The sequence below is a fragment of the Pediococcus ethanolidurans genome (genome assembly GCF_964062635.1).
GTDB classification, from domain to species: Bacteria; Bacillota; Bacilli; order Lactobacillales; family Lactobacillaceae; genus Pediococcus; species Pediococcus ethanolidurans.
The window spans coordinates 922,745-1,845,490 of record NZ_OZ061250.1; the positions used below are offsets into that span (position 1 = coordinate 922,745).

General features: G+C 37.4%; 839 protein-coding genes, 26 tRNA genes, 6 rRNA genes, 4 other RNA genes, 25 pseudogenes, 2 riboswitches and 4 other annotated features (2 of these 906 only partly in view). Of the genes and pseudogenes, 677 read left to right on the forward strand and 223 right to left on the reverse strand.

Annotated elements, in window-relative coordinates:
• Nucleotides 1-80 carry the 3' portion of a GntR family transcriptional regulator gene (locus tag AB3219_RS04575; protein WP_216762740.1) on the forward strand. Its footprint begins 637 nt before the window's first position, so only the last 80 of its 717 coding nucleotides appear in the window; the start codon falls outside the window, past its left edge; the stop codon is at nt 78-80.
• 83 nt (nt 81-163) lie between these two features.
• Here AB3219_RS04575 and AB3219_RS04580 read toward each other — a convergent pair whose 3' ends face one another.
• Entirely contained in the window at nt 164-865 is a 702-nt protein-coding gene (locus AB3219_RS04580; protein WP_216762739.1) for a GntR family transcriptional regulator, read from the reverse strand.
• 396 nt (nt 866-1,261) lie between these two features.
• Between AB3219_RS04580 and AB3219_RS04585 the strand changes: the two genes are divergently transcribed.
• From AB3219_RS04585 to AB3219_RS04675, 19 genes are all read left to right on the forward strand, one after another.
• On the forward strand, nt 1,262-1,576 hold the full coding sequence (locus AB3219_RS04585; protein ID WP_057783362.1) for a PTS sugar transporter subunit IIB: 315 nt from the start codon (nt 1,262-1,264) through the stop codon (nt 1,574-1,576).
• 213 nt (nt 1,577-1,789) lie between these two features.
• The gene (locus tag AB3219_RS04590; RefSeq protein ID WP_057805416.1) at nt 1,790-2,131 is read left to right on the forward strand and encodes a PTS lactose/cellobiose transporter subunit IIA; all 342 of its coding nucleotides are present in this window, start codon (nt 1,790-1,792) and stop codon (nt 2,129-2,131) included.
• A 67-nt stretch (nt 2,132-2,198) separates the two neighbouring features.
• Nucleotides 2,199-3,647 (forward strand): 6-phospho-beta-glucosidase, encoded by a 1,449-nt coding sequence (locus AB3219_RS04595; protein WP_216753744.1) that lies wholly within the window; start codon nt 2,199-2,201, stop codon nt 3,645-3,647.
• Between the two features lie 353 nt (nt 3,648-4,000).
• Nucleotides 4,001-4,765 (forward strand): MurR/RpiR family transcriptional regulator, encoded by a 765-nt coding sequence (locus AB3219_RS04600; RefSeq protein WP_216753745.1) that lies wholly within the window; start codon nt 4,001-4,003, stop codon nt 4,763-4,765.
• Nucleotides 4,766-5,080: 315 nt separating this feature from the next.
• On the forward strand, nt 5,081-6,403 hold the full coding sequence (celB, locus tag AB3219_RS04605) for a PTS cellobiose transporter subunit IIC (protein ID WP_216753746.1): 1,323 nt from the start codon (nt 5,081-5,083) through the stop codon (nt 6,401-6,403).
• Between the two features lie 705 nt (nt 6,404-7,108).
• Complete coding sequence (locus AB3219_RS04610) at nt 7,109-7,570, forward strand: hypothetical protein (RefSeq protein WP_216753747.1); 462 nt, start codon at nt 7,109-7,111, stop codon at nt 7,568-7,570.
• 82 nt (nt 7,571-7,652) lie between these two features.
• On the forward strand, nt 7,653-8,738 hold the full coding sequence (locus AB3219_RS04615; protein WP_216762738.1) for a DUF871 domain-containing protein: 1,086 nt from the start codon (nt 7,653-7,655) through the stop codon (nt 8,736-8,738).
• 139 nt (nt 8,739-8,877) lie between these two features.
• The gene (locus tag AB3219_RS04620) at nt 8,878-9,150 is read left to right on the forward strand and encodes a hypothetical protein (protein WP_216753749.1); all 273 of its coding nucleotides are present in this window, start codon (nt 8,878-8,880) and stop codon (nt 9,148-9,150) included.
• A gap of 452 nt (nt 9,151-9,602) precedes the next feature.
• Nucleotides 9,603-10,481: an IS982 family transposase gene (locus AB3219_RS04625; RefSeq protein ID WP_367369334.1), complete on the forward strand. Its 879-nt coding sequence runs from the start codon at nt 9,603-9,605 to the stop codon at nt 10,479-10,481.
• Between the two features lie 158 nt (nt 10,482-10,639).
• Nucleotides 10,640-11,215 (forward strand): hypothetical protein, encoded by a 576-nt coding sequence (locus AB3219_RS04630; protein ID WP_216753750.1) that lies wholly within the window; start codon nt 10,640-10,642, stop codon nt 11,213-11,215.
• Between the two features lie 237 nt (nt 11,216-11,452).
• On the forward strand, nt 11,453-12,040 hold the full coding sequence (locus tag AB3219_RS04635; RefSeq protein WP_216753751.1) for a hypothetical protein: 588 nt from the start codon (nt 11,453-11,455) through the stop codon (nt 12,038-12,040).
• Between the two features lie 44 nt (nt 12,041-12,084).
• Nucleotides 12,085-12,309 carry a hypothetical protein gene (locus AB3219_RS04640; protein ID WP_216762737.1) on the forward strand — a complete coding sequence of 75 codons (225 nt, stop codon included), beginning with the start codon at nt 12,085-12,087 and terminating at the stop codon, nt 12,307-12,309.
• Nucleotides 12,310-12,352: 43 nt separating this feature from the next.
• Nucleotides 12,353-13,570 carry a CPBP family intramembrane glutamic endopeptidase gene (locus AB3219_RS04645; RefSeq protein ID WP_216753753.1) on the forward strand — a complete coding sequence of 406 codons (1,218 nt, stop codon included), beginning with the start codon at nt 12,353-12,355 and terminating at the stop codon, nt 13,568-13,570.
• Between the two features lie 65 nt (nt 13,571-13,635).
• Nucleotides 13,636-13,917 carry a hypothetical protein gene (locus AB3219_RS04650; protein WP_216753754.1) on the forward strand — a complete coding sequence of 94 codons (282 nt, stop codon included), beginning with the start codon at nt 13,636-13,638 and terminating at the stop codon, nt 13,915-13,917.
• A gap of 63 nt (nt 13,918-13,980) precedes the next feature.
• Nucleotides 13,981-14,325: a hypothetical protein gene (locus tag AB3219_RS04655; RefSeq protein ID WP_216753755.1), complete on the forward strand. Its 345-nt coding sequence runs from the start codon at nt 13,981-13,983 to the stop codon at nt 14,323-14,325.
• Nucleotides 14,309-14,566, forward strand: a complete 258-nt coding sequence (locus tag AB3219_RS04660) for a hypothetical protein (protein WP_216753756.1) — start codon at nt 14,309-14,311, stop codon at nt 14,564-14,566. Before AB3219_RS04655 ends, AB3219_RS04660 begins: the two co-directional genes overlap by 17 nt.
• 26 nt (nt 14,567-14,592) lie before the next feature.
• The gene (locus tag AB3219_RS04665; protein ID WP_216753757.1) at nt 14,593-14,925 is read left to right on the forward strand and encodes a hypothetical protein; all 333 of its coding nucleotides are present in this window, start codon (nt 14,593-14,595) and stop codon (nt 14,923-14,925) included.
• Nucleotides 14,926-14,955: 30 nt separating this feature from the next.
• The gene (locus AB3219_RS04670; RefSeq protein WP_216753758.1) at nt 14,956-15,246 is read left to right on the forward strand and encodes a hypothetical protein; all 291 of its coding nucleotides are present in this window, start codon (nt 14,956-14,958) and stop codon (nt 15,244-15,246) included.
• A gap of 223 nt (nt 15,247-15,469) precedes the next feature.
• Nucleotides 15,470-15,772: a MazG-like protein gene (locus AB3219_RS04675; RefSeq protein ID WP_216753759.1), complete on the forward strand. Its 303-nt coding sequence runs from the start codon at nt 15,470-15,472 to the stop codon at nt 15,770-15,772.
• Nucleotides 15,773-15,854: 82 nt separating this feature from the next.
• Here the strand turns inward: AB3219_RS04675 and eis (AB3219_RS04680) are convergent, their stop codons facing one another.
• Nucleotides 15,855-17,033: an enhanced intracellular survival protein Eis gene (gene eis, locus AB3219_RS04680; RefSeq protein WP_216753760.1), complete on the reverse strand. Its 1,179-nt coding sequence runs from the start codon at nt 17,031-17,033 to the stop codon at nt 15,855-15,857.
• A 379-nt stretch (nt 17,034-17,412) separates the two neighbouring features.
• Here eis (AB3219_RS04680) and AB3219_RS04685 point away from each other — a divergent pair, with 379 nt between their 5' ends.
• From AB3219_RS04685 to AB3219_RS04710, 6 genes are all read left to right on the forward strand, one after another.
• Nucleotides 17,413-18,318, forward strand: coding sequence for a metal ABC transporter solute-binding protein, Zn/Mn family (locus AB3219_RS04685; RefSeq protein WP_216753761.1), 906 nt, complete (start codon nt 17,413-17,415; stop codon nt 18,316-18,318).
• The gene (locus tag AB3219_RS04690; protein ID WP_216753762.1) at nt 18,315-19,010 is read left to right on the forward strand and encodes a metal ABC transporter ATP-binding protein; all 696 of its coding nucleotides are present in this window, start codon (nt 18,315-18,317) and stop codon (nt 19,008-19,010) included. Before AB3219_RS04685 ends, AB3219_RS04690 begins: the two co-directional genes overlap by 4 nt.
• A complete protein-coding gene (locus AB3219_RS04695) occupies nt 19,003-19,797 on the forward strand; it encodes a metal ABC transporter permease (RefSeq protein ID WP_216753763.1) in 795 nt (264 codons plus the stop codon). Before AB3219_RS04690 ends, AB3219_RS04695 begins: the two co-directional genes overlap by 8 nt.
• A gap of 460 nt (nt 19,798-20,257) precedes the next feature.
• Nucleotides 20,258-21,076: a pur operon repressor gene (purR, locus tag AB3219_RS04700; RefSeq protein WP_074693806.1), complete on the forward strand. Its 819-nt coding sequence runs from the start codon at nt 20,258-20,260 to the stop codon at nt 21,074-21,076.
• A 26-nt stretch (nt 21,077-21,102) separates the two neighbouring features.
• Nucleotides 21,103-22,512, forward strand: coding sequence for a bifunctional UDP-N-acetylglucosamine diphosphorylase/glucosamine-1-phosphate N-acetyltransferase GlmU (gene glmU, locus AB3219_RS04705; RefSeq protein ID WP_216753764.1), 1,410 nt, complete (start codon nt 21,103-21,105; stop codon nt 22,510-22,512).
• Between the two features lie 146 nt (nt 22,513-22,658).
• On the forward strand, nt 22,659-23,648 hold the full coding sequence (locus AB3219_RS04710) for a ribose-phosphate diphosphokinase (RefSeq protein WP_216753765.1): 990 nt from the start codon (nt 22,659-22,661) through the stop codon (nt 23,646-23,648).
• 1,276 nt (nt 23,649-24,924) lie between these two features.
• Here the strand turns inward: AB3219_RS04710 and AB3219_RS04715 are convergent.
• The 3 genes from AB3219_RS04715 to AB3219_RS04725 all read right to left on the reverse strand — a co-directional run bounded on the left by AB3219_RS04715 (nt 24,925) and on the right by AB3219_RS04725 (nt 26,711).
• Nucleotides 24,925-25,248 (reverse strand): DUF4870 domain-containing protein, encoded by a 324-nt coding sequence (locus AB3219_RS04715; protein WP_057805438.1) that lies wholly within the window; start codon nt 25,246-25,248, stop codon nt 24,925-24,927.
• Nucleotides 25,249-25,359: 111 nt separating this feature from the next.
• Nucleotides 25,360-26,091 (reverse strand): C40 family peptidase, encoded by a 732-nt coding sequence (locus AB3219_RS04720; protein WP_260365972.1) that lies wholly within the window; start codon nt 26,089-26,091, stop codon nt 25,360-25,362.
• Nucleotides 26,092-26,276: 185 nt separating this feature from the next.
• Nucleotides 26,277-26,711: a hypothetical protein gene (locus AB3219_RS04725; RefSeq protein ID WP_263749873.1), complete on the reverse strand. Its 435-nt coding sequence runs from the start codon at nt 26,709-26,711 to the stop codon at nt 26,277-26,279.
• 121 nt (nt 26,712-26,832) lie between these two features.
• Between AB3219_RS04725 and AB3219_RS04730 the strand changes: the two genes are divergently transcribed.
• The 4 genes and pseudogenes from AB3219_RS04730 (at nt 26,833) to AB3219_RS04745 (ending at nt 30,352) form a co-directional block, all read left to right on the forward strand.
• On the forward strand, nt 26,833-27,711 hold the full coding sequence (locus tag AB3219_RS04730) for an IS982 family transposase (RefSeq protein WP_367369334.1): 879 nt from the start codon (nt 26,833-26,835) through the stop codon (nt 27,709-27,711).
• A gap of 219 nt (nt 27,712-27,930) precedes the next feature.
• Nucleotides 27,931-28,956 carry an IS30 family transposase gene (locus AB3219_RS04735; RefSeq protein WP_367369335.1) on the forward strand — a complete coding sequence of 342 codons (1,026 nt, stop codon included), beginning with the start codon at nt 27,931-27,933 and terminating at the stop codon, nt 28,954-28,956.
• A gap of 139 nt (nt 28,957-29,095) precedes the next feature.
• Nucleotides 29,096-29,706 (forward strand): annotated as a pseudogene (locus AB3219_RS04740) (MIP/aquaporin family protein); the annotation flags it as partial.
• A 319-nt stretch (nt 29,707-30,025) separates the two neighbouring features.
• On the forward strand, nt 30,026-30,352 hold the full coding sequence (locus AB3219_RS04745) for a heavy metal-binding domain-containing protein (RefSeq protein WP_057805443.1): 327 nt from the start codon (nt 30,026-30,028) through the stop codon (nt 30,350-30,352).
• 76 nt (nt 30,353-30,428) lie between these two features.
• Here the strand turns inward: AB3219_RS04745 and AB3219_RS04750 are convergent, their stop codons facing one another.
• On the reverse strand, nt 30,429-31,187 hold the full coding sequence (locus tag AB3219_RS04750) for a potassium channel family protein (protein WP_216754662.1): 759 nt from the start codon (nt 31,185-31,187) through the stop codon (nt 30,429-30,431).
• 180 nt (nt 31,188-31,367) lie between these two features.
• Here AB3219_RS04750 and AB3219_RS04755 point away from each other — a divergent pair, with 180 nt between their 5' ends.
• Both AB3219_RS04755 and AB3219_RS04760 read left to right on the forward strand, forming a co-directional pair.
• Nucleotides 31,368-32,339, forward strand: a complete 972-nt coding sequence (locus AB3219_RS04755; protein ID WP_216754663.1) for an asparaginase — start codon at nt 31,368-31,370, stop codon at nt 32,337-32,339.
• 72 nt (nt 32,340-32,411) lie between these two features.
• The gene (locus AB3219_RS04760) at nt 32,412-34,331 is read left to right on the forward strand and encodes a M13 family metallopeptidase (RefSeq protein ID WP_216754664.1); all 1,920 of its coding nucleotides are present in this window, start codon (nt 32,412-32,414) and stop codon (nt 34,329-34,331) included.
• Nucleotides 34,332-34,553: 222 nt separating this feature from the next.
• Here AB3219_RS04760 and AB3219_RS04765 read toward each other — a convergent pair whose 3' ends face one another.
• Entirely contained in the window at nt 34,554-35,519 is a 966-nt protein-coding gene (locus tag AB3219_RS04765) for a hypothetical protein (RefSeq protein WP_263749884.1), read from the reverse strand.
• A gap of 293 nt (nt 35,520-35,812) precedes the next feature.
• On the opposite strand from AB3219_RS04765, the gene AB3219_RS04770 reads away from it, so the two are divergent.
• From AB3219_RS04770 to AB3219_RS04785, 4 genes are all read left to right on the forward strand, one after another.
• Nucleotides 35,813-37,126 (forward strand): NCS2 family permease, encoded by a 1,314-nt coding sequence (locus AB3219_RS04770; protein WP_216754723.1) that lies wholly within the window; start codon nt 35,813-35,815, stop codon nt 37,124-37,126.
• Between the two features lie 501 nt (nt 37,127-37,627).
• On the forward strand, nt 37,628-38,698 hold the full coding sequence (locus AB3219_RS04775; RefSeq protein WP_216763088.1) for a DNA glycosylase AlkZ-like family protein: 1,071 nt from the start codon (nt 37,628-37,630) through the stop codon (nt 38,696-38,698).
• Between the two features lie 246 nt (nt 38,699-38,944).
• Nucleotides 38,945-39,124 carry a hypothetical protein gene (locus tag AB3219_RS04780; RefSeq protein WP_057805451.1) on the forward strand — a complete coding sequence of 60 codons (180 nt, stop codon included), beginning with the start codon at nt 38,945-38,947 and terminating at the stop codon, nt 39,122-39,124.
• A gap of 197 nt (nt 39,125-39,321) precedes the next feature.
• Nucleotides 39,322-40,173, forward strand: coding sequence for a ribonuclease H family protein (locus AB3219_RS04785; RefSeq protein WP_216754599.1), 852 nt, complete (start codon nt 39,322-39,324; stop codon nt 40,171-40,173).
• Here AB3219_RS04785 and AB3219_RS04790 read toward each other — a convergent pair.
• Entirely contained in the window at nt 40,170-40,697 is a 528-nt protein-coding gene (locus AB3219_RS04790) for a GNAT family N-acetyltransferase (protein WP_216763087.1), read from the reverse strand. The genes AB3219_RS04785 and AB3219_RS04790 overlap by 4 nt on opposite strands.
• A 131-nt stretch (nt 40,698-40,828) precedes the next feature.
• Here AB3219_RS04790 and AB3219_RS04795 point away from each other — a divergent pair, with 131 nt between their 5' ends.
• The 4 genes from AB3219_RS04795 (at nt 40,829) to AB3219_RS04810 (ending at nt 44,298) form a co-directional block, all read left to right on the forward strand.
• Complete coding sequence (locus AB3219_RS04795; protein WP_216754597.1) at nt 40,829-41,209, forward strand: iron-sulfur cluster biosynthesis family protein; 381 nt, start codon at nt 40,829-40,831, stop codon at nt 41,207-41,209.
• Nucleotides 41,210-41,401: 192 nt separating this feature from the next.
• Nucleotides 41,402-42,595, forward strand: coding sequence for an MFS transporter (locus tag AB3219_RS04800; RefSeq protein WP_216754596.1), 1,194 nt, complete (start codon nt 41,402-41,404; stop codon nt 42,593-42,595).
• Nucleotides 42,592-43,776 (forward strand): hypothetical protein, encoded by a 1,185-nt coding sequence (locus tag AB3219_RS04805; RefSeq protein ID WP_216763085.1) that lies wholly within the window; start codon nt 42,592-42,594, stop codon nt 43,774-43,776. Before AB3219_RS04800 ends, AB3219_RS04805 begins: the two co-directional genes overlap by 4 nt.
• Before the next feature lie 12 nt (nt 43,777-43,788).
• Nucleotides 43,789-44,298: an O-acetyl-ADP-ribose deacetylase gene (locus AB3219_RS04810; RefSeq protein ID WP_260365638.1), complete on the forward strand. Its 510-nt coding sequence runs from the start codon at nt 43,789-43,791 to the stop codon at nt 44,296-44,298.
• Nucleotides 44,299-44,480: 182 nt separating this feature from the next.
• Here the strand turns inward: AB3219_RS04810 and AB3219_RS04815 are convergent, their stop codons facing one another.
• Nucleotides 44,481-44,669, reverse strand: coding sequence for an LBP_cg2779 family protein (locus AB3219_RS04815; protein ID WP_057805458.1), 189 nt, complete (start codon nt 44,667-44,669; stop codon nt 44,481-44,483).
• A 154-nt stretch (nt 44,670-44,823) separates the two neighbouring features.
• Here AB3219_RS04815 and AB3219_RS04820 point away from each other — a divergent pair, with 154 nt between their 5' ends.
• The 3 genes from AB3219_RS04820 (at nt 44,824) to AB3219_RS04830 (ending at nt 47,075) form a co-directional block, all read left to right on the forward strand.
• Nucleotides 44,824-45,504: a YjjG family noncanonical pyrimidine nucleotidase gene (locus AB3219_RS04820; RefSeq protein ID WP_216754593.1), complete on the forward strand. Its 681-nt coding sequence runs from the start codon at nt 44,824-44,826 to the stop codon at nt 45,502-45,504.
• Nucleotides 45,505-45,696: 192 nt separating this feature from the next.
• On the forward strand, nt 45,697-46,152 hold the full coding sequence (locus AB3219_RS04825) for a MarR family winged helix-turn-helix transcriptional regulator (protein ID WP_216754592.1): 456 nt from the start codon (nt 45,697-45,699) through the stop codon (nt 46,150-46,152).
• Complete coding sequence (locus AB3219_RS04830; RefSeq protein WP_260365637.1) at nt 46,149-47,075, forward strand: ABC transporter permease; 927 nt, start codon at nt 46,149-46,151, stop codon at nt 47,073-47,075. Before AB3219_RS04825 ends, AB3219_RS04830 begins: the two co-directional genes overlap by 4 nt.
• A gap of 97 nt (nt 47,076-47,172) precedes the next feature.
• On the opposite strand, the gene tnpA (AB3219_RS04835) is transcribed toward AB3219_RS04830, so the two are convergent.
• Nucleotides 47,173-47,637 carry an IS200/IS605 family transposase gene (gene tnpA, locus AB3219_RS04835; protein ID WP_367369336.1) on the reverse strand — a complete coding sequence of 155 codons (465 nt, stop codon included), beginning with the start codon at nt 47,635-47,637 and terminating at the stop codon, nt 47,173-47,175.
• A gap of 163 nt (nt 47,638-47,800) precedes the next feature.
• Here tnpA (AB3219_RS04835) and AB3219_RS04840 point away from each other — a divergent pair.
• The 6 genes and pseudogenes from AB3219_RS04840 to AB3219_RS04865 all read left to right on the forward strand — a co-directional run.
• A pseudogene (locus AB3219_RS04840) lies at nt 47,801-48,649 on the forward strand (ABC transporter ATP-binding protein); the annotation flags it as partial.
• Nucleotides 48,636-50,531, forward strand: coding sequence for an ABC transporter ATP-binding protein (locus AB3219_RS04845; RefSeq protein WP_216753401.1), 1,896 nt, complete (start codon nt 48,636-48,638; stop codon nt 50,529-50,531). The pseudogene AB3219_RS04840 and the gene AB3219_RS04845, both read left to right, overlap by 14 nt.
• A 708-nt stretch (nt 50,532-51,239) precedes the next feature.
• Nucleotides 51,240-51,563, forward strand: coding sequence for a hypothetical protein (locus AB3219_RS04850; RefSeq protein WP_260365925.1), 324 nt, complete (start codon nt 51,240-51,242; stop codon nt 51,561-51,563).
• A 38-nt stretch (nt 51,564-51,601) separates the two neighbouring features.
• Nucleotides 51,602-52,420 (forward strand): Cof-type HAD-IIB family hydrolase, encoded by an 819-nt coding sequence (locus AB3219_RS04855; protein WP_216753398.1) that lies wholly within the window; start codon nt 51,602-51,604, stop codon nt 52,418-52,420.
• Between the two features lie 80 nt (nt 52,421-52,500).
• Nucleotides 52,501-52,572 (forward strand) — tRNA-Arg (locus AB3219_RS04860).
• A gap of 206 nt (nt 52,573-52,778) precedes the next feature.
• Nucleotides 52,779-53,807 (forward strand): DUF6287 domain-containing protein, encoded by a 1,029-nt coding sequence (locus AB3219_RS04865; RefSeq protein ID WP_367369337.1) that lies wholly within the window; start codon nt 52,779-52,781, stop codon nt 53,805-53,807.
• Nucleotides 53,808-53,887: 80 nt separating this feature from the next.
• Here the strand turns inward: AB3219_RS04865 and AB3219_RS04870 are convergent, their stop codons facing one another.
• Nucleotides 53,888-54,439, reverse strand: a complete 552-nt coding sequence (locus tag AB3219_RS04870; protein WP_216753396.1) for a hypothetical protein — start codon at nt 54,437-54,439, stop codon at nt 53,888-53,890.
• A 271-nt stretch (nt 54,440-54,710) separates the two neighbouring features.
• Between AB3219_RS04870 and yjeM (AB3219_RS04875) the strand changes: the two genes are divergently transcribed.
• The 7 genes from yjeM (AB3219_RS04875) (at nt 54,711) to AB3219_RS04905 (ending at nt 62,350) form a co-directional block, all read left to right on the forward strand.
• The gene (yjeM, locus tag AB3219_RS04875) at nt 54,711-56,237 is read left to right on the forward strand and encodes a glutamate/gamma-aminobutyrate family transporter YjeM (protein WP_260365923.1); all 1,527 of its coding nucleotides are present in this window, start codon (nt 54,711-54,713) and stop codon (nt 56,235-56,237) included.
• Between the two features lie 183 nt (nt 56,238-56,420).
• Complete coding sequence (locus AB3219_RS04880) at nt 56,421-57,770, forward strand: M20/M25/M40 family metallo-hydrolase (protein WP_216753395.1); 1,350 nt, start codon at nt 56,421-56,423, stop codon at nt 57,768-57,770.
• A gap of 394 nt (nt 57,771-58,164) precedes the next feature.
• Nucleotides 58,165-59,805 carry a peptide ABC transporter substrate-binding protein gene (locus AB3219_RS04885; protein WP_216753394.1) on the forward strand — a complete coding sequence of 547 codons (1,641 nt, stop codon included), beginning with the start codon at nt 58,165-58,167 and terminating at the stop codon, nt 59,803-59,805.
• Between the two features lie 701 nt (nt 59,806-60,506).
• A complete protein-coding gene (locus tag AB3219_RS04890; RefSeq protein WP_253953624.1) occupies nt 60,507-60,836 on the forward strand; it encodes a hypothetical protein in 330 nt (109 codons plus the stop codon).
• A 141-nt stretch (nt 60,837-60,977) separates the two neighbouring features.
• The gene (locus tag AB3219_RS04895) at nt 60,978-61,880 is read left to right on the forward strand and encodes an alpha/beta hydrolase (protein WP_260365901.1); all 903 of its coding nucleotides are present in this window, start codon (nt 60,978-60,980) and stop codon (nt 61,878-61,880) included.
• A gap of 97 nt (nt 61,881-61,977) precedes the next feature.
• The gene (locus tag AB3219_RS04900) at nt 61,978-62,181 is read left to right on the forward strand and encodes a hypothetical protein (RefSeq protein ID WP_260365900.1); all 204 of its coding nucleotides are present in this window, start codon (nt 61,978-61,980) and stop codon (nt 62,179-62,181) included.
• Nucleotides 62,162-62,350 (forward strand): hypothetical protein, encoded by a 189-nt coding sequence (locus AB3219_RS04905; protein ID WP_367369338.1) that lies wholly within the window; start codon nt 62,162-62,164, stop codon nt 62,348-62,350. Before AB3219_RS04900 ends, AB3219_RS04905 begins: the two co-directional genes overlap by 20 nt.
• Before the next feature lie 226 nt (nt 62,351-62,576).
• On the opposite strand, the gene AB3219_RS04910 is transcribed toward AB3219_RS04905, so the two are convergent.
• Both AB3219_RS04910 and AB3219_RS04915 read right to left on the reverse strand, forming a co-directional pair.
• Nucleotides 62,577-62,798, reverse strand: a complete 222-nt coding sequence (locus tag AB3219_RS04910; RefSeq protein ID WP_057805484.1) for a hypothetical protein — start codon at nt 62,796-62,798, stop codon at nt 62,577-62,579.
• Nucleotides 62,799-62,953: 155 nt separating this feature from the next.
• Nucleotides 62,954-63,394: pseudogene (locus AB3219_RS04915) on the reverse strand (GNAT family N-acetyltransferase).
• Between the two features lie 75 nt (nt 63,395-63,469).
• On the opposite strand from AB3219_RS04915, the gene AB3219_RS04920 reads away from it, so the two are divergent.
• Both AB3219_RS04920 and AB3219_RS04925 read left to right on the forward strand, forming a co-directional pair.
• Nucleotides 63,470-63,883, forward strand: coding sequence for a MarR family winged helix-turn-helix transcriptional regulator (locus AB3219_RS04920; RefSeq protein WP_260365899.1), 414 nt, complete (start codon nt 63,470-63,472; stop codon nt 63,881-63,883).
• Between the two features lie 135 nt (nt 63,884-64,018).
• The gene (locus tag AB3219_RS04925) at nt 64,019-64,870 is read left to right on the forward strand and encodes a hypothetical protein (RefSeq protein ID WP_260365898.1); all 852 of its coding nucleotides are present in this window, start codon (nt 64,019-64,021) and stop codon (nt 64,868-64,870) included.
• Nucleotides 64,871-65,411: 541 nt separating this feature from the next.
• On the opposite strand, the gene AB3219_RS04930 is transcribed toward AB3219_RS04925, so the two are convergent.
• Both AB3219_RS04930 and AB3219_RS04935 read right to left on the reverse strand, forming a co-directional pair.
• On the reverse strand, nt 65,412-65,963 hold the full coding sequence (locus AB3219_RS04930) for a YiiX/YebB-like N1pC/P60 family cysteine hydrolase (protein WP_367369339.1): 552 nt from the start codon (nt 65,961-65,963) through the stop codon (nt 65,412-65,414).
• 223 nt (nt 65,964-66,186) lie between these two features.
• The gene (locus AB3219_RS04935) at nt 66,187-66,342 is read right to left on the reverse strand and encodes a hypothetical protein (RefSeq protein WP_216753381.1); all 156 of its coding nucleotides are present in this window, start codon (nt 66,340-66,342) and stop codon (nt 66,187-66,189) included.
• Between the two features lie 431 nt (nt 66,343-66,773).
• Between AB3219_RS04935 and AB3219_RS04940 the strand changes: the two genes are divergently transcribed.
• The 7 genes from AB3219_RS04940 to pyrE are packed head-to-tail and all read left to right on the forward strand — an operon-like array spanning nt 66,774 to nt 75,534.
• Nucleotides 66,774-67,697, forward strand: a complete 924-nt coding sequence (locus AB3219_RS04940; RefSeq protein ID WP_260365897.1) for an aspartate carbamoyltransferase catalytic subunit — start codon at nt 66,774-66,776, stop codon at nt 67,695-67,697.
• A 15-nt stretch (nt 67,698-67,712) separates the two neighbouring features.
• On the forward strand, nt 67,713-68,996 hold the full coding sequence (locus tag AB3219_RS04945) for a dihydroorotase (RefSeq protein WP_216762964.1): 1,284 nt from the start codon (nt 67,713-67,715) through the stop codon (nt 68,994-68,996).
• Entirely contained in the window at nt 68,989-70,095 is a 1,107-nt protein-coding gene (gene carA / locus AB3219_RS04950) for a glutamine-hydrolyzing carbamoyl-phosphate synthase small subunit (RefSeq protein ID WP_260365896.1), read from the forward strand. Before AB3219_RS04945 ends, carA begins: the two co-directional genes overlap by 8 nt.
• Nucleotides 70,088-73,267, forward strand: a complete 3,180-nt coding sequence (carB, locus tag AB3219_RS04955) for a carbamoyl-phosphate synthase large subunit (RefSeq protein ID WP_216753377.1) — start codon at nt 70,088-70,090, stop codon at nt 73,265-73,267. The genes carA and carB overlap by 8 nt, the downstream gene beginning before the upstream one ends.
• Nucleotides 73,268-73,285: 18 nt before the next feature.
• The gene (locus AB3219_RS04960; RefSeq protein ID WP_216753376.1) at nt 73,286-74,209 is read left to right on the forward strand and encodes a dihydroorotate dehydrogenase; all 924 of its coding nucleotides are present in this window, start codon (nt 73,286-73,288) and stop codon (nt 74,207-74,209) included.
• Nucleotides 74,202-74,924: an orotidine-5'-phosphate decarboxylase gene (pyrF, locus tag AB3219_RS04965; protein ID WP_260365895.1), complete on the forward strand. Its 723-nt coding sequence runs from the start codon at nt 74,202-74,204 to the stop codon at nt 74,922-74,924. The genes AB3219_RS04960 and pyrF overlap by 8 nt, the downstream gene beginning before the upstream one ends.
• A 1-nt stretch (nt 74,925) precedes the next feature.
• The gene (gene pyrE, locus AB3219_RS04970) at nt 74,926-75,534 is read left to right on the forward strand and encodes an orotate phosphoribosyltransferase (protein ID WP_216753373.1); all 609 of its coding nucleotides are present in this window, start codon (nt 74,926-74,928) and stop codon (nt 75,532-75,534) included.
• Nucleotides 75,535-75,592: 58 nt separating this feature from the next.
• Here the strand turns inward: pyrE and AB3219_RS04975 are convergent, their stop codons facing one another.
• On the reverse strand, nt 75,593-76,990 hold the full coding sequence (locus tag AB3219_RS04975; RefSeq protein WP_216753372.1) for a DHA2 family efflux MFS transporter permease subunit: 1,398 nt from the start codon (nt 76,988-76,990) through the stop codon (nt 75,593-75,595).
• A gap of 318 nt (nt 76,991-77,308) precedes the next feature.
• On the opposite strand from AB3219_RS04975, the gene AB3219_RS04980 reads away from it, so the two are divergent.
• Entirely contained in the window at nt 77,309-78,433 is a 1,125-nt protein-coding gene (locus AB3219_RS04980; RefSeq protein ID WP_216753371.1) for an NADH-dependent flavin oxidoreductase, read from the forward strand.
• A 53-nt stretch (nt 78,434-78,486) separates the two neighbouring features.
• Here AB3219_RS04980 and AB3219_RS04985 read toward each other — a convergent pair whose 3' ends face one another.
• Nucleotides 78,487-79,701: a DUF2075 domain-containing protein gene (locus tag AB3219_RS04985; RefSeq protein ID WP_253953611.1), complete on the reverse strand. Its 1,215-nt coding sequence runs from the start codon at nt 79,699-79,701 to the stop codon at nt 78,487-78,489.
• A gap of 110 nt (nt 79,702-79,811) precedes the next feature.
• On the opposite strand from AB3219_RS04985, the gene AB3219_RS04990 reads away from it, so the two are divergent.
• From AB3219_RS04990 to AB3219_RS05005, 4 genes and pseudogenes are all read left to right on the forward strand, one after another.
• On the forward strand, nt 79,812-80,336 hold the full coding sequence (locus AB3219_RS04990) for a GNAT family N-acetyltransferase (protein ID WP_216753370.1): 525 nt from the start codon (nt 79,812-79,814) through the stop codon (nt 80,334-80,336).
• A 72-nt stretch (nt 80,337-80,408) separates the two neighbouring features.
• A pseudogene (locus AB3219_RS04995) lies at nt 80,409-81,118 on the forward strand (SDR family oxidoreductase).
• A gap of 197 nt (nt 81,119-81,315) precedes the next feature.
• The gene (locus AB3219_RS05000; protein WP_216753369.1) at nt 81,316-81,582 is read left to right on the forward strand and encodes an AbrB/MazE/SpoVT family DNA-binding domain-containing protein; all 267 of its coding nucleotides are present in this window, start codon (nt 81,316-81,318) and stop codon (nt 81,580-81,582) included.
• Nucleotides 81,583-81,648: 66 nt separating this feature from the next.
• The gene (locus AB3219_RS05005; protein ID WP_260365894.1) at nt 81,649-81,984 is read left to right on the forward strand and encodes a type II toxin-antitoxin system PemK/MazF family toxin; all 336 of its coding nucleotides are present in this window, start codon (nt 81,649-81,651) and stop codon (nt 81,982-81,984) included.
• A 73-nt stretch (nt 81,985-82,057) separates the two neighbouring features.
• Here the strand turns inward: AB3219_RS05005 and AB3219_RS05010 are convergent, their stop codons facing one another.
• The 12 genes and pseudogenes from AB3219_RS05010 to AB3219_RS05065 all read right to left on the reverse strand — a co-directional run bounded on the left by AB3219_RS05010 (nt 82,058) and on the right by AB3219_RS05065 (nt 95,860).
• Nucleotides 82,058-82,897 (reverse strand): aldo/keto reductase, encoded by an 840-nt coding sequence (locus AB3219_RS05010; protein ID WP_057805395.1) that lies wholly within the window; start codon nt 82,895-82,897, stop codon nt 82,058-82,060.
• A gap of 672 nt (nt 82,898-83,569) precedes the next feature.
• Nucleotides 83,570-86,299 carry a cation-transporting P-type ATPase gene (locus AB3219_RS05015; RefSeq protein WP_216753405.1) on the reverse strand — a complete coding sequence of 910 codons (2,730 nt, stop codon included), beginning with the start codon at nt 86,297-86,299 and terminating at the stop codon, nt 83,570-83,572.
• Nucleotides 86,300-86,539: 240 nt separating this feature from the next.
• Nucleotides 86,540-87,388: an alpha/beta hydrolase gene (locus tag AB3219_RS05020; RefSeq protein ID WP_260365928.1), complete on the reverse strand. Its 849-nt coding sequence runs from the start codon at nt 87,386-87,388 to the stop codon at nt 86,540-86,542.
• Nucleotides 87,381-88,649, reverse strand: coding sequence for a PTS transporter subunit EIIC (locus AB3219_RS05025; protein ID WP_216753366.1), 1,269 nt, complete (start codon nt 88,647-88,649; stop codon nt 87,381-87,383). The genes AB3219_RS05020 and AB3219_RS05025 overlap by 8 nt, the downstream gene beginning before the upstream one ends.
• A 467-nt stretch (nt 88,650-89,116) precedes the next feature.
• On the reverse strand, nt 89,117-90,730 hold the full coding sequence (locus tag AB3219_RS05030; RefSeq protein WP_367369340.1) for a BCCT family transporter: 1,614 nt from the start codon (nt 90,728-90,730) through the stop codon (nt 89,117-89,119).
• Nucleotides 90,731-91,226: 496 nt separating this feature from the next.
• The gene (locus AB3219_RS05035) at nt 91,227-91,805 is read right to left on the reverse strand and encodes a sugar O-acetyltransferase (RefSeq protein ID WP_216753403.1); all 579 of its coding nucleotides are present in this window, start codon (nt 91,803-91,805) and stop codon (nt 91,227-91,229) included.
• A gap of 104 nt (nt 91,806-91,909) precedes the next feature.
• On the reverse strand, nt 91,910-92,425 hold the full coding sequence (locus AB3219_RS05040; RefSeq protein WP_367369341.1) for a UPF0236 family transposase-like protein: 516 nt from the start codon (nt 92,423-92,425) through the stop codon (nt 91,910-91,912).
• Complete coding sequence (locus AB3219_RS05045) at nt 92,409-93,107, reverse strand: UPF0236 family transposase-like protein (protein WP_367369458.1); 699 nt, start codon at nt 93,105-93,107, stop codon at nt 92,409-92,411. Before AB3219_RS05045 ends, AB3219_RS05040 begins: the two co-directional genes overlap by 17 nt.
• Before the next feature lie 204 nt (nt 93,108-93,311).
• Nucleotides 93,312-94,208, reverse strand: coding sequence for an IS3 family transposase (locus tag AB3219_RS05050; RefSeq protein WP_311735503.1), 897 nt, complete (start codon nt 94,206-94,208; stop codon nt 93,312-93,314).
• Nucleotides 94,193-94,447 (reverse strand): transposase, encoded by a 255-nt coding sequence (locus AB3219_RS05055; protein ID WP_216754758.1) that lies wholly within the window; start codon nt 94,445-94,447, stop codon nt 94,193-94,195. Before AB3219_RS05055 ends, AB3219_RS05050 begins: the two co-directional genes overlap by 16 nt.
• 66 nt (nt 94,448-94,513) lie before the next feature.
• Nucleotides 94,514-94,675, reverse strand: a pseudogene (locus AB3219_RS05060) (ISLre2 family transposase); the annotation flags it as partial.
• 120 nt (nt 94,676-94,795) lie between these two features.
• A complete protein-coding gene (locus tag AB3219_RS05065; protein ID WP_260365790.1) occupies nt 94,796-95,860 on the reverse strand; it encodes a DUF2974 domain-containing protein in 1,065 nt (354 codons plus the stop codon).
• 150 nt (nt 95,861-96,010) lie between these two features.
• Between AB3219_RS05065 and AB3219_RS05070 the strand changes: the two genes are divergently transcribed.
• The 17 genes and pseudogenes from AB3219_RS05070 to AB3219_RS05150 all read left to right on the forward strand — a co-directional run bounded on the left by AB3219_RS05070 (nt 96,011) and on the right by AB3219_RS05150 (nt 122,409).
• The gene (locus tag AB3219_RS05070) at nt 96,011-96,709 is read left to right on the forward strand and encodes a VIT family protein (RefSeq protein WP_216762973.1); all 699 of its coding nucleotides are present in this window, start codon (nt 96,011-96,013) and stop codon (nt 96,707-96,709) included.
• A gap of 45 nt (nt 96,710-96,754) precedes the next feature.
• Nucleotides 96,755-97,417, forward strand: a complete 663-nt coding sequence (locus AB3219_RS05075; RefSeq protein ID WP_057805402.1) for a VIT family protein — start codon at nt 96,755-96,757, stop codon at nt 97,415-97,417.
• A 151-nt stretch (nt 97,418-97,568) separates the two neighbouring features.
• Nucleotides 97,569-98,936, forward strand: coding sequence for an Nramp family divalent metal transporter (locus tag AB3219_RS05080; protein WP_216753363.1), 1,368 nt, complete (start codon nt 97,569-97,571; stop codon nt 98,934-98,936).
• Between the two features lie 12 nt (nt 98,937-98,948).
• The gene (locus AB3219_RS05085) at nt 98,949-99,383 is read left to right on the forward strand and encodes a universal stress protein (protein ID WP_260365791.1); all 435 of its coding nucleotides are present in this window, start codon (nt 98,949-98,951) and stop codon (nt 99,381-99,383) included.
• A 188-nt stretch (nt 99,384-99,571) separates the two neighbouring features.
• Nucleotides 99,572-101,313 (forward strand): annotated as a pseudogene (locus AB3219_RS05090) (thiamine pyrophosphate-binding protein).
• Between the two features lie 151 nt (nt 101,314-101,464).
• Nucleotides 101,465-102,223, forward strand: a complete 759-nt coding sequence (locus tag AB3219_RS05095) for an exodeoxyribonuclease III (RefSeq protein WP_260274958.1) — start codon at nt 101,465-101,467, stop codon at nt 102,221-102,223.
• Between the two features lie 21 nt (nt 102,224-102,244).
• Nucleotides 102,245-104,266: an NAD-dependent DNA ligase LigA gene (gene ligA / locus AB3219_RS05100; protein WP_260365793.1), complete on the forward strand. Its 2,022-nt coding sequence runs from the start codon at nt 102,245-102,247 to the stop codon at nt 104,264-104,266.
• Nucleotides 104,267-104,382: 116 nt separating this feature from the next.
• Nucleotides 104,383-105,198: an ABC transporter permease gene (locus tag AB3219_RS05105; protein ID WP_260365795.1), complete on the forward strand. Its 816-nt coding sequence runs from the start codon at nt 104,383-104,385 to the stop codon at nt 105,196-105,198.
• A gap of 20 nt (nt 105,199-105,218) precedes the next feature.
• Nucleotides 105,219-106,307 carry an ABC transporter ATP-binding protein gene (locus AB3219_RS05110; RefSeq protein WP_260365797.1) on the forward strand — a complete coding sequence of 363 codons (1,089 nt, stop codon included), beginning with the start codon at nt 105,219-105,221 and terminating at the stop codon, nt 106,305-106,307.
• 180 nt (nt 106,308-106,487) lie between these two features.
• Nucleotides 106,488-111,452 (forward strand): CDP-glycerol glycerophosphotransferase family protein, encoded by a 4,965-nt coding sequence (locus AB3219_RS05115; protein WP_260365799.1) that lies wholly within the window; start codon nt 106,488-106,490, stop codon nt 111,450-111,452.
• Between the two features lie 56 nt (nt 111,453-111,508).
• Nucleotides 111,509-112,978, forward strand: a complete 1,470-nt coding sequence (locus tag AB3219_RS05120) for a hypothetical protein (RefSeq protein WP_260365800.1) — start codon at nt 111,509-111,511, stop codon at nt 112,976-112,978.
• A gap of 143 nt (nt 112,979-113,121) precedes the next feature.
• A complete protein-coding gene (locus AB3219_RS05125) occupies nt 113,122-114,630 on the forward strand; it encodes a hypothetical protein (protein WP_260365801.1) in 1,509 nt (502 codons plus the stop codon).
• 358 nt (nt 114,631-114,988) lie between these two features.
• On the forward strand, nt 114,989-116,545 hold the full coding sequence (istA, locus tag AB3219_RS05130; protein WP_260365802.1) for an IS21 family transposase: 1,557 nt from the start codon (nt 114,989-114,991) through the stop codon (nt 116,543-116,545).
• Nucleotides 116,545-117,294, forward strand: coding sequence for an IS21-like element helper ATPase IstB (gene istB, locus AB3219_RS05135; protein WP_216753348.1), 750 nt, complete (start codon nt 116,545-116,547; stop codon nt 117,292-117,294). The genes istA and istB overlap by 1 nt, the downstream gene beginning before the upstream one ends.
• Before the next feature lie 365 nt (nt 117,295-117,659).
• Nucleotides 117,660-118,595: a hypothetical protein gene (locus tag AB3219_RS05140; RefSeq protein ID WP_367369342.1), complete on the forward strand. Its 936-nt coding sequence runs from the start codon at nt 117,660-117,662 to the stop codon at nt 118,593-118,595.
• A 46-nt stretch (nt 118,596-118,641) separates the two neighbouring features.
• The gene (locus tag AB3219_RS05145; protein WP_260365804.1) at nt 118,642-119,355 is read left to right on the forward strand and encodes a hypothetical protein; all 714 of its coding nucleotides are present in this window, start codon (nt 118,642-118,644) and stop codon (nt 119,353-119,355) included.
• Between the two features lie 213 nt (nt 119,356-119,568).
• Nucleotides 119,569-122,409 carry a sulfatase-like hydrolase/transferase gene (locus AB3219_RS05150; RefSeq protein ID WP_260365805.1) on the forward strand — a complete coding sequence of 947 codons (2,841 nt, stop codon included), beginning with the start codon at nt 119,569-119,571 and terminating at the stop codon, nt 122,407-122,409.
• 125 nt (nt 122,410-122,534) lie between these two features.
• Here the strand turns inward: AB3219_RS05150 and AB3219_RS05155 are convergent, their stop codons facing one another.
• From AB3219_RS05155 to AB3219_RS05165, 3 genes are all read right to left on the reverse strand, one after another.
• Nucleotides 122,535-124,808, reverse strand: coding sequence for a CDP-glycerol:glycerophosphate glycerophosphotransferase (locus tag AB3219_RS05155; RefSeq protein WP_367369343.1), 2,274 nt, complete (start codon nt 124,806-124,808; stop codon nt 122,535-122,537).
• A gap of 180 nt (nt 124,809-124,988) precedes the next feature.
• Nucleotides 124,989-125,732, reverse strand: coding sequence for a DUF4811 domain-containing protein (locus AB3219_RS05160; RefSeq protein ID WP_260365808.1), 744 nt, complete (start codon nt 125,730-125,732; stop codon nt 124,989-124,991).
• Nucleotides 125,732-127,210: an MDR family MFS transporter gene (locus tag AB3219_RS05165; protein WP_260365809.1), complete on the reverse strand. Its 1,479-nt coding sequence runs from the start codon at nt 127,208-127,210 to the stop codon at nt 125,732-125,734. Before AB3219_RS05165 ends, AB3219_RS05160 begins: the two co-directional genes overlap by 1 nt.
• A 187-nt stretch (nt 127,211-127,397) precedes the next feature.
• On the opposite strand from AB3219_RS05165, the gene AB3219_RS05170 reads away from it, so the two are divergent.
• The 4 genes from AB3219_RS05170 to AB3219_RS05185 all read left to right on the forward strand — a co-directional run bounded on the left by AB3219_RS05170 (nt 127,398) and on the right by AB3219_RS05185 (nt 129,988).
• The gene (locus tag AB3219_RS05170; protein ID WP_253953570.1) at nt 127,398-127,853 is read left to right on the forward strand and encodes a MerR family transcriptional regulator; all 456 of its coding nucleotides are present in this window, start codon (nt 127,398-127,400) and stop codon (nt 127,851-127,853) included.
• 139 nt (nt 127,854-127,992) lie between these two features.
• Nucleotides 127,993-128,931: a hypothetical protein gene (locus tag AB3219_RS05175; RefSeq protein ID WP_260365811.1), complete on the forward strand. Its 939-nt coding sequence runs from the start codon at nt 127,993-127,995 to the stop codon at nt 128,929-128,931.
• Nucleotides 128,918-129,109 carry a hypothetical protein gene (locus AB3219_RS05180; protein WP_260365813.1) on the forward strand — a complete coding sequence of 64 codons (192 nt, stop codon included), beginning with the start codon at nt 128,918-128,920 and terminating at the stop codon, nt 129,107-129,109. Before AB3219_RS05175 ends, AB3219_RS05180 begins: the two co-directional genes overlap by 14 nt.
• Before the next feature lie 60 nt (nt 129,110-129,169).
• Nucleotides 129,170-129,294, forward strand: a riboswitch (FMN riboswitch).
• Nucleotides 129,295-129,409: 115 nt separating this feature from the next.
• Nucleotides 129,410-129,988, forward strand: coding sequence for an ECF transporter S component (locus AB3219_RS05185; protein ID WP_260365815.1), 579 nt, complete (start codon nt 129,410-129,412; stop codon nt 129,986-129,988).
• Between the two features lie 92 nt (nt 129,989-130,080).
• Here AB3219_RS05185 and AB3219_RS05190 read toward each other — a convergent pair whose 3' ends face one another.
• The gene (locus AB3219_RS05190) at nt 130,081-131,157 is read right to left on the reverse strand and encodes a Xaa-Pro peptidase family protein (protein ID WP_260365816.1); all 1,077 of its coding nucleotides are present in this window, start codon (nt 131,155-131,157) and stop codon (nt 130,081-130,083) included.
• 152 nt (nt 131,158-131,309) lie between these two features.
• Here AB3219_RS05190 and AB3219_RS05195 point away from each other — a divergent pair, with 152 nt between their 5' ends.
• Nucleotides 131,310-131,864 (forward strand): GNAT family N-acetyltransferase, encoded by a 555-nt coding sequence (locus tag AB3219_RS05195; RefSeq protein ID WP_260365818.1) that lies wholly within the window; start codon nt 131,310-131,312, stop codon nt 131,862-131,864.
• Nucleotides 131,865-132,516: 652 nt separating this feature from the next.
• Here the strand turns inward: AB3219_RS05195 and AB3219_RS05200 are convergent.
• The 6 genes and pseudogenes from AB3219_RS05200 to AB3219_RS05225 form a co-directional block, all read right to left on the reverse strand.
• Nucleotides 132,517-133,356: an IS3 family transposase gene (locus tag AB3219_RS05200; protein WP_367369344.1), complete on the reverse strand. Its 840-nt coding sequence runs from the start codon at nt 133,354-133,356 to the stop codon at nt 132,517-132,519.
• 35 nt (nt 133,357-133,391) lie between these two features.
• Nucleotides 133,392-134,117, reverse strand: coding sequence for a helix-turn-helix domain-containing protein (locus AB3219_RS05205; RefSeq protein ID WP_216754746.1), 726 nt, complete (start codon nt 134,115-134,117; stop codon nt 133,392-133,394).
• 137 nt (nt 134,118-134,254) lie between these two features.
• Nucleotides 134,255-135,004 carry a potassium channel family protein gene (locus AB3219_RS05210; RefSeq protein WP_260365583.1) on the reverse strand — a complete coding sequence of 250 codons (750 nt, stop codon included), beginning with the start codon at nt 135,002-135,004 and terminating at the stop codon, nt 134,255-134,257.
• Between the two features lie 48 nt (nt 135,005-135,052).
• Entirely contained in the window at nt 135,053-135,415 is a 363-nt protein-coding gene (locus AB3219_RS05215) for a DUF1304 domain-containing protein (RefSeq protein ID WP_216762781.1), read from the reverse strand.
• A 61-nt stretch (nt 135,416-135,476) separates the two neighbouring features.
• Nucleotides 135,477-137,453: a CDP-glycerol glycerophosphotransferase family protein gene (locus AB3219_RS05220; RefSeq protein ID WP_260365584.1), complete on the reverse strand. Its 1,977-nt coding sequence runs from the start codon at nt 137,451-137,453 to the stop codon at nt 135,477-135,479.
• A 282-nt stretch (nt 137,454-137,735) separates the two neighbouring features.
• Nucleotides 137,736-138,338, reverse strand: a pseudogene (locus AB3219_RS05225) (nitroreductase family protein).
• 171 nt (nt 138,339-138,509) lie between these two features.
• On the opposite strand from AB3219_RS05225, the gene AB3219_RS05230 reads away from it, so the two are divergent.
• The 6 genes from AB3219_RS05230 (at nt 138,510) to AB3219_RS05255 (ending at nt 143,412) form a co-directional block, all read left to right on the forward strand.
• Nucleotides 138,510-140,222, forward strand: a complete 1,713-nt coding sequence (locus AB3219_RS05230) for an SH3-like domain-containing protein (protein ID WP_367369345.1) — start codon at nt 138,510-138,512, stop codon at nt 140,220-140,222.
• A gap of 39 nt (nt 140,223-140,261) precedes the next feature.
• A complete protein-coding gene (locus tag AB3219_RS05235; RefSeq protein ID WP_216754225.1) occupies nt 140,262-140,729 on the forward strand; it encodes a VOC family protein in 468 nt (155 codons plus the stop codon).
• 74 nt (nt 140,730-140,803) lie between these two features.
• Nucleotides 140,804-141,127 carry a hypothetical protein gene (locus tag AB3219_RS05240; protein WP_057805366.1) on the forward strand — a complete coding sequence of 108 codons (324 nt, stop codon included), beginning with the start codon at nt 140,804-140,806 and terminating at the stop codon, nt 141,125-141,127.
• Between the two features lie 149 nt (nt 141,128-141,276).
• The gene (locus AB3219_RS05245; RefSeq protein WP_216754224.1) at nt 141,277-142,110 is read left to right on the forward strand and encodes a YitT family protein; all 834 of its coding nucleotides are present in this window, start codon (nt 141,277-141,279) and stop codon (nt 142,108-142,110) included.
• A gap of 70 nt (nt 142,111-142,180) precedes the next feature.
• Nucleotides 142,181-142,795, forward strand: a complete 615-nt coding sequence (locus AB3219_RS05250) for a histidine phosphatase family protein (protein WP_260365586.1) — start codon at nt 142,181-142,183, stop codon at nt 142,793-142,795.
• Nucleotides 142,796-142,896: 101 nt separating this feature from the next.
• On the forward strand, nt 142,897-143,412 hold the full coding sequence (locus tag AB3219_RS05255) for a hypothetical protein (protein WP_216754223.1): 516 nt from the start codon (nt 142,897-142,899) through the stop codon (nt 143,410-143,412).
• Nucleotides 143,413-143,658: 246 nt separating this feature from the next.
• Here the strand turns inward: AB3219_RS05255 and AB3219_RS05260 are convergent, their stop codons facing one another.
• Nucleotides 143,659-144,510, reverse strand: coding sequence for a hypothetical protein (locus AB3219_RS05260; RefSeq protein ID WP_260365587.1), 852 nt, complete (start codon nt 144,508-144,510; stop codon nt 143,659-143,661).
• A 161-nt stretch (nt 144,511-144,671) separates the two neighbouring features.
• On the opposite strand from AB3219_RS05260, the gene AB3219_RS05265 reads away from it, so the two are divergent.
• Nucleotides 144,672-145,982, forward strand: a complete 1,311-nt coding sequence (locus tag AB3219_RS05265) for an IS1380 family transposase (RefSeq protein WP_147156990.1) — start codon at nt 144,672-144,674, stop codon at nt 145,980-145,982.
• A gap of 415 nt (nt 145,983-146,397) precedes the next feature.
• Here AB3219_RS05265 and AB3219_RS05270 read toward each other — a convergent pair whose 3' ends face one another.
• Complete coding sequence (locus AB3219_RS05270) at nt 146,398-147,213, reverse strand: FAD/NAD(P)-binding protein (RefSeq protein WP_260365596.1); 816 nt, start codon at nt 147,211-147,213, stop codon at nt 146,398-146,400.
• A gap of 162 nt (nt 147,214-147,375) precedes the next feature.
• Between AB3219_RS05270 and AB3219_RS05275 the strand changes: the two genes are divergently transcribed.
• The 8 genes from AB3219_RS05275 (at nt 147,376) to AB3219_RS05310 (ending at nt 157,341) form a co-directional block, all read left to right on the forward strand.
• Nucleotides 147,376-148,827 carry a glycoside hydrolase family 1 protein gene (locus tag AB3219_RS05275; RefSeq protein ID WP_367369346.1) on the forward strand — a complete coding sequence of 484 codons (1,452 nt, stop codon included), beginning with the start codon at nt 147,376-147,378 and terminating at the stop codon, nt 148,825-148,827.
• Nucleotides 148,828-149,101: 274 nt separating this feature from the next.
• A complete protein-coding gene (locus AB3219_RS05280) occupies nt 149,102-149,389 on the forward strand; it encodes an AbrB/MazE/SpoVT family DNA-binding domain-containing protein (protein ID WP_216754221.1) in 288 nt (95 codons plus the stop codon).
• Nucleotides 149,373-149,738, forward strand: a complete 366-nt coding sequence (locus AB3219_RS05285; RefSeq protein WP_367369347.1) for a type II toxin-antitoxin system PemK/MazF family toxin — start codon at nt 149,373-149,375, stop codon at nt 149,736-149,738. Before AB3219_RS05280 ends, AB3219_RS05285 begins: the two co-directional genes overlap by 17 nt.
• Nucleotides 149,739-150,244: 506 nt before the next feature.
• Entirely contained in the window at nt 150,245-151,897 is a 1,653-nt protein-coding gene (locus AB3219_RS05290) for a peptide ABC transporter substrate-binding protein (protein ID WP_367369348.1), read from the forward strand.
• 153 nt (nt 151,898-152,050) lie between these two features.
• The gene (locus AB3219_RS05295) at nt 152,051-152,770 is read left to right on the forward strand and encodes a gamma-glutamyl-gamma-aminobutyrate hydrolase family protein (protein WP_260365592.1); all 720 of its coding nucleotides are present in this window, start codon (nt 152,051-152,053) and stop codon (nt 152,768-152,770) included.
• A 283-nt stretch (nt 152,771-153,053) separates the two neighbouring features.
• Nucleotides 153,054-156,266, forward strand: a complete 3,213-nt coding sequence (locus AB3219_RS05300) for a YhgE/Pip family protein (RefSeq protein ID WP_263749876.1) — start codon at nt 153,054-153,056, stop codon at nt 156,264-156,266.
• A gap of 193 nt (nt 156,267-156,459) precedes the next feature.
• Entirely contained in the window at nt 156,460-157,080 is a 621-nt protein-coding gene (locus tag AB3219_RS05305; protein ID WP_260365590.1) for an HAD family hydrolase, read from the forward strand.
• Between the two features lie 27 nt (nt 157,081-157,107).
• Entirely contained in the window at nt 157,108-157,341 is a 234-nt protein-coding gene (locus tag AB3219_RS05310; protein ID WP_260365589.1) for a helix-turn-helix domain-containing protein, read from the forward strand.
• A gap of 123 nt (nt 157,342-157,464) precedes the next feature.
• Here AB3219_RS05310 and AB3219_RS05315 read toward each other — a convergent pair whose 3' ends face one another.
• Nucleotides 157,465-157,992, reverse strand: a complete 528-nt coding sequence (locus AB3219_RS05315) for a sigma-70 family RNA polymerase sigma factor (protein ID WP_367369349.1) — start codon at nt 157,990-157,992, stop codon at nt 157,465-157,467.
• A 948-nt stretch (nt 157,993-158,940) separates the two neighbouring features.
• Here AB3219_RS05315 and AB3219_RS05320 point away from each other — a divergent pair.
• The 7 genes from AB3219_RS05320 (at nt 158,941) to AB3219_RS05350 (ending at nt 164,226) form a co-directional block, all read left to right on the forward strand.
• The gene (locus tag AB3219_RS05320; protein WP_260365973.1) at nt 158,941-159,291 is read left to right on the forward strand and encodes a PTS transporter subunit EIIC; all 351 of its coding nucleotides are present in this window, start codon (nt 158,941-158,943) and stop codon (nt 159,289-159,291) included.
• A gap of 136 nt (nt 159,292-159,427) precedes the next feature.
• On the forward strand, nt 159,428-159,892 hold the full coding sequence (gene tnpA, locus AB3219_RS05325) for an IS200/IS605 family transposase (RefSeq protein WP_367369350.1): 465 nt from the start codon (nt 159,428-159,430) through the stop codon (nt 159,890-159,892).
• Between the two features lie 129 nt (nt 159,893-160,021).
• A complete protein-coding gene (locus AB3219_RS05330; protein ID WP_367369351.1) occupies nt 160,022-160,948 on the forward strand; it encodes a PTS sugar transporter subunit IIC in 927 nt (308 codons plus the stop codon).
• 93 nt (nt 160,949-161,041) lie between these two features.
• Nucleotides 161,042-161,230: a hypothetical protein gene (locus AB3219_RS05335; RefSeq protein WP_057805352.1), complete on the forward strand. Its 189-nt coding sequence runs from the start codon at nt 161,042-161,044 to the stop codon at nt 161,228-161,230.
• A gap of 23 nt (nt 161,231-161,253) precedes the next feature.
• A complete protein-coding gene (gene eis / locus AB3219_RS05340; RefSeq protein WP_216754726.1) occupies nt 161,254-162,438 on the forward strand; it encodes an enhanced intracellular survival protein Eis in 1,185 nt (394 codons plus the stop codon).
• Nucleotides 162,439-162,703: 265 nt separating this feature from the next.
• Nucleotides 162,704-163,273: a LysM peptidoglycan-binding domain-containing protein gene (locus AB3219_RS05345; protein ID WP_367369352.1), complete on the forward strand. Its 570-nt coding sequence runs from the start codon at nt 162,704-162,706 to the stop codon at nt 163,271-163,273.
• A gap of 302 nt (nt 163,274-163,575) precedes the next feature.
• Nucleotides 163,576-164,226, forward strand: a complete 651-nt coding sequence (locus AB3219_RS05350) for a LysM peptidoglycan-binding domain-containing protein (protein WP_216763162.1) — start codon at nt 163,576-163,578, stop codon at nt 164,224-164,226.
• A gap of 687 nt (nt 164,227-164,913) precedes the next feature.
• On the opposite strand, the gene AB3219_RS05355 is transcribed toward AB3219_RS05350, so the two are convergent.
• On the reverse strand, nt 164,914-166,371 hold the full coding sequence (locus AB3219_RS05355; RefSeq protein WP_367369353.1) for an NCS2 family permease: 1,458 nt from the start codon (nt 166,369-166,371) through the stop codon (nt 164,914-164,916).
• Between the two features lie 313 nt (nt 166,372-166,684).
• On the opposite strand from AB3219_RS05355, the gene AB3219_RS05360 reads away from it, so the two are divergent.
• Nucleotides 166,685-168,058, forward strand: a complete 1,374-nt coding sequence (locus tag AB3219_RS05360) for an MATE family efflux transporter (RefSeq protein WP_216754700.1) — start codon at nt 166,685-166,687, stop codon at nt 168,056-168,058.
• Nucleotides 168,059-168,071: 13 nt separating this feature from the next.
• Complete coding sequence (locus AB3219_RS05365) at nt 168,072-168,260, forward strand: hypothetical protein (RefSeq protein ID WP_057805346.1); 189 nt, start codon at nt 168,072-168,074, stop codon at nt 168,258-168,260.
• A 98-nt stretch (nt 168,261-168,358) separates the two neighbouring features.
• Here AB3219_RS05365 and AB3219_RS05370 read toward each other — a convergent pair whose 3' ends face one another.
• From AB3219_RS05370 to AB3219_RS05380, 3 genes are all read right to left on the reverse strand, one after another.
• Complete coding sequence (locus AB3219_RS05370; RefSeq protein ID WP_367369354.1) at nt 168,359-168,982, reverse strand: ATP-binding cassette domain-containing protein; 624 nt, start codon at nt 168,980-168,982, stop codon at nt 168,359-168,361.
• Between the two features lie 3 nt (nt 168,983-168,985).
• Nucleotides 168,986-170,971: a DUF1430 domain-containing protein gene (locus AB3219_RS05375; RefSeq protein WP_367369355.1), complete on the reverse strand. Its 1,986-nt coding sequence runs from the start codon at nt 170,969-170,971 to the stop codon at nt 168,986-168,988.
• Between the two features lie 106 nt (nt 170,972-171,077).
• A complete protein-coding gene (locus AB3219_RS05380) occupies nt 171,078-172,280 on the reverse strand; it encodes an acetate/propionate family kinase (RefSeq protein WP_307724344.1) in 1,203 nt (400 codons plus the stop codon).
• Between the two features lie 210 nt (nt 172,281-172,490).
• Between AB3219_RS05380 and AB3219_RS05385 the strand changes: the two genes are divergently transcribed.
• The 10 genes from AB3219_RS05385 to pgmB all read left to right on the forward strand — a co-directional run bounded on the left by AB3219_RS05385 (nt 172,491) and on the right by pgmB (nt 184,572).
• Entirely contained in the window at nt 172,491-173,450 is a 960-nt protein-coding gene (locus tag AB3219_RS05385; protein WP_367369356.1) for a LacI family DNA-binding transcriptional regulator, read from the forward strand.
• Between the two features lie 146 nt (nt 173,451-173,596).
• The gene (locus AB3219_RS05390) at nt 173,597-175,258 is read left to right on the forward strand and encodes an alpha-glucosidase (protein ID WP_216753727.1); all 1,662 of its coding nucleotides are present in this window, start codon (nt 173,597-173,599) and stop codon (nt 175,256-175,258) included.
• Between the two features lie 14 nt (nt 175,259-175,272).
• Nucleotides 175,273-176,571, forward strand: a complete 1,299-nt coding sequence (locus AB3219_RS05395; protein WP_216753726.1) for an alpha-amylase family glycosyl hydrolase — start codon at nt 175,273-175,275, stop codon at nt 176,569-176,571.
• 144 nt (nt 176,572-176,715) lie between these two features.
• A complete protein-coding gene (locus AB3219_RS05400) occupies nt 176,716-178,011 on the forward strand; it encodes an ABC transporter substrate-binding protein (RefSeq protein ID WP_216753725.1) in 1,296 nt (431 codons plus the stop codon).
• Nucleotides 178,012-178,034: 23 nt separating this feature from the next.
• Nucleotides 178,035-178,895, forward strand: coding sequence for a carbohydrate ABC transporter permease (locus tag AB3219_RS05405; RefSeq protein WP_216753724.1), 861 nt, complete (start codon nt 178,035-178,037; stop codon nt 178,893-178,895).
• Entirely contained in the window at nt 178,895-179,707 is an 813-nt protein-coding gene (locus AB3219_RS05410) for a carbohydrate ABC transporter permease (protein WP_216753723.1), read from the forward strand. Before AB3219_RS05405 ends, AB3219_RS05410 begins: the two co-directional genes overlap by 1 nt.
• A gap of 20 nt (nt 179,708-179,727) precedes the next feature.
• Nucleotides 179,728-180,384, forward strand: a complete 657-nt coding sequence (locus AB3219_RS05415; RefSeq protein WP_216753722.1) for a hypothetical protein — start codon at nt 179,728-179,730, stop codon at nt 180,382-180,384.
• A 92-nt stretch (nt 180,385-180,476) separates the two neighbouring features.
• A complete protein-coding gene (locus AB3219_RS05420) occupies nt 180,477-181,580 on the forward strand; it encodes an ABC transporter ATP-binding protein (RefSeq protein WP_367369357.1) in 1,104 nt (367 codons plus the stop codon).
• 69 nt (nt 181,581-181,649) lie between these two features.
• On the forward strand, nt 181,650-183,911 hold the full coding sequence (locus AB3219_RS05425) for a glycoside hydrolase family 65 protein (protein WP_216753720.1): 2,262 nt from the start codon (nt 181,650-181,652) through the stop codon (nt 183,909-183,911).
• Nucleotide 183,912: 1 nt separating this feature from the next.
• Nucleotides 183,913-184,572 carry a beta-phosphoglucomutase gene (gene pgmB, locus AB3219_RS05430; protein WP_367369358.1) on the forward strand — a complete coding sequence of 220 codons (660 nt, stop codon included), beginning with the start codon at nt 183,913-183,915 and terminating at the stop codon, nt 184,570-184,572.
• A 179-nt stretch (nt 184,573-184,751) separates the two neighbouring features.
• On the opposite strand, the gene AB3219_RS05435 is transcribed toward pgmB, so the two are convergent.
• Nucleotides 184,752-185,990 (reverse strand): ISL3 family transposase, encoded by a 1,239-nt coding sequence (locus AB3219_RS05435; protein WP_367369359.1) that lies wholly within the window; start codon nt 185,988-185,990, stop codon nt 184,752-184,754.
• Between the two features lie 227 nt (nt 185,991-186,217).
• Entirely contained in the window at nt 186,218-187,225 is a 1,008-nt protein-coding gene (locus tag AB3219_RS05440) for an aldose epimerase family protein (RefSeq protein WP_260365181.1), read from the reverse strand.
• Between the two features lie 175 nt (nt 187,226-187,400).
• Here AB3219_RS05440 and AB3219_RS05445 point away from each other — a divergent pair, with 175 nt between their 5' ends.
• From AB3219_RS05445 to AB3219_RS05455, 3 genes are all read left to right on the forward strand, one after another.
• The gene (locus AB3219_RS05445) at nt 187,401-188,069 is read left to right on the forward strand and encodes a lysostaphin resistance A-like protein (RefSeq protein ID WP_367369360.1); all 669 of its coding nucleotides are present in this window, start codon (nt 187,401-187,403) and stop codon (nt 188,067-188,069) included.
• Nucleotides 188,070-188,171: 102 nt separating this feature from the next.
• Complete coding sequence (locus AB3219_RS05450) at nt 188,172-189,833, forward strand: alpha-glucosidase (protein ID WP_367369361.1); 1,662 nt, start codon at nt 188,172-188,174, stop codon at nt 189,831-189,833.
• A gap of 93 nt (nt 189,834-189,926) precedes the next feature.
• Nucleotides 189,927-190,454 (forward strand): hypothetical protein, encoded by a 528-nt coding sequence (locus AB3219_RS05455; protein ID WP_057805330.1) that lies wholly within the window; start codon nt 189,927-189,929, stop codon nt 190,452-190,454.
• A gap of 147 nt (nt 190,455-190,601) precedes the next feature.
• Here AB3219_RS05455 and AB3219_RS05460 read toward each other — a convergent pair whose 3' ends face one another.
• Nucleotides 190,602-191,375 (reverse strand): hypothetical protein, encoded by a 774-nt coding sequence (locus AB3219_RS05460; protein WP_260365184.1) that lies wholly within the window; start codon nt 191,373-191,375, stop codon nt 190,602-190,604.
• Between the two features lie 205 nt (nt 191,376-191,580).
• Nucleotides 191,581-192,561: an ROK family protein gene (locus AB3219_RS05465; RefSeq protein WP_260365185.1), complete on the reverse strand. Its 981-nt coding sequence runs from the start codon at nt 192,559-192,561 to the stop codon at nt 191,581-191,583.
• Between the two features lie 255 nt (nt 192,562-192,816).
• On the opposite strand from AB3219_RS05465, the gene AB3219_RS05470 reads away from it, so the two are divergent.
• The 3 genes and pseudogenes from AB3219_RS05470 to AB3219_RS05480 all read left to right on the forward strand — a co-directional run bounded on the left by AB3219_RS05470 (nt 192,817) and on the right by AB3219_RS05480 (nt 196,185).
• Nucleotides 192,817-193,680: a DegV family protein gene (locus AB3219_RS05470; RefSeq protein WP_260365186.1), complete on the forward strand. Its 864-nt coding sequence runs from the start codon at nt 192,817-192,819 to the stop codon at nt 193,678-193,680.
• A gap of 462 nt (nt 193,681-194,142) precedes the next feature.
• A complete protein-coding gene (locus AB3219_RS05475) occupies nt 194,143-194,871 on the forward strand; it encodes a gamma-glutamyl-gamma-aminobutyrate hydrolase family protein (protein ID WP_367369362.1) in 729 nt (242 codons plus the stop codon).
• A 23-nt stretch (nt 194,872-194,894) separates the two neighbouring features.
• Nucleotides 194,895-196,185 (forward strand): annotated as a pseudogene (locus AB3219_RS05480) (APC family permease).
• Nucleotides 196,186-196,281: 96 nt separating this feature from the next.
• Here the strand turns inward: AB3219_RS05480 and AB3219_RS05485 are convergent.
• Nucleotides 196,282-197,124 carry an aldo/keto reductase gene (locus tag AB3219_RS05485; protein WP_216753710.1) on the reverse strand — a complete coding sequence of 281 codons (843 nt, stop codon included), beginning with the start codon at nt 197,122-197,124 and terminating at the stop codon, nt 196,282-196,284.
• Nucleotides 197,125-197,267: 143 nt separating this feature from the next.
• Between AB3219_RS05485 and AB3219_RS05490 the strand changes: the two are divergent.
• Nucleotides 197,268-198,137 (forward strand): annotated as a pseudogene (locus AB3219_RS05490) (aldo/keto reductase).
• 301 nt (nt 198,138-198,438) lie between these two features.
• Entirely contained in the window at nt 198,439-198,693 is a 255-nt protein-coding gene (locus AB3219_RS05495) for a GlsB/YeaQ/YmgE family stress response membrane protein (RefSeq protein ID WP_216753709.1), read from the forward strand.
• A 95-nt stretch (nt 198,694-198,788) separates the two neighbouring features.
• Here AB3219_RS05495 and pnuC read toward each other — a convergent pair whose 3' ends face one another.
• On the reverse strand, nt 198,789-199,556 hold the full coding sequence (gene pnuC, locus AB3219_RS05500) for a nicotinamide riboside transporter PnuC (protein ID WP_057805322.1): 768 nt from the start codon (nt 199,554-199,556) through the stop codon (nt 198,789-198,791).
• Between the two features lie 227 nt (nt 199,557-199,783).
• On the opposite strand from pnuC, the gene AB3219_RS05505 reads away from it, so the two are divergent.
• From AB3219_RS05505 to AB3219_RS05540, 8 genes are all read left to right on the forward strand, one after another.
• Nucleotides 199,784-200,803, forward strand: a complete 1,020-nt coding sequence (locus AB3219_RS05505; RefSeq protein WP_260365715.1) for a YdcF family protein — start codon at nt 199,784-199,786, stop codon at nt 200,801-200,803.
• Between the two features lie 48 nt (nt 200,804-200,851).
• On the forward strand, nt 200,852-201,772 hold the full coding sequence (locus AB3219_RS05510; protein WP_216753707.1) for a hypothetical protein: 921 nt from the start codon (nt 200,852-200,854) through the stop codon (nt 201,770-201,772).
• A 161-nt stretch (nt 201,773-201,933) separates the two neighbouring features.
• Complete coding sequence (locus AB3219_RS05515; protein WP_367369363.1) at nt 201,934-202,392, forward strand: helix-turn-helix domain-containing protein; 459 nt, start codon at nt 201,934-201,936, stop codon at nt 202,390-202,392.
• Between the two features lie 136 nt (nt 202,393-202,528).
• Nucleotides 202,529-203,449, forward strand: a complete 921-nt coding sequence (locus tag AB3219_RS05520; protein WP_216753704.1) for a hypothetical protein — start codon at nt 202,529-202,531, stop codon at nt 203,447-203,449.
• Between the two features lie 206 nt (nt 203,450-203,655).
• Nucleotides 203,656-205,167 (forward strand): WxL domain-containing protein, encoded by a 1,512-nt coding sequence (locus AB3219_RS05525; protein ID WP_263773439.1) that lies wholly within the window; start codon nt 203,656-203,658, stop codon nt 205,165-205,167.
• 7 nt (nt 205,168-205,174) lie between these two features.
• The gene (locus AB3219_RS05530; RefSeq protein WP_260365716.1) at nt 205,175-205,465 is read left to right on the forward strand and encodes a hypothetical protein; all 291 of its coding nucleotides are present in this window, start codon (nt 205,175-205,177) and stop codon (nt 205,463-205,465) included.
• Between the two features lie 256 nt (nt 205,466-205,721).
• Nucleotides 205,722-206,447, forward strand: coding sequence for a WxL domain-containing protein (locus AB3219_RS05535; protein WP_216753701.1), 726 nt, complete (start codon nt 205,722-205,724; stop codon nt 206,445-206,447).
• A 27-nt stretch (nt 206,448-206,474) separates the two neighbouring features.
• Nucleotides 206,475-207,545 (forward strand): DUF916 and DUF3324 domain-containing protein, encoded by a 1,071-nt coding sequence (locus AB3219_RS05540; protein WP_260365717.1) that lies wholly within the window; start codon nt 206,475-206,477, stop codon nt 207,543-207,545.
• 110 nt (nt 207,546-207,655) lie between these two features.
• Here AB3219_RS05540 and AB3219_RS05545 read toward each other — a convergent pair.
• Nucleotides 207,656-208,517 (reverse strand): annotated as a pseudogene (locus AB3219_RS05545) (IS982 family transposase).
• A 213-nt stretch (nt 208,518-208,730) separates the two neighbouring features.
• Between AB3219_RS05545 and AB3219_RS05550 the strand changes: the two are divergent.
• From AB3219_RS05550 to AB3219_RS05560, 3 genes are all read left to right on the forward strand, one after another.
• Complete coding sequence (locus AB3219_RS05550) at nt 208,731-210,107, forward strand: ISLre2 family transposase (RefSeq protein ID WP_367369364.1); 1,377 nt, start codon at nt 208,731-208,733, stop codon at nt 210,105-210,107.
• 309 nt (nt 210,108-210,416) lie between these two features.
• Entirely contained in the window at nt 210,417-211,298 is an 882-nt protein-coding gene (locus AB3219_RS05555; protein ID WP_057805314.1) for a YihY/virulence factor BrkB family protein, read from the forward strand.
• Between the two features lie 63 nt (nt 211,299-211,361).
• Nucleotides 211,362-211,742 carry a DUF3899 domain-containing protein gene (locus AB3219_RS05560; protein WP_367369365.1) on the forward strand — a complete coding sequence of 127 codons (381 nt, stop codon included), beginning with the start codon at nt 211,362-211,364 and terminating at the stop codon, nt 211,740-211,742.
• 73 nt (nt 211,743-211,815) lie between these two features.
• Here the strand turns inward: AB3219_RS05560 and yidA are convergent, their stop codons facing one another.
• Both yidA and AB3219_RS05570 read right to left on the reverse strand, forming a co-directional pair.
• Entirely contained in the window at nt 211,816-212,628 is an 813-nt protein-coding gene (yidA, locus tag AB3219_RS05565; RefSeq protein ID WP_367369366.1) for a sugar-phosphatase, read from the reverse strand.
• Between the two features lie 2 nt (nt 212,629-212,630).
• Complete coding sequence (locus AB3219_RS05570) at nt 212,631-214,001, reverse strand: HD domain-containing protein (protein WP_260365915.1); 1,371 nt, start codon at nt 213,999-214,001, stop codon at nt 212,631-212,633.
• A 146-nt stretch (nt 214,002-214,147) separates the two neighbouring features.
• Here AB3219_RS05570 and AB3219_RS05575 point away from each other — a divergent pair, with 146 nt between their 5' ends.
• The 6 genes from AB3219_RS05575 to AB3219_RS05600 all read left to right on the forward strand — a co-directional run bounded on the left by AB3219_RS05575 (nt 214,148) and on the right by AB3219_RS05600 (nt 220,778).
• The gene (locus tag AB3219_RS05575; protein WP_216753696.1) at nt 214,148-214,588 is read left to right on the forward strand and encodes a DUF1934 domain-containing protein; all 441 of its coding nucleotides are present in this window, start codon (nt 214,148-214,150) and stop codon (nt 214,586-214,588) included.
• A 45-nt stretch (nt 214,589-214,633) separates the two neighbouring features.
• On the forward strand, nt 214,634-215,206 hold the full coding sequence (rpoE, locus tag AB3219_RS05580; RefSeq protein ID WP_216753695.1) for a DNA-directed RNA polymerase subunit delta: 573 nt from the start codon (nt 214,634-214,636) through the stop codon (nt 215,204-215,206).
• Between the two features lie 176 nt (nt 215,207-215,382).
• Complete coding sequence (locus AB3219_RS05585) at nt 215,383-216,981, forward strand: CTP synthase (protein ID WP_260365911.1); 1,599 nt, start codon at nt 215,383-215,385, stop codon at nt 216,979-216,981.
• 845 nt (nt 216,982-217,826) lie between these two features.
• Nucleotides 217,827-219,107, forward strand: a complete 1,281-nt coding sequence (locus AB3219_RS05590) for a UDP-N-acetylglucosamine 1-carboxyvinyltransferase (protein WP_057807634.1) — start codon at nt 217,827-217,829, stop codon at nt 219,105-219,107.
• Nucleotides 219,108-219,116: 9 nt separating this feature from the next.
• The gene (rho, locus tag AB3219_RS05595; protein WP_057807630.1) at nt 219,117-220,409 is read left to right on the forward strand and encodes a transcription termination factor Rho; all 1,293 of its coding nucleotides are present in this window, start codon (nt 219,117-219,119) and stop codon (nt 220,407-220,409) included.
• Between the two features lie 111 nt (nt 220,410-220,520).
• The gene (locus AB3219_RS05600; protein WP_057807628.1) at nt 220,521-220,778 is read left to right on the forward strand and encodes a type B 50S ribosomal protein L31; all 258 of its coding nucleotides are present in this window, start codon (nt 220,521-220,523) and stop codon (nt 220,776-220,778) included.
• Nucleotides 220,779-220,910: 132 nt separating this feature from the next.
• On the opposite strand, the gene AB3219_RS05605 is transcribed toward AB3219_RS05600, so the two are convergent.
• The 4 genes and pseudogenes from AB3219_RS05605 to AB3219_RS05620 form a co-directional block, all read right to left on the reverse strand.
• The gene (locus AB3219_RS05605; protein WP_010014548.1) at nt 220,911-222,194 is read right to left on the reverse strand and encodes an ISL3 family transposase; all 1,284 of its coding nucleotides are present in this window, start codon (nt 222,192-222,194) and stop codon (nt 220,911-220,913) included.
• 236 nt (nt 222,195-222,430) lie between these two features.
• Nucleotides 222,431-222,622, reverse strand: a pseudogene (locus tag AB3219_RS05610) (multidrug transporter subunit MdtG); the annotation flags it as partial.
• A 64-nt stretch (nt 222,623-222,686) separates the two neighbouring features.
• Entirely contained in the window at nt 222,687-223,865 is a 1,179-nt protein-coding gene (locus AB3219_RS05615; protein WP_367369367.1) for an IS256 family transposase, read from the reverse strand.
• A gap of 62 nt (nt 223,866-223,927) precedes the next feature.
• Nucleotides 223,928-224,983 (reverse strand): annotated as a pseudogene (locus AB3219_RS05620) (MFS transporter); the annotation flags it as partial.
• Between the two features lie 118 nt (nt 224,984-225,101).
• Here AB3219_RS05620 and AB3219_RS05625 point away from each other — a divergent pair.
• Entirely contained in the window at nt 225,102-225,803 is a 702-nt protein-coding gene (locus AB3219_RS05625; RefSeq protein WP_216754409.1) for a class A sortase, read from the forward strand.
• Nucleotides 225,804-226,317: 514 nt separating this feature from the next.
• Here the strand turns inward: AB3219_RS05625 and AB3219_RS05630 are convergent.
• Nucleotides 226,318-226,785 carry a low molecular weight protein-tyrosine-phosphatase gene (locus AB3219_RS05630; protein ID WP_216754410.1) on the reverse strand — a complete coding sequence of 156 codons (468 nt, stop codon included), beginning with the start codon at nt 226,783-226,785 and terminating at the stop codon, nt 226,318-226,320.
• Nucleotides 226,786-226,888: 103 nt separating this feature from the next.
• On the opposite strand from AB3219_RS05630, the gene AB3219_RS05635 reads away from it, so the two are divergent.
• The 10 genes from AB3219_RS05635 to AB3219_RS05680 all read left to right on the forward strand — a co-directional run bounded on the left by AB3219_RS05635 (nt 226,889) and on the right by AB3219_RS05680 (nt 235,448).
• A complete protein-coding gene (locus AB3219_RS05635; protein ID WP_260365644.1) occupies nt 226,889-227,482 on the forward strand; it encodes a LemA family protein in 594 nt (197 codons plus the stop codon).
• 31 nt (nt 227,483-227,513) lie between these two features.
• Nucleotides 227,514-228,410 (forward strand): zinc metalloprotease HtpX, encoded by an 897-nt coding sequence (htpX, locus tag AB3219_RS05640; RefSeq protein WP_367369368.1) that lies wholly within the window; start codon nt 227,514-227,516, stop codon nt 228,408-228,410.
• Nucleotides 228,411-228,526: 116 nt separating this feature from the next.
• Nucleotides 228,527-229,264, forward strand: coding sequence for a hypothetical protein (locus AB3219_RS05645; protein ID WP_367369369.1), 738 nt, complete (start codon nt 228,527-228,529; stop codon nt 229,262-229,264).
• Nucleotides 229,265-229,383: 119 nt separating this feature from the next.
• Complete coding sequence (murF, locus tag AB3219_RS05650) at nt 229,384-230,760, forward strand: UDP-N-acetylmuramoyl-tripeptide--D-alanyl-D-alanine ligase (RefSeq protein ID WP_367369459.1); 1,377 nt, start codon at nt 229,384-229,386, stop codon at nt 230,758-230,760.
• A gap of 172 nt (nt 230,761-230,932) precedes the next feature.
• A complete protein-coding gene (locus AB3219_RS05655; protein WP_057807609.1) occupies nt 230,933-232,498 on the forward strand; it encodes a DEAD/DEAH box helicase in 1,566 nt (521 codons plus the stop codon).
• A 258-nt stretch (nt 232,499-232,756) separates the two neighbouring features.
• Nucleotides 232,757-233,116 (forward strand): holo-ACP synthase, encoded by a 360-nt coding sequence (gene acpS / locus AB3219_RS05660; protein ID WP_057807607.1) that lies wholly within the window; start codon nt 232,757-232,759, stop codon nt 233,114-233,116.
• Nucleotides 233,117-233,123: 7 nt separating this feature from the next.
• On the forward strand, nt 233,124-234,242 hold the full coding sequence (alr, locus tag AB3219_RS05665; protein ID WP_216754413.1) for an alanine racemase: 1,119 nt from the start codon (nt 233,124-233,126) through the stop codon (nt 234,240-234,242).
• A gap of 83 nt (nt 234,243-234,325) precedes the next feature.
• Nucleotides 234,326-234,589 (forward strand): hypothetical protein, encoded by a 264-nt coding sequence (locus tag AB3219_RS05670; RefSeq protein WP_367369370.1) that lies wholly within the window; start codon nt 234,326-234,328, stop codon nt 234,587-234,589.
• 22 nt (nt 234,590-234,611) lie between these two features.
• The gene (locus tag AB3219_RS05675; RefSeq protein WP_057807601.1) at nt 234,612-234,983 is read left to right on the forward strand and encodes a type II toxin-antitoxin system PemK/MazF family toxin; all 372 of its coding nucleotides are present in this window, start codon (nt 234,612-234,614) and stop codon (nt 234,981-234,983) included.
• Between the two features lie 99 nt (nt 234,984-235,082).
• On the forward strand, nt 235,083-235,448 hold the full coding sequence (locus AB3219_RS05680) for a DUF488 domain-containing protein (protein ID WP_216754415.1): 366 nt from the start codon (nt 235,083-235,085) through the stop codon (nt 235,446-235,448).
• Here AB3219_RS05680 and AB3219_RS05685 read toward each other — a convergent pair.
• Nucleotides 235,433-235,921 (reverse strand): GNAT family N-acetyltransferase, encoded by a 489-nt coding sequence (locus AB3219_RS05685; RefSeq protein ID WP_216754416.1) that lies wholly within the window; start codon nt 235,919-235,921, stop codon nt 235,433-235,435. The two genes, AB3219_RS05680 and AB3219_RS05685, sit on opposite strands and share 16 nt — an antisense overlap.
• Before the next feature lie 42 nt (nt 235,922-235,963).
• Nucleotides 235,964-236,008: riboswitch (PreQ1 riboswitch) on the forward strand.
• Between the two features lie 7 nt (nt 236,009-236,015).
• Here AB3219_RS05685 and AB3219_RS05690 point away from each other — a divergent pair.
• Nucleotides 236,016-236,522, forward strand: a complete 507-nt coding sequence (locus AB3219_RS05690) for a QueT transporter family protein (protein ID WP_216754417.1) — start codon at nt 236,016-236,018, stop codon at nt 236,520-236,522.
• Nucleotides 236,523-236,703: 181 nt separating this feature from the next.
• Here the strand turns inward: AB3219_RS05690 and cbpA are convergent, their stop codons facing one another.
• The 3 genes from cbpA to AB3219_RS05705 form a co-directional block, all read right to left on the reverse strand.
• Nucleotides 236,704-237,351: a cyclic di-AMP binding protein CbpA gene (gene cbpA, locus AB3219_RS05695; RefSeq protein ID WP_057807593.1), complete on the reverse strand. Its 648-nt coding sequence runs from the start codon at nt 237,349-237,351 to the stop codon at nt 236,704-236,706.
• A gap of 119 nt (nt 237,352-237,470) precedes the next feature.
• Entirely contained in the window at nt 237,471-238,853 is a 1,383-nt protein-coding gene (locus AB3219_RS05700) for a L,D-transpeptidase family protein (RefSeq protein ID WP_216754418.1), read from the reverse strand.
• Between the two features lie 400 nt (nt 238,854-239,253).
• Nucleotides 239,254-240,216 (reverse strand): L-lactate dehydrogenase, encoded by a 963-nt coding sequence (locus AB3219_RS05705; protein ID WP_057807589.1) that lies wholly within the window; start codon nt 240,214-240,216, stop codon nt 239,254-239,256.
• A gap of 185 nt (nt 240,217-240,401) precedes the next feature.
• On the opposite strand from AB3219_RS05705, the gene AB3219_RS05710 reads away from it, so the two are divergent.
• Together AB3219_RS05710 and AB3219_RS05715 are read left to right on the forward strand one after the other, a co-directional pair.
• The gene (locus AB3219_RS05710; RefSeq protein WP_216754419.1) at nt 240,402-240,761 is read left to right on the forward strand and encodes a hypothetical protein; all 360 of its coding nucleotides are present in this window, start codon (nt 240,402-240,404) and stop codon (nt 240,759-240,761) included.
• Entirely contained in the window at nt 240,745-240,984 is a 240-nt protein-coding gene (locus AB3219_RS05715; RefSeq protein WP_367369371.1) for a hypothetical protein, read from the forward strand. The genes AB3219_RS05710 and AB3219_RS05715 overlap by 17 nt, the downstream gene beginning before the upstream one ends.
• A gap of 36 nt (nt 240,985-241,020) precedes the next feature.
• Here the strand turns inward: AB3219_RS05715 and AB3219_RS05720 are convergent.
• The 3 genes and pseudogenes from AB3219_RS05720 to AB3219_RS05730 all read right to left on the reverse strand — a co-directional run bounded on the left by AB3219_RS05720 (nt 241,021) and on the right by AB3219_RS05730 (nt 244,782).
• Nucleotides 241,021-242,389, reverse strand: a pseudogene (locus AB3219_RS05720) (ISLre2 family transposase).
• An 828-nt stretch (nt 242,390-243,217) separates the two neighbouring features.
• Complete coding sequence (locus tag AB3219_RS05725; protein WP_367369372.1) at nt 243,218-244,111, reverse strand: IS3 family transposase; 894 nt, start codon at nt 244,109-244,111, stop codon at nt 243,218-243,220.
• Entirely contained in the window at nt 244,108-244,782 is a 675-nt protein-coding gene (locus tag AB3219_RS05730; protein WP_367369249.1) for a helix-turn-helix domain-containing protein, read from the reverse strand. The genes AB3219_RS05725 and AB3219_RS05730 overlap by 4 nt, the downstream gene beginning before the upstream one ends.
• A gap of 251 nt (nt 244,783-245,033) precedes the next feature.
• Here AB3219_RS05730 and AB3219_RS05735 point away from each other — a divergent pair, with 251 nt between their 5' ends.
• The 7 genes from AB3219_RS05735 (at nt 245,034) to AB3219_RS05765 (ending at nt 254,124) form a co-directional block, all read left to right on the forward strand.
• Nucleotides 245,034-245,153: a transposase gene (locus AB3219_RS05735; RefSeq protein ID WP_367369373.1), complete on the forward strand. Its 120-nt coding sequence runs from the start codon at nt 245,034-245,036 to the stop codon at nt 245,151-245,153.
• Between the two features lie 106 nt (nt 245,154-245,259).
• Nucleotides 245,260-246,636 (forward strand): ISLre2 family transposase, encoded by a 1,377-nt coding sequence (locus tag AB3219_RS05740; protein ID WP_367369245.1) that lies wholly within the window; start codon nt 245,260-245,262, stop codon nt 246,634-246,636.
• Between the two features lie 384 nt (nt 246,637-247,020).
• A complete protein-coding gene (pth, locus tag AB3219_RS05745) occupies nt 247,021-247,578 on the forward strand; it encodes an aminoacyl-tRNA hydrolase (RefSeq protein WP_216754476.1) in 558 nt (185 codons plus the stop codon).
• Nucleotides 247,579-247,600: 22 nt separating this feature from the next.
• The gene (gene mfd, locus AB3219_RS05750) at nt 247,601-251,107 is read left to right on the forward strand and encodes a transcription-repair coupling factor (RefSeq protein ID WP_260365683.1); all 3,507 of its coding nucleotides are present in this window, start codon (nt 247,601-247,603) and stop codon (nt 251,105-251,107) included.
• Nucleotides 251,108-251,153: 46 nt separating this feature from the next.
• Nucleotides 251,154-252,716, forward strand: coding sequence for a polysaccharide biosynthesis protein (locus tag AB3219_RS05755; protein WP_216754478.1), 1,563 nt, complete (start codon nt 251,154-251,156; stop codon nt 252,714-252,716).
• Between the two features lie 552 nt (nt 252,717-253,268).
• A complete protein-coding gene (locus AB3219_RS05760; protein ID WP_057808008.1) occupies nt 253,269-253,538 on the forward strand; it encodes an RNA-binding S4 domain-containing protein in 270 nt (89 codons plus the stop codon).
• Between the two features lie 214 nt (nt 253,539-253,752).
• Nucleotides 253,753-254,124, forward strand: a complete 372-nt coding sequence (locus AB3219_RS05765; RefSeq protein ID WP_057808006.1) for a septum formation initiator family protein — start codon at nt 253,753-253,755, stop codon at nt 254,122-254,124.
• Between the two features lie 121 nt (nt 254,125-254,245).
• Here AB3219_RS05765 and AB3219_RS05770 read toward each other — a convergent pair whose 3' ends face one another.
• Nucleotides 254,246-255,247, reverse strand: coding sequence for an IS30 family transposase (locus tag AB3219_RS05770; protein ID WP_367369374.1), 1,002 nt, complete (start codon nt 255,245-255,247; stop codon nt 254,246-254,248).
• 230 nt (nt 255,248-255,477) lie between these two features.
• Here AB3219_RS05770 and AB3219_RS05775 point away from each other — a divergent pair, with 230 nt between their 5' ends.
• The 18 genes from AB3219_RS05775 (at nt 255,478) to AB3219_RS05860 (ending at nt 272,655) form a co-directional block, all read left to right on the forward strand.
• Nucleotides 255,478-255,990: a S1 domain-containing RNA-binding protein gene (locus AB3219_RS05775; protein WP_260365673.1), complete on the forward strand. Its 513-nt coding sequence runs from the start codon at nt 255,478-255,480 to the stop codon at nt 255,988-255,990.
• 79 nt (nt 255,991-256,069) lie between these two features.
• A complete protein-coding gene (tilS, locus tag AB3219_RS05780; RefSeq protein WP_367369375.1) occupies nt 256,070-257,467 on the forward strand; it encodes a tRNA lysidine(34) synthetase TilS in 1,398 nt (465 codons plus the stop codon).
• Nucleotides 257,467-258,009: a hypoxanthine phosphoribosyltransferase gene (gene hpt, locus AB3219_RS05785; RefSeq protein WP_216754473.1), complete on the forward strand. Its 543-nt coding sequence runs from the start codon at nt 257,467-257,469 to the stop codon at nt 258,007-258,009. The genes tilS and hpt overlap by 1 nt, the downstream gene beginning before the upstream one ends.
• Nucleotides 258,010-258,105: 96 nt before the next feature.
• Nucleotides 258,106-260,265 (forward strand): ATP-dependent zinc metalloprotease FtsH, encoded by a 2,160-nt coding sequence (ftsH, locus tag AB3219_RS05790; RefSeq protein ID WP_260365672.1) that lies wholly within the window; start codon nt 258,106-258,108, stop codon nt 260,263-260,265.
• Between the two features lie 148 nt (nt 260,266-260,413).
• A complete protein-coding gene (hslO, locus tag AB3219_RS05795) occupies nt 260,414-261,298 on the forward strand; it encodes an Hsp33 family molecular chaperone HslO (RefSeq protein WP_216754471.1) in 885 nt (294 codons plus the stop codon).
• A 129-nt stretch (nt 261,299-261,427) separates the two neighbouring features.
• A complete protein-coding gene (gene dusB / locus AB3219_RS05800; RefSeq protein WP_367369376.1) occupies nt 261,428-262,435 on the forward strand; it encodes a tRNA dihydrouridine synthase DusB in 1,008 nt (335 codons plus the stop codon).
• Between the two features lie 52 nt (nt 262,436-262,487).
• Nucleotides 262,488-264,002 (forward strand): lysine--tRNA ligase, encoded by a 1,515-nt coding sequence (gene lysS, locus AB3219_RS05805; RefSeq protein WP_216754477.1) that lies wholly within the window; start codon nt 262,488-262,490, stop codon nt 264,000-264,002.
• A 508-nt stretch (nt 264,003-264,510) separates the two neighbouring features.
• Nucleotides 264,511-266,088: ribosomal RNA gene (locus AB3219_RS05810) — 16S ribosomal RNA — on the forward strand.
• An 87-nt stretch (nt 266,089-266,175) separates the two neighbouring features.
• A tRNA-Ile gene (locus AB3219_RS05815) sits at nt 266,176-266,250 on the forward strand.
• 13 nt (nt 266,251-266,263) lie between these two features.
• Nucleotides 266,264-266,336, forward strand: a tRNA-Ala gene (locus AB3219_RS05820).
• Nucleotides 266,337-266,517: 181 nt separating this feature from the next.
• Nucleotides 266,518-269,441: ribosomal RNA gene (locus AB3219_RS05825) — 23S ribosomal RNA — on the forward strand.
• 92 nt (nt 269,442-269,533) lie between these two features.
• A 5S ribosomal RNA gene (rrf, locus tag AB3219_RS05830) occupies nt 269,534-269,650 on the forward strand.
• Together the 16S, 23S and 5S rRNA genes with 4 tRNA genes alongside form the textbook arrangement of a ribosomal RNA operon.
• Before the next feature lie 6 nt (nt 269,651-269,656).
• A tRNA-Asn gene (locus AB3219_RS05835) sits at nt 269,657-269,729 on the forward strand.
• A 53-nt stretch (nt 269,730-269,782) separates the two neighbouring features.
• Nucleotides 269,783-269,855, forward strand: a tRNA-Thr gene (locus AB3219_RS05840).
• Between the two features lie 115 nt (nt 269,856-269,970).
• Nucleotides 269,971-271,449 (forward strand): peptide MFS transporter, encoded by a 1,479-nt coding sequence (locus tag AB3219_RS05845; protein WP_263795014.1) that lies wholly within the window; start codon nt 269,971-269,973, stop codon nt 271,447-271,449.
• Nucleotides 271,450-271,565: 116 nt separating this feature from the next.
• On the forward strand, nt 271,566-272,387 hold the full coding sequence (locus tag AB3219_RS05850) for a metallophosphoesterase (RefSeq protein ID WP_263795013.1): 822 nt from the start codon (nt 271,566-271,568) through the stop codon (nt 272,385-272,387).
• A gap of 103 nt (nt 272,388-272,490) precedes the next feature.
• Nucleotides 272,491-272,573: transfer RNA gene (locus AB3219_RS05855), tRNA-Tyr, on the forward strand.
• 10 nt (nt 272,574-272,583) lie between these two features.
• Nucleotides 272,584-272,655: transfer RNA gene (locus AB3219_RS05860), tRNA-Gln, on the forward strand.
• A 506-nt stretch (nt 272,656-273,161) separates the two neighbouring features.
• Here AB3219_RS05860 and AB3219_RS05865 read toward each other — a convergent pair.
• The 4 genes from AB3219_RS05865 to asnB all read right to left on the reverse strand — a co-directional run bounded on the left by AB3219_RS05865 (nt 273,162) and on the right by asnB (nt 279,206).
• Nucleotides 273,162-274,400: an ISL3-like element IS1165 family transposase gene (locus tag AB3219_RS05865; RefSeq protein WP_367369377.1), complete on the reverse strand. Its 1,239-nt coding sequence runs from the start codon at nt 274,398-274,400 to the stop codon at nt 273,162-273,164.
• A gap of 187 nt (nt 274,401-274,587) precedes the next feature.
• Nucleotides 274,588-276,069 carry a UDP-N-acetylmuramoyl-L-alanyl-D-glutamate--2,6-diaminopimelate ligase gene (locus AB3219_RS05870; RefSeq protein ID WP_263794640.1) on the reverse strand — a complete coding sequence of 494 codons (1,482 nt, stop codon included), beginning with the start codon at nt 276,067-276,069 and terminating at the stop codon, nt 274,588-274,590.
• A gap of 38 nt (nt 276,070-276,107) precedes the next feature.
• Nucleotides 276,108-277,325, reverse strand: coding sequence for an aspartate kinase (dapG, locus tag AB3219_RS05875; RefSeq protein WP_263794639.1), 1,218 nt, complete (start codon nt 277,323-277,325; stop codon nt 276,108-276,110).
• Nucleotides 277,326-277,343: 18 nt separating this feature from the next.
• Entirely contained in the window at nt 277,344-279,206 is a 1,863-nt protein-coding gene (gene asnB / locus AB3219_RS05880) for an asparagine synthase (glutamine-hydrolyzing) (protein ID WP_216762608.1), read from the reverse strand.
• Nucleotides 279,207-279,406: 200 nt separating this feature from the next.
• Between asnB and proC the strand changes: the two genes are divergently transcribed.
• The 3 genes from proC (at nt 279,407) to AB3219_RS05895 (ending at nt 282,181) form a co-directional block, all read left to right on the forward strand.
• Complete coding sequence (gene proC, locus AB3219_RS05885; protein ID WP_216753543.1) at nt 279,407-280,198, forward strand: pyrroline-5-carboxylate reductase; 792 nt, start codon at nt 279,407-279,409, stop codon at nt 280,196-280,198.
• A 74-nt stretch (nt 280,199-280,272) separates the two neighbouring features.
• Entirely contained in the window at nt 280,273-281,418 is a 1,146-nt protein-coding gene (gene nagA, locus AB3219_RS05890; protein WP_057805686.1) for an N-acetylglucosamine-6-phosphate deacetylase, read from the forward strand.
• Between the two features lie 61 nt (nt 281,419-281,479).
• The gene (locus AB3219_RS05895; protein ID WP_367369378.1) at nt 281,480-282,181 is read left to right on the forward strand and encodes a GntR family transcriptional regulator; all 702 of its coding nucleotides are present in this window, start codon (nt 281,480-281,482) and stop codon (nt 282,179-282,181) included.
• Between the two features lie 83 nt (nt 282,182-282,264).
• On the opposite strand, the gene AB3219_RS05900 is transcribed toward AB3219_RS05895, so the two are convergent.
• On the reverse strand, nt 282,265-282,993 hold the full coding sequence (locus AB3219_RS05900; RefSeq protein WP_263765885.1) for a WecB/TagA/CpsF family glycosyltransferase: 729 nt from the start codon (nt 282,991-282,993) through the stop codon (nt 282,265-282,267).
• Nucleotides 282,994-283,108: 115 nt separating this feature from the next.
• On the opposite strand from AB3219_RS05900, the gene AB3219_RS05905 reads away from it, so the two are divergent.
• From AB3219_RS05905 to accA, 20 genes are all read left to right on the forward strand, one after another.
• Complete coding sequence (locus tag AB3219_RS05905; RefSeq protein ID WP_367369379.1) at nt 283,109-284,581, forward strand: nicotinate phosphoribosyltransferase; 1,473 nt, start codon at nt 283,109-283,111, stop codon at nt 284,579-284,581.
• Between the two features lie 15 nt (nt 284,582-284,596).
• The gene (gene nadE, locus AB3219_RS05910; RefSeq protein ID WP_216753540.1) at nt 284,597-285,418 is read left to right on the forward strand and encodes an ammonia-dependent NAD(+) synthetase; all 822 of its coding nucleotides are present in this window, start codon (nt 284,597-284,599) and stop codon (nt 285,416-285,418) included.
• 237 nt (nt 285,419-285,655) lie between these two features.
• The gene (locus AB3219_RS05915; RefSeq protein WP_216753539.1) at nt 285,656-288,319 is read left to right on the forward strand and encodes a cation-translocating P-type ATPase; all 2,664 of its coding nucleotides are present in this window, start codon (nt 285,656-285,658) and stop codon (nt 288,317-288,319) included.
• Between the two features lie 24 nt (nt 288,320-288,343).
• Nucleotides 288,344-288,781: a hypothetical protein gene (locus AB3219_RS05920; RefSeq protein WP_216753538.1), complete on the forward strand. Its 438-nt coding sequence runs from the start codon at nt 288,344-288,346 to the stop codon at nt 288,779-288,781.
• 177 nt (nt 288,782-288,958) lie between these two features.
• Nucleotides 288,959-291,142: a Tex family protein gene (locus AB3219_RS05925; RefSeq protein ID WP_216753537.1), complete on the forward strand. Its 2,184-nt coding sequence runs from the start codon at nt 288,959-288,961 to the stop codon at nt 291,140-291,142.
• Nucleotides 291,139-291,594 (forward strand): SprT family protein, encoded by a 456-nt coding sequence (locus tag AB3219_RS05930; RefSeq protein WP_057805700.1) that lies wholly within the window; start codon nt 291,139-291,141, stop codon nt 291,592-291,594. Before AB3219_RS05925 ends, AB3219_RS05930 begins: the two co-directional genes overlap by 4 nt.
• 67 nt (nt 291,595-291,661) lie before the next feature.
• Nucleotides 291,662-291,747 (forward strand) — tRNA-Leu (locus AB3219_RS05935).
• Between the two features lie 288 nt (nt 291,748-292,035).
• A complete protein-coding gene (locus AB3219_RS05940) occupies nt 292,036-294,951 on the forward strand; it encodes a sigma-54-dependent transcriptional regulator (protein WP_216753536.1) in 2,916 nt (971 codons plus the stop codon).
• Nucleotides 294,952-295,223: 272 nt separating this feature from the next.
• Complete coding sequence (locus AB3219_RS05945) at nt 295,224-296,195, forward strand: PTS sugar transporter subunit IIB (protein WP_057805703.1); 972 nt, start codon at nt 295,224-295,226, stop codon at nt 296,193-296,195.
• A 32-nt stretch (nt 296,196-296,227) separates the two neighbouring features.
• Entirely contained in the window at nt 296,228-297,043 is an 816-nt protein-coding gene (locus AB3219_RS05950) for a PTS mannose/fructose/sorbose transporter subunit IIC (RefSeq protein ID WP_216753535.1), read from the forward strand.
• A gap of 17 nt (nt 297,044-297,060) precedes the next feature.
• Nucleotides 297,061-297,975 (forward strand): PTS system mannose/fructose/sorbose family transporter subunit IID, encoded by a 915-nt coding sequence (locus AB3219_RS05955; RefSeq protein WP_216753534.1) that lies wholly within the window; start codon nt 297,061-297,063, stop codon nt 297,973-297,975.
• Between the two features lie 539 nt (nt 297,976-298,514).
• Entirely contained in the window at nt 298,515-298,913 is a 399-nt protein-coding gene (locus tag AB3219_RS05960) for a DUF956 family protein (protein ID WP_216753533.1), read from the forward strand.
• 29 nt (nt 298,914-298,942) lie between these two features.
• A complete protein-coding gene (locus AB3219_RS05965) occupies nt 298,943-299,314 on the forward strand; it encodes a DUF956 family protein (protein WP_216753532.1) in 372 nt (123 codons plus the stop codon).
• Nucleotides 299,315-299,342: 28 nt separating this feature from the next.
• On the forward strand, nt 299,343-299,756 hold the full coding sequence (locus AB3219_RS05970; protein ID WP_216753531.1) for a PTS sugar transporter subunit IIA: 414 nt from the start codon (nt 299,343-299,345) through the stop codon (nt 299,754-299,756).
• Between the two features lie 2 nt (nt 299,757-299,758).
• Nucleotides 299,759-300,259 (forward strand): PTS sugar transporter subunit IIB, encoded by a 501-nt coding sequence (locus AB3219_RS05975; protein ID WP_216753530.1) that lies wholly within the window; start codon nt 299,759-299,761, stop codon nt 300,257-300,259.
• 346 nt (nt 300,260-300,605) lie between these two features.
• Nucleotides 300,606-301,580: a beta-ketoacyl-ACP synthase III gene (locus AB3219_RS05980; protein ID WP_216753529.1), complete on the forward strand. Its 975-nt coding sequence runs from the start codon at nt 300,606-300,608 to the stop codon at nt 301,578-301,580.
• Between the two features lie 16 nt (nt 301,581-301,596).
• Complete coding sequence (locus AB3219_RS05985; protein WP_216753528.1) at nt 301,597-301,989, forward strand: biotin/lipoyl-containing protein; 393 nt, start codon at nt 301,597-301,599, stop codon at nt 301,987-301,989.
• A 1-nt stretch (nt 301,990) separates the two neighbouring features.
• Nucleotides 301,991-303,334, forward strand: coding sequence for an acetyl/propionyl/methylcrotonyl-CoA carboxylase subunit alpha (locus AB3219_RS05990; RefSeq protein ID WP_216753527.1), 1,344 nt, complete (start codon nt 301,991-301,993; stop codon nt 303,332-303,334).
• Nucleotides 303,318-304,106, forward strand: a complete 789-nt coding sequence (locus tag AB3219_RS05995; protein ID WP_216753526.1) for an acetyl-CoA carboxylase carboxyltransferase subunit beta — start codon at nt 303,318-303,320, stop codon at nt 304,104-304,106. Before AB3219_RS05990 ends, AB3219_RS05995 begins: the two co-directional genes overlap by 17 nt.
• Nucleotides 304,107-304,110: 4 nt before the next feature.
• Entirely contained in the window at nt 304,111-304,899 is a 789-nt protein-coding gene (gene accA, locus AB3219_RS06000; RefSeq protein ID WP_216753525.1) for a carboxyltransferase subunit alpha, read from the forward strand.
• A gap of 85 nt (nt 304,900-304,984) precedes the next feature.
• On the opposite strand, the pseudogene AB3219_RS06005 reads toward accA, so the two are convergent.
• A pseudogene (locus tag AB3219_RS06005) lies at nt 304,985-306,086 on the reverse strand (LCP family protein).
• A gap of 172 nt (nt 306,087-306,258) precedes the next feature.
• Between AB3219_RS06005 and AB3219_RS06010 the strand changes: the two are divergent.
• From AB3219_RS06010 to AB3219_RS06025, 4 genes and pseudogenes are all read left to right on the forward strand, one after another.
• Nucleotides 306,259-307,212: an AEC family transporter gene (locus AB3219_RS06010; RefSeq protein ID WP_057805720.1), complete on the forward strand. Its 954-nt coding sequence runs from the start codon at nt 306,259-306,261 to the stop codon at nt 307,210-307,212.
• Nucleotides 307,213-307,275: 63 nt separating this feature from the next.
• Entirely contained in the window at nt 307,276-308,319 is a 1,044-nt protein-coding gene (locus tag AB3219_RS06015; protein ID WP_216753524.1) for a DMT family transporter, read from the forward strand.
• 2 nt (nt 308,320-308,321) lie between these two features.
• Nucleotides 308,322-308,993 (forward strand): 2,3-diphosphoglycerate-dependent phosphoglycerate mutase, encoded by a 672-nt coding sequence (locus tag AB3219_RS06020; protein WP_216753523.1) that lies wholly within the window; start codon nt 308,322-308,324, stop codon nt 308,991-308,993.
• A gap of 213 nt (nt 308,994-309,206) precedes the next feature.
• A pseudogene (locus AB3219_RS06025) lies at nt 309,207-309,894 on the forward strand (filamentation induced by cAMP protein fic).
• 241 nt (nt 309,895-310,135) lie between these two features.
• Here AB3219_RS06025 and AB3219_RS06030 read toward each other — a convergent pair.
• Genes AB3219_RS06030 through AB3219_RS06040 form a run of 3 tightly spaced genes read right to left on the reverse strand, consistent with a single transcriptional unit; the run spans nt 310,136 to nt 312,567 of the window.
• Entirely contained in the window at nt 310,136-311,515 is a 1,380-nt protein-coding gene (locus tag AB3219_RS06030; protein WP_216753522.1) for an aminopeptidase C, read from the reverse strand.
• A 52-nt stretch (nt 311,516-311,567) separates the two neighbouring features.
• Nucleotides 311,568-312,254, reverse strand: coding sequence for a ribose-5-phosphate isomerase RpiA (gene rpiA, locus AB3219_RS06035; RefSeq protein ID WP_216753521.1), 687 nt, complete (start codon nt 312,252-312,254; stop codon nt 311,568-311,570).
• Complete coding sequence (locus AB3219_RS06040) at nt 312,241-312,567, reverse strand: GNAT family N-acetyltransferase (RefSeq protein WP_057805732.1); 327 nt, start codon at nt 312,565-312,567, stop codon at nt 312,241-312,243. The genes rpiA and AB3219_RS06040 overlap by 14 nt, the downstream gene beginning before the upstream one ends.
• A 199-nt stretch (nt 312,568-312,766) precedes the next feature.
• On the opposite strand from AB3219_RS06040, the gene AB3219_RS06045 reads away from it, so the two are divergent.
• The 18 genes from AB3219_RS06045 (at nt 312,767) to AB3219_RS06130 (ending at nt 328,524) form a co-directional block, all read left to right on the forward strand.
• Entirely contained in the window at nt 312,767-313,303 is a 537-nt protein-coding gene (locus tag AB3219_RS06045; protein WP_216753520.1) for a dUTP diphosphatase, read from the forward strand.
• 82 nt (nt 313,304-313,385) lie between these two features.
• Nucleotides 313,386-314,756, forward strand: a complete 1,371-nt coding sequence (gene radA / locus AB3219_RS06050; protein ID WP_216753519.1) for a DNA repair protein RadA — start codon at nt 313,386-313,388, stop codon at nt 314,754-314,756.
• A 31-nt stretch (nt 314,757-314,787) separates the two neighbouring features.
• The gene (locus AB3219_RS06055) at nt 314,788-315,906 is read left to right on the forward strand and encodes a PIN/TRAM domain-containing protein (RefSeq protein WP_216753518.1); all 1,119 of its coding nucleotides are present in this window, start codon (nt 314,788-314,790) and stop codon (nt 315,904-315,906) included.
• Between the two features lie 83 nt (nt 315,907-315,989).
• Nucleotides 315,990-317,477, forward strand: a complete 1,488-nt coding sequence (gltX, locus tag AB3219_RS06060; protein WP_216753517.1) for a glutamate--tRNA ligase — start codon at nt 315,990-315,992, stop codon at nt 317,475-317,477.
• A gap of 123 nt (nt 317,478-317,600) precedes the next feature.
• On the forward strand, nt 317,601-319,007 hold the full coding sequence (gene cysS, locus AB3219_RS06065) for a cysteine--tRNA ligase (RefSeq protein ID WP_216753516.1): 1,407 nt from the start codon (nt 317,601-317,603) through the stop codon (nt 319,005-319,007).
• 3 nt (nt 319,008-319,010) lie between these two features.
• Nucleotides 319,011-319,430, forward strand: coding sequence for a Mini-ribonuclease 3 (locus AB3219_RS06070; protein ID WP_260365652.1), 420 nt, complete (start codon nt 319,011-319,013; stop codon nt 319,428-319,430).
• A complete protein-coding gene (gene rlmB, locus AB3219_RS06075) occupies nt 319,417-320,193 on the forward strand; it encodes a 23S rRNA (guanosine(2251)-2'-O)-methyltransferase RlmB (protein ID WP_216753514.1) in 777 nt (258 codons plus the stop codon). The genes AB3219_RS06070 and rlmB overlap by 14 nt, the downstream gene beginning before the upstream one ends.
• A 185-nt stretch (nt 320,194-320,378) precedes the next feature.
• Complete coding sequence (locus AB3219_RS06080) at nt 320,379-320,969, forward strand: sigma-70 family RNA polymerase sigma factor (RefSeq protein ID WP_216753513.1); 591 nt, start codon at nt 320,379-320,381, stop codon at nt 320,967-320,969.
• Between the two features lie 162 nt (nt 320,970-321,131).
• Nucleotides 321,132-322,508: an ISLre2 family transposase gene (locus AB3219_RS06085; protein ID WP_263766193.1), complete on the forward strand. Its 1,377-nt coding sequence runs from the start codon at nt 321,132-321,134 to the stop codon at nt 322,506-322,508.
• A gap of 309 nt (nt 322,509-322,817) precedes the next feature.
• Complete coding sequence (rpmG, locus tag AB3219_RS06090; RefSeq protein ID WP_074693873.1) at nt 322,818-322,967, forward strand: 50S ribosomal protein L33; 150 nt, start codon at nt 322,818-322,820, stop codon at nt 322,965-322,967.
• Nucleotides 322,968-322,979: 12 nt separating this feature from the next.
• A complete protein-coding gene (secE, locus tag AB3219_RS06095) occupies nt 322,980-323,147 on the forward strand; it encodes a preprotein translocase subunit SecE (protein WP_263765846.1) in 168 nt (55 codons plus the stop codon).
• A gap of 149 nt (nt 323,148-323,296) precedes the next feature.
• Nucleotides 323,297-323,842: a transcription termination/antitermination protein NusG gene (gene nusG, locus AB3219_RS06100; RefSeq protein ID WP_057805749.1), complete on the forward strand. Its 546-nt coding sequence runs from the start codon at nt 323,297-323,299 to the stop codon at nt 323,840-323,842.
• 125 nt (nt 323,843-323,967) lie between these two features.
• Nucleotides 323,968-324,393: a 50S ribosomal protein L11 gene (gene rplK / locus AB3219_RS06105; protein ID WP_057784519.1), complete on the forward strand. Its 426-nt coding sequence runs from the start codon at nt 323,968-323,970 to the stop codon at nt 324,391-324,393.
• An 87-nt stretch (nt 324,394-324,480) separates the two neighbouring features.
• Nucleotides 324,481-325,170 (forward strand): 50S ribosomal protein L1, encoded by a 690-nt coding sequence (gene rplA / locus AB3219_RS06110; RefSeq protein WP_057805750.1) that lies wholly within the window; start codon nt 324,481-324,483, stop codon nt 325,168-325,170.
• Between the two features lie 49 nt (nt 325,171-325,219).
• Nucleotides 325,220-325,342 (forward strand) — a sequence feature (ribosomal protein L10 leader region).
• 24 nt (nt 325,343-325,366) lie between these two features.
• Nucleotides 325,367-325,873 (forward strand): 50S ribosomal protein L10, encoded by a 507-nt coding sequence (gene rplJ, locus AB3219_RS06115; protein ID WP_057750552.1) that lies wholly within the window; start codon nt 325,367-325,369, stop codon nt 325,871-325,873.
• A 32-nt stretch (nt 325,874-325,905) separates the two neighbouring features.
• Nucleotides 325,906-326,271 carry a 50S ribosomal protein L7/L12 gene (gene rplL / locus AB3219_RS06120; protein WP_263765848.1) on the forward strand — a complete coding sequence of 122 codons (366 nt, stop codon included), beginning with the start codon at nt 325,906-325,908 and terminating at the stop codon, nt 326,269-326,271.
• A gap of 162 nt (nt 326,272-326,433) precedes the next feature.
• Nucleotides 326,434-327,429, forward strand: a complete 996-nt coding sequence (locus tag AB3219_RS06125; RefSeq protein WP_216753550.1) for an aldo/keto reductase — start codon at nt 326,434-326,436, stop codon at nt 327,427-327,429.
• 699 nt (nt 327,430-328,128) lie between these two features.
• Entirely contained in the window at nt 328,129-328,524 is a 396-nt protein-coding gene (locus tag AB3219_RS06130) for a helix-turn-helix domain-containing protein (protein WP_272885363.1), read from the forward strand.
• Between the two features lie 117 nt (nt 328,525-328,641).
• On the opposite strand, the gene AB3219_RS06135 is transcribed toward AB3219_RS06130, so the two are convergent.
• Nucleotides 328,642-329,394 (reverse strand): sulfite exporter TauE/SafE family protein, encoded by a 753-nt coding sequence (locus tag AB3219_RS06135; protein WP_216753510.1) that lies wholly within the window; start codon nt 329,392-329,394, stop codon nt 328,642-328,644.
• Between the two features lie 112 nt (nt 329,395-329,506).
• Between AB3219_RS06135 and AB3219_RS06140 the strand changes: the two genes are divergently transcribed.
• The 3 genes from AB3219_RS06140 to AB3219_RS06150 all read left to right on the forward strand — a co-directional run bounded on the left by AB3219_RS06140 (nt 329,507) and on the right by AB3219_RS06150 (nt 332,529).
• Nucleotides 329,507-330,064 carry a TetR/AcrR family transcriptional regulator gene (locus AB3219_RS06140; protein ID WP_216762635.1) on the forward strand — a complete coding sequence of 186 codons (558 nt, stop codon included), beginning with the start codon at nt 329,507-329,509 and terminating at the stop codon, nt 330,062-330,064.
• Nucleotides 330,065-330,431: 367 nt separating this feature from the next.
• Nucleotides 330,432-331,265, forward strand: a complete 834-nt coding sequence (locus tag AB3219_RS06145) for a homoserine O-succinyltransferase (protein ID WP_263765850.1) — start codon at nt 330,432-330,434, stop codon at nt 331,263-331,265.
• A gap of 34 nt (nt 331,266-331,299) precedes the next feature.
• On the forward strand, nt 331,300-332,529 hold the full coding sequence (locus tag AB3219_RS06150; protein WP_263765851.1) for a homoserine dehydrogenase: 1,230 nt from the start codon (nt 331,300-331,302) through the stop codon (nt 332,527-332,529).
• Between the two features lie 91 nt (nt 332,530-332,620).
• Here AB3219_RS06150 and AB3219_RS06155 read toward each other — a convergent pair whose 3' ends face one another.
• The 4 genes from AB3219_RS06155 to AB3219_RS06170 form a co-directional block, all read right to left on the reverse strand.
• Nucleotides 332,621-333,199, reverse strand: coding sequence for a TIGR00730 family Rossman fold protein (locus AB3219_RS06155; RefSeq protein WP_216754780.1), 579 nt, complete (start codon nt 333,197-333,199; stop codon nt 332,621-332,623).
• A gap of 67 nt (nt 333,200-333,266) precedes the next feature.
• Nucleotides 333,267-334,280 (reverse strand): class 1b ribonucleoside-diphosphate reductase subunit beta, encoded by a 1,014-nt coding sequence (gene nrdF / locus AB3219_RS06160; protein ID WP_260365498.1) that lies wholly within the window; start codon nt 334,278-334,280, stop codon nt 333,267-333,269.
• A 31-nt stretch (nt 334,281-334,311) separates the two neighbouring features.
• Entirely contained in the window at nt 334,312-336,477 is a 2,166-nt protein-coding gene (gene nrdE, locus AB3219_RS06165) for a class 1b ribonucleoside-diphosphate reductase subunit alpha (RefSeq protein ID WP_216754192.1), read from the reverse strand.
• Between the two features lie 115 nt (nt 336,478-336,592).
• Nucleotides 336,593-336,823: a redoxin NrdH gene (locus AB3219_RS06170; protein WP_046871054.1), complete on the reverse strand. Its 231-nt coding sequence runs from the start codon at nt 336,821-336,823 to the stop codon at nt 336,593-336,595.
• Between the two features lie 253 nt (nt 336,824-337,076).
• Between AB3219_RS06170 and AB3219_RS06175 the strand changes: the two genes are divergently transcribed.
• From AB3219_RS06175 to AB3219_RS06255, 17 genes are all read left to right on the forward strand, one after another.
• Complete coding sequence (locus AB3219_RS06175) at nt 337,077-337,685, forward strand: class I SAM-dependent methyltransferase (RefSeq protein WP_260365497.1); 609 nt, start codon at nt 337,077-337,079, stop codon at nt 337,683-337,685.
• The gene (tadA, locus tag AB3219_RS06180; protein ID WP_260365496.1) at nt 337,686-338,204 is read left to right on the forward strand and encodes a tRNA adenosine(34) deaminase TadA; all 519 of its coding nucleotides are present in this window, start codon (nt 337,686-337,688) and stop codon (nt 338,202-338,204) included.
• Nucleotides 338,205-338,232: 28 nt separating this feature from the next.
• Nucleotides 338,233-338,319, forward strand: an RNA gene (ffs, locus tag AB3219_RS06185) — signal recognition particle sRNA small type.
• Nucleotides 338,320-338,399: 80 nt separating this feature from the next.
• Nucleotides 338,400-340,196, forward strand: coding sequence for a DNA polymerase III subunit gamma/tau (gene dnaX / locus AB3219_RS06190; RefSeq protein WP_263773357.1), 1,797 nt, complete (start codon nt 338,400-338,402; stop codon nt 340,194-340,196).
• 20 nt (nt 340,197-340,216) lie between these two features.
• The gene (locus AB3219_RS06195) at nt 340,217-340,531 is read left to right on the forward strand and encodes a YbaB/EbfC family nucleoid-associated protein (protein WP_216754196.1); all 315 of its coding nucleotides are present in this window, start codon (nt 340,217-340,219) and stop codon (nt 340,529-340,531) included.
• 16 nt (nt 340,532-340,547) lie between these two features.
• The gene (gene recR, locus AB3219_RS06200) at nt 340,548-341,147 is read left to right on the forward strand and encodes a recombination mediator RecR (protein ID WP_057805800.1); all 600 of its coding nucleotides are present in this window, start codon (nt 340,548-340,550) and stop codon (nt 341,145-341,147) included.
• 29 nt (nt 341,148-341,176) lie between these two features.
• The gene (gene tmk / locus AB3219_RS06205) at nt 341,177-341,818 is read left to right on the forward strand and encodes a dTMP kinase (protein WP_216754214.1); all 642 of its coding nucleotides are present in this window, start codon (nt 341,177-341,179) and stop codon (nt 341,816-341,818) included.
• An 18-nt stretch (nt 341,819-341,836) separates the two neighbouring features.
• Nucleotides 341,837-342,166 (forward strand): cyclic-di-AMP receptor, encoded by a 330-nt coding sequence (locus AB3219_RS06210; protein WP_057805803.1) that lies wholly within the window; start codon nt 341,837-341,839, stop codon nt 342,164-342,166.
• A 24-nt stretch (nt 342,167-342,190) separates the two neighbouring features.
• Nucleotides 342,191-343,195: a DNA polymerase III subunit delta' gene (gene holB, locus AB3219_RS06215; protein ID WP_216754197.1), complete on the forward strand. Its 1,005-nt coding sequence runs from the start codon at nt 342,191-342,193 to the stop codon at nt 343,193-343,195.
• Between the two features lie 38 nt (nt 343,196-343,233).
• On the forward strand, nt 343,234-343,578 hold the full coding sequence (locus AB3219_RS06220; protein WP_216754198.1) for a DNA replication initiation control protein YabA: 345 nt from the start codon (nt 343,234-343,236) through the stop codon (nt 343,576-343,578).
• A gap of 12 nt (nt 343,579-343,590) precedes the next feature.
• A complete protein-coding gene (rsmI, locus tag AB3219_RS06225; protein ID WP_057805810.1) occupies nt 343,591-344,475 on the forward strand; it encodes a 16S rRNA (cytidine(1402)-2'-O)-methyltransferase in 885 nt (294 codons plus the stop codon).
• Nucleotides 344,476-344,507: 32 nt separating this feature from the next.
• Nucleotides 344,508-345,266, forward strand: a complete 759-nt coding sequence (locus AB3219_RS06230; RefSeq protein ID WP_216754199.1) for an acyl-[acyl-carrier-protein] thioesterase — start codon at nt 344,508-344,510, stop codon at nt 345,264-345,266.
• Nucleotides 345,267-345,326: 60 nt separating this feature from the next.
• Complete coding sequence (gene galE / locus AB3219_RS06235) at nt 345,327-346,322, forward strand: UDP-glucose 4-epimerase GalE (RefSeq protein WP_216754200.1); 996 nt, start codon at nt 345,327-345,329, stop codon at nt 346,320-346,322.
• Between the two features lie 177 nt (nt 346,323-346,499).
• A complete protein-coding gene (gene tsaB / locus AB3219_RS06240) occupies nt 346,500-347,225 on the forward strand; it encodes a tRNA (adenosine(37)-N6)-threonylcarbamoyltransferase complex dimerization subunit type 1 TsaB (RefSeq protein WP_216754201.1) in 726 nt (241 codons plus the stop codon).
• Nucleotides 347,209-347,784: a ribosomal protein S18-alanine N-acetyltransferase gene (rimI, locus tag AB3219_RS06245; RefSeq protein ID WP_216754202.1), complete on the forward strand. Its 576-nt coding sequence runs from the start codon at nt 347,209-347,211 to the stop codon at nt 347,782-347,784. Before tsaB ends, rimI begins: the two co-directional genes overlap by 17 nt.
• Nucleotides 347,785-347,791: 7 nt before the next feature.
• Complete coding sequence (gene tsaD / locus AB3219_RS06250) at nt 347,792-348,829, forward strand: tRNA (adenosine(37)-N6)-threonylcarbamoyltransferase complex transferase subunit TsaD (protein ID WP_216754203.1); 1,038 nt, start codon at nt 347,792-347,794, stop codon at nt 348,827-348,829.
• A gap of 20 nt (nt 348,830-348,849) precedes the next feature.
• The gene (locus AB3219_RS06255) at nt 348,850-349,845 is read left to right on the forward strand and encodes a serine hydrolase (RefSeq protein ID WP_263773356.1); all 996 of its coding nucleotides are present in this window, start codon (nt 348,850-348,852) and stop codon (nt 349,843-349,845) included.
• Nucleotides 349,846-349,897: 52 nt separating this feature from the next.
• On the opposite strand, the gene AB3219_RS06260 is transcribed toward AB3219_RS06255, so the two are convergent.
• Nucleotides 349,898-351,835, reverse strand: coding sequence for an ABC-F family ATP-binding cassette domain-containing protein (locus AB3219_RS06260; protein WP_263773355.1), 1,938 nt, complete (start codon nt 351,833-351,835; stop codon nt 349,898-349,900).
• Between the two features lie 112 nt (nt 351,836-351,947).
• On the opposite strand from AB3219_RS06260, the gene AB3219_RS06265 reads away from it, so the two are divergent.
• Nucleotides 351,948-352,571 carry a redox-sensing transcriptional repressor Rex gene (locus tag AB3219_RS06265; RefSeq protein ID WP_216754205.1) on the forward strand — a complete coding sequence of 208 codons (624 nt, stop codon included), beginning with the start codon at nt 351,948-351,950 and terminating at the stop codon, nt 352,569-352,571.
• Nucleotides 352,572-352,575: 4 nt separating this feature from the next.
• Here the strand turns inward: AB3219_RS06265 and AB3219_RS06270 are convergent, their stop codons facing one another.
• Nucleotides 352,576-353,232 (reverse strand): CPBP family intramembrane glutamic endopeptidase, encoded by a 657-nt coding sequence (locus tag AB3219_RS06270; protein ID WP_216754206.1) that lies wholly within the window; start codon nt 353,230-353,232, stop codon nt 352,576-352,578.
• Between the two features lie 183 nt (nt 353,233-353,415).
• On the opposite strand from AB3219_RS06270, the gene groES reads away from it, so the two are divergent.
• From groES to AB3219_RS06290, 4 genes are all read left to right on the forward strand, one after another.
• Nucleotides 353,416-353,700, forward strand: a complete 285-nt coding sequence (gene groES / locus AB3219_RS06275; RefSeq protein ID WP_216754207.1) for a co-chaperone GroES — start codon at nt 353,416-353,418, stop codon at nt 353,698-353,700.
• Nucleotides 353,701-353,731: 31 nt separating this feature from the next.
• Complete coding sequence (groL, locus tag AB3219_RS06280) at nt 353,732-355,363, forward strand: chaperonin GroEL (protein WP_216754208.1); 1,632 nt, start codon at nt 353,732-353,734, stop codon at nt 355,361-355,363.
• Nucleotides 355,364-355,659: 296 nt separating this feature from the next.
• Nucleotides 355,660-357,495 (forward strand): APC family permease, encoded by a 1,836-nt coding sequence (locus AB3219_RS06285; RefSeq protein ID WP_216754209.1) that lies wholly within the window; start codon nt 355,660-355,662, stop codon nt 357,493-357,495.
• A 173-nt stretch (nt 357,496-357,668) separates the two neighbouring features.
• Complete coding sequence (locus AB3219_RS06290; protein WP_057805837.1) at nt 357,669-358,859, forward strand: glycosyltransferase family 4 protein; 1,191 nt, start codon at nt 357,669-357,671, stop codon at nt 358,857-358,859.
• A gap of 28 nt (nt 358,860-358,887) precedes the next feature.
• Here the strand turns inward: AB3219_RS06290 and AB3219_RS06295 are convergent, their stop codons facing one another.
• Nucleotides 358,888-359,526, reverse strand: a complete 639-nt coding sequence (locus tag AB3219_RS06295) for a YigZ family protein (RefSeq protein ID WP_216754210.1) — start codon at nt 359,524-359,526, stop codon at nt 358,888-358,890.
• A 48-nt stretch (nt 359,527-359,574) separates the two neighbouring features.
• Between AB3219_RS06295 and AB3219_RS06300 the strand changes: the two genes are divergently transcribed.
• The 28 genes from AB3219_RS06300 to whiA all read left to right on the forward strand — a co-directional run bounded on the left by AB3219_RS06300 (nt 359,575) and on the right by whiA (nt 390,459).
• Nucleotides 359,575-360,924, forward strand: a complete 1,350-nt coding sequence (locus AB3219_RS06300) for a DEAD/DEAH box helicase (protein WP_263773354.1) — start codon at nt 359,575-359,577, stop codon at nt 360,922-360,924.
• Entirely contained in the window at nt 360,890-361,579 is a 690-nt protein-coding gene (locus tag AB3219_RS06305) for a ComF family protein (RefSeq protein ID WP_263773353.1), read from the forward strand. Before AB3219_RS06300 ends, AB3219_RS06305 begins: the two co-directional genes overlap by 35 nt.
• Before the next feature lie 138 nt (nt 361,580-361,717).
• A complete protein-coding gene (raiA, locus tag AB3219_RS06310) occupies nt 361,718-362,284 on the forward strand; it encodes a ribosome hibernation-promoting factor, HPF/YfiA family (RefSeq protein ID WP_216754213.1) in 567 nt (188 codons plus the stop codon).
• 232 nt (nt 362,285-362,516) lie between these two features.
• Nucleotides 362,517-364,883: a preprotein translocase subunit SecA gene (gene secA, locus AB3219_RS06315; protein ID WP_057805845.1), complete on the forward strand. Its 2,367-nt coding sequence runs from the start codon at nt 362,517-362,519 to the stop codon at nt 364,881-364,883.
• Nucleotides 364,884-364,968: 85 nt separating this feature from the next.
• Nucleotides 364,969-366,085 (forward strand): peptide chain release factor 2 gene (gene prfB / locus AB3219_RS06320; RefSeq protein ID WP_216754277.1). Its coding sequence is split into 2 segments (ribosomal slippage): nt 364,969-365,040 and nt 365,042-366,085, totalling 1,116 coding nucleotides; the frame shifts between segments, so codons are not numbered across the junction.
• Nucleotides 366,086-366,112: 27 nt separating this feature from the next.
• Nucleotides 366,113-366,832 (forward strand): response regulator transcription factor, encoded by a 720-nt coding sequence (locus AB3219_RS06325; protein WP_263773352.1) that lies wholly within the window; start codon nt 366,113-366,115, stop codon nt 366,830-366,832.
• Nucleotides 366,801-368,231 (forward strand): ATP-binding protein, encoded by a 1,431-nt coding sequence (locus AB3219_RS06330; protein WP_216762537.1) that lies wholly within the window; start codon nt 366,801-366,803, stop codon nt 368,229-368,231. The genes AB3219_RS06325 and AB3219_RS06330 overlap by 32 nt, the downstream gene beginning before the upstream one ends.
• Nucleotides 368,232-368,443: 212 nt before the next feature.
• Nucleotides 368,444-369,298 (forward strand): phosphate ABC transporter substrate-binding protein PstS family protein, encoded by an 855-nt coding sequence (locus tag AB3219_RS06335; RefSeq protein ID WP_311735520.1) that lies wholly within the window; start codon nt 368,444-368,446, stop codon nt 369,296-369,298.
• A gap of 78 nt (nt 369,299-369,376) precedes the next feature.
• Nucleotides 369,377-370,300, forward strand: a complete 924-nt coding sequence (gene pstC / locus AB3219_RS06340; RefSeq protein WP_216762540.1) for a phosphate ABC transporter permease subunit PstC — start codon at nt 369,377-369,379, stop codon at nt 370,298-370,300.
• Complete coding sequence (gene pstA, locus AB3219_RS06345) at nt 370,297-371,184, forward strand: phosphate ABC transporter permease PstA (protein WP_263773351.1); 888 nt, start codon at nt 370,297-370,299, stop codon at nt 371,182-371,184. The genes pstC and pstA overlap by 4 nt, the downstream gene beginning before the upstream one ends.
• Before the next feature lie 45 nt (nt 371,185-371,229).
• Nucleotides 371,230-372,003 (forward strand): phosphate ABC transporter ATP-binding protein PstB, encoded by a 774-nt coding sequence (gene pstB / locus AB3219_RS06350; protein ID WP_260365500.1) that lies wholly within the window; start codon nt 371,230-371,232, stop codon nt 372,001-372,003.
• Nucleotides 372,004-372,017: 14 nt separating this feature from the next.
• Complete coding sequence (gene pstB, locus AB3219_RS06355) at nt 372,018-372,773, forward strand: phosphate ABC transporter ATP-binding protein PstB (RefSeq protein ID WP_216754283.1); 756 nt, start codon at nt 372,018-372,020, stop codon at nt 372,771-372,773.
• Between the two features lie 17 nt (nt 372,774-372,790).
• Nucleotides 372,791-373,468: a phosphate signaling complex protein PhoU gene (phoU, locus tag AB3219_RS06360; protein ID WP_057806746.1), complete on the forward strand. Its 678-nt coding sequence runs from the start codon at nt 372,791-372,793 to the stop codon at nt 373,466-373,468.
• Between the two features lie 199 nt (nt 373,469-373,667).
• Nucleotides 373,668-374,000: a PspC domain-containing protein gene (locus AB3219_RS06365; RefSeq protein WP_216754284.1), complete on the forward strand. Its 333-nt coding sequence runs from the start codon at nt 373,668-373,670 to the stop codon at nt 373,998-374,000.
• A 15-nt stretch (nt 374,001-374,015) separates the two neighbouring features.
• On the forward strand, nt 374,016-374,372 hold the full coding sequence (locus tag AB3219_RS06370) for a phage holin family protein (protein WP_216754285.1): 357 nt from the start codon (nt 374,016-374,018) through the stop codon (nt 374,370-374,372).
• Nucleotides 374,373-374,407: 35 nt separating this feature from the next.
• Nucleotides 374,408-375,349: an HPr(Ser) kinase/phosphatase gene (hprK, locus tag AB3219_RS06375; RefSeq protein WP_057806741.1), complete on the forward strand. Its 942-nt coding sequence runs from the start codon at nt 374,408-374,410 to the stop codon at nt 375,347-375,349.
• Between the two features lie 15 nt (nt 375,350-375,364).
• On the forward strand, nt 375,365-376,207 hold the full coding sequence (gene lgt / locus AB3219_RS06380; RefSeq protein WP_216754293.1) for a prolipoprotein diacylglyceryl transferase: 843 nt from the start codon (nt 375,365-375,367) through the stop codon (nt 376,205-376,207).
• Between the two features lie 69 nt (nt 376,208-376,276).
• Complete coding sequence (locus AB3219_RS06385) at nt 376,277-377,293, forward strand: NAD(P)H-dependent glycerol-3-phosphate dehydrogenase (RefSeq protein ID WP_216754286.1); 1,017 nt, start codon at nt 376,277-376,279, stop codon at nt 377,291-377,293.
• Between the two features lie 24 nt (nt 377,294-377,317).
• Entirely contained in the window at nt 377,318-378,226 is a 909-nt protein-coding gene (gene galU, locus AB3219_RS06390; protein ID WP_057806735.1) for a UTP--glucose-1-phosphate uridylyltransferase GalU, read from the forward strand.
• Between the two features lie 170 nt (nt 378,227-378,396).
• Nucleotides 378,397-379,338 (forward strand): thioredoxin-disulfide reductase, encoded by a 942-nt coding sequence (gene trxB, locus AB3219_RS06395; RefSeq protein WP_057806733.1) that lies wholly within the window; start codon nt 378,397-378,399, stop codon nt 379,336-379,338.
• A 183-nt stretch (nt 379,339-379,521) separates the two neighbouring features.
• The gene (locus tag AB3219_RS06400) at nt 379,522-381,249 is read left to right on the forward strand and encodes a phospho-sugar mutase (protein WP_263749485.1); all 1,728 of its coding nucleotides are present in this window, start codon (nt 379,522-379,524) and stop codon (nt 381,247-381,249) included.
• A gap of 38 nt (nt 381,250-381,287) precedes the next feature.
• Nucleotides 381,288-381,917 carry an HD domain-containing protein gene (locus AB3219_RS06405; protein WP_057806729.1) on the forward strand — a complete coding sequence of 210 codons (630 nt, stop codon included), beginning with the start codon at nt 381,288-381,290 and terminating at the stop codon, nt 381,915-381,917.
• 107 nt (nt 381,918-382,024) lie between these two features.
• Nucleotides 382,025-384,028 (forward strand): excinuclease ABC subunit UvrB, encoded by a 2,004-nt coding sequence (gene uvrB, locus AB3219_RS06410; RefSeq protein ID WP_216762534.1) that lies wholly within the window; start codon nt 382,025-382,027, stop codon nt 384,026-384,028.
• Nucleotides 384,029-384,040: 12 nt separating this feature from the next.
• On the forward strand, nt 384,041-386,914 hold the full coding sequence (gene uvrA, locus AB3219_RS06415) for an excinuclease ABC subunit UvrA (RefSeq protein ID WP_057806725.1): 2,874 nt from the start codon (nt 384,041-384,043) through the stop codon (nt 386,912-386,914).
• A gap of 19 nt (nt 386,915-386,933) precedes the next feature.
• Entirely contained in the window at nt 386,934-387,473 is a 540-nt protein-coding gene (locus tag AB3219_RS06420; protein ID WP_216754291.1) for an HdeD family acid-resistance protein, read from the forward strand.
• A gap of 131 nt (nt 387,474-387,604) precedes the next feature.
• Nucleotides 387,605-388,498 carry an RNase adapter RapZ gene (gene rapZ, locus AB3219_RS06425; RefSeq protein ID WP_057806721.1) on the forward strand — a complete coding sequence of 298 codons (894 nt, stop codon included), beginning with the start codon at nt 387,605-387,607 and terminating at the stop codon, nt 388,496-388,498.
• On the forward strand, nt 388,495-389,505 hold the full coding sequence (gene yvcK / locus AB3219_RS06430) for a YvcK family protein (RefSeq protein ID WP_263749486.1): 1,011 nt from the start codon (nt 388,495-388,497) through the stop codon (nt 389,503-389,505). Before rapZ ends, yvcK begins: the two co-directional genes overlap by 4 nt.
• Nucleotides 389,506-389,529: 24 nt before the next feature.
• Nucleotides 389,530-390,459, forward strand: coding sequence for a DNA-binding protein WhiA (gene whiA / locus AB3219_RS06435; protein WP_057806719.1), 930 nt, complete (start codon nt 389,530-389,532; stop codon nt 390,457-390,459).
• Between the two features lie 174 nt (nt 390,460-390,633).
• On the opposite strand, the gene clpP is transcribed toward whiA, so the two are convergent.
• Both clpP and AB3219_RS06445 read right to left on the reverse strand, forming a co-directional pair.
• Nucleotides 390,634-391,227 (reverse strand): ATP-dependent Clp endopeptidase proteolytic subunit ClpP, encoded by a 594-nt coding sequence (gene clpP, locus AB3219_RS06440; protein WP_057806718.1) that lies wholly within the window; start codon nt 391,225-391,227, stop codon nt 390,634-390,636.
• Nucleotides 391,228-391,598: 371 nt separating this feature from the next.
• Nucleotides 391,599-391,670 (reverse strand) — tRNA-Arg (locus tag AB3219_RS06445).
• A 66-nt stretch (nt 391,671-391,736) separates the two neighbouring features.
• Between AB3219_RS06445 and rpoN the strand changes: the two genes are divergently transcribed.
• From rpoN to glpK, 9 genes and pseudogenes are all read left to right on the forward strand, one after another.
• On the forward strand, nt 391,737-393,065 hold the full coding sequence (gene rpoN, locus AB3219_RS06450) for an RNA polymerase factor sigma-54 (RefSeq protein ID WP_216754661.1): 1,329 nt from the start codon (nt 391,737-391,739) through the stop codon (nt 393,063-393,065).
• Nucleotides 393,066-393,225: 160 nt separating this feature from the next.
• A pseudogene (locus AB3219_RS06455) lies at nt 393,226-394,594 on the forward strand (ISLre2 family transposase).
• Nucleotides 394,595-394,818: 224 nt separating this feature from the next.
• Nucleotides 394,819-395,846: pseudogene (locus AB3219_RS06460) on the forward strand (sugar-binding transcriptional regulator).
• Nucleotides 395,847-395,917: 71 nt separating this feature from the next.
• Entirely contained in the window at nt 395,918-396,940 is a 1,023-nt protein-coding gene (gene gap, locus AB3219_RS06465) for a type I glyceraldehyde-3-phosphate dehydrogenase (protein ID WP_057806716.1), read from the forward strand.
• 127 nt (nt 396,941-397,067) lie between these two features.
• Nucleotides 397,068-398,270 (forward strand): phosphoglycerate kinase, encoded by a 1,203-nt coding sequence (gene pgk / locus AB3219_RS06470; RefSeq protein ID WP_216754653.1) that lies wholly within the window; start codon nt 397,068-397,070, stop codon nt 398,268-398,270.
• Nucleotides 398,271-398,352: 82 nt separating this feature from the next.
• Complete coding sequence (gene tpiA, locus AB3219_RS06475) at nt 398,353-399,108, forward strand: triose-phosphate isomerase (protein WP_216754654.1); 756 nt, start codon at nt 398,353-398,355, stop codon at nt 399,106-399,108.
• 71 nt (nt 399,109-399,179) lie between these two features.
• On the forward strand, nt 399,180-400,499 hold the full coding sequence (eno, locus tag AB3219_RS06480) for a phosphopyruvate hydratase (protein WP_057784285.1): 1,320 nt from the start codon (nt 399,180-399,182) through the stop codon (nt 400,497-400,499).
• 121 nt (nt 400,500-400,620) lie between these two features.
• Nucleotides 400,621-401,379 carry a nucleoside phosphorylase gene (locus AB3219_RS06485; RefSeq protein ID WP_216754730.1) on the forward strand — a complete coding sequence of 253 codons (759 nt, stop codon included), beginning with the start codon at nt 400,621-400,623 and terminating at the stop codon, nt 401,377-401,379.
• 25 nt (nt 401,380-401,404) lie between these two features.
• Nucleotides 401,405-402,909: pseudogene (gene glpK, locus AB3219_RS06490) on the forward strand (glycerol kinase GlpK).
• 255 nt (nt 402,910-403,164) lie between these two features.
• Here glpK and AB3219_RS06495 read toward each other — a convergent pair.
• Both AB3219_RS06495 and AB3219_RS06500 read right to left on the reverse strand, forming a co-directional pair.
• Nucleotides 403,165-404,061, reverse strand: a complete 897-nt coding sequence (locus tag AB3219_RS06495) for an IS3 family transposase (protein WP_311735503.1) — start codon at nt 404,059-404,061, stop codon at nt 403,165-403,167.
• Nucleotides 404,046-404,300, reverse strand: a complete 255-nt coding sequence (locus AB3219_RS06500) for a transposase (protein ID WP_216754758.1) — start codon at nt 404,298-404,300, stop codon at nt 404,046-404,048. The genes AB3219_RS06495 and AB3219_RS06500 overlap by 16 nt, the downstream gene beginning before the upstream one ends.
• Nucleotides 404,301-404,483: 183 nt before the next feature.
• Here AB3219_RS06500 and AB3219_RS06505 point away from each other — a divergent pair, with 183 nt between their 5' ends.
• The 4 genes from AB3219_RS06505 to smpB all read left to right on the forward strand — a co-directional run bounded on the left by AB3219_RS06505 (nt 404,484) and on the right by smpB (nt 409,301).
• Nucleotides 404,484-406,040, forward strand: coding sequence for a ClC family H(+)/Cl(-) exchange transporter (locus tag AB3219_RS06505; RefSeq protein ID WP_260365676.1), 1,557 nt, complete (start codon nt 404,484-404,486; stop codon nt 406,038-406,040).
• A 97-nt stretch (nt 406,041-406,137) separates the two neighbouring features.
• Nucleotides 406,138-406,374, forward strand: coding sequence for a preprotein translocase subunit SecG (secG, locus tag AB3219_RS06510; RefSeq protein WP_057806710.1), 237 nt, complete (start codon nt 406,138-406,140; stop codon nt 406,372-406,374).
• 72 nt (nt 406,375-406,446) lie between these two features.
• Nucleotides 406,447-408,816, forward strand: coding sequence for a ribonuclease R (gene rnr / locus AB3219_RS06515; protein WP_216754645.1), 2,370 nt, complete (start codon nt 406,447-406,449; stop codon nt 408,814-408,816).
• Nucleotides 408,817-408,827: 11 nt separating this feature from the next.
• On the forward strand, nt 408,828-409,301 hold the full coding sequence (smpB, locus tag AB3219_RS06520; RefSeq protein WP_057806708.1) for an SsrA-binding protein SmpB: 474 nt from the start codon (nt 408,828-408,830) through the stop codon (nt 409,299-409,301).
• A 112-nt stretch (nt 409,302-409,413) separates the two neighbouring features.
• Here smpB and AB3219_RS06525 read toward each other — a convergent pair whose 3' ends face one another.
• The 4 genes from AB3219_RS06525 to AB3219_RS06540 all read right to left on the reverse strand — a co-directional run bounded on the left by AB3219_RS06525 (nt 409,414) and on the right by AB3219_RS06540 (nt 413,036).
• Entirely contained in the window at nt 409,414-410,841 is a 1,428-nt protein-coding gene (locus AB3219_RS06525; protein ID WP_216762531.1) for an APC family permease, read from the reverse strand.
• Between the two features lie 131 nt (nt 410,842-410,972).
• Complete coding sequence (locus tag AB3219_RS06530) at nt 410,973-411,539, reverse strand: GNAT family N-acetyltransferase (protein ID WP_216754469.1); 567 nt, start codon at nt 411,537-411,539, stop codon at nt 410,973-410,975.
• 13 nt (nt 411,540-411,552) lie between these two features.
• Complete coding sequence (locus AB3219_RS06535) at nt 411,553-412,137, reverse strand: LURP-one-related/scramblase family protein (RefSeq protein WP_216762530.1); 585 nt, start codon at nt 412,135-412,137, stop codon at nt 411,553-411,555.
• 26 nt (nt 412,138-412,163) lie between these two features.
• Nucleotides 412,164-413,036, reverse strand: a complete 873-nt coding sequence (locus AB3219_RS06540) for a Cof-type HAD-IIB family hydrolase (protein WP_216754468.1) — start codon at nt 413,034-413,036, stop codon at nt 412,164-412,166.
• Nucleotides 413,037-413,169: 133 nt separating this feature from the next.
• Here AB3219_RS06540 and AB3219_RS06545 point away from each other — a divergent pair, with 133 nt between their 5' ends.
• The 3 genes from AB3219_RS06545 to AB3219_RS06555 are packed head-to-tail and all read left to right on the forward strand — an operon-like array spanning nt 413,170 to nt 414,869.
• Nucleotides 413,170-413,892, forward strand: coding sequence for a uracil-DNA glycosylase (locus AB3219_RS06545; protein WP_057806703.1), 723 nt, complete (start codon nt 413,170-413,172; stop codon nt 413,890-413,892).
• Nucleotides 413,893-413,895: 3 nt separating this feature from the next.
• Nucleotides 413,896-414,363 carry a tRNA (adenosine(37)-N6)-threonylcarbamoyltransferase complex ATPase subunit type 1 TsaE gene (tsaE, locus tag AB3219_RS06550; RefSeq protein ID WP_216754467.1) on the forward strand — a complete coding sequence of 156 codons (468 nt, stop codon included), beginning with the start codon at nt 413,896-413,898 and terminating at the stop codon, nt 414,361-414,363.
• Nucleotides 414,360-414,869, forward strand: coding sequence for a GNAT family N-acetyltransferase (locus AB3219_RS06555; RefSeq protein ID WP_216754466.1), 510 nt, complete (start codon nt 414,360-414,362; stop codon nt 414,867-414,869). Before tsaE ends, AB3219_RS06555 begins: the two co-directional genes overlap by 4 nt.
• Here the strand turns inward: AB3219_RS06555 and AB3219_RS06560 are convergent.
• A complete protein-coding gene (locus AB3219_RS06560; protein ID WP_216762529.1) occupies nt 414,862-415,398 on the reverse strand; it encodes a 3'-5' exonuclease in 537 nt (178 codons plus the stop codon). The genes AB3219_RS06555 and AB3219_RS06560 overlap by 8 nt on opposite strands.
• Nucleotides 415,399-416,086: 688 nt before the next feature.
• Here AB3219_RS06560 and AB3219_RS06565 point away from each other — a divergent pair.
• A complete protein-coding gene (locus tag AB3219_RS06565; RefSeq protein WP_216754464.1) occupies nt 416,087-417,001 on the forward strand; it encodes a Gfo/Idh/MocA family protein in 915 nt (304 codons plus the stop codon).
• A gap of 27 nt (nt 417,002-417,028) precedes the next feature.
• Nucleotides 417,029-417,928: a UDP-N-acetylmuramate dehydrogenase gene (gene murB / locus AB3219_RS06570; RefSeq protein ID WP_216762528.1), complete on the forward strand. Its 900-nt coding sequence runs from the start codon at nt 417,029-417,031 to the stop codon at nt 417,926-417,928.
• Nucleotides 417,929-418,372: 444 nt separating this feature from the next.
• Here murB and AB3219_RS06575 read toward each other — a convergent pair whose 3' ends face one another.
• A complete protein-coding gene (locus tag AB3219_RS06575; protein WP_216754462.1) occupies nt 418,373-419,017 on the reverse strand; it encodes a DUF1361 domain-containing protein in 645 nt (214 codons plus the stop codon).
• 130 nt (nt 419,018-419,147) lie between these two features.
• Between AB3219_RS06575 and cdaA the strand changes: the two genes are divergently transcribed.
• From cdaA to AB3219_RS06620, 9 genes are all read left to right on the forward strand, one after another.
• Complete coding sequence (gene cdaA / locus AB3219_RS06580) at nt 419,148-419,999, forward strand: diadenylate cyclase CdaA (protein ID WP_057806696.1); 852 nt, start codon at nt 419,148-419,150, stop codon at nt 419,997-419,999.
• Nucleotides 419,996-420,871: a YbbR-like domain-containing protein gene (locus AB3219_RS06585; RefSeq protein WP_216762527.1), complete on the forward strand. Its 876-nt coding sequence runs from the start codon at nt 419,996-419,998 to the stop codon at nt 420,869-420,871. The genes cdaA and AB3219_RS06585 overlap by 4 nt, the downstream gene beginning before the upstream one ends.
• Nucleotides 420,872-420,905: 34 nt before the next feature.
• Entirely contained in the window at nt 420,906-422,264 is a 1,359-nt protein-coding gene (glmM, locus tag AB3219_RS06590) for a phosphoglucosamine mutase (protein ID WP_260365564.1), read from the forward strand.
• Between the two features lie 224 nt (nt 422,265-422,488).
• Nucleotides 422,489-424,309 (forward strand): glutamine--fructose-6-phosphate transaminase (isomerizing), encoded by a 1,821-nt coding sequence (glmS, locus tag AB3219_RS06595; RefSeq protein ID WP_216754460.1) that lies wholly within the window; start codon nt 422,489-422,491, stop codon nt 424,307-424,309.
• Nucleotides 424,310-424,720: 411 nt separating this feature from the next.
• On the forward strand, nt 424,721-426,028 hold the full coding sequence (locus AB3219_RS06600) for a glucosaminidase domain-containing protein (protein WP_216754459.1): 1,308 nt from the start codon (nt 424,721-424,723) through the stop codon (nt 426,026-426,028).
• 431 nt (nt 426,029-426,459) lie between these two features.
• The gene (locus tag AB3219_RS06605) at nt 426,460-426,765 is read left to right on the forward strand and encodes a hypothetical protein (protein WP_057806691.1); all 306 of its coding nucleotides are present in this window, start codon (nt 426,460-426,462) and stop codon (nt 426,763-426,765) included.
• A 99-nt stretch (nt 426,766-426,864) separates the two neighbouring features.
• Nucleotides 426,865-426,936 (forward strand) — tRNA-Asn (locus AB3219_RS06610).
• A 262-nt stretch (nt 426,937-427,198) separates the two neighbouring features.
• Nucleotides 427,199-427,618 carry a MerR family transcriptional regulator gene (locus AB3219_RS06615; protein WP_057806689.1) on the forward strand — a complete coding sequence of 140 codons (420 nt, stop codon included), beginning with the start codon at nt 427,199-427,201 and terminating at the stop codon, nt 427,616-427,618.
• 80 nt (nt 427,619-427,698) lie between these two features.
• A complete protein-coding gene (locus AB3219_RS06620) occupies nt 427,699-428,709 on the forward strand; it encodes an alpha/beta hydrolase (RefSeq protein ID WP_216754635.1) in 1,011 nt (336 codons plus the stop codon).
• A gap of 112 nt (nt 428,710-428,821) precedes the next feature.
• Here the strand turns inward: AB3219_RS06620 and AB3219_RS06625 are convergent, their stop codons facing one another.
• Nucleotides 428,822-429,133, reverse strand: a complete 312-nt coding sequence (locus AB3219_RS06625; protein WP_216754634.1) for a DUF2316 family protein — start codon at nt 429,131-429,133, stop codon at nt 428,822-428,824.
• A gap of 22 nt (nt 429,134-429,155) precedes the next feature.
• Nucleotides 429,156-429,443, reverse strand: coding sequence for an amidohydrolase family protein (locus AB3219_RS06630; protein ID WP_216754633.1), 288 nt, complete (start codon nt 429,441-429,443; stop codon nt 429,156-429,158).
• A 203-nt stretch (nt 429,444-429,646) separates the two neighbouring features.
• Between AB3219_RS06630 and AB3219_RS06635 the strand changes: the two genes are divergently transcribed.
• The 4 genes and pseudogenes from AB3219_RS06635 (at nt 429,647) to AB3219_RS06650 (ending at nt 432,803) form a co-directional block, all read left to right on the forward strand.
• Nucleotides 429,647-430,201, forward strand: a complete 555-nt coding sequence (locus AB3219_RS06635; RefSeq protein ID WP_367369380.1) for a hypothetical protein — start codon at nt 429,647-429,649, stop codon at nt 430,199-430,201.
• Between the two features lie 37 nt (nt 430,202-430,238).
• Nucleotides 430,239-430,997 (forward strand): annotated as a pseudogene (locus tag AB3219_RS06640) (SDR family oxidoreductase).
• 199 nt (nt 430,998-431,196) lie between these two features.
• Nucleotides 431,197-432,069 carry an ABC transporter ATP-binding protein gene (locus AB3219_RS06645; RefSeq protein WP_216762522.1) on the forward strand — a complete coding sequence of 291 codons (873 nt, stop codon included), beginning with the start codon at nt 431,197-431,199 and terminating at the stop codon, nt 432,067-432,069.
• Nucleotides 432,069-432,803: a hypothetical protein gene (locus tag AB3219_RS06650; protein WP_216754629.1), complete on the forward strand. Its 735-nt coding sequence runs from the start codon at nt 432,069-432,071 to the stop codon at nt 432,801-432,803. The genes AB3219_RS06645 and AB3219_RS06650 overlap by 1 nt, the downstream gene beginning before the upstream one ends.
• Nucleotides 432,804-432,888: 85 nt before the next feature.
• Here the strand turns inward: AB3219_RS06650 and AB3219_RS06655 are convergent, their stop codons facing one another.
• Nucleotides 432,889-433,368 carry a MarR family winged helix-turn-helix transcriptional regulator gene (locus tag AB3219_RS06655; RefSeq protein ID WP_216754628.1) on the reverse strand — a complete coding sequence of 160 codons (480 nt, stop codon included), beginning with the start codon at nt 433,366-433,368 and terminating at the stop codon, nt 432,889-432,891.
• A gap of 116 nt (nt 433,369-433,484) precedes the next feature.
• On the opposite strand from AB3219_RS06655, the gene AB3219_RS06660 reads away from it, so the two are divergent.
• Nucleotides 433,485-433,955, forward strand: a complete 471-nt coding sequence (locus AB3219_RS06660) for a hypothetical protein (protein ID WP_216754627.1) — start codon at nt 433,485-433,487, stop codon at nt 433,953-433,955.
• Nucleotides 433,956-434,045: 90 nt separating this feature from the next.
• Here the strand turns inward: AB3219_RS06660 and AB3219_RS06665 are convergent, their stop codons facing one another.
• The 5 genes from AB3219_RS06665 to AB3219_RS06685 form a co-directional block, all read right to left on the reverse strand.
• Complete coding sequence (locus AB3219_RS06665) at nt 434,046-434,546, reverse strand: hypothetical protein (protein ID WP_367369381.1); 501 nt, start codon at nt 434,544-434,546, stop codon at nt 434,046-434,048.
• A 36-nt stretch (nt 434,547-434,582) separates the two neighbouring features.
• Entirely contained in the window at nt 434,583-434,729 is a 147-nt protein-coding gene (locus AB3219_RS06670; protein ID WP_263766130.1) for a helix-turn-helix transcriptional regulator, read from the reverse strand.
• A gap of 131 nt (nt 434,730-434,860) precedes the next feature.
• Nucleotides 434,861-435,622, reverse strand: a complete 762-nt coding sequence (locus AB3219_RS06675) for a hypothetical protein (protein ID WP_216754532.1) — start codon at nt 435,620-435,622, stop codon at nt 434,861-434,863.
• Nucleotides 435,615-436,328, reverse strand: coding sequence for an ABC transporter ATP-binding protein (locus AB3219_RS06680; RefSeq protein ID WP_216754533.1), 714 nt, complete (start codon nt 436,326-436,328; stop codon nt 435,615-435,617). The genes AB3219_RS06675 and AB3219_RS06680 overlap by 8 nt, the downstream gene beginning before the upstream one ends.
• Nucleotides 436,321-436,698, reverse strand: coding sequence for a GntR family transcriptional regulator (locus AB3219_RS06685; RefSeq protein WP_216754534.1), 378 nt, complete (start codon nt 436,696-436,698; stop codon nt 436,321-436,323). The genes AB3219_RS06680 and AB3219_RS06685 overlap by 8 nt, the downstream gene beginning before the upstream one ends.
• A gap of 152 nt (nt 436,699-436,850) precedes the next feature.
• Here AB3219_RS06685 and AB3219_RS06690 point away from each other — a divergent pair, with 152 nt between their 5' ends.
• The 4 genes from AB3219_RS06690 (at nt 436,851) to AB3219_RS06705 (ending at nt 440,755) form a co-directional block, all read left to right on the forward strand.
• Complete coding sequence (locus AB3219_RS06690) at nt 436,851-437,468, forward strand: sugar O-acetyltransferase (RefSeq protein WP_216754535.1); 618 nt, start codon at nt 436,851-436,853, stop codon at nt 437,466-437,468.
• Between the two features lie 66 nt (nt 437,469-437,534).
• Nucleotides 437,535-438,443: a DUF368 domain-containing protein gene (locus AB3219_RS06695; protein ID WP_367119801.1), complete on the forward strand. Its 909-nt coding sequence runs from the start codon at nt 437,535-437,537 to the stop codon at nt 438,441-438,443.
• Between the two features lie 132 nt (nt 438,444-438,575).
• Entirely contained in the window at nt 438,576-438,908 is a 333-nt protein-coding gene (locus AB3219_RS06700) for a helix-turn-helix transcriptional regulator (protein ID WP_263807570.1), read from the forward strand.
• Between the two features lie 170 nt (nt 438,909-439,078).
• Nucleotides 439,079-440,755 carry an oleate hydratase gene (locus tag AB3219_RS06705; protein WP_263807571.1) on the forward strand — a complete coding sequence of 559 codons (1,677 nt, stop codon included), beginning with the start codon at nt 439,079-439,081 and terminating at the stop codon, nt 440,753-440,755.
• 102 nt (nt 440,756-440,857) lie between these two features.
• Here AB3219_RS06705 and AB3219_RS06710 read toward each other — a convergent pair whose 3' ends face one another.
• Complete coding sequence (locus AB3219_RS06710) at nt 440,858-441,670, reverse strand: phosphorylcholine transferase LicD (RefSeq protein ID WP_216754538.1); 813 nt, start codon at nt 441,668-441,670, stop codon at nt 440,858-440,860.
• A gap of 50 nt (nt 441,671-441,720) precedes the next feature.
• Nucleotides 441,721-441,882: a hypothetical protein gene (locus tag AB3219_RS06715; RefSeq protein WP_164481579.1), complete on the reverse strand. Its 162-nt coding sequence runs from the start codon at nt 441,880-441,882 to the stop codon at nt 441,721-441,723.
• 211 nt (nt 441,883-442,093) lie between these two features.
• Between AB3219_RS06715 and AB3219_RS06720 the strand changes: the two genes are divergently transcribed.
• From AB3219_RS06720 to AB3219_RS06740, 5 genes are all read left to right on the forward strand, one after another.
• Nucleotides 442,094-442,243, forward strand: coding sequence for a hypothetical protein (locus tag AB3219_RS06720; RefSeq protein ID WP_164481578.1), 150 nt, complete (start codon nt 442,094-442,096; stop codon nt 442,241-442,243).
• A gap of 51 nt (nt 442,244-442,294) precedes the next feature.
• Nucleotides 442,295-442,666, forward strand: a transfer-messenger RNA (tmRNA) gene (gene ssrA, locus AB3219_RS06725).
• 212 nt (nt 442,667-442,878) lie between these two features.
• Entirely contained in the window at nt 442,879-443,073 is a 195-nt protein-coding gene (locus AB3219_RS06730; RefSeq protein WP_216754539.1) for a hypothetical protein, read from the forward strand.
• Between the two features lie 13 nt (nt 443,074-443,086).
• Nucleotides 443,087-443,911, forward strand: a complete 825-nt coding sequence (locus tag AB3219_RS06735; RefSeq protein ID WP_367369382.1) for a DNA/RNA non-specific endonuclease — start codon at nt 443,087-443,089, stop codon at nt 443,909-443,911.
• A 227-nt stretch (nt 443,912-444,138) separates the two neighbouring features.
• Nucleotides 444,139-444,408 (forward strand): hypothetical protein, encoded by a 270-nt coding sequence (locus AB3219_RS06740; protein WP_260365556.1) that lies wholly within the window; start codon nt 444,139-444,141, stop codon nt 444,406-444,408.
• 32 nt (nt 444,409-444,440) lie between these two features.
• Here AB3219_RS06740 and AB3219_RS06745 read toward each other — a convergent pair whose 3' ends face one another.
• Nucleotides 444,441-445,334, reverse strand: coding sequence for an IS3 family transposase (locus AB3219_RS06745; protein ID WP_318528878.1), 894 nt, complete (start codon nt 445,332-445,334; stop codon nt 444,441-444,443).
• Complete coding sequence (locus tag AB3219_RS06750; RefSeq protein ID WP_034529615.1) at nt 445,310-445,570, reverse strand: transposase; 261 nt, start codon at nt 445,568-445,570, stop codon at nt 445,310-445,312. The genes AB3219_RS06745 and AB3219_RS06750 overlap by 25 nt, the downstream gene beginning before the upstream one ends.
• Nucleotides 445,571-445,657: 87 nt before the next feature.
• Here AB3219_RS06750 and AB3219_RS06755 point away from each other — a divergent pair, with 87 nt between their 5' ends.
• Together AB3219_RS06755 and AB3219_RS06760 are read left to right on the forward strand one after the other, a co-directional pair.
• Complete coding sequence (locus AB3219_RS06755; RefSeq protein ID WP_263807613.1) at nt 445,658-446,098, forward strand: hypothetical protein; 441 nt, start codon at nt 445,658-445,660, stop codon at nt 446,096-446,098.
• A gap of 228 nt (nt 446,099-446,326) precedes the next feature.
• Nucleotides 446,327-446,827 carry an NUDIX hydrolase gene (locus AB3219_RS06760; protein WP_216763213.1) on the forward strand — a complete coding sequence of 167 codons (501 nt, stop codon included), beginning with the start codon at nt 446,327-446,329 and terminating at the stop codon, nt 446,825-446,827.
• Here the strand turns inward: AB3219_RS06760 and AB3219_RS06765 are convergent.
• Entirely contained in the window at nt 446,824-447,282 is a 459-nt protein-coding gene (locus AB3219_RS06765) for an NUDIX hydrolase (RefSeq protein WP_216754712.1), read from the reverse strand. The two genes, AB3219_RS06760 and AB3219_RS06765, sit on opposite strands and share 4 nt — an antisense overlap.
• Nucleotides 447,283-447,522: 240 nt before the next feature.
• Here AB3219_RS06765 and AB3219_RS06770 point away from each other — a divergent pair, with 240 nt between their 5' ends.
• Both AB3219_RS06770 and AB3219_RS06775 read left to right on the forward strand, forming a co-directional pair.
• Nucleotides 447,523-448,245, forward strand: coding sequence for a response regulator transcription factor (locus tag AB3219_RS06770; RefSeq protein ID WP_057807954.1), 723 nt, complete (start codon nt 447,523-447,525; stop codon nt 448,243-448,245).
• Between the two features lie 8 nt (nt 448,246-448,253).
• Complete coding sequence (locus tag AB3219_RS06775; RefSeq protein ID WP_216763214.1) at nt 448,254-449,720, forward strand: HAMP domain-containing sensor histidine kinase; 1,467 nt, start codon at nt 448,254-448,256, stop codon at nt 449,718-449,720.
• Between the two features lie 91 nt (nt 449,721-449,811).
• Here AB3219_RS06775 and AB3219_RS06780 read toward each other — a convergent pair whose 3' ends face one another.
• The 3 genes from AB3219_RS06780 to AB3219_RS06790 all read right to left on the reverse strand — a co-directional run bounded on the left by AB3219_RS06780 (nt 449,812) and on the right by AB3219_RS06790 (nt 452,389).
• Entirely contained in the window at nt 449,812-450,705 is an 894-nt protein-coding gene (locus AB3219_RS06780) for an IS3 family transposase (protein WP_367369383.1), read from the reverse strand.
• Nucleotides 450,702-451,376 (reverse strand): helix-turn-helix domain-containing protein, encoded by a 675-nt coding sequence (locus AB3219_RS06785; RefSeq protein WP_367369384.1) that lies wholly within the window; start codon nt 451,374-451,376, stop codon nt 450,702-450,704. The genes AB3219_RS06780 and AB3219_RS06785 overlap by 4 nt, the downstream gene beginning before the upstream one ends.
• Before the next feature lie 146 nt (nt 451,377-451,522).
• The gene (locus tag AB3219_RS06790; protein WP_057807955.1) at nt 451,523-452,389 is read right to left on the reverse strand and encodes a class II fructose-bisphosphate aldolase; all 867 of its coding nucleotides are present in this window, start codon (nt 452,387-452,389) and stop codon (nt 451,523-451,525) included.
• 397 nt (nt 452,390-452,786) lie between these two features.
• Here AB3219_RS06790 and AB3219_RS06795 point away from each other — a divergent pair, with 397 nt between their 5' ends.
• The 6 genes from AB3219_RS06795 to AB3219_RS06820 all read left to right on the forward strand — a co-directional run bounded on the left by AB3219_RS06795 (nt 452,787) and on the right by AB3219_RS06820 (nt 458,950).
• The gene (locus tag AB3219_RS06795; protein ID WP_057807957.1) at nt 452,787-453,656 is read left to right on the forward strand and encodes a GRP family sugar transporter; all 870 of its coding nucleotides are present in this window, start codon (nt 452,787-452,789) and stop codon (nt 453,654-453,656) included.
• Nucleotides 453,657-454,087: 431 nt separating this feature from the next.
• Entirely contained in the window at nt 454,088-455,443 is a 1,356-nt protein-coding gene (locus AB3219_RS06800) for a glucose-6-phosphate isomerase (protein WP_216763176.1), read from the forward strand.
• Nucleotides 455,444-455,636: 193 nt separating this feature from the next.
• Nucleotides 455,637-455,969 (forward strand): toxin-antitoxin system HicB family antitoxin, encoded by a 333-nt coding sequence (locus tag AB3219_RS06805; protein WP_057807961.1) that lies wholly within the window; start codon nt 455,637-455,639, stop codon nt 455,967-455,969.
• 231 nt (nt 455,970-456,200) lie between these two features.
• Nucleotides 456,201-457,034 (forward strand): SPFH domain-containing protein, encoded by an 834-nt coding sequence (locus AB3219_RS06810; protein ID WP_216754272.1) that lies wholly within the window; start codon nt 456,201-456,203, stop codon nt 457,032-457,034.
• 114 nt (nt 457,035-457,148) lie between these two features.
• On the forward strand, nt 457,149-457,790 hold the full coding sequence (locus tag AB3219_RS06815; protein ID WP_367369385.1) for a hypothetical protein: 642 nt from the start codon (nt 457,149-457,151) through the stop codon (nt 457,788-457,790).
• Nucleotides 457,791-457,876: 86 nt separating this feature from the next.
• Nucleotides 457,877-458,950 carry an IS30 family transposase gene (locus tag AB3219_RS06820; protein ID WP_216763238.1) on the forward strand — a complete coding sequence of 358 codons (1,074 nt, stop codon included), beginning with the start codon at nt 457,877-457,879 and terminating at the stop codon, nt 458,948-458,950.
• Between the two features lie 449 nt (nt 458,951-459,399).
• Here AB3219_RS06820 and AB3219_RS06825 read toward each other — a convergent pair.
• A tRNA-Glu gene (locus tag AB3219_RS06825) sits at nt 459,400-459,472 on the reverse strand.
• A gap of 260 nt (nt 459,473-459,732) precedes the next feature.
• Nucleotides 459,733-460,062, reverse strand: a complete 330-nt coding sequence (locus AB3219_RS06830) for a hypothetical protein (RefSeq protein ID WP_057807232.1) — start codon at nt 460,060-460,062, stop codon at nt 459,733-459,735.
• A gap of 127 nt (nt 460,063-460,189) precedes the next feature.
• On the opposite strand from AB3219_RS06830, the gene AB3219_RS06835 reads away from it, so the two are divergent.
• Nucleotides 460,190-460,261, forward strand: a tRNA-Gln gene (locus tag AB3219_RS06835).
• Between the two features lie 60 nt (nt 460,262-460,321).
• Here AB3219_RS06835 and AB3219_RS06840 read toward each other — a convergent pair.
• The gene (locus AB3219_RS06840) at nt 460,322-460,657 is read right to left on the reverse strand and encodes a bacteriocin immunity protein (protein ID WP_216762448.1); all 336 of its coding nucleotides are present in this window, start codon (nt 460,655-460,657) and stop codon (nt 460,322-460,324) included.
• Between the two features lie 281 nt (nt 460,658-460,938).
• Here AB3219_RS06840 and AB3219_RS06845 point away from each other — a divergent pair, with 281 nt between their 5' ends.
• The 10 genes and pseudogenes from AB3219_RS06845 to manA all read left to right on the forward strand — a co-directional run bounded on the left by AB3219_RS06845 (nt 460,939) and on the right by manA (nt 472,530).
• Complete coding sequence (locus tag AB3219_RS06845; RefSeq protein WP_216754268.1) at nt 460,939-461,907, forward strand: S66 peptidase family protein; 969 nt, start codon at nt 460,939-460,941, stop codon at nt 461,905-461,907.
• Nucleotides 461,908-461,945: 38 nt separating this feature from the next.
• Nucleotides 461,946-463,039, forward strand: a pseudogene (locus tag AB3219_RS06850) (S66 peptidase family protein).
• A 118-nt stretch (nt 463,040-463,157) separates the two neighbouring features.
• Entirely contained in the window at nt 463,158-463,532 is a 375-nt protein-coding gene (locus tag AB3219_RS06855) for a sigma factor (protein WP_216754267.1), read from the forward strand.
• Nucleotides 463,533-463,554: 22 nt separating this feature from the next.
• Nucleotides 463,555-463,692 carry a sigma factor-like helix-turn-helix DNA-binding protein gene (locus tag AB3219_RS06860; protein ID WP_216754266.1) on the forward strand — a complete coding sequence of 46 codons (138 nt, stop codon included), beginning with the start codon at nt 463,555-463,557 and terminating at the stop codon, nt 463,690-463,692.
• On the forward strand, nt 463,682-465,064 hold the full coding sequence (locus AB3219_RS06865; RefSeq protein WP_216754265.1) for a DUF4179 domain-containing protein: 1,383 nt from the start codon (nt 463,682-463,684) through the stop codon (nt 465,062-465,064). The genes AB3219_RS06860 and AB3219_RS06865 overlap by 11 nt, the downstream gene beginning before the upstream one ends.
• A gap of 172 nt (nt 465,065-465,236) precedes the next feature.
• The gene (locus tag AB3219_RS06870; protein ID WP_216754264.1) at nt 465,237-465,899 is read left to right on the forward strand and encodes a TetR/AcrR family transcriptional regulator; all 663 of its coding nucleotides are present in this window, start codon (nt 465,237-465,239) and stop codon (nt 465,897-465,899) included.
• Nucleotides 465,900-467,642 (forward strand): ABC transporter ATP-binding protein, encoded by a 1,743-nt coding sequence (locus AB3219_RS06875; protein WP_216754263.1) that lies wholly within the window; start codon nt 465,900-465,902, stop codon nt 467,640-467,642. It begins immediately after the preceding gene.
• A gap of 49 nt (nt 467,643-467,691) precedes the next feature.
• Complete coding sequence (locus AB3219_RS06880; protein ID WP_253953499.1) at nt 467,692-469,518, forward strand: ABC transporter ATP-binding protein; 1,827 nt, start codon at nt 467,692-467,694, stop codon at nt 469,516-469,518.
• 814 nt (nt 469,519-470,332) lie between these two features.
• Entirely contained in the window at nt 470,333-471,355 is a 1,023-nt protein-coding gene (locus tag AB3219_RS06885) for a serine hydrolase (RefSeq protein WP_216754261.1), read from the forward strand.
• A gap of 203 nt (nt 471,356-471,558) precedes the next feature.
• On the forward strand, nt 471,559-472,530 hold the full coding sequence (gene manA, locus AB3219_RS06890) for a mannose-6-phosphate isomerase, class I (RefSeq protein WP_216754260.1): 972 nt from the start codon (nt 471,559-471,561) through the stop codon (nt 472,528-472,530).
• A gap of 57 nt (nt 472,531-472,587) precedes the next feature.
• On the opposite strand, the gene AB3219_RS06895 is transcribed toward manA, so the two are convergent.
• Nucleotides 472,588-473,292 (reverse strand): type 1 glutamine amidotransferase, encoded by a 705-nt coding sequence (locus AB3219_RS06895; RefSeq protein WP_216754259.1) that lies wholly within the window; start codon nt 473,290-473,292, stop codon nt 472,588-472,590.
• Nucleotides 473,293-474,639: a Mur ligase family protein gene (locus AB3219_RS06900; protein ID WP_216754258.1), complete on the reverse strand. Its 1,347-nt coding sequence runs from the start codon at nt 474,637-474,639 to the stop codon at nt 473,293-473,295. It lies immediately after the preceding gene.
• Nucleotides 474,640-474,885: 246 nt separating this feature from the next.
• On the opposite strand from AB3219_RS06900, the gene AB3219_RS06905 reads away from it, so the two are divergent.
• The 6 genes from AB3219_RS06905 (at nt 474,886) to upp (ending at nt 480,394) form a co-directional block, all read left to right on the forward strand.
• Nucleotides 474,886-475,476, forward strand: a complete 591-nt coding sequence (locus tag AB3219_RS06905) for a thymidine kinase (protein ID WP_057807255.1) — start codon at nt 474,886-474,888, stop codon at nt 475,474-475,476.
• Nucleotides 475,476-476,558 carry a peptide chain release factor 1 gene (prfA, locus tag AB3219_RS06910; protein ID WP_057807257.1) on the forward strand — a complete coding sequence of 361 codons (1,083 nt, stop codon included), beginning with the start codon at nt 475,476-475,478 and terminating at the stop codon, nt 476,556-476,558. The genes AB3219_RS06905 and prfA overlap by 1 nt, the downstream gene beginning before the upstream one ends.
• On the forward strand, nt 476,551-477,417 hold the full coding sequence (gene prmC / locus AB3219_RS06915) for a peptide chain release factor N(5)-glutamine methyltransferase (RefSeq protein WP_216754257.1): 867 nt from the start codon (nt 476,551-476,553) through the stop codon (nt 477,415-477,417). Before prfA ends, prmC begins: the two co-directional genes overlap by 8 nt.
• Nucleotide 477,418: 1 nt before the next feature.
• Nucleotides 477,419-478,441 (forward strand): L-threonylcarbamoyladenylate synthase, encoded by a 1,023-nt coding sequence (locus AB3219_RS06920; RefSeq protein WP_057807261.1) that lies wholly within the window; start codon nt 477,419-477,421, stop codon nt 478,439-478,441.
• 12 nt (nt 478,442-478,453) lie between these two features.
• Entirely contained in the window at nt 478,454-479,692 is a 1,239-nt protein-coding gene (gene glyA, locus AB3219_RS06925) for a serine hydroxymethyltransferase (RefSeq protein ID WP_216754256.1), read from the forward strand.
• 72 nt (nt 479,693-479,764) lie between these two features.
• Nucleotides 479,765-480,394 (forward strand): uracil phosphoribosyltransferase, encoded by a 630-nt coding sequence (gene upp / locus AB3219_RS06930; RefSeq protein WP_057807265.1) that lies wholly within the window; start codon nt 479,765-479,767, stop codon nt 480,392-480,394.
• Between the two features lie 220 nt (nt 480,395-480,614).
• On the opposite strand, the gene AB3219_RS06935 is transcribed toward upp, so the two are convergent.
• The 3 genes from AB3219_RS06935 to AB3219_RS06945 all read right to left on the reverse strand — a co-directional run bounded on the left by AB3219_RS06935 (nt 480,615) and on the right by AB3219_RS06945 (nt 483,545).
• On the reverse strand, nt 480,615-481,856 hold the full coding sequence (locus AB3219_RS06935; protein ID WP_063697918.1) for an ISL3 family transposase: 1,242 nt from the start codon (nt 481,854-481,856) through the stop codon (nt 480,615-480,617).
• Nucleotides 481,857-481,965: 109 nt separating this feature from the next.
• Nucleotides 481,966-482,823, reverse strand: coding sequence for an IS3 family transposase (locus tag AB3219_RS06940; protein WP_367369460.1), 858 nt, complete (start codon nt 482,821-482,823; stop codon nt 481,966-481,968).
• A complete protein-coding gene (locus tag AB3219_RS06945; protein WP_216754746.1) occupies nt 482,820-483,545 on the reverse strand; it encodes a helix-turn-helix domain-containing protein in 726 nt (241 codons plus the stop codon). The genes AB3219_RS06940 and AB3219_RS06945 overlap by 4 nt, the downstream gene beginning before the upstream one ends.
• A 389-nt stretch (nt 483,546-483,934) precedes the next feature.
• Between AB3219_RS06945 and atpB the strand changes: the two genes are divergently transcribed.
• From atpB to AB3219_RS07055, 22 genes are all read left to right on the forward strand, one after another.
• Nucleotides 483,935-484,654, forward strand: coding sequence for a F0F1 ATP synthase subunit A (atpB, locus tag AB3219_RS06950; protein WP_216754636.1), 720 nt, complete (start codon nt 483,935-483,937; stop codon nt 484,652-484,654).
• A 26-nt stretch (nt 484,655-484,680) separates the two neighbouring features.
• A complete protein-coding gene (gene atpE / locus AB3219_RS06955) occupies nt 484,681-484,893 on the forward strand; it encodes a F0F1 ATP synthase subunit C (protein ID WP_216754637.1) in 213 nt (70 codons plus the stop codon).
• A gap of 51 nt (nt 484,894-484,944) precedes the next feature.
• The gene (atpF, locus tag AB3219_RS06960; protein ID WP_216754638.1) at nt 484,945-485,469 is read left to right on the forward strand and encodes a F0F1 ATP synthase subunit B; all 525 of its coding nucleotides are present in this window, start codon (nt 484,945-484,947) and stop codon (nt 485,467-485,469) included.
• Entirely contained in the window at nt 485,456-485,998 is a 543-nt protein-coding gene (gene atpH / locus AB3219_RS06965; RefSeq protein WP_057807274.1) for an ATP synthase F1 subunit delta, read from the forward strand. The genes atpF and atpH overlap by 14 nt, the downstream gene beginning before the upstream one ends.
• A 25-nt stretch (nt 485,999-486,023) precedes the next feature.
• Nucleotides 486,024-487,556: a F0F1 ATP synthase subunit alpha gene (atpA, locus tag AB3219_RS06970; protein WP_216754639.1), complete on the forward strand. Its 1,533-nt coding sequence runs from the start codon at nt 486,024-486,026 to the stop codon at nt 487,554-487,556.
• A gap of 36 nt (nt 487,557-487,592) precedes the next feature.
• Nucleotides 487,593-488,540: a F0F1 ATP synthase subunit gamma gene (locus tag AB3219_RS06975; RefSeq protein ID WP_216754640.1), complete on the forward strand. Its 948-nt coding sequence runs from the start codon at nt 487,593-487,595 to the stop codon at nt 488,538-488,540.
• A 26-nt stretch (nt 488,541-488,566) separates the two neighbouring features.
• Complete coding sequence (atpD, locus tag AB3219_RS06980) at nt 488,567-489,979, forward strand: F0F1 ATP synthase subunit beta (RefSeq protein ID WP_057807280.1); 1,413 nt, start codon at nt 488,567-488,569, stop codon at nt 489,977-489,979.
• 13 nt (nt 489,980-489,992) lie between these two features.
• On the forward strand, nt 489,993-490,418 hold the full coding sequence (locus tag AB3219_RS06985) for a F0F1 ATP synthase subunit epsilon (protein WP_216754642.1): 426 nt from the start codon (nt 489,993-489,995) through the stop codon (nt 490,416-490,418).
• A gap of 169 nt (nt 490,419-490,587) precedes the next feature.
• On the forward strand, nt 490,588-490,821 hold the full coding sequence (locus AB3219_RS06990; protein WP_057807284.1) for a DUF1146 family protein: 234 nt from the start codon (nt 490,588-490,590) through the stop codon (nt 490,819-490,821).
• 14 nt (nt 490,822-490,835) lie between these two features.
• Nucleotides 490,836-492,125, forward strand: coding sequence for a UDP-N-acetylglucosamine 1-carboxyvinyltransferase (murA, locus tag AB3219_RS06995; protein WP_057807287.1), 1,290 nt, complete (start codon nt 490,836-490,838; stop codon nt 492,123-492,125).
• Between the two features lie 184 nt (nt 492,126-492,309).
• Nucleotides 492,310-492,570, forward strand: a complete 261-nt coding sequence (gene yidD / locus AB3219_RS07000; RefSeq protein WP_074693943.1) for a membrane protein insertion efficiency factor YidD — start codon at nt 492,310-492,312, stop codon at nt 492,568-492,570.
• Between the two features lie 17 nt (nt 492,571-492,587).
• The gene (locus tag AB3219_RS07005) at nt 492,588-492,806 is read left to right on the forward strand and encodes a DUF2969 domain-containing protein (RefSeq protein WP_057807289.1); all 219 of its coding nucleotides are present in this window, start codon (nt 492,588-492,590) and stop codon (nt 492,804-492,806) included.
• Nucleotides 492,807-492,836: 30 nt separating this feature from the next.
• On the forward strand, nt 492,837-494,036 hold the full coding sequence (locus AB3219_RS07010) for an FtsW/RodA/SpoVE family cell cycle protein (protein WP_253953493.1): 1,200 nt from the start codon (nt 492,837-492,839) through the stop codon (nt 494,034-494,036).
• Between the two features lie 364 nt (nt 494,037-494,400).
• Nucleotides 494,401-495,438, forward strand: coding sequence for a methionine ABC transporter ATP-binding protein (locus AB3219_RS07015; RefSeq protein WP_216754390.1), 1,038 nt, complete (start codon nt 494,401-494,403; stop codon nt 495,436-495,438).
• Nucleotides 495,428-496,114 (forward strand): methionine ABC transporter permease, encoded by a 687-nt coding sequence (locus AB3219_RS07020; protein WP_057807294.1) that lies wholly within the window; start codon nt 495,428-495,430, stop codon nt 496,112-496,114. Before AB3219_RS07015 ends, AB3219_RS07020 begins: the two co-directional genes overlap by 11 nt.
• 19 nt (nt 496,115-496,133) lie before the next feature.
• Entirely contained in the window at nt 496,134-496,967 is an 834-nt protein-coding gene (locus AB3219_RS07025; protein WP_216762445.1) for a MetQ/NlpA family ABC transporter substrate-binding protein, read from the forward strand.
• Between the two features lie 114 nt (nt 496,968-497,081).
• Entirely contained in the window at nt 497,082-497,996 is a 915-nt protein-coding gene (locus AB3219_RS07030; RefSeq protein ID WP_216754388.1) for an L-lactate dehydrogenase, read from the forward strand.
• A 155-nt stretch (nt 497,997-498,151) separates the two neighbouring features.
• Nucleotides 498,152-498,934 (forward strand): ABC transporter ATP-binding protein, encoded by a 783-nt coding sequence (locus AB3219_RS07035; protein WP_263749744.1) that lies wholly within the window; start codon nt 498,152-498,154, stop codon nt 498,932-498,934.
• 10 nt (nt 498,935-498,944) lie between these two features.
• The gene (locus AB3219_RS07040; RefSeq protein WP_367369386.1) at nt 498,945-500,723 is read left to right on the forward strand and encodes an FtsX-like permease family protein; all 1,779 of its coding nucleotides are present in this window, start codon (nt 498,945-498,947) and stop codon (nt 500,721-500,723) included.
• Between the two features lie 12 nt (nt 500,724-500,735).
• On the forward strand, nt 500,736-501,113 hold the full coding sequence (locus AB3219_RS07045) for a GntR family transcriptional regulator (RefSeq protein WP_057807304.1): 378 nt from the start codon (nt 500,736-500,738) through the stop codon (nt 501,111-501,113).
• A complete protein-coding gene (locus AB3219_RS07050) occupies nt 501,103-501,969 on the forward strand; it encodes an ABC transporter ATP-binding protein (protein ID WP_216754385.1) in 867 nt (288 codons plus the stop codon). Before AB3219_RS07045 ends, AB3219_RS07050 begins: the two co-directional genes overlap by 11 nt.
• Entirely contained in the window at nt 501,966-502,745 is a 780-nt protein-coding gene (locus AB3219_RS07055; protein WP_057807308.1) for a hypothetical protein, read from the forward strand. The genes AB3219_RS07050 and AB3219_RS07055 overlap by 4 nt, the downstream gene beginning before the upstream one ends.
• A gap of 174 nt (nt 502,746-502,919) precedes the next feature.
• Here AB3219_RS07055 and AB3219_RS07060 read toward each other — a convergent pair whose 3' ends face one another.
• A complete protein-coding gene (locus tag AB3219_RS07060; protein WP_057807309.1) occupies nt 502,920-503,648 on the reverse strand; it encodes a DUF975 family protein in 729 nt (242 codons plus the stop codon).
• 147 nt (nt 503,649-503,795) lie between these two features.
• Between AB3219_RS07060 and AB3219_RS07065 the strand changes: the two genes are divergently transcribed.
• The 5 genes from AB3219_RS07065 to AB3219_RS07085 all read left to right on the forward strand — a co-directional run bounded on the left by AB3219_RS07065 (nt 503,796) and on the right by AB3219_RS07085 (nt 509,590).
• Nucleotides 503,796-504,767, forward strand: a complete 972-nt coding sequence (locus tag AB3219_RS07065) for a DUF2785 domain-containing protein (protein ID WP_216754384.1) — start codon at nt 503,796-503,798, stop codon at nt 504,765-504,767.
• A gap of 14 nt (nt 504,768-504,781) precedes the next feature.
• The gene (locus tag AB3219_RS07070; protein ID WP_216754383.1) at nt 504,782-505,819 is read left to right on the forward strand and encodes a zinc-binding alcohol dehydrogenase family protein; all 1,038 of its coding nucleotides are present in this window, start codon (nt 504,782-504,784) and stop codon (nt 505,817-505,819) included.
• 83 nt (nt 505,820-505,902) lie between these two features.
• Complete coding sequence (locus AB3219_RS07075; protein ID WP_057807789.1) at nt 505,903-507,015, forward strand: D-alanine--D-alanine ligase family protein; 1,113 nt, start codon at nt 505,903-505,905, stop codon at nt 507,013-507,015.
• 216 nt (nt 507,016-507,231) lie between these two features.
• Nucleotides 507,232-508,998 carry a glycerophosphodiester phosphodiesterase gene (locus tag AB3219_RS07080; protein WP_216762443.1) on the forward strand — a complete coding sequence of 589 codons (1,767 nt, stop codon included), beginning with the start codon at nt 507,232-507,234 and terminating at the stop codon, nt 508,996-508,998.
• A 37-nt stretch (nt 508,999-509,035) separates the two neighbouring features.
• A complete protein-coding gene (locus AB3219_RS07085) occupies nt 509,036-509,590 on the forward strand; it encodes a DNA-3-methyladenine glycosylase I (RefSeq protein WP_057807793.1) in 555 nt (184 codons plus the stop codon).
• Between the two features lie 164 nt (nt 509,591-509,754).
• On the opposite strand, the gene AB3219_RS07090 is transcribed toward AB3219_RS07085, so the two are convergent.
• The 5 genes from AB3219_RS07090 to AB3219_RS07110 all read right to left on the reverse strand — a co-directional run bounded on the left by AB3219_RS07090 (nt 509,755) and on the right by AB3219_RS07110 (nt 512,702).
• A complete protein-coding gene (locus AB3219_RS07090; protein WP_057807796.1) occupies nt 509,755-510,225 on the reverse strand; it encodes a universal stress protein in 471 nt (156 codons plus the stop codon).
• Nucleotides 510,226-510,337: 112 nt separating this feature from the next.
• Entirely contained in the window at nt 510,338-510,619 is a 282-nt protein-coding gene (locus tag AB3219_RS07095) for a hypothetical protein (protein ID WP_057807798.1), read from the reverse strand.
• 97 nt (nt 510,620-510,716) lie between these two features.
• A non-coding RNA gene (ssrS, locus tag AB3219_RS07100) (6S RNA) lies at nt 510,717-510,904 on the reverse strand.
• A gap of 51 nt (nt 510,905-510,955) precedes the next feature.
• A complete protein-coding gene (locus tag AB3219_RS07105) occupies nt 510,956-512,230 on the reverse strand; it encodes a replication-associated recombination protein A (protein ID WP_057807800.1) in 1,275 nt (424 codons plus the stop codon).
• Nucleotides 512,231-512,240: 10 nt separating this feature from the next.
• On the reverse strand, nt 512,241-512,702 hold the full coding sequence (locus AB3219_RS07110; protein WP_216762441.1) for a YueI family protein: 462 nt from the start codon (nt 512,700-512,702) through the stop codon (nt 512,241-512,243).
• A gap of 87 nt (nt 512,703-512,789) precedes the next feature.
• On the opposite strand from AB3219_RS07110, the gene AB3219_RS07115 reads away from it, so the two are divergent.
• Nucleotides 512,790-513,383 (forward strand): DUF1054 domain-containing protein, encoded by a 594-nt coding sequence (locus AB3219_RS07115; protein WP_263773306.1) that lies wholly within the window; start codon nt 512,790-512,792, stop codon nt 513,381-513,383.
• Nucleotides 513,384-513,433: 50 nt separating this feature from the next.
• On the opposite strand, the gene rpsD is transcribed toward AB3219_RS07115, so the two are convergent.
• Together rpsD and AB3219_RS07125 are read right to left on the reverse strand one after the other, a co-directional pair.
• Entirely contained in the window at nt 513,434-514,042 is a 609-nt protein-coding gene (rpsD, locus tag AB3219_RS07120; RefSeq protein WP_057784710.1) for a 30S ribosomal protein S4, read from the reverse strand.
• 193 nt (nt 514,043-514,235) lie between these two features.
• Nucleotides 514,236-514,706: a GAF domain-containing protein gene (locus AB3219_RS07125; protein ID WP_216753419.1), complete on the reverse strand. Its 471-nt coding sequence runs from the start codon at nt 514,704-514,706 to the stop codon at nt 514,236-514,238.
• Between the two features lie 162 nt (nt 514,707-514,868).
• Here AB3219_RS07125 and ezrA point away from each other — a divergent pair, with 162 nt between their 5' ends.
• From ezrA to AB3219_RS07345, 44 genes are all read left to right on the forward strand, one after another.
• Nucleotides 514,869-516,578 (forward strand): septation ring formation regulator EzrA, encoded by a 1,710-nt coding sequence (gene ezrA, locus AB3219_RS07130; protein ID WP_216753420.1) that lies wholly within the window; start codon nt 514,869-514,871, stop codon nt 516,576-516,578.
• Nucleotides 516,579-516,778: 200 nt separating this feature from the next.
• Complete coding sequence (locus AB3219_RS07135; RefSeq protein ID WP_216753421.1) at nt 516,779-517,924, forward strand: cysteine desulfurase family protein; 1,146 nt, start codon at nt 516,779-516,781, stop codon at nt 517,922-517,924.
• 17 nt (nt 517,925-517,941) lie between these two features.
• Nucleotides 517,942-519,159 (forward strand): tRNA uracil 4-sulfurtransferase ThiI, encoded by a 1,218-nt coding sequence (gene thiI, locus AB3219_RS07140; RefSeq protein WP_057807813.1) that lies wholly within the window; start codon nt 517,942-517,944, stop codon nt 519,157-519,159.
• Nucleotides 519,160-519,252: 93 nt separating this feature from the next.
• On the forward strand, nt 519,253-519,759 hold the full coding sequence (locus AB3219_RS07145; RefSeq protein ID WP_057807815.1) for a peroxiredoxin: 507 nt from the start codon (nt 519,253-519,255) through the stop codon (nt 519,757-519,759).
• 25 nt (nt 519,760-519,784) lie between these two features.
• Nucleotides 519,785-519,988 (forward strand) — a binding site (T-box leader).
• Nucleotides 519,989-520,028: 40 nt separating this feature from the next.
• Complete coding sequence (locus AB3219_RS07150) at nt 520,029-522,692, forward strand: valine--tRNA ligase (RefSeq protein WP_216753424.1); 2,664 nt, start codon at nt 520,029-520,031, stop codon at nt 522,690-522,692.
• A gap of 71 nt (nt 522,693-522,763) precedes the next feature.
• The gene (locus tag AB3219_RS07155) at nt 522,764-524,083 is read left to right on the forward strand and encodes a folylpolyglutamate synthase/dihydrofolate synthase family protein (RefSeq protein ID WP_253953492.1); all 1,320 of its coding nucleotides are present in this window, start codon (nt 522,764-522,766) and stop codon (nt 524,081-524,083) included.
• A 41-nt stretch (nt 524,084-524,124) separates the two neighbouring features.
• Nucleotides 524,125-524,796 carry a DNA repair protein RadC gene (radC, locus tag AB3219_RS07160; protein WP_057807821.1) on the forward strand — a complete coding sequence of 224 codons (672 nt, stop codon included), beginning with the start codon at nt 524,125-524,127 and terminating at the stop codon, nt 524,794-524,796.
• Between the two features lie 742 nt (nt 524,797-525,538).
• Nucleotides 525,539-526,384: a rod shape-determining protein MreC gene (gene mreC / locus AB3219_RS07165; protein ID WP_216753426.1), complete on the forward strand. Its 846-nt coding sequence runs from the start codon at nt 525,539-525,541 to the stop codon at nt 526,382-526,384.
• Between the two features lie 21 nt (nt 526,385-526,405).
• Nucleotides 526,406-526,951: a rod shape-determining protein MreD gene (gene mreD / locus AB3219_RS07170; RefSeq protein WP_057807049.1), complete on the forward strand. Its 546-nt coding sequence runs from the start codon at nt 526,406-526,408 to the stop codon at nt 526,949-526,951.
• Nucleotides 526,952-526,997: 46 nt separating this feature from the next.
• Nucleotides 526,998-527,226, forward strand: a binding site (T-box leader).
• Nucleotides 527,227-527,412: 186 nt separating this feature from the next.
• Complete coding sequence (locus AB3219_RS07175) at nt 527,413-528,054, forward strand: amino acid ABC transporter permease (protein ID WP_216753458.1); 642 nt, start codon at nt 527,413-527,415, stop codon at nt 528,052-528,054.
• A 12-nt stretch (nt 528,055-528,066) separates the two neighbouring features.
• Entirely contained in the window at nt 528,067-528,702 is a 636-nt protein-coding gene (locus AB3219_RS07180) for an amino acid ABC transporter ATP-binding protein (RefSeq protein WP_216753428.1), read from the forward strand.
• Nucleotides 528,703-528,720: 18 nt separating this feature from the next.
• Nucleotides 528,721-529,572 carry an amino acid ABC transporter substrate-binding protein gene (locus AB3219_RS07185; RefSeq protein WP_216753430.1) on the forward strand — a complete coding sequence of 284 codons (852 nt, stop codon included), beginning with the start codon at nt 528,721-528,723 and terminating at the stop codon, nt 529,570-529,572.
• Nucleotides 529,573-529,680: 108 nt separating this feature from the next.
• Complete coding sequence (locus AB3219_RS07190) at nt 529,681-530,952, forward strand: EF-P 5-aminopentanol modification-associated protein YfmF (protein ID WP_216753432.1); 1,272 nt, start codon at nt 529,681-529,683, stop codon at nt 530,950-530,952.
• Nucleotides 530,945-532,252 carry an EF-P 5-aminopentanol modification-associated protein YfmH gene (locus tag AB3219_RS07195; protein WP_216753433.1) on the forward strand — a complete coding sequence of 436 codons (1,308 nt, stop codon included), beginning with the start codon at nt 530,945-530,947 and terminating at the stop codon, nt 532,250-532,252. The genes AB3219_RS07190 and AB3219_RS07195 overlap by 8 nt, the downstream gene beginning before the upstream one ends.
• Nucleotides 532,249-532,974 carry an elongation factor P 5-aminopentanone reductase gene (locus AB3219_RS07200; protein WP_216753434.1) on the forward strand — a complete coding sequence of 242 codons (726 nt, stop codon included), beginning with the start codon at nt 532,249-532,251 and terminating at the stop codon, nt 532,972-532,974. Before AB3219_RS07195 ends, AB3219_RS07200 begins: the two co-directional genes overlap by 4 nt.
• A gap of 70 nt (nt 532,975-533,044) precedes the next feature.
• The gene (locus tag AB3219_RS07205) at nt 533,045-533,923 is read left to right on the forward strand and encodes a helix-turn-helix domain-containing protein (protein WP_216753435.1); all 879 of its coding nucleotides are present in this window, start codon (nt 533,045-533,047) and stop codon (nt 533,921-533,923) included.
• A 15-nt stretch (nt 533,924-533,938) separates the two neighbouring features.
• Nucleotides 533,939-534,523: a CDP-diacylglycerol--glycerol-3-phosphate 3-phosphatidyltransferase gene (gene pgsA, locus AB3219_RS07210; protein ID WP_057807063.1), complete on the forward strand. Its 585-nt coding sequence runs from the start codon at nt 533,939-533,941 to the stop codon at nt 534,521-534,523.
• A 93-nt stretch (nt 534,524-534,616) separates the two neighbouring features.
• Nucleotides 534,617-535,843, forward strand: coding sequence for a competence/damage-inducible protein A (locus tag AB3219_RS07215; RefSeq protein WP_216753436.1), 1,227 nt, complete (start codon nt 534,617-534,619; stop codon nt 535,841-535,843).
• Between the two features lie 89 nt (nt 535,844-535,932).
• Nucleotides 535,933-536,994 (forward strand): recombinase RecA, encoded by a 1,062-nt coding sequence (recA, locus tag AB3219_RS07220; protein ID WP_216753437.1) that lies wholly within the window; start codon nt 535,933-535,935, stop codon nt 536,992-536,994.
• 213 nt (nt 536,995-537,207) lie between these two features.
• Nucleotides 537,208-538,767: a ribonuclease Y gene (rny, locus tag AB3219_RS07225; protein ID WP_216753438.1), complete on the forward strand. Its 1,560-nt coding sequence runs from the start codon at nt 537,208-537,210 to the stop codon at nt 538,765-538,767.
• Nucleotides 538,768-538,960: 193 nt separating this feature from the next.
• On the forward strand, nt 538,961-541,600 hold the full coding sequence (gene mutS / locus AB3219_RS07230; RefSeq protein ID WP_216753439.1) for a DNA mismatch repair protein MutS: 2,640 nt from the start codon (nt 538,961-538,963) through the stop codon (nt 541,598-541,600).
• Between the two features lie 14 nt (nt 541,601-541,614).
• On the forward strand, nt 541,615-543,567 hold the full coding sequence (gene mutL / locus AB3219_RS07235; protein ID WP_216753440.1) for a DNA mismatch repair endonuclease MutL: 1,953 nt from the start codon (nt 541,615-541,617) through the stop codon (nt 543,565-543,567).
• A 67-nt stretch (nt 543,568-543,634) separates the two neighbouring features.
• Complete coding sequence (gene ruvA, locus AB3219_RS07240; protein ID WP_057807074.1) at nt 543,635-544,228, forward strand: Holliday junction branch migration protein RuvA; 594 nt, start codon at nt 543,635-543,637, stop codon at nt 544,226-544,228.
• A gap of 19 nt (nt 544,229-544,247) precedes the next feature.
• Nucleotides 544,248-545,267, forward strand: a complete 1,020-nt coding sequence (gene ruvB / locus AB3219_RS07245; protein ID WP_216753441.1) for a Holliday junction branch migration DNA helicase RuvB — start codon at nt 544,248-544,250, stop codon at nt 545,265-545,267.
• Between the two features lie 335 nt (nt 545,268-545,602).
• Entirely contained in the window at nt 545,603-546,637 is a 1,035-nt protein-coding gene (gene queA / locus AB3219_RS07250; protein WP_057807078.1) for a tRNA preQ1(34) S-adenosylmethionine ribosyltransferase-isomerase QueA, read from the forward strand.
• 34 nt (nt 546,638-546,671) lie between these two features.
• The gene (gene tgt, locus AB3219_RS07255; RefSeq protein ID WP_216762437.1) at nt 546,672-547,814 is read left to right on the forward strand and encodes a tRNA guanosine(34) transglycosylase Tgt; all 1,143 of its coding nucleotides are present in this window, start codon (nt 546,672-546,674) and stop codon (nt 547,812-547,814) included.
• Nucleotides 547,815-547,876: 62 nt separating this feature from the next.
• Nucleotides 547,877-548,296, forward strand: coding sequence for a preprotein translocase subunit YajC (yajC, locus tag AB3219_RS07260; RefSeq protein ID WP_260365224.1), 420 nt, complete (start codon nt 547,877-547,879; stop codon nt 548,294-548,296).
• Nucleotides 548,297-548,419: 123 nt separating this feature from the next.
• On the forward strand, nt 548,420-549,910 hold the full coding sequence (gene zwf, locus AB3219_RS07265) for a glucose-6-phosphate dehydrogenase (protein WP_216753443.1): 1,491 nt from the start codon (nt 548,420-548,422) through the stop codon (nt 549,908-549,910).
• A gap of 101 nt (nt 549,911-550,011) precedes the next feature.
• Entirely contained in the window at nt 550,012-551,136 is a 1,125-nt protein-coding gene (gene dinB, locus AB3219_RS07270) for a DNA polymerase IV (RefSeq protein WP_216753444.1), read from the forward strand.
• A 96-nt stretch (nt 551,137-551,232) separates the two neighbouring features.
• Nucleotides 551,233-552,198: a bifunctional oligoribonuclease/PAP phosphatase NrnA gene (locus AB3219_RS07275; protein ID WP_216753459.1), complete on the forward strand. Its 966-nt coding sequence runs from the start codon at nt 551,233-551,235 to the stop codon at nt 552,196-552,198.
• Between the two features lie 3 nt (nt 552,199-552,201).
• Complete coding sequence (locus AB3219_RS07280; RefSeq protein WP_216753445.1) at nt 552,202-553,578, forward strand: DEAD/DEAH box helicase; 1,377 nt, start codon at nt 552,202-552,204, stop codon at nt 553,576-553,578.
• Nucleotides 553,579-553,827: 249 nt separating this feature from the next.
• The gene (gene alaS / locus AB3219_RS07285) at nt 553,828-556,467 is read left to right on the forward strand and encodes an alanine--tRNA ligase (protein ID WP_216753446.1); all 2,640 of its coding nucleotides are present in this window, start codon (nt 553,828-553,830) and stop codon (nt 556,465-556,467) included.
• A 119-nt stretch (nt 556,468-556,586) separates the two neighbouring features.
• Complete coding sequence (locus AB3219_RS07290) at nt 556,587-556,886, forward strand: IreB family regulatory phosphoprotein (protein WP_057807091.1); 300 nt, start codon at nt 556,587-556,589, stop codon at nt 556,884-556,886.
• Nucleotides 556,883-557,323, forward strand: a complete 441-nt coding sequence (gene ruvX / locus AB3219_RS07295) for a Holliday junction resolvase RuvX (RefSeq protein ID WP_057807093.1) — start codon at nt 556,883-556,885, stop codon at nt 557,321-557,323. Before AB3219_RS07290 ends, ruvX begins: the two co-directional genes overlap by 4 nt.
• A 9-nt stretch (nt 557,324-557,332) precedes the next feature.
• The gene (locus AB3219_RS07300) at nt 557,333-557,620 is read left to right on the forward strand and encodes a DUF1292 domain-containing protein (protein ID WP_057807094.1); all 288 of its coding nucleotides are present in this window, start codon (nt 557,333-557,335) and stop codon (nt 557,618-557,620) included.
• A gap of 155 nt (nt 557,621-557,775) precedes the next feature.
• On the forward strand, nt 557,776-560,133 hold the full coding sequence (locus tag AB3219_RS07305) for an endonuclease MutS2 (RefSeq protein ID WP_216753447.1): 2,358 nt from the start codon (nt 557,776-557,778) through the stop codon (nt 560,131-560,133).
• 84 nt (nt 560,134-560,217) lie between these two features.
• Nucleotides 560,218-560,529 (forward strand): thioredoxin, encoded by a 312-nt coding sequence (gene trxA, locus AB3219_RS07310; protein ID WP_057807099.1) that lies wholly within the window; start codon nt 560,218-560,220, stop codon nt 560,527-560,529.
• Between the two features lie 229 nt (nt 560,530-560,758).
• Nucleotides 560,759-560,908, forward strand: coding sequence for a teichoic acid D-Ala incorporation-associated protein DltX (locus AB3219_RS07315; protein WP_057807101.1), 150 nt, complete (start codon nt 560,759-560,761; stop codon nt 560,906-560,908).
• Nucleotides 560,909-560,945: 37 nt separating this feature from the next.
• The gene (gene dltA, locus AB3219_RS07320) at nt 560,946-562,472 is read left to right on the forward strand and encodes a D-alanine--poly(phosphoribitol) ligase subunit DltA (RefSeq protein ID WP_216753448.1); all 1,527 of its coding nucleotides are present in this window, start codon (nt 560,946-560,948) and stop codon (nt 562,470-562,472) included.
• Nucleotides 562,472-563,671, forward strand: coding sequence for a D-alanyl-lipoteichoic acid biosynthesis protein DltB (gene dltB, locus AB3219_RS07325; protein ID WP_216753449.1), 1,200 nt, complete (start codon nt 562,472-562,474; stop codon nt 563,669-563,671). Before dltA ends, dltB begins: the two co-directional genes overlap by 1 nt.
• A 28-nt stretch (nt 563,672-563,699) precedes the next feature.
• A complete protein-coding gene (gene dltC / locus AB3219_RS07330) occupies nt 563,700-563,936 on the forward strand; it encodes a D-alanine--poly(phosphoribitol) ligase subunit DltC (RefSeq protein WP_216753450.1) in 237 nt (78 codons plus the stop codon).
• Nucleotides 563,936-565,192, forward strand: a complete 1,257-nt coding sequence (gene dltD / locus AB3219_RS07335; RefSeq protein ID WP_367369387.1) for a D-alanyl-lipoteichoic acid biosynthesis protein DltD — start codon at nt 563,936-563,938, stop codon at nt 565,190-565,192. The genes dltC and dltD overlap by 1 nt, the downstream gene beginning before the upstream one ends.
• A gap of 133 nt (nt 565,193-565,325) precedes the next feature.
• A complete protein-coding gene (racE, locus tag AB3219_RS07340) occupies nt 565,326-566,147 on the forward strand; it encodes a glutamate racemase (RefSeq protein WP_272885371.1) in 822 nt (273 codons plus the stop codon).
• Nucleotides 566,147-566,746: an XTP/dITP diphosphatase gene (locus tag AB3219_RS07345; RefSeq protein WP_216753453.1), complete on the forward strand. Its 600-nt coding sequence runs from the start codon at nt 566,147-566,149 to the stop codon at nt 566,744-566,746. The genes racE and AB3219_RS07345 overlap by 1 nt, the downstream gene beginning before the upstream one ends.
• 60 nt (nt 566,747-566,806) lie before the next feature.
• On the opposite strand, the gene AB3219_RS07350 is transcribed toward AB3219_RS07345, so the two are convergent.
• Entirely contained in the window at nt 566,807-567,697 is an 891-nt protein-coding gene (locus AB3219_RS07350) for a mechanosensitive ion channel family protein (protein WP_216753454.1), read from the reverse strand.
• A gap of 138 nt (nt 567,698-567,835) precedes the next feature.
• Between AB3219_RS07350 and AB3219_RS07355 the strand changes: the two genes are divergently transcribed.
• Together AB3219_RS07355 and AB3219_RS07360 are read left to right on the forward strand one after the other, a co-directional pair.
• Nucleotides 567,836-568,249 (forward strand): DUF948 domain-containing protein, encoded by a 414-nt coding sequence (locus AB3219_RS07355; protein WP_057807118.1) that lies wholly within the window; start codon nt 567,836-567,838, stop codon nt 568,247-568,249.
• A gap of 13 nt (nt 568,250-568,262) precedes the next feature.
• Complete coding sequence (locus AB3219_RS07360; RefSeq protein WP_216753455.1) at nt 568,263-568,661, forward strand: hypothetical protein; 399 nt, start codon at nt 568,263-568,265, stop codon at nt 568,659-568,661.
• Between the two features lie 52 nt (nt 568,662-568,713).
• On the opposite strand, the gene AB3219_RS07365 is transcribed toward AB3219_RS07360, so the two are convergent.
• The gene (locus AB3219_RS07365) at nt 568,714-569,811 is read right to left on the reverse strand and encodes a Xaa-Pro peptidase family protein (RefSeq protein ID WP_216753456.1); all 1,098 of its coding nucleotides are present in this window, start codon (nt 569,809-569,811) and stop codon (nt 568,714-568,716) included.
• Between the two features lie 198 nt (nt 569,812-570,009).
• Here AB3219_RS07365 and ccpA point away from each other — a divergent pair, with 198 nt between their 5' ends.
• A complete protein-coding gene (gene ccpA / locus AB3219_RS07370) occupies nt 570,010-571,014 on the forward strand; it encodes a catabolite control protein A (RefSeq protein WP_057807124.1) in 1,005 nt (334 codons plus the stop codon).
• 95 nt (nt 571,015-571,109) lie between these two features.
• On the opposite strand, the pseudogene gap (AB3219_RS07375) reads toward ccpA, so the two are convergent.
• Nucleotides 571,110-572,130 (reverse strand): annotated as a pseudogene (gene gap, locus AB3219_RS07375) (type I glyceraldehyde-3-phosphate dehydrogenase).
• 151 nt (nt 572,131-572,281) lie between these two features.
• Between gap (AB3219_RS07375) and AB3219_RS07380 the strand changes: the two are divergent.
• From AB3219_RS07380 to AB3219_RS07445, 14 genes are all read left to right on the forward strand, one after another.
• Nucleotides 572,282-573,247 (forward strand): IS30 family transposase, encoded by a 966-nt coding sequence (locus tag AB3219_RS07380; protein WP_367369388.1) that lies wholly within the window; start codon nt 572,282-572,284, stop codon nt 573,245-573,247.
• Nucleotides 573,248-573,446: 199 nt separating this feature from the next.
• Nucleotides 573,447-574,178: a YebC/PmpR family DNA-binding transcriptional regulator gene (locus AB3219_RS07385; protein ID WP_057807893.1), complete on the forward strand. Its 732-nt coding sequence runs from the start codon at nt 573,447-573,449 to the stop codon at nt 574,176-574,178.
• Between the two features lie 114 nt (nt 574,179-574,292).
• Nucleotides 574,293-575,282 carry a competence type IV pilus ATPase ComGA gene (comGA, locus tag AB3219_RS07390; RefSeq protein WP_253953644.1) on the forward strand — a complete coding sequence of 330 codons (990 nt, stop codon included), beginning with the start codon at nt 574,293-574,295 and terminating at the stop codon, nt 575,280-575,282.
• Nucleotides 575,263-576,270 (forward strand): competence type IV pilus assembly protein ComGB, encoded by a 1,008-nt coding sequence (gene comGB, locus AB3219_RS07395; protein WP_263807566.1) that lies wholly within the window; start codon nt 575,263-575,265, stop codon nt 576,268-576,270. The genes comGA and comGB overlap by 20 nt, the downstream gene beginning before the upstream one ends.
• Complete coding sequence (gene comGC, locus AB3219_RS07400) at nt 576,267-576,575, forward strand: competence type IV pilus major pilin ComGC (protein ID WP_216754515.1); 309 nt, start codon at nt 576,267-576,269, stop codon at nt 576,573-576,575. Before comGB ends, comGC begins: the two co-directional genes overlap by 4 nt.
• A 6-nt stretch (nt 576,576-576,581) precedes the next feature.
• Nucleotides 576,582-577,019 carry a competence type IV pilus minor pilin ComGD gene (gene comGD / locus AB3219_RS07405; RefSeq protein WP_216754514.1) on the forward strand — a complete coding sequence of 146 codons (438 nt, stop codon included), beginning with the start codon at nt 576,582-576,584 and terminating at the stop codon, nt 577,017-577,019.
• Nucleotides 577,003-577,299, forward strand: a complete 297-nt coding sequence (locus AB3219_RS07410) for a hypothetical protein (protein ID WP_216754513.1) — start codon at nt 577,003-577,005, stop codon at nt 577,297-577,299. Before comGD ends, AB3219_RS07410 begins: the two co-directional genes overlap by 17 nt.
• Entirely contained in the window at nt 577,289-577,699 is a 411-nt protein-coding gene (locus AB3219_RS07415) for a competence type IV pilus minor pilin ComGF (protein ID WP_216754512.1), read from the forward strand. The genes AB3219_RS07410 and AB3219_RS07415 overlap by 11 nt, the downstream gene beginning before the upstream one ends.
• A gap of 352 nt (nt 577,700-578,051) precedes the next feature.
• Nucleotides 578,052-579,059 (forward strand): class I SAM-dependent methyltransferase, encoded by a 1,008-nt coding sequence (locus AB3219_RS07420; RefSeq protein WP_367369461.1) that lies wholly within the window; start codon nt 578,052-578,054, stop codon nt 579,057-579,059.
• Nucleotides 579,060-579,136: 77 nt separating this feature from the next.
• Nucleotides 579,137-580,516, forward strand: a complete 1,380-nt coding sequence (locus AB3219_RS07425) for an amino acid permease (RefSeq protein ID WP_216754511.1) — start codon at nt 579,137-579,139, stop codon at nt 580,514-580,516.
• Between the two features lie 124 nt (nt 580,517-580,640).
• Nucleotides 580,641-581,249, forward strand: a complete 609-nt coding sequence (locus AB3219_RS07430; RefSeq protein WP_216754510.1) for a metallophosphoesterase — start codon at nt 580,641-580,643, stop codon at nt 581,247-581,249.
• Between the two features lie 37 nt (nt 581,250-581,286).
• Nucleotides 581,287-581,880 (forward strand): YutD family protein, encoded by a 594-nt coding sequence (locus AB3219_RS07435; protein ID WP_057807912.1) that lies wholly within the window; start codon nt 581,287-581,289, stop codon nt 581,878-581,880.
• A gap of 10 nt (nt 581,881-581,890) precedes the next feature.
• Nucleotides 581,891-582,661, forward strand: a complete 771-nt coding sequence (locus tag AB3219_RS07440) for a TIGR01457 family HAD-type hydrolase (RefSeq protein WP_057807914.1) — start codon at nt 581,891-581,893, stop codon at nt 582,659-582,661.
• Nucleotides 582,662-582,665: 4 nt separating this feature from the next.
• Complete coding sequence (locus AB3219_RS07445; RefSeq protein ID WP_216754509.1) at nt 582,666-583,289, forward strand: TIGR01906 family membrane protein; 624 nt, start codon at nt 582,666-582,668, stop codon at nt 583,287-583,289.
• A 39-nt stretch (nt 583,290-583,328) separates the two neighbouring features.
• Here the strand turns inward: AB3219_RS07445 and AB3219_RS07450 are convergent, their stop codons facing one another.
• Nucleotides 583,329-583,970, reverse strand: coding sequence for a VTT domain-containing protein (locus tag AB3219_RS07450; protein WP_216754508.1), 642 nt, complete (start codon nt 583,968-583,970; stop codon nt 583,329-583,331).
• 110 nt (nt 583,971-584,080) lie between these two features.
• Between AB3219_RS07450 and AB3219_RS07455 the strand changes: the two genes are divergently transcribed.
• The 16 genes from AB3219_RS07455 (at nt 584,081) to AB3219_RS07530 (ending at nt 590,887) form a co-directional block, all read left to right on the forward strand.
• Nucleotides 584,081-584,476 carry a S1 RNA-binding domain-containing protein gene (locus tag AB3219_RS07455; protein ID WP_216754507.1) on the forward strand — a complete coding sequence of 132 codons (396 nt, stop codon included), beginning with the start codon at nt 584,081-584,083 and terminating at the stop codon, nt 584,474-584,476.
• A gap of 331 nt (nt 584,477-584,807) precedes the next feature.
• A 16S ribosomal RNA gene (locus AB3219_RS07460) occupies nt 584,808-586,385 on the forward strand.
• 87 nt (nt 586,386-586,472) lie between these two features.
• Nucleotides 586,473-586,547, forward strand: a tRNA-Ile gene (locus tag AB3219_RS07465).
• Between the two features lie 13 nt (nt 586,548-586,560).
• Nucleotides 586,561-586,633 (forward strand) — tRNA-Ala (locus AB3219_RS07470).
• A gap of 181 nt (nt 586,634-586,814) precedes the next feature.
• Nucleotides 586,815-589,738: ribosomal RNA gene (locus AB3219_RS07475) — 23S ribosomal RNA — on the forward strand.
• 92 nt (nt 589,739-589,830) lie between these two features.
• Nucleotides 589,831-589,947: ribosomal RNA gene (gene rrf / locus AB3219_RS07480) — 5S ribosomal RNA — on the forward strand.
• A gap of 6 nt (nt 589,948-589,953) precedes the next feature.
• Nucleotides 589,954-590,026 (forward strand) — tRNA-Asn (locus AB3219_RS07485).
• Between the two features lie 10 nt (nt 590,027-590,036).
• Nucleotides 590,037-590,126, forward strand: a tRNA-Ser gene (locus AB3219_RS07490).
• A 14-nt stretch (nt 590,127-590,140) separates the two neighbouring features.
• Nucleotides 590,141-590,213, forward strand: a tRNA-Glu gene (locus AB3219_RS07495).
• Nucleotides 590,214-590,220: 7 nt separating this feature from the next.
• Nucleotides 590,221-590,293 (forward strand) — tRNA-Val (locus AB3219_RS07500).
• A gap of 11 nt (nt 590,294-590,304) precedes the next feature.
• Nucleotides 590,305-590,379, forward strand: a tRNA-Asp gene (locus AB3219_RS07505).
• A gap of 40 nt (nt 590,380-590,419) precedes the next feature.
• A tRNA-Phe gene (locus AB3219_RS07510) sits at nt 590,420-590,492 on the forward strand.
• A gap of 6 nt (nt 590,493-590,498) precedes the next feature.
• Nucleotides 590,499-590,581, forward strand: a tRNA-Tyr gene (locus tag AB3219_RS07515).
• 10 nt (nt 590,582-590,591) lie between these two features.
• Nucleotides 590,592-590,665, forward strand: a tRNA-Trp gene (locus AB3219_RS07520).
• Between the two features lie 6 nt (nt 590,666-590,671).
• Nucleotides 590,672-590,744, forward strand: a tRNA-His gene (locus AB3219_RS07525).
• 57 nt (nt 590,745-590,801) lie between these two features.
• Nucleotides 590,802-590,887 (forward strand) — tRNA-Leu (locus AB3219_RS07530).
• 181 nt (nt 590,888-591,068) lie between these two features.
• Here the strand turns inward: AB3219_RS07530 and AB3219_RS07535 are convergent.
• On the reverse strand, nt 591,069-591,734 hold the full coding sequence (locus AB3219_RS07535) for an MFS transporter (protein WP_216754717.1): 666 nt from the start codon (nt 591,732-591,734) through the stop codon (nt 591,069-591,071).
• An 11-nt stretch (nt 591,735-591,745) separates the two neighbouring features.
• The gene (locus AB3219_RS07540) at nt 591,746-592,438 is read right to left on the reverse strand and encodes an MFS transporter (RefSeq protein ID WP_216754718.1); all 693 of its coding nucleotides are present in this window, start codon (nt 592,436-592,438) and stop codon (nt 591,746-591,748) included.
• Nucleotides 592,439-593,171: 733 nt separating this feature from the next.
• Here AB3219_RS07540 and AB3219_RS07545 point away from each other — a divergent pair.
• The 5 genes from AB3219_RS07545 (at nt 593,172) to AB3219_RS07565 (ending at nt 599,209) form a co-directional block, all read left to right on the forward strand.
• A tRNA-Cys gene (locus AB3219_RS07545) sits at nt 593,172-593,242 on the forward strand.
• Between the two features lie 179 nt (nt 593,243-593,421).
• A complete protein-coding gene (locus tag AB3219_RS07550; RefSeq protein WP_010014548.1) occupies nt 593,422-594,705 on the forward strand; it encodes an ISL3 family transposase in 1,284 nt (427 codons plus the stop codon).
• A 482-nt stretch (nt 594,706-595,187) separates the two neighbouring features.
• Entirely contained in the window at nt 595,188-596,261 is a 1,074-nt protein-coding gene (locus tag AB3219_RS07555; protein ID WP_216763238.1) for an IS30 family transposase, read from the forward strand.
• Between the two features lie 492 nt (nt 596,262-596,753).
• On the forward strand, nt 596,754-597,182 hold the full coding sequence (locus AB3219_RS07560) for a CopY/TcrY family copper transport repressor (RefSeq protein ID WP_216754479.1): 429 nt from the start codon (nt 596,754-596,756) through the stop codon (nt 597,180-597,182).
• Nucleotides 597,179-599,209: a heavy metal translocating P-type ATPase gene (locus tag AB3219_RS07565; protein ID WP_216754480.1), complete on the forward strand. Its 2,031-nt coding sequence runs from the start codon at nt 597,179-597,181 to the stop codon at nt 599,207-599,209. Before AB3219_RS07560 ends, AB3219_RS07565 begins: the two co-directional genes overlap by 4 nt.
• A gap of 54 nt (nt 599,210-599,263) precedes the next feature.
• On the opposite strand, the gene AB3219_RS07570 is transcribed toward AB3219_RS07565, so the two are convergent.
• Complete coding sequence (locus tag AB3219_RS07570; protein WP_216754481.1) at nt 599,264-599,773, reverse strand: monooxygenase; 510 nt, start codon at nt 599,771-599,773, stop codon at nt 599,264-599,266.
• 151 nt (nt 599,774-599,924) lie between these two features.
• On the opposite strand from AB3219_RS07570, the gene AB3219_RS07575 reads away from it, so the two are divergent.
• The 5 genes from AB3219_RS07575 (at nt 599,925) to pepF (ending at nt 605,289) form a co-directional block, all read left to right on the forward strand.
• A complete protein-coding gene (locus AB3219_RS07575; protein ID WP_216754482.1) occupies nt 599,925-600,665 on the forward strand; it encodes an MBL fold metallo-hydrolase in 741 nt (246 codons plus the stop codon).
• Nucleotides 600,666-600,996: 331 nt separating this feature from the next.
• Nucleotides 600,997-601,395 (forward strand): transcriptional regulator SpxA, encoded by a 399-nt coding sequence (gene spxA / locus AB3219_RS07580; RefSeq protein WP_057784613.1) that lies wholly within the window; start codon nt 600,997-600,999, stop codon nt 601,393-601,395.
• Nucleotides 601,396-601,518: 123 nt separating this feature from the next.
• Nucleotides 601,519-602,232, forward strand: a complete 714-nt coding sequence (locus AB3219_RS07585) for an adaptor protein MecA (RefSeq protein ID WP_057806944.1) — start codon at nt 601,519-601,521, stop codon at nt 602,230-602,232.
• Between the two features lie 102 nt (nt 602,233-602,334).
• Nucleotides 602,335-603,444, forward strand: coding sequence for a competence protein CoiA (locus tag AB3219_RS07590; RefSeq protein WP_216754483.1), 1,110 nt, complete (start codon nt 602,335-602,337; stop codon nt 603,442-603,444).
• 42 nt (nt 603,445-603,486) lie between these two features.
• The gene (pepF, locus tag AB3219_RS07595) at nt 603,487-605,289 is read left to right on the forward strand and encodes an oligoendopeptidase F (RefSeq protein WP_263773370.1); all 1,803 of its coding nucleotides are present in this window, start codon (nt 603,487-603,489) and stop codon (nt 605,287-605,289) included.
• A gap of 77 nt (nt 605,290-605,366) precedes the next feature.
• Here the strand turns inward: pepF and AB3219_RS07600 are convergent, their stop codons facing one another.
• Nucleotides 605,367-605,981 (reverse strand): DsbA family protein, encoded by a 615-nt coding sequence (locus AB3219_RS07600; RefSeq protein ID WP_216754485.1) that lies wholly within the window; start codon nt 605,979-605,981, stop codon nt 605,367-605,369.
• Between the two features lie 268 nt (nt 605,982-606,249).
• Here AB3219_RS07600 and AB3219_RS07605 point away from each other — a divergent pair, with 268 nt between their 5' ends.
• The 4 genes from AB3219_RS07605 to mgtE are packed head-to-tail and all read left to right on the forward strand — an operon-like array spanning nt 606,250 to nt 609,980.
• Nucleotides 606,250-606,900, forward strand: a complete 651-nt coding sequence (locus AB3219_RS07605) for a GTP pyrophosphokinase family protein (protein WP_057784618.1) — start codon at nt 606,250-606,252, stop codon at nt 606,898-606,900.
• Between the two features lie 6 nt (nt 606,901-606,906).
• Entirely contained in the window at nt 606,907-607,713 is an 807-nt protein-coding gene (locus AB3219_RS07610; protein WP_216754486.1) for an NAD kinase, read from the forward strand.
• The gene (locus AB3219_RS07615) at nt 607,703-608,602 is read left to right on the forward strand and encodes an RluA family pseudouridine synthase (protein ID WP_216754487.1); all 900 of its coding nucleotides are present in this window, start codon (nt 607,703-607,705) and stop codon (nt 608,600-608,602) included. The genes AB3219_RS07610 and AB3219_RS07615 overlap by 11 nt, the downstream gene beginning before the upstream one ends.
• 25 nt (nt 608,603-608,627) lie before the next feature.
• Nucleotides 608,628-609,980, forward strand: a complete 1,353-nt coding sequence (mgtE, locus tag AB3219_RS07620; RefSeq protein ID WP_216754488.1) for a magnesium transporter — start codon at nt 608,628-608,630, stop codon at nt 609,978-609,980.
• A 140-nt stretch (nt 609,981-610,120) separates the two neighbouring features.
• Here mgtE and AB3219_RS07625 read toward each other — a convergent pair whose 3' ends face one another.
• Both AB3219_RS07625 and AB3219_RS07630 read right to left on the reverse strand, forming a co-directional pair.
• Complete coding sequence (locus AB3219_RS07625) at nt 610,121-610,759, reverse strand: copper homeostasis protein CutC (RefSeq protein WP_216762774.1); 639 nt, start codon at nt 610,757-610,759, stop codon at nt 610,121-610,123.
• A gap of 24 nt (nt 610,760-610,783) precedes the next feature.
• Complete coding sequence (locus AB3219_RS07630) at nt 610,784-611,809, reverse strand: lactonase family protein (protein WP_216762772.1); 1,026 nt, start codon at nt 611,807-611,809, stop codon at nt 610,784-610,786.
• Between the two features lie 141 nt (nt 611,810-611,950).
• Here AB3219_RS07630 and AB3219_RS07635 point away from each other — a divergent pair, with 141 nt between their 5' ends.
• The 5 genes from AB3219_RS07635 (at nt 611,951) to AB3219_RS07655 (ending at nt 617,533) form a co-directional block, all read left to right on the forward strand.
• A complete protein-coding gene (locus tag AB3219_RS07635) occupies nt 611,951-612,307 on the forward strand; it encodes a PTS glucitol/sorbitol transporter subunit IIA (RefSeq protein ID WP_057806927.1) in 357 nt (118 codons plus the stop codon).
• Nucleotides 612,308-612,400: 93 nt separating this feature from the next.
• Complete coding sequence (locus tag AB3219_RS07640) at nt 612,401-613,471, forward strand: AI-2E family transporter (RefSeq protein WP_216753972.1); 1,071 nt, start codon at nt 612,401-612,403, stop codon at nt 613,469-613,471.
• Nucleotides 613,472-613,588: 117 nt separating this feature from the next.
• Nucleotides 613,589-614,434: a methyltransferase domain-containing protein gene (locus AB3219_RS07645; protein WP_216753968.1), complete on the forward strand. Its 846-nt coding sequence runs from the start codon at nt 613,589-613,591 to the stop codon at nt 614,432-614,434.
• 234 nt (nt 614,435-614,668) lie between these two features.
• The gene (locus tag AB3219_RS07650; protein WP_216762771.1) at nt 614,669-615,181 is read left to right on the forward strand and encodes a tRNA (cytidine(34)-2'-O)-methyltransferase; all 513 of its coding nucleotides are present in this window, start codon (nt 614,669-614,671) and stop codon (nt 615,179-615,181) included.
• 36 nt (nt 615,182-615,217) lie between these two features.
• On the forward strand, nt 615,218-617,533 hold the full coding sequence (locus AB3219_RS07655; RefSeq protein WP_216762773.1) for a DNA translocase FtsK: 2,316 nt from the start codon (nt 615,218-615,220) through the stop codon (nt 617,531-617,533).
• A 155-nt stretch (nt 617,534-617,688) separates the two neighbouring features.
• Here AB3219_RS07655 and AB3219_RS07660 read toward each other — a convergent pair whose 3' ends face one another.
• Nucleotides 617,689-617,802, reverse strand: coding sequence for a DUF4044 domain-containing protein (locus tag AB3219_RS07660; RefSeq protein ID WP_074693935.1), 114 nt, complete (start codon nt 617,800-617,802; stop codon nt 617,689-617,691).
• 334 nt (nt 617,803-618,136) lie between these two features.
• Here AB3219_RS07660 and mraZ point away from each other — a divergent pair, with 334 nt between their 5' ends.
• The 31 genes from mraZ to AB3219_RS07815 all read left to right on the forward strand — a co-directional run bounded on the left by mraZ (nt 618,137) and on the right by AB3219_RS07815 (nt 651,776).
• Nucleotides 618,137-618,568, forward strand: coding sequence for a division/cell wall cluster transcriptional repressor MraZ (gene mraZ, locus AB3219_RS07665; RefSeq protein WP_057806918.1), 432 nt, complete (start codon nt 618,137-618,139; stop codon nt 618,566-618,568).
• 10 nt (nt 618,569-618,578) lie between these two features.
• Nucleotides 618,579-619,526: a 16S rRNA (cytosine(1402)-N(4))-methyltransferase RsmH gene (rsmH, locus tag AB3219_RS07670; protein ID WP_057806917.1), complete on the forward strand. Its 948-nt coding sequence runs from the start codon at nt 618,579-618,581 to the stop codon at nt 619,524-619,526.
• A 12-nt stretch (nt 619,527-619,538) separates the two neighbouring features.
• Nucleotides 619,539-619,928 (forward strand): cell division protein FtsL, encoded by a 390-nt coding sequence (gene ftsL / locus AB3219_RS07675; protein ID WP_216762770.1) that lies wholly within the window; start codon nt 619,539-619,541, stop codon nt 619,926-619,928.
• Nucleotides 619,925-622,102 (forward strand): penicillin-binding transpeptidase domain-containing protein, encoded by a 2,178-nt coding sequence (locus AB3219_RS07680; RefSeq protein ID WP_216753964.1) that lies wholly within the window; start codon nt 619,925-619,927, stop codon nt 622,100-622,102. The genes ftsL and AB3219_RS07680 overlap by 4 nt, the downstream gene beginning before the upstream one ends.
• 18 nt (nt 622,103-622,120) lie before the next feature.
• Entirely contained in the window at nt 622,121-623,089 is a 969-nt protein-coding gene (mraY, locus tag AB3219_RS07685; RefSeq protein WP_216762769.1) for a phospho-N-acetylmuramoyl-pentapeptide-transferase, read from the forward strand.
• A 69-nt stretch (nt 623,090-623,158) separates the two neighbouring features.
• Nucleotides 623,159-624,535 carry a UDP-N-acetylmuramoyl-L-alanine--D-glutamate ligase gene (murD, locus tag AB3219_RS07690; protein WP_260365116.1) on the forward strand — a complete coding sequence of 459 codons (1,377 nt, stop codon included), beginning with the start codon at nt 623,159-623,161 and terminating at the stop codon, nt 624,533-624,535.
• A 3-nt stretch (nt 624,536-624,538) separates the two neighbouring features.
• Entirely contained in the window at nt 624,539-625,633 is a 1,095-nt protein-coding gene (gene murG, locus AB3219_RS07695) for an undecaprenyldiphospho-muramoylpentapeptide beta-N-acetylglucosaminyltransferase (protein ID WP_216753962.1), read from the forward strand.
• A 17-nt stretch (nt 625,634-625,650) separates the two neighbouring features.
• A complete protein-coding gene (locus AB3219_RS07700; protein WP_216753961.1) occupies nt 625,651-626,646 on the forward strand; it encodes a cell division protein FtsQ/DivIB in 996 nt (331 codons plus the stop codon).
• A 174-nt stretch (nt 626,647-626,820) separates the two neighbouring features.
• Nucleotides 626,821-628,173, forward strand: coding sequence for a cell division protein FtsA (gene ftsA, locus AB3219_RS07705; protein WP_216753960.1), 1,353 nt, complete (start codon nt 626,821-626,823; stop codon nt 628,171-628,173).
• Nucleotides 628,174-628,200: 27 nt separating this feature from the next.
• Complete coding sequence (ftsZ, locus tag AB3219_RS07710) at nt 628,201-629,487, forward strand: cell division protein FtsZ (RefSeq protein ID WP_057806902.1); 1,287 nt, start codon at nt 628,201-628,203, stop codon at nt 629,485-629,487.
• An 85-nt stretch (nt 629,488-629,572) separates the two neighbouring features.
• Nucleotides 629,573-629,992 carry a cell division protein SepF gene (locus AB3219_RS07715; RefSeq protein WP_216753959.1) on the forward strand — a complete coding sequence of 140 codons (420 nt, stop codon included), beginning with the start codon at nt 629,573-629,575 and terminating at the stop codon, nt 629,990-629,992.
• Nucleotides 629,993-629,996: 4 nt separating this feature from the next.
• On the forward strand, nt 629,997-630,257 hold the full coding sequence (locus AB3219_RS07720; RefSeq protein WP_258390196.1) for a YggT family protein: 261 nt from the start codon (nt 629,997-629,999) through the stop codon (nt 630,255-630,257).
• Between the two features lie 49 nt (nt 630,258-630,306).
• Nucleotides 630,307-631,098, forward strand: coding sequence for an RNA-binding protein (locus AB3219_RS07725; RefSeq protein WP_216753958.1), 792 nt, complete (start codon nt 630,307-630,309; stop codon nt 631,096-631,098).
• Between the two features lie 13 nt (nt 631,099-631,111).
• Nucleotides 631,112-631,954 carry a DivIVA domain-containing protein gene (locus AB3219_RS07730; protein WP_216753957.1) on the forward strand — a complete coding sequence of 281 codons (843 nt, stop codon included), beginning with the start codon at nt 631,112-631,114 and terminating at the stop codon, nt 631,952-631,954.
• Nucleotides 631,953-632,167: a binding site (T-box leader), on the forward strand. It overlaps the preceding gene by 2 nt.
• A 48-nt stretch (nt 632,168-632,215) precedes the next feature.
• Nucleotides 632,216-635,011: an isoleucine--tRNA ligase gene (gene ileS, locus AB3219_RS07735; protein WP_216753956.1), complete on the forward strand. Its 2,796-nt coding sequence runs from the start codon at nt 632,216-632,218 to the stop codon at nt 635,009-635,011.
• Between the two features lie 186 nt (nt 635,012-635,197).
• Nucleotides 635,198-635,452 carry a cold-shock protein gene (locus AB3219_RS07740; RefSeq protein ID WP_057806891.1) on the forward strand — a complete coding sequence of 85 codons (255 nt, stop codon included), beginning with the start codon at nt 635,198-635,200 and terminating at the stop codon, nt 635,450-635,452.
• 27 nt (nt 635,453-635,479) lie between these two features.
• Nucleotides 635,480-636,019, forward strand: a complete 540-nt coding sequence (locus AB3219_RS07745; protein ID WP_057806889.1) for an NUDIX hydrolase — start codon at nt 635,480-635,482, stop codon at nt 636,017-636,019.
• A 10-nt stretch (nt 636,020-636,029) separates the two neighbouring features.
• Nucleotides 636,030-636,314, forward strand: a complete 285-nt coding sequence (locus AB3219_RS07750) for a hypothetical protein (RefSeq protein ID WP_263773374.1) — start codon at nt 636,030-636,032, stop codon at nt 636,312-636,314.
• A gap of 10 nt (nt 636,315-636,324) precedes the next feature.
• The gene (locus AB3219_RS07755) at nt 636,325-637,011 is read left to right on the forward strand and encodes a 5'-methylthioadenosine/adenosylhomocysteine nucleosidase (RefSeq protein WP_216753954.1); all 687 of its coding nucleotides are present in this window, start codon (nt 636,325-636,327) and stop codon (nt 637,009-637,011) included.
• 31 nt (nt 637,012-637,042) lie between these two features.
• Complete coding sequence (locus AB3219_RS07760; protein WP_263773375.1) at nt 637,043-638,206, forward strand: cysteine desulfurase family protein; 1,164 nt, start codon at nt 637,043-637,045, stop codon at nt 638,204-638,206.
• Nucleotides 638,206-638,547 carry a DUF1831 domain-containing protein gene (locus AB3219_RS07765; protein WP_057806881.1) on the forward strand — a complete coding sequence of 114 codons (342 nt, stop codon included), beginning with the start codon at nt 638,206-638,208 and terminating at the stop codon, nt 638,545-638,547. The genes AB3219_RS07760 and AB3219_RS07765 overlap by 1 nt, the downstream gene beginning before the upstream one ends.
• A 272-nt stretch (nt 638,548-638,819) precedes the next feature.
• Nucleotides 638,820-639,947, forward strand: coding sequence for a tRNA 2-thiouridine(34) synthase MnmA (mnmA, locus tag AB3219_RS07770; protein ID WP_057806880.1), 1,128 nt, complete (start codon nt 638,820-638,822; stop codon nt 639,945-639,947).
• A 128-nt stretch (nt 639,948-640,075) separates the two neighbouring features.
• A complete protein-coding gene (locus AB3219_RS07775; RefSeq protein ID WP_216763108.1) occupies nt 640,076-640,750 on the forward strand; it encodes a histidine phosphatase family protein in 675 nt (224 codons plus the stop codon).
• A gap of 8 nt (nt 640,751-640,758) precedes the next feature.
• Nucleotides 640,759-641,460 carry a lipopolysaccharide assembly protein LapB gene (locus tag AB3219_RS07780; protein WP_216753951.1) on the forward strand — a complete coding sequence of 234 codons (702 nt, stop codon included), beginning with the start codon at nt 640,759-640,761 and terminating at the stop codon, nt 641,458-641,460.
• Nucleotides 641,460-643,955 carry an ATP-dependent RecD-like DNA helicase gene (locus AB3219_RS07785; protein ID WP_260365117.1) on the forward strand — a complete coding sequence of 832 codons (2,496 nt, stop codon included), beginning with the start codon at nt 641,460-641,462 and terminating at the stop codon, nt 643,953-643,955. The genes AB3219_RS07780 and AB3219_RS07785 overlap by 1 nt, the downstream gene beginning before the upstream one ends.
• 74 nt (nt 643,956-644,029) lie before the next feature.
• Nucleotides 644,030-645,010, forward strand: a complete 981-nt coding sequence (locus tag AB3219_RS07790) for a ribose-phosphate diphosphokinase (protein ID WP_263807434.1) — start codon at nt 644,030-644,032, stop codon at nt 645,008-645,010.
• Nucleotides 645,011-645,161: 151 nt separating this feature from the next.
• Nucleotides 645,162-646,217, forward strand: a complete 1,056-nt coding sequence (locus AB3219_RS07795; RefSeq protein WP_216753949.1) for an AI-2E family transporter — start codon at nt 645,162-645,164, stop codon at nt 646,215-646,217.
• Between the two features lie 125 nt (nt 646,218-646,342).
• Nucleotides 646,343-647,104, forward strand: coding sequence for a DeoR/GlpR family DNA-binding transcription regulator (locus AB3219_RS07800; protein WP_082623542.1), 762 nt, complete (start codon nt 646,343-646,345; stop codon nt 647,102-647,104).
• Nucleotides 647,101-648,012, forward strand: a complete 912-nt coding sequence (gene pfkB / locus AB3219_RS07805; RefSeq protein WP_367369389.1) for a 1-phosphofructokinase — start codon at nt 647,101-647,103, stop codon at nt 648,010-648,012. Before AB3219_RS07800 ends, pfkB begins: the two co-directional genes overlap by 4 nt.
• A 14-nt stretch (nt 648,013-648,026) precedes the next feature.
• On the forward strand, nt 648,027-649,958 hold the full coding sequence (locus AB3219_RS07810) for a fructose-specific PTS transporter subunit EIIC (RefSeq protein WP_260365120.1): 1,932 nt from the start codon (nt 648,027-648,029) through the stop codon (nt 649,956-649,958).
• Between the two features lie 471 nt (nt 649,959-650,429).
• Nucleotides 650,430-651,776, forward strand: coding sequence for a peptidoglycan endopeptidase (locus AB3219_RS07815; protein WP_260365121.1), 1,347 nt, complete (start codon nt 650,430-650,432; stop codon nt 651,774-651,776).
• A gap of 119 nt (nt 651,777-651,895) precedes the next feature.
• Here AB3219_RS07815 and AB3219_RS07820 read toward each other — a convergent pair whose 3' ends face one another.
• Nucleotides 651,896-652,108: a DNA-directed RNA polymerase subunit epsilon gene (locus AB3219_RS07820; RefSeq protein ID WP_057808010.1), complete on the reverse strand. Its 213-nt coding sequence runs from the start codon at nt 652,106-652,108 to the stop codon at nt 651,896-651,898.
• A 184-nt stretch (nt 652,109-652,292) separates the two neighbouring features.
• Between AB3219_RS07820 and AB3219_RS07825 the strand changes: the two genes are divergently transcribed.
• Complete coding sequence (locus AB3219_RS07825; RefSeq protein WP_216754666.1) at nt 652,293-652,772, forward strand: hypothetical protein; 480 nt, start codon at nt 652,293-652,295, stop codon at nt 652,770-652,772.
• Nucleotides 652,773-652,816: 44 nt separating this feature from the next.
• On the opposite strand, the gene def is transcribed toward AB3219_RS07825, so the two are convergent.
• Nucleotides 652,817-653,374 (reverse strand): peptide deformylase, encoded by a 558-nt coding sequence (def, locus tag AB3219_RS07830; protein WP_216754667.1) that lies wholly within the window; start codon nt 653,372-653,374, stop codon nt 652,817-652,819.
• A gap of 134 nt (nt 653,375-653,508) precedes the next feature.
• Here def and AB3219_RS07835 point away from each other — a divergent pair, with 134 nt between their 5' ends.
• The 5 genes from AB3219_RS07835 (at nt 653,509) to AB3219_RS07855 (ending at nt 661,868) form a co-directional block, all read left to right on the forward strand.
• Nucleotides 653,509-653,790 (forward strand): UPF0223 family protein, encoded by a 282-nt coding sequence (locus tag AB3219_RS07835; protein WP_057808014.1) that lies wholly within the window; start codon nt 653,509-653,511, stop codon nt 653,788-653,790.
• Nucleotides 653,791-653,797: 7 nt separating this feature from the next.
• Entirely contained in the window at nt 653,798-654,577 is a 780-nt protein-coding gene (locus tag AB3219_RS07840) for an inositol monophosphatase family protein (RefSeq protein ID WP_216754668.1), read from the forward strand.
• A gap of 63 nt (nt 654,578-654,640) precedes the next feature.
• Entirely contained in the window at nt 654,641-656,485 is a 1,845-nt protein-coding gene (typA, locus tag AB3219_RS07845) for a translational GTPase TypA (RefSeq protein ID WP_057808017.1), read from the forward strand.
• Nucleotides 656,486-656,795: 310 nt separating this feature from the next.
• On the forward strand, nt 656,796-657,206 hold the full coding sequence (locus AB3219_RS07850) for a KxYKxGKxW signal peptide domain-containing protein (protein WP_260365123.1): 411 nt from the start codon (nt 656,796-656,798) through the stop codon (nt 657,204-657,206).
• A gap of 99 nt (nt 657,207-657,305) precedes the next feature.
• Entirely contained in the window at nt 657,306-661,868 is a 4,563-nt protein-coding gene (locus AB3219_RS07855; RefSeq protein ID WP_367369390.1) for a mucin-binding protein, read from the forward strand.
• 161 nt (nt 661,869-662,029) lie between these two features.
• Here AB3219_RS07855 and AB3219_RS07860 read toward each other — a convergent pair whose 3' ends face one another.
• Nucleotides 662,030-662,590: a hypothetical protein gene (locus tag AB3219_RS07860; RefSeq protein ID WP_216754351.1), complete on the reverse strand. Its 561-nt coding sequence runs from the start codon at nt 662,588-662,590 to the stop codon at nt 662,030-662,032.
• A gap of 682 nt (nt 662,591-663,272) precedes the next feature.
• On the opposite strand from AB3219_RS07860, the gene AB3219_RS07865 reads away from it, so the two are divergent.
• The 14 genes from AB3219_RS07865 to holA all read left to right on the forward strand — a co-directional run bounded on the left by AB3219_RS07865 (nt 663,273) and on the right by holA (nt 678,335).
• On the forward strand, nt 663,273-663,536 hold the full coding sequence (locus AB3219_RS07865) for a KxYKxGKxW signal peptide domain-containing protein (RefSeq protein ID WP_216762714.1): 264 nt from the start codon (nt 663,273-663,275) through the stop codon (nt 663,534-663,536).
• 191 nt (nt 663,537-663,727) lie between these two features.
• A complete protein-coding gene (locus AB3219_RS07870; protein ID WP_216754342.1) occupies nt 663,728-664,123 on the forward strand; it encodes a lectin-like domain-containing protein in 396 nt (131 codons plus the stop codon).
• Between the two features lie 54 nt (nt 664,124-664,177).
• Nucleotides 664,178-666,319, forward strand: a complete 2,142-nt coding sequence (locus AB3219_RS07875; protein ID WP_260365126.1) for a mucin-binding protein — start codon at nt 664,178-664,180, stop codon at nt 666,317-666,319.
• Nucleotides 666,320-666,321: 2 nt separating this feature from the next.
• Entirely contained in the window at nt 666,322-666,435 is a 114-nt protein-coding gene (locus AB3219_RS07880; protein WP_367118088.1) for an LPXTG cell wall anchor domain-containing protein, read from the forward strand.
• A 215-nt stretch (nt 666,436-666,650) separates the two neighbouring features.
• On the forward strand, nt 666,651-667,811 hold the full coding sequence (locus AB3219_RS07885; RefSeq protein ID WP_216754344.1) for an FtsW/RodA/SpoVE family cell cycle protein: 1,161 nt from the start codon (nt 666,651-666,653) through the stop codon (nt 667,809-667,811).
• Nucleotides 667,812-667,829: 18 nt separating this feature from the next.
• Nucleotides 667,830-671,261 (forward strand): pyruvate carboxylase, encoded by a 3,432-nt coding sequence (locus tag AB3219_RS07890; RefSeq protein ID WP_260365127.1) that lies wholly within the window; start codon nt 667,830-667,832, stop codon nt 671,259-671,261.
• A 32-nt stretch (nt 671,262-671,293) separates the two neighbouring features.
• Nucleotides 671,294-671,569: a YlbG family protein gene (locus tag AB3219_RS07895; RefSeq protein WP_216754346.1), complete on the forward strand. Its 276-nt coding sequence runs from the start codon at nt 671,294-671,296 to the stop codon at nt 671,567-671,569.
• An 8-nt stretch (nt 671,570-671,577) separates the two neighbouring features.
• Nucleotides 671,578-672,138 carry a 16S rRNA (guanine(966)-N(2))-methyltransferase RsmD gene (gene rsmD / locus AB3219_RS07900; RefSeq protein ID WP_057807929.1) on the forward strand — a complete coding sequence of 187 codons (561 nt, stop codon included), beginning with the start codon at nt 671,578-671,580 and terminating at the stop codon, nt 672,136-672,138.
• Nucleotides 672,139-672,615 (forward strand): pantetheine-phosphate adenylyltransferase, encoded by a 477-nt coding sequence (coaD, locus tag AB3219_RS07905; RefSeq protein WP_216762718.1) that lies wholly within the window; start codon nt 672,139-672,141, stop codon nt 672,613-672,615.
• Between the two features lie 12 nt (nt 672,616-672,627).
• The gene (locus tag AB3219_RS07910) at nt 672,628-673,674 is read left to right on the forward strand and encodes a SepM family pheromone-processing serine protease (RefSeq protein WP_216762719.1); all 1,047 of its coding nucleotides are present in this window, start codon (nt 672,628-672,630) and stop codon (nt 673,672-673,674) included.
• Between the two features lie 93 nt (nt 673,675-673,767).
• Nucleotides 673,768-674,514, forward strand: coding sequence for a helix-hairpin-helix domain-containing protein (locus tag AB3219_RS07915; protein WP_260365128.1), 747 nt, complete (start codon nt 673,768-673,770; stop codon nt 674,512-674,514).
• A gap of 51 nt (nt 674,515-674,565) precedes the next feature.
• Nucleotides 674,566-675,048 (forward strand): ComE operon protein 2, encoded by a 483-nt coding sequence (locus tag AB3219_RS07920; RefSeq protein ID WP_057807937.1) that lies wholly within the window; start codon nt 674,566-674,568, stop codon nt 675,046-675,048.
• A gap of 58 nt (nt 675,049-675,106) precedes the next feature.
• The gene (locus tag AB3219_RS07925; RefSeq protein ID WP_263749507.1) at nt 675,107-677,320 is read left to right on the forward strand and encodes a DNA internalization-related competence protein ComEC/Rec2; all 2,214 of its coding nucleotides are present in this window, start codon (nt 675,107-675,109) and stop codon (nt 677,318-677,320) included.
• A complete protein-coding gene (holA, locus tag AB3219_RS07930) occupies nt 677,298-678,335 on the forward strand; it encodes a DNA polymerase III subunit delta (RefSeq protein ID WP_216754350.1) in 1,038 nt (345 codons plus the stop codon). The genes AB3219_RS07925 and holA overlap by 23 nt, the downstream gene beginning before the upstream one ends.
• 59 nt (nt 678,336-678,394) lie before the next feature.
• Here the strand turns inward: holA and rpsT are convergent, their stop codons facing one another.
• Nucleotides 678,395-678,649, reverse strand: a complete 255-nt coding sequence (rpsT, locus tag AB3219_RS07935; RefSeq protein WP_057784501.1) for a 30S ribosomal protein S20 — start codon at nt 678,647-678,649, stop codon at nt 678,395-678,397.
• 267 nt (nt 678,650-678,916) lie between these two features.
• On the opposite strand from rpsT, the gene rpsO reads away from it, so the two are divergent.
• The 8 genes from rpsO to AB3219_RS07975 all read left to right on the forward strand — a co-directional run bounded on the left by rpsO (nt 678,917) and on the right by AB3219_RS07975 (nt 687,588).
• Nucleotides 678,917-679,186, forward strand: coding sequence for a 30S ribosomal protein S15 (gene rpsO, locus AB3219_RS07940; protein ID WP_057808147.1), 270 nt, complete (start codon nt 678,917-678,919; stop codon nt 679,184-679,186).
• A gap of 406 nt (nt 679,187-679,592) precedes the next feature.
• Complete coding sequence (locus tag AB3219_RS07945; RefSeq protein WP_216754430.1) at nt 679,593-681,308, forward strand: ribonuclease J; 1,716 nt, start codon at nt 679,593-679,595, stop codon at nt 681,306-681,308.
• A gap of 60 nt (nt 681,309-681,368) precedes the next feature.
• The gene (locus AB3219_RS07950; protein WP_260365130.1) at nt 681,369-682,283 is read left to right on the forward strand and encodes a hypothetical protein; all 915 of its coding nucleotides are present in this window, start codon (nt 681,369-681,371) and stop codon (nt 682,281-682,283) included.
• A 205-nt stretch (nt 682,284-682,488) separates the two neighbouring features.
• Nucleotides 682,489-683,676: an elongation factor Tu gene (gene tuf / locus AB3219_RS07955; protein ID WP_057808055.1), complete on the forward strand. Its 1,188-nt coding sequence runs from the start codon at nt 682,489-682,491 to the stop codon at nt 683,674-683,676.
• A 201-nt stretch (nt 683,677-683,877) separates the two neighbouring features.
• The gene (tig, locus tag AB3219_RS07960; RefSeq protein WP_216754428.1) at nt 683,878-685,209 is read left to right on the forward strand and encodes a trigger factor; all 1,332 of its coding nucleotides are present in this window, start codon (nt 683,878-683,880) and stop codon (nt 685,207-685,209) included.
• Nucleotides 685,210-685,345: 136 nt separating this feature from the next.
• Nucleotides 685,346-686,593, forward strand: a complete 1,248-nt coding sequence (gene clpX, locus AB3219_RS07965; RefSeq protein WP_216762722.1) for an ATP-dependent Clp protease ATP-binding subunit ClpX — start codon at nt 685,346-685,348, stop codon at nt 686,591-686,593.
• 114 nt (nt 686,594-686,707) lie between these two features.
• Nucleotides 686,708-687,298, forward strand: coding sequence for a ribosome biogenesis GTP-binding protein YihA/YsxC (gene yihA, locus AB3219_RS07970; RefSeq protein ID WP_057808063.1), 591 nt, complete (start codon nt 686,708-686,710; stop codon nt 687,296-687,298).
• A 2-nt stretch (nt 687,299-687,300) separates the two neighbouring features.
• Complete coding sequence (locus AB3219_RS07975) at nt 687,301-687,588, forward strand: nucleoside triphosphate pyrophosphohydrolase family protein (protein WP_057808061.1); 288 nt, start codon at nt 687,301-687,303, stop codon at nt 687,586-687,588.
• Nucleotides 687,589-687,927: 339 nt separating this feature from the next.
• Here AB3219_RS07975 and AB3219_RS07980 read toward each other — a convergent pair whose 3' ends face one another.
• Nucleotides 687,928-688,077, reverse strand: a complete 150-nt coding sequence (locus tag AB3219_RS07980) for an SPJ_0845 family protein (RefSeq protein WP_216754426.1) — start codon at nt 688,075-688,077, stop codon at nt 687,928-687,930.
• 187 nt (nt 688,078-688,264) lie between these two features.
• On the opposite strand from AB3219_RS07980, the gene AB3219_RS07985 reads away from it, so the two are divergent.
• From AB3219_RS07985 to AB3219_RS08005, 5 genes are all read left to right on the forward strand, one after another.
• The gene (locus AB3219_RS07985) at nt 688,265-689,743 is read left to right on the forward strand and encodes an ABC transporter substrate-binding protein/permease (protein ID WP_216754425.1); all 1,479 of its coding nucleotides are present in this window, start codon (nt 688,265-688,267) and stop codon (nt 689,741-689,743) included.
• Complete coding sequence (locus AB3219_RS07990) at nt 689,733-690,476, forward strand: amino acid ABC transporter ATP-binding protein (RefSeq protein WP_216754424.1); 744 nt, start codon at nt 689,733-689,735, stop codon at nt 690,474-690,476. Before AB3219_RS07985 ends, AB3219_RS07990 begins: the two co-directional genes overlap by 11 nt.
• Nucleotides 690,477-690,653: 177 nt before the next feature.
• Nucleotides 690,654-692,447 carry an excinuclease ABC subunit UvrC gene (gene uvrC, locus AB3219_RS07995; protein WP_263794919.1) on the forward strand — a complete coding sequence of 598 codons (1,794 nt, stop codon included), beginning with the start codon at nt 690,654-690,656 and terminating at the stop codon, nt 692,445-692,447.
• Between the two features lie 120 nt (nt 692,448-692,567).
• Nucleotides 692,568-693,863 carry a GTPase ObgE gene (gene obgE, locus AB3219_RS08000; RefSeq protein ID WP_216754422.1) on the forward strand — a complete coding sequence of 432 codons (1,296 nt, stop codon included), beginning with the start codon at nt 692,568-692,570 and terminating at the stop codon, nt 693,861-693,863.
• A gap of 108 nt (nt 693,864-693,971) precedes the next feature.
• Entirely contained in the window at nt 693,972-695,903 is a 1,932-nt protein-coding gene (locus AB3219_RS08005; protein WP_367369462.1) for an acyltransferase family protein, read from the forward strand.
• 62 nt (nt 695,904-695,965) lie between these two features.
• Here AB3219_RS08005 and AB3219_RS08010 read toward each other — a convergent pair whose 3' ends face one another.
• Both AB3219_RS08010 and AB3219_RS08015 read right to left on the reverse strand, forming a co-directional pair.
• Complete coding sequence (locus AB3219_RS08010) at nt 695,966-696,751, reverse strand: hypothetical protein (protein ID WP_216762724.1); 786 nt, start codon at nt 696,749-696,751, stop codon at nt 695,966-695,968.
• A 16-nt stretch (nt 696,752-696,767) separates the two neighbouring features.
• Nucleotides 696,768-697,040, reverse strand: coding sequence for a hypothetical protein (locus tag AB3219_RS08015; protein ID WP_057806846.1), 273 nt, complete (start codon nt 697,038-697,040; stop codon nt 696,768-696,770).
• A gap of 178 nt (nt 697,041-697,218) precedes the next feature.
• On the opposite strand from AB3219_RS08015, the gene rnz reads away from it, so the two are divergent.
• The 5 genes from rnz (at nt 697,219) to AB3219_RS08040 (ending at nt 702,305) form a co-directional block, all read left to right on the forward strand.
• Nucleotides 697,219-698,145 carry a ribonuclease Z gene (rnz, locus tag AB3219_RS08020; protein ID WP_057806844.1) on the forward strand — a complete coding sequence of 309 codons (927 nt, stop codon included), beginning with the start codon at nt 697,219-697,221 and terminating at the stop codon, nt 698,143-698,145.
• A gap of 15 nt (nt 698,146-698,160) precedes the next feature.
• Complete coding sequence (locus AB3219_RS08025) at nt 698,161-698,976, forward strand: SDR family oxidoreductase (protein ID WP_260365131.1); 816 nt, start codon at nt 698,161-698,163, stop codon at nt 698,974-698,976.
• An 11-nt stretch (nt 698,977-698,987) separates the two neighbouring features.
• A complete protein-coding gene (locus AB3219_RS08030; RefSeq protein WP_216754588.1) occupies nt 698,988-699,329 on the forward strand; it encodes a lipopolysaccharide assembly protein LapA domain-containing protein in 342 nt (113 codons plus the stop codon).
• Between the two features lie 111 nt (nt 699,330-699,440).
• Nucleotides 699,441-701,786: a single-stranded-DNA-specific exonuclease RecJ gene (gene recJ / locus AB3219_RS08035; protein WP_367369391.1), complete on the forward strand. Its 2,346-nt coding sequence runs from the start codon at nt 699,441-699,443 to the stop codon at nt 701,784-701,786.
• Nucleotides 701,787-702,305 carry an adenine phosphoribosyltransferase gene (locus AB3219_RS08040; protein ID WP_057806837.1) on the forward strand — a complete coding sequence of 173 codons (519 nt, stop codon included), beginning with the start codon at nt 701,787-701,789 and terminating at the stop codon, nt 702,303-702,305.
• Nucleotides 702,306-702,354: 49 nt separating this feature from the next.
• On the opposite strand, the gene AB3219_RS08045 is transcribed toward AB3219_RS08040, so the two are convergent.
• From AB3219_RS08045 to AB3219_RS08055, 3 genes are all read right to left on the reverse strand, one after another.
• On the reverse strand, nt 702,355-703,680 hold the full coding sequence (locus tag AB3219_RS08045) for a replication-associated recombination protein A (RefSeq protein WP_216762726.1): 1,326 nt from the start codon (nt 703,678-703,680) through the stop codon (nt 702,355-702,357).
• A gap of 112 nt (nt 703,681-703,792) precedes the next feature.
• Nucleotides 703,793-704,356: a TMEM175 family protein gene (locus AB3219_RS08050; protein WP_367369392.1), complete on the reverse strand. Its 564-nt coding sequence runs from the start codon at nt 704,354-704,356 to the stop codon at nt 703,793-703,795.
• Between the two features lie 49 nt (nt 704,357-704,405).
• A complete protein-coding gene (locus AB3219_RS08055; RefSeq protein ID WP_057785074.1) occupies nt 704,406-705,584 on the reverse strand; it encodes an IS256 family transposase in 1,179 nt (392 codons plus the stop codon).
• Between the two features lie 181 nt (nt 705,585-705,765).
• Here AB3219_RS08055 and AB3219_RS08060 point away from each other — a divergent pair, with 181 nt between their 5' ends.
• Nucleotides 705,766-706,155, forward strand: a complete 390-nt coding sequence (locus tag AB3219_RS08060; RefSeq protein WP_367369393.1) for a hypothetical protein — start codon at nt 705,766-705,768, stop codon at nt 706,153-706,155.
• Nucleotides 706,156-706,198: 43 nt separating this feature from the next.
• Here the strand turns inward: AB3219_RS08060 and AB3219_RS08065 are convergent, their stop codons facing one another.
• From AB3219_RS08065 to AB3219_RS08105, 9 genes and pseudogenes are all read right to left on the reverse strand, one after another.
• Nucleotides 706,199-707,068, reverse strand: coding sequence for a DegV family protein (locus AB3219_RS08065; RefSeq protein WP_260365555.1), 870 nt, complete (start codon nt 707,066-707,068; stop codon nt 706,199-706,201).
• 71 nt (nt 707,069-707,139) lie between these two features.
• Complete coding sequence (locus AB3219_RS08070; RefSeq protein WP_318528878.1) at nt 707,140-708,033, reverse strand: IS3 family transposase; 894 nt, start codon at nt 708,031-708,033, stop codon at nt 707,140-707,142.
• Nucleotides 708,009-708,269, reverse strand: a complete 261-nt coding sequence (locus AB3219_RS08075) for a transposase (RefSeq protein ID WP_034529615.1) — start codon at nt 708,267-708,269, stop codon at nt 708,009-708,011. Before AB3219_RS08075 ends, AB3219_RS08070 begins: the two co-directional genes overlap by 25 nt.
• A gap of 308 nt (nt 708,270-708,577) precedes the next feature.
• Nucleotides 708,578-709,946 (reverse strand): annotated as a pseudogene (locus AB3219_RS08080) (ISLre2 family transposase).
• A gap of 338 nt (nt 709,947-710,284) precedes the next feature.
• Nucleotides 710,285-710,893 (reverse strand): hypothetical protein, encoded by a 609-nt coding sequence (locus AB3219_RS08085; protein ID WP_216754693.1) that lies wholly within the window; start codon nt 710,891-710,893, stop codon nt 710,285-710,287.
• Nucleotides 710,883-711,329, reverse strand: coding sequence for an Rrf2 family transcriptional regulator (locus AB3219_RS08090; protein WP_216754692.1), 447 nt, complete (start codon nt 711,327-711,329; stop codon nt 710,883-710,885). The genes AB3219_RS08085 and AB3219_RS08090 overlap by 11 nt, the downstream gene beginning before the upstream one ends.
• Before the next feature lie 249 nt (nt 711,330-711,578).
• Nucleotides 711,579-711,666, reverse strand: a tRNA-Ser gene (locus AB3219_RS08095).
• A 350-nt stretch (nt 711,667-712,016) separates the two neighbouring features.
• A complete protein-coding gene (locus tag AB3219_RS08100; protein WP_311735503.1) occupies nt 712,017-712,913 on the reverse strand; it encodes an IS3 family transposase in 897 nt (298 codons plus the stop codon).
• Entirely contained in the window at nt 712,898-713,152 is a 255-nt protein-coding gene (locus tag AB3219_RS08105) for a transposase (RefSeq protein WP_216754758.1), read from the reverse strand. The genes AB3219_RS08100 and AB3219_RS08105 overlap by 16 nt, the downstream gene beginning before the upstream one ends.
• Nucleotides 713,153-713,461: 309 nt before the next feature.
• On the opposite strand from AB3219_RS08105, the gene AB3219_RS08110 reads away from it, so the two are divergent.
• The gene (locus AB3219_RS08110) at nt 713,462-713,851 is read left to right on the forward strand and encodes a CrcB family protein (RefSeq protein WP_263749729.1); all 390 of its coding nucleotides are present in this window, start codon (nt 713,462-713,464) and stop codon (nt 713,849-713,851) included.
• Complete coding sequence (crcB, locus tag AB3219_RS08115; RefSeq protein ID WP_216754604.1) at nt 713,848-714,201, forward strand: fluoride efflux transporter CrcB; 354 nt, start codon at nt 713,848-713,850, stop codon at nt 714,199-714,201. Before AB3219_RS08110 ends, crcB begins: the two co-directional genes overlap by 4 nt.
• A 371-nt stretch (nt 714,202-714,572) precedes the next feature.
• Here crcB and AB3219_RS08120 read toward each other — a convergent pair whose 3' ends face one another.
• Nucleotides 714,573-716,003, reverse strand: coding sequence for a DHA2 family efflux MFS transporter permease subunit (locus AB3219_RS08120; RefSeq protein ID WP_216763102.1), 1,431 nt, complete (start codon nt 716,001-716,003; stop codon nt 714,573-714,575).
• A 230-nt stretch (nt 716,004-716,233) separates the two neighbouring features.
• Between AB3219_RS08120 and AB3219_RS08125 the strand changes: the two genes are divergently transcribed.
• The gene (locus tag AB3219_RS08125) at nt 716,234-717,400 is read left to right on the forward strand and encodes a hydroxymethylglutaryl-CoA synthase (RefSeq protein ID WP_216754606.1); all 1,167 of its coding nucleotides are present in this window, start codon (nt 716,234-716,236) and stop codon (nt 717,398-717,400) included.
• A gap of 42 nt (nt 717,401-717,442) precedes the next feature.
• Here the strand turns inward: AB3219_RS08125 and AB3219_RS08130 are convergent, their stop codons facing one another.
• Nucleotides 717,443-718,075: a hypothetical protein gene (locus AB3219_RS08130; protein ID WP_367369394.1), complete on the reverse strand. Its 633-nt coding sequence runs from the start codon at nt 718,073-718,075 to the stop codon at nt 717,443-717,445.
• A gap of 141 nt (nt 718,076-718,216) precedes the next feature.
• On the opposite strand from AB3219_RS08130, the gene AB3219_RS08135 reads away from it, so the two are divergent.
• Together AB3219_RS08135 and AB3219_RS08140 are read left to right on the forward strand one after the other, a co-directional pair.
• The gene (locus tag AB3219_RS08135; RefSeq protein ID WP_216754601.1) at nt 718,217-718,459 is read left to right on the forward strand and encodes a hypothetical protein; all 243 of its coding nucleotides are present in this window, start codon (nt 718,217-718,219) and stop codon (nt 718,457-718,459) included.
• Nucleotides 718,460-718,469: 10 nt separating this feature from the next.
• The gene (locus AB3219_RS08140) at nt 718,470-719,600 is read left to right on the forward strand and encodes a glycerate kinase (RefSeq protein WP_216754600.1); all 1,131 of its coding nucleotides are present in this window, start codon (nt 718,470-718,472) and stop codon (nt 719,598-719,600) included.
• Between the two features lie 57 nt (nt 719,601-719,657).
• Here AB3219_RS08140 and lexA read toward each other — a convergent pair whose 3' ends face one another.
• A complete protein-coding gene (gene lexA, locus AB3219_RS08145; protein WP_057806773.1) occupies nt 719,658-720,287 on the reverse strand; it encodes a transcriptional repressor LexA in 630 nt (209 codons plus the stop codon).
• A 135-nt stretch (nt 720,288-720,422) separates the two neighbouring features.
• On the opposite strand from lexA, the gene AB3219_RS08150 reads away from it, so the two are divergent.
• From AB3219_RS08150 to AB3219_RS08165, 4 genes are all read left to right on the forward strand, one after another.
• Complete coding sequence (locus AB3219_RS08150) at nt 720,423-720,674, forward strand: DUF896 domain-containing protein (RefSeq protein ID WP_177159944.1); 252 nt, start codon at nt 720,423-720,425, stop codon at nt 720,672-720,674.
• A gap of 160 nt (nt 720,675-720,834) precedes the next feature.
• Nucleotides 720,835-721,062 (forward strand): YneF family protein, encoded by a 228-nt coding sequence (locus AB3219_RS08155; protein WP_057782644.1) that lies wholly within the window; start codon nt 720,835-720,837, stop codon nt 721,060-721,062.
• Nucleotides 721,063-721,168: 106 nt separating this feature from the next.
• Nucleotides 721,169-722,932: an ABC transporter ATP-binding protein gene (locus AB3219_RS08160; protein WP_260365434.1), complete on the forward strand. Its 1,764-nt coding sequence runs from the start codon at nt 721,169-721,171 to the stop codon at nt 722,930-722,932.
• Nucleotides 722,922-724,715, forward strand: a complete 1,794-nt coding sequence (locus tag AB3219_RS08165; protein WP_216754103.1) for an ABC transporter ATP-binding protein — start codon at nt 722,922-722,924, stop codon at nt 724,713-724,715. The genes AB3219_RS08160 and AB3219_RS08165 overlap by 11 nt, the downstream gene beginning before the upstream one ends.
• Before the next feature lie 69 nt (nt 724,716-724,784).
• Here the strand turns inward: AB3219_RS08165 and AB3219_RS08170 are convergent, their stop codons facing one another.
• Nucleotides 724,785-725,408: a lysophospholipid acyltransferase family protein gene (locus tag AB3219_RS08170; RefSeq protein WP_367369395.1), complete on the reverse strand. Its 624-nt coding sequence runs from the start codon at nt 725,406-725,408 to the stop codon at nt 724,785-724,787.
• Nucleotides 725,409-725,493: 85 nt separating this feature from the next.
• On the opposite strand from AB3219_RS08170, the gene AB3219_RS08175 reads away from it, so the two are divergent.
• From AB3219_RS08175 to AB3219_RS08185, 3 genes are all read left to right on the forward strand, one after another.
• Entirely contained in the window at nt 725,494-726,249 is a 756-nt protein-coding gene (locus AB3219_RS08175) for a tRNA1(Val) (adenine(37)-N6)-methyltransferase (protein ID WP_216754102.1), read from the forward strand.
• Nucleotides 726,236-726,520: a GIY-YIG nuclease family protein gene (locus tag AB3219_RS08180; RefSeq protein WP_057806761.1), complete on the forward strand. Its 285-nt coding sequence runs from the start codon at nt 726,236-726,238 to the stop codon at nt 726,518-726,520. The genes AB3219_RS08175 and AB3219_RS08180 overlap by 14 nt, the downstream gene beginning before the upstream one ends.
• Nucleotides 726,521-726,591: 71 nt before the next feature.
• Nucleotides 726,592-727,587, forward strand: a complete 996-nt coding sequence (locus AB3219_RS08185) for a D-2-hydroxyacid dehydrogenase (protein WP_057806758.1) — start codon at nt 726,592-726,594, stop codon at nt 727,585-727,587.
• A 134-nt stretch (nt 727,588-727,721) separates the two neighbouring features.
• Here AB3219_RS08185 and AB3219_RS08190 read toward each other — a convergent pair whose 3' ends face one another.
• Complete coding sequence (locus tag AB3219_RS08190; RefSeq protein WP_063697918.1) at nt 727,722-728,963, reverse strand: ISL3 family transposase; 1,242 nt, start codon at nt 728,961-728,963, stop codon at nt 727,722-727,724.
• A 322-nt stretch (nt 728,964-729,285) separates the two neighbouring features.
• Between AB3219_RS08190 and rpsB the strand changes: the two genes are divergently transcribed.
• The 33 genes and pseudogenes from rpsB (at nt 729,286) to AB3219_RS08355 (ending at nt 767,804) form a co-directional block, all read left to right on the forward strand.
• Entirely contained in the window at nt 729,286-730,104 is an 819-nt protein-coding gene (gene rpsB / locus AB3219_RS08195; RefSeq protein ID WP_057806176.1) for a 30S ribosomal protein S2, read from the forward strand.
• A gap of 97 nt (nt 730,105-730,201) precedes the next feature.
• On the forward strand, nt 730,202-731,080 hold the full coding sequence (tsf, locus tag AB3219_RS08200; RefSeq protein WP_216754101.1) for a translation elongation factor Ts: 879 nt from the start codon (nt 730,202-730,204) through the stop codon (nt 731,078-731,080).
• A 162-nt stretch (nt 731,081-731,242) separates the two neighbouring features.
• The gene (pyrH, locus tag AB3219_RS08205) at nt 731,243-731,965 is read left to right on the forward strand and encodes a UMP kinase (protein WP_216754100.1); all 723 of its coding nucleotides are present in this window, start codon (nt 731,243-731,245) and stop codon (nt 731,963-731,965) included.
• Between the two features lies 1 nt (nt 731,966).
• Nucleotides 731,967-732,527 (forward strand): ribosome recycling factor, encoded by a 561-nt coding sequence (gene frr / locus AB3219_RS08210; RefSeq protein ID WP_216754099.1) that lies wholly within the window; start codon nt 731,967-731,969, stop codon nt 732,525-732,527.
• Between the two features lie 223 nt (nt 732,528-732,750).
• A complete protein-coding gene (locus AB3219_RS08215; protein WP_367369396.1) occupies nt 732,751-734,127 on the forward strand; it encodes an ISLre2 family transposase in 1,377 nt (458 codons plus the stop codon).
• A 299-nt stretch (nt 734,128-734,426) separates the two neighbouring features.
• On the forward strand, nt 734,427-735,215 hold the full coding sequence (locus AB3219_RS08220; protein ID WP_216754106.1) for an isoprenyl transferase: 789 nt from the start codon (nt 734,427-734,429) through the stop codon (nt 735,213-735,215).
• Nucleotides 735,216-735,228: 13 nt separating this feature from the next.
• On the forward strand, nt 735,229-736,014 hold the full coding sequence (locus AB3219_RS08225) for a phosphatidate cytidylyltransferase (RefSeq protein ID WP_057806161.1): 786 nt from the start codon (nt 735,229-735,231) through the stop codon (nt 736,012-736,014).
• A gap of 17 nt (nt 736,015-736,031) precedes the next feature.
• A complete protein-coding gene (gene rseP / locus AB3219_RS08230) occupies nt 736,032-737,300 on the forward strand; it encodes an RIP metalloprotease RseP (protein WP_367369397.1) in 1,269 nt (422 codons plus the stop codon).
• A 20-nt stretch (nt 737,301-737,320) separates the two neighbouring features.
• Complete coding sequence (locus AB3219_RS08235; protein WP_216754097.1) at nt 737,321-739,036, forward strand: proline--tRNA ligase; 1,716 nt, start codon at nt 737,321-737,323, stop codon at nt 739,034-739,036.
• A 115-nt stretch (nt 739,037-739,151) separates the two neighbouring features.
• Entirely contained in the window at nt 739,152-743,483 is a 4,332-nt protein-coding gene (locus tag AB3219_RS08240; protein ID WP_260365430.1) for a PolC-type DNA polymerase III, read from the forward strand.
• Between the two features lie 120 nt (nt 743,484-743,603).
• Nucleotides 743,604-744,972, forward strand: a pseudogene (locus AB3219_RS08245) (ISLre2 family transposase).
• A 189-nt stretch (nt 744,973-745,161) separates the two neighbouring features.
• Complete coding sequence (gene rimP, locus AB3219_RS08250) at nt 745,162-745,635, forward strand: ribosome maturation factor RimP (RefSeq protein WP_216754095.1); 474 nt, start codon at nt 745,162-745,164, stop codon at nt 745,633-745,635.
• A gap of 14 nt (nt 745,636-745,649) precedes the next feature.
• Complete coding sequence (nusA, locus tag AB3219_RS08255; protein WP_216762712.1) at nt 745,650-746,753, forward strand: transcription termination factor NusA; 1,104 nt, start codon at nt 745,650-745,652, stop codon at nt 746,751-746,753.
• A gap of 25 nt (nt 746,754-746,778) precedes the next feature.
• The gene (locus AB3219_RS08260; protein WP_057806150.1) at nt 746,779-747,075 is read left to right on the forward strand and encodes an RNase P modulator RnpM; all 297 of its coding nucleotides are present in this window, start codon (nt 746,779-746,781) and stop codon (nt 747,073-747,075) included.
• Entirely contained in the window at nt 747,068-747,382 is a 315-nt protein-coding gene (locus AB3219_RS08265) for a ribosomal L7Ae/L30e/S12e/Gadd45 family protein (RefSeq protein ID WP_057806149.1), read from the forward strand. The genes AB3219_RS08260 and AB3219_RS08265 overlap by 8 nt, the downstream gene beginning before the upstream one ends.
• A 4-nt stretch (nt 747,383-747,386) precedes the next feature.
• Complete coding sequence (gene infB, locus AB3219_RS08270) at nt 747,387-749,933, forward strand: translation initiation factor IF-2 (RefSeq protein ID WP_216754091.1); 2,547 nt, start codon at nt 747,387-747,389, stop codon at nt 749,931-749,933.
• 10 nt (nt 749,934-749,943) lie between these two features.
• A complete protein-coding gene (rbfA, locus tag AB3219_RS08275) occupies nt 749,944-750,297 on the forward strand; it encodes a 30S ribosome-binding factor RbfA (protein WP_057806146.1) in 354 nt (117 codons plus the stop codon).
• 129 nt (nt 750,298-750,426) lie between these two features.
• Nucleotides 750,427-751,344 carry a tRNA pseudouridine(55) synthase TruB gene (truB, locus tag AB3219_RS08280; protein WP_216754090.1) on the forward strand — a complete coding sequence of 306 codons (918 nt, stop codon included), beginning with the start codon at nt 750,427-750,429 and terminating at the stop codon, nt 751,342-751,344.
• Nucleotides 751,345-751,358: 14 nt separating this feature from the next.
• Nucleotides 751,359-752,315, forward strand: coding sequence for a riboflavin biosynthesis protein RibF (ribF, locus tag AB3219_RS08285; protein ID WP_367369398.1), 957 nt, complete (start codon nt 751,359-751,361; stop codon nt 752,313-752,315).
• A gap of 266 nt (nt 752,316-752,581) precedes the next feature.
• Nucleotides 752,582-753,628 (forward strand): heat-inducible transcriptional repressor HrcA, encoded by a 1,047-nt coding sequence (gene hrcA / locus AB3219_RS08290; RefSeq protein ID WP_216754105.1) that lies wholly within the window; start codon nt 752,582-752,584, stop codon nt 753,626-753,628.
• A gap of 14 nt (nt 753,629-753,642) precedes the next feature.
• A complete protein-coding gene (grpE, locus tag AB3219_RS08295) occupies nt 753,643-754,239 on the forward strand; it encodes a nucleotide exchange factor GrpE (protein ID WP_260365391.1) in 597 nt (198 codons plus the stop codon).
• 25 nt (nt 754,240-754,264) lie between these two features.
• Nucleotides 754,265-756,127 (forward strand): molecular chaperone DnaK, encoded by a 1,863-nt coding sequence (dnaK, locus tag AB3219_RS08300; protein ID WP_216754088.1) that lies wholly within the window; start codon nt 754,265-754,267, stop codon nt 756,125-756,127.
• A 107-nt stretch (nt 756,128-756,234) separates the two neighbouring features.
• Nucleotides 756,235-757,377 carry a molecular chaperone DnaJ gene (gene dnaJ / locus AB3219_RS08305; protein WP_057806136.1) on the forward strand — a complete coding sequence of 381 codons (1,143 nt, stop codon included), beginning with the start codon at nt 756,235-756,237 and terminating at the stop codon, nt 757,375-757,377.
• 185 nt (nt 757,378-757,562) lie between these two features.
• On the forward strand, nt 757,563-759,401 hold the full coding sequence (lepA, locus tag AB3219_RS08310; protein ID WP_057806173.1) for a translation elongation factor 4: 1,839 nt from the start codon (nt 757,563-757,565) through the stop codon (nt 759,399-759,401).
• A 169-nt stretch (nt 759,402-759,570) separates the two neighbouring features.
• Complete coding sequence (locus AB3219_RS08315) at nt 759,571-759,903, forward strand: hypothetical protein (RefSeq protein WP_177159939.1); 333 nt, start codon at nt 759,571-759,573, stop codon at nt 759,901-759,903.
• A 235-nt stretch (nt 759,904-760,138) separates the two neighbouring features.
• Entirely contained in the window at nt 760,139-761,455 is a 1,317-nt protein-coding gene (locus AB3219_RS08320) for a uracil-xanthine permease family protein (RefSeq protein WP_367369399.1), read from the forward strand.
• Nucleotides 761,456-761,587: 132 nt separating this feature from the next.
• A complete protein-coding gene (locus tag AB3219_RS08325) occupies nt 761,588-762,226 on the forward strand; it encodes a DNA-3-methyladenine glycosylase (protein WP_216753994.1) in 639 nt (212 codons plus the stop codon).
• Nucleotides 762,227-762,247: 21 nt separating this feature from the next.
• Nucleotides 762,248-763,210, forward strand: coding sequence for a 50S ribosomal protein L11 methyltransferase (gene prmA, locus AB3219_RS08330; protein ID WP_216753993.1), 963 nt, complete (start codon nt 762,248-762,250; stop codon nt 763,208-763,210).
• A 24-nt stretch (nt 763,211-763,234) separates the two neighbouring features.
• Complete coding sequence (locus tag AB3219_RS08335) at nt 763,235-763,978, forward strand: 16S rRNA (uracil(1498)-N(3))-methyltransferase (protein WP_216753992.1); 744 nt, start codon at nt 763,235-763,237, stop codon at nt 763,976-763,978.
• A gap of 43 nt (nt 763,979-764,021) precedes the next feature.
• A complete protein-coding gene (locus AB3219_RS08340) occupies nt 764,022-764,348 on the forward strand; it encodes a hypothetical protein (RefSeq protein WP_216753991.1) in 327 nt (108 codons plus the stop codon).
• Between the two features lie 37 nt (nt 764,349-764,385).
• Nucleotides 764,386-766,620: a bifunctional (p)ppGpp synthetase/guanosine-3',5'-bis(diphosphate) 3'-pyrophosphohydrolase gene (locus AB3219_RS08345; protein ID WP_216753990.1), complete on the forward strand. Its 2,235-nt coding sequence runs from the start codon at nt 764,386-764,388 to the stop codon at nt 766,618-766,620.
• Nucleotides 766,621-766,716: 96 nt separating this feature from the next.
• Complete coding sequence (dtd, locus tag AB3219_RS08350; RefSeq protein WP_216762711.1) at nt 766,717-767,163, forward strand: D-aminoacyl-tRNA deacylase; 447 nt, start codon at nt 766,717-766,719, stop codon at nt 767,161-767,163.
• A 17-nt stretch (nt 767,164-767,180) separates the two neighbouring features.
• Nucleotides 767,181-767,804 (forward strand): HAD-IA family hydrolase, encoded by a 624-nt coding sequence (locus tag AB3219_RS08355; protein ID WP_260365393.1) that lies wholly within the window; start codon nt 767,181-767,183, stop codon nt 767,802-767,804.
• Between the two features lie 150 nt (nt 767,805-767,954).
• Here the strand turns inward: AB3219_RS08355 and AB3219_RS08360 are convergent, their stop codons facing one another.
• Nucleotides 767,955-768,815 carry an N-acetylmuramoyl-L-alanine amidase gene (locus AB3219_RS08360; protein WP_216762708.1) on the reverse strand — a complete coding sequence of 287 codons (861 nt, stop codon included), beginning with the start codon at nt 768,813-768,815 and terminating at the stop codon, nt 767,955-767,957.
• A gap of 370 nt (nt 768,816-769,185) precedes the next feature.
• Here AB3219_RS08360 and hisS point away from each other — a divergent pair, with 370 nt between their 5' ends.
• The 7 genes from hisS to AB3219_RS08395 all read left to right on the forward strand — a co-directional run bounded on the left by hisS (nt 769,186) and on the right by AB3219_RS08395 (nt 777,152).
• Nucleotides 769,186-770,478, forward strand: coding sequence for a histidine--tRNA ligase (hisS, locus tag AB3219_RS08365; protein ID WP_216762707.1), 1,293 nt, complete (start codon nt 769,186-769,188; stop codon nt 770,476-770,478).
• 15 nt (nt 770,479-770,493) lie between these two features.
• Nucleotides 770,494-772,284 (forward strand): aspartate--tRNA ligase, encoded by a 1,791-nt coding sequence (gene aspS / locus AB3219_RS08370; RefSeq protein WP_057806111.1) that lies wholly within the window; start codon nt 770,494-770,496, stop codon nt 772,282-772,284.
• A gap of 147 nt (nt 772,285-772,431) precedes the next feature.
• A complete protein-coding gene (gene msrA, locus AB3219_RS08375) occupies nt 772,432-772,962 on the forward strand; it encodes a peptide-methionine (S)-S-oxide reductase MsrA (protein ID WP_216753997.1) in 531 nt (176 codons plus the stop codon).
• 9 nt (nt 772,963-772,971) lie between these two features.
• A complete protein-coding gene (locus AB3219_RS08380; protein ID WP_057806107.1) occupies nt 772,972-773,850 on the forward strand; it encodes a YitT family protein in 879 nt (292 codons plus the stop codon).
• A gap of 17 nt (nt 773,851-773,867) precedes the next feature.
• Complete coding sequence (locus AB3219_RS08385) at nt 773,868-775,019, forward strand: CDP-glycerol glycerophosphotransferase family protein (RefSeq protein WP_216762706.1); 1,152 nt, start codon at nt 773,868-773,870, stop codon at nt 775,017-775,019.
• On the forward strand, nt 775,020-776,219 hold the full coding sequence (locus AB3219_RS08390; protein ID WP_216753985.1) for a CDP-glycerol glycerophosphotransferase family protein: 1,200 nt from the start codon (nt 775,020-775,022) through the stop codon (nt 776,217-776,219). It abuts the gene before it with no gap.
• 12 nt (nt 776,220-776,231) lie between these two features.
• Nucleotides 776,232-777,152 carry a deoxyribonuclease IV gene (locus tag AB3219_RS08395; RefSeq protein ID WP_216753984.1) on the forward strand — a complete coding sequence of 307 codons (921 nt, stop codon included), beginning with the start codon at nt 776,232-776,234 and terminating at the stop codon, nt 777,150-777,152.
• Nucleotides 777,153-777,220: 68 nt separating this feature from the next.
• Here the strand turns inward: AB3219_RS08395 and AB3219_RS08400 are convergent, their stop codons facing one another.
• Nucleotides 777,221-778,033, reverse strand: a complete 813-nt coding sequence (locus AB3219_RS08400; RefSeq protein ID WP_057806099.1) for a pyruvate, water dikinase regulatory protein — start codon at nt 778,031-778,033, stop codon at nt 777,221-777,223.
• A gap of 202 nt (nt 778,034-778,235) precedes the next feature.
• Here AB3219_RS08400 and rpsU point away from each other — a divergent pair, with 202 nt between their 5' ends.
• From rpsU to clpB, 14 genes are all read left to right on the forward strand, one after another.
• Nucleotides 778,236-778,421: a 30S ribosomal protein S21 gene (gene rpsU / locus AB3219_RS08405; RefSeq protein ID WP_002830340.1), complete on the forward strand. Its 186-nt coding sequence runs from the start codon at nt 778,236-778,238 to the stop codon at nt 778,419-778,421.
• A gap of 65 nt (nt 778,422-778,486) precedes the next feature.
• Nucleotides 778,487-778,930, forward strand: a complete 444-nt coding sequence (locus AB3219_RS08410; protein ID WP_216762705.1) for a GatB/YqeY domain-containing protein — start codon at nt 778,487-778,489, stop codon at nt 778,928-778,930.
• A gap of 58 nt (nt 778,931-778,988) precedes the next feature.
• Nucleotides 778,989-779,957 (forward strand): PhoH family protein, encoded by a 969-nt coding sequence (locus tag AB3219_RS08415; protein WP_216762704.1) that lies wholly within the window; start codon nt 778,989-778,991, stop codon nt 779,955-779,957.
• A gap of 20 nt (nt 779,958-779,977) precedes the next feature.
• Nucleotides 779,978-780,454 carry an rRNA maturation RNase YbeY gene (gene ybeY / locus AB3219_RS08420; protein ID WP_057806092.1) on the forward strand — a complete coding sequence of 159 codons (477 nt, stop codon included), beginning with the start codon at nt 779,978-779,980 and terminating at the stop codon, nt 780,452-780,454.
• Entirely contained in the window at nt 780,438-780,836 is a 399-nt protein-coding gene (locus AB3219_RS08425) for a diacylglycerol kinase family protein (RefSeq protein WP_216762703.1), read from the forward strand. Before ybeY ends, AB3219_RS08425 begins: the two co-directional genes overlap by 17 nt.
• 15 nt (nt 780,837-780,851) lie before the next feature.
• Nucleotides 780,852-781,763 carry a GTPase Era gene (gene era, locus AB3219_RS08430; RefSeq protein WP_057806090.1) on the forward strand — a complete coding sequence of 304 codons (912 nt, stop codon included), beginning with the start codon at nt 780,852-780,854 and terminating at the stop codon, nt 781,761-781,763.
• Nucleotides 781,764-781,777: 14 nt separating this feature from the next.
• Nucleotides 781,778-782,536, forward strand: a complete 759-nt coding sequence (gene recO, locus AB3219_RS08435; protein WP_216762702.1) for a DNA repair protein RecO — start codon at nt 781,778-781,780, stop codon at nt 782,534-782,536.
• Between the two features lie 269 nt (nt 782,537-782,805).
• Nucleotides 782,806-783,714: a glycine--tRNA ligase subunit alpha gene (glyQ, locus tag AB3219_RS08440; RefSeq protein WP_057806087.1), complete on the forward strand. Its 909-nt coding sequence runs from the start codon at nt 782,806-782,808 to the stop codon at nt 783,712-783,714.
• On the forward strand, nt 783,714-785,792 hold the full coding sequence (gene glyS, locus AB3219_RS08445) for a glycine--tRNA ligase subunit beta (protein ID WP_216753978.1): 2,079 nt from the start codon (nt 783,714-783,716) through the stop codon (nt 785,790-785,792). Before glyQ ends, glyS begins: the two co-directional genes overlap by 1 nt.
• A gap of 420 nt (nt 785,793-786,212) precedes the next feature.
• Nucleotides 786,213-788,042 (forward strand): DNA primase, encoded by a 1,830-nt coding sequence (dnaG, locus tag AB3219_RS08450; RefSeq protein WP_216762700.1) that lies wholly within the window; start codon nt 786,213-786,215, stop codon nt 788,040-788,042.
• Nucleotides 788,043-788,065: 23 nt separating this feature from the next.
• Nucleotides 788,066-789,256, forward strand: coding sequence for an RNA polymerase sigma factor RpoD (rpoD, locus tag AB3219_RS08455; protein WP_253953551.1), 1,191 nt, complete (start codon nt 788,066-788,068; stop codon nt 789,254-789,256).
• 114 nt (nt 789,257-789,370) lie between these two features.
• Nucleotides 789,371-790,078 carry a class I SAM-dependent methyltransferase gene (locus tag AB3219_RS08460; protein ID WP_216753976.1) on the forward strand — a complete coding sequence of 236 codons (708 nt, stop codon included), beginning with the start codon at nt 789,371-789,373 and terminating at the stop codon, nt 790,076-790,078.
• Nucleotides 790,068-790,874, forward strand: a complete 807-nt coding sequence (locus AB3219_RS08465) for a Nif3-like dinuclear metal center hexameric protein (protein WP_263749569.1) — start codon at nt 790,068-790,070, stop codon at nt 790,872-790,874. The genes AB3219_RS08460 and AB3219_RS08465 overlap by 11 nt, the downstream gene beginning before the upstream one ends.
• Before the next feature lie 33 nt (nt 790,875-790,907).
• Complete coding sequence (gene clpB / locus AB3219_RS08470) at nt 790,908-793,508, forward strand: ATP-dependent chaperone ClpB (protein WP_216753974.1); 2,601 nt, start codon at nt 790,908-790,910, stop codon at nt 793,506-793,508.
• Nucleotides 793,509-793,554: 46 nt separating this feature from the next.
• Here clpB and AB3219_RS08475 read toward each other — a convergent pair whose 3' ends face one another.
• Nucleotides 793,555-793,737, reverse strand: coding sequence for a DUF2929 family protein (locus tag AB3219_RS08475; RefSeq protein ID WP_057806077.1), 183 nt, complete (start codon nt 793,735-793,737; stop codon nt 793,555-793,557).
• Between the two features lie 144 nt (nt 793,738-793,881).
• Here AB3219_RS08475 and dnaE point away from each other — a divergent pair, with 144 nt between their 5' ends.
• From dnaE to AB3219_RS08580, 21 genes are all read left to right on the forward strand, one after another.
• The gene (gene dnaE / locus AB3219_RS08480) at nt 793,882-797,241 is read left to right on the forward strand and encodes a DNA polymerase III subunit alpha (protein WP_216762699.1); all 3,360 of its coding nucleotides are present in this window, start codon (nt 793,882-793,884) and stop codon (nt 797,239-797,241) included.
• Between the two features lie 150 nt (nt 797,242-797,391).
• Entirely contained in the window at nt 797,392-798,759 is a 1,368-nt protein-coding gene (locus tag AB3219_RS08485; protein ID WP_216763232.1) for an ISLre2 family transposase, read from the forward strand.
• A gap of 150 nt (nt 798,760-798,909) precedes the next feature.
• Nucleotides 798,910-799,881, forward strand: a complete 972-nt coding sequence (gene pfkA / locus AB3219_RS08490) for a 6-phosphofructokinase (RefSeq protein WP_057806074.1) — start codon at nt 798,910-798,912, stop codon at nt 799,879-799,881.
• Between the two features lie 71 nt (nt 799,882-799,952).
• Nucleotides 799,953-801,716: a pyruvate kinase gene (gene pyk, locus AB3219_RS08495; protein ID WP_367369400.1), complete on the forward strand. Its 1,764-nt coding sequence runs from the start codon at nt 799,953-799,955 to the stop codon at nt 801,714-801,716.
• A gap of 96 nt (nt 801,717-801,812) precedes the next feature.
• Entirely contained in the window at nt 801,813-802,268 is a 456-nt protein-coding gene (locus tag AB3219_RS08500) for a DUF441 domain-containing protein (RefSeq protein WP_216754314.1), read from the forward strand.
• A 15-nt stretch (nt 802,269-802,283) separates the two neighbouring features.
• Complete coding sequence (locus AB3219_RS08505) at nt 802,284-803,153, forward strand: S1 RNA-binding domain-containing protein (RefSeq protein ID WP_057806068.1); 870 nt, start codon at nt 802,284-802,286, stop codon at nt 803,151-803,153.
• An 8-nt stretch (nt 803,154-803,161) separates the two neighbouring features.
• A complete protein-coding gene (gene xerD / locus AB3219_RS08510; protein ID WP_216754294.1) occupies nt 803,162-804,049 on the forward strand; it encodes a site-specific tyrosine recombinase XerD in 888 nt (295 codons plus the stop codon).
• Between the two features lie 90 nt (nt 804,050-804,139).
• Nucleotides 804,140-804,499, forward strand: coding sequence for an N-acetyltransferase (locus AB3219_RS08515; protein ID WP_216762961.1), 360 nt, complete (start codon nt 804,140-804,142; stop codon nt 804,497-804,499).
• A complete protein-coding gene (locus AB3219_RS08520) occupies nt 804,492-805,265 on the forward strand; it encodes a ScpA family protein (RefSeq protein WP_216754296.1) in 774 nt (257 codons plus the stop codon). The genes AB3219_RS08515 and AB3219_RS08520 overlap by 8 nt, the downstream gene beginning before the upstream one ends.
• Nucleotides 805,255-805,857 (forward strand): SMC-Scp complex subunit ScpB, encoded by a 603-nt coding sequence (gene scpB, locus AB3219_RS08525; protein WP_216754297.1) that lies wholly within the window; start codon nt 805,255-805,257, stop codon nt 805,855-805,857. Before AB3219_RS08520 ends, scpB begins: the two co-directional genes overlap by 11 nt.
• Complete coding sequence (locus AB3219_RS08530) at nt 805,847-806,563, forward strand: pseudouridine synthase (protein WP_057806061.1); 717 nt, start codon at nt 805,847-805,849, stop codon at nt 806,561-806,563. The genes scpB and AB3219_RS08530 overlap by 11 nt, the downstream gene beginning before the upstream one ends.
• Nucleotides 806,564-806,568: 5 nt before the next feature.
• Nucleotides 806,569-807,636 (forward strand): helix-turn-helix domain-containing protein, encoded by a 1,068-nt coding sequence (locus tag AB3219_RS08535; RefSeq protein ID WP_216762960.1) that lies wholly within the window; start codon nt 806,569-806,571, stop codon nt 807,634-807,636.
• Nucleotides 807,626-809,092, forward strand: a complete 1,467-nt coding sequence (locus tag AB3219_RS08540) for an ATP-dependent DNA helicase RecQ (RefSeq protein WP_216762959.1) — start codon at nt 807,626-807,628, stop codon at nt 809,090-809,092. The genes AB3219_RS08535 and AB3219_RS08540 overlap by 11 nt, the downstream gene beginning before the upstream one ends.
• A 60-nt stretch (nt 809,093-809,152) precedes the next feature.
• Entirely contained in the window at nt 809,153-809,785 is a 633-nt protein-coding gene (locus tag AB3219_RS08545; RefSeq protein ID WP_057806057.1) for a LysM domain-containing protein, read from the forward strand.
• 22 nt (nt 809,786-809,807) lie between these two features.
• Nucleotides 809,808-810,485 carry a (d)CMP kinase gene (cmk, locus tag AB3219_RS08550; RefSeq protein WP_057806054.1) on the forward strand — a complete coding sequence of 226 codons (678 nt, stop codon included), beginning with the start codon at nt 809,808-809,810 and terminating at the stop codon, nt 810,483-810,485.
• Between the two features lie 82 nt (nt 810,486-810,567).
• On the forward strand, nt 810,568-811,806 hold the full coding sequence (gene rpsA, locus AB3219_RS08555) for a 30S ribosomal protein S1 (RefSeq protein ID WP_057806052.1): 1,239 nt from the start codon (nt 810,568-810,570) through the stop codon (nt 811,804-811,806).
• A 72-nt stretch (nt 811,807-811,878) separates the two neighbouring features.
• Nucleotides 811,879-813,189, forward strand: a complete 1,311-nt coding sequence (gene der, locus AB3219_RS08560; RefSeq protein WP_057806050.1) for a ribosome biogenesis GTPase Der — start codon at nt 811,879-811,881, stop codon at nt 813,187-813,189.
• Between the two features lie 206 nt (nt 813,190-813,395).
• The gene (locus AB3219_RS08565) at nt 813,396-813,671 is read left to right on the forward strand and encodes an HU family DNA-binding protein (RefSeq protein WP_046871107.1); all 276 of its coding nucleotides are present in this window, start codon (nt 813,396-813,398) and stop codon (nt 813,669-813,671) included.
• Nucleotides 813,672-813,780: 109 nt separating this feature from the next.
• Nucleotides 813,781-815,049 carry a tetratricopeptide repeat protein gene (locus tag AB3219_RS08570; RefSeq protein WP_367369401.1) on the forward strand — a complete coding sequence of 423 codons (1,269 nt, stop codon included), beginning with the start codon at nt 813,781-813,783 and terminating at the stop codon, nt 815,047-815,049.
• Between the two features lie 71 nt (nt 815,050-815,120).
• Nucleotides 815,121-815,540, forward strand: a complete 420-nt coding sequence (locus AB3219_RS08575) for a hypothetical protein (RefSeq protein WP_216762957.1) — start codon at nt 815,121-815,123, stop codon at nt 815,538-815,540.
• A gap of 21 nt (nt 815,541-815,561) precedes the next feature.
• Nucleotides 815,562-816,038: a nucleoside 2-deoxyribosyltransferase gene (locus AB3219_RS08580; protein ID WP_216762956.1), complete on the forward strand. Its 477-nt coding sequence runs from the start codon at nt 815,562-815,564 to the stop codon at nt 816,036-816,038.
• Between the two features lie 104 nt (nt 816,039-816,142).
• Here AB3219_RS08580 and AB3219_RS08585 read toward each other — a convergent pair whose 3' ends face one another.
• Complete coding sequence (locus AB3219_RS08585) at nt 816,143-817,018, reverse strand: YitT family protein (protein WP_057806044.1); 876 nt, start codon at nt 817,016-817,018, stop codon at nt 816,143-816,145.
• 142 nt (nt 817,019-817,160) lie between these two features.
• On the opposite strand from AB3219_RS08585, the gene AB3219_RS08590 reads away from it, so the two are divergent.
• From AB3219_RS08590 to AB3219_RS08645, 12 genes are all read left to right on the forward strand, one after another.
• Nucleotides 817,161-818,375 (forward strand): CCA tRNA nucleotidyltransferase, encoded by a 1,215-nt coding sequence (locus tag AB3219_RS08590; protein ID WP_216754305.1) that lies wholly within the window; start codon nt 817,161-817,163, stop codon nt 818,373-818,375.
• A 14-nt stretch (nt 818,376-818,389) separates the two neighbouring features.
• Nucleotides 818,390-820,291 carry an ABC-F family ATP-binding cassette domain-containing protein gene (locus AB3219_RS08595; protein ID WP_216762955.1) on the forward strand — a complete coding sequence of 634 codons (1,902 nt, stop codon included), beginning with the start codon at nt 818,390-818,392 and terminating at the stop codon, nt 820,289-820,291.
• 18 nt (nt 820,292-820,309) lie between these two features.
• A complete protein-coding gene (locus tag AB3219_RS08600) occupies nt 820,310-821,260 on the forward strand; it encodes a thymidylate synthase (RefSeq protein ID WP_263773453.1) in 951 nt (316 codons plus the stop codon).
• Between the two features lie 17 nt (nt 821,261-821,277).
• Nucleotides 821,278-821,790 (forward strand): dihydrofolate reductase, encoded by a 513-nt coding sequence (locus tag AB3219_RS08605; protein ID WP_216754308.1) that lies wholly within the window; start codon nt 821,278-821,280, stop codon nt 821,788-821,790.
• Nucleotides 821,791-821,857: 67 nt separating this feature from the next.
• Nucleotides 821,858-822,703, forward strand: a complete 846-nt coding sequence (locus tag AB3219_RS08610) for a DegV family protein (protein ID WP_216754309.1) — start codon at nt 821,858-821,860, stop codon at nt 822,701-822,703.
• Between the two features lie 99 nt (nt 822,704-822,802).
• Complete coding sequence (locus tag AB3219_RS08615; RefSeq protein ID WP_367369402.1) at nt 822,803-823,741, forward strand: SGNH/GDSL hydrolase family protein; 939 nt, start codon at nt 822,803-822,805, stop codon at nt 823,739-823,741.
• Between the two features lie 5 nt (nt 823,742-823,746).
• Entirely contained in the window at nt 823,747-824,349 is a 603-nt protein-coding gene (locus AB3219_RS08620; RefSeq protein WP_260365410.1) for a YpmS family protein, read from the forward strand.
• A gap of 10 nt (nt 824,350-824,359) precedes the next feature.
• Entirely contained in the window at nt 824,360-824,584 is a 225-nt protein-coding gene (locus AB3219_RS08625) for a YozE family protein (RefSeq protein WP_216754312.1), read from the forward strand.
• 18 nt (nt 824,585-824,602) lie between these two features.
• Nucleotides 824,603-826,030 carry a S41 family peptidase gene (locus AB3219_RS08630; protein ID WP_216762951.1) on the forward strand — a complete coding sequence of 476 codons (1,428 nt, stop codon included), beginning with the start codon at nt 824,603-824,605 and terminating at the stop codon, nt 826,028-826,030.
• 208 nt (nt 826,031-826,238) lie between these two features.
• The gene (ppsA, locus tag AB3219_RS08635) at nt 826,239-828,647 is read left to right on the forward strand and encodes a phosphoenolpyruvate synthase (RefSeq protein ID WP_216762950.1); all 2,409 of its coding nucleotides are present in this window, start codon (nt 826,239-826,241) and stop codon (nt 828,645-828,647) included.
• 559 nt (nt 828,648-829,206) lie between these two features.
• Nucleotides 829,207-829,461 (forward strand): transposase, encoded by a 255-nt coding sequence (locus tag AB3219_RS08640; protein WP_216754758.1) that lies wholly within the window; start codon nt 829,207-829,209, stop codon nt 829,459-829,461.
• A gap of 14 nt (nt 829,462-829,475) precedes the next feature.
• Nucleotides 829,476-830,342, forward strand: coding sequence for an IS3 family transposase (locus AB3219_RS08645; protein WP_260365132.1), 867 nt, complete (start codon nt 829,476-829,478; stop codon nt 830,340-830,342).
• A gap of 255 nt (nt 830,343-830,597) precedes the next feature.
• Here AB3219_RS08645 and AB3219_RS08650 read toward each other — a convergent pair whose 3' ends face one another.
• Nucleotides 830,598-832,028 (reverse strand): MFS transporter, encoded by a 1,431-nt coding sequence (locus AB3219_RS08650; RefSeq protein ID WP_216762758.1) that lies wholly within the window; start codon nt 832,026-832,028, stop codon nt 830,598-830,600.
• A 259-nt stretch (nt 832,029-832,287) separates the two neighbouring features.
• Nucleotides 832,288-832,636, reverse strand: a pseudogene (locus AB3219_RS08655) (type I glyceraldehyde-3-phosphate dehydrogenase); the annotation flags it as partial.
• A 304-nt stretch (nt 832,637-832,940) separates the two neighbouring features.
• Between AB3219_RS08655 and ylqF the strand changes: the two are divergent.
• From ylqF to AB3219_RS08695, 8 genes are all read left to right on the forward strand, one after another.
• Nucleotides 832,941-833,819: a ribosome biogenesis GTPase YlqF gene (ylqF, locus tag AB3219_RS08660; RefSeq protein WP_216754248.1), complete on the forward strand. Its 879-nt coding sequence runs from the start codon at nt 832,941-832,943 to the stop codon at nt 833,817-833,819.
• Nucleotides 833,788-834,564, forward strand: a complete 777-nt coding sequence (locus AB3219_RS08665) for a ribonuclease HII (protein ID WP_260365607.1) — start codon at nt 833,788-833,790, stop codon at nt 834,562-834,564. Before ylqF ends, AB3219_RS08665 begins: the two co-directional genes overlap by 32 nt.
• A 34-nt stretch (nt 834,565-834,598) precedes the next feature.
• Complete coding sequence (gene dprA / locus AB3219_RS08670) at nt 834,599-835,504, forward strand: DNA-processing protein DprA (RefSeq protein ID WP_216754246.1); 906 nt, start codon at nt 834,599-834,601, stop codon at nt 835,502-835,504.
• A 54-nt stretch (nt 835,505-835,558) separates the two neighbouring features.
• Nucleotides 835,559-837,634, forward strand: coding sequence for a type I DNA topoisomerase (gene topA / locus AB3219_RS08675; RefSeq protein WP_216754245.1), 2,076 nt, complete (start codon nt 835,559-835,561; stop codon nt 837,632-837,634).
• Nucleotides 837,635-837,724: 90 nt separating this feature from the next.
• A complete protein-coding gene (xerC, locus tag AB3219_RS08680; RefSeq protein WP_216754244.1) occupies nt 837,725-838,633 on the forward strand; it encodes a tyrosine recombinase XerC in 909 nt (302 codons plus the stop codon).
• 18 nt (nt 838,634-838,651) lie between these two features.
• On the forward strand, nt 838,652-839,194 hold the full coding sequence (gene hslV, locus AB3219_RS08685; protein ID WP_216754243.1) for an ATP-dependent protease subunit HslV: 543 nt from the start codon (nt 838,652-838,654) through the stop codon (nt 839,192-839,194).
• Nucleotides 839,195-839,205: 11 nt separating this feature from the next.
• Nucleotides 839,206-840,624 (forward strand): ATP-dependent protease ATPase subunit HslU, encoded by a 1,419-nt coding sequence (gene hslU, locus AB3219_RS08690; RefSeq protein WP_057805532.1) that lies wholly within the window; start codon nt 839,206-839,208, stop codon nt 840,622-840,624.
• A gap of 19 nt (nt 840,625-840,643) precedes the next feature.
• Nucleotides 840,644-841,522 carry an aldose 1-epimerase family protein gene (locus tag AB3219_RS08695; RefSeq protein WP_216754242.1) on the forward strand — a complete coding sequence of 293 codons (879 nt, stop codon included), beginning with the start codon at nt 840,644-840,646 and terminating at the stop codon, nt 841,520-841,522.
• 50 nt (nt 841,523-841,572) lie between these two features.
• Here AB3219_RS08695 and plsY read toward each other — a convergent pair whose 3' ends face one another.
• The gene (gene plsY, locus AB3219_RS08700; protein ID WP_057805672.1) at nt 841,573-842,175 is read right to left on the reverse strand and encodes a glycerol-3-phosphate 1-O-acyltransferase PlsY; all 603 of its coding nucleotides are present in this window, start codon (nt 842,173-842,175) and stop codon (nt 841,573-841,575) included.
• Nucleotides 842,176-842,358: 183 nt separating this feature from the next.
• On the opposite strand from plsY, the gene parE reads away from it, so the two are divergent.
• From parE to msrB, 6 genes are all read left to right on the forward strand, one after another.
• Nucleotides 842,359-844,359 (forward strand): DNA topoisomerase IV subunit B, encoded by a 2,001-nt coding sequence (parE, locus tag AB3219_RS08705; protein ID WP_367369403.1) that lies wholly within the window; start codon nt 842,359-842,361, stop codon nt 844,357-844,359.
• 17 nt (nt 844,360-844,376) lie between these two features.
• On the forward strand, nt 844,377-846,842 hold the full coding sequence (gene parC, locus AB3219_RS08710; protein ID WP_367369404.1) for a DNA topoisomerase IV subunit A: 2,466 nt from the start codon (nt 844,377-844,379) through the stop codon (nt 846,840-846,842).
• Between the two features lie 203 nt (nt 846,843-847,045).
• On the forward strand, nt 847,046-848,011 hold the full coding sequence (locus AB3219_RS08715; RefSeq protein WP_016526705.1) for an IS30 family transposase: 966 nt from the start codon (nt 847,046-847,048) through the stop codon (nt 848,009-848,011).
• A gap of 115 nt (nt 848,012-848,126) precedes the next feature.
• Nucleotides 848,127-849,092: a LysR family transcriptional regulator gene (locus tag AB3219_RS08720; RefSeq protein WP_216754240.1), complete on the forward strand. Its 966-nt coding sequence runs from the start codon at nt 848,127-848,129 to the stop codon at nt 849,090-849,092.
• A 26-nt stretch (nt 849,093-849,118) separates the two neighbouring features.
• Entirely contained in the window at nt 849,119-850,045 is a 927-nt protein-coding gene (locus AB3219_RS08725) for a manganese-dependent inorganic pyrophosphatase (protein ID WP_057805637.1), read from the forward strand.
• Between the two features lie 163 nt (nt 850,046-850,208).
• On the forward strand, nt 850,209-850,640 hold the full coding sequence (msrB, locus tag AB3219_RS08730; RefSeq protein ID WP_216754239.1) for a peptide-methionine (R)-S-oxide reductase MsrB: 432 nt from the start codon (nt 850,209-850,211) through the stop codon (nt 850,638-850,640).
• 178 nt (nt 850,641-850,818) lie between these two features.
• Here the strand turns inward: msrB and AB3219_RS08735 are convergent, their stop codons facing one another.
• The 3 genes from AB3219_RS08735 to AB3219_RS08745 all read right to left on the reverse strand — a co-directional run bounded on the left by AB3219_RS08735 (nt 850,819) and on the right by AB3219_RS08745 (nt 854,899).
• Complete coding sequence (locus AB3219_RS08735; RefSeq protein ID WP_260365609.1) at nt 850,819-851,922, reverse strand: hypothetical protein; 1,104 nt, start codon at nt 851,920-851,922, stop codon at nt 850,819-850,821.
• A 206-nt stretch (nt 851,923-852,128) separates the two neighbouring features.
• Nucleotides 852,129-853,814: a ribonuclease J1 gene (locus AB3219_RS08740; protein ID WP_216754237.1), complete on the reverse strand. Its 1,686-nt coding sequence runs from the start codon at nt 853,812-853,814 to the stop codon at nt 852,129-852,131.
• Between the two features lie 221 nt (nt 853,815-854,035).
• Nucleotides 854,036-854,899: a DegV family protein gene (locus AB3219_RS08745; protein WP_216754253.1), complete on the reverse strand. Its 864-nt coding sequence runs from the start codon at nt 854,897-854,899 to the stop codon at nt 854,036-854,038.
• Nucleotides 854,900-855,102: 203 nt separating this feature from the next.
• Between AB3219_RS08745 and AB3219_RS08750 the strand changes: the two genes are divergently transcribed.
• The gene (locus tag AB3219_RS08750) at nt 855,103-856,800 is read left to right on the forward strand and encodes an NFACT RNA binding domain-containing protein (protein ID WP_057805645.1); all 1,698 of its coding nucleotides are present in this window, start codon (nt 855,103-855,105) and stop codon (nt 856,798-856,800) included.
• 76 nt (nt 856,801-856,876) lie between these two features.
• Here AB3219_RS08750 and AB3219_RS08755 read toward each other — a convergent pair whose 3' ends face one another.
• The 12 genes from AB3219_RS08755 to AB3219_RS08810 form a co-directional block, all read right to left on the reverse strand.
• On the reverse strand, nt 856,877-859,339 hold the full coding sequence (locus tag AB3219_RS08755) for a carbamoyl-phosphate synthase large subunit (protein WP_367369405.1): 2,463 nt from the start codon (nt 859,337-859,339) through the stop codon (nt 856,877-856,879).
• Nucleotides 859,340-859,341: 2 nt separating this feature from the next.
• Nucleotides 859,342-860,424 carry a carbamoyl phosphate synthase small subunit gene (locus AB3219_RS08760; RefSeq protein WP_057805650.1) on the reverse strand — a complete coding sequence of 361 codons (1,083 nt, stop codon included), beginning with the start codon at nt 860,422-860,424 and terminating at the stop codon, nt 859,342-859,344.
• A gap of 18 nt (nt 860,425-860,442) precedes the next feature.
• The gene (gene pyrR / locus AB3219_RS08765; RefSeq protein WP_057805651.1) at nt 860,443-860,979 is read right to left on the reverse strand and encodes a bifunctional pyr operon transcriptional regulator/uracil phosphoribosyltransferase PyrR; all 537 of its coding nucleotides are present in this window, start codon (nt 860,977-860,979) and stop codon (nt 860,443-860,445) included.
• 113 nt (nt 860,980-861,092) lie between these two features.
• Nucleotides 861,093-862,004 (reverse strand): RluA family pseudouridine synthase, encoded by a 912-nt coding sequence (locus AB3219_RS08770; protein WP_216754042.1) that lies wholly within the window; start codon nt 862,002-862,004, stop codon nt 861,093-861,095.
• 2 nt (nt 862,005-862,006) lie between these two features.
• Complete coding sequence (gene lspA, locus AB3219_RS08775) at nt 862,007-862,462, reverse strand: signal peptidase II (RefSeq protein WP_057805653.1); 456 nt, start codon at nt 862,460-862,462, stop codon at nt 862,007-862,009.
• A 19-nt stretch (nt 862,463-862,481) separates the two neighbouring features.
• Nucleotides 862,482-864,140 carry a formate--tetrahydrofolate ligase gene (locus AB3219_RS08780; RefSeq protein WP_216754041.1) on the reverse strand — a complete coding sequence of 553 codons (1,659 nt, stop codon included), beginning with the start codon at nt 864,138-864,140 and terminating at the stop codon, nt 862,482-862,484.
• A gap of 4 nt (nt 864,141-864,144) precedes the next feature.
• Nucleotides 864,145-864,552, reverse strand: coding sequence for an EbsA family protein (locus tag AB3219_RS08785; RefSeq protein WP_253953560.1), 408 nt, complete (start codon nt 864,550-864,552; stop codon nt 864,145-864,147).
• 15 nt (nt 864,553-864,567) lie between these two features.
• Entirely contained in the window at nt 864,568-865,662 is a 1,095-nt protein-coding gene (locus tag AB3219_RS08790; protein WP_216754040.1) for an FAD-binding oxidoreductase, read from the reverse strand.
• Between the two features lies 1 nt (nt 865,663).
• Entirely contained in the window at nt 865,664-866,821 is a 1,158-nt protein-coding gene (locus AB3219_RS08795) for a class I SAM-dependent RNA methyltransferase (RefSeq protein WP_216754038.1), read from the reverse strand.
• Between the two features lie 77 nt (nt 866,822-866,898).
• An RNA gene (gene rnpB / locus AB3219_RS08800) (RNase P RNA component class B) lies at nt 866,899-867,272 on the reverse strand.
• 12 nt (nt 867,273-867,284) lie between these two features.
• Complete coding sequence (gene gpsB / locus AB3219_RS08805) at nt 867,285-867,626, reverse strand: cell division regulator GpsB (protein WP_216754036.1); 342 nt, start codon at nt 867,624-867,626, stop codon at nt 867,285-867,287.
• A 63-nt stretch (nt 867,627-867,689) separates the two neighbouring features.
• Nucleotides 867,690-868,259 (reverse strand): DUF1273 domain-containing protein, encoded by a 570-nt coding sequence (locus tag AB3219_RS08810; RefSeq protein ID WP_216754035.1) that lies wholly within the window; start codon nt 868,257-868,259, stop codon nt 867,690-867,692.
• Between the two features lie 91 nt (nt 868,260-868,350).
• Here AB3219_RS08810 and recU point away from each other — a divergent pair, with 91 nt between their 5' ends.
• The gene (recU, locus tag AB3219_RS08815; RefSeq protein ID WP_057805659.1) at nt 868,351-868,986 is read left to right on the forward strand and encodes a Holliday junction resolvase RecU; all 636 of its coding nucleotides are present in this window, start codon (nt 868,351-868,353) and stop codon (nt 868,984-868,986) included.
• Nucleotides 868,976-871,255: a PBP1A family penicillin-binding protein gene (locus tag AB3219_RS08820; protein ID WP_263773391.1), complete on the forward strand. Its 2,280-nt coding sequence runs from the start codon at nt 868,976-868,978 to the stop codon at nt 871,253-871,255. Before recU ends, AB3219_RS08820 begins: the two co-directional genes overlap by 11 nt.
• A 714-nt stretch (nt 871,256-871,969) precedes the next feature.
• Here the strand turns inward: AB3219_RS08820 and AB3219_RS08825 are convergent.
• From AB3219_RS08825 to AB3219_RS08840, 4 genes are all read right to left on the reverse strand, one after another.
• Nucleotides 871,970-872,680: a DnaD domain protein gene (locus AB3219_RS08825; RefSeq protein WP_260365888.1), complete on the reverse strand. Its 711-nt coding sequence runs from the start codon at nt 872,678-872,680 to the stop codon at nt 871,970-871,972.
• A gap of 33 nt (nt 872,681-872,713) precedes the next feature.
• Nucleotides 872,714-874,015 carry an asparagine--tRNA ligase gene (gene asnS, locus AB3219_RS08830; RefSeq protein WP_216754032.1) on the reverse strand — a complete coding sequence of 434 codons (1,302 nt, stop codon included), beginning with the start codon at nt 874,013-874,015 and terminating at the stop codon, nt 872,714-872,716.
• A 26-nt stretch (nt 874,016-874,041) separates the two neighbouring features.
• Nucleotides 874,042-874,536, reverse strand: coding sequence for a DUF5590 domain-containing protein (locus AB3219_RS08835; RefSeq protein WP_057805664.1), 495 nt, complete (start codon nt 874,534-874,536; stop codon nt 874,042-874,044).
• A gap of 64 nt (nt 874,537-874,600) precedes the next feature.
• Nucleotides 874,601-877,471, reverse strand: a complete 2,871-nt coding sequence (locus tag AB3219_RS08840; RefSeq protein ID WP_216754031.1) for a helicase C-terminal domain-containing protein — start codon at nt 877,469-877,471, stop codon at nt 874,601-874,603.
• Between the two features lie 266 nt (nt 877,472-877,737).
• Between AB3219_RS08840 and mvk the strand changes: the two genes are divergently transcribed.
• Genes mvk through fni form a run of 4 tightly spaced genes read left to right on the forward strand, consistent with a single transcriptional unit; the run spans nt 877,738 to nt 881,815 of the window.
• Nucleotides 877,738-878,700 (forward strand): mevalonate kinase, encoded by a 963-nt coding sequence (gene mvk, locus AB3219_RS08845; RefSeq protein ID WP_216754030.1) that lies wholly within the window; start codon nt 877,738-877,740, stop codon nt 878,698-878,700.
• Nucleotides 878,687-879,652, forward strand: coding sequence for a diphosphomevalonate decarboxylase (gene mvaD / locus AB3219_RS08850; protein ID WP_216754029.1), 966 nt, complete (start codon nt 878,687-878,689; stop codon nt 879,650-879,652). The genes mvk and mvaD overlap by 14 nt, the downstream gene beginning before the upstream one ends.
• 33 nt (nt 879,653-879,685) lie before the next feature.
• Nucleotides 879,686-880,762, forward strand: a complete 1,077-nt coding sequence (locus AB3219_RS08855) for a phosphomevalonate kinase (RefSeq protein WP_216754046.1) — start codon at nt 879,686-879,688, stop codon at nt 880,760-880,762.
• Between the two features lie 12 nt (nt 880,763-880,774).
• Nucleotides 880,775-881,815, forward strand: coding sequence for a type 2 isopentenyl-diphosphate Delta-isomerase (fni, locus tag AB3219_RS08860; RefSeq protein ID WP_216754028.1), 1,041 nt, complete (start codon nt 880,775-880,777; stop codon nt 881,813-881,815).
• Between the two features lie 593 nt (nt 881,816-882,408).
• Here the strand turns inward: fni and AB3219_RS08865 are convergent.
• Nucleotides 882,409-883,767, reverse strand: coding sequence for an RsmF rRNA methyltransferase first C-terminal domain-containing protein (locus tag AB3219_RS08865; RefSeq protein WP_216754045.1), 1,359 nt, complete (start codon nt 883,765-883,767; stop codon nt 882,409-882,411).
• A 101-nt stretch (nt 883,768-883,868) separates the two neighbouring features.
• Here AB3219_RS08865 and AB3219_RS08870 point away from each other — a divergent pair, with 101 nt between their 5' ends.
• Nucleotides 883,869-884,681: a Cof-type HAD-IIB family hydrolase gene (locus AB3219_RS08870; RefSeq protein WP_057806179.1), complete on the forward strand. Its 813-nt coding sequence runs from the start codon at nt 883,869-883,871 to the stop codon at nt 884,679-884,681.
• Between the two features lie 72 nt (nt 884,682-884,753).
• Here AB3219_RS08870 and AB3219_RS08875 read toward each other — a convergent pair whose 3' ends face one another.
• Nucleotides 884,754-884,960: a 2-hydroxymuconate tautomerase gene (locus AB3219_RS08875; RefSeq protein WP_258390188.1), complete on the reverse strand. Its 207-nt coding sequence runs from the start codon at nt 884,958-884,960 to the stop codon at nt 884,754-884,756.
• 99 nt (nt 884,961-885,059) lie between these two features.
• On the opposite strand from AB3219_RS08875, the gene AB3219_RS08880 reads away from it, so the two are divergent.
• Together AB3219_RS08880 and yjeM (AB3219_RS08885) are read left to right on the forward strand one after the other, a co-directional pair.
• Nucleotides 885,060-886,490, forward strand: a complete 1,431-nt coding sequence (locus AB3219_RS08880; RefSeq protein WP_216754027.1) for a C69 family dipeptidase — start codon at nt 885,060-885,062, stop codon at nt 886,488-886,490.
• Between the two features lie 25 nt (nt 886,491-886,515).
• Nucleotides 886,516-887,994, forward strand: a complete 1,479-nt coding sequence (gene yjeM, locus AB3219_RS08885) for a glutamate/gamma-aminobutyrate family transporter YjeM (protein WP_216754026.1) — start codon at nt 886,516-886,518, stop codon at nt 887,992-887,994.
• A 125-nt stretch (nt 887,995-888,119) separates the two neighbouring features.
• Here the strand turns inward: yjeM (AB3219_RS08885) and AB3219_RS08890 are convergent, their stop codons facing one another.
• The 8 genes from AB3219_RS08890 to AB3219_RS08925 form a co-directional block, all read right to left on the reverse strand.
• Complete coding sequence (locus AB3219_RS08890) at nt 888,120-888,380, reverse strand: hypothetical protein (RefSeq protein WP_260365840.1); 261 nt, start codon at nt 888,378-888,380, stop codon at nt 888,120-888,122.
• A 26-nt stretch (nt 888,381-888,406) separates the two neighbouring features.
• The gene (locus AB3219_RS08895; protein ID WP_216754025.1) at nt 888,407-889,123 is read right to left on the reverse strand and encodes a M57 family metalloprotease; all 717 of its coding nucleotides are present in this window, start codon (nt 889,121-889,123) and stop codon (nt 888,407-888,409) included.
• Between the two features lie 204 nt (nt 889,124-889,327).
• Nucleotides 889,328-889,687, reverse strand: coding sequence for a 50S ribosomal protein L19 (gene rplS / locus AB3219_RS08900; protein ID WP_216754024.1), 360 nt, complete (start codon nt 889,685-889,687; stop codon nt 889,328-889,330).
• Nucleotides 889,688-889,816: 129 nt separating this feature from the next.
• Nucleotides 889,817-890,560, reverse strand: a complete 744-nt coding sequence (gene trmD / locus AB3219_RS08905; RefSeq protein ID WP_057806184.1) for a tRNA (guanosine(37)-N1)-methyltransferase TrmD — start codon at nt 890,558-890,560, stop codon at nt 889,817-889,819.
• On the reverse strand, nt 890,557-891,078 hold the full coding sequence (rimM, locus tag AB3219_RS08910; protein ID WP_216754023.1) for a ribosome maturation factor RimM: 522 nt from the start codon (nt 891,076-891,078) through the stop codon (nt 890,557-890,559). The genes trmD and rimM overlap by 4 nt, the downstream gene beginning before the upstream one ends.
• A gap of 51 nt (nt 891,079-891,129) precedes the next feature.
• Nucleotides 891,130-891,387, reverse strand: coding sequence for a KH domain-containing protein (locus AB3219_RS08915; protein ID WP_057806191.1), 258 nt, complete (start codon nt 891,385-891,387; stop codon nt 891,130-891,132).
• 15 nt (nt 891,388-891,402) lie between these two features.
• Nucleotides 891,403-891,675, reverse strand: coding sequence for a 30S ribosomal protein S16 (gene rpsP / locus AB3219_RS08920; RefSeq protein WP_046870580.1), 273 nt, complete (start codon nt 891,673-891,675; stop codon nt 891,403-891,405).
• Between the two features lie 150 nt (nt 891,676-891,825).
• Complete coding sequence (locus AB3219_RS08925; RefSeq protein WP_263773392.1) at nt 891,826-892,677, reverse strand: zinc ribbon domain-containing protein; 852 nt, start codon at nt 892,675-892,677, stop codon at nt 891,826-891,828.
• Between the two features lie 314 nt (nt 892,678-892,991).
• On the opposite strand from AB3219_RS08925, the gene AB3219_RS08930 reads away from it, so the two are divergent.
• Together AB3219_RS08930 and AB3219_RS08935 are read left to right on the forward strand one after the other, a co-directional pair.
• Complete coding sequence (locus tag AB3219_RS08930) at nt 892,992-893,666, forward strand: EAL domain-containing protein (RefSeq protein ID WP_260365837.1); 675 nt, start codon at nt 892,992-892,994, stop codon at nt 893,664-893,666.
• A gap of 328 nt (nt 893,667-893,994) precedes the next feature.
• Nucleotides 893,995-894,873: an IS982 family transposase gene (locus tag AB3219_RS08935; RefSeq protein WP_010500113.1), complete on the forward strand. Its 879-nt coding sequence runs from the start codon at nt 893,995-893,997 to the stop codon at nt 894,871-894,873.
• Nucleotides 894,874-895,037: 164 nt separating this feature from the next.
• On the opposite strand, the gene ffh is transcribed toward AB3219_RS08935, so the two are convergent.
• The 10 genes from ffh to AB3219_RS08985 all read right to left on the reverse strand — a co-directional run bounded on the left by ffh (nt 895,038) and on the right by AB3219_RS08985 (nt 907,924).
• A complete protein-coding gene (ffh, locus tag AB3219_RS08940; protein ID WP_057806198.1) occupies nt 895,038-896,471 on the reverse strand; it encodes a signal recognition particle protein in 1,434 nt (477 codons plus the stop codon).
• 17 nt (nt 896,472-896,488) lie between these two features.
• Complete coding sequence (locus tag AB3219_RS08945; RefSeq protein WP_057806199.1) at nt 896,489-896,830, reverse strand: putative DNA-binding protein; 342 nt, start codon at nt 896,828-896,830, stop codon at nt 896,489-896,491.
• Between the two features lie 15 nt (nt 896,831-896,845).
• Complete coding sequence (ftsY, locus tag AB3219_RS08950; protein WP_216753647.1) at nt 896,846-897,955, reverse strand: signal recognition particle-docking protein FtsY; 1,110 nt, start codon at nt 897,953-897,955, stop codon at nt 896,846-896,848.
• Nucleotides 897,955-901,521, reverse strand: a complete 3,567-nt coding sequence (gene smc, locus AB3219_RS08955) for a chromosome segregation protein SMC (RefSeq protein WP_260365148.1) — start codon at nt 901,519-901,521, stop codon at nt 897,955-897,957. Before smc ends, ftsY begins: the two co-directional genes overlap by 1 nt.
• A 19-nt stretch (nt 901,522-901,540) precedes the next feature.
• Nucleotides 901,541-902,242: a ribonuclease III gene (rnc, locus tag AB3219_RS08960; protein ID WP_367369406.1), complete on the reverse strand. Its 702-nt coding sequence runs from the start codon at nt 902,240-902,242 to the stop codon at nt 901,541-901,543.
• Between the two features lie 135 nt (nt 902,243-902,377).
• Nucleotides 902,378-902,623, reverse strand: coding sequence for an acyl carrier protein (gene acpP / locus AB3219_RS08965; RefSeq protein ID WP_057806205.1), 246 nt, complete (start codon nt 902,621-902,623; stop codon nt 902,378-902,380).
• An 81-nt stretch (nt 902,624-902,704) separates the two neighbouring features.
• A complete protein-coding gene (gene plsX, locus AB3219_RS08970) occupies nt 902,705-903,715 on the reverse strand; it encodes a phosphate acyltransferase PlsX (RefSeq protein WP_216753644.1) in 1,011 nt (336 codons plus the stop codon).
• 21 nt (nt 903,716-903,736) lie between these two features.
• On the reverse strand, nt 903,737-905,788 hold the full coding sequence (recG, locus tag AB3219_RS08975; protein ID WP_216753643.1) for an ATP-dependent DNA helicase RecG: 2,052 nt from the start codon (nt 905,786-905,788) through the stop codon (nt 903,737-903,739).
• A gap of 57 nt (nt 905,789-905,845) precedes the next feature.
• Nucleotides 905,846-907,522, reverse strand: a complete 1,677-nt coding sequence (locus tag AB3219_RS08980; RefSeq protein WP_216753649.1) for a DAK2 domain-containing protein — start codon at nt 907,520-907,522, stop codon at nt 905,846-905,848.
• Between the two features lie 39 nt (nt 907,523-907,561).
• Nucleotides 907,562-907,924 carry an Asp23/Gls24 family envelope stress response protein gene (locus tag AB3219_RS08985; protein WP_057806214.1) on the reverse strand — a complete coding sequence of 121 codons (363 nt, stop codon included), beginning with the start codon at nt 907,922-907,924 and terminating at the stop codon, nt 907,562-907,564.
• Between the two features lie 391 nt (nt 907,925-908,315).
• Between AB3219_RS08985 and rpmB the strand changes: the two genes are divergently transcribed.
• Nucleotides 908,316-908,501 (forward strand): 50S ribosomal protein L28, encoded by a 186-nt coding sequence (rpmB, locus tag AB3219_RS08990; protein WP_046870836.1) that lies wholly within the window; start codon nt 908,316-908,318, stop codon nt 908,499-908,501.
• Between the two features lie 51 nt (nt 908,502-908,552).
• Here rpmB and AB3219_RS08995 read toward each other — a convergent pair whose 3' ends face one another.
• The 11 genes and pseudogenes from AB3219_RS08995 to gmk all read right to left on the reverse strand — a co-directional run bounded on the left by AB3219_RS08995 (nt 908,553) and on the right by gmk (nt 919,875).
• Nucleotides 908,553-909,200 carry a thiamine diphosphokinase gene (locus tag AB3219_RS08995; RefSeq protein ID WP_216753641.1) on the reverse strand — a complete coding sequence of 216 codons (648 nt, stop codon included), beginning with the start codon at nt 909,198-909,200 and terminating at the stop codon, nt 908,553-908,555.
• A complete protein-coding gene (gene rpe / locus AB3219_RS09000) occupies nt 909,200-909,856 on the reverse strand; it encodes a ribulose-phosphate 3-epimerase (protein ID WP_216753640.1) in 657 nt (218 codons plus the stop codon). The genes AB3219_RS08995 and rpe overlap by 1 nt, the downstream gene beginning before the upstream one ends.
• Nucleotides 909,857-909,859: 3 nt before the next feature.
• Nucleotides 909,860-910,777, reverse strand: a complete 918-nt coding sequence (rsgA, locus tag AB3219_RS09005) for a ribosome small subunit-dependent GTPase A (RefSeq protein WP_260365149.1) — start codon at nt 910,775-910,777, stop codon at nt 909,860-909,862.
• Nucleotides 910,778-910,792: 15 nt separating this feature from the next.
• The gene (gene pknB, locus AB3219_RS09010; RefSeq protein WP_216753638.1) at nt 910,793-912,274 is read right to left on the reverse strand and encodes a Stk1 family PASTA domain-containing Ser/Thr kinase; all 1,482 of its coding nucleotides are present in this window, start codon (nt 912,272-912,274) and stop codon (nt 910,793-910,795) included.
• Nucleotides 912,275-913,018 (reverse strand): Stp1/IreP family PP2C-type Ser/Thr phosphatase, encoded by a 744-nt coding sequence (locus AB3219_RS09015; RefSeq protein ID WP_216753637.1) that lies wholly within the window; start codon nt 913,016-913,018, stop codon nt 912,275-912,277. It lies immediately after the preceding gene.
• Between the two features lie 6 nt (nt 913,019-913,024).
• A pseudogene (rsmB, locus tag AB3219_RS09020) lies at nt 913,025-914,362 on the reverse strand (16S rRNA (cytosine(967)-C(5))-methyltransferase RsmB).
• A complete protein-coding gene (gene fmt / locus AB3219_RS09025) occupies nt 914,359-915,309 on the reverse strand; it encodes a methionyl-tRNA formyltransferase (protein ID WP_216753636.1) in 951 nt (316 codons plus the stop codon). Before fmt ends, rsmB begins: the two are co-directional and overlap by 4 nt.
• 15 nt (nt 915,310-915,324) lie before the next feature.
• Nucleotides 915,325-917,739, reverse strand: a complete 2,415-nt coding sequence (priA, locus tag AB3219_RS09030) for a primosomal protein N' (RefSeq protein WP_367369407.1) — start codon at nt 917,737-917,739, stop codon at nt 915,325-915,327.
• A gap of 12 nt (nt 917,740-917,751) precedes the next feature.
• Nucleotides 917,752-918,966, reverse strand: coding sequence for a bifunctional phosphopantothenoylcysteine decarboxylase/phosphopantothenate--cysteine ligase CoaBC (gene coaBC / locus AB3219_RS09035; protein WP_216753634.1), 1,215 nt, complete (start codon nt 918,964-918,966; stop codon nt 917,752-917,754).
• Between the two features lie 83 nt (nt 918,967-919,049).
• The gene (gene rpoZ / locus AB3219_RS09040) at nt 919,050-919,259 is read right to left on the reverse strand and encodes a DNA-directed RNA polymerase subunit omega (protein WP_057783506.1); all 210 of its coding nucleotides are present in this window, start codon (nt 919,257-919,259) and stop codon (nt 919,050-919,052) included.
• A 1-nt stretch (nt 919,260) separates the two neighbouring features.
• The gene (gmk, locus tag AB3219_RS09045; RefSeq protein WP_057806232.1) at nt 919,261-919,875 is read right to left on the reverse strand and encodes a guanylate kinase; all 615 of its coding nucleotides are present in this window, start codon (nt 919,873-919,875) and stop codon (nt 919,261-919,263) included.
• Nucleotides 919,876-920,058: 183 nt separating this feature from the next.
• Between gmk and AB3219_RS09050 the strand changes: the two genes are divergently transcribed.
• Nucleotides 920,059-920,370: a hypothetical protein gene (locus AB3219_RS09050; RefSeq protein WP_216753633.1), complete on the forward strand. Its 312-nt coding sequence runs from the start codon at nt 920,059-920,061 to the stop codon at nt 920,368-920,370.
• 18 nt (nt 920,371-920,388) lie between these two features.
• Here AB3219_RS09050 and AB3219_RS09055 read toward each other — a convergent pair whose 3' ends face one another.
• The 4 genes in view from AB3219_RS09055 to AB3219_RS09070 are tightly spaced (at most 13 nt apart) and all read right to left on the reverse strand, a layout consistent with a single transcriptional unit that may run on beyond the window.
• Nucleotides 920,389-921,060 carry an ABC transporter permease gene (locus AB3219_RS09055; RefSeq protein ID WP_216753632.1) on the reverse strand — a complete coding sequence of 224 codons (672 nt, stop codon included), beginning with the start codon at nt 921,058-921,060 and terminating at the stop codon, nt 920,389-920,391.
• Nucleotides 921,061-921,062: 2 nt separating this feature from the next.
• Nucleotides 921,063-921,998: an osmoprotectant ABC transporter substrate-binding protein gene (locus tag AB3219_RS09060; RefSeq protein WP_216753631.1), complete on the reverse strand. Its 936-nt coding sequence runs from the start codon at nt 921,996-921,998 to the stop codon at nt 921,063-921,065.
• A gap of 13 nt (nt 921,999-922,011) precedes the next feature.
• On the reverse strand, nt 922,012-922,650 hold the full coding sequence (locus tag AB3219_RS09065) for an ABC transporter permease (protein ID WP_057806237.1): 639 nt from the start codon (nt 922,648-922,650) through the stop codon (nt 922,012-922,014).
• Nucleotides 922,647-922,746, reverse strand: the 3' portion of a protein-coding gene (locus AB3219_RS09070) for a betaine/proline/choline family ABC transporter ATP-binding protein (protein WP_367369408.1). The gene runs 1,097 nt beyond the window's last position; the window shows 100 of its 1,197 coding nt (coding positions 1,098-1,197); its start codon lies off the right edge, out of view; it ends in the stop codon at nt 922,647-922,649. Before AB3219_RS09070 ends, AB3219_RS09065 begins: the two co-directional genes overlap by 4 nt.

A 922,746-nucleotide genomic window follows, 5' to 3' on the forward strand; every position in this document is an offset into this window, starting at 1 on the left:
GAGAACCATTTGAATTTTCGGAATCACATTTTCCATATCAGAGAAGTCAAGTTACTGCAGATATCGATTTAAATAGTTAGAATAAAAAGCAGATCAGTTTTCTACCGATCTGCTTTTTATTATGGGATGTAAGTTTAAAGTTGTGTATAAAGAGTCTTGTTTTTTAATTTCCTGATTGATTTGCCGCATGAAAATAAAAACTTAAATGTGGATAAACGTAGATTGTCTGTGAGAAATTAAACAGCACATCATTTTTATAATAATTGGACTGCTGCAATGTCATACAGGCTGTACGTGGTTCTAAGCCTAATAAATTGGCTGCTTCACTGGTTAGTTGATCTTGAGACAAATATTGATCACTATTATTAATGCGAATTCCATATTTTTGTTTAACATAATCAAAAATTGAGTGGTTTATACTCTTTAAACTTAGTGAAGGAACTTCACTTTTTACATAATAAGCATATTCCAAACTATATAATTGCTTTTCCACGTAACGAAGGCGAATGACACGTAATAAAGCCGCACCATCACGTGTGCCAAACTGTTCTGCCAATGCTTCATCAGCATGAATTTCATCAAAGGTTACAATTTTTGAAGTAATTTCTTTATGATAACGTGTGCGACTCAATCCCATAGTTAGGTTGACGACCGTCTTTTCAGCTTGACTGATGTCGTTGACGAAGTAGCCACTTCCTTGTACCCGACGTACCAAGCCTTTCTGAGCGACAATATCAATGGCCTTCCTAATCGTATTGCGACTTACGTTGTATCGGTCCATTAATTGATGTTCAGTGGGAAGCTTTTGTTTAAACAGCTTGTTTTCTATTGAGTGAATCAGATCATCTGCAATGTCATGATACATAATGCTACCTCCAATCTCCACTAGGGAATAATTTTAACTACCTGAATGATTTGTACCTACCATTCAGTACTTAATTGTAATGTAAACGGTTTAATAGTCAACCACTTTAGTGCAAAAAGAACATATTATTCAATAATAGAACATGTTTTTAAATGATTCTTATGTAATCAAATTGTGGACAAATTAAATGAATAAAGGACAAATTATATTCATTATTGAAATGGCAAAATTACTGATTGCCGTCATATAAGGGATTCACAAGTTTTTAGGAATTTTTTTGAACAACAGGCTTGTAAAATTTGTACCTACGAGTTACAATGCAATTGTAATGAAAGCGGTTTAAAAATAAACCGCCGAGTAACAAAAAAATAAGATGAATTATTAGGAGTGAGCATTATGGCAGAAAAAACAATTATGTTAGTTTGTGCAGCAGGTATGTCAACAAGTCTTTTGGTATCTAAGATGCAAAAGGCCGCAGCAGCAGAGGGTGTCGATGCAGAGATTTTTGCAACAGCAGCTTCAGATGCAAATAACAAGTTGGAAGAAAAACATCCAGACATCTTAATGCTCGGACCACAAGTTCGTTATATGGAAAACAACTTCAAGAGCAAGTTAGACATTCCAGTTGAAGTTATCAACATGCAAGATTATGGCATGATGAATGGCGAAAAGGTATTGGCAGAAGCATTTAAGACATTGGGTGTGAAATAAGAGTACTAAAAAGGTGCTTAAATTCTGAGTATAGCCTAAGGTAACGAATGATTCACAGAAGTTTGTGAATCGTTTGTGACCTGTAGCTAAACAAAAGAATTTGCTTAACACATTTCAACCCCCAAATCATAAACACACTAAAAGCGGAAACAGAAACTGCTTCCGCTTTTACATAATCTTAAAGAATGATTCATAAGGAGAGAAAACGAACAAATGGCTGAAGAAGAACAAGAACAAAACTTAGAAGCAATCATGGGTTTAATTATGAATGGTGGAAACGCAAAAAGTTCCTCATTTGAAGCAATTCATGCAGCAAAAACAGGTGATTTTGAGACAGCAGAGGCAAAGCTGAAAGAAGCAGATCACTTCTTGACAGAGGCCCACAATTCTCAAACTGGGATGTTAACAGATGAAGCAAACGGCAAACACGCAAAAGTAACGTTGTTAACCGTTCATTCACAAGATCATATTATGAATGCCATCACATTCCGTGATTTGGCTGGTGAAATTGTCGACCTTTACAAACGTCTTGATGGCGTTAAAGTAGAAGACTAATGAATCAGAAAAAGCGGCCACGAGGTTATCTGGCTGCTTTTTTTAAATAAAAAATGAGGTGCAAGATATGAGTGAACAAAAAATGAAGATGCCTGATGGCTTTTTATGGGGCGGCGCAGTTGCTGCTCATCAATTAGAAGGTGGCTGGCAAGAAGGCGGTAAAGGTGTCAGTATCGCTGATGTAATGACTGCAGGCGATAAAGATCATCCTCGTCGTGTGACAGATGGGGTTAAACCTGGTGAGATTTATCCAAACCATTGGGGAATCGATTTTTATCATCGTTATCCTGAAGACATTAAGTTATTTGCTGAAATGGGCTTCAAGTGTTTCCGAACATCAATTGCTTGGACACGTATTTTTCCAAATGGTGATGAAACAGAACCTAATGAGGAAGGACTTCAATTTTATGATGACTTGTTTGATGAATTATTGAAATACAATATTGAACCCGTCATTACGTTGTCACATTTTGAAATGCCTTATCATTTGGTTAAGGAATATGGTGGCTGGTCAAACCGTAAGTTAATCGATTTCTTTACTAATTATGCGGAAGCGGTCTTCAAACGTTATAAGAATAAAGTTAAGTATTGGATGACATTTAACGAAATTAATAATCAGACTACTTGGGATGATCCACATCCAATGTTACAAAACTCTGGTTTACAGTTAGGCAAAGACGATAACTGGGAAGAGTCAATGTATCAGGCTGCTCATTATGAAATGGTGGCAAGTGCACGTGCAGTTAAATTAGGTCACAAGATTAATCCTGATTTCAAGATTGGCGATATGATCGCAATGTGCCCAATTTATCCATTGACGGCTGATCCTAAAGATATCATGATGGCTGAACGTGCAATGCAAACCCGTTACTACTATGGTGATGTGCAGGCTAATGGTTTTTATCCAAACTGGGTACCAAAGTATTGGGCTCGTAAAGGATTCAAGATTGACCGCACGGAACAGGATGCTAATGATTTGCGTGAAGGTACTGCGGACTATGTTGGCTTTAGCTATTATATGTCATTTGTGACGAAGTATAAGGCTGATAATCCGGATTATGTTTATACAGAATCTAAGGATCAGGTTGATAATCCGTATACTGAAAAATCGGATTGGGGTTGGCAGATTGACCCAGTTGGTTTGCGGTATGCAATGAACTGGATGCAGGATCGTTGGCATAAACCAATGTTTATTGTGGAAAATGGTTTTGGTGCCTATGATAAGAAAGAGGCCGATGGTAGTGTGCATGATGACTATCGAATCAGTTATTTCCATGATCATGTGAAAGAGATGGAAAAAGCGGTGGTCGAAGATGGTGTGAACTTGATGGGTTATACGCCATGGGGTTGCATTGATTTGATTTCTGCAAGTACAGGTGAAATGAAGAAGCGGTATGGCTTTATCTATGTGGACCAGGATGATGAGGGCAATGGCTCATTGAAACGATCGAAGAAGGATTCGTTTGACTGGTTTAAGAAGGTAATTAAGACGAATGGTGAGGATATCACAGAATAGAGTGCTCAAAGAAGCGTTTACCGTTCGAGCATTGCCTAGATAGTCGAATGATTCGGGTTAGGAATCGTTTGACTATCGTGGCAAAGCGGAGGACGGTGCTTCTTTTAGCACGTTTCGGCGGGAAACTTTCATGTCTTTTCCGAAACGTCACCAGAACAGCCAATTCATCACTTAAAGTTCAAAGAAAAAAATGATTTTACAGCGCACATAAAAAACAGTATTTGCTACATCTTTATGGTAAACTGTTTTTTTGATTTGTAACATGTTCCGATAAACAGCAAATTGTGATATTGTAAACAGGTAAACCAAACTAAAATAAGTTTGGTAAGACTATTTAGAAGAAGGTGCGTAAGATGTTTCCGTACGAACGAGTAAAACTATTAAATCAACTAGAACTAAGCATCTACAAATATATTATTGCGCATCCTGTTGAAGTTGAAGGAATGACAATTCGACAGCTAGCTAAGAAAAGTCATGTTTCACCAACAACGATTTTAAGATTTCTTCGAAAAATGGATTTCGATGGCTATTCAGAATTTAAGTATGCGCTCAAACGCCAGCAAAAAATGGAAGTAGAACGTCCTGAAAAACAAACAAATGTACCGATGAGTCAGTTTTTTGATCAGGTTAACGATGATCAATTTTTGGGGAAAATTAAACAGGCCGCACAATTTATTACTGATGCTGACACGAGTTTAATCTTTGGATTAGGTACCAGTGGCAGTTTGGCACAGTATGGGGCGCGTTTGTTAGCCAACTATGGCATCTATACGCTGAGTATCATTGATCCGTTCCAACCCAAGCCATTAGCACGACGTAACTTTTCCGACACGTTGTTAATCTTACTGTCCGTTTCGGGAGAAACACCGCAAGTTTTGCAACAAGCCAAGTTCTATCAAGAAAACGGCGCTAAAACGATGGCCATTACAGCTAATCGCTATTCCACGTTGGCTCAGTTGGTTGATTTTAATATTTCGTATAATGTTCCAGAGGTGCGGATGGCAGACTTAAATTTGACCTCCCAGATTCCAGTTGTTTTTCTTTTAGAACAAATTGGCATTAAGGCTCATAAAGATTTATTAAACGTTGCACAAGTTCAAAAAGATTCAATTTTTTAAAATTTTAAAAGGTTTGTTAATTGGACTATACCAAACGGTACTTACCTTTAGTAAAGACCGTCAATAAAAGATTTCAACCGTATACCAATTAATACTATGAAACATGTTTCGTATAGAAACATGTTTTTTTAATAGAAACTTAAAACTTTTGAGCGAAATAGGTAGGCACAAATATAAAAATGTGCTATATTGTAAATGATGAAACCGCATACAAGCAGTTTCAAATAAACTTTATCACCTGCAAAGTTATAATTATTATTTGACAGATTTTGCTATTTATATTTCGTTACGGGTGATAATTTGGGAGGGTTTTATATGAGTGAGAAAAAATCCGGCTTCGTGCAGGATAAGTTTATTCCCTTAGCTGGGAAGATGGCTGCTTCTCGTCATTTGGTTGCTCTTCGTGATGGATTTGCACTAGTAATGCCACTAATCATTATTGGTTCAGTCTTCATGATCGTCAGTCAGTTCCCAATTCCGGCATACATCAATTGGATGAGTTCGGTATTCGGTGCTAACTGGGCAACAGTTGTTGGTTGGGCGACTAATGCAACATTCAATATTATTGGGATGGTTGCATGTATTGGTATTTCATATCAATTAGCTAAGTCGTATGACGGTGTCGACGCACTGTCAGCAAGTATTATTTCTTTAGGTGCCTTTTTACTAACAATTCCTTTGACAACAGACAAGGCCGGTAACACATACGTGCCTTTGACAATGTTGGGTTCAATGGGATTGTTCGAAGCCCTATTGATTGGGTTATTCATTACTGATTTCTATGTATGGATGATTCATAAGAATTGGCAGTTCCATATGCCAGATACTGTTCCACCCGCAGTTGGGAACGCATTTTCTGCATTGATTCCTGGCTTCGTAATTATTTCAGTTGTTTGGTTGTTCCGGATTGCAATTGGATTCACTGCATTCAAGACTATTCCAAATATCATCACAGTTATCTTAGCTAAACCTTTGACTGCTGTTGGTGGTACCATCTGGGGTGCTCTAGTTGCTGAATTCTTCGTTTCATTCCTTTGGTTATTTGGTATTCATGGTGCTAACGTTGTTGGTGGTATCATGGCACCAATTTGGTTAGGTCAAATGGGACAAAACGCTGCTGCTGTTAAAGCAAACAAACCTATTCCAAACGTTGTTAGTCAACAATTCGTTGATAACTTCGTCCATGCCGGTGGTTCTGGTGAAACTATTTCCTTAGCTTTGATGATGTTATTCTTTGCAAAGTCCGCTAACTTGAAGGCCATTGGTCGTTTAGCTGGTGCACCTGCAATCTTCAATATCAACGAACCTATCATGTTTGGTTTACCAATTGTTTTGAACCCTGTTATGGCAATTCCATTTATCGTTGTACCTTTGGTAACTGTTATTGTTACTTATGTATCAATGAAGACAGGAATTGTTGCACGGACAATGGGTATCGCTGTTCCTTGGACAACGCCGCCAATTATCTCAGGTTGGTTGGCAACAGGTCACCTTTCTGGTGCTGTACTTCAGTTAGTTAACTTTGTAATCGGTGGTGCCATCTGGTATCCATTCTTCAAGATTGCTGACCGTCAAGCATTGAAACAAGAAAAAGAAATTGCTGACAAAGAAGCTGCAGAAGCTGCTGCAAAGAACTAAACATTTAGTTTTGAAATCTAATAAAATCTGTCGGATTATTTCGGCAGATTTTTTAGTAAAAGGCAGCTTGCTGAAGGATGAAAGTTCAAAATATATCTCGTTGCCTGATATAAAGGCGTTCTTGGTAACAAAATTAGATTAAAATGCCGTCTTCCAGCAAATTTGGACTGGAACGTAGTGGGCACGACTTAGAGCCGAAATACACGTCTCTAAGCTCGGCCTTTATCTAAGCGAAGACCGCTAAGATAAATGTCACTACTGACTGAGCCCATTTGCTTCCAGACTAAGTCTAATTTTTGCGATCTACAATCGATATAAAAATTATGATATCAGTGTTGTGAGCATTATTGAAGCATCTAACGTTCTTAGTCCGGAGGTGATTGGTCTCAGGGGTGAAATTATCCTTAGTAATTTATTACTTAGGATAAGGCCGAGTTTGAAGACAAGTGTTCTTCTTGGCTTCAAATCGTGCCCACCCCGTTCCAGACCGGGTGAGCCGTAGGACGGCATTTTAGACTCTTTTATAGGCTAAGTCGTTTAACATCAATTATTGAAGTAATTTTGATACTTTCAACCTTTAGCAGCTTATTAAAAATTGTAACTAAGTACTAGTTTAAAAAGAAGCAAGAGAATTTTTGATTTTAAAATAAAATGCGTATAATTGACATTGAGAGTGAATTTGATTTAAAAAAGAGGGCAAATACCATGAGTAAACATAGGAAAAAGCAGCCAGATTCAGCTGTTGAACGTGCAGCACAAAAAAATGTTGATGAAATTATGGCAAAAACTGCCAGTAAACAACTGACAATTGATGACTTACCAAAATGGGCACACAATATGGCCTATAAACGCTTTGGTATCAATGAAATTATTTCTTTTATCCCATTGATTCTAATTGTGTTGACTTCTCCAATGTTGGGCAATCGCGTTAACATGGGTGATGGCTTGGTTGTTAGTAAGAATGCGTTATTCATCATTCCGTTTCTGAGTCTCCTGATTTCCGGTGGCTGCTGGTTCGGAATTCATATCCGAAGAAAGTCAGAACGAATTACTGATATTGAACATTTTTCTTGGAATGAAATTTTTTCGTTTTTGGCTAATGTTTTTGTGGTTGCCATGTGTACTGCTGTCATCTTATATCAATTGTTTCGCGCATTTACAGCTTAGGTTGAGTAGTCAAAATGAACAACCGTATCTGAGACTAAAACTTTTGTAACAAAATTTCCATTAAAAACGAGGGGGTATTATCTTGGCACGATTAGGAATTTCTTTATATCCGGAACATTCAACATTTGAGAAAGACAAAGCATATTTGGACTTAGCTCATAAGTATGGCTATACACGAGTTTTCACGTCACTATTACAAATTAATGGTGATCAAGACGCGGTTGTCGCAAACTTTAAGAAAATTGTTCAGTATGCAAATTCACTTGATTTTAAAGTGATGGTTGATATGAATCCATCTTTGTTTGAACAACTAGGTGTGACTTATGATGACCTATCATTCTTTGATGATCTAGGCGCTTGGGGGTTACGCTTAGATGAAGGCTTCACAGGAATGGAAGAATCCCGAATGACACGTAATCCTTATGGAATCAAGATTGAAGTAAATATGAGTAACGGTACTCGTTACTTGGAAAACATCTTGAGCTTTGCACCTGACAAACAAAACTTGTTAGGATGTCATAACTTCTATCCTCAAGAATATACCGGTTTAGGCGAAGAGTTCTTCACTAAGTGTTCTAAACTTTTCCGTAAACATAATATCAACACAGCAGCATTTGTCAGTTCAAAAGCGGCTGGTTTTGGTCCTTGGCCTGTTCAAGATGGGTTGCCAACTATCGAAGACGATCGTCATTTACCAATTGCAACTCAAGTACAGCATTTGTTGTTGACGGGCTTGATTGATGATGTGTTGATTGGTAATGCATATGCTTCAGAAGAAGAGCTTAAGGCGGCTTCTGAGACGTTCTTTGGGCGTTATCCGGTATTGCATGCTGCTTTTGTGGATGACCTGACAGCAAACGAAAAATTGGTTGCTTTGGGCAAGCCACATTTGTATCGAGGGGATGCTTCGGATTATCTCTTGCGGGACACAATGCCACGGGTTTGGTATAAGGATAAAGAAATTCCTGCACATCATGAAAAAGAAGACTTTAAACGTGGTGATATCATTGTAGTAAACGATAGTTATAGTCGTTACAAGGGTGAGTTACAAATTGCGTTGAAGGCTTTCTCAAATGATGGTCGTCGTAATGTTGTGGGTCATTTGACCGATGATGATTTATTCCTTTTGAATTACATTAAACCATGGAGTACATTTGAATTGAAATAAGGTTTTGAAGACAGACTTTGGAAGAGGTTTGTTTTTTATTTAGCCGAAATAAAAAGCGCTTTCAAAAAAACGATTTGGTGCTATAGTGAGGGCGAAAGCATAATGCTACTTTCTATTTCTATTGAAGAAGGTGTGCAACATGTTACAAATTGTATTAGGCATTGCGATTCTGGTGATTAGTTTAGGAATCGTCTACGGTGGTTATCGTTATGCGCAAATTGGCAAGGTAAAGTTTGCTGACGCAGGTGTTAAAGTGAATTTTAGTAGGACACCGGCTGCGTATGGATTTGCACCAGGAGTAATGGGAACGCTCATTATATTGGTCGGAATTTGTGGTATGGTTTGGGGCTTGATTCTGTTACAGAAAAGAGTGTTAAAAAAGGCGGTTAGCCTCCGAGTAGAGCCTAGATAGGCAAATGATTTGGTTTAGGAATCGTTTGGCTATCGTAGCTCAACGGAGGAGGCTGCCTTTTTTAACACGTTTCGGCAATAAAGTAGTACCACAATGATTCGGTTTGAGAATCGTTTGGCTATCGTAGCAGGATGGAGAACGCTGCTTTTTTTAACACGTTTCGTCAGTAAAGTGATTCCAAAATAGTTTATCCTAAAATCAATAGTTACATCTAAACTGGAAAAGTAAATTTTTCCAGTTTTTAAACAGAAAGCGCTTGCAAAGCTACCCGTTAGCACCTATGCTGTAAGTGAAAACAGGTTTGTTACTTATTCACGAAGGGGACGGGAAAATGAGTGCAATGATGTACATGTCATTAACGTGTGGTGCTAGTTTGTAACATTTAGAAATTTAACAAAAAAGTCCAACCCAGTTAGACTCATAAGTGACAAAACTTAAAAGGAGTAATAACTGTGTTGAACCACCTCAAGTTTAAGCAAAATCGTCACGAATTACAAGTTAGTTTCCATTACTTTTACCAGTTATGTTCATTGCTTTATCAGCGTTATTGTCCGCGTAGCGTCATTGAGCGGCGCAACGTTGAACATACTAAAATTACTGATATTAAACTTTTAGCTTTACTGTGCTTACAAGTCACACTGGGAATTCAATCGCAACGCCGCTTCTATTATCTGATGGCAGCGTTTATGCCGCGGCAAATGGTGGTATCACGTTCACGTTTCAACCGCCGCGCGCAACAATTACTGGCAGTAGTCAATGCCATTCGCTCAGGTATCACTAAGGATTATGCTCATTCGGGCGACCTAGCGATTATCGACAGTTTACCCAACCCACTATGTGCCAAAGTTCGTAATTTCAGAGTTAGAATTTTTGCTGGGAAGGCCAACATTGGCTATAATGCCACCAAGAAAATGCCATTTTATGGGTTTAAAACCCACATGGTCGTCACGGCTAATGGCTATATTCTGAATTATGTGATCACGGCAGCCTCAGTTCATGATGCTAAGGTAGCGCCTGAGCTAATTAGCGGTTGTCCTTGTCCCAATATTTTGGCCGATGTTGGTTATGTTGGGAAAAAACTCAAGACCAGTTTTAGAGCCCTAGGCTATAACTTATGGACGCCTTATCGTTCTAATATGAAAGGTGCTAAACAGCATAATAAACGTCAACTCAAGGCGTTACGGCGGACAATAGAGTCACGCTTTTCAATTTTAGCCCAGCAATTTGGGATTGAAACCAATCTCACCCGTAGTCTATTTGGTTTTCAATTAAAGATTGAATTGACGATATTGGTATACAATTTAGGCTTTTTTGATTTTATAACGAACTAGCACCACGCGTATGTCATTAATATATTTAATAATTTGGCTAATTGGAATAGGGCTTTTGGTCTACTTTTTCCATTTGTTGAGAAAAATTGTGAAGTTGTTAGAAAAAATCAGTAAACAAACCAAATAATAGTGATCGAACAAAGGAGATTTGAGGCTTAATGAATGCTATTCAAACAGCTTTTAATAAACCAACTTGGCAAACAGTTCCTAATGATCTTAATCTATTAAATAACCGGATAGTTGCATTAAAACAAATTCGAATTGATAAGCAGATTTGGCCAGATCAAGGGATACTAGCGCATTTTATGAAGAAGGCACCACATGGTCCTAGTTTAGAAATTACGTCAGCGGGTTTGAAGTTATTGCAGAATGGTATGATGCAGAAAAACTGGACAAAAAATACAGCACAGAAAGTAGCAGTTTTTCTCAATAAACATGCTGCACATAGTGAAGTGGCAAACTTTGAACCGCGCTATAGTACGGTTTTTAGTATAACTGACGAAAATAGCACCTATTTTTTGGAGGTATTTGGTGTTGGAGCTGGCATTTATTTAGCAACTCATTCTCAAATGATTGATGGATTAACAGTTGCTGATCCGCTTGATCTTAAAAAATTCAAACTAAGTGATGATAATCAGGAAATGGTAAAAGAGATTAATAATTTTGGATTTAGTAAATTGATCGCAGGAACCGGGTATGAATTTCTAGGTAAAGATCCTTCCGTGCATCAATAAGGTGGCGTGACTTATTGAATGCGAATCAATACTTTAGAATTAGCGCTTGATATTAAATCAATGTAGGATGTGAGCAAAACGTAAACCTTATGTTTCTGTTTTTTGAGAAACATAAGGTTTATTTTAGTAATTATTGTTATTTTAGTAATTATTGTTATTTTTATAAAATGGTGCTATGATATCGGTGTGATATCAAGTAATCGTTTTCAAATATAAATTTATGGGGAGGTTTTTATTATGTATTTGATTCCAGCTTCAGCATTTAAGTTAACAACTAGTTTTTCTGCAGCAAAGGCTACAGACATGGAGAAATGCTTCACGTCCATGCGTATTTCCGTTGATGGGGAAACGTATCCACATTTTCCGAAAAAAGGAAATGGTGAGTCTGTGAAATTAGCTCGAAAATTCTTGGGACTACCAGCAACTTCAACGATTGAGTTTACTCAAGATGAAATGAAAGTTTACGATCAAACCAATCAGGTTGTAGAAACCGAAAAAATTGCGGACTTTCAATTAGTACAGTTTGGTGTCATTAGAAAGATGGGTTTTGCCATGGGGATGCCATTACTAACCTGTGCGATGACGATGGCAATCGTGACAAAAGAAAAGAATTACTATGTAATCAATTCTAACTTCACACCATTTAAACCGTTGGCAAGCTTATTCAAGGCTCAAGGTGTCACAGTTGGAGATCCGTTTGATATCACTTCGTTACCGGACAACGAAAAACGTGATGAGTATTTCAACAAGGATTACGAAGATAAGATTAAGGGAACTAATTATCCGATTTCTTATGGATCAAATTATAGCATCAAGGGATTTTAGATTAGGGTGCTTTGGTTTGTTAAGTTTTAAAGAAGGTGACTATGATGACACAAACAATTCTAGGGATTGTCATTATTTTAGTTAGTATCGGCATCATTTCTGTTGGTGTTCGTTATGCGCGCACTAGCAAGGCCGCATTTGCCAAGGCTGGTGTCAAGGTTGATTTTAAGAAAACACCGGCCACGTATGGTTTTGCGCCTGGCATTATGGGAGCCATCATCATTATCGTTGGTGTTGCTGGACTTGTATGGGGAGCGATGATCGTTTAAGCATTTTAAACTAAATTCATTTTTAGCATGGGGGGGAGTAACTATGGTTAATAATCTATCGGTGAAATATGTACGGGTTTTAAAGCAATGGTACATTTGGCAACTTGGCGTTATGTTTATTGCGTTTTGTCTAACTTTTTTCTGGGAGCCATTCGGGCCAACGCGGTTAGTTGAGGTAATATTTGGGGCTTTAGCAGTGATATTAGGCATCGGAATTCCATTTGAGAAACCGTTGAAGCCTGAACAAAAGCTTAAAAGAGTACTTAGAAAATGTAACTATTGTTTTCAGGCATTTAGCCAATTTTTATTGTTACCACTAGGCTTGGCCGCCATCACTTTGATTTTTCATAAAATTTTATTGCTGAATTATCCAATATTAGCGATACTTGCCATGCTATATGTGTTAATTATGTATTTGCCGGCTACCTATTATGTGTTGGTTAATATTCGATTCTATATTGGCAGACTCATTTTAATTACAATTGTTATTTTTGAAACAATTGGTTCGGGATCAGTACTATCTTTAATGTATACCAGACCTAAAGAAATTGGGGCAGTATTACAGATGATTGATATGAGCGGAATAGTGAACGCATTAGCCTTTATTCTTACGGTTGGGTTCTTAATGTATTTGTGGGGGTTCAAACAACCTAGTTGGCGGCTATCACACACAGCAAACTGGTTAGTTGTTGGTTTTGTGATTGTTGTTTTGACAGCATTGGTTGTCTGGAATGGTTTCGGTACTGGTGACAAGCTTTCCAATATTTTCACGAGTTATGATTTTTCGTTGGGTCACTTTAACTTAAAAATTATTTTACAGGCCCTGGAAACTATTAGTGAAGAATGGGCGTTTCGCTTTGCAGTTTTGTTTTTGAGCTTAAAAGCTTTCAGTCATCGAAAAAATCAGTATATTTGGGTAGTTGTGCTTAACGGGGTGTTATTTGGTCTGTGGCATGCCTCAAATTTACTGGCAGGTCAATCGGTTAGCGCCACGTTGAATCAAATGCTATTTGCGTTTGGTGGTGGCATAATTCTTTCGGCGGCCTATCTTTATACGCAAAGTCTTGCTGTCACGATGATTAGCCATTTCTTCTTAGATGTGCTTGCTTTTTCAAATATGAATGGCAATTTATTGATGGGAGCACCAGACGGCGTGGATTGGATTGCCACCTGGATTGTCGTAATTGTTCTGGTTCTCGTTGCCTTGTTCTTAGTTACAGGAAAACGAAAGCAAAGTATTCAGAGATCACTGGTTTATTAAAGCTCAAACGAAGTTAGAAAAAAGAGATGAGTTTTATGTGAAAAATAAAAAGTTATTTTCAAAGAATGAGTGTTCTGAAAAGAAAATGGCAGTGGTATCGAATTGAGTTTAGAGAACCGGTTAATTTTAATCCCAAAAACTATTTGAGTTTGCGAGTACTTGGTAGATGGTGGAAAGATCCTGATAAAAATATGTATATTTTGGCAGTTCCGGGTAGTGCCAAAATTCAAAATGCTGATCAAGTTCAAGAAATAATTAAGAATGTGTTGAAAACACAAAAATATTCACAAAAAGATTACTTAATTACACATGTTCCTAATGTACCGTTTACTTATGCACCCTTTTAATAGATGGATTTTAAAAGAATTAGATGAAATCAAGTATTTATCAAGGTTAAGAAGATGAGTAACATGCATAAAATTTCTAAAGAAGCGTTTGAAAATGCAAGCCTGTATTTGTCGAATTCGAGTGATTCTTATACTACAGGTTTTACTCCAGTAAGAATTTCGGTGAATGGCACAGATTATGAAACCGGTTATCAAAAGTTGAAAAATGCGGTTAGAAAAGTTTTGGGAGAACCTAAACCATTAAGGATTGTGTTCACAAAAGATACCATGCAAATTTTTGATATTAAAAATGAGGTGATTAAAACAGAAGCAATTCCAAAATTTTCATATATGCATTGGACTCATACGGACAATAGGCATGCTTGCAGGTTTACCACAGTACTATTACGGATTGGCAATAATAATTGAAGTTAAGTCAAAACAATATTATTTTTTGAATGCCAAATATAAGGTTTTTGATGAACTGAAACAGTTAATGAAAGAAAATAATGTGAATTTTGAAGATCCTTTTGTACTGACGAAGATGCCGGAAGATCTTGAAAAGGAGTACAAATATTTTGAAACACAATTCAATACTTTGGCGTCTGCAGCAGGCTATCCCCAACAATTAAATACGGTTAGTGGCAATAAATCGAAGCTTTGGATATAAAATAGCAATTAAAAGAAGTGAGTATTTTGACACTTAAACATAAAATTCAAGAATATCAAAAAGAATCAAAAGAACTGGGTATTGCGTGGCGCTGGATAAGATTTCAATTTGATACAAAGGTAAGCATTAATCCGACCGAAGACTCAGTTTTAGCTGCTGTCGGGAAATGGTATATTAGTCCAGATCAAAAAATGTTGATTGTGGCGATTAAAGGTGATTTGGCTAAAGAAAAAAGCATGACAAAAGCAACTCAAATCATTAACGATGAATTTTTGAAACTGGGGCAAGCTACTAATGAGTATCATTTAAAAATCGTACCAACGATTAGTCCAATGGCGTTAGTTAATTGGGCAGGGTAAAAGGATGGTTTAGAGTCTGGGGGTTCAGCAATGACAAAATCGAATTTGTTTGAATTTGCTTTAAATAACCTAAACGCAGAGTTGGTATACGTTAAATTTAAACAACCAACGAATTTTAATCCTAATCACTATCCAGCGTTGAAAAAGATGGGAAAGTGGACCGGTAATAAATCGCAAACAGTAGTGATTCTACGGACCAAAAAATTAGATGAGTATAAAGAAGATATACTTGTTAACACTTTGGAAAAAGAAAAATTTCATAAAACTGACTACACCATTAAAGCATTTCCAATGGGAGGTCTTGGTGTTCCCAACTTTTAAATTAATAAAAATCATCTATCAGGAATTAGTTTTCCAATAGATGATTTTTTACACTATGGATTTAAATCTATTCTGCAAAAATTCTTACAGGACGTTTATTGGTAAATTTTAAGATCTAAGTGAAAACTTCTGACTAAATTAAATAGCTATGATTGGAACATCTAGGACTGTGGTGTGATAATTATGATGATCACAAAATAAGCGGCACCAGAAAGGATCAATCATGGACTTAAAAGAATTAATGGAACGTAGTACGGCAATAAGGAATCGATATCATGAATTTGAACGTGCAAACCATGGCAGTGAATGGACAATTGATGAAGACTTACTTGCTTTGTCTAATGATATTGGTAATTTGGATCGTTTGGTAATGACAAAAAATGGTCGTTATTATGATGAAACATCATATACACTGGAACAAAAATTGGCCGAAAATATCTGGTGGTTGATGGAATTATCAGATCGTCTAGATGTGAATATTGAGTCTGAGTTAGAGAAGTTTCTGGCAGAAAAAGAAAAAATGTAAATTAAAAAACACAAGATTGAAAGAGATTTTCTCAATCTTGTGTTTTTAGTTGTGGGTTTTATGTTTACCATTTTTTTAATTTCTAGAAATAATCTGCTAAAACTGGTTTTTGTGTTGTGAATAATTGATCTAGTTTAACAAGTGAACTTGTTTTGCCATTGATTTGTCCGAAACTTTGTTGTGATGTTAAAGATCGGTAACCAAAGGTGGCTTTTGTAAACTGCTGAATTGTGAAAGTCGGTACATTAACTTGTGGTTCAGAATCATGTTCAATGCCGATCTCACCCGAAGTTGCGGAAATTGTCCAACTGCCCTGATTCTGTGCAATCGTTTCATCTTCAATGTTAAAACTGATTGGTTCAAAGTCGGTTTGGTTAAACGGATATTTCTCTAAAAAGGCTTGTAAGTTAACAATCCGTCCCATCATATAAGGTTGGGTGGTTACCTTTAACGGATATGGATCAGCCACTAAATCACCTTGATAATTGGGATTAGCATTTTCAAAAGTGTAAGTTTGATAGCCAGCACCATGCTTAAAAACAAAACTTACTAATGATTGATAACTGGCTGGTGTAAGATGGACAAATTCTTGAACGTGAAATTCATCAGCTGAACGAGTGTAGATTAAATAACCAGTTACAACTTGTTGGGCGTCCTGATAGTAAGCCACTTGCCATTCAGGATGTTTTTCAGTTAAATAGTGCCACCACCACGCTTGGCGAATCAGGCCACCATTTTGACTAAGTGGCGAATGAAGATCAGCAGTTTGAATTAGTGGAATGGCCTTACTTAAAGTTGTGCGACGGACACGACCAACTTTTGCGGGTTTGACGCGTGGTAATTTGTCCCCAGCCAACTGATAGTGTTGATGATCAAACAGTTGCTCGTAGCCAAATTTGCGATAATAGGCAAATGAGAAGGGCGCTAAATAAGAGAGAACAACATTATTTTCGTACATATCATTTAAAGCAGCCTTCATCAGGGTTCCGGCAGCACCTTTTCCAGAATATTCGGGCACACTCATAACGTCGGTAATGCCATTCATGAGAAAGGGCTGACCATGAAAATTGACTTTGAAAGGCATGCTGAAGAGGCCACTGACAAGTTCGTTGTCTTCATGAATGCCATAAGGGATGCCATGATCAAAGCGAGTGGACCAGAATTTTTTTTGAAACGGGCTGTCGGGTTTATTGAACGCGTATAAATATAAATCATATAAATCGGCTTTTGCGGATTTATCAAGCACAAAACGTGATTTCATGGGAGCCTCCGTGTCATATTTAATACCTTAATTTTAGCATAAATAACAGTGGTATAGACAGATTTATGATTGAAAAGAATTGAAACTACTTTTAATTTACGGCTTTAAAAAATAACGTTACGATAAACTAAAATATCGCTTTAATTCATGGAATCAATAGTGGGCTCAGCTACAATAAGACCAAGCTTCAAAACGTGTTTTTCGGCTTGAAGTTGTGTCTGTAGCGTTCCACCTCACTATTGATGGAATGAATTAAAGCGATATTTGGCAGTTAGAGTAAATAAACCAATATGAAACTTGCTTCAAGTAGTGATGGTTTGCTATAATATAAATCGTTGCTAAATAGTAATCATTACTTTTTAAACAAGTGAGGAATTAGATGCTTAAAAATAAATGGTTCTATCGTGCTGTTGTCTTAGTTGGTGCTTTTTTATTTTTACTGAGTGGCTGTGCACGATCAGAACAAGATTCAGGAAAATTACATATTGTGACTTCACTTAATTTTTATGGTGAAGCAGCGAAAGCAGTGGCAGGTAAGTATGGAACGGTAGATGAAATTATCAATGGTCCGAATGTGGATCCGCATGATTTCGAACCAACCACTAATACGGCTAAGTCAGTGGCAAAAGCTGATGTCATTGTTTATAACGGTTTGGGATACGATAGTTGGATGCAGCGCTTGATCAAGGCTGACTCTGAGTCCGGAGTGACCACGATTAATGTGGGTGGTTCGATCATGGGCAAGCAATTAACGGATAATCCGCATATGTGGTATGACTATCGCACCATGCCTAGATTGGCACGACGTTTAGTGGACGTATATGCTAAAAAGGATCCCAAACATCGTAAGCAGTTTGAAAGTAATGCTAAACGTTATATTAAATCGTTAAGTGTTATTGAAAAACAAATTGCCAAACTTAAGAAGAACCGACAAGAGAGTCGGGTGGATGTTAGTGAACCGGTTTTCGATTATGCATTGAAAAAAATGGGTTATAAAATTAATAACTCGCATTTTGCATTGGCGGTGGAGAACGGGTCGGATCCAACGGCTAAGGACATTCGGCAAATGCAAAACGATATTAAACAGCACAAGATTGCCTTTTTTGTTAATAACCCACAGGCCTCAGATCCAATTGTAAAGAATATGGTTAAGTTGGCGCACAAACATAACGTGCCCGTTTTAAATGTCACAGAAACACAACCATCGGGAAAAACGTATTTACAATGGATGACTGATCAATATGATCAGGTTGCCAAAATTCAAAAGAAAGAAAGATTGCAATGAGTGAACCTGTCTTAAACATAAAAAATTTAACCGTCTCGTTTCCTGATCACTTGGTCTTAAACGATCTTTCGATTGCAGTGAATAAGGGAGACTTCTTAAGTGTTGTGGGACAAAATGGTGTCGGTAAGACAACCTTAGTTCGTGTTGTTTTACATCAGTTAGCACCGCAACACGGGAAAATTGAGTACCATCCTGTTTTTAAACGTATGAAGATTGGCTATGTGCCTCAATTTAGAAATATTGATGAAGAGTATCCGCTGTCCATTCGTGATTTTGTGGGTCTGAATCTGCATGATAGTCATATGCCCTGGCTATCCAAAAAAGAACACCAAAAATTGGATAAAATTATTGCACAAACCAATCTTGAAACCATTCAGAATACGCCGTTGGGTGAGGCATCGGGCGGTGAAAAGCAGAAAGCTTACTTAGCGCAAGCCTTGATAAATGATCCAGATTTATTAATTTTGGATGAATCAACGGCTAGTCTAGATAACGTCAGAAAGTTTGAACTGTTGGATCTTGTTAAAGAGTTTAATGAGCAGCAGGGTGTGACGGTGCTGTTTATCACACATGATATTGAATTGGCACAAAAGTATGCGCACGATTATTTGTTGATGCGTCATGGTACTTATCAGAGTGGTCCGATTGCTCAATTTAAGGAATCTGATTTAGAGGAGGCTGAACATGCTTAGTTTTGCATTTATGCGACATGCCTATATTGCAGGAACGATGATTGCGATTATTAGCGGAATTATTGGTGTTTATGTGATTGGCCGTAACATGTCATTCTTGAGTCACATGCTTTCTGAAATTGGCTTTTCGGGTGCTTCATTTGGAATCTTTATGAGTTGGCCACCATTAAATGGTATGTTGCTATTTACAATTGTCAGTTCAGTATTAATTGGGCAGATGAGTTCAAAGTCATCGCGACGAGAGGCTTCGATTAGTGCGATTTCCAGTTTGTTTCTGGGATCTGGAATTCTGTTTTTGTCGCTAGCTAATAAAAATGCCAGTGATGCAACCAGTATTTTGTTTGGAAGTATGATTGGGATTAGTCAGTCAGAAGTTAATCAAATTTTATGGTTGTCAATTGCGGTGCTGGTGATTATTTTCTTGGTTTATCGAGATTTGCGTTTTGATTCGTTTGATCATGTCGGAGCCGAAGTCAAGGGCGTGAATACGCAGTTGATTTCCATTGTCTTTCTAGTTATCTTAGCGTTAAGTGTGAGTGTGGCAGCCCAGATTGTGGGTTCCTTACTAATCTTCGTGTTGTTGACGTTGCCGGCATCGAGCGCCAAATATTTCACACGAACGGTAAGTGGCATGATGATTTTTTCGATTGGTGCAGCGTTACTGGGAGTTTGGTTAGGTTTATACTTAGGCTATCTTACAAACTGGCCGGTCAGCTTCTTTATTGCCATGATCGAGTGCGCAATTTACTTTGGGGCACTGACTTGGAATCGAATTAAGAATGCTTAATTAAAATTAGTAATTGTTATAAAATCGACTGGTCTCATTTTCATAAATGATACTAGTCTTTTTTGTTATTTTGAGATTATTGTTTCGTAAAAATAAAAACAGTAGCAATAAAACTCAAAAATTGGAACTCGTGAAGTTATAAAAAGGGTCTAAGTAGTGAAATTACTGTTGGTGCTTTAGCACTTACAGTAAGGCCAATATCTGAGACAACTTGTTGGCTTAGATTTGTGCCCACTACGTTCCAGACCGATTATTTTTATAACTTCACGAGTTCCAATTTTTTAAACCCTATTTACTTGCTAAGTTGATTCTGATTATAGATGTACGAGAAGACAAACCTGATTGGTTTTCTAGATTACAAAAATCTATAAAAAAATATTGTTGTTTTTTGACCAAAACACGAACATTTATGCTATGATCGAAGGTAAAGTGACTTATATATAGAAATGGAGTGATAATAGTGAGTGTCCGAAGAAGTGACCGTTTGATTGATATGACAAGATATTTTTTGGAGCGGCCTCACACATTAGTAACGCTTAGCTTTTTTGCCGAACGTTACGATTCTGCTAAATCTTCAATTAGCGAAGATATGGCAATTATTAAACGAACTTTTTCCAACCGTGGTACTGGAATTTTAGAAACAATTCCGGGAGCTGCAGGAGGAGCTTTGTTTATACCAACAATTCAAAAAAATGAAGCAAAAACAATTATTGATGACCTAATTGAGCAATTATCAACAGCCGATCGAATTTTACCAGGCGGTTATTTATACATGTCTGATTTGTTGAGTAATCCTGTCGTTTTGAAAAAAGTGGGACGGCTGATTGCAAGTGAATATGCACAACAAAAAGTGGATGCCATTATGACCGTTGAAACAAAGGGAATTCCGATTGCCCAGAGTGTTGCCGATTATTTAGGTGTGCCATTTATTATTGTGCGTCATGATTCTAAAATTACAGAAGGTTCCACAATTAGTGTGAACTATGTTTCCGGATCATCGGCACAAATCAAGAAGATGGAGCTTTCTAAACGCAGTTTGCAGGCCGGCACCCGTGTGTTGGTTGTGGATGATTATATGAAAGGCGGTGGCACTCTGAAAGGGATGCAAGCCTTAATTAATGAATTCGATGCAGAATTAATTGGAACGACCGTTTTTGCCCAGGGAAACTTTAATGGACAACGAATGATTGATAATGTAACCTCTTTATTGAATGTGGATGCGAGTCGTGATGAAATTCAAATTCAACCGGGGAATTATTTAACAAAAGTTTTTGATTAAATGAATAAAAGCAAGGAGAAATTCAAATGAGTGGTAAATACACAGTTATCTTAGCAGCTGGTCAAGGAACCCGAATGAAGTCAAAATTATACAAAGTTTTGCACCGAGTTTGTGGGAAATCAATGGTGGATCATGTTTTGACCCAGGTTGAAAAGACAGATATGGATCAAGTTGTGACTGTTGTTGGACATGGTGCAGAACGCGTTGAAGACGAACTAGGTAAACGGACCGAATATGCGTATCAAGAAAAACAACTTGGAACGGGTCATGCGGTGTTACAAGCGGAACCAATTTTAGGTGACAAGGATGGAATGACCATGGTCGTCAGTGGTGATACGCCACTGTTTCGTGCAAGCACATTTGAAGATCTATTTGAGTATCACAAAGAAAAGGGTGCTGCCGCAACAATTTTAACAGCTGATGCAGACAATCCATTTTCATATGGTCGCATTGTTCGTAATAACGTTGGTGTTGTTTCTAAGATTGTTGAAGAAAAAGATGCCACACGTGAAGAAGCAGCTATTCATGAAATCAATACTGGTGTTTATTGTTTTGATAATAAAAAGTTGTTTGCGGCTTTACATCAAGTTAAAAATAATAATGCCCAGGGTGAGTACTATTTACCAGACGTTATTGAAATCATGAAGTCACAGGGTGAAATTGTGGCTGCATATGAAATGAAAGACTTTTCTGAATCAATGGGTGTCAATGATCGCAAAGCTTTGGCAAATGCAACTAAAATTATGCAAGAACGAATCAATGATCAACATATGGCCAATGGGGTAACCTTGATTGATCCTGATAACACGTATATCGATGTGGATGTCAAAATTGGATCTGATACGATTGTTGAACCTGGGGTTTCTATTTCTGGAAAAACAGAAATTGGCTCAGATTGTGTCATTGGTGCTAATTCAAAAATCGTGTCATCTAAAATCGGGGATCGCGTCCATGTGACTTCTTCTACAATTGAAGAATCAATTATGCATGATGATAGTGATATCGGTCCTAACAGTCATTTGCGTCCTGAAGCTGAAATTGGTGAAGGGGTCCATATTGGTAACTTCTGCGAAATTAAGAAGGCTAAACTTGGTGCACGTACCAAAGTTGGTCATTTAACTTACGTTGGTAATGCTGTTTTGGGTACTGATATCAATGTTGGTTGTGGTGTCGTATTTGTCAACTACGATGGGGTTAACAAGCACACGTCAATCATTGGTAATCATGCCTTCATTGGTAGCAATTCAAATATCATCGCACCTGTTAAGATGGCGGATTACTCATATGTGGCAGCAGGATCAACCATTACAGATAATTTGGATAAGTATGACATGGGAATTGCCCGTTCACGTCAAACGACTAAACCAGGATATTTCAAGAAATTACCTGTTTATGATGCAGTTAAACAAGAAGAAGCAGATCAGGCGAAGAAATAGGATTAAAAACTTGGTATTAAGTTTCGAAGACAAGTTTAACTATTTACCGTTTGCATAGGAAATACGCTTGCTTTTGAAGCCTCAAATGAATTATTATATATAGTGGTAATCGAACAGATTCTTAAAAATCGTTATTGGAGGATTTCATGTCTGGACAATATTCTGATCCAAAGCTGAAGATCTTTGCTTTGAATTCAAACAAGCCTTTAGCGGAAAAAATCGCTAAAGCAGTTGGTGTTAAGCTAGGTAAGACGTCTGTTGATCGTTTTAGCGATGGTGAAATTAGAATTAACATTGAGGAAAGTATTCGTGGAGACCAAGTGTACATTATTCAGTCCACTTCGGCACCCGTAAATGACAACTTGATGGAGCTTCTAATCATGATCGATGCGCTAAGACGAGCAAGTGCACAAACAATTAATGTGGTAATTCCATATTATGGCTATGCACGTCAGGATCGTAAGGCTCGTTCACGTGAACCAATTACTGCTAAACTAGTAGCAGATATGATTGAAAGGGCTGGTGCAACCCGTATTATTGCGCTTGATTTGCATGCTGCCCAAATTCAAGGATTCTTTGACATTCCAATGGATCACTTGATGGGAGCACCATTGTTGGCGGACTACTTTATTGAACATCATTTGGATAAAGATTCCGTTGTGGTTTCACCTGATCATGGTGGGGTGACACGGGCTCGTAAATTAGCTGAATTCCTAAAGGCACCAATTGCTATCATTGATAAACGTCGTCCACGTGCAAATGTGGCTGAAGTTATGAACATTATTGGTGAAGTGAAGGGCAAACGTTGTATCATGATTGATGATATGATTGATACGGCTGGAACGATCACGCTTGGTGCTCAAGCTTTGATGGATGCTGGTGCAACTGAAGTTTATGCAAGTTGTACTCATCCAGTATTATCTGGTCCAGCTATTCAAAGAATTGCTAATTCACCAATCAAGCAGTTGATTGTGACGGATTCGATTAATTTACCAGAAGAAAAGAAAATTTCAAAAATTACGCAAATTTCTGTTGGTCCATTAATTGGTGAAGCTATTCGTTTAATTCACGAAAACAAACCAGTTAGTCCATTATTCAACAACCGTTTCAGCAAAGAAGAAGCGGAAAGAAGCTAATAATTAATTTGTAAAAGCACTTACGCCGGTAAAAGGTAAGTGCTTTTTTATTTTTGGCTTAAAGGTTGAAAGTACAAAACACTTCTCGTTGTCTGATACCAAAGTTATTGAAGTGATTTTGATTTTTAACTTTTAGTAGTTGAGGACAGCTCCATAAACCAAGAAAAAGAAAGTAAGTATGTTTCCAACGGGATTGCGATCCCGTCTCCAACAACACAATTCATATTTTTTAGTAGTTGAGGACAGCTTCATAAACCAAGAAAAAGAAAGTAAGTATGTTTCCAGTGGGATTGCGATCCCACCTCCAACACACTTACTTTCTTTTTCTTACCCGGTTTATTACGCTCACTTTATACAAAAAGATAGACTTTAAGTTCTTCTCAAAGCTTAAAGTCTACCTACGAGGAAAGGTTTTCGCGATTAACTTCTTCAATACCAAAATTGTTAATAACTTTACACCTTCATTGTTCAATTGTTCTACCGTCGTGAACCTGACCTACCTGTGATCGTTGTTATCAAAATCTGCTAATTGTGATCAGCGTAAGTTTGAATCCCACGTGATACATACACAAAATACAGGCTAACGGTGATTAAAGACGGTTTTGGAAGAAATTAGTTTTTCTATCCTAAATACCTCCGCAAACGTACTTGTTACTTACTAAACACTACTGTAATTCTTGAAATGATTTGTCACTCTGTAAGCTACTTCTAGCTTACATTTTCACTTGTCATTGGCAACACCCACTTAAACCGAAGTTCAACTACATATCTACCAAAAATCCGTTGCAATATTACCAAAGAATCATGCACCTATCAATCGCACATCTAGACTTTTGAGCCAAGTACTAACTTTATCTGCTCATAATGTTCTTCAACATCAAAACCTTGGAAACCGACGCTCATAACTCAAGGTATCTGTTCATACTCTCATGAGTTGCGCATCAAAACTTTTGAGCCAACGTACATAATCTGACTGTAAACTGCTCACATGTTTTTCAACAAGCAAAACTTTTACGCGATGCCCATGATTGATAAGCCTTCACTACATGATTCCCAGTTGCGCTTCTACGTTAGATCACCATCGGCAACTATCGACTGACCTAAAGCGCTTTGAGAAGTTTGAGTTAATCGGAAATCTTTCATTCCCTTTCCTCACTTATTATATTAGCACATCATGTAACCGCTTGCAACATTTAGTGCACTTCTTTTGGAAAAATAAAAAGCCTCTGTGAAAAAGTACCGTTACACAAGGCTTTAGGAGAATATTAAGATTTAGTTAATCGACAAGAATTTTGATTCCTTTGTAAATACTGTAGATGAAAAATCCAATTCCCACAATGGCAAATAGACCTGCAAGAAACACCATCATCCAACCAACGGAAGAAGCGTCATGGGTAAAGAAACCGGTAATACCTGCAATGATCAAAATTACAAATAACAGTAGGGCAGGGAAAAGATGAACAATTAATGCATTCGCAGCATAATGACGTGTTTGTGGACGATCACTTGTGAGAATCCAGACAATTAAGGGGAAAAGCACTGGTAAAAATAAGATACTTAAATAGGAAAGTGAACTTAATATTTTGTTTTCAGTTGTCAATTTAATCGACCTCCTAATTGTTTTGTTACCATTATTGTACAGTATTCCGATTGGAGATTATAGAAAAATGAACAAAAAAATAGTAGCACCGAAGTACTACTTGATTGATGATTAACTTAGAGTTGCTGGTCGGCAATATCCAACGCAATGCCACCAAGGTGAAACAACTTTTTCTGTCACAACGCCACGGTTCTGAGCATCAATCATTTTGCCATTGCCAACATAGATACCAACGTGTGAAATTCGTTTTTTACTGGAACCAAAGAATACGAGGTCGCCAGCTTTACGTGTTTTTGTAGAAGTCTTCTTATAACTATTGTATTGAGATTGTGCAGTTCTAGGAAGCGTCTTGTTGATTGACTTTTTGTAAACATATTTTGAAAAACCAGAACAGTCAAATGAATTTGGACCAACTGCTCCGTAAACATAACGTTTACCTAGTTGTTTGCGAGCTTGACTATAAACTTTAGCATAAGTAGCTGTACCGGGTTTAACTTTTAAATAACCATGCCACACCCATCCAGCAGCACGACCGTTTGTACTAATAGCATAATAGTAAGTCTTTTTAACACCATTTCTTAAAATAACACGTGATTTTGTAACTCGAAAAGTAGTTCTTGGATAATTTTTGAGTTGATGAACAGCCTTAAAACTAACATATGGTAATTTTCCGTTCAAATTATAAAGAGAACCCTTGGCGCTAGAACGAATGTAGGACTTTGGAGTGACGTTTTTCGTTGAAACGACTCGAAAAGTAGTAGCTGCCTTTGCTTGTGTAGCATGAGCGGCAGTGATTCCGATAAAAATGGCTAGAATTGCGAATATTTTAACTATGTATTTCATATTAGAAGTTACCCCCGCACGAATTGTATACTGACTATGATACGTATTTAATGTTACAGGGAAGTAACTTAGAAATGTCAATGCAATTAAAGTAAACTTAGAAAATTCGTTATTTTGTAATATAATGTGCAGTTTAAATAAAAAAGCTCATCTACACAAAAGTAGGTGGGCACGTGGTTTGAAAATTAATTAGCATTATCTAGCGGAACCTGTTGGGTTCTTTTTTTCTTTAACTGACGTAATTGATCCTTTAAGTCGTCAATGGCATCCTGATGTTTAATTTTCCAGTCTTTATAAGTGGAACGAGTATCTGTATCGCCAATGTCTAAGCCGGTTTCAAGCCAAAACACAGCTTCAGTCAGACTGGCAAAGTTTTTCATCCATAATGTATGTCCATTATCAGAATCAAAGGCGATATAAGATTTGTAGTGCTTTGTTAAATAGGTGTGTTTCATAATTTTAAAAGCTTTACGCTGTCTGGTCAATTTGTAGTCGGGTAAAATAAAATGGCCTTGGGTTTCGAGCTCAGGCACGTTGTTATTTCGTTTTTGTTCTTTATAATCGGTTAAAAATTGTTTAGCAGTTGGTTCTGTAATTAATGCGACATCGACTTGGCTCATGGTCATTCCCCCTAAGATATATTAGTTACGTGTGGTGCTAGTTTGTAACATTTAGAAATTTAACAAAAAAGTCCAACCCAGTTAGACTCATAAGTGACAAAACTTAAAAGGAGTAATAACTGTGTTGAACCACCTCAAGTTTAAGCAAAATCGTCACGAATTACAAGTTAGTTTCCATTACTTTTACCAGTTATGTTCATTGCTTTATCAGCGTTATTGTCCGCGTAGCGTCATTGAGCGGCGCAACGTTGAACATACTAAAATTACTGATATTAAACTTTTAGCTTTACTGTGCTTACAAGTCACACTGGGAATTCAATCGCAACGCCGCTTCTATTATCTGATGGCAGCGTTTATGCCGCGGCAAATGGTGGTATCACGTTCACGTTTCAACCGCCGCGCGCAACAATTACTGGCAGTAGTCAATGCCATTCGCTCAGGTATCACTAAGGATTATGCTCATTCGGGCGACCTAGCGATTATCGACAGTTTACCCAACCCACTATGTGCCAAAGTTCGTAATTTCAGAGTTAGAATTTTTGCTGGGAAGGCCAACATTGGCTATAATGCCACCAAGAAAATGCCATTTTATGGGTTTAAAACCCACATGGTCGTCACGGCTAATGGCTATATTCTGAATTATGTGATCACGGCAGCCTCAGTTCATGATGCTAAGGTAGCGCCTGAGCTAATTAGCGGTTGTCCTTGTCCCAATATTTTGGCCGATGTTGGTTATGTTGGGAAAAAACTCAAGACCAGTTTTAGAGCCCTAGGCTATAACTTATGGACGCCTTATCGTTCTAATATGAAAGGTGCTAAACAGCATAATAAACGTCAACTCAAGGCGTTACGGCGGACAATAGAGTCACGCTTTTCAATTTTAGCCCAGCAATTTGGGATTGAAACCAATCTCACCCGTAGTCTATTTGGTTTTCAATTAAAGATTGAATTGACGATATTGGTATACAATTTAGGCTTTTTTGATTTTATAACGAACTAGCACCACGCGTATTAGTTACATTTTACCATAACAAGAAGAAAGTTACGCTATATAAACAAGTGTTTTCCTTGATTTTAAGGGATGGTTAAAATTTGTAGCAAGTTTTTAATAGTTTAAGATTCCCGAATTTAAAATCTAAGTGCAACAAGTTCAAATTATACAAATAGGCCATGGAGACCTAAACTTAAAGTACCTAAGCTCTAAAGAAAGGACATCTCCATGACCCAATTCAAGAATAGCACTACCAAACATTATCAACAACTTACCCCAGAAGAAAGAGGCAAGATCGAAGCGTATTTGAATGCTAGAAAATCCCAAGCTGATATTGCGCGCCTGATCAACCGCAGTCGCAGCACTATCTCACGCGAAATCAAACGTGGTACTGTTCAACAGCGTAATTCTGACTATCTATTTTTCACTAAATACTTTGCGGATACTAGCCAAATTCGTCACGAGAAGGCTCGTCAAAATTGCCGTTTCAGAGGATTAGAGGAAGTCTGCTGGCTATTCTTCAAAATGCTTAAAACAGCGCTCAAGCGACGACCACGGATCGATAGTGTCGATGGTTTCGTGCACGCCTTTAAGCAGACTCATCCCGACAAGCCGTGCCCCTCAACGCCGACCGTTTATCGGTATATTGATCAAGCCCGCTTAGACATTAAGAATATCGACCTGCCGGTCAAGCTGCGGCGCCATGTAAAGTCCAATCGTCACAACCACTCGCGCAAAAACAAGCGGCTGGCTGGTACTTCGATTGATGAACGACCTGACGCTGTTAATAACCGTGAACGCTTTGGTGATTGGGAGGGTGATCTAGTCAAAGGCAAGCGTCAGGCTAGTGAACCAGCCTTGATGACCCTGACCGAACGGCGGACTCGCTATGAGATCATCGTCAAGATTCCCGATTACCACGCGGACACCTGCTTAAATACACTGCAAGCCACTATCAATCAGCATCCTAACTACTTTAAGACCATCACTTTTGATAATGGTTCGGAATTTAAGCTGTTGGACCAAGTTCAAGGGACTCAAATTTACTTTGCACATCCGTACTCGCCCTGGGAACGTGGCAGTAACGAGAACCAGAACGGCCTGATTCGAGAGTACATCCCCAAAGGTCTATCACTACATGGCTTCTCTGATGATGATATCGCAAAGGTTCAAGATGCGCTGAATCAAAAGCATCGCATGACACTCGACTACGCTAACGCTGCTGGGCTTATTGAGGCCGCGCTGGCAAGCTAGCTCACGGCCCGGATCCATGGTGTTGCACTTGAGTTGACATTCCGGGATAGTTTAAGATTGTTTATTTTTATATTTTAATCTATGATTTTTAGTAGATAGAAAGCATTCATTATTTATAATGTGTAGAGGAGATGGCATAATGCGAAAATATTTAGCTGAACTTATTGGAACATTTGTATTAGTTTTTGTCGGAACTGCAACACGGTCACGATTGGTAAGGGAAGCGTGTTAACGATTGGATTGGCGTTTGGACTGGCAGTTACGATAATGGCATACTCGGTGGGTGCCATTTCGGGTGGTCATTTTAATCCGGCGGTATCATTGGCGATGTTATTGAATAAACGATTGAGTTTAAAGGATTTTGTAGGGTATGTAATTTCACAATTTATCGGTGCAATTGTGGCATCGGCGATTGTGTTTGATTTGGTGCATGAATTAGGATTGTCTACAAAGAATTTGGGTCAAACGGATTTTCCAAATATTTCGGTGGGCGGAGCGTTCATTACGGAAACGTTGGTCACCTTCTTGTTTATTTTGGTTATTTTGTTGGTAACGAGTAATAAATGGGGAAATGCAAACTTTGCGGGTTTGGTAATTGGAATTACGTTGGCGTTGATGATTATAGTGGCGTTGAATTTGACGGGAGGATCGTTGAATCCGGCACGAAGTTTTGGACCGGCGTTGTTTGCGGGCGGTTCGGCGATGAGTCACTACTGGTTGTATTTGGTGGCACCATTGGTAGGAGCGGTCCTAGAGCTCAGCGGAAAAAAGCAGGCGAAGAGCGGTATGCGGGATCGCGATCCCGCAGTAATCATGCTTAGAATTCTCTTTTTGTTTTGTCGAGCGGTCCTAGAACTCAGCGGAAAAAAGCAAGCAAAGAGCAGTATGCAGCATGGCGATCCCGCAGTAATCATGCTTAGGATTTTCTTTTTGACTTGTCGAGCGGTCCTAGAGCTCAGCGGAAAGTGTTTTTAACTATAAAGTGTTTGAATAATATCTATCGAATTCCCGTTCATGCTATAATACAGGGGTTAAGCAGCGTTTAGAAAAAAAGATAGGGGAGATTCAAATGGCAGACAAAATTTTAGTAACGACGACGGAAAATATTCCCGGTCATAATTATGAAATTATTGGTGAAGTGTTTGGACTGACAACCCAGTCAAAAAATGTGATTAAAAATATTGGTGCTGGACTTAAAAATATTGTGGGTGGCGAGATTAAGGCCTATTCAGAACTTTTGACAGAAGCACGCGATACAGCCATTACGCGTTTGAGAGATAATGCTGTTGAAATGGGTGCCGATGCGGTAGTTATGATGCGCTTTGATTCTGATTCGATTAGTCAGGATATGGAAACGGTCGCTGCCTATGGGACAGCCGTGAAGTTCACAGATTAGGTACTTTAATGTTTATTTTTATGTAGTTAATAAGAGAGATTGGAAAAATACTCATTTTCCAATCTCTCTTACTGGTTCATGATTTCTTTTTATGATGTGGTTTTTTTTGATTCTTTGCGACCTGTTTTTGTAATTGCGTGACTTGATCAGACAGATCATCAATCTTTTGTAGTAACAAAGTTAAATCTGTGTTTTCTACATTGGCATTGTTTGATGTGAAAAACCCGGTAATTGTACTAGTCAATAAACCAATAAAACCAATTCCGCCTAGCATCAAGACGGAAGCAATAATTTTACCGATTGAAGTGTGGGGAAAAATATCACCATATCCAACAGTTGTAGCAGTTGTAATTGCCCACCACAAGGCGTTTGCAAGCGAAATCTTTTCAACAATTGAATAAAGCAGTGCACTTAACACGAGGATGACGACACTGGCATAGAGAAGGTATACAAAACCGGTAGAGTAGAAAAATCGATGTACCGCTTTAGTAAGTTTGCCATCTAGACCCAATCGCCAGAACAAATGATAATAACGGACAATTCGAATCACACGTTCGATTCGAAAAACGGCAAAAACGGGATGCAAAGGAACTAGCCCTAACATATCAAAGGAATTATTAATAAGAAAAGATTTTTTGTTTTTAGAAAGAATAAGTCGAACTAAATAATCGATCCAAAAAATACCCAGTGTACTATTCATAAATACACCCAGAGAGCCGGTTAAAAGATTAACATGTGTGAAGAAAGTTGAAAAGGCAATGCCACTAGAGAGTAGCGCCAAACCACCGATGACTATTTGGTAAAATAAAAGCCACTTTTGTTGTTTTTTAGTCATTATATGTCACCTGTTATTTTACATATTAATTTTATTTTAAACCTTTATTCAAGGGTGTAAACTACCGAATTTTAAACGCAAGAAAATATTTAAGTTTGAATTAAGCAAGTGGTCTAGTAACTGATCAAAAAATCTATTAGAATCAAGACTAGAGATGATCTTGAAAACGGAGGAAAACGATTGAAAAAAATATTAGCGTTACATACTGGTGGTACTATTTCGATGTCAGCCAACGATCTTGGTGAAGTTTCAACAAATAAGGAAAATCCATTGTTGGATAGTCGTTTTATTGATGACAACATTGAATTAACGAATGAAGCCGTTTTAAATAAACCTTCTGAACACATTACGCCTGAAGATATGCTGGTGATTCAAAAAAGAGTACAACAGGCCGAATCTGAGGATTATGATGGTATTGTGATTACGCATGGGACAGATACTTTGGAAGAAACAGCTTATTTCTTAGATCTCACGCTGCCCAATCATTTACCAATTGTATTGACCGGAGCGATGCGATCTTCGAATGAAATTGGGTCGGATGGTGTTTATAATTTTCAAAGTGCGATTTTAACGGCAGCTGCCGATGAATCCACTGATAAAGGCGTGCTAGTGGTAATGAATGATGAAATTCACACGGCGCGTTATGTGACAAAGACGCACACTACTAATGTGGACACTTTTCGAACACCTACTTTTGGTCCAATCGGGCTTGTAGGCAAGCGTGGCATTCATTACTTCCAGGAACTTATTCAACAAACGGTTATGCCAATTGATAAATTAAAACATAACGTTTATTTGTTAAAAGCATATGCTGGAATGCCAGCTAGTTTGCTAGAGTGTTTGGATAAAACAGATACTAACGGACTCGTCATTGAAGGATTGGGCGCGGGCAACATGCCATTAGAAACAGTTGGTGCGATCAAACATCTTTTGACAGATCAAATCCCAGTGGTGATGGTTTCTCGCTGCTATAACGGTGTGGCAGAACCTATTTATGATTATCCTGGTGGTGGCATTGATCTGGAACGCATGGGTGTCACCTTTTGCCAAGGTCTAAACGGTCCCAAGGCACGAATTAAACTCTTAATTGGGATTAGTGCCGGGTTAAAAGGAAAAACATTACGTGATTATATTAGTAATGCTGTATCGTAAAATTAAAATTTTGTGAGAAAATTAAAAATGCGCTATACTATGGCTATCTGAAAATAAAGGGATGGGATAAAAATGGCAGATGCAACCAAATTAAGAAATGACTTTTATGATGCAATAAATGGAGAATGGATCAAAAAGGCGGAGATTCCTAGTGACCATTCATCTACAGGCGGATTCATGGATTTAGTCGATGATGTAGATGAGAAGTTAATGGGCGATTTTGCTGATATGAAAGCTGGCAAACTTACGAATGATGACCCATTGATCACTGAATTTTTGAAGTTTTATGATGTTGCTGCCAACTTTGAAAAACGCGATCAGGATGGCGCAACGCCTTTAAAGCCATTTCTTGAAAAAGTAGAAGCAATTTCTAGTTTTGAAGATCTCAATAAACAGTTTAAAGACTGGATTTTAACAGGTTTCCCGGTTCCTTTTGATATTGGTGTTGAACCTGATTTGAAGAGCCAAGGGAAAACCAAATTGAATGTTCTTTGGGCAGAAGGTGGTAGTTTGATTCTACCTGATAAGACCTATTATGATAAAGATAATCAGGCAGGTCCACAGTTATTGGCAGTCTTCACACAAATGGCCGAAAAGTTACTAACCATGGTGGGCAAATCTGAAGATGAAGCCAAAAAAATTGTGGCGGACGCTAAAAAGTTTGATGCTTCGATGGCACCTTTTAAGAAAAACTCCGAGGAAATGAGCGACGTTGCCAAGCTGTATAATCCGATTGAATTTTCTGAATTTGTTAAAGAATTGGGTGAATTCAAGGTAGGCGATGCCATCAGTGATTTATTAGGCGAAACACCAAAACAAGTGATCGTCACGGAGCCAAAATTCTTTGAAAACTTTACAAAAGTTGTTAATGAAGAGACCTTCCCAGCCTTTAAAAACTGGCTGATTGTAAATACGATTACACAGTTGGCTGGGTATCTTAGTGAAGAATTCCGTCAAGTAAGCGGAACTTATCATCGTGCATTATCAGGCCAAAAGGAAGCTATGAAGCAACAAAAGAGTGCTTTTTATCTTGCTCGACGCACGTTTAGCCAAGTTGTTGGCGATTATTATGGCAAGAAATACTTTGGCGAAAAGGCTAAACAGGATGTGCATGACATGGTTGTAGCCATGACAGGCGTGTATAAGCAACGTTTGCAAAATAATACGTGGCTAAGTAAGGCTACTCGTGAAAAAGCGGTGGTTAAGCTGAGTGCGATGGATATTCATGTTGGTTATCCTGACAAGATGGAGGAAGTCTACAAACGATTGCAGACGACTGCGGTTGCAGATGGCGGAACGTTGTTAGGTAACGTTCAGAAATTTGCCAAAATTTTTACGGAAGACCAATTAAGTAAATATAACAAACCGGTTGATAAAGAAAAGTGGGAAATGAGTGCGGATACGGTTAATGCCTACTATTCGCCAGAAGGAAACTTGATTTGTTTCCCAGCTGCAATTTTGCAGGCACCATTTTATAGTTTGAAACAAAGTGCGAGTGAGAATTATGGTGGAATTGGGGCTGTGATGGCACATGAAATTTCACATGCATTTGATCCGAATGGTGCGTTGTTTGATGAAAATGGTAGTTTGCATAATTGGTGGACGGAAACAGATATGAAGGAATTCAAGAAACGTTCCCAAGCGATGATTGAAGAATTTGACGGTTTGCCATTTGCGGGCGGTAAGGTGAATGGTAAGTTGGTGGTGACGGAAAATGTGGCTGATGATGGTGGTTTGAGCTGTGCGTTAGAGGCGGCAAAGCATACGGATGATCCAGATTTGAAGGCATTCTTTGTGAACTGGGCAAGGGTATGGCGAAGTAAGGCAACGAAGGAGTATGAACAATTGTTGTTGTCGATTGATGTGCATGCGCCGGCGAAGTTGCGGGCAAATGTGCAGGTGAAGAACTTTGACGAGTTTTATGAGACGTTTAGGGTGCAACCGGGAGATGGCATGTATTTGAAGCCGGAAAAACGGGTGCAAATCTGGTAAAAAAGAGTGCAAAAGGGAGCGTTTAGCTTCTGAGTATAGCCTAGGAACCCCAATGATTCGGTTTAGGAATCGTTGGGGTTTTGTAGCTATACGGAAGAAGCTGCTCCCTTTTGCACGTTTCGGCTATAAAGGAAAAGCACTCTAAAAACATACAAAGGTTAACCAAAAAAGACCAACTAATTACGCTTGTAAGCATAATTAGTTGGTCTTTTTAACTTCCATCTATCGGGTAATGTAAATGTACAGATGGGTTGTTGAATAGCCAACCTGAAATTTAACACCGTTTGATTTGATCACGTGAGTAGTGGTGGAAGTACTGGTACTGTTTTTGGCGTCTTTTTGAACTTTTTTAAATTGTTTCATTACGGATTTGGGTTTAGCACCAACTTCGCTAGTTAGCAACGCAAAGACCGTTCCAAAATCTTTTTGACCGCTTGATTTTTTCATTGCTTTAACTGGAACGATTAACGTAAGACCCATCAAATTCTTGTCTTGGTAGTTTGCACGCACCATGTAATTCTTTTGAGTGATGACATTTTGAACACCATTGTTTAGGTTTGTTGGGAGTAATTTGTCCTTGTTTTTCTTCTTTGCTGAAGCCATGGCTGCTTGAACTTCTTTAGCTTCTTTTTGTAAAGCGAGCATTTCTTTTTGTTCAGCCTGAAGTTTAACAAGAGCCTTTTTCTGTTGACTCGCCGGTAATTTAGCAATTGCAGCTTTAGCCTTAGCAGCGGAAGTAGTAGTTGAGCTAGAAGCTTTTGCTTTCTTTTCGGCGGCAGCTAATTCTTGTGCCTTTTTCTGTGTTGATTTAGATAACGACATACCAATTACAGCTTGATTATATTTAGAGGCAATTGTTTGATATTTTGCCAAAGCTTTGGTTTTTTTAATCGTCACCTTTTTAGTGATTGTATTGGAACCTTTTTTTGAAGTTACTGTAACGTTTTGCGTTTTTGTGGTTGCGGGTACTTCAATAACATACGCGCCATCAGTATTTTTAACTGATTTTTTGGATTGGCCTTTAACTTGATAGCTAATCTTGGCATCTTTGTTGGTTTTACCCTTAATTACAGCAACCATGCCACTCGGCGTTTTAGTTGATGCTCCCACGGTTAGCTTCTGGTTGCCACATCCAGCAAGTGCGAAAATGGCAGCAAGGCCAATGATCCCCGGTAAAAACTTTTTCATAATTTAATAACCACCTTTAAAGTTTACATTCGTGTGTTTGATGTGACACACTGTCATAATCATGAATTATACACCCTTATGCAAAGAAATACGAGGCTAATTTAATCGTGACGTGAGAACGAAGAACCGCAATTAACTTATTTTTAATAATGAACTGTTTTTTAAATTAATTAAAGTTTGTGTTTTACATTGAATGAATTTTATCGTAAGATATATATTGTTGTTTCAAGAGCAAAACACGAACAAAACTAGTTTTTAGTTTTGAATCAGTAATGCTAAGGGAGAAAGCAATTATGGGAGAAAAGATTAATAATTATTTTCAGATTGACCAGTTACATACCACGGTAAAACGTGAAATTTTGGCAGGTTTCACTACTTTTATTTCGATGGCTTACATTTTATTCGTTAATCCAAGTGTTTTAGGTGCTTCGGGGATGGATAAAGGGGCGGTCTTCACTGCAACTGCTTTAGCTAGTGCATTGGGATGTATTTTAATGGGTGTACTTGCAAAGTATCCCATTGCAACGGCTCCTGCGTTAGGAATTAATGCGTTCTTTGCTTACTCAGTTTGTATCGGGATGAAGATTCCTTGGCAAACTGCTTTAGCCGGTGTTTTTGTGGCTTCATTAATATTTATTGTGATTACAATTTTTAAATTACGAGAAATGATTATTAATGCAATTCCAGCCGATTTAAAATATGCAATTTCAAGTGGAATCGGTTTGTTTATTGCGTTTATCGGATTGCACGATGGTGGTTTGATTGTGGCAAACAAGTCAACGGTCGTTGGTTTGGGATCACTGAGCGTGGCGACCACCTGGTTGACTATTTTCGGATTAATTTTAACTTCTATTTTGATGGTTCGTCGCGTACCAGGTGGTATTTTTATTGGGATGGCTGCTACTGCCGTTTTAGGTTTGGTAACTGGACTAATTAAGGGCCCTTCACAATGGGTCTCTGCAGCACCAAGTTTGAAGCCTACATTTATGGTAGGCGTTCGTCATATTGGCGATATTAATACGATTCAATTGTGGGTTGTTGTGTTGACCTTCTTGCTGGTGACCTTCTTTGATACGGCTGGTACATTGGTTGGTTTGGCGCAGCAGGCTGGATTTATGAAGGATAATAAGATGCCACGGGTAGGTAAGGCATTGATGTCAGATTCAACGGCGATGTTGGCAGGATCAGTATTGGGAACTTCACCGGTGGGTGCGTATGTGGAATCGTCAGCCGGGATTGCGGTTGGTGGTCGAACAGGATTGACGGCGGTCACAACGGGTGTGCTGTTTATTTTAGGAATGTTTTTCTCACCGTTGTTGACGGTGGTGACGAATCAGGTGACGGCACCGGCATTGATTATTGTGGGAGTGTTGATGGCGCAGTCGATGAAGCATGTGTCATGGGAAAAGATGGAGATTGCGATTCCATCGTTCTTGATTTTGATTGGAATGCCACTGGCATATAGTATTTCGGATGGGATTGCGCTTGGATTTATTACGTATCCGATTACGATGATTGCGGCGAAGAAGGGTAAGGAAGTGCATCCGATTATGTATGGGTTGTTCTTTGTGTTTATCTTCTTCATGTATATTTTGAGTAAGGGATAGAGAAGAGTGCGCGAGACAAAACGGTAAAAGGCGGAAATTAAGCATGATGTATGCGGGATCGCAATCCCGCGGGAATCATGCTTAATTTCCGCCTTTTGTTTTGTCGAGCGGTCCTAGAGCTCAGCGGAGAAAAGCAGGGTAAGGAGTGATGTATGCGGGATCGCAATCCCGCGGGAGTTGTGCTTGTGGTTCTCTTTTTGACTTGTCGAGCGGTCCTAGGGCTCAGTGGAAAAAAGCAAACAAGAGGATGGAGGCGGGATCGTATCCCGCGGGAATCATGCTTAATTTCCGCCTTTTGTTTTGTCGAGCGGTCCTAGAGCTCAGCGGAAAAAAACAGACAAGAGGATGGAGGCGGGATCGCAATCCCACGGAAGTTGTGCTTAGGGTTCTCTTTTTGTTTTATCAAGCGGTTTTAAGGGAAAATTTAGCTTTATCCAAAAATAACCTAACAATTCTTGCTATACTAATAAAAGAATCTTGAACTTCTACAAAGGAAATCATATGGAAATTAAACAATTAAGAGCGGTACGATTGGCTAATCAAGGATTATTGCATCCTTTTGAGGATCCAACTGAGGCGATTGAAAGAATTGTTGGCATTCAAAGTCAGCAGCCACAAACAGCATGGTTAAATTGGGAATTACATACACAAAATGCAAATTTAGACACCATTATGAAAATGGCTCAACAACAGCAGATTGTTCGCGCTTGGGGACAGCGATGGACATTGCATTTATTTAGTCTGGCTGGTTTTCAATTGGTGGTTAATGCCAGAAGTAGTGAAAAAATTCCGGCAGCTTATTTTTTAGGACAAAAAGATCAAATTTTAGCAGTAGCTGAAGTAATTAAACAGTTATTGCAGCAGCACACAACGTTGATGCGTGAAGATGTCTTAACCGAGTTACACCAACAATTTCCAACGTTAGACCTAGATGGTCGGTTTATTTATGTTGTTTTACAGGTTTTGACAATGAAGGGTTATTTGTACTTTGATGCTACTTCTTCAACGCAAAATTGGCGAATTATCGCAACTAAGCCACAGAAAGGGTCGAAATCAGTTGCAACTCTGATTCGTCGTTATTTGAAGGGTTTTGAACCCGCGAGTTTAACTGATTTTGTACGTTGGTCCGGAATTAAAGTTTCCGTGGTTCGGCCAGTGTGGGAGTTAATTGCAAAAGCACATAACCAATTTGAACAGTCAAAACTGGTAAATTTACGAGCATACTCCCAAAGTCAGTTACAGGCATTAACCGATGAATTAGAAGCCAAGGTCCTAATTGCAGCACCGTTTGATGCCAGTTTAACAGGATATGCAGATAAAAATTGGTTGATGAAGCCAGAGATGCAAAAAGTAATGTGGACTAAAAATGGTATTTTACGCGCACCGATTATTATTAATGGAAATCTGACTGGTTATTGGACGCAACAAATTAAGAAAAACTACATCCAATTTACAATTAATCATTGGCTAGTGATCAGCAAAACGAATCAGAACGCCTTAAAAGATAAATTGACTAAAATTGCTCAGTTTCAAGGATCTGTTCCAAAATTTACGTTTAAAAAAATGAATTAAACTAGATCCTGGATTGATATTTGGGCAAGCTTTTTATTTGCGTTTTACCCTTGTTTGATGTTACTCTAATAAATGACGATTGTGATTAGAAAATTGGTAATTGCAATCGAACAAAGGTATTTTGGTACGACATATCATTTTTGAAGGGAAGAACGCGGCTGCAAAAAATATATTCATTTTGAATCATTGATATTTCGTATCTCATTGAGACCTTTGTTGAGAAACAAAAGGAAAGAGGGTTTTACAATGAGATTTGGAAACTTTAGTAATCGTAGTTACCGTATTGCTTTGGACACGAAAACACAGTTGTTCTGGGCTAGTGACAAACACGATTCAAACATTAAAGCTAGTGGTGTAACCATCACAGAAGCACTTAACAAGTTAAACGAAAAAACTGACGGTCAAGTACTTCGGTACGCAAACTAATAAGAAATTCGAGGTCTAGCAATTTTGAATGCTGATGATTCCGTTTCGGATAACGAGTTCAGTTCCTCTAGGATAAGTTGATACAAAAGTATTAAACTTATCCTAGAGGAATTTTTTGTTTAAAAATGGCTTGAAACGTGTTTTAACAATGTGGTTCAATTAACTACAAACGATTAAATTTGAATTGAGGAATTAAAATGGCAACTAAAAAGAAATTTTATGCTGTTGCAAAAGGTAAGAAAACCGGTATTTTTACTGATTGGAATGAAACAAAAAAGCAGATTGACGGCTATTCTGGTGCAAGATATAAGGGCTTTGCCACACGTGAAGAAGCACAACAGTGGTTAAAGGGTGATCAGTCTGTTTCAAAAACAGTCAAGAATGTTGTTCACCAAACGGCAGAGAACCCGACAGAACCGGTTGTGGTTTACACAGATGGCGGTTCACGCAATACGGGTAACGTTAACGGCGGTCATGTTAAAAAGCAGGATAAGGCTGCATGGGCCTATTTAATAGAGACAGATGGACAGCAGTATTCCGATTCTAAAGGTGAATTTGGTGCTACAAATAATCGAATGGAAATTATGGCCTTAATTGAGGCACTGAAATGGCTGGAAACTAATCTTGATTCCAAAGCAAAAATTGCGATTGTTGCGGATTCTCAATATGTGTTAAATGCGATTCAAAAACAATGGTTAGCTGGTTGGAAGCGACGGGGTTGGAAACGCGGTTCTGGTCAACCACTTGCTAACAGTGAGTTGTGGCGGCAATTAGATCAGTTGCTGGGTCACTTCCCAAATCTGCATTATTACTGGACAAAGGGTCATGCGACTAATCGCGGAAATGTTTTTGTAGATACTTTGCTAAATCAAACGATGGATCAAATGGGTGCGAAGACGACTGAGGTTAAGAAAACAGCGATCAAACCAACTGCACCTGAATCAGCAAAAAGAGTGTATACAAAAAAGGACGTGGTAACCGAAGATCATCAAAAATCGGTAGACGCCCTTAAAAAGAGTTTGGAAAAACTAGAATGGTATAATGATTAATTTTTAGGAGCGGTTAGGCTGAAGCTGATCGTTCCTTTTTCTCCGGGATAATTTGAATCAGGCGTAAAGCCGCTTTTGGTAAGCACGGTACGCGAAGCCAAATTTGTTTGCGCCGTTACGGCATAAAGAGTTGTTAACTTGAGTTCGGTAAAGGCAAAATTAATCATGTGACTTAAAACTTCAGACATGATGCCATGATCCTGATGATCACTAAGAATTTCGAAACCCACTTCAGCAGTTGTTTTGTCATCGTTGAAATTCCAAATGCAAAAAGTGCCTAAAAATTCTTCAGTTTTACGATCGGAGATTCCCCAAAGTAATGAATCATTATGCATAATTAAGCGCATCATCTTGTTGACATAATCGGCGGTTTCTTTAATATCCTGGTCAAAATTGCGACCGCTCATGGCTGCAATCGAAGTGTCATGACGTAAGGCGTAAATGTCTTTTACTTTGGTGGCTGTTAACCAGTCAAGGGTGAAATGCGTTGTCAAAATTGGATGATATTTTTCGAATTTTTCCATTGAAAAGCTCCTCGTTTGTTTTCTATTTATAATCATAGCATATAACATTTCGCATGATAGCCAAGTAATTTTGCTTGGTTTTAATCTAGAAAGCGAATACAATAAGGAAAAATTATAGGAGGTCAATTGAAATGAAAATTCAGTTTGATTCTGCCGCGGCAAATAAAGTTCAAAAACATTTAGATGAATCAAAAAAATTATTGTTAACGTTTGAGGATGGTGTGGGTGCCTATTCGCAACATGCCATGATTCATATGCAAGTGCAGTTTACAATTAATATTGTGGGTAATGATATGCCAATTGATGGTTATAATGCCGTTGTTCATTCGAATATTGGTGATTTATTAATTAAAGATTATTCAGCAGCAGATTTGGAAGAAAACATGACTATCAAGTTGAACTCACATCTTGGCACCCTGCAACTGACCGGAGATGGCGGTGCAATCGATGACAATGTTGGATTTATTGATTTTACAGATAAAAATGGTCTCAAGAACAATCCAGTTAAATAAGTTGTTTTACCAAAAACTAACAATTATGACGAATTAAAAAAATTCGTGATGGTTGTTAGTTTTAATTTAGAAAAAGTTTGTGATGATTGCGGCAATTTATTCGTCTGATCCTAGATATAAAGCGGATTCTCCCTTGTTCCTTGCTAAAAATTCTTGTAGAATGGAGAGACTTACTACAGGGGAAGTGTCAAAATGGAAGAGCGATTTAAACAGGAATTTAGTTGGCCTTTATTTTTTAGTCCTTTTGTGTCTAGATTGGGCGATGCGTTATTTATTTTTGGGTTAAACTGGTTCATTGTAAAAGCGACCGGCCATGCTTCTCTTTTGGGAATTGTACAAGGAATTGGTGGGATTATCCTCGTGGCTGGCGATCTATTTGCAGGTCCCATGGTAGATAAATATAATCGCAAACTAATCATGCTTATGGCAGACGCCGTCAGTTTTTTTGCCTGTTTAATCATGGCGGTCATTATGGATGTAAATGAACCTGTTTTTTATCAGTTAGTTTTGTTAACCTGTGTAATTGATATCGGATTGGCCTTTAATTTTCCAGCTGCTAAGGCGGTGATTCCGGAAATAATTCGTAGCGACAAACTATCAATTTTTAATTCTTGGTCAAATACTGGGTTAACATTGGCTGACATTATCGCACCACTTTTTGGCGGCTTTTTGTTGACGTTACACTGGATTAATTTTAAATCGTTTTTGATTATTAATGCGTTATCCTTTTTATTGTCATTTATTTTCACGTGGGTTTTAAAATATACGCCTGAAAAGGATCACACTAAGGAAACGATGCCCATTTTACAGAGTTTATCCAAGGGATTAAATTACGTTCGGCATAATCGTGATGTTTTTGGTTTAATTATCTTTGATGCTTTTTTGGCTGCAATGTATGCGGGCTTTACCTTACTTTTACCCTATGATGTTGATCGATATTACAATGGGGATGAACGGCTATACAGCTATGTGCTGACATTGGTAGCGGTTGGCGGCATGTTGGGTGGCCTTTCATTTGTTTTAGATAAACGTAAACCAAAAGTTAAAAATAATTATCAAGACGCATTTATTTTGGGGATTAGTTTAATCGTTACGGGCATTTGGGTGAATTACTTGCTATTACTGGCCATTGCGTTAGTCTATGGTTTTTATACAGCGCGAATGGGCGTCCGCATGATGACAATTGTTCAAAATGCCACCGAAGTTGCTTATTTAGGGCGGGTCTTTTCAATTTGGTTTTTATGTTTTGACAGCATGCATCCATTTGGATCCTTTGTGTTTGGTTTTATTTCAGACTGGTTTAATCATGGTACATTTTTCGTGCTTGGCGGATTAGTACTTTTCGGATTATTGGTCGTATACTTAATGGGAAGAACACCAGAATGAAAGAAGGTGTCGAAGTGGATTCGATTTTATATGATTTAGAATTTGCCAAAAACGATCAACGTTTAGCCAATGTTTTTCCAAAAGCACAAGAAACTTTTTACACAGGGTTTGTGAATAGTATTGGTGCCGATGGCGTAGTCCTTAACACCTTTGATGACACAGGCCAAGCGGATGGGGCAGTTTATGTTCAATTTGATGCAATTGATAATGTTGAATATGATAGTCCTGACTTAGATAATATGTTAGAAACCATTCAAATTGCAGAAACGGATCAGCTAATTATGGCAACTGATCAAATTCCTGATTTTGATAGTACTAGTGATCTAATCAAACAAGTTGTTGAAGCGGCATTTGCTAGCCACCAATTTTTAGTCTTAACTAGAAGTGACTTGCAGAACTATCAAGAAGGTACTGTGATGGCAGTTCATGAAAATGATTTTGAAATGACACTGGTTGATAAGTTTAATTTGATGCATCGTGTTGAAGCAACGATTAAATATACGGAAGCCGAAATTGTAGAATTTTCTGGTCGTGAATTGGCGGTTGAGTCTGCTACGTGGCCTAAAATTATGACCCAAACACCCAAAACGAGATTGACAGTTACGGATGAATCGAGCTTTTATGAAGTCCTAAAATCAGCCGAACAAAGTCAGACACTGATCACGATTAACGATGAAACAAAATCGACTAACTTTTTTGTTAGTACAGTGAATGCGGTTAATGAAGATGAAGTTTTATGTAATTTAGTGGATATGGCGGGTCAATTTGGTGGTTATTCTTTGATTCGAATGGATACGATTGCCAGCATTACGTTAAAGTCAGACTATCTACAGGTCATTCAAGCATTCGTTAACTATCAAAAAAAGCATCAAACCTTTGTCCAACCTGTTTTGAATGAGGAACGGTTATTTGATTCAACGGATGATTTATTTTTAGCTTTAATAAAACAAGCTGAGACTTTTTCACGGGTTCTCAGCATGACGTTAATAACGGGTGTGCGTGAAATGGGTTATATCACAGAGCTTGGAGCTGAAACTTTTCGCTTTCATGTGATTGATCCAGATTTGTATGTTGATCAAACTGGCGTGGAAGTTGCAATTGAGGATGTGGATGAACTCTCGTTTGATTTCTTAAATGCCGTGTTATTAGAAAATCATTTACGTGATAAAGGACTTTTGTAAGAAGGTGAGTAAATGGCATTCGATGTGATTCGTGGTGACATTACAAAAATGCGAGTAGATGCGATTGTTAATGCTGCTAACACAACATTGTTAGGTGGTGGCGGTGTTGACGGGGCAATTCATCAGGCAGCTGGTCCGCAACTATTAGCGGCTTGTCGGCCGCTTCATGGTTGTCAGACTGGTGAGGCTAAAATTACACCGGGGTTCAAATTACCGGCTAAATTCGTTATTCATACCCCAGGTCCAATTTGGCGTGACGGTACTCATCATGAAGCGGAGCTCTTGCATAATAGTTATTTAAACAGTTTGAAATTGGCTGAGAAAAATCAGTGTCAGAGTGTTGCCTTTCCATCAATTAGTACTGGAGTTTACCGTTTTCCACTGAACGAAGGAGCTAAAATAGCTGTTGCAACGATTTTAGAATTTTTGAAAACAGCAACCTTTGTCAAAGATGTGACGATGGTTTGCTTTGATGAGGGAACTTATGAAGCTTACTTGATGGCGATTAAGGCGGTTGAATGAGATTTTTTAAAATATAAAGAAGCCCAAAACATGCGATTCTCATGGTATGTTTTGGGCTTCCCTTTTTTCTTAGGACAGTTCCTTGAAGCAGCCTTTAAAAGATAAGAACGACTCCTGTGGGATTACAATCCCCCTCCGTCGTCCTTATCTTTTAAGAGCTAAACGCTTCAATCCGCTCACTTTTACTTGTTGTCCCTCATATAATTATTAATTCTTTGAATATCATCTGCTGTTGGGGTATACGAATTTATTTTAATATTGTGAATCTTTTCCACGGATAAATGAGTCCCGAACGCTACATCTGCATCTGTTAAGTCATGTTTCTTCTGATAACCGACAATCTCTTCAGCAAGTTTAGTTAAATCATTCATTACAAATCCTCCTAATGTGGTTGGTTCCCTTTACATTTAATGTACCATAGTTGAGGGCAAAAAGAACGTGAATTGTGTGTATTTTTTAAAGAAATTCGTCAAAGTGGGGGATAATTTGTTATAATGCAACTCAAGAGGGATTGAGGTGAAAAGCATGAAGTATCAAAATCTATTATTTGATGTGGACGACACATTATTAGATTTTAAAGCGGCTGAAAATCAAGCCCTTAAAGGATTATTTACAGAAATCAAATATCCATTAACAGACGATGTGGTCAGTTATTTTCGTGTTTTAAACGCAAAAATGTGGCAACGGTTTGAATTAGGTCAATTGGACCGCCAAACTTTAGTCAACACGCGCTTCACGAAACTTTTCGCACATTTTAACGAAGAGGTTGATGGCATCAAGTATGAGGAAATTTATCGTAGCTTTTTGAATCAAGGTCATCAATTAGAACCCCACGCCCGTGAACTGCTAAACGATTTAAAGGGACAATTTAATTTATTTATTGTTTCCAACGGCATTGCATCAGTTCAAGCACATCGTTTAAACGATTCGGGTCTAACTGATTACTTTAAACATGTTTTTGTTTCCGAAGAAGTTGGTTACCAAAAGCCACGGATCGAATTTTTCGATTACGTTGCGAAAAAGATTGCCGGATTTACACCTAAAAATTCGTTAATTATTGGTGATTCACTCACTTCGGATATCCAAGGCGGCGTGAACGCAGGCATTGATTCAGTCTGGTTTAATCCTAAGTTGCAACCAAATCATTCAACGGTCAGTCCTACATATCAAATTGACGATTTGCTGGATCTGCAGATGATTCTGTAATATTAAAATTTATGTTCAAATTGAACAAACAATCACTCATTGAATTCGAGAGTCTAAATCGAAAACAGTGGGCGATTGCTTTTTTTGTGCAAAAGAATATGAAAACTCAAGAAAATGTTAATTAATTGCATGAATTTTCAGGAAGTGCTATTATCTATTGTTAGAATTCTAACAATAATAATAGAGGTCATTATGGAAAAACATTTAGGTATTAATCGACAGTTACATATTTTGTCAAACCGAGCAACACGTACATTTAACCGCACGTTTTTAAGTGAAGATATAACTGGTAAACAGGGCGGCATTTTGCATTTTCTACTTCTGCGTGTAGGTAAGAAAGATATTTATCAACGCGATGTAGAGGAGTATTTTGGTATTCGCCGCTCTTCAGTCACAAGCTTACTGCAAGCTTTGGAAGAAAAAGGGTATATTACGCGAAAGGCTGTTGCCAAAGATGCGCGGTTAAAACAAATTATTTTGACTCCCAAAGCCTTAAAGTTTCGTAAAAATGTTGTGGCCGGAACGTTTGATTTTGAAAAACTTCTGCTTCAAGGAGTTTCAGACGAAGAAATAACGGCATGGCAAAAGGTTACTCAAAAAATGATTAAAAATTTAGAAAAACAAGATTCAGGAAGTGATAAACAATGATAAAACGTTTGGGACATTCAGTTCGAGAGTTTAAAAAGTATGCAATTATTTCACCAATTTTGGTCGGAATTGAAACGTTTATTGAGACCTTCATTCCATTTTTAATGGCTAGTATGATTGATAAGGGAATTATTCCTGGAAATTTAGGATATGTTGAAAAATTAGGTGGATTAATGCTGATTGGGGCCATTATTTCATTGGCATCCGGTGCCGGTGCTAGTTGGTTTTCCAGCTCAGCTAGTGCAGGTTTTGCGAAAAACCTGCGTCATGATCTGTATTATCATATTCAGGATTTTTCTTTTGAGGATTATGATCATTTTTCAACATCAAGTATTGTGGTGCGGTTAACAACGGATATTATGAATATTCAACAAGCGTTTCAAATGTTAATTCGAGCCGCAGCCAGAGCGCCATTGATGCTTATTTTCTCAATTGTGATGGCTTTTACTGTGGATGCACAGATGGCCATGGTGTTTGTTGTGTCGGTTCCGTTAATGGCAATTGGTTTAACAGTGATTATTTCGGTTGGTCGTCCCTTATTCAAAAAAGTTTATCAACGCTATGATGGTTTGAACCGTGTGGTGCGAGAAAACTTACGGGGAATTCGGGTTGTAAAAACATACAATCGAGCCACTACTGAAGACAAAAAGGAAGATCAAGCGTCTTCACGAATCTATGAAGTTTTCAGTAAAGCTGAACGTATTTTGCAGTTAAACAGTCCAATTATGCAGTTCGTTATGTACGGCACACTGCTATTTTTAGCATGGTTTGGTGCCAAACATATTGTTGGACACACCATGTTACCTGGGCAGCTAGTGAGTTTACTGGCCTACGCAATGTCAGTGTTGCAAAGTTTAAATATTCTTTCGAATGTGTTTAATCATAACCACCCGTGGAACGGGTGGTTTGCTCCCGGGCTATAAGCCCTATGTACCAGCCGGCGTCTCAAGGCGCTGGCTTTTTTTGTCAAAAGCCAAATTGCTTTCACCACTGTTGCCGCTGCTTTAAGCAGCGTTCGTATCACTTATCTTGACCCTTAAAAGGGTCTTCATATTCTTTGACACTTAACTTATCTACTGCTCGATCATGCTTTTCTTGATTCTGGATGTATTTCTTGATGGTTGATTCATTTAACCCCACCGTACTGACATAATATCCTTCTGACCAAAAGTGTCGATTGCCAAATTTATATTTTAAGTTGGCATGTTGGTCAAACATCATTAAAGCACTTTTCCCTTTTAAATATCCCATAAAACTTGAAACACTTAGCTTGGGCGGGATACTTACCAGTAAATGAACATGATCCGGCATCATATGTCCTTCAATTATTTTGACCCCTTTATATTGACACAACAAACGAATGTCACTTTGAAGATCTTGTCGATATTGATTGTAGATTATCTTTCTTCTATACTTAGGTGTAAATACGATATGGTATTTACATAACCACTTGGTATGCGCTAAACTATTTAGTTTATTCGCCACTTAGAATGCTTTCTTTCGTTTTTGCAATGTTGGCTTCGACACCTACATTCTAAATCTAAGTAACATTCTTTCGTATAACGAATTACTATTCCACCCGCATAGCAGGTGGTTTTTTGTTTCGCACGCTATCGCGAACTCAACTCGGTCTAAAGACAATAATCAAATGACAATTTCCTTGGCTTCCGCCCAACGAATTGATGAAGTTTTAACATATCACAGTACGTTAACTAATCCTAAGGACGCCTTAACTGATGTACCTAATGGTGGTATTGATTTTGAACATGTTGATTTTAGTTATGCCGACGATCATGTGATCCGGTTGCATGACATTAATTTGCATATTAAATCTGGCGAAACAATTGGTATTATTGGTGAAACTGGGAGTGGTAAAAGTAGTTTAGTGCAACTAATTCCACGATTGTATGATGTGAATAAAGGGAAGGTTAAGGTTGCCGATCAAAACGTTCGTTATTATGATATTAAAACGCTAAGAGACAATGTTTCTATGGTTCTACAACAAAATGTGCTTTTTTCTGGATCGATTGCGGATAATCTGCGCTGGGGGGATGAATCTGCGACGGATGCGCAACTAAAACACGCTGCTGAACTTGCGCAAGCTGATGATTTTATCCAAAGCTTACCAGATGGTTATGATACGTATATTGAACAGGGTGGCAGTAACGTTTCTGGTGGCCAAAAGCAACGATTGACGATTGCGCGTGCTTTATTAAAGAAGCCAAAGATTTTAATTCTGGATGATTCAACTAGTGCGGTGGATACGCATACGGATAGTTTGATTCAAAAAGCCTTTCATGAGGAATTGCCAGAGATGACTAAATTGATTATTGCGCAGCGTATTTCATCCGTACAAGGTGCTGATCGGATTGTCGTTTTAAACGAGGGAAAAGTTGATGCCGTCGGAACACATGATGAGTTGATGAAATCTAACAAGTTATATCAAGAGATTTATAATTCACAAATCAAAGGAGGGGACGATCATGCAAAGAACTAGAGTTGCGGGACGTGCACGGATTGAAGGGTCAGCCTGGAAAATTTTATGGCGGTTATTCAAATATATTCTGCAAAAAAGTCACTTTGCACTTTTTGTAGCCTTCTTTTCGATCATTGTTTCGGCAGGGGCAGCAGTTGTGGGTACCCTGTTTATTCAGCGGTTAATTGATGATTACATTACACCCTTAACCAAAGTCAGCAATCCTGATTTTACGCCACTATTTCACGTTATTTTATTAATGGGTGGTATTTATGTTTTGGGAGTGATTGGTACACTGTTGTATTCACAAATCATGATTATGACGGGGCAAAAATTACAGAAACGTATTCGAGATGATATGTTTACCCATATGCAGAAGTTACCGTTGCGTTACTTTGACTCAAACGATTATGGTGATATTATGAGTCGGTATACAAACGATGTGGATACTTTACGTCAAATGATTGAACAAAGTTTTCCAGCATTTATTAACGCTATTTTTAATGTGACTTTTACGTTGACTGCAATGATTGCATTGAGTCCGTTTCTAACGGTTATTAGTCTGTTAGTCTTTGCGTTAAGTATTTTTGTCGTTCGTTTTTTGAGTGGCAAAAGTAGTCAGTTTTTCCGATTGCAGCAGAAATCACTTGGAAATATTGATGGCTACATTGAAGAAATGCTAAATGGCCAAAAAGTCGTTAAAGTATTTTCACATGAAAAACAGTCCAAAGCCGGTTTTGATCTTCGAAATAAAGATTTGCGAAAAGATGCTAGTATGGCAAACGGTCTTTCAACAATGTTATTCCCTATTATGGGAAATGTCGGTAATATTTTGTATGTTTTAATTGCGGTGGTTGGCGGTTATTTTGCCGTAAATCATGTGACACCAATTACATTTGGTGAAATTGCGGCCTTCTTACAGTTGAGTCGTTCGTTTAGTCAACCAATTGCTCAAATTACTATGCAACTAAACTCAATTATTATGGGTCTTGCGGGAGCACAACGAATGTTTCAGTTGTTTGATGAACCAGTTGAAAAAGATTCTGGGAATACCAGTTTGGTGTACGTTTCAGAGGACGCTCAACATCACTTAGTTGAAACGAGTGAACGCACAGACCGATGGGCATGGAAAACGATTGAAAGTGATGGTAGCCAAAAACTTACACCAGTCAAAGGACACATTGTGTTTAATGATGTGAACTTTAGTTATGATGGCAAAAAAACGGTTCTTCATCATATTTCGTTGGAAGCTAAACCTGGTGAAAAAATGGCGTTTGTTGGGGCAACCGGAGCTGGGAAAACGACCATCACCAATATGTTGAATCGTTTTTACGACATCTCTAGTGGCAAGATTACCTATGATGGAATTGATATTAGGCAAATTCAAAAAGCAAGTCTGCGTTTATCAATGGGAATTGTTTTACAGGACACGAATTTGTTTACGGCCTCGATTCGAGATAATATTCGCTATGGTCGATTAAATGCAACGGATGAAGAAGTCGTGGCTGCCGCTAAATTAGCCAATGCAGATAGTTTTATTCGTGATTTACCGAAAGGCTATGATACGGTGATTGATGGTTCTGGTTCGGACTTGTCACAAGGGCAGCGTCAATTGTTGTCAATTGCGCGAGCTGCCGTGGCTGATCCACCAACTATGATTATGGATGAAGCAACTTCAAGTATTGATACACGAACGGAAACGTTGGTTCAATCTGGCATGGACAACTTGATGCGTGGTCGAACTACCTTTGTGATTGCCCACAGATTATCAACAATTCATAATTCTGATGATATTTTGGTAATTGAAGATGGTCGTATTATTGAAGAAGGAAACCATGAAGCCTTAATGCAAGAAAAGGGCGAGTATTACGAACTGTATACTGGAAAAACTATCTTAGAATAAATGTTAAGATTGCAAAATGACAATTAAGCTACCTATAGTGAATTAAACTGTTTAATAGCAATAACTGAGATTACTTTGGTACCTTTAATTATCTAGCAAATCAAAAAATCGTATTTAATACCCCGATCATGATAAAATGAAGGGGTATTTTTATATAGAAGAAGTTAAAGGTTGGAAGTATCAAAATTACTTCAGTAACTGTCGTTAAGTGGTTTAGTTCATGAAGAGTAGTTTAAATGCCGTCCTGCGGCTCATCTGGTCTGGAACGGGGTGGGCATGATTTGAAGCCAAGAAGAACACTTGTCTTCAAACTCGGCCTTATCCTAAGTAATAAATTACTAAGGATAATTTCACCCCTGAGACCAATCGCCTCCGGACTAAGAATGTTTGATACTTCAATAATGCTCAGTAACACTGATATAATAGGTTCTATATCGATGTGTTGATTACAAAGATTAGACTTAGTCTGGAAGCAAATGGGCTCAGTAGTGACATTTATCTTAGCGGGTTTCGCTTAGATAAAGGCCGAGCTTGGAGACATGGTTTGCGGCTTCAAGTCGTGCCCACTACGTTCCAGCCCAAATTTGCTGGAAGACGGTAATTTAATCTAATTTTGTTACCATGATCACTTTTGTATCAGACAACGAGATGTGTTTTGTAGTCTCAACCTTTAGATTTAGAAGAAATAAGAAAGAAGCGTAAACTAAAATGATTCAAATCCCTCAAAACATGACAGAAGTAAAAGTTAAGATTGCAGAACTGGAAGAACTTGGTCACACAAGTGATGAAAAGCAGGTTGTTTTTGAAGCCATTCAAGATAATGCCCAGTCTTTGTTAGATGAACAACTAGAAGGACACTATTATTCCTGCAAGTTACACGACGATACAATCACTATCTTTGATGTTATTCAAAAACCAATTGGTGAAATTAAATCACAAAATGCGTCGTTTGATGCTGATTTTCGCCAAGACGCCAATAAAATGTTGATTTACTTAGACACAGAAATTCGGCGTGTGATTAATCAGCGTTAATTGATCAAAGCCTAAAATTTTAAGTTAAGGAGTTTCAAATGACCATAAAATTAATTGCTAGCGATATTGATGGCACCTTTTTGGACGATCAGCATGAATTTGATCGTCAGCGTTTTCAAGAACAATTAAATGAAATGAATCAACGAGGTATTCATTTTGTGGTTTCGAGTGGCAATCAGTATCAGCATTGTATCAAGGTGATGGCTGGTATTGAGGGTGATCTTACTTATGTGATAGAAGATGGTGGATTAGTTGTTGAGAATGGTCGTGTATTAGTTTCTAGTCCAATTGAACCAGAGCTATGGCAGTCGGTGGTGGATAGCATGACACGCAAGCCCGTTTTAGCGGATGGCGTGATTGTCTTATCGGGACAAAAGGGTGCATACACAAACGTGACTCAACAAACTGAGACATGGGGCCGAACGCAGTATTTCTACGAAATGTTACAACACAAAGCACCACTGACTGAGGTTAATGATCAAATTTATAAAGTTGATGTTAATTGGCCGGGAATTGCGGATGTCCGTGACAAACATGCTGAGTTAGTAGCAGAATTTGGGGATCAACTAGCTGAGGTGATGAGTGGATATAGTGGCATTGATATTATTAAACCACATGTAACTAAGGCATATGGGTTGGAACAGTTACAACGAATTTGGAATATTTCAATGACTGAAACGATGGCCTTTGGCGATAATCAAAATGATGCGGCGATGTTGCAGGACGCTAAGTACGGTTATGCCATGAAAAATGCGGCACCGGAAGCTAAAGCAGTGACTTCATTAATCACGCCACTGGATAACAATCATAGTGGTGTCTTAGACATGATTGATAAAGTCTTAGAAGATCGAATTTAATCATTAACATTACTTTGAAAACCGATGCTTAAAACTTTAGGTTGAAATTTCGGCTTAAGTTCATTAGAATTGTAATGAAGGCGTCGGTAGTGTAATGGATAGCACATGAGATTTCGGTCCTCATGATGGGGGTTCGATTCCCCCCTGACGCATAAGGAAAATAATCGTAAAAGGCATTGGCAAAGATAAGCTAGTGCTTTTTTTGTGCATTACTAGTTACTACAGTAATTTAACTAAATTTTCTATTGAAGGTAAGACTGGCAGTGACATAATCTGTCATATTCTTTTAGTACAATAAGTTTATCCAAATACATAATTTGATAGACGGAGTGATAAAAGAATGAATAGGGAAAAAGTTATGAATTTAATTTTTGCAATCATGGCAATGGTAATGTTAGCTGCCTGCAAAAATCAAAACCAAAAACAATCGTCTTCAAAAACGGCAACTACAACGAGTCGATCAAAATCAAACACAAGTAAAAAGAAAAGTTCAAATAGAAGTAAGAAAGTTGCTCAAAGTTCATCGAGTGTTAAGAAGAATTTTTCAGAATCGACTACTATGAATTTTGAACAGATCAAACAAGGTGATTATAGTGGTCTGCAGGGAACGTGGACGGAACTTGCTCATAAAACCGGAAAAACTTTTGTCAAAGGTGGAACAGACACCCTTAGTGTTTTAAACGAATCCATGGTCAATGGACCAACCAAAGTCCAAAAACAAACCTTAACGGATATAGATGGCGAACATGCTTTGGTGTTCAAGACTAAAGATAACATTTTAACGGCCAGCTTGTCTGATGAAAATGTTGCGGTCAATTGGACGGTTAAATTTTATCCAAAAGGAACAACAAGTCAGTACCAAACAAATGATAATGCTGGTAAAAATTCTCAAAATTTGATTGTTATTTGGACGAGTAATAATTCATATACGGAGGTTTTTGCACAAACTTCCACTAAAGTCCCCGTCGTGAAAGCTAAAACAGTAAAAACCGGACTTAATCTTTCGCAAATATCAAAGAATAATTTTTCAAGTTTAGTTGGAACTTGGAAGAATAATCATGATGGCAAAGCTATTGTGGTTACAAGCAAAACAATGAATAAACCGTCTGATAGTAATGCAGCTTGGAGTAAGGGTGCGGTTTTAAGTGGAGCAGAACATAATGGCTATCCACGAGTAATTACTGCGGGTGAAATCACAGATGGCTATATCCAAGGTGGTATTGGTACATTTGATCCTAATGCACTTGGATCTAGTTTTGATCCGTTAACAATTATCCCTAAGAATGTTAAACTCTCAAATTCAGATGATTCGGATTATACGCGTGATCGTTTAATTCTTGGCGGTGGTCAAGGTGGAACCGGAACACAGGCTTATTATAAGCAGTAAAGAACGCTATGTAGTTTAAAAAATCTCATTCAATAAACTAGCGAATTCAGTTTATTGAATGAGATTTTTTTATAGTTTTATTAATCACTAGAGCTAGTTTGACTTGCTGAACTTTTTGAATGGCTGGAACTGCTACTAGATTCACTGCTTGAACTAGTTTTCTTTTGTGAACTAGCGCTTGTTTTGGTCGATGCACTGAATATTTTTTCGGCATCAGTTGAATTCTGCTTGGCAACTTTTGCAAGCGAGCTGGCGTCCCTAGCTGATTTAGCCCGTGCTCGTTTTAGAGAAGATGCCATCTTACTATTGGAGGATTTTTCGCGGGCCAGAGATGCACGAGCTTTGCTGATTGAGCTTCGTGCCCGAAAGATTGAAGAAGACTGGGCATTGGATCTATCTTTGGCACTAAGACTGGATTCAAACTTGGCAATTGAGGCTGATTCGGCCTTCTTTTCTTTGCGTGAACTGGCAGCACTCAGGGTCAGATTATTAGCTGGTGGTTCTGACTGTGCATGTCGAATGTAAACAAATGCGGTTGTTGCGATAAAAAGTATTGCAATTGCTACCCAAAATAGTATTCTTCGAATCGATTTTTTACCATGTTTACTGAGATGAGAATTTCTGCGGTTCATAAGTAGGATTGCACCCCCTTCAATCAGAATTTATATCTTGATTATAAACGATTTTGACTCAATAGTGTCGATATACTACGTATTATTAAAAAGTGAGCTGAAATGAATTTATTAATTGTAAAATAAGTTTATTTTAACAATTTTGTGTATTTATTCATAAAATAGTGAATAAACTCTTAAAATCTTGATTGATATTTAAAAAAATGCATATTTCACTTACAAAAAGTGCTAAAATAGGCAAGTATTTCTATTTTAGAGAGAAGGATTTGTTTTGGAAGAACTAGAAAACACAAAACAACATAAAATTGGGTTAGTTGGCTTAATTCTTATGGTGTTTACTTCCATTTATGGAATTTCGAATACGACGGTGGCCTACGATCAAATGGGTTATGGGGCTATTCTGTGGTATGTATTGGGAGCAATCCTATTTTTCCTTCCAAGTGTTATGATGTTTGCTGAATATGGTGCCAGTTTCAAAGAAGCTCATGGGGGCATTTATTCTTGGCTAGCGGGGTCAATTGGAGAAGAATTAGCGTTTATTGGCACTTTTATTTGGTTGTCAGGCTGGATTGTTTGGTTAGTTTCAGAGTCATCAAAAATTTGGATTCCGTTTGCCACAATGTTTACAGGACATGACACAACCCAATCTTGGCATTTCTTGGGATTGAATAGTGTTGAGACGATTGGCCTGATTGCGATCGTATTCATGCTTGCCGTTACTTTTTTTTCGACGCATGGCATTAATCAAATTGCGCGTTTTGCAGCGTTTGGTGGAATTATTACGTTAACTATCACGGCACTTTTTTTACTAATTAGCCTTGTATTGTTGGCAGTTCACAGTGGTCATTTGGCAGAACCTTTTACAGCAAGTTCAATTATTCATTCACCAAACGGTCAATTTGGTTCACCAATCGCCATCATGTCGTTTATTGTGTATGCTATTTTTGCTTATGGTGGGATGGAGACCATGGGTGGTGTTGTGGATAATGTGAAGGATTCATCGAAAACATTTCCGCGGGCCATGATCATCTCCACAATTATCATGTTAGTGGCTTATTCGCTGGGAATTTTCTTGTGGGGAGTAAGTGCTAATTGGCATGCCATTTTGGGCAATAAAACGAGTGATTTAGGTAATGTGTTATACGTATTGATGAATAATTTAGGTGTATCAATTGGTAAAACGTTACACTTGTCAGGAGCAGCTAGTGTTAATCTAGGCAATTGGTTTGCCAGAATTATTGGAATTGAAGAATTCTTATCTGATATGGGGGCTTTCTTTGTGTTAGTTTATTCGCCATTGAAATCCTTTATTATGGGATCGCCAGCCAAATTTTGGCCTAAGAAAATGACCAAATTAAATAAATTTGGCGTTCCTGCCTACTCGATGTGGTTGCAGGCTATTATCGTGGCCGTTATTGTTTTTGCAGTTTCTTTTGGTGGGAGTAATGCACAATCTTTCTACACGGTTTTACAGGACATGGAGAATATTTCTTCCGCCGTTCCATACTTGTTTTTAGTTGGTGCTTTCCCATTCTTTAAAAAACGAACCGATTTAGAACGTCCATTTGTTTTCTTTAAAAATAAGGTAATGACGTGGGCAATCACGGTTATCACATGGTTAGTCATTCTATTAGGAATCATTTTTACAGTGATTGAACCCTTATCAATTCACGATTATTACACTGCGTTCTGGACGGTGATTGGACCCATCTTCTTTGCACTGGTTGCTTGGATTTTTTACGAAGCCTCTGTGAAGAAGCGAAAGATTGATGTTCCGGATATTGATGATATTGATTAGTTTAAAAAAACTGATGTATCTACATTTTATTAAGAATAATTAGCACAATCTCACCACTTACAACGTGATGAGATTTTTTAATAGATAGTTTTTTTAATTTGGAAATAAAAAGAATAGTATTATTAAGATTAATAGAAATTGAAAAATATAACCTAAAGCAATGTTTGAAAGGAGAAAGCAAAAATGGCACAAGAGGCAGAATATATAAAAGCACATTATTCAAAATTTGAACAATTGTTAACCCAGTTTGTCGAGATTAGGTCGGTCAGTAATGCGGACGATGATATGACGGCATGTATCGATTTCTTAAAAACCACTTTTGAAAAATTGTTAAACGCCAAGGTTACACTCGTTAAGACGGCCGGACTACCATCGCTCGTTGCCCAAATTAACGGGACAACTGATCATACTGTTTTATTCTATGGCCATTACGATACAATGCCCGGTGGTGCGCGCGACCTATGGGAAACGGATCCTTTTAAACTAACATTGAAGAATGCAAGATATTTCGGTCGTGGTGTGGGTGACAATAAAGGTCAGTTGATGGCCCAAATTTTAGGCATCTATACATACATTCAATTACATGGAACATTACCATTCAATGTGATTTTTTTAGTAGAAGGTGAAGAGGAACGTGGGAGTGTCAATTTAAAAACAACGGTCTCAAGTTTGCATGAGACACTATTGAAGCAAGTGGAGTTAGCGGTGGTCGTAGATGGTTCCATTAATCAAAATGGCGAACATGTGGTTAGACTTGGTAATCGGGGTCTTTTTGGTTTCGAACTAATCACGAAAACGGGTGAAAATGATAATCATTCTGGTAATGCTGGCAACATTATGACTAGTGCAGCCATTAAATTGGTTGCTGTTTTAAGAAAATTATATGATTTTGACGAACAGCGCGTTTTGATTCCTAATTTTTACCAGGGTGTGCCGCAAGGAAAAGAAATTAAAACAGATTTATTAGAGGCGCTGCCATTTGATAAAAAGCAGATCAATTCTCAAATGGGTTTGAAAACTATCCCAGACAAATTGGAATTTTATCAGCGATTAATATATCAACCGACGTTTAATATTGCGGGAATTAATGGTGGCTATACTGGCAAAGGATTGAAGACGGTTATTCCACATCAAGCTAACGTTAAGATTGATTGTCGGTTAGTGGGCAACCAAAATATTGAAATAATTCGCAAAGGACTGGAAACAGTCTTAGCAGCTGAAATTCAAAGTGGCGAAGTTTCAATTAACTATTTAGGCGCAATTCCACCTAGTACCTCAGACTTATCTAAGTCACTGATTGACACTTTTGCTGCGATCATTAAGAAAGCAACTGGATCAGTGGTCATTGAACCGGTCATGGCTGGAACGGTACCAAATTATGTATGGACGGAAGTACTTAAAGTTCCGGTGGTTACAATCCCATATGCCAATTATGATCAACATAATCATGCGCCAAATGAAAATATGACTAAAAAGGATTTTATTGATGGAATCAAAATTTCATATGAATTAGTAAATAGTTTATTTAAATAAAAGAGGTAAGGTCTATGGAAGATAGTGCACTTTCAAATGTTCAGACGGAAACAAATAAACCAAAAGCAACGTTTATTTTAATTTATATCGCCTATATTGTTTTCTCTACATTAAAAATAAATTAAAAAAGGTGTTGACTTTTAATAATCGACTCTTATAATTAACCTCATCAAGTCGAAAGGGATGAAGTCGCATGACAAGTTTTGTTAAAGCTATTTTAAGTAATTTAGTCATTATTAGCTTATTAATTAAAGCGCACAGTTCTGTGACTTCAATCCTTAGCTAATAATTTTTTGGCGTTTCGATAAAAAAGGATAATTGAGTTACCCGCTGTGCTTCGTAAGAAGTGTGGCGGGTATTTTTTTATCTAATTACGAAAAAGGGAGCGGATTTTATGAATAAAAAATGGAAAGTTTCAGCTTTGTTTCTGATTGCAGCCACAGTGTTGGCAGGATGTGGAAGTAAGAGTGCCAGTGCAGGTACTCACGACTATGCGACCAAACAAACTTATAATTTAATGGCCAATACTGAGGTAGAAACGATGGATCCATCGCTTGCTGATGATTCAACTTCGCTTGCTCAATTGGAAAACACCAATGAAGGACTTTATCACCCCAGCAAAACGGGTAAGTTAATGCCCGAAGCAGCTAGCAAAACAACCGTTAACAAGGATGGAATGACCTATACGTTCACAATCCATAAGGGGATGAAGTGGAGTAATGGAGATCCGGTAACAGCCCAGAACTTTGTTTATGGCTGGCAAAGAAGTGTTAATCCGACTACGAAGGCACCCAATGCGTTTTTATTTGCACCAATTAAAAATGCAAATGCAATCATGAATGGGAAAAAGAGTGTCAAAACGTTAGGTGTTAAGGCTGTGAACAAAACAACTTTTAAAGTTACTTTAGCGAAACCGGCACCTTATCTAAAACAAATGACGGCTTTACCTGCATTTTTCCCACAGGATAAAAAAGTGGTTGAAAAGTATGGTAAATCTTATGGCACATCAAGTGATAAAACCGTTTATAACGGGCCGTTTGTTCAAAAAGGTTGGACGGGTAGCAATTTAACTTGGAAACTAAAGAAAAATACAAACTACTGGGATAAAAAGACGGTGCATTTGACCACTGTTAATATGCAGGTGGTACAAAATTCCAGCACAGCGCTTAATCTGTATCAAGTTAAGAAGTTGGATGATATCTCGCTGTCAGGTGAACAAGCCACACAAGAAAAGAACAATAAAGATTTCTATTCCTCAACGGCGAATTCAATGACTTATGCCGTTTACAACTTTAAGAACAAAGCTATGCAAAATATCAATATTCGCAAAGCCATCTCCCTTGTTTTGAATCGTAAGCAGGTGACTAGCAAGGTGTTAGCCGATGGTTCAATCACACCAAAAGGGTTTGTGCCTGCTAAATTAACTGAGAATCCAAAAACAGGGGCTGATTTTACAACTGATGCGGCAGTTGCCAACTCAGTAACTCAAAATAAAACCTTGGCTAAAAAATATTGGGCAAAAGGAATGAAACAGTTAGGTAAAACAAAGCTAACGATCAATTTGATGTGTTGGGATGAAGGATCTAACTCGCAGGTTGCCGAATATATGCAAAGTGAGATCAATCAAACTTTGAAGGGGGCCGATGTAAAAGAAAGTACTTTACCAAAGAAATCGGCAATTACGAAGATGTCGAGTCACACTGGTTTTGATATGGCGTTGACTGGTTGGAGCCCAGACTTTCTTGATTTGATGGATGTTTTGCAACTCGAACAAACTGGCAATCCTTATAACTTTGGGTCATTCAGTAATAAAACTTTTGACAAGTATATGAAAGTTGCTATTACCACGGATGCAACTAATAGTCAGGCACGGTATGACGATTATGTGAAAGCCGAAAAAGTTTTGATGAAACAACAGGGTGTGGCTGTGATTGATCAAGGGGCTTCAACCTATCTGCATAATCCTAAGGTAAAAGATGCAGTTTCAACAACTGATGGCGGAACTTATTTGAAGAAGGCCTATGTGGTTAAATAATTAGTTAGAAACTAAAGATTGAAAGTCCAAAACACATCTCGTTGCCTGATATAAAAGCGTTTTTTGTAACAAAATTAGATTAAAATGCCGTCCTATGGCTCACCCGGTCTGGAACGGGGTGGGCACGATTTGAAGCCAAGAAGAACACTTGTCTTCAAACTCGGCCTTATCCTAAGTAATAAATTACTAAGGATAATTTCACCCCTGAGACCAATCGCCTCCGTACTAAGAACGTTTGATGTTTCAATAATGCTCAGTAACGCTGATATAATAACCTTTATATCTCTATGGAGATTGCAATGATTAGACATAGTCTGGAAGCAAATGGGCTCAGTAGTGACATTTATCTTAGCGGTTTTTGCTTAGATAACGGCCGAGCTTGGAGACGTGGTTTGCGGCTTCAAGTCGTGCCCACTACGTTCTAGCCCAAATTTGCTGGAAGACAGCATTTTAGACTATTTTTTATAGGCTAATTCGTTTAACAGCAGTTATTTAAGCGATTTTGATACTTTCAACCTTTAGTTAGAAAATAAAAATTCTTCAAAGCTTGATGATAATAAAGCCAGTTTATCATTAGAGTTTTGAAGATTTTTTGTGTTAATTTGAGTTAGTTAGTGTAAAAATTGGTTAGTTATTATCACATGGCTGTGCTAGACTTTAAAAGGAATATTCTGTTACTGAGAAAAGGGAGTTTAAGAATTATGACTTTAGATGGCATTGTTGAAAACCTTTTGTCTGAAATTAATATGAGGACTCACCCTCGCGCTGATGGCATTAAATATCAGTTTAGAGAGTGTACATTTCCTGTGACGTTCACACGTGATGGGTACAAAGAAGCCGATGGATGTGCCATTTTTTTGATGGAACCAGACGGAAAGTATACTGTGAAAAAATTTGATAGTCGCTATATGGACATCAAGGATCCAATTCGCCAGATTTATCATGGTGCTATTTTTGATTGTGAAGAAGAGCCCACCAAAATGGACACTTTAATCGATGCAGTCGAAAAAGGTGTTTCTGAGACTAAATAAAGTTTCCAAAAGTGTTTTGATTCTAGAGAAATTTAGCCATTTCTCTAGAATTGAGATGCTTTTTTTGTTTGTAGAAAGCGTTTTCTAATTTTGGTGCTAAAATAAAATATCTGGACAAAGTTTTTGAAGGGAAGCATTAGGATGACAGAATCAAAGCAAGCAGTTCTAAAAGCTATTAAAGAGACAACAGATCAGTGGCGAGTTTCTGATGAGAAAAGAGATGCTGGGTTACCAACCCAGTTTGCAGATGTCACGCGGTACGATAATTTGAGCTATGGGCCAGCCGGAACCGAAAATCTATTGGATGTATATACACCAAAAGAAATCACACAAAAGGTTCCGGTAATCATTGATATTCATGGCGGTGGCAACGTTTATGGCTCTAAAGAACTATATCAACATTATTGTCTTGGCTGGGCAAGAGTTGGTTTTGGCGTGGTGAACTTCAATTATCGACTAGCTCCTAAAACACCATTTCCGGGTGCTTTAAAAGATACGGCATTAGTTGGTCAATGGATTTCTGAGCATTGTGAAAAATACCACTTAGATGTCGATAATGTATTTGTGATTGGTGATAGTGCGGGAGGAACGTTAGCTGAACAGTATTTAACAGCTTATTCAAACGAAGCGTATCGCACGGCACTTGGTTTGGTAAGTAGTGAGAAACTAAAAATTCGTGGTGGTTGTTTAAATAGTGGCTTTTATTTCATTGAACGCTCAGGAGCAATTCCTGAAAATAGCTTGATGAGTGCCTATTACACGCCTGAAGTGATGCACCGCTATGATCAACAATTACACACTGAAAAATTCATTACCACAAAATTCCCACCAGTTTTTGTCATGACAGCTAATCATGATTTTCTACATGATGAGGGAGTTCGTTTTGACCAGTTTTTAATTGATAAGGGTGTTCCACACGAATTTAAAGTTTATGGTGATGAAAAAGAACCACGCGAACACGTATTTCAATTGAATCAACGTGACGCAATAGCAGCAAACGCTAATCATGCTCAGGCTGAGTTTTTGCGTACTTTGATGAAGTAATTAGTTTTTAGATTCAGTTTGATTAGTAGATCTAGTTTATAACTGAAAAACTTCAAATGTTGATGTTAATTGATTATAAAAAGATGGGGAAATTCAAATGAGTGTAAAAGAGAAAAAGAAAATACAAATTAATATAGATAAAGCACCGGTAGAAGGTGGCATGCCATTTGATCTAAAATTAACAGAAGAGCAAAGGGCTAATCAGGACTTGCTTAATTCGATAAAAGGGTTACCTGAGGAGAAACTAGATACGCGAAAAAAGATTGAAAATTGGTTAAAAGATGAATCCGAAGACTATTAAAGAAAATGGGGTTATTAGTATTTATGTGGGATTTATTGAAAGAGCAGGAGATAAAGGACGCCCAGTAGTAATTTTAGAGAATAAGGATGGCATACTTCACTTCTTCAATATCACTAGCAAATTTAATTCTAAATCTAATCGTAATAAGGCGGAGTATTTTGAGATCTAGGATTGGAACTTACTAGGATTAAAAAAGCTTTCGTATATAGATATTGGCACAATTTTCTCAATACAATTGACCATGCTGTGAAACTCGGAAAGTTATCTCTTAAAGATGTCAAAGAGTTGGCTGTATTTATTCGTAAGTATCGAAAAAAGTTTAAGCAATAAAATGGTAAAAAAACTAACTGCACTTCTTGGCAGCTAGTTTTTCTTAATTAACGATTTAAGAAATATTATTCAGCAACAACTTGGAAGAATAAAACGGAACCCCATTTTTCACCCTTGATTAGACCCTTTGCTGTTTTTGCAGCAGCATCTAAATCATTATCAGGAGTAACTTTGAATTCGAGTTTCATACCAGTTTTCTTAACAAATTCGTATTTAAACTCGCCATCATATTCTGTCAAAAGCTTGGTAATATCGTCTTGTTTCTGTGGTGAATTAACTGCAATCATATTTTTCTCTCCTTAAACTATGCTAAAATTTTAAATCTCATATAGATAAATTCTATTATAAAAAAGATGAAAAGTAAACCCTTACACTATGATCTATTCAAGTCCTTTAACCTGTTGTATTAAAGAAAAGTGAATAAACTTTGAAGGCTAATCAGCTAATTTACACGGTAGTTCATTTCAACATGCGTAGTATTATTAAAAATAAATGGTTTACTACTTTGTTTAAAACCAAATTTTTTATAAAATCCAGTCACTTGTATTTGAGCTTCGATGATAATTTCTTTATTTGGCCATTTTTCCTGACACAATGAAAGGATGCGTTCGATGAGCTGTTTACCCATGCCGGTACCACGCAATTTCTTTGTAATCACTACTCTGCCAAAGGTAACATGATCATCCACTTCAAAAACACGTGCGTAAGCTAAAACATCAGAATTAGTTTTGTCTTGGTAATAAAGATGGTAAGCAATTAAGTCGTTATCATCCAATTCGTGATAAATACGAGTTTGTTCCACGACAAAGGTGTCAATACGTAGTTTTAAAAGATGGTATAGGTCTAAACTTGATCATTCATTAATTTTTTTGATCTGCCACATAAACATTCCTCTTTCTTTAATTAATAGGTATAATATAGTTGAAAATACAACTAAACAACTTTAAGGAGCAAATGAATGGATAGTACAAAACTATACAGATTGATTGGATCTATTTCACGACAATCAACAACCAGTGTTAATCAACAAGTCAGTCAATTAGGCTTGGATAACAACTTGTTTGTTTATTTAATGAGAATTGTCGAAAATGAAGGCCTTTCACAAGTTGAGTTAGTAACAATGGTTAGAGTCGATAAAACCACTTTAAGCAGGGCCTTGAATAAGTTAATTGCAGAAGGATATATCGATAAGGTGACTGATCCTCAGAATAAAAAGTTTAAAAATCTTTACCCAACCAAAAAGGGAAAAGAAGTTTATAATCAACTATATCGGATTGAACAAGCATACATTCAAAATGCGCTTAAAGACGTTTCACCAAGTGAGCAGCTTACCCTTGGTAAAACGTTAGAAAAAATTTATAATGCTTTATAAATATAAATGTAGTTTAGCACAATAAGTTGCAAATGCAACTATGAAAAGCAAAAAAATAAATATATACTTGTAATCGGTTAATTTTTCGGGTAACGTGAAATCAGAATCATTGCAGATACAGAAAGGAAAATAGGTATGGCTAATAGTGAAATATTTGGAAAAAAACGGGCTGATTATTTAAAATTTGCTGGGAACTATGCAGCAGGCACTTTTCTGGACAATAATATTCAGAAATCAAATTATACAAAAATTGCGCTTGTACCAACCGTAAAAACTATCGAATCATGGTCCAAGCTGTATAAGAAGTTTAACCTGGGTGAGAACTATTCAAATGAGCAATATTGGGATGATCAATCAAAATATTTATCAGATGTGACACAAGCCAAAGAATGGCTGGAGGAGTTATTTAAAGATCGTTTTGAAATTACCGCTGTCGGTGCTGAATTCTTGGAGGGCGTTGGTAATCGTTCTTCAGAAAACTCAGTTCAATTAACAGAAGCAACTGATCTGGATAATAATTGCTATTATATTTTGCAAGGCGGTTTTCCCGCGCTTGAGGCAAAAAGCAATGCCATTAAGCAATCTAAGAGTTTTGCCTACGATCGAGATGTGTTCCAAGTTGATGAAAATAATATGGTTTCATTTGATGAACGAAATTTGGATCTTTTAATTATGGCAATGGTTAAGGATTATTTTGATCGTGAAATCACGCCACAGGATTTAAACTCGAAACTTCCCGCTTTTCGTGTTTGTGGTACGTTTAATGATTATGGCAAGCCAGCATCAGATGGTAATCGCCTTTGTACCATCATTAAAACGAATCATAAAAATGAGTTAACTCAGGCTTCTGATGAGGAACAATTGGCATTGTTAAAAGCTGGAAAAGCTCTACCAGCTAATGCAGGTCGCAGTGCCGCATGGCAAGCTAACGAAAAGAAACGGTTAGAATGGCTGTTGGCGGGAGAACCTGCAACAACTAAGAACTAACTGACGGAAAATTTTAAGTTAATAAATTTTAAAATAAAAAACAGTCTAAATTAACAATTGGGTAATCAGTTGTGATATTTAGGCTGTTTTTCTAAAGGTTGAGAGTCCAAAACACATCTTGTTGTCTGATATAAAAGCGTTCTTGGTAAAAAATTAGATTTAAATTCCGTCTTCCAGCAAATTTGGGCTGGAACGTAGTGGGCGCGACTTGAAGCCGCAAACCACGTCTTCAAGCTCGGCCTTTATCTAAGCGAAAACCGCTAAGATAAATGTCACTACTGAGCCCATTTGTTTCCAGACTAAGTCTAATCTTTGAAATTTACATAGCGATATAAAGGTTGTTATATCAGTGGTACTGAGTATTATTGAAACATCAAACGTTCTTAGTCCGGAAGCGATTGGTCTCGTGCCCACCCAGTTCCAGACCGAGTGAGCCGTAGGACGGCAGTTAGACTATTTTTTGGAGATTGAGTCATTTAACATCAGTTATTAAAGTGATTTTGATACTTTCAACCTTTAGCTGTTTTTGTTTAAATATTTTTTATAACACAACATTAGTGATTTGATGCAAACCCCCTTGCTGCACCATTTCATTAGGATCTAAGCCTAACTTGCCATTGGGTACAGGAACACCTAATTGTGCATAATAATCGACCCAAAATGGCAAAATGATTCCGGTTTTCTGATCTGTAAAGTTCATTGGAATGAGTTTAAAAATTTGGTTATTTTCAAAGGCTGTATAAACAAAATCAGCACAGTAATAGCCATGGGCATTAGGTTTGTAACTGTCATTATAAGGTTGATCAAGCAGTTGTTTTGCTTGGGCAATAATCTGCGCAGCATCAATGGATTGATTCGCCCGAAAGAGATCAATTTGTGCCCAATCTCGAGTTTTAAACCTTGAATAAGGTTCACGAATACTTCCGGTGGACGGTAAGGTGTGAAGAACAAATATTTCATTGGCAGCTGTGACTTCAACAAGCGCAACGTGATCGTAAGTTACTTTTTTTGAGGTTACGGTGCTGTCAACAATGGCTTGCGAAAAATTATCGGGGATACTTTGTAAAAATAACAAATCAGCATTTTTAAACATGACTGAGTTCTCCTTGGATGAGCGTAGAATTTAATTTCAATTATAACGATTTAATTTAAAAAAGCTCAAGTATTGTCAGTATAAAGTTTTTTTGAAACAAAACAATCGGAAATTCTTCAGTTAGACGTACCAGTTGACAGTATTCTAGAAAATTTAGAGATCTACACTGTTTTAAATCAACCTCAAAACGGAATCAGAAAGTAGTTAAAAACTGAAACCAAATCTAATTAGAAACACTACCTACTAAAATTTGACACATACCTTGACCTAAAGCAGTGGCAATCAACGCTTGACACCGAATCATTAAATCTTGTTCCGCATTAAATAAACTATTACTATCCTTTAAAACTGTCATGATTTCTGTTAAGATTTGAGACATGAAGACCGTTACCTCCTAATTTTTGGCTACCAACCTAATTAGAAGATTAACGGTCTTCTCGTGTTTTGAAAAGGCTTTTTTCACTTCCCTACTAAAACTTGACACATACCAGTTTATTTTTTAATGTTGACATTCACCATATTTAAGACTAAAGTAATCACAACATAAAGACCTTTAACTTAGTCCGAGAGACCAAGAAGGATTCCGATGAAAGCAACAGGAAGACCCCTTGGCTTAACGGCTAAGGGATCTTTTTTAAAATTGAATAATGTCACTGAACCATTTAATTGTTTCCTGAGAGAACAAAACGGTGCAGTAAAGTCTTCGCATAAGCTCTTGCGGAGAATCTACAACACAAGCTAAAGCACTTAGTTAATCAGAAAACGGTTAACTAAGTGCTTTTTTATGTAGAAACGAAAGGAAGAAACAGCATGGTAGAACAAATACAGGCAAATTTAGTTTCGATTGATCAATTAACGGCAGACGATGCGTTAGATTTCATTCATGAGGCACAGGCATTTAAATCAGGTAAAAAGGTTCACTTGTTAAAACCAGCGTATGCAATGAATTTATTTTTCGAAGATTCTACCAGAACTAAAACCAGTTTTCAGATGGCAGAGATGAAATTAGGCATGCAGGTGTTAAATTTTAATGCCGCAACTAGTTCGGTTAATAAGGGAGAAAGCCTGTATGACACCTTACGAACCATTGAAGAAATCGGCGTCAACATTGCAGTGATTCGCCACTCACAAAACAATTACTATCAAGACTTGATAGATGCTCCTAATTTGAAAATTGGAATTGCCAATGCTGGTGATGGCTCTGGTCAACATCCCTCACAATGTCTACTTGATATGATGACCATTTATGAACAATTTGAACATTTTAAAGGACTGAAAGTTTTAATCAATGGCGATATCTGCCATTCGCGGGTGGCAAGATCAAATGCGGAAATGTTATCTCGATTGGGAGCTGAAGTTTACTTCTCCGGTCCTGAAGAATGGTTTGATCCACAACTTGAACGTTACGGAAAATTCGGTAGTTTTGCGGAACTTTTACCCAAAATGGACGTCATCAACATTTTGCGTGTGCAACATGAACGACTTTCTGGAAGTTCTAACAGCCAGTTTGACGAACAGGCCTATCGCAAGCAATTTGGTATTACTTCAAATCGAATTAAAGCATTAAAATCGGATGCCATTATCTTGCATCCGGCTCCCGTCAACCGCGGTGTTGAAATCGATGATGAACTGGTTGAAAGTTCGCATTCCAGAATTTTTACGCAAATGAAGAATGGCGTATTCGTACGAATGGCGATTTTGAGTAGTCTATTACGGTATCAAAAACTTTTGTAGGGGAGCTGAACAGCAATGACACTATTATTAAAAAATGGCGTGGGTTTTGTTGAGCATAAGTTGGTTCCACTCCAGATTTTAATTGTAAATGGTCGTATTCAGGAACTAAATGGTGCAACTAATCAGGCAGATGAAGTCATTGATTTACAGCATGCGTTCATTTCGCCAGGTTTAATTGATCTACATGTTCATTTACGTGAACCGGGATTTACGAATAAAGAAACCATTCGTACTGGTGGAGCTGCAGCTGTTCACGGTGGGTTTACAACGATTGGTGCAATGGCAAATTTAAATCCTACACCTGACACACCGACACGATTTAAACATCAATTAGAATTGAATCAGCAGACATCTGTAAAAATTAAACAGTACGCTCCGGTTACCAAAAAACGTGCGGGTCATGAAATAGTCGATTTTGCACAATTGGCTAACGCTGGTGCATTTGCATTTAGTGATGATGGTGCCGGAATTGAAAACGCAAATGTGATGTTGAGGGCTATGCAAGTCCTTGCCAAACTACGATTACCATTGTGTGACCATGCGCAGGATATGACTTTGACTAATGGCGGGGTACTTAATGCTGGCGCAGCTGCGCAAAAATTTAAAGTTCCAGGTGTGAATAATGTGAGTGAAACTGCTCAAATTGCCCGTAATTTAGTATTGGCGGCTAGTACAGGCGTTCATTACCATGTTTGCCATGTATCGACTAAAGAAAGTATTAATTTAATTCGAGTTGCAAAGGCTCAAGGTGTCAATGTGACCTGCGAGGTAACCCCACATCATCTTTTGTTGGATGACACCATGATTAAAGCTGAGCATGCCGCCCAATTTAAAATGAATCCACCTCTCCGTAGTGCCGCAGATCGATTGGCGTGTGTCGCCGGGTTGATGGATGGCACAATTGACATGATTGCAACCGATCACGCACCACACACAGAAGCAGAAAAAGAATTAGGAATTTTGAGTTCACCAAATGGCATCGTTGGATCCGAGACTGCGTTTGCATTGTTGTATACCAAATTTGTTAAAACCGAAATTTGGCCACTGGCAAATTTAATTAATTGGATGAGTACAGCGCCTAAAAAATTGTTTCAGTTACAAAATGCGGGTCAACTTAAAGTCGGCGATTCAGCGGACATTGCCGTTTTTGATTTAGATCGGCAAGTATCCATTAAAGAAACCAATTTTTTATCGAAAGGGCACAATTCGCCGTTTATTGGTGAGAGCGTGTTTGGATCAACAGTATTAACGCTGGTTGATGGAAAGGTTGCCTATCGGAGGAAACAAGATAATGATTAAAAAACGATATTTAGTGTTAGCAGATGGTGGAATTTATGAGGGAACCGCATTTGGTGGAGAAGTGAACTGTATCGGTGAATTAGTTTTTAACACTGGCATGACCGGTTATCAAGAATCAATTACAGACCAATCCTATAATGGAGAAATTTTAATGTTTACCTATCCGTTAATTGGCAATTATGACATTAATTTTGATGATGATGAGTCGGTAACTCCCAGAACAGCTGGGGTGGTTGTCCATGAACTCGCGCGCAAGGTTAGTAATTGGCGTAGTCAAATGAACTTGGATGAGTTTTTAAAACAGCATCATATTCCCGGAATTGCGGGCATTGATACGCGTGAACTAACCAAAATTGTGAGGGCTCAAGGCACGATGAAAGCAGCCTTGGTTAATACTTTAGAACAAGCGCAAGCATTCTTACAAAGTGACGTCAAAAAAACTTCACCGGATTTGGTGACTCAGAGTACTACCCAAAATGCGTATCCAAATCCAAATCCAAATTCAGGCAAACGAATTGTTGTGATCGATTTTGGCTTGAAACATAGTATTCTTCGCGAATTAGCGCAACGGCAATGTAATGTCACAGTATTGCCGGCAACTGCAACAGCCCAACAGGTTTTAAACTATCAACCAGACGGCGTTTTGTTAAGTAACGGCCCTGGTGATCCGAAAGACGTGCCAACTGCACTCGAGATGATTCGGACGGTTGAAAAAACGGTTCCGCTCTTCGGCATTTGTTTGGGTCATCAACTTTTCGCGCTCGCTAATGGTGCTGATACTTATAAGATGAAATTTGGCCATCGGGGTTTTAATCAACCTGTTCGCGAAATTGCGACAAATCGGATTGATTTTACGGCCCAGAATCATGGTTACGCGGTGGATGCAGCGTCTGTGCAACAAACTGATTTATTGGTCACCCACCAAGAAATTAATGATCAAACTATTGAAGGCTTGCGGCATAAAAAATATCCGGCCTTTTCAGTTCAGTTCCATCCTGATGCCGCTCCCGGTCCTCATGATGCAAGTTACCTTTTTGATGAGTTCTTAGATAATATTGATAGTTTTCAACGTCAAAGGAGGATAAGCACACATGCCTAAGCGTCAAGATATTCATAAGATTTTAGTCATTGGTTCTGGTCCGATCATTATTAGTCAGGCCGCTGAGTTTGATTATTCGGGTTCACAAGCCTGTCTCGCCTTAAAAGCAGAAGGTTATGAAGTGGTGCTCGTTAATTCTAATCCGGCTACCATCATGACTGATCCAGAAATTGCGGATCAAGTGTACATTGAACCTTTGACCCTAGAATTTGTCAGCCGAGTTATTAGAAAAGAGCGGCCAGATGCCATTTTACCAACAGTCGGTGGGCAAACCGGCTTAAATCTTGCAAAACAATTAGCCGAAGCCGGAGTATTGAAGGATTTTAATATCGAACTGTTGGGAACAAGTTTACACTCTATTAATCAAGCCGAGGATCGTGAACAGTTTAAAGAGCTGATGCAAAAACTCGGTGAACCAGTCCCAAAGTCTCAGACCGTTACCACCGTTAAACAGGCCCAGACATTTAGTGAACAGATAGGCTTTCCGGTTATCATTCGTCCCGCTTATACACTAGGAGGGACGGGCGGTGGCATTGCTGAAAATATGACTGAGTTGACTAAAATTGCTGAAAACGGGTTGGACTTATCACCCATTACACAAGTTTTAATTGAACAAAGTATTGCTGGGTTTAAAGAAATTGAGTTTGAGGTGATGCGAGATCATAACGACAACACCATGGTTGTGTGTTCAATGGAAAACTTCGATCCCGTTGGTATTCATACAGGAGACTCAATTGTCTATGCGCCCGTGCAGACCTTGTCGGATCGGGAATATCAAATGCTTCGGGATGTTTCTTTAAAGCTTATCTCGGCCTTGAAAATTGAGGGTGGCTGTAATGCTCAACTAGCTTTAGATCCTCATAGTTATCAGTATTACATTATTGAAGTTAATCCCCGAGTGAGTCGTTCGTCAGCACTGGCTTCTAAGGCCACCGGATATCCAATTGCCAAACTAGCCGCAGAAATTGCGGTCGGGTTAACTCTGGATGAAATTAAAAATCCAGTTACGCAGACCACCTTTGCTGCCTTTGAACCCGCACTGGATTATGTCGTTTGCAAAATTCCGCGCTGGCCATTTGATAAATTCAATCATGCTGATCGATTGTTAGGAACGCAAATGAAGGCCACTGGTGAAGTGATGGCCATTGGTCGCAATATTGAAGAAGCTACGCAAAAGGCAGTCCGCTCACTTGAAATTGGTGAAGACTTAATGGGTTCGCCTGCACTAACCAAACTCACTGAACAACAACTAACAGAAAGATTGGTGCATGCGCGGGATGATCGTTTGTTCTGTGTCATGGAAGCTTTACGTCGCCAATGGTCAGTTGCTGAAATTCATGAATTAACTAAAATTGACGAGTTTTTCTTGGATAAATTAAGTCACATTTTAGAAATCGAAGTTTTTTTACAGCAACAGCCTAATAATCTAACGACCCTCAAGCTTGCCAAACAAAATGGATTTACGGATGTCATTATTGGTAAGGCATGGGATCAAACTGCAGATGAAATTAGAAAATTACGGCAGGTTAATCAAATTTGGCCAGTTTATAAAATGGTGGATACCTGTGCCGCCGAGTTTGAATCACACACACCTTACTTTTATAGTACCTACGAAACAGAAAATGAAAGTCAACCTAGTGAGCAACCAACGGTCATGGTTATAGGTGCGGGGCCCATTCGAATTGGGCAGGGAATTGAGTTTGACTATGCCACCGTTCACTGTGTGCAAACGCTCAAAGCGGCCGGTTATCGTGCAATTATCATGAATAACAATCCTGAAACAGTTTCAACGGATTTTTCGATTTCAGACAAACTCTACTTTGAACCATTAACTTTGGAAGATGTTTTAAACGTTGTTGACCTAGAAAAGCCACTTGGTGTGATTGTTCAATTTGGTGGACAAACCGCGATCAATCTAGCCAAACCGCTGGCCGACCATGGTGTTAAAATTTTAGGCACTGCTGTGGCTGATGTGAACCGTGCAGAGGATCGTGATCAATTTAATCAAATTATTGAAGAATTGAAGATTCCACAACCATTAGGAGATACCGCAACGACCAATGACGAAGCACTTACCATTGGCAGAAAAATTGGGTATCCACTGTTAGTCCGTCCTAGCTATGTGCTGGGCGGTCGCGCAATGGAGATTGTGCATAACGATGAAGAATTAAATCATTATATGCATGCTGCCATTGAGGTTTCACATGAACACCCAGTTTTGTTGGATCGGTATTTAGTTGGAAAAGAATGCGAAGTGGATGCCATTTGTGACGGTGAGACGGTTGTGATTCCGGGAATCATGGAACACATCGAACGGGCAGGCATTCATTCTGGTGATTCGATGGCGGTTTATCCACCGCAAACCTTGTCGCCAGCAGTGATCAACCAGATTGAACAAGCCACCATTCAGTTGGCACATGCGCTAAATTGCTTTGGCTTGATGAATGTGCAATTTGTAATTCATCATGAACAAGCCTATGTCATTGAGGTGAATCCCCGTGCTAGTCGAACGGTGCCATTCTTGAGTAAAACAACCAAAATTCCAATGACTCAGTTGGCAACCCAGGTAATTATGGGTGGAAAATTAGCGCAACTAGGCTATCAAACTGGTATTCAGGCCCCATCCAAACTAGTGCATGTTAAGGCACCAATTTTCTCTTTTAGTAAATTAAATCAAGTAGATAGTTTACTTGGACCAGAGATGAAATCAACCGGTGAAGTCATGGGAAGCGATTGTTCCTTTGAAAAAGCTTTGTATAAGGCCTTTGAAGCAAGTGGCGTGCATTTGCCAGCGCACGGAAATATTTTGATGACGGTGCGGGATGCGGAAAAACCACAGGCAACAGAATTAGCTCGCCAGTTAGTTCAGTTAGGATTTAACTTGTTTGCAACCGAAGGAACCGCCCAGTATCTATCAGAACGAGGCGTGTTAGTTAAACAACGGGTTGAAAAATTGAGTGCCAATTCGCCGCAAATCGCACAACTGTTAACCGAACAAAAAATTCAGTTAGTGGTGAATACGGTGGATGACAACATGGAGTCCGTTAATGATGATACCAAGATTCGGGCGCTGGCAATCAGTCATGAGATTCTGGTTTTAACTTCATTAGATACTTTATCAGCAGTGGTCACGATGCTACAGAGTCAAGCTTACTTAATTCAAGCCATATAAAAAACGGAGGATGAGTGCATGTCAGAGAACAGATTAGCAGTTAGTTTACCAGGGTTAGAGTTGAAGAATCCAGTGATGCCCGCCAGTGGAACCTGTTGGTACGGACAAGAGTTTGCCCAACGCTTTGATTTGAATCTGTTAGGCGGACTAGTGATTAAATCAACCACTTTACAACCGCGGGCAGGTAATCCGAAACCACGGACAACGGCTACCACAGCAGGGTGGTTAAATGCCAACGGATTACAAAATGTTGGTGTCAAACAGGCAGTTGCAGAAAAATTACCTTGGTTGGACACCCATTTTCCAGAGTTGCCGATTATTGCCAGTGCGGCTGGTTTTAGTGAAGATGAGTACATTGCAGTCGTCAAAGGCTTCAACGAATCACCTAGTATTAAGGCGATTGAATTGAATATTTCGTGTCCCAATGTTGAAAATGGTGGCTTGGCGATGGGAACGGATCCAAAACTAGTTGAGGATCTGACGCGCAAGTGTGTGGCAGTGAGTCACGTACCACTGTATGTGAAACTAACCCCTAATATCACGGATGTGACGGCCATCGCCTTGGCCGCAGAAGCCGGTGGTGCAGCTGGATTAACCATGATTAACACTTTAACCGGCTTGAGCATTGATTTAAAGACTCGCAAACCAGCGTTGGCTAACGGAACCGGTGGTTTGTCAGGAGCAGCTTTGAAACCAATTGCCTTGGCAATGATTCATAAAGTTCATCAAGTTTGCCAATTACCTATTATTGGGGTTGGTGGCATTTCAAGTGCAGAAGATGTTTTAGAAATGATGATGGCTGGTGCTAGCGCTGTTGAAGTGGGAGCAGCGAATTTTCATGATCCACTGAGTTGTCCTAAGATTATTGCACAATTACCAACTGTGATGAATTACTATGGTGTCAAAACTTTGAAGGAATTGCAGGAGGTTAACTTTGATTAAATATGCACCGATTGTGGCTTTGGATGTTGCCAATATTGATCAGGTGATTGATATTTTGGAAAAATTACAAGTTGAACCACGACCCATAATTAAAATTGGGATGGAATTGTTTTACCACTTTGGACCAGATATCGTGACACAGGTTCAGCAACTAGGCTTTGATGTTTTCTTAGATTTAAAATTGCATGATATTCCTAATACAGTGGAACGCGCGGCACGGGTGATTGGCCAACTGGGTGTTAAAATGACCACTATTCATGCGGCCGGTGGTGCTGAAATGTTGGCAGCTGGAAAAAGAGGGTTGTTACAAGGTGCGCAAGAAATTGGCACAAAACCGGCTAAATTATTGGCAATCACTCAATTAACTTCAATTGATGAACAGATTTTACATACACAACAACATGTGGCAATTTCTTTGAAAGAATCGGTGCAAAACTATGCGCAATTAGCTCAAAAAACTAGTTTAGATGGGGTCATTTGTTCGGCTTTGGAGGTACCGTTTATTCGTGAAGTGGTTAGTGAAAAGTTTTTGTGTATTACGCCAGGAATTCGACCACAACAAGCTAAACAAGATGATCAAAAGCGCGTTGTGACACCAGCAAAAGCCGCTCAGTTAGGAAGTAATGGCATTGTTGTGGGGCGTCCGATTACGCAAAGTGATAATTCCCAAATCGCTTATCAACAAATTGCAAACGAATTTAAGGAGGAAAACTAAAATGACAATTGCTGAACAGGTTGCCCATTCTTTATTAGAAATCAAAGCAGTGGCTTTACGACCAAACGAACCTTTCACATGGGCAAGTGGATTAAAGAGCCCGATATACTGTGATAACCGACTGACAATTTCTTATCCCCAAGTTCGTCAATTAATTTGTAAAGGATTAGTGGAGGTAATTAAAACCAATTATCCAGATGCTGAGGTGATTGCGGGCACCGCTACGGCAGGAATTCCGCACGCGGCTTGGGTAGCGGAAGCGTTAAATTTACCTTTGATTTATGTGCGTTCCAAACCAAAGGATCATGGACAAGGTAAACAAATCGAAGGTGTTTTGAAAGCCGGACAAAAAGTCGTTGTCATTGATGATCTTATTTCCACAGGTAAAAGTGTTTTGGGTGCGGTGCAAGCTGTTCAAAAAGATAATGCCAAGGTGGTTGGTGTGGCTGGGATTTTTAGCTATCAGTTAGCGGCGGCAGATGTCAATTTCAAGCAAGCACAAATTCCTTTGCAAACCGTTACTAATTACAGCACCTTAATTAAGGTGGCTAAAGCTGAAAACAAAATTAGTGATGCTGAACTAGCCATTTTAAAGGATTGGCATTTATAAACTGAAAAATCTCCACTGAATTACGAAAGTTGTTTCGTTAACAGTGAAGATTTTTTAGTTAATGGTCGTTAACCTTTTTAGGTAATGAAATGATCAAACAAGTGGTCAGCACACACAAAACGGCAAAGAACATAAAGACATCATGACTACCCACAACAGTTTGTCTAATGGTTGATGAATGCGGAATGTTTTGTGTTGTCATCGCCAAAATCGTTGAGGCAATGGCAGTTCCTAGTGAACCAGAGTACTGTTGCAGCGTATTAAAAATGGCATTACCATCACCAATTTCAGTTGGCTTTAGCTGTTGCAACCCAAAAGTTAACGAATTATTGAATAAGAAGCTAAAACCTAACATGTAAATGGCGTAGAAAATGACAATGGTCATTGTTGACAAATAGTTTGTAAAAATAAGTAACAAGCCGATGCCAACTAACAAAAAGACCGCCCCAATGGAAAAAGGAATCTTTGCTGAATAATGATCAAGCAGTCGACCTGTAAACGGTGCAATAATGGCAGATAGTAAACTACCGGCTAGGAGCATCATTCCAGATAACATCACACCCTGTCTTAAAGAAAGCTGGGCAAAAGTTGGTAATACAAAAGTTAGCCCAATTTGAACGAACTGAATCAAGAAATAAATTAAAACTGCGCGCGTAAATAATAAGTTTTTGAAAATACGGATGTTAATTAATGGTTGCGCGTTACGAAGCGCTAAGACAATAAAGATGGCAAAGCATAAAATCCCAAAGATCAAGTTTCCATAGACAAGTGGCGTGATCAAACTGCCGTTTCCAGCATAATTAACGGCTAACGTTAAACCCGTCAATCCTAGAAAGACAAGTAAAAACTGTATTAATGGAAAATGACTTTTGACTGGTGGCTGACCTTGTTGCACGGTAAATAGGGCTAACAAACAACTTAGTACTCCAATTGGTAGAGTTAACCAGAAAATGAGTGGCCATGCATACATTTGGGTAATGAAGCCACCATAAGTCGGTCCCAGAGATGGCGCAAAAGCAACCACCATTCCGGCCATACCGACATACTGTCCCTGTTTAGAAAGGGGAACTTGATGCATGATGATGGCAAACATGAGTGGCATCACTAAGCCGGTACTAATTCCTTGAATAATTCTTCCGACTAATAACATGACAAGGGACGTGGCCGTTCCAGAAAATAGAATTCCCAAAATAAACAGTAGTCCAGCGGTTCCAAGAATTGCTTTGAATTTAAATCGCCGCTGAATGAATGCAGTTACCGTCATGGTTGCTGCTACAACTAATAAATAAGCGGTGGTTACCCACTGAACGTTATTTAAACTCTCGTGAAATTGCGCCATTAAAGTTGGAAAAGTCACGTTCATGGCGGTTTCCACCAGCACGCCACAAAAGGCTAACCCGGCACTGCCAACGATTGACAATTTCGTTTTGGAACTAACTGATGATACTTCTTGCATAAAAAAACCTCCAAATTTTAACTGAAGCACCATATACCTTAATCAGGTATGTTGCACTTTCGCTAGAATTGGAGGTTAACTTATTTAAAAACCACTGAATATCTTCTTTTGGAAGTTGAACAATAAGCACATAAATATACGTGCTTCAGTTTTAATTACTCTTTCATTATATCGAATAAATTTTGAAAATGCCAAGGGTAATTTTCAAAAAAATTATATAAAGCACAAAATGAAATCTGAAGCGAGTCAAAATAGGGCTACAATTGTGTGTTTAAAGTTATAATAAAATTGATTAACTTATAAAAAAGGGATGACTCTATGTCAGATTATCAATTTTTAAAACCATATACTTTCGCTAATGGTGCAACAGTGAGGAACCGCATTGTTATGCCACCAATGACCGAACGAAGTGCCTTTGAAAATGGCATTGTTTCCAACGATGAAATTGAATATTATCGTAAACGTGCGGGCGGTGTTGGAATTGAAATCACCGGTTGTGCCAACGTTTCGGAACTAGGCAAAGGCTTTGAGGGCGAATTAGCTGTAAATGAGGATCGAGATGTACCACAACTGGCGCGATTAGCAGCTGCTATGAAAAGTCGTGGTGCTAAAGCTATTTTGCAAATTTTTGATGCTGGACGAATGACCAATACCGCTATTTTGCGTGGCGAACAGCCAGTTAGTGCAAGTGCAGTGAAGGCCTTACGACCGGATTCAGAAACGCCACGCGAATTAAGCGAAGAAGAAGTTGAAACGGTTATTAAGGATTTTGGTGATGCAACAAAACGAGCGATTAAGGCCGGTTTTGATGGCGTTGAAATTCATGGTGCCAATACTTATTTGATTCAACAGTTCTTTTCTCCACATTCTAATCGACGTCGTGATCAGTGGGGCGGCACGCTGGATCAACGGATGAATTTTCCTGTTGGTGTTGTTGAAGAGATCCGACGAGTAGTTGATAAATATGCGCCGTCCACATTTATCGTCGGTTATCGAATTTCACCAGAAGAAATTGAAGATCCAGGAATTCGAATTGAAGATACGTTGACCTTAATTCCCAATTTAATTGAAAGTGGTATTGATTATTTACATGTCTCTTTAAATCGAGTTTGGCAAACATCTTTGAATAATAAAACTGATACACAGCCACTTATTGAAAAAATTCAAAATGTGGTGGCTCATAAAGTTCCCATGATTGTTGTCGGTCAAATTACGAAACCAGCAGATGCTGAAAAGGTCATTGAGGATGATTTTGAGTTTGCGGTCTTAGGACAAGAACTTATTAGAGAACCAAACTGGGTTCAAAAAGTGGTTGCCGGCGATGAAGATTCAATCCGCTATGAATTATCGCCAAGTGATTTGGATGAATTAGGAATTACCGCACCATTGTGGGATTTCCTGAACGGTCCGTTTAAAAAGACAATTCATATTACCAATGCCTAAATAAGAAAAATTCACTAATTAACAGATTTTGTTAGTTGGTGAATTTTTTAATATTAGATTTGCGCAAGTCGTTTCCTTAATGCAGGTTGACTAGCATAGATATAGAGACCATGAACACCACGTTTTAGTAGAACATTCAAAGTATTCATAATAAGTCTTTTTTTTATTTTAGTCAGTTCTACTGGATTCGATAAGTCAGCCCGTTTTTTGAAAATTTCGCTGTCGGTCACTTTATCCAAATTGACTGTCACACCGTCTGTACGGGGATCATATTCAATGGGTGGTCCCAAAATTACACCGACATAATTTAAATCAAATCCCTGAACAGTATAGATTGAACCTACTTCATTAATAGTTTTCGGTTTTTCTGCCCATGCTTGCCGTGAATAATTGTATTGATCCCATGGTAGCTTAAAGTTGCCCTCGACAATGTAGTGTTTGCCGCCATCCAATTTTGAGGGGTAACCAGTAGTTGAGACAATGCGTGATAAACCAAATTTTTGATTTTGTTTTTTAATTAATTGATACATATCGTTAGCATCATTCATAACACGAAAATCAAAGTGATCCGCACATTGCTTTGAAAGTGAATCGATCTTACCATGAGTAAAATCATCTATCCAAGTAATCAATTGAGAATCCACTTGCATGCGAAATTGATCGTGCAGGACATAGTTTTTATGAGGATAGGTTTGAACAATTTGATTTAATCGTTGGCGATCCCAATAGCTTTTAGTTTTTAAAACTTGATTTTCATCAAAAACTAAAATAACAATTTTACTGTATTTAATAATTTCAGCTAGTTGATTCTGTTGATCAAAATTATTGTAACGATCGGGACGCGACAGCAACAGATGAGCTTCATCAATGACAGCAATATCGTAAATGACCTGATCTTTATTTCGGCGGTTAATAAAGGTAGTGGGGCGATCAAAATCCTTTTTATATAAATTGGGCTGATCACCAGCAATTTCTTGATAAATTTTTAAAATTTCAGGATGATTCACAAGAAAAATATTTTTCGTTTTAGCAAGTGGTTTTTCTGAACCACTACGGCTTGCCGTTTGTAAATCATTAAAGATTTGACTTAGGACAACACTCTTACCAGTACCAGCTTCCCCGTAAATTGTAAAAATGGCGTGGTTACTTTTGTTGATATGAGCCGAAATAAAAGTCATGATTTTATTTTTCAAGTTCAGTTGTTCAGCAGTTAAGTGTTTAAATGGCGATAGTTTATAGCGGGCATCATTGACTTTAGTTGAATTCAATTGCGTTCCTTCTCTCTTAGTATGCTAACTTTAATAGTAAGCCAAAAGTAGGCATCCTTCAAAGTGGTATACTTTGCACAATAAACAAATAAAGGAAGTAGTTACGTAAAATGCTTAAAATAGTTGCTTTAAATAAAGAAAACTTAATAGATTGGGATCGTTCTAATACTCAGTTTGAGTTGACTGGTCGGGTGATTCCAACTTTAAAAAATGGTAAATGGACAATTCGAGAAGCACCCTTTGAAAATGCCAAAACAACTAAATTTCCCGCCGAGAGTCCGGATGAGTCTTATTTGACGGATGCACAAAAGCAATTATATTTTGCTTATTTGAATGGTCAAAATGTGGGGCAAATACGCATGTTTAAAAACTGGAACAAATTTTGTTATATTGAAAACATTGCAATTCAAACCGGTCATAGACATGTCGGTATTGGTCAACAATTATTTGATGCGGCCGAAAAATGGGCGCGTGATAATGGATATATTGGCTTACAATTGGAAGCTCAAGACGACAATTTAAATGCTTGCCAGTTTTATCAGAAACAAGGGATGCAGCTTGGTGGTGTAGATACCTTGTTCTATACGGCTAATCACAATATTAGTGTGGCTTTACAATGGTACAAAATTTTCTAAGTTAGGTTAAATGTTCGTAATTCAATTTTGGGTTCTTTATAATGAGGGCAATAACTGATTGGGAGAACAGAAATGAACTTAAAAGACAAAAATATTTTAATTATTGGTGGCACGTCTGGATTTGGGGCAGAGGTTGCTAAACTAGCTTTGAAAAAGGGCGCAAATGTGCAAGTTGTTGGTTATAGTCAGGAACGATTAAAGCAGTTTTTAACTGAGAACACGAAAAAATATTCAAAGTTATCAGGACAGGCATTTGATGCGCAAAATTTGGAATCATTGACCTCGTTTTTTGAAAAACAAAAACCCTTTGATCATGTTATTTCGACACTTGGGGATGCCATGGGTGGCGGCTTTTTGGATGCTTCAATGACGTTAATTCGCAAAACCATTGAAGATAAATTTTTCGTGAATTTACAACTTGCAAAAGTTGCAAGTAAGCATCTGAACCAGCAAGGTTCACTTATTTTCACTTCTGGTTCTGGTGGACATCCAAATGATGCTTCTGGTGCAATTGTGGGTAATCAGGCGATTAACACAATGTAGCGGTTGAGTTAGCGCCAAATTTTCGGGTTAACGCGGTCTCTCCAACGTGGACATCAACTGGTTTATGGCGCGGATTAACAACTGCAGAGCTAGAAAAACAAAAGAAGACGTTTGCGAAAAATGTGCCTTTGAATAGGGTAGGAACGATTGCTGAAGTGGCGTCGGCCTATTTGTACTGTATGGAAAATGATTTTGTGACCGGTCAGGTTTTACGAGTTGATGGTGGCGTGGATTTGTAAAAGTGTCTGAAGGACTGCTTTGCGTAATTTATTAATATTGAATTGCTTCAAACTTCTAGGATCATTCTCTGAAGAATTATGCCATAGTTTAAAAAAACTGAATAAAGCAGTTGACTAAGTATATACGTATGTATATACTTTTTGTGTGAGATTAATTGTGCAGATGTGGTAAATGAAAATAGAGTTGGGAGGCTTCAATGTTGTTAACAAAAATAAAAAATTGGGGTAATTCTCAGGGATTGCGTATTCCAAAGAGTATTTTGAAGCAAATCGATGTTAAGAATATAGCGGAGGATGACGTGATGCTCACAGTAGATGGGGAAAAATTAATTATTGAAAAGGCACCAAAGAAATCAAAATTAATGCAACGATTTAGCAATTTTGATTATGAAAAATATTTAAAAGAGAATAAATCTGATCGAGTTGTGGATAAAGGTAAACCAGTTGGGCGAGAACTTTGGTAACTTTTATTTAGAATTTAGTTTCAAAACGGTAAAATTTAGAATCAAAATTGTGAACGGAGAAATGTAATGTTTGAAACCTATGAGCGTGGTGACATTGTATGGATGAATTTTAATCCTTCAATTGGACATGAACAACCTGGAAAACGGCCTGTATTAGTTTGGACAAATAAAGAAAGTCAAATGGTCAGTGGATTTGCAACGGTAATTCCGATTACGTCGCATGATAAAAATTATCCGTTGCATGTAAAATTGGCTGATTTGGTTCCGGAAGTACACGGGGTGATTATGACAGAACAACTTATTTCAGTGGACCTTCAGGAACGTAAAATGAAAAAAATCACTAATTGTGGTCCGAAGATTTTGTCGAAGGTCGATGAGATTATCGCAGATATGATTGTTTGAGCTTGTAAAAAGGAGCTTTGAACGCTTGATTACAAACGTTCAAAACTCCTTTTTTATCTCTGTATATATTAGGTTATTCGTTGTGATCTTCACCTGGTGCAGTGTCTACCAAACTATCCAATGTTTCCATGTCTTCATCCGGAATCACAAAATCTAAATGCGTATTTTCTTCGATATGCGCAGGATTGATCGCCTTAGGTAAGGGGAGAATGTTATGTTGTAAGCAATACTTGATTGCCAATTGCGCAACTGACACGTGATTATTCTTAGCGATATCACCAACTTCTTGGTTATGCAATAGATATCCGGTTGCCAAAGGTGAAAAAGCTTCGACTAACATACCACTTTGTTTGGCAAATCTTACGTTACCGGGTTCTGTATAGCCAATATAATATTGAAGCTGGTTAACCATGGGTTCAATGTCGCAATGTTCTAAGATGTTCTTTTGATCTTGAACATTAAAATTAGAAATTCCAATTGCCTTCGCACGACCAGATTTATAGATTTCTTCCATAGCTCGCCAAACTTCAACGTTTTCCTTAGAGTAATCAGCACCCATTTCATCCCATGGCCATGGTGCATGAATTAAAAAGAGATCAACATAATCTAATCCAAGGTTTTGAATAGACTCTTCAAAAAAGTGGAGGCTATCGGCATAAGTTTTACTTTTAGCTGGTAATTTAGTGGTCACAAAAATTTGATCACGAGGAATTTTTGAATCACGAATAGCTTTACCCACACTTGCTTCATTTCCATACTGCCAAGCGGTATCAATGTGACGATACCCAGCAGCCAATGCGTTTTTGACAGAACTGTAAGTAACTTCACCATCAGGAATTTGCCAGGTTCCAAAGCCAACTTTAGGGATCTTAACACCATTACGGAGCTCAAAAGTTTCAGTTAAAGCGCTCATCAAACATCTCTCCATTTCAATAAACAATTTTTTGATACCTTATGATACCACGGTTTTTGATTTCAAAAATTAATTTTGTGAATAACTAAAGGTTGAAACCACAAAAACACATCTAGTTGCCTGATACAAATAGTTGCCTGATACAAAAGCGTTCATGGCAACAAAATCAGATTTAAATGCCGTCTTCCAGTAAATTTGGGCTGGAACGTAGTGGGCACGACTTAGAGCCGAAATACACGTCTCTAAGTTCGGCCTTTATCTAAGCGAAAATCGCTAAGATAAATGTCACTACTGAGCCCATTTACTTCCAGACTAAGTCTAATCTTTGCAAGCAACACATCGACATAAAAGTTGTGACATCAATATTACTGGGCATTATTTGACATCAAACATTTTTAGTCCGGAGGCGATTGGTCTCAGGGGTGAAATTATTCTTAGTAATTTATTACTTAGAATAAGGCCGAGTTTGAAGACAAGTGTACTTCTTGGCTTCAAATCGTGCCCACCCCGTTCCAGACCAAGTGAGCCGCAGGACGGCAGTTAAACTATTTTTTGTATACCAAGTCGTTTACCATCAGTTATTGAAGTGATTTTGATACTTTCAACTTTTTATGAATAAAAATAAAGCCGGAATTTTTTCTGACTTTATTTTTGAATTTAAAAGTTTGTTAGTTATGCTCGAATTCGTTTCCGCATAAAGAGTTTACGTCCTTCTTCAATTAAAACAAGTGGAATTGGGATACAGAAAAGTAAGAGCCAATCATGCCAGTCGATAGGAGCTGTGTTAAACAGCCCTTGTAGAAATGGCACATAAATCAAAAGGGTCAGCAAGATAACTTCAAAGATAATACCACCCCAAATACGACGGTTACTAAATAACCCAATGCTGAAAACGGACGAGTCCTTCGTTCGACAGTTAATAGCTGCTGCAATTTGACAAAAGACGATAGCTGCCAATGTCATAGTTGTGGCTTCTTGATAAACAGAACCGGATGCTGCTAGAGCCACATTTGGCCAGCCATGTTGACTGTTGACAAAGAAGTAACCAATGGTTGAAATTACTGAAGCCACCATCCCATACCAAGCAAAGGCTTTAAGAATAATGCCACGATTAAGCAGATGAGCAGTTCGCAAGCGTGGTGGTTGTTTCATAATTCCGGGTTCGCTTTGTTCAGCACCAAGGCCAAGCGCTGGGAGCATATCAGTCCCTAAATCAACTGTTAAGATCTGCATAACGGTCAATGGTAACGGAATTAAACCACGTGAAAACAGGAATAAAATCGAAGGCGCAGCTTCTGGCATATTACTATTTAAAATATATAGAAGGAACTTCTGCAGGTTACTATAAACAGTGCGGCCTTCTTCGATTGCGGCTACGATTGAAGCAAAGTTGTCATCGGTTAAAATCATGTCCGCAGCATCTTTGGCAACATCGGTTCCCGTAACCCCCATGGCAACCCCAATGTCAGCTTTTTTGAGGGCAGGTGCATCATTGACACCATCGCCAGTGGAAGCCACAATTTCGCCGTTACTTTGGAGAGTAGTGACGATACGATACTTTTGTTCAGGTGCAACACGGGCAAAAATAACTTCACCTTTTAAGGCTTCTTTAAGGTCTGCAGTATGCATTTCTGCTAGTTCATCACCAGTGATGACCCGTGCTTTGTCAGTATTAATTCCGATTTTTACGGCAATACTTTTAGCTGTTAAAGAACTATCACCGGTTACCATGATAATTCGAATGCTTGCTTCGTGGCACTTATGAACGGCCTCAAAGATTTCTGGACGAGGAGGATCCGCCATAATCGTTAAACCAACGAAAGTTAGATGTTGTTCAGTTTCTTCAATCGTCCAATCTTTAGGATCATCTGGCAAATTAGCATCGGAAGCATCTCGATAAGCAATTGCCAAGGAACGTAATCCTTGAGCTGCATATTTTTTATCTGCTTGGTTGATTTGTTCCTTATCAGCATCTGTAATTGGCCGAATTTTGCCGTTGTCTAGGATGGTTTTACTGATTGGCAAAATACCATCTAATGATCCTTTGACACAAATAGTAGTTTTATCAGCCACTTTATGGAAAGTGGACATGCGTTTTCGATCTGAATCAAAAGGTGAGGCACCAATTCGAGGGAACTTTTTGGTTTCTTCTTCCAAATTGATTCCGGCTTTTTCCGACAAAATGATTAGTGCAGCTTCAGTAGGGGTTCCAATAATCTTAGGGTTATCACCGTCAGTTTTTGGAGCTTCTACCTTAGTGTCGTTGTTAAGGGTGGCAACTCTTAACAAAATTTGTAAATCTGGTTGTTTGCTGATATCAATATCTTTTCCATCTAGTTGAATATGGCCGTTGTTGACATAGCCTTCACCGTTGACGGTATATTCATGACTAGCCAACCAAAGATGATTAATGGTCATTTGGTTTTGCGTTAAGGTCCCAGTTTTATCTGAACAGATAACCGTTGTTTCACCAAGGGTTTCAACGCTGTTTAAATCTTTAACCAAGGCGTGTTTTTTTGCCATGCGAGTGACCCCTTGTGCTAATGAAAGGGTTACAGTTGGTAATAAGCCTTCTGGAATAAAGGCCACAATCATTCCCAAAGCAAAAATAAATGATTTGGCGATTGGATAATGAACGAAAAAGATTGCGGCAACGAAAAAGATCGCACCGATTAAAATAGCAATTAACGATAATTGACGGGTCAAGTGATTCAATTCAACTTCAAGTGGACTTGCGTGGTGTTTTTGACTCTGAGTCAGTTTGGCGATTTTACCAAATTCTGAGTGCATGCCCGTAGCGACCGCCACAGCAGTTGCAGTTCCGCTACCAGCAACGGTTCCCGCAAATACTAAGTTGGATTCGGCAAAACGACCGACACCATGTGAGTACTCGACTTGTTTGCTGACCAAAACAGATTCACCAGTAAGTGCCGATTCGTCAACCTGAAGTGAGGTGGACTGAATGATGCGGGCATCCGCTGAAATACTATTACCAGCCTGAATGATGAAAACATCACCAGGAACCAAATCTTCTGAGTTAATTTGTTTTGGTTTACCATCCCGCAGAACTTGTGCATAGGTTGGTAACATTTTTAAGAGCGAATTTGTCGCCTTTTGAGCCTGATGTTCCTGCCAATAACTGAAAATACCATTGATTACATTGACGGCCCAAATGGCAATTCCTAACTCAACCATTTGTGCAAAAATCGCAATGAAACCACTAATCCAAAGCAAAATGGCCATTAAACTTGTGAAGTTTTTTAAAAAGGCTTTAACCTGAGATTGCTTTTTGTTTCGCTGGATCGTGTTCGGTCCAAATTTTTTTAGTAATCCAGCTGCTTGTTCTGAAGATAAACCTGATTCTTTAGTATCAAAGTACTTATAGACATCTTTTATATCCATAGACGCATAACGCGTTGTACTTTTTTGGTTTACTTTATCCAAAATACTGGCCTCTTTCTATCCAATTTAAGTGCAATTCCTTGCACCGTATTAGTATAACGTCATTTGATGAAAAGCAGTCATTTTTTTAGTTATAATACGATGATTCTACCGAAATAGTACATATAACTCATTTTTTCAACCGGACTGTTGTTTACAAGCAGAATTTAAATAAAAACTATGCTTTAAGATGCAGCTGAGTTAATGACGGACGTTAATATCTGGTCGCTGTTTCGTATCAGAAATATGCAGGACATACTGTTGAATTAAACTAACGATTTCGCCATTTTGTGGTAAGTCATGGTGAGTAGTATCTTCCCCAGTAACGGTAATTTGAGTATAGTTTTTGGCTTGTTTTTGAAAAATGTACTTGCCAGCTTCAACACTCGCAAACGGTACTGTTCCATCGTTGTTGTAATTTTCGGTGCCGGCAACAGAATACATAACCAAATTACTAGGAATCTTTTTGTTATCATGAATCAAATCAGTTAACATTTGGGTTCGTTTATCAATGTTGGGTTCCGAGAAATTATACGGTGAAGCAATTGTCATCAAAGTATTAATACGCATTTTTTGCTGGTTAAAATACTTTTCCAGATAACGTGTTAAAACTAACCCACCATTGGAATGACCAATAGCTGAAAAATGATTAAAGTGATATCTTGCACTCAAGATAGTCATGGCATGATTGAACCAAGCCGCTTGTTTTTTGATGTTTGAATAGCCGTCGTCACTATTTTCAAAAGCAATCACAATGTACGGGTGACTACGGCCGGGTTCGAAGGTACCACTATAGGAAAGATGGTTATCGGTGTGTACGGTTACTTTGAGAAGACTGCTGGTTGTTTTAGTTTTGTTGTTTAATTCATTTACCATGGCATCAAAGCGTTCTTGGGTGGCGCTACTGCCGGGTACCAGAATAATGGGTGATACCCGTGAGTTTGCGGAAGGGATTGCATTACGCATATTTTGTTGGGTCCAGCGAAGACCAAAAATACCAAGCAGACCAATTAATAAAAGTAGTATTAAGGGACGTAACCATTTAAGCATGAAAGTCGGCCTCCTTTCCTTCTACTAATTGATCAATTAATGAGACAAATGGGTAGTAAATTAATCCGGAAATCACCAGGCTGAGTAAACTAATCAAAAGGGCGCCAAAGTTACCGTTTGTGCCTAAAAATGCACGTAAAATACTGGGTGTTGCATAAGGAATTACGTATGCCGAAGCCGGAACCAGATGGGCAACAATGGCTAAATAACCAATGCTCATACTGACAATAGGAGTTACGAGAAAAGGGATGAGAAACAAAGGGTTAAACAAAATTGGAATGCCAATCATGAGTGCTTCCCCCTGATCAAATAAAGTTTGGGTAAAGGATAATCCGGCCACTAAGCGAGCACGCTGGTTTTTGACACGTATAAGAATGGTTCCCGCCAAAGCTAGCAACATGCCGTTGCCGCCGAGTGCACCATATGAATCATATAAAGAATGTAATGTAATTGGGTACGGGATTTTCCAAAGATTATGATGATCAGCTAGATAGGTTAAATTAGCTGTTCCAGAGGAAAAATGATTGCCAATCGTTGTAGTAGAGTCGTTAATCACGCCAAAAAAGTGACCAATATTACTCAGAAAAGTTGCTAAAATAATTTTCCAAAATGAAGGACGATTACCAACTTGAATTAAGTTTTGAAGTTGTTGAGAAAGATAATTAGGGAATAGTTGCGTTTGATAAACGGCGAAACTAATTGCGCCAATCACAACAATCAAGAGGCTAAAGATGATAATTAGGCGATTGGTTGCCCAATAACTGACTGTTAGTTTAATATGTGAATTCCTTGCTAAAAGGCTATAGCCATAACCGGTCAGCAAACCAATGACAATCGGGATGAGAAGATTGCCAGCAACTTCTGTAATTTGAGGAAAATCAAGACTAGGAGCAGTTTCAACGATGAGGAGAAAGTAGATAAAAAGACTGGTAATACCAGCTAAGTGTTCATGGGATAGTTTTGAACGTAATTCAAATAGATTTTCAGCCGTAAAAAAGGCTAATAACAGTGAAATTGTGATAAATGTTAAGTCATTTGTTGATTTTAGAAGGTAAGAAATAGCGTAAAAACCAGGTAGGTTAGTATGCAGATTCAAGATAACCTCTAAAATGCCATTTCGATGAAAACCGGTTTCATAAATAATATGAAAAGTGGCGGCAACAAATTCTAGCGGAAAAATTAACCATAATGCCGAAAGAATCGCCTGATAGAAGTTCTGTTTATACAGTTTTTTTGTGATTTTTATTAATTGACTTGTCATTGAACATACTCCCCCATGAACTTTCCTTGATTATACAACATCCATGTCTATTCTGGTCAATTACGAAGGTAAATAGTGATTTTTGGGGTATAAAAAAGATCGAGTTTGGTTTGCCTCGATCTTGATATTTATTGTTTTTGCTTTTGTTTAATAATTGGGATCGCTACATATCATTTATATCCGAAAAGTGCAAAAGACAGCAGCTTCCTCCGTTTGCCAGTTCTTGCGGTGTGAATTGCCGCCACAAGAATGGACAACGTACGGAACATTGTTGATTATTAGTGGGCTTTACTAATAATTTTCCTTAGCGTGGAGTAGTAGCTAGGCGCTTTTCCTTTTTATATCTGAAACGTGCAAAAAAGAGCAGCTTCCTCCGCTTAGCTACGAAAAGGGAACGATTCCCAAATCGAATCATTCCCTTTCCTAGGCTATGCTCGGAAGCTAACCGCTCTTTTTTGCACTCTTTTTTAATCGCTCAAATAACTCTCCAACGTCACCTGCACATGCTTTCGCTTTCGAATAATTTCCGGTGAAACATGCGGCAAGAACAACACCGTTTCCTTCTTTGCCTGCGTCACCCTTTGATCCTTATGAATCATCTGCCAAATTGACAACAACAGCAGCGCACAAACCGCAATCAATGGGAACCCAGCAATCGAACTGATCGCCTGCACCGTTTTAAATCCGCCAACAAACACAATACCAAACGAGAAAATAATGAACACAATCACCCAAATCAATCGGTTAAACTGACTCGGCTGTTCACCTGGGTCCAAGTGTTTACTGGTAAACGACGAAACAATGAAGGCCGACGACGAAATTGTCGTTGCCAAGAAAATAAAACAAGAAATGCTATAAATGACTAGCATTAACATCTTTAACGGCAACGTACTTATGACCGCAGCAATTGCAGCCGCCTGTCCTTGAGTATTTAAAATGTGAACTAAATTGATCACACCAGTTTGTTGTAAGTAAAGTGAATAGCCACCCAAAATAGCATAGAAACTCATGCAGCCAAGTGCCCCATAAGTTAACATACCCACAACAACCTGACGAATGGTTCGTCCACGCGAAATCCGCGCAATAAACAATCCCATAACAGGCATGTATGATAACCACCAACCCCAATAGAAGATGGTTTCTTGTTGGGCCACGCCGGGCTTGCCATTAGTTGTAGTGCTGGCACTCATGGTAATGAATTTCTCTACCATTAAACGTAAACTGTTACCTTCGTCACGGAAAATAGTCAGGGTTGGACCGACAAATAAAACAATCAGTAAGAACCCAATGGCTGTCCAAATATGAGCAGCACTAAGTTTGTCGATTCCGCCTTTAATACCGTGAAAAACGGTCACAGCAAAAATTAAAAATAGAATTAAAAACATAAACAGTTTTAAAAATAAGTTATCAGGAATTCCAGTTAATTGATTAATAATTTTTGATAGCACAGGGATTTCCATACCAACTGATGAACCAATGCCACCCATAATGCCGAAAACAACTAGAAAGTCGATAATTTGACGCACAACTTTTTTATAATGTTCAGGACCCTTTAGAAATGAAATGGCTGAACTGATCCGCATAACATGAACGTTACGTACGTACATTACATAGGCAATGGCAATGGTTGCAGAGGCAAACATCATCCAAGCCATGGGTCCCCAATTGAATTGTCCCAACATGTGGGCGTCACCATAAGCGGCGGCAGAATAGGGTTTATCACCAAAAACGGGACTTTGTACATAACGTAAGGGATCAACCATGCTGAGCATGAGAATGCTGGCGTCAATGGCGGTTGCAAAGACCATGCTGCCCCATTGAAAGCTGCTGTATTCGGGTTTGTCATTGGCGTGACCAAGTTTGATTTTGCCGAAATGACTGAAGGCAAGGTAGATAAAGAATATGAAATTAATGATGTAGATGCCAAGGTAAGCCCAAGACATGTGGGCGGTGATGCCATTCATGACGTTGCTGAGAACGACACGAAGGTTGGAACCTCCAAGAATAAGCCCAAGTGAGACAAGGGCGAAGAGACTAACGGTAGGTATGAAGACGGTGCGGTCGATATTTCTATGGTGCAAAATAATGATCCTCCTAATAGTATAAGTGAGTGTAGGGGAGCGACTATGTGTTGAGAAATAGGGGCACTGTAGGCGGAATTGTATTCCGCAGTAGGCGTGCCTATTTCTCAACACATGCTCCCAGGAACTGTCCTAAAAAAGTGAGTGTAGGGGAGCGATAAGTTCTAATTGGCTAAGCGTACCGTCAGCGGGATGAAATCCTGCGCTAGGTGTGCTTAGCTAATGTGAACTGCTTCTGGAAACTGTCCTAAAACAGTAAAAAAATGGAAAAAATACAAAGAACTGAACAAAAAGACATTGAAAGAATAGCGAACTAAAATCAAACGGACGGAAAAGCGAGGAAAATAAAATCTGAAAATTCATGAAAATATAAGGCAGATTTTTCATGAATACAAACAAAAAAACGCTAAATACAATTATCCCATCAGGATATCTGCACAGCGTTTTAAACTTATACAAATACTAATGAATTCGCTCGCTTTTTCGTTGATTGAATTTAGTTTTTGATCACATTACCATCTTGATCTAAATGATGAATAATGCGGGCTGGATTACCAACAATAACCACATCATCTGGAAACGATTTGGTCACCACGGAACCAGCACCTACGACGACGCGATTACCAATGGTAACACCTGGTAAAACGGTCACGCGACCGCCCATCCAAACGCTATCACCGATGGTAATTGGCGCTCCCATTTCGACATCGGCATTTCGTCTTTTGGCATCAAGTGGGTGCACAGGCGTGTATAAACCAACATTGGGACCGAAGTAGCAGTGTTCGCCAATGGTAATAGGACAAGTATCTAACATGGTAATGTCATAGTTGCCATAAAAGTGATCACCAATGTGAATATTAAACCCGTAATCGAATTTAAATTCACTTTCAACAAAGAAATTGGCGCCTGTTTTAGCAAGCAAACTTTGAAAACGGTGGTTACGATTATCATTATCAGTAATCTGGTTAATCTCTTGAAGTTGTTGCCGAATAAACTTGCGTCTTGTAATTAGTTCGGTATCAAATTCTTGGTAAGATTCACCAGCGGTCATTTTTTCTCTTTCAGTTTTCATAATACAAGCATACCACGTTTACCGAGATTTGTTAAAAGTGCGCAAAAGTCGTATGTGTCAAGTTTTCCTAGGTACCTTATAATCAACCAAATATTTATACATAATTCTTAGTTTGAAAATATTTTTGCTATTGCTCCGATGGGGCTACTTGTTGGGGCATCAACTGGTATTTTACCTGCAAGAACGCCAATATGCTTAGAATGGTGTTTGCTGCTCAGCTGGGCTGAACTCAACGTCTTCAATGGTTCCGTCGCTATCTCAATCCTTATCTCTTGTAACTTTCTTAAACCACCACGTAAGTATTTATTCAGCTTACCGTTTACCCGAGCTTCAATTAATTTCAACATAGCTTCAAGGCCTTTTTCGGACCATACTTTACCTTGCTTTTTCATCCGATACGTATACGCTCTGTGTGAGCTTTCAATGGATCCTAATTTGCCGATCTTCATGAAGCCACGATCGTGTGGAGACTTTATAAACTGCCAATTTCTTGCCAAATATTGCCTTAGGGTTCTTAGGCTCTCAAGCTCCTTATCAGTTTTAATTTGCGACTCAAACGTATCTAAAATAACGTTTAACTGATTCTGATCATACAAGCTAACGCTCTTAACGGCCTTTTTCAACCAATGGATTAAATAAACCAAAGGTTTGTTTAATCTTTTTGACAAAGTGATACCGATCGATAGTAAATTCAACTCTTTGAGCACTCGGAACTATTTCTCGCATACTTTCCGGATTATACCCTGGGCCACCATCACTTGCTGTAAACACGGTCATTTCACTGATTCTATAATACTTCTCAATGTAGTCAGTTACTCGTTTTTGAACCTTTTTTTGATTGATACCAACGAATTCAACTTTGTTTGATCTTGTTCCATCTAAACCTGATTCAAAAACAATGTAATGGTGGACGTCCTGTCTTCGTCGATTAATTTTGTGTATCTCAAAGGCATCGCCTTCAACCACTAAGTTCTCAACTTTTCGTCTCTTAACTATTTTCTTTTCGGACGATTTTTCTTCTGTCTTCACGGTATCTGCCATGTCTCTGATAATTCGGTCTACTGACCAAGCACTAATATCCGTCTGACTGGCCAGATTGATCATCGCTGCCGTATTTCTCATCGTTGTCGTTTGCCCAATTTTGGCAACGACACTTTTAAAATAAGGTGAAATTCTTTTTCTTTCTTCCAACTGAAGCTGTTCATCCAACGGGAAGTAATAGCTTCCATTTGGTCGAAGATAACATCTTCTTTCAAAATTAACGGCCCCAAACATAAACTCAATTGTTCTAGCCTGTCGATTAATGAATGTATTTTCTGGATTTCTGTCAAGAACGTGGACACTTTTTCATAGAATTTCTTTTTTGATATATTTTTAATTCAGTAACACCATTCGTTAATAATCTCAAGGCAAACCTCTGCGAGGCGCTTCCAGCGGCCTTGACTTATTAACGAATGGTATTGTTAATTTGGCAGGAAGCAATAAATTGCTTCCACACAAAAACACAACTTAAATACTTCCACTTAGAGCTCGTCGTTCTGCCTCATTTGGTGTAATAAAATTAAGGGCTCCATGAATTCTGCGACTATTGTAAAAGCCTTCAATATATTTGAAAAGCTGGATTCTAGCTGATTTAAAATCTTTGTATTTGTCTTTTTGTGGGTAAACATCTTCTTTCTTTAAGGTCGCATGAAATGATTCTATACCTGCATTATCGTATGGACAGCCTTTATGGCTGAAAGAATGTTTGATTTTAAGCTCTTTAAGCCTTGATTCAAACTCGTTACTTGTATATTGAGATCCTAGATCTGTATGAACAATCAGATTACTTGGCTTATATTTAATAATTGCCCGGTTAAGAGTTTTTAGAACTAGTTCATTAGTCATGTTTAAACTAAGATTCCATGAAATAATTTTTTTCGTGTGCAAATCAAGAATTGATGAGAGATACAGCCAACCATCATGCAAGGTGTGAATATAAGTTATGTCTGTTGCCCATTTTTGATTAATTGATTTAGTTGAAAAATCACGATCAATAATATTTTCCCGTTCTTCAATTTTTTGTTTCTTTGGATGCCAAGTATACTTTTTTCGAATGATGGAGCACAATCCTAATTCATGCATTAAATTGCCAATAAATTTTTCAGAAACTTTTTCACCACAATGTTGCAGCTTTTTAGCAATTTTAGGTGCTCCGTAACGACGTCCAGAAGCAAAATAAATTTCTTTAATCAATTTTTTAAAGCGTTTGCGGCGCTTTTCTTGATTCGATACATGACAAATAGAATTTTTATAAAAAGTAGAACGTGGGATCTTAAGGGCGTGACAAACATCACTTATATTGTGATTCTTAGCTGCCTGGTGAGCTGCGGTAATGATTGAGTCTGAAGCTAATTTTTTGCGAATATGGTCAAGACTTTTTTTAAGATTTCATTTTCCTCTTGAATCTTTTGATAAGCTTTTTTCAGTTTGAGATATTCATCCTGGCTGATGCCAGTTTGCTTATCTTTAGAATAACGTTTAATCCAAGCATAAATGTTTTTATCTGAAATACCATATTCGCTAGTAAGATCTTTTACCTTTTCCCCATTTTGATAAAGAGACACAATCATCTTCTTAAAATCAATATCATATTTAGTGGCCATATAGGATATCTCCAATCTTGATAAAGATATTCTACCAAAAGCTGTCCATAATTTATACTAGCTCCATTCCGCCGGAATTGATGGAACGAGCGTTTCATCTAATTGCCTCAGATATTCAGCTACAACCAGCTGGAATGACTTCCTAAGATGAAGAATTACCTGCTCCTCTAAATCAAATAAACTGTCTAAATTTCCCAATGATTCAATAAAATCTGCTAAAATATACATGAAAGACCTGTATCCTTTCCTTTAATCTTCGTCGATTAAAAGGCTACAGGTCTTTTTCTATATATTCAACTCAAAATGAATATTCCTAGAATTTTATTGACCATCTAGGAAAACCTTACACTAACCAAAAGTCACAATGATTTGAAATGCCGATTGCAAGGCTTTTTGTCCCATTTGACGTGCCATTGGATCCCAAGAGTTGCTCTGGATGCGGAAGGCTTTTGTCACTTGTTGCCAATGTTTTAATAAATCGTTTATTGAAACAGCTTCACTTTTATCTAGAATTGTCCAAAAAGTGTCAATAAATAATTGTGCGCGCTCATGTTTTTGCTGCCGTAACCATGGTCGTAATTCATGTGTCAAAAAGTTATCCGTGGTACTAGCCCTTCCTAATTCAACTGGGGTGGCATCATGTAGTTGCCAACTGTATAAATCATGTTGCCAAATACCGGTAGCTGTACTGTTTACGATGATGGGCAGATTAGTGAATTCAGATCCAATCCCAAAAAAGGGCAGTTGAGGAAGATAAGTTTGAAAACGACTTTTGACTGGTTCAGTTGGCACTGGGTTAGAAGTCACTTGTGGTCCATCGAAATTGACAACTTGTTTAATGCGTTTTTGAATGTCTGAACTAGCATGGCTGGCCGCATAAATAGCCATACTGCCACCCTTAGAAAATCCAATTACTTGTAAAGTATCGGAAGGTAAGATGCCCACTTGTTTTAAATAGTCGGCTGCAAAATCCTGCCAGGTAGTGGAATCTGCATCGTAGATAATTCGTAAATCTGATTTCCATCCTAAAATAGTGCCATCTGCACCACGAAAGACAATAATTTTTGTGTGTGAATCAATATTTACAGTAATCGCAGCGCATTGTTTATCTAAATCTTCTGGAGCTTGGATTTTAAAACCTGAAAGTTTTACTTTTTCGTAACGGAATGAGGTTTGTAATTTTTGAATGAGAATCCGATCGTTGGGCAGTAACACGTATTCTGAAGTATGAGCCAATTGTTGTTCTAACTGTTTTAAAGCATCTTGCAGAAAAATTTCATCTGAAAAACTTTTAGAAACAATAGCTTGCCAAGGCAAAAAAGGTAAACGGGTCAGAATCATCTGATCCGCTACGTTCAAATTTGCAGTAAGTGGGCGATTGTAATTATCTAAGTATTTCAGTAAATCAGGCATGATCATTTCTCCAAAAGTTACAGATTTCGATTGTTTTCTTGTTTAGAAAATAACATTGAAACGCCAGCGAGTCAATTTGCAAAAAGTTAAAGAACTAGTATGATAAAAGTGGATTTGTTAGAACCATTCTAAACGAGAGGGAGCTTTAATATGGTTATAAACAAAAAGCAACGACGATTTTCACCGTCATTAGCCCAAAAAATCAACGTGATGCGAGCAAGCGTGATGGGTGCTAATGACGGTATTTTATCGGTTGCTGGAATTGTCATTGGGGTTGCTGGAGCAACAACCAATAGTTTTTCAATTTTTATTTCTGGAATTGCTGGTATGATTGCCGGAACAGTTTCAATGGCAATGGGGGAGTATGTTTCTGTTAATACGCAAAAAGATGCGCAACAGCATACTGTTCAATTAGAAAAAGAGGCTTTAAAAAAAGATTACGACAAAGAGTTTGCCGCAGTTAAACAAAAATTCTTAGATTCTGGTATTTCTGAGAAGTTGGCTGAAAAAGCAACGAATGAAATGATGACTCAGGGAAGTTTAACGACAGTTGTCCGTGAAAAATATGGCATTAATATTCATGACTATACGAATCCTTATTTTGCAGCGTTGGCGTCCATGATTGCTTTTCCAACTGGTTCACTCTTGCCATTGCTAGCCATTACGTTTATTTCACCTGAATATAAAATTCCTTTGACAATCGCTGCCGTAGCGGTTGCTTTGGCACTGACGGGATATTTGGCGGCCGTACTTGGTAAGGCCATTCGCTATAAAGGGGTTGTCCGAAATGTTATTTCTGGACTGATTACAATGCTGGTAACCTATCTCATCGGGAGTTTATTTGCGTAATGGGAGGCAAAAATTTTGTTTAAAAAATTAAGTAATCACAAGAATATGGATAACTGGTTGAACACTTTACGGGCAGGAGTTTTAGGAGCCAATGATGGGATTTTAACGGTCGTCGGAGTTTTGTTCAGTGTGGCAGCTGCAACGACGAATTCATTCACAATTTTTATAGCTGGATTATCCGATTTGCTGGCGTGTGCATTTTCAATGTCGGCAGGGGAGTTTGCATCAGTTAGTTCGCAAAGAGATACAGAAAAGTCAGTTGTTGGACAAGAAAGTTTGTTGTTAAATACACAATTTGAAGATGAAAAAGAACGCGTGGTTCGTTTTTACGAAGAAAAGGGCGTTCATCATGATACGGCTCAATCAATAGCCAACGAACTGCTAAGTCAAAAGGATCGAGCACTTGCCACAATTGTTAATATCAAATACGGAATGAATTTAAATAATTATTTGAATCCATGGCAAGCGGCAGTATCTTCATTGTTTTCAGCATCTTCGGGCGGTGTTTTTCCACTTGTGGCAATGACTTTTGCTCCTGCTGGTTATCAATTAATAGCAACGATTATGGCTGTTTTAGTTGCAGTCACACTGACTGGATATTTGAGTGCTCGTCTCGGTAATGGCATTCCTAAAAGGGCCATTATAAGAAATATTGTTGTTGGAATTATTACAATGTTTATTCACTACTACGTTGGAAAATTATTTTAAACTGAAAAGTGTTTAGCTTGGTGTTTGCAATTTGAATGCAAACACTTTTTTGTTATATTATCGTTATTTTATTTTAGGGAAACCAAAAAAAGTGTTTACAATATCTGAGTTTGATTTATAATTAAGTTGAAAAAAGGAGGAGATTGTTGATATGTCAGAGGATTTTGGTAATGGGAAAAAGCACGGATTGTTGTATTATGCGAACGGTCCTAGTCTTGAAGAAATCAATAGTACTGTACCAGTGCCCAAGGAAGGCGGCTTTTTCCAAAAGTTAATGGCTTTTTCCGGTCCTGGTGCATTAGTAGCTGTTGGTTATATGGATCCAGGTAACTGGGTAACGTCCATTGGTGGTGGTGCACAATTTGGCTATTTACTAATGTCTGTGATCTTGCTTTCGAGTTTAATCGCCATGTTATTGCAATATATGGCGTCTAAACTGGGAATTGTGACGCAGATGGATCTAGCCCAGGCTACCCGTGCTCATACCGGGAAAGTTTTAGGAATTATTTTATGGCTGACAACTGAAGCTGCAATTTGTGCCACTGATATTGCGGAAGTTATCGGTGGTGCTATTGCTTTGGAATTATTGTTTAGAATCCCGTTAGTTTTAGGTGTTACATTAACCGTATTTGATGTTTTGCTCTTATTATTATTAACCAAATTGGGATTTCGAAAAATTGAGGCCATTGTGGTGACTTTAATTGTCGTGATTTTAGCCGTGTTTGCTTATGAAGTTGGTGTTTCTAATCCTAACTGGGCAGCCATGTTTGGTGGCTTTGTACCAAAACCACAAATCTTGCATCCTGGTGAATTAACCATGGCTTTAGGAATTGTGGGTGCAACGGTTATGCCACACAATTTATACTTACATTCATCAATTTCACAAACGCGTAAGATTGATCACAATGATGAAGATGCGGTCGCTGAAGCAGTTAAGTTCTCAACTTGGGATTCCAACATTCAGTTAACGGGGGCATTTGTTATTAACTGTCTGTTATTGGTTCTTGGTGCGGCATTGTTCTTTGGTCATGGCGAAGGTTTAGGAACATTTACTTCCTTATTCGATGCCCTTCAAAACAATCAATTAGCAGGAGCTGTTGCTAGTCCAGTACTAAGTATCTTGTTTGCGGTAGCTTTATTAGCTTCTGGTCAAAATTCAACAATTACGGGAACTTTAACCGGTCAAATCGTTATGGAAGGTTTCATTCATATGAAGATGCCTTTATGGGCGCGTCGCTTGATCACACGTTTAATTTCTGTAATTCCAGTTTTAATTTGTACAATTGCTTATGGCGGCAAAGAAAGTGCTTTAGACAGCCTGTTAGTTAATTCACAGGTTTTCTTATCTATTGCCCTCCCAATTTCCATGATTCCATTAACCATATTTACTTCATCTAAAAAGATTATGGGTGAACGCTTTGCAAATAAAATGTGGGTCAACGTTTTAGCATGGGTATGTACGGTTGTTTTAACTATCTTAAATTTACAAATTGTTTGGCAATCATTATCGTCGTTATAAAGGGGAGATTTTATGAATCCAAAAGAGTTAAAAAAAATTTTAGTTGGTGTTGACGATTCACCGGATGCACAACTTGCCTTTCGATATGCGATGAATCGTGCTAAGAATGATCATGCAGGGTTGGTCATTGTTTCTGTTTCAGAGAATGATGATATGAATGTTTACCAAGCTCTGAGTAAGGATTATGTCAGTGAAAAACGGAAGCAATTAATGCAGCATGTTGCGAAATATCAACAAGTAGCACAGAGATTTGGAGTTGAAGATGTTTCGACAGTTGTAGCAGAAGGTAATCCTGGTAAAGTGATTGTTGATGAGGTTATTAAGGATGTGAAACCAGATTTGTTGGTGATTGGTGCACAGGCTAAGTCTGGGATAGAAAAACATTTTGGCAGCCAGGCAGCATATATGGCTAAGTATTCGCCGATATCCGTGCTGGTTGTTAGGTAATTAATATGGAAGAAAGTTGTGTAATTTGAACTTTCTTCTATTTTTTATGTTCATATTTTTGATAATTTAGAAAGTTACTTTTAAAAATAAAAAAACTTGCTTCTTTTTTTAATAGTCTGTACAATGAATTTAGTTACTTACGAAAAGTAAGTATAAAAACAAATACTAATAAAAAAGAGGCATTTAACATGGCAAAAATGAAAGCAGGACAAGCATTAGCAAAGGTTTTAGAAAGTTGGCAAGTAGATCATATTTACGGAATTACTGCGGATTCTATCAATAATACGGTTGATGGGCTGTATCAGGAAAAAGATAAAATTAAATACATTCAGGTTCGTCATGAAGAGGTGGGTTCTTTAGCCGCTTCAGCCGATGCTAAATTAACTGGCAAGATTGGTGTTAGTTTTGGCTCAGCTGGCCCCGGTGCTACTCATCTATTTAATGGTTTGTATGATGCCAAAATGGACCATGCGCCCGTTTTAGCAATTGTGGGTCAATCAGCAACTGGCGTCATGAACACATCCTTTTTTCAGGAAATGAATCAGGATCCCATGTTTGTTGATGTTTCTGTCTTTCATGAACAAGTGGTCAGTGCTCAACAAATTCCGTACGTCGTAGATCAAGCAATTCGTGCTGCCTATGCGCATAAGGGGCCGGCCGTTGTCATTATTCCAGACGATTTATCCGGCCAAGAAATTGAGTTTACCGAATTCAAGACAGCTCCTATTTATAAGGAAGAAATGCATACAAAATTTGACGCTGCCACAATTGATCAGGTTGTTTCTGCCATTCAAAAAGCTAACATCCAATTATTTGGGCCGGCGTTGGTCTGAAAGGTGCAACAAAAGAATTAGTGGCGGTATCTGAAAAATTTAGTTTACCTGTGCTTTCAACCGTGCCTGCGACTGGGGTAATGCCAACTGATCATCCTAATTTCATGGGATCTCGTGGACGTTTAGGAACCAAACCTGGTTTTGAAGTTTCACAAATGGCTGATTTAGTGCTTTCTGTTGGGACCAATTATCCATTCTTACGCTTTTTACCAGAAGGTGTCAAAATCATTCAGGTCAACAATAACGCGGCTGATATTGGTAAACAACGTGACGTTGATTTAGCGATTCTTGGGGATGGGAAAGACTTTTTGCAAGAGTTATTAAAGCATGATGTCACAATTGAACCAACTAAGTTCTTAAAAGCGGCACGATTAGATAAACAAAACTGGGATAAGTGGCTAGATACGTTAGCCAGCGACGATTCAGAAGGTTTACCTGCAGAAGCTGTAATGAAAACAGTCAAGGCTCACGCGAAAGATGACACTGTTTTTGGTACCGATGTCGGTAATAATACTGAGTGGGCAATTCGTCAATTGCCACTTAACAAAAATCAGAAGTTCACTTTGTCTTCTTGGTTTGCCACAATGGGTTATGGATTACCATCTGGAATAGCTGGTAAGTTAAGTTTTCCAGACCGACAAGTAGTCACGATCTCTGGTGATGGCGGCTATGCAATGGTGATGCAGGACTTATTAACTGAAGTTAAGTATCAACTTCCGGTTGTTAATGTGGTGCTCGAAAATAAAGTGTTTGGTTTTATTCAACATGAAAAAATTGCTGCCAAACAAGCACCATATGGCATTGATTTATTAGGTGCTAACTGGGCTGGTGTTGCTAAAGACATGGGTGCAATTGGGTTTACGGTTACGGATCAAAAATCACTGGATACTGCTTTTGATAAGATTGATGAATTACAAAAGGCAGGCAATACAAAACCAATTGTTGTCGATGCTAAAATTAAAAATGTGGATCCAATTGATACATCATTTATTCCAATGGATCCTGAACAGTTTGATCAAGAAACAATCAATAATTATAAGAAGACTTACAATGTGTTTGGACAACCAGCATTGTCTGAAATTTTGAAAAATATGTAAAAAATTAGGTAATTAAATGAAATCCCGCGAATGAAATTTATCGCGGGATTTTTAATTATGGTAAAGCTCGATGGATTAATTTTAGAAGCAGGTTTTTGAATGGTATAATTCTTACCATGGAGACTTATTCAGTAAAGAGGTAATTAAAATTATGAAATTAATTTCTTGGAACGTAAATGGCATTAGAGCTGCAGTTACTCATGATTTTGTGGCGTCGTTTAATACTTTAGATGCTGATATTTTTTGTATACAAGAAACCAAAATGCAAGCGGGTCAATTGGATTTGGATTTGCCTGGCTATTATCAGTACTGGAACTATGCGGATCGTAAGGGCTATTCAGGAACAGCAATTTTTACAAAAATTAAACCGCTCAGTGTAAAGTACGGCATGGGTGTAGATATTCATGATCATGAAGGTCGGTTAATTACTTTAGAGTTTGAAAACTTTTATATGATGACAAGTTACACGCCCAATTCACAAGCTAAACTAAAACGGTTGGATTATCGCATGACGTGGGATGATGATTTTCGCCATTATGTTGATGAATTAGCCAAAACCAAACCGGTTATTTTTTGTGGTGATTTGAATGTCGCACATGAACCAATTGATATTAAAAATGATAAGACAAATCATCACAATGCTGGGTTTACGGATGAAGAACGAGGTAAATTCACAGAGTTGTTGGCAAGTGGGTTTACAGATACCTTCCGTTATTTTTATCCGGATAAAGAAGGCATCTATTCTTGGTGGAGTTATCGATTCCACGCCCGTGATCATAATGCCGGCTGGCGAATTGATTACTTCGTGGCTTCCAACAGTTTACAGGACAAATTACAGGATGCTAAAATTCATAATGAAATTTTTGGCTCGGACCATTGTCCCGTCGAACTCGATATCGATTTGAAATAGCTTTAATATGGAGGAATTAAAATGGCGTTACCAAAACCAATTTCAAAATATTCTGAACAAGAAGCAAGTGACACTGCTCAGAAATTAAGAAAAACGTTAAATCAATGGGGAAAAGACTACTACACAAAGGATAATCCTGAAGTGGAAGATAGTGTTTATGATGCGAAGTATCGTGACCTCCAAGAATTGGAATCAGCATTTCCTTCAATTGTGACCCCAGACTCAATTACACAACGAGTCGGTGGTGAGGTGCTTAGTGGGTTTACTAAAGTACGTCATGAAATTCCCATGTTATCAATGGGGGATGTGTTTTCAAAAGAAGAATTAGTAGAGTTTGATGATCGTATTCAAAAAAATGTGGGCTACCCGGTTGATTATAATGTTGAGTTAAAAATTGACGGCTTGGCAATTTCTTTAGTTTATGAAGATGGCAAACTAGTACGAGGCTCTACACGTGGTGATGGAAATATTGGCGAAGACATCACTAAAAATTTACAGACCATTTCCTCAATCCCACAAACTTTAACCAAACCTGTGTCGATTGAAGTTCGTGGTGAATGCTATATGCCCAAACAGGCTTTTGCCGATCTAAATAAACAACAAGAAGAACGTGGTGAAGCCGTTTTTGCCAATCCGCGGAATGCAGCTGCGGGAAGTTTGCGCCAGCTTGATACACGAGTGACAAGAGCACGCAAACTAGATACGTTCATTTACACGATTAGTACGTTCGATGATCTGCAGGTTGCTACCCAACATGAAGCCATTGAAACGCTGGAGGAATTAGGATTTAATACGAATCCTACGCAACGTGTTTGTCATAACTTAGATGAAGTTTGGCAATATATTGATGAGTACCAAGCACAACGAGATCAGTTAGCTTATGGAATTGATGGTATTGTGCTTAAAGTTAACGATTTAGACTTGCAGGGACAACTGGGCCATACTGTGAAGGTGCCACGCTGGGAGATTGCCTATAAGTTCCCACCAGAAGAGGCGTTAACGGTTATTCGTGAAATTGAATGGACAGTTGGTCGAACGGGTGTGGTGACTCCAACTGCTATTATGGATCCCGTTCAACTAGCAGGTTCAACCGTTGCCCGAGCTACACTTAATAATGTGGATCAAATCGCGGCAAAGGGTGTACGGCTAGGGGATACCGTCAAATTACATAAGGCTGGTGATATTATTCCAGAAATTACGGAAGTTATTCTGGATAAACGAGCGGCTGATAGTAAAGAATTACAGATCCCAACCAATTGTCCGTCATGTGATCGCGAACTGGTTCATTTAAATGGAGAGGTCGCTTTGCGTTGTATTAATCCAGATTGTCCTGCACAAATGGTGGCTCGTCTAGAGCATTTTGGTTCGCGGAATGCCATGAATATTAACGGATTGGGTCCCCGTTTAATTCAAGTTTTCTTTGACCATAAACTAGTCCGTAGTTTTTCGGATTTGTATTCCTTAGATCCTGATGACTTAGCAAAGCTGGACAATTTTAAAGAGAAAAGAATTAATGGGTTATTGGATTCCATTAATAACAGTCGACAAAATTCTTTGGAGCGGCTGGTGAATGGTATCGGAATTCCTGGTGTGGGAACCAAAATGGCGCGTATTTTAGCTGAAAACTTTTTGACAATGGACAAATTGGCAAAGGCTAGTGAAGAAGAATTAACCGCCATTGATGCAGTTGGCGACATTTTAGCTACTAATATCGTGACTTTCTTTCAAAGTGAGGCTGCCCAAGAGACGATTGAAGAGTTAGCTGCGGCAGGTGTCAATATGACTTATGACGGACCAACGACAATCCAGATAGAAGATAATTACTTTAATGGTAAAAAGGTTGTCTTAACAGGGAAACTGGAGAACTATACCCGCAATGAGTTAAAAGAAAAACTTGAAGATCTAGGGGCCGATGTTACTGGCTCGGTTTCTAAAAAAACCGATTTATTGATTGCAGGAACTGATGCTGGAAGTAAGTTGGCAAAGGCACAAACGCTTGGTGTTGAAGTGATGAGTGAAGCGGAAATGGAAAGCAACTTTTAGCTTATGGATTTTTAAGGTATATGTAATTTATCTTGCGTTTGTTGACGTTCCAAAAGTAAACGACTATACTATCAAAATGTGAATTATCAAATGACTAATATTAAGGGGTTAACGAAATGCATACAATGTTTCAAATAATCTCCGAACAATTTACAAACTTTAAAATTATTCGAAGAATGGCAAAGTTCGGCGATAGAGCCACTTACCAAAGTCACTACTTAGGATTAGCTTGGGAAGTTTTAAACCCACTTATTCAAATCGGAATTTATTATTTAGTATTTGGTGTCGCCTTGAAACGTGGTGATCCTATGCCAGGTGTTCCTTATTTACCATGGATGGTAGTGGGAATTACACCTTGGTTGTATATGGATAGAAGTGTGCTTGATGCGTCTAAGAGTGTTTACCAAGAAGTTGGTTTGGCGTCTAAAATGAAGTTTCCAGTAAGTATCTTACCTTCTATAAAAATAGTCGGTAATTTGGCTAGTTTTTGGACAATGTTAGCATTTTCAGTTTTTCTAATGCTAGTTAATCATATTTACCCATCAGCTTCATGGATACAATTTATTTATTACTTTATTTGTATGATAGCCTTACTTTATGCACTTGGAATTTTTAATTCAACAGTTACAGTATTAATACGTGACTGGCAAATTACTTTGCAATCAATTTTGCGAATGCTGTTTTATATGAGTGGAGTACTTTTTAATTTTGCTACCTCTAATTTTCCGGTACTGTTAATTCGAGTTTTGGAATTAAATCCTTTCTACTATGTGATTAATGGGATGAGAGAGTCCTTATTAAATAAGGGCTGGGTTTGGCAAGAACCAAACCTTACAATTTCAATAGTTTTTTGGATGTTTGTATTTATCATGATGGCAGTGGGAACTTTCTTACATAATAAGTTCCGTGCTAACTTTGTTGATTTGATTTAGAAATTGGAGAATAAGTGATTATGTCTGAAGAATATAAGATCAAGTTAAAAAATGTTACCAAAGAATACGATCTTTATAGAACAAAAAGTGAACAATTAAAGTCATTTTTTAATCTAACTAAACATGACAGTGTTCCCCATTTTTGGTCGTTAAAGGGTATTAGTCTGACGATTTATAAGGGTGAATCTGTTGGAATAATTGGAGTTAATGGTTCTGGTAAGTCAACAATGTCAAATATTATTTCCGGAATCATTCCTCAAACAACTGGGTTTGTTGATGTACGTGGTGATACTTCAATAGTTGCAATTAGTGCAGGATTAAAAAGAAGTTTGACGGGTCTTGAGAACATTCGTCTAAAAGGACTCATGCAAGGAATGTCTTTTGATGAAATTGATGCCGTTCGTGATGATATCATCGAATTTGCTGATATTGGTGATTTTATTGATCAACCCGTAAAAGATTATTCGTCTGGTATGCGTTCACGACTTGGATTTGCTATTGCGGTGCATATTAATCCAGATATTTTAATCATTGATGAAGCGTTGTCAGTTGGTGATGATACTTTCTATCAAAAATGTTTGGATAAGATTGAGCAGTTTAAAAAAGAAGGCAAAACGATTCTGTTTGTTAGTCATTCTTTGAATCAGGTTGAAATGTTATGTGATCGTACAGCTTGGATTCACTTTGGTGATTTACGAATGCTTGGTGATACAAAAGAAGTGGTTGCTGCATATCGAAAGTTCTCTTCAGATTTCAAAAAGAAGACTGCTAAGGGACGTTCTAATTATCAAAAAATAAAGAAACAATTACAACTGAATTTTGATATTAAAGCTTATGAACAAAAGGTAGCAAAAGAAACAAGTGAAAAAGAAGGAATTGCTGAGCATGAAGCAAAAAAGGCTACACATAATTTGTTTTATGGAGAGGTATTGCCAAGCAAAATGACTACTGTTAGCAAGTGGCTAATTTTAGCAGCGCTTGCTTTAATGATCTTTTTTGCACTTATTACAGTATCTGGTCACTCAGTAACAAAGAGTATTAGTGATCCTAGCGTATTATTGCATCCAGTTTATCCAAAAACATCAGGCACAGGCCAAATATTTAAATAATGTTTTTTTAAAGATAACTTAACGTTATCTTTTTTTATTAAATTAGATGTTTTACGTTTTGATATGCAATAGAGTACATTACCCAAAAGATTTAGTGTTTACTGGACTTTAACGGTATAATACTAATGTGTAATTAATGTATTTAATGTTAACAAACAGCTTATTGAGGAGTGGAATTGATTGAAAACGTTTCAGAAAGGCAAATTAAGTGTTATTGTTCCTTGCTATAACGTTGAGGAATTTATTAGAGAATGTTTGAATTCTTTGGTTAATCAAACATATAAAAATATAGAAGTTATCATGGTAGATGATGGATCCCCAGATAATACCGGCACTATTTTAGATGAATATGATAAAAAATATACAAACTTTCATGCAATTCATACTGAAAATGGTGGATTAAGTGCTGCTCGCAATGCAGGATTGCCATATATTACTGGTGAATATATGGCCTTTGTGGATTCAGATGATGTGGTGCTCGAAAATGCGTACGAACTTTTAATTGGTTCGTTAATGCAAACTGGATCCGAAATGGCGTCTGGATTTGTTCAAAGATTTAATTCACATCGTGTTTATTCTTCAGGACTTCACAAAAAAGCAATTCCTGAAACAATATTAAAAACAAATATAAATGAATCCACTTTTTTGGTTTATGATACAACGGCTTGGAATAAGGTATACAAGTCTGAACTGTTTTTGAACAACAACCTGCGTTTTCCAGTTGGATTGACGTATGAGGACATTCCAGTTTCAATGCAATTGCATTTGTTGGCTAAAAGTGTTGATGTGATTGCAGAACCAGTTTATTTGTGGCGAGTAAGAGAATCTTCGAACCAATCTATAACTCAAAAACGAGAAAGTCTTAAGTTATTCAATGATCGTACGAAGACCGTCAAAATGGCACAAGACGCCATCGAAAAATTAGGCGGATCAGCAGAACTTAAAGGAGCGTTCAATTTTAAAGTTTTAGATTTAGATATTGCAATGTATTTAAATAGTTTTCAAAGTGCTAATGAAGAAACACTATTTAAATTCCAAAAAGCAGTATATAAATTTTTGCGTGATTATAATTTAGATGATATTAAAAAGCTGGATGTTCGAAAACAAATCCAATATTATTCTTTGTTGGAAGGAAACTTTAAAGATTTTAAGCGTTATGGTTATCAATGGAACGATATTGGTAAGATTAAATTATATGATAAAAGAAATTATGAATATAAAAATGATTTAATTAGTGAAAGCGTGTGTGAAAGCATTTCAGTAGATAACGCTATATTGTTTCAGCAGGCTATTACAAGCGTTAGAAATATTAAGGAACAAGTAATTATTAGAGGTACACTTAAATTAAAATCGAGAGCAACCCTACCAAAAATTTCTAAAAGTATAAAAGCATTTCTTGTAAATGAGCAAACAAAATTAGAAATCCCTATTGATTTTAAATTAATTTGGAAAAGAACAAAAAAATCTTTTTTTCTCAAAAAGGCTCCAACAAGTTTTCAAATCTTTTTTAATATTGAAAACGCTAGGGAAAAAATTGGTTTAGGCACGTGGAAAATAAGAATTGAATTAGCTGAAAAGAATATATTCATCAAGGATTATCTCAAGAATCCGAAAAAAATGCGAAAAATGATTTTTTTGCCATTTGAAAGTCAAACTTTTTTGTTAACAAATAATTTTAATCGTCGTTGGGAACTTTTGTTTAACGTTAAAAGTAAACAAAATAATTTTGTGATAAATAATAATCGTATTAAAGATATTCACATGAAGAATGGAGAAATAATTGCAACTGCTTTTATTAAGTCTAATATATTAAATCCAAAATTTAATTTTGTTACTAAAGAAAACAATATTTTTCCAAGTTTAGAAAAAGCAATTGAGGGTAACAGTAATGGATATATTGAATATTTGTTAAAGTGGAAAATCACTACTTTATTATCAGATACAGTGGTTAAGGGCAAAATAATTGTGAATGATGGTAGTACCAATGCACGTTTGAATTATAGTTTTCAATCAGCAAAAAAAATCCAAACAATTTTTGAAAAATCAGATTTAAGAATGAAACTTAATTATCAACAAAATGAAATTTCTATTATGCTTGTTAAAGTAAAGTTGATTGTTGATAAAATTAAAATAGATAATTCAGGGCTAGTACATTTATCTTTTCAAAAACCAGAGAATGAGAATATTGATTTGAATGATGTAACTCTTACATTAGGAAGCACCAATGAGAAAAATAGCTATAAAAATTTTGCAACCGTTCATATGAATGAGTCTGGAAATTACGTAGCATCGTTTAATTTGTTTGATAAAAATAAAAAAGCATTAATTTTAAGTAATACTTACAATATTTATTTAGATGAAAAAAGTAAAAAAAGACGTCGTCATTATATAGTAATGACGAATCAGATGGAAAGCAAAGATCTTGGACAAATTATTCGGCCATTATTTATAGCAAAAATTGGAGTAACTGCAAATGGTTTGATGGTAATTAAAATGAAGCAAAAGTGGACAAAAATTGATGGTACACGTATTCGACGTGCTTTTAATTATTCACTTCTGTATCCATTAATGCGTTTGTTACCATTGGAATCCAAAACTGTGATGTTTGAAAGCTTGTGGGGTGCGTATCTCAACGATAATCCTAAATCTATTTATGATTATTGGAAGAAAAATTATCCAAATTATAAATTTGTATGGTCTTTTAAAGATCTAGCAACACCTGATGAAGCAGGAATAGTAGCAGTTCGAAAATTTAGTTTCAAGTATTGGTATTACTTGGCGCGAGCTAAGTATTTTATAGAAAACACTAATTTCCCAAATCAGTATGCTAAACGCAAAGGCCAAATTGAAGTGCAAACACTACATGGTACATTTATGAAGACTATGGGGTTTGATGAACCGCAATTTCGTAAAGGTTCTGCTAAAACGCAAAGAAACTTCATGAAACGAAATGCACGTTGGGATTATTTAATTTCTCCTTCTGAATACATGGATGAGATTGCCACGCACGCGTTTGATTATCACAAAGAAATTTTACAAGTTGGGTTTCCAAGAAACGATATTTTAATAAATAAAAATAAAAAACCGTATATTGATAAACTAAAAAAGAAAATGGGACTACCAGACAACAAAAAAATAATTCTGTACGCTCCCACTTTTCGTCAGAATGGTGTTGTAGATCTTGAACTAGACATCGAAAAATTACAGAAATCACTTAGTAAGGATTATGTCCTACTAGTGCGTTTACACTATTTAGTAGCAAATGCAATTGATTTGCACCAGTTTAGTGGATTTGCAATAGATATGTCTGCCTATGAAAGTATTGAAGAGCTATATTTGGTGTCTGACGTTTTAATTACAGATTATAGTTCAGTAATGTTTGACTATGGATATTTACAAAGGCCAATGATTTTCTTTACTTATGATTTGAATTGGTACTTGGATTCGCATAATCGTGGCGTATATCTAGATTATGTGCATACTGTTCCTGGACCAGTACTTAAAACTACTAATCAAATTGTAAATCAATTGCTACATTTTGATGAGTTAAAAATGAGATATCATGATCAGTTAATAGATTTTTATAATCGATTTTGTTTGTACGGTCGTGATGGTAAAGCTGCAGAACATACTGTACAGACTCTTTTGAATAATAAGCCATTAGCATACAAACAAGATTATGAACGTAACCTTTTATCAACAAAGTTTACTCATTTTCTTGGTCTGACTGATTTAAAATTGGATTTATTTAATTATTTTGGGCAGCATACTACAAGACGTAATATTGTTATTTTCGAAAGCTTTAAAGGCGACAGTTATAGTGATAGTCCAAGAGCAGTTTATGAATACATGAAGCAAAACAAACCGGAATATAAATTAATTTGGAACATCAATCGAACTCAAAAAGATTATTTTGATAAACATCATATTCCGTATGTAGTTAGAGATGGTTATAGGGGCATTTTAACTAAAGTTCGTGCAAAATATTGGTTTACTAATTCACAGATGGAAAAGAACTGGAAAAAGCCGCATGGCATGAAACTCATTCAGACAAGTAAAGGGACCCCATTGAAAAAAGTGGGAGCCGACGTAATGACTGATTTTATACCTGGACAAACAATTACTAAATATCAACAAGGACAAGTATATGATGCTCGCAAATGGGATTACTTAGTAACTGGAAATGAATATGGTACAAAGATATTGCAAAACGCGTATCGCAAAGAAACAAGACAAATGATTAAGAGCGGATTACCAAAGAATGACCGGTTACTTAATATAGACGAGAAAAAGAAAATTCAAATAACTCATGATTTGAATATTTCTCAAAAGTGTAAGGTAGTCCTGTATGCTCCAACTTGGCGAGATGATGAAGTTCTTAATGTAGATAAATATATGGCCTCATTACGTTTGAATATTGATCAAGTGATTAAAGCCTTACCTAAGGACACTTTACTACTAGTTAGATTTCATAGTATTGTCGCGGCAAATCGACCAGATATAAGTCAGTATGGGCAAAATGTTATAGATGTTACTGATTATGCTGATGTAACCGATATATTGGCAATAACGAACATTTTGATTACAGATTATTCTTCACTTATTTTTGATTTTATGAATTTAAAACGACCAATTATTCTTTTTGCGGATGATGTTGAGCGTTATGCGCAACAAACAAGAGGGATGTATATTGACTATTATAAAGATTTACCTGGATTTTTTGCATCAACTACTGATGAAGTTGTTGGATACTTAGTTGAACTATTAAAAACGCCAAAACTGCCAGATAACTTTATGAAACTTTATAAAAAATATTGTTCATGGGAAAATGGTAGTTCAACAAGGGAACTTCTTGAGTTCGTTTTTAATGAGAAAAAATATTTAATTAAGCAGACTAAATCTAACTTAATTGGGGAAAAAGTTTTTATTGATGATGGAGCGCAAATGTGGTCCAAGGTGTATATAGGTTCAAGAACACACCTAATTCAAAATATCGATAAACAAAGTAAAAATTATGTTGTTGAAAAAGTAGCGGGGCTTACTGATCCAATTCGAGGAGAGTCAACTGGCAGACTTTTTGCTGAATTAAAAATTGAAAATGTAAAAGGATGGATTGCTTTAAAGGATTTAAGTTTGAAAGAATAAAAGTAAGAATGGTTAGTGAATATTTTTTTAATTAGGTTTTACTCGGGGGGAGTATTTTGAATAAATTATTTTTAAAGGGAAGAAACTTCTATTTTATTGGGATTTTTCTTTATTTTGTTTGTTTTAGATTTTTTCTAATACTGTGTAGTGATGATTATTTTTGGGTAGGCAATAAGGGGCAGTATCTTTTGCACCATTTCTTTATTGGCAATGCAACTTTTGGTGGAAGTGGTAATGGTAGATATTTAGGGAGTATACTCGAAATTTATTCGGTTAGGCATCTCATTATTGCAATGTTAGCTTATGGATTTTTTTTAACTCTTTTAATATATTTGATTTATAAGATTGCTGGATCAAATTTTTCTTCATTGATTTTAGGAATACTAGGAATCCTGTTAATACCTAAAGGTTTGTTTACAGATGTGATTGCATGGAATGCAGCTTTTGTGAATTACGTTCCACCAATGGTGACAGCTCTATTCTTTATTTGGACCAATATGGAGAAGCATAGAGACACATTTAGTTTTTCCGTTTTTATGGGTATTGTGATGCTATGCGGTCAGTTGTTTTTAGAAAGTATGACTGTCTATCAGTTACTATTGGTGGCTTGTACAGTAGTTTGCCAAAAGGTTTTTACCAGAGAAAGAATTGCTAAGTATAACTATTTTGCTCTAACTGGCACGTTAATTGGTACATTTCTGATGATAATTAACCCGTCATACTATATGATCAGTAACTCTAGTTATCGTCAAACTACCCATGGAATTATACAAATTATTAATAATTATATTTTTCAAACACATTTTTATTTTTTAACATTTAATGGTTTGTTGAACGCTTTGATTGCAGCTCTTTTTATTTTAATTTTGCTCTGTAAAAGTCGTGTTCGATTGAGAAAAATAATCATTACTATATTGAGTGGTTATTTAGCGTATTTTGTCTTTATCAATACTTATGTGAATTATAAGTCTGTCACACCATTATTTGTGATAAATAATTTAAGTGTTCATATTGCGTATTTGGATACTTTTGTTATGACTTCTTTTTGGTTTCTAATTATTTTACTAACGCTATATTTATTACCAATAAAATTGAAAGTAATGGTAATTCTTTTTCAGATTTCAGGCGGAATCACCGCAGGTCCTTATCTAATCGTTGCAAGTCCATTGAGAATTAGAGAATATTTTGGTAATTATATCTTTATGTTGTTAGTTGCCTTACTGATTGCCGACTATGCAATACAACTAGTCTTAAAAGGTATAAAATTTGATTTTTCTAAATTTAAATTTTTCAGTGCCCTTTTAGTGAGCTTGTTAGCACTAAATTTAATATTCGTAATGAGTATTAACCATCATGTTAATACGATAAGAACGAACGACGTAACATGGTTAAATTCAAATAAGGCACTTACAAAACATGTTCCGTTCAGAAATCATGTAAAAAATCTTGATATGTTAAATGCTCAATTTAAATTCTATTATAAGGATCGTCATGACATGACATTTGTACAAAGATTATTGCATTAATATTGTTTCAGTGAATGAAAACAAATAATTTATATTGAACTGTATTTTTAATTCAAAGATGAAGCATTGTGCTTAAACTAAAATAGTATTTAAGAAGAGTTAGGTTGACAGCACTAAGTATAGTTTAAAGGAGAACCCAATTAATGAGCAGAATGTACAGTAAGAGAAGAATTGATATTTATTGGTTATTCGCTATCTTAATAACTAGTATTGCTATCGGGTTTTCTTTGAGATCAATTCCAGGATATACCGGTATTGCATCACATGACTCTTCCATGTTTCAATATTTTGGAAGACTGATGAATCATGGTTACGTACCATATGTTGATATGTTTGATCATAAAGGACCGTTGTTATTCTTTATTAATGCGTTAGGTCATTTATCTTTTCACGGTTTTGAATTTTTGTGGTTTATAGAAATTCTTTCAATATTTGTAACATTAATGTTTAGTTATTTTAGTGCCCGTTTTTTTACTAATCCTGGAGCAGCTGGTATTGGAATTATAGTAACCTCGGTTATCTATGCGAATACTTTAATGGGTGGCAATTATAGTGAGGAGTATGCTTTACCGTTAATTAGCATTAGTCTGTTTTTAGTAAGCAGATTTTTCATAAAAAAAGATGCACGTATTTATGTTCCTTTTTTATTTGGTTTAACGGGTGTGCTAGTTATTTTTCTGCGTGCAAATATGATTATTTTGTGGGGAATTGGAACAGTAGCAGTAATAGGATATTTAATTGTATCTAAGGATGAAAAAACACTTTGGAAAATGATTTTGTATGCTGTATTGGGAGGATTAGCAGCGGCAATTCCATTTTTGATTTATTGTTTGATGACGAACTCTCTGTCACAAATGGTATATCAAGCGTTTAAATTTAATGTTTTGTATGTGCAGCATACTAAAGGAATTGGGTTATCAAATGTGCTTTTGTTCTTTTTTAAATTATTTGTTAATCATGGTTGGTTGTTAATAATTATTGTACAACCTTTGATATTTTTTAGATTTTGGAAAAATAATCAAACAAATTCTAAATGGTCTTTGATGACTATATACAGTTATGGGATTTTGAATCTTGTGTCGGTGGTACTCTCGCAAAGAGAATATCCTCATTATTTGTTAACGGAAATACCTTTTTTAATTATTATAGTGTCAATGCTTGCAAGTGAAATGTTCAGGCTATCAGGTAGTAAACGTTTCATAACTTTAATCGGTGTTTTTGCTATAATTATAATAACTGGTTTGCCATCTCTAAAAGAATTGAAAGAAACCTATACGCACCAAAATATACCATTTTATTGGACAAGAGACACAAAACTAGTTGCATTCTATATTAAAAGAAATACATCAAGTGAAGATACTATTTATGTACATGAAAAAGATGCTAATATTTATAATATTGCAAAGCGAAAGTCTAATTCGAAGTTTTTCACACTACCTGCAGTTAATTTAGATGAATTTCCGAAACTTAAATCTGAGTTTATTCAAGGAATGAGAAGGAAAAAGCCAACATTTATTATAACTTGGGCGGGATTTTTAAAGCAAAAACAATATAGAATTGGAACATCACAGTATGAATTGCAAAAAATTATAAAGAATAAATATAAAAATACTTATAATGACTATTTTTATAATGTTTATGAATTAAAGTAGGCTTGATTGGAGTTATACTCCAAGAAATAAGAGACAAGCGTTGTACAGTGAATTTAAATAAAAACGCCATAAATAAACAATTATCAATTAGAATTATACGAATTGATGGCTGTTTATTTTGTTTTGATCGATTCTTATTGTCGATTGTTCAGAGAACTTTTGTCTAATATGAGTAGAGCAAGTGAAGCATATTATCTCAGTTAACAAGGTGATAAGCTTTGTAACTGCTAAACTAAAGTGAGCCAATTTTGATCAATAAGATTGAACCAAATACGCTCAATAAGATTGAGCCACCAACATGAATATCAATCTTATTCCAGTACAATGAATGAATACATTGTTCTGGAGGTCGAAAAAGGTGAGAAAATTAGCATTATACTCAAAAATCATAGATTTAAAACAGCAAGGTTTTTCAAGAAGACAAATCGCGTTCCAATTAGGCATATCAAGGAACACCGTTAAGACCTATCTTGATCGTGATGAAACAGAGATGTCCGAATGGCTTGCATCAACACGCAATCGTAAAAAAGTTTTGGACGACCATCAAACAACCGTTTTAAAATGGTTAAAAAGTAATCCTGATATGTCGGCAGCCCAAGTATGCGACTGGCTAGAAGAAAGAAATTATGGTCATTATGCGGAAAGCACTGTTCGTCGTTACGTTAGTGATTTACGCGTCAAATACAAAATTGACAAGCATAGCAAGCGACGTCAGTACGAGGCTGTCCCAGAATTACCAATGGGGCTTCAAGGACAAGTAGACTTTGGGCAAACTTGGCAAACAACTACCTCCGGCAGTCGTATCAAACTATATTTCTATGCTTTTGTTTTAGCTCATTCCCGGTACAAGTATGTAGAATGGCAGTTAACGCCGTTCGTAACGGACGACTTAATTAGGTGCCTTCAACACACATTCACGTTTTTAGGCGGTAAGCCTAAGCAAATTGTTTATGATCAAGATCGAATTATTGTTGTTAGTGAAAATAACGGTGATATTATCTTTACTCAGGCTTTCCAAGCATTTAGACAGACTGAACACTTTGAAGCGATAGAATGTCGTGGCTTTGATCCAGAAACTAAGGGAAAAATTGAGAATGTCGTTAAGTTTGTCAAAACTAGCTTTGCGCGTGGCCGTGTTTTCAGAGATCTCGAAACTTGGAATAACGAATCTATGGAATGGCTAAAACGTCGAGGCAACGGTAAACAGCATAATGGAACGAAACAAGTTCCAACAGTTGCCTTTCAAGAAGAACAAAAGCATCTTCAATCAATTACCAGTCATCAACAAACTACACTAGATTTATTAGAAAGAACCATCCGTAAAGATAACACTATTATGTATGGTAGCAATCGTTATAGTGTTCCCTTTGGTTCATATGACGTTCATGGTCGAAAGGTTATTTTAAAGCTTAAGCTTTCACAATTAAAGATTCTTGATAAAAAGACAGGTGAAGTACTGGCTGAGCACGAAGTGTCAGCTGCAAAGGGAAAACTAATTCAAAGCTCGCTGCATCGTCGTGATCGTAACGCTGGAATACCTAAACTAATGAAGCAAGTAATTAATTCATTTAGTGATGTGAGTGTGGCAGAAACATTCGTACAGCAGTTGCATGAGAAATATCCACGTTATATTCGTGATCAGCTACACGTGCTGTTACGTCTTCGCAATGAATATTCAAAAATTGAAATGGATCATGCTTTAGCATTTAATCTCAAGAATAATTTAATTAGTGCAACTGATTTTAAAGCCTCGATTGAAATGCTTCCAGCATACGAAGCACATTTAAATCGTTTACAAGCCGAGACAGTTGAAAAGATGCCAATGTCTAAAGATACGCAAGCCAAACTAGAGACGATTAGACCAGAAGTTCGTTCATTAGACATCTACACAAAAATATTACGAGGTGAAGGCTAATGGAGCAACTAAAAGAAGTGCAGGGCATCATGCAGGAATTACGTTTGAGTGCCACAGCCAAGGAGATTCCCACCTTAATTCAACAAGCCAATACAGACGCGAGCACTTATGGCGATTTTATTCTAACAGTAATGCGATATGAACAGCAATCACGAGCCGAGAAGGCCCGTTTACGACGATTAACATGGGCTGCGTTGCCCTATCAACGCTCTTTGGATGAGTTCGATCTTGAGGTACAAACCGCCCTAACTCAAAAACAAATGAACGAACTACGTAGTCTAAACTGGGTGGATCAAAGTTACAATCTGATCTTACTAGGTCCAACCGGAGTGGGCAAAACATTTCTTTCCATTGGCTTATGTGTGGAAGCCATCGAAAAAGGATATAGTGCACTTTTCATAACAATAGGAGATCTTGTAAAGTTACTAAAAACTGAGGCCATCTCTAGGCAATCACAAGTGCGATTAAGACGCCTGTATAAGGCTGATTTAATTGTTTTAGATGATCTAATGTTTATGGCATTAGATAAACAAGAAGCAAACTTTTTCTTTCATTTCATCAATAAGTTGTATGAACAGACATCTTTTGTTATTACATCAAACAAAAGCCCTGAACAATGGGGTGAAGTGATTGGCGATGAAATTATCACCGGAGCTTTTTTGGACCGGATGGTTCAAAAGTCTCAAATCATTGAATTGACTGGTGAAAGTTACCGTGTAACACACCGACAAACAATTTTTAGTGATTAGTAGAATTAATCAAGTAACGAATTTTGTATAAATTTTATAACTTATGAATAAAAGTGGCTCAATCTTAATGAGCAAAATATAGGCAAAGTGGCTCAATCTTAATGAGCAAAAATGGATCAATTGAACTTGACGGCTACAAGCTTTTCCAATCTTCACAATGTGAATAGTTTAAAAACGAATAACAGAAAAGTGACGCATATGATTTTAAGCCAGCACTGGAATAGAACCAAAAAGTAGTTAGAAGTTGAAGTTAAAATTAAAATTAATTAGAGACATTACTTACTAACACTTGACACGTACAAGAACTTAATTTGAATTGCAATTAACGATATAAAGATATAAAATGATTTTTTGGAGGAGTAGAGATGGTGAATATTAGAAATCTATCTATAGTTGTATTTATTACTTTTGTGATTGAGGCAACCCTTTGTGGATCCGTAAGTGCAAATACGCGAATCACGAAAACAACAACTGGAGATTATAGTACGGTTCGAATTAAAAGCAGTGCGTATAATGTGTACGATTATCCACGTGCTTTAAAGAAGAACTCTAAATTTTTACATTATGGTAAAAGTTATCATGGAACAAATTTTTATAAAACGAAGATATTGAAATTATCTAATGGTGCAAGCTACGTAAGACTTGCTAAAGTTGATGGGAAACTGTATGGATACATCAATCTTAAAGCGGTTGCCAAGTATTTAACAATTAAAAATGTTAAAAGTGTAAGTTATGAAGCGCAATTAAATACATCGAATAATAATTTTTATAGTCAGCCCAATGATACGAGTTATAAAACTAAAGTAACTCATTACGCTAAAAATTATCGTGGAGTTTCTTTACAGATTAAAAAAGAAGAAACTAGAACAGCTGATGGATCAGTTTATGCATATGCAACTGCTGGAAACTGGCATGCTTGGATTTATAAAAAAGCAATAACTAAAATACCAGTAATTATAAATAAATCGCAAGATAACGTTATGACAACATTTCCTTGGGCAGATGTTTCTAATCTGTTTGTGCCGCAGGCAAGTTCATATATAGCAGACCGTTCTAAAAACAGTTCATATAGTACGGCGACCAATAAATATTCTACAGAAAAACCTAGAGTAATTTCAATCGCAAGAACGTCCAATAATAAAATTAAATATTCAAAATTTAAAACAGATGTATTTTTACCAACAGAATTTTATAATCAATCACTGGCAACTTTTGAAAATCTGGCAATCCATAATAATTATGCGTACGTATCTTATGTATCTAGTAGTAATCAAAGGGTTTTATTGTTCGGTATGATCTAAAAAAATTCATAATATGAACTTAGATAATGGGAAAGATACTTTAAGAATGATAAATTATTATGTTACGCATTCATTAAGTTCGACGTATTATAAGAATAAAGCAGCAGAATATAACAAATATGCTTCTGTTTATAAAGTAGGTCCTACATTTTATATTGGACATGGACAATCTTTAGCATACAATACTAGTGGTTCAAATCCTGGCCTGTATATTAATGGAGATACGTTAAATGGAAAAATGAGAAACGATGGGTATAATAGCCTTATTCATATAAACTCTGATACGCTTGTTCCGGATAAGAGTTATAGTTTTCAACTACAACAATGGGGAACCGCAAAATATACATTTCACCAGTTAACATTTGATAACTCAGGGAATTTTTATTGTGCAGCTAAAACTTCGTATAAAGGCAACTCTGAACTGATGTTGTTTAAAGGTAAATTTGATGGAGACAGTGTCAGTGTTCAGCAAAGTAAGCAGCGTATTTATCCTTTCATTGACTCAAAATCATTGCAATCTGTTAGTTATAACAAAAGTAATAATCGTTTATATGTCATTGCAAATGACGCGTATATCTCATTACCACTTAACAAATGGGATGCTTTGAGTGCAAGTGATATCGATTATTCTGTTTTAAATGTTAAACGTGAAACTGAGGATATGGAATTTAACAGTTCTTCTGATGGTGACGCAGGAATTCCATATTTATTGTTGAATCGAAGCCCAGAACTACTTAAAGGTACAAATACAAATTTTTAGAACTAGTTTTGGCCAGTTAAATGGAAATTATAGGTAGATTCATGAAAATAGTGAGTAAACCAAATGGTTTTGCTCACTGTTTTACTTATATAATATTTCGTTCGGATAATATATAAGTCAGTAAAATTCAACTTGAATCGATTTTTAAATCTGTTAAGTTGCTTTCAATGATAAAATAAAAATTGGTTAATTAAAATTGAAAGAGGAATTCTAATGAGAAGATTTATAGATAGACTTCAATTTAAAAATTTATTGTTAGGTGGAGGATTGTTGGCTGCTGTTCTGGGTGATCTAATTATTGATAAAGGCCTTGGTATGTTTTCACATGTCGAGTTGGCAAGGCTAATAGAAGTAATAGCCGCTTTGAAGCCAGCACTAGTAGTAATAGCTGTCTATTGCGTGATGCATTCACTAGTAATAAAGAATTGGACTGTTAAATATTTTTTAATGATTTATTTAGTAATTGTTAGTGTGACGGTCCCTTCAGTATTAATTTCGATGGCGATTGATGTACGGACAATGAATTGGACAAATGCGTTTAAGTCGGTCTTTCCGTTTCTTTTTCGTGATTATTTCTACTTGGGATTATTTCTACTTGGTGTTTTAGCAATACCACTTTTAAAAAGTATAGTGAACAGACTGAATAATAAAGCAAGAAAGATAACGGTACTTGCTACTATTGTAATGGGAGTTGCTTCAAGTCTCCTACTATTAAATCACCCAAGTGTTAGTTTGCTTATTTGGGTGTGTATCGGAATTGTGGATTCTGTGGTTAATTTAAATTATGCTGAACGAAAGTTTTCTTTGTATACAATTAGTTTAATTGGAATTTTTATTTTAATGATAGCTGGTGTGTTTGGTTCATTTAATTATCGAATCTCAATTGTTAGTAATTTGGCACCATTATTTGCATTAATTCTTAGTATAAATATGACTGAAGAAGATGAAAGTATTGAGTTTGACAAAAGTAAAAAAATTCAAATTTTACTTTTATTGCCATTAGTCGTAATTTTTACAAATCCATTGTTATTGAATCTAAGTCGCAATTTCTTTATCGGTTATTTCAAACCGATTCAAATCGGTTGGCTTTGGTTATTTGCAATCTTAATTGTTAGTTTTCTTGCATTGTATGGCTATAGTTATGTGGTGAGTGAGACTTTTAACGACTTAATGGATGGTAAACACTCAATTAAGGGATCTGTGCCGTTAATTGTTATTTCAGTTATAACTATGTATATAATTTATAATTATTCTGAATTTTATGCTTTAGGTTTTAATGCAATGATAAAGCAGCAGAATGGTCGTATTTACCTAGCGTTTTTAAACTTATTATTGGTTGTATTGTGGTATTTTATATTGAGCACGGTAATCAACCGTTTTTGGATAAGCACAACATTGTTTTGTGCGGTGATGATTGGCTTTTCGTTTGCAAATGTTCAAAAAATTCAGTATCGAAATGAGCCAATAATCTATCCAGATTTGGCGATGGTTAAATCGTTACCAGAAATTATTAAGATGGTTAATGTTCAATTAATTATTTTGATGTTGATTGGTATTTTAGCACTCTTGATTTTAGCTTTCTTCTTGCAGACACGCGTACTAAAAGGAAAACTTTTTAAGTTTATTCCTCGTGTACTTATATTTATCGCATCGGGAATTTTATTATGGCAATTCAGTATTGTTGAAAATCAGATGAATTTAAACGCATGGCTTAATAAAAAGAATGATATCAGTAATCCAATTGCTAATATGATTGTTACAGCTGGGTATACGGCGCATCCAGAGAATCTTGGGCATAATGCCCAGGCTTATGGTCCGGCACTTGTGTTCACAAGTACTGAAATTATTAAAACCATGGACAAACCATCAGGATATTCTAAAATAGCTGTTAATAAAGTGGTTTCCAAGTATCAAAAACTAGCTGATAAAATTAATAAAAAACGAAAGAATAATAATTTGAATAAACAAACGGTTATTTATATATTAAGTGAGAGCTATGCTGATCCGCGAAGGGTACCAAGTGTTAAACTTTCTTCAGATCCAATTCCTTATATGGAAACTTTGAAATCAAATAACACGTCTGGTCTGATGTACTCCTCAGGTTATGGAGGTGGAACTGCCAACATTGAATTTGAAGCATTAACAAGTTTATCGATGAATAATTTTGATCCTTCACTTGTTACACCATACGTTTTTTTGGTACCGCGAGTAAATAATTTACCAGTAATAACCGATTTGTTTACTCACAAAAATGCGATTCACCCTTATCAAAGTACTACCTACGATAGAGGAAAGGTTTTTAAAAAATTTGGATTTCAATCATTTCATACCTTAGATAACAGAAATATCGAATATAAAAATAAATTAGGTAAATCGGAATATGTAGATGATCAGTCGGCATTTGATCAAACACTGAAACAGATTAATTCTGTAAAAGGTGGTCAATTTATTCAATTATCTACAATGCAAAATCATATGCCTTATATTAAGGGAACGTATAGTAAAAACGACTTTACCGTTAAAGCCAATTTAAATTCATATAGTATTAATCAAATTGAATCATATACGCAAGGCATTCACTATACTGATTTGGCCTTAAAACAATTTATTGCTAAGGTAGACAAATTAAAAAAACATGTAACGATTGTTTTTTATGGAGATCATTTGCCAGGTGTTTATTCTGGTAAAGCAGTGGATGGAAATAATGCAACAACTGCTCAAGGAAAATTACATCAAACAGATTATTTTATTCATAGTAATTTTGCTACACATAAAGTTACGAATACTAGTGTCGTTTCACCAAATATGTTTACACCAATGGTCTTGGAAAAATTAAATGAAAGAGTTTCTCCGTATTTTGCTTTGCTAACAGAAATTCAAAAGAAAGTTCCTGCTGCAGAACTGAATAAATTTATGAAAAAGAATGGACAATTGATAGATGAGAAAAAATTATCTCATAAATCAAAAGAAATTTTAAAGGATTACAAACTTATTCAGTATGATATCACTGCAGGAAATCAATACTCTCTCAAAACAAAAAATTTTATTAAATAATAAATTGTCGTTTTTTAATTACTGAATTGAAACATAATTTAGTAAATATATAAAGTGTCGATTCCGTTAATTGGAATCGACACTTTTTTATTATATATATTTGATGTTTTATTTTGAGATATCTTTCAAAGATTCCGAAAAACCTTATTTACTACACGTTCAGTAGCATGCCCATCTTCCCATGCGTTGAATCGTGAACTGAATAAGTGATAACGATCAGCATATTTGTTTTGAACTGAATCTAGATGTTCAAGTGCATCCAAAACATCATCAGAAGTCTTTAACAATGGACCGGGTAGATCTTTACTCATATTTAGATAGAATCCTCGGAGCACGTCAGCGTACTGTTCGTAGTCATAAACATAGAAAAGAATCGGTCTTTTTAAAATAGCATAGTCAAAAAAGACGCTTGAATAATCTGTAATTAAAACGTCCGAAATCAAATATAATTCGGCAATATCATCATAGGAAGATTCATTAAAAATAAAATCTCCAAATTCACTTGTATCTAAATGGTTGGCAATAAAATAGTGGGTTCTTAAAACTAATACAAAGTCGTTAGACAGTTTATTTCTTAGCTTGCCAATATCTAATTTTAATGTAAATTTATACTTACCAACTTCAAAATAATCGTCATCACGCCAAGTTGGTGCGTATAAAATTACTTTTTTATCTTGAGGTATTCCTAGTTTTGATTTTATTTTTTTGGTTTTTTCTATTTTGTTGGGTGCATTTAAAATATCATTTCTTGGATATCCACTAGGTAGCATCTGTTTTTTAGGATACATAAATGCATGCTCAAAAATATTGCTTGAATATTGATTAGGTGAAATGAGAAAATCCCATTGCCTTGACTGGTGATAAAAAACTTCTTTATATAAAGGGTTGGCACTAGCTACATTATCCATATCAAAAACTAGATGTTTTAGTGGCGTTCCATGCCAAGTAGATAAAAGTGTAGTGTTTTCTCGCTTTTGAAACCACTTGGGTTGGCGCATATTAATTACTTGATATTTTGAAACTGCTAAATAATACATGTAGCGGAATCCGAAGCGCTTTACAAATACTGTATTAGAGTTATTGGCTGGAAAATTAGTAAATTCAGGATTAATTACCCAAACATGTTTAAATTTACCAGGATAATTTTCTTTTAAAAATTGATAAATATATTTTGGACTATCTGATATATTTCGTCCAAGAAAGGATTCATATAATATCACGTTTTGTTTTATTGGTAACTTGGTAAAAATATACTGATAGCAAAGTTTTGATACACTTTTTAAGGATCGGTGATCAGATTGTCTAAGTCGATTGATTTGCCGTAAAAATTTTATTATTTTACTGCGATGTATAGCTTTTTTATCTTCTTTTTTAGCAATCGGACGCAGTAGCCAGCGAGTAGTCAGTTTTGCCGTTTCTTGAGCTTCTTGTCCAGTGATAGACAGCCATGTTCGTAACAAATCAAGAATAGAATTGATTTGTGTTCCCATGTTTTCTGGTTTTGCCAGTGCACTGCATAGATATATGTTTATGTAATCTACACATTGATGGATATATTTAGTTTTCCAAATTTTATTTGATAAATACGGTAGAGTTTCAAGCCAATTGCTTATCATATAAAACCACATTTGAGAACTCTCAGTTTGCGTTAGGGAAGGATCATTAATTGGATCGTTATGTCTTATTTTAATATAACTAGGAAAGATTAATTTTGTATAAGTGTTAATTTTTTGACCAATAGTTACCATGAGCATATCTGAATAAAAAATTGGATTAGTTAAACCATAAAGAAGTTTATTTCTTGGGAATAATGTATTTCTTATTACTTTGCCCGTAAGGTTGAGTTGTTCTGTGAAAACATGAAGCCTTTTATTTTTCCGATATGAAGAGAACTTTGGTAATGCTTGTTTCTTTGAATCCTCAAAATCCAATGTTGAAAAGGGCGGTTTATCTAAGTCGTTTTTCTCAGTTTTTTCTCCACCCCACTTGGGTAAGTAATATTTATTCTTTTGTAATTCTCCAAAAATTGTTTTTGCGGGTTCATATGTTGGGTAATTGGAAAGATCCACTATATCAAATTCATTTGAGTTAAGTAAATTTGATAATTGAGATAAACAATTTGGAAATAATAGATCATCTGCGTCAACAAAAACAAGGTATTCACCAGAAGAAAGACTTACAGCTTTATATAGAGCACTTCCAGGAGTTGACTGTGGAATAGAAATGGTTTTTATTTGGATACTTTCACTAGTTAGCTTAGAGAAAGGAACCTTGGGATCTGCCTCGTAAGCAATAATCCATTCGATATCTAGATAATGTTGTTGTTCAATACTAACTTGTAGAGTTTTTAATTTTTTAATGTCTCGTGTTTTACACGGAGTAATAATACTAAATTTCATAGAATGAGATTCTCCCAAAATAAGCGAATAAATACTTACACAAATACTATCTAAGTATAATAAAAACTGATAACTAAAGCAATTAGTGCTTTTTTTCGTTTTTCGTTTCACAAAAAAATGCTAAGAAATTTTTTGTGAATTTAAAAACTTAAAGTTCTTAACACTTAATTGGAAAATATTCTATTTTTTAACTTCTGCCACCATCTTTGCCATTGCCTGCTTTTGATAAGCAGCGGTGGCTTTTTTAGTTGCAGCAGCTGTCAGGGCCTTTTGTTTGGCAGCTGACATAGTTGGATCTTTCTTCATAGCTGCTGTAACTGACTTCTTAACGGCAGCCATGACATAGGCCTTTGCTTCTTTTTTCATGCTTGCTGAATTTTGTTTAACAAGTTTTTGAAGCTTTTTGGCTTGAGCAGAACTTAAGGTTAACCAGTCTTTATTAATTTCAAGCGTATTACGATGCTTGATTAATTTATGGTTATTTCCAGCAATTCCGAACCAGAGTTTGTAACTTGAGTTCTTATATACCCATCGCGTCGTCTTTGTCACAACGCGTGGTGTTCCAGAAACAACTTTAACTTTGTTGGAAGTGTTGGTTGGATCTGGATTTGTTGTGGTAGGGTTCTTTTGTGTCTTATGTTCTTTATAGATATAGACACGTTCTTTGCCAGAAGTTCCTACATCTTGATATAACAACATTTTCATTTGACTTGAAGGTGAAACAGAAATCAAGTCGGTTGTCGTGGTGGTCGTTACTTTCTTCATACCAAAGTGATCACGGTCATTAGCCACCATTAAAGCCATGGAGACAATAATTAAGGCGGCGATGATTAAGCTACATAGCATACGCCAAAAGGTTTTGGGGATGCTAACCATACAGATGAACAATAGAATCGCGAGGATAATCAAAGAAAAAATAATCATTAATCTTCACCTCCATCTAAGGCATCGCTTTTGATTGAGTGTGGGCTTCGACCACTAACGAAGAAGGCTACAACCAAACCAAGTACACAGAAACCAATAGCTGCCCAAAATGTTGCGTGATAACCGCTTAAAGTGGCGTTTAAGGCACTATTCTTATAAGCAAGTGGTGCAGACTTCAACAATGATTTGCTAGGCATATCATTGGATGTCACGTTTGATAAAATACTTACCAAAACAGCCGTGCTGACAGATGAAGCAACCTGGCGAAGCGTGTTATTAACAGCGGTTCCGTTACTCATCATGCTAAATGGCAAGGCATTCATACCGGATGTTGTAACTGGCATCATCGTCATCGCAATTCCGGCCATTCGAATGGCATAAAGGACCACAATGTAAGCTACCGGAGTTGTACGAGTAATAAAGGCAAACGGAATTGTTCCAGCAGTTAACAAGAACATTCCAGTGATTGCTAATCGTTTTGCACCAATTCGATCAAAGATTCGACCTGTAATGGGACTCAAAACTCCCATCATTAAGGCTCCAGGTAACAAAGTTAGGCCGGATTTGAAGGCAGAGTCACCACGAAGAATCTGTAAGTAAAGGGGCAAAACCATTTCAACGCCAACCATCGCCATCATTGAAACGGAACTTAGAAGAGCAGAAATTGAAAACTCTGGATTCTTTAAAACACGTAATTCCAAGAATGGCTTTTCAACAGTAAGTTGACGCCATCCAAACAAAACAATAAAAATGACACCTACGATTAAGCCAGTAATGACAATTGAACTACCCCAACCTTTTTCACCAACTTCGGAGAAACCATAAAGTAAGGATCCAAAGCCAAGTGTTGAAAGAGCAGCAGAAATCCAATCAAGATTAGACTTCTTTGTTGGTAAGACACTCTTCATTAACCAAAGACCAGCAATGATTACAATGCTGACAATGGGAATGATCATTCCAAACAAAGTTCGCCACTGATAGTTGTCAATGACCCATCCAGAAAGTGTTGGTCCAATTGCGGGTGCCACTCCAATAACTAGTCCAGCTAATCCCATGGCAGCTCCACGGCTGTTAGCAGGGAAAATAGATAACATTAGGGTTTGAAGAAGAGGCATTGTCACACCAACTCCTAAGGCCTGAACTAAACGACCTGTTAATAAAACTTGAAAATTTGGAGCCATGTAACAGGTAATGGTTCCAATCAGAAAAATAAACATGGCACTCTCATATAAAATTTTTGAGTTAACTCGTGAAGTTAACCACGCACTAATCGGAATCATAATTCCGTTTACCATCATAAAACCAGTAGTTAACCATTGAACAGTTGATGTGTTGATATTAAAACTCTTCATTAAAGTTGGAAAGGCGGTTGTTAAAATTGTTTGATTCAACACCGTACAGAAAGTTCCGACTAAGAGGAGTGCAACAAGTAAGGAACGGTTATATGGTTTTCCATTTGTATCGATTGCTTTTCCCAAGATGATGCTTCCTTTCGTAAAAAAATGTTCAAGAACTAATATAGGCCATTTACTTTTTATTGTCAACTAATTTGACAATAATGTTAAAACATATATAATTAGTGTTAGTTATTCTAACGAATACGTTTTCTTTTCTGACAAATAAATTATAAATAATAAATTAAAAAGAAATGGAATGAAGGTAAACATGAATAGTGATTTTATTCAAAGAGTAAGGACGATTATGAAGGCACATGATTTCCTATTGGGGATTGGTGATATTGCTAGTGCGACAAAAGTGTCACAACGTCAACTTAGATATTGGGAGAAAAAAGGATACATTCATCCCGCAAAGTCGTCTGAGGAACGACGACACCGTAAGTATTCGTATCATACGTTGATGAAAGTAGCTATGATTCAGTCCTATGTTGATTCTGGGTATACGCTTAGTGTCGCGGTAGAGAAAGCTTCTCAGCACGAAGAAATGTCTAACGCTTTGAAACATTTAATTGGTGATCGTTTACGCGATTTTAATATCCTTGAAGATGGTTATGAATTAGATTTCGGCATGGTTGAAGGTGTTTCTCAAGATAAGAGTTTGATCGCAATCATGCGCAAGGATCGACCAACCGAATTTGTTTTACGAAATAATAGTAATGACTAATCTCTGCTATGAAAATTTTGAGACTCTTCTGTATGATTTAGTGCTACACTTAGTGGTGTTAAATACATAGCAGGGGAGCTATTTTTATGCAAAAAAATCAAAGTGGGTATCTCGACTGATTTGTGGATTAGCTGTAGGGTTGATAACTTTAAGTGTGGGTGATTCTGCGTTTGCTGCAACTTATACCCAAAAAGGAAACGCACTGTCATCATACAGTGCTAGTAAGTTTAAGTATGTGAGCAACAGTAATTACTATTTAACTGGTAATTTTACTACCAAGAAACAATATTCCTATGCTGCTGGTTATAAAACATCGACCTTTCAAACTAAACCTGATTCAGTTAACTATAAAAAGGGAAATAAGAAGGTTAGTTTTAAATCAAATTATTTTTTACCAGTAACAAAGTGGAAAAATTTGAGTTGGGGAAATCCACAAAGCTTTGCAATGACAAGTGCTGATACGGCTTATGTGTTCTGTACCAGTGGTTCTTACGGCTGGATTACAAAATATAATTTGAAGGCGTTACGAGCTCTTGGAGCAAACAAATCCGGAAAAATGGATATGATTCGACGAGCCACTTTTTACAACGCAAATAGTAAAAACTATCCAACTCAGAATCAAAATGCCACCTATAAAAAAGTGTTGAAGGCGATCAAAGTTGGTCCTAAGTTCAAAAATTTCGGTCATGGCCAGTCACTAGCATATAATCCTAAGGATAGTTCACATTTGTGGTTTGTGGGTACGGGCTTAGCGTCAGGTAACCATGTATCGACAAAGGCAAATGTACAACGTGTTAAAATCAGTACATTGAAGCCTGATAAAAAAATCAACTTTCGCTTTAAGAGCAAGAGTGGATACATTGCAAGTGGGCTAAACTTGGCGTTTGATAAATCGGGTAATGCTTACTTAGATTCAAAAACTGGTAGTCGAAGTTTGAAGCTTTTTAAAGGAAAAATTTATACTAAATCAGTTAAGTTCAGTTTGGTTATGCAGGGAATTAAGTATGCACCGGGTCCACGAACACAGTCACTTGCTTATAATAAAAAGCGTAATCGTTATATATATGATTGCAGATGACAGCGTGATTTCCGTTCCTGTTTATAAATTAGGTAAGTTGAAGAAGTCTGATGTGCAAGCAACTCAATTTAGTGCTAAACGTGAATTTGAAGGTATGCAGTTCACCAGCGATGGTAGTTCTTACCTACTAACGAATAAGGGTGCTGAAATTATGAAAGGTAGTACGAAATCCTTCTAAAACAAATGGCTAGTCATTTGTTGAAAATTAGTGTAATATAGTTTTTGAAAATTAAATAAGGTTCGTCTTCAGGGGCAGGGTGAAATTCCCGACCGGTGGTTGTAAAGTCCACGACCCATCCTTGTGATGGTTGAATCGGTGAAATGCCGATACCGATAGTTAAAGTCTAGATAAAGAAGATTGGGTTATTTGGCTTACAAAAAATTCAACTGATCTTTTATGCTCTGTTTTTGCATAAAAGGTCATTTTTTTGAGAAAAATAATCCACCTGGGATGAGTCCTTCAAGGAGGATGTCTCACATGGGTAACAAAAGAGTTACACGTTTGGTGGTCATTGCTATGATGGCTGCAATTTCTTATGTTTTATTGTTGTTCGGTTTTCCAATTTTACCAGGATTTTCATTTTTGAAAATCGATTTTGCCAATGTTCCTATCTTGCTTACAATGCTCATCTATGGGCCAGGAGCGGGCGCAGTTACTACGGCAGTGGCTGGCTTGCTTGATATCGTAACTAAGGATAGCAGTATGGTCGGAATAATTGGAATTGTGGCTAATTTCTTGGCTACAATGTGCTTTGCACTTCCTATCTATTATGCGTTGAAGAAACATATGGATCAGGGAATAAAACAGCAGGCACGGTACTTAGTTCGGGGAATTGTTTTCGGTACCGTTCTAATGGCAATTTTCATGAGTTTAGTTAATCTTTTCATTTTATTGCCAATTTACTTCAAATTGGTAAGTTTTCAAGTCAGTGTGTCGACTCTTAATATGGTTCTATATGGAGTTTTACCCTTCAATCTTATTAAAGGAGTCATTGTGGGAATTGCGACGGGTATCATTTACGCACGGATGATTCCGTGGTTGCAAAGTCGCTTTTAGACTGTTAAACATTCATAAAAAATAATGGTTGTTTGGATAAAATTATCAATGTGATAATTCAATCTAAACAACCATTTTCTATTTTTGGCGCATTAATTCAAAATAATTAATTCGCGAGTAATATCCGAGAGCCGTTGGCAGCCAGTTTTAGTGACTAGAACGTCATCTTCAATGCGAATGCCACCAAGGTTTGCAACGTAAATACCGGGTTCATCCGTTAAAATTTCATTTTGAGAAACTTTAAAATTCGGCATAGCTCCGTAACTTTGAGGATATTCGTGAATATCTAAGCCAATGCCATGACCGATACCATGATTAAATTCTTTACCATAGCCTTGTTCCGTAATGAAATCACGACCAATTTTATCTAAAGTAGTACCAAGAACACCGGGTTTAATGGCATCCATTACTTTTTGTTGAGCTTTTTTCACAATTTCGTAAATTTGTTTTAGTTTGGGATCAGGTTCGCCTAGTGCAATGGTTCGCGTAATATCTGAGGTGTAGCCGTCTACATAATACCCGAAGTCAATGGTAACCATTTCACCTTTATTCAAGATTTTTGTGGTAGCGTCTCCGTGGGGTATGGCCGCTCGTGGACCGCTGGCTACGATTGTATCAAAAGAAGCACCTGAGGAACCATGGTCTTTCATCCAGTTATCTAGTTTGTTGACAACTTGAATTTCAGTCATACCGGGATGGATTTGAGTGAGAAGGTATTTAAAGCCCTGTGATGAAAGAGTGATTGCTTTTTCTGTGGCTTCAATTTCTTCTGGCCTTTTCACTGCGCGTAACTGATCAATAACTTGAGAAGTAGCTGTTAAAGTGAGATTTGGTAACTTAGTGAGTTGAAAATAATCTGAATAAACAATGGTATCCTCAAATCCCAAGTGATCAATGTGCTGATCGGATACTATATTAGTGATGATTTTCATGTAATCACGTGTAATGGCAAGATTGATGTGTTTTTCAAGACGTTCGTGAAGGTCTTCTTCGTAACGAGCATCAGTGATCAGAGTTGCATTGGTAGTGGTAATAAGTAGACGGCCATCACCTTCAAGGCCGTCAAAACCGGTTAAATAAAGGAGATTGAAACGACTCTCAACTAGAAGGGCATCTATTTTTAAATCGTCTAATTTAGTTTGTAATGTGTGAATTCGTTGAATGTACATAAAAAAGCCTCTTTTTTTAAAGTGTCATAAATTTAGTTTAACCTAATTTTAATGAAAAACAACCTGATTCAGTGAAATGTAAAAAATATTCAAATTGACTTTTAATGTTTATTGGCTTATATTTATTGGCAATTTAACGAGGAGGTTGAAGGATGACAATTGAGGAAAAACTATTACTTAATAATCATTTAGAAACGCAACGGTTGTTATTAAGACCAGTTACGGTTGAAGATGCGGAGGATATGTACGAGTATGCGAGCGATCCGGAAACTGTAAAGTATATTTATGCGCGTCATAAAAATCTTGATGACACAAGAACACAGATTCTTAATTATTTTGTGAAGGATCCTGAAGGCAAGTGGGGAATAGAATTAAAAAGTAGTCATAAGTTGATCGGCAGTATTGATTTTCGTTTAGATGCTAAAGATTTAAAGGCTGAAATTGGGTACGCAATCGGTCGTAATTATTGGGGAAACGGTTTTGCCCCAGAAGCGGCTAAACGACTTTTGAAAATGGGTTTTAATGATTTAGGATTGAAACGGATTGATGCTTTGCATTGTTCAGAAAATCTGAAGTCGGGGCGTGTGATGCAGAAAATTGGCATGCAAAAAGAGGGACTTTTGAAAAATAACACGCAACTTAAAGGGCGAACTGTTGATGATATTTTGTATGCCATTACGGATGATCAGTGGCAAACTCAGCAATAATTTTATACGAGCATTTTAATTGTAACCGATTGCAGGACATGATATTATAATGGTGAGGAAGGGATAGGATCCCAACCGTAAAGTTCTTCTCAGAAAGATCGTTAACTGGTTAAATTTGAATCAGTCCAGTAAACGAATGTTTTAAAAACATCATCTACAGACGTGATGTCAAAAAAGAGTCTGGGATTGAGTTAGAGATAGACAGTTAACGAGGGAACACCTTAGTTTGTTGGAGGATTTTCAACATCGATAAGATAAACTGTATGAACGATCGAAGTGTTCGCTAAAGCTTGAGGCAGTGTGGAATCAGTAGGTGACTACTTGAATCGCACCGGTAGATAGAAAAATGAAAAATTCAAGTGGGCTAGAACGAAGATCGATAAGGCACAATTAGTGAGAATAGCGAATGTTAGCAAGTTGTGATGTTGCGCAAGGTCTTACGAAACAAAAAAGTTAGTTGTGAAGGTGTAAGATTATTTCAAAAAGCACAGTATTAATAGGTTGGGAAGCTTCCTCATAAGGGAATCCAAGAAATGAGAAGATCTTGGGTTCTTTTTTTATGCCATGGGTGAAATAAAACGATAATGAAAAAAATAGACGCGTCAGAGATGGCGCGGCTCCTTGTCAAGTAGACAGTCAAATAATTAAAATCTTATGCATTTTTTTGAACGGCATGATTCCGGTATTCTTCCGGAGTCATGCCGTTTAGTGTTAGTTGGCGTCGTTCCGTATTATGCCATGCAATGTACGTCTTGATGATGCCGACAAGTTCGATTTCTGAAAGAGGTGCTTTGAAAGCCAATTCTTCTGTTTTCAACTGGCTCCAAAAACACTCCATTGCACTGTTATCACCTGGTGTTCCTGGGCGAGACATGCTGTGCACGATGCCTTCTCCGGATAACAGGGTGTTATAACTACCAGAAGTGTAAGCCGAGCCTTGATCGGAATGAAGAAATTGAGGCTTCACACCGTGGTTTGCTTTCAAGGCTTGCGTGATCGTTTCTGATACTAACTGCGTTGTCTCTGTGCTCGCTACACACCAGGCAATAATGCTGTGATCATAAAGATCTTTGATAGCGCTCAAACGTAATCGTTGTTTCTTACCTGGTCCGAATCTTAGCTCGCTACAATCAGTTACCCAAGTCATGTTTGGTTGCTCAGGAGCGAAATCGTGGCTGCCGTCTTCATGAAGTAATTTATTGGCGAGAATATACTCCTTCTTTTCTGCTTTACGATCGCGTTTGGCCACACGAATCGATGATTGAATACCGTTACGACGCATAATGCGCCGCACACGTCCTTGACTGATATGATAAGGTGTTTCCTTATTAAGATACATAGTCATCGTACGAACACCATAAATATAATTTTTTGACTCTTCACGTGCGATGATATAGGCCAAAATTGCTTTATTTTCGAGTTCTTGCGCTGTAACCTTGCGGTGAGTCCACTTGTAGTATGCAGCACGAGATACACCAACATATTGGCACATGAAACTAACCCCATACACTTGATTTGTGTCTGGGTTTATTTTTTTGGTAAGTGTTTGAACCGTGAGGTACTTTTCTTCTGTAGGGCATCCATCCTTTCGAACTCTTGGAGTTTTTTTAGCACAGCGACCTCTGTGGAGATATTGGCTAACCGTGCCTTGAGACGCTTGATCTCTAAATCTTTTAGTTCCAGTTCAGTCAACTGACCAGTATCTTCCTTGGCCTTACCGCGGCGGTCTGCGAGTGCGTCGGGACCACCTTGCTTGAACTTTTTGACCCAAGCATACGCTTGGCCATAGGACACGTTAAAATGAGTAGTCGCGGCAACATAGTTCATCTCGTTGGCAATGATCCATTGTGCGATCTCGATACGTTCGACCTGTTCTGTCTTTCTGCCATCTTTCATTGGGATAGTCCTCCTAGTGGTTGTGAGTACTTTACCACTAGTATACCGTTTGACCCACTGGTAGATGACAGAACTATTGGGAATATGGTATTGTCGCGCAAGTTGAGGATATGATGTTCCACCCGCTAGATAGGCCTGAATCACCTCCATCATGAACCCCTTTGAATACGTTTGTTGTTGGTGTCGACTTTGTAACGCCGCTACGCCACCTGCATCATAGCGTTCCACCCACTGAGCTATTTGCGAGGAGTGGACATCGTACTTCTTTCCAATGGCCCTGGCTGCCATTCCCTCCTTTATTAAATTAATATAGAAGAGTTTCTCTTCCACACTATATCTTGAACCCTTTCGACCCATAAAAAATACTCCTTCCTCAGCAGACAAGTTTTAATTATTTGCTTGTCTACCTTGGTAGGAGTATATCCGGTGGAAAATTTCCACGAGAGACGTGCCTATTTCTATTTACTGTTCTATTAAGCCGCTCTAAAAACATTTCATTTTTTTAAATTCGTTACTTCTTCTTTGAGCCCCTTAACTTCATTCAGCAAGGTAATGTTTTGTTGATAAATTTTATCTAATTCTTCTTTATGGTCGGTCTTATTTTCGTGAACAAAAAAACTCGTAATTGTACTAGTTAACATACCAATCAAACCAATACCAATGAACATTAGCAGGACGGCTGCCAACTTTCCAATAAAAGTTTTGGGACTGATATCTCCATAGCCAATTGTGGTGGTTGTTGTGATTGCCCACCAAATGGAATTGGGTAAACTGACATTTTCGGCTATGGAATATAAAGTGGAAGCAATAAATAGCAAAGCACTGCTAGCATAGATTACATAGATGAATCCATTCGTTTTTAAAAAACGTTTTACATTTTTGGAAAATTTTCCCGTCAGGCCAATTATTCGTGTAAATCTTATAATCTTAAGTAGTCTAGCAATTCTCACTAATCTGGCAACTCGCAGAAATGATGCAACAGAGTTAAACGGAATAATGGCTAATAGATCAAAAATGTTATTTATGAAGAATTTACCTTTACTCTTTGCAAGCAACATTCTGGTAAAGTAATCAAATGCAAAAATAATAAGGATTCCATTATCAATAAAATTGTAGGGTGCTTTGTTTAGATTAATTAAGTTTCCAAAATCAAGAATTGATAAAATAATGGATATAATTGCTAAGATCGCGATAGTTACATTATATGAAATTTTATCAAATAAAACGGTTAATTTATTTTTCACAAAAAATACTCCCAAACCAACTATTATATTTAAACAGTGTTAATAAAATCACAAAAATAACAAAACAAACACAACTGTAGCAGGTAAAAGTTGCAACGTAAAAATCTTCTTAGTTGCAGTTAATCCCCCGTAAGTACCAACGATCATAACAAAAAACATTAATAAACGCATGATTGTCAATAATGTGGATCCACTGAAAAAGAATAGGACACTAATAATTAATAGTCCAAGGGCACCATTATAAATACCTTGATTACTTAGTGCAGTTTGAGTGTGTTCTTGGTTAACAAATGTGAACGGCATATCAAAAGCCTTTGCCTGCGTTTTTGGACCTGCAAACATTTCTAGGAACATAATTCCTAAATGCTCTAGTCCCACTAACGCGGCTAAAATAAGTGCAAGTATTGTCATAATTTTCTCCTTAGATTTAAAAATTGTATTTTTTTATTCTTTTTTAAGAGTCATATAGTTATTACAGTTTATGCAATAATTGAAAAATACGATCACATGCATGATGGTCCTGAAATTTATACAGATTTTGCGAAATTTGACTTGCGTATTTTCTATCCAATCGATTATTTTTGACTTTTAATTTCAAATTAGAAATCAATTCGTCTTCTTCTGTGATGACTGGTCCAGGCAATAGTTTTTTCACGTGATCACTAATTGCTCCATTGGCCGGCATTCCATCAAATTGATAAAACAAAACGGTTCGTTTAAGAAGTGCGAAGTCCAAACCTACACTTGAAAAGTCAGTGACCACGATGCCATGAGATTTTAAAATGTTTTGAACAGTTTGTTGTCCTTCAATTAAAATGTTTACTTCCGCAGAGTGAAATAAATGAGCATATTTTTGAAAATTTGTGTGCAAGTAAAAATCTACCGTTAAATGATTTTTTTGTTTAAGATCACGTAATTTTTTTGAGTTCAGTAGATGATTTAGTTTTTTAAAATACTCTGATTTCACAAATTCCTCATCTGAAAGATTTAGCAGCGCTTCACGCCAGGTAGGAATTAAAAGAATTCTTTTTCTCTTTAAATAAGAAGTCAGTTGGTTATTATGTTCTAAAAGTTGGTCAAAACGTGCAAGACCAGTGACGACAACATCTTTATCAACGTAACCTAGTTTATCAATGACTAATTGTTTTTCTCGATCTGAGCTCACAATAAATTTATTAGTAAATTCAGGGTGCGTATCGTTACCGTATAAATGATCAATATTACGAAGAGCGATGATACCGTGTTGTAAAAATACTTTTTTGATGGTTTCCTTTTTTTCAATAAATAGATTATTTCGAAAAGGTAACGCGTAATCGGAAGAGTGTGTGTGACATAAAATATCTGTTTGCATAAAGATCTTGACATGTTCAGGCGAATCATAAAAAACTACATGATCCATATAATCTTTCAAATTGCTAAGATCTGGTGAATCTCGAGTAATTACAAAATATGGATTAAATTCGGCCGATTTTTTGTGCAATAAGTATTTAAAAAGAACTAAGCCGTTATCCTGTGCTTTTTGAGGATACTCACTGATTAAAACAGTCTTTTCATGTACGTTTTTTTGTGTTTTTTGAGGATTATTTTTAAAAGCAAGATAAGTTTGATAAGTATCTTTAGGAACTAAAGCAATTCGATAAGATAGGTTGTTATATTTAGCGGTGCCATACCAATATAAATATAGTAATAAATTGTTTGAGTATGGAACTATACAATCTACGTTACAGATGGAATTATAGGCTACACGAAATTCGTGTAGTCGAACTTTAAGTGCCACAAAATGTGGTTGGATTCGAAGATCAAAGAATTGTCCATTGTAACCATTTAATCTAATGTTTGGTGCGATTTCTTGCAGTTGTTGAGCAGGTTGATAAGCAATTTGAAAATGATTGATGAACGTGTTGAATCCCACACGTTCACAAGAACTAGGTTTGAAATTAGTCAACATAACGGATTTGTCCAACTGCCGATGAGTGATTTTCAAATCTAGTGTTTTTATTGGGAAAAATTTTGTATAAACTGCTAGATTTAAAAGTACGTTTCCTTGACTAAATTCGATTTTTTCTACGTGATTTTTTTGATAATATGCATTTGACTTGGGCAGGAGGTTACACATAAAACGTAAGGTATTATTAAGCGATAGATATAAGGATAATTGAACGCCATTTATGGACGTTTGAATGGTTTGATCGCTTTCAAATTGTTTCAATTGTATTTGAGATAAATCAATTTCTTGGTGATCATCAAAAACAATATAGGCACGATCATATTTGGAAGTATCCAGAATAGCAAGAATGTCCTTGGCAGATATTTCAAAATGCCCAGCATTAGTTTTTGAAAAAGGGACTTCTACGTTGGTTTGTTTGTTCCAGACACGTAAGTTATTAAAATCCATTTTAGAGATAATGTGAAAAACATTGTTGTATAGATAAATCTCAATTTGATCCATAAGTCCTCCATTATTAAAGAAAGTGATTATGATTTCTGCACTATTTGAACAAAACTATGTACATTTAAAATTTGTTTTTAAAATCATAAATTTAAACTATTTTATAGTTATCTTTTCCAATATTACTATAATTATTGTATGCGCATTTAAGTAATAATTGCAAGACAACAATGATGAGATATGTGATTCATCTTTTACAGAAATTAATACTTAATTTTAACTAAAAAAGCATCTTCAAACAGTGCAAGTACACCGTTTAAAAACGCTTAAAACTAGCTTATTTTATTTTAAAACTTTAAATCGATCACTATCTGCCACGTACGTTTTTGCAGCAGCAGCCTTTTTAATAGAGCCAAAAGGCATTTGACCACGTAATTCCCAATCCGTTGGAATATCAAAGGCCAGACGAACTTCACCATCAATTAATGGATTGTAATGCTGTAAGTTAGCGCCAATATGATTGTCTGCTAGAGCCGTCCAAACATTTTGTTGCGCACCACCAATGCCTTGTTCCGCCCATGGTGCAATGTTTACCGCATACAATGGAACTTGCTTTTCATAGTCGGCCACAACACTGAGGTCGGTAAAATACAAAATTGTGCCATATGCAGCTTTGAAACTGGCGACTTTTTGTTTGGTGTTAGCATACACTTATTCGTTAGGAACTTCGGACTTTAAGCGATTAGCAACAATATCCCAAAGTTGATCATGTTTTTCACCATAAAGAATTACGGCACGTGTTGTTTGGGCATTAAATGAAGTTGGCGATTCTTGAACAGCCGTTTCTACTAACTGATTAATGTCGGATTCTGGCAAAGTCACATTTTTACCTAAATTATAGATGGAGCGACGTTCTTTTAGGATATCAAGATATCTAGTATTCATTTTCTAATCTTCCTCTCAATATTATTCCTAACTTATCGTATCACTTATATTTCGTAAGTAAAGTGATTGATAAATGTTGCAATCTAGTTACCATTAAGCAAATGATAAATTTTCAAAATTAGTAATGGTAGAATTAGATGGAAGAGTTAAGTAAAAGGGGTAAGAATCATTATGAATATTCATGTAAAAAAAGAAATTGAACGGGCACTGCTGGCCGGGACGGCGATGCTAATGTTGACAACGCCGGCATTTGCTAGTACTCAACATACGGTGACTGGAAATAAAACAGTCAGTCATACTGCGAAGGTAGTGATTCGTCAGTATCGAGCTAAATCAAATAAAAAAAGAATCTACACACTGAAGTCAGCTGGTCACAGTAAATATACGTTAAAAGCTAAATATTACGTACATAGTTTTACTAAGTTCACATTAGAGAGAACCGCAAAGGTCAGTGGTAAAACGTATTACGAGGTAAAGAGTCCCGCTGGATACGCTGGCTGGATCTGGTCGGGTTATCTTGGCAATCCGACAACATATTATAGTAAGCTTTCAGCCAAAACACTTCGGATTAAATCAAATGCGACAAATGATTTCTATAACCATGTTCCTGGCGGTGATTATGGGAGTGGCAAACTTACGCACTATGGTAAAAACTACCGTGGTAAAACAGTTACTGTTACTGGTGAAGCTAAAAAAGTTTACAAAACTCACTATTTTCGTGTGTCTTATAATGGGAAAAGCTTTGGCTGGATTTACGGTGGTGCCCTACAAAAAATTCCTGCAGTAACCAAGAAAATAGTTAATGGTATGCCAGTTTATACCCAATCAGCAGTGGCTTTGAAGGCTTTCAGTACAAGCAAATACTCATACGTAAATAATCCAAATTACTTTTTAAATGCACCTAGTTCATATGGTGAGGCACCTGGATATTCTAAATTATTTAATACAGTTGCAAACACAATTAAACGAAAAAAAGGAACTGGTAAAACAGACTTCACAACGGATCTTTATTTGCCAGGTACAGTCAAAAAGAGTGGTGATTTGGCTAATGCACAAAGTGTTGTTATTGATGGAGATACTGCTTATGTGATGAATGAAAGTAAAAGTAAGACTAACGATCAAGGCTTTGTAGTTAAATATAATTTGCCTGAATTAAGAAAACTTGCGAGTGATTCCAAAGATTTATCTGTCTTAAGACGAGCTGCTAATCGTAAAATGAAGGGTGAGACGTTAACGGATGACGAAAAGGCCGCGTTAACATGCATGACAATTGGACCAACATTCACTACAGGTCATGGACAAACAATGGCACTTAATCCAAAAACACATCAAATTTGGTTTATTGGTAAAAGTGGGACAAGTACGGAAACAAGTAATATTCAAGAATTAAACAAAAGCACGTTACGTTCCGATAAAGAAATTGACTTTAAAATGGGTCAAAATCAAACAACACCAAGTACACTGACTTTTGATAGCAATGGAAACTTCTACGCATATGTTAAAAATGCCGCAGCTTGGGCACCTACTAATAGTTTGAAGCTTTATAAGGGCGTTATTAATTCAAATAATACGGTCCAAATTAGTTTAATCATGCAAGGGTTGAAGTATGCACCTGGAACGCATTCACAATCAATGGGATTTAATGCAGTTAATCAACGATTGTACTTTGTTTCAGATGGGAGTATTCTATCTGTGCCAGTTGCTAAATTAGGAAAACTGTCTGCTAAGGATGTACGTTCTGAACAATTTCAAACTTTTGATATTGATAACAAAAAAATCAATACTCGCGAATTTGAAGGCTTAACTTTTGATCAAACAGGGACTGGTTATCTATTAACTATTCGTGGCGTTGAATTAATGCGGGCAACTAGTTCAAACTTTTAGAAAAATAACTCAATCAGATTTTTTCGGGAGGAATTAAATATGACGGCTCATAGTGCAATTTATCCTTATCTAACTTTTTCCAATACAAAAGAAGCGCTTGACTACTACAAAATAGTTTTTAATGCCCAGGACATTGTTCGATTACCAGTAACTAAAGAAGCTGCAACGGCTATGCATGTTCCTAATGACGTGGATTTTTCACAAATGACCATGCATGCAGTTTTTACAGTACTGGGCGTGTGGTTGTACGCATCAGATAATTTTGAACAAAATCAGAGTTTAACTAATAGTACGCGGTTACTAATTGATATCGATAGTGATAACGAAAAAGAGTTAACGGCAGCACAAACGTTATATCAACAATTAACGCAAGAACCTTCAGTTAAGATTAATATGCCATTGGCCGATCAAGGTTGGGGCGCTAAACTAGCAATGTTGACGGATAAATTTGGTGTTCAATGGATGCTACAAATTCGTTCTTGGTCAAAAATGCAGAATCAGAATTAAAGTCGTTCATCTTGTTTTGGCAGCAACTTTTGAGATATAATGCAAGTTATAATATGCAGAAGTGAGGTTGAACAATGATATCGGTATTTGATGTAGTGCGAATTAGTCGGATTGATCATACTGTGGTGAATAGTCGCCAGTTAGTCATTACCGATGAAAATGGGAAACCGAATGGTCTATTAACAGATTTGCTGCGCGATGTTGTCGAAAAAATAAATATTTTTATGACAATTTCTTTAAGTACCACGGTAGATGATGTGCTAGTTTCGTTAAGCAACAACACACCGTTGCCAGCCGATGCCTTGGTAGAATACGAAAAAATTCTAACGGAGACGGTTACTAATATTAATTTTGCGCCGCGAAAAAGTGTGATTGAATTGGTTCTGGATCATCATTAAAAAAGTAAAAAATTGAGACATGAGAATTTTTCTCTAGTCTCAATTTTTTATTCTTAATATTTGACAAAAATTATACACATCATTAGCTTTTTTAACTGAAATTTGTAATAATTAGGTTAGATATTTAAAACGAAAGGAAAGGTGATGTGATGAAAAAAAGAGAATTTCATTGGTTGACTCAAATGGGCTTAATTATAGTGGCTCTCGAAATTATCGCCATTAGTATAAACATGTTTTACGCACCTCATAACGTTGCTTCAGGAGGAACAACCGGAATTGCAATTCTGTTACACGAAAGCTTCGGTTTCAACATGTCACTTGTTGTCCTGATTTTAAACGTTGCAATGCTGGTATTATCCTATTTTACTTTGGATAAGGCCACAACATTGCGAATTACGTTTGGTAGTCTATTTTTACCGATCTGTTTAGCCCTAACTCCGCAGATCAAGTTGGTTGATGATCGATTATTAGCCGTGATCGTGGGTGGTGCCATTTTTGCTGCGGGAGTTGCACTTTTATACCACATCGACGCCTCTAGTGGCGGGACAACGGTACCACCATTGATTTTCAAAAAGTATTTCAATATAAAAACGTCGTTTGGCCTTTTAGCGATTGATGGACTGGTTTGTTTTTTCAACGTGTTTGTTTCTGGTTTTGAAGCCTTCTTTTTAGCAATCCTCTCCTCAATTCTGACCATGTTTATTATGAATTACATTGAAACTGGCCTGGATCGAAAAAAAGTAATTTATATCATGAGTGATAATAATTTGGAAGAGGTTAAACATAGTTTGGTAACCGTGATGGAAAAGGGATTGACCATTTTTGATGTCAAAGGTGGTTATACAGGTGATCAAAAACAAATGTTAATGATTGTTGTCGAAAATGCTGAGTATCAACACATTTTAAATCGAATTCACGCGGTGGCTCCTGATGCGTTTGCGCTTGTGTACAATGTGGCGGAAGTTCGCGGTGGAAATCTGTAAAAGCGTTTTGAATTCTTGCTTAAGAGCTGTAGTATGTAATTAATAACTATAGATAAAGTGGGGATTAAACATGACTAATTTTTACATTGTGCGCCATGGCGAAACACGTGGAAACATTATGGGCTTTAAACAGGGGCAAATCGATGGTGAGCCTTCACAACTTGACGAAAAAGGCATCGAACAGGCCGGAACGTTGCATGACCATTTTGACATCAGCTTTGCAGATCGAATTATGGTTAGTCCGTTGACACGAGCACAGGACACGGCAGATTTATTGAATGAAGGCCGCCATTTGCCGATTGAGGTTGACGATCGTTTACTAGAAATCTCATATGGTGATTGGGATGGTCAGTATGATACGGACTTAAAAGCTAAGTATGGCAAGTATTTTATTCCTGGCAGTAATGCAATCTATCCTGACTATTATGAAGTAGCAAATGGTGAAAAATTTACGGATGTAGAAAATCGAGTCGCGCAGTTTACTGATGAAATTCGTCAGAAGTATGCAAATCAAAATATTATAATTGTGACGCATGGATTTACGGTTCGTAGTTTTGCCCAGAATGCAGTGAAAGCAGCGGATCCATTAGCGTTTAAAGAACCGTTAAATTGCAGTGTGACAAAAATTGAAGTAGCAGAAAATGGGCAACAAGGTTTGTACTACTATGGCAGAGTGTTTGCCTAATAGTGAACAGTGCCAATTTGATTTTGGAGAAATAAACTTACAAGAATAAATAAGCGAAAAAATTAAAAACATAATCACTTTTACAAAAAAAGGAGAATCTCATGAAAAAAACAACTCTATTGCTGCTTTCTTCCGCATTCTTTTTATTAGGTGGATGTGCAAATAATTCTAATAATTCGCAATCAAGAAATGATGAAACAAGTTCTTCAGTTTCTAAAACCAGTTCTTCAAAGAAAAGTTCAACTGTAAGTGAGACTTCATCTAACCAAGTGGTTGATAGTGATAATGAAACAACATTGTTATCAAGTACTTGGCAATTTGACAAATTTACTGTACATCAAATTGAAGCTGAAATTGACGATGGACAGTTAGAAGTAAAAGTTGAATGGCAGCCTAATACAGAGAAACGAGCCGCATTTTCCAATTTTGGCCAAGTTAAAGTTACACAGAATGGTCAAACTTTGAGTTCAGTTGAACAAGATGATGATTTTGATGCGGATGAGGCCATTCGTGATCTTGATCTGACTTACAGATATCAGAATAAAACTAATCCGGTTAAAATTGAAATCAGTTCGGCAGATGGTGAAAAACATGCTGTTAGCTTTAAATTACAGTAGGTGAAGTGCGCTTTACTACTCTATGAACTTTTTATGCTTACTAATAAAACCACATGAATGAACAAAGCTTTTGATGGGAATTTCTCGTGCTCTCGCTTTGCTGTGTTTATGTGGTTCTTTTGTTTTTGCTTCACTCACTAGTTTAGGACAGCTCCGCAAAACAGTCTCGTAGCAATAACCAAGGTTCCCAGTCAGGAATTCTCCTGACTTTCACCTCGCTTATTGCTACAAGACTTTCGTTTTGCTTCACTCACTATACGTCATCATCTGGTTCGCTATCATATCCGCCATTCTCAATCGGACATCATTCACACTTGGAATCGGACTTCCATTTGTCAACCAATGGCGGCCCTCCGTCGTAATTCCCCACACATACACATTTGGCACCGGCGTCCCATCATTATCAATCAACTCCGCCGTCTCCGTTGTCACATCCATCGCACCCAACTGCTCAGTACTGCCATCCTTAAAATGCAATTCATACGGCCGCGCCATTCCCGTCTTCAACAAATCCTGAATCAGTGGATTCTTACTAATTCGAATATCAATCGATGCCAATCGCGCTTCAATCACGCCCGTCACCGGCACTTTATATTCTGGGAACAACTCGGAATACGCCACAAAATGCGTCTGTTCCGTTGCTAATTGTAATTTTGGCCCTAAAATTTCAACCACTCCAGCCTTAATCAAAGCCAATAGCTGTTCTAATCGTAAAATTGGCGGTCCCACTGCAAGAAAACTATTAAAACTGTTGAAGCCACCTAAAATATCCTTTGCATAGTCTTCATCAGAAATTAACTTATAAGTAATGACTTTTCGAATGTTAGTACACAATTCACGCAAAGTATCCATTGCACTGGCAAACGGACCTGTCTTATTTCCCCGTTTGGCCTCCGCAATGTCTTGCTCCAGATACGCTAACATGACTTGCTTAAAATCGTTAGCCGTTTTCACATTTCCTTCAGGATGCGCCAGTTGATCCCAATTTAAGCGATCGTCTTTAGCGATTCCATAGCTATCCAAGACGTGATCCGAGAGCGGATCCTTTTGAAAAGCCTGTTCAAATTCATGAAAACTAATTCCCCCTGAAATATTCATAAAAAAAGAACTAATGCTAGTGAATCCTTGATATCACTGGCGTTAGCTCTTTTTATTTTGGCACCTTTTAAGTGCTAAAAAATGTTATGTAAAAAAGGAGTCCTTTCTGATATAGTTATTATCGTCTAAAAAACAACCAGGAAGGAAGGATCCCTTTTCATATGACAACTTTACAGGAAAACCAAGCACATTTCAATTCCAAATTACATATTTCTCACACTGGTGGTGAACTTTCAAGTGATGCGGGTTTAGTACTCATCAAAGAGGTCATACACAAACTTGATTTCGCAGACCTTGCTCAAAAATTAGTTTCATTTAAAGATCAACGACGCTATTACCAACACAGTAATGTTAGTCTAATGGAACAGCTATTACTACAGAAGATTGCTGGCTATGCCACCGATCAGGTTGCTACCAGTTTGCGTTTTGATCCTATTTTTAAATTGCTACTTGATAAGCCTGCTATAGCTTCACAGGCTTCTATTTCGCGGTTTTGGCAACGCTGTGATGAAACGACTATCACTTCTTTACAAGTGTTAAACCAGACTCTGCTTGACCGAGGACGCCTGACTACCAATCAAACGGAACTAATCATTGATGTTGATTCGACCCATTCTGATACCTTCGGTAATCAAGAAAGTAGTGATTTCAACGCTCATTATCAAACGAACGGCTTTCATCCATTGGTTGCCTTTGATGGCCAAAATGAAGCTTTTTTAGCGGCCCAATTGCGACCAGGTAATGTTTACACCAGTAAGGAAATTCACTCATTTTTAGAGCCTCTATTACAGCATTATCAAAATAGTCTACCTTGTACTGAAATCCTGGTCCGTGGAGATAGTGGCTTTGCCACGCCGGAGCTTTATGATACTTGTGAAGAACACAAAGCGTTTTATCTAGTCCGTTTAAAAGCTAACCGCCGATTGCGTGATTTGGCTGAAGGCTATGTACAAATTGACGATGAACAACAATGGGATCAAACCGAGATTCACTATTATTCAGCTAAATATCAGGCTGGTTCTTGGGATCAGCCTCGCCAAATCTATATTAAATCAACGCGTGAAGCTGGTGAATTACTCTTTAATCATGAATACGTGCTTACCAACTTAACCAAATTAACGCCAGAAACTGCCTTCGAATTATACCAACACCGTGGTCAAATGGAAAATGATATTAAAGAGGCCAAGGAGGGTTTCTTTTTCGACAAAACTAACAGCACAGGTTTTATTGAAAACCATGCGCGGATGATGCTGAGTGTCTTAGCTTATAATTTAGTGAGTCTCTTCAAACAACTATCCTTACCGCCGCAACACGCCAGTGTGCGTGTTGGAACGCTTCGTCTTTGGTTGTTCAAAATTGCGGGAAAGTTAGTTCGAAGTGGTCGAAAACTGTACTTAAAATTAAGTAGTTCACATGTTTATCAAAAATTGTTCTATCAGGTATTGGCCAAGATTCAACAATTACATTGGTAGCTATCGAATCGCTCTAAATTAATCAAAATTTTCAAAATAACTCTTTGTGAGTTTATTTGAAGCACGCAAATTTTAATTCGTACATCATTTTTGACTTAACGACATGCGATTTCCTTGTTGAAATTCAAACCCATTCAAAAACAGCCCTCGCAAGGGCTGTTTTTTTAAATACATAAACATTATATTTCGATCTATGAATATTTCAGGTTCCCGTATATTTTTGTGCGACTAGTTTTGTGTAATACGTACATGCCACGTCGGAATAAATGTAATTTAAAAATTCTTGACCACTCATTTGTTCCTGATGGCGGATCATATGGGCCACCAGTTGGTTCGACAAAAAGTAGAGTGGACGCGTTTCACCCACAACCTTTTGATCAAAGCCGCGTGCGTGATAAGGAAAACCGCGACCTGATCAGGCAAAGATCTTGGGTTCTTCACCCGAGGCCTGATAAGTTAAGGTATCATCCGAATTGCGATAAAACTTACCACCACGATGCTGAGTCAACATAATCATGGCATCCATAAAGTTTAAACCAAGACCGCGCAACAGGATATGACTTTGGGCAGGGATTTTATCAAAATCCTGTTCAGCTGGATAACCAGTTCGTAGATAAGATAAATGATGCGCATGTGCAAACTGAGTTAAGTCTCTTTCGTGAGTAGAAAGTTGTGACATTCCTTCACCTAACGCCAATGAAACTCCGTCAAAAGTCTCCGCAGCATCATCAAAACGTAACTCATAAGTATGGTGAGTTAAACGTTTGATACCAGTTACGGTAGTTTTATGAAAAATAATATGGACGGTTTTTGAATTTTGTGCATAAAGTTGTTGATAAAACCATTCCTGGTAAATCCCAAATAGGCCACGACTGGCATAACTCTCTGGAGTTAAATGGGCGATTTCATTTAAGAGATAGTTGGCTTTTTTATAATTGTTTTCCTTAATAAAAGTTGTGCCAGAACGACGTGCCCATTCAAGCAACGTCGGTCCAGGTATAACAGGGCCTTCCATTTCAATTGTATGATCTGTAAATAAGGTAATTTTTGCTGCTAAGGAATTCATCAAAAGCTCATGAGGTTGATCAGGTCGCCAAACACGACCAGCGATGCCCGCTGGATCAAACAAATGGATTTCAAGATCTGGAGCAGACACTCTTTTATTCCAAGCCAATAGGCGTTCAAGTGCCATTAAATTTCGTGGGCCAGCACCAATAAGAGCTAATTTCATGACCAATCACCGCGTTTCTATAATTTCGATTCTTCCTACCATATCGTAGCACAGAATCCTACAAAAAGGCGGGACAAACATGATGATGAAAATAAGTTGACACCGCTTTCTAAAAACGGTTACACTAATCTTTGTAAATAAGTGAAAATTAGGAGGAAAACAATGACAACTGAATTTCCAAAGAATTTTTTATGGGGTGGCGCAACTGCTGCTAATCAAATTGAAGGCGCATGGGATGTTGATGGTAAAGGCGTTAGTGTCCAGGACTTGTTGACGGGTGGAACGATTGAAAAACCACGTCACTTCACAGCGACCATTGATCCAGATGCTTATTACCCTTCTCACACAGCTAGTGATTTTTATCATCACTACAAAGAAGACATCAAATTATTAGCGGATATGGGTTTTAAAACGTATCGCTTATCAATTGCATGGACCAGAATTTTTCCAAATGGTGACGATGAAAAGCCTAATCAAGCTGGCATTGATTTCTATCATAAAGTTTTCCAAGAATGTCATAAATATGATATTGAGCCATTGGTGACAATTTCGCATTACGAGGTTCCGTATCATTTGACTGAAGCTTACGGTGGCTTTTTAAGTCGCAAAGTTATTGACTTCTTTGAAAATTATTGTCGAGTTTTATTTGAATCTTATAAGGATGAAGTTCATCTATGGCTTACGTTCAATGAAATTAACACTGCGTTAATGTTTGGTGGCGGTTACATTCAGGCTGGGGTTCCGGTTAAAGACGGCAGTTCAATTTTTGATGCTGTTTCTAAAGAGGCACGCCAAAATGCATTTCAGGCAGTGCACAATCAGTTAGTTGCCAGTGCTAAAGCAGTTAAATTAGCACATGAAATTAATCCTAAAAATAAAGTGGGTTGTATGATTGCGGGTTCTGAGGTTTATCCCCTAACACCAGATCCGAAAGACGTTATATTAGCGCAACAACAGATGGAAATGAATAATTTCTATTGTGGTGATGTTCATGTTCGTGGCGCTTACCCAGCGTTTGCTAAAAAGTACTGGCGTGATAATGATATTCATTTAAATGTGAATCCAAGCGATGCAGCAACTTTGAAGGCTGGTACGGTCGACTTTTATAGCTTTAGTTACTATTCATCTGGTGCAGTAACTGTTCATCCAGACAAACAAGAAAAAGTAAGTGGCAATATGTCGGCGGGAACCAAGAACCCTTATCTGAAGTATAGTGATTGGGGCTGGAGCATGGACCCAGAAGGTTTACGTATCTATTTGAACCAAGTTTATCAACGCTATCAAATTCCGTTGATGATTGTAGAAAACGGTTTGGGCGCATACGATAAGGTTGAGGCTGACGGTTCTATTAATGACGACTATCGAATTGACTATTTGCGTGGTCACGTGGCAGCGATGAAAGAGGCGTTGGATGATGGCGTTGATCTGATTGGCTATACGCCATGGGGATGTATTGACTTGGCGTCAGCAAGTACAGGTCAGATGTCGAAACGCTATGGTTTTATTTACGTAAATCGTCACGATGATCAAACAGGCAATTACTCCAGAACACCTAAGAAGAGCTTTTATTGGTATAAAAAAGTGATTGAAAGCAATGGGAAAGAAATAGAGTAAAAATATTTAATTTTTGGGGATATTAAATTCTAAAGATAGAAAAATAAGAGATCGGGAAACACATTTTCGGTCTCTTTTTGAATGCAATTTTTTGGTAAACATACTCGATTGAGGAGGCATAAGTAGATAATTTCAGTTGCCTGTTTGAAGAAGCGTATTTGCACTATATTTATAAAACATATGTTACAATATTGCTGAAGTAAGACGTCTTACATCTTACTTGATGATCTATAGTGATATTCAACGCAATATTTAATATTGGAGGTTATACTATATGGCTACTATAATTAGCAAATCATCTAAATTATCGAGTCGAGGGCAAGTGGTCATTCCTGCTGATATTCGTAAAAAAATGAATTTAAATTCAGGTGATAAGCTTAATTTTAAAATAGATAATTTTGGTCAACTCACAATTAATAAATTACCAACTGACAATGATTGGCAAAAATTAATTGCTGAAATTCCGGTTGAAAAAGTTGTGAAAGATAAAGATGGTAAAGTAGATGCTAAAAAAAGTCCTGACTTTGCTGCTTGGATGAGTGGTAATGATAACGACTACTAAACCGATGACATTATTTCTAGTTAATGTCCCTTTTGCTGATCAAAATAAAGCCAAATATCGACCAGCACTTGTTATTGCCCGTGGAAATAAGGTAATTTTTATCTTTAAGATTACAAGTCAATACAAAACAAAATCAAAGCTTATTAAAAATGTTTACTATCCCATAAAACTGTGGCGAAAAGCGGGTTTGCGAAAACAATCTTATGTTGATATTCATAAACAATACGCAATTGATTTTAAAGAATTTCACCATCAGAAACCAATTGGTAGTTTGACTGATGAAGACATTTATGGACTGGCTCAATTTATTAAAGTACATCAAGTTGATATTGCAAAAATAAACTCGTAAAAAATGATTCACCTCGATTTTTATCCAAATGACTAAGGTTTTTTAAATACGAAAAAGTTGTTAGGTACGGAATTATATTTGTTAAATTCAATTGTCTACAAAATAAATAACAATTAAATTTGATTTTTACTTGACTTACAATAAGTAATTGGATAATCTAGGTATTGGAATAACCAAACGGAAAGGAAGATAATTATGACAAATACACGAATGCAAGTTGAATGTTGTACAGCATGTTGTCAAAACAACATGGTTATTTGTGTAACTGCAGACTGTAATTATCTTTCGCTAAAATGGGTCTAGTTTTTTAACATAGGTCAAAGTGAAACCGGCTAATTGCGTAATGCAGTTGGTCGGTTTTTTTGTTTGGTATTTGAAAGGGCGTGATGCTGGATGTCACCAGGTTGTCCGTGTTGGAATAAAAATGATTCAAAAGTAGGCACAAAGATTCGCGTTATGAAGTATAAAGAAGATTTCTAAAATAATTTTTTGGGGAGTTTAAGCATATGAAGAAAAAATGGACAATTTTAACAACCGTTTTTGCCGCACTATTATTGGTGTTGGCAGGATGCGGTAGTCAGAGCTCAACAGGTGGTTCTGGGAAGTTAGCAACAAAGCAAGTACTTAATTTATCGGCCGATGCCCCACTAGATACGATTGATATTGCTAAGGCTACAGGTTACGGGCAGACAGGAAATGTATTTGAAAGTCTTTACCGATTAGGCAATAAAGGTAAACCAATTGCCGGATTAGCATCATCTGGTACAGTTTCAAAGGATGGCAAAACTTGGACGTTTAAAATTCGTAAGAACGCGAAGTTTAGTAATGGTCAAAAAATTACGGCCCAAGATTTTGTTTACTCTTGGCAACGAACATTAAATCCAAATACAAAATCACAGTATGCATACTTATTCTCAGGAATCAAAAATGCTGATAAGATTAATTCAGGCAAGTTGAGTCCTTCAAAATTAGGTGTTTCTGCACCTAACAAACAAACTTTCGTAGTTAAGTTAGATGAACCAATTGCTTACTTTAAGGTTTTAATGACCTACCCATTGTTCTCACCAGTAAGTAAAAAAGTAATTGACAAGTATGGCAGCAAGTATGCCACAACTTCTAAATACATGGTATACACAGGTCCGTTCAAGATGACTGGCTGGAAGGGTACCAATGATCACTGGGCATTTGTTAAAAACAACCAGTATTGGGATAAGAGTAAAGTTAAATTGAGTAGAATTAACTATTCTGTTAATGAAAATCCTTCAACAATTTTGAGCTTGTATCAATCTAAGAAATTAGACATGGCACAACTTTCAAGTACCCAAATTAAAAATTACAAGAACAACGCCGATTATCAGACAGTGCCATATAGTATTACGCGTTTCTTAGCTTTTAACTTTAAAGCATCTAACTCAAAAGTACGAAAAGCTATGAACAATAAGCATATCCGTCAGGCCATTTCATTAGCGGTAAATCGTAAACAGTTAATTAATAAGGTTATTGGGGATGCTTCAACGACTCCAAAAGGGTTTGTCCCAACTAACTTGGCTAACAATCCTAAAACTGGACAGGACTTTGCCAAAGAAGCTTATCTTAAGGGAACCGTTGATTACGACAGTACTAAGGCTGAAAAGCTTTGGAAACAAGGCTTGAAAGAAATTGGGGCTAAGTCGTTAACTATAACTTTGATGTCTACAAATGATAATGATGATAAAAATATTTCTGAATATTTCCAAGTACAACTACAAAATAAATTACCAGGAATGAAGGTAAACTTGGTTAATATTCCAGATAAGGTCGCTTATTCTCGTGCTTCCAAAGGTGATTTTGATATCTATGTTTCTGGATGGGGTGCAGACTTTACCGATCCAATTTCCCACTTACAGATCTTAACAACTAACAGTGGTTATAACTATGGTAAATGGAGTAATAGTAGCTACGATAAATTGATTAATAAAGCTCAAAACGTAGATGCCAACAATAAGAATAAACGGTGGGCAGACATGATTAAAGCTGATCAATTGGTCGTTAAAGAGGCTGCCATTGCGCCACTCTATCAAACAAATTACTCGTTCTTAATCAATCCAAAGGTTAAGGGAGTTATTCACAACACAGCTGGTACACAGTGGAATTATAAGGCGGCGTACATTAACAAATAGTCGACTGACTTACGCTTTTTAGGTGGTAAAAACGGCTGTGATCTAGCACCAAACAAAATAATTAAACGAACAAGCATTGTCAAAGACACCGATTTTTTTGCCAAGCGAGTGGCATAGAATTGGTGTTTTTGTTTACATAAGTGAGGTAAAAAAATGAAACCAAGAATTGGCATTGTCGGAAATTTATTTACGAAGGATTCCGATCTGTTTTATCATAATCAGGCAACATACACTTTTCAGGGAAATATTGAAGCCATTGTCCAAGCCGGCGGACTGCCCGTTGTCATTCCGATCCAGGCCGAGAGCATGGCGAAAGATTATTTTAGAACGATTGATGGGTTATTTTTACCTGGTGGGCAAGATGTAACGCCAAGTTTGTATGGTCAAGAACCTGATTCATTACTAAAAGAAACTTCGCTAAAACGTGACCAATTTGAATTAGCTTTGTTTAACTTGGCATGGGATACACATAAACCAATTCTTGGTATTTGTCGGGGAGTCCAGTTAATTAACGTGGCGTTAGGTGGGACGTTGTATCAGGACCAAACCTTAATGACACGTTCAGTGTTGGTCGAGCACGATCAAGCACCTGAAATTCGCGGTAACGTGGCAACCCATGAAGTTCAGGTTGAGGGTGAGCTACAAAAAATATTAGGAAAAGAAATTTCGGTAAATTCATTACATCATCAAATGATTGCCAAACTGGCACAACCTTTGAAAAAAGTCGCTTGGGCAGATGATGGTGTGATTGAAGCAGTTCAGCCAACTGACGCTGATCAGCCCTTATTAGGAATTCAGTGGCATCCGGAAATGATGCTGAAACGACCAGAAATGCGCGCAATTTTTACCAAATATCTCACTTTTTTCAAGTAAATTAGATAATTTTATGTTTCAAATCAATCGCTTTGTCACTTCTTATCGAAAAATTGCTTAAAACGCCCATGAATAGTGAGTTTTATGGTGCTTTTACAAAATATTAACGAATAGTTTTAAAAATAGTTTAAGACCTTATCTAATTAGGGTTTTGAGCTATTTTTTTTGGTTTAAATTATTTTTTTGAAAAAAAGTTGCTTTTGACGGTTTCTTTAGCAAATATTAAAGTTTTTATTTGTAAGTGATTTTTGAATACGTGAATAACACAGGAGATGGCAAAGAGATGATTTTTAAGAATTGGAATCCGCAAACGAAACGATGGAGTTTTTTGATATTAGCCCTTTTAGTTCCAATTTTATTAACTGGTCTTATTTTCAGGTACATTAATTCTTCGCAGAAGGCACATACAACCAATACCAATGTGGCGGTTGTTAACAATGATAAATCGGCCAAGTTTCAAAATACCGATGTTAGTGCTGGAAAGCAAGTAATTCAGAATTTAAGTCATAACGATCAAGTTAAATGGCATTTTGTTTCAGCTGCAAAAGCAAAAAGAGAATTGAAAAATGGCCATTACTTAATGACCATTACGATTCCAAAGAACTTTTCGCAAAATATTACCACGGCTTTGGATAAGACGCCTAAAACCAGTAACTTAAAAATTAAGCTATCTAAACATAATAGTTATGTATCGCAGGTAATTAATGAACAAGTTGCGAGTCAGGTAAAAAATGAAGTCGTATCTAGCGTTCAAAAATCGTATGACAAAACGTTGCTTTCTTCAATTAATAAACTAGGAACTGGAATAAAAAGCGGTTCAAACGGTGTGAAGAAATTAAAGAACGGAGTGGTACAACTTAAGGATGGTAATGCCAAAGTTGATCGCAATTTGCACGTTTTAGCAACCAGCATGATCACTTTTGAGAGTGGGACCAAGCAATTAAGTGATGGCATTAATACTTATGCGGCAGGTGTGGATACCATGGCATCCGGCAGCAAGGCATTGGCAAGTGGTTTGAGTGAAATGAAATCTAAAACGGCTCCTCTTGCTAGTGGCGTTCAAAAATTAACAACTGGTGCTAGTCAGTTGAATACTGGTGTTCAAAGCTATACTGCGGGCGTGGCAAAGACGCAGTCCGGTGCTACTCAACTTAGCACGGGATTAGCCCAACTTTCTAGTAAAACGGCCGCTTTGCCTTTGGGTGTTTTGCGACTGTTTAATGGTTCTTCACAGGTTACATCAGGATTAAAAACACTATCTAGTAAAACAGGTGAGTTAGCATCCGGCGTCGGTCAACTCAGTACGGGATCAAAGAGCCTAACAAGTGGCATTAACTCTTATACCGATGGCGTAAGCTCATTAAATGGTGGGTTAAGTACTTTGAGTGCTAGCTCTGACACGCTAGATAATGGATCGACTTCTTTACTTAGCAGGGCAACTCAGCTGTCAGCAGGTGTGAGTCAATTAAATTCGGCTGCGGATCAGGCCAATGAGCAGATTGCGGAGATGCAACAATTGTTAGAAACCGATTCAGCTGCTATGGAGAGCTTGAAGGATGCGCCAGCCACAATTGAAAGTGCGCAACAATTACAGACTAAACTCCAAGCATTGGCACCTGTTTTGAAACAACTTTCGAGTTTGAGCAGTGTGCTATCCGAATTAAGTGATGCACAAAGTAGTTTATCCGATGTCAACAGTGCCTTTTCCAGTTTGGATAGTGCTTCAAGTGCACTAACTGATGCAGCAACCAAAGCCAAAACTTCGGCAACGGATAGTCAAAAGGTAGCAACTCTTTTAAGCGATATCGATACATCAAAATTGAGTGATACTGATAAAGCCAAGCTTACAGAAGCTAAAAGTTCTGCAGCTGATGGTGCCACAAATGCGGCCGCTTCTGCTAAAGAAATTGCGGCAACTGGCACTAGTTTACAAAGTTTAAGCAGTGCGAAAGAAAAAATTAGTGGATTAGCCACAACGTTAGGCAAGCTCAATATTGACAGTAGTACCACAACGGCACTTTCTAGTTTGAGCAGTGTGGTTAGTCAGGCTAATGATTTATTAGCTTCGCCACTGATGAGTGATACAACCGTTCAGACCTTGGAATCACTTGAAAAACAGTTACCAACGTTAAGTGATAACTTGAATGATTTTAAAGAATTTACAGCAGGTGTCAAACAGTTAAACAGCCAAGTTAATGGTGAAAATTCACTTGTCTCAGGTGTAACCACATACACAACTGGTGTTTCCAATTACACTGCTGGGGTTAGTTCAGCCAGCCAGGGTGCTGCTCAACTTACCGCTAATAACAGTGAGTTAACTGCCGGAGCTACGCAACTGCAAACGGGGTTAGGTTCATTAAACAGCCAAGTACCAAGTTTGACGAGTGGGGTTACGAAACTCAGCAACGGCTCTAGTCAGGTGACAACCGGACTTTCCAGCTTAAATAGTCAAGTTCCTAGTTTAATTAGTGGGGTCAGCCAATTAACGTCTGGTTCAAGCAAATTAACTACTGGATTGACAACTTTAAAAAATAATTCATCTAAACTGAATTCTGGTTCACAACAATTAAGTTCTGGTTTGCAAACATTGAATGGACAGGTTCCCACTTTAGTTAGTGGTGTCAATCAGTTATCAACGGGTGCAAATAAATTAGTTGCAGGTGGCACGAAGTTAACCAATGCTAGTTCGCAATTAACCAGTGGGGCTAGTCAGTTAGAATCTGGTGCTAAAGAAGGTAAATCAGGTGCTGATAAACTGGCAAGTGGTTCTGATCAGGTTCAAAGTGGGCTGAAAACAGCAACGGCAGGAATTGGCTTGTTAAACTCTAAGCTTCAAGATGGTGCTCAACAGGTTCAAAATGTGAATGCTGAACCTGAAAATGTTAACCATTTTGTTAATCCGGTTAACCAAGTTCAAACATTAGACTCGGTTGGTTCAGTGAAGAATATGTTTGCACCACTGGTTATTGCAATGATCTTATTCATTGCTGCTATTCTTAATCAGTTGGGACAATATGCACGTCGAAAAGGTCATCGTCATAATGGCTTCGGTCTTTCAAATAATATGTTGCTTCTCTTAACGCTTCTTCAAGTAGTTGGCGTGCTTGCCTTTATTGCGATTGATGGAATTCAGGTTATTCATCCGGTTGAACTAGTGGTCGCAGCAACAGTTAGTGCCGTAAGTTTCACAGCACTGTGTGTCTTTATTGATTTATTGTTTGGTGCACCGGGAATTCTGTTCTCCTTAGTTTTGATGCTTATTCAATTAGCGGGCGTCTTACTTCCGACTTCGATGCTGACCAATGTATATCAAGCAATCTCAGAGTTACTACCAGTCACTCACGCGATGAGCGCATTTAATTACGCAATTAATGGAGTTGGTAATGGCATGTTGTTGCAAAGCGTGATTGTGTTACTTTATCCAATTGTAATTAGTGCAATTTATTTCTTTGTTTCACCACAAACTAAATTTGGATTGAATCATGTAAAAGATTAATAAAACTAAAAAACTGGGGAAAGTTGAAATTAAGATAGCAGAGCTATTTTAATGACTAACTTTCGCTAGTTTTTTTAAAGATAGCGTAAATTTATAATAATAAGGGAAAATTTTAAAAATGCCATTGAGAGAAATCGCTTTCTTATGATATAATGCATTGTTTGTTTCATTAAAAAGAAGAGGGGGGCTAGATATGTATAAAGTTATTCTATTTGATGTGGATAATACACTATTGAGAACTGATAAGGCCGTGTGGGAGACCGAAAAAGCAGTTTTTGATCGTTTATCAATTCCGGTATCAAAGCAACAAGCACGGCAATTAATGGGCTTATCGGCGGTAGAAATTTTTAAAAAATTAGGTTCCCCCGATCCGAAACAAACGGTTCAAGAATATGGCAAAGAGTTTCTTCGTCATCAGAATTTAGTAGAAGAGTTTTCTGGTGTGACGGCTTTGTTTGAGACGTTACAAAATTTAGCTGTAAAAATTGGCATTGTAACTTCAAAAACAAGATACGGTTGGCAGACACAGGTTGCTCAATACGAATTTACTAAATTTGCAGATCAAGTTGTGGTTGCGGAGGATACTAAACAGCACAAACCACATCCTGAACCATTAATTGCAGGTATGAAAAAATTTCCACAGTTTACTAAAGATCAATTCTTGTATGTTGGGGATGCTCAGTATGATATGCAAGCAGCTCATGCGGCAGGTATTGATTTTGGAAATGCTAAATGGGGCGCAATCCCGAATGCGGATTTTAGCGACGCAGAGTATATTTTTGAGGAACCGTTAGATCTATTAAAAATTTTATAAAATAGTTAGTTAAATGGAGGAGCAACGATGGATAAGCAAGTAATGACAAGTGAAGAAGGAATTAAGGTTCAAGTAGCTAAGGAGTTAGTGCAATTTCGAATGCGAAATGGATTTACACAAACACAATTAGCAGAAAAGGCTGGTAAACGACAATCACAAATTGCTCGAATGGAAAGTGGCCGTGCTAATGTTTCCTTTAAAACGTTGGACGAAATTGTCAGTCGTGCTGGTGGAAAAATTGCCATTAAAATTGAAGATTAAAAATAACAATTTCATTTTTTTAAAATAAAAAGGCAAGGTAGAGAAAAATTCTCATACCTTGTCTTTTTTTGCTGTGTCAATTGGTTAAGATCAGTAACTAAAGTTGCTTTTATATTTTTTCTTTCAGTAAATTAACGTTAAAACTTTGTTACCGACATTCCTTCGCCAGTTGGAAACACATTGTCTTGTGACGTGATGTTTTTTTGCAATCTCAGCACCGGTCAACTGGTGAACATAGCAATCCAGTAAAAATAACCGCTCTGCATTTGTACAAATACTATACAATCGATGAAACAGTTGATCAGAATAAATCGATTCGTAACCCTCTTCTAGTGAAGTTTGTTGCACATTTAAAAGTTCCTGGTCAGTTTGAGTCTTTTCTATGAGTTTATTTGAATGCCTAATTAAATCAAGCAGACGCCAGTAAACAGCCTGGTAGGCAAAGACACGAAACTTTTCCGGATTTTTACTCACATCGTTAGGATACCTAACGTATACTTTTACAAAGGTGAGTGCGCCTTCTTGAATAAAGTCATCGTAATTTGCATGAAATGGTGAGAGATGTAGTCTTTTAGCAGCTCCATAAATAATCTTTTCGTTGTTGTCAGAATATAAAAAATCAAACCCGTCTTTTATTAGTTGTTCTTCCAATTCTTGAATCTCCTTATAAATAAAGATCCAAGGGCCCTTGGTCATTAACTAGAATATAAAAAAATTAATTGACAGAAAACTGGATAAATTGCGTATTCAATTAGAAATGAAAAAGTGCAATCGATTCAAGCTAAAGGTGAGTTTAAAGGGAAAAACTATAAGTTGAAATCAAAAAAATATCTCGTTACCTGATACAAAAGCGGTCATAGTAACAAAATTAGATTAAAATGCCGTCTTCCAGCAAATTTGGGCTGGAACGTAGTGCGAGTTCTTGCGGCGGTCTTAGCCACAAGAATCGACATCGTACGGAGTATCAAGATTTTCGGAACGAAAATCATTCTTCTAAACGTAGTAGTGGGCACGACTTAGAGCCGAAATACACGTCTCTAAGCTCGGCCTTTATCTAAGCGTAAGCGAAACCCGCTAAGATAAATGTCACTACTGAGCCCATTTGCTTCCAGACTAAGTCGTGTAATCAACACGTCAATATAAAAGTTATTATATCAGTGTTATTGAACATTATTGAAGCATCAAACGATCTTAGTCCGGAGGCGATTGGTCTCAAGGGTGAAATTATTCTTAGTAATTTATTACTTAGAATAAGGTCGAGTTTGAAGACAAGTGTATTTCTTGGCTTCAAATCGTGCCTACCCCGTTCCAGACCGAGTGAGCCGCAGGACGGCAGTTAAACTATTTTTTACAGGCTACGTCGTTTAACAGCAGTTATTGAAATGACTTTGATACTATCAATCTTTAGTTGGGAAACCAAAAAGAAAATGAAAATCATTAAAGGCATATACCTTTAATAAAATAGGAGTAAATTAATAAATATACAGCAACGATTAGTAATATTACATGAATTTAAACAAAATTCTTATGAAATGGCTTACATTGTGACTTTTAAATCTTATACTAAGTTTGTAATTAAATTGTGGGAGGGTGATTATCTTGAAGAACTTCATGAATTGGATTCAAAACGTGTTAATGCCACCTTTAGCAAAGGTCGGTAACAACAAATATCTGGTTGCGGTTCGTAACGGGTTAGTTATGACACTACCAGCGGTAATTAGTGGATCAGTATTTTTGATTATTGGCAATATTCCAATACCTGCATGGACAGCCTTTATGAAACCTTATATGTCTGCCATCAGTGTTGCGGTCAACGGGTCATTTGGTATTATTTCACTCCTATCAGCGATTGGCATTGGTTATGAGCTTGCCAAGAACTTAGATTTGGATGCCATTAACGGAGCCGGACTTTCAACAATGGCCTTTGTTATTGTCTTTAGACCGAGTTGAGTTCGCGATAGCGTGCGAAACAAAAAACCACCTGCTATGCGGGTGGAATAGTAATTCGTTATACGAAAGAATGTTACTTAGATTTAGAATGTAGGTGTCGAAGCCAACATTGCAAAAACGAAAGGAAGCATTCTAAGTGGCGAATAAACTAAATAGTTTAGCGCATACCAAGTGGTTATGTAAATACCATATCGTATTTACACCTAAGTATAGAAGAAAGATAATCTACAATCAATATCGACAAGATCTTCAAAGTGACATTCGTTTGTTGTGTCAATATAAAGGGGTCAAAATAATTGAAGGACATATGATGCCGGATCATGTTCATTTACTGGTAAGTATCCCGCCCAAGCTAAGTGTTTCAAGTTTTATGGGATATTTAAAAGGGAAAAGTGCTTTAATGATGTTTGACCAACATGCCAACTTAAAATATAAATTTGGCAATCGACACTTTTGGTCAGAAGGATATTATGTCAGTACGGTGGGGTTAAATGAATCAACCATCAAGAAATACATCCAGAATCAAGAAAAGCATGATCGAGCAGTAGATAAGTTAAGTGTCAAAGAATATGAAGACCCTTTTAAGGGTCAAGGTAAGTAATACGAACGCTGCTTAAAGCAGCGGCAACAGTGGTGAAAGCAATTTGGCTTTTGACAAAAAAGCCAGCGCCTTGAGACGCCGGCTGGTACATAGGGCTTATAGCCCGGGAGCAAACCACCCGTTCCACGGGTGGTTATTATTGTTTCGTTTAATGATAAAAACGTCTTGGACACAGCTAATTTTGCTTCGTCAGGACTGTTTACAGCAATTGTTTGTGCCTTTGTTTCCGTACTTATTCTAAACTTCTTTGTTAAACGTAATCTGGTAATTAAATTGCCAGATGGGGTACCAACTGCGGTTAATCATTCGTTTGTCTCGTTAGTACCTGGATTTGTGATTTTGCTCTTATTCTGGACAGTTCGTGTACCACTTCATTTTGATATCAATGTATTTATTCAAGATATTTTCCATCCATTATTATTTGCGATGAATAGTTTGCCAGGAATCATGTTCTATACATTATTAGTTAGTTTACTCTGGGTAGGCGGAATTCATGGTGATATGACACTTGAAGGAATTGCGGATCCAATTTTTCTTCAGTTTTTGACAGCAAACGCAACTGCTTGGTCTCATCATCAAGCAATTCCTTATTTCACTTCAACTGGATTTTCAAGTTTATTTGTTAATGTTGGTGGTACAGGAGCAACGATTATGTTGGTCTTCTGGATGCTTTCATCTAAGAGTAAAACGTATCGTGAATTAGGGAAAGTAGCTTTTCCAAGTGCCTTGTTTGAAATTAATGAACCAGTTATCTTCGGATTCCCAGTTGTTATGAATCCAATTACCTTGATTCCATTTGTTGTCTTGCCTCAGATTTTGGTCGTTGGTACTTATGCATTAATGGCCTTACATTTGTTAAGACCCGCAGTGACAATGGTTCCTTGGACAATGCCACCAATTATCGGCCCATTAATGGCTACAGGTTGGGATTGGCGCGCAGGCGTTTGGTCAGCAGTTGAATTAGTAATTGCGGCCGCAGCATATTACCCATTCTTCAAAGTAGCTGAAAAACAAATGGTCGAAAAAGAAACTTTGAGCGACGCTAAGGCAAACTAGTTTTGAAACAAGGTTTGTTTGATAGCCTAATACGGATTTTAAAGTTTTTCTGAATTGTGAAATCAACTGACTTATAATATAGAAGGAAAAAATATGAAACCACAAAAAATCATTTTATTAGGAATTATTGGTGCCTTCATTATTGGGACGTTGGCATTGATAACTACAATTATCAAAGTAAAATTTGGTTCTGCACAAACATTGGTTGATATTGTGGGGATTATCATGTTTACCGGTTTTGGTTTATATGTAGCTAAATTACGAGATAAAGCGAAAAAATAAACGTAGGCGGAGGTGTCATCACATTGAGTGAAATTGTCAAACTCACGAGCAAGGATTTAGATGAGTTTTATCATCTATATTTATACGCATTTAATAATCAAGATAGTGAAGAACGACGTGCATTTTTTAATGATCGCTATCAGCATTCACAGGTTTATGGGCTTTTACATGGTGACGAACTGAGTAGTGGAATGCTGAGTATTCCGTTTAAAGTCAATTTTCATGGGGTCATTTATAAGATGAACGGAATTGGGGATGTCATGAGCTATCCGGAGTTTGGGGGCCATGGTGCAATTACCGCTCTAATGCGACAGGCTTTTTCTGATATGCGACGTGATGGCGTGGCTCTGTCTTATCTAGCGCCGTTTTCATATGAGTTTTACCGCCGTTTTGGGTATGAGGAAGTGTTTGATCGCGCGGTCTATAAAATTAAGAATACGGATCTGCCACGGGTAAAAATATCAGAAGAACGCGGACAATTTTTGCGATTACCACTCAATGAGGCTGTTCCTTTAATCGATGAAGTTTATGAAAATAATGAACAGAGCCGCAATGGTGGTGTGCACCGTGATGATTGGTGGTGGCATTATTTAGGGCTTAAGCATCCTGCTTGGCAAGTTGGCGTATATTTAGAAGATGGTAAAAATGCGTCTGGATACGTCATTTACGAAGCAGCCGGCGATACCTTCAAAATTCAAGAGATTATGTATACCAACCAAATAAGCTATCAGTATCTTCAGCGATTTATCTGTCAGCATGAGTCTATGTTTGCGAGATTTGAGTATGCCTCTGGAGATCCGAAAGGCTACCCGGATGTGATGGCTAATCCGTATGTTGTTAGTGTGAATATTCAACCATATATGATGGCACGCATAATTAATCTTCAAAAGTTTATGAATGATTATCCATTTATTCAAAAAGTTAAGTCGTTGCGGTTGGGTGTTAAAGATAGTCTGATTCCACAAAATAACGGCATTTGGCGATTAAAAGTTAATGTCAATGGGACAAGTTTTGAAAAAATCAGTGAAAACGAACAAAACTTAGCTGACATTCATTTAGACATTCAAAATTTAACGAAAGCATTTATGGGTTATCGTCAGTTAGCGTATTTGAAACAGGTAGGAAAAATAACAGGAAATATCGAATCAATTCGTAATTTAGACCTTGCTTTGCGAAACGAATCACCCATGCTTTGGGACTATTTCTAGATAAAATATAACAAAATAGTGATTAAAAACCAGCAATTTCAAAAAAATTACTGGTTTTTTTGTGTTTTTAAAATAGATTTTGTCATTTTTTTAATTTGATAACCATGGGGTTTAGAGACATTTTTTTAATTCACAGTTACAGAACATTGCAAAAAATCCGTAAATAGATATCTTTTTGACATCTGTTTGTAAAAAAGAGGGGGTAACATAACGCACATAAATTAAATAACAAACGAAAACACAACTACTAAGGAGAAATTCATACATGACATTAAGAAGCAAAATTACAAAATTTTCAGTAGCATTATTATCAACAGTTTCATTAGGTTCAGTTATTTTAACAACAGCTGCAAGTGCCGATGAAGTTTATACAGTTAAATCTGGTGACACACTTTCAGGTATTGAATATAATTTGAACAAAGATACTAACTATTCAAAATTAGCTAAAGCTAACAAAATTTCAAACGTTAACTTGATCTATGTTGGTCAAAAGTTATTGATCAAGAGTGATGGTGAAATCAAGACGGCAACTAAGAGCGAAGTTAAGAGTACGCCAGCTGTTAAGAACATTGCTGCAACAACTAGCACTACATCTACTTCATCAACAAGTAGTAGTGAAGCAGCTGCAAAGGCATGGATTGCTAACAAAGAATCAAGTGGTTCATACACAGCAAGAAATGGTCAATACATTGGTAAGTATCAATTGAGCTCATCATACTTAAATGGTGACTACTCAGCTGCTAACCAAGAAAAGGTTGCTAACTATTACGTAAGTTCCCGTTATGGCTCATGGACAGCTGCCAAAGCATTCTGGGTTGCAAACGGCTGGTACTAAAATAAAATAATTAAAATTCACAACAATTCTAAGCTGAAACTGACTTAGAATTGTTTTTTTGTGCGTTATTAAATTTTAAGAAAGATGACCTGATGACTACATCTAATGATTCACTTAAGTAGAAGATAATAACACTAAACGAGAATTATTAAGTAAAACGCTTAACATTTTAGAGAGATTACAAAATATTACAAAAAGGATAAAACTGATATCTTAGCGAAACTTGTTTGATAACTTGAGCCTGTATCATTGGGCTCGTTGGTTAATAAAAAGGCATAAACAAAGAGGAGAGTTTTATTTATATGAAGTTAAACAAATTTACCAAGTTTTCAGTAGCATTCTTATCAACCATTACATTAGGAACAATTGCATGGACAACTGCTGCTAGTGCTGATGAAACATACACAGTTAAATCTGGAGATACACTTTCATCAATCGAGTATACGTACAATCATGATACAAACTATCAGCAATTGGCTAAAACAAACAATATTTCAAATGTAAATGTGATCTATGTAGGTCAACAATTAGTAATTAAAACTAATAACGACTCACAAACAACAGCTACTCAAAGTACACAGCAGACACAAACAACTCAATCTGCTAACACACAGAACACACAGTCAACTAATCAAAGTAGTACAGCTTACAGTCAACAAAATACCCAAAGCACTGTTAAGTATCAAACAACCAACACTAATACTACAAGCTCAACTAGCACAACAAGTGGTAGTGATGCATCTGCTAAAGCATGGATTGCAAACAAAGAATCAAGTGGTTCATACACAGCAAGAAATGGTCAATACATTGGTAAGTATCAATTGAGCTCATCATACTTAAATGGTGACTACTCAGCTGCTAACCAAGAAAAGGTTGCTAACTATTACGTAAGTTCCCGTTATGGCTCATGGACAGCTGCTAAGGCGTTCTGGCAAGCAAACGGTTGGTACTAAACAACTTAGTGTTTAAAGATTAAAAAAGTCGTTCAACAAACTTGGAGTTTGTCTCCAAGATGTTGAACGATATTTTTTTGTTATTAGTGCTTTATTTTGCTTATTTTTTGAGGACAGCTGTGTGAAGCAGTTCTATTCATATAAGCACACCTAGCGCAGGATTTCATACCGCTGACGGTGCATTTATATGAATGGGACTAATCGCTTCACTTCGCTCACTATTTTAGGACAGTTCCGTGAAGCAGTCCAAGTCATATAAATACACCTAGCGCAGGATTTCATCCCGCTGACGGTACATTTATATGAATGGGACTAATCGCTTCACTCTACTCACTTATTTTAGGACAGCTACATGAAGCAACAACAAAAAAATAAGCCTGACTAAACGTCCGATCACGAGCGTACGCCCGTCAGTCTTATTTTTCTGTTATTACCGCTTCACTCCACTCACTATTCTAGGACAGTTCCGTGCAGCAGTCCAAGTCATATAAATACACCTAGCGCAGGATTTCATCCCGCTGACGGTGCATTTATATGACTTGAACTAAACGCTTCACTCTACTCACTTATTTTAGGACAGCTACATGAAGCAACAACAAAAAAATAAGCCTGACTAAACGTCCGATCACGAGCGTACGCCCGTCAGTCTTATTTCTCTGTTATTAGCGCTTCACTCCGCTCACTTACTTATGCAATCGCCAGCACCGTGAAGTTCAAAATGAACAACGCCGAGACAATCCAAATCAATGGATGCACTTCCTTTGCCTTTCCCGTCACCGTCTTTACAATACAATAGAAAATAAATCCAGCCGCGATACCATACGTGATATTGTAACTAAAAGCCATAAAGATCGACGCCATAAACGCCGGCACCGCCTCATTAAAGTTCGACCAGTTAATCTTTTGGAAAGAACTCATCATCATAATACCCACAATAATCAAGGCTGGCGCAATCGCCGCATCAGGGATCACCGAAAGTAGTGGTGAAGCAAAACTACTAAGCAAAAAGAGAATTGCAACTACGACACTTGTTAAACCCGTTCGACCACCAGCACCAATTCCGGCCGAACTTTCAACATAGGTTGTAATGTTTGATGTTCCGAAAATTGAACCAACACCAGTTGCAATTGAATCTGCAAACAAGGCACGATCCAGTTTAGAAGAAAGACCAGCATTATTTTCCAAATCTTTTTCGTCTTCAGCGGAGAAAATTCCGGTTCTTCGGCCAGTACCAATGAAAGTACCAAGGGAATCGAAAATATCTGATAAACTAAATGAAAGAATAGTCATAAAGACTAGAATTAAACGATGCCCACTTGTAAATAGGGATCCCATACCTTGTGCGGAGAAGGCAGCCAAGAAGGTTGTCTTAAGAGTACCAATAGAATTGATTAAGGAATTAGCTGCAGAGATATGCAAATCAGTAACGCCCATGGGAATTCCAATTAAGGTTGTCACAACAATACCAATTAAAATACTTGCAGGAACTTTTTTGATTTGAAGAATGACCGTTAAAACAATGCCGATTAGTGCTAGAACAACACTAGGATTATTAAAAGTAGTCAATGATGGTGTAATTCCACCGCCAGTGACAACACTTGTCACACCATGTGTAAAATGCGTAACCGCAGTGTTGTAAGCTTGGTTGTTAATAGAAACAATGCTACTTGAGTCACTTGAGAATTGTAGCAAATTAGCATTTTTTAAACCCAAGTAAGCAATGAAAACACCAATCCCACCACTAATGGCTAGTTGAATTGTTTCTGGAATGGCCGTGATCAGCATTTTCCGAATTTTAGTGATGGTAATGATAATGTTAATCACGCCGCAGAAGAATACTAAAGCAAGTCCTTCTTGCCAGGTAAAGCCCAGTGACATGACAACTGTATATGTAAAGAAGGCCTGTAAACCAACCCCAGGGGCCAACGCGTAAGGAACATTGGCGAAAAGACCCATAACTAACGTTCCAGTAACTGAGGCAATAATCATAGCTAAGAAAACCGCTTGAGCCGGCATCCCGGTTTGACTAAGAATTTCCGGGTTTAAAAATAAAATATAAGACATGGCGAAAAAAGTAGTGATACCAGCAACAACTTCGGTAGAAACTTTAGTACCGTTTTTCTCTAAATCAAAAAACTTTGACATGAAATTTCCTCTTTTCTTATGATGTATATTTATAATAAACGTTTTTAAAAGAAAATTCTAGCCTAAATACGTAAAATATACGAATTAATTTTATTATAGTTCGTGTTTTACGGTTGATGATGAATTAAAATTATATTTATATAATTTAGTTCAATGAAAACAAGAATAAGCGTTAAAGGACGTCTCTTGAATTAAAAACAAAGTCAATTTTTTTCGTTGTAATTTGAGTCAAACAAGTTATAGTATAGAACTAAACTGTAAATCGAAGAAACCGGTTTCGATGTAGAAACAACGGTAGAGGGAGGTGCATGCAATGGACAATTCGCTCATTAAGGGCAGTCCGATTAAAGGGATTATCTTTTTTAGTATTCCATTATTTTTAGGAAATATTTTTCAACAAATTTATACCATGTCCGATACGTTAATTGTGGGTCGCGCGGTCGGTGTAAATGCCTTAGCGGCTGTTGGTGCAACTGGTGGACTTAGTTTCTTGATTATTGGATTCGCTCAAGGAATGACAACTGGTCTTTCAATTGTGACAGCTCAAGATTATGGAAATGGTAATCTTAGGGGTGTTAAGCAGAGTTTCGCTAATAGTATTTGGATTTGTGCGGGGATGAGTATTATTTTAACCGTGATTAGTGTGAGTCTGGCTCGACCTTTACTGCAAATTATGCAAACTCCCGCAGTGTTACTGAATGGTGCGGAAACATTTATTAGTATTTTATTTGCGGGTGTTACGGTTACTATGTTCTTCAACTTGTTTTCAAATATGTTACGCGCACTGGGGAATAGTCGGACACCGCTGATATTTTTAATCATTGCAGCTGTTTTAAATGTTATTTTAGATGTTGTTTTAATTATTGGATTGCATTTGGGAATTGCTGGTGCCGGAATTGCGACCGTGGTAGCGCAACTAGTTTCTTGTATTATGTGTATTTGGTATATTAAATGCCGCATTCCTGAACTAGATGTATTACGTGAAGATATGAAAATGGATCGAGACATTATCAAACAAGAGCTTAAAATTGGATTGCCAATGGGATTTCAAGCGTCAATTATTGCGATTGGATCCATTATCCTACAGGTTTCGTTAAATGAACTGGGACCACAATCAATTGCGGCATACACGGCGGCCGGTAAAGTAGATCAACTAGCCACACAACCAATGGTGTCATTGGGAATTACGATGGCAACTTTTACTGCACAAAATTTTGGTGCCAAAAATTATGATCGAATTTTAGTTGGTATTAGGCAATGTTTGACGGTAACCGTCATTTATAGTGTCATCATTGCAGCAATTATTATTTTAAATAGTCATGCTTTAGTAAATCTTTTTATTGGGAACTCAGAACCCCATGTTACGCAATTGGCTCAGACTTATTTCTGGGTGGTCAGTACGAGTTATTTCCTACTATCAATTTTGTTTGTTGTGCGGTATGCTTTGCAAGGACTTGGGCAAAGTTTTGCCCCGACAATGGCAGGAGTGGCCGAACTTATTTCCCGAATTTTTATTGGGGCTGTCATGGTACCAATGTTTGGGTTCATTAGTGCTTGTTTTGCAAGCCCGTTAGCCTGGTTGGCATCTAATGCCGTTTTGATCGTTTCATTCTTGCGAACTATTCGTAATTTACGTGGTGCAAGTGGATTAAAACGCGAAATACCAATTCCAGAGAAAAAAGATTAAGTAGGAGAGTAAAATGAAATTTTCAACTATCATTCTGTTAGTTTTAGATGCTTTGATCGTTCTTGGTTTACTTGGTGTAGTGATCAATCAAATTCGTGCAGGCAGTTTTTCAGATAAATTCTGGATTGGCATTGCAGGAATGTTAGCGTTTGGTTATTGTGGCTGGTATTTGTTTAAATATACTGGAAAAAAACAAAAATAAAAAAACGATATTATGCGTATACTAAAATCTGTCAAACTAACAGACATTAGTAAATTAGCATAATATCGTTTTTTTATGGGATTGGGACATTAAATTTGTTATTTAAAGGTTGTAATATCTACACATTCATCAACAGCTGCTTTTACTTTATCATCATGAGTGGCGATAATGACAATTTTGCCTGAATTAGTCATTGTTCGTAAACTATCAAGTACTAATTGGCCATTAGCGTGGTCCAAGGCGCCCGTGGGTTCATCTGCCAGTACAATTAAAGGATCTTGTAAACTCAAACGTGCTAAGGCAACTCGCTGTGCTTCTCCACCAGATAATGTAAATATTTTACGCGTTAAATAGGTATCATCTAAACCATACTTAGCCAAATGGTTCCGTAATTCAGCGGTTCGATAATGTTTCACAATATTAAGATTTTGAGCAACCGTTTCTTCGTCAACAAGGGCATAATTTTGGAACAGATACCCGATAAATTGACGAAAATATTTCAAACTCGGAATAGTTGTGATATCTGTACCCTCAAAACTAATTGAACCAGCGGTTAACTTTTCTAAACGTCCCATGCTATTTAACAGGGTAGTTTTTCCACTCCCAGACGGGCCGACAAGTGCATACATTTTTCCGGATTCAAATTGATAGTCGACATTTTTAAACACATGATATTGATCAAAACTTTTACTACATTCGGTAAGTTTTAAACAACTGGTCATGATTTATTCCCCCTTGATTGCTTTATTAATATTCAAATAGTGGTTCTGAATGCTCAATATCAGCAGTTCACCAATATTGGATAATCCTAGTAACAGGATCGTAACCATCATATTTTTAGTGATTGCCCACACAATGAAAGCTTCAAAAAGACTCAATATTAAATTCAAATTGATGAATTTACCAAAAATACTAATGAAGTGACTTCCTAATAAGCGTTTAATGGCAATCTTCTTACGATTATTATTAAAATAAATACTATTAAACGAGATGTTTTCAATGATAATGATTGTTAAGGTAATGACCAGCACAGCTATTGAAATTTCCAGCTTGCGACGAACTAACGTTAATTGTTTTATCGCATAACTTTTGGTATCCACAATCCCGCCAATATAGTGGGACATTCCTGATTTTTGAATCGCTTTACGCATCGCTGAAACATTGGAACTAAGAAAGGCTTCATTGGAAAGATAACTTGGCCAAATACTATTTGCATCCGTATTATTCTTACTGATGCCCCCTAACGACTCGTTTGTTAAAACCAGCACAACTGGAGAGTTGACATAACCATCGTAGTACCCGAAATCCAGTGCATCCGCACTATAGGTAAACGGACGTTGTGAATTCTTGATCTTAATTGCTTTGATTGGCAGTTTCTTTCCAGTTTTGTGCTCGGCACTGTTTAGCCATAAATCACTGCGATATTCTCGTAAGATCTGACTACGATTGGCATACTGGGCTTCCGGAATTAGGACATAAGTTATCCTGGTTTTATTTGGGATGCGAACCCGCTTGCCATCGAAAGCTAGAACCGAATTAGTTTTTAAATAATTGGGATTTACAGTCAAAACATGACCACTTGAAAAATTCATAACGTCTGTTTTGTCGGTTCCCCAGCCCTGATAATTAGCAAGCATCCCACCATGCTCTTCTATATAGTGGAATAAAATGGTGGATCCATGTTCAAGAAATATATCTTCATTTTTGGTCGTATCAATCGGAGAAAGATTGACGGTATAGTAAGTCTTACCATGTGTCCAAACAGATAATTGGTTGCTTAACTGTTGATTTTGTTTTAACGTTCCCAGTAAAGTCACGAAAGTCAAACAAGCAAAGATTTCCACGACAATTTTAATGATCATATTAATATAGAAAGCAAGTTTGTTTTTAACATTACCTTTAATAGCACCAATAATGGTTCGTTCAGAATGGGAGTGAGCTCTTAAAATAGCGGCTACTCCGGTTACCAAAATAACTATCAAGTATAATAACAACGCAAAATAAACCACGATTCGATAACAATTCATGAACTTACTTATCCACATGTAAATCATCAATAGAATAATACCAAGCAAGTAGCTACTTAAGAAATAGCCCTGATCATCTACAAAAGTATCAAAAGCATCATCAAAATTCGACATACCCAATAAATTACGAATATTGGCTTTTTTTAAATTATGTAAATTAGCTAAAATAATAACGATTCCCATTACTAAAAAGGCCAATATTAGAATACTAGATATTTGATTGGTATTCAGGAAATTCGAAATTCCCCAGTTCCAACTCTCATTTATTGATGAGTATTGAATTCTATTACGCTTAAACATTCGTTGAATGGATTTCTGACTCACATTCCCAACAAAATAAAGTGGATATCTTATGTCGCTGGTTTGCATTTCTTGTTTTGATGCCAGTGATTCTTTAGGTACTTTTGCATCCCCAAAAACGTACATTTTAGTTTGCGTGGCGCCAGTATCATTTACAGTTTGGACATTAAATACCTTTATTGCTGAAACATGGTGTCGCTTTGTGTAATTTGTGATCGCGCTATTAAATCTTTTACTATCGATACCGCCGCGCATACCATTGATTTCATAGGCAGTACGACTTGATTCAATATAAGTTGGCGCGATAGACCGAACAAAAGCAAAAAGCACAAGTAAACAGATAACGCTGACCATTCTAATTGTGATACGTCTAATTTTATTCACTTTAGTTACTCCCCCCGAAATAAGTGATCGTTATGAATGAATTAATAAAAAAACTGAGTTTCAAAAATTTCTTTATTCTTGAATCTCAGGTTTAATTTAGATTGTTTTATCTTTCAGTAGTTAATTTTTTAACAGCTTTAGCAATTGCCAACTCTTCGTTAGTTGGGATCATTAAAACTTTGACTGTGGAATCCTCAGAACTAATTACCCGAGGTCCTTTACCGTTGTTATTACTTTCCTCATCTAACTTAATGCCTAAAACTGCTAACCGATCGACAATATCGGTTCGTAACGAAGCCTGATGTTCTCCAATTCCTGCAGTAAATGTAATTACATCTAAACCACCAAGCTCAGTAAAGTAGCCGCCGATATATTTAACAGCAGAATTGATAAACATTTCATAGGCCAATTTAGCACGTGCATTAGTTGGTGCATTGGAAACAATGTCGCGCATATCAGCCGAAATTCCGGAGACACCTAACAATCCAGACTTTTCGTTGAAGATATTAATGATTTGATTGGCATCTAAATGCAACTCATCCATTAAGAAAGGGACCACGGCCGGATCAACAGTCCCAGAACGCGTACCCATTGGCAAGCCTTCAAGGGGTGTAAAGCCCATAGATGTATCAAATGGTTTACCTTTTTCACTAGCGGTGATGGATGCACCGCCACCTAAATGAAGAGTGACCAGTTTCAAATCATGATAATCTTTTTTGAGAAAGTTAGCTGTTTCATGCAGAATATATTCATGACTGATTCCATGTTCACCATATTTACGAATTTGATACTTTTTTGAATAGTCGTAAGGAATGGCATATAGCGCATTTTGTTCCGGCATATCCAAGTAAAATTTACTATCAAAAACAGCAATTTGTGGTGTTGATTTTGGTAAAACCTTCATGAGGGTTTCAATACATTCTACCTGAACAGGATTATGCAAAGGCGCATATTTGTTTAAAGCTTTTAATTGGCTTAAATTTTTTTCGGTAATTTGAGTTGGTTGCGTAAAAGTTGTTGCACCAGCAACCACCCGGTGACCAACGGCAGCAATTTCGTCAACATCCTGAATTAAATGAAGATGTTTTAGTTGATCAAAAAGTAATTCGACTCCCTGTTGATAAGTCAAATTAGCAATTTGTTCTGTAAATGCTTCGCCGTTGCGAACAATGGTAAAGATGGCTTCAGGTGTTTTCATTCGTTCCATGACACCTTTATTAATGAGAGAAAGATCATCAATTCCAAAAAGCTGCCATTTCAAGGAAGAACTTCCGGCATTGAGAACTAATATTTTTTTCAAAATACGCACACTCCTAGTTATTTTTCGTATTAAAGATTTTGCTTAAACTGGTTATTATAACTTCAATAAAAAGTGTAGCACAGTTTCGACCCTGATAAATAGTAATAGTAGGAAAGAAAATTAAAGTAAAGGGTTTCAAAAAATAACTAGGTTTAGTAAGGGCTTACTTGTTATAATGGAACTAATCGTAACAAAAAATCGCTGAGGGGGAGATACCGAATGGCAACTTTAAATGATGTCGCAAAGCTCGCAAATGTGTCGAAAATGACCGTTTCACGAGTGATTAATCATCCTGACAAAGTAACGGATGATTTAAAGCAGTTAGTTTATCAAGCAATGCGTGAAGTAGATTATCATCCAAACGTTGCTGCTAAGGCGCTGGTGAACAATAGTACGCGTATTATTAAGTTTTGTGTACTGGAAGATATTGATACGACTGAACCTTATTATATGAATCTGATGATTGGGATTGCGCGCTCACTGGATGCCCAACAGTATTCACTTCAGTTGGTAACGAGACGAAATTTTGATATTGGTAATTGCGATGGTTATGTGATCACTGGTATGCGAGAAAAAGATTTTGACTGGATTGGTGAATTAAAAAAACCGCTGGTTATTTTTGGAGAAAATCGATTTGGTTTTGACTACGTGGATACAAATAATAAAGCCGGGACCTTCATGATTTCTAACTTAGCGTTACAGCGTGGTTACAAACGCCTGATCTTTATTGGTATGGATAGTCGTGAATCATTTGAATATTCTCGTGAAGCAGGCTACTTACAACTGTTACAGGAAAATCAAATGTTGGCCGAAATTCACCGTTTTGACAACCATAGCCATTTGTCACAACAGTTTGTTATTGATAATTGGGATAAGTTTGAACCCAATACTTGTTTTATCTGTGCTTCTGATCGCTTGGCATTGGGAGCAGAACGTGGTATTGAAAGTTGTGGCGGTTTAATTCCTAAAGATTATGGTGTGACTGGTTTTGATGGCGTATTTTTAAATCAGGTGGCGTTTCCTCAGATTACAACCGTCAAACAAGCCATTGTGGAAATGGGAATGGCCTGTGGGGACAAACTTTTAGACAAGATTGTCAATCATCTTGATACATCAGGATCATTAATGTTTGAACCCAAAATTAGTGTCGGCGGCACTATCCGAGACGATGTTAAATAATGTTATCGGTAACATGCACGATAAGCCTTGCAATCAGCGGGCTTATTTTTTATGCTTTCAATGAAAGAGCTTTCAAACTCGCCAGGTTTAGTTGAGATGAAAATCGAGTTTTATGAAAGATAGCATGAATATGAGGAGGGGTTGCGATGAACAAATGGTATCAAAAAGCAATGATTTATCAAATATATCCTAAGAGTTTTAAGGATTCCAATAATGATGGCATCGGTGATATAAACGGAATTACGGAAAGTTTAGATTATGTACAACAGCTAGGAACTAACACACTTTGGTTGAATCCCATCTTTGTTTCTCCACAAATTGATAATGGCTATGATGTTTCCAATTACTTTGCCATTGATCCACTGCTGGGAACTATGGATGATTTCCAAAAGTTAGTTGAAGCAATTCATAAACGAAAAATGCATTTGGTTTTGGATTTGCCAATTAACGATACTTCTGATCAGCATCCCTGGTTTCAGGATGCGATAAAGAATAAGGATAGTATTTTTCGAGACTATTATATTTGGAGTGAAAATCAAGGTAACCGTCCGAATAACTGGGGTTCTTTCTTTGGTGGAAGTGTTTGGGAACCAGATCCGAATGGTGGATCGCAATATTACTGCCATATTTTTGATAAGAAGATGCCAGATTTGAATTGGAAAAATCCAGAAGTTCGTAAATCAATGGCTGACATTGCTAAGTTCTGGATTGATAAAGGCGTGGACGGTTTTAGACTAGATGCGTTTATCCATATTGCCAAGGCGAATTTTGGTCAAAATATTTTAAATCAAAAGGAAAAGTTCCCAGTTGATTCTTCTTTTTATGCCAATTTACCAGAAGTAAAAGTTTATCTAAAAGATTTCATTAAGTTGGTTAAAGGTTATAAAGACGATGTTTTCTTTCTTGGTGAGGCATCATCGGCAGATGCTTATCAGGCTGCAGAATACACACGACCTGAGAAATTTGGTTGTGACATGGTTGTAACTTCAGACAACTACGGTGAAATGTATCCGATGACAGATTCAAAGATTCCGATGTTTTTTCAGCCACGACAATTAAGTATCAAACGATTGAAAGAAACCTTTTCAGTTTGGGAAGCCGTGTTAGAAAAGATTAGTTTACCAGCTTTAACGTGGGGCAATCATGATATTAGTCGCGTTTTAGATCGACTACATATTGATTCTCAAGATAATGATTTACCAAAAGCGTTAGCCGTTTGTATGTATTTGCAACGAGGAATTCCGATTATTTACTATGGTGAAGAGATTGGGATGCGCAACTTGAAGTACAAGAAGTTACGTGATTTTCACGATCAACGAGCACTCGACTTAATTGATTTTATGCAATCAAAGGGCTATTCGGATGAAGAAATTTTAACGTTGTTAAATCAACAAGATGAGATGACTGCCCGTGGTCCATTTCAGTGGTCGGCAGATAAGTTTGTGGGTTTTTCTAATCATCATCCATGGAATTGGGCGACTCATAACGATGCTGCGGCAGACGAAGCTGTAAAAAATGATGGGAGTTTGTTTGCCTTTTATCGAGCTGTATTGAAGATTAAAACACAGCCTTTGTTCTCAGAAGGTCAATATTTATTGTTGAATACAGATGCAAAAATCTATGCATTTGAACGTGAATTGAATGGTAAAAAGGCATTTGTTATTGTAAATTTTGATCATAAAACCGTTAAATACCGTGTGCCAACAGTAAAGGTGGTTCACACCTTGCTGTCTAATAAGGCGAGTTCATTAGTAGATAATGTGGTCACAATGGAACCGTCAGGCAGCATTGTGATTGAAGAAAAGTAGAGGAGAATAACAAGATGGCAGATGATACAAGTACTGATTTACGAAAGTTACAGATTTATAGTGTTTTTGTGAGAAATCATACGCAAGCAGGAACGCTAAAGGCGTTGGAAGCTGATTTACCAAGAATTAAAGCACTAGGAACTGATTTTATTTGGCTTTTACCGATCAACCCCGTGGGTGAAGTGGATCGCAAGGGCAAGTTGGGATCCCCGTATTCAATTAAGGACTATCGTAAAATTGATCCAGCACAGGGAACCTGGGATGATTTTATTCACTTGGCAGAACAGATTCACCGACAAGGGATGAAGCTGATGATTGACATTGTCTATAATCATACTTCCCGAGATTCAGTGTTATTAAAGCAACATCCAGAATACTTTTTACATGATGAACAGGGGAAACTGTTTAATAAAAACCCCGAATGGTCAGATGTTGCGGAGCTTGATTATTCTAATCATGATTTGTGGAATTATCAAATTGAAACTTTAAAACAGTATGCCAAAATTGTGGATGGTTTTCGTTGTGATGTTGCGCCTCAGGTTCCCTTACCATTTTGGTTAGAGGCACGTAAAGAAGTGGCTGAAGTTAAACCAAATATAGTTTGGCTTGCGGAATCGACAGGTGGCGATTATATTCGTGACATTCGTAGTAAGGGCTTTTGGATTTCTTCGGATGGTGAAATTTATCGAGCGTTTGACCTTGCTTATGATTATGATATTGATCAAGACTGGCATGATTATCTTGCTGGAAAGACTTCATTGAGTGAATACGTGAAAGTACTGAACCGACAGGATCTGACTTTTCCTGCTAACTATATTAAAATGCGTAATCTTGAAAACCATGATCATGAACGTGCGCATGAGCTCTTTCCAAATTTAAATGATTTAATTAATTGGACTGCGTTTTCTGAATTCCAAAAGGGAGCTACATTAGTTTACGCTGGTCAAGAATTTGGTCTAAAGGAAACACCATCGTTATTTGATGCGGATAAGTTAAATTGGCATACTTCTGTCGATCTATCAAAAATGATTAAACGAATGCATGAATTGAGTCAAGACGAAATTCAAGTGAACGGTAGTTGTCAATTAACGAGTTTCGAAAATGATATTGTCAAAGTCTCTTTTTCTGAAGGTGATTCAAAACGAATTGGGATATTTAGTTTAAAGAGTAATAATGGTCGAGTAAAAACAACCATTAAAGATGGTGAGTACATGAATCTGTTAAGTCACGAAACAGTAGATGTAACAAATGGTGTGATTCAAATTGCTGGCGAGCCAGTGATAATTGAAACGGGTATTTTGCACAAAAAATAAGGACATTTGAAGGATGTTAGTTAAAAATAAAAGAAAAAGCTGTTAACGGTAACAGTCGGAAAGCGCTTGCATAACATTAATTAGCCTGCGTACAATGTGAAATGTAAGAACAAGTTAAAAAAATTTTACAGGGAGGTTCTTATCATGAGTCATAAGTTTTGGAAACATCTCGCGACGGTTACGATGGTAGCCGGAGCAGCTTTAACATTGGCTGCTTGTGGAAGTAGTTCCGCAAAGAAAAATGTTAAGATCACAATTTTGCAAGGAAAGGTTGAAAATAATAAGCAGTTTAAAACAATTGCTGCTCAATATGAAAAATCTCATCCTAATGTCAAAATCGAGGTTACCTCAATTGGTGGTGGTACTCAGTATGATCCAGTATTAAAGACTCGTATTTCATCTGGTAATGCACCAACAATCTTTAGTTTAGCTGGTCCAGCAGATGTTACACAGTTCAAATCACATGAAGCCGATTTATCAAATACTAAGGCTGCAAAAGCAGCACAACCAGGAACATTGGATGCTGTAAAGACGGATGGTAAAACAGTTGGATTACCATTTAACGTTGAAGGTTATGGATTTGTCTACAATAAGAAAGTCTTTAGAGAAGCAGGAATTGATGCAACAAGTTTAACAACCTATGCTAAATTACAGGCCGCTGTTAAGAAGATCGATTCCATGAAGACTAAGTTAGGAATTAAGGGTGTCTTTGCTTTACCTGGTAAAGAAGCCTGGGTTATGTCAGACCATTTAGCTAACTTGTATATTGGTCAAGATTTCAATGGTAATGCTTTAAAATTATATAACTCTAAGACAATGCCATTCACAAAGAATGCTGACATGAAACAAATGCTTGATTTGCAGAGTACATACTCCATCAAACCAGTAATGCAAATGGATTATTCAGCACAAGTTAACCAGTACTTCTCACAAGGTAAGACAGCTATGATTCAACAAGGTGACTGGATTTATCCAACTATCGAACAGATTGATAAGAAATTTGCTAAAAATGATGTTGGTATGATTCCAATTCCTGTTAAAGGTGAAGAAGGCAAATTACCAGTCGGAACATCATTGTACTGGGCTGTTAATAAGCAAAAATCTTCTGCAGAACAAACAGCTGCAAAGAACTTCTTGGATTGGTTATACACATCTAAAGCAGGTAAAAAAGATGTTGTAAACACATTACACTTTGTACCAGCTTATAAAGGTTATAGCAATTTCAAGATGGAAGATGCTTTGACACAAACTGTATTCAAGTATTCTAATGAAAATAAAACTATCGGCTGGGCATTCCCTGGATACACTGGTACTTCATGGGATCCAGATGTTGCACAACCAAACTTACAGAAGTATCTTTCAGGCAAACAAAGCTGGACTGCTACTGTAAAGAACATGAAAGATGGTTGGAAGAAACAACAAGCAAGTAGTTCGAATTAATAAATAAAAGAGGGTAATGTAACATGAAAAATCGTAGTCTTTCATTTTGGCTGTTTCTGACGCCAACCCTCGTTGCGTTAGCCTTGGTTGTCTTTATTCCGATGTTAGAAGGATTGTTTTATTCCTTTACTGATTGGGATGGATTGTCATTTACCAAAATGGTGGGATTTCAAAATTACATTACGTTGCTTCACGATAAGGCGTTTGTTAACGCCTTTTGGTTTACAGTTGCGTTTGTAATCGTCACCGTTATTGCACTTAACGTAATCGGGTTAGGTTTAGCACTTTTAGTTACACAGAAGTTTAAAGGGAGTAGTTTTTTAAGAACCGTATTCTTTATGCCGAACATGATTGGTGGATTAATCTTAGGATTTATTTGGCAATTTATTTTCACTCAAGGTTTTAGTGCTTTAGGTAGTGCACTTCATGCCGGGTGGCTGGAGAATTGGTTGACAACGGAAAATACCGGATTCTGGGGATTAGTTATTGTAACGGTATGGCAAATGAGTGGTTATATTATGATTATCTACATTGCTTATTTGCAAAATATTCCTCAAGAAATTATTGAGGCTGCAGAAATTGATGGTGCTTCTGCTTGGCAAAGATTTACCAAAATTACTTTTCCAATGATTGCACCAGCATTTACCGTTTGTATGTTCTTAACACTTTCTAATGGGTTTAAGATTTATGATCAAAACCTTTCGTTAACTGGTGGAGGACCTTATAATTCGACACAAATGTTAGCAATGGATATTGTGAATACAGCTTACAACGCTAGTAATTTTTCGTTAGCAGAGGCCAAGGCCATTATCTTCTTCATCATTGTGGCTGCAATTTCGTTAATCCAAGTCTTCTATAATCGTAAACGGGAGGTGGATTTGTAATGAGTAAGAAAAGTACACATTTGATTGCCATTCTTGGAGCGTTGGTAGGACTATTATGGTTATTCCCATTTTATATGATTGTTACTAACTCTTTTAAGACACCCAAAGGTATTTTTGCTTCCGTACTAGCATTACCACATCCAGCGACCGGACATAACTACGTAAATTCATTTAAGGCTTTGGATTTTATCGGATCGTTAACTAATTCGCTTATCATTACCGTTTGCAGTGTGTTGTTAATTATTCTTTGTTCGTCGATGGCAGCTTATGCATTACAGCGTAATCACAGCAAATTAAGTAGTGGCTTGTTATTACTATTTATTTCAGCAATGTTGATTCCGTTTCAGTCAGTTATGATTCCTTTAACTGCCAATTTCGGTGGTGTGCACATGTTAAACATGTGGGGACTTATGTTCATGTATTTGGGATTTGATTGTAGTTTATCCATATTTCTTTATCAAGGAACACTTTCAAGCATCCCATTTGCTATGGATGAAGCGGCTGAAATGGAAGGTGCTAGCAGATGGCAGATTTTCTATAAAGTTATTTTTCCAATGTTAAGTCCGATGACTGTGACGGTTGCAATTTTAAATATCATTGCAATCTGGAACGATTACCTATTACCTTCATTGGTATTACCACAGGCACAATATACAATTCCGCTGCAAATGTTTAATTTCTTTGGCGAGTATACCAAACAATGGCATTTAGCACTTGCTGGAATTACACTTTCAATTATTCCGGTAATTCTATTCTATCTTGCAGCACAGAAATGGATTATTAAAGGTGTTACTGATGGTGCCGTTAAATAAGTGAGGAGTTGGGATAACAAATGATTAATCTAAAAACTAAAGGTGGTCAAAAATTACTTGCAGCAGGCAATTGGGTCTGGTCACTTTTTACCATTAACTTCGCGTGGTTTTTAATTAATTTTTCCGTTATTCTGACGGCGATCATTTTGGGAAGTCTTGATTTTAACATAACTTTTGTGGTGATTAATTTAATCTTAACTTTTATGTTAGCAATCTTTACGATTCCCAGTTTGATGGCAAGTTTTGCAACTGTTCAAGATTGGCAAATTAATGGGAATGCATCATATTTTAAAAAACAGTTTATAAATTGGATTGATATGCTAAAAAATTACAAACTTAATATTGGTTTTGCGTTTGTGTTTGGTATCCTGATCTTCTTGAATAAATGGTTCTTTGGTAATGTGTTTCCACATATGTTTATTTTAACAAGTACAGTGATTGTTATGGCGATATTAATTACCATGAGCTTTCAGGTTGGTACGAAATCTGAGCAAAGTTTTACGGAATTGTGTCTTGAATATCCAATGCGAATTTTAGGTGCAACTTTGATTTTTATCGCGTTATTGGTTTTAAATTTAGTTTTACAATTGGCATTCTTGATTGTAATTTGTAGTATTTCTCTTTCGGTTTATTTCACATATCGGATGTTTGGCGGAAGAGTGGAAAAGAATGATTGACTTTGAGATGTGAAGTTACCACATCTAGACTGATTCATAGAAGTATCTATGATTACTGAAAGTCAAAAAATTAAAATGAGGGGCGTTTCAGAATGGTACAAATTAATTTAGATCACATTTATAAACGCTATCAAGGCAATACTGACTATTCAGCTAGCGACATCAATTTAGCTATAAACGATGGTGAATTTATAGTCTTTGTTGGACCTTCCGGATGTGGTAAATCCACCACATTACGTATGATAGCAGGTTTGGAAGATATTACTAAGGGCGACTTTAAGATGGACGGTAAAGTGATGAACAAAGTCGCGCCTAAAGATCGTGATATTGCGATGGTTTTCCAAAACTATGCACTTTATCCACATATGTCAGTCTTTGATAACATGGCTTTTGGTTTGAATATTCGTAAGAATGATAAAGCCGATACGAAAAAAAGAGTTGATAATGCAGCCCAAATTTTAGGATTAACCGATTATCTTAAACGAAAACCAGCTGCGCTTTCAGGAGGCCAACGACAACGTGTTGCGTTAGGTCGAGCAATTGTGCGCGATGCCAAACTATTCTTGCTTGATGAACCTCTTTCAAACTTGGATGCTAAGTTGCGAGTTCAAATGAGAACCGAAATTGCACAATTACATCAGCGATTAGGTAGAAACTTCATTTATGTTACGCATGATCAGGTAGAAGCTATGACCATGGCGGATCGAATTGTCATTATGAATGAAGGACGAATCCAACAAGTTGGGACGCCTGCACAATTATATAACGAGCCAGTTAACAAATTTGTTGCCGGATTTATGGGTTCACCTGCCATGAACTTCTTCAAGGTTAAAGTAGAAGACGGGTTTGCAGTTGGTAAAGAAGGGCTTAAAGTTGCTATTCCTGAAGGTCAACTCAAAGCATTACAAAGCAAAGGATACGTTGGCAAGAATTTAACATTGGGTATTCGTCCTGAGGATATTCATGCTGAAGAGGTTGCCTTACAAACATTTTCAGATGCAATTATTGATGCTACGGTTGAAGTCTCTGAATTGATGGGTTCTGAATCTATGCTATATTCACGCACAGGAACAACTGATTTCATTGCTAAAGTAAATTCGCGAGACTATCACGAACCAGGTGATACTCTAAAAATGGCATTTGAAATGACAAAAGCTCATTATTTTGATGATGAAACTGAAGAAACGATTATTTAGGTTGAATTATAAGAGGGATTGGGCGTAAGTCTTGCCTGATCCCTTTTTTATAGAGGAGGAGATTAAATCATGCTACGAACTTTTGAGATCGATCCGTGGAAGATTGTGACACACAAGCTGGATAAACAAAATAAGCGACTTCAGGAGTCCATGACCAGCATCGGTAATGGGTATATGGGAATGCGGGGAATGTTTGAAGAAGACTATTCTGCTGATACCCACTCAGGTATTTATATTGGTGGCGTTTGGTATCCTGATAAGACCGTTGTGGGTTGGTGGAAAAATGGTTATCCAAAATATTTTGGTAAGGTAATTAATGCGGTTAATTTTGATAAGGTTAATGTTTGGTTAAATGATAAGAAAGTTGATTTGGCTACCACAACGATTGAAGACTTTGAATTATCATTGGACATGAAAAATGGTATTTTGACACGGAAATTTACAGTATCTGAACCAGATACGAAAGTGCGTTTTACTATTCAACGTTTTGTAAGTGTTGCCGAAAAAGAATTGTTTGATGTCAACTATCAAATTCAAAATTTGGGCGATCAGCCGGTTTCTGTAAAATTAGTGTCTGAAATTAATGCAGATGTTTTTAATGAAGATTCTAATTATGATGAAAAATTTTGGAATGTAAAAACAAAAGCACAAACACCAGATAGTGGTTATTTAATAGCAGAAACCAAGCCAAACAATTATGGCACACCTCAATTTACGGTTGGAATGGAAATGACACACAAGGCGGACCTCAAGGCACTTGAGGAACCCGTTGACGATCTCAAAGTAGCTAATACGTTTAGTGGTGCACTTGATGCTAAACAGACTACTAACTTTGAAAAACGGGTAATCGTGGTAACTTCACGTGACTATGACGATGATGCAACCCTAAAAGCTGCTATGCAAAATCTCAGTCAACAAGTGACAGCAGTTGCCTATCAAAAACTGGTGGCCGACCAAACTGATGGTTGGGCTAAACGATGGGAAAAGGCCGATGTCCAAGTGACAGGTGATGATGCTGCTCAACAAGGAATTCGGTTTAATCTGTTTCAACTGTTTTCCACTTTTTATGGTGAAGACAAACGTCTAAATATTGGTCCAAAAGGATTTACAGGTGAAAAATACGGCGGTGCAACCTACTGGGATACTGAAGGATTTGCCATTCCACTGTATTTGTCGTTAGCAGATAAGAAGGTATCCGAAAATCTGTTAGAATATCGATACAACCAATTGGCAGGAGCTTTCCATAATGCACGTGAACAAGGGCTTAAGGGTGCCTTATATCCAATGGTGACGTTCAACGGTATCGAGAATCATAACGAATGGGAAATTACTTTTGAAGAAATTCATCGTAATGGGACCATTGCGTATGCCATTTATAATTACACCCGTTATACCGGCGATGAAACGTATCTCAAAACTAAAGGTATCGATGTTTTGACTGCAATTTCGCGGTTTTGGGCAGATCGCGTTCACTGGTCACAACGCCAAGGTGTTTACATGATTCATGGTGTCACTGGACCTAATGAGTACGAAAACAATGTAAACAATAACTGGTACACCAATATGTTGGCTCAATGGACGCTTAAATATACACTCGAAAGCTTGAATAAGGTAACACCAGAGAAGCTAGATGAACTGGCAGTGAGTGCAGAAGAGAAACAACATTGGCAAGAAATCATCGATAAAATGGATTTACCAGAAGACAAGAAACTTGGAATTTTTGTCCAGAATGATTGTTTTTTGGATAAAGATTTGAAGCCCGTTACGGCTATTCCTAAGGATCAACGACCAATTAATCAACACTGGTCATGGGATAAAATCTTACGTTCTCCTTATATTAAACAAGCTGATGTTTTACAGGGAATTTGGTACTTTATTGATCGTTTCCCAGAGGATGTGAAGAAACGTAATTTTGATTTTTATGAACCCTTAACAGTTCATGAATCCAGTCTTTCAGCATCTGTCCATGCTATTTTGGCAGCGGATCTTCATTATGAAGACAAGGCTGTTGAAATGTACGAACGAACAGCACGTTTAGATTTGGACAATTACAATAATGATACGGTTGACGGATTGCATATCACGTCGATGACCGGTAGCTGGTTGGCAATTGTTCAAGGCTTTGCGGGTATGCGTGTTAAAGATGGTACATTGTCGTTTAAACCATTTGTGCCCAAAAAATGGACTTCCTATCAATTCCGTATTAATTTCCGTGATCGCTTGATTAAAGTCGTGGTTGATAAACAAGAAACAAAAATCAGTTTATTAAAGGGCGCTCCCTTAACTGTTGAACTGAATCACGAAGCCTTAGAACTTAAGGGAGGCGACTAAGATGCAAGGTGTTTTGTTTGACCTTGACGGTGTGATTACGGATACTGCTAAGTTTCACTTTAAAGCATGGAGTAGGTTAGCTAAAGAAAAGTTGAACGTCACATTACCAGCTAGTTTTGAAAGTGATTTAAAGGGTATCAGTCGACTTGATTCAATGAATCGAATTCTTAAATTTGCAAAATTAGAAAACAAGTATTCGGCTGATGAAATTGATGCGATGGCGCAGTATAAGAATAAACTGTATTTGAACGAAATTAGTAAATTAACCCAAAAAGATATTTTGCCTGGTATTGAAAATTTATTGGATGAATTGGCCGTTAATAAAATCAAATTATCGGTTGCTTCAGCAAGTAAAAATGCCCCTTTTATACTAGAAAAATTAGGTTTGAAGGATCAGTTTGATGCCATTGCTGATCCGGCCAAGGTAGCTCATGGAAAACCAGCTCCAGACATCTTTATTGAGGCTGCTAACAAGATCCATGTTGACCCTGGTCAGTGTGTGGGCATTGAGGATGCTAAAGCAGGAGTCGAAGCTATTAAGGCCGCTGGTGCCATTGCAGTTGGAGTGGGTAGTTCCACCGACTTAAGCGAAGCAGACACGGTAGTTGCAAGTACTGGTGAACTTACTTATTCAGTTTTGGCACAAGCATTTAGAAAATAAAACGGAAGTTTGTCAAATGGTGTTGAAGGATAGTTTCTATCCTTTGGAGATCTCCTCGTGTGGGAGATCTTTTTTGTTGTTTTATTAGTTGCGGCGTTTAATCTGGTGTGTTGTCTGAATATCGTACTTGAAGGCATAACAAATAAGCCTACCATCGTGACGTTATTGTGGTAGATAATCTAGGCAATCAGCTGGTAGACGCGTGTGAACATATTGGCCTGATTGGAGAAGCCATAACAAGCATGTTTGAGCTCCTTGATCTTACGGTTGATGCCCTCTATCGGTCCGTTAGAGTAGGACGATCTGGCGGCGTTAATTACGCCATTAAGATTCTTTTGTAGGGTATGCATGGCCATATCTAGGGGCGTGCCGTTAGGCTGATAGTTAGTGATGATATTCTTGAGTTCATTAGCGTGACGCCCCATCAAAGCATCGTGTAGATCGATGTAGGTTTCATAAGCTGTTTTGAAGGCCGGAAACGTATCGGTTCCAATATCAATAGCGTTCTGTTCGGTCGAGTACTCATTCAGGCCGAAGAGATAGCGGCTCTTTTGTGCGTCAGGGTTGGCCTTGTGGAATAGGCGCCATAGTGATTTCAGTACTTTATATTCCCGCGAATGCTTGTCGAGTTGCTTTAAACATTGAGTGCGAATGGTATCCATCGTCCGGCCCATTAATTGAATAATGTGGAACCGATCAATAATGAGTTCGGCGTTAGGGAATAGTTCGTGCACGAATGCCTGATAGGAGGCGTTCATGTCCATGATGACGCGTTGAACCGCGGCCCGTTCTGCGGTGCTGTACTGACTAAGAAAGAACTGTTTGATGGTTCTATTAAGGCGGTCGCTAAGTACTTTAACTGATTTGTGAGTGTCGGCGTCAATGCAAATAAACGACATGGAGCCGTGCGTGGAACGGAATTCATCAAAGCATAGATTAATCGGTAGCCGGCGGCTCGCGTGTGGATGAATATTAGCCGTCAAAATACGCTGAACTGAGTTTGTCGAAATACCGGTGAGACTGGCGATAGTCTTAGCTGGGAGTGATTTACTGGCTAGCTTCAGCACATGAGTCGCTAGTCCGTGACCGATGGCGTGGTTGGTTGATACCACTGGAGTGGTGGCCGTACAAGTGCTATGGCAGTTACTACAACGCCAGCGTTGCTTGTTTAGCTCTAGAATTACGGGCCGGTCCATGGGTCCTGCAATGTGGACATGAGTGAGCTTGTGTCCGTTAGGGTGCAACGTATTGTATCCACAGCTGGGACAGCGCCTGAGTGTGTAGGTAAGCTCTGCCTGGATGACCAAATACTTTTTGCGACCCGAGCCCCGACCATGAAATTCCTCACGAGTACCGAACACCTGAATGTTTGTGTCTGTAATTCCCAGTAATTTAAGTGTATTATCTAGTTGAGACATCTATTCCTACCCCGCTTATCTTGAGTTTCGTCGCTTAAAGCATAGCACTAGGGAGGCTTAGATACCTTTTTTTGTTATCAAAAAGGGCCTAGTACTTTTGGAATGGAAATACTTTCCAACACCAAAAATTCTAGACCCAATAAAACAAAAAAATCCGCCAATGACGGATTTTTTTGTTGTTCAACTAACCGTTTGAAGATTGAAAATACGAGCCTATATTTTGCCCTTTAGTTAAACGTATAGGAGTTCTGATAAATCATCGGACTATCAGGGGTAATTACAATATTACCAAAACCGGGATGATTTGGAGCATCCGGTAACATTTGTGGTTCAATGGCAAGTCCCAACTGCGAAGTCATTGTTCGTGTGCCATCAACGAGAAAATCACCTTCAAACCCGGTTGTTGAAAATAGAATCAGGGAATTTGAATTGGTATGCATGGCTAGTTTTCTCCCAGACAAAGGGTCCTGCAAACGCAACTGTGGTTTTGAATCGGTTTGTGTGTTTAGTTTGAATGGGGTGTCTAAACCATTAGGTAACTTTGATAGCGCATCACCTAAGTTAGTTTTTTGACGAAAATCAAAAGGTGTTTCAGCAACGGAAAGCAACGTACCAGTTGGTACATTAGCCGCATCAGTCTCGGCAATTTCATCAGCGTTAACTTGTAGGTCAGAGTCGTTGATTAAGCGCTGAGCATTACCTGATAAATTAAAGTAGATGTGAGTCGTCGGATTGAACAACGTGGGTGCCGAGGTGTTGCCAAAATAAGTAATGGTAAATTTATTGTTTTGGTCCAGAACAAACATAGCCGAAATTGACAGTCGACCTGGATAGCCGTTTTGCCCAGCCGGACTGATGTATTGTAAGACAGCGCCAATCTGACCATCTGTTTTAATTAATTTGATCAGATTCCAGTGTGAATAACTAATGGAGGGATGATCACCGCCATGAATGTGATTTGTACCGCTATTTTGATCCAGTTGATGGCCGTTCCAACTGGCACCGCCTAGACGACCAGCAACGCGAGCTACTGTGGCCCCAAAATAATCATGGTGTTGCGCATAGTAATGTGAGTGCATGAACCCTAAGGTAATGTTAGCAACGTTACCATCTTTATCTGGGGTATTAATTGCAATCACCGTGGCCCCAAAATCGCTGATAATAATTGAAACATCGTGATCATTAGTTAAAGTGAACCAGGTTGAGTGGTTATGAATTTGTTTAGTAATATCCATTAATAATGCCTCCATTTTAATCCTTACTTTAAGAATACCGCAAACGTTTTCAATAGGAAAGTAACGTGTAAAACAAGTTTGTGTTTTTAAGTACTAATCTGCAAGTTGCGTTTAAAGAAAGTAACGTCTAAACTAATAGCATATCGGAATCATACGAGGGGGTAATCTAATGAGGATGGACTGGCAGCAAGGTTTCTTTAATGTTTTGAAGTTTATTGGGATGTTCATTGTGTATCAGATTGGAACAATTCCTTTACAAATGGCTTATTTGATGCCAACCAATCAAATCTTCGTGTTAATTGCGTTTACTATGTACCTGATTACAACTGGATTTATGTTGGTTTTATTTATTCAGATGTATTTAACTCAGCTACATAAAGATAATCCCGCTCATTTTGGTCGTAGTAAACCAACCAAACGAATTACACGTTTTATGGTTGTGATTGTAATTTTATGGATTCTATTTTTGGCGTTGCAAATCTGGCTAAACCAATCTAATCTGTTACCACAGTCTGAAAATCAACAAACGGTGATGGCTCTAGCAAAGGCAATTCCTTGGTGGCTGGCGCTTGATGCCGTTGTGTTTGCACCAATTATTGAGGAACTTTTATTTCGCGGATTATTTTTTAATTGGTTTTTTAATTCCAACGACAAAAAAGTTCGCCTTCTTGGCGTATTTTTTAGTGGAGCTTTATTTGGTGCGGTTCATGACGTTAGTTCGTTGCTCGGATGGTTAGTTTACGCGGTGATGGGGTGGTTATTAGCTCTCACGTATGCATATACCAAAGACATTCGGTATGATATCGGACTGCATGTTTTTAACAACCTTATTTCACTAATTTAATTAATGAAAAAGGCTTAGAAATCGAGATGATTGAAACCGATTCCGTGACGCGTCATAATGAAGTTGTTAGATAGTTGATATTTCTAGATGGGAGTGTTGTTTATGGAAAAACATTGGTGGCAAGAAGCAGTTGTCTATCAAGTTTATCCGCGTAGTTTTCAAGACACGAATGATGATGGCGTCGGCGATTTAAACGGCGTCATTGAACATTTGGATTATATAAAAAAACTTGGAGCAGATGTAATTTGGTTAAACCCAATATATAAATCACCGAATGATGATAACGGCTACGATATTGCTGATTATGAGCAAATTATGGCTGAGTTTGGTAATATGGCAGATTTCGATCGACTTTTAAAACAGGCACATGAGAAAAAACTCAAAATTATGATGGATTTGGTTGTAAACCATACTTCAGATGAACATCATTGGTTTGTTGAAAGCCGCAAAAATCGCTTGAATGATTATCGAGACTACTACATTTGGCGTGATCCTAAAAATGATCAAGAACCCAATAATTGGCAAAGCGCTTTTGGCGGATCCGCTTGGCAATTTGACGAAAAAACGGGTCAATATTATTTGCATTTGTTTTCTAAAAAACAACCAGATTTGAACTGGGATAATGAAAAGGTACGCCACTCAGTTTTTGATGTCATGCGCTTTTGGTTAGATAAGGGTGTCGATGGTTTTCGAATGGATGTTATCAATTTGATTTCTAAACCAGAGGGTCTTCCCGATGTGAAAACTGAAGGCCAAGAAAATTTGGCGGCCAATGGACCACATGTGCATGATTACCTTAAGGAAATGAATCAAGAAGTGCTCTCACATTATGACGTGATGACAGTAGGGGAAACTCCGGCTGCTTCAACGCGAGATGCGATTAGATATACTGGATTTGACAGCCACGAGCTAGAAATGGTTTTTCAATTTGAACATATGGGTTTGGATGGCAATGAGAATCCGGTGATTGGTAAATGGAGCACAAATCAAGTAAAGTTAACTGATTTAAAACAGGTAATGTCAAAGTGGCAGATTGACTTGAATGGTAAAGCTTGGAATGCCTTGTACTGGAATAATCATGATCAACCACGAGTTGTTTCTCGTTTTGGCAATGATCAAGATGAATTCCGGGTTGCCTCAGCAAAGATGTTGGGGGCAACACTTCATTTTATGCAGGGAACGCCTTATATTTATCAAGGTGAGGAATTAGGCATGACTAATGCAAATTTCAAAACTTTGAATCAGTATAAGGATATTGAAAGTCTAAATGCTTATCATGAACTGGTTGATCAGAAAAAAATAGTAAGTTCATCGCAAATGCTAGCCTATCTTCGTCATTCATCACGTGATAATGCGCGGACACCAATGCAATGGGACACAACTAAAAATGCGGGATTTACTAATGGAACCCCTTGGATTGAAGTGAATGCCAATTACAAACAAATTAATGCCAAACAAGCTGTTAATGACGATCAGTCCGTCTTTAATTTCTATCGACGAATGAATTTCCTACGTAAACAGTATGATGTTATTGTGTATGGAGACTACCAATTGCTGGATCCTGATGATGATCAGGTTTGGGCATACACCCGTCATTTAGACAATCAAGATTTATTGGTTATCAGTAATTTTACGGAACGAACAGTGCAACGGTGGTATGATTTGAGTCAGCAGAGTAACAAGATCGAACTGTTGAGTAATTATAAGGATGATCAAAATGAAACTTTACGCCCTTATGAATGTAAAGTCTATCTGATTCAATAAACGAATTTTATCTGTAACATGCATTTACGATGAATAGTTGTATAATGGATTTTATGAATAAAAAACGCTGAACAATCAGTGTGGGAGGTTAATATGCTTTACCAATATCCAACATTAGCAAAGATCAATGAAACAGGGCACGCCATTCAGGTTAATGAAGACAGTGTCATTCAAAGTTTACCAAATATGTCAGGGATCGATTACTTTGTCAAAAGTAAGAAACAACATGACTACTATGTTTTTATTGATCGCGGTGAACAGGGTGGAGCGGTTATTCATACTGACAATTACAGCGATTTAGGTTTCTTCTTAATTGAGACACCATTATCTGATTTTGATTTGGATATTAATCCAGAAACAAGTTTAGTGGAAATGTATGATGGCGCAGGTGTTGTCACTGACTTTTCTGATGCTGTTGAAAAAGATGAAATCAAAAAAATGTTGACTGAATATCAGAATGCTTCAGATGATGAATTGGCGGCAAGTGATGTTTATAAAGAGCTGGATAAATATGTTAGTCGTTATCTGGAATTAGACGAGACGACAGAAAAACATGTCAATCTTTCAATTATTCGTGTAGCCATTTTGAGTATTAGTCAGGATGAGACAACTAAACAATAAAATTTGACCTTAGTTGAACTAGTTTGAACTTAAAAACGACCCTATTTATTAGGATCGTTTTTTGGGTTAGGTTTGTGTTCTCAGCTTTAAGTTGCCAGTAAAGAAAGACAAGTAAGTTTTCAACAAGCACTTGTTTAAGGCTTTTCCTTAATTTATGTCCAGTTGCAGTAAAATTCTGGAGTACGTAAATTGGTTTGCGATTATCATTAGAAAAGTAAAAGACACTTGATCGGCAGGAAAATCGGTTAATTTCCAATAAAAAGGAAGCGAACCAATAGAGGGCAACACATCAAAAAAAGTGAACAGATGGGAAAAATGTTTACTCAAAAATTGACGAATAGCTTTGATATCGTAATTAGTAGCGCGTTGAAAACCAAATCTGCCTTCTATAATATGGCTAATTCTATACCATTCCTTTTGATTTTCTAAAGGAAGTTTGGCAAGGACAGTACGGAATTCTCCGGCGATTGGGTCTTGATTTACAATCAACATTTCATGTGCGTTCAATTCGTAAGCATATCCCACTTTTAAGAGGCGTTGGTTGGTTTGAACTTCATTGAATAAGGAATGAATTTTCACTTCTCGAATGATTTTTTCAATGATTTCGTATAGTACAGCTAACTCCCAAACGGTGACACACCAATAGATGATGGATGCCGGTGTGAAAGAGAACGGAATGGCTAACACGGGTACAATTTGTAAGTACAGAAGATCAAATAAAGTTGAGAATGCGATATGTGATCCGATTGCAAGAAATGAAAAGAAAACAAGACCAATAAGATAGATAATTAGTCCAAACCAAACAATAATTCTTGGGAATACTGCATAGTTAATGAACAATGCGTGTCTAAAGGTTCGATAATTTGTAAAATTGTGCTGTAGATCTTGTTCAAGTGCTGTGAGCGTATGGGGATGTGTCATGAAACTAGCCTCCAAAAAATGGTGTTAACTATATAGTTAAAGATAAAACCAACTGCCATTTTTAACTTTATTTTATTACAATTGAGTTTACCACATATATAAGAAAACAAATAATAGAATTAGAAAAATAAAAAGTAAGACAATTTAAACAGGAATCAAATTCCTGTTTAAGTTTTCTTACTTTTTTGATGAACATGAAATTTATTTATGAAGGATTTTCAGAAGAATCTTTGGACTTCGTCTCCGTGTTAGGAATAAGGTCTTCATCATCTAGTTGCAGTAAAAGATTGTAAAGTGCCCCATATAAATTGGCATCACTCTTAAAATGAGCCGTGAGAATTTCAGGAGCATTCAAAGTTTTGCGCAAAAGTGTATTTTCGTCTCTAAGTAATTGTAATTGATGTTTGATTTCGGGAACCAAAATGCTTTCACTACTAATACCACCGCCAATTACGTAACGACTCAGGTCTAACACGGCTTGAATATTTACGATCATATAGGCTATTCGGCGGCAATATTGATCAAAAATTTTTCGGGCCGTGGGTTCACCATTTTCAATGGCCTTGAAAACGCGCATGCCGTCAGTACGATCAGGAAACTCTAGGGCTGTTGCAATTTTATCAATCATTTTAATTGCTGAACCAGAGGTGAACATTAAATTTTCTGGATCTTCCGGCGCGCCGTTAATTTGAGAAAGCATGAAGCTAAGATCGCCACCCTGAGCATTAGTGCCATGCCACAAATGACCGTTTAAAATAATGCCACCATCTACAGCAGTACCCAGAATAATAGCCGCACCATTTTTTATATCTTTTAAATTTCCTAGCCAAAATTCGGCTAGAGCCCCTGCTTTACCACTGTTTTCCATGCTGACAGGTAAGTTATAACGACTACTGATAATTTTGCTTAGGCTGAGTCCATGTAACATTGGCAAAGAGCCACCATGATAAATAATTTGTTCTTTTTGATCGATACGTCCAGGCACACTAAACGCGACGCCCTTGATGTTAGGGAGAACTTCATTAATAACGCTATATAATTTTTTTAAGAAATTGTCCACACTGTCGCGTGGGGTACTAAATTGGGACTTAACCTTTAAACTACCGCTATGGTCGATAAGTGCATATTTTGTATAAGTTGCACCAATATCAATACTTAAGTAATCTTTTTCAGGATTGTAATTCATTCCATTTATCCCTTCTTTAACTCAATAATGTTATTATAGCGCAATTGGTAGCGATATCACAATTCGAATTGAGAATGAAAAGAATATGTGCTTTTCTGATAGATAAAAACTGCCAAACATCACAGAACAATCCAATTTTTTAGAAATGTCTTTAAAAATTGCCGGATTTTGAATATTAATGAATTGATTAATTTAATTTGCTATTCTTGCGTAAGTCTTTATACTAAAAGGTATCCAAACAATGAGGAGAAATGTATGAAAACAGCAATTGTAACGGACAGTTCGTCTTACCTTTCTGAGCAACAGGTTCGGGAAAATGATATTATTGTTGTCCCAATTACAGTTATTTTTGGGCAAGAAACTTTTTTAGAAAATATTGATATTGATGATCAACTATTTCATGAAAAACTTCAAACATCTGGTTTGATGCCGTCCACAACTCAAATCACGTTGGGACAAATGCAGGAAGTTTTTGATAAACTGATTGCTGAAAATTACGATGAAGTGATTTGTATTCATCTTTCAAGTGGCATTACGAGTTTTATTGAGAACTTAACCGAATATGCAAAGGACATTACGGAAATTAATGTGTTGCCGTTTGATTCACGAATGACTAGTCAAGGTGAGGCCAATATGGTGTTGCTGGCGGCTAAGTTGAGAAGAGAAGGTAAAACGGGCAAAGAAATTATTCCGTATCTTGAGCATTTAAGAGAAACAACTAAGGTTGACTTTATGGTAGACAATTTAAGTTTTTTGATGCGTTCTGGTCGTATTACAAATCGTTCGGCGATTATGGGAAATCTTTTGCGAATTAAGCCAATTCTGGATATGGACGAAAAGGGCCAGATCGTGATTCAGAGTAAGGAACGAACGCGAAAACGAGCGTTGCAAAAGGTTTTGAATAATATGCATTCAGACTTGGATAGAGGAGCAGAGGAGTATCGGGTTTCAATTATCTATGGTGTGGATCATGAGTTGAGTGCGAAGTGGGAAGAAACGATTCAGCAGGAATTCCCGGCGGCTAAGTTTGAGAGTAATCAGTTGGGTCCAGTGATCCTGTCGCATACGGGTGAAGAGATTGTGGGCGTGATCTGGGGTAAGGATTGGATGAAAATGTAAAACAAGAGTGCAAAAAGGAGCGCTTAGCTTCTGAGTATAGCCTAGGAACCCCAATGATTCGGTTTAGGAATCGTTGGGGTTTCGTAGCTACTATTTCACGTTAAGGAAGATTATTAGCAAAGATCGCTAATAATCAATGATGTTCCATACGTTGTCCATTCTTGTGGTGGCAACCCCCACCGCAAGAACTGGCAGACGGAGGAAGCTGCTCCTTTTTGCACGTTTCGGCTATAAGATATAGTAGGATCTAAATAAAAGACAGGTAAATTATATTTTTTGGGCGTAGCTATCTGCCCGAAAAAAACCCATTCCAATCATAAAAACTAAAAATAGATAGTACACCGAGCCCGGGAGAAAATCCCGAGCTTTTTTGTTACTCATTTTTTGAAACTTGAGAAACTGATCAAAAAATGTTATACTATTAAAATTAAATTAAAACAATGAGAAAGAAGTGTCATTTATATGAAACCGATTATTGCAATTACCGCAGATATTAGGGTAGCTGCCTCAGAAATCATTAATGAACGGCGGGCTGATTTTGCTCCTCGAGGGGCCGTTGACGCTGTTCTGGCAGCAGGTGGCCTTCCCATCGTTTTACCTTACACTGCACCTGAATTAGCTGAGGAACTTGTAAGAACGTTTAATGGTCTAATCATCCCGGGTGGCCCCGATGTCGATCCAACTTTTTTTGGTGAAGAACCGATCCCTGAAATCGGCCGTACTTATTACAAACGCGATGCTTTTGAAATTGACTTAATAAAAGCAACAATTGCTGCTCAAAAGCCAATATTTGGTATTTGTCGAGGCATTCAAATCATTAATGTAGCCATGGGTGGTACAGTTTTTCAGGACTTGGCCACACAAGATCCTACTTATCGTATTCGACATGCACAGGCAGCCCCGGGAGAATTTCCAACACATCATGTCATGATTGAACCTAATAGTTATGTAGCTTCAATTTTAAAAACTTCACGAAGTTATGTAAATTCCCGTCATCATCAAGCAGTTCGTAAAGTTGCGGTTGGTTTGACTGTTTCCGCACAAAGTGATGATCAAGTCATTGAAGCGGTGGAATCAACCCAAAATTCTAATATAGTAGCTGTTCAGTGGCATCCAGAAAATATGTGGCAAGAATTTCCAGAACAGTTAGAATTTTTTAAAGATTTGGTGCACCGTAGTCAACCTAAATAAAATTATTGAAAGAAGGACAACTTATGCAAACTGAAACCGAAAAACAAAAGATGGGATTTTGGAGTATTGTTCTGCTAGGAATAAACGGAATTATTGGCTCAGGGATCTTTCTTTTGCCTAACCAGGCCATGAAACTAATGGGTACGGGCAAGTATTGGTGTTTTTATTTTTGACGCCTTGTTAGTCACAAGCATTACAGTTTGTTTTGCTGAGTGCGCCTCTTTATTTGAAGTTAACGGTGGTCCATACATATATGCAAAGGCAGCTTTTGGAGAATTTGTGGGCTACGAAGTTGGTTTTGTGACTTGGGCAATTCGAATGATTGCTGAGGCAACAATGGCAGTTGCTTTTGCGACCGCTTTAGGCGGAATTGTACCTGCTTGGAATACGGTGATTGTCAAGAATGTTATTGTGACTGTGGTTATTGTTATTTTGGCTTTAATGAACATTTCTGGTGTGACTCTTTCTAAGATTGTCAATAACATTGTGACAATTGCCAAACTACTACCATTACTGCTATTTGTTCTAATTGGTTTCTTTGCGATTAATGGCAGTAATTTTACACCCATGTTTCCAGGTGGAACCTATCATAGTGGTGCATTTGCTGCTGCCGCTGTGTTGCTCTTTTATGCTTTTACCGGTTTTGAGGGCTTAGTGGTGGCTGCAGGAGATATGCGTAAACCTGAAAAAAATTTGCCGCGAGCAATTTTACTAGTAATTGTAATTGTGACATTGTTTTATGTTTTATTGCAGATAGTTTCTATTGGAATTTTGGGCCAAAAACTAGGGGTCTCAACCGCACCAATTCAAGAGGCGTTTGGAAAAATTGCTGGAAACTTTGGGACAAGTTTGGTTGCCGCAGGAACTATTATTTCAATCGGAGGTATCTGTGTGGCTTCTTCCTTCATCACCCCTCGTTCTGGAGTAGCAATGGCGGAAAACGGGATAATGCCTGCGATTATTGGACGAAGAAATCGAAAGAACGCACCCTATGTAGCCATCATTATCTCTGCAACCATTTCATTATTAATTGCGTGGTCAGGAACTTTTGAAACCTTGGCTCAAATCAGTGTTGTCTCTCGGTTTGCACAGTATATTCCAACGTGTTTGGCAGTCATTGTCTTTCGGTACACCCGGGCACAAGAACCACGAACTTTTAAAATTCCTGGTGGATGGTTAATTCCAATTGTTGCAGTTTTAGTCAGTATTTGGTTGCTAATTCAGGTGGATGTTTCTCAGTTGTTATTTGGATTTGGTGCACTTCTAATTGCAGTACCATTTTACTGGATCATGAAAAAACAGGTTAAAAATTAATTGAGAAATATTGTATTTTTGGTAAATAAAAAACTGAGAAAGTAATACTCTCAGTTTTTTTGTCGTTAATTTAAAAAAAATCTTATTTTGTTTAAGTTAAAATTCTTCGTAAACCGCAGGATCCTGATTTTTGACACGGCCATCTGGGCGATCTAAGCTCGTGATCATTTTCATTTCTTCTGGAGTCAATTCAAAATCAAAAATGTGGAGGTTTTCGCGTTGACGGATGGTCGAACTTGATTTAGGAATTGGCATAATGCCCAACTGTGTTTCCCAGCGCAAAATTGTTTGACCAACCGATTTTTTGTGTGCATCAGCAATTTTTTTAATGGTTGGATCCTGTAAAACGGAACTGGCACGACCAAGAGGACTCCATGCTTCAGTTGCAATATGGTGATCAGCATCATAAGTCCGTTGGGGTGCTTGAGAGAAGTAGGGATGCAATTCAATTTGATTAACAGCAGGTGTTACGCCGGTTTCATCAATTAAGCGATCAATATGTTCAGGTAAGAAATTAGAAACACCAATTGAACGAACTAAGCCCCACTTTTGTGCATCGATTAAGGCCTTCCATGCTTCAACATAGTGATCTTCCTTTGGATTTGGCCAGTGGATCAGATAAAGATCAAAATATTTGAGCCCAGTTTGATAGAGCGACTCCTGAATGCTGGTTAGCGCCTCTTCATATTGATGATGACGACCTGGTAGCTTAGATGTAATCATAATCTGAGAACGAGGAATGTCACTTTGCCGAATTGCCTCTCCAAGCGCTCCGTGATTTTCGTAATTATATGCGGAGTCTAGGGCACGATAACCATTATCAATGGCACTACGAATTACGCTTACGCCAGATGCCCCATTCAATTTATAAGTGCCAAAGCCAACCTGTGGAAAAACAGCACCATCGTTTAATTTAATTTGTGGATTTTGGTGACTCATTAATGACATCTCCTAGAATTTAAAATAGTTGACATTGTTCTGAAACGGTTAAACAATGAAAACGTTCTACAGATTTAGGATAAGCTAAATCTGGTTTTCATGCAAAAATTAACGCTTTAGTTTAAAGAAGGATAGGTGACAGAATTATGGAAATTAATGCTAAGAACGCTGGAACATTAACCTTGGGTGATAAAACGTTTAATCGATTAGGCTACGGAGCAATGCAACTGCCTGGAAAGGGAGTTTGGGGACCTTCAAGAGATTCTAAAAATGCAGTGGCCGTATTACGTCGTGCTGTTGAATTGGGGGTTAATTTTATTGATACAGCCGATGCTTATGGACCATTTACAGCCAATTTATTAATTCGGGAAGCATTTGCACCATATAAAGATAAATATAAAAATGTGTTTATTTCTACTAAAGTGGGCTTTACACGACAAGGACCGGATAAGTGGATTCCGGTGGGTCGTCCAGAATATTTACGCCAATAAATAGAGATGAATTTGCGTACTTTAGTTGTTGATAAAATTGATTTACTGTTTCTTCATCGAATCGATCCAAAAGTTTCAGTAGCTGATCAAGTTGGCGAACTTGCTAAAATGCAACAAGAAGGAAAAATTAGTCATATTGGACTGAGCCAAGTTTCAGTAGCACAAATTAAAGAAGCAAGTAAGTATGCCAAAATTGAAGCGGTCCAAAACTTGTATAATGTCACGAATCGAAAAGATGAAGATGTGCTGTCTTATTGTGAAGCACATCAAATTATTTTTGTACCTTGGTTCCCATTAGCAACGGGAGCACTTGCTAAGCCAGGATCTGTTTTAGATGGATTAGCAAAAAAGCATCAAGCTAGTCCTTCACAGATTGCGTTAGCGTGGTTATTGAAACGCTCACCAGTTATATTACCAATTCCAGGTACTTCTAATTTAGATCATTTGGAACAAAATGTGGCTGCCACGAACGTTAACTTAACAGATGAAGATGTTGCAGCAATTAATGCGTTGAAATCATAATTTAGCAAGCTTGACAATAAGAACACGTTAATTACAACGATAAGCATTAACGTTGCTTAAAACCTTTAATTTTTGCTATTCTTACTGTGTAAACAGATCTTGTATTTTTGAAGAACTGTTTATGACGGAAGCTGAGTAATCACTAGTTTGCATAAGACTTTTCGACAGTAGAGTTGTCATTAATTACAAAAAGGAGCCATTTCGACTAATTGGTGTTCGATGTAGGTCGAATGGACATCCTTTTGCAGATGAGATTTTGTGATAGCAAAATAGTCATTAATTACAAAAGGAGTGATGCACGATGCTTGGATGGTTATGGGCTTTAATTATTGGTGGAATTATCGGAGCACTTGCTGGTGCGATTACAAGTAGAGATTTGCCAGCTGGGTGGATTGGTAATATTGTCGGCGGATTAGTTGGTGCGTGGATAGGACAATCACTATTAGGCACATGGGGACCTCAATTGGCTGGAATGGCTTTAATTCCTTCAATCATTGGGGCAATCGTGGTTGTACTGATCGTATCAGCAATTTTTGGAATGAGAAAAAGAATGTAAACATCATTGACTAGTGATTTCACTCCGTTTCCTTAGTGTAGGCAGACAAAAACGGCGTACTCGCAAATTGGAGTACGTCGTTTTGTTGTATAATTTTAAGCGTGTGTAACGTCGCCAACGGTTTCTTCTTTTTCGGAATAACCATTTTCTTCTTTAATAAGACGAGCACGTTCTTTTTTGTTATACCATGGAGAAGTGGTGAATGCTAAAACATCATTAATTAGATAAATTGAGCTATTTACGAACATAGCTAAGGTTGCGGAACCCTGACGGAATGAAATGAACCAAAGAACCATTTGAGCAATTCCGGAAGCAACCCACCAGAAATATTGGTTGTTGAAACGTAAGAAACAAATAACACCGGCAGTTAAACTAATTGAAAAACTAATAGCATCAACCCAAGGGCGAGGATCATTTGTGAATGTACCAATTAAGTAACCAGAAATAAAGTAAACAATTACTGTTGAAGCCAGTGCAACAAACCAAGTTTTACCAGTAAATTTACGGATCTTGGAAACCATGTTGACATTCCAGTTGGCACTCATTAGAACTGGTAAATCAAGTGTAACAACGTAAGCAAGTTGTTCAGCCATACTTAAGTAGTTTTTAGCCGCAAATCCGGTAATAATAAAACAAAGGGCAGATAAGAGACCTAACCAACCATTAACCGATTTTGCTGCATTAATTGCTAAAATACATAAAACGCCTAAAGTGGTTCCAATAAAAGTTGTGATTGTTAAAGCTGTAATCGGTGAATTGACTAAGGTCATGATCTGACAACCCAAACTGAAAAAGAATAAATAGTAGTTTTGTTGTGGCCATCCCTTTAATTGATGTGCCAAAAAATGTAAGTAATTAGACATTTGATCCTCTCCCTAACTTAATTTCTATATGTACGGCCGTACACAATATGTTCTGATCTCAAAATCAGATAACACTATATATTGTATCTCGAAATAAAATAAATGAAAGTCTTGATTTTGATTTTTTTTTGATGTATGAGAGAAAGTACTATAAAATATATGTCATTAAATTTTGAAAAAATAGTGCAAGCGCTTTAAAATATTACTATAGAGGGAAGTGATTAAAGATGGACTTCGGTTATTGGGGAAGTATTTGTTTAGCTGTTTTTATCACCTTATGGTTAACTGATCGCCGACGGTTTTTAAATGGGTATTTTTTAATTGCCGGTCTCATTTGTTTTGTGGTGGCTGTTTGGCAATGGCTTGAAATTACGCAAGCTCCTTGGATGCAAGCACTACTGCTGGTTGTGAGCTTAGCACTTACTGGAATCATTCCCGTTGCTTTAGCCCTCTTTGCACTGGCTTGTGTACTTTATAGTCACCGACTGATTCGACATGCAGGGTCAAATCCTGGTTATGTTCTCCTTGAGATGGTGGGTTTTATAATTTGGGGCATGTTATTATTAACATTACTCAATTCACTTCTTTTTCATAGTCAATTTATTTGGCTGATCCTTGGGCTCCTTTTTATATGGATTGGTTATTTTATGGTTGGCTTTCTTTCTTATGGCGTGGCTTCTTTACTCGATGAATTACCAATTCTGTATTCGGTTGATTTTATTGTGATTTTAGGGGCCGGTTTACTCGCTGATGGGACTGTTTCAAAGATTTTACAACGACGACTTGATAAGGGAATCGCGATTTATCAACAACAACTAAAACGTGGTGCCCATCCGCAGTTTATTGTATCAGGTGGTCAAGGCGCCGATGAAATTATGCCGGAAAGTCAGGCCATGAGGAATTATTTGGAGAAAAAGGGAATTACCAGTACACAAATTATTCAGGAAAGCACATCAACTTCGACTTATGAAAACTTACGCTTTTCAGAAATTATCATGACTAAAATTAAAATCTTTCATCGAGCCATTTTTGTAACCAATAGTTTTCATGTATTTCGTGCTGGTGTCATTGCAAAAAAATTAAATACTACAATGTCTGGGGTGAGTGCTTCGACTTCAATGAATTATCTACCGTTTGCTGCCTTTCGAGAGTATCTGGCATTGTTCATGATGTTTAAATGGATTAACGCAATTATTTTGGGAGGTATTACCGTGGTTTACTTAATCTATGGGTTATTCATTTATTAATTAAATCTGTGGGTAACATGGTATAATGTCTCCAAGGAGGAGAAAATCATGACCTTACAATTAAATATTAAAAGGAGTTTAACTGGTGTGATTGCTATTGCAATGCTGTTTTCTCTTGCAGCATGTCGTAATAGTAGTCAAAGCGGTGCAACAAGTGGTTCTTCCAGCACTTCTAGTTCGGAACAATCTAACCAGAAAAGGGCCGCAACTCTTTTAAAAAAAGCACAAAAACAAATTGAAAATGGACAAACAACGAGTGCGTTAACAACCTTAAAAAAAGCACAAGAATTAGATAGTAGTAACGATAAGGTAAGCAAACTACTTGCGAATGTTCAAAACTATCTGGATGCAAAAGATGCTTTGAATGATGGGGATACCAGCTCTGCTAATGAAAGTTTGGCAAAGATGACTTCGGAACAAACTAATGGTGATGCGTTGACTTCACAGGCCAAAGATTTGAGTACCAAAGCGGCTCAATTAAAAGAAGCCAACCGATGGTATCAAAATGCTTATGACGCGGTGTCAAATGGTTATTATGAAACGGCTAAGGCTGATTTGGCAAAATTAAATGCTTTACCTTCATCTGTTAGAGGAATCAAAAATCTCCAAAATCAAGGTAAAAGTTTAACTAGTCAAATAAATGCAGCCAGCAGTAGTACAACTACAGCCCAAAGTTCTAACTCAAGTTCTAGTTCAACAAGTAGTTCGACAACATCTCAAACTACTGGGGGTTTAACCGATGAACAGACTGATCAAGTTATTACCTCGTTTACTGGGACGGTAGGCATTACCAATCAAAGTGGTCTTTCGTTTGGCGTAACGCAATTAGGGACTAATTACTATCAGGTCGAAGTTCGACAAAATAATTCTTCAAATACTGTGGGTAGTTTGACCGGAATTTATCGGTACAATACACAAACAGGTAGTTATACAAAATTAAATACAATTACTGGAAAATACGAAAAATAACCAAAATCGTAAATCATAGTTTAAACGTCATGACACAATTGAAACCCAATTGGACCACGGCGTTTTTTATACGGGCAAAGTAAATTAAAATTTGTTGTAAGCGTTTCACGATTAATATGATAAAGTGAAGTAGATAGATAAAGATAAAGGAGCCAATGTTCATGTATAAAACAGATTTATTAGAAAAAAATCAACAGTATTTATTCAAAATATTAGAAATCTTATACTTGAATGGAGCTCCGGTGACCAAGCAGTCGCTAACCAAGCAGTTGGAAATTTCACCGGCCACCTTGAAACACTATCTGGAAGATCTTCAAACAGATGTTCAGCCACTAATTGACGAAAAAAAAGTCAAAATCAAAATTGAAGCGAATACGGCAAGTTTTCAAATGCTCCAAAATTTTGCCCTTGATGATTGGTTATTTCTTCGGTATTTGAAATCATCACCTAAATTTCAACTTGTGATGCTTTTTTACAATCATGTTGGCCTCACAAATTATGAATTACAAGAAAAGTTGAACTTGAGTGAGGCTTCGTTATACCGAACAATCAAACAACTCAATGGTATTTTAAAAGAGTTTAATTTAACTATTCATTCGCAATGGCAATATAGTAGGTAGAGAATTACAAATTTGCTTTTTTTACTATAATCTTTTTCAAATAATTAATTATTTTCCGGAACAACAGGTTTTTAATTTAGATCATTTTATTAACGAGTTACAAACGGAATTACATTTCTACTTTCATTCAGAAGCAGTGCATCGGGTTCGCTTATGGCTAACAATTTCGCAGCACCGGTTAGCCATTCAACCAAATTTGAATATGACAATCCCTGACACGGTTCGAGAATTATATCAGAATAATGAATTGTACTTTCATATTAGGAATGTCTTTCAACGAGTTTTTCATGTGCGTTCTAAAGAAAAGGCTCAGTTTGAAACCGAGGCCTTTTGTACAATGCTGGTCAGCATGGCCGTGTTTAACAGTAAAACAAATGTTGCCAAACGGTTTTACGATATTTATAATTCTCAAAAAACACACTTATCACAAGTGGTTGATAAGATGAATCATTTGATTCAAACGACACTGAAAATTAAGGATAATCAGTGGCCGTTTGAATTGATGAAACTTGTTTTTGATATTTGTGCCCGCCCATTCTGTTTTGCTGGTAATTTAGAAAATATGGATGATATTTATGCAAACTACTACATTAATCACTTTTTTTCACATCAAGCCCGACAGGTTGTTAAAGAATTGATGCGTGTTCTGAGTGTTTCGGATTCTAATGAAGTGAGCGACTTGGTTAAGCAACATCAGATGTATTTCCAACGCCGGCTGTTGTTTGTGATTCGCGATTTTCGATATCAACAAATACAAGATATTAATATTGGTGTGGACACAACGTTTGATTATTATATAAGCCAGTTGATTATCAATCTTGTGCGCCAAATGTTTAAAAAGGATTTACGCGTTAGTGTTAATTATTACCAACCAGGGAATGCCTATGATTTGGTGTTAACAAACTATCATGAAGAACCCTATGATGATACGGATTATACTTATTGGCTAACTAATTTAGGCACAACGCGAGATTTGGAAACCATTAAAAAAATTGTAGAAACTCATTTTTATGAAAAAACGCCAGTGCATGAATTAATGTTTAAAAAAAGAAAATAGAATATAAAGAGAAACGCAACCTTGATTCAAATGAGAGGTTGCACTTTTTTGTAGTTGTAGGTACTAATTAGTCTAGTAAATGTTAAAAAATATCAGAATTTTTGCAAAAATTTTGAGTAAACTATAAAAAATGAAATCGCTGCCACTGAGAAGCTGTTATGATTAACTTGTAAAAAGGAAGTGGATTAGTTAGAGAGGTGATGATTGTGAAACGGCTTTTAAAATTGATAGTTGTATTCGTGTCTTTAGTTGGTATTTCCGGTTTTTATAATTACCAAAGAACTTACGCAGATGATGATAGTCCACTTTTTAATCTTGAAACCAGTAAAAGTACAGTTAATGTTGGCGATCAGATTGTTGTGCAGGCCACACAACTTGAACAACCAGACGCAGTTTCTGCAGAATTGCAGATGGTTATTCCTACTGGACTAGACATTGATAAACCAACCCTGAAACAAGCTGCAACCTCTGAGAACTTTCAGTACCGTCAAGAAAATGATAACCTGATTTTACTGATTTCTGATCAAACGAAAGAAAATTTTCAGTTAATATTTATTGCACAAACGGCAGGTACCTATTCAGTTAGTTTACTGAATAAAAATCAAAGTCTTGTTAGTAATGTTCTACAGATTGTTGGTGAACAAACCCAATCGCAAGAAAGTTCAACCAGTTCCTCTAGTGACCAAAGTCAGGCAAGCAGCTCAAGTAGTAATGAAACGAGTGCAGCAGAAGACTCTTCACAGGTAACCTCAACTGATTCCTCAAAAGAAAGTTCGTCAGTGAATTCAAGTGAGAAAGTGAAAAAGGAAACAAGCTCGCAAACAAATAAGGCTGATGAAACAAGCAGCAGTTCTCAAAGTAAAATGACCACAAAGAGTGCTAGAACTATTGCGAATTCTGTATTTTCAGTTGATCAAGCGACAAGCGTTACTGCATTAACTTATTTATATTACTACGCAGATAGCAATGGGCAACCGATAAGTGGTTACGTCCAGGATCCAGATAAAGAAAATGTTTCGGTTAGCTACATTATGAATAAAGTTTCCGGTAGCGGACCAGCCCCACCTCAAGCGGGCGTTTCGCAATCATTAGGAACCATTCAAACAACGGGTGGAAATGTTAAAGATAAGTTTAGTTTTACCATTCCAAGCAGCAAACTTCCCACGTATGCGACAGCTGTTGGTTCTGTTTATTCAATGAGATTGAATTTTTCAGATAACAAGGGAAGTATACGAAGTTTTAATTTTCGTTTCGTTTATCTGACGGGACAATTGAGTATTATAGCTCCGGATCAGATCGATTTTGGAACGGCTTTGGATGCGACTGCGACCGGCAATCCAGTTTATATGGGAACTATCGGGACAGGGAGCCAAGCACTGGCAGTGAAAGATACTAGGACAATTCCAAGTGGTGTGACAATGAACGGATGGAGTTTGACAGTTTCTTTAGCCAAACAAATGACCGGTGAAACTACGAGCGGTGTTTTAACCAATAGCTTGCATTATCTAAATGAAGGAACGGACTACACGTTAAGTTCTGCCGCAAGTCCCGTCAAAAAATTGGCTATCTCAACACCGAATACGACAACAAACATATCGGACTCATGGAATAGTAAAAATGGTCTAGCGTTTGAACATACTGCAGGGCAACCGGTAGCAGGTGAGAAGTATTCTGGAACGGTGACATGGAATTTGCAGGATACGCCGGCAAACAAGTGAGGAGTTGATGCGATGTGAAAAAAAACTAATGCTCGTGGTGCTGAGTATGGCGGCGATGTGTTTGTTTAATTCACCGATTCGTGGTGATACACATGTTTCTGAAGGTCTTGTGGGCTTTTCAAAACCAGTTGCTCAGCACAATGTCTCTGACAAGCCAATTTATTCTAAGGTAGAACCAAATCGACAAGCATATTTACCGCAAACAGACGAACAGGATGGTGTCTGGATTAGTGTGATGGGCATGACGGGTGTGGTCGTGATTGTAGGTTATGAAATTAAGAAAAGATTGATTCGGTAACAAAGTGGAAACTAGTATAGAAAAAATAGACAAAAAAACGAATAGGAGCCAGTCCGACTAGCCGCTTTAGCGGTGTAGAGAGGATGGACATCCGTAATGAGAATAGGATTTTGTTGAAAACAAAATAGACATTAAAAAACGAATAGGAGCCAGTCCAACTAACCGCTTTAGCGGTGTAGAGAGGATGGACATCCGTAATGAGAATAAGATTTTGTTGAAAACAAAATAAACATTAAAACGAATAGGAGCGATTATCATGAAAAAAACAACTTTAATCTCACTTATCAGTATGAGCGGTCTTGTTTTGGGAGCAATTGCCCCAGTTACGGCCTTTGCAGCAGATAACCGTAATGAAAGTACCAACGCGACAGCAACATTTGAAGAAAATATAACTAATCCAATTGATCCAGTTGATCCAACCGATCCAAACGAACCTGGTGATGGTGGTGGAACGGGTGAAGTAGGACCATTAAGTATTGATTATGTTTCTAATTTTAACTTTGGAAAACATGACGTTCCAACCGCAGACACGGTTTATACGGCAGAGGATGATACAGGTAAAAACACTGGCAAAACTTATCCGAACTTTGTCCAGGTATCAGACCAACGTGCTGGAGATCCAAAGGGATGGAGTTTAACGGTTAGCCAAAATGGTGATTTCAAGGATAGTGAATCAGACAGTTTAACTGGGGCTGAAATCATTTTAGGTAAGGCCACTGTTAAGACCACAACGAACAGTTACCCAAGCACTAACAACACAGTAACCTCAGCTACTAATGGTGCTTCATTACAACCTGGTGGCGCAACGATGAATGTAATGGCTGCTAAGGCCGGTGGTGGTGCAGGAACTTGGCTTGATGTATTTGGAACCGCGAATGATTCAACCGTCAAATTAGATGTTTCGGCAGCTGCTCATCCAAATGCAGCTAGTTACAGCACAACATTAACATGGAGTTTGGCCGATACACCAACAAACTCTTAAAAAAACTAGTTAAAGGGGGTTGTCACTGTGAAACGAAAAACTTTTATCTTGATACTAATGACTTTGGTACTGAGCCTGCTCACTATTTTGCCAGTTTCGGCAAATGAATTAACATTTGGTGTTCAGGCAAACTTACCGAAAAATCAAATTGACACAAAGGTCACCTATTTTGATTTGAAACTAAACCCGGGTGCTAGTCAAATAGTCACTGTTACAGTAACCAACGGAACTAAAAAACAAGTTAAGATAAAACCCGAAGTGAACACAGCGACAACCAACTTAAATGGGGTAGTTGAGTATCAAAAAGTATCTGCAAAGAACTTTGATTCTTCGTTAAAGTACTCACTGGCAGATTATGTAAAACCAGTAGAAACATCTGTAATTTTAAAGGTGAACCAATCTAAAAAAATTCATCTTCGCATAAACATGCCGAAGGGAAAGCTTAACGGTGTCATGGCTGGCGGTATTCGTCTTCAAGATGAAAATGCGGAAGTAAGTAAAGATGCTAAAAAGAAAAAGGGAACGACGGTTCAAAATGAATATGCGTACTTGATTGGGATGGTATTACAACAAAATACAACCAAGGTTACTCCTGATTTGAAACTAGCCAGTGTTAAACTTGGTCAGAATAATTTGCGAAATGTGATCAACTCCCGGCTGCGAAACGTTAAAGCGACCTATTTAAACAAACTGTCAGTGAATGCCAAGGTTTCAAAAGTTGGCAGTACCAAAACGTTGTACCAACAAAAATCAACGAACATGCAGATGGCGCCAAATTCAGTTTTTAATTATGGATTAAAGCTAAATGGTCAACCATTGAAGGCCGGAAAGTATGTTATGAACATCACAGCGAAGTCGAAGCAACAAACTTGGCACTTTAAGAAACAGTTTACGATTACAAGTAAAAAAGCGGCCACGTTGAATGCGAAGGATGTGTCCATCAAAAAAGATTACAGTTGGATTTACGTGACGGTGGGTGTTGTCATTTTGCTTATCCTGATTGCGATTGCCTTTTGGATTGTTCGAAAGAAATTAAAGGCAAAAGAAGTTGAAAATGAAGCACTGAGAGCGCAACTTAAAAAACATGAACATGATTAAAATCGCAAATAATTTGTATTAAATAATAACGATTATAAATAATTTGAAGGTTAGAAAGATGACTTTTTTCTAGCCTTTTTTAATTTGTTCTATATCATCTACGCGTGGTGCTAGTTCGTCATAAAATCAAAAAAGCCTAAATTGTATACCAATATCGTCAATTCAATCTTTAATTGAAAACCAAATAGACTACGGGTGAGATTGGTTTCAATCCCAAATTGCTGGGCTAAAATTGAAAAGCGTGACTCTATTGTCCGCCGTAACGCCTTGAGTTGACGCTTATTATGCTGTTTAGCACCTTTCATATTAGAACGATAAGGCGTCCATAAGTTATAGCCTAGGGCCCTAAAACTGGTCTTGAGTTTTTTCCCAACATAACCAACATCGGCCAAAATATTGGGACAAGGACAACCGCTAATTAGCTCAGGCGCTACCTTAGCATCATGAACTGAGGCTGCCGTGATCACATAATTCAGAATATAGCCATTAGCCGTGACGACCATGTGGGTTTTAAACCCATAAAATGGCATTTTCTTGGTGGCATTATAGCCAATGTTGGCCTTCCCAGCAAAAATTCTAACTCTGAAATTACGAACTTTGGCACATAGTGGGTTGGGTAAACTGTCGATAATCGCTAGGTCGCCCGAATGAGCATAATCTTTAGTGATACCTGAGCGAATGGCATTGACTACTGCCAGTAATTGTTGCGCGCGGCGGTTGAAACGTGAACGTGATACCACCATTTGCCGCGGCATAAACGCTGCCATCAGATAATAGAAGCGGCGTTGCGATTGAATTCCCAGTGTGACTTGTAAGCACAGTAAAGCTAAAAGTTTAATATCAGTAATTTTAGTATGTTCAACGTTGCGCCGCTCAATAACGCTGATAAAGCAATGAACATAACTGGTAAAAGTAATGGAAACTAACTTGTAATTCGTGACGATTTTGCTTAAACTTGAGGTGGTTCAACACAGTTATTACTCCTTTTAAGTTTTGTCACTTATGAGTCTAACTGGGTTGGACTTTTTTGTTAAATTTCTAAATGTTACAAACTAGCACCACACGTATATCATCGTTAGTGTAAAGTTTTAGTAGGAAAGTGAAAAAAAGCCTTTTCAAAACACGAGAAGACCGTTAATCTTCTAATTAGGTATAGCAGCCAAAAATTAGGAGGTAACGGTCTTCATGTCTCAGATTTTAACAGAAATCATGACAGTTTTAAAGGAAAGTAATAGTTTATTTAATGCGGAACAGGATTTAATGATTCGGTGCCAGGCATTGATTGCCACGGCTTTAGGCCAAGCATTAGAGGATTTAGATGATCTTTTAATTGGAGAAACAGAATATCGAGAAATTATTGGCAAACGACAACGAACGTTAAATTTTATGTGCGGAACAGTTACTTTTAGACGTCATTTGGTTAGATTAAATGACAAAACCTATGTCTATCCTTTAGACCGGTACTTACAGTTAATTCCACGAAGTAGGTTTTCACCTTTGATGGTTGAAAAGGTCGCTAAGCTAGCTTCACATAGTGTTTTACGGACAACAGCCTTGGCTGTTAACCTTTTGACCCCACTTTCCATCAGTCATCAAAAGGTGGATCAACTTTATCAATCAGCAGGTGAACAATGTGAAAAACAACGTGAAGAGACTACATTAGTGAACATCGAAAAGAAACGACAAGTTCCTTATCTGTATTTGGAAGGCGATGCCTTTTGTGTGGCCTTAAAGGCTAAGCAACACCATAAAAATGTCCTTATTCATCGACTGCAACTAACGGAAGGTATTAGCCAAAATGGCCGACGACGTCAGACGTTAAACCGGCATGTATTTACGGGATTAAACCGGCAAGCAGTTTTTAATCAAGTACAAGATTATCTCGATCAGAATTATGATTTACGAGCAACTATAATGATTACCGGTAGCGATAATGGGAGTGGCTATGAACCATCCTGCTTTGATGAATTAGCGGTTGGGGCCAAAAAACATGAGCACTTTTTAGATCGTTATCACTTGAACCGAAAAATTCGTAGTCGATTAAGCAAGATGCCTAAGATTCTGCAAAGTAAACTATTTCAGGGTGTGCATAATTGGGATAATGATCAAGTTCAAATTGTCCTTGATACGTGTGAGTTTCAAGCCAATGATGCAGATAGTCTGGAAGCAATTCAACTTTTACGGAGTTACTTGAAACGTAACTGGAATTATTTAAAGCCAGCCAACAAGCGAAGCTTAGCTACCGAAACTGTGTGTTTAGGTGGCTGTGAAAGTAATCATCGACGCTTTACCTATCGGTTAAAACATCAAGGTCGCTCTTGGAGTAAAGCTGGATTGAAGGCGATGATTGCGGTGATTACCAGTGAAATTAACGGGCAATTAGAAACAGCAATGATAAAGATGACCAATACCTTGCCAATAAGCATCATGCCAGTTAAAGTGGCCGCTAGTTATTTTCTTAAACAGCCTTTTACACAACATCAAGGAATTAGGCACGGCAGTATTTCATTAGACGCAGCAACTAGCAGTGCTATGGGTAATTTGGTGAAGGCTATTTCATAGGATTTGAATAACAGGTGGAGTGGAGGCGTTGGTGAAAGAGTGTGTCGATGTCACTTAGCGATTTATCGCTTAGAGACATGGGAGACTGGAGAGATCCACTTCTGGCCTGAAGGGCAAGAAGTTAGCTCGTAAGCGACCCACACGACCCCGCATCAACGCCGGAACGAAACAAAAAGTAGTTAAAAACATAAATAAAATCTAATTAGAAGCACTACCTACTAAAACTTGACACATACTATATCATCTTATTATTTTTATAAGTGATGTTCCAATGGTAAACTTAAACAAAAGGTGAAAGGAATTTTGAACATGTGGAATCAATTTAAAGAGACGAAATCATTTAAATTTATTACGATTTTTTTACGTCGATATAAAAGTGGCAATATCTCTAATAACAGTATTGTTTTGTCATATTATACGTTATTATCATTTTTTCCGTTACTTTTATTAATTGGTAATCTTTTACCTTTCTTGAATTTACCGGTTCACACTGTGTTGATGTATGTTGAGCAGGTAATGCCTGAAAATATATATGTTATTTTAAGGCCGCTAATTCGTCAATTACTTACTACGAATAACGGTGGTGTTCTATCAATCGGATTAGTTGTGGCTCTTTGGTCAGCGAGTCGAGGCATTTCAGCATTTCAAACGGCCTTGGATGCAACATATGATATGAAAAATGCTGCGAATGCAATTCTAAATCGGATATTTTCATTCGTGATTGTTTTTGCATTTATAGTTGCGCTGGTGATTGTTGTGTTGTTTTTCTCTTTGAGTTCAATAGTGGTGGCCTACTTAACTCCAATTTTGCATTTGCCTCAAGATTGGCTTGAAATTGTTGGAACTATAAAATGGCCAATTGCTATTGTGGGTGTCTTTGTAATTTTAGCTGTTTTATACGTTGTCGTACCAACAGCTAGGGTGTATTGGCGTTATGCCTGGGTCGGATCTGTATTTTCAATGATTGGATTATTGTTATTAACTCAATTTTTTACGCTATATTTACGTTATTTTGGCGGCGCAGTGACAACCTATAGAACAATCGGGACTTTTATTGTGATTATGTTATGGCTTAATTTTTTTGCAGAAATTTTATTGATCGGTGGGGTGATCAATGCTTCGGTTCAAGAAAACTATCATCAAAAGAAATTCGAGCCTAAACCACCTCGTTCAAAGAAAGCAAAAATTTGATAAACTGTTATAATACTATTATTCAGATTAGAATTGAAAATAAAATTAAGGTCGAAGTTATGTTTGACCACAAATAAAGGTGTGAAAATTACGAATTTTATTAAGGCACATAAAGCATTGACAACGGATGCTGTTTTAGTTTTGATCGGTTTTATTGATTGGCTAATTACGCGAAATACAATTGTGACCAGTAATCATTTCTTTATGGTTGGTTTGGCACTATTGTTGATCGGCGTGGCTTTTGTTTTGGAACGGGGCCATTTATTTACGGGTTGGTTTAAACGACCCGCAAAAGGTGAAGAAAAATTACCACAAAAAAAGATTGATGTTCACAAGGTTGGTCGAATTAAGAATAGTCCTATTGTGCTGACAAAACCGGCACGATACTTTTTACACGTGGGCATTTTTACGGTTGTTGTAAGCATATTAGTTTCATTTATATAACATAAAAATCGATTGCTTTCCTAGAAATGAATTCAGGAAGCAATCGATTTTTTGTTTGGTTAAAAAGTTAAAACTATAGGTCTAAAACGAATTTTTGAATGGCCTTTGCAACGCCATCTTCTTCGTTACTAGCGGTGATAAATGTGGCTAACTGTTTAGCTTCTGGAATGGCATTTGCCATTGCAACAGGTGTGCCAACCGCCTTGAGCATGGATAAATCATTTCCTTGATCACCAACAGCCATAAGATTTTCGGGCTTTAATTTTAAACGTTTGGCTAAATCTCTCAATGCGTTGCCTTTACTAGCAGATTTATTTAAAACTTCTAAGAAATAAGGTTCGCTTTGTACAAAGTAATAGTTATCCAAAAAAGTTTGTGGAATCTTGTGCCGCAGGGCAGTAATCTTTTCTGGTGGGTCAATGAACATCCCCTTAGGAATTTTTAAACTAGTCGGCATTTCACTGACTGCACGATAACGAATGCCCATTCTGACATAAAAACTTTCACCAATTGTATAAGGACTGAGATTTTTATTAGCAGTGTAAATGTGATTTTCAGTTTCTACGTGAAAATGACTGCGCAATTTACGACTCAAGGCTTCTAAGTCTGTGTAATCGTTGTAATTTAACGTGTGGCGAATAATGGTGTGACCTTCAATCGTTTGCACGAGTGCGCCATTATAAGTAATGACATATTGATCGCTGCCAGCTAAGCCTAGTTTTTTTAAATGTTCAGCAACCCCAGTTAATGGTCGACCGGTACACAACACAATTTTTACGCCTTTTTGACTGGCCTGTTTAATGACAGCAACGGTTTTATCGGTGATTTGTTTTTCATCCGTTAAAAGCGTGCCATCAAGATCGATAGCAACTAATTTGATTGCCATGATTAACGTCCTCCTTTAGCGTCCTGCAAAACACCATTTTTAAGATAAGATTGAAATTCTTGGTAAATTGGATGAAAAAGTTCACTATCGTCTGTTGATAGCATTTTTTTAGGGAAAAAGAACCGTTCATCCCCTGAAACACGACCAGTTATAGCTGCAACGAGTGCACTAACTGTGGAGAGTTCAACCAAACTACCATCGTGTTGCATTAATTCAATTTGTGTTCGTGGTTTGCTAGTACTTGGATCGTAAGCATCATAGGGTAAATCATAGCTGTTGTTAACGGCAGTGTAATAGGTACTATTGAAGCCGGCTTTTTCAATAAGTTGACGTAGTTGCGGCAAAAGATATTCCGTTTCGTGTGTAAAACGCACAGATTTTAATGGAATTCGATTTAAGAACCGTTTGGACAAATCATTTAAAACGGGGTCTTTATCGTCTTCCCATTGCTGAAAATACGTATTTAAAACGCCATCATCCAAACGCAAATAGTCGGCAACCGTTGCGGTGTGATTAAAAAAGGGCATTAAAAAGTACGGAACAAAATCGCGCTGGTGACTAATGTCTTGAGGACCATCACCATAAATTTCGTTTGCCCGTTGAAGCAGATGACTCAAAATCATTTCCATAGAACGAGAAACGGGATGAAAATAAACTTGTAAGTACATTTGGAAACGACTTACGATGAAATCTTCAACAGCATGAATACCACTAATCGAAAAGGCAATTCCATCTTTATAAGGACGCATAACTCGTAAAATTCGCGTTAAATCAAATGTACCGTAGTTGGTTCCAGTGTAATATGAGTCACGAAGCAGATAGTCCATCCGATCGGCATCGATTTGACTTGAAATCATTTGAACAACCTGAGGATTGGGATATTTATGAGAAATAACACTCGCAACTTCAGCTGGGAACTTGGGTGAAACACGGCGCAAAACTTGATTTACTTCCGTTTCAGGGTCGGTAATGATGTGTTCGGTGTAACTTTCATGATCAGTGTGAAAAATGTGCTCAAAGGTATGAGAATAAGCACCATGGCCGATATCATGTAAAAGAGCAGCACATAGCGTTACTAAGCGCTCGGAATTATCCCATAAGCCATCGTTAGGTGTTTTTGAAGGGTAATTCCGCTCGAAGCTATCACAAATTCGACGGGCAACTTCATAACAGCCAAGTGAGTGTGAAAAACGGGTATGTTCGGCTCCATGAAAGACAAGTGAAGTGGTACCAAGTTGGTGAATGCGGCGTAGTCGTTGAAATTCTTTCGTATTAATTAGGTCTAGAATAACTTGATTTTGAACATAAACATAGTTGTGAACTGGATCGCGAAACACCTTTTCCATTGGTAATAATTGATTGCGATAATCCATGAAAACAGGCTTCCTTCCATCTAAAATTATTTGTTAAGCTTAGTATAACAATTCCGTTCAGATAAAGCCAAAACGCTATGATGAATGCATTTTTGGGTTTATACTAATAAAGAAGATATTTAGAAGAAAGAAGGGTGCTGGCTTTAATGGATGAACTTAATACTGGCGTACCGGTTGCCATTCATTTGGACACGTATATCACACAAGAAGGAGAAGAATCCCACTTTGCGTTTGATGAAAATGGGCAACTTTTTCAAATGGGTGATTCTTTTTATATTCGTTATCAAGAAACGGATGAAGATACCAAAGAACAAATTCCGGTAACTATGAAAATTGATGGTGAAGGCGATGTCTTACTAACAAGATCTGGTGAAAATAAACTTCGTCTACGCTTCAGCAACGGCAAACGAATTCAAGCTCGTTATCGAACACCATATGGCATTTTACCAGTGGATACCGTTACGCCATTTTTAGAGGTTCGTTTGCGTGATAGACCATTTTCAGGAACCATAAAAGTTGATTATCAGTTGTTTGCCGGTGAAAGTTTGTTAGGCGACTACAAAATTAGATTGCAATTTACAGCTTAGGTAATGTATTATAGGGAGTAGACTGTTGAAAGGACGTGCACCAGTTTGAATTTGAAAATTTTTGATGGTCAAGACAAAACTGAACTTTCATTAATCGAGGTTGCGCATGCAATTCTCGCACAACATGGAGATCCGATGGCTTTTGTGGATCTTGCTAATGAAGTTCAACAGTATCTTGGCAAAACCGATGAAGAATTCCGTGATCGTTTGTCACAATTTTATACTGATTTAAATACGGATGGTAGTTTCATTTCACTAGGTGACAATAGTTGGGGCTTACGTACTTGGTATCCCTTTGAGTCAATCGATGAAGCTATTATTCATGCTGACGAAGATGAAGATGATGATCGTCCAAAACGTAAAAAGCGTAAAAAGGTTAATGCGTTCTTAGCTGACGCTGCCGATGACGATGATGTAATTGATTATGATGCTGATGATCCTGAAGATGATGATGTAGTTGCCGATGATGACAATGATTTTGATTCTGACGATAATGATGATTATACTGATAGTTCAAAAGATGATGATAGTGATGATTTACCTGATGATGACTTACCCGATGGTATCGAGGGCCAGTTGTCAGAGTTAGATGATGACGATTCTGACGATGATGAATAAGTCAGTTTTTCGAACTTGACATTAGATTGGTTACCTTGTATTATCTTTATTGGGCGCTTTGCTGTATGCAGAGCCAAACAGTACGGATTTTAAATTGTGCTCCCTATTCCAAATGAATAGGGAGTATTTTTATTATTTCTTGAATGTCCCTTAAAAAACCTCAAAGGAGTTATAAAATGACTAAATACATTTTTGTCACTGGTGGCGTTGTTTCTTCGCTTGGAAAAGGAATCGTAGCAGCTTCTCTTGGCCGTTTGCTTAAGAATCGCGGTTTAAAGGTTACAATTCAGAAGTTTGATCCCTATATTAATGTGGACCCAGGAACGATGAATCCTTATCAACATGGGGAAGTATTTGTTACGGATGATGGTACGGAGACCGATCTTGATCTCGGTCATTATGAACGTTTTATTGATAATGATCTTAATAAATACTCCAATGTGACGACTGGAAAAATATATTCTGAGGTTTTGAAAAAGGAACGTCATGGTGACTATTTAGGCGCCACTGTGCAAGTTATTCCACACATTACCAATACAATTAAAGAAAAAATTATGCGAGCAGGCACAATCACAGATTCAGATATTGTGATTACCGAAATTGGAGGGACAGTTGGTGATATCGAATCTCTTCCATTCTTAGAAGCTTTACGTCAAATGAAGAGTGAAGTTGGTTCAGAAAATGTTATTTATATTCATACGACTTTAATTCCATATTTACGTGCGGCTGGTGAAATGAAGACAAAACCAACACAACACAGTGTTAAGGAACTCCGTGGTGTTGGTATTCAACCCAATATTTTGGTTGTGCGAACAGAAAAACCAATTACACAATCAATGCGCAATAAGATTGCTTTGTTCTGTGATGTAGATCCTGAAGCAGTTATCGAATCTCGTGATGTAGATAACCTCTATCAAATTCCATTGAATCTTCAGGCTCAGGGAATGGATCAAATTATTGTTGATCATTTTGGCCTCAAAACTCCTAAGGCTGATATGGAAGATTGGCGTAAAATGACCGAACACGTTCGTAATGATTTGGATCATGTGGTGAAAATCGCACTTGTTGGTAAATATGTGGCACTGCAAGATGCTTACATTTCTGTATCTGAGGCTTTGAAACACGCCGGTTATCCAGTGAATGCCAAAATTGAAATTAAAAAGGTTGATTCTGAAAAAATTACAACCGATAATGTTTCCGAAATCTTAGGCAATGTTGATGGGTTGATTGTGCCAGGTGGTTTTGGTGATCGTGGGATTGAAGGAATGATTACAGCCATCCAGTATGCCCGTGAAAATGATTTACCGTTCTTGGGAATTTGTTTAGGGATGCAGATGGCTTCCGTTGAGTTTGCCCGTCACGTGTTGGGTCTCAAGGATGCTAATTCCACTGAAATGGATGCTAACACGCCACATAATATTATTGATTTAATGGCAGATCAGGAAGATGTTCATGATTTGGGAGGTACCCAACGTTTAGGCCTGTATCCATGCAAGCTTAAGGCTGGTTCGGTAGCTGCTGAAGCATATGACAATCAAGATGTCATTCAAGAGCGTCACCGTCATCGTTTTGAATTTAATAATAAGTATCGCGATGCTATGCAAGAACACGGATTAGTATTTTCTGGAACTTCACCAGATAACCATTTGGTTGAAGTCATTGAACTACCAGAGAAAAAATTCTTTGTGGCTTCTCAATATCATCCTGAATTTCTTTCAAGACCACAACGTCCAGAGGGATTATTCAAGGCCTTTATTGCAGCTGCTAATAAGTAAACAAATATAATTTAAAAAAATGGTACATGGATATCAAAAACTGAATCCGTGTACCATTTTTGCATTTAACTAAAGGTTGAAAGTGTCAAAATTACTTCAATAACTACTGTTAAACGACTTATCCTAAAAAAAGTAGGCTAACTGCCGTCCTGCGGCTCATCTGGTCTGGAACGGGGTGGGCACGATTTGAAGCCAAGAGGTACACTTGTCTTCAAACTCGGCCTTATCCTAAATAATAAATTACTAAGGATAACTTCACCCCTGAGACCAATCGCCTCCGGACTAAGAACGTTTGATGCTTCAATAATGCTCAGCAACACTGATATAATAACTTTTATATCGATGTGTTGATTGCAAAAATTAGACTTAGTCTGGAAGCAAATGGGCTCAGTAGTGACATTTATCTTAGCGGGTTTCGCTTAGATAAAGGCCGAGCTTAGAGACGTGGTTTTCGGCTCTAAGTCGTGCCCACTACTACGTGTAGAAGAATGATTTTCGTTCCGAAAATCTTGATACTCCGTACGATGTCGATTCTTGTGACAAAAATCAGCCGCAAGAACTCGCACTACGTTCCAGCCCAAATTTGCTGGAAGACGGCAGTTAAATCTAACTTTGTTAACATGAATGCTTTTGTATCAGATAACAAGATGTGTTTTTGTACTTTCAATCTTTAGTATTTAATTTATGGAAAAATTAGACCAAATTAAATATTTTGACACAAAAACCCTTAGTCGGGTTCAGACTGCAGATTTTTTTAAATTTATGGTTGTTTTTTTGATATAGGTTATTTATGATTAGAATTGACTGTACAATTATTAGCATGTTGATAAGTGAGGAAAGTACACATGAAAAAAATGGTAATCCGTGGCGGACAACAACTTTCCGGTGAAGTGACCATTGGTGGTGCTAAAAACAGCACAGTGGCTTTAATTCCAGCTGCTATATTGGCCGATACCCCTGTCCGCCTGGACTCTGTTCCTGACATCCTAGACGTTCATAATTTGATGATCATTCTTGAATCAATGAATGTTCATTCAACGTTTAAAGATGGTGTCATGGAAATTGATCCAACTAATATAATTGAAAGTGCCTTACCAAGTAGGGCAATTAAAAGTTTGCGTGCTTCCTACTATTTTATGGGGGCATTGCTAGGTAAATTCAAACGTGCAACAGTTAGTTTCCCTGGTGGAGATAATATTGGGCCTCGTCCAATTGATCAACATATCAAAGGCTTTAAGGCTTTAGGAGCAACTGTTAACGAACAAAATGATTCTGTCTATATTACAACCGATAATCGTGAATTACACGGTGCCCATATTTTCTTAGATGTCGTTTCCGTTGGTGCAACTATTAACGTGATTCTGGCGGCTGTAAAAGCTAATGGACAAACAATTATTGAAAATGCAGCTCGTGAACCCGAGATTATCGATTTGGTTACCTTTTTAAACAGTATGGGAGCCAAAATCCGCGGCGCAGGTACCGACGTTATTCGGATTGATGGTGTGGATAGTTTGAGAGCTAGTGCTACGCATACAATTATTCCAGATCGAATTGAAGCTGGAACTTATTTGTCATTGGCAGCATCGGTCGGAAATGGTATTCAAATTAATAACATTATCCCAGAACACTTGGAGTCTTTTAACTCGAAGCTTATTGAACTAGGCGTTGATTTGGATGTCGGTGAAGACAGTATTTATGTTCCTGAAGCTAATAATCTGCACGCAATTGAGATCAAAACTAATCCTTTTCCTGGGTTTGCAACGGACCTTCAACAACCAATCACACCAGCTTTGATGAAGGCTCAGGGAAGCAGCGTTATTGTGGATACCATTTATCCCAAACGAGTTAAACACATCTCACAGTTGCAAAAAATGGGTGCTAATGTGCGTGTTGAAAATGACATAATTATTGTTGCACACACAGAACAGTTACATGGTGCCAACGTTGAAGCCGGCGAAATTAGAGCAGGAGCCGCGTTGATGATTGCTGGATTGATGGCCTCTGGAACAACTGTAATTTTCAAAGCAGATAATATTCTTCGTGGTTATGATCGCATTGTTCATAAACTTCAACAATTGGGTGCTGACATTGAAATTGTGAGCGATGAAGAAGAAAAAGTTAAATAGAGGTAAAGTATGAGTGACTTTTTAACAATGGCGGAACTGCAAAATATGACGCTTAAACAGATCTACAGTTTTGCACGAAAGTTTAAAATTCCGTATTACGGGCAGATGAATAAGGCTGAATTATCTTTGGCAATCATTCGTGCTCAGGCTAAGGAACAAGATTTTGTGGAAATGGAAGGCGTTTTAGATATCGTTTCTCAAGAGGGTTTTGGGTTTCTCCGCCCAATTAATTACGGACCTTCTCAAGAAGATATCTATATTTCTGCTTCACAAATTACACGTTTTGGATTGAGAAATGGCGATCTGGTGACTGGAAAAGCAAGACATCCAAAACCTTCTGAACGTTATTATGGATTGATGCATGTCGACCAAGTCAACGGTAAAAATCCAGAAGAAGCAAAACAGCGTCCGCATTTCCCCGCGTTAACACCGATCTATCCTAAACAACAAATTAAATTAGAAACAACTTCCAAAAATTTAGCAACACGCTTAGTTGATATTTTTACACCAATTGGTTTTGGACAACGAGGATTAATTGTGGCCCCACCTAAGGCCGGAAAAACCACCTTATTAAAAGAAATTGCCAATGGCATTACTACCAATTATCCAAAAGTGAAACTGATTGTTTTATTGATTGATGAGCGTCCAGAAGAAGTGACAGACTTGGAACGTTCCATCAAAGGTGAGGTAGTGTCATCTACGTTTGACAAAGAACCTAAAAATCACATTCGAGTTTCTGAATTAGTTTTGGAACGTGCTTTGCGTTTAGTAGAGGACAAAGAAGATGTTGTGATCTTATTAGATTCAATCACACGGCTAACTCGAGCTTATAACTTGGTGATTCCACCAAGTGGCCGAACATTATCTGGTGGTATTGATCCGGCAGCATTTTACAAGCCAAAGAAGTTTTTTGGTGCGGCACGAAATATTGAAGAAGGTGGCAGTCTAACGATTTTGGGCACTACTCTTGTAGATACTGGAAGTCGAATGGATGATGTTATTTATGAGGAATTCAAGGGAACCGGGAATTCTGAATTAACACTATCACGTGAACTGGCAGAACGGCGCGTGTTCCCCGCACTGGATATTAAACAATCCGGGACGCGAAAAGAAGAATTGTTACTACCACAAAAAATGCTTGATGAAGTTTGGCGCATTCGTCGTGCAATGGTTGGCGATTCACTGGAGACAACTGAACAGTTATTGCAATTTTTACGTAATACTAAAAATGATCAAGAGTTTTTAAGCGAAATTGAAAATGTAAAGTTTAAATCAACGATTCGAAAGCGGAAACTACGTTAAAAGTGAGTTGCGTCTAACAGATATTCATGATATTATAATGGTCGTTGATTATTTTAAGAACAAAATAACTATGTCTCAGTAAATGACTCATGGCAAAGGAGCGTAATTATAATGAAAAAAGGAATTCATCCAGATTATCACGAAGTCGTATTTCAGGATTCAACAACTGGTTATAAGTTTATTTCCGGTTCAACAAAGACTTCTAATGAAACAATCAAGATGGACGATGGCAAGGAATATCCATTAGTTCGTGTTGAAATTTCATCTGATTCACACCCATTCTACACAGGTCGTCAGAAATTCAACCAAGTCGATGGAACTGTCGATCGTTTCAACAAAAAATACGGATTTACAGACAGCGACAAGTAATTCTGCGTTTAAAAGGGCACAAGCTAACGTTTTTAGTTGGTTTGCGCTTTTTGTTTATATAGATAACAGTGATTGTTAAAATGGGGCTCTTTGTCAAATCCTGTTGATGAATAGCTTTTACAGAGTTGAAAGTCATGCGACTTTCAACTCTGTTTTTTTCATTGGTTTTGTTCTCATTTGCCGTAACTTAATACGTGAAATCATATGATGGTAATTACGGAATCCAAATGCTGTGCGTTGAATTTGTTTAATCATTCGATTCATGCCTTCGACTGGGCCATTCGTATAGTCCGATTCACTGGCGTTGAGTACAACCACTAAGTTCTTTTTGAACGTTTGAAACACTGCTTTCATGTAGGGACTTATATTTTGATTTGTATATAGATCTTCCACAAGCTTGTCTTTGTCTTGATTCTTAAGGTTTTCCATGATGCTTTGCATCGACTCGTACGATGCTTTAAGTTCTTCGTTAATTGTCAGTCCTTGTTCTACACGTTCTAGTTGTGTGAGTTGTTTTCGCAGGTGTCGGTCATAAAAGACATGTTCCTCATCTAGATTTCCGGCATACTTCAAATAAAGCCGCCAGGCGAACTTTAACGTGCGATATTCATAGGATCTTTTATTGTACTTTTTCATGGTTTGCACCCGAGTTTGATTAAAAGCTCGAGTCATCATTGCAACGATGTGAAAGCGGTCGATCACAATTTTTGCCTGCGGAAACATTGCCTTGGCAATGTCTTGATAGTAACTATTTAGATCTACGGTAACTGTTTTGACACGTGCTCGAACACTTGCTGGAAATTGTTTAAAATAATCAGTAATACTTTGCTTGAATCGGTCTGGCAGAATTTGTTGAATTTCGTGCTCACCAGCGCCATTAATACAGATGAAATGGAGCCGACCACCAATTCCTCTAAATTCATCCATGGCGAGATGAACCGGTAGATAGTTAAGATTTCTGCGAAATAAGTCATCATAGTTGTCTAAGTAACGACAGACAGTGCTAGCTGATATGCCGGCATCGATCGCAATGCTAGCTTGAGTGCGGTCGTCTTGTAGACTCATAAACACTTTCTGACGCGTGGCTCGGGAGATACAACAGTACTTGTCTACCACATCAGAAGTAGCCATAAACGACGCTTTACAATTACGACAAATGACGCGTTCTTTATGGAGTTCCAAATAAACTGGTTCACTCGCATTCGCTGCCAGATAGGTCACGCGTGATACGTAGTGTCCATTATGACTTAGCTCGCAAAAGCCACAGTTAGCGCAATGTTTCTGGTCGAACTTAACCGTGGCTATATATACTTTTGCGCGCTTAGCTTTAATCACTTGATAGTTATATTTGTAAAAAACTACATTTGGGTCTTTAATACTGAGCGCAAATTTTATATTATTATCTACAGGGTCCATAAGTTTTCACGTCCTTTAAAAAAGATGCTGTAGTGGGTGGATTTTTTAGGTGCGAGGCTTATGGGCCTTTTTTATTTTGCACTAAAAAATCCTGCTAATAGATTACCATGTTAAGTAAGCTATCAACAGGAAAAAGTATAGAACCTAAAATGGTTTAGAAGCATAGTTCTAAAAAAAATAGGCATAATCCATTGTGAGATTTCACAATGTGATTATGCCTATTTTTGCATTAGATTTTACTCTCGATTTTTATCAAGGTGAGTATTAACTTGAACTAAGATAAAGTTTAAGGCAACCAAAACGGACGTTGAAATGAAAACAGAACCGTAATCAAATGTTCCAGAAACTGCAGAGCCAATTAAGGGACCTGACATGTTACCAAGTGCTTGGAAGGACTGGTTCCAACTAAAAACACGTCCTGTGACTTCTGCGGGGAGTGTCAAGAAGTTTGTGTAAAAAGTGATTGCTCTTTCTCCATAAAATTAAATCTTTTCAGTCGAAAAGTGATTCTAATGTATCCTTAACTTGTCCGAATCCACGATGAATTCGATTAAAGTTCTTTTCATTGTAACTAATTACTTGCACTCCAATGAAATTGTCTAATGATTTTTCATTGGGAAACTGTTCTTTTGCTTTAGTCTTGCGTTTAATCTTTTTATTTAGCGATTCTATAATATTTGTTGAATAAATAGTTGGGCGAATTGCAGCTGGAAAAGCCAAAAAAGCTAATAATTCCTTTTCAATTGACCTAATGTGACTAATTAGATTTGTGTATTGTTTTTCCCAAGTACTATAAAAATCGGCAAGCATTTTACGAGCTTCAGCTTCATTGGTTACCGAATGAAGTTGTTTGAAATCATTTAAAATAACCTCACGGTCTTTTAAACGGACATGTGTACTAATATTACGCATAACATGAACTAAACATCTTTGAAATTTTGCTTTAGGAAAAGCGTGTAAAAGCGCGGGTTGAAGTCCAACCATTCCGTCCGTAATAATTAATTGAACCTGTTTAAGCCCTCGCTGCTTGGGATCGGCTGCCATTTCCGACCAGACTTCAGCATTTTCACTGGGTGCAATGCGATAATCAAGAACTTCTTTAATTCCAGTGGGTGTAATTCCTAAGGCAATATAAACTGCCTCTCTTTGAACTGTGTCACGACGCAAAGGTAAATAAGTTGCATCTAAGAATAAGCAAACATAGTTTGCTTTAATGGTTTGCTGATGAAAAGCTTCAATCTGCTTAGTTACTTGGGCAGTAATGTTAGAAACAGTTGTAGCCGAATAATAAGAACCGTACATTTTTTCAATCAAATCAGCGATTTCACGAGTGGTAACACCTTTAGAGTAAAGTTGAATAATTGTAGTTTCTAAAGCATCTTGACGACGAGAATAAGCTGGAAGTAAATGATTATGAAATTTGCCTTGTCGGTCACGCGGCACAGCAATTTTCAACTTACCATATTCGGAATCAATTAACCGAAAGTATTGACCATTCCGATAATTGTTAGTCTTAAAGCTATTACGTTCATAAGGATCATAACCAAGTAACGAAGTTAACTCAGCTTGTAGGATTTGATTAATAGCTGTTTCAAGTTGTTGGCGAAAAAGTTCTTTAACATCGCCATTTGATAATAGAGTTTTGGTTAAATCTTTGGTAAACTGTTCCATGGGGAATCCCTCCGTTTTGGTTTGGTTTGACGATTTAATCATACGGGGAAGGGGGTCCCTTTTCAATAGGATTTTAATTCATTTACACAAACTATTTTATACTCTCCTTCTGCGGGAGATCGTTTGGACAAGATAGCTTGAACTGCGGGTAACATGGCACCGTCAGAAATACCGACCATGAATCGGAAGAAAGTTAATAACCATACGGAATTAACAAAGGCCATTGGCACATACATACAAATTGCAAATATAAAACCAATGGAAAGAATTTTTTCTGTACCGATATGATCCCCAAGTTCACCTAATCGAGGTGCAGAGAATAAGGTCGCAATACCTGGCACAGCAGCAACAATGCCCGCTACTAGTGTGACTGGTCCGATACCCTTCATTAATTGACGCACATAAAGACTTAGGATGGGTGTAATGGAGTTGTTTGAGGCCTGAATGATCATGGTTGTGACAAACATGCCAAATACAATTTTGGGATTATCCAATTTGCCAATGACTTCTTTGGTAGATAAAGGCTTTGCGCGTTCAACGGGATGAAAGTGTTCATGAACAAAAAAGTAGCTTAAGAAAAAGACGAGTAACAATACTGCACCGGTAATGAAGAAAGTAATTCGGTAGGAGAAAAATTCGGCAAGAATTCCACCGAGTAACGGGCCAATCAAATTACCACTGACGTAACCAGTAGATAGGGTTCCCAAAGCAAGACCGCTTTTTTCTTTGGGTGTTTCAGTAGCTAACAAAGCGTTGGCATTACTTATGTAACCAGAAAAAACTCCTTGAATCATACGTAGTGCAATAAGTTGCCAAATGGATTGAACTAATCCCATTGCACCGATGACGAACGCCATCCCAAGTGAAGCACGGAGAATCATCAGTTTTCGACCTTTTGAATCAGCAAGTTTTCCCCAGATGGGAGAAACTAAAGCGGTAACTAAATAGGTTGCAGAATATGTGATCCCACTGTAGAATGTAAGTTGTTGCTTGGAAAATTGGCCTAGAGTGTCTACATATAACGATAAAAAGGGCATGACTTCACTAAAAGCCATCCCGGCCATAAAAGTTCCGAACCATAAAACAACAAGGTTTTGTTCCCAGGGGGCTTTTTTTTTTGAAAATTAATCTTTTAATTTTAGAAGACAAAGCCATCCTCCTTTCTAAAACAAACAATTGGTGTAACAAAAACCATATTTATTAGAATACCACTATTTCGGTTACTGGGAGAAGAACATGCAAAAAAAACGATCAAGAATTAGAAAATGGCTTACTTCGATTTTTATTGTCCTTTTATTAGTTGTCAGTTTGGCGTTAATCTTTAATGAGCAAATTAAAAATTGGTTGGTAGATTCCTATAAGCCACAGATTACGCAGCAGACGATTAATAAAAATAAAAATAAGAAAACAAGTTACAATTTTAAAAATGTAAAGTCGCTTGATTTTCAAACGGTGGCAAAGGCTCGGGCTAATTCCGCTAAGTTAAATGTGATTGGCGAGATTAGTATTCCTAAGGTTAATTTGAATTTGCCGATTGCTCAGGGAATTACGAATGAGAACTTGGCTTTGGCGGCGGCTACGTTGAAGGCTGATATGAAGATGGGCCAAGGAAATTATGCGTTGGCTGGGCATCATATGGTACGAAAGGATATTTTGTTTAGTCCGTTGTATTGGAAGATGCGACCGGGAATGAAGATTTATGTGACGGATTTGAAGAGAATCTATACGTATAAGGCAACGGAGCGTAAGTTTATAGCGGCGACGCGGGTAGATGTGATTGATGATGTGCCGAATAAGAAAATAATTACGTTGATAACGTGTGATGCGACGGGTGCGAAGAGATTGATGATTCGAGGAAAGTACGAGGGATCGGTGGCGTATAAGAAGGCACCAAAGTCGATTCAAGAGAGTTTTTCGGAGAATTTTAATAATAAATAAAAAAAAGAGTGCTAAGGAGAGCGCATAGCTTCCGAGCATAGCCTAGAAGCCCCAATGATTCGGTTTAGGAATCGTTGGGGTTTCGTAGCTACTACTCCACACTAAGGAAGATTATTAGCAAAGATCGCTAATAATCAAAGATGTTCCATACGCTGTCCATTCTTGTGGCGACAACCCACACCGCAAGAACTGGCAAGCGGAGGAAGCTGCTCTCCTTAGCACGTTTCAGCAATAAAAATAGAACAGGCCTAGGAAAGGGAATGATTCGGTTTGGGAATCGTTCCCTTTCCGTAGCTACTATTTCACATTTAAGGAAGATTATTAGCAAAGATCGCTAATAATCAATGATGTTTCATACGTTGTCCATTCTTGTGGCGGCAACCCCCACCGCAAGAACTGGCAATCGGAGGAAGCTGCTCTCCTTAGCACGTTTCGGCTATAAAAATAAAACGTCATGCACAATAAAATATGTTACACAACAAAAAAAGATCGACACCCCAGTGGTGTTGATCTTTTATTCGTTATGCGCAGTTAAAAATGTTACCCATTCATCAATACCAGCAGCAATTTGTTGGTAAGCTGCCTCAAATTTATGCGTATACCATGGATCTGGCACATCTGCATTTGAATGAGTTGGCGAAACAGACATGAACAGATAAATTTTAGCAGTTGAGTCTTTAGGCCGTAATTCTTCTAAATCCTGAACGTTTTTATGATCCATGCCGATGATGACATCAAATTTATAGAAATCATCTGTTGTGACCGGCCGTGAAATTAAATTAGCCGTGGAAACATTGTGATTTTGCAAAGTTAAGCGTGTTTGCGGGTGAGGGGGATTACCCTCTTCCCAATCGCTGGTACCAGCCGAATCCACTTGAAATTGATCTTTTTGGCCTGTTTCAGTTATTCTTTGTCGAAAAAGTGCCTCTGCCATCGGGGAGCGACAAATATTTCCAAGACACACAAATAAAATTTTTTTCATAAAATCACCTAATCTTAAAAATTATTGAATTCATTGCCTAACGCTTTATAAAGAGGCTTACGTCTGGTATCATCAAGGTATTAAAACGTAGAGGAGAATTAATATGACAATAGGAATAATAATTGCGATAATCGTCGTCATTTTAATCGGATTGTTCATTATATTATATAACAATTTGGTTAAAGCAAGAACCTATACACAAGAATCATGGAGTCAAATCAACGTGCAATTAAAACGTCGTAATGATCTGATCCCGAACTTAGTTTCTACAGTTCAAGGGTATGCTTCGTATGAAAAGAGCACGCTGTCTAAAGTAGTTGAACTGCGAAATCAATTGGTATCTGTCACTGATAATCCACAGGCCAATTCAGTAGATCGTGCACAAACAATGGCTTTGTCAGATCAATTAAGCTCACAATTAAAAAGTGTGTTTGCACTCTCCGAAAGTTATCCTGATTTAAAAGCAAGTGCGGAATTCACAAAGCTTATGGAAGAACTAACTAATACTGAAAATAAAATTGCGTATTCACGACAATTATATAATTCTAGTGTGGCAAGTTATAACATGAAATTACAAACATTTCCAAGTAATTTGGTTGCTTCAATGACTAGTTTTAAAGCAGCAACTTATCTACAAGTACCTGAAGAAGAAACCAAAACACCTGATGTTTCGTTTAAAAAATACGAAGATCTATAAACTCATTTAGGTAGGAAAGGAGGGGTGCTCAGTGCTATTTCAGCAAATTGCGCGTAATAAACGCCGAACAGTGTATGTCATGATAGGATTTAGTTTCTTAGTCCTTCTTATTGGTGGTGCGCTAGGCTATTTTTTCTATGATAGTGCAATTTCCGGGCTGATCTTGGCTGCTGTAGTTGCTGCCATATATATGGGAATGATGATTTCACAATCGACCTCAGTTGTCATGCGAATGAATCATGCTCACGAGGTCACGGAAGCTGAACAACCCGAGCTTTGGCACATTGTTGAAGATATGGCTCTAGTTGGTAAAGTTCCAATGCCAAAAGTATATATTATTGACGATCCAAGTCCTAATGCTTTTGCGACTGGTAATGATCCTAAACATGCCGCAGTGGCAGTTACCAGCGGAATCATGGAACGGTTAAATCGTGAGGAAATGGAAGGTGTTTTAGGCCATGAAATATCTCACGTCCGTAACTACGATATTCGTTTACAAACTGTAGCCCTGGCCCTTTCTGCTGCTATTTCTATGCTGGTTAATATTGGAATGCGTTCCTTTTGGTGGGGTGGTGGCCGTCGTCGGAGTAATAATAATTCCGAAGGGGGCAATATGCAGATTATTCTGCTAGTGTTATCCCTTGTCCTCATTATTTTAGGACCACTGGCTGCTTCAATTGCTCAGATGGCCTTGTCTCGCAATCGTGAATATTTAGCTGATGCTTCAAGCGTAGAATTAACGCGGAACCCGCAAGGGCTGATCACGGCATTAGAGAAAATTTCTGATAGCAAACCCATGAAAGAAGCCGATCCTACTAGTTCGGCACTGTACATTTCAGATCCTTTACGAAAAAAGAAAGGTTTTTCACATTTATTTGATACGCATCCACCAATTGAAGATCGAATTGCAAGACTTCAAAAGATGTAAGTTATTTAGTGAAAACTAGCGTACAATAATAAGTTGAACAGATAATTTATTGAAAGTGAGCTATTAAGATTATGCGGGATGATTTCGTATATATCCACTTGGAGCCCATTGCGAACTTGATATACTCAAGAGGACTAAGTGTCGAAGACTTTCTACGTGGCATTCCAAGAATACCAACGCATATTTTGGTGCTAAATACGCCAATTAATGATAATTTAAGTATTGATCCCCATACCCAACTAAATACGGTAAGTGGGACTTTTAATATCCGTAAATATCTAACAAATCCAAAAGCCACGCAGCTCAGTTGGCTAGATTATTCCCATGGTGAGGGGTTAGACGAACTATTACCTGAAGAAATTGCAGAATTATTGTATTTGGGTCATATGCACACGCACTATACGACACCTTTTTCATATAAGTTGCAAAATGATTTTGTTTTTCTTTCGTTAGGTAGTAAACATCTAAAAGTTTATTATCGACAATTAAAGAATTTTTATCCTGTTTTAAATGGATCTTTAATTCGCCATACGAGACAAGCTTTTAATGAGCGACGAATGTTTCGACGGTATGACGGCTTTTCAGACATTCCACAAACTATGTTACGTCAATTAACCCCAATCTTAAGTAGTGGCATTATTTTTGCGTTTGACCAGGCGTTTGAACAAGAAAAGCAATATCGAATTCCAATTTTAGTTGCGCATGATAATGGACAGTCGCCGATTTATCGAAGTCGGACGTCGTTATATAATCGTGCTAATCAAGTGGCAGTTTTGCGGTACAATATGGCGAGCAGTCACTGGCACTTGGTGATTAAAGATTCACGGGCATTTGAAGATGACCAATTTTATTAAACTAAAGAATTGTGGGAGCTGACTTGTTCAGTTCTTTTCTTTTTATTGTCAAAGTGAATGAAATTCAGGTTGTGGTATAATTTAAGGGTTCAAAATTCGAGATTAGGAGAATGGATAAAATGAAAATGCAGTTGACAGAAATTGCCAATGCGATTGGAATTGATGATGTACCTGAAAGTTGGCAGGAGATTACGATTACAAGCGTTGAGTTCGATAGCCGCAAGGTACAACCAAATTCATTATTTATTCCACTAAAAGGCCAAAGAGATGGTCATGAATTCGTTGAAAATGCGATGCAAAACGGTGCGGTAGCTACTTTATGGGCTAAGGATCACGAAAATGTGCCAAGTGGATATCCCGTCTTGGTTGTGGATGATCCACTGACAACTTTGCAAAAATTAGCGGTTTATTATCTAGGAAAAATCAATCCTAAAGTAGTGGCAATTACCGGTAGTAATGGTAAAACAACTACCAAGGATATGACAGCGGCTTTATTAGAAACAGAATATAATGTGGTTAAAACGCAGGCTAATTTTAATAATGGCATTGGTGTGCCCATTACTTTACTAAACATGAATGCTAATACGGAAGTGGTAGTTGTTGAGATGGGGATGGATCGCCCTGGACAACTTGATTTTCTTAGTCATATGGCACAACCTGACACCGTTGTTATCACGATGATTGGTGAGGCTCACATTGGCTTCTTTGGCACACGTGATAAAATTGCAGATGCCAAATTAGAGATTACACATGGTTTAAAAGAAGATGGACTGTTTATTTACAATGGTGATGAACCACTTCTACGAGAACGCAGTAAAAAAGTAGACCAACGTCAGTATACGTTTGGAAATAGTGCGGCTGATGACTTGTTTGCTAGCAATGTTCAGGGGGCTCGCGACCACACAAGTTTTGAAATTAACTTAGTTTCTGGTCAAACCTATACAATTCCAATGATTGGTAAATATAATGTCATGAATGCTTTAGCGGCAATTGCGGTGGCAAAGGCCTATCACATTGCCCCTGATAAAGCAGGAGCAGCATTGAAAGACTTTCAACTTACGCATAATCGAACAGAATGGGTGCGTGGTAAGGTTGGAGAATTAATTTTAAGTGATGTTTATAATTCTAATCCAACTGCTGCAAAGGAAGTTTTGGCTTCATTTAGCAAAACTGAAAGTAAGGGTAAACGTTTTGTGGTTTTAGGAGATATGTTAGAGCTAGGCGAACAATCTGACGTTATGCATGCAGGATTGGCAGATTATTTAGATCCCAAACTGATTGAGGATGTTTATTTAGTTGGGGCTCATATGCAGGCGCTGGCAAAAACGTTAAAGGCTAAGTATGAAGAAACTCAAATTCATTGGTACAGCGTTGACCAAGAAGACCAGTTAATTGCTGATTTAAATACCAAATTAACGGCAGAAGATGAAATCCTAATTAAAGGTAGTCATGGAATTCATCTTGAAAAAGTTTTAGCAGGTTTACAAAACGCATAGTACAAATCTATTAAGCAAACCGATAGAATTGATCTGGTTTGCTTATTTATATGCGCGGGTGTATGATGTTAAGGTTATGTTTATAGCTGTGACTTCTCAGAATTGCTGAATAAAAGGACGGATTTTCTTTTGGATTCTGACAGAAGCACGATTTCACTAGGAGGAAAATTATTTGAAGTTTACAGATTTCGATTTATCGGATGAGTTGCAAAAAACCATTCAAGAAAGTGGTTATGAGACCCCAACCCCGATTCAGGAACAAACAATTCCCCACGTTTTAGCTGGCAAAGATATTATTGGCCAAGCACAAACAGGAACGGGAAAAACGGCAGCCTTTGGTTTGCCAATATTGGAGCATGTTGATGTTAATAATTCCAACGTGCAAGCATTAGTTGTCTCACCAACACGTGAACTTGCCATTCAAACGCAAGAAGAATTATATCGTTTAGGTAGAGCCAAACATGTTAAAGTACAAGTTGTTTATGGTGGTGCAGATATTCGTCGCCAAATTAAAAACTTGAAGAATCATCCCCAAATTATTGTGGGAACCCCTGGACGTTTATTAGATCATATTCGTCGTCATACAATTAAATTAGAAAATGTTCAAACTTTAGTATTGGATGAAGCTGATGATATGCTAGACATGGGATTCTTGCCTGACATTGAGTCCATCATTTCTGAAACACCTGATAGTCGTCAGACTTTGTTATTCTCAGCCACTATGCCTCCAGCAATGAAGAAAATTGGCGTTAAGTTTATGACAAACCCTGAACAAATTACGGTTAAGTCAAAAGAATTAACAGCTGATTTGGTTGACCAATACTATATTAAATCAAAAGAATTTGAAAAGTTTGATATGTTAACTCGTGTTTTGGATGTTCAAAACCCAGCTTTAGCTTTGGTCTTTGGACGAACAAAACGTCGTGTGGATGAAGTATCCCGTGGCTTAGAAGCTCGTGGCTATAATGCCGCTGGTATTCATGGGGACTTGACACAACAACGTCGTTCAAGCATTTTACAAAAATTCCGTAATGGTCAAATCGATATTTTGGTTGCAACGGATGTGGCTGCTCGAGGGTTAGACATTTCGGGTGTAACCCACGTGTATAACTACGATATTCCTCAGGATCCAGACAGCTACGTCCATCGTATTGGCCGTACTGGCCGGGCTGGAGCACATGGTGTTTCTGTTACATTTGTAACTCCTTGGGAAATGGATTATCTTCGTGAAGTTGAAAAATTAACGAAGAAACGCATGTTACCGCTCAAGCCACCAACAGATGAGGAAGCCTTCCAGGGTCGCGTGACGCTTGCTGAAAAAGAAATCGAAGAATTGGTTTCTAAAACTCACGAGGATCAATTTAGCGACCAAACCAAAGAATTATTGGAAAAATACACACCAGAACAATTGGTTGCAGCTTTGTTAAGCAGTAAAACAAAGGCTGATTCCAGCCAAGTCAAGGTACGTATTACACCAGAACGTCCTTTACCAAAACATAAGGGCGGTAAGGGTGGAAATTATCATGGTAATGGTCACCGTGGTGGCGGCTATCGTGGTAATAACAAACGTCGTAGTAACAGTAGCAGCAGCTATCGTGGTAATCGCGACCGTGATAATAATCATGGTAAATCAGATCGTAACCGTGGTAACTACAAGAAGAATAGTGGCAGCAGTAACAATAGCGGCAATCGTCACTCTTCATCAAATCGTAAATTCACCATTAGAGAACATAATTAAAGCTAACCGTTGTTCTTTGATTAACAACTCCTTGGCTTTCTGTAATTCAGAAAGTTGGGAGTTTTTTTGTTGTCTATACATGAATATCATTCATTTTATTTTGAGAAAGATGAGTTTTACTTATTGTGAGCTGCGTTTTACACTGGAATTATGGGTTAAGAACTTGATGAAAAATTTTGCGTATATTTCGAGACCTTTTGCGTATCTGTAAATAGAGATCTGTTAAAATGAGAGTAACTTACATTTGGAGATGAGTTTATGATTTATGGTACCGGGATTGATTTAACTGATATTGATCGAGTCTTCAAGGTTCAATCGCATCTTCCAAAATTTGCGGAACGTATTTTAACCGATAAAGAACAGATAATGTATAAAAAATATTCTGGAAAAAGAGCAGCGGAGTTTTTGGCGGGTCGTTTTTCAGCAAAAGAGTCATACAGTAAGGCTTTTGGTACTGGATTAGGTGCTGAAGTTGGTTTTCAAGATATTGAGATTTTGGATGAATCATCTGGAAAGCCAGTTGTGACCAAACAACCATTTAACGGAATTGCGCATGTTTCGATATCACATACGGAGAGTTATGTAATGACCCAGGTGATTTTAGAAGAAAGAGGATAGTTATCTTATGAATGCAGGAACCCATCGTCCAACGGTATTAAAAGTGGATGCGCAGGCAATACGACAAAATATTAAACAAGAATTAGGACGATTGAAAGCCGGCAGTGAATTATTTGCGGTTATCAAAGCAAATGGGTATGGTCATGGGCTAACTCATGTGGCGAAATATGCGGCTGAAGCAGGGGCTACTGGTTTTTGTGTGGCTATTTTAGATGAAGCACTGGAGTTGCGCGAAGCAGGGTTTACACAACCGATTTTGGTATTAGGGATTGTCGATCCACAATATGCACAAATTTTGGCTGATCAAAAAATTTCTGTTGCAGTTGGCAGTCGAGAATGGTTTGAAACGGCCAATAAAAAGTTAAATTCAGGTGCCAAAGTTAACGTACATTTAGCGTTGGATACAGGAATGGGACGAATTGGGTTTCAAAAACCTGCTGAGTTAAAAACGGCAGAATCTTACTTAAATGAGCATTCAGATCATTTTTTGTTTGAAGGAATTTTTACGCATTTTGCTACAGCTGATGAGGTAGATGACCATTATTTTGAAACACAGGTGGCTCGATTTAAACAATTTATGGCTGTTTTAACCAAACGACCGAAATATGTGCATGTGGCAAATTCTGCTACTAGTTTGTGGCATGACGCCTGTACAGGAAATATGATTCGTTTTGGAGCAGCTACATACGGTATAAACCCATCTGGACGAGTTATCAAAGCGCCCTATGCACTGCAACCGGCTATGACTCTGAGTTCAGCCCTTGTTTTTGTGAAAAAAATTAAAAAAGGACGTTCCGTAAGTTATGGCGCAACTTATACGGCACCTGAAGATGAATGGGTTGGTACCGTACCGATTGGTTATGCAGACGGCTATCCTCGCTGTTTACAAGACTTTCATGTGCTGGTAGATGGTCAGTTTTGTGAAATTGTGGGCAGAATCTGCATGGATCAATTGATGATTCGGTTGCCAAAAGCATACGCGCTTGGAACTGAGGTTGTGTTAGTTGGGAAAAGTGGACAACGACAAATCTCATTGGTTGATGTAGCGGAACAGGCTGGAACAATTAATTACGAAATTGCTTGTAGTTTTTCAGAAAGAATACCCCGTGTGTACGTCAATGATTAAAAATCTTAATAAATTTGTTACCATTTAGCACGGAAACGTGATATAGTAATGGTAATTCATGAATAACGACGGGAGTTTTGATCATGGAAAACAATCAGCAGAACCAGGTTATAACTAATGATGGAAAAACGACTGTAAGTCATTTGCAGGCGTATTGTGATTTGTTTGGTGTTAATCAAGAAACAGTTTCTGATGATGTAGTGGAAACTTATTTTGCTGATCATCAATTTGACCGTGTGCAGGCTTTGATTCAGGGATATGAAACAATGGCTAGTTTAAATGAACAAATTGTAAATGAATTTCAAGCTTGTGATGATGAGTGCTACAATGAGTTTTTACGAAACTAAGTAATTAGGGGTGACAATCGCAATGAGTGATGCCAACATTAAGCGTGGCGACATTTTTTATGCGGACCTGTCTCCTGTAGTTGGATCAGAGCAGGGTGGAATGCGCCCTGTCTTAATCATCCAAAACAATATTGGTAATCACTATAGTCCTACTGTGATTGTGGCAGCTATTACTGCTAAGATTCAAAAACCAAAAATGCCAACTCATGTTGGGATTACAGCTGCAGAGACTGGAGTTGAACGGAATTCAGTTATTTTATTGGAACAAATTCGGACGATTGATAAGCAGCGGCTTAAAGATCGCGTTGGCGAATTGGCATCCGGCAAAATGCGTGAAGTCGATAATGCATTGAGAGTAAGTATTGGCTTAACTGAAAACGTTCAACGTACATAAAGATGTTTGATCTATTACACATAGGAAAACTAAAAAGGCTAGTACCAAGGCGACGTTGGTTACTAGTCTTTTTAATTTTATTTTTTGGAGGACAATGCGATGCAAATTAAATTAGAACGAATTTATACTAAACCAATTGACGAAACGGGTTATCGTGTTTTGGTAGATCGTCTTTGGCCACGGGGTATTTCAAAAGTTAACGCTAAGTTAGCTTGGTGGGCAAAAGAAATAGGTCCCAGTACGGAATTACGAAAATGGTTCGGGCATGACTCGGAGAAGTTTACGGAGTTTGCTGAAAAATATCGGTTAGAATTGAACCAAGCTGATTTCACAACCGAATTTCTTGAAAAAATTCAAACAGAAGTACGCACTCAAGATGTTATTTTTCTTTATGGAGCAAAAGACGAAACCCATAATCAGGCTGTTATTTTGAAACAGTATGTAGAAGCCTATTTGAAGAAGTAGGCCATTTGATAATCGGCGACAAAAATACCGTTTAAAAAAAATTCATCTTTTAAAATGCCTTCGATTTCAAAGCCGTGCTTTTTATAAAATTGAATGGCATCGGGGTTAGTTCCGAGAACCCGTAAATGAATTTTATGAACACCAGATTTTTTTGCAAATTGTTTGAAGTGTTCAAGTAATTGACCGCCGATTCCAAGGGATTGAAATTTAGGAGAAACGCCAATTCCAAAAGTCCAAGTATATTTTGAAGCAGGTTTTGAAGTGGCTGGGTGATAATCAATTGAACCAACTGCTAAATCATCAACAACGGCAACAATTGTATCTTGATTTGAATGATCCTCAAGATAAGCTTGGGCGTTTGGATATGAAATGCTGGCAGGCGTATTGTTAGGATTCCAAATTTCATTTTCCATTTTGTATAGAGATTCGGCATCAGAATCACAAAGAGGTCGAATCATCAGTGAGTTTTTCATAAGAGCCTCCTGAATTATAGATGGTTTTATGATATCATAAAAAGGTTCGTGGTTCGCAATTATCCCACACAAAAAAACTAAGGAGGTATTTCTTATGACCAATCATCAGACGAAATCCTGGATTTTAAATGCAATGGTAGCCGCATTGTACATCGTTTTATCATTGCTAGTGAGTGTTTTAAATTTAGCTTCGGGAGCTATTCAGTTTCGAATCTCTGAAGGACTGAATCATTTAGTTGTCTTTAACAAAAAGTATATTTGGGGAATTACAGCAGGTGTATTGTTGTTCAATGCATTCGGTCCTGGCAATTCAATTCCAAATGTAATTTTTGGTACTGGGCAAACTTTACTGGCTTTGTTAGTGGTAGCTTATATCAGTCCACATTTACCAAAAATGTGGCAGAAAATGGCCCTAAACACGCTTTTGTTTACTGTTTCAATGTGTCTGGTGGCATTAGAGCTGAAGTTAACTTTAAATTTACCATTCTGGTGGACATACTTTACAACGGCGGTTTCAGAACTCATTATTATGACAGTGACGGCGCCTATTATGTATTACTTAGATAAATTTGTTCATTTTAATCAACGTATTGAAGATTAATAGACGTGAGATCTACTTTATTGGTAGATGAAACTTTAACTAATTTGATTGTTGCTGATACTTTGGAATTAGGTAACCGCATGTTCTAACTTCAGATTACCGATATAGACTTTTGAATTACTTCACATATACAAAAATGCCAGCCGGGTTTGATTACCAGGCTGGCATTTTTTGGTCTTATTTAAATACGATCGTAAGACTGTAAATCTTCAATTTCAGGAACACGGAATTCTTTACGTTCCAAATTATCTACGATGCGGTCTAACTTTTTCTTGCCCACTTCAGATGGGAGCGTGAAAAGAGTTCGGTGAACAAGTTCGCCACCCTGAGCATCTAAAGACATGACACTGGCAATTGACGTGTATTTTGTAATAATCTTAGCCATAGAAGCTAAGTCACCACGTTCACCGCTTGAAACGACGGTTAAAACGTAACTTCCGACGTTAACATTCCAAGATTGTGACAGCATGTCTAAAAGACGGGCATGGGTCAAAATTCCGTAGAAATGATTATTGTCATCTAAAACCGTAATGTAAGGTAAATCTTTAATGGAAAAGAATACGTTGAAAAAGGCCGCGTTAACTGAAATAAATTTGGTTGCATTCTTCAATAAGGTTGTAACAGGAAGGCTCATATCGCCACCCCGAGACTTATGACGATAGATATGCATTTTATAAATATTTCCGCGGAACAACTGACCCGTTTCGTCTAATATAGGTACACAACGGAAACCTGAATCCTCAAGAGTCTTGAGTGCTTCTTCCAAAGTTGCGTCTTCACGTATGGTGGTTAGACGTTCTTTTGGTTTAACAAGTGATTTTAAGAGCATATAGCATCCCTCCAACTGAATAAGTAGTCTTCACAAACTTAATAATAGCATGTTTTCAAAAAGAGTGCGATAAAATAATGAGACTTCTCACTATTTTATCACACTCTTTTAATAAATATTTAAAAAACAATGACAGGTGTTCCTAACGCTACGAGTTTATAAACCTTTGGCATTACAGAAGGTGGGGTATTGATACAACCGTTAGAACCATGGGTTTTATACCAAGTACCACCAAACGTGGGTTGCCATGAAGCATCATGAATACCAATCCCAGTGTCATCAATAGGCATCCAGTAACTTACCTTGGTGGCATATTTTGTGCCATCAAGATCGGAGCCGCGTAACGTTGCGTTACGTTTCTTTGCCCAAACAGACCAAACTCCAGTGGTTGTTGTTTGCTTTGGTGGAAGGCCAGTAACGACATTTGTCTTCAATTTAAGTTTACCGTTAACGTAAATAAACATTTTTTGATTTTTCTTATCAACTTCAACGTACGTATTACCAATTACTTGTTTGTTCGTGTTATAACCGGTTCCTTGAATGATCGGTTGACGAGTGAAATCTTTACCCTTTAAAATTTCAGTACTTAACGCCGCAGTTTCATCATCAACTTTGAGGCTCCATCCGTAAAAACCACCACTTACAGAAACAGTTCCTCGCAATGTACTTTTGAAAGTTTTCGTTTTTCCATATGTTTTATATTTAGTATTAACTTTGGAAACGTAAGCGCGGACTAATGTTGAGTTCAAACCAAGTTTGCCGTTCTGATAGGTTAGCCATTTAGCAATTTCACTCTTAGGAATCGTGAATTTATAGCCCCCGACATTATACGTAGCTTTTTCATTAATAATCGTTTCGGCTTTTTTAGCAATTTGTGCATCTGAACCAGTGACGGTTGAAGCATAAACCGATTTAGTTATCGCAAGTGTGGTTGCTCCTGACGCAAGGGCCTTTTTTAATTTAGCGGTCAGTTTGTTGGCATCAATTTGATTACCTTGTGTGCCTTTGGAGAGTTTAACCTGACCATTATTAATTTGAAGTTTTCCACTGGTTCCCGCAGTTCGATTTTTGTTTAGTTTAGTAACTTCTTGATTGACTAGTTTTTTTAATTGTTTTTGACTTTGGGTTGTTGTTAAGGCAGTTGTAGTAGCAGCTGATGCCACATTTATAAGATGAAGGGGCCAAGACCAAACTGATTGCTTTTGCAAAGTTGTTTTTAAAGCTGTTGTGGATTGCAATTTTAGACCAATCTGTTTGGTACTAAAGCTAGTTAGGGTTTTACCATTTTGAGTGATTGAAAATTTACGGTTAGCCAACTGTTTAGTAATTGCGGTTGACGCTTGACTTACCGATTTGTTGCCAACGTTTACACCAGCAACTTTAGTATTTGGTAAAAAATGATTGTTGGTAGCAAAGTAAAAAGTGCCAATTCCATAAATAATAAGGAGTATAGCAGCTAAAATGCCAACAATACGCCAATTGCTTCTTGATTTGTGTCTCATGTGTTCCTCCTAAAATGAAGTCAATTCATTAATTGATATAATTCAAGATACTGCAAAAAGGTAGAAACTGCAATATAAGAGTTAAACGATATTAGTTTTTAAATCAATAATTAAAGGTTGAAAGAATGAAATTATGCCTAGTCAACTGTGATGAAGTTATTAGTAGGAACAAAATTAGCTTAATCTTCCGTCCTTCAACGAGAGTTGAGCCGAAATACAGTGCGAGTTCTAAGCCTAATGAATCAGGAGACAGTTTAGACTGCTTTTGCTGAGCTCAATCATTTAATAGACGCAGACCGCCTTTTGTACTTTGAATTTTTAGACAAACAAAAAAATCGGTAATTCGCGTAAATTAAGTTCGCGAATTATCGATTTTTTAAAAACAGTCAAAAAATTGACTTTATTTTTCCAAGTTAGCTAAACCATCGTTTAAAACTTTCTTCAAAGTTTTTGCAGAAGCAGCCATCTTTTGTTTTTCATCAGCATTTAATGGAGATTCAATAACACGAGCTAAACCTGAACCATTAATAACAGCTGGTGTACCAATGTAGATGTCTTTTAAGCCATCATATTGGCCGTCCATGTAAGCACCAACAGGAAGAACCGCATTTTCATCACGTAAGATAGCTTTTGAAATCCGTGTCAAAGCAGTTGCAACACCATAGAAGGTTGCGCCTTTTTTGTTGATGATTTCGTAAGCTTTGTTACGAACGTCGTCTTCAATCTTAGCAAGATCATCAGTTGAAACGCCTTCTTCTTTAGCAATTTCAAGTAATGGTTTTGTGCCGATAGTAGCTGCTGAGTAACCAGCAAATTCTGAATCGCCATGTTCGCCCAAGATGTAAGCATCAACAGAAGCAGGTGAAACATTGAATTTCTTACCAAGAGCCACACGTAAACGAGCAGTATCCAAAGAAATTCCTGAACCAATAACTTTTTCCTTAGGGAATCCTGAGAATTTCCATGTAGCGTAAGTTAAGATATCAACAGGGTTAGCAGCAACCAAGAAAATACCATTGAAGCCTGAGTCAACAACTGGTTTAACAATTGTTGATAAAATCTTCAAATTCTTGTTTACAAGGTCTAAACGAGTTTCACCAGGTTTTTGAGGAGCACCAGCTGTGATGACAACTAAGTCAGCATCCTTGCAATCTGAGTATTCACCAGAATAGATCTTCTTTGGTGAAGTAAATGGAGTTGCATCTTCAAGATCAAGTGCATCACCTTGTGTACGTTCCTTGATGACATCGACAACAACGAATTCTTCAGCAATTCCTTGTTGAGCCATTGCAAAAGCAAAACTAGAACCTACGGCGCCATCGCCAACTAAAACAACTTTTTGATGATTTGGTGTATTAGACAAAATATAACATCCTTTCAATTTGTAATTTCAGATACAAGTATAACACGTTCAGCATTGGTTTCGCATTCACTAATTAAAGTTTAATAGAAAAAACGAATAAAAATGACCTATGTATAGCCAACTTCACAAAATAATTATTCTCATAGTATTAAATAATGTGTTATCGTTATTATGGAGGGGTGAGTATGAAAAGAAAAAAATGGTTATCAATATTTGGAGTGCTAGTTATTATCGTATGTGGCGTAGTTGCATACGTATATTTAAATTCTGATATGTATACCGTTAATCAAGTGAATTCCAAGATGGATAGCATGATTAGGGAAAAGAATTATAAGCAAATGAAATCTGTTGCTAATAATAAGAATACATATATCTTTTTAAGAAGTCTGTCTAGCAAAGATAAAGTTAACGATACTTCAAATTTTCAGGGGGGATCTGACAAAAATGCATATTACGTTACGGCAGTAAAAAGCCAAAAACTAGCTGTCTATATGCGTAAAACAGGAGTAGTCAGTTGGGAGATACGTCATGTCGAAAAACAATAAAAAAATTGCGTTTGTAATTGCTATAACATTTTTATTCACTTTCTGTTTTGCATCAAAGGTTAAGGCATCCGATAATATTTCAGGTACAGTTCATAACGAAATGGTAGCTACTTTTGCCAAGAAGGACACATCGCAAAAGACTTTGGATTCTATTAAAAAGATTGCGCATGATGATAGCAATGTCAATGTCTTGGTTTCTAGTGTATGTGTCAAGTTTTCCTAGGTACCTTATAATCAACCAAATATTTATACATAATTCTTAGTTTGAAAATATTTTTGCTATTGCTCCGATGGGGCTACTTGTTGGGGCATCAACTGGTATTTTACCTGCAAGAACGCCAATATGCTTAGAATGGTGCTTGCTGCTCAGCTGGGCTGAACTCAACGTCTTCAATGGTTCCGTCGCTATCTCCATCCTTATCTCTTGTAACTTTCTTAAACCACCACGTAAGTATTTATTCAGCTTACCGTTTACCCGAGCTTCAATTAATTTCAACATAGCTTCAAGGCCTTTTTCGGACCATACTTTACCTTGCTTTTTCATCCGATACGTATACGCTCTGTGTGAGCTTTCAATGGATCCTAATTTGCCGATCTTCATGAAGCCACGATCGTGTGGAGACTTTATAAACTGCCAATTTCTTGCCAAATATTGCCTTAGGGTTCTTAGGCTCTCAAGCTCCTTATCAGTTTTAATTTGCGACTCAAACGTATCTAAAATAACGTTTAACTGATTCTGATCATACAAGCTAACGCTCTTAACGGCCTTTTTCAACCAATGGATTAAATAAACCAAAGGTTTGTTTAATCTTTTTGACAAAGTGATACCGATCGATAGTAAATTCAACTCTTTGAGCACTCGGAACTATTTCTCGCATACTTTCCGGATTATACCCTGGGCCACCATCACTTGCTGTAAACACGGTCATTTCACTGATTCTATAATACTTCTCAATGTAGTCAGTTACTCGTTTTTGAACCTTTTTTTGATTGATACCAACGAATTCAACTTTGTTTGATCTTGTTCCATCTAAACCTGATTCAAAAACAATGTAATGGTGGACGTCCTGTCTTCGTCGATTAATTTTGTGTATCTCAAAGGCATCGCCTTCAACCACTAAGTTCTCAACTTTTCGTCTCTTAACTATTTTCTTTTCGGACGATTTTTCTTCTGTCTTCACGGTATCTGCCATGTCTCTGATAATTCGGTCTACTGACCAAGCACTAATATCCGTCTGACTGGCCAGATTGATCATCGCTGCCGTATTTCTCATCGTTGTCGTTTGCCCAATTTTGGCAACGACACTTTTTAAATAAGGTGAAATTCTTTTTCTTTCTTCCAACTGAAGCTGTTCATCCAACGGGAAGTAATAGCTTCCATTTGGTCGAAGATAACATCTTCTTTCAAAATTAACGGCCCCAAACATAAACTCAATTGTTCTAGCCTGTCGATTAATGAATGTATTTTCCGCCGGAATTGATGGAACGAGCGTTTCATCTAATTGCCTCAGATATTCAGCTACAACCAGCTGGAATGACTTCCTAAGATGAAGAATTACCTGCTCCTCTAAATCAAATAAACTGTCTAAATTTCCCAATGATTCAATAAAATCTGCTAAAATATACATGAAAGACCTGTATCCTTTCCTTTAATCTTCGTCGATTAAAAGGCTACAGGTCTTTTTCTATATATTCAACTCAAAATGAATATTCCTAGAATTTTATTGACCATCTAGGAAAACCTTACACTAACGTTTCTAGTGATAATATAACTGTAACTGAAAATCTGGGCACTAGTAACAACGTTGATTTAAAAATCAACAACAAAAACGTTAAAGTAAATAACGGACATTTTAGTGTTAACTTAAATAAAGCTAAGTCGTTTAGGTACCAAGTAACTGACTCAGGTATCGCCGGTAAAAACACTGTAGCTAAAGCAACTACAGATAAACATATAAATTTAGTCGATCAAGTTAGCTATTCCACAATGATCAAGAATATGGACAGCATGAATAATATGGATACTAAGGCCACCAACCAGCAATCTAATTTACTTAGTAAATTAGATAGTATGTTGATATTACAGGTACACGCCAGCACTACAAGATATAGCGGCCAAAAAAATGGGCAAAAAGTAAAAAAAGGTACTCATGTTCACTGTAATCGTTTCAATGGAATTCATTCTAATCATAGATACTATTCCAGGCTTAAAGCACAAGGGTGGGTAAACTACTATAAAAGCGATTGCTGGTATAAGCATAAAGCCTATAAATGTCCATTTACGCGTGCAGACAAAAAATGTGACGGATTGTTAAAACACAAAGCTCACAATTGTTCGACTAAGGGACACTGGTCAGTAACCTGTTGGTACAGAAATAAATAAAGTGAAAAAAGGTAACCTTGCACTAGGCCCTGTCAAGTTGACAGTTGAAATAATATAAATTTTTGGTTTTTACCTAAATGGCTTCATTCCAGTATTCATCTGGAGTGAGGCCATTTCTTTGTGCCGAACGATTTTGATGGTTAAAATATTCAATTCCATCTTCAACGAGTTTCACCAGCTCTTTATACGTCTTGGCCATTGGATGACGATCCATCCAGCGAAGCTTAAACTCATTCCACCAACGTTCCATTGGAGCGTTGTCATATGGTGTACCTGGCCGAGACATGCTTCGTTCTACTTCAAATTGGTTCAAAAAATTGTTAAATGCCCCCGATGTATAAGCTGATCCACGATCCGTATGGATACGTGGATGAACGTCACCGGCGGCTACGAACGCCCGCTGAAAGACTTGTATTTCAGCTGAGCTAGTCTCGGTATCGCTGAGATTGTACGATAGTAATCGACGCCCATAGAGATCTAATACGCCGCTTAAACGTACTTTATACTCACCATTCACGCCATACGAAAGCTCTGTTGAGTCAGACAACCAAACCTCGTTTGGTGCACTAACTTCAAAATTCTGGTTCAGTAAATTGTCTTGAATATATTGCTCATTTTGTTTGATGCGATTGTGTTTTTTCTTTCGAATTTGACAATGAATACCAAGGTCTCGCATGACCCGCCGCACCATCTTAAAGGTCACTAAAAAGTCAATTTCTTCGTCTTGCTGTAGATTAGTCAGAAGATTTCCAGCACCAATACCCTGATGATGAAAATTAAACCAATATTTGGTACGTTCTTTGAGCTTGTTATCGTGGCCTTCCCAAATTGTTTCTTCACGGTTGAGCCCCTTATAATAGGCCTGGCGGCTTACACCAATAACTCTTAAAAGTACCGATAACGAGCCCCGATCCTCTTGACTGACATCCTTGATTGCTTGATAGGCCAGTCGATGTTGTTTGTTCACCCCTTGTGCTGAAGTTCCTGCAATTTTTTTGCGAATTTCTCTATAATTTCTTTCTCTTTGAGCTGGACCTTAAGCTGGCGAATTTCAAGCTTTAACTGTTCGTTTTCCGTTAGTTCATCTCGTTGCTTTCGATGTCCACGATTATCCATTAAAGCTGGGTACCCGTTGGCTTCAGCTTTACGTACCCACATCCTAGCTTGCTGATAAGATACTTGAAAATGTTCTGCAGCTTCAGAATAGCTGTGTTTGTCCTTAGTAACATACTCTACAATTTCAATCCGTTCTTCAAAGGTAGTCTTACGGCTCATAGTAGGGACCTGCTTTCTAGACGGTGACACCGTCACAGTTTTATCCCTATTATACCTAGAAATCCAGTTACGTAGTTGTGTATGTGAATGTAAACCAAATTTAATTGTTAGTTCTTCAAGAGTTCCTTCTCCAGCCAAGTACGCCAGAACGGCTGTTAGTTTAAGTTCTTTAGAGTAATGGTTATTTTGGCGTGCTTCTTCAAGCCCTTCGATACCATCACGCTCATACCGAGTCTGCCAACGCTTCAACGACTTTGCGCCAATGTTAAATGCTTTCGCAAATGCTGCATAAGATGTATTGGCTTGCTTGAATTCTTCTAGAATTGTTAGTTTTTCCAATGCTGTATATTTAGATCTAGGCATAATAAAAATCCCTCCATGTTTATCAGATGATTTATATTATTTCATCTGACAACCACAAAGGGATTATCGCACCTTCTGGGTTACTTTTTTTATTATTGTCTTTAGACCGAGTTGAGTTCGCGCTAGCGTGCGAAACAAAAAACCACCTGCTATGCGGGTGGAATAGTAATTCGTTATACGAAAGAATGTAACTTAGATTTAGAATGTAGGTGTCGAAGCCAACATTGCAAAAACGAAAGGAAGCATTCTAAGTGGCGAATAAACTAAACAGTCTAGCGCATACCAAGTGGTTATGTAAATACCATATCGTATTTACACCTAAGTATAGAAGAAAGATAATCAATCTACAATCAATATCGACAAGTTGTTAGTGTAAAGTTTTAGTAGGAAAGTGAAAAAAAGCCTTTTCAAAACACGAGAAGACCGTTAATCTTCTAATTAGGTATAGCAGCCAAAAATTAGGAGGTAACGGTCTTCATGTCTCAGATTTTAACAGAAATCATGACAGTTTTAAAGGAAAGTAATAGTTTATTTAATGCGGAACAGGATTTAATGATTCGGTGCCAGGCATTGATTGCCACGGCTTTAGGCCAAGCATTAGAGGATTTAGATGATCTTTTAATTGGAGAAACAGAATATCGAGAAATTATTGGCAAACGACAACGAACGTTAAATTTTATGTGCGGAACAGTTACTTTTAGACGTCGTTTGGTTAGATTAAATGACAAAACCTATGTCTATCCTTTAGACCGGTACTTACAGTTAATTCCACGAAGTAGGTTTTCACCTTTGATGGTTGAAAAGGTCGCTAAGCTAGCTTCACATAGTGTTTTACGGACAACAGCCTTGGCTGTTAACCTTTTGACCCCACTTTCCATCAGTCATCAAAAGGTGGATCAACTTTATCAATCAGCAGGTGAACAATGTGAAAAACAACGTGAAGAGACTACATTAGTGAACATCGAAAAGAAACGACAAGTTCCTTATCTGTATTTGGAAGGCGATGCCTTTTGTGTGGCCTTAAAGGCTAAGCAACACCATAAAAATGTCCTTATTCATCGACTGCAACTAACGGAAGGTATTAGCCAAAATGGCCGACGACGTCAGACGTTAAACCGGCATGTATTTACGGGATTAAACCGGCAAGCAGTTTTTAATCAAGTACAAGATTATCTCGATCAGAATTATGATTTACGAGCAACTATAATGATTACCGGTAGCGATAATGGGAGTGGCTATGAACCATCCTGCTTTGATGAATTAGCGGTTGGGGCCAAAAAACATGAGCACTTTTTAGATCGTTATCACTTGAACCGAAAAATTCGTAGTCGATTAAGCAAGATGCCTAAGATTCTGCAAAGTAAACTATTTCAGGGTGTGCATAATTGGGATAATGATCAAGTTCAAATTGTCCTTGATACGTGTGAGTTTCAAGCCAATGATGCAGATAGTCTGGAAGCAATTCAACTTTTACGGAGTTACTTGAAACGTAACTGGAATTATTTAAAGCCAGCCAACAAGCGAAGCTTAGCTACCGAAACTGTGTGTTTAGGTGGCTGTGAAAGTAATCATCGACGCTTTACCTATCGGTTAAAACATCAAGGTCGCTCTTGGAGTAAAGCTGGATTGAAGGCGATGATTGCGGTGATTACCAGTGAAATTAACGGGCAATTAGAAACAGCAATGATAAAGATGACCAATACCTTGCCAATAAGCATCATGCCAGTTAAAGTGGCCGCTAGTTATTTTCTTAAACAGCCTTTTACACAATATCAAGGAATTAGGCACGGCAGTATTTCATTAGACGCAGCAACTAGCAGTGCTATGGGTAATTTGGTGAAGGCTATTTCATAGGATTTGAATAACAGGTGGAGTGGAGGCGTTGGTGAAAGAGTGTGTCGATGTCACTTAGCGATTTATCGCTTAGAGACATGGGAGACTGGAGAGATCCACTTCTGGCCTGAAGGGCAAGAAGTTAGCTCGTAAGCGACCCACACGACCCCGCATCAACGCCGGAACGAAACAAAAAGTAGTTAAAAACATAAATAAAATCTAATTAGAAGCACTACCTACTAAAACTTGACACATACCGACAAGTTTGTGAAACTGCAAGGAATAAGCGAGTATGCTACAATTAACTAATCAAACAAACGGAGCGCTGAACGGATTTTTTTCTGTTCGGCCATTTTGTATTATTTTAGACAAATATACAAGCAAATTAAGGGAGTTAAATTAATCATGAAAATGATCGTTGGTTTAGGAAACATTGGTACGCAGTATGACGAAACAAGGCATAATACTGGTTTTATGGTGGTAGATCGGTTAGCCAGCTTGTATCACACAACTTTTTCAAAACACCAAATGGAAGCCAGTTTAGCGACGACTCAAATTAATGGTGAGAAAATCCTGCTAGTAAAACCTTCTACTTATATGAATGAATCCGGTCGCGCCATACGACCATTAATGGATTACTATAAAATTGATATTAAGGATTTAATTGTTGTTTATGACGACATGGATCTACCAGTTGGCAAAATTCGGTTTCGTCAAAAAGGGGCCGCCGGTGGTCATAATGGTATTAAAAGTTTGATCGCCCATTTGAAGACGCAAGATTTTGACCGCCTCAAAGTGGGTACTGATCATCCTCAAAAGACAACAGTTGTGAACTATGTCTTAAGTAAATTCACGGCAACACAGCGACCATTATTTGATGAAAGTGTTGATCGCGGTATAAATGGTTTAGAGGACTGGGTCAAGGGTATGTCAATTGCAGATTTGATGAATAAATATAATTAAAAAAGCAGAAAGGAGATCCACAATGGATATTCAGGATTTCTTTGCTAAAAGTAATGGAATGCAACAAGTTTTGCAGCAAGTAGTTCCACAAAAACGACAGTTAGTTACTGGACTAGTCGGTTCTGCTAGAACACTTTTTTTAAGTGAACTGCTCAAACAAAAACAGGCCCCTATTTTAATCGTGTCCGACAATCTCTATCATGCACAACAACTCACCGATGATCTTCAAAACATATTGGATGATTCACAGATTCACCTTTTTCCAGCAGAGGAGACCCTTGCAGCTTCCGCGGCGACAAGCTCACCGATTTATCGGGCCCAACGAACGGAGTTTATTCAAGCTCTTTTAACCAATAAGCCCGGTGTTTATGTCACATCAGTTTCCGGGATCCGCCGTTTTTTACCGCCCAAAAAAGTTATGCAACAGGCGGTTCTTGATGTAAGTGTTGGAGCAGATTTTGAACTTACACAACTTGAGGATCAATTAGTTGATATGGGGTATGTCCGCGAAGAAATGGTGGCTCGACCTGGCGACTTTGCTGTTCGTGGGTCAATCGTGGATGTGTATCCTTTAGGAACCGAGTATCCGATTCGAATTGACTTTTTTGATACTGAGGTTGATTCGTTACGCTATTTTGATGCGGAAACACAACGCAGTGTTGAAAACATTGAGAGTTGTTTAATCTTACCCGCCACCGATTTTATCGTAACGAAGGTAATGCTACAAAAAGGGATTCAAAATTTCCAAAAAGCGGTTACTACTGAAAAACGCCGTCTTAAAAATGATAATGATCTGCAAATATTGACGCAGCAATCAACGGAAATTCTTGATCGTTGGCAACAACGTGATGTACGACCAAATGATATTGTTTTTACTGATTATTTATATGATGAAAAAAACAACTTATTGGATTACATGGCCGCTGACGGTGTTTTGGTCATGGATGATTATTCCCGGATATTAGAAGCTGAGAATGATTTACAAGATGATGAAGCTGAATGGGTAGCCGATAAATTAAAAACCCATGAAGTTATTTCAACACAAAAATTTGGTTTTGAGATTCGCCAATTGATTAAAACAAACCAGCAAGCACAAATATTATTGTCCTTATTTCAAAAAGGACTAGGACGTTTAAGACTTGATCAATTAACGGATCTTAAGACGCGAGCAATGCAAGAATTCTTTGGACAAATGCCGGTTTTAAAGACGGAAATGGATCGCTGGCAAAAACAAGGACAAACAGTTGTTGTTTTAATTCAAAAGAAAGATCGTCTGGATAAAGTTAGTGAGACACTGAGAGATTTTGAAATTGATGCTGTGATTGCGCGCGGTAAATCGATTCAGGCACAAGTCGTGACGGTCATGCAAGGACAACTTACCAGTGGGTTTGAGTATCCCGAGGCAAATCTTGTGGTTGTGACAGAACATGAGTTATTTGCCAAAGTTCCTAAGAAACGTCCTAAACGCCAAAAAATGGAAAATACGCAACGACTAAAGAGTTACACCGAATTAAAACCGGGTGACTATGTTGTGCATGTTAATCACGGAATTGGCCGTTATACAGGGATGACAACCTTATTAGTTGATGGTGTCCATCAGGATTACATTACAATTCAATATTCTGGCAGTGGCAAGTTATTTATTCCAGTGACGCAGCTAAATCTCGTTCAGAAGTATGTGGCGTCTGAAGGGAAAAAACCACACCTAAATAAATTAGGTGGTAGTGATTGGGCTAAAACGAAACGTAAAGTTGCCGCTAAAATTGAAGATATTGCAGATGAATTAGTGGAACTTTATGCAAAACGAGAAGCAGAAACAGGGTTTGCATTTTTACCAGACGATGATTATCAAGGCCAATTTGAAGATGATTTTCCTTATACAGAGACGCCGGATCAACTGCGAAGTGTCACTGAAATTAAACGAGATATGGAACGAGCTAAACCAATGGATCGTTTGTTGGTGGGAGACGTTGGTTACGGAAAGACGGAAGTTGCTTTACGAGCCGCATTTAAAGCCATTGAATCAGGAAAACAGGTTGCGTTTTTAGTGCCAACCACCATTTTAGCTCAACAACATTACGAAACCATGATTAACCGTTTTAGTGGTTATCCGGTTTCGGCAGGGGTGCTTTCACGTTTTCGAACCAAGAGCCAAATTAAAGAAACTTTGACCGGATTAAAGAATGGGACAGTTGATATTGTGGTTGGAACGCATCGGCTACTTTCAAAAGATGTTAAATTTCAAGATTTAGGTTTATTGATTATTGATGAAGAACAACGTTTCGGCGTTAAACATAAAGAAAAAATCAAACATTTAAAGTCACAGGTTGATGTACTTACACTGACAGCAACACCAATTCCACGAACCTTAAATATGTCAATGATTGGTGTCCGTGATCTGTCTGTGATTGAGACGCCACCCACCAATCGTTATCCAATTCAAACTTACGTCATGGAAGAAAATGCGGGAGCAATTCGTGATGGCATTCATCGTGAATTGGAACGCGGCGGTCAGGTTTTTTATTTGCATAATCGAGTAGAAGATATCGAAGAAACTGTGAGTCACATTGAAGAATTAGTACCAGAAGCTAGTGTGACATATATTCACGGTCAAATGTCGGAAAAGCAAATGGAAGATGTATTATATGATTTTGTGCAAGGCAATTACGACGTTTTGGTGACCACAACGATTATTGAAACAGGGGTTGATATTCCTAATGTAAATACGTTGTTTGTGGAAAACGCTGATCATATGGGATTGTCGCAGTTGTATCAACTTCGTGGGCGAATTGGGCGTAGTAGTCGTGTGGCATATGCTTATTTTACGTATAAACCAAACAAGGTTTTGACTGAAATTAGCGAAAAGCGTTTAGAGGCTATTAAAGATTTTACGGAATTAGGATCTGGTTTTAAGATTGCGATGCGTGATTTATCAATTCGAGGAGCTGGGAATCTATTAGGTAAGCAACAGCACGGCTTTATTGATTCAGTTGGTTATGATTTGTACACGCAAATGCTATCTGATGCTGTAGCCCAAAAGCAAGGGAAAGCTGCCAAGGTGACTACTGATGCAGAAGTAGAGCTGGGAATTGAAGCGTACTTACCAAGTGATTATATTGAAGATCAACGCCAGAAAATCGAACTGTATAAACGAATTCGACAAATTGAAAATCAAGATCAATTTGTTGAAATTCAAGAGGATTTAATTGATCGGTTTGGTGATTATCCAATTGAAGTGACTAATTTATTGGCAATTGGACAAGTAAAAATGTTAGCTGATGAGGCATTGATTGAAAAGATTCAGCGTCAAGAAGATAATATCTTTGTAACTCTGTCACCACGTGCCACTCAAAAATTACAGCAAGCTGATATTTTTGAAGCGTTGGCAGCTACTCAGTTACGGGCAATGGTAAATGTTGACAATAAAAAAATGCAAATCAAGCTTGTTATTCAACCCGCAATGAAGGAAAAAGATTGGTTAAAACAATTACAGCAGTTTGTGGAAGCTTTAATTAAAAAAGTGGCGTAAACCTTAGGAGGGAACTCCCGTGCAAAATAAAAAAATGAAAAATGTAATGCAAGGAGCTTTTATCCTAACGATTGCCTCATTGGTCGCCAAGGTTCTGAGTGCTGTGTATCGAATTCCCCTTCAAAATTTGGTGGGCAATACCGGTTTTTATGTGTATCAGCAAATTTATCCCATTTACGGAATTGGAATTACATTTGCACTTAGTGGTTTTCCAGTGTTTATTTCTAAACTTATTGCGGAGCAAAATTCAGAAGAGCGTAAAGTTGAAGTGGCTCGCCAATCGTTTGTAATTTTAAGTGTCATATCATTTCTGATTGTTGGGGCGTTACTTCTTGGTGCTCCGGAGATTGCCCGAGGAATGGGGGATGAACAGCTAACACCAATTATCAGATGTGTATCACTGATGTTTATATTTATGCCGTTTTTAGCGATTGGTAGAGGCTATTACCAAGGAATTTTTCAAATGTTGCCAACAGCCCGTTCACAAATAATGGAACAAGTCGTTCGTGTGGCGGTTATCATTGGCGTAGCTTATACGGCTGCTCACCAAAACTGGAATGTGTATAAAATGGGTACCTGGGCCATGTCTGGAGCGGTCATTGCGGCCGTTGTAAGTACACTATATTTTCTACAACTTTTTCGAACGAAGATTTTTAGATCAATGCCCAAACAAACTGGTGCTTTAGCTGTACCGTCAAACTATGGTCACCTCGTCAAACGTTTTTTAGTTGAAGGTGGCACCATTTGTTTATTTGCCGCAATTATTATTTTGCTTCAACTTATTGATTCGTTTTCCGTAAAAAATGGCTTGGTCGGTCAAGGATTATCTAATGAAGCTGCAAAATCTTTAAAGGGTGTTTATGATCGTGCTCAACCACTTGTTCAATTGGGATTAGTAATTGCAACCTCTTTTTCAACCACGTTGCTGCCATCTTTAACGAAGGCAGTTCAAAAACAAAATCAGTATGATTTTAAACGGACAGCACAATCAATGTTTCATATTGGACTGGCAATTTCGACGGCGGCTACAGTAGGGATGATTGCCTTACTCCCTCAAATAAATCGAGTGTTGTTTGGCAATATGGAAGGCACAACTGCCATAAGAATTTATGTGATCGCCGTGATTTTTGCAGCACTAATTGCCACTTATAACAGTGTTCTCCAAAGTTTAAGTATTTTTCAACCGGCTATTTTTGCGTTTATAATGGGATTGATCGTTAAATTGGGCTTTAATCAGTTAGCTGTTGTAAAATATGGAATTAACGGTGCTAGTTTTGTAACTGTGTTAAGCTTGGCTGTTATGTTGATTTGTATGCGACTACGAATATCTTCTTCCCTAAAAGAAAATATTCGGCTTGATTGGCGGTTCTTAAGTAAACTAGCGGTTGCCAGTCTGACAATGGCAGTGGTTGTGTATATGACACGGTTAGGACTGCTGGCGATTTTGCAAAATCTTAATCGAGTTGAACTGGGCTTGGTAATTATTCTAATTGTTTTGATTGGAATACTAGTATTTGCTGGGGTGGCCATTGAACTGCGTTTGTTTACTATTCGGGAATGGCTGACTATTCCGTATGGGAAAAAATTGTTAAAGAAATTAGTTAAATAACTAAAGGTTGAAAGCATCAAAATCACTTCAATAACTGCTGTTAAACGACTTAGACTCAAAAAAATGGTTTAACTGCCGTCCTGCGGCTCACATGGTCTAGAACGAGGTGGGCACGATTTGAAGCCAAGAAGAACACTTGTCTTCAAACTCGGCCTTATCCTAAGTAATAAATTACTAAGGATAATTTCACCTCTGAGACCAATCGCCTCCGGACTAAGAACGGTTGACGCTTCAATAATGCTCAACAGCACAGATATAATAACTTCTATATCGATACATTGGTTGCAAAGATTAGACTTAGTCTGGAAGCAAATGGGCTCAGTAGTGACATTTATCTTAGCGAGTTTCGCTTAGATAAAGGCCGAGCTTAGAGACGTGTATTTCGGCTCTAAGTCGTGCCCACTACGTTCCAGCCCGGTTTTGCTGGAAGACGGTATTTTAATCTAATTTTGTTACTATGAACGCTTTTGTATCAGACAATGAGATGTGTTTTTGTGCTTTCAACCTTTAGTTAAATAAAATTATTAACCAAAAAGAAACGAGGAAAAGTTAATGAGATTAGATAAATTTTTAAAAGTTTCAAGAATTATAAAACGACGCTCAATTGCAAAAGAAATCGCGGATCAGGGTCGAATTTTAATTAATGATCGCACCGCAAAATCTTCGTCTGACGTGTCAGAAAACGATCAATTGGTGATTAAGTTTGGTAATAAGACGTTAACTGTTCGGGTAGATGCTCTGTTGGAAACAACCAAAAAAGATGACGCAGAGCGCATGTACACAATTTTATCTGAAGACTATGCAAAAGATTATCGAAAATAAATTTCAAAATTAAATTTGGTTGTTTTTGAAGTGAATATCAATTTTATTGGGACTGGCTTACCACTTTGTGGAGGTTTAGTTCCTTTTTTAGTGATTAGGAAACCACTTACAAAATTTAATAAATTCTTTGTTGAAAATGCATAGACAGTCATATAGGACCTTGTTATAATTACTGTCAGAGAGATGAATCTTTGTAAAAACGGGGGTTGTATGAATGGCAAGTAATGTAAATGGGTCGCAGAGAACTTTGACCAAAACTACTGAAAAAATCAGAAAAATTCGTACAACACGATTGCACCGTTTTTATATCATTATGGGTATTTTTATTGTTTTTGCTGGTATCTTTGGTTTTCAAATTGTTCATACACATTACCAACGAGCAGCGGTTAATCAACAAATTCAAACTAGTAAGGCACAATATGCCACAGCTAAAACGCAAAATAAATCTTTAGGTTTGCAAGTTAAACAGTTAAATAACGCAGATTATCTCCAAAAATTGTTAAGAGAAAAATATTACTACAGTAAATCTGGAGAAATAATCTATAGTTTACCTGCTGATCATTCTTCCGACGTAAGTCAAAAGTAATTTAGTTATTTAATAATGATTATCATTTTGTAAGAACTAATCCTTACAGGATGATGGTCATTTTTTTGTTCTCGAATTGTCAAATCAAGTGCAACACTTACTAAATAAAATAGGAATTGGTCTAGGAAGCTGATCTAAAAGCTTTACTGAATGCTTTAGCACTCAGGTAGTGCAGGATCTTACAGGGCTTGTCGTTGATGGCATTTTGGATTTGAGCAATTTGGGTTTCAGTAAACTGCTTCAATGATTTTCCTTTAGGAATATACTCCCGAATCAACCCGTTGGCATTCTCATTACTACCACGTTCCCAAGGCGAGAACGGATGTGCAAAGTAAATTTTAGGACCCTTAACTTGTGCAAGCTTTGAAAATTCACTGCCATTATCAAAAGTGATAGATTTAAACCAATCTGGATGTTGATTGATGACTTTTTGAAGAGCCTCTAAGCAAGTTTGTGCGTGATAATCTGGGATCTTTATGATTATTTCAAAGCGGCTCACCCGTTCCGTTAAAGTAAGCAGGGCAGGCTCAGAAGCCACGCGTTTTCCCTTAACTAGATCACCTTCCCAGTCGCCAAACGCTGTGCGCTTGGTGACACTTTCAGGACGTTCTTCGATCGAAGTACCTAATATCTTCTTATTATAGCGATCATGATTGTGCTTGCCCTTAACTCGTCGTCTAAGTTTTTTGGGCAAATCACTATTTCGAAGGTTCAACAGGCCTTGATCAATATAACGATAAACCGTGGGAACCGAAGGACATTTGAATTGCGGATAGTCGGCTTGAAATTGGTGGACGAATCCATCGACACCAGCTGATCTAAAGTGCTTTTTTAGCGTCTTGGTTAAGAGATTAAAAAAGTATTTACACGGCTTTAATAAGCCTTTTGAATGACAGTGTGAACGATGCTTTTCATAGACAGCTTGACCAGCATCAGCATAGTAGTTAGTGAAGAATAAGTAGTTAGTATCACGTTGTTTAACCGTGCCGCGATGTAACTCACGGCTAATCGTACTAGGGCTTCTGTGAAGCTCTCTAGCAATTTCACGAACAGTAACATTTTGGCGACTTAAAGTTTGAATCATGCCTCTTTCTTCAGGTTGTAGTTGTTGATAACCGGACATAGTGCTATTCTTTGTTTGGGTCATGGAGACTCCTTTCTTGAGTTTAGTCACTTTAAGTTTAGGTCTCCATGGCCTATTTTGTCTATTTTTGGTCTAGTTGATCAGGTGTTGCACTTGAATTGTAAATCGGGCGTCATTTTTTTGTTGTAAATTCAATTAGGATATTCTCGCACTTGCGATGATCTGGTGCTATACTAGTTACACATAGTCTAAGGAGGAAGTACTTTTTTATGGCAATTGAAGTTGGGTCAAAAGTATCTGGCAAGGTTTCGGGAATCACTAATTTTGGAGCGTTTATCGATTTAGGCGACCATAAAACCGGGTTGGTACACATTAGTGAAGTTTCCAATGGATTTGTGAAGGATATTCATGATGTTTTAACGGTAGGCGATACAGTCACAGTTAAAGTATTGACAGTTGGCGATGATGGCAAGATTGGTTTGTCAATTCGTAAGGCTGAAGAACAACCAGCTCCAGAGCATCATAATCAATCTAGTCATTCTAACCGTTCTAATCATTTAGAACATACGAATCATGCAAATCATTTTGAGCATGAGGCTAGTTCACACCGTTCCTCAAAATCAAATTCTCATTATCAAGGACATGCTAGCAGTCATCATGAAGATCCAAAAGATTTTGACTCATTGCTATCAGGTTTCTTGAAAGATAGTGAGGCACGTTTAACAACCTTAAAACGTAACACAGAAGGTAAGCGCGGCGGTCGTGGTGGACGTCGAAGTTAAAAAATAAAATAAAGTGAGAAGCCCGTTGCAAAACATTCGTTTTGGTCGGGCTTTTCTTCAAATTAGAAGGTGAAGTTCAGTGAACGGCTCGTTACAAAGAGAATTTAATTTAACTCTTCGTAAGTACAATCTGAAGCCAACGGATACAGTGGTTGTCGGTGTTTCAACTGGTGTGGATTCGATGGTGTTACTAACTTTATTGGAAGAATTACCCTCACAACGACGCCCAAAAATTGTTGTGGCCCATGTAAATCACAAGCTAAGGGCACAAAGTACGCAAGAGCAGGCATTTATTGAAAAGTATACGCAAACTCATAATTTACGCGTGGAAATCAAAGTGTGGTCAGTAAATCAGCATCCCAAAACGGGAATCGAAAATGCAGCTCGAAAGATACGTTATGATTTTTTTGCAGAAGTTGCGCGAAAATTTCAGGCACGTTTTCTATTTACGGCACATCAGGCTGATGATCAGGCCGAAACTTTCTTAATGAAACTGGTTCGTGGTGGTGCGCTTCAACAATTACAAGGTATCGATTCAAGAAAGCTGACCCAAAATACCATGGTGGTGCGACCGTTATTACCCTTTTCAAAAGAAGCCATTCGTCAATTTGCTACTCGTAAGCAACTAAAGTGGTATGAAGACCAGACGAACACTGACGAAAGCTTTACTAGAAATCGAATGCGACATCAAATAGTCCCGCGGCTAAAACAGGAGAATGCACAGTTTTTAAAACATGTCCAAGACTATGAAACCCAATTGCAACTATTAATTAGGGCAACTGAACAACGTGAAGAGCAATTAACAAAAGAATTAGTTTTTGATGATGGTTATCGAACAGAACGCTTTTTAGAATTAAGCACAGAGTGGCAAAACCTGACGATTCAATATATTAGTGATCATGAAGTTGGTGAAGGAAAAGTTTCTAAACAGCAACAAGAAGAAATTCTGTGCCTTTTAGGAAATTTGCAAAAACCAACTGGCAAACTACAAATTAATGCACAAATGGATTTTATAAAAGATTATCAAAAATTTGGATTTTTTTTGACGACAGAATTGCAGAAAAAACCACTGATAATCAGTGATTCTATGTTAATATTGAACCAATGGCATTCGATTGAAGACTATGGCAAAGTTGGTGTATTTGAAACTGATTATGATGCGAAGAAATTAGATGATTTATGCCAGGTGATGCAACTTAGCGAAAATCAACTAATTTTTCCCCTTACAGTTAGGTCAGCCAAACCACACGATAAATTGGGCTTGAAAAATACCCATCAAAAAAGTGTGCGACGGGCACTGATGGATGCCAAAGTACCAAGTTGGCAGCGAGTAGGTTGGCCTTTGCTAGTGGATAAAAATGAACAACCGCTTTGGCTGTTAGGTCTTCGAAAAAGTTGGCTTCAAACACCATTTGATGGTGATGTACAAAAATATTTCATAATCTGGAAACCAAATAATCTGGAGGAATTGAATTGATGAATGATGATATAGAACGCGCTTTGTATAGTCAAAGTGACATTGCGGATGCATGTAAAAGGTTAGGAAAACAATTGACAAAAGACTATGAAGGCAAAGTACCCGTAGTTGTTAGTGTTTTGTCAGGAGCAGTATTTTTTACAACTGACGTGATGCGTCAAATGGATACATATACACAATTGGATTTTGTGGATGTTTCAAGTTATCACGGTGGTACTCATTCCACTGGCGAAGTGCAACTGGTTACGGATATTAGTCGTGATGTGAGTGGCAGGGATGTTTTAATCATTGAAGATATTGTGGATACTGGACGTACACTTCAATTTATTATTGACCTATTCAAGAATCGTCATGCCAAAAGTGTGAAAGTTTGTACGTTACTTGATAAACCAACTGGACGAGTATTAGAAGCAAAAGCTGATTATGTTGGTTTTGTTGTCCCAGATGAGTTTGTTGTGGGTTATGGCTTAGATTATAAAGGTGAGTATCGGAACTTGCCATATGTCGGCGTTTTAAAGCCAAAAATTTATGTGAATAAATAATTGGTCAAAATTGGTCAAGTGTGATATTATCTATCTATCGAGGGCTGAGCAGACCTCTGCTTGCCGTTCGTAAAACCGTCAACAAGGAGGATTCCAATGAATAAAAAAGGGAATAACAACGGACTTGTTAAAAATAGTTTGTTTTATATCGTTGTTTTCTTAGCTTTAGTTGGCATTATTTATTTTGTCACTGGGCAGGGAAATAATACACAAACGGCATCTATTTCATCAAGCCAATTTGTGTCCCAATTACAAAAGAACAAGGTTAAGAGTTTTGTCGTGCAGCCTACGAATGGTGTTTACAAAATTACTGGTAAATATCGCACTGCACAAAAGGGCAATACTCAATCTGGTTTATTCCCGGCGTCAAGTTCGTCTACTAAGGTCGAAAGCTTTACAACGACTGTGTTGGAAAATGATTCAACCACAGCTCAAATTACTAAAGCTGCGCAAAAGGAAAATGTCAAAATGGACACAAAACCAGAAGCTTCAAATAGCTTCTGGGTACAATTATTAGTTACCGGTTTGCCTTTGTTGCTCTTCATCGTTTTCTTCTATATGATGATGAGCCAAGCAGGCCAAGGTGGCGGTGGTAGTAAGGGTGTAATGAACTTTGGTAAGTCGAAAGTCAAACCAGCCGATAAAAAGGCAAACAAAGTTCGTTTCTCTGATGTTGCGGGTGAAGAGGAAGAAAAACAAGAACTTGTTGAAGTTGTTGAATTCTTGAAAGATCCTCGGAAGTTCGTTTCGTTGGGTGCTCGTATTCCATCAGGTGTGCTTTTAGAGGGGCCTCCTGGTACTGGTAAAACATTGTTGGCAAAAGCAGTTGCCGGTGAAGCAGGAGTTCCATTCTACTCAATTTCCGGTTCTGATTTCGTTGAAATGTTTGTTGGTGTCGGAGCCAGTCGTGTTCGTGATTTGTTTGACCAAGCAAAGAAAAATTCACCTTCCATCATTTTCATTGATGAAATTGATGCCGTTGGTCGTCGCCGTGGTAGCGGTGTTGGTGGCGGTCACGATGAACGTGAGCAAACTTTAAACCAATTATTGGTTGAAATGGATGGATTTACCGGAAACGAAGGCGTCATTGTAATGGCTGCTACTAACCGTTCTGATGTCTTAGATCCAGCTCTTCTTCGTCCAGGTCGATTTGATCGAAAGATTTTGGTTGGTCGTCCAGATGTTCGCGGTCGTGAAGCTATTTTGAAGGTTCACGCTAAGAACAAACCACTTGATAAAAATGTTGATTTGAATGAGATTGCTAAACAAACTCCCGGGTTTGTGGGTGCTGATCTTGAAAACCTATTAAACGAGGCTGCTTTGCTTGCTGCAAGACGCAATAAAAAGATCATCGATGCTTCTGATTTAGATGAAGCTGAAGATCGTGTTATTGCAGGCCCGGCTAAGAAGAATGCAGTTGTTAATCCAGATGAACGTAAAATTGTTGCTTATCATGAAGCTGGTCATACAATTGTAGGACTTGTTTTGAATGATGCCCGTGTGGTTCATAAAGTTACAATTGTTCCTCGTGGCCGTGCCGGCGGTTATGCAATTATGCTTCCTCGTGAAGATCAAAACTTGATGTCCAAGAAGGATGCTATGGAGCAGATTGCTGGTTTAATGGGTGGTCGTGCTGCTGAAGAAACCATCTTTAAGTCACAGTCATCAGGCGCTTCAAATGACTTTGAACAGGCTACTGGTATTGCCCGTGCAATGGTTACTCAGTATGGAATGAGTGATAAAATTGGACAGGTTGAATTATCAGCACCTGGTCAATCCTACTATGGTGAAAATGGGCCAGCTTATTCTGAAAAGACAGCGGCAACCATTGACGATGAAATTCGTCGCCTCACTGAAGAGGGTCATCAAAAAGCATTAGACATTATTGCTACCCATCGTGAACAACACAAAATTATTGCTGAAGCTTTATTGAAGTACGAAACATTAGACGAAAAGCAAATTTTGAGTTTGTATAAGACGGGTGAAATGCCTGCTAAAAATGGTGCTTCAGAATTTCCAAGTGAAAAGGCAGCAACTTTTGAGGAATCAAAACGTGAGCTCGAACGCAAAGAAGCTGAACGTCATGCTGATGATAAAGATAATAACGACGATAATGACAACAATACAGATACAAAGTTAGATACTCCAAGTGAACATGAGGACGATTCTACCAATAATTCTGGTAGTAATCATCGTTTGCCAAGTTCACATGATGACTCGGAAGATCATAATTCTGATGATCATACAGATCTGTAAAACGATCAAACTTGCATAAAAAGTTTAAAAAACAGCAAATTGGTAAGGAATTTCCTTATTGATTTGCTGTTTTTGAGTAGTTAGGGTTGGCTTAGATTATAAGATGTGTAAAAATATAAGACGGTAAAGAAAATTTTGAGGAGAAAATATGGAAGACTATTTAATCAAAAGTATTATTAATGATGGTATGTTTCGTGCTTATGTAGTCAATGGTACGAACTTGGTAAGAGAAGCACAAAAACGACATGATACTTGGAGCGCGGCAACTGCGGCACTTGGTCGATCGTTAGTTGGAACGGTTATGCTAGCATCTTCATTGCTTAAAGGCAAAGAAAAAATGACGGTTAAAATTAATGGTGGTGGTCCAGTTGGTAATATTGTGGTTGACGGTAATGCCAACGGAACAGTAAAAGGATACTTGCAAAATCCTCATGTTTCTTTGCCACTAAATGCTAAGCATCATATTGATGTTGGTAAAGCAGTTGGGGATCAGGGAACCTTTTCAGTTACTAAGGACATGGGACTAAAAGATCCGTTTACAGGCAATGTTGCCTTAGCTTCTGGAGAAATTGGGGACGACTTTACTTATTATCTTGCTCAATCTGAACAGATACCTTCTTCAGTGGGTGTTTCGGTTTTTGTTAATCCTGATGAATCAGTGGAAGTTGCCGGTGGTTTTATGATTCAGGTAATGCCTGGAGCTAGCGATGAAGCAATTGATCGATTGCAAACGACTCTAAATGATCTGCCATTAGTTTCAGAGCTCTTGCGACAGGGGAAAACGCCTGAGGATATTTTGAAATTACTATTTAAAGACGATAAGGTAAAAATTTTGGATAAGCTACCAGTTTCGTTTAAGTGTGATTGTTCTAAAGATCGATTTGCAGCTGCAATGGCCAGCTTATCCTCCAAAGAAATTGAATCGATGATTAAGGAAGATCACGGTGCCGAAGTTACGTGTCGTTTTTGTGGTAATAAATATCAGTATAATGAACTTGAATTAAAAGCAATTTTGATTAAATCACAAAATTAATTTCTATTTGGGTGAGTATTATTTATGTGTTATTATAAGCTCTGTGACTATTTTTAATAGCAGAATTTTCAAGCTGATTAATGATCGTAGTTTAAATAAATTGAAAAATAATTTAATGAGGTGAACAGAATGGAATGGCAAATTGGTGATGTTAAAATTCCTAACCAACTGGTCGTTGCACCCATGGCTGGTGTTACAAACTCAGCTTTCCGCTTAATTTGTAAAAAGTTTGGTGCTGGTCTTGTTGTTTGTGAAATGATTTCAGACCGTGGCATTATGTATAAAAATAAAAAAACGTTGAGTATGATGAATGTAGATCCACACGAGCATCCAATGAGTATTCAAATCTTTGGTGGAACCAAAGAAACATTAGTGGAAGCAGCTAAATTTGTCGATCAACATACTGCAGCAGATATTATTGATATTAATATGGGTTGCCCAGTAAATAAAGTGGTCAAAACAGAAGCTGGTGCGCGGTGGTTGTTAGATCCTAACAAAGTTTATGAAATGGTATCTTACGTGACGGATGCTGTTAAGAAACCGGTAACGGTTAAAATGCGGACCGGTTGGGATTCCGATCATATCTTTGCTGTGAAAAATGCGCTGGCTGCTGAACGTGCTGGTGCTGCTGCTTTGGCAATGCATGGACGAACACGAAAACAGATGTATACGGGTCATGCGGACTGGAATATTTTAAAACAAGTTTCTGATGAACTTACCATTCCTTTTATGGGAAATGGGGATGTCAGAACCCCAGAGAATGCCAAACGGATGCTTGATGAAGTCGGTTCTACGGCTGTGATGATTGGCCGAGCCGTTTTAGGTAATCCGTGGATGTTGCATCGTGTTTCCACTTATCTTGAAACTGGTGAATTGATTGACGAACCAGCACCAGCAGAAAAGATTAAAATTGCAAAAGAACATTTGCATGGATTGGTGGAACTTAAGGGTGACTATGTTGGTCCACGTGAGTTTAGAACCCAGGCTGCATATTACTTAAAGGGAATTTCTCATTCAGCAAGAACCAAAGTTGCACTCAATAATGCAGAGTCTGAAAAAGAAATGGACGATATTTTTGACCGTTTTGCTGAGCAACAACAAGAGCGTGCAATTAAACGACAACAAATGGCAAGATGAAACAGCACTTGCTTTTTTAATGTAAAATAGGCATCATGGATACGTGAGAATAATGGTAGAGGAGGACTTTTTAGTGGCAAAGAAAGAACAAGACATGAACGATCAACTGAGAGTTCGTCGTCAAAAAATGCAAGATTTAAGAGATCAGGGGATTGATCCATTTGGGCACGCTTTTAAGCGTACACATTTGACCAACCAACTTCATGAACAATTTGGTGAACTGTCTAAAGAAGAGCTGGAAGAAAAGGCCGTTAAGGCAACCATTGCAGGACGAATGATGTCAAAACGTGGTAAAGGTAAGGTAGGTTTTGCTGACCTGAAAGATCGTAAAGGAACTATGCAGATTTATGTGCGTAAGGATACGGTTGGTGAAGATGAGTATGCACTTTTCAAACAAGCTGATTTAGGTGACTTTATTGGGATCACTGGTGAGGTCATGAAAACTGACATGGGTGAATTAACGGTTAAGGCAACTGATCTAACGTTCTTAACCAAGGCTCTACGACCACTTCCAGATAAATATCATGGTTTACAAAACGTGGAACAGATCTATCGTCAACGCTATTTGGATCTTATTTCTAATGACGATAGCTTCGAACGCTTTATGAAACGTACTAAGATAATTAGTGCAGTTCGTAAATATTTAGATGGCTTAGACTACACAGAAGTCGAAACACCAGTGTTGCATTCACAAGCTGGTGGTGCAAATGCGCGTCCATTTATTACTCATCATAACGCACTAGATATTGACTTATATCTTCGAATCGCTTTGGAATTACATTTGAAGCGATTAATTGTGGGCGGTATGGAACGTGTTTATGAAATCGGTCGTGTATTCCGAAATGAAGGAATGGATACGCGTCATAATCCTGAATTTACTATGTTGGAAACTTATACAGCATATTTCGATTTTCATGATGTTATGGATGAAACTGAAGGTATTTTTAAGGCTGCTGTTAAGGCTGTTGCACCAGATGGTAAGATTACATTTCAGGGAACCGATCTTGATTTAAGCCAAGACTTTGCTCGTATGCATATGGTTGATGCAATTAAAAAATATACTGGGGTAGACTTTTGGCCTAAGATGAGTTTAGAAGAAGCTCGTAAATTGGCTGACGATCATAAAATTCATTATGAAGACTGGTGGCAAGTGGGTCATATCATTAATGAGTTCTTTGAACAGTTAGTTCAAGATAAACTAACACAACCAGTATTTATTTATGGACATCCAGTAGAAATTTCACCATTAGCTAAGAAAAATCCTGAAGATGCTCGCTTTACCGATCGGTTCGAACTTTATATTAAGGGCAATGAGTTTGCAAATGCCTTTACTGAATTAAATGATCCGATTGACCAACGTCAACGTTTTGAGGCTCAGGTTAAGGAACGTGAACAAGGTAATGACGAGGCTGAAGGAATCGATGAAGATTTCATTGAAGCTTTGGAATATGGAATGCCACCAACAGGCGGACTTGGAATTGGTATTGATCGTCTTGTAATGCTCTTAACTGATGCACCATCAATTCGTGATGTGCTCTTATTCCCAACAATGCGTCCGGAAAAATAAAAGAAGTGCTAGATAAATAAACTATTGCAAACTTTTTGCAAATAGTTTATTTTTTTATTTTAATAATTTTTGATATGTATAAAATGATATTTAGATCTAATACACGTACTAAAAAGTAACTATAATTCTTTGATGTTACAAATAGTTCGGATTTTCTTTCAAAATCTAGAATTGTGTTTGGTTAAAATCAATAGATGCAAATTTTGGGTATTGACCGATCGGGTATTCTTTGGTTATACTAGTACACGTTGCTTAGATAACAGCGCGTTAAACAAAAGATAATCAAAAAAGTTTTTGTTGACGTTCTTAATTAAAAATGCTATTATTATATAGCTGTCAAAAATTAAGATTGTTTTTTAAACAGCCAAGTAGACCTTTGAAAACTGAACAAAGTTTCGACGAAACAAAATGTGCAGGGTCTTCAAATGAAAATTTTGAAGCAAACAATTTGCGAAGTCAATTCGCTTTAAACAATGAAACAACAAATGAGCTTGTTAAAACTCAAGTATAATATGAGAGTTTGATCTTGGCTCAGGATGAACGCTGGCGGCGTGCCTAATACATGCAAGTCGAACGCACTTTCGTTAATTGATTTTGAGATGCTTGCATCGAAGATGATTTTAACTATAAAGTGAGTGGCGAACGGGTGAGTAACACGTGGGTAACCTGCCCAGAAGTGGGGGATAACACCTGGAAACAGATGCTAATACCGCATAACAAAATTAACCGCATGGTTGATTTTTAAAAGATGGCTTCGGCTATCACTTCTGGATGGACCCGCGGCGTATTAGCTAGTTGGTGAGATAAAGGCTCACCAAGGCAGTGATACGTAGCCGACCTGAGAGGGTAATCGGCCACATTGGGACTGAGACACGGCCCAGACTCCTACGGGAGGCAGCAGTAGGGAATCTTCCACAATGGACGCAAGTCTGATGGAGCAACGCCGCGTGAGTGATGAAGGCTTTCGGGTCGTAAAACTCTGTTGTTGGAGAAGAACGTGTGTGAGAGTAACTGCTCATGCAGTGACGGTATCCAACCAGAAAGCCACGGCTAACTACGTGCCAGCAGCCGCGGTAATACGTAGGTGGCAAGCGTTATCCGGATTTATTGGGCGTAAAGCGAGCGCAGGCGGTCTTTTAAGTCTAATGTGAAAGCCTTCGGCTTAACCGAAGAAGTGCATTGGAAACTGGGAGACTTGAGTGCAGAAGAGGAGAGTGGAACTCCATGTGTAGCGGTGAAATGCGTAGATATATGGAAGAACACCAGTGGCGAAGGCGGCTCTCTGGTCTGCAACTGACGCTGAGGCTCGAAAGCATGGGTAGCGAACAGGATTAGATACCCTGGTAGTCCATGCCGTAAACGATGAATGCTAAGTGTTGGAGGGTTTCCGCCCTTCAGTGCTGCAGCTAACGCATTAAGCATTCCGCCTGGGGAGTACGACCGCAAGGTTGAAACTCAAAAGAATTGACGGGGGCCCGCACAAGCGGTGGAGCATGTGGTTTAATTCGAAGCTACGCGAAGAACCTTACCAGGTCTTGACATCTTCTGCTAACCTAAGAGATTAGGCGTTCCCTTCGGGGACGGAATGACAGGTGGTGCATGGTTGTCGTCAGCTCGTGTCGTGAGATGTTGGGTTAAGTCCCGCAACGAGCGCAACCCTTATTATTAGTTGCCAGCATTAAGTTGGGCACTCTAGTGAGACTGCCGGTGACAAACCGGAGGAAGGTGGGGACGACGTCAAATCATCATGCCCCTTATGACCTGGGCTACACACGTGCTACAATGGACGGTACAACGAGTTGCGAGACCGCGAGGTTTAGCTAATCTCTTAAAACCGTTCTCAGTTCGGACTGCAGGCTGCAACTCGCCTGCACGAAGTTGGAATCGCTAGTAATCGCGGATCAGCATGCCGCGGTGAATACGTTCCCGGGCCTTGTACACACCGCCCGTCACACCATGAGAGTTTGTAACACCCAAAGCCGGTGGAGTAACCTTCGGGAGCTAGCCGTCTAAGGTGGGACAGATGATTGGGGTGAAGTCGTAACAAGGTAGCCGTAGGAGAACCTGCGGCTGGATCACCTCCTTTCTAAGGATATTTAGAAACGGAAACCTACACATTGTCGAAACTTTGTTTAGTTTTGAGAGGTCTACTCTCAAATGTATATACGCGCACGGGCCTATAGCTCAGCTGGTTTAGAGCGCACGCCTGATAAGCGTGAGGTCGATGGTTCAAGTCCATTTAGGCCCATAGATACATTTTTGGGGAATTAGCTCAGCTGGGAGAGCGCCTGCCTTGCACGCAGGAGGTCAGCGGTTCGATCCCGCTATTCTCCATTGACGGTTTTACCGTCGAATTTGTTCTTTGAAAACTAAATAATATCGAAAAATTTTCTAATTTTAATTATTTATTATAATGTAATTAAACCGAGAACACTGCGTTTTATAGAGTTTTAAAACAAGATTAGTTCAAAAAATAATCGCTAAACTCAAAACCACTTTACCGCAGGTAAAGTTAGGTTAAGTTATAAAGGGCGCATGGTGAATGCCTTGGTACTAGGAGCCGATGAAGGACGGGACTAACACCGATATGCTTCGGGGAGCTGTAAGTAAGCTTTGATCCGGAGATTTCCGAATGGGGAAACCCAACAACATTAATCCGTTGTTACCACCACGTGAATACATAACGTGGTTGGAGGTAGACGCGGGGAACTGAAACATCTCAGTACCCGCAGGAAGAGAAAGAAATATCGATTCCCTAAGTAGCGGCGAGCGAACGGGGAACAGCCCAAACCAGGAAGCTTGCTTCCTGGGGTTGTAGGACTGAACATTTGAGTTACCAAAGATTTTCATAGCCGAACAGTCTGGGAAGACTGGCCAGAGCGGGTGATAGCCCCGTAGGCAAAATGAAGATCCCTCAGTTCAGGATCCTGAGTACGGCGGAACACGTGTAACTCCGTCGGAATCCGGGAGGACCATCTCCCAAGGCTAAATACTCCCCAGTGACCGATAGTGAACCAGTACCGTGAGGGAAAGGTGAAAAGCACCCCGGAAGGGGAGTGAAACAGTTCTTGAAACCATGTGCCTACAAGAAGTCAGAGCCCGTTAAGGGGTGATGGCGTGCCTTTTGTAGAATGAACCGGCGAGTTACGTTTACATGCCAGGTTAAGTTGAAAAAACGGAGCCGCAGCGAAAGCGAGTCTGAATAGGGCGACTGAGTATGTAGATGTAGACCCGAAACCAAGTGACCTACCCATGTCCAGGTTGAAGGTGCGGTAAAACGCACTGGAGGACCGAACTCGTGTACGTTGAAAAGTGCTGAGATGAGGTGTGGGTAGCGGTGAAATTCCAAACGAACTTGGAGATAGCTGGTTCTCTCCGAAATAGCTTTAGGGCTAGCCTCGGATTAAGGATCATGGAGGTAGAGCCACTGTTTGGACTAGGGGCCCGTCTTGGGTTACTGAATTCAGATAAACTCCGAATGCCATTGATTTATGTCCGGGAGTCAGACGGTGAGTGATAAGATCCATCGTCGAAAGGGGAACAGCCCAGACCACCAGTTAAGGTCCCTAAATATATGTTAAGTGGAAAAGGATGTGGAGTTGCATAGACAACTAGGATGTTGGCTCAGAAGCAGCCATCATTTAAAGAGTGCGTAATAGCTCACTAGTCGAGTGATTCTGCGCCGAAAATGTACCGGGGCTTAAACATATTACCGAGACTGTGGATGCCACCGTAAGGTGGCGTGATAGGAGAGCGTTCTAAGGGCAACGAAGGCAGACCGTGAGGACTGTTGGAGCGCTTAGAAGTGAGAATGCCGGTATGAGTAGCGAAAGACAGGTGAGAATCCTGTCCACCGAATGACTAAGGTTTCCTGGGGAAGGCTCGTCCACCCAGGGTTAGTCGGGACCTAAGTCGAGGCCGAGAGGCGTAGACGATGGATAACAGGTTGAGATTCCTGTACTAGTTAAACTTGTTTGAACAATGGAGGGACGCAGGAGGCTAAGGAATGCGCACGGTTGGATATGTGCGCCCAAGCAGCAAGTCTGATTGAGAGTTAAATGCTTTCAGTCTTAAGGACAAGCTGTGATGGGGAGTGAAATTTAAAGTAACGAAGTTCCTGATGTCACACTGCCGAGAAAAGCTTCTAGTTAGAGTTTAACTACCCGTACCGCAAACCGACACAGGTAGTCGAGGAGAGTATCCTCAGGTGAGCGAGAGAACTCTCGTTAAGGAACTCGGCAAAATGACCCCGTAACTTCGGAAGAAGGGGTGCTGATCGCAAGATCAGCCGCAGTGAATAGGCCCAGGCGACTGTTTATCAAAAACACAGGTTTCTGCAAAATCGTAAGATGACGTATAGGGGCTGACGCCTGCCCGGTGCTGGAAGGTTAAGTGAATGAGTTAGCTTCGGCGAAGCTTTGAAATGAAGCCCCAGTAAACGGCGGCCGTAACTATAACGGTCCTAAGGTAGCGAAATTCCTTGTCGGGTAAGTTCCGACCCGCACGAAAGGCGTAACGATCTGGGCACTGTCTCAACGAGAGACTCGGTGAAATTATAATACCCGTGAAGATGCGGGTTACCCGCGACAGGACGGAAAGACCCCATGGAGCTTTACTGTAGCTTGATATTGAGTGTTTGTACAGCTTGTACAGGATAGGTAGGAGCCATAGAAACCGGAACGCTAGTTTCGGTGGAGGCGTTGGTGGGATACTACCCTCGCTGTATGAACCCTCTAACTCGCGCCACTAAGCGTGGCGGAAGACAGTGTCAGGTGGGCAGTTTGACTGGGGCGGTCGCCTCCTAAAGAGTAACGGAGGCGCCCAAAGGTTCTCTCAGAATGGTTGGAAATCATTCGCTGAGTGTAAAGGCAGAAGAGAGCTTGACTGCGAGACAGACAGGTCGAGCAGGGACGAAAGTCGGGCTTAGTGATCCGGTGGTACCGTATGGAAGGGCCATCGCTCAACGGATAAAAGCTACCCTGGGGATAACAGGCTTATCTCCCCCAAGAGTTCACATCGACGGGGAGGTTTGGCACCTCGATGTCGGCTCATCGCATCCTGGGGCTGTAGTCGGTCCCAAGGGTTGGGCTGTTCGCCCATTAAAGCGGTACGCGAGCTGGGTTCAGAACGTCGTGAGACAGTTCGGTCCCTATCCGTCGCGGGCGTAGGAAATTTGCGAGGATCTGTCCTTAGTACGAGAGGACCGGGATGGACATACCGCTGGTGTACCAGTTGTTCCGCCAGGAGCATCGCTGGGTAGCTATGTATGGATGAGATAAACGCTGAAAGCATCTAAGTGTGAAACTCGCCTCAAGATGAGATTTCCCATTCCATTTATGGAAGTAAGACCCCTGAGAGATGATCAGGTAGATAGGTTGGGAGTGGAAGTGTAGTGATACATGGAGCGGACCAATACTAATCGGTCGAGGACTTAACCACAAAGTGGTGTTCTCAAAGAGAAGGATTCGATATTATTTAGTTTTGAGAGAATAAATTTCTTTCACACGAGCCACGAAGGTGGATCGGAGAAGTGTGGTGGCGATAGCGAGAAGGATACACCTGTTCCCATGTCGAACACAGAAGTTAAGCTTCTTAGCGCCGAGAGTAGTTGGGGGATCGCTCCCTGCGAGGGTAGGACGTTGCCATGCGAATATTCCGGCATAGCTCAGTTGGTAGAGCCCCTGACTGTTAATCAGGTTGTCGACGGTTCGAGTCCGCCTGCCGGAGTAGTGATAGATGTTAACCTTCTCAATTGAAAGTTAGCATCTTTTTCTATACCTGCCGGCTTAGCTCAGTTGGTAGAGCATCGGTATCGTAAACCGAGGGTCGGGTGTTCAAGTCGCCTAGCCGGCATTGAGAAAGACACCGCTTATGGTGTCTTTTGTTATTTTTAGGAGTATTTGGGAAGCTTCACTACTAAAAATAATGCACATTTTATTACCAAGAGATGTTTGGAGGAAGAAATAAATTGAATAACCAAAGCGATGTAAGCAATGACAAGTCCTTCTTTGGGCAACCACGAGGATTATCGACATTGTTCTTTACGGAGATGTGGGAACGTTTCAGCTACTATGGTATGCGTGCCATTCTGCTGTTTTATATGTATTATGCGGTATCAAAGGGTGGACTTGGCTTTAGCCAAACTACTTCTGCTTCTGTGATGTCCATCTATGGTTCACTGGTTTATCTAACTAGTATAATTGGCGGATTTGTCAGTGACCGTATATTGGGACCAAGAAAAACAGTATTTTGGGGTGGCGTTTTCATTATGTTAGGTCATATTGCCCTAGCATTGCCGTTTGGTGCCCCAGCGCTGTTTATCTCAATTGCTCTGATTGTTGTGGGAACTGGATTACTAAAACCAAATGTTTCTGAAATGGTTGGGGGCTTATATACAGAAGAAGATATTCGCCGTGATTCCGGCTTTAGTATTTTTGTTTTCGGAATTAACTTGGGTGCTTTAATCGCGCCGTTACTCGTTGGTTGGGTTGGTGCCCATGTAAACTTTCACGTTGGCTTCTCACTGGCAGCTATTGGAATGTTCTTTGGTCTTCTTCAATATTATTTGGGCGGAAAGAAATATTTGAGTAAGGATAGTTTATATCCTTCCGACCCGCTTGAACCTGAAGATGCACATAAGCTTGGTTGGCAAGTTACTGTTGGTGTCGTAATATTTGCATTGATTCTCGGCGTTATGAAACTTGCAAATGCCATGACGATCGATAACGTTGTGTTACTTTTAAGTCTGGTTGCGGTGGCAACACCAATCATTTATTTCGTGTTAATTTTCTCAAGTAATAAAGTTACGAAAATAGAACGATCTCGCCTTTGGGCTTACGTCCCATTGTTCATTGCCGCCGTTATTTTCTGGGCAATTGAAGAGCAAGGATCGGTTGTTCTTGCTTTATATGCGGCACAGCGAACACAATTGCATTTAGGACCAATTACATTGGCTGCTTCTCAGTTTCAGTCTTTGAATCCATTATTTATTATGCTATACACACCATTCTTTGCTTGGATGTGGCTTAAGATGGGAAACAAGCAACCTACTTCTCCACATAAGTTTGCATATGGTTTGGCGTTTGCCGGAATTTCATATTTGTTTATTGCTTTACCCGGTATTTTATTTGGAACAGCTGGAAAAGTTAATCCATTGTGGTTAGTGGGAAGCTGGGCTATTGTTGAAGTAGGTGAAATGTTAATTTCTCCTATTGGCCTTTCTGTTACCACAAAATTAGCTCCCAAAGCTTTCAGTTCTCAGATGATGAGTATGTGGTTCTTAGCAGATGCTGCTGGCCAGGCAATCAACGCACAGATTGTTCGTTTTTATACCAATGCAACAGAAGTTCCTTACTTCTTGATTGTTGGTGCGGTCAGCATTGTTTTCGGCTTGCTATTGCTCTTGATGTCCAAATGGATTTCTTCCAAGATGGCAGGTATCAACTAAATAAAGATTTTTTAGATCAGTTTTTTAAAACTGGTCTTTTTTAATACAGTTTGAAAGACAATTTTGAGTAATTAAGGTAGAATTAAAACCTACGAAAATTAAAAAGAAGGTAAATTATGAAAATTGCCATGACGAGTGATAATCATTTTGATGTGAATCGACTAGATGTCACTGAAACATTAAAACAGCAGGCAGAATTTTTGGCAAATCAGAATGTTTCTTTATATTTAATTGCTGGTGATTTATTTAATGATTTTGAAAAAAGTCTTACTTATGTACAGAATTTACAAAATGAATTAGGTGGTCAAACACTAGTGAAATTTATTGCTGGAAATCATGACATGGTACATGGCGTTACATTTGAAGAACTAGAGAGCAATATTGGAACTGGCTATCTACATAACCAGTATTTAGATTTGCCAGGAACCGATTGGCGAATTATTGGTAATAACGGTTGGTATGATTATAGTTTTGCAACTAATGTTAAAGGGAAAACGGCGGATAACTTTGCAACTTGGAAACGTGCTTACTGGATAGATGGCGTTATTCAGCAACCAATGTCCGATGCTGGACGAATGACGCTTGTTTTAGATGAGACTACTCAACAACTTAAAAGTGCTCAGAAGGCGCGTAAACACGTTCTGTACTTCACTCATTTTGTTCCACGCCAGGATTATATTCGCTATGCACCACAAGGAAATTTGTGGAATATGGCTAATGCTTATATGGGAAGTCCCAAACTAGGGAAACTGCTTGAGAGTTATAAAGTAGCACGTGTCCTTTTTGGTCATATGCATATTCACCCGCAAGCACAACTTTTTGAACAAACCACTTATTACAATCAATCAGTTGGGTATCACACCAAACGAATCAATGAATGGCAAAAAGATAATTTTATGGCTGAATGGCGATCACGACTGGCTTTCTTGGAGGTTTGAAAAAAGAAATTTAAGAAAATTTGCTAAAACCCCTTGATATTTGTTCAAATTTTCGGTATTATATTTTAGTCGGATGCGTTAAGAAATTAAGGCAATTCAAAAGGGAAGGGTAGCGAAGTCTGGCTAAACGCGGCGGACTGTAAATCCGCTCCTTCGGGTTCGGTGGTTCGAATCCACTCCCTTCCATTTTTATGAATGGGCTATAGCCAAGCGGTAAGGCATCGGGTTTTGATCCCGAGATGCGATGGTTCGATCCCATCTAGCCCAATATTAAAAATAAAAGCTGTTGTACAACATTTAATTGTTGTATAACAGCTTTTATTATTGGCTTTCATTAAATTTCTGTTGAAGAATTAAATATACCAAACAGCATTGTAAACGAAACAATGTTTTGCTAATTTGATGAGAAAATGGTGTCTTAGTGCTAGTTGCAGGGTTCTTAGTTGTGTTGTTGGTAGATGTGCTGTATATTAGGAAAGGGTCGTTCTGAACTATTTCCATTAAAGCCTTTGTGATGTGGATGCTTTTGAGATTAGTATCTGGTGGAATTAATTATTTCTTCAATTTAAAAAAAGAGTGCTAATCATGAAAGATTTTCGGAAGCTTGTCAAATGGTGTTGAAGGATAGTTTCTATCCTTTGGAGATCTCCTCGTGTGGGAGATCTTTTTTGTTGTTTTATTAGTTGCGGCGTTTAATCTGGTGTGTTGTCTGAATATCGTACTTGAAGGCATAACAAATAAGCCTACCATCGTGACGTTATTGTGGTAGATAATCTAGGCAATCAGCTGGTAGACGCGTGTGAACATATTGGCCTGATTGGAGAAGCCATAACAAGCATGTTTGAGCTCCTTGATCTTACGGTTGATGCCCTCTATCGGTCCGTTAGAGTAGGACGATTTGGCGGCGTTAATTACGCCATTAAGATTCTTTTGTAGGGTATGCATGGCCATATCTAGGGGCGTGCCGTTAGGCTGATAGTTAGTGATGATATTCTTGAGTTCATTAGCGTGACGCCCCATCAAAGCATCGTGGAGATCGATGTAGGTTTCATAAGCTGTTTTGAAGGCCGGAAACGTATCGGTTCCAATATCAATAGCGTTCTGTTCGGTCGAGTACTCATTCAGGCCGAAGAGGTAGCGGCTCTTTTGTGCGTCAGGGTTGGCCTTGTGGAATAGGCGCCATAGTGATTTCAGTACTTTATATTCCCGCGAATGCTTGTCGAGTTGCTTTAAACATTGAGTGCGAATGGTATCCATCGTCCGGCCCATTAATTGAATAATGTGGAACCGATCAATAATGAGTTCGGCGTTAGGGAATAGTTCGTGCACGAATGCCTGATAGGAGGCGTTCATGTCCATGATGACGCGTTGAACCGCGGCCCGTTCTGCGGTGCTGTACTGACTAAGAAAGAACTGTTTGATGGTTCTATTAAGGCGGTCGCTAAGTACTTTAACTGATTTGTGAGTGTCGGCGTCAATGCAAATAAACGACATGGAGCCGTGCGTGGAACGGAATTCATCAAAGCATAGATTAATCGGTAGCCGGCGGCTCGCGTGTGGATGAATATTAGCCGTCAAAATACGCTGAACTGAGTTTGTCGAAATACCGGTGAGACTGGCGATAGTCTTAGCTGGGAGTGATTTACTGGCTAGCTTCAGCACATGAGTCGCTAGTCCGTGACCGATGGCGTGGTTGGTTGATACCACTGGAGTGGTGGCCGTACAAGTGCTATGGCAGTTACTACAACGCCAGCGTTGCTTGTTTAGCTCTAGAATTACGGGCCGGTCCATGGGTCCTGCAATGTGGACATGAGTGAGCTTGTGTCCGTTAGGGTGCAACGTATTGTATCCACAGCTGGGACAGCGCCTGAGTGTGTAGGTAAGCTCTGCCTGGATGACCAAATACTTTTTGCGACCCGAGCCCCGACCATGAAATTCCTCACGAGTACCGAACACCTGAATGTTTGTGTCTGTAATTCCCAGTAATTTAAGTGTATTATCCAGTTGAGACATCTATTCCTACCCCGCTTATCTTGAGTTTCGTCGCTTAAAGCATAGCACTAGGGAGGCTTAGATACCTTTTTTGTTATCAAAAAGGGCCTAGTACTTTTGGAATGGAAATACTTTCCAACACCAAAAATTCTAGACCCAGATTTTCAAATTCACGATCAGCACTCTATTTATTTTTTGGCAAGCAGCATTAATCTGCCACTGGTTTTAGTGCAAGGGCCTTTGCTGCTTCTTCACAATCATCAAAATGATGCTTTGTTTGTCCAATAATTTGATAATCTTCGTGACCTTTACCAGCAATCAAGATTACGTCACCAGATTTAGCCGACTCAACAGCTTTATTAATGGCTTCACGACGATCTACGTAGACTTGGGGAGTGGCATTGGGAACCCCAGCAAGCATGTCATTTAAAATTTCTTGTGGATCTTCAGTACGTGGATTATCAGAAGTAAAAATGGGTTTTGTGCTGTAATCAACGGCTATTTTAGCCATTTTGGGACGTTTACCATTATCACGATCACCACCGCAACCAATCACACAGTAAATGTCTTTCTTAGCAAAGGTTTGAATCGTTTTTAGGTCGTTCAATAAACTGTCTGGAGTGTGTGAATAATCCACAATCACCCGTACACCAGTATGTGATGGAATCGATTGGAAACGGCCCTTAACGCCGGTAACCTTTTCTAATGATGCAATGATTTGTGCTTCTGGTAGCCCACCAGCATAGGCGGCTGCAAAAGCGGCCAGTAAATTGTAGACGTTAAACTGGCCAATGAGTTTTGTAGTGATGTGCGTAAGCTGACCAAACACAGATAAATCAAATTCAGTACCATGACTATAAATTTCAATATTTTGAGCTCTAATCATCGCATCAGCATTTAACCCATAAGTGAGCACATGAGCTGCTGTAAACTGTTCAAACTCACGGCCAACTGGATCATCGGTGTTTAAAACGGCTACTTTAGTTGTGCCATCTAAATTATATTTATTACCAAGTTGAGCAAATAGCATACTTTTTGCCTGTGTATAATTTGCCATTGTCTTATGAAAGTCTAGGTGATCTCGAGTTAAGTTAGTAAAAACTGCCACATCATAATCAATGCCCCAGACACGTCCCAAAACTAAAGCAATAGAAGAAACCTCCATTGAAACTGTTTTAACACCGGCATCACGTATTTGAGCTAACGTTTTTTGAGTGGTAATTGCATCCGGAGTCGTGTTGGCAGTTGGAAACGTTTGGTCATTGATGCGACGATACATAGTACCCATTAAACCGGTGGCCTGGTCTTGATCACGATAAATTTGATCAATTAAATGAGTGACGGTTGTCTTTCCATTTGTCCCAGTGACACCGATCATGTGCATTTTTTGACTGGGAGCTTCATAAAAGACATAGGCTAGAATTGCCATGGCTCGTTCTGTATTTTGCACATAAATAACAGGAACTGTAACGTCAATTTTTTTCTGGGCCACGATAATCTTGGCACCTTTTTTGACAGCTTGTTTAACCAGTGTGTGCCCATCAACATGGTAACCGGCCACAGCAATAAACATGGCACCCGGTTGGATTTCACGGGTATCCTGTGTCAACATGGTTACTTCAAAATCGGTAGTAACAGCAGGTTGTACTTGTTTGAATTTTAAACTATTAATTAATTTGCTAACTTTCATTAAAACAACTCCTTTTATTTCTGCACTTGCTTGTCTATTTATTGTGCGACCGTGAATTGATGATTTCGTAAAAATTCATCATGAAGACCATTTAAAGCGGCCGTTAAATCAGTCTTTTTAATCAGAATCCAAATGGTCGTATAACTATCAGCAGACTGTAAAATATCAATGTGTCGTTTAGCTAAAGCATTCACAATTCGGGCCGTGATTCCGGGTGTACCGGTAATTCCAGCTCCAACAATTGCTACTTTTGCACAATTTGAAACAGTTTGATATTTGGCTCCAGCATTGGTTAAAATTTTTTCAGCAAGTTCTGTGCAACTCTGCGGTAGGTTAAAGACTACCGAATTGGGAGTGATATTAATAAAATCAATGCTTAGCTTTTGAGTAGCCATAAGCTGAAAAATTTGTCCTGAAGTTAAAACGGTTGTCGTAACAGAAAACTGAGTTAAATCCGTTTGACTAGTAAGACCAGTCACCGTACGGTAATGTGAAATCGTAGGTGTTTCTTCACCAACTAACGTTCCTAAATCCTCAGGTTGTTGATAGGTTGCACGAATTCGCATTGATAGATTTGCCTGTTTTGCAATTTCTACTGCACGGGGATGAATAACGCGCGCACCGTTATGAGCCAAATTTGCAAGTTCGTCATAACTAATGGTTTTAATGCAACGGGCTTTTTTTACTAGCTGAGGGTCGGCGGTCATAATACCCGCAACATCGGTAAAAATATCGACTTGCTTTGCTTTTAGCGCCATGCCAAGGATCGCTGCGGAAACATCGGAGCCTCCGCGACCAATAGTGGTGATTTCGCCATCTTTTGTTGCACCTTGAAACCCGGCAACTACAACGACGTCAACAGTTTTGAAAGCTTTTTTAATGGGAGTAGGATCAACATTTAATATTTTGGTATTTTGAAATTCATCATCGGTAACAATGCCAGCTTCACGGCCAGTCAATGCGATTGCATTTAACCCGGCCTCACGAGTTTCTTCTGTAAATACAGTGGCGGATACGATTTCACCAACAGAAACTAACATATCAAGTTCACGAGTGGATAGTTTGGACTGATCATTATGAACCAGATTTAAAAGACCATCCGTTGTATAGGATGCACCGGGTTCACGAAAGGCCGAGACCACAACCACAACTTTTTTACCCTGTTCAATTGCATATTTGACATGAACTAGTGCCTGTTTTCTGGCGGTTGAATCCTTGACAGAAGTGCCACCGAATTTTTGAATAACAATTTCCATTTAGTCTATACCAGCTCTCTACTGTTTCTTTGGTTCGAATTCTTCAACATAAATTTTGTGCCACATCATAAAGGTAAGGATTGTCCACAATTTTCGAGAATTGTCAGCAACACCATCTCGATGATCATCTAATAGTTTTAAAAAGTAATTTTTATCAAAATATTGTTCAGTTTGAGATTCCTGAATAATCGTGCGTGCCCAGTCATACATTTCATTTTTAAGCCAAAAACGAATAGGAACTGGGAAACCAAGTTTTTTACGATGTAGAACATGGTCGGGCACAATTCCTTCAACAGCTTTGCGTAAAATATATTTCGTTGTGCCATGGCTAATGCGCAAATCGGCAGGAATACTAGCAGCAACTTTGAAAACTTCACGATCAACAAAGGGAATTCGTAACTCCAAACTGTGTGCCATGGTTGTGCGATCCGCATTGTGTAATAGATCACCATTTAGCCAAGTGTGCATATCAATAAACTGCATTCTTGTAATCGGGTCGTATTGTGCAGATTCATCGTAAAAGGGCTTGGTAATTTTTTGAAAAGGATGATTAGTGTTGTAATTTTTAAAGAAAGCACGTTTTTCTTTTTCGTTAAAGATGAAGGCATTTCCTACATATCGTTTCTCCATTGGGACGGTTCCTCGTAAAAGAAAGGATCGTCCTTTAACACCCTTAGGAATTAATTGAGCAATGTAGTTCAAAGCGCCATTTATTGGCCGAGTATAATTAAAGAGTTTTAGTGATTCAGGTTCATGATAAATGGTGTAACCACCGAATAATTCATCCGCACCTTCACCAGTAAGTGCAACCTTAACGTGTTTGACCGCCTCTTTAGCTAGGAAATATTGTGGCACAGCGGCCGGATCAGCTAATGGATCGTCCATACTCCAAACAAACTTAGGAAAAGCCTCCATAAATGCTTCCGGTGTAATCAAGCTGCTGTAATTTTTAACCCCTAATTTATCAGCTGTTTCTTGGGCGACATCTAATTCGCTGTAGCCTTCACGTTCAAACCCGACTGAAATTGTTTCTAGATGGGGGTTTAAGTTCTTGGCCATTGCGACGATGATTGACGAATCAATTCCGCCCGATAAGAATGAACCAACGGGGACGTCAGAGCGCATATGCATCTTGACAGAATCTTGTAAAACCTCACGAATTTTTTTGGTGTAAACTGCTTCAGATTCGTTTGTGGGATGAAATTCACGATGATAATAGCGATTAATCAATGGTGTTTTGCCAATTTGTTTAGTTAATGTACAACCAGGAGATAGAATTTTAATTTCTTTAGTTAACGTTTCCGGTTCTGGAACAAACTGAAAGGTCATGTAATCTTGCAAGGCATCTTGATCCAGAGTTTTGTGCGCTAGGATTTTGTAAATGGCTTTACTTTCTGAAGCGTAGAACAACTGATCATTTTGGATGGCGTAGTAAAATGGCTTGATCCCAAATTGATCACGAGCTGCAAAAAATGTTTGTTCCTTCTTATCCCAAATGACAAAGGCAAACATCCCACGTAAGTACTTGGTAACATCCGCATGATACTTGGCATATAAAGCTAAAATAACTTCTGAATCTGATTCTGTTTTGAAGGTGTAACCTTCTTTAATCAAATCGTTACGCAATTCAACAAAGTTATAAATTTCACCATTAAAAGTTAACCAATAACGTTCGTTATCATAAGATAATGGTTGATGACCGCCATCCAAATCAATGATACTTAACCGACGAAATCCCATAGTGATGTGGTCATCTTCGAAGTAGCCACTATCGTCTGGTCCTCGGTGAACCAACATGTTTGTCATTTCATGAACCGTATTGTTTTCAGTTTGACCGTCAATCTTTGATATGTCGTTCAAACATCCTGCGAATCCACACATACGTCCATCTCCTCTTTTCGTTTTATCTAACTTTCTGTTTTTGACTATAAATGAGTCAGATTAAATTAACTTTAAAAAACACCACAAATCAGTGGTTAATTTGATTTTAGCGATAAATAATAAGTTATACAACGAAAACAAATAATAAATCGAAATAATGATAAAATAAAGGTATTAAAAGTGAAAGTGAGTGTATAAAAATGAAAGTTGGATTTATTGGGGTTGGCAATATGGCTCGAACCATCATTACTGGCATGCTTAAAGCAAATTTTGGAAGTACTGACATTTTGGTTCACAGTGGTCATCTAAACCATTACGAGGAATTTGCAGCGCAAAACAAGTTGACTTTGGAAGACAGTAATCAAGCTGTGGCCAAAAATGCAGATGTCATTGTGTTAGCTGTCAAACCTGACATTGCTAAACAAGTATTAAGTGATATTAAGCTAGAACTGAATAGTGATGGAAAATTACTGGCTTCAGTAGTTTCTGGACTAAGTGTGGCTCAGATGCAAGCCATTATTGGCAATTGGCCAGTCATGCGCGTTATGCCAAATGTGAATGTTGAAATTGGTGAAGGAATGACGGCGTTGGCTGCCAGTGGTGAACTAACAAATTCACCGTTTAATAATGGTAAAAAGCTTTTCGAGCTGGTTGGTCAAGTGATGGCTATTTCAGAAAAAGATTTTACAGTTTTTGGAGCAATTGCCGGTAGTGCGCCCGCATACGCCTACTTTTTCATTGATGCCTTGTCTAGAGCAGGCGTTAAATATGGGCTAACCAAGTCAAATGCAACCAAAATTGCGGCTCAAGTTGTGAACGGCAGTGCCAAGATGGTAATTGAAGCGGATGAGAATCCAGCAGCATTGATCGATAAGGTCTCTTCTCCAGGTGGTACGACGGTAGCCGGTTTCTTAGCCATGGAAGAGGCCGGGTTTATGACATCGGTTGTTAAGGGCATTGACGCGACAATTGCGAAAGAAAAAGGAGAATGACAGATTCCACTTGCAGTTGTGGTCTATACCGATTATAATGAACTTAAACAAAAACTGAGGGGGATTTTTAGATAATGAGTACTGTATTGAAACACGCCACAATTTATACTGGATTAGAAAAAATTGATGATGGCTTCATTCGTTTTAACAAACAAATTGAGGCTGTTGGTCCAATGAGTGAGTTCCGTCCATTGCCAGATGATGACATTCATTTTGCAGCAGAAACAATCATTACACCAGGATTCATTGATGTTCATAGTCATGGTGGATACGGATTTGATGCCATGGATGGTGACGCTGATCAGATTAATGAGATGGTCACTAAAATGACACGTACAGAAGGAATTACAACTTACTTCTGTACCACAATGACCCAATCAAATGAAAACATTGATCATGCGATGAAGGGAGTTGCCAAGGCTGCTGCAGTTAACCCAGTAATCAAGGGTGTTCATTTGGAGGGTCCATTTATCTCAGCTACCTTTAAAGGCGCTCAACCTGAACAATATATCAAAGATCCAGATGTGCATTTGTTAGAGCAATGGAACAAATCAGCTAACGGATTGGTCAAATTAATTACCATGGCTCCTGAAGACAAAGGTGCAGACGAGTTTGAAGCATACTGTTTAGCTCATGGCATCGTGCCATCGGTTGGTCATAGTAATGCGAAACGTGCTGATTTATTAAACAGTAAAGTTAGCCACGGTACTCATTTATACAATGCTCAACGCGAATGGAAGCACCGTGAACCAGGAGTTACTGGTCATGTTATGTTGGAAGATAATATTTATGCAGAATTAATTTGCGATGGTTTCCATATTGTGCCAGATATGTTACGCCTTGCTTATGAAGTTAAAGGTCCAGAAAGAATTGAATTGGTTACAGATTCAATGCGTTCTAAAGGGATGCCAGAAGGCGAAAGCGAACTTGGTGGTCAAAAAGTTTACGTTAAAGACAAGCAAGCTCGACTAGCTGACGGTACTTTAGCTGGTTCTGTTTTGGAATATACAGATGCCTTTAAAAACGCCATGAAGTTCATGGGATGCGGAATAGAAGAGGCTGTTCAAATGAGTTCTGTTAACCAAGCAACTGAATTTGGTCTTGATAGTAAAGGAACCCTTGAAGTAGGTAAGGATGCCGATTTAAACTTGTTTGATGACAATTTGAACAAGTTGGCAACTTACAGCTATGGTCGTGAATTCTCAAATTCAAAAGACTAATTTTTGTAGCGATCATTTTAATGATAATTAACACATTAGAGTCCTTATAGGAGGTGGAATTATGGGATCCCCCATTTATATTCAAATCCACAATGAAATAAAAAAATCAATCGAGGCTGGTAAGTGGGCAATTGGTGACCGTATTCCAGCAGAACGAGAATTAGCCGAGCAATTTAATGTGAGTCGAATGACACTTAGGCAGGCGATTCAAACATTAGTTGATGAGGGTATTTTAGAGCGGCGCGTTGGTTCAGGGACCTTTGTAGCTAATCAAAAAGTTCAAGAAAAAATGTCAGGTGTGACAAGTTTTACTGAGCTGATGATTGCACAAGGGAAAAAACCTTCTAGCAAAACCATTTCGTATCATGCTGGGCAACCTTCTATGAGTGAAAGTGAAAAGTTACATTTGGGTGATGGCGAATTAGTCTTACGAATGGAACGGATCCGCTATGCCGACAATGTGCCCATTTGTTTTGAAACTACCACGGTACCCGAAAAATTGGTTAAAGATTTCAGTAAGGCTGAGGTAACGAGCTCCCTTTATGGAACATTAGAAAAAAAGGCTGGTTTGGTACCCGGAAAAGCGACACAAACAGTTTCAGCAATGTTGGCTTCTGAAAAAATCGCGGAATATCTATCTGTAAAACGGGGTGAAGCGATCTTGCGGTTGCGTCAGGTTTCGTATCTGCAGGATGGACAACCTTTCGAGTATGTTCGGACACAATATGTGGGTGAACGATTTGAATTTTACTTAAATCGGTAAACCAGAAGAAAATAAGTGCCTATATAAAAATAGTTTGTCAATTTTTAAAATGAAAAGGGCAAACTATTTTTTTGAAACAATTTTTATTTATTTTTGAGTTTATGAATTTCCCACATGAATTGAGGAATGATCATTTGCCGTCTCAAGCGCCTCGGATCTGTCAATAAACGGTAAAACCATTCTAGATGATGAGTTTGCCAAAATTTTGGCGCGCGTTTCACATTACCCACAAAAACATCAAAACTACCACCCACACCCATCCATACACCATTTGAGAGATGGCGGTGCTGCGCAATAAATTTTTCCTGTCTAGGAAAACCAGTGGCAACAAACACAATATCTGGTTGCTGATGTTCAATATCAGCTGCAATTACGGCCTCATCTTTAAAGTAGCCATCATGGGCACCAACAAGTTGAATGTTAGGAAAACTAGTACTTAATTTGGACTTCAAAGCACTGATGACCGCTGGCTTGGCACCTAAAAAATAGACTTTTTGGTGAGTTTTGTTCGCCCATTCAACTAATTCTGTAAAAATATCATAACCGGCTATTCGTTCTGATAACGGTGTTTTTAATGAATTAGCGGCCTTGATAATACCAATGCCATCAGGAGAAATATAGTCGGCTTTGAGAATGGTTTCGCGATATGAGTTATCAGTTCTAGCGTACATGACAATTTCAGGATTAGCAGTTACAACAAAAGTATTTTGGTGATTCTTAACACGTGTCTGAAGTTGTTCGACGAACTGCTTGCGAGTTGTATTGGCAAACGGAATGCCCATAATTTTCACGCTAGAAAACGGGTCGTTCATAGTAAAATCAATCCTTTCGATTATGGAAAATGACGCACCACGGAAAAAATGATAAAATAGGTGCAACTATTGTTAATATTATTAAAACACTAACTAACTGAGGAGTACACTCGTCATGACTAAAAAATATCCGGATGACAGTTTAACGTTACATACGGATGCTTATCAAATTAACATGATTCAAACTTATTGGGAACATGGAATTTACAATAAGAATGCGGTTTTTGAAGTTTTCTTTCGAGATATGCCATTTAAAAATGGTTACGCAATTTTTGCTGGATTGGAACGAGTTGTGAAGTATGTTCAACAATTACATTTTACCGACTCAGATCTGGCTTATTTGAAAGAATCAGAAAATTATCCAGATGACTTTTTGGAATATTTACGTAATTTCAAATTTTCTGGCACAATTCGTTCTGCTGTTGAGGGTGACTTAGTATTTAACGGTGAACCCATTATGCAGGTTGAAGGCCCCTTAGCAGATTGTCAATTGGTGGAAACAGCTATTTTAAATGTTGTGAACTATCAAACTTTAATTGCCACTAAAGCTTCACGAATTAAATCAGTGGTCGGCAATGATGCTTTACTAGAATTTGGTACCCGGCGTGCTCAGGAAATGGATGCCGCAATCTGGGGAACCCGTGCAGCATACATTGGTGGTTTCGACGCAACAAGTAATGTCCGCGCAGGCAAGATTTTTGGAATTCCAATTAGTGGCACACATGCGCATGCATTGGTCCAATACTATCGAAATGATTATGATGCTTTTAAAGCTTATGCGCAAACGCACCATGATTGTGTCTTTTTGGTAGATACGTACGATACGCTTAAGAGCGGTGTCCCTAATGCTATTCGCGTGGCCAAAGAGATGGGTGACAAGAACAACTTCTTGGGAGTTCGAATTGATAGTGGTGACATGGCCTACTTATCTAAACGAGTTCGTGAACAATTGGATGAAGCTGGATTCCCAAATGCAAAAGTTTATGCTTCTAACGATTTAGATGAAAAAACAATTCAAAACTTAAAAATGCAAGGAGCCAAAATTGATGTTTGGGGCGTGGGCACTAAATTGATTACGGCCTATGACCAGCCAGCCTTGGGTGCGGTTTATAAGATGGTTTCAATTGAAGGCGAAGATGGCAAAATGGTTGATACCATCAAACTTTCCAACAATGTTGAAAAAGTTTCAACTCCCGGCAAGAAACAAGTCTGGCGAATTTCTAAGAATGCTGATGGTAAATCAGAAGGAGATTATGTTACCTTGTGGGATGAAGATCCACAAAAGCAACCTTCTATTTACATGTTTCATCCAAACTATACGTACATTAATAAAACGGTCAGTGATTTCAACGCGCGACCATTGTTACATGATATCTTTAAAAATGGTGAACTTATTTATAAATTACCAGAACTTAAAGAAGTTAAGGCTTACTCGCGAGAAATGCTTGATTCGTTGTGGGATGAATATAAACGTGATTTAAATCCACAAGATTATCCGGTTGATTTATCTGAAAAATGTTATGTTCATAAAATGAACAGCATTAATGGTGTTCGAAAGTATGTGAGTTCGTTAAAATTTAAGGAATAAGAGAGATGAGCAGAGATGCGAGAGCTACAACAAAAAATTATTGCGGATTTAAAAGTTGCCCCACAAATTGACCCAGAAACTGAAATTCGACGAAGTGTAGATTTTTTAAAAGCTTATTTAAAGAAAAATAGCTTCATTAAAAGTTTAGTTTTAGGGATTTCTGGTGGACAGGATTCTACGTTGACTGGAAAATTAGCTCAGATGGCAATTACCGAGATGCGTGAAGAAACTGGCGACCAATCATACCAATTTATCGCCGTTCGTTTGCCATATGGCGTGCAGGCTGATGAATCAGATGCCATGGCTGCAATTGAATATATGCAGGCTGATCAGGTAAAACGAGTTGATATTAAACCGGCCGCAGATGCCATGGTACAGGCACTTGAAGCTAATGATTTAAACATTAGTGACTTTAACAAAGGCAATATCAAGGCTCGTGAACGAATGATTGCGCAATATGGCATTGCGGGTGCCAATAGTGGCATTGTCTTGGGAACGGATCACGCGGCAGAGTCAGTCACTGGCTTTTATACTAAGTTTGGTGATGGTGGGGCCGACGTAACGCCAATTTGGCGGTTAGATAAACGGCAAGGTAAGGCACTTTTGGCAAAATTAAATGCACCTAAACATTTATATGAAAAGGTACCTACAGCTGATTTGGAAGATAATCGACCGGCATTGCCAGATGAGGTTGCTTTGGGTGTGACCTACGATGACATTGATAATTACTTAGAGGGTCACGAAATTGATCCGCAGGCCGCTGAAAAAATTGAAAACTGGTATAAAAAGACGGCCCATAAGCGTCATTTACCTTATACGGTTTACGATCAATTTTAACAGTTGATAAATTAAAAATAAAAGTACTTGCTATTAGGTTTACTTATAGTTATAATAAATTAATAATCAAACATGAGGGAGTAACTAGCAGTTATTTCTGCGGCAATGTCGTCAACAAGAAGAAATCTGGTATTGTCTGAAAAAGTGAGACTCGTGGATGTTCGCATTTTAGTGTGGACATGCACGAGTCTCTTTTTTTAAAGAACTCTTACATGTCAGAATAATAAGGAGGAACACATGAAAGCTACAAAAGTAAAGTATTATAACCAAAGCGTGGAAGATGTGCTGAAAGCCCAAGGCAGCTCTCCTGAAGGGTTAACGGATGCCCAGGTTCAAGAAAGCTTAACCAAACATGGGCCTAATCAGTTGGAAACAAAAAAGAATACTACTTTATTGCAAAAGTTTATTGCCCAGTTTAAAGATTTGATGATTATTGTTTTAATTGCAGCCGCAATTATTTCGGTCTTTGTGGGTGAAGGCGTGGATGCAATTATCATCTTGTTGGTGGTTGTTCTTAATGCTATCTTTGGTGTTTTTCAAGAAACCAAGGCAGAAGAAGCCATTGCTGCCTTAAAAGAACTTTCTGCACCACAGGCTCATGTTAAACGGAATGGTAAAGTCGAAACCATTAAGAGCGAAGACGTTGTCCCTGGTGATATTGTTTTGCTTGAAGCTGGTGATATTATTCCGGCTGATTTGCGTTTGATCGAATCTGCTGGTTTAAAGGTAGAAGAAGCGGCCTTGACTGGTGAATCAGTTCCGGTGGAAAAACAAATTGCCATACTGAACGATAAAAAATTGCCAATTGGTGATCAAACTAATATGGCATTTATGAACAGTAATGTCACATATGGCCGTGGTAGTGGCGTGGTTGTTGGCACCGGAATGCGGACGGAGGTTGGCCAAATTGCCAACATGATTAATAACGCTGAAGAAACAACAACGCCACTGCAACAAAATTTGGCGCAACTGAGTAAAGTGTTAACAGGCTTAATTTTAGTGATTGCCGCGATTGTGTTCGTGGTTGGAATGATTCGTGGTAACGAAAGCTTAATTAATATGTTACTGACGGCCATTTCCTTAGCGGTAGCGGCCATTCCAGAAGGATTACCTGCTATTGTGACAATTACACTTGCATTAGGAACGCAAAGAATGGCAAAACGACACGCCATTATTCGTAAATTACCAGCAGTTGAAACTTTGGGTGGTACTCAAATTATTGCCTCTGATAAGACCGGAACATTGACACAAAATAAGATGACAGTTGAAAAAGTTTTTGTGAATAATCAACTACACGATGCCCAAAATGTGCAATTAAAGGATTATCCATACAATCACTTATTTGAGTTGATGATTTTGAACAATGACACAAAACAGACAAAAGAGGGCTTGATTGGTGATCCAACAGAAACAGCGTTAGTTCAATTTAATTTGAATAAGGACGAAGACGTGAATAAGTTAATTCAATCTGAAAAACGGGTGGCAGAGGTGCCGTTTGATTCTGAACGAAAATTGATGTCAACGTACAACCAATTGCCAGATGGCCGATACATTCAAACGGTTAAAGGTGCACCCGATGAACTCTTACAGCGGACAGCATTGTTTGAAATTGAAAATGATGTTAAACCAATGGATGATACTGAACGCAAACTTATTTTGGAAACAAATCATGAGTTGGCCACCCAAGCAATTCGTGTATTGGGTTTTGCCTACCAAATTGTGGATGAAATTCCTAAAACATTGTCTTCTGAAATTGTGGAACAAGAATTAATTTTTGCCGGGCTGATTGGCATGATTGATCCAGAACGTCCAGAAGTTGCACAAGCAGTTGTGGAAGCTAAACAAGCAGGAATTCGTCCTCTTATGATTACGGGCGATCATCGGGATACTGCGTCTGCCATTGCGAAACGGTTAGGAATTATTGGTGAAAACGACGATCAAGCCGTAATCTCTGGTACAGAATTGGATGAGATGGATGATAAGACTTTTGCCCAAAAGGTAAAACAATATTCAGTTTATGCACGAGTTGCTCCAGAACACAAAGTGCGCATTGTGAATGCATGGCAAAAGCAAGGTAAAGTAGTTGCCATGACAGGAGATGGCGTTAATGATGCGCCTTCACTGAAACAAGCAGATATTGGTGTAGCCATGGGAATCACAGGGACCGAAGTTTCAAAAGGAGCTAGTGATATGATCTTGGCAGATGATAACTTTTCAACAATTGTTGTTGCAGTTGAAGAGGGACGTAAAGTGTTTGCCAATATTCAAAAAGCAATTCAGTATTTGTTATCGGCCAATTTGGGTGAAGTTTTAACCTTGTTTGTCATGACAATGATGGGTTGGCAAATTTTAGCACCAGTTCACATTTTATGGATTAATTTAGTTACCGATACTTTTCCAGCCATTGCTTTAGGCCTGGAACCAGCAGAAAAAAATGTGATGAAACAAAAACCGCGTGGTCGGGAAAGCAATTTCTTGTCCGGTGGTGTCGCAGGTAACGTCGTTTATCAGGGACTATTAGAAGGACTAATTACGTTAGCCGTTTATGGAATTGCAATTTGGTTCCCAGTACATGCTTCATATGCTCAAGCCCATGCAGATGCGCTAACAATGGCATTTGCAACCTTAGGACTGATTCAGCTTTTCCATGCATTTAACTCAAAGTCAATTCACGGTTCGATCTTTAGTGCCACAACTTTGAAAAATAAATTCTTTAATTGGTCAATTGTGGTATCGTTTATACTGTTAGCTGCGACAATTGTGGTGCCAGGATTAAATGACATTTTCCATGTGAGTCATCTTGATCTTCATCAATGGGCAATTGTGGGTGGCGCTTCTATATCAATTGTGATCTTAGTCGAGATTGTCAAATGGTTCCAGCGTCGTTTCGCAGCTCGTTAATCAGTAAGAATGGAGAGATTTTAAATGCGTAAAAGTAATCCACAAGGTTATGCCAATTTACTCAGTCGAGTGATGGAATCGTCTGAACAGATGGGCGATGAGGTTGATCCTCATTTTCAAGACTTTAAAAAGACATTGGCTTTGAAAGGTGCTGAATCTTTTAGCGAACATGATTTGCATGAGATTGTCACGATTTTTAAAAAAGCCGTTGATCTGTATCAGCAAAATACAGAAACTTTGAAAAGAGCTAAACCGCCAGTACAGATATTGGGACGTCATAAGCAATTGGTAAGTGCTTATCAAACGTATGCAGCCGACTGTGAATTAATGCTGACTAGTATTGATGAACAAAAACGTCAGATTGATTCTGAACAATTTAGTAAGGCTGAACAGGCGCAGGACAAGGATATGGATGCTGTTTCAAAGGCTTTTGATCGAATCATGTCCCTGTTAATGGGTTAAAATACAAATTAAAACTAGGAAGAAATTTTCCTAGTTTTTTTGTGGGGAAATTAATTAACAGAGATATTTTTAGAATATGTGTGGTAAAAAGGATGTTCGCCACGGACAAATAATCACGTATGCTATACTGGTAACTATGTGTTATTGGGATTTAATGTTTAGTTTGGAGTGAATTTTTTGGAAGATCGAATTGTAAAAATTGTAGAACAACAGCTGTCAGACATGCGGCCAAAACAGATTCATGCAGTATTGAGTTTGTTAGGTGAGGGCGATACGGTACCCTTTATTGCACGGTATCGAAAAGAACGAACGGGAAGCTTAGATGAAGTTCAAATTCGTGAAATTCAGACTAGCTATAATAAAGCAGAGAGCTTAGAAAAACGGCGTGATGATGTTTTAAAATTAATTTCTGAACAGGGGAAATTGACACCAGCTTTAGAGAAGCAAATTAAAGCTGCTGATAAACTGCAAACGGTTGAGGATTTATATTTACCATACAAACAAAAACGCCGAACGAAAGCCACAATTGCTAAAGAGCAAGGTTTAGAGCCGTTTGCATTTTGGTTGATGACCTTTCCACAAGGTGAGTTGACCGCTAAAGCCAATGAATTTATTGATCCTGATAAAAAAGTAACCACAGTTGAAGACGTGCTAGCAGGTGCCCATGAAATTCTTGCAGAAGCATTTGGTGATAGTGCTGGATTCAGAGATTGGATTCGTAATTATACCCGAAAAAATGGTCGTTTTGAATCACAAGTAAAAGCTAAGGGAAAACAAAAAGATGAGCAAGGTGTTTATCAGCTCTATTATGACTTTGATGAATCATTGGCTAACATGGTGTCACATCGTGTCTTAGCGATTAATCGTGGTGAAAAAGAAGGGGTTTTAAAAGCCCAAATTCAAGTAGACGACGATGCCGTAATGCGTTATTTACATTTTCGGATCATCGGTAGCCATGAGGGACCAGCAGTAGCGATTTTACAGGCTGCTTATGAAGATGCGTATAAACGTTTTATCGGTCCTGCAATTGAACGGGAGTTACGTAGTGAACTAAGTGAAGAAGCAAATACACAAGCAATCAATGTTTTTGGTGAAAATCTGTATCACCTGCTCATGCAAGCTCCAATCAAAGGAAAAGTTGTTTTGGGATTTGATCCTGCCTATCGAACCGGTTGCAAGTTGGCAATTATGGATCCTAACGGGAAATTCTTAGCAAAAAAAGTTATTTATCCACACAAATCAGCTTCAGAGACCAAACGAAAAGCGGCAGCTGATGAATTCAAACAATTTTTAGAAGATTATCAAGTTGAAATGATTGCCATTGGCAACGGAACTGCCAGTCGTGAGTCTGAAGAATTTGTTTCAACAGTTTTAAAAACGATTGAGCGTAAAATTTACTATGTGATTGTAAATGAAGCAGGTGCGTCGGTTTATTCTGCTAGTAAAGCGGCTCGGGATGCTTTTCCTGAACTACATGTTGAAGAACGGAGTGCCATTAGTATCGGCCGTCGTTTGCAGGATCCACTGGCTGAATTAATTAAAATCGATCCTAAGGCTGTTGGTGTGGGCCAATATCAACATGATGTTCCCCAAAAAGAATTGACCAGTCAACTTGATACAGTAATTGAAACTGCTGTAAACCAAGTTGGAGTTAATTTGAATACGGCTAGCCCTCAGTTGCTAGAACACATTTCTGGTTTAACAAAAACCACGGCACAAAATATTGTGAACTGGCGGGATGAAAATGGTAGTTATGAAGCACGAAATCAATTGAAAAAAGTTCCTCGCTTAGGACCTAAGGCGTATGAACAATCTGTTGGTTTTTTACGAATTGTGCAAGGAAAAAATGTGCTTGATAATACAGACATTCATCCTGAAAGCTATAAGGCGGCCAAAAAACTATTAACTAAGACTGGTTTAAAGATGGCTCAAATTGGTACCCCTGAAGCAACAGCGGCTTTTAAACCACTGAATCTTACCGAAACAGCACAAGAGTTAGAAATTGGTGTTGAAACTTTGAAGGATATCATTGCCGGATTAGAGAAACCAGGGCGTGATTTACGGGATGGAATGCCAGCACCGTTGCTTAGAAGTGATGTTTTGACTCTTGAAGATTTAAAGAGTGGCATGAAGCTTCAAGGAACTGTGCGTAACGTTGTGGATTTTGGCGCCTTCGTCGATATTGGTGTTAAACAGGATGGATTAGTGCATGTTTCTAAGCTAACTAAGAAATTTATCAAGAATCCAGGTGAAGTTGTTTCGGTTGGTGATGTTGTCACGGTTTGGGTTGAAAGTGTTGATTTAGATCGACATCGCATTCAGTTAACCATGTTAGATCCAACTGAAACAGCGGCTCAATGACAGATAATGACTTACAAACGTTAGTAGAACAAATTTCAAGAAACGATTTTCATCGTGAATTTAAACACCGCGCTTTTTTTAACTCGCGGTTGCGAACTACTGGTGGTCGTTATCAATTACAAACGCATAATATTGATATTAATCCGCGAATGTTATCGGAACATGATTTACCAACTTTAATTGGCATTATTAAACATGAATTGTGCCACTATCATTTACATTTATTGCATCAAGGATATCAACACCGAGATTCAGATTTTAAAATTTTGTTAGCACGGGTACATGGATCGCGTTTTGCACCGGCAGGACCTGTAAGACAGCAAACCAAGCGACATTTAATGTATACGTGTCAGAAATGCGGGTTTAAATATTTACGCCAACGACATATTGATTTAAAAAAATATCGATGTGGCAAATGTGGCGGTAGATTGCAGCTTGTGCAAGCTAGTTAACATGAATTTTATTGAAAAAGGTTGTAACTATTGCCGATTTTTGCTAATATAGTTAGGTAATAGTTTTGCACCCATGGCGGAATTGGCAGACGCGCAAGATTAAGGATCTTGTCGGGAGTTTTCCCGGTGGAAGTTCGAATCTTCTTGGGTGCATCCTAAAAAAGAAAAGGATTGAGAAATTAAATTTTCTCAGTCTTTTTTTGCGCCGTTTTTACCAGATTCTAAATCTGTAGAGAATAATAAATGTAAATTTGGGTCATTCTAGTTGTTGAGCGGTTACTTTTTGTATGTAATCGACAATTACTGTATTTAGCGGCATTAAGCAAGTATTGTATCGAAAAATAACTAAGAATGAAATCGCTGTATTAATTGAAACAGTGTGTTAAACTGTACTGTATTAATTAAGTGTATCAGAAGCGTATCAAAATTGAGGAACAGTAAATGAAGAGAAAAGATCGTATATACCAATTTGTAATTGAAAAAACCACAACAAGTACTGTTGCGCAGTTAACCGATGGCGCAGCTTTAACAACCGCCGAAGTAGCCGATGCGTTAGATTTAATTCGTTCTAACGTTAGTAAAGAACTAAATCAGTTGGTTCGAGAGGATAAACTATGTAAATTGAGTGGCCGTCCGGTTCGTTATTGTCGTTTAATCGAAGAAAATGGCCATGAAAAGAAAGTCAATTCTTCTCCTTTGATGGCAGGGAAAAGACGTATTCATAGTGGTTTAGAGACGAATTTAAATAGCGAGCAGCCCACAACGGAGATTAGCGATGTCTTTGAACATATGATCGGAAATAGCTCAAGTATGCACAATCAAATTGAACAGGCAAAGGCTGCAATTTTGTACCCACCCCGTGGTTTGAACACTTTAATAATTGGACCAACTGGATCTGGTAAAACCTACTTTGCTAATGCTATGTTTCAGTTTGCCAAGAACCAACAGCTTATCCAAAAAACGGATGAATTGATTACGTTTAATTGTGCGGATTATTCGCATAACCCAGAACTCCTAATGTCACACCTCTTTGGATATGTTAAGGGCGCGTTTACAGGTGCTAATGAGGATAAAGATGGCCTAATTCAAGAAGCTGATAACGGCATGCTGTTTTTAGATGAAGTACACCGTTTGCCCCCTGAAGGTCAAGAAATGATTTTCTATTTCATGGATCATGGAACATACAGTAAGCTTGGTGAAACGTCCAAAGTGCATCATGCAAACGTTCGTTTAGTTTGTGCTACTACGGAAGATCCAGAAAGTTCGTTGCTAAAAACTTTTGTCCGTCGAATTCCAATTACTATTCAATTGCCTGCGTTTAATAAGCGAAGTGCAAAGGAACGAATTGAACTTTTGAAAGTTTTGTTAAGCATTGAGGCCAATCGCACGCATAAACAAATTACGCTAACAGAAGACGTTGTACAATCTTTGCTGGGCAGTGTCACATATGGGAATGTGGGTCAATTAAAATCTAACATTCAACTTGTTTGCGCACGTGGATTTTTGAATAATATTGAAAATAAGGGTGAAATTATGATTTCGGTGGATGATCTGCCACCGAATATTAAGGATGGTCTGGTTCATTTAGCTTCTAATCGCCGTGATTCTGGTGAAATTTCGAAATTACTAGAACCATATATGACAATTCAACCTGATTCGGATAACCACGTTCTGACAAACCGAAATGATAGTTATGAATTGCCTTACAACTTATATGAAATTATTGGTGATAAAGCGACTTTATTGCGTCAACAAGGCTTAGATCAAGAACATATCAATCATTTTATAAAAACAGACATTAATCTTCATTTGAAGACATTTTCACCCGATGAAGATGATATGCGTGCTGAAGCTAAACTAGCTGAAATCGTGAATCAAAATATCATTGATTTTACTAAGGAAATTCAAAGTAAAATTGAAAAAGAACTTAATTATAGTTTTCGAGATAATTTTCTTTATGCGATGAGCTTGCATATAAGTTCTTTCATTAAACGAATTCAATCTGGTAAACCAATGCGTACGATGAGTAAGGATTTGGTTGCTATGGTGGAAGATTATCCTAATGAAATGAAAGTTGCCCAAGAAATCAAAACACAGCTAGAAGCTCGCTACAATGTTCCAATTCCGGAATCAGAAAGATATTATTTGGCAATCTTATTGGTATCTTTAAAAATTGCCCCAACTTCCGGTAAAGTGGGAATTGTCGTGGCTGCTCATGGTAGTAGTACGGCTACTTCTATGGTACAGGTAGTTTCGCAATTACTGTCTGATAATACTATCCAGTCCTTTGATATGCCTTTAGATATGGAACCACAAACGGCCTATAAGGAAATTGTTGACTGTGTTAAACGGGCAGATGAAGGTAACGGTGTGTTGCTTTTGGTGGATATGGGGTCTTTGAGCACGTTTGGTAGTAAAATTACCGATGAAACTCATATTCCAGTTAAAGTGATTGATATGGTCACCACCGCAATGGTTTTGGAGGCTGCACGAAAAGCATCGTTTATTGACACCGATCTTGCAGCAATTTATTCTGAATTGCGTGAATTTCATGGCTATTCACGAATTAATGTTTCTAATGAACAAAAAGAAAAACACAATGAAATTTCGGAAACACCGCTTCCAAATACAACCCGGCCTAAAGCAATTGCGGCTATTTGCTCAACTGGCGAGGGAACTGCTAAGAAAATTAAAAATATCCTTGACCAGTTATTAGTAGAAAATCTAATTGATGATATTAAGGTAATTCCAATTTCTTTAGTGGGGATGGAACATCATCTCAAGAAGATTCAGACAAATTATCAAATTATCGCCACAACTGGTGTCACTCACCCGAAGATTCAAGCGCCGTTTATGCCTCTGCAAAAGGTTTTACAAGGTGGCGGAGAAGCCTTTATCAACAAAGTAGTAGAACGGGATTCCTTACAGTCCTTTGATGGTAAACAGGATGTAAAACTTACCAAGGAACTTTGTTGGCAATATTTGGATGGGTTCTATACCTTTATTAATCCACATAAGATTACGGATGTGCTGTGGCAATACATTGATCAGTTGCAAAGTGATACACAAAAGAAATTTAATGAATCCTTTAAAATTAATCTAATTATGCATATTGCGGGTGCAATTGAACGGACTGTAACCAATGGTGCGATTTCTGCTCCTGAAGAAGAATTACAAAAATTAACCAAATCAGAATGGTATCCAGCGGTAAAGGCTGTGAATGAAAGTAATTTAAGACGAATTCGAATTGATTTACCTCGTGAAGAAGTTTATTACATTGTCAAACTATTGGAAACTTGGCAAACCAAAGATGAAAAGCAACAAGAAGAGCTAGCTTCAAATCAAATAATAGAATAAAAGTACTAGTCCAATTAATTAAAATAACACACAAAGCTGATACACTTTTAATGTATCAATTTTGTGTGTTATTTTTAAAGCCCTTAAAGTAGGCGTTTTCATTCAGTGTATCTTGGCACGGTTTTTGCTTATATATAAGTGAGTGCAAAAAATGATGGTCTTGTACTTAACGTATCAACGTCTGAGTCAACAGATAAATCTAGTTACAGGGTATTAAGAAATTATTCGTTACATTTTTATTTACTGTAACAATCATAATAGGAGGTATAGAAATGGTAGGGATTATCATTGCTAGTCACGGTGAATTCGCCAATGGGATCTTACAGTCCGGATCGATGATTTTCGGAGATCAAAAGGATGTTAAGGCTGTTACATTGAAACCCAGCGAAGGACCCGATGATATTAAAGGAAAGTTGGAAGATGCAGTTGCATCTTTCGAAAACCAAGATGAGGTATTATTCTTAGTTGATCTCTGGGGTGGAACACCATTTAATCAAGTGAATGGATTGTTTGAAGCTCACAAAGATAAATGGGCAATCGTTGCTGGTTTGAATTTACCAATGTTAATTGAGGCATATGCTTCAAGAATGTCGATGAATAGTGCTCGTGATATTGCAGCACACATCATCGAGACAGGTGTTGAAGGTATCAAGGTTCGTCCAGAAGAGTTACAGCCCAAAGAAAAGGCTCCTCAAGCTTCTGCAAAGCCATCAAATGCAGGTGCTCCAGGAAAATTTGAGTATGTTTTGGCACGAATCGATTCACGTTTGTTACATGGTCAGGTTGCAACCGGTTGGACAAAGGCAGTTAACCCAACTCGAATCATTGTAGTTTCTGACAATGTTGCTAAAGATGAGTTACGAACCACCATGATTAAACAGGCTGCACCATCAGGAGTGAAAGCTCATGTTGTGCCAGTTGATCAGATGATTAAGTTAGCTAAGGATGACAAGCACTTTGGTGGTCAACGAGCATTACTACTTTTTGAAACACCACAAGATGCCCTTAGAGCTATTGAAGGTGGCGTTCCATTGAAGACACTTAACATTGGTTCTATGTCTCATTCAGTTGGAAAAGTTCAACCTAACAAGGTTTTGGCTTTTGATCAAGATGATATCGATACTTTTGCTAAGTTAAAAGATCTTGGGGTTACGTTTGATGTTCGTAAAGTCCCAACAGACGCCAAAGATAATATGGATGACATTCTCAAAAAAGCTGAGAACGAGTTACAAAAACAGAAATAATTTAATTTAAAGAAAACGGAGGATTAATCGTTATGAATTTAAACGCTATTCAGATGATTTTAGTCGTTCTCGTTGCATTTTTAGCTGGTATGGAAGGTATTTTGGATGAATTCCAATTTCATCAACCAGTTGTCTCATGTACGTTAATCGGCTTAGTTACGGGAAACTTAGTTCCTTGCATTATTTTAGGTGGTACTTTACAAATGATCGCTTTAGGTTGGGCTAATATTGGTGCTGCTGTTGCACCTGATGCTGCCTTAGCCGGTGTTGCATCTGCAATTATTCTAGTTTTAGGTGGTCAAGGTAAAGCTGGAGTTTCTTCAGCCATTGCGATTGCCGTTCCTTTGGCTGTTGCTGGCTTGTTACTTACAATTCTTGTTCGTACCATTTCAACTATGATTGTGCATATTATGGATAGAGCCGCTGCGGCAGGTAGCTTTGCCCAGATGGATTTCTGGCAGTGGGTTGACATTTGTTTACAAGGTATTCGAATTGCCATTCCTGCTGCATTGATCTTAGCAGTTGGTGCTGGTCCCGTTAAATCAGTATTGGATGCAATGCCTTCTTGGTTAACTGGTGGTCTTGCCATTGGTGGTGGTATGGTTGTTGCTGTTGGATATGCAATGGTTATTAATATGATGGCAAGCGCTGAAGTATGGCCATTCTTTGCACTTGGCTTTGTAATGGCAACAATTACTGATTTGACATTGATTGCCTTAGGTGCAATCGGAGTTTCACTTGCTTTGATTTACTTAACCTTATCAAGTAATAGTGGTAGTGGTTCAAGCAATGATGGCGGTGGCAGCAACTCTGGTGATCCGCTTGGCGATGTCATAGATAACTATTAAGGAAGGGAGTGCAAAAAATGGCAGATGTAAAAATTAAGTTAACAAAAAGAGATCGTGTTTCCGTTTGGTGGCGTTCAACCTTCCTTCAAGGTTCTTGGAACTATGAACGTATGCAAAATGGTGGTTGGGCTTATTCATTAATTCCAGCTATTAAAAGATTGTACAAAACAAAAGAAGATCGTGCTGCAGCTTTAAAACGACACATGGTATTCTTTAATACCCATCCTTACTTAGCTTCTCCAATTCTTGGTGTTACAATGGCACTTGAAGAAGACCGTGCTAATGGGGCTCCTGTTGATGATATTGCTATCCAAGGTGTTAAAGTTGGTATGATGGGTCCTTTGGCTGGTGTTGGTGATCCAGTGTTCTGGTTTACTGTTCGTCCTATTCTTGGTGCTTTAGGTGCTTCATTGGCTATGAGTGGAAGCATCATGGGTCCAATCATCTTCTTTATTGCTTGGAATATTATTCGAATGGCATTTACTTGGTATACACAAGAATTCGGCTACAAAGCTGGTGCCGCAATTTCAAAAGATTTATCTGGTGGCTTACTTCAAAAGGTTACTAAAGGTGCTACAATTCTAGGTATGTTTATCTTAGGATCCTTAATTAACCGTTGGGTTGTTGTTAAATTTACACCAGTTATTTCACGAGTTAAACAATCTGCAGGTGCTTTCATTGATTGGGATAAACTTCCAAAGGGCGCTGCTGGAATCAAAGAAGCTTTGACTCAACAGGCTGCTGGTCGTACTTTGGATAAATTCAAAGTGACAACACTTCAAGATAACTTGGATAAATTAATTCCAGGATTAGCTGGTTTGTTGGTTACCTTACTTTGTATGTGGTTAATCAAAAAAGGCGTTTCACCAATTATCATTATCTTTGGTTTGTTCGCCGCAGGTGTCATTTTACATGTTTTGAACATCATGTAATAAAAAATGGAATTAGTCTGGGATTTAGTTCCCGGGCTTTTTTTATTAATAGCTAAAGGTTGAAACTACAAAAACACATCTCGTTAACTGATATAAAAGCGTTCATGGTAATAAAATCAGATTAAATTGCCGTCTTCCAGCAAATTCGGGCTGGAACGTAGTGCGAGTTATTGCGGCTGATTTTTGCCACAAGAATCGATATAGTACGAAGTATCAAACATTCTTAGTCCGGAGGCGATTGGTCTCAGGGGTGAAATTATTCTTAGTAATTTATTACTTAGAATAAGGCCGAGTTTGAAGACAAGTGTTCTTCTTGGCTTCAAATCGTGCCCACCCCGTTCCAGACCAAGTGAGCCGTAGGACGGCAAGTTAGGACTCTGTTTGTGAACTAGGCTGTTTAACGTCAGTTATTGAAGTAATTTTTGATACTTTCAACCTTTAGTTATAATAGTAGAAAATAAAAAGCGGTGACTAATTTTGCTCAAATGATAAAATCGCCGTATAATAGCAGTAATTATTGAGAGAATGGAGTCAAATAAATGGTTGAATCTATCAATACAAAAGTAGACTTAGTAATAAAGGGAACATCATACATTGGTCTGGGACGTTATGGTCAGATTATGATTGGTGATAAGGGGTTTGAATTTTATAGTGATCACAATGTGAAGGATTATGTTCAAATTCCATGGAGTGAAGTTAGTTATGTGGCAGCCTCAGTTATGTTTAAGGGCAAGTGGATTCCTCGCTTTGCGATCTTTACGAAGTCAAACGGACACTACACTTTTGCGGCAAGAGATGCCAAAAAAACTTTGCGAGCCATTCGAGTTTACGTAGACCCTAAAAATATGGTTCGTTCTTTAACCTTTTTCCAAGTTCTCAGACGAGGCTCACGAAATATTTTAAAAAAGCTTAAAGCAAAGGTTGGACGACATAGTTAATTCAAACAATTTAGAGGAATTATAAATTAATGACAGAGTCTATAAATACGAAAATTGATTTAAAAGTTAAAGCAACGCTAGACGCAGGTGCGTCTCAAAAGGGTAAAATTGTAATTGGTGATAAGGGATTCGAGTTTATTAATAATCAAAAAAATCGTTATTTTGTCGCTTTACCTTGGAATGAAATTGACCATGTTGGGGCCACACGAGGAATTCGAAAGGGACATATTACTCATTTTACAGTTTACACGAAACGTCATATTGGCTATGTATTTACTGCAAGAGATTCTAAAAGAATATTTGAAGAGATACGTCCATACGTTGGTGCTAAGAATTTAGTTTATGAGAAGGATATGTTTGATCGTCTCCGTCATAGTTTTGAAGATTTGACTAAAAAATAAGAAATTGGTTTTGAGGAGGAGCAGCAAAATGATTGCGTACATTGTGGCGAGTCATGGTAAATTTTCGGAAAGTATCTTGGAAGCATCCTGGGAACTTTTTGGTAAACAAGAAAAAGTGGTCTCGGTAACACTGAAACCTGAAGAAGATCCTAAGGACTTATTAGCTGATTATCAAACTGCATTGAAAAAATTTGACGAAAATGACCAAGTCATCTTTTTAGTTGATTTATTTGGTGGAACACCATTTAATGTGGCAGCTCAAATTGTTGTTAAACATTCTGAACAAATGGCACTGGTTGCAGGATTAAATTTAGCTATGTTGGGTGAGGCGTATGTGGTACGCGATCAAACTTTAACGGATGCCGTGCTTCGGTTAGAACAAAGTGCAAAGTCTGCGGTTCGTCATTTGCAGGTACCAGATGAAGTCAAAGGAGACGACTAGTTTTGACAATGAAGATTTGTTTAGCTAGAGTGGATAGTCGCTTACTTCATGGCCAAATAGCAACCGGTTGGGCAAAAAGTGTCAAACCAAATCGGATATTGGTGGTTTCAGATAATGTTGCTAATGATGAATTACGAAAAATGTTGATCGTTCAGGCTGCTCCAATGGGTGTTAATGCTAATGTCATTACCATTGATAAGATGTTACGAATATATAGAGATCCGCGATTTGACTCCTTTAAAGTGCTTTTGTTAACCGAAAACGTACAGGATATGTTGCGACTAGTGCGTGGTGGGATGAATTTTCAAGATTTAGGAATTGATATTGGTAGTTTGGCGTTTTCTGAAGGAATGACCATGTTAAACGATTCGATTGCGGTTGGTACTGATGAAATTAAAGCAATTCGGGCATTACGTGACGCTGGCTTACAGATATTTGCACAGAAAATTCCTAATGATGGTAAGAAAGATATTATGACAATGTTGGAGAAAAATAAACTCTAAACAAAGTAAGTAATGTTTTTAAAAGTAACAAGGCTGGGGAAAACTCCCAGTCTTTTTCTGTTTCCGAACTTTAATAGCTGAAAACGGAACAAAAAGGCTGATTTTTCGTTTAGGTACGAAAGCCAAACGATTCAAAGGACGGATCATTCGATTACCTAGGTTTATCGTCTTAGCAATTTTAGATGTATGAACAACGTAGTATGCACGAAGTCAAATCACCTTTTTCTCACTCTCCTAAAAGCTAATTTATTATAAAGATTTTAATTAGAGTAACTCCAAATTACCCAAGCAAGAAAAAGATTGGTAAAATAGAGAAAATAGATTTAAGTGAGGATGTGCCAAAACGGTGAATATTAAAATCGCGGCAACGGGACATTACGTTCCTAAAAGAATTGTCGATAATTTTGAATTAAGTAAAATTATGGATACCAGCGATGACTGGATTCAATCTCATACAGGAATTAAGACTCGCCATTTTGCTATGAATAATGAAAATACGTCTGATTTATGCACTAGGGTTGGTGAACGACTTCTAGAAAAAAGTGGTTTAAAACCTGAAGAAATTGATCTAATTTTAGTTTCGACAATTACCCCAGACAGTTTAACTCCGGCGACTGCATGTATTGTGCAAGATAAATTAGGAGCAACCAATGCATTTGCGATGGATATTTCAGCAGCTTGTGCAGGCTTTATATTTGGTCTAAGCACAGCTGAAAAATTTTTACGTTCGGGTCGCTATCATAATGCTTTAGTAATTAGCGGTGAAACGAATTCCAAAATGATGGATTTTACAGATCGGACTTCTGCCGTCTTCTTTGGCGACGGAGCTGGTGGTGCGCTTTTAGAAACAACTGAAAATGCTAACGAAGAATTTTTTATTGATGAAAAGTTACAGAGTGTAGGTAGTCAACATCAAACTATTCATAGTGGTAGAATCGCACCGATTACAAAAATCGCGGGCACTAATTATCCAAAACTCGATGCGTTTTATCAAGATGGTCGTGCCGTATTTGCATTTGCTACTGAGACGGTGCCCGTTCAAATGCGTCAAATTTTAAATAAAAATCATGTAAATGTAAATTCGCTTGATGCAATTATTTGTCATCAAGCAAACTTACGAATTATTGAGAAAATTAGTGTCGAATTGGCAGTCCCAATGACTAAATTTCCAACGAATGTCACTACCTTTGGTAACACATCTTCTGCGGGAATTCCCATGGCATTAGATCAACTACAACGTGATACGCATCGACCCCAAAAGGTTTTATTAACGGGATTTGGTGCTGGACTGGACTATGGCAGTATGCTGATTAACTTCTAAGGAGGAGTTGTCAAAATTGAATTTAGAAGACGTCAATAAATTATTAGATAAATTAGAGCAACTTGATTTTGATGAGGTTGATTTAGAATTCGACCAGGCTAGAATTCATGTTAAAAAAAGGACGAATAATATTTCACAACACGAAATTACCCTTGATTCCGATCAAAAACAGACTGAATCTGACGCATTTATGGTCAAAAGTCCGATGGTTGGTGTAGCTCATTTAGAAGCCAGTCTGAAAAAAGGACAAAGAGTACACGCGGGTGATGTAGTGGCACAAATTGAAAGTATGAAGTTGTTTAATGACGTGACAACGTTGTATGGTGGTGTCATTAATCAGATAAAGGTCAAAGATGGCGAATCCGTCGAATTTGATCAACCGTTATTATCGATTAAAAAGGATAAGTAAAATGTTCAAGAAAATTCTAATTGCCAACCGTGGTGAAATTGCGATTCGAATCATTAAGGCTTGTCAGCAGTTAAAAATTGCTACTGTGGCTGTTTATTCAACAGCAGATCGACAGGCTCTTTTTGTGCAACTTGCTGATGAAGCAGTTTGTATTGGTCCAGCAAGCGCAAAGAATTCCTATTTGAATCGAGAGGCCATTTTAATGGCAGGCATCAATACAAATGCAGATGCCATTCATCCAGGCTATGGTTTTTTATCCGAAGATGAATTATTTGCGCAAATGTGTGAGGAATGCGGCATGACCTGGATTGGTCCTCAAGCAAGTTTGATTCATGACTTTTCTGATAAAACGAATTCTCGAAAAATTGCTAAAAAACTGGGCTTGCCAATTATACCTGGTACGGGGATGATTACGAGTGAACCGCAATTATATGATCAGGCAAATAAGCTTGGTTATCCAGTATTGCTAAAAGCCAGTCACGGTGGCGGTGGTAAAGGTATTCGGATGGCTAGTTCTGCCAAAGACTTGTTTGTAAAATATGAAACGGTAAAAGAAGAGGCAGGATCATCTTTTTTGGATGGCTCGATTTACCTAGAACGTGATTTTGAGGCGGCTCGTCATATTGAAGTTCAGGTGTTGGGGATGCCAGAAAAGTTACTTATTTTAGGTGATCGTGATTGTAGTTTACAAAAACATCGTCAAAAAATTATTGAAGAAAGTAATGCCAGCATTCTGACACAAGCGGAACGTCAACACCTTTATAAATTGGTGCATCAGTTATTGGATGGAGCAGATTATCAAAGTTTAGGAACGGTTGAGTTCTTGTTTGTGCAGCATCAGTTTTACTTTCTGGAAATGAATACACGTCTGCAAGTGGAACATGGTATTACTGAAGAAACTAGTGGGGTTGATATTGTTCAGGCGCAAATCAAGGTAGCAGCACATGAGCCATTTGAGTTACCAAATTTGAATTTTCAGGGGCATGCAATTGAATGTCGGTTGAACGCTGAAAATGACATGACAGCACATTTGTTTGAAACGGGAAAATTAACTGAATTTGCAATGCCAACTGGAATTCGTGTAGATACAGGTCTGCAACGTGGTGATGTGTTAACTCCATTTTATGATCGCCTATTGGCAAAAATTATTGTGCATGGAACTGATCGAACGATGGCCGTTAAAAAAATGCAGGATGCACTAGCTCAAACAAAGGTTAATGGAATTGGCACAAATTTGAAACAACTAAAACAAATTATCAGTAGTGAACAATTTATTAAGGATAATTATTATATTCATTCGGTCGGAAAAATGATGGAGGAATCAACTCATGAGTCATTTGCCTGAAAAAAATAGCTGGCAAATTTGTCAGCACTGTGGAAAACATGTTCATGACTTGCAGTGGGCACCGTATTTTCGGTGTCCTTTTTGTCAAAATTTGCAGCGCTTATCAAATGAACAACGTTTGAAAGTTACGGTAGACACTGATAGTTGGCATGAAATTAGATTAAATGCACAAACCACTAATTTTTTGGATTTTCCCAATTACTCTGCAAAACTGCATGAAGCACAAAATAAGACGCATCATGGAGAAGCTATTCAAATTGGAACGGCCAAAATCAACACGTTTCCGGTTGCATTAGGCATAATGTATAGTCATTTTATGATGGGAACTTTGAATACAACGGTGGGCACAGCAATTAGACAGATTATGCAAATTGCTAAAACTCAAAAACTACCGCTAATTCTTTTCATCGCTTCCGGTGGGGCACGAATGCAAGAAGGGATCTTGTCTTTATTACAAATGAATACAATTTTAAATCAATGGACGGAATTTGAAAACGACAGGCAGTTAGTGATTAATGTTTTGACAGATCCAACGATGGGTGGTGTTTCTGCCAGTTTTGGATTTAAATCTGATTACGTGTTAGCAGAGGATCACGCACAAATTGGTTTTGCAGGGAAACGGGTGATCAAGCAAATCACGCATGAAGAATTGCCTGATGAGTTTCAAACGGCAGAGGATTTACTTACCCATGGATTGATTGACGAAGTGGTCAAAAGAGAACAGATGCGAACTAAATTAACGACCCTTTTACGTCTACATAGTGGAGGTTAAAAAGATGGCTAAAACGTTAGAAGAAAAAATTAAATTAATTCGTTCCCCCAAACGGTTAACGGCACAACAAGTAATTAGTCAATTAGTGATTAATTTTTTTGAGGTTCATGGTGATCGTCAATTGGGCGATGATCCGGCGGTGAGTGCAGGCATTGGTTTATTTCATGCTCGGCCAGTCACTGTTCTAGGCATTAATCGAGGTACCAATATTCAACAGCGTCGTGAAGTGAATGGTGGTGCTGTTCGTGTGACGGGGTATCGTAAAACTTTGCGAGTTGTAGAAGCTGCAGAAAAGTTCAATCGGCCAGTCATTTCTTTACTTAACATACCTGGTGCAGACGCGAGCGTTTTTTCAGAAGAACATGGACAAAGTGAAGCAATTGCTGATCTCATTTTAAAAATGGGTCAATTGACGGTACCTAATGTGGCATTATTTTTGGGTGAAGGTCACAGTGGTGGTGCGTTAGCGTTTAGCAATGTCAATCAAATCTTAATGTTAGAGAACGCGTTGTTTTCAGTGGCATCGCCAGAAGCAGTTCAAGCCATTTTAAAAAATCGAAATCAAACGCAGGACGCAAGTGAATTTATGCCAATGACGGCACAACAGTTAGAAAAGATCGGCTTAGTAGATAACATTATTTTGGAGACTCCAGCTAATACCTTAATTGAACGAATTGATGCTGCTCTTAGCAAAGCATTAGGTCAGTTGAGAGATTTGGATGCGGCACAATTAAAAAAACAGCGGTTAACCAAGTTTGAAAAATTAATTGAATTTAATAAAAATGAACAATAAAAAAGGGATTTCTTTGATGAAAGATTACGATTCAGCAGGTGTGTCCTGTTGCGTGCTTTCATTTGGAAGTCTCTTTTTGTGTAAGTTATGGTCCGGTTGTTGGTGAACCAGTGTTACTGTTTTGATTGAATGTATTGGTTGAACTAGATGCATTGCTATAGCTTGAAGAAGTAGAGCTAGCAGTTGTACTTGAAGAACTCTGAGTAGTAGTTGAGCTAGTCGTTGTATCCGAACTTGAACTACTATCAGTTAGTTTTGTTGTATTGGCTAAGCCTAATTCCTTACGAATTTTATTTGAAATCTTGCGTCGTTCAGTCATAGAGGCAACTTGGTAAGATAAACCATCAATCGTTTCGTTTTCACCTTCCAAAGTATTAGATTTTATGTGATGAGAAGCATTTTTATAACTAAAACGTAAGGCAAGCATATCATTGAAAGTTAAGTTAGTTTTCATGTTCTTTTGAACAGAATTCAAAATACTTTGGAAACGAGTAACTGAAGAAATTGTTAAGGCTTTACGAACAACAGCCAAAATAACCTGACGTTGGCGTTTTTGACGACCGTAATCGCCATCAGGATCATCATAGCGCATCCGGGAATAAGAGAGCTTCTTTGCCAGTTAAGTGGGTTTTGACACCTTTTTTAACGTTTGCTGATCCGTATTTAAAGGTTAATGTTGGTGTAACATCAACACCGCCGACAGAATTGACAAGTTCCTTAAGACCACCCATATTCATCACAATATAAAAATCAATTGGAACATCAAGAAGATTTTGAACAGTTTTAATGGACTGTGATGCGCCACCAATTGTATATGCAGCATTGATCTTTTGAGTTGTGTTGTTAATTGTAACGGCAGTATCACGAGGAATGCTGGTCATATAAGTCGTTTCTTTTTGAGCGTTTAACGATGCCACGATCATCGTATCACTCAGCCCTTTAGTTTTACGACCAAGGGCACCCGTGTCGGTTCCAAGAATCAGAACGTTAAGTGGATCTTTGTTTTTAATCACTTTTGAAACGTTTCGGGTAGTTGGTGTTTTTGTTTTTTGGTAGGCTTGGTTGGCAACTTTTTGAGCACTAGTGTACATTGTATAGGCCTTGACACCACCAGCAATCAACAAAATTAGGGCAACGATGCCAATACTCCACCAGATCTTTTTGTGGGATTTTTTGGCACTTTTCATGTGTTTCTCACTCACTAAGGTGAACCTCTTTTCAATTATTAAATTTTAAAATTAAAACGTTTTCCCCGCGCTTACATCATATTTCAACGGCCTTTTTATGAAAATGGTCTATGAAAATATGCTATACTAATCATTGTTGCATTTATCATACACCATCTAGGGAAGGGATAAAATCACAATTTTTATACATAGTATTCAAGGCGTTATTATCATTATTGTGATGATTGCCATTGGATATATCCTGTCTTGGCGAAAGTGGTTTGACGAAAGTTCTTCACGACTAATTGCCAAATTAGTGACTCAAATTGCTTTACCTGCCTATATGATTAGCACGATTACTCATGATTTTACTGCAAAAAAGCTGCTAAGTACACTACCAGATTTAAGATTTCCTGTTTTATCCATGTTAATTTTATTTGCGTTAGCGGCAGTTTTATATCGAGTGATGCAAATTAAGGAACAACACCGGGGATTATTTGAATCAATGTTTCTAAATTCTAACACTGTTTTTATTGGTCTACCGGTCAATATGGCCTTGTTTGGTAATCGTAGTTTGCCATATGTACTAGTTTATTACATGGCAAACACCACCATTTTTTGGACGTTAGGGGTTTGGTTAATTCAAAGAGACGGGACAACTTCAGAAAAATTCAATTTGAAGACCACTTTGGGTAAAATCTTTTCACCGCCGTTACTTGGTTTTATTGTGGGTGTTTTATTGGTTATTTTCCATATTCAACTTCCACAATTTGTATTGACCGATTGTCAGTATATTGGTGGTTTAACAATTCCACTTTCCATGTTTTTCATTGGAATTGCGATTCAGCGCGCCGGTATTCAAAACGTAACCATTGATCGGGATAGTTTGGGTGTTTTATCAGGGAGATTTATTTTTGCCCCAGTTCTCATGACACTACTGGTATTACCAATGCCGGTTCCTGTATTAATGAAACAAGTTTTTATTTTGCAATCGGCAATGCCAGTAATGACCAATGCCCCAGTAGTGGCCAAATTGTATCATGCAGACGAAAAGTATGCAGCAATTATGGTGACCGAAACCACCTTGCTAAGTTTGGCAGTTATTCCATTATTAATGTTATTTGTTAAATCAGGATTAATTACTTAAGTTTTAGCAATATTGTAGGAAAAAGAACGTCAGTTTAAAAATATTTGGGAGATAATAAAGAAATTGAGAAAAACAGTCAGTTACATTAGTTTTTCAACTTTAATGTTTAGTTTGATGGAAATTGCCCTTAAAATGGCAGGCGGCGCGTTTGATCCGATTCAATTGAATTTGATTCGGTTTGCCGTGGGTGGATTAGTATTGTTACCAATTGCCTTAAACTCTTTGAAAAAACAGCAACGTAAACTTAATTGGAAAGATTTGAGATTATTTGGTATTACAGGATTTATCTGTGTTATCATTAGTATGACATTGTATCAACTAGCGATTGTATATTCACCAGCAGCTACAGTTGCAGTATTGTTTAGTTGTAATCCTGTGTTTGCCTTAATTTTTTCATATTTAATCTTGCATGAACGTTTAGGACGTGCTAATTTAATTTCAGTAGTTGTTTCTGTGATTGGTTTACTAGTAATCGTCAATCCAGCCCATTTAACTAATGTTGTGGGATTAACATTGGCTGTGACTTCAGCCTTAACTTTTGGCTTATATAGTATTATTTCACGGTACGGTTCACAAAAACGGGATTTAAACGGTATTGTGATGACTTGTTTTACTTTTTTGACTGGAACCGTTGAACTGCTGGCAATTGTTGCTTTAACACATGTACCAGTTATCGGTCGTTCAATGACGCAAGTGAGCTATTTAAAGCAATTTGTTAACATTCCAGTTATTCAAAATATTAGTTGGCAATATTTACCATTGTTGTTCTTTATTGGTGTTTGTGTCACTGGTGGAGGATTTGCGTTTTACTTCTTGGCAATGGAAACTTCAGACGTTTCTACAGCCTCTTTGGTGTTCTTTATCAAACCAGCATTAGCACCAGTACTAGCGGCGCTAATTTTAAGTGAACAGATTATTTTGCCAACTATTATTGGTATCGTGATTATTTTGTTAGGTTCAGTTATTACCTTTATTGGAAATCGTTCAAAATCAATTCGATCCGAAATGGGACAACCAGTTTATCCTGATAAAACGAAAAAAACTGATTCAGACGACTTAATTGGAGAAGTAGAAGACTTTAATTCAAATGTTGAAGATGAGGATTAAAAATGACGTACTTAGTCTTATTGAGGCATGGTCAAAGCATTGCTAACCGTGATAATGTTTATACGGGTTGGAGCGATGTTCCATTAACACAGCAGGGCAGACAAGAGGCTCATCAAGCTGGAAAGCTTATTTATCAAACGGGAATTCAGTTTGAAGATGTGCATACATCTTTGTTAAAGCGGGCAATCACGACGGCGGATATCGTCATGGACGAAATTCACCAAAATTGGTTACCAATTCATAAAGCTTGGCGGTTGAATGAGCGACATTATGGTGCACTTCGTGGGCAAAATAAGGATGAAACACGTAAAACATATGGTGTTCATCAAGTGGCCTTGTGGCGCCGTAGTTTTAAAGCTGTCCCACCACTATTGAAGGCAACTGAGTCAGATCGGCGTTATATGCAGTTGGGTGACGTTGAACCTCGTGGCGAGAGCCTTGAGATGGCTTATAACCGACTGTTGCCTTATTGGACGGACCAAATTGCTCCCAAACTTTTAGCGGGCAAAAACCAGTTGGTTGTGGCCCATGGTAGTACTTTACGTGCCCTCATTAAGTACTTAGAACAAATTAGCGATGAAGGCATTGATGGCGTTGAAGTCGCCAATGGTGAACCAATTATTTATCAATTTGACGAAAATTTGAATATTGTGAGCAAAGAAGTGCTGGACTAAAAATGAACCAGCTAAAAACGAGTTTTGAGGAGAAGGCTGTAGTTGGCCTTCTTTTTTGTTAGCAATGAAGCTTGTTATATGGTCATGAATGAGTTATCTTTGAGAATCGATTAGGGCTATGCTACCGATATAGTAACCCTAATTATAAAATTTTTTTAAAAATAATCTTTAATTGAAATTTAAATTAGTTACTGATTGGAGTGTAGCCATCATATGCAGTACAAGGATAAATATAATTTGACCCGTGATCAAAATGTTAGGTTTGCCAAAATGAATTTTACTAGACTAGTGCATACAAATGCACGTTTTGAGGGAATAAACACGACCTTACCACAAACGCAAACCATTATGGATGGAATGGGTGTTGATGGCGTTTCTGTAGAAGGATATAAATACCATTATAAATTTGAAACGAGGATGGGAGTTGATAACAACCCCCAATGAAGAGACATTGACATTAGACTATGTGAAAAAGTTTAATGCTATTGTTTCAGCTCAGGATGCGTTAGTTCCTGGTGAACTACAAAAGGGTAGTAGCATAGTGCAAATTGGTACGAGTGAAGATTTTGTACCAGAGTCTGTTGATGCAGGAAAAGAACAAAAATTTTTAAAGGATTTGTTATCAAGTTCCTTAAAAAGCACAACAGATAAAGCAATGACACTAATGTATCATTATATACGCGGTCAAATTTTTGGGGATGGAAATAAAAGGGCGTCCACATTAGTTGCAAACAAGCTGATGATTGATAATGGTGCTGGTTTAATCAATGTTCCCTTAAATCATTGGCATAAATGGAACGAATTAATTGCCGATTTTTATCGTACTAACGACATGAACGTGATTAAAAAATGGACTTATGATAATGGCATTCAGGGTGTTCAGCTTTTCCGTGTAAATTAAGACTAATGGGGAAATTTGAACTGATTTGATTGTCACTAACTTTTTGCATTACATAATTAAGAATGATTTGGTTCTTTTAGTTTTCAGTTATGTACCTTTAAACATTTTTTTGCTTTTCTGCGTTCACTTTTTTTAGGACAACTCCGCAAAGCAGACTAAATAAATAGGCAAGGCTCCAGCCGGGAAATATCCCGTCATCCGCCTTACCTATTTATTTGGTCTTAACGCTTTGTTACGTTCACTAATTCTTGTATGCCAACGCACCCATTGGATCCCATGGCAACAATTGAGTTGGTTCCTCAGCTTGTGCCTTTCGTTGATCTTCCGTTAAGAATTGTTTGTCCACAACGACTTGGTAGCAATATTCGCTCATCCATTCATCCGTCATGACCATGTAACCCTTAGTTCCGACCTTGTCACCCCAGCTGTTTTCGACTTTCCATTTCTTTGGTTCGCCGTCAACTAAATCAACACCAGTAATGACCATCGCATGAGTCATCAAACTCTCACTGTAATCCAAACGTTCTGCCTTAGACATTGATAAATCAATATCAAAAAGAGCTTCTTCATCATAAACGCCAAGATCCAATAATCCACGTTTTCTTGGTTCTGAATGCTGACCGACATCACAACCAAACCAAACACTATGACCAGCCTTAAGTTGGTTAATAGCTGCTTGCTTGAAATCATGCATGTTTAAGTTTAAATGCTTAACCTGACGACCACCAACAACGTTACCCAACATTTCAATTGAGTAGGTATGGTTAAATGGTTTGTCATCAGTAGGAGCATTGATGATTGAAACGTAGTTAGTAAGATCCCAACCAACAAACTTTTCAAAGAATGACTTAGGCGTTAAACCAGCTTCACGATGGAAGTTCTTGTCGTCATCACGGTATTCCCAGTCAAAAGTTGTAGGTGGTTCACCAAAGCTATATGAAGCCATTCGGTAAACTTCTTCCAACATTTTTTCTTTGCGTGATTGAACTTGTTCGTCTGAAGAACCGGCATTAACAAGTTCACGTAATTCAACAGCATCTTTACGAAGTTTTTCGTTTAAGAGGGTGTTGAATTCGTTAGACTTGTTACTGTTGTAGGTTTCAGGATAAACAGATTCTGGAACGATCCCATATTTGTCAATGATGGCACATAACATGTCCCACTGACCACCATCACCTTGAGGTTCATTTAAAAGCCAGGCAACTTTACGATCTGAAGTTGGCTTGTCAGCAGTAGCAATGATATTTTCGTAGAACCAGTTTGATTTTTCAAACTTATCCCAGAAAAAGGTGTAGTTTTGAGAAAGCTCAAAATCCTTGAGCTTAAACTCTGCAGATAGATGATGACGCATGGTGTTTAATGCGGCAAACATCCAACAACGACCACTTTGCTTCTGATTAGCAACAGCACCTGTCTCTAAATCGATTGAAAAAACTGGGCTGAAGTCTGCGCCGCCACGAAGGCCTTCGCTAGCTGCTAAAATACCATTTTTAGTAACCGCACGTTCGAGGACTTTAGACTTGTTTTGTTCATTATAATGTTTTGCGTAACGAGCAACTTGATCTTTAGAAATACTGTTATTACTCAATTTATTCACTCCTAACCTATGATATATAAACATTGTAGTCGAAAAAGAATAATTAGTAAATGCTTAAATCTTGATTAAAAACTGTTTAGGGACGGGCTTGGATAACTTCAGGACCATTTTGGCGACCCACAATGATGGTATTGACCATATCTAAAAAGAGACCCTGTTCAACAATGCCAACCTGTTTGATTAAATAATCGGCCAATTCGTGAGGATGTTCAATTTTCCCTAAATGAAGATCAATGACATAATTTTTTGAATCGGTTAAAACATGGTCGCCATTTTCATCCAGTCTGAACTGCGGATGAAGTCCTTTGGCCGTTAGTTTTTTGTAGACTTGTTGACTACCATAGGGAATTACTTCCAAAGGTAAGGGGAATTTACCAAGTCCTTGAACCATTTTGGATTCATCCACAATCCACATGACTTTGGTAGAATTGGTTGCCACAATTTTTTCAAACAGATGAGCAGCACCGCCACCCTTAATGCCTTGATAATCTGCGCTAATTTCATCGGCACCATCGATAGTAAGATCAATATGGTCCACTTCATCGACCGACTTGACCTGAATACCTAATGATTCAGCTTGTTTAGCAGTTCGATTTGAAGTTGGAACACCGATAATGTGAAGATTTTCCTTTTTAACGCGTTCACCAAGGGCATCGACCATAAATTTAACGGTGGAACCTGTGCCAAGACCAACGACTGTGTTATCTTGAATAAATTTGACAGCTTCTTGACCGACTAATTTCTTAAGTTCATTTTGATCCATTGTTTTTCTCCATTTCATTTTTGGTTTCTAGAGTAGTGTGATCATCAATCAGCGCCTGATACTCGGTATGTTTTTTTAAATAAGTTCGCGCATAAGGACATAATGGATAGATTTTTTTATGCTGTTCTTTAGCAAAGCTCAAGATCTTCAGCATGAGTTGTTGTGCTAAACCTTGACCACGTAATTCTGGATTTACAAAGACCTGTTCAATAACTATAGTTTCTTGTTTCTTAATGAAAAAGTAAGTGACACAACCACCAATTTTTTCGTGATAAGTAAAACTGATTTTTTTGCCGTCATTAGTGAATTCCATCCCAACACATCCCTCTAAAAATTGTTTATTTACATTAATTGTCGCTTTCGTATTTTGCAAAGTCAATTAGAAAACTTAAATTTCTCCCTTTTACTGAATGAATTAGTTTACAAAACTTGGTTTCAAACGGATAATGTACAAAGATTAAACTTTTTAATGCGAATTTACACATTAGATAAACAAGAAGGGAATTTTTAATATGAAACGTGGTTTTGAAATTGTTTCCAAATACCAAGATAAAAATCTGAATCTTCCATATCGTTCGACCAACCATGCGGCTGGTTATGATTTTGAAGCGGCTACGGATTTTGTTTTACCTTCCATTTGGAAGGGCAATTTTTTGAAAGTTCTCTGGGCATTACGCCATAAGCAAGCTGTTAGTGAAACGGATTTACTAAATGGTGGTAAGGATTTAAAACCTTTTTTGGTTCCAACCGGAATTAAAGCTTATATGCAAGATGATGAATTTTTACTGGCTGCTAATCGATCAAGCAATCCGTTGAAACGCAATTTGATCTTACCTAATGGTGTTGGCATTATTGATGCAGATTATTATAACAACGATAGTAATGAGGGTGAGATCTATTTTCAATTGATCAATATGGGTCTTCGAGATATTACGATTAAAAAGGGCGAACGAATCGGTCAGGGAATCTTTATGCCTTATTTGCAGGCCGATGGTAAAGATGAGCATGCAACTAAGCGAGTGGGTGGTTTTGGTTCATCTGGTAAGTAGTAAGTTTAAGGATTTATAAAGATATTTTCAGATCAATTGTTTCCTTAAGAATATGCTAAAATTGAAGGGAGCCGATATCACAATGGCAAAAGCAAAAACACAGTTTGTCTGTCAAAATTGCGGGTACGTTTCACCCCGTTTTTTGGGCCGTTGTCCAAGCTGTGGTCAATGGAACACATTAGTTGAAGAACGTGTTGAAAGTGAAAAAGTGAATCATAAGGCACGGATTAGCTTTGAAGGACAGCACGCCAAGCCACAGTTGATTAGCCAAGTTGATATGACAGAGACTCCGCGTGTCAAAACTGGATTAGAAGAGTTTAATCGTGTTTTGGGTGGTGGAATTGTTTCCGGTTCGCTGGTTTTGATTGGTGGAGATCCGGGAATTGGAAAATCAACGCTACTGCTACAAATTTCTGGTCAATTAAGCGAAAAAAAGCATCGCGTGTTGTATGTTTCAGGAGAAGAAAGTGCGGCCCAAATCAAAATGCGGGCCGATCGCTTGAATGTTGCAAGTGAAAACTTTTATTTGTTTCCAGAAACAGATATGAATAGCATTCAAGCTGCAATCAAAGAACTTAAACCAACTTATGTCGTCATCGATTCTATTCAAACGATGCAGGAGCCAGACATTCAATCTACAGTTGGTAGTGTGGCTCAGGTACGTGAAATTACAGCTGAATTGATGCAAATTGCCAAAACAAACAATATTACGATTTTTATCGTGGGTCACGTGACCAAAGGCGGTGCCATTGCTGGTCCCAAAATTTTGGAGCATATGGTAGATACTGTTTTGTATTTTGAAGGTGATTTGCATCACACGTACCGAATTCTACGAGCGGTTAAGAATCGATTTGGTTCAACAAACGAGTTAGGCATCTTTGAAATGCGCGAGACAGGTTTAACCGAGGTAGCCAATCCTTCTGAGATCTTTTTAGAGGAACGTTTGAAAGACGCAACTGGTTCCGCAATTGTGGTGTCAATGGAAGGTACGCGTCCTATTTTGGTAGAAGTCCAGGCTCTAATTACGCCGACAACCTTTGGAAATGCTAAGCGAACGGCTAGCGGTTTGGATCATAATCGTGTTTCGTTGATCATGGCCGTGCTTGAAAAAAGAGCTAATTTTCTTTTACAAAATCAGGATGCCTATTTAAAGGCGGCTGGTGGCGTAAAATTAGACGAGCCAGCGATTGATTTAGCCATTGCGATTAGTATTGCTTCAAGTTATCGGAACAAAGGGACAGATCCAATGGATTCGTTTGTGGGTGAAATTGGATTGACTGGTGAAATTCGCCGGGTAAATCGAATTGAGCAACGTGTGGCAGAAGCTCAAAAACTAGGTTTCAAACGGATCTATGTACCAAAGAACAATTTGCAGGGGTGGACACCACCGACTGGTATTCAGGTTGTAGGAGTGGCTACTTTAAGTGAAGCGCTGCATAAGATTTTTAAATAATTGGTTTTAATTTTGAAAGGAGGGATGTTTGATGAAAAAAAATATTATTAAATCTGTCTTTGCCTTGGCAGGTGGTGCGTTGGGCGTTATTTTGTTACCACCGCTGTGGATTTTATTGTCGTTGGGTGATCACTGGTGGCTAAGTAATTCAGTTACAAATTTCTTGGTTGGTGCAATTATTTTCTTTATTATTTCAATGCTCTTAGCTGGCTATGTTGAACGCCTCGTAAATCGGTTGGAAAAGCAAATTTCAAAAATACCACCGGTTCGTTTACTGTACGGTAGCTTGTCAACCGTAGTCGGATTGGTATTAGCAATTTTGATTTCGACTTTGTTTTATCGCCAACAAATTTTCTTTTTAAACACTGTTGTCCCAATTATTTTAATGTTAACTTTGGGGTATCTTGGTTTTCGAATAGGAACTACCCAGGCCGATGAGTGGCGTAAGTTGTTTACTCGAAGAAAGGAACCCGAAAGCGCCAAAAATGTATTAGATCGAAAATTTACTGATAATTTTCATCATTATAAAATTTTGGATACCAATATTTTGATTGATGGCCGAATCTATGATTTGATCAAAACGGGTTTTATTGAGGGAACTTTGTTAGTGCCAAATTTTGTGTTGTATGAATTACAGTATATTGCAGATTCTTCGGATAGTATCAAACGTGTTCGAGGACGACGTGGGCTGGATATTTTAAATAAGTTACAAAATGAACATATTATTCCGGTCGAAATGTATGAAGGCGACTATAAAGAGATTGATGAAGTTGATAGTAAACTTATTCGATTAGCTAAAGATAAAGATGCTGTGATCGTTACTAACGATTTTAATCTCAACAAAGTAAGTCAATTCCAAAATGTGCAGGTTCTAAATATCAATGCGTTAGCTAATGCTTTGAAGCCACGGGTCATTCCTGGTGAAAATTTACATGTCATGGTTGTCAAAAACGGAACTGAACGGCAACAAGGAGTTGCTTATTTGGATGATGGCACCATGGTTGTGGTTGAAGAAGGCAAGTATTTCATTAATCAAGAACTAGATGTCGTTGTTACCAGTGCATTGCAAACTGATGCGGGTCGTATGATTTTTGCGAAACCATTGCATTCAACGCGAGGTATTAGTGATCGAAACTCTGAAAATAGCTAGGATTGTGACTTTATTTATTTGAACGGCAATTGTACAATTGATTAAGCAATAAAATGTGAAAAACTTAGAAAGAGGCGTTAATTTTGGCAAAAAGTAAGATTCGTGTTCGTTATGCACCAAGTCCTACTGGTCATTTGCATATTGGTAATGCACGAACAGCACTATTTAATTATCTGTTTGCGCGTCATTACAAAGGCAAGTTTATTATTCGAATTGAGGATACGGATACCAGCCGTAACATCAAGGATGGTGAACGTAGCCAACTTGATAATCTGAAATGGTTAGGCTTGGATTGGGATGAAGGTCCTGACAAATCTGGTGACTATGGTCCTTATCGTCAGTCTGAACGAAAGGCCATTTATGAACCTTTAATTCAAGAGTTGTTAGATAAAAACCTGGCTTATGAATCTTATGAGACAGAAGAGGAACTTCAAAAACAACGTGAAGAGCAAAAGGCGCGTGGCGAAATGCCTCGTTATGTTTATGAATATGCCGGAATGAGCGATGATGAAATTCAAGCTAAAATTGCTGAATCTAAGGCGGCTGGTTTAGAACCAGTCATTCGTTTCCGGGTTCCTGAACACAAGACTTATGCTTGGGATGACATCGTTAAAGGTAAGATTTCATTTGATTCTAGTACAATTGGTGGCGATTTTGTCATTCAGAAACGGGATGGAATGCCAACTTATAACTTTGCCGTTGTGGTTGATGATCATAAAATGGAAATTTCACATGTTTTCCGTGGGGATGATCATGTGGCAAACACACCAAAACAATTGATGATTTATGAGGCCTTTGGTTGGCAACCACCTAAGTTTGGTCATATGAGTTTAATCATTAATAGTGAAACTGGCAAAAAGTTAAGTAAACGTGATGAAAGCGTGCTTCAGTTTATTGAACAGTATCGTTCATTAGGTTACTTACCAGATGCTATGCTTAATTTTATTGTGTTACTTGGTTGGTCACCAGTTGGTGAAAGTGAAATCTTTACGCAACGTGAATTGATTAAAATGTACGATGAGAAGCGCTTGAGCAAGTCTCCAGCTGCTTTTGATGGTAAAAAGCTAGAATGGATTAATAATCAGTACGTTAAATCTGCTGATGAAGATAAAGTAATGGATTCTGCTTTACGTCAACTAATTAAGGCAGGCAATATTGAAAAGAATCCGGCGCCACAACGCGTTGAGTGGGCACGTAAACTCATTAATGTTTACAAACGTCAAATGAGTTATACCGCACAAATTAACGAAATGGCAGATTTATTCTTCAATGGTCCAGATGAAATTGATGAAGAATCTAAACAAGAGATTTCTGTTGAAACTGCTTTGCCAGTTCTGAAAGCAATGTATGCACAGTTTGAAAAAATGGAAATATTTGATACGGTTGAAATTTTGGCTGCTATTAAAAAGGTGCAAAAAGCAACTGGCGTTAAGGGACGTGCTTTGTGGATGCCAATTCGAATTGCCATCACACACGAAATGCATGGTCCGGAATTACCTGAAACAATCGAACTTTTGGGTCAAAAGACAGCAATGTCACATTTGAAAGCTATGATTGATGAATTAAGCTAAAAACTTGAAAGAGTGGCCAAGAAGGCTGCTCTTTTTTGTGTATGGCATAAGGAGTTTCCTAGGTTGTCTTTAAGATATGTGATAAAATCAAACCAGAATAAAAAATGAAAAGAGGCCGTTTGGATGATTAATCTTTATAATACAATGACACGTCAAAAAGAACCGTTTAAGCCAATTACTCCCGGAGTTGTGAATATGTACGTGTGTGGCCCCACTGTATATAATTACATTCATATTGGTAATGCACGCAGTATCATTGCGTTTGATACAATTCGGCGCTATTTTGAATATCGCGGATATAAGGTTAATTTTGTTTCGAATTTTACTGATGTTGATGATCACATGATCAATACAGCTAAGCAGGATCATACGACGGTTCCAAAACTAGCTGCGAAATATATTGCAGCTTTTATGAAGGATAGTAAAGTAATTAATGTTGAACCGGCTACTGTAAATCCTCGGGCAACAGAAAACATTCCGGAAATTATTAATTTTATTCAGGTGTTGTTAGATAAGGGATACGCTTATAAATCTGATGGTGATGTTTACTATCGGACAAGAATGTTTAAAAACTATGGCAAACTTTCCGGACAAAATATTGATCAACTTGAGCAGGGCGCTAGTGAACATGTAAATGATGAGGAAACAGCACGAAAAGAAGACCCAATTGACTTTGCACTATGGAAAAAAACAAAGGCAGATGAAATTTCGTGGGAAGCACCGTGGGGAAAAGGTCGTCCTGGTTGGCATATTGAATGCTCCGTTATGTCCACTAAATATTTAGGGGATACCATTGATATTCATGGTGGTGGTGAGGACCTTGAATTTCCACATCATGAAAATGAAATTGCTCAAAGTGAGGCCAAAACAGGCAAAACGTTTGCTCATTACTGGATGCATAATGGTTTTATCACGGTTGGTGATGAAAACGAAAAGATGAGTAAATCATTAGGTAACTTTGTGACGGTTCATGATATTATTCAAGAGATGGATCCACAAATATTACGTTTATTTATGGCAACTACGCAGTATCGGCGGCCTATTCAGTATACCCGTGAGAATTTGGCGGAAGCTGGAAATAACTTGACTAAATTGCAAAACGCGTTTGCTAATTTGACTTATCGTTATCAGGGTGCAGATGAAGGAGAAGATCCGGAAATCACTACTCGGGTAAATCAGTTAACAGATGAATTCAAGCAGGCTATGGATGATGATTTTAACGTGCAAAATGGGATTGCCGTTGTTTATGAACTGGCTAAAGAATTGAATGTCTATAGTGAACGTGATGTGGTAAAACGTGACTCGCTTGATTTATTAAAAACAAGATTTGTCCAATTGGTTAGTATTTTTGGTGTTAAATTAGAAGAAACTAAGTTAGAGGATGAAACCATTAAACAACTGATTGTACAACGCAATCAAGCTAGAGAGAATAAGAATTTTCAACGCAGTGATGAAATTCGCGATCAATTAAAAGACCAGGGAATTATCTTGGAGGATACCCCCCAAGGAACTCGGTGGAAAAGGGAATAGTAAATGACAGAAAATGGAGATTATAAACAATTAAATGGCATTGCCTTAGCCTATTTAGGCGATGCAGTATACGAGGTTTACATCAGAAGACATTTAATTAACAAAGGGCTGACCAAACCAACTAAGTTGCATCATACAGCTACCAATTTTGTTTCAGCTAAAGCTCAAGCCGCTTTGATTCAGGCAATGACGTATCAGAAAATTTTAACTGAAACTGAAGAGGAGTACTTTAAACGAGGACGTAATGCCAAAAGTCATACTTCGGCTAAAAATACCTCTGTTTTAACCTATCGGATTTCCACGGGATTTGAAGCATTAATGGGTTATCTTTCTTTAAGTGGGCAACAAGAACGCTTAGATTGGCTGGCAAATTGGTGTATTGATCAAGTAGAGGAAGGAAAAATTAGTCATGCCACAAAATGAAAATAAAGCACCACAAACTGAGGACGCACAGGGCGATTTTATTATTGGACGTCATCCTGCAGTTTCGGCCTTGAAATCACAGCAAACAATTAATAAAGTGTTTGTGCAAGAAGGGCTAAAAGCCGATGCAATTCACGATATTGTTAAGCTGGCAGAAAAACGCAAACTTATTGTGTCACAGGTACCAAAGCATAAGCTGGATCATTTAGCTGATGGACAAAATCATCAAGGGGTAGTATTGGCAATTGCTGCTTTTGAATACGCTAATTTAGATGATGTTTTTCAAAAGGTTAGTGCTAAAGATGAAGCACCTTTTGTGTTGATTCTGGATAATATTGAGGATCCACACAATTTGGGATCAATTTTACGAACAGCAGATGCTGCAGGTGTCCATGGTGTCATTATTCCTAAGCATCGGGCTGTCGGATTGACCAGTACGGTTGCCAAAACTTCAGCAGGCGCGATTGAACATGTGCCAGTTGTTCGCGTGACCAATTTAGTTAATACGGTTAAAGATTTAAAGAAACGCGGTATGTGGATCTTTGGAACTGATATGAATGGTACCGATTATCGTAAATGGGATGCAAAAGGCTCAGTTGGTTTGATTATTGGAAACGAGGGTAAAGGAATTTCACCCCTTCTTAAAAAACAGGTCGATGAAACTTTAACGATTCCGATGGTGGGTCAAGTTCAAAGTTTGAATGCAAGTGTGGCAGCAAGCCTATTAATTTATCAAGGTTTTTCAACACGACATTCTTTATAAAAACTCCGACAAAAATGAAGATTACCTAGAAGAAAACGAAATTAACTGCGAAGTTTGCAGATGATTTCGTTTTTAATTATGCTCATAAGCAGCGCCAAATAAGCGTTTTAAACGTACGTTCCCTTGTAAAACTAATTAATAATCTGCTATATTGTTTTCTTGAGGAGGCTGGTTAGGAGTTAGGAATGTTAGATAAAACATGTAAAACTGAATTGACATTAATTGAAAAAGCCAAATTCGGTGATTCGGCAAGTTTTGAACTTTTATTTCGACAGTATAGTCCAATTGTAATTCATATTAAGGAAAAATATTTTTTACGAGGATATGAATTAGACGATTGGTTACAAGAGGGAAGAATTGTGTTCTTTAATACAATTGCTAACTATGATAGTAAACGACACATCACTGTAGGAAAGTTTTTTCAGGCAAACTTTCAAAATCGGGTTTGTAGTTTAATTCGTAGAGAAATGGCGTTTAAAAGACGTTCTGACTTATTCAGCAATTCGTTAGAAGCGATGCAAGAGGAAAATAACGAATATGAACGCTTGTTTATGACTAAACATGGCGGGCCTCACGAAATGGCTGTGTTAAAGGAAAACTGTGAACGTTATTATTCAGATTTATCTGTATTTGAAGCGCGAGTTTTTCGATATTTTTTTTCCGGGAAAAGCTCTACAGAAATTGCGTCGTTATTAGGGTGTGAATCTTCCAAAGTTTTAAATGCGATCAGTCGTTGTCGAAATAAGTTTGAACAACGAATTTCTCATAATCAGTGATAAAAATAGGGCAAATGTCCTATTTTTTGTGGTATTCAATTATATTGAAGGGTTAGTGTAAAGTTTTAGTAGGAAAGTGAAAAAAAGCCTTTTCAAAACACGAGAAGACCGTTAATCTTCTAATTAGGTATAGCAGCCAAAAATTAGGAGGTAACGGTCTTCATGTCTCAGATTTTAACAGAAATCATGACAGTTTTAAAGGAAAGTAATAGTTTATTTAATGCGGAACAGGATTTAATGATTCGGTGCCAGGCATTGATTGCCACGGCTTTAGGCCAAGCATTAGAGGATTTAGATGATCTTTTAATTGGAGAAACAGAATATCGAGAAATTATTGGCAAACGACAACGAACGTTAAATTTTATGTGCGGAACAGTTACTTTTAGACGTCGTTTGGTTAGATTAAATGACAAAACCTATGTCTATCCTTTAGACCGGTACTTACAGTTAATTCCACGAAGTAGGTTTTCACCTTTGATGGTTGAAAAGGTCGCTAAGCTAGCTTCACATAGTGTTTTACGGACAACAGCCTTGGCTGTTAACCTTTTGACCCCACTTTCCATCAGTCATCAAAAGGTGGATCAACTTTATCAATCAGCGGGTGAACAATGTGAAAAACAACGTGAAGAGACTACATTAGTGAACATCGAAAAGAAACGACAAGTTCCTTATCTGTATTTGGAAGGCGATGCCTTTTGTGTGGCCTTAAAGGCTAAGCAACACCATAAAAATGTCCTTATTCATCGACTGCAACTAACGGAAGGTATTAGCCAAAATGGCCGACGACGTCAGACGTTAAACCGGCATGTATTTACGGGATTAAACCGGCAAGCAGTTTTTAATCAAGTACAAGATTATCTCGATCAGAATTATGATTTACGAGCAACTATAATGATTACCGGTAGCGATAATGGGAGTGGCTATGAACCATCCTGCTTTGATGAATTAGCGGTTGGGGCCAAAAAACATGAGCACTTTTTAGATCGTTATCACTTGAACCGAAAAATTCGTAGTCGATTAAGCAAGATGCCTAAGATTCTGCAAAGTAAACTATTTCAGGGTGTGCATAATTGGGATAATGATCAAGTTCAAATTGTCCTTGATACGTGTGAGTTTCAAGCCAATGATGCAGATAGTCTGGAAGCAATTCAACTTTTACGGAGTTACTTGAAACGTAACTGGAATTATTTAAAGCCAGCCAACAAGCGAAGCTTAGCTACCGAAACCGTGTGTTTAGGTGGCTGTGAAAGTAATCATCGACGCTTTACCTATCGGTTAAAACATCAAGGTCGCTCTTGGAGTAAAGCTGGATTGAAGGCGATGATTGCGGTGATTACCAGTGAAATTAACGGGCAATTAGAAACAGCAATGATAAAGATGACCAATACCTTGCCAATAAGCATCATGCCAGTTAAAGTGGCCGCTAGTTATTTTCTTAAACAGCCTTTTACACAACATCAAGGAATTAGGCACGGCAGTATTTCATTAGACGCAGCAACTAGCAGTGCTATGGGTAATTTGGTGAAGGCTATTTCATAGGATTTGAATAACAGGTGGAGTGGAGGCGTTGGTGAAAGAGTGTGTCGATGTCACTTAGCGATTTATCGCTTAGAGACATGGGAGACTGGAGAGATCCACTTCTGGCCTGAAGGGCAAGAAGTTAGCTCGTAAGCGACCCACACGACCCCGCATCAACGCCGGAACGAAACAAAAAGTAGTTAAAAACATAAATAAAATCTAATTAGAAGCACTACCTACTAAAACTTGACACATACTATTGAAGGGTTGAAATTGACATGGTGGGGTTGGCATGATAAAGTTAACTTTGATTAATTAGGGAGATAAATTATGGCACAAAAACAAATTGCCTTAGCATGTTCTGTCTGCGGATCACGTAACTACACAGTTGCGGCCAATCCTAACCGAACCACAAGATTAGAGATTAAAAAGTATTGTAAGCACTGCAACAAGCACACATTACATCGAGAAACGCGCTAGGAGGAAAGTTCAATGAAATTTATTAAAAGTGTTATTCAAGAGATGCATGATGTGACGTGGCCAAATGGCCATCAACTTCGCAAAGATGCGTCTTCTGTCATTGGACTCTCAGTATTCTTTGTTGGCTTTTTTGCACTGGTAGATTGGTTAGTTCAGATTTTTCTTGGTTTATTCCAGTAAAACATGGCACTAATCCAATTTTTTTGATACAATGATGGTGTTGGAACTTCGTGTAGACGGAGTTTTTTTATTTTGTTTAAATTACCAGCGCGAGTCGTTTGGTTACTGCAAACTAGAATTGATTGTTAATTACAAAAAGGAGAATACAATTGGAAACTGCTGCAAAAAATTGGTATGTTTTACATACTTATTCAGGATATGAAAATAAAGTTAAGGCAAACCTTGAATCTCGTTCTCAATCAATGGGAATGCAGAATAATATTTTTCGGGTAGTTGTACCTGAAGAAGAAGAACACGAAAGCAAAAATGGTAAAGACAAAGTTACCATGAAAAAAGAATTCCCTGGCTACGTTTTAGTAGAAATGGTTATGAGTGACCAGGCTTGGTATATTGTGCGAAATACACCAGGAGTAACTGGATTTGTCGGTTCACACGGTTCAGGAAGTAAGCCATCACCATTATTACCAGATGAGGCAGAAAGAATTTTACGTCACCTAGGGATGTCTGTTCGTCACGCTACCATTGAAGTTGAAGAAGGCGAAACTGTTAAGATCGTTGATGGCGCTTTCTCTGGTTTGACTGGTAAGATTACTGAAGTAGACAATAAGAATATGAAACTTAAAGTTAATATCAACATGTTTGGTCGCGAAACAAGCACCGAACTAGATATGGAACAAATCGATAAACTTGATTAGTGAGTTTGTCCTTTTGATGGTTACATGGTATACTTTTAAAGTATGCTTTTGTGCATATATAAGCGTGGGAGAGGAAATTTAAATCCTCATCATACCACACACGGACTTATAAGGAGGTATGTCTCGTGGCAAAAAAAGTAGCAAACGTTGTTAAATTGCAAATTCCCGCCGGAAAAGCAACTCCGGCTCCACCAGTTGGTCCAGCTTTAGGACAAGCAGGTATTAATATTATGGGATTCACAAAGGAATTTAATGCACGTACAGCTGACCAAGCTGGCATGTTAATTCCTGTTGTAATTACTGTTTATGAAGATCGTTCATTCGACTTCGTTACAAAGACTCCACCTGCTTCTGTTCTCTTGAAGAAAGCTGCCGGTGTTGAACATGGTTCTGGTGAACCTAACACAAACAAGGTTGCAACTGTAACCAAGGATCAAGTTAAGGAAATCGCCGAAACAAAAATGCAAGATCTAAACGCTGCAAACGTTGAGTCTGCAATGCGCATGGTCGAAGGTACTGCACGCAGCATGGGCTTTGAAGTTAAAGACTAAGTTGTTGTAGTCGGATACTCCATTAAAATGGATGTATCAAGTGGGAGGAAAATCCGTTAAACCACATTTGCAAGGAGGAAAACACAGATGGCAAAAAGAGGTAAAAAGTATCAAGACGCTTTAAAGCAAGTTGATACGACAAAAGCATATGCACCAAAGGAAGCATTAGAATTAGTTAAAAAAGTTGATTTTGCTAAATTCGATGCAACCGTAGAAACAGTATTTAAGTTAAACGTAGATACAAAACAAGCTGACCAACAATTACGTGGCGCTGTTGTTTTACCAAATGGTACAGGTAAAGAACAAACAGTTATCGTTTTTGCTAAAGGCGAAAAAGCTAAAGATGCACAAGCAGCTGGTGCAGACGTTGTGGGTGACGATGACTTAGTTCAACGTATCCAGGGCGGCTGGCTTGATTTCGATGTTGCAATTGCAACACCTGATATGATGGCTCAAGTTGGACGTTTAGGCCGAGTTCTTGGACCAAAGGGATTAATGCCTAACCCTAAGACTGGTACTGTTACAATGGATGTAACTAAGGCTGTTACAGAATCTAAAGCTGGAAAAGTTACTTACAGAACTGACCGTGATGGTAACGTTCATGTGCCAATTGGTAAAGTATCATTTGATGCTGACAAATTACTTGGTAATTTAACAGTTATTGAGGACACTATTGTGCGTGCACGTCCTGCTTCTGTCAAAGGAACATACGTCCAAAACGTTTCTGTGGCTTCAACATTTGGCCCTGGCGTTCATGTTGACTTGGCACAGTTTTAATTAATTGTGTGTTGACATAGAGATGTTTTCTATGGTAACTTGGATAAGTAAATTATAATAAAATTTGCCTAAGACTCAGGTGACGTTGATTCGTCTTAATTTTACCTGCCGAGGAACGTAGAAATGTAAATTTCCGTATCCCAGGTCTGGGTGCGGATTTTTTTATAATTAAAAAAATTGCTGGAGGTGAAAATTAATGAGTAAAGAAGCAATCGCTAAAAAAGCAGCAATTGTTGATACAGCTGTTGATTATTTTAGCAAAGCCGCTTCCGCAATCGTTGTTGATTCTCGTGGATTAACAGTTGCAGAAGACACTGAGTTACGTAAGGAATTACGTGATGCTGGTGTTACATTGCATGTGATTAAAAACAAGATTTTGACTCGTGCTGCAGAAAAAGCTGGTTATAAAGACTTAAATGATGTCTTTGTTGGACCAAGTGCTGTTGCATTCTCTGATGAGGATCCAGTAGCCCCTGCAAAGATTTTGAAGAAATTTGCTGATGAACATGACGCACTTACACTTAAGGGTGGCATGATCGAAGGTAAAGTAGCTTCAATCGAAGAAATCAACACATATGCTTCAATGCCAAGCCGTGAAGACTTGCTCAGCATGCTTGCTAATGTATTACAAGCACCTGTACGTAATGTGGCATATGCAGTTAAGGCTGTTGCAGATAAGAAGTCTGAAGAAGACGCTGCATAATTAAATTAGACAATTAAATGGAGGATACAAAAATGGCATTAGATAAAGACCAATTTATTGAAGACTTAAAAGGTGCTTCAATTACTGACTTAAATGACTTAGTTAAAGCTATCGAAGACGAATTCGGTGTTTCTGCAGCTGCTCCAGTTGCTGCTGCAGGTGCTGCTGGTGATGCAACTGCTGTAAAGACAACATTTACTGTTGAATTAACAGAAGCTGGTTCAGCTAAGGTTAAAGCAATCAAGGCTGTTCGTGAAATCACTGGTCTTGGCTTGAAAGATGCTAAGGACCTTGTTGACAAGGCACCTTCAGCAATCAAAGAAGACGTTTCTGAAGACGAAGCAAACGATGTTAAAGCTAAACTTGAAGCAGCTGGCGCTACAGTTACTGTTAAGTAATTTGCAGACATCCCAAAAGAATCCACGTTTGTGGGTTCTTTTTTTGTGCTCAAAATTCTGTATACACATCAGTAACTCAAGGCACTTTTAAGTGCGTTATTGTTCTAAACTAGTTTATGAATTAACATGGATGATGTAAGAAATATGAAGGGAATGGATGAAATGTACAAAGCATCTAATACACGTTATGAAAATTTGTCACTTCGACATGCAGGGAAGACCGGTTTAATGTTGCCACCAATTTCTCTCGGATTATGGCGTCATTATGGGAGTAATGATCCGATAAATGATCGACGTAAAGTTATTCTTCATGCATTTGATCATGGCGTATTTCATTTTGATGTTGCTAATAGTTACGGTAACGATGGTTCTGGTTTCGGAAGTACGGAACAACTGCTAGGTCAAGTGCTCCGTCAGGATTTAAAGGCTTATCGTGATGAATTGGTTATTTCAACTAAGGTTGGTTATGAGGTTCATGACGGACCATACGGAATTGGTACTTCAAGAAAATCACTTTTACAGGGAATAGATGATTCTTTGAAACGATTGGGTCTTGGTTATGTTGATGTTTTTTACGCCCATCGCTATGATGATCAAACCCCGATTGAAGAAACAGTTAGAGCACTTGATGACATTGTCCGCGCTGGTAAGGCGTTGTACGTTGGTGTATCAAATTATGAAAAACCGCAATTAGAGCAAGTAATCAAATTGTTTAAAAAATTAGGTACACCATTTGTTCTTGATCAGATGAGCATGAACATGCTTAATTCAAACGTAAAAGATACTGGCATTTTGGATACATTACGAGATGGTGGTGCTGGTCTCATTGCTTATGGACCTCTTGCTGAGGGACTTTTGTCTGATCGATACTTAAAGGGAATTCCAGAAACTTTTCCAATTCATCATACCAATAAAAAATTATTCGCAAATGGTAGTGACGTGCTTGTGCATAAATTAAATCAACTTAATGAAGTGGCCAGCAGGCGGCACCAAACCTTAAGTCAACTATCATTAGCGTGGTTACTACGTGATCCAGTTGTGACTAGTGTGATTATTGGCACGACTAATATTAAACATCTTGATGATAATCTAAAGGCACTCGAACATCTGAGCTTTACGGATGAAGAGGTTTCAACCATTGACGCAATCATTAACTAGTATTGAGTGAGGAAAACGAGTGCTCCGCAAACGTTTCATTACTTGTAAGCTAAGTGTCAACAAGCAAGCAGGCTTGTTGACACTTTTTTGGATAATAATTATTTTTAGTTAGTATTTAAAGGTTGAAAGCACAAAAATGCATTTCATTGCCTGATACAAAAGCATTTATGACAACAAAATTAGATTAAAATGTCGTCTTCCAGCAAATTTGGGCTGGAACGTAGTTGGCACGACTTGGAGCCGCAAACCATGTCTCTAAGCTCGGCCTTTATCTAAGCGAAACCCGCTAAGATAAACGACACTACTGAGCCCATTTGCTTCCAGACTAGGTCTGATTTTTGCAACCAACACACTGATATAAAAGGTGTGACATCAATATCACTGAGCATTATTTAACATCAAACATTCTTAGTCCGAAGGCGATTGGTCTCAGGGGTGAAATTATTCTTAGTAATTTATTACTTAGAATAAGGCCGAGTTTGAAGACAAGTGTTCTTCTTGGCTTCAAATCGTGCCCACCCCGTTCCAGACCAAGTGAGCCGCAGGACGGCAGTTAAACTATTTCTTGTATACTAAGTCGTTTAACAGCAGTTATTGAAGTGATTTTGATACTTTCAACCTTTAGTTAGTATTGATTTTGTGTGATTCATGTTCATGTTACGATGAAGTAACAAGTTTTATTTTTAAAGAGGTAATTTTATGACTGATGTTGTTCGAAAAGATGTCATGGCACGATTAGGAAATGGTGATTATAGTTGCGAAAAGGAGTTTACACTTGCAATGTTTTCTGGAAAATGGAAACTTGTGATACTGTGCCATTTAAATGAACACCATTCGTATCGATTCAATGGTCTTCGCAATCTTTTGCCAACGATTACACATAAGGTGTTAACGAATCAGTTACGTGAACTTGAAGCCGATGGATTAATCACTAGAAAAGTATTTGAAGAAAAGCAACTCCATGTTGAATATTCAATTACACCGCTTGGACGATCATTAATCCCCATAGTTGAAGCGATGGGTGCCTGGGGAAGACAACGGCTAGCTGCAATGCAGTTAAATCCAACCTTTAATGTGAACGATGCTGAAGCGTAGTTTGAGGTAGTATTTAGAATTAGACTAATAGCAAAAGGTCTCTATTAGACCAAAAAAGAATTCACAGTTGTGGATTCTTTTTTAGTAAAAATAAAGTTTTGAACTAACTTGTAAGAATTACAAAAGTGATTTAATTCCTAATAAGGTAAGAAAAACACCAATTGCTGGTTTCATATATTTAATTGATTGTGTCTTAGCGAGCTTCAGCGATAATTTGGGAGCAATTATAGCACCAAATAACGCACCAATCATTAAAGGTAAACCCGCAGACCAATCAACCTGACCACCTGCAATGTGAAACAAAGTTCCAACGGCGGTCATAAATACAAGTACATAGGCACTCGTTGCGGTTGCATTAAAGGCTTGTAGTCCAAGAAGAAATAGACCGGCAATAATTACAGCACCACCACTCATTCCTGCAACACCAACCATTAAACCGCCCAAGATACCATATATTCCGGCTTTTAAACGAGCTGAATGGGCAACCTTATCATTTACAGAAGCTTTTTTAGAAGTTTTTTGTAAGAACATATTGAGTCCCAAAACGATAAGAATAAGTCCAATTAACCAAGTATAAATGCTATTTGGAATGTAACCGGAAATTAAAGAGCCAACGATTACTGCAGGGATGGCGGTTACTAACATTTGATTACCCACCTTGGTATTTATTTGACCTTGACGATAATAACGCCAAGTTCCCATCATTAGTGAAGGTAGAACAGTTACAAGTGAGGTAGCTGCAGCGGCTGAAGCGCGAAGTCCAAAGAGTCCGGTCAAGATTCCAAGATAGATTGCAGCACCACCGCCACCAAACAGAATTACAAAAGTACCAATAATAAGTCCGATGATTCCTAGTAAAATTATATTCATTAATGTGACTTTCTTTTGGTAAAATAAGATTGTGAAACTTGATTAATTAGTTTACAATATGTAATTATAGTTTACAACGTGTAAATGTCAAGCGCGTTTTAGGAGGTCAATCATGACACGTCAGATTTTATCGCAAGAAAAAATTATTCAAACCAGTATTGAACTAATTGAAGAGGGCGATGTACTTAGTTTTTCCGCAATTGCCAGAAAATTGGGAACTAAATCACAGGCTTTATATAGTTATTTTAATAACCAAACAGAACTTCGTTATGCTGTTGTTGGTTGGGCAGTTACCCAAGTTGGCGATCAACTTCGTAAACAACTTTTTGGCCTTTCTGGGCAAGCAGGTATTGTCGCTTTTGCAACAGAATTTCGGAGACTCGCATTGACGCATTTAAAGTTAACGCAATTTGTATTATCGATGCCACGAACAAAGAAATATTCAGAAGTGACAAAAGCCTTTGGTGAAATTCGACTATTGCTGAATCAAATGATTGATGGCGCTTATCCTAAATCTCAGCAGCTGTTAGTTAGTCGGAGTGTCCGCGATATAATGGTGGGCGATATTGTTAATGTAGGTACTGGTTGGTTTACTGATGATTCTTTATCTGCAACTGATAGTTTTCATGAATTATTAGTCATGAATTTAAAAATGCTAAAAGATTTGTAAATATTATTTCAATGTTGACTTTACAAAAAGTGAGTGTAAAATTAGGTAAAAGTTAAAAAATTAAGTGTTGATGAGAAGAGTAAGGTTGAATAACTTCTTGAAGAGAGCCTCAATTGGTGCAATGGGGTGTTGTTTGAAAACCTGAAAATGAACTCGGAGTTGGTAATTGGTCAAAGATTGGCTGATTTCCCGGTAGTAACCGATAACTTACAAAGCATTCTCAATTTTGGTGGTTGAGAGTGGTTACTAAGTTTGATATTGAAAAATATTAAAAAATGGGTGGCACCGCGAACGTCTTCGTCCCATAGCCTTATATAAGGCTATGGAATGAGGACGTTTTTTATTTTGAAGTAGGAAGGGCAATGAAATGACAGTTAATGCAGTGAATGGATTCTTAAAAACTCAGCAAAAATGGCACAACACAAATTTAAATAATCCAATCAATGTGCTTCTTTTAAATCTGATGCCAACCAAACAGACAACAGAGCGACAGTTCTTGAATGCTTTTAACGGCATGAACCAGGATATTGAATTCACATTTGCTTATCCGGAAAGTCATACTTTCAAAGGCACCTCTCGAGCTGCAATGACTGAGGCGTATCTTAAGTTTAATGATGCGGCAAAAAAAGATTATGATGCTTTAATTATGACTGGCGCTCCAGTTGAGACGTTAGCGTTTAATCAAGTTGATTATTGGCAGGAGTTTAAACATATTATTGAATGGTCGCATCATCATGTTAAACAAACCTTACTTGAGTGTTGGGCTGCTCAGGCAGGATTGTCGATTGAGTTTAATATTGAGAAGACAAAGTTAGCTAAAAAGACGTTTGGTATTTATTCAGCCACACAGATTGATTCACAAAGTCCGCTAACTAACGGTTTTAACAGCCATGATCACTTATTAAGAATGCCACAATCGCGACACACTAACAGTGAACAGCCATCTGGTGTAAATGTTTGTGCAAGTAATAATGAAATTGGGGCAATGATTCTGCATGCGCCACAAATCAATCAAACCTATTTGACGGGACATCCTGAATATGAAGCGAATACCTTAAAATTAGAGTATGAAAGAGATTTGAATAAAAAACAACGTATTCTTCCGCCCAAAAATTACTTTCGTTCTGATCAACACATTCGTTATACATGGAAAAACAGTAGTCAACTAATTTATCAAAATTGGCTTAATTTATTACATTAAATGAACAAAAATAAAAGATTTGGGAGGGTTTGAAATGACAACTATTTCGGTTGGAATGCTTGGTTGTGGAACGGTTGGAACGGGGGTTTTGACGTTATTAAACCGTGAAGCTAGTCAAGTTGCAGAATCTTTAAAGGTTCATTTTAGTGTCAAAAAAATTGCGGTTAAGCATCCGGATAAAAAACGAACTTTAAACTTTAACGAAAATGTACAGTTTACGGGTCAAATTGAAAATGTCACGACTGACCCTTCAATTCAAATTATTATTGAAGTGATGGGAACATTGGAGCAGGCTTACCAGGCAATTTATCAAGCAATCACGAATGGCAAATCGGTTATTACGGCTAATAAAGAATTAATTGCGTTAAGAGGGCCGCAGCTAACTGAACTTGCGCGTCAAAATCATGTTGATCTCTATTATGAGGCCAGTGTTGGTGGAGGAATTCCCATCTTACGTGTTTTAAGTGATAGTCTAATTACTGATCAAATCAGTGGTTTAACTGGTATTGTAAATGGAACTTCGAATTATGTTTTAAGTGCCATGAAAAACGAACATAGCAGTTACGAAAAAAGTTTGAAGCAAGCACAAAAACTTGGCTATGCAGAAGCCAATCCAACCAATGATGTTGAGGGGTTTGATGCAGCCTATAAATTAGCCATTTTGAGTCAGTTGGCGTTTGGACATGCAATTAATTTAAAACAATTAAATCGATGCGGAATTCAACGTATCACAACGGGTGAAATTAACGGAGCGGCAGCATTGGGACTTACGCTTAAGCCGGCCGTAGTTGCTCGAAAAAAAGAGCAAACACTTTTTACTTTGGTGGGACCAGTTGCAGTCACTAAACAGCATCCATTAGCGAACATTAATGGGGTTGAAAACAGTATTTTGGTAACTAGCGCGGCTTTAGGTACAACGTCTTACACAGGTCCTGGTGCGGGCTCTGAGCCAACTGCAAACAGTATTATGAGTGATTTACTAACAGTGACACGTCATTTGTTAACAAACCAAAGCGGAATAAGTTTTAATGTCCCCTCTAACAAGATAGCGGAGCATTCACTACTGGATCTTTCGTTAAGGTACTTCGTTGTGATTAAAGAAGTTAACGAGCCTAATTTCTTTAGGGAAAAGGCAAAATACTTTGAAAAAATCATTAATATTGATCACACTTATTTTTGTGTGACGACAGTTTTAACAAAGGATCAAAAAATTGAACTTGGTAGTAATTATAAAGATAGTCATTTTTATACGCTTTTAAAATAAGTGTGCTAGTTGATAATAATGAATTATGCTAAAAAATTACAAAAAAGCGATGTAAAACTAGTATTACTAGTTTTACATCGCTTTTTCTGAATTAATTGGTCCATTTATTTGGTTGTGTATGTTGAAACTTAGCTAATTGATCAAACAATTCTGGAACGTGATTGGATGAAACAAATAAATTTAGATTTTCTTTGGGAGCAAAACCGGCATCACATGCTTGTTTTAATAATTGAATTAATGGATCATAAAAGCCATCAATGTTGAGCAAAGCGAGGGGCTTTTGGTGTAAATTTATCTGGCTCCAAGACAACATGGTAAGAAATTCTTCAAAGGTACCAAAACCACCAGGTAAGGCGATAAAGGCGTCGGAGGCATCTAACATATATTGTTTTCGTTCTGAAATATCGGCAGTAGTAATAATCTTGTCATTAGAAATTCGGGTTAACTTTTCGTTAACAAGTACTTTGGGGATGACACCTAAAACATCGCCACCCTTGTTTAGCATCTCGTTACCTAAAACGCCCATCAAACCCAGACGCCCACCACCATACACTAATCGATAGTGATGAACAGCTAAATAGTCGGCAAGTTCGATGGTTGTTTTTTTATATTTTTCGTCATAACCGGTATTTGATCCGCAGAATACACAAATTGATCGAATTGATTTCATGTTTTTATCTCCTAATAAAAAAAGAATGTCCATAAGTTAGGAAACTTAGAGACATTCTTTTTAAAACTTATTTGTGGTCTTTAGGTTCACCAATATCGTAGTCTTTATCAGACATTATTTCGAGTTGACCTAACCGGTAACCATTGCCAACTTGTGAGAAGAAGTCATGGTTTGCAGTTCCTGTTGAAATGCCGTTCATCACGATTGGGTTGACATCGGCTTCGGTATCAGGGAAGAGTGGATTTTGTCCTAGGTTCATTAGAGCCTTGTTAGCATTGTAACGAGTGAAAGTTAACACTTGATCCGTCCAACCAACTTGGTCATACAAAACGTGAACATACTTTTCTTCATTATCATACAGTTCATAAAGAAAATTAAACATCCAGTCTTTAAGTTCTTGTTGTTTAGTTTCAGACAACTCTTTGAGTGCTAACTGGAATTTGTAACCAATATAAGTACCATGAACTGATTCGTCACGTAAAATTAACTTAATAATTTCAGCAACGTTGGTTAATTTGTTGTGACCCAAGTAGTAAAGGGGTGTAAAGAAACCAGAGTAGAATAAGAAAGTTTCAAGGAAGACACTAGAGATTTTCTTCTTTAGTGGATCGCCGTCATCATGATATAACGTGTAAATTTTCTTAGTTTTGTTCTGCAGAAATTCTTCACTATCACTCCATGAAAAAATCTCACTAATTTCGTCTGGTGTATTTAAAGTTTCAAAAATTGATGAATAACTTTTTGAATGAACAGATTCCATGAATTGAATATTATTTAGAACGGCGGTTTCGTGTGGTGTACGCACGTCTTTTCGCAAGGCTGCCATCCCATCTTGAGATTGTAAGGTATCAAGTAAAGTCAAGCCTCCGAAGACGTGACCTACAACCCATTTATGATCTTCGTCTAAAGTACGCCAATCATCAAGATCATTTGAAATAGGAACCCGTGTGTCTAACCAAAATTGTTCTGTTAGTTTTTCCCAGGTTGCCTTGTCGATTTCATCGGAAACCTGATTCCAATTGATGGCTTTATAGTTGCCATCAGCACTCCATTTAATTGGATCCAGCTTTGCATCTGCCATTATTTTAATTCCTTTCTAAAGTAATTAGTAATTAGATTGAACAACTTTCACATTGATTAACGCCAACTTCGCCGTCGTTATCAGTGAAAGTTCTAATATAATAAATAGATTTAATTCCCTTATTATACGCATAATTTCGTAAAATATTCAAATCGCGAGTAGTCATTTTATTAGTTCGTCCATCTTTCCACTCGTAAATACCTTCAGGAATGGTTGAGCGCATGAAGAAAGTCATACTCATTCCTTGATCGACGTGCTGTTGAGCAGCAGCGTAAATATCAACGACTTTGCGCATATCAATATCATAGGCTGATTGATAGTATTTTAAAGTGCTGTTGTCAAGGTATGGAGCTGGGAAGTAAATTTTTCCAATTTTCTTTTCTTGACGCTCTTCAACCCGGTTAACAATTGGCTGCAAACTAGCTGTGGCGTCATTAATATAGGAAATGGAACCTGTAGGAGCAACTGCCATGCGATTTTGATGATAGAGACCATCTTTCATGACTGCTGCCTTTAATGCTTGCCAATCTTCTTTGGTAGGAATTGAGATTGATTTAAATAATTCTTTAGACTTTTCAGTCTTTGGACCCCAATCCTTATCAATGTATTTGTCAAAGTAACTACCATCGGCATATTTACTCTTTTCAAAATTATGAAAAGTCGTTTGACGTTCCCGAGCAATTTCATTCGAAGCTTTTAAGGTCCAGTAGTTTAAAAGCATAAAGTAAACACTCGTAAAATCTAAGGAATCTGAATCACCATAGTACATATGATTCTTAGCAAGAAAACCGTGTAAACCCATAGCACCTAAACCAATGGTGTGGGCAAGCGAATTACCATTTTGAATGGAAGGAACCACATTAATGTTGGAATGATCAGTTACAAAAGTTAACGCACGAACCATTGTTTCAACAGAATGGCCGAAATTAGGCGTATTCATCATATTTACAATGTTAGTTGAACCTAAATTACAACTAATATCTGTACCCAATTTTGTATATGCTTGTTTATCATCAATTTCAGATGGTGTTTGAACTTGCATAATTTCAGAACACAAATTACTCATTACTATCTTTCCATAGATCGGATTATCACGGTTAGCTGTGTCGACGTTAACGACATATGGATAACCAGATTCTTGTTGTAATTTGGAAAGCTCATTTTCTAAATCACGAGCTTTAAGTTTTGTTTTGGTAATTTCGGGATTGGCCACCATGTTGTCATATTCCTTAGTAATATCAACATACGAGAATGGTTTGCCGTAGTACTTTTCAACTGAATAGGGGCTAAAGAGGTACATATCCTGATCTTCACGAGCAAGCTCGTAAAATTTATCCGGTACGACCACGCCAAGCGATAACGTTTTGACACGAATCTTTTCATCGGCATTTTCCTTTTTTGCAGAAAGAAAGGCGATAATGTCCGGATGGAAAATGTTTAAGTAGACAACTCCAGCACCCTGACGTTGACCGAGTTGATTAGCATAAGAAAAACTATCTTCTAGAAGCTTCATAACAGGGACTACGCCACTAGCTGCGCCTTCAATACCTTTAATTGGGGCACCAGCTTCTCGTAGGTTACTTAAGTTGATTCCTACACCACCACCAAGTTTGGATAACTGAAGTGCTGAATTAATGGTTCGACCGATGGCATTCATATCATCAGTTGCTTGAATTAAGAAACACGAAACTAATTCACCACGATGTTTGCGACCGGCATTTAGGAAACTGGGAGTAGCAGGTTGGTAACGCTGATGAATAATTTCATCAGCAATTGCCATGGCCAAATCTTCGTCACCCTCGGCAAAATAGGTGGCATTCATGGCAACACGGTCGGTAAAGTTTTCCAAGTAGTAGCTATTGTCGTTAGTTTTCAATGCATACTGAGCGTAAAACTTATAGGCTGCCATAAATGATTTAAAGTGAAAATGTTGGTCTTTCAAATAGGTATATAGTTTTTCAAGAAACTGTGGTGAGTACTTTTTTATCGAATCTTCATCAATATAATCATTTTTAATGAGGTAATCGAATCGATCCTGCAAAGAGTCAAATTTTTTGGTGTTGGGTTCCACATTTTGTGCTAAGAAGGCAGCCAATGCATCATGATCTTTGTTGAGCGGAATTTGGTTGTTGACCGGAATATTAATTTCATTGTTTAAGTCATAATAGGTGACATCTTTTAAGTTCTTGAGACTCATATTTTCCACGCCTTTCTGCGATAACAATTAAAATAGGGATAAATAAAAAATGCCTAGCTGTCATAATGTGCAGCATGTGCGTTTTAATCAGCCTGATACAGTGATATATGAATTGCTAAATAGCAAGTTGTTTTAAAACGTCAGGTCGAAATCCGGCAATTGGTTCATTACCGTTTGATTCCACAACAGGGACTGCTTGGAATCCACGTGACTTCAAATAATCGATATAATCAGGATTTGTATTAATATTACGTTCTTTAAATGGAATGTTATGTTCGCTTAAGAAACGTTTTGTCATCTTACATTGCATACAGTTGTTTTTAGTATAAATTGTTACTTCACTCATGTAATCACCTTCAATTCTCTGTTTCTTTTATGTTTTAACTGATAGATTTAGTATACAGCATAAAATGTAAAATTCAATGAAAAACCACCATATTTAGTGTGTTTTTTTAGATAAACACTAAATGTGGTGGTCTAATAAGGTTTTGAAGGAAACTTTTTTTAATTCAGTATAAAATGAAAAATCTAACGTTAAGTTAGTTATGTTTTAAACCTAATAATCCTTTATAATGGAAATTATAAAGAAGGAGAAAAATATGACTGACTATTATTATACACAAAATCCCAAAGTTTTACATGAAAAAAAGCAATGGCAGTTTACGTTATTGAAACAAAACTTAACGTTTAATTCTGATAATGGTGTTTTCTCAAAAAACACGATTGATTTTGGAACCCGGACATTATTAGAAGCGTTAGATTTAAATGAGATAACTGGCAATGTGTTGGATGTCGGATGTGGTTATGGTCCAATGGGCTTAGCAATTGCTAAAGCATTGCCTGCTGTCCATGTGGATTTAGTGGATGTCAATTTACGCGCGTTGGCTTTATGTAAAGAAAATGCTGAACAAAATAACATTACCAACGTGGCAATTTGGGAATCCGATACGTATGACAAAGTGGAAAAAACAGATTATCAAACCATTGTTTCCAATCCACCAGTTAGAGCGGGAAAAGCGATCGTCGCCAAAATTCTTTCCGATGCCAAAAAATATTTACAAATTGATGGCATGTTAATAATTGTTTTGCAAAAAAAACAAGGAGCGCCTTCTGCAAAAAAGACAATGAAACAAGTTTTTGGTAATGCCGAAATAATACACAAACAAAAAGGTTACTATATTATTAAAAGTGTGAAGGAGTCTCAATAAATGACTAACGAGTTGTCAGCTAATCAAGAGCTGTATTTCATGAGTCTAGCCTATGAAGAAGCAAAAAAAGCCAAGAAAATTGGGGAAGTACCGATTGGCGCAGTTGTGGTTTATCAAAATCAGGTAATTGGCCAGGGACATAATCTGCGTGAGAAAGATCAAGACGCGACTGCACACGCAGAACTTATTGCAATCAAGGCTGCTTGTCATACTTTAAATAGTTGGCGACTTTGGGACTGTCAGTTGTTTGTGACAATTGAACCTTGTATGATGTGCAGTGGTGCGATTATTAATTCACAGCTTCCCGAAGTTTATTTTGGGGCTCGAGATCCTAAAGCCGGCATGGTGCAAAGTTTATATCAACTCTTAAATGATCAACGATTAAATCATCAAGTTCAAGTTCATGAAGGACTTTTTCAAAAAGAAGCAAGCCAAATTATGCAAACTTTTTTCCGTGAAATCCGGCTTCACAGAAAAAACATTAAAAAAAGTAAACAAATTAGTAGAAATTTTGAGTAAGATCGAGTATTATTAATAGTGCCGAGAGGCCTTAAGGCAAGGGTGGACTTACGAATTGTGTCAGATCCGGAAGGAAGCAGCACTAAGTCTGATCTGTCTTGTGCCTTAAGTTATTAGGAAATTGATAAACTCTTAGTCGCCATGGCTAGGAGCTTTTTATTTAGGTTTATAAAAATGATTGAAGGGAATTCAAAGATGAGTTATCAAGCTTTATATCGTGTTTGGCGGCCACAACGCTTTGATGAGATTGTTGGACAACAAGTAATTACACAGACATTAAAAAACGCGCTCATTACTGGACAGACTAGCCATGCCTATTTGTTTACGGGTCCTAGAGGAACTGGAAAAACATCGGCAGCTAAAATTTTTGCCAAAGCGGTTAACTGTCATCATTTGAAAGATGGCGAACCTTGTAATGAATGCGCCACATGCAAAGCGATTACGCAAGGACGTTTAAATGATGTTATCGAGATTGATGCGGCTTCTAATAATGGTGTTGAAGAAATTCGTGATATCCGTGATAAGGCAAAATATGCACCTACCGAAGCAGATTATAAAGTTTATATCATCGATGAAGTCCACATGTTGTCAACGGGGGCATTTAATGCACTTCTAAAAACCTTGGAAGAACCTCCAGCAAATGTTGTCTTTATTCTGGCAACAACGGAACCACAAAAAATTCCGCTTACCATTATTTCAAGAACACAACGCTTTGATTTTCGTCGAATCTCAACAAAAGATAGTTACGAACGCATGGTTTACATCCTAAATCAAAAAAAGATTACTTTTGATGAAAAAGCATTAATGGTGATTGCCAAGGCTGCTGAGGGTGGGATGCGAGATGCACTCAGTATTTTGGATCAAACGTTGTCTTTTGGTGATAATGAAATCACTTTAAAAAATGCTTTACAGGTTACGGGTAGTGTCAATCACGATTTATTAAACACATATGTAGCTGAGGTGTCCAAGCAACAGGTGAGTTCAGCATTGGCAACCTTAGAAAAGGTTCTGGCTGAAGGAAAAGACGCCAATCGTTTTATTGAAGACTTGATTAATTTTTGTCGTAATTTATTACTGTATCAACAAGATCCAGCCTTAATTGTTGATCAAGAACTAGGCGATGTTGATGAGCAATTTAAAACGTTTGCTACGTCTATTTCAGCCGAACGCATTTATCAGATGATTGATCATTTGAATAATACACAACAACAAATGCGTTTTACGACTCATCCAGATGTTTATATGGAAGTTTTGACAATCAAATTAGCTGAACCTACCCTAAAAAAAGCTGTTCAAGCTCCAGTCGAATCAGCTGTTAACCAAAAATCATCAGCAAGTATAACAGTAGATGACACTGAAATTACGCGTTTACAAACGCAAGTTAAAAAACTTACCCATCAAGTTCAAGAGTTGGAAAATCAGGGCAATGAACCTGTTTCAAAAACAGTAAAACATGTAAACCGAACGAGTGGTCCTAAAAAGAATGGCCGCCGTGTCAAACCAAATCTCTCAAAAATTTATTCAGTTTTAGAGAACGCAACCAAAAAAAATTTGGTACAATTAAAAGAGATATGGCCGGACCTAATGTCAATGTTAAGTGTGACGCAACGGGCGTTAATGCATGTTGCACAACCAGTTGCGGCTAGTGAAAAGGGCGCCGTAATTGCGTTTAATTATGCGTTTTTATATGAACAGGCTGCAGATGATGGTGAGCTTCGTCAGTTACTCAGCGAAGATATTGATAAATTGGTTGGTCATGATTTAAAAATTGCTTATGTTGATGCTGAACAATGGCCAGAAATACGGCAAAGTTATATTCAACAACATAAAGATGATTTACAGACAAATGAAAGTGCACCTACTAATACAAGTGATCTTGCACCTGAAAGTGAGCAGTCTACAAACGATGGTTCACAAGACCAGCAAGATCCGGTGATTACTAAGGCGGAAGCATTATTTGGATCTGAAACAGTGGAAATAAAGAATGATTAATTAAGAAAGGCGGAATTAAAATGCGTGGCGGAATGGGAAATATGCAAAATATGATGCGTCAAATGCAAAAGATGCAAAAAAAGGTAAGCGAAGAACAAAATAACTTGGATGCAACAGAATTTACAGGAGTTGCCCCAGATGATATGGTGAAAGTAACTTTTACGGGTGATAAGACAATGAAAGATATTGCTATCAAACCGGAAGCTGTTGATCCAGATGATGTGGATATGCTTCAAGATTTGGTTGTGGCAGCTGTTAATGATGCCATGAAAAAAATTACAGACGAAACGACTAAAACAATGGGTAAATATACAAAAGGTTTACCTAGAATGTAAGAATGAGGGTTTATAAATGCAATATCCAGAGCCGATTGCAAAATTGATTGATAGTTATATGAAATTACCCGGAATTGGCGAAAAAAGTGCCACAAGATTGGCGTTTTTCACCATTAATATGGATCAAGATGATGTCACTGAATTTGCAAAAGCTTTAGTCTCTGCCAAACGAGATTTACATTTTTGTAGTATTTGTGGCAATATCACGGAAGATGACCCCTGTGAAATCTGTCGAGATAAAACACGTGATCAGTCAACAGTACTAGTTGTTGAAGATCCAAAAGATGTCATGTCGATGGAAGAAATGAAGGAATATCATGGCTTGTATCACGTTTTGCAGGGAGTTCTTTCTCCAATGGAAGGTAAAGGACCAGAAGATTTGAATATTTCGAGCCTTTTGAAACGCTTACAGACCAATCAGGCAATTAAAGAAGTTATCGTTGCCACTAATGCAACGCCTGAGGGTGAAGCGACGGCAATGTATTTATCTCGTTTGATTAAACCAGCTGGAATTAAGGTGACACGCTTGGCTCATGGTTTATCAGTTGGTAGTGATATTGAGTATGCGGATCAAATGACTTTGTTTAAGGCTGTAGAGGGTCGAACCGAAATGTAAAAGACTAATTTAAGAAGCGGGATGGCATGTTGATAGGAAAGTTTATTTCATTTGAAGGACCAGATGGCGCAGGAAAAACAACGGCTTTAAATTCAGTTGTGGCGGATTTAACACCACAATTAAAGAATATGTTAGTTGTCACTCGTGAACCGGGTGGAAATCGAATTTCTGAGGCTATTCGCAATATTATTTTAGATCGAAAAAATACGGAGATGGATGATCGAACTGAAGCTTTATTATATGCTGCGGCTCGCCGTCAACATATTGTCGAAACAATTCAACCAGCGCTAGATAGTGGAAAATTAGTTTTGTGTGATCGTTATGTTGACAGTTCAGTGGCCTATCAAGGGGCAGGACGTCAAATCGGTGTTGATGAAGTTTATCAAATGAATTTATTTGCAACGGCAGGTTTGTTACCCGATCTAACGATTTACTTTGATATTCCTTCTGAAATTGGGTTGCAACGCATTATGACGCATCGAACTGATGAGATAAATCGGTTGGATGTTGAGCAATTGTCGTTTCATAAACGGGTACGGGCTTCATATTTGAAAATTGCCGAACAGAATCCACAACGAATTAAAGTGATTGATGCCACCCAAAGCAAAGCAGACGTTGTTTCTAACGTTGAAAAAATTATTTATCAAGAGAATAAAGAGTTTTTTAAATAGGTAAGGAGAGTGACGATAATGAAATTAGTTATTGCAATTGTACAAGACAAAGATGCTAGTCAATTAAGTGATCAATTTATCGATGCCAATATCCGGGCAACCAAGCTTTCAACAACTGGTGGTTTTCTAAAATCAGGTAATACCACTTATATGATTGGAATTGATGATCAGAGAGTTGATGAGGTTTTAGCGATGATTAAAGAAGCATCGCATAGTCGTGAAGAATTTATGACACCACCTGTTAATTTGGACGCTAGTATGGAAGGCACCACTGCGTATCCGGTTAAAGTTCAAGTTGGTGGCGCAACAGTGTTTGTCATGCCAATTGAAAAATTTCAACAGTTCTAAGGACAGCAGCGAAGGAGTAGCAAAATGACGGAAGACGGAATTCAAACGGCAGTTTTAAATAAACAACCAGAGTTGCTTAAACATTTTGCCCAAATCATTGCTGACCACAAATTGGCACATGCCTATTTGTTTGCTGGAGAATCAGGAATTGGAAAAGACGAATTGGCAACTTGGATTGCAATGCGTCTTTTTTGTTTAAATGTAAAAGATAATGACCCCTGTGGACAGTGTCAGGAATGTCGACGAATCAGCACTGGCCAGCATCCCGACGTCGTCATTGTGAAACCTGACGGGCAAAGTATCAAAGTTGATCAAGTGCGTTTTCTTAAATCTGAATTTACAAAAAGTGCCGTTGAAGGGAATCAAAAGATCTTTATTATCTCCGATGCGGATAAAATGACGGCAGGTGCGGCCAATAGTTTGCTAAAATTTATTGAGGAACCTAGTCCTAACGTGACGGCATTTTTGTTAACAACTAATAAAAACCTGATGTTACCTACAATTATTTCACGAACAGAAGTTGTGGAATTAAAACCGTTGGTACCGGAGCAGTTTAAAGCACAATTACAAGATCAACAAATTACACCTAGTTTGATTGCGATGGCAATGAACTTGACTAATAGTGTTGTTGAGGTTGAAAATTGGGTTAAAGATGATTGGTTAGCACAGGTACAAGCTGCGATAAGTAGGTGGTTTTTACTAAGTTTCAACAAAGATATGCGTGCGTTTGTGGAGGTTCAGGCAAATATCGTTGGTTTGGCAAAAACAAAAGAAACCCAACAGTTGATTCTTGATATTGTCATGTTGTACTGTCGAGAGGCTTTGTTATTAAAGGTCAATCCTCAGAATCTAAGGTTAAGTTTTCCAAATCAAGACAAACAGATTGAAAAACAACTCGTCAATAAAACAACTTCGGCATTAATGCAAGCTACGGAAAAAGCTTTAGCAGCAAAAAGTTTACTAAATCGCAATGTTAGTTTTCAAAATGTGCTTGAATCCTTGACGATCAGATTGTGCCAAACTTATTAAAAGATTCCAGAATTAATCATTGTGAATGAGGTGAGATTGTGAACAAACGGGAGATATACGAGAGTTTCAATGGCATTCAAGATCAAGCACAAAAAATGTTAGATCAAATTAAGGAACTTCAAAATGGAATGGCCGAAATTCTTGAAGAAAATGCGGAATTGGTTATTGAAAATGATCATTTACGTGAACAACTTGAAAAGTATGAACGGCCATCAAAAAAAGAAGCTCAAAAAAGCACTAAACATGGTCTCTCCAAATCACGAAAAAATCTGGAGAAATTATATGGACGAGGCTATCATGTTTGCAACGAATGGTTTGGCAAGCATCGTGAAAATGATGAACCGTGTGCTTTTTGCCTCGATGTTATTTATGGAGATCGTTAAAGGAGACTAATTTTGCAATCACAAAAAAGCTTTGCTAAAGATCAAACTAGTGGGATTCTTTATCTTGTGCCTACCCCAATTGGTAATTTAGGAGATATGACTTTTCGAAGTGTGGAAACACTAAAAAAGGTTGATGTTATTGCTTCTGAAGACACAAGAAATACACAGAAGTTATTGAATCATTTTGATATTGAAACCAAACAAATTAGTTTTCATGAATATAATACAAGACAACGGGTTCCAGAGTTAGTTAAACGATTACTTGATGGTGAAAATATTGCGCAAGTTAGTGATGCGGGGATGCCTTCAATTAGTGATCCAGGACATGACTTAGTGGTGGCCTGTATAAAACAACACATTTCTGTTGTGCCATTACCGGGAGCAAATGCGGGGTTAACTGCATTGATTGCTTCTGGTCTTTCGCCACAACCGTTTTACTTTTTTGGCTTTTTGAATCGTAAACAAACAGAGCAAAAACAACAACTAGAAAAGTTGGTAAATAAAGAGGAAACGCTGATCATTTATGAAGCACCGCATCGTTTAAAGAAGACTTTGACGAATATGAATACAATCTTTGGTGAAGAACGGCAAGCAGTTCTTTGTCGCGAACTTACCAAAAAATTTGAAGAATTTTTACGGGGAAGTTTACAAGAGCTTTTGACGTGGGCAACAGAAAATGAAATTCGTGGTGAGTTTGTGATAATCGTCGAAGGAAATCAGCATGCTTCACAAGCCTCAACCGAAGCTTTACCAGCAATGTCGCTAGAGGATCAAATTACAAATTTAATTAGTGCTGGTGAAAAACCGAATGATGCCATTAAACAAGTTGCTAAATTACGGGGATTGAGAAAACAAGATGTTTATGCAACATATCATCATCTGCGTGATTCGGAGTAATGGCAAAAGAGATGAAAAGAGGAGAATGACGCGTGGCTGGAAAGAAATTTAGTGAAAATCATCGCTTGGTATATTATGATGGGGATCGAACTTATCATGCTTCGATTCCAATGCTAGTAAACTTAATGGTTTTGGCTTCAGAAGATCAAAGTGAAGAGCTAGGAGTAGGATCACCAGAAGTCTTGAAATATGGAGTGGGCTGGGTAGTTACACAATATTTAATGAAAATTAATCAATTACCAGAAATTGGTTCAACCATCAAATTAGGAACCGAAGCAACAGCTCACAATAAGTTCTTTTGTGAACGCCATTTCTCCGTTGAAAATGAGCAAGGAGATAACTTACTAAGTGTAAATAGTAATTTTGTATTGATGAATCACAAAACACGACGGATGGGAAAGCTAATTCCTGAACTAATTGATCCTTATGGCAGTGATGAGGTCAAGCGACTTACCCGTTTGCCACGTGTTCAAAAAATTACGGATGATCAAACAACAACTGCTAAGCAATATCCAGTTCGTTATTTTGATCTTGATACAAATGGTCATGTAAATAACTCTCATTATTTTGAATGGTTATTAGATGTTTTGCCAGCTGAATTTTTGCAAACGCATGTGCCGACTCGTTTGAACATTCAGTATCATAAAGAAATTCAATATGGACATATTGTGACCAGTGAAGTGGTTAAAGAAACGGATGCGGTCAATAAATTGGTTACCTTACATAGAATGACAGTTAATGGTGAAGTTTATTGTGAGGCTGAATGTAGTTGGAAATCAATAAGTGATTAATTCGTTGTGTAAGTGCTATAGTATAATTAAGGCAAAATGAGAATATGCAGGAGGCAAAATATGTCAGTTTTAGTTCTTGGCGGAGCAGGATACATTGGTTCGCATATGGTGAAAAGATTAGTTGAACAAAATGAAGATGTTGTCGTTATTGATAACTTAGTGACCGGACATCGACAAGCCGTTGATAAACAGGCTCGTTTTTATAAAGGAGACGTTCGAGATCGGGCGTTTTTAGACCAAGTTTTTCAAAAAGAATCAATTGATACAGTTATTCATTTTGCGGCTTTTTCAATTGTTCCTGAATCAATGAAAGATCCATTGAAGTATTTTGACAATAATACGGGTGGTGTGATTACATTATTGGAAGCAATGCATGCTAATCACGTTTCACGAATTGTCTTTTCTTCAACAGCTGCCACATACGGAAACCCAGAACATGCCACAATTAAGGAAACCGATATACAGGCTCCAATTAATCCATATGGTGAAAGCAAACTAATGATGGAAAAAATCATGCATTGGGCTGACATTGCATATGGAATTAAATTTGTTGCTCTACGATACTTTAATGTTGCCGGTGCAGCAGATGATGGGAGTATTGGTGAGGATCATCATCCAGAAACACATTTAATCCCGATTGTTTTACAAGTTGCAGCTGGAAAACGTGCCGAACTACAGATTTATGGGGACGATTATGCTACGGCTGATGGAACAAATGTCCGTGATTATGTGCATGTTACTGACTTAGCTGATGCACATATTTTAGCAATGAAATATTTACAGGCTGGTAATGACAGTAATGCCTTTAATTTGGGATCGTCAACTGGTTTCTCTGTCAAACAAATTCTGGAAGCAGCTCGTCAGGCAACTGGTAAAGAAATTCCTGCCAAAATTGCGGCTCGTCGACCTGGTGATCCTGATACGCTTGTAGCTAAAAGTGATAAGGCTAGAGAAGTATTAAAATGGCAGCCAAAGTATGATGATATTCATGAAATCATCAAGACAGCCTGGAATTGGACACAAAAACATCCTAATGGGTTTGAAGAAGAAAACTAGAACTGGAGAACTCGCGAATCGTTGATGATTTCGAGTTCTTTTTTATGAATGGTCATTCAACTTAAAAATTGTGATAAGATATTTAGGGAAGAATACGAAAAAGGGCTAGTTTTTGAACAATAAAGATTGCTTTAAACTTAAAATGTACGAGATATTAATGATGAAAAGGAATGGCTTATGAAAGTATTGGCATTAGACACTTCAAATCGACCGTTAAGTGCAGCGGTCCTCAATGATAACCAGTTGTTAGCCATGACAACAACAAATATTCGTAAAAATCATAGTATTCAATTGCTTCCGATTGTGGAAGACCTTTTGAAACAAACAGGGTTATCACCAAATGATTTGGATCGAATAGTTGTGGCACAAGGCCCTGGCTCATATACCGGACTGCGAATTGCGACAACCACAGCAAAGACTTTGGCTTATACCTTAGATATTGATTTAGTGGGAATTTCCAGTTTGAAAGCTTTGGCAGCCAATGTAAATGATACAGGACGCATTATTGTACCTTTGTTTGATGCTCGCAGAGATAATGTTTTTGCGGGAATTTATCAACGAACTACCACGGGTTGGGATACATTGATGGAAGATCGCCATATTTCTGTTAAACATTTGGTTGCAAACTTAGTGGAAATGAAAGCGCCAGTTTGGTTTGTGGGACAAGATGTGGCTATTTATGCTGAAACTTTAAAATTACAGTTAGCTGATAATTTTCATCAAGTGTCACATGCAGAAAATTTGCCTAATGCTTTTGTTTTGGGACAACTTGGATTGCAAGCAACACCCGTTGAACATCCATTCAACTTTGTACCTAAGTATTTGCGCCTGACAGAAGCCGAAGTTGAATGGAAGAAAAAACATCCACACGAGGATACGAAGCCGTATGTTGAAAGAAATTAAAGAATTTATCAAAAATCGCTTTTTTAATCGAACTAAACAATTGCGAGAGCAAGCTTTTGAAATTCACGATCATGTGATTCGAATTGAAGATGATACTTATTTCATTGCTAAAGCGATGATTCCAGATATCCCCGATATTTTGAATGTAGAACGTTCTGTTTATGAAGGGCAAACACCTTGGGATCGCGCAGCTTTTGCAAATGAATTACGGCGTAAATTTGATCGCCTTTATTTAGTCATTCGTTACCATGACCGCATGCTGGGTTTTATCGGGGCCTCCTTTGATGATCGAACGGCGACTGCACATATTACCAATGTAGCAGTGGTGGAAGATAAACAAAATCGAGGGATTGGTTCCTATTTACTTAAGGTAATGATTGATAAGGCTGAATACATTGGTTATAAAAAGATTACGCTAGAAGTGAGAAAAAGTAATATCAGTGCTCAGGCTTTATATTTGAAGCTTAGATTTGAAAAAACTGGCATAAAGGCACATTATTACTTTGGTGATCACGAAGATGCCATCGATATGACATTAAATCTGACACAAAAGGATTAGGAGAATTATGCGCAAAAAAAATTTAATTTTAGCGTTTGAATCAAGTTGTGATGAAACCAGCGTCGCAGTTATCGAAAACGGCGAGAAGATTTTATCTAACGTGATTGCAACACAAATTAATAGTCATAAACGTTTTGGTGGAGTCGTGCCAGAAGTGGCCAGTCGTCACCATATTGAACAGGTTACAATTTGTATTGATGAAGCTTTGGAAGAAGCTAATGTGAAACCATCTGATTTGACCGCGGTGGCGGTTACTTATGGGCCTGGATTAGTTGGTGCTTTGTTAGTTGGTGTTGCGGCGGCAAAAGCCTTTGCCTATGCTAATAATTTACCTTTAGTACCTGTAAACCATATGGCCGGTCATATTTACGCGGCTCGTTTTGTTAAACCAATTGTCTTTCCAGCAATGGCTTTGTTGGTATCAGGCGGTCACACTGAGTTAGTTTACATGCCATATGAAAATGAATTTCAAATTATTGGTGAAACACGCGATGATGCAGCTGGAGAGGCGTATGATAAGATTGGCCGTGTGCTGGGGATGACTTATCCAGCTGGTAAAGACATTGATGAATTAGCTCATAAGGGGAAGGATAGTTTTCATTTTCCGCGGGCAATGATGCATGAAGATAACTTTGATTTCAGTTTCAGTGGTTTGAAGAGTGCTTTTATCAATACAGTTCACCATGCGGACCAGATTAATGAAACGCTTGACCGTGCTGATCTAGCGGCTAGTTTTCAACAAAGTGTGGTTGATGTAATTGTTGAAAAAACATTGTGGGCTTGCAAACAGTTTTCAATTAAGCAACTAATTTTGGCCGGTGGAGTGGCAGCTAACCATGGTTTAAGGGATACTTTGTCAGCAAAGCTGAACGAAAAATATCCAGATTTAGATTTTGTTAAGGCGCCGTTAGAATTATGTGGCGACAATGCTGCAATGATTGGTGCAGCTGGTTACGTTACTATGAAACATCATGTATTTGCAGATGCAAGTTTAAATGCAGAACCAAGTTTGGAATTTGACTGGGTACCAGATGCTGTCAAATAAAACGAAGTGGAGACAAGGGCATGACAGATAAAAAATTTACTAAATTGAAAAATGAAATCGATATGATTATTGCTCGTGGTGATATCTATGGCGCTTCTTTTAGTTTTATTAATGAAAATCAAATTGATAGCTTTTACCATGGATTTCAAGGTAAGGATGCGTTTGCAGAACGATTAGATCCTTCAATGATTTATGATTTATCTTCCTTGACTAAAGTGGTCGCAACCACAACCAGAGTGTTTCAATTGTTAGCAGTTCACGAATTAGGATTAAAGGATTCGGTTACCGCCTATTTACCTGGCTTTTCCCATCCTGAAGTGACAATTGAAAATCTTTTATTGTATAACAGTGGGTTACCCGCGGATGTTGAAAATGAACATAATCTAACTGGTGTGGAACTTATCAAGAAACTGTATGAGGATCCTTTGGTCTACAAACCTGGCGAAAAAACCGTTTATTCTGATCTGGGCTTTATTTTATTGGGATTAATCATTCGTACTTTGAATGGTTCAATCGATAAGAGTGTTCAGGATCACATTTGGTATCCACTTGCGATGACGAATACAGGATATAATTTGAACCGACCGAAGTCTCGGTTTGTTCCAACTGAAGTTGATGCTCAGCGTGGTCAAATTCAAGGACAGGTGCATGATTACAAGGCTCTTTTGCTGAATGGTGAAAGCGGGCACTCCGGTCTTTTCTCTACGTTAAGTGATTTAACCGTGTTTACCGAAATGATGATTAATCGGGGAAAATATCAGAAAAAAGAAGTTTTGGATCCTAATTTATTTGATTTGATGGCAAGCTACGATGAAAATGGCCGGACACTAGGTTGGCGTCGTATTAACCATAAAGAACAGTATGTCCAAACTGGATATACAGGCACAATCTTAGCATTTGATCCAGAAAATAAACGTGGATTTGTCTTTTTGACCAACCAAAATTACCCAACCCGAGAAGATAGTCGATGGAATGAAGATCGAGATCGGTTATTGGATTTATTCTTTGGTGAATAATTAAAAAGATCAAGTTTTGCAGCTGCAAAAGCTGTCCAAAACTTGGTCTTTTTTAGTTTAATTTTTCAAGTTGTTCACTAAGCTGAGTCCATTTATTTTCAACTTCCGTGATTTGTGCTTGTGTTGCGGTTAAGGTGTTTTGCAGTTCTTCAAGCTTCAAATGATCATGGAAGAATTGCGGATCCGCCATTTGAGTTTGAATTTTATTCTCAGTTGCAGCCAACTCATCTAATTTATTTTCTTGTTTTTCAACTTCTCGTTGTAGTTTACGTTGAGCTTTTTGATCCTCTTTAGAAGCGAGATAATCTTGTTTTTTAGAATTATTGTCAGTGACCGTGGTTGCCTGGTTTGTAGCCGTGGATGAAGTCACTTTCTGATCTTCTTTTTTCATTAGGTAATAGTCGTAATCGCCTAAGAATAGCTGACTGCCTTGAGGTGAAATTTCAAGAATCTCAGTGGCCACACGATTAATGAAATAACGATCATGTGAGACAAATAGGACAGTGCCATCGAACTCATTAAGCGCATTTTCAAGTACTTCACGACTATCAATATCTAAATGATTAGTAGGTTCATCCAAAATTAAGAAATTGTCAGCCTGCATGGTGAGTTTGGTTAGGAGCAGCCTTGCTCGTTCACCACCACTTAAGTTTTTAACGGGTTTTAAAACATCATCTCCAGAAAATAAAAAACTGCCAAGTAAGGAACGAATATCTTTTTCTGATACTAATGGGTGTTGATCCCATAATTCATTTAAAACGGTTTTTTTATCATCCAAATTGTGTTGTTCCTGGTCGTAGTATCCAATTTCAACACCAGCTCCAAGTTTCACAGTGCCAGCAAGCAATGGAATTTGTCCAAGGATACTTTTTAATAAAGTTGATTTTCCAATTCCGTTTGGTCCCACAATACCCAGAACATGGTGTTTGTTTAACTCAATATTTATTGGTGATGATAAAACGTGTTGATCATAACCGATGGCAGCGTTTTGCACAGTTAACACAACGTTACCGCTAGAATGTTTGGCAGCAAAATGGAAGTGCATTTTGGCGTTATTATCGGTAGGACGCTCTAAAACGGTCATTTTTTCTAATTGTTTTCGTCTGCTTTGTGCTCTTTTGGTAGTAGAAGCACGAACCAAGTTTTTGTTAACGAAATCTTCTAGTTTATCGATTTTAGTTTGCTGTTTTTCATAAGCTTTCCACTCGCTCTTTAAACGTGCTGCTTTTTGATCTACATAATCGGAATAATTTCCTGTATAAGTTGTCAACGTTTTTCGATCTAAATCAAGAGTACGCGTGACCACATGATCCAAAAAATAACGATCATGGGACACAATAAGTAGGGCACCGCTGTATGACTTAATGTATTTTTCCAACCAGGTCAATGTATTCATATCAAGATGATTGGTTGGTTCATCCAAAACTAGCAGATCATGTTGCTCTAACAATAATTTGGCCAACGCTAATTTAGTCTTTTGACCGCCTGACAGTGTATTTACGGATCGTTGATAAACTGATTCTTCAAAGCCAAAGCCATGTAAAACTCCTCGAATTTCAGCCTGATAGCCGAAACCGTTTTGTGCTTTAAACGTTTGTTGTTTTTGATCATATACATTAGACAGCTTTTCAAATTTTTCAGAATTAGCAATAATAGTTGGATCACCAAGTTGTTTTTCTAATTCATGAATCTCTTTTTCGAGTTGAATTACTTTTTTGAAAACTGTCAGCATTTCATCCCAGATTAAGTTATCAGTATTTAAGCCTTGATTTTGTGCAAGGTAACCGATTGATAGCTCTTTTTTGGTTGTGATTTCGCCACTATCTGGTTGTGTGTCGCCAATTAACATTTTGAGCAGGGTTGTTTTGCCGGCACCGTTTCTGCCAACTAGTCCGATTCTATCCTGTTCTTGAATATCAAAAGTTACATGAGAAAACAAGGGGTCGCCGCTAAACTCACGGCTAACATCTTGAGCCTGTAATAAGATCACAATCATTCATCCTTTCATGTTGCTATTTTATTATATCTTAAATTTTGTTTCTTGTTGTAAGTGGTAAAATAGAGCTTGTTAATTATTCACAAACTTCATTGGAGGTTTAAGGATGGAAACTAAAATTCCAGAAGCGACCGCAAAACGGTTACCACTTTATTATCGCTATTTAAATAACTTATTGTATGCAAATAAATTACGTGTTTCTTCAGCAGAATTAGCTGAATCTATTCAAGTTGATGCGGCGACGATTAGACGCGATTTTTCCTATTTTGGTCCGCTAGGTAAACGGGGCTACGGTTATGATGTTCACAAACTCATTGATTTTTTTAAGAAAATTTTGGATCAAGACACATTGACTAATGTGGCGTTAATTGGCGTTGGAAATTTAGGGCATGCGTTGTTAAATTTTAATTTTCATAAAAATAGCAATGTACGTATTAGCGCAGCGTTTGATATTGATCCCCAGTTGATTGGGTCGGTTCAAAGTAATGTGCCAGTATACAGAATGGACCAATTGCAAGAACAACTTAAAGATCAACGGATTGAAATTGCCATTATTACGATTCCCGCAACTATTGCACAAAAAGTTGTCGATAAATTAATGCAAGCTGGTATTAAAGGAATTATGAATTTCACGACGGTTCGAATTTCTGTTCCAGATGGCATTCGAATTCAAAATATTGATTTAACTAATGAACTTCAGACTTTAATTTACGCAATTAATCATGATTAATGGTTTAAAGAGTCAATAGAGGTAAAACAACTAAAGAGTTCATTAATATATGTGCAATCATGGAAGTTTGAATTTTGCCGGTATGATGATAAAGCCAACAAAACCATAAGCCAATAGCACCGTATAAAACTAAGTGACCGTCTGCATGTGCAAACGCAAATAAAGTACTAGCCAGCAGTGCGGTAAGAAGCTGGGCAATATTGGGGCCGAGAAAACCAAATAATGTCGCAAGATTGCCAAAAAGTACTTTGCGGAAAACAATCTCTTCCATAATGGGTGCCCCGACTATAAGAATTAGGGCATACAGTGGATAGTGTTTGACAATGGCTAACAAATTATTCGTATTTTGAGAAGCAGCGTTGCCCCCAGCCTGAATGGTTAAGCGAAGAATAATCGTTTGCAAAATTATGACAATAATAAAACCGAGAATGCCCCACAGAACAATCTGCCAAGCATGGCTCGATTTTTTTTCAGGATAGTTTTTAGGCATATCATGAAAGGCCAAGAAACTTAGAATAATGGCACCGACCAAATAATCAATAATTTGAACATTAAAAATTACTGCATGTGTTAATTTAAAGGAACTATTTAAAAAACTTGGCAAGAGATAAATGATTAAATACGTAATTAATATATAGATGGATTTCTTTTCAAGTTTCATACTGAACACCTCACAAGTATTCCCTTAGTATAGCATGTTTGCGCGGTTCGAAAAGCCTTTTGTCAAAAAAGGTCAGTAAAATACTTGCATTCTAGTTTAAGAATGATATAGTAAATATTGTTGTTAGCACTTAACAACTAAGAGTGCTAAATATTCATAAATATATAACTGGAGGGATTCATTTTGTTAAAACCATTAGGAGATCGCGTGATACTAGAAGCACAGGAAGAAGAAGAACAAACTGTTGGTGGCATTGTCCTTGCAAGTAATGCTAAGGAAAAGTCACAAAGCGGCAAAGTTGTTGCTGTGGGTGAAGGACGCGTACTAGATAACGGTGAAAAGGTTGCACCTTCTGTTAAGGCCGGCGATACAGTAATTTTTGATAAGTATGCCGGTACTGAAGTTTCGTATGAAGGCAAGAAGTACTTGGTACTTCATGAAAAAGATATTGTAGCAGTTATTGACTAAACAAACTAAAAAATTTTGAGGTGAAATATTTATGGCAAAAGAAATTAAATTTTCTGAAGATGCACGAACAAAAATGTTAAAGGGTGTTGATAAATTAGCTGATACAGTTAAATCAACCATTGGACCAAGGGGTCGTAACGTTGTTTTGGAACAGTCTTACGGTTCACCAACAATTACAAATGATGGTGTCACAATTGCTAAAGCAATCGATCTTGAAGATCATTTTGAAAATATGGGTGCTAAGTTAGTATCCGAAGTTGCTTCTAAGACAAATGACATTGCCGGCGATGGTACAACAACGGCAACTGTTTTGACACAAGCAATTGTTAATGAAGGTATGAAGAACGTAACTGCTGGTGCTAATCCTGTTGGAATTCGTCGCGGAATTGAACGTGCAACTAAGGCAGCTGTTGAAGGTCTTCACAAGATGTCTCATGATGTTAAGACTAAGGATGATATTGCTCAGGTTGCTTCAATTTCAGCTGCTAATGAAGAAGTTGGTAAGTTGATTGCTGACGCCATGGAAAAAGTGGGTAACGATGGTGTAATTACAGTTGAAGAGTCACGTGGTGTTGATACAACACTTGATGTGGTTGAAGGAATGCAATTCGATCGTGGCTACATGTCACAATACATGGTTACTGATAACGATAAGATGGAAGCAGATCTAGATAATCCGTACATCTTAATTACTGACAAAAAGATTAGCAACATCCAAGATATTCTGCCATTATTGCAATCTGTTGTTGAACAAAGTCGTTCACTTTTAATTATTGCTGATGACATTACAGGTGAAGCTTTACCAACTTTGGTATTGAACAAAATGCGTGGAACCTTTAATGTTGTAGCTGTTAAGGCACCTGGCTTTGGTGATCGTCGTAAGGCACAACTTGAAGATATCGGTATTTTAACAGGTGGAACAGTTATTACTGATGATTTAGGGTTGAACTTGAAAGATACGACTATTGATCAGTTAGGTCAAGCCAACAAAGTTACAGTTACAAAAGATGATACAACTATCGTTGAAGGTGCTGGTAACAAAGACCAAATTGCAGAACGAGTTGCAACAATCAAACAACAAATTTCAGAAACTACTTCTGATTTTGATAAAGAAAAGTTGCAAGAACGTTTGGCTAAATTAGCTGGCGGTGTGGCTGTTGTCCGTGTCGGTGCAGCTACTGAAACAGAATTAAAAGAGAAGAAGTACCGAATTGAAGATGCATTGAATGCCACAAGAGCCGCTGTTGAAGAAGGCTTTGTTCCTGGTGGTGGTACTGCTTTAGTTAATGCAATTTCATCACTTGATGGTATCAAGGCTGATGGCGATGAGTTAACTGGTGTTAATATTGTTAAACGTGCTTTAGAAGAACCAGTTCGTCAAATTGCAGAAAATGCTGGTGCCGAGGGTTCTGTCGTTGTTGAGAACTTGAAGAAACAAAAACCAGGTATTGGCTACAATGCTGCTACTGGTAACTGGGATGACATGGTTAAGGCTGGAATTGTTGATCCAACTAAGGTGACACGTTCAGCTTTGCAAAACGCTGCCAGTGTTTCAGCTTTGTTATTAACAACAGAAGCTGTTGTTGCTGATAAGCCCGAACCAAAGGATGATGCTGCAGCTGGTGCACAACCACAACCAGGTGGTATGGGCGGCATGATGTAAGCTATAAATGGTTTAAAGTCTCAAAGTCAGAAAAATCTGATTTTGAGGCTTTTTTTGTTGTAAATTAATGATAAAAAGCCGATTAATATGAAAATGAATATTAAAGTTGCACTTCGTTCTGAGATGTGTTTGAATGGATTGCGTGGTAATCAGTTTGCATTTAAGTTCGCGAATTTCATGAAAAAATGAAAACTGGATATAGAATAACAGATTCATTTGTAGTAAACTTATTTTTGATTTGCACTGCCCGAGTTTTTACTCGGGTTAATTTTATTTTTGTAGAGGAGCATTATAAAATGTGGCGTTATCTAAAACGGCTCTTGATTGGAAAACCGTTAAAAACTTTAGATGAAGGTGGACAATCATTAACTAAGTTTAGAGCTTTGGCTTTGTTGTCTTCAGATGCTTTGTCATCCATTGCTTACGGAACTGAACAGATTCTTTCTGTTTTACTGGTTCTTTCGGCAGCGGCAACTTGGTATGCAATCCCGGTAGCGGGAATTGTTTTAGTTCTTTTGTTTGCAATTATCATCTCGTATCGACAAATTATTAATGCGTATCCATCTGGTGGTGGTGCGTACGTTGTTGCTAGTACTAATTGGGGACAGTCAGCTGGATTGGTTGCCGGTGGATCTTTGCTAGTAGATTACATGTTGACCGTGGCCGTTAGTGTCACTTCAGGAACTGAAGCAATTACTTCAGCCATTCCTAGTCTTCATGCTTATGCAGTTCCAATTGCAATTTTAATTGTTATTGGTATTATGGCTCTCAATTTACGGGGTTTGAGAGATTCGGCCTCTTTTTTAACTTTTCCAGTTTATTTCTTTATTGTAATGATCACCATTATGATTGGAATTGGTTTCTTTAATATCATTACTGGTCGTGTTGTGGCACATGCTGCAGCCAGTTTAGGTTCTGCTGTACCCGGGATGACCATTGTCCTTTTCTTAAAGGCATTGTCATCTGGTTCTTCATCTTTAACAGGTGTTGAAGCAATTAGTAATGCTGTTCCTAATTTTAAACGTCCACGTCGTAAAAATGCTGCTAATACTTTGGCAATCATGGCATTAATTTTGGCTGTTTTCTTTGCTGGAATTACATTCTTAAGTTATGCTGGTGGAATTTTACCGAATGCAAATCAAACCGTTCTTTCTCAAATTGGAGAATCCGTGTTTGGTCACGGTCTGTTTTTCTATTTATTGCAATTATCGACCGCTTTAATTTTGGCTGTTGCAGCTAACACAGGTTTTTCGGCATTTCCAATGTTAGCTTATAATTTGGCTAAGGATAAATATATGCCACATGCTTATATGGATCGTGGAGATCGTTTGGGTTATTCTAACGGTATCATTTCTTTAGCCGTTGGTGCGATTGTGTTAATTATCATTTTCCACGGTCAAACAAGTCTCTTAATCCCACTTTATGCAGTGGGGGTGTTTGTGCCGTTTACACTATCACAATCGGGGATGATCGTTCACTGGTTCCGTGAACGGACAGGACACTGGTTATTAAAATCGTCTGCAAACTTATTGGGAGCAGTTTTATCGCTTGGATTAGTTGTTTGTTTGTTCTTCTTACACTTTGGCAATGTTTGGCCTTACTTAATTGTGATGCCTGCACTTTTACGATTGTTCTATAAGATTCATCAACATTACGTTAAAGTCGCAAAACAACTGCGTATTGCAGCCAAAGGTAAAGTTCAACTGCACGATTATGATGGTTCAACGGTGATTGTGTTGGTTAGCAATGTCACACGTGTGACCGCCGGAGCAATCAATTATGCGCGTTCAATTGGCGATTATGTAATTGCGATGCATGTTTCGTTTGATGCGGATCCTAAAAAAGAACATAAGACAGCAGTTGAGTTTAAAGCGGAGTATCCTGACGTTCGATTTGTAGATATTCATTCTTCGTATCGATCAATCGCTAATCCAACTTTACGTTTTTGCGATGTGATTGCACGACGAGCATCAGAACGTAACTATACGACCACTGTGCTTGTACCGCAGTTTGTTCCGCGAAGACCTTGGCAAAATATTTTGCATAATCAAACTGGATTGCGATTACGTGCAGCGCTTAATTCACGCGAAAATATTATTGTTTCAACCTATCATTATCATTTAAATGAATAGTTTTCTAAAATTTAGTTAATTTAATAAGGAATAATCAAACTGGCGGTGATAAAAATATAATTAAACCGTCAGTTTTTTGTTTTGATTTAAGGTGTAAGTGGTATCATAAAATGACTTGTGTTACTTATGTCGGCTTTGTATAATAGTTATAATGTCTAGAAAAGAGGTCTAACATGCGATTTGAAATTATTGTAAGCTTATTTGCGACAGCAATTATCTCTGCCGTACTAACGCCGTTTGTTAGACGACTCGCATTTAAAGTTGGCGCAGTAGATGAGCCTTCTGCACGGCGGGTAAATAAAATTCCAATGCCCACAATGGGTGGCTTGGCAATTTTTCTTGCTTTTAATTTTGCCACTTTCTTTCTATTGAGAGCGCAAATTCCTACAAGGCAATTGTGGGGAATCTTTGGTGGTGAATGTATCATTGTCCTAACAGGAATAATTGATGATATTTTTGTCCTAAAACCTTATCAAAAAATGATCGGTATTTCACTTGCAGCAATTGAAGTTTTCGTCTTTGCCAATGTACGAATGACCACGTTAACGATTCCATTTCTAGGAACGGTTGGATTGGGTTGGCTTAGCTTTCCAATCACGTATTTGTGGATAGCGGCGATTACCAACGCGATCAATTTAATTGATGGTTTGGATGGGCTGGCGACGGGTGTTTCCATTATTGCATTATTTACAACGGGAATTACGGGACTCTTCTTCTTGCCGACGCCTAACATTTACACGGTTATTATGATTTTTACACTGGTAGCAGCTGAAATTGGGTTCTTACCCTACAACTTTTTTCCAGCTCGTATTTATTTAGGCGATACCGGTGCATTGTTTATTGGATTCATGATTTCGGTATTTTCGTTATCAGGATTGAAGAATGCCACGTTTATATCTGTTATCATTCCAGTTATGATTTTAGGTGTACCCATTACCGATACGGTTTTTGCCATGTTGAGACGAATTTTAAACAAACAGTCGATTTCGCAAGCAGATAAACGTCATTTACATCACCGCTTAATGCAGATGGGATTAACGCATCGACAAACTGTTTTTGTGATTTATGGTATTTCACTGATCTTTTCTTTTATTGCACTGTTATATCCGATCTCACCAATTTGGGGATCAGTTTTGTTAACAATTGGTATTTTAATTGGGTTGGAATTATTTGTGGAAGCAATTGGGTTGGTCGGTCAAGACCGCAGACCGCTTTTGAATTGGATTCAAAAAATTGTTACTTCAAATACATCTAAAGAAACCAGCGATCAATTGGAAAATGAACGCGAAGAAAGACAACGAGCTGCAAAGATTAAAGCAGAACAAAAAAAACAAAATGATACCGATTCTAAAAATAAACATTAAAAACTACTCACTGGGTAGTTTTTAATGTTTATTTTTTTACTGGTACTTCGTTAAATTGTTTACCAGTCGTTTGAAAAGTAACGTGACCGTTTAAAAGATTTGTGATGTTTTGTTTAAATTGTTCAATATGTTCAGTTATCACCGGAATTGTTATCGTGATTTTTTCCGCATATTGGGTATTTTGAACGATAAGATCGTGTGTGCTTAACCAGTGGGTGACTGGGTCGTATTGTGAATAGTCGATCGTTAGAACTAAGGTGGTCTGTTCAATGCGTTCGACGAGACCAATTTCGTCTAATACTTGGGACGTGGAATTACTGTATGCGCGAATTAGCCCACCGGCACCAAGCTTGATTCCGCCAAAATAGCGGGTAATCACCACTAAAACGTTATGGACATTCTTTTTTTGAAGTACTTCCAGAATTGGAACTCCGGCAGTTCCTGAGGGCTCACCATCATCGCTTGCTCTTTGAATATAATTATCATTACCAATCATGTATGCAAAACAATGGTGATTGGCTTTACGATGATTAAGCTTAATTTGATCAATAAAATTAAGTGCATCCGTTTCGTTTTGAATGCGGAAAGCAGTCGCAATAAAACGTGATTTTTTGATTTCAAGTTCGTGAGTACCGTTTTTAGAAATTGTAATAAAATTACTGGTCATGGAAAATTTACCTTTCTTTTTTGCGTACTTAATTACTGGGTGATAAAAATGAACAAATCCGAATTTTATGGGCGGCTAGTTTTGAAAACACGAAACTGGAAAGACGAAGGAATCAAAACTATCAAGATGCCAACCATGGCTGTCAATGAGGGTCGTGTACATTGCTTGCGTTGCAATACCTGGTTTGTAAAATCACTCGTTCAATTACCCAGACAAGAGTTCTACTGTCCTGAATGTATTCAATTAGGAAGAGTCACAACTTTAGAAAACTTTTTCACGCTTAAAGAACCTAACCAATTTAAACAACTTGCGCATTATTTAACTTGGGAAGGTAAGCTTACAGAAAGCCAACTACGGTGTTCAAAAGAAGTGATTCACTCATTTAATCATGGCAAAGACCATCTTTTATGGGCTGTGACGGGTGCCGGAAAAACAGAAATGCTATTTCCTGGAATTAATGAAGCCTTACAAGCGGGGAAACGAGTCTGTTTAGCTTCGCCGCGTGTGGACGTCTGTTTAGAACTTTTTCCACGGCTACAAGCAGCATTTAAGCAGGTTGACATTGCGTTGCTTCATGGCCGTCAAACTGAGTCTTACCGTTATACACAATTAACTATTGCCACAACTCATCAACTATTAAGATTTTACCATGCTTTTGACGTTTTGATTATTGATGAGGTGGATGCTTTTCCATATGCTCAAAACAAAAAATTATTATATGCTACTACACAAGCCAAGAAAGAGACTGGTTCGTGTTTATTCTTGACAGCTACTCCAGGAGAAGAACTGTTAAAAAAGGTGCGTCAAAAACAGCTTGCCGTCAGTTATTTACCTCGGCGGTTTCATGGTTTTCCATTGCCAGAAATTCAGGTTAAATTAGTTTTAAATTGGTATTCTAAAATGTATGCCCAAAAGTTGATTAGGCCTTTGAAAAGATTTATTAAAAACTGTCAAGAAGCCAATCGTCAGTTTTTAATTTTTGTTCCCCACATTAAGTACTTACCATTTGTGTTAAAAGCAGTTGCAAAAATATTTCCCAGTTTAAAAATAACCACCGTCTTTTCAGCAGATGAACAACGACTAGAAAAGGTGCAGGCAATGCGAAAGCATGAGATTGATGGGCTGATTACGACGACAATTTTAGAACGAGGTGTTACTTTCCCTGGAATCGATGTTTGTGTATTAGGGGCGGACGATGACACCTTTTCGTCTGCAGCGCTGGTTCAAATTGCAGGACGAGTGGGGCGTAGTCCAAAACGACCAACGGGAAATGTCTTATTTATCTGTGCGGGATTATCTCGTTCGGTTAAGAGAGCGATTCAACAAATCAAATTCGTTAATCGAAAAGCGAAGGAGGAAGAACATGCAATGTCTTCTGTGTCACCGTCAGATACGTGAAGCGTGGCCGTTGGGATCCTTAATACTTCCACAAAGAAAACGAATAAGTACCACGTGTGCAGAATGCTTAGGTACTTTTCATAAAATTAGATTTAAAACAAGTTGTGTAGGTTGCGGGCGTCATCAGGGTTCAAAGAATTTATGTCAAGATTGTCAAAAATGGAAAGCTAAAGTTAATTATCATTTTGTTAATCATGCCCTGTATCAGTATGATGCCACAATGAAGCAGTATATGCACGACTACAAATTTCAAGGACACTATCAATTACGTCACGTATTTGCGAGAGCCTTTTCTCAATTTATTGCAGCACAGAGTAAAGCAGATTATTTGGTTGCGTTGCCGATTGATGATCAAACTTGGCAAACGCGTGGGTTCAATCAAGTAACAGGATTACTTGAAGATTTACAAATAATTGAAATTTTGAATATGAAACGTAATGCAGATGAAAAGCGACAGTCGCAAAAGAAACGGCATGAACGCTTGAAAACTAGTAATCATTTTCAAATTGATGTAGAATGTCCAGAACAGATCAAAGATAAGCAGATTTTATTACTCGATGACGTCTATACAACAGGAAGAACACTTCGGCATGCTGCAGAAACACTGTATGCAGCCGGCTGTAGGACTGTTGAAAGTATCACGTTATGTCGTTAATAATTTTTTCTCGTTTTTCATTTGTTTAAAATAGCGTTTTCATTTATAATGGAATTAAGCAAGATATTAGAAGAGTGGTCCTTTCGATATCGTGTTTGGGCGAGCACAGATGCTTGCTACTGAAGGGAGAGAAGATTTATGCTTGATTTTAATGTACGTGGCGAAAATATTGAAGTGACAGAAGCAATCAGAAATTATGTGGAAAAACGCATTAGTAAACTAGAGAAGTATTTTGACTCTAGTATGAACGCTAAGGCCCATGTAAACCTAAAGGTTCATCCAGATAAAACAGCTAAGGTTGAGGTTACAATTCCACTTCCATATTTGGTACTAAGAGCTGAAGAAACATCACCTGATCTGTATGCAAGTGTTGATTTGGTAACTGATAAGTTGGAACGCCAAATCCGCAAATATAAAACAAAAATTAATCGTAAATCTCGTGAAAAAGGCTTTAAAGGGGTTGAGATTCCTAACGCTGACGTTGATGTGGACGATGGTGAAGATACTGATTCATCAGAGTCAAAATTTGACATTGTCAGAACAAAACGGGTTTCATTAAAACCAATGGATAGTGAAGAAGCTGTTTTGCAAATGGATATGTTGGGCCATGACTTCTTCGTTTATCAAGATGCAGAAACGGATGATGTAAACATTGTATATCGCCGTAATGATGGTCGCTATGGTTTGATTGAATCCAATGATTAATTAAATAAAATAAGTTTAAAACTGGAAATCAGGAGCTTAAATTTAGGTAAACCCTAAAAATAGCTGTTGGCTTTCCAGTTTTTTTGTATAGTTTGGTATCGAGTTCTGACTCTTTTTGTTTAAAAATAGGTGTAGTAATGTTAAAATGTTATATGGTCTACAAGTTTTTGGAATAACAAATATGTAATTTAAAAAAATTAACAGAGTTTAGATTTAAGAGGGGAATTGTTGAATGGCTAATGTATTAAGAAAATGGGTTGAAAGTGACAAGCGTGATCAAAGACGTTTGGATCGATTGGCTAATAAAGTTGAAGCATACAAAGATGAATACAGTCAATTGTCAGATGCAGATTTACAAGCTAAAACGCCTGAGTTTAAGGCTCGGCTAGAAAAAGGCGAAACGCTAGACGATATTTTACCAGAAGCATTTGCTGTTGCTCGTGAAGGTGCAAAACGAGTCTTAGGTCTTTTCCCATTCCATGTTCAAATTATGGGTGGCATTGTGCTACACGAAGGTAATATTGCCGAAATGAAAACTGGTGAAGGTAAAACTTTAACAGCTACTATGCCAGTTTATTTAAATGCTTTGGGTGGCAAAGGTGTACACGTTGTAACTGTTAATGAGTACTTGTCTGGCCGTGACGCTACTGAAATGGGTGAGTTGTATAACTGGCTTGGCTTAAGTGTCGGTTTAAATATTGCTGAAAAATCACCAGAAGAAAAACGGGCAGCTTATGCGGCTGATATTACGTATTCCACTAATAGTGAAATTGGTTTTGATTATTTGCGTGATAATATGGTTGTTTACAAAGAAGACATGGTTCAACGACCACTTAACTTTGCAATCATTGATGAAGTTGATTCAATTTTAATTGATGAGGCCAGAACACCATTAATTATTTCTGGACAATCTGAAAATGGTACTCACATGTATCGGCGAGCAGATCGATTTGCCAAGACTTTGACTGCGGAGAAAGATTATAAGATTGATTGGGAGTCAAAATCAATTTCTTTAACTGATACTGGAATTGAAAAAGCTGAGAAGTATTTCAATTTGAAAAATCTTTATGATGTAGATAACGCTTCGTTGACTCATCATCTAGATCAAGCGCTCCGTGCAAATTACATTATGTTAAAAGACAAGGACTACGTTGTGCAAGATGGCGAGGCCTTAATTGTTGATCAGTTTACTGGTCGTGTTATGGAAGGTCGTCGTTTTTCTGATGGGCTGCATCAAGCGATTGAAGCCAAAGAAAATGTTGAAATTCAAGAAGAAACAAAAACAATGGCCAACATTACGTACCAAAACTTATTCCGTATGTATCACAAACTTTCAGGAATGACAGGTACTGCTAAAACAGAACAAGAAGAGTTCCGTGAAATTTATAATATGGAAGTTATCTCAATCCCAACTAACCGTCCGATGATTCGTGATGATCGTGCTGACTTGCTTTATCCAACGTTAGATAGTAAATTCAATGCGGTAGTAAATGAAATCAAACAGTTACACGCTAAGGGCCAACCGATGTTAATTGGTACCGTGGCAGTTGAAACTTCTGAACATTTATCACATTTGCTGGATACAGAGAAAATTCCGCATGTTGTTTTAAATGCCAAAAACCATGCCAAAGAAGCCGAAATCATTATGAATGCCGGTCAAAAAGGCGCTGTTACAATTGCGACTAATATGGCTGGTCGAGGAACTGATATTAAATTGGGACCTGGAGTTAAAGAACTAGGCGGATTGGCTGTCATTGGGACTGAACGTCATGAGTCACGACGAATTGATAATCAGCTTCGTGGCCGTTCTGGGCGACAAGGTGATCCTGGTATGTCACAATTTTATCTATCACTGGAAGACGATTTGATGATTCGTTTTGGTTCTGAGCGAATCAAGAATTTGTTACAACGGCTTAAGGTTTCTGATGATGATGCGGTTATTCAAAGTCGAATGATCACCAAACAGGTTGAGTCTGCACAAAAACGTGTTGAAGGTAATAACTATGATTCACGTAAAAATGTTTTACAGTATGATGACGTTATGCGGGCGCAACGTGAAGTGATTTATAGTGAACGTCAACGTGTGATTATGGCAAAGACTTCTTTGAAGAATGTCATGGTTCCAATGATCGAACGCACAGTGAACCAGGTGGTTGATGTGCATACGCAAGGAACTGATAAGAAGAAGTGGGATCTCGAAACTATATTAGATTTTGCTAAATCCAATATGGTTAATGAAGATAGTATTTCGCTTAGTGATTTAACTGAGAAAACACCTGAAGAAATTAAAGGCTATTTGCTGAAACGAGCAAAAGAAATTTATGCTCAAAAAGAAAAACAATTATATGATCCAGCACAAATGTTGGAATTTGAAAAAGTTGTTATTTTACGTGTTGTTGATGCACATTGGACTGAGCATATTGATGCAATGGACCAACTTCGTCAATCAATTGGTTTGCGTGGATATGGACAATTAAATCCATTAGTTGAATATCAATCTGATGGTTATCGCATGTTTGAAGAAATGGTTTCAGATATTGAATATGATGCAACGCGTCTATTCTTGAAGTCAGAAATTCGTCAAAATATTCAACGATAATTCAGGTTAGAAAGAGAGGATTGGCATCAAAACGTTATGTTTTGACCAATCTTTTTTTCAAGTTAAAAATTAAGGAGCTAAAAAAATGGAATTAAGTGAAGCAAAGAAACAAATTAATCAAATGAACCAAGAAGTCGCAGACTTTAGGGGGTCGCTTTGACTTTGATAAACTAAGTGAAAGCATCTCGATCAACGAAGCCAAAATGGGTGAATCAGATTTCTGGAATGATCAAAAAAAGGCTCAAAAATTGATCGATGAAACTAATTTATTAAAGCAAAAATATGATCAATTTCATGCGTTACAAACACAAGTGGAAAATTTAGAGGTCACTGAAGAACTGTTAGAGGCTGAAGACGATGCAGATATGCAAACCGAATTTGAACAAGATTTTGCAAGTACGCAAAAAGCTTTAAGAGATTATCGTTTGGGACTTTTACTGAATGAAAAATATGATGCAAATAATGCAATTATTGAAATTCATCCAGGAGCTGGTGGTACTGAATCGCAGGACTGGGGGGCTATGTTGCTTCGGATGTATACAAGATGGGCTGAACAGCATAATTTTACCGTCACGATTGAAGATTATCAGGCGGGAGATGTAGCGGGTATTAATAGTGTCAGTGTGGTTATTGCTGGCCATAATGCTTATGGCTATTTGCGATCCGAAAAAGGTGTCCATCGATTAGTTCGTATCTCACCTTTTGATGCTGCCGGGCGTCGTCATACTTCGTTTGCTTCTGTTGATGTGATGCCCGAACTCGACGATTCAGTTGAGGTCAAAATTAACCCAGACGATCTGCGCGTGGACGTTTATCGTTCAAGTGGTGCTGGTGGACAGCATGTTAATAAGACTTCTTCGGCTGTAAGAATTACGCATTTACCAACTGGAATTGTGGTTGCTAGTCAGGCTCAACGATCACAATTACAAAATCGACAAACTGCGATGTCGATGCTACGAGCTAAATTATATGAACGTGAAGAACAAAAAAAAGCTGAACAACGTGCTAAAATTGAAGGAAAACAGTTAGAAATTGGCTGGGGTTCGCAGATTCGTTCTTACGTGTTTCATCCTTATTCAATGGTCAAGGATCATCGAACAAATTACGAAACTGCTAATGTTTCCGGCGTTATGGATGGAGACTTAGATGGTTTTATTGATGCATATCTTCAGTGGAAACTACAGCAGGCTAATCCCAAATAAATACCTTGTGTGATCGGAGGCAAAGCCATGAATAAGAAAATTTTAGTTGTTGACGATGAGCCGCCAATTGTGACATTGCTCACTTACAATCTGAATGAAGCGGGGTTTCAGGTTGCAAGTGTAGGAACAGGCAATCAAGCTCTAACATGGTTAAAAACTAATGATGCTGATTTGATTGTCATGGATCTTATGTTACCAGGAATCGATGGTTTAGAAACCATTCGACAAATTCGTGGGATGCAAAAGGATACTCCGGTTATTATATTAACTGCGAAAAATAATGAATTGGATAAAATAGTTGGTTTTGAAATTGGCGCTGATGATTATTTAACCAAACCATTTAGTCCACGAGAGTTGATTGCAAGAATCAAGGCAGTTTTACGGCGGACAGAGAATGGCCATCAACCTGTTTTAGCAACTGAAACATCTTCTCAAATACGTCATGTAGATGATCTTTCATTAGATTTGGATCGCTATGAAGTACGAAAAAACCAACAAAAAATTTCGTTAACCCCCAATGAATACAAATTATTAGTCTATTTATGGGATCATGCGGATCATGTTTTAAGTCGTGAAAGAATATTAAATGCGGTTTGGGGTTATGATTATGCTGGTCAAACACGAATGGTTGATATTCATATTAGTCATTTGCGTGATAAAATTGAGAATAATCCCAAAGATGCAAAATTAATTTTAACGGTGAGAGGCTTTGGATATGAATTCAATACGAAAAAAAATGCTGAATAGAACCTTGCGCTTTTTCTTGACCACTTTTATTGGTAATTTGTTAATGGCTTTCCTAGTTTTAAAGGCTGTTCAGAAGGGCCAACATAGTTTTAGTGCTAGAGAAATCAACTATGTTTTGTTATTTGCCATTACAATTTTTGTAACGGCCATCGAAGTCGTTGTTTATTGGAGCAACCTTCGCCAATCGCAATTGCGTCAAGCAGCATTAAACGAAAAACTGCAAGAAGTTTTAAAAGGTGAAAAAGCAAGTCAAATCGTCTTACCTAAAGATGATCCATTTTACGAATTGACCATGACGGTTAACCAAATTGAATCGCATGATCGTCATCAGATTCATAATTTAACTAATCAGGGTAACGAATTAAAAGCCATTGTAAATAATTTACCGGTGGGAGTCTTAGTAATTAATCGCCATCGGGAAGTACAGTTAGCCAATCCGGCAACTGTAGATTTGCTTCAATTGCAAATTAAAACAGATCCGCATCCTTATACAATGGATATTAATCAAAATGAACTACAGGCTTTAATTGAACGTACTTTTGAAACGAAGCGAAGCCATCATCGGACGATTCATTTAAAGCGTGAACCGAGTGAAAAGGTGGTTGAAGCAACGGTTGTTTATAATAAACAGGTTCATCATCATTTTGAAGTTATTGTATTACTGTATGATATTACGGAGGCATGGACAGTTGAACAGATGCAATTAAATTTTGTCAGCAATGCTAGTCATGAACTTCGAACACCAATTACCGCTATTTCCGGTTTTGCTGAAACCTTAATGAATGGTGCCAAAAATGATCCTGACAAACTTGATGAATTTTTGCGAATTATTCAAAAAGAAAGTCGCAAGTTGGTTCGTTTGGCAGATGATATTTTGTCCATTTCACGGACTCAGTCAGGCGGAGAACAATCCTTAAAAATTGCCGATTGTAATTTGGCTGCTTTAGGGCAGGAAGAGATTAAGCTATTACATCGAGGAATTCAGCTGCATCAAGTTGAAGTTTCCAATCAAATTCCAGAGAACGTGAAGGTTCAAACAGATGCCCAACAGTTAGGTCAAATCATTAAGAATCTGGTTGCAAATGGGATTCGCTATAATCGCCCACACGGCCATGTGAAGTTGTCCTATGAAGAGGTAACAAATCGATGGAAATTAATCGTTGAAGATGATGGTATTGGTATTGCCCCGGAAGAACAACATAAGGTCTTTGAACGCTTTTATCGGGTTAACGCAAATAAACCGGGTGAACTAGTTAGTGGAACTGGTTTGGGCTTACCAATTGTTGCTGAGAGTGTCAAAAACCTTGGTGGCGAAATTCGTCTGAAATCAGAACCAGGGAAAGGTTCTCAATTTATTTTAACTTTTCCTAAAGAGTGGAAGCCGAGTCCTGAATATTAAATGTGATAAATTAGAAATAAATCCGTATATAACATCAATGAAAAGTAATTTTCGTTGGTGTTTTTTTGTGCGCTTTTTAGAGAATAAACGTAATTACTGACTAGGATTTAGATACCTGTTTCTAACCTTTACACAACCTTTACATGAACAACACGATAGCTAAACACAAGGTTGCTAAACTCAGAGGTGAAAGGTGAGAGGGGATGGCACAAATGAAACGAATTGTGGGGTTGATTGTGATTATCTTTGCTGCTGTGTTCAGTTTGACTGGTTGCGGTGCTAAAAAAAGTCAATCAATCACAGTTGTAGGATCAACGGCTTTACAGCCACTTGTAGAAAGAGCGGCCACAAACTATCAGTTAAAAAATTCGCAGGTTAATATCACGGTACAAGGTGGCGGGTCTGGTACTGGTTTAAGTCAAGTTCAAGCTGGCGCCGTAACAATTGGAAATTCAGACGTTTTTGCAGAAAATCAAGCAGGGATCAAGGCTTCTTTATTAGTAGATCATAAAGTAGCAGTGGTTGGTATTGCGCCCGTCGTCAATAAAAAGGTCACGGTTCGTAATTTAACGAGCCACCAATTAGCACAAATATTCACCGGTAAAATTACCAATTGGCGTCAGGTTGGCGGAAAAAATCAAAAAATTACGATTATCAATCGAGCTCAAGGAAGCGGAATTCGAAATGCGTTTGAAAGTATTATTTTAAATGGTAAAACAGCTATTCAATCGCAAGAACAAGATTCAAATGGAACTGTTCAAAAAATTGTGGCTGCAACGCCAGGAGCCATAAGTTATCTTTCTTTTTCTTATGTAAATGATCAAGTACGTGTCCTTAAATTAGATGGTGTGACACCGGTAGCTAAAAATGTGATGAATAATCGTTGGAAAATTTGGTCGTATGAACATATGTATACCAAAGGAAAACCAGATAAACAGACGCAGAAATTTTTGAACTATATTAAATCACCAAGTTCACAAAAGCAGTTAATTACAGATTTAGGATACATTTCAATTCACGATATGCAAGTTATCCGAGATCAACATGGAAAAGTGCATAAAAATTAACATCATGATAGGTCTAATTAAATTACTTTAAGTGTCTTAGTACAATTTATTATCTGAGGGAGAAAGGTTGTGAAAAACTTGGATGAAATTAAACGTCAATTAACCAAATCATCGAAAGCAACCAGACAGGATCGTTATGGTCGAATAATTGCCTTTGTCTGCACATTTATTATTGGATTGCTGGTAGCAGCTATTTTCTATTTAGTTGCGTCCAGAGGATTGGCTACCTTTTTTGAAAATCATGTGTCAGCGTGGGATTTCTTTACAAAGCAGGATTGGAATCCTGGTCAGGTAAGTAAAAATGGCACGCCAGAAGTTGGTGCCTTACCAATGATTGTAGGTTCGTTTTCGGTTACGGTATTGTCAGCACTGTTGGCGACACCATTTGCGATTGCCATGGCCTTATTTATGACAGAAATCGCCCCCAAAAGAGGTCAAAAAATCCTACAACCAGTAATTGAACTGTTGGTTGGAATTCCTTCTGTAGTATATGGATTCGTTGGGTTAACCATTGTTGTGCCCGTTGTTAGAAAGTTGGTTGGAGGAACTGGTTTTGGAATTTTGGCAGGGACTATTGTGTTGTTTATTATGGTTTTACCAACAATAACATCAATGTATGTAGATAGTCTCCGCTCGGTTCCGAGATTTTATCGAGAAGCGTCGCTAGCACTGGGAGCAACGAGATGGCAAACCATTTATAAGGTTGTTTTAAGAGCTTCAGTGCCTGGTTTGCTAACGGCAATTATTTTTGGGATGGCACGGGCATTTGGTGAAGCATTGGCCGTTCAAATGGTCATTGGGAATGCGTCGTTATTACCACATAATTTAATTTCTCCGGCTTCAACGCTAACCAGTGTGTTAACGACTGGAATGGGAAATACAGTTATGGGAACTTTACCAAACAACGCATTGTGGTCCCTAGCGTTGATATTACTATTAATGTCACTAGCATTTAACTTGATTGTTCGCTTGATTGGCCGAAAAGGGAGGTTGACAAAATGAACGCCAAAAGAATGGATAAACTGGCAACAGCGATTATTGGAATTTTAGTTGGCATTGTCGTATTGATTCTTATTTCTTTGATTGGTTACATTTTGGTAACCGGTATTCCTCATATATCATGGCACTTTTTAACCTCGCCTTCTCAAGCTTTTTTAAAGGGTGGCGGAATTGGTGACCAACTATTTAATTCGTTTTATTTATTAATTTTAACGTTGCTTATTTCTTTCCCAATTGCACTTGGTGCTGGAATTTACTTATTCGAATATGCGCCTAAAAATTGGGTAACCAATACAATTCGGGTTGCAATTGAAGTTTTAAGCTCGTTACCATCAGTTGTGGTTGGTTTGTTTGGTTTTTTACTCTTTGTTGTTCAATTTAAACTGGGATTTTCAATTTTGTCAGGAGCAATTGCCTTAACCTTTTTCAATCTACCATTATTAACGCGCAGTATTGAAAACTCATTGGCGGCCGTACCTAAATTACAAAGAGAAGCTGGGCTAGCTTTGGGTTTTTCACGCTGGCAAACGATTCTGGGGGTAATTTTTCCCGAAGCTCTTCCGGGAATTTTGACCGCAATTATATTAAGCGCAGGGCGGATCTTCGGTGAAGCCGCAGCTTTAATTTATACGGCCGGTCAAAGTGCTCCGATGTTGAATTATGCCAATTGGAATCCGTTCAGTCCTACTAGTCCATTGAACCCAATGCGACCTGCAGAAACATTGGCTGTGCATATTTGGAAAATTAATTCAGAAGGAATTATGCCAGATGCAAGTGCAGTATCGGTCGGAGCTTCAGCAGTCTTAATTCTAGCGGTGTTAATTTTTAATTTTTCCGCTCGCTGGGCAGGAAACCGTATTTACCGAAAAGTAACGGCATCAAAATAAAATGAGGTGGTTTAAGTGAAAACTTATTCGTTAACGGAAAATTATATTCATAAATTTGATTCAACTAAGACCACCATTGGATTGGCTACGGAAGATTTGCAGGTCTTTTATGGTGATTATCATGCAATGTATGATGGAAATTTACAGTTTCCTAAACATGCAATTACAGCAATGATTGGGGCCTCTGGATCAGGAAAATCGACGTTTTTGCGCTGCCTTAATCGAATGAATGATGATATTGCAACTGTACAAGGGAAAATTTTTTATCAAGGAATTGATATTAATGCAAGCAATATTAATGTGTACGAAATGCGAAAGCACGTAGGAATGGTTTTTCAACGCCCCAATCCGTTTGCTAAATCAATTTTTCAAAATATAGCTTATCCGCTTCAAAAAGCGGGGATCAAAAATAAAACGGAATTAAAGCAACGAGTTGAGAAAAGTTTAAAACAGGCGGCTTTGTGGGATGAAGTAAAAGACGATTTGAATCGAAGTGCTTTAGCTCTATCAGGTGGGCAGCAACAACGTCTCTGTATTGCACGAGCCTTAGCCATGAACCCCGATGTCTTGTTGTTAGATGAGCCAGCAAGTGCCTTAGATCCCATTTCAACGGGAAAACTCGAACAGGCCCTACACGATTTACAGCAGCAATATACGATAATTATGGTGACCCATAGCATGCAACAAGCTTCTCGAATCAGTGATTATACGGCCTTCTTTCATATGGGTCATGTGATTGAATTTGATCGTACAGAAAACATTTTTACCAACCCACATATTCAGGCTACTGAGGATTATATTTCTGGTAATTTTGGTTAGGAGGGGAATAGAGAATGGAAAATGTCATTACAACGCGAAATGTTCGCCTGTATTACGGGAAACATGAAGCTTTACATGGAATTGATCTTGATTTTCCTAAACAGGAAATTACCGCGTTAATTGGGCCATCGGGGAGTGGTAAATCAACGTTTTTACGTTGCTTGAATCGTATGAATGATCTAGTCGCCGATGTCACGATTACGGGAAGTCTTAAATTAGATGGCAAAGATATATATCGCCCGCAAACGGATGTGGTCGAGCTTCGAAAACGTGTTGGAATGGTTTTTCAGCAACCCAATCCTTTTCCGTTTTCTGTGTTTGATAATGTTGCATTTGGCCTGCGTTTAGCTGGTGTAAAAGATCGTGCCACTATTAAACAACGCGTTGAAATCAGTTTAAAACAAGCTGCGGTCTGGGATGAAGTGAAGGATAAACTAACCGAAAATGCATTGTCATTTTCGGGTGGCCAGCAACAACGAATTTGTATTGCGCGTGTTTTGGCCGTTCGACCGGAAATTATTTTAATGGATGAACCAACTAGTGCGTTAGATCCAGTTTCGGCGGGCAAGATTGAAGATATGTTACTGGACATTAAGGATAAATTTACGATTGCCATTGTGACTCATAATATGCAACAGGCATCGCGTATTTCAGATCGAACAGCCTTCTTTCTTGATGGAAAATTGGTTGAATCAGGACCTACAAAACAACTTTTTCTGACACCTGAGAAAGAAGAGACTAGTGATTACTTAAACGGGAAATTTGGTTAAAAACGGAGGTAGGAGTTATGCGTGGAATCTTTGAAGATGAGTTAAAAAAATTGCATGGTAAATTCACAGAAATGGGAATTAATGTAAGTGAAGCTATTTATCGAGCTTCAAAATCTTTTATTGATCATGACAAGGAATTGGCGCAACAAGTGATTAGACATGATGAAGAAATTAATGAAGAGGAAATCAAATTAGAAGATCAGGCATTAATGTTGATTGCTCTTCAACAACCGGTGGCCACTGACTTTCGACGCATTATTATTGTTTTGAAAGCAAGTTCTGATTTGGAGCGAATTGGGGATCATGCGGTGGGAATTGCACGTGAATCTATTCAATTGAAAGGTGAGCATCGGGTTGCAGAAATTGAAAACGATATTGCCGAAATGACAAATAATGTGCGTGCCATGCTGGAAGAGGTTTTGGATGCCTATGTTAAAGAGGATGAAACGAGTGCCAAAAAGATTGCCGACACGAATCAAAAAATTGATGAAGAATATGCTGAAGTAAGAGAGAAAATTATTAAAATGATGAAACAAGATGCCAAGGTAATTAAGGGCAGTACTAGTTACCTAATGGTTGCTAGTTACTTGGAAAGAATTGGGGATCATATTAGTAACGTGGCCGAGTGGGTAGTTTACAATGAAACTGGGCATCTTGCGGAATTAACTCCTGATCGTCACCCTGAAGAAAGTTAAGAGCAAGATTTAATAAGTTGTTGAAAAAGCTGACCTGTAGTTTGGAAAATTTCATTGAACTGTTCGTGACAGAAATTATCTAGATTAGGTGGAATTTTAAAGCTTTTTTAACACTTTTTTATTTTCAGTGGTTAAGTTTGCCAATTACGCTTCACAAGCTGTAGAATATAACTAATCAATAACTTGAGGTGAATAACTTATGAAATCAAATTCAAAACGAAAATTTACAAAATCAAATAGTCGGATGGTCGCTGGAGTTTTGGGTGGCATTGCTAATTACTTTGCCATTGATGCTTCAATTGTTAGAGTGGCTTTTGTGATCTTAACCTTAATTGCTCACGTTTGGCCAGGCATTTTAATTTATGCATTATTAGCTTGGTTAATACCAGCAAGCCAGGAACAACGCATGGGCGGATTTACTGAAAACTTCTTTACGGGTTTTGAGCAGCCTCAACAACCAAAGACAAGAAAACGAAAAGTTATTAAGGATGTACAAGAAGAGGACGATCCAACTTCTAAACATCAGAAATAGGAGGAAGAACGTTTTATGAAATTTTGGCAAAGAGTAGTGGTTGACGCAATTATTTTTATTGCTTTAGCTGGGTTTTACCGAAATAGCGGAAGCTTTGTTGTGACCAGCGTGTGGGTTGCCATTGGAGCTAGTTTAGTGCTGGCTGTTTTGAACGCATCAGTCAAACCTTTCCTACAGTTAATATCCTTACCAATTACAATTTTAACATTGGGGTTATTTAGTATTGTAATCAATGCGGTTATTTTACAATTAACCTCCTTTTTGGTTGGACCAGCAAGCTTTTATTTCTCATCATTTGGGATGACAATGTGGATTGCGTTGCTGATGTCCATTTTAAACGCGATCATTTCAAATTACTTTATTAATCGATAGTAGTTTGAGTAATAAAATCACAGGGGGTTTTATTTTTGGCAGATAGTGTAAAAGTAGCGGATCTAGTAAAATCAACACGCTTAGATGTTTATTCTGGAAAAGAATTCTTAAAGAAGAGAGATATTACGGTTAGTGATATTTCGCGACCCGGTTTGGAGTTAACCGGGTATTTTAATTTCTATCCTCATGAACGGGTTCAGTTGTTTGGCCGAACCGAAATTTCATATGCAAAGGGCAGTATGACAAGTGAAGAACGTTTAGATGTTTACCAACGAATGGCACATGACGACACACCTGCCTTTGTTATTTCGCGTGGTTTACCGATTCCAGAGGAACTGACAACGGCGGCTAAAGCTAAAAATATTCCAGTTTTGGGATCGGCGCTACCAACTTCTCGATTATTAAGTAATATGACTAACTTTTTGGAAGGCAAGCTAGCTGAACGGCAATCAGTTCACGGTGAGCTAGTTGATATTTATGGACTAGGTGTATTAATAACGGGTGATTCTGGGGTTGGTAAAAGTGAGACGGCTTTGGAACTTGTTAAACGTGGCCATCGTTTAATTGCAGATGATCGCGTAGATGTTTATCAACAAGATGAGCAAACCTTAGTTGGTGAAGCTCCCAAGATCCTGCGTCACCTTCTAGAAATTCGTGGGGTTGGTATTATTGATGTGATGAATTTATTTGGAGCAGGCGCGGTTCGTACTGAAACAGATATCAACCTGATTGTCCATTTGGAAAACTGGGATGATGATAAACAGTTTGATCGTTTAGGTAACGGGCAACAAACGCGGAAATTCTTTGACGTGGAAATCCCAAGAATTGCGATTCCTGTAAGAACAGGACGTAACTTGGCCGTCATTATTGAATCTGCAGCGATGAACTTCAGAGCTAAAAACATGGGCTACGATGCTACGAAAGTCTTTGATGATAACTTAAATGAGTTGATTAAAGATAATTCCAAAAAAAATTAGCAGGAGATGACGGGAGTGGGAATTTTACTAGGAGCGTTAAACCCCATTGCATTAAAAATGGGACCATTTGAAATTCATTGGTATGGTGTGATCATTGCAAGTGCGGTTGTGCTTGCAACATTTTTAGCTGTTCGCGAGGGGAAAAAACGACAAATTAATCCGGATGATATTTATGATATGATCCTTTGGGCGTTACCAGTGGCTTTGATTTCAGCACGGGCTTATTATGTGGCGTTTGAATGGCCCTATTATGCACAACACCCAGATCAGATTATTGCGATTTGGGATGGTGGTATTGCCATCTATGGTTCCTTAATTGGTGCCGGGATAGTTGTGTACTTTTTCTGCAGATCTAAATGGATTCCAGTGTGGCTAATGCTTGATGTGGCAGGACCGGTCGTCTTAATGGCACAAGGAATTGGTCGATGGGGAAACTTTATGAATCAAGAGGCTTTTGGGCGAATTACTTCATTACAGTTTTTGCAAAACTTACATATTCCCCATTTTATAATTCAACAAATGTTTATTGACGGTGCCTATCGCCAACCCACTTTTTTGTATGAGTCACTTTGGGATATTTTAGGTTTTATTCTTTTGATGAGTTTTCGTCATCGGAAAAACTTATTTAAACGAGGTGAGGTTTTTCTAAGTTACGTTATTTGGTATTCATTCGGACGTTTTTTCATCGAGGGAATGAGAACCGATAGTTTAATGATTGGAAACGTTATTCGTGTTTCGCAAGTCTTGTCGGTCGTCTTGTTTGTTGGTGGGATTACATTATGGCTCATTAGACGAAAACGGATGCCCAATAATCCATGGTATTTAGATGGAAACGAATTAAATCCGCAGAAAAGTTGAGTAATCGCGGCGAGTGTTGGATAATAGAAATGTAAATCAAGAAATGATTAATTATAAGGAGTTATATTGATGTCTGAGAAAATTGCGGTATTAGGTGCTGGTTCATGGGGTAGTATTTTGGCCAACATGTTAACAGAGAACGGAAATGATGTTCGAGTTTGGTCAAACATGCCTGAGCAAGTCAAGGAATTAAATGATAAGCACACTAATGAACATTATGTTCCGGGATTTAAGTATTCGGATAAGTTAGTTGCTTATGATGATCTAGAAGCAGCCCTTGATGGTGTTGCAGTAGTTTTGTTTGTTGTCCCGACTAAGGTAATGCGTCTAGTGGCTAACGAAATGGTTGAAGTTTTGGAAAAAACTGGTAACAAGCCAATTATTGTCCATGCCAGCAAAGGCTTGGAACAGGGAACGCACAAACGTCTTTCTCAAGTGCTTGAAGAAGAAATTCCAGAACGTAATCGCAAAGCTATTGTAGTTTTGTCAGGTCCTAGTCATGCAGAAGAAGTTGCTAAAAAAGACATCACTTTGGTAACAGCAGCAAGCACAAATCAGGAAGCTGCCAAAAAGATTCAAAAATTGTTTATGAATAAGTACTTCCGTGTTTACACAAATGACGATGTTATCGGTGTAGAAACAGGGGCAGCTCTTAAGAATATTATTGCTTTGGGCGCTGGTGCTCTTCACGGTTTAGGCTATGGAGACGATGCAAAAGCGGCTTTGATGACCCGAGGTTTAGCTGAAATTAGTCGATTAGGTGTAGCTTTAGGAGCAAAACCGTTGACCTTTATTGGCTTGTCCGGTGTTGGTGATTTAATCGTTACGGCAACTAGTGTCCATTCCCGAAACTGGCGTGCTGGGAATGAATTGGGACAAGGAATGCCTTTAAAAGAAGTGATTGATACCATGGGAATGGTTATTGAGGGAATTCCTTCAACACAAGCAGCGTACGAATTGGCTGCTCAAAATCATATTGACATGCCGATTACAACCGCCATCTATGACGTTTTGTACAATGGTAAAGATGTTAAAACGGCCATCGAAGAACTGATGGATCGCGAAGGCAAACCCGAAATTGAATAAGTAAATTAAAAAGGAGCGTTACTTATGTCAGATAGAGTTAGAAAAGCAATTATTCCAGCTGCTGGATTAGGAACAAGATTTTTACCCGCAACTAAGGCTTCACCAAAAGAAATGTTGCCAATTGTAGATAAACCAACTATTCAATTTATTGTTGAAGAAGCTCGTAAAGCTGGAATTGAAGATATTTTGATCGTGACTGGTAAAGGGAAACGAGCCATTGAAGATCATTTTGATTCTGTTCCAGAACTTGAGAATAATCTAAAGGCTAAACATAAGGATAATCTTTTAAAGTTAGTTGAAGAAACAACTGACATTAATCTATACTTTATTCGTCAATCACATCCACGTGGCTTAGGTGATGCTGTTTTAATGGCCAAGGACTTTGTGGGTGACGAACCCTTTGTTGTCATGCTTGGTGATGATTTAATGGAAGACAAAATTCCGTTGACTAAACAGCTCATGAATTCATACGAGGAAACTCATGCCTCAACCTTAGCTGTTATGCAAGTTCCTCATAAAGAGGTTTCAAAGTATGGTGTTATTAAACCTCAAGCCAAAGTTAAACCTGACTTGTTTAACGTTGAAAGTTTTGTTGAAAAACCAAGTCCAGAAGAAGCACCAAGTGATTATGCAATCATTGGTCGTTACTTGTTAACTCCAGAAATCTTTGATGTTTTGGAACATCAAAAACCAGGTAAGGGCAATGAAGTTCAATTAACGGATGCCATTAATGAACTTAACAAAACACAACGCGTGTTTGCACATGTCTTTACAGGTGAACGTCATGATGTTGGTAATAAATTCGGTTTCTTACAGACCAATATTCAATATGGGTTAAAACATCCTGAAGTAAAAGATGATTTACGTGAGTACATCAAGAAGTTGGGTGCCAAACTAACTGAAGAAGACAAAGCTAGTAAAAAAGCAAAATAGTTCTATAAACGAATAAGTAAACGAAACTGGCAATTACCGGAGCTTTCTGGAATTGCCAGTTTCGTTATGAGTAACGCCATTTTAGCTAACTAATTGTAAGCAAAATATTAGACATTTTGTTGCGTTGATAGTATATTATTATCATCATCTATTGAGAGAAGGGGAAACACTTGGCAAAAGAATATGATGTCATTGTAATTGGAGCAGGTCCTGCAGGCATGACAACTGCCCTGTATGCTTCACGAGCTAACTTATCTGTCTTGATGTTAGATCGCGGTATTTATGGTGGTCAAATGAACAATACGGCTGCGATTGAGAACTATACTGGTTTTAAATCCGTTTTAGGACCGGACTTAGCCAAAGATATGTATGATAGTTCTGTTCAGTTTGGTGCAGAGTATGCCTATGGTAGTGTTCAAGAAATTGACGACCAGGGTGATGTTAAAGTTGTAAAAACCGATACCGATGAATTTAAAACTAAGGCGGTAGTGATTGGAACTGGTTCTGAGTATAAGAAGCTTGGTGTGACTGGTGAAGATACTTATAGTGGTCGCGGTGTTTCCTACTGTGCGGTATGTGATGGGGCCTTTTTCAAAGGAATGCATCTGATTGTAGTCGGTGGTGGAGATTCTGCCATTGAAGAGGGTATCTATTTGACTCAATTAGCTTCCAAAGTAACGGTTATTCATCGACGTGATCAATTACGTGCACAAAAAATTACTCAAGAACGTGCTTTTGCTAATCCAAAAATGGAATTTGTTTGGAATAGTAACGTTACCGAGATTTTGGGTGACGATCAAAAAGTTACGGGTGTAAAAGTTAATAATAATAAAACTGGTGAAGATAGCATGATTGAGGCTTCTGGTGTGTTTATCTATGTTGGTAACCATCCCATGACAGATAATCTTCACAATTTACCAATTTTGGATGAAAATGGTTGGATCCCAACTGATGATCATATGCAAACCAACGTGCCAGGAATTTTTGCTGTTGGTGATGTTCGTCAAAAAGATCTTCGTCAAATTGCGACTGCAGTTGGCGAAGGTGGTATTGCTGGGCAACAAGTATTTTCATATATTCAAGATTTGAAAGCTAAAGCAACCGCTAAATAATATTAAAATAAAAAGTTTCGAGGAAATTAAATTCCCCGAAACTTTTTTAATAATTTAGGAAAAAGTATAAATGAACCTTAAAATTGACCTATACCAAAGAAAACGGTTAAATTGATTAGTGAGTTTGTTGTATACTTAGACTGTTAAACAAATAAAATGCCAATATTTTTTGGGGGTTAAGACATGAGCTGGAAAGATACGTATCAAACATGGATTAAACGAGAAGATCTAGAACCAGGATTAAAAACGGAATTAACACAACTAGCTGGGCAGGATGCAAAGCTGGAGGAAGCATTCTATGCACCAATGGAATTTGGAACTGCAGGAATGCGTGGTGTGATGGGTCCTGGGATTAACCGCATGAATATCTATACAGTTCGTCAGGCAACTGAGGGACTTGCTAATTTTATGGATGAACTGGATGAAAAAACGAAACAGCAAGGGGTTGCGATCAGTTTTGATTCTCGTTACCATTCTAAAGAGTTTGCACATGAGGCTGCCCATGTTTTGGGAGCACATCATATTCCTAGTTTTGTTTTTGATGATATGCGTCCAACTCCGGAACTTTCATTTACAGTGCGTCATTTACATACCTATGCGGGCATTATGATTACAGCAAGTCATAACCCTAAACAATATAATGGTTATAAAATTTACGGACCAGATGGCGGGCAAATGCCACCAACTGAATCAGATAAGATTACAAGTTACATTCGAAAAGTTACTGATATCTTTGATGTTCCTGTTGCAGACGAGCACGAGCTACGTCAAAATGGGCTTCTAACTTTGATTGGTGAAAATGTTGATGAGGCTTATCTTGCTGAAGTGAAAACTGTGACAATTAATCCTGACTTGATCAAGGATTATGGTGCAGATATGAAACTTATTTACACGCCATTACATGGAACAGGAAAAGTTTTGGGTAACCGTGCACTACAGAATGCCGGTTTTAATGACTTTACGATGGTTCCTGAACAGGCAACTGCGGATCCTGAGTTCATTACCACGCCATTTCCTAACCCTGAGTTTCCACAAACTTTTGACTTGGCCATTAAACTTGGTAAAAAACAAAAGGCTGATTTGTTAGTAGCCACAGACCCAGATGCAGATCGTTTGGGAGCAGCAGTTCGTCAACCTGATGGTGAATATCAATTATTAACTGGAAACCAAATGGCTGTTTTAATGTTGAATTATATTTTGACTGCACGTCAAGAAAATGGCACGTTACCAAAAAATGCGGTGGCGGTAAAATCAATCGTTTCAACCGAATTAGCAACCAAAATTGCTGCTGATCATGGTGTCGGAATGGTCAATGTTTTAACTGGTTTTAAGTTTATTGCGGATCAGATTCAAAACTATGAAACAACGCATGAACACACCTTTATGTTTGGCTTTGAAGAAAGCTATGGTTATTTGATTAAACCATTTGTGCGTGATAAGGATGCTATTCAAGGAATTGTGATGTTGGCTGAAATTGCTGCTTATTATCGTAAGCAAGGTAAGACACTTTATGATGGCTTGCAGGATCTTTTTGCTAAATATGGTTATTATGCAGAAAAAACAATTTCAAAAGACTTTCCTGGTGTAGATGGTAAGACTGAAATGGCCGACTTAATGACTAAATTCCGTGAAGAGCGACCAGCTGATTTTGCAGGTCAACCTATAACTGCCTTAGAGGATTTTGAAAAACAGGTGACAACTTTTACTGATGGTACAAGCAAAAAGATTGCACTACCTGTTTCAAATGTTTTAAAGTATCAACTTAAAGATGGAACCTGGATTGCTATTCGGCCATCTGGTACAGAACCTAAAGTTAAATTTTATGTAGGTACTGTGGGATCAGACAATGCAGAGGCTCAGAAAAAAATTGCGGCGTTTGAAAAAGCACTTGATGCATTTATTGAAGCCTAATTCCAAATTGTGTATGAAAAATAGCTAGGAGGCCACTGATGGGAATTCACCAATATATTAAAAGCTTAAGCAATCTAGAAACGTTAGTGCGTGCACCTGGGATTTTTAAATATCAAAAGCATTCAGTTGCAGAACATTCTTTTAAAGTTACTCAAATTGCACAATTCTTGGGTGATGTGGAAGAAAATGCAGGAAAGAAAGTTGATTGGAAATCACTTTATGAAAAAGCTTTGAATCATGATTACAATGAGCGGTTTATTGGGGATATTAAGACACCAGTAAAGTATGCAACACCAAAATTACGTGCGATGTTAGCAGATGTTGAAGATTCTTTATCAGAAAGTTTTGTCAATACTGAAATTCCAGAAGAGTTTCGAACTGCTTATCGTCGTCGCCTTTCTGAAGGCAAGGATGACACTTTAGAAGGACAAATTTTATCGGTGGCTGATAAAGTCGATTTATTGTATGAATCCTTTGGCGAAATTCAAAAAGGAAATCCGGAAACAACTTATGAAGAGATTTATAAAGAAAGTTTGAGTACGATTGTGAAGTTTAAAAAATTAGCTTCCGTACAATACTTTTTGAACGAAGTGTTACCAGATTTGCTGCGAGAAAAATTTACTGATCAGGCTAAATTAGGCGAAATCACTCGCCAAATTATTAATTAAACAAGATTATAGCGAAAGTATGTTCGGTATGTTAAAATTGAATACATTGTTGAAAGGGAAGGCAATCGCTTTCCTTTTTTTGTGAACGAAATGGAGGAGTCTTCTCAATGATAGATCGTACTGATAACAATAAATTTGACTTAGTTTCAAAATATAAGCCAACTGGTGATCAACCTAAGGCAATTCAGCAGTTGGTTTCTGGAATTGATGCAGGTGAAAAGGCACAGATTTTGTTAGGGGCAACTGGTACTGGTAAAACTTTTACTATCTCAAATGTGATTCAACAGGTTAACAAACCAACCTTAATTCTGTCACATAACAAAACATTGGCTGGTCAGCTTTATGGAGAATTTAAACAATTTTTTCCTCATAATGCTGTCGAGTATTTTGTGAGTTATTATGATTATTATCAGCCCGAGGCTTACGTACCATCTAGTGATACGTACATTGAAAAAGATTCCTCCATTAATGATGAAATTGATAAATTGCGACATTCCGCAACTAGTTCATTGTTGGAACGTAATGATGTGATTGTGGTGGCTTCTGTTTCAAGTATTTTTGGATTAGGTGATCCAACTGAATATAAAAATCATACTGTATCGTTGCGAGTTGGACAGGAGATTGAGCGCAATCAATTATTACGAAAACTAGTTGATATTCAGTTTGAACGTAATGATATTGATTTTCAACGGGGGCGTTTTCGTGTCCACGGAGATGTTGTGGAAATCTTTCCGGCGTCGCATGATGAACATGCGCTGCGAGTGGAATTTTTCGGGGATGAAATTGATCGAATTCGAGAAGTAGATGCCTTAACAGGTGAGGTTGTTGGTGATCGTGAACATGTGGCCATTTTTCCGGCGACTCATTTTATGACTAACGAAGATCAAATGGAAGTGGCCATTCAAGGAATTGAAGCAGAGCTAAAAGATCGATTGAAAGTTTTAGAATCTGAAGGCAAATTATTAGAAGCACAGCGCCTTAAACAACGCACAACTTACGATGTTGAAATGCTTCGTGAAATGGGATATACCAACGGAATTGAAAATTACTCTCGTTTTATGGATGGTCGTAAACCGGGAGAGCCACCTTATACATTGCTAGACTTTTTCCCTAAGGATTTTTTAATGGTAGTCGATGAATCACACGTAACTATGCCGCAGGTTCGTGGCATGTACAATGGTGATAAGGAACGAAAGCAACAATTAATTGATTATGGATTTCGTTTGCCAAGTGCACTAGATAACCGTCCTTTAACTTTGAAGGAATTTGAACAACATGTGAATCAAATTGTTTATATGTCCGCAACACCAGGACCTTATGAAGAGGAACAAACTAATCATGTGGTTGAGCAAATTATTCGACCAACCGGTTTGCTTGATCCAGAAATTGAAGTTCGACCAATTATGGGACAGATGGACGATTTAGTTGGTGAGATTAACAAGCGTGCCGACTTAAATGAGCGGGTATTTGTGACCACATTAACTAAAAAAATGGCTGAGGATCTAACTGACTATCTGAAGGAATTGGGTATTAAGGTTGCTTATCTCCACAGTGACATTAAAACGCTTGAACGAACGCGAATTATTCGAGATTTGCGAACGGGTAAATATGATGTGTTGGTTGGAATTAACTTGCTTCGTGAGGGCATTGATGTACCAGAAGTATCCCTTGTGGCGATTTTAGATGCAGATAAGGAAGGCTTCTTGCGTAATACACGTTCCTTGATCCAGGTTTCTGGTCGAGCGGCCCGAAATGAACATGGCCGAGTTATTATGTATGCGGATAGTGTCACGCAATCAATGCAAGAAACGATTGATGAAACTGCCCGTCGACGAAAGATTCAGGAAGCCTATAATGAGAAACATCACATTACGCCACACACAATTAAGAAATCGATTCGTGATTTAATTGCACCAACAAAAGAAACTGCGGATACTGGTAAGAAAGATGATTTCTTGGAAACTGATTTTGATGATATGTCTAAAAAAGATCAGAAACAAATGATTGATAATCTAACTGAACAAATGCGTTCAGCTGCCAAGAAGTTAGACTTCGAAACAGCTGCCACATTACGTGATACAATAATGGAATTAAAAACCGAAATGGGTTAAGGGGGTATTGATTTGGCAAACGACAAAATTGTCATTCATGGAGCTAGAGCACATAATTTAAAAGATATTGATGTCACAATTCCAAAAAATAAAATGGTTGTGATTACCGGACTTTCTGGATCTGGTAAGAGTTCTTTAGCATTTGATACATTGTATGCAGAAGGACAAAGACGTTATGTAGAAAGTCTGTCTGCCTATGCTCGTCAATTTTTAGGTCAAATGGATAAACCAGACGTTGATTCAATTGATGGATTAAGTCCGGCTATTTCGATTGATCAAAAAACGACCTCCAAAAATCCACGTTCTACAGTAGGAACGGTTACAGAAATTAATGATTACTTACGTCTCTTATGGGCCCGAGTTGGTCATCCGATTTGTCCTAATGACGGTACTGAAATTACAAGTCAGTCGGTAGAACAAATGGTGGATCGAGTATTAGAGTTGCCAGAACGCACTAAATTACAAATCATGTCCCCAATTGTTCGTGCCAAAAAAGGACAGCATAAAAAAATCTTTGAAAAAATTAAACGCGAAGGTTTTGTACGGGTGCGTGTGGATGGTGAAATTCATGACATTGAAGAAGAATTAGACTTAAATAAAAGTAAAATGCACACGATTGAAATCGTGATTGATCGAATTGTAGTTAAAAAGGGAATTCGTTCTCGTTTATTTGATTCCTTTGAAGCGGCTTTACGGTTAAGTGGTGGTTACGCAACGGCCGATGTCATTGGTGGAGAACCATTATTGTTTTCTGAGCATTATTCATGTCCTCTTTGTGGCTTTACAGTTGGTGAGTTGGAACCACGGTTATTCTCATTTAATGCACCATTTGGGGCTTGTCCAGACTGTGACGGGTTGGGCGTTAAACTGGAAGTTGATATGGACCTGGTTATTCCTGATCAAACTAAAACCTTGCGTGAGGGTGCACTAGCACCTTGGAATCCGATTAGCTCACAATATTATCCAAGTATGTTAGAGCAAGCGTGTAAAGCATTTAATATTGACATGGATACCCCATTTGAAGAGTTAAGTAATGCGGATAAAAAAACAGTTTTACATGGATCAAATGGTAAACCATTTCACTTTCATTATGAAAATGATTTTGGTGGCGTTCGTGATGTTGATGTTGCTTTTGAGGGTGTTATTGAAAACGTTGACCGTCGCTATCGTGAAACTAACAGTGACTTTACCCGTGATGTAATGCGCGGATACATGCGTGAGTTAACTTGTCAAACGTGTCATGGCTATCGACTTAATCGCAAAGCGCTTAGTGTCAAAGTAATGGGTGATCATATTGGTCAAGTGTCAGCTCTTCCAATTGATGATGCGATTAAATTCTTTAATCATGTTGAATTATCTGAACAAGAAAGTGCCATTGCCAAACCGATTTTGAAAGAAATTCGTGATCGGTTATCATTTCTTAGAAACGTTGGTCTTGAGTACCTGACGCTGAGTCGAGCTTCCCGGACTTTATCTGGTGGTGAAGCTCAAAGAATTCGATTAGCGACACAAATTGGTTCAAATTTATCAGGTGTGTTGTACATTTTGGATGAACCTTCAATTGGGCTGCATCAGCGTGATAATGATCGGTTGATTGGTTCTTTAAAAAAGATGCGTGATCTAGGTAATACATTGATCATTGTAGAACATGATGAAGATACCATGCGAGCAGCAGATTATTTGATTGACATTGGGCCAGGTGCTGGTGACAATGGTGGTAAGGTAATGGCTGCCGGAACACCGGCTGAAGTTGAGAAAGTATCAACTTCTTTGACTGGGCAATATTTGGCGGGAAAGAAATTTATTCCAGTGCCGTTGAATAGGCGCAAAGGAAACGGCAAAAAAATCACGATTAAAGGTGCTGCCGAAAATAACCTCAAGAAAATCAACGTCGATTTTCCACTTGGAAAGTTTATTGCCGTTACTGGTGTTTCTGGATCAGGAAAATCAACGTTAGTTAATATGATTTTAAAACGGGTCTTGGCACAAAAACTAAATCGCAATTCTGAAAAACCAGGCAAGTATCGTTCAGTTGCCGGCGTAAAAAATATTGAAAAAGTAATTAATATTGATCAAAGCCCAATTGGACGGACACCAAGAAGTAATCCGGCAACATACACCAGTGTTTTTGACGATGTCAGGGGACTGTTTGCTCAGACGAATGAAGCTAAGTTGCGTGGTTATCACAAGGGCCGATTCAGTTTTAATATTAAGGGTGGTCGTTGTGAAGCCTGCAAAGGTGACGGAATTTTAAAGATTGAAATGAACTTTTTGCCTGACGTTTACGTACCTTGCGAAGTATGTAAAGGAAAACGGTATAACTCTGAAACACTTGAAGTTAAGTATAAGGGCAAAAATATTGCGGATGTTTTAGAGATGACAGTTGAAGAGGCACTAGCTTTCTTTGCACCAATTCCTAAGATTCGTCGAAAGCTACAGACAATTGTTGATGTTGGTTTGGGTTATGTTCAATTAGGGCAAGCCGCTACAACTTTGTCTGGTGGTGAAGCGCAACGAATGAAATTGGCTTCCGAGTTACACAAACAATCTGCTGGAAAAAGTTTTTATATTCTCGATGAACCAACAACTGGATTGCATACGGATGATATCAAACGCTTATTGGAAGTCCTACAACGATTGGTCGATAAAGGCAACACAGTGTTAGTTATTGAACATAATTTGGATGTTATTAAGACAGCTGATTATTTGATTGACCTTGGACCAGAAGGTGGTGCTGGTGGTGGCTCGATTGTAGCTACAGGAACACCGGAACAAGTAGCAGAAGTAAAAGAAAGTTACACAGGTCAGTATTTAAAACCAATCTTGGAACGCGATAAAAAACGTACTAGAGAACTTTCAGAAACTAAAGCAGATAAATTGGGTTAATTAAGGAAGGTGGAGGCAAATGAAACGTGAAAATGAATGGGGATTTGACTGGTCTGAATTAATTACTGGCGTCATTTTCTTAATTGCAGGTTATTTTGTTTTTCGACTACCTCAAGTTGCCATAACGAGTTTAGCAATTGTTTTTGGAATCGCGGCAATTGTGCGTGGGATCACCACAATTGGGGGTTATCATCGACTAAAAAGAGTTACCGGAATGAGAGCTAATATTGCGCTTGTATTAGGTATTCTTGATATTGTGGTAGGTGCAATATTTATTTTTGATATTCCGAGTGCTGTGACAGTTTTAAGTTATTTATTTGCTTTTTGGTTCCTCATGGATGTAATTGAGCGTTTAGTTGTTAGCAGTCATTTGAAAGTCTTTGGTAATGGCATCTATTGGTTATCAGTCATCATCGATTTACTTTTACTGATTGTGGCCATTATGTTATTATTCCGACCAATGTTGACGATATTGACTTTAAATGCCATCGTTGGATTTTATTTAGTGATTTTTGGAATAAACGCAATATTAATTGCGTTTGCACGGAGAAATAAGTAAAAACATAGATTCGAAGCTATCTGATTAAGGATAACTTCGAATTTTTTATTAATTTGGTAAACATGACTAGTTTCGTTTAAAGTGGCACACCCGGTGTGCTATAATTAGTAATCACGATCGGGGGATTTAAAATGACGGATGAAAAAATGCAATTAGTAATTGTTACTGGAATGAGTGGTGCCGGCAAAACAGTAGCTATGCAAAGCTTTGAAGACTTGGGCTTCTTTTGTGTAGATAATATGCCGCCAGCTTTATTGCCTAAATTTTGGGAACTTGTAAAAGAATCTGGAAAAATTAATAAAGTGGCTTTAGTCATTGATTTACGTTCACGAGCATTTTATGATCAAATTTTGCACATGCTCACTGATGAAGATGAAGGGTCACCAGCAATTGCTTCACAAATTCTATTTTTAGATACGTCTGATAAAGAACTAGTATCTCGTTACAAGGAAACCAGAAGATCACATCCATTAGCCATGGAAGGCCGTGTTGTTGATGGTGTTCGAAAAGAACGGGAATTATTAGCACCCATTCGGTCGAATGCACAGTATGTCATTGATACGACTAGCATGACACCACGTGAATTGCGGGAACAAATCTTTGAAACTTTTGGTACGGAAGGCGCAACTGGTAACTTTCATATTGAAGTTGTTTCATTTGGTTTCAAATACGGTTTACCAATTGATGCTGATATTGTAATGGATGTTCGTTTTTTACCTAATCCATATTACGTTCCAAAACTAAAAAATAAAACGGGTTTGGATAAACCAGTCTATGATTTTGTAATGAATCAGCCCGTAACAGAAAAGTTTTATAGTCATTTTATTTCTTTGTTACGTTATGTGATGCCCGGTTATCAAAAAGAGGGTAAATCCACCGTCACAATTGCGATTGGGTGTACTGGTGGACAACACCGATCAGTTGCGATTGCACAAAGAATCGCCGACGATTTAAACGCCGATTATACCGTTCACGTCCAACATCGCGACGTGAACAAACGAAAGGAAACTGTGAACCGGTCATGACAAAGAAACAAGCAGCAAAAAAACGTCCAAAGTTCGTTGTAATTGGCGGAGGAACAGGATTACCTGTTATTTTAAAAAGTTTAAAAAAACAAAATGCCGATATTACAGCAGTAGTAACGGTTGCCGATGATGGTGGTTCATCCGGCGTTATTCGAAATTATGTGAATGTTGTGCCGCCTGGTGATATTCGTAACGTGATTGCTGCGCTTTCAGATCTGCCTAAACTGGAACTGGATATTTTTCAATATCGTTTCAAAAGTGATGACAGTTTCTTGTCTGGACACGCGATTGGCAATTTAATTATTGCGGCCTTGTCAGAGATGAAGTCAGGCATTTTTACGGCGGTACAGGAACTTTCTGAAATGATGAAAGTAGACGGACATATTTATCCGGCATCTAATGAACCTTTAGTGCTTCATGCAGAATTTACAGATGGCACCCAGTTAGCTGGAGAATCAGAAATTACAGCTGCTCATAAAACAATTAAACGTGTTTGGGTAGAACCAACGTCTTGGAATGCCAACGGAAAACCCCATGCAGTGCAAGAAGCCATTGATGCCATTTTGGCGGCTGATGAAATTGTTCTTGGACCCGGAAGTTTATTCACCAGTATTTTACCTAACCTGATGATCTCCAATATTGGGGATGCAGTTTTGAAAACTAAGGCAGAGGTGGTTTATATCTGTAACATCATGACTCAAAAGGGTGAGACTGACAATTTCACTGATTCAGATCATGTGGCTGTTTTAAACCGTCATTTAGGTCAAAACTTTGTGGACACCGTACTAGTGAACACAGCAAAGGTTCCGGATAATTATATGGATTACAATCGTTATGATGAATATTCAACCCAGGTTCGTTCTGATTTTAAGGGATTACGGGCACAAAATTGTCGGGTAGTTTCTGATGATTTTCTTTGTTTACGTGATCATGGAGCCTTTCATGATGGTGATCGTGTCGCAGAAGAACTTTTTAATGTTGCGGGGAATCCTAAAACTTGTGATTAATAGCTTGTGAAAGGAGGGATTTTCGTGTCGTATGCCAGTGAAGTAAAAAAAGAACTAACCGGAATTAAAGTTCATCAGGAAAACGCAAAGGCTGAATTGATGGCTTTGATTCGAATGAATGGGTCGATTAATTTGGCTCATCATCAGTTAGTTTTAAGCGTTCAAACCGAAAACCCTGCCATTGCACGAAGAATCTATGCACTTTTAAAAGATTTTTATTCTGTTGAGGGTGAATTGATTGTTCGACGCAAAATGAAATTAAAGAAAAACAATTTGTATATTGTGCGTTTGATGACAAAGTCGGAGGCAATTTTAACTGATTTGTCGATTTTAACGAACGGTTATCAAATTAATGAGAAGGTTCCAGATGATCTATTAACGACCGAAGGCGAAATTCGTTCTTATTTACGAGGCGCGTTTTTAGCAGGAGGATCGGTCAATAATCCGGAAACAAGTCGCTATCATTTAGAGATCTATTCTCTTTATGAAACACACAATGCGATGATTATGGATTGGATGAATCGCTATGATTTAAATGCACGCTCGACGGTAAGACGAAGTGGATATATTGTTTATTTGAAGGAAGCAGAACAAATTGCTAACTTTTTATCTTTGATTGGAGCAACGAATTCGATGCTTAAATTTGAAGATATACGAATATTAAGAGATATGCGCAATTCGGTAAATCGGTTGGTTAATTGCGAGAATGCTAATTTGTCAAAGGTTGCGAATGCGTCCAGCAAGCAAATTAATAATATTAAGTATATTGATGAGGTTGTGGGTATTGGTAGTTTGCCGCCCAAGCTTCAAGAGGTGGCGGAAGCAAGGTTGGCTAACCAGGAAGTGAGTTTGAAGGAACTGGGTGAGTTGATACCGAGTGGGGCCATTTCAAAGTCAGGAATTAATCATCGCTTGCGTAAATTAAATGAGTATGCGGAAAAGTTAAGAGCATAAAAAGAGTGGGCGAAGAGTAACGATAAGCATCCAAAAATAAGCACGTTCCGTAGGCGGGAGAATTCCCGCAGTAGGAATGTGCTTATTTTTGGATACTTTTTACTCTGAGTCGTTTTAAAACTAACAAAAAATGAGGTTAGGAAAAATATCCTAATCTCATTTTTAATTACTTAATTACTTTAAGTCTGAATTGTTTTGCATAATAGCGTCAATCAAACCGTAATCAACGGCTTCTTGAGCTGTGAAGTAATGATCACGTTCAGTATCACGGTTGATATTCTTCAGAGGTTGTCCAGAATTATCTGCCAAAATTTGGTTTAATTCTTTACGAGTCTTCAAAATTTCGGTTGCTGCAATTTCAATTTCAGTTTGTTGTCCTTGAGCACCACCAGAAGGTTGATGAATCAATACTTCTGAATGAGGTAATGCAAATCGTTTACCCTTTGTACCAGAAGAAGCCAAGACACTGGCCATCGATGCTGCCATACCCATGACAATAGTTTGTACATCAGATTTGATGAAACGCATAGTGTCATAAATGGCAAGGCCGGCAGTCACAACACCACCTGGAGAGTTGATGTAAAGATAAATATCTTTATCAGAATCCTGAGCATCTAGGAATAAGAGTTGTGCAATGATTGAGTTTGCAACATCATCATCAATTGGGCCGGAAAGCATAATGATACGGTCTTTTAATAAGCGGGAATAAATATCATAAGCGCGTTCGCCACGTGATGATTGTTCAATAACTGTTGGAACCAAGTTCATAACTTAGTAGCCTCCCTTTAAAATTCACATTAATTTTATTAGTTCATCGCTAATATGTTTACAGCTTACCCCTATGGTCAAAAAAGGTCAAACAATTTAACTCATCTGATTAAAGGTTCATAATTTAACAACGAAACTAGTTAAAAAATAGGCTGATTCAAATTAGTTATGGTAATGAAACTTATCACTTATAAATGGTTTTGGTTGACTTATGCCCACAGGTGTTAAATAATTAAATAACTAATGAATACCTTTTCATATGAGATTAAAACTTCAGCTTGAAACTATTGGAAGAAGTACAGGTATTCATTTAAAAATTCAGTATATGATTTAGAAATTTAGTTTTTAGTAAGTTTTAGGGTATAAAAAAATGCGCCATGCGGGAGTCGAACCCGCGTTTCGAGAACCGGAATCTCACGTGCGATCCACTACACTAACGGCGCAAATTACTTATTAATTTTACTTTATTAATATTGAAAACACAAGTTTATTTAAACGAGGTGATTTGTTTGGCGCTTCAACAAGGCCTACATCAAAGGCAAAAACAAGTACAACGTTTAGCAATGACGCAAACGTTGCAACAATCGATTCAAATACTTCAATATAACGTTGAAGAATTACAGAAATTTTTAGATCAAAAAGCACTTGAAAACCCGTTGATTACTGTGGCCACCACTCATGAAGAATTTGTTAGTGGGACCAGGAAAACCTCATCTGGTCAGTCCGTAGATGAAAACTATATGAATCAAATTCCAGATGATACCCATCAATCACTATTTGAGTACCTATTAGATCAAGTACATTTAACAATGCGGGATACGCCTCTACGTAACTTGGTTTTGTTTCTATTAGAATCAATTGATCACAATGGCTATCTTAAGATGTCTGTTCAAGATGCTATGACTAAAACAGGTGCTAATAAGGTTGAAATTGTTGATGCAATTACACTTATTCAGCAACTGGATCCACCAGGTGTCGGGGCTAAGGATCTGCAAGAGTGTTTATTGTTACAAGCAGAAAATGATGACTGGGCACCGCAAGCAGCAGTGGATATTCTAAAAAATTGTTTTGATGAATTGGCTAATCGAAAATGGCAAAACATTGTAAAAAAACAGAATGTAACGCTTGAAGAAATTCAAACAGTTTTTGATTACGTTCGTACATTGACACCAAAACCAGGAGCACTCTTTAACTCTGAAGGATCTCAGTATATTTTTCCGGATTTAATTGTAAAAAACGAGGCTGGAAAATTAAGAATTTATACATCGAGAACAGCTAAACCTAAAGTTCATTTTCAAAGACAATATTTTCAAAAAATGTTGCAGCGAAAAGATGCAGAGGTTACAGATTATGTAAAAGAAAAGAAACGTGAATTTGATTGGATTTCACGTAGTTTGGAACAACGAGAAAGTACAATTCTCCGTGTAGGCAAAGTTTTACTGAATTATCAACAAGACTTCTTTTTAGAAAAAACTAAAGAATTACGGCCACTTTTACTACAAGACGTGGCCTTAAAACTTGGTTTACATGAGTCCACAATTAGTCGTTCAGTTAATGGAAAGTATCTGCAAACGCGGTTTGGTACTTATGAATTAAAATCATTTTTTAGTAGCGCTGTTGCCAAAACGGACGCTTCTCCTGAAGGATTATCAGTTGATTCAGTAAAAAAACTCTTGCAGAAATTTATTCATGAAGAAGATAAAAGTAAACCTTTATCTGATGCTAAAATTGTAAAAAAATTAGCAGAAAAAGATATTGTGATATCCAGAAGAACGGTGGCAAAATATCGAGAGAGTTTAAACATAGAATCTTCCAGTGCACGCAAACGCTATGAATAGAGATTTTGCAAGAATTAGCAATAGATAATCTAAGGGTTAGTGTAAGGTTTTCCTAGATGGTCAATAAAATTCTAGGAATATTCATTTTGAGTTGAATATATAGAAAAAGACCTGTAGCCTTTTAATCGACGAAGATTAAAGGAAAGGATACAGGTCTTTCATGTATATTTTAGCAGATTTTATTGAATCATTGGGAAATTTAGACAGTTTATTTGATTTAGAGGAGCAGGTAATTCTTCATCTTAGGAAGTCATTCTAGCTGGTTGTAGCTGAATATCTGAGGCAATTAGATGAAACGCTCGTTCCATCAATTCCGGCGGAAAATACATTCATTAATCGACAGGCTAGAACAATTGAGTTTATGTTTGGGGCCGTTAATTTTGAAAGAAGATGTTATCTTCGACCAAATGGAAGCTATTACTTCCCGTTGGATGAACAGCTTCAGTTGGAAGAAAGAAAAAGAATTTCACCTTATTTTAAAAGTGTCGTTGCCAAAATTGGGCAAACGACAACGATGAGAAATACGGCAGCGATGATCAATCTGGCCAGTCAGACGGATATTAGTGCTTGGTCAGTAGACCGAATTATCAGAGACATGGCAGATACCGTGAAGACAGAAGAAAAATCGTCCGAAAAGAAAATAGTTAAGAGACGAAAAGTTGAGAACTTAGTGGTTGAAGGCGATGCCTTTGAGATACACAAAATTAATCGACGAAGACAGGACGTCCACCATTACATTGTTTTTGAATCAGGTTTAGATGGAACAAGATCAAACAAAGTTGAATTCGTTGGTATCAATCAAAAAAAGGTTCAAAAACGAGTAACTGACTACATTGAGAAGTATTATAGAATCAGTGAAATGACCGTGTTTACAGCAAGTGATGGTGGCCCAGGGTATAATCCGGAAAGTATGCGAGAAATAGTTCCGAGTGCTCAAAGAGTTGAATTTACTATCGATCGGTATCACTTTGTCAAAAAGATTAAACAAACCTTTGGTTTATTTAATCCATTGGTTGAAAAAGGCCGTTAAGAGCGTTAGCTTGTATGATCAGAATCAGTTAAACGTTATTTTAGATACGTTTGAGTCGCAAATTAAAACTGATAAGGAGCTTGAGAGCCTAAGAACCCTAAGGCAATATTTGGCAAGAAATTGGCAGTTTATAAAGTCTCCACACGATCGTGGCTTCATGAAGATCGGCAAATTAGGATCCATTGAAAGCTCACACAGAGCGTATACGTATCGGATGAAAAAGCAAGGTAAAGTATGGTCCGAAAAAGGCCTTGAAGCTATGTTGAAATTAATTGAAGCTCGGGTAAACGGTAAGCTGAATAAATACTTACGTGGTGGTTTAAGAAAGTTACAAGAGATAAGGATTGAGATAGCGACGGAACCATTGAAGACGTTGAGTTCAGCCCAGCTGAGCAGCAAGCACCATTCTAAGCATATTGGCGTTCTTGCAGGTAAAATACCAGTTGATGCCCCAACAAGTAGCCCCATCGGAGCAATAGCAAAAATATTTTCAAACTAAGAATTATGTATAAATATTTGGTTGATTATAAGGTACCTAGGAAAACTTGACACATACATCTAAGGGTTTGAGTTGCAATACAAGGTGGCTCCTGATATAATTCAATATGTAAGTAAGGGGTATACAACTGAAGAAGTTCAGGTCTGTATGCCATTTATTTTGAATCTGTTGGGTCGTTAGCTGACACGTATGGACGCTAGACGTCCCAATTGGGAGCAAAGATCATGCAAAATGAGTTGAAATGGCTGGAAGCCATCGCACCAGATATGGTAGATGTGTTTTTAAAGCGTTTTTCGGTTCTACGGACGATCGCTTTAATGGCTCCCATTGGTAGACGAGGATTGGCAGTTCACCTTGATATGAGCGAGCGAGGTTTAAGAACTCACACGGATATGCTTAGGCAACTGGACTTGATTCAATCCTCACCGGCAGGAATGACATTAACTAAGGAAGGCCGCTCAGTTTTGAATGGCTTAAGTGATATGGTTAATGACATGCTTGGCTTACAGCAGTCTGAAAGAGACTTAGCACGATTGCTTAATATCGATCGTTGTTTTATCGTTTTTGGTGATTGCGATGCGCAAGATCGGGTATTTGCTAGTTTGGGAGGAATTCTAAACGATACACTTGCAAAAATCTTGCCAGAGGGTAATAATGTAATAGTGGTTATGGGTGGTAACACCATGGCACAAGTTGCCAAGGAGTTCTCACCAGAATTATCCACCAAACGGCGGCTTACGTTTGTTCCTGGACGTGGCGGTATGGGACAATCATTAGCAATGCAAGCTAATACAGTTTGCTCAATTATGGCACAACGCACGCATGGCGAAAGCCAATCCATGTACGTACCAGAAAAGCTAAGTGAGAAAAGTTATCAACCGTTGTTAGAGGAGCCAAGTGTTCAACTAGTTCTTCAACTAATTGAACAAAGCAATGTTGTGATTCACGGCATTGGACGAGCTGATGAAATGGCCGAAAGAAGAGAAGTTGATCCTAACATTCTTCAACTTCTTGAACAAAAAAAGCGGTCGGAGAAGCATTTGGATGCTTTTATAATCAGCAAGGCGAAATCGTCTACCGAGTACCTCGAATTGGTTTACAATTAGAGCGTATTCAATCTATCGATCATGTTTTTGCGATTGCAGGTGGTCATACAAAGGCCCAAGCAATTCGTTCATACATGAATTTAGCACCTCATCAGACTTATTTAATTACTGACGAAGGTGCCGCAAACTTGATTTTAAAAAAGTAATGTTTGTTTACAAATATCACTTTTTAAAATAAAAAATTATTTTTTGAATTCCTAAAGGAGGAAATCTTAGTATGACTGTAAAGATTGGTATTAATGGTTTTGGACGTATCGGTCGTTTAGCTTTCCGTCGTATTTATGAATTAGGCGCAAAGTCAAATGATATCGAAGTTGTGGCTATCAATGATTTGACAAGTCCAGCAATGTTGGCACACTTATTGAAGTATGACTCAACACATGGTACTTTCCCTGGTGAGGTTAGCGCAACAGAAGACTCCATCATCGTTGATGGCAAGAAATACCGTGTTTACGCTGAACCTAAAGCACAAGATATTCCATGGGTTAAAGCTGACGGTGTTGACTTTGTTCTTGAATGTACAGGTTTCTATACATCAAAGGCAAAATCACAAGCTCATTTGGATGCTGGCGCAAAACGTGTTCTGATTTCTGCTCCTGCTGGTAACGACCTTAAGACTGTTGTTTACAACGTTAATGATGACGTTTTGACTGCAGATGACAAGATTGTTTCTGCTGGTTCATGTACAACAAACTGTTTAGCACCTATGGCTTACTTCTTAAACCAAGAATTTGGTATTGAAGTAGGTACAATGACAACAATCCATGCTTACACAAGTACACAAATGTTACTTGATGGCCCAGTTCGTGGTGGAAACTTACGTGCTGCTCGTGCTGCCGGTGTTAACACAATTCCTCATTCAACTGGTGCTGCAAAGGCTATTGGTCTTGTAATCCCAGAATTGAATGGTAAATTACAAGGACATGCACAACGTGTTGGTGTTGTTGATGGTTCATTGACTGAATTAGTATCTATCTTAGGTAAGAACGTTACAGCTGACGAAGTTAATGCTGCAATTAAGAAACATACTGAAAACAACGAATCATTTGGTTACAACGAAGATGAAATCGTATCTAGTGACGTTATCGGAACTACATTCGGTTCAATCTTTGACCCAACACAAACTGAAGTTACAACCGCTGGAGACAAACAATTAGTTAAGACTGTTGCTTGGTACGACAACGAATACGGCTTCACTTGCCAAATGGTACGTACTTTATTGAAGTTTGCTACTCTCTAGGATTTAATTAATCTTTAAGTTTGCAGATTTCAAAACCGTCTAACGGTTTAAGGCGGAGGGAGGCAAACTTCCTCCGCCTTTTTTAATTTAAAAATACATGAAATTTCTTAAACAGGAGGAATAAACTTTGGCTAAATTAACAGTTTCAGATTTAGACGTTAAAGACAAAAAAGTTTTAATGCGTGTTGATTTTAACGTCCCTGTAAAAGATGGTGTCATCGGTGATGATAACCGTATCGTGGCTGCATTACCAACCATTAAATATATTATTGAACATGATGGTAAAGCAATCTTATTTTCACATCTTGGCCGTGTTAAGACTGAGGATGACAAGAAAGCCTTAACCATGCGTCCAGTTGCACAACGTTTGTCAGATCTTTTGGGCAAACCTGTAACATTTGTACCAGCAACACGTGGCAAACAATTAGAGGATGCCATTGCTGATATGAAAGACGGCGATGTTTTGTTATTCGAAAACACTCGTTTTGAAGATCTTGATGGTAAGAAAGAAAGCGGCAATAATGCTGAATTGGGTCAATACTGGGCTTCACTTGGCGATGAATTCGTCAATGATGCATTTGGTACAGCTCATCGTGAGCATGCCTCAAACGTTGGTATTGCAACAGCTATGAAAGCTGCTAACAAGCCAGTTGCTGCTGGTTTCTTAATGGAAAAGGAAATCAAGTTCTTAGGTAATGCTGTTGATAATCCAAAGCATCCATTTGTTGCTATTCTGGGTGGTGCTAAGGTTTCTGATAAGATCGGTGTCATTGATCACTTACTTGATAAAGCTGACAAAGTTATTATCGGTGGTGGTATGACATATACTTTCTATGCAGCTAAAGGCCTTAAAATTGGTAACTCACTTGTTGAAAAAGACAAGATTGATTTAGCAAAACAAATCTTAGCTAAAGCTGGCGACAAGATCGTGCTTCCTACTGACAATGTTGTTGCTGAAAAATTTGATAACGATGTGCCAAGTAAAGTTGTTGAGGGAGATATTCCTGATGGCTATATGGCACTTGATATCGGGCCAAAATCAATCAAAGCATTTGAAGATGTTTTGATTGATGCTAAAACTGTTGTTTGGAATGGCCCAATGGGTGTATTCGAAATGAGTAACTATGCTAAAGGAACTCTTGAAGTTGGTAAGTTCTTAGGCACATTATCAGATGCAACTACAATTGTTGGTGGTGGTGATTCAACTGCTGCTGTTAAACAACTTGGCGTTGGCGATAAGTTGACTCATATTTCTACTGGTGGTGGTGCTTCACTTGAGTACCTTGAAGGTAAAACTTTACCAGGAATTGCAGCTATTTCAGACAAATAAGTTAACAGTGAGCTTGAAAAACATTTCAGGCTCTTTGCTGTTACATAACTGAAATCTGTTATTAATGAAAGGAAGTATTATTGTGCGTACACCAATTATTGCTGGAAATTGGAAAATGAATAAGAACCCTAAGGAAACAACTGAGTTTGTAAATGCAGTTAAGGCTGACTTACCTGCAAGTAGCAAAGTTGAATCTGTTATCGGTGCACCTGCTGTTGACTTACAAGCCTTATTAGATGCTGCAAAGGGCTCTGAATTAAAAGTTGCTGCAGAAAACTGTTACTTTGAAGACGAAGGTGCTTTTACTGGTGAAACTTCACCTAAAGTTCTTTCTGAAATGGGTGTTGATTACGTCATTATTGGTCATTCAGAACGTCGTCAATATTTCAAAGAAACTGACAAAGATATTAACAAAAAGGCTAAAGCAATTTTTGCTAACAATATGTTACCAATTATTTGCTGTGGTGAAACTCTTGAACAACGTGAAGCTGGTCAAACCAATGACTGGGTTTCTGGCCAAATCACCAATGCACTTAAAGGCTTATCTGCAGAACAAGTTGCTTCACTTGTAATTGCATATGAACCAATCTGGGCAATTGGAACTGGCAAGACTGCTTCAAGTGATCAAGCTCAAGAAGTTTGTCATGTTCTTCGTGAAACTGTTGCTAAGTTGTATGACCAAACAACAGCGGACAAAGTTCGTATTCAATACGGTGGTAGTGTAAAGCCTGCTAATGTTAAAGAATTAATGGGTAAAGATGACATCGATGGTGGCTTAGTCGGTGGTGCAAGTCTTGTTCCAGAATCATTCTTAGAATTAGTTAAGTTTAACGCTTAATTTTAGAGCAGTTTTGTAATACAATTGATTTGTAACAGAATTTACTAAATTTAGTGAGGAGAAATTACAATATGTCACTTATTACTGATATTTATGCACGTCAGGTTTTAGATTCACGTGGTAACCCAACTGTTGAAGTTGAATTATATACAGAAGATGGCGGCTTTGGCCGTGGAATCGTTCCTTCTGGTGCTTCAACTGGTGAACATGAAGCTGTTGAACTTCGTGATGGCGACAAGAGCAAGTTCATGGGCCAAGGCGTAACCAAGGCTGTTGAAAATGTTAATAAATTAATTGCTAAGGAAATTGTTGGTTATGAAGTAACTGACCAATTAGCAATTGACCAAGCTATGATTAAGCTTGATGGTACACCAAACAAAGCTAAATTAGGTGCTAACGCAATCCTTGGTGTTTCTTTAGCTGCTGCACGTGCTGCTGCTGATGAACTCCAAATTCCTTTGTACAACTACTTAGGCGGATTCAACGCACATGTTTTACCAACACCAATGTTGAACGTTATCAACGGTGGGAAACATGCTAATAACGATGTTGACTTCCAAGAATTCATGATTATGCCTGTTGGCGCACCAACAATTACAGAAGCAATTCGTTGGTCATCAGAAACATTCCACAACTTAAAGAACTTGTTAAACGAGCAAGGATACTCTACAGCTGTTGGTGATGAAGGTGGATTTGCTCCTGACTTGAAGAACAACGAGGAACCATTTGAAATTCTTGTTGAAGCTATCAAGCGTGCTGGCTACAAACCAGGTAAGGACATTGCAATTGCCTTTGATTGTGCTGCATCAGAATTCTACAACACTGAGACAAAGAAATATGACTTAAAGGGTGACGGCAAGTCATATACTGCATCAGAATTTGTTGACTTACTTGATAGTATTGTTGACAAGTACCCAGTTGTTTCTATCGAAGATCCTTTGGATGAAAACGAATGGGAAGATTGGCAAATGGCTACTGAAAAACTTGGTAAGAAAGTTCAGATTGTTGGTGATGACTTGTTCGTTACAAACACTGACTACCTTGCTAAGGGAATTAAGATGGGTGTTGGTAATGCCATCTTAATCAAGTTGAACCAAATTGGTACATTGACAGAAACTGTTAATGCTATTGAAATGGCTAAAGAAGCTGGCTATACAGCAATCGTTTCACATCGTTCTGGTGAAACAGAAGATACTACAATTGCTGACTTAGTTGTTGCTTTGAATGCTGGTCAAATTAAGACTGGTTCAATGAGCCGTACGGAACGTATTGCTAAGTACAACCAATTGATGCGTATCGAAGATCAATTAGGTGAAGTTGCTCAATACAAGGGTATCCATGCATTCTACAACTTAAGTGAACAAGCACGTAATGCAATTACAAATAAGTAATTTCATTTAAAAATGTGTTTTGGAAGGAGCTTTTCGGATTTTTTCGAAGAGCTCTTTTTTGTGTTTGTTAAAAGTAAAAAAGTGCAGAATAGAAACAAACTCTTCAAAGTAGGTGTTTGATATGTCAGACAATTTAGCGCTTTTTGATTTTGATGACCAGCAGGAAGCTGTATTGATGCCAAGTCATGACGGTCCGTTCCACTTTCACAATAAGGCAATTTTTCCTTTTTTAAGTGAAACTGAGATTGTACAATTTGTGCAAGATTATAATGGTAAACAAATTGGAATTTTTGAAACGATTACGAAATCTTTTCCAGTCTATGAATGTGATTTTCAAGATGAATTGGTTACTGTTGCACAGGCGCCACTGGGAGCACCTGCCGCGACTCAATTTTTGGATTTTTTAATTTATTTTGGTGTGAAGCAAATTATAAGTGTTGGTAGTTGCGGTGTGTTAACGGATATCCCAGAAAATGAATTTTTATTACCAACGATCGCATTGCGTGATGAAGGAACCTCTTTTCATTACGTGCCTAAGAGCGATGTGATTAAATTGAATCAGCAGACAATTGAGAAAATTGAAAAAAGTTTAATTAGTCAACATTTACGTTTTCATGAGGTTAAAACTTGGACAATCGATGGTTTTTTTCGTGAAACTCCTAAATTGATTCAAAAACGAAAGCTACAAGGATGCGAAGTTGTCGAAATGGAATGTGCAGCTTTGGCAGCATGTGCACAATTTCGACACGTTGTTTTTGGGCAAGTTTTCTTTACGGCTGATTCTTTAGCAAACGTTAAAAACTATCATGAACGTGACTGGGTAGCAGCAGCACACGAAAAGGCGTTGATTTTAGCTGCAAACTTAGTGAAATCATTTTAAAATTACAGAAAAATTGAGTTATATCATGACCGAAAAATACATACTGTCAATTGATGAGGGGACAACAAGTACACGAGCAATCATTTTTGATCATCGTGGTCAAAAAGTGGTGGATGCACAGCGAGAGATTAAACAAATTTTTCAAAATCCAGGGTGGGTGGAGCATGATGCCAATGAAATTTGGGAAGCAGTTTTATCGACGATTGCGGATGCTTTAATTAAATCACGAATTCGACCTTCTCAAATTAGTGGCATTGGCATTACTAATCAACGGGAAACAACGGTTATATGGGATAAAAAAACCGGTTTACCAATTTATAATGCAATTGTATGGCAATCGCGCCAAACAGCAGATATTGCAAATGAATTAATATTGGCTGGCTATCAACAGGAAATTCATCAAAAAACTGGTTTAATTGTGGATGCGTATTTTTCAGCAACCAAGATTAGGTGGATTTTGGATCACGTTCCTAATGCTCAACAACGAGCTGAAAATGGGGAGTTATTATTGATACCTGGCTAGTTTGGAAATTAACTGGTGGGGACGTGCATGTGACAGATTACTCTAATGCCAGTCGAACAATGTTATTTAATATTCATGACTTAAAATGGGATACCGATATTCTAAAGCTGTTAAATATTCCTCGAGCTCTATTACCAACTGTAAAGTCTAATTCAGAGATCTATGGGCAAACTAAAGACTATCATTTCTATGGGAGCAGCGTCCCAATTTCTGGTATGGCTGGTGACCAACAAGCTGCGTTGTTTGGCCAAATGGCGTTTGAGCCCGGAATGATAAAAAATACTTATGGAACCGGTGCGTTTGTTGTGATGAATACTGGTAAAAAACCACAGTTATCCGATCATAACTTACTTACTACAATTGCTTATGGAATTAACAATCAGATCTACTATGCTCTTGAAGGAAGTATCTTTGTGGCTGGATCAGCCATTCAATGGTTGCGAGACGGAATGCAATTACTTAAAAATTCTGGTGATTCCGAACAGGCAGCTAATGCATCTACTGATCGCAATGAAATTTATGTAGTACCTGCATTTACTGGCCTAGGAGCACCATATTGGGACTCTGTTACTCGTGGGGCCGTTTTTGGTATTACTAGAGGGACGACTAAAAACGACTTTATAAAAGCAACGTTACAGGCATTGGCATATCAAACACGAGATGTTGTGGATACAATGAAACATGATGCGGGTATTAAAATTCCAATGCTCAAGGTTGATGGTGGTGCTTCCCGTAATAATTATTTAATGCAGTTTCAAGCAGATATTTTGGGAATCGAAATTGATCGCGCAGCAGACCTTGAAACCACTGCTTTGGGTGCAGCCTTCCTAGCTGGACTAGGGGTTGGTTTTTGGAAGGACATTGAAGATATTAAAAAAGTTTATCAAACTGGACAAGTATTTTTACCGGATATGAATGAAGAGGAACGTCAGAATCTATATTCAGGTTGGCAAGAGGCAGTCAAAGCAGCTCAATTATTTAGGCATCAACCTTATCGAAAGAAGTAGTGTTTACCATATTCTGTTGAGCCCTGGTTTGTTTGTGTTTTTACTGACTTAATATTGAAATGGTGGATTTCTGTCAAGAACGTGGACACTTTTTCATAGAATTTCTTTTTTGATATATTTTTAATTCAGTAACACCATTCGTTAATAATCTCAAGGCAAACCTCTGCGAGGCGCTTCCAGCGGCCTTGACTTATTAACGAATGGTATTGTTAATTTGGCAGGAAGCAATAAATTGCTTCCACACAAAAACACAACTTAAATACTTCCACTTAGAGCTCGTCGTTCTGCCTCATTTGGTGTAATAAAATTAAGGGCTCCATGAATTCTGCGACTATTGTAAAAGCCTTCAATATATTTGAAAAGCTGGATTCTAGCTGATTTAAAATCTTTGTATTTGTCTTTTTGTGGGTAAACATCTTCTTTCTTTAAGGTCGCATGAAATGATTCTATACCTGCATTATCGTATGGACAGCCTTTATGGCTGAAAGAATGTTTGATTTTAAGCTCTTTAAGCCTTGATTCAAACTCGTTACTTGTATATTGAGATCCTAGATCTGTATGAACAATCAGATTACTTGGCTTATATTTAATAATTGCCCGGTTAAGAGTTTTTAGAACTAGTTCATTAGTCATGTTTAAACTAAGATTCCATGAAATAATTTTTTTCGTGTGCAAATCAAGAATTGATGAGAGATACAGCCAACCATCATGCAAGGTGTGAATATAAGTTATGTCTGTTGCCCATTTTTGATTAATTGATTTAGTTGAAAAATCACGATCAATAATATTTTCCCGTTCTTCAATTTTTTGTTTCTTTGGATGCCAAGTATACTTTTTTCGAATGATGGAGCACAATCCTAATTCATGCATTAAATTGCCAATAAATTTTTCAGAAACTTTTTCACCACAATGTTGCAGCTTTTTAGCAATTTTAGGTGCTCCGTAACGACGTCCAGAAGCAAAATAAATTTCTTTAATCAATTTTTTAAAGCGTTTGCGGCGCTTTTCTTGATTCGATACATGACAAATAGAATTTTTATAAAAAGTAGAACGTGGGATCTTAAGGGCGTGACAAACATCACTTATATTGTGATTCTTAGCTGCCTGGTGAGCTGCGGTAATGATTGAGTCTGAAGCTAATTTTTTGCGAATATGGTCAAGACTTTTTTTAAGATTTCATTTTCCTCTTGAATCTTTTGATAAGCTTTTTTCAGTTTGAGATATTCATCCTGGCTGATGCCAGTTTGCTTATCTTTAGAATAACGTTTAATCCAAGCATAAATGTTTTTATCTGAAATACCATATTCGCTAGTAAGATCTTTTACCTTTTCCCCATTTTGATAAAGAGACACAATCATCTTCTTAAAATCAATATCATATTTAGTGGCCATATAGGATATCTCCAATCTTGATAAAGATATTCTACCAAAAGCTGTCCATAATTTATACTAGCTCCATGGTTAGCTGTTTTTTAATTTTAGAAAATTACCGAGCGATTTAGTTTCGTGCTAAACTAATTCGTGCTATACTAAGTAGTAATGTTCTAAAAATTATAAAATGAGAAGTGAAAAAATATGCAGTGGCAAGCACAACCGACTAAAAAACCAAGTCCTGATCGAACACATTTAACTTATATTTTACAGGGATGCCTTACAGGTGCCATTACTGGATTAGTGGTCAGTATTTTTCGTTTAAGTATTGTGAATGGCTTGAAATTAATGTTAGTGGTTTATAAGTACCTTTTGATGACTCCTGCATTAATTCCGGTTTGGTTACTGCTAATGCTTCTTGTCGCTATTGTGGTTGGTTACATGGGTCGGCAGTATCCTGAAATAAAAGGATCCGGAATTCCTCAAGTAGAAGGACAATTATCTGGAAACTTGGAGTATGCTTGGTGGCCAGTACTATGGCGAAAATTTGTTGGCGGCATCCTGTCAAATGGTTCTGGATTGTTCTTAGGTCGTGAAGGGCCCTCAATGCAATTAGGCGCAACGGTTGCACAAGGTTATGCACAAGCAACTCATCAAACGGAATTGAAACGGCGAGTTCTCATTGCCAGTGGGACAGCAGCAGGATTGTCTGCTGCCTTTAATGCGCCCATTGCAAGTACATTATTTGTGCTTGAAGAAGTTTATCACAATTTTTCACCATTAATATGGACAACAGCATTAGCTAGTGCAATTGTTTCAAGCTTTGTTTCTACAGTCTTTTTTGGATCGACTCCTGTTTTACATATTGTTTATGCTCGGACTTTGCCACTTACCATGTATCCGCATCTGTTATTACTGGGGATTTTTCTTGGCGGAATGGGATTCTTTTACCAACGAATTTTATTGAAAATGAATGATTGGTACACTTACTTAACAAGGTTACCAAATTGGTTATTTGGCATCGTACCTTTTATTTTGATTATTCCCATTGGCCTTTACATTCCTCAATTAATGGGTGGTGGAAATAACATCATTTTAGCAATTGCTGCGCATTCACCAACATTGATTGTGTTGATTGGTATTTTTGCTTTAAGATTTATATTTTCTATGATTTCGTATGGATCTGGTTTACCAGGAGGAATTTTCTTACCGATTCTATCATTAGGTGTCATTTTGGGTGCAATTTATGGGAAAACGATGATTCAGTTAGGATTAATGCCATCAGCTTATTTAGTCAATTTTATTATTATTGCTATGGCTGGATATTTCGCTGGAATCGAAAAGGCTCCTTTTACTGCGATTCTTTTAATTACAGAGATGGTAGGAACGCTTCATCATTTAATGCCGTTAGCGGTGGTTTCAATTACTGCGTATATCGTAGTTGATATATTGGGTGGTGCACCAATTTATGAATCATTACTACATAAAATAGTGCAACCAACGATGCCACATGCAGGTGGAAAATTGGATCGGGTAGAATTCCCACTGTTTGAAGGTTCTTACATGGTTGGTCATCAAGTTCGTGATTTTCAATGGCCACAGAATAGTTTATTAATTGCGATCCGCCGTGGTGAACGCGAAATTATTCCTCATGGTGATACATTGTTGATTGCAGGTGATACTTTGGTAGTCACAACTGGTCATCGTAATCGGGGAAATCTTTTGCATTTATTAGATCGTCTTCCGGTTCAAACAAAGTAGGCTTGAATTATGGAAAATTAGCCATAAGACTGGAAAAAAAGCTAAACTATGATAAAATATAGAAGATATACTACAAGTTTAGGTAGGAGGTCGCTACTTGTATAATTTATTAATGACAATATTATTGATTGTTTCCGTTTTGATTATCATTTCGGTTATGATGCAACCAGCAAAAACTGATAATGCGTTATCATCTCTTACGGGTGGTGCGGATGACCTTTTTGCCCAATCAAAGCCACGTGGATTCGAAGCGTTTATGCAAAAAGTCACGTTAGTTCTCGGAATTGTGTTCTTTGCGGTTGCGATCGCAATGGTCTACGTTTCATCACACTAACGATTAAGCCTCCTGTGTTTTGCAGGAGGCTTTTAATTAAGGTTTAAAACAATATAAAATTTGAGGTAAAGTATGGAAACAAATAAACTACAAGCTTCAGTAAGCAGCTTTTTAAATCAACATCCAAAAGATAGTTTTACTGCTGAAGAAATTTTTCAACAATTAAATTTAGAAGGAGCCAGTGTTTTTAATATTTTGGTAAAAGAGCTGGCAATTATGGAACGTTCAAATCGAGTGCATATTACGGAACAAGGCAAATTTACATTACCAATCCAATCTAATCAACAATTAGTGCATGGTGTTTTTCATGCTAACGATCGTGGTTTTGGATTCGTTGCAGTTGACCCTGAAGTTCCTGATATTTATATCAGTGAAGACCATACAGCATTTGCGCTCAATCAAGATGAAGTTGACGTTCGAATTACACGAGCAGCAAAGCCAGGTGATGACAAAGGGCCAGAAGGAGTCGTAACTAAAGTAACTGATCGTCATTTTACTCAGGCAGTGGGGGTTTTCCAGGCCGCAGCTGATCCTGAAAATGGTGTTATTGGCGAAATTGAATTAAAAGATAAGAAATTAGCATCTTATCATTTTGATGTGTTAGCTTCTGGAATCAAGCCTCAAAACGGTGCGGTGATTACTGCTGAAGTTACGCAGTATCCTAACTTAAAGCATCCTAAATTAATGGCTGGACTGGCAGTCGAAACAATTGGTTTTAAAGATGATCCTGGTGTTGATATTCTTCAGGTGATTTACCAACATGAAGTACCTTATGAATTTCCTGATGATGTTAAAGAAGAAATTAAATCAATTCCTGAGACAGTGACGGACGCTGAAAAAGCTGGCCGTAAAGACTTAACTTCTGAAACGGTGGTCACAATTGATGGGGATGACTCGAAAGATTTTGATGATGCAGTTGGCGTGTATAAGATGGCAAACGGACATTATCATTTGAGTGTTAATATTGCTGATGTCAGTCACTATGTTAAAGAAGGTTCACCATTAGATCACGAAGCTTATCGCCGAAGTACCAGTGTTTACTTGACAGATCGTGTTGTACCAATGCTACCTAGAAAGTTATCCAATGGAATTTGTTCATTGAATCCCAACGTAGAACGGTTAACGATGACCTGTGAAATGGAAATGGATGAAGAGGGTAAAGTTGTTCAACATAAGATTTATCCAAGTGTAATCAAATCTGATGCGCGAATGACGTATTCTGATGTCAACAAGATTCTTGAAGCTCATGATGAAAATACACGGGCGCGTTATGCTGATTTAGTACCAATGTTTGAAACCATGGCTGAATTGCACAAGATTTTGTTGAAACGTCGTAAGCGACGTGGTGCTATCGAGTTTGATGATAACGAAGCAGAAATCATTGTTGACGAAACTGGTCACCCAATTGATATTAAGGTACGTGTACGAGGAACTTCAGAACGAATGATTGAATCCTTTATGTTGGCAGCAAATGAAACGGTTGCGCAACACTATTCTGAACTAAAAGTGCCTTTCTTATACCGTGTGCATGAAACACCAGATAGTGAACGTATGTTGAGTTTCTTTGAGTTCTTAACCAACTTTGGTTATTCTGTGAAGGGTAGTTCTAAAAATATTAAACCTAAGATGTTGCAGAGTGTTTTGAAACAGGTTGCCGGTAGTAAAGAAGAAACAATGATTTCGGTGATGATGTTACGAAGTATGAAACAGGCAAAATATTCGGAAGATTCTCTTGGTCATTTTGGGTTGGCTGCTCAGTATTATACACATTTCACCTCACCAATTCGTCGTTATCCAGATATGTTTGTTCATCGATTGATTCGTCACTACGCACAAGATGGCATTGGTGAAGAATCCAAGGCGCAATATGTGGATCGAATTCCAGAAGTTGCTGAACATACTTCCAAATTAGAACGACGCGGAATTGACACTGAACGTGATGTAGATGGTATGAAGAAAGCCGAGTATATGGGCGATCATATCGGTGAAGAATTCAAAGCGGTTGTTAGTTCTGTTATGAAGTTTGGATTATTTGTGGAATTGGACAATACCGTTGAAGGACTTGTTCATATTAGTCAGATGAAAGATGACTATTATGAATATGTGGAAAATCAATTGGCTTTGGTTGGTCGCAATACGCACCGTACTTATCAAATTGGTCAGGAACTTGAAGTTAAATTAATTCGAGTGGACAAAGATCAAAGCGAAGTTGATTTTGCGTTGTTGCATCCAGAAAAAACACCAACAAGCGAAATTCAGTTACCACCACGTCAATTTAGAAACAGTGGGAATTTCAAATCAGGTAATCGACAGGGAAGTCATAATAAAAATTTCCATAAAAAATCAACCAGTACTTATCGAAATAATTCTGCTAAGAAATTTCATTCAACTAATTCTCACAAGGCTACGTCAACTTCAAAAACTTACGATCGTAAAAAGTAGGAGTGATGTAAATGGCAAAGGCTAAAAAGAAAACTCAAAATTCGGCCTTAGCGCAAAACAAAAAAGCACGCCACGATTATTTAATTTCGCAAACGTATGAGGCCGGGATGGTGTTAACTGGAACTGAAATTAAATCAGTTCGAGCTAGCCGAATTAATCTTAAAGACGGTTATGTTCAAATTCGTAATGGTGAGGCAATTTTAATGAATATTCACATTAGTGAGTATACAGAAGGAAATCAGTTTAACCATGATCCTTTGCGTAATCGTAAACTGCTTTTACACAAAAAGCAGATTGCCGAATTGGCTGAACAAACTCAGAATAAGGGAATTACAATTGTTCCTTTAAAAGTTTATATTAAACATGGATTTGCGAAAGTTTTAATTGGAGTTGCAAAAGGTAAGCACGAGTACGACAAACGGGAAACAATTAAACGTCGTGATCAAGAGCGTGAAATTGCAAAGGCAGTTAAACGTTATCGATAAAAATAGTTTAGGTAGCTTAAAATGAAAACAGAATTTTGAGTTTATAATTCAAAATGAAGCAAAAAAGCAATTGAGAAAATTAACTTTTCTCAGTTGCTTTTTTTAATGACAATTATTTTTCTGCTTTTTCACGTTGAATACGAGCGATAGTTGGCATGATTAAACCTAAGGCAAGAAGGATTGCGGGTGTGACGATATTCATCACTAACTCTTGCCAGTAAGTAAAGGAACTTGGTGGGACATCCTGTGGCAAAATACCAAAGGTTGCAGCTATAAAGGTAATCATAAAACACCACAGAGCTACCAGATAGGCGACACGGTCGTTTTTGATGAATACGTAATCAGAGTGAAACTTCTGTGAATTTTTCCGTACCTGCATAAAGGCAAAAAAGATCCAACAAGTGACATAAGGCGAAACGATTCCGTTTAAATTCAATAGCCAGTTAAAAATTTCATTCATATCGGGCAAAAATACACCCATTAGAAGAATTGCCGCGGAAAGTCCAGAAGTTAGCAGATAGCCATTAATTGGTCGTCCGTTTCGATTTAGTTTTAATAGTTGACGCGGCATAAAACGTTTACCAGTATCAAGGATCAACATGCGGGTCATGGCATCTAATAAAAGTGCCAATAGTGCAAACATATAGAGTAACTGAGCTATAGAGAATAGAAACATCATGGAGTGTCCCAGACCAATGTGACGACCAACAAAATCAAATGCATAATAACTGCCGTTCATTTTCAAATCAGCTGGTAAATGATGATCATTGAAGAAAACACCAAGTGAAAATGAACCGAAAATTGTAAGAAAACCGGCCATCACAGTTAACATAATGATTGATTTAGGAAAATCACGTTTGGGATGACGCATTCTCGTTACATAGGGAGCGACCAGCTCTGAACCACTAGTTGCATAAATTAACAGTCCTAAAGTTGAGAAAAAATGTAAATCAATTTTTGGAGTAAAGGTGGATACATGCAATGGTGCAGAAGCGATGTGTGCACCATGCATCAAATTGACTACGGTCAAGATAACGAAAAGGATGGTCATAATAAACATGGCACCACCACCCAATGCGTTTAAAAGCTGAAGCGAATTTTTTATATGATTTTGTAGAAAAATAAAAATGATAAAAACTAAGAAGGTCAACAATGCAAACATAGCGTTTGACATATGTTGTTCCATGGAATTATTACCATTGATTAACCACCCAAAGGCGACAACAACTGAATTAGCCGTATCAACGACATAAGGTATTGACGCGGCCCAGTAAGTCCAAGCAGTGAGGTAGCCTAGGGTGTCACCACTCGTAGCACGCACCCATGAACTCAATCCGCCGCCAGATTGACTGAACGTTGAACCTAATTGACCGACCATTAAGCCATAGGGAATTACGTATAAGGCAAATAAAAAGATCCATGTTGTGATGACACCCAGGCCCTGGTTCTTAAAATTATAAATAATATCGTCAAAGCCAATGACATTGACGAAGGCCATGAGTCCTAAGACTGGCCAGCTAATGTATTTTGTTTTTTTCATATTTCAAATCCCATCTCAAAAATCATTTAATTTTAGCATAGATTAAATCCAAAATGCTACAAAAACTTGAAGCAAAAATTAATTTTTTGCCCCAAGTTTTTTAAGGTGGTTCGGATTCGATTTTTTAATAGTTAAACTTGTTTTTTTAAGTGATAGTAATGATGACCAGCAACGACTTGAACACGTTCGTTTTTAAAGCCGACGCGTTGATAAAGTTTAGCGGCCTGTGGATTCTCAAAGTCAACTAGAAGTCCAATCTCGTGTGTATGCACCTGTTCACCGATAGTTGGTAAGTAATTAAGTAATTGCGTACCAATACCTTGACCTCGGTGTGCTTCAGAAACACAAAGTGAGTTTAGATACCATTCGTCTTTGTCAGCTTCTGCGTCTGAAAAGATTACGGTTGTTTTGGGAATTGATAACTCAGAATAGTAGCGTTTAAATACATCAAATAGTGCCTGTTCATTTTGACCAATGTAACCAAACATAACACCTAAAACTTCATCTTGATCCTTGGCAACAATTAAGTTAGCAAGTTGACCCTGATATTCTGGAGAAGCAAAAGTTTTTTCGAAGAGCTGTGTAAGTTGTGTATTCGATAATTCATGAAGAGCAGGTAGTTCCATTTCTTCAAGAATAACTTTTATTAATTTAACAATTTGTGGAACATCTTTAAGTTGTGCTGCTTGAATTTGCAAAGCAAACCTCCGTTTATTCAGTAAGTTTATTTTTATCTTTTTTGTGTTTATGCATGTTATTAAAACTAGTTTCTCCGTTTGAAAGCTGCCAGCCAGGTAGAGCAGCTCCCTTTTTGATATCAGACTTGGATCCTTTGCGAGTCCAATGATCAAGAATGGCAGCTAAACAAATACAAACGGGTTCTGTAGCCTTAGAAGTAATCAACAGTTCATTATAGCCATCCCCGTATAAAATGACAGGTGTGACTGTCATAATGCGTTTACGGCCACTATAGACATGATGTAAACCGGTTCGTAAGCTTCCAGTAATAAACCATTTTAATTTATTTACATACATGAATTCGTGAAAAACACCAAAAGTCTTAGAAATTGAACCAATTTTTTTACCATTAAAGAACAGATCAAATTTAGGGAAAATACCCACTGAAGTTTGTTTGATTTCAGCTAAAAGATGTCCCTGAATATCATAAACAGATAGAGCATCGTGGCGAATTCCCCATTTACCAACCAATAAATAGCACGAATTATTATGGTCATCGCGAACAACGGTAGCTCCCTTATTGGTTGCATCCTGGTTCCGTACATAAAGCTTGCGCATATGTGTTTACCCCCATAACAAAGCCGTTATTGACGGTTGGTTTTGAGTTGTTCCAAAATGGCTTTTCCAACTCCGTTTTCGTTGTTAGAAACGGTTAGATGATTGGCTAACTGTTTGATTTCTGGAATTGCATTTCCCATGGCATAACTTGTGTCCGCAATTTTTAGCATGGACGCATCATTTAAATTATCACCAATTGACATAACCTGTGACATGGGGATGTTTAGTTCATCGGCATAATGTTGTAAAGCAATTCCTTTTTGGGCACGAATATTATTAATTTCAATATTAGTTCGTGAAGATGACGTTATGGCAACTTCAACTTTTTGGTTAATTTTTTCAGAAACGGGTTTCAATTTTTTTGGCCCATCATTTGAAAAGGCAATAATCTTTAGAATTCTTACATTGTGATCATCAATTAGTTCTTGATAACTATCAACGTATGAAATATCCATTAACTCCACTCGTGCTGATGCAAGTGACACAGCCAGTTTGAAAGGCGTATCTGGATTAAGATTATTTAACAGTTGAGCAAGATTTTGAATATGCATAGTACGACTATTAGAAACCACGCCATCACCTGTCACGACTTCATAGTAGAGGTCAGCCAAATTTAGTTCACGCATAATTTGAGTAACTGCAGCACGATGAAGGGGTACCATATCTAAAGCTTTACCGTCAACATCATAAACAGCAGCACCATTTAAGGTAATCATGGGTGCTTGAATGCCAAACTGTTCAATTAAAGGTTTAGCCTCAGAGCGTTGACGTCCGGTTGCGACAATGAAATGAACGCCTTCACTTTGTGCTTGTTTGATGGCAGCAGCGTTTTCGCTTGATACTTCCATTTTTTCATTCAGTAACGTTCCATCCATATCAGAAGCAATTATTGAAATCATATTTTCACGTCCTCACTAGGTTTTATATCTTCAGTTTAACATGAATCCCTGTTTTTTTTTAGTCAAAACTCATTGGATTTAATGTTATTAAAACAATTATGGCTATGCTAAAATATGGAGGTGAGGTGTAAAAATGAAAACGTTTATTCATAATGATTGGCAAGAGGTTTTAGGACCCGAATTTGAAAAGGCCTATTATAAAGATTTGCATGATTTTTTAAAAACAGAATATCGTACGCAACTGATTCATCCAGACATGTTTCATATTTTTGAAGCATTTGAATGGACACCATTTAGTCAGGTTAAAGTTGTGATTTTAGGACAAGATCCTTATCATGAACCTCATCAGGCGCACGGATTGAGTTTTTCAGTTTTGCCTGGCGTACGAATTCCACCTTCCTTACAAAATATTTATAAAGAATTGCAAGATGATCTAGGAATTAAACCAGTTTCTCATGGCTATTTAGAAAAGTGGGCCAAACAAGGAGTGCTGATGTTAAATACAGTTTTGACTGTCCGAAATGGTCAAGCCTTCTCACACAAAGGCAAAGGTTGGGAACAACTGACAGATGTTGCCATTCAAAGGCTCTCAGAACGGGAAACGCCTGTGGTTTTCATTCTGTGGGGAAAAGCAGCTCAGGCAAAAATTTCACTAATTGACACTAAACGGAATATTATTATTAAATCTGCTCATCCAAGCCCATTTTCTGCATATCATGGTTTTTTTGGTTCGCATCCATTTTCAAAAACGAATGCAGCCTTGACAGCTTTAGGAGAAAAACCAATTGATTGGCAGTTGCCAGAACATGTGGAACTTTCGGACGATGCAAAACATAATTATCAACAAACGAGGTAGCTCATGTTTACAATCAAAACAAATGATGCACAGCAAACTGAAAAAATTGGGATGCAATTAGCTCCTATGCTCAATCCCAATGATGTGCTTTTATTAGATGGCGATCTAGGTGCCGGTAAAACTACTTTTACCAAAGGTTTGGCTAAAGGTTTAGGAATTAAACGGTATGTAAAGAGTCCAACTTTTACAATTATTCATGAATACCATGAAGGACGAATGCCACTTTTTCATATGGATGTCTATCGCCTGGAAGATGGTGGTGATGATCTTGGATGGGATGAGTACTTCTTTGGTGGCGGTGTTTCTGTCATTGAATGGTCCCAATTTATTCGTGATTATTTGCCAGATACTTTCCTAAAAGTAAAGATTGCTCGTAATGAAAAGGATGACAATCAACGCATTCTAACTTTTGAACCACAAGGCAAGCGTTATGAAGAGTTGGTTGATCAGTTAAAAGAGGTTATTCAATGAGCGAAGAGGTTACGATTACAGAAGCCACTCGTGAAGATGCCAGTGCAGTTTTGACACTTTTAAAACAATTGGATGAGGAAACGGAAACCTTCACCGTGGAAGATGATTTGACAAAATTAACTGTGGACATTGAAGCACGTCAACTTGAACTGATTCAGCAGAGTCGCGAAAACTTGGTGTTATTGGCAAAATATCAAAATCAAGCAATTGGGCTGGCAACGGTGATGAAAGATGAAACTCATAAATTAGGAGAAGTTGGCGTGGCAGTTTTGAAATCTTTCTGGAATCAAGGACTCGGAACAGCATTGGTTGAAGAGACGATCACTTGGGGAAAAAGCTTTAGTTGGTTACCTGGATTAATGCTAACTGTCCAGAAACGAAATCAGGGTGCCAGCCATATTTATAAAAAACTAGGATTTGAAGAAATTCAATCCAATAAAAAAGGATTCCAGGATAAAGATGGAATCTTTTATGCCACGGTAGATATGCAATTGCAATTTAGTTAATCATACGAACAAATGGTTTTAATTGTTCGGCACCAAAATTATTAGCTTCGTATAATAGAATATTTGCACAAGCCAAGCTATCATCGAAGGCATTATGGTGATGATTAAGTTCAATACCTAGATGATTACAAACGGTGTCTAATTTATGATTTTCAAATTCCGGGAAAAATTTACGACTAGAACGAACGGTATCTAGAGTTAAGTAGTGTGTTCGTTGAAGGTCATAATGTTCAAGACAGCTCTTTAGAATGCCATTATCAAAAGGTGCATTGTGTGCCACGATCAATTGGTTGGTTTGAAAAAGAGGATTAATGACTTGCCAGATCTGCGGAAAAGTTGGCGCATCTGCAACGTCTGCTTCATGGATACCATGTATCTGGACATTGCGCCAGTTAAATTCAGTATCTGGTTTGATGAGTGAATAAAATTCATCAGCAACCTGATTATTGCGCACAATTGTCAGAGCTAAGGAGCAAGCACTATATCGTTTGGCGGAGGCTGTTTCAAAATCCATTGCAACAAAATTCATAACAAAAATCCTTTCAAAATTAGTCAGTTGAAGTTATTTGAGAAAATTGAGCTAAGTACCTAAAGGTTGAAACTACCAAAACACATCTCACTTCCTGATACAAAAGATTTCTTGGTAACAAAATTAGATTTAAATGCCGTCTTCCAGCAAATTCGGGCTGGAACGTAGTGGGCACGACTTAGAGCCGAAAACCACGTCTCTAAGCTCGGCCTTTATCTAAGCGAAACCCGCTAAGATAAATGTCACTACTGAGCCCATTTGCTTCCAGACTAAATCTAATCTTTGAAATCAGTACACTAACATAACAATTGTTATATATTAGCGCTATTGAACATTATTTAATATTAAACATTCTTAGTCTGGAGGCGATTGGTCTCAGGGGTGAAATTATTCTTAGTAATTTATTACTTAGAATAAGGTCGAGTTTGAAGACAAGTGTTCTTCTTGGCTTCAAATCGTGCCCCCCCCGTTCCAGACCAAGTGAGCCGCAGGACGTCAGTTAGACTGCTGTTTATAGGTTAAGTCGTTCAACATCAGTTATTGAAGTGATTTTGATACTTTCAACCTTTAGCTAAGCAATTAATCTTAGTAAAAAATTTCTAGTGATTTTATTATAATCTGAAGCAATTGATAAAGATAGTATTAACTCTGCAGTAACCTGAGTGAAAAAATAACGGGAGATAGAAATATGAAAAAAATTGGGGTTATGGGATTAGGTAATATTGCCCAAAAGGCTTATTTACCAGTAATTACATCATTACAAGATGAATTTGAATGGCATTTCTGTACGCGTAATGCGGATAAAAGAGCTAAATTGATGCAACAGTATGGGGTGACGCACGGTGAAGAGAATCTTGAAGAATTGATTGCTCAAAAGCCATTGGCCGTGTTTGTACATACACCAACTTTTACGCACTATCAAATCATCAAAAGTTTATTAGAACATGATATTAATGTGTACGTTGATAAACCCGTTTCAGAAAATTTTGAAGAAGTAACAGAACTTTATGAATTAGCCAAAAAGCACGATTTAATCTTGACCTGTGGTTTCAATCGTCGCTTTGTACCGCTATATCAGAAATTAAAGGCTTTACCAGACAAACAAGTTATACGAAGTGCTAAAATACGTGAAAATGGCGTGCAAGAAGCTAAATTTGCGATTTATGATTTGCTGATTCATGTGGTGGATACGATTAATTTCCTTCTTGATGAACCCATTGAAGAACAGAGATCGAAGTTGTTTATAACTAATGGCAATCTGAATCAAGCAATTGTGACGCTTGAAACTAAACATAGTTTGGCAACTGCTGAAATTAATTTAGTCGGTGGTGTAAATGAGGAAACGGCCGCTATTGAAACCCAAAATGGTTTAGCAAATGTTGAAAATTGTCAGACCTTTACCCTGAATACGCCGCAGGGACAGCAAAGAATAGCAGTACCAGATTGGCAACCAACTTTAGTAACACGTGGCTTTGATCCGCTGATACGTCAATTTTTGGCGGCAATCACTGGTAAACAGTCTAATCCAGTTTCACCAGAATCGGCAATTGAAAGTCACCGTATTTGCCGGGATGCCGTTCGTCAGATCGAAGTGTTAAAATAGAAATTAATTGTAATTGAAAGGACTCAGATGATTTTGCAAACGATAACCGAAACATTTCCAGACATTCAAATATTAGAACACGAGCCACTGTCGAAATATACAAATACCAAAACTGGCGGACCTGCTGATTATTTAGCGTTTCCTAAAACTGTTGATCAGGTTAGTCAGTTATTAAGCTGGGCTGATCAACAGGACATGGCCTTAACGGTGGTGGGCAATGCTAGCAATTTGATTGTACGCGATGGCGGTATTCGTGGCTTAACAGTTATTTTGACTAAAATGAAAGAAATTCAGGTTTCTGGAAATCAAGTTACTGCAGAAGCTGGGGCAGCGCTGATTGAAACAACTGAAGTGGCTTATCAGGCTAGTTTGACGGGAGTTGAGTTTGCGGCCGGAATCCCAGGTAGTGTTGGTGGTGCTGTTTTCATGAACGCGGGTGCATATGGTGGCGAAATTAGTGAAGTGGTTAGTAAGGTACAGATTTTAACGCGACAGGGAGAAATTCGAACGTTGACAAATCACGAGCTGAATTTCGGCTATCGTCACAGTAGCATTCAGGATTATGATGATATCGTGTTGTCAGCAACATTCAATTTGCAACCCGGAAATGCGGGTAAGATTCGGGCTCGGATGGACGAGTTAAATCGATTGAGGGCTTCAAAGCAACCGTTGGAGTATCCGTCGTGTGGGAGTGTGTTTAAGCGACCGACGGGTTATTTTACGGGTAAGTTGATTCACGAGTCGGGGCTTCAGGGATTTCAAATTGGTGGTGCACAGGTTTCAAGAAAACATGCGGGTTTCATTATTAATGTGGGTGGTGCGACAGCAACGGATTATTTGAATGTGATCCATCATGTGCAGGAGACGGTTTTCGAAAAGTTCGGTGTGCATTTGCAGACTGAGGTTAGGATAATTGGAGAAAAGTAGAGTGCCAAAAGGAGCGCTTAGTTTCTGAGTATAGCCTAGATATTTCAATGATTCGGGTTAGGAATCGTTGAAGTATCGTAGCTATACGGAAGAAACTGCTCCTTTTTGCACGTTTCGGCTATAAAGATAAAGAGGAAATGAGTTTAGGAATCGTTTAATCACCGTAGCTGCTATTTCACATTAAGGAAGATTATTAGTAAAAAGCACTAATAATCAATGATTGTTCCATACACTGTCCATTCTTGTGGCGGCAAATCGCACCGCAAGAACTGGCAAGCGGAAAAAGCTGCCCTTTTAAACACGTTTCGGCTATAAAGGTAAAACGGAAATGAGTTTAGGAATCGTTGCCGGAAGCTCCCAGTTAAACACATTTAATCCATAAATTTAAGTAAATTAAAAGAGGTCTCGGGAAAAATTAATTTCCGACCTCTTTATTTATATTTTTTAATTAGTATTTCGAATGACCCGTAAGACAACATAGATTGTACTTTGGAGGAGCGTCATTAAAATAACGAATGCCAACATTTGTAACGACCACATGTTAAAAATGGGTTTTAAAACCCATTCGGGGCTAATTAACAAATAAATGGTGTGCAACCGTAAGAATCTGCCAATGAAAATCCCGATTGAGGATAGGGTAGTGAAGATGCCAACAATTACCATTTCGATAATTTTATGGTGGATATGATATCTTTTCACAATTGATCGCGTGACTTGAGTCATACTCCACATACCAAGCATAACACTGGGAATAACTGCCAGTAACATATAGATATAATAAATCCACATTGAGATGGACAATCTGATCAATCCAGTGTTGCCATAGGGATGCAAAAGACTAAGATGAAAAAGATCTGTAAGTAAGTATGGCGCGTTTGGATAAAAAAGTAGCCAAACTAAAATGGTCAGCCAAAAAACTAGTGAATTTTTTGGCCGTTTTTCACCAACATGAAAGGCAATTTCAATTGGTATATAGGCTAAAAATGTATTAAGAAGTAAAAAATGATATGGTGGGTGCACAAATAGTGCAATGTAAAGTAATCCCAGGCCATAGCAAAGTCGAATGATCCATTTTGTCTTTGTTGTCATAGTGTTTTCCTCGCTAATTTAATTGTAGCAGATCAAACGAATATTTTGCTATAAAATGACTGGATTACGAAGTTTTTATTAAGGTGCTCTGTGCTATAATTATTTTTGTATTGGTTTGGAGGAAAAATAAATGAATTTTGCTTGGGATCGACTGATTACTTTACATAATTTTATGAACCTAATCGACATCCTTGTGGTTTGGTTCGTCATTTATGAATTGATCATGTTGTTGCGGGGGACAAAAGCCGTTCAACTTTTTCGTGGAATAATTGTAATTATTCTGATTAAAGTGGTAAGTGTTCTGCTTGGTTTAAGTACTGTTTCGTGGATTATGGATCAAGTGATCAATTGGGGCGTTATTGCCATGGTGGTCATTTTTCAACCCGAAATTCGTCGTGGCTTGGAACATTTGGGTCGTGGCTCAATGTTTGTCAAAAACAAGACACAAAATGAAGCAGAGACACATATGATTGAGGGCTTGGATAAGGCAATTCAATATATGTCCAAACGCCGAATTGGGGCACTTATTACTATTCAAATGGATACTGGTTTGGAAGATTATATTGAAACTGGAATTGCACTGGATGCAGATATTACCGGTGAATTGTTGATTAATATTTTCATTCCAAATACACCATTACATGATGGGGCAGTAATTATTAAAGATAATAAAATAGCCGTCGCGGCGGCTTACCTGCCTTTGTCACAAAGCACCATGATTCCTAAAGAACTAGGAACAAGACATCGTGCAGCGGTTGGAATCAGTGAGGTAACTGATGCCGTCACGGTTGTGGTTTCTGAAGAAACTGGTGAAGTGTCCATCACTAAAGATAATGAATTGTTGCGTAATATGACGCAAGAAGATTACTTACGTTATTTCCGCGATCAGTTCCTTAGTGATGAAGTACCAGAAAATCATAATATTATTCAAGACTTCTTGGAGGGTGTTACTTCCTTCTTTAAAGGAGGTCCAAAGAAATGAAAAGCTTTTGGAAAGAACGTTGGGTTTACCGAATTTTAGCTTTGGTTTTAGCCATTCTGCTGTTTACGTATGTTAAATCTGATCGTATGAATTCTGGCAATGTGTCTACTGGCGGAAACTCTAGTGACACTGCATTAATGGCCAACAAATCAAAAACACTTACTGTACCACTTGAATTGGATGTAAACAGTAGTAAGTATTTAGTAAGTGGCTACCCGTCAAAAGTCAAAATTAAAATTACCGGGCCTAGTGCACTGGTGACGACAACTACCAATACGCAAAACTTCAAAGCATATGTTTCATTGCGTAAATTAGGTCTTGGTAAACATAAGGTCCGTATTAAAGAAGAGGGCCTTAACAAAGAACTTTCGTACAGCTTTGAGCCTGAAAGCATCAATGTTACGATTGCTAATCGGCGAACAAAGACGTTTGCCATTCAACCGGAAGTTAATCAAGATGCAATTGCTAAGGGGTATGAAAGCAAAGCGGCCATTTTGCGTTCTCAAACAGTTTCGGCAACAGGTTCTGTGACCGAAATTAATCGTATTACACAAGTGGTTGCAAAGGTTAATTTACCAAATAACACAAAACAAGATGTTACAAGCCAAGTCTTATTACAAGCATTGGATAATCAGGGCGATACGGTTAACGTTATTTTGAGTCCCCAAACGGTCAGTGTAACCGTTCCGGTTCAAAAATCAACGAGTTCTTCTTCGTCAAGTAGTAGTTCAAGTAGCAATGAATCAACAAGTGCACAGACTGATAATCAAAAGACAACGAGTTCAAGTTCATCAAGCTCGACGAAATCATCAAATTCGTCTAGTTCAAAATCTTCGATCTCATCAAGTAGTTCAAGCTCTAAAAATAGTTAATTAAAATTTTTAAAAAATAGGAATGAGGAAAATCATGGCATTAAAATATTTTGGAACAGATGGTGTACGAGGAATCGCAAACGAAAGTTTAACTCCTGAGATGGCTTTTCAACTTGGAAGAACTGGTGGTTATGTTTTAACACAACATGCTGAAAATAAAAATGAACAACCACGGGTACTGGTTTCTCGCGATACTCGTATTTCAGGACAATTACTAGAATCTGCATTAATCTCTGGACTTTTGTCTGTGGGGATTGAAGTTTTGAATATGGGTGTGGTCACAACTCCCGGAGTTGCCTATTTGGTTCGTAAACAAGAAGCTGATGCTGGCGTTATGATCACGGCTTCACATAATCCTGTTCAGGATAATGGAATTAAGTTCTTTGGTTCAGATGGTTACAAACTTTCAGATGAACTTGAAGGTGAAATTGAAGTTCTTTTGGATAAAGAAACAGATGAATTACCACGACCATCTGCAGAAGGTTTGGGAACTGAAAACGATTATCCAGAAGGTGCGTTAAAATATACTCAATTCTTGGAACAAACTATTCCAGATGATTTGGAAGGATTACACATTTGTGTTGATTCTGCTAATGGCGCAACTAGTGGTTTTGTGTCCCAAATCTTTGCTGACTTAAAAACTGATTTTGATACGATGGCAACATCGCCAAATGGTTTAAATATTAATGCCAATGTAGGCTCAACCCATCCAGAGCAATTACAAAAGTTTGTTGTGGAAAAAGGTGCTGATCTTGGTGTGGCCTTTGACGGGGATGGCGATCGTTGTATCGCGGTTGACGAAAAGGGAAACATCGTTGATGGCGACAAGATTATGTATATTTGTGGTAAATATCTTAGCAAACGTGGTCGCCTTAAGAAAGATACGGTTGTCACAACTGTTATGAGCAATCTTGGTTTGTATAAAGCATTGGAAGCAAATGATCTGCATTCTGTGCAAACTCAAGTTGGTGACCGCTACGTTGTTGAAGAAATGTTAAAGAATGGGTATAACGTGGGTGGCGAACAATCTGGCCATGTGGTCTTTCTTGATTTTAATACCACAGGTGACGGAATGTTAACGGCTTTACAATTAATGCACATTGTTAAACAGACAGGTAAGAAATTATCCGAATTAGCTTCAGAAGTGAAGACTTATCCACAAAAGTTAGTTAACGTAAAAGTACAAGACAAAAAAGCAGCTTTAAATAATGAAAAAGTTAAAGCAATTATTAAAACTGTTGAAACTGAAATGAATGGTGAGGGACGCGTACTTGTTCGTCCTAGTGGAACAGAAGATTTATTACGGGTAATGGCTGAAGCTGCAACTAAGGAAGAAGTTTCCGCTTATGTTGATCGAATTGTTGAAGTTGTAAAAACAGAAGTTGGTATTTAAGAGCCGTTTAAATAACCGTTGCGATTAAAATGAATGTTGATCACAACGGTTATTTTATTTTATCGTTTTATTCAGTTATACCAATTATTAAAAACGACAGTGCCAAAACAAGAAAATATGTTGACATTCCTTATAAATAGCGATAAATTAGTAGATGTTTCAAACGTACCAATTTTTGATATCTATATATACCAATTATAACTTATTTGTAAAGGATGTTAGCTATGTGTGGAATTGTCGGTGTAACAGGAAGAACAGATACAGTTGAAATTTTAGTTTCAGGATTAGAAAAATTAGAGTATCGTGGCTATGATTCAGCTGGAATTTATGTAAATAATAGTGAAAAACAAGATCATTTGGTTAAAACTAGAGGAAAAATTGCAGATTTAAAACGTAAAATAACTTCTCAAATTAAGGGAACCACTGGAATAGGACATACTAGGTGGGCGACGAATGGTGTACCAAGCGTTGAAAATGCCCATCCACAATTTTCTACAGATAATCGTTTTTATTTAGTTCACAATGGTGTCATTGAAAATTGTGAAGAATTAAAAGCACAGTATTTAAATAATGTTAAATTCGTAAGTCAAACAGATACTGAAGTAGTGGTTCAATTGGTCGATTATTTTGTTGTTCATGAAAATATGAATACCAAGCAAGCCTTCAAAAAAACTTTAAGCTTATTAAAAGGATCGTCTTATGCCTTTTTATTAATGGATCGCGATCAACCTGATACGTTATATGTGGCTAAAAATAAAAGTCCATTATTGATTGGGCTAGGCAAAAACTTTAACGTGGTATGTAGTGATGCACTGGCGATGCTACATGTGACTAAGAACTTTCTGGAATTACATGATGGTGAAATGGTTGTGGTAACACCACAAACAGTTGAAATTACCGACCAGACAGGAAAAAAGGTTCAAAGAGAAGCATTTCATGTGAATCTTGATCCTAAGGAGACAGACCGGGGAGCTTACCCGTATTACATGTTAAAAGAAATTGATGAACAACCGGCTGTTTTGCATCGCATTCAAAAAGCCTATCTGGAGAATACAGATAAACCGGCTATTTCTACAGAATTATTGACAGCGATGAAGCACGCAGATCGTTTGTATATCGTTGGTGCAGGAACAAGTTATCATGCGGGATTAGTTGGTAAACAATTATTTGAAAAATTAACTCAAATACCTACAGAAGTGGTTGTTGCATCTGAATTTGCGTATGCGGATCCAATGTTATCACAACGTCCATTTTTTATTTTCTTGACTCAAAGTGGCGAGACGGCAGATAGTCGTCAAGTTTTGGTACGTGTGAATAACGAATGGCATGCACCAAGTTTAACGATTACGAATGTTGAAAATTCAACTTTGTATCGTGAGTCAACTTATCAATTGTTATTGAATGCGGGTCCAGAAATTGCGGTGGCTTCAACTAAAGCTTATACAGCACAGATTGCGGTGGAAGCAGTTGTGGCTAAGGCGTTGGGTGAAGCTAAAAAAATTGAATTTGCCCAGAAATTCAATGTGCGCAGAGAATTGAGTTTGGCAGCAAATGGAATTCAATCAATTGTTGATGAAAAAGATGAACTGAAAAAAATTGCCCATCAGGATTTGGCTAAAACACGCAATGCTTTTTATATTGGCCGTGGCGTCGATTATTTTGTGGCATTAGAGGCGGCACTGAAGCTTAAGGAGATTTCATATATCCAGGCGGAAGGCTTTGCTTCGGGTGAGTTAAAACATGGAACGATTGCGTTGATTGAAGATCATACGCCAGTTATTGCGCTGATAACGCAGGCTAAGACGGCAGGACATACACGAAGCAATATTCAAGAAGTAAAGTCACGTGGTGCCCAGGTTTTGACGATTGTGTCGGAAGCGTTGGCAAAGAAAGAGGATCGCATTGTGATTCCGACAATTTCAGAGTTGTTGATGCCATTGATGAGTGTGGTGCCGGCACAATTGTTGGCTTACTATGCAAGTTTGGAACGAGGTTATGATGTGGATCAGCCGAGAAACCTAGCAAAGAGTGTGACGGTGGAATAAAAAGAATGCAAAAAAGGCGAATAATTTCTGAGCATTAACCCGACTCGTTCAATGATTCACTTTTGGAATCGTTGGACAAGTTGGGTTAAGCTGAAAAAATTGCTTTTAGCACGTTTTGACGAATAAATTTAGCTTAGATTCCTTAAGCAATTATCTCATTCAAAGAAATCAGAATAAAAACTAAACTAGTCTAAGAGTGTGGTTATTCCACACTCTTTTTGTATAAAAACAGAATTTTTAATTATTAAGTTTTAGTTACAATCATTTGAAGAAGGTTGAAAAAGCTTGATTTGAAGCGATTTATTGGATAAACATAATTTGTGAATATTTCAAAACAATTAAAGCCATTAAATTTTAAAAAATTAAGTTATATACTTATACGTAAGATGACTAAGATACGGGGGAAGCAGTATGTATAAACGATGGATAACATTTGTTTCATTTTTAATATTACTTTCAACAGTAACTGTTTTGGGATTACATCCACAAACAGTTCACGCTGACTCACCCCAGGCGTTTATTTCGCGGTTAACGCCTGATGTAAAAAGTGTTTCAGCCAAGTATAACTTATATGGTTCATTGATGATGGCACAAGCAGCGTGTGAAAGTGCTTGGGGACAAAGCCAATTAGCCGTTCAAGGCAATAATTATTTTGGGATCAAAGGTACATATAAGGGTAAGTCAGTTACAATGCGGACAGCTGAATATGATTCAGGCGGCCACCTTTATTATATTAATGCAGCTTTTCGAAAGTATCCTAACGTTAAGGCTTCGTTGGACGATAACGGTAACGTGTTACGCAATGGCTTGGATTGGAATCATTCTTATTACAAGGGTACTTGGAAAGAAAATGCCTCCACTCCAGAGGCGGCCGCAAACTATCTAACGGGCCGTTATGCAACCGCACCTTCATATGCAAAATCCTTGATTAGTATTATTAAGGGCTATAATTTACATAATTTGCTTGACGGAACAGCTGTTAAATATACCAAAAAGAATTTAAAGATGCAGGTTAAGCTTAAACCAGGTCACGATTTCTATAATCATATTCCCGGAAGTACTTACAGCTCTAAACGAAAACATTATGGTACAACCTATAAGGGTAAGACGATTACCATTGATGATCAAGGTGTCAAACAGGGAGCTAAGACGCCATACTATCGTTGTTATTACAATGGTAAGTTAATTGGTTGGATTTACTCGACAGCAGTTGTCCAGGTAGCTACCTATACAACAACTTATAAAGTAGCGCAGGTAAGTACGGCTCCAAAAAACGATTTTTACAATCATTTAACGTATAGCGTTTACGCAACAAAACGATTACACTATGGAACCACCTATCGAGGACAAAATGTAACGATTAATGATCAAGCACAACGGGCAGGTACTAAAACGCCGTATTATCGCTGTTATGTAAATGGTAAGTTAATTGGTTGGATTTATGGTGGCGCACTTACTAACGTGCGCTATTTAAATACTGTGTATACCAGTCAGTCAATGACTAAAAAGGTTAAATCTGTGCCAGGACACGATTTCTTTACGCATATTCCTAAGAGTAGCTATGGCTATAAACTTAGATATTCTGGAAAATCATATGCTGGTAAGACGGTTCAGGTTGATATGACAGGAATTATTGAAGGCATCAAAACACCGTATTATCGTTGTTATTATAATGGAAAGATGCTTGGCTGGATTTACGGTGGTGCTTTGACCAACTAACAACATTAAAATTTTATGAATGAAAATTAAAATATCATAGACTAAAATGAGAAAATGAGGTATATTGTAAGTACCATTTATTTACTTCCTCTTCCTGTTTACCCCAAATGAACACAGTTGAGGGACATCTCTATGGTGTATACATCAGATGGTAGAGAATCGGAATTTTATTTCGATTCTCTTTTTTTACGTTTAAAAACCCAAGAAATAAAAATCAAAAAATAGTTTGACACCGCTTACATAAAAAGGTATGATTATTGGTGAAAGGTAGTAGTGCATCTCCTCTACCTTTAATCAATTCTCTTTCTCTCTTATGCCAAAAAGTGTGTTCCGAATTATAATTCGGAACATTCTTTTTTTATTAATCTAAAAATGACTTGCTTCATAACGGGACAGTCCACTATACTAAGTAGATGGAGGTACGATTAGTAATGGGACAACAAACTTTTACCTTAATTGAAGAAATTACCCTTAACGATGGTTCAAAGTATAAGGAAATTGCAAACATGATGATGAATGGCAGGGCCGAATTAGCAGCTGAACGCGACTTTATTAAAGAGGTTCGCATTTTACAGTTGAATATTCCTCATTCTGCCCATGTGGTTAATTATGAGGACTATATCAATAAACGATACACTGTTCCTGGCGAAGATATGGATCATTGGGAAGTTTGGGAAAAAGACGATAAAATCATGATCGATTTCAATGCTGTTTTGAAAGAAAATCATATCTCATAGAAGATAAACGCAGAATGTGAAAACAGCTATAAAACAATGAATATTAAAATTTAGTTGACAAGTCTGTGAATTCTATGATATAAATATAAACATAGTAATTGCTCCGTAGTTCAGTGGTAGAATAATTGACTGTTAATCAAGAGGTCGCTGGTTCGAACCCAGCCGGAGCAGTATCAATAAACTAAAGTCGTTATCCAGCGTAAAACAGGGATAGCGGCTTTTTTGTTTTTTGAAAATTAGAAAAACAGCATTCTCACGGCAAACATCCAAAAATTGAATTTAACGTTTTCTTTCTGAAACAATATTTAAACAAAGCGCTGTTTAAGTTGGCAAAAATCTATTTATAGTAGTTTCATTTGACCTATAGTACGCTCCAGAGTATACCATTGATATACTTGTAAAATGACTAGTATTCGTAAGGCGAGGTTAAGCAATGAAAATCAAAGATGCAGCAAAATTAATTGGTATTCCAACTGAAACAATCTATTACTATGAGCGTGCCGGAATCATTCCCAAAGTTGGGCGTGACAAAAGTGGTTATCGTGATTATCAAACAAGTGATTTGAATTGGTTATTTATGGTAAAACGATTTCGTCAAACTGGTTTTTCAGTTGCCTCAATAAAAAGATTCACTGACATGTTAGTATCCCCAGAAGATCATCGTGAAGAAGAAAAACAGTTTCTCAATAATCAACTTGCAGAGGTTGATCAAAAAATAATTGCTTTGCAAGAAAGTAAAGCAATGCTGAAGTACAAAATTGAAACTTTTGATTATCACTTAGGTTTGGCCAATGATAAAGAACACCCAACACCTGAAAAAATGTGGGAAAATCCTAATTTTAACCTAGATTGAAATTCAAAAATCTTTATTGTTGCCTTGTAGCACACTACAGGGCGTATGATGAGGACAATTAAATCAATGGAGGTCAAATTATGGCAAAGTTTGTTTTAAATTCAGTTTCAATTAATGACAGAGTGACAGTTAAAGGCAATCAGTGGGGATTAGTTTATGATGGTGCCATCACTAAAAACGTTGATGGGCAGGTGAATATCCACCCCGTTAGCTATTTGTGTAATCATGTAACGGTGGATGCTAATATTTATACACCCGCAAATTATGATCCCAATAAAAAGTATCCGGCTTTGACTGTGGCACATCCAAATGGTGGTGTGAAAGAACAAGTGGCAGGTTTATTTGCACAAAAATTAGCCGAAAATGGATATGCTGCTTATCAGGGAAATTCTGGTGGTGAACCACGATTAACGGATAAACCAGCTTATCAAATTGAGGATGTGCGGGGAATGGCTGATGCACTTTCGGTATTTCCCGGAGTTGATTATACTCGTCTTGGTGCCTTCGGAATTTGCGGTGGTGGCGGTTATACCTTGGCTGCTGGTCAAACTGATAAACGTTTTAAAGTGATTGCAACTTTATCTGCATTTAATACAGGTGTTGTTCGTCGGGATGGCTTCTGTGTTTCTGAAGCTAATACTATTCAAGCTCGTTTAGCTGCGGCTTCAAAGGCACGTGAGAAAGCTGTTCAGGGTGGTGAGGTTGAAATGTCAGCAAGTATTGGTGACATGACCCCAGAACAAATTAAGAATTTGCCATATGATATGTATCGTGAGGGTGCAGAATACTATGGTTTACAGTATGCACATCCTAAAGCAGGCGGAATTTATCCAGTTAGTGATTTACAAGAATTAACGGCATTTGACACGGCTGCAAATATGAATTTGATTAATGTACCTTTGCTTATGATGGCAGGTTCTGCGGCTGACTCACTTTATTTGACGGAGGATGCCTATGCTAAAGCAACTAGTGAAATGGATAAGGAATTATTTTTGATCAAGGGTGCCCATCATATTCAAACGTATTGGGTACCAAAATATGTGCAACAAGAATCTGATAAATTAATGGATTGGTTAAGCACACGTCTTTAAATTAAAACATGATACGCTATGTACTCAAAACAGGATCAAGTGAATATTCAGTTCACTTAATCCTGTTTTTGTTTAGAAAAAATTATTTATATAACAGAGTCGAATGCAGCCTTTAATTGTCACCTGCTGACATTTGACGTTGATCAATCACGCGGCTATTTAAGAACCAGTACTGATGCCAATCACCAACCAAGGCAGTGAAGGTTACTGGTTCTTTGCCATTTTCTTCAACTTTTTGAATGAGGTAATTACGTAAAATCCAGGGATCATTTAAGGAACTTTGAGTGAGTGTAAAGAGCTTCTCTAATTTGATTAAACTAATGTGTAAGTCATCGGCTACCTGTTTTTTTGATAAACTGCTGCGCACAAAATTCTCGTGTAGTTCATTAATGGTGTTACTTACCTGTTGTGAATTTAATGACATGATGATTACTCCTTTTAGTTAATTAATTTAAGTGAAAAACACGTTCAGCATTACCATGACTAAAGGCTTCAAGTTGAGTAGCAATTAAACTTGTGTTGTTTAAAAAAGTGCGTGAGTTTTTTGGTTGTTTATATGGATAGTCAATTGAATAAATAAGGTGATCAGCGCCCATTTCGGCTAAGACAAAGTTTAATTGTGGGTTGCTCAAAATGCCACTAGGAGTTACATAAACATTTTGTCGATAGTAATCAGAAAAGTGTTTTTTTAAACCAGTGTAGGCATCTAATCTTTCAAGAAAGAGAGGTACCAATTTTCTTCAGTAGAAAAGAATTTGCTGATTAATTGCTTAAGCAGATTCAAAATGTTCTTCAACAGTAATAATCTTCATAACGATACTCCTTACTAGATTAGACAATGTTTGTACTTTAACTTAACAATTAGTATTATAAAGAGCAGTATTCACAATTGAAAGGAAGTTAAGCGACATAACGTGATATATGTCGCATTATAGAAATGGCAAAAGTATTTTTAAGCTCAAAAATGAAAATCGATCGAAGAAAACAAAGAAGTCAGGCAAAGTTGTTTGAGGCACTAATTCAAAAATATCAAGACAATGTTAAATTTGATCAAATCGAAGTTAAAGAGTTTTGTGAAATGGCGAATGTTTCAAGGGCAACTTTTTACCGTCACCATCAGGACTTAACCGACATTATTGAAGTACAATTTTTAATTGTGATTGCCGATTTTGAACAACAAATGGATGCATTGAAACAAGTTAATTTTACTAATACAAGTTCGGTAATTATTACTGAAATTTATGCTAATCTTGAGTTGTTTAAATTAGTAAAATGGAGTGCAATTCATGAAAAAGTTCAGGCTTTGTTTAGTGGTGTTGTTCGTCAGATTTTAATTTTACGAGACTATGATAAACCACGGCAACAGTTTATTAGTGAATTTTTGGGAAATGCAATTTTAAATTTTGCTGAACAAATTGCTTCGGCACCAAAACTGATGCCACAAACAGAAGCACTAAATTTATATCGCCGATTATTGCCGGCACAACTATAATTTCAACAATAATATTCAAAATTAGAGGTAGTAAATTATGACAACAAAAAAAACAGTAATTACGTTAATAACAGGAGCTAATAAGGGAATTGGTTTTGCCACCGCTCAAGGATTAGGGAAAAGGGACCAACATGTTTTGATTGGTGCTAGAAATGAGCAGCGGGGCGAAGAAGCCGTCAAAAAGCTTCGTACTAATGGCATTAAAGCTGATTTTATTCAACTTGATGTCACAGATAAAGCTCAAATTAAATTGGCTGCTGAAAAAATTAAAAGTGCTTTTGGTTATTTAAGTATCCTGATTAATAACGCAGGAATCGCTTTAGGTAATCATGAACCAGCTTCTCAAATGAGTACGGATACGATGCGCAAAGAATTTGATGTAAATTTCTTCGGTCTTGTTGATGTAACGCAGGCTATGATTCCGTTATTGAAAGCTGGAAGACCAGCAAAAATTATTAATGTTTCTAGTAATATGGGCTCACTTGGTCTTGCGTCGGACCCGACCTCATGATTTTATAAGGTTAATTCATTAGGATATCAAGCTTCAAAGTCCGCAGCTAATTTTACAACAATTTTATTGAGTAAAGAATTAGTTGAAGATCAAATTACTGTTAATGCGGTTAATCCCGGGTGGACAGCGACTAGTTTTGGTGGGCGGTCGACTACGAGTGATAAACCGGCTGGTATGCAAGATGTGGGTACTGGTGCAGCTCAAATTATTAAAATGGCTAGTTTACCACTAGATGATTCGCAGACTGGAACGTTCACAGAGAATGCGGGCACTTTACCGTGGTGAATTGTTAATTAAGCGAATAATTCAAAAAAATAGAAACAAGGGTCACTATTCAGTATAAAAGTGTGAAATAATGATTTTTTTTATGAGTCAACCTTGAAATAATAAAAATATGTAGCTAATTATAGAAAACTTATATTAAATAGTAGTGTGCAAATCATCCGGCTCTGATATAATAAAACCATAACGAGGAGATGATGGGATGACAATTACGGTTAAAAATCTAGGTAAAAGTTACGGTAGTCTTAAAGCATTAGATATCGATCAACTAACAATTGAACCAGGTCATACTTATGGATTAGTGGGAGCCAATGGTGCAGGTAAAACCACATTTTTCAAGTGTTTAACTAACATTATTACGGATTATTCTGGTGAAATTATTTTTGATGGACATAATCCAAGAAAAGAAAATGCAATTTTAACTAAAATGGGAATTGTCCTTGATGATCTTTCTGTTTATAAGGATTATACAGCACGGTTTAATATTCAATATTTTGCTGGATTACGGGGTCATTATGATGTCAAAAAAGTTGAACAGATGGCTGATAAAATTGGCTTGTTATCTGTACTTGATCGTCCTGTCAAGACATTTTCGTATGGCATGCAGAAAAAATTAGTGTTGCTGATTGCACTTGTGAATTCAGCAGAAGTTTTAATTTTAGACGAACCATTCCGTGGGTTAGATCAAGATACCGTTAAATGGTTTCAGAATTATTTGCGTGAATGGACAGGAAAAGATCAGCATACATTGTTAATTTCCAGTCACGTTCAAACGGATTTGGAAAGTTTGTGTGAAACGGTCTTTGTAATTGATCACGGCCGCATAATTAAAACATTGGATTTAACTGCTGATGATCACCAAACCTATCGTAATATTACAACTAATAATGATGAAGCTTTTGAAGCTTTATTGAGTTCAGAAGCGATTCCGTTTGTTAAAACTGAAGTTGGTTTCAAGATTGATATTAGTTCTGAATTGTGGCAAAACGTGTTCCCTCAGTTGGCAGAAAATGCAATTGTGATTACTGCCATGACCAAGGTATCGGTTTTGGATCAACAAGGAGGTATTAACTAATGAATGCAAGACTAATTTTTAAGATGGAATTATTTAAATATTTGCGCGATAAATACTACTTAATTGCTACATTGATCTTACTTGGCTTAAATGTGATTGCAACGATTGCACTCGTCAACTCTGATCATTTGGGTTCTTCACTTCTGATTACAAGTATCGTTTTAGCAATTTTGTTATTCTTTAGTAATTTAATATTTTTAGGAATTATTTATCCCTTTCACTTGCTTGCAATTGATTATAAAAATCGTGTTTTGGCTTTGATGGTGGCTTCTGGTGTGAATCGTAATAAATTATTCTTTGCCAAAATTGGTGCTGTGATTTTAGCCAATATCGTCGTCAGTTTTATCTTGCTGGTTGTCCCCGTTGCCACGATCATTTATCAAGTGGGTAATCTTGGTGGGTGGGATGAACTGTTTAGAGAAATGGGTATGTTGATGGTTCCACAGATGGTACCATTGAGCATTAATGCAGTGTTAAGTTACGTTGCTGGTTTGTTTATCTTAATGACTTCAGTAATTATTGTAAAAGGCAAAACTTTGAGTATTTTACTGTATTTTGGCTTTAACATGTTGGTCGCAATGGTAACTTCTTTTGTGAATACATTATTTACGAGTGATTATTCTTTTACACAACAATTAAGTGGTGATAATGTGTTTAGCAGTGTTGTTGAGGTTGTTGTCATTCTGGTGTTTGGTTTTATTGCATTACAGGAACTTAGGCATCAAAATCTCTAATGCTCGAATTTGTCTGATTCTCAATAACTGACATCGAAAATACCGTTATTTCTATGTTTTAAAAGAAATAACGGTATTTTTATGCTCATTTTTTGGTTACGTTGTTTTTATTTGAGATGGGATGAAACTGTAACGGCACACCAATTATTTGAGTGGTGAGTTTTTGTAAATCGGCATAAATCCTAGTTTGGTTAGTTAAACCACTCGCTTCAAACTGTTGTTGCCACCATTTTGACATGAGGCTATTGACAGTCTGGTAGGCAGCAACACCCTTGGCAGTTAAAGTGATTTGAATATTTCGTTTATCCTGTTTATCAACACTTTTTTCAATATAGCCATTTTTAAAAAGCGAGTTGAGCTCACGACTAACTAAGCCCTTATTGATGGCTTGTTGATCCGCAATATCTTGGGCGGTAACTTTACCATTATCAAAAATGAAGAGGAGTAAATTAGCATTGCTGGCAGTGAGGCCAGGTAGATCAAGCAAGTGGTTTAAAGCAATTTGGCTAGAGCGGTGGAGGATACTGACATACCGACCAATCTGATTAATTTCATTAGGTTTCACATTGACCAACTCCTTAGTTGTTAAGTATATCGTCTTTTTATTTAGTTGACAAGTAAACTAAATGAGACTAAGCTAACAGATAGTTGACATGTCAACTAAAAAGAGAGGAAGTTTATATGACTACAAAACAACGTTTATTTTATACTGCCGAAATGTGTTTAGGTATGGGCAGTATCATGAGTTTGATTGGTAATTTATTTTCAAAAGGTTTTACAATACAGGCTGGACAAGAATTCTTGGTTTGGTGGGTACCTACCTTGTTAGTGGCTTTTGTGTATAACTTATTGGTAGCAAGTCAGGTAACTAATGTACTCATCAAACTATTTTCCAATTTGAATGCAGGTAAAGTTCGGAGTTGGTCGATGATTTTCATCATGTGTTTTAGTATGTGCACGTTTGGAATTGTAAGCGGTGGTGGATTGAATGATTTGACGATGCAAGCATTATTACTGACGTGGATACGGTCATTTATTATGGCCTATGTTATCCGAGGATTACTTGTGAAACCATTGGCATTCAAAGGCTTATCATGGATGAAATCGCGAGTTATGACAGATACTGAAAGTGAAAATGTCTCAGGATCCTAAAAAGGATGTGGCTTAAAACAAAAAAATTGCTATCTATGCGATAACAATTCTTTTTTGTTTTAGTTAGATAGTTAGTTTTGAAATTAAAAGTTAGTCAAATGGCCACCAAGAAATTTTCTTGCCAGTCCTTGGACCTTCAGTTTTATAATTATATTTGGTGTAAATGTTGCCAGCTTGTTCACGCATGACTAATGGAATCTGTGCTTTTTTCAACAAACGAGTGTTAGAAACATAAGAACCCTTATGTTGAACTACAGCCCAACGTTTATTTGCGGTGTATTGACCTGTAGAAAATTGTAGCCAACTGCCGCTGCCAAAAACATTATCAGAAACAAATGCATATACACGTGTGCCTTGTTGATGATTTTTAGTTGGCATGGGCAAAACCGTGTACCCAATTTGCGTTTTAAGAAACGGATTTAGACGATCAATGCCTGCATTTTGTGTAGCACGACCATAGCCTAAAAGAATCAAGACTGCTAACATTAGTAGAAATAAACTAACAAGTGCGACAAATAGATGTTTGTACTTTTGCTTGGAACGGACATCAGTACTGATTTGCTTGACAACTGGATTTTTTTCACCTTTCAATAAAGTATCTAACGAAAGATTTAAAATATGACTAATTTAAACTAAAGTATCTAGATTAGGATAGCTCAAATCGTTTTCCCATCGTGACAGTGTTTGTCGAGTTACATGAAGTTGGGCTGCTAAATCCTGTTGAGTTAAATGTAATTGTTTCCGGGATGCTCGTAATTGATCAGATAATTTCATTATTTTCTCCTCCATTTCTATCGTACCTGCTAAGAAGCAAAAAGTAACGCAATTATCCTGTTACATTTGTCCGATTTTAGGAATATTTTTAAACTTAAATTGATTAGACACAAAATGTAAGTGAGATTTTTTTATTTGGCTTCAGTCCAATATTTAAGTAGATAAATGTTAATTAGTGAAAACAGGATGACCCAGAGAAGCATGAAACCACTTAAAATAAAGAGGGGTCCTATAATTTGATAAAGAGTACCCATAGAGTAAACAGGTGAGAAAAAATTATTTACATAGTTTCCAATTGTATTATCAATGGTACTTAAAACGAAAAAGAGGAGAAAGAAGACGACAATGTAAAGTACAAGTTGGATAAATCCTTGTTTAGTTTCAGGTAGAAAAGTACTAATCATTTTACCCAAAAGGTGCACCATGCTAATAAAAGTCCAACCAACTAGTAGTAAGGTAAAAATCAACGAAAGTCCACTGGTCACATAACCAAATAAATGACTAGTGTTGGGCATGTTAAAATCAGCTAAATCAAGTGAACCTAGAAGACCTGTAATGATAGTTTCCAGTATTAAGAAATACACAAAATTTAAAAAAGTAGAAAGCAGGTTAGAAATATATAAGCGCGTGTCTGTAATCGGGATGAGGCGGAAAACACTGTTTGTCCAAATGTGCTCAGTTCTTAAAGCTAGCAGAACAAAAATTACCATAGTGGCCAACATGCCATATGATGCGAAGAAGCCAACGGGGTCCATAGCATTGATATGACCTTGCTGCCATAACTGAATAATTAGTGTAATTACCAAGGCAAGTAATTGAAGACCAATTACTTTGTGGACACTTGAGCTTTTTTGTCTGATCATCGTTCTCATGAGTTTTATTGAACTAGTCATTTTCTTTACCCCCTGTATAGATGCTTTCGTAGTAATCCTCAATACTTTGACCGTATTCTTCGCGAATTTTATCGGCCTTTTCTGAAACAACCATTTTTTTATCTTTAATAATCAAAACGGCATCCAAAATATTTGCCACGTCATCAACATGATGATCACTGATTAAGATTGTGGCATCAACGGGCTTCCATTGAAGAATACTTGCAATAATCTTTTTGCGACTCATACTATCAATTCCGTCAAACGGTTCATCCAGTAGATAAAGCTGAACTTGACGTGACAGTGTGATAGCAATAATAAATTTCATTCGATTTCCTTTAGAGAGATTACCTAATCGTTGGTGCAGATCCAATTCAAGAAATTCTGCCAATCTTTTGAAGGCACTCTCGGAAAAGTCTGGATAAACGGCCTGATAAAACTCAGCAATTTTTTCCATACGATCATGACTGTTAACGCCATCCAGCTGATGACTAAAGCTGACCAATTGTTTGCGTTCAATATCTTGGGTATTGCCGTTGATACTAATTTCTCCATGAAACCCTTTAGCTGCGCCACTTATTAATCGCATGAGGGTCGTTTTACCGGCTCCGTTAGCACCTAGAAGGCCAATAATACTGCCACTTTCTGCTGAACAATTTACTTGTTTAAGGATACTAGTTAAGTTCCTCTTGTAAGAAAGATCGTTAATCGATAATATTTCAGTCATGGTGTACTTCCTTTCGCGAATTAATGTAGTTATTTAGATATTTCAACATTTCGTCTGGTGTTATTTTTAAGGCAGCTAATTGGTCATACAAATTGCTTACCTGATCTTCAACGACATTTCTTTTTAAATTAGTCAGGGTTTCTGCATCAGTTGTAACAAAATTGCCTTTACCACGTTTAGAAATTAAAACTTTTTCATTAATTAATTCGCTTAAGGCGCGCTGAATGGTGTTGGCATTTACAGTTAAGGTGACGGCCAATTGACGCACGGCTGGTACTTTTTGCCCAGGTTGCAAGTTATTAATGATAATTTCGCGATAAATATATTGTTTGATCTGGTAATAAATAGGAATCTTATCATTGAATTTCATATTGTGCCTCCTTATTAGTGTTTTAGTTTACTAATACACTATAAATCTAAGAATAAAGTTTTGCAAGTATTTAACTAAAATAAAAATGAGTTATCAACTGACACACGTTTTAAAGTTCGATATAATCAAACTAACTAGACGGAGGAATTGGAATGACAAACAAGCAAAGAATGTTGAACAGTCAATTATACGTGGCAAATGATCCCGAATTAAAACGAGATTTTCATCACGGTCGGGTGTTGACGCGCCTTTTTAATAACACGACTGAAGAGCAGATGGATTATCGAAAAGAGTTGCTAAAAAAACTTTTTGGCTCGGTTGGTGAACATGTTTTTATGGAACCACCATTTCATATTGACTATGGATTAAACACAACAATTGGCAAAAACTTTTACGCAAATTATGACTGTATTTTTATTGATGTTGGCTGCATTACCATTGGTGATAATGTGATGTTTGGACCTCGAGTTGGTCTTTATACCGCTGGACATCCAATTGATGCCGATGTTCGGATACAAGGCTATGAGTATGGTTATCCGATCACAATTGGTAATAACGTTTGGATTGGTGGAAATGCTGTGATTAATCCTGGTGTAACCATTGGTAATAACGTGGTCATTGGTTCAGGTTCAATCGTCACCCATGATATTCCGGATAATGTAATTGCAGTTGGCAATCCCTGTCGTGTTTTGCGTGAAATCAACGAGGCAGATAAGCAGAAATGGGAAACACAGAAACGTGAATATATTGCTGAAATAGAAACTGATTAAAATCTTAGTTGTGAAGTCGGATTATTCAAAAGAGAAGAGGTAAAGCAAATAAAAACAAAATCCATTATCAATACAATGAAGGGCTTTTTTATTGGAATTGCCCTAGTGATACCAGGTTTATCTGGTAGTATGTTTGCAGTTGTGGTTGGCTTGTACGAGCGGATGGTTGAGGCAATTTCGACATTTCGAAAACAACCGCTTAAAAATATTAAATTCTTACTCCCTATTATGATTGGAGCAGTTATTGGTATACTAGCTTCAACTAAGTTAGTACTGTGGCTTTGTGAGCAGTTTCCAGTGATGAGTTATGGTTTTTTTATCGGTCTCGTCATTGGTGTTTTGCCGTTTGTTTATAAAAAAGTGAGTTTCCAGAAGTTTAACTTTTTCGATGCAATTCTAGCTATTTTGGGATTTGCGTTCATTATGTTTGTGAGTCACCAGGGTACAGGAGGTCTAAGCGATTTTGTTGCAATGAGTCAATTACGAACCTTGAGTGACTGGGGTGTGATTGCATTTGCAGGATTTTTTGCGATCTCCATGATGATGATTCCAGGAATCTCTGGTGCGGTCATGCTAATGATGGTGAATCAGTATGGAACCATTTATAATTCGGTGGCAAAACTACTAGATACGGTGATGTTTTTACTAGTCGGAAAATTCGATCAGGCCAAACAGGCCTTTTCTTCAGTTATAATCTTATTACCGTTTATCATTGGTGCAGTGCTTGGTGTGATTCTAATGGCAAAGGTTTTAAACTATTTATTACACAAATACGCTCACCAGGTATATTGTGCGGTATTTGGAATTGTTGTTGCCGGCATATGGATTTTAATGGAACTTGCGCTTCAAGGAGCGGCTTTGAATGTGCAAAACAGTGGATCATGGTTCGGCGTGATCGTAATTTTAATTGTTGCTATTATTGTTGGTGTGTTAGCAACGTTGTTTTTGGATAACCAAGAACCAACAGACGTATAGGAAGATCTGAAACTGTTGGCAAATGTCCAGCAGTTTTTTTCTTAAGTCTTTGTAAGCGCTTGCTAAAAACAAAAAAACATGTTAGTCTATTCATAGATTTAAATATTTAAATGTATGGATAGAGGTGAGCCTATGGAAGAGGTAACGATGGAACCGAAGCAAAAGGCAGCTTTAGATGAATTTATAGATGACTTGGATATTTTGAATGCATTAGCTGACAAGCATCGGCAACGGATTATTATTTTATTGGGATCGCGGTTGAAGCAGGGAATGACAGTTGGAGATCTTACAACGCAATTAGATATCTCACAGCCGGCTGTTTCACATCATTTGAAAATTTTGCGATCGGTGAATATTGTGGATTCGACGAGAAATGGATTGGAAAATACGTATCGTTTAACCTTAGATGATACACTGGAGCGGCTGGAACGAATTGTTAAATTGATTCGGGGGTCGAATGCATAAGTGGACATCCGTATGAGGATAAGATTTTACTGAAAGTAAAATAGACATTAATAACGAAAAGGAGCCATTCCGAGTTAGTGCTTTAGCACTTAGTGAGGATGGACATCCGTATGAGAATAGGATTTTTCTGAAAGAAAAATAGACATTAATAACGAAAAGGAGCGGATACAATGGCAAAAGCATATATGATTGGAACTGGAATTGGTAATTTAGCAGCAGGCATCTATCTAATTCGTGATGGTGGCTGGAGTGGCGACCAGATTACAATGTTTGGCCTTGAAAAGCATGGTGCAAATGATGGTGCTGAAGTTTCAGCTTATGAATCAGAATATGGCAATCCAAAATTAAGTAATAATAAGGGATTCTTGGCAAAAGGTGGCCGAATGCTGAACGAAGAAACTTATGAAAATTTATGGGATGTTTTACGTTCGGTACCTTCATTAGATAATCCTGGTCAGTCAGTTACAGATGATATCTTAAACTTTGATCATGCACATCCAACCCATGATGTTGCACGTTTAATGGATCGTGTAGATGGTATTCGTAATAAAGGCGATCAAAAAGATTATAGTCATATGCAGTTTAATAATCAGGATCGCTTCTTATTGACCAAACTTATGATGTTACCAGAATCAAAGGAACCACAACTCAACGATGTTAGCATTGAGCAGTGGTTTGCGAAGAGTCCTCACATTTTCACAACTAACTTCTGGTATATGTGGCAGACAACCTTTGCGTTTAAGAAGGAAAGTTCGGCCATAGAACTCCGTCGTTATATGAATCGAATGATTTTGGAGTTCAGTCGAATTAATACTTTGGCTGGTGTCACTCGGACACCATATAATCAGTATGAAAGTATCATTTTACCGATGCGCAAGTATTTGACCGATCATGGTGTTAACTTTGTCAATAACCGTAAAATTACTGAGTTCGAATTTAAAGATACACCGTTGCGCGATGATATTATTGTGACTGGTTTAAAGTATGAAGAAGTGGACAATGATAATCAGACCGGTGAAATTGAAATTTGTGAAAATGATTTCGTCTTTGATACCAATGGTGCCATCACTGATAGTTCGTCAATTGGTGATTTAAACACACCAATTAAAGAAAATATGGAATATGCACCAAGTGCGGCACTTTGGAAACAAGCAACTGAACACTTTTATAATTTAGGTAATCCAGATAAATTCTTTGCGGATCGCAAACAAAGTGAATGGTTGAGTTTTACAGTAACAACTAACAATCATTTCTTGTTAAATGAAATTTCCCGTATTACTCAACAAGAACCAGGTAATGCGTTGAATACATGGATCGACAGTAGTAATCTCTTATCCATTGTTGTTCACCATCAACCACATTTTCATACTCAAAAGGAAAACGAAACGGTCTTCTGGGGTTATGTCATGTATCCACGGCGCAAAGGTGATTACGTCGATAAGCCATTTATCGAAATGACTGGTAAAGAAATGTTGGAGGAACTCTTAGGCCATCTGGCAGCCGTTGATCCAGCTCGGGATAACATTTCTGATCATACCGAAGAGATTATGGACAGTATTGTAAACGTTATTCCAGCATACATGCCATATGCTAGTGCTTTGTTTAATCGTCGTGCTGTTGGCGATCGTCCGGCTGTTGTACCAAAGAATTCTAAGAATTTGGCATTTATTAGCCAATTTGCGGAAATGCCGTTCGACATGGTCTTTACAGAACAATATTCGTTCAGATGTGCACAAGTGGCTGTTTATCACTTCATGGGAATTCCTGATAGTGAGTTAACCCCATTGCACCATTACGAAAAACAGCCAAAGGTTTTGGCAAGAGCTACAAAGACCATGTTCAGATAAATTAAATCACTAGACCACTATGACTGAGAGCATAGTGAATGATAATAAAAATGAGAATTATGAACCGATTTTACTATCGGTAATCATAATTCTCATTTTTTGTTAGTCAATTTGTTTACCATTTACGATCAACACATCAACATGCTTTTCTTTTTGATCTTTTTCAGGAGGAAGCGTCATGTAATCATCATACATGCGAGTTAAAATGCGATCATACGCTTCTGGAATTTTGACTTGAATGTCCTCGAAAGGATGGGAAATTAATTCAGAAATTTCAGCCTGATTCAAAACTTCTTTATCATAGGCATATTGGGAAGCATAGTTTTTGTAATGATGAAAGGGTTCCTGGTTATATAAACGCATAATATTTTCACGTTTTTCTTTCAACTTTGCTACAGACATGTAATGATTAAGATCATTGGTTTCTGGATCTTTACGGAAGGGCGTTTTGATGATGTTGTAGCCAAGACGTAAAAGAATACGAGTATCAAAATAGCGAAAACGACTATAGACAGCACGTCTAATTTCTGGTTGACGAGGGACTTTGTCAAACGGAAAGATATCAACGAAAACACCTTTTCTAGCGTCATTCACATTGTTGCGTTCTTCGATGTAGGCATCAGTATCAATCATTTTCATGTAACTGAAAGCAAAATTGGGATCTGTATCAGCCGTTTGAATAAAATAATGTTCATTTTGTAAGAGTGCTGGTGCAATCGAAGCAAAACGGTCATATTCGTCGCGACGCATACCAATATCTACATCATCGTCCCAAGGAATAAAGCCATTGTGACGAATTGCACCCAACAAAGAACCACCAATTAAAAAATATTTAATATGGTGAGATTCGCAAATGTTAACGAACTTTTTTAAGGTGTTTAATTCGATTCTATGCAACTCGCTTATTTGCGACATAAATCAGTGTTCCTCCAAATTAGTATTAGCTTAAGTGTACATGATTTTAGTTAGGATTTAAACATATGCCAAAGGTTGATGGTAGCTTCCAGCAACATGCCAATTGCCATCATATACATGGCAATCATGTTTTGATGAACAAAAACGAAGTAAGTTAGAATTAAGTAGAAAATGAAAAATAAAATTGCAGTAAGTTTAGAATTACCTGTCATTAGAAAGCCTCCAAATATTCAAACTACCTTTATTTTAGTTTAAAATGTTTCTAATTGCTACCATTCTATGAAAACGATGCCATTAAAAATTAAGTTTTTGAAAAGGTTGGGGAATAAATCCGAGTTTAACAGTTGACAATTATATTGCTAACCCTTATCATTAATACCTAAGATTAGGTTTTAAATGCGAAGAGTCATGGAGGATTTTACAATGAGAAAAACCAAAAATGCGTTATTAGAATATTTATTGAAAAATGTCCAGAATGCGGATCTTGTCAACAAACTGTTGGTTACAATGGTTTCTCGTGGTCAAATTGCCTTGATTCCAGCAACTAATTCTACTTCACAATCACGTAAATAAGTGAGTTAATTGCTTTTGTAGGTGATTGTGATATAGTAAAACTGTTGTTATGGGGTCGTTATGGATTCGACAGGTATAGGTTGAGTTCGGATTGCGTTTCGTAGGTTACGTCTACGTAAAAACGTTCAGTTTAAATTATAACTGCAAAAAATAATAACAATTCTTACGCTTTAGCTGCTTAATAACGGCTTAGTGTAGATCTGCCTGGCATCGTCCATGTGTTAGATACAGGTCTTAAATTTAGTGGACTTACGCAAGTTGCTCCCATCTGAAGTGACTTGAAGAGACTAATCAGATTAGCTAATCAAGAGAACCCTGACATACGGTGTTTTGGTTAGTGAAATTTAAATAGTATGCCTATGAACGTAGATATCTGGGTGGCAATATGCTTGGACGCGGGTTCGATCCCCGCCGGCTCCATTAAGTGAATATGATAGATGTGAATAGTCTTCAGAATGCCGGTTTTATGCGGTTTGTTCTGGAGACTATTTTAATTACTAATATTTGTTCAGTTCAAAATAAGATTCACCAGAAAGTTAATTCACGATTGACAACAGGTGAAATTCTCAATATCATTAACTAGCTGTTCATTTTAAATTAGTGGAACAGTTATTTTTGTTTAAGGAGCGTTTTTTATGGCCTATCGTGTAAAAGATACGGAAAATAATAAATTTATTTGGACTTATTTAGATTTAGTGGAAGTTAGTGTTTCTGAGAAAGATGCAACAAAATTTGAAACCTATGAAGAGGCGTCAGACTATTTAGAAATGGCAAAGATCTTAGTCAAAAATACTGATGAACGGTATTCATTTGTCATCGAAGAAATTTAGTGAGGATTAAAAATTGAAAAAAAGAAAAGCTACTAATTGGCTGGTAACTTTATTCGTAATTATTGCTGCATTGTTGGGTGTCAATCGACAATCGGTCAAGAATTATATCGATCAAGAATTGGGACAAAATTTATCTGAGCAGATTAAAACAACCAATAAAAACAACGGTATTCAAAATGTTAAAGATGATAATTTACGTAATTTGACATTTAAAAGTGGTGGTACCGCGTATTTAAAAGTAAATGGTAATAAAAGTACTTTGAGTACAGCTGCTTGGAAAATAAATAAAATAAGTTATGGCAGTTTAGACAACTTGAATCGAACAACTATGGTAACTGGTTATTTGGAACGACGTAATTTGGTTCGATCAAGCACACGTACTAGTCAAGATTGGCGACCTACAGGCTGGCATCAAAGGGCAGTTAGTATTAATGGCCGGCGAATTGAGATACTTAACCGTGGACACCTCCTAGCTTATTCAATTACTGGTAAATTTAATAAGGACGGCCAATATAATGTTAATGAGTTAGGATCGCTGGACAATCCTAAAAATTTAGCAACCCAAACGGAATTTAGTAATCAAAAAACTATGCAAATTTTTGAGGGAAAAGTTCGCAATGCTTTGGAAGCAAATAAAAAAGTGATTTATCAGGTTTCAACTGTTTTTAAGAATAAGGACTTAATGCCAATTGGTTATCATTTACAGGCATTATCAACAGATAAATCACTTGATTTTAACGTGTTTGTTTGGAATGTCGAACCGGGGATTAAATTTGATTATGCAACTGGACGTTCTAGGATTGATCGGTCAATGAAAGTAAGTGACTCAACTGAATAGTTATATAACAGTGGAGGCTTGAAAAAGGTTTCTACTTTTTTGATTAAACGTAAGAAATAGTGCCTTGAAATATCAGTTGATTAATATTAACTAACTTCCAGGGGAGATATCGTGATTGCTGATTTAAAAAACACGGAATAGTGTGTTAGCCTTTTCATCGAAACCGATAATGTCAGTTATCAATGTTTACAATATTAGTTACAAAATTTTTTGGGGGGAATTAAGATATGTTAAATAAAAAAGGTTTAATTGGTATAGTTTTAGTGGTAACAATTTCATTATTTATGAATTTGGTTGGCGTAGCAGATGCAGCTACCACGAGTGCAAACTCAAATAATTCGTCTGACTCAGAAAGTATCGATAGTTCAGAACAAGGCGCTACAATGAAGGATCCAACTTCGAATATAAAAATAACAGTGGAAAAAGCATCTTCTTCAAACATGAATAACTCGTCTCTAGATTCTTCTGAAAATGATGCGAGAGAAGAATGGATCTGAGTCAAGTTTTTAGACACGATTACGTAGAATTTCTAACTGACTAATTGTTCCTTTTCATCTGGAGTTAAATAGCCATCGGCACTAATGATCCGCCGAGAATTATAAAATCCTTCAATGTAACTAAATTGAGCCAAATTGGCTTCATGATAGTCTTTGTAAGTCCGTTGGTAAACCTCCTCCTTCTTGAAGCTGGCATGAAATGACTCCACCACAGAATTGTCATACGGATAGCCACGTTTACTGTAAGAGTGCCGGATAGCGTGTTGCTTCAATGCTGTTTCAAGGGCAGTACTTCGATACTGGCTGCCCAAATCAGTATGCAGAATCAAACCAGCCTTGACAGTTCTAGTTTCACAAGCTTGATTAAGTACGTTGACAACCAACTCGGTTGTCATGTGTCGGCTTAATTTATGAGCGATAATTTTGCGAGAATACAAGTCCATGATGATTGCCAGATAGCACCACCCATCAGTTTTGGTCGGAATATAGGTAATATCAGCAGCCCATTTTTGATTAGGTTTGACAGCTTTAAAGTCTTGTTTTAACAAATTAGGGTAGGTCATTTGGTCAATATAGTTGTTGTGCTCATAGCGCCACTTTTTGACGACAATTGACCGGAGGCCTAGGTGTCGCATCAGCTTTTGAACCAGCTTCAAACTGGCATGATAGCCCTCACGTAAAAGTTCCTCGTGAACTTTAGGAGCGCCATAAACCCGCCGATGATCAAAGTAGATGCGTCGGATTTGCTGGTATAAAACTTGGCGCCGCTTAAACTGTTCGGGCTTAGTCTGGTGCTGGTACTGATAGTAGGTTGATCGACATAAGTGCAACGTCTGACAGACTTCTTTAACGCTATGCGCTGATGCCGTTACTTTAATAGCTGACTGCCAATCTTTGATGCTTACTTTTTTGCGAATATGGTTAATGCTTTTTTTAGGATATCGTTTTCACTTTCCAGCTTGGTAATTCTTGCCTGCATTTCTAATAAGTCGGCCTTGGAGACCCCGGTATCATTATCTTTCTTGTACAAATCATTCCATTTATAAATGGTGGCACTGGCAATCCCATATTCGCTGGTAAGATCAGTGACTGATGTCCCGCTTTCATACAGCTGAACGATCATTTTCTTGAATTCGACAGAATATCTCTTTCTTTTGCTCATAAGACACGATCCTCTCTAGTAGAAATTCTATCAAATCGTGTCCACACTTTCATCCTAAGTCCAGAAAGTATTGAAAAAGGTGCCACAATGAGAGACCCAAGTTTTTATATGGAAGAAAACAAGAAAACGCACGTAATCAGATGGAGCAGAACGCCGTTTCCAAAATCAATGGAATCTTCTGATTGGGTTGGCCTTGATAGCATAGATGATTCATCTTCAACATCTTCAACATCTTCGAATAATAAGAATGATGCCCAAGCGGATAGTAAGGCAGATAAAACAAAGTCCGTTACAAATGCTAATCCTACAGGCACGACAAACAAAAAGAATGTTGTTGCTAAAAAAGCGAGTAAAACTAGTACGATAAAAAGTACTTCTAACAAAGATATTTCTAGTAAATCAAGCGTTTTACCACAAACATCTGGAAAGAATGGTAGTTTCGTATCAGTAATTGTGGGTATATTATTATTCTCTGTGTTTACGCTTTGGACTTTTAAGTATGAGTTGATAAGTAAACATAAAATGTAAATCGAACGTACAAAGAGTTGCAATATTCCTCTACGTGTTATCAAATAGACTATGTATTAATTTGTTTGATAAATGTGAAGGATCTTTTTTTATTTTCTTTACAATAGAGACTGATCGTTCAAGCATGAGCTCCATTTCTGTAGCTAATTGAAGTAGGTTTTATGTGATTACGACGTTATTTTTGGTTAATCAGTATATCTAGTTGTTAACTGAGGGAGGATAGAACACATGGCTAAAAAATATCATCGGGCTTTTGGGGTTTATGGCATTATTGCCAGTAATGACAAGTTAGTAGTTATTAAGAAAAATGGGGGTCCGTATATTAATCGTTATGATTTACCCGGTGGCAGTTTAGAAGATGGGGAATCATTGGATAAAGCAATCTATCGAGAAATTAAGGAAGAAACGCATTTACAGCCTCAAAAGATTAGTCAGCTTGGTACAATTAGTTTTAAGTATCCTTGGCATTATAAAAGATGGAAATACAATCAACATATTTGTGTTTTCTATCGAATTGAAACTTGGCAAGGCAATCTTGCCGAACAAGTTGCGCAATTTGTGGGACAAGACTCCATGGGAGCAAAATTGTTATCAACAGCGAGTTTAAACGAAAAAAACGCTTCTCCTTTAGTGTTAAAGGCAAAAGCCATTATAGAGAATAATTTTAGTTTTGAACCAACAGATCAAGTTTTTTCCGAATGGAAAGTTTTACAAACACCAGTTTTTTAAGAAATATCTTGCCAGTATTGAATGGTTTCAGGTAGTTTATCGTAGTCTTTAAAAACATTCGGTTTTAGGTTAGCTAATTTTAGTTCTGAAAAAGATTGCCAAACCAGCGGTCTTTTTTTGTTGGTGTGAGAAGGTATCTTATCGTTGGTTTTTAATAGATATAATAAAACAATTTGTTGAAAACTTTCCGTTTGAGAGGGCATTTGATGTTCAATAACCCATAACAGACGTTCAACTTGTACATGAATGTGAAGCTCTTCAAAGAATTCTCGTTGGATGGCATCTTGAGATGATTCACCGAATTTCACGCGACCACCAATAAAGACAAAATCCGCTTGAGGATCGGTTGTTTCCGAAACCAAGTAGTTCTGATTATGTTCAAGTAAACCGGCAGCCCGCACGTTAAATTTGAATTTTCCTTTAGAAAAAACAATATCATTTAGATCAGGATTCATAAGAATTACTTCCCTTCAGTAGTGAGTAACGGTTTAAGTTTACCTCAATAATTAAAATTTAGTTCAAAAAATTTGAGTAGTTACCGTACTTGTTTTCGATAAATAACGTTTTATTTAAACTTAATATAGGAACGATATGATAAAGATCAGAACTTATTAAAAAATTTAAAACGTTCCTAGGTTTAATGCAAGGATTGAATTATACTAGGATCATGGAGAAATTTATAAAGAGGGGTACGTATGAAAATTTTAATGATCGAAGACAATAAATCAGTATCTGAAATGATGGGAATGTTTTTCAAAAAAGAACAATGGGATGCTTCCTTTGCTTATGATGGGAATGAAGCTGTTGAAATGTTTAAGAGTGCTCCTGATGATTGGGATATGATCACCCTTGATTTGAACCTTCCTGGGAAGGATGGTATGGCGGTCAGCTCAGAGATTCGCCAGATTTCGCAAACAGTGCCAATTATCATGTTAACGGCACGTGATTCTGAAAGTGATCAAGTGCTGGGTTTGGAAATGGGCGCAGATGATTATGTAACGAAACCATTTAGTCCGATTACTTTGATTGCGAGAATTAAGGCCCTTCATCGTCGTGCACAGATGGGGACGACGAATTCTGCCGATGAAGAGAATACGCAACAAACAAATTATGATGTTGAAACCGGTAATTTTAAACTAAGTTCTTCAACTAGAGAAGCTTACTTGGATGGCAAATTAATTCCGGATTTAACACCTAAAGAATTTGATTTGCTGAAAACATTGGCACAGAAACCAAAACAAGTCTTTTCTCGTGAACAGTTATTACAACTAGTTTGGAACTATGAATTTTATGGGGACGAACGGACAGTTGATGCGCATATTAAAAAACTGCGTCAAAAGATAGAAAAAGTTGGACCACAAGTCATTCAAACAGTTTGGGGAGTCGGCTATAAGTTCGACGATAGTAAGGAGAACTAAGTATGAAATTGAAACTCCTGTATCAGCAAATGTTGGCCTTTTTTGCGGTTATTTTTACGACCGTAATTATATTTGGTTTGGCCTTTATTCAGTTTTCCAATCGAATGGTTTATCAAGACACATGGAAACAACTTGAGAGCTATGCTGACAGTGTTTTTCAACAATCAATTGTGGTTAATTCTAATGGTGAGTTTGAAGGCATTCAAATGGCAGGTTTGGAAAATAGTGAGCGACTTTTGGCTAATCAATCCATTCACTTCACTATTTATAATAAACAAAACACGATTGCGTATCCCAAAACAGGAATTTCACCAAACATAAGTAAGAGTCAGTGGACCAAATTAAAGGCTGGCGAAACCTTAACTACGAAATCCGATCGCCGTTTTAATCAAGCAGGTAACAGCCGGACGCAATCAATGACTGATATTATTAAGCCTTATCGTAATGAAAGTGGCGAAATTATTGCGGTTGTTTCCGTTGGGTCTCCGGTAGCCAATATTCAGTCTAATATGCGAAAAATTCAACATAATCTATTGATCGCCTTTCTTATTTCTGGTTTAGCAGCGATTGTGATTGCTTACGGATTAGCAAAATATTCTGTTTCGCGAATTGATCGCATTCGAAAAGCCGCACATAAAATTGGCGAAGGAAACTTTGATATTACGGTTCCAACTAAGGGAAATGATGAAATTGATGGTTTGGCATCTGATTTCAATCACATGACTAAATCGCTTAAGGCTTCGAATGAGGAAATTAAACGCCAAGAACAACGACGACGGGAATTTCTGGCGGATGCAGCGCATGAAATGAGAACGCCGCTAACAACGATTAATGGGCTTTTAGAGGGCTTGACGTATGATGCAATTCCAGAAGAGAGTCGAGAAGAAAGCCTCCAGTTGATGAGCAATGAAACCAAACGGTTGATTCGATTGGTAAATGATAATCTGGATTACGAAAAAATTCGTACAAATCAAATTATCTTGAATCGGCATGAAATCAACGTTCACGAAGTGGTGAATAATTTAGTTGAACAGCTGCAAAAGAAAGCTAATGAAGCTAAAGATCAGTTTATTACGCAAGTTTCTGATAAAGTAACGGTCTATGCGGATTATGATCGCTTTGTGCAGATTATGTTTAACATTATGCAAAATTCAATTCAGTTTACAACCGGTGGCACTATTACGATTACAGCTCGCAATGATGCTGATAAGAATTGCATCATTTCAATTAGCGATACTGGTATTGGTATGTCTGAAGATCAAATGAAAAATATTTGGGAACGCTATTACAAAGCTGATGCTTCCCGGAAGAATACGAAATATGGTGAATCAGGGCTAGGAATGGCTATTGTTCATCAACTTGTGAAAGCACATAAGGGAACGATTAGTGTTGCTAGTGAGTTAGGTAAGGGAACCACATTTACTGTGCAGTTACCTTATGAAGAACCCAAAAATGAAAATAAATCTCTGAAATAATAACTATGAATGCAAAAAGCGACGTTGAAAAATAATTGCACTAGGCCCTGTCAAGTTGACAGTTGAAATAATATAAATTTTTGGTTTTTACCTAAATGGCTTCATTCCAGTATTCATCTGGAGTGAGGCCATTTCTTTGTGCCGAACGATTTTGATGGTTAAAATATTCAATTCCATCTTCAACGAGTTTCACCAGCTCTTTATACGTCTTGGCCATTGGATGATGATCCATCCAGCGAAGCTTAAACTCATTCCACCAACGTTCCATTGGAGCGTTGTCATATGGTGTACCTGGCCGAGACATGCTTCGTTCTACTTCAAATTGGTTCAAAAAATTGTTAAATGCCCCCGATGTATAAGCTGATCCACGATCCGTATGGATACGTGGATGAACGTCACCGGCGGCTACGAACGCCCGCTGAAAGACTTGTATTTCAGCTGAGCTAGTCTCGGTATCGCTGAGATTGTACGATAGTAATCGACGCCCATAGAGATCTAATACGCCGCTTAAACGTACTTTATACTCACCATTCACGCCATACGAAAGCTCTGTTGAGTCAGACAACCAAACCTCGTTTGGTGCACTAACTTCAAAATTCTGGTTCAGTAAATTGTCTTGAATATATTGCTCATTTTGTTTGATGCGATTGTGTTTTTTCTTTCGAATTTGACAATGAATACCAAGGTCTCGCATGACCCGCCGCACCATCTTAAAGGTCACTAAAAAGTCAATTTCTTCGTCTTGCTGTAGATTAGTCAGAAGATTTCCAGCACCAATACCCTGATGATGAAAATTAAACCAATATTTGGTACGTTCTTTGAGTTTCTTATCGTGGCCTTCCCAAATTGTTTCTTCACGGTTGAGCCCCTTATAATAAGCCTGGCGGCTTACACCAATAACGCTTAAAAGTACCGATAACGAGCCCCGATCCTCTTGACTGACATCCTTAATTGCTTGATAGGCCAGTCGATGTTGTTTTTTCACCCCTTGTGCTGAAGTTCCTGCAATTTTTTTGCGAATTTCTCTATAATTTCTTTCTCTTTGAGCTGGACCTTAAGCTGGCGAATTTCAAGTTTTAACTGTTCATTTTCCGTTAGTTCATCTCGTTGCTTTCGATGTCCACGATTATCCATTAAAGCTGGATAACCGTTGGACTCAGCTTTGCGTACCCACAATCTAGCTTGCTGATAAGATACTTGAAAATGTTCTGCAGCTTCAGAATAGCTGTGTTTGTCCTTAGTAACATACTCTACAACTTCAATCCGTTCTTCAAAGGTAGTCTTACGGCTCATAGTAGGGACCTGCTTTCTAGACGGTGACACCGTCACAGTTTTATCCCTATTATACCTAGAAATCCAGTTACGTAGTTGTGTATGTGAATGTAAACCAAATTTAATTGTTAGTTCTTCAAGAGTTCCTTCTCCAGCCAAGTACGCCAGAACGGCTGTTAGTTTAAGTTCTTTAGAGTAATGATTATTTTGGCGTGCTTCTTCAAGCCCTTCGATACCATCACGCTCATACCGAGTCTGCCAACGCTTCAACGACTTTGCGCCAATGTTAAATGTTTTCGCAAATGCTGCATAAGATGTATTGGCTTGCTTGAATTCTTCTAGAATTGTTAGTTTTTCCAATGCTGTATATTTAGATCTGGGCATAATAAAAATCCCTCCATGATTATCAGATGATTTATATTATTTCATCTGACAACCACAAAGGGATTATCGCAAATTCAACGTCGCTTTTATTTTAATGTACAAAAAAACAGAAATTCGATTGAATTTCTGTTTTGATATTAGCTAGATTATTTAGCAGCTGGAGTACCGAACCATTCGATACGGCTTTCAACTGTGTCTTTAATAGCTTTTGTACCAGGTGCAAGTAATTTACGAGGGTCATAACCTTTAATATCATTTTGGTCATGTCCTTCTTCAATATACTTACGAGTTGCAGCTGCGAAAGCCATCTGGCATTCAGTGTTAACGTTAACCTTTGCAACACCCATTGAAATAGCTTTTTGGATTTGTTCCTTAGGAATTCCTGAACCACCATGTAAAACAAGTGGAGTAGAAATTACGTCAGCTAATTCTTGGAGACGTTCGAACTTCAAGCCCTTCCAGTTTTCTGGATATTGGCCATGGATATTACCAATTCCACAAGCAAGGTAATCAACACCAGTTGCGGCGATTTGTTTAGCTTCTTCAACATCAGCTAATTCACCTTCACCAATGATACCGTCTTCTTCTCCACCAATTGAACCAACTTCGGCTTCAACGGACATACCCTTAGCATGTGCCAACTTAACGATTTCCTTAGTTTTTTCTAAGTTTTCTGCAAATGGTAAATCATGACCATCAAACATAACAGAGTTGTAACCAACTTCGATACATTCTTTAGCAGCTTCGTAGTTACCATGGTCTAAATGCATGATAACTGGAACTGTGATGTTCATTGACTTCATAGTTTGTTGAACTAAGTTTAAGCAAAGTTCATAGCCGCCCATGTATTTAGCAGCTCCCATAGAAGTTTGGATCAAAACTGGTGTGCCCTTTTCTTGAGCAGCGCCAAGAATTGCACGTGTCCATTCCAAGTTGTTAGTGTTAAAAGCACCAACTGCATAGTGACCTTTGCGAGCTTCAGCAAAGATTTCGTTACCATTAACTAATGACATAAATAAAATCCTCCCAAAATATATTACAACGATGTGTAAAAGGTTGCATTAAACGAACACTTCCATTTTAACACATTTGTTTCTGAAAATGCAGATCAATTTTTGACCTTCTTCTATGGGAGAAACAGAAAGTGATAGAAATTCAAAAATTACGAATAAAAGATAAAAATAAAAACTGAATTGATTAAAAAAGGTCCGTTTTTTGGACTAGGCCAATATTTTTATGTACGAAAAATAAGTAGCTTAAAGTGTACTAATAGCAACGATTATCAGTTAATTAGATTACTATATCAATTAAATTTAATAATTTATCACTTGTAAAAACGGTTACTATCCTGTTAAAATGTTTCTTTGTCTTGGTATGACGTTAATTTAGAGAGAATAAGGAGAATTTATAATGGGTATCATAATTGCACTGATCCCAGCAATTGCTTGGGGAAGTATTGGACTTGTGTCAGGCCGTTTGGGCGGATCGGCACCTCAACAAACTTTAGGGATGACAATGGGAGCCGTTGTATTTGCGGTATTTACTTGGTTTTTATATCAACCAACGCTATCATCTAAAGTTTGGATTGCAGGTATTATCTCAGGTTTGTTTTGGGCAGTTGGACAAGGCATGCAGTTTACCTCAATGAAAAAAATTGGTGTTTCAAAAACTGTGCCACTTTCAACTGGACTACAGCTCGCTGGAAATGCCCTTGCTGGTGTATTGATTTGGCATGAGTGGACAACCGGTAAAATGATCACAATGGGAACTGTTGCGGTTATTGCTTTGATTACTGGTGCGACTTTCACGTCTTTGCGGGATAAAAGTGATAAGGAACATAATAAAGATGAAGATATGAGTGCCGGAATTCGAGCACTTGTTATCTCAACGATTGGTTATATCGGCTATACCTTAGTTGTCCGTTTTGCAAACGTAAATGCTAAAGCCGTTATTTTACCGCAAGCAATTGGGATGTTTGCTGGTGCTGTTGTCTTTGTGTTTATTTCTAAGGCAGCTGTAACAGCATTCAAAAATGGCCATACTTGGGCAAACATGATTACTGGATTAGTTTGGGGCATTGGTAATATCTTTATGTTCCTGGCAATTCCAAGCGTAGGTCTTGCAATTAGTTATTCTTTGGCACAGGCCGGAATTGTAATTTCAACATTTGGAAGTATTTGGTTGTTGGGTGAACATAAAACACATCGTGAAATGCAATACGTTATTTTTGGATCTGTCTTGATTATTATTGGCTCAACCTTGTTAGGATTAATGAAATAGAATGAAACATTATTAAAACAGTAGAAATACTGCTTTTTTTATATATTTTTTGCGCTAATATAGGTGAATAGGGGGAAAGATGTTAGCTAATAAAACTAAAATTAATTGCTTAGCAAGACATCTAAATTGGTATGATGAAAAATATATTTACAGTAAGAAATATCGTAATTATTGTATATTTGCTTTTAATTTGGGCTGGGCTTTTAGATGGTAATGGTGTTTTATCAATTTTATTAAAGGTGATTTTAACGTTATTTATTATTTTTGAGTTAGTTCAAACGTTTCATAAATCGGTTAATACAAAGTAATTTCTAAATTTAAGTTGATCTATATTTCTGATGTGGGTCAATTTGGTTACGCTTCAAATTTTAGTAATCGGGTGTATAATAAATTAGTGGAACATTAAAAATACAAAGTGAGGTAAAAAAACAATGGCACATATTTCGTTTGATGGTTCAGCTGTTTCAAAATTTGTTCATTATAATGAACTTGCTGAAATGCAACCACTTGTTACTGCAGCAGATAAGGAATTACGTGAGGGTACAGGAGCTGGCAATGACTTCCGTGGTTTCATTGATTTACCAGTAGACTATGACAAAAATGAGTTTGCTCGTATCAAGTCAGCAGCTAAAAAGATTCAGAACAATTCTGAAGTCTTTGTTGCAATTGGTATTGGTGGTTCATATTTAGGTGCACGTGCTGCAATTGATTTCCTTGGAAATACTTTTTACAACTTACTGCCTGAAGAACAACGTAATGGTATTCCTCAAGTGTTCTTTGCAGGAAATTCAATTAGCTCAACTTACTTAACTGATTTGGTTAACTTGATTGGCGATCGTGATTTTTCAATCAACGTTATTTCTAAATCAGGAACAACTACTGAACCTTCAATTGCATTCCGTGTTTTGAAGGAGAAGTTAGTTGCTAAATATGGTAAAGATGGTGCTAAGGAACGAATCTTTGCAACAACTGACAAAGCAAAAGGTGCTTTGAAGACTGAATCTGATGCAGAAGGTTACGAAGAATTTGTTGTGCCTGATGATATTGGTGGTCGTTTCTCAGTTCTCTCTGCTGTTGGCTTGTTACCAATTGCTGTTGCTGGCGGCGACATTGATCAATTAATGAAGGGTGCTGCTGATGGTCGTGATGCTTATAAAGATCCCGACGTTACAAAGAATGACGCATACAAGTATGCTGCTTTACGTAATATCTTATATCGTAAAGGCTACACAACCGAATTGTTAGAAAATTTCGAACCAACATTGCAATACTTTGGCGAGTGGTGGAAACAGTTAATGGGTGAATCAGAAGGAAAAGATCAAAAAGGTATTTATCCTTCATCAGCTAACTTCTCAACTGATTTACATTCACTTGGTCAATATATTCAAGAAGGCCGTCGTAACCTTATGGAAACAGTTGTCAACGTTGACAAACCTAACCATGACTTGAACATTCCTAAGGAAGATAAGAACCTTGACGGACTTAAGTATCTTGAAGGCCGAACTATGGATGAAGTTAATAAGAAAGCTCATCAAGGAGTTACTTTAGCTCATAACGATGGTGGCGTTCCTGTTATGAATGTTAATATTCCTCAACAAGATGCTTACACATTAGGCTACTTAATTTACTTCTTTGAAGCAGCCGTTGGTATTTCTGGTTACTTGAACGGGATTAACCCATTCAACCAACCTGGTGTCGAAGCGTATAAGAATAATATGTTTGCTTTACTTGGCCGTCCCGGCTATGAAGCACAAACAAAAGAACTTAACGAACGCCTTGATAAATAAGGCTTTGTAAAAATTCTTTAAAAACAAAAAAGTCCTACAAAACTGACAAATGTTTCTTCATGTGAAGATTCGTATATTTGATAGTTTTGGGGACTTTTTTATGCCAAATTTTAATAACTATTGGTTGACTTTTGAGCAAAATTTCTTTACTATTATGGTGATATCAAGTTGATATTAAGTGAGGTGACCGGGCTTGGCGAATGACCAAAAGGATAAACGCTTCTTATTACGCTTAGATCAGGCTTTGTATGATCGATTAGCCTTGGAAGCAAATCGAGCTAATCAAAGTGTGAATATGTATATTGTCAGTTTATTATCAGAGAATCATGGTACAAAGAGTTTTGAAAATCGACAGATAATTGGTCAAACCGTTTCTGGAGCGGATGTTAATATGGACAATGGTCTTGTACTGGTTTCTGGAATTTATTATCGTTACTTAATTAATGATAATTCAGAGGTTGATGATAAAGCAAAATATGCTGTGATTGAAGCAAATGGAAATATTTTGACCTTGCAAAAAATTTAAGCCATTGGGGGAGATAGGATGGCAAATCGTCAAACGCATTCGTTTGGATTTTGGGGACAGATGCAAGCTGCGATGAACGGTGATTATATAAATCAGTATCAAAAAGCTCAACAAGATGCAGTTAAGAAGCGACAAAAATCAACGCAGAAGTTGGCCGATCAGGATGAAAAAATTACCCAGAGCAAACCAGAAAGAACGGTTCATGCACGGGTAAAACGGAGGAGTTTTAACATGCCATTTGGACTTAGAATTGTACCACAAAATAATCGTGGGTTAGTTGAAACGTTAGGTAAATACAAGCGGAGTGTGGAACCAGGATTTCATTTTTACTGGCCATTTTTCCAGAAAATTAGACCTGTAAGTTTAGCGATGGAGCCTTTAGCTTTACCAAATTATTCAATTATCACTAAGGATAATGCGGATGTTTCGGCCAGTTTAACCTTAAACTTTCATATAACGGATCCTGTGAAATATCGGTATGAAAATACCGATTCAGTTGAATCCATGGCACAGTTAGTTCGTGGACATTTGCGTGACATTATTGGCCGGATGGATTTAAATGAGGCATTAGGATCAACCGCCAAAATTAATCAAGAGTTGACATTAGCAATTGGAGATTTAACCAACACCTATGGAATTAATGTGGATCGAATCAACATTGATGAATTGACGCCTTCGCGTGCGATTCAAGAAGCCATGGATAAACAGTTGACTGCCGATCGTGAACGCGTGGCAACAATTGCTAAAGCTGAAGGAGAAGCTAAGTCAATTGAGTTAACTACCAAGGCCAAAAATGATGCCTTAATGGCTACTGCCAAAGCTGAGGCTGATGCAACTAAAACGCGTGCCAATGCTGAACGTTATCGAATTGATACTGTGCAGGCCGGATTGGCTGAAGCAACTGATAAGTATTTTCAAAACCAGTCGATCAATGCGTTTTCAGATTTAGCAAAATCAAATACAAACATGGTTGTGGTGCCATCTGACAGTTCTGACGAGTTCGGTAAGATCCCAGTAATTGGTAAATTGCTGGGAACGAGAGACGACCAGAAACATAATTTATAAGATAAGTTAAAAAATTTATGATTAGCTACTGCGAATTTATTCGGGTGGCTTTTTATGTATAATTAGGAAATCAAACACATTAAGAAGTAGTTTATCACTAGGATGTGAAGGCATATGCGAACGCAAACAAAAGTAAATTTAGTACAAGGGTTAGTTGGCGCCATTTTGTTATTGCTGCTCTACATTAGGATCAATAATTATTACCAGCTGACTCGTAGATGGGTCACAACATATACAAATCAATTACGATTCTATATCAGTTCGTTATGGATTCTGGCAGTATTGATGATTATCATCATGATAGTGTTCTTTGTTTATTCTGATCGGTCTCAAATTCAAAAAAATCTTGTGTTGACTCTTGCACTGCTAGTTGTAGGTACTGGTGTCGTTTTTCAATTTTTAAATCAACCAGATTATACACGGGAACACGTTACACCTATTCCACTTTCAACAAACCAAGTTATTCAAAAGGTTTATAAATCAAAATATAGTTCATATGAGGATGGATTTTACTTTTATAATCCTGACAGTGGGCAGTACAAACAAATAAAAAAAGAAGTTCGGCGATATTCATTAAGTAGTCAAACTGACCTTTATAGTGTGAATATGAAAATGTTACATGATAAATTAGGTGAAAAGCGATATAAACAGTTACTTAAAAAAGTAGGCATCAAAAGTAACAATGCAATAATTTTCACCTATCGAGATGATGGTGTGAACCGGGTTAAAACATTTAATCGACCGCAGATTTTATAATCAAGTTAGCCACCTTGTAAAAATGGTCAAATAAAAAGACACCAAGACGAAAAAATCAGGTATCATTGAAGTTCCTACACTAAACAATGAAAGAGGTTTTCGTCTTGGCGCAAGAACAGCTTACCATATCTCACTCAAAGGGTCATCATTTAACACCAATTGAACGTGGAAAAATTGCGGGATTGCTTGCTGCAGGCAAATCTGCTCGTCAAATTGCGACGGAACTTGGTGTTTGCCATCAAACTATCAATAACGAACTCAAACGTGGCTGTGTTCAACAGGTAAAGAAGATTAATGGTAAAGAACAGTACTTCAATATCTATGCTCCTGATACAGCTCAAATTCGTTATGAAATGAATCGTCAGCACTGTCATCGACCATTAAAATTCAAACACATTACTAATTTTTTGGCCTACTTTGATGATCATTTCCATCAAGATCATTGGTCACCTGATGCAGCAGTTGGCTTCGCCCACAAACATCATTTATTTAAGCGTACAGAGATGGTCTGCACTAAGACCCTCTATAACTATATTGATGCGCAATTATTAGAAATCCGCAATCTTGATTTGCTTGAGAAAACCAAACGGCGTACGAAACATCACTGGTCGCATAAACATCGACGTTTGATTGGTAAAAGTATTGAAGAACGACCTAAGCGTGTCGACAAGCGCAATGAATTTGGCCACTTTGAAATTGATACCGTGGTTGGTAAACGTAGTGGCCATGAAAGTGTCCTATTGACCTTCACTGAACGTAAAACTCGTTTTGACTTTATTCGTTTGATTGAAGGCAAAGATGCTGACTCCGTAGCCTATGCCATTAAAGGGATTTGTGCTGAATTTGGTGATCTGATCAAATCCGTTACCGCTGACAATGGAACGGAGTTCACAACCTTGGAAGAAGCTTTAACTGGCATTGCTGATATCTATTATGCCCATCCGTATAGTTCTTCTGAACGAGGAACCAATGAAACTCATAACCGCATGATTAGACGTTATTTACCTAAAGGATATTCATTAGATACAATTAGTCCTAAGACTGTTGCCCTGGTTGAAGCACGTCTCAACCAACTACCACGACGTATCTTAAAGTACCAAACACCTGAAAAAGCTTTTCAGATTGAAGCAGCGCGCGCTCGCAAAACTCGCATTGCTTAATCATTTATTCCAATCTTCAATAGATATTCTGACATGCCCCGCAACTTCGCCTGCGGGGTGGCTAACTTGTTCTTGCAATTTGCGACATTTAATCGACTAGAAGATCGGCAAGTTCTTTTACGATTTGTTCATTATTTAAATGGTGATGAAACTGTGAACTTTTATTAAACTGAAAGTACCTAATTACACTTAATAACCTAATATAAAAATATTGGCAGTAGTAAAATTTCTTTTGAATTACGTCTTTCAGCAGATCCAGACTGGTACTTAGGGCAAGCTCTTTTTTTGACACGCACCCAGCTGGTGAACCGAAGAGTGACAGTCAAACTGCTTTTAGTGATTTAAATTAACTAGAGTCACCTTTGTACTTTCGATTTTTGCACCAGTATATATAAAAAGACCCAAAACACTGAATTAGCAATGTTTTGAGTCTTTTTATGATGATATGATAGCCCGCACGGGGTTCGAACCCGTAGCTCCGCCTTGAGAGGGCGACGTCTTAAACCAATTTGACCAGCGGGCAAAATTAGTACTGTTCTAATTTATCGTATTTGAGCCGTAAAGTCAACACCCTAGCCTGCAATTACTATTTTTTCATTTCCAAAATAGTTAAATAAACAAAGGTAATAAAAAGATATAGCCAGTACACAAATATTGCAATTAAAATAAAGGGGATAAATGAGTAATTCAGAATGTTTTCGCTAACTAAACATAGGATGGCAATTACTGCCCAAACGACCAATTTCTCTTTTGTATCTGCTAGAACAGCCTTAAGATCGTGTCTATTCATAGGCGAGCTCAAGCATGTAGACTTTTTTATCAAGAATATGGGCAGTGGTCACCCAAACTTCGTGATAACTTTTCATAGGTTTTTTGGTTAAGCTGTTGAAATAATCCATCAAAACGTTATATTTATCGACGAATTCATCAGATAGACGATCAACGAGTAAAGTCTCGTTTGGAAAATAAATTTCAGGATTGGCAACTTGAAGACGATCACTAAATTTTAACTGAACCACGTTAGTGTAACCTAATGTATTAATTTCAGCTCGATCAGGGTGTTTTTGAATCTGTGATAGAATGTTATAGATTGAATCTGAATTAGTAGCCATATTTTCACCTCGCAACAGTTCTATTGTAGCAAAAAGCAGAGTACTTGTCAGTTTCTAAGACGAGTTAAGTTAAAACGTGTGTTGACAGTTTTAAAGAAACACGGTAATATTATATAGGTAAATTTAATGGGCATTCGCCAAATGGTAAGGCCACGGACTCTGAATCCGTAATTTACTGGTTCGATCCCAGTATGCCCAATAATTGGTTAGAAAAAGACCATCATATCAACATTATGTTGACCATGATGGCCTTTTTAATTTAGTTAAAAAGATTATCATTATTCAAAGGTGGACGAATATAGCCGGTGACAATTCCCATTTCACGCTTTGTTTTAGAGTCTAGTTTTTCTGGATCTGCGTCTGGTTTTACATACTTAAAAACAGCTTGTAAAGATTGGGTAGTCCGGCGATTGGCCAAATAAGAATCACTAATCGCTTGTGATATACCAACTGCAATTTTTGTGTAATCTTCACCTGCTTTTAGCTGTTTTTTGGCCTTAGAAAGTGCCTTTTGTACTTTTGGTAATGACATAACCTCAGGATCAGTGGATGCTTTACAAATTAAATTATAGAGCTCTTGATATTTTTTATTCATAATATCCCCCCATATAGTAGAATTCTTATTTCTTGATAACGCTTTTATTATGCGCCTTTCGGAATAAGATGACAAGAAGTGGTTATATAAACATACCGGTATTGTTGTTGGGATTAGTTCCAGTATGGTAGAAAAAGCGTTGCAAGTAACGGCTTTTTTAATATTAATATGATTTACTTAACGTCCTCCTTTAGGCAATTTTGAATGTTAGTATAAGTCTAATTAAAAAGAGATATTTGTATCTTTTGCTAAAAATAAAAAAATTCAAAGAAGTTGATAACATGACAACCATTGGATTCTTTTCACCATCGACACCAATCACGGCAACCAGTCCTCAAAGGTTTAAACGCTCACTTACTTTTCTTCAAAATAAGGGAATTAAGTTAGTTGCTGGAGACTTGACTGGTAGGAAGGACGGCTATCGCGCGGGTTCTATTCAAGCACGTGTAGCAGAGTTAAATGCATTGATTCAAAATCCACAAGTTGAGGTGATCATGGCGACAATTGGGGGCACCAATTCGAATGCACTTTTGCCTTATATTGATTATAAAACGCTTAAAAAGCATCCCAAGACTTTTGTTGGTTACTCTGATATGACGGCCATTCTTCTTGCCATCAAAACGCAAGTTCCGGCCTGTCGAGTTTTATATGGACCAGCGCTTGTAGCTTCATTTGGTGAATTTGAGCCACTGGTTTCACAAACCTGGCAAGATTTTATACGTGTTTTACAAACGCCTAATGGTGGAGCGGTAACCATTCAAGCACCAAAGCAATGGACAGATGAAGTTCTTAATTGGAATGAATTTACTCGTCCTAAAACATTACGTGACAATCAGTGGGTATACACAAGAACTACCAAGTTAAGCGGTCGGATTATTGGTGGTAATTTAAATACAATGTACGGTTTTATCAATTCACCATATTTCCCCAAATTTTCCCATCATGATTTGCTGTTTATTGAAGATGCCGAAAAAGATGCGGCGACGGTCGAAAAGAATTTTGCCATGTTAAAAAATGCTGGAATTTTTGATCAAGTTAAAGGTATTATTCTAGGCAAACATGTTGTTTTTGATAATTGCGATACTAGTAGAAAACCACTTGATATTTTACAGGAAATTTTGGGTGATAACCCTCTACCGATTGTTGCTGATTATGATAGTTGTCATACTGTTCCGATGATTACCACGCCAATTGGCAGTACAGCTTCATTTGATGCCCAAAAGATGCAGGCCACATTTTCTAATTTTTAAATAAAAGCCACATATCATATAAAGGATGAATGCCTATGTTGAAGAAACCCGAAGCTCTAACCCCAAATAGTAAAATCGCGATTGTCAGTCTGTCTAGCGGCATTCTTGGCGAAAGTTTTGCTGACCACCAGTTACAATTAGGGATTAGACGTTTACAAGAAATGAAATTGGTGCCAGTGTTAATGCCCAATGCTTTGAAAGGATTAACCTATTTAGCCCACCATCCACAGGCTCGGGCTGATGATTTGAAGACGGCCTTTGCCGATCCAGAAATTAAGGGGATTGTTTGCGCAATTGGTGGCGATGATACTTACCGGTTATTGCCTTATCTCTTAGAGGATGAAACATTTATTCATAATGTCCAGGCTTCTCCCAAGTTGTTTACTGGCTTTTCGGATACTACAATCAATCATCTGATGTTTTATCAATTAGGGATGCAGAGTTTTTATGGTCCTAATTTTCTAAATGATCTAGCGGAATTGGACCAAGAAATGCTACCTTACACAAAACATACTTTTATGAATTATTTTAGGAATGAAGCAACAGCTTCAATTAAATCTAGTCCTATTTGGTATGAGGAACGTGAAGACTTCTCACCAGCTGTCGTTGGAACCAAACGTATCCAGCATGTTGAACAAAAAAGGTACGAGGTACTGGAGGATCTGGACAAGTTACCGGTAGATTACTGGGTGGTTGTCTGGATAGTTTGTATGACATTTTGTCAGGCACGCGGTACCCAGATGAAAAAGGCGTTGCAGAAAAGTATCATTTATTTCCTAGTTTGGATGAGTGGCAAGATAAAATTTTGTTTATTGAAACAAGTGAGGAGAAGCCCGCGCCAGAGCTTTATAAAAAAATGTTACTTGCGCTAGACGCCAAGGGTATTTTTTCCGCTATTTCAGCACTCATTGTTGGCAAACCACAAGCAGAGGCTTTTTACGATGAGTATAACCGGATGTTACTTGCAGTTACCAAAAAATATAATTTGCCAATTTTGACAAATGTCAATTTTGGTCATGCTTATCCAAGAACTGCCCTTCCTTATGGTGGGAAGATGCAAATCGATTTTGATCGAAAGTCGTTGACACTTACGGAACCGATATTTGCGCAGGAAGAAACATTAAATAGATAACACAAAAAGTTGTTAGCTAACGGTAAAATGTTAGTTAACAACTCTTTTTGTAAAAAACTAACTTTTTGCAACTTTTTGAACCAATCTAACCACTAATAAGTGAAAGGGGGTAAGTCACGTGAAGAATGTTAAATCTCGGATGGTTAAACGTGCGATTCATGGCGATCAACAGGCTTTTGCACAACTGATTTTAGCGCAAACAGAATATTTAACGCGAACTGGATATTTATATTTATCGCGAGAAGTGGACGTGCAAGATGCAATCAGTGAAACAACCTTAATTGCATTTCATTCAATTAGTCAACTACAGAAACCAGAATTATTTCGAACTTGGCTAACTAAAATTCTGATTCGACAGTGCTACAAGCGTTACGAAGAAAAAGCATATGAAGAATATGATGTCACAAAGCTCGCAAAATTGCCAAGTAGTTTAGTTGGTGCAACGGTTGATGAGAAACTGGATCTTTTGGGGGGGATTAAAACAACTGAATAATCAGTATCGGCAAGTACTACTTATGTTTTACTATCATGGATTATCTATTCACGAAATCAGCGATATCACGCAAATACCAGAGAATACCGTAAAATCTCATTTAAAACGCGGCAAAGCCCAGTTAAAAGAGTGGTTAGGAGGGGACTATTTTGAAGAATGAAAAGTTTTCGCAACTTGTTGACCAACTTAGTGCAGCTCAAAGAATAGATTCAGCAAAAACAAAGGCAACGATTGAACAAGTTTTGACAACTTCAGGAGTTCAAATAAAACAGCGCCATCACCGTGTTATTTGGACTTTTGTAAGTTTAGTAGCAGCCATTTGTGTATTGACGCTCAGTGGAATGACTATTACTCCAGTGAATCATGTTATGGCACAAGCGCCAATTATTGGTAACTTTTTTGCCAAGTTTGATGATGACTTAGGTACCATTGTCGAAACAAATGGAAAATCACAGAAGCTGAATGTGACAAGAACCTCAAGTGGAATGAAAGTAGTTTTAAATAGTGCTTATGTACAAGGTAAAGAAATTGCCATTACAGGAACTATTGATGGACTGGACAAACCTAAGGATGATTGGCTTGATTTTTACTTAGGTCGAAATGGCGTTAAATTTTCGCAAGATAGTATGGATATGACAAAAATTGCGAACGGACGTTATCGATTTTATTTAAATGGACAAATTAAAGGTGCCGTTCCGAAAAATACGATTAATTTTCCAATCGTGTTTACAAGTTTCAAAGGGAACTTTGGCCGCTGGGCGTTTAATTTACATTTAACTCCAAGCAAAGTATCCTCAAGAAAATTGAACGGAAAACTAACTGTTGCTAATGGAGATGTGAAATTAAAGCTTCTTGGAATTGATGAATATGCAGGTGGAACCGGATTACTGAAAATTCAACAGACTAAAAAGTTTGCAAAAGATGAATTTACAATATTTAATGTCAATGTCAATAACAGCAAACAGAATTATTTACTTGCAAATTATGATCCGATTATTATTAGTGGCAGTGGTAAACAACAAGTGGTTGGTTATCGCGTTAAGAAAATGCCGAAGAATATTAAAAAAATTAAAATCGAACCTAGCTTAGGCAAGATAGAAACCTCTCAACGAACGACATTGAGTTCTTTACCATTAACAATACGTGCTAAAAGAACTTCAGAAGTTTTCAAGTTCAAAAAAGCAAGTTTAAAGAGTGGTAAATTAACCTTACGTTACTATTTGACAGGTACCGGTTCTACAGATCATCAACTTATTTCACATAATGGTAATGCACTGGCGGCCATAAATATTATGGCAAAGACCTACCATGATAATGGAAATGACAGTGTTTTTGGGAATGATTACTTGGATCAAGGAAACCATCGTTTAATAAACACCAAAACTCACGAATTTGAGTCAACTTATGATCTATCACAAAAATCAGGATTAAAAAAACTCAAACTAAGTCAGTTACAGCTACAGATTGATTATGAGGGATTACATGCTGTGCCAAAAATGAAACTACAAATTATTCAAGTTAAACAAAGATAAGTTGTCTAAAATGACGGTAAACCAGTGCTAGCACATGCTGGTTTATCGTTATTTTTAGTTTTAATCATTAAATTATATAGAGCTACTATGTAGTTTATTTTTGTCTTGCAAATGCATAGATTAAGCGTATAATCATCAATTATGACAGTGTGTCATTTTTGAGGAGGAAGAAATGCCAAAAGCAACGTTCTTTAATTTAAATGAGGCCAAAAAGGCGCGACTGATGCGTGCCGCTCAACATGAGTTTTCACGTGCACCGTTACCCGAAGTTTCGGTCAGTGCAATTGTTGCCGACGCTCAGATTCCACGTGGTAGCTTTTATCAGTACTTCGAAGATAAGGAAGATTTATACTTTTATTATTTGGGTACATTAGTGAACAACATGGAGCAGCATCTTTTGAACCTAATTAAGGAAACCAAAGGTGATTTATTTGTTTCCATGAGTCGCTTTTTTGATTATGCGGTTGAAGAAGTAATTGAAGGTCCTAATGCCGATATATTTAAAAACGATGTGGCGACTAATTTTCAACATGCACAGAATTCCAATCGTTTCGGTAAGGGACGGGCTAATTATCCATTTTTTAAAGCAATGCGTGATACGGAGGATGAAATTAATCAATCCGTTGATCAAACAAAACTGCGAGTGACAAATAGCGTGGAATTAAAAGAGCTACAACGACTTATTTTTATGGTGTTGGTACATACAATTGGTCATTATTTTCATTCTCAAAAAACAGATTCACCAGAAAACCTGGCCGACGTCAAAGCAGAATTTTCTATGACGTTGAACTGGCTTGCAAATGGCGCACTAAAATCAAAAAAGGAGCTTGGTTAAATGCTTAAATTATCACGTAAATACTTAGCCTGGTGGGCAGTAGGAATCGGTACCGTATTTTTAATCGTGCAAGTTATGTGTGATTTATGGTTACCCAATATTACTTCGGACATCATCAATAATGGTGTTGCCAAAAGTGATATTTCTTATATTTGGAATTCAGGTTATAAAATGCTGGCAATTTCATTTCTTGGAGTTTTAGCTTCTGGAGTGAATGTTTATTTTGCCGCCACACAATCACAACGAATGGGTAGTAAAATTCGTGATGCACTTTTTAAAAAGGTTTCTTTTTTGTCTAATCACGAGTTTGAACAATTTGGGGATGCGTCCCTGATTACCCGAACCACAAATGATGTTATTCAAATTCAAAATGTCATGGTTATGATTTTACGAATGATGCTGCAATCGCCAATCATGTTGGTAGGAGCGGGATTCATGGCTTACAGTAAACAGCCTGAATTAACGGCAGTTTTCTTAGTTTCTTTGCCAGTTTTAGCTGTTTTTGTAGGAATCATCATGTATTTTGCGGTACCTTTATTTCAAGGTATGCAGAAAAAAATTGATCGAATTAACTTGGTTTTCCGTGAAGGATTAACTGGCGTTCGTGTTATTCGTGCTTTCAATCGGGATAAGTTTGAACAAGATCGTTTTGAAGGTGCCAACAAAGATTATACGAGCACAGCAATTAAAGTCTTTACAATTGTTTCCTTTATGTTTCCAATTATGACTTTGATAATGAGTGGAACTAACATGGGAATCATTTGGTACGGTGCAAAATTAATTTCTAACCAAACAATGCAGGTTGGTAATTTAGTTGCCTTTATGACCTATGCAGCACAAATCTTAATGAGTTTTATGATGCTTTCAATGGTTTTTGTTTTTATTCCGCGAGCATCTGCTTCTGCAAAACGAATTAATGAAGTTATTGAAATGAAAAACAGTGTTAAGGATCCAGTTCAACCAGTAGCAACCGATAATGCCTCAAAAACAGCTTCTCTGGAATTTAATCAAGTAGATTTCCGTTATAAAGGGGCCGAGCGATTAGCTATTGATGATGCTAATTTTAAAGCAACTGCTGGACAAACGGTGGCGATTATCGGGGGAACTGGTTCAGGAAAATCAACATTGGTTAGCTTAATCCCAAGGTTCTTTGATCCTGAAAAAGGAAAAATTCTGATTAATGATACCGATGTGAAATCAATGAGTCAAAAAGATGTGCATGATCAAGTTTCCTTAGCACAACAAAAGTCAGTTCTTTTCAAAGGAACGATTCGTAAGAACATGAAATATGGTAATCCGGATGCGACGGATGATCAGATTTGGCGTGCTATGGAAATTGCGCAGGCTACTGAATTTATTCATAAAGATGAAGATGGACTTGATGCTTGGGTTGAACAAAATGGGGATAATTTCTCTGGCGGTCAAAAGCAACGTTTAACGATTGCGCGAACTTTGGTTAAACAAGCACCAATTTATGTCTTTGATGACTCGTTCTCTGCACTTGATTTTAAGACTGATGCGCAATTACGTCATTCATTGCGTGAGGATCCTCAGATTCAAAAGAGTGTAGTTGTTATTGTCGCTCAACGAATTGCGACCGTTGCTGATGCAGATTTAATTCTGGTTATTGATGGTGGTAAAATTGTTGGTCAAGGCACTCATCAAGAGTTAAAAGCCAATAATGAAACTTATCGTGAAATCATTGACTCACAAATCAAGAAGGGAGATCAGGCAAATGGCTAAAAATAGTGAAAAGAAGCCCCAACGTACCAGTGGTCACAGTGGCCACGGTATGGGCATGGGGATGCCAGTTGAAAAACCGCAACATTTCTGGAAAACAACTTGGCGTTTGCTGCGTTATCTTTCCCCTTGGATGGTTTTAGTTGGTCTAGTTTTGATTCTGGCAGCTGCCTCAGTTATTTTACAAATCAGAGCACCCAAAGTTTTAGGTGAAGCCACCACTCAGATCTTTGCGGGTGTAATGAAGGGTTCCGCACAAATGAAAGCTGGAATTGGCTTACACACGTTGCCCATTAACTTTACAAAGATTGTTCATATTTTAACAACTGTTGGTATTTTATACGGATTGTCTGCTTTGTTTAGTTTTGCACAACAAGCCGTCATGACGCAGGTTTCACAGCGAGCAGTTTTCCAAATGCGTAAAGATTTTAAAGCTAAGTTACAACGAGTACCAGTTTCTTATTATGATACGCACTCTAACGGTGATGTTATGAGTCGAATGTCCAATGATATGGATAACATTTCTGGAACTTTGCAGCAAAGTTTAACACAGTTGGTTACCAGCGTGCTTCAATTTGTTGGTGTTTTGTACATGATGTTAACAATTAGTTGGAAACTGACTCTAATTGCTGTTTTGACTGTACCTCTCAGTTTAATCGTGGTCGCTTTTGTGGCACCTAAGTCACAGAAATTCTTTGCTGGACAACAAAAGCATTTAGGCTTATTAAACGATCAAGTTGAAGAAACTTATGCTGGACATACAGTTATTAAGAGTTTTAACCATGAAGATAAAGCAATTCAAGATTTTAAAAAAGAAAATGATAAGTATTTAGGCTATGCTTGGAAGGCACAATTTGTTTCCGGCTTGATTATGCCATTAATGAACTTTATTAAAAACTTGGGTTATGTTTTCGTTGCCGTTGTTGGTGGAATCGAAGTTGCTCATGGACAGATCACTTTAGGTAATGTCCAAGCCTTTCTTCAATATACCCAACAATTTTCACAGCCAATTACGCAAATTGCCAATTTAACGAATACAATTCAGATGACAATTGCTTCTGCAGAACGAATTTTTGCAGTTTTAGATGAACCAGAAATGGAAGAAACTCATGTGGAAATTCCAGATATGAAGAATCCAGATGCTGAAGTTATCTTTGACCATGTTGATTTTCGTTATGTAGAAGATACACCACTTATTCAAGACTTTAACTTGAAAGTTAATTCTGGTGAAATGGTTGCAATTGTGGGGCCAACTGGTGCTGGAAAAACTACGATCATTAACTTACTTGAACGCTTCTATGACATTAAGGATGGATCGATCAAATTGGACGGAGTTGATACTCGTAATTTAAGTCGGGCTAAGTTGCGTTCTGATTTTGCGATGGTTTTGCAGGATACATGGTTGTTTACCGGCACAATTCGTGAAAATATTGAGTATGGACGTGAAAGTGCGACCGATGAAGACATGGTGCAATCAGCTAAAGCAGCCCATGCAGATACCTTCATCCGTCAGCTCCCAGATGGTTACGACACAGTTCTAAACGAAGCTGCAAGCAATATTTCACAGGGACAACGCCAATTATTGACTATTGCACGAGCTTTCTTAGCTGATCCCAAGGTATTGATTTTGGATGAAGCGACGAGTTCTGTTGATACGCGGACAGAAGTTTTGATTCAGCATGCGATGAATAAATTGTTAAAGAATCGGACTAGTTTTGTTGTTGCGCATCGATTGTCAACGATTCGGAATGCACAAAATATTGTTGTGGTTAATCATGGTCAAATTGTCGAAACGGGTAATCATGATAGTTTGATGGCTCAAAATGGTTTCTATGCTGACTTGTACAACAGTCAGTTCTCTGGTAATGAAGTGATCTAAAAATTAGATTTTAAATTAAAAATACCACTATTCGCAGTTTGTCTCTTAATAAAGTGAGACAATTAATGAGTAGTGGTATTTTTAGTTTAATAACTAAAGGTTGAAAGCCCAAAACACATCTCGTTGCCTGAGATAAAAGCGTTTTTGGTAACAAAATTAGATTAAAATGCCGTCCTACGGCTCACCCGGTCTGGAACGGGGTGCGAGTTCTTGCGGCTGATTTTGGCCACAAGAATCGACATCGTATGAAACATTAAAGTTTTCGGCACGAAAACTAACCCTTATGTGTAATAGTGGGCACGATTTGAAGCCAAGAAGAACACTTGTCTTCAAACTCGGCCTTATCCTAAGTAATAAATTACTAAGGATAATTTCACCCCTGAGACCAATCGCCTCCGTACTAAGAACGGTTGATGTTTCAATAATGCTCAGTAACGCTGATATAATAACCTTTATTTCTCTATGTAGATTGCAGAGATTAGACTTAGTCTGGAAGCAAATGGGCTCAGTAGTGACATTTATCTTAGCGGTTTTCGCTTAGATAAAGGCCGAGCTTGGAGACGTGGTTTGCGGCTTAAGTCGTGCCCACTACTACGTGTAGAAGAATGATTTTCGTTCCGAAAATCTTGATACTCCGTACGATGTCGATTCTTGTGGCAAAAATCAGCCGCAAGAACTCGCACTACGTTCCAGCCCAAATTTGCTGGAAGACGGCATTTTAGACTATTTTTTATAGGCTACGTCGTTTAACAGCAGTTATTGAAGTGATTTTGATACTTTCAACCTTTAGTTTAATGATTAGGAGCAATATAAGATGAATGGCCAATATTCAAATATAGAAGAACAAATTAAAAAAATGGTCGCGCAAAAAATTGTACCAGGAGTTTCTTATGCCATTATTGATCATGAAAAGGTTTTTAAAAAAGTTTTAGGAGAAGCAGAAATTAAACCACAATCACGTTTGTTACGTCCAAAGATGACCTATGACGTGGCTTCCTTAACTAAGGTTGTGGGAACTGAAATAGTGATCAGCCAACTTGTGGAAGCAGGAAAACTCTCTTATGATCAACAAGTAGTGACTATTTTACCTAATTTTTTTGATTCAAGAATTACCATTCGTCATTTACTGACCCATACTTCAGGAATCACGGGTTATATTCCGCACCGAAATGAATTAAGTACGACGGCATTACTCAAGGCCTTGTTTACACTTGAAATTGGTCCTGACTTCAATCAAAAAGTGGTTTATTCCGATTTGAATTATATTTTTCTTGGATTAATTGTTGAACGCATTTTGCACATGCCGGTTCAAGCTGCCATTACGGAGCACGTGTTAAGACCCTTAAACTTGTTTCATTCTGAATTTGATCCGGACCCTCTAAGTTGCGTACCAACAGAGTGGAGTGATCAAGGTGGCCTTATTCAAGGAACGGTACATGATCCTAAGGCCCAGATTCTGGGTGCACATTGTGGGTCCGCTGGTCTTTTTTCGACGCTCGATGATCTGACTAAGTTTGTGAATTGGTTACTTCATCCAGAAATGAACACATCCGTTTTAAAGAGTGAAACTGTAAAGCAGTTATTTAAAAATCAAACGGCTAATCCTAAGTTAACACGATCATTTGGGTGGGGATTAATTGAACAAATTGATGATGGTAATGACCATTGGGTATTAAAACATAGCGGGTTTACAGGCACCATGCTATTAGTGGATGCGGCACGCCAACAAGGACTTATTTTTTTATCTAATCGTGTGCATCCTACCGCTGATAATCAAATTTATTTTAGTTATCGGCAGGCTGTTATTGATGCGTTTTTGCAAACAGATAAAATTTAATTTGAGTTAATGAGAAGAATAGCATGAAGTAATTTAAAATCAAAAATTTGTATATACATTTTTCAAACTGAATACTGAAAGCGCTTCGGTTTTATGGTAAACTATTCGTGTAGTAGTGGAATAAAGTTTTGTCTGACAAAATTGCTGAATTGTAGGAGCAGTTTTGCGTACGAAAAAGATATAAAAGATGAGGAGAGATAGTTTTGAGTGAACCGTTATTCTTGGCACCAGTATTTCATGAGAAAATCTGGGGTGGCAATAAATTAGCAACTGAGTTTGGATATAAAATACCTAGTGATAAAACTGGAGAATGTTGGGCAATTTCTGCTCATCCGCATGGCCCGGCTTCTGTTATTAATGGACCTTATAAGGGATTAACTTTGGATCAGGTTTGGGCACAGCATCGTGAGGCTTTTGGTAATGCGAAAGGCGATGTTTTCCCACTCTTAACTAAAATCCTAGATGCGAACGATGATTTGTCGGTTCAGGTTCATCCTAATGATGCTTATGCAGCAGAGCATGAGCATGAATTGGGTAAAACTGAGTGCTGGTATGTGATCTCAGCAGAGCCAGGAGCAGAATTATATTATGGTCATAATGCGAAGACACGTGAAGAATTAGCAGATTGGATTAACCACGGAGAGTGGGATAAACTATTCCGACGTGTACCGGTTAAGGCTGGCGACTTTTACTATGTACCAAGTGGCATGATTCATGCTTTGGGTAAAGGTATCATGGTGCTTGAAACACAACAAAGTAGTGACACGACATACCGTTTGTATGATTTTGATCGAGTTGATAAGAAAACTGGTCAGAAACGTGAGTTGCATTTGAAACAATCTATTGATGTGACCACAGTGCCGCACCAGGATCCCAAGTTAAATATTGAAAAATCAAAGGTTGGTGATGCGGAAGTCACAACTTACGTAAAACCACCAGTTTCACCACATTTCTCAGTTTATCAATGGGCATTAAAAAATGGTACCGCAACTTTCAAACGGAGCACAGCACCTTATACGTTGGTTTCCGTTTTGAAGGGTGAAGGTAAGATTGAAGTTGATGGAAAGAGTTATGACATCAAGAAGGGTGTTCATTTTATCTTGCCATATCAGGTTAAAGAATGGACTTTGACAGGCGACTTACAGATTATTGCAAGTGAACCTGGAGAAGCATAAACTCAATAAAAAAACGGTTAGCTTTGAATAATTCATTCATTGCTAACCGTTTTTTACTTAGAAAGTTTCGGGAATTTTTAATGCTTTTTGTTTAGTTAAATCGGCCTGTGGATATTTGCGTTTCAAAGCAGTAATTAAAAGTTTTTTTGCCAAAGAACCATTACGAGTCAAAATGGGACCATGAAAATAAGAGCCATAAACATTTTTATAGATGACGCCTTCCGTTTTATCTTGGCCGTTATTGCCGTGACCACTTTCAACAATCCCAAGTGGCTTTTCGCCTTTGCCTAAATAGGTCATACCATTATGATTCTCAAACCCGTGGTATTCTTCTTGAGTTTGCTTATTTTTAATTAGAATATCACCGATAAAGCGATTGTGATCTTGACTAAGCGTGTAATGATCTAAGGCACCAATCCCCGGAATTTTTTCACCATCAGCGCCAATGTAATAATGACCTAAAAGTTGATAACCACCGCAAATGGCCAGCATTGGACCGCCTTCATTGATGTATTTAGTCAATTCTTCTTTTTTTGAGGGGATATCTTTTGAAACAATTAATTGTTCATAATCCTGACCACCACCGAAGAATGCTAAATCAAAGTCTGCTGCTTTGAAATCATCGTCAATACTAATTACTTTTACGTTAAGTTGGGTATCCATTTGCTTGCCATAATATTTAAGTGCGAGTAAGTTGCCATTATCACCATAGGTATTGAGCAAATTTCCGTAGAGATGAGCAACATTTAAGGAATATTTCAATTAAATTCCCTCCTTAATATAACCATCATCGGCTAATTGTTTGCGTAATTGTAACATCGCTGTGTAAGTTGCAAAAACATAAATGCGTTTTGTAGGTAAATCTTTAAATTTATTGATAGCAACATGTAAGTTTGGTTCCACGATTAACTTATCATCTGGGACGCCAGCAACTTTCAAACGAAATGTAATATCTTTGTAGCGTTCGCCACCGGTCATGAATTGTTGAATATTCATTTTAGGTAGTTTTTCAAATTCACCATCCCAAATCCAGCTAGTATCAATACCGTCAGCGTAATTTGCGTTCAATAAGCCAACCAATGAAAATGGTTTGGTTTCGGTTCCAACCATATCAATGACTTGATTTAAGCCAACCGGATTTTTGACTAGGACAATGGTTACTTCCTTGTCACCAACCTGAATTTGTTCTTGCCGGCCAAAAACGCGTTCATCTGGATCATTTAAAGCAGTTGCGATTTTATCGTCTTCAACTCCCATAAATTTACCAACAGCGTATGCAGCTAAAGCATTGTAAACATTATACAAGCCACCAATATGCAAATTAAAAGTAGTCTTATCAATTGTAAAAGTAGAAGTTGCAGGGGTTAATTGATCAACACTAGTTAATTGATAATTAAGGTTGGGACGTTTAAAGCCACAGTTAGGACAGAAATATTTACCTAAGTTGCTGTAAACAATGAACTTGTAGTGCAAGACGTGCTGACAAACAGGACATAAAATACCATCTGTGTTAACGTCAGCAGTTGTGTCATGGTCTGCCTGGTTATTAAAGCCATAATACTGAATCGGATTGGGTAATTTTTTTGAATTAAAAATGGAAGCATCACCGTTTGCTATGACGGTTGCTTCAGGAGCTAAAGCAATACCGTCTAAGATCTTTTGGTAAGTTGTATAAATTTCGCCGTAACGATCCATTTGATCACGAAAAATGTTTGTTAAAACAAATGCTAACGGTTTAATATATTTAGTCACCATAATAACGTTTGCTTCATCAACTTCTAAAACGGCGATTTGTCGTCCATTTTTGGATTTTTTAGCTGTTAAAAAAGTTGTCACAATTCCCTGTTCCATATTGGAGCCGCTCGGATTAGTAAGTACATGATCAAATTTTTGATTTAAAACTTTTACTGTTAGTGCTGTCGTCAATGTTTTTCCGTTGGTTCCGGTGATGACGATCACATCGTAGTTTTTTCCTAAGACTTTTAAAATGTCAGGATCAATTTTTGTGGTTAATTTTCCGGGAAGAGAACTTCCACCATTCCGAAATTTATGCAAAAACCAGTAGGCTGATTTTCCAGTCGTAATTGCAAGTGTGCTTTTGAGTGACATGAGACTCCTCCATTAAGTTGTTAAAAGGCTGGAAAAACATCTTTTTTTCTAGCCATAATGTTTCTATCTTGTAGCTTTATGTGCCACGTGCTAAATCCTAAAAGTTAATTTTAAGCCCTATGACACAAAAAAGAAAGTTATCAGAAAAAAGAATGTCTTAAGATTATTTCGTTTTTATTCAGAGATGAAATTTTTCTGGTTATCGGCTATACTAAATAGGAAGTAAAAACAAAGGGAGAAACTACTTTGGCACAGTTATTTTTTCACTATGGCGCAATGAACAGTGGTAAATCGATTGAAATTTTAAAGGTTGCTCATAATTATGAAGAACAGCATAAATCTGTTATTTTAATGACCAGCGGCATTGACACAAGAAAGAGTGTCGGTGAAATTGCTAGCCGGATTGGATTGCATAGAACAGCTGAGCCTGTTTTTGACAAAACAGATATTTATCAGCGCGTTTCGGAACTGAATCCCGATGCGGCTTGTGTATTAATTGATGAGGCTCAGTTTTTAAAAAAGCATCATATTATTGAACTTGCAAAAATTGTGGATGATTTAAATATTCCAGTGATGACTTTTGGTCTTAAAAATGATTTTCGTAATGAATTATTTGAAGGTTCTAAATACCTACTGATCTATGCGGATAAAATTGAAGAAATGAAGACCATTTGTTGGTTCTGTAAACACAAAGCAATTATGAATTTACGATTTGCAAACGGTAAACCAGTCTATGAAGGAGAACAGGTTCAAATTGGTGGCAACGAAGCTTATTATCCAGTTTGTCGTCGTCATTATATGAATCCTCCTTTGGATGAAATGAGGAAAGATAGTTAATGAATGATTTTATTGATAAATTACAGGCAGTAGCTGATCGCTATGATGAGTTGAATGAACTTTTAGCTGATCCTGATGTGATTTCTGATTCACAGAAATTTACAGAACTGTCTAAAGAAGAAGCAAGCATTCGTGAAACAGTTGCTAAATTTCATGAATACAAAAAAGTTATTGGTCAAATTGCTGATGACGAAGAAATGCAACGTGAAAAACTTGATCCGGAAATGGATGAGTTAGTTAAGTCTGAGCTTAGTACGTTAAAAAAACAACGTGATGACCTTGAGGAGCAAATTAAGGTTTTAATGTTACCAACGGATCCTAATGATGATAAAAACATTATTATGGAAATCCATGGTGCAGCTGGTGGGGATGAAGCTAGTTTGTTTGCCGCAGATCTTTTCAACATGTATTCTCGTTATGCTGAGAATCAAGGATGGAAAGTTCAAGTTGTTGATGAAAACGCAACTGAAGTGGGTGGTTTCAAAGAAATTGTGTTGATGATTTCTGGAGATCGTGTTTATTCCAAACTTAAGTATGAAAATGGTGCCCACCGAGTTCAACGTGTCCCTGTGACCGAGTCAGCAGGACGAGTGCATACCTCCACAGCAACAGTTGGTGTCATGCCTGAAGCTGAGGATGTGGATATTGATATTGATCCAAAAGATATCAGAACTGACGTCTATCGTTCATCTGGTGCTGGTGGTCAGCATATTAATAAAACTTCGTCTGCGGTTCGAATGACACATTTACCAACCGGTATTGTAGTGGCGATGCAAGATGAACGCTCACAGCAGCAAAACCGTGTCAAAGCCATGCAGATTTTAAAGGCGCGTGTTTACGATTACTACCAAACACGTGAACAGGATGCCTATGATGCAGAGCGGAAGAGTGCAGTTGGAACGGGCGATCGTTCTGAACGAATTCGTACTTATAATTATCCACAAAATCGCGTAACTGATCATCGGATTGGATTAAGTTTAAATAAACTGGATCGAATTATGAATGGTGAGTTAGATGAAATTATTGATGCTTTGATTTTAGACGATCAAGCAAAAAAGATGGAGCAACTTCGTAATGAATGACCCCACCTATTTAGAGGCCCTTAAGTGGGCTTTTTTGTATCTAAAACCCATTGATCAGGAAGGCATCGACGAAAGTGGCGCCAAATTATTATTGGCTAACATGATGAATTGGAATAATACGCAACTGATTTTGCATTATCGCGATTCAATGAAGTTAAGTGATTGGTTGGCCTATCAAAAAAATATTCATCAGTATGCTAAGGGCGTTCCCGCTCAATACGTGACTAATCAAGCGACGTTTTATGGTAACAATTTATTTGTAGATGAAAGAGTGCTGATTCCTCGTTTTGAAACGGAAGAGTTGGTTGAATGGGTACTTAAAGATAACGATGAGACCCCCTGTACAGTTTTAGATATAGGCACCGGATCAGGAGCAATTGCGATTGCCTTAAAAAAACAGCGACCAAACTGGCAAATCACGGGGTCAGATATTTCTAAAGCTGCTTTGCAAGTTGCTCAAAAAAATGTTAACTTACAAAAAATTGAAGTTGCTTTGATTCAAAGTGATTTATTTGAAAATTTAGGTAATCAAAAGTTTGATATTATTGTGTCTAATCCGCCATATATCGCAGAATCAGAGAAGACTGTGATGGATCAGAGTGTCATTCAGTATGAACCCAATCAGGCGTTGTTTGCAAAAGAACAGGGTTTAGCGATCTATCGACAAATCAGTCAACAAGTGAAGGAGCATCTTACCGTTCACGGTCGATTATACTGTGAATTTGGCTATCATCAAAAACAGGCATTAGAAAATTTATTTCAGGATACAAGTAGTAATTATCAGGTAGAGTTTAAAAAAGACGTCACTAATCATGATCGCATGATGCGGGTAACATTGAATAACGAGAGGAAGGTTTAATTTGGAAACAGAAATATATCATGCAGACACGGTAAAGGAAGCTGCTAAGAAAATACAGGCTGGCCAGCTGATTTCTTTTCCCACAGAAACGGTATATGGTTTAGGTGCGGATGCTACCAATGAAACAGCTGTTAAACAAGTTTATTTGGCTAAAGGTCGACCAAGTGATAATCCACTGATTGTGCACGTAGCTGATATAAAAACGGTGGAAAAATATGCTCAACCTTTATCCGCCAAAACTCGTTTATTAATGAAGACTTTTTGGCCGGGACCATTGACAATTATTTTGAAATTAAAACCCAATGCATTCTCAAAGAGTGTAACGGGGGGATTAGCAACCGCAGCTTTTCGAAATCCACGAAATGAAGTTACCCTTGATTTAATTCGCCAAGCGGGAGTTCCAATTGTGGGACCATCTGCCAATACTTCTGGCAAACCCAGTCCTACCGAAGCTAAACATGTTTATCATGATTTACAAGGAAAAATTGCGGGCATCTTAGATGATGGACCTACTCAAATTGGCGTGGAGTCTACCGTTATTGACATGTCAGGTGACGTACCCAGTATTTTACGACCAGGAGCAGTGAGTGAAGAAAAGCTTACCGAAATTATTGGCACGGTTCAGTCTGACCATCATAAAGTGGGTAAAGATGAAGTTCCTAAGGCCCCAGGAATGAAATATAAACATTATGCACCAAATGCACAAGTTTTGATTGTGCAAGATGGCCAGTGGCAAGATGCTTTAAACTGGGCAGCAAAACAAACCGGACCAGTAGGCGTGATGACAACTAAAAAGGTAAAAACAGCTAATCAGTTGCCTGAAAATGGCGAGTGGTTCTCATTGGGCGATGACATTCATTCTGCTAGTCATAATTTATTTGCGGGTTTGCGCCATTTTGACACAGAAAGCTCGGTGGCATATATTTTGGCGCAAGGTTTTGATAAAATAGGTTTAGGCGAAGCGTATATGAATCGTCTGGAAAAATCAGCAGGGCAACAATACTTTCAAACACCTAACAAATAGGAGGCGTTTTTTATGGATTATAAAAAAGCAGACCCTGAATTATGGGATGCCATTGCTGGCGAACAAAATCGTCAACAACACAATATTGAATTGATTGCATCTGAAAATATTGTGTCAAAAGCAGTTAGAGCCGCACAAGGTTCCGTTTTAACCAATAAGTATGCAGAAGGGTATCCGGGCAAACGTTATTACGGTGGCTGTTATTATATTGATCAGGTGGAACAATTAGCTATTGATCGTGCCAAGAAGTTGTTTGGTGCCGAATATGCAAACGTTCAACCTCATTCTGGTTCGCAGGCTAATGCAGCAGCATATGCCGCGTTTATCAAACCAGGAGATAAAATTTTAGGTATGGATTTGAATGCCGGTGGTCATTTAACGCATGGTGCTAAGGTTAGTTTTAGTGGTAAATTTTATCGATCGGCTAGTTATGGAATCGATCTAAAAACGGAACGCTTAAATTACGATGATATTCGCAAAATTGCGATTGCAGAAAAACCACAAATCATTGTGGCTGGCGCCTCTGCTTATAGTCGAGTTATTGACTGGCAGGCCTTTAGAAAAATTGCCGATGAAGTTGGGGCATATCTAATGGTGGATATGGCACATATTGCTGGTTTGGTGGCTACTGGTTTACATCCATCTCCAGTAGGAATTGCTGACGTGGTTACCACAACAACTCACAAAACTTTGCGGGGCCCTCGTGGTGGCATGATTCTTTCTCAAGAAAAATATGCGAAAAAAATCAATTCAGCTGTTTTCCCAACGACACAAGGAGGACCTTTGGAGCATGTGATTGCTGCCAAGGCAGTTGCTTTTGGTGAAGCCTTGAAACCAGAATTTAAAACTTACATGAAGCAAGTCAAAGCAAATGCTGACAAAATGGCAACTACCTTTGATGATTCAGAGTTAGTTCGTGTTGTGTCTGGTGGTACAGATAATCATTTAATGACTTTAGATCTCACTAAAACTGAAATGAATGGTCAGGAAGTCCAAGATTTATTAGATTCGATTTATATTACGGCTAATAAAGAAGCCATTCCAAATGAAAAACGCAGTCCCTTTAAAACAAGTGGGTTACGAATTGGCACACCGGCAATTACAACTCGCGGTTTTAATGAAGCGGATTGTGAAAAAGTTGCCCAAATTATTTTAGCAGCTTTAAAAAATCATAATTCACCAGAAAAATTAGCCGAACTTAAACAAGAAGTATTTGCTTTAACTGTAAAACACCCAATTGAGGTAAATTAATTGAATTTACCCTAGTTTTTTTGCGCCAAGTTAGCTACAATTGATAGAGATATTGAAGGGAGAGTGTAATTTATGGGTAAGTTCCAAGTTCTTGACCATCCGTTGATTCAACACAAGTTGACAATTATTAGAGATAAAAATTGTGGGACAAAGGTATTTAGAGAAGTTGTTAATGAAATCTCAGAACTAATGGCTTACGAGGTTTCGCGTGATATGCCGTTAGAGGATGTTAAAGTTGAGACACCAATTGGTTGGACAACCAAAAAAACACTTTCGGGTAAAAAAGTAGCTATTGTGCCAATTCTTCGGGCTGGACTGGGCATGGTTGATGGCATGCTTGAATTAATTCCAGCAGCTAAGGTCGGTCATATCGGTATGTACCGAGATGAAGAGACCTTAAAACCTGTTGAATATTTTGTTAAATTACCAAGTGACATTAGTGAACGCCAAATATTTGTCGTTGATCCAATGTTGGCAACTGGTGGTTCAGCAATTATGGCCATGGATGCTTTGAAGAAGCGTGGCGCAAAAGATTTGCGATTAGTGTGTTTGGTAGCTGCTCCTCAAGGCGTAAAAGCCTTACAAGAGGCTCATCCTGATGTTGATATTTATACAGCAGCTTTGGATGAAAAGTTAAATGAAGACGGTTATATCGTTCCTGGACTAGGGGATGCTGGTGATCGTTTGTTTGGTACAAAATAGTTCCAAGTGAACTTATTTTCAAAAAGAAGAGCAAAAAATGGGCATGTTGTGGCGCGGCTCCTTGTCAAGTAGACAGTCAAATAATTAAAATCTTATGCATTTTTTTGAACGGCATGATTCCGGTATTCTTCCGGAGTCATGCCGTTTAGTGGGGTCTCTGTCAAATCGTATTGGTGGAGATTTTGAACGGCACATTCACTTCGGTGAATGTGCTTTTTGTTTACTCATGAATTAAACTAATCCGGATAAAGAAGTTGTCAATATTTCGAAAACCAAAACAGTTACGCTTTAATGCCTTGATTTTACGATTAAGTCCTTCAATTGGACCGTTGGAAAATGGATAACGACAACTGTTTAGAAGGGCTGAACCATTTTTGATAAACGTGTTGATCGTTATGTCCATTTGATTACTAGTGGGTTGGTAGTTAGTAAGTAAGGATTGGAACGCATTAGCATCCTTTTGGTGTATGGCACTTAAGATACCTTGATAGGTTTGATACACAGATCTAAATCTGGGAAAAGCGTCTAGAGCTAAATCAATGGCGTTTTGTTGCGTCATATACTCGTTAATTCCGCGTAAATAAACAGCCTTAGAATCATTAACTTTTATTTCATCAAGATGAAATAAACGCCATTGAGATTTTAAAATATGATAAATTCGTGAATGCTTATCTTGGATAGTACGAATGGTCTGCGTGCGTTCATTATCTAAGGCACGCCCAGCCAGTTGAATAATATGGAAACGATCGATAATCGTGGCCGCATTGGGAAATAAGCGATGAATGAAGCTGCCATATTCAGCATTCATGTCAATCGTCACTGATTGAACTTGGGCACGTTCTTGAACCGAAAAACGAGCTTCAAAGTAGTCAATGATATCTTTACTTAGCCGATCTTTTAAAGTAACAATTCGGCGATGACTAACGGCATCGCAACAATTAAAGGACATCCAGTGATTACAGGAACGAAATTCATCAAAGCAAAGATTCTCTGGGAGATGTTTAACACGATAGGCTAAGTGAATATTGGCATTTAGGATTCGTTGAACACTGCTTGGCGAAATTCCACAAAGTTTAGCAATTTCTTTACTCGTCAACATATCGCGTGCCAAAACGATCACTTGATGTTTGATATTATGTGTGAAAGTTTCGTTACGATTAACCAACTTAGTTTTAGCACCACAGGTTTTTGAACAATCTTTACATTGGTATCTTTGACGTTTTAAATGCATTTCGTAACGACCACCGGATAAGGTTCCTAAACGCAGGTGACTCATGTGAGTTCCGTTTTTAATTAAGCTTTTATGGCCACAATGTGGGCACTTTAAAAGTTGATAAGACAAAGTTGCATGGACGACATGAATACGTTGGTTTGTGGAACACCGTTCTTTAGAAATACCAGTGACAATTAAGTTTGGGTCTGTTATTTCGAATAAGCATAAGATAGAATTAGTTAGGGACATCTGAATTTCCTCTTTTCGATTTGTTTTGGCGATTAAATCGTAGCACAAAGAGGACAGATGTCCTTTTTTATTTTTCTGATTTTCAAAACAGACAAAAAACCGGTATTAGTTATTCACCAATACCAGAAAGTGTAGACCCGTTTAGTGTTAGTTGGCGTCGTTCCGTATTATGCCATGCAATGTACGTCTTGATGATGCCGACAAGTTCGATTTCTGAAAGAGGTGCTTTGAAAGCCAATTCTTCTGTTTTCAACTGGCTCCAAAAACACTCCATTGCACTGTTATCACCTGGTGTTCCTGGGCGAGACATGCTGTGCACGATGCCTTCTCCGGATAACAGGGTGTTATAACTACCAGAAGTGTAAGCCGAGCCTTGATCGGAATGAAGAAATTGAGGCTTCACACCGTGGTTTGCTTTCAAGGCTTGCGTGATCGTTTCTGATACTAACTGCGTTGTCTCTGTGCTCGCTACACACCAGGCAATAATGCTGTGATCATAAAGATCTTTGATAGCGCTCAAACGTAATCGTTGTTTCTTACCTGGTCCGAATCTTAGCTCGCTACAATCAGTTACCCAAGTCATGTTTGGTTGCTCAGGAGCGAAATCGTGGCTGCCGTCTTCATGAAGTAATTTATTGGCGAGAATATACTCCTTCTTTTCTGCTTTACGATCGCGTTTGGCCACACGAATCGATGATTGAATACCGTTACGACGCATAATGCGCCGCACACGTCCTTGACTGATATGATAAGGTGTTTCCTTATTAAGATACATAGTCATCGTACGAACACCATAAATATAATTTTTTGACTCTTCACGTGCGATGATATAGGCCAAAATTGCTTTATTTTCGAGTTCTTGCGCTGTAACCTTGCGGTGAGTCCACTTGTAGTATGCAGCACGAGATACACCAACATATTGGCACATGAAACTAACCCCATACACTTGATTTGTGTCTGGGTTTATTTTTTTGGTAAGTGCTTGAACCGTGAGGTACTTTTCTTCTGTAGGGCATCCATCCTTTCGAACTCTTGGAGTTTTTTTAGCACAGCGACCTCTGTGGAGATATTGGCTAACCGTGCCTTGAGACGCTTGATCTCTAAATCTTTTAGTTCCAGTTCAGTCAACTGACCAGTATCTTCCTTGGCCTTACCGCGGCGGTCTGCGAGTGCGTCGGGACCACCTTGCTTGAACTTTTTGACCCAAGCATACGCTTGGCCATAGGACACGTTAAAATGAGTAGTCGCGGCAACATAGTTCATCTCGTTGGCAATGATCCATTGTGCGATCTCGATACGTTCGACCTGTTCTGTCTTTCTGCCATCTTTCATTGGGATAGTCCTCCTAGTGGTTGTGAGTACTTTACCACTAGTATACCGTTTGACCCACTGGTAGATGACAGAACTATTGGGAATATGGTATTGTCGCGCAAGTTGAGGATATGATGTTCCACCCGCTAGATAGGCCTGAATCACCTCCATCATGAACCCCTTTGAATACGTTTGTTGTTGGTGTCGACTTTGTAACGCCGCTACGCCACCTGCATCATAGCGTTCCACCCACTGAGCTATTTGCGAGGAGTGGACATCGTACTTCTTTCCAATGGCCCTGGCTGCCATTCCCTCCTTTATTAAATTAATATAGAAGAGTTTCTCTTCCACACTATATCTTGAACCCTTTCGACCCATAAAAAATACTCCTTCCTCAGCAGACAAGTTTTAATTATTTGCTTGTCTACCTTGGTAGGAGTATATCCTGTTTATTTAAACAGATGTCGATTTTTTTGCTTCTTTTTTATTTTAATTGATTTATTTTGAACATAAAAACACCACGAATTTAGATGGGGTAAAAATGGAAAGCGCTTTATCGAAAATGCTGATTTATCAGGCGTGAAATGGATTTTTAAAAAGTGAAAAAAATCCTCCTTTTTTTGTATTTTTCTTAAATTGGTGGTATTATTTTATTTGTATTTTGAATAGGCATTACGATCTATTTTTATATAATTGTTGACGTTTTAGGGTGATTGACCTGCAATTCTTCAATAATTCACTAAGGCTAGGAAAAGAGGTGATCTTCTGTGAGTGGAGACTCTGTTTCTACTTTCCAATTTTTGGGGCTTACTTTTAATACGACCAATATTATTTCTGGATTACTTGCGGCAATTATTGTACTTGTAGTAGTGTTCTTGTTCTCAAGAAATTTGAAGTTGAAACCTACTGGAAAACAAAATGTTTTGGAGTGGTTAATAGACTTTACAAATAATATTGTTCGAGGCTCAGTGACAAATGGTGATGCACCGGACTTTGGTTTATATGCATTTACTTTGTTTTTATTCATTTTTGTATCTAACCAACTTGGATTATTCCTACAAATTGGTTGGAATGGTGTAACGTATGTGCGGAGTCCAACTTCAGATCCAATTGTGACGCTGACGTTCTCGTTAATAACGCTAATGTTGGCACATTTTTCTGGAGTCAAAAAGCTCGGCTTCAAGAAGTATTTTAAAGAATCATATTTAACGCCGTTTACATTTTGGCTACCAATTAGTGTTTTTACCGAATTGATTGACTTCCTTACGTTAGGTTTACGTATTTATGGGGTTATCTTTTCAGGAGAAATGTTACTGAAAATTATCGGAGAAATGGCCTTTTCTGGTGGAATCGGTATGACAATTGTTGCAATACCGATTGCGTTTATCTGGCAAGGATTCTCAGTATTCTTGGGTAGTATTCAAGCGTATGTTTTCGTCACTTTGACTTCAGTTTATATTTCTCAACAAATTCAGACTGAGGAATAATTAATATTTTAGGAGGATTTAAAACTATGGGAGCTATTGCAGCAGGAATTATTATGTCGGGAGCCGCTATCGGTGGTGGTATCGGTGATGCCCTTGTTATTTCAAAAACGCTCGAAGGAATGGCACGCCAACCAGAATTATCTGGTCAATTAAAAACAACAATGTTTATTGGTGTTGGTCTTGTTGAAGCTATGCCTATTATCGCTTTCGTTGTGGCATTGATAGTTATGAACAAGTAGTTTGATGTCATACAAGCAAACAAATAATAGGGTAGAAGGAGGTGTCAATAGATGCTCTCACATTTAGTGTTGGGTACTACAAATTCATTGTACCTTGGTGATATGTTGTTCTTTGCTCTCGTCTTTGTCCTACTTATGTGGGCAATTAAAGTTGTGGCCTGGGGCCCAGTTACAAAGATGATGAAAGAACGGGCAGATCGCATTTCTAACGATATCGATTCTGCTGAAAAATCACGACAAGATGCTGAAAAATTAGCTAAAAAACGAGAAGAAGCGTTGAAGAATTCTCATGCCGAAGCCTCCACAATTGTAAGCAATGCGAAGGATAATGGTACTAAACAGCGTGAACAGATTGTTGCAAGTGCCCAACAGGAAGCACAATCACTCAAGCAAAATGCTCAAAAAGACATTGAACAAGAGCGAAAAGATGCACTCAAAGGTGCTCAGAATGATGTGGCTAGTTTATCTATTGAAATTGCTTCTAAGATCATTCAAAAAGAATTAAACGCGCAGGATCAAAAACAGTTAATTGATTCTTACATTGAAGGGTTGGGGAAGCAAAATGAGTCTAGATAAGATGACAATTGCCAAACGATATTCAAAAGCCCTTTTTGATTTAGCTGTTGAAAAAGAACAACTTGAACCTGTTTATGATGACTTACAGCAACTTAAGCAAGTTTTCACTGAAGTTCCGAATTTAGAACAAGTATTAGGCGACGTTCGTTTAAATGATGAACAAAAATCGGCTATTATTGAAAATCTAAAAAAAGATGCTTCAGTTTATGTCAAAAATTTGATTCAAATGGTTTATGATTATGGTCGAATAAGTAATGTTATGGACATTATTGAGCAGTTTACAGTGCTCTACAATGAATATAATCATATTGCTTATGCAAACCTATCAACTGCGGTTAAAGTTGATTCAGATCAAAAGCAACGTTTGGCAGATGGATTTGCTAAACGAATCGGAGCTAAAAAAGTGATCATAAATAGTCAGCTCGATCCAAGTATTATTGGTGGAGCCGTACTAGAATCAAATGGTTTGATTTATGATGGCAGTATTCGTTCTAAAATGGCTAAGATCAAAAAAATGCTACTTAAATGAGATTTTGTGAAGAGGTGAAACTTTTATGAGCATTAAATCTGAGGAAATCAGTGCTCTAATTAAACAACAATTAGAAGGCTATCAAGACGAGCTTAATGTCGAAGAAACAGGTACCGTTACATATGTCGGTGATGGTATCGCCCGTGCTCATGGCTTAGATAATGCTCTTGCTGGTGAACTTCTAGAATTTTCTAACGGTGTTTACGGAATGGTTCAAAACCTTGAATCAAACGATGTCGGAATTGTTATTCTTGGTAGCTACGACGATATTCGTGAAGGTGACACAGTTAAGAGAACTGGACGAATCATGGAAGTTCCAGTTGGAGAAGCCTTAATCGGACGAGTTGTCAATACACTTGGTCAACCGATCGATGGTAAGGGTGAAATTAAAACAGATCATACACGCCCAGTTGAACGAAAAGCTCCTGGCGTTATGGAACGACAGTCAGTTAGCGAACCTCTTCAAACAGGGATTAAAGCGATTGACTCATTAGTTCCAATTGGTCGTGGTCAACGTGAGTTAATCATTGGTGACCGTAAAACAGGTAAAACATCTTTAGCAATTGATACGATTTTGAATCAAAAGAATCAAAATATTATTTGTATCTATGTTGCAATTGGTCAAAAGGAATCAACTGTACGTACACAGGTTGATACGCTCGAAAAGTTTGGTGCAATGGATTACACGATTGTTTTGAGTGCAGGTTCATCAGAGCCAGCCCCAATGCTGTACTTAGCTCCATATGCTGGCGCGGCAATGGGTGAGGAATTTATGTTCAATGGTAAACATGTTTTGATTGTGTATGATGATCTTTCAAAACAAGCTGATGCTTATCGTGAACTTTCCTTGATTTTGAGACGTCCGCCTGGTCGTGAAGCTTACCCTGGTGATATTTTCTATACGCATTCACGTTTACTAGAACGAGCAGCAAAATTGAATGACAAACTTGGAGCAGGATCAATGACGGCCTTACCGTTCGTTGAAACTAAGGCCGGCGATATCGCAGCTTATATTCCAACTAATGTTATTTCAATTACTGATGGTCAAATTTTCTTGGATAGTGACCTATTCTATTCTGGTACGCGTCCAGCTATTGACGCTGGTTCTTCTGTATCTCGTGTTGGTGGAGATGCACAGATTAAAGCTATGAAACGAGTAGCTGGGACATTGCGTTTGGATTTAGCTTCTTATCGTGAATTGGAATCATTTGCCCAATTTGGTTCTGATTTGGATGATGCCACCAAGGCAAAGCTAGCACGTGGAAGTCGTACTGTTGAAGTTTTGAAACAGCCATTGCATAAACCACTTGCTGTTGAGCATCAAGTTTTGATTTTGTATGCGTTGACGCACGGATTTTTGGATAAAATTGCTATTGATGATATTTTACGTTTCCAAGATGAACTGATTGCTTATGTTGATGGTTCACATGATGATTTGTTAGATGTCATCCGCAAAACCGGTGATTTACCAGATAGCGACAAAATGGATACTGCAATTCAAGAATTTGCAGATCAATTTCAACCAACAAAAGTAGAAGACGAAAGTACTTCTAAATAAAACAATGCTTTAATTGACAGAAAGTGGTGAGAAAAAATGGCAGCTTCAGAACAAGACGTTCTCAGACGAATTGACTCCACTAAGAAGACCAGTCAAATTACCATTGCGATGCAAATGGTTTCAACTGCAAAACTTAACCAGATTCAAAAACATACTTTTGGATACCGTGTTTATGCGGAAAAAGTTGAAAGTATTGTTGCCCATCTTGCAAAGTCACACTTAATGAGCGCCAATGCTGCTGGTAACGAAAAAAGCAATGAAGATGCTGATAGTACAATTTCAGCCACTGATTTATTGCAACAACGACCAGTTAAAAAAGTTGGGTTCTTGGTTATTACGTCCGATCGTGGGTTAGTCGGTAGCTATAATAGCTCGGTTCTCAAGCAAACTGAGGACTTCATTCAATCCACAGGTCATTCGGCTGATGACAGTGTAATTTTAGCTGTCGGAGGAACTGGCGCAGATTTTTATAAGGGACGTAATATGAATGTTGCTTATGAATTTCGTGGTGTGAGCGATGTACCAACTTTTAACGAAGTACGGGAAATTGTTCAAACTGCAACGTCAATGTATTCTAATCAAGTGTTTGATGAACTTTATGTTTGTTATAACCATTTTGTAAATCGCTTAACAAATAGATTTCATTCAATTAAAATGTTGCCAATTAGTGATGCTTTAGTTAAAAGTCAGGATGAAAAAAAAGAACAGGGTAAAAAAGAACTAATGCCTGAGTATGAAACAGAACCTTCGGAAGCTGTTTTATTACAAGCTATTTTACCTCAGTATGCAGAAAGCCTTGTTTATGGGGCAATTTTGGATGCTAAGACTGCTGAACATGCATCAAGTTCAACAGCGATGCAAACTGCTTCTGATAATGCTAAAGATTTAATTTCATCACTTCAATTGCAATATAACCGTGCACGACAAAGTGCGATTACCACTGAAATCACTGAGATTACCGGTGGTCAGGCTGCACAAGAATAAATTTAGATGGGAGGAATTAACTAATAATGAGTACTGGTAAAGTTGTCCAAGTTATCGGACCTGTTGTTGATGTTGAATTTCCTCTGGATGGTAATTTACCTGATATTAATAATGCTTTAAACGTTAAAAAACCAGATGGTAGTATTTTGGTTGCCGAAGTTGCGCTTGAACTTGGTGATGGTGTGGTACGTACGATTGCCATGGATGGTACTGATGGTTTACAACGTGGATTGGAAGTTGAGGACACTGGTTCTTCAATTACGGTCCCTGTTGGCGATAAGACATTAGGTCGGGTTTTCAACGTCCTCGGAGAAACAATTGATAACGGTGAAAAATTTGGACCCGAAGTAAAACGTAATCCTATTCATCGTGAACCACCTAAGTATGATGACCTTAACCCCAGCATGGAGATTTTGGAAACAGGAATCAAAGTTATTGATTTGCTGGCTCCATATATCCGTGGTGGTAAGGTTGGACTGTTCGGTGGTGCCGGTGTTGGTAAGACCGTTTTAATTCAGGAATTAATTCATAATATTGCACAGGAACACAATGGTATTTCCGTATTCACTGGTGTTGGAGAACGAACCCGTGAAGGAAATGATTTGTATTTCGAAATGAAGGCATCGGGAGTTCTTGAAAAAACTGCCATGGTGTATGGTCAGATGAATGAGCCGCCTGGTGCACGTATGCGGGTTGCTTTGACCGGTTTAACATTGGCGGAATATTTCCGTGATGTTGAAGGACAAGATGTGTTGTTATTTATTGATAACATTTTCCGATTCACTCAAGCCGGTTCTGAAGTATCCGCATTGCTTGGTCGTATTCCTTCTGCCGTTGGTTATCAACCAACGTTGGCTACTGAAATGGGTCAGTTGCAGGAACGAATTACTTCAACCAAGAAGGGATCAATTACTTCGATTCAGGCCGTTTATGTGCCTGCCGATGATTATACTGATCCTGCTCCAGCCACAACCTTCGCTCATTTGGATGCAACAACTAACTTGGAACGTAGCTTAACACAGCAAGGTATCTATCCTGCCGTTGATCCTTTAGCTTCTACTTCAAGTGCATTGGATCCATCTGTTGTTGGTGAAGAGCATTATAAAGTAGCTACAGATGTTCAGCATGTTTTACAACGTTATCGTGAGTTGCAAGATATCATTTCTATTTTAGGAATGGATGAATTGTCTGACGAAGAAAAAACGATTGTTGCTCGTGCTCGTCGAATTCAATTCTTCTTATCACAAAACTTCTCAGTTGCGGAACAGTTTACTGGTCAACCTGGTTCTTATGTCCCAGTTGAAGAAACAGTAAAAGGTTTCAAAGAAATTCTTGAAGGTAAATATGATGATTTACCTGAAGATGCCTTCCGTCAAGTCGGAAATATTGATGAAGTCGTTGAAAAAGCGAAGAAGTTAACTAGTGCCGCTAGCAAATAAGGGGGAATTCTAATTGGCTGATAAATCAGTATTAACCGTTAGTATCGTGACTCCTGATGGTCAAGTTTATGACGGAACATCCACTATGTTGGTTGTAAAAACACAAAACGGCCAGCTAGGAATCATGCCTAACCATGTCCCTATTATTGCGTCACTATCGATTGATGAAGTACGAATTAAGCATGATGACTCTAATAAAAAAGAGGATGCAGTTGCGGTTAATGGCGGCTTTGTGGAGTTTTCGGATAACACAGCCACGATTGTTGCGGATACTGCTGAAAATGAATCTGATATCGATGTTAATCGAGCTGAAAATGCGCGTCAACGAGCCCAAAAAACTATTCGGAAGGCCCGAGATGCTCATGACAACTCAGAGTTGCGTCGTGCCCAGATTTCGTTGCGTCGTGCAATTAATCGAATTAACGTTGCAAAACATTAATTACGATATAAAAAAGTCGAGAATTTTCTCGGCTTTTTTTGTTACATAAAAATACCAATGTCTCGCTATTTAAAATTTTTGTTATTAATTCGTTAAAGTGAGAAAGAAACGCGAATTTTTAGTATGGATATGATACTATTGTAATAAATCAAAGATTGAAGAGGATTTTATGAACTTATTTGGGATACAAGCTTTATTAACGTTGATATGTTATTTCTTTTTTATTTTGATTTCATTTTGGGCGATCCAAGGAATTCATTTGGAACGAATTCTTCATGTTTCGGATCCAAACCAATTTAAAGTACTGATTGTTTTGTTATCGATCGGGCTAGGCTATTTGAATAGCTCATTTTTTCTCGAATTAATTAATAATATTAGAAATTTAGGATACTTATTAAAATAGTGGAGGTTTCGTTCGTGGATAAGATTATTGTTAAGGGCGGCAATCGACTAAAAGGTGTAGTTGAGATTGAAGGCGCCAAAAATGCTGTTTTACCAATTTTGGCGGCTGGAATTTTGGCCAGTGAAGGTCAATTAAAACTCAGTAACGTTCCCATTTTGTCTGATGTGTATACCATGAATAATGTGCTGCGATTTTTGAACGTAGATGTGGAATTTGATGAAGAACAACATCAAATTCTAATGGATGCAACCAATAAAATTTCGACTGAGGCACCATTTGAATACGTTTCAAAAATGCGTGCTTCGGTGGTGGTTATGGGACCGTTATTAGCTAGAACGGGACATGCAAAAGTTGCTATGCCTGGTGGCTGTGCGATTGGCTCGCGTCCGATTGATTTACATCTGAAGGGATTAACAGCCCTAGGTGCACATATCACGCAACATGATGGTTACATAGAAGCTAGTGCGAGAAAGCTGATTGGGACTAACATTTATTTAGATTTTCCTAGTGTTGGTGCCACACAGAATATCATGATGGCGGCGACTTTGGCTCAGGGTACTAGTGTGATTGAAAATGCGGCTTGTGAACCTGAGATCGTTGATTTAGCGATGATTCTCAATAAAATGGGTGCTCACGTGACGGGAGCCGGTACTGAGACTATTCGAATTGTTGGTGTCCGTCATCTCCATGGAACAGATCATGCCGTGGTGCAAGATCGTATTGAGGCAGGTACTTTTATGGTGGCAGCGGCTGCCACACAAGGCAATGTTTTAATTAAAGATGCGATCTCTGAGCACAATAAGCCACTGATTTCGAAAATGCGTGAAATGGGTGTACAGGTGATTGAAAATGATGAGGGAATTCGAGTAGTTGGTCCTAAACGATTACAACCAGTTTCAATTAAAACATTACCACATCCTGGATTTCCCACGGATATGCAACCTCAAATCTCTGTTTTGCAATTGTTGGCACATGGAACCAGCACTTTAACTGAAACCGTCTTTGAAAATCGATTCATGCATTTGGAAGAGTTACGCCGAATGAATGCACAATATAAAATTGAAGGTTCGTCGGTCATTATGAATGGACCGACAAACTTTAGTGGTGCAGAAGTTGCTGCGACTGATTTGCGGGCTGGAGCGGCACTAGTGATTGCTGGCCTGGTAGCAAAGGGATACACACAAGTTACTAATTTAAAGTATTTAGATCGTGGTTATTATAATTTCCATGGTAAACTGAGTGCTTTGGGTGCCCAGATTAAACGCGTATCAGATCCGAATACAACATTAACGGTCAAAAATTAATTTTTTGATAAAAAAAGAAAACTAATGACGGTCGATTAACAACATTTAGTGAAACGTGTTGCTTAATTGACCGTCTGTTCGTTTGATTTTATGCCCTGATTTTGAGCAGATTTCATCTTTTGAGAGAATAATGGGTGTGCTATAATAGGCTGTTAGATTGGATATTTTAGAGAGGTGGATACATTTGAAAAGCTTATTTTTAATGTTTGTGCGTGCCTATCAAAAATTTATATCACCACTTTTTCCACCAAGTTGCCGATATTACCCAACCTGTTCTAATTACATGGTTGGAGCCCTAAAAAAACATGGTGCATTTAAGGGAACTCTAATGGGAATAGCACGGATCTTACGCTGTAATCCATTCGTTAAGGGTGGCTATGATCCTGTTCCGAACTACTTTACGTTGAAACGTAACCCACATCCTGATGAAAAAATATTAAATTAACTCGTATGGAGGAAAATATGTCTAAAAAGCAACAGAGTGTCAAAGTTCAAATAGAAGAAAAAGAAGTTAATGGAGAAACCATCCAGCAGCTATTCATTGCTAAAAATTTAATTGGCGAAATTACTCCGCAAGATAAGGAATTTGCGACTCATTTAATTGGCGGCGGAGATTTTACGGCGAAGTCATTAGACGATGCCGTTGAATGGCTTTTGCAAGAATACAATCTTCACCAGTAGGCATAAGCAGATTAAGGAAGGGTCTTTGTATTGAATAACGATTCACGAGTTAGAAGACGGGAAGGCGATTCTCGCATTGATTATGGAATAATTTTTTCGGTTTTAATGTTAGCTTTGATTGGCCTGGCTTCAATATATGTGGCTGCGTCGCATGATACGGGTAGTGTAAAGGTCATTCGACAGGTTGCTTCACAGTTAGTTTGGTATGTACTAGGGATCGCCGCGGTAGTTGTCATTATGCAGTTTGATTCTGAACAACTTTGGAGGCTAGCTCCATATGCATATTGGTTTGGTATTTTTCTGTTGGTGGCCGTTTTGCTGTTTTATAGTCGAACTTATGCGGCCAGCGGTGCTAAAAGTTGGTTTGCTTTTAAGGGATTTACTTTTCAGCCGTCTGAAGTGATGAAACCGGCTTATATTTTAATGATGGCCAAGGTTATTACAGATTTCAATGCTCAGCATAAACGACACACGATGCGATCTGATTGGCAGTTAATTGGTAAAATGATTCTTTGGACCATTCCCATTCCAGTACTATTACTTTTGCAAAATGATTTTGGGACCATGCTTGTTTTTATTGCTATTTTTGCAGGATTGATCATTGTTTCTGGAATAACGTGGAGAATTCTGGTACCAGCATTTGTAACGGTTACTATTTTGGCCAGCAGCACACTAATGTTGGTAGTCAGTGACTGGGGACGAACGATATTATCACATGTTGGTTTCGAGAGTTATCAATTTAGCCGAATTGATACTTGGTTGCATCCTTCAGCAGATACAACTAATCAAGGCTATCAGCTATGGCAGAGCATTAAAGCCATTGGATCTGGTCAAATATTTGGAAAAGGTTTCAATGTTTCTAATGTTTATGTACCAGTTCGTGAATCAGATATGATTTTTTCTGTAATCGGTGAAAACTTTGGCTTCATTGGAAGTGCTGTTTTAATTTTACTGTATATGCTTTTAATCTATCAAATGTTACGGGTAACTTTTGATACTAAAAATGCTTTCTATGCTTATATTGCCACTGGAACCATTATGATGATCCTATTTCATGTTTTAGAAAATATCGGCATGAACATTGGGTTGTTACCTTTAACTGGTATTCCGCTCCCCTTTGTAAGTCAAGGTGGGTCGGCACTTATTGGTAATATGATCGGAATTGGATTGATTATGTCGATGCGTTTCCATCATGATTCGTATAATACATTACAAAAAACAGATTTTTAAATAAAGCTAATATTTGTGGTTGACAGACATGAAATGAATGGGTATACTGCATTTAATAGCTAAACATTAAAACAAGATGAGTAAATTGATTATTACTTTAAGAGAGTTCCCATTGGTGAGACGGAACAGTAAGGTTAGTTGAAGATGGTCTTGATTAGAAAAGGTATTTACGAGCAATCTGTAAGTGAATACTGGGTGCGCCCATTATAGCGTTAGAGTTGTTTGACTCGTTAAGGCCGACTTTGTGAAAAGTTGGTAAATTTGGGTGGTAACACGGAAGAGAAGTCTTTTGTCCTGGTTGATTTTTATATCAGCAGGACGAAGGACTTTTTTGTTTGGTTAAAAGAAAGAGGAGGTTGATTATTTGATAGAATTTAAAGATGTTTCTAAGACCTTCACAACAGAAAAGGGAACTGTTAAAGCAATTGAAGATGTGAATATGCAAATTGAGGATGGCGAAATCTTTGGAATAGTTGGATATTCCGGTGCTGGTAAGACAACCTTAATTCGAATGTTAAATGGTCTTGAAACACCAACGACTGGTGAGGTTGAAGTCAATGGTACAAAAATCTCTAAGTTGGATCGGGGAGCTTTAAGAAAAAAACGCCATAAAATTGGCATGATCTTTCAACATTTTAATCTATTATGGTCACGAACCGTTCGTAAGAACATTGAATTTCCCCTTGAAATTGCTAAAATTTCAAAAGATGATCGAAAGAAAAAAGCAGATGAATTGATCAAGTTAGTTGGATTAGAGGGTAAGGAAGATGCTTATCCGTCTGAACTGTCCGGTGGACAAAAACAGCGGGTAGGCGTTGCTAGAGCTTTAGCAAATGATCCTGAAATTTTACTTTCAGATGAAGCAACCAGTGCTTTAGATCCACAGACAACCGATGAGGTTTTGGATTTGTTAATGGATATTAACAAACGTTTAGGGATTACGATTATTTTGATTACGCATGAAATGCATGTTATTCGAAAAATTTGTGATCATGTGGCTGTTTTAGACGGTGGTAAGATTATCGAATCTGGTCAAGTTCTAGATGTTTTTAATCATCCACAACAGCCAATTACCAAACGATTTGTTTATTCCGAGGCAGCACCATCACCGGAAGATACAAATGTAGCAGTTGAACAACTGTTAAAAGAATATCCTAATGGCCGTATTATTCAGTTAACTTTTCATGGCAATCAAGCAAATCTGCCTATTGTATCTGAAATCATTCATAAGTTTCCGAAACTACGAATTAGCATTATTGAAGGAAATATTCATCAAACGCAGGAGGGTGCAATTGGGTCACTGTTCTTGCAGTTAATTGGTGATGAACAAGATATCAAGGGCGCCTTAGATTATCTAAAGACGATGCGTGTTGAAACGGAGGTGATCGAACATGGGCGGTAATACTGGCTATTTTGAGTTTAGTACGGTTGATTGGAATCAAATGTGGAGTGCTACTTGGGAGACCATTTGGATGACGGTTGTTTCAATCGTCGCTGTCGCAGTTTTAGGTTATTTTATTGGTTTACTGCTATTTGAAACAAGTGGTAGTCATAATTTGATTGTTAGAATTATCAATTGGATTGTTGCCTTGTTTGTGAATGTGTTCCGATCCATTCCGTTTATTATTTTGATTGTTCTATTATTGCCCTTTACCAAACAGGTGGTCGGGACAATCATTGGTCCCGTTGCCGCATTACCATCGTTGATCGTTTCAGCCGCACCGTTTTATGGACGAATGGTGGAATTGGCATTTCATGAAATTGATCGTGGCGTGTTAGAAGCCTCAGATGCTATGGGAGCAAGTCAATGGCAGATCATTACTAAGGTTTTGTTACCAGAGAGTTTACCGGCCTTGATTTCAGGCATTACTGTGACAACCATTTCTTTGATTGGTTACACGGCAATGGCCGGTGCAATTGGTGCTGGTGGTCTAGGAAATTTGGCTTACCAAGAAGGATTTGAGAGTAGTAATAACACGGTAACTTTGGTTGCCACGGTAATTATTGTGTTAATTGTTTTTGCTTTCCAATTTATCGGGGACTTCGCAACCCGAAAAGTTGATAAACGTGTACTTTAATTTTAGGAGGAGTTTGAATATGAAGAAGAGTAAAATTTTTAGTTTATTAGCAGTTGCTGCAACTGCATTGTTGTTGGTTTCTTGTGGTAAAAAGACAAGTACGAGTTCTAAAACAACCACCATTACGGTTGGGGCATCCGCGGTACCTCATGCCCAGATTTTAAAACATGTGCAACCTGAATTAAAAAAGGAAGGCGTCAATTTAAAAATTAAAGTTTTCCAAGATTATGTTTTACCAAACAAGGCCTTGGCTAACGGCGATATTGATGCTAACTATTTCCAACACATTCCATTCCTCAAGCAATGGAATAAGGCAAATAAGGGTAACTTAATTGATGCTGGTGCCGTTCATTTGGAACCAATTTCAGTATTTTCAAAAAAATATAAGAACTTAAAAAATCTTCCCAAGAATGCAACCGTGTTAGTTAGCAGCAATACCCCTGATTATGGGCGAGTTTTAACGATTTTTAAGGATGCTGGGTTAATCACTATTAAGAAGGGTGTGGATATTACAAGCGCTAACTTTAGTGATATCGCTTCTAATCCTAAACATTTACAATTCAAGCACAGCTACGAACCAAAGTTGATGCCTCAATTATATAAGAATAATCAGGGCGATGCTGTTGTGATTAATGCGAACTACGCGGTCCAAAGTGGCTTAAATCCAATCACACAATCAGTTGCAATTGAAAAATCTTCATCACCATATAAGAATATCATTGCAATTCGTCCTAATGAAAAGAATAATAAGGCGATCAAGAAATTGGTTAAGGCACTACAATCCAAGAGTACACAATCATGGATCAAGACTCATTACAAGGGTGCCGTTTTACCTGTAAAGTCTGTTAAATAAGTTCTCATATAAAAAGTTATCAAAACTGACACAATAAGTTTTGGTAACTTTTTTATATTGACCATCTTTTGAAAAATGGTACGATAAAGTTAATAATGAGAAAAGGGTGTTAAGATGCGAAAATTTGGAATTATTGGTTTAGGTAATGTTGGACGTACAGTTGCATATACTTTGGTTACAAAGGGAATTGCAGATTCCCTAGTACTTATTGATAAAGATCAAAAGAAGGCACGTGCGGAGCAATTAGACCTGCAGGATGCACAAGCAAGATTAAACACAACAACGCAAGTGACAATTCAGGATTATGATAACCTGAAAGATGTTGATATTTTGTATATCTCGGCTGGAGACATTTCAATTTCAACTAACGGTGGTGACCGCTTTGATGAATTCAAATTTACAGCTGCTGTTGTGAAAGAAATTGCACCTAAGATTGTTGCTTCAGGATTCAAAGGCTTTATTATCGATATTATGAATCCTTGTGATGCTGTGACAAGTTACTTACAAAAATTAACTGGATTTTCAAAACAACGCGTTTTTGGTACCGGAACTTTCTTAGATACAGCACGGATGCAGCGAGTTGTTGGTGAGAAATTAAATGTTAATCCGCGCAGTGTTGAAGGTTATGTGTTAGGAGAACACGGTAATACGCAATTTGTAGCTTGGTCAAGTGTTCGGGTCCAAGGTGAGGCGATTCAAGACTTACCTGAAGCTAAGAACTTTGATTTTGATAAGTTAGCTGATGAAGCTAAACAAGGAGCTTGGGAAGTTGCTTCAGGAAAAGGCTTCACTTCTGATGCCATTGCTACTTGTGGTGTGAGTTTGGGACAGGCAGTCTTGTCAGATGCCCGGTTAGTTTGCCCAGTATCAGGTTATAGTAAGAAGTATGATACGTATGTTGGTTTACCAGCAGTCGTTGGTAAAAATGGAATCGAATCAGTTGTCGATTTACCATTAACAGACGAAGAAACAAAGAAATTTGCTAGCTCTGCTCAGATGATTCATGATAATGTGGCTAAACTAGACTAAAAAAATTCAAAAAAGCTTTTAAATCAAATTGAGACTGGGGAAAACTCTCAGTTTCTTTGATTTAAAGGCTTTTTTTTCTTGACAGAAAATTAGTTCTTCAGTATAGTTAATCACATGAGTAACTAACTAATTCACTAATGTGGGGGAATAAAACTGTGAAAACGCAAACGGTTATTGATGTTCAGAGTGTGACCAAAGTGTATGGAAAGAAAAACGAAAAACAGTACACAGCGCTAAAGGATGTTAATTTTAATGTTAAAAAAGGTGAATTCGTTGGCATAATGGGCGCTTCGGGTTCTGGTAAGACAACTTTGCTAAATATTTTAGCAACCATGGATCAACCGACGAAGGGCAATGTTTTAATTGCAAATCAAGATATCACACAATTGAAAGGCAATCAGATTTCAGATTTTCGTGCTAAACAAATTGGTTTCATTTTTCAGGATTTTAATCTTTTGGAAAGTTTGTCAAATGCGGAAAACATCGGGTTACCTTTAACTTTACAAGGCGTAAAGAAACGTCAAATAAATGAGTTAGTTCACCAAGTGGCTAGTCAATTAGGCATTAGTCAGTTATTAGATAAGTATCCAGTTGAAATATCTGGAGGACAAAAGCAACGTGTTGCTGCAGCACGGGGATTAATTTCACGACCACAAATACTGTTCACTGATGAACCAACGGGAGCACTGGATTCCAAGAATGCTCGCGAACTCTTAGAGACTTTAAAACAAATTAATGATGAAGAACAAGTTTCTATTTTAATGGTTACACACGATCCGTTTTCGGCTAATTATTGTGAACGAATTCTTTTTATAAAAGATGGTCAAATTGGTGAACAATTAGAAGCTGGAAAACAAAGTCGCACGGAGTTTTATCAAACAATTTTGAATAAACTTGGAACCTTTAACGATCAGAAGGAAACGATCGATGTTATTTAAGCTAGCATTCGTGAGCATTAAAGACCGCTGGCGTGATTACATGGTGTTATTCTCTGGATTGATAATTTCAGGTGCAATATTTTACATGTTTGAGGCAATCGCTACAAATCAAGCCTTAATCAAGGGAAATATTTCAATTGGATTAACATTCGTTGTTTTTCAATTTGGCTCAGTGCTACTTGGAATAATTACACTAGTTTATATTGTCTATGCCAATTCTTTTTTGATGAATATGCGTGAACACGATTACGGATTGTTTATCATGTTGGGTGGCAAAAAGTCGCGCCTAGGTGTTCTAATTTTTTTAGAAACTTTATTAATTGGTGTTATTTCGACCGCGTTGGGAGTTCTCGTGGGTGTGAAACTTACTAAAGGATTGGCACAATTGTTAATGAGCCGATTGGATGTTCAGATGACTCATTTTACTGCGTTAAACAATCTAGCTTTAATAGTGACGTTTGTCTTTTTTATCATTCTCTTTTTTATGGCTTCGATTATTAACCAATATAAGTTATTGCATCGACCAGTTTTGAAATTGCTTCGCGGGAACACAACTGCTGATAAGCCTATCAAGACAACTAGTTGGCGCTATGCGGAAGGCTTTTTTGGACTTATATTATTAGCGATCGGATACTGGGCAATGGCAACAATTGAAACCTTGACGTTGCTTTCCATCCCAATTGCGCTCGTAACGATTGTTTTGGGTACCTACTGTTTGTACAATGCCCCTTTTCAAATTCTTATTTTGACCTTGAAACGTGGACAACTGGTATCTAAAGAACTAAATGGGTTTACATTGGGACAATTAAATTTTCGTATACGTGATTATACGAAGATGTTGGCGATAGTTAGTATTTTGTTTGCCTTGGCATTAGGCGCGATTACGGTTGGAATGGGTTATCATCGTTTGATTCCAAGTATTGCGAGAGGTAGTTCTGCTTACGACTTGGTGGTTTATAAGCCAACACCTAAAACACAAAAGCTAGTTCAAAAACTGAATTTAAAGGAACAAACAACGTATACTAGAAAAATAAAGGGTAAAACAGTTTACTTTGATCAAAATGAGTTTCAAAAAATAGCTTTTCAAATAAGTAAGGTTAAACAAGAAAAGGTTATCGTTCAAAACGTTACGGTTAAAAAATTGCAAAATAATGAACATGCACAAGAACAATTGCTAGGTTTACAATCAAACTATGATTTACAACAGGTTAAATTGGTGACACATAGTAAATTCCAAAAGATCAAGGCCGGGGAATCTAAATTAACGTTATTAAAAACTAGTGGTCTTACTAAAAACACTTCTGTTTTGAAGCAGATTGCTACGATTCAGGAAAATCAGTTTTCTCAAAAAATGGCAATTCAAAATTTAGGTGGTGCCTACCCAGTCTATCAGGTAGCCAACGTTATGTTCGGCGGTTTAGAATTTGTCGGTTTCTTCTTAGGATTGGCATTTCTCACCATGCTTGCGAGTTGTTTAATGTTTAAAGTTTTATCTGGTGCACAGACTGATAAAAGACGCTATCGAATGCTCAATCGGTTAGGAACCCGACAAAAATTGATTCGTCGTTCTATTCGAAGAGAATTAGGTGTGTTATTCCTGTTACCTGGCGTCTTAGGTGTGATTCATGTTATGTTTGGATTGAAAATGTTTGTTCCTTTAATGGGAAATCCCTATATTCATTTGCAAACACCATTTGGAATTTTCTTACTCCTGTATTTGGGTTATTATTTAATTACCGTGATTATTTATGAAAAATTAGTAGTGCCAACTGTAGATATGCAATTTTGAGGTGGTGATGATATGCAATTTGATTTTAGTGGGCAAGAACCCATTTATCTACAAGTAGCTAATCAGATTGAAGAAGGAATTTTTACTGGCGCGTTTAAAGAAGAAACACAAGTTCCCTCAACGACAGAAATGTCGCGAGAATTTCATATAAATCCAGCCACAGTTTTAAAGGGAATGAATATTCTTGTGACTGAAAAGTTAGTTGAAAAACGACGTGGACTTGGTATGTTTGTTAAAAAGGGTGCTTATCAATTAATTCTAGAAAAACGACAGAGTGCTTTTTTTGAAGACTATGTCAAAAAAATTGTGTCAGAAGCAAAAAATTTAAAATTATCAGAAGTTGAATTAATTAAGCTTATCCAAAGGGGGTTCAAAACAAATGGAGATTAAGATTTCTGAAGTAACCAAGAAGTTTGGGAAAAAACAAATTCTGAATGGTGTTAGTTTGACGATCGAACCAAATCGTATTTACGGATTACTTGGACGAAATGGTGCCGGTAAGAGTACCTTACTCAATATTATTACGGATCGAATTTTTGCCAACGACGGCACTGTGACAATTGATGGTGTTTCTACTCATGAACATGATGAACTGCTGGGTAAAATATATTTGATGAGTGAAGTTAATCTTTATCAAAAACGTGTTCGTCTTCAGGAATTGTTCAAAGCTTCAAAAATCATGTATGGTGGATTTGATGAAACTTATGCAAAACATTTATGTGAGGCATTTGAGTTAAATCCTAAATTGAGATTTGGACAATTATCAACTGGTTATCGAACAATCTTTAAATTGATCATTGCACTTTGTTTACCGGTTGACTACGTTTTTTTAGATGAACCCATTCTTGGATTAGATGCTAATCACCGGGAGCTATTTTATAAAGAACTTTTAGATACGTATAGTAGTCATCCCCGCACCTTTGTGATTTCCACTCACATGATTGAAGAAATTGCCAACATGATTGAACATGTCTTTGTTCTAGAAAACGGTAAAATTTTGGTGGATGATGATGTGGATCATATGCTGTCACAGGCATACGTGATTACAGGACCAGGCGAAATTGTTGATCAATACACAGAAGGACTGAACATTATTGGTACCGAATCACTGGGAAATTTGAAGGGCAATTATGTGTTTGGAAGTTTAAATGATGATCGTGAAATTCCGGATACGGTTCAAATTTCACGAATGGATTTGCAAAAACTCTTTATTCATTTAACAAGTGGGGGAGGCACAGTCAAGTGAAAACTAAATCTGTCTTTAAAAATAAACTAAAACATAGTTTGAAAGGAGTAGGTTATACCTATCTTTTGACGCTTGTGGTGATGTTTGTTTTACCAGTTGTTTTTACATTTTTGTTTACAGGCAGTCTTAAAGGTGTTTCATTACATAATTTATTGCAAAATAACTTATTGCCTTTTATTTCAGTTTTGTTCTTATTTATTTCTTCATATCGTATTTACGGTCCGTTTAAATTCTATATTCAAAATGGTATTTCACGCCGAACAGTATGGAAGGCTACAATTGGAGTAGTTAGCCTATGTAGTTTATTAATGAGTTTGATTAATTATGGGTATTATTATATGGTAGTCGTCCCTAATGCAGGAAATGTGGATAACACATTTTACAATCAACTTTTTGGTCAGTTCTTAGGATTTCATAGCTTTTGGAATGTTCCGGCACAAATTTTTTACGAGTGGTTATTACTATGGTCATTTGCGGTTATCGGGACTTTCTTTGGTAGTTTATCGGCCTTATTTAAAAGAAGAACACGGTTAATCATTTGGCTCACAGTTTTAATTGGTATTGTGGTTGTCATTAGATTTTTAATGCAATTTCATACGGCTATGAATTTAGACTGGACAGAGGACGTTATTAAGTTTTTAGTGGGTTACACAAAAACAGATGGTGAAGGTTTATGGAATCCATTTCATCCGATTGGTGTGATGATGGTTGCAATATTTGTGGGAACAGGTATTAATTATTGGTTACAGCAACATTTGATTTTAAAGAATCAATAGTTAAAAATTGTGAAAATTAAGGTGTATTAGATTTTTCGTTTAGCTAAAATGACTGAAGAACACGTTTCTTTAGTTCTTCAAATACGCTAGCAAACGTAAAATCTAATACACCTTAATTTTTTAAAGGTTGAAATTAAAAACACGGACTGAAAATGTATTTTTTCAGTCTGTGTTTTATTGAATAGCAACAAGATGCTTATAAAATGCTGCATAGACGCCTTGAGAATATGGCACGTACCAAATGAAACCAATTCCAAAGCTACATAAGGATAAAATATACCAACCAAACAGGCTTAACTGTAACAAGAATAATTCAAGTTTGTGACCATCCATTAACTGACGGCTCATAGTAATGCAATCAATGTATTCAATCCGATCACCATTTCCGGCAGCCAATTGATCCTTATAAATTAAATAGGATTGTGAATAGGCATAGTATTTAACGACTCCAGGAATGATGAAGAGTAAAGTCCACAGAAATAAGAAAATAAATTGAATGACAAAGATCGCAAGTGTTGGAATGAAATAACGGCGAGTAAAAACTTGAAAAGCACTTTTAATAGGTGCAAACTCGCGGTTAGGTTCACGTAACCAATCAAGAAAAGTGTAACTAATGCCAACACCAATAAAGGTGACAATTGCGCTACGAAGGAAATTCCAAACGTTAGACGCCCCTGAATTGGAAGTCGTCTGTTGGGTGTAAGTATTAACTTCATGATTGAGCAAATGAGGATTCTTGATCACAAGGTAAAGGCCAAGTAAAATAGCTAAAGAAATGACGAAGCCGATAATTGCCCGAAGTACAATTGGGACAATTGCTGTCATTGAAGCTTGTCCCCAGTGCCCTTTAAAAACTTGTTTAACTTCACGTTTTAAATCTCGTCGGATTTGATGTTTTGACATGAAAAACTCCTCCTCTTTTATTCATTTTACCATGAACCGGTAAATAGACAATAATACGCAAAAAAATGAATACGAGTCAACGGTTTATTGGCACGTTTGATTTGGAGACGTGTTAAAATTGAACTATTAATTAAGGAGAATAGTCTTATGAAAGAAGTCGAAGAGGTACGTAGCAAACTTCAAGAATTACGTGTTAAATTACAAAGTGGTCAAATCTATCAATCGTTACTACCAGAGATAGACAAAATCATTACTTCAATTACGGTGACAAAACCAACCGAAATTAATTTACCAGATGATAAAGATGGGATTCGTGAATTAATTCAGTCACTTCGCGATCAGTTGAATGATCATAAATTAGAAGAAATTTCTGATGATGATTTGTTGCACTTATTTCAACATATTGGTTCGACTGATTTATTGATTCGTGATAAGGGAGTTTATTTCTTGTTTAGCGATATTCTGCAACAACAGATTACGTCGAAAAAACAACTGAAATTAGTTTTTGATCACTTAATTCAAGATCAGAGTTTGTTTGAACATATTACGGAACCACAAAATGATGGTATATTTAAACGTTCATTCAGTCTAATGTTTTTATCAACGTTGCTGTATATTGATCGTGCTGGTTCGCATTTTATTGATGACGAGAGCAAGAACACTTTGGTCGATCAGTTAGTCACGTATATTGCGATGGAAACTGATACGCGTGGTTATGCAGGTAAAAAGGGTTGGGCACACGCTTATACGCATATTGGTAATGTGTTAGATGAGTTAGCAGTTGATGACAGTTTGGTCAGAGCCGACAAGATTCTTATGCTGGCAGTTTTATTGGCCCGTTACAAACGACTAACAACGCCATTAATTTTTGGAGAACCGGAACGCTTAGGAAGCTATATTGCGGATTTAACAAATCAAAATAAATTATATAGTGACTTTTTACTTTTGGCGCTGAAAAATTGGCGGCATGAATTAGTTTCGATTCAAACCAAGGAAGACGAGCAGATGTGGACTCGCTTATATAATCGACAACGACTATTGCAAGCTTTGGTTTTAAATCCAGAAATGCCAAAAGAAATAAATGATTATTTGAATGAGGAAAATGATTTTAGATTTTAAAGGAGTAAATTTCGATGAGTGAACAAATAAATGCAATTGGTTTTTATAAAGGATTGGCAATTGAGGATCCTAATAGTTTAAGAAATTTGAAAATTGATCGTCCCAAAGCAAGCGGAAATGACCTTTTAGTAGAAGTTAAGGCAGTTTCTGTTAATCCGGTGGACACTAAGATGCGTCAGAGTCATCCAGAAACTAAGAATCCGACTGTTTTAGGTTTTGATGCTTATGGTGTTGTTGCTGAAGTGGGTGATCAAGTTACTAATTTTAAGACTGGTGATCATGTTTTTTATGCAGGTACAAATAATCGTGCTGGTAGTGATCAAGAATTTCAATTGGTAGACGCACGAATTGTTGCTCATGCACCCAATAAAATTAGTCTTGAGGAAGCGGCAGCCATGCCCTTGACTAGTTTAACTGCTTGGGAAACACTTTTTGACCGGATGGCACTAATTCCTAAAGAAAATGCCAATTCAGGTAAGGAAGTTCTAATTATTAACGGAGCCGGAGGAGTAGGATCAATTGCGATACAGTTAGCCAAATGGGCTGGATTAAAAGTGATTACGACGGCTTCAAGACCAGAAACAATTGAGTGGGTTAAAAAAATGGGGGCTGATGTTGTTTTAGATTATCATCAGTCACTTTCTGATCAGTTGAAAGCAGTTGGGATTGAAACGGTAAAGTACGCAGCAATTTTTCAATCAACTGATGCTTATTTACCAATTTTAGCTAAAATTGTGGCCCCAGAAGGATTTATTACTTCCATTGTGGAAAATGCCCACCCACTACCAATGGGATTGCTAAAAGCAAAAAGCATTACTTTTGCTTGGGAATTTATGTTTACCAAGAGTATCTTTCACACGGATGACATGGCGACTCAAGGTCAAATCTTAGCAAAGATTGCTGAATTGTTGGATAACAAGCAATTACGTTCAACATTAACATTAACTTTAACAGGAATTAATGCAGACAGTTTACGTCGAGCACATGAACAAGTAGAAAGTAACAAAATGATCGGCAAAGTTGTCGTGACTGGCAATTTTAATGCCAAATAATTTATTTATTAAATTTTTTTCTCTATAGATTCATGGTATACTTTAGGTTCAATACAAAATCTAAGTGATGGGATGAGATTTTAATGAGTACGGAAAAAAAGATTCATGTTGGCCTGCTGTTTGGTGGTAATTCATCAGAGCACGATGTTTCGAAACGATCTGCGCATAATATTTATGATGCGATGGATAAAGATCGTTATGAAATCAGTTTGTTCATGTTTACCAAAGATGGCTATTTGTTGAGTGATGCTTCATCAAGAAGAATTTTTGATGGCGAACCAGAAGACAAAGTTGTGGCAGACGCACTGAAATCAGTTGATGAAGGCAATCCTTTAGCACCAATTCTCAACTTAAGTGAACAACGAGACATTGATGTTTATTTCCCAATTATTCATGGTAATTTAGGGGAAGATGGTACCGTTCAGGGATTACTTCGTTTACTAAAAAAACCATATGTTGGTAGTGGCATTCTTGCCTCAGCGGTTTCTTTTGATAAGGATACGACCAAACAACTGTTGACCCATAATGGAATCCGAAACACCAAGTATGTAGTGGTAACACCAGAAAACCGCAATGAATATACCTATGATGTTTGTCGCGATTTACTGGGAGAATTAATGTTCTTAAAGCCGGCTAACCAAGGCTCTTCAGTTGGAATTCATAAGGCAACTAATGCTGAAGAATTTGAGGCAGGTTTAAATGATGCCTTTAGATATGATTTTAAAGTGTTGGTAGAACAATCGATTGAACAACCCGAAGAAGTAGAAGTGTCTATTTTAGGTAATCGTAATCCAAAAGCATCTAAAGTTGGCCGTATCATTGTGCCAAAGTCCGACACATTTTATGACTATAACAACAAGTTTGTAGACGCTAGTGGAGTTCAATTTGAATTACCAGCTAGTATCTCAACCACTTTAGCAAGTGAAGTACAGCAAATGGCGTTAGATGCGTTTCGAGTACTTGGTTGTTGCGGTCTAGCAAGGATTGACTTTTTGGTAGATCATGACGAGGTGCCTTATTTAAGCGAAATTAATACATTACCAGGATTTACTAATATCAGTTTGTATCCACAGTTGTGGGAAATTTCTGGAATCAGTTATGAAAAGTTAATTGACAACTTGATTGATTTGGCATTTGAAGAGTTTGATCGACGTTCTAAGATTCATTACGATTTCACACCACTTGATGCTGAATAGTGTGATCGATTTTACATCGTTTTTAAAATAGAGTTCAATGAATAAGCTCCAAAAGAGATTGGAATTTTTCCGATCTCTTTTTTGTTAGATAGTTGTGATTAACCAGTCGAAAAAATTATAATTTGTTCTTCATTTTGGTAAGCTTTAGTTAATCTGAAAGGAATGGTGTAAGATTGAAGGGGAGATTATTTTAACGATATTGGAGGATAAAATGTTATGAAACGTTTCTTCTTTCGAGAATTTTATCAGTTAAGGCGTTTAATTGATTACATGATTCTTTCAGATGAAGATTTATATTATACTAGTTTAACGCTCTTAATAGGTGTAGTGACTAGTATTCTAATTGAACACGCGCTTTTCTTATCTGAAAGTCCATTTTTAATTCCGTTAAAAATTATATTTGCGATTGTTATCATTTGGGGAATGTTTGTTGGGTTAATGGCGGCATCATTAATGGCCAGTGGATTCCAGCAACAGCGAACCGTAAACTTTGATCACTTGAAAAATTTACTTCAACAATTATTTGAAAAAAATTGGATTGTAAGCATTGGCTATTTTCTTTTCTATGCATTTATTACGATTCCGCTTGGCGGATTTGGATTCTCGACAGTTATTTTGGCTCATATTCCCACAAATGTGCCAATTCAAAATTTTGTTTTTGCTAATCGGTGGACTGTAGTACCAATTTTTACTGTGATTTATTTGATTTTGTGTTACATTGCGCTGCGACTCCTTTTGGCAATTCCGGCCATGGTGAGTTATCGCTGTTCACTACTAGATGGAATTAAAATGAGCTGGAGATTAACCAAACACAAAGCAGGTAAGATGCTTTTTAAAATTTTGCTTATTGCTGTGCGGGTAACAATTCCCTTTGCAATTGTCGGAAGTCTGATATTATTAGTGCTTTTCAAATTGAATGCACTATTACAATCAAACTTGGGTTCAACTATTTTAATGATTTTAGCAATCTCGTTTATTGAATTCTTGTTTATTGGTTGGTTTTTAGTGTTTATGACGGGATTCTTAGTTCGGTTAAGTTACTGGACTTCGGCGGTTAAACTGCCCATGGCAAAATTACCTGTTTTTGAAAAACGCACTGTTCACTATCATGCCTGGGATCTAAAACAAATTAAGCGAATTGGCTTAACCTTACTAGGGCTTTTATTATTAGTTACACCAACATATGCTTATTTTTCAGTTCAAATGAATTCTAAACATTCCACTTCTGTTTTAACTATTGCACATCGTGGTGTGAGTGACAGAAATGGTGTGCAGAATACAATTATGTCATTGCAAAAAACTGCCAAATTAAATCCTGACTATGTTGAAATGGATATAAGAGAAACTAAAGATCATCAGTTTGTGGTGATGCATGATAGCAATTTAATGCATTTAGCTGGCAAAAATGTAGCCGTTTGTGATCTCACTTTAAAGCAATTAACTCAAATTACCATCCGAGAAAATGGCTATCAAACTAAAATCAGCAGTTTTTCTAATTATTTAAAAACAGCGCACCAGATTAAACAACCTTTAATTGTTGAGATCAAAACTAGCAAAAATGATACGGCTGATTTGATTAATCTTTTTAATAAAAAATATGGTCAAAGTTTGGAAAAGCATCATGATATGGTTCATTCGTTAAATGCGACGTTTATGACTAAGCTGAAAAAATTACGTCCGGGATTAACAAACGGCATTATTACCCCGTTTAATATTGCGCGTATTCCTAAAAACGCGACTAATTTTTACTCCCTCGAATTTCATACATTAAATCGCCAGTTTATTCAACAAGCCCAAGCGCAGCATAAAAAAGTATATGCCTGGCCAGTGGATGGAACGGCACCAATGAAACGCATGCTAGCTTTACGAGTTGATGGTATGATTACGAATCATTTGCAAAGACTGCAGACGGTGATTCAACAGCAAAATAAGACTAACCTTAGTCAATATGAAATTATTAATAATTTGATTGAACTTTGGTAAAACTGCGAATTTTATTCTTGTCAAAGGAGATGAGAATATGAATCGTTGTTCATGGGGAATCAAAAACGAATTATTAAAACAGTATCATGATAACGAATGGGGAGTTCCAGTGTGGGACTCGCAAAAATTATTTGAAAGTTTTGCACTGGAAATTTTCCAAGCAGGTTTAAATTGGGTGACGGTATTAAATCGAAGAGAAGCATTTAGAGCGGTTTTCTCACAATTTGATCCGAACGTGTTAAGTCGCTATACGAATTATGATGTGGAACGAATTGTGCAAAACACAGAAATTATTCGTAATGAACGAAAAATTAGGGCGGTTATTCATAATGCAAAAGTAGTTGCCAAATTGCCGATGAGTTTTTCAGACTATATGTGGCAATTTGTGGATTTTGAACCAATTAGAAGTCCACAGGTAATTTTTGATGATTTTAAATCAAGAGAATGTTTAACAAAACGAATTACTAGACAAATGAAAAAGGACGGTTTTGTATTCATTGGATCTAAACTTATCAATGCTTTTTTGCAGGCAGCGGGTTTTGTAAATGACCATGCAATAACTTGTTTTCGGTACCATGAGTTAGCCATTTAAGAGTCACAAATGTGTTAATATTTGTATTTTAAGGATAATATAAGATAAAAGGGTATGAGGTAAGTGACCTTATTTTTTCCATTGTTAAGTTCACAAATAAAAAAGCAAGAGATTGAGAAAAAATATTCTCAATTTCTTGTTTTTTTGAAATAAATGAATAGAATTTATTTAATCTTAACTGGTTGATTTGCAAGGTCAGTACGAACGACTAGAACATCACAAATTGCAGTTCTAGTGACATATTCGGTTACTGAACCAATTAGGAGACGTTCAACGGCATTCAATCCAGTTGCACCAATCATAATGAGATCAGTATGCAATTGCTTTGGCATGTCATTTGCGATCACAACTTTTGGTGCGCCGTATTCAATTGAATAATCAACGTTATCTAATCCCTTGTTCTTAGCCTCAGCCACATATTTATCAAGCGTTACCTTTGCGGTTTCTGTAACTTGCTCGACCATTGCAGTGTCAAAGCTTGAGATGTTTTGAAATGCACGGGTGTCAACAACGTGTACCAAATGTAATTCGGAACCTTCATTTCTTCTGGCAACCGCGACGGCTTTTTGAAAAGCTAGTTCTGCTTCTTTAGATCCATCGACAGGAACCAAAATATGTTTATATTGCTGTGTCATATAAATCACCTCTCCAACTTTATAACTCTATTTTACGTTAAATTGAGTAAAATAAAAAGAAAAATGGCGTTTTCTTTTTTGTAGGAAAAGTTTTTAGGAACGATTGAAAGGTTTAAGGTAAGAAATGGGCGAGACCAAGTAAAATTGCAGTGGTTGACAAACAGCCTAATAATAAAATCAGACCAATAAGAATCAGAACATGTGTCCAAGCCACTACAAACGCAATGATTGCCATTAAAATCAAAGCAAGTCCACCGATCCGTAGGAGTTCCTGAAGAGGAAGGTTATCGATAGGATTAAATAGTAAAAATGGTCGTTGTTGGTGGCGATATAAAAAAGTTCCAATAATGCCAAGTATAATAGCGAAAAGAATCATAAGTGCTGAAACTAGCATACGCTTTCCTCCTCATAGTTTAAATTTAAGGTGCGTTAATTTATCAAAAAAAGGGATTAGCACATAATGTCCTAATCCCAACAAAGCATAATGCTTTGGAAACACTTTGTGGTGCCGTTAATCGTTTCTCAGTGAAAGCCCGCAAGTATATTAGCGGTGGGACCAATTGATTTGGCTTTAAGTTTCCTAATTGAAGGCCTACATGCCACCAAACACCCTTAGTCCCTAAACAAATTATTTGAACGGCAGTACATAAATGAAACAACGCGTACACCAAAGAAATTTCACTCTTATCTTAGCATGGAACCGCTAAGAATTCAATTTCAAAACGTTTGATTATTTTCGTTGTGCGTGAAGAAGGCGTTGATATTGTTCTGCTAATGCAGCCTCAAACTTACCGTTTTCTTTTGGTTCATAATAGATTGCATTTTTAATCTTGTCTGGAAGATACTGTTGTTTAACCCAATCATTAGGATAATCATGTGCATATTTGTAATGAGTACCATGACCAAGTTTCTCAGCGCCCTTGTAGTGAGCATCTTTTAAATCAGCCGGAATATCACCATAGTTGCCAGACTTTACTTCGTTTAATGCAGCGTCCATGGCTGTGATTCCTGAGTTTGACTTTGGTGATAAACAAAGCTCAATTACAGCATCCGCTAACGGAATACGTGCCTCAGGAAAACCAAGTTTTTCGGCAGCTTGAATAGCAGAAACTGTTCTTGCACAAACAGGTGGATTAGCAAGACCAACGTCTTCATAGGCAATGACCATTAAACGGCGTGCAATACTAGGCAAATCACCAGCTTCGACTAATCGGGCCATGTAATGAAGTGCCGCATTAACATCGCTACCACGAATTGATTTTTGAAAAGCAGAAATCACATCATAATGGGCATCACCATTCTTATCTTGGGTGAGGGCTTTTTTCTGCAAACATTCTTCAATAGTATCTAAAGAAATATGAATTTCCTTATTTTTATCTGACTCTGTAGACATAACAGCAAGTTCAAGACCATTTAAAGCACTGCGAAGATCACCATTTGTGGAATGAGTCAAAAAATTCATGGCCGATTTCGATAGTTTGACGTTTAATAATCCTAATCCGTTTTTTGTGTCTGTTAGCGCTCGCTTGATTGCTTTTTGAATATCTTCTGGAGTCAATGGATGAACTTCAAAAATTTGTGTTCGACTACGGATAGCAGGGTTGATTGAAATATAAGGATTTTCAGTGGTAGCACCAATCAAAATAATCCGGCCATTTTCCAAATGGGGGAGTAAGAAATCCTGTTTGGTTTTATCCAAACGATGAATTTCGTCAAGTAATAAGATGACGGTGCCACTCATTTTTGCTTCTTCAGCTACAATTTGAAGGTCTTTCTTTGAATCAGTAGCTGCGTTTAGTTTGCGAAATGCATACTTCGTGGAACCTGCAATGGCACTGGCGATACTTGTTTTTCCGGTACCCGGCGGACCGTATAAAATCATCGAGGAAAGTAGTTTTGCCTTGACCATTCGGGCGATTATTTTTCCTGGACCAACTAAATGTTGTTGACCAACGACTTCTTCAATTTTTTGGGGACGCATTCGATATGCTAATGGTTGTTGCATGATAAAACTCCTAATTTCGAAAACTATTTTTAAGTCTATCTAACAGAGATGTTGAATGAGTTATTTCGGGACTCGATACTTCTGTTTCAAAATGAGCAACATCAATATCAGTCACATTAAGTGATTCTTTGGCAGCCAAGACAAGAGCCAAATCTTGATCCCTTGTAGTATAAATGCTGTCTGTTTTTATTGTGAATTTTAAAGAAATCTGACTTGCCGCTTTCATATAAGGTCCAATTAAAGACTGATCAATATTGCCATTAATGAGCAATTGGTAGTCAGAATGTTTCTTCATCTCGTTAACGAATGCTTTTTCAAAGCGTTGCGTTTTTATTTGTGCTACGGTCATTGACAAGGCAACTCGTTCACGAAAGGTCCCTAAATATTTTCGTTGCTCATCTGGATTGAGTTTTGGAGTGCCGTGCATGGCGTTTTGTAATCGAGAGTCAACGTTATTAGATTTATTATCCATTGCGCTCACAATCCTTTCTAGATAGTATAATCAGTATAGCATTTTAACTAAAAGCTATCTCGTTTAGCGCCTAGAAAGAGGGATTTTATGGAATTTAGAGACCAGTTATTTTCTGCTTTTGAAAAAACAGATGTCCAAGAAAGATTAAAACTAATTCGGTTACGCACGGATCCTTTTTTTGAAGAAGTGATTCAAGAAATTCTGCCTATTTTAAATAAAGATGATTTACGCTATCATTCGTTCATTGCCAAACATGCGCGTCGTCATTTGAATCCGCCACCAAATACCTGGGTAGCGTTTGGAAAAAATAATCGTGGTTACAAAATGGTACCGCACTATGAAATTGGTGTTTGGGATGATCGGTTATTTTTATGGCTAGCATTTGAAACGAATATAAAAGAACGTGAAGCGGCCATTGAATCTTTGCAAGTAAAACAAGGTGCTTTCCTGAATTCACATTTTCTTTTAAATTTATCGACTAATCATATGGTTAAACCGTTTGTTGATATAAATAAAGAGAATTATTCGCAAAGTGTTAAAAACTACCAAAGAAAAAAGCAAGCCGAGGTTTTAATTGGCCGTGTATTTTTAAAAAATAATCGTTACTTAGATAATAAAGAACAGACTTTAAGAATCGTCAAACAAACCATTTTAACTTTATCTCAAATTTGGGACAAATAAAAAACGCTTGGAATAGTTTCCAAACGTTTTTTTGAACAAACCATAAAAAATTAAAGTTTGTTGTAATATTCAACGATTAATGATTCGTCAATGTCAGCTTCTAATTCGTCACGTTCTGGGAGACGAGTTAATGAACCTTCTAACTTATCAGCATCAAATTGAACAAATTGAGGACGACCAACAACAGCTTCAACAGCTTCGCCAATAATCTTCAAATCTTTTGATTTTTCACGAACACTAACAACTTGGCCAACTTCAACTTCATAAGAAGGAATGTCGACACGTTTGCCATCCACAGTGATGTGACCATGATTGACAAGTTGACGTGCTTGACGGCGGGTAGTTGCTAAACCTAAACGATAAACAACGTTATCTAAACGACGTTCGAGTAAGATCATGAAGTTAACACCATGTTTACCTTCATTAATTTTACCAGCGCGTTTGAATAAGTTTGAGAATTGACGTTCAGTCAAACCGTACATCATACGCAACTTTTGTTTTTCACGAAGTTGTTGACCATATTCTGAAATGTTACGACGGTTGTTTTGACCGTGATCACCAGGTGCATATGGGCGACGTGCTAATTCTTTACCAGTACCACTTAAAGAAATACCTAAGCGGCGAGAAATTTTCCAACTTGGACCTGTATAACGAGACATAAAGTAAATCCTCCAATATTTTTGTTGGAGTAAAATAATCCGATTGCGAGTTTAGTATTCGTGCAGACTGTTTTGCAATCTTCACCTTTGCAGCCGCAAGGTTACTAATTGAACCAATTAAAGGGCACCAGTCTGTTGACGAGCTTACCACTCGCCGCTGCATTATTTTACACAATGAACAGTTTACAACAAATTAAGCATTAATGTCAACGTGCTGTAGGAAGACAGCGGCAAAAGCTTCAAGTTCTTCCTGATTTTCTTCAGTAAAACGATCAAGTGATGGTGAATCAATGTCTAAAACACCAATTTTCTGATTGTCTTTAGTGAGAGGGACGACAATTTCCGAGTTGCTTGCGCTATCACAAGCAATGTGTCCGGCAAATTCATGTACGTTTGCAATGCGTTGAACTTTTTGAGCTTTAAAGGCCGTGCCACAAACGCCGGATCCGTTAGCAATATGCATACAAGCAACATTCCCTTGAAAAGGACCAAGTACCAGTTCATCTTTAGGTTGATCGTAAAGATAAAATCCTGCCCAATTAATGTCCGTATAACTGGATTTTAAAAGAGCAGAAGCATTCGCCATATTGGCAACTAAATTAGTTTCGCCGGTTAAAAGGGCGTGTAATTGTTGGTTCATGAGTGAGAGCGTTTTTTGTGTCATAAAAAATTCCTCCAAATTGGACTAGAAATATAAAAATCACATAGTGAAACTGTAAAATCCTATGCTATAATTTAACTTGGGTCTTATTTTATATTGAACAAAACAAGAAAGCAACAAAATTCATTTAAATGAATAATGACGTAGACAAAGGATGGGATTCTCATGTTGGGTGTATTAATTGGTATAATCGTGGTAGCAATTCTTATATATGTAGGAATCGTGCTGTATCAGCGATATTTATTGAAGCAAATTACAGATCTTCAAAATAAGAAATCTGATTTGATGGATTTGCCCGTTGCGAGTGAACTTGATGAAGTTGGCAACCTAAATTTGGCGGGTTCTTCCTTAGAAGAATACCAAAATCTTCAAGATGATTACCGAAACGTCAAAAATAATAAGTTTCCTGAAATTGATGAGTTGGCTGAAAACGGGCAACAAAATGTAAATGACATGAAAATTTTTGATGCTCGTTCTGACGTTTCTGGAATTAAGGATGCAATTCAGGTAATTCAATCAGAATCAGATCGAATTCAAGCTGCATTAGATCAGATTAAACAAGAAAATGAAGATCAACAAAATGAAGTTAAGGTGTTACGTCATAAATATCAAACTTTACGTAAAACGCTATTGGCCAAAAACATGACTTATGGTCCTAGCATTGATATGTTAAATGACAGTTTAGAACGCCTTGAAAATGCATTTGAGAATTTTGCTAAAACTGTTGAAAGTGGCGATCATAAGAAAGCGGAAAGCCAGTTACAGCAATTGCAAAGCAGTACTAAGGTATTAGAGGATCAATTGGAAGCCATTCCTGAACTCTATATTCAATTAAATGAAGATTTCCCTGGTCAGTTAGATGAAATTAAGAATGGTTATACGCAATTAATTAATCATAATTACGCCTTTGTGGACGATGAAATTCCAAATGATATTGAAGATATTTCTCAAAAAATCAAAGAAAACATTGATACATTGAGTAACTTGAGACTTGATGCTGTTAAGGGCAATAATGATACCATTGCCAGCCGAATTGATAACCTTTATGATTTGATGCAAACAGAAATTGATGCCCGAACTGAGGTTGATGGTGGATTTCAAACCATTGCGGAATATATTGAACATGCTGAAAAACAAAGTCATACTTTGTTGATTGAAATTGATCGTTTGGGACAAAGTTATGTTCTGAATGGCAACGAAGATGGTCAGGCACATGATTTAGAGACAAAACTCCAAGATATTCGTAATGAACATGATCAAGATGCTGAAGCTATTACTAATCAACCAGTGGTTTATTCTGAAATTTTGCAGAGAATGCATGATGAAAATGATCAACTTGATGAAATCGAATCTAAACAAACGGCTATTAATGAAAGTATTCAAAAGTTGATTGAAGAAGAGAAAGATTCACGGCGAACCCTTCATCAGTTTGATTTAGAGATTCACGAAATCAAGCGACACATTGAAAATCTGAATTTACCAGGAATTCCAGCTAGTTACATGGATTACTTTTTTGTAGTTAGTGATGAGATTGAAAAACTTTCTTCTAATATGAACCAAGTCAAAATTGATATGAAACAAATTGATCAACAACTAGGAATGATTGATAAGGATATGCAATCCTTAGCCAAGAAAACTACAGAATTAACGGATAACGCTGCGTTAAGTGAACAAATTATTCAGTATACAAATCGTTATCGTCACAGTAATGAAACGGTAGATAACGCAAGTAAACGAGCTCAAAAGTTATTTGATGAAGATCATGATTATGCACAAAGTTTAAGTGTAATTAGTCGAGCATTAGAGAGCGTTGAACCAGGAATGGTTGATCAGTTGACGGATAGCTATCAAAAGCAAAAGAACACTCAATATTAGGTTTTAAAAGTTGTTTCAAGTAAAACAATCTGAACTGAATAATTCGGTTCGGATTGTTTTTTCTTTCAAATAAATAGAATTCTTTGTTTTTGTTTCTATTTTTGAGTATCATAGATGAAGTTCGGTAATGGCTTGTTACCTGTTAATTCGGTTGTTATAATTAATAAAGAATTTTTTGAAGAAGTAGAGGAATATATATCATGATTTATTTTGACAACAGCGCCACAACCAAAGTGGCACCAGAAGTTTTACAAACGTACCAAACGGTCAGTGAAAAGATCTGGGGTAATCCATCTAGTTTGCATAATATGGGTGAAACCGCATTTAATCTATTGGAGCAATCACGAAAACAAATTGCCGACTTGCTAAATGTGAAACCGCATGAGATATTTTTTACCAGTGGTGGAACGGAAGGCGATAATTGGGTGGTTAAGGGAACGGCTATCGAAAAAAGAGCTTTTGGAAAGCACTTGATTACAACTGCCGTTGAACATCCAGCAATTACCAACAGTATGGAGCAATTACGGCAACTAGGTTACGACATTACCTATTTACCAGTGGATAAAGAGGGACGAATTTCAGTTAAGGATCTTGAAGCGGCTATTCGACCAGACACAATCTTAGTATCTATCATGGCAGTAAACAACGAAATTGGGACGTTACAGCCAATCAAGGAAGCTGCTGAAGTACTTAAAAAGTATCCAAAAATTCATTTTCATATTGATGCAGTACAGGGAATTGGTAAAGGTATTCAATCCGCAATTTTTAATGATCGAGTTGATTTTGTGACTTTTTCTGGTCATAAGTTTCATGCACCTCGAGGAATTGGCTTTATCTATGCTCGTGAAGGCCGACGAATTGCACCGCTGATGACCGGTGGCGGTCAAGAAAAGAATCAACGTAGTGGAACTGAAAATTTACCAGCAATTGCTGGGATGGCCAAGGCTTTACGCTTACTTTTACAAAATGAACCTGCAAATGTGAAACAGCAACAAACGGTTAAAGAAACGATTTTTGATCACGTAAGTAAGTTTAAAAATGTAACAATGTTTACTCAACGAAACGACGGATTTGCACCGCACATTCTTTGTTTTGCAATCAAGGGAGTTCGTGGTGAAACAGTTGTTCATGCCTTTGAACGTTACAATATCTTTATTTCAACGACCAGCGCTTGTTCTTCCAAGAAACAAGTAGAATCAAGTACTTTAGCTGCTATGAAAACACCGGATGACATTGCAACAAGCGCCATTCGAGTAAGTTTAGATGCTGATAATACAGTTGCAGAAGCCCAAGAATTTAATAAAGTGTTTGATAAACTTTATGCAGAATTTGCCAAATTAAATTAAGACAAGGAGCTACTTATATGCAGTACACAGAGATTATGGTGCGCTATGGTGAGCTTTCTACAAAAGGAAAGAACCAGCGTGATTTTGTTAATCGGTTAGGTGGAAATATCCGTAAAAGTCTTCATGCATTTCCAAAACTTGAAGTTCATCCAAAAAGAGATCGAACCCATGTGACTTTAAATGGTGAAGATTCAAATGCCGTTATTGAACGATTAAAGCAGGTATTTGGTATACAAAACTTTTCGCCATCCCTCAAAGTTGATCGCACATTAGATGCTATTCATCAAGGGGTTTTGAAGATGATGACGGAACAATTAAAACCGGGAATGACGTTTAAGATTAATACGCGTCGTTCGGATCATCATTTTGAAATGGATACAAATGAACTTAACGAAGAGTTAGGTGGATTTGTCCTTGATAATTTTCCGAAGGCAGTTGTGAAAATGCGTAATCCAGACTTGATCCTTCGAGTTGAGGTCCGAAACAACGGTGTGTTTCTCTCAAGCGAGACGATTCAAGGTGCCGGTGGTTTACCAGTTGGTACCGCAGGAAAAGGAATGATGATGTTATCCGGTGGGATTGATTCACCAGTTGCGAGTTATCTTGGTATGAAACGTGGTGTTGATATGGAAATGGTTCACTTCTTTAGTCCGCCATACACGAGTGAACAGGCGTTGGCAAAAGCTAAAGAATTAACATCAAGATTAGCTGCGTTTGGTGGTAGTCTCCAATTTATTCAGGTTCCCTTTACTAAAATTCAAGAGGAAATTAAGGAAAAGGTTCCTGAAGGTTACTTAATGACGGTCCAACGACGGATGATGTTAAGAATTGCGGTTGCCATTGCTAAGAAACGTGGCGGTAAAGCGATTTTTAATGGTGAGTCCTTAGGGCAGGTTGCTTCTCAAACGATGGAGAGTATGGAAGCAATTAATGATGTGACTAACATGCCTATCTTACGACCAGTAATTTCTTTAGATAAAACCGAAATTATCAAACAGGCTGAACAAATTGGCACTTATGATTTGTCAATTTTACCATTTGAAGACTGTTGTACAATTTTTGCACCACCATCTCCTAAAACTCGTCCTGACACAGAACGGGCACGTTATTATGAAAAACGAATTGATGTTGAAGGTTTAATGAAAGAAGCACTCGATGGTATTGAAATTTCCGAAATTAAACCTGATCAAAATTTCTTGAACAAAAATGAAGATGTTTTTGCAGAATTACTATAAATCATCTTTTTTTCATTGATTGTTAGCTTAGAATGGGTTATGTTTAGTTTAATCTTTTGATAGATAAGTTACTGAATTTGAGGAGTGATGAATGTGGATGTTTTAAATGGCGGAGAAAAAGTTTCCCTTGTTGGTAATCCTCCTGAAGTAGGAGAACAGTTACCAAAGTTCAAATTGTTTAATGCTGAGAACCAAAAAATTAAGACGAGAGATTTAATTGGAAAACCGACTTTAATTAGTACTGTTCCGGATTTAAATACACGAGTCTGCAAACTCGAAACTAAAAAGTTTAATCAGCAAGCAGATCATTATCCATCCGTTCGTTTTGTGACCGTTTCTAATAATACCATTACTGAACAAAAAGCTTGGTGTGCAGCCGAGGGTGTTGCTAATCTTGAGGTGCTTTCAGACGAAGAATTATCATTAGGTTATGAGATGAATCTTTATATTCCAAACGATGGTTTTTTGGCACGAACGATCTTTATTATCGATGCTGAAGGGAAGATTGTCTATCGTCAAATCGTGCCAGAAATTCATGATGAACCTAACTATTTAGAGGCTCTTGATGTCATTAAAAAATATGCAACTGAAGTTGACTAATCTTTGATTGTTGGCTAAAATGCTTATACAGGCTTTGAACAAAAGGGAAACGTCTTAACAAAGAGAGAAAACAGATGCTGAAAGTTTTCATGAGATGTTTGGTAGTTTGTGAGCTGTTATTCCGAACCAATAGTAAGAATAACCGGAGATTTGTAATTCCGTTAAAAAAGAAGTAAGTGGGGCTAAACGCCCAAATTAGGTGGTACCGCGAAGCATATTCGTCCTTTTGAAGGATGCGTATGCTTTTTTTGTATAGAAAGGAAAAATAGATGACAGAAAAAAAAGAAATGTCAACAAAATATGATCCCCGTGCAGTTGAACAGGGACGTTATCAGCAATGGTTAGATCAGGGCCTTTTTAAACCAAGTGGCGATAAAAAAGCCAAACCGTATTCAATCGTTATTCCACCGCCAAATGTAACTGGAAAATTACATTTAGGCCATGCTTGGGATACAACGCTTCAAGATATGTTAATTCGTCAAAAACGAATGCAAGGTTATGACACATTATGGTTACCTGGAATGGACCATGCTGGTATTGCAACTCAAGCAAAAGTTGAAGCTAAATTGCGTGAACAAGGGATTAGTCGCTATGATTTAGGCCGTGAGAAATTTGTTAAACAAGTTTGGGAATGGAAAGATGAGTATGCTGATGTCATTCACAAACAGTGGGCTAAACTTGGTTTATCATTGGATTATGCGAGAGAACGGTTTACGCTTGATGACGGGCTTTCAAAAGCGGTTAAAAAAGTTTTTGTGACTTTATATAACAAAGGTTTAATTTATCGTGGAGAATACATTATTAATTGGGATCCACAAGCAAGAACGGCACTTTCAGATATTGAAGTTATTCATAAAGATGATAAGGGTGCTTTTTATCATGTAAAATATCCATTTGTAAATGCAGAAGATACATTTAATGGCAAACATTATATTGAAATTGCGACTACTCGACCAGAAACGATGATGGGAGACACAGCAGTTGCGGTCAATCCAAGTGATGAGCGTTATAAGGAATTAGTAGGTAAAGAGGTCATTTTACCATTACAAGGCCGCCATATTCCGATCATTTCTGATCAGTATGTTGATCCTGATTTTGGGACTGGAATGGTAAAAATTACACCTGCTCATGATCCTAATGATTTCAATGTGGGTAATCGGCATAACTTGGAACGAATCAATACCATGAATGAAGATGCCACTATGAATGAAAATGCCGGCAAGTATGAAGGCATGGATCGGTTTGCAGCCCGCAAGGCAATGGTTAAAGATTTACAGGATCAGGATTATTTAATTTCGATTGATCCGATTGTGCATAGTGTTGGTCATTCAGAAAGAACCGGTGTTCAAGTAGAGGCGCGGTTATCTACCCAATGGTTTGTTAAAATGAAAGATCTTGCTCAATTAGCACTTGAAAATCAGAAATCCGATCAAAAGGTTAATTTTATTCCTGAACGGTTTGAACATACCTTTACACAATGGATGGAAAACGCTCATGACTGGGTAATTTCGCGTCAGCTTTGGTGGGGACATCAAATTCCTGCTTGGTACAACAAACAAACAGGTGAGACATATGTTGGTGAAACAGCTCCGAAGGATATTGAAAATTGGGAACAAGATTCAGACGTTTTAGATACATGGTTCTCTAGTGCTTTATGGCCATTTTCAACAATGGGTTGGCCCGATGAAGATGCACCTGATTTTAAACGCTATTTTCCAACTAGCACTTTGGTAACTGGCTATGATATTATCTTTTTCTGGGTTTCACGAATGATTTTTCAAAGTCTTGAATTTACTGGCAAGCCACCGTTTAAAGATGTGTTATTGCATGGCTTAATTCGTGATGAGCAGGGCCGTAAAATGAGCAAGTCCTTGGGAAATGGTATTGATCCAATGGATGTTATCGATAAGTACGGTGCCGATGCATTACGGTGGTTCTTATCACAGGGATCAACTGCTGGTCAGGATATTCGCTTTAGTTATACTAAAATGGACGCTGCGTGGAATTTTATTAATAAAATTTGGAATGCCAGTCGTTACGTAATTATGAATCTTGGCGAAATGACAGAACCCGTTTTACCAGACAAAAGTGAGTGGAACTTAACTGATAAATGGATTTTGAGTCGTTTAAATGAAACGGTTCACCAGGTCACACATTTCTTTGATACTTATGATTTTGGTGAGGCTGGTCGAGCACTTTATACCTTCATTTGGGATGATTTTTGTGATTGGTATATTGAAATGAGTAAGGAAATTTTGACTGGTAATGATGAACAGGCTAAAGCAAATACCCGCAATATTTTAGCCTATGTTTTGGATCAAACCTTACGTTTGCTTCAGCCAATTATGCCATTTGTTACTGAAGAGCTTTGGCAAGCGATGCCTCATGAAGGAACTTCGATTGTTACGGCTGCTTATCCTGTAGAGCACGAAAATTTGGCTGACAAACAAGCTGAAAATGAAATGACACACTTAATTGACTTAATTAAGGCTGTTCGTAATATTCGTGCGGATGCAAATGCACCAATGTCCAGTTCGGTAGACTTACTTATTAAAACAGATAATGCAGAACTAAAAGCATTGTTTGAAACTAATCAAGATTATATCGATCGTTTTTGTCATCCGGCTAAATTTGAAGTGGGAGCAAACATTGCAATACCTAAGTTAGCCATGTCAGCGGTAATAACTGATGCTGAAGTATACATTCCCTTAGCAGAACTAGTTGATCTTAAGGATGAAGCTAACCGGCTTCAAAAAAAAGTTGATAAGTATACAAGTGAAGTTAATCGTTCAATTAAAAAATTAGGTAACGAACGGTTTGTGGCTAATGCCCCTGCGGCAGTTGTTGAAAGCGAACGACAAAAGCAAGCAGATTATGAAACTAAATTAACTGCAACAAAACAAAGACTTGAATCAATAAAAGATGCACAATAATTTTATGAGAAGGGACTAAATTAAACGATTCGTTTGTTTAGTCTTTTTTTCAATTTGAGGAGGATGAAATTTTGACGGAAGTTAAGACTTATGAGGAAGCCGTTGCTTTTATTCACGGACGAACTAAATTTAAAAAAATCCCAACATTAGCACGCATGCGGAAATTCATGGCGGCACTTGATAATCCGCAAGATAAAATTAAAGCAATTCACATTGCTGGCACAAATGGTAAGGGATCAACACTGACGTTTTTGCGCAGTATGCTACAGGAAACTGGATATAAAGTCGGGACCTTCACGTCACCATTTTTAACCCGTTTTAACGAACGAATTAGTGTAGATGGTAAACCAATTTCGGATGCGGAAATTCTTAGACTGGTGCAAAAACTGTTACCGATAATTGATGAGTTGGATGAAACCTTGCCTGAAGGAGGACCAACCGAGTTTGAAATCATTACGGCGATGATGTTTAGTTATTTTGCTGAAGGGCATGCAGATGTTGTACTGGTCGAAGTTGGGATTGGTGGTCTTTACGATTCTACAAACGTCGTGCTACCAAGTGTTTCTGTGATCGTTAATATCGGCTTTGATCATATGAAACTATTAGGGAATACTTTGGCTGCGATTGCGAGCCAAAAGGCAGGAATCATTAAACAAAATGTGCCAACAGTTGTTGGTCAAGTTGATGATGAAGCCTTAAATGTTATTATTAAAACCGCCAAACAAAAGCAAAGTCATTATTTCTGTTTTGATTCTGCGTATCAGGTAAGTAATCGTCGTTATCAAGATTTATGGACGCAAAAGTTTGATTTTTCAACTGAAAACTTTCAATTTAAAGATTTAAGAATTTCCATGCTAGGTAATTATCAAATTAATAATGCTAGTACAGCACTTCAAGCTTATCTAATCTTTTTGAATCTACAAAAAGTTCCGGTTATTGAAAAAAATGTCAAAAACGGATTGGCAAAAGCGTTTTGGGCAGGTCGCTTCGAAAAAGTAAGTGAACAACCGCTTGTGGTTTTGGATGGTGCTCACAATGAACCAGCTATGGAAGAAATTAGTGAATTACTGAAAACCCACTTTAAACAATTTGATATTTATATTGTGCTTGCGATATTGGAGGATAAACAATATCATAAAATGATTCAAACATTGGGAAAATTAACTAATGTGCATATTATTGCGACAACGTTTGCGGGTCCTGGAAAAAGACAGTCGGCCAATTTATCGGAGCTAACAACGAGCACTAAGACGGCTAATCCAATTCAAACTGAAGAAAATTGGCAATTGGCGATTGCTAAAGCAAGTCAATTGATGTCTAGTGAAGACTTGCTTTTAATTACAGGGTCATTGTATTTTATTTCAGATGTGCGTAAGTTGTTCGTGGAATAACTTAAGTCCTGCGTATGTTTTTCTTTAGAGGAGTGAATCTAATGAAAAACAAGACACCAGTTAAGCAAATCAAAACGGCACGCAGGCCATTTGACGAAATGGCACAGTATACTAATGAGGAATTATTGCAAATTTTTTTAAGTGAAGAACTTTCAAGTGCTAATCAGAAAAAAATGATTGAAAACTTTTGGCGGTTAGTTCCAGATATATCTTTATTTGCGTTATTATATAATTCTGAAAAAAGACAAATCTTTTCTGACTATCCGCATTTGAATCGGCAGTTTTTGGCGTGTTTAGAATTGGGAAGACGAGTAGAGTTGGCACCGCATAAAATTGTCGGTGAAATATTTGGCAGTCGCCAAATTGGGGAGCATTTAATTCATATTCAAAAAAGCTATCGTCAGGAAAGATTGACGCTACTTTGTTTAAATACAAAAAATAAAATTATTTTTCAAAAAATGATTTTTAAAGGTGGGTTAAATTCTGCTACTGTTCATCCACGAGAAATATTCTTTGAAGCACTGAGAGTCAGTGCCAATAAAATTATGGTGACTCATAATCATCCAAGTGGGGATGTAAGTCCTTCACAACAAGACATTCAATTTACTAAACGGTTGAAAGAGTGTGGTATTTTAATGGGTATTGAGCTGTTAGATCATATCATTACAGGAACTGAAGCTTATTATAGTTTTGCGGAACAACACCTAATTTAATTAACTAAAGGTTGGAAGTATCAAAATCACTTTAATAACTGCTGTTAAACGACTTAGGCTTCAAAAAATAGTTTAACTGCCGTCCTGCGGCTCACTTGGTCTGGAACGGGGTGCGAGTTCTTGCGGCTGATTTTTGCCACAAGAATCGACATCGTATGAAACATTAAAGTTTTCGGAACGAAAACTAATCCTTATGTGTAACCGTGGGCACGATTTGAAGTCAAGAAGTACACTTGTCTTCAAACTCGGCCTTATTCTAAGTAATAAATTACTAAGAATAATTTCACCCCTGAGACCAATCGCCTCCGGACTAAGAACGTTTGATGCTTCAATAATGCTCACAACACTGATATCATAACTTTTATATCGATTGTAGATCGCAAGGATTAGACTTAGTCTGGAAGCAAATGGGCTCAGTAGTGACATTTATCTTAGCGGGTTTCGCTTAGATAAAGGCCGAGCTTAGAGACGTGGTTTTCGGCTCTAAGTCGTGCCCACTACGTTCCAGCCCAAATTTGCTGGGAGACGGCATTTAAATCTAATTTTGTTACCATGAACACTTTTGTGTCAGGTAATTAGATACATTTCTGTGCTTTCAACCTTTAGTTATAATTAAATATTAAGGTGCGGTAAATGAAGGCAAACAAGCATGTAATGGCAATTTTTTCTGTGGTATAATACAGACTGTGTCTGAGCGATTATAATTATAATCGCGATATAAATAATTTCCGGAGGGTCTACCATGCAAAAGTTTTTTTCGAATCGAAAGTTAGTGATCGCTGTAATCTGTGTGATTATTGCGGTTGGTTTAGTGACCCTATCGGTAACAAGTCGTAAAAAGTCGACAACACCAATGTTACAAAAAGTTGGTAACGATGCTGTCGGTGTGGTTGATCGTGTGGTGGCTTATCCTATGAATGCGATTCGAAATACTTCACAGGCCTTAAATTCGATCATTAATACGTATCAAGAAAATGAACGATTAAAGGGGAAAATTGATCAGTTAGAAGCAGTTCGCTCACGGGATCAAGCCTTAAGTCAAGAAAATAAACAGTTAAAACGACAAGTTAGTTTGAAGAAGAGCATGACAGATTATAACTTAGTTACGGCAACTGTTATTTCACGGGCACCTTCATCATGGCAAAATATTGTGGTAATTAATAAAGGAACCGCTTCTGGAATCAAGAAAAACGAATCTGTTGTCGCTGGTCAGGGACTCATTGGGAGAGTTATTGAAGCTAGTTATACAACCAGTAAGGTTGAATTGATCAGTGATAGTAGTGATTCTGCAAATCGTTTTGCAATTCAGGTTCAAGATGAATCAGGCAATACCATTAATGGTATTGTTACAAGTTTTGATCGTGCCAATAATGAAATTGTTATGGGACAAGTGACTTCAAAGGCAAAAGTACAAAAGAATGCATTGGTTACCACATCTGGTCTTGGTGGTGTGACGCCAAAGGGATTATATGTTGGTAAAGTTGTGGCTACGAAAGAGGATTCAAGTGGTTTGGCCACTGAGGTCTATATCAAACCAGCTGCAGATATGAGCAGTATTAATGTTGTCTCAGTTGCAGAGCTGAAATAGTCGATTGGGGTGAATTATATTATGCTACAAAGTGCTAAATTAAAGTATATTTTCCCAATTGGATTTTTCTTGGCTTTATTTTTAGATGGTTCAATTAATCTGATTTTTTCTGGATCTTTATTTGCTTATCCATATTCGATGGTAAGCAATTTAACATTTTTATGGATGATTTTAGCTATTTTCTTTGAAGGTGAAACTAAATTACCAATTGCAACGTGGGCAGCTGGCATTGGTCTCGTATTTGATTGGTATTATACGGGTGTATTTGGTGTTAATATGTTTATTTTGCCAGTTATTGTGATCATTGTGCAATGGATAAAAGTTTTTTATAAACCGACCTTTTTATCAATTTTATTAACTTTTTTCTTTGCTTTAATTCTTTATGAAAGTGCTTTTTATATTGTGTTTGAGATGGTTCATTATACGAGTATTACTTCTTCGGCATTTATCGCTTATAACTTGGCACCAACACTAGCACTAAATTTATGTTTCTTTGTTATTCTATATTTACCAGTCAAAAGTCTTTTTCGCCATACGCGAGGGGCTAATTTTAGAAGTATTGACTAAAACCACTTGACGTTCATTTCGAAGTGAGCTATATTCAATACAATATTTAAAAACAATGAACGGAAGAGTAAAGCTAAGAATCAGTTAAGAGAGTTTTAAATGGTGAGATTAAGGCCTGTACTTAGTTTGAAACACATCTGCGAGTTTACTTCTTGAGAAAGTTAGAGAAGTACGGGTGATCGTTATCTCATAGAGTTGTATTTTATAACTTGTTGAGCTGATAATTGTGAGATTATCAGAAACATGAGGTGGAACCACGTTGATGCGTCCTCTTGGGTGTTTTTACCCAAGAGGTTTTTTTGTGTCAAAAGGTTCTATGCTATGCACTATAAGAACAACTCACTGAGGTAATTGTTGTGAAGCAATTACGAACAGGGGTGGAACCACGCTTACTCGTCCTCTTGAATTATTTGTTAATTCAAGAGGATTTTTTTATTATTGGAGGGATGAACATGTTGTCATTGCATTATATATCACAGATTTTGCCATCATTATTAGCCGGTACAACAATGACGTTAAAGATCTTTTGCTGGACGTTGATTGGTGCGTTACCGTTAGGAATGATTTTTGGATTGGGTTTAGTATCTAACATTAAATTGGTCAAATATTTTTTGAATTTTTATGTTTGGTTAATGCGAGGCACACCACTACTACTACAATTGATATTTGTTTTTTATGGATTACCAATTGTTGGAATCGTTTTTCAAAGGTATGACGCCGCACTGTTTGCGTTTATTTTGAATTATTCAGCATATTTTGCTGAAATCTTTCGTGGTGGCCTCCAGTCAGTTGACCGGGGACAGTATGAGGCCGCAAAGGTACTACGACTTTCATATTGGCAAACAATTCGTAAAATTGTGATTCCGCAGGTTGCAAAAATTGTATTGCCTTCAATTGGCAATGAAGTTATTAATTTAGTGAAGGATTCGTCATTAGTTTATGTAATTGGAATTGGCGATTTGTTACGAGCCGGAAATGTAGCTTCTGCAAGGGATGTTACTTTGATTCCACTGCTTTTAGTTGGTGTGATTTACCTATTATTAACGGCGGTTTGTACTTATGTATTACGACGAGTTGAAAAACACTATGCTTATTGGCGCTAGGAGGTAAAAGCAATGTTGAAAATAAATAATTTAACTAAAAAGTTTAATGAACGGATAATTATTGATAATCTCTCATTTGAAGTGGAAAATAGTGAGATTTTAACAATTGTTGGGCCTTCAGGAGCTGGAAAAACAACCCTTCTTCGCTGTATTAGTGGTTTAGAGTCATTTGACTCAGGTGAATTTTACTTGGACGGTAAAAAGTTTAATCCCTATGAAGATACTGGTAGTGAAAGTGTAATTGGGGTTGTTTTTCAGGATTATCAGCTTTTCCCTAATCTAACGGTTTTAGATAACGTGACGTTAGCACCCCAAATGGTTTTGAAACAAAGCGCAACTGAGGCCAAACAAAGTGCATTGAAACGCTTAAGTCGATTGCAGTTGGATGGAAAAGAAAACTTGTATCCTTATCAACTATCAGGTGGTCAAAAACAACGAGTTGCCATTGCACGTGCTTTAGCTATGCAACCCAAGATTCTTTGTTATGATGAACCGACTTCCGCACTTGATCCAGAGCTACGCGGGGAAGTAAGTCGAATTATTAAAGGACTAAAACAAGATGGAATGACACAGATTGTCGTTACCCATGATATGGATTTTGCTAATGATGTTGCGGACAAACAACTTCATGTTGTACCGGTTAAGTAAGCCAGGGAGGTATGAACAATGAAAAAAAGGTTGAAACTAGTTTGGCTTGCATTGGCGGTGTGTTTACTGATTCTTCCCAGTTTGAGCGGTTGTGAAAGCGAAACTAAAGTGGCAAACACGACTGACTATTGGCAAACAATCAAAAAACGAGGCAAAGTTGTTGTGGGGTTGGATGATAGCTTTGTTCCTATGGGATTTCGAAAAAAGAATGGTGAATTAACTGGTTATGATATCGATCTTGCACGAGCTGTATTTAAGCTATATGGAATAAAGGTTGATTTTCAAAGTATTGATTGGTCAATGAACACAACAGAATTACGTAATCGAACAATTGATTTAATTTGGAATGGTTTTACAGTGACACCAGAACGAAAAAAAGTGGTTACTTTTAGTCATACGTACTTGGCAAATGAACAGGTACTAGTAAGCAAAAAGTCTCAAAATATTACTAGTTTTGAAAAAATGGCCGGTAAAACATTAGGTGTTCAAAGCGGTTCATCTGGGGCTCAAGATGTGGATAATCAACCTAATTTATTAAAAAACAAAATTAAAGATAAGACCCCAGTTCTATATGATTCTTTCAATGACGCTTTTATTGACTTAAATGCGAACCGTATTCAAGGTTTGTTAATTGATAGCGTCTATGCTGGATATTATATTAAACACGAGAGTGATCCTGAATCTTATCGAGAACTTCAGGGTTCTTTTCCAAAGGAACAGTTTGCTGTTGGAATGCGAAAGGGTGATAAAACGCTCCAAAAGAAAATTAATCATGGCCTATATGTTCTATATAAAAACGGAACTTTGAAAAAAATTAACGAAAAGTGGTTTGGAAATACGGCTAAAGTTGTGGCACAACCAAAAAGTTAATTTTTCTGAAATAATATTGATTTGCATTGAAAAGATAGAAACGCTATTCTAATGTGGATTGGTATTATTTTTTATTTATCAAAATACGTTAAATAATGGGGTTATTTCGTGCAAATTCAGATTAAATCGGGAATTACTTTGACAGTTATTCCGGTATCACAATTTAAAAACACACAAGTTTCAGTTCACTTTTTGGAACATGCAACAAAAAAAGCCACCAGTTATCGTTCACTGTTGGCCAATATTTTAGAAACAAGTTCACAAAAGTATGAAAATCAAATTTTGGTTTCACAGGAATTGTCACGGCTATACGGGGCTGGTTTTGGTACCAGTGTCATGCGTAAACAAACTGTTCATGATCTGGCATTTTCGCTTTCATTGCCTAATGATCATTTTTTAGAAAAATCGGACCGCTTATTAGATCATGGGCTAGATTTTTTAGCGGAAATGATTTTTCATCCACTTATTAAAAATAGTTTATTTCATGAGCAGACTTTTCAGCGCCAACAAACTAATTTAGTAGCATATATCAATGCTTTAAAAGATGATAAACAGTCGTATGCGGCTTTGCAGCTACAACAGTTGTATTTTGGAAAAGATGAAATTCAGAGTACGCCGACATTTGGTGAAGCCGACCAAATTGCTCAAATTACTAATCAGGATTTATTTGATTATTACAAAAAAGTTTTAGCTCATGATCGTGTTGAAATTTTTGTGGTTGGGGATGTGAATGCCACTCAAATTCAGACTATTGTGCAGAAGTGGCCTTTGAGTGAACGTTTTGATGATAACACTGATATTAGTTCATTAAGTTATCCAGAAAAACAAATACGCCAAAAAACAGAAGTCCAGTCAATTGTACAGTCTAAACTAGATTTAGCTTATCAGTTTCCCACCAATTTCCGCGACTCTGTTTACTATGCCGGTATTGTTTTTAATGCACTCTTTGGTGGCTCACCACTTTCTAAGTTGTTCCTAAATGTTCGTGAGAAAGCAAGTTTAGCTTATTATGCCACAAGTAATGTGGATGTTTTTAATGGGTTGATGATTGTTCAAACGGGTATTAATGCAGCTGACAAGGAACAAGTACTAGCAATTGTGGCGCAACAGTTAAAGGATATTCAAGCGGGAGACTTTTCTGAGGATCATTTAGCACAAATAAAAACGGGTCTTACTTCAAACTATATTGCTTCACTTGATGCCGAACGTTCATACACTAGTCGAGCCTTAACCAACAGATTAGTTGACAGTCAGACAAGCACAAAAGAGTGGATAGCTGCTATTCAAAAAGTTTCGCGTTCTGAAATTATGTCGGTTGCTAAACAGGTTCACTTGACGACAAGTTATTTCTTGAGTTCGGAGGTAAAAGAACATGCATAAGCGGGTGTATAAACAATTTAATGAAACACTGTATTCAGAAACCTTAACGAACGGACTGCGAGTTAATATTCTACCAAAAAAAGGATTTCATAAAACTTATAGCACCTTTTCAACCAATTTTGGTTCGATAGATCGAACGTTTATTCCACTGGGACAAAGTGATTATGTGACCCAACCGGCAGGTATTGCTCATTTTCTGGAGCATAAGATGTTTGATAAAAAAGGTTACGATGCGTTTGATTTATTTGGTAAATATGGGGCAGATTCTAATGCGTTTACCAGTTTTACCAAAACTAGTTATTTATTCTCGGCAACTCAAAACATTCATGAAAACTTGGATATTTTACTGAATTTTGTTCAAGAACCTTATTTTACGAAAGAATCTGTAGCAAAAGAAAAGGGAATCATTGGACAGGAAATTCAAATGTATGATGATGATCCTGATTGGAAACTCTACATGGGTATCTTAGGTAATCTGTACCCGCATCATCCGGTGCATCTTGACATTGCGGGAACGGTTGCTTCAATTGCTGAAATCACAGTTGACGATTTATACACTGCTTATCAAACTTTCTATCATCCGGCTAATATGGATCTTTTTGTAGTCGGTAATATTGATCCAGAAGAAACTTTGACTTGGATTAAAGAAAATCAAGCCAAAAAGAGTTTTATGACTTTTGAAGAACCAAAAGTTAAACTAGGAACACGCGAAACAGGCAATGAAGACATTACTAAACAAAAAATAGTTGAAATGGCAGTAAATCGACCAAAAAGTGTTATTGGACTGAAGGGACTTGATGTAGTTCCGATTGGGGTTGCTGGATTATCCTATCGATTGAAAGCAAATTTACTACTTTATTTATTGTTTGGCGAATCATCTGAGCAATATCTTAAACTTTATGATCAGGGAATTATTGACGATACTTTTTCATATGAGTTTGATATGGAACGCTCTTTTCATTATATAAGTTTTAGTGGTGATACGGATAAACCGACGGAATTTATCGAAGCTATTCGAACCATTTTACAACAAGCGGACCAACTGTTACCACAGTTAGAATCTCAATTTGAACTTGCTAAAAAAGAAATGTTGGGACGTTTGCTACAAAGAATGGATTCAATTGAAGCCATTGCAAATAGTTATGAAGGTCGTCAATTTGGTTACACGACTGTGTTTGATCAAACCGCAATTTACGAAAATATGACGTTAGGTGATTTGACTTTGCTTGCACCTAAATTATTTAATTTAGATGGCTTTAGTACATTTCAAATTCAACCAATGAAAGGACAAAAAGCATGAAGCATGCGCTAATTCTTGGAGCATCAGGTGATATTGGAAATAGCATTGCTAAGCAACTGGCGGCACAGGGATGGTCGTTATACCTGCACTATAATCAAAATGAATTAGCAGTCACTCAACTAGTTAAGAAGTTCACTAAATTATATCCACATCAAGAATTCTTGAGTGTGTCGTTTGATATGCAAAAAAGAGAAAACTTAGCTACTTTTTTGCAGTCTATTTTTGCAGTAGACGCGCTTATTTTTGCACAAGGAACAACTGATTATCATTTATTAACTGAAACATCTTTCGATGAACTTCAAAAAATGTGGATGATGCAAGTTGTAGTACCCATTGAAATGATAAAAGCCTTACAACCTAAATTGGCACGTTCAAAGGCTGGTCGAATTATCTTTATTGGCTCCGTTTATGGGGCGGTTGGTAGTGCAATGGAGGTTGATTACAGTACAATAAAGGGGGCTCAAAGTGCCTTTGTTAATGCATATGCTAAGGAAATTGGTACATTAGGAATCACAGTTAATGTGATTGCTCCTGGAGCAGTGAATACACAAATGAATCGAATTTTTTCCACTGACGAGCATCAAAAAATTGCCGCAGATATTCCAGTTGGCCGTTTTGCTAAACCGGATGAGATTGCATATTGGGTAGTTCAGTTAACAAATGAACAGGCTGGTTACATGACGGGACAAACTATTTATGTTGATGGTGGTTGGCTAAAATAATTACGTGCCGGAAAACAGTGTTGAATATGCTATACTAGTAGCGGACTAATTTAATAGTGGGTGAGAAGCGATGAGTGAAAGACAAAACAAGGAGATTGGAAAACGACTCCAAGAGGCACGATTAGATCAAGGACTAACGATCGATTATATTCAAGAAAAAACAAAAATTCAAAAAAGATATTTGATGGCCATTGAAGCTGGTCAGATGAACGACTTGCCAGGAGATTACTACGTTAAGTCTTTTGTCAGTCAGTATGCCGCTGTTGTGGGTCTCGACTCGCATAAATTATTAGCGGGTGGACTGCAGGCTTCAAAGGAAGCAGAGACGCGCACTGAAAACTTTGCAACTGGACCATTGCCTTCCAGAACCACACAACATACTCAGGTAAGAAAAGATAGCGAATTTTCTAGACGATATGGGAAATATATGACGTATGTTCCCACAATTATTGTGGTTGTGATTGTGGTTGCTGTATTGGGAACCATTTGGGGAATGAGCCATGCAAATAATGCAAATCAACCGCACTTAAGTAGTAGTCGGGTAAGTGTAACTAATAATGCCAGCAGCTCAAAGAAAAAACAATCTAGTTCAGAAAAAACTTCTAGTTCTTCGTCAAAAAATAAGACACAAAAAATTAGTCAAGTAGGCAGCTCAACAACAGCGTATACGTTAAAAAATGCGCCAACTAGTGGATCTACATTGACATTTAAGGCGGGAACAAGCAATGCATGGATTGCTGTTTCAAGTGATGGCACACAGAGTTGGTCTTCTACATTGCAGACGGGAACCTCACATACTGAAAAGATTGCTAAAACAGTATCAAAGGTCACCATTACAATGGGAAACGCACCACAAACAACGATTACTGTCAATGGCAAGAACTTTGATTTTAATCCCCAAAATGATACTACACAGACGAAAACAATCACTTTAACTATTGAGAACTAGTTAGGAGGAGAATCCTTGAATTTACCTAATAAACTAACGGTGTTTCGCATTATTTTAATTCCCATTTTTATTATTATTATGGTTATCCCTTATACATGGGGAACTGTGACTTGGTTTGGTACCTCGATTGCGGTAACCAGAGTTTTAGCAGCAATTATTTTTGCGGTGGCTTCACTTACTGACTTGGCAGATGGAAAGATTGCGCGCCATAATCATTTAGTTACTAATTTTGGTAAATTTGCTGATCCGCTTGCGGATAAAATGTTAGTTATGTCAGCATTTATTATTTTAGTTTCACTGGGAAAAGCACCAGCTTGGGTCATTGCAATTATTGTTTGTCGTGAACTTGCAATTACGGGTTTACGTTTACTAATTGTGGAAAATAATGGTCAAGTTATGGCAGCAGCGATGCCTGGCAAGATTAAAACGACATCACAAATGGTGGCCATTATTTTGTTGATATTGAATAACGTGTTATTCGCCGCAATTCATATTCCAATGGCAACCATTATGTTATATATCTGTTTGTTCTTCACAATTTATTCAGGCATTGATTATTTTGTGCAGAACCGCAATGTTTTTGCAGATGGTTTTAAGTAAAATGAAGTGGGTTTGGTTTAAAAAACCAGGCTCTTTTTTAATTTTTTAAAAAGTTGTTATTAAAAAGGCGTATTTAAAAACAGGAGGTAAATTTTGAAAGCAGAATTAATTGCAGTAGGTACAGAAATCTTACTTGGTGAAATTACAGATACTAATACACCGTTTATTGCGCGAGAATTAGCAAATCTTGGTATTGATGTTTATTTTCAATCAACAGTCGGCGATAATCCTGAACGGTTAGAAGATACAATTAAACTGGCTGCCAAACGAAGTGATTTAGTTATTTTATCAGGTGGTCTAGGACCAACAGAAGATGATCTTACCAAGCAAACGGTGGCAAGCTTTTTACATCGAGAATTAGTGATTGACCATACTGCCATGGCAAAAATTGAACGATATTTTTCAGAAACACAGCGTACGATGACTGAAAATAATCGCTTGCAAGCTATGTATTTAAAAGGTGCAAAACCGCTTAGTAATCGAACCGGTTTTGCCGTGGGTATCTTTGATCAAGAAATACAGGGACCTGATTTCTTATTGCTACCTGGTCCACCAAGTGAACTGGAGCCAATGATGATGGAGCAAGTACTGCCATTGCTTAAGAAAACTTATCTAGGTGACCATGTCTTACGTTCGCGTGTGTTACGCTTTTTTGGAATTGGTGAATCACAGTTGACAACAGAACTTGCGGATTTAATTGCAACGCAAAGCAATCCTACAATTGCACCTTATGCGAAACAAAACGAAGTTACCTTGCGTTTAACTGCATGGGCACAAACGGATGCCGCTGCTCAAAATGCACTTGATGACTGTGAAAATCGTATTCAAACATTAGTTGGTAAGTTTTTCTATGGTTATGGCGAACATAATTCTTTAGCACAAGTAGTAGCTACACATCTAATTAAACAGCAGCTAACGATTGCAGTTGTTGAGGGATATACTGCTGGTCGCTTTTCAACCGCATTGGATGAGTTTAGTGATGAAAAAAATGTCTTTGATGGTGGTTTCATTTTGGCAACCAATACAGAGAAAAAACAGTCTCTTATTAGTGAATTCAATGTTAGTGCTTCAAAGAGTTCAGTTGAAAAAATGGTAAGTTGTTTAAAAAAGAAAACCAAAAGTGATCTTAGTATGGTCATTTCACATGCAAGTACCGAAAAAGTTTCAAGTGGTGAACAAGTTGGCAGCGTCTGGATTGCCATTAGTGATAAAAATGAGAATATTTCGGCGAAAAAATATAATTTTTCAACCATTAGACCAGCCACTAAACAACGAATTGTTTTGAATGCCTTACAACAACTAAACGACATTTTAAAATAAAGCGAACTTTTGTTCGTTTTTACTTGCTTTTTAAGAAAATAATCAGTATCATTATGACTGTTAGATATTCCCGTTAAGGAGGAAACAATTTGGCTGATGAACAACGAAAAGCAGCTTTAAATGCTGCGCTTAAAAAGATTGAAAAAAACTTTGGAAAAGGCTCAATTATGCGGATGGGTGATGCTGCCCAAACTCAAATTTCAACAATCTCGACTGGATCACTAGCACTAGATGATGCTTTGGGTGTTGGGGGTTATCCTCGTGGACGAATTGTTGAAGTTTATGGTCCTGAAAGTTCTGGTAAAACGACCGTTGCCTTGCACGCTGTTGCACAAGTTCAAAAGGAAGGCGGAACTGCAGCTTATATTGATGCAGAAAATGCCCTGGATCCTGTTTACGCGGAGCATTTGGGTGTTAATATTGATGATTTGTTACTTTCACAACCAGATACTGGTGAAGAAGGCCTTGAAATCACCGATGCTTTGGTTTCTAGCGGTGCCGTTGATTTAGTGGTCGTTGATTCCGTTGCCGCTTTAGTTCCTCGAGCTGAAATTGAAGGTGAAATGGGTGATGCTCACGTTGGTTTACAAGCTCGTTTGATGTCGCAAGCACTACGTAAGCTTTCTGGATCAATTAACAAAACTAAGACGATCGCAATTTTTATTAATCAGATTCGTGAAAAAGTTGGTGTTATGTTTGGTAATCCTGAAACAACTCCAGGTGGGCGAGCATTAAAGTTCTATGCAACCATTCGACTAGAAGTTCGTCGTGCTGAACAAATTAAAGATGGCACTGATATTATTGGTAACCGCGTTCGAATTAAAGTTGTCAAGAACAAGGTTGCACCGCCATTCAAGCGTGCTGAAGTTGATATCATGTATGGTCATGGTATTTCACAGACTGGTGAAATTATTGATATGGCTGTTGAAAAGGATATTGTGAACAAGAGCGGTTCTTGGTATTCTTATGGTGATGAACGAATTGGACAAGGCCGTGAAAATGCTAAACAGTATTTGGAGGATAATCCTGAAAAACGTAAAGAAATTTACGATAAGGTTCGTTCTGCCTACAATATGGACGCCGAAGTAGATGCGCCTAAGGAAGAAAAAGATCCTTCTGAATTAGATTTAAAAGTTTCCAATAAAAAATAACGATGAAAACAACCTAACTTTGTGTGAGGTTGTTTTTTAATTAAAAATTAGTTAAATTAAATCAAATCGACTTGCACAAATAAATATAAATTTTGAGATAGCTTGATTAAACAGTATTGAGAATGCTAAACTAAGTATTGTGTGAATAATCAAAATAACATCATAAAAATCGGTTAGGAATTAACCAACTATTGATGATTCGGAGGTGGAAACATGCCTGTTTTCAATATAATCCTCGCAATCATCGCTATTGTTGTTGGCTATGTCGTTGGCTATTATGCGCATAAACTTATCCAAGAGAAGAATGTACGTGATGCTAAAGATACAGCTAGTGGTATTTTAGAAAATGCTAAGAAGCAAGCGGAAACCGAAAAAAGAGAAGCTCTTTTGGAAGCTAAAGACGAAAGTCACCGTTACCGAACTCAAGCAGAAAACGAACTGAAGCAAAGAAGAGCTGAAGCCCAAAAGCAAGAAGAACGTTTGCTACAAAGAGAAGAGGCTTTGGATCACAAAGATAATGCTTTCGAAAAGCGCGAAGATAGTTTAGAACGTAAAGAAGAAAAATTAAGTTCTGAACAAAAGCGAATTGACGAACAACAACAAGAAGCATCCTCATTAGTTTCAAAACGAACGGAAGAATTAGAACGTGTGGCAGCCATGTCACAAGAAGATGCACAAACTTTGATCTTAAATGAAGTACGGGACGGATTAGCAGATGAACGTGCAAAAATGATTCGTGAAAGCGAAGAAAAGGCACAAACTGATGCTAATAAAGTTGCTAAAGACTTAATCGCACAGGCCATTGAACGAAGCGCTGCAGATGTTGCTACGGAGTCAACGGTCACTGTTGTGAACTTACCGAGTGATGACATGAAAGGCCGAATTATCGGTCGTGAAGGTCGAAACATTCGAACCTTAGAAACACTGACTGGTATTGATTTAATCATTGATGATACACCAGAAGCAGTCGTTTTAAGTGGTTTTGATCCCATTCGGCGCGAAATTGCCAAAATGGCTTTGGAACGTTTGATCCAGGATGGTCGAATTCACCCAGCACGAATTGAAGAAATGGTTGAAAAAGCTCGCAAAGACATGGATGATAAAATCCGTGAAGTTGGAGAGCAAACTATTTTTGATCTGGGTATTCATTCTATGAATCCTGAATTAATTAAGTTAGTTGGTAGATTGAAGTTCCGCACAAGTTATGGACAAAATGTATTGGATCATTCCGTTGAGGTTGCCAAATTAACTGGTATTTTAGCAGCCGAATTAGGTGAGGATGTTACGTTAGCTAAACGCGCAGGATTATTACACGATATTGGTAAAGCGGTTGATCATGAGGTCGAAGGTTCTCATGTGGCGATCGGTGTTGAATTTGCAAAGAAATACAAAGAGAGCCCAGTAGTTATTAATGCGATTGCGTCACATCATGGTGACGTGGGCGCCGAGTACGTTACTTCAGTGTTGGTTGCGGCTGCTGATTCAATTTCAGCTGCTAGACCAGGTGCACGAAGTGATTCACTTGAGAATTATATTCACAGACTTGAAAAGTTAGAAAACTTGGCTAATGGTTTTAAGGGTGTCAAGAAGAGTTACGCCATTCAGGCGGGTCAAGAAATCCGTGTTATTGTAAAACCAACCAAGGTTTCAGACTTACAGGCGACAACTTTAACGCACGATATTCGAAGTGCAATTGAAAAGCAATTAGAATATTCAGGCAAAGTAAAAGTTACCGTCATTCGAGAAGTTCGAGCGGTAAATTATGCAAAGTAAATTTAATTTTAAGAAAGTTTGGAATGAAAAATTCCAGACTTTTTTGTTTACAAGATTATAAATGGTAATTTTGAATTAGGAACGTCATAAAAGTCCGTTTGGAAGAGTAGGAACTCTAAAATTAAAATGTTAAAATAGGACAGAAAGTTTTAATTTGAATGAATTGATAAAGAATTAGAAAGTAGGAGAGAGTGTGCCACAAAAAACAAGCGATACGCCAATGATGCAACAATATATGGCGATTAAGAAAGATTATCCAGATGCCTTTTTGTTTTATAGAATTGGTGATTTTTATGAACTCTTCTATGATGATGCCATTAAGGGTGCACAGATCTTAGAACTGACATTAACCTCACGAAGCCATAATGCAGTCGATCCCATTCCAATGTGTGGGATGCCGCATCATGCAGTTCAAAATTATGTCGATATTTTGATTGAAAAAGGTTATAAAGTTGCAATTTGTGAGCAAATGGAAGATCCCCGTTTGGCAAAGGGAATGGTTAAACGTGAAGTCATTCAATTAATTACGCCAGGAACCGTCACGGATTCAAATGTTAATGAAGCTAAATCTAATAATTACCTGACGGCCTTGACAGCTGATGAGACAAATCAGTTTGGATTTGCGTATGCTGATTTATCAACTGGTGAGTTAAAAACCAGCCAGTTGAATTCTATTGAGGCAGTTATTAATGAAGTTGTGAATTTGCAGTCCAAAGAAATCGTGGTTGATCAATCTATTGATGATAGTTTGCAAGAACAATTTAAGAAATTAAACATTATGGTTTCTCATCAAAACAAGATTGAAGTTAAGTCGGAACTAAGTTATTTAACCCAGGGACTTGATGAAGCTCTTGAAAAAAATACAGTTGAAACTTTACTTACCTATATCACAGTCACACAAAAACGCAGTTTGGCTCATTTACAAAAGGCAGTTGCTTATGAACCATCATATTTTTTGAGAATGGATCATTATTCGAAATATAATTTGGAACTTACACGTTCTATTCGCTCTGGTAAGAAACAAGGAACCCTTTTGTGGTTGTTGGATGAAACACGAACGGCCATGGGTGGTAGACTTTTGAAGCAGTGGCTTGACCGTCCATTGATTCATAAAAAAGAAATTGAAGATCGCCAAATTAAAGTAGGAGAACTTTTAGATCACTATTTTGAACGAAGTAATCTGCAAGAAGAGCTGGTTAAAGTTTACGATTTAGAACGTTTGGCTGGCCGGGTCGCATTTGGTAACGTAAATGGACGTGACCTTATACAACTGAAAACGTCTTTACGCCAAATTCCTAAAATTCAGCATGTTCTTGCGGATTTGGATGATAAGGTTTTTGGAGCCATGTTAGCAAAATTAGATCCAGTTGATGATATTGCGGATTTAATTGACCGTGCCATTGTGGATGAACCACCAATTTCGGTTACCGAGGGTAATGTGATTAAAGATGGTTACGATGCTCAACTAGATCAATATCGTGATGCCATGACCAATGGAAAAAAGTGGATGGCAGAATTGGAAGCGTCCGAAAGAAAAGCTACGGGAATCAGAAACTTAAAGGTTGGGTATAATAAAGTCTTTGGTTATTATATTGAAATTACGAAATCAAATTTAAGTTCTGTACCAGAAGGCCGTTATGAGCGCAAGCAAACGTTAACTAATGCCGAACGTTTTATTACTCCAGCCTTAAAAGAAAAGGAAAGTTTGATTTTAGAAGCTGAAGAAAAGTCAACAACCCTTGAATATGAATTATTTAGCAAAATTCGTGAACAAATCAAATTGGAAATTGATCGGTTACAAAAATTGGCTAAACAAGTAGCAACACTAGATGTTTTACAAAGTTTTGCGGTGGTGAGTGAAAATTATCACTTTATTAAACCAACTTTGACTAAAAAACATAGTATTGACATTGTTGGCGGCAGACATCCAGTTGTGGAAAAAGTAATGGGTCGACAAAGCTATGTACCAAATGATGTTAAAATGTCGAATGATATTGATATATTACTAATTACCGGACCAAATATGTCAGGTAAAAGTACGTATATGCGTCAATTAGCATTAACAGTTGTTTTGGCTCAGATGGGATGTTTTGTGCCAGCAGAGTCAGCTACTCTGCCAATTTTTGATCAAATTTTTACTAGAATTGGTGCAGCAGATGATTTAATTGCGGGTCAAAGTACGTTTATGGTGGAAATGCAAGAGGCTAATCGCGCTATTCAAAACGCAACCTCGCAGAGTTTGATTTTGTTTGATGAAATTGGTCGTGGGACGGCAACTTATGATGGCATGGCATTGGCACAGGCAATCATTGAATTTGTGCATAATCATGTTCACGCTAAAACGCTTTTCTCGACTCATTATCATGAACTGACCGTATTAGATCAAACGTTAACTAAATTAAAAAATGTTCATGTTGGCGCGGTTGAAAAAGATGGTGATTTAGTATTCTTGCATAAAATGGAGGATGGTCCCGCTGATAAATCATACGGAATTCATGTGGCCAAACTTGCAGGAATGCCAGAAGAATTATTAGGTAGAGCAGATAAGATTTTGAAACGATTAGAAATTCAAAATAAGGATACAGATCAAGCACTTGTTGAACAAGAAATAAAATCTGAAAAACAACCCCAAAAGGTATCAAAGAAGCACGGTACACAAAGTCATAAATCAAGTGAAGTTGATGAACAGTTAGCACTGTTCCAGACAGCTCCGAGCGATACTCAGGGTGAAGAGGTACTTGCCCAAATTCGAAATTCTAATCTGATGTCAATGACACCAATGGATGTTATGAATCAATTATACAAATGGCAGAAAAAGTTGGGAAACAAATAGAAAGCTGAGATAAAATGGCAAAGATTCATGAACTTTCTGATGTACTTGCGGACCAAATTGCTGCTGGAGAAGTGGTTGAACGCCCTGCTTCAGTTGTTAAAGAGTTAGTGGAAAATGCAATTGATGCTAATAGTACGCAGATTGATATTCTGGTTGAACAGTCAGGATTAAAATCAATTGAAATTGTGGATAATGGTGATGGTATTGCCGCTGAGGATGTTTCCATGGCGTTTGAACGCCATGCAACAAGTAAGATCACGACACGTGAAGATCTTTTTAAAGTACGTTCGTTAGGTTTTCGTGGTGAAGCTTTACCCAGTATTGCTTCAGTTGCGGATGTTATTTTACAAACGTCAACTGGAAACGATACAGGAACTCAAATTCATATTAAAGGTGGAAAGCTCGTTGACAAAACTTTATCCGCACTTAGAAAAGGGACGGATATTAGTGTTGAGGACTTATTTTTTAATACACCCGCAAGATTAAAGTATATGAAATCACCACAAACAGAATTAGCAAATATCACGGACATTGTGAATCGATTGGCTTTGAGTTACCCACAAATTGCGTTTACCTTAAGTCATGATGGTCGTGAATTATTACGCACATCTGGTCGAGGAAATCTCCAACAAGTAATTGCCGGAATTTATGGGGTGCAGAATGCACGAAAAATGGTAAAATTTAGTGCTCAGGATGTGGACTTTAACATTTCTGGATATACCAGTCTACCTGAATTCACACGTGCATCACGTCAATATATTTCTGTTCTTATCAATGGCCGTTATGTAAAAAACTTTCAAGTGAATAAGGCAATTATTGAGGGTTATGGTTCTAAATTAATGGTCGGTCGATATCCTGTGGCTGTATTAAATATCAAAATGGATCCACTTTTGGTGGACGTTAATGTTCATCCAGCAAAGCAAGAAGTCCGTATTAGTCAAGAGAAACAATTACAAACCTTGATATCCAAGACCATCTATGCTGTGTTGGCAAAAGAAAATTTGATTCCGTCTGCTGTTGAAAATTTAAAAACTAAGCAAAAACTTAATACGGATCAACTTCAGTTTAATTTGAATGAAGCATCGGTTAAATATTCGGATAATTCAAAACCAAATTTACCGACCAATGATTTAACTAAGCCGAAAGAATCAGTAACGGATAAATTGTTTAGTGCGCTACCCGAGAATGGAAAAGAACCAATTGTTATTAAACATGAAACAGAACTACAGACACATTCTCTTCATCAATTTCAAAAAAAGTATGAAAAAGAACCTCAGCCGTTGCCTTTTGGTAAAGCTCAAGATGAATCAACTGAGCAAGTAGAGGAAAATACGCAAGAAACTGAAAAAACTAAGCGTTTTCCTACTTTACAGTATGTTGGTCAAATGCATGGCACATTTTTATTTGCAGAATCAGAAGATGGTTTGTATATTTTGGATCAACATGCAGCACAAGAACGAATTAACTATGAATATTATCGCAAAAAAATTGGTGAAGTATCTGATGATGCACAGAATCTCTTGGTTCCGATCGTCTTAGATTATTCCACCAGTGATATGTTAAGAATTCAAGAAAAAGAAGAAGTCTTAGCAAGTTGTGGCCTCAAACTAGAAGCGTTTGGCCCTAACAGTTTTGTGATTCATCAGCATCCGACTTGGTTTAAAGAAGGTCAAGAAGAAGACACAATTCGTGAAATGATTGATTATGTCCTTAATGATAGTCGGATGACGGTAGCTAAGTTTCGTGAAAAAACGGCAATTATGATGAGTTGTAAACGAGCAATTAAGGCTAACCATTATTTAGATGATCAACAGGCAAGACAGTTATTGAAGGATTTAGCAAAAACAGAAAATCCATTTAATTGTCCGCATGGCCGACCGGTATTGGTTCATTTTTCAAATGAAGATATGAAAAAAATGTTTAAACGTATTCAAGATCCGCATCAACCATTGGAAGAACAAGAATAAAGTTGAGTTATGGTACAATGTTTAATAGGCAAACGTATGTTTAGTTTAGATGATGGAGAAAATTTGAATGTATGAATATTTGATTGGTTATGTAACTCAAATCACACCGGAATTTGTCGTTTTAGAAGTTCAAGGTGTGGGCTATAAACTTTTTGTTGGTAATCCCTATCGATACGAAATTAGTCAAGAAAAACAAGTGAAAATTTACGTTCACGAGGCAGTTTCGGATACTGAAATTAGTTTGTATGGATTATTTGATGCAGAAGATAAAGAACTTTTTGAAAAATTATTATTGGTAAAAGGAATTGGTCCAAAAAGTGCTTTAGCGATCCTTGCAAATGAAGACCATTCTGGTTTAGTTTCTGCAATTAATCATGATGATGTCGCGTATCTTAAGAAATTTCCAAAAATAGGACCGAAGGCTGCCCAACAAATTATTCTGGATCTAAAAGGTAAAGTTACCTTAAGTTCAGAGAATCCAATTCAGACTGTAAAAAAGCCTGTTGGCAACCGTCAATTAGCAGATGCACTAGATGCATTAACAGCGTTAGGGTATTCGGCACGCGATATTGCTAAAATTAAACCTGATTTGGAAGAAGACGCGACACTGAGCACCGATCAGTATTTGAGTGCGGGGCTTAAATTGTTAATGAAAAAATAAAGAAGGAGGGGTGAGTTAAGTGAGTGATGTAGATGATGATCGACTTGTCTCTGGGGAAAATGAAAATTCAGAAGAAGCATCCATTGAAAAATCCCTACGTCCAGCAACCTTGGCACAGTATATTGGTCAAGATCGAGTAAAACACGAGCTGTCAGTGTACATTCAGGCAACCAAGCAACGAGAAGAATCATTAGATCATGTATTACTTTATGGTCCGCCTGGTCTGGGTAAAACAACTTTAGCAATGGTTATTGCTAATGAAATGGCCGTTCATATTCGCACAACAAGTGGTCCGGCAATCGAAAAACCTGGTGATTTGGTTGCGTTATTGAACGAATTACAACCGGGTGATATTTTGTTTATTGATGAAATTCATCGCTTACCAAAAATTGTTGAAGAAATGCTGTATTCAGCAATGGAAGATTTCTTTGTTGACATTGTGGTTGGGCAAGGTCCAACAGCTCATCCTATCCATTTTCCGTTACCGCCGTTTACACTAATTGGTGCAACTACCCGGGCAGGATTGTTATCGGCGCCACTACGAGATCGTTTTGGAATTGTTGCGCATATGAATTATTACACGGTTGATGATTTAACTGAGATTGTAAAGCGGTCTGCTGATATTTTTAATACACAGATTACGGAACAAGGATCACACGAAATTGCAAGTCGATCACGGGGAACGCCACGAATTGCAAACCGTCTTTTAAAACGTGTTCGTGACTTTATGGAGGTTTCGGATAAAACAGCGATTGATGAACAGATTGTTACAAAATCGTTGCATTTTCTACGGGTTGATGAAGAAGGGCTCGATGAAATTGATAATAAGATTTTAAAAACAATGATCAATTATTATCATGGTGGACCAGTTGGCTTGGGAACAATTGCTGCAAATATTGGAGAAGAAGCCGATACAATTGCAGAAATGTATGAACCGTATCTTATGCAAATTGGCTATTTGAACCGGACACCACGAGGCAGAGTAGTGACAGAAAAAGGATATGAACATTTGGGACTGTCACAAGAACGAACAAACTAAGAAAGCAAGTGTAAGGTTTACTTTTCTTTACTAAAAGGAGCCATTCCGACTAGCCGGCTTTCGGCGTAGCTCGGCTGGACATCCTTTTTGAAAAAAGATTTTGCGAATGCAAATATATCTTAATTACTAAAAGGAGCCATTCCGACTAGCTGGTTTTCGGCGTAGCTCGGCCGGGCATCCTTTTAAAAAAATTTTGCGAATGCAAAATATACCTTAATTACTAAAAGGAGCCATTCCGACTAGCCGGTTTTCGGCGTAGCTCGGCTGGACATCCTTTTTGAAAAAGATTTTGCGAATGCAAAATATACCTTAATTACTAAAAGGAGCGAATCACCGTGACATTAACAGTTGATGATTTTGATTACGATTTACCACATGAGTTAATTGCTCAAACACCAATTAAAGAACGTGATGAGTCACGTTTACTAGTTTTGAATCACAAAACCGGTACTCTTGAAGATAAACACTTTTATGATATTTTAGATCAGTTACACGCTGGAGATGCAGTGGTTATGAATGATTCACGGGTTATGCCTGCCAGAATTTATGGCGTGAAACCCGAAACCGGTGCGCATATGGAAGTTCTATTGCTTCATAATGACACTGGTGATCAATGGGAAACATTAGTCAAACCAGCTAAACGGGCCAAGGTTGGGACAGTTATTGAATTTGGCGATGGGTTACTAAAAGCTACTGTTATAAAAGAATTAGAACATGGTGGCCGTGAAATTGAATTTCATTATGATGGTATCTTTATGGAAATTTTGGAAAAGCTTGGTGAAACGCCATTACCACCATACATCAAAGAGAAGCTAGATGATCCAGAACGTTATCAAACAGTTTATGCCCGTGAAAGTGGTAGCGCTGCGGCTCCGACGGCAGGTTTACACTGGACAAAAGAGTTGCTGAAAAAGGTCGAAGATAAGGGTGTCAAATTAGTTTATTTGACCCTTCATGTTGGTTTAGGAACTTTTCGGCCAGTTGATGAAGCTAATATTGAAGACCACAAGATGCATAGTGAATTTTATCGATTAAGCGAAGAATCAGCTGCAACTTTAAATGAAGTGCGCAAGAATGGTGGTCGTATTATAGCTACAGGAACTACTTCAATTCGCACGCTCGAAACGATTGGTACGAAGTTTAATGGTGAAATCAAGGCAGATAGTGGCTGGACCGATATCTTTATCAAGCCTGGGTATCAATGGCAGGTGGTTGATGCCTTTATTACGAACTTTCATTTACCAAAATCAACGTTAGTTATGTTAGTGGCGGCCTTTACAGGTCGAGATATGATTTTAAATGCCTATCAACATGCAATCAAGGAGAAGTATCGTTTCTTTAGTTTTGGGGATGCAATGTTCATTAAATAGAACTGTAAATAAATGATTAGAATGGAGAATTTGTTTGGAACCTGCAATTAAGTACCATTTAATTAAAACAGAAAAGCATACTGGAGCACGATTGGGAGAAATTGAAACACCACATGGCACGTTTCCTACCCCAATTTTTATGCCAGTAGGAACCCAGGCAACGGTGAAAGCAATGTCACCAGAAGAACTCGAAGATATTGGTGCTGATATTATTCTTTCAAATACGTATCATTTATGGGTACGACCTGGTGAAGACATTGTGAAAGAAGCTGGTGGCCTTCACAAGTTTATGAATTGGAAGAGAGGAATTTTGACTGATTCTGGTGGCTTCCAAGTTTTTTCATTAGCAAAATTACGTGATATCTCCGAAGAGGGAGTTCATTTTCGTAATGAAATCAGTGGTGCAAAGATGTTTCTCAGCCCTGAAAAGGCAATTCAAATTGAAAATGATTTGGGTCCTGATATTATGATGAGTTTTGATGAATGTCCGCCCTTCTTTGAAAGCTACGAGTACGTTAAAAATTCAGTAGAAAGAACAAGCAGGTGGGCAGAACGTGGATTAAAGGCCCATCAAAATCCCGATTGGCAAGCTTTGTTTGGTATTGTACAGGGAGCAGGGTTTAAGGCCTTAAGAGAACAAAGCGCAAAGGACTTGGTAAGTTTAGATTTTCCGGGTTATTCCATTGGTGGTTTATCCGTAGGCGAATCAAAGGATGAAATGAATCGCGTTTTGGAGTTTACAACCCCGTTGTTGCCTGAAAACAAGCCACGTTACTTAATGGGCGTTGGTTCGCCTGATTCGTTAATTGATGGTGTAATTCGAGGTGTGGATATGTTTGATTGTGTTTTGCCAACCCGAATTGCCCGTAATGGTACTTGTATGACGTCTCATGGACGCTTAGTGGTAAAGAATGCCAAATATGCGCGTGACTTTACACCAATTGACGATAATTGCAACTGCTATACTTGTCGAAACTTTACGAGAGCGTATGTCCGTCACTTGATGAAAACCGACGAAACGTTTGGGTTGCGTTTAACTAGTATTCATAATACTTATTTCTTAGTTCATTTAATGAAACAGGTGCGTCAGGCCATTAAAGATGATAATTTATTGGAATTTAGAGAAGCTTTCTTTGAAGAATACGGGTATAATCAAGCGCATCCAAAGAATTTTTAAATTCACTGGAAGTTAACAGTAATATTTGATACAGTTAAGATAAAGAAAATGAGGTGTTTATATTGGTATTAGGAGCAAATGCAAGTTTCGGTGGTGCCGGAAGTATTATTTTTATTGTTTTAATTTTTGGATTAATGTATTTTATGATGATTCGTCCACAAAAAAAACAACAACAAAAACATCAAGAAATGATGAGCAAGCTTCAAGTCGGTGATAAGGTTGTGACAATTGGCCGTTTACACGGAGTTGTTGACAAAGTCGATAATGACGCAAAAACCGTGACATTAGATTGTGACGGAATTTACTTGGTATTTGATCGGACGGCAATTATGCGTGTAGATCACGTAGAAGCTGTTCAACCAGCACCCAAAGCAACTGATGAAGCAGAATCAACAGACGATAAGACTGCCGATGATGAAGCAACAAAGGCACCAGATGCACCAGCTGACGATTCAACTGATGATGATGCAAATAATAAATAGATAGTTTAAAAAATTTGAAACTTTTTTTAGTTTCAAATTTTTTTTGAGTTTTATAAGTTGTGTATTTTGTACGAAAGTTTCATAATTGAAACGAACAGATATTGTGAAAGCGGGGCAAATTTGATGACACAGCAAGCGTTATTTATTATTTTTGGAGGAACAGGTGATTTAGCGTATCGCAAATTGTATCCCTCATTATTTCGTTTGTATGAAAAAGGATATTTGAAGGACAACTTTGCCGTTATTGGAACGGCACGCCGTCCTTGGACAGATGATCACTATCATGAAGTTGTTATGAACGCAGTTGCTGATGATGGTCATGAGTCAGATCGTACTAATAGCGAGTTGGCTCGCAAATTTGCCAGCCATTTTTATTATCAATCACATAATGTGAATGATACCGAACATTATGTAGCTTTGAGAAATTTGGCCGATAAACTAGATGAAAAATATAATTTACAGGGAAATCGAATTTATTATTTAGCTATGGCACCACGATTTTTCGGAACTATTGCGGCTCATCTCAAATCTGAAAAGTTAATTACAGACCACGGATATAATCGATTGATTATTGAAAAACCATTTGGAAGAGACCTTAAAACAGCTAAGGAACTTAATGATGATATTTCTGCTTCTTTTTCTGAAGATCAGATTTATCGAATTGATCATTATTTGGGTAAAGAGGCTATTCAAAGTATTGCTGCATTACGGTTTGGCAATCAAGTGATCTCATCGCTTTGGAATAAAGAACATATTGATAATATTCAGATCACCTTGGCAGAATCACTGGGTGTTGAGGAACGTGCCGGATATTATGAAACAGCAGGTGCTTTGCGAGATATGGTGCAAAATCATATTTTACAAATTGTTTCTCTGTTAACGATGGAAAAACCAAGTGAGTATACGGCTTCAGAATTGCGTGATCGCAAAGTTGAAGCTCTTCAAAATATTAAAGTCTATTCAAAAGAAGAGGCTTTGAATAATTTTGTGCGTGGTCAATATGGCGAAGATGCGGATCGTACTCAATCTGATTATCGACACGAAGAAGGAACAGATGAGCAATCGCAAATTGAAACTTTTGTTTCCGGAAAATTAGAAACCAAAAATAAGACTTTAGCGGGTGTTCCTATCTATGTACGAACGGGTAAACGATTAGCAAGAAAGTCAACTCAAATTAATGTGGTGTTTAAAAATGTTCAGACAAATATTTTTAAGGCTACCGGAGCAGATGATAGTAATCTGAATCAAAATGTCTTGACCTTGTTCATTGAGCCTGATCAGGGTTATCACTTTGACTTAAATGTTAAGAGTGGTAATCAGAGTTATGGTATTATGCCAATTCATTTGGATTATCATAAAACTTCTGCGGAAAAAGCAAAAATTCCAGAAGCTTATGAAAAGTTAATTCATGACGCTCTTGATGGCAATCGGACCAACTTTGCGCATTGGCATGAAGTTGCACAAGCATGGCGAATTGTTGATGTTATCCGCGATGCTTGGGATGGCGAAAAAGCAGATTTTCCAAATTATGTTAGTGGTTCAATGGGGCCGCAAGCATCTCAATATCTATTAAAACGCGATCATAGAGAATGGATATTTGATGCTACCAACTAAACAAAAATGAAAACGGATTTTGGAATGAATATTTTCTAAGATCCGTTTTCATTTGCTTGCTTTCAAACGTATGTTCGGATAAACTGGATTTGGGTGATAAAATGGATGCAAGTATTGAGATTCTTCCCATACATGTGAATACTTCTAGAAAAATAATCCATGTGGATATGGATGCATTCTACGCTTCAATTGAAGAACGAGAAAATCCAGAATTACGTCTGAACCCATTAGTAGTGGCAAGAGATCCACGCCAAACTGGTGGTAAAGGGGTTGTGGCAACTGCAAACTATCTTGCGCGAAAAAAGGGTGTTCATTCTGCGATGAGTGCACAAAAAGCGTTGGAGCTGTGTCCAGAGGCAACTTTTAAAACACCAGACTTCACGTTATATCGAAAAGTTTCGGATCAAATTCATGAAATTTTTGCTGAATATACGGAAATGATTGAACCGGTTGCTTTTGATGAAGCCTATTTGGACGTCACACATAATAAAAAACAGATTGAGAGTGCAGTGGAAGTTGCACACCAAATCCAAAGTGAAATTTATGCTAAGACACAGTTGACTTGTTCAACGGGTATTTCGTACAATAAATTTTTAGCAAAATTGGCTTCAGAATATCAAAAACCAGTTGGCGTGGCAGTAGTCTTACCAGAAGATGTTCGTGAATTTCTAGATAAGCTGCCAATCGAAAAGTTTCGCGGCGTTGGTAAAAAAACGGTTCCCAAAATGCATGATTTAAAAATTTTCAATGGCCAGGATCTTTATAAAAGAAGTGAATTGGAGTTGATTCATCATTTTGGTCGTTTTGGGGACGTTTTATACCACCATGTACGTGGTTCTGATGATCGCCCTGTGGCATACCAAAGAGAACGAAAATCAATTGGTAAGGAAAGAACGTACAATCCTAATTTGACGTCCGAATTAGAAATTGAAGATGAACTAAAATTCTTGGCCCAAAAAGTGGCCGAAACGATGAAACAAAAACAAAAACACGGGAAAACGTTAGTCTTAAAGGTGAGATATTCAGATTTTGAAACAATTACTAAACGGCAAACCTTCACAGAATTCTTAGATAATAGCGAAGAAACCTATCTTTTTTATGCGCGGCAATTATTTGATGAATTTGGAAATAGCCAGCGAGGTATTCGATTATTAGGAATTACACTAACAAATTTAGCGGGTATGAATTTTGAAAACATGACATTGCCTTTATTTAATCAAGACTGATTTCTTGTTTTGTATTTAACCTTAAAAGCTAGTATACTGGGATGAAGTGAAAACACGCATTCCTTTTAATTTAGTTTGAAACAGAAAGAAGAAATTATGACACTGCAGCAAGAAATTTTTGAACAAATCAAAAAACATCAACGAATTATTATTCACCGACATCAGCGACCAGATCCGGATGCAATTGGATCTCAAATTGGTTTAGCTGAAATTATTCATGCATCATTCCCAATGAAGACGGTGTTAGCAGTGGGAAAACAAATCAGTGGTTTATCTTGGATTGGTAATATGGATGTTGCCGATGATGATGACTACGATGATGCGTTGGTTATTGTAACCGACACGGCTAATCCGCCCCGGGTGGATGATAATCGCTATACTAATGGCCAAGAATTAATTAAGATCGATCATCATCCAAATGATGATCCCTATGGTGATTTAATCTGGGTGCTGCCGAATGCTTCCAGTAGTTCCGAAATGGTTTTTGATTTTTATCATCAATTTAAAAAAGAACTTAAGTTAACGCCAAAAGCCGCTGAAGCTTTATATGCGGGTATTCTTGGCGATACTGGTCGTTTCTTGTATCCAGCGACGACGCCACATACATTACGTGTAGCAGCTTCATTAATGGCAACAGGTTTTGATGTAACGGCGGTTAATCAGAAGTTAGATAGTATTGCATTACCAGTGGCACGTCTTTCTGCTTATGTTTACGAAAATTTAGAAATTACGGATGCAGGGGCGGCTACAGTTTGTCTGACCGCAGAAGTATTGGATAAATTTGATTTAAAGGATGCGGGCACCGCGGGAGTCGTACCGCTCCCCGGAAAAATTGATTCTGTCGTTTGTTGGGCAATTTTTGTTATTCAACGAGATGGAACTTATCGTGTACGTTTACGTTCAAAAGGTCCAACAATTAATGAACTTGCTAAAAAACATGATGGAGGCGGTCATGCTTTAGCAAGTGGGGCAAAAGCAAAAGACTTAGATGAAGTAAAGGTCATCAAAAATGAATTGGCCGAAATTGCCACTGCTTATCAGAAGAAGAACAAGAAGGAGTAATTAATGAAAAACGGTTTTACAGAGTTTAATTTGCAACCATTTCTGCTCACCGCATTAAAAGAAATTAATTTTAATCAACCAACACCGGTTCAAGAAAAGTTGATTCCAGTGATTGAAGCAGGAAAAAGTGTGATTGGGCAATCTCAAACGGGTAGTGGCAAAACACATACCTTTTTATTGCCTATTTTGAATCATATTGATCCTCAAAAACAACAGGTGCAGGTTGTTATTACGACACCAAGTCGTGAACTTGCTTATCAAATTCATACTGCTGCACGACAACTGGTGAAATTTTCTGATAGCGAGATTGAAATTGGAAACTATGTTGGTGGAACAGATAAAAAACGGCAAATTAAAAAGTTAAAGCACCGTCAACCACAAGTGGTTATTGGGACACCTGGAAGAGTTTGGGACTTGATTAGTAGTCAAGCACTGGATGTTCATTTGGCTGCCCAGTTTGTGGTGGACGAGGCTGATATGACACTTGATATGGGCTTCTTAAATGAAGTGGATAAGATTGCCGCAAGTTTGCCTAAAAAACTACAGATGATGGTTTTCTCGGCAACCATTCCGCATTCACTAAATATCTTTTTAAAGAAATATATGGTTAATCCAGTCATTGAGGAAATCCCTGTACAAAGTATAATTAGTCCAACAATTGAGAATTGGTTGATTTCTACCAAGAGTAAGGGTAAAAATAACGTGATTCATCAACTTTTAACTATTGGAGAACCTTACCTTGTACTTATCTTTTGTAATACCAAAGAGCGTGTTGATGAATTAACTTATTATTTAAAAAATAAAGGTCTAAAAGTTGCCAAAGTCCATGGTGGCGTCCCACCTCGCGAACGAAAACGTGTCATGAAAGAGATTCATAATCTTGATTTCCAATTTGTTGTTGCAACTGATTTGGCTGCCCGAGGAATTGATATCGAGGGCGTTTCAATGGTAATCAATGATGGTATTCCTGATGATTTGGACTTCTTTATCCATCGTGTTGGTCGAACTGGGCGAAATGGTATGTCAGGGATAGCAATTACTTTGTATGAACCCGGCGAAGAGGCTAAGGTTTCAGAAATTGAAAAATTAGATGTCAAGTTTCAACCTAAGGCAATTAAAAATGGTGAAGTAGTTGATTCCTACGACCGTAATCGCCGAACAACACGTGTTAAAGATCATCATAAGTTGGATCCTACAATGGTTGGAATGGTTAAAAAGAAGAAACGCAAGGTTAAACCTGGATATAAACGTCGTATTAAAAAAGCAATTGAAATTCAAGATCAAAGAGATCGACGAGTTGCTAAACATCAAGAATTTCTTAAAACAAAACGACAGAAAATTAAACAGAATCGTGCTAAACGAAATTCAGGGGAGCATTGACAAGCAGTTATTTTCTGCAATATAATAGTTTTTGGTTAAGGACATATTAAAATTAATAAAATTTCAGAAACGTTTTGGCTAATGTGAAAAACGATTTTATGGTTTTAAGGCTACCTTATAAGAAGATTCGCGACTCTGCGTTAAAGAGCTTAAGAGGTAAACGATCAAGATCGTTGCAAGTAAAGTGGTACCGCGCTAAGGCGTCTTTACTAGCAACGGTCTTTTTATGTGATTAGAAAGGGAAAAGATATGGAAAAGAAATCAAGTAGTGAAATCAGACAAATGTTTTTAGATTTTTTTCAATCTAAAGGTCATATTATTGAACCTAGTGCTTCATTAGTTCCTCATGACGATCCAACGCTGTTATGGATTAATTCTGGAGTAGCTACAATGAAAAAATATTTTGATGGTAGTGTAGTTCCAGAAGTGCCACGTTTGACCAGTTCTCAAAAAAGTATTCGTACAAACGATATTGAAAATGTGGGGCATACAGCGCGTCATCATACCTTATTTGAAATGTTAGGCAATTTCTCCGTTGGTGATTATTTTAAAGAAGAAGCCATTACCTGGGCTTGGGAACTTTTAACGAGTCCTAAATGGTTCGCAATGGACGCAAATAAGTTGTTTATTACAGTTTATCCTAAGGATACGGATGCTAAGAAATACTGGGAGGCTGTAGGAGTTCCCGCGGATCATATTATTGCGGTGGAAGATAACTTTTGGGATATTGGTGAGGGTCCTAGTGGTCCTGATTCTGAAATCTTCTATGATCGTGGTGAATCTTTCAATAATTTGGCTGCTGATGATCCAGAAAATTACCCTGGTGGTGAAAATGAACGTTACCTGGAGATCTGGAATATTGTCTTTTCACAGTTTAACCATAAACCAGATGGTTCCTATGAACCGTTGCCCCATAAAAACATTGATACGGGGATGGGACTTGAACGGGTTGTTTCCATTTTTCAAAATGCACCAACTAATTTTGAAACTGACTTGTTCTTACCTTTAATCCATAAAACAGAAACTTTCAGCGGAAAAACTTACAATGACGATAAGGAACAAGATGTGGCATTCAAGGTTATTGCCGATCATGCGCGCGCAATCACATTTGCTATTGGCGATGGGGCGTTACCTTCAAATGAAGGACGTGGCTATGTTATTCGACGTTTAATCCGGAGAGCCGTAATGTATGGTCAAAAATTAGGAATTGAAAAAAGTTTTCTATACAAGTTGGTTCCTGTCGTTGGTGAAATCATGAAATCTTATTATCCAGAAGTTTTAGAGCAAAAGGATTATATTGCCAAGGTTGTTGAATCTGAAGAAAGTCGTTTTAATGAAACCTTAAATGATGGTGTTCATTTACTCGATCAAATCATTGCGAAAACAAAAGCAGCTAATGAGACTAAAATTTCTGGTAGTAATGCATTTAAGCTTTTTGATACTTATGGTTTTCCACTGGATCTAACGATGGAGTATGCTCATGATGAAGGCTTAGAAGTTGATCAAGATGGTTTTAAAGCAGAAATGCAACAACAAAAACAACGTGCTCGTGCAGCTCGAGGTAATCAGGTGTCCATGGGTGTTCAATCTGATCTTCTAACAGACATTAAAACGCCAAGTCGTTATGTTGGTTATTCTGATTTAGAGGTTGAACATAGTGTCTTAAAGGACATTATTCAGAACGAAAAGATTGTGAGTTCCGCACAAAAAGGTGAAGCACAGCTCATTTTTGATGTCACACCGTTTTATGCTGAAATGGGTGGTCAGGTTGCTGATAAGGGAACAATTACGGATGAACATGGTAATGTTGTAGCCGAAGTAAAAGACGTTCAACATGCACCTAATGGACAAAATCTGCATACGGTTAAGGTGCTGCAGCCACTAGAAACGGAACAAGCTTATTCGCTAAAAGTAGATCCTCATTTTCATAGTAAGGTTGAAAAAAACCATACTGCGACGCATTTGTTAGATCAGGCTTTACGAGATGTTTTTGGTTCACATACTAAACAGGCAGGCTCATTAGTTGAGCCAGACTATTTACGTTTTGACTTTACTCATTTTGGGCAGGTTACCTCAGAAGATCTTCAAAAAGTTGAAGGAATTGTTAACCAAAAGATTTTTGCGGAAATTCCAGTGACTACTGTAGAAACTGATATTGAATCTGCCAAAAAACTCGGAGCAATTGCTTTATTTAGTGAAAAATATGGTAAAAAAGTTCGCGTTGTGAGTGTTGGTGATTATTCAGTTGAATTTTGCGGTGGAGATCATGTTAAAAACACCAATGAATTAGGCCTGTTTAAAATTGTTTCTGAGTCCGGTGTAGGTGCTGGTGTTCGTCGAATTGAGGCTGTTACATCTGCAGAAGCTTATGAGTATTTGGTTAGCCACGAAAAATTACTTAGAGAAACTGCGCAGCAAGTTAAGGCCATTCAGATTAAAGATACGCCAACTAAAGTAGCTCAGTTACAAGAAAATTTAAAGAGTTTAACCCAAAAAATAGCTAATCTTGAAACAAAGATGGCTAAACAAGAAGCTGCTGGAGTTTTCGATAATGTTAAACAGGCTGGTCAATATTCTGTAGTTGCAGATATCATCAAAGTTTCTGGAATGGCACAACTTCGTGATTTGGCTGATGATTGGAAACAACGCGCAATTTCTGATGTGTTAATTCTTGGAACAACGGTTGGCGAAAAAGCCAACTTATTAGTTGCCATTTCCGATGAAAAAGTTAAAACGGGATTAAAGGCTGGAGACTTGATTAAAGCCATTGCTAAGGAGATAAATGGTGGCGGTGGTGGCCGTCCTAATTTAGCACAGGCTGGTGGAAGTAATCCAGCTGGACTCAAACAAGCTTTAGCCGATGGAATTGATTGGTTAACAGAAAAGTGATTTTTTGTTGCTAGTTGACTAAAACGGTGTTACGAATTGATTACATTAGCCTTCATTGTTTGTACTTTTTTTGGTGATCGGGTAGAATTACCTTGATGACAGTATAGGAGGTGCTTTCGATGAGTAAACTGGATAAAACAATGTTTTTTGATTTCAGCAATGATGCTCCTAAGGATTTACATGAGACCTTGAAAACGGTTTATGATGCTTTGGAGGAGAAGGGATATAATCCGATTGACCAAATTGTTGGGTACTTACTATCGGGAGACCCTGCGTATATTCCCAGATTAAACGATGCTCGTAATTTAATTCGCAAGCATGAACGTGATGAAATAATCGAAGAATTAGTTCGCAATTATCTTTCGAAAGATCACAATGATTTAGATAAATCTGGCCAATCGGCAGGTCATATTAAATGAGATTGATGGGTTTGGATGTTGGCTCGAGAACTGTAGGAGTGGCCGTTAGTGATGAGTTAGGCTGGACTGCTCAGGGCGTGGAAATTGTTAAAATTAACGAAGATCAAAAAGAGTTTGGTTTGGACCGAGTTAGTGAACTAGTTAAACAATATGACGTTGGTGGTTTTGTAGTTGGGTTGCCAAAAAACATGAATAATACTTCTGGCCCAAGGGTAGATGCTGCTAAGGCGTATGGACAATTAATGATTGATACCTTTGATTTGCCAGTAGATTATCAAGATGAACGCCTAACAACAGTGGAAGCTCAACGAATGTTAATCGAACAGGCAGACACCTCACGTAAAAAACGAAAAAAAGTCATTGATAAACTAGCAGCTAGTTTGATTTTAGAGAATTATTTAGATCGACATGGTAAATTATTAAATAACTTAAAGTGAGGTTTCCTAATGAGCGAAGAGGAACAACAAATTACACTCGTTGACGAACACGGAAATGAAGAGCTTTACAATGTTTTATTCACATTTGATTCTGAAGACTATGGAAAGTCTTACATGTTTTTATATCCATCAGATGCAGAAAATGATGAACAGGTTGATATTCAGGCTTATTCATACATTCCAGATGCTGATGGTAATGCAGATGCAGGACAGCTAAACGAAATAGAATCAGACGATGAATGGAAAATGGTTGAGGAAGTCTTGAATACTTTCTTAGGCGATAACGACGAAGAATAGATTTCCATTTTAGCCTAGTAAAAACGATCAAATCTGAGTTGAGCATTATTCAGATCTGATCGTTTTTATTTGATTATTTGAGCGCAAAACAGTTTTGTGTTCAAGCCTATTGAATTGCGCTAAAATACGAATATATAACTAAAAGGACTAACAAAATGAATAAAAAGATTTTTGAAACTTTAGAGTATCAAAAAGTAAAAGATAAATTAAAACCCTATTTGGCGTCTCAAAGTGGTCGTCAAGAGTTAACAAACTTAACTCCTATGGTAGCACATGAACAAATTCAGTTTGCTTTAACTGAAACTTTGGATGGTGCAGATGCATATCGTTTAAAGGGAGGAATTCCAATTGCTAAGCTAGACAATATTGGTCCTCAAATGAAACGTCTTGAAATTGGTGCAACGTTAAGTGGACTTGAATTATCTCAAGTTACTAAAATGCTGCGTTCAACGCAAGATGTTATCAATTTCTTTCAAAAATTACAAGAAGAAAAAATTGAATTCCATACGTTGTACGATACGGTCAAAAAGTTACAGGCTTTGCCAGAAATTTCAAAACGATTAATTAAATCGATTGAAGGAGATGGCCATATAACTAGTGAGGCGTCGGATAAATTGTTTGGTATCCGGAGTAGAATTACGACTACGGAAACTTCAATTCGAGCGAAGATGGACAGTTATACACGAGGAAAAGACGCAAAATATCTTAGTGAATCAATTATTACAATGCGCGATGGACGCTACGTTATTCCGGTTATGGCACAATATCGCAGTCACTTCGGTGGGGTGGTTCATGATCAAAGTGCATCTGGTCAAACAATGTATATTGAACCGGCCGCAGTAATGGATTTGAACAATCAGTTGCGACAAAATCAAGTTGAAGAAAAAAATGAAGAAGAAAGAATTCTAGCAGAACTTTCTGAACTTCTTGCTCCCTATCGAGAAGATTTGTTGAATAATGCGGCAGTATTGGGACATTTGGATTTTATTAATGCTAAAGCACGTTATGCTGCAGAAATTAAAGGTACAGAACCAACAATATCAGCAGAAAATCATGTTCATTTTAGAAATGCACGTCACCCATTGATTGATCCTAAGAAAATTGTTCCAAATGATATTGATTTAGGAACCGATTATAAAGCGCTTATTATTACTGGGCCTAATACTGGTGGTAAAACCATTACATTAAAAACGTTTGGTTTATTGCAACTAATGGCTCAATCAGGGTTATTTATTCCTGTTGCTGAACATAGTCAAATGGGTATTTTTACAGAAATTTTTGCTGATATTGGTGATGAACAATCGATTGAGCAAAACTTAAGTACTTTTTCTTCACATATGGATAATATTGTGCAAGTTTTAGCACAAATTGATGAACATAGTTTAGTTTTGTTTGATGAGTTAGGTGGGGGAACAGACCCCAAAGAAGGTGCTGCCTTGGCCATTGCAATTTTAGATCGTGTGGGTAGTGCGGGAAGTTATGTCTTAGCCACGACACATTATCCGGAATTGAAGGCCTATGGCTATAATCGTCCAGAAACAATGAATGCCAGTATGGAGTTTGATACAGAATCATTAAAACCTACGTATAAGTTGCTGGTGGGTATTCCTGGAAGTAGTAATGCGTTTGATATTGCCAAACGATTAGGACTTGAATCTGGCGTTATTATGCAAGCTCGTTCGTTAATGGATCAGGATAGTCAAGATTTGAGTGCAATGATCAAGGATCTATCAACTCGTCAAAAAGAGACTGCCGATCGTGCTGATAAATTAAAGATTGAAGTAGCTGAATCTGAAACTTTGCATAAGGATTTAACTAATGAATATCAGAAACTACTTAATTCGAAAGATCAGTACTTGGAAAAGGCAAAGCAACAAGCTAATGATTTGGTAGATAATGCTGAAGAAAAGGCCGATAAAATAATTAAAAAACTTCGAAAAATGGAAATGCAGGGCGGAGCTGGAATTAAGGAAAATCAATTAATTGATTCTAAAAGTGGTTTAAATGCCTTGCATCAGGCCCCTAGTCTGAAGAAAAATCGAGTTCTGCGACGCGTAAAAGCAAAACAAGAGCTTAAGGTTAATGATGATGTAATGGTAACCAGTTATGGTCAGCGCGGGTCATTGCTGCGACAAATGGATAAAAAGCATTGGGAAGTTCAAATGGGTATTTTGAAAATGAAAGTGCCAACTGATGAGCTTGAAAAGATTGCACCTGATAAAAATGAATCCGCTGGTAATCGAACGACAATTCGACGAACAAGTTCAGCTGTTAAAACAACTTTGGATTTACGTGGCAAACGGTATGAAGAGGCAATGACTGAGGTGGATCGTTATATTGATTCTGCGTTATTAGCAGGGTACCCAATGGTTACAATTGTCCATGGTAAGGGAACTGGTGCGTTACGTAAAGGAATCACGCAGTACCTACAAGGCAATCGCCAAGTGAAACATTTTGAGTATGCAGCACCAAATGCAGGTGGTAATGGCGCAACCGTGGTACATTTTAAGTAACTAATTTTTTGTAAGCAATATTATTGGTGTTTAAAACAAACTTTGATAAACTGTTATTAGTAAATGAGAAAGAAGGCAATTAAGATGGTAGAAGCAATTACTGATGATAATTTTAATGACAAAACTAGTAAAGGTGTCACTTTAACGGATTTTTGGGCAACTTGGTGTGGTCCTTGTCGTATGCAGTCTCCAGTTGTTGAACAATTGGAGGGTGAAATGAACGATCAGGTTAAGTTCACTAAGATGGATGTTGATGCTAATCCGAAGACCGCTCAAAACTTTGGCATTATGAGTATTCCAACTTTGATGGTTAAAAAAGATGGTGCCGTTGTTGATACACTAGTTGGTTACCACTCTAAAGAACAAATTCAAAAAGTTTTAGCCCAATACGCTTAAAAGCTTTATAATAAATTAAACGCAGTGTGACACGAATTTCAATTCGTGTTATGCTGCGTTTTTTGTTTCATTTATGGCCGTTTTTTTGAACGAAGTAAAGAATTAGTTAACAGTTGCGTTAATGGATTGTTACAGAAAGATTAATTGATTATACTGAAAGATATTTACAGGTCGATTAATTCATGAGATACTGTGAAAGTGAAAAGCGTGTATTCAAGGGGGGGATAACATGAAAGACTTTTTAAAAACATTTTGGCAGCGAGAATGGGTAAAATTTCTTGGACGAATGTTTTTTTATTTTGCAGTTTTTTTGGTTCTGGTTTATCTATACGGCTATAGCGGTATTGAAGGCGGAACATTTATTTATAATGAATTTTAAATTAGGCTAATTTTTTGATTTACCGGGGGGATTTTTAATGAAAATTACAAATGTGATTCAGGCGATTGATCAAATTGCCGAAAAAACGCCTGAAAGAATTGCATATGATTATTTAGGCAAGACACATACTTATCAAGAATTAAAGCATTATTCTGATGCTTTAGCAGAGAAAATAACGCAAATGAATCTGGCACCACAGACGCCTATTATGGTTTATGGTGAACAAACATTTGAAATGATCGCCACATTTTTAGGATGCGTCAAAAGTGGACATGCTTATATTCCAATTGACAAGCATTCCTCAAATGATCGCTTGACTATGATTCAAGAGATTGCAAACCCAGCAGCTTGCATTGCCGTTGAGAATTTACCAATTCAGCTTACTGGTGTTTCAGTAATTACTCCAAGTGAATTGCATCAGATTTTTCAACAAAATGCGAATGAAATTGTTAAAAATTCGGTTCATGGAAATCAAAATTTTTATATTATCTTTACGTCAGGAACAACTGGTAAACCAAAAGGAGTTCAAATTAGTCATCAAAATTTAACCAGTTTTGTAAATTGGATGCTGGCGGACTTTGAGCTACCAAGCCACCCGACTAGTTTGGCACAAGCACCTTATTCTTTTGATTTATCCGTGATGAGCTTGTATCCAACACTTGTGAGTGGTGGAACTTTAAAGGTATTACCAAAAAACGTAACGGACAATTTTAAACAACTTTTTGAATATTTACCTGAGATGAAAATGAACGTTTGGGTATCAACACCTTCTTTTGTTGATATTTGTTTGTTGGAACCAACCTTTGATGCAGAACATTTACCTGATTTAAGTCACTTTCTATTCTGTGGTGAAGAATTGACACATCAAACGGCTGAATTATTAAAGCAGCGGTTTCCGACTGCAAAAATATTTAATACGTACGGTCCGACCGAAACAACAGTTGCAGTGACGGCTGTCGAAATTACGCAAAAAGTTTTAAACGATTATGAGCGATTACCAATTGGAAAAGCAAAATCAGATACCACAATTGAGATTGTGAACGATAAAGGTGCTGTTTTGCCTGATGGCGAAGAGGGCGAAATTGTTATTTCGGGACCTGGTGTATCTAAGGGATATTTAAATAATCCACTCAAAACGGCTAATGCTTTTCAAAGTGTGGGAAATCGCCATATTTACCATTCTGGAGATTTAGGAAAAAAAGATAAAAATGGTATGTTGCGTTATCTCGGTCGTTTAGATTTTCAAATTAAATTGCATGGTTATCGAATTGAACTTGAAGAAGTTAATCATTTCTTGAATGCACAAAAGCTAATCAAACAGGGGGTGGCGGTTCCTAAATATGATGTAAACCATAAAGTTTCCCAGTTAGTAGCTTATGTAATTGCACAAGAAACAGATGCTGCTGAAACAAGCATAGCGTTGACCAGAGCAATTAAAACGGATTTACAAAAAACAATGATGCCATACATGGTACCAAATCGATTTGTTTTTAAAAACAAATTACCACTGACTGCCAATGGCAAAATTGACATCAAATTTATTATGAGTGAGGTTAATTCTTAATGTTATCTTTTACACCATATGAAAACCCCATGTACTTTGGTATTTTAGGCCTTGGTTTATTACCAATTGTGATTGGAATTCTGTGTGGTAAGAGGTTTCATTGGTATGAAACACTTATTTCGGTCTTCTTTTTAATTCTTACATTTGGAGGTCCAAAACTCACACAAGGATTTGCTTTAATTGCGTATTTAATTTATGAGGTTCTGCTGGTCTGGTGTTATACAAAGTACCGTAAAAAAAATAATAACACGGGTGTTTTTGTAAGTGCGGTCATTTTGGCAATCATACCACTTGTTATTGTGAAGCTAACGCCAGCCATTCAAAACGGTAAACAATCGATTATTGGATTTTTGGGGATCAGTTATTTAACCTTTAAGGCTGTGCAAACTATTATGGAATCTCGTGATGGTGTGTTGAAGGCTTTTAATCCTTGGTTTTTCTTACAATTCTTGGTGTTTTTCCCTACAATTTCATCAGGACCAATTGATCGTTATCGACGTTTCAAACGTGATTATGATCGTGTTCCAAAACAGGGGAAATATCTGCAGTTGTTACAAAAAGGGCTACACAATATTTTTAAAGGTTTCATATATAAATATATGTTGGCATATGTTTTTGGCACAATGTTATTACCAAAATTAGAACATCAGGCCTTAATGGCTCACGGACTATCATGGTCATTAGTTGGCGTTATGTATGTTTATAGTATGTATTTGTTTTTTGATTTTGCCGGTTACAGTTTATTTGCGGTTGGAACCAGTTACTTTATGGGAATCGAAACGCCAATGAACTTTAATTCGCCATTTAAATCTCGTAATATTAAAGATTTCTGGAATCGTTGGCATATGACTTTATCCTTTTGGTTCCGAGATTACATCTATATGCGGTTAGTTTTCTTTTTTATGAAACATAAAGTTTTTAAAAGCCCGAAAACAACCGCTAATGTGACCTATATTCTGAATATGACAATTATGGGATTCTGGCACGGTGTGACATGGTACTATGTTACTTACGGTATTTTGCACGGGGTCGCGCTCGTTGTAAATGACTGGTGGCTCAGGTATAAAAAGAGCCATCGTGGTCAAATACCACATAATAAATTTACGGAAGTTTTTGCAACTTTCATAACTTTTAATTTTGTATGTTTTACATTTCTACTTTTTTCAGGTTTTCTGAATAAAATGATAATGATGAAGTAAATTAATTTTTGAAGGGGAGTACAATAAAATGGATACAAAAGAAACAGTTTTAAATGTTTTACAAGATTTAACAGGTAGTGATTTAAGTGATGATTTAGACGATAATCTTTTTGAAAATGGCGTACTAGATTCGATGGGAACTGTTCAACTACTTTTACAATTGCAAAGTGAACTAGGGATAGAAGTACCTGTTTCTGAATTTGAGCGTAGCGAATGGGACACGCCCAATAAGATTATTGCAAATGCCGAGGAAATGTTGAAATAGTGGCAAAAAAACTTTTTCTGATATTTGGACCGGTAGTTTTTGCGGCGCTTTTGTTGTTTGCACTCTTGTTTTCCCCATTCAAATTAAACCATATCACGGCTAAAACTGAAAACAAGGCAGCACTTGCGCTATCACCAAATGTACTTAAGGGACAGGTAATCAAAGAATCTGCTTTATCACACGAAAAATTTGTGCCATTTTTTGGTTCTTCAGAATTTTCTAGATTTGATTTTTCTCATCCATCCGTTCTGGCAACTAAATACAATCGTAGTTATACACCATTTTTAATGGGGGCACCTGGGACACAATCACTGACGCATTATTTTCAGATGCAGTTAATTACCTCACAGATGAAGAACCGTAAAGCTGTTTTTGTAATCTCACCGCAATGGTTTGTCAAAAAAGGTGCTCGTAAAGATGCATTTGGATTTTACTATTCACCTTTACAGTCAACAACTTGGCTTTTGGACCGCAAACAAAACAATGCAACAGATCGTTATGCGGCTCAACGTCTTCTTGACATGCCGTCTGGAAATGCCAATCATACCATTATGATGGCCTTAAGGCGTGTGGCCAAAGGACAAAAGATTACGCACCAGCAACGAACTTATATGATCTATGAGCAACGTTTATTGCAACATGAGGATCAACTGTTCTCAGCATTAAAGATAAAAAATAATCAGCGTAAAATAGACCGCTTAACTAAGCAGTTACCAGAGCATTATCAGTTGCATGAGCTTAATCAATTGGCAGTTAAACAAGGTGGAAAGCACACTACTAACAATCGTTTTGGCATTGATAATCGTTTTTATGCTCGTCGACTCCGTTCAAAAGAAAAGAAGTTTAAAAATTTTGAACAAAATTGGACATATACACAATCACCAGAGTTTAGCGATTTTGAATTAGTTTTGGATCAATTTGCGGCATCTGATACCAATGTCGAGTTCATTATTCCGCCAGTTAATGAAAAGTGGAGTAAATACACGGGCTTGTCTACTAAGATGTTAAAACAATTTGATCAAAAAATTCGTTATCAACTTACTTCGCAAGGATTTACTAATATTTGTGATCTCAGTGACAAAGGCGATGTGCCATATTTCATGCAAGATACCATTCACTTAGGTTGGCGTGGTTGGTTAGCTGCAGATCAAGCAATTGATCCATTTTTAACACAAAAACAGACAACACCAACTTATCATATGAACAACAAGTTTTATTCAAAAGAATGGCAAAATCAACTTAAAGTTAAAAACTAGTAATTCTAGAGAATACCAAAAGCAAAACAACATTATAATGGTTGTTTTGTTTTTTTTGCAGCAGTCAGTACTTGCTTTTCGGTTTTTAAAAAGAGATAATGTAGTTTCAGATTACGTGAAGAGGATGAAAAAAATGGATAATCGTGCAATTGGATTTATGGATTCTGGTGTGGGTGGCTTGACGGTTGTGCGGGAAGCACTTCGCCAGTTACCATTGGAATCTGTATGTTTTATTGGGGATCAAGCTAGATTACCGTACGGTCCCCGCTCAAGTGAGGAAGTTCGTCGATTTTCTGAACAAATGGCTGCATTTTTATTGAAAAAAAACATTAAAATGTTAGTCATTGCTTGTAATACGGCAACTTCTGCGGCTTTAGAAGATTTGAAAGAAAAGTTACCTATTCCTGTGGTTGGCGTCATTTCGCCTGGTAGTCGTGCCGCCTTGAAAGTATCTCGTAACCGACGAATTGGTGTTATTGGTACGGAGGGAACCATTAAAAGTGGTGCATACGAACGCGCAATACTGTCCAAAGATAGTTCGGTTGAAGTTTTTAGTTTGGCATGCCCGAAATTTGTACCATTAGTTGAAAGCAATGAATATGATTCACCAATTGCTAAAAAAGTTGTGGCCGAAACGCTTCAATATTTTGAAAATAAGCATGTTGATACATTGGTATTAGGATGTACACATTATCCACTGTTGAGACCTATTATTCAGGATGTAATGGGAGAGCAGGTTACCTTGATTGATTCCGGCGCGGAAACAATTGGAACGGTATCGGCCTTACTGGACTATTTTGATATTGCTAAAGATGCGTCTGGAGATCGTACTAAAAACCATTACTTTACAACCGCATCACCAAAGAGTTTTAATCAAATTGCAAGTCAATGGTTAGAGATTAATGTGACGGCCGATAAAACTAAAATTGATCAATTAAAATTAGAGGTAAAATAATGGCACAAAAAGGACAAATTATTATTGCAACTAATAATGATGGAAAGCTTCGTGAATTTCAGAAATTATTTGTTGCCAAAAACATTGAGGTGACATCCTTAAAAAATTATCCAGAAATTGGAAAAATTGCGGAAACCGGAATGACTTTTGAGGAGAATGCTACCATCAAGGCTTCTGCTGTGGCTAAGAAAACTAAGTTGCCAGTTTTGGCAGATGATTCAGGTTTGGAAGTTGATGCTTTAAATGGGCGACCAGGAATCTTTTCGGCACGTTATGCCGGTGATCACGATGATGCGGCGAACAATGCCAAACTATTGAGTGAACTTGCAGGAGTACCGGTAGAAAAGAGAACAGCTACGTTTCATACAACATTAGTTCTAATGAAGCCTGATGATAGCAAGCTGGTAGTAGATGGCGAACTTCGAGGCAGAATATTAGCCGTTCCAAGGGGCGATAACGGGTTTGGCTATGATCCTTTATTTTTGGTTCCAGAAAAGAACCAATCTTTGGCTGAAATGACTGCCGAAGAAAAGAATACAATTAGTCATCGTGGTAGAGCTAGCCAAAAATTACTGAAAGTGTTTGATGACTGGTGGTAGTTTAAACGAAAAATTTAAAATAAATAGGATTTGAAATCTACTAATTAATGATTTCAAATCCTATTTATTTTGTTGTAATAGTTGATTATTAATAATCCGCAAATCATGGGTAGTTAATAGATTTAAATAATTTTGAAGCAACATTTTTTGAATCTGATCGACGGTGCCATTTGTTACATACATTTTAACTCGAAGGCCAATGTTTCCATTTTGATCTTGAACGGGACTATTTACTGTGGGGTCGGTAGTTATTTCAGTTGATTTAGTAGCTAATTCAACTGTAGCTTTAGTAATTAATTGCTCAGCACTTTTTAAATCAGATAAATTTTCAAAAGCCAAAAAAATAGAAACAATCTGATCATTTCGTGAGTGATTGGCAACTGCTGTAATTGATCGATTGGGAATAAAATTGGTTGTACCATCATCAGAAAGAACTTGTGTAGAACGCAGACCAATTTCAGTAACTTTACCATTAATATTTTGAATAGTTACTTGATCACCAACGTCTAACTGACCATCGAGAAGGATAAAAAGGCCGTTAACAATATCACTAACTAAGCCTTGTGCACCTAAACCTACGGCAATACTAATAATTCCTGCACCGGCAACTAGAGTACTCACTGGGACGCCAATAATTGAGAGAAGCGCATAAAGATAAAAGAATAAAACAACATAGTGAAATATATTGATGACTAACGCGAGCAAAGTGACGGCCTTGTTAGGAATTGCATCGTTTAAATGGTGATATTTGTGTAACTTGTTTGTTAATAAACGTTTACCAACAAAGCTAATTATCCAAAAGAAAATAGAAATCAAGATAATTTCAAGTAAATGGTTAAATAAAGATTCTGCCAGTTTTTGCCAGTTAAAAGCTGAAAAATAAGTTTGAAAGGCCTTGATTAAAGAACTGGGCGAATTTGTAGCACCAATTAGAAAGTGAATAATACTCATCTCCTTGTATACTGATTTTAACAGATTCAGCTTTCTTTGTAATCAGTTTCATAAAAAATATTTTTCCCTCTTTTTTAATTGCAGTGCGTAAACTCAAATGATATGCTTAAGACAATCAAGTTAACAGGAGGATAAATTATGACAGGTGGCGGAATCGCAGCAATAATTGCAGCAGTAGCTTTACTGATTTTGGTATTATTTATCGGTCTTGTGTTAGTGCGAGCCTCAAAAACTTTGGTAGAAATTAATCGAAGTCTTGCAGTTGTAACTAAAGATGTGGATTTAATTTCTAAAGAAGCTGAAGATATTATGGCAAATGCAAATGACTTATTGGCTGACGTTAACGGCAAGGTAGCGACGATTGATCCAGTATTTCAGGCAATGGCTGACTTAGGACAGAGTACTTCAGATTTAAACGAAGCAACACGTAATTTAACCACTAAGCTGACCAATCCTGGAAAAAAGACTGGAACTGTTTCGGCAGCATTTAAAGCTGGTAAAGGTGCTATCCACATGTATCGTGAACATAAAAATAAACAAACGAAAGACTAGGAGGTTTTTGATAATGGCAAAAGGTAAATTTTTATTAGGTGCGTTAATTGGTGGCGCAGCTGCGGTTTATGGTACGTTAAAATTAACTGGTACAACTAAGGAAGAATTAGTCCAAGCAGCACAAAATAAAGTAAATCGTTTTAGAGAACAGAATGATTTAGAGGGTGCCAACTGGGAAGAGGAACTCAAAGATCGAGTTTTTGATTCAGCAGTTGAATTGAAAAATCATGTTCTTGAAAGTAAAGATGAGTTTTTAGGTGCAGCTTCGGATAGTTTCCAAGCATCAACGGATGAATTAAAAGACGAACTAGATGATGAAAACGATGTTTTTGTTAATGGATCAGATAGTTATGATGCACCAACTGAAGTGTTCATGCCCCATACGCATGATGAAGAACCTAAGAACAAATAAAAAGAGAGTTTCCGATTAAAAAAATCGGAAACTCTTTTTTAATTATCGTTAATTAACCAACATAAGTAAGTTCTTTAGAAGTATGCGTAAATGGTTCGCAGCCATTTTTAGTAATGTGAACGCAATCTTCAATCCGAACACCAGCGACACCAGGAATATAAATGCCGGGTTCAATTGAAAAACACATGCCTTCTTCTAAAATCATTTTGTTACCTTCCATGATTGATGGAAATTCATGTTCACCCATGCCCATTCCGTGCCCAAGACGATGAATGAAATATTCACCATAACCTGCTTTTGTGATGATGTTACGAGCAATTTTATCGAGGTCTTCTGCAATCATTCCAGGCCTTGCTTTTGCTTGAGCAGTCAATTGGGCGTCTAAACAAACTTTGTAAATATCTAGAGCTTTATCATCTGGTTGACCAACAGCAACGGTTCGTGAGGCATCACTGATATAGCCTTGGTGAATTGTACCCAAATCAAATAAAACAAGTTCGTTATTTTTAATCTTGTTCATACCGGTTGCACCATGTGGTTCTGCAGCATGAGCTCCTGCTTGAATTAAGGTATCGAAACTCATTTGCATGACACCTTTTTTCTTAAGGACATATTCTAATTCTGCAGCAATTTCAGCTTCAGTTCGACCTACCTGAACGGCTTCAAAGCCAATTTTGAATGCAAGATCAGCTTCTCTTCCGGCAGCATCAAGTTTTTCAATTTCGTCGGAAGTTTTAATCAAACGTAATTTTTGAATGAAGGGGGTCAAGTTTTTTTCAAAAGCAGCTGATGGAAATTGTTTTTTAATAGAATTAAAGTGGTCAATAGTTAAATTAGTTTTTTCAATTGCCCATTGAACTGGATTGTTAACACGTTTTTTAATTTGCTCAGCAATTAATGCAAAAGGATGTTCGTGATCAAGATACCCATAAACGGGATATTTCCACCCAGTATCATGAATAGCTTCAACTTCCAATGCGGGGGCAAATAAAAATGGGTCCTCATCTGCAAAAACAAATAGACCAAGGATGCGTTCAACCGGATCACTTGCAAAACCAGTGAGGTATTCAATTGATTTGGGATCACTAATATAGGCTACATCAGTCTCATTATCATTGACCCATTTACGAACTTTATCTAACTGTGTCATGTCATCGTCTTCTTTCTAATTTAGTTGTGAATATTATATCATATCGTTTTAGTCTTGAAATATAACTAAAAAAGAGGTATATTTTTCATGAAAGCGCTTTCTGCACTTGCACAGTTAAATATTTTTTGATAACGTTAACAATGCAGTGAAAATTTATGAAAACGTATAGTAACGCATAAAAGGAGACCTGATTTTAAAATGGAAAAACAAACTGTAACAATTTATGATGTTGCGCGTGAGGCAGGCGTTTCAATGGCGACTGTATCGCGAGTAGTAAATGGCAATCAAAATGTTAAACCAGCAACGAGACAGCGTGTAAACGATGTTATTGATAAGCTGGATTACCGACCTAATGCTGTTGCACGTGGTCTTGCTAGCAAGAAGTCGACTACGATCGGTGTCATTATTCCAGATGTAACAAATGGTTATTTTGCTTCTTTAGCACGTGGAATTGATGATGTGGCTTCGATGTATAAATATAACATTATCATGGAAAACTCTGATGAAAATGATCAAAAAGAAATGTTAGTCTTAAATACTTTGCTTGCAAAACAAGTAGATGGCATTATTTTCATGGGGAATCGTGTTACGGACAAACTACGGGATGAATTCTCACATTCAAGAACACCGATTGTTTTTGCTGGTTCGGTTGACGACCAAGAAAGCGTGCCATCTGTCAGCATTGACTATGTTGAATCAACTGCAGAAGCCGTTTCAAAGTTGATTAAAGAGGGAAATAAAAAGATTGCCTTCATTAGTGGTTCGTTGAGTGAACCAATTAATGGAAAGTATCGATTAGCAGGATACAAACAGGCTTTAAAAGAGGCTGGCATCAAGTTCGATGAAAAGCTAATATTTGAAACAGATTATAGTTACGAGTCTGGAATTAAGTTGGCCAGCCAACTTAAGGATACAGATATTACTGCTGCTTTTGCTGGCGATGATCGCTTAGCGGCTGGTGTATTGAATGGCTTAACTGATCAGGGCGTTAAGGTACCAGATCAGTTTGCACTAATTACTAGCAATGACACCCAGGTGGCACAACTGGTTCGTCCACAGCTGACTTCAATTACACAACCTCTTTATGATATTGGTGCGGTTTCCATGCGGTTACTTACCAAATTAATGAATAAAGAAGAGATTGATGAGCCAACCATTACATTACCATATGGACTAGATAGTCGAGAAACAACCAAAAAATAATTTTTGAATTTTGATTTTTAGGGTAATAAAATAGGCCAATTGAGTGTACGTATGTACATTTAATTAGCCTATTTTTGTAATAACTATTTTGGAATTTAATCGTTAAACTGTGCAAGTTTTACTAAAGTTCGAACCATTTGGCAGGTAAATCCATATTCGTTGTCGTACCAAGCAACAGTTTTAATCAGCTGATTTTCACCTGCAGAAACAACCTCGGTTTGAGTGGGGTCGAAGATTGAACCATAGGTGGTATTAATCACATCACTAGAGACAATCTGATCTTCATTCCAACCAAAACTTTCGTTATTTTTTGTATAAGCCTTAATTTTTTTGTTAATTTCGTCAACCGCTATGATGAGGCGTTTTAAGTAAGGTCACAAGTTCAGTTAATGAACCATCTGCCACAGGAACTCTTTGGGCGTGCCCTTGGAGGCGGCCGTTTAGATTAGGTAAAACTAGTCCAATAGCTTTAGCGGCACCTGAAGAATGCGGAATTGTGTTTTTGGCTTCCGCTCTTGCTGCACGCAGGTTACCACCACGAACTGGACCATCTAGCAACATTTGGGTTGAAGTATAAGCGTGTACGGTGGTCATAGTGCCAGCGACCACACCGAATTCTTTATCTAAGGCATCGGCCATGGGTGCTAAACAATTGGTTGTACAAGAACCCGCCGAAATGATTCGATCATTTGAATCTAGAATGGCGTCGTTTGTATGATAAACAATTGTTTTGACATCACTACCAGCAGGCGCAGAAATTAAAACGCGTTTAACACCGGCTTGTAAGTGAGCCTGGGCCTTTTTGGAACTGGTATAAAAACCTGTGCATTCCAAAACAAAATCAACAGCATCATTTTTTACCCAGGGAATTTTAGCCGCATCTGTCTGTGAATAGACATGATAGGTTTTACCATCGGCGTTCTGGGTTGCACTAACTTTTGCTTGTAAAGTGCCATGTGTAGAGTCGTATTTAAGCAAATGGGCTAACATTTGTGGACTCGTCAAGTCATTGATTGCAACCACTTCTATGTGACGATCGTCGTTGAGTTCTAGAATTCTTCTAAATGCTAATCGTCCGATTCTGCCAAATCCATTAATACCAATTTTAACTGTCATAAAATGACCTCCTAAGAATGTTATAATATTTTGAACAACTTCATCATAGCGAGGTTTTTAAAATCCCGGTTTGTAAAATTAAGTTAGAAATTTAAAAAGCCATTTGTGATAGACTTTTGAGTGTCAAAATCAAAAGAAAGGCTGATCACAAATGACCTATACTCATCTTACTATAGACGAACTTGCCACAATTTATTCTTTTTGGGAACTCGGTAAAAAGGCTTATCTAGTGGCCCCAGCGCTCCATCGGAGTGCTGAAACTGTGTATCGTATTTATCGGTTTCTTGACGCTGGCGGTACGATTATTGATTACCAATGCCACTATCGAAAGCATAAACAACATTGTGGGCGTAAACCAATTCAACTACGCCCTGATGAACTGGCCTATATTCAAGCCAAAACTCAAGCTGGTTGGCAACCAGATACCATTATTAATCGCCAAGAACGGGCTTTCAGCTGTGGGGTTCGAACCCTTTACCGCCTTTTCAAACGCGGTGTTTTGGGGTTGTCGACCAAAGATTTACCGATGCACGGCAAACGGCACCCTAATGGTTACATTGAACGCCGTGGGAAAGCGGGTCAATTGGGCAGGGATTTAAAGAATCGTTATCAGGACTATCCTAATTTTAATCAAGAATTCGGCCATTTAGAAGGTGACACGTTTCAAGGTAAAAACCATCAGGGTGCGGTAACCACGCTGGTTGAACGACAAACTAAGGTCGCAATTGTGCTGAATTCGCATACCAAGTCGGCACACGATGTCAATCGTAGTTTAGCAGGATGGCTTTCGAAGCTGCCACGACACCTATTTAAGTCAATTACGTTTGACAATGGTAAGGAGTTCGCCGGTTGGCGAACCATTGCTAACCAATTTGATTTAAATATTTACTTTGCCGCTGTCGGAGCACCCAATCAACGTGGTTTAAATGAGAACACCAATGGTCTGCTGCGTAAAGATGGTTTACGTCACAATCTTATTATGGATCAGCTATCAGATGGATTTATTCAAGCAGTTGCCAGTCGACGAAACCACATCCCACGAAAAAGTTTGGGTTACCAGACACCTCTGGAAGCATTCATCAGTCAGATTACAGATGAACAGTTAAAAAGTTTCTAACTTAATTTGACAATTCGGGATAATTGAAAATATGAACTTGATTTTATTGACAATTTGGGAATGTTTTTTGCAAACTTCGGGAAAAATAGTTTAACTATTCTATTGATCTGAATAACTTGCGTAAAGACTTATTTTTGGCTATAATTGAAAAGGTTTTAATACCAAAAAAAATTCATTAAAAGAAAAGAGGAGTTTGGAAATGTCAGGACATTCTAAATGGCACAATATTCAGGGTCGTAAAAACGCTCAGGATGCTAAACGTGGAAAAATTTTCCAAAGAATTTCACGTGAAATTTATATGGCAGTCAAAGCTGGGGGTCCTGACCCTTCTGGTAACCCTCAGTTACGTCTAATGATGGATAAAGCTCGGGCTGCAAATATGCCAAAAGATAACATTAAACGTGCCGTTGATAAGGGCGCTGGTGTTGGCGGAGCTGCATATGAAGAAATTACTTATGAAGGTTATGGCCCCGGTGGTACAGCAATTATCGTGGAAACCTTAACAGACAATAAAAATCGTACGGCAGCTGCTATTCGTTCTGCATTTACGCATCATGGTGGTTCACTTGGTGCAAGTGGTTCAGTATCATATATGTTTGATCGTAAGGGATACATCGTTATTTCTCGTGAAGACAACGATACTGATGAAGACACAATGATGATGGATGCATTGGATGCCGGAGCGGATGATATTCAATCTTCTGATGATGCTTTTGAGATCTATACGGATCCTAAGGCATTGGCAGAGGTACGTGATGCTTTAGAAAAGGCTGGTTATAAATTAGCGACTGCTGAATTAACCATGATTCCTGAGAATGAAACACCTGTACCAGAAGCTAAAATTAGTCAGTATCAAGGTTTGATTGACGAATTAGAAGATAATGATGATGTTTCTGAAGTTTATGAAGCAGCTGAAATACCAGAAGAGTAATTAAATAATTTGAGTTTTAAAAAGTCAAGTTCGTAAAGAACTTGACTTTTTTTATATCTAAATAAATAAATATAGCTTTTTTACGTATCTTAATTTTATGGAGGAGGTAAGGCATTGAAATTAGAAGACTATGTACAAAAATTTATGACAACCTGTATTGAAAAACGAGCAACTGATTTGTATCTTTTGCCCAAATTAGATGAGTATCAGGTGATGTATAAAAGATTAAATCACTGTCATTTGATTCAAGAGGTTTCTCAACAAGTCGGTGAACAATTAATTGCTTTTTTTAAATTTCAAGCAGATATGGCGCTTAGCGAGAAAAGGCGACCACAAACGGGAGCCTATCACTGGAGTTCAGGAGAAAATAGAGTTGTTCATTTACGGCTCTCTACGGTGGGTGATTTTTTGAATCGTGAATCATTAGTAATTCGGTTCATCTACCCCATTTCAGAGGTACAGATTCAGCATTTGGATCCACCACAGTGGCGAGAATTAATCGATTTAACAAACAAACGAGGATTATTGCTTTTCTCTGGACCAATGGGATCTGGAAAAACAACTTCAATTTATCAATTGGCACGCTATCTGGCGAAAGAGAAAGTTGTTATGACGATTGAGGATCCAGTAGAAATTTTTGAAAAAGATTTTTTACAGCTTCAAGTAAATGCACGTGCCAAAATGACATACGAGCAATTATTAAAAGTTGGCTTAAGACATCGACCAGATATTTTTATTATTGGTGAGATTCGTGATGATCACACGGCTAATGTGGCAGTAAAAGCTGCATTAAGTGGTCATTTAGTATTAAGTACAGTGCATGCGCAGAATGTATTTGGTGTTATTAGACGTTTGAAGCAATTTGATGTCGATGCTGAAATGCTGCAGCAGGCGTTATGTGGAATCGCCTATCAACGCTTGATTCCGACGAATGATAATGGAGTAGCTGCCTTGTTTGATATTATGCATGGGAAAAAATTGCAGAACGCATTTTTGGAGGTACCTCAAAATAAAATGACCGAAAACTGGAGGAATTGTCTTGTCAGAGAGTATCAAAAAAGCCATATTTCTGAAGCAACCATGGTTGAATATCAGGAAGGATAAATTTTCAACAAAGATACAGGCAAAATTTTTTTCATTATTATCTGATCTATTGGCAGTGGGTTTTAGTTTACGAGAATCGTTAAAATTTATAAAAATTGTGATTCCGAAAAAAGAAAAGCAAATTACAGAAATAATCAGATCACTTGAAAACGGTGATTCGTTTTCAAATTCGGTAAGGCTTTTTCTGAAAGAAGATATTTATTATCAGATATTAATTGCTGAGAAACATGGCGAACTCGCAGATAGTTTAAAAACATTAGGCGTATATTTGAATAAGAAACATGAACATCGTACAAAGCTTATTCAGTTACTAGAGTACCCAGTAATTTTATTACTATTTTTAATAATGTTGATGTTGGGTATGAAAATTTATATTTTTCCAGAGCTTAATATGTGGAATACAGCAACGCGAGTTCATTTAATAAAACCTTCTACTTTAATTATTTTGTTAATTTGGGGTGGAATTAGTGGTTCGGTCGTAATTTTTATCAAGAAGTTTTTGCAACGGCCTGTTGTCAAAAGAGTTGAAATTATTTGTCGAATCCCGATTGTTGGTAAGGTTTATCAAAATTATTGCCATTATTATCTTTCACTGAATTTAGCAATGTTATTAAAAAGTGGACTGGGTATAAAAAGCATTTGTACGATGCTGACACAATTTTCGTCAACATCTTTGCTATATCAAATTGGACGCACCTTAGAAAAACAACTATTGCAGGGTGGACAAACCAGATTATTTATCAATCGATACCCGTTTATACCACCAGAGTTAAATGTTTTATTAAATAAGGGCAATACAACGGAAGTGTTAGGGCAAGAATTAGACATGTTTTCAAAAATTAAATATCAAAAATTAACTAATCAAATTGAAAAACTAATTGGCCTAATTCAACCACTAATGTTTCTTTTTATTGGTGTTGTAATTGTTTTTATGTATTTAAGTTTATTGCTACCGATGTACCACTCAATGGAGGGAGTTTACAAATGACAAAACTACGGAAAAAGAAATCAGCTTTTACTTTAATTGAAATGACGGTCGTCCTTTTTATTATTTCATTGTTAATTTTGATTGTGTTACCTAATATTGCGCAACAAAGAAGTAATGCAAAATCTATTCATGGGAATGCCATGGTAGAAGTGGTTCAAACTCAAATTGATCTATATGAAAACGAACATCAAAAATTACCAGCTTCATTAGATGAGCTAAAAGAGGGTGGCTATTTAACCGAAAAACAAGTTTCTCAAGCAGAAGCAAATCATATCACTATTAAAGATAATAAGGCCGTGAAGTAATTAGGCATGAGGCAATCTAAAAGTGGCTTTACTTTAATTGAAACTTTAGTTGTGCTTTCGATTATTGCCTTTATATTTACCTTTGGCCATTTAACTTTTAAAACGGTGATTGAACAACAAGAAGAAAAACAATTCTGGGCAAAATTTGATGATGATTGGAAAAGGTATGAGCAATTTGCTAATTCTGAAGGTGTGGTTACGTATATCACTTTTGATAAAAGCAAGAGAAAGATTAGATTTAATCCCTTAAAAACTTTTAATAAAGAGAACAGTGAAATTAGCTTACCTAAAACCTTGAGTCTGTTTAGTAATCAAGAAGTAAAAATCGGCAGTGATGGTTATGTAAAGCCACAAACAATTGCTTTTCAATCTGAAGTTAATAAGTGCACATATCGGTTAACAATTCAGCTAGGATGGGGAGTCTATCATGTTAATAGAGAATAAGAATGGTTTCATTTTGAGTGAAGCATTGGTAGCGCTAGGAATTGTTAGTATAACAATCATACTGGTTCAAAGCTCGATTCAAAGCGGTTCGCAAACTGAACACCGGCTTGCCAGACAAACTGAAATTAGTCGTACGATGTTGGATGGTAGCCGTCGCCTAAAAGAGTTTCACGCGCAAACAATTTCATTATCAGATGAGGAATTGAAATTCACATCAGAAGAATTGATACTAAAAGGCACTGATCATAAAGTATTGAGGGTAATAAATATTGAAGAATAAATCAGGTTTTACCTTGATGGAAACCCTTATCTCGTTACTAGTTTTAGGCATTGTTTTTCAAATTATTTCTTTTAGTACGAGATTGATGACAATTCCTGTCAAGCAGCGTGTCAATTCTGAAGATTGGCAAATTCTTATTAATGAATTGGAATCATCAAAACATCAATTTAGACTAAAGAGCAATAGCCATTCCTATGTGTATTTAAACAGTTTAGCTGAAAATAAAATTTACAAATTAGAAAAATATAAGGATCAACTAAGGTTTTCACCGGGGTATATGCCATTAATTTCTCAAGTAAACACAGTTGATTTTGATTATCAAGAGCCATTTTTGAAACTTCAAATTAAATTTAACGATGGAGAAGTGAAAAAAGATGATGTCTATATTCCCAAAGATTAAATCTGGTTATGTACTTTTATCTGCGATTATTTTTTTGTTCATGCTTAGCGGACTTGTTTTTCAAATTGAGCGTCATCGACAGTCAAATATTGCTTTGCAATCAAATGCAATTGAAGCAAACAATGCACGAATTCTTTGTAATATTTTGATTCTGAAAAGGACAAAAAATAAAGAGTGTACTTCATTAAAATCTAGTATAGGGACCATTGAATTAAGTAATAAAAATTTTGCAATTACATTAAGTAATGGTCATCACTATAAGTTTTCGGAGAGTGATGAACCATTATGAATGCCCAATAAACTGAATTCATGTTAAGATACTTGAGGAGTTTAAGTTTATACGAGGTGAATAATTACGAATAATAATGTAGAACAATTATTTAAAATAATTGACGAAAGTACAGAAACCCTTGAAGAGGTATTAGATACTTCTTATTTAGATGCTTTGATCGAAACAGGAAACAATTTAATTTCCGGTCAAGTTCAAATTGAAGATGGGCAACCAAATGAGGAAACCAGACGAAATTTAGAGCATTTTTATGCTGAAATTAACCTTAGTCAACTTGATAATGAAACTATTCGTCAAGTCTTGCAATTAGGTGTTTTAAAAGCAGCACAAAAAGATCATATTCAGGCTAATCATCAAATGACACCGGACACAATCGGTATGTTATTTGCGTATTTATTGCAGGAACTGTATGACAAAGATGCTGCTATAAAAATTCTTGATCCGGCTGTTGGTACTGCAAATTTACTCACAACAGTAATGAATGATATTCATCGTAATCATAAAGATCAAGAAATCAGTGGAGTTGGTATAGATAATGATGATACTATGTTAGCCCTTGCTGGAATTAGTACACAGTTACAACAAATTAAGGTGGATCTTTATCATCAGGATGCACTGGACCAGTTGATAGTTAATTCAGCTGATTTTGCCGTGTCCGATTTACCTATTGGTTATTATCCAATTGATCAACGTGTGAAAAATTATCAAACACACAGTAAAAATGATCATTCGTTTGTCCATCATTTATTAATTGAACAGGCTATGAATCATGTGGTAGATGGTGGTTTTGGATTATTTTTAGTACCAAGTAATCTGTTCCAAACGGATCAATCTGGCAATCTTTTAAGTTACTTTAAAAACAAGATCTTTTTGCAGGGCTTCTTAAATTTACCCAAAGATATGTTTACAAATACAGATTTACAAAAATCAATTCTAATTTTGCAGAATCATGGTAATAACGCACATCAAGCGGCAAAGGTATTGCTTGGAGATTTTCCGTCATTTAAAAATCAGGCTAATATGAAGAAATTTTTGATGGAAATTCGTCAGTGGCATCAACAAAATTTTTAATCCAAATTTTACTTAATTCAAAAATTCCGATATGATTGAGTGTAATTAAGTTACATTCAAACATGCATGGAGGAAATATGAGTGAAAATGAGGATCAAAATTTATCTAGAAGTTTAAAAAGTAGGCACGTTCAATTAATTGCAATTGGTGGCACAATTGGAACGGGGCTGTTTTTGGGTGCTGGCCAATCAATTCACTTAGCTGGACCTTCAATTTTGCTTGCGTATGCAATTACCGGAATTGTTTGTTTCTGGTTGATGAGAGCATTAGGTGAATTACTGCTGTCCGATTTACATTCGACTTCATTTGTTGACTTTGTAACCAAGTATTTGGGTAAACAAGTTGGCTTTGTAACGGGATGGACTTATTGGGTTTGTTGGGTAACCATTGCAATGGCAGAAATTACTGCAGCAGGTTTATACATGCATTTTTGGTTTCCAAGTTTGCCACAATGGATTCCTGGATTTGTTATCCTGTTAGTTTTACTAGCTATGAATTTAATTACAGTTGAATTATTTGGTGAAACCGAATTTTGGTTCTCAATTATAAAAATCACCGCCATTCTGGTACTTATTATTACTGGAATTATTCTTGTACTAGTACACTATAAAACAGCTGTGGGGCACGCTTCGTTAACAAACTTGTTTGCATATGGTGGCTTTTTTCCAAAGGGATTAAAGGGATTTATTTTATCATTTCAAATGGTTGTTTTTGCGTTTGTTGGTGTTGAGATGGTTGGAATGACTGCTGCAGAAACTCAAAACCCGAATAAAGTTATTCCAGAAGCAATTAACGATATTCCGATGCGTATCGGTTTGTTCTACGTGGGAGCCTTGTTCTTCTTGATGGCAATATTTCCTTGGAAATATGTATCACCAACTTCCAGCCCATTTGTACAAGTTTTCCAAAATGTTGGTATTACTGGTGCTGCAGCTATTATTAATTTTGTTGTGTTAACTGCAGCAGCTTCGGCTTGTAACAGTGCACTTTTCACAACCGGTAGAATGTTATTTTCACTTAGCTACAAGCGCCAATCAAAATTAGGTAAAAAACTGGGACAACTTTCGCATACTCAAGTTCCAGCAAATGCGATTTTAATGTCGGCGTTAGTTATTGCATTGGCAGTAATTCTGAATATTTTTATGCCCGGACAGGTGTTTACTTTTGTTTCAAGTGTGGCCACAACCTGTTTCTTGTTTATTTGGGGATCGATTATATTAGCTCACTTAAGTTATCGTAAACAACTGACAAATTCGACTAGAAAATTAGATAAATTCAAGATGCCGTGGTATCCTTATAGTGACTATTTTGTTTTAATATTTCTTATTTTTGTTGGTTTCGTGTTGGTTCTGAAACTGGATACCTTGATTGCGTTAATCGGTTCTGTGATCTGGTTTGCCATTCTTAATTTTATTTATTTAATTCAAAATAAGCAGAAATCAAGTAATAAAAATTAACTTTCTAAACGAGCTTCGATGAGAAGCTCGTTTTTGTGTAAACTAAAATTAAGTGAGATTCTGTAAAAATGGCAGAGAAATGTTATATACTTAGTAATAAGTGAAACAAGAATGAGGGATTAGTTTGATTTTTTTTACAGCAGATACACATTTCTTTCATAAGGATTTATTAGGTAATAACGACTTTGCTCCTCGACCATTTCCATCAGTTGAGGTCATGAATCAGACAATTATTGAAAATTGGAATGCACGGGTTAAACCTACAGACACAGTTTATCATCTTGGCGACATTGCCCTATATTTTACTCGTCCGGCCAAGCTTTCCGATGAAGCTGTTTATAACGTGTTAAAATCATTAAATGGAAATCTTGTTCTAATTAAAGGTAATCATGATAGCCGCGATCTTTTTAAATATTTAAGTAAGCATAACTATCAGGTGAATGGGAAACCCAAATTTGAATTTCACGATGTAGGGTTATTAATTAAAGTAAATCATCGTCAATTGTACATGACGCATTACCCAATGATGATGGGAATTGTAAAGCAAATTATTAATTTACATGGACACATCCATCACTATAGCGTGAATGTAAAAGAAAATTTGAATGTGGGAGTAGATACGCCAGAAAAAGATTACCTAAATTATAAAATTCCGTTTGGAGCACCATTTTCAGAAGCAGATATTGAACAGATGATTGAAGGAAAAAGAGAAGATTTTGCTAAACGAAAATGAAGTTAAATATACTATATGAGAGTGGGAGGTGATTCTGATGACAACTATTAAAAATAAGGATGCTAGTGATGAAGAGACTAAGCGCCGTCCAGTGATTAACACGATTGACATTTTGGATGAAACTAATATTCTAATAAATGGACACCAGTATCAGTTAGTTGCTAATGAGCGGGATGCGTTTGATCGCGAGCAATTGGCGGAAAGATTTAGTCCAGTTTTAAGCAAGTATGATTATATTGTTGGTGATATTGGTTATGAACAGCTTAGATTAAAGGGCTTTTTTAGTGACCAGGATCGAAATGCTAAAGAAAATGAAAAACAAAGTGCAATTCAGGATTATTTGTTAGAATTTTGCAACTTTGGGTGTGCTTATTTTATCTTACGAAATCTAAGTGTTAACAAACCTGCCAAAAAACGAAGCCTAAGAACTAGAGTTGCTAGTGAAAAACATAAAACTAGTTCAGCAAAGAGTAAAAAAAATAATAAACGCGTTCGAAAGTTTAAAGAGAAACCATTTATTCAAGAAAAAGTTACAAAACAAAATGAAAAATCAGTAAATCAACGTAAAAATAAGATTACTGAGGTTCATAAACGTGGTAAACGAACATTTACAATACGAGAAACAAGATGAGGAAGATTAGATGATTTCAGATTATAAAGGATATTTAATTGATTTAGATGGTACTATTTATCGAGGCCGAGACCAAATTCCAGCAGCTGCAAGATTTATTAAGCGATTGCAAGACACAAATACTGATTTTTTGTTTGTAACGAATAATACAACACAGTTACCAGCAGATGTAGCAAAAAACTTAAGGGAAAATCATAATATTAATGTAACGGCTAACGAGGTATATACCGCGGGATTAGCAACAGCTGATTATTTAGATGGAATCGCGGGAAATAAGCGTAAAGTCTATGTTATCGGTGAATTAGGACTAAAACAAGCGTTGCTAAATAAACATTTTGAGTTTGATGAAGTACATCCTGATTGGGTTGTCGTTGGCTTAGATTACGATGTAACGTACCATAAGTTTGAATTAGCTACTTTGGCTATTAAACGAGGAGCTACATTTATTGGCACAAATGCGGATACAAATCTACCAAATGAACGAGGATTAGTACCAGGTGCAGGTTCTTTAATTGGTTTAGTAGAACGATCAACTCAGCAACGAGCCACTTATGTTGGTAAACCAGAAACTATTATTATGCAAAAAGCGGTTAAAAAAATCGGACTTGCAAAAGATGAGGTTGTGATGGTTGGAGATAACTATATGACTGATATCTCAGCTGGTATTAATTTTGGAATAGACACGTTGTTAGTCTATACGGGTGTCTCAACACCTGAATTTGTTAAAAACCAGGACATTCAACCGACCCATACTATTAAATCTTTTGATGAATGGAAGTAGAAACATGCAACTGAAAAGATTGGGCCAATGGTGTGGATTCCATTTATTTGGAATTTCCTTAGCCATTTTTTTGGTTATCAATTGTACTTTTCTTTATGATTGGTCATTGAAGTGGTATAACGTTCAAGCTGATGTTAGCTTAACAAACACGCAAATTATGCATAACTATCACCAGTTGATTATGTATTTAAGCTTTCCATGGGTTAAACAATTAAAAATGACCAACTTTAACAGTTCAATGGCGGGGCTGCAACATTTTGCGGATGTTAAAAATCTTTTTATGCTGAACGAAGTAGTGTTACTTTTCTCGGCCGTTATTTTCTTCTTTTTCATTCGTGAATTGATTAAAACTAAGATGCTTTGGCAATTGATTCGACCGTTACAAGTTGCAATGGTAGTTCCTTTGTTTATTGGAGCGATGATGAGTATTTCATTTGACCAGTTTTTTATTGCTTTTCATAAGATTTTATTTCGAAATAATGATTGGATATTTGATCCTCAAAAAGATCCCATTATTAATGTTTTACCAGAGCAATTTTTTCTTCAATGTTTTGTTTTTGTGTTTGTCTTTGTAGAAGGATTTTATCTATTTTTTATTTGGATGGGAAGACAAGAATTGAAAAAATAAGCCTTATTCGTTTTTTGATGACGAATAAGGCTTTTTGATTTAGACAGCTTTTTTCTTTGTTTTTAAAAACGATATAAGAATTGGAATTAGTGAGATGAGAATTATGCCAATAACTATTGCAGAAAAATGTTGTTTGACAACTGGGAAATTCCCAAAAAAGTAACCCGAACCACAACAAAGAGCAACCCATGTTGAAGATCCTAGAATATCGAAAATAATAAATTTCTGGTATTTAAAATTACTACCACCAGCAACAAAAGGAGCAAAAGTTCTTATGATTGGCATGTACCGAGCAAATGTAATGGAAATACTACCATAGTGATCAAAGAACTCTTTTGATTCCTCCATTTTTTGTTTATTTATCAACTTGCCAAATATATGATGTTCGGTAAGCGCGTTACCTATGAGGCGACCGATGAAGAAGTTAGTGGAATCACCAAGGACTGCGGCAAAGAAGAGCGAGAATATAAAGATCCAAATATTTAAATGGTAAATACTATTTGCTGAAAGTGCGGTGGCTGCGAACAATAGTGAGTCGCCAGGTAAAAAGGGCAAGATGACAGCACCAGTTTCAATAAAAATGATGGCAAACAAGATAAGGTAGGTCCAATCACCAAATGTGTTTACTATAGAAATTAAATGTGTATCAATGTGTAAAATGAAATCAATAAGAAAAGACACAGTATTCCTCCATACGTTTGTTTAGTATTCAATTTTTTAAAAGCACAAGTATTGTATCATACTTAGTCTTTCGCTAAAATGGTTAATAGCATTAAATTGGAGGTGTAAGTTTGCTTAAAACTGGTGATATAGTTCAAGGAACAATTACTGGAATTCAGTCATACGGTATTTTTGTTGAGGATTGTGCATCTTCATTTAAAGGCTTAGTTCATATATCGGAATGCAGTGATGAATATATTGGTGACCTTTCCTCGTTTTATAAAATTGGTCAAGATATTTCGTGCCTTATTGTAGATATTGATCCGATAAATCGGCATATAAGCCTTTCAATCAGGGCACTTGATCAACAAAAAAATATTCACGATAAGCCTAATCCTAGCGTAGTCCATGCGTATCATAAATTTTATTGGACCAGTAATGAGAATGATGTTGGTTTTGGAAGTATTGCTGCTAATCTGTCTGACTGGAAGGCTGAAGCAAGACAGACGTACAATATTAGAAGTTGATTAATTCAACTTTAAGCGTCATTTTTATAAAAGGACTTGACCAAGTAATTTTTTCTTGGTATTATATTCAAGGTCGTTTTGAACGAGAAAAGTTAATTTAAAATATTAAAAAAGTTGGTTGACTTTTAGAATTTGAAATGCTAAAGTTAAATAGTTGCGTTGAGGCGTTTAGCGCTTCCAACTGCGACATAGTAGACCTTTGAAAACTGAACAAAGTTTCGACGAAACAAAATGTGTAGGGTCTTCAAATGAAAATTTTGAAGCAAACAATTTGCGAAGTCAATTCGCTTTAAACAATGAAACAACAAATGAGCTTGTTAAAACTCAAGTATAATATGAGAGTTTGATCTTGGCTCAGGATGAACGCTGGCGGCGTGCCTAATACATGCAAGTCGAACGCACTTTCGTTAATTGATTTTGAGATGCTTGCATCGAAGATGATTTTAACTATAAAGTGAGTGGCGAACGGGTGAGTAACACGTGGGTAACCTGCCCAGAAGTGGGGGATAACACCTGGAAACAGATGCTAATACCGCATAACAAAATTAACCGCATGGTTGATTTTTAAAAGATGGCTTCGGCTATCGCTTCTGGATGGACCCGCGGCGTATTAGCTAGTTGGTGAGATAAAGGCTCACCAAGGCAGTGATACGTAGCCGACCTGAGAGGGTAATCGGCCACATTGGGACTGAGACACGGCCCAGACTCCTACGGGAGGCAGCAGTAGGGAATCTTCCACAATGGACGCAAGTCTGATGGAGCAACGCCGCGTGAGTGATGAAGGCTTTCGGGTCGTAAAACTCTGTTGTTGGAGAAGAACGTGTGTGAGAGTAACTGCTCATGCAGTGACGGTATCCAACCAGAAAGCCACGGCTAACTACGTGCCAGCAGCCGCGGTAATACGTAGGTGGCAAGCGTTATCCGGATTTATTGGGCGTAAAGCGAGCGCAGGCGGTCTTTTAAGTCTAATGTGAAAGCCTTCGGCTTAACCGAAGAAGTGCATTGGAAACTGGGAGACTTGAGTGCAGAAGAGGAGAGTGGAACTCCATGTGTAGCGGTGAAATGCGTAGATATATGGAAGAACACCAGTGGCGAAGGCGGCTCTCTGGTCTGCAACTGACGCTGAGGCTCGAAAGCATGGGTAGCGAACAGGATTAGATACCCTGGTAGTCCATGCCGTAAACGATGAATGCTAAGTGTTGGAGGGTTTCCGCCCTTCAGTGCTGTAGCTAACGCATTAAGCATTCCGCCTGGGGAGTACGACCGCAAGGTTGAAACTCAAAAGAATTGACGGGGGCCCGCACAAGCGGTGGAGCATGTGGTTTAATTCGAAGCTACGCGAAGAACCTTACCAGGTCTTGACATCTTCTGCTAACCTAAGAGATTAGGCGTTCCCTTCGGGGACGGAATGACAGGTGGTGCATGGTTGTCGTCAGCTCGTGTCGTGAGATGTTGGGTTAAGTCCCGCAACGAGCGCAACCCTTATTATTAGTTGCCAGCATTAAGTTGGGCACTCTAGTGAGACTGCCGGTGACAAACCGGAGGAAGGTGGGGACGACGTCAAATCATCATGCCCCTTATGACCTGGGCTACACACGTGCTACAATGGACGGTACAACGAGTTGCGAGACCGCGAGGTTTAGCTAATCTCTTAAAACCGTTCTCAGTTCGGACTGCAGGCTGCAACTCGCCTGCACGAAGTTGGAATCGCTAGTAATCGCGGATCAGCATGCCGCGGTGAATACGTTCCCGGGCCTTGTACACACCGCCCGTCACACCATGAGAGTTTGTAACACCCAAAGCCGGTGGAGTAACCTTCGGGAGCTAGCCGTCTAAGGTGGGACAGATGATTGGGGTGAAGTCGTAACAAGGTAGCCGTAGGAGAACCTGCGGCTGGATCACCTCCTTTCTAAGGATATTTAGAAACGGAAACCTACACATTGTCGAAACTTTGTTTAGTTTTGAGAGGTCTACTCTCAAATGTATATACGCGCACGGGCCTATAGCTCAGCTGGTTTAGAGCGCACGCCTGATAAGCGTGAGGTCGATGGTTCAAGTCCATTTAGGCCCATAGATACATTTTTGGGGAATTAGCTCAGCTGGGAGAGCGCCTGCCTTGCACGCAGGAGGTCAGCGGTTCGATCCCGCTATTCTCCATTGACGGTTTTACCGTCGAATTTGTTCTTTGAAAACTAAATAATATCGAAAAATTTTCTAATTTTAATTATTTATTATAATGTAATTAAACCGAGAACATTGCGTTTTATAGAGTTTTAAAACAAGATTAGTTCAAAAAATAATCGCTAAACTCAAAACCACTTTACCGCAGGTAAAGTTAGGTTAAGTTATAAAGGGCGCATGGTGAATGCCTTGGTACTAGGAGCCGATGAAGGACGGGACTAACACCGATATGCTTCGGGGAGCTGTAAGTAAGCTTTGATCCGGAGATTTCCGAATGGGGAAACCCAACAACATTAATCCGTTGTTACCACCACGTGAATACATAACGTGGTTGGAGGTAGACGCGGGGAACTGAAACATCTCAGTACCCGCAGGAAGAGAAAGAAATATCGATTCCCTAAGTAGCGGCGAGCGAACGGGGAACAGCCCAAACCAGGAAGCTTGCTTCCTGGGGTTGTAGGACTGAACATTTGAGTTACCAAAGATTTTCATAGCCGAACAGTCTGGGAAGACTGGCCAGAGCGGGTGATAGCCCCGTAGGCAAAATGAAGATCCCTCAGTTCAGGATCCTGAGTACGGCGGAACACGTGTAACTCCGTCGGAATCCGGGAGGACCGTCTCCCAAGGCTAAATACTCCCTAGTGACCGATAGTGAACCAGTACCGTGAGGGAAAGGTGAAAAGCACCCCGGAAGGGGAGTGAAACAGTTCTTGAAACCATGTGCCTACAAGAAGTCAGAGCCCGTTAAGGGGTGATGGCGTGCCTTTTGTAGAATGAACCGGCGAGTTACGTTTACATGCCAGGTTAAGTTGAAAAAACGGAGCCGCAGCGAAAGCGAGTCTGAATAGGGCGACTGAGTATGTAGATGTAGACCCGAAACCAAGTGACCTACCCATGTCCAGGTTGAAGGTGCGGTAAAACGCACTGGAGGACCGAACTCGTGTACGTTGAAAAGTGCTGAGATGAGGTGTGGGTAGCGGTGAAATTCCAAACGAACTTGGAGATAGCTGGTTCTCTCCGAAATAGCTTTAGGGCTAGCCTCGGATTAAGGATCATGGAGGTAGAGCCACTGTTTGGACTAGGGGCCCGTCTTGGGTTACTGAATTCAGATAAACTCCGAATGCCATTGATTTATGTCCGGGAGTCAGACGGTGAGTGATAAGATCCATCGTCGAAAGGGGAACAGCCCAGACCACCAGTTAAGGTCCCTAAATATATGTTAAGTGGAAAAGGATGTGGAGTTGCATAGACAACTAGGATGTTGGCTCAGAAGCAGCCATCATTTAAAGAGTGCGTAATAGCTCACTAGTCGAGTGATTCTGCGCCGAAAATGTACCGGGGCTTAAACATATTACCGAGACTGTGGATGCCACCGTAAGGTGGCGTGATAGGAGAGCGTTCTAAGGGCAACGAAGGCAGACCGTGAGGACTGTTGGAGCGCTTAGAAGTGAGAATGCCGGTATGAGTAGCGAAAGACAGGTGAGAATCCTGTCCACCGAATGACTAAGGTTTCCTGGGGAAGGCTCGTCCACCCAGGGTTAGTCGGGACCTAAGTCGAGGCCGAGAGGCGTAGACGATGGATAACAGGTTGAAATTCCTGTACTAGTTAAACTTGTTTGAACAATGGAGGGACGCAGGAGGCTAAGGAATGCGCACGGTTGGATATGTGCGCCCAAGCAGCAAGTCTGATTGAGAGTTAAATGCTTTCAGTCTTAAGGACAAGCTGTGATGGGGAGTGAAATTTAAAGTAACGAAGTTCCTGATGTCACACTGCCGAGAAAAGCTTCTAGTTAGAGTTTAACTACCCGTACCGCAAACCGACACAGGTAGTCGAGGAGAGTATCCTCAGGTGAGCGAGAGAACTCTCGTTAAGGAACTCGGCAAAATGACCCCGTAACTTCGGAAGAAGGGGTGCTGATCGCAAGATCAGCCGCAGTGAATAGGCCCAGGCGACTGTTTATCAAAAACACAGGTTTCTGCAAAATCGTAAGATGACGTATAGGGGCTGACGCCTGCCCGGTGCTGGAAGGTTAAGTGAATGAGTTAGCTTCGGCGAAGCTTTGAAATGAAGCCCCAGTAAACGGCGGCCGTAACTATAACGGTCCTAAGGTAGCGAAATTCCTTGTCGGGTAAGTTCCGACCCGCACGAAAGGCGTAACGATCTGGGCACTGTCTCAACGAGAGACTCGGTGAAATTATAATACCCGTGAAGATGCGGGTTACCCGCGACAGGACGGAAAGACCCCATGGAGCTTTACTGTAGCTTGATATTGAGTGTTTGTACAGCTTGTACAGGATAGGTAGGAGCCATAGAAACCGGAACGCTAGTTTCGGTGGAGGCGTTGGTGGGATACTACCCTCGCTGTATGAACCCTCTAACTCGCGCCACTAAGCGTGGCGGAAGACAGTGTCAGGTGGGCAGTTTGACTGGGGCGGTCGCCTCCTAAAGAGTAACGGAGGCGCCCAAAGGTTCTCTCAGAATGGTTGGAAATCATTCGCTGAGTGTAAAGGCAGAAGAGAGCTTGACTGCGAGACAGACAGGTCGAGCAGGGACGAAAGTCGGGCTTAGTGATCCGGTGGTACCGTATGGAAGGGCCATCGCTCAACGGATAAAAGCTACCCTGGGGATAACAGGCTTATCTCCCCCAAGAGTTCACATCGACGGGGAGGTTTGGCACCTCGATGTCGGCTCATCGCATCCTGGGGCTGTAGTCGGTCCCAAGGGTTGGGCTGTTCGCCCATTAAAGCGGTACGCGAGCTGGGTTCAGAACGTCGTGAGACAGTTCGGTCCCTATCCGTCGCGGGCGTAGGAAATTTGCGAGGATCTGTCCTTAGTACGAGAGGACCGGGATGGACATACCGCTGGTGTACCAGTTGTTCCGCCAGGAGCATCGCTGGGTAGCTATGTATGGATGAGATAAACGCTGAAAGCATCTAAGTGTGAAACTCGCCTCAAGATGAGATTTCCCATTCCATTTATGGAAGTAAGACCCCTGAGAGATGATCAGGTAGATAGGTTGGGAGTGGAAGTGTAGTGATACATGGAGCGGACCAATACTAATCGGTCGAGGACTTAACCACAAAGTGGTGTTCTCAAAGAGAAGGATTCGATATTATTTAGTTTTGAGAGAATAAATTTCTTTCACACGAGCCACGAAGGTGGATCGGAGAAGTGTGGTGGCGATAGCGAGAAGGATACACCTGTTCCCATGTCGAACACAGAAGTTAAGCTTCTTAGCGCCGAGAGTAGTTGGGGGATCGCTCCCTGCGAGGGTAGGACGTTGCCATGCGAATATTCCGGCATAGCTCAGTTGGTAGAGCCCCTGACTGTTAATCAGGTTGTCGACGGTTCGAGTCCGCCTGCCGGAGTTAATGATATGGAGAGTTGTCCGAGCTGGCCGAAGGAGCATGACTGGAAATCATGTAGACGGATTTATCCGTCTCAAGGGTTCGAATCCCTTACTCTCCGTTGTAATTAAGTATGACCCGTTGGTCAAGTGGTTTAAGACACTGCCCTTTCACGGCAGTAACATGGGTTCGAATCCCGTACGGGTCATTTTTATGGAGGGTTAGCTCAGTTGGGAGAGCGTCTGCCTTACAAGCAGAGGGTCACAGGTTCGAGCCCTGTACTCTCCATTTAAAATTATGGTTCCATGGTCTAGTTGGTTTAGGACGCCTGCCTGTCACGCAGGAGATCACGAGTTCGAGTCTCGTTGGAACCGTTAAAATAAAATAGCCTTTTATTTTATATCATTTGTTTATGGCGCAGTAGCTCAGTTGGTAGAGCAACGGATTGAAGCTCCGTGTGTCGGCAGTTCGATTCTGTCCTGCGCCATATTATGGAAGGGTAGCGAAGTCTGGCTAAACGCGGCGGACTGTAAATCCGCTCCTTCGGGTTCGGTGGTTCGAATCCACTCCCTTCCATTTTAATGATAGGGATATAGTTTAATGGTAGAACTACGGTCTCCAAAACCGTCGATGTGGGTTCAACTCCTACTATCCCTGCCATTGATGGCGGTAGTGGCGAAGTGGTTAACGCACCGGATTGTGGCTCCGGCACGCGTGGGTTCGATTCCCACCTACCGCCCTAAGGATTTCATTAGTTATCCTTGAGGTTTTGTGTAATTGACATAACCAGTTAGATGCCGCTGTGGCGGAATTGGCAGACGCGCTGGACTCAAAATCCAGTTCCCTTTACCGGGAGTGTGGGTTCGACCCCCACCGGCGGCATTGTAGCTCCCCTCGAGGGGCTTTTTTTTACAAAAAATTCCTGTTACTAGACTACCAAATTGGTAATCCATCAACAGGAAAAAGTATAGAGCCCAGAAAACAACATGATACCAAGAATTATGGAAACAAAAAAAGTAAGAATAAAGAAAAATATGTTCCCGAAAAATATGTTTAACCATCTTTAAATTTCAGTAACTGTTTTATTTTTTAAGGTAGCACTAATAATCAAACAAAATGCACCTATTATCAAAACTAATGTAAATGCCCACTGAAATCCATGACCTAATTTAATTGCCGTTACTAATGCGGCAGTACCAAGTGAACTAGCTAGTTGCTGTAAAGTAACGATCATGGTACTACCATAAACTAAATAGGAATGGGGCAGGGCATTTAATCCAGAAGTAGTTAGTGGCATGAAAACTAGTGTTAAACCTGCAGAACGAATGGCATACAAGAATGCAATTGTGTTTAAAGATGTGGAAGCATCAAAGAAAATCATCGGAATTGTAGCAAAAAAAGTTGCTGTAAAACCAGCTGATACAAGCCTTTTTATACCAAAACGATCGTACAATTTACCGGAAAGTGGTGAAAGAATGGCCATCAATATAGTACCGGGAAGCATTAACAGCCCAGAAGTCATGGCATTAGTTTCACGAATTGTTTGATTATAGAGGGGAATTACTAACTCCGGACCCATTAAAGCAATGTTTGTTAATGCCGCGAGTAAGGCGACTTTACGAAAAGAAGGAGCAGTAAAAACGCGTAATTCCAAGAGTGGATGTTTAAGAGATAACTGACGTTTACAAAATAAACTGATTACAAGTAATCCACTTAAAATTTCAAACAACGAGGTAACATCTAAATTTCCAGAGACGCCAATTTGTGAAAGCCCAAAAAGCAAACCACCAAACCCAAACCACCAAACCCAAAAACGGACATGATCAATGATGGCATATCCAGGTGATCACTTCTTGTATCAGTAACATTGTCGATTGTAAAAATACCTAGCACTAAAACTAAGCAGGCAATTGGAATTAATGCTATGAATAACATGCGCCAGGACCAATGCGTAACAATTATCCCAGATAATGTTGGGCCAATTGCTGGTCCCAAATTTATGACGATGCCACCAATTCCTAACGCAATACCACGTTTCTCAGCAGGAAAAATCAAAGTCAATACATTTTGTACCAACGGCATACTAACACCGACTGAGGCCGCTTGAATTAGACGTCCAAGAAGTAATATGGTAAAAGATTGAGCAGTAGCTGAGATGATTAATCCGCTGAGAAAAATACTAATCGTTTCTAAAAACAATGGTTTTAGTTTGATTCGATTTGTAAAGTAGGCGGCTGTGGGCATCATAATACCGGCAACTAGTAAGTAACCGGTACTTAACCATTGCGCGGTTGTCTGAGACACATGAACTTCGGCCATGATTGTTGGTAATGCATTATTCAGAAAAGTTTCGGCTAAAGCTGAAAGAAAACTACCAAGCAATAGAACAAAAACCATAATAATTTGAGTTGTTGACTTGGAATGCTGATTCATAATATACCTCCGTACTATAATAGATTTTTAAACAAAAAAAGAGCTGGATAAGGCCAAAAATCCGGCACCTTAATCCAGCTCCATATATGAAGCCCTCCGATGTATTTAAAGAGGCAAACTATGTTTATATATTCAATCATCAAGATAACAGAAATGTTGATAAAATACAAGACCTTAGTAAATGCATTGATTATTTGCACTGCCTTTTAATAAATTTTAGAATCATTGAGATAGCTAATTGTTTAAAATAGTAAAAATTGATATGTACAGTTGTTCCTCAGTTAAATTTTGCAACTTTTGGTGGTAACGCCAATAAATACAATACTGCAATAGTTAATTAAACTGATCAAATAACGGAAAAATTCATCAGTAACAAGTTGGTATTAATGTTAATAAATTAAAATTTCTGAGCAACTCAAAAAGTAAAGATAAAAACTTGATAGTTGATAAAATATAGATCTATAAACTGAAATTTTTATTTGCTCATATCTTAAATCCTATTTTATTATTACCGATATATTTTCATAGCAGGCTTAAGTATCTAATGAATCATTTCAAAAATATACTAAATGCAAATTTGCAAACAAGTTAACTTAGGTAAAAAATTCCAAAACATGATTGAAAAAATAAGTCGAAGTAAAGAACACCTTTACAAAAAGCGCTCGCTGTGATAATCTGTTAAGCGTTGGCATTTTTGAAATCAACGATTCTTGATGCCTTTTATTATTTACATGGCGGTATAGCCAAGTGGTAAGGCAGAGGTCTGCAAAACCTTCATCACCGGTTCAAATCCGGTTACCGCCTTGAGATGTTTTATTTAAGTGAAACGGTTTTTTTCGGTTCTATACTTTTTCCTGTTGATAGCTTACTTAACATGGTAATCTATTAGCAGGATTTTTTAGTGCAAAATAAAAAAGGCCCATAAGCCTCGCACCTAAAAAATCCACCCACTACAGCATCTTTTTTAAAGGACGTGAAAACTTATGGACCCTGTAGATAATAATATAAAATTTGCGCTCAGTATTAAAGACCCAAATGTAGTTTTTTACAAATATAACTATCAAGTGATTAAAGCTAAGCGCGCAAAAGTATATATAGCCACGGTTAAGTTCGACCAGAAACATTGCGCTAACTGTGGCTTTTGCGAGCTAAGTCATAATGGACACTACGTATCACGCGTGACCTATCTGGCAGCGAATGCGAGTGAACCAGTTTATTTGGAACTCCATAAAGAACGCGTCATTTGTCGTAATTGTAAAGCGTCGTTTATGGCTACTTCTGATGTGGTAGACAAGTACTGTTGTATCTCCCGAGCCACGCGTCAGAAAGTGTTTATGAGTCTACAAGACGACCGCACTCAAGCTAGCATTGCGATCGATGCCGGCATATCAGCTAGCACTGTCTGTCGTTACTTAGACAACTATGATGACTTATTTCGCAGAAATCTTAACTATCTACCGGTTCATCTCGCCATGGATGAATTTAGAGGAATTGGTGGTCGGCTCCATTTCATCTGTATTAATGGCGCTGGTGAGCACGAAATTCAACAAATTCTGCCAGACCGATTCAAGCAAAGTATTACTGATTATTTTAAACAATTTCCAGCAAGTGTTCGAGCACGTGTCAAAACAGTTACCGTAGATCTAAATAGTTACTATCAAGACATTGCCAAGGCAATGTTTCCGCAGGCAAAAATTGTGATCGACCGCTTTCACATCGTTGCAATGATGACTCGAGCTTTTAATCAAACTCGGGTGCAAACCATGAAAAAGTACAATAAAAGATCCTATGAATATCGCACGTTAAAGTTCGCCTGGCGGCTTTATTTGAAGTATGCCGGAAATCTAGATGAGGAACATGTCTTTTATGACCGACACCTGCGAAAACAACTCACACAACTAGAACGTGTAGAACAAGGACTGACAATTAACGAAGAACTTAAAGCATCGTACGAGTCGATGCAAAGCATCATGGAAAACCTTAAGAATCAAGACAAAGACAAGCTTGTGGAAGATCTATATACAAATCAAAATATAAGTCCCTACATGAAAGCAGTGTTTCAAACGTTCAAAAAGAACTTAGTGGTTGTACTCAACGCCAGTGAATCGGACTATACGAATGGCCCAGTCGAAGGCATGAATCGAATGATTAAACAAATTCAACGCACAGCATTTGGATTCCGTAATTACCATCATATGATTTCACGTATTAAGTTACGGCAAATGAGAACAAAACCAATGAAAAAAACAGAGTTGAAAGTCGCATGACTTTCAACTCTGTAAAAGCTATTCATCAACAGGATTTGACAAAGAGCCTTTTTTTCCACTTTTGGGAAATTGATCGTTTTTTATTTTCGCAAAATTTATCAATAAATCTTGGAAAAATACAGAGGGCAAATTCAAAAATTGCTCTTTCCTTACATGATTAGTTCCATACGAAAACAGCTAGATTTTGGGATAGATACATCAATATGTTATTGCATTGGTAGTGGTGAAAATTATAAAATACTAACAGAAATAAATCAGAACTACCATTTTTTTAAAACGATAATTCCTTTAGAACATCCACGTTTTATTACACAATATAATTCTAGAAACAAAGACATGTATATGGAAAAGTACCTTAAGGCTTTGAATCATGATTAGAAATCGCAGATTTTATAATCAAGTTAGCCACCTTGTAAAAATGGTCAAATAAAAAGACACCAAGACGAAAAAATCAGGTATCATTGAAGTTCCTACACTAAACAATGAAAGAGGTTTTCGTCTTGGCGCAAGAACAGCTTACCATATCTCACTCAAAGGGTCATCATTTAACACCAATTGAACGTGGAAAAATTGCGGGATTGCTTGCTGCAGGCAAATCTGCTCGTCAAATTGCGACGGAACTTGGTGTTTGCCATCAAACTATCAATAACGAACTCAAACGTGGCTGTGTTCAACAGGTAAAGAAGATTAATGGTAAAGAACAGTACTTCAATATCTATGCTCCTGATACAGCTCAAATTCGTTATGAAATGAATCGTCAGCACTGTCATCGACCATTAAAATTCAAACACATTACTAATTTTTTGGCCTACTTTGATGATCATTTCCATCAAGATCATTGGTCACCTGATGCAGCAGTTGGCTTCGCCCACAAACATCATTTATTTAAGCGTACAGAGATGGTCTGCACTAAGACCCTCTATAACTATATTGATGCGCAATTATTAGAAATCCGCAATCTTGATTTGCTTGAGAAAACCAAACGGCGTACGAAACATCACTGGTCGCATAAACATCGACGTTTGATTGGTAAAAGTATTGAAGAACGACCTAAGCGTGTCGACAAGCGCAATGAATTTGGCCACTTTGAAATTGATACCGTGGTTGGTAAACGTAGTGGCCATGAAAGTGTCCTATTGACCTTCACTGAACGTAAAACTCGTTTTGACTTTATTCGTTTGATTGAAGGCAAAGATGCTGACTCCGTAGCCTATGCCATTAAAGGGATTTGTGCTGAATTTGGTGATCTGATCAAATCCGTTACCGCTGACAATGGAACGGAGTTCACAACCTTGGAAGAAGCTTTAACTGGCATTGCTGATATCTATTATGCCCATCCGTATAGTTCTTCTGAACGAGGAACCAATGAAACTCATAACCGCATGATTAGACGTTATTTACCTAAAGGATATTCATTAGATACAATTAGTCCTAAGACTGTTGCCCTGGTTGAAGCACGTCTCAACCAACTACCACGACGTATCTTAAAGTACCAAACACCTGAAAAAGCTTTTCAGATTGAAGCAGCGCGCGCTCGCAAAACTCGCATTGCTTAATCATTTATTCCAATCTTCAATAGATATTCTGACATGCCCCGCAACTTCGCCTGCGGGGTGGCTAACTTGTTCTTGCAATTTGCGCATGATTAGAAATTTAAAAAAGAGGAAATTCAACATTCAGCTGAATTCCTCTTTTTTAACGCACATTTTTAATTTTTGTCGTTTTTATTCATCAAAATAATTTTACGGATGCTCATGATAATGTCTGTAAAATCATAAGCTGCAAAAATAGTGATGATCCATCGATATCCGTTTGATGAATCTGTAGTAAAGAGATAATAAATAAAAAATATTCCAAATAGTAAATCCAAAATCATGTTAATAAGTATGGCACGACTAATTTTAATTTTCATAATTGACCTTTCTCTGTTAATTCAATGGTTCAATCATATCACATATTATTTTTTAGAGGCACTTTACACTTGACAATTTCCGACTACAAATGTAGACTTTAATATGTAAATTACATTTGTAGACGGAGGAAGAAAAATGACAGAAGAATTACCAATCACTAGTTCTGAATGGGAAGTTATGCGAATCATTTGGACAATGGGTCAAGCAACTAGTAATGAAGTGGTTCATTTATTATTAAATAAAATGGCTTGGAAGGCACCTACAGTTAAAACGCTAATTAGTCGTTTAATGCAAAAAAAAATGTTAACAGCTCAAAAAGAAGGGCACACAAATATTTATCAGTGTGCGATTCCAGAACGAGTGGCGATGCAAAGAGAAGCGACCCGACTATTTCAAAATATGTGTGCAATGAAGAATGGCGAGGTTTTAACACAGCTTGTAAAAGATCTTCAATTAAGCAAAACAGATATAGAAAAACTGCAGTCGGTATTAGTTGAAAAGGCAAAAACCGCACCGGATGAAGTTGCTTGTAATTGTATCCCAGAGGAGGAGACTGCAAAATGAATGATGATATGAATATGGAAAATGAAGAAATGCATATGGACCACGATATGATGAATCATGGTGGGCATATGATGCACATGGGAAATTTAAAACAGAAATTTTGGGTGTCTTTAGTTTTAACGATTCCAATTATTCTCATGAGTCCAATGATGGGAGTTGATTTACCATTTCAATTTACCTTTACTGGATCTGATTGGATCGTTGCAGTACTAGCAACAATTCTATTTTTCTACGGTGGGAAACCATTTTTTAGTGGTGCAAAAGGTGAATTACAAGCAAAGAAACCGGCAATGATGATGCTGATTACAATGGGAATCTCCGTTTCGTATCTTTATAGCATTTATGCGTTTGTTGCTAATTATATTCTTAAAATTCAACCTCAAAAAGAAAGTTTTTTCTGGGAGCTTTCGACCCTAATTGTGATTATGCTACTCGGTCACTGGATTGAAATGAATGCTGTTAGTCGTGCTGGAAATGCGGTTGATGCACTTGGCAAGTTGCTGCCAGACAAAGCACATCTTGTAACGAAGAATCAAATTCAAGAAATTAAGAGTAACGAGATAGAAGAGCAACAAATATTACAGGTACGTGCGGGTGAAAAAATTCCAGCAGATGGTGTATTGGTTAGCGGTGAAACCAGTGTTAATGAAGCAATGGTTACAGGAGAAGCCCGGCAAGTCACCAAAAAGGTTCATGATAAAGTAATCGGTGGCTCAATCAATGGCGATGGCACCTTTGAATTCAAGGTTACTGGGACTGGAGAAACAGGTTATTTAGCACAGGTTCAAAAACTAGTTTCGAGTGCACAGGAAAGTAAATCTCAAGTAGAAACTATGGCGGATCGTGTAGCAGGATGGTTATTCTATGCTGCTTTAATAGTTGGAATTATTGCATTTGTGGCATGGACATCATTAAGTGGTCTTTCAATGGGAATGTCCATAGCAGTCACCGTATTGATCATTGCTTGTCCACATGCATTAGGGCTGGCTATCCCACTAGTAACGGCGCGCAGTACAGCACTGGCAGCAAACCACGGGTTATTAATTCGTAATCGTGATGCAATGGAGGCTATTAAGAAAGTTAAGTATGTATTAATGGATAAAACAGGAACCTTAACTGAGGGTAAATTTAAAGTAAATCATATCGAAAGCTATCAAAGTGATTTAAATGATGATCAGGTACTGCAATTAATGGCAAGTCTTGAAGCCAATTCAACTCATCCAATGGCTGTCGGAGTTTTAAATGCAGCAAAAAATGAAGAACTGTCTTTACTAACATCAAAGAATACAAGTCAGATTACTGGAGTTGGTATCGAGGGCATAATTGAAGAGCAGCAATATAAAATTGTTTCGGCAACCTATTTGAAAGAACAAGCCATTGCTTATGATACTAAATCGTTTGAAAAATGGGCAAATGAAGGGAATTCAGTAGCCTATTTAATTCATAATCAACAGGTTGTAGGAATGCTTGCAGAAGGTGACCAAATTAAGCCAACCGCTAAACGCGCAATACAAGCGTTTAAGGACATGCAAATTCAACCCGTTATGTTGACTGGTGATAATGAAGAGACGGCTTCTGTGGTTGCTCGTGAGCTTGGTATTTCAATTTATCGTGCCCAGTTGCACCCGGAAGATAAGCAAAAAATTATTAGTGATTATCAAAATAGCGGTAATCATGTCATGATGGTAGGGGATGGGGTTAATGATGCGCCCAGTTTAGCTAAGGCTGATATTGGCATTGCAATTGGTTCCGGAACAGATGTTGCGATTGAATCAGCAGATATCATCTTGGTCAAAAGTGATCCGATGGACATTGTAAGTTTTATTAAATTAGCTAAAAATACACATACCAAAATGATGCAAAATTTGTGGTGGGGAGCCGGTTATAATTTAATTGCCATTCCGTTAGCTGCAGGTGTATTGGCGCCACTAGGTTTTATGCTAGATCCCATGGTAGGAGCAGTGATTATGTCAATGAGTACGATTATCGTGGCTATTAACGCAATGACTCTGAAAGTTCAGAAATAATAAAAGTTCTGCATGAATTTAAGGTTTAGAGGCCTTGAATTATGCAGAACTTTTTTAGGATTGTAAACTGTGAAGTTGATAAGCTGTATAGTTTGAATCGTGATAATCATATGCACCGCTATCACTATATATTTTAAACGGTGAAAAACTTGTTGAACGGCGCCAAATTGCATAGTCTGAATCCAATTGCCAGATAGTTAAAATAATACGTTCATTAAAATGATTTTGAGGTTGGAGCACAAACAAATCATTTAATCCAAGAGGTAGGCGACTAGGTGTGGCCAGTTGTGCTATTTTTGCATTGAGTACTTTTATTTCCTCTTTTGAGAGTGTCATAAAGGAAAAACGATAAAAGCCATTCCAAACAAAATTACCGGTATGGAACTTAATTTGGTAAATTAATGGATTAGCAAAAACGGAAGGTTTACCAGAAACGTCCAATAGTTGAAAATCGTTATGAATTGATGTACTTGATAAGGTTATAAAGCGACGTTCCGGATTGTTTTTCTCAATTTGTTTTAAAATTGGCCAACTGCCAAAGGTTGATGAAATTTTATCAATCATTATAATCCCTCCAATTGTTTACGTCTTCATTATACCTTGTTATCTCTAATTAATGAAAAGGTTTTCTCTTTCAAATAGAATATGTTAAATTAAAGAAGGACAGCATTTATTATTAAGAGATATTTGAGTAGATGAAAGGGGATTTTCTAAAATGAAATTAACAGTATTAGGGTACTATGGTGGTTATCCATGGAATGGCGATGGTACGAGTGCTTATTTATTGCAGTCCGATAATTATAATCTACTTTTGGATTGCGGAAGTGACGCGTTAGTAACTTTGGAAAAGGTTTTGGATCCACTTCAATTAGATGCCGTATTACTTTCACACTATCATCATGATCACACAGCAGATGTGGGCGTTTTGCAATACTTTTGGCAGTTAAGGGAAGGTGTCAAAAAAGAATCTGTTTTGCCAATATATGGGCATACACAGGATCCACTGAATTTTGGTGCCTTAACTTGGCCGGGAGCAACAGTTGGAAAACCATATAGTGCTGATCAGAAACTGGACCTGGGACCTTTCGAAATAACGTTTTTACAAACACATCATCCAGTGGCCGCATTTGCAGTTCGGATTGAAGAAAAGACGAGTCATAAAGTGCTTGTATTTACGTCTGACACTGCATATTTTGCAGATCTTGTCAATTTTGCCAAAAATGCCGATTTATTAATGACAGATACTAATTTTTATGCAAACAAAGAGGGAAAAAAGTGGCATATGACTTCTGCAGAATCGGGTTTACTCGCAAAGCAAGCGCAAGTTCAAAATTTACTACTAACGCACTTACCGCAAATTGGTAACCTTGACCAATTAGTGAATGAAGCGGCTGAAAAAGCGGGAACAAACGTTCAAGTTATGCATGCATCAAAACTCTTTAAGTACACGGTTTAACATTCTAAAATTAAAATTGGTATAGGCGATACTTAAGAGCTTTTTTACAGGAAACTTAACTTTTTATCATTAATAAATATTATTAGACTTAATAAGAAAAAAATTAAGAAGACTTCATGAACAAATCAACCTTATTCTTTTATTTGACACATAATAGCTTTTTAATTGACATAATCTTTGAAACTGTTAATCAACGGTTTACAAAAAGTAAGAACTTTTTTCAAAAAACTATGGTTTTAATTCTCGTTTCAGGTTATAATAGTCATTGTAAAGAAATTGAATTTGCTTTACACAAAGCACATTTTGGTTCAATTGCTAAGGAGGAAAAAATATGGTTACTTTATATACTTCACCGAGTTGCACTTCTTGCAGAAAAGCACGAGCTTGGTTAAAGGAAAACAACATTCCATTTAAGGAACGTAATATTTTTTCCGAACCATTGACGATGGATGAGATTAAATCGATTCTACGAATGACTGAAAATGGAACGGAAGAAATTATTTCAAAACGTTCTAAAGTATTTCAAAAACTTAATATTAATCTTGATGAATTACCATTACAAAAATTATTTGATTTGATTCAGAAAAATCCTGGGTTGCTTCGTCGACCAATTATTTTGGATGAAAAACGACTTCAGGTTGGATACAATGAAGATGAAATTCGTCGTTTCTTACCTCGAGATGTCAGAGCTTATGAGTTAAGAGAAGCACAACGATTAGCAGATTTGTAAAATAAAAGACAGGTTAATTGCAAAAAGTTAGATTTGTGGGATAATATCCATGAATCTAATTTTTTATTGGGTTCTGTTGTGACGCACAACAGATAAATGCAACGAGAGGTTGGGGGTGCGAACATGGAAATGGAACGAATAAATGATGATACGATTCGAGTTTTAATCGGAAACGATGATTTAACTGAACGTGGCATTACAGTTCTTGATTTATTGGGAAGTCATAAACAAATAGAGGATTTTTTCTATAGTATTTTGCAAGAAGTAGATACGGATCATCAATTTCAAGAAAATGATGCCGTTACTTTTCAGGTATTACCTAACCGAAATGGCTTGGAGCTTTTTATCAGTAAGAATGCTGATATGAAGGGCAACTCAAAAGTAAGTTCTGATAATAAAACATTTAACATTAACAATGAAGACGATGTTTCGGAATTTCTTAAGCATCAATTAATTCAACATGATAATGAAGATACTAAGAAAAAAGCTCAAACGAAGGATTCTAGTCCAGCTGACTTAGATCCCTATTTAAATGATCCAGACACAAATACGCAAGAGTTTGTTTTGAAACTACCAAGTTTTGAAAGTATGCCCGAAATTGCGCGTGTTCTTCGACTTGATAGTGCAGCTTCAAACTTGTTTAAATATAAGGGTGACTATTATTTAGATTTGATTTTCTTTGTTGATGAATCAAGTCCAGAAACAATTAAAAATGAATTGGCAGTTGCTTACGAGTACGCAGATACTTCAGAAGTAACCGCTGATGTTTTACATGAACATGGTCAAGAGATAATGAGTCAAAGTGCTTTGGAGTTGACGCGTCACTACTTTAAATAGGTAAAAACTAAGATACTAACGGTAAAATGTTAGTATTTTTTTTATGCCTTTTTTAATGAGTTTTGTGTCTTTTGACGTATCTTGCTTTTGGAGGGGATGCATATGTTTGTTGCAAATGACCATGAGCAAAGTATCTTAGCTGCTGATGCACACCGAGAAAATCAGTATACCTGTCCGGGTTGTGGTCAAAATGTCATTCTAAGACAAGGGCACATGCGGTTGACACATTTTGCTCATCATGCGGGAACAGATTGTCATTTATTTAGTGAAGGTGAAACTAAAATTCATTTGATGGGTAAGACTAAAATATTTAATTGGTGTCGCCAAAATCATTTAGCAGTAAAACTAGAAGCCTATTTACCAAAGCTAAAACAACGCCCAGATGTGTTGGTATATTGGCATCATCATCGAACAGCGCTTGAGTTTCAATGCAGTCCGATCTCTTATGAAAGATTAGAGCAACGAACTAAAGGTTATCGAATTAATGGTTATAAGGTTTGGTGGATTTTAGGACCTACCTACTTAACAAGTAAGTTAACACTTGAAAAAATTTCTAAATTTTCCTATTTTCAAAAATCATTAGGTCTATTTGTTTCTTTTTATAATCCTCAAAGTGATCAGTTTATCGTTAAACACCATATTACTCAAGATTTATTTGGCAAATTAAAATGGCGCGACTATTCATTTAATCCTTCGAAATCTGCCTTCAATGGCTTCTTTAATCGAATCAGAACAGATACTATAGATGCCCAGCCAGATCGCTATCGAGAAGCACTGGAATTACAGCGACGTTTATTAGGAAGATATACTGATAAGCATTTAAAGCAAATTCAGCTTATTTGTTACGCGCATCATTTAAATTTAGCCGGATGTCCCTGGGTCATTCATGCGCATGATTTTAGGTTACCAATGAGCGAACATATACCATTAGAAGTGAAAATCAAATTTTTAATCAAGCTTCAAAATACAACTAGATCTAATTTTTCTTATCAGATGCTTGCTGCTTGGTTTCAAGAGTCAGTTCAAAATAATGGTTTGCAGTTTCCGAATGCAATTAATTCGCAGGATTATGATGAATTAAATTTTCGCGAATGGCTTCAAAGCCTAACTGCTGCCAATCTCCTTAAGTACAATCAAAATTACTATCAGTTGATTAATTCTCCTTTTTGGTACGCAGACATTACACAAAAATTGCGCCATTTTCATTCGTAGTGTGCTAAAGTAAGATTTAATTTACGATAGGAGGAAATGCGAATGACTGAGATAAAACAATTACCTAAACGAGATGAAGTACCAGTTAAATTGACCTGGGATCTAACTAGTATTTTTGAAAATAAAGAAGCGGTTGATTCTGCGATTGCAAAATTGAATCCAGAAATAAAAACGTTACTTGCCCAACAAGGAACACTGAAAGATAGTTCTGAAAACCTGTTAAAGGTGATTCAGGCTGAACTAAAGATTCAGAATCAGTTAGAACATCTTTATGTGTATGCTGAACTAAAAAACGATCAAGATACTGGAAACAATGTGAATCAAGGGCTAAAAGATCAAATTACTGGTTTAGTCTCTAAAATTTCTGCACAATTGGCTTGGATAGAACCAGAAATTTTGGCTATCCCAAATGAAAAATTGACAGAGTTTCAAAACAGTGACCCTAAACTTAAACCTTATGACCATTTTTTGGCTGTTTTAAAGTTAAAAAAAGATCATATTTTATCTGCGAAGGAAGAAGCAATATTAGCAGGTGCTAGCTCTATTTTTGATTCTTCAGAAAAAGTATTTGGTATTTTAGATAATTCGGATCTAAAATTTCCGTTTGTAAAGAACGATACAGGGCAAACTGTCCAGCTTTCTCAAGGAATGTATTCAACCCTGTTACAATCGACAGATCAGACTGTACGTAAACAAGCATTTGTGCAATTGTATGCCGTTTATGAACAATTTAGAAACACGTTTGCTGCCACGCTAGCCGGTGAAGTAAAAGTGCATAATTTTAACGCTCAAATTCGCGGTTTTAAAGATGTACGGCAAGCGGCAATGAGTGAAAATGCAATCCCTGAATCAGTTTATTCAAATCTTGTTACGGAAGTGAATTCTCATTTAGATTTACTTCATCGCTATGTTGAGTTAAGAAAGAAAATTCTTAATTTGAAAGAGATGCATATGTATGATCTATATACACCTATTACAGGAAAATCACCATTAAGTTATCCTTATCAGGAAGCTCAAAAAGAAGCCAAACAGGCACTTCAAATTATGGGTAATGATTATGTTAATCATGTAGATGAGGCATTCAATAATCGGTGGATTGATGTCGTTGAAAATCAAGGTAAACGTAGTGGTGCTTATTCGTCAGGAGTGTACGGAACAAATCCATTTATGCTATTAAATTGGCAAGACGATTTGGATAATCTGTTTACGCTGGTGCATGAAATGGGTCACAGTATGCATACTTATTACACCACACATAATCAGCCCTACCAATATGGTGATTACGCCATTTTTGTAGCTGAAATTGCATCAACAACTAATGAAAATATTTTGACCTCATATTTACTGAATAAATATGATGACCCACAAATTAGATTGTATGTTTTAAACCATTATTTAGATGATTTTAAAGGAACTGTATATCGTCAAACACAATTTGCCGAATTTGAACAATTTATTCATGCGGCGGATGCTAAAGGGGAGCCTTTGACGGCGGAAATGATGTCGTCTTATTATGGTGACTTAAATCATCGTTACTATGGAAATGCAGTTATTAATGATTCACAGATCAAGTTTGAATGGACACGAATTCCTCATTTTTACTATAACTTTTATGTTTATCAATATGCAACTGGTTTTGCTGCCGCATCGTCATTAGCAAATGGTATTACACAAAAGAAACCTAATGCACTTGAAAACTATCTTAATTACTTGAAATCTGGTAGTTCTGATTTTCCATTAAATGTGATGAAAAAAGCAGGGGTTGATATGACTAAAACAGACTATTTGGAAGATGCTTTTCAAGTATTTGAAGAACGGTTAAATGAATTTGAAAATTTAGTCTAGAAATAAAAAGTTTCCTAGCAACAGCGATTTACGGCCGTGATTGTTAGGAAACTTTTTATTATAAGTGCTTGATAACTTTATAAAACATGTGGAAATGAAACAGATGCATGGGAAAAACTGATTGAGTCAGAAAGTGGGCATTCAGAATCTTGACAAATTTGTTGAAGGATACTGTTATTGAAGTCTTCAACCAGAATACCACAATCGTCACCATCGGCGTTGAAAATGACGGCGGAAGGTGAAACGGAAACATTCATTTCGGATGCGGTTTGTTGATCTGACTTGAACGCATCCTGAGCTAATTGAGAACGACGATCAGTTTCAAACATGGTTAAATCAAGATTAGCCTTTTGTGCAATCTTTGTACCCAATTCTTTTGAATAAGGTGAATTTTGAGTTGTAATTTCATTTTGAATTAATTTCAAAAAGTTACGACCATGACGTTTACATTGGAATAAGGCGGCCTTGTAATCTAATATCATGTGGTACATATCCTCAGACAAGTCGTTATAAGAACGATAGTTTTGGTTGGCTGCACTGTGAAGATAGTTTTGAATTATTTGCATATTTAACATTGGGACAATCTGAAAACTAACCTTTTGATCCACATTATGAACAAAGTCCATCATGACTCTTTCAGAATTCATGCATTGCTCGCCCCATGGTGTCACGAACAAATAGACATCAAGCATTGATTTTTCCTCCATCAAAATTAATTCACTTTTTAATTTGAATATTTATAAAAGACAACAATATAGACTTTACCAAATTTTGAAAAAATATCAAATAAATTGTTTTTGGTAATCTGAATTCAGCTGTATCTTAGCGCATATTGTCTAAGAAGGTAAAGAAATGTGCCCTAAAAAGTTAGTAAAAAACGAAGAATAGCGTTTAGGCAGATTAACAATCGGTTTTATGCTAAAATCATAGGTAGTGTTTTAAAAAAGTGAGGCAAGATACGTGATTGATAATTGGGAACAGTTCTTATTACCATACAAACAAACCGTGGATGAACTGAAAATTAAATTGCGCGGTATTCGAAAACAATTTCAAAACGATGATCAACAAAGTCCAATTGAATTTGTAACGGGACGGGTTAAACCTGTATCCAGTATCAAAGAAAAAATGGTGCGTCGTCAAGTTCGAGAAGATCGATTAGAACAAGATATGCAAGATATTGCTGGCGTACGGGTCATGTGTCAATTTGTTGAAGATATCTATCAGGTAGTGGATCTTCTTCGAAAACGAACTGATATGACGATTATTGAGGAACGCGATTACATTAATAACGAAAAACCAAGTGGCTATCGTTCTTATCATATCGTGGTGGAATATCCAGTTCAGTTGATTTCTGGAGAAAAGAAAATCTTAGCAGAAATCCAGATTCGAACACTAGCAATGAATTTCTGGGCAACAATTGAACATTCTTTGAACTATAAATATCAAGGAGAATTTCCTAAAGAATTAAGTGATCGACTGCAAAGAGCTTCAGAAGCGGCTTTTTCGTTAGATGAAGAAATGTCGGAAATCCGTGAAGAAATACAAGAAGCGCAAAAGCTGTTTTCTAGAGAACGGTCGGACCACAATATGTATGGATCACATAAGGACTGATAAAAAATGAAAGTAGCCGTTTATTGTAAACAGGCAAATAATGCTCAAGATGTCGCTGACAAATTAATAGAAAAACTAAAAGCCAACAAAATAACGATCGATCGGGAGCGACCCGATATTGTTGTGACCGTTGGTGGGGATGGGACCCTTTTATCTGCGTTTCAATATTATCAAACGCAGTTAGAAAATGTGCGTTTCATTGGTGTCCATACGGGTCACTTGGGTTTTTATACAGATTGGCGCGACTATGAACTTGATGAATTAATTTTAGCTATTAAAGCGGATAATGGAGAATGTGTAGGTTATCCGATTCTGGATATTGATGTCACTATGGTAGGAGAAACTACTCCTATTCGTTATCACGCTGTTAATGAATCCACGATAAAAAAAGTATCGTCAACTTTGGTGGCTGACGTCTACTTCAAGGACCGTTTTTTTGAACGTTTTCGTGGCGATGGTCTTTGTATTTCTACCCCAACTGGGTCAACAGCTTATAACAGATCACTTGGTGGTGCTGTTGTTCATCCGCAACTTGAAGTATTACAAATGGCTGAAATTGCATCAATCAATAATCGGGTATTTAGAACTTTGGGAGCTTCTATTATTCTGGCGCCCGATGAGTGGATTACATTACGTCCGGCACATGGTGGCGATTTTAATTTTACCGCTGATCAAGTTAATATCTTTGATGCACCCATTGAACAAATTAAGTATCGAATTGGTGAACAGAAGATTAATTTTGCTAAGTACCGCCACACTGATTTTTGGGGTCGAGTACGAAACGCATTTATTGGAGATGGCAATGAAGTTTAATTGGCAGGTAAACGTGGAAAGTCCGGAGAAGCTCCGAACTTTTTTATATCAAAAGGGGATTTCGCGAACTTTACTTAAGGGAATCAAGTTTCATGGTGGAAGTATTGAACTAAATCATCAACCGGCACGGGTTATTGAAACTGTGGTGACAGGCGATGTGATCACACTTTTATTACCACCAGAAGTTGAAAATGATCATGTGGCTGTTTCAAATGAACCAATCGAGATTTGCTATGAAGATGCGCATTTTTTGGTTGTTAATAAGCCTGCTTATTTGGCCACAGTGCCGTCTCACTTATATTCAAATGATACACTTGTGAATCGTGTGAAAGGTTATTATAAAAGACAAAATTATGAAAGCTTGGTGACACACGTTGTGACGCGGTTAGATCGAGAAACGTCTGGCTTAGTAATTTTTGCGAAACATCATTTTGCACATTCTGTACTCGATAAACAACTTAAACGACACGCAATAAAGAAAATTTATTTGGCAGTTGTGGAAGGTCATATCAATCAAAAACACGGATTGATCGATTTACCGATTGCTCGTGAAGAAGGTTCATTTATTCGCCGACAAGTCACTTCTGGTGAAATAGGTCGCCGTTCTCTGACAGAATATTGGGTGGTTAAATCATTAAAAGAAGCTACTTTACTTCGTGTTCGTTTACATACGGGACGAACTCATCAAATTAGAGTACATTTTTCGGCGCTTAAACATCCTTTAGTTGGAGATGTTTTGTATGGCGGAAGCTGTAGTGGCTACATGCAACGTCAAGCTTTACATTGTGCATCAATTTCTTTTTTTAATCCGTTTTTAAATCAGCAAATAACAGTTTGGGCGCCGTTACCAAAAGATCTGGCTGCTTATTTAAAACAAGAATCACGTTAACTGTTCTAGGCAAGGGGGACTAAGCATGGCAGAAGAACTTGACCAAATTGAACTTGAAATAGTGACATTGTTAAATAAGCATGCGAAAAAGAAGTTTCGAAATCTTTTTTTGAGTTTGCATGGTTATGAGCAAAGTCAAATTTTTGCGAAATTGGATCTTAATCAAAGAAAAATAAGTTATGCTTTGCTCACTCCAAAAGAACTAGCTAATGTTTTTGATGATACTGAAGAAGATCCAGTCGAGACTGCTAAGTATCTTGAGGAAATGGATTCACAATATGCAGCACGTTTACTGACCGAAATGTACACCGATAATGTGGTTGATATTTTGTCAGGAATGCGTCCGATTAAACAACGAAAATATTTAAATTTACTGCATGGCGATGAAGCAAAACAGGTTCGTGATCTAATTCATTATGAGGACGAAACTGCTGGATCATTGATGACCACTGAGTATATCAAGGTTACCGATGAACAAACGATCGGTAGTGCTATGCAACAAGTTAAACGTGAAGCTCAAGAAGCAGAACTGGTCACCTACATTTACGTAGTTAATAAACAAAATATTTTGGTTGGTGTGTTTTCTGTTCGTGATTTAATTACGCATGGTGATGAAGAAAAAGTTGCAAACGTGATGACTACTCGTGTTCTAGCCGTTGATGTAAATGAGGACCAAGAGGCTATTGCAGAACAGGTTCGTGACTATAATTTTGTTGCAATTCCTGTTGTAAATCAAACTGAAGAACTGCTCGGAATTATTACGGTTGACGATATTATTGACGTTATTGATGAGGAATCAGCTGAAGACTATTCTCGCTTGGCGGGTGTTGATACAGAAAGTGTGACGCGCAATCCCTTTCAGACTGCTCTAAAGAGGCTACCATGGTTGATTACGCTTTTGTTTTTGGGAATGTTAACAGCGACTTTAATTAATCATTTTGAGGGCCTTTTGTCCGAAGTAAGTGTCTTGGCTATTTTTATTTCTTTAATTACCGGTACTGCAGGTAATGCAGGAACTCAAAGTTTGGCGGTTGCGGTGCGGCGGTTAGCGACCAATAGTCATTTAAAAATCTGGCGATTGATTTTAAATGAGATTGCTACTGGAATTATTATTGGCATTATTACAGGGCTTTGTGTCTGGCTCATGGTTGGTCTGTGGAAGCAAAATCTCTTATTAGGTGGCGTTGTCGGTGCTGCCATGGCAAGTGCAATTTTTGTTGCCAATTTAGCTGGTAGTTTGATTCCCATTGGAATGGAAAAATTAGGTGTAGATCCCGCAGTAGCAAGTGGTCCGTTTATTTCAACGCTCAGTGACCTGACCAGCGTATTAATTTATTTCAATATTGCTCAGTATTTTCTGCAACTATTTATTAGGTAGAATATGAACCTGAGAGAATTATCTTTTATGGTCACTAGTTTGGCATAACAAAAATGAGACATACAAATTTAATAGAGATTGAAACTGCATAAAAAAACTAAGCCTAATTTGTTTAGGCTTAGTTTTTTGGTTGATTAGGTTTAAAGAGCACCAACAATACGTGTACCATGAGCTTCGCTAACGCTGAGTTCTTTTGTAACTTCAGTTAGGTTTTGAGCAGTAATGCCACCACCAGGAAGAATAATTAATCGGTGATTGGTTTGAGCAATTGTTTGCTTTAGATGTTCATAATTTGTAGCTATGGTTGTATCTAGTGAACCACCATGAGTTAGAATTCGATCAACACCGGCTTCGGCGAGCCAATCGATGGCCGTATTTTGTTTTTCTTTAGGAATGGCATCAAATGCCATATGAAAAGTGATTTGCATACCTCCGGCGGCGGCAATGAGCATTTTTAGGGCATCGGTATCTAAACTACCATCTTTGTTTAAGGCTCCAAAAACAACACCGTCAACGCCTAATTCTTGTGCCTGAAAAACGTCTGCTTCCATGATTTTGAGTTCAGTATCAGTATAAACAAAATTGCCGCCACGTGGACGAATCATAGCCATAACGGGTATGTGATGTTCGCTCGCATATTTTTGTGTTTCAGCCATAACGCCTTTACTAACGGTCGTGCCACCAACGGCTAAATTATCACAGAGCTCAATTCGATTTGCTCCAGCGCGAATTGCAGCCGGAACATTGGTAAAATTTTCTACAGCTACTTCTTTAATAATCATTTTTTAGCTCCTTGAATAGGTTTAATTGAATAAGACGCAAACACCTTCGGGAACAGCCACATCTTTTTCCAATAAAGTTAGTTTGCCTGTTTCTTTTGAACGTGAGAAGAGAGTGGCATTATCTGTGTTTTGGTTAACGCAAGCAACGAAATTTTCACTAGGGTCCAACGAAAAGTCACGTGGGAAGCTGCCTTCAACTGAGATGTTTTGAACCAAACTGAGTGATCCATCAGAACTGACTTTGAACACAGCTAATGAATCATAGCCACGATTAGAAACATAAACAAAATGATCATCTGAGCTTATTTTGATTGCTGCAGCGCCATTATGTGAATGCCATGTGGTTGGAATTGTACTGATAGATTGAACATGACTAAACTTACCATTTTGTTGATCGTAGTCCAGCACTTCTACAGCACTACCAAGTTCACCAGCGAGATAAGCTTTTGAGCCATGATGGGCGAAAACAATATGACGAGGGCCAAAGCCTGCTTTTGTTTTGTATCGGGCAACTTCAGAGAGTTTACCATCGTCAGAAACATCATAAGTATAAACTTCGTCAGTTCCTAAATCGCAAACTACTAAACGGTTATCTGGGGTTAAATCGCTAAAATGAACATGTGCACCGTCAGATTGCTCAGGTTTTGGTCCTTTACCTGAATGAGTAACCACATCAGTTTGTTTTAATGTGCCATCCGCTTGAATTTTATAAACGTTAACTGTTGCCAAGTGATAATTTGAGCTATAAACTAATTGTCGATCTTCGTCAACAGCGACGTATGCTGGTGAATTTCCAGGTGTAACTGCATGTTGAATAATTTCTGCTGGCGTTTTGTTAAGATCAATAACAGCTAAACCACCATCAGCTTCTTTTTGATCAACTGTATAAAGATAATTACGGTTTGATTTTGCGACATAAGTTGGGTTACCAAGTTGTGCAACCAGTTGTAAATCTTTAAGTGAGTTGGTTTCTGTGTCTAAAGTCATCTGGTAAACACCATGACTAGTTTTTTTAGTGTATGTGCCAATGAAAAATGATTCCTTCAAAATAAGGACCTCCTTGTATTCTCTAATACAAAATTATAGCACAGTTTGAAAACATCCTGTGTACGCTTCCATTTTCTTTATAACTCAATTGCGACTATGCTACAATGAAAATAACCATTTAATTGCGAGGAGAGGGTATACATGATTACATCTAAAATTGTTGAAATTGGGCCAAATGCAATTGTTGAAAATGATCCGTTAGTTATTTTGTTTGGACCCGAAGCAACTAGTAACCTGAAGGATGTTGCGGTGATTCAAAAATTTGATGAACCACATCCTGAGTTTAAATTAAAACGGGGTTCCCAAATTAAAATTCGTGAACATTCCTACACCGTATCCTTTTGTGGCAAACTGGTGAATGCTAATTTACAAGGAGTTGGGCATGCCACACTTTGTTTTGAACCTATCCCTGATACTCCGCTTGAAAGTGCCGTTTATCTTTCACCAGAGAAATTCCCAGGTTTTGCAGTTGGTGACAAACTAACTTATATTTTTTAAGGATCGCGTGGTGATTTTTTGAAAACGACTAAAGAGTCTTGGCGAACATGGTTTACCAAATTGGTTTTAAATAATCGAATTGTTGTTAATCTTATGATTATTTTACTGTTATTATTGATCATTCTTGTTTTTTCTAAAGTAACCTGGTTCTTCCAACCAATTAGCGATTTTGTGGACATCGTTGGTTTACCGATAGTTTTGGCTGGTGTTCTTTATTATCTATTTAATCCATTAGTTGATTGGTTACAAAAAAAATTTCATGTTAGTCGCGTTTGGACAATTACTGGACTTTTTATCGTGGTGATTTTGTTATTAGTATTAGGCGTTGTGGCTTTGATTCCAGTTATTCGTAATCAGGCTACTGATTTTTTGAAAAATTGGCCTGATTATTGGAATCATTTAATTAATCAGTTAGAAGTTTGGTTAAATGATCCACGTTTAGGACAGTTTCAAAAAGAGTTTGACCAACTGTCTAAATCAACCACAAGTTCTTTTTCCAAATGGGCAAGTTCTATTGCTAATCATACATTTACTTCGGTAGGTGGCTTGATTAGTTCCGTCACTAAAATTGTGGTCGGGTTGATTACAATGCCGTTTATTTTGTTTTATCTATTAAAAGATGGACATCGTCTTCCCAAATATTTAGCTCATTTTTTACCGGTTCAAAAAAGGACCGGATTTACGCAGATTTTGACAGAGATCAATGGCAAGTTGAGCGGCTATATTCGCGGACAATTGATTGTTGCGTTTTGTGTGGCAATTATGTTTTTTGTTGGCTATGCAATCATTGGACTGAAGTTTGCGCTCACGTTGGGGATTGCGGCTGGATTTTTGAATTTAATTCCATATTTGGGTTCGTTTTTAGCAATGATCCCATCAATTGTATTAGCGGCATTTATTTCACCATGGATGCTGGTTAAAGTTCTGATTGTTTTTGCAATTGAGCAGACGATTGAAGGCCGATTAATTTCTCCTTTAATTTTGGGAACAAATTTATCGATTCATCCGGTGACAATTTTGATTTTTCTTTTGGCGTCTGGACGCATGTTTGGCGTTTTGGGTGTGATTTTTGGAATACCAGTTTACGCGGTAGGTAAGGTAATTTTGACACATCTATTTCGTTGGTATAAACGGCAAAATGGTGGTTATGAAGAGGAAAGTTAAACTTAGGTTCTGATTGTTAAATGATCAATTTAACAATTTGAATCTTTTTTATTTTGTAAAGACCGAAACAAGTTTTACATGGTATTCTTAACAGGACATGTATAGAGGTGAGCAAAGTTGAAAAAAAGAGATAAAGGAATACAGTTTATTAGTCAGCATTTGAATTTATTTCGTTGTCCGGTGTGTAAAGAAAGTTATGTAAAAGTGGAAGACGGTAGTGTAATCTGTCCCAATTTGCATAATATTGATATTTCTAAAAAGGGTACTTTGTACTTTTTAAATCATGCAGTGAATAGTGAGTATGACGCAGAAATGTTGGCATCTCGCCGTCGAATTTTAACAGCTGGGTTATTTGATCCCATCTGTGAAGAGTTTTCTCAGCATATGGAACAAAACGAAGTGGTATTGGATGTTGGTTCTGGTGAAGGAACTCCTCTAAAGAAAACATTGTCACTTCTTAAAAAAGCAACAGCTGTTGGATTTGATATTTCAACAGCCGGAATAAATTTAGCAACTCAATTAAATAGTGAAGCCTTTTTTTGTATTGCTGATTTGGCAAATTTACCCTTCAATGATAACCAATTTACGACAATTCTAGATCTATTTTCACCGTCAGCTTATACCGAGTTTCATCGTGTACTTTCATCTGGTGGACAAGTTCTAAAGATTGTTCCGAATTCAAATTATTTAATTGAGTTACGTCATTTGTTGTATGAAAAAACGAGTCAGCATGCAGATTATCAAAATGACCAGGTTGTTGAATTGTTTAAAAAACGATTTTCCAATGCCCAAACTAAACGCATAACTTATGATTTTAAATTTGATGAAAGTTTGTTATCTGATTTAATTCAAATGACACCTTTGCACTGGGGAGCAACTCCTCAAACGCTTGAACTAGCAAAAACATCTGGATTAAATCATATTACGGTCGATGTAACCTTACTCAAGGGAGTTAAATCCTAAGTTGATAGTATTTGTAAGGTTGCAATATGTATTTTTTGGTGTTAATCTTTATGTAAGAAATCGGTTGTTATTTGACATCGAGAGATCGTTGGTAAATAGCAAGTTGTACTTCATTTAACGTAGAAGCTCGCCGTGCCTACACCGAGTGTCTACGCTTTTTTTGTTGTTTAGAGAAATACATAGCAGTATGATAACTTTTGAACAGCTAATATTAATGAGAGTGAGATAGAAAAAATGACGAATCATATTGTACTTTTTGAACCACTAATGCCTTCTAATACTGGCAACATTGCTAGAACCTGTGCAGGAACAGACTCTGTTCTTCATTTAATCAAACCGCTTGGATTTTCGGTGGATGATAAACATCTTAAGCGGGCTGGATTAGACTACTGGAAGGATGTTGACTTAGTTTATCATGAAAATCTTCCTGAGTTTATTGATTCAGTACCAAATTTAGACAATTTATATTTAGTGTCCAAATTTGCTGATCACGATTATACGGATGTTGATTATTCTGATAATACTCAGAATCATTACTTTCTATTTGGCAAGGAAACAACGGGACTTCCTGAACCATTTATGCGACAATATCCAGAAAAAGCGATCAGAATCCCACAAGATGATGATCATATCCGTGCGCTAAATTTATCAAATAGTGTGGCTATTGTGATTTATGAAGCATTAAGACAACAAAGTTTCCCTAACTTACAACGAATTCATCACTATGAAAATGATAAGCTAAAGTAACAGACATTATGACTATCAAATTAGTTAGAAGGGAGGATACTTGTGGCAGTAAAGAAAAAAACGACAACTCGACGAAAAAAAAGACGTTCAAGTAAAAAAGAGTGGCAGAAGTTTCTGCGTTCTAAACATTTTTTAGGCGGTATTTTTGTTCTGGTAGCATTGATTGGTTATTTTTCATTAGGATATATTGGCGTTTTGGTTTCTAATGTTTTTCGGTTATTTGTGGGAGATACTTTTCAAATCTTGATTGTCCTTTTTGGGTTATATGGCCTTATTTTGCTTTTTACCGGCAAAGAGCCAAAACTAAAGGGTCGTTTCCATTATTTAACCGGAGTGGGTTTAATTTACCTCGGCGCTGTTTTAATTTTAACCACACGATTTTTCGAACAGACAAACCAGCATAATCATTTTATTGTGACCACTTGGCACGCATTAGAAGATGCATTTAAATACGCATCAATTGGTGAACCAGTTGGTGGTGGCATGATCGGTAGTGCAATTTATACAGTGACTGACTTTTGCTTTTCCGAAATTGGTAGTCTTTTCCTGGGATGGTTACTAATTATTCTTGGTGGTGCAATTTTTTTTGGAATTCCAATGGATAAAGTTTTACAGTCGGTCGCAGTTGCCCTTAGGAAAGTGGTCTTGTTTTCCCGTAATGGATTGAAGCAGATAACGAATCGGGTTGTCAGTTGGTGGAAACAAAGAAAATCAGTCTCTACAAATGAAAATTCAACTAAATCTTTACCAATTGCGCATAAAACACCAAAAGTTTCGGTGACAGGTAAGGATTTAATGACCGAACAAATGCCCGTTGTTAAAGAAAATCTACAACCGGACATTAAAGTGGCTTCAGAACGTGAAAGAAAGGTTACTCCAGTTACGGAAGATGTTGATGAAACAGCTTTTCAAAATACGGAGGCTTTGGCTAATCCTAATTACAAGTTACCTAGTCCAGATCTCTTAACCACTATTCCTCAAACCGATCAAAGTCAGGAATATAAAACGATTCAAAAAAATACCAAAATTCTGCAACAAACTTTAACAAGTTTTGGTGTCAAGGCAACGGTTAAAAGCGTTAGCCTTGGTCCATCAGTTACTGAATATGAATTACATCCTGATATTGGCGTTAAGGTTAGCAAAATTGTCGGACTTGCTGATGATATTGCGTTAGCATTGGCTGCTAAAGATATTCGAATTGAAGCACCAATTCCAGGCAAATCTTTAATCGGAATTGAGGTTCCCAATACAGAAGTTTCAACGGTTTCATTCCGAGATATTATTGAATCACAGCCACCGCATCCGGATGCAATTTTACAGGTACCAATTGGTCGAGATGTATCAGGAAATTTAGTTCTAGCTGATTTAGTACGTATGCAACATTTGCTGATTGCCGGGGCTACTGGTAGTGGAAAATCAGTCATGATTAATGTGATCATTACAAGTCTATTAATGAATGCACGACCGGATCAGGTTAAATTTATTCTGATTGACCCTAAAAAAGTTGAATTAGGAATTTATAAGGATATTCCGCATTTATTGACACCAGTTGTGACGGATCCCAAAAAGGCGGCAAGAGCACTGCATAAGGTGGTTGCTGAAATGCAGCATCGATATGATTTGTTTGCGCAAAGTGGTCAAAAAAACATTAAAACGTATAATCAATTTATTACGGAAGAAAATAAAAAAGATGGTCAAAATCGACCACACTTACCATACATTGTGGTTGTGGTTGATGAACTGGCTGATTTGATGATGGTGGCACAAAATGCGGTTGAAGATGCAATTATTCGGTTAGCCCAGTTGGCTCGAGCGGCTGGAATCCACATGATTATTGCGACGCAAAGACCCTCTGTGGATGTTGTGACGGGATTAATTAAGGCTAACGTACCGTCAAGAATTGCATTTGCGGTTGCAAGTGGAACGGATTCACGTACGATTATTGATTCAAACGGTGCTGAAAAGCTTTTGGGTCGAGGCGATATGCTGTATTATCCAATGGGGAAAAGCAAACCTGAACGTGTACAGGGTGCTTTTGTGTCGGATAAAGATGTGAAGGCAGTTGTTGAATATGTTAAACAGCAACAGCCGGTTTCATATGATGAAACGTTGATTGTGACGGACGAAGAAGCAAAAATGGATGAGCAATCGGCGAATAATGAGAAGGACGAGTTGTATGATGATGCGGTTACGTTGGTGACAGAGATGCAAAAGGCAAGTACGTCGATGTTGCAGCGGCGTTTTCGAATAGGATATAATCGCGCGGCAAGAATTATAGATCAATTGGAAGCAAATGGTGTGGTGGGACCCCAGGAGGGAAGCAAGCCACGGCAGGTGTTTAACAAGAAGTGAGTGAGATAAAACGGTAAGTCACAAAATATAACCCCGCACCGGAGGCGAGAGAATTCTCGCGGTAGGTGTGGGGTTATATTTTGTGGTTTGTTTTAGCGATATGTTTAAGCACATAAAAAATGAGAAATCCATATTCAATGGAATTTCTCATTTTTTTAACCAGTAAATGCACTCACTGCACCTAAGACAACAGAGCCAATCATACTAATAATCATAATCCAAACGACAACCATTATAATTTTTTGAAACGTACTCTTCTTTTTTTTCATAAAGCACCACTTTCCAGAATGTTACTCACTATTCTAACGTGTTAATTTTAACTTTTCAAATTTTTTTCCAAATTCCAAAATAAGTGACACAAATTATAGCTTTTTTATGTAAATTCTAAAAAAATCCCCACCTTTCATCCACTTTTTAAGCATTTCGATTAGAATTACTGTTATACTAGTATTTGTAAGCAGTTTACTTATAATATTCAGATCATTTTATTATCACTTATTTAATAAATATTAAGCATTTTAAAATAGTTTTTTAAATCTGTGGTAGATAGTGGTACAAAGTGGTAAACTAAATTTGTAATCGAGATGGAAAGGGGCAATTAGTATGTTCATGGGCGAATATCAACATTCACTTGATACCAAGGGACGACTAATTGTTCCTGCCAAGTTTAGAGAAGATCTTGGAACCGATTTTGTTATTACACGTGGTTTAGATGGCTGTTTATTTGGCTATCCGCTGACAGAATGGCAACATATTCAAGATAATCTTAAAAAATTACCGCTTAATAAACGAAATAATCGGGCGTTTGTCCGTTTTCTGTTTGCCGATGCAACTCAGTGTAATTTTGATAAACAAGGCAGAATTAATATTCCTAAACAATTACGTGAACATGCAAAACTTACTAAGAAATGTGTTTTAGTTGGAGTATCAAACCGATTTGAAATTTGGGATGAAGCACAGTGGAATGAAGTAACTGCTGATACAGAAGAGAATTTTGATGACATTGCTGAAAATTTAATTGATTTTGGCCTTTAGGAGTAGAAAAATGAGCGAGTTTCAACATACAACTGTTTTACTAAACCAAGCAATTGATGAATTAAATCTCAATCCAGATGGAATCTATGTGGATTGCACTCTTGGCGGTGGTGGACACAGTCAATTAATTTTGAGTCAATTAAGTCAAAAGGGTCATTTGTATGCATTTGATCAGGATGTGGCGGCGATTGAATACAATCAAAGTCACTTGAAATCATATTTAGATCGTGGACAGGTTACTTTTATTGAAGATAATTTTAAAAATATTACAAAAGATTTGGCAGAATATGGTGTTCAAAAAGTAGATGGCATTGTGTACGATTTAGGCGTTTCATCACCGCAATTGGATGATGCCAAACGAGGATTTAGTTATCAACATGATGCGCCATTAGACATGCGTATGGACCAGTCTGCCGAATTAACTGCACAGATTGTTGTGAATCAGTGGTCATATGAATCGTTGGTTAAAATTTTCTTTCGTTATGGAGAAGAGCGTTACTCAAAGCAGGTAGCGCGTGAGATTGAACGACAACGAGAAACTGCACCGATTGAGACGACAGGTGAACTAGTTGAAATTATTAAAAAAGCAATTCCAGCGGCTGCTCGTCGTACAGGTGGTCATCCTGCAAAACGTGTTTTTCAGGCGATTCGAATTGCTGTTAATAACGAATTAGGGGTTTTAGAAACCTCACTAGAACAGGCCTTAGAATTACTAAAGGTTGGCGGCCGAATTAGTGTGATTACCTTTCAATCATTAGAAGATCGTTTGGTTAAAAATATTTTTAAAGAAAATGCTAACTTGCCTGAATTACCTCAGGGATTACCTGTTATTCCAAAAGAACTTGAACCCCATTTTAAATTGGCCACTAGAAAACCCATTTTACCTAGTAAGGATGAATTAACACATAATCATCGTGCGCACAGTGCGAGACTTCGAGTTATTGAAAAAATAAAATAGGGACTGATTTTAATGGCACAAAATAATTTAGCAGAAGCATTTCCAGCGAGTAAGCCTGTAAAACGGCGAATACCGGATATTAAAGAGGGGACATTACATAAAGCAAAAGCGGTTGCTATTCCAAAATCTTTGCCATTTTCAAAATTTGAGAAAATTTTAATGACATTCTGCGGTATAATTTTGACAGGCTTAATGATTTTTGTGGTTTCTGGTAAAATTGCTTTGTCCAGTGCTGAACATAATTTATCTAGTTCACAAGCACAGGTGACAAAAGTAACTTCCGATAACAGTAATCTTAAACAGGAAGTAAACCAGCTTTCTAGTCGTACACGCTTGAATAAGATTGCCAAACAGTATGGGTTAAGCCTGACAACTCAGAATATAAGGAATGTTAATAAATGAACAATAAAGAAAAGCGTTCAAAAAAGGACGATAATAACAAATCAAGCCAAAATCGAAGAGCGTTCGGTCAATGGCTTTTTTTCATAGCCATTGCCCTCTTCGTAATTTTAATTCTACGTTTTTCCTACATTGCAATTGGCGGGACTGTAGAACACATCAATTTGAGTTCACAGGCCCGTCGTTTATATACGGATAATAAGGTTTTAAAAGCACAAAGAGGTTCAATTTTGGATGCTTCTGGTCAACCGATTGCAGAAGACACTAGTACTTACTCGATTTATGCGGTTTTAAATAAAACGCAAGTAGGTGCAAATAAAAAGCCACTTTATGTAACTAATAAAAAGAAAACGGCGAAAGTCCTAGCTAAGTATCTACCAATCAGTGAAAAGGCTGCCCTTAAAGCTTTAAATCCAACTAATAAAAATTCTTTTCAGGTGGAGTTTGGTACGGCAGGAAAAAATATTTCGGTTGCAACCAAGGAAAAAATAGAATCCTATAAGTTAACTGGGATTAATTTTATTCAATCTGAAGCACGACTTTATCCAAATGGAACGTTTGCTTCAAACTTAATTGGAATTACCTCCCAGGTTCAAAAAAAGAGTTCCGATATTACTCAGTTAAAGGGTGTTATGGGAATTGAAAGTGCGTTTAACAGCAAATTAACGGGTACAGATGGCGAACGTTCTATTCAAAAAGATAAATTTGGCTATCAACTTCCATCATCACAAGAGAAAAAAGCAGCGGTTAATGGTGAAAATATCTACACAACTTTGGACACCCGTTTGCAAACTCTCTTGGAAACCGAAATGACGAAGGTTCAGTCACAGGTTCATGCTAAATCAATGACAGCAACAATTATGAATGCTAAAACGGGCGCAATTTTGGCCACTTCTCAAAGACCAACATTTAATCCAACCACCAAAAATGGAATTAGTAAGGCTTGGAATAATGCGATTGTTCAAGATACATTTGAACCAGGTTCAACAATGAAAGTCTTTACTGCGGCTGCGGCCATTGATAGTGGTCATTTTAACGCAAAGGAAAAGTATGAGTCGGGAACTTATAAAATCGATGGACAGGTAGTTCCAGACTGGCAAACTTCTGGTTGGGGATTAATTACCTATGAAGAAGGATTTGCTCTTTCCAGTAATGTTGCTATGGCACATTTGGAACGTAAAATGGGAGCAAAAACCTGGAAAAAATATATTAAGAAGTTCAAATTTCTTCAAAGCACTAATTCTGGTTTAAGTGGCGAAGCTAAAGGCAGTATGCAATTTACTTACCCAATTGAGCAAGCCGATACCGCTTTTGGTCAGGGTATTGATGTGACAACGATGCAAATGTTGCAAGGTTTTACAGCAATTGCGAATAACGGTAAGATGGTTAAGCCACAATATATTAAAAAAGTAGTTAATAGTAACACTGGTAAGGTTACTTACCAAATGAAAACTAAAACGGTTGGTCATCCAATTACGAGTACAACGGCAAAAAAGGTTCGTCAATTAATGGAAGACGTGGTTTATAAGAGCTATGGAATTGGTCAAAGCTTTAAAATTCCTGGTTATCGAGTAGCAGCCAAAACTGGTACAGCACAGGTTGTTGGATCAGGCGGTACTTACATGAATACGGATGACAGCTATCTGTACTCAGTTGTGGGGATGGTTCCTGCAAAAAATCCAAAGTACATCATGTACATTACGATGAAACAACCAACCTTACCGGCAACCAAAACAGCCACTCAATTGTTGGATGAAATTTTTGGATCAGTTATGAAACAGGCCTTGGGTGAAAATGCCACAACGGCGAAAAATCAATTATCCGGAAAAGTGAAAATTGCTAATATGGTTGGTGAAACAGCAGATACGGCAACAAAAGATCTTGGCAAGCAAAATATTGCAGCTACGGTCCTGGGAACCGGAAGTACGGTTACCCAACAATCGCCACAAGCTAATACAGAAATGTTGGCGGGGCAGCGGGTTATTTTGATAACGAGTGGTCAAATGAAAATGCCCGATTTATCAGGATGGTCCCGCAACGATGTGCTTAAGTTGACAAAATTAGTTGGTTTGCAAACCAAATTTTCTGGCACTGGGTTTGTTAAAACTCAATCTCTAAAAAGCGGATCAACAATTCAAAGTGGTCAGACACTATCAGTACAGTTAAAACAAAAGTAAGAGAGAATGGAGTTTATTATGAATTCAATGGAACAAATTGGAACGATGATTGTCAGTTTCTTGATTACGGTGGTAGCTATGCCATCATTTATCAATTATTTTCGTAACCGAAATGAAGGACAAATGATCCGTGAAGAAGGGCCAAAATGGCACGAAAAAAAATCTGGAACACCAACAATGGGTGGTCTGATTTTTATTGTGGCAATTACGGTTAGCAGCCTATTATTTGAAATTACAAGTCATCAAATTAATGCGACCGGTTTGATCTTGATTTTTATTTTAATTATGTATGGCCTTTTAGGCTTTTGGGATGACAGTATCAAGTTAATGAAAAAGCAAAATGAAGGTTTGAAAGCGTGGCAAAAGTTTCTGGGTCAAGTTGTAGGAGCTGTAATTTTCTATTTGGTTTACCTTCATGAAGGCTTCCCACAGGTTCTTAACCTGCCATGGATTGGTAGCTGGCATTTGGGTATCTGGTTTGTTTTATTCGTAGTATTTTGGTTAGTTGGGTTTTCAAATGCGGTTAACCTATCAGATGGTCTGGATGGATTAGTAAGTGGATTAGCAATAATCGCATTTGGTGCCTATGCAATTATTGCAGGAGCGCAAAAACAATTCGATGTGCTTATTTTCTGTTTGGCGATTATTGGTGCGTTGCTTGGCTTCTTTATTTTTAACCATAAACCCGCAAAAATTTTCATGGGTGACATGGGTTCTTTAGCATTAGGAGGAGCCTTAGCTGCTGTTTCGATTTTGGTGCATCATGAAGCAGCACTGCTTTTAATCGGAATTGTTTTTGTTTGCGAAACAGCTAGTGTAATATTGCAGGTTTTATCGTTTAAGCTTACTGGTCATCGTATTTTTAAGATGAGTCCCATTCATCATCATTTTGAAATTCTTGGATGGAGCGAGTGGAAAGTTGATATTGTATTTTGGTGTGTCGGTTTGATTGGCGCAGTGATCGGTTTAATCGGCATCTTAAATTAACTCGGTTTTAATAACTAATTTTCTGAAGTGTGTAGTGGTAAATCAAGTTTGGTTTGAAGGGAAAGAGTCATGAAAGAGATTACGGATTATCAGGATAAAAAAATATTGGTATTAGGCTTGGCAAAGAGTGGTGTGAGTGCAGCTAGATTATTACAAAAATTAGGGGCATTAGTGACAGTAAATGATGCAAAACCTTTTGATGAAAATCCAGATGCGCAAAGTCTTTTAGAAGAAGGCATTAAAGTGGTTACGGGAGGGCATCCGCTGACATTATTGGATGAAGGATTTGAATTAATTGTCAAAAACCCTGGAATTCCTTATACAAATCCAATTATTAAAGGAGCACTTGCTAAAAAAATCCCCATTATTTCAGAACCTGAACTTGCTTATCAAGTTTTAAGTGGTGAAATGATTGGAATTACCGGTAGCAATGGTAAAACTACAACCACAACAATGATTCAATTAATGCTTGATGAGAACCGATCAACCGGTCATGCCTATCTTGCTGGTAATATTGGGATTCCTGCCACGACAGTTGTTCAAAAAGTGCAATCTCAAGATGTTATGGTGACTGAATTATCAAGTTTTATGTTGGCAAGTGTCAAAACGCTTAAACCACACATTGCGGTCATTACGAATATTTTTTCCAATCATTTAGACTGGCATGGTACTCGTGAAAATTATGTCCGGGATAAAATGCATATCACTAGAAATCAAACAGCACAAGACTTTCTTGTGATTAATTGGGATAATCCAGAATGGCAACAACTGAGCAAGCAAACTAGTGCCCAGGTTGTGCCATTTTCGCGAAAGAACTTAACTGAAGAAGGTGCATATCAAAACGGGGACTTTCTTTATTTTAAAGGCGAAAAAATTATTGCTGCTGCAGACATTAGAGTTCCCGGAGTTCAAAACATTGAAAACGCCTTGGCTGCCATTGCAGTAGCTAAGATTAGTGGTCAACCTAATGAGGCAATTGTGCATGTTTTGAAGACCTTTGGTGGGGTTAAACATCGCGTTCAGTACGTAAATACGTGGAATGATCGTGAATTTTATAATGACTCTAAAGCTACTGATATTGAAGCGACTCAGGTTGCACTACGTTCTTTTAAAAAACCGATAGTACTTATTGCTGGCGGCTTAGATCGTGGTTATACTTTTGAAAAACTAGAAACTGATTTTAAACAGCATGTTAAAGCAATTATTTTAGTTGGACAAACAAGTAAACTCTTAGCGCAAACGGCTAAAAGTGCTGGAGTCCCGGTGATTGAATTTGCTCATAAAGTAAAAGATGCTGTGCCACTTGCCTATAAAGTAAGTGATGTGGGTGATGTGATTCTCTTATCACCAGCCAATGCAAGTTGGGATCAATATAAAACGTTTGAAGTTCGTGGGGATGAATTTATTAGTGCAGTTCAGACGCTTCAAAATGGAAAGAAGGCTTAGGTAATGCGATTGATGATTTCAGGAGGCGGAACAGGTGGTCATATCTATCCGGCTTTAGCTCTAATTGAGGCATTGAAAAAACGTGAGCCTAATTCTGAAGTTTTGTATGTTGGAACTGAAAAGGGCTTAGAAAGTAGAATTGTGCCTGACCAAGGTATTGCATTCAAAACAATTAAAATTCAAGGCTTTAAGCGATCATTATCGTTAGAAAATTTCAAAACAATTGGATTATTCTTAAAAAGTGTTAGTGATGCACATAAAATGATTAAAGAATTTCATCCTGATGTTGTTGTTGGTACAGGTGGATACGTCAGTGGAGCAGTTGTTTTTGCAGCGAGTTTGCAAAGAATTCCAACTGTTATTCATGAACAAAATAGTGTTGTGGGTGTGACGAATAAATTTTTAAGTCATTTTGTGACAAAAATAGGAATTTCTTTTGAAGATGCACGAGCTCAATTTCCAATTAAAAAAGTGGTTTTTACTGGAAATCCACGAGCCACTCAAGTTGCTTCAATTCAGCCTAACGATGCATTAAGTGAATATGGGTTAAAAACTAACGTACCCACACTACTCATTTTTGGAGGTAGTCGCGGTGCAGAAAAAATTAATTCTGCAACAGTAGGGGCTCTTCCACAACTCAAACAGAAAAATTATCAGGTTTTGTTTGTCACGGGACGGGTTCACTATCAAAAAATTATGGATGCCATAAATCCAGCTGATTTAGGTAGCAATGTTGTTATTCGTCCTTACATCAGTCAAATGCCAGAGCTTTTACCTAATTTTGAGGCAATTCTTGGTCGGGCGGGAGCAACCAGCATCGCTGAAATTACCGCGTTAGGGATTCCTTCAATTTTAGTACCCAGTCCGTATGTTACAAATGATCATCAGACCAAAAATGCACGCAGCCTTGTTAAAAAAGGAGCCGCGGAACTATTGCCAGAAGTACATCTGAACACTGACTCGTTAATAAAATATGTTGATGCTTTGATGACCGATGAAGCTAAACGACAACAAATGGGAATGGCTGCGAAAAAAATGGGACGTCCCAGAGCTGCAGAAGATTTATTAAATGTGTTGGAGTCAGTGATTAAAAAATAGGGAATGAGGTGGCGATCGTGTTTGGAAAAAAGAAAACGAAAACTCCTCAAGTAAAGCGTGAATTAACACCTTGGGAAAAAGCACAACGCAATCAAAGAATTGTGCAGGAAGAAAAACTCAAGAAAAATAAAAAAATTCAATTTCATCTTCCAAAATTCGGGAAAACTCGTAAAACTAGAATTTGGATTGGAAGTGGTTTGGTTTTTGCTTTAGTAGTTGCTGGTTATTTATTTTCACCCTTGAGCCGTGTGCAATCGATTAAGGTGACAGGAAATAAAGAGTTCTCTAAGGCACAAGTGATGAAAGCTGGCAATGTTCATCAAAACGACTGGATCTTTCCTTATCTTTTGGGGCAACAAGATAAATCGACAGAAGTTTACAAAAAACAAGCCAAATTATTGAGTTACAAAGTGGATCGACAAGGTTTAAATCGTTTGAAGATTATCGTGAAAGAAAACCCTGTTGCAGGACTTGTTTTGAGAAATAACTACTACTACACGATTTTGGATAATGGCAAAGTTATTCGAAAATCAAAGACACAACCATCTAGTGATTATCCCGTTTTTAAGAATTTTCATTCATCCAGTGTTTTAAAAACGTTATTGACACAATATAAACAGCTTCCGGCAGTTGTTCGAACGGGAATTTCTGAAATTGATTATGCACCAAGCAAAGATAATCCCAATAAATTGCATTTATATATGAATGATGGTAATGAGGTATATGCTGTTTTGCCTAGTTTTGCGGCAAAAATGAAATATTATCCACAAATGGCTGCCGATATGAAACAAAAAGGTGTAATTGATTTGGAAGTAGGGGCATTTTCGTATCCGTTTAAAGATAAATCAAAAGAAACAACGACTAGTTCTTCTTCGAGTTCGAGCGCTAATGTAAGTAGTAATTCAATATCAACTAGCTCTAGCTCATCTACCAGTTCGTCCATGAGCAGTTATAGCACAACAAGTAGTACAAATTCAGTAAGCACTTCCAGTGTTAATACCACAACAAATTGAGTGAGTAATTAATAAAATTTAAAATTATCGTTTTTTTTACCAATTCTTTTGTAATTTTAGGTTATTTACTCATTTTTTTAAAAGAATTGACTATTTAAATACATTGAACTTATGGTAAACTTGAGAGTATATACAAAGGTCTAAAATAGGGTATGTTTAGGAGGTTCCTTTATTATGGATAATTCAGGAATTTATGTTGGACTTGATATAGGAACCACCTCAATAAAAGTCATTGTTGCTGAGAACGTAAATGGGCAAATGAATGTTATTGGAGTGGGAAGTGAACGCTCTGATGGAATGAATCGTGGAGTCATTGTCGATATTGACAAAGCTTCAGCAGCGATCAAAAGAGCAATTTCAGTTGCAGAAAATAAAGCAAATTTAAAGATTCACGAAGTAGTCGCTGGAATACCAGCAAATTTGTTAAAAATTGAGCCTTGTCGTGGTATGATAGCAATCGCAGAAACATCACGCGAAATTACCAATCAAGACGTGATTAATGTTGCTAATGCAGCTTCTGTGCACAGCTTGCCACCAGAACAAGAGGTTATTGACGTTTTACCAGATGAATTTGTTGTTGATGGATTCGATGGAATCAAAGATCCACGTGGAATGGTTGGTGTTCGTTTAGAGATGAACGGAACCGTTTTAACAGGACCAAAAACAATTATTCATAATACAAAACGTGCGGTTCAGCAGGCAGGTTTACATTTAACAGATTTGATCTTAAATCCATTAGCACTTGGAAAAACCGTTTTAAATGACGGCGAACAAGATTTTGGTACAATCTTAATTGACATGGGTGCTGGTCAAACCACAACGTCAATTATTCATGATCATCACTTGAAGTATACATATGTTGATCAAGAGGGTGGCGAATTCGTAACTAAAGATATTTCAGTCGTTTTGAACACATCTCTAAGTAATGCGGAAAAGCTAAAACGTGAGTACGGTTATGCTTTTGCCGACGGTGCTAGTGAGGATGGTTTCCCAGTCGAAGTTGTGGGACAATCTGCACCATCACAAATTACTGAGAAATATTTGGCTGAGATTATTGAAGCTAGACTAGAACAAATCTTGAACAACGCTTATAATCATCTTGAGAACATTGATGCTTTGGATATGCCAGGTGGCGTCGTCATTACTGGTGGTGCGGCCGCAATTCCAGGTATTCAAAGTTTGGCTGCAGATGTGTTTGGCACAAACGTTAAGTTGTACGTACCCGAACCGATGGGATTACGACATCCTGCGTTTTCACAAGCGTTTGCTTTGTTAAATTATGAGACTTCATTGAGTGAAGTGGATGTTTTAGCAAAGAGTGCGATGGTGGCTGGAACAAGGTCAATTCCGGAACAACAAACGTTTGAATCTGATGAAACAGATCCTGCACCACAAGCTAATAGCGAAAATGCGCACCAAACTTCTGAGAAAGCTGCTAAAAAACCAAAACAAAAAAAGGAAAGTTCTTTTTCGTTTAGCGGATTAGTTGCAAGTATCAAGCGTTGGTTTAGCGAATTCTTTGACTAACTTTAAAATTTATGGAGGAAAAAAGGGATGGAATTTACAATGGATGATAAACAAAATGCTGGTGCAAACATCAAAGTTATTGGTGTCGGTGGTGGCGGTGGCAATGCCGTTAATCGCATGATTGCTGAAGGCGTCAAAGGTGTTGAATTTATTGTTGCTAATACTGATGTGCAAGCTTTAAAACAATCAAAGGCTGAGACAAAAATTCAATTAGGACCTAAGTTGACAAAAGGTTTGGGCGCAGGCTCAACTCCTGAAGTTGGGACAAAAGCGGCTCAGGAAAGTGAACAAACAATTTCTTCAGCACTTGAAGGTGCGGACATGGTCTTTGTCACTGCTGGAATGGGTGGTGGTACCGGTACTGGTGCTGCACCTCTAGTTTCTAAGATTGCTAAAGAAACAGGTGCTTTAACAGTGGGCGTTGTTACCCGTCCTTTCAGTTTTGAAGGACCAAAACGAGCTCGTTTTGCTGCCGAAGGTGTTGCACAAATGAAAGAACAAGTGGATACCTTAATTATCATTGCCAATAACCGCTTATTAGAAATGGTTGATAAAAAGACACCAATGATGGAAGCCTTTAGTGAAGCAGATAACGTTTTGCGTCAAGGTGTTCAGGGAATTTCTGATTTAATCACTTCTCCAGGTTACGTCAACTTGGATTTTGCTGATGTTAAAACTGTTATGTCCAATCAGGGTTCTGCTTTGATGGGAATTGGTTCTGCAAATGGTGAAAACCGTACAGAGGAAGCAACAAAGAAGGCTATTTCTTCGCCATTGCTTGAAGTTTCAATTGATGGTGCCGAACAAGTGCTCTTAAATATTACTGGTGGACCAGATCTTTCCTTATTCGAAGCACAAGCAGCTTCAGAGATTGTTTCGAAAGCAGCTACAGATGATGTCAACATTATCTTTGGTACTTCAATCGATGAAAACATGAAAGACGAAGTTCGTGTCACTGTGATTGCAACAGGGATTGATAAGAAAAATGAACGAACAATGCATCGAGCATCAGCACGAACAAGTTTTGAAACACCTTCAACATCTAATTCAACCACTTCAACGCCTGCATTCAATAATACAAGTGTAAGTAGTGCGGCACCAAAAACAGAAGAAAAAGCTTCAAAGAAAGACGACCCATTTGGCGATTGGCAATTACGTCAATCAAATACAAATGGTGTTCGACCAACTTCTGTTGAAGATGATAGTGAATTTAAAGATATTGAAAAAAAAGACTTTAATGTCTTTAATGATTCTGATAATGATGGTGATAAGGGTGTTGATACACCACCATTCTTTAAGCGTCGTCGTAAATAATTGAATATTATTTTTAGGACTGGGAACAAGACGACTGTTTTGTCCCAGTTCTTTGATACAGCGTCATTATTAGGAGGCGATCTGTATGGCATTAAATGATCGATTTAATAAGTTATTCGGATTGGATGAAGATCAAGAAACATTAAACTCTGAGAACGATCCTGTAACGGATACTGATAATAAGGTGACGACAATGGATAATGTTTCGGGCTCTAAAAGTCAGATTGCACTATTTGAACCACGAATTTTTAGTGATGCAAAAGAAGCGGCAAAACAGTTGATTGCGGGACAAGCGGTTATTTTAAATTTTGAGCGCATTGATAACGAACAAACTAAACGAATTGTTGATTTCTTATCGGGAACTTTGTTTGCAATTGATGGTTCAATTGAAGAAGTGGGAACACAGATTTTTCTGTGTACACCAAAGAGCTTTGAAATCAATGGTAGCTTGTATTCAAATATCCAAAATGGAGATTTGAGTAACGACAATCTAAATAAGGAGTAAACATTTGGTCTATTTATTTACAATTATAAGTAAACTTATTCAGTTATATATGTTATTGATTTTCGTGTTTGTTTTGATGTCTTGGTTTCCAGGAGCATATCAAACTAAACTTGGCCAATGGTTAGCCAAAATCTGTGTGCCTTATTTACAGGTATTTCGATTTATTCCACCGATTTTTGGATTGGATTTTTCACCGATCGTGGCGATTTTGGTACTTGAAATGGCGCAGTACGGAGTTGCAGTTCTTAGTAGCTTTTTCTATTAAATTAATTTACAGATATGTTAGTTAATATTTTTAAGGGGAATAACTAAAGATGGACAATATTATGCAACATTTTCGTCCTGAGGAAGCACCGTTTGTGGAAGAAGCAACCGGTTGGATTCAAGAAGTTCGCGATCAGAATCGTTTTGTTTTAACCAATTTCCTCAATCCACGAGAAAGTTTTATTTTAAAAACACTTGTAAATCGGTTAGATAATATTAAGTCGCAGAGTTTTGGCGGATATCTTAATGCCGAAATGCAACGTGTAATTATTTTTCCGGATTATTTTACACCGGAACAAGCGGATTTTAATATTACTTTGGTAAGTATTGGCTATCCAGTGAAATTTGCCAAAATTCATCATCGTAATGTACTGGGAACGCTTGCCAATATGGGCGTTGAACGAGATACTTTTGGAGATATTATTTCAAATGGTGACGAGTGGCAGTTTTTTGTTAAAACAGAGATGGGGGAATTCTTTTTATCACAGGTTAGTAAAATTGGTAATATAAAAGTTCGCTTGGCCCCTAAGAATCTAGATGAAGTAATTGAACCAGAGAATGATTGGGAATCTGGAAGTACGACAGTGGCTTCTTTAAGAGCTGATGCTGTGATTGCTGAAGGGTTCCATTTATCACGAAATCATGCCAAAGAGCTATTAGAAGAACGAAAGGTAACTTTAAACTGGAAGTTGCATCAGCGACCAGATTTTGAACTGGTTGCTAATGACTTGTTGTCGGTTCGTGGTTATGGCCGAATCCGACTAGATAGTGTTGAAGGCATGACAAAAAAGAACAAAATCAGAATTTTAATTTCAGTTATTAGTAGCAAAAAGAAAAAATAATGGAGGAATCAGTATGTCTTTAGATCCGGTAGATATTCAGAACAAACAATTTTCGAATAAGATGCGCGGATATAATCCCAATGAAGTTGATGAATTTTTACAACAAGTTGCAATTGAATATCGACAGGCATTAGACAAAATCTCAGCTTTGCAAAAAGAAGTTGAGAACGCAGAAACAAAACTTGAGTATTTTGACGATATGAAAGAATCACTGAATAAGTCAATTTTAGTTGCTCAAGATGCGGCTGATAAAGTTAAAAGTAGTTCTAAACGAGAAGCCGAATTGACAGCTGAAGAAGCTCAGAAACAAGCTGATGGTATGGTTCAAAAGGCACGAGTAAGTGCTGAGGCAGTTATTGATGAGCAGGCTGAAAAGGCTAAAAAACTTATTTTAGCTACGAATGAATTAAGAAAAAACGCCCGATTATATCGCCAACGTGTTCAAGTTTTGGTCGATTCACAACTGCAAATGATTAATGGTAGTGAGTGGGACAGTATTCTGAAAGAAGATCAGAACGTCCAAGTAAGTGATTTAAAAGAAGCTATGTTACGTACTGGAACCCTTGACAAGATCAAAGAATCAAGAGTAAACTCAGTTGATGAAGAAGATCCTGGAGATATAACTCCAGCGGTTGAAACAACTAGCGAAGAAAATAATCAGGTACAGCAAAGCGGCACCTCAGCGAAAGAGGTTAAAGAAGCAACGAAGACACAGACTGAAGCACAGGATGTTGCTGAAACTGAAGCTGAGAGTGATAAAGCTGTGTCTGAGACGGTGGTTGTGTTTCCAGATGACAAACTAAGTTCTGAGACTCACGAAAATTCGGGACTTCATGTTAACGCTAAAAATAAATAGATTTTCTTTGAAGAGAACACATTGTAGGTGGCAAACTGGCAGCGAGTTAGCGAATTGATGAAAGGCTAATCAGAATCCACTTAAAATATCATCTCTGAGACATCAAATTGACTAAACGTAGATTTGATCGGTTTAAAAGCCGTTATTGAATTAAGGAAAACACACATAAATGTTTTCAAATTTGGGTGGTACCACGAAGACTTCGTCCCTTGTGACGAGGTCTTTTTTTATATCAAAAAATAATTTAAGGAGTGAAAGTTAATGCGTGTAAAAGATACACTTAATTTAGGTAAAACAAAATTTAAGATGCGCGGTAATTTACCTGTTAATGAAGTTAAACGTGAACAGATTTGGGAGGAAAATAAGCTTTACGAACAACGACAAAAGTTAAACGAAGGGAAACCAACCTTTGTTTTACATGATGGCCCTCCATATGCTAATGGTAATATTCATATGGGACATGCAATGAATAAAGTTTCTAAAGACATTATTGTTCGTTACAAGTCCATGTCTGGGTATCGATCACCATATGTTCCTGGATGGGATACACATGGACTACCAATTGAACAGCAATTAACCAAAGAAGGTTATGATCGAAAAAAAATGTCCACGACCGCTTTTCGTAAGCTTTGTCGGGACTATGCTTTAAAACAAGTCGCTATGCAAAAGGCAGACTTTAAGCGATTAGGAGTTGCCGGTGAGTGGGATAATCCCTATTTAACTTTGAAACCAGAGTTTGAAGCTCAAGAAATTCGTACTTTTGGCAAGATGGCAGAACAAGGCTTAATTTATAAAGGTAAAAAACCTGTATTTTGGTCTTGGTCATCTGAATCAGCAATGGCTGAAGCAGAAGTTGAATACCATGATGTGACATCTCCTTCTGCTTTCTTTGCAGAACAGGTTGTCGATGGTAAGGGTGTGTTAGATACAGATACTTATCTTGTGGTTTGGACAACGACACCGTGGACTATTCCTGCTTCTGAAGGTGTGACAATTGATGCTAGTTTTGAGTATGCTGTTGTTCAACCTGAAGGAGAAACACGGAAATTTGTTATTGCAGCAGAATTAGTTGATAATGTTGCAGAAAAGTTTGGTTGGGAAAATGTAAAAGTTTTGAAAAATGTCAAAGGTGCTGATTTAGACCGTGTTTTGACCCAACATCCGTTTTATCCCGACCGTAAGTTAGTGGTGATGCTTGGTGATTTTGTAACCTTAGATGCCGGAACTGGGCTAGTTCATACAGCTCCTGGATTTGGTGAAGATGACTTCCGTGTCGGCATGCAATATGGCTTGGACATTCTGGTTCCCGTTAATGACCAAGGTTACATGACAGATGAAGCTGGTGATGATTTTGCCGGTGTTTTCTACGAAGATGCCAATAAAATCGCTTTAGATAAATTAAAAGCAGCCAATTTATTATTAGATTATATGCCATACAAACATAGCTATCCATTTGACTGGCGAACAAAGAAACCCGTTATTTTCCGTGCAACACCGCAGTGGTTTGCTTCAGTTGATAAAATTCGTGATCAAATCTTAAACGCAATTGATGACGTTAAATTTTCACCAGACTGGGGACAAAAACGGCTTTATAATATGATTCGTGATCGTGGCGACTGGGTAATTTCACGTCAACGAGTTTGGGGTGTGCCTTTACCAATCTTTTATGGTGAAGATGGTGAGGCAATCATGACTAAAGAAACTATCAGTCATGTTGCAGACTTATTTGAAAAGTATGGTTCAGATATTTGGTTTGATCGTGAAGCTAAAGATTTATTGCCAGAAGGCTTTACAAGTGAACATTCACCAAATGGTAAATTTACTAAAGAAACAGATATTATGGATGTTTGGTTTGATTCTGGTTCTTCTCATCAAGGCGTTTTGGCAGAACGTGATTATCTTACTTATCCAGCAGACCTCTATCTTGAAGGATCTGATCAATATCGTGGATGGTTTAATTCTAGTTTGATTACGAGTGTAGCGGTCTCGGGCAAGGCACCATATAAACAGGTTGTTTCGCAAGGATTCACACTTGATGGTCAAGGTCATAAGATGAGTAAGTCACTTGGTAACACAATTGTGCCAAGTGAAGTGATTAAAAAAATGGGTGCTGAAATTGTTCGTTTATGGGTAGCTTCAGTTGACTCATCTTCAGATGTTCGGGTATCAATGGAGAACTTCGTGAAGATCTCTGATAGTTATAAAAAACTACGGAATACATTACGTTACTTGTTAGCTAATACCACAGATTATGAACCAAAGACTGATCGAGTGGCTTATCAGGATCTTGAATCAGCGGATAAATATATGTTGATTAAATATAATAAGTTAGTTCAGACTTTACGGAATGATTATGAGAAATATGATTTCCTAAATATTTACAAACGAGTGATGAACTTTGTGATTACAGATTTATCAGCCTTTTATCTGGATTTTGCTAAAGATGTTGTTTACATTGATCCTGAAAAGAGCCAGACACGTCGTTCAATGCAAACTGTTTTCTATGAAATTCTGGTTGGTTTAACTAAATTATTGACACCAATTTTGCCACATACAACCGAAGAAATTTGGGAATATTTGAAAGAACCAGAAGAATTTGTTCAATTAGCAGAAATGCCAGTTGCACAACAGTTTGATGATCAGGAAACAATTTTTGCAAACTGGGAAAAATTCAAAACAGTTCGTTCCAATGTTTTGAAAACTTTGGAAGAAGCACGAGATGCCAAAATGATCGGTAAGTCAATGGAAGCTCAAGTCAATTTATACGTTGACAAAGATACTAAAAAACTTCTGGATGACTTAAACACAAATGTACGATTATTATTGATTATTTCGAAATTAGAAGTTGAAGATTTAGATCAAGCACCAGAAGATGCAGATCAATTTAATGGTATGGCTGTAAAAGTTGTGCCAGCGCAAGGATCAGTTTGTGCACGTTGTCGAATGACTAAAACGGATATTGGTTCAGATGCAGCCTATCCTGAATTATGTGATCGGTGCGCAAAAATTGTTCGCGATAATTATCCGGAAACAGTTGAAACTGGGTTAGAAGCCTAGTTGGGAGAAAAAACAGTCTTACTAGTATTTGTTGTGATATTCAACAAAACTGATGAGATTGTTTTTTATTATCCATTAAGATGTGACCAATGCAGACTGTAATTAATTTACTTTTTTCTGAATTATCAGTATGATGTTTAAAGGAGCAGGTTAAAATGAGATAATGACCAGTGGGGAGTGAGTTTCATGGAACACGGAATAGTCAAAAGTTTCGATAAAGATAAAGGATTTGGATTTATTATTTTGGATGATGGCACAGAAGTTTTTGTCCATTATTCCGCTATTGAGGGCGAAGGGTTTAGAATCTTACATGAAGGCGACGAGGTAAATCTGCTGGTCGTTCAAGGAGCCAAAGGACTTCAAGCTGTTAAAGTGAGTCTGGTAAGTAATGAGCCCACAACTGAAGAGACTGAACAACCCGAAAACAAAGAAGAAAAGTAAATTTAAAATAAGTTAGAGGAATCATTCATGAAATTTGAAGAAAAAGTGGTAAAAAATGAACCGCGCTATAATGGTGCAATCATTGATGTCTATCAACAAACTGTGAAATTACCAAATGGAGATTTAGCTAATCGAGATGTAGTTTTACATCAAGATGCAATTGCAGTTTTAGCGATTACAGACGATCATAAAGCTATTTTTGAAAAACAGTGGCGAGCACCCATTAAGAAAACGACCATTGAAATTCCTGCTGGCAAGGTTGAAGATGGTGAATCCGATGAAACCACTGCAGTTAGGGAGCTTAATGAAGAAACACGGTATCAAGCGACTAAGCTCCAACGAATTGCCGGGTTTTATTCTACTCCCGGCTTTGCAAACGAATATATGACGCTTTATATGGCAACTGGTCTTAAACCAGTTACGACAAAATTACCGCAAGATGATGATGAAAACATTCAGTTAATGGAGCTTTCTTTATCGGAAGCGTTGGCTGGTGTTGCGGATGGCTCAATTGAAGATGCCAAAACTGTTCTAGCAATATTCTACTGGCAAACTCTAAATAAGTAGGTGAAAAACTGTGAAGAATGATGAACAACAGGATGGTCTGACTCGTGAAGATTATCAACGGCAAAAGCAGGCCGAAAATGAGCAGTTTGAGAAGCGAGATCGTAAACGCGTCCAAGTAGAACGTGATTACGCACGTACGCATGCTGAAGTGGAACCAGACGAGCAAGAGGAACCCACAGTTCGGAGCACGGCAGAACGAAAGAGTCGCAATTTAGGTAAAAAACTAAACTGGATTATTTTTGGTTTGATTGTGGCAATTATTGTCGTTTATTTAATATTATTTTTTGTGAAATGAGGATTTTAAAATGAAGTATGGCGTAATTTGTGCAATGGAAGAAGAGATCAAAAGTTTATATAGTGCATTGAGTGTGAGCAATGAAACCGAAATTAATGGCATTACATTTTATGAGGGAAAAATTCAAAAAACCGATGTCGTTTTAGTGCGTTCCGGAATTGGTAAAGTTGAGGCTGGAATCACAGCGGCCTTATTGGTCACAAACTTCAAAGTTGATGCATTGATTCATTCGGGCTCTGCTGGCGGCATTGGTGAAGGTTTATCCGTTGGTGACGTCGTAGTTTCAACACAAACACTCTATCATGATGTGGATGCTACGGCTTTTGGTTATAAACTTGGTCAGCTACCAGGACAACCGGCACGATTTGATGCAGATTCAAAATTAATTACTGAAATTTCTGAAGCTGGAAAGCAAACTGGCTTGACTATCAAAAAAGGCTTGATCGTAACTGGTGATCAATTTATTAGCAGTTCAGATAAAATTAAAACAATTATAAAAAACTTTCCTGATGCGCTTTGTTGTGAGATGGAGGGTTGTGCAATTGGCCAGGTCGCCCATCAATTTAAAGTACCTTTTGTCGTTATTCGAGCAATGTCCGATGTTGGTGATGAAAATGCCGGTGTATCCTTTGATGATTTCATCATTGATGCTGGAAAACGGTCGGCAAAGATGCTATTAGCCTTGTTTGAAAACTAAAGAATTTTGAATATAACGTAGGAGAATTAAAATGAAGCAAGTTTATTTTGATAATGCAGCAACTACTCCCATGGCTCCAGAAGTGGTTGAAAAGATTACGACAGAAATGAGCCAAGACTTTGGTAATGCCTCTAGTACCCATGGTTTTGGACGTAAGGCACGCATGGTATTAGATCAGAGTCGTCAAATTATTGCAGATAGTATTAACGCAAATGAAGATGAAATCATTTTTACCAGCGGTGGAACAGAAAGTGATAATACAGCGATCATGCAAACAGCAATTGCGCGTCGGCCACTGGGTAAACACATTATTACAACTGCAATTGAACATCCAGCAGTACTGAAACCTTTAGCTTACTTGGAGTCTATTGGGTACGATGTCACTTATTTACCAGTTGATAAACAAGGATTAATCAGTTTGACTGATTTAAAAACGGCTTTACGGGATGACACAATTTTGGTATCAATCATGACTGGAAATAATGAAGTTGGTAGTCACATGCCAATTCATGAAATTGGAGAGATCTTAAAAGATCATCAGGCCTGGTTTCATACGGATGCAGTTCAGGCCTATGGTTTGTTGGATATTGACGTGAAACGCGATCATATTGACTTGATGTCTACTTCGGCGCATAAATTAAATGGACCAAAGTTCTTAGGATTTTTGTACAAACGAGATGGCGTAAATTTCCCTAGCTTCTTAAAGGGTGGCGAACAAGAAGACAAACGACGCGCAGGAACAGAAAATGTACCTGGAATAGCTGGCTTTGCAAAGGCTGTTTCTTTGTTAACCCCAGATGTAAAATCACAGATGCAGACTAAGTATCAAGGATTTAAACAGCAAATTATTGATGGTTTAAAGAAGGCTGATATTGATTTTGAAGTGAATGGCACGTTAGATCCTAATAATTTGCAGCATGTTTTCAATCTTTGGATCAAGGGTGTTTCGACTTATGTGATGCAGACAAATCTTGATCTTAATGGGATTGCAGTTTCCGGAGGATCTGCTTGTACCGCAGGAAGTCTGGAACCTTCACATGTTCTAATTGCAATGTATGGTAAGGACTCACCCCGAATTGGTGAATCTATTCGAATTAGTTTTGGAAAATATAATACTAGTGAAGATGTTGATTATTTAGTTACTAATTTAATTCAAATTATTCAGCGGTTAAAGACTAAGGAGGCTGTAAAATAATGGCATTCACAACAGAAGTAAAAATTGATGGTGATTCAGATACGTATAAAATGAGTTCAGAAGTGAAAAAATACACTTTGAGAGACTTAGGTTTTATTGTTTCAAATGGTGGTAACTTTGTATTCGAGCGATCTTTAGATCCAACGTCACCATACAAGCAAGGAAACAAATTACGTATTATTTTTGCCAAAGATTTAAGTGGGTTTAAGATGTCTGTGACGACAGCTAACGGATTAAAACGGGTTAACATTTTTAATAAAGAAAATGATCAACCTTTAGTTGAACAATATCATTATATTTTAGACGATATGGTTGATCGCCAAGTATTCGTTAAAGCCTAAAAATTTATGTTAACCTTCAGCCATTACAATAAACTGAATGAAAGTCGCATTCTATGGAAAATATAGGGCGACTTTTTTATGTGTTCATTTATTAGAACAGCTCTGTAAACTAAGCCAGAATCCTTAGTAATTTTAGCTTAAACGGTTTACTTCGCTCACTTAGTTTTAAATACTTTTCTCATTTTACTTACTTTGCTATAATGGCAGTTACTGGATGTTGCGACCTTCAATCGTAGATTCTCCAGAATCTGATAGAAATGATGGTGATTTTGATGACAGACAATAGCAAAACTCGTGTCGTTGTCGGCATGAGTGGTGGTGTTGATTCATCAGTAGTAGCTTATTTGCTCAAGCAACAGGGCTACGATGTTGTCGGTGTATTCATGAAAAATTGGGATGACACCGATGAAAATGGTTTTTGTACTGCAACAGAGGATTACAAGGATGTCGCAAAAGTAGCGGCAAAAATTGGAATTCCTTACTATTCGGTCAATTTTGAAAAGGAATATTGGGATCGTGTATTCACGTATTTCTTGGATGAATATAAAAAGGGCCGAACTCCAAATCCAGATGTGATTTGTAATAATGAAATTAAATTCAAGGCATTCTTGGATTACGCCATTAGTTTAGGTGCTGATTATGTGGCAACTGGACATTACGCCAAATTGGAGCGTGATGCAGATGGCCATCAACACTTGTTACGGGCAGAGGATATGAATAAGGACCAGACTTATTTCTTGAATCAGCTTACCCACGATCAATTAGATCACGTGATGTTTCCATTGGGTGGAATGGTTAAAGCTAAGGTCCGTAAAATTGCTGAAAAAGCTGGCTTAGCAGTTGCTAATAAAAAAGACTCAGTTGGAATTTGCTTTATTGGTGAGAAAAACTTTAAAGAATTCTTAGGTAATTATTTACCTGCCAAGGCGGGTAAGATGATGACAGTTGACGGCGAAGTTAAGGGTGAGCACGCTGGCCTAATGTACTACACAATTGGGCAGCGTCGTGGTCTTGGTATCGGTGGCGGCAGTCAAAATAATGATCCTTGGTTTGTAATTGGTAAGGATTTAAAGAAAAATATTTTGTACGTGGGTCAAGGCTATCATAATGAGCATTTGTATGCAGATCAATTAGTTGCATCCGATTTACATTTTGTAAACGACATTGCGGATCGTGGTGACTCATTCCGTTGCACAGCTAAGTTTCGTTACCGTGCCATGGATGTGGACGTGACAGTTCACTTTAATGAGGATCGTACGAAGATGACAGTTGACTTTGATGATCCTGCACGTGCAATCACACCTGGCCAAGCCGTTGTTTTATATGATGGTGAGGAGTGCTTAGGTGGCGGTATTATTGATGCTGCTTACAGTAACGATCGTGTCCTTCAGTATATCTAAAAATAAATAATAACTGACTATTTACGTTTTGATTTTTAAAAATGTGAATAGTCCTTTTTGTTTACTTTTGAATTTTGCGTGCTAGACTGGCATAATAGTTTTAGCTAAAGATGAGAAGGAAGATTAATTTGACTAAATTATATTTTATTCGTCACGGAAAAACTGAATGGAACCAAGAAGGTCGTTATCAAGGCGCACGAGGTGATTCTCCACTTCTTAAGGAGAGTTATAAGGAAATTGATGAACTTGCACAGCATTTAAGTCTCACAGCCTTTCGGCACATTTACGTGAGTCCTGTTCGTCGTGCACGGGTCACGGGCAGTACATTACAACATGATTTAGACGAACTACAAGGACATCCCACACCCTTAACAATTGCAAGTCGACTAAGAGAATTTAATTTGGGAAAAATGGAAGGAATGAAGTTTACGGATGTTGCAAAAAAATATCCCCGTGAATTTGACGACTTTCGTAATCATCCTGATCACTATGACCCTCGAAGTATTCAGGGCGAATCGTTTCCCCAGCTGTTGCAGCGGATGAAACCAACGATTCATCGAATCACAGATATTTATCGCCAATCAACGGATAATATCTTGATTGTAAGTCACGGAGCTGCCTTAAATGCACTAGTAAATACTTTACTTGGTACCAGTTTGCAAGATTTACGCAAACGGGGCGGATTATCAAATACGAGCACAACAGTTTTAGAAACTTTGGATGCTGGTAATACTTTTTCATTAATCAAATGGAACGATACAAGTTACATTGCACGTAAAGCAGACCCAACAGATATGATTTGAGGGGAAATATGACTGAAAAAGATAATTTAAAACGAGAAGAAACCAAACAAAAGGCACAGGAAGCTGCCTCAAAGTTGGTAAAGGCGATCGATGAAGAACCAGATGATTTTCATCGTTATTACAATCTAGGGGTATTTTTAACGCAAGCAAATAGTTTTGAACAGGCCGAAGAATTATACATGAAGGCTTTAGGCCAGTTTAAAAAAGATAAACAGGCACAAAATACGCTTCATTATGGGTTAGGAAATGCATATTATGAGGCTGGTGAATTTAAAAAAGCACTGAAACAGTTTCAATGCGTTCAAGATTCATCCCTAAAAAGTGATGCTTATTTGATGATTGCACAAACTTATGTTGCCGAAGATGACTACAAAACTGCCTTAGCATTTGCATTGACAGCGCAGACGAAACATCAACAGGATCCGACGATTAACGGATTAATTGGTGAAATATTTTTAGCTTTAGGTGATTTTAAGCATGCCGCAGCATACTATGATCAGGCTCTTCAAGCAGATGAAAAAAATGGTAAATATCAATTTGAACGAGGGCTGATTGCGTTGGTCCAGGGTGAAGAAGAAACTGATTACTTTAAAAGAGCGAAAGATTTGGATCCAGTCTATTTCAAGAAGAGCCAACAACGACTTGAGGACATTGAAAAGTTTATTCAAACTCGTAATCAGGATTCAAAAAAGGAGAAGGAGAATAATTAATGCGAAACGAATCGCTCAATTTATTTGATGAAGACTCGCAAAATAGCGATTCAACTAAAACATCGCCGCAGTTCGTGGTTGGAAAGGTTTCTGCAATCTTTTTTGCCAGTCCCGATAGTTTTTATAAAGTATTACTGGTTAAAATTAGTGAAACTAATTTGGAGTGGCACGAAGATGAGATTGTCGTAACGGGAAGTTTTGGCGATGTCAAAGAAGAGCAAGCCTATCGTTTTGTTGGGACAACGGTGACCCATCCTAAATACGGGACACAATTTCAGGCAACTAATTATGAAAATGCGACGCCAACAACTAAAGAAGGACTTGTGGCATATTTGTCCGGTGAGGAATTCAAAGGTGTCGGTAAGAAAACGGCCGAAAAAATTGTGGCTTTGTTGGGTACTGATGCAATCGATAAAATTATTCAAGATGCCGATGTTTTAAAACCACTGAATTTAAAAAAAGACCTACAGGCTAATTTGATTTCCGTGTTAAAAGCAAATAATGGGATGGAGCAAATTATTATTGGATTGAATGGTTACGGATTTGGAAGCCAATTGGCAGCTAGTATCTATAATCATTATCGTGAAGAGACACTGGATGTGCTCCACAAAAACCCGTACCAATTAATTGAAGATATTGATGGTATTGGGTTCAAAAAGGCTGATCAAATTGCTGAGACACTTGGTATTGCGTTTGATGCACCAACAAGAATTGCGGGGGCCTTATTGACCTCCTTAAGTGATCTTAGTGCTTCTAATGGCGATACATATACGGATGCACGCTCACTTTTAAAAGCAACATTGGGATTATTGGAAAATAGCCGTAATCAAGCAATTGATCCTCAAAAGGTGGCCGATGAATTAGTTGTTTTAGGTAAAGATGGCAAGGTCGTTGGGGAAGAGGAGCGCATCTATCTACGAAAACTGTTTGAAGCAGAGTGGCAAATTGCCGAACATGTTAAACGCCTGCATGACGCAAAAGAGGCCCATACCTTTGAAGCCGGTGAAATTAATGGGGCCATAGATTTGGCACAAAAACAATTTCGAATTACGTATGACAGTTCACAAAGACAAGCTTTATTGAAAGCTATGCAATCAAAACTATTTCTTCTAACCGGTGGTCCTGGCACCGGCAAAACAACCATCATAAATGGAATTGTTAAAACTTTTGCAACGTTAAACGATTTCTCTTTAGATGTAAACGAATATCGTGATTCACCATTTCCTGTTTTACTTGCCGCTCCAACAGGACGGGCTGCCAAACGAATGAGTGAGGTTACGGGGTTACCGGCTAGTACAATTCATCGAATGTTGGGATTGACAGGACGAGAAACAAATCCAGACCAAGAAACTAAGGATTTGGAAGGAAGTCTGTTGATTGTTGATGAAATGTCGATGGTAGATACATTTTTGTTTAAGACGTTAATGCGGGCCATTCCTAATAGTATGAAAATTATTTTGGTGGGTGATAAGGATCAGTTACCATCCGTTGGTGCCGGTCAGGTTTTCAATGATTTATTAAAAAGTGAAGTTATTCCTAAAATTGAATTAACTAAAATTTATCGTCAGGATAATGAGTCTAGCATTGTACCTCTTGCTCATGCTATCAAAGAAGGACGTTTACCAGCCAATTTTTCTCAAAATCAAAAAGATCGTTCTTTTATTGCTTGTTCCACTAATCAGGTGGATAGTGTCATTTCACAGGTCGTTAAGAAAGCTGAACAAAAGGGATTTACTTCGCAAGATATTCAAGTTTTAGCACCGATGTATCGTGGAATAGCTGGGATTGACCGCCTTAATGAATCACTTCAAAAAATTTTAAACCCTAAAAAAAGTGAACGAACCAAGGAAGTTGAATTTCGTGGACAACATTTTCGAATCGGGGATAAAGTTTTACAGTTGGTTAATGTACCGGAAAATAACGTCTTTAATGGTGATTTGGGTATCGTTAAGGGAATTATTTTAGCAAAAGATAAAGATAATACGGATAAACAAGATAAATTAGTCATTGATTTCGATGAAACTGAAGTGACCTATGGACGTAAAGATTGGATCCAGATTACCCTTGCATACTGTACGTCGATTCATAAATCGCAGGGTAGTGAATTTAAGATGGTTATTTTACCTATGGTGCAACAATATTCGCGAATGTTACAGAGAAACTTGTTGTACACAGCAGTCTCCCGGGCGGAATCCTTATTAATTTTGTTAGGAGATAAAACGGCTTTTGAGAAATGTGTTGAAAATCTGGCAGTTAATCGCCAAACAACTTTAAAGCAAAGATTGTTGACGGTTTTTGATGGTAAGAAGCAACCGGACGTAAAAACTGAATCAAAAGGCGAAGAAACGGCTGTTACACCTAAAAATACAGCGAAAAAGCAGACGAAACCACCAGTTTTAGATAATGTTTTGACAATCAGTAAGGTTCAAAACCAAGAGATTGATCCGATGATTGGCATGGCCGATATTACCCCGCAAAGTTTTATGAAGGTTTAAGGGTATTGCGCTTTTTTGATGGGACTGCGATAATAGTATCGAGATAAATTTGAGAGTTTTTAATGGAGGATGTCATGACATTAAATAGTGCTAAGCAACGTATGAAACTTTTTGCGCTGAATTCAAACCAACCATTGGCTGAGAAAATTGCTCGTGAAGCTGGGGTTAAACTAGGTAAAGCAACCGTCAAACATTTTAGTGATGGTGAAATTCAGGTTAATATTGATGAGAGTATTCGTGGTGATGAAGTCTATGTCATTCAATCAATTTCTGATCCGGTAAACGATATGTTACTGGAGCTGATGATTATGGTTGATGCGCTTCGCCGTGCTAGTGCCAGTCAAATTAACGTGGTAATTCCTTACTATGGTTATTCTCGTCAGGATAGGAAGGCTCGTTCACGTGAGCCGATCACCGCCAAACTAATTGCGGATTTGTTAGAAATGGATAAAATTACGCGTGTGGTTACAATTGATTTACATGCTGCTCAAATTCAAGGATTCTTTGATGTTCCAGTTGATCATTTGGTAGCTGCACCGTTATTAGCAAGTTATTTTACCGATCATAAGATTACAGATAATTTAGTGGTGGTTTCACCAGACCATGCGGGTGTTTCACGAGCACGAACAATGGCAGAATTGTTGGGAACTCCAATTGCGATTATTGATAATCGTAACGTGGAATCTAGTGAATCACTTGATGAGATTCCAACAGAAATCATTGGTGAGGTAAAGGGAAAGACTTGTATTGTTGTGGATGACATGATCGACACTGGAACCCGAATTACCATTTCAGCAACAGCACTAAAAAATGCGGGTGCCACTCAGGTATATGGGTGTGCCACCCATGCTATTTTCTCCAAGAATGCACCAGAAATTCTTCAAAACTCTCAATTAGAGAAGGTAGTTGTCACCGATACGATTCGAATTGATGAAGAAAAACAGTTCGATAAACTGGTTCAAATGTCAGTTGGACCACTGGTAGGGAATGCAATTAAGATGATTCATAATAATGAACCATTGGAACCCCTTTTTAGAAGCTCAATTAAAGATTAATAAATTTAATAACCTGTTTAACAAGCATTTCTTAATGGTGTTCATCAAAACTGATGAATGTATTAAGGAATGCTTGTTTGTTATTAGAACGGTTTTATTATAGTTAATTTAATGCTATGTTAATATTAAACACTTGCTGGAGGGATGCTTTTTGGATCATATTATTAATTTTATGAAACGTGATGACGTTGAACTTTATACAACGCTGATAGTGATTATTTTAGTTTTGTTTTTACTAAAACCTTTTTTATCTTTAATCTTATTTGTGGTTATTTTTTCTTTTTTGGGTCATGTTGGAACCAGAAATTTGCGAAAAATTTTACCTTTAAATCAGCCTTTTGCAACGGTCATTTTGTATGTCTTAACAATTGGTCTGTTTGTGATGATTGTAGTGGTGGCCGCACCTTTATTAGTCGATCAGTTTAGTGGTTTACCAAAATTAATTGAAACAACAATCGACAAACATCCAGTGTTTGATAAACAAGCATACACATGGGCACAAAAAGCGATTCACAATTCTTCAATTTTAAAACATAGTTCTGATTTAGCAGTTACCGGTTTAGTTAAATTAGGTCATGTGGGACGAGGCGTAGAGCACGTCTTAATGGCGGTCTTTTTGAGCTTTATTTTTAATTTAACCTATACACATTTACGAAATTTTGGTCACGCATTTTTGCACAGCCGCTATAATCGGTTGTTTATCAACATATATACGTTAGCATCTAAGTTTATTTCGATTCTTGGCACAGTGATTGAAACGCAATTAATTATTTGCTCTATCAACACAATTTTAATGACCATCGGCTTGTGGATTATTGGGATGCCAAGTTTACTTGTGTTGGCTTTAATTGTTTTTGTATTGGGCTTAATTCCGGTTGCTGGGGTGCTAATTTCCTTGATTCCATTAGCGGTGATTGGTTTTTCAGTAAATGGTTTGATAACCGTATTGGAAGTTTTGATTTTAGTTGTCCTTGTTCATGTTTTCGAATCGTATTTTTTGCATCCGCGTTTGATGGCCAACGCAACAGCTTTACCAATTTTTGTCACTTTTATTACTTTAATCGTTAGTGACGAACTATTAGGTACATGGGGATTGATTGTTGGAATTCCAATTGTGGCCTTCTTTATTGATGTCTTGGGTGTGAATATTCGTAAACAACGACCAAAAAACATAAAACAGAGTATCCATTCTGAAATTGATAATTAAAGTTAAATCATAAAACAGTCAATTAAATCGCTAATTATCTAAATAAATTAATAATTTGACCGAAAAATGACCTTTTTTGATTGACTTTGAACGAAAATGGTGCTATATTACTATATGCAGGTGAAATGAAAGTGCTTACAGAAGAAAGGCAACAAAAAATTATTCGACAACTTAATGAAAATGGCATTGTTAAATTACAGGATTTAGTTGAGACTTTGAACTGCTCAATTTCAACGGTACGGCGTGATTTGCAAGAATTAGAAGATCATGGCAAGTTGGTTCGTGTGCATGGCGGTGCAAAACAAATAACGACCTTGCAAAGCGAGCCAGGTGTTTTGGAAAAATCTTCCAAAAACGTTCAAGGCAAACAAAAAATTGCGCAGTTAGCAGTACAACAAATTAAGGCTGATGAAATTATCTATTTGGATGCCGGTACCTCAACTGAAGCCATGATTCCGTTTATGACGGGTTTGGATTCGATTTTAGTGGTGACTAACGGTGTTCAATTGGCTTCAAAACTTGCGGACATTAATATTAAAACGTATTTAGTTGGTGGTGAGCTAAAAAATACGACCAAGGCGATTATTGGGGCCGATGTCGTTGAAACCATTAATAATTTCCGTTTTAATCGTGCGTTTATTGGTGTTAATGGTGTTCACCGCAAATTTGGCTTTACAACTCCAGATCCCAATGAAGCGGCGGTAAAACGGGCCGTTCTAAAGCAGAGCGAGCTAAGCTATTTTCTGGCAGATACCAGTAAATTAAATGAGGTTTCGTTTGCGAAAATTGCAGCTTTAAATGCAGGCGTCTTACTTACTGATGAGCACAATCATGAAACTTTACAACAATTTGAACAAGCAAAAAAAGTAATGGAGGCAAAAAGATGATTTATACAGTAACGTTGAATCCTTCAATTGACTATGTGATTCAATTACCTAAATTAAATTTGGGCGAAGTCAATCGCTTAGAAAAAAGCTACAAGTTTCCAGGTGGTAAGGGGATTAACGTGTCACGGATTTTACGAGAACTTGGCTATGCTAACCAAGCCTGGGGATTTTTGGGCGGTTTTACCGGCGAATTTGTAAACGCGCAACTTCAGCAGTTACATTTAAATGCTAATTTTACCAAAATTGCAGACGATACGCGTATTAATGTCAAGTTAAAGGCAGATCAAGAAACAGAGCTAAATGCTGCTGGTCCTGAAATTACGGCAACGGAAAAACAAACCTTTATTGCGCAGTTTGATAATTTAAATAAAAATGATGTGGTCATTTTTTCTGGTAGTGTATCAAGCAGTTTGCCCGAAACTTTTTATTTCGATTTGATTCAAAAAGTTAAGGCACAACATGCTGAATATGCCGTTGATACAACGGGTGAGGCGCTAAAAAGGACTTTACCAACTCATCCGGTGGTTGTTAAACCCAATAATCATGAATTGGCAGACTTATTTGGCGTTAAACTTGCTAATTTGGATGAGATTAAGCACTATGGTCTCAAGTTAATCGAAATGGGTGCTCAAAATGTGATGATTTCGATGGCCGGGGATGGTGGTATGTTAGTGACCAAAGATCATTGTTATCGGAGTGCAGCCCCTAAAGGAACGGTTCAAAATTCAGTTGGGGCCGGTGATTCAATGTTGGCAGGATTTACGGGCACGTTTGATGCCACACATGATCCGGTAGAGAGCTTTCGTTACGGATTAGCTTGTGGTAGTGCAACTGCATTTTCAGCAGATATTGCTACGAAAGCTAAAATTGATGAACTATTACCACAAATTAACATAGAAGAATTTTAGGAGGCGAAAGATACATGGATATTCGTGAACTTTTACTCAAAGATGTCATGATTATGAATCTGAAAGCTAAATCAAAAGATGAAGTTATCGATGAAATGGTTCATAAGTATTTTGAACAGGGTGTGATTGACGATGAAAAACTGTACAAAGCAGACATCGTTAAACGTGAGCAAGAATCTACGACCGGAATTGGCGACGGCATTGCAATGCCACATGCCAAAGATAAGGCTGTTAAACGAGCAACGGTTCTTTTTGCTAAGAGTGAAACTGGTGTTGACTTTGATGCTTTGGATGGTCAGCCAGTTCAGTTATTCTTTATGATTGCCGCTCCAGAGGGTGCTAATAATACTCATCTGCAAGCACTGGCCTCACTATCAAGTTTGTTGATTAATCCAGACTTAGTCGCAAAACTAAAACAGGCACAAACACCAGATGAGGTTCAACAATTATTTGCCGATGCACAATCTGTAAAAGAGGCTCAGGATAAAGCAGATGCTCAAGAAAATACGACTAACGAGACTGCACAGAAAAATAGCAAACGACCATACATCGTGGCAGTTTCCGCTTGTCCTAATGGGATTGCCCATACTTATATGGCAGAGGCAGCTTTACAAAAGTCTGCCAAGGAAAAGAATATTGAGATTAAAGTTGAGACTAATGGTTCAGAAGGAGTTAAACATCGACTAACTGCTGAGGATATTGCCCGTGCCGATGGGGTAGTCATTACAGCGGATAAAAAAGTAGAAATGGCTCGTTTCAATGGTAAAAAGCTTTTGAATAGACCAGTAATTGATGGCATTAACAAATCTGATGAACTATTGGACCAAATTGAAGCTGGGGATGCACCAGTTTATCACGCCGCTGAAGGCGACCAGGTGACTGATTCCGAAGACGGCCAAAAAGGTGGTCTTTGGAACGAAATCTATAAAGATTTAATGAATGGTGTTTCCCACATGTTACCATTCGTTGTGGGTGGCGGAATTATTATGGCGTTCTCGTTTATTCTGGAGCGTTATGTGGGTTCGCAAAGCATGTATTTCTTGTTCTTTAATCATTTAGGTAATTGGGCATTCGCCTTTTTGGTTCCAATTTTAGCAGGTTACATTGCGGAGTCGATTGGTGATTTGCCTGCTCTAATGCCTGGTGTTGTTGGTGGCTTCATGGCCAATACGGCGGCTGCTAATATTATGAAAACGACTAGTGTCTCTGGGTTTATTGGTGGTTTACTAGCTGGATTCTTAGCCGGAATTGTGATTAACTGGCTGAAAAAAGTGTTTAAAGGTGTTCCAAGAAATTTGGAAGGCTTGAAACCGATGCTAATCTATCCAATTTTGAGTTTATTAATTGTTGGTGTTTCAATGTTCTTCATCATTAATCCAATTTTTGCTGCTGTGAATGCATGGGTAATACATGTCTTGAACGGTATGGGAACTGGAAATGCTGTTTTACTAGGAACCATTTTGGCCGGTATGATGGCACTTGATATGGGAGGCCCATTCAACAAGGCTGCCTATACATTTGCGATTGCTGCTTATACCTCAACTGGTGATGGTAAATTGATGGCTGCCGTAATGGTTGGTGGGATGATTCCACCACTAGCGACTGCGATTGCGACCACAGTTTGGCCAAAGAAATTTACTGAACAAGAGCGACAAGCAGGAATTTCTAATTGGGTTTTGGGAATTTCGTTCATTACTGAAGGGGCAATTCCATTTGCAACAGCTGATCCACTGCATGTAATTGTTTCTAGTGTCATTGGTTCTGCAATTGGTGGTGGCTTAACTCAGTTATGGCGGGTAAGTGTTCCTGCCCCACATGGTGGTCTCTGGGTACTACCTCTAGCATCAAATGGATTGTTTTATTTCTTAGCAGTTGTTGTGGGTGCAATTATAGCTGGTGTTATATTAGGAATTTGGCGACCAACGAAAGTACAGACAACAAAATAAATTTATTTTTAAAAAGAACCAAGCCAAAAAAGCTTGGTTCTTTTTTTGAAAGTAGGAAGAGAAAACGGAATCATTTGTATGCTTTTTACTGTATTAATTATTGTATGGATGAATATTTATACATTTGTAATGTGACTAGTGAACAGACTTTTTAGTCCTTATGTTACACAACGTTTTCACAAATGGCTATTCCTGTAACACGTTTGTAACAGTAGCTAAAACAGGCGTTCGCTTTAGTAATTAAGCAAAAAAAAGTTTAAGGATTTTTTAAGGAAAGCGAATTCCTTAACAACTTAAGTAGCAAGCTTTCACAGTGTTTTCTAAAATACACTCAAAAAATATGTGCATAAATAGGCTATTTTTTTCAAAAAATTCGTGCTACAATACACCTAGTAATTTTAATAGGATCATACCAAATGTTTAAAAATGATTATTTATAGCTTTAGAAATTGAATTCAAGGAGTGGGGTATATGATTAAATCACACAGTAATTCTAAAACAGCAAAAGTTGTACTTGCAGGTGTTGCTGGTGCAGCAGGTTTGTTTGTTGCTGGGGCTACACAAAGTGTTAATGCTGATTCTGTAAATGTTGGTAAAAACGATACAGTTTGGGGAATTTCACAAAAATATAATGTCTCAATTAAAAGTATTGAAACATTAAATAAAATTAATCAAAAATCACATTTGATTTTTGTTGGTCAAAAAGTTGAAATCCCTGGTACTACCAAGGCAACTAAGTCAGACTCACAAAAATACATAAAAGTTACCGTTAAATCCGGTGATAGCCTCTGGTTAATTGCTCAAGAAAAAGGAACTTCAGTTGCTGCTCTTAAGGAAGCAAATGGCCTTAATGGCAATTTGATTTTGGTTGGACAAGTTTTGAAAGCTCCTGCTTCAGATAGTAGTTCTGCCAAAACCAGTTCAGATGCTACTGTTCAGTATAAGGGTGCTAGTTCAGCTGCTCAAAGTTCAGCTGCGTCAACGACAACGCCAAGTTCCGCAAGTTCATCAACGAGTTCTAATACAGCTGCAGTTGCCTCAACAAGTTCAAGCAGTGCAACAACTGCTTCAGATAGTACCGTAGCAGGTTCTACGTCTTCTGAGAGCTCAAGTGTTGCTGTAAGTAGTGCAGCTTCTTCAGAAAGCAACTCGGAAACAACTTCTGCAAGTAGCACAGTAAGTGCAAGCTCTACAAGCAGCAGGCAAGCATCTTCATCAGCTGTTTCTAGTGTGGCTTCTGAGAGTTCAAGTTCTGCATCTAGTGCTACACCTAAATCAAGTGCAGCAGTAACTGTTACGACAGCTTATTCAACAAAATCTACCCAGGCTAGTTCGGTTGCACAGTCGTCAAGTGCTCCTAAATCAGTTGCTTCTGTAGCTTCATCAAGTTCTAAGACAACTGCAAGTAGCGCTTCAACAAGTAAGACAACTTCAACCACAACCAGTTCTACATTAACTTCAGGTTCAGTAGTGAGTCTTGCAGTTAAATTGGCTAATGCTAACATTCCATATGTATGGGGTGGCGAGAGTTTGAGTAGAATGGATTGTTCTGGTTTAGTTGCTTATGTTTATGAGCATTCTGAAGGAATTTCATTACCACATAACACTGTAGCTCAAGAAGGCTATGTCACAACTAAATCTGTTTCAGCTGCCAAACCTGGAGATATTTTATTCTGGGGCTCAAAGGGTGCAACTTATCATGATGCCATTTACATTGGTAACAACCAATATGTAGCTGCTCCACAACCTGGTCAAAATGTTGATATTGAAACTATCAGTAGTTACTTTGCACCAAGCTTTGCAGGTACAGTTAAATAATTAAAAAGCACGAGGATCTGACAGTTAATTGTCGGATCCTTTTTTATACCAAAAAAATCAGGAAGTTAATTTAGCATTTGCCAAATTAATTTCCTGATTTCGTTTTGTGTAAATTAGATTTAAAACTTGGTCAACTTGTAGTTAACGCTTTGTTGTTCGTACTCCAGGGATTTACCCTCAAGTGGTTCTACAAATTCAATATTGTAATCGGTGTTGTCTTCAACTAACTGGATAGCATCTTCTTTGGTAGGTGCTTCGAGATAAATTGATTCGGTTGTTTCCCGTTTAGGGGTGGATTCTGCAGCTGTTTGGAATAAAACTTTAAAAATCATAATTTGTGCTCCTTTTAAGAAAATTTAAGATTTTATAGACCTGTCTGAAAAGGCAAGCGACTCTAATGACTAACAAGACTATTCTAGCATACCAGTTGCTTGAAGTATAGAATCGAAACGCTATAAACCACGGAGTACGTTGAATTTATGCTAAAATGAAAGTAACAAATAAAGGAGCCAGACTATGATCATCCTATATGTTTTGATTATTCTTATCGTAATTGTTTTAGTGGGAAGCTACGCGATTCGACGGCGAAAACGAAAGCGAGCTTTATTAGTGGTCCAATCGGCTAGTCGTCATGATGTAACCCTGGCGATGGCAAAAGTATCAGATGCCTTAAAAAAACAGAAAGTGATTTTGACAGGACAAACCGATACAACGCCAAAATTAGTTTCAGATATTTGGGGACGTGGTGTTTTGGCGTTTGAATTTTCGTTTGGCAAAACAGATTTACAAAAAAATGAATTAGAATCACTTCGACACTGGATTAATGAAGTAGTAAAAAAGTATGCTAAAGATAACAACATTCAAAGCAGGTTCGAGTATCCAGTATTTTGTGTGACAGATATCTGGTTGTACCACGAGGAATTACATGTGGATGTGGCAAATGTGATCAATGAACCAACCAGAGAATATATTGAAGATCTTCATAAAGTAGAGTAAAAAAGAGACTTGAAAAACTCACAATTTTTCAAATCTCTTTTTTTCTAACCGATAATTACAGCATCATCTGCAATTTTTAGGGGTTCTTTTTTATTAATATGATCATAAAAAAGAGTACCCTTTAAATGATCGATTTCATGTTGGCAAACAATTGCTGGATAGTCCTTTAGGCGAATCTTTTTGTTCTCACCATCTACGGTTTGATATTTGATCGTGATGCGATCATGGCGAGGAACATAACCAGGAATGTCTTTATCAACAGAGAGACAGCCTTCACCCTCTTCAAGAGCCGCAACTTGTACTGATTCACTTACAATCACTGGATTGACAAGTATTTCTTTAAAAAGTACGGGTTTGTCTTTACCGCCAGGAACTAAAACAGCAGCCATTTGCAGTGAAACGCCAACCTGTGGGGCAGCTAAACCAACACCTGCCCGTAGCTTATATTTCTCAGCAATTTCTGGATCTTGGCTTTTAACCAAATATTCCATCATTCTATCCGCCAATTTTTTTTGCTCTGCTGTTAAGGGAAAAGTGGCCTTTGCGGCTCGTTTTCTTAAAACAGGATCACCATCACGGGTGATGTCATTCATTTTAATCACTTTCAAAACCTCCAAATGTTTCTTCAAAATTATTTTACCATACTTAGAAATAATAAAACCGAGTAAGAACATTTTTAAAACGAGTTTGAAAGAGGTAGAATGTATATAACTGAAATTATGGAAGGAATACTGTGATGAGCGAAAATTACGCGTATCCATTAGAAGCAGAGTGGCAGATAGAGGAAATTACAACGGTGGTTGCCTTTTATACTGCAGTAGAAACGGCTTATCTAAACGGGATAGATCGTCAGTTGTTTTTGAATCAATATCATGATTTTAAACAAATTGTGAAAAGTAAGGCTGAAGAAAAACAATTAACAAAAAAATTTTTACAAGTTTCAGGCTTTGACATGTATGTGGCTGTGAAAGCTGCACAAACTTCAGATCGTAAAAGAATTGGACCGTTGAGTAAATAGGTGAATTATGAATATTATAGAAAATTTGTGGCAGACTGACCATATCATTCGTGATTGGCTAAAAGAAGTTCGAGAAGATATTTTAAGCGAGTTACATGATCCTCTGGCAGTTGCTGAAAAAACAAGTCGAAAAGACTTAGTTACCAATGTTGATAAAGCTAATGAAAAAAAGATAATTAAGGCTATTCGTAGTTTTGATTCGCAGGCTAAGATTTTGGGTGAAGAGGGCCAAGGTGATCAGGTAACGTCTATGCAAGGACACGTGTGGATTATTGATCCTTTAGACGGAACGCTTAATTTTGTTAAACAGCGTGATAACTTTGCCGTCATGATTGCCTTATATATTGATGGTAAAGGCATTCTTGGATACATTATGGATGTGATGCGTAACCGGATTTATGGTGGTGGCCCAAGTTTAGGCGTTTTTACTCAGGATAATGAGTTAACTAAACCTACCAACCTTCATTTGAGGGACGGATTACTGGGTGTTAGTGGACCAATGCTAATTCATGATAAGTATCATTTACAGGCGATTGATGAAGCAAGTTCCGGAGTTCGTATTATTGGTAGTGCAGGAATTGAATTTATTCAGGTACTAACAGGAAAGCAAAACGGTTACATTTCCCATTTGATGCCTTGGGATTTTGCTGCAGGGAAAATTTTGGCAGAAACCCTTGATCTTTCGGTAACAAAGGTTGACGGAACACCGGTTGATATGCTATCATCAAATGATGTATTAGTATCGACTAAAGATACACAAAAGGATATATTAAATATGATTAGGTAGTCTGACTGTGACAAACTAGTTGCAGTTTTTTTATGGAGATGCCCAGGAAAAGGAGAAACACTTTTGAAACGACGAGATGATATTCGAAACATCGCAATTATTGCCCATGTTGACCACGGTAAGACAACTTTGGTGAACGAAATGCTAAAGCAATCAGATACATTGGATGAACATACCCATATTGAGGATCGGGCCATGGACACTAATGCGATCGAACGTGAGCGAGGCATTACGATTCTTTCTAAGAATACAGCCGTTCGCTATGGCGACAAACAAATTAATATTCTGGACACTCCAGGACATGCGGACTTCGGTGGTGAAGTTGAACGAATCATGCGCATGGTTGATGGTGTCTTATTAGTTGTTGATGCTTTTGAAGGAACAATGCCACAAACACGGTTTGTACTTAAAAAAGCTTTAGAGCAACACTTAACACCAATTGTAGTTATTAATAAAATTGATCGCCCAGGCGCTCGTCCAGAAGAAGTTGTGGATGAAGTGTTAGATCTCTTTATTGAACTGGGTGCAGATGAGGATCAATTGGACTTCCCAATTGTTTATGCAAGTGCTTTAAATGGTACTTCTAGTTATTCTAGTGATCCTGATGATCAAAAACACACTATGAAGCCATTGTTTGATACAATTATCAAAACAATTCCAGCACCAATTGATAACAGTGATGAACCTTTACAATTTCAAGTTGCCATGTTGGATTATAACGACTTTGTTGGCCGTGTTGGAATTGGTCGTATTTTCCGAGGCAAAATCAAGGTTGGCGACAATGTTTCGGTTTTGAAGCTTGATGGTAAGGTCAAGAACTTCCGAGTAACGAAGCTATTTGGTTTCTTTGGCTTAAAGCGTTTGGAAATTAACGAAGCAAAAGCTGGTGATTTAATCGCCGTTTCCGGAATGGAAGACATTTTCGTTGGGGAAACTGTTACCGATCCAGATCATCAAGAAGCTTTGCCTTTACTTCGAATTGATGAACCAACATTACAGATGACGTTCAGAACTAATGACTCACCATTTGCGGGCCGTGAAGGTAAATTTGTTACTTCACGTCAATTGGAACAACGTTTGAAATTGGAATTGCACACCGACGTTTCGCTTCGTGTTGAAGACACAGATGATCCAGGTGCATGGATTGTTTCTGGCCGTGGTGAATTGCATTTGTCAATTTTGATTGAAACTTTACGTCGTGAAGGTTATGAATTACAAGCTTCACGTCCAGAAGTTATATATAAGGAAATTGATGGCAAACTTTGTGAACCATTTGAATCTGTTCAGATTGATACACCAGATGAGTATACTGGTTCAATCATTGACAGTTTGTCTCAACGTAAGGGCGAAATGCAAAACATGGAGACCACAGATAATGGTCAGACTCGTTTAACATTCTTGGCTCCTACTCGTGGCTTGATTGGGTATTCAACTGGCTTCTTGTCAATGACTCGTGGCTACGGAATTATGAATCATACCTTCTCAAAATATTTGCCAGTTATTAAAAACTGGAACCCTGGTCGTCGTAACGGAACCTTAGTTTCAATTAACTCAGGTAAAGCTACAACATATGCAATCATGGGAATTGAAAGCCGAGGCACAATTTTTGTTGACCCTGGTACAGAAGTATATGAAGGCATGGTTGTTGGTCAAAATAATCGTGAAAATGATATTTCGGTTAATATCACACGTGGTAAGAACCAGACAAACGTTCGTGCCGCTGGATCAGATGATATGGCCAAGATCAAGACGCCAACTCATTTAACTCTTGAAGAATCATTGGAGTTCATCAATGAAGATGAGTATTGTGAAATCACACCAGATCACATTCGCCTTCGTAAACAAATTTTGAATACGAACGAACGTGAAAAAGATGCTAAACGTCGTAAGACTGCTTCAAAAAAATAAATAATTGATGTTTAAAAAGGAAACTCGAAATTTGAGTTTCCTTTTTTTTGACCCAATATAATTTAAATAATAATTTATGGCTATTACTAAACCAGAAATGAAAAAATTCCTTCAAAATAATCGAAAAGCCTATATAATTCTACATAATTATCGTATTTATGAATACTTTTTTGATTTTTCTAATGATTTTATTAGTGTAAAGGGTTACAATACACGATATATAGGAGAATGGTTTTGATGTAAATATAAGATAGGAGTTGGGTAGATTGAATTATGGAAAACAGAGTTTCAAAGAAGGAAAAAAGAGGCAATGTTTGAACAATCAAAAGAACATTTTAAGATGTACAAAGTTGCTAAAACATGGGTATTCGCGGGAATCACAGTTCTCTTTTTTAGCTCCAGTTTGTATTTTGTAAACCCAGAAGTAAAAGCTGATGATTCGACGACTGTTTCATCAGTTGCTGTGAAATCGAGTAGTCAATCTATAACAAGCAAGTCAACCGTAAGTTCAGTTAATAGTAGCTCACAAAATGTGGTGAATGGGAGTAGTACAGAAACAAGTAATGTCACCAGTGAAACGACAAACGCTATTGTTTCTTCTACTGAATCGAACTCAGGTTCAAATGCAAAACAAAGTCTTGCAACGTCAAGCAGTGTAGCAAGATCGAGTTCAAGCTCAACTGCCTCAAGTGAGGTTGTTTCAGGTAATGTAGATGAATAAAATGAGGTTTCGGAAAGTTCTTCTGTTGCTTCAGACGAACAGGATGTACGAACCACTAATGACGGTTCTAATATAGGAGTATCAATTGCGAAAAGTGCTTTGTCTACACAAAAATTACAGACAGAATCCAGTGCGTTACCATCCACTGAGACACAATCAGATATTCTGAATCTTAATGTTATCCTTACTGATCAAACTGAAACCAATACGGATGGCACGATATCTGTGACTTCTAAAATTGGAACAATTGGAAGTCTTACTAATGTTTATGCCGTTGCTGACTATAATCAGGTTAGGAATATGAATAATCAGATGGTAATGGCAGGAAATGCGATTACCAATGGTTCAGGTACCAGTATTGTTCAAGATATTCTTGGAACTGATTCACGTTTGGTTATGTGTTATGACGCAAAAACTGGTGTGACGACCTTTGCTCTAGTTGATGGTGAGGGGAAAATTCTAACAAACGACAATGGTATCCCTCTAACTTTTAACTTTAGTGGTACCACAAGAACACCTGAAGTTAGAGAACAGGTTGGTGGTGATCTTTGGATTGCGCTAAATTATGGTGGCGCTAATGTTGACGTTAATTTCGGAGAGAAAGATGGTTCGTCATCTGCTGCCGAGAATGATAAGGATGGAATTGATTGGATACCTGGTGAACTATTCTCTATTCCCAATAGTTTTAGTATTCCGGTAAGTTATGTCGATGCTGACACCGGAAACAGTATTCTTCCCACCAGTTCAGCTACTATGACAACTGGTTCTCAATACACAGTTTCTGCTGAAACACCCCCAGTTGGTTATGAGTTGGTTGGTGTATTAAAGGGTGATACTACTCCAGCAACCGGAGTTCAAATTAACGATAGTGAAATTGATAAAACGAGTTCATCAGTTTATGGAACCGTTCAAAATGATTTAGATAATAATTTTATGGCTGATTATTATATTACCCATTATTTATCAGTGGGTGCGACTTACCATTTGACATTACAGGATTATGGGCCAATTGATGAAGGTAATTTTTATGAGTTGACCACCAAGCCAATTGATTTACAAATTACGCGTCTCAATGAGGCTGGTGATATTGAACTTATTTATACAGATTCATCAGGTAATCAAGAAAAAGAAACAATTAATCATGATTATACGCAAACAATTTCTAATTCAGATGATTTTTGGACCGGCATGGAAAATGGTGGTGCAGGAAATAACTTGCGTTCAATTCACAATACAATGAATCTAAGTACACCTGATGAAATTACTTTTGTATATCGAAAAATTGGCACTCAACAAGCTAATCCAGTTATAGTTAACTATGTTGATCAAAACGGTGCAGTAATTTTTAAAAATGTTGTATTGACTGGAATTGTTGGAGATACTTATCAAACCACTGCTGAAAATATTGTGGGGTATACTCTTTCAGAAGTTCAAGGTAATCCAACCGGAACCTTCACTGATCAAACACAAACAATCACATACGTTTATAAGTTGAATGAGAACCAAACAACAGAAACTATGATTTTAGGCGTTCCAGTTGAAGTAACAACTACAATAAATAATACGGATGATGGTAGTAGTGCTACAGTTACTAGTACGAATGCTTCAATTTCCGGTATAGCGCATGATGGAACCACTTTTGTCATTAATAATGTGTATGCGATTGCTGATTTTAATGAAGTCAGAACCATTACAAATCAAAAGGTTATGGATGGGGCAGCGATTGCAAATGCCTATTTAATTGATTGGGTTAAAAATAATTTAGAGAATAATGACAATACCCGTTTTATTTTCTCGTATGATCCAGAAAACAAAAAAACAACTTTGACTTTAACCGATGAAGATGGAAATGTCTTAGCACTTCCAGGGCCTTCATTTGACCCAATTTCGATCAGTTTTACACCAAATGACTTAAAAAATAGTGAATCTGGCTCAGCAAGATCCGTTGTTCAAGTTGGATGGAACTTATTTATGTCTGTGAGTTATGGTGGCGACAATTTGGATGTTAATTTTGCTGATCGTGCATTTGATAGTAATGGTGTGGAGTACTTAGATTGGAATCCAGGTGAACTATTCTCTATTCCAAATCAAAGCACTGTCAATGTGAAGTATGTCGATAAGGACACAGGTAAAACAATTCTTCCCGATCAAACAATTGATATCTCAACTGGCAATACCTATGTTACCAAGGCTGATGAGGCACCAACAGGATATATATTGGTTGGTAAGTTAGATGACGGAACGACTGTTACTGCTGACCAAGCTATTGATGACAATACTATTGAGTATGGTGTTAGCAGCTCAAGTGGTATTTACACACCTGATTATGATCAAAACTTTTTGTCAAATTATACAATCACAAGAAATATTGCAGTAGGCCAAAGTTATAGTACTGTGTTACAAGACTATATTCCAAATCCTGATTTTGGTTTTGGTACTCCACAAATGATTGATCGACAAATCAATATGGTTGTTACTCGTCTAGATGCTGCTGGAGATATTGAGGTTGTGTTAACGGATTTAACGACACACGAGACTCAAAAATATAGCATTAACTATGGAGATTCTGTAGCCTATAGTAATACGAATGATTTTTGGAATAGTTATGAAACAAATCCCCAGGGACCAGGATATACAGTTAGAATTATCAGAAATGAACTAAATCTTAATCCAAGTGCAAATGTGGTTTATGTTTATGAAAAACAATTTGTTTACGGATATCAAAAAGTGACGAGAACAATTAATTATACTGGTGCCGGAGAAAAAACACCTGCTTCAGTGATTCAGACAGTAACTTACAATACGGTTACTAATCGACTTACTGGTGAAACAAGTTATACGCCAGTTGGGGTGTATGGTGAGGTGATTTCTCCTGTAATTAATGGTTATAAGGTGGATCAAGAGTCCGTTGATGAAAAAATTCCAAATGCGATAATGACTGCACCTAACAGTACTGAATTATTGGTAACATATACTCCAGTTATCAATTATGGTGAGGTTACCACAACTCGCACAATTAATTATATAGGCGCTGGTAATAAGGCTCCGGCAGCACAGATTCAAACAATTATCTATAAAACGGTTACGAATGAGGCAACGGGTCAAACAAGTTATACGCCAACCGGTATTTATGCAGCAGTCAATTCACCAGATATTAGTGGCTACACAGTTGATCAAAAATTAGTGAACGAAGTCATTCCAACTTCAACTTTGACAATTCCAACTAATAGTGTGGTGACCGTAACTTATTCACCAATTATTTCTTACGGTAAAATTAATGTAACACGAACGATTAAATATGTGGGTGCAGGATCTAAAACACCTCAAACACAAATTCAAACGATTATTTACAATACGGTCACAGATGAAGGAACTGGTGAGACAAGTTACACGCCAACTGGAGTATACAATCAGGTAGAATCTCCAGAAATCAATGGCTACACAGTTGATCAAAAAGTGGTTCCTGAATTAATTCCTGTTGCAGCACTAATCGCACCAAGCAATAGCACAGTGACGGTAACTTATAGTCCAATAATTGAATATGGGCGAGTCACAACAACTAGGACGATTAAGTATGTTGGTGCAGGAAGCAAAACACCTCAAACTAAGATACAGACAGTTGTTTATAATACGGTCACAAATGAAGGAACTTGTGAAACAAGTTATACACCAACTGGAGTATATGATGAAGTGATCTCTCCTGTGATCGACGGTTATACAGTGGATAAAAAATCAGTACCCGAGGTAACGCTAATTGCCACGCTAACCGCTCCAAGCAATAGCATAGTGACCGTAACTTATTCACCAATCATCACTTATGGTGAAGTTACGACAACACGAACGATCAAGTACATTGGTGCGGGATCTAAAACACCTCAAACACAAATTCAAACGATTATTTACAATACGGTCACAAATGAGGGAACAGGAGAAACAAGCTACACACCAACTGGAATTTATGCAAAAGTAAATTCTCCAGAAATTAGTGGTTATCTAGCTGACCAAAGAATTGTGCCAGAAGTAATTCCCAGTGCAACACTAACAGTACCGACTGACAGTGAGGTGACAGTAGTTTATAGTCCAATATTTAATTATGGACAAGTAATAGTTACCCGAACAATTAAATACGTTGGTGGCAGAAGTAAAACGCCTAAAGATCGAGTTCAAAAGGTCACTTATAATACAGTCACAAATGAAGGAACTGGAGAAACAAGTTATACACCAACTGGAGTATATGATGAAGTGATCTCTCCTGTGATCGACGGTTATACAGTTGATCAAAAAAATGTTGCTGAGGAAATTCCGATTTCTACTTTAATCAAACCTGCAGATAAATTTGTTATCGTAACTTATACGTTAACTAAGAATCTAATTGAAAAACCAGATAAACCTGGTAAATCGGAAACTGAAGGAGGGCCGTCTGTTTTAAAGAAACAACCTTCAAAGCAGAAAATAACTAGTCAAATAGGAGCACCAAGTTCGAAGCTGAAGACGAGAAAACAAGCCTCTAATTTGAATAAAAAGCAAGTTCAAAAGACAGAAATTTTACCACAAACGAATGAGCAAACAACGCAAGAAGTAAGTGCATCGTTGATTGGAATGCTTTTAGTTTTGTTTGGACTTGCGGGTGTAGAGAAACGTAAAAAGAATCATAACAATTGAAAATAAGTCCCAGATCTCTACACGGGAATTTTTATTTTATGTTATGTGTTTATACGATTCTAAAAATACGGCGGTAGTCAAGAAAAATAAAAAAGCTCAGTTATTGAAACCAAATTTGAGGTTTCAGTAACTGAGCTTTTTGCGTAGTCGTAAAACTTGAATTAATCAATTCGTTCAATCTTACCCACAGCAATTGGTAACGTCACATGGGCATCGAATTCGCCGACCATGCCAGCAACCGTTACGGGTAAGTTGAGGTCTTTAGGGACACCATGAATGTAAATAACTCGTTTGTCTAATTGTAAATCTTTGGAACCGAATGCTTTTTCAAAATTAGCTTCAAGTGTTGCTAAAGGGACAACTTTTGTGTAAGTAAAATAGCCATTAGCATCTGAAACGGGATAGCGATTGTGAGGAATATCCATATTTTCTGGAGCATCATCAAAAGGAACCATTGTAGTTCCGGATACAGGTTCAGTTTCCATTAGATCAATAAATCCGTCGTGATTTGTATCTTGCACAGAAGTTGCAATGTCAGCAGCTTTGCCGTTTGGAAAACCGTGAAAATGTTCCCAGTGTTGTGTATTTGCCGGTGTGTCAAACATTTCAATCGTGATAGTTAGCTGGTCGTCGTTTTCGGTAAAATTGGCAGTGCCATGTGCACTAGTACCGATTTTATTAGCGTTCAACGAACCAATGTTCGCTTTATACTTAGCCATAATTAAGAATCCTCCTTTGTAATAATTAAGACCAGTATATAACCATTTTAGAAAATTGAAATTGATATGCATCAATTTGGGGAAATTATTATTTATTCAAGTGTACGAAATTGTGGTTTTTTTTCATGTGTGTCAGCTGCTCAAACATAAACTAAAAATTACAAAATAAGGATGTTTGTGACTGCTAAGCAAGTGAAAAATGACAATAATTTGATTTGTTTCCTAGAATAATTATCTTGGTTCTGTGAGTAAATAGATTTGCTCAGTTTAAAAATGTATGTAACAAAATAATGATGTTTAATCAAAAAGATTTAGTAATTCTAGAAATTAAGTATTTTTTAATGCTGAGGTTTAAAAACTTACAATTCTTGTTTATAGAAAGAAATATAAAATATACGTTTTAATACTGTTTCATCACCTTGATTATTTCTTTCAATTTTAAAAATTGCTTAGACTATGATGGAAATATCAAGTTATCAAGAAAATGGTGACATTTTTATAAAAAGTAGTTAAAATTTTAATTTTTGTACTAATTAATCGATAAATTAAAGTATTTTTAGGAAAAAAGCGAATATAAAGCGAAACAATTAGATGATTTAATCCTACTTTACAGTCTTCCGTGTTATAATATAATTGGCTACGTTTGAAAATTTTAGTATTATTTTATAAATAGGGGATACACAGTATGGAGAATCGACAAAGAAAATTGAAGCGGTTAAAGTTATTACGAGATTCGGGACAACCTAAAGAACATTTCAAAATGTATAAGGTACGTAAAACCTGGTTATTTGCGGGAATTACTGCCCTATTTTTTGGGACAGCGTTTTCTTTGGTCATCCGACAGTCTATGCAGACACTGCCACAGGGGAGCCGACAACAGAAGTTTCAAGCAGTGTTTCTTCAGCAAGCTCTGAAAGTGAAAAGCCTACAAGCGTTTCAGTCACAGTAGGCAGTGAAAGTACAAGTGGTATTTCGAATTCAAATGCCACAACAACTACGGTAAGCAGTACAAGTTCGAGTGCAAGTAGTGCCACTACAGAGGCAACAAAGACAGTTGCGTCTTCTTTAGCAAGTAGTGCGTCGTCATCTTCTATTACTACTGATTCAGCAATTTCTTCGAGTGTCTCAAATGCATCTTCGGTGGCTGTTGCTAGTTTTACAAGCAGTCAAAAAAGTTTAGTAACACCCATAAGCAGTGAAACGGGTTCTGATCAAAATAGTACAGCTTCTAACAGTCAGAGAATTGCAAAAAGTTTGGTAAGAAAGACATCTGCAAGAATTGCTACGGTAGTTGTGGCTTCAGGCGCAACTATTGATACAGGAACTCTGAATGGTACGAATCCAGCCGGAGCAGATGCTGCTACTAGCACTATCAATACTGCTGATGAGGTAACAGATTCGTTTGAAACTACTGGAAGTGCTAGTACTGACACAAATGGTAAAGTAACATTAACAAATGGTGCTGAGCAAAATGGCTCATATGTTTTTGATAACCAAGTGGATACAACAAAAGGATTTACTCTGACAGGTAGTTAATCAAGTAGTAGTTTTAAAGGAACTGGTGGTGGCCTGGGGATCATCATTCAACCAGTGGATCCTCAAGATGCTGGTAATAATGTGAATAAAACGGCGGATGTCGGAATTGATGGACTGACAGATACGACTTTTATTGGTCGGGATTTTTATCCTGATAGTTCTAAAGGTGATACAGTTTGGGGTTCACTTACAATACGACAAACGGATGCTAGCGGTAATATAATTACAACGCCAGCAGCAAATATTACGGTAGGGACTGGTCAGACAAATGTTATTAAAACAGGGGAATATTACACACTAACCTGGGTACCAACGAGTGCTGATACAACAACGGGTAGAGTGACCGGTACACTTAATTACACCACGTATACTGATTCCACTAAATCTACTGTACTGCAAACTACTGGTGCTGTTACTGTTACTCTAAGTGACGCAGTTTCGTTAGCTGCATTTGGTGCAACTGGAGGAACTTCTTCAGTACAAACGGCTGTAATTAGTTCTTTTACTGGCACACGTGTGACAATGCCAGTTACAGTTCATTATGTTGGCCAAAAAAGCAATGCACTTTCGCCTGATGATACAATTATTGTTAATGTAGGCTCAATTTTTGGTGTCGGCGCTGAGACGGATACAGACAATAATACAAACACCTCTGGTACTTATGCTGCAAAGCCAATTGACGGCTATACTTATGGAGCAAGTAGTGCTGAGGTTACGGTTGTTAACACGAATATTACGGCTGGCGCAACCAACGAAATTACGATTACTTATTTAGCCAATACTGGAACACAAACGGTAAACTATGATCAAACTGGTTTACCTAATGGGACAACTGGTGATTTTTCAATACAGACTCAGACTGCTACAGAAGCTTCAACGGAAGATGCAACTAAAGATGCTGCTAGAGGATATGCTGTAGTGGCAGTTACTCAAGTCGCTGGGTACACTTCTTACGTTAGCGTTAATGGTGCAGTTCCTGTGGCAATGAAGTCAATTCCAGCTGAAGATGCTGGAGCTACAGATGAAAATGATATTGTAACGTATACCCCAGCCAGTGATACGACAGCCACAATCAGTTATGTAGATGACGAGGACGGTGGCCAGGTTGTCGGTACGCAGACGGTAAGCGGAGCAACTGATGCGACGGTTAGTTACACAGTGGCCAATCCAGATAGTAGTAAATATAATTTGGTTGATGTTACTGATGGCGATAGCGGCAGTATCAAGTTGACAGCGGATAATACCGACAACGTGACAATTCATGTCACCCACGTAAAGAGTGAGGCAGTAGTACCAACGGATCCAAAGGATCCTAACTATGATTCAACGCATAAGACAATTACTGAAACAATTAATTACGTTTGGAGTAATCCAACGGATCATGCGGCGGGTAATGAGCCAAGCAAAGCAGTGACGGATAGTATTTCCTATACACGAACCGCGAGTGTGGATGCGGCAAATGGTGACGTAACCTATGGTGATTGGACTGCAGTGAATGATGATGACACAATTGATGCCGTCAAAAGTCCAACGATTGCGGGCTATACTAGTGATAAGGCTGACGTCGCAGCTGTAACGGTTAGCGCCGCCACAGTTGGGGATACGACAGTCACAACAATTCCAGTAACTGTAACGTATACCCCAGCCAGTAACCTTGTGTACAGTGAAATTACCGTGACTCGGACAGTCCATTATGAGGGTGCTGGCAGTCAGACACCACAGAATGTTGTTGAGAAGGTCGTTTACAAAACTGTAACTAACAAGACAACTGGTGAAGTTTCATATACACCGCAAGGAGTTTATGATGCGGTTGAAACACCTACGCTATTCGGATACACGAATAGTGGTGATGTGGCCAAATTGATTCCAATGGCGACAACTAATGCACCAAAAGATAGTTTAGTAGTTGTCCAGTACAAGAAGACGACTGACGAAAATGGTAATTCTACTAACTCAGGTAATCCATCTAACCCAGGCGATAGTGGTAGTAACCATAACTCATCGGATCTGGGCAATAGTGGGATTACACATGGAACAGATTCTAATTCTGATACTGGCAACTCAAACGCTTCTGGGAACGAAACAGTTCAAAATCATGTTAAGAATTCCACAGATTCAAAGGTAAAACTAGAAACCTTGCAGAATTCGAATGTTAAGGGTAAATCGAAAAAAATGTTACATCGAATAAAGCTGTAACACTGCCACAAACCGATGAACAACATGAAAATGTGGTTGCATTAATTGGCATGGCAATCTTAGGCGGATCTATGGCATTGTTTGGAATTAAACGTCGAAAACACGATGATGACTAAAAAATTGGTAAAATAATAGTTTTTGTGGGTGCTATCAGAAATGATAACACCTATTTTTTTACCGTTTAACAATTGTTTTCGGTAAATTTTTTTAAAAATAAGCCGCCGATTTATGATGATCAGTACGTTTTCTTAATTTTTGCCAGCTGTTACGTATGCTATAATGTTCAAAGTTAGCACGATTATTTTCACAACCAAGGTGGGTTCATTTTCTAATGAAAAAATTTAAATATTTGGATTATTTTATCGTAGTACCATACGTAATCTTATGCGTATTTGGCATTATCATGGTTTACTCTTCAAGTGCTGACTATTACATTATTAATGGAATTCGTGCCACTAGTTATCTTTTTCGACAATTAGCGTATGTTATGGTTGGCTTTTTAGTGGCGGCATTTGTTTTTGAATTGAAACTACAAAAATTACGCAGTTCAACTTTCTTAAAAATCTTTGCGGCTGGAATGATTATTTCATTTATCTATCTATTGTTCTGGGGCTCGGTTATAAATGGGGCGAAAGGCTGGATTGAATTCGGACCAATTAATATTCAACCGGCTGAAGTTGCCAAACTTTTTCTAACCTTGTATTTGGCAGACATGCTTTCTAAACATAACGATCAATTGGAAAAAGATCCTAAAAGCTATTATCGGGCACCATTAATTATGACTTTAGTGTTTGTTTTGGCGATTTTTTTACAACATGATTTAGGCGGAGCAACGATTAATTTTGCGATCGCACTAATTATCTTTTTTGCCAGTGGCATTGATTATCGGAAGGGAATTGGCGTTATTCTGCTTGGCGTTTCTGCTATGATGTTTGTACTTTTACCATTGGCTTCGAGAATTAATGTCAATACTAAAAATTATATGTTACAGCGAATAGTCGGCTTTGCTCATCCGTTTGAACTTGCAAAGGGTGCTGGCAATCAACTGGTAAATTCCTATTATGCACTAGGTAACGGTGGTGTTTTTGGTGTAGGACTGGGCAATAGTATCCAAAAAAAGGGATACCTACCAGAAGCAAATACTGATTTTATCATGGCAGTTGTCTCGGAAGAATTAGGACTCGTTACCGTTAGTTTGATTTTAATTTTATTGCTGGTAATTGTTGGACGGGCAATTTGGCTGGGAATTCATACCCGAAATATGTATGAAACTTTGATATGCTATGGCCTGGCTACTTACCTATCTGTTCAAACCTTTTTTAATATTGGTGGTGTGACGGGACTTTTGCCAATTACCGGTGTCACTTTCCCGTTTATCAGTTATGGCGGATCAAGTATGTTAGTGCTTGCAGTTGCAATGGGCATTTTACTGAATGTAAGTGCTAATGTGCAACGCGAAAAAAATAAAGATTTAACTTTAATTCGAGAATAATGGTTTGGAGGGGTATTTGTGAAAAAAGTATTAGTTGCAAATCGTGGTGAGATTGCTACACGAATTTTTCGTGCCTGCAAAGAACTGTCTTTACAAACAGTCGCAATTTTTGCGAAGGAAGATGCGCTTTCGGTACATCGTTTTAAAGCAGATGAGGCTTATTTGGTTGGTGCTGGCAAAAAACCAGTTGAAGCTTATCTAGATATTGAAGATATTATTCGAATTGCAAAAGAAAATAACGTGGATGCTATTCATCCTGGATATGGTTTTTTGTCTGAAAACGAACAATTCGCTAAACGATGTGCAGAAGAGGGAATTACTTTTATTGGGCCAAAAGTGGCTCATTTACATATGTTCGGTGACAAACTAGAAGCTAAAACAGTTGCCAACAAGGCTGAAATTGCCACAATTCCAGGCACTAAAGACCCTGTGACCAGCTTTGCGCAAGTTAAGGCTTTCGCAGATAAACACGGATATCCCATTATGCTGAAAGCTGCTATGGGTGGTGGCGGTCGTGGCATGCGAATTGTTAATAAAGACTCTGAATTGCGTGAAAGTTATGACCGAGCTAAAAGTGAAGCCATGCAATCATTTGGTAGTGATGAATTATACCTAGAAAAATACTTACAATCACCTAAACACATTGAAGTCCAAATTTTGGCTGATTCATTTGGCAACGTATTGCATTTGTTTGAACGTGATTGTTCGGTTCAGCGACGTAATCAAAAAGTTGTTGAAATTGCTCCTAGTGTGACCTTGCCAATTGATTTACGAAAACGGATTTGTGAGGCAGCAGTGCGTTTAATGCAGTCTGTACACTATGTTAATGCGGCTACGGTTGAATTTCTAGTTGAAAAAGATCAATTTTATTTTGTTGAAGTTAATCCACGAGTGCAAGTTGAACATACGGTAACCGAGTTAATTACAGATCGTGATATTGTGCAATCTCAAATTTTGATTGCCCAAGGCAAAAATTTATTTACCGATTTACATTTCCCACAACAAAAGGATTTGACCTATCAAGGTGCAGCAATTCAATGCCGAATTACAACAGAAGACCCTTCGAAAAACTTTATGCCTGATACAGGAACGATTGAAACTTATCGTTCTCCAGGTGGTAATGGTGTCCGTTTAGATGTGGGTAACGCATATACCGGCGCAGTAATTACTCCCTTTTTTGATTCTCTATTGGTTAAAGTCTGTGTTCATGATAGCAACTTTAAAAATACGGTTCAAAAAATGTTACGAGTTTTAAATGAATTTATTATTAGTGGCATTCATACCAATATTGGTTTTCTAAAAAATGTTATTAGTCATCCAGTTTTTCAATCCGGTGAAGCGACCACGACATTCATTGACGAAACGCCAGAACTATTTACTGTGCAAGATAATGTTAATCCAACTAATAAATTGTTGACATTCATGAGTAAAATTACGGTAAATGGTACCGATGGTGTTCCCAGTCATGAGAAAAAGTACTATCCAGAAGCCTTAGAAAAATTACAGATTAGTTCACAAAATGAAGTAACTGCTAAGGATATTTTAGATACTCAGGGTGTTTCTGGCTTGCAAACCTGGATTAAAGCTCAATCTCAATTGCTGTTAACAGATACCACTTTAAGAGATGCTCATCAGAGTTTGTTTGCCACACGGATGCGAACGCATGATATGTTGCCCATTGCAAATAAGATTGATCAAGGCTTGCCACAATTATTTTCTGCAGAAGCATGGGGTGGTGCAACGTTTGATGTCGCCTATCGCTTCTTACATGAAGATCCATGGACAAGATTACGTCAGCTACGACAACGAATGCCTCACACGCTATTACAAATGCTTTTTCGAGGTAGTAATGCGGTGGGCTATCAAAACTACTCTGACAATGTTATCAGTGAGTTTATTCAATTGGCTGCCAAAAATGGTGTAGATGTTTTCCGAATTTTCGATAGCTTGAATTGGGTCCCACAGTTGGAAACTAGCATTCAGGCCGTTCGTGATACTGGTAAAATAGCCGAGGCCACAATGTGTTATACCGGTGATATATTAGATGCAAGTCAAAAAACGTATACCCTTGCTTATTATCAGAATTTAGCTAAGGAGCTTGAGCAGGCCGGTGCACAAATTTTAGCAATTAAGGATATGGCTGGTGTCTTAAAACCACAAGCAGCTTATCGACTAATTAGCACGCTTAAAGAAACAATTTCTATTCCAATTCACTTGCACACGCATGATACGACTGGTAACGGAATTGCAACCTATTTGAGTGCTGCCAAGGCCGGTGTAGATATTGTTGACGTAGCAGCTAGCAGCATGTCCGGAACCACTAGTCAACCAAGCTTGAGCAGTTTATATTATGCGATGGATGGTGATAAACGACAGCCCAAGATAACTATCCAAAATGCTGAAGAGATTAATCGGTATTGGAAGGGTGTGCGTCCGTTTTACCAGGATTTTGAAAACGGTATGACTGGTTCACAGACAGATATTTATCAAACCCAAATGCCAGGGGGACAATATTCTAATTTACAACAACAAGCTCAAGCGTTGGGCTTAAAAGGCCGTTTTGAAGAAGTCAAACTGGCTTACAGGCAAGTTAACAAACTATTTGGTGATATTATCAAGGTGACACCTAGTTCGAAAGTCGTCGGCGATATGGCGTTGTTTATGATTGAAAACAACTTGACACCAGACACGGTGTTATCGGAAGGTGAACATCTCGATTTTCCTAAGTCGGTGGTTGATTTCTTTGCAGGAAATTTAGGCCAACCAGTAAATGGGTTCCCTAAACAACTTCAAAAATTAGTATTAAAGGATAAAACGGCAATCACTGTTCGTCCAGGAAGTCTAGCTGCACCGGTTGATTTTGCAAAAGTTAAGCAAAATCTGATTGAGAAAATGCACCGGGAAGTGACTCCTGAAGAGGTTATTAGTGCAATTTTATATCCGAAAGTATTTGATGATTATAATAAGTTCATTGAGGATAATGGACCAGTTAGCCAGTTGGATACCCCAACTTTCTTCCAGGGAATTCGCCGTGGAGAAACAGTTGATGTTGAAGTACGTCATGGCTATCATTTAATTATTAAATTAAATCAGATTGGTCAAGTAGACGAACAGGGACGACGAACACTTTATTTTGAAGTTAATGGTCGCAAACAAGATATTGTGGTTCGAGATTTAAGTGTACATGAAACAGTTGCGACTAAACGAAAAGCTGAACCAACAAATGAAAATGAAATTGGGGCCACAATGAGCGGCTCAGTACTAAGTGTTAGCGTTCAAGCTGGCGATAAAATCGGTAAGGGAGCTAACCTATTAGTTACAGAAGCAATGAAAATGGAAACAACCATCCAAGCGCCATTTGATTGTGTCATTAAGCACGTTTATGTTTCAGCAGGGGATGTGGTGGATACAAATGACTTACTGATTGAAATTGCACCGCAAAAATTATAATTAAGTGATTGAGATCCGAATAGGAGGCAACTATGGAATTTACACTTCAGTCTCGTCAAAGTATCATTATTAACTTGGCAAATTTAAGACAGGTTAAACAATTAAAAAAATTTGGTATTTTATATTACGTTTCAAAAAGTATGAAATATGCTGTTTTGTATACTGATCGAGAGCTTGCACAGAAGGCTTGTATCGCCATTGGTAGATTATCGAGTGTAAAGCATGCTGAAATTTCACCACGTGCGGATTTACGAATGAATTTTGACGATGAACAAACAGCAGATTTTAAACGAACAAGTGAAGATTAGGTGATAATATGCGAGTGGTATCTGGAGATTTTGGTGGTCGCCGTTTAAAAGCCGTTCCTGGTGTAAAAACACGACCAACTACAGATAAGGTAAAAGAATCAATGTTTAATATGATTGGTCCTTATTTTGATGGCGGAACTTCATTAGATTTATTTGCTGGTAGTGGTGGATTAAGCATTGAAGCTGTTTCTCGAGGAATTGATAAGGCAGTCTTAGTGGATAAACAACGGCAAGCCATTCAAACTATTGAGCAAAATGTGGCGGTGACCAAGGTACCTGCCCAATTTGAAATTATTCGACAAGATGCGAATCGCGCCTTGACAATTTTTGCTGATCAGGCAATGCAATTTGATTTGGTTTTTCTAGATCCACCGTATAAATTGCAAAAAATTACTAAAGAAATGACCAAAATGGTTAGTTTAAATTTATTAAAAAACGGTGCAATTATCGTTTGTGAAACTGATCAGTTTGCAAAACTGCCGGAAGTACTACCAGGTTTTACACTGTGGAAACGGCAAGATTATGGTATTACTGAGGTTAGCATTTACCAATTTGAAGCAGGTGATTAAATGAAAATTGCGGTTTTCCCTGGAAGCTTTGATCCATTAACAAATGGCCACTTGAATATTATCAAACGTGCTAGTAGGCTTTTTGATGAACTTGTAATTGCTGTCGCTGTCAATACCAGCAAGTCAGCATTGTTTAGTTCGGAAGAAAAAGTGCAACTAATTGACGAGGCGGTCAAGGATTTAACAAATGTTCGCGTAATTACTGTTCAAGGTCTCACTGTAGATTTATTTAAAGAGTTAAAGGCAACCACATTAGTGCGTGGTCTCCGTGATGAAGAGGACTACCGCTATGAACGGCAAATTGCCGAAATGAATCATCAGTTGGAAAATTCTGTTGAAACTGTTTTTTTAATGGCGCGACCACAGGATACGTATGTGGCGTCCAGCATTATTAAAGAAATTGCTAAAATGCATGGTGATATTTCCAAGTTTGTGCCTCAAAATGTGGTGCAACCTTTAACAGATAAATTTAAGTAAGGAAGATGCTTTTTGGCACGAGTACAAAAATGGTTAAAAAAATATTGGTTATTATTAGTTGCCGTGGTGCTTTTAATTATCTTCCTATTTTTACCACTACCGTTTTATGTGGAGGGACCTGGAACTGCAGATCAATTGAGTCAGTATGTTAAAGTTGCCCATCAACGTGATCAAAAGAAAGGCAGTTTTCGTATGACGACTGTTTCAGTGATTAAAGGCACGCCAGCAATGTATGTATTTGCCAAGGTAATGCCCGATTATGAGATAGAATCGCTGAGTGATATTACGGGTAATCAAGATAATGCAACCTACAACAAAGTACAAACTTTTTATATGCGTAGTGCAATTAATCAGGCGATTTATGTAGCTTATCGTGAGGCTGATAAATCAGTTAAGGTACACTTTAAAGGTATTTATGTTCTCGAAATCATGAACAATTCGCAGTTCAAAAAAGTTTTGCAAGTTGGTGATACGATTACTGAGGTCAATCATCAGCGGATAGTTAGTGCAGAAGATGCCATGAAAAAAATCAAAGCACATTCAGTTGGAAGCTCAGTTACAATAACGTATCAGCATAATGGTAAGACAAAAACAGCAACTAGAAAATTAGTTCGCTTATCGACCGGTAAACCAGGAATTGGAATTGGTTTAACTGATAATAATAAGGTCACAACCAAAATTCCGGTTTCAATTGATCCGCATAACACGGAAGGGCCTTCTGCAGGATTGATGTTTACGCTTCAAGTTTATAGTCAACTGAGTAAACAGAATCTACGTAAGGGACGTAATATTGCTGGTACCGGAACGATTGCGACTGACGGCTCCGTTGGCGAAATTGGTGGCATTGATAAGAAGATCGTCGCAGCAAAAAAAGCGGGGGCAACCATCTTTTTTGCACCTTATGTTAAGCCAACAAAACTAATTGAAAAGTATGAACCAAATCATCTAACAAATTATCAGTTAGCCAAAAAGACAGCCAAACGAGTTGATCCTAAGCTTAAAGTGGTTCCTGTTCAAAATTTTGAAGATGCCGTAAAATATTTGCAAAAAACTAAATAATAGTTAAGGAGATTTTTAATTATTGAAACTAGATAATAAATAAAAATCTCTTTTTATTTTTGCGTATTTTTTAGTGAAGGGATGTGAAGGAGTGTGATTGAGGAGCTTTGGGAAAACTATAAAAAATATATTCTAATTGGCGGTGGTGTGCTACTGGTTATAATGGTGGTGTTTTTGTTTATGCGAAAAAGTAATTCACAGGCGAGTTCTAATTCAGCATTGATGAATGGGGCTGACGAGTCTTCAACACCAACTACGATAAGCAGCGCGGCAAGTTCTACAGATACCACGGTGACAGCAAGTAGTTCTGCTGTGAGTTCATCAACAAGTGAATATATTTACGTTGACGTTAAGGGAGCTGTCAAACATCCGGGAATTTTTAAGGTTAAGAGTTCAATGCGGGTGGATGATGCGATTAATTTGGCTGGAGGGATGCAAAAAACAGCGGATCGAAAACATATCAATTTGGCACAACGGTTAACTGATCAGCAGGTAGTCTATGTGCCAATTCGTGGAGAAATCAAAGGGGCAGCAACGGGAACTGTTGATGCAGAAATGGCACCGTCAACTACATCAGATTCGACAGGTGAACAGGCGTCCACCACTGATAGTTCTACGTCATCTGCGGCTGATGGAACCAGTGGATCAGGTACAGTTAATTTGAATACAGCAACTAAGGAACAGTTACAAACGTTAACTAATATTGGTGAAAAGAAAGCAGATCAGATTATTCAGTATCGAGAAGCACACGGTAAATTTAAAAGTGTTGATGAATTAAAGGAAGTTCAGGGAATCGGAGATAAAACATTTGAAGCACTAAAACCGCAACTAAGTGTATAGGTTTTTAGCAATTATTTGGTATACTTTAATTTAAAGAAGGAAGGCATTTTTATGAGTGATAAACGAATCCCATGGGATCAGTATTTTATGACACAGGCCGTATTGTTGTCGTTAAGAAGCACTTGCACGCGACTTTCAGTGGGTGCGACGATCGTTCGTGATAAGCGGATTATTGCTGGCGGTTATAATGGGTCAGTTTCTGGTGATGTTCATTGTATTGATGAAGGTTGTTATCTAGTTGATGGACATTGTGTGAGAACAATTCATGCGGAAATGAATGCAATTTTGCAGTGTGCTAAGTTTGGTGCTGCAACTGAAGGTGCCGAAATTTATGTAACTGATTTTCCTTGTTTGCAGTGTACTAAAATGATTTTACAAGCAGGCATTAAAAAAATTCATTATCTTCGTAACTATCACAATGATCCATATGCAATGAATCTTTTAAAGCGTATGAACATTGAAGTTCAACATGTTAAATTTACCGATGAAGAAATTGCAGCAGTTTCAATGGACAAAATTTTAAATCAAGACTAATTTTGAGACTTTTCCATGGTTTTTTATTGCAATTCTAAGTATTCTTCTTGATGCTGTAATAACATCCCATGTTTGGTTATTAGTGACTGTCCTTATTTATTGGCTTTTTCGTGTGGTTTGCTTGCGTGATAGACCAATGATTTATTGGACAATAGCAATCGGAATCTTTTTTGCAGGTCTATTTTGGTGGCACAGTGCCAGTTTAAAACAACACACGATGTCAAATCAGGCAAACTGGCAGGGAATTTTGAGAGTTCAACCCGATGAAATTAAATGTCAGGGTGATTATTTTCAATTTACAGGCATAGATGATGATCATCATCAATTGCGAGTATCCGGGTATTTGAAAACGGAACAAGAAAAACGACGATTAGAAAAAATTCGTCATCCAGTAAAAATGTTAGTGCGTGGCCAAATTCAAACAATTGATCAGCCAGGAAATCAAAACCAATTTAATTATCGTACCTATTGTTTTTCAAAAGGTATTACCAACTTGTTGAGTAAGACAACGGTAGTAAATTGGCAAAAAAATCGATCCACTAATCCGATAGAGGCCATTTTAGGGCTGTTACATACATGGCGAAACGATATGCGCCTTTATTGTCAGCAATTGCCAAAATTGATGCAAACATACGCATTGAGCTTATTGATTGGGTTTAAAGATGAAGCTTTTGATGAGGATATGGAAGGAGTCACAACACTTGGACTCTTACACTTATTTAGTTTGTCAGGATTGCATGTCTTTTATTTTTGTTCGTTGTTGAAACAATTTTTCTTACGATTAAGATTTACCAAGGAAACAACTAACATACTCCTAATTTTATTTTTACCAGCTTTTTTAATTATTGGTGGCGGATCAGGTAGTTTATTTCGTTCAATCATGATGGCAGAATTAGGTATATTAGGAACTAAATTAAAACGACATACACAACTAAATGTGTGGAGTATGACAATGCTGGTGAATCTGGCCTTTGATCCGTACGTAATTTTAAGTATGGGTGGTCAACTCAGTTATCTTCTTTCATTTTTACTCATCTTTGTAGGTAACTATTCTTCGTTTAAACGAGCATGGGTTTTAAATATAGTAAGCTTACCAATTATTTTGTTTCACACTTATCAGTGGCATTTATTAACGTCGTTTGCTAATTTCTTGATAATCCCAATTTTTTCTAATTTTGTTATGCCCTTGGTAATTGTGAGTGCGGCCACCTTTTGGTTGATGCCGCAACTTAGTGACTGGCTGACAATGGGGTTGCAGGTGTTTCATCAATTAGTCACTTTGCTAAGTAAGCTTCCAGGACAAATTGTTTTTGGAAAACCGACGTTAGGATTTACAGCGATATTATTGATTATTTCTTTAGCATGGATTGCATTTCCACGTTATAAAAAGTACTTTCGTTGGCTCCTATTGGGGTGTTATCTGAGCGGCTTTATTTGGATTCATTTTCCACTCCATGGTGAGGTTACCTTTGTTGATGTTGGTCAAGGTGATAGTATTTTAGTTCGAATGCCATTTAATCACTCCGTAACGGTTATTGATACTGGAGGTAAGGTGGGATTTTTAAAACCGGCTTGGGCAAAAGGAGCGGAAAAAAAGCATCTTCCGCCCGTTTTGAACTATTTGCATAGTCTGGGAATATCGCGAATTGATTCCCTTTGTTTATCACATCAGGACGCCGACCATATTGGCGACGCTGGCGTTTTATTATCTAAAATTAAAGTGGGTCAGGTAATAATCCCTAAAGGAATGGAGAATTCCCGTGGCTTTCAAACAAAAGTTAGACCATACTTAAAAAAAGCAAGGTTGTTTCCCGTCCTTGCAAATCAAAAAATAGCTAATTTACCATTTGAGATTGTTCATCCGTTTACAGAAGGAAAGGGTGAAAACCATGATTCCTTAACATTATGGGGAAAATTTGGAACAGATAATTTTATTTTTTCAGGTGATTTGGATCAAGCAGGCGAACGAGAAATTATTGCCCATTACCCACAATTACAAGCTTCGATTGCCAAATTAGGGCACCATGGCAGTAAAACGGCTTCGGCTAAAGATTATTTAGATAAAATTCGTGTTAAAATTGGAGTTATCTCGGCGGGAAAAAATAATCATTATGGACATCCCAATCCAGAAACATTGCAAACATTGAAAGAACTGAAAATTCAATCTTTGTCTACGATTGACGAAGGGATGATTAGTTATTACTTTACGCCACAGGGATTTACAAATTGGCGTTTTGTACGGAGGAATTATGAAAAAGATACAGTACACTGAATTATTAAAAAATTTGGCTTCAAATCAAACGCAACCAATCTATTTAATCTTAGGACAAGAGGATTATTTAGAACAACAAATTCAAGATGCTTTTCAGGCGTTAGTTCCCAGTGAGGAACGAGAAATGAACATTGGTAACTATGATATGGAAATCACATCACTTGGAGTGGCATTAGATGATGCCACCTCGGCCCCTTTTTTTGGCGAACGTCGAGTTGTTTTCGTTAGGAATCCGTACTTTCTAACTGGCGAACGGCATAAGGGAGGCCCTGATCAAGACATTGAGGGTTTACAAGCGTACATTGATCGTCCGGTTGACTCGACTGTTTTGGTACTTTTTGCTTCATATAAAAAACTAGATGGTCGAAAAAAGATTGTTAAAACATTAAATAAGCAAGCAACGACGATTCAAATTGGAAATTTGAATTCGAGTCAGATTAATCAACTAGTCAAAAATCAACTTAATTCAAAAAAGTATACAATTTCATCGGAAGCATTAGATCAATTGCTTTTTCGCACGGATTCAAAATTAAGTAGAATGATGAATGAGTTGCCAAAATTAATGCTTTATAATATCAAAGAAAAAAAGATTACTGCCGAGTCTGTAGATGCGTTAGTTTCCAAAAGCTTGGATCAAAATGTATTTGATTTAAGCAACGTGGTGCTACAAAAAAAATCGAAAGAGGCTATTGATATTTATCAAAGTTTAATTACCCAACAGGAACAACCATTGAGAATAAACGCTGTGTTGGTTGGTCAATTTCGTTTACTTTTGCAAGTAAAAATTTTGCAGAATCAAGGATTTTCACAAGGGGATATTGCGGGAAAACTGAAAGTCCATCCTTATCGCGTGAAATTGGCAATGCAGACTAGTCGGCATTTTTCGATGCAGGATCTGACAATGGGGTACACAGGATTAACAGACTTAGATCTTCAGCTTAAATCTACCCAAAAAGATCCCGAACTCTTGTTTGAATTATTTTTACTTAGATTTATTGGTCAACAAATTGCTTAAAAATGCCGAAAATAAAAGCCCTGAGATAAAAATCTCAAGGCTTTTATTAGTTTCATAAATTATTTAGCAAGTTGTTTTGTTAAACGTGACTTAGTACGAGCAGCTTTGTTAGCTTTAATTAAGCCTTTTGTTTTAGCTTGGTCAAGCTTACTGATTGCTGTAAGATATAAGTCTTGTTTGTCGTCAGAGCCTTTAACAGCTGCTGATTCGAATTTTTTAACTGCAGTACGTAACTTACTTACTTGTGATTGGTTACGTAAAGCTGCTTTTTCGTTAGTTTTTACTCGCTTCATTGCGGATTTAATAACTGGCATTTGATTCACCTCCACTGATCTGAAATCAATACTACAACAAGTGTTATTATACAGAAGACGAGTATTTAATGCAATAAGAAATTGTCAAGTAACATTACTTGATAGGCAAAAATGCCTAGTTTACGAGTAGAAAAAGAACTTAGACTTGTGTTTTATGAGAAAATTAGGTAAGATATACTTTGTGCATTGAGCACGAACCCATACTTGATTTATCGAATCACCAACGATTAACCCAGTTTCGGGCAATATAAAAAAGGGGTGAAAATAATGGCAATTTCACAAGAAAAGAAAAATGAAATCATCAAGAAGTATGCGCGTCATGATGGCGATACAGGTTCTACAGAAGTCCAAGTCGCTGTTTTAACTGCAGATATTAATGAAATTAATCAGCATTTAAGCGTTCATAAGAAGGATTTTCATTCACAACGTGGTTTGATGAAGAAAATTGGTCATCGTCGTAATTTGTTGGCTTACTTACGTCGAACAGACATTCAACGTTACCGTGATTTAATTGAATCATTAGGTTTACGTCGTTAATAGTTTTAAAAAAGCGAGGCTTAGTGCTTCGCTTTTTTTGTACAATTAATTTGATCATGCTGGTTTAAAAATTCCATCTTTAAAGAAAATTTAATAACTTTCAAATACTTGAAATACAACTCTATTGATAAAATGTGGTAAACTTAAAGCAGTTTATACGTCGAGACAGAATAAATTTGTAATAGCGCAAAAAAATGTAATTCAGTAAGAATGAACGAATTTTTGGGTTAAAACAGTACTAAATAAGTGATATTTGGGCTGGCGAACTAAAAAATTCATCTGAAATTTTACATTTGAATTTAAAAAAGAAAGCCGTTTTGTGATATTAGGTTCATTTTAAGTTCGCGTATTTTGATAGATAAACAAGTGAATAATGAAAGCAATTAAAAATTTTGAGGTGGAATGAATGAGTAATAGTATTAAAATTATCCCTTTTAGTGGGGTACGGGAAAACGGTAAAAATATGTATGCCGTTGAAGTTAATGATTCAATATACGTGTTGGATTGTGGTTTGAAATATCCAGAAAATGAATTACTTGGAATCGATGTGGTTATTCCAGATTTTTCATATTTAGAAGATCATAGTGACAAAATTGTTGGTGTCTTTTTAACTCATGGACACGCTGATGCCATTGGGGCTTTACCCTACTTTTTGGATAAGTTTCCAGTGCCAGTATTTGGTTCTGAAATGACCATTGCCTTAGCCAAATTAAATGTTGAAAAAGATAATAAATTAAAGAATTTTAAGGATTTTCATATTGTCAATGAAAAAATGGAAATAGATTTTGGCGATGTGACCGTTTCATTTTTCAAAACGACCCATTCTATTCCCGAATCTTTGGGTATTGTTTTAAAGACAAGCGAGGGACAGATTGTCTATACCGGTGATTTTAAATTTGATCAAACAGCTTCGAGTGAGTATGCGACTGATTTTGGTCGATTGGGACAAATTGGTGCAAATGGTGTTTTAGCTCTTCTAAGTGAATCAGCAAACGATGAAAATCCCAAACCATCGACAAATGAACGTGATATTGCAAATTATATTTTGGAGACCTTCAAATATCATGAAGGTCGAATTGTGGTAGCCTCCGTTGCCTCTAATATTTTGCGAATTCAACAAGTATTAGATGCCGCTGCACAATCAGACCGCAAGGTAGTACTTACCGGACATGATTTAGAAAGAATTGTAAACACGGCTTTAGATCTGAAAAAGCTACATTTACCAACGGATGATGTAATTGTTCCATTCAATAAACTAAACAGTTTAGATAAAGAACGCACAGTTATTCTTGAGACTGGCAAAATGGGTGAACCAATTAAAGCACTACAAAAAATGGCTAATGATCCAGGTAAGGGGATTCATATCGATCCAGGAGATCTAGTATTTATTACAACCACACCATCGCATGCAATGGAAACCACCGTGGCTAAGACCAAGAATATGATTTATCGTGCTGGTGGCGAAGTTAAGGCTATTTCTGATGATTTAAATGCTTCAGGACATGCTAGCAAAAATGATCTGCAATTGATGATTAATCTTTTAAAACCGGCCTATTTGATTCCTATCCAGGGTGAATATCGGTTGTTAAATACGCATGCACAACTTGCACGTGAAGTCGGAATGGCTGATGATCATATTTTCTTAACCCAAAAGGGCGATGTTTTAGAGTATAAAAATGGTGAAATGCATTTAGGACAAGGAATTGAAGTTGGCGATACCATGATTGATGGAATTGGTGTTGGCGATATTGGAAATATTGTGTTGCGTGATCGCAAGATACTATCAGATGACGGTATTTTTATCGCGGTTGTGACCATTGACCGAAAGAAAAAACTGATTATTGGGGAACCTAAAGTTACATCACGAGGATTTGTTTACGTGAATAGCAGCCATGATTTACTCAAAGAGAGTGCTTCAATTGTGACTGAGGTGGTACAAAATAACCTTGATAATAAGGAATTTGATTGGGGTCATTTAAAACAGGACATTCGAGAAAAGATTAGTCGTTACTTATTTGATCAAACAAAACGACATCCAGTAATCCTTCCTGTCATTATGGAAGTTAATCAGCACCATCGAAAAGCGCCAGTAAAAGCACCAAGAAAAGTTGAAGAGAAATAGTTAAGAAACTGGTAATGTTGATTGTTAGACATCACCAGTTTTTAGATTCGGAGGTTTTATGTGAGTAAGGCACAATTATTTAAAATTAAACAGGCTATTGCAGATGAACAATGGGAAAAGGCGTTGAATCTAATTGAACCATCTGTAAGTGAATTGCAGAATAATTCACAGTTGAATTATTTTTTTGTATTAAGTCTCTATAAAACAAAGCATTACCTTGAGAGCTTAAGATACGCAAATGACCAGTACAACTTCTATATAAGCAGTTTGAAAACACAGAAACTTTATTTTTCTATTTTACTTGCTTGCCAAAATTTTTTAGATGCCTATGCTTTTTTAGAAAATTTAAAACAAGTTCATGGTGAGAATGTCGCCAATTTTACGAGTGAATTAGCGGATAAAGAAGCTGAAGTGAGGCAACAAAAAGTTACCTTAAATCAAAAATTAAAAAAATTTTATCATTTGGGCGATTTGTCGATAACAGCTTCGCATGATGTCCTTCAAGAATCCAAACAACTACCAGCTACTGAGTATTTCCAGGCGGCTCAGTTTATTTTTCTTGATCCTTTTGTCCATCCGCTTATACGCGCAACGGTTCTTGAAAATGTTATTTCTTTAAAATTAAGTCAAAAAATTCAATTTTATTGGATTGATAAACAGAACCATGAAGTAGATTTAGCCAAGCTTACGCGAATCTTAGATAATCAAATTCAGCGAAAATTTAATAAACTTTTACAACAAAGACTAGCAAACCAGGATCCAATTTTATTAGAGGGAATTGTAAAAGATAAAAACCTCTATTTGAGTTATGTTTATCCATTTGCTGACCAAGTGTTTAAAACGCCGGAATTATGGGTAAATTACTGGATTGACGATTATTACGGTCGTGCACATGCCAACACACTAGAAAATCAAACGATTAGTAAGTGGCAAAAGAAGTTTCAGACCCTTACTAGTGAGCTTTTTGAAAATTAATGAAACAAAGTAAGCAAAAAGCTATAAATAATGTAACTTTTTTGGTTTAATTGGTTTACAAACTTCAATGTTCTATATATAATGTTTAAGGATTCTCTAAGGTGAACCTTTGCCTTTTCATGAGGATGTAGTATAATAGTTTTTAAAGAATCCAGCCACGCCAAGGGCTGAGTAATTCTTACGAAAATACAGGAGGTTCGTATTAATGGCAAAAGAACATTACGAAAGAACAAAACCCCATGTAAATATTGGTACAATTGGCCATATTGACCATGGGAAGACTACTTTGACAGCAGCTATCACAAAGGTTTTAGCTAGCAAAGGTTTAGCAAAAGCTGAAGACTATGCTGATATTGATGCTGCTCCAGAGGAACGTGAACGTGGTATTACAATCAATACTGCTCACGTTGAATATGAAACAGAAAAGCGTCATTATGCACATATTGATGCTCCAGGACATGCTGATTACATTAAGAACATGATTACTGGTGCCGCTCAAATGGATGGTGCCATCTTAGTTGTTGCTGCAACTGATGGTCCTATGCCACAAACTCGTGAACATATCTTACTTGCTCACCAAGTTGGTGTTAACTATATTGTTGTCTTCTTAAACAAGACTGATTTAGTTGATGATGACGAATTGATTGACTTAGTTGAGATGGAAGTACGTGAATTATTATCAGAATACGATTATCCTGGTGATGATATTCCTGTAATCCGTGGTTCAGCTTTGAAGGCCCTTGAAGGCGATCCAGAACAAGAAAAAGTTATCCTTCACTTAATGGATGTTATCGATGAATATATCCCAACACCACAACGTGATAACGACAAACCTTTCTTAATGCCTGTTGAAGATGTCTTCACAATTACTGGTCGTGGTACTGTTGCTTCTGGTCGTATCGACCGTGGTGAAGTTAAGATCGGTGACGAAGTTGAAATTGTTGGTTTGAAGGATGAAGTCCTTAAATCTACTGTTACAGGACTTGAAATGTTCCGTAAGACTCTTGATTTAGGTGAGGCCGGCGATAACGTTGGTGTCTTACTTCGTGGTATTAACCGTGAACAAGTTGTCCGTGGACAAGTACTTGCTGCACCTGGTTCAATCCAGACACACAAGAAGTTCAAGTCTGAAGTATATATCTTGACGAAAGAGGAAGGTGGTCGTCATACACCATTCTTCTCAAACTATCGTCCTCAATTCTACTTCCATACAACTGATGTTACAGGTGTCATTGAATTACCTGATAACGTTGAAATGGTAATGCCTGGTGATAACGTTACATTTACTGTAGAACTTATCGAACCAGTTGCCATTGAAAAAGGTACTAAGTTCACTGTTCGTGAAGGTGGACATACTGTTGGTGCCGGTGTTGTTTCTGAAATTGATGATTAATTAATTTTTGAAGCATATTAAAAAGATTCGGAATTTAATTCCGAATCTTTTTTTGTATTTCGGGTTCAATGTGATACAAATTAGCCTTTATACACGATAATTAAGGACATAAGCATTTACAATTCTATTTGTATACGGTAAACTAGTATCCGTATGCAATACAAATTGTAAAACCACTTTTTTATTGTCGGAGGGAAAATAATGACTGCAAAATGGGAAAAAAAGAGTGCTAGTAATGGCGAATTAACATTCGAAATTAGTACTGATAAAATTCAAGAAGGTTTAGACAAAGCCTTTCAAAAAACACGGAAACAATTAAATGTTCCCGGATTTCGTAAGGGACGTGTCCCACGTCAAATCTTTAATCAAATGTATGGCGAAGAAGCACTCTATGAAGATGCTTTAAATATTGTACTTCCAGAAGCTTATGAAGCTGCTATTGAAGAAACAAAAATTGAACCAGTGGATCAACCAAAAATTGATGTTGATAGTATGGAAAAGGGTAAAGCTTGGGTTTTAAAAGCTGTTGTGACTGTTAAACCAGACGTTAAACTTGGTGATTACAAAGGCTTAAGCGTTGCTAAACAAAGTCATCGTGTTACTTCTAAAGAAGTAGACGCTGACATTGAAAAGAAACGTGAACAACAAGCAGAACTTGTTTTGAAAGAAGACAAGCCAGCTGAAAAGGGTGACACAGTCACAATTGATTTTGTCGGAACAGTTGATGGCAAACCATTTGATGGTGGCAAGGCTGAGAATTATGATTTGGAACTTGGTTCTAATTCCTTTATCCCTGGTTTTGAAGATCAATTAATCGGTCATAAGTCAGATGATAAGGTTGATGTTAAGGTAACTTTCCCTGATGACTACAATGCAGAGGATCTTCAAGGTAAAGAAGCTGTCTTTGCCGTTACTATTCACGAAATTAAAACAAAAGAACTTCCTGAATTAGATGACGAATTTGCTAAAGACGTTGATGAAGAAGTCGACTCTTTGGAAGAATTAAAAGCTAAGACACATGATGAATTGAAGAAACAAAAAGACGATGCAGCTGCTCAAGCTAAAGAAGACGAAGCAATTCAAAAAGCTGTTGACAATGCTGAAGTTAAAGAAGTTCCTCAAGCAATGATCGATGAAGATGTTCAACGTCAGCTTGACCAGTACTTAGCAAACATGCAACAACAAGGAATTGATCCAAAGACTTACTATAAGATCACTGGTACTTCAGAAGATGATCTTAAAAAGCAATTAGCTGATGGAGCTGAAAACCGAGTTAAAACTAATTTGGTTCTAGAAGCAATTGTTGAAGCTGAAAAGATTGTCCCTACAGCTGATGAAGTTGCTGCTGAAATCAAAGATTTGGCTTCACAATATGGTATGGAAGAGAGTGCTGTTAAGAAGGCACTTTCTGAAGACATGTTGAAGCATGATATTGCTGTTAAGAAGGCCGTTGCAGTTATTACAGATTCTGCTGTAGAAGAAAGTAAAGCAAAAGCTGCAAAAAAAGATGATACAGATAAAGAAGCTAAATAATTCAAGCTTATCTTGAATACAAGAAGGAGGTTGGGAAAAGCAAATTTTCTCAATCTCATTTTTGTAAAACGAGTTATTAGCTTAATATCAGGGTTTTTGTTATGATGGTTCTATAAACATTAGAGAGGTGAGTTGGTTGTTAGATAACACCGATAACACAGGGACAATAACTTGTTCGTTCTGTGGAAAAACTCAGGATCAAGTTAAAAAAATTGTTGCAGGTCCTGGCGTTTATATTTGTAACGAATGTATTGATTTATGTAAAGAAATTATTGATGAAGATGTTTCTCGTGAGAGTGCTGAGGAATTTTCTGATATTCCGACACCGGCAGAAATTGTCAATAAGTTGAATGAATATGTGATTGGTCAAACAGAAGCTAAACGTACCCTTTCAGTGGCGGTATATAACCATTATAAACGAATCAACCAAATGGAAAATGCTGATGATGGGGATATTGAATTACAAAAGAGTAATATTAGTATTATTGGACCAACTGGTTCAGGAAAGACTTTTTTAGCTCAAAGCTTGGCTCGTATTTTAAATGTGCCATTTGCAATTGCAGATGCAACGACATTAACAGAGGCTGGTTATGTTGGGGAAGATGTTGAAAATATTCTCTTAAAACTTTTACAAAATGCAGATTACGATGTAGATAAGGCTGAAAAAGGAATTATTTATATTGATGAAATCGATAAAATTGCTAAAAAGAGTGAGAATGTTTCTATTACCCGTGATGTGTCCGGTGAAGGGGTTCAGCAAGCACTCCTTAAGATTCTAGAAGGTACAATTGCTAATGTGCCACCTCAAGGAGGACGTAAGCACCCACAACAAGAGTTTATTCAAATTGATACCACTAACATTTTATTTATTGTCGGCGGTGCTTTTGATGGTATTGAAGATATTGTTAAGAGTCGTTTAGGTGATAAAGTCATTGGATTTGGCACAGACTCAACTAAGGTGATTGATGAATCTAAGAGTCTCATGCAACAAGTGATTCCAGAAGATTTACTCCGATTTGGTTTAATTCCTGAATTCATTGGTCGTTTACCAATTTTAACGGCCTTGGAAAAACTAACCACGGATGATTTGGTTCGAATTTTAACAGAGCCCAAGAACGCTTTAGTCAAACAATACAAGACTTTACTAGCGCTGGATGATGTTAAACTACATTTCACACCACAAGCTTTGCGAGCAATTGCTAAAGAGGCAATTTCACGAAATACTGGTGCTCGTGGGTTACGTTCGATTATTGAAGAGGTTATGCGTGATATTATGTTTGATATTCCTTCTCGAGAAGACGTTGAACAAGTTACAGTGACGAAACGAACTGTGGTTGATCATGCAGAACCAGAATTAATTTTAAAAGACAAAAAAGCTTCCTAAATGTGTGGTAATAAAAGAATGATGGCTTCTGAACTGGAAGTCATTATTTTTTTGATCAAAAATTTCAATCTTTGTGTGTTAAAATTAAACAAGATTAAAAAGGTGGTACAAGAAATGGAAGTTCATAATGTCGAGTTGGTCATGAGTGCCGTAGCTCCAGCTCAGTATCCAACAACTGGTTATCCAGAAATCGCGCTTGTAGGGCGTTCTAACGTTGGTAAGTCATCGTTGACAAATGTTTTAATTAATCGTAATAGTTATGCAAGAACGTCTTCACAGCCGGGGAAAACGCAAACTTTGAATTTCTATAATGTTGAGGATCAATTGTACTTCGTTGATGTTCCAGGTTATGGCTATGCCAAAGTATCGAAAACAGAGCGTGAAAAATGGGGAAAAATGATTGAAACCTATTTGTCTACGCGTCCTCAATTAAAGGGTGTAATTTCCTTGGTTGATGCACGTCATGCACCAAGTGAAGATGATGTTGCAATGTATGATTGGCTACATTACTATCAAATTCCAATTTTAGTTGTGGCAACTAAGAGTGATAAGGTTGTTCGTGGTAAGTGGAATAAGAGTGAAAGCTTAATCAAAAAGACACTCCATTTTAGTGAACCTGATGAATTTCAACTTTTTTCGGCCCAAACAAAAATGGGTAAGGATCAGGTTTGGCAATGGATTGAGAAACGTATCGGGGAGGATTAATAATGGAATTCAATGATTATCAAAAGAAAGCAAACAGAACTTTGTTTGGCAATGAACAAGTTTTAACAAACTGTGCCCTAGGTTTAGCAAGCGAAAGTGGGCAAGTAGTAGATTTAGTTAAAAACTATACCTTTCATGGTAAGGATTTGAATCGAGAAGAGTTAACTAAAGAAATGGGAGATGTTTTGTGGTATCTCTCTCAAGTTGCTGAATGGGCGGATATTCCTTTTGAACAGGTAGCACAAGAAAATATTGAAACTTTAAATCAACGATATCCAGCAAATAAATAAATACTAAAGGTTGAAAGTATCAAAATCACTTCAATAACTGATGTTAAACGACTTAGCCTATAAAAAAAGTTTAAAATGCCGTCTTTCAGCAAATGGGCTCAGTAGTGACATTTATCTTAGCGATTTTCGCTTAGATAAAGGCCGAGCTTGAAGACGTGGTTTGCGGCTTCAAGTCGTGCCCACTACGTTCCAGACCGGGTGAGCCGTAGGACGGCATTTTAACCTAATTTTGTTACCATGAACACTTTTGTGTCAGACAATTAGATACATTTTTGTGCTTTCAATCTTTAGATAAATAGTAAAAATGAGTGAAAGTTGACATTTGATGTCAATTTTCACTCATTTTTTTTGCTTTTTATCTTTATTGGTGTCGTCATTTCTTTTCAGAAATTTGTTCTTTTTATCAATAGCCTTTTTGTCTTCAACTGGTGCAACAAATTTATCCAACATTTTTTCGAGATTTATTTCTTGTTTAATTTTTAAGCCCATACCCATCACTCCTTGCGCTTATCATAACAGATTTTATATCATCTGTCAGCAAATTGGAAAATATGCATTATAAAATGAATATAAAGGCTTTAATTGCATAAAAAGAATTATTTTTCAAAAAAGCTTGTATAAATAATCAAAATAGATTATACTTCGTATATTCTATTTGACGTAGGGAGTTGCAATTATGAAAAAAAAGTTTTTAGAGATTATTACGATTGTTGGATTATTGTTCACTTTATTGCCCTTTGGTACCGCAAATGCGGCGAGTTCAAAAACCAGTTCGAGTGATCAATCATTAGCTAAAATTCAAAAAAAGGGTGTTTTAGTTATGGGAACTAGTCCTGATTATGCCCCTTATGAGTTTCAAACTACAAAAAACGGTAAAAGTGTTGATGTCGGAATGGATATTAGCATTGCTAAACAGATTGCAAAGGATTTAGGAGTCAAACTTAAAATTAAGAACATGGATTTTGATTCCTTATTGGTTGCCTTACAAACTGGTAAAGTAGATATGGTCATGGCCGGAATGAATCCGACAGCCGCACGTCGAAAAAACGTAACCTTCTCCAATATTTATTATCAGGGTGGCCAAGATATTGTTATTAACAAAAAGGATGCTGGCATATATACAAGTAAAAAGTCCTTTGTGGGTAAGACATTAGGTGCTCAAACAGGAACCATGCAATATAATATGGCTAAGAAACAAATTTCAAATGTGACAGTTAAAGGATTTGATAAAGGAGCGGATTTAATTTTAGCTCTTCAAACCAATAAGATTGACGGAATTGTTATGGAAAAGCCAAGTGCCGAAGCTTATGTAAAGAACAATCCGCAACTTAGTTTAATTAATGGGAACTTTAATTTAAATACTAATGAAACCAGTTCCGCGATTGCTTTCCAAAAGGGTGCAACTAGTCTCGCTGGTGCCGTTAATAAGAGCCTTGCAAAAATTAAGAAAAAGGATTTAATCAACAAGGTATACTTAAAAGAAGCCGGAACTCATATGAAAACCAATACAGTCAATACTTCAATGACTCATTATTGGAAATACTTTGCTAAAGGAATTGGCTATACTTTACTTATTTCAGCGTTTTCTGTGTTCTTTGGTTTTATTTTAGGAACGATTCTCGCATTTATGCGTTTAAGTCGAAACAAATTATTAAAATTAGTCTCAACGGCTTACATTGAGTTTGTTCGGGGAACGCCTTTAATGGTTCAAATTATGTTTGTTTACTTTGGAATTGGTTTGATTGTCAACTTACCAGCGTTAACATCAGGTATCATTGCTGTTTCTCTTAATAGTGGTGCCTACGTGGCTGAAGTCATTCGTGGCGGGATTAATTCAGTGGACAAAGGGCAAACAGAGGCAGCCCGCAGTTTGGGTCTTTCGAAGCAGGGAACGATGCGTTATGTGGTTTTGCCACAAGCAATTAAAAATATTTGGCCAGCACTGGGTAACGAATTTATTTCTTTGATTAAGGAAAGTTCGATTGTTTCAATCATTGGTGTGACAGATTTGATCTATCAATTGAAAATTGTTCAGTCAGATACGTATCGAGGAGTTGCCCCAATTGTGGTTGCAATGTTGTTGTACTTTGTTGTTACATTTGGTTTATCAAAGATTCTGGCTTATTTCGAAGGGAGAATGAAACATGCCAACTAATATTTTAGACATTCAAAAATTAAATAAAAAATATCATGAAACTGAAGTGTTAAAGAATATTTCCGAAACGGTTGAACAAGGACAGGTTATCTGCGTTATTGGTCCTTCTGGAGCAGGAAAAAGTACTTTTCTCCGTTGTTTAACTTTGTTAGAACAACCGACTGATGGACATGTGTTATTCGAAGGCACTGATCTTACTAATCTTAAGGAAAAACAACTAGACGAACTGCGTGAAAAAATGGGAATGGTTTTTCAAAGCTTTAATCTTTTCCCAAATATGACGGTGTTAGACAATATTAAATTAGCCCCGATGAATGTCAAAAATCTGTCTGATGAACAAGCAACCAAAACTGCTCAGAAACTCCTTGAGCAAGTTGGTTTGTCAGACAAGGGTTCGGTTTATCCGAACGGTTTGTCAGGTGGTCAGCAGCAACGAGTGGCGATTGCTCGTGCGTTAGCAATGGAACCAGAGGTTATGTTATTCGATGAACCTACTTCTGCGTTAGATCCCGAAATGGTAGGAGACGTTTTGAAGGTAATGAAGGATTTAGCGAAGGAAGGGATGACAATGGTTGTTGTCACCCATGAAATGGGATTCGCTCGTTCAGTAGCTGACCAAATTTGGTTTATGGACGGTGGCTACATTCAGGAAAAAGGAACTCCAGAGGAATTTTTCAGTCATCCTAAGAGTGAACGTGCACAAGACTTTTTATCTAAAGTTCTTGTTCAATAATAAGCAGTGAGATTAGGAAAGTGTTCTTAATCTCACTGTTTTTTTATCTAGTACAAATATGAAGTCTAGAATTTATGGACAAACTTACAAACGAATGTATGTTTGCCTTTATTGTTGCTCTGAATCCTGAAAGGCGTTATAATGTTACAAGTTTATTACGCTGGGAGGTGAAATCGGTTGGCATCAGAACATATTGAACATAAATTGGCTTTATTACCAGATTTACCTGGCTGTTATCAAATGAAAAATATTAATAGTCAGATTATTTATGTCGGTAAAGCAAAAAATTTAAAAAATCGTGTTCGTTCTTATTTCAAAAGTTCCCATGATGGAAAAACTGCTCGTTTAGTATCTGAGATCGCCGATTTCGATTATATTGTAACTTCTAGTGATAAAGAGGCGTTTTTGCTAGAAATTACGTTAATTAAAAAGTATCAGCCTTATTTTAATATCAAATTAAAACGAGGAACGGGGTATCCCTACATTAAAATCACCAATGAAAGAGATCCGCAAATGCTAATTTCTGGTGACTTAAAAAAGGATGGTGCGTACTACTTCGGCCCATATCCTAATGTTTATGCGGCAGAAGAAACACTTCATTTTTTACAAAAAGTGTACCCATTACGACGATGCACGGGCTTTCAGCATCGACCTTGCTTGTATTACCATATGGGACAGTGTTTAGGGGCATGTTTCAAAACAGTTCCAGAAGAAAAATATGCTAAACAGATTGCCCGAATTAAATCGTTTCTAAATGGTAATGTTAAAACAATCAAAAAACGACTTGTTGTACAAATGAATGAAGCTGCACAAGCATTAGAATTTGAACGAGCTGCAGATATTCGTGATCAGATTCATTATATTGAAGTAACGGTTGAAAAACAAAAAATCATTTCCAACGATCATACCCCACGTGACTTGTTTAACTTTTATATTGATAAAGGATGGTTGTCAATTCAAGTATTCTTTATTCGCCAAGCTCGGTTGATGAAACGCGAAAAAAGACTTTTTCCGGTTGTTAGCACTGCTCCAGAAGAATTGACGACATTTATTCTCCAGTTTTATAACCAGAAGAATAATTTACTTCCAAATGAGGTTCTTGTACCGTCCGGACTCGAAAACCAAGTCATTAGTGATATTTTAAAAGTACCGGTTCGGACACCACAACGAGGTCAGAAATGCGACTTAATGAATTTGGCTCAAGAAAATGCAAAAATTACATTAGAAGAAAAGTTTCGTTTGCTTGAACTGGATGATTCAAAAACAGTGGGTGCGATGAAAGAAGTTACGGACGCTTTAGGAATTCCGGCGGGTCATCGAATTGAAGCATTTGATCATTCCCATATTCAAGGAGCAGATCTAGTTTCGGCCATGGTTGTTTTTACAGATGGACAACCTGATAAAAAAATGTATCGCAAGTATAAGTTGACCACGGTTGACCATGCAGATGAAGCAGCTAGTACCCGTGAAGTTATCAGAAGACGTTATACACGGCTTTTAAAGGAGCATCAGAGCCTACCTGACTTAATTTTGATGGATGGTGGCGAGATTCAATTAAATGCGGTTAAGGATGTTTTAGTTAACGAATTGAATCTCCAAATTCCGGTAGCAGGAATGGTTAAAAATGATAAACATAAAACCGCAGATTTACTTTTTGGACCTGAAGACCGACACGTTTTATTGGATCCTAAAAGTCAGGGATTTTACTTAGTTCAGCGAATTCAAGATGAAGTGCATCGATTTGCGATTACTTTTCATAGGCAAGTGCATACGAAGCATTCATTGAGTTCACGGTTAGATGACATTGCAGGTGTGGGTCCAAAAACACGGAACAAACTTTTGCGAAAGTTTGGTTCTATGCGGCGGATTGCAGAGGCAAGTGTCTCTGATCTACGTGAATTAGGTATTCCGAAAAATGTGGCCAAAACAATTAAAATTTCTTTAAGTGGAACGGTAAAAGGTAATGCTTAAATTAAAATGAACGTTGAAGTCAGAAAAGAATAGAAAGAATCATTATAAATTACCAACAATATCTGCTAGAATAAGAATATTAGAGTCGAAAAGTCACGTTAAATAGTATTGGAGAAAAATATGTTTGTTGATCAAGTTAAAATTAATATAAAGGCTGGTAACGGTGGTAATGGAGCCGTTGCTTTTCGTCGGGAAAAGTTTGTGCCTAATGGCGGTCCTGCAGGTGGCGATGGTGGCCGTGGTGGCGATGTTGTCTTTAAGGTAGATTCTGGGTTAAGAACTTTAATGGACTTCCGTTATCAACGTAAATTTAAGGCTGCTTCCGGTAGCAATGGTATGAATAAGCAAATGACTGGACGAAGTGCCGAGAATTTAGTTGTTCGCGTACCGGGCGGAACTATCGTTAAAGATACTGAAACTGGTAAAGTTATCGGCGATTTGGTTGATAATGGTGATACTTTAGTAATTGCAAAAGGTGGCCGTGGTGGTCGTGGTAATATTCATTTTGCAAGTCCTAAAAATCCTGCTCCTGAAATTGCAGAAAATGGTGAACCTGGACAAGAAAAAAGTGTGCAATTAGAGTTACGTTTGTTAGCTGATGTTGGACTTTTAGGATTCCCATCTGTTGGTAAGTCTACTTTACTTTCCGTAGTGACTAGTGCAAAACCAAAAATTGCTGAATATCATTTTACGACATTGGTTCCTAATTTGGGGATGGTCCAGTTAGACGATGGACGTGATTTTGTTATTGCAGATATTCCTGGATTAATTGAGGGAGCTTCACAGGGTGTGGGGCTTGGTTTTGAATTTCTTCGTCATGTAGAACGAACGAAAGTTTTGTTACACTTAGTTGACATGAGTGGTGTTGAGGAAAGTAATCCATTTGAGAGTTATCAAAAAATTAATCAGGAATTAAGCAAATATGATCCTGATTTAATAAAACGTCGCCAAATCATTGTACCAACAAAAATGGATATGCCTGACGCAGAAGAAAATTTAAAGAAATTTCGCGAAAAGATGCAAAAAGCAGTTGGAGCAAATGACATGCCGGACATTTTCCCGATTTCTTCTGTTACACATAAGGGATTACAGCCATTAATGCAACATACTGCTGATGTTCTTGAAGCGACACCAGACCCAATTGAAGCACCAGTTGTTCCTGATCAGTCAGTTACGTATGCTTATGAAGCTAAAAAGCCATTCACAGTTGAACAAGATGAAGATGGTACCTGGGTATTATCTGGTGAAAAACTCGAAAGATTGTTTAAGATGACTAATACAGAGCATGATGATAGTTTAATTCGATTTGCCCGTCAAATGCGTGGAATGGGTGTGGATGATGCTTTGCGTAAAGCGGGTGTCAAAAATGGCGATTCAGTTCGTATTCTTGATTTTACGTTTGAATTTGTTGAGTAAGTTAATTTAGTTATAGAGGAATCGCGTATGGATTATGAAAAACAAGCTTCTCTGGGGAAACCTAAGAGAAAAAAAGAATCGATCCACGAAAATAGAAAAACGAGTAAAATGCCGACAGGAAAAAGGCTAAAAAATAGCCGGTATATTGCGGGCTTTGATGGTCTTAGGACGTTAGCATTATTAGGCGTTATTCTGTATCATCTCTTACCGTATGATCTTCAGGGAGGCTATTTAGGAGTCCCAATCTTTTTTGCCATATCAGGTTATTTAATCACTGATTTGTTCGTACAGGAATGGGATCAAAATGGGTCGATTAAAGTACTTTCTTTTTATGGACGACGCATAAAACGTCTTTATCCAACGCTATTAATTGTGTTAATAACCAGTACTGCCTATATGACCTTGTTTGCCCGTAATTTATTAGAAAATATTCGTAGCATAGTATGGACAAACCTCTTATTTGTTTATAATTGGTGGCAGATTGGTCACGGACAATCCTACTTTGATCGTTATAATGGTGAGTCTCCGTTCACACATCTGTGGTATTTATCAGTTATTGGACAATACTACTTTATTTGGCCGATTGTTCTTATTGGGTTATTGATTGCTTTTGAAAATCGTGGTCATATCCTAGGAATTTTAAATGGCTTAGCAATTGTTTCGGCGATTCTAATGTTTATTCTTTATGATCCTTCTAATACCAACCGGGTTTATTATGGTTCGGATACGCGCATGACTCCTTTCTTGTTAGGCGCGGCCTTGGCATTCTTTTGGCCCTCTACACATTTGAATCCAAAACTAAATAAAAATGGCCGGTGGTTCTTAAATATTATTGGGCTGGGTTCTCTGGGAATGATTATTTGGATGGCCTTCTCATTAAGTGGAACTTCAAGTTTTACTTATCATGGCGGGATGTTGCTATTTTCAATTTTTTCTGTCATTTTAATTGCAGTGATTGCGCATCCTGGGACTAAGTTTGGTAATTGGTTTAGTAATCCACTTTTTGCTTGGATAGGTAAACGAAGTTATGGAATTTATTTATATCAGTTTCCGGTAATGATCTTCTATGAAAAAGCAGTGGTAAACATTGCTAATCACCCTATTCTTAATCCATTGATCGAAATTGCTATTATTGTTGCAATCAGTGATTTGTCTTATCGTTTTATCGAAAAGCCACTGATTCATTTTAATTATGCCTATTCTTTTAAATTTCTCAGAGATCTGGTCAAACGAGATTCGAAAATTGGTAATAAACGTTATATAGCAATTCCAGTTATTCTGATTCTGCTTATTGCAGGTGTGGGAGTTGTTAGCGGATCAGGTAATAGTAATCACCATAGTAGTGCATTGCAAGTTAATATTTTAAAAAACAAAAAGAAATCAACGGCTCAAAATAATAAGGCGTTAAAAGCCCAAAAAGAAGCTCGTTTGAAGCGAAAACAACGTGCTGCTGAATTGGCAAGAATTAAAAAAGAAAAAGTAATAAAATTAACCGATGCTGAAACTAAAATTAAAACAAAATACCGGTTGGAACCTTCTGAAGTAAAACTAGCACAAAAAATGACTGTCACGGGTGTCGGGGATTCGATTATGGCGGATACTTCTGATGATTTACAAGAGGTATTTCCAAATGCTTACATTTCAGCTAAAGTAGGTAGACAAGTATGGCAGGCGGCTACATTATTAAAGCAGCTTGCGGCGCAAGGAAACTTAAGCAGTAATGTTTTAATTAATTTGGGTACTAATGGGCCATTTACGACTCAACAGTTAAAGACAATTGTTTCAATCGTTGGGACTAAACGACAAATATTTTGGGTAAACGTTCATGTACCAACGCGGAATTGGGAGTCGAAAGTAAATAAAACAATTACGGATGCAGGAAAGAAGTATAAAAACATTCACGTTGTAAATTGGTATGGGGCTAGCTTAAATCAAACCAATTGGTTCTATGGTGATCATGTCCATCCGAATATTGAAGGCAGTAAACAATATACGACGCTTATCACTAAAGCCATCGTAAAGTATGGTAGTGAAAACTAGTTTTAATCGTTTGCGTGATTAAAAAATGAGATCGGTAATTTAGCCAATCTCATTTTTTATTTTTAGAAATCAATGTCGGTTACAAGTGATTCTTTAGACAAATTTTTGCCATCAGTGCGATAACTACCCGAAAATTGAATGGTACAAGTTTTTAACGAATGAACGAGATTATCGGGGACCAATGTCATGACATTGGTACTGATTGTTTTACCAGAGCCAACATGTTTACCTGCAGAACCGTCAACCATATTACTGAGTGGTGTTCCTGCATAGCTACTAGACAGTTTTACGTAGTTAAGGCCACCGATAATTGCTTCAGTATTTCCATCATTTTTAATCGTATATTTGATTTGCAAGGTATAGTAAGTTGAATTGATATCGGTATTGTTGAACGCTGTGGCAACCACTTTTTTTGCCTTTTCAGTTTTGGCTTCGTTTTTTAGAAGTCGAACTTGTGTAATTTGATATTTTAGCGGGCGGGTAATAATAGTTTGATTTACTTTTTTAAATTTATTCAGAGTAAGCTTTGTGCCAAACGAATCATATGAGAACTGCTTTGGTTGAGTTAAAGCACCATGAGACACGTATTTGGCACTTTTTTTAATACTTTTTGGTACGACATACTGAGATGTCGTTTTAGAATTTTTGGCGTTTTTGGTCGAAGGTATCCGACTTGAAACAGATGAACTATTTTTTTGTTTGTCAGATTCACTAGGCACATGAGCATTCTTATTTTGATTTTTAAAAGCGGTCTTTCCCTTAGCCTGATAACGAGCTTCATGAGCGGAATTGCCACAACCACCTAGAATTAATGTGCTGAGAAGTAAAAATATAATGACTTTTTTCATTTTTTGAGTTCTTTCCTTATCCTAAAATCAACTTATCATTACGCAAATGATAGCCAAAAAGTTTGTGCGGTATTTGATCTAAAAATCCAAGCTGGGTAGCACCATTAATGTTTTGGGTCCGACTTTCAAATTGATTGAGTGTCAACGGTTTTTTACCAGATACCATAATGAGCCAGTGTTCGCTAATTTTTAACGAGTTTACAGGTAGATCATGGTTATCTTTGACAAAATACAATTGCAATTGCGGATCAAGTTCAGCTATTGATAAATTGAAATCAACTAATCGCATCAATTATTCTCCATTATATCGTTTGAATTTGGTTTATTTGTTACAAAATTAATTATAATTGATTACAGATACGATTTGAAGTGTAAACTAAGTGGGTTGTCATAGCAAATTAGGTGAAATTTGTGGTATGGTATTTAGGTAGGATTTATAAACAAGAGTAAATGGGGAACGACGTGTTATGGAATTAGAATTTTTAGGAACCGGAGCAGGTGTTCCCGGTAAATTTAGAAATGTGACAAGTGTAGCTTTAAAGCTTTTAGATGAACGTAACTCAATTTGGTTATTTGACGTTGGTGAAGGAACACAACAACAAATACTCCGGACAACAATTAAGCCTCGAAAAATTGATAAGATTTTTATCACACATTTACATGGTGATCATTTATTTGGGTTACCTGGATTATTAAGCAGTCGCTCGTTTCAGGGCGGTGAATCAGAGCTAGTAATTTATGGTCCTAAAGGGATTAGGCAATTTGTTCAAACCGCCATGCGAGTTTCCGATTCTCATCTATCTTATCCAATTCGTTTTGTGGAATTAGGTGACGAGGGCGTCATTTTTGAAGATGCAAAATTTAAGGTTTCTTTCTTAAGGTTAGATCATCGAATTGAAAGTGTTGGTTATCGAATTGTTGAAAAATCACATCCAGGACAGTTACAAGTTGAAAAACTAAAAGAAATGCATATACCATCTGGACCAGTTTATGGCCAACTAAAACGCGGTGAAAAAGTGATGCTTGATGACGGTCGTCAAATCGATGGTCAAGATTTCTTAGGAGCACCACAACCAGGTCGAATAGTGACTATTTTGGGTGATACACGTAAAACCAAGAACAGCTTTTTACTTGCTCAAAATGCAGATGTACTAGTGCATGAAAGTACATTTGCCAAAAATGAAAGTAAGCTTGCCCGTAATTATTATCATTCGACAAATGTTCAGGCCGCAAGCATTGCCAAAGAGGCGCATGTGCGTCGTTTAATCTTGACGCATATTTCGGCCCGCTATACTGGTAAAATGGCTAACGAGCTTCAAAAACAAGCTCAAACAGTATTTAAAGCAACAAAGGTTGTTCACGATTTTGATATTATTAATGTTCCACTTAGATAATTGAGGAGTGATCATATGTTAGCAAGGCTAAAAGGGTTGCGTGATTTAGATGGCAAACTGGTTTTGATTACCGGTGCGTCGAGCGGATTGGGTGAATTAGTTGCATATGAAGTAGCAAAACGCGGCGCAAGGGTGGTTTTATGTGCCCGAAATCTCGAAAAGCTTCGACAAGTGGCTGAAAAATGCAAAGAAATATCTCAAACAAGTGCTTTTGTGGTTCAATTGGATGTTTCTGATTCCGATGCGATTGACCAGCAACTGAACCACGTCTTAAAAGATATTGGTTCAGTGGATGTTTTAGTAAATAGCGCGGGTTTTGGTTTATTTGAAACTTTTCAACAAATTGATATGCATGTGACTGAAAAAATGTTTCGCGTTAATGTATTAGGTTTGATGTATGTCACACAAAAGATTGCCCAACAAATGATTGAGTCAGGTCGTGGGCAAATCTTTAATATTGCTTCAGTAGCTGGTAAGATTGCGACGCCCAAATCAACCGTGTATTCAGCAACTAAATTTGCGATAGTTGGGTTTTCTAATGCTTTGCGCCTTGAATTGCGACCCTTAGGTGTTCAAGTGACAACGGTAAATCCAGGACCAATGGCTACGAACTTCTTTAAACAGGCAGATCCTAGTGGTCGCTATTTTGATGCTGTGAAATTATTATCGCTATCACCAAATCGCGTGGCACATCAAATCAGTGAGGCAATAGGATATCGACGACGTGAAATAAATGCTCCGCTATATATGGAAGCCATTCACCGTGGGTATGAACTTTTTCCAAATTTTGGTGATTTGTTAGCAAGCAGTTCATTTTTTAATCGAAAGTAAGGAATTGAAATATGAAAAATCAATGGCGTGTTATTGTTATTTTGATCTTGGTTTTGGTAGTTGCCATTTTTGCTGTGGTAAATGTGAATGAGGTTCCTTTAAGTTTATTGTTTACGACCGTGCATTGGCCACTAGTACTTGTCATTTTGCTCTCTTTAGTTGCTGGTGCCTTAATTACTTTTCTAGTATCAATGGGGACGATGCTAGCACAAAAGAAGCAGCAAAAAATGGAAATGGATGTCGCAACTAAAAAAATTGATGCCCTTCGTGATGAAAATGCTGCCTTAAAGCGACGGGTAAACAATGTCAGTAATGAAGGTGCACAAAAGAATCGTAAGTTAGAGAAACTCTAGTTCTGGTTGGAGTTGTGAAGAATTAAATATCAAAAAATTTGGACGAAAGCGAAAATCTCAATGGAGAACGACTTTCGTCCACTCTGTTTTTATTGATTAGGAAGTGGAATCGTGCTAAAACCAAAATATCAGTGGCAACTATCTAGTGAAAAAACGTCACCTGTTCAAATTAAAACGATCGCGGAGGCCTGTCAATTAAGTGAAGTTGCAGCAAAAGTCTTGATTAATCGTGGCTATGACACCCCTGAAAAGGCTAAAACCTTTTTAACTCCTGATCCGCAAAGTATTCATGATCCTTTTTTGTTGCATGACATGCAAAAAGCTGTGGATAGGATTCAAACTGCGATTGTGAATAATGAAAGAATTATTGTGTACGGCGATTATGATGCTGATGGTGTTACAAGCACGACAATCATGTTTGAAACTTTGAACGAACTTGGAGCAAACGTGGATTATTTTGTACCAGATCGTTTTAAAGATGGTTATGGCCCCAATTTAGATGAATATAAGCAATTCATTGAAAACGGTGTGACATTATTAGTAACCGTCGATAACGGTGTTGCAGGAAATGAACCAATTGAGTATGCGGTAACTCACGGAATGGACGTTGTGGTTACTGATCATCATGAATTGCCGGAAACCTTACCTAATGCCACCGCAATTGTGCATCCGCGTTATCCCGGTGCCCATTATCCTTTCTCAGATCTTTCGGGAGTGGGCGTGGCTTTTAAGGTTGCTTCCGCCTTACTTGATGAAGTTCCGGAAGAATTTTTAGATTTAGTTGCTATTGGAACCGTTGGAGATTTAGTTTCATTAACTGATGAAAATCGTTTTCTAGTAGCGAGTGGATTAAAAGTTTTGAGTGAAGGGCAACGAGTAGGACTCAATGCGTTATTGAAGGTTAGTGGCTTAGAAAATCAACAGATTAATGAACAAGATATTGGCTTTACGCTTGCGCCACGGTTAAATGCGGTTGGTCGAATTGGTAACGCGGGTGAAGCAGTGGAATTACTGACTACCTTTGATGAAGAGAAAGCGGAGTTAATTGCAAAACATATTGATTCTGTTAATGATCAACGAAAACAATTAGTTGATACTGTGTATAATGAGGCCATTTTACAAGCTAAAACGCCTGATAATCTTGCTCAAAAAACGTTAGTTATTACCGGCATCGGCTGGCACCAAGGTGTTCTTGGCATTGTGGCCAGTCGTTTGGTAGAGGCAACTGGTAAACCCACGTTAGTTTTAAGTGGGAACACTGAAGAGGATGACTTAAAAGGTTCTGGTAGAAGTGTTGACGCACTGAACTTGTTTGAGGCATTAAATGTTAATCGGCAATTATATGTGAATTTTGGTGGTCATCACATGGCAGTGGGCCTAACAATTAAGAGAGAAAACGTACCAGAATTACGAAAGACCTTAGAGAACGCCGCAGAAACTGCTAATCTGGATGAAAATAAACTTGCACCTTTAACAATTGACGGTGTGATTAAAGCTGATCAAATTACAGTAGTAGCAATTAAAGATTTGGCTAACCTAGGACCGTTTGGTACGGATAATCCAACACCAGAATTTGAAATAGAATCTGAAAAGGTAACAAATGTGAAACAAATCGGAGCCAATCAGGATCATTTGAAATTTCAATTAAGTGGGAAAGATCAGACCATCGATGCAATTGATTTTAAACAGGGAAGGTTAATGCCTTATTTGCAGGCACTTCCGGAAAATGTTCGTGTTGTGGGTACTTTGGAGTTAAATACATGGCGGAATCAAACTAAACCGCAAATTATGGTAAAAGATGTATTGATTGATGCAGTGCCAATTATCGATAGACGAACCACCAAACTTACTGTTGAAATGTTTAAGTCACAGACGACCTATGTTTTCTTTCACAAAAAAACTTACGAAAAATTACAAGCGTACTTGAAGCCAGAAATTCAAGTAGTGGTTCTAGATGATTCGGAACCATCCAATATCTCATTAGAAGGAAATTTAGCACTTGTGGATTGTCCTGATTCACTTGCCCAGTTTACAGATTGGTTATCTAAACAGAATCCGGACGCCATGACGGTATATTTTTATCAGCAAAATAATGCTTATTTAGATGGTATGCCCACTCGAGAGCAGAGTGCAAAAGTCTTCAAGTTCTTTGCTAGTCATTCAGATATTGATTTGAAAAAACAGTTACCTGACGTAGTAAAACACTTGCATGTTGACAGAAGTATGTTAGTTTTCTTAATTCAGGTGTTTTTTGAACTGAAATTTGTTAAAATAGAAAGCGGTCGTGTTTCATACATTTCCAATCCAAAGCCACAAAAATTAAGCGTGGCTCCGGCCTATCAATTGAGAAAACAACAAATTGAAACACAAGAAAAGTTATTGTACAGCAAATCTGCCGATCTCACAACTTGGATGCAAGCATGTCTGACAGATAAAAACAAAGGAGTTGCTGATTAAATGGCATTAGATTTACATGATTATGTAGCAAGTATTCCTGATTACCCAGAAAAGGGTGTCATTTTCCGTGATATTTCCCCATTAATGGGTGATGGCAAGGCTTATAAACAAGCAACTAACCAAATTGTAGATTATGCACGTGGTAAGGGTGTTCAAATGATTGTTGGTCCTGAAGCTCGGGGCTTTATTGTGGGCTGCCCAGTTGCATATGAACTTGGAATTGGATTTGCTCCCGCACGTAAAAAGGGTAAATTACCTCGTGAAACGGTCAAGGCAACATATTCATTGGAATATGGAACTTCTTCTCTTTATTTGCATAAGGATGCGGTTAAGCCAGGACAGCGAGTATTAGTTACAGATGATTTACTTGCTACCGGAGGAACTATTTCGGCAACGATTGATTTAGTTGAGAAACTCGGTGGCATCGTTGTTGGGACAGCATTTATTATCGAATTAAAGGATTTACATGGTCGCGAAAAAATTAAAGATTATGATATGCTTTCATTAATGCAGTATTAGATAAAATAAAAAATCCTGTTAGCCATTTTACTTGGTTAACGGGATTTTTTTAGTTTTCGTGTTCTTGATGCCAAGTTTTGATATAAGCCAAACGTTGTTTAAATCGTTTCTCATTGCCTTCTTCGGTTGGTTCATAATATTCATGACCTTCTAAGTCAGGTGGCATAGTTTTCATTGTGGTGAGCTTATCTTTTTCAGAATGAGCGTATTGGTAGCCTTTGCCGTAACCCAAATTATCCATTAATTTTGTTGGGGCGTTTCTAATCTGAAGTGGTACAGGTTCGTTTCCCGTTGCCTTGACATCTTTTTTGGCTGCCAGTCGTGCCTTATAAATGGCATTTGATTTTGGTGACAAGGATAAATAAACAACTGCCTCGGTCAAATGAACATCACATTCAGGCATACCAAGAAACTGGCAGGCTTGGAAGACATTGATTGTAAGCTCAAGTGCTTTTGTATCCGCGACGCCAATATCTTCACTAGCGAAACGGACCAATCGGCGGGCAATGTAAAGTGGATCTTCGCCTCCATCTAGCATTCGTGATAGCCAGTAAATGGCAGCATTCACATCACTGTTGCGCATTGATTTGTGTAAAGCAGAAATGATGTTGTAATGTTCCTCACCGTGCTTGTCGTAACGCAACGATTTAGTGTTAATAAACTGACTCAAACTTGCTTCAGTAATAGTGACGTGATTATTTGAATGATCAGCGTTTAGTACTGCCATTTCAAGTGTGTTTAATGCTACCCGAGCGTCTCCATTGGCGAATTCGGCAATCAGTTTTAAAGTGCTTTTATCAATGTCAACAGTCAACTTCGGAAAAGCATTGGGATGATTGATCGCTTTTTGAAGAAGATTAATAATTTCGGTTACCGATAATTCTTTTAGCACAAACACCTTACATCGCGACAGTAATGCTGAATTAATTTCAAAAGAAGGATTTTCCGTGGTAGCACCAATTAATGTGATACTTCCTCGTTCAACAAATGGTAAAAAAGCATCTTGTTGTGCTTTATTGAAACGATGAATTTCATCAACAAATACAATTGTTTTTTGACCAATTTCACGATTCTCTTCCGCTTCTTCCATAATTTTACGAATATCTTTAATGCCACTCGTTACAGCGCTAAATGTAATGAAGTGGGATTTTGTTTTATGAGCAATGATTTGTGCAAGTGTGGTTTTGCCAACACCAGGTGGTCCCCAAAAAATGATTGAAGGTAATTGGTCTTGATCAATGATTTCGCGTAGCACTTTACCTTTGCCCAGTAAATGAGATTGGCCAGTAAAATCATCTAGGTTTTGCGGACGCACTCGATTAGCTAGTGGGCTATTTTGACTATTTTGATCTGCAAATAACGATTCTTGTTTCAAAGTGTCCTCCTTTTTGTCTGTTTACTTAAATCTACCATGAAATGATAAAAAAAGTTAACTGATTAGACTATAAAAAACGAACCAAAAATGAAGTTAATTTTATAAGGAATTTTTATTTAGAAAAACCAGTTTGATGACGGGATGCGTAACCTACTATAAATATGTCAATAAAAATAGCATAAATCATTGCAGGGGCGTAAATAGTTAAGGTAATAATTAGACCAATCAGTTTGATTACCACATCTAAAATAACCGATTCATTTGGTAACGAGTATAACCAACCAAAGTGTGCTTGAGGATTAATTTTATTTAGAGAATGTGAAATTGCCATATTACTAAACGAGACGGTTAGGGCAATGATACCGTACAATGCTTGTGCGGTGACATTATTAAAATTTGTGGCAACTAAACTTGTTGTATAAGGGAAAAATGAAGCTAAAAATAACATGACGAGTGAGCAAGATACGGTTGAATTAGATACTTTTTTGACTGCATGCCAGTTGTTATGATGTGTCGTCCACATTAATCCTAGCCAGAAAAAGGACAAAGTATAAGCAAAAAAGTTTGCGCGTAGAGCCCATAGTCCAGCCAGGCTAACTTCTTTGGTTTTTTCTAATTCCAATACTAAAATAGTCATAATAATAGCTAAAACAGCATCGGTAAAAGGGAGTGTCAAGAAGTTTGTGTAAAAAGGGATTGCCCTTTCTCCATAAAATTAAATCTTTTCAGTCGAAAAGTGATTCTAATGTATCCTTAACTTGTCCGAATCCACGATGAATTCGATTAAAGTTCTTTTCGTTGTAACTAATTACTTGCACTCCAATGAAATTGTCTAATGATTTTTCATTGGGAAACTGTTCTTTTGCTTTAGTCTTGCGTTTAATCTTTTTATTTAGCGATTCTATAATATTTGTTGAATAAATGGTTGGGCGTATTGCGGCTGGAAAAGCCAAAAAAGCTAATAATTCCTTTTCAATTGACCTAATGTGACTAATCAGATTTGTGTATTGCTTTTCCCAAGTACTATAAAAATCGGCAAGCATTTTATGAGCTTCAGTTTTATTAGTTACCGAATGAAGCTGTTTGAAATCATTTAAAATGACCTCACGGTCTTTTAAACGGACATGTGTACTAATATTACGCATAACATGAACTAAACATCTTTGAAATTTTGCTTTAGGAAAAGCATGTAACAGCGCTGGTTGAAGTCCGACCATTCCGTCCGCAATAATTAATTGAACCTGTTTAAGCCCTCGCTGCTTAAGATCTGCTGCCATTTCCGACCAGACTTCAGCATTTTCACTGGGTGCAATGCGATAATCAAGAACTTCCTTAATTCCAGTGGGTGTAATTCCTAAGGCAATATAAACCGCTTCTCTTTGAACTGTGTCACGACGCAAAGGTAAATAAGTTGCATCTAAGAATAAGCAAACATAGTTTGCTTTAATGGTTCGTTGATGAAAAGCTTCAATCTGCTCAGTTACTTGAGCAGTAATGTTAGAAACAGTTGTAGCTGAATAATAAGAACCATACATTTTCTCAATCAAATCAGCGATTTCACGAGTGGTAACACCTTTAGAGTAAAGTTGAATAATTGTAGTTTCTAAAGCATCTTGACGACGAGAATAAGCTGGAAGTAAATGATTATGAAACTTGCCTTGTCGGTCACGCGGCACAGCAATTTTCAACTTACCATATTCGGAATCAATTAACCGAAAGTATTGACCATTCCGATAATTGTTAGCCTTAAAACCATTACGTTCATAAGGATCATAACCGAGTAACGAAGTTAACTCAGCTTGTAAGATTTGATTAATAGCTTTTTCAAGTTGTTGGCGAAAAAGTTCTTTAACATCGCCATTTGATAATAGAGTTTTGGTTAAATCTTTGGTAAACTGTTCCATGGGGAATCCCTCCGTTTTGGTTTGGTTTGACGATTTAATCATACGGGGAAGGGATTCCCTTTTCAATAGGATTTTATTTATTTACACAAACTATTTTATACTCTCCCAAAAATACAGTGATACGAGCGACATCAAGAAAATATTTAATAAGATTTATCTGAATCATAGCAACTCTTTGGGTATGATTAACGTGGCTGTTTTAATTTTGGCATATTTCGAGCCAAATTGGGCTTTATGGTGCTATTTAACTTTGCCGCTAATTTCATTCGTTTTTAATCGGGATGATCATTCTGATCTGGAAGAGGTTACTCAACTCTCACCGGCAAATCAGGATAAGTATTTAGAGTTTTCCAATGTTGATTTACGAGATTTCCGAAAGAAACAACGTGAAATTGGTCAAAAGTATTCCCATCAAAGAAGAAGTAACCCCAATTGGCAGACCGATATGGCTGAAGAAATGCGAAAACTTTTTAAAGATAGCGGTCTAGATGCGCAAAAGATAAATACTAACTATACTGGAAAAGGGCGACTAAATCGAGACTGGCTAAGTAAGGACAACACAAGAAAATAAATTTGAATGAAAAATGCTACCTCACTGAACTTAGGTAGCATTTTTATTTACGTTTAGTTTTTCCAAATGAAAAGACTGCCACGCACCCTAGACCGGTATGGCTAGCAATTGTGGGGCCGATGTGTTCCAGTGAGATTTGTGCATTTGGAACATGTCGAAGAATTTGTGTTTGCACTGTCCTAGCTGCCTTATTATCATCACTAGTTGCGATCAGAATTCGAGGATTTACAGTGTTTTTTAGATCTCTCACGGTATTTGAAGTTAGTGCCTCAAGTGACCGTCGCCGCGTGCGTACTTTCTTAACTGGCCGTAAGTGGCCAAAAGTATCCACGTCCATAACTGGTTTAATTTGTAAAAGAGAACCCACAGTTGCAGATGTCCGCGAAACACGACCACCATGATACAGATAATTGAGATCATTTACGGTAAACCATTGATGATAATATAGACGATTCTCGGTTAACCAATCCGCAAGTTGGTCAATTTTCATGCCTGCTTTTTTCTTGTCAATTGCATCTAACAGCATGAGACCTTGTCCACAACACGCTGCTAAAGAATCCACAAGGACGATTTTTGCTTCCGGATAGGCATGAACTAGCATTCTTTTAGCCTGTTGCGCATTGTTGAAGGTGCCACTTAAGCCAGAAGAAAAGCCAAGATACAAGATAGGTACATTGGCCTTCACAAAAGGTTTAAAAAATTCAATAAATTGTCCGATATTAATTTGTGTGGTTGAAGGCATCACGCCGTTTGCAATTTGTTGATAAAATTTTGGTAAATTAAAGTTATGTTCTAGATCATCGATAGATTCTTTCCCAACAATTGTCACGTGCATGGAGATAAATTTCACATCATTATCCGCAAGAAGTTGATAAGGTAGGTCAACGGCTGAATCTGTTAGTAACTGATACATTTTATTCTCCTATAGTCATATTTATGGTTCTGGATCTGAGTCAAGTTTTTAGACACGATTACGTAGAATTTCTAACTGACTAATTGTTCCTTTTCATCTGGAGTTAAATAGCCATCGGCACTAATGATCCGCCGAGAATTATAAAATCCTTCAATGTAACTAAATTGAGCCAAATTGGCTTCATGATAGTCTTTGTAAGTCCGTTGGTAAACCTCCTCCTTCTTGAAGCTGGCATGAAATGACTCCACCACAGAATTGTCATACGGATAGCCACGTTTACTGTAAGAGTGCCGGATAGCGTGTTGCTTCAATGCTGTTTCAAGGGCAGTACTTCGATACTGGCTGCCCAAATCAGTATGCAGAATCAAACCAGCCTTGACAGTTCTAGTTTCACAAGCTTGATTAAGTACGTTGACAACCAACTCGGTTGTCATGTGTCGGCTTAATTTATGAGCGATAATTTTGCGAGAATACAAGTCCATGATGATTGCCAGATAGCACCACCCATCAGTTTTGGTCGGAATATAGGTAATATCAGCAGCCCATTTTTGATTAGGTTTGACAGCTTTAAAGTCTTGTTTTAACAAATTAGGGTAGGTCATTTGGTCAATATAGTTGTTGTGCTCATAGCGCCACTTTTTGACGACAATTGACCGGAGGCCTAGGTGTCGCATCAGCTTTTGAACCAGCTTCAAACTGGCATGATAGCCCTCACGTAAAAGTTCCTCGTGAACTTTAGGAGCGCCATAAACCCGCCGATGATCAAAGTAGATGCGTCGGATTTGCTGGTATAAAACTTGGCGCCGCTTAAACTGTTCGGGCTTAGTCTGGTGCTGGTACTGATAGTAGGTTGATCGACATAAGTGCAACGTCTGACAGACTTCTTTAACGCTATGCGCTGATGCCGTTACTTTAATAGCTGACTGCCAATCTTTGATGCTTACTTTTTTGCGAATATGGTTAATGCTTTTTTTAGGATATCGTTTTCACTTTCCAGCTTGGTAATTCTTGCCTGCATTTCTAATAAGTCGGCCTTGGAGACCCCGGTATCATTATCTTTCTTGTACAAATCATTCCATTTATAAATGGTGGCACTGGCAATCCCATATTCGCTGGTAAGATCAGTGACTGATGTCCCGCTTTCATACAGCTGAACGATCATTTTCTTGAATTCGACAGAATATCTCTTTCTTTTGCTCATAAGACACGATCCTCTCTAGTAGAAATTCTATCAAATCGTGTCCACACTTTCATCCTAAGTCCATTCTCATTTTACGCGCATTATTGGTTTGATGGCAATTAATAGTATTTGCAATTTAAAGAAGTGATAGAATTTCTTTAAAAATAAATGTTCTTTGAAAAGTAATTGATTTAGAATAAGGATTCTAGTGTAAAAAAACAGAATAACTTTAATACATATAGTTAATTGATTGTACATTCAATAAAATTTTAGTATGTGTCAAGTTTTCCTAGGTACCTTATAATCAACCAAATATTTATACATAATTCTTAGTTTGAAAATATTTTTGCTATTGCTCCGATGGGGCTACTTGTTGGGGCATCAACTGGTATTTTACCTGCAAGAACGCCAATATGCTTAGAATGGTGCTTGCTGCTCAGCTGGGCTGAACTCAACGTCTTCAATGGTTCCGTCGCTATCTCCATCCTTATCTCTTGTAACTTTCTTAAACCACCACGTAAGTATTTATTCAGCTTACCGTTTACCCGAGCTTCAATTAATTTCAACATAGCTTCAAGGCCTTTTTCGGACCATACTTTACCTTGCTTTTTCATCCGATACGTATACGCTCTGTGTGAGCTTTCAATGGATCCTAATTTGCCGATCTTCATGAAGCCACGATCGTGTGGAGACTTTATAAACTGCCAATTTCTTGCCAAATATTGCCTTAGGGTTCTTAGGCTCTCAAGCTCCTTATCAGTTTTAATTTGCGACTCAAACGTATCTAAAATAACGTTTAACTGATTCTGATCATACAAGCTAACGCTCTTAACGGCCTTTTTCAACCAATGGATTAAATAAACCAAAGGTTTGTTTAATCTTTTTGACAAAGTGATACCGATCGATAGTAAATTCAACTCTTTGAGCACTCGGAACTATTTCTCGCATACTTTCCGGATTATACCCTGGGCCACCATCACTTGCTGTAAACACGGTCATTTCACTGATTCTATAATACTTCTCAATGTAGTCAGTTACTCGTTTTTGAACCTTTTTTTGATTGATACCAACGAATTCAACTTTGTTTGATCTTGTTCCATCTAAACCTGATTCAAAAACAATGTAATGGTGGACGTCCTGTCTTCGTCGATTAATTTTGTGTATCTCAAAGGCATCGCCTTCAACCACTAAGTTCTCAACTTTTCGTCTCTTAACTATTTTCTTTTCGGACGATTTTTCTTCTGTCTTCACGGTATCTGCCATGTCTCTGATAATTCGGTCTACTGACCAAGCACTAATATCCGTCTGACTGGCCAGATTGATCATCGCTGCCGTATTTCTCATCGTTGTCGTTTGCCCAATTTTGGCAACGACACTTTTAAAATAAGGTGAAATTCTTTTTCTTTCTTCCAACTGAAGCTGTTCATCCAACGGGAAGTAATAGCTTCCATTTGGTCGAAGATAACATCTTCTTTCAAAATTAACGGCCCCAAACATAAACTCAATTGTTCTAGCCTGTCGATTAATGAATGTATTTTCCGCCGGAATTGATGGAACGAGCGTTTCATCTAATTGCCTCAGATATTCAGCTACAACCAGCTGGAATGACTTCCTAAGATGAAGAATTACCTGCTCCTCTAAATCAAATAAACTGTCTAAATTTCCCAATGATTCAATAAAATCTGCTAAAATATACATGAAAGACCTGTATCCTTTCCTTTAATCTTCGTCGATTAAAAGGCTACAGGTCTTTTTCTATATATTCAACTCAAAATGAATATTCCTAGAATTTTATTGACCATCTAGGAAAACCTTACACTAACAAATTTTATTAGAAGTGTAAAGAAAATAAGACGTTCTAAGACTTGAAAGGCAGTGTAACAGGAATTTTCTATCAAGTTAAATCATGGTGTTTAATTATACATTACTGTAATTCACAACAATAGCTACAACAAAAATGCTTATATTTGAAGTACAAAAAAGCTTCTCTAACTACAATTGTTGGAGAAGTTTTTTATATTGTTAAATTATTCCACCTATACTGGATTTACAATATCCCAATGTTCGACAATGTGATCATTCTCGACCCGGAATAAATCATAATAAGTTTTTTGAACCCCACCGGCGTGACCGTTCGAAATAGTCAAAGCAAAATTACCTTCAGCAATCACATAATTAATCTTAGTGTAAATTGATTCCTTACCAGCTTTCTTTAACATTGCTACACCCTTGATCACAACATCTAAGCCATCAGGAACACCAATATGGTGTTGAATATAGTGGTCTCCCATATAATCACGAACATGGTCCATGTGTGGGCCACCCATTAAAGTAGCATTAATGGTGTCGATCACGATTTTTTTCGTGGCTGCTGTGTCAAAAGTTTTGTCAATCGCTGTTGGACCATCTAACTGGGTATGACCAGAAGGTGTTGGTTGATTCAAATAAGGTGCTTCAGTATGCAGCGTTTGTTTAACTGTTTCGTTTTCAATCTCAAAGACCGCAAACGCAACAACATTTGTGGCATCATCCTTTTTGGCAAGTAAATGAAAGGCAACAAAATTACCGTCTTCAATAACTCGTGCAATTGACAATACATCAGTATTACTTTTCAACATATTCAAAGCTATCTCTTTATTGTTCATTTTTATTTTTCTCCTTTGTTCTAGCATTGGTTAAAATTTTATCGATCATATCAGCTAAAGTTTTCTTTGCCAGTTGTTGTTTTACATTTGATTCTAGCTCCTTATAGTAATCGCTGAGAACCGATTGAATATTTCCACCAATTATGCAGTTAAGATTTGTATTAGTATCAACATTGAGTAGATGACCATTATCGACTGCCTCATATATTTCCAATAATGTGATTTTATTCGGTGTTTTAACTAGTTCTATCTTTGCTTTTCCTTGTGATGTGGCAACTAAATTTGCTTTTTTTAGGTCAGCAATTAATCGTCTAATGACAACTGGGTTAGTATTAACGCTACCAGCAATCTGTGTACTGTTTATATTTTGATCGCTGCGAACATAAATCAACGATAGTGTATGGATCGCATCTGCAAATCGTGTATTTAATCGCAATTTCATCATCTCCAGTAATGTAACTTTTATTATTACTTGTAGTATAAGCTTTTATCATGTAATGTCAATAGTTACATATTGGTGTTTTAAAATTACATTATTATAGTTAAAAATTATCTGCCATCGTTTTGGGAAAGGTTCTTAACTATACTTTACCAGCTAACACAAGTTTAATACGGTCACAAAATAAACAAAAATCGTTCTACATCAGCAATTAAGCCAACATAGAACGATATCAGGTTTAGTCAAAGGAGAGTACAGGATTTGAACCTGCGCGCCGGTATTAGCCGGTTCGCCGGATTTCGAGTCCGGTGCATTACCACTCTGCCAACTCTCCAAAGTACTAAAACAGTATACCAAAAATTTAAGCGTTTGGCAAAACGATTTCGTTGAGAAAAGACAATGAATAAGCCCGATTCAGGTAGTTGTTTTAAAACAATTTTCAAGAATGCATATTTTTAAAATAATGTATTCTATCGTTGATTTCGATCTTTTTGGATTTCTGTCAAGAACGTGGACACTTTTTCATAGAATTTCTTTTTTGATATATTTTTAATTCAGTAACACCATTCGTTAATAATCTCAAGGCAAACCTCTGCGAGGCGCTTCCAGCGGCCTTGACTTATTAACGAATGGTATTGTTAATTTGGCAGGAAGCAATAAATTGCTTCCACACAAAAACACAACTTAAATACTTCCACTTAGAGCTCGTCGTTCTGCCTCATTTGGTGTAATAAAATTAAGGGCTCCATGAATTCTGCGACTATTGTAAAAGCCTTCAATATATTTGAAAAGCTGGATTCTAGCTGATTTAAAATCTTTGTATTTGTCTTTTTGTGGGTAAACATCTTCTTTCTTTAAGGTCGCATGAAATGATTCTATACCTGCATTATCGTATGGACAGCCTTTATGGCTGAAAGAATGTTTGATTTTAAGCTCTTTAAGCCTTGATTCAAACTCGTTACTTGTATATTGAGATCCTAGATCTGTATGAACAATCAGATTACTTGGCTTATATTTAATAATTGCCCGGTTAAGAGTTTTTAGAACTAGTTCATTAGTCATGTTTAAACTAAGATTCCATGAAATAATTTTTTTCGTGTGCAAATCAAGAATTGATGAGAGATACAGCCAACCATCATGCAAGGTGTGAATATAAGTTATGTCTGTTGCCCATTTTTGATTAATTGATTTAGTTGAAAAATCACGATCAATAATATTTTCCCGTTCTTCAATTTTTTGTTTCTTTGGATGCCAAGTATACTTTTTTCGAATGATGGAGCACAATCCTAATTCATGCATTAAATTGCCAATAAATTTTTCAGAAACTTTTTCACCACAATGTTGCAGCTTTTTAGCAATTTTAGGTGCTCCGTAACGACGTCCAGAAGCAAAATAAATTTCTTTAATCAATTTTTTAAAGCGTTTGCGGCGCTTTTCTTGATTCGATACATGACAAATAGAATTTTTATAAAAAGTAGAACGTGGGATCTTAAGGGCGTGACAAACATCACTTATATTGTGATTCTTAGCTGCCTGGTGAGCTGCGGTAATGATTGAGTCTGAAGCTAATTTTTTGCGAATATGGTCAAGACTTTTTTTAAGATTTCATTTTCCTCTTGAATCTTTTGATAAGCTTTTTTCAGTTTGAGATATTCATCCTGGCTGATGCCAGTTTGCTTATCTTTAGAATAACGTTTAATCCAAGCATAAATGTTTTTATCTGAAATACCATATTCGCTAGTAAGATCTTTTACCTTTTCCCCATTTTGATAAAGAGACACAATCATCTTCTTAAAATCAATATCATATTTAGTGGCCATATAGGATATCTCCAATCTTGATAAAGATATTCTACCAAAAGCTGTCCATAATTTATACTAGCTCCATTTTGTTAACTAGAATTAATCGCGAATTAACTAAAGATTGAAAATATCAAAATTATTTCAATAACTACTGCTACACGACTTAATGTCCAGAAAGATAATCTAACTGCCATTCTGCGCCTGATTTTTACCACAAGAAACGACATTCTATGAAATACTTATGAAAGCTTTCAACCTTTTCATAAACAAAAATGTTTGACAAACTTGAAGTTATGTTTTGCAGTAAAGTAGAAAAGAGGCAGTTTAATGGATGAACTAATTATTGGTGTGTTTGCTTTTATAGGTGGTATCTTGCGATATGAACTTGATCAACTAATTCCTTCATTGAGTAATTTCCCGATTGCCACTTTTTTAATTAATGTTCTGGGCAGCTTTTTATTAGCCTTGTTAACCACCACTTGGAGTTTAAATGAACGAGTCTCGCAAAGATTAACTTTGGGGCTGGGAACTGGATTAATTGGTGCGTTCACAACTTTCTCCTCATTTTCGTTAGAAATATTTAAATTATTAGTAAATCATCATTATCTGTTGAGCTTTGTTTATCTCACGGCAAGTATTCTGAGCGGCATAATTGGTGGTTGGATGGGAATCAAATTTGGTGAAAAGATATATCCACAAAAGGAGGATGCCAAATGATGACCGTTAGTTTGGTTGGGGTAGGGGCAAGTGTCGGTGCTATTACCAGATATGAATTAACAAAAATTATTAAAAAACGGATACCTTCCTATTTTCCATTTGGAACACTGATAATTAACATTTTGGCATGTTTTGTGATAGGTTTTTTAGCAGCAACTACTTTAGAGAGTAGTAATTGGTATGCGATCATGGCCATCGGTTTTTGTGGTGGCCTGTCTACGTTCTCTACAATGAGTCTTGAAACAATGGTTTTACTTCAGGAACGTCGCTATCGGATGGCGGTTGAATATATCCTGTTTTCCTTGGTTATTGGGATCATGGCTGTCAGCCTTGGCGCCTTAATTTGTTAGTGTAAGGTTTTCCTAGATTGTCAATAAAATTCTAGGAATATTCATTTTGAGTTGAATATAGAGAAAAAGACCTGTAGCCTTTTAATCGACGGAGATTAAAGGAAAGGATACAGGTCTTTCATGTATATTTTAGCAGATTTTATTGAATCATTGGGAAATTTAGACAGTTTAAAGTGTCTTTAAACTTTGTCTTATTGATTATAGTGGTTGTTTTGGTTTCGACAGTCGTTTTGGACGGTCTAAAAATTATGTACTATCATTATCAAAATTAATAAAAACATTTATTCAAAATAAAGTGCCTCATAATTGTTAGACAAATAGTCTAATGATTGTGAGGCACTTTATAGTTTTTTGTAAATAAACGCATTTTTCTATTTAGTTTCGGTTTTATCATTAATAGTGAACGAAAGTAAAAATGCAACGATAGCCAGTATCAATGGGAAAAGCAAACCGAAATGAACGCCATTTGTAAAGGCGTTTTGTGAATTTAAAGGTGCTGAAGAGGCATGTTGTCCAAGACCAAGCAAACTTGTGGCAACTGCAGTCGAAATTGCACCAATAATTTGTTGAAAGGTATTCATAATTGTACTTCCATCGCCAGCAGTATGCGCGTCCAAAGCATTTAAACCAAACGTTTGCGTTGGTGACATGGCTAATGGGGCGCCAATCATGATTACAATATGGGCCAAAATAACGTACCAAACGGCTGAATGGGAAGTCGTAAATAGTAACATGACGACACCGATAATCACAATTAAAAAGCCCAGTAATGCTAACAAACGGGCACCAAAACGGTCATAAATTCGCCCTGAAATTGCTGAGAATATTGCATTCACAACACCGCCAGGTAACATAACAACCCCAGTTAATGCAACAGCAATAGCGAGACCGTTTTGCCAAAACATTGGTAATAAGTACATTGAAGAAAGAATAATGCCAAAATCTAACATAACCAGAATGGCACCAATTCTGAAGTTGGGACGTTCAAAAACATGAAAGTTTAAAATTGGTGCATTAGAGTGTAATTGTCGATAGATATAAGCAACAAGTACTAGCAGTGAAACAACTAAGGTAATCAACACGGTGGCTGAACCCCAACCATAATTACTTGCCATGCTGACTGCCGTGACCAAACCACCAAAACCGATTGTTGATAATAAGATTGAAAAAACGTCAATTCTTGGTTTGGTGAGCTTATTGACGTTTGGTAGATATTTGATGGCAAAAAAAGTACCAATCAACAAAAATGGCACAAACAACCAAAAAATCCAGCGCCAGGAAAGGACTCCTAAAATTATCCCTGATAAAGTCGGGCCAATTGCTGGGGCAAACATAATTACTAAACCAATTAATCCCATTGCCGTACCTAACTTATAGGGCGGAAAAATTAAGGTTGCGACCGTAAACATCAATGGTAACACCAGACCAGTGGCGATTCCTTGAATCATACGACCAATTAGTAAAACAGTGAAACTTGGTGCAATAGCTGAAATAATAGCACCAACCATAAAATCAACTAATCCAAAGATGATAAGTTGACGTGTTGAAAACCATTTGGTAAGTAAACTTGAAAGTGGTAGTACAATCCCAATGATTAACATGTAACCAGTTACTAACCATTGAACGGTACCAACACTAACGTTTAGCTTAACCATCAGGCTTGGTAAAGCAATGTTAAGTGAGGTTTCACTTAGCATTCCGACAAAACCACCAATCAACATGCCCATCATGGCAAGCATGGGATGTTTGACGGGGACTGCCGCTGATGGAGCGGCGGTATTATTCGCAGAACTTTCCGACATAATTAAAAACTCCTTTACTTTTTTATCAGACAAGTGATTACACTAGCATAAATTTTTTCTTCTCGTAAGTTTTTTAAGGAAAAAAGTCGAAGTAAACGCTTTATATATGTGAATCACTAATTTAAGCTTTTTTAAATGTCTGATATCAGATTCAAAGCGGAATCTTTTTATATGTTAAAATAAATACAAAAGTTTTATGTTTACAGAAAAATGGCGGAGGGTAAATGAACGTGAAAGTTGGAATAGATAGAATTGGATTTTATACACCAAAATGGTATGTAGACATGGCTAAATTGGCTCGTACACGAAATGAAGATCCTAACAAATATCTAATTGGAATTGGTCAACGCAAGCAGGCAGTGATTCCAAACTCGCAGGATGCGGTAACCATGGCGGCTAATGCAGCCGATCAAATTATTGATGATGATAATCGTCAAAAAATTGATCTTATTTTGTTTGGTACTGAATCTGGTATCGACAATTCTAAGTCGGCGGCAATTTATCTTCAACACCTACTGAAATTACCCAATACAGTTCAAAGTGTGGAACTAAAACAAGCGTGTTATGCTATGACGGCTGGTGTTCAATTGGCAAAAGATCATGTATTAGCGCATGCAGACAGTCAGGTGTTAGTGATTGGTGCAGATATTGCCCGGTATGGTTTGCATACTCCGGGAGAGCCCACTCAAGGTGGTGGTGCCATGGCGGTGATTATTAGTGCTAATCCTGCAATTTTAAGCATTGAAGAAGGGTCGGCTCATTATGTGGCAGACATTATGGACTTTTGGCGACCTTTATATGAAACTCAAGCACTAGTTGACGGTAAGTATTCATCACAACAGTACATTGATTTTTTTCAACGAACCTTTACGCAATATCAAAAACAAACCAATTTAAAGATTTCTGAGTTACAAGCAATTGTGTTTCATCTTCCCTATACAAAAATGGGTTTAAAAGCCTTAAGAGCTATTTTATCGAAAACCAGTGAAATACATGCAAATCAATTATTACGAGAGTTTGAGTATTCACGAATGTTTAATCGGGAAGTGGGAAATCTTTATACCGGTTCGCTTTATTTGAGTCTGTTGTCATTATTGATTAATAGTGAAAGTTTGAATGCTGGTCAAAAAATCGGTCTGTTTAGTTATGGATCTGGAGCAGAAGGCGAGTTCTATGTGACGACTGTTCAACCGAATTTTAAAGATGCTTTAAATATACCAATAATCACTAAAATCTTGTCACAACGAGAAGAATTAGAAATTCCCGTCTACGAAAAGATGTTTGCTTCACAAATGCCACTGACTAATGCAGACTTTGAAACGGACTACCAGGCAGACGATGCCAAATTCTATTTAAGCGGTCAAAAAAATCAACAAAGACAGTATCGAAGTCGTTAAAAAAATCAATCTGACAATTTTTATCAGATTGATCTTTTTTAATTATTTAAAATAGTTGTAAGTAATTGTGCCATCTTTAGCGGTCAAAACTGGCTTGGAATTATCATTTGGATTCATTAGGGATACAGAATAATTACTGCCTAAATTCTTTTTGATAGATAGCGAAAGTTTTTTGAAATTAGTGGCTATCTGATCAAAATTAGCAGCCTTAGCGTTTGACGGTGTTTTGACTAAGGACTTTAAGGAACTCACAAACTGTTTATTGGTTGGTTTTACATAGAATGCCTTGTCTGATTTGTTGAAACTAACTGTACCCGTTCCTGTATAGTTTTTTTGTAAAGATTTCAAAATGTTGTTTTCTTTGACAGACTGAGCAGCTTTTTTCTGCTTTGTTGTTTCATCTGGAAAAGCATTTTTACCGGCACTGGAAAAAGTACTAGAAAAACTCTTAGAAGAATTTGCTTTTGATTGTATAGAAGTGGATGTTGTGTTTTGTGTACTAGATTTTGATTTTTGCCAAAAAGGTAAATTAAATCCACTATAGATAATTAATCCCAAACAAACCACGGTGAATAGAATTGGTGAAAATAAACGTTCGCTGTTTTGAATCACCATACTTAGTCGAAGTATGGATAAAATAAGTGCACTGATTGCCATAATGAACAAAAATAACATATAAATTCCCCTTACTGATCATTTTCTTTAATTATCACGCAAACCAAGCAAAACTACAATATGAATACGAGCCATATTTGTTGTTTACACACAAAACTAATTGTTATCATGAATATATATTAATAATTGGTGGCGATAAAAATGCTGACTAAATTCAAAGTAGGAATGTTAATAAAATGTCGAAAATGTGATGATTTAGATTTTCCTTTTATTGGAAAGATTATCAATATCTTAAGAACAAAATTGGTAGTTGAAATTCTGCAAATTAATGATCAGGATCGTTACAAAGCCTCATTAATTCAGTATAATACAGTTGTTGAGGCAACAAACTGTGTTCCAATTCAGTTTATTCGTGCTAATAAAATAAAAAAACATTTTAAATGAAGGTCTTTCGATGAAAATTATTGTAGCTCCTGATTCTTTCAAAAATAGTATGACTGCAAAACAGGCAACCGATCAAATAATTAATGGTTTAAAATCAATAGACAGTCATTTAAATTGTATTCCTTTGCCAATGGCGGATGGTGGTGAGGGTACCATGTCTGTTCTGATGACTCAATTAGGCGGTACTATTCATAAAGTTCAGGTCAAAGATGCGTTGGGACGTCCCATAGATGCTCAATTTGGAATTAACACAACGCGAAGAATAGCTGTGATCGACATGGCTTCGGCAAGTGGTATAGAACATTTAAAACCAGAAGAACTAAATCCGTTAAAAACGTCTACCTTTGGTACTGGTCAATTAATTCAAGCTTGTTTAAAATATAAACCTAAAGAAATTTTTCTGGGTGTTGGTGGTAGTGCTACTAATGATGGCGGAGTTGGTGCGGCAACTGCACTTGGTTATCACTTTTTTAATGATCAAGATAGACCAGTTGCTTCTGGTAATCAGGGGTTGGCACAATTAACGAAAATTGAAAAACCACAGAATTTAAGTTCTTTACCACGGATTTTAGTGTTTAACGATGTTGCTAATCCCTTGTTAGGGGAAAATGGTGCTTCCAAAATATTTGGACCTCAAAAAGGAGCCACCCCCAATATGATAATAAAATTAGAAAATAATTTGGCTCAATTATCGAGAATTGTGAAACGAGATCTGGGTACTGATTATACTAATGATTGGGGAACTGGCAGTGCTGGTGGACTGGGCTTTGGACTAAAAACCTTTTTTGATGCTAAACTTGTATCAGGGATTAATAAAATGTTAGAAGTAGCTCAGTTTGAGAAACTATGCCAAGATGCAGATTTTGTAATAACTGGTGAAGGTTCTTTTGATACTCAATCAAAAAGTGGCAAGGTTCCTTTTGGTATCGCAAAAGCTAGTTTGAAATGGAATTCAAATTGTCAAATTGTAATTTTAGCGGGCAAAGTGGCTGCAAATTTAGTTGACCTTCCCCAAAATATCAGATTAATCAAAAATATTAATGACGAAGTACCAGAGTCACAAAGGACTATTCAAAATGGTCAGGAAAATATTCGACAAACAGCTCGTTGGTTAGCACTTCACCATTTTGATAAGAACTAAAATAGCGTGAATAAAAAGCTCCGCGATTTTTTTATCGCGGAGCTTTTTGTTTTAAATCTAATATATTTGATCGCGATACAATCCCACTACTCGGCCAAGAATGCTAACATTCTTAAGAATAATAGGTGCCATCGTGTCATTTTCTGGTTGTAAGCGAATATGATCTGATTCCTTGAAGAATCTTTTACAAGTTGCTTCATTTTCGTCAGTCATTGCAATGACAATATCACCGTTATCTGCCGATGTTTGTTTACGGACAATTACTTGATCGCCATTTAAAATTCCTGCTTGAATCATACTTTCTCCACGAATGGTCAACATAAATAGTTCGCCATCCTCGTGTTCAAATTCTGGCGGAAGTGGAAAGAAGTCGGTTGCTTCTTCAACTGCTAAAATTGGGACACCGGCTGTCACAGTACCTAAAACCGGAATTTTATGTGGCGTGGCACTTACGCCAAGTTCCTCAAGGCCAAGAGGGGTAATTTCTAAAGCTCTTGGTTTTGTGGGATCTTTTTGTAGGAGTCCCTTTTTTTGGAGCCTTTCAATGTGTCCATGCACTGTGGATGTTGATGAAAGAGAGACTGCTTCGCCAATTTCTCGAACAGTTGGCGGATATCCTTTTTCGTTTACCTTATCATATATGTATCGAAGTACAGCGACTTGTTTGCTTTCTGAAGATTTTGACATATTGGGCACCTCGCATTTTCTTGTTCTCATTTTAACATAGCTTTTTGGTGGATTCAAACAAATGTTCGGTTTAATTTTTTGAAAAAATGAGTGTAACAGTGTAGTATTATGAATAAAGAAATCGGGAGTGAAAAAATGACAGAAGATAAAGAATTTCAAAAATTAATCCAACGAATCAACGAGTTGGCACATAAAGCAAAAAATGAGGGCTTAACCGATCTTGAAATCATTGAGCGTAAAGAATTACGCCAGAAATATCTGAAACGATTTCGTGAGGGTTTTAAAAGCCAAGTTGAGATGATGCGTGTTTTCGATAAGAGTGGCAAGGAAGTCACTCCAGAAAAGGTCAAAAAAGTACAACGTAAAAAGGGTTTAAGAAATGATTAAAGACTCTATTTTTGTTTTATAATTTTACTTTAATCTTTTCTTATTTAAAATTAATGTTAAAATAAGAGGTATTAAGAAATAAATCGAGACTACCTCTTTTATTTTGGAATAATTTTGTGTACTATGAATTAGTATACATATTTGTTAGGAGGTTAGGACTTTGTCAACTGGAATTTGGATTGTAATCGTTATTATTGCATTATTACTTGGAGCGGTCGGTGGATTTTTTGCTGCTCGTAAATATATGGAAAGTTATCTTAAAAATAATCCTCCGATCAATGAAGAAATGTTGCGGACTATGATGTTGCAAATGGGACAAAAACCATCGCAAAAAAAGTTACATCAAATGATGAACTCTATGCAGAATCAAGCAAAACATCAAAAGTAGTTTCAAACAATTTTATGAATGATAAAGGACAAAGATTATTTTTGTCCTTTTTTTGTTGCCAAAATTTGGAGGAGATAACAGAAGTTAATTAGTAGGAGGGTAAATCGTGTCAATTTTTCGTAAATTAGCTTGGTTTTTTAAAATAGAAAAATGGAATTATTTAATTGGCGTACTATTCTTGTTGCTTGTTGCTATTTTAAATGTTGTACCACCAAAAATTATTGGTAATTTAGTTCAAGAAATAAGTACCAAGGATTTAACTGGTGTTTCGTTAGCGATATCGTTAGTAATTCTTGCTTCGGTGGGGGTCTTACAGTATCTTTTTCGCTATATTTGGCGTGCACGAATTTTTGGCGGCGCAGCAAGACTTGAAAAAACGTTAAGAAGCCGCTTATTTACGCATTATATGCAAATGGATCAAACATTTTATCAAGAACACCGAACCGGCGATTTGATGGCACATGCGACAAATGATCTTCAGGCGATTCAACAGGTTGCTGGTTCCGGAATATTATCGTTTGCGGATTCTATTATTACCGGTATTACAACCATTATTGCCATGATGACCCTTGTAGATTGGCGACTCACTTTATTAGCGATGATTCCATTTCCATTGTTAGCAATTAGTGCGGGCTATTTAGGTACAAAAATTCATATTGCGTTTCGTAAATCACAAGCAGCTTTTTCCCGTCTGAACAATAAAACACAGGAAAGTATTATGGGGATTAAGGTCATCAAATCGCTCGGTCAGGATAAGGAAGATATTGCTGATTTTAAGCGGTTAGTTGATGAAACGATTCAAATTAACCGAAAAGTTAATATGCTTGATGCACTTTTTAATCCAATGACAACCGTTTTGATCGGTGTTTCATACATGATTACACTCGTTTTGGGAGGATCTTTTGTAGTTCATAATGTTATTAATATTGGGCAATTGGTTTCCTTCATTTCATATATCACTATGTTAATTTGGCCAATGTTTGCAATTGGTAACTTGTTTAACATTATGGAACGTGGAAATGCGAGTTATGATCGGGTGAACTTATTACTACATGCAAGATCAAGCATCATTGATGATAAACATGCATTGAAAAAACGTGCCACCGGTGATTTGAATTTTAATATTAAAAGTTTTACCTATCCAGGAGATGAACAAAGAAGTTTAACAGACGTACGTTTCACACTTCCTGCAGGACATACGATTGGACTTGTCGGTAGAGTTGGTACTGGAAAATCAACCATCATGAAACTAATTTTGCGGGAGTTTGACGATTATAAAGGGGCAATTTCGGTTGGTGGCATTAATATTAAAGACTATGCTCTAAATTCTTATCTACCATCCTTAGGGTACGTGCCGGAAGAAAGTTTTTTATTCTCAGATACAATTAAGAATAATATTCGGTTTGGAAATTTTGAGGCTTCAGATGATGCAGTCATTGAAGCGGCAAAAAAGAGCGATTTATATGCAGATATATTAGATCAACCAAATCAGTTTGATACCGAAGTCGGTGAACAAGGTGTTTCTTTGTCGGGTGGACAACGGCAACGGCTTGCTATTGCCAGAGCTTTAATTATTAATCCCGAAATGCTCCTTCTTGATGATGCGCTGTCGGCGGTTGATGGTGAAACAGAACATGCAATTTTACAAGAATTACGACAAGAACGTAAAGATAAAACGACTATCATTGCAGCACATCGATTGAGCAGTGTCATGAATGCTAATGAAATTTTGGTTCTTGATGATGGTAAAATTATTCAAAGAGGTACTCATGCAGAATTGATGGCTCAAAAGGGTTGGTATCAAGATATGTTCCGCCGTCAACAAATGGAAACTAAGATTGAAAAGGAGGGTGATTTGAATGCAGAGTAAAAAAGAATCAATTTGGTCACATACAATGACGACCAAGGAACAAATGCAAACCATCAAACGAATGCTACCTTTCACTAAACCCTTCTTAAAACAGTTTATTGTGGCGATTATTTTTGCAGGAATTGTAAGTGTCATCAATATTTTATTACCAAGACTGATTCAATTTTATATGGATCATTATTTAGTGCATAGTTCGACACCTCTTTCAATTATGTTTATGTTTGCTGGCCTATATTTTTTGGGCGCTATTCTACAAGCCGTTTTCCAATTTGGACAAACGTTTTTGTATGCAATGGGTGCTGAACGTACGTTGGAACGCATTCGTGTGTTACTTTTCCAAAAATTGCACAAACTAGGTATGAGCTATTTTGATGCCACACCTGCTGGGTCAATTGTTTCTCGAGTAACAAACGATACAATGAGTTTACAAGATTTCTGGACTTTGTTTTTAACGTTAATTGTTGGTATTTTCGGCATAGCTTCAGCTTTAGTTGCAATGTTTACAACCGATGTTAAAATCACGTGGGCAACATTAGCATTATTACCATTTTTAGTTTTTATTATTTGGTTTTATCAAAAATATAGTTCAACTGTTTATCGACGAATGCGGGAAAACTTAAGTCAATTGAACACTAAAATTAGTGAATCATTAGTAGGAATTGGGGTCATTCAACAATTTCGTCAAGAAAAAAGAATTGAGTCTGAATTTGAAAAAACAAATAATGATTATTTATTTGCCCGTTTTTCGATGATTCGAATGAATTCTTTATTGCTTAATCCAATTATCAATCTAATGTATGCTTTAGGAGTTGTTATTGCACTGGGTCTGTTTGGTATCGATGCGTTCAAAAATCCAGTCGCGGCTGGTGTAATATATGCGTTTGTTAGTTACATTGATAGTTTTTATAATCCAATGTCATCCATGATGGATTATCTTTCCACTTTTCAAGATGGTTTGGTAGCTAGCACACGAATTTTACGAATCATGGATAATCAAAGTTTTCAACCTAAACAAAACGTAAAGTCTGATTTGAAAATAACGGAAGGAAAAATTGAATTTAAACACGTTACCTTTTCTTACGATGGCGAAAATGATGTTTTAAACGACATAGATTTTACCGTTAATCCAGGAGAAACGGTGGCTTTGGTTGGATCTACTGGAAGTGGTAAAAGTTCCACAATCAATCTATTGATGCGCTTTTATGAATTCCAATCGGGACAAATTCTGATCGATGGTCATGATATTCGTGAATATGCACCAGAGGAATTACGCCGTAAAATTGGTTTGGTTTTACAAGAACCATTTTTATTTTATGGAGATATTGCTTCTAACATTCGTATGTATAATGATGATATTACTGATGATGACATTCGGCGTGCGGCACAATTTGTCCAAGCGGATCAATTTATTGAAGAACTGCCAAAAGGTTATCATAATAAAGTGATTGAACGTGGGGCAGAATATTCTGGTGGGCAACGTCAATTAATTTCATTTGCGCGCACGATTGCTAGTGATCCCAAAATTTTGATTTTGGATGAAGCTACAGCCCATATTGATACGGAAACCGAGGACATGATTCAGGGAAGTTTAAAGAAAATGAGTCAAAGCCGAACTTCATTAGTGATTGCCCACCGATTATCGACAATTCAAGATGCAAATCAAATTTTGGTTTTGAAACATGGTCGAATTATTGAACGGGGAACGCATGATGAGTTACTTGCTAAGCATGGAATGTATTATGATATGTACGAGCTGCAGGGAAATACGCAGTTTGATAAATAATTTTCTTGTAATTAAAAATATTTCAAAAAAATAGGTGAGGCAGAGAACGTTAAATTCTCTTGGCCACACTTATTTTTTTGAAACATCTACATATTTAAAGTTAGGATCAATTTCTTTGTCCAATTTGTCAAAGGCACCTTGAAGTTGTTCATCAAGTGCATTACGACCTGCTTCATCCATGTGTTGCTTTCGATCTATTTGAATTGGATCACCAAACGCAACCGTTGTTCGTTTTCTAGAAAAAAGTGATTTAAAAGTTAGGGGACCTTGATACACAGTGGGGATAATTGGCACATTTGCCATCTTGGCAATGACCACGGCACCACCTTTTAGATGTTGTGTATGACGTGATCCAGATGGAAAAATGATCATCGATAATTTACCCTCACGAAGAATATTCACAGGTATTTTGATTGCTGAAGGTCCTGGATTTTTTCTGTTTACTGAAAAAGCGTAACAATGAATTAGAATCCATCGAATAATTGGATTTTTGAACAGTTCTTCTTTGGCCATAAAAGAAAACTTCTTTGGACTGGCTGCAAGTGCATAATAGATAGGATCAAACCAGGTTCGATGTGGGCCTACCAAAATATAAGATCCTTCAGGAAGCTTTTTCCGATTTAAATAATGAGGACGTCCATTGATAATGTATAATAATACTCGTATTAAAATTCTTAAAAATGAATAAACCACGGCACTTTTCTCCTGTCATGCTGAATTAATGTCTTAAGTATGACCAAAAATTGAAATTGTTGCAAGTGATGAATAAGGGGATAGAATGAAAGATTCTGAATTTTTAAAAAAGAATGAAAGAATTGATCAACTTTATAGTCAAAATATTAAAATAATCCAAAGCCCAGATGTCTTTTCTTTTTCACTAGATGCTGTTTTATTGGCTGCATTTGCACAAATGAAAAAATCCTCAAAAATCAAAATAATGGATTTATGTGCGGGTAATGGTGCGATTGGCCTGTTTGCTAGTCAAAAAACACAGGGACTTATTGATCAAATCGAGATACAATCTAAATTAGCTGATATGGGCAATCGAAGCATCAAATTAAATCATCTCGAACAGCGAATGAAAATGTATAATTTGGATGTTGCCGATACTTTTAAAGAATTTGAAAAAGATACTTATGATTACGTGCTTTGCAATCCACCGTATTTTAAGAACCAAGTGGAAAGTAAAAAAAATCCAAACGCCTATTTGGCAGTTGCTCGGCATGAAATCAAAACTAATTTAAACCAAGTATTAGCGATTTCTTCAGGGTTGCTAAAAATGAATGGCAAACTGTTTTTAGTTCACCGTCCGGATCGCTTTTTGGAAATTCTAGAAACTTTAAAACAAAATCGATTGGCTCCTAAACGCATTAGATTAGTGTATCCGCGTCAACATAGTGAAGCTAATATGGTGTTAATTGAAGCTATAAAAGATGGCCGACCGGATGGTATTCGTTTTGTGGATCCGTTATACACATACAGAGGCAAAGAATACTCGGATGAAGTGAAGAGGCTTTTATATGGAAACCAATAAAATACGTCAATACTTTTTTTATGTCCTCTTGTGTGCTGATGGAACCCTATATGGTGGTTTTACAGTCGATTTACGTGCACGTGTTGCGACGCATAATGCTGGCAAGGGAGCTAAATACACACGAGTGAAGAAACGACGACCGGTTAAATTAATTTATTCAGAAAGTTTTGATAATAAACATGCAGCTTTGAGCGCAGAATATCATTTTAAACATCAATTACGAGAAAATAAATTAGAGTTTCTAAATGCTCATGGTGTTCAGGTACACTGAAAAGTAAATTTACTTTAATTTTTAACGATGTGCTATACTAAAGATACATTTGTTAAGGAGGAATTTTTGTAATGAAAATTATTGCTTATGGTATTCGTGATGATGAAAAACCATATTTGGATGAATGGGTTAAAGACAATAGCGTTGAAGTAAAGGCTGTTTCAGACCTTTTAACTGAGGACAATATTGATTTAGCTAAGGGTTATGATGGGGTTGTTGCTTATCAACAAAAACCTTATACTGATGGCATCTTTAAGAAGATGGATGAATTTGGAATCCATGCATTCTCCTTACGTAATGTTGGTGTTGATAATGTGCCAGTTGAATCTGTTAAGAAATACAACATTAAGGTTTCTAACGTTCCTGCATACTCACCAAGCGCAATCGCAGAATTATCTGTTACTGGTTTGATGTCCTTGTTACGCCGTATTCCAAGATTTGAAAACAAAATGGCTAAGGGCGACTTCCGTTGGGCTCCAGACATTGCTCAAGAACTCAACGAATTAACTGTTGGTGTCATTGGTACTGGCCGTATTGGTCGTGCTGCAATGGACATTTTCAAGGGCTTTGGTGCTAAGGTTATCGGTTATGATGTCTTCCGTAATCCAGAATTGGAAAAAGAAGGAATCTATGTTGATACTTTAGATGAAATTTATGCACAAGCCGATGTTATCACACTCCATGTACCTGCATTAAAGGATAATTATCATATGTTAAATGATGATGCCTTCAGCAAAATGAAGGATGGTGTTTACATTCTTAACTATGCCCGTGGAACTCTAATCGATACTGATGCATTGATTCGTGCTCTCGACAACGGAAAAGTTGCTGGTGCTGGCCTTGATACTTATGAAAATGAAGTTGGTATTTTCGATGTTGATCACAAAGGCGAAAAGATTAACGATGATGTATTTAACAATCTTTTTGCACGTGACAACGTTTTGATTACACCACATTCAGCTTTCTATACAACTAAGGCTGTTAAGAACATGGTTCAAATTTCTTTGAATAATAATAAGAGCTTTATCGAAAATGGCAAAGCTGATAATGAAGTTAGCTTTGACTAATTTGTGAAAACTCAGTTTAATGAAGGAAGTTTACGCGTCGATTGATGTGTAAACTTCCTTTTTATGGGTCTCTGTCAAATCGTATTGGTGGAGATTTTGAACGGCACATTCACTTCGGTGAATGTGCTTTTTGTTTACTCATGAATTAAACTAATCCGGATAAAGAAGTTGTCAATATTTCGAAAACCAAAACAGTTACGCTTTAATGCCTTGATTTTACGATTAAGTCCTTCAATTGGACCGTTGGAAAATGGATAACGACAACTGTTTAGAAGGGCTGAACCATTTTTGATAAACGTGTTGATCGTTATGTCCATTTGATTACTAGTGGGTTGGTAGTTAGTAAGTAAGGATTGGAACGCATTAGCATCCTTTTGGTGTATGGCACTTAAGATACCTTGATAGGTTTGATACACAGATCTAAATCTGGGAAAAGCGTCTAGAGCTAAATCAATGGCGTTTTGTTGCGTCATATACTCGTTAATTCCGCGTAAATAAACAGCCTTAGAATCATTAACTTTTATTTCATCAAGATGAAATAAACGCCATTGAGATTTTAAAATATGATAAATTCGTGAATGCTTATCTTGGATAGTACGAATGGTCTGCGTGCGTTCATTATCTAAGGCACGCCCAGCCAGTTGAATAATATGGAAACGATCGATAATCGTGGCCGCATTGGGAAATAAGCGATGAATGAAGCTGCCATATTCAGCATTCATGTCAATCGTCACTGATTGAACTTGGGCACGTTCTTGAACCGAAAAACGAGCTTCAAAGTAGTCAATGATATCTTTACTTAGCCGATCTTTTAAAGTAACAATTCGGCGATGACTAACGGCATCGCAACAATTAAAGGACATCCAGTGATTACAGGAACGAAATTCATCAAAGCAAAGATTCTCTGGGAGATGTTTAACACGATAGGCTAAGTGAATATTGGCATTTAGGATTCGTTGAACACTGCTTGGCGAAATTCCACAAAGTTTAGCAATTTCTTTACTCGTCAACATATCGCGTGCCAAAACGATCACTTGATGTTTGATATTATGTGTGAAAGTTTCGTTACGATTAACCAACTTAGTTTTAGCACCACAGGTTTTTGAACAATCTTTACATTGGTATCTTTGACGTTTTAAATGCATTTCGTAACGACCACCGGATAAGGTTCCTAAACGCAGGTGACTCATGTGAGTTCCGTTTTTAATTAAGCTTTTATGGCCACAATGTGGGCACTTTAAAAGTTGATAAGACAAAGTTGCATGGACGACATGAATACGTTGGTTTGTGGAACACCGTTCTTTAGAAATACCAGTGACAATTAAGTTTGGGTCTGTTATTTCGAATAAGCATAAGATAGAATTAGTTAGGGACATCTGAATTTCCTCTTTTCGATTTGTTTTGGCGATTAAATCGTAGCACAAAGAGGACAGATGTCCTTTTTTATTTTTCTGATTTTCAAAACAGACAAAAAACCGGTATTAGTTATTCACCAATACCAGAAAGTGTAGACCCTTTTTTATTGTGTTGATGTTAGCAAAATTGAAACTATTACTTGCGTTAAAAGCACATTTTCGGTATACTTATTGCTGGTGTTAAACCAAATTCACACTCAATTGGATGATTTGACTAGTGCTCATTGAGTTCTCAAATCAATTGAAAATTGGGAAGGAAAGAACTATTGGAGGTATTTTTATTATGGCAGTAATTTCTATGAAGCAATTGCTCGAAGCTGGTGTTCATTTTGGTCACCAAACACGTCGTTGGAATCCAAAGATGAAACCATACATCTTTACAGAACGTAACGGAATTTACATTATTGACTTACAAAAAACAGTCAAAATGATTGATTCTGCATACAATTTTGTGAAAAATATTGCAGCAGACAATGGTGTTGTTTTGTTTGTGGGAACAAAGAAACAAGCACAGACTGCAATTGAAGAAGAAGCTACACGTGCAGGACAATTCTACGTTAACCATCGTTGGTTAGGTGGAACTTTAACTAACTGGAACACAATTCAAACTCGTATCAAACGTCTTAAAGATCTTAAAAAGATGAATGAAGACGGTACTTTTGAACGTTTACCAAAGAAAGAAGTTTCTCTTTTAAACAAACAAAAGGACAAGTTGGAAAAGTTCTTGGGTGGTATTGAAGATATGCCTCACGTACCAGACGCTATTTTTATTGTTGATCCTCGTAAAGAGCAAATCGCAGTAAAAGAAGCTCGTAAGCTGAACATTCCGATCATTGCTATGGTAGATACAAACACAGACCCTGACCAAATTGACGTAATTATTCCATCAAATGACGATGCAATTCGTGCCGTTCGTTTGATTACTTCCAAAATGGCTGATGCTGTTATCGAAGGACGTCAAGGAGAAGATCAAGATGCTGCTCAACCAGCAGCTGAAAGTGCAGCACCTGCTAAAGAAAGTGCCGCAGCAAGTGACGTTTCAGCAGATTCTCTAGAAAATCTTAAAAAGACTGTTGAAGGCGGATCAGACTCTGCAAAATAGTTCATTATTAGGCTGTCGTAAGTCTCGACCTTTTTGGCCTGAGATTGAGATGGCCTTTTTACTGGAATTTTAGTATTTTTAAAAGGAGGCCATAATTATGGCAAGTATTTCTGCATCACAAGTTAAAGAATTACGTGACAAAATCGGTGTTGGGATGATGGACGCTAAAAAAGCGTTAGTCGCAACTGACGGTGATATGGACAAAGCAATCGATTTTCTTCGCGAAAAGGGAATTGCTAAGGCCGAAAAGAAGAGTGATCGTATCGCAGCTGAAGGCTTGGCTGACGTTGAAATTCATAACGACCAAGCTGCTATTGCTGAAGTAAACTCGGAAACTGATTTTGTTGCCTCTAATGATCAGTTCATTGATTTAGTAAAAGCTGTTACAGCACAACTTGCATTGAGTGCACCTGCATCTGTTGAAGATGCCTTAAAACTCGAAACTAGCAAAGGTACTATCAAAGATGATATTATCGAAACGACTCAAGTAACTGGTGAAAAAATTACTTTACGTCGTTTTGATGTAATTAAGAAATCTGAAAATGAACATTTTGGTGCCTATTTACACATGGGTGGTAAAATTGCTACATTAGTTGTTTTAGATGGTGCTGATGATGACACTGCAAAGGACATTGCAATGCATGTTGCTGCCATCAATCCAAAGTATGTTAATCGTGATCAAGTCCCTGCAGAAGTTTTGGATCATGAACGCGAAGTATTAACAAAGGAAGCCGAAGAAGAGGGCAAACCAGCTAAGATCATTGATAAGATGGTTGAAGGTCGCCTTAATAAGTTCTTGGCAGAAATTAGCTTGGATGATCAAGATTTTGTAAAAGATCCTGATCAGACTGTTGCTAAATATGTTGCTTCAAAGGGCGGAAAAGTTAAATCATTTATTCGTTATGAAGTTGGCGAAGGTATCGAAAAGAAATCTGCTAACTTTGCTGAAGAAGTTAAAAAAGAAATGGGTAAGTAAGTCGGTAAACGACGATTATTCAAAAACCTTGAGAGTGTTTTGTGAAAGCAAATCACTTTTTTTATTGTCCTGAAATTATCTGATCACTAAATTAGCGAATAGATGGCTCTTTAGGTTGGTTTTATGATAAACTAAAACGGAAGAAAACGAGGAGGAAACACCATGACAGAAGTTAAATATAAACGAGTAATCATGAAACTTAGTGGCGAGGCACTTGCGGGTGACAAAGGATCGGGCATTAATCCACCTGTTATTAAAACAGTCGCTCAAGAATTAAAGGATGTTCATGATATGGGTGTTCAAATCGCAATTGTTTGCGGTGGCGGTAACATGTGGCGTGGCGAAACTGGTGAACAAATGGGCATGGAACGTGTTCAGGCTGACTATATCGGTATGCTGGCAACTGTAATGAATGCTTTAGCGTTGCAAGATAGCTTGGAATCATTGGGTGTTCCAACTCGTGTTCAAACGGCAATTGAGATGCGTCAAATTGCTGAACCTTATATTCGTCGCAAGGCAGTTCGTCATTTAGAAAAGAATCGCATTGTGATCTTTGCCGCTGGTACTGGAAGTCCCTATTTCTCAACTGACACCACCGCTGCTTTACGAGGTGCCGAAATTAACGCCGATGCAATCCTAATGGCTAAAAATGGTGTTGATGGTATTTACTCTGCGGATCCAAATAAAGATTCTTCAGCAGTTAAGTATGAAGAATTAACACACATGGATATTATTGATAAGGGCCTTGATGTGATGGATACAACGGCTAGTTCTCTATCTATGGAAAATAATATTCCGTTAGTTGTTTTTAATTTAAATCAAGCTGGAAACATTAAAAAAGTTATTGAAGGTCAGAATATTGGAACTACAGTAAGGGGAAAATAATATGACAGAAAATGAAATTATAAAAAAAGCACAAGATAAAATGGTGAAGGCTGAACAAGCTTTAGAACGTGAACTCGGAAATATCAGGGCAGGCCGTGCTAATGCTAGTTTGCTAGATCGAATTAAAGTGGATTACTACGGAACACCAACGCCGGTTAATCAAATGGCTTCAATTAGTATTCCAGAGGCGCGCGTTATTATGGTTACACCTTATGATAAATCGGCTTTAAAGAATTTGGAACAGGCAATCTTAATGTCTGATCTTGGTATTAATCCATCAAATGATGGTAGTGCAATTCGATTAGTTATTCCACAATTAACTGAAGATCGTCGTAAGGAATTAGCTAAAGACGTTAAGGCTGAAGGTGAACGTGCAAAAGTTGCTGTTCGTAATGTTCGCCGGGATGCCATGGATGATTTGAAAAAGGGCGAAAAGGATAACACTTATACCGAAGATCAATTGCATGATTTGGAATCACAAACACAAAAAGTTACTGATACTGCAATTAAGGCAGTTGACAGTATCGTAGCCAATAAAGAAAAAGAAGTTTTGTCTGAGTAAACCTGCTCAAACAGACGGTTAACACAGAGAGCCTGACCATTTATCAGTGCTGTTTGTGTTTTTTCTTATTTAAATTAGAAAAATTAAATTGAAGAACTCCTAATTTTTTCTCGTTAGTGTAAAGTTTTAGTAGGAAAGTGAAAAAAAGCCTTTTCAAAACACGAGAAGACCGTTAATCTTCTAATTAGGTATAGCAGCCAAAAATTAGGAGGTAACGGTCTTCATGTCTCAGATTTTAACAGAAATCATGACAGTTTTAAAGGAAAGTAATAGTTTATTTAATGCGGAACAGGATTTAATGATTCGTTGCCAGGCATTGATTGCCACGGCTTTAGGCCAAGCATTAGAGGATTTAGATGATCTTTTAATTGGAGAAACAGAATATCGAGAAATTATTGGCAAACGACAACGAACGTTAAATTTTATGTGCGGAACAGTTACTTTTAGACGTCGTTTGGTTAGATTAAATGACAAAACCTATGTCTATCCTTTAGACCGGTACTTACAGTTAATTCCACGAAGTAGGTTTTCACCTTTGATGGTTGAAAAGGTCGCTAAGCTAGCTTCACATAGTGTTTTACGGACAACAGCCTTGGCTGTTAACCTTTTGACCCCACTTTCCATCAGTCATCAAAAGGTGGATCAACTTTATCAATCAGCAGGTGAACAATGTGAAAAACAACGTGAAGAGACTACATTAGTGAACATCGAAAAGAAACGACAAGTTCCTTATCTGTATTTGGAAGGCGATGCCTTTTGTGTGGCCTTAAAGGCTAAGCAACACCATAAAAATGTCCTTATTCATCGACTGCAACTAACGGAAGGTATTAGCCAAAATGGCCGACGACGTCAGACGTTAAACCGGCATGTATTTACGGGATTAAACCGGCAAGCGGTTTTTAATCAAGTACAAGATTATCTCGATCAGAATTATGATTTACGAGCAACTATAATGATTACCGGTAGCGATAATGGGAGTGGCTATGAACCATCCTGCTTTGATGAATTAGCGGTTGGGGCCAAAAAACATGAGCACTTTTTAGATCGTTATCACTTGAACCGAAAAATTCGTAGTCGATTAAGCAAGATGCCTAAGATTCTGCAAAGTAAACTATTTCAGGGTGTGCATAATTGGGATAATGATCAAGTTCAAATTGTCCTTGATACGTGTGAGTTTCAAGCCAATGATGCAGATAGTCTGGAAGCAATTCAACTTTTACGGAGTTACTTGAAACGTAACTGGAATTATTTAAAGCCAGCCAACAAGCGAAGCTTAGCTACCGAAACCGTGTGTTTAGGTGGCTGTGAAAGTAATCATCGACGCTTTACCTATCGGTTAAAACATCAAGGTCGCTCTTGGAGTAAAGCTGGATTGAAGGCGATGATTGCGGTGATTACCAGTGAAATTAACGGGCAATTAGAAACAGCAATGATAAAGATGACCAATACCTTGCCAATAAGCATCATGCCAGTTAAAGTGGCCGCTAGTTATTTTCTTAAACAGCCTTTTACACAACATCAAGGAATTAGGCACGGCAGTATTTCATTAGACGCAGCAACTAGCAGTGCTATGGGTAATTTGGTGAAGGCTATTTTATAGGATTTGAATAACAGGTGGAGTGGAGGCGTTGGTGAAAGAGTGTGTCGATGTCACTTAGCGATTTATCGCTTAGAGACATTGGGAGACTGGAGAGATCCACTTCTGGCCTGAAGGGCAAGAAGTTAGCTCGTAAGCGACCCACACGACCCCGCATCAACGCCGGAACGAAACAAAAAGTAGTTAAAAACATAAATAAAATCTAATTAGAAGCACTACCTACTAAAACTTGACACATACTTTTTTCTCTCAAAAATGTTAACTTTGAAAGAATTCTGCTAAAATAGATGTTATGCATGAATATGAGATGGAGTGATAAAGTGTTTTCTAAAAGTAATAAAGAAGATAAAAATACTATAGATACTACTCAAATTCTGAATGATAATATTCCTAAACACATTGCAATCATTATGGATGGTAATGGTAGATGGGCCCAGAAACGGCACTTGCCAAGGATTGCTGGTCATCGTGAAGGAATGAACACTGTAAAAAAAATAACGATTAGCGCTAGCAATTTGGGTGTGAAAGTACTAACATTGTATGCTTTCTCAACTGAAAATTGGAAGCGTCCGTCCGGAGAAGTTAGCTTTTTAATGCATTTACCGGGGGACTTTTTTGATACATTTGTACCTGATTTAATCAAGGCTAACGTAAAAGTGAAAGTAATGGGTTATATCGATCAATTGCCAGATTTTACACAAAAAGCAGTAAAAAAGGCAATTGCAGATACTGCCAAATGTACTGGCATGATATTAAACTTTGCTTTAAACTATGGTGGTCGTGCAGAGATTGTGACGGCCGTTCAAAAAATTGCTGAGAAAGTTAGTCAAAACGATTTAAAACCAGATGAAATCAGTGAAGAAACAGTTAATTCTTCCCTAATGACAGCTGATTTAAAACCATTTTCTGATCCTGATTTGTTGATTCGCACAAGTGGTGAAGAACGAATTTCCAATTTTCTTCTTTGGCAGATTGCCTATAGTGAATTAGTGTTTTCTGATCAGTTATGGCCGGACTTTTCTGACACGACATTAAAGGATTGTATTTATCAATATCAACAAAGAAATCGCCGATTTGGCGGTTTAAAATAAGGGAGTTTATAATATGAAACAACGTGTTACAACAGCAGTTATTGCTTTGATTATTTTTATTCCAGTTATTGTTTATGGTGGTTGGTTAATTGATATCGCTGGAATTGCACTTGGTTTGGTTGCTGTCAACGAAGTTTTGATGATGAAAAAGTTGCTCTTGGTTTCTCCTGAAGCAATTATTGCAGATATCGGTGTTTTTTCTTTAATCGCACCATTGAGCTGGTTTGGATGGTTACCTCCTCAAATTGACCGCGTGTTCATTTTCTTCTTGTGTGTCCTCGCATTGCTAATTAGAACAGTTATCAGTCGAAATCGCTTTTCTTTTAATGACGCTGGCGCCGTTACTTTGGCTATGATGTATATTGGCTTTGGTTTTAATTACTTTATTGCTGCTAGAAGTGTTGGCTTGTCAATGTTGTTATATATTCTCTTTGTGATCTGGTCAACTGATAGCGGTGCTTACATGATTGGTAAAAGATTAGGCAAACACAAACTGGCACCACACATCAGTCCCAATAAAACCTGGGAGGGCTCAATTGGTGGTACAGTTGTTGCCACAATTATAGGAACTATTTTCTTAAGCTTTTATCCTACTCAATACAATTTCTTTTTAATGATCTTATTAACATTAATCTTTTCTGTTACGGGTCAGTTTGGTGATTTAGTAGAGTCAGCATTGAAACGCTATTTTTCAGTAAAAGATTCTGGTAATATTCTCCCGGGACATGGCGGTATTTTAGATCGGTTTGACAGCATGTTACTGGTTTTACCGCTTGTACATCTATTTGGATTAATCTAATTAAGTGAGGTTTACCATTGATACAGACGATTATTACATTCATTATTGTATTTGGCATTTTAGTGATTGTTCATGAATTTGGTCACTTCTATTTTGCAAAAAAATCGGGAATCTTAGTTCGTGAGTTTTCAATTGGGATGGGACCTAAGATCTATTCTTATTCTAAAAATGCAACTACCTATACGTTAAGAATCTTACCGGTTGGTGGTTATGTGCGAATGGCCGGATTAGAAGATTCAGATGAAGAATTGAAACCCGGCATGCCAGTGAGTTTGATTACCGGTAAAAATGGAAAAATTGCAACGATCAATACAAGTCACGATACAACTTTATTAAATGGCATCCCGCTTGAAGTTACTAAAAGTGACTTAGAAAATGAGCTTTGGATAGAAGGCTATGAAAACGGTGATGAAGAAAGTCTGAAACGTTTTGAAGTAGATCACGATGCCTCTATCATTGAAAGCGATGGAACTAAGGTTAGAATTGCACCCAAAGATGTGCAATTCCAATCTGCTAAATTATGGCAACGAATTTTAACTAATTTTGCTGGGCCAATGAATAATTTTATTTTGGCCATCATTGTCTTTGTACTTGTGGGCATTTTACAAGGGGCAGTGCCAACTAATTCTAATCAGATTACAGTTATTTCTGATTCAGTGGCAGCAAAAGCTGGTTTAAAAACAAATGATCGCATTGTTTCGGTTGCTGGTCAGACTACAAAGTCCTGGTCAGATTTACAGAATACAATTTCTAGTCGTCCCAAACAAAAGACAAAAATTACGGTAAAACGGCATGGAAAGAAAGCAACTTACAATTTAACTCCCAAGTCAGTTAAGGGTAATGAAGGTCAAGTAGGACAAATTGGAATCGAAAGTTCAATGACTCGTAATTTAGGGGCTAGAATTATGTATGGGTTTACTGAAACCTGGAAACTAACCACAATGATTTTCACCCTTCTTGGACATATGGTTACGCATGGAATTAGTGTTAATGATTTTGGTGGACCAGTGGCCATTTATGCTCAAACCTCAGAAGCTGCCAAAATGGGATTCATTTCTGTGCTGACCATGTTAGCCTATTTATCATTAAATCTTGGAATTGTTAATTTGATTCCAATTCCAGCGCTTGATGGTGGAAAAATTCTGCTTAACTTTATTGAAGGCATTAGACGAAAACCTTTAAAGCCAGAAACGGAAGGTATCATTACGTTGATTGGCTTTGGTTTGTTAATGCTGTTAATGATTTTGGTTACTTGGAATGATATTCAACGGTATTTTTTTAAATAATAATTACTACGGAGGAAACTATGAAACAGTCAAAAATTTTGATTCCAACTTTAAAGGAAGTTCCAAATGATGCCGAAGCAAAAAGTCATCAAATGATGCTTCGTGCTGGCTATATTCGCCAGGTATCGGCAGGTATGTATGCGTATTTACCGTTAGCATTCCGAACAATTGAAAAGATCAAAAAAATTATTCGAACTGAAATGGAGAAAATTGATGCAGTTGAAATGTTAGTTCCAGCTGTATTACCTGCAGAATTATGGGAAAAATCAGGACGGCTAGAAACTTATGGTCTTGAATTATATAAATTTAAGAATCGCCATGATCGTGACTTTATTCTTGGCCCAACCCATGAAGAGACCTTTACAACTTTAATCCGTGATGAAATTAAATCATATAAAAAATTACCGCTCACACTTTACCAAATTCAGATGAAGTATCGGGACGAAGATCGTCCCCGTTATGGTTTACTTCGTGGACGTGAATTTTTAATGAAGGATGCCTATTCTTTCCATGCTGAAACAAAGAGTTTAGACAAAACCTTCCGTGATATGGAAAAAGCCTATCAAAATATTTTTGATGCTTGTGGCTTAAATTACCGTGAAATTGTTGGCGATGCTGGAGCAATGGGTGGCAACGATTCAAAAGAATTTTCTGCGATTGCTCCAGTTGGCGAAGATACAATTGCTTATTCAGAAGAAAGCGATTATGCAGCCAACTTAGAAATGGCAAGTAGCAAGTATGTTGATGATAAGCCAACAGATGAAAAACCATTGGAATTAGAAAAAATTGCAACACCAGATGCTAAAACTATTGATGCGGTTGCTGAGTTCTTAAATATCAGTACTAATAAGTTAATTAAGACGTTATTATATATTGCTGATGGGAAACCAGTGTTAGTCTTAACTCGAGGAAACGACCAGGTAAACGAGGTTAAGGTTAAAAACTTTTTGAAGGCTGATGAATTAGTTGCTGCCAATGATGACCAGGCTGAAGAATACTTAAATGCGGATTTTGGCTCTTTAGGACCAGTGAACGTAAATGCTAAAGATGTGACAATTTTGGCTGATTTCTATGTTAAAAACATGGTTAACTCCGTAGTTGGCGCTAATGAGAACGGATTTCATTATAAAAATGTGAATATCGATCGCGATTTAACTGTTAGTCATTTTGGCGATTTTCGAACAGTTCATGAGGGTGAACTGGCTCCTGATGGTAAAGGCAAATTACAGTTTACGAAGGGAATTGAAATTGGTCATATCTTCAAACTTGGAACACGGTATTCGGATGCATTAGGTGCAACAGTGTTAGATGAAAATGGACGTTCTAAATCTGTAATTATGGGTTGTTACGGAATTGGTGTAAGTCGTTTATTGTCTGCAATTGCGGAACAAAAGGCGGACGACAATGGTCTTGTTTGGCCAAAAAATATTGCCCCATTTGATGTACACGTGGTACCAGTTAATGCCAAAAACGATGAACAAATGGCTTTAGCCAATGAAATTGAAAAAACGATGACTGAAGCTGGCTACGAGGTTTTGGTTGATGATCGTAAAGAACGTGCTGGAGTGAAATTCGCTGATTCTGATTTAATTGGTATTCCAGTAAGAATTACAGTCGGTAAAAAATCATCAGAAGGAATCGTTGAAGTGAAATTACGTAAAACCGGTGAAACGTTGGAAGTCAAAATTGAAGAATTAAAAAATTCTGTTGACATTCTTCTAAAGGGTGAAAACTAAACGAGATTTTTAACAGATAGCTAAGAATAACGGCAAATTGATGGTGATTTTGTTTTCATATCAATTTGTCGTTATCTTCATGAATATTAATTTTTAAAGGGGAAGGAATTGTGTTTTGAGTTTAAATTCTAATGAACAGTTTAAAAAACTTCTCGAACAAATTGATTATCCAAATCAAGACGAATCAAGTTTTGAAAATGCTGAAATAAAAAAGGTCATTGTTCATCAAAAATCAAAGGTATGGGAATTCTCTTTCCAATTTCAGAATTGTTTACCATTTACAGTTTTTCAACAATTTAATAATCATCTCCAAATTGCCTTTAAGTCGATTGCGACAGTTGTATTTAATATCACAACTGAAAGTCCTGAACTGAATATTCATTTAATTGATAATTATTGGGAATGGATCGTGAAAAATAGTCATATTTCATCTCCACTCACTCAAGAATTATGTGGACATAATTTGCCCAGTTTGAATGATGGTCGAGTTTTATTTGCGGCTCAAAATGAAGTTGTTCAAAATTTCTTAACAACTACAGCGCTTGGCCCAATTGAAAGTACTTATCAGCAGTATGGATTTCCTGCCTTCTCGATTCATACAATTGTGGATGAGTCTGATTCGCAAAGCATGATTGAGGAACTCAAGGCAAAAAAAGCAAAAAGTGATGCAGAATTAGCTCAAAAGGCATCTCAGGCAATTCTTAAGCAAGATGAGAAACGCCAGAAAAAACAAGCAAGTGGTGTCCCTGATGGCGGACCAGTAAGAATTGGTAAACAGATTAATCCGGATGAACCCGTTACTCGTTTAGAGGACATCACTCAAGAAGAACGTTCAGTTGTTGTTGAAGGCTATATCTTCGATGCTGAAGTACGAACCCTGCGTTCGAAACGACAACTTTTAATCTTTAAAATTACGGATTATACATCATCAATTACGGTTAAGAAATTTTCAAAAAATGAAGGCGAAGAACAACTATTTTCTGCCATTCAAAAGGGCCTTTGGGTAAAAGTGCGTGGAACTGTTCAAGAGGATACCTTCATGCGTGACCTAACACTTAATGCTTATGATGTAATGGAAGTTAGTCATGCTAGTCGTCAAGATAAGGCTCCAGAAGGTAAGAAACGCGTGGAACTTCATTTACACACTAATATGAGTCAAATGGATGCCACGGACAATATTACTAATTATGTGAAACAAGCCGCTAAATGGGGCCAAAAAGCAATAGCTGTTACAGATCATGCTGGATTACAAGCCTTCCCGGAAGCTTATGCGGCAGGTAAGAAAAATGGTGTCAAAATTTTATACGGCGTTGAAGCTAACCTGGTAGATGATGGGGTTCCCATTGGTTACAATGATAAGAAGATTCCGTTAAAAGGGACAACCTATGTTGTGTTTGATGTGGAAACAACGGGTTTATCAGCTATTTATGATAAAGTGATTGAACTATCGGCTGTTAAAATGCAGGATGGAAATGTAATTGACCAATTTGAAGAATTTATTGATCCTGGATTTCCGTTATCTGAGTTAACAACTAATCTGACAAGTATTACAAATGAAATGGTGCGAGGTTCAAAATCTGAACAAGAAGTTTTTAGTCTGTTTAGAGAATTCTATGGAGACGCAATAATTGTTGGTCACAACGTTACGTTTGATATTGGATTCATGAATACCGGTTATGCTCGTTACAATATGCCACCCGTAACAAATCCAATTATTGATACGCTGACCTTGGCCCGCTTTTTGTACCCAACACTTAAAAGCTATCGACTAAACACTTTGGCAAAAAAGTTTGGTGTTAGTTTGGAACATCATCATCGTGCCATTTATGATGCTGAGTCAACAGGGCACCTTTGTCATTTATTTTTAAAAGACGCCGAAGACCGCTATCACATCAAATATCATAGTCAGTTGAATGATCATATGACAGAGAATGGTGCCTATAAACATGCCCGTCCTTCACATGCTGTGCTGCTTGCGACAACTCAGGCAGGTCTAAAAAATTTGTTTCGACTAGTATCTTTATCAAATGTAAAGTATTATTATCGGGTTCCAAGAATTCCTAAATCAGAATTATCGCGACTAAGGGATGGTCTTATTGTAGGATCGGCCTGCAGTAGTGGTGAAGTTTTCACGGCAATGATGCAAAAGGGTAAGGAAGAGGCTAAACAAAAGGCAAAATTTTACGATTATTTAGAAGTCATGGCCAAACCAGTTTATCAACCTGAAATTGAGCAGGGACTGATTCAGGATAATCGGCATTTAGAAGAAATTCTATCAAACATTGTGTCTCTTGGTGAAGAACTTAAAAAACCAGTTGTTGCTACTGGTGATGTTCATTATTTAAATCCTGAAGATTATATTTATCGAAAGATTTTAATTAATTCTCAGGGTGGTGCTAATCCACTGAATCGGTCTGTATTACCAGATGTTCATTTTCGAACAACCGATGAAATGCTTGAAGAGTTTGACTTCTTAGGTAAGAAGAAAGCAGAAGAAATTGTTGTAACTAATCCTGCTAAAATTGTTGCTCAAGTTGCTGAAATAAAACCAGTCAAAGATAAATTATATACACCGAAAATGCCCGGAGCCGAAAATAGAATCGAACAACTGACAATGGATAAAGCCCATGAACTTTATGGCGATCCATTACCACAAATTGTAAAAGAACGTTTGGATAAAGAACTGAAAAGTATCATTGGTAATGGATTCTCTGTGATTTATTTGATTGCACAACGTCTTGTACACAAAAGTAATAAGGATGGTTATTTAGTTGGTTCACGAGGGTCTGTTGGTTCTAGTTTGGTGGCAACGATGTCTGGAATTACAGAAGTTAATCCATTAGCTCCACATTATCGGTGTCCAAATTGTCAGTATACTGAGTTTTTCACAAAGGGTGAATATGGTTCTGGCTTTGATTTACCTGATAAAAACTGTCCGAAATGTGGAACACCACTCATCGGCGATGGACAAGATATTCCCTTCGAAACATTTCTGGGATTTAAAGGAGATAAGGTTCCAGATATTGATTTGAACTTTTCGGGAGATTATCAGCCAATTGCCCATAACTATATGCAGGTTTTGTTCGGTAAGAAAAATGTTTTCCGTGCGGGAACTATCGGTACTGTGGCGGACAAAACTGCTTATGGGTATGTTAAGGCGTACGAAAGAGATTCTGGTAAGTCTTTTCGTAATGCAGAAATTGATCGTTTGGCGAAGGGGGCCACTGGTGTTAAACGAACCACTGGACAACATCCTGCCGGAATTTTAATTGTGCCAGACTATATGGATATTTATGATTTCACACCAATTCAATATCCAGCTGATGACCAGACGGCAGCTTGGGAAACAACTCATTTTGATTTTCATTCCATTCATGACAATATTTTAAAAATGGATATTTTGGGTCATGATGATCCAACCATGATTCGTGCTTTACAAGATTTATCAGGAATCGATCCTAAAACTATTCCAACCGATGATCCGGGGGTCATGAAATTATTTTCTGGTCCAGAAATTTTAGGCGTTACGCCAGAACAAATTCAGTCCAAAACAGGTACTTTTGGCGTTCCTGAATTCGGTACTCGTTTTGTTCGAGGAATGTTGGAAGAAACACATCCAACAACCTATGCCGAATTGTTACAAATTTCGGGACTCTCTCATGGAACTGACGTGTGGTTAGGTAATGCCGAGGAGTTGATCAAGGCAGGAACGGCAACTCTGAAAGATGTGATTGGGTGTCGTGATAATATCATGACCGATTTGATTCATTACGGGATGGATTCACAGACCTCCTTCCAGATTATGGAGAGTGTTCGTCATGGCCGTGGAATTCCTGATGGTGATGAAGAGAAAATGAAGAAATCAAATGTACCTGACTGGTATATTGATTCTTGTGGCAAGATTAAGTATATGTTTCCGCGAGCACATGCATCCGCTTATGTTTTAATGGCGTTACGGATTGCTTATTTTAAAGTTTACTTTCCAATTTTATATTACAGTGCCTACTTTAGTGTTCGGGCTGATGATTTTGATTTAGTAGCCATGTCACACGGAAAAGACGCTGTTAAAAATGCGATGAAAGAAATTAATGATAAAGGTATGGATGCATCTACCAAAGAAAAGAATCTTTTGACTGTTTTGGAATTAGCAAATGAAATGATTGAACGCGGATATACATTCAAAATGGTAGATGTTAACAAATCTGACGCTTCTCAGTGGCTAATTGATGGCAATGCTTTGTTAGCGCCGTTTAATGCCGTACCTGGGTTAGGTTTAAATGTGGCTAAGCAAATTGTGGCTGCACGAGAGGATAAACCTTTCTTGTCCAAAGAAGATCTTTCTAAACGTGGAAAAGTATCCAAGACTTTAATTGATTTTATGACAGAAAATGGTGTTTTATCAGAATTACCTGATGAAAACCAGTTATCATTGTTTGACATGTGTTAGTGTAAGGTTTTCCTAGATGGTCAATAAAATTCTAGGAATATTCATTTTGAGTTGAATATATAGAAAAAGACCTGTAGCCTTTTAATCGACGAAGATTAAAGGAAAGGATACAGGTCTTTCATGTATATTTTAGCAGATTTTATTGAATCATTGGGAAATTTAGACAGTTTATTTGATTTAGAGGAGCAGGTAATTCTTCATCTTAGGAAGTCATTCCAGCTGGTTGTAGCTGAATATCTGAGGCAATTAGATGAAACGCTCGTTCCATCAATTCCGGCGGAAAATACATTCATTAATCGACAGGCTAGAACAATTGAGTTTATGTTTGGGGCCGTTAATTTTGAAAGAAGATGTTATCTTCGACCAAATGGAAGCTATTACTTCCCGTTGGATGAACAGCTTCAGTTGGAAGAAAGAAAAAGAATTTCACCTTATTTTAAAAGTGTCGTTGCCAAAATTGGGCAAACGACAACGATGAGAAATACGGCAGCGATGATCAATCTGGCCAGTCAGACGGATATTAGTGCTTGGTCAGTAGACCGAATTATCAGAGACATGGCAGATACCGTGAAGACAGAAGAAAAATCGTCCGAAAAGAAAATAGTTAAGAGACGAAAAGTTGAGAACTTAGTGGTTGAAGGCGATGCCTTTGAGATACACAAAATTAATCGACGAAGACAGGACGTCCACCATTACATTGTTTTTGAATCAGGTTTAGATGGAACAAGATCAAACAAAGTTGAATTCGTTGGTATCAATCAAAAAAAGGTTCAAAAACGAGTAACTGACTACATTGAGAAGTATTATAGAATCAGTGAAATGACCGTGTTTACAGCAAGTGATGGTGGCCCAGGGTATAATCCGGAAAGTATGCGAGAAATAGTTCCGAGTGCTCAAAGAGTTGAATTTACTATCGATCGGTATCACTTTGTCAAAAAGATTAAACAAACCTTTGGTTTATTTAATCCATTGGTTGAAAAAGGCCGTTAAGAGCGTTAGCTTGTATGATCAGAATCAGTTAAACGTTATTTTAGATACGTTTGAGTCGCAAATTAAAACTGATAAGGAGCTTGAGAGCCTAAGAACCCTAAGGCAATATTTGGCAAGAAATTGGCAGTTTATAAAGTCTCCACACGATCGTGGCTTCATGAAGATCGGCAAATTAGGATCCATTGAAAGCTCCCACAGAGCGTATACGTATCGGATGAAAAAGCAAGGTAAAGTATGGTCCGAAAAAGGCCTTGAAGCTATGTTGAAATTAATTGAAGCTCGGGTAAACGGTAAGCTGAATAAATACTTACGTGGTGGTTTAAGAAAGTTACAAGAGATAAGGATGGAGATAGCGACGGAACCATTGAAGACGTTGAGTTCAGCCCAGCTGAGCAGCAAGCACCATTCTAAGCATATTGGCGTTCTTGCAGGTAAAATACCAGTTGATGCCCCAACAAGTAGCCCCATCGGAGCAATAGCAAAAATATTTTCAAACTAAGAATTATGTATAAATATTTGGTTGATTATAAGGTACCTAGGAAAACTTGACACATACTGACATGTAGTTAATTTGTACAGTATTAAGGTATATGTTATACTAATAATGAATCTAATTGTGGCAAGTGAGTGAGCAGAAAATGCTCACTCTTTTTCTTGAAAATATTTGAATTTTATTGGAGGTTTAAGTTTGGCGAGTGTTGTAGAAACAGTACAAAAGGAAGTAGAACCGCTTATTGAATCTCACCAGTTTGATTTGGTGGATATCGAATTCGTAAAAGAAGGCAAGAGTTGGTACCTTCGTGTTTATATTGACAAACCAGGTGGGATTACAATTGAAGATTGCGCTGAGGTGAGCGACCAAATTAGTGAAAAGCTGGATAGTTTGGAACCAGATCCATTTCCTCAGGCATATTTTCTTGAAGTTTCATCTCCCGGCGCCGAACGACCAATAAAAACTTCTAATGACTGGCAACGAGCTGTGGGACAATACATTCACATATCCTTGTATGCACCAATTGATGGTCATAAAGTCTTTGAGGGTACACTGGACGAATATTCAAAAACAACAATACAACTGACTTACATGGAAAAAACAAGAAAAATAAGTAAACAATTTGAACTTAAACAGATTGGATTTGCGCGCTTCGCAATCAAATTTTAAAAGGAGAATTTAAAATGAGTAAAGAAATGATCAATGCCCTCAACACTTTAGAAGAGGAGAAGGGGATTAAAAAGGAAGTTGTTATTGATGCCCTGGAGGCCGCACTGGTTTCAGCTTATAAACGAAACTACGGTCAAGCGCAAAATGTGGATGTTGAGTTTGATGATAAAAAAGGCGACATTCATGTTTATGCGGTTAAAGAAGTTGTTGAAGAGGTTTTAGATGATCAACAACAAGTAAGCCTTAGTGATGCTTTGAATATCAATAAAGCTTATGAATTAGGCGATCATATTAAGTTTGAGGTAACACCAAAAAACTTTGGGCGAATTGCTGCACAAACTGCAAAACAGGTCATTTTACAACGGGTACGCGAAGCAGAACGAGAAATTATTTATAACAAATATAGTGAATATGAAAACGAAATTATGACTGGAGAAGTTGCCCGTCGCGATAATCGTTTTGTCTATGTAGATCTTGGCGGTGTTGAAGCTGTCATGTCAAAACAAGACCAGATTCCAACTGAAAGATATGAACCACATGATCATATCAAGGTTTATGTGACTAAGGTTGAAAATAGTGGTAAAGGTGCACAAGTATTTGTTAGTCGAAGTACACCAGACTTGTTAAAACGTTTGTTTGAACAGGAAGTACCTGAGATTTTTGATGGTACGGTTGAAATTGTTTCAGTTGCACGAGAAGCTGGTGATCGAGCTAAAGTAGCTGTTCGTTCAAATGATCCAGATATTGATGCAGTGGGAACCTGTGTAGGACCTAGAGGACAACGAGTTCAAACAATTGTTAATGAACTAAATGGTGAAAATATGGATATTGTTGAGTGGGAAGATGATCCTGCAAAATATATTTCTAATGCTTTAAATCCTGCTGAAGTTGTTGATGTTTTGTTTGACGAAGAAAACGAACGAACTTGCATGGTTATTGTTCCAGATTATCAGCTTTCATTAGCAATTGGTAAACGTGGTCAAAATGCACGCTTAGCAGCAAAATTAACTGGCTACAAGATTGATATTAAATCAGAAACAGATGCAAAAGATTTAGTTGAACAACCAAATGAAGAAGACACCACAGATTCAGATTCAAAAACAGACGACAACGAATAACATTTGACTAGGAGGCTCGATAACGATGAAAAAAAGAAAAATTCCGTTACGTAAAGATATTGTGACGGGTGAGATGTTCCCAAAAAGAGAACTAGTTCGAGTTGTTAAAAATAAAGAAAATGAAGTTTCACTTGATCCAACCGGTAAAAAGCCTGGTCGTGGGGCTTATATCGGATTAGATGTTAAAATTGCTAAAAAAGCAAAAGATGAAAGAACTTTTGATAAGACATTTAAAATTAAAGTTGCCGATGAGTTTTATGATGAGTTGATTGCTTATGTTGACCATCAGCAAGCTCGGAAGGAATTGTTCAAAGATGAATGATAACGATCGTTTTTCCAATTTACTTGGGTTGGCACGAAGAGCAGGAAAATTGATTTCTGGGGAACAACAAGTGTTACAATCAATTCGAAGCCAAAAAGCTAAATTGATCGTTATCAGCACTGATTTGGGTGCTGCTACACGGAAAAAAATTTCTGATAAATGTACAACTTATCAAGTCCCTTTATTAGCCTTTATGAATCGTGAAATGCTTAGTCAAGCAATTGGACAATCAAGATCTGCTGTAGCTATTGAGGATCAAGGATTTGCTAAAGCCTTATTGAAATTAAATATTGAAGAAGGAGCGTGAAGATATGGGGAAAAAACGCATATATGAATTAGCTAAGGAAATTAATGTGTCCAGTAAGGACATAATTGCTAAGGCTAAAGAGTCTGGGTTTGATGTTAAAAACCACATGTCTACCCTTGGAGAGAATGAAGAACGCCAAATTCGCCAATCATTCGCTACTAAAAATAACCAAAAATCTGAAACACCAAAGAAGAAACCAACATTATACCGTTCTGCTAAAACTGGTAAAACAGTTGTTGAACGTACAGCTGGTAAAAAACAGGAGACTAGTGTGCAGCGTAAATCAACTCAAACAACACAAAAAACTCAGGGTACTAAACCTGTAAATAATAACCATAAACCAACTGCTCAGACACATACGACTGGACAGACGAATTCAAATTCTAATCGATCACAACGATCTGGTCAGAATACTTCAACAAGTCGAAATCAAAATCATTCGACTCAGAACCAAACTCGAAATAACACAAGATCTGCACAGAACAATGCTCAAAACCATAGTTCTCAAAAGTCACGAACATCACAAAACAATTCGTCAAATGGTGGTAATCGTTCAACTAGTTCTAATCGAACAAATACCAACACGACTAGTCGACAAAATAATAGCACGCAAAATTCGTCTACGTCGAGAGATGGTCGTCGAAATAATTCACAGGGAAACCGTAATTCAAGTTTTGGTCGCAATAACAACCGTTACAACAACCGAAACCGGTATAACAAAAAGAGTAAGAAAAATGGGCGTTTGCGTCAAGTAAGTAATAAACCAGCACCAACTAGAAAGAGTAAGCCATTACCAGAAGTCTTTGAATATAATGATGGGACTAATGTAGCTGAAATTGCTAAAAAGATTCATCGAGAACCAGCAGAAATTATCAAAAAATTATTTATGTTGGGCGTGATGGTTAATCAAAACCAAACTTTGGATAAGGATACTATCGAAATTTTGGCAGCTGACTATGGCATTAAGGCTGAGGAGAAACAGGAAGTAAATGTTTCTGACATTGATAAGATGTTTGAAGAAGAAGCTAAAAATACCGATCATCTTGAAAGTCGTCCTCCAGTTGTTACAATTATGGGACACGTTGATCATGGTAAAACGACCTTGCTAGATAAGCTACGCCACAGTCATATTACGGCAGGTGAAGCTGGAGGAATTACTCAAGCAATCGGAGCTTATCAGTTAAAGCATGATGGCAAATTAATTACTTTCTTGGATACACCAGGACATGCGGCATTTACAGAGATGCGGGCTCGTGGTGCTGATATTACTGATATTACAATTTTAGTTGTTGCTGCTGATGATGGTGTGATGCCACAAACAATTGAAGCTATTAACCATGCTAAGGCCGCTAATGTGCCAATTATTGTAGCGGTTAACAAGATTGATAAACCGGGTGCCAATCCCAAACATGTTATGGAACAATTAACCGAATATGGGTTAGTTTCAGAAGATTGGGGTGGTGACACCATCTTCGTTGAAATTTCAGCTAAATTTGGCAAGAATTTGGACGAATTATTAGACATGATTTTACTTCAAGCAGAAGTTATGGAGTTGAAGGCAAATCCAGATCAAAATGGTGCTGGCTCCGTAATTGAAGCAAGTCTTGATCCAGGTAAGGGTTCAATCGCAACAGTCTTAGTTCAACAAGGCACTATGCGTGTTGGTGATCCAATTGTAGTTGGTAGTACGTTTGGTCGTGTTCGAACAATGACAAATGAGCTAGGTCGGCGTGTAAAAGAGGCCACACCATCGACACCGGTTGAAATTACTGGTTTGAATGATGTTCCTGAAGCTGGTGATCGTTTTGTTATCTTTGATGATGAAAAATCGGCTCGTGCTGCTGGTGAGGAACGTGCTAAGGAAGCCTTAATGGAAGAACGTCGAGCAAATAATCATGTAACACTAGACAACTTATTCGATTCTCTTAAAGAAGGAGAGATGAAAGAAGTTGATTTGATTATTAAAGCTGATGTTCAAGGATCAGTTGAAGCTTTATCTGGCAGTCTTAAGAAAATTGATGTTAAAGGTGTTCGGGTTAACATCATTCATACGGCTGTTGGTGCTATCAATGAAAGTGATGTTGCGTTAGCAGAAGCAAGCAATGCGATCATTATTGGTTTTAACGTTCGCCCTACAAATCAGGCCAAACAATTAGCTGACTCATCAAATGTAGATATTCGTTTACATCGAGTTATTTATAACGCTATCGATGAAGTTGAATCTGCTATGAAAGGGATGCTTGAACCAACATATAAAGAAGAAATCACAGGTCAAGTCGAAGTTCGTCAGATCTACAAAGTTTCACATGTTGGTACCGTTGTTGGTGGCTATGTAACTGAAGGCTACATTCAAAAAGATAGTGGCGTTCGTTTAATTCGTGATAGTGTGGTCATTTATGAAGGTAAATTGGCTAGTTTGAAGCGCTTCAAAGATGATGTTAAACAGGTTAAACAAGGATATGAATTAGGTCTTACAATTGATGGCTACAATGATATCAAGGTTGACGATGTCATTGAGGCTTATATCATGAAAGAGGTTCCTGTAGAATAGGAGGATCCAAATGGCAAGATTATATCGAGCTGATCGTCTTGGTCAGGAAATTGAAAAAGAAATTAGTGATATTATTCGTAAACGAGTTCGTGATCCACGTGTGCAAGGCATTACAATTACCGGTGTTAATGTGACGGGAGACTTACAACAGGCAACTGTTTACTATAGTATTCTGTCAGATAAGGCTTCCGATGGTGAAAGAGTTGCAACTGGATTGCAAAAAGCAAAGGGACTTATTCGTAGTGAGTTAGGTTCACGCCTTTCAATCTATAAAACACCTGAGCTGATTTTTGAACGGGATGCTTCAGTTCAATATGGTGATCGAATTGATCAATTAATTAATAAGCTCAATTCAAAAGAATAATATGCTATTTAATAAATACGCAAAAGAATGGTCTGGAATTTAACGGCCATTCTTTTTTAATATCAAAATTCAATGAATATCGCGATCCTATGCTATAATTTAAAGCAGAAAATGTGGAGGTTGTTTTAAATGGACGGTATAATTCCTTTGTATAAACCACGTGGAATGACAAGTTTCGATTGCGTTGCCAAAATGCGTGGTATTTTACATCAAAAGAAGATTGGTCATAGTGGTACTCTAGATCCCAACGTGGACGGTGTTTTACCGATTTGTGTTGGTAAGGCGACTAAAGTTGTAAATTATTTAATGACCTCAGGAAAAGTTTATATGGGCTCGATAACTTTTGGTTTTTCCACGACGACGGAAGATTTGGATGGTGAAGTGGTTAAAAAAAAGTTTCTCAAAGAACCTCTCACTGACGATCAGATTGATCAGGCCATGGCAGAACTAACTGGTGAAATTATTCAAATTCCACCGATTTACTCGGCCATCAAAGTTAACGGAAAAAAACTATATGAGTATGCCCGTCAAGGAATTGATGTTAAGCGACCTGAACGCAAAATAACTGTTCAAACGTTTAAACGTCAGGGAAAATCCATTTTTAATTCAACTGACGGAACTCAAACGGTCAATTTTGAGGTGCAATGTAGTAAAGGAACTTATGTACGCACGCTCGCGGTTGATGTTGGGAAGTACTTAGGCATTCCTGCAGTAATGTCAAAATTAACTAGGGTTAAAAGTGGTGGATTTAAGCTGTCTGAAACAGTTACTTTCGCTCAATTGGAACTAGCGGTTAAACACGAAAATGTTGCCACATTGATGTATCCACTTGATTACGCATTAAAAATGTATCCTCATTTTTCTTTGAATGAGGATTTAAATCGGCGCGTTCAAAATGGGGCGATTCTGCAACGCAGTAACTTTAAGCAACCAAAAAATGCAGCACCTGTACTGGTACTAACTTTTGAAAATCAAGTACAGGCCTTATATCAATATGATGAACAACGAGTAGCTTATCGGCCATTGACAATGTTATTAGTGAATTAGAATAGGAGAATTTTATGAGAATTATTTATTTACATCATCCATATAAGACTCAACAGATTCCCCAAACAGAGGTTGTTTTAGCAATGGGATTTTTTGGTGGTGTTCATCTTGGTCATCAAGCAGTAATTAAAAAAGCACGAGCAGAGGCAACTAAACGTAAAATGCCTTTGGCAGCAATGACATTTGATCATCATCCATCAGTCGTATTTCCTAAACCGGGTTTAAATGGTCTGCATTATTTATCTTCTGTAAAACGCAAAGCAGAACTGATGGAAGATTTTGGGGTTGATATCTTATATGTGGTCAGTTTTACCTCATCTTTGGCACATTTGAAACCACAGGAATTTGTTGATCAATATATGGTTGCACTTCATGCTAAGGTAATTGTAGCGGGATTTGATTATACTTATGGGCCACGTGAAATTGCCGATATGGCTCATTTACCAAGTTATTCGAAGAATCATTTTGATATAATTACAGTGAATGAATTTCTGCTTGATGGTCAAAAGGTGAGTTCTACGCGAATTCGTAATGATTTGGAAAAAAGTAATGTAGATCATGCTAATAAGTTTTTGGGCTATGTTTATCAAACTAGTGGATTAGTAGTTCATGGTGAAGCACGTGGACGAACCCTTGGTTTTCCGACGGCCAACGTTTTATCCGATCCATGGGTGAGAATACCGGGAATTGGTATTTATGCTGTACAACTTAAAGTAAGCACTAAATGGTGGCCCGCAATGGCATCTGTTGGTCGAAATGTGACATTTGGAGAAAATCGACCAATTACCTTAGAAATAAATATTTTTGATTTTGATCAAGAAATTTATGGTGAACAGGTTTCCGTGAAATGGTATCACTATGTTCGTGGAGAAATAAAATTTGCCAATGCTGCAGAATTAGTTGAACAATTGAAAATGGATGAAAAAAATATTCGGAAATATTTTGCGAATTTAAATAAAAAGCGTAACTAGCGGTAACTGTCAAATGAGTAAAAACTTATTATTTTAACAAAATAGGTAGTTCATACCAATTGCATACCAAAATTTTAAGAAAGTTAACTAGTCCGAGTAACTGGTTAATGAATAGAAACGTTGAATTAATAAGCTTTTCAACACATTGATTTAAAAATAATTTGATTAATGTCAAAAAATGTTTGACTAATGTTGACATTTGAATCTACATTTGTTATCTTTAATAGTGTCTTAGCACTCCAATGTGCTAAGTGCTAAAAGAGGTGATGGTTTTGCTGACAGATAGAGAATTGCTGATTTTAAAAGCAATTGTTCAAATCTATACGAGTGATGGTCAACCTGTGGGTTCAAAGGCACTAGTTAGCCAATTACCAATTCATGTGAGTTCTGCGACAATTCGTAATGAGATGGCAACGTTGGAAGAGATGGGGCTATTGAAGAAGACGCATTCTTCATCCGGTCGAATTCCGTCAATTCAAGGTTATCGTTATTATGTTGATCATTTGCTAAAACCTGATAAAGTTCAGTCGAGTGATTTACGGCAAATCCGTTCATCGTTCAATCATCAGTTTCAAGAAATTGATGATATTGTTGCTGAATCGGCAAATATGCTTTCAAAGTTAACTAGCTACACTGCTTTTACTGTGAAGCCAGAACTGAAAGATGCCAAACTTGAAGGCTTTCGATTAGTACCTCTTGGAAATCATCGGGTTATGGCAATTCTGGTGACTGATAATGGAGATGTGCAAAATAAAACTTTTAAAGTGCCAACAAATGTCGATCCAGAGGCTTTAGAGTCTGTTATTCGAGTCATTAATGACGAATTAGTTGGTTTAAAGTTATCAGAGGTTTTCCAAAGATTAGCAACAGATATTCCGATTCAAATCGGTAAATATATCGAAACGCCAGAAGGATTCTTGGATATTTTTGAGGATGTTTTGAAAAAATCGGCAACTGAAAGATTTTTCGTTGGTGGTCGCTTAAATTTATTAGATTTTTCCAAACAGCATGATTTAGGATCGATCCGTTCATTGTATAGTTTGATGAGTCGTTCGACCGATCTCGCAAATGTTTTAGGATCTCCTGATCAAAATATTCAGGTTCAAATTGGTAATGAAATTACTAATAATCTTTTAAAAAACTATAGTTTGATCACAGCAACTTATGATGTTGATCAACACGGCAAGGGTGTTATTGCAATATTAGGTCCGACAAGTATGCCTTATTCAAAAATGATTGGATTAGTTGGTGCCTTTCGAACTGAATTAGCAAGACGCTTGATAGATTATTACCACGATATTGATGATAGTTGAGAGGTGTGAAGACAGTGTCAGAAGATAAAAAAGCTAAAGCAGTTGATCAAACAACTGAGATGCAACCCAAAAAAGCTAAAGATAAACATGCAACAACAGCAAAAGTCGAAAAGAAATTAAAGAAACATTTGAAGTCCTCTGCAGAAGTTGAAACATTAAAGGCACAAGTTACTGATTTAAATGGCAAGGTTGATGCTATCACTGATCAATATATTCGAGCTAAGGCTGAGATTGCGAATATTCAAAAACGTAATGAAAAAGAACAAGCTAATTTGGTAAAGTACGATGGTCAAAATTTGGCAAAAGATATTTTACCGGTTATTGATAATCTTGAACGCGCTTTGGCAATTGAAGTAACTGATGAAAATGGTAAACAACTTAAAAAGGGTATTCAAATGGTTTTTGATCATATGAGCAAGGCTTTAAAAGATAATCATGTGACTGAGATTGAAGCAGTTGGCAAACCGTTTGATCCGCACATTCATCAGGCGGTTCAGACAGTTGCTGTCAAAGATGGTGAAAAGGCCGATCAGGTTGTGAGTGTCTTGCAAAAAGGATACATGTTAAAAGATCGGGTTTTACGCCCAGCAATGGTTGCTGTATCACAATAAAAATAAAAAGAGGGATTAATTTAAAATGGCAAGTAATAAAATTATTGGTATTGATTTAGGAACAACAAACTCTGCGGTTGCGGTCCTTGAAGGCGACAAACCAAAGATTATTACAAATCCAGAAGGTAGTCGAACAACACCTTCAGTGGTTTCATTTAAAAATGGCGAAACACAAGTTGGTGAAGTTGCCAAACGACAGGCAATTACAAATCCAGATACGATCGTTTCTATCAAACGTCACATTGGTGAAAAAGATTATACGGTTAGTGCTGGTGGTAAATCATATACACCACAAGAAATTTCAGCGATGATCTTGGAATATTTGAAACACTATGCTGAAGATTATCTTGGTGATACTGTGGAAAAGGCAGTTATCACAGTACCTGCTTACTTTGATGACTCTCAACGTCAAGCAACAAAAGATGCTGGTAAAATTGCTGGCTTGGATGTTGAACGAATCATTAATGAACCAACTGCATCAGCTTTAGCATACGGTCTTGATAAACAGGATAAAGATGAAAAAGTCTTAGTTTATGACCTTGGTGGTGGTACTTTTGACGTTTCGATCCTTGAATTAGGGGATGGCGTTTTCCAAGTACTTTCTACTAATGGTGATACGCACCTTGGTGGTGATGACTTTGATCAAAAGATCATTGACTGGTTAGTTGATGACTTTAAGAAAGAAAATGGTGTTGACCTTTCTAAAGACAAGATGGCTTTACAACGTTTGAAGGATGCTGCTGAAAAAGCAAAGAAGGATCTTTCTGGTGTTAGCGAAGCTCAAATTAGTTTGCCATTTATTTCTGCCGGAGCAAATGGTCCTTTACATTTGGAAAAGACTTTGACTCGCGCACAATTTGATCAAATGACTTCTGACTTAGTTGCGCGTACTAAGACTCCTGTAGACAACGCTCTACGTGATGCTAATCTTTCTGCAAGTGATTTAGATGAAATTATCCTTAATGGTGGTTCAACCCGAATTCCAGCCGTTCAAGAAGCAGTTAAAAATTGGACAGGTAAGGAACCAAATCACTCAATCAACCCAGATGAAGCGGTCGCTTTAGGTGCTGCTGTACAAGGCGGTGTTTTAACAGGTGATGTAAAGGATGTTGTCTTACTTGATGTCACACCTCTTTCATTAGGTATTGAAACTATGGGTGGTGTATTTACTAAGTTGATTGATCGTAATACCACAATTCCAACTAGCAAATCACAAGTATTCTCAACGGCTGCAGACAGTCAACCAGCTGTAGACATTCATGTTTTACAAGGTGAACGTCCAATGGCTGCTGATGACAAAACACTTGGAAGATTCCAATTAACGGATATTCCACCGGCACCACGTGGTGTACCTCAAATCGAAGTAAAATTTGATATTGATAAAAATGGTATCGTAAATGTTTCGGCTACCGATAAGGGTACTGGCAAGAATCAGAAGATTACCATCAAGAGTTCATCGGGTCTTTCTGATGAAGAAATTGATCGTATGATGAAAGAAGCCAAGGAAAACGAGGCTGCTGATGAAAAACGTAAAGAAGAAGTCGATCTTAAGAATGAAGTCGAACAATTAATCTTTACAACTGATAAGACTTTGAAAGAGATGGATGGTAAAGTATCTAAAGAAGAAATTCAAAAGGCTAAAGACGCCGAAGATGCTTTGAAGAAAGCTCAAAAAGATAACAATATTGAAGATATGAAGACCAAGAAGGATGACTTGAATAAGATTGTTCAGGACCTTTCGGTAAAACTATATCAACAAGCACAACAACAGGAAAAAGCTAAGGGTGATCAAAAGGATGGTTCAACTTCATCTGATAAGAAAGATGACAAGGGAACTGTTGATGGTGACTTTGAAGAAGTAGATCCTGACAAAGACAAAAAGAAGTAATATAATTACTTGATTGTTAATAAAAAGTCAAAGTCATATGGACTTTGGCTTTTTATTACATTTAGTCTATGATATTCTAAGTTTATCGATAAAAATGGAGGTTCATAATGGCGGAGAATAAAGATTACTATGAAATCCTAGGAGTATCCAAAGATGCATCTGCCGATGAAATAAAAAAGGCATATCGTAAGTTATCAAAAAAGTACCATCCAGATTTAAATAAAGCTCCTGGTGCGGAGCAAAAATTTAAAGATGTAAATGAAGCTTATGAAGTTTTAAGTGATGATCAAAAACGTGCACGTTATGATCAATATGGTTCTGCTGATGCTAATGCCGGTTTTGGTGGCGGCAACGGTGGCTTTAATTCTGCCGATTTTGGTGGTTTTGGCGGTGGTAATGGCGGTTTTGACGACATCTTTAGTCAGTTCTTTGGCGGTGGCGGTCGAACTCGCAGTGCGCAACCTAATCAACCGCAACAAGGCGAAGATCTTCAATACCAAATGGATCTTACTTTTGAAGAGGGCGTATTTGGTAAGAAGACGACCATTAAATACAATCGTGAAGCACTTTGTAAGACCTGTGATGGTTCTGGAGCAAAACCTGGAACCTCACCTGTTACGTGTGCCAAATGTCATGGGGCTGGTTATATTCAGGTTACTCAGAATACACCACTTGGCCGCATGGTTTCACAACAAGTTTGTGATGTTTGTCATGGTACTGGTAAAGAAATCAAAGAGAAGTGCCCAACTTGTCAAGGTACTGGCCATGTCAATGAACGTCATGAAGTCAAAGTGACGGTTCCTGCTGGTGTTGAAGATGGACAACAAATGCGACTTCAAGGTCAAGGTGAAGCCGGAACTAATCGCGGTGGATATGGAGATTTGTTTATTATCTTCCGGGTTGCCCCCAGCAAGGTCTTTAAACGTGATGGTGCTGAAATTTATTTAGATCAACATATTAGTTTTGTACAAGCGGCATTAGGTGATGAAATTCAAGTTAAAACAGTTCACGGTGACGTTAAAATGAAAGTACCAGCTGGCACCCAAACGGGAACTACATTCCGGTTACGTGGAAAAGGTGCACCTCGCTTAAGAGGAAATGGAACGGGTGATCAACAAGTTACAGTAATTGTTGAAACACCGAAGAATATGAATACCGCGCAAAGAGAAGCTATGAAGGCATTTGCTAAAGCAGGTGGCGAAAAAGTTTCAGGTACTGGTAAGAACGGTTTTTTTGATAAATTTAAATGATGGGTATTAAACACGAATTAAATGGTGGACTTTCAACAAGCAGCTTGTTTTTCATGTTGAAATCTTTAAACATTTAATTACGTGTTTTTTATTTTTGTAAATTAGTATGCAAATGAAATAATTGAGATTGGCCTCAAACGTTGCTATAATAGGATGAATGAAGTTACATGAAAGTGAGATTTAAAATGCCTGAATACAAAGATTTAAAAGATCGTCAGCAACATATTCGAAATTTCTCAATTGTTGCCCATATTGATCATGGGAAATCCACTCTGGCAGACAGAATCTTAGAGTTAACCGATACAGTTGCCAAACGTGATATGCAAGATCAACTGCTTGATTCAATGGACCTAGAACGTGAACGTGGAATTACAATCAAATTAAATGCCGTAGAATTGCATTATAAGGCAAAAAATGGTGAAACATATATTTTTCATTTAATCGATACACCCGGACATGTTGATTTTTCCTACGAGGTTTCACGTAGTTTGGCGGCTTGTGAAGGGGCAATTCTCGTTGTTGATGCAGCGCAAGGTGTGGAAGCACAAACATTGGCGAACGTTTATTTAGCCTTGGACGACGACTTAGAGATTGTGCCAGTAATTAATAAAATTGACTTACCTTCTGCTGATCCTGAACGAGTCCGCACTGAAATTGAAGATGTGATTGGTTTAGATGCATCTGATGCGGTCCTTGCTAGTGCAAAAAAAGGAATTGGTATTGCAGAACTTTTGGAACAAATTGTTGCTAAGGTTCCAGCCCCTGAGGGTGACTTAAAAGCGCCTTTGAAAGCTTTAATTTTTGATTCAAAATACGATGATTATCGTGGAGTTGTCTTAAGCATCCGTCTGTTTGAGGGGATGGTTAAACCAGGTGATCACATCCGTTTAATGAATAGTGGTAGTGAATACGAAGTCAATGAAGTGGGCGTCAATTCACCTAAGCCAATTAAACGTGATTATTTAATGGCTGGGGATGTTGGCTATTTAACGGCAAGTATCAAAGACATTAAAGATACTCGTGTTGGTGATACGGTTACTGATGTTAAACAACCTGCTAAAGAAGCTTTGCATGGTTACCGAGAAATGAACCCAATGGTATATGCTGGTTTATACCCAACCGATAATGCAAAATTTAATGATTTAAGGGAAGCCCTTGAGAAACTGCAATTAAATGATGCCGCTCTAGAGTTTGAGCCAGAATCTTCGCAAGCCTTAGGATTTGGATTTAGATGTGGTTTCTTGGGCCTCTTGCACATGGATGTGGTTCAGGAACGATTGGAACGAGAGTTTAATTTGGACTTAATTACAACCGCACCTTCCGTAACGTATCACGTGGATTTAACTGATGGAAGTGAAATGGTTGTTGAAAATCCTTCTGAAATGCCAGATTCGGCCACTATTAAAGATGTTAAAGAACCGTTCGTTAAAGCTTCTATCATGGTTCCTAATGACTACGTAGGGGCTGTCATGGAATTATGCCAACATCGACGAGGTGTGTTTGATACAATGGATTATTTGGACACGTATCGCGTAAATGTTGTTTATTATTTACCTTTGTCGGAGATCATTTTTGATTTCTTTGACAAATTGAAGTCTAGTACACATGGCTACGCATCACTAGATTATGAATTGGAAGATTATCGACCAAGTGACTTAGTGAAAATTGATATTCTTTTAAACAGTAAAAAAGTAGATGCCTTAAGTTTTATTGCACATCGGGATTTTGCCCAACAACGAGCCATTGAAATTACAAGTCGCTTAAAGAAGATTATTCCACGGCAAAACTTTGAAATACCAATTCAAGCTGCAATTGGGGTTAAAATTATTTCTCGAACCAATATTAAAGCCTATCGAAAAGATGTAACTTCAAAAATTCATACCGGAGATCCTGATCGACGAGCAAAACTTTTGGATAAGCAAAAACGAGGAAAGAAACGAATGAAAGCAGTTGGAACAGTTGAAATTCCGCAAGAGGCATTCATGGCTGTTTTGAAGACTGATACCGAACAAAATGAGAAATAATTAATCGAATTGTTTTAAATATTTATTGAATGGTTGCTTCTTATTATTTTCAACGGGTAGCAAATAAGTTGGTCAAATTAGTTTACTTTTTTCAGGGAATAGCTTAATATAATGATTAACTAGAAACGAAATCGAGATGCTTTAAGCAAATTTTTTGGGGGTGTTATTTATTTTAAAGCGAACGAAACAGTTCATGAACTCCAATAAATATAAATATGAAAAACGTTATATCAGACCTTTAATGACTCCTGAGAGTGTTTATGTTTTTAAGTTTGGGAAAGAAGATCTAAATAATCGTTTGATTATTAAATATTCTCATACTTGGACGGGACGAATTAAAATTAACGAAATTGATCTGCGTTTGCATAAGCAACAGCATCCACGAATTTTCAAACGTGAATCAGATCTGATAAAATATTTAAAACAGCATGTCAATCAGAAAACAAGAAGTCAGTTAAAGGATACTGATGTAAATGCTGACGACAAAATTAAAACCAGATAGTAATAAACGAATGACAGGTTAAATCCAGATCGTTCGTTTTTTTGATTCAAAAAATTTTAATGCAAATTTGGTTGACGTTTAAACATATTAAGTGTATCTTAACGTTAATGAAACCTTTAAAGATGTCCTGTGAGACTTCAAAGGTAGTCTAGAATAAATAAAGTCTAACTATTATTCTGAACCCCTTTGAGCCACTCGACTCGAAGGGGCTTTTAATATATTAGGAGGATTTTAGATGGCGAAAACAAATAATTTTCACAATGACGATGTTGTTTTAGATATTCATGATCGTCCAACATTGGGACACTGGATTGGCTTGTCGATTCAGCATATGTTTGCTATGTTTGGTTCAACGGTTCTTGTGCCTATCTTAGTTGGTTTGAATCCCGGAATTGCGCTTTTTAGTTCTGGTGTTGGAACCCTAATATACATACTTATTACCCAAGGAAAAATCCCTGCATATATGGGCTCCAGCTTTTCTTTCATTGTACCGATGGTTGCCTTAATGAAGACAACCGGCTATCCAGGAATTGCCCAAGGAACTGTTGCAGTTGGCTTGGTTTACTTAACTGTTGCTTTAATTGTGAGTTTTGTTGGTTCTGAGTGGATCAATAAAATTTTGCCTCCAATTGTTGTGGGCCCGATTGTAATGGTTATTGGGTTGTCCTTAGCAGGAACCGCAGCCACTGATGCAACAATGCGAACCCTTGCTTCTGGTTCAACGACTTATGACTGGCGATACTTTGCGGTAGCGATGATTACGTTGCTCGTTACGATTGGTTTTAATATGTATCTGAAAGGATTTATTAGCCTAATTCCGATTCTCTTAGGTATTGTAGTTGGCTATCTTGTAGCGGTTTTGTTTGGAATTGTTAATTTTAGCGGAGTTATGGCTGCTTCTTGGTTCTCACTTCCTAAGTTTCAAGTGCCATTTTTAACTTATCATTTTCATTTTTACTGGGGAGCCGTTTTAAGCTTAGCTCCAATTGCCTTTGTAACCATGACTGAACATACTGGTCATATTATGGTTTTAAACAAATTAACTAAACGTAATTTCTTTGAGGATCCAGGATTAAATCATACTTTAGCAGGTGACGGGACGGCATCCATTATTGCGGGTCTGGTTGGTGGACCTCCAGTAACAAGCTACGGTGAAAATATTGGTGTTTTGGCAATTACAAAAGTTCACAGTGTTTATGTTTTGGCTGGTGCCGGTGTTTTCACAATTATCTTTAGTTTTATTGGTAAACTAAGTGCATTAATTCAAAGCATTCCTTCACCTGTCATCGGTGGAATCAGTTTTCTTCTGTTTGGCACGATTGCATCTAATGGATTGAGAGTTTTGATTGATGAAAAAGTAGATTTCAACATTAAACGAAATCTTATGATTGCCTCTGCCATTTTAGTTATTGGAATTGGAAATGCTTATCTACAACTTGGACAGTATCAATTTTCCGGATTGGCCGTTGCAACGGTCCTAGGAATTATTTTAAATTTAGTTTTACCACAAAAAGCAGTGAGTGAAAGAGAATTTGAAAAACGAAAAAAATAAATTTATCATTTTAATAATTGAAAAAAAGAGTTTAGTTCTCAACGCGAACTAAATTCTTTTTTTGCTTTCCTTGCAGACAAAGCTGTAAAATACAAGTAATGTAAATAATGTTACGTAGATTGGTGAGTTTGTATGCAAACAACTTTTAATGAAGTTCAAAAATTTTTACTAAGTGGAACGACTGCAGAAATTGCACAAAAATTATTAGGAAAAAGACTTTGTTTTCAAACAAAAACAGGAGTAATGACTGCCTTTATTGTGGAAGCAGAGGCCTACATTGGACCTAAGGATCAGGCAGCTCACGCATTTCAAGGGCATCGCACTCCTAAAAATGAACCCTTGTATCATGAAGCGGGAACAATTTATATTTATCAAATGCGTACGCAGCTACTTTTGAACCTAATTACTCAAAAAGAAAATGATCCGCAGGGAGTTTTAATTCGGGCAATACAGCCTGAAAAGGGGTTAACGCAATTTCAAAAAAATCGAGAGGTACATCAGCTGTTTGAACTGACTAATGGACCCGGTAAATTAATGCAAGCGTTTGGTATTCCTAAAATTTTGAAAGGCAGTCGTTTGAATGAAGGACCATTGAGTTTGGATCTACAAAATTTTAAAATACCTGCAGTTATCAAAGAGAGTGGTCGAATCGGTGTGCCAAATAAGGGAATTTGGACAAATGAACCATTACGTTACTTTGTTGCAGGTAATCCTTATGTTTCAAGAATGCGTAAACGTGATATTGATTCTAAAAATTATGGCTGGCAATAAGGAGCTAAGAGGGGTTTACAAATGAAATGGACAGAAATAAGTGTACAAACATCAAATGAAGCAGTTGAAGCCGTTAGTAACATTTTGGAGACGGCTGGTTCTAAGGGCGTTAAAATAGAAGATGCTGAAGATTTCAAAAAATTACGGGCTGGTAAGTTCGGAGAAATTTTAGATTTGGCTGATATTCCCCACGTTGAAAGTGGTGCGGCAGTAACCGGATATTATCCAGACTCGGTAGATGTGGAAAAGTTAATTCCTAAAATCAAACAACAGGTAGAAGGACTTACGGAATTTAATTTGAATCCCGCTCCGGCAAAAGTCCTCCAAAAACCATTGGAAGAAACAGAGTGGCAAACAGCCTGGAAAAAATATTACCATCCAGTGAGAATAACACGCTATTTGACTGTTGTTCCTGATTGGGAAACGTATCAAAAAACGGCTGATGAAGAAAAGGTATTAAAGCTAGACCCAGGAATGGCATTTGGAACAGGAACTCATCCAACAACAAAGTTATGCTTACAGGCCTTAGAAATGTATATACGTGGTGGTGAGGAACTTATTGATGTTGGAACTGGTTCTGGTGTCTTAAGTATTGCGGCCAGTAAAATGGGAGTTGCAAACATTAAGGCTTTTGATTTGGATCAGGTAGCCGTTGATTCTGCTCTGGAAAATTTAAAATTAAATCCAGATGTTAAAAATATTGAGATCAAACCAAACAATTTACTGAAAGGTATTCAAGCACAGGCAGATATTATAGTGGCAAATATCCTGGCAGAAATTATTGAGCCTCTTGTGCCACAAGCTAAAGCATGTTTGAAACCAGGTGGTATTTTCATTACTTCTGGTATTATCAAAGAGAAACTACCACTTATTCTTGCTGATCTTAAAAAAGCAGATTTCGAAATTGAAGAAATTTTGCAAATGAAAGATTGGCGGGCCGTTGTTGCCAAAAAATCAACAGAATTAACATCGACTAAAAATTAAATCTGCCAAATGGGAGTGGATTATATGCAGCGTTATTTTACTGAACAACCAATTCAAAACCAAGTTTTGTTTTCGGTGACCGGTGATAATTTTCATCATTTAATAAAAGTTATGCGTGCAAAAGTTAATGATCAGGCGGAATTTGTTGCAAGTACTCATCAAGTTTATGTGGGTAAAATTCAAGAGGTTGGAGAACAGTCAGCTAGCATACTTCCAATTTTACAACTTGAAAAAACTGCTGAACTTCCAATAGAAGTGACAATTGCTTGTGGAATAGCTAAGGGCGATAAAAGTGAATATATTGTTCAAAAGGGAACTGAACTTGGCGCACGCCATTTTATATTCTTGCCAACTGAATTTTCTGTGGCTAGATGGCCAGCCAAAAAAGTGACGCGAAAAATTGAACGTCTTCAAAAAGTTGCCAAATCGGCGGCAGAACAATCACATCGAAATTATATTCCAACAGTAACCTATTATGAGAGTTTACAGACGCTAGAAAAATGGCCAGGAATGTTCAAAATCGTGGCTTATGAAGAATCGGCCAAACAAGGTGAGCATACTCAATTGCAAAAGCAAATTACGCAAATGAAAACTGGAAATACGATGTTAGCGTTATTTGGTCCCGAAGGCGGTTTAGCTGTCAGTGAAATTAAAAGCTTAACTGAAGCTAACTTCACTAGTGTTGGATTAGGGCCTCGAATTTTGCGTGCTGAAACGGCACCATTATATTTACTATCCGCTATTTCCGTTTTAAAAGAAATGCGGTAGAATTAAGCAATAAACTTTGAGAGTCAGTAGTGGAGGGATAAATTTGAATAAATCATTGAAATTTTTTGTCCAAATAAAATGGCGGTATTGGGTTGCTGGAATAGTATTAGGTGTCTTACTTCCGTTTGTTTTACATATTACAAGTGCTTCACATGTTTTTATTGATTTATGGTTTTTAATGATCATTAACACGCTGGCTGCTATAATTCTAGGTTCTTTGATTAAGGCTAACCGTGCGCATTGGGCGCTTTTATGGTTGTTCCCCATCTTCTTTTTACTGGGGGTTTACCTGTTTTTACCAAAATACGCTTATTATTTTGTGATTGTTTATTTAACCACCAGCTATATTGCTTATGGGTTAACAAGTTAAATTTAGTTTATCTTAAAAATTAAAAGGAGGCTTTTTTATGTCACAAGAGCCAGTTCTTTCTGCTCAAGATGTTTTAAATATGTGTCGAAAATATATGAATGCCGATCACGTGGCAATTGTCCAGAAAGCTTGTGATTTTGCCACCTATGTTCACCAGGACCAATATCGTCAATCAGGTGAGGCATACATTATGCATCCCATTCAAGTTGCGGGAATCCTAGCGGAACTTAAAATGGATCCGGCAACAATTTGTGCTGGTTTTCTACATGATACTGTTGAGGATACCCTAATTACATTAGGAGACATTGAGGAGCTTTTTGGCCATGATGTTGCCGTGATTGTCGATGGCGTTTCTAAAATTAGTAAAATTCGTTATAAATCTAATCAAGAACAGTTGGCAGAGAACCATCGTAAATTACTGCTGGCAATGTCCAAGGATATTCGGGTAATCATCGTAAAACTTGCCGATCGCCTGCATAATATGCGTACGTTGGAACATTTACGTCCAGATAAGCAACGGCGTATTGCCAACGAAACACTTGAAATCTATGCACCACTTGCTGATCGTTTAGGAATTAGTACCATTAAATGGGAACTAGAAGACATCTCGTTACGTTATTTAAATCCGCAACAGTATTATCGAATTGCACATTTAATGAATTCTAGACGAGATCAACGTGAAGAATACATTGCTTTGGCCATCAAAGATATTAAAGATGCATTGGATGCTTTAAAAGTTCATGAAACTGATATTTACGGTCGTCCCAAACATATTTATTCCATTTATCGAAAAATGGTGGATCAACATAAACAGTTTAGTCAAATTTATGATTTGTTGGCTATTCGAGTAATTACCACTTCAATCAAGGATTGTTATGCTGTTTTAGGGGCCATTCACACACGATGGAAGCCAATGCCTGGTCGTTTTAAAGACTACATTGCAATGCCTAAGGCTAACATGTATCAATCTCTCCATACTACTGTGGTAGGTCCAGAAGGCAAACCGCTAGAGGTACAAATTCGGACTGAAGAAATGCATCGGGTGGCTGAATATGGTGTTGCCGCACATTGGGCATATAAAGAGGGTAAAACCGACAAAGTTCAAACTAGTGACACTGGAAAGAAATTAAATTGGTTTAAAGAAATCGTCGAATTACAGAATGAAAGTAAAGATGCCGCTGATTTTATAGATTCTGTAAAGGGAGATCTTTTTGGTGATCGCGTTTATGCATTCACACCAAAGGGAGACGTTTTTGAACTTGCTAAGGGCTCCGGACCGCTTGATATGGCTTATACAATTCATACTGAAGTTGGTAATCATACAACTGGTGCTAAAGTAAATGGTAAAATTGTACCGTTGGACTACAAAATTAAAAATGGTGATATTGTAGATATCTTGACTTCTTCAAGTTCGGCGGGTCCAAGTCGGGATTGGATTAACTTAGTTTCAACCCGGCGTGCTCGTAATAAGATCAAACAATTCTTTCGCCAACAGGACCGTTCTGAAAATATTGAAAAAGGGCACGAAGTTATTGAACACCAATTGAAACAGTCTGGTTTTGATCCGTTAACTATTCTTGAGACTGATAAATTGGAAAAAGTTGCGAACAAGTTACACTATAGTTCGATTGATGACATGTATGCAGCTGTTGGATTTGGTGATCTTGCCCCAGTAGGTGTCGCTAACCGTCTGACAGATGATGTCCGTGCCAAACAAGAAGAGGATCGCAAACGACAAGAGGAACATGAACTTCTTGAAGAACACCAAACGATCTCAAATGAAAATGATTCAGAAAAGGAACGAAAAAAGAAGAGTTCTTCAAGTGGCATTATTATTGAGGGAGCTGACAATCTTTTAGTCCGATTGAGTCATTGCTGTAATCCGGTTCCAGGAGATCCAATTGTCGGTTACATTACAAAGGGACGTGGTGTTTCGGTTCATCGTGAAGATTGTCCGAATGTGACCCATGCTGAGGATCAAGATGAGCGTTTGATTGGTGTTGAATGGGAAGATCCCACTGATACGCACAACAATTATGCAGCGGATCTTGAGGTTGAAGGCTATAATCGTAATGGCATGTTAAATGACATCTTAAAAAAGGTCAATAATACGACACGTTACTTAAATTCAGTTAACGGAAAAGTTGATCATAATCGAATGGTAACCATTAGTTTGACGGTAGGTGTTCGAAATTTGGAACATTTAAATCATATTATGGATAATTTAAAAACTGTTAAAGATGTCTACGTGGTCAAACGGCCAACACATTAAGTTTATCATTGGCTTCAAAATTTAACTTTGATCTTAATTTTGTTGATTGAAGTGTAAATTTTGAAGCTTTTATTTTAATTTAGGAAGGTATAAGAAATGAAAGTAGTTTTACAACGCGTTCGTCATGCCCAAGTAGCAATTGAAGATCAAGTCGTTGGAAAAATCGGTGTAGGCTATTTATTATTAGTTGGTATTGAAAATACAGATACAACACAGCAAATAGATTATTTAGTTCACAAAATAGTTAATTTGCGTGTATTTGAAGATGAAAATCAAAAAATGAACTTGAACTTAAAACAAGTAAACGGCAGTATTTTATCAGTCTCACAATTTACACTTTATGCGGATACCAAGCATGGTAATCGTCCCAGCTTTACCAAAGCAGGAAATCCTGACCATGCTGAAAAATGTTATACACTTTTCAATCAAAAGTTACAAGCAGCTGGTATTGCAGTTGAAACCGGTAAATTTGGGGCAGATATGCAAGTTGATCTGCAAAATGATGGACCAGTTACGATTATTTTTGATACGGATCAGGCTTAAAGATAGGAGTTTGTATTATGGATTTATTTTGGGATTTTGATGGTACATTATTTGATACGTACCCAATTATGGTCAAAAGCTTTGAACAGGCATTGCAATTAAATGGTGTTCGAAGTTCAAAAGCAACTGGACTTTATCGCGCTATGCGGCAGGGTTCGCTTGGAAAAACGCTCGAAAAATATGCGTCAGAAAACCAATTAGACTTACAAGGCTTAAAAAAAGACTATTCAAATTACGAAAGTCAGCTTCTTGACCAAGCGAAGCCATTTGTAGGAGCTCTTGCTGCTTGTCACGAAAATATTTCTAAACATGGCCGTAATTTTTTATTAACGCACCGAGATGATCAAGCTAAAAAATTATTAAAAGTGCATGGTTTTGAGCATTTATTCACGGGCTTTATTACGGGTTCTGATCATTTTGCACGTAAACCAGATCCGGCTTCATTGAATTATTTACTGCAAAAATATAAAGTTGATAAAAAAAACGCCATCATGATTGGAGATCGTAATCTCGACATTTTGGCGGCTCACAATGCAGGAATCAAAGGATTTCTCTTTGATCCTGACAATACAATTTCGGTAACTAGTTTCCCCGAAAAACAGATAAAGTCATTAAACGAACTATCCCTGTTATTTAAATAAAAATTAAAAATATCAAAATAACTTCAATAATTGATGTTGAACGACTTAGACTCCAAAAAATAGTTTAACTGCCGTCCTATGGCATACTTGGGCTGGAGACGGCATTTAAATCTAATTTTGTTACCATGAGTATTTTTGTGTTTTCAATCTTTAATTAAGAAACTGTGATAACGCAGTTGTGACTGCAGAAGCTACTTGTTTTCGATACTGATAACTACTAATTTGTTTAAAGTCCTTAGCAGTGTTGATATAGCCACCTTCAATTAATAAAGAGGGTTGGGTATTATCACGAATAACCTCGAAATCGCCAAACTGAACACCACGATTATTTAAATTAACTTTTGCTTTCAGTTGACTATTAACTAATTCAGCTAATTTTAAAGAAGTTTTTTTGTGATAATAATAAGTTGTATCTCCGGAACCAGAGTTATTTTCTGGTGCAGAATCGTAATGAAAACTGATAAACGCATCCGCTTTATGCTTATTGGACAAGGATGCACGTGCAGCCAAACCAACGTATTCATCATTTGAGCGTGTCATTATTACACGAGCACCCTTTGCTTCTAATGATTTTTGAACAAGTTTGGCAGTTTTTAAAGTGTACGTTTTCTCTTCATGTTTTTGATTAATACCTAGGGCACCAGAATCGTTGCCACCATGTCCGGGATCTAAGACGATTATTGCTTCCGAAAGATTAGTTGCCGACTTAAAATTGAATTTACGATTGGTTAACCAACTTGGAATCCAGCCAAAATGATCATCATCATAACGCACACGTAGCCAACCAGCCTGCTTTTTTATAACAGTGACTCTTTTTCCTGAATTGACGGTTCCGGTCTTCGAGTATGATAAAGAAGGACCCATTCGAACCGTGACGTTATCAAGCCCAACTCGAACCGTTTTGTCAGAGAATAACGCATAGGTTAGTCCAATTGTCGCAATTAAAAAAATTGAGATAATAATTAACTGAAGCTGATTTTTCTTGATAAAATTGCGTAAATTAACGTTCATATTTTATACTCCGTATTTCAGATTCTTTTAATTATTATATACCAGATGGTCATTAAAATGGGATAATTATCTTAGAACCCTTGACAGGACAGAGATAGTTTAGTAATTTTAATGGTAGTTTAATATTAAAACCAGAGACAAAGAAATAGTAGGCAGTCACCTTTTTCAGAGAGCCCAGCATTGCTGTGAGTGGGTATGGGATCTGCTAAAAGACACTTTCGAGGTGAATCTGAAATCAGATTCCGTTGTGATACGTTATCTAGATAAGTAATTTAATTAAGGTGGTACCGCGCCTGAGCGCCCTTGTAGAAAACAAGGGCGCTTTTTATTTATTTTTAAAAGTTTTGAATATCAATAGGAGGTTTTTACTATGAAATACCAACGTCCAAAAGGAACGGCTGACATTTTACCAGAAGAAGCTGTTGCATGGAGTTATATTGAAAATGTGGCAAAAAAATTATTTGCAAATTATCGTTTTAATGAAATTCGAACGCCAATGTTTGAAAACTTCGAGGTCTTTTCTCGAAGTGCAGGGGATACTTCAGATATTGTAACGAAGGAAATGTATGATTTTCATGATAAAGGGGATCGCCACATTACCCTTCGTCCAGAAGGAACTGCCGGCGTGGTTCGTGCCTTTGTTGAAAATAAACTTTATGGACCGGAACAGATTAAACCTGTGAAACTTTATTATATGGGACCGATGTTTCGTTATGAACGGCCTCAATCAGGACGTCTTCGTGAGTTTCATCAAATTGGCGTTGAAGCCTTTGGGAGTGAAAGTCCTAACTTGGATGTTGAAGTAATTTCAATGGGTATGCATTTGCTTAAAAAGCTAGGTATTCAAAATCTTAAACTAGTTATTAATTCTTTAGGGGATAAGGAAACTAGAAAGGCCTACCGAGAAGCATTAATTGCCTATCTTGAGCCACACTTTGATGATCTTAGTGATGATTCTAAGGAACGGTTACATCGTAATCCTTTACGAGTTCTTGATAGTAAGGATAAAAATGATCAAAAATTAGTAGCTAATGCGCCATCTATTTTAGATTATCTAAGTGATGATTCTAAGCAACATTTTGAAACTGTTAAACAACTTTTGGGTGATTTGAATATTCCTTATGAAGTTGAATCTTCAATGGTTCGTGGCTTGGATTATTATAATCATACAATCTTTGAAATTATGGCCCATGATAAGGTCCTAGGAGACGGTGATGTGACCGTTTGTGCTGGTGGACGTTATAATGGCCTGGTTGAAGAACTAGGCGGTCCAGAGACACCAGGAATTGGATTTGGTTTGGGTGTGGAGCGTCTCTTGTTATTAATGCAGGCACAAAATGCTGCTTTACCTAAAACAAATGATCTAGACGTTTACGTGGTGGCAATTGGTGATGAAACTAAGGCCGAAACTTTAAAAATTGTTGAAAAAGTTCGCGAATATGGATTTAGTGCTGATCAAGACTACTTAAATCGTAAACCTAAATCCCAATTTAAAACTGCTAATCGTTTGAATGCCAAAATTGTGATGACCATTGGAAATGATGAGTTAGCTAAACAAGTTGTTAACTTAAAAGTCATGGCAACTGGTGATGAGCAACAGGTGAAACTGGAAGATGTTTATAAAAACTTTCCAAAATTATTTGGTAAATTTTTAGAAAAGTAAGGGAGATAGAGAATTATGAAACGTACAACCTATGCTGGTTTAGTAAATAAACAGTATTTAAATCAAGATGTCGTTTTAAAGGGCTGGGTTCAAAAACGACGTGATTTAGGTAATCTTATTTTTATCGATTTGCGTGATCGCGAAGGAATTGTTCAATTAGTTTTCAGTAAAGAATTTTCTGAAACGGCTTTGAACGTTGCGGATGAATTACGTAGTGAATATGTCATCGAAATAAACGGAAAAGTTGTCCCCAGATCTGAAAAAGAAATTAATCCTAATATGAAGACTGGCGAAGTTGAAGTAGAGGTTCATGAAGCTAAAATTTTGAATAAGGCTAAAACACCGCCTTTCTATATTCAAGATAATATCAATGTTTCAGATGAATTACGTCTTAAGTATCGTTATCTTGATTTACGACGTCCAGAAATGCAGCGTGGCTTAATGATTCGTAATCGTATCACTCAAGCTGTTCACAGCTATTTTGATGCACAGGGATTTATTGATATTGAAACGCCCGATTTGACGAAATCAACCCCTGAAGGTGCACGAGATTATTTGGTTCCTTCTCGGCTTTATCCTGGTCATTTTTATGCTTTACCACAATCACCACAGTTGTTTAAACAATTGTTGATGGGTGCTGGTTTTGATCGCTATTATCAGATTGCTCGATGTTTCCGAGACGAAGATTTACGTGGAGACCGTCAACCAGAATTCACACAAATTGATATGGAAACTAGTTTCTTAGATGCCGAAGAGATTCAGGACTTGACAGAAGGCCTAATTGCAAAGGTTATGAAAGATACCTTAGATATTGACGTCAAATTACCATTTGATCGAATTACTTGGAATGAATCTATCGCACGTTTTGGCACAGATCAACCCGATGTTCGTTTTGGAATGGAACTAAAAGACTTATCAACCATTATGAAAGATTCTGAATTCAAAGTTTTCTCAGGCGCTATTGCTAATGGCGGTCAAGTTAAGGCAATCGCTGTTCCTGGCGGGGCTAACCTATACTCTCGAAAGGCAATTGACAACTATACCGAATATATCAAACGTTTTGGTGCAAAAGGCCTTGCCTGGTTGAAAGTTACTGACGACAGTTTTTCTGGTCCGATTGCTAAATTCTTTAAAGAAGACACTGTTCGTGATCAAATTTTAAGCGCTACTGAAGCCAAGAGCGGTGATTTATTGTTGTTTGTGGCCGACCGGAAAAAGGTTGTGGCAGATACATTGGCTTATTTACGTGTTACCATTGCCAAAGAACAAGATATGATCCCAGAAGACAAGTTTGCTTACCTTTGGGTTGTTGATTGGCCATTATTCGAATATGATGAGGGAGACGCGCGTTGGGTACCAGCACATCATCCATTCACTATGCCAAATGAAGAAGATGTTCATTATCTGATGAATGATGATGAGGATCCTCACAAAGCACATGCACAAAGCTATGATATTATCCTCAATGGTTTGGAACTTGGTGGTGGTTCGATTCGTATTCATAACCGTGAACTTCAGGGACGGATGCTCAAGGCTTTAGGATTTACCAAAGAACGAGCTGAAAAGAGTTTTGGTTATCTCTTAGATGCGCTAGATACTGGTTTTCCACCACATGGTGGTTTAGCAATTGGGCTAGATCGTTTTGCCCGTTTACTAGCAAAGCGTGATAACATTCGTGATGTTATTGCCTTTCCAAAGAACTCCAAGGCTGTAGAGCCAATGACCTCGGCACCACGACCAGTAGCAGAGAAACAACTACAAGAGTTACATTTATTTTCAGTAAATGAAAATAATGAAAATGAATAATTAACTAATTTCGATCAGCTGAGTAATGCATAATTACCGGCTGATTTTAATTTTTTGATCAAAAAATCAGAAAACAAAATGGGGTTATGATACTATATAACCTGAATGCAGCGATATAAGATTAAGTTAACGGAGATGTTGGATAAAATGAGCAAAGAAGAAACAGCAATTTTTGCAGGTGGATGTTTTTGGTGTATGGTTCAGCCTTTTGATTCTTTACCTGGAATCAAGAAGGTAGTTTCGGGTTATACCGGTGGTCATACGGTTAATCCCACCTATGAAGAAGTTAAATCACATACAACTGGACACACAGAAGCAGTAAAAATCACTTTTGATCCAGAAGTTATGTCTTATAAACAACTAGTTCAAATTTACTGGCAACAAACTGATCCAACCGATGCAATGGGACAATTTCAAGACCGTGGTGACAATTATCGACCAGTTATTTTTGTGAACAGTCCGGAGCAACGTCAAATTGCTGAACAATCACGCAAAGCACTGGCAATTAGTGAACAGTTTGATAAACCAATTGTGACCAAAATTGAGGACGTGGCACCTTTCTATCCCGCTGAAGATTATCACCAGGATTTCTATCAAAAAAATCCCGACGTCTTTGCACAACAAGAAGCTGGGGGACGAGAAGCATTTATCAAAACTCACTGGGAAAAGGAGAATTAATTACTTTTCATGGATAAACAGTTTAAAAAAATTGCTAAACGTCATCAATATACAGCGCTGGCTGGAACCGCCTTTATTTATGCGATTTTAGTTTCAATTGCGATGAATTTTTTCTGGACGCCAGGTAAAATTTACGCCTCAGGAATTACTGGTTTTGCCCAGTTGATTTCCACACTAAGTGATCATTATTTACCATTTGGATTATCAACCGCGTTAATGCTCTTTGTTTTAAATGTACCTTTGTTTTTCTTAGCATGGGCACAAATTGGCCATCGTTTTACCTTGTTTACAATTTTGTCCGTTGGTTTAGCTAGTATTATGATCAAAGTCCTTCACCCCATGACATTAACCACGGATCCAATCATTTGCGCAATTTTTGGTGGGGCAGTGAATGGATATGGAACTGGTTTGGCCTTAAAAAACGGGCTGTCAACCGGTGGACTAGATATTTTGGGAATGGTTTTACGAAAACGAACCGGAAAAAGCATTGGAACCATTAATATGGTCTTTAACGCCTTTATCGTTTGTGCTGCCGGTTATGTGTATGGCTGGCCATATGCGTTTTATTCCGCAATTGGTTTAATTGTAAATGCCAAAATTATGGATATGACGTATACCAGACAACAAAAAATGCAGGTGATGATTGTGACTGATCGTCCCAAGAGCGTAATTGATAGTGTTCAAAACCATATTCGCCGTGGAATTACAATTGTCCACGGTGCAGAAGGTGCCTATAATCATCATCAAAAAACCATTTTGTTTACCATTATTTCGCGCTACGAGATGAGTGATTTGGAGATGGCAATGAAAGAGTCTGATCCAAAGGCTTTTGTAAGTATCTCTGGAAGTGTCACAATCCTTGGGCACTTTTATGAACCGTCACTTTAAATCAAGGAGCAATCGAAATGAAGACTATTTATATGTTTCTCGTTCGACTTTGGTCTTCGATATTTGCAGGGCAAAGAAAAACGCAAATAACCTATCTTATGAGTTTTGGTAATAATAATGAGTTTGTCATAAAATTAGCTCAGCGAGTTGCGCCTTTAAAACTCACGATCTTTTATCAAACTAAAATTGAAAAAGATGCAAAAGAGTTAAGCGAGTTAGAAAATGCTCAGCTGATAAAATTTGATAATGGTTTTTCACTATTTTTAAAGATCATTCCCACGTTAATGCGCAGTAAATTGATTTTAATCGATAATTATTTTCCATTTATGGGTGCTATTGTGAAAACAAAACAGATGCGCGTGACTCAGCTTTGGCATGCAAACGGTGCAATTAAGGAATTTGGGTTTAGTGATCCTTCAACAAGTCAACGTAGTTTATCAGCTCAATCGCGCTTTCAGAAGGTGTATGATGCAACGGATGATATTGTCGTTGGTTCACAAAAGATGGCTAGTATTTTTCGAATAAATTATCGACTTGATGGTCACCAAATGAGAACTTTAGGTTATCCAAGATCAGATAAATTTAAAAATAATGAGTGGATGGCTCAGGTAAGAACGCAATTTTTTAAAAGCTATCCCAAATTGAAGGATAAGCGTTTAATCTTGTATGCGCCAACATATCGAAAAGATGTTCAGTTCTCATTTGCACCAAATTTTGAGAACTTGAAGTTACCTCAAAATGCAGTTTTAATTTTAAGATTGCATCCACATTTACAAGATTTGGAAAAATACTGGGAACAAAAAGCGTCCTTCATTACTTCAATTGATCCGAAAATCTCAACAGATGAACTCCTTACTGTGGCGGATACACTTATTACAGACTACTCATCAATTTTGTTTGATTATACGTTGCTTGATAATGCACGTCATATTGGTTTATTTACTTTTGATCAAAATAAGTTCAAAAAAACAGTTGGCTTACAAAATGATTTTTCCGACGAGTTTCATGCAATTATTATTTCAACTGTGCCGCAGCTGTCTGATTTTTTAGTTAATCCAAAAGATCAAACAAATATCATTAAAGAAATTAATAATAACTGGAATGAATTTAATGATGGTAAGGCAACTGATCGGACGATAAACTTTTTAATGAAACGGAGTGAAATTTAAATGACTCATAAGTTTGGCCAATTCATTAAAATTTTTGTTCGCTATTTCTTGATTTTGATTAATGAATGCCTTATCCGTTTACCGATTAGATCCCATTTAATTATTTTTGAAAGTTTTAACGGTCGCGATATCAGTGATAATCCCGCAGCCATATATCATGAATTGGTTTTAACACATCCTGAATACACAACTTCCTTATTTTTTGGTGTGAAGGGAAGTCAATTTGCAAAAGTGAAAAAAGCCAATCCAGAGATTCAATTGCTTAAGCGTTGGTCAATAAAATGGATTTGGGTTGTGGCAAGGGCTGAGTACTGGGTTTTCAATTCTCGGATGCCATTATGGTGGCACAAAAACCGCGGTACCCAATATATACAGACCTGGCACGGAACACCACTTAAAAAATTAGGAATTGACATCGATAATGTAGAAATCCCGGGAACAACTACAGAAGAATATCACAAGAAGTTTATAAAAGAAGCGGCAAGATGGGATTATTTAATTGCTCCTAATGCTTATTCAGAAGAGATTTTTAAACGAGCATTTGGGTTTAAAAATAAGTTTATTCGTTCTGGGTACCCACGTAATGATGTTTTATATTCACAAAACAACTCACGCACCATTCATGATTTAAAACGCACTCTGCTGGGACGAGATGCCACGCAAGTAATTTTATATGCACCTACATGGCGAGATGATGATTTCATTTATAAAGGACGATATCGATTTAATTTGCCATTTGATTTAAAAACCTTTTTCTCAGTTGTTTCTCCAGACACGATTCTGATCATTAGACCCCATTATTTGGTTAAGGATCATATTGATATTCGCGGCTTTGAAAAACGCGTCAAAATTCTTGCTGATACCGATATCAATCAACTTTACCTAATTAGTGATTTACTTATAACGGATTACTCATCAGTGATGTTTGATTTTGCAAATCTACGACGACCAATGTTATTTTTCCCTTATGATTTAACCCATTACGCAACTGAATTACGTGGATTCTATTTTAATTATCTGGAAGAATGTCCTGGACCGATTGTAACTAAACAAACAGAATTCTATCAACAACTCAAAATCTTTGAGCAGGCGGGAGCTTTTTCAAATTTTGACAATCGATTTGATCGTTTTCAAGAAAAATTTACGAGTTGGGAAAATGGTACAGCAGCTAATCAAATTGTGAAAATCATTGCAAATTAGGAGGAGATAAACATGTTATTAGGTTCGCACGTAAGTATGAAAGCACCTAAAATGTTTTTAGGTTCCGTTGAGACCGCCATTTCGTATAAAGCTAATACTTTTATGATTTATACCGGGGCACCACAAAATACACGCCGAAAACCAATTGACGAGTTACGAATTCCAGAAGGAAAACAGCTTATGGCTGAAAACTCACTTGATAATTTGATTATTCATGCACCTTATATTGTCAATTTAGGGAATACGTTGAAGCCAGAAAGCTTTCAATTTGGCATTAATTTCTTAAGGGATGAAATTAAACGTGCTGACGCTCTGGGGGCTAGTCAAATTGTCCTGCATCCAGGAGCACATGTGGGCGCAGGATCCGAAGCTGCCATTGATCAAATTGTAAAGGGTTTAAATAAAATTTTATCCGCAGATCAACACGTCCAAATTGCCATCGAAACAATGGCCGGTAAGGGGACAGAAGTTGGTAAGAATTTTACTGAAATTGCTGCCATTATAAAAGGAATTCAATTACAGGACAAAATTTCCGTTTGTTTTGATACTTGTCACACTAACGATGCGGGCTATAATGTTCGCGATCACTTTGATGACGTCCTAAATGAATTTGATCAAAAAATTGGATTATCTTATTTAAAGGTAATCCATTTGAATGATTCTAAAAATCCGCGTGGAAGTCATAAAGATCGTCATGCTGATCTTGGACTAGGTACAATTGGATTTGAAGCACTTAATAAAATTGCTCACTATGATCAATTAAAAGATGTTCCGAAAATTATGGAAACTCCTTGGATTGCCGATCCTGAGAATATTAAGAAAAAATATGCACCTTACGGCTATGAAATTGCCATGTTAAATGCCCAGAAATTCAATCCTAGGTTAGTTTCTGACGTCCTTGAACAAAATGCCTTTGATGCTTTCCTAAAGTAAAATACAGTGACATAAAAAAAGCCTGAGAAAGTAAATTTTCTCAGACTTATTTTTGTTTTAGTCCATTTTTATTCTTTGCTTACGTCCACATCAAGACTTTCCATGATTAGAGTGGCTGTCTCTTCAATAGATTTGTTTGAGGTTTTAATCACTAAGCATCCCAAACGTTTGAAAATTTTATCGGCATAATCTAATTCTAATTTGATGCCTTCTGTATTTGAATAGGATGAATCTGGATTCAAACCATATGCAATCATTCGTTGTCGACGAATATCATTCAAAACTTCTGGTGTTGTCGTTAAACCAAAAATTTTTTTGGGATCTACTTTCCAAATTTCTTCTGGAATTGAAGCTTGCGGTACAAGCGGGAGATTAGCCACTTTAAAACCTTTATTAGCTAAGTATAATGAAAGTGGAGTTTTTGAAGTTCTTGAGACACCAAGAAGAACAATATCCGCCTTTAAAAAACCAGTCGGATCTTTGCCATCGTCATAAGTAACAGCAAATTCCATGGCCGCAATTTTATCAAAGTAGCCCTCATCTAAGTTATGAACCGTGCCAGGTTTATTGGCAGCTTCTTGACCGGTTTGTTGTTTAAACAGAGAAATCGCAGGAGTTAAAACATCATAATACAGAATTTTTGCTTGTTCACATTGCTCTTTAGCAAATTTATTTAACTCTGGATTAACAAATGTTGAGAAGACCACTGCTTTTTGTCGTTGTGCACGTTTCAGGATACCATCTAATAAAGATGTTGTCTGTGTAAACGGATAACGATCAAATTCAAACTTTTCATTAGGAAATTGTGCAGAAGCGGCTTTGGCAACAGAATTCGCAGTTTCACCAACTGAATCAGAAATTATAAATACTTTTGTTGACATAATCAATCACCCTCATCCTTTTAGGTTAAGTCTACCATACGGAGACGTGAATGAAAACGGTTTTATGATTTTTCAAATGAATTTGAATAAACCTGAATTGTTTTGTTGACGTAAAAATCTATGTTATGTATAATAATAAAGAACAGCAGATTTAATTAGATAAGTTTGTCGTTACTTTAGAGCTCGGAGGGAGGGATTCAAAATGTCAAAAACAGTCGTTCGTAAAAACGAGTCACTTGATGACGCTCTTCGCCGCTTTAAACGTACAGTTTCTAAATCAGGTACATTACAAGAATATCGTAAACGGGAATTCTACGAAAAGCCAAGTGTTAAACGCAAGTTAAAATCAGAAGCTGCAAGAAAACGCAAGAACAAGAAACGCTTCTAATTTTTAATGCTCCTGAAAATCAGGAGCTTTTTTTGTATCAAAAACTTTGATAAGGGGATATACTGATGAGCCTAGTACAAACAATTACAGACGATATGAAAACGGCAATGAAAACGCGAGATAAGGATACTTTGAGTGTGATTAGAATGCTTAAAGCTGCCTTAATGAATGAAAAAGTTAAAGTAAACCATGAACTGAGCGATGAAGAAGCACAAACAGTTATTGCACGTGAATATAAGCAACGTAAAGAATCTGTAGACGAATTCAAAAAGGGCAATCGTGATGATCTGGTAAAGGCAACCGAAGCTGAATTAAAGATAGTTGAAAAGTATATGCCACAACAATTAACTAAAGAAGAAATAGAAAAAATTGTTGCAGATACAATTACTTCAGTGGGAGCAACTGGTACATCTGATTTTGGTAAAGTAATGGGTGCCGTAATGCCTAAGGTAAAGGGTAAAGCAGATGGAAAGTTAGTTAATCAAGCTGTAAAGAGTCAGCTTAGTTAATAGATAAGAGTGGTTATGGAAAATAACCATCAAATTAATCAGAAGGAGCAAATGTTACTTGGCTGAACAAAAAACGATTGAAAAAGAATTTTTGTTATCAAACCCAAGCGAAGAAATGTCACTTCTTGGTAATCAAGATAAGTTTGTACAAATTCTTGAAGAAGGGATGAATGTTTCTATCCACCCATTTGGCGAGAAAATCACAATTTCTGGCGAAGCTGAAGCGACAAAACGAACGGTTAATGTGTTTCAAAACCTTTTGTCATTAGTTAAGCAAGGCATTCAACTGAACAGCGCAGACGTTGTCAGTGCGATGAAAATGGCGGATAAGGGAACTTTGAACTATTTTCAAGATATGTACAAGGAAACTTTAATTAAAGACAATAAAGGCAAGGCCGTTCGGGTTAAAAACTATGGTCAAAGACAGTATGTAGATTCTGTGAAACGGAACGATGTTACCTTTGGAATTGGTCCGGCTGGGACAGGTAAAACATACTTAGCTGTTGTTATGGCGGTTGCTGCCTTAAAACGAGGCGAAGTCGATAAATTAATTTTAACTCGACCAGCAGTTGAGGCTGGTGAGAGCCTTGGCTTTTTGCCTGGTGATCTTAAAGAAAAAGTTGATCCTTATCTACGTCCGATCTATGACGCACTTTATCAAATTATTGGGGCCGAACACACCACTCGTTTAATGGATAGAGGCGTTATTGAAATTGCGCCTTTGGCATATATGCGTGGACGAACTCTAGACGATGCTTTTGTTATTCTTGATGAAGCTCAGAACACAACGAGCTCGCAAATGAAGATGTTTTTAACGCGATTAGGTTTTGGTTCTAAGATGATTGTTAATGGAGACGTTACACAAATTGACTTGCCCCATGGTGTTCGAAGTGGGTTAGTTGAAGCACAACGAATTTTACAAAAGGTTCGCCATATTGGTTTTGTTGGATTTGATTCCGAAGATGTTGTGCGTCATCCAGTTGTAGCACAAATTATTAATGCTTATGAAGGACATAAATCAAATTAAAAATGGAGTAGATTTAGATTATGGATATTCAAATTTATGATCATACAAAAGAAGAGCCCAAGACAAATCTTGAATTAGTTCAAAAAGTCCTAGAATTTGCTGGTGATTACCTTAAACTAGCAGCAAATACTGAAATGTCGGTCACATTAATGCATAATGATGAAATTCATGAAATTAATAAAACCTATCGACAGGTAGATCGGGCAACCGATGTGATCAGTTTTGCAATTGAAGACGATTCGGATGAAGATCCAATCATTTTGGATGATGAGTTAGCGGAAGAAATCACACCGAATATTGGTGATCTTATGATTTCCGTTGATAAAGTTAAGGAACAAGCTGAATATTTGGGCCATTCCTATCAACGGGAATTAGGTTTCCTTTGTGTACATGGTTTTTTACATTTAAATGGTTACGATCATATGAAACCCGAAGACCAGAAGGTTATGTTCCCTCTTCAGAAAGAAATTTTAAATGCTTATGGCCTTAAAAGATAAAAAACAAACCGAAAAAAATCATACATTTAGTCAGTCTTTTGTGCATGCTTACAACGGATTAATTCGCGTTTTTCACGAAGAACGAAACATGCGAATTCATAGTGCTTTGGCAATCATTGTGATTGTGTTTGCTTGGATTCTACATTTAACAAATGAAGAATGGTACTGGATCATTGCTTGCATTGGATTGATGTTTGTGACGGAAACTTTGAACACCGTTGCTGAAAACTTAGTAGATTTAGTGACTGAAAAGACTTATAGTGAGTTAGGCAAACACATTAAGGACATGGCTGCTGGAGCAGTTTTGATTGCGGCTTTCTTTTCGGGAACTATTGGATTATGTATTTTTGTTCCCAAAATTTGGATGCTTTTAGTCCATTAGAATAGGAGAAATACTTTGGTAAGTTCAAACAAAAAGTTTCATTCAGGATTTGTGGCAATTGTTGGCCGCCCCAACGTGGGTAAATCAACGTTTATGAATTATGTTATTGGTCAAAAAATTGCCATTATGAGTAACGTACCACAAACAACACGTAATAAGATTCAGGGTATTTATACGACTGACAAAGAACAAATTATTTTCATCGATACACCAGGAATTCATAAAGCACATAATAAGCTTGGCGACTTTATGGTGCAGTCTTCATTATCAACACTAAACGAAGTGGATGCAGTCATGTTCATGATTAGTGCTAATGAAGAACGTGGTGCCGGTGATGATTTCATTATTGAACGCTTGAAACAGATAAAAAAGCCTGTTTACTTGATCATCAATAAAATTGATCTCATCAATCCCAATAAATTGCTTGAAATTATGGATAATTACAAGGATGCACTGAATTGGAAAGAAGTAATTCCAATTTCGGCTACACAAGGTAATAATGTTTCAGAATTGATTGATACGCTGGCAGCCGAATTGCCCGAGGGACCAAAGTACTATCCAGACGATCAAGTAACTGATCATCCAGAACGTTTTATTGTGGCCGAATTAATTCGGGAAAAGGTTTTGATGCTGACTAGACAGGAAGTTCCACATTCTGTTGCAGTTGTTATTGAAAGTCTGAAACGACAAGATAAACGCAAAATTCATATTCAAGCAACTATCATTGTTGATCGACCAACACAAAAGGGCATCATTATTGGTCATGGTGGCCAAATGCTTAAAAAAATTGGTACTTTGGCACGTGAAGATATTGAACGTCTTTTGGGTGATAAAGTTTACCTTGAGCTTTGGGTAAAGGTTTCAGAAGGTTGGCGAGATAAACAATCACTCTTGCAGTCATATGGCTATCGAAAAGATAATTATTAATAAGGAAATTCTTAATGGCAGTACAAACTACAGCTCAATTTGAAGGAATTGTCATGTTTCGTAAAGATTATCGAGAACGTGACCAATTAGTAAAATTTTTCACGCGTGAATTTGGGAAAAAAATGTTCTATATCCGCGGAGCAAGAAAAAGAGGGTTTAAATTGGCAGCCGCTATTCTTCCCTTTACCAGAGGAACTTATGTGGGCTTAATTAGAGAAAATGGCCTTTGCTATTTAAATGCAGAAAAAAAATTAATTCAATTTGAACAAATTAATCAAGATATTGAGCGCAATGCGTATATTACCTATATTTTGAATTTAATTGATTCAGCTTTTGCTGATAATCAGTCAATTCCTGTGTGGTTTGATATGGCGGCAAACTCCTTAACGATGATTAATGAAGGATTTGATCCTGAAATTATTAGTCATATTTTCGAGCTTCAATTGTTGCCGGTTTTTGGGGTTCAGCAAGAATGGCGGCAATGCGTTATTTGTCAGCGAAACGATCTGCCACTAGATTATTCTGAATCTTCTGGGGGTATGCTCTGCCAAAATCATTGGCATCTTGACCCACAACGTTCACATCTTGATCGCAGAACTATCTTTTATTTACAGAGATTAAGTTCTATTCAACTTCAAAAAATTCGATCAATTAAAGTTCGAAACGAAACCAAGATAAGGTTAAAAACTTTAATTGACACAATTTATCAAGACGAGGTTGGTTTGAGCCTAAAGAGTAAACATTTTATTGATACGATGGATTCTTGGAATTGAGGCGTTCAAAGATTGACTTTAATCTAAAATTATCCTAGTATAGAGAAGAATTTAATACTGAACAATGATGAAAAGAATTTTTTAAATGAACTTGCAGAGAGCTTAGGATGGTGAAACTAAGTAGTGTGTTTAAAAAATTGGCGTTTCGGAGTTCGCAAATTAAGCTGCTGACTTTTGTCAGAAGTAGGGTGGAACCGCGAATAAATCGTCCCTACGTAGATTATTTCTGCGTAGGTTTTTTTGTGTTCAAAATAAAAAGGAGACACATAATGGTAAATAAATTAGCTGTTCAAGATATTATTCTGACTCTACAACATTATTGGTCGGATCAAGGCTGTATGTTAATGGAGGCGTATGATACTGAAAAAGGAGCAGGAACCATGAGCCCTTATACATTCTTAAGAGCTATCGGGCCAGAACCTTGGAACGCAGCATATGTAGAACCTTCTCGACGTCCTGCAGATGGTCGTTATGGTGAAAATCCTAATCGTCTTTATCAACATCATCAGTTTCAGGTAATTATGAAACCATCACCTGAAAACATTCAAGAACTCTATTTAGGCAGTTTAAAAGCTTTAGGAATTGAACCCCTTGAACATGACATTCGCTTTGTTGAGGATAACTGGGAAAATCCTTCAATGGGGTGTGCCGGTGTTGGTTGGGAAGTCTGGCTTGATGGTATGGAAGTTACACAATTTACTTATTTTCAACAAGTTGGTGGGTTGGAAGTTTCACCTGTAACTAGCGAAGTAACTTATGGATTGGAACGCTTGGCTTCATACATTCAAAATGTGGACTCTGTTTTTGATCTGGAATGGGGTCATGGTGTAAAATACGGTGAAATTTTCAAAGAACCTGAGTACGAACACTCAAAATATTCTTTTGAAGAAAGTAATCAAGAGATGTTATTACAATTATTTGATGATTATGAACGTGAAGCCAAGGCACAAATTAAAAATGGTTTGGTGCATCCTGCCTATGATTATATTTTAAAGTGTAGTCATACATTTAATTTATTGGATGCTCGTGGAGCGGTTTCTGTTACAGAACGTGCAGGTTACTTATCTCGAATTCGGAACATGGCAAAATCAGTTGCTAAGGCTTTTGTTCAGGAACGTGAAGCACTTGGTTTTCCACTTTTAAAGAATTCAGATCATCAAAAGGAGGCCCAAAAATAATGGCACATTCTTATTTACTCGAAATTGGCTTGGAAGAAATTCCCGCTCATGTAGTAACACCAAGTATTGAACAATTGAAAAAACGGGTGACCGACTTCTTAAACGAAGAAAGAATTGAATTTACGGCTATTAAACCTTTCTCTACACCACGACGTTTGACTATTTTGATTACTGGATTAGCAGATCGGCAAGCAGATGAGGAACAAGAAGTTAAGGGACCTGCCAAAAAAATTGCATTGGATAAAGAGGGCAATTGGTCAAAAGCTGCAATTGGTTTTACCAGAGGTCAAGGTGTAACCACTGATGACATTACCTTTAAAGAACTCAAGGGTACGGAGTATGTTTATGTCACTAAAAAAACAGTGGGTCAGTCTGTTACAGATGTTTTACCAAAAATAAAAAATGTTGTTGAAAAAATGACTTTTCCAACGATGATGAAATGGGCTAATTATAGTTTTAAATATATTCGTCCCATTCGCTGGATTGTCTCTCTTTTAGATGATCAAGTAATTCCTTTTTCTATTTTGGATGTAACGGCAAGCAACATTTCTCAAGGTCACCGTTTTCTTGGTAAACCCATCACAATTAATAATGCCCAAGATTACGAAAAACAACTGAAATCCGTGTTTGTTCTTGCGGATGCAACGAAACGCAAACAACTTATCAAAGATCAGATCAATAAAATTGCCGCTGATCAAAATTGGAATATCGAAGTTGATGCTGATTTGCTTGAAGAAGTTAATAATTTGGTTGAATGGCCAACTGCCTTTGCAGGTCATTTTGATGAAAAATATCTTGAAATTCCTGAAGAAGTTTTAATAACTTCTATGCGCGACCATCAACGCTTCTTTTATGCACGAAATAAAGCGGGCCAACTTTTACCTAATTTTATTTCAGTACGTAACGGTAACAAAGACCATTTGGAAAATGTTATTCGTGGGAACGAAAAAGTTTTAACTGCCCGATTAGAAGATGCCGCCTTCTTCTATCATGAAGATCAAAAACATAGTATTGATTACTATGTTGAAAAACTTAAGAAAGTTAGTTTTCACGATAAAATTGGCTCAATGTATGAAAAAATGCAACGAGTTCAAATTATTGCCCAAGAACTTGGCAAGTATGTTGGTTTAACTGAACAAGAGCTTGCTGATGTCAAACGAGCTAGTGAAATTTATAAGTTTGATCTTGTCACAGGTATGGTTGGCGAATTTCCTGAACTTCAAGGGGTAATGGGTGAAAAATATGCCTTGCTTGAAAATGAGCATCCCGCAGTAGCTACTGCTATTCGGGAACATTATATGCCGGTTAGTGCAGATGGTGCATTACCAGCAACTAAAGTGGGGGCTGTTTTAGCAATTGCCGATAAATTTGACGATATTGGTAGCTTTTTTGCCGTTGATTTAATCCCAACCGGTTCAAACGATCCATATGCTTTACGCCGACAGGCTTTAGGAATTGTTCGAATTACGCGCGATCAAAATTGGCATTTTCCAATGCAAAGTTTGCAAAAACAGTTTTTACAAGATTTGCATGATCAAAAGGCAACCTTCGATCTAGACTTTACTCATCATGCTACTGATGTTCGTGATTTTATGAAGGATCGTGTACGACAATGGTTTTCAAATAAAAACGCACGTTATGACATCGTGGAAGCTGTTACTAAAGGTTCCAATTCCGATATTTTAAACATGCTAGACGCGGCTAAAGTTCTAGAAACACACAAGAATGATACAGACTTTAAAGAGAATATTGAAGCTTTAACTCGTGTTTTACGAATTTCGGATAAAGCTGACCTTTCAAGTCAGAATTTAATCGTTGATCCTTCATTATTTGAAAATGAATCTGAAAAACAATTGTTTGATGCCGTTGAAACAGTCCGCAAAATGGCTAGTGATCGTACCTTAAACGAGAATTTTCAAGCTTTACAATCACTCCGTCCTTTGATTGAAGCATATTTTGATCAAACGATGATTATGGTTGATGACAAAGCAGTTCGCGAGAATCGTTTGAAACAACTCACAATTTTGGCAAGATTGATTTTCTCTATCGGTAATTTAAATGAATTGATTGTTAAATAGTTATAGCTTCTATCTAAAGGTTGAAAGTACAAAAATCACTTCAATAACTGGTGTTAAACCACTTGACCACCGAAAAATAGTTTGGCTGCCGTCCTACGACTCACCTGGTCTGGAAAACGGCATTTAAATCTAATTTTGTTATCATAAACACTTTTGTATCAGGTAATGAGATGCGTTTTTGAGCTTTCAACCTTTAGTCTCTATGAATAATCTTCGTCTACAGGTATGTTTATTAGTGTAAATGAAGATTATTTTTATTATTAATTACGTCATTAGTGTGCCTAATTATTTTAGTCTAGTGATTGTAATTAATAGCAATGAACTAAATCGTTTTAATTGCTTTTTATGTGCCAGGGCGGTATTATTTGATATGTGTTGATATCGTGGCTTAGTGTATACTTGGGAGGAGGAAATCGTTTTTTGGCTAAGGCAATTCCAGAAGATCTTATTGATCAAATTCGAACCTCTGTTAACATTGTTGATGTGATTGGTCAGTACGTTCAACTAAAGAAGCAAGGAAAGAACTTTTTTGGCCTTTGTCCGTTTCACGAAGAAAAAACGGCATCATTTTCGGTTTCTGAATCAAAGCAAATTTTTCATTGTTTTAGTTGTGGACGAGGTGGCAATGTTTTTAAATTCTTGATGGAACTTAACCACATTGAATTTCCAGCAGCAGTTAAACAAATTGCAGATTTTGCGAGCATCAAAATTCCAACTGAATATTCAGAAACTAATTCTGGCGCGACTCAAAATAGTGAACAAGGTCAACTAATTAAGCTTTATGATCAAGCAGCAAAACTTTATACACACGTTTTATTAAATACAGAAATGGGACAACAAGCCTTAGATTACTTACATGGACGCGGATTAACCGATGAAATCATTACAAAATTTCAGCTGGGCTTTGCTCCAGGTGAACAATTACTAAAAGAATTTTTTGATGAAAAAAAGTTAGATTATCAATTATTACGTCAATCAGGTTTGTTTATAGAGGATCAACAGGGCAATTTACGGGATCGTTTTAGGGGCCGTGTAATGTATGCAATCAAGAATCCTCAAGGTCATGTAATTGCGTTTTCTGGTCGAATTTTAAATAAAGCTGATTCACAAGCAAAATATATTAATAGTCCTGAAACTAAAATTTTTAGTAAAGGCGACGTTCTGTATAACTTTGATATTGCCAGATCTGCTATCCGTAAAGAAAAGCGTGCAATCTTATTTGAAGGATTTATGGATGTTATTGCTGCATATCAATCAGGCATTGTCAATGGAATTGCTTCCATGGGAACTAGTTTTACTAATGATCAAATTTATTTATTGCAACGAACAACAACACAACTAGATATATGTTACGACGGCGATGATCCTGGGCAGGCTGCAATCAATCGTGCTTTAGAGGCTTTTGGTCAAAATAGTCGATTGAAATTAAGCGTAATTGAAATTCCTGACAAACTGGATCCAGATGAGTATGTCCGTCAACATGGATTTGAACAATTTAAAGAGATTGTTCAGTCAGCACGCTTAACACCAACTGCATTTAAATTAGTTTATTTGAAACGAGATTTTAATTTAAATAATGAGGCGGACCAAGTAACTTACATCGAACTAGCTCTAAATGAAATTAGTCATCTTGGCTCTACAGTGGAACAAGACTTATATTTGAATCAATTGTCAAAAGATTTTGGTGTACAAACACGGGATTTAGCCCAACAACTGCGACAAATTCGTTCACAGCAAAGTATTACTAATCATCAGCAACAGGCCACACAAAATCCACCACAAACAATTAGTCGAGAATATCACCGACAACAAGTAAAGCTTGGAAAAGTGGAAATTGCTGAAGAACGATTATTAAATTATTTACTTTATGATCATAATGTTTGGCTAAAGCTTACCGGACTACCAGATTTTCATTTTGTGCATGAGAAATATCAAACAATTTATATGCTAGCATCTGGATATTTTGAAAATCATGATTCTTATGATTCAGCCGCTTTTATGGACTTTGTTCATGATAATGAACTCCAAAATGTCATTGCAGAACTGGATTTGCAAGATTTAGATGATGAGAATATTGATCAGGCTGTTAATGATTATGTAAAAGTGATTATGGCAGAAGCCCCGCTTAGCCAACAAATCGCTTCTAAAACGAAATCGTTGAATGAAGCTAAAAAAATGGGTAATACCGAATTACAGCAAAAATTAGCAATAGAACTAATTGATTTGTATCGTCAACGCCAAGGTGCTTAACACGTTCATGGGAGGATTTAACTATGGCAAAAAAAACTACAAGTAAAACAACAATTACAAAAAAAACAACTAGAAAAGCAACAACCAAAAAGGCAGTATCAGCAAAAAGTCCAGATAATGTGTTTAATACTAAGGCTTACAAAAAAGAAGTCAACGCACTAATTAAAGCAAATAAGACCGGCAAACAACTTAAATATGATGAACTTTCGGATAAGATTGCAATTCCTTTTAAATTGGATGCTCGTCAAATTGACGATCTCATTCAAAAGGTTGAAGATGCTGGAATTAGTGTTGTGGACGAAAATGGTGATCCAAGTACTCGTGCTTTAAAAGCCCAAAAAATTAGCAAAAAAGAATTAGATGATACCAAGGCACCTGCAGGCGTTAAAATTAACGATCCTGTCCGCATGTACTTAAAAGAGATTGGTCGGGTACCGTTGTTAACTGCTAAACAAGAAGTTGAACTTGCTTTAAGAATCGAAAAAGGTGAAGAAAGTGCTAAGCAAGAACTAGCAGAGGCCAATTTACGACTCGTTGTTTCGATTGCTAAGCGTTATGTCGGTCGTGGCATGCAATTTCTTGATCTGATTCAAGAAGGAAACATGGGACTTATGAAAGCCGTTGAGAAATTTGATTACCGAAAGGGATTCAAATTTTCAACCTATGCAACTTGGTGGATTCGGCAAGCAATTACCCGTGCAATTGCTGATCAAGCACGAACTATCCGAATTCCTGTCCATATGGTTGAAACCATTAATAAATTGATTCGTATTCAACGACAATTGCTTCAAGACCTTGGCCGTGAACCAACACCTGAAGAAATTGGTGCTGAAATGGATATGCCAACTGAAAAAGTCCGTGAGATCCTTAAAATTGCTCAAGAGCCAGTCTCCTTGGAAACTCCAATAGGCGAGGAAAACGACTCTCACTTGGGTGATTTCATTGAGGATCAGGATGCAACAAGTCCTGCTGATCATGCTGCCTACGAATTACTGAAGGAACAATTAGAAGGTGTTCTTGACACGTTAACAGATCGAGAAGAAAATGTTCTGCGTCTTCGCTTTGGCCTAGATGACGGGCGTACACGCACTTTGGAAGAGGTTGGTAAAGTCTTCGGAGTGACCCGTGAACGGATTCGTCAAATTGAAGCCAAGGCATTAAGAAAGTTACGTCATCCTTCAAGATCCAAACAACTAAAAGATTTCTTAGAATAGCGCATTTAAATTATAGAATCTAAAGTAAAGTTACGCATTTTACTTTAGATTCTATTTTTTTAGCGCAATATCTACTCGTGATATAATAAATTTAAAAAGAGAAAAGAGTTTTTTATGAATGCAGATAAATTGTCTACACGACTTCAAACAGTTGCAAACTTCGTTGACCCGGGAGCACGAATTGCTGATATTGGTTCTGATCACGCGTACTTACCGGTACATTTAGCAAAAAAAGATTTAATTGAATTTGCAATTGCGGGAGAAGTTGTCAAAGGTCCCCATGAAAATGCCACTACTGAAATCAGCGAACAAGGACTTCGAAATTTAATTGATTCGCGCCTTGGCGACGGACTGGCTGTTATCAGACCAGACGACCATATTGATACCGTTGTGATTGCTGGGATGGGTGGTACATTAATTGCCCAAATTCTGGAAACAGGTAAACAAAAACTTGATAATGTGACAACATTGATTTTACAACCGAACGTTGGTGAAAATCGTGTACGTAACTGGTTAATGACTAATCACTATATCATTACCGAGGAACAAATCTTAAAAGAAGATCATCATATTTATGAAATTATTGTAGCTAAAAAAACGAATAAAACTTTTTCTTATTCAAAGAAACAACTTCTCTTTGGACCAGAACTTTTAAACAAATTACCCAACCCCATTTTTAAGGAAAAATGGGAGGCTGAGTTAGCCCGCGAACGTATCGCCGTTTATCAAATGGAACAGGCTAAGCAGATTCCTCAAGAACGTATAAATAAACTGAACTTGAAAACTAGTTTGATTAAAGAGGTATTACACATTGAAGATTAGAAACTTTGTTAACAAATTAGAAAAATTTGCGCCTCAAAAATTAGCTGAACCAGGAGATCCGGTTGGTCTTCAAATTGGTAATTTAGACGCTGAGTTTACTAAAATACTTGTGACTTTGGATGTCCGACCAGAGGTGGTTGCCGAAGCTATTGCCAATCACTGTGAACTAATCATTGCGCATCATCCCGTAATGTTTCATTCGGCACATAATCTAGATCTAGCAAATCCACAGAATCAAATGTATGCGCAAATTATTAAACATAATATTACGGTCTATGCGGCTCATTCAAACCTTGATGCTGCTGATAATGGTATGAATGATTGGCTAGCCGAGAAAATTGGCCTCCTTAATACCCAACGTCTATTAAATGGTTACATTGATGAAAATGGCCACCAGTACGGTATGGGTCGAATTGGAAACTTAGCCACAAAAATCTCTGTTTTAAACTTTGCAAAAGAAATTAAATCTATTTTTAAATTACAAGGTTTGCGACTTGTTTCTTCGAATCCCGAAAAATTAATTTCACGAGTTGCTGTTCTTGGTGGTGATGGTGGTAAATTTTATCGGCAGGTTCTGAGCAAAGGTGCAGAAATTTTTGTAACTGGTGATGTATACTATCACACAGGTCATGATATGTTAACCAATGGTTTAAACGTTGTTGACCCAGGACATAATATTGAAAAAATTTGTATTCCAAAATTGACAGCCTTATTTCGTACGTGGAATATCGTGCAAACTAATCATATTGAAATTGTGGAATCGAAAGTAAACACAAATCCATTTACTTTTATATAACCTGAAGCTGTTAGTAAAAAGGAGGAATTTTGTTTGAATCCAGATAATCTTACAAATGCAGTTCAAGAAGCTCTTGCTGAAGCTCAAAAGGTTGCAATTAATCGTAAACATCAAGCAATTGGTATTCCCGAATTATTTAAGTTTCTTGCACAACCGGACCAAATGGCAGGGACACTACTCGGAGAACAAGGATTAGCTAATCAGGATTTACAAGCAGAAATTGACCGTGAACTTGATGAGGTTTCAGTAGTTGAGGGAGATAACATTCAGTACGGACAAACCTTAAGCAATAATTTGTTCAAACTTTTTCAGAAAGCTGAACAATTAAGTAAACAGCTTGGTGACGAATATATTGCCTCAGAAATCGTGGTACAATCGTTACTTCAAATAGATGATCCGCTTGCCACGTTTATCAAGAAAAATGGCGTCACATCAGCAGAATTATCCAAACAAATTAAAAAAATGAGGGGAGGAGAGCACGTGACTTCTAAAGATCAAGAAACACAATATAAAGCATTAGAAAAATATGGCGTTGATATGGTGAAATTAGTTCATGCTGGGCATCAGGATCCAATTATTGGCCGTGATGAGGAAATCATGGACGTTATTCGTATTTTGTCTCGAAAAACTAAAAATAATCCAGTTTTAATAGGTGAACCTGGTGTTGGAAAAACAGCCATTGTTGAGGGGCTGGCACAGCGTATTGCACGTAAAGATGTTCCAGATAATTTAAAGGATAAAACTATTTTTTCACTAGATATGGGATCACTTATTGCTGGAGCAAAGTACCGGGGTGAATTTGAAGAGCGTTTAAAAGCCGTTTTAAAGGCAGTGAAGAAATCTGACGGCAAGATTATTTTGTTTATTGACGAAATTCATAATATCGTTGGTGCTGGTAAAACGGAAGGTAGCATGGATGCAGGAAATCTGTTAAAACCAATGCTAGCAAGAGGAGAACTACATCTGATCGGTGCAACTACGTTAGATGAATATCGTGAATATATGGAAAAGGACAAGGCCCTAGAACGGCGTTTCCAACGTGTTTTAGTCAATGAACCATCCATTGAAGACACCATCAGTATTTTGCGAGGGTTAAAAGAAAGCTTTGAAATTCATCATGGTGTAAAAATACATGATAATGCGATCGTGGCAGCAGCCAATTTATCCAATCGCTATATTACAGACCGTTATTTACCTGATAAAGCCATTGATCTTATTGATGAAGCATCGGCAACAATTCGCGTTGAAATGAACTCAAGTCCTACTGAGCTTGATCAAACCAATCGACAACTGATGAGGATGGAAGTCGAAGAAACGGCTCTTAAGAATGAAACCGATGCAGCTTCAAAAAAGCGATTAACTGAATTAAAATCCGAATTAGCTAATACGAGAGAAAAGAAAAATAGTCTTCAAAAACAGTGGGAATCAGAAAAAAAGGCTATTCAAACTGTTAACAATAAACGAACAGAGCTTGATGATGCAAAACATAAATTAGAAGAAGCTGAAAATAATTATGATTTAGAACAAGCAGCAAAACTTCAACATGGTGTTATTCCAAAATTGCAGGACGAACTAACAGCTTTGCAGACCCAAGAGCAAAAAGATTCTGATCACTGGCTGGTTGAACAGTCTGTGACTGAAAACGAAATTGCTAATGTAGTTAGCAAAATGACTGGAATTCCTGTAAATAAATTGGTTAAAGGTGAACGTGAAAAACTATTGCATTTGGCCGATAGCCTGCATGAACGTGTAATTGGTCAAAATGAAGCTGTTGATGCCGTTGCAGACGCAGTTTTGCGGTCTAGAGCTGGCTTGCAGGATCCTAATCGTCCCTTAGGCTCATTCATGTTTTTAGGACCAACAGGTGTCGGAAAAACAGAATTAGCTAAGGCACTTGCAGAGAACCTTTTCGATTCAGAACAGCATATGGTTCGAATTGATATGTCTGAATATATGGAAAAGGAATCCGTTTCACGTTTAGTTGGTGCTGCACCAGGCTATATTGGTTATGAAGAAGGTGGCCAATTAACTGAGGCTGTCCGTCGAAATCCCTATACAATTGTTCTTTTTGATGAAATTGAAAAGGCACATCCGGACGTATTTAATATCTTATTACAGGTTTTAGACGATGGTCGTTTGACTGATGGACAAGGGCGGACTGTAGATTTTAAAAATACCATTTTAATCATGACTTCAAATCTTGGTTCTGATATTCTTCTCCACGGAGTTGATGAAAAGGGTGAAATTTCAGATTCAGCTAAACAAGCTGTGCGGCAACTTACCCAAACTAAATTCAAACCAGAGTTTTTGAATCGAATTGATGACATAATTATGTTTGCACCACTGAATTTAAAGGATATTGAAAAAATTGTTGGCAAGTTAGTTGATCAATTGTCGACTAGATTAGCCGATCAAGACATTCAACTTCAAATTTCATCATCCGCTAAAGAATGGATTGCCAAACAAGGATATGATCCTGCTTATGGTGCACGACCTCTTCGTCGGTATATTTCAACAGAGATAGAAACACCGTTAGCTAAAGAAATCATCTCTCAGCGTATTAAACCTCATACAAGTGTTAGCATTGAACTTGTTTCAAATCATTTGGTTTTCGAAAATAATTCATTGAAATAAAAAAGAAAAAAACAAAGATGAAAAATCATCTTTGCTTTTTTTAAAACTATTTTTTAACCGAATCACTGCTAGACAGTAAGCTAATACCATTTGAAGCAATCAAGGCTGCAACTGCAGCAACAATCCCAATGGTTAAGGGCTTGTAGGTCATGACTTCTAGGGCACCCCCGACGGCTCCAATAACTTCACCAAAAATAAATGACCAGAATATAATAACAACTTGTTTCATTTTACAGGACACCTCGCAATCAGAAATAGTTTAGCACAATTTCACCAAAAATCAACTCACTTGAAATGTCATTAGTTCCTTAACGGTGATATTTTTGTATAATGGGAGTAGTTGAAAACAAGTTGAGACAAGGGAGGTAAAATTATGGTTTTTGTTCCATTACAGGTCACAAGTAGCTATAGCTTATTACAAAGTACGACGAGAATTAGTGAACTAGCAAAAGTGGCCAAACAAAGAGGCTTCTCTTCACTGGCTTTAACTGACAATAATATTATGTATGGGTTGGTAGACTTTTATAATGCCTGTCGAAAAGAAGGGCTCAAACCAATTCTCGGATTAAAACTAGATTTATTTGGAGCTCTTGATTCTACCAACCGATTTCCTGTCATCTTTTTAGCAAAAGATCAAATAGGTTATCAACATCTTATGAAAATTAGTACTGCCAAAAACACTCAAACTGAAGAAACAGATATTTTCTATTCACAAATTACTGAGTTTATGGCTCATCTTTACATCATTTTTCCAGCCAGTAATTCTGAACTAGTCACGTTAGTTGAACGTGGTGATTCACAATCTGCGCAAAAACTACTGAATCAAATTCAGACCGTGGCCGATGCAAAAAGTGTTTTGATCGGTGTCAATACACAGCAGTCTTCTGTTTTACAAAATACTTTGCAACAATTGGCTAAAACAACTAAAACGGCAGTTATTGCGTTGCCAGAAGTAAACTATTTAAATGCAACGGATCACTTTGCAACACAGGTATTACGGGACATTGACAAGGGTGAAACCATTCGCAACCCGGAACAATTTGAAGACTATCAAGGTAATAATTGGTTACGGCCGGCAGCCGACTATGAAGAAATTTATCGGAAAAATGACTTAACAGCATCGATGGATCTAACTGCAACGATTGCTGCAAACTGTAACGTAACCTTAAATTTCAAAAAACCGGAATTACCGGAGTTTACTGTTCCCGACGGATTTGATTCCAAAACCTATCTTCAAAAATTAACCAAAAATGGATTGGCAACTAGACTTAGCAATAAAAAAGCTGATATCACAGCTTATCAAAAACGATTAACCCACGAATTGACGGTTATTGATCAAATGGGGTTTGATGATTACTTTTTAATTGTGTGGGATGTGATGAATTTTGCTCACCATCATGACATTACTACTGGCCCAGGACGGGGTTCTGCCGCCGGATCACTGGTTGCTTATTGTTTACAAATTACGGATGTGGATCCCTTAGAATACGATCTTTTGTTTGAACGATTTTTAAATCCAGAACGTGCTCAGATGCCTGATATTGATCTAGATATTCCTGACAATAAACGCGACGAAGTTTTACAATATGTTCATGATAAATATGGTCATTCACATGTTTCTCAAATCATTACATTTGGAACATTGGCAGCTAAACAGGCGCTTCGTGATGTTGGTCGTGTTTTTGGAATGGCACCTTATGAAATCAATCAACTGAGTAAACTGGTTCCCAATGTTTTAAAAATCACTTTACGCGAAGCAGTTGAACAATCACAAAAATTAGAAAATTGGTTAGCCGACAGTTCAAAAAATAAACTACTTTATACAATTGCACAACAAATTGAGGGACTGCCCCGCCATTATTCAACGCACGCTGCAGGAGTTGTTTTAAGTGCTCAAAATTTGAGTGATGTCGTTCCACTACAAAAGGGCAGTGATGAGCTTTTACTTACCCAGTATCCAAAAGATACCGTTGAAGCACTTGGCCTTTTAAAAATGGACTTTCTTGGCCTCCGTAACTTAAGCATTATGGCTAATGCAGTTCGAATTATTACCAAAACAAAAAATCCACAGTTTAAGATTTCAGATGTTACGTTAAATGATCAAAAGACCTTAAGACTTTTTCAAAACGCTGATACAACGGGAGTTTTTCAGTTTGAATCAGCTGGTATTCGCAATGTTTTGCGTCAATTACATCCAGAAACATTCGAACTAGTCGCCGCTGTTGATGCCCTGTACCGCCCTGGTCCTATGGAGAATATTGAAACTTTCATTAAACGAAAAAAGGGTAAAGAACTTGTTCAGTATCCCGATTCAAGTCTCGAGCCAATTTTAAAAAGCACTTTCGGTATTCTAGTCTATCAGGAACAAGTTATGCGTGTTGCTTCGGTTATGGGCGGCTTTTCACTTGGAGAGGCCGATTTATTGAGACGAGCAATGAGTAAGAAAAAACGCGCTGTAATTGATGAAATGAAGACCAAATTCATTGCTGGAGCCTTAAAGCGGGGATACACACAGCAGACAGCCAAGCAAGTTTATGATTATATCGAACGTTTCGCAAACTATGGTTTTAATAAATCACATGCCGTTGCCTATTCCAAAATGGCCTTTGAATTAGCCTATTTAAAGGCACATTATCCAGGCGCATTTTTTGCAGCTTTAATGAACTCGGTTATTAATAACCCTAGTAAAATTAAGCTTTATTTATCTGAAGCAAAACAACATGAAGTTAAAGTTTCAGCCCCTGATATTAATGAAAGTCAATCGACCTTCATCTTAAAGAACGATCAAATCATTTTTGGATTGTCTTGCATTAAGGGCGTACGACGAGATTTCATTTCTGATATACTAACCGAACGAAAAAAGAATGGTAAATTTATCGATTTGCAAGCTTTTCTTCAGCGAATTCCGGTTAAATGGCTCAAACAAGATTTGATGGAAGCTTTAATATATGCGGGATCATTTGATTCATTTGGTTATAATCGGGCTGAACTTTTAAACGTTTTGCCTGATTTATTAAATGGGGTTGCCTTAAGTGGTAGCAGCATGAGCCTTTTTGAAAAATTAACACCAAAAATTTCAAAGACTTCAGACCTGCCACTAGATATAAAACTACAAAAAGAAAATGAATTTTTAGGAGCTTATCTTTCTGGTCATCCGGTTGAACAATTTTCGTTTCTGCGTAAGCAATTTAATATTACAGATGTCCTTAACTTAAGTGTTAATCAATCCGTCACTTGTTTACTTTACATTAATAAGATCAGAATAATTCGAACCAAAAAGGGTGAACAAATGGCTTTTGTAACGGGAAGTGATCTCACCGGTGAAATTGACATAACAGTGTTTCCGAACCAGTACCAAACTTCTGCAAGGATTTTAGAAAAAGGGAAAGTTATTTTAATTCAAGGTAAAGTTGACGAACGTAACGGCCTACAAGTTATTGCAAATCGCATTCAGCTTGCCGAACAAATTAAGGTACTCTCTGCTGTTTCCAATCAACGTTGGGTGCTCCGCATTTTAGAGGAAACACCGGCTATACAAACACAACTTCAACAAGTTTTGCGAACCAATCCAGGAACTATTCCTGTTTTGTTATTTTATCCACAAACGGATAAAAAAGTTTTACTGGAAAAGCAGTTTTGGACAACTAATTCTGATAAAACTAATTCAGCGCTTACAAACCTGTTGGGTAAAGGAAACGTAGTGCTACAATCCATGAAAAATACCGGTATCTAGGGATTTGTTAGTGATCTTTTTTATCGTTAGTGTAAGGTTTTCCTAGATGGTCAATAAAATTCTAGGAATATTCATTTTGAGTTGAATATATAGAAAAAGACCTGTAGCCTTTTAATCGACGAAGATTAAAGGAAAGGATACAGGTCTTTCATGTATATTTTAGCAGATTTTATTGAATCATTGGGAAATTTAGACAGTTTATTTGATTTAGAGGAGCAGGTAATTCTTCATCTTAGGAAGTCATTCCAGCTGGTTGTAGCTGAATATCTGAGGCAATTAGATGAAACGCTCGTTCCATCAATTCCGGCGGAAAATACATTCATTAATCGACAGGCTAGAACAATTGAGTTTATGTTTGGGGCCGTTAATTTTGAAAGAAGATGTTATCTTCGACCAAATGGAAGCTATTACTTCCCGTTGGATGAACAGCTTCAGTTGGAAGAAAGAAAAAGAATTTCACCTTATTTTAAAAGTGTCGTTGCCAAAATTGGGCAAACGACAACGATGAGAAATACGGCAGCGATGATCAATCTGGCCAGTCAGACGGATATTAGTGCTTGGTCAGTAGACCGAATTATCAGAGACATGGCAGATACCGTGAAGACAGAAGAAAAATCGTCCGAAAAGAAAATAGTTAAGAGACGAAAAGTTGAGAACTTAGTGGTTGAAGGCGATGCCTTTGAGATACACAAAATTAATCGACGAAGACAGGACGTCCACCATTACATTGTTTTTGAATCAGGTTTAGATGGAACAAGATCAAACAAAGTTGAATTCGTTGGTATCAATCAAAAAAAGGTTCAAAAACGAGTAACTGACTACATTGAGAAGTATTATAGAATCAGTGAAATGACCGTGTTTACAGCAAGTGATGGTGGCCCAGGGTATAATCCGGAAAGTATGCGAGAAATAGTTCCGAGTGCTCAAAGAGTTGAATTTACTATCGATCGGTATCACTTTGTCAAAAAGATTAAACAAACCTTTGGTTTATTTAATCCATTGGTTGAAAAGGCCGTTAAGAGCGTTAGCTTGTATGATCAGAATCAGTTAAACGTTATTTTAGATACGTTTGAGTCGCAAATTAAAACTGATAAGGAGCTTGAGAGCCTAAGAACCCTAAGGCAATATTTGGCAAGAAATTGGCAGTTTATAAAGTCTCCACACGATCGTGGCTTCATGAAGATCGGCAAATTAGGATCCATTGAAAGCTCACACAGAGCGTATACGTATCGGATGAAAAAGCAAGGTAAAGTATGGTCCGAAAAAGGCCTTGAAGCTATGTTGAAATTAATTGAAGCTCGGGTAAACGGTAAGCTGAATAAATACTTACGTGGTGGTTTAAGAAAGTTACAAGAGATAAGGATTGAGATAGCGACGGAACCATTGAAGACGTTGAGTTCAGCCCAGCTGAGCAGCAAACACCATTCTAAGCATATTGGCGTTCTTGCAGGTAAAATACCAGTTGATGCCCCAACAAGTAGCCCCATCGGAGCAATAGCAAAAATATTTTCAAACTAAGAATTATGTATAAATATTTGGTTGATTATAAGGTACCTAGGAAAACTTGACACATACTTTTTATCAAGAATACAGACATTCAATTTCAAAAGTGGTAAAATTATACTTGAAGTTTGTGAAACTCAATAATTTTTTACTTGAGGTGAAGAAATGAAACGCATTGGTATTTTAACTAGTGGTGGCGATGCACCAGCTATGAATGCTGCAATTCGTGCGGTTGCACGAAAGGCACTTAGCGCAGGACTTGAAGCTTACGGAATCAACTACGGTTTCGCTGGTTTAGTTGCCGGAGATATTCATAAGTTTGCTGCTGCTGATTTGGACGACTCAATTGATGAAGGTGGAACATTATTATATTCTGCTCGTTATCCTGAGTTTGCCCAAGTAGAAGGACAGTTGAAAGGTATTGAACAACTAAAGAAATTTGGAATTGATGCTTTAGTTGTTATCGGTGGAGACGGCTCTTATCACGGTGCCTTACGACTCACAGAACATGGATATAACACAATTGGTCTTCCGGGAACAATTGATAATGATATTCCATATACTGATTTTACAATTGGTTTTGACACAGCTTTAAATACGGCTGTTGAAGCAATTGATAAAATTCGCGATACTGCAAAAAGTCACCAACGAGTTTTTGCAGTGCAAGTAATGGGTCGAGAAGCTGCTGATATTGCACTTTGGGCAGGTGTTGCAACTGGCGCAGATGCAATTGTAGCTCCGGGTCATGATTATGATGTTAAAGAAATTGCCGAGAAACTCAAGCGTAATCGAGTTGATGGTAAGGATTATGGCATTATTGTCATTGCAGAAGGCGATGCAAATTCTGATGCTGCACCTGAGTTCTTAGAAAAGCTCAAGCAGTATGGTGATTTTGATGCACGTGCCGTTGTTTTAGGACATGTTCAACGTGGTGGTCGTCCAACTGCTCGTGATCGTGTTTTAGCTAGCAAGATGGGTGCTTATGCCGTTGAATTATTGTTAGAGGGTAAAGGTGGTCTGGCAGTTGGAATCTTAGACAATAAGGTTCAGGCTCATGACATTACTGATTTATTCAACGCAAAGCATCAACCCGATTCTTCGTTATATGAGTTGAATCAAGATCTATCATTTAAGTAAAGAAATTTTTAAATTCTGGTAAAAACGACGTTAAAGTCTTTTTATAAACTAATCAAGGGAGAGATATAGTTATGAAGAAAACCAAGATTGTTTCAACACTTGGTCCTGCAAGTACATCAGTAGATACAATTGTTAAATTAATTGAAGCTGGTGCAAATATTTTCCGTTTCAACTTTTCACATGGTGATCATGCAGAACATTTAGACCGCTATAACAAAGTTATGGAAGCAGAAAAGATTACTGGAAAAACTGTTGGTATCTTGTTAGATACTAAAGGTGCCGAAATTCGTACCACAGTTCAAAAAGACGGTAATCAAGAATATCATACTGGTGATAAAGCACGTATTTCAATGGATGACTCATTAGAGACAACTAAAGATAAGATTGCTGTTACTTACGCCGGTTTATATGATGATGTACATGTTGGTGGCCATGTGTTGTTTGATGATGGTTTACTTGACTTTAAGATCGACGAAAAAGATGAAGAGAATAAAGAATTAGTTGTTCATGCTATGAACAATGGTGTTCTTGGCTCTCGTAAAGGAACAAACGCACCTGGCGTTTCAATTAATCTTCCTGGAATTACTGAAAAAGACTCAAGCGATATTCGTTTTGGTTGTGACAACATGAACATTAACTTTATCGCTGCAAGTTTTGTTCGTAAACCTCAAGATGTTTTGGATATTCGTCAACTTTTGGAAGAAAAAAATATGACTGATGTTCAAATCTTCCCTAAGATCGAATCACAAGAAGGTATTGATAATGCCGATGAAATCTTGAAGGTTGCTGATGGAATTATGGTTGCTCGTGGAGACATGGGTGTTGAAATTCCAGCAGAAAATGTTCCTTTGGTTCAAAAATCATTAATCAAGAAATGTAATGCACTTGGTATGCCCGTTATTACAGCTACTCAAATGTTAGATTCAATGATTGAAAACCCACGTCCTACACGTGCTGAGGCATCTGATGTTGCTAATGCCGTTTGGGATGGTACTGATGCAACAATGCTTTCAGGTGAAAGTGCTAATGGTGCATACCCTGTTGAAGCTGTTGCTACAATGGCCAAAATTGATGAAAAAGCTGAAAATGCTATGGCTGAAGACGGAAACTTGCAAATCAACAAGTTTGATCAGAGCGATGTTACTGAAACAATTGGTGCCGCTGTTGCACGTGCTGCAAAGAACTTAGGTGTTAAGACAATTGTTGCTGCAACAGAATCTGGTTACACTGCAAAGATGATTTCTAAGTACCGTCCAAATGCTGATATTTTAGCTATCACATTTGACGAACGCACACGTCGCGGTTTAACCGTTGAATGGGGTGTTCACCCAATCATTACTGAAAAACCATCAACAACAGATGATATGTTTGATTTAGCTGCTAACAAGGCTGTTGATTTAGGCTTTGCTAAAGAAGGCGATTTGATTCTTATCACTGCTGGTGTTCCAGTTGGCGAACGTGGAACTACTAATATGATGAAGCTTCAATTGATTGGTTCTAAATTAGCATCTGGTCAAGGTGTTGGTGATGAAACAGTTATTGGTAAGGCTGTTATCGCTTCTTCTGCAAAGGAAGCAAACGACAAAGCTGTTGAAGGCGGTATTCTTGTTACAAAGACTACTGACAAAGACTACTTACCAGCTATCGAAAAATCTAGCGCTTTAGTCGTTGAAAACGGTGGTTTGACATCACACGCTGCAGTTGTTGGAATTTCAATGGGAATTCCAGTTATTGTTGGTGTTCAGAATGCAACTTCAATTCTTTCAGATGATGAATTAATTACAGTTGATTCACGTCGTGGTGTTATTTACCATGGTGCTTCAAACGCTATCTAAATTGCGTTATTTATAAAGTAGTATTAATGAAAAGACCGCTGTTATTGGACAGCGGTCTTTTTAATACATAGTTGAATGAAAGGTGTCGATTTTAAAATGGAAAACTGGTTGTTCTTAATTGGTATTCTAGCAATTGCTGTTTGGGGAAAAAATCAGTCATTAGTAATTGCAACTTCCATTGTGCTCATACTGATGTTGATTCCAAATTCCCAAAAAATTTTACAACTTGTTGAAAAACAAGGAATCAATTGGGGAGTCACAATAATTTCAATTGCTATTCTTATTCCAATTGCCACCGGACGAATTGGTTTTCAAGATCTAATTAATGCTTTTAAATCACCAATTGGCTGGATTGCCGTATTTTGTGGTATATTAGTGTCAATTCTTTCGGCTCGCGGTGTCGGTTTCCTTGCTGTGTCTCCTGAAGTAACCGTAGCATTAGTTTTTGGCACCATCCTGGGGGTTGTTTTTCTGAAGGGCATTGCCGCTGGACCAATCATTGCTTCTGGAATCGCATACTGCATTCTTCAATTAATTAATATAAAAATTTAACATTAAGGAGTTATCATGAATAATTTATTAGGTCGTGTTATTGATACCAAGATGACTGATGAAAACGAAAACTACTACTTTCTTCAAAATGGTGGGGTGGTTTTTCAATTAGACAAAAAAGAACCTGTCAAGCCTTTACATATTGGCGGTCATTTTCAAGGATTTGCTTATGAAAATGAAGACCATAAATTGCAAATCACCGCTAATTTACCCAAAATTCAAGTGGGTCGAATGGGGTTTGGTACGGTTGTGCAAAGTCGACGAGATTTAGGTGTGTTTGTAAATATTGGTTTACCAAATAAAGATATGGTAGTTTCACTGGATGAATTACCAACCATTAAAAGTCTGTGGCCACAAAAAGGTGATCAGCTAATGATCAGTTTACGAATTGATCATAAAAATAGAATGTGGGGAACTCTCGCAGATGAAGCTACTTTTCAAGAAATTTCTCAAAAAGCTCCCCAAACTTTGAAAAATAAGAATTTAAAAGCTACGGTTTATCGTTTGAAATTAGTAGGAACTCTGGTAATCACAAAAGACTATTATTTAGGCTTTATTCATCCAAATGAACGAGATCAAGAGCCTCGTTTGGGTGAAGAAGTTTCTGCCCGAGTTATTGGTATTCATCCAGATGGCACTTTGAATCTTTCTTTAAAGCCTCGTAGTTACGAAGCGATTGGTGATGATGCAGCTATGCTTTTGGCCATGCTACAACATGATGAGACTCATGCGCTTCCATTTACAGATAAGAGTAGCCCAACTGCCATTAAAACTGAATTTGGTATCAGTAAAGGTCAATTTAAACGTGCCGTAGGTCATCTCTTAAAAGCTGGTGTCGTTAAACAAGAAGATGGCCAATTAAAACTAAAAGAAGAAGCCCAGTGAGTTAAAAAATGAATAATGAACTTCAAGATTATTTACACGCTCTCTTAGTAGAACAGGGATTGGCACAAAACACAATAACTTCTTACCAACAAGAATTAACCGAATTTTTTTCATTTCTAAAAGCACAACAAATCACAACATTTAACCAAATTGATCGTTATACAATTTTGGGTTATTTAAAATTTTGTGATGATCAAAAAAAATCAAGAAATTCGATTATTCACACAGTTACAAGTTTACGCCAATTTTTCAATTACCTGATGGCGGAAAATAAAATTAAAGCTGATCCCATGTTGAAAATAGACACGCCTAAATCTGCACATCACCTACCACAAGTGCTAAGTGCTGCAGAAATTGAAGCTTTGTTAAAAGTACCAGATACTCACAAAAAACTTGGCGTACGAGATCGTACGTTATTAGAGGTCATGTATGCAACTGGTTTACGGGTTAGCGAGGCTGCCAATCTTAAAATGGATGATTTACGGCTAGAAATGGGATTGATTTCAACCATTGGAAAGGGCGATAAACAGCGAATTATTCCAATTGGTGATGTTGCCATTCAGTGGTTAGAGGAATACACAAAAGACGCAAGGATTCAACTTTTACATGGTAAAGAAAGTCCTTATGTATTTTTAAATAATCATGGTCATCAGTTGACAAGACAAGGTATTTGGAAAAATTTAAAAATTATGGTAAAAAAAGCTGGCATAAAAAAAGATGTCACACCACATACACTGCGCCATTCTTTTGCAACTACGTTATTAGAAAATGGTGCTGATTTAAGAACTGTTCAAGAACTATTAGGTCATGCCGACATTTCAACAACCCAAATATATACACATGTCACAAAAAAGCATTTAACAGAGGTTTACAACAAATACCATCCACGCGCATAAGTAAAATTGTCGCCACCTTTAAAATATGGTAGAGTTATTAATAATACTTATGTTTTGAATTGAACAGACCCCTAGGAGGCTGAGTTCAACTTGTTAGTAAAATATAGAGATTCGTTCCAAAAAATAGTTATGGGATTACTATCGTTTATTCCAGGCCTAAAAGATATTGATCGCATTAACCATGAGTTAGAATGGTATGCGGCTACTGACGATCGTAATTTATATCTTCAAAAAAATGAAGATGGTGATTTTATTGGTTTGGTTGGCGTTGAAAAACAGGATAAATATTTAATGATTCATCATTTGGCTTTTATTCCTCAACAACAAACTAAAGAAAATGAAAATCAAATTTTTAATTCGCTGGCAAATTACTATCCAGATTTACAAATGATGGGAACTATTGAAACGACGCCTGCGTTAGCAAGGTGGGAAAAAGAAAAAAATGAATAGTTCAGCAAATGAACAGCCGGAAACACTACCAAATGTAAAAATAAATGACTTTGAAGGTCCATTAGATTTGTTATTACATCTTATTAAACAGGCCAAAATGGATATTTATGATATTCAAATTTCTGAAATCACTTCCCAATATTTAGGCTATTTGCACAAGAATCAACAATTAAAGTTAGATATTGCTGGCGAATATCTCATTATGGCCGCAACCTTAATGAGAATTAAAAGTAAACTGCTTTTACCAACCGAATTTGATTCTGAAGATAGTCCGGAAGAGGATACAGATCCACGTTTAGATCTGGTCAATCAGTTAGTTGAATATCAAAAATATCAGCAAGCTGCTAAAGCATTACAACACGAAGAAAACAAACGTGATCAATTCTATACACGTGAAGAAGCAGCCGTTCCTGAGGGAATGCAATTGGCACATTTAGCTCCAGGACTCACATTAACCATGCTTCAGCAGGCGTTTCAAAAAGTATTAATTAAGCAAGAAAATGATCAACCAATTCACCGCACTGTAACTGAGGATTCAGTTTCAATTGCACAAAGAGTCAAGGTAATCGAAACCTCTCTTCTTCAACATCCAGATGGTGTTAGTTTTGATTCACTCTTCGAAGCTAACGTAAGTGTAACTGGAGTTGTTGTTACTTTTATGGCCATGCTAGAAATGGTAAAAAAACAAAACATAACTTTCCAACAGGATGGACGATTAGGTACCATCAAATTATTCAGTTTAGGTGAAATTAGAAATGGCAAGTAACATACAAAAAATTGAAGCCCTTTTATTCGTCAGCGGTGAAGATGGACTAAGTCTCGCCGATATTGCAGAAATGACGGGTTTTATGAAACCGGCAGTAACAACTATGTTGGATAACCTAGCCAATAAATATGAGAAGGACCCTGATTCGGCTTTAACCGTTTTAAATTTTGGACATCGTTATCGCTTGGCCACAAAAGCAGAAGTGGCCACAGTAATAAAAAACTATTTTGATGCCCCACAACTAACTAAATTGTCACCTGCATCGCTTGAAGTACTTGCAATTGTGGCCTATAAGCAACCAATAACAAGACTTGAAATTGATGAAATTCGTGGTGTACAGAGTGGTTCCATGTTGCAAAAACTAACCATTCGAAATTTAATTAGTGAAGCAGGGCGACTAGATGAACCTGGTCGACCGATTATTTACCAAACAACCGATTATTTTTTAGATTATTTTGGATTGACAAATCTTCAGAGTTTACCAGCCTTGCCAAATATTCAATCTGATAATTTAAATAATAATGGCGATTTGTATTTAAAACAATTTAATGAAAAATTACACGAAAATGAGGCAAAATCGGATGGCAAATGAACGATTGCAAAAAGTAATGGCAGAAGCGGGAGTTGCTTCTCGCCGAAAATCAGAAACTTTGATTACTACTGGCCATGTTAAGGTTAATGGCCAAACAATTAAAATATTGGGAACCAAGGTGGATGATGACGACGAAATCGAAGTTGATGGCATCCCGCTTCAACGTGAAAAACTTGTATACCTTCTTTTTTATAAACCAAGGGGTGTAATATCAAGCGTTAAAGATGAAAAAAATAGAAAAACCGTCATGAGCTACTTTCCAGATGTACGTCAACGAATTTATCCCGTTGGTCGTTTAGATTACGACACGTCGGGCATTTTGCTAATGACCAATGATGGTGCGTTGGCGAATAAATTAACTCATCCAAAATATAAATTTGAAAAAACTTATGTTGCCAAAGTTGAAGGCATTCCGACTAATGATCAATTAGAAAAATTGCGCCATGGAGTGCGAATTGATAAAAAACTTACGGCACCTGCAAAAACAAGGGTCATGAGTTCTGATTTAGATAAAAAAACGGCTATTGTAGAAATCACAATTCATGAAGGTCGTAATCATCAGGTTAAAAAAATGTTTGAAAAAATTGACCATCCAGTAATCAAGCTAAAGCGTGAAAAATACGGATTTTTAACTTTAGATGGCTTGCAATCTGGTGAATGGCGCTCCTTAAAACTCAATGAAATTACTCGACTAACACAACGGTAGGTAAAATGAATAACGAATTTAACTTTTCATACTTTTTATTACAATTTTTAAGTACCGATGACTGGCGCCGTCCAAAAGTATTGCTAAACAATTTAATTGGGAGAAGAACTGTATCTAACATTTTTTGGGGAATACAATACGGTCTTCTGCCTTTTTTTAATTTATTTCCTAAATTGACGGCGACTGATTTTGAAAGGGCAATAAACTTACTTCAAGAAAAGAAACTAATCGAAAAACAACAAAATGATCAAATTCGATTAACTACGGCTGGTAAACAAATGCAACAAATTATTCAAGAAAGTATTGTACAATTTCATCTTTCGGGAATGGGTTTACATACCAACTTGGAAACCGTGCAACAATGTCTAAACTTAGTCATTCAAATTACATCTGAGTTTTCCTATAAGAATAATCGATATTACCCCTTGCAATATACTGGACAAGTTATGGCAAGAAGTAAACAGTGGTTTCTAAAAAATAAGTCTGATACGTTACCGGAACAACTACAAGCAGAATTTACAGCGTTTCTAAATACCATTCCAACCGAAAAAGCTGACATTTTCACGAATAGTTTTATTGGTCATAATGATTATGGTTTAACGGATGCGCAATTTGAATCTATCTTAGATCTAACCTCGTTTGCGTGGCATCTTCAAAAATTAACACTTATTGCTGATTTTATTCGATGGGCATTAGATGATGCAAAAACGGATCATTTTTTATGCAATCAAATTGTATTGCCTTGGATTACACCATCACCACTTTCAACCAGCAGTTTGCGTTCATATCAGCTTTATTTAAAAACCAAAGATCTTCAAAACGTTGCTACATTAAGGCATGTAAAGCTTAATACGGTTAAAGAACATTTATTGGAAGCCGCTATGTTGACAACTGATTTTCCTTTTAATTTGTTACTGCCTAAGTCAATTTCAACAGATTTAAAAAATTATTTGACCACTTATCAGGTTAGCCAATGGCAATTCGACGAAGTTTTAAAACGAGATGCTCGTTTTTCTTTCTTTGAATTTCGCTTATTACAAATTGAAAGAGGGCAAATTCAATATGCAAATTGAAGCGCATGATCTCTATAAAGTTTTGCAAGCTAAATTTGGCTTTTCTACGTTTAAATTGGGACAACTTGAAATTATTCATCATCTTTGCAATTCAAAGAATGTTTTGGCCGTGTTACCTACTGGAACTGGAAAATCTTTAATTTATCAATTACTCGGATACTTATTAAACCGTCCAGTTCTCGTTATTTCACCTTTAATATCATTAATTGATGATCAGGTAGCTCGTTTGAATAGGTTAGGTGAAAAACACGTGGTGGGGCTGACCTCAAAATTAGACCACAACCAACGTGAATTTACGTTAAACCATTTAAGAAATTATCGATTCATCTATCTTTCTCCTGAAATGGCGACTCAACCTGAGGTTTTAAACGCACTGAAACAACTAGATTATGGTTTATTTGTTATTGATGAGGCTCACTGCCTATCACAATGGGGACCGGATTTTCGACCAGATTATTTAAAGTTAAAAGACCTTTTAAGTCAGTTAGGATCTCCAACAACCTTAATGTTGACAGCCACAGCAACCAAATCAGTCCGTGAGGATATTCTTAAAAAAATGGGATTTCACTCAGATCAGGTTGAACAAGTAGTATATTCAGTGGATCGCCCCAATATTTACTTAGATGTAGAACATTGTGAAACTCCAGCTCAAAAAAACAAAAAACTATTTAAATTACTAAAAATGATTAAAGGTTCAGGAATTATTTATTTTTCAAGTAAGAAAATTGCTAATCAAATGACTGAATTAATTGCTCAACAAACTGACCGTTCGGTGGCCGCTTACCACGCTGATGTTAGCCTACAAGATCGTTATCGCATTCAACAACAATTCATGTTAGGAAAAGTGAATGTTATTTGTGCAACTAGTGCGTTCGGGATGGGAATTGATAAGAATAATGTGCGTTTTGTTATTCATTATCATATGCCCGGAAATCTAGAAGATTACTTACAAGAAATTGGTCGAGCTGGTCGGGATCAGCAACCAAGTATTGCAATTCTTTTGTACACGGCAGGTGATGAATACATTCCAAGCACGCTTAACATGAAAGGTTTTCCAAGTGCAAGTAATGTGCAAACTTTTTTTGCAAAACCGGAAAGTCGTGCATCTTTTGAACCTGATCAAAAACAATTACTGACTTACTATCATGACCAGCATAAGTCTGCTCAAGAAGTAAGCCAGATTTTTGAGAATCGTCAAGTAGCTAAACAAAATAGTTTGATGCAAATGCTAAATTTTGTAAATGAAGAAAATTGTCTACGTAATAACTTGCTAACTCATTTTGGTGAACAAGAGGTTACTCATAATGCTAATTGTTGTGGTATTGATTGTGTATTCGAAGCGGTTGCGACACTTAAGCTCACGGAAACAAGCGAAGTGGAGCAAGATTCAAATCAAAGTCTATCTTTAGTTCCGTGGCAAACCAGGTTAAATCAATTATTTTCACAGAAAAAGTAAACACGGAAATTAACCAATATGTTACAATTGTTCTGGTAGTTTTTTCTAGGAGGAATGAGAATGAGTCAAAATAAAAATACCAATTCTGATGATAAACAAACGGAAAAACAACGATCTAGTACTGATAATCCTACGAGTTCACCTTCGAGACGAGCAAATCGTAGATCATACCGTTACACTAAGTTAATTGTTACGGTGGTCGGAATTGTGGTTGTTTTGCTATTCATTTCACCAATTGTGGTTTATAAATACAATCAAAATAATTTTAATCGACCACAAACTGATGCACAGATTGCTTCATCAAAAAAGAAGGCAAGTGCTTCCAGTAAGGCGATTGCAGACAAGGCTGCAGCTAAATCTTCAAAAAAACTGGCCAGTTCAGTAAGTGAAAGTAAGTCTAAGGCTGAAAGTGCATCTAGTAAAGAAGCAAAAAGTAGTTCATTAGCTGCTGCAAGTTCCAAGTCTTCAGCTAGCTCATCATCAAGTACTTCTACGAGCTCAAGTTCTTCCAGTTCTTCGACCTCTAGCTCCTCAAGTAGTAGTACAACCAAAAAGTACGTAACCGTTCCTGCAGGCGAAGGCTTATATCGAATTGCCGTGAACAATGGTATTTCACAACAAAAATTAATGGAACTTAACGGATTAACTAGTAGTTCCGAACTAAAACCAGGTCAACGTTTACGAGTTAAATAATTAAATGGGGAGTCGTTTATTCATGGAAAAACAGAAGATACAGGTTGCCATTGACGGTCCAGCATCCGCTGGAAAAAGTACGGTGGCCAAATTAGTTGCAAAGAATTTTGGTTATATTTATTGTGATACTGGTGCCATGTACCGTTCGGTAACACTGAAGGCCATTCAAAATCATCTCAGTTTAAGTGATGAATCCACCATTGTTGCAATGTTAAAACAGACAAAAATTTCTTTTACACCTGGAAATCCCGTTCAACATGTATTTGTGGATGATAAAGAAGTTACGGAAGATATTCGTCAACCAAACATCACTAATTCAGTTTCAACAATTGCCAGTTTGGCTGGTGTGCGTACTGAGTTAGTTAATCGCCAGCGAGAAATCGCTAATCAGAATAGTATTGTGATGGATGGACGTGATATTGGCACAGCAGTTTTGCCTAATGCACCAGTTAAAATATTTTTAATTGCTAGTGTTTCAGAACGGGCAGAACGACGTTACAAAGAAAATATTGCTAAGGGTATTGAAACACCATTAGCACAATTAAAAAAAGAAATTGAAGTTCGTGATCATAAAGATTCAACCCGAAAAGTGTCACCTTTAACTAAGGCAAAAGATGCAATTGAAGTGGATACAACTTCAATGACAATTGAACAAGTGGTCAATGAAATCACAAAAATCATTAATCAGCGAATAAAATAGAAATTCTAATTATTTAACTAGCTTTTATCGACAATTTCAGCTATGATAGAATAGTATAGTGTTGTTAAGGAGGAAATTCGTAATGAGCGAAAACGAATCAGGTCAAAATAATGATTTATTAAACGCACTTAACAGTGTGGAAGAAGTAAAAATCGGTGATGTTGTAAAAGGTGAAGTTTTAGACATTGACGATGACAAACAAGTTATTGTGGGAATTGAAGGTACCGGTGTTGAAGGCGTAGTTCCATTGCGTGAGCTCTCAACTGCTCACATCGATGATATCAATGACGCCGTTAAAGTAGGCGATAAGTTGGATCTCGTTGTTGTTTCTAAAATTGGAAATGACAAAGAGGGTGGCAGTTACTTACTTTCACATCGTCGTATTGAAGCTCGCAAGGTTTGGGATGAAATTCAGAAAAAAGCTGATGACGGTGTTGAAATTGAAGCACCTGTTACTCAGGTTGTCAAAGGCGGTTTAGTTGTTGATGCTGGTGTACGTGGATTTATTCCAGCTTCAATGATTGAAGATCGTTATGTAGAAGATCTTAATGTATACAAGGGTCAAACATTAAAATTGAAGATTGTTGAAGTTAATCCTGCTGACAATCGTCTAATTTTATCTCATAAGGCAATTGTACAAGAAGAAAATGCTGCTAAACGTGAAGAATTAATGTCACATCTCACAGCTGGCGACATTGTTGAGGGTACTGTAGCTCGTCTTACAAACTTTGGAGCTTTTGTTGACCTTGGCGGTGTTGATGGATTAGTTCATGTTTCTGAAATTGCTTATGAGCATGTCAACAAACCTTCTGACAAATTAAAAGTTGGTCAAAAGATTAATGTGAAAGTTCTTGCAATTGATGAAGATCGTGGTCGTATTTCATTATCATTAAAGCAAACATTGCCTGGACCTTGGGATGATATTGAGGAAAAAGCAGCAGCCGGTTCTGTCTTAGATGGTACTGTTAAACGATTAACTGATTTTGGAGCTTTTGTTGAAGTATTCCCTGGCGTTGAAGGTTTAGTTCATATTTCACAAATCTCACACAAACATATCGACAGTCCTAGCGATGTATTAAAGACTGGTGATAAGATTAAGGTTAAGGTTTTGGAAGTTCATCCAGATGCACATCGATTGGCACTTTCAATTAAAGCTTTGGAAGAGGCTCCTAAATCAGAACCAAAACAACGTAATTCTCGCAACAGTCGTCCTGCAGCTAATAACTACAAGAACGATGCACCTGAGGAAAGTACTGGTTTTACATTAGGCGATTTGATCGGTAATGAACTTAAAGGTAACCAGGATAATGACGAAAAGTAATTTAAAATAACAATTACTGGGGCTGTGATTATTTCACAGCCTTTTTTATAAACTAGAAAGTGAGGTTCTACTATGGCAAATCCAATTGTTGCCATTGTTGGCCGTCCCAATGTGGGAAAATCAACAATTTTCAACCGGGTAGTAGGAGATCGAATCTCAATTGTCGAAGATACTCCTGGTGTAACTCGAGATCGTATCTATGCTCACAGTGAGTGGATCGGACATGAATTTAGTGTGATCGATACTGGTGGTATTGATATTAGTGACGAACCTTTTGTCAATCAAATTCAGGATCAAGCAGAAATCGCGATTGATGAAGCAGATGTGATCGTTTTTCTCGTTAGTGTTAAAGAAGGCATTACAGATGCTGACGAAAAAGTTGCGCGTATTTTATATAAAGCAAATAAACCTGTCATTTTAGCCGTTAATAAGGTAGATAATGCAGAACTACGTCAAGAGATCTATGACTTTTACAGTTTGGGTTTTGGGGATCCATATCCAATCTCAGGTAGCCATGGATTAGGTCTAGGTGATCTATTAGACGCTATTGTCAAAGAATTTCCTGATTCTAAAACTGATGAGAAAGATGATTCAATTCGCTTTAGTTTAATCGGCCGTCCGAACGTCGGTAAATCATCCATTGTAAATGCGTTATTGGGAGAAGATCGTGTCATCGTGTCTGACATTGCAGGAACGACTCGAGATGCAATTGATACCAAGTTCACAACTCCTGAAGGAACTGACTTTACGATGGTTGATACTGCAGGTATGCGTAAAAAGGGTAAGGTTTACGAAAATACTGAACGGTATAGTGTTATGCGCGCAATGAAGGCCATTGATAATAGCAATGTGGTTTTAGTAGTTCTTAATGCAGAAGAAGGCATTCGAGAACAGGACAAACGAATTGCGGGTTATGCGCATGAAGCTGGTCGTGGAATTATTATCGTGGTCAATAAGTGGGATACCCTGAAAAAGGATAATCATACGCTTCATGAATTTGAAGCTGGCATTCGCGATCAGTTTGCTTATCTGAGCTATGCACCGATTATTTTTGTTTCTGCAGTTACTAAACAACGCTTAGCTCAATTGCCAGAATTGATTGCACGTGTGGATGAAAACCATCGGCGTCGTGTCCAGTCATCAACACTTAACGATGTGATCATGGATGCCATTGCAATTAATCCGACACCTAGTGATAACGGCAAGCGTCTTCGTGTGTACTATGGCACCCAAGTAAGTACAGAGCCACCAACATTTGTTATTTTCGTAAATGATCCGGATATGATGCATTTTTCTTATGAAAGATTTTTGGAAAATCGAATTCGAGAAGCCTTTGATTTTTCCGGAACTCCAATTCATTTAATTGAACGTCGTCGTAAGTAATTGTCAATTATTTCCTTATTTTTTATCGAAAACGTTTAGTTTTTAGACAATTCGCATTAAAACCCTTGTCATAACAGCCTTCCTGTGATATCTTTGAAATTGAAATAATACCGTTCAGGGTTATTGTTTCGTTAATCTTGGACCACTCAAGGTTGACAAGTTGATGATTAATTCATCAATTCAATTTTACCTAGGAGGTGAATCACATGGCAAACAAAGCTCAATTAGTAGATGATGTTGCATCAAAAACTGGTTTAACTAAAAAGGATGCTGCCGCAGCAGTAGATGCTGTATTTGGCTCAGTTCAATCCACATTAGCAAAGGGCGAGAAAGTTCAATTGATCGGTTTCGGTAACTTTGAAGTACGTCAACGTGCTGCACGTAAGGGACGTAACCCTCAAACTGGTAAGGAAATTCAAATTCCTGCTAGCAAGGTACCTGCATTCAAGCCAGGAAAAGCATTGAAGGACGCAGTTAAATAATCTTTCAAATTTTTCTATTTAGAATCCAGCATAACAACTGTTATGCTGGATTTTTTAGCTCAAAACACTTAATATAGAGATACTGATTTTTTGATGAAAGGTGACTATCATGAGCTATTCAGAACAAGCATTACAAAAAATTGAGAACGGCGATATTGAAGCTGGTAATCGCTTATATGCATGGGCTCTTCGTAAAGATGATGATGATACCCTGAACAGCTTTGCAGAGGAATTATATTCACTTGGGTTTGATAAAAAAGCCAAACGAATATACGAAAATCTCTTAAAAAAGTATTCAGACGAAGATTCGTTGCATGTTAATTTAGCAGATATTGAAATTGGACAAGGAAATACCGATGAAGCATTACAAAATCTTGCAGTGGTGAAGCCTGACTCTGATGCCTATCTTCAATCTCTGCTTGTCTCAGCCGATCTTTATCAAACGGAGGAACTATACGAAGTTAGTGAACAGAAGTTGTTAGAGGCTGAAAGAATTGCCCCTGACGAGCAAGTTGTGTTGTTCGCGCTGGCTGAATTTTATAATATGATGCAAAACTATAAAAAAGCGGCTTCATATTATCTGACTTTAATCAAACAAGGCATTCTAAAACTTTCTTCGGTGGATTTAGTGGCGCGTTTGGCAACGGCATATGCCGGTATGGGAAGATTTGAAACAAGTATGGCCTATTTTGAACAAATTAAACCGGGAAACAAAACACCTGATATTTTATTCCAACAAGGATTTGTTTATTTACAATTAAAAAATTATTCAAGTGCAATTGATCTATTAACACAGCTGCGTGAATCAAATCCAGATTATGTTTCTTTATACACCATTCTCGCAACTGCTCAAGAAAAAAATGGCGATGTGCAAGCAGCTTACAAAACAGTTCAAGAGGGAATTGGCTTTGATGAATTTAACGAAGATCTATTTTCACAAGCGGCCGAACTCGCCAACCAGTTACAAAATTACAAAGCTGTCGAAAAATATTTGAAAACAGCTTTAAAGGTTAATCCTGAACAAATGCGTACGGTTGTGCAATTGAGTAATTTATACATCCAGAAACAACGTTATCAAGAAAATTATGATCTACTGCAACCATACATTCAGGAGAATGATCTGGATCCACAAATATACTGGAATATTGCAGTTTCTAATGAGCACCTCGAGAAATTTCTCGAGGCTAAACAAGCTTATGAAAATGCATTTCCATTTTTCACCAACAATACCGATTTCTTACACGCCGCTGTATATTTCTTTCGACAAGTGGGCGATCGAGAATGGATTCTTAATAGTTTAAAGGCCTACTTAAAACTAGCTCCTGATGATTCCGAATTTAGTCTCATGTTAGAAGACTATGAAACCAATGATCTTTGAGATTTTTAATTAATTTGTGATAAGATAGAATTCGTGATTAAATTTTAAAAAGTCAAGATCGAGGAAAGATAATGAGTACGGAACAATACAAAATTAAAAACTATTCTCCAAAATTTGCAAAAAAAACAGTCACTGTTATGCGAAAGGTAAATCAACGAAATTCTGATGTCCTTATTAAGGATAACTTTGATGAACAAGTAACGCATTTTAAAAATGTAGTTGCAAAAAAATATGATATGCGTATCGTCACGAGTTTTAATGAGCGCACAATTTATGGCGTCGTTATCTTTGATCAGAATCAATTAATTGATCTTTTAGTTGATCCCGCTAAAAAAAGTTTAGGCATTTCTGAAACTTTAGTAAACATCGTCAAAAACCAAAGTAATGGTAATTTAGTATGTGATACAAGTAATCGTCAATTGAGTGCTTTTCTAAGTCAAACGGGCTTTCAAAATATAGCAACTAATCATTTTGTCTGGAAGCAAAATTAATTTTAAACTAGGAGAATTTTTATGAGCAATCAAATCTATCTTGCTGCACCTTTCTTTAGCCCAAAACAAGAGGAACATGTTAGAACTGTCCAAAACTTATTAGCTAAAAACCCAACGCTTTCTGCTAAGAAAATTTTTATTCCTATGGAACACCAAATGGAAAGTGAAGAATTTGGATCTTTTCGTTGGCAAACAGGGGTCTTTAATAGTGACATGCGTCAAGTACACCGTGCAGATGCTGTGGTTGCTATTCTAGATTACAAATTAGACACTGATGGTATTAATCAGCCGGATAGTGGAACAATCTTTGAAATCGGTGCCGCTTTTGAGGCCAATATACCAGTTATTATGGTTCAATTTGCACATGATCAAGAATTGAATTTAATGCTCTCACGTAGCTATACTGCCTTTTTCAATGGTGAAAGCGAAATTAAGCAACTCGAAACATATAATTTTAATGATTTGCCAACAATTTTTAGTGACGTTAAAGTATTCTAGCTTATCAAATTAAGTTCGCCACAATTCATAACCAACTTATAATTCAGTTTAATAAAAAGGATGTAACTGGGTATTTCTACCTGGTTACATCCTTTTTGTTAAATTTAACTAACTTTTTTTCCGGTAGGAGAGTCGTATGTGAATCCCTCTCCAATTACTTCGTGAACATCAATTACTGAAATAAACGCATGTGGATCAATTGCATCAACGATTCGTTTGGCTTCACTCAGTTCATTAGCAGAAAGAACGCAAAAAACCATCTTTTTTTCATCTTTAGAATAGGCACCCTGAACGTGTACAAAACTAGCGCCTCGTTGTAATTCGATCATTAATTGATCAGCAATCAGTTGATAGCTTTCACTAATAACCAAAATTCCTCGTTCAGCATACGAACCTACTTGCGTAAAGGTTACTATTCGTGAAAACACAAACGCCGCTAACAATGTATACATCATTTGACGAACATCAATATAACAAAGCGAAATTGTCAAAACAACGGCATCAAGCGCAAATAGTGTTTGTCCCATAGGAATACCACGCTTTTGTTCAATGATACGAGCAATAACATCCGTACCACCAGTTGTCCCGCCAAAGCGATAAACAAGGCCGCTACCAAAGCCACCGGCAAGACCGGCAAGGATTCCTGCAATAAACATATCATGGCTAATATCGATGTTTATCGGTACTCTTTGCCAGATCCACAACCACATAGATAACATTAACGTTCCAAAAATCGTGTAGTATAAAGCCCGTTTCCCCAAAAAGCGATAACCAATTACAAGCAGTGGAATATTAATTAAAATCGTTGTATAAGCTGGATCAATATGAAACAAAGCACGAAAAATTAGGGTGATACCTGTAGCACCTCCCTCAGCCAAATGATTAGGAATGTTGACAGCTGCTAATCCTAATCCATATAAACAACAGCCCAACATAATCATAAATAAATCTTTAAATCGAATGGATTCTTTTTTTATCATGTTTTCACCTACTTCACTCCAATATCATAACATATTCATTTAACTAACTGACCGTATCCATTTTAAAAAATGCAGGATTCTGTTAAGATTAATTCTGATAATAAGATCAAGAAATTTTAAAACTTAGGTTGGCGAATTGTGTATGCAGATTAAAAAATTACCTATTGAATTTGTGACGGCTCGTCCCATTTTACAAACTATCGAAAAAGCAGGATACGAAGCCTATTTTGTGGGTGGAAGTGTTCGTGACACCATCTTACAAGATAATATTCACGATGTGGACATTGCAACTAGTGCATATCCGTCAGAAATTAAAGCGTTATTTCCCAAAACTATTGATACTGGAATTAAACATGGTACCGTCATGATTTTAAGCGGACAGAATAAATACGAAGTAACCACTTTTAGAACCGAAAGTGGCTATCAGGACTTTAGAAGACCAGACAAAGTGACCTTTGTTCGGTCATTAGCAGAAGATCTAAAACGGCGTGATTTTACGGTCAATGCCCTTGCACTTAAAGAGAATGGCACCGTCGTTGATCTATTTAATGGCTTGCAAGATCTTAAAGATCATATTTTACGAGCAGTAGGTAAGCCCGAAGAACGGTTCCATGAAGATGCTTTACGGATGATGCGTGCGATTCGCTTTGCAAGTAAATTAGATTTTACAATTGAAGCAGCAACTGAAACAGCGATCAAACATCATGCCGAATTACTCGAAAAAATTGCTGTTGAACGTATTCTTGTTGAATTTAATAAAATGATGATGGGACAAAAACCAGTGAAGGGAATTCGTTACTTTCTCGAAACTGGCCTGTATGCGTTTTGCCCGCAATTAAACGGACAATTAATGAGGCTTAAAAGGCTTCTTAAAATTCGAGAGGATACACATCTAGAAAATGAGAATCAAGTTTGGTTATTGATGTGTCGGGTTTTAACCATTTCTTCAAACCAAAGTCATCACTTCCTAAAGGCTTGGAAAACTTCCAACGAATTGATTTCTGCAGTTTCTAATGGGTTAGACCTGTTTGAAGCAATGGATCAGAACACGGTTTCTGAACAAATTCTTTTTCAAACGGGTAAAACAGTTATAAAAGATGTTTTGACGGTTGCCAATGTTTTACCTAATGCGGGGAATTCGGATCAACTTTTGGATCGCTATGAAGATCTGCCAATTAAAGATTCTCACGAATTAAAAATTAATGGTGGTATTCTATTAAAAGCACACATAACTACACCCGGTCCACAGTTAGGAAAGCTACTTACTATCTTATTAAATGAAGTTTTAACTGGTAAAATTGAAAACAAACAACCGGATTTACTCTTAGAAGCAAAAAAAATAGTTTCTGAAGATTAGAAAGATGAACAATAATGCAAACTTTAAAAGCAGAAGATTTAACCGAAACTTATGGAACCAAAGTTCTTTTTCAAAAGATAAATTTCTTAATCAATGAACAAGATCGCATTGGCTTAATTGGCACCAATGGTACGGGTAAGACAAGTCTCTTGAATGTACTTGCCAAGGTTAGTCCACAGGATTCAGGACAAATTGAAACACCCAAAAATTATACAGTTGGCTACCTACGCCAAACACCAACACTTGATGCAAATTTAACTATTCTTGATGCTATTTTTGCTGGCTCTCAACGTGTTTTCAAAACCATTCGATTTTATGAACGTGCCTTAGCTAACTACTCTCAGGCACCAGAAAATGAAGAAAATCAACGCCAATTTGAAATTGCAGAACAACAAATGAATCAAGAAGATGCCTGGACTGCCGAAAGTGATGTTAAAACTATTCTGACCCAGCTCCATATTACCAATCTGAACCAAAAGATTGGTACTTTATCTGGTGGTCAACAGAAACGAGTGGATTTGGCACAAACTTTAATTCAAGCACCTGACTTATTAATGTTAGATGAACCAACTAACCACCTTGATTTTGATTCGATTGCTTGGCTAGAACAATATTTAACGTCATATAAAGGTGCACTTCTTATTGTGACCCATGATCGGTATTTTCTTGATCGTGTTGCTAATCAAATTTGGGAACTTTCATTTGGAAAACTTAGACAGTATCCAGGAAACTACCAAGCTTACGTAACTAAAAAGGCTACTCAAGATGAGCAAGAAGCCGTTCAATCACAGAAAGAAAAACGCCTTTATAAACAAGAATTAGCATGGATGAAACGGGGACCACAGGGACGGGGAACCAAACAACAAGCACGAATTAATCGTTTTGAAACTTTAAGCGACTCTGTGAATGCACCAGCACAATCAACCGATAATATCGCTGTTCAGTTAGGTCAACAGCGTCTGGGTAAAAAAGTAATTGAACTTAAACATGCTTCCTTAAATTTAGGCTCGCATATTATTCTTAAAGATTTTTCTGAATTAATTCAGGCTGATGAACGAGTAGGAATTACAGGTAACAACGGAACTGGAAAATCAACCTTACTCAAGGTAATTGCTAAATTACAACCGCTAGATTCTGGTATTATTGACATTGGTGAAACCGTAAAACTTGGTTATTACACGCAAAAAATTGAACCAATTCCAGAAGATAAACGAATTATTAGCTATCTTAGTGAGGTTGGTTCTGGCGTTCTCAATACTAATGGAGAACATATTAGTGTCACAAATTTGTTGGAACAGTTTTTATTTCCGCGGTCGATGCATGGTACCTTAATTAGAAAACTATCTGGTGGTGAAAAACGGCGGCTATATTTATTAAAAATTTTAATGCAGCAACCTAATGTCTTGCTTTTGGATGAACCAACAAACGATTTGGATATTGGTACACTAACTGTTTTGGAAGATTATCTGGCTCACTTTAATGGAACGGTAATTACCGTTTCTCATGATCGGTACTTCTTAAACAAAGTAGCGGAACACTTACTGATTTTTGAGGGCCAAGGTAAAATCAATCGCTTTACTGGACTTTTTACTGATTACCTTCATCAACAAAATCAAACAGCTGTGCAACCTGATTCTCATGACAAGAACGAACCCAAAGCAACACCAAAAAAAGTGACAACCGCCGCGCATCAAAAAAAGAAATTGACCTATGCAGAGCAATTAGAGTGGCAGCACATTGAAAGTGACATTGATAATTTAGAAAATAAAAAGGCTGATCTGCAAAAACAAATGAACGATAATTCTGAGGATTATGGTAAGTTGGCTGATTTGCAAAAAAATATCGATAACTTAGATTCTGAAATAGATGAAAAAATGACCCGTTGGGAATATCTAAGTCAGTATGTTGACGACTAAACGTAAGGAGTCTTTAAAATGTTAGAACAAGCTTATCTAGATTTAGCATCCTATGTTTTGAAAAATGGCAATTACAAAGATGATCGCACCGGGACAGGAACCTATAGTACGTTTGGTTATCAAATGCGCTTTAATTTGGCCGAAGGTTTTCCGCTATTAACTACTAAAAAAGTCCCATTTGGTTTAATTAAGAGCGAACTAATGTGGTTTTTACATGGCGATACTAACATCCGGTATTTACTACAGCATCATAATCATATTTGGGATGAGTGGGCATTTAAAAAATGGATTGAAAGCGCCGTATATACTGGTCCAGATATGACTGACTTTGGTCGCCGTTCATTAAAAGATCCGGAATTTGCAAAAGCTTATCAAGAACAGAAAAAAAGCTTTGATCAGCAAATTCTAACTAATGATGAATTTGCGTCTCGTTTTGGTGATTTAGGTAATGTGTACGGAAAACAGTGGCGTGCTTGGAAAACTTCCACTGGGGACAGTATTGATCAGATTAGTGATGTTATTCAAACAATTAAAACAAATCCTGATTCAAGAAGAATGATTGTATCCGCTTGGAATCCTGAAGACATTCCATCCATGGCGTTACCACCATGTCACACCATGTTTCAATTTTATGTCTCCGAGGGAAAACTAAGCTGTCAGCTTTACCAACGAAGTGGTGACATCTTCTTAGGTGTTCCTTTCAATATTGCAAGTTACGCTTTACTAACTTGTTTGATTGCTAAAGAAACTGGGCTGCAACCTGGCGATTTTGTTCATACTTTAGGTGATGCTCATATTTACAGTAATCACGTTGAACAAGTTAAAACCCAACTTTCACGCGCACCAAGACCAGCGCCAAAATTAATCATTAAAAGTGACGCAAAAAGTATTTTTGATTACGATGTAAAAGATATTCATTTAGAAGGTTATGATCCTTATCCAGCAATTAAGGCACCCGTTGCGGTATAAATAAGGGAGTGGAGCGAATGCTAGCGTTTATTTGGGCGGAATCAAAAAATGGTATCATTGGAAATCAAAATACACTTCCATGGCGAATTCCTGATGACACCAGCTATTTTAAAAAATTAACTACTGGTCACACAGTTATTATGGGACGAAAAACCTTTGAATCATTTGGGGCAAAACCGCTACCTAATCGATTAAATGTGATTTTAACTCGCCAAAAAACTTTAAAAGAGACGAAAAATCTAAAAGTGCCTCATTCAGTTTCTGATTTATTAAAAACTTATAATTCAACGACTGAGTTAGTTTTTGTGATTGGTGGCAAACAGATTTATCAACAATTCTATCCTTATGTTAAACGACTTTATCGTACGTATATTGATCAAAATTTTTCCGGAGACACACACATGATCCCAATTGATTATTCGGAGTGGCAACTTATTAAAACTGTTCTAGGTCATGGTCCAAAAACTAATCCAATTGCACATACTTTTGAAGTTTATGAGCGAATCAACACCGATAATTCTAACGAATAATGAAAATATCAGCGTTCTCTGTTATAATCAATTCATAAATATATCTGTGTAGAAAGAGTGACTTTTAATGGCAAAAATCAAAATCGTGACCGATTCCTCATGTGGTGTAACAGATCAAGAGGTCGCCGATTATGACATCACAATTGTACCTTTGACCGTTATGATTGATGATACAATTTATGTTGAACGCGAAACAATTTCAAATGAAGAATTCTTAACTAAAATGCAAAATTCCAAAGCACTACCAAAAACTAGTCAACCACCAATTGGTAAGTTCGTGGAAGTTTTTGATAAGCTGGGTGCAGATGGCAGCCAAGTCATTTGTTTCAATATGTTAGAAGCCATTAGTGGTACTGTCCACGCAGCGGAACAGGCTGCACAGCTTTCCAAAACAGATGTTACTGTGGTTGATAGTCAGACTACAGATCGTGCCTTGGCATTTCAAGTTATTGAAGCCGCAAAATTAGCGCAAGCAGGCAAAAATCGCGAGGAAATTTTGAAGGCTGCTGAGGATATTCGAGATCACACTAAATTATATATGGGTGTTATGACACTTGATAATTTGGTTAAGGGTGGTCGGATTAATCGAATGACCGGAATGATTAGTGGATTATTAAATATCAAAATTGTTTTACAGGTAACTGGTGGTGAACTTAAGGTAGTTGCTAAGGGTCGGGGAATGAAGACCATTAGTCGCTTTTTTGATGACGTTTATGAAAAAATGGCTAAATCGCCAAACATTAAATCAATTGGTATTTCACATGTTGGCGCTTTGAAAACGATCGCACCAATAAAAGCAAAAATTCAAGAAATGTTTCCAGATATCAACATTTTGGTTCGAGAAACGGTTCCGATTATTGCAACCCATGGTGGTCCAGGTGCCTTTGCGTTAATGTATTATACTGGTGACTAAAGTTTCATCAAATAACGGGACAATTGGTAGCAAAATTCACCTACCATTTGTCCCGTGTTTATATAAAGCGCAAATTTAAAGAGTCAAGGAGTAAGAACAATGAAAAAAATCACCGATTGGATCATTATGTTGATTGTTTTTGTAGTAATTGTGGCTTTAGTAGTCCTTGGTCTAAATTACTATTTTCCCCAACATTCTACTAATAACCAGTCATCAAGTCCTACCCGAACTGTTCATAAAATTGCTAAGGTTCAAAAAAAGACTGTTCATGTGACTGCGCTTGGGGATTCACTTACGCAGGGAGTTGGTGACAGCAAAAATGAAGGTGGGTATACAAAACGCTTAACAAAAAAGCTTAAGTCAACCTATCACTTAAAAGCGACCATTTCAAACTATGGCATTGCAGGCGAGCGAAGTGACCAAATCTTAAAACGTGTCAAAGAAAACACTAATCTTCAAAATTCGCTTAAAAATGCGGATGTAATTACCCTAACAGTAGGCGGAAACGATCTTTTTCAAGCACTGCAAAAGTATTCCACATCCTCAGAGGGAAAATTTACACTTTCATTAGAAAAACTTAACATCAAATACGCAACACAAGTCCAGGATTTGTTAAAACAAGTCAGACACTATAACAGTACAGCGCCAATTTACGTATTTGGTATTTATAATCCATTTTTTGTTTATTTTCCAAATATCACCCAGATTAATCATGCCGTTACTAACTTTAATGAAACTACTAAAGCTGCCGTATCACAATCAAGTTCTGCCTATTTTATTTCAGTAGATAAGCTGCTTTCTCAAGGTCAATATCAAAGCTCAAAAGCTCTTGCAGAATTAAAACAAGGCTCAACCGCTAAATCGATTAGTGATATGCAAATCAGTAAAATCGAAAGTAATCTTGAAAATACAAAAGAAAAAAACATTTATCTTTCCAGCAGTGATCACTTTCACCCTAATCCAACTGGCTACGATCAAATGACACGTTTATTATTGAGAAGTATGAAAACTCATGAGCAATGGCTCTATAAGGACTGAAAAAAATGAAAAAAACAGATCAAATAACAAAACAACGTCCAAATTTTTGGAAATGGGCGTTTATAATTTTATTAGCCTGTCTAGTAGCCTTTGGAATCTTTTTCAAAATGAGAGTTGCAAATACCCCGGTACCTGATACTAAAAATACTAGTCCCCAGACGGCAGCAGCTTCGTTTAACGTTAATCTCAATAAAAAACAATTAAATGCACTAATGGCCGCATATTTAAAGCCGTACCAAACTAACAAAAGCTTTACTTATCAATTGAAAATAAGTAAACAAGTTTTGTTAATTGGAAAAGTAAAGGTCTTGGGTAGCGACGTCAATTATGCCCTATCATTAACACCTAAAGTTACGTCATCTGGTAATATTGTGTTGACGGCAAAACACCTAGCAGTAGGGGCTTTAAGCATTTCCCCTAAAATGGTGCTTGCCTACATTGGATCTAATTACAAACTTCCCAAATGGATCACCATTAAAGGAAAAATTATTACTTTAAATTTACAAAAGATTAAAACAACCAACGGAGTTTATTTCAAAGCTGAAAAACTAGATATTAACAATAACAAATTTGTCTTCTCAGTTAATATTCCTAAGCAATCGAATTAGAGGTTTGATTATGAGCAAAACATTTTATCAATTTTTAATGACCCAAAGAAATCCAGAAAGTTATGAACCAATTGCAGAATTTGCGAATAATGCTTTTTATGACCAATCTTTTCCAAAACAGTCGACAAATTTTAACGAAATTTCAAAATATTTAGAATTAAACGGTAATTATTTACCTTCCATGACCGTTTTTGACGATGCCTGGCAAAAATATTTAGAACTAAATAATCATTAATAGACAGGAAGCTTTTAAATGAATAAAAAACAACCAAAAACAGTCAAAAGAACTACTTTACTTTGGTCAATTTTAATCGCCTTAGTTGTCGGTGGTGGCGTTGCTTATAGTGTGGCTTATTTTCAAACTAGAGATGTTGTTTCGCAAGCACAGACAGATACTGCCTCAATGCAAAAAATTCAATCTGTTTATGAAACAATTGAAGGCAATTATTACAAATCCATTAGTTCAAAGAAAATTACGAATGGTGCTATCAAAGGAATGATTTCTGCACTGAACGATCCGTTCTCTGAATATATGGATAAATCAGAAGCGACAAGTTTAAATGATCAAATTTCTTCAAGTTTTTCCGGAATTGGTGCTGAGGTACAAAAATCGGATCAATATATAAAAATTATTTCCCCAATTAAGGGAACACCGGCTAAGAAAGCTGGTTTACAGCCTGGAGATTTAATTACGGCGGTCAATGGCAAGTCTATCGCTGGTAAGTCAGTGACTGATGCCGTTAACTTAATGCGCGGTAAGATTGGTACCAAAGTTACCTTAACTATCAAACGAGCTGGTAAGAGCTTTGACCAAACCCTCACCAGGGCAAAGATTCCGGTAAGTACGGTTAACTCACGAATCATTAATAAGAAAATTGGCTACATTCAAATTACCTCCGTTTCAGAACATACTGCAGCAGAATTAAAAACTGCACTGAAACGATTAGATAAAAAGGGCGTCAGTTCCTATATATTGGATGTTCGAGATAATCCTGGTGGTTTGATGGATCAAGCTTTAAAAATGTCTTCGATGTTTTTGAAAAACGGTAAAACCATCATGCAGGTTCAAACAAAAAATGGACAGCGACAAGTATACAAAGCTGGCAAGAAATATGACGGTGGCTATAAAGTGACTAAACCAGTGGCCGTATTAATGAATGGTGGAAGTGCGAGTGCGGCTGAAATTTTTGCGGGTGCGCTACATCAATCAGCTAACGCCCCTTTGATTGGAACACAATCGTATGGAAAAGGAACTGTTCAAACAGTCAGCGATTTTAAAGATAAAAGTGAAATGAAGATCACAATTGCAAAATGGTTAACTCCTAATGGTGATTGGATTAACAAAAAGGGATTAACACCTACTTATAAGGCAGATTATCCTAAATATGCATATCTTCAATTAATTAATACTAACAAGACCTATCAAATAGGTGATGTTTCTACTCAAATTAAAACTTTGCAAAAGGAATTAAAGGCTCTTGGCTTTTTCAATGATAAGGTTAATGGTTACTTTGGGTCAACAACCAAAACCGCTGTTACAGCTTATCAAAAGAAAGAAAAATTAAGTGTTACTGGTACTGCAAATAAGAAAACCATTCTGAGCATTGAAACTAAAATTCAAAGTAAGATTGCTAAAAATGATCAAGCTTTGAAGAAAGCAGAATCCATTGTTTCCAAATAAATATGAATTGACCAAAAACGTTTCCTTAAAATGAGGGAACGTTTTTTTATTCGTTGATTAATATTTTGAACTTATAAAGAAACACGCTTTACTTCCACTTTGTGAAAAGGTGAACTATAATAAAGCTGGTAAGTGTAACCGTTTTCATTCATGACTGTATATTTTATGGTAAGAAAGATTAGGTGATTAATTATAAGGAGGTAATATCATGAGTAGTCGCGATACAGCAAATGTTTTATGGTTTAACGAATTGCACCGTGAAGATGTCAACCTAGTGGGCGGTAAATCTTCGTCACTAGGTGAAATGACTTCTTCAATGGATGTACCAGTACCATATGGTTTTGCAACAACTGCACGTGCGTATAGATACTTTATGCACCAAACAGGTTTAAATGATAAAGTTAACGCCTTGCTTGAGAGTATTAAGGACTACGAGAATTCGGATGAATTACACAAAGTTTGTGAACAGATTCGAAATTTAATCATTGAGGCAAAAATGCCAGATGATTTAGCAAATAGTATTACAACAGCATATGCCGAACTGGCCAAAAAAATGAACCAATCTGATCCGTTTGTGGCCGTTCGTTCTTCTGCAACGGCCGAAGATTTACCAAATGCATCGTTTGCTGGCCAACAAGAGTCTTACTTGAATATCAAAGGTGCGGCAGATGTCGTTAATCGCGTTCAACAATGTTATTCTTCACTTTTTACAGATCGAGCAACTTACTACCGCCATAAACAGCATTTTCCACATGAAAAAGTAGCTCTTTCGGCCGCAGTTCAGATGATGGTCTTTTCAAAAGCATCAGGCATTATGTTCTCCGTAAATGTAGCCAATGGCGATGCTTCTAAAATTGTGATTGACGCCGTTTTTGGCCTGGGTGAATATATTGTTTTAGGTAAAGTTACGCCAGATCATTTTGTTATTGACAAACAATCAATGAAAATTGTTGAAAGAAATATCATTAAACAATCAGTAGAATTAATTCGTGTTCCAAATGGTGGAACGACGGAGCAAGCAGTACCTACTGAATTACAGGAACAGCCCGCGTTAACTGATAGTCAAGTGATTGAATTAGCTGGTTATGCTAAGGAGATTGAACGCCATTATGGCGGCTATATGGATATGGAATACGCTTTGGATGCCAACACAAATCGACTTTGGATTGTCCAGGCTCGACCGGAAACAGTCTGGTCACAACGTAATAAAGAAAAAGGTATTGCTAACGACACAAATAATGATGAAAATGTGGTTGCTGAAGCCGATGCAAAAATCGTCGTTCGTGGTTTACCAGCCAGTCCTGGTTTAGCTAGTGGTGTGGTTCACGTTATCGATGATCCTTCCGCCATTGATAAATTTAAAAAGGGCGAAGTTTTAGTTACTTTCATGACCTCTCCTGATTGGGTTCCGGCTATGAAAAAAGCAGCCGCAATTATTACTAATAATGGGGGCATGACCTGCCATGCAGCGATTGTTTCTCGTGAAATGCAGATTCCTTGTATCGTTGGAACCGAAAGTAAAGGTGCAACGGCTACTGATATGCTGAAAACAGGAGATGTGGTAACCGTTGATGCCAAAAATGGTGTTGTTTATCAAGGTAAAGTTGAAAGTATGCTCAAGAAAACGAATCAAGCAGCTCCTGTAGCCGGTCAGGTTGTAGCAGCTGAAACCTTTGCACCAACTGCTACTGGGGTCATGATGAACTTAGGTGATCCAGAATTGGCTGATAAATATGCTTCACTACCAGCGGATGGCATTGGTTTAATGCGAGAAGAATTTCTTTGGACGTCTTATATTCATGAACATCCACTTTACCTAATTGAACAGGGCCATCCAGAAAAAGTGGTCAACATGTTGGCAGAAGGAATTGCCAAAGTAGCCCGCGCAATGGCACCGAGACCAGTAGTATTGCGGCTTTCAGACTTTAAATCAAGTGAGTATCGAAAACTAAAGGGTGGCGAAAAATACGAACCGCATGAATCAGCAGATTTACTCGGATGGCGAGGTGCTTCTCGTTACTATGATCCGAAGTATATTGGTGCCTTCAAACTGGAACTTGCGGCGGTCAAAAAAGTTCGTAATGAATTTGGTTTAAAAAACTTGAATGTGATGATTCCATTTATTCGAACCGTTGCAGAAGCACAAAAGGTAACCGCTATTATGCGTGATGAGGGGTTAGTTCGTAATGCGGACTTTAAGGTCTATATGATGGCAGAGATTCCATCAAATATTATTTTGGCTGATCAGTTCAATCAATTTATTGACGGTTATTCAATTGGATCAAATGATCTTACCATGCTACTTTTGGGATGCGATCGAAACAATGATACGGTTGCTAATCTTTTTGATGAACGTAATCTTGCTGTTAAACGCGCAATTCGGCACCTAATTACAGTTGCTCACAAAGATGGAAAGACGGTGTCCATTTGTGGTCAGACACCTTCTGAGTATCCAGAATTTACGAATTTCTTAATTCAAAGTGGTATTGATTATGTTTCGGTCAATCCCGACATGGTTAAAGAAACAAAACGTAATGTCGCACACTTTGAACAGCGCATTATGCTTGATAAGACAACTGGGCGAGGATTACAGGATCAAACGGATTATGAGTGGTAATTCTCGAAAGATAACTTAAAAAATAGAGTTATTTTGAACACAATAAACATTTTGCTATAGCATTTGAAAATGTGATGAAGGAGATTTTAGATAAAACAAATAGTTAAAATCTATAATGATCTCTACGATATTAAAATTAACGGGATAATCACTCTATAAATTTATATATGCACGACATTCAAAAATGAATGTCGTGTTTTTATTTTCTACAACTGAAAATGATGACTCAATTTTAACGACTTTTTCTAGAATAAGAATAAATAAGTATTGAGTCACATTTATTTGATTACTGAATAACTTTACGTCTAAAGTAGTAACTTTGAAATTTTTTTGACACACTTCGTTTAAATGTGTTTTATATGGAACAAATCACATAAAGCTGATTCTTCCTTACAAAGTGTTTCAGTCTTACGATGAATCATGAAATATAAATATAGTTAGCGAATACGGAGAAAATTATAATGAATAATTCAATCAAAATACATGTAATGCATGGAGCTAGTATAAATTATGGACAGCTTTTGGTAGAATATCTTTATCAAGATTGGAGATATCCTATATGGCCACTAAATATGATATTGATTTTAAGAAGATGATTGTGTCTCTTTATCAAAATGGGGAAAAGGTAAAAGATCTTACTAGCGAATATGGTATTTCAGATAAAAACATTTATGCTTGGATTAAACGTTATTCTAAAGATAAGCAAACTGGCATCAGCCAGGATGAATATCTCAAACTGAAAAAAGCTTATCAAAAGATTCAAGAGGAAAATGAAATCTTAAAAAAAGTCTTGACCATATTCGCAAAAAATTAGCTTCAGACTCAATCATTACCGCAGCTCACCAGGCAGCTAAGAATCACAATATAAGTGATGTTTGTCACGCCCTTAAGATCCCACGTTCTACTTTTTATAAAAATTCTATTTGTCATGTATCGAATCAAGAAAAGCGCCGCAAACGCTTTAAAAAATTGATTAAAGAAATTTATTTTGCTTCTGGACGTCGTTACGGAGCACCTAAAATTGCTAAAAAGCTGCAACATTGTGGTGAAAAAGTTTCTGAAAAATTTATTGGCAATTTAATGCATGAATTAGGATTGTGCTCCATCATTCGAAAAAAGTATACTTGGCATCCAAAGAAACAAAAAATTGAAGAACGGGAAAATATTATTGATCGTGATTTTTCAACTAAATCAATTAATCAAAAATGGGCAACAGACATAACTTATATTCACACCTTGCATGATGGTTGGCTGTATCTCTCATCAATTCTTGATTTGCACACGAAAAAAATTATTTCATGGAATCTTAGTTTAAACATGACTAATGAACTAGTTCTAAAAACTCTTAACCGGGCAATTATTAAATATAAGCCAAGTAATCTGATTGTTCATACAGATCTAGGATCTCAATATACAAGTAACGAGTTTGAATCAAGGCTTAAAGAGCTTAAAATCAAACATTCTTTCAGCCATAAAGGCTGTCCATACGATAATGCAGGTATAGAATCATTTCATGCGACCTTAAAGAAAGAAGATGTTTACCCACAAAAAGACAAATACAAAGATTTTAAATCAGCTAGAATCCAGCTTTTCAAATATATTGAAGGCTTTTACAATAGTCGCAGAATTCATGGAGCCCTTAATTTTATTACACCAAATGAGGCAGAACGACGAGCTCTAAGTGGAAGTATTTAAGTTGTGTTTTTGTGTGGAAGCAATTTATTGCTTCCTGCCAAATTAACAATACCATTCGTTAATAAGTCAAGGCCGCTGGAAGCGCCTCGCAGAGGTTTGCCTTGAGATTATTAACGAATGGTGTTACTGAATTAAAAATATATCAAAAAAGAAATTCTATGAAAAAGTGTCCACGTTCTTGACAGAAATCCAATAACCAAAAAATACCTTTAAGCGAGGTAGCACGGTTGTTGATTGATCATACTATTGAGACTTTTAACACTGTTCCTTCTTTAGATTTTCATAAACCGTTAGACAGAGGGTAAGCAAGCAAAGTAGTGCTCCTATGAAAAAAGAAGTTCGAAATCCAAACATAAAGATCGCTGGATGACCAGTTGGGTAGGTCAATACCTTTTTTTTGGAAATAAAGCTCATTGCGTTAAATAGAATGGTTGTTGACAACGTAACACCGATTATCATGCCAAGTTCTCTTGCTAAAGAGTACAGGCTTCCGCCGATTCCAAGATACTTATTATCATTAATCGAGGTCATGACAGCGGTGTTATTTGGTGATTGAAAAAGACCATTTCCAAAGCCAAGTAAGACAAGCACGAGAGCAACTGACACCATAGATACTGATAATCCCCAGAAAGCACGTATTATTTGAGATAGTCCGAGAATAAAGGCTCCACTTAGAAGTAACTTATGAGGTCCCATTTTATCAGTCAATATTCCTGATAATGGTGAAATGACTATCTGAACGAGGGGAAAAATCATTAGAATGATACCGGCCTTATATGCAGAGAAGCCACGTTCGTTCTCGAGATAAAAAAGCATGATTATATTGGAAAAAAAGACGATAACAAAGTTGATGCACCCACTAATTAATCCCACTGAAAAACTTCGACTTGAAAAGAGCGATAGGGGAATTAATGGAGTAGTCGTGTTTTTTTCGAAGTGAATTAATGATGCTAAGAGAAAAATCGTAGCAAAAAGTGCCGATACTACTGGGAGGTTTATAAAACCAATTTGTTGGGCAAGGTTCATGGTTATATAAAAGAAAATAATTGATAGGACCATCGTGATAATACCTGACCAGTCGAGTTGTATTTTTGTTTCAGTTAAATCGTTTGGAAGAGAATAGAGACCGATTAAAATTGCCAAAGTACCAACTGGAACATTGATCCAAAAGATATATCCCCATGGTAAAAAACTTAGTATCAACCCGCCAACAGCTGGACCAGCGATGGAACCAATAGATGTAAATGCAGCAAATAATCCGAGAGCGCGACCTCTCTCATTAATTGAGAATACTTCGGAAATGATTCCCATACTATTGGCCATTGTCATTGCAGCACCAACGCCCTCTATGACTCTCGCTATGAGTAGCAATTGAAAGTTGACATCAAAACCAGCTAGAAATGAACCAAGTGTAAAGAGAATAGTACCAGTTCTATAAATTTTAACCTTTCCAACAAAATCTCCTATACTTCCCATTACAAGCAGTAAGGCACAAATAACAACCAAATATATAGATACAATCCATTCAGCTTTACTCATCGATAGGGTAAGATCGTGGGAAATAACTGGAAGTGCAACATTGATGATTGAAGTATCTAATGTTGCCATAACTGCATATAATCCAATTGTGGTAATCGTCCACCACCGTCTTTTTTGAACTTTTGGGTCCTTTGTAAAATCATTCAAAATGTTCACCCACCTTTTAAGTTTTCCTAACTGATTTTCTATTATAGAAGTAATCTGTTGATCGTTGGTTGAAACATTTGTCAGTTTGATATAACGAAAATGAAATGTATAAATAAGCGCTGCTTTTCGATAAGAGCGACGCTTATTTTAGAGATTCATAGTATTAACGATAAATGGATTCAAGGTTGACTATGCGTTTTATATATTACTGTGCCAAATGTTAAGCGAATTGTGCAAATTTCCGTAATGTTCGAATTATCTAGCAAATAAAATCATATTCGTTATCATACCAAGCAACAATTTTGATAATTTGTGTATCACCGACCGTAGCGACCTTGGTTTGAGTCGGTTCAAATATAGAACCGTATGTTGAGTTGATGATATCACTAGAAAAAATTTAATCTTCATTCCATTCAAATGATTCGCTGCTATCAGTGTAAAGCTTGATATGTTGGTTAGTTTTTTCAACGGTCACTGCTTGTCTTCAAAATCGTGACTAGCTCAGTTAACGAACCATCAGCAACTGGGACTCGTTGAACATAAACTTTAAATTTTTCATTTAGATTTGGTAGAACGAAGCCAATAGATTTAACGGATCCTGGTGAGTGGGAATGGTGCTAAACAGTCGGTCACATATGAATCCGCTATTGAAATTAAGCAAAGCAATTTTAAAAATGTTAAAATAAAGTTTGCTATCCAGATTTCATTTTTACTTACTTGATGTCTAAACTCTCATAAAAATCAAACGTACGATGCTTGAAAAAATTGAATATGAATAATCGTTACTCACAATATTTTATGACAAATAATTTTAATCAAATTCGTCGTATTATTAATAATGTACATCAAGTAATAACAAATTAAACATAAAGATGAAAGCTCAATCCCTCAACTCGAAAGGAGTTACACAACATGGCAACAATCCAATGGTATCCAGGTCATATGGCCAAAGCAATTCGTGAAATTCAAGAAAAATTACATCTAGTTGATATTATTTTTGAACTAGTTGACGCACGTCTTCCTGAATCTTCAAGAAATCCTAAGGTCAAAGAAATTATTCAACAAAAACCACACTTATTAATTTTAACCAAAAGCGACTTGGCTGATCCGCTAGTTACTAAACAATGGTTAGATTATTATCAAAGTCAAGGACAGCAAGCAATTGCCGTTGATTCACGCGTTCGGACAATTGAAAGAGACATTCAAAAACCAGCACAGACAATTCTCGCCCAACAATTAAAAAATCAAAGCGACCGAGGGCTCCAGCAACAGACAATTCGTGCTGTTTGTGTTGGCATCCCTAATGTTGGGAAATCAACCTTACTTAATCACTTGGTAAATAAAAAAATTGCTAAAACTGCCGATCGTCCTGGAGTGACTAAAAATCAGCAGTGGCTAAAATCCAAAAATGGGCTAGCGCTTTTAGATACGCCCGGAATTTTATGGCCTAAATTTGAAGATCAGGCGGTAGGTAAAAAATTGGCATTTACTGGTGCGATCAAAGAAAGTCTTTTTGCCAGCGATGACGTTGCCTTATTTGGTCTCGAAGTTTTTAGAACTTATTATGCAAAAACTTTAAAGGAACGTTACAAGCTTAACGATCAAGACCTTCAACTTTCTACACCCGATTTATTGCTAAAGATTACAAAATTTCTTGGTATGGGTGATGACTACGATCGCGCAAGTAATCGAATTATGTTAGATGCTCGTAAAGGCAAGCTAGGACGGTTTACTTTAGAACGGGTTGAGGATCTTGAAAATGGAAAAACAACTAACAGTAAATGCAATTAAAGGTCAATTAGCCTTGATCAGACAAGACGACGATCCAATTTTTACGCTTTATAAAAATGATTCCCGGATTGGTGTTCAGAAATTATTAAAACAAACACATGAAAAAATTCAAAAACATCAAATTTTAGTTGATCAGTTTCAGCAACGGTTAAAACTAGAACAAAAAGCTTGGCAGAATGGGATGAATTTAGTTGCCGGAATTGATGAAGTTGGTCGTGGCTGTCTGGCAGGTCCAGTTGTCACTGCAGCTGTTATTTTACCTCATGATTTTTCGGTTATTGAAGTCAATGACTCTAAACAATTATCACACCAAACAAGAGAACGACTTTACCCGCAAATTATTGAAGCAGCCACTGCCATTTCTATTGGCGTATCTTCACCAAAGATAATTGATCAAATAAATATTTTGCAAGCTACTAGACAGGCCATGAAAAAAGCCGTTCTTAGTCTATCTGTAACACCAGATGAGCTCTTAGTTGACGCCGTTGATGTGCCAGTAAACATCCCTAAACAACGAATGTTCAAAGGGGACGCAAAAAGTGCTAGTATTGCTGCAGCAAGCATTGTGGCCAAAGTTTACCGAGACCATTTAATGGGTATTTACGACCAACTTTATCCAGGATACGATTTTTACGAGAACATGGGATACGGTACTGCCAAGCATCTTGAAGGACTCGAAAAATTGGGCGTCACACCAATTCATCGGCTTACTTTTTCACCGGTCAATCATTTCATAAAAAAATAAGTTGTTTGCGTATCTTTCTTTTGAGGTGGAAGATATGCAACTTAAGAAGTTTTTAATAAAATTACATTTGTGTAAGGGAATTGGTTGTCACAGCGAAGCAAAATTCTGGAATTGGTGGCAAACGTATCACAGTAATGAAACAAACTGTGACCTGACGGTTTCAGACTTAGTTAGTTTAGGGTTCATTAGGCCTCAAAACCGAACCCAATTTTCAAATGATTTTACTTCAACTCGATTAGAGACTGCTGTGAAGCGGCACTTGTCTGAGGTTAAAATATTAGCAATTTGTGACCCTAATTATCCGACTCAATTAAAAGAGGCTTACTTGGCTCCAATTATTCTCTTCTATCAGGGAACATTGGAGCTTTTAGAATACCCACTTTTAGGTGTAGTAGGTGCTCGCCTTGCTAACCAATACGGCCAGGATAGTTTGCAAGCACTCTTGCCAACAGTAATCGAGCAAAATATTGCCGTTATTAGCGGACTAGCCGCAGGAATTGATGAATTATCCCATAAGGAAACGTTACGTCAACATGGTTATACAATTGGCGTAATTGGAACTGGTCTAAATCGTTATTACCCTAGAAAAAATATGGCACTGCAAAAATACATGGCTAAAAATCAATTGATTTTGTCCGAGTATCCACTTGACTCAGGACCCCAAAGGCACCACTTTGTTGAACGGAACCGAATTATTGCAGGACTTTGTGAAACTCTGTGCGTAATTCAAGCCAAACAGCGTAGTGGTAGTTTAATTACCGCCAACCTTGCTCTGCAAAACAACCGGAATGTGCTTGCTGTTCCAGGTAAAATTAATGATTCGCTTTCGGTCGGTTGTAACGAATTAATTGTTGCGGGAGCAAAACCGGTTCTGAATTCTAAACATATAATAGAAGAGTTTCGATTTGACAGAATTCCAAATATGAAATACGATTACTAGGAATTAGCACCAGTTAGGGTTTTTAAACTACATCAAGTCAAAAGGAGTTTGGTTATGGCTACAAAAACCAAAAAGAAACTCGTCATTGTGGAATCTCCTTCAAAAGCAAAGACGATTGAAAAGTATTTAGGCCGAACGTACAAAGTAATTGCAAGTTTAGGTCATATTCGCGATTTACCAAAAAGTAAAATGGGGGTTGATGTTGACCATGACTTCGAACCTCATTACATTTCAATTCGTGGCAAGGGCGATGTTATTAAGAATTTACGTTCAGAAGCTAAAAAGGCTAAAAAAGTTTACTTAGCTTCTGATCCTGATCGTGAAGGGGAAGCCATTGCCTGGCATTTATCTTATTTATTAGGATTGGACACCAAAGATAAGAACCGGGTTGTCTTTAATGAAATCACTAAAGACGCTGTAAAAAATGCGTTTAAAGAACCACGATCAATTGACATGAGCTTAGTTGATGCTCAACAGGCTCGTCGTGTTTTAGACCGGCTTGTTGGTTATTCTATCAGTCCCTTGTTATGGAAAAAGGTTAAAAAGGGGTTAAGTGCTGGTCGTGTTCAGTCCATTGCGTTAAATTTAATTATTCAACGAGAAAATGAAATCAAAGCTTTTAAACCTGAAGAATATTGGACCATCGATAGTGAGTTCCAAAAAGGCAGACAAAAATTTCAGGCTTCTTTTTATGGTGAAAACAATAAAAAATTAGCTTTGGCTGATAATGATGCGGTTCAAAAAGTTTTACAAAAAATTGATAAAAAACAACCTTTCGAAATTACTAAAGTTGTTAAAAAAGAACGGAAACGTTTCCCAGCTCCGCCATTTACCACCTCATCGATGCAACAAGAGGCTAACCGAAGATTAAACTTTCGAACTCGAAAGACAATGATGGCGGCACAACAATTATATGAAGGAATTAATATAGGTAAAGAAGGCACAGTTGGCCTTATTACCTATATGCGTACTGATTCAACACGAATTTCTTCGATTGCTAAACATGAGGCTTCGGTATTAATCCATGAAAAGTATGGCGCTGAATATGCGGCAACAAAACCACGAAAGGGCAAAATGCCTGAGGGTGCTCAAGATGCCCATGAAGCTATTCGACCTTCTTCAGTTAGAAGAACACCTGAAGAACTAAAGAGTTATCTTTCAAAGGACCAGTTTAGACTGTATAGCTTGATTTGGTCTCGCTTTATGGCAAGCCAAATGACGCCTGAAATCATGGATACAATGTCCGTTTCATTAGAGCAAAATCACATTAACTTTAGAGCTAATGGTTCCAAAACAAAATTTGCTGGCTTTACAACTATCTATAAAAATGCAACGGATAAAGATAACATTCTTCCTGATTTGGCAGAGGGTGACTCAGTTAAGTTAACCAAAACTGACCCGGCCCAACATTTTACACAACCACCTGCTCGTTATAGCGAAGCCAATTTGATCAAAGCACTTGAAGAAAACGGAGTTGGCCGTCCTTCAACGTATGCGCCAACACTTGATACGATTCAACGTCGTTACTATGTGAAACTTGTTGCACGGCGTTTTGAACCAACTGAACTCGGTGAAATTGTCAATAAAATTATCGTTGAATTCTTCCCAGATATTGTAAATATCACATTCACTGCAGATTTAGAAAGTGAATTAGATGGTATTGAAGAAGGTAAAGAAAACTGGGTTGAAGTGGTTGATGAATTTTATAAACCATTTTCTAAAGAAGTTGCCCATGCTGAAGAAAACATGGAATCTGTCCAAATCAAAGATGAACCAGCTGGTTTTGACTGTGACATCTGTGGTTCACCCATGGTTGTTAAGATGGGACGCTATGGCAAATTCTTCGCTTGCTCACGTTTCCCAGATTGTCGTAATACTAAAGCAATCGTTAAAGAAATCGGCGTTATCTGTCCAAAATGTCATAAGGGTCAAATCATTGAGAGAAAGTCAAAGCGTGGCCGTATCTTTTATGGTTGCTCACGCTATCCGGACTGTGAGTTTGTTTCGTGGGATAAACCAATTGGCCGTGATTGTCCAAAGGATGGTCATTTCTTAGTCGAAAAGAAGGTCAAGGGTGGCAAACAAGTCCTTTGTCCTAATGGCGATTATGAAGAAGCTGTTCAAAAATAAATAATTCGCAAACTCTGAGCGTTTGACGGGGTTTGTTATTGAGTTTTCCTCCGTACTTTGCTAAAGTGGCAAGTGTATGGAGGTTTTATTATGGAGCAAGACGACATCAAATTATTTCTTGAATATCTGCGCGTAGAACGTCAGTATTCTGATGATACCATTAAGGCTTATCGTAGTGATTTAGAGGAGTTTTGTACGTTTTTAAAACAAAACGGTGGTATGAAGCCATTTAAACAAATCGATCATCTGGATATAAATGTTTTTATGACGGATTTATTTGATCGTAAATATAGTCGAACGACGATCTCTAGAAAACTGTCAAGTTTACGCTCGTTTTACAACTTTCTTGCCAAAAATGATTTGGTATCCAGCAATCCTTTTGCAGGTATCAAATTAAAAAAACATCAAAATCAATTACCTCGTTTCTTTTATCAAAAAGAGATGGATGCACTTTTTAAAGCAGCAAAATCGGATTCGCCGTTAGCATTACGGAATAGTGCCTTGTTAGAAGTTTTATACGGTACGGGTATTCGAGTTAGCGAATGTGCCAATCTTAAATGGAAAAGTATCGATTTTGAATTAAAAATGATGCTCATTCGTGGTAAAGGTGACAAGGAACGCTATGTTCCATTTGGTGAATATTGTTTCAATGCACTGAAAGATTACCAGACTAACTGCCGCCAACCGCTTATGACAAAGTATCATAAGCAACATGATTTTGTTTTCGTAAATCATTATGGTGATCCCATTACCTCAACGGGAATTGAGTATGTTTTAAATCAAATTATCAAACAAAGCAGTCTTACCAGCCATATTCATCCGCATATGTTGCGCCATACTTTTGCAACACAGCTACTGAATAACGGGGCAGACCTCCGCACCGTACAGGAGCTATTAGGACACAGCAGTTTATCAACAACTCAAATCTATACACATGTAACCCCAGAAAATTTGCAAAGCAACTATCGTAAATTTTTCCCCCGGGCTACACACGAGTAGCGAAAGGAAGAACAATTAATGCCAGTAAAATTTGAAGCAACAACAATTATCGCGGTTCATAATAACGGAACTAACGCCATGGCTGGGGACGGTCAAGTCACAATGGGCGAAAAATATATTATGAAAGGTACCGCCAAAAAAATTCGTCGTATTTTCAACAATGAAGTCGTAGTAGGCTTTGCGGGAAGTGTTGCCGACGCTTTTAACTTAGAAGATAAATTCGAAAAAAAGCTCACTGAATATTCTGGTAATTTACAACGCGCTTCAGTAGAACTTGCCCAGGCTTGGCGAAGCGACCAGAACTTACAAAAACTAGAAGCCATGCTCATTGTAATGAACAAGGACGAAATGTATTTGGTTTCTGGTAGTGGCGAAGTTATCGAACCAGATGAAGGGATCTTAGCAATTGGATCAGGTGGTAACTTTGCCCTAGCTGCTGCTAAAGCTTTAAAGAAACATGCTCAACAGTTATCTGCACGTGAAATTGCTGAAACATCAATTAATGTGGCTGGTGATATTGATATCTTTACTAACCACCATGTTATTTCTGAATCATTTTAGGAGGACTTATAATGGCTGAAATTGATAAAACACCAAAACAGATTGTTAGCGAACTTAATGAATACGTCATCGGACAAAATGCTGCCAAAAAGGCCGTTTCGATTGCTTTACGTAACCGTTACCGCCGTTTACAGCTTTCTCCAGAAATGCAAACAGACATTACTCCCAAAAATCTGTTAATGATTGGACCAACAGGTGTTGGAAAAACAGAGATTGCTCGCCGTTTAGCCAAAATTGTTGATGCGCCTTTTGTGAAGGTAGAAGCTTCAAAGTTTACAGAAGTCGGCTATGTGGGTCGTGACGTGGAATCAATGGTCCGTGATCTTGTCGACGTTTCTGTTCGAATGGAAGAAAAAAGTCAGTTTAAAAACGTCAGAGTAGAAGCTGAAAAGCGTGCTGACAATCGCTTAGTAAAACTTTTAGTTCCCGCCGTTAAGAAAGATAATAAGCAAAAACAGAACGGAGTTGATTTTCAAAACTTAATGAGTATGGTTGAAAAAATGCAACGCGGTGAAACTCCCGAAAATCCAACTCAACCAGAAGAAGTAAGTGATGAGGTGCGTGATCAACGACTTTCTGTTGCAGAACAGTTAAAACGTGGACTTCTTGAAAACCACGAAGTTACTATTTCAATGGATGACCCCCAACAAAAAACCGGTATGAATGGTATGATGGGACAAATGGGTATCGATCTTGGAGAATCATTGGGACAGATGTTACCTAAAAAGAGAATTCAGCGCACCCTTCCTGTGTCTGAAGCTCGCGAAATACTGGTTCGTGAAGAATCAGATAAATTAGTTAACCATGGTGACCTTTATCACGATGCAATTAAGCGTGCTGAAAATACCGGTATTGTGTTTATTGACGAAATTGATAAAATCATTGCTAAGTCAAAGCAAAATTCTGGTGAAGTTTCTCGTGAGGGTGTTCAAAGAGATATTTTACCAATTGTTGAGGGATCTGAAATCAATACAAAATACGGTGTTATTAACACTGATCATATTTTGTTCATTGGCTCAGGGGCCTTTCACGATTCGAAACCAAGTGATTTGATTGCTGAATTACAAGGTCGTTTCCCAATTCGGGTTGAATTAAATGATCTATCAAAAGAGGACTTTGTCAAAATTCTAACAGAACCAAATAACGCCTTAGTTAAGCAGTACATTGCTTTAGTTGGCACGGACAACATCAAATTAACATTTACCATTGAAGCCATTAACAAAATCGCGGAAATTGCTTATAATGTTAACCATGAGACAGAAAACATCGGCGCTCGTCGTTTGCATACTATTTTGGAAAAGTTATTGGAAGATATTTTGTACGAAGGTGCCGATATGGAAATGGGTGATATTACCATTACAGAACATTATGTAGAAGAAAAGATTGGTGACATTGCTGGTAATAAGGATCTTAGTCAATATATTTTATAGATAAATGGGGTTTGAATTAATGGTTACATTGCAAAATGAATATTTAAAAGTAGAAATAAACGAACTTGGTGCCGAGTTAACGAGTGTGAGATCGTTAGATAACGATTTAGAATATATTTGGATTGCTGATAAAAAGGTTTGGGGTAGACATGCTCCGATTTTATTTCCGATTGTTGGCCGTCTAAAAGATGATCATTACAAATACGAGGGAACAAACTACGAAATGCATCAACATGGTTTCGCTCGTGATTCTATTTTTGAAGTCGTTGACAGTAACGATACACATGCAACTTTAAAATTAATTGACAATGATAAAACGCACAAAATGTATCCATTTGAATTTGAACTTGTTGTAAGTTTTGACTTAAAAAATCATGAACTACAAGAAACTTATCGCGTATATAATCCTGATGCTGAAAATCATCTCTTGTTTTCTGTTGGTGGCCATCCAGGCTTTAATACTAATCTTGGCAAAGATCAGACTTTTGAAGATGTAAAACTAAGTGTAGCGCCTAAACAAAGCTATACTCAAATTCCATTAAAAGCACCGTTAAATGATGCTAAGAATGCATTTCCAGTTGATTTTACCAAACCATTAGCGTTAACACATGAAACGTTCAAAGATGATGCGCTCATTCTTGAATTACATGATCCTGAAACAACACTTATGTTAGATAATTCGAAAAATGATCACGGCGTTGCATTAACAGTTAAAAATGCACCTTACGTTGGCATTTGGTCTCCGTATCCTGCACAAGGAAACTTTGTTTGTATCGAACCTTGGTGGGGAATTGCAGACAATGTTGACAGTACTGGCGAACTAGAAGAAAAAATGGGAATGAATGATTTAAAACCTCAAAGTGAAGCTTCACAAAGTTTTGAAATTTCTTTCTTTTAAATGAGTCAAAAGAAAAGAGGATGTCACAAATGTGGCAGCCTCTTTCCGTTTTATGAGTTTTTATTTTTCATATGATGATACCAATAACCAAATGGAATTAAACTTTCGGTTCCATTTTTCAAACGCTGGATGTTCTCTCGATGACGGTAAAATATAAAAAAGGTTAATGCAACCGCCACACAAGTTAAAATTAGATCATGGTAAAACAATGACCAAATACTAATAATGATCATAGCTGACATGCTTGCCACGCTAACCCTGCTAGTCAAAAATACTAAAATAGCAAAAACGGCACAGGCAATAATAAAGAACGGCGGATTATATGCAAGTAGGATTCCTGCACTTGTTGCAACCGCTTTACCACCTTTAAAATGATCAAAAACAGAAAACGTGTGACCTACAATTGCAGCCAACCCAATTAATAGCGGGTTTACGTGCGGTGTTTGAAATAAATATGGTTGACTCGCAGCTAAGGTTCCCTTTAAAACATCCATCACCAAAACCACTGTACCGGCTTTAGGTCCAAGAACACGAAAAGTATTAGTTGTTCCAATATTCCCGCTACCTGATTGCCGAATATCAACATTAAAGAATTTTTTTCCAATCATCACTCCGGAGGGAATCGATCCAAGTAAATAAGCGATGATTAACATTGCAATAATTTTAAGCAAAAGTTTTGCCCTCTTTTCAATTGAGAATCACCTGTAATTTTAGCATGTTTGAAATTCGATTCCAATGTTTGTTTTGACGTATGTTATATTAAGTAAGATAGTATTTTCAGATTTTTTTAAATAAGGTATGATAAGTAAGAATTAATAGTAGAAAGGGTATTTGAGATGAGTAAACGTAGTTCAGCAGAATACAACGATTCCTCGATTCAAGTTCTACACGGTTTAGAAGCCGTGCGTAAACGTCCCGGAATGTACATCGGTTCAACCGATTCAAGAGGATTGCATCATCTTGTTTATGAAATCGTTGATAACGCCGTAGATGAGGCACTTGCTGGTTTTGGAAAAGAAATTAATGTGACCATTCATAAAGATAATAGTTTAACCGTCACCGATAACGGTAGAGGTATGCCGGTTGGTATGCATGCTTCCGGAATTCCAACTGTTGAGGTCATTTTTACGGTTCTTCATGCTGGAGGAAAATTCGGTCAAGGTGGATACAAAACATCCGGTGGTCTTCATGGTGTCGGCGCCAGTGTTGTCAACGCTTTGTCTGAATATCTGACTGTTGAAATTGTACGTGAAGGAAAAAAATATCAAGAAAAGTTTAAGAACGGTGGTCATCCCATTGGCACCTTAAAAAAGATTGGTAAAACCAAGCAACCCAATGGAACGGTTGTCACTTTTAAACCAGATCGTAAAATTTTTACTACCACCGTATTTAATTTCAACACTTTATCAGAACGTTTGCGGGAATCTGCTTTTCTTTTAAAGGGTGTGAAAATCACTTTAACGGACGAACGAGAAAATCAGGAACAAACTCAAACTTTCTTATACGAAGAAGGAATTAAAGAATTTGTCGACTATTTAAATGAGGATAAAGACACTTTGGGTGATGTCCTTTATTTTGATGGTTCAAAAGACGGTGTAGAGGTTGAAATTGCTGCTCAGTATAACGATGGCTATTCAGAGAATGTTTTATCCTTCGTTAATAATGTGCGCACTAAAGATGGTGGTACGCATGAAGTTGGTATGCGCTCTGGTTGGACAAAAGCTTTCAATGAATATGCACGTAAGGTCGGCCTTTTAAAAGAAAAGGATAAAAACCTTGAAGGAAGTGACGTCCGTGAAGGCTTGTCGGCCGTTATCTCACTTAGAATTCCTGAGAAAATTCTAGAATTTGAAGGTCAAACCAAAGAAAAATTGGGAACCCCAGAAGCTCGAACGATAGTAGACAATGTGGTTAATGAACAGTTACTTTTCTATTTAATGGAAAATGGCGAATTCGCCCAAATGTTAGTTCGAAAATCACTAAAAGCACGTGAAGCAAGAGAATCAGCCCGTAAAGCCCGTGATGCTAGCCGTAGTGGAAAAAAACGTAAAAAAACCGATCGTCTTTTATCAGGTAAACTAACCCCGGCACAGTCCAAAAATGCAGCCCGTAACGAGCTTTTCCTAGTAGAGGGTGATTCTGCCGGCGGTAGCGCTAAACAGGGACGAGATCGCAAGTTTCAGGCCATTTTGCCGTTACGTGGAAAAGTTTTGAATACTGAAAAAGCAAAACTAGATGACGTGATGAAAAATGAAGAAATCAGTACCATGATTTATACGATTGGTGCGGGCGTTGGTGCTGAATTTAAAATTGAAGATCGCAACTATGACAAGATCATCATTATGACCGATGCCGATACCGATGGCGCTCATATTCAGATTTTGTTACTGACTTTCTTCTATAAATATATGCGTCCTATGATTGATCAAGGGCATATTTATATTGCTCTACCACCCCTTTATCGTTTGCAAAAAGGGAAGGGGAAAAAATTAAAAACTGTTTATGCCTGGACTGATGAAGAACTTGATAAAGCTTCTAAAGAAATTGGCCGGGGATTTGCCTTACAGCGGTACAAAGGTCTTGGTGAAATGAATGCCGACCAACTCTGGGAAACGACTATGAACCCAGAAACTAGAACTCTGGTTCGCGTTAGAATTGACGATGCAGCCTTAGCTGAGAGACGGGTCACAACTTTGATGGGGGATAAAGTTGAACCCAGGCGAAATTGGATCGAAGATAATGTTGAATTTTCTCTTGAAGAAGAAGGTAGCATTTTAGATAATGAAGCCGTAAATGTGGCTCATGAAGATGAATTTAAAGACGAGGATAAAAAATAGGGAAGGGAGGAAATAATTTGCCAAGTTCAAAAAATGAAAATACACATAAAATTCAAGAACTGACGTTAGAAGACGTTATGGGCGACCGCTTCGGTCGTTATTCAAAATATATCATTCAAGAACGGGCATTACCTGATGTCCGTGATGGTTTAAAACCGGTTCAACGTCGTATTTTGTATGCTATGAATCAAGATGGTAATACTTACGATAAAGGTTTTAGAAAATCGGCTAAATCTGTAGGTAATGTTATGGGTAACTTTCATCCCCATGGAGATAGTTCCATATATGAAGCCCTTGTCAGAATGAGTCAAAATTGGAAATTGCGTGCACCTTTAATCGAAATGCATGGAAATAATGGTTCGATTGATAATGATCCACCTGCAGCGATGCGTTATACAGAGGCTCGTCTAAGTAAAATTGCGAGCGAAATGTTAAAAGACATTGACAAAGAAACTGTCGACTTTGTTTTAAACTTTGACGATACAGAATATGAACCAACTGTTCTACCAAGTCGTTTTCCTAATTTACTTGTTAATGGAGCCACAGGAATTTCCGCTGGTTACGCAACTGATATCCCACCACACAACTTAAATGAAGTTATTGATGCATTGTTGTACCTATTAAAGCATCCTGATGCTTCACTTGAAAAATTAATGGACTTTGTAAAAGGACCTGATTTCCCAACCGCTGGTATCATACAGGGATTAGATGGGATAAAAAAGGCTTACCAAACTGGCAAAGGACGAATTGTTGTTCGAGCAAGAACTCAAATCAACGCTTTACGCGGTGGTAAATCCCAAATTGAAGTTTCGGAAATTCCCTATGAAGTAAATAAGGCTCAATTGGTTAAAAAAATTGATGAGATTCGCATTCTCAAGAGGGTTGATGGCATTGTTGAAGTTCGCGACGAATCGGATCGAAAGGGCTTATCAATTGCCATTGAACTTAAACGCGATGCGGATGCAACTGGAATTTTAAATTACTTATTCAAAAATACAGATTTACAAATTTCGTATAACTTTAATATGGTTGCTATCAATCATAAACGACCTGAACGCCTTGGATTAAAAGCGTTTTTACAAGCTTATCTAAGTTTCCAAAAAGAAGTTATTACTAAACGAACTGAATTTAGTTTAAAAAAAGCTCAAAAGCGTCAACACATTGTTAAAGGTTTAATTAAGGCGCTTTCCATTCTTGATAAAGTTATTGCAACTATTCGCGGAAGTAAAGATAAAAAAGATGCAAAAACTAATTTAGTAGAAAAATACGCTTTTACTGACGAACAGGCTGAAGCAATTGTTTCCTTACAGTTATACCGGTTAACAAATACTGATGTGACAGCCTTAGAAGCTGAATCTGCCGAACTGGACAAACATATTGCTGAATATAAAGAAATTTTAAATAGCGAAGTTGCGTTGGCTAAAGTTCTCCGCTCAGAATTAAGCAGTGTCAAAAAAGAATATGGTTCACCACGATTGACAGAAATTCAGGATGAAATTGAAGAAATTAAAATCGATCGTAAAGTTGTCGTTCCTGAAGAACAAGTTATGGTGCTTGTCAGTCATGACGGTTATTTGAAACGAAGCTCTTTGCGCTCTTACAATGCCTCCGGTGAAGACAATGGGCTTAAAGACGAGGACTATCCCATCTTCCAGGAACAATTAAGCACTTTAGATCATTTAATGATGTTTACTAACAAGGGCAATCTTATTTCTCGACCCGTACACGAATTAACAGATTCCAAATGGAAAGATACTGGTGAACACATTTCTCAAACAATTGGTTTAGGTGATGACGAACGAATCATCAAAACATTTGCCTTCCATTCACTGAAAGAAAATGGCGAGTTTTTGATGGCTACCAGTGATGGCTATATCAAACGAACAGAATTCTCCAATCTTACACCAGGTAGAAATTATAAAAAGCATGCGGCTGTGTTCATTAAATTGAAACAACCTGAAGCGGTAGTGGTTAACATTTCGTTTATTCCTAAAACAGTTGAACAAACCGTTATGCTCATTTCAAAACGCGGTTACGGTTTACGTTATGATCTTGCCGAAATTCCAAGCATCGGCGCACGAACTGCTGGTGTAAAATCAATGGATCTTCGTGAGGACGAGGTTACAAACGTGCAATTGGTTAACGAAAGCGACCAAGTGGGCTTAATTACACAACGAGGTGCATTTAAAAAAATGGCTGTTAAAGAAATTCCAGTAACTAGCCGTGCCCGTCGTGGTATTTTAGTTCTTCGTGAATTAAAGAGCAATCCGCACCGAGTGGTTGATTTTGTAAGACTAGAAACTCACGCGGTGTTAGAAGTTCGAACTACGAGAGCAACGTTACATGATATTATTGCGGATGAACACCCACTAAGTGCACGTTACTCAAATGGTTCGTTTGTGATTGACACAGATGCCGAGGGAGAACCGGTATCAATGGCACTCAAAGCTACGCCAATTGTTGCGACGACTACTAAACATTAGAGTATCTTTCGTTGATTCATTTAAAAATGGTGCTTTACAAAAATTCAAAAAATTGACAAAGCCTTTATTAGCGACGAAATAGTGTTTGGATTTCTTAAGTTAACATTTTTGTATGACCCGGTTTGTAAAATTAAGTTAGAAATTTAAAAAGCCATTTGTGATAGACTTTTGAGTGTCAAAATCAAAAGAAAGGCTGATCACAAATGACCTATACTCATCTTACTATAGACGAACTTGCCACAATTTATTCTTTTTGGAAACTCGGTAAAAAGGCTTATCTAGTGGCCCCAGCGCTCCATCGGAGTGCTGAAACTGTGTATCGTATTTATCGGTTTCTTGACGCTGGCGGTACGATTATTGATTACCAATGCCACTATCGAAAGCATAAACAACATTGTGGGCGTAAACCAATTCAACTACGCCCTGATGAACTGGCCTATATTCAAGCCAAAACTCAAGCTGGTTGGCAACCAGATACCATTATTAATCGCCAAGAACGGGCTTTCAGCTGTGGGGTTCGAACCCTTTACCGCCTTTTCAAACGCGGTGTTTTGGGGTTGTCGACCAAAGATTTACCGATGCACGGCAAACGGCACCCTAATGGTTACATTGAACGCCGTGGGAAAGCGGGTCAATTGGGCAGGGATTTAAAGAATCGTTATCAGGACTATCCTAATTTTAATCAAGAATTCGGCCATTTAGAAGGTGACACGGTTCAAGGTAAAAACCATCAGGGTGCGGTAACCACGCTGGTTGAACGACAAACTAAGGTCGCAATTGTGCTGAATTCGCATACCAAGTCGGCACACGATGTCAATCGTAGTTTAGCAGGATGGCTTTCGAAGCTGCCACGACACCTATTTAAGTCAATTACGTTTGACAATGGTAAGGAGTTCGCCGGTTGGCGAACCATTGCTAACCAATTTGATTTAAATATTTACTTTGCCGCTGTCGGAGCACCCAATCAACGTGGTTTAAATGAGAACACCAATGGTCTGCTGCGTAAAGATGGTTTACGTCACAATCTTATTATGGACCAGCTATCAGATGGATTTGTTCAAGCAGTTGCCAGTCGACGAAACCACATCCCACGAAAAAGTTTGGGTTACCAGACACCTCTGGAAGCATTCATCAGTCAGATTACAGATGAACAGTTAAAAAATTTCTAACTTAATTTGACAATTCGGGTGACAAAATTCTTGAAATATTCACGTTTAACCATTAGAATAATTATAGTTATTATTTAAATCAAATTATAATCATTAAAACTAAAGGAGAAACGGAATGAAGTCAAAACAAGAAACTATTTTTTCATCTAAAACACTAACTTATTTCCTTCAGTTGGCTGATACCATGAATTACACCCAGGCTGCTCAGATTTTAGGTATCACTCAGCCCGCTTTAACACAACAAATTAAAAAACTTGAACACACTGTAGGTGCACCGCTATTCTATTCAGTAGGAAAGAAATTACGATTATCTGATGCAGGCTACACAATGTTGAAGGCTACTCATAATATCAATGCCGTTTTAAATCAAGCTACTGATGAAATTCAACAATCAACTTCACCAACTAAGGGTGAAATTAACATTGGTATGTTGGCATCGATTGAATCACGTGTATTTGAAGATTTCATCACCAAGTATTATGAGATGCAACCAGATGTTATGATTACCTTTCACACACTAACTCGAAAAGAAATTTGGGAACGTCTGGAAAACAATCGCATTGATTTAGCCATTATGTATTTACCAGATGACAGTATTAAAAACTGGAAACCCTATGAATCACGCAAGATTCTTAATGAAGATTTGCTTTTTATTCATCATGATAAGAAATTATCTAAACAAAAGAAAATCAAATTAAAAGATACACTAAATGCTAACTGGGTTACTTATCCTGAAGGTTATTATTTAGATGGCGTTTTACGGGAATCCTATAAGAATCAATTGGTTGACATACCCAAGAGTGTGGCTCGTTTTACAACTCCGGATCAAATTCGTCGCTTTGCTGAAACCGCAGAAGTCAACACAGCATTGCCGGCTTCATACGTCATTTCACATCCAGGATCAGACAATACCTGGATGGCAAGGTTTGATCCTGCCATCAACTTTGATTTAAGTTTTGTCTTCAGAAAAGATAAAGATGAAATTCCACGAATCAGTTCATTCTTATCTGCATTTGATGAGTATTTAAGTGAAGAAAGCTACACAGAACGTTTACGAAAAATGATTGGTAACCAAAATTAAAAATTTTAAAGGAGTTTTTGTTAATCATGAGTAAAGAACTAGTTTTTGGTCATAAGAATCCAGACACAGACGCCATTAGTTGTGCCATTGAATACGCCTACTTAGCAAACAAATTAGGTGATGAGGTTGAGGCCGTTGCACTTGGAAAAACAAACAACGAAACAAATTTTGTTTTGAATCGTTTTAATGTCAAGGCACCTCGTGTGATTACTAAGGCTAAACCAGAAGTTGACTCAGTTGTGCTTGTTGATCATAATGAGGCTATTCAAAGTGTTGATGACTTAGCTGATGTCACCGTTACAAGTGTCATTGATCATCATAAAATCAACTTTACTTCTGCACAACCACTGTTTTATCGTGCAGAACCAATTGGTTGTTGCAGCACAATCATTTATAAAATGTATTTGGAAAATAACGTTGAAATTCCTAGCAACATTGCTGGTTTAATGCTTTCTTCAATCATTTCAGATACTTTACTTTTAAAGTCACCAACAACAACAGATGACGAACGTAAAGCTGTTCCTGCTTTAGCAAAAATTGCGGGTATTGATGACTATGAAGCCTACGGAATCGAAATGTTAAAGGCTGGTAGTGATGTTAATGATCGTAGTGCTACTGACATCCTTGAAGGCGACGCAAAATCCTTTGAAATGGGTGGCGAAACTGTCAGAATTGGTCAAGTCAATGCCGTTGACTTAAATGATGTCTTCAAGCGTCAATCAGAATTAGAAACCACAATGACTGATTTAATGGCTAGCAAGTCATATGATTTATTCTTACTTCTTGCAACAAATGTCCTTACTAGTGATTCAGAGTTACTGGCACTAGGCAAGGGAACAGATGTGATTGAAAAAGCATTTAACACGAAATTTGATAATCATCGTATGAGTCTTCCTGGTGTTGTGTCACGTAAAAAACAAGTTGTGCCACCATTAACAAAAGCTTTTGATTAATTTCATATTTTAAACTCCAGAATCTCGACTTAGCTAATAGCAGTTGAGATTCTTTTATTCCAAAAAAGCGATGCATGCCATTAACTATTATAAGAGACTCTTTGCTTGCGCTCCTCACACATTCAAAGTAAGATAGTTTTTAAATTTAAGGAGGAATTTAATCATGCCAGAAAAAGATTTAAAGCATCAGTTATCCGATAAAGCATACGAAGTCACGCAACACGCCGCCACAGAAGCACCCTTTAGTGGTAAATACGATGATTTTTACCAAGAAGGTATTTATGTAGATATTGTTAGTGGCGAACCGCTATTTTCATCAAAAGATAAATATGATGCTGGTTGTGGATGGCCATCTTTTACAAAACCCATTGATCAATCAGCAACTAAGGCACATCGTGATTCATCATTTGGAATGGAACGAACAGAAATTAAAAGTGCTCACGCAAACTCTCATTTAGGACATGTTTTTACAGATGGACCACAGGATAAAGGTGGTTTAAGATATTGTATTAATTCAGCAGCTTTAAAATTTATTCCTAAGACTGAATTGGAAACTAAGGGTTATAAACAATATCTAAAATTATTTTCGGAATAAGCAACCGTGCAAATAAAATGAGTTTTAGACTGCTTTGAATAATATATATTATGTAAACTAGAATAGAAAAACGTTTTTTAAGTTGCCCAAACCAATTTAAACTATTCCACCCTCTTGATTTTTATATTTATCTGTAACAAAAAAAGGATCTTCAGATGAAGATCCTTTTTAGATTGCATTATTTTTTGCTACTAGAACTAGCCGTTTTGCTACTTGTTGAGGAAGATTTACTTGCACTAGTGGAACTGCTCTTACTGGTACTTGATGAACTACTTGTTGAACTTGCTTTAGAACTGCTACTACTGTTATTAGATGTGCTGCTGTAATATGAAGAACTACTACTGCTTGGAGCACTATAACTACTATAACTGTAGCTTGAAGAACTCAAAGCTGCTGCTGAGGAAGATGATGCCGCTGCTGCAGCAGACGATGATGCTGAAGATGCTAATGAAGATGATTCGCTAGCCTGTTTCTTACGATAAGTTTTAACAGCTTTTTCAACGCGAGTCAGATCATTGCTAGCCATTTCAAAATTTGGATACTTATTTAGCTTATCTAATAAACTGTTAAGTTCGGAACTTGTAACTGTAGATGCTAGTGCACCACTCTTACCATTCTTAAACAATTTATTAGTTTGCTTGTGCAACTTACTAACCGCTTTTGCCTTTACTTCAAGTGACGTTAATTTCTTATTATATTCACTATAAAAACCGGAAAAGTCTGATTCAAAACTTGAAGATTTCAAATCTTGTAGTAAACTTGTAACTTTTGTCCCCGTGGTAGAAGTTCGATAGTTGCTACCATTTTTTAGGTTTTCAACTTTTTGTCGGAATGCAACCGCACTTTTTCCCAAACTAGCTAACTGACTGTATTGGTTTGCTTCCGTATTATTACGGACTTTTTTGGCATCTGCAGCTAATTCTGTCATTTGGAGACTTGTCGCACTATCTGTAATATTATCACGATCTGAATTAAAGCTTTTTTGAACGATTTTCTCGGCACTAGCTTGTGCCTGATTACCACTAGATCGATGCACAAAGAATACAATAGCTCCAACTAACACAGCTAAAATTAAAACAATCCAAAGCCACTTTTTAGATCCTTTTTTCCCGGTCTTTTTTTTAGGTGGTTTAGGACCAGTCACAGGTGGTTTCTTTGGCATTTTTTTGGAAACCTTTTTTTGCCGTTTTTTTGCTTCTTTTTGTTGTTCCTTTGCTTTTAGTCGGTCCATTCTTGAACTGGGTACAGACCAATCGTTGTTATTATTATTAATAGTCATCATCTTCCTAACCTTATAAACTGAATGTACAGTTTAAAAACTGTTTATAGTTTCAATTTAACATTTTTCGAATTGAACAACCAGCATGAACCTCATTTTTTATAAAAAGTTTTGCTAAATTAGCATCAAAACAAAAAATCTTCAAAAATGAGTAATTCCTTTGCTCACATTGAAGATTCGTTTGCTAACTCATAAGCTCAGCACTTATTTTATTCAAAAATTAACATAGGAACAATCATAGGGCTTCGTTCAGTCTTTTGATACAGAAATTCCTGAAGATCATCGATAATATTGCTGCTGAAATCTTTTTCTGTTGGATGAGCCTTTTCCTTCATAGTATTCAATAATGAACGAAAAGCAGCTTTATTAGTATCGTGAATTAATTCATTAGATTCACGCATATAAATGAAACCACGAGAAATGGTATCTGGACCAGCAGTAATTCGATGTTTTTTAATATTAATTGTAGCTACAGCTGTAACTACTCCCTCACTTGCTAGAATAGTTCGATCGCTTAAAATTTGTGAACTGACATTATCATTAATATCTGCATCATTCAAATAAACATCGCCAGCACTGAAATGATCCGCAATTCTCGCACTATCACGAGTTAAGGCTAAAACATCGCCATTTTTCATAATAAAGCAGTTGTCTTCTGGAACTCCAGTTTGTTCTGCCAACTTTTTATGAATCATTTGCATTCGATACTCGCCATGACAAGGCATAAAGAATTTTGGTTTGATTAATCGTAACATCAGCTTTTGATCCTCTTGACCACCATGACCAGAAGTATGAATATTGTTTACCTTACCGTGGATAACCGTCACGCCAGCTTCATCCAATTTATTAATTAAATTATTTACGCTAACTGTATTACCAGGAATTGGATTGCTTGAAAATACAATGGTATCATCTGGTTGTAAACTAATTTGACGATGAGTACCATTAGCAATTCGGCTTAAAGCTGCCATTGGTTCACCTTGAGAACCAGTACACAAGATCATCAATTTATTTGCTGGGAGATTATTTAACTCTTGAGCATCCACCAAGGACTCCTCAGGAATGTTCAAATAACCAAGTTTTTGCCCCGCTTCAATGGCATTTTCCATACTCCGACCAAAAATAGCAATCTTACGTCCCCGAGCCAGAGCTGCCTCACATGCTTCTCTAACTCGATATACGTTAGAAGCAAAAGTAGCAAAAATAATTCGACCCTGAATTTCAGTAAAAATGCGTTTGATACTCTGTTCAACAAATCGTTCAGATTTAGTAAACGTTGGTCGTTCAGCATTCGTACTATCAGACATTAATAATAATGAATCCTTACCACCAATAGCTGCCATCTTTTGGAAATCTGGTGATGGTAGATCGCCTACTGGAGTCAGATCAAATTTAAAATCACCAGTCTGAACGACGGTTCCTTGTGGAGTGTGTACTGCAATTCCTAGGGTATCAGGAATTGAATGGGTAGTTCTAAAGAAAGAAACTGATAATTTTCGGAATTTTAAAACCGTATCTTCTTGTAATTCATGCAATTCGGTTGTTCGTAATAAATTATGTTCCTTTAATTTTCCCTTAATTAATTCCGAAGCAAACGGACCAGCCCAAATGGGTACATTTAATTTTTGTAAGAAAAATGGAATCCCACCAATGTGGTCTTCATGTCCATGAGTGATAACTAACGCTTTGATTTTCTTCTGATTTTCAATCAAGAACTGATAATCTGGAATAATGTAATCTACACCGAGTAATTCATCTTCGGGAAATTTAATCCCACAATCGATAATGACAATCTCATCTTGGTACTGAACACAGTACATATTTTTACCGATTTCGCCTAATCCACCAACTGCATAGACAGCGACTTCGTTATTTTTAACCTTTAATTTACGCATAAAAAACTCCTTCTTTTAAATAAACCCTAATAACCCGCATAAAGATTATTAGTGCTTTTTACGATCATAATAATTTTTTTCATGGCGAACATTTCTCACCATTCCGATTGTATTAAATTAACCTTATCACATTCCCCTTCAGTTCACAACAAAAGTACTAGTCCTTTTAAAGAATAATAATAAAAAAGACTCAAGTAAAATTAACTTGAGTCCTACTGATTTTATGATCGGGTATAATCCTCTAACCACGCTAATGCAAGTGCCTTTTCACCCAGATGAGCACCAATCACTGGGCCAAAATAACTAATATCAATTGGCAAATCTGGATACTTTGATTGAAGTTTCTCTTGCCATTTCAAAGCTGCTGGTTCATCATTTGCATGAATAATAATTGCTCGTATTGGATAATCCAAATTTTCCTTACTTTTAGCAAACAACTCTTCAACTCGTGCTAAAGCTTTTTTTGTTGATCTAACCTTTTCAAAAGCGACAATTTCGTGCGCATCATTAAAAGTTAAAATGGGTTTAATTTTTAACAAACCACCAATAAAAGCTGAAGCATTTGATAAACGGCCACCACGAACCAGATTTTGTAGATCGTCAACAATAAAATACTCACCAAATGTCGAACGTAATTGATTTAATCTTTTTAGGATTTCATCTGGTTCCTGTTCACTGCGGGCCATTCTTGCAGCCTCCAGTACTAGGGAGCCCATTAGTCGAACCGTAATCTCCGAATCGTAAACATAAACGTTTAACCCATCAATTTCGTCTTTAATAGAGTCTAAGCTGCTAACAAAACCAGAAATTGTGCTCGCTAAATGAATACTAATAACATTTTCATAGCCCTCATCACGTAATTTTTTATATAATTCAATCATTTTACCTAGCGGCGGTTGAGTCGTACTAGGAAACGATCCTGATGTTTTTAGTTTTTGATAAAACTCTTCATTAGTAATGTCAACGCCTTCATCATAACTTTTACCATCAATCACGACAGGAATTGGCACAATACTAATATTATTTTCCGATATTTCTCTTGCTGATAAGTAACAGGTGCTATCTGTTACAATAGCCGTTTTCATGTGAACACCAACTTTTGTTTTTAAAATTAATATTTCCATGATAGCATAATTTTATAAATTTTCAAAAAGCTATCCTTGTTTATTAGATATTTTTTACAGTTTTAATCTCTGTAAGTCATTTTCAAACTTAGTTTATCACATTTTACCTAGACACTGGTATACTAGATATTAACAGTTTATTCGAGAAGAAAGTAGGTTTCAATATGTCTTTTGACGGTTCCTTTACACATGCCATGGTTCATGAATTAAATGATTTATTAACAAGTGGTCGCATCACAAAAATACATCAGCCTTATGAAAATGAAGTAATTATTACATTCCGAGCAAATCGAAAAAATTATCCAGTTTTGCTTTCGGCACATCCAAACTACGCCCGAGTTCAGATTACTAATATTCCTTACGCTAACCCCGCCGTCCCGACTAACTTTGCGATGATGTTAAGAAAATACCTGGATGGTGCTATTTTAAACAATATTCACCAAGTTGAAAATGATCGAATTATCAATTTTTCGTTTTCTAAACGCAATGAATTGGGTGACACAGAAGAGCTACTGTTGGCCGTTGAAATTATGGGTCGAAGAAGTAACATCGTCTTGCTTAATAACACCACAAAAGTAATTTTAGATACCATTAAACACATTAATGCAGACCAAAACCGTTATCGTTTGTTGCTGCCAGGTGCCACCTATATCACCCCACCAAGCCAAAACAAACTCAATCCTTTTACAGATACAAGTCAGGCATATGCAAAAGCACTTACAGAGTTTCCTAATCAAGAGGTTTTAGCAAATGAGTTACGCCGAATTTATCAGGGATTAAATAAAGATACAAGTTTAGAGTTAGCAAACTATCTTCATCAGCACAATGACAATAATGCTTTCAATGAATTTTTTGCAAAATTTGATCAGCCTCAACCAGTGATGATCACGAAAAAACAGAAATCAAGTTTTACTGCGTTTCCGTATGCAACTTTAGAAGGTAAAGAACACTCATTTTCTACCCTGAGTGAATTGCTTGATGCCTTTTATGTGGCAAGAGCTCAGCATGACCGTGTTCTTCAAAAAGCTGGTAATTTAGTCCATGTCGTTAAAAATGATTTGAAAAAGAATCGAACTAAACTTAAAAAACTGAATCAAACACTGACCAGTTCTGAACAAGCTGACGGTTATAAGATTAAAGGCGAAATTCTAACAACCTATTTAAATAAAATTAAACGTGGCATGACGACAATTACGCTTCCTAATTTTTATGATGATAATCGTGACATTAAAATTTCACTTTCAAATCAAATTTCACCCTCTCAAAATGCACAAAAGTATTTTAAAAAATACCAAAAGGCAAAAAATGCTGTGCACTTTGTTTCAGAACAACTTACAAAAACCAAAGAGGAAATTAACTATTTAGACAATATCATGACTCAAATCGAACTTGCCAATCCGCAAGATTTAGATGAAATTCGTGAGGAATTAGAAAAAGAGGGCTACCTAAAAGTCAATCAAAAGAAAAGAAAACAAAAACGCCCGCAAGTAAGCAAACCAGAAACATTTTATGCATCTGATGGCACTCAAATTTCTGTTGGGAAAAACGATACTCAAAATGATCGTTTAACTTTAAAAACCGCCAAAAAGACTGATATTTGGTTACACACACAGAAGATCCCCGGTTCCCATGTCATCATTCATGATGCTAACCCTTCAGAACAAACTCTTACGGAAGCAGCAACGTTGGCGGCCTACTTTTCAAAGGCACAGCAATCAGCCCATGTTCCAGTCGATTATGTAGCAGTTAAACGTGTTCATAAACCCAACGGCGCTAAACCAGGGCTTGTAATCTATGAGGGTCAAAATACGTTAATTGTTGATCCTGATGAACAACTGGTAAATGAATTAAAAAAAGATTAATTTAGAATAAAAATCCTGTAGATCAGCTCAAATGTTGTCGTCTACAGGATTTTTGCATGTTTAATTTTAATTTTATTTATTGTTGTGTGCGAGTAATTTTAGCCCCAATTGCTAATGAAAATGGTGCATTTTGTGGTTGCGGAATTTGTAACTGTTCATATGGAAAAACATGTTCTAATTTCAGTTGCGTACCAGCACTAGTTAATTTTAGTTTTGATTCACAATCCGAATAATTCAAACTCAGTTTAACCATATCCGCCACTAAATCATAGTTTAACGCATAAGTCATAAAGGGAATATCCTGCACTGCTAAAGGAATCGTACCTGTTACAATTAAGTGACTTCCCTCTTGTTTAAACATGACTGAATAAATACCTTCGTCTTGCTTACGAATTTCACTTTGTGTGATATGTTGTAATTTAGTAGCAATTTGTTTGCTTGCCATTGATGGAAAATGAAGACTCGCATCCGCGGCAGTATAAAAGCAACCCAGATTACGTTGTTTATCCCCATTTTTCTCTGCAACGACAAGATAATTGGATTCTACGTTTTCCGCTCTAGAAGTACGTGACAATGGTAATTGCGTAATTTTTACACCGGCTGCACTCAGATCATTCACAATTTGCCACTTTCCTTGCGCAATTACATAATCTGGTTGTTCGCTATTAATAATATTCAAACAATTTTCAACAGTTAGTGGTTCAATATATAATTTATCTGCTAACCGGGGCAAAATTGAAATTGCATTTGGATTGTTATTGATTAAAATTGTTTCAAATCCTAAATCTCGACACGTTTGAATCATATGAACCGTTACATACTCGGCAGCGGCATTAGTGCCGACTTGATTATTGGCAGTTCCTAGAATAAATACTTTCGGTTTTTCACTAATTTGTGATTCATTTTCCGTTTCATAGGTTGTGTAGTAACTTCGATTATTGTAAGGAAATTCACCGGCAGTAGGTTCGATTCCCTTAAATGTTGGTCGAATTTGATTTTTCTCTCGAAATTTACGAACTTTTTCATCGGAAGATTTCCACAATTGTGCAATTTGTGAATCCCCATACCCATAAAACTTTGCTTTTCGTAAAACAGAAGCGTCAAACAAATTTTTACGAAGCGTTTTTTCAATCTGCACAATATGAATTAATTTATAAAAATAAAAAGCATCAATTTTAGTTAGTTCTGCTAGCTCTTCTACTTGATAACCTCGACGAATGGCCTCTAGTAAGTAAAACACCTCTCCGGCAGTTGGATGTACCAACACATTTATAAGCTGTCCTTCATTTAGTCGCGACTCATCCAATGCTGCCTGTTCTGAAGTAGTTGTTGAATCAACTGACCGAATTGCCTTTAAAATAGATTCCTCTGTACTTCTACCAAACGCAATAACTGCTCCAGTCGACTTCATTCTTGTATTTAATTCTTGATTTGCGTTCGCAAAACTAGCAAACGAAAATGTTGGAAAGCGAACCGCGATATGATCTAGAGTAGGTTCAATTAACGCTAAAGAATCATGTTGTCTTAGACCAGGAATCGTAATATTTCTTAGATTTTTCCCTAAACTAATTTGCGTACAAACAAGCGCAACCGGATAACCAGTAGCACGCGCTGCAAAAGCCGTTGTTCGATCAAAATAAGGATTAACACGAATCACATAATAATTACCTGTACTTTGATTTAAAGCAAATTGAACATGGCAAATACCACGAATTTTAAATTCTTGTGCAATTCGTAAAGCAGAAGAACGAATTGCTTGAAATTCTTGATCCGTAAGTGTTTGCGTTGGTGTAAACACAATAGAATCACCTGCATGAACGCCAACCGGATTAAAGTCTTCTGCTGCACAAATTAGCATCCTAGTATTTTCATTATCTCTAATAACGGTCATTTCAATTTCTTTAAAGCCAACAATACTTTTTTCCACTGCAACTTGATGCGTAGTTGAAATCCGAAAAGCCGAAGCCAGAATTTGTTTTAATTGATGTTCATTTTCACATCTCACTCGGTTATTGTTACTTATAGCTGCCACAGGTTTTACAATTACCGGATACCCAATACGACGGACAAATTTAAGAACTTCATTAGTCTCGTTTAAAATATTAGTTGGAATATATGGCTCGTGAATATTCTGTAAGATGCGATTTAATGCTTCTGGGTTCTGAGTATTAGCAATGGTTTTAAGACTAACGCCTAAAATTCGAATATTTAATTGCTCGAAAATTCCTGCCTCATCAAGTTGGTGAAGCAGTTGAAAAGTCGGCGTACCACCAAGCGTTGGAATCAGGCCATCAAAATCGTTATTTCGAAGTAGATTAATTAAAGAATTAGCATCTAAATCACTAATAATAAAGTGATCCGGATCCAAATAATCACCTGCCACTGAATTGGCATTGTTACTAACAAAAGTAACCTCTTTACCAGCCTCGTGAAGTACTTGAATAGTTTGTAAAGTCGCGGTCTCAAGTTCAGTATCCACACCTATTTCATTTGGACCGGAACCAATAATTAATATTTTTTGCAACTTTGTTCGTGCCATTTTTACCGCTCCATTCGAGTAGTCATAATTTCAATGAATTCATCAAATAATTCAGAACTTTCCAGTGGCCCTGGTGCACCATCTGGGAAGAATTGAACACTAAAAGCCGGAAAGTCACGATGTCTTAATCCTTGTACCGACTGATCAACTAAATCAATATGCGTAGTCAGCATCTTATTGCGATCAATTGAATCTCGATCAACTGTGTATCCCTGTCCTTGAGACGCATAAAAAATTTCATCCGTAATAATTGACAAGATTGGATGATTATCACCATGATGTTCAAACTGAAGCGGTTTAACCTTAGCACCGTTTGCCATCGCAAATAATTCATGGCCTAATCCAATTGCAAACAAAGGAATTCTTTGTTCTACTTCCGAAATCATACTTGTAAGAGACTCCGGTAAGTCTGCTGGACTACCTGGTCCAGTCGACAGAATGACACCGTCTGGATCAAGGTCGAAAATCTGTTCCGCTGTACAAGAATATGGCAGAACCGTTACGTTACAATTTCGTTGACTTAACTGCCTCAAAATTCCATGTTTTAATCCTAAATCAACAACGACCACATTTAATCCAGTTCCAGGATTGGGATAAGCTTTTGGTGTTGAAACCTGACTAACCTGTTGATTAGTCAACACAATGGCATTTAATTGATCAAAGGCATGTGCCAAATCTTTAACAGGATCAACAATGCTGCCCTTCACAGTTCCTTTTGATCGTAACTTATGAATTAATGCGCGTGTATCAATGCCGCTAATTCCAGGAATATTTTGAATTTTTAAAAACTCATCTAATGATAGTCTTCTTTGACGGTTAGTTGACACATCTGCCACGTCACGAACAATAACACCTTTACACGTTGGCTCAATTGATTCATAACTTGCTCGATCAATTCCATAGCCACCAATTGACGGTTGAGAAAAAACAATAATTTGATTATGGTAAATCTGATTCGTGATAATTTGTTGGTAACCAGTAGCACTTGTATTGAAAACAACTTCTCCAAAAGTAGTTGCCGGTGATCCAAAAGCTTGACCACGATAGACCGTGCCATCATCTAAAATCAAATAGCGCTCACTCACGGTCCTCACCTCATTTGACTATTTGCCGTTTACAATTTTGACAGAATCTTCTTCATCAATTTCTGAAACTGAAACTTCGATTTTTTCATTTTGTGCAGTAGGAATATTTTTACCCACAAAATCTGCCCGAATTGGCAGTTCTCGATGACCACGATCTACCAAAATTGCTAGATTAATACGTTTTGGACGGCCAATATCCATAATTGCATCCATAGCAGCTCTAATTGTGCGTCCAGTATATAATACGTCATCCACCAGAATAACTTTTTTTCCTTCTAAACTAAATTCAAAATGCGGCTTTCCCGGAAGCTTTGAATCGTTATCTAATTGATGAACATCATCACGGTAAGCAGTTACATTCAGTTCCCCAACAGGTACCTCAACATTTTCCAATTGTTTCAATCGTTCCGCAATCCGTTGCGCTAAAAATACACCTCGTGTTTTAATCCCAATTATGACTAAATCTTCTACACCACGATTACGTTCAATAATTTCATATGTAATTCGAGTTAATGCTCTTTTCATTGCCATGGTATCCATGATTTCTTTTTCCAAGATGATCAACTTCCCTTCTAAAATAAAGGCGAAACAAATTTACATTTGCCTCGCAAAAAACTTTCAAATCCATATCCATATTCAACAGTTAAAAGCGCTATCACGAATTAACTTTAACCATGTTCAGTTTGAGTGTCAAGCCACTTGAGTGTCTTTTCAAACACAGCTGGTAATGGCGCTTTAAATTCAAGATATTCTCCCGTAGTTGGTTGTTTAAAACCTAACACACTTGCATGAAGAAATTGCCCATTTCCTTTTAATGTTTTTCGAGGCCCATAAAGTGGGTCACCAGCAACCGGATGTTCAATATATTTCAAATGAACTCGAATTTGGTGTGTTCTTCCCGTCTCTAACTTACATTGAATAAGTGTATATTTACCATACCGTTTAAGTACTTTAAAATGCGTGACGGCTGGCCGTCCATCAGCAACAATAGCCTGTTTTTTTCGATCCTTTGGTGATCGACCGATTGGCGCATCAATCGTACCCTGATCTTCTTTAATATTACCATGCACTAATGCAATATATAACCTTGTATTGGTTTTCGCTTTTAACTGTGCCGATAAGCTTTGCTGAGCGTGATCGTTTTTAGCTACCATTAATAAACCAGAAGTATCCTTATCAATTCGATGCACAATTCCTGGTCTGGTTGTCCCATTAATAGTTGAAAGCGGGCTATGATAGAGTAATGCATTTACCAGTGTATGATTGGGGTGTCCTGCGGCCGGATGAACCACCATACCTTGTGGCTTATTCACCACAATAACATCCTTATCTTCATACACAATGTCCAAAGGAATATTTTCAGGTTCCAAATCAAGCGATTGAACACCCTCATCTTGAATTTCAATCTTATCTCCGGAACGAACATTGTATTTATTTTTTATTTTTTCAGAATTAACTAAAATAAGATTCTTTTTAATTAAATTTTGAATATGAGAACGTGTTAAATCTGGAAAGGCATCTGCCAACACTTTATCAATTCTGCCATGTTGGTTCTGAATAACAAGCTCATGCGTTAACATTTTTAACCCTCCAATTGATCTTCCTTGAGAATGGCAATAAAAAGTACAATGACGCCAATAGTTAATGCAAAATCAGCAACGTTAAAAATCGGAAAATTTATAAAATCAAGTTGAAACATATCAACAACATATTTCATTCTGAGTCGATCAATAAAGTTTCCAAAAGCACCAGCAATAATTAAACTTAAGCTAATTTGATAAAGCCAATGTCCCCTTGTTCGATACAAGAAATAGATTAAAACTGCTAATGCAACAAGTGTAATCAAATAAAAAAAAGTTGTCTTCCCTTCAAGAATACTCCATGCTGCACCGTCATTTCGAATATTAGTCAGCGAAAAAAGTCCAGGAATGACTTGATGAACGGTGTTGATATCAATATTGGCCACAATCCAAAATTTAACAAACTGGTCTAGTAGCACTACTGCTAAAATAATTAAAAAATCTATGGCAAATAACATGTTCAGACCTCATTCCATATCAAAATAATCCGCTAATTTTACCATCATCACTGATATCAATATCTAGTGCTGCTGGATGTTTTGGTAAACCGGGCATTGTTAAAATATTACCTGTCATCGCAACAATAAAGCCCGCCCCCAATTTAGGCACAAAAGATTTTACGTGAATAGTAAAGTCGGTGGGAGCCCCTAATAGTTTAGGATCGTCTGACAATGAATACTGAGTTTTTGCCATACAAACAGGAAGTTTATCCCAACCAAATTTTTTAAACCTTTTAAGCTGATTAGTTGCTTTTTTAGAGTATTCAACATTTGCACCACCATAAATCTTCGTTACAATTGTTTGAATTTTTTCTGTGAGCTCCGAATTTGATGCATAAAGTGGTTTAAATTTTTTAGGTTGTTCAACCGTTTTAATAAGAGTTTGCGCCAGTTCCAATGCACCTTGACCACCTTTTGCCCACACATCGGTATCCAAAGCCTGAACTCCCATCTCAGCACAAATCTTTTGAACATAGCTAATTTCTTGCTCTGTATCCTGAGTAAAACGATTAATTGCAACAACTACAGGGACGCCATACTGGGCCATACTACGAATATGATGTTTAAGATTAGCAATACCCTTTTTTAGAGCATTCAAATTTTCGGACGCTAAATCTGCTAATGCTTGTCCACCATTAAGCTTCATTGCTTTAATAGTGGCCACAATCACAATTGTGTCTGGCGTTTTCTTTAAAACCGGAGTTTTGATATCAAGAAATTTTTCAGCACCTAAATCGGCACCAAATCCAGCTTCAGTAAGTGTATAATCAGCCAAATTTAAAGCGGTTTGGGTGGCAAGTACACTGTTACATCCATGCGCAATGTTAGCAAAAGGACCACCATGCACAATGGTTGGGGTATGTGCGAGAGTTTGAACTAAATTAGGTTTAATTGCATCTTTCAATAAAGTTGCAATGGCTCCACCAACATTGAGGTCCTTAACCGTTACCGGCTTACGATCATGAGTATATCCAATTACAATTCGATTAATTCTTGCTTTCAAATCATGAAGGTTTTCTGAAAGGCATAAAATGGCCATTAATTCGCTGGCAACCGTAATATCAAACCCATCTTCACGTGGAACACCTTGAACTGGACCACCTAATCCGATCACAATTTTTCGAAGTGCACGATCATTTATATCTAAAGTTCGTTTCCAAACAATTCTTCGTTGATCAATTCCAAGAGCGTTCCCTTGCTGAATATGATTATCGATTAAAGCAGCTAAAGTATTATTTGCGGTCGTCAAGGCGTGCATATCCCCTGTAAAATGCAAGTTAATATCTTCCATAGGCACAACTTGCGCATAACCACCACCAGTGGCACCGCCCTTCATTCCCATCACAGGTCCCAAGGACGGCTCACGGAGTGCAATAATTGCTTTTTTTTGTAGCAAGGTAAACGCGTCACCTAATCCTACAGTAACTGTCGATTTCCCCTCACCAGCAGGAGTAGGATTAATCGAAGTAACTAAAATCAGTTTTCGTTTAGTTGAATTTTTTATCTGTAAAGGTAATTTGATTTTGGCTTTATATGACCCATATTGTTCAATATCATCCTCTGTAAGGCCAATCTTTTCAGCAATCTTTACAATTTTATCCATTTTTACATCTTGTGCAATTTCAATATCTGTCATTTAATTACCCCGCAATTTCAGCATGATTATTTTTTAAGATTTGTAATAACTGTTCACGATCCTTTTTTGAAAGGTAAAAGAATCGTTGATCCGAATTATAAACAAACTGGATGCCAAATTTAGTTGCTTTAGTTGCCTGAATATCCATCATATTAATCGTTAACCAATTTTTTTGTAAAGTTCGATTAATAATTAATTGATTACCTTGAACCATAATCGAACGAGTCAAATATTGGACGATACAAATAATGACAAATGCAACAAAAAAGCCTGCTGTAATCCAATTAAAATGTGTGACTTCAAGCCAAAAAATAATTCCCATGATGAGAACCAGTAGTGTCCATGACCAAGACGAAACACTTGCTAAAAAAGCAGGTTGATAATAAAAATTTGTTTTTGAGGACTGCATCATTCATCACTATCCTTTTTAAGAAAAATAAGTTGAAATTCTCTTTTGATAATTTGAAAAATCATTTGTCGTGTTTAGCAGTGAAACCATTAAATTAGCAATCAGCGGGCCGGTCGTCAAACCAGATGAACCCAATCCAGATGCCACTAAAATACGGGGATCATTGGGTAGTTGTCCGAAAAACGGTGAAAAGTCATCCGTAAAAGCACGTGTACCAACTCTGGTAGCAATTAAATCATCTTTCGATAAACGATTATCAATTTTTTTAGCACTCTCAAAAAGATCTTCAAAAGCTTCTTGAGTAAATTTTAAATCAAAACCAGCATCATTTTCATGAGTTGCGCCAATAATCAAACGGCCATCACCGATTGGCATAAAATCTTTTTCGCTTTCCGGCATTAAAACTGGTGCTAACACATCATCTTGGTAGTGAGGTACTTGTAATTCAATTAATTGCCCTTTTTGCGGATGTACATGTACTTCATATCCTAGGGGTGCCAACAATTCCTTAATACCAGCACCAGCACATATAATGATTGTATCAAATTGTTGAGTATCTTTTTCAACTTGAATCGTTTGATTATTAAGCAGTTCAGCTTTTTTTCTAATAATTTGAACGCCATTTTGCTCACTGAGTCGTAAAAGATGCTTCACAAAACGGTTACCATCAATTCGTGCTCCACCGCTAATGAAAATTCCTTGAAGGTCAGCCGTCACAAGTGGTAATCGTTTTTGAATTTCTTGTGCAGTTACACGCTGAATTGTTCCCATTTCTGGTGCGGTTAGCTTTCGTTTGTTAGCTAAGTCTTCCAATTCGTTTAACGCAGCGGTTTCTTTTCTGGTGACAATGGTACCTGACTGAAGATAGGTTTTAGAATCCATGTGGGTTTCTTTTGCTAATTTGGCAATGTAAGTCGCCCCATCTTTAGCAAGTGCATACCACTGTTTATTGCGTCGTTTTGACAACCACGGTGAAATAATGCCAGCAGCTGCCTTAGTTGCCTGTCCATCTGCAGAATCATATAAAGTAACTGAATTTTTTTCATCTTTACTCAATAGGTATGCAGCAGTTGCACCCACGATACCTCCACCAATAATTGCAATTTCTTTCATACTAGTTTACTTCACGCTTTCCTTCATGATGCCAAATCGGTTTACCCCAATATTGGAAATAGTCCGTTCTTAGTGCCCCATTATAAAGCTTACGTTTTTTGGTAGCTTGACTACCATAGAATCTTTCAAATTCTAAATCACTGGTTAGAATATACTTGCTCCACGTTTTTAATGGTTTGTAAACCATGCCCATTTCGTGATATAACTTACGGACACTTTCTTGATCACTCAAACGTTGTCCATACGGTGGATTAGCAACAATCACGCCATTAAGTTTTTCGGATTTAAAATCCTTAACAGCCATTTGTTTAAATGAAATCACATCTCCCAAACCGGCTTCAAGTGCATTTCGTTTGGAAATATTAATCATGTTTTGGTCAATATCATAGCCAGTTATATCAAGTTTCACGTCATAGTTAGCCTGAGCATCAGCTTCGTCGCGTAATTTTTCACTCACTTCTGCAGGAACCCAATCCCACTTTTCGCAAATAAAATTACGATTAAACCCTGGAGCAATGTTTTGCCCAATCAAAGCAGCCTCAATTGGAATTGTTCCTGAGCCACATACTGGGTCAATAAACGGCATATCTGGCTTCCAACTTGTTAATAATACTAAAGCTGCTGCCATGTTTTCCTTTAATGGTGCACCACCCTTATCAATTCGATACCCACGTTTGAATAAACTGTCTCCTGTCGTATCTAGAGTGAGTTGAACTTGATCCTTATTAATGGCAACTTCTATAGGATAGACTGCTCCTGTTTCAGGCAGACGAGTTCGGCGATGGTAAGTGTCAGAAAGTTGATTGACAATTGCTTTTTTTACAATTGCCTGCGCATCTGGAACACTATGTAGTTGGGAATTTCTAGATCTTCCTTCAACCGGAAAACTAGCATCAATTGGTAACAATTGATCCCAATCTATTTTTTTTGTTTGTTCAAAAAGAGAATCAAAAGTTTTAGCCTCAAATTCACTAACAACTATTTTGATACGATCTGCCGTTCTGAGCCAAAGATTGGTTTTCAAAATATCTTCAATGGTTCCCTCAAAACGAACTCGTCCGTTTTCTACTTGAACTTCATACCCAAGTTCACGTAATTCCTTACCTACTAGTGCCTCAATACCACTCGCACAAGTAGCCATTAATTCAAATTTTTGCATATATTTCACCTTTGTTTTTTAATCTAAAAAAACTAGGATAAAAGCTAACTTCTACCCTAGTCTCCTGAAATGTAAATCTCTATAAGCCATGTTTTGTCCAAAATGAATTCTCAGGTTCAATTCAAATTTGGGTAATCATCTATCTCCAGGTGAAACACCTGCCCCCACATTTAGTTCAATTCCAGATGTGAAGCGCCCCTACCAATGTTTGGGTTGCCCGCTCGTGGGGTTTACCGCGTTCCATCAATACAATTTCTTGTATTGCTGCGTTTCTGTGGCACCTTAGGGAACATAAGAACATAGTCGAAACCTTAGTTCTGTATTCCGCCGTTATCTCAAAAGAGATACCTCAGCTTATTTTTTCACCGAGCACGAACACTACAAGCATCTCAGCTTGTGCGGGCATGGACTTTCCTCAGCCTACAAAAGTAGACCGCAATTACCCGAGATTTACAAAGTGTAATTAAATTCGATGTGATTCATTTTCGCCATTATCAAGCTCTGAACCGAACACCCGACGTTCCAAATTTGAAAGTCGTTTAAGAATATCCATGTTGGTTGCACTATTGACAGGCTGTGTACTAGAAGTAGTTTTACCTACAGAAACTTGTTTTGTTAACTCGTCAATCTTATCAAGTAATCTTTCATTTTCATCCTTTAATTGTTGAATGTTTTTTGAAAAGGTTTCATAATCCTTGATAACTGAATCCAAATAGGTATCAACATCTGCTGGATCGTAGCCACGCATCTTAGGTTTAAATTCTTTTTGCAAAATATCTTTTGGAGTAAGATTTATGTTATCCATATTTAACACCTCATACATAATTATTGTAATATCCGCGTAACACGTATTCCATTGTATCAGACTTTAATCCAAATTAAAACTATTGTTCTGATTTTCTGTGTATTCTTCTGCAGCTTCTTGCAGATCCTCAAAATCTATTAACTCCAACGGATACGGATGATTTTCACGCCATTTTTGAATAACTTTGTAATCATATTTTGTTTTTCCGGGATGCTCTGGGTCATATAGCAAAATTGCCTGATCAGTATGCGCCAGCATAAAGTGTTGATAGGTCCTTAACTGTTGTGGTGCTTGATACGGATTATGACTCACACTATCTGTAAAGTCTGCTTTTGTTAAGATTTGGGAAAGTTTCGCTTGATTATTTTCATTCCACTGTTGCCCAAATTCAGTAAAGGGTAACATAACCGCAATTTTAAAATCAGGATATTCCTTTTTTAATTGCACACCAGCTTCAGTGGCCCATTGTTCAACTCCTAATTGAGCTCCCGTAATTAGCCAATCGGTTCCTGATTCAAGGCGATTTTTAAGCGCTTGTTTAATAACATTTTTAATAATTAATAACTTAGGATCTTTATCATTAAATATTTCTAATTCGTAACTTCTATATCCCGTAATCCAAACGCGACTCATTAAGGATTCCTCCAAATTTTAAAAATATGTTTCAGATCGTTTTTAACTTTACATCTATAGTATAATATAAAAAATAGGAAGTGATACACAAGTGAACTTTCATTACCCATCAGGAAAGAAATATAAAGTGGCTGACGCTTCGTCTAAACAGATCCGACCCCACACTCCAATTCAATTTGGAAAACGTGGTATGTCCCTAGAAGACGAATTAAACGAAAGTAACCAATATTATCTTTCTCACGGAATAGCAGTTGTTCATAAAAAACCAACTCCAATTCAAATCGTCAAAGTAGATTATCCCAAACGTAGCGCGGCAGTTATAAAGGAAGCCTATTTTCGTCAGGCCTCAACTACTGATTACAATGGCGTTTATAAAGGTTACTATTTAGATTTTGATGCGAAGGAAACTAAACGAAAAACAGCTTTCCCTCTTGATAATTTTCACGATCATCAGATTCGCCATATGAAAGCCTGTCTGGCCGCCAAAGGAATTTGTTTTACAATTATTAAATTCGTAGAACTTGATCAAATTTTTTTACTCCCTGCTACAAATCTTTTTTATTTTTGGGATCGTCAAAAAAAAGGTGGTAGAAAGTCCATACCGCTTAGTTATATAAAAGAAAATGGTTACTTAATTAAGTATCACCTAAATCCACTTATTCCTTATCTAAATGCCGTGGATAATCTCTTAATTAAGCAACATGAAGGAGAACATAATGCAAAGTAATAATCAGCCACATCGGACCCAACATTCACAACTCACACAACCACCACATCGACGTCGATCAATTTTTAGGCGCATATTGCTCTGGATACTGGCATTATTTATTTTAGCTTTTGTTGGTGGTGCTGGATTATTTATGTACTATGCTAAAGATGCACCAAGCATTTCAGAAAAGCAATTATCAAGCGATGAAGCAACTGTAGTTTACGATAAAAGCGGTAAAGTCATTAGTCGCTTAGGTGCACAAGATCGTGATTACGTTAAAGCAAATGAAATTCCTAAGTCACTCAAAAGTGCAGTTGTCTCAATTGAAGATAAACGTTTCTATAAAAATAACGGTGTTGATCCTGTTCGTATTGTGGGAGCAACATTTGCAAACATTACAGGATCCTCGCTGGGGCTTCAAGGAGCAAGTACGCTAACACAACAACTTGTAAAACTTTCTGTTTTTTCAACCTCAGCTAAAGATCGAACCTTGCGTGTAAAGGCCCAAGAAGCTTGGCTTGCTTTACAGGTAGACAAAAAATACTCCAAAGATAAGATTCTTGAGTTTTATATTAATAAGGTCTATATGGGTAATGGCGTTTACGGCATGGGAACAGCTGCCAAATATTATTATGGAAAATCACTTTCCAAATTAAATATTGGTCAAATTGCTTTGTTAGCCGGTATGCCACAGGCACCAACTTCCTACGACCCTACTAAATATCCTAAATACGCTTTATCACGACGTAACACTGTTTTACAGGCAATGGTCAATAACAAAGTTATCACTAAAGCACAGGCTGCTGCTGCTGAAAAAACAAGTGTAACAACAGGTTTAGTTAAAAAACATAGTTCAAATGGGCTGACTACTGTTAACAGTAAAATCGTTGACTCATATTTAAAACAAGTTATCAGCAGTGTTGAATCAAAAGGTTTCAATCCTTACACGGATGGAATGAAAATTTACACTAATTTAGATTTAGCAGCTCAAAAACGACTTTATAAAATTGGTAATTCTAGCACATATGTGCAATATCCCGATTCCAAGTTTCAGCTTGGCGTTTCCATTACAAATCCAAACAATGGAAAAGTAGTTGCTATGCTTGGTGGCCGTCAAACTGGCAATGTCACTTTTGGTTTAAACCGCGCCGTTCAAACTGATCGAAGTAGTGGATCCACCGCTAAACCATTGATGGATTATGGACCCGCCATTCAATATTTAAACTGGCCAACTAGTCGAACTGTCAAAGATGAACCGTTCACTTATCCTGGATCAAGTGCCAAACTCTATGATTTTGATAAAGCTTATAAAGGTAAAATGACAATGCGCCAGGCTCTTGTTCAGTCACGAAATATTCCGGCCGTTAGAACTTTACAAGATGTTGGAATTTCCAAGGCTACAACCTTCCTAAGCAACCTGGGTATTTCTCAAAAAGGTACTTATAATCTTCAAAACGGAATTGGCTTGTATATTTCACCACTTCAAGAAGCTGCTGCTTATTCGGCCTTTGCCAATGGCGGAACTTACTATAAACCTTATTATGTTCATAAAATCGTGACGCAAAGTGGCAAAACGTACAATTACAGTAGTCAAGGTAAACATGCAATGAGTAAAGCAACTGCGTACATGATTACTGACATGTTAAAGGGCGTTTTAACAGACTCAAACGGTACCGGATCAACTGCTAATATTTCTGGCCTCTACCAGGCTGGTAAGACAGGAACAACGGGCTATCCAGCTGACATCGCCAGCAATTATCCAAGCAGTGCTTCAATGGATTCGTGGTTTACAGGTTATACCCGTCATTACAGTATGTCAGTGTGGACAGGATATGATCAGCAAAACACAGCTTCTGGATTCTTAAGTGAGCAAGAAACGCTAATTGCACAAGAAGTTTACAAGAGTATGATGAGTTATCTTTCAGCGTCTGTGACAAACGATAATTGGGTTAAACCGTCAAGTGTTACTGAAAAAACTGTTAATGGTGTAAAGGAGCTCTTCAAAGCTAACTCTAGCTACAGTAATTCTGGTACCAGTGATGACTACTCTCAAAACAACTCAAGCAGCACTTCTAGTTCGGTAAGTTCAAGTTCCACTACTGTAACTACCAGTCGTGATACTTCTTCTAAGAGCAGCAATAATAGTAATAGTAATAATAGCAGTTCAAATAATAGTTCCAGTTCGAGCTCGAGTTCTTCAAGTTCTAGTTCCAGTTCAAGCTCAAGTGCAAGCAGTTCTAGTGCCAGCTCTTCCAGCAAAGAATCTTCATCAAGTAGTAAAAACTAATTAAATATATAAAAGCTCGTATGTATTTGCTGGCACTTCATTGACCAATAAATGCATACGAGTTTTTTATGTAACTAAAGGTTGAAAGTCCAAAACACATCTCGTTGCCTGATATAAAAACGTTCTTGGTAACAAAATTAGATTAAAATGCCGTCCTACGGCTCACCCGGTCTGGAACGGGGTGCGAGTTCTTGCGGCTGAGTTTTGCCACAAGAATCGACATCGTGTTTTCGGCACGAAAACTAACCCTTACGTGTAATAGTGGGCACGATTTGAAGCCAAGAAGAACACTTGTCTTCAAACTCGGCCTTATTCTAAGTAATAAATTACTAAGAATAATTTCACCCCTGAGACCAATCGCCTCCGGACTAAAAACGTTTGATGCTTCAATAATGTTCAGTAACGCTGATATAATAACCTTTATATTGCTGTGTAGACTGCAAAAATTAGACTTAGTCTGGAGGCAAATGGGCTCAGTAGTGCCATTTATCTTAGCGGGTTTCGCTTAGATGAAGGCCGAGCTTAGAGACGTGGTTTGCGGCTCTAAGTCGTGCCCACTACGTTCCAGCCCGAATTTGCTGGAAGACGGCATTTTAGACTAATTTTTATAGGTTAAACCGTTTGACATCACTTATTGAAGTGATTTTGACACTTTCAACCTTTAGTTATGTACTAAAAAAGGTAAAACTATTTTCAGTTTTACCTTTTTTTCATCTACTTATTTTGATCAGAAATTTTATAAATTGGAATCTTTGGTCCGTTAAGATCCGCTTTCACATTTCTCTGATTAGAATTATGATCACTTGAGGAACTATTTCGTTGCCGTTCTTCCTCTTTTTGAACTTGATTAACCGTTGTTAGATTTCGTTTTTCCCAATTTAATAATATTCTATCCATATATCTTAAACTGTATGCTTGACTCAAAACTGCCTCTTTCAAGGCTAATGAAATCATTTCCGGAGCATAATGATCATCTGTTAACCACTGATTGATCGTTTCATATTCGATTGGTGAAAGCGGTCGTCCAAATTCTGATTCAATTTGTTTAAACACCGTTTCACGATCGTTTTTTTGCGTTTGCTGTTTTTTGGTTTCGGTCTCATTATCGGCTGACTGTAACAATTTATCAAATAAGAGATCAAAATTGTATTGATCATAATTTTTTCCATCAGCATGCTTCACAGTTTTAATTTCCATAAATTTGTTTTGAATTAACTCATGCAACAATTCATAAACTTTTGATTCGTCTAATCCTGTCTCACGCGAAATCAATTTTGAACTTGGGAAAAGATCACCTTGTTCACGTTGCTTTTCAATAATTAAATAAATCACTAACTCATCACTAGTCAATCCCAGTTGATGGAAATGGCTCAATAAATAATTCGAAACAACTGTGTTTCCGGCATTTAAAAATTTTCTTGTCACTTCATTCAAATCTTTCCCCTCCTTAATACCTCATTATGGATAAAGACGATGAAGCAATCTTGGAAATGGAATTGTTTCACGTACATGATCCTCACCAGTTATCCAAGTTAACGTTCGTTCTAATCCTAAACCAAAACCAGAATGTGGAACTGAACCATACTTACGCAAATCTAAATACCAATCATAGTTCTTAGGATCTTGTCCAGCTTTCTTTATCTGGCTGACCAAATAATCATAGTCGGTGGCACGTTCAGATCCGCCAATAATCTCGCCATAGCCTTCTGGTGCTAAAAGATCTGCACATATAACAAGATCATCTCTAGTTGGATGTGGCTTCATGTAGAAAGCCTTAATTGCCTTTGGATAGTTCATTACAAATACCGGTTGTTCAAATTGATCTGCCAAAAAAGTTTCTTCTGGTGAGCCAAAATCAACGCCCCATTGTAAATCCGGAAACTTTCCAGATGCTTGTAACATTTCAATTGCCTTATCATAAGTAATACGCGCATATGGTAACTTCGTATATTTTTTCAAAACATCAATATCACGGCCTAAGATGTTTAATTCATAGGCACAATTGTCAATTACGTTTTGTACTAAAAATGCCACATATTTCTCTTGAACCTCAAGACTTTTTTCCTGATGCATAAAGGCCATTTCAGGCTCAATCATCCAAAACTCAATCAAATGACGACGAGTTTTTGATTTTTCTGCTCGAAATGTCGGTCCAAATGAGAACACTTTGTCAAAAGCCATTGCGCCAGCTTCTTCATAGAGTTGTCCACTTTGAGACAGATAGGCTTCACGGTCAAAGTATTTGGTCTTAAAAAGCTCTGTAGTTCCTTCTGGTGCACTACCCGTTAAAATCGGTGCATCAAGTTTAATGAAGCCTTCGTTATTGAAGAATTCATAGGTAGCTCGAATTACTTCATTACGAATTTCCATAATTGCATGTGGTCGCGAAGACCGCAACCATAGGTGACGATGATCTAACAAGAAATCAATACCATGTTCCTTTGGCGTAATCGGGTAATCGTTGCTTTCACCAATGACTTCGATGTTGTCTACTTCAATCTCATAACCAAAATGAGAGCGATCATCTTGATGAATAGTTCCTGTGATCCACATACTAGTCTCTTGACGGAGCTTTTTGGCAATTTCAAAAATTTCTTCTCCAACAACACTCTTTACGACAACCCCTTGAAAAAAGGCCGTTCCATCCCGTAATTGCAAAAAACTAATTTTTCCACTTGATCGTTTATCTGTTAACCAAACGCCAATTTTCACACGTTCGTCAACATGATCTTTGGAATCTACGATACTTATTTGTTCCAAACTAAATACCCTCCTCGAGTTAATTTTTAAATGTTATTCACTGATCGAACAACCGTACCATTTTTAAAGTTTAAAGTTTTCAGACATAATTGTCCAGAGGCATTCATATATCCGACCTCCCAAACTGGTTTAGTCTTATACATCCCCATTGAAATTGTGGTTACTTTTTTGGGATTATAATTATTCCAAATCTTTTTTAATGCGTCGTTACGGTCAATGCCTGCAGACTGTTTAAAAATTCGCACTTTTTTACCATTATTAGAAATAATTACATAGACTGGAACATTTTGTTTTGTTACCCCAGTCACTGTGTAAAAAGTCTGTTCTGAATTTGCCCAAGAAAAATTAGTTTCTGTTTTCAAATGAGCATACTTTTTTGCAATCTTGATGGATTGACTTTTAGCGGAATCAACCGGTTTACGGACTTCATGATACACAATAGATGTCCCACCAACTAAAATAATAACCGCCGCAATAAATATTAGAAACCAATGACTATTATGTTTTCTAGAACGTTTCAATTTTACAGCTCTCTTTCTTTTAAAATCCAGACTTCATCATTATAGCAAACAAATTCAATCCAGGTTAATAATGCTTTCTAAAGAATTTATCAAGTTCGTCATTTGTTTGGTTTAGAGGTAATTTTTGTATTGGCATTCCTTTTGGTAAACTGTGCAGCATCGTCTTTCCATAACTTTTATCAAGAATACGTCGATCCAGAATAACCGCCGCACCATAATCACTGTCAGAACGAATTAATCTTCCTATTCCTTGTTTTAATCTAAGAATGCTTCGTGGTAAAAGTGCAGTCATAAATGGATTTTTATGTGCTTGCTTTTGAAGTTTGGTTTCTGCCTTTGTAAAGATTTCATCTGGTGAATCAAATGGCAGACGTGTCACAATCAATAAATCTAGTTGACCATTCGAAAGATCCATGCCCTCCCAAAAGCTTGCGGCACCAAATAAAATACCAGTAGAACTAGATAAAAATTCCCGAGTTAATTTGGATTTTGTGCCATTCACACCTTGTGCAAGAATGCGCCGTTTTCGCCCTAAATCGGTTTTTTGAACAAGTTCGAAAACATCTTTAATAGTTGTCAAGGAATTAAACAACACTAAAATCTTTCCTGGGGTTACCTTAGCCAATTGATAAATTGCGGTCGTTAAAAATTGTGCGTATTCTTCTGATCCAATCTCATTAATCATCGGTCCATCATTGACCACTTGTAAAAGTGCATTTTCAGCAAAATCATACGGACTACTGTATTTCTTTACCGTTGTGGCATCACTGATCAAACCAACCTGATTTAAAAAGTATTTTGAACGACTATTGGAAAATAAAGTCGCCCCAATTAAGGTTGGTTTTTGAAACCAAGGATATACTCGCTCTTTAATATAATTAGCACTTTCAATAACTCCTTGGGATAGACTCACACTACCTGCATCATGCTGTGGTCCCACCTGGACCCAATAGAAATCGGCATCTCTATCATAGCTTGCATGATTCAAAAAAGATCCGAAAATTTTTAGAAAAATTTGTGTTTGAGTTTCCACTTCTAATTGACTGTTATTTAATTTTATCCAAGTACGGACTTCTGACTCAATCAAATTTTGTTGCTGTTTATTGATTATTCTATTCAACGCTTCAAAAGCTAGAATCTCAGAGGTAAAGTTAGACTGCAGATTTTTAATTGTTGTTTGGTTTGTTTCGTAGAAGCTTTGCAGTTCAGCGTAAGTTATCACATGTTGAAACGGAAGATGATTCGTTTCTACAGGCATTTGATGACTTAAAAAGCGTTTAAATAGCTGTTCTTGAAGATTGGAAATTAGTTGATTAATGGTTTCCAGATCCTCAGCCATTTGATAAACATGGAAGCTGCCCATCGGATCACTTTGAATGATTTGTGAACGGTTGATTCCCTCATTCATTTTAAGGTGACTAACCTCACTGTGTGCCATACTCATTAAATGATTAATATCAAAAGTCATTCGATTTTCTTGCAAAACTGTATTTACAAATCGTTGGGCTTCATCAATAACCAAATATGGTTTATGTTGTTTATTTCCAAGTAAATCTGCATGATGGGAAAGAAAAGCATGATTGGTAACCACAATTTGAGAAATATGTGCTTTACGAATAACACGTTGATAAAAATCTAATTCATAAAAAGGATTGTTTTTATCTAAACTCGCAATTCCTTGATGCCGAATTTCATTCAGCAATGGAATTTTATGATTATTAATGTGAAGTTCATCCAAATCACCTGTCTTTGTGTAAGTTAGCCAAACAAGCAATTTCATTTTAATCAACCTACTTTGGTTTGCAGGATCCCTTTCATTCAGCTGTTGTGAAAACTTCGCTAAATCAATATAATGATTGCTTCCCTTCACCAATGTTGCATTCATGGAAACTTTTAAGATTTTACTTAAAATCGGAATTGCTTTTTCAATTAACTGTGATTGCAATAAAGTTGTCGTTGAACTAATCACAACCGGCAGTTGATTTTGAATAGCCAAATAGGCAAATGGCAGTAAATATGCAATCGTCTTTCCAATTCCCGTAGGTGCCTCAATAACTAGTGCCTTCGAATCAGCAGCTTTATAGTTGGCATAAATTGCGTTCATGATGCGAGATTGTGCACTTCGCCACCCTAAATCACCCTGAAAAAGTGCTAATTTTGCTTTTTTAGATTGCGGATAATGACCCAACTGTTCCGTTGTCGCGTCATTGATTTTGGTTCGTTGGACTCGCAAAACAATATTTTCTTTAATCATTAAGTAATCCGGTAAGGGTCCCGGATTTTTCTGTTTTCTCTCAAATGCATCCTGAATCAGTTCCGCAGTTTGCCGTGGTAAACTTCCGGAAAGAGCGGTTAACTGTTTCAACGTTAATAGTGGTAATTCTGCCAGACGTTTCATCAACATAATAAATAACTTAGCTGTAGCAAAAGCATCACTATCTGCCGAGTGTGGATGCTCATGTTTGATACCAAAGTAACGGGACAAGTCGCGCAAACGATAACCATTTACGCTAGGCAACAAAATTTGACTCAATGTAACTGTATCAACAGCTTTTATTGACAACGTTGGATACCCTACTCGTTCAAACTCATAATTCAAAAATGGAAAATCAAAATTGACGTTGTGAGCAACAAAAACGGTATTCGAAAGAAGCCCAAACAAAGTTGGTGCAATATCATCAAATAACGGTGCCTTACGAACACGTTGGTTTGTAATTCCCGTTAGTTGTTGAATGGCATTTGGAATGCTCATTTCGGGATTAATATCCGTTACGAAAGTATTAATAATTTTGTGCTTTTTAACAAAAACACAGCTAATTTGAATAACTCGTTCATTCGCATTCAAATTAGTTCCAGTGGTTTCAATATCTACCACTGCATAGGTTGTATTAGAATCCATTTTCTCACCAGTTAACTCATAAGATGTGTGTTCCATATTTCTAATGATACTACATTAGAGCCAGCGCATAAATGCTTACTAACTTCTGTTACTAGAAATTAAACTTAGGACGCCTAATTTCACACTTTTCGTTTTCAGTTATTTATATTTTCAAGACATCAGTTAACTCGCCTTGATAAATTTAAAAATATGTTAAAATGGATGTTTGTTTGTAGTTTCACTAGTCTAAAGTAAGTAAACTAAAAACAAAATACCATTTACTTCTAAACTGATTTGTAATTTTTTGAAAGAGAGCGAATAGTTTGCGAAAATCTGCGACTGGACAAAGTCATGCTAAAATCATCTTTTTTGGTGAACATAGTGTTGTTTATGGACAACCAGCAATTTGTTTACCTATTTCAAAGATAAAAATAATTGTTTCTATTAAGGATACTGATACTGGGCAACATGTTGCTAGTAAATATTTTACAGGTGCTTTATCGGAAATGCCGGACAGTCAAACTGGAATTCAATTATTAATAAACACCATTTTAGTCGAATTGCATCAAGAAAAAACACCATTTACTTTACAGGTTACGAGTGAAATTCCAGCAGAGCGTGGTATGGGTTCTTCTGCTGCAACAGCTATCGCAATAGTACGTGCATTTTTCCATTTTTTTCACCAATCCTTATCACATGCTGAACTACTTCGACTTGCAGACGTTTCAGAACAATATATTCACGGCAATCCTAGCGGGTTAGATGCGGCTACGGTTAGTTCAAAAACACCAATCTGGTTTGTTAAAGGTCGTCGGCCACAGGCTATTCCGATTAAACAAAACGCCTTCTTAGTTATTGTGGACACTGGTATCATGGGACAAACGGGTTTAGCCGTTCAGCACGTTAAATCAAAGCTAGCAGGTGATCACCATGCTGAAGAAGACATTGAAATGCTAGGAAAAATTGCTAAACAAGCTCGTAGCTGCCTAGCAAATGGTGATTCACAAAAGTTAGGTTCTTTAATGAATGATTCGCAAACAATTTTATCTAAATTGGGAGTCAGTCATCCAATCTTAGATCAATTTGCAACTCTAGCACTTAAAAATGGCGCTTTAGGAGCTAAACTCACTGGTGGCGGAATGGGTGGTTGCTTAATCACCTTAACGTCTAGCAAGCCTTCTGCAAAACAAATTGCAACAATCTTGGAACAACATGGTGCCATTCATACTTGGATTGAACCACTTGCCACTGGATATCATAAAGGAGAAAAAAATGACCACAGCTAGGGCACACACTAATATTGCATTATTAAAATATTGGGGGAAAAAAAACACAGAACTTATTTTGCCTTACAATGACAGTATTTCTTTAACGTTAGATCATTTCTATACAGATACAACCGTAGATTTTGTTTCTTCGTTAACTGATGATGAAATTTTGGTAGATGATCAGCCGCTAACCGGTTCCGGCTTAAAACGTGCTAAACGTGTTTTGAACTTAATTCGTGAACAAAGTGGTATCCAAGAAAATGCTTCAGTTCATTCAACTAATCATGTCCCAACAACCGCCGGGCTTGCTTCCTCAGCGTCTGCTTTTGCAGCATTGGCTGCCGCAGGTTCTAAAGCTGCCGGACTAGATCTTTCCGACAAAGAGCTTTCTATTCTAGCTCGGCATGGATCTGGGTCAGCTTCCCGCTCAATTTTTGGGGGGTTCGTTCAGTGGCATGCTGGTCATGATAGCCAAAGTTCATATGCTCAAAGTATTCAGTCTGCTGTAGATTGGGATATTAATTTAATTACGGCTCTTGTGGACACGAAGAAAAAGAAAGTCAGCAGTACAATGGGAATGCAAGCTGTTGTGAAAACCTCTCCTTTCTTCCCTGCTTGGGTTAAAAGTGCCCAAGCAGACGTAGAACCAATGAAAACAGCAATCCTTAACAAAAACTTAGCAAATTTGGGAACAATTGCGGAAAACAATGCGATGCGAATGCACGCGACAACGTTTGGTGCCGTTCCCAATTTTACTTATTTTCAACCTCAAACGCTTGCAATTCTTGATGCTGTTCGCAACATCCGTAAACTAGGTGTAGAATGTTATAGTACTGTAGACGCGGGGCCTAATGTAAAGATAATTTGTGCATCATCTAACAACGAATTGATTATGGATAAACTTGCAACAATCATCAATCGCAATCAGTTATTAGTTTGCAAACCCGGACCCGGTATTAAGTACCTATAAATATTAATTCAAATTTTGAAGGGACATGATCCATTGATTACGGTGAAAGCACCTGGAAAACTCTATATTGCAGGAGAATATGCGGTTGTTGAGTCAGGTTATCCTGCCATTATTGTGGCGTTAAATCAATTTGTTTCCGCTTCCATTGAAAAAACTGAAAATGTGGGGCGAATTGTTTCTGAACAATATCACGAAAACTCTATTTCTTGGCGCCGACAAGGCTCTAAAATGGTTTTTGATAATCGTGATAATCCATTTCATTACATTCTTTCTGCAATTAATTTAACTGAAGAGTATGCAAGTAATCTCCATAAAGAATTAGGACTTTATAACTTATATATAAATAGTGATTTAGACAGTGCTGACGGTAAAAAATACGGTTTAGGTAGTTCAGCTGCCGTCACCGTTGCCACCATCAAAGCATTAGCTAAGTTTTATCACTTACCTCTAACCAAAGACAGTTTATTCAAACTAGCCGCGATTGCTCACTTTGATGTTCAAGGTAACGGATCACTGGGTGATATTGCTGCTAGTGTCTACGGTGGTTGGATTGCTTATCATTCCTTCAATCGTGATTGGCTCTTTGCTCAGCGCCGACAAACCTCTTTAATGGACCTTTTAGAGATGCCCTGGCCTGGACTAGACGTTGAACTATTGACACCTCCTGAGGATCTCGAGTTGATGATTGGTTGGACTGGTTCACCCGCTTTGACTTCCCATTTAGTTGATAAGGTAGCTATGGGAAAAGTAAGAGATCAACGTGAATATCAAGTTTTTCTAGAAGAAAGTAAGGCTTGTCTAAAAGAAATGATTCGAGGCTTTCACGATCAATCAATTACAGTGATTCAACATCAACTACGGGTAAATCGCACAATTCTAAAAAAATTAGCTGATTTCAGCCAGGTTTTAATTGAAACACCTATTTTAAAAGAAATGATTAAGGATGCTGAGATGGCCGGCGGTGCTGCTAAAAGTTCTGGTGCCGGCGGTGGTGATTGTGGCATCGTTTTGATCAATAAAAACCGTTCTATCGATACCCTACTCAAAACTTGGAAAGATAAGGGAATTAGACAACTAAAGTTTAATGTTCACAACGTCACTGAACTTTAAGGAGAACACGCTATGAAAGATATTCAATCGCATCGAAAAGATGAACATGTTTCACTGACAGAACATTTTTATCAGCCACAGGCAAGCGCTGGATTTCAGAATCTACGCTTACTTCCGAATAATCTTCCCGAAATAAACCGAGACCAAATTAATTTAAACAGCCAACTTGGGGGAATCGTAACAGATTACCCTTTTTATATTGAAGCAATGACTGGTGGTAGTTCTTATACTGGCAAACTCAATGCCAGCCTAGCCCGAATTGCCAAGACAACTCATTTGCCAATGGCAGTTGGTTCACAAAGTGTTGCCTTGAAACGACCCGATCTCCAGACCACCTTTTCGATTGTTCGCAAAATCAATTCTTCTGGCATTATTTTAGCTAACATTGGGGCAAGTCATTCTGCTGCAGATGCGCAAAAAGCCATTGATATGATTGATGCTAACTTATTAGAAATTCATCTCAATGCAGCTCAAGAAATTATAATGCCTGAAGGAGATCGTTCGTTTAATTGGTTGACTAACATTTCAGAAATTGTTCATACTGTGTCAGTCCCCGTTATCGTCAAAGAAGTCGGTTTTGGCATGGCTAAACAAACCATGAAACAACTATCTGAAATTGGTGTGCAATCTATTAACGTCGCTGGTCATGGGGGTACCAATTTTGCTAAAATCGAGAATGAACGTCGGCATGATAAAAGCTACCCTTATCTTCAGAATTACGGAATTAGTACGGTAGAATCACTTTTAGAATCACAGGAACTTCAAGATAAACTTCATATCTTGGCGTGCGGAGGTATCCGTAATCCACTAGACATGTTAAAAGGATTTTGCTTAGGTGCTGACATGATTGGTGTTGCTGGCAGAATTTTACACGAACTCATCCAGGAGGGTGAAGATCAAACTGTTCAACTTATTAATACTTGGCAAACACAATTAGCAGATTTATTAACCTTGCAAGGTGCTCAAAACATCAAACAGTTAAATCGTCATAATTTGATTTTAGATGAATCTTTACGTAATTATTGTGAACAAAGAAAAATAGAATTTAATTAAAGGTTGAAAGTATCAAAATCACTTCAATAACTGCTGTTAAACGACTTAGACTCCAAAAAATAGTTTAACTGCCGTCCTGCGGCTCACCTGGTCTGGAACGGGGTGGGCACGATTTGAAGCCAAGAAGAACACTTGTCTTCAAACTCGGCCTTATCCTAAGCAATGAATTGCTAAGGATAATTTCACCCCTGAGACCAATCGCCTCCGGACTAAGAACGTTTGATATTAAATAATGAACAGTAATACTGATATCAAAATTATTGTATCAGTGCATTGATTGCAAAGATTAGACTTAGTCTGGAAGCAAATGGGCTCAGTAGTGACATTTATCTTAGCGGGTTTCGCTTAGATAAAGGCCGAGCTTAGAGACGTGCATTTCGACTCTAAGTCGTGCCCCCTACGTTCCAGCCCAAATTTGCTGGAAGACGGCATTTTAATCTAATTTTGTTACTATGAACATTTTTGTGTCAGACAATTAGATACATTTTTGTACTTTCAATCTTTTGAATTTAATTAAAAGTGTCATAAAATAGGCTAGCGAATGTGTGAATTCGCTAGTCTATTTTTGAACCTAAAAAAATTTAATTTTTGATTTAATTTTTGATTTCAAACCTTAGTTTTTTAGGATAAAAGTTCTTAACAACCCCATTAACAACTTTTCCAAACCCAATCGTTAATTCATGGTTAGTCAAAACATGCCAACCATTTTCTACATCTTTTGTGATTGTAAAAGTATCACCATGAACATACTTTCGCCACTGTTCTTCTGAAATTTGCACTGGTTTTTGAAAATTAACCGATTTAAATGCCAATGCCAATGGTAAAGCTGGTTCAAAACGATTTTTCTTGAACACGCCTAAATTGATTCCAGGACGAATAACCTGTAATTTGGTTAAATCTGGTAGATTAGCTGGCATCGCATATAAATAATCGCCAAAAACCAAGAGTCGTGAATCCTCAATTGAGTTTGTCAGTAATTTATCTGCCACTTTGTGCCAATCTTGTTTTTGTTGTTTTGTTACATTTGTTTTTTGCAGCTTAGGTTCTTTGCGGTTTGAATCATTGATCTGCTTTTCTAACTGAGCAATAAAATGACCCTCTCCTCGCATTTTATGAGGAAAAATTCGTAAGGTTTTGGCAAGTTCTGGATTATTATCAGCCCATTCTGGCCGGCCATCGCTCATCCCAGGATATTTTTTAATTGGTACAACTTTTAAATCGGCATAATTTTTTAATAACCACGCAATGTTTTGTTCATCCTCTTCAGGCGCAAAAGTACACGTGGAATAAATTAAACGTCCGCCCGGTTTCAACATTTGCAATGCACTTTGTAAAATCTTTTTTTGTCGATTAGCACAAGACAATGGATATTCAGGTGTCCAGTACTGCATCGCTTCATGATCCTTACGAAACATCCCTTCACCAGAGCAAGGTGCATCCACCACAACTACATCAAAAAAATTAACAAAATGTTTTTCAAGTGTATCTGGTGACTCATTTGTAACAATTGTGTTTTGAAGTCCAAACCGTTCTACATTTTCAGCCAGAATTTCTGCACGTTTTCGATTGATCTCGTTTGAAACTAACAGACCTTGTTGGTTCATATAACTAGCCAAATGTGTTGTTTTCCCACCTGGTGCTGCACAAAGATCTAAAACACGATCTCCTGGTTTAGGATGTGCCACTTCTCCAACATACATGGCGCTAGGTTCCTGGCTATAAATTAAACCACTTTGATGGTCAATTGTTTTGCCGCTAACTGAACCATAATACCCAAATTGACAGTAAGAAACCGGATCGCCAATCGCATGATTTAATGGCTCAACGTGTGTTTTTAATGGGTTTAGTCGAAAGCCCTTAGTTGGTTGCTCATCGAAAGCATGGAAAAAAGCCGGTGCTTCTTCTCCCAACAGCTTTGAATATTTTTGAATAAATGCCTCTGGTAACTGCATATTTTCACTCATTTCTAAATTTGATAGCATCTGTCTTGAAATTATGTTAATTTAAATGAAGACACATTACTTTTATTATAAAGCTTATTGGAGTGAATGACATGCCACAAAAATTAATTACCATTGATCTTGATGGAACCACATTAAATAGCCAAAACCAAATTTCATCAAAAACTATTGAAGTCATCCAAAAGGCAACTGAGGCTGGCCATCTTGTTAGTATTGTCACTGGACGACCCTATCGAATTTCAGAAGCAATTTATGATCAGTTACAATTAAAAACCCCAATGGTCAATTTTAATGGTGCCCTCACTCACATTCCGCATCAACATTGGCAAGGTGAATACAAACGAACGATTAGTAAAGCAATTGTCCTTGATATGTTAGAAAATCGACAAAAATTACAGCTTAAAATGATTGCAGCTGAAGGTAAGCATACATATCTTGCTAACCACTTGCCGCCATCAGATTTAAACTTTTTCCCAACAACTTTAAGCGACGATCAGTTACTTTCTAAAACTTCACTTGTTCATAATCCTACTTCTATGATTCTTTTTGTCGCACCCCATCAAGAACAAATCGTGCGTAATACCGTTTTACATCATTATGGTCAGCAAGTTGATGTTGGTGTTTGGGGTGGCCCAAATAGCGTTTTGGAAGTTGTTTCAAAAGGCATCCAAAAAGCAAAGGCCGTCGCTTATATTGCTAAGCAGTACCATATTGATCGACAAAACATTGTGGCTTTTGGAGACGAACATAATGATGCAGAAATGCTTGACTATGCCGGTCGTGGTGTCGCAATGCAAAATGCGACACCAATTATCAAAAGTATCGCAAACGATGTCACTGAATTTGATAACGATCACGATGGTTTAGCAAAATATCTCGAAACCTATTTAAAATTGGCTAACTAAAAAAAGAAATCCATTCAAAAGTCTGAGGATCATTGAACTTTTATGAATGGATTTCTTTTTTACTTTCTCAACCTACTTTTGGTCACTTCGCAAAACACCGCCATCACTGTAACGATCTGGTCGCATTTCATTTAACACAATATGAATATGTTCTGCGGGTGCACCAGTATTTTTAGAAATTGCAGCTGTAACATCCTTAACTAACTCACGTAATTGTTCGGTTGAACGACCTTCAATAAGGTCAATATGAACCAATGGCATATTAAATTCCTCCTCAATATTTCCTCCTATTATCGCAAGGATTACCAAAAAATTCAAATCCAACTTATGCTAAAATATAAACTGTATATATATTCATTTTTAAAGGAGAAGCTTTTAATGACAAATCAAACTAATAATTATTCAGCTTGCACGAGTTTTCTGGCCGGTCGTTTGGCTACTGCTGATGGTTCAACTTTAATTGGTCGCAACGAAGATTCACGCGCTGCATGGCCAAAACATTTTGTTGTACATCCACATCGAGAATTTTCAGAATCCCAAATATTCAAATCTACGGATAATGGTTTTACATTGAATTTACCCAAAGTGGCTGCTAAATATACGGCTACACCTGAGTGGACAGACAAATTCGGTCTCTTTGAAGAGGATGGTATCAACGAATATGGTGTCGCCATGAGTGCCACTGAAAGTGCGTACACTAACAACCGCGCTCTAGGTGCCGATCCTTTAGTAAAAGACGGCATTGGTGAAGAAGCGATGGTAACTGTTACACTGCCCTACATTAAATCGGCTCGTCAAGGTGTCTCCTATCTAGGGGCAATTATTGAAAAATACGGAACTTCTGAAAGTAACGGCATATTATTTTCTGATGCAACCGAAGTTTGGTATATGGAAACTGCTGCCGGCCATCAATGGGTAGCCCAACGCATTCCAGATGATGCTTATGCAGTTGTAGCCAACCAACTATCCATTCAGGAAATTGATTTTGAAGATCACGATAATTTTCTTAGCGTGGCCGGTTTACAAGATTTTGTAACTCAAAATCATTTAAATTCTCAACACACGGGTTTTAACTTTCGTGAAATTTTTGGAACCAATGATCTATCGGACGAATTTTACAATACGCCACGTGTTTGGTATGGACAAAAAATACTTAATCCAAGCATTGACCAACAGCCACAAAGTCAGTCACTCCCTTTTATTAGAAAAGCAGAAAAACTCATTCAAGTTGATGATGTAGAACAAATCTTAAGCTCTCATTTTGAAGGGACACCGTTTGATCCGATTGGGATTGGTTCAAAACGCGAACAAACTTTATACCGACCAATTAGTTTAGCGAAAACTCAAGAATCGCATATTTTACAAATTCGACCCAATTTACCTGCTCCAATTGCAGGTATTCATTGGTTAGCAATGGGCGTTGCTGCTCAAAGCCTGTATATTCCGTTTTATGCCGGTATAAAGGACACGCCTGCTACTTATAAGAAAGGTACTGAAACCTATCAGGCGGACTCTGCATATTGGATTTACAAACAGGCTAGTACATTAGTTGATGCTCACTATTTGGAATTCGGTCCTTTACTGGAAGATGTACAAGATAAAACTAATCAACAACTTATTCAAAATTTGCACATTAGTGACAAAATGGCTTTAACTTTGGGTGATAAAGCTTTGGAGAACTATTTAACTAGTCAAAGTAATCAAAATGCAGCTTTGGGACTGCAGGCAATGCAAAAACTAATTGCCGAATTAATTACTAAAATGACTGACATGTCCCCACTAAATTTCAAACAGGACATGAATTTATAATTAACTATATGAGGAAGTAAATACAATGGGAAAAACAAAAAAGATCTCAGTTACGGGGTTAATACTGATGATCTTCACATCTATTTTTGGGTTTGCAAACACCACGGTCGCTTTTGATCAAATGGGTTATGCAAGCATTATTTGGTATGTTATCGCTGCATTTTTATTCTTTTTACCAAGTGGTTTAATGTTCGCCGAATATGGCTCAACATTTAAGGACGCTAAGGGTGGCATCTACTCCTGGCTAGAACAGTCAATTGGCGAAAAATTAGCTTTTATTGGTACTTTTATTTGGTTGTCATCCTGGATTATTTGGATGGTATCAACTTCATCCAAAGTTTGGATTCCCTTTTCAACTATTTTTGCGGGTCATGATGCCACACAAAACTGGCATTTATTAGGACTAAATGCCACCCAAACAGTTGGCTTAATGGGCGTTTTATGGATCCTTGTGGTTACCTACTGCGCCACTCGTGGCATTACCTCAATCGCCAAAGTTTCTTCCATTGGGGGAATTTTTGTTAGTTTACTCAACGTGGTTTTATTTGTAGTTAGTTTAAGTATTTTATTTTTAAACCATGGTCAGCTTGCTGAACCTTTCAACGGATTTAGCAGTATTGTTAATTCACCTAATCCAAGTTTTATGTCTCCTGTTGCTATGCTCTCATTCATCGTTTATGCGGTGTTTGCCTATGGTGGAATGGAATCTATGGGTGGTGTCACCGATAGTTTAAAGAAACCTGAAAAGACTTTTCCTCGTGGCATCATTATTTCAACTATTATGATTGGCATCATGTACGCTTTATCAATTTTTCTTTGGGGTATCTCAACCAACTGGCATCAAACTTTATCAGGCCATAACGTAAATTTAGGTAATATTACCTACGTGATGATGAACAATCTTGGCTTTGTTTTTGGTAATTCACTGGGATTAAACTCAACCACTGCAATAACTTTAGGACACTGGTTTGCTCGTTTTGCAGGTTTGGGAATGTTTATGGCCTACTTAGGTTCTTTTTTCGTGTTGATCTATTCCCCACTGAAGTCGTTTATTCTGGGATCACCCAAGAAGCTATGGCCCGCAAAAGTTACAAAACTTAATAAAGCCGGTGTTCCTGCGTTTGCTATGTGGTGTCAAGCTGCCATTATCGCAATTTTTGTCTTTTTCATTTCATTTGGTGGATCTGATGCGCAAAGCTTTTATACAATTTTGACCGACATGGCTAATATTTCAACCACATTTCCCTACTTATTTTTAATTGGCGCTTTTCCATTTTTCAAACGTCGGCATGATTTAAATCGACCATTTGTTATTTATAAAACGAAATTTAGCGTGTATTCAACCACAATTTTAGTTTTACTAGTTTTGATTTTTGGAATTATTTTTACCGTAATTGAACCTATTTTGGAACATGATTTGATTACTGCTTTTTGGACAATTATTGGTCCAGTATTATTTGGTGCAATTGCATGGATATTTTATGTGGTTCACGAAAAAAATTAATTTTGCTGAGATCAATAAAACTAACACAACTTTAAATCGAAAAAATCATATGACAACAAAAGCCCCTAGAAGACTAAGTTAAAGGTCTTCTAGGGGCTTTAAAATTAATAACTAAAGATTGTAATTTAGTCACCAAATCCGTTTAGCATCATCAACACAACACCACTCACAACAACAGCTAAAATCAGAATTCCAGCAAATAAAAAACTAAAAAGAAACCCTAAACCACCACAGATTAATAAAATAAAAAAAATCACCGGAAGATGAAAACAAAGCTTTATAAATCCTACAATAAGTTTAAAAAATAACATCACAAATATAATCAGTCCAGCCGCAACGGCAATTTTCGTGTTTGCAGTCGTAGCCATTAACAACAAATTAGTCACTTATAAAACCTCTTATTCTAATTAATTTATTTATATATCTTTTTCAGTGCCGCAAGATCATTAACAGATAATGTTGTTTTGCCTTGATCAACCGGATACATAATTGAATTACGATCTGTACTATGATCTAACCCTAACGCATGCCCTAATTCATGCATAGCAACTGAAAGTCGAACAGACTGAACATAGTGAACATTCAAACTAGCCTTTGCATGGTTGACAGTATAAGCATCCCAACCAGTTTGTTGAATAATATCTGGTCCACCAATTCCTAACTCAATCACGCCATCTTGTACTTTTTTTGCTGCGTTATAAATTGAAAAGATAATTTGATTTTGTTTTTGTGTGCCTTTTCCAGCAACCAATTTAACAATTTTGGTTTGATTATAAGCCTTAATTGCCAATTCAAACTCGTGTTTCACATTGGCAGGTGTTCCACTTGCAAACCGATAATAATAGGTATTAGAAAGTGTCTTACCTTGTACATTGCTTTCTAGTGGTGTTGCCTTTGTCTGATTACTCTTTAATTCATTGCTTTGTGACTGACTACTTTTTGTGGATGGCACAGTTTCTTCATACATATCAGCCAAACTTGGAATCTTAAAATTTCTAACAACTTGATTAATTTGCTGTTTTGTTTCTGAAATCGCATTTTTGGTTATCAGTTGAAAATTATTATTGGTCAGTAAAAGAATTCCTAAAACTAGGATAATTAACCAGAATATTCTTTTAGGTTTTAACATTATTTTTCCCTTCTCTTAAGCTTTTAAAAAGCCAATACACAGCTCTTGTAGATCACAGTATAAACTAAATAAAACGATTTTTAAATTTTGGCGATTAATTAGGAAAATGCTTAATCAATTTTTAGAATTTTAAACAAAAAAATAAGCAAAATCAGATTGATTTTGCTTACTCGAACGCTTAACTTCAAAAAAGTTAAACAAGTTTTAGTTGTTATCTTTACGACGGTCCTCTTTAATACGAGCAGCCTTACCATGTAAAGCACGTAAGTAATAAAGCTTAGAACGACGTACACGTCCATGACGAATAACGTCAATTTTGGCAACTCGTGGTGAATGTAATGGGAAAGTACGTTCAACGCCGACACCATTACTAATCTTACGAACTGTGTAGGTAGCACTGATACCAATACCATGACGTTTGATTACAACACCTTCGAACAACTGAATACGTTCACGAGTACCTTCAACGACACGAGCATGAACACGAACAGTATCTCCAGCACGGAAATCAGGAATATCATCACGTAATTGTGATTCGGTAATTTTGTTAATTAATGGATTCATTTGAAAATCCTTCCTTTCATCAACATTCTTATCCTTGATGAACAGCGGAATATTGTTTTCTTTAGTCTTAACAGACCAGTGAAAAGTTTATCATAAAACTTGTCTACTGTAAAGCTGCTCTTTTTCTAGCTAATCGTTCAAATCTGCTTTTATATCATCAAGAAGTTCTAAATCAATTTTCGAAAGTGTCATTTTGTTTAAAAGATCTGGACGTTTTAGTAGAGTTCGTTTCAAAGCCTGTTTTCGACGCCACTGATCGATTAATTGGTGGTTTCCGTTCAATAATACCTCAGGTACCTGCATGCCTCTAAAAACGGCTGGACGAGAATATTGCGGATACTCCAATAATCCAGTGGAAAAAGAATCTCCTGGTGCAGATTCTTTATTGCCTAAAACCCCTGGAAGCAGCCGAACTGTTGCATCAATCATCACCATCGCTGCTAGTTCACCACCAGTAAGCACATAATCGCCTAAAGACACTTCATCAGTAGCTAATGTTTTAATGCGTTCATCATAACCCTCATAATGACCACAAATAAAGGTTAAGTGCGACTCATGAGCGAATGTTTCAGCCATTTCTTGATCAAATTGCTTGCCACCCGGATCTAAAATGATGACACGCCCTTTGGGTAATTTGGCATTGTCATTTTGTATTGCCGCCATAGCATCAAAAATTGGCTGCGGTTGAAGAAGCATCCCGGCTCCTCCCCCATATGGATAATCATCCACATTATGATGTTTATTACTAGAAAAGTCACGAAAATTCGTTACTTGAATATCCAGTAATTGATCCTCAATTGCTTTACCAACAATCGATTGGTGCAAGGGTCCACTAAACATATCTGGGAAAAGACTTAAAATATCAATTTTCATGAATCAAGACCTTCTAAAAGTTCAACTGTAATTCGTTGCTTAGCCAAGTCAACTTTTTTTACAACTTGACGAATATAGGGTAATAGCAAATCATTTTTTCCCACACGTTTGACTACCCAAACGTCATTTGCTCCGGGCGACAAAATTTCAGAAACAGTTCCCAAACGGTTTCCTTCTTCATCGAATACCTCAAGACCAATAATATCATCATAATAAAATTCGTCATTATCAAGTGGTTTGCGATCAGTTTCAGAAATCTTCAAATCAAATTGTTTATATTTTTCCACATCATTAATTGAATCAAGATCGACAAACTGAAGCAAGTAAACCTGTTTTTGTTGTCGCGATTTTTTTATTTTTAATTTTTGCATTGGTGTTTTATCATTCTTAGGAGAAAACAAAAATAATTGATTGCCAACCTTGAAGCGTTCTTCAGGAAAATCGGTGATTGGCATTACTTTCACTTCTCCTTGAATGCCATGCGTATTAACAATTGTACCTACTTTATAATATTGCATCAACTTACCTCATAATATACTAAAAACTCTTAAACAAAATCAACATTTCGTTTAAGAGTTTTTGGCTTTGCCATCTTCAATCACTAACCGAACTCGTTTGTCTCCATGAAAACGAAAACTATAGACAACATTGCGAATTGCTTGTGCAACACGGCCATGTCGGCCAATTATACGACCGATGTCTTCATCATCAACACTTAAATGAAATTCATAAAAGCGATCTGACTCAGACTGTTTAATCGAAATTCGTTCTGGATGAGAAACTAATGGTTTAACAATTGCTAAGATTAAACTTTCTACTTCTTTCATAATCAAAATTGCCGATTACTTAGCAAGCTTTGATTCGTGATACTTTTTCATAATTCCAGCTTTTGAAAGAATGTTCTTAACGGTATCTGATGGTTGAGCACCATTGCTTAACCAACTTAAGATGTCTTCCTCATTTAATTTTACTACAGCTGGATTAACTAATGGATTGTAAGTACCAACTTGGGCAATAAAACGACCATCACGTGGTGAGCGAGAATCAGCAACTACTACACGGTAGAAAGGACGCTTCTTTGAACCCATTCGTTTCAAACGAATTTTTACAGACATGTCAACACCTCCTGTTTTATTTCACGATAAATAATATACCAGTTATTCAATCAGATGTAAAGGTTTTTTTCTTTACAGGCAAATTTATAATGTCCAAAAGTGATTTATTTACACAAACTATCGTTTCATGGATTACCACCACAACCCAATTTAACGGTCATCTTCAATCTCTGTGTTAACGGTCTGCACATTTTTTATCACATCAGAATCTTGATTGATTTTTTTAATAATCTGTTTTAAATTGACGGTTGCAATGGCTTCACCTAAATTATCAATTTGATATTTATGGTTTGCAAATGTGCCTGTGTAATAGCTCACATCCCCATCATTCAAAGTGTAAAACAGTCTATCTGTTGAATTTCCACTTGACTTTGTTTTAACTGTATACAAAACATTGTCCTCACCGGGGTTACTGAGACTGTCATTACTAACTTCATAAAATTTATTTACATAGACAATCATTCCTGAGGACACAACAGAAGGCCACACTTCGGTCCACTTATTGGTGGAGTCCGTAATATTTTCACTCCCGAACTCGACAACTGATGCTGCCGTTTCCTCTGGCGTTAAATTGTTGGGATCCAGTTTTTCTATCTCTTCGCTAGAAACTGAACTACTTGAACTTACACTTGAAGCTGACTTTTTGGAAGCCGACTTAGATGAGACTGCCATTTTTTTGGAAACATCAGTCTTTTCTGAATCACCACCAGTTACCTTGTTACCTTCTGTCATAACAAACCAGCCAACTACTCCTATCATCAACAACAAACCGGTCAGAAACGCCACAATAAGCTTACCGCCATGATGACTTCCATTTTTGTCTGTTTGTCGTTTATCCAGTTTTTGCATCTGGTCTGAATCACTATGGTTGTATCGACTTTGTCTGCTTTCTTTTATGCCACCAATTTGACGCAAATCATACCCACAGTTGGGACAGAATTGAACTTTAGTTCTGAGCATATAGCCACAATTTGGGCAGTAATTAGCCTTTTCGTTTTCCATATTACTTCCTCACCCTTAGATATCCTATTCTTCATAAATAGAATATCATGTTTATTCGTTTGAAGAAACACGTGTTTTCTTATAATTAATTAATAAAAGAATAAAAAATATCTGATAATCATTGCATTTCAAACAAAAAAAATGGTATTTTAACAATATAAATAAACATGCTCAATTTGACAATGCAAACTGACTAAATCAAGGCCAGTGGTGCATTCAAAGATACGACCCGCACTTGAGAAAGTCAAGTTAGTGGGTCTTTTTTCGTTAAACACTAACCAAAAAATCATTAATTTTTGTATGGGAGTCGCGTAATGTATCAATATTTTATTCAACAAATTATTAATAAATATAACAAGTCCGTAGTTGGCTACGAACTTTTACTTCGGAAAAAAACTGATGCGGATTGGCGTCCAGTACATGATTTTTTGACCGTCCCATCTAACGTGGTTGCTTATGAAATTGTAAAAGTTGCTGAACAGTTATACAGTAAAGTGCCTTTTTTGTCAGTTAATCTTAATCGAACACAATTAATGAATCCTCAAACGGTGGAAGCTATTCTTAAAATTCAGACCATATTGCGTCCCGTTCAAATACAAATTGAATTGACAGAGGATAAAAGTACCATTAACTTTTCTGAAGATGATATCATTAAACAATTAAAAAAATTCATCAAAGAAGGCATGTCCATTTCAATCGATGATGTTGATTGTGGTTGTAACACAGAAGACCACGTTAGGGTATTAATTCCTTACACAAATGAAATAAAGTTTGCCTTACAAAATTTTGGCGAATCCGTTTATTTACCCGAAATTCAAAAACGCGTGATTTTCTGGCGAGATTTTGCAAAAGCTCATAAAATTCGATTTATTCTCGAAGGAATTGAAAACGAAAAAATTGACCAATTTATTGACCTTTTCAACATTGATATTCGCCAAGGTTACTATTATGAAAAACCGCATCCCATTCAATTGGACGCAAATAAGTGATTTTAAAACTAAGAGTTGAAAGCTTCAAAATTACTTCAATAACTGATGTTAAACGACTTGGTTCAAAAGCAGTAGCTTAATTGCCGTCCTGCGGCTCACCTGGTCTGAAAGACGGCATTTTAATCTAATTTTGTTATCATAAACGCTTTTGTATCAGGAAACAAAATATATTTTTGTAGTTTCAGTCTTTCACTAAACTACCTAAAAAAGCTTATAGAAATAAATACTGACATTACGTGTGGTGCTAGTTTGTAACATTTAGAAATTTAACAAAAAAGTCCAACCCAGTTAGACTCATAAGTGACAAAACTTAAAAGGAGTAATAACTGTGTTGAACCACCTCAAGTTTAAGCAAAATCGTCACGAATTACAAGTTAGTTTCCATTACTTTTACCAGTTATGTTCATTGCTTTATCAGCGTTATTGTCCGCGTAGCGTCATTGAGCGGCGCAACGTTGAACATACTAAAATTACTGATATTAAACTTTTAGCTTTACTGTGCTTACAAGTCACACTGGGAATTCAATCGCAACGCCGCTTCTATTATCTGATGGCAGCGTTTATGCCGCGGCAAATGGTGGTATCACGTTCACGTTTCAACCGCCGCGCGCAACAATTACTGGCAGTAGTCAATGCCATTCGCTCAGGTATCACTAAGGATTATGCTCATTCGGGCGACCTAGCGATTATCGACAGTTTACCCAACCCACTATGTGCCAAAGTTCGTAATTTCAGAGTTAGAATTTTTGCTGGGAAGGCCAACATTGGCTATAATGCCACCAAGAAAATGCCATTTTATGGGTTTAAAACCCACATGGTCGTCACGGCTAATGGCTATATTCTGAATTATGTGATCACGGCAGCCTCAGTTCATGATGCTAAGGTAGCGCCTGAGCTAATTAGCGGTTGTCCTTGTCCCAATATTTTGGCCGATGTTGGTTATGTTGGGAAAAAACTCAAGACCAGTTTTAGAGCCCTAGGCTATAACTTATGGACGCCTTATCGTTCTAATATGAAAGGTGCTAAACAGCATAATAAACGTCAACTCAAGGCGTTACGGCGGACAATAGAGTCACGCTTTTCAATTTTAGCCCAGCAATTTGGGATTGAAACCAATCTCACCCGTAGTCTATTTGGTTTTCAATTAAAGATTGAATTGACGATATTGGTATACAATTTAGGCTTTTTTGATTTTATGACGAACTAGCACCACGCGTACTGACATTATTTCTATAAGCTTTTTTATATTTTGTTGACGACTAAAACTAATTTGTTGTTCCTAACACTGTTTATTCAGTATCTTTTAACACTTTAAGCCTTTAGTCATTTATTTAGATACTTGAAAGATCATTAAATTTTCAAAAATTACAATTATTTATTTCGTTTATTTTTCTTCATTCTCTTTTTCTTACGTTTTTTAGATTTTCGGACCATTGAATTCATTGCCATCTTAGAAAGTCGGCCACCAATGCCTTTACCCAACAATCCGTCCATGCCATTAAAGTTGCCTTTGGACATTTGGTTCATCATTTTCTTCATTTGTCCGAATTGCTTGATCATTCGGTTAACTTCAACTACGGGTCGCCCAGAGCCACCTGCAATTCGTCGTCGTCGACTTGGATTTAACAAATTAGGGTCCTCACGCTCCGCAGGTGTCATCGAATAAACAATCGCCTTCATGTGAGCCATATCTTTTGGATCAATATTGACATTCTTTAGAGCAGGATTATTTGCCATTCCTGGAATCATCTTCATGATGTCTTCCATCGAACCCATATTTTGCATTTGATCCATCTGATCGACAAAATCATTGAAGTCAAAAGAATTTTCTCGAATTTTTTGCGTAACTTCTTGCGCTTGTTTTTCGTCATATTCTTTTTGAGTTTTTTCGATCAGGGTTAGCATATCACCCATGCCAAGAATTCGTGATGCCATTCGATCAGGATGAAAAACATCCAAATCAGTCATTTTTTCGCCTTGACCAATAAACTTAATTGGTTTACCCGTCACAGCACGAATAGAAAGTGCGGCACCGCCTCGGGTATCGCCATCAAGTTTAGTTAAAACAACACCCGTAACATCTAACTGATTGTTAAATCCTTCAGCCGTATTAACCGCATTTTGACCTGTCATCGCATCGACAACCAATAAAATTTCATTTGGATTTGCCAATTCTTTGATACGGGATAATTCGTCCATTAATTTTTGATCAATTTGTAAACGACCAGCAGTATCAATAATGACGTAATCATTTTTCTCTTCAGTTGCTTTTTTTAATCCATGACGAACAATTTCAACTGGATCAACGTCCGTTCCCATTTCAAAAACGGGCACATCAATTTGTTGACCAACCTGAACTAACTGATCAATAGCCGCTGGACGATAAACATCTCCAGCAATCATCAAAGGTCGTGCTTTTTGTTCATTCTTAAGTTTTAAAGCCAGTTTTCCGGCCGTAGTCGTTTTACCAGCACCTTGTAATCCAACCATCATAATAATGGTTGGAATTTTTGGCGATTTGTTTAACTCAACCGCCTGATCACCCATAATTTTAACTAACTCATCATTAACAATTTTAACAATTTGTTGAGTTGGATTTAGTCCTTTTAATACATCCGCCCCAATTGCCTTATCACGAACTGTTTTAACGAAGTTCTTGACCACTGTAAAATTAACATCAGCCTCTAACAACGCCAAACGAATTTCACGCATGGCACTTCTTAAATCAGTTTCGGAAATTTTTCCCTTTTTCCTTAATTTATTAAAAGCGTTTTGAAGTCGATCTGTTAAACTTTCAAAAGCCATGGATTAATCCCTACCTTTCATTCTTCTTCAATTGATTCAAGATTACTTACCAACTGAAGAAGCGTTTGATCTTGTGAATAATTATTTTTTACATATTCCATCAAGCGGTCAGTTTGATGATTGCGTGCTAAAAAGTCACCATACGTATGCAACTTTTCTTCATAATCTTCCAAAATTTGAACCGTTCTCTTAATATTATCATACACTGCCTGGCGACTTACAGCGTAATTTTCCGCAATTTCACCCAATGAGTAATCATCGGCGTAATAAAGCTGCATATAATTACGTTGTTTTTTTGTCAATAGACTACCATAAAATTCAAACAAAAAATTAATTCGATTATTTTTTTCAACTTCCATTCTTCACACTACTTCCTATTTAGAGGTTTCTAGGAAGCCGCTGAACAACCCATCAACAAAATCTTTAGGTGAAAATGGACTTAAATCATCCACTTGTTCACCAAGCCCAACATACTTGACAGAAAGATGTAACTGATTTCGAATAGCCAAGACAATTCCACCCTTAGCAGTGCCATCTAATTTAGTCAAAATAATTCCCGTGACATCGGTTGTTTCTTTGAAGATTTTTGCTTGACTCATTGCGTTTTGACCAGTAGTTGCATCCAAAACTAACAAAATTTCTTGCGGTGCATGCGGAATTTCACGCGTAATAACACGACGCATTTTATCCAATTCCTTCATCAAATTAACTTTATTTTGTAGTCTTCCAGCGGTATCTACCAAAACTAAATCATAGTTCTCAGCCTTAGCCTTTTTGACCGCATCAAACACAATAGCGGCTGGATCACTTTTTTCAGGGCCCGCAACGACCGGGACACCATCACGTTTGCCCCATTCTTGTAACTGTTCAATCGCACCAGCTCTAAAAGTATCACAAGCTGCTAATAAAACTTTTTTGCCTCGCTTTTTAAATCGATTGGCCAATTTTCCAATGCTGGTGGTTTTACCGACACCATTTACTCCAACAAATAGAAATACACTTGGCCCCTCAGTAGCAAAAACCAAATGATTATCTTCAGTAGTTCCATTGCGGGTATATAGAGAAACTAGTTTAGCCACGATAAGATTTGAAATTACCTGTTGATCTGATTCATGTTTTGCTTCAATTTCTTCACGTACTTCATCACTAATTTGAACGGCCGTTTCAAAACCCACATCAGCCCCAATTAGCGTTTCTTCCAAGTCATCATAAAAATCATCATCAACACCATTAAAATTGGTAAATAATGCTGTTAATTTTTGACCAAACGTTCGGCGTGATTTTTCCAATCCACGATTGTAACGATCAATTTCTTCTGCTTCTTCTGATGTCACATTCTGCGGATTAACTTGCGTTTCAGCCGGTGAAACTTCAGGTTCTTTTTTGGTTTGTTTTTCTTCATTTAATTTTTGTTCTTTTGCATGTTGTTCAATAGCTTGTTGTTCTTCAAGCTTTTTTTTCTTTCTTCGACCAAAAATACTCATTACGGGTTGGTCTCCTTTCTTGAAACGTCTTCAAGCGACACAGAAGCCATTTTTGAGACGCCAGACTCTTGCATAGTCACCCCATACAAGACATCACATTCTACCATTGTACCCTTTCGATGGGTAATCACAACAAATTGGGTTTGATGGCGAAAATTTCGTAAATAATCTGCAAATCGGGTGACATTGGCGTCATCAAATGCGGCTTCCACTTCATCCAAAATACAAAATGGTACTGGGTTAACTTCCAAAATAGAAAACAGTAGTGTAATGGCTGTTAACGCCCGTTCACCACCAGAAAGTAAGCTAAGACGCTGAAACTTTTTACCAGGTGGTTGCGCCTTAATTTCCATCCCTGTTGTCAATAAATGTTCCGGATCTGTAAGTTCCAATTTAGCTTTCCCACCACCAAACATTTTAACAAACACTTTGGAAAATGATGCAGATATCTTGTCAAAAGTTGTTTTAAATCGTAGGGCCGCCTCAGTATCAATTTCATTGATAGTTTCTAAAAGTTGCTTTTGTGAAGTGGTTAAATCATCTTTTTGACTCGTCAAAAATTGATAGCGTTCACTCACTCGTTGAAATTCATCAATCGCACCTACATTTACTTCACCGATTTCTGCCAATCCTTTTTTAGCTAATTTAAGTTCACGTTGTAAGTCTTCTGAACTTAATTCAACCGTCTGTTTTTTGGCTAATTCCAAACTTAAATGATACTTTTCATTTAAATCGTTTAAAGCATGGTCAATCTGTTCATTTAAACGCGTTTGTTTGATTTTAATTTCTTGTAAATCATCGCTTGAAACGGAACCCAATTCTTGAACGCGTTGTAATTCTTGTTCCTTGTTTGCGAGCGCTTTTTCTAACTCAACGAGGTCTTTTTTCTGTGCCTCCAATTGTTCTTTTAGTTGATCAATTAAGCTTTGGGTTCCCGTTAATTCTGCTTGTTGAGATTCGCTTTCATTACCTTGTGACTCTTGATCAGTTTGTAAATCTGTTTGTTGTTGTTCTGCCTGCTTGACAAGTAATTGTGTTTTTTTAATATTTTCTCCCAACGCATTAAATTTGGTTTGTGCCTGTGTTAAAGCCACTCGTGCGTTAGTTAATTGTTCCCTAAATTGTGCCAGTGCCTGCTGACTTTCATTCTGGGTTAAGTGTAGTTGGGTAAGCTTTTGCTTATTTTTATCAGTGTCTGTAGAAATTTTTTCTAACTCAACATTGAGCTGCTGTTCTTGTGCATCAAGCTCAGTCGATCGCGACGTAAAATCACTTTGAAGATCACCATTTTGTTGAGCCTCATAATCAACCGCCGCAATTCTACGATTCAATTCGGTAATTTGATTTTTAGTAATCTCTAATTTAGATTTGGCATCCTTAAAGTGATCACTAGCATCATTAAATTGTTGGCGCAGTTCTGTACCTTTAGCTTCAACGGCCTGCATTCGTTGTTTTAAATCCTGTACTAAATTTTCACGACCATCTAGTTGCGTTTTCATTTTATTAACTTGATCAGCTAAATTTTGTCGCGTTTGTTTTTGCGTCAATAAGCCATCGGACTGGCGGCGATTCACGCCTCCTGTCATTGATCCAGAAGGATTGATAATTTCACCATCAAGCGTAACGATTTTTAAACGAGTGGAAAGTTGTTTGGAAATTTCAGTTGCTTGTTTCAAATCAGTTGCAATTAAAATATTACCTAACAAAAATTGTTTTACTAATTTTAAATCATCAGATGTGTGCACTAAATCCGCTGCAATTCCTTCCACACCAGTTAAGTGTTGCATTTCTTGTTTAACATGATCTGATACTTGTTTGCCACGAATTCTTGAAAGCGGCAAAAGCGTCACTCGACCAGCACGTTTTTTTGTCAAATATTGTATAACTTGCCGCGCGTCTTGATCATTACCTGTAACTAATTGTTGTAACTGACCGCCTAATACCATTTCAATGGCCTTAGTGTATTTTTCTGGAACGTCAATTAGTTCTGAAACAACACCCACCAAGCCTTGAAAATTCGTCCGATTTTTCAAAACATTTTGGACCCCTTGATAATAACCACGGAGTTCAACGTCAGTACTAGTTAATGTTTCTAGGCGTGTTTTTGCTTGTTGATACACCCGTAAGGCATCTAGCCAGCTATCTTGGCTTTGTTTTTGTTGTTCAGACAATTTCTGATAAGAATTTATAGTTTCTTTAAGTTGATCTTCAGCTGTTTTAACAACCCTTTGTAGCCCTGTTACGTGCTGTTGCTGCTGTTGTTGGCCAGTTGTTAATTCGTTTAATTGATTTTTAAGTTTTTGAAGATCCGCATTGACATGCAGCTGTTGTTGGCTGTCCTGCTCATAGCTTTTTTTTAAATTAGTTTGATCATTATGAATTTGTGCCAACTGCTGCATTTTTTCAATATAATTTGTTTGCAAATGGTCAATATTTGTTTGAATTTCAGTTTGCTTTTTTTGGATTTCTTCTTCAGATAATTCGGCCAACTTCGCCTGAGTTCTTTCAACTGCTTTCTTATCTGTCGCAATCTCTTGATTTAATGCTAATTTTTGAGTTTGATAATCACTTAGTCTTTGGGAATTTTCTTTAATCGTTTCCGCCAACTCCGCTAATTGCTGTTGCTGATATTTATTCTTTTCTGAAGTGACATTTTGTTGTCCCGCTAAATTTTCAAACTTTTTGGTTGCTTCTAACAAATTAGCTTGTAGCTGATCTTTTTGAGCTTCTAGAGTCTGTCTTCTTGCTTTTAATTGATCTACCGCACCCGAAAAAGTTTCAGTTTGTGTGCGATACCTGGTCACTAATTGAGTTGCGTTCGTTAATTTTTCAGCAACTTGTTGATTTTCATCCTGAAGATTTTCAATCAAAGTTACCAAACGTGTTTTATCCAGTTTATCAAACTGTTTTTTTTGGTCCAAATAGTCTTGAGCAAGACTACTTTGTTCTTCCAGTGGTTCCAATTGAGATTGAAGTTCCACGATTAAGTCATTGACACGAGCAAGATAATCATTCGTTTTATTCAGTTCAAGCTCGGCTTTTTGCTTATCCTGCTTGTAACTTAAAACTCCAGCCACTTCTTCAATAATGACGCGTCGATCTTCTGGTTTACTATTGAAAATAGCTTCGACTCGTCCCTGTGAAATTACTGAAAACGAATCTCTTCCTAAACCTGTATCAACAAATAAATCCAAAACATCTTTCAATCGGCAATCAGTTTGATTAATCAAATACTGACTATCACCATTACGAAATAATTTTCGTGTGACGCTTACTTCGTTAAATTCCGTTTTTAAAAAATGATCGGAGTTATCAAGTGTAATTGTCACGGCCGCCCGATTAAGTGGCTGCCTACTTTGCGAACCTGCAAAAATCACGTCTGGCATTTTACCACCGCGTAAACTTTTAGCAGATTGTTCACCCATTACCCAACGAACAGCCTCGATAATATTACTTTTACCACTACCATTCGGTCCGACAATTCCAGTAATACCATCTTCAAAATTAATTGTTGTTTTATCGGCAAAGGACTTAAAACCGCTTATTTGTAAAGACTTAAGTCTCATTAAACATCAAACTCCTAATTTATGCATTTTTCACGCGCAATTTTTGTAAAGCATTCTTGGCAGCATCTTGCTCAGCTAGTTTTTTGGATTTTCCAACACCGGATCCCAATTGACGATCATCTGCAAAAACAGCAACTTTGAAATCAAGATCATTATCAGGACCAGCCTCATTCAATAGATCATAGTGAATCAACACATCTCCGTTACGTTGCAAAATTTCCTGCAAATTGGTTTTATGGTCAATCACATGATCGAATGCTTCTGTGTCTAACTTGGGAAAAATAACCTGCTGGACAAATTTCTCAACAGTTTGCCGACCTTGATCTAAATAAACGGCCCCAACAAAAGATTCAAAAATATCACAAAGAAGTGAATCACGATTTCGTGCACCAGCTTTTTCTTCACCTTTACCGAGAAGAATATACTGATCCAAATGACATTCACGGGCAAACTGACTGAAACTTGCCTCACAAACCATAGCTGCTCGTAAGCGAGTCAACTTTCCTTGTGGCATTTCTGGATAACGTTTGAAAATATATTCCGATACAATCAATTGCAGAACAGCATCCCCTAAAAATTCAATTCGTTCATAAAATTTTAAGCCTTGATTGGGATGTTCATTCACATAAGATGCTTGGGTTAACGCTTCGTTCAATAAATCCTCGTTATGAAACACAATTTGAAAATCTTTTTTTAACGCTTCATCAACAGATTTTTTCAAAAATTTTCATCCTTTCTTAAATACTCACCTTAACATTATATCTTTTTTTCTTAAAACTGCCCACTCTCTAACAGCTTTCAGATACAAATTGAGACCGGAACAAACTATTCCAGTCTCAAAAATTGATCATTTATTTTACTTTTTTTGATTAGCAGTAATGAAATCAACGGCTTCACCAACTGTGGAAAGCTTTTCAGCATCCTCATCGGAAATCTCAGCACCAAAAGTATCTTCTAGTTCAAGCACAAATTCAACGATATCAATTGAATCTGCATTCAAATCAGTTTTAAAATTCAGCTCATTTGTTACTTTCGCCTTATCGACATCAAAATGATCCACAATAATATCGGAAATTTTATTAAATACTTCTTCTTTAGTCATGCGATACTCCTTACATCATTTAATTACATCAGATAAGTTTAATGTTTTTCTTTGAACTTGTCCACCAAAATTATCGTTTTTTTAATTTTTATCAGTTGGTCGTGTTGCAAAATAATCAGCTAAGTTCTTGGTTAAGCTTGAATTAACCATTGAACAAAGTTGTCGTAAGGCGTGATATACTTGTATCTCATTACTTGATCCATGGGCTTTAACTACTGGTGCTTTTACACCCAGCAAAACAGCACCACCATGCTTTGAATAATCCATTTTGTTCTGAACAATTTTAAACGCTGGCTTCAGTAATAAACCACCAAGTTTACCTTGAATACCAGAATCTAAAATTGTGTGTTTCAGTAATTTCAGCATGGACAAAGCCGTTCCTTCGGTATTTTTAAGAACCGCATTTCCAGTAAAGCCATCAGTAACCACAACGTCCGCTTTTCCATTTAAGAGTTCTCGAGATTCAATGTTGCCTACAAAGTTTAGATTTGGATCATCCTTGAGAGTTTGATAGGTCTCTTTATGCAGCGGATCACCTTTGTCCTCTTCGGCACCATTATTTAATAAGGCAATTCTTGGGTTAGTAACTCCCATCACATTTGTACTGTAGAAATTTCCCAATACCGCAAACTGCTGTAAGTTTTTTACTTTACTTTCAGCATTTGCACCTACATCCAACATGGTAAATGAATCGTGCGCACCTTCTAATGCTGGTAATGTCGTGGTCATTCCGGGACGATCAACACCTTTAATTCTGCCAATAATAAATAAACTTGCAGCTAACAATGCTCCTGTATTGCCGGCTGAAAAAAGTGCATCAGCTTTTCCCTCTTTAACACTCTGGGCAGCCAATACCAGTGAAGACGTTTTCTTTTGACGAACGGCACGCACAGGTTCATCACCCATTGCAATTTCTGAATCTGTATGAACAATTGTAATTCTTGTTGCATTTTTTAGATATTTTTTAATTTTATCTTCTTTGCCAAATAAGATAAAGTGCACATCTGAGTATTCATCCCGAGCTAATTCAACTCCCTGAACAATTTTCTCAGGTGCGTAGTCGCCACCCATTGCGTCAATTGCTAACTTCATTTTTATTCCTCATTTCTAATATTAATCAAAATTGGCATTTTTTTGCATAATAATTTTTAAATAGCTGTTTAACTGCTCAAATTGCGGCTTACTTTGCCAATTTTCTTCATGAACAATTTTACCTGCTTCTAACTGAGCAGTTTGTAAAGCACCAATATCCACTATTGGATCACCAACCCGAAATTCGGGGATTCCAGACTGTTTACTACCAAAAACATCACCGGATCCACGAAGTTGCAGGTCAGCCTGTGAAATCTTAAATCCATCATTCGACTGGGTCATGATTTTCATGCGTTTAATCCCGGTTTCATTTTTAGGATCAGCAACTAAGATGCAATAAGCCTGTGCTTGTCCACGACCAACACGTCCCCGTAACTGATGAAGTTGAGCTAATCCAAAGCGATCAGCATCATAAATAATCATAACCGTAACATTAGGAACATCTACACCAACTTCAATTACAGTCGTCGAAACCAAAAGTTGAAATTCATTGTCCTTAAATTGACGCATAATTTGATCTTTTTCGTCAAACTTCATTTTACCATGAAGTAATCCTACCTTATAGTCAGGTTCAAATTCAGTTTGAAGTTGCTCATAGAGTGCCATCGCATTTTTTAAATCAAGTGATTCTGATTCTTCAATTAAGGGCGTCACAACAAAAGCCTGATGGCCATTTTTAAATTGTTTTTTTACAAATTCAAGTATACCCCGCACATTACTGCTTTTGACCCAACTAGTTAAAACTGGTTTCCGGCCGTTGGGCATTTGATCAATTGTTGAAACATCCATTTCGCCATAGGCTGTAATGGCCAAAGTTCGCGGAATTGGCGTTGCCGTCATGGCCAATACATCCACATTCGTCCCTTTTTTCCGCAAAGCTTCACGTTGTTTGACACCAAAACGGTGCTGCTCATCAATAATAACTAATCCCAGATTGGCAAATTCAACATCGTCTTGAATTAACGCATGCGTACCAATTACCAAATTAATGTCGCCATTTTCGATACCAGCCAACAATGCATGTCGTTGTTTGGACTTTGATCCGGAAGCTCCGGTTAACAGCCCAATATTAACACCCATTCCCGCAAATATCTTGGTTAAGTTATTAGCATGTTGTTCAGCTAGAATTTCCGTAGGAGCCATTAAAGCCGTTTGATAACCAGCTGTAATGGCTGCATACATGACAATTGCCGCCACAATCGTTTTCCCACTTCCGACGTCCCCTTGTAACAACCGATTCATTCGAATTGGTCGTTTAAGATCATAGCAAATTTCATTAACTACTCGTTTTTGAGCGTCGGTCAATTCATAAGGTAAACTAGCAATAAATGTTTTTAATTGATCAACATTATATTCAATTGCGGTACCATTTTCAGATTGATCTCGTTGTTTTAAAACTTGTAATTCCATTTGAAAAATAAAGAATTCCTCAAAAGTTGCCGTGCGCCGTGCTAGTTTGGCTGACTTTAGATCAGCGGGAAAATGTAAGTCGTGAATCATCGTTCTTCGATCAATTAAACGATACTTTTTAACGATTGCTTCTGGAATAATTGTTTTAATTTCATTTTGATATTGTTCAAAAGTTTGCGTAACCAATTTTTTAATGGTGTTTTGGCGAATATGCTGACTAGCTGGGTAAACTGCATCAACTTCCGTAGAATCAGCATTTGAAAATGGTAAAAGCTTCATTCCGGTCAAACTACGTCGACACGCATCCCATTTGCCGTATATCGCAATTTTTTTATCCATTTCCAATTGTTTTTTTATCCACGGTTGATTAAAAAAGGTTACCATCACAGATTCTTGTTCGGTTAATAAACGAAAATTCAGACGATTCTTTTTTCTACCATAGCGAGCGATAATTGGTTCTGATGCAACTGTCCCCTCTAAAGTAACTTTTTGTTGATCAACTAAATCTGCCATGTTTTGTGGTCGCAAATCTTCGTAGCGAAACGGAAAATAGCACAACAAATCTTCAATTGTATAAATTCCTAACTCATTTAGGGCCTTGGCTCGTTGCAGACCAACACCACTAAGTGTAGAAACAGGTGCAAAAATAGTGTTTTCAGTCATACACTGACTCCTTAACTACAAAAAGAGGCGGACAAATTTCCAACCTCTTTAGATTACTTATTCAACTGAAACAATAAATGGGTAAACTGGCTGGTCGCCTTCATGAACCTCAATTTCCAATTCATCATCTAACGCTTGGATTGTACTTTCCAGTTTCTCAGCTTCAGATTTTTTAGCATCTTTACCATAAATAATCGTCACAATTTCACTATCTTCATCTAACATTAGCTTTACCATCTCACTAGCAGCCTCAAGAATTGTCGGTTTAGTTGTTGCAATGGTGCCGTCAATAATGCCCATGAAGTTCCCTTTTTTGATAGTTTTGCCTTGAACTGTTGTATCTCGAATAGCTGTCGTTACTTCACCGTTCTTAACAGACGTTAAATTATCTTCCATTGCAGCCACATTCTCATCTAATTTACTGTCTGGATTGAAGCCCATCAAAGCTGTCATTCCTTGAGAAATATTGCGGCTATGCACAATTTTTGCTGGAATATCAGCTACCTCAATAGCTTGTTCAGCTGCCAAAAAAATATTTTTATTATTTGGTAAAACAATTGCTCGTTCAGCGTGCGAATCATTAATCGCCGCAACAATATCTGCTGTGCTGGGATTCATCGTTTGTCCACCGCTAATAATATGCGTCACACCAAGGCTTCGGAATAACTTATCCACACCTTCACCAGAAGCAATGGCGATAATTGCTGTTCCATTTGTGTCTGGTACCGGTTGATCTGCTTGAACAGGATCATCTTTTTCCATAATTTCTTCTTGTTGCTGGCGCATATTGTCAACTTTAACAGTGGCTAGATCACCAAATTGTTGTCCCCAAGCAAGTACTTTACCTGGATGCTCAGTATGAACATGTACTTTAACCACATCATCATCATTTACAACTAATAATGAATCTCCTAATTTAGCCAAGTAATTGTAGAACGTGTCGTAATCAAAATCTTGTTTTACCTGTAATCCTTTACCGATACGAACCATAATCTGTGTACAGTATCCATATTTAATATCTGCAGGGTCAATCTTGCCTTGAATACTTTGATGATGTTTTGCATCCACCATTTCATCCATCTGTTCTTCATCAGGTTGATCTTCTTCAACTTCAGTACGACCATTTAAAACATCATCAAAGGCATCAAAAACAAAAGTCAACCCTTGACCACCAGAGTCAACAACACCAACTTCTTTTAAAACTGGTAAAAGATCAGTTGTTTTCTTTAGAGCCTCTTTACCAGCCTTAGTCACTGCATCCATGACATAGACAATATCGTCTTTTTCTGTAGCGGCGTCATTTCCCGCCTTAGCAGCTTCTCGAATGACCGTCAGAATAGTTCCCTCAGTTGGTTTCATAACTGCCTTATACGCCGTTTGAGCGCCATCAGCGAATGCTTGAGCTAAATCCTCAGCATTCAAAGTCACCTTACCTTCAACACTCTTAGAAAAGCCACGAAAGATCTGAGATAAGATTACACCAGAGTTACCACGAGCACCCATCAGTAATCCTTTAGCGAGTGCACCCGCTAATTTACCAACTTCCTCACTTGGTTCATCCATTTCATACTTCGCGCCGCTTTCCATTGATAAACTCATATTAGTGCCAGTATCACCATCAGGTACTGGAAAAACATTTAATGAATTAATAAAATCGGCATTACGTTTTAATTTACGCGCACTTGCCTGAATCATTTGATCAAATTCTTCGTTCGTGATTTCAGTAGTTGCCACTTTCAATTGTAAATTCCTCCTCGTTTTAGTCCTTCGTAACTAGGCTTCTAATACCTTTACACCCTGGACAAAAACGTTCACAGAGTTCGCCGAAACACCTAACATTGATTCCAAATTATATTTCACTTTTGATTGTACGTTCTTCGAAACTTCAGAAATCTTTGTGCCATAACTGACAATAATATATACATCAATTGCCACACCATTATCCTGTTGACGAACAACGACTCCCTTAGCGTAATTTTCTTTACGTAAAATTTCGTTTAAATTGTCGCGGATCTGATTTTTACTTGCCATACCAACAACACCGTAATTATCTGTTGCTGCACCACCAACAACTGTGGCAATGACATCATTAGATACGTCTACTGTTCCATTTTTTGTTTGAATTTTTACAGCCATCAAAAATAGCCTCCCTTAAATCGTTCTTCTTATATCAACGATATTTTACCATACTTCACCAAACCAATAAACGCAACTCTCTTTTACATAATTTTGAATTATTGCTGATTAAAGGTGCAGTGTATCACTATTTTAAGCAATTTTTCAAATGGTTACATGTAGTTAACTATCGTCACGCTAACTAAACTGTGCTAAACTCATCAAAGAATGAGTTGTTATAATGATTCATCGAAAGACTTATTAAAATAGACTTCTTACCTAAAATAGTGACTGTCAAGTAAAATTACTTGAAAGAAAAGTATTGCAATCACGGGGCATATATGATAAGTTATTTAGGTGAGTTAAAAAGAATTCTATGATAAATATAGAAGCGACAAAGGAGGATTTTAAAATGGCAAAAGACTTTGTCACCGGTCGTCGTACCCACTTTGGTAACACACGTTCACATGCTTTGAACCACAGTCGCCGAAGCTGGAAACCAAATTTGCATAAGGTCCGCATTCTTGTGGATGGAAAACCAAAACGTGTTTGGGTTTCTGCTCGAGCACTAAAATCAGGCAAAATTAAACGTGCATAAAAAAGATTGAAGCTAACAAAGCTTCAATCTTTTTTATTTATAAATATTTTATTATTTAACATAATCTCGACTATAAATAGCCGCAACCATTCCGGTCGAAAAACTCAAAGTTGCCTGTTCATTAATAAATTCGTTACTGATATAAGCAACTGGATAAATATCAGATTGTTCATTTAACTTGTATTTTTCGTCTGGTAACGTTAAATCTTCAACATTTCCTAACGCAATAAACGAAAGATATTTGTAGTTTGGTTGTCTACGCAAAATATGTTTTCCTGGATTAAAAAAGAGCAGACTATTTTGTCGATCCACTATTCTAATCTGTTGCGCGTACTGCTTAAACTGTGGTTTTAACAACATTAAAAAATTACTCAAGAAATGATCCAATCGGCCACCTGTTGCGCCATAAATTGTCACTTCATCAGCATCAAACCGTGTAAATGCTTTAGACAAAGCCAGCTCGGTATCAGTATCGTCCTTAATCGGATTTACTTGAATAATTTGTGAAACTTTTCCCTTTATTTCTACTAATTCTGACTGACTCATTGAATCAAAATCGCCAATGGCCATGCATGGAATAATGTGATGATGTAATAAAAAAAGGCTGCCCCGATCAACGCCAATCCAATTCTTAGTTTGCTTAAAAATATCCTCTGGATAAACCTGTTGTGGACCACCTGCTAAAATATTTACCTGCATTAATCTGAAGTCCTTGTCTTAAGTTTCTTAATTTGCGCAATTGGATCGTCACTATTAAACACATAAGATCCCGCAACCGCGATATCCGCCCCAGCTTTATAGACCGAAGCCACATTGTTATCATTAATGCCACCATCGACTTCAATAGCAAAATTATTTTCACCTGTTTGGCGTAACTGATTAAGTCGTTGAATTTTTGGAATCATTTGTGAAATGAATTTTTGACCACCAAAACCTGGATTCACGGTCATAATGAGCACCTGATCTACTATTGGCAAAACATCTTCTACCAAACTAATCGGTGTCCCAGGATTCAAAACGACTTCTGCTTTCACGCCATGTTGTTTGATCATTTCCAGTGCCCGATAAATATGAGGGGTACTTTCAACATGAACACCAACAATATCAGCCCCAGCCTGACAGAATTGTGTCACAAATCTTTCTGGATTTTCAATCATTAAATGACAGTCCAACGGTATACTTGTAATTGGTCGAATAGCCTCTACCATTCCTGGTCCAAAACTCAAATTGGGAACAAATTGACCATCCATTACATCAATATGTAAAAAATCGGCTCCTCCTTTTTGAGCAAGTTCAATATCAGGTTTTAGATCCACAAAATTAGCACTTAAAATTGATGGTGCAACTTTAATCATAAGCTATTTCCCCCTCTTTTTTGAATATCCTTTTCGCTGATAATCAGGTTTTTGAGCCTTAATAAGATTAAAAAATTGAACATAGTTTTCATAGCGACTCGCCATGATTTTTCCAGCGTCCACCGCGGCTTTAACTGCACAATTAGGTTCATTAATGTGTAAGCATTCACGAAAACGACAATTCATACTTGCTTCAGCTATTTCCGGAAATAAATTTTTAAGTTCTTCTAAACGCATCTCAAAAACCGTATAACTTGAAAAACCAGGTGTATCCGCAACTAGGCCATCACCAACCGGAAATAAAGCTACTTTTCTAGTTGTATGTTTACCTCGGTTTAACGCCTGCGAAACTTCACCAGTTTGAAGAGCCAAACGCTTATCAATGTGATTCAGTAAGGTCGACTTGCCAGCACCCGTTTGGCCCATAAAAATGGTCAAGCGATTAGCAAATGATGTTTCCAATTTTTTTAATGCTTCACTAGTAAACGCTTGCCAATTCAAATAAACTTCATAACCAATTTTTCGATAACCCACTGCCAGCTGCTCCAACTCGGCTTGTTTAGCTTGCGGTGTCAAATCACCCTTCGTAAAATAAATGATTGGTCTAATCTTTTTTTCTTCTAAGGTTACCAACTGACGATCTAATAAATTAGCAGAAAAATCTGGTTGAACACAAGCCGTGACAACCACGGCCTGATCAATATTGGCCAACGGTGGTCGAACTAGTTCATTTCGACGTGCTTCAATTTTTAAAATGTAACCTTCATTTTTAGCATGACTTTCAAATTCAACCCAATCGCCCACAAGTGGTGAGACTCTTTGTTTTCGAAAATTACCACGTGCTCGAGTTCGAAAAATTTCTCCATCACTTTTGACATCGTAAAACCCACTCAACGATTGCACAATTTGTCCTTTTTGCATTAAAACCCTCCAAATCTAGTTGGTCACAGAAAAACTAATTGTTGTCATTCTTGGAACAACAACCTGATCAGGAACCACGCTTTGATAAATAATACGATTATGATCAAATTGGGTGGTTTGAACAATTTTTTTGGTTACTTTAAAACCCTTAGCACGTAATTTTTTTGCGATTTTATTATACGAACTGCCAATGTAATTATCCACTACATAACTATTGGGGCCTTGGCTAATCACAACATTCACTGCTACTCCTGCCTGAACTTGCTTTTTCTTACAAGGCAGAGTTTCAATCACTCGTTTGTAATTAACATTTTGATCTCCAGTTCGTGTTATTTGCCCCACCTTAAGATCATGTTTTTTTAAAACCGCAGTTGCCTGTGCCTGTGTCATTCCCGTCACATTGGGAATGGTAACCACCTTTGGAAAGCTCAAATAAAATGCCATTCCTATCCCAAAAATAAACAACAGGAGTAACCCAGCAAAAATAGCAATTTTTTTTCGTAACGGATGGCGCGATCTTCTCTTTTTTGTTTTTCCTGATGTTTCAAGCGTGCCACTTTGTGATACTGCTTTTAATTCCGCCACATCTTTAGTCTGTGGCTGAAATTCAGCAGCATCTGCAATAATTGTTTCGTCCGTTAAAGAAGGAGCAACAAATCGTTTTTCTCCAGCTCTTCTAACTGATAAAGCCGTATTAAGATCATCAGCCATCTCTGAAACAGAATTATATCGGTCAAACGGATTCTTAGCCGTTGCTTTCAACACAACATTTTCCAAAGCTTGTGGAATACGCGGATCAAAATCACGAACAAATGGAATTTGGTTTTGGTAATGTTTGATTGCAATTGAAACTGCATTTTCGCCCTCAAACGGTACACGTCCAGTTAACATTTCATAAAGAATAATTCCCAGCGAATAAATGTCAGAACGTTTAGTAGCTAGATGCCCTCGTGCTTGTTCTGGAGATAAGTAGTGTACAGAACCAACTACCACATTTGTTTGAGTAAGTGTTTGCTCTTCTTGGGCTAAGGCAACTCCAAAATCAGAAATTTTTGCGTTGCCTCTTTTATCCATTAAAACGTTTTGTGGCTTCAGATCTCGATGAATGATATCGTGGGCATGTGCTGCTGCAACACCACTTAAAATCTGTTCCATAACTTCAACGACTTGTTGATAGGGGATCGGAAAATGGTCTTTGATATATTGCTTTAAATCAGTTCCATCGACATATTCCATTACCAAATAATGTATGCCATTATCTTCACCAACATCATATACACTTACAATGTTTGGATGGACCAATTCAGTAGTCGATAATGCCTCACGCTGAAATCGTTGAATTGTTTTATCATCATTTTGAAGATCAAAGCGCAGTAACTTCACTGCCACGTTGCGTTTCAAAATCAGGTCATGCGCTAAATAAACATCTGCCATACCGCCTTCACCAAGCGGACTAATAATACGATATCGTCCATTAAGCGTTTGATTCGGTGTCATTTACTTACCCACCTCATCTTCCGCCTGAATAAGAAGAACGGTGACATTATCACGTCCCCCTGCCTGATTAGCAAACTCAATTAATTTTAGACACTTTTCTTCTAAACTAATTGAACTTTCTAAGACATTTGCAATTGTTTGGTCTGTAACCATATTTGTTAAACCATCTGTACATAAAAGTATTTGATCATTTTTTTGCCATACATAAGTATGAACATCAATATCTGAATTTGTCGAGATGCCTAACGTTTTAGTAATAATGTTTTTTTGTGGATGCGTTCGCGCTTCTTCAGGCGAAAGTTCACCCTTTTTTATTAATTCATTCACTAAGGAATGATCCGAAGTTAATTGTTTTAATTCGTTTCTTTTGAATAGATAACAGCGACTATCTCCCAAATGAGCAACAATAAACTGATTTTTCAGAATGATCGTAACCACAATTGTGGTCCCCATACCATTCAAATCTGAATACTTTTGTGAGGTTTCAAGAATTTCATCGTTTTCCTGCATAACTTCTGTTTGAAGCCACCTAACAGCATTAGTGACGTCCATAAACTCTGTGTTCTGAAATAAGAATCCGAGATGTGACACTGCCATTTCGGAAGCTACGTCTCCACCTTGTCGACCACCAATCCCATCCGCAACAATACTAAATAAGACGTCTTTTTTATTTTTAAAAACGCCTACATAGTCCTGATTTTCATCTCGATGATTACCAATATCAGACTGAAAAGCATACTTCACAATTGATCACGCTCTCTTTTGTAAACAAGCAATGAAAAAACCATCAGATTCAAAATCATCCGGATAAATATTAAGATATGGTGTTTTTCTTAACGATTTTAACTGTTTTTGAGTTTGCGTTTGAATTAAATTAAATTCGGGATGAAGTTTCAAAAATTCAGTAATCGTATTTTCATTTTCTTGTTTTAGTATCGTACAAGTACTGTAAGTTATTATACCGTTATTTTTTACTTTTGCAGCCACTGCATCTAAAATTTCTAACTGAATTTTGTGAAGATTTTCGCTATCGTTTAATGCTTTTTCATAACGGATTTCTGGTTTACGTCGTATTAATCTGATTCCTGAACATGGCGCATCTACTAAAACACGATCAAAATAATCATCTTTAACTATGGGACCGATCTTTCGCGCATCCAGTACTTTTGCATCAATTTGATTTGCGAATCCCATTCGCTTGGCATTGCTACGAATTAAAGCCACCTTTTTGGAATGTAAATCCAAAGCCAAAATATGATCGTTTTTTCCGAGTCTTTGTGCAATATGAGTAAATTTCCCACCGGGAGCCGCACAGGCATCTAAAACCGTCATTCCCGGTTTTAATTGCATCGTTTCTGCAACCAACATCGCACTTTCATCCTGAACTGTCAAAGAACCATTTTTAAAAAGTTGCGATCTGGCGACGTTTACATTTGCAACAACAATACCATCCTCTGCAACCTTACTTACCGATGCTTTGTATCCTTGATCGTTCAACGCTTGAATTGCTTCTGCTTTTGTAATTTTTTGCGTATTAATTCGTGCAGTTTGCCGTGCAGGCTGATTAATAGACGCTAGAATTTGATTTGCTTTATTTTCACCTAGTTGCGCATCCAATTGCTGAATAATCCAGGGTGCAACACTATATTTAATACTTCGAAACTCTTTGGGATCTTCAATTGCATCTAACTTGGGAAATCCTTTTCTTTCCATCATATGTAAAACGCCGGTCACAAAGGCACGAATGCCGTTATGACCCTTTGTCTTTGCAATTTCAATACTTTCATTAAAGATTGCTCGTGTTGGAACTCAATCCAAATAAATCATTTGAAATTCTGCCGACAATAATAACTGATACACCCAATCTTGAACTTTCTTATTTTGAATAAAAGGCGACAAATAATACTCCAGCGTTAATTTTCGCTGAATTACACCGTAAACTATTTCTGTTAACAAATTAATGTCTAGTTGGGATAGTTTGCTCTCAGCAATCACATTTTTTAATTCAATATTGGAATATGCACCTTTACTTACTTTTACTAAAATATCAACAGCTAACCATCTGGGATTTCGTTGCTCATCTATCATAATTTAATAACCTGTTCGCCTTCATAAAATGCTTCCTGACTACCATTCAAATAATCCGTGATCTCCATCTGAGGTTTTCCAGCCGGTTGAACGCGATCTAAACGAACAACGCCCTTATCCCCAGTTGCAATGAGTAACTCATGCTTTGTTTTTTCAACAACTTGTCCAGGTAGCAAATCAGTCTTCTGCTTCAATGGCGTAAGCGACCATAACTTGGTGCGTACACCATTCAAAATTACGTAACCAACAGGGAAAGGCCGAAGTGCACGTACTTTAGCATCAACTAACTTTGCTGATTTACTAAAATCAATCTGTTCTTCTTCTGGCTTAATATTTGGTGCAAAGGTAACTTGAGTTTCATCCTGTTCCACACCTGTTAATTCTCCGGCAATTAACTTAGGTAAAGTATCATTGAGCAAATTACGTCCCACGATACTCAATTTTTCAAACATTGACCCAACATCATCTGTATTTTCAATATTAATTTTTCTTTGTGCCAACATTTTGCCAGCATCCATTTTTTTCACCATGTAAATAATCGTTATACCAGTTTCGGATTCACCATTCATAATGGCATATTGAACTGGGGCTCCTCCACGATATTTAGGTAATAAAGAACCATGAACATTTACAGCAGCAATTTTTACTGAATTAATCAATTTCATAGGTAAGAATTGACCAAAGGCAGCTGTCACAATTAGATCTGCATTGAAAGCAATAAGTTGAGCCATTTCTTGCGAGCCACTGAGTTTTTCGGGTTGAAAAACTGGAATATCATTATCAACAGCCACTTTTTTTACGGGTGACATGGTCATTTTATGTTTTCTTCCTGTACGACGATCAGGTTGCGTGACTACTGCCTCAACCTTATATTCAGGATTTTGAATTAAACTTTTTAAAATTGGAGCGGCAAATTGTGGAGTTCCCATAAAAATAATTGATTTCATTAAACTAATTTCCTCCTACATAAATGATTGTGGTTCAGCATCAATGGACAATTGAATGCCTTGACGATAATCGCTTTGTGATTCCTGTAATATTTTGGTAACTGCGGCATGTAGATTCGGTTCATTTTTATATTTAATAACTATTTGATAATAATATTTATTCTTAACTCGTGCAATCGGTTTAGGTGTCGGGCCCAAAATAATCGCCTGAGAACTCAGTTTTGGTTGAAGTTCATTTAAAACAGCATACATTTTTTTTGCCGCCATTTTTTCTTCTTTATGAGCAGCTGTAATTTGTAAAGTATAGTAATATGGTGGGTATTTTCCCTGATGGCGAATATACATTTCTTTACGGAAAAAGTTTTCATAGTTCTGCGTTTTAGCCAATTGAACTGCATAATGATCTGGATTAAACGTTTGAATAAACACTTCTCCCAATTTATCAGCCCGTCCTGCCCGACCGCTAACTTGGGTCAAAAGTTGAAATGTTCGTTCACTTGAACGAAAATCTGGCAATTCCAAAGCTGTGTCCGCATTAAGCACCCCAACTAGGGTAACATTAGGAAAATCCAATCCTTTGGCAATCATTTGTGTGCCTAATAAAATATCAGCCCGTTGTTCACCAAACTGTCTCAGGATTTTTTCATGAGCACCCTTTCGCCGAGTTGTATCAACATCCATTCTTAAAATTCGTGCTTTAGGAAATTTCAACTGCAGTTCTTGTTCAACTTTTTCCGTACCCGTACCATAATAACGAATTTTTCTACTATGACAATTAGGACACTGCTTAGGAATTGGCTCTTCATGCCCACAATAATGACACTTCATACTGTGACTATCCATATGTAAAGTTAACGAAATATCACAGTTAGGACACTTTAAAACAAAACCACAGTCACGACACATAATAAACGAAGAATATCCTCGGCGGTTCAGCATCAAAATACTTTGTTGACTAATTTTTAAACGACTATCTATTGCTTCTAATAAAGGTTGTGAGAAGTTTTGATCTGCACCTGCCTGAAGCTCCTCACGCATATCGACAATCTTAACTTTAGGTAAGGGATGACCATTTATCCGTTTTGGCAACCGTAATAGTTGATAAACATTTCGTTCACTTCTTGCACGTGATTCTAGTGATGGCGTTGCACTTCCTAAAACTAACGGACACTTATAAAATTCACTTCGCCACTGAGCGACATTTCTGGCATGATAGCGTGGTGAATCATCTTGCTTATAACTAGTTTCATGCTCTTCATCAATGATAATAACACCAACATTTTCAATAGGGGCAAAAATTGCCGATCTCGCCCCCACAACGACTTGTGCCTCATGTCGTTTAATTCTTCGCCATTCATCAAACTTTTCACCATCCGAAAGGCCACTATGAAGGACGGCAACTTTTTTGCCAAACCGTCCCTTAACTCTGCTAACCATCAACGGAGTGAGTGCAATTTCAGGCACCAACATAATGGCCGTTTTTCCTTTAGTTAATGCATAAGCAATTGTTTGCAAATAAACTTCTGTTTTTCCACTACCGGTGACACCCTCTAATAAGAATGTCTGCGGTTGTGATTTATCAATATTTTGAGAAATTTCATCTAAGGCATGTTGCTGATCTTGATTTAAGGTAAGGGGTAACGTTTGTTTTTTTAAATCTTTGTACGGATCTCGATATTGTTCAACTTTTTGACGTATTAACCAACCTTTTGCTTCTCCAATTTTAATAGTTGCAGAAGTGATGTTTAGTTTATTCTCCAAACTAGTTTGCGTAATTTTAGTTGCATGATTTGCCAAATAATGAACTAACTGACGTAGTTTAATGGCATTTTTGCGTAGTGACGCAAGAATTTTAGTTTCTTGATCTACTGATAAACGCGATTCAATTTGAAAAATCTTTTTTGTTTGAGCCTGATTTTTAACTCGATAAACGATTTCAATTTTTCCTTGTTTACGCAAATTGGACAGCTCACTTTGTTGTAATGTTGAAAGCTCATCAGTCTCAAAATTGTCCCAACTTGTTGAAGGTAATATTGCAGCCAATTGTTGTTTTGAAATCTGATCATTAACAATTTTTAACTGCTTACTATATTTTGCCCGCATGACATTTGGCAGCATTGTTAATAAACAAGTCACGCGAAAAGAAAACGTGGTATCTGCAAGCCAACTAGATAACTGAATCAATTCAGTATTCAAAACTGGTTCCAAATCCATTAAACTTTCAATTTTCTTCAATTTCTCGGTATTAATTGTTTCCATTTCAATTTTTACAACAAAGCCTTGGACTTTTCGATTACCATTACCGAACGGAACAACCACTCGCATACCAATTTGAATTTCATTTTCAAGTTGTTTTGGAATTAAATATGAATAAGGACTATTTGTCTGCATTGTTGGTACATCAACAATTACTTTAGCAACTTGAATCATAACTTCACCTACTTATGCAAACCGTTTTGCAATTACTTCTAACACTTTTCTAGCAATATTTTTTTTGCTTGTTTTGGAAATTTGTATATTCTTTTCATCAGGCTGTAAAATTGTTACGGCATTGTCATTCACATCAAAGCCAATATCAGTTCGTGATACATCATTTGCCACAATCATGTTTACATTTTTAAGTTTTAGTTTTTTTTCAGCATTATTAAGAAGATCTTCTGTCTCTGCTGCGAATCCAACTAGAAACTGATCAGGGCGAGCCCGTTTTAAACTTTTTAAGATATCTGGTGTTTTTTTAAGTTCCAAAATCAATTTATTCGATTGAGCGTCTTTTTTTATTTTATGATGGGCAACGTGTGTGGCCTGGTAGTCAGAAATCGCAGCAGCCATAATTAAAATATCTGCTTTATTAAATTCCGCTTGGATCGCTGCTTTCATTTGCGACACGGTTTCTACATAAATAACGTTAACATTAGCTGGTGCCACCAACTGTTTTGTTGCGGAAATAAGCGTCACATGCGCCCCGAAAGCCTGAGCAATTTCCGCAAAGGCATACCCCATTTTACCAGAGGATCGATTAGAAATATAGCGAACTGGATCGAGATACTCTCTAGTCCCTCCGGCCGTTATTAAAATATTTTTATTCTTTAAACTATTTAAACCCAAATTTTGTTTTACCGTTATTTGCGCTAACATATAGGACATAATTGCTGCAGATTCTGGAAAACGACCTTTTCCCGAATAGCCTTCAGCGAGCAGACCTGAGGCAGGTTCCATTACATGGACACCATCTTGTTTCAAGGTTTGAACATTACGCTGATTAGCTGGATTATGCCACATATGCACGTTCATTGCCGGGATTACAAAAATCGGAGCAGTAACTGCCAATAAAGTTGTGCTCACAAAATCATCTGCTAAGCCAGAAGCCATTTTGCTGATAATGCTAGCTGTAGCAGGTGCAACAATGGCAAAATCAGTCCAATCAGCTAACTCCACATGTGCAACTGGAGCAGTCGTCACTTGCTCAAACAAATCAGTTTGTACAGCATGACGACTAATTGTTTGAAAGGTCGCTTCACCAACAAATTTGGTGGCCGTTTTGGTCATTGCAACGCGTACCAAAGCTCCTTGTTTTTGAAATAACCGAATTAATTCCACAACTTTATAAGCTGCGATTCCGCCGGTTATAAAAAATGTAATATGCTTATCTTTCCACATATAACTTCTCCTCATATTGAAACTGGATTTAAAATTTAAAAAAGGTCTGAAAGAAGTTTCTCCCAGGCCTTTGTTTAACAACTTTAAAATTCGGTTTTGTCAGGATCAATTACGACATCACCGGCAACAATTTCTTCCAATGCCTGACCAACACTTTTAGAGGATTCATACTTATCTAAAAGTGGTTGTGCGCCAGCATCTAATTCATGGGCACGTTTACTAGCTAACATAATTAAAGAATAACGTGAGTCCACACGTTCTAGTAAATCATCAACTGATGGATATAAAATCATTTTATTTATCTCCTAACATTTCTTCATATTCTGGAAACACACGAGCAACCCGAAATCGTTCGCTTTTAATAATTGTTTTAATACTTTCAACAGCATTTTCAACTTTATCATTAACAACAGCAAAATCATAATCCTGCATCATTCGAATTTCTTCAACTGCCTTAGCCATTCGCTTGTTAATCGTTGCCATGTCTTCTGTACCACGATTAATAATTCGTTGCTTTAACTCCATCAAATCTGGAGGAGTCAAAAAGACAAAAACACCATCGGGAGATTTCTTTCTAACTTGTAAGGCACCATTCACTTCAATTTCCAGAAAAACATCCTTACCTCGATCTAAAGTTTCGTTAACATACTTTAAAGGAGTTCCATAATAATTGTCAACATATTTTGCATACTCCAACATTTGACCAGTTTCGATATTATGTTCGAACTCTTCTTTAGAAACGAAATAATAATCAACACCGTCAACCTCACCCTCACGAGGTTTACGAGTTGTCATCGAAATTGAATACTGAAAATCATTTCCACCTTGGTCAAAGATTGCTTTACGTACCGTTCCTTTACCAACTCCGGACGGACCTGATAAAACGATAAGCATCCCTCTTTTTGCCATAATTTAAAATCTCCTAAATATAATGTAACTCCTATTATCGCTTTTTTAATCGTTCTTTTCAACTATCAATCACGCTTTATAGATACTCTTTTAGGTGATTTGAATATTTTTTATAATTTCTATTGCATTTGTGAACGTTTGTTCGTATAATAAAAACACAAACAAACGTTCGAGGTAGAAAATATGGAAAATTTACAACAAAATCATAATCGTATGACCAGATTTGTACAAAACTCTTATCAAAAGCTCTTTTCAGAACCCAGTTTAAATGGTATTGAGCCACAAATGCCACTGTTTCAAGTAAATAGTTTTTTAAACCAAGCTATTAATAAGAACTACACAGTTACCATCCAAATTAATGCCAACGAAACAATTTATGAAACAACTGGCACACTCACTAAAATTACTGATGAGCGATTCATTTTGACGAATTCTCACAAAAACGTTACCTACTTGTTAGGAAACGCTGACATCCGCTTCATCAAAAAGCTATAAACCGGCTCTTAACTTAGTTTATTTAGGTTGTTTTGCCCGTTTAAAGGCTGGATCTAAGCAGTTTTGTAGCCACCCTAATACCAGATCAGAAATAATAGCCATCAGTGCCGTTGGTAACGCCCCGGCCAAGATAATGGCACCACCATTTGTGGCATTTGTTCCTCTAATAATGATGTCACCTAAACCACCGGCACCGACAAAAGTACCAATGGCCGTAATTCCAATTGCCAAGACTAACGCGTTACGAATTCCAGCCATAATTACTGACATCGAAAGCGGCAATTCAACCATATAGAGCAATTGAAATCGTGTCATTCCCATTCCCCTGCCCGAATCTAAGATACTTGGATCAACACTTTGCATCCCACTGTACGTATTTTTAATGATTGGCAACAAAGCATATAAAAAAACAGTTGCAATGACCGTGTTTACACCTAATCCTAAACCTAACATAATGATTGAAAGCATGGCTAAAGAGGGAACGGTTTGAATAACATTTGCAATTCCAACGACGGTGGAACTAAGCCTTGAATGGCGTGCAATCAAAATTCCCAAAGGAATCCCAACAATTGCTGCAAACAAAACACCATAAATTGAAATCAAGAAATGACGGTTAAATTGTGATAATACATACATGCCGTTATGAGAAAAATAGTAAATTAACTGTTGAAAAATATTTAAATTTGCCATCTTTAGTTACCGTCCTTTCCGTCAAAATAATGATGCTGTTTCAGAAATTGCTGTGCCACCACTTGGGGCTCAATTAATTGATTATCAACTTCTGCATTCAATTTTTGCATAGTACTTAACGAAATTTTTCCCTTGAGTTTAAGCAAAATTTTTTTTAATTCAGGATGAGCTTTTAAAACTTTATCAGTAGCTAGTGGACTAGCATTGTATGGCGGGAAAAATTGCTTGTTATCTTTTAAAACTTTTAAATCATAACTTCTTATTCGGCCATCGGTTGAATATCCCAAAACAGCATTCATTTTACCAGACTGAACTGCACTGTAGACCAACCCAATTTGCATCGGATATACTTTTTGAAATTGAAAATCATAAGTTTGAACGAAACCATCATAACCATCGCCTTTTCGGTTAACCCAAATTTGATCAACGCCAACTGTCATTTTGGATGCTAAGGGTTTCAAATCACTAACTGTTTTCAAATGTTCTTTTCTAGCTAGCTTTCCGGTTACCATAAAAGCATAAGTATCTGCAAAACCATAAGATGGAAAATAGGTCATATGATATTTGTTTTTATAAATTTTGCGAACCTTTTCAGTAGCAACCTTTGGATTCTTGACAGCATCTTGATTAAAAATTGTTGTCAAATCTGTCCCATTATACCGAATAGCTGAAATATCAGCATTGCCGTTTTTAACTGCTTGAAAACTTACATTGCCAGATCCTAAATTATTAATCAAAGTTGTCTTTAAATTAGTATCATGCTGAATTAAATCTGAAATCATATAAGCCATTATTTGTTGTTCTGTAGTATTCTGTGCTGCTATTCTAATTGTATCCTTAGAAGATGAATTGAGTCCCGGAAACCCACAGCCACTCAAAATTAATGTCAAAACGGTTAATAAAATTCCGGCCTTTATAAATCGAGTCACTTTTTTCATTGCGATCCTCCTTCTATGGCCTTACATTACTTGTTGTTCTAGGAGTCAACCAAGTTTCCAACTTACCTAATAACCAATCAACCAGCAATGCAAGTAAAATCACTGGAATTGATCCTCCTAAAATCAAATCTGTTCGATACAAATTCAGACCATTAAAGATAAAATCACCAAGTCCGCCAGCCCCTATATAAGAAGCCAATGCTGTCCATGCAATCACATAAGTTGCAGACAAACGAATACCACTCATAATTACCGGTACAGCCATAGGAAGCTCAACTTTGATGATTGACTGAAGATTAGTCATTCCCATTCCCTTAGCAGCATCCCTCAAGCTAGGGTCCACACCATTAAGTCCTAAGAATGTATTTCTTAGAATTGGTAATAACGAATATATGAATAGCGCCACAATAGCCGGAACCGCTCCAATTCCAAAAATAGGAATCATCATTGCTAATAATGCCAAAGCAGGAATAGTCTGTAAAACACTTGCTATTTCAATAATGACAACAGAAGCTTTCTTTAAACGCGTTAATAAAACACCCAGTGGAACTGCAATAATTACGCCCAAACCTAATGCAATTCCTGAGATATAAATGTGTTGCCAAATCTTATAGAGTAATTGGCCACCATATGTTTGAATAAAGGTAATCACGATTTATCGTCACCCGCCTTTACTACTTTGTCTTGATCAGTAGTACTTGACTTGGCTTTGTCCTTTGCTGGATGCGTAGTTGTGTCTGAATCACCC

What these genes read in the sequence shown, in the direction of transcription:
- AB3219_RS04580 (WP_216762739.1), bottom strand. Translation starts at nt 865, where the DNA reads ATGTATCATGACATTGCAGATGATCTGATTCACTCAATAGAAAACAAG.
- AB3219_RS04585 (WP_057783362.1), top strand. Translation starts at nt 1,262, where the DNA reads ATGGCAGAAAAAACAATTATGTTAGTTTGTGCAGCAGGTATGTCAACA.
- AB3219_RS04590 (WP_057805416.1), top strand. Translation starts at nt 1,790, where the DNA reads ATGGCTGAAGAAGAACAAGAACAAAACTTAGAAGCAATCATGGGTTTA.
- AB3219_RS04595 (WP_216753744.1), top strand. Translation starts at nt 2,199, where the DNA reads ATGAGTGAACAAAAAATGAAGATGCCTGATGGCTTTTTATGGGGCGGC.
- AB3219_RS04600 (WP_216753745.1), top strand. Translation starts at nt 4,001, where the DNA reads ATGTTTCCGTACGAACGAGTAAAACTATTAAATCAACTAGAACTAAGC.
- celB (WP_216753746.1), top strand. Translation starts at nt 5,081, where the DNA reads ATGAGTGAGAAAAAATCCGGCTTCGTGCAGGATAAGTTTATTCCCTTA.
- AB3219_RS04610 (WP_216753747.1), top strand. Translation starts at nt 7,109, where the DNA reads ATGAGTAAACATAGGAAAAAGCAGCCAGATTCAGCTGTTGAACGTGCA.
- AB3219_RS04620 (WP_216753749.1), top strand. Translation starts at nt 8,878, where the DNA reads ATGTTACAAATTGTATTAGGCATTGCGATTCTGGTGATTAGTTTAGGA.
- AB3219_RS04630 (WP_216753750.1), top strand. Translation starts at nt 10,640, where the DNA reads ATGAATGCTATTCAAACAGCTTTTAATAAACCAACTTGGCAAACAGTT.
- AB3219_RS04635 (WP_216753751.1), top strand. Translation starts at nt 11,453, where the DNA reads ATGTATTTGATTCCAGCTTCAGCATTTAAGTTAACAACTAGTTTTTCT.
- AB3219_RS04640 (WP_216762737.1), top strand. Translation starts at nt 12,085, where the DNA reads ATGACACAAACAATTCTAGGGATTGTCATTATTTTAGTTAGTATCGGC.
- AB3219_RS04645 (WP_216753753.1), top strand. Translation starts at nt 12,353, where the DNA reads ATGGTTAATAATCTATCGGTGAAATATGTACGGGTTTTAAAGCAATGG.
- AB3219_RS04650 (WP_216753754.1), top strand. Translation starts at nt 13,636, where the DNA reads ATGAGTGTTCTGAAAAGAAAATGGCAGTGGTATCGAATTGAGTTTAGA.
- AB3219_RS04655 (WP_216753755.1), top strand. Translation starts at nt 13,981, where the DNA reads ATGCATAAAATTTCTAAAGAAGCGTTTGAAAATGCAAGCCTGTATTTG.
- AB3219_RS04670 (WP_216753758.1), top strand. Translation starts at nt 14,956, where the DNA reads ATGACAAAATCGAATTTGTTTGAATTTGCTTTAAATAACCTAAACGCA.
- AB3219_RS04675 (WP_216753759.1), top strand. Translation starts at nt 15,470, where the DNA reads ATGGACTTAAAAGAATTAATGGAACGTAGTACGGCAATAAGGAATCGA.
- eis (WP_216753760.1), bottom strand. Translation starts at nt 17,033, where the DNA reads ATGAAATCACGTTTTGTGCTTGATAAATCCGCAAAAGCCGATTTATAT.
- AB3219_RS04685 (WP_216753761.1), top strand. Translation starts at nt 17,413, where the DNA reads ATGCTTAAAAATAAATGGTTCTATCGTGCTGTTGTCTTAGTTGGTGCT.
- AB3219_RS04690 (WP_216753762.1), top strand. Translation starts at nt 18,315, where the DNA reads ATGAGTGAACCTGTCTTAAACATAAAAAATTTAACCGTCTCGTTTCCT.
- AB3219_RS04695 (WP_216753763.1), top strand. Translation starts at nt 19,003, where the DNA reads ATGCTTAGTTTTGCATTTATGCGACATGCCTATATTGCAGGAACGATG.
- glmU (WP_216753764.1), top strand. Translation starts at nt 21,103, where the DNA reads ATGAGTGGTAAATACACAGTTATCTTAGCAGCTGGTCAAGGAACCCGA.
- AB3219_RS04710 (WP_216753765.1), top strand. Translation starts at nt 22,659, where the DNA reads ATGTCTGGACAATATTCTGATCCAAAGCTGAAGATCTTTGCTTTGAAT.
- AB3219_RS04720 (WP_260365972.1), bottom strand. Translation starts at nt 26,091, where the DNA reads ATGAAATACATAGTTAAAATATTCGCAATTCTAGCCATTTTTATCGGA.
- AB3219_RS04725 (WP_263749873.1), bottom strand. Translation starts at nt 26,711, where the DNA reads ATGAGCCAAGTCGATGTCGCATTAATTACAGAACCAACTGCTAAACAA.
- AB3219_RS04735 (WP_367369335.1), top strand. Translation starts at nt 27,931, where the DNA reads ATGACCCAATTCAAGAATAGCACTACCAAACATTATCAACAACTTACC.
- AB3219_RS04745 (WP_057805443.1), top strand. Translation starts at nt 30,026, where the DNA reads ATGGCAGACAAAATTTTAGTAACGACGACGGAAAATATTCCCGGTCAT.
- AB3219_RS04750 (WP_216754662.1), bottom strand. Translation starts at nt 31,187, where the DNA reads ATGACTAAAAAACAACAAAAGTGGCTTTTATTTTACCAAATAGTCATC.
- AB3219_RS04760 (WP_216754664.1), top strand. Translation starts at nt 32,412, where the DNA reads ATGGCAGATGCAACCAAATTAAGAAATGACTTTTATGATGCAATAAAT.
- AB3219_RS04765 (WP_263749884.1), bottom strand. Translation starts at nt 35,519, where the DNA reads ATGAAAAAGTTTTTACCGGGGATCATTGGCCTTGCTGCCATTTTCGCA.
- AB3219_RS04770 (WP_216754723.1), top strand. Translation starts at nt 35,813, where the DNA reads ATGGGAGAAAAGATTAATAATTATTTTCAGATTGACCAGTTACATACC.
- AB3219_RS04775 (WP_216763088.1), top strand. Translation starts at nt 37,628, where the DNA reads ATGGAAATTAAACAATTAAGAGCGGTACGATTGGCTAATCAAGGATTA.
- AB3219_RS04780 (WP_057805451.1), top strand. Translation starts at nt 38,945, where the DNA reads ATGAGATTTGGAAACTTTAGTAATCGTAGTTACCGTATTGCTTTGGAC.
- AB3219_RS04785 (WP_216754599.1), top strand. Translation starts at nt 39,322, where the DNA reads ATGGCAACTAAAAAGAAATTTTATGCTGTTGCAAAAGGTAAGAAAACC.
- AB3219_RS04790 (WP_216763087.1), bottom strand. Translation starts at nt 40,697, where the DNA reads ATGGAAAAATTCGAAAAATATCATCCAATTTTGACAACGCATTTCACC.
- AB3219_RS04795 (WP_216754597.1), top strand. Translation starts at nt 40,829, where the DNA reads ATGAAAATTCAGTTTGATTCTGCCGCGGCAAATAAAGTTCAAAAACAT.
- AB3219_RS04800 (WP_216754596.1), top strand. Translation starts at nt 41,402, where the DNA reads ATGGAAGAGCGATTTAAACAGGAATTTAGTTGGCCTTTATTTTTTAGT.
- AB3219_RS04805 (WP_216763085.1), top strand. Translation starts at nt 42,592, where the DNA reads ATGAAAGAAGGTGTCGAAGTGGATTCGATTTTATATGATTTAGAATTT.
- AB3219_RS04810 (WP_260365638.1), top strand. Translation starts at nt 43,789, where the DNA reads ATGGCATTCGATGTGATTCGTGGTGACATTACAAAAATGCGAGTAGAT.
- AB3219_RS04815 (WP_057805458.1), bottom strand. Translation starts at nt 44,669, where the DNA reads ATGAATGATTTAACTAAACTTGCTGAAGAGATTGTCGGTTATCAGAAG.
- AB3219_RS04820 (WP_216754593.1), top strand. Translation starts at nt 44,824, where the DNA reads ATGAAGTATCAAAATCTATTATTTGATGTGGACGACACATTATTAGAT.
- AB3219_RS04825 (WP_216754592.1), top strand. Translation starts at nt 45,697, where the DNA reads ATGGAAAAACATTTAGGTATTAATCGACAGTTACATATTTTGTCAAAC.
- AB3219_RS04830 (WP_260365637.1), top strand. Translation starts at nt 46,149, where the DNA reads ATGATAAAACGTTTGGGACATTCAGTTCGAGAGTTTAAAAAGTATGCA.
- AB3219_RS04845 (WP_216753401.1), top strand. Translation starts at nt 48,636, where the DNA reads ATGCAAAGAACTAGAGTTGCGGGACGTGCACGGATTGAAGGGTCAGCC.
- AB3219_RS04850 (WP_260365925.1), top strand. Translation starts at nt 51,240, where the DNA reads ATGATTCAAATCCCTCAAAACATGACAGAAGTAAAAGTTAAGATTGCA.
- AB3219_RS04855 (WP_216753398.1), top strand. Translation starts at nt 51,602, where the DNA reads ATGACCATAAAATTAATTGCTAGCGATATTGATGGCACCTTTTTGGAC.
- AB3219_RS04865 (WP_367369337.1), top strand. Translation starts at nt 52,779, where the DNA reads ATGAATTTAATTTTTGCAATCATGGCAATGGTAATGTTAGCTGCCTGC.
- AB3219_RS04870 (WP_216753396.1), bottom strand. Translation starts at nt 54,439, where the DNA reads ATGAACCGCAGAAATTCTCATCTCAGTAAACATGGTAAAAAATCGATT.
- AB3219_RS04880 (WP_216753395.1), top strand. Translation starts at nt 56,421, where the DNA reads ATGGCACAAGAGGCAGAATATATAAAAGCACATTATTCAAAATTTGAA.
- AB3219_RS04885 (WP_216753394.1), top strand. Translation starts at nt 58,165, where the DNA reads ATGAATAAAAAATGGAAAGTTTCAGCTTTGTTTCTGATTGCAGCCACA.
- AB3219_RS04890 (WP_253953624.1), top strand. Translation starts at nt 60,507, where the DNA reads ATGACTTTAGATGGCATTGTTGAAAACCTTTTGTCTGAAATTAATATG.
- AB3219_RS04895 (WP_260365901.1), top strand. Translation starts at nt 60,978, where the DNA reads ATGACAGAATCAAAGCAAGCAGTTCTAAAAGCTATTAAAGAGACAACA.
- AB3219_RS04900 (WP_260365900.1), top strand. Translation starts at nt 61,978, where the DNA reads ATGAGTGTAAAAGAGAAAAAGAAAATACAAATTAATATAGATAAAGCA.
- AB3219_RS04905 (WP_367369338.1), top strand. Translation starts at nt 62,162, where the DNA reads ATGAATCCGAAGACTATTAAAGAAAATGGGGTTATTAGTATTTATGTG.
- AB3219_RS04910 (WP_057805484.1), bottom strand. Translation starts at nt 62,798, where the DNA reads ATGATTGCAGTTAATTCACCACAGAAACAAGACGATATTACCAAGCTT.
- AB3219_RS04920 (WP_260365899.1), top strand. Translation starts at nt 63,470, where the DNA reads ATGGATAGTACAAAACTATACAGATTGATTGGATCTATTTCACGACAA.
- AB3219_RS04925 (WP_260365898.1), top strand. Translation starts at nt 64,019, where the DNA reads ATGGCTAATAGTGAAATATTTGGAAAAAAACGGGCTGATTATTTAAAA.
- AB3219_RS04930 (WP_367369339.1), bottom strand. Translation starts at nt 65,963, where the DNA reads ATGTTTAAAAATGCTGATTTGTTATTTTTACAAAGTATCCCCGATAAT.
- AB3219_RS04935 (WP_216753381.1), bottom strand. Translation starts at nt 66,342, where the DNA reads ATGTCTCAAATCTTAACAGAAATCATGACAGTTTTAAAGGATAGTAAT.
- AB3219_RS04940 (WP_260365897.1), top strand. Translation starts at nt 66,774, where the DNA reads ATGGTAGAACAAATACAGGCAAATTTAGTTTCGATTGATCAATTAACG.
- AB3219_RS04945 (WP_216762964.1), top strand. Translation starts at nt 67,713, where the DNA reads ATGACACTATTATTAAAAAATGGCGTGGGTTTTGTTGAGCATAAGTTG.
- carA (WP_260365896.1), top strand. Translation starts at nt 68,989, where the DNA reads ATGATTAAAAAACGATATTTAGTGTTAGCAGATGGTGGAATTTATGAG.
- carB (WP_216753377.1), top strand. Translation starts at nt 70,088, where the DNA reads ATGCCTAAGCGTCAAGATATTCATAAGATTTTAGTCATTGGTTCTGGT.
- AB3219_RS04960 (WP_216753376.1), top strand. Translation starts at nt 73,286, where the DNA reads ATGTCAGAGAACAGATTAGCAGTTAGTTTACCAGGGTTAGAGTTGAAG.
- pyrE (WP_216753373.1), top strand. Translation starts at nt 74,926, where the DNA reads ATGACAATTGCTGAACAGGTTGCCCATTCTTTATTAGAAATCAAAGCA.
- AB3219_RS04975 (WP_216753372.1), bottom strand. Translation starts at nt 76,990, where the DNA reads ATGCAAGAAGTATCATCAGTTAGTTCCAAAACGAAATTGTCAATCGTT.
- AB3219_RS04980 (WP_216753371.1), top strand. Translation starts at nt 77,309, where the DNA reads ATGTCAGATTATCAATTTTTAAAACCATATACTTTCGCTAATGGTGCA.
- AB3219_RS04990 (WP_216753370.1), top strand. Translation starts at nt 79,812, where the DNA reads ATGCTTAAAATAGTTGCTTTAAATAAAGAAAACTTAATAGATTGGGAT.
- AB3219_RS05000 (WP_216753369.1), top strand. Translation starts at nt 81,316, where the DNA reads ATGTTGTTAACAAAAATAAAAAATTGGGGTAATTCTCAGGGATTGCGT.
- AB3219_RS05005 (WP_260365894.1), top strand. Translation starts at nt 81,649, where the DNA reads ATGTTTGAAACCTATGAGCGTGGTGACATTGTATGGATGAATTTTAAT.
- AB3219_RS05010 (WP_057805395.1), bottom strand. Translation starts at nt 82,897, where the DNA reads ATGAGCGCTTTAACTGAAACTTTTGAGCTCCGTAATGGTGTTAAGATC.
- AB3219_RS05015 (WP_216753405.1), bottom strand. Translation starts at nt 86,299, where the DNA reads ATGGATATAAAAGATGTCTATAAGTACTTTGATACTAAAGAATCAGGT.
- AB3219_RS05020 (WP_260365928.1), bottom strand. Translation starts at nt 87,388, where the DNA reads ATGCTTAAATGGTTACGTCCCTTAATACTACTTTTATTAATTGGTCTG.
- AB3219_RS05025 (WP_216753366.1), bottom strand. Translation starts at nt 88,649, where the DNA reads ATGACAAGTCAATTAATAAAAATCACAAAAAAACTGTATAAACAGAAC.
- AB3219_RS05055 (WP_216754758.1), bottom strand. Translation starts at nt 94,447, where the DNA reads ATGGCCACTAAATATGATATTGATTTTAAGAAGATGATTGTGTCTCTT.
- AB3219_RS05065 (WP_260365790.1), bottom strand. Translation starts at nt 95,860, where the DNA reads ATGCCTGATTTACTGAAATACTTAGATAATTACAATCGCCCACTTACT.
- AB3219_RS05070 (WP_216762973.1), top strand. Translation starts at nt 96,011, where the DNA reads ATGGTTATAAACAAAAAGCAACGACGATTTTCACCGTCATTAGCCCAA.
- AB3219_RS05075 (WP_057805402.1), top strand. Translation starts at nt 96,755, where the DNA reads ATGGATAACTGGTTGAACACTTTACGGGCAGGAGTTTTAGGAGCCAAT.
- AB3219_RS05080 (WP_216753363.1), top strand. Translation starts at nt 97,569, where the DNA reads ATGTCAGAGGATTTTGGTAATGGGAAAAAGCACGGATTGTTGTATTAT.
- AB3219_RS05085 (WP_260365791.1), top strand. Translation starts at nt 98,949, where the DNA reads ATGAATCCAAAAGAGTTAAAAAAAATTTTAGTTGGTGTTGACGATTCA.
- AB3219_RS05095 (WP_260274958.1), top strand. Translation starts at nt 101,465, where the DNA reads ATGAAATTAATTTCTTGGAACGTAAATGGCATTAGAGCTGCAGTTACT.
- ligA (WP_260365793.1), top strand. Translation starts at nt 102,245, where the DNA reads ATGGCGTTACCAAAACCAATTTCAAAATATTCTGAACAAGAAGCAAGT.
- AB3219_RS05105 (WP_260365795.1), top strand. Translation starts at nt 104,383, where the DNA reads ATGCATACAATGTTTCAAATAATCTCCGAACAATTTACAAACTTTAAA.
- AB3219_RS05110 (WP_260365797.1), top strand. Translation starts at nt 105,219, where the DNA reads ATGTCTGAAGAATATAAGATCAAGTTAAAAAATGTTACCAAAGAATAC.
- AB3219_RS05125 (WP_260365801.1), top strand. Translation starts at nt 113,122, where the DNA reads ATGAGCAGAATGTACAGTAAGAGAAGAATTGATATTTATTGGTTATTC.
- istB (WP_216753348.1), top strand. Translation starts at nt 116,545, where the DNA reads ATGGAGCAACTAAAAGAAGTGCAGGGCATCATGCAGGAATTACGTTTG.
- AB3219_RS05140 (WP_367369342.1), top strand. Translation starts at nt 117,660, where the DNA reads ATGGTGAATATTAGAAATCTATCTATAGTTGTATTTATTACTTTTGTG.
- AB3219_RS05145 (WP_260365804.1), top strand. Translation starts at nt 118,642, where the DNA reads ATGATAAATTATTATGTTACGCATTCATTAAGTTCGACGTATTATAAG.
- AB3219_RS05150 (WP_260365805.1), top strand. Translation starts at nt 119,569, where the DNA reads ATGAGAAGATTTATAGATAGACTTCAATTTAAAAATTTATTGTTAGGT.
- AB3219_RS05155 (WP_367369343.1), bottom strand. Translation starts at nt 124,808, where the DNA reads ATGAAATTTAGTATTATTACTCCGTGTAAAACACGAGACATTAAAAAA.
- AB3219_RS05160 (WP_260365808.1), bottom strand. Translation starts at nt 125,732, where the DNA reads ATGATTATTTTTTCTTTGATTATCCTCGCGATTCTATTGTTCATCTGT.
- AB3219_RS05170 (WP_253953570.1), top strand. Translation starts at nt 127,398, where the DNA reads ATGAATAGTGATTTTATTCAAAGAGTAAGGACGATTATGAAGGCACAT.
- AB3219_RS05180 (WP_260365813.1), top strand. Translation starts at nt 128,918, where the DNA reads ATGATTGCAGATGACAGCGTGATTTCCGTTCCTGTTTATAAATTAGGT.
- AB3219_RS05185 (WP_260365815.1), top strand. Translation starts at nt 129,410, where the DNA reads ATGGGTAACAAAAGAGTTACACGTTTGGTGGTCATTGCTATGATGGCT.
- AB3219_RS05190 (WP_260365816.1), bottom strand. Translation starts at nt 131,157, where the DNA reads ATGTACATTCAACGAATTCACACATTACAAACTAAATTAGACGATTTA.
- AB3219_RS05195 (WP_260365818.1), top strand. Translation starts at nt 131,310, where the DNA reads ATGACAATTGAGGAAAAACTATTACTTAATAATCATTTAGAAACGCAA.
- AB3219_RS05200 (WP_367369344.1), bottom strand. Translation starts at nt 133,356, where the DNA reads ATGTGCCAATATGTTGGTGTATCTCGTGCTGCATACTACAAGTGGACT.
- AB3219_RS05205 (WP_216754746.1), bottom strand. Translation starts at nt 134,117, where the DNA reads ATGGGTCGAAAGGGTTCAAGATATAGTGTGGAAGAGAAACTCTTCTAT.
- AB3219_RS05215 (WP_216762781.1), bottom strand. Translation starts at nt 135,415, where the DNA reads ATGACAATACTTGCACTTATTTTAGCCGCGTTAGTGGGACTAGAGCAT.
- AB3219_RS05220 (WP_260365584.1), bottom strand. Translation starts at nt 137,453, where the DNA reads ATGGATCAAATTGAGATTTATCTATACAACAATGTTTTTCACATTATC.
- AB3219_RS05230 (WP_367369345.1), top strand. Translation starts at nt 138,510, where the DNA reads ATGAATATTCATGTAAAAAAAGAAATTGAACGGGCACTGCTGGCCGGG.
- AB3219_RS05235 (WP_216754225.1), top strand. Translation starts at nt 140,262, where the DNA reads ATGACGGCTCATAGTGCAATTTATCCTTATCTAACTTTTTCCAATACA.
- AB3219_RS05240 (WP_057805366.1), top strand. Translation starts at nt 140,804, where the DNA reads ATGATATCGGTATTTGATGTAGTGCGAATTAGTCGGATTGATCATACT.
- AB3219_RS05245 (WP_216754224.1), top strand. Translation starts at nt 141,277, where the DNA reads ATGAAAAAAAGAGAATTTCATTGGTTGACTCAAATGGGCTTAATTATA.
- AB3219_RS05250 (WP_260365586.1), top strand. Translation starts at nt 142,181, where the DNA reads ATGACTAATTTTTACATTGTGCGCCATGGCGAAACACGTGGAAACATT.
- AB3219_RS05255 (WP_216754223.1), top strand. Translation starts at nt 142,897, where the DNA reads ATGAAAAAAACAACTCTATTGCTGCTTTCTTCCGCATTCTTTTTATTA.
- AB3219_RS05260 (WP_260365587.1), bottom strand. Translation starts at nt 144,510, where the DNA reads ATGAATATTTCAGGGGGAATTAGTTTTCATGAATTTGAACAGGCTTTT.
- AB3219_RS05265 (WP_147156990.1), top strand. Translation starts at nt 144,672, where the DNA reads ATGACAACTTTACAGGAAAACCAAGCACATTTCAATTCCAAATTACAT.
- AB3219_RS05270 (WP_260365596.1), bottom strand. Translation starts at nt 147,213, where the DNA reads ATGAAATTAGCTCTTATTGGTGCTGGCCCACGAAATTTAATGGCACTT.
- AB3219_RS05275 (WP_367369346.1), top strand. Translation starts at nt 147,376, where the DNA reads ATGACAACTGAATTTCCAAAGAATTTTTTATGGGGTGGCGCAACTGCT.
- AB3219_RS05280 (WP_216754221.1), top strand. Translation starts at nt 149,102, where the DNA reads ATGGCTACTATAATTAGCAAATCATCTAAATTATCGAGTCGAGGGCAA.
- AB3219_RS05285 (WP_367369347.1), top strand. Translation starts at nt 149,373, where the DNA reads ATGATAACGACTACTAAACCGATGACATTATTTCTAGTTAATGTCCCT.
- AB3219_RS05290 (WP_367369348.1), top strand. Translation starts at nt 150,245, where the DNA reads ATGAAGAAAAAATGGACAATTTTAACAACCGTTTTTGCCGCACTATTA.
- AB3219_RS05295 (WP_260365592.1), top strand. Translation starts at nt 152,051, where the DNA reads ATGAAACCAAGAATTGGCATTGTCGGAAATTTATTTACGAAGGATTCC.
- AB3219_RS05300 (WP_263749876.1), top strand. Translation starts at nt 153,054, where the DNA reads ATGATTTTTAAGAATTGGAATCCGCAAACGAAACGATGGAGTTTTTTG.
- AB3219_RS05305 (WP_260365590.1), top strand. Translation starts at nt 156,460, where the DNA reads ATGTATAAAGTTATTCTATTTGATGTGGATAATACACTATTGAGAACT.
- AB3219_RS05310 (WP_260365589.1), top strand. Translation starts at nt 157,108, where the DNA reads ATGGATAAGCAAGTAATGACAAGTGAAGAAGGAATTAAGGTTCAAGTA.
- AB3219_RS05335 (WP_057805352.1), top strand. Translation starts at nt 161,042, where the DNA reads ATGAAACCACAAAAAATCATTTTATTAGGAATTATTGGTGCCTTCATT.
- AB3219_RS05345 (WP_367369352.1), top strand. Translation starts at nt 162,704, where the DNA reads ATGACATTAAGAAGCAAAATTACAAAATTTTCAGTAGCATTATTATCA.
- AB3219_RS05350 (WP_216763162.1), top strand. Translation starts at nt 163,576, where the DNA reads ATGAAGTTAAACAAATTTACCAAGTTTTCAGTAGCATTCTTATCAACC.
- AB3219_RS05355 (WP_367369353.1), bottom strand. Translation starts at nt 166,371, where the DNA reads ATGTCAAAGTTTTTTGATTTAGAGAAAAACGGTACTAAAGTTTCTACC.
- AB3219_RS05360 (WP_216754700.1), top strand. Translation starts at nt 166,685, where the DNA reads ATGGACAATTCGCTCATTAAGGGCAGTCCGATTAAAGGGATTATCTTT.
- AB3219_RS05365 (WP_057805346.1), top strand. Translation starts at nt 168,072, where the DNA reads ATGAAATTTTCAACTATCATTCTGTTAGTTTTAGATGCTTTGATCGTT.
- AB3219_RS05370 (WP_367369354.1), bottom strand. Translation starts at nt 168,982, where the DNA reads ATGACCAGTTGTTTAAAACTTACCGAATGTAGTAAAAGTTTTGATCAA.
- AB3219_RS05385 (WP_367369356.1), top strand. Translation starts at nt 172,491, where the DNA reads ATGGCAACTTTAAATGATGTCGCAAAGCTCGCAAATGTGTCGAAAATG.
- AB3219_RS05390 (WP_216753727.1), top strand. Translation starts at nt 173,597, where the DNA reads ATGAACAAATGGTATCAAAAAGCAATGATTTATCAAATATATCCTAAG.
- AB3219_RS05395 (WP_216753726.1), top strand. Translation starts at nt 175,273, where the DNA reads ATGGCAGATGATACAAGTACTGATTTACGAAAGTTACAGATTTATAGT.
- AB3219_RS05400 (WP_216753725.1), top strand. Translation starts at nt 176,716, where the DNA reads ATGAGTCATAAGTTTTGGAAACATCTCGCGACGGTTACGATGGTAGCC.
- AB3219_RS05405 (WP_216753724.1), top strand. Translation starts at nt 178,035, where the DNA reads ATGAAAAATCGTAGTCTTTCATTTTGGCTGTTTCTGACGCCAACCCTC.
- AB3219_RS05410 (WP_216753723.1), top strand. Translation starts at nt 178,895, where the DNA reads ATGAGTAAGAAAAGTACACATTTGATTGCCATTCTTGGAGCGTTGGTA.
- AB3219_RS05415 (WP_216753722.1), top strand. Translation starts at nt 179,728, where the DNA reads ATGATTAATCTAAAAACTAAAGGTGGTCAAAAATTACTTGCAGCAGGC.
- AB3219_RS05420 (WP_367369357.1), top strand. Translation starts at nt 180,477, where the DNA reads ATGGTACAAATTAATTTAGATCACATTTATAAACGCTATCAAGGCAAT.
- AB3219_RS05425 (WP_216753720.1), top strand. Translation starts at nt 181,650, where the DNA reads ATGCTACGAACTTTTGAGATCGATCCGTGGAAGATTGTGACACACAAG.
- pgmB (WP_367369358.1), top strand. Translation starts at nt 183,913, where the DNA reads ATGCAAGGTGTTTTGTTTGACCTTGACGGTGTGATTACGGATACTGCT.
- AB3219_RS05435 (WP_367369359.1), bottom strand. Translation starts at nt 185,990, where the DNA reads ATGTCTCAACTAGATAATACACTTAAATTACTGGGAATTACAGACACA.
- AB3219_RS05440 (WP_260365181.1), bottom strand. Translation starts at nt 187,225, where the DNA reads ATGGATATTACTAAACAAATTCATAACCACTCAACCTGGTTCACTTTA.
- AB3219_RS05445 (WP_367369360.1), top strand. Translation starts at nt 187,401, where the DNA reads ATGGACTGGCAGCAAGGTTTCTTTAATGTTTTGAAGTTTATTGGGATG.
- AB3219_RS05450 (WP_367369361.1), top strand. Translation starts at nt 188,172, where the DNA reads ATGGAAAAACATTGGTGGCAAGAAGCAGTTGTCTATCAAGTTTATCCG.
- AB3219_RS05455 (WP_057805330.1), top strand. Translation starts at nt 189,927, where the DNA reads ATGCTTTACCAATATCCAACATTAGCAAAGATCAATGAAACAGGGCAC.
- AB3219_RS05460 (WP_260365184.1), bottom strand. Translation starts at nt 191,375, where the DNA reads ATGACACATCCCCATACGCTCACAGCACTTGAACAAGATCTACAGCAC.
- AB3219_RS05465 (WP_260365185.1), bottom strand. Translation starts at nt 192,561, where the DNA reads ATGAATTACAATCCTGAAAAAGATTACTTAAGTATTGATATTGGTGCA.
- AB3219_RS05470 (WP_260365186.1), top strand. Translation starts at nt 192,817, where the DNA reads ATGAAAACAGCAATTGTAACGGACAGTTCGTCTTACCTTTCTGAGCAA.
- AB3219_RS05475 (WP_367369362.1), top strand. Translation starts at nt 194,143, where the DNA reads ATGAAACCGATTATTGCAATTACCGCAGATATTAGGGTAGCTGCCTCA.
- AB3219_RS05485 (WP_216753710.1), bottom strand. Translation starts at nt 197,124, where the DNA reads ATGAGTCACCAAAATCCACAAATTAAATTAAACGATGGTGCTGTTTTT.
- AB3219_RS05495 (WP_216753709.1), top strand. Translation starts at nt 198,439, where the DNA reads ATGCTTGGATGGTTATGGGCTTTAATTATTGGTGGAATTATCGGAGCA.
- pnuC (WP_057805322.1), bottom strand. Translation starts at nt 199,556, where the DNA reads ATGTCTAATTACTTACATTTTTTGGCACATCAATTAAAGGGATGGCCA.
- AB3219_RS05505 (WP_260365715.1), top strand. Translation starts at nt 199,784, where the DNA reads ATGGACTTCGGTTATTGGGGAAGTATTTGTTTAGCTGTTTTTATCACC.
- AB3219_RS05510 (WP_216753707.1), top strand. Translation starts at nt 200,852, where the DNA reads ATGACCTTACAATTAAATATTAAAAGGAGTTTAACTGGTGTGATTGCT.
- AB3219_RS05515 (WP_367369363.1), top strand. Translation starts at nt 201,934, where the DNA reads ATGTATAAAACAGATTTATTAGAAAAAAATCAACAGTATTTATTCAAA.
- AB3219_RS05530 (WP_260365716.1), top strand. Translation starts at nt 205,175, where the DNA reads ATGCGATGTGAAAAAAAACTAATGCTCGTGGTGCTGAGTATGGCGGCG.
- AB3219_RS05535 (WP_216753701.1), top strand. Translation starts at nt 205,722, where the DNA reads ATGAAAAAAACAACTTTAATCTCACTTATCAGTATGAGCGGTCTTGTT.
- AB3219_RS05550 (WP_367369364.1), top strand. Translation starts at nt 208,731, where the DNA reads ATGTCTCAGATTTTAACAGAAATCATGACAGTTTTAAAGGAAAGTAAT.
- AB3219_RS05555 (WP_057805314.1), top strand. Translation starts at nt 210,417, where the DNA reads ATGTGGAATCAATTTAAAGAGACGAAATCATTTAAATTTATTACGATT.
- yidA (WP_367369366.1), bottom strand. Translation starts at nt 212,628, where the DNA reads ATGGCAATCAAATTAGTTGCTATCGATCTTGATGGCACGCTTTTAACG.
- AB3219_RS05570 (WP_260365915.1), bottom strand. Translation starts at nt 214,001, where the DNA reads ATGGATTATCGCAATCAATTATTACCAATGGAAAAGGTGTTTCGCGAT.
- AB3219_RS05575 (WP_216753696.1), top strand. Translation starts at nt 214,148, where the DNA reads ATGGATGAACTTAATACTGGCGTACCGGTTGCCATTCATTTGGACACG.
- AB3219_RS05585 (WP_260365911.1), top strand. Translation starts at nt 215,383, where the DNA reads ATGACTAAATACATTTTTGTCACTGGTGGCGTTGTTTCTTCGCTTGGA.
- AB3219_RS05590 (WP_057807634.1), top strand. Translation starts at nt 217,827, where the DNA reads ATGAAAAAAATGGTAATCCGTGGCGGACAACAACTTTCCGGTGAAGTG.
- rho (WP_057807630.1), top strand. Translation starts at nt 219,117, where the DNA reads ATGAGTGACTTTTTAACAATGGCGGAACTGCAAAATATGACGCTTAAA.
- AB3219_RS05600 (WP_057807628.1), top strand. Translation starts at nt 220,521, where the DNA reads ATGAAAAAAGGAATTCATCCAGATTATCACGAAGTCGTATTTCAGGAT.
- AB3219_RS05605 (WP_010014548.1), bottom strand. Translation starts at nt 222,194, where the DNA reads ATGGACCCTGTAGATAATAATATAAAATTTGCGCTCAGTATTAAAGAC.
- AB3219_RS05615 (WP_367369367.1), bottom strand. Translation starts at nt 223,865, where the DNA reads ATGGAACAGTTTACCAAAGATTTAACCAAAACTCTATTATCAAATGGC.
- AB3219_RS05625 (WP_216754409.1), top strand. Translation starts at nt 225,102, where the DNA reads ATGCAAAAAAAACGATCAAGAATTAGAAAATGGCTTACTTCGATTTTT.
- AB3219_RS05630 (WP_216754410.1), bottom strand. Translation starts at nt 226,785, where the DNA reads ATGAAAAAAATTTTATTTGTGTGTCTTGGAAATATTTGTCGCTCCCCG.
- AB3219_RS05635 (WP_260365644.1), top strand. Translation starts at nt 226,889, where the DNA reads ATGACAATAGGAATAATAATTGCGATAATCGTCGTCATTTTAATCGGA.
- murF (WP_367369459.1), top strand. Translation starts at nt 229,384, where the DNA reads ATGAAAATGCAGTTGACAGAAATTGCCAATGCGATTGGAATTGATGAT.
- acpS (WP_057807607.1), top strand. Translation starts at nt 232,757, where the DNA reads ATGATTTATGGTACCGGGATTGATTTAACTGATATTGATCGAGTCTTC.
- alr (WP_216754413.1), top strand. Translation starts at nt 233,124, where the DNA reads ATGAATGCAGGAACCCATCGTCCAACGGTATTAAAAGTGGATGCGCAG.
- AB3219_RS05670 (WP_367369370.1), top strand. Translation starts at nt 234,326, where the DNA reads ATGGAAAACAATCAGCAGAACCAGGTTATAACTAATGATGGAAAAACG.
- AB3219_RS05675 (WP_057807601.1), top strand. Translation starts at nt 234,612, where the DNA reads ATGAGTGATGCCAACATTAAGCGTGGCGACATTTTTTATGCGGACCTG.
- AB3219_RS05680 (WP_216754415.1), top strand. Translation starts at nt 235,083, where the DNA reads ATGCAAATTAAATTAGAACGAATTTATACTAAACCAATTGACGAAACG.
- AB3219_RS05685 (WP_216754416.1), bottom strand. Translation starts at nt 235,921, where the DNA reads ATGAAAAACTCACTGATGATTCGACCTCTTTGTGATTCTGATGCCGAA.
- AB3219_RS05690 (WP_216754417.1), top strand. Translation starts at nt 236,016, where the DNA reads ATGACCAATCATCAGACGAAATCCTGGATTTTAAATGCAATGGTAGCC.
- cbpA (WP_057807593.1), bottom strand. Translation starts at nt 237,351, where the DNA reads ATGCTCTTAAAATCACTTGTTAAACCAAAAGAACGTCTAACCACCATA.
- AB3219_RS05700 (WP_216754418.1), bottom strand. Translation starts at nt 238,853, where the DNA reads ATGAGACACAAATCAAGAAGCAATTGGCGTATTGTTGGCATTTTAGCT.
- AB3219_RS05710 (WP_216754419.1), top strand. Translation starts at nt 240,402, where the DNA reads ATGAAAAGAAAAAAATGGTTATCAATATTTGGAGTGCTAGTTATTATC.
- AB3219_RS05715 (WP_367369371.1), top strand. Translation starts at nt 240,745, where the DNA reads ATGTCGAAAAACAATAAAAAAATTGCGTTTGTAATTGCTATAACATTT.
- AB3219_RS05730 (WP_367369249.1), bottom strand. Translation starts at nt 244,782, where the DNA reads ATGCCTAGATCTAAATATACAGCATTGGAAAAACTAACAATTCTAGAA.
- AB3219_RS05740 (WP_367369245.1), top strand. Translation starts at nt 245,260, where the DNA reads ATGTCTCAGATTTTAACAGAAATCATGACAGTTTTAAAGGAAAGTAAT.
- pth (WP_216754476.1), top strand. Translation starts at nt 247,021, where the DNA reads ATGAAAATGATCGTTGGTTTAGGAAACATTGGTACGCAGTATGACGAA.
- mfd (WP_260365683.1), top strand. Translation starts at nt 247,601, where the DNA reads ATGGATATTCAGGATTTCTTTGCTAAAAGTAATGGAATGCAACAAGTT.
- AB3219_RS05755 (WP_216754478.1), top strand. Translation starts at nt 251,154, where the DNA reads ATGCAAGGAGCTTTTATCCTAACGATTGCCTCATTGGTCGCCAAGGTT.
- AB3219_RS05760 (WP_057808008.1), top strand. Translation starts at nt 253,269, where the DNA reads ATGAGATTAGATAAATTTTTAAAAGTTTCAAGAATTATAAAACGACGC.
- AB3219_RS05765 (WP_057808006.1), top strand. Translation starts at nt 253,753, where the DNA reads ATGGCAAGTAATGTAAATGGGTCGCAGAGAACTTTGACCAAAACTACT.
- AB3219_RS05770 (WP_367369374.1), bottom strand. Translation starts at nt 255,247, where the DNA reads ATGTCCGGTTATCAACAACTACAACCTGAAGAAAGAGGCATGATTCAA.
- AB3219_RS05775 (WP_260365673.1), top strand. Translation starts at nt 255,478, where the DNA reads ATGGCAATTGAAGTTGGGTCAAAAGTATCTGGCAAGGTTTCGGGAATC.
- hpt (WP_216754473.1), top strand. Translation starts at nt 257,467, where the DNA reads ATGAATGATGATATAGAACGCGCTTTGTATAGTCAAAGTGACATTGCG.
- ftsH (WP_260365672.1), top strand. Translation starts at nt 258,106, where the DNA reads ATGAATAAAAAAGGGAATAACAACGGACTTGTTAAAAATAGTTTGTTT.
- hslO (WP_216754471.1), top strand. Translation starts at nt 260,414, where the DNA reads ATGGAAGACTATTTAATCAAAAGTATTATTAATGATGGTATGTTTCGT.
- dusB (WP_367369376.1), top strand. Translation starts at nt 261,428, where the DNA reads ATGGAATGGCAAATTGGTGATGTTAAAATTCCTAACCAACTGGTCGTT.
- lysS (WP_216754477.1), top strand. Translation starts at nt 262,488, where the DNA reads ATGGTAGAGGAGGACTTTTTAGTGGCAAAGAAAGAACAAGACATGAAC.
- AB3219_RS05850 (WP_263795013.1), top strand. Translation starts at nt 271,566, where the DNA reads ATGAAAATTGCCATGACGAGTGATAATCATTTTGATGTGAATCGACTA.
- AB3219_RS05865 (WP_367369377.1), bottom strand. Translation starts at nt 274,400, where the DNA reads ATGTCTCAACTGGATAATACACTTAAATTACTGGGAATTACAGACACA.
- AB3219_RS05870 (WP_263794640.1), bottom strand. Translation starts at nt 276,069, where the DNA reads ATGAAAGTTAGCAAATTAATTAATAGTTTAAAATTCAAACAAGTACAA.
- dapG (WP_263794639.1), bottom strand. Translation starts at nt 277,325, where the DNA reads ATGGAAATTGTTATTCAAAAATTCGGTGGCACTTCTGTCAAGGATTCA.
- asnB (WP_216762608.1), bottom strand. Translation starts at nt 279,206, where the DNA reads ATGTGTGGATTCGCAGGATGTTTGAACGACATATCAAAGATTGACGGT.
- proC (WP_216753543.1), top strand. Translation starts at nt 279,407, where the DNA reads ATGAAAGTTGGATTTATTGGGGTTGGCAATATGGCTCGAACCATCATT.
- nagA (WP_057805686.1), top strand. Translation starts at nt 280,273, where the DNA reads ATGAGTACTGTATTGAAACACGCCACAATTTATACTGGATTAGAAAAA.
- AB3219_RS05895 (WP_367369378.1), top strand. Translation starts at nt 281,480, where the DNA reads ATGGGATCCCCCATTTATATTCAAATCCACAATGAAATAAAAAAATCA.
- AB3219_RS05900 (WP_263765885.1), bottom strand. Translation starts at nt 282,993, where the DNA reads ATGAACGACCCGTTTTCTAGCGTGAAAATTATGGGCATTCCGTTTGCC.
- AB3219_RS05905 (WP_367369379.1), top strand. Translation starts at nt 283,109, where the DNA reads ATGACTAAAAAATATCCGGATGACAGTTTAACGTTACATACGGATGCT.
- nadE (WP_216753540.1), top strand. Translation starts at nt 284,597, where the DNA reads ATGCGAGAGCTACAACAAAAAATTATTGCGGATTTAAAAGTTGCCCCA.
- AB3219_RS05915 (WP_216753539.1), top strand. Translation starts at nt 285,656, where the DNA reads ATGAAAGCTACAAAAGTAAAGTATTATAACCAAAGCGTGGAAGATGTG.
- AB3219_RS05920 (WP_216753538.1), top strand. Translation starts at nt 288,344, where the DNA reads ATGCGTAAAAGTAATCCACAAGGTTATGCCAATTTACTCAGTCGAGTG.
- AB3219_RS05930 (WP_057805700.1), top strand. Translation starts at nt 291,139, where the DNA reads ATGACAGATAATGACTTACAAACGTTAGTAGAACAAATTTCAAGAAAC.
- AB3219_RS05940 (WP_216753536.1), top strand. Translation starts at nt 292,036, where the DNA reads ATGAAGAGAAAAGATCGTATATACCAATTTGTAATTGAAAAAACCACA.
- AB3219_RS05945 (WP_057805703.1), top strand. Translation starts at nt 295,224, where the DNA reads ATGGTAGGGATTATCATTGCTAGTCACGGTGAATTCGCCAATGGGATC.
- AB3219_RS05950 (WP_216753535.1), top strand. Translation starts at nt 296,228, where the DNA reads ATGAATTTAAACGCTATTCAGATGATTTTAGTCGTTCTCGTTGCATTT.
- AB3219_RS05955 (WP_216753534.1), top strand. Translation starts at nt 297,061, where the DNA reads ATGGCAGATGTAAAAATTAAGTTAACAAAAAGAGATCGTGTTTCCGTT.
- AB3219_RS05960 (WP_216753533.1), top strand. Translation starts at nt 298,515, where the DNA reads ATGGTTGAATCTATCAATACAAAAGTAGACTTAGTAATAAAGGGAACA.
- AB3219_RS05965 (WP_216753532.1), top strand. Translation starts at nt 298,943, where the DNA reads ATGACAGAGTCTATAAATACGAAAATTGATTTAAAAGTTAAAGCAACG.
- AB3219_RS05970 (WP_216753531.1), top strand. Translation starts at nt 299,343, where the DNA reads ATGATTGCGTACATTGTGGCGAGTCATGGTAAATTTTCGGAAAGTATC.
- AB3219_RS05990 (WP_216753527.1), top strand. Translation starts at nt 301,991, where the DNA reads ATGTTCAAGAAAATTCTAATTGCCAACCGTGGTGAAATTGCGATTCGA.
- AB3219_RS05995 (WP_216753526.1), top strand. Translation starts at nt 303,318, where the DNA reads ATGAGTCATTTGCCTGAAAAAAATAGCTGGCAAATTTGTCAGCACTGT.
- accA (WP_216753525.1), top strand. Translation starts at nt 304,111, where the DNA reads ATGGCTAAAACGTTAGAAGAAAAAATTAAATTAATTCGTTCCCCCAAA.
- AB3219_RS06020 (WP_216753523.1), top strand. Translation starts at nt 308,322, where the DNA reads ATGACGTACTTAGTCTTATTGAGGCATGGTCAAAGCATTGCTAACCGT.
- AB3219_RS06030 (WP_216753522.1), bottom strand. Translation starts at nt 311,515, where the DNA reads ATGTTTATATATCATAGGTTAGGAGTGAATAAATTGAGTAATAACAGT.
- rpiA (WP_216753521.1), bottom strand. Translation starts at nt 312,254, where the DNA reads ATGGATCAAAATGAACTTAAGAAATTAGTCGGTCAAGAAGCTGTCAAA.
- AB3219_RS06040 (WP_057805732.1), bottom strand. Translation starts at nt 312,567, where the DNA reads ATGGAATTCACTAATGACGGCAAAAAAATCAGTTTTACTTATCACGAA.
- AB3219_RS06045 (WP_216753520.1), top strand. Translation starts at nt 312,767, where the DNA reads ATGAAACGTGGTTTTGAAATTGTTTCCAAATACCAAGATAAAAATCTG.
- radA (WP_216753519.1), top strand. Translation starts at nt 313,386, where the DNA reads ATGGCAAAAGCAAAAACACAGTTTGTCTGTCAAAATTGCGGGTACGTT.
- AB3219_RS06055 (WP_216753518.1), top strand. Translation starts at nt 314,788, where the DNA reads ATGAAAAAAAATATTATTAAATCTGTCTTTGCCTTGGCAGGTGGTGCG.
- cysS (WP_216753516.1), top strand. Translation starts at nt 317,601, where the DNA reads ATGATTAATCTTTATAATACAATGACACGTCAAAAAGAACCGTTTAAG.
- AB3219_RS06070 (WP_260365652.1), top strand. Translation starts at nt 319,011, where the DNA reads ATGACAGAAAATGGAGATTATAAACAATTAAATGGCATTGCCTTAGCC.
- rlmB (WP_216753514.1), top strand. Translation starts at nt 319,417, where the DNA reads ATGCCACAAAATGAAAATAAAGCACCACAAACTGAGGACGCACAGGGC.
- AB3219_RS06080 (WP_216753513.1), top strand. Translation starts at nt 320,379, where the DNA reads ATGTTAGATAAAACATGTAAAACTGAATTGACATTAATTGAAAAAGCC.
- AB3219_RS06085 (WP_263766193.1), top strand. Translation starts at nt 321,132, where the DNA reads ATGTCTCAGATTTTAACAGAAATCATGACAGTTTTAAAGGAAAGTAAT.
- rpmG (WP_074693873.1), top strand. Translation starts at nt 322,818, where the DNA reads ATGGCACAAAAACAAATTGCCTTAGCATGTTCTGTCTGCGGATCACGT.
- secE (WP_263765846.1), top strand. Translation starts at nt 322,980, where the DNA reads ATGAAATTTATTAAAAGTGTTATTCAAGAGATGCATGATGTGACGTGG.
- rplA (WP_057805750.1), top strand. Translation starts at nt 324,481, where the DNA reads ATGGCAAAAAGAGGTAAAAAGTATCAAGACGCTTTAAAGCAAGTTGAT.
- rplJ (WP_057750552.1), top strand. Translation starts at nt 325,367, where the DNA reads ATGAGTAAAGAAGCAATCGCTAAAAAAGCAGCAATTGTTGATACAGCT.
- rplL (WP_263765848.1), top strand. Translation starts at nt 325,906, where the DNA reads ATGGCATTAGATAAAGACCAATTTATTGAAGACTTAAAAGGTGCTTCA.
- AB3219_RS06125 (WP_216753550.1), top strand. Translation starts at nt 326,434, where the DNA reads ATGTACAAAGCATCTAATACACGTTATGAAAATTTGTCACTTCGACAT.
- AB3219_RS06130 (WP_272885363.1), top strand. Translation starts at nt 328,129, where the DNA reads ATGACTGATGTTGTTCGAAAAGATGTCATGGCACGATTAGGAAATGGT.
- AB3219_RS06135 (WP_216753510.1), bottom strand. Translation starts at nt 329,394, where the DNA reads ATGAATATAATTTTACTAGGAATCATCGGACTTATTATTGGTACTTTT.
- AB3219_RS06140 (WP_216762635.1), top strand. Translation starts at nt 329,507, where the DNA reads ATGACACGTCAGATTTTATCGCAAGAAAAAATTATTCAAACCAGTATT.
- AB3219_RS06145 (WP_263765850.1), top strand. Translation starts at nt 330,432, where the DNA reads ATGACAGTTAATGCAGTGAATGGATTCTTAAAAACTCAGCAAAAATGG.
- AB3219_RS06150 (WP_263765851.1), top strand. Translation starts at nt 331,300, where the DNA reads ATGACAACTATTTCGGTTGGAATGCTTGGTTGTGGAACGGTTGGAACG.
- AB3219_RS06155 (WP_216754780.1), bottom strand. Translation starts at nt 333,199, where the DNA reads ATGAAATCAATTCGATCAATTTGTGTATTCTGCGGATCAAATACCGGT.
- nrdF (WP_260365498.1), bottom strand. Translation starts at nt 334,280, where the DNA reads ATGGCAGATGCAAAGCTGGATCCAATTAAATGGAGTGCTGATGGCAAC.
- nrdE (WP_216754192.1), bottom strand. Translation starts at nt 336,477, where the DNA reads ATGAGTCTCAAGAACTTAAAAGATGTCACCTATTATGACTTAAACAAT.
- AB3219_RS06170 (WP_046871054.1), bottom strand. Translation starts at nt 336,823, where the DNA reads ATGAGTGAAGTAACAATTTATACTAAAAACAACTGTATGCAATGTAAG.
- AB3219_RS06175 (WP_260365497.1), top strand. Translation starts at nt 337,077, where the DNA reads ATGACTGACTATTATTATACACAAAATCCCAAAGTTTTACATGAAAAA.
- tadA (WP_260365496.1), top strand. Translation starts at nt 337,686, where the DNA reads ATGACTAACGAGTTGTCAGCTAATCAAGAGCTGTATTTCATGAGTCTA.
- dnaX (WP_263773357.1), top strand. Translation starts at nt 338,400, where the DNA reads ATGAGTTATCAAGCTTTATATCGTGTTTGGCGGCCACAACGCTTTGAT.
- AB3219_RS06195 (WP_216754196.1), top strand. Translation starts at nt 340,217, where the DNA reads ATGCGTGGCGGAATGGGAAATATGCAAAATATGATGCGTCAAATGCAA.
- recR (WP_057805800.1), top strand. Translation starts at nt 340,548, where the DNA reads ATGCAATATCCAGAGCCGATTGCAAAATTGATTGATAGTTATATGAAA.
- AB3219_RS06210 (WP_057805803.1), top strand. Translation starts at nt 341,837, where the DNA reads ATGAAATTAGTTATTGCAATTGTACAAGACAAAGATGCTAGTCAATTA.
- holB (WP_216754197.1), top strand. Translation starts at nt 342,191, where the DNA reads ATGACGGAAGACGGAATTCAAACGGCAGTTTTAAATAAACAACCAGAG.
- galE (WP_216754200.1), top strand. Translation starts at nt 345,327, where the DNA reads ATGTCAGTTTTAGTTCTTGGCGGAGCAGGATACATTGGTTCGCATATG.
- tsaB (WP_216754201.1), top strand. Translation starts at nt 346,500, where the DNA reads ATGAAAGTATTGGCATTAGACACTTCAAATCGACCGTTAAGTGCAGCG.
- rimI (WP_216754202.1), top strand. Translation starts at nt 347,209, where the DNA reads ATGTTGAAAGAAATTAAAGAATTTATCAAAAATCGCTTTTTTAATCGA.
- tsaD (WP_216754203.1), top strand. Translation starts at nt 347,792, where the DNA reads ATGCGCAAAAAAAATTTAATTTTAGCGTTTGAATCAAGTTGTGATGAA.
- AB3219_RS06255 (WP_263773356.1), top strand. Translation starts at nt 348,850, where the DNA reads ATGACAGATAAAAAATTTACTAAATTGAAAAATGAAATCGATATGATT.
- AB3219_RS06265 (WP_216754205.1), top strand. Translation starts at nt 351,948, where the DNA reads ATGGAAACTAAAATTCCAGAAGCGACCGCAAAACGGTTACCACTTTAT.
- AB3219_RS06270 (WP_216754206.1), bottom strand. Translation starts at nt 353,232, where the DNA reads ATGAAACTTGAAAAGAAATCCATCTATATATTAATTACGTATTTAATC.
- groL (WP_216754208.1), top strand. Translation starts at nt 353,732, where the DNA reads ATGGCAAAAGAAATTAAATTTTCTGAAGATGCACGAACAAAAATGTTA.
- AB3219_RS06285 (WP_216754209.1), top strand. Translation starts at nt 355,660, where the DNA reads ATGTGGCGTTATCTAAAACGGCTCTTGATTGGAAAACCGTTAAAAACT.
- AB3219_RS06290 (WP_057805837.1), top strand. Translation starts at nt 357,669, where the DNA reads ATGCGATTTGAAATTATTGTAAGCTTATTTGCGACAGCAATTATCTCT.
- AB3219_RS06295 (WP_216754210.1), bottom strand. Translation starts at nt 359,526, where the DNA reads ATGACCAGTAATTTTATTACAATTTCTAAAAACGGTACTCACGAACTT.
- AB3219_RS06300 (WP_263773354.1), top strand. Translation starts at nt 359,575, where the DNA reads ATGAACAAATCCGAATTTTATGGGCGGCTAGTTTTGAAAACACGAAAC.
- AB3219_RS06305 (WP_263773353.1), top strand. Translation starts at nt 360,890, where the DNA reads ATGCAATGTCTTCTGTGTCACCGTCAGATACGTGAAGCGTGGCCGTTG.
- raiA (WP_216754213.1), top strand. Translation starts at nt 361,718, where the DNA reads ATGCTTGATTTTAATGTACGTGGCGAAAATATTGAAGTGACAGAAGCA.
- secA (WP_057805845.1), top strand. Translation starts at nt 362,517, where the DNA reads ATGGCTAATGTATTAAGAAAATGGGTTGAAAGTGACAAGCGTGATCAA.
- AB3219_RS06325 (WP_263773352.1), top strand. Translation starts at nt 366,113, where the DNA reads ATGAATAAGAAAATTTTAGTTGTTGACGATGAGCCGCCAATTGTGACA.
- AB3219_RS06330 (WP_216762537.1), top strand. Translation starts at nt 366,801, where the DNA reads ATGAATTCAATACGAAAAAAAATGCTGAATAGAACCTTGCGCTTTTTC.
- AB3219_RS06335 (WP_311735520.1), top strand. Translation starts at nt 368,444, where the DNA reads ATGAAACGAATTGTGGGGTTGATTGTGATTATCTTTGCTGCTGTGTTC.
- pstA (WP_263773351.1), top strand. Translation starts at nt 370,297, where the DNA reads ATGAACGCCAAAAGAATGGATAAACTGGCAACAGCGATTATTGGAATT.
- pstB (WP_216754283.1), top strand. Translation starts at nt 372,018, where the DNA reads ATGGAAAATGTCATTACAACGCGAAATGTTCGCCTGTATTACGGGAAA.
- phoU (WP_057806746.1), top strand. Translation starts at nt 372,791, where the DNA reads ATGCGTGGAATCTTTGAAGATGAGTTAAAAAAATTGCATGGTAAATTC.
- AB3219_RS06365 (WP_216754284.1), top strand. Translation starts at nt 373,668, where the DNA reads ATGAAATCAAATTCAAAACGAAAATTTACAAAATCAAATAGTCGGATG.
- AB3219_RS06370 (WP_216754285.1), top strand. Translation starts at nt 374,016, where the DNA reads ATGAAATTTTGGCAAAGAGTAGTGGTTGACGCAATTATTTTTATTGCT.
- AB3219_RS06385 (WP_216754286.1), top strand. Translation starts at nt 376,277, where the DNA reads ATGTCTGAGAAAATTGCGGTATTAGGTGCTGGTTCATGGGGTAGTATT.
- galU (WP_057806735.1), top strand. Translation starts at nt 377,318, where the DNA reads ATGTCAGATAGAGTTAGAAAAGCAATTATTCCAGCTGCTGGATTAGGA.
- AB3219_RS06400 (WP_263749485.1), top strand. Translation starts at nt 379,522, where the DNA reads ATGAGCTGGAAAGATACGTATCAAACATGGATTAAACGAGAAGATCTA.
- AB3219_RS06405 (WP_057806729.1), top strand. Translation starts at nt 381,288, where the DNA reads ATGGGAATTCACCAATATATTAAAAGCTTAAGCAATCTAGAAACGTTA.
- uvrB (WP_216762534.1), top strand. Translation starts at nt 382,025, where the DNA reads ATGATAGATCGTACTGATAACAATAAATTTGACTTAGTTTCAAAATAT.
- AB3219_RS06420 (WP_216754291.1), top strand. Translation starts at nt 386,934, where the DNA reads ATGAAACGTGAAAATGAATGGGGATTTGACTGGTCTGAATTAATTACT.
- rapZ (WP_057806721.1), top strand. Translation starts at nt 387,605, where the DNA reads ATGACGGATGAAAAAATGCAATTAGTAATTGTTACTGGAATGAGTGGT.
- yvcK (WP_263749486.1), top strand. Translation starts at nt 388,495, where the DNA reads ATGACAAAGAAACAAGCAGCAAAAAAACGTCCAAAGTTCGTTGTAATT.
- clpP (WP_057806718.1), bottom strand. Translation starts at nt 391,227, where the DNA reads ATGAACTTGGTTCCAACAGTTATTGAACAATCATCACGTGGCGAACGC.
- gap (WP_057806716.1), top strand. Translation starts at nt 395,918, where the DNA reads ATGACTGTAAAGATTGGTATTAATGGTTTTGGACGTATCGGTCGTTTA.
- eno (WP_057784285.1), top strand. Translation starts at nt 399,180, where the DNA reads ATGTCACTTATTACTGATATTTATGCACGTCAGGTTTTAGATTCACGT.
- AB3219_RS06485 (WP_216754730.1), top strand. Translation starts at nt 400,621, where the DNA reads ATGTCAGACAATTTAGCGCTTTTTGATTTTGATGACCAGCAGGAAGCT.
- AB3219_RS06500 (WP_216754758.1), bottom strand. Translation starts at nt 404,300, where the DNA reads ATGGCCACTAAATATGATATTGATTTTAAGAAGATGATTGTGTCTCTT.
- AB3219_RS06505 (WP_260365676.1), top strand. Translation starts at nt 404,484, where the DNA reads ATGCAGTGGCAAGCACAACCGACTAAAAAACCAAGTCCTGATCGAACA.
- rnr (WP_216754645.1), top strand. Translation starts at nt 406,447, where the DNA reads ATGGAAACAAATAAACTACAAGCTTCAGTAAGCAGCTTTTTAAATCAA.
- smpB (WP_057806708.1), top strand. Translation starts at nt 408,828, where the DNA reads ATGGCAAAGGCTAAAAAGAAAACTCAAAATTCGGCCTTAGCGCAAAAC.
- AB3219_RS06525 (WP_216762531.1), bottom strand. Translation starts at nt 410,841, where the DNA reads ATGAAAAAAACAAAATACATTAGCTGGCCAGTCTTAGGACTCATGGCC.
- AB3219_RS06535 (WP_216762530.1), bottom strand. Translation starts at nt 412,137, where the DNA reads ATGCGCAAGCTTTATGTACGGAACCAGGATGCAACCAATAAGGGAGCT.
- AB3219_RS06540 (WP_216754468.1), bottom strand. Translation starts at nt 413,036, where the DNA reads ATGATTTCAATAATTGCTTCTGATATGGATGGAACGTTACTGAATGAA.
- AB3219_RS06545 (WP_057806703.1), top strand. Translation starts at nt 413,170, where the DNA reads ATGAAAACGTTTATTCATAATGATTGGCAAGAGGTTTTAGGACCCGAA.
- tsaE (WP_216754467.1), top strand. Translation starts at nt 413,896, where the DNA reads ATGTTTACAATCAAAACAAATGATGCACAGCAAACTGAAAAAATTGGG.
- AB3219_RS06555 (WP_216754466.1), top strand. Translation starts at nt 414,360, where the DNA reads ATGAGCGAAGAGGTTACGATTACAGAAGCCACTCGTGAAGATGCCAGT.
- AB3219_RS06560 (WP_216762529.1), bottom strand. Translation starts at nt 415,398, where the DNA reads ATGAATTTTGTTGCAATGGATTTTGAAACAGCCTCCGCCAAACGATAT.
- AB3219_RS06565 (WP_216754464.1), top strand. Translation starts at nt 416,087, where the DNA reads ATGAAAAAAATTGGGGTTATGGGATTAGGTAATATTGCCCAAAAGGCT.
- murB (WP_216762528.1), top strand. Translation starts at nt 417,029, where the DNA reads ATGATTTTGCAAACGATAACCGAAACATTTCCAGACATTCAAATATTA.
- AB3219_RS06575 (WP_216754462.1), bottom strand. Translation starts at nt 419,017, where the DNA reads ATGACAACAAAGACAAAATGGATCATTCGACTTTGCTATGGCCTGGGA.
- cdaA (WP_057806696.1), top strand. Translation starts at nt 419,148, where the DNA reads ATGAATTTTGCTTGGGATCGACTGATTACTTTACATAATTTTATGAAC.
- AB3219_RS06585 (WP_216762527.1), top strand. Translation starts at nt 419,996, where the DNA reads ATGAAAAGCTTTTGGAAAGAACGTTGGGTTTACCGAATTTTAGCTTTG.
- glmM (WP_260365564.1), top strand. Translation starts at nt 420,906, where the DNA reads ATGGCATTAAAATATTTTGGAACAGATGGTGTACGAGGAATCGCAAAC.
- glmS (WP_216754460.1), top strand. Translation starts at nt 422,489, where the DNA reads ATGTGTGGAATTGTCGGTGTAACAGGAAGAACAGATACAGTTGAAATT.
- AB3219_RS06600 (WP_216754459.1), top strand. Translation starts at nt 424,721, where the DNA reads ATGTATAAACGATGGATAACATTTGTTTCATTTTTAATATTACTTTCA.
- AB3219_RS06605 (WP_057806691.1), top strand. Translation starts at nt 426,460, where the DNA reads ATGGGACAACAAACTTTTACCTTAATTGAAGAAATTACCCTTAACGAT.
- AB3219_RS06615 (WP_057806689.1), top strand. Translation starts at nt 427,199, where the DNA reads ATGAAAATCAAAGATGCAGCAAAATTAATTGGTATTCCAACTGAAACA.
- AB3219_RS06620 (WP_216754635.1), top strand. Translation starts at nt 427,699, where the DNA reads ATGGCAAAGTTTGTTTTAAATTCAGTTTCAATTAATGACAGAGTGACA.
- AB3219_RS06625 (WP_216754634.1), bottom strand. Translation starts at nt 429,133, where the DNA reads ATGTCATTAAATTCACAACAGGTAAGTAACACCATTAATGAACTACAC.
- AB3219_RS06635 (WP_367369380.1), top strand. Translation starts at nt 429,647, where the DNA reads ATGGCAAAAGTATTTTTAAGCTCAAAAATGAAAATCGATCGAAGAAAA.
- AB3219_RS06645 (WP_216762522.1), top strand. Translation starts at nt 431,197, where the DNA reads ATGACAATTACGGTTAAAAATCTAGGTAAAAGTTACGGTAGTCTTAAA.
- AB3219_RS06650 (WP_216754629.1), top strand. Translation starts at nt 432,069, where the DNA reads ATGAATGCAAGACTAATTTTTAAGATGGAATTATTTAAATATTTGCGC.
- AB3219_RS06660 (WP_216754627.1), top strand. Translation starts at nt 433,485, where the DNA reads ATGACTACAAAACAACGTTTATTTTATACTGCCGAAATGTGTTTAGGT.
- AB3219_RS06670 (WP_263766130.1), bottom strand. Translation starts at nt 434,729, where the DNA reads ATGAAATTATCTGATCAATTACGAGCATCCCGGAAACAATTACATTTA.
- AB3219_RS06675 (WP_216754532.1), bottom strand. Translation starts at nt 435,622, where the DNA reads ATGACTAGTTCAATAAAACTCATGAGAACGATGATCAGACAAAAAAGC.
- AB3219_RS06680 (WP_216754533.1), bottom strand. Translation starts at nt 436,328, where the DNA reads ATGACTGAAATATTATCGATTAACGATCTTTCTTACAAGAGGAACTTA.
- AB3219_RS06685 (WP_216754534.1), bottom strand. Translation starts at nt 436,698, where the DNA reads ATGAAATTCAATGATAAGATTCCTATTTATTACCAGATCAAACAATAT.
- AB3219_RS06690 (WP_216754535.1), top strand. Translation starts at nt 436,851, where the DNA reads ATGACAAACAAGCAAAGAATGTTGAACAGTCAATTATACGTGGCAAAT.
- AB3219_RS06700 (WP_263807570.1), top strand. Translation starts at nt 438,576, where the DNA reads ATGGAAGAGGTAACGATGGAACCGAAGCAAAAGGCAGCTTTAGATGAA.
- AB3219_RS06705 (WP_263807571.1), top strand. Translation starts at nt 439,079, where the DNA reads ATGGCAAAAGCATATATGATTGGAACTGGAATTGGTAATTTAGCAGCA.
- AB3219_RS06710 (WP_216754538.1), bottom strand. Translation starts at nt 441,670, where the DNA reads ATGTCGCAAATAAGCGAGTTGCATAGAATCGAATTAAACACCTTAAAA.
- AB3219_RS06715 (WP_164481579.1), bottom strand. Translation starts at nt 441,882, where the DNA reads ATGACAGGTAATTCTAAACTTACTGCAATTTTATTTTTCATTTTCTAC.
- AB3219_RS06720 (WP_164481578.1), top strand. Translation starts at nt 442,094, where the DNA reads ATGAGAAAAACCAAAAATGCGTTATTAGAATATTTATTGAAAAATGTC.
- AB3219_RS06730 (WP_216754539.1), top strand. Translation starts at nt 442,879, where the DNA reads ATGGCCTATCGTGTAAAAGATACGGAAAATAATAAATTTATTTGGACT.
- AB3219_RS06740 (WP_260365556.1), top strand. Translation starts at nt 444,139, where the DNA reads ATGTTAAATAAAAAAGGTTTAATTGGTATAGTTTTAGTGGTAACAATT.
- AB3219_RS06750 (WP_034529615.1), bottom strand. Translation starts at nt 445,570, where the DNA reads ATGAGCAAAAGAAAGAGATATTCTGTCGAATTCAAGAAAATGATCGTT.
- AB3219_RS06755 (WP_263807613.1), top strand. Translation starts at nt 445,658, where the DNA reads ATGAGAGACCCAAGTTTTTATATGGAAGAAAACAAGAAAACGCACGTA.
- AB3219_RS06760 (WP_216763213.1), top strand. Translation starts at nt 446,327, where the DNA reads ATGGCTAAAAAATATCATCGGGCTTTTGGGGTTTATGGCATTATTGCC.
- AB3219_RS06765 (WP_216754712.1), bottom strand. Translation starts at nt 447,282, where the DNA reads ATGAATCCTGATCTAAATGATATTGTTTTTTCTAAAGGAAAATTCAAA.
- AB3219_RS06770 (WP_057807954.1), top strand. Translation starts at nt 447,523, where the DNA reads ATGAAAATTTTAATGATCGAAGACAATAAATCAGTATCTGAAATGATG.
- AB3219_RS06785 (WP_367369384.1), bottom strand. Translation starts at nt 451,376, where the DNA reads ATGCCCAGATCTAAATATACAGCATTGGAAAAACTAACAATTCTAGAA.
- AB3219_RS06790 (WP_057807955.1), bottom strand. Translation starts at nt 452,389, where the DNA reads ATGTCATTAGTTAATGGTAACGAAATCTTTGCTGAAGCTCGCAAAGGT.
- AB3219_RS06795 (WP_057807957.1), top strand. Translation starts at nt 452,787, where the DNA reads ATGGGTATCATAATTGCACTGATCCCAGCAATTGCTTGGGGAAGTATT.
- AB3219_RS06800 (WP_216763176.1), top strand. Translation starts at nt 454,088, where the DNA reads ATGGCACATATTTCGTTTGATGGTTCAGCTGTTTCAAAATTTGTTCAT.
- AB3219_RS06810 (WP_216754272.1), top strand. Translation starts at nt 456,201, where the DNA reads ATGCCATTTGGACTTAGAATTGTACCACAAAATAATCGTGGGTTAGTT.
- AB3219_RS06815 (WP_367369385.1), top strand. Translation starts at nt 457,149, where the DNA reads ATGCGAACGCAAACAAAAGTAAATTTAGTACAAGGGTTAGTTGGCGCC.
- AB3219_RS06820 (WP_216763238.1), top strand. Translation starts at nt 457,877, where the DNA reads ATGAAAGAGGTTTTCGTCTTGGCGCAAGAACAGCTTACCATATCTCAC.
- AB3219_RS06830 (WP_057807232.1), bottom strand. Translation starts at nt 460,062, where the DNA reads ATGGCTACTAATTCAGATTCAATCTATAACATTCTATCACAGATTCAA.
- AB3219_RS06840 (WP_216762448.1), bottom strand. Translation starts at nt 460,657, where the DNA reads ATGAATAAAAAATATCAAGAGCTCTATAATTTAATTTGTAAAGCATCC.
- AB3219_RS06845 (WP_216754268.1), top strand. Translation starts at nt 460,939, where the DNA reads ATGACAACCATTGGATTCTTTTCACCATCGACACCAATCACGGCAACC.
- AB3219_RS06860 (WP_216754266.1), top strand. Translation starts at nt 463,555, where the DNA reads ATGTTTTACTATCATGGATTATCTATTCACGAAATCAGCGATATCACG.
- AB3219_RS06870 (WP_216754264.1), top strand. Translation starts at nt 465,237, where the DNA reads ATGCCAAAAGCAACGTTCTTTAATTTAAATGAGGCCAAAAAGGCGCGA.
- AB3219_RS06875 (WP_216754263.1), top strand. Translation starts at nt 465,900, where the DNA reads ATGCTTAAATTATCACGTAAATACTTAGCCTGGTGGGCAGTAGGAATC.
- AB3219_RS06880 (WP_253953499.1), top strand. Translation starts at nt 467,692, where the DNA reads ATGGGCATGGGGATGCCAGTTGAAAAACCGCAACATTTCTGGAAAACA.
- AB3219_RS06885 (WP_216754261.1), top strand. Translation starts at nt 470,333, where the DNA reads ATGAATGGCCAATATTCAAATATAGAAGAACAAATTAAAAAAATGGTC.
- AB3219_RS06900 (WP_216754258.1), bottom strand. Translation starts at nt 474,639, where the DNA reads ATGTCACTCAAAAGCACACTTGCAATTACGACTGGAAAATCAGCCTAC.
- prfA (WP_057807257.1), top strand. Translation starts at nt 475,476, where the DNA reads ATGAATGATTTTATTGATAAATTACAGGCAGTAGCTGATCGCTATGAT.
- prmC (WP_216754257.1), top strand. Translation starts at nt 476,551, where the DNA reads ATGAATGACCCCACCTATTTAGAGGCCCTTAAGTGGGCTTTTTTGTAT.
- glyA (WP_216754256.1), top strand. Translation starts at nt 478,454, where the DNA reads ATGGATTATAAAAAAGCAGACCCTGAATTATGGGATGCCATTGCTGGC.
- upp (WP_057807265.1), top strand. Translation starts at nt 479,765, where the DNA reads ATGGGTAAGTTCCAAGTTCTTGACCATCCGTTGATTCAACACAAGTTG.
- AB3219_RS06935 (WP_063697918.1), bottom strand. Translation starts at nt 481,856, where the DNA reads ATGTCCCTAACTAATTCTATCTTATGCTTATTCGAAATAACAGACCCA.
- AB3219_RS06945 (WP_216754746.1), bottom strand. Translation starts at nt 483,545, where the DNA reads ATGGGTCGAAAGGGTTCAAGATATAGTGTGGAAGAGAAACTCTTCTAT.
- atpE (WP_216754637.1), top strand. Translation starts at nt 484,681, where the DNA reads ATGGGAGCTATTGCAGCAGGAATTATTATGTCGGGAGCCGCTATCGGT.
- atpF (WP_216754638.1), top strand. Translation starts at nt 484,945, where the DNA reads ATGCTCTCACATTTAGTGTTGGGTACTACAAATTCATTGTACCTTGGT.
- atpH (WP_057807274.1), top strand. Translation starts at nt 485,456, where the DNA reads ATGAGTCTAGATAAGATGACAATTGCCAAACGATATTCAAAAGCCCTT.
- atpA (WP_216754639.1), top strand. Translation starts at nt 486,024, where the DNA reads ATGAGCATTAAATCTGAGGAAATCAGTGCTCTAATTAAACAACAATTA.
- AB3219_RS06975 (WP_216754640.1), top strand. Translation starts at nt 487,593, where the DNA reads ATGGCAGCTTCAGAACAAGACGTTCTCAGACGAATTGACTCCACTAAG.
- atpD (WP_057807280.1), top strand. Translation starts at nt 488,567, where the DNA reads ATGAGTACTGGTAAAGTTGTCCAAGTTATCGGACCTGTTGTTGATGTT.
- AB3219_RS06990 (WP_057807284.1), top strand. Translation starts at nt 490,588, where the DNA reads ATGAACTTATTTGGGATACAAGCTTTATTAACGTTGATATGTTATTTC.
- AB3219_RS07005 (WP_057807289.1), top strand. Translation starts at nt 492,588, where the DNA reads ATGTCTAAAAAGCAACAGAGTGTCAAAGTTCAAATAGAAGAAAAAGAA.
- AB3219_RS07020 (WP_057807294.1), top strand. Translation starts at nt 495,428, where the DNA reads ATGGGCGGTAATACTGGCTATTTTGAGTTTAGTACGGTTGATTGGAAT.
- AB3219_RS07025 (WP_216762445.1), top strand. Translation starts at nt 496,134, where the DNA reads ATGAAGAAGAGTAAAATTTTTAGTTTATTAGCAGTTGCTGCAACTGCA.
- AB3219_RS07030 (WP_216754388.1), top strand. Translation starts at nt 497,082, where the DNA reads ATGCGAAAATTTGGAATTATTGGTTTAGGTAATGTTGGACGTACAGTT.
- AB3219_RS07045 (WP_057807304.1), top strand. Translation starts at nt 500,736, where the DNA reads ATGCAATTTGATTTTAGTGGGCAAGAACCCATTTATCTACAAGTAGCT.
- AB3219_RS07050 (WP_216754385.1), top strand. Translation starts at nt 501,103, where the DNA reads ATGGAGATTAAGATTTCTGAAGTAACCAAGAAGTTTGGGAAAAAACAA.
- AB3219_RS07060 (WP_057807309.1), bottom strand. Translation starts at nt 503,648, where the DNA reads ATGTCAAAACATCAAATCCGACGAGATTTAAAACGTGAAGTTAAACAA.
- AB3219_RS07065 (WP_216754384.1), top strand. Translation starts at nt 503,796, where the DNA reads ATGAAAGAAGTCGAAGAGGTACGTAGCAAACTTCAAGAATTACGTGTT.
- AB3219_RS07070 (WP_216754383.1), top strand. Translation starts at nt 504,782, where the DNA reads ATGAGTGAACAAATAAATGCAATTGGTTTTTATAAAGGATTGGCAATT.
- AB3219_RS07075 (WP_057807789.1), top strand. Translation starts at nt 505,903, where the DNA reads ATGAGTACGGAAAAAAAGATTCATGTTGGCCTGCTGTTTGGTGGTAAT.
- AB3219_RS07080 (WP_216762443.1), top strand. Translation starts at nt 507,232, where the DNA reads ATGAAACGTTTCTTCTTTCGAGAATTTTATCAGTTAAGGCGTTTAATT.
- AB3219_RS07085 (WP_057807793.1), top strand. Translation starts at nt 509,036, where the DNA reads ATGAATCGTTGTTCATGGGGAATCAAAAACGAATTATTAAAACAGTAT.
- AB3219_RS07090 (WP_057807796.1), bottom strand. Translation starts at nt 510,225, where the DNA reads ATGACACAGCAATATAAACATATTTTGGTTCCTGTCGATGGATCTAAA.
- AB3219_RS07095 (WP_057807798.1), bottom strand. Translation starts at nt 510,619, where the DNA reads ATGCTAGTTTCAGCACTTATGATTCTTTTCGCTATTATACTTGGCATT.
- AB3219_RS07105 (WP_057807800.1), bottom strand. Translation starts at nt 512,230, where the DNA reads ATGCAACAACCATTAGCATATCGAATGCGTCCCCAAAAAATTGAAGAA.
- AB3219_RS07110 (WP_216762441.1), bottom strand. Translation starts at nt 512,702, where the DNA reads ATGGATAATAAATCTAATAACGTTGACTCTCGATTACAAAACGCCATG.
- AB3219_RS07115 (WP_263773306.1), top strand. Translation starts at nt 512,790, where the DNA reads ATGGAATTTAGAGACCAGTTATTTTCTGCTTTTGAAAAAACAGATGTC.
- rpsD (WP_057784710.1), bottom strand. Translation starts at nt 514,042, where the DNA reads ATGTCTCGTTATACAGGTCCAAGTTGGAAAATTTCTCGCCGCTTAGGT.
- AB3219_RS07125 (WP_216753419.1), bottom strand. Translation starts at nt 514,706, where the DNA reads ATGACACAAAAAACGCTCTCACTCATGAACCAACAATTACACGCCCTT.
- ezrA (WP_216753420.1), top strand. Translation starts at nt 514,869, where the DNA reads ATGTTGGGTGTATTAATTGGTATAATCGTGGTAGCAATTCTTATATAT.
- AB3219_RS07135 (WP_216753421.1), top strand. Translation starts at nt 516,779, where the DNA reads ATGATTTATTTTGACAACAGCGCCACAACCAAAGTGGCACCAGAAGTT.
- thiI (WP_057807813.1), top strand. Translation starts at nt 517,942, where the DNA reads ATGCAGTACACAGAGATTATGGTGCGCTATGGTGAGCTTTCTACAAAA.
- AB3219_RS07150 (WP_216753424.1), top strand. Translation starts at nt 520,029, where the DNA reads ATGACAGAAAAAAAAGAAATGTCAACAAAATATGATCCCCGTGCAGTT.
- radC (WP_057807821.1), top strand. Translation starts at nt 524,125, where the DNA reads ATGAAAAACAAGACACCAGTTAAGCAAATCAAAACGGCACGCAGGCCA.
- mreC (WP_216753426.1), top strand. Translation starts at nt 525,539, where the DNA reads ATGCAAAAGTTTTTTTCGAATCGAAAGTTAGTGATCGCTGTAATCTGT.
- mreD (WP_057807049.1), top strand. Translation starts at nt 526,406, where the DNA reads ATGCTACAAAGTGCTAAATTAAAGTATATTTTCCCAATTGGATTTTTC.
- AB3219_RS07180 (WP_216753428.1), top strand. Translation starts at nt 528,067, where the DNA reads ATGTTGAAAATAAATAATTTAACTAAAAAGTTTAATGAACGGATAATT.
- AB3219_RS07185 (WP_216753430.1), top strand. Translation starts at nt 528,721, where the DNA reads ATGAAAAAAAGGTTGAAACTAGTTTGGCTTGCATTGGCGGTGTGTTTA.
- AB3219_RS07195 (WP_216753433.1), top strand. Translation starts at nt 530,945, where the DNA reads ATGCATAAGCGGGTGTATAAACAATTTAATGAAACACTGTATTCAGAA.
- AB3219_RS07200 (WP_216753434.1), top strand. Translation starts at nt 532,249, where the DNA reads ATGAAGCATGCGCTAATTCTTGGAGCATCAGGTGATATTGGAAATAGC.
- AB3219_RS07205 (WP_216753435.1), top strand. Translation starts at nt 533,045, where the DNA reads ATGAGTGAAAGACAAAACAAGGAGATTGGAAAACGACTCCAAGAGGCA.
- rny (WP_216753438.1), top strand. Translation starts at nt 537,208, where the DNA reads ATGCCTGTTTTCAATATAATCCTCGCAATCATCGCTATTGTTGTTGGC.
- mutL (WP_216753440.1), top strand. Translation starts at nt 541,615, where the DNA reads ATGGCAAAGATTCATGAACTTTCTGATGTACTTGCGGACCAAATTGCT.
- ruvA (WP_057807074.1), top strand. Translation starts at nt 543,635, where the DNA reads ATGTATGAATATTTGATTGGTTATGTAACTCAAATCACACCGGAATTT.
- zwf (WP_216753443.1), top strand. Translation starts at nt 548,420, where the DNA reads ATGACACAGCAAGCGTTATTTATTATTTTTGGAGGAACAGGTGATTTA.
- dinB (WP_216753444.1), top strand. Translation starts at nt 550,012, where the DNA reads ATGGATGCAAGTATTGAGATTCTTCCCATACATGTGAATACTTCTAGA.
- AB3219_RS07275 (WP_216753459.1), top strand. Translation starts at nt 551,233, where the DNA reads ATGACACTGCAGCAAGAAATTTTTGAACAAATCAAAAAACATCAACGA.
- AB3219_RS07280 (WP_216753445.1), top strand. Translation starts at nt 552,202, where the DNA reads ATGAAAAACGGTTTTACAGAGTTTAATTTGCAACCATTTCTGCTCACC.
- alaS (WP_216753446.1), top strand. Translation starts at nt 553,828, where the DNA reads ATGGAAAAGAAATCAAGTAGTGAAATCAGACAAATGTTTTTAGATTTT.
- AB3219_RS07290 (WP_057807091.1), top strand. Translation starts at nt 556,587, where the DNA reads ATGAGTAAACTGGATAAAACAATGTTTTTTGATTTCAGCAATGATGCT.
- ruvX (WP_057807093.1), top strand. Translation starts at nt 556,883, where the DNA reads ATGAGATTGATGGGTTTGGATGTTGGCTCGAGAACTGTAGGAGTGGCC.
- AB3219_RS07300 (WP_057807094.1), top strand. Translation starts at nt 557,333, where the DNA reads ATGAGCGAAGAGGAACAACAAATTACACTCGTTGACGAACACGGAAAT.
- AB3219_RS07305 (WP_216753447.1), top strand. Translation starts at nt 557,776, where the DNA reads ATGAATAAAAAGATTTTTGAAACTTTAGAGTATCAAAAAGTAAAAGAT.
- trxA (WP_057807099.1), top strand. Translation starts at nt 560,218, where the DNA reads ATGGTAGAAGCAATTACTGATGATAATTTTAATGACAAAACTAGTAAA.
- AB3219_RS07315 (WP_057807101.1), top strand. Translation starts at nt 560,759, where the DNA reads ATGAAAGACTTTTTAAAAACATTTTGGCAGCGAGAATGGGTAAAATTT.
- dltA (WP_216753448.1), top strand. Translation starts at nt 560,946, where the DNA reads ATGAAAATTACAAATGTGATTCAGGCGATTGATCAAATTGCCGAAAAA.
- dltB (WP_216753449.1), top strand. Translation starts at nt 562,472, where the DNA reads ATGTTATCTTTTACACCATATGAAAACCCCATGTACTTTGGTATTTTA.
- dltC (WP_216753450.1), top strand. Translation starts at nt 563,700, where the DNA reads ATGGATACAAAAGAAACAGTTTTAAATGTTTTACAAGATTTAACAGGT.
- racE (WP_272885371.1), top strand. Translation starts at nt 565,326, where the DNA reads ATGGATAATCGTGCAATTGGATTTATGGATTCTGGTGTGGGTGGCTTG.
- AB3219_RS07345 (WP_216753453.1), top strand. Translation starts at nt 566,147, where the DNA reads ATGGCACAAAAAGGACAAATTATTATTGCAACTAATAATGATGGAAAG.
- AB3219_RS07350 (WP_216753454.1), bottom strand. Translation starts at nt 567,697, where the DNA reads ATGAGTATTATTCACTTTCTAATTGGTGCTACAAATTCGCCCAGTTCT.
- AB3219_RS07355 (WP_057807118.1), top strand. Translation starts at nt 567,836, where the DNA reads ATGACAGGTGGCGGAATCGCAGCAATAATTGCAGCAGTAGCTTTACTG.
- AB3219_RS07360 (WP_216753455.1), top strand. Translation starts at nt 568,263, where the DNA reads ATGGCAAAAGGTAAATTTTTATTAGGTGCGTTAATTGGTGGCGCAGCT.
- AB3219_RS07365 (WP_216753456.1), bottom strand. Translation starts at nt 569,811, where the DNA reads ATGACACAGTTAGATAAAGTTCGTAAATGGGTCAATGATAATGAGACT.
- ccpA (WP_057807124.1), top strand. Translation starts at nt 570,010, where the DNA reads ATGGAAAAACAAACTGTAACAATTTATGATGTTGCGCGTGAGGCAGGC.
- AB3219_RS07380 (WP_367369388.1), top strand. Translation starts at nt 572,282, where the DNA reads ATGACCTATACTCATCTTACTATAGACGAACTTGCCACAATTTATTCT.
- AB3219_RS07385 (WP_057807893.1), top strand. Translation starts at nt 573,447, where the DNA reads ATGTCAGGACATTCTAAATGGCACAATATTCAGGGTCGTAAAAACGCT.
- comGC (WP_216754515.1), top strand. Translation starts at nt 576,267, where the DNA reads ATGACAAAACTACGGAAAAAGAAATCAGCTTTTACTTTAATTGAAATG.
- comGD (WP_216754514.1), top strand. Translation starts at nt 576,582, where the DNA reads ATGAGGCAATCTAAAAGTGGCTTTACTTTAATTGAAACTTTAGTTGTG.
- AB3219_RS07410 (WP_216754513.1), top strand. Translation starts at nt 577,003, where the DNA reads ATGTTAATAGAGAATAAGAATGGTTTCATTTTGAGTGAAGCATTGGTA.
- AB3219_RS07425 (WP_216754511.1), top strand. Translation starts at nt 579,137, where the DNA reads ATGAGTGAAAATGAGGATCAAAATTTATCTAGAAGTTTAAAAAGTAGG.
- AB3219_RS07435 (WP_057807912.1), top strand. Translation starts at nt 581,287, where the DNA reads ATGACAACTATTAAAAATAAGGATGCTAGTGATGAAGAGACTAAGCGC.
- AB3219_RS07440 (WP_057807914.1), top strand. Translation starts at nt 581,891, where the DNA reads ATGATTTCAGATTATAAAGGATATTTAATTGATTTAGATGGTACTATT.
- AB3219_RS07445 (WP_216754509.1), top strand. Translation starts at nt 582,666, where the DNA reads ATGCAACTGAAAAGATTGGGCCAATGGTGTGGATTCCATTTATTTGGA.
- AB3219_RS07540 (WP_216754718.1), bottom strand. Translation starts at nt 592,438, where the DNA reads ATGAATCAGCATTCCAAGTCAACAACTCAAATTATTATGGTTTTTGTT.
- AB3219_RS07550 (WP_010014548.1), top strand. Translation starts at nt 593,422, where the DNA reads ATGGACCCTGTAGATAATAATATAAAATTTGCGCTCAGTATTAAAGAC.
- AB3219_RS07555 (WP_216763238.1), top strand. Translation starts at nt 595,188, where the DNA reads ATGAAAGAGGTTTTCGTCTTGGCGCAAGAACAGCTTACCATATCTCAC.
- AB3219_RS07560 (WP_216754479.1), top strand. Translation starts at nt 596,754, where the DNA reads ATGACAGAAGAATTACCAATCACTAGTTCTGAATGGGAAGTTATGCGA.
- AB3219_RS07565 (WP_216754480.1), top strand. Translation starts at nt 597,179, where the DNA reads ATGAATGATGATATGAATATGGAAAATGAAGAAATGCATATGGACCAC.
- AB3219_RS07570 (WP_216754481.1), bottom strand. Translation starts at nt 599,773, where the DNA reads ATGATTGATAAAATTTCATCAACCTTTGGCAGTTGGCCAATTTTAAAA.
- AB3219_RS07575 (WP_216754482.1), top strand. Translation starts at nt 599,925, where the DNA reads ATGAAATTAACAGTATTAGGGTACTATGGTGGTTATCCATGGAATGGC.
- spxA (WP_057784613.1), top strand. Translation starts at nt 600,997, where the DNA reads ATGGTTACTTTATATACTTCACCGAGTTGCACTTCTTGCAGAAAAGCA.
- AB3219_RS07585 (WP_057806944.1), top strand. Translation starts at nt 601,519, where the DNA reads ATGGAAATGGAACGAATAAATGATGATACGATTCGAGTTTTAATCGGA.
- AB3219_RS07590 (WP_216754483.1), top strand. Translation starts at nt 602,335, where the DNA reads ATGTTTGTTGCAAATGACCATGAGCAAAGTATCTTAGCTGCTGATGCA.
- pepF (WP_263773370.1), top strand. Translation starts at nt 603,487, where the DNA reads ATGACTGAGATAAAACAATTACCTAAACGAGATGAAGTACCAGTTAAA.
- AB3219_RS07600 (WP_216754485.1), bottom strand. Translation starts at nt 605,981, where the DNA reads ATGCTTGATGTCTATTTGTTCGTGACACCATGGGGCGAGCAATGCATG.
- AB3219_RS07610 (WP_216754486.1), top strand. Translation starts at nt 606,907, where the DNA reads ATGAAAGTAGCCGTTTATTGTAAACAGGCAAATAATGCTCAAGATGTC.
- AB3219_RS07615 (WP_216754487.1), top strand. Translation starts at nt 607,703, where the DNA reads ATGAAGTTTAATTGGCAGGTAAACGTGGAAAGTCCGGAGAAGCTCCGA.
- mgtE (WP_216754488.1), top strand. Translation starts at nt 608,628, where the DNA reads ATGGCAGAAGAACTTGACCAAATTGAACTTGAAATAGTGACATTGTTA.
- AB3219_RS07635 (WP_057806927.1), top strand. Translation starts at nt 611,951, where the DNA reads ATGATTACATCTAAAATTGTTGAAATTGGGCCAAATGCAATTGTTGAA.
- AB3219_RS07640 (WP_216753972.1), top strand. Translation starts at nt 612,401, where the DNA reads ATGATTATTTTACTGTTATTATTGATCATTCTTGTTTTTTCTAAAGTA.
- AB3219_RS07650 (WP_216762771.1), top strand. Translation starts at nt 614,669, where the DNA reads ATGACGAATCATATTGTACTTTTTGAACCACTAATGCCTTCTAATACT.
- AB3219_RS07660 (WP_074693935.1), bottom strand. Translation starts at nt 617,802, where the DNA reads ATGAAAAAAAAGAAGAGTACGTTTCAAAAAATTATAATGGTTGTCGTT.
- mraZ (WP_057806918.1), top strand. Translation starts at nt 618,137, where the DNA reads ATGTTCATGGGCGAATATCAACATTCACTTGATACCAAGGGACGACTA.
- rsmH (WP_057806917.1), top strand. Translation starts at nt 618,579, where the DNA reads ATGAGCGAGTTTCAACATACAACTGTTTTACTAAACCAAGCAATTGAT.
- ftsL (WP_216762770.1), top strand. Translation starts at nt 619,539, where the DNA reads ATGGCACAAAATAATTTAGCAGAAGCATTTCCAGCGAGTAAGCCTGTA.
- AB3219_RS07680 (WP_216753964.1), top strand. Translation starts at nt 619,925, where the DNA reads ATGAACAATAAAGAAAAGCGTTCAAAAAAGGACGATAATAACAAATCA.
- mraY (WP_216762769.1), top strand. Translation starts at nt 622,121, where the DNA reads ATGAATTCAATGGAACAAATTGGAACGATGATTGTCAGTTTCTTGATT.
- murD (WP_260365116.1), top strand. Translation starts at nt 623,159, where the DNA reads ATGAAAGAGATTACGGATTATCAGGATAAAAAAATATTGGTATTAGGC.
- murG (WP_216753962.1), top strand. Translation starts at nt 624,539, where the DNA reads ATGCGATTGATGATTTCAGGAGGCGGAACAGGTGGTCATATCTATCCG.
- ftsA (WP_216753960.1), top strand. Translation starts at nt 626,821, where the DNA reads ATGGATAATTCAGGAATTTATGTTGGACTTGATATAGGAACCACCTCA.
- ftsZ (WP_057806902.1), top strand. Translation starts at nt 628,201, where the DNA reads ATGGAATTTACAATGGATGATAAACAAAATGCTGGTGCAAACATCAAA.
- AB3219_RS07715 (WP_216753959.1), top strand. Translation starts at nt 629,573, where the DNA reads ATGGCATTAAATGATCGATTTAATAAGTTATTCGGATTGGATGAAGAT.
- AB3219_RS07725 (WP_216753958.1), top strand. Translation starts at nt 630,307, where the DNA reads ATGGACAATATTATGCAACATTTTCGTCCTGAGGAAGCACCGTTTGTG.
- AB3219_RS07730 (WP_216753957.1), top strand. Translation starts at nt 631,112, where the DNA reads ATGTCTTTAGATCCGGTAGATATTCAGAACAAACAATTTTCGAATAAG.
- ileS (WP_216753956.1), top strand. Translation starts at nt 632,216, where the DNA reads ATGCGTGTAAAAGATACACTTAATTTAGGTAAAACAAAATTTAAGATG.
- AB3219_RS07740 (WP_057806891.1), top strand. Translation starts at nt 635,198, where the DNA reads ATGGAACACGGAATAGTCAAAAGTTTCGATAAAGATAAAGGATTTGGA.
- AB3219_RS07745 (WP_057806889.1), top strand. Translation starts at nt 635,480, where the DNA reads ATGAAATTTGAAGAAAAAGTGGTAAAAAATGAACCGCGCTATAATGGT.
- AB3219_RS07755 (WP_216753954.1), top strand. Translation starts at nt 636,325, where the DNA reads ATGAAGTATGGCGTAATTTGTGCAATGGAAGAAGAGATCAAAAGTTTA.
- AB3219_RS07760 (WP_263773375.1), top strand. Translation starts at nt 637,043, where the DNA reads ATGAAGCAAGTTTATTTTGATAATGCAGCAACTACTCCCATGGCTCCA.
- AB3219_RS07765 (WP_057806881.1), top strand. Translation starts at nt 638,206, where the DNA reads ATGGCATTCACAACAGAAGTAAAAATTGATGGTGATTCAGATACGTAT.
- mnmA (WP_057806880.1), top strand. Translation starts at nt 638,820, where the DNA reads ATGACAGACAATAGCAAAACTCGTGTCGTTGTCGGCATGAGTGGTGGT.
- AB3219_RS07780 (WP_216753951.1), top strand. Translation starts at nt 640,759, where the DNA reads ATGACTGAAAAAGATAATTTAAAACGAGAAGAAACCAAACAAAAGGCA.
- AB3219_RS07785 (WP_260365117.1), top strand. Translation starts at nt 641,460, where the DNA reads ATGCGAAACGAATCGCTCAATTTATTTGATGAAGACTCGCAAAATAGC.
- AB3219_RS07790 (WP_263807434.1), top strand. Translation starts at nt 644,030, where the DNA reads ATGACATTAAATAGTGCTAAGCAACGTATGAAACTTTTTGCGCTGAAT.
- AB3219_RS07800 (WP_082623542.1), top strand. Translation starts at nt 646,343, where the DNA reads ATGAAAGTGCTTACAGAAGAAAGGCAACAAAAAATTATTCGACAACTT.
- pfkB (WP_367369389.1), top strand. Translation starts at nt 647,101, where the DNA reads ATGATTTATACAGTAACGTTGAATCCTTCAATTGACTATGTGATTCAA.
- AB3219_RS07810 (WP_260365120.1), top strand. Translation starts at nt 648,027, where the DNA reads ATGGATATTCGTGAACTTTTACTCAAAGATGTCATGATTATGAATCTG.
- AB3219_RS07815 (WP_260365121.1), top strand. Translation starts at nt 650,430, where the DNA reads ATGATTAAATCACACAGTAATTCTAAAACAGCAAAAGTTGTACTTGCA.
- AB3219_RS07820 (WP_057808010.1), bottom strand. Translation starts at nt 652,108, where the DNA reads ATGATTTTTAAAGTTTTATTCCAAACAGCTGCAGAATCCACCCCTAAA.
- AB3219_RS07825 (WP_216754666.1), top strand. Translation starts at nt 652,293, where the DNA reads ATGATCATCCTATATGTTTTGATTATTCTTATCGTAATTGTTTTAGTG.
- AB3219_RS07835 (WP_057808014.1), top strand. Translation starts at nt 653,509, where the DNA reads ATGAGCGAAAATTACGCGTATCCATTAGAAGCAGAGTGGCAGATAGAG.
- AB3219_RS07840 (WP_216754668.1), top strand. Translation starts at nt 653,798, where the DNA reads ATGAATATTATAGAAAATTTGTGGCAGACTGACCATATCATTCGTGAT.
- AB3219_RS07850 (WP_260365123.1), top strand. Translation starts at nt 656,796, where the DNA reads ATGTTTGAACAATCAAAAGAACATTTTAAGATGTACAAAGTTGCTAAA.
- AB3219_RS07865 (WP_216762714.1), top strand. Translation starts at nt 663,273, where the DNA reads ATGGAGAATCGACAAAGAAAATTGAAGCGGTTAAAGTTATTACGAGAT.
- AB3219_RS07885 (WP_216754344.1), top strand. Translation starts at nt 666,651, where the DNA reads ATGAAAAAATTTAAATATTTGGATTATTTTATCGTAGTACCATACGTA.
- AB3219_RS07895 (WP_216754346.1), top strand. Translation starts at nt 671,294, where the DNA reads ATGGAATTTACACTTCAGTCTCGTCAAAGTATCATTATTAACTTGGCA.
- rsmD (WP_057807929.1), top strand. Translation starts at nt 671,578, where the DNA reads ATGCGAGTGGTATCTGGAGATTTTGGTGGTCGCCGTTTAAAAGCCGTT.
- coaD (WP_216762718.1), top strand. Translation starts at nt 672,139, where the DNA reads ATGAAAATTGCGGTTTTCCCTGGAAGCTTTGATCCATTAACAAATGGC.
- AB3219_RS07920 (WP_057807937.1), top strand. Translation starts at nt 674,566, where the DNA reads ATGAGTGATAAACGAATCCCATGGGATCAGTATTTTATGACACAGGCC.
- holA (WP_216754350.1), top strand. Translation starts at nt 677,298, where the DNA reads ATGAAAAAGATACAGTACACTGAATTATTAAAAAATTTGGCTTCAAAT.
- rpsT (WP_057784501.1), bottom strand. Translation starts at nt 678,649, where the DNA reads ATGCCAGTTATTAAATCCGCAATGAAGCGAGTAAAAACTAACGAAAAA.
- rpsO (WP_057808147.1), top strand. Translation starts at nt 678,917, where the DNA reads ATGGCAATTTCACAAGAAAAGAAAAATGAAATCATCAAGAAGTATGCG.
- AB3219_RS07945 (WP_216754430.1), top strand. Translation starts at nt 679,593, where the DNA reads ATGAGTAATAGTATTAAAATTATCCCTTTTAGTGGGGTACGGGAAAAC.
- tuf (WP_057808055.1), top strand. Translation starts at nt 682,489, where the DNA reads ATGGCAAAAGAACATTACGAAAGAACAAAACCCCATGTAAATATTGGT.
- tig (WP_216754428.1), top strand. Translation starts at nt 683,878, where the DNA reads ATGACTGCAAAATGGGAAAAAAAGAGTGCTAGTAATGGCGAATTAACA.
- yihA (WP_057808063.1), top strand. Translation starts at nt 686,708, where the DNA reads ATGGAAGTTCATAATGTCGAGTTGGTCATGAGTGCCGTAGCTCCAGCT.
- AB3219_RS07975 (WP_057808061.1), top strand. Translation starts at nt 687,301, where the DNA reads ATGGAATTCAATGATTATCAAAAGAAAGCAAACAGAACTTTGTTTGGC.
- AB3219_RS07980 (WP_216754426.1), bottom strand. Translation starts at nt 688,077, where the DNA reads ATGGGCTTAAAAATTAAACAAGAAATAAATCTCGAAAAAATGTTGGAT.
- AB3219_RS07985 (WP_216754425.1), top strand. Translation starts at nt 688,265, where the DNA reads ATGAAAAAAAAGTTTTTAGAGATTATTACGATTGTTGGATTATTGTTC.
- AB3219_RS07990 (WP_216754424.1), top strand. Translation starts at nt 689,733, where the DNA reads ATGCCAACTAATATTTTAGACATTCAAAAATTAAATAAAAAATATCAT.
- obgE (WP_216754422.1), top strand. Translation starts at nt 692,568, where the DNA reads ATGTTTGTTGATCAAGTTAAAATTAATATAAAGGCTGGTAACGGTGGT.
- AB3219_RS08005 (WP_367369462.1), top strand. Translation starts at nt 693,972, where the DNA reads ATGCCGACAGGAAAAAGGCTAAAAAATAGCCGGTATATTGCGGGCTTT.
- AB3219_RS08010 (WP_216762724.1), bottom strand. Translation starts at nt 696,751, where the DNA reads ATGAAAAAAGTCATTATATTTTTACTTCTCAGCACATTAATTCTAGGT.
- AB3219_RS08015 (WP_057806846.1), bottom strand. Translation starts at nt 697,040, where the DNA reads ATGCGATTAGTTGATTTCAATTTATCAATAGCTGAACTTGATCCGCAA.
- rnz (WP_057806844.1), top strand. Translation starts at nt 697,219, where the DNA reads ATGGAATTAGAATTTTTAGGAACCGGAGCAGGTGTTCCCGGTAAATTT.
- AB3219_RS08025 (WP_260365131.1), top strand. Translation starts at nt 698,161, where the DNA reads ATGTTAGCAAGGCTAAAAGGGTTGCGTGATTTAGATGGCAAACTGGTT.
- AB3219_RS08030 (WP_216754588.1), top strand. Translation starts at nt 698,988, where the DNA reads ATGAAAAATCAATGGCGTGTTATTGTTATTTTGATCTTGGTTTTGGTA.
- AB3219_RS08040 (WP_057806837.1), top strand. Translation starts at nt 701,787, where the DNA reads ATGGCATTAGATTTACATGATTATGTAGCAAGTATTCCTGATTACCCA.
- AB3219_RS08055 (WP_057785074.1), bottom strand. Translation starts at nt 705,584, where the DNA reads ATGGAACAGTTTACCAAAGATTTAACCAAAACTCTATTATCAAATGGC.
- AB3219_RS08060 (WP_367369393.1), top strand. Translation starts at nt 705,766, where the DNA reads ATGATTAACGTGGCTGTTTTAATTTTGGCATATTTCGAGCCAAATTGG.
- AB3219_RS08065 (WP_260365555.1), bottom strand. Translation starts at nt 707,068, where the DNA reads ATGTATCAGTTACTAACAGATTCAGCCGTTGACCTACCTTATCAACTT.
- AB3219_RS08075 (WP_034529615.1), bottom strand. Translation starts at nt 708,269, where the DNA reads ATGAGCAAAAGAAAGAGATATTCTGTCGAATTCAAGAAAATGATCGTT.
- AB3219_RS08085 (WP_216754693.1), bottom strand. Translation starts at nt 710,893, where the DNA reads ATGAACAATAAAGAGATAGCTTTGAATATGTTGAAAAGTAATACTGAT.
- AB3219_RS08105 (WP_216754758.1), bottom strand. Translation starts at nt 713,152, where the DNA reads ATGGCCACTAAATATGATATTGATTTTAAGAAGATGATTGTGTCTCTT.
- AB3219_RS08110 (WP_263749729.1), top strand. Translation starts at nt 713,462, where the DNA reads ATGGATGAACTAATTATTGGTGTGTTTGCTTTTATAGGTGGTATCTTG.
- crcB (WP_216754604.1), top strand. Translation starts at nt 713,848, where the DNA reads ATGATGACCGTTAGTTTGGTTGGGGTAGGGGCAAGTGTCGGTGCTATT.
- AB3219_RS08120 (WP_216763102.1), bottom strand. Translation starts at nt 716,003, where the DNA reads ATGTCGGAAAGTTCTGCGAATAATACCGCCGCTCCATCAGCGGCAGTC.
- AB3219_RS08130 (WP_367369394.1), bottom strand. Translation starts at nt 718,075, where the DNA reads ATGTTATTTTTGTTCATTATGGCAATCAGTGCACTTATTTTATCCATA.
- AB3219_RS08135 (WP_216754601.1), top strand. Translation starts at nt 718,217, where the DNA reads ATGCTGACTAAATTCAAAGTAGGAATGTTAATAAAATGTCGAAAATGT.
- AB3219_RS08140 (WP_216754600.1), top strand. Translation starts at nt 718,470, where the DNA reads ATGAAAATTATTGTAGCTCCTGATTCTTTCAAAAATAGTATGACTGCA.
- lexA (WP_057806773.1), bottom strand. Translation starts at nt 720,287, where the DNA reads ATGTCAAAATCTTCAGAAAGCAAACAAGTCGCTGTACTTCGATACATA.
- AB3219_RS08150 (WP_177159944.1), top strand. Translation starts at nt 720,423, where the DNA reads ATGACAGAAGATAAAGAATTTCAAAAATTAATCCAACGAATCAACGAG.
- AB3219_RS08165 (WP_216754103.1), top strand. Translation starts at nt 722,922, where the DNA reads ATGCAGAGTAAAAAAGAATCAATTTGGTCACATACAATGACGACCAAG.
- AB3219_RS08175 (WP_216754102.1), top strand. Translation starts at nt 725,494, where the DNA reads ATGAAAGATTCTGAATTTTTAAAAAAGAATGAAAGAATTGATCAACTT.
- AB3219_RS08180 (WP_057806761.1), top strand. Translation starts at nt 726,236, where the DNA reads ATGGAAACCAATAAAATACGTCAATACTTTTTTTATGTCCTCTTGTGT.
- AB3219_RS08185 (WP_057806758.1), top strand. Translation starts at nt 726,592, where the DNA reads ATGAAAATTATTGCTTATGGTATTCGTGATGATGAAAAACCATATTTG.
- AB3219_RS08190 (WP_063697918.1), bottom strand. Translation starts at nt 728,963, where the DNA reads ATGTCCCTAACTAATTCTATCTTATGCTTATTCGAAATAACAGACCCA.
- rpsB (WP_057806176.1), top strand. Translation starts at nt 729,286, where the DNA reads ATGGCAGTAATTTCTATGAAGCAATTGCTCGAAGCTGGTGTTCATTTT.
- tsf (WP_216754101.1), top strand. Translation starts at nt 730,202, where the DNA reads ATGGCAAGTATTTCTGCATCACAAGTTAAAGAATTACGTGACAAAATC.
- pyrH (WP_216754100.1), top strand. Translation starts at nt 731,243, where the DNA reads ATGACAGAAGTTAAATATAAACGAGTAATCATGAAACTTAGTGGCGAG.
- frr (WP_216754099.1), top strand. Translation starts at nt 731,967, where the DNA reads ATGACAGAAAATGAAATTATAAAAAAAGCACAAGATAAAATGGTGAAG.
- AB3219_RS08215 (WP_367369396.1), top strand. Translation starts at nt 732,751, where the DNA reads ATGTCTCAGATTTTAACAGAAATCATGACAGTTTTAAAGGAAAGTAAT.
- AB3219_RS08220 (WP_216754106.1), top strand. Translation starts at nt 734,427, where the DNA reads ATGAGATGGAGTGATAAAGTGTTTTCTAAAAGTAATAAAGAAGATAAA.
- AB3219_RS08225 (WP_057806161.1), top strand. Translation starts at nt 735,229, where the DNA reads ATGAAACAACGTGTTACAACAGCAGTTATTGCTTTGATTATTTTTATT.
- AB3219_RS08235 (WP_216754097.1), top strand. Translation starts at nt 737,321, where the DNA reads ATGAAACAGTCAAAAATTTTGATTCCAACTTTAAAGGAAGTTCCAAAT.
- nusA (WP_216762712.1), top strand. Translation starts at nt 745,650, where the DNA reads ATGAGTAAAGAAATGATCAATGCCCTCAACACTTTAGAAGAGGAGAAG.
- AB3219_RS08260 (WP_057806150.1), top strand. Translation starts at nt 746,779, where the DNA reads ATGAAAAAAAGAAAAATTCCGTTACGTAAAGATATTGTGACGGGTGAG.
- AB3219_RS08265 (WP_057806149.1), top strand. Translation starts at nt 747,068, where the DNA reads ATGAATGATAACGATCGTTTTTCCAATTTACTTGGGTTGGCACGAAGA.
- infB (WP_216754091.1), top strand. Translation starts at nt 747,387, where the DNA reads ATGGGGAAAAAACGCATATATGAATTAGCTAAGGAAATTAATGTGTCC.
- rbfA (WP_057806146.1), top strand. Translation starts at nt 749,944, where the DNA reads ATGGCAAGATTATATCGAGCTGATCGTCTTGGTCAGGAAATTGAAAAA.
- truB (WP_216754090.1), top strand. Translation starts at nt 750,427, where the DNA reads ATGGACGGTATAATTCCTTTGTATAAACCACGTGGAATGACAAGTTTC.
- ribF (WP_367369398.1), top strand. Translation starts at nt 751,359, where the DNA reads ATGAGAATTATTTATTTACATCATCCATATAAGACTCAACAGATTCCC.
- hrcA (WP_216754105.1), top strand. Translation starts at nt 752,582, where the DNA reads ATGGTTTTGCTGACAGATAGAGAATTGCTGATTTTAAAAGCAATTGTT.
- dnaK (WP_216754088.1), top strand. Translation starts at nt 754,265, where the DNA reads ATGGCAAGTAATAAAATTATTGGTATTGATTTAGGAACAACAAACTCT.
- dnaJ (WP_057806136.1), top strand. Translation starts at nt 756,235, where the DNA reads ATGGCGGAGAATAAAGATTACTATGAAATCCTAGGAGTATCCAAAGAT.
- lepA (WP_057806173.1), top strand. Translation starts at nt 757,563, where the DNA reads ATGCCTGAATACAAAGATTTAAAAGATCGTCAGCAACATATTCGAAAT.
- AB3219_RS08320 (WP_367369399.1), top strand. Translation starts at nt 760,139, where the DNA reads ATGGCGAAAACAAATAATTTTCACAATGACGATGTTGTTTTAGATATT.
- AB3219_RS08325 (WP_216753994.1), top strand. Translation starts at nt 761,588, where the DNA reads ATGCAAACAACTTTTAATGAAGTTCAAAAATTTTTACTAAGTGGAACG.
- prmA (WP_216753993.1), top strand. Translation starts at nt 762,248, where the DNA reads ATGAAATGGACAGAAATAAGTGTACAAACATCAAATGAAGCAGTTGAA.
- AB3219_RS08335 (WP_216753992.1), top strand. Translation starts at nt 763,235, where the DNA reads ATGCAGCGTTATTTTACTGAACAACCAATTCAAAACCAAGTTTTGTTT.
- AB3219_RS08345 (WP_216753990.1), top strand. Translation starts at nt 764,386, where the DNA reads ATGTCACAAGAGCCAGTTCTTTCTGCTCAAGATGTTTTAAATATGTGT.
- dtd (WP_216762711.1), top strand. Translation starts at nt 766,717, where the DNA reads ATGAAAGTAGTTTTACAACGCGTTCGTCATGCCCAAGTAGCAATTGAA.
- AB3219_RS08355 (WP_260365393.1), top strand. Translation starts at nt 767,181, where the DNA reads ATGGATTTATTTTGGGATTTTGATGGTACATTATTTGATACGTACCCA.
- AB3219_RS08360 (WP_216762708.1), bottom strand. Translation starts at nt 768,815, where the DNA reads ATGAACGTTAATTTACGCAATTTTATCAAGAAAAATCAGCTTCAGTTA.
- hisS (WP_216762707.1), top strand. Translation starts at nt 769,186, where the DNA reads ATGAAATACCAACGTCCAAAAGGAACGGCTGACATTTTACCAGAAGAA.
- aspS (WP_057806111.1), top strand. Translation starts at nt 770,494, where the DNA reads ATGAAACGTACAACCTATGCTGGTTTAGTAAATAAACAGTATTTAAAT.
- msrA (WP_216753997.1), top strand. Translation starts at nt 772,432, where the DNA reads ATGAGCAAAGAAGAAACAGCAATTTTTGCAGGTGGATGTTTTTGGTGT.
- AB3219_RS08380 (WP_057806107.1), top strand. Translation starts at nt 772,972, where the DNA reads ATGGATAAACAGTTTAAAAAAATTGCTAAACGTCATCAATATACAGCG.
- AB3219_RS08385 (WP_216762706.1), top strand. Translation starts at nt 773,868, where the DNA reads ATGAAGACTATTTATATGTTTCTCGTTCGACTTTGGTCTTCGATATTT.
- AB3219_RS08390 (WP_216753985.1), top strand. Translation starts at nt 775,020, where the DNA reads ATGACTCATAAGTTTGGCCAATTCATTAAAATTTTTGTTCGCTATTTC.
- AB3219_RS08395 (WP_216753984.1), top strand. Translation starts at nt 776,232, where the DNA reads ATGTTATTAGGTTCGCACGTAAGTATGAAAGCACCTAAAATGTTTTTA.
- AB3219_RS08400 (WP_057806099.1), bottom strand. Translation starts at nt 778,033, where the DNA reads ATGTCAACAAAAGTATTTATAATTTCTGATTCAGTTGGTGAAACTGCG.
- rpsU (WP_002830340.1), top strand. Translation starts at nt 778,236, where the DNA reads ATGTCAAAAACAGTCGTTCGTAAAAACGAGTCACTTGATGACGCTCTT.
- AB3219_RS08410 (WP_216762705.1), top strand. Translation starts at nt 778,487, where the DNA reads ATGAGCCTAGTACAAACAATTACAGACGATATGAAAACGGCAATGAAA.
- ybeY (WP_057806092.1), top strand. Translation starts at nt 779,978, where the DNA reads ATGGATATTCAAATTTATGATCATACAAAAGAAGAGCCCAAGACAAAT.
- AB3219_RS08425 (WP_216762703.1), top strand. Translation starts at nt 780,438, where the DNA reads ATGGCCTTAAAAGATAAAAAACAAACCGAAAAAAATCATACATTTAGT.
- recO (WP_216762702.1), top strand. Translation starts at nt 781,778, where the DNA reads ATGGCAGTACAAACTACAGCTCAATTTGAAGGAATTGTCATGTTTCGT.
- glyQ (WP_057806087.1), top strand. Translation starts at nt 782,806, where the DNA reads ATGGTAAATAAATTAGCTGTTCAAGATATTATTCTGACTCTACAACAT.
- glyS (WP_216753978.1), top strand. Translation starts at nt 783,714, where the DNA reads ATGGCACATTCTTATTTACTCGAAATTGGCTTGGAAGAAATTCCCGCT.
- rpoD (WP_253953551.1), top strand. Translation starts at nt 788,066, where the DNA reads ATGGCAAAAAAAACTACAAGTAAAACAACAATTACAAAAAAAACAACT.
- AB3219_RS08460 (WP_216753976.1), top strand. Translation starts at nt 789,371, where the DNA reads ATGAATGCAGATAAATTGTCTACACGACTTCAAACAGTTGCAAACTTC.
- AB3219_RS08475 (WP_057806077.1), bottom strand. Translation starts at nt 793,737, where the DNA reads ATGAAACAAGTTGTTATTATATTCTGGTCATTTATTTTTGGTGAAGTT.
- dnaE (WP_216762699.1), top strand. Translation starts at nt 793,882, where the DNA reads ATGGTTTTTGTTCCATTACAGGTCACAAGTAGCTATAGCTTATTACAA.
- AB3219_RS08485 (WP_216763232.1), top strand. Translation starts at nt 797,392, where the DNA reads ATGTATATTTTAGCAGATTTTATTGAATCATTGGGAAATTTAGACAGT.
- pfkA (WP_057806074.1), top strand. Translation starts at nt 798,910, where the DNA reads ATGAAACGCATTGGTATTTTAACTAGTGGTGGCGATGCACCAGCTATG.
- pyk (WP_367369400.1), top strand. Translation starts at nt 799,953, where the DNA reads ATGAAGAAAACCAAGATTGTTTCAACACTTGGTCCTGCAAGTACATCA.
- AB3219_RS08500 (WP_216754314.1), top strand. Translation starts at nt 801,813, where the DNA reads ATGGAAAACTGGTTGTTCTTAATTGGTATTCTAGCAATTGCTGTTTGG.
- AB3219_RS08505 (WP_057806068.1), top strand. Translation starts at nt 802,284, where the DNA reads ATGAATAATTTATTAGGTCGTGTTATTGATACCAAGATGACTGATGAA.
- xerD (WP_216754294.1), top strand. Translation starts at nt 803,162, where the DNA reads ATGAATAATGAACTTCAAGATTATTTACACGCTCTCTTAGTAGAACAG.
- AB3219_RS08520 (WP_216754296.1), top strand. Translation starts at nt 804,492, where the DNA reads ATGAATAGTTCAGCAAATGAACAGCCGGAAACACTACCAAATGTAAAA.
- scpB (WP_216754297.1), top strand. Translation starts at nt 805,255, where the DNA reads ATGGCAAGTAACATACAAAAAATTGAAGCCCTTTTATTCGTCAGCGGT.
- AB3219_RS08530 (WP_057806061.1), top strand. Translation starts at nt 805,847, where the DNA reads ATGGCAAATGAACGATTGCAAAAAGTAATGGCAGAAGCGGGAGTTGCT.
- AB3219_RS08535 (WP_216762960.1), top strand. Translation starts at nt 806,569, where the DNA reads ATGAATAACGAATTTAACTTTTCATACTTTTTATTACAATTTTTAAGT.
- AB3219_RS08540 (WP_216762959.1), top strand. Translation starts at nt 807,626, where the DNA reads ATGCAAATTGAAGCGCATGATCTCTATAAAGTTTTGCAAGCTAAATTT.
- AB3219_RS08545 (WP_057806057.1), top strand. Translation starts at nt 809,153, where the DNA reads ATGAGTCAAAATAAAAATACCAATTCTGATGATAAACAAACGGAAAAA.
- cmk (WP_057806054.1), top strand. Translation starts at nt 809,808, where the DNA reads ATGGAAAAACAGAAGATACAGGTTGCCATTGACGGTCCAGCATCCGCT.
- rpsA (WP_057806052.1), top strand. Translation starts at nt 810,568, where the DNA reads ATGAGCGAAAACGAATCAGGTCAAAATAATGATTTATTAAACGCACTT.
- der (WP_057806050.1), top strand. Translation starts at nt 811,879, where the DNA reads ATGGCAAATCCAATTGTTGCCATTGTTGGCCGTCCCAATGTGGGAAAA.
- AB3219_RS08565 (WP_046871107.1), top strand. Translation starts at nt 813,396, where the DNA reads ATGGCAAACAAAGCTCAATTAGTAGATGATGTTGCATCAAAAACTGGT.
- AB3219_RS08570 (WP_367369401.1), top strand. Translation starts at nt 813,781, where the DNA reads ATGAGCTATTCAGAACAAGCATTACAAAAAATTGAGAACGGCGATATT.
- AB3219_RS08575 (WP_216762957.1), top strand. Translation starts at nt 815,121, where the DNA reads ATGAGTACGGAACAATACAAAATTAAAAACTATTCTCCAAAATTTGCA.
- AB3219_RS08580 (WP_216762956.1), top strand. Translation starts at nt 815,562, where the DNA reads ATGAGCAATCAAATCTATCTTGCTGCACCTTTCTTTAGCCCAAAACAA.
- AB3219_RS08585 (WP_057806044.1), bottom strand. Translation starts at nt 817,018, where the DNA reads ATGATAAAAAAAGAATCCATTCGATTTAAAGATTTATTTATGATTATG.
- AB3219_RS08590 (WP_216754305.1), top strand. Translation starts at nt 817,161, where the DNA reads ATGCAGATTAAAAAATTACCTATTGAATTTGTGACGGCTCGTCCCATT.
- AB3219_RS08595 (WP_216762955.1), top strand. Translation starts at nt 818,390, where the DNA reads ATGCAAACTTTAAAAGCAGAAGATTTAACCGAAACTTATGGAACCAAA.
- AB3219_RS08600 (WP_263773453.1), top strand. Translation starts at nt 820,310, where the DNA reads ATGTTAGAACAAGCTTATCTAGATTTAGCATCCTATGTTTTGAAAAAT.
- AB3219_RS08605 (WP_216754308.1), top strand. Translation starts at nt 821,278, where the DNA reads ATGCTAGCGTTTATTTGGGCGGAATCAAAAAATGGTATCATTGGAAAT.
- AB3219_RS08610 (WP_216754309.1), top strand. Translation starts at nt 821,858, where the DNA reads ATGGCAAAAATCAAAATCGTGACCGATTCCTCATGTGGTGTAACAGAT.
- AB3219_RS08615 (WP_367369402.1), top strand. Translation starts at nt 822,803, where the DNA reads ATGAAAAAAATCACCGATTGGATCATTATGTTGATTGTTTTTGTAGTA.
- AB3219_RS08620 (WP_260365410.1), top strand. Translation starts at nt 823,747, where the DNA reads ATGAAAAAAACAGATCAAATAACAAAACAACGTCCAAATTTTTGGAAA.
- AB3219_RS08625 (WP_216754312.1), top strand. Translation starts at nt 824,360, where the DNA reads ATGAGCAAAACATTTTATCAATTTTTAATGACCCAAAGAAATCCAGAA.
- AB3219_RS08630 (WP_216762951.1), top strand. Translation starts at nt 824,603, where the DNA reads ATGAATAAAAAACAACCAAAAACAGTCAAAAGAACTACTTTACTTTGG.
- ppsA (WP_216762950.1), top strand. Translation starts at nt 826,239, where the DNA reads ATGAGTAGTCGCGATACAGCAAATGTTTTATGGTTTAACGAATTGCAC.
- AB3219_RS08640 (WP_216754758.1), top strand. Translation starts at nt 829,207, where the DNA reads ATGGCCACTAAATATGATATTGATTTTAAGAAGATGATTGTGTCTCTT.
- ylqF (WP_216754248.1), top strand. Translation starts at nt 832,941, where the DNA reads ATGGCAACAATCCAATGGTATCCAGGTCATATGGCCAAAGCAATTCGT.
- AB3219_RS08665 (WP_260365607.1), top strand. Translation starts at nt 833,788, where the DNA reads ATGGAAAAACAACTAACAGTAAATGCAATTAAAGGTCAATTAGCCTTG.
- dprA (WP_216754246.1), top strand. Translation starts at nt 834,599, where the DNA reads ATGCAACTTAAGAAGTTTTTAATAAAATTACATTTGTGTAAGGGAATT.
- topA (WP_216754245.1), top strand. Translation starts at nt 835,559, where the DNA reads ATGGCTACAAAAACCAAAAAGAAACTCGTCATTGTGGAATCTCCTTCA.
- xerC (WP_216754244.1), top strand. Translation starts at nt 837,725, where the DNA reads ATGGAGCAAGACGACATCAAATTATTTCTTGAATATCTGCGCGTAGAA.
- hslV (WP_216754243.1), top strand. Translation starts at nt 838,652, where the DNA reads ATGCCAGTAAAATTTGAAGCAACAACAATTATCGCGGTTCATAATAAC.
- hslU (WP_057805532.1), top strand. Translation starts at nt 839,206, where the DNA reads ATGGCTGAAATTGATAAAACACCAAAACAGATTGTTAGCGAACTTAAT.
- AB3219_RS08695 (WP_216754242.1), top strand. Translation starts at nt 840,644, where the DNA reads ATGGTTACATTGCAAAATGAATATTTAAAAGTAGAAATAAACGAACTT.
- plsY (WP_057805672.1), bottom strand. Translation starts at nt 842,175, where the DNA reads ATGTTAATCATCGCTTATTTACTTGGATCGATTCCCTCCGGAGTGATG.
- parE (WP_367369403.1), top strand. Translation starts at nt 842,359, where the DNA reads ATGAGTAAACGTAGTTCAGCAGAATACAACGATTCCTCGATTCAAGTT.
- AB3219_RS08715 (WP_016526705.1), top strand. Translation starts at nt 847,046, where the DNA reads ATGACCTATACTCATCTTACTATAGACGAACTTGCCACAATTTATTCT.
- AB3219_RS08720 (WP_216754240.1), top strand. Translation starts at nt 848,127, where the DNA reads ATGAAGTCAAAACAAGAAACTATTTTTTCATCTAAAACACTAACTTAT.
- AB3219_RS08725 (WP_057805637.1), top strand. Translation starts at nt 849,119, where the DNA reads ATGAGTAAAGAACTAGTTTTTGGTCATAAGAATCCAGACACAGACGCC.
- msrB (WP_216754239.1), top strand. Translation starts at nt 850,209, where the DNA reads ATGCCAGAAAAAGATTTAAAGCATCAGTTATCCGATAAAGCATACGAA.
- AB3219_RS08735 (WP_260365609.1), bottom strand. Translation starts at nt 851,922, where the DNA reads ATGATGACTATTAATAATAATAACAACGATTGGTCTGTACCCAGTTCA.
- AB3219_RS08740 (WP_216754237.1), bottom strand. Translation starts at nt 853,814, where the DNA reads ATGCGTAAATTAAAGGTTAAAAATAACGAAGTCGCTGTCTATGCAGTT.
- AB3219_RS08745 (WP_216754253.1), bottom strand. Translation starts at nt 854,899, where the DNA reads ATGAAAACGGCTATTGTAACAGATAGCACCTGTTACTTATCAGCAAGA.
- AB3219_RS08750 (WP_057805645.1), top strand. Translation starts at nt 855,103, where the DNA reads ATGTCTTTTGACGGTTCCTTTACACATGCCATGGTTCATGAATTAAAT.
- AB3219_RS08755 (WP_367369405.1), bottom strand. Translation starts at nt 859,339, where the DNA reads ATGGCACGAACAAAGTTGCAAAAAATATTAATTATTGGTTCCGGTCCA.
- AB3219_RS08770 (WP_216754042.1), bottom strand. Translation starts at nt 862,004, where the DNA reads ATGTTAACGCATGAGCTTGTTATTCAGAACCAACATGGCAGAATTGAT.
- lspA (WP_057805653.1), bottom strand. Translation starts at nt 862,462, where the DNA reads ATGTTATTTGCCATAGATTTTTTAATTATTTTAGCAGTAGTGCTACTA.
- AB3219_RS08780 (WP_216754041.1), bottom strand. Translation starts at nt 864,140, where the DNA reads ATGACAGATATTGAAATTGCACAAGATGTAAAAATGGATAAAATTGTA.
- AB3219_RS08785 (WP_253953560.1), bottom strand. Translation starts at nt 864,552, where the DNA reads ATGATGCAGTCCTCAAAAACAAATTTTTATTATCAACCTGCTTTTTTA.
- AB3219_RS08790 (WP_216754040.1), bottom strand. Translation starts at nt 865,662, where the DNA reads ATGAAAGAAATTGCAATTATTGGTGGAGGTATCGTGGGTGCAACTGCT.
- AB3219_RS08795 (WP_216754038.1), bottom strand. Translation starts at nt 866,821, where the DNA reads ATGCAAAAATTTGAATTAATGGCTACTTGTGCGAGTGGTATTGAGGCA.
- gpsB (WP_216754036.1), bottom strand. Translation starts at nt 867,626, where the DNA reads ATGGATAACATAAATCTTACTCCAAAAGATATTTTGCAAAAAGAATTT.
- AB3219_RS08810 (WP_216754035.1), bottom strand. Translation starts at nt 868,259, where the DNA reads ATGAGTCGCGTTTGGATTACGGGATATAGAAGTTACGAATTAGAAATA.
- AB3219_RS08820 (WP_263773391.1), top strand. Translation starts at nt 868,976, where the DNA reads ATGCAAAGTAATAATCAGCCACATCGGACCCAACATTCACAACTCACA.
- AB3219_RS08840 (WP_216754031.1), bottom strand. Translation starts at nt 877,471, where the DNA reads ATGGAACACACATCTTATGAGTTAACTGGTGAGAAAATGGATTCTAAT.
- mvaD (WP_216754029.1), top strand. Translation starts at nt 878,687, where the DNA reads ATGACCACAGCTAGGGCACACACTAATATTGCATTATTAAAATATTGG.
- fni (WP_216754028.1), top strand. Translation starts at nt 880,775, where the DNA reads ATGAAAGATATTCAATCGCATCGAAAAGATGAACATGTTTCACTGACA.
- AB3219_RS08865 (WP_216754045.1), bottom strand. Translation starts at nt 883,767, where the DNA reads ATGCAGTTACCAGAGGCATTTATTCAAAAATATTCAAAGCTGTTGGGA.
- AB3219_RS08870 (WP_057806179.1), top strand. Translation starts at nt 883,869, where the DNA reads ATGCCACAAAAATTAATTACCATTGATCTTGATGGAACCACATTAAAT.
- AB3219_RS08880 (WP_216754027.1), top strand. Translation starts at nt 885,060, where the DNA reads ATGACAAATCAAACTAATAATTATTCAGCTTGCACGAGTTTTCTGGCC.
- yjeM (WP_216754026.1), top strand. Translation starts at nt 886,516, where the DNA reads ATGGGAAAAACAAAAAAGATCTCAGTTACGGGGTTAATACTGATGATC.
- AB3219_RS08895 (WP_216754025.1), bottom strand. Translation starts at nt 889,123, where the DNA reads ATGTTAAAACCTAAAAGAATATTCTGGTTAATTATCCTAGTTTTAGGA.
- rplS (WP_216754024.1), bottom strand. Translation starts at nt 889,687, where the DNA reads ATGAATCCATTAATTAACAAAATTACCGAATCACAATTACGTGATGAT.
- trmD (WP_057806184.1), bottom strand. Translation starts at nt 890,560, where the DNA reads ATGAAAATTGATATTTTAAGTCTTTTCCCAGATATGTTTAGTGGACCC.
- rimM (WP_216754023.1), bottom strand. Translation starts at nt 891,078, where the DNA reads ATGCAATATTATAAAGTAGGTACAATTGTTAATACGCATGGCATTCAA.
- AB3219_RS08915 (WP_057806191.1), bottom strand. Translation starts at nt 891,387, where the DNA reads ATGAAAGAAGTAGAAAGTTTAATCTTAGCAATTGTTAAACCATTAGTT.
- rpsP (WP_046870580.1), bottom strand. Translation starts at nt 891,675, where the DNA reads ATGTCTGTAAAAATTCGTTTGAAACGAATGGGTTCAAAGAAGCGTCCT.
- AB3219_RS08925 (WP_263773392.1), bottom strand. Translation starts at nt 892,677, where the DNA reads ATGGAAAACGAAAAGGCTAATTACTGCCCAAATTGTGGCTATATGCTC.
- AB3219_RS08930 (WP_260365837.1), top strand. Translation starts at nt 892,992, where the DNA reads ATGTATCAATATTTTATTCAACAAATTATTAATAAATATAACAAGTCC.
- ffh (WP_057806198.1), bottom strand. Translation starts at nt 896,471, where the DNA reads ATGGCTTTTGAAAGTTTAACAGATCGACTTCAAAACGCTTTTAATAAA.
- AB3219_RS08945 (WP_057806199.1), bottom strand. Translation starts at nt 896,830, where the DNA reads ATGGAAGTTGAAAAAAATAATCGAATTAATTTTTTGTTTGAATTTTAT.
- ftsY (WP_216753647.1), bottom strand. Translation starts at nt 897,955, where the DNA reads ATGAGTATTTTTGGTCGAAGAAAGAAAAAAAAGCTTGAAGAACAACAA.
- smc (WP_260365148.1), bottom strand. Translation starts at nt 901,521, where the DNA reads ATGAGACTTAAGTCTTTACAAATAAGCGGTTTTAAGTCCTTTGCCGAT.
- acpP (WP_057806205.1), bottom strand. Translation starts at nt 902,623, where the DNA reads ATGACTAAAGAAGAAGTATTTAATAAAATTTCCGATATTATTGTGGAT.
- plsX (WP_216753644.1), bottom strand. Translation starts at nt 903,715, where the DNA reads ATGAAGTTAGCAATTGACGCAATGGGTGGCGACTACGCACCTGAGAAA.
- recG (WP_216753643.1), bottom strand. Translation starts at nt 905,788, where the DNA reads ATGACTGAAAACACTATTTTTGCACCTGTTTCTACACTTAGTGGTGTT.
- AB3219_RS08985 (WP_057806214.1), bottom strand. Translation starts at nt 907,924, where the DNA reads ATGGCTGTAAAAATTCAAACAAAAAATGGAACAGTAGACGTATCTAAT.
- rpmB (WP_046870836.1), top strand. Translation starts at nt 908,316, where the DNA reads ATGGCAAAAGACTTTGTCACCGGTCGTCGTACCCACTTTGGTAACACA.
- AB3219_RS08995 (WP_216753641.1), bottom strand. Translation starts at nt 909,200, where the DNA reads ATGCAGGTAAATATTTTAGCAGGTGGTCCACAACAGGTTTATCCAGAG.
- rpe (WP_216753640.1), bottom strand. Translation starts at nt 909,856, where the DNA reads ATGATTAAAGTTGCACCATCAATTTTAAGTGCTAATTTTGTGGATCTA.
- rsgA (WP_260365149.1), bottom strand. Translation starts at nt 910,777, where the DNA reads ATGCAAAAAGGACAAATTGTGCAATCGTTGAGTGGGTTTTACGATGTC.
- pknB (WP_216753638.1), bottom strand. Translation starts at nt 912,274, where the DNA reads ATGACACCGAATCAAACGCTTAATGGACGATATCGTATTATTAGTCCG.
- fmt (WP_216753636.1), bottom strand. Translation starts at nt 915,309, where the DNA reads ATGAAATCAATTATTTTTATGGGAACTCCACAATTTGCCGCTCCAATT.
- priA (WP_367369407.1), bottom strand. Translation starts at nt 917,739, where the DNA reads ATGATTCAAGTTGCTAAAGTAATTGTTGATGTACCAACAATGCAGACA.
- coaBC (WP_216753634.1), bottom strand. Translation starts at nt 918,966, where the DNA reads ATGTGGAAAGATAAGCATATTACATTTTTTATAACCGGCGGAATCGCA.
- rpoZ (WP_057783506.1), bottom strand. Translation starts at nt 919,259, where the DNA reads ATGATTTTATATCCATCAGTTGATGATTTACTAGAACGTGTGGACTCA.
- gmk (WP_057806232.1), bottom strand. Translation starts at nt 919,875, where the DNA reads ATGGCAAAAAGAGGGATGCTTATCGTTTTATCAGGTCCGTCCGGAGTT.
- AB3219_RS09050 (WP_216753633.1), top strand. Translation starts at nt 920,059, where the DNA reads ATGGAAAATTTACAACAAAATCATAATCGTATGACCAGATTTGTACAA.
- AB3219_RS09055 (WP_216753632.1), bottom strand. Translation starts at nt 921,060, where the DNA reads ATGGCAAATTTAAATATTTTTCAACAGTTAATTTACTATTTTTCTCAT.
- AB3219_RS09060 (WP_216753631.1), bottom strand. Translation starts at nt 921,998, where the DNA reads ATGAAAAAAGTGACTCGATTTATAAAGGCCGGAATTTTATTAACCGTT.